At 26.4% G+C, this 922,746-nt stretch carries 962 protein-coding genes, 21 tRNA genes, 3 other RNA genes, 67 pseudogenes, 5 riboswitches and 1 other annotated feature (1 of these 1059 only partly in view); of the genes and pseudogenes, 670 read left to right on the top strand and 383 right to left on the bottom strand.

The genetic code is table 4. From position 1 onward, the window contains the following. The 41 genes from rpoC to AACK91_RS05090 form a co-directional block, all read right to left on the bottom strand. Positions 1–3,137, bottom strand: the 5' portion of a protein-coding gene (rpoC, locus tag AACK91_RS05290) for a DNA-directed RNA polymerase subunit beta' (RefSeq protein ID WP_338964843.1). It extends 616 nt beyond the left edge of the window; only the first 3,137 of its 3,753 coding nucleotides appear in the window; the start codon lies at positions 3,135–3,137; the stop codon falls past the left edge of the window. Positions 3,138–3,151: 14 nt separating this feature from the next. Further along, positions 3,152–7,066 carry a DNA-directed RNA polymerase subunit beta gene (locus AACK91_RS05285; RefSeq protein ID WP_338964841.1) on the bottom strand — a complete coding sequence of 1,305 codons (3,915 nt, stop codon included), beginning with the start codon at positions 7,064–7,066 and terminating at the stop codon, positions 3,152–3,154. A 130-nt stretch (positions 7,067–7,196) separates the two neighbouring features. Then, the gene (locus tag AACK91_RS05280) at positions 7,197–7,352 is read right to left on the bottom strand and encodes a hypothetical protein (protein WP_338964838.1); all 156 of its coding nucleotides are present in this window, start codon (positions 7,350–7,352) and stop codon (positions 7,197–7,199) included. A gap of 63 nt (positions 7,353–7,415) precedes the next feature. Then, positions 7,416–9,068 carry a hypothetical protein gene (locus AACK91_RS05275; protein ID WP_338964835.1) on the bottom strand — a complete coding sequence of 551 codons (1,653 nt, stop codon included), beginning with the start codon at positions 9,066–9,068 and terminating at the stop codon, positions 7,416–7,418. A gap of 101 nt (positions 9,069–9,169) precedes the next feature. Further along, positions 9,170–10,084: an ABC transporter permease gene (locus tag AACK91_RS05270; protein WP_338964832.1), complete on the bottom strand. Its 915-nt coding sequence runs from the start codon at positions 10,082–10,084 to the stop codon at positions 9,170–9,172. Beyond that, entirely contained in the window at positions 10,084–12,249 is a 2,166-nt protein-coding gene (locus AACK91_RS05265) for an ABC transporter permease (RefSeq protein ID WP_338966578.1), read from the bottom strand. Before AACK91_RS05265 ends, AACK91_RS05270 begins: the two co-directional genes overlap by 1 nt. Next, complete coding sequence (locus tag AACK91_RS05260; RefSeq protein ID WP_338964829.1) at positions 12,233–13,798, bottom strand: ABC transporter ATP-binding protein; 1,566 nt, start codon at positions 13,796–13,798, stop codon at positions 12,233–12,235. Before AACK91_RS05260 ends, AACK91_RS05265 begins: the two co-directional genes overlap by 17 nt. A 14-nt stretch (positions 13,799–13,812) precedes the next feature. Further along, entirely contained in the window at positions 13,813–15,213 is a 1,401-nt protein-coding gene (locus tag AACK91_RS05255) for a BMP family ABC transporter substrate-binding protein (protein ID WP_338964826.1), read from the bottom strand. Positions 15,214–15,507: 294 nt separating this feature from the next. Beyond that, on the bottom strand, positions 15,508–15,774 hold the full coding sequence (locus AACK91_RS05250; RefSeq protein ID WP_338964823.1) for a hypothetical protein: 267 nt from the start codon (positions 15,772–15,774) through the stop codon (positions 15,508–15,510). Beyond that, positions 15,740–16,657, bottom strand: coding sequence for a hypothetical protein (locus AACK91_RS05245; protein WP_338964820.1), 918 nt, complete (start codon positions 16,655–16,657; stop codon positions 15,740–15,742). Before AACK91_RS05245 ends, AACK91_RS05250 begins: the two co-directional genes overlap by 35 nt. Before the next feature lie 564 nt (positions 16,658–17,221). Then, positions 17,222–20,089 (bottom strand): hypothetical protein, encoded by a 2,868-nt coding sequence (locus AACK91_RS05240; protein ID WP_338964817.1) that lies wholly within the window; start codon positions 20,087–20,089, stop codon positions 17,222–17,224. 21 nt (positions 20,090–20,110) lie between these two features. Beyond that, positions 20,111–21,124, bottom strand: a complete 1,014-nt coding sequence (locus AACK91_RS05235) for a hypothetical protein (protein ID WP_338964815.1) — start codon at positions 21,122–21,124, stop codon at positions 20,111–20,113. Positions 21,125–21,296: 172 nt separating this feature from the next. After that, entirely contained in the window at positions 21,297–22,259 is a 963-nt protein-coding gene (locus AACK91_RS05230) for an IS1/IS1595 family N-terminal zinc-binding domain-containing protein (RefSeq protein ID WP_338963247.1), read from the bottom strand. Positions 22,260–22,391: 132 nt separating this feature from the next. Next, on the bottom strand, positions 22,392–22,733 hold the full coding sequence (locus tag AACK91_RS05225) for a hypothetical protein (protein WP_338964812.1): 342 nt from the start codon (positions 22,731–22,733) through the stop codon (positions 22,392–22,394). Positions 22,734–22,743: 10 nt separating this feature from the next. Then, complete coding sequence (locus AACK91_RS05220) at positions 22,744–23,283, bottom strand: L-threonylcarbamoyladenylate synthase (RefSeq protein WP_338964809.1); 540 nt, start codon at positions 23,281–23,283, stop codon at positions 22,744–22,746. A 22-nt stretch (positions 23,284–23,305) separates the two neighbouring features. Beyond that, the gene (locus tag AACK91_RS05215) at positions 23,306–24,730 is read right to left on the bottom strand and encodes a polypeptide chain release factor methylase (protein ID WP_338964807.1); all 1,425 of its coding nucleotides are present in this window, start codon (positions 24,728–24,730) and stop codon (positions 23,306–23,308) included. Between the two features lie 34 nt (positions 24,731–24,764). After that, positions 24,765–25,622 (bottom strand): peptide chain release factor N(5)-glutamine methyltransferase, encoded by an 858-nt coding sequence (gene prmC, locus AACK91_RS05210; RefSeq protein WP_338964804.1) that lies wholly within the window; start codon positions 25,620–25,622, stop codon positions 24,765–24,767. After that, positions 25,622–26,698, bottom strand: a complete 1,077-nt coding sequence (prfA, locus tag AACK91_RS05205) for a peptide chain release factor 1 (RefSeq protein ID WP_338964802.1) — start codon at positions 26,696–26,698, stop codon at positions 25,622–25,624. The genes prmC and prfA overlap by 1 nt, the downstream gene beginning before the upstream one ends. A gap of 113 nt (positions 26,699–26,811) precedes the next feature. After that, positions 26,812–27,120: a hypothetical protein gene (locus tag AACK91_RS05200; protein WP_338964799.1), complete on the bottom strand. Its 309-nt coding sequence runs from the start codon at positions 27,118–27,120 to the stop codon at positions 26,812–26,814. 16 nt (positions 27,121–27,136) lie between these two features. Next, complete coding sequence (locus AACK91_RS05195; protein WP_338964796.1) at positions 27,137–27,721, bottom strand: thymidine kinase; 585 nt, start codon at positions 27,719–27,721, stop codon at positions 27,137–27,139. Beyond that, complete coding sequence (locus AACK91_RS05190) at positions 27,721–28,686, bottom strand: bifunctional oligoribonuclease/PAP phosphatase NrnA (protein WP_338964794.1); 966 nt, start codon at positions 28,684–28,686, stop codon at positions 27,721–27,723. The genes AACK91_RS05195 and AACK91_RS05190 overlap by 1 nt, the downstream gene beginning before the upstream one ends. Before the next feature lie 16 nt (positions 28,687–28,702). Continuing rightward, the gene (locus AACK91_RS05185; protein WP_338964791.1) at positions 28,703–30,628 is read right to left on the bottom strand and encodes a hypothetical protein; all 1,926 of its coding nucleotides are present in this window, start codon (positions 30,626–30,628) and stop codon (positions 28,703–28,705) included. Between the two features lie 107 nt (positions 30,629–30,735). Continuing rightward, positions 30,736–31,620 carry a hypothetical protein gene (locus AACK91_RS05180; RefSeq protein WP_338964789.1) on the bottom strand — a complete coding sequence of 295 codons (885 nt, stop codon included), beginning with the start codon at positions 31,618–31,620 and terminating at the stop codon, positions 30,736–30,738. A gap of 52 nt (positions 31,621–31,672) precedes the next feature. Then, positions 31,673–32,125 (bottom strand): hypothetical protein, encoded by a 453-nt coding sequence (locus AACK91_RS05175; RefSeq protein WP_338964788.1) that lies wholly within the window; start codon positions 32,123–32,125, stop codon positions 31,673–31,675. 95 nt (positions 32,126–32,220) lie between these two features. Next, a riboswitch (cobalamin riboswitch) is annotated at positions 32,221–32,411 on the bottom strand. An 81-nt stretch (positions 32,412–32,492) separates the two neighbouring features. Continuing rightward, complete coding sequence (rpmE, locus tag AACK91_RS05170) at positions 32,493–32,786, bottom strand: 50S ribosomal protein L31 (RefSeq protein ID WP_419334645.1); 294 nt, start codon at positions 32,784–32,786, stop codon at positions 32,493–32,495. Positions 32,787–32,870: 84 nt separating this feature from the next. Next, complete coding sequence (locus AACK91_RS05165; protein ID WP_338964786.1) at positions 32,871–33,002, bottom strand: hypothetical protein; 132 nt, start codon at positions 33,000–33,002, stop codon at positions 32,871–32,873. Continuing rightward, the gene (locus tag AACK91_RS05160; RefSeq protein ID WP_338966576.1) at positions 32,966–33,427 is read right to left on the bottom strand and encodes a hypothetical protein; all 462 of its coding nucleotides are present in this window, start codon (positions 33,425–33,427) and stop codon (positions 32,966–32,968) included. Before AACK91_RS05160 ends, AACK91_RS05165 begins: the two co-directional genes overlap by 37 nt. A gap of 111 nt (positions 33,428–33,538) precedes the next feature. Continuing rightward, positions 33,539–34,882, bottom strand: a complete 1,344-nt coding sequence (locus tag AACK91_RS05155) for an FAD-dependent oxidoreductase (protein WP_338964784.1) — start codon at positions 34,880–34,882, stop codon at positions 33,539–33,541. 74 nt (positions 34,883–34,956) lie between these two features. Continuing rightward, on the bottom strand, positions 34,957–36,498 hold the full coding sequence (locus AACK91_RS05150; RefSeq protein ID WP_338964781.1) for a dicarboxylate/amino acid:cation symporter: 1,542 nt from the start codon (positions 36,496–36,498) through the stop codon (positions 34,957–34,959). 107 nt (positions 36,499–36,605) lie between these two features. Continuing rightward, complete coding sequence (locus AACK91_RS05145; RefSeq protein ID WP_338964779.1) at positions 36,606–37,541, bottom strand: hypothetical protein; 936 nt, start codon at positions 37,539–37,541, stop codon at positions 36,606–36,608. Positions 37,542–37,613: 72 nt separating this feature from the next. Then, positions 37,614–38,450, bottom strand: coding sequence for a hypothetical protein (locus AACK91_RS05140; protein ID WP_338964777.1), 837 nt, complete (start codon positions 38,448–38,450; stop codon positions 37,614–37,616). A gap of 85 nt (positions 38,451–38,535) precedes the next feature. After that, positions 38,536–38,763, bottom strand: coding sequence for a 30S ribosomal protein S18 (gene rpsR, locus AACK91_RS05135; protein ID WP_370281048.1), 228 nt, complete (start codon positions 38,761–38,763; stop codon positions 38,536–38,538). A 15-nt stretch (positions 38,764–38,778) separates the two neighbouring features. Continuing rightward, complete coding sequence (locus AACK91_RS05130; protein WP_040092439.1) at positions 38,779–39,222, bottom strand: single-stranded DNA-binding protein; 444 nt, start codon at positions 39,220–39,222, stop codon at positions 38,779–38,781. Between the two features lie 81 nt (positions 39,223–39,303). Further along, positions 39,304–39,693 carry a 30S ribosomal protein S6 gene (gene rpsF, locus AACK91_RS05125; RefSeq protein ID WP_338964765.1) on the bottom strand — a complete coding sequence of 130 codons (390 nt, stop codon included), beginning with the start codon at positions 39,691–39,693 and terminating at the stop codon, positions 39,304–39,306. A 113-nt stretch (positions 39,694–39,806) separates the two neighbouring features. Then, on the bottom strand, positions 39,807–40,493 hold the full coding sequence (locus AACK91_RS05120) for an IspD/TarI family cytidylyltransferase (RefSeq protein WP_338964762.1): 687 nt from the start codon (positions 40,491–40,493) through the stop codon (positions 39,807–39,809). Further along, on the bottom strand, positions 40,494–41,498 hold the full coding sequence (locus AACK91_RS05115; protein WP_338964760.1) for an asparagine synthetase AsnA: 1,005 nt from the start codon (positions 41,496–41,498) through the stop codon (positions 40,494–40,496). An 8-nt stretch (positions 41,499–41,506) separates the two neighbouring features. Next, on the bottom strand, positions 41,507–43,009 hold the full coding sequence (gene lysS, locus AACK91_RS05110; protein WP_338964759.1) for a lysine--tRNA ligase: 1,503 nt from the start codon (positions 43,007–43,009) through the stop codon (positions 41,507–41,509). A gap of 16 nt (positions 43,010–43,025) precedes the next feature. Next, positions 43,026–44,021, bottom strand: a complete 996-nt coding sequence (gene dusB, locus AACK91_RS05105) for a tRNA dihydrouridine synthase DusB (RefSeq protein WP_338964757.1) — start codon at positions 44,019–44,021, stop codon at positions 43,026–43,028. A gap of 173 nt (positions 44,022–44,194) precedes the next feature. Further along, the gene (locus AACK91_RS05100) at positions 44,195–44,923 is read right to left on the bottom strand and encodes an FtsX-like permease family protein (protein WP_338964754.1); all 729 of its coding nucleotides are present in this window, start codon (positions 44,921–44,923) and stop codon (positions 44,195–44,197) included. A gap of 93 nt (positions 44,924–45,016) precedes the next feature. Next, positions 45,017–46,420 carry an ABC transporter permease gene (locus tag AACK91_RS05095; RefSeq protein ID WP_338964752.1) on the bottom strand — a complete coding sequence of 468 codons (1,404 nt, stop codon included), beginning with the start codon at positions 46,418–46,420 and terminating at the stop codon, positions 45,017–45,019. 127 nt (positions 46,421–46,547) lie between these two features. Beyond that, on the bottom strand, positions 46,548–47,510 hold the full coding sequence (locus AACK91_RS05090; RefSeq protein ID WP_338963247.1) for an IS1/IS1595 family N-terminal zinc-binding domain-containing protein: 963 nt from the start codon (positions 47,508–47,510) through the stop codon (positions 46,548–46,550). 302 nt (positions 47,511–47,812) lie between these two features. Between AACK91_RS05090 and AACK91_RS05085 the strand changes: the two are divergent. The 6 genes and pseudogenes from AACK91_RS05085 to AACK91_RS05060 all read left to right on the top strand — a co-directional run bounded on the left by AACK91_RS05085 (position 47,813) and on the right by AACK91_RS05060 (position 52,375). Further along, positions 47,813–48,247 (top strand): annotated as a pseudogene (locus AACK91_RS05085) (DUF3627 domain-containing protein). A gap of 151 nt (positions 48,248–48,398) precedes the next feature. After that, positions 48,399–48,602 (top strand): DUF2649 family protein, encoded by a 204-nt coding sequence (locus AACK91_RS05080; RefSeq protein ID WP_338964616.1) that lies wholly within the window; start codon positions 48,399–48,401, stop codon positions 48,600–48,602. Further along, positions 48,602–49,614: pseudogene (locus AACK91_RS05075) on the top strand (hypothetical protein). The gene AACK91_RS05080 and the pseudogene AACK91_RS05075 overlap by 1 nt, the downstream one beginning before the upstream one ends. Then, positions 49,607–49,867, top strand: a pseudogene (locus AACK91_RS05070) (hypothetical protein); the annotation flags it as partial. The pseudogenes AACK91_RS05075 and AACK91_RS05070, both read left to right, overlap by 8 nt. A gap of 50 nt (positions 49,868–49,917) precedes the next feature. Continuing rightward, a complete protein-coding gene (locus AACK91_RS05065; RefSeq protein ID WP_338964619.1) occupies positions 49,918–50,256 on the top strand; it encodes a hypothetical protein in 339 nt (112 codons plus the stop codon). Positions 50,257–50,296: 40 nt separating this feature from the next. Next, a complete protein-coding gene (locus tag AACK91_RS05060) occupies positions 50,297–52,375 on the top strand; it encodes a spiroplasma phage ORF1-like family protein (RefSeq protein WP_422397287.1) in 2,079 nt (692 codons plus the stop codon). Between the two features lie 20 nt (positions 52,376–52,395). On the opposite strand, the gene AACK91_RS05055 is transcribed toward AACK91_RS05060, so the two are convergent. The 3 genes from AACK91_RS05055 to AACK91_RS05045 all read right to left on the bottom strand — a co-directional run bounded on the left by AACK91_RS05055 (position 52,396) and on the right by AACK91_RS05045 (position 53,978). Further along, positions 52,396–52,656, bottom strand: a complete 261-nt coding sequence (locus tag AACK91_RS05055; protein ID WP_338964749.1) for a hypothetical protein — start codon at positions 52,654–52,656, stop codon at positions 52,396–52,398. Between the two features lie 46 nt (positions 52,657–52,702). Then, positions 52,703–53,665: an IS1/IS1595 family N-terminal zinc-binding domain-containing protein gene (locus AACK91_RS05050; protein WP_338963247.1), complete on the bottom strand. Its 963-nt coding sequence runs from the start codon at positions 53,663–53,665 to the stop codon at positions 52,703–52,705. Between the two features lie 190 nt (positions 53,666–53,855). After that, positions 53,856–53,978 (bottom strand): lipoprotein, encoded by a 123-nt coding sequence (locus AACK91_RS05045; RefSeq protein ID WP_338964746.1) that lies wholly within the window; start codon positions 53,976–53,978, stop codon positions 53,856–53,858. Positions 53,979–54,097: 119 nt separating this feature from the next. Between AACK91_RS05045 and AACK91_RS05040 the strand changes: the two genes are divergently transcribed. Beyond that, on the top strand, positions 54,098–55,069 hold the full coding sequence (locus tag AACK91_RS05040) for an IS30 family transposase (protein WP_338964743.1): 972 nt from the start codon (positions 54,098–54,100) through the stop codon (positions 55,067–55,069). Positions 55,070–55,453: 384 nt separating this feature from the next. Here the strand turns inward: AACK91_RS05040 and AACK91_RS05035 are convergent, their stop codons facing one another. Genes AACK91_RS05035 through AACK91_RS05015 form a run of 5 tightly spaced genes read right to left on the bottom strand, consistent with a single transcriptional unit; the run spans position 55,454 to position 60,137 of the window. Further along, complete coding sequence (locus AACK91_RS05035) at positions 55,454–56,143, bottom strand: hypothetical protein (RefSeq protein ID WP_338964740.1); 690 nt, start codon at positions 56,141–56,143, stop codon at positions 55,454–55,456. A gap of 2 nt (positions 56,144–56,145) precedes the next feature. Further along, complete coding sequence (locus AACK91_RS05030) at positions 56,146–57,357, bottom strand: hypothetical protein (protein WP_338964737.1); 1,212 nt, start codon at positions 57,355–57,357, stop codon at positions 56,146–56,148. Further along, a complete protein-coding gene (locus tag AACK91_RS05025) occupies positions 57,347–58,285 on the bottom strand; it encodes a hypothetical protein (protein ID WP_338964734.1) in 939 nt (312 codons plus the stop codon). The genes AACK91_RS05030 and AACK91_RS05025 overlap by 11 nt, the downstream gene beginning before the upstream one ends. Positions 58,286–58,291: 6 nt before the next feature. Continuing rightward, complete coding sequence (locus tag AACK91_RS05020; RefSeq protein WP_338964732.1) at positions 58,292–59,656, bottom strand: hypothetical protein; 1,365 nt, start codon at positions 59,654–59,656, stop codon at positions 58,292–58,294. A 52-nt stretch (positions 59,657–59,708) separates the two neighbouring features. Then, complete coding sequence (locus AACK91_RS05015) at positions 59,709–60,137, bottom strand: hypothetical protein (RefSeq protein WP_338964731.1); 429 nt, start codon at positions 60,135–60,137, stop codon at positions 59,709–59,711. Between the two features lie 441 nt (positions 60,138–60,578). Between AACK91_RS05015 and AACK91_RS05010 the strand changes: the two genes are divergently transcribed. Beyond that, positions 60,579–61,082: a lipoprotein gene (locus AACK91_RS05010; RefSeq protein WP_338964728.1), complete on the top strand. Its 504-nt coding sequence runs from the start codon at positions 60,579–60,581 to the stop codon at positions 61,080–61,082. Positions 61,083–61,769: 687 nt separating this feature from the next. Here AACK91_RS05010 and AACK91_RS05005 read toward each other — a convergent pair. The 3 genes from AACK91_RS05005 to AACK91_RS04995 form a co-directional block, all read right to left on the bottom strand. Next, positions 61,770–63,440 carry a hypothetical protein gene (locus tag AACK91_RS05005; RefSeq protein ID WP_338964725.1) on the bottom strand — a complete coding sequence of 557 codons (1,671 nt, stop codon included), beginning with the start codon at positions 63,438–63,440 and terminating at the stop codon, positions 61,770–61,772. 131 nt (positions 63,441–63,571) lie between these two features. Next, on the bottom strand, positions 63,572–64,429 hold the full coding sequence (locus tag AACK91_RS05000) for a phage terminase large subunit (RefSeq protein ID WP_338964722.1): 858 nt from the start codon (positions 64,427–64,429) through the stop codon (positions 63,572–63,574). Then, entirely contained in the window at positions 64,422–64,820 is a 399-nt protein-coding gene (locus AACK91_RS04995) for a hypothetical protein (RefSeq protein WP_338964719.1), read from the bottom strand. Before AACK91_RS04995 ends, AACK91_RS05000 begins: the two co-directional genes overlap by 8 nt. A 244-nt stretch (positions 64,821–65,064) precedes the next feature. Between AACK91_RS04995 and AACK91_RS04990 the strand changes: the two genes are divergently transcribed. The 4 genes from AACK91_RS04990 (at position 65,065) to AACK91_RS04975 (ending at position 67,455) form a co-directional block, all read left to right on the top strand. Then, a complete protein-coding gene (locus AACK91_RS04990) occupies positions 65,065–65,358 on the top strand; it encodes a hypothetical protein (RefSeq protein WP_338964717.1) in 294 nt (97 codons plus the stop codon). Positions 65,359–65,445: 87 nt separating this feature from the next. Then, positions 65,446–65,760 (top strand): hypothetical protein, encoded by a 315-nt coding sequence (locus AACK91_RS04985; protein WP_338964716.1) that lies wholly within the window; start codon positions 65,446–65,448, stop codon positions 65,758–65,760. Between the two features lie 78 nt (positions 65,761–65,838). Further along, on the top strand, positions 65,839–66,405 hold the full coding sequence (locus AACK91_RS04980; protein ID WP_338964714.1) for a hypothetical protein: 567 nt from the start codon (positions 65,839–65,841) through the stop codon (positions 66,403–66,405). 87 nt (positions 66,406–66,492) lie between these two features. Next, positions 66,493–67,455: an IS1/IS1595 family N-terminal zinc-binding domain-containing protein gene (locus AACK91_RS04975; RefSeq protein WP_338963247.1), complete on the top strand. Its 963-nt coding sequence runs from the start codon at positions 66,493–66,495 to the stop codon at positions 67,453–67,455. Positions 67,456–67,695: 240 nt separating this feature from the next. On the opposite strand, the gene AACK91_RS04970 is transcribed toward AACK91_RS04975, so the two are convergent. The 16 genes from AACK91_RS04970 to dnaA form a co-directional block, all read right to left on the bottom strand. Then, positions 67,696–68,631, bottom strand: a complete 936-nt coding sequence (locus tag AACK91_RS04970) for an ABC transporter ATP-binding protein (RefSeq protein WP_338964711.1) — start codon at positions 68,629–68,631, stop codon at positions 67,696–67,698. 114 nt (positions 68,632–68,745) lie between these two features. Then, positions 68,746–69,615: an Hsp33 family molecular chaperone HslO gene (locus AACK91_RS04965; protein WP_338964709.1), complete on the bottom strand. Its 870-nt coding sequence runs from the start codon at positions 69,613–69,615 to the stop codon at positions 68,746–68,748. An 89-nt stretch (positions 69,616–69,704) separates the two neighbouring features. Continuing rightward, positions 69,705–71,726: an ATP-dependent zinc metalloprotease FtsH gene (gene ftsH / locus AACK91_RS04960; RefSeq protein ID WP_338964706.1), complete on the bottom strand. Its 2,022-nt coding sequence runs from the start codon at positions 71,724–71,726 to the stop codon at positions 69,705–69,707. A gap of 73 nt (positions 71,727–71,799) precedes the next feature. Then, on the bottom strand, positions 71,800–73,107 hold the full coding sequence (gene tilS, locus AACK91_RS04955; protein ID WP_338964704.1) for a tRNA lysidine(34) synthetase TilS: 1,308 nt from the start codon (positions 73,105–73,107) through the stop codon (positions 71,800–71,802). A gap of 9 nt (positions 73,108–73,116) precedes the next feature. Further along, positions 73,117–73,839: a tRNA1(Val) (adenine(37)-N6)-methyltransferase gene (locus AACK91_RS04950; RefSeq protein ID WP_338964701.1), complete on the bottom strand. Its 723-nt coding sequence runs from the start codon at positions 73,837–73,839 to the stop codon at positions 73,117–73,119. 1 nt (position 73,840) lies between these two features. Beyond that, positions 73,841–74,677, bottom strand: coding sequence for a DNA polymerase III subunit delta' (locus tag AACK91_RS04945; RefSeq protein WP_338964698.1), 837 nt, complete (start codon positions 74,675–74,677; stop codon positions 73,841–73,843). Then, complete coding sequence (gene tmk / locus AACK91_RS04940; RefSeq protein ID WP_338964696.1) at positions 74,670–75,314, bottom strand: dTMP kinase; 645 nt, start codon at positions 75,312–75,314, stop codon at positions 74,670–74,672. Before tmk ends, AACK91_RS04945 begins: the two co-directional genes overlap by 8 nt. A gap of 21 nt (positions 75,315–75,335) precedes the next feature. Beyond that, positions 75,336–75,743: a toprim domain-containing protein gene (locus tag AACK91_RS04935; RefSeq protein WP_338964694.1), complete on the bottom strand. Its 408-nt coding sequence runs from the start codon at positions 75,741–75,743 to the stop codon at positions 75,336–75,338. Between the two features lie 179 nt (positions 75,744–75,922). After that, positions 75,923–77,998 carry a DNA polymerase III subunit gamma/tau gene (gene dnaX / locus AACK91_RS04930; RefSeq protein WP_338964691.1) on the bottom strand — a complete coding sequence of 692 codons (2,076 nt, stop codon included), beginning with the start codon at positions 77,996–77,998 and terminating at the stop codon, positions 75,923–75,925. A 60-nt stretch (positions 77,999–78,058) separates the two neighbouring features. Continuing rightward, positions 78,059–78,502: a deaminase gene (locus AACK91_RS04925; protein ID WP_338964689.1), complete on the bottom strand. Its 444-nt coding sequence runs from the start codon at positions 78,500–78,502 to the stop codon at positions 78,059–78,061. Between the two features lie 16 nt (positions 78,503–78,518). Further along, positions 78,519–78,609: signal recognition particle sRNA small type (ffs, locus tag AACK91_RS04920), an RNA gene on the bottom strand. 70 nt (positions 78,610–78,679) lie between these two features. Then, a complete protein-coding gene (serS, locus tag AACK91_RS04915) occupies positions 78,680–79,909 on the bottom strand; it encodes a serine--tRNA ligase (RefSeq protein ID WP_422397322.1) in 1,230 nt (409 codons plus the stop codon). Between the two features lie 54 nt (positions 79,910–79,963). Continuing rightward, complete coding sequence (gene gyrA / locus AACK91_RS04910) at positions 79,964–82,417, bottom strand: DNA gyrase subunit A (protein ID WP_422397285.1); 2,454 nt, start codon at positions 82,415–82,417, stop codon at positions 79,964–79,966. 15 nt (positions 82,418–82,432) lie between these two features. Beyond that, positions 82,433–84,355 (bottom strand): DNA topoisomerase (ATP-hydrolyzing) subunit B, encoded by a 1,923-nt coding sequence (gyrB, locus tag AACK91_RS04905; protein ID WP_338964684.1) that lies wholly within the window; start codon positions 84,353–84,355, stop codon positions 82,433–82,435. A gap of 240 nt (positions 84,356–84,595) precedes the next feature. Next, entirely contained in the window at positions 84,596–85,717 is a 1,122-nt protein-coding gene (gene dnaN / locus AACK91_RS04900) for a DNA polymerase III subunit beta (RefSeq protein WP_338964682.1), read from the bottom strand. Positions 85,718–85,879: 162 nt separating this feature from the next. Beyond that, a complete protein-coding gene (dnaA, locus tag AACK91_RS04895; RefSeq protein WP_338964680.1) occupies positions 85,880–87,232 on the bottom strand; it encodes a chromosomal replication initiator protein DnaA in 1,353 nt (450 codons plus the stop codon). Between the two features lie 260 nt (positions 87,233–87,492). Further along, positions 87,493–87,591, top strand: a riboswitch (purine riboswitch). Positions 87,592–87,652: 61 nt separating this feature from the next. Between dnaA and guaB the strand changes: the two genes are divergently transcribed. From guaB to AACK91_RS04865, 6 genes are all read left to right on the top strand, one after another. After that, complete coding sequence (gene guaB, locus AACK91_RS04890) at positions 87,653–89,098, top strand: IMP dehydrogenase (RefSeq protein ID WP_338964677.1); 1,446 nt, start codon at positions 87,653–87,655, stop codon at positions 89,096–89,098. A gap of 148 nt (positions 89,099–89,246) precedes the next feature. Beyond that, positions 89,247–89,381, top strand: a complete 135-nt coding sequence (rpmH, locus tag AACK91_RS04885; RefSeq protein ID WP_338964675.1) for a 50S ribosomal protein L34 — start codon at positions 89,247–89,249, stop codon at positions 89,379–89,381. Positions 89,382–89,423: 42 nt separating this feature from the next. After that, positions 89,424–89,741 carry a ribonuclease P protein component gene (rnpA, locus tag AACK91_RS04880; protein ID WP_338964673.1) on the top strand — a complete coding sequence of 106 codons (318 nt, stop codon included), beginning with the start codon at positions 89,424–89,426 and terminating at the stop codon, positions 89,739–89,741. 15 nt (positions 89,742–89,756) lie between these two features. Further along, the gene (gene yidC / locus AACK91_RS04875) at positions 89,757–91,034 is read left to right on the top strand and encodes a membrane protein insertase YidC (protein ID WP_338964670.1); all 1,278 of its coding nucleotides are present in this window, start codon (positions 89,757–89,759) and stop codon (positions 91,032–91,034) included. Positions 91,035–91,506: 472 nt separating this feature from the next. Beyond that, on the top strand, positions 91,507–92,850 hold the full coding sequence (gene mnmE, locus AACK91_RS04870; RefSeq protein ID WP_338964667.1) for a tRNA uridine-5-carboxymethylaminomethyl(34) synthesis GTPase MnmE: 1,344 nt from the start codon (positions 91,507–91,509) through the stop codon (positions 92,848–92,850). A 9-nt stretch (positions 92,851–92,859) separates the two neighbouring features. Further along, entirely contained in the window at positions 92,860–93,630 is a 771-nt protein-coding gene (locus AACK91_RS04865; protein WP_338964665.1) for a TatD family hydrolase, read from the top strand. A 65-nt stretch (positions 93,631–93,695) separates the two neighbouring features. On the opposite strand, the gene AACK91_RS04860 is transcribed toward AACK91_RS04865, so the two are convergent. Both AACK91_RS04860 and AACK91_RS04855 read right to left on the bottom strand, forming a co-directional pair. Beyond that, complete coding sequence (locus AACK91_RS04860) at positions 93,696–94,754, bottom strand: rod shape-determining protein (protein ID WP_338964663.1); 1,059 nt, start codon at positions 94,752–94,754, stop codon at positions 93,696–93,698. Positions 94,755–94,824: 70 nt separating this feature from the next. Beyond that, entirely contained in the window at positions 94,825–95,871 is a 1,047-nt protein-coding gene (locus tag AACK91_RS04855; RefSeq protein ID WP_338964661.1) for a rod shape-determining protein, read from the bottom strand. 238 nt (positions 95,872–96,109) lie between these two features. Between AACK91_RS04855 and AACK91_RS04850 the strand changes: the two genes are divergently transcribed. Then, positions 96,110–97,072, top strand: a complete 963-nt coding sequence (locus AACK91_RS04850) for an IS1/IS1595 family N-terminal zinc-binding domain-containing protein (RefSeq protein WP_338963247.1) — start codon at positions 96,110–96,112, stop codon at positions 97,070–97,072. Between the two features lie 122 nt (positions 97,073–97,194). On the opposite strand, the gene AACK91_RS04845 is transcribed toward AACK91_RS04850, so the two are convergent. Together AACK91_RS04845 and AACK91_RS04840 are read right to left on the bottom strand one after the other, a co-directional pair. Next, a complete protein-coding gene (locus AACK91_RS04845; RefSeq protein WP_338964659.1) occupies positions 97,195–98,253 on the bottom strand; it encodes a rod shape-determining protein in 1,059 nt (352 codons plus the stop codon). Positions 98,254–98,504: 251 nt separating this feature from the next. Next, on the bottom strand, positions 98,505–99,554 hold the full coding sequence (locus tag AACK91_RS04840) for a rod shape-determining protein (RefSeq protein ID WP_338964657.1): 1,050 nt from the start codon (positions 99,552–99,554) through the stop codon (positions 98,505–98,507). A 109-nt stretch (positions 99,555–99,663) separates the two neighbouring features. On the opposite strand from AACK91_RS04840, the gene rnmV reads away from it, so the two are divergent. The 5 genes from rnmV to AACK91_RS04815 all read left to right on the top strand — a co-directional run bounded on the left by rnmV (position 99,664) and on the right by AACK91_RS04815 (position 105,561). Beyond that, entirely contained in the window at positions 99,664–100,200 is a 537-nt protein-coding gene (gene rnmV, locus AACK91_RS04835; protein ID WP_338964655.1) for a ribonuclease M5, read from the top strand. A gap of 4 nt (positions 100,201–100,204) precedes the next feature. Continuing rightward, complete coding sequence (rsmA, locus tag AACK91_RS04830; RefSeq protein ID WP_338964653.1) at positions 100,205–101,056, top strand: 16S rRNA (adenine(1518)-N(6)/adenine(1519)-N(6))-dimethyltransferase RsmA; 852 nt, start codon at positions 100,205–100,207, stop codon at positions 101,054–101,056. Continuing rightward, entirely contained in the window at positions 101,056–101,799 is a 744-nt protein-coding gene (locus AACK91_RS04825) for a 4-diphosphocytidyl-2C-methyl-D-erythritol kinase (RefSeq protein ID WP_338964650.1), read from the top strand. The genes rsmA and AACK91_RS04825 overlap by 1 nt, the downstream gene beginning before the upstream one ends. Before the next feature lie 67 nt (positions 101,800–101,866). Next, positions 101,867–104,473, top strand: coding sequence for a DNA polymerase I (polA, locus tag AACK91_RS04820; RefSeq protein ID WP_338964647.1), 2,607 nt, complete (start codon positions 101,867–101,869; stop codon positions 104,471–104,473). Between the two features lie 125 nt (positions 104,474–104,598). Further along, the gene (locus AACK91_RS04815) at positions 104,599–105,561 is read left to right on the top strand and encodes an IS1/IS1595 family N-terminal zinc-binding domain-containing protein (protein ID WP_338963247.1); all 963 of its coding nucleotides are present in this window, start codon (positions 104,599–104,601) and stop codon (positions 105,559–105,561) included. A gap of 5 nt (positions 105,562–105,566) precedes the next feature. Here the strand turns inward: AACK91_RS04815 and AACK91_RS04810 are convergent, their stop codons facing one another. From AACK91_RS04810 to AACK91_RS04800, 3 genes are all read right to left on the bottom strand, one after another. Then, on the bottom strand, positions 105,567–106,181 hold the full coding sequence (locus tag AACK91_RS04810; RefSeq protein ID WP_338964645.1) for a GNAT family N-acetyltransferase: 615 nt from the start codon (positions 106,179–106,181) through the stop codon (positions 105,567–105,569). A gap of 76 nt (positions 106,182–106,257) precedes the next feature. Beyond that, positions 106,258–107,142, bottom strand: coding sequence for a hypothetical protein (locus tag AACK91_RS04805; protein WP_338964643.1), 885 nt, complete (start codon positions 107,140–107,142; stop codon positions 106,258–106,260). Positions 107,143–107,291: 149 nt separating this feature from the next. Continuing rightward, a complete protein-coding gene (locus AACK91_RS04800) occupies positions 107,292–107,936 on the bottom strand; it encodes a DUF2278 family protein (RefSeq protein ID WP_338964641.1) in 645 nt (214 codons plus the stop codon). 217 nt (positions 107,937–108,153) lie between these two features. Here AACK91_RS04800 and mutM point away from each other — a divergent pair, with 217 nt between their 5' ends. The 3 genes and pseudogenes from mutM to AACK91_RS04785 form a co-directional block, all read left to right on the top strand. Then, positions 108,154–108,987 carry a DNA-formamidopyrimidine glycosylase gene (gene mutM / locus AACK91_RS04795; RefSeq protein WP_338964639.1) on the top strand — a complete coding sequence of 278 codons (834 nt, stop codon included), beginning with the start codon at positions 108,154–108,156 and terminating at the stop codon, positions 108,985–108,987. 332 nt (positions 108,988–109,319) lie between these two features. Then, positions 109,320–110,210: a class II fructose-1,6-bisphosphate aldolase gene (gene fba, locus AACK91_RS04790; RefSeq protein WP_338964636.1), complete on the top strand. Its 891-nt coding sequence runs from the start codon at positions 109,320–109,322 to the stop codon at positions 110,208–110,210. 91 nt (positions 110,211–110,301) lie between these two features. Then, positions 110,302–110,809: pseudogene (locus AACK91_RS04785) on the top strand (thiamine pyrophosphate-binding protein); the annotation flags it as partial. Positions 110,810–111,061: 252 nt separating this feature from the next. On the opposite strand, the gene AACK91_RS04775 reads toward AACK91_RS04785, so the two are convergent. Together AACK91_RS04775 and AACK91_RS04770 are read right to left on the bottom strand one after the other, a co-directional pair. Beyond that, positions 111,062–112,279, bottom strand: coding sequence for an Mbov_0401 family ICE element transposase-like protein (locus AACK91_RS04775; RefSeq protein ID WP_422397320.1), 1,218 nt, complete (start codon positions 112,277–112,279; stop codon positions 111,062–111,064). Positions 112,280–112,700: 421 nt separating this feature from the next. After that, positions 112,701–113,671 (bottom strand): annotated as a pseudogene (locus tag AACK91_RS04770) (IS30 family transposase). Between the two features lie 119 nt (positions 113,672–113,790). On the opposite strand from AACK91_RS04770, the gene AACK91_RS04765 reads away from it, so the two are divergent. Next, positions 113,791–113,988 carry a lipoprotein gene (locus AACK91_RS04765; RefSeq protein ID WP_338964626.1) on the top strand — a complete coding sequence of 66 codons (198 nt, stop codon included), beginning with the start codon at positions 113,791–113,793 and terminating at the stop codon, positions 113,986–113,988. 256 nt (positions 113,989–114,244) lie between these two features. Here AACK91_RS04765 and AACK91_RS04760 read toward each other — a convergent pair. The 12 genes and pseudogenes from AACK91_RS04760 to AACK91_RS04705 form a co-directional block, all read right to left on the bottom strand. Beyond that, positions 114,245–115,441: pseudogene (locus tag AACK91_RS04760) on the bottom strand (spiroplasma phage ORF1-like family protein); the annotation flags it as partial. Positions 115,442–115,539: 98 nt separating this feature from the next. After that, positions 115,540–116,502, bottom strand: coding sequence for an IS1/IS1595 family N-terminal zinc-binding domain-containing protein (locus AACK91_RS04755; RefSeq protein WP_338964624.1), 963 nt, complete (start codon positions 116,500–116,502; stop codon positions 115,540–115,542). Positions 116,503–116,576: 74 nt separating this feature from the next. Further along, positions 116,577–117,600: pseudogene (locus AACK91_RS04750) on the bottom strand (spiroplasma phage ORF1-like family protein); the annotation flags it as partial. Beyond that, positions 117,515–117,853: a hypothetical protein gene (locus AACK91_RS04745; RefSeq protein WP_338964619.1), complete on the bottom strand. Its 339-nt coding sequence runs from the start codon at positions 117,851–117,853 to the stop codon at positions 117,515–117,517. The pseudogene AACK91_RS04750 and the gene AACK91_RS04745, both read right to left, overlap by 86 nt. Before the next feature lie 50 nt (positions 117,854–117,903). Beyond that, a pseudogene (locus AACK91_RS04740) lies at positions 117,904–118,164 on the bottom strand (hypothetical protein); the annotation flags it as partial. Continuing rightward, a pseudogene (locus AACK91_RS04735) lies at positions 118,157–119,169 on the bottom strand (hypothetical protein). The pseudogenes AACK91_RS04740 and AACK91_RS04735, both read right to left, overlap by 8 nt. Further along, a complete protein-coding gene (locus AACK91_RS04730; protein WP_338964616.1) occupies positions 119,169–119,372 on the bottom strand; it encodes a DUF2649 family protein in 204 nt (67 codons plus the stop codon). Before AACK91_RS04730 ends, AACK91_RS04735 begins: the two are co-directional and overlap by 1 nt. A gap of 151 nt (positions 119,373–119,523) precedes the next feature. Next, positions 119,524–119,958: pseudogene (locus AACK91_RS04725) on the bottom strand (DUF3627 domain-containing protein). 322 nt (positions 119,959–120,280) lie between these two features. Beyond that, positions 120,281–121,243: an IS1/IS1595 family N-terminal zinc-binding domain-containing protein gene (locus AACK91_RS04720; protein ID WP_338963247.1), complete on the bottom strand. Its 963-nt coding sequence runs from the start codon at positions 121,241–121,243 to the stop codon at positions 120,281–120,283. A gap of 410 nt (positions 121,244–121,653) precedes the next feature. Then, positions 121,654–121,905 (bottom strand): hypothetical protein, encoded by a 252-nt coding sequence (locus AACK91_RS04715; RefSeq protein WP_338963620.1) that lies wholly within the window; start codon positions 121,903–121,905, stop codon positions 121,654–121,656. Further along, complete coding sequence (locus AACK91_RS04710) at positions 121,905–122,054, bottom strand: hypothetical protein (RefSeq protein ID WP_338964613.1); 150 nt, start codon at positions 122,052–122,054, stop codon at positions 121,905–121,907. The genes AACK91_RS04715 and AACK91_RS04710 overlap by 1 nt, the downstream gene beginning before the upstream one ends. A 107-nt stretch (positions 122,055–122,161) precedes the next feature. Next, on the bottom strand, positions 122,162–122,317 hold the full coding sequence (locus AACK91_RS04705) for a hypothetical protein (protein ID WP_338966611.1): 156 nt from the start codon (positions 122,315–122,317) through the stop codon (positions 122,162–122,164). Between the two features lie 450 nt (positions 122,318–122,767). Here AACK91_RS04705 and AACK91_RS04700 point away from each other — a divergent pair, with 450 nt between their 5' ends. Continuing rightward, positions 122,768–126,256, top strand: a complete 3,489-nt coding sequence (locus AACK91_RS04700) for an ABC transporter permease (RefSeq protein ID WP_338964611.1) — start codon at positions 122,768–122,770, stop codon at positions 126,254–126,256. A gap of 429 nt (positions 126,257–126,685) precedes the next feature. Here AACK91_RS04700 and AACK91_RS04695 read toward each other — a convergent pair. Continuing rightward, positions 126,686–127,657 (bottom strand): annotated as a pseudogene (locus AACK91_RS04695) (IS30 family transposase). A 119-nt stretch (positions 127,658–127,776) separates the two neighbouring features. On the opposite strand from AACK91_RS04695, the gene AACK91_RS04690 reads away from it, so the two are divergent. Both AACK91_RS04690 and AACK91_RS04685 read left to right on the top strand, forming a co-directional pair. Then, entirely contained in the window at positions 127,777–127,974 is a 198-nt protein-coding gene (locus tag AACK91_RS04690; protein WP_338964609.1) for a lipoprotein, read from the top strand. Between the two features lie 50 nt (positions 127,975–128,024). After that, entirely contained in the window at positions 128,025–128,210 is a 186-nt protein-coding gene (locus tag AACK91_RS04685) for a hypothetical protein (protein ID WP_338964607.1), read from the top strand. 20 nt (positions 128,211–128,230) lie between these two features. On the opposite strand, the pseudogene AACK91_RS04680 reads toward AACK91_RS04685, so the two are convergent. The 4 genes and pseudogenes from AACK91_RS04680 to AACK91_RS04665 all read right to left on the bottom strand — a co-directional run. After that, positions 128,231–129,427: pseudogene (locus tag AACK91_RS04680) on the bottom strand (spiroplasma phage ORF1-like family protein); the annotation flags it as partial. 98 nt (positions 129,428–129,525) lie between these two features. Next, complete coding sequence (locus tag AACK91_RS04675) at positions 129,526–130,488, bottom strand: IS1/IS1595 family N-terminal zinc-binding domain-containing protein (protein ID WP_338963247.1); 963 nt, start codon at positions 130,486–130,488, stop codon at positions 129,526–129,528. Continuing rightward, a complete protein-coding gene (locus tag AACK91_RS04670; RefSeq protein WP_338964606.1) occupies positions 130,489–130,962 on the bottom strand; it encodes a spiroplasma phage ORF1-like family protein in 474 nt (157 codons plus the stop codon). 50 nt (positions 130,963–131,012) lie between these two features. Further along, positions 131,013–131,207, bottom strand: coding sequence for a lipoprotein (locus AACK91_RS04665; protein ID WP_338964604.1), 195 nt, complete (start codon positions 131,205–131,207; stop codon positions 131,013–131,015). 119 nt (positions 131,208–131,326) lie between these two features. Between AACK91_RS04665 and AACK91_RS04660 the strand changes: the two are divergent. From AACK91_RS04660 to AACK91_RS04610, 11 genes and pseudogenes are all read left to right on the top strand, one after another. Next, positions 131,327–132,298 (top strand): annotated as a pseudogene (locus tag AACK91_RS04660) (IS30 family transposase). 481 nt (positions 132,299–132,779) lie between these two features. After that, positions 132,780–132,968 carry a hypothetical protein gene (locus AACK91_RS04655; protein WP_338964602.1) on the top strand — a complete coding sequence of 63 codons (189 nt, stop codon included), beginning with the start codon at positions 132,780–132,782 and terminating at the stop codon, positions 132,966–132,968. 35 nt (positions 132,969–133,003) lie between these two features. Continuing rightward, the gene (locus tag AACK91_RS04650) at positions 133,004–133,459 is read left to right on the top strand and encodes a hypothetical protein (protein ID WP_338964600.1); all 456 of its coding nucleotides are present in this window, start codon (positions 133,004–133,006) and stop codon (positions 133,457–133,459) included. 184 nt (positions 133,460–133,643) lie between these two features. After that, a complete protein-coding gene (locus tag AACK91_RS04645; RefSeq protein WP_338964598.1) occupies positions 133,644–133,829 on the top strand; it encodes a hypothetical protein in 186 nt (61 codons plus the stop codon). A gap of 23 nt (positions 133,830–133,852) precedes the next feature. After that, a complete protein-coding gene (locus AACK91_RS04640) occupies positions 133,853–134,110 on the top strand; it encodes a hypothetical protein (protein ID WP_338964596.1) in 258 nt (85 codons plus the stop codon). A gap of 278 nt (positions 134,111–134,388) precedes the next feature. Further along, positions 134,389–134,547 (top strand) — a sequence feature (ribosomal protein L10 leader region). 20 nt (positions 134,548–134,567) lie between these two features. After that, positions 134,568–135,059: a 50S ribosomal protein L10 gene (rplJ, locus tag AACK91_RS04635; protein ID WP_338964594.1), complete on the top strand. Its 492-nt coding sequence runs from the start codon at positions 134,568–134,570 to the stop codon at positions 135,057–135,059. 54 nt (positions 135,060–135,113) lie between these two features. Then, positions 135,114–135,479 carry a 50S ribosomal protein L7/L12 gene (rplL, locus tag AACK91_RS04630; protein ID WP_338964591.1) on the top strand — a complete coding sequence of 122 codons (366 nt, stop codon included), beginning with the start codon at positions 135,114–135,116 and terminating at the stop codon, positions 135,477–135,479. A 91-nt stretch (positions 135,480–135,570) separates the two neighbouring features. Further along, the gene (locus AACK91_RS04625) at positions 135,571–136,431 is read left to right on the top strand and encodes a hypothetical protein (protein WP_338964590.1); all 861 of its coding nucleotides are present in this window, start codon (positions 135,571–135,573) and stop codon (positions 136,429–136,431) included. A 72-nt stretch (positions 136,432–136,503) separates the two neighbouring features. Beyond that, positions 136,504–138,837 (top strand): lipoprotein, encoded by a 2,334-nt coding sequence (locus tag AACK91_RS04620; protein WP_338964587.1) that lies wholly within the window; start codon positions 136,504–136,506, stop codon positions 138,835–138,837. A 111-nt stretch (positions 138,838–138,948) separates the two neighbouring features. Continuing rightward, positions 138,949–143,109 (top strand): ABC transporter permease, encoded by a 4,161-nt coding sequence (locus AACK91_RS04615; protein WP_338964585.1) that lies wholly within the window; start codon positions 138,949–138,951, stop codon positions 143,107–143,109. A gap of 156 nt (positions 143,110–143,265) precedes the next feature. Continuing rightward, positions 143,266–143,649, top strand: a complete 384-nt coding sequence (locus tag AACK91_RS04610) for a hypothetical protein (protein WP_338964582.1) — start codon at positions 143,266–143,268, stop codon at positions 143,647–143,649. A 675-nt stretch (positions 143,650–144,324) separates the two neighbouring features. Here the strand turns inward: AACK91_RS04610 and AACK91_RS04605 are convergent. Continuing rightward, on the bottom strand, positions 144,325–145,296 hold the full coding sequence (locus AACK91_RS04605) for an IS30 family transposase (protein ID WP_338964580.1): 972 nt from the start codon (positions 145,294–145,296) through the stop codon (positions 144,325–144,327). Between the two features lie 119 nt (positions 145,297–145,415). Here AACK91_RS04605 and AACK91_RS04600 point away from each other — a divergent pair, with 119 nt between their 5' ends. Together AACK91_RS04600 and AACK91_RS04595 are read left to right on the top strand one after the other, a co-directional pair. Then, complete coding sequence (locus tag AACK91_RS04600) at positions 145,416–145,508, top strand: lipoprotein (RefSeq protein ID WP_338964578.1); 93 nt, start codon at positions 145,416–145,418, stop codon at positions 145,506–145,508. Next, a complete protein-coding gene (locus AACK91_RS04595) occupies positions 145,486–145,611 on the top strand; it encodes a hypothetical protein (RefSeq protein ID WP_338964576.1) in 126 nt (41 codons plus the stop codon). The genes AACK91_RS04600 and AACK91_RS04595 overlap by 23 nt, the downstream gene beginning before the upstream one ends. Before the next feature lie 256 nt (positions 145,612–145,867). On the opposite strand, the gene AACK91_RS04590 is transcribed toward AACK91_RS04595, so the two are convergent. The 4 genes from AACK91_RS04590 to AACK91_RS04575 form a co-directional block, all read right to left on the bottom strand. Further along, positions 145,868–147,946: a spiroplasma phage ORF1-like family protein gene (locus tag AACK91_RS04590; protein WP_422397284.1), complete on the bottom strand. Its 2,079-nt coding sequence runs from the start codon at positions 147,944–147,946 to the stop codon at positions 145,868–145,870. 284 nt (positions 147,947–148,230) lie between these two features. After that, entirely contained in the window at positions 148,231–149,193 is a 963-nt protein-coding gene (locus tag AACK91_RS04585; protein ID WP_338963247.1) for an IS1/IS1595 family N-terminal zinc-binding domain-containing protein, read from the bottom strand. Between the two features lie 410 nt (positions 149,194–149,603). Beyond that, complete coding sequence (locus AACK91_RS04580; RefSeq protein WP_040092696.1) at positions 149,604–149,855, bottom strand: hypothetical protein; 252 nt, start codon at positions 149,853–149,855, stop codon at positions 149,604–149,606. Further along, positions 149,855–150,004 (bottom strand): hypothetical protein, encoded by a 150-nt coding sequence (locus AACK91_RS04575; protein ID WP_004027793.1) that lies wholly within the window; start codon positions 150,002–150,004, stop codon positions 149,855–149,857. The genes AACK91_RS04580 and AACK91_RS04575 overlap by 1 nt, the downstream gene beginning before the upstream one ends. A 344-nt stretch (positions 150,005–150,348) precedes the next feature. Between AACK91_RS04575 and AACK91_RS04570 the strand changes: the two genes are divergently transcribed. The 11 genes from AACK91_RS04570 to trmB all read left to right on the top strand — a co-directional run bounded on the left by AACK91_RS04570 (position 150,349) and on the right by trmB (position 161,339). Next, the gene (locus tag AACK91_RS04570; protein WP_338964574.1) at positions 150,349–151,197 is read left to right on the top strand and encodes a lipoprotein; all 849 of its coding nucleotides are present in this window, start codon (positions 150,349–150,351) and stop codon (positions 151,195–151,197) included. A 276-nt stretch (positions 151,198–151,473) separates the two neighbouring features. After that, on the top strand, positions 151,474–151,986 hold the full coding sequence (locus tag AACK91_RS04565) for a hypothetical protein (RefSeq protein WP_338964572.1): 513 nt from the start codon (positions 151,474–151,476) through the stop codon (positions 151,984–151,986). A 349-nt stretch (positions 151,987–152,335) separates the two neighbouring features. Further along, positions 152,336–153,361 carry a hypothetical protein gene (locus AACK91_RS04560; protein ID WP_338964570.1) on the top strand — a complete coding sequence of 342 codons (1,026 nt, stop codon included), beginning with the start codon at positions 152,336–152,338 and terminating at the stop codon, positions 153,359–153,361. A 10-nt stretch (positions 153,362–153,371) separates the two neighbouring features. After that, the gene (locus AACK91_RS04555; RefSeq protein ID WP_338964568.1) at positions 153,372–153,680 is read left to right on the top strand and encodes a hypothetical protein; all 309 of its coding nucleotides are present in this window, start codon (positions 153,372–153,374) and stop codon (positions 153,678–153,680) included. A gap of 20 nt (positions 153,681–153,700) precedes the next feature. Further along, a complete protein-coding gene (locus AACK91_RS04550) occupies positions 153,701–154,837 on the top strand; it encodes a hypothetical protein (protein WP_338964566.1) in 1,137 nt (378 codons plus the stop codon). Beyond that, complete coding sequence (locus AACK91_RS04545) at positions 154,809–155,582, top strand: DUF4091 domain-containing protein (RefSeq protein WP_338964564.1); 774 nt, start codon at positions 154,809–154,811, stop codon at positions 155,580–155,582. Before AACK91_RS04550 ends, AACK91_RS04545 begins: the two co-directional genes overlap by 29 nt. Positions 155,583–155,594: 12 nt before the next feature. Beyond that, positions 155,595–156,779: a hypothetical protein gene (locus tag AACK91_RS04540; protein WP_338964562.1), complete on the top strand. Its 1,185-nt coding sequence runs from the start codon at positions 155,595–155,597 to the stop codon at positions 156,777–156,779. An 18-nt stretch (positions 156,780–156,797) separates the two neighbouring features. Next, positions 156,798–158,069, top strand: coding sequence for a hypothetical protein (locus tag AACK91_RS04535; RefSeq protein ID WP_338964560.1), 1,272 nt, complete (start codon positions 156,798–156,800; stop codon positions 158,067–158,069). A gap of 48 nt (positions 158,070–158,117) precedes the next feature. Beyond that, positions 158,118–158,549, top strand: a transfer-messenger RNA (tmRNA) gene (gene ssrA, locus AACK91_RS04530). Between the two features lie 224 nt (positions 158,550–158,773). Further along, on the top strand, positions 158,774–160,705 hold the full coding sequence (locus tag AACK91_RS04525) for an EAL domain-containing protein (RefSeq protein ID WP_338964557.1): 1,932 nt from the start codon (positions 158,774–158,776) through the stop codon (positions 160,703–160,705). Beyond that, positions 160,689–161,339, top strand: coding sequence for a tRNA (guanosine(46)-N7)-methyltransferase TrmB (gene trmB, locus AACK91_RS04520; RefSeq protein ID WP_338964554.1), 651 nt, complete (start codon positions 160,689–160,691; stop codon positions 161,337–161,339). Before AACK91_RS04525 ends, trmB begins: the two co-directional genes overlap by 17 nt. Here the strand turns inward: trmB and AACK91_RS04515 are convergent. Continuing rightward, positions 161,305–161,907 (bottom strand): YigZ family protein, encoded by a 603-nt coding sequence (locus AACK91_RS04515; RefSeq protein ID WP_338964551.1) that lies wholly within the window; start codon positions 161,905–161,907, stop codon positions 161,305–161,307. The genes trmB and AACK91_RS04515 overlap by 35 nt on opposite strands. A gap of 288 nt (positions 161,908–162,195) precedes the next feature. On the opposite strand from AACK91_RS04515, the gene AACK91_RS04510 reads away from it, so the two are divergent. The 11 genes from AACK91_RS04510 to AACK91_RS04460 all read left to right on the top strand — a co-directional run bounded on the left by AACK91_RS04510 (position 162,196) and on the right by AACK91_RS04460 (position 175,495). Next, positions 162,196–162,384: a lipoprotein gene (locus tag AACK91_RS04510; protein WP_338964549.1), complete on the top strand. Its 189-nt coding sequence runs from the start codon at positions 162,196–162,198 to the stop codon at positions 162,382–162,384. A 51-nt stretch (positions 162,385–162,435) separates the two neighbouring features. Next, on the top strand, positions 162,436–162,660 hold the full coding sequence (locus AACK91_RS04505) for a hypothetical protein (RefSeq protein ID WP_338964546.1): 225 nt from the start codon (positions 162,436–162,438) through the stop codon (positions 162,658–162,660). Between the two features lie 74 nt (positions 162,661–162,734). Further along, positions 162,735–163,697, top strand: coding sequence for an IS1/IS1595 family N-terminal zinc-binding domain-containing protein (locus AACK91_RS04500; RefSeq protein WP_338964514.1), 963 nt, complete (start codon positions 162,735–162,737; stop codon positions 163,695–163,697). A gap of 325 nt (positions 163,698–164,022) precedes the next feature. After that, positions 164,023–164,685: a uracil-DNA glycosylase gene (locus tag AACK91_RS04495; RefSeq protein ID WP_338964543.1), complete on the top strand. Its 663-nt coding sequence runs from the start codon at positions 164,023–164,025 to the stop codon at positions 164,683–164,685. A gap of 74 nt (positions 164,686–164,759) precedes the next feature. Next, positions 164,760–165,716, top strand: coding sequence for a hypothetical protein (locus AACK91_RS04490; RefSeq protein WP_338964541.1), 957 nt, complete (start codon positions 164,760–164,762; stop codon positions 165,714–165,716). Between the two features lie 89 nt (positions 165,717–165,805). Further along, on the top strand, positions 165,806–167,047 hold the full coding sequence (glyA, locus tag AACK91_RS04485; protein ID WP_338964539.1) for a serine hydroxymethyltransferase: 1,242 nt from the start codon (positions 165,806–165,808) through the stop codon (positions 167,045–167,047). Between the two features lie 110 nt (positions 167,048–167,157). Beyond that, positions 167,158–167,598 (top strand): 50S ribosomal protein L13, encoded by a 441-nt coding sequence (rplM, locus tag AACK91_RS04480; RefSeq protein WP_338964536.1) that lies wholly within the window; start codon positions 167,158–167,160, stop codon positions 167,596–167,598. Between the two features lie 11 nt (positions 167,599–167,609). Next, complete coding sequence (gene rpsI, locus AACK91_RS04475; protein ID WP_338964533.1) at positions 167,610–168,011, top strand: 30S ribosomal protein S9; 402 nt, start codon at positions 167,610–167,612, stop codon at positions 168,009–168,011. Between the two features lie 122 nt (positions 168,012–168,133). Continuing rightward, entirely contained in the window at positions 168,134–172,006 is a 3,873-nt protein-coding gene (locus AACK91_RS04470) for an AAA domain-containing protein (protein ID WP_338964531.1), read from the top strand. Between the two features lie 16 nt (positions 172,007–172,022). Further along, positions 172,023–174,398 (top strand): hypothetical protein, encoded by a 2,376-nt coding sequence (locus AACK91_RS04465; RefSeq protein WP_338964529.1) that lies wholly within the window; start codon positions 172,023–172,025, stop codon positions 174,396–174,398. Then, entirely contained in the window at positions 174,398–175,495 is a 1,098-nt protein-coding gene (locus AACK91_RS04460) for a hypothetical protein (protein WP_338964527.1), read from the top strand. The genes AACK91_RS04465 and AACK91_RS04460 overlap by 1 nt, the downstream gene beginning before the upstream one ends. 123 nt (positions 175,496–175,618) lie before the next feature. Here the strand turns inward: AACK91_RS04460 and AACK91_RS04455 are convergent, their stop codons facing one another. The 3 genes and pseudogenes from AACK91_RS04455 to AACK91_RS11600 form a co-directional block, all read right to left on the bottom strand. Further along, positions 175,619–176,206 (bottom strand): hypothetical protein, encoded by a 588-nt coding sequence (locus AACK91_RS04455; protein ID WP_338964525.1) that lies wholly within the window; start codon positions 176,204–176,206, stop codon positions 175,619–175,621. Between the two features lie 17 nt (positions 176,207–176,223). Continuing rightward, complete coding sequence (locus tag AACK91_RS04450; RefSeq protein ID WP_338964522.1) at positions 176,224–176,646, bottom strand: hypothetical protein; 423 nt, start codon at positions 176,644–176,646, stop codon at positions 176,224–176,226. A 433-nt stretch (positions 176,647–177,079) separates the two neighbouring features. Continuing rightward, positions 177,080–177,754: pseudogene (locus tag AACK91_RS11600) on the bottom strand (ATP-binding cassette domain-containing protein). 524 nt (positions 177,755–178,278) lie between these two features. Here AACK91_RS11600 and AACK91_RS04435 point away from each other — a divergent pair. The 4 genes from AACK91_RS04435 to tpx all read left to right on the top strand — a co-directional run bounded on the left by AACK91_RS04435 (position 178,279) and on the right by tpx (position 182,402). Further along, on the top strand, positions 178,279–179,241 hold the full coding sequence (locus AACK91_RS04435; RefSeq protein ID WP_338964514.1) for an IS1/IS1595 family N-terminal zinc-binding domain-containing protein: 963 nt from the start codon (positions 178,279–178,281) through the stop codon (positions 179,239–179,241). Positions 179,242–179,467: 226 nt separating this feature from the next. Further along, positions 179,468–181,288, top strand: a complete 1,821-nt coding sequence (locus AACK91_RS04430) for an AAA family ATPase (protein WP_338964512.1) — start codon at positions 179,468–179,470, stop codon at positions 181,286–181,288. Between the two features lie 3 nt (positions 181,289–181,291). Next, complete coding sequence (locus tag AACK91_RS04425) at positions 181,292–181,915, top strand: 4Fe-4S single cluster domain-containing protein (protein WP_338964509.1); 624 nt, start codon at positions 181,292–181,294, stop codon at positions 181,913–181,915. Then, positions 181,902–182,402 carry a thiol peroxidase gene (gene tpx / locus AACK91_RS04420; protein WP_338964505.1) on the top strand — a complete coding sequence of 167 codons (501 nt, stop codon included), beginning with the start codon at positions 181,902–181,904 and terminating at the stop codon, positions 182,400–182,402. Before AACK91_RS04425 ends, tpx begins: the two co-directional genes overlap by 14 nt. 25 nt (positions 182,403–182,427) lie before the next feature. Here tpx and AACK91_RS04415 read toward each other — a convergent pair whose 3' ends face one another. Beyond that, positions 182,428–182,844 carry an HIT family protein gene (locus AACK91_RS04415; protein WP_338964502.1) on the bottom strand — a complete coding sequence of 139 codons (417 nt, stop codon included), beginning with the start codon at positions 182,842–182,844 and terminating at the stop codon, positions 182,428–182,430. A gap of 199 nt (positions 182,845–183,043) precedes the next feature. Next, on the bottom strand, positions 183,044–184,006 hold the full coding sequence (locus AACK91_RS04410; RefSeq protein WP_338964499.1) for an IS1/IS1595 family N-terminal zinc-binding domain-containing protein: 963 nt from the start codon (positions 184,004–184,006) through the stop codon (positions 183,044–183,046). A 212-nt stretch (positions 184,007–184,218) separates the two neighbouring features. Between AACK91_RS04410 and AACK91_RS04405 the strand changes: the two genes are divergently transcribed. Further along, the gene (locus AACK91_RS04405; RefSeq protein WP_338964497.1) at positions 184,219–184,368 is read left to right on the top strand and encodes a hypothetical protein; all 150 of its coding nucleotides are present in this window, start codon (positions 184,219–184,221) and stop codon (positions 184,366–184,368) included. Between the two features lie 131 nt (positions 184,369–184,499). On the opposite strand, the gene AACK91_RS04400 is transcribed toward AACK91_RS04405, so the two are convergent. Beyond that, the gene (locus AACK91_RS04400; protein ID WP_338964495.1) at positions 184,500–186,200 is read right to left on the bottom strand and encodes a lipoprotein; all 1,701 of its coding nucleotides are present in this window, start codon (positions 186,198–186,200) and stop codon (positions 184,500–184,502) included. Further along, complete coding sequence (locus AACK91_RS04395; RefSeq protein WP_338964493.1) at positions 186,200–188,482, bottom strand: lipoprotein; 2,283 nt, start codon at positions 188,480–188,482, stop codon at positions 186,200–186,202. Before AACK91_RS04395 ends, AACK91_RS04400 begins: the two co-directional genes overlap by 1 nt. A 189-nt stretch (positions 188,483–188,671) precedes the next feature. Between AACK91_RS04395 and sufC the strand changes: the two genes are divergently transcribed. From sufC to AACK91_RS04360, 7 genes are read left to right on the top strand one after another with little or no spacing between them, the layout of a single operon-like run. Next, entirely contained in the window at positions 188,672–189,487 is an 816-nt protein-coding gene (gene sufC, locus AACK91_RS04390; RefSeq protein WP_338964491.1) for a Fe-S cluster assembly ATPase SufC, read from the top strand. Between the two features lie 2 nt (positions 189,488–189,489). Beyond that, a complete protein-coding gene (locus AACK91_RS04385; RefSeq protein WP_338964488.1) occupies positions 189,490–190,323 on the top strand; it encodes a SufD family Fe-S cluster assembly protein in 834 nt (277 codons plus the stop codon). A gap of 2 nt (positions 190,324–190,325) precedes the next feature. After that, a complete protein-coding gene (locus tag AACK91_RS04380; RefSeq protein ID WP_338964485.1) occupies positions 190,326–191,555 on the top strand; it encodes an aminotransferase class V-fold PLP-dependent enzyme in 1,230 nt (409 codons plus the stop codon). After that, a complete protein-coding gene (gene sufU / locus AACK91_RS04375) occupies positions 191,556–192,011 on the top strand; it encodes a Fe-S cluster assembly sulfur transfer protein SufU (RefSeq protein ID WP_338964483.1) in 456 nt (151 codons plus the stop codon). 14 nt (positions 192,012–192,025) lie between these two features. Continuing rightward, complete coding sequence (gene sufB, locus AACK91_RS04370) at positions 192,026–193,438, top strand: Fe-S cluster assembly protein SufB (RefSeq protein ID WP_338964480.1); 1,413 nt, start codon at positions 192,026–192,028, stop codon at positions 193,436–193,438. Then, on the top strand, positions 193,438–193,989 hold the full coding sequence (locus AACK91_RS04365; protein WP_338964477.1) for a 5-formyltetrahydrofolate cyclo-ligase: 552 nt from the start codon (positions 193,438–193,440) through the stop codon (positions 193,987–193,989). Before sufB ends, AACK91_RS04365 begins: the two co-directional genes overlap by 1 nt. A 17-nt stretch (positions 193,990–194,006) precedes the next feature. After that, complete coding sequence (locus tag AACK91_RS04360; protein WP_338964475.1) at positions 194,007–194,621, top strand: hypothetical protein; 615 nt, start codon at positions 194,007–194,009, stop codon at positions 194,619–194,621. A gap of 267 nt (positions 194,622–194,888) precedes the next feature. Here the strand turns inward: AACK91_RS04360 and AACK91_RS04355 are convergent, their stop codons facing one another. Continuing rightward, entirely contained in the window at positions 194,889–195,851 is a 963-nt protein-coding gene (locus AACK91_RS04355; RefSeq protein ID WP_338963247.1) for an IS1/IS1595 family N-terminal zinc-binding domain-containing protein, read from the bottom strand. 102 nt (positions 195,852–195,953) lie between these two features. Beyond that, a riboswitch (cobalamin riboswitch) is annotated at positions 195,954–196,139 on the top strand. Between the two features lie 277 nt (positions 196,140–196,416). Between AACK91_RS04355 and AACK91_RS04350 the strand changes: the two genes are divergently transcribed. From AACK91_RS04350 to rplA, 7 genes are all read left to right on the top strand, one after another. Beyond that, positions 196,417–197,340 (top strand): hypothetical protein, encoded by a 924-nt coding sequence (locus AACK91_RS04350; protein ID WP_338964453.1) that lies wholly within the window; start codon positions 196,417–196,419, stop codon positions 197,338–197,340. Continuing rightward, positions 197,341–198,303, top strand: a complete 963-nt coding sequence (locus tag AACK91_RS04345) for an IS1/IS1595 family N-terminal zinc-binding domain-containing protein (RefSeq protein ID WP_338963247.1) — start codon at positions 197,341–197,343, stop codon at positions 198,301–198,303. It begins immediately after the preceding gene. Between the two features lie 166 nt (positions 198,304–198,469). Continuing rightward, positions 198,470–198,820, top strand: coding sequence for a hypothetical protein (locus AACK91_RS04340; protein WP_338964473.1), 351 nt, complete (start codon positions 198,470–198,472; stop codon positions 198,818–198,820). 185 nt (positions 198,821–199,005) lie between these two features. Continuing rightward, positions 199,006–200,124, top strand: a complete 1,119-nt coding sequence (locus AACK91_RS04335; protein WP_338964471.1) for a hypothetical protein — start codon at positions 199,006–199,008, stop codon at positions 200,122–200,124. Then, entirely contained in the window at positions 200,124–200,594 is a 471-nt protein-coding gene (locus tag AACK91_RS04330) for a hypothetical protein (RefSeq protein WP_338964468.1), read from the top strand. Before AACK91_RS04335 ends, AACK91_RS04330 begins: the two co-directional genes overlap by 1 nt. 233 nt (positions 200,595–200,827) lie before the next feature. Further along, positions 200,828–201,262 (top strand): 50S ribosomal protein L11, encoded by a 435-nt coding sequence (gene rplK / locus AACK91_RS04325; protein ID WP_338964466.1) that lies wholly within the window; start codon positions 200,828–200,830, stop codon positions 201,260–201,262. Positions 201,263–201,264: 2 nt separating this feature from the next. Continuing rightward, positions 201,265–201,945 (top strand): 50S ribosomal protein L1, encoded by a 681-nt coding sequence (rplA, locus tag AACK91_RS04320; RefSeq protein ID WP_338964464.1) that lies wholly within the window; start codon positions 201,265–201,267, stop codon positions 201,943–201,945. Between the two features lie 154 nt (positions 201,946–202,099). Here the strand turns inward: rplA and AACK91_RS04315 are convergent, their stop codons facing one another. Continuing rightward, a complete protein-coding gene (locus tag AACK91_RS04315) occupies positions 202,100–203,062 on the bottom strand; it encodes an IS1/IS1595 family N-terminal zinc-binding domain-containing protein (RefSeq protein ID WP_338963247.1) in 963 nt (320 codons plus the stop codon). A gap of 156 nt (positions 203,063–203,218) precedes the next feature. Here AACK91_RS04315 and AACK91_RS04310 point away from each other — a divergent pair, with 156 nt between their 5' ends. From AACK91_RS04310 to AACK91_RS04300, 3 genes are all read left to right on the top strand, one after another. After that, positions 203,219–204,433, top strand: a complete 1,215-nt coding sequence (locus tag AACK91_RS04310) for an AEC family transporter (RefSeq protein WP_338964462.1) — start codon at positions 203,219–203,221, stop codon at positions 204,431–204,433. Between the two features lie 38 nt (positions 204,434–204,471). After that, a complete protein-coding gene (locus AACK91_RS04305; protein ID WP_338964459.1) occupies positions 204,472–205,476 on the top strand; it encodes an NAD(P)-dependent oxidoreductase in 1,005 nt (334 codons plus the stop codon). Between the two features lie 234 nt (positions 205,477–205,710). Then, positions 205,711–206,673 (top strand): IS1/IS1595 family N-terminal zinc-binding domain-containing protein, encoded by a 963-nt coding sequence (locus AACK91_RS04300; RefSeq protein ID WP_338964451.1) that lies wholly within the window; start codon positions 205,711–205,713, stop codon positions 206,671–206,673. 743 nt (positions 206,674–207,416) lie between these two features. On the opposite strand, the gene AACK91_RS04295 is transcribed toward AACK91_RS04300, so the two are convergent. Continuing rightward, positions 207,417–207,995, bottom strand: a complete 579-nt coding sequence (locus tag AACK91_RS04295; protein ID WP_338966574.1) for a nitroreductase family protein — start codon at positions 207,993–207,995, stop codon at positions 207,417–207,419. A gap of 673 nt (positions 207,996–208,668) precedes the next feature. Between AACK91_RS04295 and ptsP (AACK91_RS04290) the strand changes: the two genes are divergently transcribed. The 3 genes from ptsP (AACK91_RS04290) (at position 208,669) to AACK91_RS04280 (ending at position 211,896) form a co-directional block, all read left to right on the top strand. Continuing rightward, on the top strand, positions 208,669–210,420 hold the full coding sequence (gene ptsP / locus AACK91_RS04290) for a phosphoenolpyruvate--protein phosphotransferase (protein WP_338964446.1): 1,752 nt from the start codon (positions 208,669–208,671) through the stop codon (positions 210,418–210,420). A gap of 46 nt (positions 210,421–210,466) precedes the next feature. Further along, positions 210,467–211,429, top strand: coding sequence for an IS1/IS1595 family N-terminal zinc-binding domain-containing protein (locus tag AACK91_RS04285; RefSeq protein ID WP_338963247.1), 963 nt, complete (start codon positions 210,467–210,469; stop codon positions 211,427–211,429). Positions 211,430–211,608: 179 nt separating this feature from the next. Beyond that, entirely contained in the window at positions 211,609–211,896 is a 288-nt protein-coding gene (locus AACK91_RS04280; protein ID WP_338964456.1) for a hypothetical protein, read from the top strand. Between the two features lie 106 nt (positions 211,897–212,002). Here the strand turns inward: AACK91_RS04280 and AACK91_RS04275 are convergent, their stop codons facing one another. Together AACK91_RS04275 and AACK91_RS04270 are read right to left on the bottom strand one after the other, a co-directional pair. After that, entirely contained in the window at positions 212,003–212,965 is a 963-nt protein-coding gene (locus tag AACK91_RS04275; RefSeq protein WP_338963247.1) for an IS1/IS1595 family N-terminal zinc-binding domain-containing protein, read from the bottom strand. Then, positions 212,966–213,889 (bottom strand): hypothetical protein, encoded by a 924-nt coding sequence (locus AACK91_RS04270; RefSeq protein WP_338964453.1) that lies wholly within the window; start codon positions 213,887–213,889, stop codon positions 212,966–212,968. A gap of 277 nt (positions 213,890–214,166) precedes the next feature. Continuing rightward, a riboswitch (cobalamin riboswitch) is annotated at positions 214,167–214,352 on the bottom strand. 102 nt (positions 214,353–214,454) lie between these two features. Between AACK91_RS04270 and AACK91_RS04265 the strand changes: the two genes are divergently transcribed. Further along, complete coding sequence (locus AACK91_RS04265) at positions 214,455–215,417, top strand: IS1/IS1595 family N-terminal zinc-binding domain-containing protein (protein ID WP_338964451.1); 963 nt, start codon at positions 214,455–214,457, stop codon at positions 215,415–215,417. A 240-nt stretch (positions 215,418–215,657) separates the two neighbouring features. Next, entirely contained in the window at positions 215,658–215,846 is a 189-nt protein-coding gene (locus AACK91_RS04260; protein WP_338964448.1) for a hypothetical protein, read from the top strand. A 393-nt stretch (positions 215,847–216,239) separates the two neighbouring features. Here the strand turns inward: AACK91_RS04260 and AACK91_RS04255 are convergent, their stop codons facing one another. Then, complete coding sequence (locus tag AACK91_RS04255) at positions 216,240–216,818, bottom strand: nitroreductase family protein (protein ID WP_338966574.1); 579 nt, start codon at positions 216,816–216,818, stop codon at positions 216,240–216,242. Between the two features lie 673 nt (positions 216,819–217,491). Here AACK91_RS04255 and ptsP (AACK91_RS04250) point away from each other — a divergent pair. From ptsP (AACK91_RS04250) to AACK91_RS04240, 3 genes are all read left to right on the top strand, one after another. Next, positions 217,492–219,243 carry a phosphoenolpyruvate--protein phosphotransferase gene (ptsP, locus tag AACK91_RS04250; protein ID WP_338964446.1) on the top strand — a complete coding sequence of 584 codons (1,752 nt, stop codon included), beginning with the start codon at positions 217,492–217,494 and terminating at the stop codon, positions 219,241–219,243. A gap of 46 nt (positions 219,244–219,289) precedes the next feature. Then, positions 219,290–220,252 carry an IS1/IS1595 family N-terminal zinc-binding domain-containing protein gene (locus AACK91_RS04245; RefSeq protein ID WP_338963247.1) on the top strand — a complete coding sequence of 321 codons (963 nt, stop codon included), beginning with the start codon at positions 219,290–219,292 and terminating at the stop codon, positions 220,250–220,252. A 179-nt stretch (positions 220,253–220,431) separates the two neighbouring features. Next, entirely contained in the window at positions 220,432–220,719 is a 288-nt protein-coding gene (locus AACK91_RS04240) for a hypothetical protein (RefSeq protein ID WP_338964444.1), read from the top strand. A 106-nt stretch (positions 220,720–220,825) separates the two neighbouring features. Here the strand turns inward: AACK91_RS04240 and AACK91_RS04235 are convergent, their stop codons facing one another. Further along, positions 220,826–221,788: an IS1/IS1595 family N-terminal zinc-binding domain-containing protein gene (locus tag AACK91_RS04235; RefSeq protein ID WP_338963247.1), complete on the bottom strand. Its 963-nt coding sequence runs from the start codon at positions 221,786–221,788 to the stop codon at positions 220,826–220,828. A 167-nt stretch (positions 221,789–221,955) separates the two neighbouring features. On the opposite strand from AACK91_RS04235, the gene AACK91_RS04230 reads away from it, so the two are divergent. The 6 genes from AACK91_RS04230 to gatB all read left to right on the top strand — a co-directional run bounded on the left by AACK91_RS04230 (position 221,956) and on the right by gatB (position 229,392). Beyond that, positions 221,956–222,438, top strand: coding sequence for a PTS glucose transporter subunit IIA (locus tag AACK91_RS04230; RefSeq protein ID WP_338964441.1), 483 nt, complete (start codon positions 221,956–221,958; stop codon positions 222,436–222,438). 113 nt (positions 222,439–222,551) lie between these two features. After that, positions 222,552–224,174 carry a hypothetical protein gene (locus tag AACK91_RS04225; protein WP_338964439.1) on the top strand — a complete coding sequence of 541 codons (1,623 nt, stop codon included), beginning with the start codon at positions 222,552–222,554 and terminating at the stop codon, positions 224,172–224,174. Positions 224,175–224,184: 10 nt separating this feature from the next. Then, the gene (ligA, locus tag AACK91_RS04220) at positions 224,185–226,188 is read left to right on the top strand and encodes an NAD-dependent DNA ligase LigA (RefSeq protein WP_338964436.1); all 2,004 of its coding nucleotides are present in this window, start codon (positions 224,185–224,187) and stop codon (positions 226,186–226,188) included. A 1-nt stretch (position 226,189) separates the two neighbouring features. After that, complete coding sequence (gene gatC / locus AACK91_RS04215; RefSeq protein ID WP_338964433.1) at positions 226,190–226,483, top strand: Asp-tRNA(Asn)/Glu-tRNA(Gln) amidotransferase subunit GatC; 294 nt, start codon at positions 226,190–226,192, stop codon at positions 226,481–226,483. Between the two features lies 1 nt (position 226,484). Then, positions 226,485–227,957, top strand: coding sequence for an amidase family protein (locus tag AACK91_RS04210; protein ID WP_338964430.1), 1,473 nt, complete (start codon positions 226,485–226,487; stop codon positions 227,955–227,957). After that, positions 227,950–229,392 carry an Asp-tRNA(Asn)/Glu-tRNA(Gln) amidotransferase subunit GatB gene (gene gatB, locus AACK91_RS04205; RefSeq protein ID WP_338964427.1) on the top strand — a complete coding sequence of 481 codons (1,443 nt, stop codon included), beginning with the start codon at positions 227,950–227,952 and terminating at the stop codon, positions 229,390–229,392. Before AACK91_RS04210 ends, gatB begins: the two co-directional genes overlap by 8 nt. A 10-nt stretch (positions 229,393–229,402) precedes the next feature. Here the strand turns inward: gatB and AACK91_RS04200 are convergent, their stop codons facing one another. After that, positions 229,403–230,104 carry a TrkA family potassium uptake protein gene (locus AACK91_RS04200; protein WP_338964424.1) on the bottom strand — a complete coding sequence of 234 codons (702 nt, stop codon included), beginning with the start codon at positions 230,102–230,104 and terminating at the stop codon, positions 229,403–229,405. 140 nt (positions 230,105–230,244) lie between these two features. Between AACK91_RS04200 and AACK91_RS04195 the strand changes: the two genes are divergently transcribed. The 22 genes and pseudogenes from AACK91_RS04195 to AACK91_RS04090 all read left to right on the top strand — a co-directional run bounded on the left by AACK91_RS04195 (position 230,245) and on the right by AACK91_RS04090 (position 248,857). Next, on the top strand, positions 230,245–231,207 hold the full coding sequence (locus AACK91_RS04195; RefSeq protein WP_338963247.1) for an IS1/IS1595 family N-terminal zinc-binding domain-containing protein: 963 nt from the start codon (positions 230,245–230,247) through the stop codon (positions 231,205–231,207). Positions 231,208–231,359: 152 nt separating this feature from the next. Further along, on the top strand, positions 231,360–232,934 hold the full coding sequence (locus AACK91_RS04190; protein WP_338964421.1) for a TrkH family potassium uptake protein: 1,575 nt from the start codon (positions 231,360–231,362) through the stop codon (positions 232,932–232,934). A gap of 70 nt (positions 232,935–233,004) precedes the next feature. Then, positions 233,005–233,095 (top strand) — tRNA-Ser (locus AACK91_RS04185). A gap of 114 nt (positions 233,096–233,209) precedes the next feature. Beyond that, a complete protein-coding gene (cls, locus tag AACK91_RS04180) occupies positions 233,210–234,748 on the top strand; it encodes a cardiolipin synthase (protein WP_338964418.1) in 1,539 nt (512 codons plus the stop codon). 58 nt (positions 234,749–234,806) lie between these two features. After that, a complete protein-coding gene (locus AACK91_RS04175) occupies positions 234,807–235,496 on the top strand; it encodes an acetyltransferase (protein ID WP_338964415.1) in 690 nt (229 codons plus the stop codon). A 3-nt stretch (positions 235,497–235,499) separates the two neighbouring features. After that, on the top strand, positions 235,500–236,921 hold the full coding sequence (gene proS, locus AACK91_RS04170) for a proline--tRNA ligase (protein WP_338964412.1): 1,422 nt from the start codon (positions 235,500–235,502) through the stop codon (positions 236,919–236,921). Positions 236,922–236,975: 54 nt separating this feature from the next. Further along, entirely contained in the window at positions 236,976–237,599 is a 624-nt protein-coding gene (locus AACK91_RS04165; protein ID WP_338964409.1) for a hypothetical protein, read from the top strand. Positions 237,600–237,803: 204 nt separating this feature from the next. Continuing rightward, positions 237,804–238,289: a hypothetical protein gene (locus AACK91_RS04160; RefSeq protein ID WP_338964406.1), complete on the top strand. Its 486-nt coding sequence runs from the start codon at positions 237,804–237,806 to the stop codon at positions 238,287–238,289. After that, complete coding sequence (locus AACK91_RS04155) at positions 238,270–238,701, top strand: hypothetical protein (protein WP_338964403.1); 432 nt, start codon at positions 238,270–238,272, stop codon at positions 238,699–238,701. The genes AACK91_RS04160 and AACK91_RS04155 overlap by 20 nt, the downstream gene beginning before the upstream one ends. 82 nt (positions 238,702–238,783) lie before the next feature. Then, positions 238,784–239,008: an acyl carrier protein gene (locus AACK91_RS04150; RefSeq protein WP_338964400.1), complete on the top strand. Its 225-nt coding sequence runs from the start codon at positions 238,784–238,786 to the stop codon at positions 239,006–239,008. Between the two features lie 14 nt (positions 239,009–239,022). After that, positions 239,023–239,508 carry a Fur family transcriptional regulator gene (locus tag AACK91_RS04145; protein ID WP_338964398.1) on the top strand — a complete coding sequence of 162 codons (486 nt, stop codon included), beginning with the start codon at positions 239,023–239,025 and terminating at the stop codon, positions 239,506–239,508. A gap of 504 nt (positions 239,509–240,012) precedes the next feature. Next, the gene (locus AACK91_RS04140) at positions 240,013–240,144 is read left to right on the top strand and encodes a hypothetical protein (protein WP_338964395.1); all 132 of its coding nucleotides are present in this window, start codon (positions 240,013–240,015) and stop codon (positions 240,142–240,144) included. Next, positions 240,145–241,584, top strand: coding sequence for a M60 family metallopeptidase (locus AACK91_RS04135; RefSeq protein ID WP_338964392.1), 1,440 nt, complete (start codon positions 240,145–240,147; stop codon positions 241,582–241,584). A 429-nt stretch (positions 241,585–242,013) separates the two neighbouring features. After that, positions 242,014–242,169, top strand: a complete 156-nt coding sequence (locus tag AACK91_RS04130) for a hypothetical protein (RefSeq protein ID WP_338964390.1) — start codon at positions 242,014–242,016, stop codon at positions 242,167–242,169. Next, positions 242,163–242,414, top strand: a complete 252-nt coding sequence (locus AACK91_RS04125; protein WP_338964387.1) for a hypothetical protein — start codon at positions 242,163–242,165, stop codon at positions 242,412–242,414. The genes AACK91_RS04130 and AACK91_RS04125 overlap by 7 nt, the downstream gene beginning before the upstream one ends. A gap of 604 nt (positions 242,415–243,018) precedes the next feature. Next, positions 243,019–243,456, top strand: coding sequence for a DUF3627 domain-containing protein (locus tag AACK91_RS04120; RefSeq protein WP_338964384.1), 438 nt, complete (start codon positions 243,019–243,021; stop codon positions 243,454–243,456). A 153-nt stretch (positions 243,457–243,609) separates the two neighbouring features. After that, on the top strand, positions 243,610–243,813 hold the full coding sequence (locus tag AACK91_RS04115; protein WP_338964381.1) for a DUF2649 family protein: 204 nt from the start codon (positions 243,610–243,612) through the stop codon (positions 243,811–243,813). Further along, positions 243,813–244,826: pseudogene (locus AACK91_RS04110) on the top strand (hypothetical protein). The gene AACK91_RS04115 and the pseudogene AACK91_RS04110 overlap by 1 nt, the downstream one beginning before the upstream one ends. Next, positions 244,819–245,130 carry a hypothetical protein gene (locus tag AACK91_RS04105; RefSeq protein WP_419334477.1) on the top strand — a complete coding sequence of 104 codons (312 nt, stop codon included), beginning with the start codon at positions 244,819–244,821 and terminating at the stop codon, positions 245,128–245,130. The pseudogene AACK91_RS04110 and the gene AACK91_RS04105 overlap by 8 nt, the downstream one beginning before the upstream one ends. Then, complete coding sequence (locus AACK91_RS04100; protein WP_338963583.1) at positions 245,130–245,366, top strand: hypothetical protein; 237 nt, start codon at positions 245,130–245,132, stop codon at positions 245,364–245,366. Before AACK91_RS04105 ends, AACK91_RS04100 begins: the two co-directional genes overlap by 1 nt. Before the next feature lie 16 nt (positions 245,367–245,382). After that, a pseudogene (locus tag AACK91_RS04095) lies at positions 245,383–247,587 on the top strand (spiroplasma phage ORF1-like family protein). Between the two features lie 307 nt (positions 247,588–247,894). Then, positions 247,895–248,857, top strand: coding sequence for an IS1/IS1595 family N-terminal zinc-binding domain-containing protein (locus AACK91_RS04090; RefSeq protein WP_338963247.1), 963 nt, complete (start codon positions 247,895–247,897; stop codon positions 248,855–248,857). A 226-nt stretch (positions 248,858–249,083) separates the two neighbouring features. On the opposite strand, the gene AACK91_RS04085 is transcribed toward AACK91_RS04090, so the two are convergent. Then, positions 249,084–249,188: a lipoprotein gene (locus AACK91_RS04085; RefSeq protein WP_338964379.1), complete on the bottom strand. Its 105-nt coding sequence runs from the start codon at positions 249,186–249,188 to the stop codon at positions 249,084–249,086. A gap of 119 nt (positions 249,189–249,307) precedes the next feature. On the opposite strand from AACK91_RS04085, the gene AACK91_RS04080 reads away from it, so the two are divergent. After that, positions 249,308–250,279, top strand: a complete 972-nt coding sequence (locus AACK91_RS04080; protein WP_338964377.1) for an IS30 family transposase — start codon at positions 249,308–249,310, stop codon at positions 250,277–250,279. Positions 250,280–250,449: 170 nt separating this feature from the next. Continuing rightward, positions 250,450–250,566: pseudogene (locus AACK91_RS11595) on the top strand (spiroplasma phage ORF1-like family protein); the annotation flags it as partial. 20 nt (positions 250,567–250,586) lie between these two features. Here the strand turns inward: AACK91_RS11595 and AACK91_RS04075 are convergent. Both AACK91_RS04075 and AACK91_RS04070 read right to left on the bottom strand, forming a co-directional pair. Next, positions 250,587–250,919 carry a hypothetical protein gene (locus AACK91_RS04075; protein WP_338964375.1) on the bottom strand — a complete coding sequence of 111 codons (333 nt, stop codon included), beginning with the start codon at positions 250,917–250,919 and terminating at the stop codon, positions 250,587–250,589. Continuing rightward, positions 250,903–251,007 carry a lipoprotein gene (locus AACK91_RS04070; RefSeq protein ID WP_338964373.1) on the bottom strand — a complete coding sequence of 35 codons (105 nt, stop codon included), beginning with the start codon at positions 251,005–251,007 and terminating at the stop codon, positions 250,903–250,905. The genes AACK91_RS04075 and AACK91_RS04070 overlap by 17 nt, the downstream gene beginning before the upstream one ends. A gap of 126 nt (positions 251,008–251,133) precedes the next feature. Here AACK91_RS04070 and AACK91_RS04065 point away from each other — a divergent pair, with 126 nt between their 5' ends. The 8 genes from AACK91_RS04065 to AACK91_RS04030 all read left to right on the top strand — a co-directional run bounded on the left by AACK91_RS04065 (position 251,134) and on the right by AACK91_RS04030 (position 254,817). After that, entirely contained in the window at positions 251,134–251,802 is a 669-nt protein-coding gene (locus tag AACK91_RS04065) for a UPF0236 family transposase-like protein (protein WP_338964370.1), read from the top strand. Next, positions 251,700–252,221 (top strand): UPF0236 family transposase-like protein, encoded by a 522-nt coding sequence (locus AACK91_RS04060; RefSeq protein ID WP_338966614.1) that lies wholly within the window; start codon positions 251,700–251,702, stop codon positions 252,219–252,221. The genes AACK91_RS04065 and AACK91_RS04060 overlap by 103 nt, the downstream gene beginning before the upstream one ends. 441 nt (positions 252,222–252,662) lie before the next feature. Further along, positions 252,663–253,145 carry a lipoprotein gene (locus tag AACK91_RS04055; protein ID WP_338964367.1) on the top strand — a complete coding sequence of 161 codons (483 nt, stop codon included), beginning with the start codon at positions 252,663–252,665 and terminating at the stop codon, positions 253,143–253,145. Between the two features lie 57 nt (positions 253,146–253,202). Then, entirely contained in the window at positions 253,203–253,436 is a 234-nt protein-coding gene (locus AACK91_RS04050; protein WP_338964364.1) for a hypothetical protein, read from the top strand. A gap of 78 nt (positions 253,437–253,514) precedes the next feature. Then, positions 253,515–254,135 (top strand): hypothetical protein, encoded by a 621-nt coding sequence (locus AACK91_RS04045; RefSeq protein WP_338964362.1) that lies wholly within the window; start codon positions 253,515–253,517, stop codon positions 254,133–254,135. A 331-nt stretch (positions 254,136–254,466) separates the two neighbouring features. Next, positions 254,467–254,542 (top strand) — tRNA-Trp (locus tag AACK91_RS04040). 94 nt (positions 254,543–254,636) lie between these two features. Beyond that, positions 254,637–254,711, top strand: a tRNA-Trp gene (locus AACK91_RS04035). Positions 254,712–254,724: 13 nt separating this feature from the next. Beyond that, a tRNA-Ser gene (locus AACK91_RS04030) sits at positions 254,725–254,817 on the top strand. Positions 254,818–254,866: 49 nt separating this feature from the next. On the opposite strand, the gene AACK91_RS04025 is transcribed toward AACK91_RS04030, so the two are convergent. Together AACK91_RS04025 and AACK91_RS04020 are read right to left on the bottom strand one after the other, a co-directional pair. Continuing rightward, positions 254,867–255,724 (bottom strand): DegV family protein, encoded by an 858-nt coding sequence (locus tag AACK91_RS04025; RefSeq protein WP_338964360.1) that lies wholly within the window; start codon positions 255,722–255,724, stop codon positions 254,867–254,869. A 15-nt stretch (positions 255,725–255,739) separates the two neighbouring features. Beyond that, positions 255,740–256,582, bottom strand: a complete 843-nt coding sequence (locus tag AACK91_RS04020) for a DegV family protein (protein WP_338964358.1) — start codon at positions 256,580–256,582, stop codon at positions 255,740–255,742. A 128-nt stretch (positions 256,583–256,710) separates the two neighbouring features. Here AACK91_RS04020 and AACK91_RS04015 point away from each other — a divergent pair, with 128 nt between their 5' ends. The 7 genes from AACK91_RS04015 to tyrS all read left to right on the top strand — a co-directional run bounded on the left by AACK91_RS04015 (position 256,711) and on the right by tyrS (position 262,796). Beyond that, positions 256,711–257,802, top strand: a complete 1,092-nt coding sequence (locus tag AACK91_RS04015; protein WP_338964356.1) for a M42 family metallopeptidase — start codon at positions 256,711–256,713, stop codon at positions 257,800–257,802. Positions 257,803–257,804: 2 nt separating this feature from the next. Next, positions 257,805–258,434, top strand: a complete 630-nt coding sequence (gene ytpR / locus AACK91_RS04010; RefSeq protein WP_338964354.1) for a YtpR family tRNA-binding protein — start codon at positions 257,805–257,807, stop codon at positions 258,432–258,434. Beyond that, positions 258,421–259,443: a nicotinate phosphoribosyltransferase gene (locus AACK91_RS04005; RefSeq protein ID WP_338964351.1), complete on the top strand. Its 1,023-nt coding sequence runs from the start codon at positions 258,421–258,423 to the stop codon at positions 259,441–259,443. Before ytpR ends, AACK91_RS04005 begins: the two co-directional genes overlap by 14 nt. A gap of 41 nt (positions 259,444–259,484) precedes the next feature. Continuing rightward, complete coding sequence (locus tag AACK91_RS04000; RefSeq protein WP_338964348.1) at positions 259,485–260,558, top strand: hypothetical protein; 1,074 nt, start codon at positions 259,485–259,487, stop codon at positions 260,556–260,558. 81 nt (positions 260,559–260,639) lie between these two features. After that, entirely contained in the window at positions 260,640–260,906 is a 267-nt protein-coding gene (locus tag AACK91_RS03995) for a hypothetical protein (protein WP_338964345.1), read from the top strand. 89 nt (positions 260,907–260,995) lie between these two features. Beyond that, on the top strand, positions 260,996–261,502 hold the full coding sequence (locus AACK91_RS03990) for a hypothetical protein (protein ID WP_338964342.1): 507 nt from the start codon (positions 260,996–260,998) through the stop codon (positions 261,500–261,502). A 43-nt stretch (positions 261,503–261,545) separates the two neighbouring features. Next, on the top strand, positions 261,546–262,796 hold the full coding sequence (tyrS, locus tag AACK91_RS03985) for a tyrosine--tRNA ligase (RefSeq protein WP_338964340.1): 1,251 nt from the start codon (positions 261,546–261,548) through the stop codon (positions 262,794–262,796). A 59-nt stretch (positions 262,797–262,855) separates the two neighbouring features. Here tyrS and AACK91_RS03980 read toward each other — a convergent pair whose 3' ends face one another. The 3 genes from AACK91_RS03980 to AACK91_RS03970 form a co-directional block, all read right to left on the bottom strand. Continuing rightward, positions 262,856–263,101, bottom strand: coding sequence for a hypothetical protein (locus tag AACK91_RS03980; RefSeq protein ID WP_040092631.1), 246 nt, complete (start codon positions 263,099–263,101; stop codon positions 262,856–262,858). A gap of 281 nt (positions 263,102–263,382) precedes the next feature. After that, entirely contained in the window at positions 263,383–264,345 is a 963-nt protein-coding gene (locus tag AACK91_RS03975) for an IS1/IS1595 family N-terminal zinc-binding domain-containing protein (RefSeq protein ID WP_338963247.1), read from the bottom strand. A gap of 205 nt (positions 264,346–264,550) precedes the next feature. After that, entirely contained in the window at positions 264,551–264,892 is a 342-nt protein-coding gene (locus AACK91_RS03970) for a hypothetical protein (RefSeq protein WP_338964337.1), read from the bottom strand. A 177-nt stretch (positions 264,893–265,069) separates the two neighbouring features. Here AACK91_RS03970 and AACK91_RS03965 point away from each other — a divergent pair, with 177 nt between their 5' ends. Both AACK91_RS03965 and AACK91_RS03960 read left to right on the top strand, forming a co-directional pair. Next, positions 265,070–266,032, top strand: coding sequence for an IS1/IS1595 family N-terminal zinc-binding domain-containing protein (locus tag AACK91_RS03965; protein ID WP_338963247.1), 963 nt, complete (start codon positions 265,070–265,072; stop codon positions 266,030–266,032). Between the two features lie 98 nt (positions 266,033–266,130). Further along, positions 266,131–267,327 (top strand): annotated as a pseudogene (locus tag AACK91_RS03960) (spiroplasma phage ORF1-like family protein); the annotation flags it as partial. A 256-nt stretch (positions 267,328–267,583) separates the two neighbouring features. Here AACK91_RS03960 and AACK91_RS03955 read toward each other — a convergent pair. Then, positions 267,584–267,778 (bottom strand): lipoprotein, encoded by a 195-nt coding sequence (locus AACK91_RS03955; protein ID WP_338964334.1) that lies wholly within the window; start codon positions 267,776–267,778, stop codon positions 267,584–267,586. A 119-nt stretch (positions 267,779–267,897) separates the two neighbouring features. Between AACK91_RS03955 and AACK91_RS03950 the strand changes: the two are divergent. The 11 genes and pseudogenes from AACK91_RS03950 to mgtA (AACK91_RS03895) all read left to right on the top strand — a co-directional run bounded on the left by AACK91_RS03950 (position 267,898) and on the right by mgtA (AACK91_RS03895) (position 284,405). After that, a pseudogene (locus AACK91_RS03950) lies at positions 267,898–268,869 on the top strand (IS30 family transposase). A gap of 256 nt (positions 268,870–269,125) precedes the next feature. Beyond that, positions 269,126–269,788 carry a hypothetical protein gene (locus AACK91_RS03945; RefSeq protein ID WP_338964331.1) on the top strand — a complete coding sequence of 221 codons (663 nt, stop codon included), beginning with the start codon at positions 269,126–269,128 and terminating at the stop codon, positions 269,786–269,788. A gap of 74 nt (positions 269,789–269,862) precedes the next feature. After that, entirely contained in the window at positions 269,863–271,491 is a 1,629-nt protein-coding gene (locus AACK91_RS03940; RefSeq protein ID WP_338964328.1) for a lipoprotein, read from the top strand. Positions 271,492–271,661: 170 nt separating this feature from the next. Further along, the gene (locus AACK91_RS03935) at positions 271,662–271,955 is read left to right on the top strand and encodes a pts system IIb component protein (RefSeq protein ID WP_338964325.1); all 294 of its coding nucleotides are present in this window, start codon (positions 271,662–271,664) and stop codon (positions 271,953–271,955) included. A gap of 201 nt (positions 271,956–272,156) precedes the next feature. Then, positions 272,157–273,119, top strand: coding sequence for an IS1/IS1595 family N-terminal zinc-binding domain-containing protein (locus AACK91_RS03930; RefSeq protein ID WP_338963247.1), 963 nt, complete (start codon positions 272,157–272,159; stop codon positions 273,117–273,119). Positions 273,120–273,296: 177 nt separating this feature from the next. Beyond that, the gene (locus AACK91_RS03925; protein WP_338964322.1) at positions 273,297–273,428 is read left to right on the top strand and encodes a hypothetical protein; all 132 of its coding nucleotides are present in this window, start codon (positions 273,297–273,299) and stop codon (positions 273,426–273,428) included. A 78-nt stretch (positions 273,429–273,506) separates the two neighbouring features. Continuing rightward, positions 273,507–276,221: pseudogene (gene mgtA, locus AACK91_RS11590) on the top strand (magnesium-translocating P-type ATPase). 139 nt (positions 276,222–276,360) lie between these two features. Continuing rightward, positions 276,361–277,323: an IS1/IS1595 family N-terminal zinc-binding domain-containing protein gene (locus AACK91_RS03910; protein WP_338963247.1), complete on the top strand. Its 963-nt coding sequence runs from the start codon at positions 276,361–276,363 to the stop codon at positions 277,321–277,323. 292 nt (positions 277,324–277,615) lie between these two features. Continuing rightward, complete coding sequence (locus AACK91_RS03905) at positions 277,616–279,151, top strand: APC family permease (protein ID WP_338964317.1); 1,536 nt, start codon at positions 277,616–277,618, stop codon at positions 279,149–279,151. Positions 279,152–279,364: 213 nt separating this feature from the next. Continuing rightward, a complete protein-coding gene (locus AACK91_RS03900) occupies positions 279,365–280,813 on the top strand; it encodes a lipoprotein (RefSeq protein WP_338964315.1) in 1,449 nt (482 codons plus the stop codon). Between the two features lie 859 nt (positions 280,814–281,672). Then, positions 281,673–284,405: a magnesium-translocating P-type ATPase gene (gene mgtA, locus AACK91_RS03895; RefSeq protein ID WP_338964313.1), complete on the top strand. Its 2,733-nt coding sequence runs from the start codon at positions 281,673–281,675 to the stop codon at positions 284,403–284,405. A 66-nt stretch (positions 284,406–284,471) separates the two neighbouring features. On the opposite strand, the gene AACK91_RS03890 is transcribed toward mgtA (AACK91_RS03895), so the two are convergent. After that, a complete protein-coding gene (locus AACK91_RS03890) occupies positions 284,472–285,824 on the bottom strand; it encodes a M17 family metallopeptidase (RefSeq protein WP_338964311.1) in 1,353 nt (450 codons plus the stop codon). 132 nt (positions 285,825–285,956) lie between these two features. On the opposite strand from AACK91_RS03890, the gene pepF reads away from it, so the two are divergent. Then, complete coding sequence (gene pepF, locus AACK91_RS03885; RefSeq protein WP_338964309.1) at positions 285,957–287,762, top strand: oligoendopeptidase F; 1,806 nt, start codon at positions 285,957–285,959, stop codon at positions 287,760–287,762. A gap of 95 nt (positions 287,763–287,857) precedes the next feature. Here pepF and AACK91_RS03880 read toward each other — a convergent pair whose 3' ends face one another. Beyond that, positions 287,858–288,397 (bottom strand): cob(I)yrinic acid a,c-diamide adenosyltransferase, encoded by a 540-nt coding sequence (locus AACK91_RS03880; protein ID WP_338964307.1) that lies wholly within the window; start codon positions 288,395–288,397, stop codon positions 287,858–287,860. Between the two features lie 605 nt (positions 288,398–289,002). On the opposite strand from AACK91_RS03880, the gene AACK91_RS03875 reads away from it, so the two are divergent. Beyond that, entirely contained in the window at positions 289,003–289,929 is a 927-nt protein-coding gene (locus AACK91_RS03875; protein ID WP_338964306.1) for a hypothetical protein, read from the top strand. 26 nt (positions 289,930–289,955) lie between these two features. Next, on the top strand, positions 289,956–290,708 hold the full coding sequence (locus AACK91_RS03870; RefSeq protein ID WP_338964305.1) for an ABC transporter ATP-binding protein: 753 nt from the start codon (positions 289,956–289,958) through the stop codon (positions 290,706–290,708). A gap of 412 nt (positions 290,709–291,120) precedes the next feature. Here the strand turns inward: AACK91_RS03870 and AACK91_RS03865 are convergent, their stop codons facing one another. After that, positions 291,121–292,083: an IS1/IS1595 family N-terminal zinc-binding domain-containing protein gene (locus AACK91_RS03865; RefSeq protein WP_338963247.1), complete on the bottom strand. Its 963-nt coding sequence runs from the start codon at positions 292,081–292,083 to the stop codon at positions 291,121–291,123. A gap of 413 nt (positions 292,084–292,496) precedes the next feature. On the opposite strand from AACK91_RS03865, the gene AACK91_RS03860 reads away from it, so the two are divergent. Continuing rightward, positions 292,497–293,480 (top strand): hypothetical protein, encoded by a 984-nt coding sequence (locus tag AACK91_RS03860; protein ID WP_338964302.1) that lies wholly within the window; start codon positions 292,497–292,499, stop codon positions 293,478–293,480. A 70-nt stretch (positions 293,481–293,550) separates the two neighbouring features. Here AACK91_RS03860 and AACK91_RS03855 read toward each other — a convergent pair whose 3' ends face one another. Both AACK91_RS03855 and AACK91_RS03850 read right to left on the bottom strand, forming a co-directional pair. Next, complete coding sequence (locus tag AACK91_RS03855) at positions 293,551–294,936, bottom strand: YitT family protein (protein WP_338964300.1); 1,386 nt, start codon at positions 294,934–294,936, stop codon at positions 293,551–293,553. A 308-nt stretch (positions 294,937–295,244) separates the two neighbouring features. Continuing rightward, positions 295,245–296,207 (bottom strand): IS1/IS1595 family N-terminal zinc-binding domain-containing protein, encoded by a 963-nt coding sequence (locus AACK91_RS03850; protein ID WP_338963247.1) that lies wholly within the window; start codon positions 296,205–296,207, stop codon positions 295,245–295,247. Positions 296,208–296,316: 109 nt separating this feature from the next. Between AACK91_RS03850 and AACK91_RS03845 the strand changes: the two genes are divergently transcribed. The 6 genes and pseudogenes from AACK91_RS03845 to AACK91_RS03820 all read left to right on the top strand — a co-directional run bounded on the left by AACK91_RS03845 (position 296,317) and on the right by AACK91_RS03820 (position 301,172). Further along, positions 296,317–297,456 carry a hypothetical protein gene (locus AACK91_RS03845; protein ID WP_338964298.1) on the top strand — a complete coding sequence of 380 codons (1,140 nt, stop codon included), beginning with the start codon at positions 296,317–296,319 and terminating at the stop codon, positions 297,454–297,456. 80 nt (positions 297,457–297,536) lie between these two features. Beyond that, positions 297,537–298,523, top strand: a pseudogene (locus tag AACK91_RS03840) (fructose-bisphosphatase class II). A gap of 19 nt (positions 298,524–298,542) precedes the next feature. Beyond that, positions 298,543–299,334 carry an aldo/keto reductase gene (locus tag AACK91_RS03835; RefSeq protein ID WP_338964296.1) on the top strand — a complete coding sequence of 264 codons (792 nt, stop codon included), beginning with the start codon at positions 298,543–298,545 and terminating at the stop codon, positions 299,332–299,334. A gap of 141 nt (positions 299,335–299,475) precedes the next feature. Continuing rightward, positions 299,476–299,754 carry a hypothetical protein gene (locus AACK91_RS03830; RefSeq protein ID WP_338964293.1) on the top strand — a complete coding sequence of 93 codons (279 nt, stop codon included), beginning with the start codon at positions 299,476–299,478 and terminating at the stop codon, positions 299,752–299,754. 285 nt (positions 299,755–300,039) lie between these two features. Next, positions 300,040–300,162 (top strand): hypothetical protein, encoded by a 123-nt coding sequence (locus tag AACK91_RS03825; protein WP_338964290.1) that lies wholly within the window; start codon positions 300,040–300,042, stop codon positions 300,160–300,162. Between the two features lie 170 nt (positions 300,163–300,332). Further along, complete coding sequence (locus tag AACK91_RS03820) at positions 300,333–301,172, top strand: hypothetical protein (protein ID WP_338964287.1); 840 nt, start codon at positions 300,333–300,335, stop codon at positions 301,170–301,172. A 20-nt stretch (positions 301,173–301,192) separates the two neighbouring features. Here the strand turns inward: AACK91_RS03820 and AACK91_RS03815 are convergent, their stop codons facing one another. Next, positions 301,193–302,056 carry a Cof-type HAD-IIB family hydrolase gene (locus AACK91_RS03815; protein WP_338964285.1) on the bottom strand — a complete coding sequence of 288 codons (864 nt, stop codon included), beginning with the start codon at positions 302,054–302,056 and terminating at the stop codon, positions 301,193–301,195. Positions 302,057–302,243: 187 nt separating this feature from the next. On the opposite strand from AACK91_RS03815, the gene AACK91_RS03810 reads away from it, so the two are divergent. The 5 genes from AACK91_RS03810 (at position 302,244) to dnaJ (ending at position 309,162) form a co-directional block, all read left to right on the top strand. Beyond that, entirely contained in the window at positions 302,244–304,385 is a 2,142-nt protein-coding gene (locus AACK91_RS03810) for an ATP-dependent Clp protease ATP-binding subunit (RefSeq protein WP_338964283.1), read from the top strand. Positions 304,386–304,482: 97 nt separating this feature from the next. Continuing rightward, complete coding sequence (gene hrcA / locus AACK91_RS03805) at positions 304,483–305,532, top strand: heat-inducible transcriptional repressor HrcA (RefSeq protein ID WP_338964281.1); 1,050 nt, start codon at positions 304,483–304,485, stop codon at positions 305,530–305,532. Next, entirely contained in the window at positions 305,525–306,145 is a 621-nt protein-coding gene (locus tag AACK91_RS03800) for a nucleotide exchange factor GrpE (RefSeq protein ID WP_338964279.1), read from the top strand. Before hrcA ends, AACK91_RS03800 begins: the two co-directional genes overlap by 8 nt. Before the next feature lie 29 nt (positions 306,146–306,174). Continuing rightward, positions 306,175–307,956, top strand: coding sequence for a molecular chaperone DnaK (gene dnaK, locus AACK91_RS03795; RefSeq protein WP_338964276.1), 1,782 nt, complete (start codon positions 306,175–306,177; stop codon positions 307,954–307,956). Between the two features lie 66 nt (positions 307,957–308,022). Beyond that, complete coding sequence (dnaJ, locus tag AACK91_RS03790) at positions 308,023–309,162, top strand: molecular chaperone DnaJ (protein ID WP_338964274.1); 1,140 nt, start codon at positions 308,023–308,025, stop codon at positions 309,160–309,162. A 37-nt stretch (positions 309,163–309,199) separates the two neighbouring features. On the opposite strand, the gene AACK91_RS03785 is transcribed toward dnaJ, so the two are convergent. Continuing rightward, the gene (locus AACK91_RS03785; RefSeq protein WP_338964272.1) at positions 309,200–309,526 is read right to left on the bottom strand and encodes a rhodanese-like domain-containing protein; all 327 of its coding nucleotides are present in this window, start codon (positions 309,524–309,526) and stop codon (positions 309,200–309,202) included. 109 nt (positions 309,527–309,635) lie between these two features. Between AACK91_RS03785 and AACK91_RS03780 the strand changes: the two genes are divergently transcribed. Next, on the top strand, positions 309,636–311,744 hold the full coding sequence (locus tag AACK91_RS03780; protein WP_338964269.1) for a polyribonucleotide nucleotidyltransferase: 2,109 nt from the start codon (positions 309,636–309,638) through the stop codon (positions 311,742–311,744). Positions 311,745–312,046: 302 nt separating this feature from the next. On the opposite strand, the gene AACK91_RS03775 is transcribed toward AACK91_RS03780, so the two are convergent. Continuing rightward, positions 312,047–312,832, bottom strand: coding sequence for an IS1/IS1595 family N-terminal zinc-binding domain-containing protein (locus AACK91_RS03775; RefSeq protein WP_338964267.1), 786 nt, complete (start codon positions 312,830–312,832; stop codon positions 312,047–312,049). A gap of 144 nt (positions 312,833–312,976) precedes the next feature. Between AACK91_RS03775 and plsX the strand changes: the two genes are divergently transcribed. The 6 genes from plsX to AACK91_RS03740 all read left to right on the top strand — a co-directional run bounded on the left by plsX (position 312,977) and on the right by AACK91_RS03740 (position 320,882). After that, a complete protein-coding gene (gene plsX, locus AACK91_RS03770; protein ID WP_338964265.1) occupies positions 312,977–313,981 on the top strand; it encodes a phosphate acyltransferase PlsX in 1,005 nt (334 codons plus the stop codon). A 7-nt stretch (positions 313,982–313,988) separates the two neighbouring features. Further along, complete coding sequence (gene rnc / locus AACK91_RS03765) at positions 313,989–314,735, top strand: ribonuclease III (protein ID WP_338964263.1); 747 nt, start codon at positions 313,989–313,991, stop codon at positions 314,733–314,735. A gap of 161 nt (positions 314,736–314,896) precedes the next feature. Further along, positions 314,897–315,436, top strand: coding sequence for a hypothetical protein (locus tag AACK91_RS03760; protein ID WP_338964260.1), 540 nt, complete (start codon positions 314,897–314,899; stop codon positions 315,434–315,436). 57 nt (positions 315,437–315,493) lie between these two features. After that, positions 315,494–318,136, top strand: coding sequence for an ABC transporter permease (locus AACK91_RS03755; RefSeq protein ID WP_338964258.1), 2,643 nt, complete (start codon positions 315,494–315,496; stop codon positions 318,134–318,136). 23 nt (positions 318,137–318,159) lie between these two features. Beyond that, a complete protein-coding gene (locus AACK91_RS03745; RefSeq protein WP_422397276.1) occupies positions 318,160–320,370 on the top strand; it encodes a fructose-specific PTS transporter subunit EIIC in 2,211 nt (736 codons plus the stop codon). An 11-nt stretch (positions 320,371–320,381) separates the two neighbouring features. After that, positions 320,382–320,882, top strand: a complete 501-nt coding sequence (locus AACK91_RS03740; RefSeq protein ID WP_338964256.1) for a hypothetical protein — start codon at positions 320,382–320,384, stop codon at positions 320,880–320,882. Positions 320,883–320,976: 94 nt separating this feature from the next. On the opposite strand, the gene AACK91_RS03735 is transcribed toward AACK91_RS03740, so the two are convergent. After that, positions 320,977–321,939, bottom strand: coding sequence for an IS1/IS1595 family N-terminal zinc-binding domain-containing protein (locus tag AACK91_RS03735; RefSeq protein ID WP_338963247.1), 963 nt, complete (start codon positions 321,937–321,939; stop codon positions 320,977–320,979). A gap of 52 nt (positions 321,940–321,991) precedes the next feature. Between AACK91_RS03735 and AACK91_RS03730 the strand changes: the two genes are divergently transcribed. The 8 genes and pseudogenes from AACK91_RS03730 to AACK91_RS03695 all read left to right on the top strand — a co-directional run bounded on the left by AACK91_RS03730 (position 321,992) and on the right by AACK91_RS03695 (position 326,798). Then, complete coding sequence (locus AACK91_RS03730) at positions 321,992–322,714, top strand: aminotransferase class I/II-fold pyridoxal phosphate-dependent enzyme (RefSeq protein ID WP_338966569.1); 723 nt, start codon at positions 321,992–321,994, stop codon at positions 322,712–322,714. Positions 322,715–322,730: 16 nt separating this feature from the next. Then, entirely contained in the window at positions 322,731–323,117 is a 387-nt protein-coding gene (locus tag AACK91_RS03725) for a RidA family protein (protein ID WP_338964254.1), read from the top strand. 161 nt (positions 323,118–323,278) lie between these two features. After that, positions 323,279–323,461 carry a hypothetical protein gene (locus tag AACK91_RS03720; protein ID WP_040092722.1) on the top strand — a complete coding sequence of 61 codons (183 nt, stop codon included), beginning with the start codon at positions 323,279–323,281 and terminating at the stop codon, positions 323,459–323,461. A 35-nt stretch (positions 323,462–323,496) separates the two neighbouring features. Continuing rightward, complete coding sequence (locus AACK91_RS03715) at positions 323,497–323,874, top strand: hypothetical protein (RefSeq protein WP_338964252.1); 378 nt, start codon at positions 323,497–323,499, stop codon at positions 323,872–323,874. A 6-nt stretch (positions 323,875–323,880) separates the two neighbouring features. Continuing rightward, the gene (locus tag AACK91_RS03710) at positions 323,881–324,048 is read left to right on the top strand and encodes a hypothetical protein (RefSeq protein ID WP_338964250.1); all 168 of its coding nucleotides are present in this window, start codon (positions 323,881–323,883) and stop codon (positions 324,046–324,048) included. A gap of 172 nt (positions 324,049–324,220) precedes the next feature. Continuing rightward, positions 324,221–324,321: riboswitch (purine riboswitch) on the top strand. Positions 324,322–324,396: 75 nt separating this feature from the next. Continuing rightward, positions 324,397–325,827, top strand: a pseudogene (locus tag AACK91_RS03705) (NCS2 family permease). A gap of 131 nt (positions 325,828–325,958) precedes the next feature. After that, on the top strand, positions 325,959–326,255 hold the full coding sequence (locus tag AACK91_RS03700) for a hypothetical protein (protein WP_338964248.1): 297 nt from the start codon (positions 325,959–325,961) through the stop codon (positions 326,253–326,255). Continuing rightward, the gene (locus tag AACK91_RS03695) at positions 326,256–326,798 is read left to right on the top strand and encodes a hypothetical protein (RefSeq protein ID WP_338966568.1); all 543 of its coding nucleotides are present in this window, start codon (positions 326,256–326,258) and stop codon (positions 326,796–326,798) included. It begins immediately after the preceding gene. A 14-nt stretch (positions 326,799–326,812) separates the two neighbouring features. Here AACK91_RS03695 and pnuC read toward each other — a convergent pair whose 3' ends face one another. After that, positions 326,813–327,727 (bottom strand): nicotinamide riboside transporter PnuC, encoded by a 915-nt coding sequence (pnuC, locus tag AACK91_RS03690; RefSeq protein ID WP_338964246.1) that lies wholly within the window; start codon positions 327,725–327,727, stop codon positions 326,813–326,815. Positions 327,728–329,021: 1,294 nt separating this feature from the next. Here pnuC and AACK91_RS03685 point away from each other — a divergent pair. The 8 genes from AACK91_RS03685 (at position 329,022) to trxA (ending at position 330,902) form a co-directional block, all read left to right on the top strand. Then, positions 329,022–329,097: transfer RNA gene (locus AACK91_RS03685), tRNA-Asn, on the top strand. A gap of 34 nt (positions 329,098–329,131) precedes the next feature. Beyond that, positions 329,132–329,207: transfer RNA gene (locus AACK91_RS03680), tRNA-Glu, on the top strand. A gap of 4 nt (positions 329,208–329,211) precedes the next feature. Then, positions 329,212–329,287 (top strand) — tRNA-Val (locus tag AACK91_RS03675). A gap of 15 nt (positions 329,288–329,302) precedes the next feature. Further along, positions 329,303–329,378: transfer RNA gene (locus tag AACK91_RS03670), tRNA-Thr, on the top strand. Between the two features lie 8 nt (positions 329,379–329,386). Then, positions 329,387–329,462, top strand: a tRNA-Lys gene (locus AACK91_RS03665). An 18-nt stretch (positions 329,463–329,480) separates the two neighbouring features. Next, positions 329,481–329,565: transfer RNA gene (locus AACK91_RS03660), tRNA-Leu, on the top strand. A gap of 160 nt (positions 329,566–329,725) precedes the next feature. Beyond that, complete coding sequence (locus tag AACK91_RS03655) at positions 329,726–330,535, top strand: Cof-type HAD-IIB family hydrolase (protein WP_338964244.1); 810 nt, start codon at positions 329,726–329,728, stop codon at positions 330,533–330,535. A 55-nt stretch (positions 330,536–330,590) separates the two neighbouring features. Further along, the gene (trxA, locus tag AACK91_RS03650) at positions 330,591–330,902 is read left to right on the top strand and encodes a thioredoxin (protein WP_040092726.1); all 312 of its coding nucleotides are present in this window, start codon (positions 330,591–330,593) and stop codon (positions 330,900–330,902) included. A gap of 213 nt (positions 330,903–331,115) precedes the next feature. Here the strand turns inward: trxA and AACK91_RS03645 are convergent, their stop codons facing one another. Further along, complete coding sequence (locus AACK91_RS03645; RefSeq protein WP_338964239.1) at positions 331,116–331,532, bottom strand: hypothetical protein; 417 nt, start codon at positions 331,530–331,532, stop codon at positions 331,116–331,118. A 46-nt stretch (positions 331,533–331,578) separates the two neighbouring features. Next, the gene (locus tag AACK91_RS03640; RefSeq protein ID WP_338964237.1) at positions 331,579–332,217 is read right to left on the bottom strand and encodes a nitroreductase family protein; all 639 of its coding nucleotides are present in this window, start codon (positions 332,215–332,217) and stop codon (positions 331,579–331,581) included. 140 nt (positions 332,218–332,357) lie between these two features. On the opposite strand from AACK91_RS03640, the gene leuS reads away from it, so the two are divergent. The 8 genes from leuS to AACK91_RS03600 all read left to right on the top strand — a co-directional run bounded on the left by leuS (position 332,358) and on the right by AACK91_RS03600 (position 341,141). Next, positions 332,358–334,775 carry a leucine--tRNA ligase gene (gene leuS / locus AACK91_RS03635; protein WP_338964235.1) on the top strand — a complete coding sequence of 806 codons (2,418 nt, stop codon included), beginning with the start codon at positions 332,358–332,360 and terminating at the stop codon, positions 334,773–334,775. 54 nt (positions 334,776–334,829) lie between these two features. After that, positions 334,830–335,897, top strand: a complete 1,068-nt coding sequence (locus AACK91_RS03630) for a hypothetical protein (protein ID WP_338964232.1) — start codon at positions 334,830–334,832, stop codon at positions 335,895–335,897. Between the two features lie 99 nt (positions 335,898–335,996). Beyond that, entirely contained in the window at positions 335,997–336,803 is an 807-nt protein-coding gene (locus AACK91_RS03625; RefSeq protein ID WP_127093379.1) for an NAD(+)/NADH kinase, read from the top strand. Positions 336,804–336,962: 159 nt separating this feature from the next. Continuing rightward, positions 336,963–337,925, top strand: coding sequence for an IS1/IS1595 family N-terminal zinc-binding domain-containing protein (locus AACK91_RS03620; RefSeq protein ID WP_338963247.1), 963 nt, complete (start codon positions 336,963–336,965; stop codon positions 337,923–337,925). 46 nt (positions 337,926–337,971) lie between these two features. Next, a complete protein-coding gene (locus tag AACK91_RS03615; protein ID WP_338964227.1) occupies positions 337,972–338,328 on the top strand; it encodes a PTS transporter subunit EIIB in 357 nt (118 codons plus the stop codon). 61 nt (positions 338,329–338,389) lie between these two features. Continuing rightward, a complete protein-coding gene (locus AACK91_RS03610; RefSeq protein WP_338964225.1) occupies positions 338,390–339,340 on the top strand; it encodes a J domain-containing protein in 951 nt (316 codons plus the stop codon). A 116-nt stretch (positions 339,341–339,456) separates the two neighbouring features. Beyond that, a complete protein-coding gene (locus tag AACK91_RS03605) occupies positions 339,457–339,978 on the top strand; it encodes a methylated-DNA--[protein]-cysteine S-methyltransferase (RefSeq protein WP_338964223.1) in 522 nt (173 codons plus the stop codon). 239 nt (positions 339,979–340,217) lie between these two features. Further along, a complete protein-coding gene (locus AACK91_RS03600) occupies positions 340,218–341,141 on the top strand; it encodes a hypothetical protein (protein WP_338964221.1) in 924 nt (307 codons plus the stop codon). Positions 341,142–341,146: 5 nt separating this feature from the next. On the opposite strand, the gene AACK91_RS03595 is transcribed toward AACK91_RS03600, so the two are convergent. Continuing rightward, entirely contained in the window at positions 341,147–342,109 is a 963-nt protein-coding gene (locus tag AACK91_RS03595; protein ID WP_338963247.1) for an IS1/IS1595 family N-terminal zinc-binding domain-containing protein, read from the bottom strand. Between the two features lie 138 nt (positions 342,110–342,247). Here AACK91_RS03595 and AACK91_RS03590 point away from each other — a divergent pair, with 138 nt between their 5' ends. From AACK91_RS03590 to AACK91_RS03535, 12 genes are all read left to right on the top strand, one after another. After that, complete coding sequence (locus AACK91_RS03590) at positions 342,248–342,475, top strand: hypothetical protein (RefSeq protein WP_338964218.1); 228 nt, start codon at positions 342,248–342,250, stop codon at positions 342,473–342,475. 24 nt (positions 342,476–342,499) lie between these two features. After that, positions 342,500–343,525, top strand: coding sequence for a hypothetical protein (locus tag AACK91_RS03585; protein WP_338964216.1), 1,026 nt, complete (start codon positions 342,500–342,502; stop codon positions 343,523–343,525). 120 nt (positions 343,526–343,645) lie between these two features. After that, positions 343,646–345,259, top strand: coding sequence for a hypothetical protein (locus AACK91_RS03580; protein WP_338964214.1), 1,614 nt, complete (start codon positions 343,646–343,648; stop codon positions 345,257–345,259). Between the two features lie 2 nt (positions 345,260–345,261). Then, positions 345,262–345,870, top strand: a complete 609-nt coding sequence (locus AACK91_RS03575) for a hypothetical protein (RefSeq protein WP_338964213.1) — start codon at positions 345,262–345,264, stop codon at positions 345,868–345,870. Continuing rightward, on the top strand, positions 345,870–346,265 hold the full coding sequence (locus AACK91_RS03570; protein WP_338964210.1) for a hypothetical protein: 396 nt from the start codon (positions 345,870–345,872) through the stop codon (positions 346,263–346,265). Before AACK91_RS03575 ends, AACK91_RS03570 begins: the two co-directional genes overlap by 1 nt. Before the next feature lie 49 nt (positions 346,266–346,314). Beyond that, positions 346,315–346,596, top strand: coding sequence for a hypothetical protein (locus AACK91_RS03565; RefSeq protein WP_338964208.1), 282 nt, complete (start codon positions 346,315–346,317; stop codon positions 346,594–346,596). 294 nt (positions 346,597–346,890) lie between these two features. Beyond that, positions 346,891–347,433, top strand: coding sequence for a hypothetical protein (locus AACK91_RS03560; RefSeq protein WP_338964205.1), 543 nt, complete (start codon positions 346,891–346,893; stop codon positions 347,431–347,433). Between the two features lie 251 nt (positions 347,434–347,684). Then, a complete protein-coding gene (locus AACK91_RS03555) occupies positions 347,685–349,370 on the top strand; it encodes a hypothetical protein (RefSeq protein ID WP_338964203.1) in 1,686 nt (561 codons plus the stop codon). 48 nt (positions 349,371–349,418) lie between these two features. Beyond that, entirely contained in the window at positions 349,419–349,877 is a 459-nt protein-coding gene (locus AACK91_RS03550) for a hypothetical protein (protein WP_338964201.1), read from the top strand. Beyond that, positions 349,862–350,284, top strand: coding sequence for a hypothetical protein (locus AACK91_RS03545; protein WP_338964199.1), 423 nt, complete (start codon positions 349,862–349,864; stop codon positions 350,282–350,284). The genes AACK91_RS03550 and AACK91_RS03545 overlap by 16 nt, the downstream gene beginning before the upstream one ends. 60 nt (positions 350,285–350,344) lie before the next feature. Beyond that, on the top strand, positions 350,345–350,965 hold the full coding sequence (locus tag AACK91_RS03540; RefSeq protein WP_338964197.1) for a hypothetical protein: 621 nt from the start codon (positions 350,345–350,347) through the stop codon (positions 350,963–350,965). Beyond that, a complete protein-coding gene (locus tag AACK91_RS03535) occupies positions 350,959–351,117 on the top strand; it encodes a hypothetical protein (RefSeq protein ID WP_338964195.1) in 159 nt (52 codons plus the stop codon). Before AACK91_RS03540 ends, AACK91_RS03535 begins: the two co-directional genes overlap by 7 nt. Before the next feature lie 130 nt (positions 351,118–351,247). Here AACK91_RS03535 and AACK91_RS03530 read toward each other — a convergent pair whose 3' ends face one another. Then, positions 351,248–351,649, bottom strand: a complete 402-nt coding sequence (locus AACK91_RS03530) for a PTS sugar transporter subunit IIA (RefSeq protein ID WP_338966566.1) — start codon at positions 351,647–351,649, stop codon at positions 351,248–351,250. A 197-nt stretch (positions 351,650–351,846) separates the two neighbouring features. Between AACK91_RS03530 and AACK91_RS03525 the strand changes: the two genes are divergently transcribed. Beyond that, positions 351,847–352,014, top strand: coding sequence for a hypothetical protein (locus AACK91_RS03525; RefSeq protein WP_338964193.1), 168 nt, complete (start codon positions 351,847–351,849; stop codon positions 352,012–352,014). Between the two features lie 239 nt (positions 352,015–352,253). Further along, complete coding sequence (locus AACK91_RS03520; RefSeq protein ID WP_338964191.1) at positions 352,254–352,508, top strand: hypothetical protein; 255 nt, start codon at positions 352,254–352,256, stop codon at positions 352,506–352,508. Here AACK91_RS03520 and AACK91_RS03515 read toward each other — a convergent pair. Next, a pseudogene (locus AACK91_RS03515) lies at positions 352,440–352,826 on the bottom strand (IS30 family transposase); the annotation flags it as partial. The gene AACK91_RS03520 and the pseudogene AACK91_RS03515 sit on opposite strands and share 69 nt — an antisense overlap. Before the next feature lie 119 nt (positions 352,827–352,945). Here AACK91_RS03515 and AACK91_RS03510 point away from each other — a divergent pair. Together AACK91_RS03510 and AACK91_RS03505 are read left to right on the top strand one after the other, a co-directional pair. Further along, positions 352,946–353,056: a lipoprotein gene (locus AACK91_RS03510; protein WP_338964107.1), complete on the top strand. Its 111-nt coding sequence runs from the start codon at positions 352,946–352,948 to the stop codon at positions 353,054–353,056. Beyond that, positions 353,034–354,776: a spiroplasma phage ORF1-like family protein gene (locus AACK91_RS03505; protein ID WP_338964189.1), complete on the top strand. Its 1,743-nt coding sequence runs from the start codon at positions 353,034–353,036 to the stop codon at positions 354,774–354,776. The genes AACK91_RS03510 and AACK91_RS03505 overlap by 23 nt, the downstream gene beginning before the upstream one ends. Before the next feature lie 257 nt (positions 354,777–355,033). Here the strand turns inward: AACK91_RS03505 and AACK91_RS03500 are convergent, their stop codons facing one another. Next, positions 355,034–355,234 (bottom strand): lipoprotein, encoded by a 201-nt coding sequence (locus AACK91_RS03500; protein ID WP_338964187.1) that lies wholly within the window; start codon positions 355,232–355,234, stop codon positions 355,034–355,036. A 119-nt stretch (positions 355,235–355,353) separates the two neighbouring features. Between AACK91_RS03500 and AACK91_RS03495 the strand changes: the two genes are divergently transcribed. Then, a complete protein-coding gene (locus tag AACK91_RS03495; protein WP_338964184.1) occupies positions 355,354–356,322 on the top strand; it encodes an IS30 family transposase in 969 nt (322 codons plus the stop codon). Positions 356,323–356,585: 263 nt separating this feature from the next. Here AACK91_RS03495 and AACK91_RS03490 read toward each other — a convergent pair whose 3' ends face one another. Beyond that, the gene (locus AACK91_RS03490; protein WP_338964182.1) at positions 356,586–356,729 is read right to left on the bottom strand and encodes a hypothetical protein; all 144 of its coding nucleotides are present in this window, start codon (positions 356,727–356,729) and stop codon (positions 356,586–356,588) included. A gap of 321 nt (positions 356,730–357,050) precedes the next feature. On the opposite strand from AACK91_RS03490, the gene AACK91_RS03485 reads away from it, so the two are divergent. From AACK91_RS03485 to infB, 5 genes are read left to right on the top strand one after another with little or no spacing between them, the layout of a single operon-like run. After that, positions 357,051–357,533 carry a ribosome maturation factor RimP gene (locus AACK91_RS03485; RefSeq protein WP_338964180.1) on the top strand — a complete coding sequence of 161 codons (483 nt, stop codon included), beginning with the start codon at positions 357,051–357,053 and terminating at the stop codon, positions 357,531–357,533. Between the two features lie 18 nt (positions 357,534–357,551). Next, positions 357,552–358,970, top strand: coding sequence for a transcription termination factor NusA (gene nusA, locus AACK91_RS03480; protein ID WP_338964177.1), 1,419 nt, complete (start codon positions 357,552–357,554; stop codon positions 358,968–358,970). Between the two features lie 19 nt (positions 358,971–358,989). After that, a complete protein-coding gene (gene rnpM, locus AACK91_RS03475; RefSeq protein ID WP_338964175.1) occupies positions 358,990–359,265 on the top strand; it encodes an RNase P modulator RnpM in 276 nt (91 codons plus the stop codon). Between the two features lie 2 nt (positions 359,266–359,267). Next, positions 359,268–359,576, top strand: a complete 309-nt coding sequence (locus AACK91_RS03470; protein ID WP_338964173.1) for a 50S ribosomal protein L7ae-like protein — start codon at positions 359,268–359,270, stop codon at positions 359,574–359,576. Between the two features lie 20 nt (positions 359,577–359,596). Continuing rightward, positions 359,597–361,453, top strand: coding sequence for a translation initiation factor IF-2 (gene infB, locus AACK91_RS03465; RefSeq protein ID WP_338964171.1), 1,857 nt, complete (start codon positions 359,597–359,599; stop codon positions 361,451–361,453). A 140-nt stretch (positions 361,454–361,593) separates the two neighbouring features. On the opposite strand, the gene AACK91_RS03460 is transcribed toward infB, so the two are convergent. After that, positions 361,594–362,556, bottom strand: a complete 963-nt coding sequence (locus AACK91_RS03460) for an IS1/IS1595 family N-terminal zinc-binding domain-containing protein (protein ID WP_338963247.1) — start codon at positions 362,554–362,556, stop codon at positions 361,594–361,596. A gap of 140 nt (positions 362,557–362,696) precedes the next feature. On the opposite strand from AACK91_RS03460, the gene pfkB reads away from it, so the two are divergent. The 8 genes from pfkB to AACK91_RS03420 all read left to right on the top strand — a co-directional run bounded on the left by pfkB (position 362,697) and on the right by AACK91_RS03420 (position 367,482). After that, positions 362,697–363,629 carry a 1-phosphofructokinase gene (pfkB, locus tag AACK91_RS03455; protein ID WP_338964169.1) on the top strand — a complete coding sequence of 311 codons (933 nt, stop codon included), beginning with the start codon at positions 362,697–362,699 and terminating at the stop codon, positions 363,627–363,629. Positions 363,630–364,680: 1,051 nt separating this feature from the next. Beyond that, positions 364,681–364,902, top strand: a complete 222-nt coding sequence (locus tag AACK91_RS03450) for a hypothetical protein (RefSeq protein ID WP_338963241.1) — start codon at positions 364,681–364,683, stop codon at positions 364,900–364,902. A gap of 1 nt (position 364,903) precedes the next feature. Further along, complete coding sequence (locus AACK91_RS03445) at positions 364,904–365,041, top strand: hypothetical protein (RefSeq protein WP_338963239.1); 138 nt, start codon at positions 364,904–364,906, stop codon at positions 365,039–365,041. Between the two features lie 2 nt (positions 365,042–365,043). Further along, positions 365,044–365,745: a hypothetical protein gene (locus tag AACK91_RS03440; protein ID WP_338963237.1), complete on the top strand. Its 702-nt coding sequence runs from the start codon at positions 365,044–365,046 to the stop codon at positions 365,743–365,745. Position 365,746: 1 nt separating this feature from the next. Beyond that, a complete protein-coding gene (locus AACK91_RS03435) occupies positions 365,747–366,556 on the top strand; it encodes a recombinase RecT (RefSeq protein WP_338964166.1) in 810 nt (269 codons plus the stop codon). A gap of 66 nt (positions 366,557–366,622) precedes the next feature. After that, entirely contained in the window at positions 366,623–367,087 is a 465-nt protein-coding gene (locus AACK91_RS03430; protein WP_338963404.1) for a hypothetical protein, read from the top strand. A gap of 4 nt (positions 367,088–367,091) precedes the next feature. Then, positions 367,092–367,280 carry a hypothetical protein gene (locus AACK91_RS03425; RefSeq protein ID WP_338963402.1) on the top strand — a complete coding sequence of 63 codons (189 nt, stop codon included), beginning with the start codon at positions 367,092–367,094 and terminating at the stop codon, positions 367,278–367,280. Beyond that, complete coding sequence (locus tag AACK91_RS03420; protein WP_338963231.1) at positions 367,273–367,482, top strand: hypothetical protein; 210 nt, start codon at positions 367,273–367,275, stop codon at positions 367,480–367,482. The genes AACK91_RS03425 and AACK91_RS03420 overlap by 8 nt, the downstream gene beginning before the upstream one ends. A 19-nt stretch (positions 367,483–367,501) precedes the next feature. Here AACK91_RS03420 and AACK91_RS03415 read toward each other — a convergent pair whose 3' ends face one another. The 8 genes from AACK91_RS03415 to AACK91_RS03380 form a co-directional block, all read right to left on the bottom strand. Further along, positions 367,502–367,840, bottom strand: a complete 339-nt coding sequence (locus AACK91_RS03415; protein WP_338963556.1) for a hypothetical protein — start codon at positions 367,838–367,840, stop codon at positions 367,502–367,504. A gap of 73 nt (positions 367,841–367,913) precedes the next feature. After that, complete coding sequence (locus AACK91_RS03410) at positions 367,914–368,540, bottom strand: hypothetical protein (protein WP_338964164.1); 627 nt, start codon at positions 368,538–368,540, stop codon at positions 367,914–367,916. 2 nt (positions 368,541–368,542) lie between these two features. After that, entirely contained in the window at positions 368,543–368,728 is a 186-nt protein-coding gene (locus AACK91_RS03405) for a hypothetical protein (RefSeq protein WP_338963554.1), read from the bottom strand. Between the two features lie 57 nt (positions 368,729–368,785). After that, positions 368,786–369,748: an IS1/IS1595 family N-terminal zinc-binding domain-containing protein gene (locus tag AACK91_RS03400; RefSeq protein WP_338963247.1), complete on the bottom strand. Its 963-nt coding sequence runs from the start codon at positions 369,746–369,748 to the stop codon at positions 368,786–368,788. 266 nt (positions 369,749–370,014) lie between these two features. After that, a complete protein-coding gene (locus tag AACK91_RS03395; RefSeq protein WP_338964162.1) occupies positions 370,015–370,869 on the bottom strand; it encodes a hypothetical protein in 855 nt (284 codons plus the stop codon). Further along, complete coding sequence (locus AACK91_RS03390) at positions 370,859–371,797, bottom strand: hypothetical protein (protein ID WP_338964160.1); 939 nt, start codon at positions 371,795–371,797, stop codon at positions 370,859–370,861. Before AACK91_RS03390 ends, AACK91_RS03395 begins: the two co-directional genes overlap by 11 nt. A gap of 6 nt (positions 371,798–371,803) precedes the next feature. Next, positions 371,804–373,168 carry a hypothetical protein gene (locus tag AACK91_RS03385; RefSeq protein ID WP_338964157.1) on the bottom strand — a complete coding sequence of 455 codons (1,365 nt, stop codon included), beginning with the start codon at positions 373,166–373,168 and terminating at the stop codon, positions 371,804–371,806. A 15-nt stretch (positions 373,169–373,183) separates the two neighbouring features. Then, the gene (locus tag AACK91_RS03380) at positions 373,184–373,645 is read right to left on the bottom strand and encodes a hypothetical protein (protein WP_338963219.1); all 462 of its coding nucleotides are present in this window, start codon (positions 373,643–373,645) and stop codon (positions 373,184–373,186) included. A 323-nt stretch (positions 373,646–373,968) separates the two neighbouring features. Here AACK91_RS03380 and AACK91_RS03375 point away from each other — a divergent pair, with 323 nt between their 5' ends. Together AACK91_RS03375 and AACK91_RS03370 are read left to right on the top strand one after the other, a co-directional pair. Next, positions 373,969–374,403, top strand: coding sequence for a hypothetical protein (locus tag AACK91_RS03375; RefSeq protein ID WP_338964154.1), 435 nt, complete (start codon positions 373,969–373,971; stop codon positions 374,401–374,403). A gap of 579 nt (positions 374,404–374,982) precedes the next feature. Continuing rightward, complete coding sequence (locus AACK91_RS03370) at positions 374,983–375,318, top strand: hypothetical protein (RefSeq protein WP_338964152.1); 336 nt, start codon at positions 374,983–374,985, stop codon at positions 375,316–375,318. Positions 375,319–375,358: 40 nt separating this feature from the next. Here AACK91_RS03370 and AACK91_RS03365 read toward each other — a convergent pair whose 3' ends face one another. Continuing rightward, positions 375,359–376,633 (bottom strand): hypothetical protein, encoded by a 1,275-nt coding sequence (locus AACK91_RS03365; RefSeq protein WP_338964149.1) that lies wholly within the window; start codon positions 376,631–376,633, stop codon positions 375,359–375,361. Between the two features lie 271 nt (positions 376,634–376,904). On the opposite strand from AACK91_RS03365, the gene AACK91_RS03360 reads away from it, so the two are divergent. The 12 genes and pseudogenes from AACK91_RS03360 to AACK91_RS03310 form a co-directional block, all read left to right on the top strand. After that, the gene (locus tag AACK91_RS03360) at positions 376,905–377,054 is read left to right on the top strand and encodes a hypothetical protein (RefSeq protein ID WP_004027793.1); all 150 of its coding nucleotides are present in this window, start codon (positions 376,905–376,907) and stop codon (positions 377,052–377,054) included. Continuing rightward, positions 377,054–377,305 carry a hypothetical protein gene (locus AACK91_RS03355; protein ID WP_040092696.1) on the top strand — a complete coding sequence of 84 codons (252 nt, stop codon included), beginning with the start codon at positions 377,054–377,056 and terminating at the stop codon, positions 377,303–377,305. Before AACK91_RS03360 ends, AACK91_RS03355 begins: the two co-directional genes overlap by 1 nt. A gap of 410 nt (positions 377,306–377,715) precedes the next feature. Beyond that, a complete protein-coding gene (locus AACK91_RS03350; protein ID WP_338963247.1) occupies positions 377,716–378,678 on the top strand; it encodes an IS1/IS1595 family N-terminal zinc-binding domain-containing protein in 963 nt (320 codons plus the stop codon). 322 nt (positions 378,679–379,000) lie between these two features. Beyond that, positions 379,001–379,435 (top strand): annotated as a pseudogene (locus AACK91_RS03345) (DUF3627 domain-containing protein). 151 nt (positions 379,436–379,586) lie between these two features. Further along, the gene (locus tag AACK91_RS03340) at positions 379,587–379,790 is read left to right on the top strand and encodes a DUF2649 family protein (protein WP_338964147.1); all 204 of its coding nucleotides are present in this window, start codon (positions 379,587–379,589) and stop codon (positions 379,788–379,790) included. Continuing rightward, the gene (locus AACK91_RS03335) at positions 379,790–380,803 is read left to right on the top strand and encodes a hypothetical protein (protein ID WP_338964145.1); all 1,014 of its coding nucleotides are present in this window, start codon (positions 379,790–379,792) and stop codon (positions 380,801–380,803) included. The genes AACK91_RS03340 and AACK91_RS03335 overlap by 1 nt, the downstream gene beginning before the upstream one ends. After that, positions 380,796–381,056: pseudogene (locus AACK91_RS03330) on the top strand (hypothetical protein); the annotation flags it as partial. The gene AACK91_RS03335 and the pseudogene AACK91_RS03330, both read left to right, overlap by 8 nt. A 50-nt stretch (positions 381,057–381,106) precedes the next feature. Next, entirely contained in the window at positions 381,107–381,343 is a 237-nt protein-coding gene (locus tag AACK91_RS03325; RefSeq protein ID WP_338963583.1) for a hypothetical protein, read from the top strand. 16 nt (positions 381,344–381,359) lie between these two features. After that, positions 381,360–381,870, top strand: a pseudogene (locus AACK91_RS03320) (spiroplasma phage ORF1-like family protein); the annotation flags it as partial. A gap of 113 nt (positions 381,871–381,983) precedes the next feature. Continuing rightward, positions 381,984–382,163, top strand: a complete 180-nt coding sequence (locus AACK91_RS11585) for a hypothetical protein (RefSeq protein ID WP_422397274.1) — start codon at positions 381,984–381,986, stop codon at positions 382,161–382,163. 46 nt (positions 382,164–382,209) lie between these two features. Then, the gene (locus tag AACK91_RS03315) at positions 382,210–383,172 is read left to right on the top strand and encodes an IS1/IS1595 family N-terminal zinc-binding domain-containing protein (protein ID WP_338963247.1); all 963 of its coding nucleotides are present in this window, start codon (positions 382,210–382,212) and stop codon (positions 383,170–383,172) included. 130 nt (positions 383,173–383,302) lie between these two features. Beyond that, a pseudogene (locus AACK91_RS03310) lies at positions 383,303–384,715 on the top strand (spiroplasma phage ORF1-like family protein); the annotation flags it as partial. Between the two features lie 298 nt (positions 384,716–385,013). Here the strand turns inward: AACK91_RS03310 and AACK91_RS03305 are convergent. Next, on the bottom strand, positions 385,014–385,166 hold the full coding sequence (locus AACK91_RS03305) for a lipoprotein (protein ID WP_338964142.1): 153 nt from the start codon (positions 385,164–385,166) through the stop codon (positions 385,014–385,016). 119 nt (positions 385,167–385,285) lie between these two features. On the opposite strand from AACK91_RS03305, the pseudogene AACK91_RS03300 reads away from it, so the two are divergent. Beyond that, positions 385,286–386,257, top strand: a pseudogene (locus AACK91_RS03300) (IS30 family transposase). 581 nt (positions 386,258–386,838) lie between these two features. Beyond that, positions 386,839–388,915: pseudogene (locus AACK91_RS11580) on the top strand (PTS transporter subunit EIIC). Positions 388,916–389,057: 142 nt separating this feature from the next. On the opposite strand, the gene AACK91_RS03280 reads toward AACK91_RS11580, so the two are convergent. Continuing rightward, entirely contained in the window at positions 389,058–390,020 is a 963-nt protein-coding gene (locus AACK91_RS03280) for an IS1/IS1595 family N-terminal zinc-binding domain-containing protein (RefSeq protein ID WP_338963247.1), read from the bottom strand. Between the two features lie 148 nt (positions 390,021–390,168). Here AACK91_RS03280 and rlmN point away from each other — a divergent pair. From rlmN to AACK91_RS03245, 6 genes and pseudogenes are all read left to right on the top strand, one after another. Next, positions 390,169–391,203 (top strand): annotated as a pseudogene (rlmN, locus tag AACK91_RS11575) (23S rRNA (adenine(2503)-C(2))-methyltransferase RlmN). Positions 391,204–391,205: 2 nt separating this feature from the next. After that, the gene (locus AACK91_RS03265) at positions 391,206–391,967 is read left to right on the top strand and encodes a PP2C family protein-serine/threonine phosphatase (RefSeq protein ID WP_338964129.1); all 762 of its coding nucleotides are present in this window, start codon (positions 391,206–391,208) and stop codon (positions 391,965–391,967) included. 81 nt (positions 391,968–392,048) lie between these two features. After that, positions 392,049–393,062 carry a serine/threonine protein kinase gene (locus AACK91_RS03260; protein WP_338964127.1) on the top strand — a complete coding sequence of 338 codons (1,014 nt, stop codon included), beginning with the start codon at positions 392,049–392,051 and terminating at the stop codon, positions 393,060–393,062. A 6-nt stretch (positions 393,063–393,068) separates the two neighbouring features. Continuing rightward, positions 393,069–393,938: a ribosome small subunit-dependent GTPase A gene (gene rsgA, locus AACK91_RS03255; RefSeq protein ID WP_338964124.1), complete on the top strand. Its 870-nt coding sequence runs from the start codon at positions 393,069–393,071 to the stop codon at positions 393,936–393,938. 12 nt (positions 393,939–393,950) lie between these two features. After that, positions 393,951–394,631 (top strand): ribulose-phosphate 3-epimerase, encoded by a 681-nt coding sequence (gene rpe, locus AACK91_RS03250; RefSeq protein WP_338964121.1) that lies wholly within the window; start codon positions 393,951–393,953, stop codon positions 394,629–394,631. Further along, positions 394,618–395,226 carry a thiamine diphosphokinase gene (locus AACK91_RS03245; RefSeq protein ID WP_338964118.1) on the top strand — a complete coding sequence of 203 codons (609 nt, stop codon included), beginning with the start codon at positions 394,618–394,620 and terminating at the stop codon, positions 395,224–395,226. Before rpe ends, AACK91_RS03245 begins: the two co-directional genes overlap by 14 nt. Positions 395,227–395,267: 41 nt before the next feature. Here AACK91_RS03245 and AACK91_RS03240 read toward each other — a convergent pair. Next, positions 395,268–395,352: transfer RNA gene (locus AACK91_RS03240), tRNA-Leu, on the bottom strand. Positions 395,353–395,487: 135 nt separating this feature from the next. Between AACK91_RS03240 and AACK91_RS03235 the strand changes: the two genes are divergently transcribed. After that, positions 395,488–396,450 (top strand): IS1/IS1595 family N-terminal zinc-binding domain-containing protein, encoded by a 963-nt coding sequence (locus tag AACK91_RS03235; protein ID WP_338963247.1) that lies wholly within the window; start codon positions 395,488–395,490, stop codon positions 396,448–396,450. A gap of 161 nt (positions 396,451–396,611) precedes the next feature. Here AACK91_RS03235 and rpmB read toward each other — a convergent pair whose 3' ends face one another. Then, positions 396,612–396,809: a 50S ribosomal protein L28 gene (gene rpmB / locus AACK91_RS03230; protein WP_338964115.1), complete on the bottom strand. Its 198-nt coding sequence runs from the start codon at positions 396,807–396,809 to the stop codon at positions 396,612–396,614. A 226-nt stretch (positions 396,810–397,035) separates the two neighbouring features. Between rpmB and AACK91_RS03225 the strand changes: the two genes are divergently transcribed. Beyond that, complete coding sequence (locus AACK91_RS03225) at positions 397,036–397,245, top strand: hypothetical protein (protein WP_338964112.1); 210 nt, start codon at positions 397,036–397,038, stop codon at positions 397,243–397,245. Between the two features lie 167 nt (positions 397,246–397,412). Here AACK91_RS03225 and AACK91_RS03220 read toward each other — a convergent pair whose 3' ends face one another. Further along, positions 397,413–398,387, bottom strand: a complete 975-nt coding sequence (locus AACK91_RS03220; protein ID WP_338964109.1) for an IS30 family transposase — start codon at positions 398,385–398,387, stop codon at positions 397,413–397,415. 119 nt (positions 398,388–398,506) lie between these two features. Between AACK91_RS03220 and AACK91_RS03215 the strand changes: the two genes are divergently transcribed. Further along, on the top strand, positions 398,507–398,617 hold the full coding sequence (locus AACK91_RS03215) for a lipoprotein (protein WP_338964107.1): 111 nt from the start codon (positions 398,507–398,509) through the stop codon (positions 398,615–398,617). Next, positions 398,595–398,942 (top strand): hypothetical protein, encoded by a 348-nt coding sequence (locus AACK91_RS03210; RefSeq protein WP_338964103.1) that lies wholly within the window; start codon positions 398,595–398,597, stop codon positions 398,940–398,942. The genes AACK91_RS03215 and AACK91_RS03210 overlap by 23 nt, the downstream gene beginning before the upstream one ends. Before the next feature lie 20 nt (positions 398,943–398,962). Here AACK91_RS03210 and AACK91_RS03205 read toward each other — a convergent pair. From AACK91_RS03205 to AACK91_RS03170, 8 genes and pseudogenes are all read right to left on the bottom strand, one after another. Beyond that, positions 398,963–401,166: pseudogene (locus tag AACK91_RS03205) on the bottom strand (spiroplasma phage ORF1-like family protein). 16 nt (positions 401,167–401,182) lie between these two features. Beyond that, a complete protein-coding gene (locus AACK91_RS03200) occupies positions 401,183–401,419 on the bottom strand; it encodes a hypothetical protein (RefSeq protein WP_338963583.1) in 237 nt (78 codons plus the stop codon). Positions 401,420–401,469: 50 nt separating this feature from the next. After that, a pseudogene (locus AACK91_RS03195) lies at positions 401,470–401,730 on the bottom strand (hypothetical protein); the annotation flags it as partial. Beyond that, positions 401,723–402,736 (bottom strand): hypothetical protein, encoded by a 1,014-nt coding sequence (locus AACK91_RS03190; RefSeq protein WP_338964101.1) that lies wholly within the window; start codon positions 402,734–402,736, stop codon positions 401,723–401,725. The pseudogene AACK91_RS03195 and the gene AACK91_RS03190, both read right to left, overlap by 8 nt. Beyond that, the gene (locus AACK91_RS03185) at positions 402,736–402,939 is read right to left on the bottom strand and encodes a DUF2649 family protein (protein ID WP_338963585.1); all 204 of its coding nucleotides are present in this window, start codon (positions 402,937–402,939) and stop codon (positions 402,736–402,738) included. Before AACK91_RS03185 ends, AACK91_RS03190 begins: the two co-directional genes overlap by 1 nt. A 151-nt stretch (positions 402,940–403,090) precedes the next feature. Further along, a pseudogene (locus AACK91_RS03180) lies at positions 403,091–403,525 on the bottom strand (DUF3627 domain-containing protein). A 544-nt stretch (positions 403,526–404,069) separates the two neighbouring features. Beyond that, positions 404,070–404,321: a hypothetical protein gene (locus tag AACK91_RS03175; protein ID WP_338964098.1), complete on the bottom strand. Its 252-nt coding sequence runs from the start codon at positions 404,319–404,321 to the stop codon at positions 404,070–404,072. Continuing rightward, positions 404,321–404,470, bottom strand: coding sequence for a hypothetical protein (locus tag AACK91_RS03170; protein ID WP_004027793.1), 150 nt, complete (start codon positions 404,468–404,470; stop codon positions 404,321–404,323). The genes AACK91_RS03175 and AACK91_RS03170 overlap by 1 nt, the downstream gene beginning before the upstream one ends. A gap of 433 nt (positions 404,471–404,903) precedes the next feature. On the opposite strand from AACK91_RS03170, the gene AACK91_RS03165 reads away from it, so the two are divergent. The 4 genes from AACK91_RS03165 to AACK91_RS03150 all read left to right on the top strand — a co-directional run bounded on the left by AACK91_RS03165 (position 404,904) and on the right by AACK91_RS03150 (position 407,977). After that, complete coding sequence (locus AACK91_RS03165) at positions 404,904–405,248, top strand: hypothetical protein (RefSeq protein ID WP_338964096.1); 345 nt, start codon at positions 404,904–404,906, stop codon at positions 405,246–405,248. Between the two features lie 198 nt (positions 405,249–405,446). Beyond that, complete coding sequence (locus AACK91_RS03160) at positions 405,447–405,587, top strand: hypothetical protein (RefSeq protein ID WP_338964093.1); 141 nt, start codon at positions 405,447–405,449, stop codon at positions 405,585–405,587. A gap of 321 nt (positions 405,588–405,908) precedes the next feature. Next, the gene (locus tag AACK91_RS03155) at positions 405,909–406,247 is read left to right on the top strand and encodes an Asp23/Gls24 family envelope stress response protein (RefSeq protein ID WP_338964092.1); all 339 of its coding nucleotides are present in this window, start codon (positions 405,909–405,911) and stop codon (positions 406,245–406,247) included. Between the two features lie 110 nt (positions 406,248–406,357). Further along, positions 406,358–407,977: a DAK2 domain-containing protein gene (locus tag AACK91_RS03150; protein ID WP_419334341.1), complete on the top strand. Its 1,620-nt coding sequence runs from the start codon at positions 406,358–406,360 to the stop codon at positions 407,975–407,977. Between the two features lie 147 nt (positions 407,978–408,124). Here the strand turns inward: AACK91_RS03150 and AACK91_RS03145 are convergent, their stop codons facing one another. Beyond that, entirely contained in the window at positions 408,125–409,087 is a 963-nt protein-coding gene (locus AACK91_RS03145; protein ID WP_338963247.1) for an IS1/IS1595 family N-terminal zinc-binding domain-containing protein, read from the bottom strand. 135 nt (positions 409,088–409,222) lie between these two features. Between AACK91_RS03145 and AACK91_RS03140 the strand changes: the two genes are divergently transcribed. The 15 genes and pseudogenes from AACK91_RS03140 (at position 409,223) to AACK91_RS03065 (ending at position 414,810) form a co-directional block, all read left to right on the top strand. Further along, positions 409,223–409,298: transfer RNA gene (locus tag AACK91_RS03140), tRNA-Cys, on the top strand. Positions 409,299–409,336: 38 nt separating this feature from the next. After that, positions 409,337–409,413: transfer RNA gene (locus tag AACK91_RS03135), tRNA-Arg, on the top strand. A 23-nt stretch (positions 409,414–409,436) separates the two neighbouring features. Beyond that, positions 409,437–409,513 (top strand) — tRNA-Pro (locus AACK91_RS03130). A 15-nt stretch (positions 409,514–409,528) separates the two neighbouring features. After that, positions 409,529–409,604 (top strand) — tRNA-Ala (locus tag AACK91_RS03125). A 34-nt stretch (positions 409,605–409,638) separates the two neighbouring features. After that, positions 409,639–409,715: transfer RNA gene (locus tag AACK91_RS03120), tRNA-Met, on the top strand. A gap of 1 nt (position 409,716) precedes the next feature. Next, positions 409,717–409,793 (top strand) — tRNA-Ile (locus AACK91_RS03115). A gap of 31 nt (positions 409,794–409,824) precedes the next feature. Further along, positions 409,825–409,917: transfer RNA gene (locus AACK91_RS03110), tRNA-Ser, on the top strand. A 56-nt stretch (positions 409,918–409,973) separates the two neighbouring features. Continuing rightward, positions 409,974–410,049, top strand: a tRNA-Met gene (locus AACK91_RS03105). Positions 410,050–410,051: 2 nt separating this feature from the next. Then, positions 410,052–410,127: transfer RNA gene (locus AACK91_RS03100), tRNA-Asp, on the top strand. 5 nt (positions 410,128–410,132) lie between these two features. After that, positions 410,133–410,208, top strand: a tRNA-Phe gene (locus AACK91_RS03095). Between the two features lie 222 nt (positions 410,209–410,430). Next, entirely contained in the window at positions 410,431–410,997 is a 567-nt protein-coding gene (locus tag AACK91_RS03090; RefSeq protein ID WP_338964087.1) for a hypothetical protein, read from the top strand. A gap of 25 nt (positions 410,998–411,022) precedes the next feature. Next, positions 411,023–412,183, top strand: coding sequence for an N-acetylglucosamine-6-phosphate deacetylase (gene nagA, locus AACK91_RS03085; protein ID WP_338964085.1), 1,161 nt, complete (start codon positions 411,023–411,025; stop codon positions 412,181–412,183). A gap of 58 nt (positions 412,184–412,241) precedes the next feature. Beyond that, positions 412,242–412,988, top strand: a pseudogene (gene nagB, locus AACK91_RS03075) (glucosamine-6-phosphate deaminase). Between the two features lie 176 nt (positions 412,989–413,164). Further along, entirely contained in the window at positions 413,165–413,539 is a 375-nt protein-coding gene (locus tag AACK91_RS03070; RefSeq protein ID WP_338964079.1) for a lipoprotein, read from the top strand. A 77-nt stretch (positions 413,540–413,616) separates the two neighbouring features. Continuing rightward, positions 413,617–414,810 carry a hypothetical protein gene (locus AACK91_RS03065; RefSeq protein WP_338964076.1) on the top strand — a complete coding sequence of 398 codons (1,194 nt, stop codon included), beginning with the start codon at positions 413,617–413,619 and terminating at the stop codon, positions 414,808–414,810. A 44-nt stretch (positions 414,811–414,854) separates the two neighbouring features. On the opposite strand, the gene rpsD is transcribed toward AACK91_RS03065, so the two are convergent. Beyond that, positions 414,855–415,469 (bottom strand): 30S ribosomal protein S4, encoded by a 615-nt coding sequence (gene rpsD, locus AACK91_RS03060; protein ID WP_338964073.1) that lies wholly within the window; start codon positions 415,467–415,469, stop codon positions 414,855–414,857. Between the two features lie 290 nt (positions 415,470–415,759). On the opposite strand from rpsD, the gene AACK91_RS03055 reads away from it, so the two are divergent. The 7 genes and pseudogenes from AACK91_RS03055 to AACK91_RS03025 all read left to right on the top strand — a co-directional run bounded on the left by AACK91_RS03055 (position 415,760) and on the right by AACK91_RS03025 (position 425,119). Further along, positions 415,760–417,490, top strand: coding sequence for a septation ring formation regulator EzrA (locus AACK91_RS03055; protein WP_338964064.1), 1,731 nt, complete (start codon positions 415,760–415,762; stop codon positions 417,488–417,490). Positions 417,491–417,505: 15 nt separating this feature from the next. Beyond that, entirely contained in the window at positions 417,506–418,702 is a 1,197-nt protein-coding gene (gene thiI, locus AACK91_RS03050) for a tRNA uracil 4-sulfurtransferase ThiI (RefSeq protein WP_338964061.1), read from the top strand. Then, the gene (locus tag AACK91_RS03045; RefSeq protein WP_338964059.1) at positions 418,689–419,033 is read left to right on the top strand and encodes a hypothetical protein; all 345 of its coding nucleotides are present in this window, start codon (positions 418,689–418,691) and stop codon (positions 419,031–419,033) included. Before thiI ends, AACK91_RS03045 begins: the two co-directional genes overlap by 14 nt. A gap of 67 nt (positions 419,034–419,100) precedes the next feature. Beyond that, positions 419,101–422,145 carry a DNA polymerase III subunit alpha gene (locus AACK91_RS03040; RefSeq protein ID WP_338964056.1) on the top strand — a complete coding sequence of 1,015 codons (3,045 nt, stop codon included), beginning with the start codon at positions 419,101–419,103 and terminating at the stop codon, positions 422,143–422,145. Then, positions 422,146–422,799, top strand: a pseudogene (locus AACK91_RS03035) (copper homeostasis protein CutC). Positions 422,800–422,928: 129 nt separating this feature from the next. Next, positions 422,929–423,897 carry a phosphate acetyltransferase gene (pta, locus tag AACK91_RS03030; protein WP_338964054.1) on the top strand — a complete coding sequence of 323 codons (969 nt, stop codon included), beginning with the start codon at positions 422,929–422,931 and terminating at the stop codon, positions 423,895–423,897. A gap of 31 nt (positions 423,898–423,928) precedes the next feature. Continuing rightward, a complete protein-coding gene (locus AACK91_RS03025) occupies positions 423,929–425,119 on the top strand; it encodes an acetate kinase (protein WP_338964052.1) in 1,191 nt (396 codons plus the stop codon). 53 nt (positions 425,120–425,172) lie between these two features. Here AACK91_RS03025 and AACK91_RS03020 read toward each other — a convergent pair whose 3' ends face one another. Together AACK91_RS03020 and AACK91_RS03015 are read right to left on the bottom strand one after the other, a co-directional pair. Continuing rightward, positions 425,173–426,306, bottom strand: a complete 1,134-nt coding sequence (locus tag AACK91_RS03020; protein WP_338964050.1) for a phosphatase PAP2 family protein — start codon at positions 426,304–426,306, stop codon at positions 425,173–425,175. A gap of 184 nt (positions 426,307–426,490) precedes the next feature. Then, entirely contained in the window at positions 426,491–427,453 is a 963-nt protein-coding gene (locus AACK91_RS03015) for an IS1/IS1595 family N-terminal zinc-binding domain-containing protein (RefSeq protein ID WP_338963247.1), read from the bottom strand. Positions 427,454–427,717: 264 nt separating this feature from the next. Here AACK91_RS03015 and AACK91_RS03010 point away from each other — a divergent pair, with 264 nt between their 5' ends. The 10 genes from AACK91_RS03010 to AACK91_RS02965 all read left to right on the top strand — a co-directional run bounded on the left by AACK91_RS03010 (position 427,718) and on the right by AACK91_RS02965 (position 437,388). Next, positions 427,718–428,437 carry a hypothetical protein gene (locus tag AACK91_RS03010; RefSeq protein WP_338964048.1) on the top strand — a complete coding sequence of 240 codons (720 nt, stop codon included), beginning with the start codon at positions 427,718–427,720 and terminating at the stop codon, positions 428,435–428,437. Between the two features lie 94 nt (positions 428,438–428,531). Beyond that, positions 428,532–429,677 (top strand): hypothetical protein, encoded by a 1,146-nt coding sequence (locus AACK91_RS03005; protein WP_338964045.1) that lies wholly within the window; start codon positions 428,532–428,534, stop codon positions 429,675–429,677. A 104-nt stretch (positions 429,678–429,781) separates the two neighbouring features. Next, on the top strand, positions 429,782–430,951 hold the full coding sequence (gene rmuC, locus AACK91_RS03000) for a DNA recombination protein RmuC (protein ID WP_338964042.1): 1,170 nt from the start codon (positions 429,782–429,784) through the stop codon (positions 430,949–430,951). 23 nt (positions 430,952–430,974) lie between these two features. Further along, positions 430,975–431,523 (top strand): alanine racemase, encoded by a 549-nt coding sequence (locus AACK91_RS02995; protein WP_338964039.1) that lies wholly within the window; start codon positions 430,975–430,977, stop codon positions 431,521–431,523. Between the two features lie 268 nt (positions 431,524–431,791). Continuing rightward, complete coding sequence (locus tag AACK91_RS02990) at positions 431,792–432,025, top strand: hypothetical protein (protein ID WP_338964036.1); 234 nt, start codon at positions 431,792–431,794, stop codon at positions 432,023–432,025. Positions 432,026–432,347: 322 nt separating this feature from the next. Further along, positions 432,348–433,310, top strand: coding sequence for an IS1/IS1595 family N-terminal zinc-binding domain-containing protein (locus AACK91_RS02985; protein ID WP_338964034.1), 963 nt, complete (start codon positions 432,348–432,350; stop codon positions 433,308–433,310). A gap of 119 nt (positions 433,311–433,429) precedes the next feature. Continuing rightward, the gene (locus tag AACK91_RS02980; RefSeq protein ID WP_338964032.1) at positions 433,430–433,693 is read left to right on the top strand and encodes a hypothetical protein; all 264 of its coding nucleotides are present in this window, start codon (positions 433,430–433,432) and stop codon (positions 433,691–433,693) included. A gap of 164 nt (positions 433,694–433,857) precedes the next feature. After that, positions 433,858–435,417, top strand: a complete 1,560-nt coding sequence (locus AACK91_RS02975; RefSeq protein ID WP_338964030.1) for a hypothetical protein — start codon at positions 433,858–433,860, stop codon at positions 435,415–435,417. Between the two features lie 202 nt (positions 435,418–435,619). After that, positions 435,620–436,441: an aldo/keto reductase gene (locus AACK91_RS02970; RefSeq protein ID WP_338964028.1), complete on the top strand. Its 822-nt coding sequence runs from the start codon at positions 435,620–435,622 to the stop codon at positions 436,439–436,441. 71 nt (positions 436,442–436,512) lie between these two features. Beyond that, the gene (locus tag AACK91_RS02965; RefSeq protein WP_338964026.1) at positions 436,513–437,388 is read left to right on the top strand and encodes a lipoprotein; all 876 of its coding nucleotides are present in this window, start codon (positions 436,513–436,515) and stop codon (positions 437,386–437,388) included. 16 nt (positions 437,389–437,404) lie between these two features. Here the strand turns inward: AACK91_RS02965 and trpS are convergent, their stop codons facing one another. Beyond that, positions 437,405–438,427: a tryptophan--tRNA ligase gene (gene trpS / locus AACK91_RS02960; RefSeq protein ID WP_338964025.1), complete on the bottom strand. Its 1,023-nt coding sequence runs from the start codon at positions 438,425–438,427 to the stop codon at positions 437,405–437,407. 183 nt (positions 438,428–438,610) lie between these two features. On the opposite strand from trpS, the gene eno reads away from it, so the two are divergent. The 3 genes from eno to AACK91_RS02945 all read left to right on the top strand — a co-directional run bounded on the left by eno (position 438,611) and on the right by AACK91_RS02945 (position 441,310). Beyond that, positions 438,611–439,987, top strand: coding sequence for a phosphopyruvate hydratase (gene eno / locus AACK91_RS02955; protein WP_338964022.1), 1,377 nt, complete (start codon positions 438,611–438,613; stop codon positions 439,985–439,987). Positions 439,988–440,081: 94 nt separating this feature from the next. Continuing rightward, positions 440,082–440,291 carry a hypothetical protein gene (locus AACK91_RS02950; RefSeq protein ID WP_338964020.1) on the top strand — a complete coding sequence of 70 codons (210 nt, stop codon included), beginning with the start codon at positions 440,082–440,084 and terminating at the stop codon, positions 440,289–440,291. A gap of 140 nt (positions 440,292–440,431) precedes the next feature. Then, a complete protein-coding gene (locus AACK91_RS02945) occupies positions 440,432–441,310 on the top strand; it encodes a protein NO VEIN domain-containing protein (RefSeq protein ID WP_338964017.1) in 879 nt (292 codons plus the stop codon). Between the two features lie 42 nt (positions 441,311–441,352). Here the strand turns inward: AACK91_RS02945 and glpK are convergent, their stop codons facing one another. The 4 genes from glpK to AACK91_RS02925 all read right to left on the bottom strand — a co-directional run bounded on the left by glpK (position 441,353) and on the right by AACK91_RS02925 (position 445,283). Then, positions 441,353–442,864 carry a glycerol kinase GlpK gene (gene glpK / locus AACK91_RS02940; protein ID WP_338964015.1) on the bottom strand — a complete coding sequence of 504 codons (1,512 nt, stop codon included), beginning with the start codon at positions 442,862–442,864 and terminating at the stop codon, positions 441,353–441,355. An 18-nt stretch (positions 442,865–442,882) separates the two neighbouring features. Beyond that, the gene (glpO, locus tag AACK91_RS02935; protein WP_338964013.1) at positions 442,883–444,061 is read right to left on the bottom strand and encodes a type 2 glycerol-3-phosphate oxidase; all 1,179 of its coding nucleotides are present in this window, start codon (positions 444,059–444,061) and stop codon (positions 442,883–442,885) included. Positions 444,062–444,092: 31 nt separating this feature from the next. After that, positions 444,093–444,842: an MIP/aquaporin family protein gene (locus AACK91_RS02930; protein WP_338964011.1), complete on the bottom strand. Its 750-nt coding sequence runs from the start codon at positions 444,840–444,842 to the stop codon at positions 444,093–444,095. A 138-nt stretch (positions 444,843–444,980) separates the two neighbouring features. Beyond that, positions 444,981–445,283: a hypothetical protein gene (locus AACK91_RS02925; RefSeq protein WP_338964010.1), complete on the bottom strand. Its 303-nt coding sequence runs from the start codon at positions 445,281–445,283 to the stop codon at positions 444,981–444,983. Between the two features lie 181 nt (positions 445,284–445,464). On the opposite strand from AACK91_RS02925, the gene hpt reads away from it, so the two are divergent. Beyond that, positions 445,465–446,055 (top strand): hypoxanthine phosphoribosyltransferase, encoded by a 591-nt coding sequence (gene hpt, locus AACK91_RS02920; RefSeq protein WP_338964008.1) that lies wholly within the window; start codon positions 445,465–445,467, stop codon positions 446,053–446,055. 43 nt (positions 446,056–446,098) lie between these two features. Further along, on the top strand, positions 446,099–446,749 hold the full coding sequence (locus AACK91_RS02915; protein WP_338964006.1) for an ECF transporter S component: 651 nt from the start codon (positions 446,099–446,101) through the stop codon (positions 446,747–446,749). 32 nt (positions 446,750–446,781) lie between these two features. On the opposite strand, the gene AACK91_RS02910 is transcribed toward AACK91_RS02915, so the two are convergent. Together AACK91_RS02910 and AACK91_RS02905 are read right to left on the bottom strand one after the other, a co-directional pair. Next, on the bottom strand, positions 446,782–447,828 hold the full coding sequence (locus tag AACK91_RS02910; protein WP_338964004.1) for a TSUP family transporter: 1,047 nt from the start codon (positions 447,826–447,828) through the stop codon (positions 446,782–446,784). 382 nt (positions 447,829–448,210) lie between these two features. After that, positions 448,211–449,173 (bottom strand): IS1/IS1595 family N-terminal zinc-binding domain-containing protein, encoded by a 963-nt coding sequence (locus tag AACK91_RS02905; protein WP_338963247.1) that lies wholly within the window; start codon positions 449,171–449,173, stop codon positions 448,211–448,213. A 100-nt stretch (positions 449,174–449,273) separates the two neighbouring features. On the opposite strand from AACK91_RS02905, the gene AACK91_RS02900 reads away from it, so the two are divergent. From AACK91_RS02900 to AACK91_RS02855, 10 genes are all read left to right on the top strand, one after another. Continuing rightward, the gene (locus AACK91_RS02900; RefSeq protein WP_338964002.1) at positions 449,274–449,450 is read left to right on the top strand and encodes a hypothetical protein; all 177 of its coding nucleotides are present in this window, start codon (positions 449,274–449,276) and stop codon (positions 449,448–449,450) included. Between the two features lie 49 nt (positions 449,451–449,499). Beyond that, positions 449,500–450,186, top strand: a complete 687-nt coding sequence (locus tag AACK91_RS02895; RefSeq protein WP_338964000.1) for an SGNH/GDSL hydrolase family protein — start codon at positions 449,500–449,502, stop codon at positions 450,184–450,186. A gap of 37 nt (positions 450,187–450,223) precedes the next feature. Next, positions 450,224–450,799, top strand: coding sequence for a dephospho-CoA kinase (coaE, locus tag AACK91_RS02890; RefSeq protein ID WP_338963998.1), 576 nt, complete (start codon positions 450,224–450,226; stop codon positions 450,797–450,799). Beyond that, positions 450,799–451,518 (top strand): RsmE family RNA methyltransferase, encoded by a 720-nt coding sequence (locus AACK91_RS02885; protein WP_338963997.1) that lies wholly within the window; start codon positions 450,799–450,801, stop codon positions 451,516–451,518. Before coaE ends, AACK91_RS02885 begins: the two co-directional genes overlap by 1 nt. Before the next feature lie 12 nt (positions 451,519–451,530). Continuing rightward, entirely contained in the window at positions 451,531–452,106 is a 576-nt protein-coding gene (locus tag AACK91_RS02880; RefSeq protein ID WP_338963995.1) for a hypothetical protein, read from the top strand. Positions 452,107–452,150: 44 nt separating this feature from the next. Then, the gene (locus AACK91_RS02875) at positions 452,151–452,810 is read left to right on the top strand and encodes a hypothetical protein (RefSeq protein WP_338963993.1); all 660 of its coding nucleotides are present in this window, start codon (positions 452,151–452,153) and stop codon (positions 452,808–452,810) included. A gap of 53 nt (positions 452,811–452,863) precedes the next feature. After that, a complete protein-coding gene (locus AACK91_RS02870) occupies positions 452,864–453,859 on the top strand; it encodes a Gfo/Idh/MocA family oxidoreductase (RefSeq protein ID WP_338963990.1) in 996 nt (331 codons plus the stop codon). Next, complete coding sequence (gene deoC / locus AACK91_RS02865; protein WP_338963988.1) at positions 453,846–454,508, top strand: deoxyribose-phosphate aldolase; 663 nt, start codon at positions 453,846–453,848, stop codon at positions 454,506–454,508. Before AACK91_RS02870 ends, deoC begins: the two co-directional genes overlap by 14 nt. A 29-nt stretch (positions 454,509–454,537) precedes the next feature. Continuing rightward, on the top strand, positions 454,538–454,660 hold the full coding sequence (locus AACK91_RS02860) for a hypothetical protein (protein ID WP_338963986.1): 123 nt from the start codon (positions 454,538–454,540) through the stop codon (positions 454,658–454,660). Positions 454,661–454,732: 72 nt separating this feature from the next. Further along, positions 454,733–455,377 (top strand): aldose epimerase, encoded by a 645-nt coding sequence (locus AACK91_RS02855; RefSeq protein WP_338963984.1) that lies wholly within the window; start codon positions 454,733–454,735, stop codon positions 455,375–455,377. 513 nt (positions 455,378–455,890) lie between these two features. On the opposite strand, the gene AACK91_RS02850 is transcribed toward AACK91_RS02855, so the two are convergent. Further along, a complete protein-coding gene (locus AACK91_RS02850) occupies positions 455,891–456,694 on the bottom strand; it encodes a Pr6Pr family membrane protein (RefSeq protein ID WP_338963982.1) in 804 nt (267 codons plus the stop codon). 229 nt (positions 456,695–456,923) lie between these two features. Here AACK91_RS02850 and AACK91_RS02845 point away from each other — a divergent pair, with 229 nt between their 5' ends. Together AACK91_RS02845 and AACK91_RS02840 are read left to right on the top strand one after the other, a co-directional pair. Next, on the top strand, positions 456,924–457,196 hold the full coding sequence (locus AACK91_RS02845; protein WP_338963980.1) for an HU family DNA-binding protein: 273 nt from the start codon (positions 456,924–456,926) through the stop codon (positions 457,194–457,196). A 27-nt stretch (positions 457,197–457,223) separates the two neighbouring features. Next, entirely contained in the window at positions 457,224–457,784 is a 561-nt protein-coding gene (locus AACK91_RS02840; protein ID WP_338963978.1) for a DnaD family protein, read from the top strand. On the opposite strand, the gene AACK91_RS02835 is transcribed toward AACK91_RS02840, so the two are convergent. Further along, positions 457,759–458,268, bottom strand: a complete 510-nt coding sequence (locus AACK91_RS02835; protein WP_338963976.1) for a Holliday junction resolvase RecU — start codon at positions 458,266–458,268, stop codon at positions 457,759–457,761. The two genes, AACK91_RS02840 and AACK91_RS02835, sit on opposite strands and share 26 nt — an antisense overlap. 69 nt (positions 458,269–458,337) lie before the next feature. On the opposite strand from AACK91_RS02835, the gene AACK91_RS02830 reads away from it, so the two are divergent. From AACK91_RS02830 to AACK91_RS02665, 34 genes are all read left to right on the top strand, one after another. Further along, on the top strand, positions 458,338–458,664 hold the full coding sequence (locus AACK91_RS02830; RefSeq protein WP_040093836.1) for a DivIVA domain-containing protein: 327 nt from the start codon (positions 458,338–458,340) through the stop codon (positions 458,662–458,664). A 68-nt stretch (positions 458,665–458,732) separates the two neighbouring features. After that, positions 458,733–459,102: RNase P RNA component class B (rnpB, locus tag AACK91_RS02825), an RNA gene on the top strand. Between the two features lie 149 nt (positions 459,103–459,251). After that, positions 459,252–460,178 (top strand): hypothetical protein, encoded by a 927-nt coding sequence (locus AACK91_RS02820; RefSeq protein ID WP_338963972.1) that lies wholly within the window; start codon positions 459,252–459,254, stop codon positions 460,176–460,178. Positions 460,179–460,276: 98 nt separating this feature from the next. Beyond that, positions 460,277–462,184 carry an ABC transporter ATP-binding protein gene (locus AACK91_RS02815; RefSeq protein ID WP_338963969.1) on the top strand — a complete coding sequence of 636 codons (1,908 nt, stop codon included), beginning with the start codon at positions 460,277–460,279 and terminating at the stop codon, positions 462,182–462,184. Between the two features lie 122 nt (positions 462,185–462,306). After that, positions 462,307–463,254 carry an alpha/beta fold hydrolase gene (locus AACK91_RS02810; RefSeq protein WP_338963967.1) on the top strand — a complete coding sequence of 316 codons (948 nt, stop codon included), beginning with the start codon at positions 462,307–462,309 and terminating at the stop codon, positions 463,252–463,254. A gap of 842 nt (positions 463,255–464,096) precedes the next feature. Continuing rightward, entirely contained in the window at positions 464,097–464,270 is a 174-nt protein-coding gene (locus tag AACK91_RS02805) for a hypothetical protein (protein WP_338963966.1), read from the top strand. A 92-nt stretch (positions 464,271–464,362) separates the two neighbouring features. Continuing rightward, a complete protein-coding gene (locus AACK91_RS02800) occupies positions 464,363–464,896 on the top strand; it encodes a lipoprotein (protein WP_338963965.1) in 534 nt (177 codons plus the stop codon). Between the two features lie 78 nt (positions 464,897–464,974). Next, complete coding sequence (locus AACK91_RS02795; RefSeq protein ID WP_338963961.1) at positions 464,975–466,564, top strand: hypothetical protein; 1,590 nt, start codon at positions 464,975–464,977, stop codon at positions 466,562–466,564. A 21-nt stretch (positions 466,565–466,585) separates the two neighbouring features. Next, complete coding sequence (locus AACK91_RS02790; protein WP_338963958.1) at positions 466,586–466,927, top strand: hypothetical protein; 342 nt, start codon at positions 466,586–466,588, stop codon at positions 466,925–466,927. A 129-nt stretch (positions 466,928–467,056) separates the two neighbouring features. Beyond that, complete coding sequence (locus tag AACK91_RS02785) at positions 467,057–470,953, top strand: ABC transporter permease (protein WP_338963956.1); 3,897 nt, start codon at positions 467,057–467,059, stop codon at positions 470,951–470,953. Positions 470,954–471,113: 160 nt separating this feature from the next. Continuing rightward, positions 471,114–471,317 (top strand): hypothetical protein, encoded by a 204-nt coding sequence (locus tag AACK91_RS02780; RefSeq protein WP_040093823.1) that lies wholly within the window; start codon positions 471,114–471,116, stop codon positions 471,315–471,317. A gap of 14 nt (positions 471,318–471,331) precedes the next feature. After that, complete coding sequence (locus tag AACK91_RS02775; protein ID WP_338963947.1) at positions 471,332–471,514, top strand: hypothetical protein; 183 nt, start codon at positions 471,332–471,334, stop codon at positions 471,512–471,514. A gap of 664 nt (positions 471,515–472,178) precedes the next feature. Then, a complete protein-coding gene (locus AACK91_RS02770) occupies positions 472,179–472,331 on the top strand; it encodes a hypothetical protein (protein ID WP_338963945.1) in 153 nt (50 codons plus the stop codon). 271 nt (positions 472,332–472,602) lie between these two features. Then, entirely contained in the window at positions 472,603–472,941 is a 339-nt protein-coding gene (locus AACK91_RS02765) for a hypothetical protein (RefSeq protein WP_338963942.1), read from the top strand. 256 nt (positions 472,942–473,197) lie between these two features. Further along, on the top strand, positions 473,198–473,665 hold the full coding sequence (locus tag AACK91_RS02760; RefSeq protein WP_338963940.1) for a hypothetical protein: 468 nt from the start codon (positions 473,198–473,200) through the stop codon (positions 473,663–473,665). Further along, the gene (locus AACK91_RS02755) at positions 473,649–474,182 is read left to right on the top strand and encodes a hypothetical protein (protein ID WP_338963938.1); all 534 of its coding nucleotides are present in this window, start codon (positions 473,649–473,651) and stop codon (positions 474,180–474,182) included. The genes AACK91_RS02760 and AACK91_RS02755 overlap by 17 nt, the downstream gene beginning before the upstream one ends. Positions 474,183–474,689: 507 nt before the next feature. Next, positions 474,690–476,000: a DNA (cytosine-5-)-methyltransferase gene (locus AACK91_RS02750; RefSeq protein WP_338963936.1), complete on the top strand. Its 1,311-nt coding sequence runs from the start codon at positions 474,690–474,692 to the stop codon at positions 475,998–476,000. A 272-nt stretch (positions 476,001–476,272) separates the two neighbouring features. Then, positions 476,273–476,563: an Mbov_0395 family pilin-like conjugal transfer protein gene (locus tag AACK91_RS02745; RefSeq protein ID WP_338963935.1), complete on the top strand. Its 291-nt coding sequence runs from the start codon at positions 476,273–476,275 to the stop codon at positions 476,561–476,563. A 30-nt stretch (positions 476,564–476,593) separates the two neighbouring features. Further along, positions 476,594–477,700 carry an Mbov_0396 family ICE element transmembrane protein gene (locus AACK91_RS02740; RefSeq protein WP_338963934.1) on the top strand — a complete coding sequence of 369 codons (1,107 nt, stop codon included), beginning with the start codon at positions 476,594–476,596 and terminating at the stop codon, positions 477,698–477,700. Next, entirely contained in the window at positions 477,669–478,256 is a 588-nt protein-coding gene (locus tag AACK91_RS02735; RefSeq protein ID WP_338963933.1) for a hypothetical protein, read from the top strand. The genes AACK91_RS02740 and AACK91_RS02735 overlap by 32 nt, the downstream gene beginning before the upstream one ends. 63 nt (positions 478,257–478,319) lie before the next feature. Beyond that, the gene (locus AACK91_RS02730; RefSeq protein WP_338963931.1) at positions 478,320–478,451 is read left to right on the top strand and encodes a hypothetical protein; all 132 of its coding nucleotides are present in this window, start codon (positions 478,320–478,322) and stop codon (positions 478,449–478,451) included. 38 nt (positions 478,452–478,489) lie between these two features. Continuing rightward, on the top strand, positions 478,490–478,978 hold the full coding sequence (locus tag AACK91_RS02725) for a hypothetical protein (protein ID WP_338963928.1): 489 nt from the start codon (positions 478,490–478,492) through the stop codon (positions 478,976–478,978). A 58-nt stretch (positions 478,979–479,036) separates the two neighbouring features. After that, on the top strand, positions 479,037–479,270 hold the full coding sequence (locus AACK91_RS02720) for a S1 RNA-binding domain-containing protein (RefSeq protein WP_338963926.1): 234 nt from the start codon (positions 479,037–479,039) through the stop codon (positions 479,268–479,270). Positions 479,271–481,273: 2,003 nt separating this feature from the next. Continuing rightward, the gene (locus AACK91_RS02715) at positions 481,274–481,558 is read left to right on the top strand and encodes a hypothetical protein (protein WP_338963923.1); all 285 of its coding nucleotides are present in this window, start codon (positions 481,274–481,276) and stop codon (positions 481,556–481,558) included. Beyond that, on the top strand, positions 481,513–482,004 hold the full coding sequence (locus tag AACK91_RS02710) for a hypothetical protein (protein WP_338963920.1): 492 nt from the start codon (positions 481,513–481,515) through the stop codon (positions 482,002–482,004). Before AACK91_RS02715 ends, AACK91_RS02710 begins: the two co-directional genes overlap by 46 nt. Next, a complete protein-coding gene (locus AACK91_RS02705; protein WP_338963918.1) occupies positions 481,985–482,383 on the top strand; it encodes a hypothetical protein in 399 nt (132 codons plus the stop codon). Before AACK91_RS02710 ends, AACK91_RS02705 begins: the two co-directional genes overlap by 20 nt. A gap of 12 nt (positions 482,384–482,395) precedes the next feature. After that, a complete protein-coding gene (locus tag AACK91_RS02700) occupies positions 482,396–482,854 on the top strand; it encodes a hypothetical protein (protein ID WP_338963916.1) in 459 nt (152 codons plus the stop codon). 17 nt (positions 482,855–482,871) lie between these two features. Next, positions 482,872–484,098, top strand: coding sequence for a hypothetical protein (locus tag AACK91_RS02695; RefSeq protein WP_338963914.1), 1,227 nt, complete (start codon positions 482,872–482,874; stop codon positions 484,096–484,098). A gap of 36 nt (positions 484,099–484,134) precedes the next feature. Then, positions 484,135–485,730 carry a hypothetical protein gene (locus AACK91_RS02690; protein WP_338963912.1) on the top strand — a complete coding sequence of 532 codons (1,596 nt, stop codon included), beginning with the start codon at positions 484,135–484,137 and terminating at the stop codon, positions 485,728–485,730. Between the two features lie 12 nt (positions 485,731–485,742). Beyond that, complete coding sequence (locus tag AACK91_RS02685; protein ID WP_338963910.1) at positions 485,743–486,888, top strand: hypothetical protein; 1,146 nt, start codon at positions 485,743–485,745, stop codon at positions 486,886–486,888. An 86-nt stretch (positions 486,889–486,974) separates the two neighbouring features. Next, positions 486,975–487,184: a hypothetical protein gene (locus AACK91_RS02680; protein ID WP_338963907.1), complete on the top strand. Its 210-nt coding sequence runs from the start codon at positions 486,975–486,977 to the stop codon at positions 487,182–487,184. A 13-nt stretch (positions 487,185–487,197) separates the two neighbouring features. Then, entirely contained in the window at positions 487,198–488,454 is a 1,257-nt protein-coding gene (locus AACK91_RS02675; RefSeq protein WP_338963905.1) for a hypothetical protein, read from the top strand. Then, positions 488,454–490,100, top strand: coding sequence for a hypothetical protein (locus AACK91_RS02670; protein WP_338963903.1), 1,647 nt, complete (start codon positions 488,454–488,456; stop codon positions 490,098–490,100). Before AACK91_RS02675 ends, AACK91_RS02670 begins: the two co-directional genes overlap by 1 nt. 330 nt (positions 490,101–490,430) lie before the next feature. Further along, positions 490,431–490,637 carry a hypothetical protein gene (locus AACK91_RS02665; protein ID WP_338963900.1) on the top strand — a complete coding sequence of 69 codons (207 nt, stop codon included), beginning with the start codon at positions 490,431–490,433 and terminating at the stop codon, positions 490,635–490,637. 44 nt (positions 490,638–490,681) lie between these two features. Here AACK91_RS02665 and AACK91_RS02660 read toward each other — a convergent pair whose 3' ends face one another. The 4 genes from AACK91_RS02660 to AACK91_RS02645 all read right to left on the bottom strand — a co-directional run bounded on the left by AACK91_RS02660 (position 490,682) and on the right by AACK91_RS02645 (position 493,777). Further along, positions 490,682–491,020, bottom strand: coding sequence for a hypothetical protein (locus AACK91_RS02660; RefSeq protein WP_338963898.1), 339 nt, complete (start codon positions 491,018–491,020; stop codon positions 490,682–490,684). Between the two features lie 3 nt (positions 491,021–491,023). Continuing rightward, on the bottom strand, positions 491,024–491,194 hold the full coding sequence (locus tag AACK91_RS02655) for a lipoprotein (protein WP_338963896.1): 171 nt from the start codon (positions 491,192–491,194) through the stop codon (positions 491,024–491,026). Positions 491,195–491,204: 10 nt separating this feature from the next. Continuing rightward, entirely contained in the window at positions 491,205–492,593 is a 1,389-nt protein-coding gene (locus AACK91_RS02650) for a C39 family peptidase (protein WP_338963893.1), read from the bottom strand. A gap of 221 nt (positions 492,594–492,814) precedes the next feature. Continuing rightward, entirely contained in the window at positions 492,815–493,777 is a 963-nt protein-coding gene (locus tag AACK91_RS02645) for an IS1/IS1595 family N-terminal zinc-binding domain-containing protein (RefSeq protein ID WP_338963247.1), read from the bottom strand. 263 nt (positions 493,778–494,040) lie between these two features. On the opposite strand from AACK91_RS02645, the gene AACK91_RS02640 reads away from it, so the two are divergent. From AACK91_RS02640 to AACK91_RS02525, 24 genes and pseudogenes are all read left to right on the top strand, one after another. Further along, positions 494,041–494,955, top strand: coding sequence for a hypothetical protein (locus AACK91_RS02640; protein ID WP_338963891.1), 915 nt, complete (start codon positions 494,041–494,043; stop codon positions 494,953–494,955). A 210-nt stretch (positions 494,956–495,165) separates the two neighbouring features. Next, positions 495,166–495,876: a hypothetical protein gene (locus tag AACK91_RS02635; RefSeq protein ID WP_338963889.1), complete on the top strand. Its 711-nt coding sequence runs from the start codon at positions 495,166–495,168 to the stop codon at positions 495,874–495,876. Between the two features lie 8 nt (positions 495,877–495,884). Further along, positions 495,885–496,283: a hypothetical protein gene (locus AACK91_RS02630; protein WP_338963887.1), complete on the top strand. Its 399-nt coding sequence runs from the start codon at positions 495,885–495,887 to the stop codon at positions 496,281–496,283. A 535-nt stretch (positions 496,284–496,818) separates the two neighbouring features. Then, positions 496,819–497,661 (top strand): Cof-type HAD-IIB family hydrolase, encoded by an 843-nt coding sequence (locus tag AACK91_RS02625; protein ID WP_338963885.1) that lies wholly within the window; start codon positions 496,819–496,821, stop codon positions 497,659–497,661. A 127-nt stretch (positions 497,662–497,788) separates the two neighbouring features. Beyond that, complete coding sequence (locus AACK91_RS02620; protein ID WP_338963883.1) at positions 497,789–498,850, top strand: alpha/beta hydrolase; 1,062 nt, start codon at positions 497,789–497,791, stop codon at positions 498,848–498,850. Between the two features lie 2 nt (positions 498,851–498,852). Beyond that, positions 498,853–500,298, top strand: a complete 1,446-nt coding sequence (locus tag AACK91_RS02615) for an amino acid permease (protein WP_338963881.1) — start codon at positions 498,853–498,855, stop codon at positions 500,296–500,298. A 133-nt stretch (positions 500,299–500,431) separates the two neighbouring features. Then, positions 500,432–500,755, top strand: coding sequence for an OB-fold nucleic acid binding domain-containing protein (locus AACK91_RS02610; protein ID WP_338963879.1), 324 nt, complete (start codon positions 500,432–500,434; stop codon positions 500,753–500,755). A gap of 156 nt (positions 500,756–500,911) precedes the next feature. Next, on the top strand, positions 500,912–501,583 hold the full coding sequence (locus AACK91_RS02605) for a hypothetical protein (RefSeq protein WP_338963877.1): 672 nt from the start codon (positions 500,912–500,914) through the stop codon (positions 501,581–501,583). A 19-nt stretch (positions 501,584–501,602) separates the two neighbouring features. Then, positions 501,603–502,259 (top strand): MBL fold metallo-hydrolase, encoded by a 657-nt coding sequence (locus AACK91_RS02600; RefSeq protein WP_338963874.1) that lies wholly within the window; start codon positions 501,603–501,605, stop codon positions 502,257–502,259. Positions 502,260–502,569: 310 nt separating this feature from the next. Then, positions 502,570–503,328: a hypothetical protein gene (locus AACK91_RS02595; RefSeq protein WP_338963872.1), complete on the top strand. Its 759-nt coding sequence runs from the start codon at positions 502,570–502,572 to the stop codon at positions 503,326–503,328. An 85-nt stretch (positions 503,329–503,413) separates the two neighbouring features. Beyond that, positions 503,414–504,037 (top strand): ABC transporter ATP-binding protein, encoded by a 624-nt coding sequence (locus AACK91_RS02590; protein WP_338966563.1) that lies wholly within the window; start codon positions 503,414–503,416, stop codon positions 504,035–504,037. Further along, on the top strand, positions 504,027–504,548 hold the full coding sequence (locus AACK91_RS02585; protein WP_338963870.1) for a hypothetical protein: 522 nt from the start codon (positions 504,027–504,029) through the stop codon (positions 504,546–504,548). The genes AACK91_RS02590 and AACK91_RS02585 overlap by 11 nt, the downstream gene beginning before the upstream one ends. Before the next feature lie 8 nt (positions 504,549–504,556). Beyond that, positions 504,557–504,901 carry a hypothetical protein gene (locus AACK91_RS02580; RefSeq protein WP_338963868.1) on the top strand — a complete coding sequence of 115 codons (345 nt, stop codon included), beginning with the start codon at positions 504,557–504,559 and terminating at the stop codon, positions 504,899–504,901. A 1-nt stretch (position 504,902) separates the two neighbouring features. Continuing rightward, positions 504,903–507,590 (top strand): endo-beta-N-acetylglucosaminidase, encoded by a 2,688-nt coding sequence (locus AACK91_RS02575; protein WP_338963867.1) that lies wholly within the window; start codon positions 504,903–504,905, stop codon positions 507,588–507,590. A gap of 7 nt (positions 507,591–507,597) precedes the next feature. Then, positions 507,598–507,954, top strand: coding sequence for a hypothetical protein (locus AACK91_RS02570; protein WP_338963865.1), 357 nt, complete (start codon positions 507,598–507,600; stop codon positions 507,952–507,954). A 432-nt stretch (positions 507,955–508,386) separates the two neighbouring features. Continuing rightward, the gene (locus AACK91_RS02565; protein ID WP_004027793.1) at positions 508,387–508,536 is read left to right on the top strand and encodes a hypothetical protein; all 150 of its coding nucleotides are present in this window, start codon (positions 508,387–508,389) and stop codon (positions 508,534–508,536) included. After that, entirely contained in the window at positions 508,536–508,787 is a 252-nt protein-coding gene (locus AACK91_RS02560; protein WP_338963863.1) for a hypothetical protein, read from the top strand. The genes AACK91_RS02565 and AACK91_RS02560 overlap by 1 nt, the downstream gene beginning before the upstream one ends. Before the next feature lie 309 nt (positions 508,788–509,096). Next, complete coding sequence (locus AACK91_RS02555; RefSeq protein ID WP_338963860.1) at positions 509,097–509,546, top strand: DUF3627 domain-containing protein; 450 nt, start codon at positions 509,097–509,099, stop codon at positions 509,544–509,546. A gap of 138 nt (positions 509,547–509,684) precedes the next feature. After that, positions 509,685–509,888: a DUF2649 family protein gene (locus AACK91_RS02550; protein ID WP_338963845.1), complete on the top strand. Its 204-nt coding sequence runs from the start codon at positions 509,685–509,687 to the stop codon at positions 509,886–509,888. Positions 509,889–509,937: 49 nt separating this feature from the next. Continuing rightward, entirely contained in the window at positions 509,938–510,900 is a 963-nt protein-coding gene (locus tag AACK91_RS02545; protein ID WP_338963848.1) for a hypothetical protein, read from the top strand. Beyond that, the gene (locus AACK91_RS02540) at positions 510,893–511,213 is read left to right on the top strand and encodes a hypothetical protein (RefSeq protein WP_422397271.1); all 321 of its coding nucleotides are present in this window, start codon (positions 510,893–510,895) and stop codon (positions 511,211–511,213) included. The genes AACK91_RS02545 and AACK91_RS02540 overlap by 8 nt, the downstream gene beginning before the upstream one ends. Then, positions 511,213–511,449: a hypothetical protein gene (locus tag AACK91_RS02535; protein ID WP_338963850.1), complete on the top strand. Its 237-nt coding sequence runs from the start codon at positions 511,213–511,215 to the stop codon at positions 511,447–511,449. The genes AACK91_RS02540 and AACK91_RS02535 overlap by 1 nt, the downstream gene beginning before the upstream one ends. Before the next feature lie 11 nt (positions 511,450–511,460). Continuing rightward, positions 511,461–511,769 (top strand): hypothetical protein, encoded by a 309-nt coding sequence (locus tag AACK91_RS02530; protein WP_338963858.1) that lies wholly within the window; start codon positions 511,461–511,463, stop codon positions 511,767–511,769. Continuing rightward, a pseudogene (locus tag AACK91_RS02525) lies at positions 511,762–514,020 on the top strand (spiroplasma phage ORF1-like family protein). The gene AACK91_RS02530 and the pseudogene AACK91_RS02525 overlap by 8 nt, the downstream one beginning before the upstream one ends. Here AACK91_RS02525 and AACK91_RS02520 read toward each other — a convergent pair. The 10 genes from AACK91_RS02520 to AACK91_RS02475 form a co-directional block, all read right to left on the bottom strand. Beyond that, positions 514,012–514,803: a spiroplasma phage ORF1-like family protein gene (locus tag AACK91_RS02520; RefSeq protein WP_338963855.1), complete on the bottom strand. Its 792-nt coding sequence runs from the start codon at positions 514,801–514,803 to the stop codon at positions 514,012–514,014. The pseudogene AACK91_RS02525 and the gene AACK91_RS02520 sit on opposite strands and share 9 nt — an antisense overlap. Before the next feature lie 272 nt (positions 514,804–515,075). Then, positions 515,076–516,038 (bottom strand): IS1/IS1595 family N-terminal zinc-binding domain-containing protein, encoded by a 963-nt coding sequence (locus AACK91_RS02515; RefSeq protein ID WP_338963247.1) that lies wholly within the window; start codon positions 516,036–516,038, stop codon positions 515,076–515,078. Between the two features lie 46 nt (positions 516,039–516,084). Further along, positions 516,085–516,255, bottom strand: coding sequence for a hypothetical protein (locus tag AACK91_RS02510; RefSeq protein ID WP_338963852.1), 171 nt, complete (start codon positions 516,253–516,255; stop codon positions 516,085–516,087). A gap of 11 nt (positions 516,256–516,266) precedes the next feature. Next, positions 516,267–516,503, bottom strand: a complete 237-nt coding sequence (locus AACK91_RS02505; RefSeq protein ID WP_338963850.1) for a hypothetical protein — start codon at positions 516,501–516,503, stop codon at positions 516,267–516,269. Continuing rightward, positions 516,503–516,823, bottom strand: a complete 321-nt coding sequence (locus AACK91_RS02500; RefSeq protein WP_422397271.1) for a hypothetical protein — start codon at positions 516,821–516,823, stop codon at positions 516,503–516,505. Before AACK91_RS02500 ends, AACK91_RS02505 begins: the two co-directional genes overlap by 1 nt. Then, on the bottom strand, positions 516,816–517,778 hold the full coding sequence (locus AACK91_RS02495) for a hypothetical protein (protein WP_338963848.1): 963 nt from the start codon (positions 517,776–517,778) through the stop codon (positions 516,816–516,818). The genes AACK91_RS02500 and AACK91_RS02495 overlap by 8 nt, the downstream gene beginning before the upstream one ends. A 49-nt stretch (positions 517,779–517,827) precedes the next feature. After that, complete coding sequence (locus AACK91_RS02490; protein ID WP_338963845.1) at positions 517,828–518,031, bottom strand: DUF2649 family protein; 204 nt, start codon at positions 518,029–518,031, stop codon at positions 517,828–517,830. Positions 518,032–518,169: 138 nt separating this feature from the next. Next, positions 518,170–518,619: a DUF3627 domain-containing protein gene (locus tag AACK91_RS02485; RefSeq protein ID WP_338963843.1), complete on the bottom strand. Its 450-nt coding sequence runs from the start codon at positions 518,617–518,619 to the stop codon at positions 518,170–518,172. Between the two features lie 571 nt (positions 518,620–519,190). Continuing rightward, positions 519,191–519,418, bottom strand: a complete 228-nt coding sequence (locus AACK91_RS02480; protein WP_004028563.1) for a hypothetical protein — start codon at positions 519,416–519,418, stop codon at positions 519,191–519,193. Then, positions 519,418–519,567 carry a hypothetical protein gene (locus AACK91_RS02475; RefSeq protein WP_004028165.1) on the bottom strand — a complete coding sequence of 50 codons (150 nt, stop codon included), beginning with the start codon at positions 519,565–519,567 and terminating at the stop codon, positions 519,418–519,420. Before AACK91_RS02475 ends, AACK91_RS02480 begins: the two co-directional genes overlap by 1 nt. 503 nt (positions 519,568–520,070) lie before the next feature. Here AACK91_RS02475 and AACK91_RS02470 point away from each other — a divergent pair. Continuing rightward, entirely contained in the window at positions 520,071–521,156 is a 1,086-nt protein-coding gene (locus AACK91_RS02470) for a DDE-type integrase/transposase/recombinase (RefSeq protein ID WP_338963828.1), read from the top strand. Between the two features lie 183 nt (positions 521,157–521,339). Here AACK91_RS02470 and AACK91_RS02465 read toward each other — a convergent pair whose 3' ends face one another. Continuing rightward, positions 521,340–522,302: an IS1/IS1595 family N-terminal zinc-binding domain-containing protein gene (locus tag AACK91_RS02465; RefSeq protein WP_338963247.1), complete on the bottom strand. Its 963-nt coding sequence runs from the start codon at positions 522,300–522,302 to the stop codon at positions 521,340–521,342. Positions 522,303–522,543: 241 nt separating this feature from the next. On the opposite strand from AACK91_RS02465, the gene AACK91_RS02460 reads away from it, so the two are divergent. Continuing rightward, positions 522,544–522,897, top strand: coding sequence for a hypothetical protein (locus AACK91_RS02460; RefSeq protein ID WP_338963826.1), 354 nt, complete (start codon positions 522,544–522,546; stop codon positions 522,895–522,897). Positions 522,898–523,074: 177 nt separating this feature from the next. Here the strand turns inward: AACK91_RS02460 and AACK91_RS02455 are convergent, their stop codons facing one another. Further along, the gene (locus AACK91_RS02455) at positions 523,075–523,908 is read right to left on the bottom strand and encodes a hypothetical protein (protein ID WP_338963824.1); all 834 of its coding nucleotides are present in this window, start codon (positions 523,906–523,908) and stop codon (positions 523,075–523,077) included. Positions 523,909–524,054: 146 nt separating this feature from the next. Between AACK91_RS02455 and AACK91_RS02450 the strand changes: the two genes are divergently transcribed. The 5 genes from AACK91_RS02450 (at position 524,055) to AACK91_RS02430 (ending at position 528,319) form a co-directional block, all read left to right on the top strand. Continuing rightward, positions 524,055–525,017, top strand: coding sequence for an IS1/IS1595 family N-terminal zinc-binding domain-containing protein (locus AACK91_RS02450; protein ID WP_338963247.1), 963 nt, complete (start codon positions 524,055–524,057; stop codon positions 525,015–525,017). Positions 525,018–525,238: 221 nt separating this feature from the next. Then, positions 525,239–526,426 (top strand): hypothetical protein, encoded by a 1,188-nt coding sequence (locus AACK91_RS02445; protein ID WP_338963822.1) that lies wholly within the window; start codon positions 525,239–525,241, stop codon positions 526,424–526,426. Between the two features lie 151 nt (positions 526,427–526,577). Then, the gene (locus AACK91_RS02440) at positions 526,578–527,075 is read left to right on the top strand and encodes a hypothetical protein (protein WP_338963820.1); all 498 of its coding nucleotides are present in this window, start codon (positions 526,578–526,580) and stop codon (positions 527,073–527,075) included. A 2-nt stretch (positions 527,076–527,077) separates the two neighbouring features. Next, complete coding sequence (locus AACK91_RS02435; protein ID WP_338963818.1) at positions 527,078–527,905, top strand: amino acid permease; 828 nt, start codon at positions 527,078–527,080, stop codon at positions 527,903–527,905. Between the two features lie 51 nt (positions 527,906–527,956). Continuing rightward, the gene (locus AACK91_RS02430; RefSeq protein ID WP_338963816.1) at positions 527,957–528,319 is read left to right on the top strand and encodes a hypothetical protein; all 363 of its coding nucleotides are present in this window, start codon (positions 527,957–527,959) and stop codon (positions 528,317–528,319) included. A 52-nt stretch (positions 528,320–528,371) separates the two neighbouring features. Here the strand turns inward: AACK91_RS02430 and AACK91_RS02425 are convergent, their stop codons facing one another. From AACK91_RS02425 to AACK91_RS02415, 3 genes are read right to left on the bottom strand one after another with little or no spacing between them, the layout of a single operon-like run. Continuing rightward, positions 528,372–529,610: an MFS transporter gene (locus AACK91_RS02425; RefSeq protein WP_338963814.1), complete on the bottom strand. Its 1,239-nt coding sequence runs from the start codon at positions 529,608–529,610 to the stop codon at positions 528,372–528,374. A 6-nt stretch (positions 529,611–529,616) separates the two neighbouring features. Further along, positions 529,617–529,751, bottom strand: a complete 135-nt coding sequence (locus tag AACK91_RS02420; RefSeq protein ID WP_338963811.1) for a hypothetical protein — start codon at positions 529,749–529,751, stop codon at positions 529,617–529,619. A 25-nt stretch (positions 529,752–529,776) separates the two neighbouring features. Further along, entirely contained in the window at positions 529,777–530,487 is a 711-nt protein-coding gene (locus AACK91_RS02415) for a glycerophosphodiester phosphodiesterase family protein (RefSeq protein WP_338963808.1), read from the bottom strand. A 340-nt stretch (positions 530,488–530,827) separates the two neighbouring features. Between AACK91_RS02415 and AACK91_RS02410 the strand changes: the two genes are divergently transcribed. From AACK91_RS02410 to AACK91_RS02345, 14 genes are all read left to right on the top strand, one after another. After that, positions 530,828–531,541 (top strand): hypothetical protein, encoded by a 714-nt coding sequence (locus AACK91_RS02410; protein WP_338963806.1) that lies wholly within the window; start codon positions 530,828–530,830, stop codon positions 531,539–531,541. After that, the gene (locus tag AACK91_RS02405; protein ID WP_338963247.1) at positions 531,542–532,504 is read left to right on the top strand and encodes an IS1/IS1595 family N-terminal zinc-binding domain-containing protein; all 963 of its coding nucleotides are present in this window, start codon (positions 531,542–531,544) and stop codon (positions 532,502–532,504) included. Positions 532,505–533,046: 542 nt separating this feature from the next. Continuing rightward, positions 533,047–533,493: a hypothetical protein gene (locus tag AACK91_RS02400; RefSeq protein WP_338963804.1), complete on the top strand. Its 447-nt coding sequence runs from the start codon at positions 533,047–533,049 to the stop codon at positions 533,491–533,493. Between the two features lie 192 nt (positions 533,494–533,685). After that, on the top strand, positions 533,686–533,952 hold the full coding sequence (locus AACK91_RS02395) for a prolyl oligopeptidase family serine peptidase (RefSeq protein WP_338963802.1): 267 nt from the start codon (positions 533,686–533,688) through the stop codon (positions 533,950–533,952). Positions 533,953–534,070: 118 nt separating this feature from the next. After that, positions 534,071–534,733, top strand: coding sequence for a hypothetical protein (locus tag AACK91_RS02390; RefSeq protein WP_338963800.1), 663 nt, complete (start codon positions 534,071–534,073; stop codon positions 534,731–534,733). Between the two features lie 309 nt (positions 534,734–535,042). Continuing rightward, positions 535,043–535,480 (top strand): hypothetical protein, encoded by a 438-nt coding sequence (locus AACK91_RS02385; protein WP_338963798.1) that lies wholly within the window; start codon positions 535,043–535,045, stop codon positions 535,478–535,480. Between the two features lie 162 nt (positions 535,481–535,642). Beyond that, complete coding sequence (locus AACK91_RS02380) at positions 535,643–539,305, top strand: AAA domain-containing protein (RefSeq protein ID WP_338963796.1); 3,663 nt, start codon at positions 535,643–535,645, stop codon at positions 539,303–539,305. Positions 539,306–539,313: 8 nt separating this feature from the next. Then, positions 539,314–540,801 (top strand): hypothetical protein, encoded by a 1,488-nt coding sequence (locus AACK91_RS02375; protein WP_338963795.1) that lies wholly within the window; start codon positions 539,314–539,316, stop codon positions 540,799–540,801. A gap of 141 nt (positions 540,802–540,942) precedes the next feature. After that, positions 540,943–541,281, top strand: coding sequence for a hypothetical protein (locus AACK91_RS02370; RefSeq protein ID WP_338963794.1), 339 nt, complete (start codon positions 540,943–540,945; stop codon positions 541,279–541,281). A gap of 21 nt (positions 541,282–541,302) precedes the next feature. Further along, positions 541,303–541,794 carry an SPE_1075/MLC_0560 family membrane protein gene (locus AACK91_RS02365; protein ID WP_338963791.1) on the top strand — a complete coding sequence of 164 codons (492 nt, stop codon included), beginning with the start codon at positions 541,303–541,305 and terminating at the stop codon, positions 541,792–541,794. 872 nt (positions 541,795–542,666) lie between these two features. Continuing rightward, positions 542,667–542,927: a hypothetical protein gene (locus AACK91_RS02360; protein WP_338963789.1), complete on the top strand. Its 261-nt coding sequence runs from the start codon at positions 542,667–542,669 to the stop codon at positions 542,925–542,927. A gap of 27 nt (positions 542,928–542,954) precedes the next feature. Next, positions 542,955–543,737 carry a restriction endonuclease PLD domain-containing protein gene (locus AACK91_RS02355; protein ID WP_338963787.1) on the top strand — a complete coding sequence of 261 codons (783 nt, stop codon included), beginning with the start codon at positions 542,955–542,957 and terminating at the stop codon, positions 543,735–543,737. Positions 543,738–543,972: 235 nt separating this feature from the next. Beyond that, entirely contained in the window at positions 543,973–544,311 is a 339-nt protein-coding gene (locus tag AACK91_RS02350) for a hypothetical protein (protein WP_338963784.1), read from the top strand. A gap of 3 nt (positions 544,312–544,314) precedes the next feature. Beyond that, a complete protein-coding gene (locus AACK91_RS02345; RefSeq protein ID WP_338963781.1) occupies positions 544,315–545,493 on the top strand; it encodes an amino acid permease in 1,179 nt (392 codons plus the stop codon). Between the two features lie 157 nt (positions 545,494–545,650). Here AACK91_RS02345 and AACK91_RS02340 read toward each other — a convergent pair whose 3' ends face one another. Continuing rightward, positions 545,651–546,550 carry an IS1/IS1595 family N-terminal zinc-binding domain-containing protein gene (locus AACK91_RS02340; RefSeq protein WP_338963778.1) on the bottom strand — a complete coding sequence of 300 codons (900 nt, stop codon included), beginning with the start codon at positions 546,548–546,550 and terminating at the stop codon, positions 545,651–545,653. 109 nt (positions 546,551–546,659) lie between these two features. Between AACK91_RS02340 and AACK91_RS02335 the strand changes: the two genes are divergently transcribed. The 22 genes and pseudogenes from AACK91_RS02335 (at position 546,660) to AACK91_RS02230 (ending at position 559,835) form a co-directional block, all read left to right on the top strand. Then, complete coding sequence (locus tag AACK91_RS02335) at positions 546,660–546,893, top strand: hypothetical protein (protein WP_338963776.1); 234 nt, start codon at positions 546,660–546,662, stop codon at positions 546,891–546,893. Positions 546,894–546,979: 86 nt separating this feature from the next. Next, positions 546,980–547,519, top strand: coding sequence for a ferritin-like domain-containing protein (locus tag AACK91_RS02330; RefSeq protein ID WP_338963774.1), 540 nt, complete (start codon positions 546,980–546,982; stop codon positions 547,517–547,519). A 160-nt stretch (positions 547,520–547,679) separates the two neighbouring features. Further along, on the top strand, positions 547,680–548,405 hold the full coding sequence (locus tag AACK91_RS02325) for an MATE family efflux transporter (RefSeq protein ID WP_338963772.1): 726 nt from the start codon (positions 547,680–547,682) through the stop codon (positions 548,403–548,405). 104 nt (positions 548,406–548,509) lie between these two features. Then, a complete protein-coding gene (locus AACK91_RS02320; protein WP_338963769.1) occupies positions 548,510–549,238 on the top strand; it encodes an MATE family efflux transporter in 729 nt (242 codons plus the stop codon). 173 nt (positions 549,239–549,411) lie between these two features. Continuing rightward, on the top strand, positions 549,412–549,885 hold the full coding sequence (locus AACK91_RS02315; RefSeq protein ID WP_338963767.1) for a hypothetical protein: 474 nt from the start codon (positions 549,412–549,414) through the stop codon (positions 549,883–549,885). Between the two features lie 279 nt (positions 549,886–550,164). Beyond that, complete coding sequence (locus tag AACK91_RS02310) at positions 550,165–550,716, top strand: hypothetical protein (protein ID WP_338963766.1); 552 nt, start codon at positions 550,165–550,167, stop codon at positions 550,714–550,716. 28 nt (positions 550,717–550,744) lie between these two features. Beyond that, on the top strand, positions 550,745–552,313 hold the full coding sequence (locus tag AACK91_RS02305) for a PTS transporter subunit EIIC (RefSeq protein WP_338963764.1): 1,569 nt from the start codon (positions 550,745–550,747) through the stop codon (positions 552,311–552,313). 49 nt (positions 552,314–552,362) lie between these two features. Next, a complete protein-coding gene (locus AACK91_RS02300) occupies positions 552,363–552,749 on the top strand; it encodes a hypothetical protein (protein ID WP_338963762.1) in 387 nt (128 codons plus the stop codon). A gap of 329 nt (positions 552,750–553,078) precedes the next feature. Continuing rightward, positions 553,079–553,234 carry a hypothetical protein gene (locus tag AACK91_RS02295; protein WP_338966611.1) on the top strand — a complete coding sequence of 52 codons (156 nt, stop codon included), beginning with the start codon at positions 553,079–553,081 and terminating at the stop codon, positions 553,232–553,234. A 107-nt stretch (positions 553,235–553,341) separates the two neighbouring features. Next, a pseudogene (locus AACK91_RS11570) lies at positions 553,342–553,461 on the top strand (hypothetical protein); the annotation flags it as partial. Between the two features lie 94 nt (positions 553,462–553,555). After that, a complete protein-coding gene (locus tag AACK91_RS02285) occupies positions 553,556–553,960 on the top strand; it encodes a hypothetical protein (RefSeq protein ID WP_338963760.1) in 405 nt (134 codons plus the stop codon). Between the two features lie 821 nt (positions 553,961–554,781). Further along, on the top strand, positions 554,782–554,958 hold the full coding sequence (locus AACK91_RS02280; RefSeq protein ID WP_338963759.1) for a hypothetical protein: 177 nt from the start codon (positions 554,782–554,784) through the stop codon (positions 554,956–554,958). A 74-nt stretch (positions 554,959–555,032) separates the two neighbouring features. Continuing rightward, the gene (locus tag AACK91_RS02275; protein ID WP_338963247.1) at positions 555,033–555,995 is read left to right on the top strand and encodes an IS1/IS1595 family N-terminal zinc-binding domain-containing protein; all 963 of its coding nucleotides are present in this window, start codon (positions 555,033–555,035) and stop codon (positions 555,993–555,995) included. 54 nt (positions 555,996–556,049) lie between these two features. After that, a complete protein-coding gene (locus AACK91_RS02270; protein ID WP_338963757.1) occupies positions 556,050–556,217 on the top strand; it encodes a hypothetical protein in 168 nt (55 codons plus the stop codon). A 9-nt stretch (positions 556,218–556,226) separates the two neighbouring features. Then, a complete protein-coding gene (locus AACK91_RS02265; protein WP_338963755.1) occupies positions 556,227–556,385 on the top strand; it encodes a hypothetical protein in 159 nt (52 codons plus the stop codon). 12 nt (positions 556,386–556,397) lie between these two features. Further along, entirely contained in the window at positions 556,398–556,688 is a 291-nt protein-coding gene (locus tag AACK91_RS02260) for a hypothetical protein (RefSeq protein WP_338963753.1), read from the top strand. Continuing rightward, positions 556,681–556,851 carry a hypothetical protein gene (locus tag AACK91_RS02255; RefSeq protein WP_338963751.1) on the top strand — a complete coding sequence of 57 codons (171 nt, stop codon included), beginning with the start codon at positions 556,681–556,683 and terminating at the stop codon, positions 556,849–556,851. The genes AACK91_RS02260 and AACK91_RS02255 overlap by 8 nt, the downstream gene beginning before the upstream one ends. Before the next feature lies 1 nt (position 556,852). Then, entirely contained in the window at positions 556,853–556,990 is a 138-nt protein-coding gene (locus tag AACK91_RS02250) for a hypothetical protein (protein ID WP_338963749.1), read from the top strand. Positions 556,991–556,992: 2 nt separating this feature from the next. Further along, positions 556,993–557,694 (top strand): hypothetical protein, encoded by a 702-nt coding sequence (locus AACK91_RS02245; protein WP_338963747.1) that lies wholly within the window; start codon positions 556,993–556,995, stop codon positions 557,692–557,694. Between the two features lies 1 nt (position 557,695). Beyond that, on the top strand, positions 557,696–558,613 hold the full coding sequence (locus AACK91_RS02240) for a recombinase RecT (RefSeq protein WP_338963745.1): 918 nt from the start codon (positions 557,696–557,698) through the stop codon (positions 558,611–558,613). Beyond that, entirely contained in the window at positions 558,598–559,062 is a 465-nt protein-coding gene (locus tag AACK91_RS02235; protein ID WP_338963743.1) for a hypothetical protein, read from the top strand. The genes AACK91_RS02240 and AACK91_RS02235 overlap by 16 nt, the downstream gene beginning before the upstream one ends. Next, entirely contained in the window at positions 559,062–559,835 is a 774-nt protein-coding gene (locus tag AACK91_RS02230; RefSeq protein WP_338963741.1) for a DNA-methyltransferase, read from the top strand. Before AACK91_RS02235 ends, AACK91_RS02230 begins: the two co-directional genes overlap by 1 nt. Positions 559,836–560,024: 189 nt before the next feature. On the opposite strand, the gene AACK91_RS02225 is transcribed toward AACK91_RS02230, so the two are convergent. From AACK91_RS02225 to AACK91_RS02210, 4 genes are all read right to left on the bottom strand, one after another. After that, on the bottom strand, positions 560,025–560,351 hold the full coding sequence (locus AACK91_RS02225; RefSeq protein ID WP_338963739.1) for a S1 RNA-binding domain-containing protein: 327 nt from the start codon (positions 560,349–560,351) through the stop codon (positions 560,025–560,027). A gap of 154 nt (positions 560,352–560,505) precedes the next feature. Then, positions 560,506–561,468, bottom strand: a complete 963-nt coding sequence (locus AACK91_RS02220; protein ID WP_338963247.1) for an IS1/IS1595 family N-terminal zinc-binding domain-containing protein — start codon at positions 561,466–561,468, stop codon at positions 560,506–560,508. A gap of 127 nt (positions 561,469–561,595) precedes the next feature. Further along, entirely contained in the window at positions 561,596–562,774 is a 1,179-nt protein-coding gene (locus AACK91_RS02215) for a hypothetical protein (RefSeq protein WP_338963737.1), read from the bottom strand. Positions 562,775–562,818: 44 nt separating this feature from the next. Continuing rightward, entirely contained in the window at positions 562,819–563,157 is a 339-nt protein-coding gene (locus AACK91_RS02210) for a hypothetical protein (RefSeq protein WP_338963735.1), read from the bottom strand. 360 nt (positions 563,158–563,517) lie between these two features. Between AACK91_RS02210 and AACK91_RS02205 the strand changes: the two genes are divergently transcribed. Further along, the gene (locus AACK91_RS02205) at positions 563,518–563,994 is read left to right on the top strand and encodes a lipoprotein (protein WP_338963733.1); all 477 of its coding nucleotides are present in this window, start codon (positions 563,518–563,520) and stop codon (positions 563,992–563,994) included. 60 nt (positions 563,995–564,054) lie between these two features. Here AACK91_RS02205 and AACK91_RS02200 read toward each other — a convergent pair whose 3' ends face one another. From AACK91_RS02200 to AACK91_RS02180, 5 genes are all read right to left on the bottom strand, one after another. Beyond that, on the bottom strand, positions 564,055–564,306 hold the full coding sequence (locus tag AACK91_RS02200; protein WP_338963731.1) for a hypothetical protein: 252 nt from the start codon (positions 564,304–564,306) through the stop codon (positions 564,055–564,057). Between the two features lie 21 nt (positions 564,307–564,327). Next, entirely contained in the window at positions 564,328–566,913 is a 2,586-nt protein-coding gene (locus tag AACK91_RS02195; RefSeq protein WP_338963729.1) for a hypothetical protein, read from the bottom strand. Beyond that, the gene (locus AACK91_RS02190) at positions 566,913–568,037 is read right to left on the bottom strand and encodes a hypothetical protein (RefSeq protein WP_338963727.1); all 1,125 of its coding nucleotides are present in this window, start codon (positions 568,035–568,037) and stop codon (positions 566,913–566,915) included. Before AACK91_RS02190 ends, AACK91_RS02195 begins: the two co-directional genes overlap by 1 nt. 137 nt (positions 568,038–568,174) lie before the next feature. Continuing rightward, a complete protein-coding gene (locus AACK91_RS02185; RefSeq protein ID WP_338963247.1) occupies positions 568,175–569,137 on the bottom strand; it encodes an IS1/IS1595 family N-terminal zinc-binding domain-containing protein in 963 nt (320 codons plus the stop codon). Beyond that, the gene (locus tag AACK91_RS02180) at positions 569,138–569,479 is read right to left on the bottom strand and encodes a hypothetical protein (protein WP_338963725.1); all 342 of its coding nucleotides are present in this window, start codon (positions 569,477–569,479) and stop codon (positions 569,138–569,140) included. Between the two features lie 59 nt (positions 569,480–569,538). Between AACK91_RS02180 and AACK91_RS02175 the strand changes: the two genes are divergently transcribed. Then, positions 569,539–570,450 (top strand): hypothetical protein, encoded by a 912-nt coding sequence (locus AACK91_RS02175; RefSeq protein WP_338963723.1) that lies wholly within the window; start codon positions 569,539–569,541, stop codon positions 570,448–570,450. A gap of 17 nt (positions 570,451–570,467) precedes the next feature. Here the strand turns inward: AACK91_RS02175 and AACK91_RS02170 are convergent, their stop codons facing one another. The 6 genes from AACK91_RS02170 to AACK91_RS02145 form a co-directional block, all read right to left on the bottom strand. Continuing rightward, positions 570,468–572,336 (bottom strand): hypothetical protein, encoded by a 1,869-nt coding sequence (locus tag AACK91_RS02170; protein WP_338963721.1) that lies wholly within the window; start codon positions 572,334–572,336, stop codon positions 570,468–570,470. Between the two features lie 3 nt (positions 572,337–572,339). Continuing rightward, positions 572,340–572,558 carry a hypothetical protein gene (locus AACK91_RS02165; RefSeq protein WP_338963719.1) on the bottom strand — a complete coding sequence of 73 codons (219 nt, stop codon included), beginning with the start codon at positions 572,556–572,558 and terminating at the stop codon, positions 572,340–572,342. Positions 572,559–572,878: 320 nt separating this feature from the next. Continuing rightward, complete coding sequence (locus AACK91_RS02160) at positions 572,879–573,178, bottom strand: hypothetical protein (protein ID WP_338963717.1); 300 nt, start codon at positions 573,176–573,178, stop codon at positions 572,879–572,881. A gap of 2 nt (positions 573,179–573,180) precedes the next feature. Next, positions 573,181–573,750 (bottom strand): hypothetical protein, encoded by a 570-nt coding sequence (locus AACK91_RS02155; protein WP_338963715.1) that lies wholly within the window; start codon positions 573,748–573,750, stop codon positions 573,181–573,183. 4 nt (positions 573,751–573,754) lie between these two features. Continuing rightward, the gene (locus AACK91_RS02150) at positions 573,755–575,257 is read right to left on the bottom strand and encodes a hypothetical protein (protein ID WP_338963714.1); all 1,503 of its coding nucleotides are present in this window, start codon (positions 575,255–575,257) and stop codon (positions 573,755–573,757) included. Then, positions 575,257–575,616 carry a hypothetical protein gene (locus AACK91_RS02145; protein ID WP_338963713.1) on the bottom strand — a complete coding sequence of 120 codons (360 nt, stop codon included), beginning with the start codon at positions 575,614–575,616 and terminating at the stop codon, positions 575,257–575,259. Before AACK91_RS02145 ends, AACK91_RS02150 begins: the two co-directional genes overlap by 1 nt. Positions 575,617–575,853: 237 nt before the next feature. Between AACK91_RS02145 and AACK91_RS11565 the strand changes: the two are divergent. From AACK91_RS11565 to AACK91_RS02110, 6 genes and pseudogenes are all read left to right on the top strand, one after another. Then, positions 575,854–576,849, top strand: a pseudogene (locus AACK91_RS11565) (IS30 family transposase). 265 nt (positions 576,850–577,114) lie between these two features. Further along, positions 577,115–577,297, top strand: coding sequence for a hypothetical protein (locus tag AACK91_RS02130; protein ID WP_338963709.1), 183 nt, complete (start codon positions 577,115–577,117; stop codon positions 577,295–577,297). A 344-nt stretch (positions 577,298–577,641) separates the two neighbouring features. Beyond that, entirely contained in the window at positions 577,642–577,830 is a 189-nt protein-coding gene (locus AACK91_RS02125; RefSeq protein WP_338963707.1) for a GIY-YIG nuclease family protein, read from the top strand. 143 nt (positions 577,831–577,973) lie between these two features. Continuing rightward, positions 577,974–579,182, top strand: a complete 1,209-nt coding sequence (locus tag AACK91_RS02120) for a hypothetical protein (protein WP_338963705.1) — start codon at positions 577,974–577,976, stop codon at positions 579,180–579,182. A gap of 79 nt (positions 579,183–579,261) precedes the next feature. Further along, a complete protein-coding gene (locus AACK91_RS02115) occupies positions 579,262–580,200 on the top strand; it encodes an RluA family pseudouridine synthase (protein WP_338963703.1) in 939 nt (312 codons plus the stop codon). Between the two features lie 33 nt (positions 580,201–580,233). Next, positions 580,234–582,102, top strand: a complete 1,869-nt coding sequence (locus tag AACK91_RS02110; protein ID WP_338963701.1) for a transporter — start codon at positions 580,234–580,236, stop codon at positions 582,100–582,102. A 60-nt stretch (positions 582,103–582,162) separates the two neighbouring features. Here the strand turns inward: AACK91_RS02110 and AACK91_RS02105 are convergent, their stop codons facing one another. Beyond that, positions 582,163–583,149, bottom strand: a complete 987-nt coding sequence (locus AACK91_RS02105) for an NAD(P)/FAD-dependent oxidoreductase (RefSeq protein WP_338963699.1) — start codon at positions 583,147–583,149, stop codon at positions 582,163–582,165. Between the two features lie 112 nt (positions 583,150–583,261). Here AACK91_RS02105 and tsaE point away from each other — a divergent pair, with 112 nt between their 5' ends. The 8 genes from tsaE to AACK91_RS02065 all read left to right on the top strand — a co-directional run bounded on the left by tsaE (position 583,262) and on the right by AACK91_RS02065 (position 589,749). Beyond that, positions 583,262–583,723: a tRNA (adenosine(37)-N6)-threonylcarbamoyltransferase complex ATPase subunit type 1 TsaE gene (gene tsaE, locus AACK91_RS02100; protein WP_338963698.1), complete on the top strand. Its 462-nt coding sequence runs from the start codon at positions 583,262–583,264 to the stop codon at positions 583,721–583,723. A gap of 1 nt (position 583,724) precedes the next feature. After that, positions 583,725–584,297, top strand: coding sequence for a tRNA (adenosine(37)-N6)-threonylcarbamoyltransferase complex dimerization subunit type 1 TsaB (tsaB, locus tag AACK91_RS02095; protein WP_338963697.1), 573 nt, complete (start codon positions 583,725–583,727; stop codon positions 584,295–584,297). Next, a complete protein-coding gene (locus AACK91_RS02090; RefSeq protein ID WP_338963696.1) occupies positions 584,297–584,749 on the top strand; it encodes an N-acetyltransferase in 453 nt (150 codons plus the stop codon). Before tsaB ends, AACK91_RS02090 begins: the two co-directional genes overlap by 1 nt. Positions 584,750–584,843: 94 nt before the next feature. Then, positions 584,844–585,806 (top strand): IS1/IS1595 family N-terminal zinc-binding domain-containing protein, encoded by a 963-nt coding sequence (locus AACK91_RS02085; RefSeq protein ID WP_338963247.1) that lies wholly within the window; start codon positions 584,844–584,846, stop codon positions 585,804–585,806. 185 nt (positions 585,807–585,991) lie between these two features. Beyond that, the gene (locus AACK91_RS02080; RefSeq protein WP_338963695.1) at positions 585,992–586,867 is read left to right on the top strand and encodes a DUF262 domain-containing protein; all 876 of its coding nucleotides are present in this window, start codon (positions 585,992–585,994) and stop codon (positions 586,865–586,867) included. A 339-nt stretch (positions 586,868–587,206) separates the two neighbouring features. Beyond that, positions 587,207–587,392 (top strand): hypothetical protein, encoded by a 186-nt coding sequence (locus AACK91_RS02075; RefSeq protein WP_146182483.1) that lies wholly within the window; start codon positions 587,207–587,209, stop codon positions 587,390–587,392. Between the two features lie 589 nt (positions 587,393–587,981). Continuing rightward, entirely contained in the window at positions 587,982–588,998 is a 1,017-nt protein-coding gene (locus AACK91_RS02070; RefSeq protein ID WP_338963694.1) for a DNA cytosine methyltransferase, read from the top strand. A gap of 70 nt (positions 588,999–589,068) precedes the next feature. Further along, positions 589,069–589,749, top strand: coding sequence for a hypothetical protein (locus AACK91_RS02065; protein ID WP_338963693.1), 681 nt, complete (start codon positions 589,069–589,071; stop codon positions 589,747–589,749). A gap of 24 nt (positions 589,750–589,773) precedes the next feature. Here AACK91_RS02065 and AACK91_RS02060 read toward each other — a convergent pair whose 3' ends face one another. Next, positions 589,774–590,736 (bottom strand): IS1/IS1595 family N-terminal zinc-binding domain-containing protein, encoded by a 963-nt coding sequence (locus AACK91_RS02060; RefSeq protein WP_338963247.1) that lies wholly within the window; start codon positions 590,734–590,736, stop codon positions 589,774–589,776. Positions 590,737–591,620: 884 nt separating this feature from the next. Here AACK91_RS02060 and AACK91_RS02055 point away from each other — a divergent pair. The 4 genes from AACK91_RS02055 to AACK91_RS02040 all read left to right on the top strand — a co-directional run bounded on the left by AACK91_RS02055 (position 591,621) and on the right by AACK91_RS02040 (position 595,827). Continuing rightward, complete coding sequence (locus AACK91_RS02055) at positions 591,621–592,235, top strand: hypothetical protein (protein WP_338963692.1); 615 nt, start codon at positions 591,621–591,623, stop codon at positions 592,233–592,235. A 64-nt stretch (positions 592,236–592,299) separates the two neighbouring features. Continuing rightward, complete coding sequence (locus AACK91_RS02050; RefSeq protein WP_338963691.1) at positions 592,300–594,339, top strand: DUF2779 domain-containing protein; 2,040 nt, start codon at positions 592,300–592,302, stop codon at positions 594,337–594,339. Continuing rightward, positions 594,326–595,285 (top strand): methionyl-tRNA formyltransferase, encoded by a 960-nt coding sequence (fmt, locus tag AACK91_RS02045; protein WP_338963690.1) that lies wholly within the window; start codon positions 594,326–594,328, stop codon positions 595,283–595,285. Before AACK91_RS02050 ends, fmt begins: the two co-directional genes overlap by 14 nt. 2 nt (positions 595,286–595,287) lie before the next feature. After that, entirely contained in the window at positions 595,288–595,827 is a 540-nt protein-coding gene (locus tag AACK91_RS02040) for a hypothetical protein (RefSeq protein ID WP_338963689.1), read from the top strand. Between the two features lie 18 nt (positions 595,828–595,845). Here the strand turns inward: AACK91_RS02040 and AACK91_RS02035 are convergent, their stop codons facing one another. Further along, positions 595,846–596,307, bottom strand: coding sequence for a hypothetical protein (locus tag AACK91_RS02035; RefSeq protein ID WP_338963688.1), 462 nt, complete (start codon positions 596,305–596,307; stop codon positions 595,846–595,848). Positions 596,308–596,557: 250 nt separating this feature from the next. Between AACK91_RS02035 and lepA the strand changes: the two genes are divergently transcribed. Beyond that, entirely contained in the window at positions 596,558–598,360 is a 1,803-nt protein-coding gene (gene lepA / locus AACK91_RS02030) for a translation elongation factor 4 (RefSeq protein WP_338963687.1), read from the top strand. A 230-nt stretch (positions 598,361–598,590) separates the two neighbouring features. Then, on the top strand, positions 598,591–598,764 hold the full coding sequence (locus AACK91_RS02025; RefSeq protein WP_338963686.1) for a hypothetical protein: 174 nt from the start codon (positions 598,591–598,593) through the stop codon (positions 598,762–598,764). 280 nt (positions 598,765–599,044) lie between these two features. Here AACK91_RS02025 and AACK91_RS02020 read toward each other — a convergent pair. After that, positions 599,045–600,028 (bottom strand): annotated as a pseudogene (locus AACK91_RS02020) (IS30 family transposase). A 149-nt stretch (positions 600,029–600,177) separates the two neighbouring features. Here AACK91_RS02020 and AACK91_RS02015 point away from each other — a divergent pair. The 8 genes from AACK91_RS02015 to AACK91_RS01980 all read left to right on the top strand — a co-directional run bounded on the left by AACK91_RS02015 (position 600,178) and on the right by AACK91_RS01980 (position 608,235). Next, the gene (locus AACK91_RS02015) at positions 600,178–601,140 is read left to right on the top strand and encodes an IS1/IS1595 family N-terminal zinc-binding domain-containing protein (protein WP_338963247.1); all 963 of its coding nucleotides are present in this window, start codon (positions 600,178–600,180) and stop codon (positions 601,138–601,140) included. Positions 601,141–601,499: 359 nt separating this feature from the next. After that, positions 601,500–601,898, top strand: coding sequence for a hypothetical protein (locus tag AACK91_RS02010; protein ID WP_338963685.1), 399 nt, complete (start codon positions 601,500–601,502; stop codon positions 601,896–601,898). Continuing rightward, positions 601,891–602,508, top strand: coding sequence for a phage terminase large subunit (locus AACK91_RS02005; RefSeq protein WP_338963684.1), 618 nt, complete (start codon positions 601,891–601,893; stop codon positions 602,506–602,508). Before AACK91_RS02010 ends, AACK91_RS02005 begins: the two co-directional genes overlap by 8 nt. 27 nt (positions 602,509–602,535) lie before the next feature. After that, entirely contained in the window at positions 602,536–603,021 is a 486-nt protein-coding gene (locus AACK91_RS02000; protein WP_338963683.1) for a hypothetical protein, read from the top strand. Between the two features lie 27 nt (positions 603,022–603,048). Further along, the gene (locus AACK91_RS01995) at positions 603,049–603,351 is read left to right on the top strand and encodes a hypothetical protein (protein WP_338963682.1); all 303 of its coding nucleotides are present in this window, start codon (positions 603,049–603,051) and stop codon (positions 603,349–603,351) included. Continuing rightward, positions 603,351–603,629 carry a hypothetical protein gene (locus AACK91_RS01990; RefSeq protein ID WP_338963607.1) on the top strand — a complete coding sequence of 93 codons (279 nt, stop codon included), beginning with the start codon at positions 603,351–603,353 and terminating at the stop codon, positions 603,627–603,629. Before AACK91_RS01995 ends, AACK91_RS01990 begins: the two co-directional genes overlap by 1 nt. Then, a complete protein-coding gene (locus AACK91_RS01985) occupies positions 603,622–605,013 on the top strand; it encodes a hypothetical protein (protein ID WP_338963681.1) in 1,392 nt (463 codons plus the stop codon). Before AACK91_RS01990 ends, AACK91_RS01985 begins: the two co-directional genes overlap by 8 nt. A gap of 3 nt (positions 605,014–605,016) precedes the next feature. After that, positions 605,017–608,235 (top strand): hypothetical protein, encoded by a 3,219-nt coding sequence (locus AACK91_RS01980; protein WP_338963680.1) that lies wholly within the window; start codon positions 605,017–605,019, stop codon positions 608,233–608,235. A gap of 28 nt (positions 608,236–608,263) precedes the next feature. Here AACK91_RS01980 and AACK91_RS01975 read toward each other — a convergent pair whose 3' ends face one another. From AACK91_RS01975 to AACK91_RS01960, 4 genes are all read right to left on the bottom strand, one after another. Then, the gene (locus AACK91_RS01975; RefSeq protein WP_338963679.1) at positions 608,264–608,794 is read right to left on the bottom strand and encodes a lipoprotein; all 531 of its coding nucleotides are present in this window, start codon (positions 608,792–608,794) and stop codon (positions 608,264–608,266) included. Between the two features lie 19 nt (positions 608,795–608,813). Continuing rightward, complete coding sequence (locus AACK91_RS01970; protein WP_338963678.1) at positions 608,814–609,818, bottom strand: hypothetical protein; 1,005 nt, start codon at positions 609,816–609,818, stop codon at positions 608,814–608,816. 313 nt (positions 609,819–610,131) lie between these two features. Then, the gene (locus AACK91_RS01965) at positions 610,132–611,094 is read right to left on the bottom strand and encodes an IS1/IS1595 family N-terminal zinc-binding domain-containing protein (protein WP_338963247.1); all 963 of its coding nucleotides are present in this window, start codon (positions 611,092–611,094) and stop codon (positions 610,132–610,134) included. A gap of 188 nt (positions 611,095–611,282) precedes the next feature. After that, entirely contained in the window at positions 611,283–612,245 is a 963-nt protein-coding gene (locus AACK91_RS01960) for an IS1/IS1595 family N-terminal zinc-binding domain-containing protein (protein ID WP_338963247.1), read from the bottom strand. A gap of 87 nt (positions 612,246–612,332) precedes the next feature. Here AACK91_RS01960 and AACK91_RS11560 point away from each other — a divergent pair, with 87 nt between their 5' ends. The 4 genes from AACK91_RS11560 to AACK91_RS01945 all read left to right on the top strand — a co-directional run bounded on the left by AACK91_RS11560 (position 612,333) and on the right by AACK91_RS01945 (position 614,762). Continuing rightward, a complete protein-coding gene (locus AACK91_RS11560; protein ID WP_422397319.1) occupies positions 612,333–612,464 on the top strand; it encodes a hypothetical protein in 132 nt (43 codons plus the stop codon). A 597-nt stretch (positions 612,465–613,061) separates the two neighbouring features. Continuing rightward, positions 613,062–613,217, top strand: coding sequence for a hypothetical protein (locus tag AACK91_RS01955; protein WP_157944224.1), 156 nt, complete (start codon positions 613,062–613,064; stop codon positions 613,215–613,217). A gap of 72 nt (positions 613,218–613,289) precedes the next feature. Then, positions 613,290–613,466, top strand: coding sequence for a hypothetical protein (locus AACK91_RS01950; protein WP_198049638.1), 177 nt, complete (start codon positions 613,290–613,292; stop codon positions 613,464–613,466). A gap of 213 nt (positions 613,467–613,679) precedes the next feature. Further along, positions 613,680–614,762, top strand: coding sequence for a hypothetical protein (locus AACK91_RS01945; RefSeq protein WP_338963677.1), 1,083 nt, complete (start codon positions 613,680–613,682; stop codon positions 614,760–614,762). 67 nt (positions 614,763–614,829) lie between these two features. Here AACK91_RS01945 and AACK91_RS01940 read toward each other — a convergent pair whose 3' ends face one another. Continuing rightward, complete coding sequence (locus AACK91_RS01940; protein WP_338963676.1) at positions 614,830–615,186, bottom strand: hypothetical protein; 357 nt, start codon at positions 615,184–615,186, stop codon at positions 614,830–614,832. 228 nt (positions 615,187–615,414) lie between these two features. Here AACK91_RS01940 and AACK91_RS01935 point away from each other — a divergent pair, with 228 nt between their 5' ends. After that, positions 615,415–616,005 (top strand): hypothetical protein, encoded by a 591-nt coding sequence (locus AACK91_RS01935; protein WP_338963675.1) that lies wholly within the window; start codon positions 615,415–615,417, stop codon positions 616,003–616,005. A gap of 5 nt (positions 616,006–616,010) precedes the next feature. Here the strand turns inward: AACK91_RS01935 and AACK91_RS01930 are convergent, their stop codons facing one another. Next, a complete protein-coding gene (locus AACK91_RS01930) occupies positions 616,011–616,973 on the bottom strand; it encodes an IS1/IS1595 family N-terminal zinc-binding domain-containing protein (RefSeq protein WP_338963247.1) in 963 nt (320 codons plus the stop codon). 105 nt (positions 616,974–617,078) lie between these two features. On the opposite strand from AACK91_RS01930, the gene AACK91_RS01925 reads away from it, so the two are divergent. The 10 genes from AACK91_RS01925 (at position 617,079) to pheT (ending at position 631,005) form a co-directional block, all read left to right on the top strand. Further along, positions 617,079–617,666: a hypothetical protein gene (locus AACK91_RS01925; RefSeq protein WP_338963674.1), complete on the top strand. Its 588-nt coding sequence runs from the start codon at positions 617,079–617,081 to the stop codon at positions 617,664–617,666. Positions 617,667–617,752: 86 nt separating this feature from the next. Next, positions 617,753–617,926, top strand: coding sequence for a hypothetical protein (locus AACK91_RS01920; RefSeq protein WP_338963673.1), 174 nt, complete (start codon positions 617,753–617,755; stop codon positions 617,924–617,926). A 224-nt stretch (positions 617,927–618,150) separates the two neighbouring features. Beyond that, a complete protein-coding gene (locus tag AACK91_RS01915) occupies positions 618,151–619,113 on the top strand; it encodes an IS1/IS1595 family N-terminal zinc-binding domain-containing protein (protein ID WP_338963247.1) in 963 nt (320 codons plus the stop codon). Positions 619,114–619,333: 220 nt separating this feature from the next. After that, complete coding sequence (locus tag AACK91_RS01910) at positions 619,334–619,987, top strand: NYN domain-containing protein (protein ID WP_338966559.1); 654 nt, start codon at positions 619,334–619,336, stop codon at positions 619,985–619,987. A gap of 273 nt (positions 619,988–620,260) precedes the next feature. Further along, a complete protein-coding gene (locus AACK91_RS01905; protein WP_338963672.1) occupies positions 620,261–621,628 on the top strand; it encodes an MFS transporter in 1,368 nt (455 codons plus the stop codon). Positions 621,629–621,659: 31 nt separating this feature from the next. Continuing rightward, positions 621,660–622,349: a SprT family zinc-dependent metalloprotease gene (locus tag AACK91_RS01900; RefSeq protein ID WP_338963671.1), complete on the top strand. Its 690-nt coding sequence runs from the start codon at positions 621,660–621,662 to the stop codon at positions 622,347–622,349. 52 nt (positions 622,350–622,401) lie between these two features. Then, on the top strand, positions 622,402–623,937 hold the full coding sequence (locus tag AACK91_RS01895; RefSeq protein ID WP_338963670.1) for an NAD(P)H-hydrate dehydratase: 1,536 nt from the start codon (positions 622,402–622,404) through the stop codon (positions 623,935–623,937). A 100-nt stretch (positions 623,938–624,037) separates the two neighbouring features. Next, positions 624,038–627,256: an ABC transporter permease gene (locus tag AACK91_RS01890; RefSeq protein ID WP_338963669.1), complete on the top strand. Its 3,219-nt coding sequence runs from the start codon at positions 624,038–624,040 to the stop codon at positions 627,254–627,256. A gap of 304 nt (positions 627,257–627,560) precedes the next feature. Then, positions 627,561–628,598 (top strand): phenylalanine--tRNA ligase subunit alpha, encoded by a 1,038-nt coding sequence (gene pheS / locus AACK91_RS01885; RefSeq protein ID WP_338963668.1) that lies wholly within the window; start codon positions 627,561–627,563, stop codon positions 628,596–628,598. A gap of 7 nt (positions 628,599–628,605) precedes the next feature. Then, the gene (pheT, locus tag AACK91_RS01880) at positions 628,606–631,005 is read left to right on the top strand and encodes a phenylalanine--tRNA ligase subunit beta (protein ID WP_338963667.1); all 2,400 of its coding nucleotides are present in this window, start codon (positions 628,606–628,608) and stop codon (positions 631,003–631,005) included. A gap of 19 nt (positions 631,006–631,024) precedes the next feature. On the opposite strand, the gene AACK91_RS01875 is transcribed toward pheT, so the two are convergent. After that, positions 631,025–631,867 carry a MurR/RpiR family transcriptional regulator gene (locus AACK91_RS01875; RefSeq protein ID WP_338963666.1) on the bottom strand — a complete coding sequence of 281 codons (843 nt, stop codon included), beginning with the start codon at positions 631,865–631,867 and terminating at the stop codon, positions 631,025–631,027. Between the two features lie 292 nt (positions 631,868–632,159). Here AACK91_RS01875 and AACK91_RS01870 point away from each other — a divergent pair, with 292 nt between their 5' ends. From AACK91_RS01870 to AACK91_RS01720, 31 genes are all read left to right on the top strand, one after another. Next, positions 632,160–632,402, top strand: coding sequence for a hypothetical protein (locus tag AACK91_RS01870; RefSeq protein WP_338963665.1), 243 nt, complete (start codon positions 632,160–632,162; stop codon positions 632,400–632,402). A 46-nt stretch (positions 632,403–632,448) separates the two neighbouring features. Further along, entirely contained in the window at positions 632,449–633,411 is a 963-nt protein-coding gene (locus AACK91_RS01865) for an IS1/IS1595 family N-terminal zinc-binding domain-containing protein (RefSeq protein WP_338963247.1), read from the top strand. Between the two features lie 188 nt (positions 633,412–633,599). Further along, positions 633,600–634,562: an IS1/IS1595 family N-terminal zinc-binding domain-containing protein gene (locus AACK91_RS01860; RefSeq protein ID WP_338963247.1), complete on the top strand. Its 963-nt coding sequence runs from the start codon at positions 633,600–633,602 to the stop codon at positions 634,560–634,562. Positions 634,563–634,750: 188 nt separating this feature from the next. Then, positions 634,751–635,713 carry an IS1/IS1595 family N-terminal zinc-binding domain-containing protein gene (locus AACK91_RS01855; protein WP_338963247.1) on the top strand — a complete coding sequence of 321 codons (963 nt, stop codon included), beginning with the start codon at positions 634,751–634,753 and terminating at the stop codon, positions 635,711–635,713. A gap of 267 nt (positions 635,714–635,980) precedes the next feature. After that, entirely contained in the window at positions 635,981–636,157 is a 177-nt protein-coding gene (rpmF, locus tag AACK91_RS01850) for a 50S ribosomal protein L32 (RefSeq protein ID WP_338963664.1), read from the top strand. Between the two features lie 217 nt (positions 636,158–636,374). Then, positions 636,375–636,806, top strand: a complete 432-nt coding sequence (gene mraZ / locus AACK91_RS01845; RefSeq protein WP_338963663.1) for a division/cell wall cluster transcriptional repressor MraZ — start codon at positions 636,375–636,377, stop codon at positions 636,804–636,806. 3 nt (positions 636,807–636,809) lie between these two features. After that, positions 636,810–637,751: a 16S rRNA (cytosine(1402)-N(4))-methyltransferase RsmH gene (gene rsmH, locus AACK91_RS01840; RefSeq protein ID WP_338963662.1), complete on the top strand. Its 942-nt coding sequence runs from the start codon at positions 636,810–636,812 to the stop codon at positions 637,749–637,751. A 37-nt stretch (positions 637,752–637,788) separates the two neighbouring features. Continuing rightward, positions 637,789–639,132, top strand: a complete 1,344-nt coding sequence (locus tag AACK91_RS01835) for a cell division protein FtsA (protein WP_338963661.1) — start codon at positions 637,789–637,791, stop codon at positions 639,130–639,132. A gap of 39 nt (positions 639,133–639,171) precedes the next feature. Further along, complete coding sequence (gene ftsZ, locus AACK91_RS01830; protein WP_338963660.1) at positions 639,172–640,410, top strand: cell division protein FtsZ; 1,239 nt, start codon at positions 639,172–639,174, stop codon at positions 640,408–640,410. A gap of 2 nt (positions 640,411–640,412) precedes the next feature. Further along, a complete protein-coding gene (locus tag AACK91_RS01825) occupies positions 640,413–640,841 on the top strand; it encodes a cell division protein SepF (RefSeq protein ID WP_338963659.1) in 429 nt (142 codons plus the stop codon). Beyond that, entirely contained in the window at positions 640,834–641,292 is a 459-nt protein-coding gene (locus tag AACK91_RS01820; RefSeq protein WP_338963658.1) for a hypothetical protein, read from the top strand. The genes AACK91_RS01825 and AACK91_RS01820 overlap by 8 nt, the downstream gene beginning before the upstream one ends. Positions 641,293–641,388: 96 nt before the next feature. Next, on the top strand, positions 641,389–641,583 hold the full coding sequence (locus AACK91_RS01815) for a hypothetical protein (protein WP_338963657.1): 195 nt from the start codon (positions 641,389–641,391) through the stop codon (positions 641,581–641,583). 15 nt (positions 641,584–641,598) lie between these two features. Next, on the top strand, positions 641,599–642,003 hold the full coding sequence (locus tag AACK91_RS01810; protein WP_338963656.1) for a hypothetical protein: 405 nt from the start codon (positions 641,599–641,601) through the stop codon (positions 642,001–642,003). 239 nt (positions 642,004–642,242) lie between these two features. Continuing rightward, positions 642,243–644,972 carry an isoleucine--tRNA ligase gene (ileS, locus tag AACK91_RS01805; RefSeq protein WP_338966557.1) on the top strand — a complete coding sequence of 910 codons (2,730 nt, stop codon included), beginning with the start codon at positions 642,243–642,245 and terminating at the stop codon, positions 644,970–644,972. Between the two features lie 32 nt (positions 644,973–645,004). Next, entirely contained in the window at positions 645,005–645,592 is a 588-nt protein-coding gene (gene lspA, locus AACK91_RS01800) for a signal peptidase II (RefSeq protein ID WP_338963655.1), read from the top strand. Beyond that, entirely contained in the window at positions 645,585–646,508 is a 924-nt protein-coding gene (locus AACK91_RS01795) for an RluA family pseudouridine synthase (RefSeq protein WP_338963654.1), read from the top strand. The genes lspA and AACK91_RS01795 overlap by 8 nt, the downstream gene beginning before the upstream one ends. Positions 646,509–646,514: 6 nt before the next feature. Then, positions 646,515–647,888, top strand: coding sequence for a rhomboid family intramembrane serine protease (locus AACK91_RS01790; RefSeq protein ID WP_338963653.1), 1,374 nt, complete (start codon positions 646,515–646,517; stop codon positions 647,886–647,888). Further along, complete coding sequence (locus tag AACK91_RS01785) at positions 647,876–648,373, top strand: dCMP deaminase family protein (RefSeq protein WP_338963652.1); 498 nt, start codon at positions 647,876–647,878, stop codon at positions 648,371–648,373. Before AACK91_RS01790 ends, AACK91_RS01785 begins: the two co-directional genes overlap by 13 nt. Positions 648,374–648,655: 282 nt before the next feature. Beyond that, positions 648,656–648,811 (top strand): hypothetical protein, encoded by a 156-nt coding sequence (locus tag AACK91_RS01780; RefSeq protein WP_338963651.1) that lies wholly within the window; start codon positions 648,656–648,658, stop codon positions 648,809–648,811. A 69-nt stretch (positions 648,812–648,880) separates the two neighbouring features. Continuing rightward, complete coding sequence (locus tag AACK91_RS01775) at positions 648,881–649,171, top strand: hypothetical protein (RefSeq protein WP_198049139.1); 291 nt, start codon at positions 648,881–648,883, stop codon at positions 649,169–649,171. Beyond that, a complete protein-coding gene (locus AACK91_RS01770) occupies positions 649,171–649,413 on the top strand; it encodes a hypothetical protein (protein WP_127092443.1) in 243 nt (80 codons plus the stop codon). Before AACK91_RS01775 ends, AACK91_RS01770 begins: the two co-directional genes overlap by 1 nt. Before the next feature lie 194 nt (positions 649,414–649,607). Beyond that, complete coding sequence (locus AACK91_RS01765) at positions 649,608–650,195, top strand: hypothetical protein (RefSeq protein WP_338963650.1); 588 nt, start codon at positions 649,608–649,610, stop codon at positions 650,193–650,195. 270 nt (positions 650,196–650,465) lie between these two features. After that, positions 650,466–650,972: a hypothetical protein gene (locus AACK91_RS01760; RefSeq protein ID WP_338963649.1), complete on the top strand. Its 507-nt coding sequence runs from the start codon at positions 650,466–650,468 to the stop codon at positions 650,970–650,972. After that, positions 650,950–651,288: a hypothetical protein gene (locus AACK91_RS01755; RefSeq protein ID WP_338963648.1), complete on the top strand. Its 339-nt coding sequence runs from the start codon at positions 650,950–650,952 to the stop codon at positions 651,286–651,288. The genes AACK91_RS01760 and AACK91_RS01755 overlap by 23 nt, the downstream gene beginning before the upstream one ends. 159 nt (positions 651,289–651,447) lie before the next feature. Continuing rightward, positions 651,448–651,756, top strand: coding sequence for a hypothetical protein (locus AACK91_RS01750; RefSeq protein ID WP_338963647.1), 309 nt, complete (start codon positions 651,448–651,450; stop codon positions 651,754–651,756). Next, positions 651,756–652,802 carry a hypothetical protein gene (locus tag AACK91_RS01745; protein WP_338963646.1) on the top strand — a complete coding sequence of 349 codons (1,047 nt, stop codon included), beginning with the start codon at positions 651,756–651,758 and terminating at the stop codon, positions 652,800–652,802. The genes AACK91_RS01750 and AACK91_RS01745 overlap by 1 nt, the downstream gene beginning before the upstream one ends. Next, on the top strand, positions 652,792–654,414 hold the full coding sequence (locus tag AACK91_RS01740) for a hypothetical protein (protein WP_338963645.1): 1,623 nt from the start codon (positions 652,792–652,794) through the stop codon (positions 654,412–654,414). Before AACK91_RS01745 ends, AACK91_RS01740 begins: the two co-directional genes overlap by 11 nt. Positions 654,415–654,416: 2 nt before the next feature. Further along, complete coding sequence (locus AACK91_RS01735) at positions 654,417–656,144, top strand: hypothetical protein (protein WP_338963644.1); 1,728 nt, start codon at positions 654,417–654,419, stop codon at positions 656,142–656,144. A gap of 52 nt (positions 656,145–656,196) precedes the next feature. Continuing rightward, a complete protein-coding gene (locus tag AACK91_RS01730) occupies positions 656,197–656,754 on the top strand; it encodes a hypothetical protein (protein WP_338963643.1) in 558 nt (185 codons plus the stop codon). 30 nt (positions 656,755–656,784) lie between these two features. Then, a complete protein-coding gene (locus tag AACK91_RS01725; protein WP_338963642.1) occupies positions 656,785–657,195 on the top strand; it encodes a hypothetical protein in 411 nt (136 codons plus the stop codon). A gap of 53 nt (positions 657,196–657,248) precedes the next feature. After that, positions 657,249–657,626, top strand: coding sequence for a lipoprotein (locus AACK91_RS01720; RefSeq protein WP_338963641.1), 378 nt, complete (start codon positions 657,249–657,251; stop codon positions 657,624–657,626). A 14-nt stretch (positions 657,627–657,640) separates the two neighbouring features. Here AACK91_RS01720 and AACK91_RS11555 read toward each other — a convergent pair. Then, positions 657,641–657,730 (bottom strand): annotated as a pseudogene (locus tag AACK91_RS11555) (hypothetical protein); the annotation flags it as partial. A gap of 44 nt (positions 657,731–657,774) precedes the next feature. Next, positions 657,775–658,374 (bottom strand): DDE-type integrase/transposase/recombinase, encoded by a 600-nt coding sequence (locus AACK91_RS01715; protein WP_338963640.1) that lies wholly within the window; start codon positions 658,372–658,374, stop codon positions 657,775–657,777. A 359-nt stretch (positions 658,375–658,733) separates the two neighbouring features. Between AACK91_RS01715 and AACK91_RS01710 the strand changes: the two genes are divergently transcribed. The 10 genes from AACK91_RS01710 to AACK91_RS01665 all read left to right on the top strand — a co-directional run bounded on the left by AACK91_RS01710 (position 658,734) and on the right by AACK91_RS01665 (position 666,975). Then, the gene (locus AACK91_RS01710; RefSeq protein ID WP_338963639.1) at positions 658,734–659,360 is read left to right on the top strand and encodes a hypothetical protein; all 627 of its coding nucleotides are present in this window, start codon (positions 658,734–658,736) and stop codon (positions 659,358–659,360) included. Positions 659,361–659,390: 30 nt separating this feature from the next. After that, a complete protein-coding gene (locus AACK91_RS01705; RefSeq protein WP_338963638.1) occupies positions 659,391–660,059 on the top strand; it encodes a hypothetical protein in 669 nt (222 codons plus the stop codon). Next, the gene (locus tag AACK91_RS01700; protein ID WP_338963637.1) at positions 660,049–661,635 is read left to right on the top strand and encodes a hypothetical protein; all 1,587 of its coding nucleotides are present in this window, start codon (positions 660,049–660,051) and stop codon (positions 661,633–661,635) included. Before AACK91_RS01705 ends, AACK91_RS01700 begins: the two co-directional genes overlap by 11 nt. Beyond that, positions 661,583–662,131: a hypothetical protein gene (locus AACK91_RS01695; RefSeq protein WP_338963636.1), complete on the top strand. Its 549-nt coding sequence runs from the start codon at positions 661,583–661,585 to the stop codon at positions 662,129–662,131. Before AACK91_RS01700 ends, AACK91_RS01695 begins: the two co-directional genes overlap by 53 nt. Positions 662,132–662,212: 81 nt before the next feature. Continuing rightward, entirely contained in the window at positions 662,213–663,880 is a 1,668-nt protein-coding gene (locus AACK91_RS01690; RefSeq protein ID WP_338963635.1) for a hypothetical protein, read from the top strand. A gap of 74 nt (positions 663,881–663,954) precedes the next feature. Beyond that, positions 663,955–664,917, top strand: coding sequence for an IS1/IS1595 family N-terminal zinc-binding domain-containing protein (locus AACK91_RS01685; protein WP_338963247.1), 963 nt, complete (start codon positions 663,955–663,957; stop codon positions 664,915–664,917). A gap of 165 nt (positions 664,918–665,082) precedes the next feature. Next, a complete protein-coding gene (locus tag AACK91_RS01680) occupies positions 665,083–665,355 on the top strand; it encodes a hypothetical protein (RefSeq protein ID WP_338963634.1) in 273 nt (90 codons plus the stop codon). A gap of 181 nt (positions 665,356–665,536) precedes the next feature. Continuing rightward, positions 665,537–665,800 (top strand): hypothetical protein, encoded by a 264-nt coding sequence (locus tag AACK91_RS01675; protein ID WP_338963633.1) that lies wholly within the window; start codon positions 665,537–665,539, stop codon positions 665,798–665,800. Positions 665,801–665,889: 89 nt separating this feature from the next. Continuing rightward, a complete protein-coding gene (locus AACK91_RS01670; protein ID WP_338963632.1) occupies positions 665,890–666,267 on the top strand; it encodes a hypothetical protein in 378 nt (125 codons plus the stop codon). Between the two features lie 120 nt (positions 666,268–666,387). Beyond that, the gene (locus AACK91_RS01665) at positions 666,388–666,975 is read left to right on the top strand and encodes a hypothetical protein (protein WP_338963631.1); all 588 of its coding nucleotides are present in this window, start codon (positions 666,388–666,390) and stop codon (positions 666,973–666,975) included. A gap of 13 nt (positions 666,976–666,988) precedes the next feature. Here AACK91_RS01665 and rnhC read toward each other — a convergent pair whose 3' ends face one another. Then, entirely contained in the window at positions 666,989–667,876 is an 888-nt protein-coding gene (rnhC, locus tag AACK91_RS01660; RefSeq protein ID WP_338963630.1) for a ribonuclease HIII, read from the bottom strand. A 98-nt stretch (positions 667,877–667,974) separates the two neighbouring features. Here rnhC and AACK91_RS01655 point away from each other — a divergent pair, with 98 nt between their 5' ends. The 5 genes from AACK91_RS01655 to rpsB all read left to right on the top strand — a co-directional run bounded on the left by AACK91_RS01655 (position 667,975) and on the right by rpsB (position 672,899). Further along, on the top strand, positions 667,975–668,316 hold the full coding sequence (locus AACK91_RS01655) for a 4'-phosphopantetheinyl transferase superfamily protein (RefSeq protein ID WP_338963629.1): 342 nt from the start codon (positions 667,975–667,977) through the stop codon (positions 668,314–668,316). Positions 668,317–668,427: 111 nt separating this feature from the next. Further along, positions 668,428–669,390: an IS1/IS1595 family N-terminal zinc-binding domain-containing protein gene (locus AACK91_RS01650; protein ID WP_338963247.1), complete on the top strand. Its 963-nt coding sequence runs from the start codon at positions 668,428–668,430 to the stop codon at positions 669,388–669,390. A gap of 170 nt (positions 669,391–669,560) precedes the next feature. Further along, the gene (locus AACK91_RS01645) at positions 669,561–670,487 is read left to right on the top strand and encodes a hypothetical protein (RefSeq protein WP_338963628.1); all 927 of its coding nucleotides are present in this window, start codon (positions 669,561–669,563) and stop codon (positions 670,485–670,487) included. A gap of 243 nt (positions 670,488–670,730) precedes the next feature. Continuing rightward, a complete protein-coding gene (locus AACK91_RS01640; RefSeq protein WP_338963627.1) occupies positions 670,731–671,693 on the top strand; it encodes an IS1/IS1595 family N-terminal zinc-binding domain-containing protein in 963 nt (320 codons plus the stop codon). 282 nt (positions 671,694–671,975) lie between these two features. After that, entirely contained in the window at positions 671,976–672,899 is a 924-nt protein-coding gene (rpsB, locus tag AACK91_RS01635; RefSeq protein WP_338963626.1) for a 30S ribosomal protein S2, read from the top strand. On the opposite strand, the gene AACK91_RS01630 is transcribed toward rpsB, so the two are convergent. After that, positions 672,896–673,312, bottom strand: coding sequence for a hypothetical protein (locus tag AACK91_RS01630; RefSeq protein WP_338963625.1), 417 nt, complete (start codon positions 673,310–673,312; stop codon positions 672,896–672,898). The genes rpsB and AACK91_RS01630 overlap by 4 nt on opposite strands. Here AACK91_RS01630 and tsf point away from each other — a divergent pair. The 17 genes and pseudogenes from tsf (at position 673,295) to AACK91_RS01545 (ending at position 683,569) form a co-directional block, all read left to right on the top strand. Next, positions 673,295–674,185 (top strand): translation elongation factor Ts, encoded by an 891-nt coding sequence (gene tsf, locus AACK91_RS01625; protein WP_338963624.1) that lies wholly within the window; start codon positions 673,295–673,297, stop codon positions 674,183–674,185. The genes AACK91_RS01630 and tsf overlap by 18 nt on opposite strands. A gap of 29 nt (positions 674,186–674,214) precedes the next feature. Next, the gene (locus AACK91_RS01620; RefSeq protein WP_338963623.1) at positions 674,215–674,829 is read left to right on the top strand and encodes a hypothetical protein; all 615 of its coding nucleotides are present in this window, start codon (positions 674,215–674,217) and stop codon (positions 674,827–674,829) included. A gap of 252 nt (positions 674,830–675,081) precedes the next feature. Continuing rightward, positions 675,082–675,552, top strand: a complete 471-nt coding sequence (locus AACK91_RS01615; RefSeq protein ID WP_338963622.1) for a spiralin lipoprotein — start codon at positions 675,082–675,084, stop codon at positions 675,550–675,552. Between the two features lie 321 nt (positions 675,553–675,873). Beyond that, positions 675,874–676,029 (top strand): hypothetical protein, encoded by a 156-nt coding sequence (locus tag AACK91_RS01610; RefSeq protein ID WP_338966611.1) that lies wholly within the window; start codon positions 675,874–675,876, stop codon positions 676,027–676,029. A gap of 107 nt (positions 676,030–676,136) precedes the next feature. Then, positions 676,137–676,286: a hypothetical protein gene (locus AACK91_RS01605; protein ID WP_338963621.1), complete on the top strand. Its 150-nt coding sequence runs from the start codon at positions 676,137–676,139 to the stop codon at positions 676,284–676,286. Further along, positions 676,286–676,537: a hypothetical protein gene (locus AACK91_RS01600; protein WP_338963620.1), complete on the top strand. Its 252-nt coding sequence runs from the start codon at positions 676,286–676,288 to the stop codon at positions 676,535–676,537. Before AACK91_RS01605 ends, AACK91_RS01600 begins: the two co-directional genes overlap by 1 nt. 410 nt (positions 676,538–676,947) lie before the next feature. Continuing rightward, positions 676,948–677,910, top strand: a complete 963-nt coding sequence (locus tag AACK91_RS01595; protein WP_338963247.1) for an IS1/IS1595 family N-terminal zinc-binding domain-containing protein — start codon at positions 676,948–676,950, stop codon at positions 677,908–677,910. 216 nt (positions 677,911–678,126) lie between these two features. Beyond that, positions 678,127–678,561, top strand: a pseudogene (locus tag AACK91_RS01590) (DUF3627 domain-containing protein). A gap of 151 nt (positions 678,562–678,712) precedes the next feature. After that, positions 678,713–678,916 carry a DUF2649 family protein gene (locus AACK91_RS01585; RefSeq protein WP_338963585.1) on the top strand — a complete coding sequence of 68 codons (204 nt, stop codon included), beginning with the start codon at positions 678,713–678,715 and terminating at the stop codon, positions 678,914–678,916. Further along, a pseudogene (locus tag AACK91_RS01580) lies at positions 678,916–679,901 on the top strand (hypothetical protein). Before AACK91_RS01585 ends, AACK91_RS01580 begins: the two are co-directional and overlap by 1 nt. 78 nt (positions 679,902–679,979) lie before the next feature. Further along, positions 679,980–680,216, top strand: coding sequence for a hypothetical protein (locus tag AACK91_RS01575; RefSeq protein WP_338963243.1), 237 nt, complete (start codon positions 679,980–679,982; stop codon positions 680,214–680,216). Positions 680,217–680,723: 507 nt separating this feature from the next. Next, positions 680,724–680,945 (top strand): hypothetical protein, encoded by a 222-nt coding sequence (locus AACK91_RS01570; RefSeq protein WP_338963241.1) that lies wholly within the window; start codon positions 680,724–680,726, stop codon positions 680,943–680,945. Between the two features lies 1 nt (position 680,946). Beyond that, complete coding sequence (locus AACK91_RS01565) at positions 680,947–681,084, top strand: hypothetical protein (RefSeq protein ID WP_338963239.1); 138 nt, start codon at positions 680,947–680,949, stop codon at positions 681,082–681,084. A gap of 2 nt (positions 681,085–681,086) precedes the next feature. Beyond that, positions 681,087–681,788, top strand: a complete 702-nt coding sequence (locus tag AACK91_RS01560) for a hypothetical protein (protein WP_338963619.1) — start codon at positions 681,087–681,089, stop codon at positions 681,786–681,788. Between the two features lies 1 nt (position 681,789). Then, positions 681,790–682,680, top strand: coding sequence for a recombinase RecT (locus AACK91_RS01555; RefSeq protein ID WP_338963618.1), 891 nt, complete (start codon positions 681,790–681,792; stop codon positions 682,678–682,680). Continuing rightward, positions 682,665–683,174 (top strand): hypothetical protein, encoded by a 510-nt coding sequence (locus tag AACK91_RS01550; RefSeq protein WP_338963617.1) that lies wholly within the window; start codon positions 682,665–682,667, stop codon positions 683,172–683,174. Before AACK91_RS01555 ends, AACK91_RS01550 begins: the two co-directional genes overlap by 16 nt. Positions 683,175–683,359: 185 nt before the next feature. Continuing rightward, a complete protein-coding gene (locus AACK91_RS01545) occupies positions 683,360–683,569 on the top strand; it encodes a hypothetical protein (protein WP_338963231.1) in 210 nt (69 codons plus the stop codon). A 19-nt stretch (positions 683,570–683,588) separates the two neighbouring features. Here the strand turns inward: AACK91_RS01545 and AACK91_RS01540 are convergent, their stop codons facing one another. From AACK91_RS01540 to AACK91_RS01500, 9 genes are all read right to left on the bottom strand, one after another. Beyond that, on the bottom strand, positions 683,589–683,927 hold the full coding sequence (locus AACK91_RS01540; RefSeq protein WP_338963556.1) for a hypothetical protein: 339 nt from the start codon (positions 683,925–683,927) through the stop codon (positions 683,589–683,591). A 73-nt stretch (positions 683,928–684,000) separates the two neighbouring features. Then, complete coding sequence (locus AACK91_RS01535) at positions 684,001–684,627, bottom strand: hypothetical protein (protein WP_338963398.1); 627 nt, start codon at positions 684,625–684,627, stop codon at positions 684,001–684,003. Positions 684,628–684,643: 16 nt separating this feature from the next. Further along, positions 684,644–684,829 carry a hypothetical protein gene (locus tag AACK91_RS01530; protein WP_338963616.1) on the bottom strand — a complete coding sequence of 62 codons (186 nt, stop codon included), beginning with the start codon at positions 684,827–684,829 and terminating at the stop codon, positions 684,644–684,646. 46 nt (positions 684,830–684,875) lie between these two features. Then, positions 684,876–685,838, bottom strand: coding sequence for an IS1/IS1595 family N-terminal zinc-binding domain-containing protein (locus AACK91_RS01525; protein WP_338963247.1), 963 nt, complete (start codon positions 685,836–685,838; stop codon positions 684,876–684,878). A gap of 188 nt (positions 685,839–686,026) precedes the next feature. Further along, positions 686,027–686,989, bottom strand: coding sequence for an IS1/IS1595 family N-terminal zinc-binding domain-containing protein (locus AACK91_RS01520; RefSeq protein WP_338963247.1), 963 nt, complete (start codon positions 686,987–686,989; stop codon positions 686,027–686,029). Positions 686,990–687,035: 46 nt separating this feature from the next. Further along, entirely contained in the window at positions 687,036–688,127 is a 1,092-nt protein-coding gene (locus tag AACK91_RS01515; RefSeq protein WP_338963615.1) for a hypothetical protein, read from the bottom strand. Beyond that, on the bottom strand, positions 688,117–689,055 hold the full coding sequence (locus tag AACK91_RS01510) for a hypothetical protein (RefSeq protein ID WP_338963614.1): 939 nt from the start codon (positions 689,053–689,055) through the stop codon (positions 688,117–688,119). The genes AACK91_RS01515 and AACK91_RS01510 overlap by 11 nt, the downstream gene beginning before the upstream one ends. Positions 689,056–689,061: 6 nt before the next feature. Beyond that, positions 689,062–690,426: a hypothetical protein gene (locus tag AACK91_RS01505; RefSeq protein ID WP_338963613.1), complete on the bottom strand. Its 1,365-nt coding sequence runs from the start codon at positions 690,424–690,426 to the stop codon at positions 689,062–689,064. Positions 690,427–690,441: 15 nt separating this feature from the next. Next, on the bottom strand, positions 690,442–690,903 hold the full coding sequence (locus AACK91_RS01500) for a hypothetical protein (protein WP_338963612.1): 462 nt from the start codon (positions 690,901–690,903) through the stop codon (positions 690,442–690,444). Between the two features lie 310 nt (positions 690,904–691,213). Between AACK91_RS01500 and AACK91_RS01495 the strand changes: the two genes are divergently transcribed. Both AACK91_RS01495 and AACK91_RS01490 read left to right on the top strand, forming a co-directional pair. Then, positions 691,214–692,128, top strand: a complete 915-nt coding sequence (locus AACK91_RS01495; protein ID WP_338963611.1) for a hypothetical protein — start codon at positions 691,214–691,216, stop codon at positions 692,126–692,128. A gap of 16 nt (positions 692,129–692,144) precedes the next feature. Then, positions 692,145–692,696 (top strand): lipoprotein, encoded by a 552-nt coding sequence (locus AACK91_RS01490; RefSeq protein WP_338963610.1) that lies wholly within the window; start codon positions 692,145–692,147, stop codon positions 692,694–692,696. Between the two features lie 32 nt (positions 692,697–692,728). Here AACK91_RS01490 and AACK91_RS01485 read toward each other — a convergent pair whose 3' ends face one another. From AACK91_RS01485 to AACK91_RS01460, 6 genes are all read right to left on the bottom strand, one after another. Continuing rightward, positions 692,729–695,980: a hypothetical protein gene (locus tag AACK91_RS01485; protein ID WP_338963609.1), complete on the bottom strand. Its 3,252-nt coding sequence runs from the start codon at positions 695,978–695,980 to the stop codon at positions 692,729–692,731. Positions 695,981–695,983: 3 nt separating this feature from the next. Continuing rightward, positions 695,984–697,375: a hypothetical protein gene (locus AACK91_RS01480; protein ID WP_338963608.1), complete on the bottom strand. Its 1,392-nt coding sequence runs from the start codon at positions 697,373–697,375 to the stop codon at positions 695,984–695,986. Next, complete coding sequence (locus AACK91_RS01475) at positions 697,368–697,646, bottom strand: hypothetical protein (protein ID WP_338963607.1); 279 nt, start codon at positions 697,644–697,646, stop codon at positions 697,368–697,370. Before AACK91_RS01475 ends, AACK91_RS01480 begins: the two co-directional genes overlap by 8 nt. Further along, the gene (locus AACK91_RS01470) at positions 697,646–699,106 is read right to left on the bottom strand and encodes a PBSX family phage terminase large subunit (protein WP_338963606.1); all 1,461 of its coding nucleotides are present in this window, start codon (positions 699,104–699,106) and stop codon (positions 697,646–697,648) included. Before AACK91_RS01470 ends, AACK91_RS01475 begins: the two co-directional genes overlap by 1 nt. Next, a complete protein-coding gene (locus tag AACK91_RS01465) occupies positions 699,099–699,497 on the bottom strand; it encodes a hypothetical protein (protein WP_338963605.1) in 399 nt (132 codons plus the stop codon). Before AACK91_RS01465 ends, AACK91_RS01470 begins: the two co-directional genes overlap by 8 nt. A 361-nt stretch (positions 699,498–699,858) precedes the next feature. After that, on the bottom strand, positions 699,859–700,821 hold the full coding sequence (locus tag AACK91_RS01460; RefSeq protein ID WP_338963247.1) for an IS1/IS1595 family N-terminal zinc-binding domain-containing protein: 963 nt from the start codon (positions 700,819–700,821) through the stop codon (positions 699,859–699,861). A 174-nt stretch (positions 700,822–700,995) separates the two neighbouring features. Between AACK91_RS01460 and AACK91_RS01455 the strand changes: the two are divergent. From AACK91_RS01455 to AACK91_RS01410, 10 genes and pseudogenes are all read left to right on the top strand, one after another. Further along, a pseudogene (locus AACK91_RS01455) lies at positions 700,996–701,979 on the top strand (IS30 family transposase). A 199-nt stretch (positions 701,980–702,178) separates the two neighbouring features. Beyond that, positions 702,179–703,162, top strand: a complete 984-nt coding sequence (pfkA, locus tag AACK91_RS01450; protein ID WP_338963604.1) for a 6-phosphofructokinase — start codon at positions 702,179–702,181, stop codon at positions 703,160–703,162. A 54-nt stretch (positions 703,163–703,216) separates the two neighbouring features. Further along, complete coding sequence (gene pyk, locus AACK91_RS01445; RefSeq protein ID WP_338963603.1) at positions 703,217–704,653, top strand: pyruvate kinase; 1,437 nt, start codon at positions 703,217–703,219, stop codon at positions 704,651–704,653. Positions 704,654–704,906: 253 nt separating this feature from the next. Beyond that, entirely contained in the window at positions 704,907–706,826 is a 1,920-nt protein-coding gene (gene thrS / locus AACK91_RS01440) for a threonine--tRNA ligase (RefSeq protein ID WP_338963602.1), read from the top strand. Positions 706,827–706,980: 154 nt separating this feature from the next. After that, positions 706,981–707,205: a hypothetical protein gene (locus AACK91_RS01435; protein WP_338963601.1), complete on the top strand. Its 225-nt coding sequence runs from the start codon at positions 706,981–706,983 to the stop codon at positions 707,203–707,205. A 114-nt stretch (positions 707,206–707,319) separates the two neighbouring features. After that, a complete protein-coding gene (locus AACK91_RS01430) occupies positions 707,320–708,120 on the top strand; it encodes a PTS transporter subunit EIIC (RefSeq protein ID WP_338963600.1) in 801 nt (266 codons plus the stop codon). Between the two features lie 74 nt (positions 708,121–708,194). Beyond that, positions 708,195–709,157, top strand: a complete 963-nt coding sequence (locus tag AACK91_RS01425; RefSeq protein WP_338963599.1) for an IS1/IS1595 family N-terminal zinc-binding domain-containing protein — start codon at positions 708,195–708,197, stop codon at positions 709,155–709,157. A 15-nt stretch (positions 709,158–709,172) separates the two neighbouring features. Then, positions 709,173–710,186, top strand: a complete 1,014-nt coding sequence (locus AACK91_RS01420) for a PTS transporter subunit EIIC (protein ID WP_338966555.1) — start codon at positions 709,173–709,175, stop codon at positions 710,184–710,186. A gap of 20 nt (positions 710,187–710,206) precedes the next feature. Next, the gene (locus AACK91_RS01415) at positions 710,207–710,446 is read left to right on the top strand and encodes a hypothetical protein (protein WP_338963598.1); all 240 of its coding nucleotides are present in this window, start codon (positions 710,207–710,209) and stop codon (positions 710,444–710,446) included. Between the two features lie 322 nt (positions 710,447–710,768). Further along, positions 710,769–711,140, top strand: coding sequence for a hypothetical protein (locus AACK91_RS01410; RefSeq protein WP_338963597.1), 372 nt, complete (start codon positions 710,769–710,771; stop codon positions 711,138–711,140). A gap of 157 nt (positions 711,141–711,297) precedes the next feature. On the opposite strand, the gene AACK91_RS01405 is transcribed toward AACK91_RS01410, so the two are convergent. Further along, positions 711,298–712,269 (bottom strand): IS30 family transposase, encoded by a 972-nt coding sequence (locus AACK91_RS01405; protein WP_338963596.1) that lies wholly within the window; start codon positions 712,267–712,269, stop codon positions 711,298–711,300. A gap of 119 nt (positions 712,270–712,388) precedes the next feature. Here AACK91_RS01405 and AACK91_RS01400 point away from each other — a divergent pair, with 119 nt between their 5' ends. Together AACK91_RS01400 and AACK91_RS01395 are read left to right on the top strand one after the other, a co-directional pair. Continuing rightward, positions 712,389–712,496 carry a lipoprotein gene (locus tag AACK91_RS01400; protein ID WP_338963595.1) on the top strand — a complete coding sequence of 36 codons (108 nt, stop codon included), beginning with the start codon at positions 712,389–712,391 and terminating at the stop codon, positions 712,494–712,496. Next, positions 712,477–712,821: a hypothetical protein gene (locus AACK91_RS01395; protein WP_338963594.1), complete on the top strand. Its 345-nt coding sequence runs from the start codon at positions 712,477–712,479 to the stop codon at positions 712,819–712,821. The genes AACK91_RS01400 and AACK91_RS01395 overlap by 20 nt, the downstream gene beginning before the upstream one ends. A 20-nt stretch (positions 712,822–712,841) precedes the next feature. On the opposite strand, the pseudogene AACK91_RS01390 reads toward AACK91_RS01395, so the two are convergent. The 6 genes and pseudogenes from AACK91_RS01390 to AACK91_RS01365 all read right to left on the bottom strand — a co-directional run bounded on the left by AACK91_RS01390 (position 712,842) and on the right by AACK91_RS01365 (position 717,405). Continuing rightward, positions 712,842–715,046: pseudogene (locus AACK91_RS01390) on the bottom strand (spiroplasma phage ORF1-like family protein). A 16-nt stretch (positions 715,047–715,062) separates the two neighbouring features. Beyond that, positions 715,063–715,299, bottom strand: coding sequence for a hypothetical protein (locus tag AACK91_RS01385; RefSeq protein WP_338963583.1), 237 nt, complete (start codon positions 715,297–715,299; stop codon positions 715,063–715,065). Positions 715,300–715,349: 50 nt separating this feature from the next. Further along, positions 715,350–715,610, bottom strand: a pseudogene (locus AACK91_RS01380) (hypothetical protein); the annotation flags it as partial. Then, positions 715,603–716,616: a hypothetical protein gene (locus tag AACK91_RS01375; RefSeq protein WP_338963593.1), complete on the bottom strand. Its 1,014-nt coding sequence runs from the start codon at positions 716,614–716,616 to the stop codon at positions 715,603–715,605. The pseudogene AACK91_RS01380 and the gene AACK91_RS01375, both read right to left, overlap by 8 nt. Next, positions 716,616–716,819, bottom strand: a complete 204-nt coding sequence (locus AACK91_RS01370) for a DUF2649 family protein (protein WP_338963585.1) — start codon at positions 716,817–716,819, stop codon at positions 716,616–716,618. Before AACK91_RS01370 ends, AACK91_RS01375 begins: the two co-directional genes overlap by 1 nt. 151 nt (positions 716,820–716,970) lie before the next feature. Continuing rightward, positions 716,971–717,405: pseudogene (locus AACK91_RS01365) on the bottom strand (DUF3627 domain-containing protein). Between the two features lie 196 nt (positions 717,406–717,601). Between AACK91_RS01365 and AACK91_RS01360 the strand changes: the two are divergent. Continuing rightward, positions 717,602–718,564, top strand: coding sequence for an IS1/IS1595 family N-terminal zinc-binding domain-containing protein (locus AACK91_RS01360; RefSeq protein WP_338963247.1), 963 nt, complete (start codon positions 717,602–717,604; stop codon positions 718,562–718,564). A 431-nt stretch (positions 718,565–718,995) separates the two neighbouring features. Here the strand turns inward: AACK91_RS01360 and AACK91_RS01355 are convergent, their stop codons facing one another. Then, the gene (locus AACK91_RS01355) at positions 718,996–719,247 is read right to left on the bottom strand and encodes a hypothetical protein (RefSeq protein ID WP_040092696.1); all 252 of its coding nucleotides are present in this window, start codon (positions 719,245–719,247) and stop codon (positions 718,996–718,998) included. 100 nt (positions 719,248–719,347) lie between these two features. On the opposite strand from AACK91_RS01355, the gene AACK91_RS01350 reads away from it, so the two are divergent. After that, positions 719,348–720,310, top strand: coding sequence for an IS1/IS1595 family N-terminal zinc-binding domain-containing protein (locus AACK91_RS01350; RefSeq protein ID WP_338963592.1), 963 nt, complete (start codon positions 719,348–719,350; stop codon positions 720,308–720,310). 24 nt (positions 720,311–720,334) lie between these two features. On the opposite strand, the gene AACK91_RS01345 is transcribed toward AACK91_RS01350, so the two are convergent. From AACK91_RS01345 to AACK91_RS01335, 3 genes are all read right to left on the bottom strand, one after another. Then, a complete protein-coding gene (locus AACK91_RS01345) occupies positions 720,335–720,547 on the bottom strand; it encodes a hypothetical protein (protein ID WP_338963591.1) in 213 nt (70 codons plus the stop codon). 443 nt (positions 720,548–720,990) lie between these two features. Beyond that, positions 720,991–722,604: a chaperonin GroEL gene (gene groL, locus AACK91_RS01340; protein ID WP_338963590.1), complete on the bottom strand. Its 1,614-nt coding sequence runs from the start codon at positions 722,602–722,604 to the stop codon at positions 720,991–720,993. A gap of 25 nt (positions 722,605–722,629) precedes the next feature. Next, positions 722,630–722,902, bottom strand: a complete 273-nt coding sequence (locus AACK91_RS01335) for a hypothetical protein (protein ID WP_338963589.1) — start codon at positions 722,900–722,902, stop codon at positions 722,630–722,632. A gap of 411 nt (positions 722,903–723,313) precedes the next feature. On the opposite strand from AACK91_RS01335, the gene AACK91_RS01330 reads away from it, so the two are divergent. From AACK91_RS01330 to AACK91_RS01280, 11 genes and pseudogenes are all read left to right on the top strand, one after another. Further along, positions 723,314–723,637, top strand: coding sequence for a hypothetical protein (locus AACK91_RS01330; protein WP_338963588.1), 324 nt, complete (start codon positions 723,314–723,316; stop codon positions 723,635–723,637). 78 nt (positions 723,638–723,715) lie between these two features. Next, entirely contained in the window at positions 723,716–723,871 is a 156-nt protein-coding gene (locus AACK91_RS01325; protein ID WP_338966611.1) for a hypothetical protein, read from the top strand. Between the two features lie 107 nt (positions 723,872–723,978). Next, positions 723,979–724,128 carry a hypothetical protein gene (locus tag AACK91_RS01320; RefSeq protein WP_338963587.1) on the top strand — a complete coding sequence of 50 codons (150 nt, stop codon included), beginning with the start codon at positions 723,979–723,981 and terminating at the stop codon, positions 724,126–724,128. Then, positions 724,128–724,379 (top strand): hypothetical protein, encoded by a 252-nt coding sequence (locus AACK91_RS01315; protein WP_338963586.1) that lies wholly within the window; start codon positions 724,128–724,130, stop codon positions 724,377–724,379. Before AACK91_RS01320 ends, AACK91_RS01315 begins: the two co-directional genes overlap by 1 nt. 410 nt (positions 724,380–724,789) lie before the next feature. After that, positions 724,790–725,752, top strand: coding sequence for an IS1/IS1595 family N-terminal zinc-binding domain-containing protein (locus AACK91_RS01310; protein WP_338963247.1), 963 nt, complete (start codon positions 724,790–724,792; stop codon positions 725,750–725,752). Between the two features lie 322 nt (positions 725,753–726,074). Next, positions 726,075–726,509: pseudogene (locus AACK91_RS01305) on the top strand (DUF3627 domain-containing protein). 151 nt (positions 726,510–726,660) lie between these two features. Beyond that, positions 726,661–726,864 carry a DUF2649 family protein gene (locus AACK91_RS01300; protein WP_338963585.1) on the top strand — a complete coding sequence of 68 codons (204 nt, stop codon included), beginning with the start codon at positions 726,661–726,663 and terminating at the stop codon, positions 726,862–726,864. Beyond that, a complete protein-coding gene (locus tag AACK91_RS01295) occupies positions 726,864–727,877 on the top strand; it encodes a hypothetical protein (RefSeq protein ID WP_338963584.1) in 1,014 nt (337 codons plus the stop codon). Before AACK91_RS01300 ends, AACK91_RS01295 begins: the two co-directional genes overlap by 1 nt. Next, positions 727,870–728,130: pseudogene (locus AACK91_RS01290) on the top strand (hypothetical protein); the annotation flags it as partial. The gene AACK91_RS01295 and the pseudogene AACK91_RS01290, both read left to right, overlap by 8 nt. A gap of 50 nt (positions 728,131–728,180) precedes the next feature. Then, the gene (locus AACK91_RS01285) at positions 728,181–728,417 is read left to right on the top strand and encodes a hypothetical protein (RefSeq protein ID WP_338963583.1); all 237 of its coding nucleotides are present in this window, start codon (positions 728,181–728,183) and stop codon (positions 728,415–728,417) included. Between the two features lie 16 nt (positions 728,418–728,433). Then, positions 728,434–729,495, top strand: a pseudogene (locus tag AACK91_RS01280) (spiroplasma phage ORF1-like family protein); the annotation flags it as partial. A 56-nt stretch (positions 729,496–729,551) separates the two neighbouring features. Here the strand turns inward: AACK91_RS01280 and AACK91_RS01275 are convergent. Next, complete coding sequence (locus AACK91_RS01275) at positions 729,552–730,514, bottom strand: IS1/IS1595 family N-terminal zinc-binding domain-containing protein (protein ID WP_338963247.1); 963 nt, start codon at positions 730,512–730,514, stop codon at positions 729,552–729,554. Positions 730,515–730,592: 78 nt separating this feature from the next. On the opposite strand from AACK91_RS01275, the pseudogene AACK91_RS01270 reads away from it, so the two are divergent. Next, positions 730,593–731,789, top strand: a pseudogene (locus tag AACK91_RS01270) (spiroplasma phage ORF1-like family protein); the annotation flags it as partial. 20 nt (positions 731,790–731,809) lie between these two features. Here AACK91_RS01270 and AACK91_RS01265 read toward each other — a convergent pair. After that, positions 731,810–732,241, bottom strand: coding sequence for a lipoprotein (locus AACK91_RS01265; protein WP_338963581.1), 432 nt, complete (start codon positions 732,239–732,241; stop codon positions 731,810–731,812). A gap of 119 nt (positions 732,242–732,360) precedes the next feature. Between AACK91_RS01265 and AACK91_RS01260 the strand changes: the two are divergent. The 3 genes and pseudogenes from AACK91_RS01260 (at position 732,361) to AACK91_RS01250 (ending at position 735,491) form a co-directional block, all read left to right on the top strand. Further along, a pseudogene (locus tag AACK91_RS01260) lies at positions 732,361–733,332 on the top strand (IS30 family transposase). Between the two features lie 190 nt (positions 733,333–733,522). Next, positions 733,523–734,485 (top strand): IS1/IS1595 family N-terminal zinc-binding domain-containing protein, encoded by a 963-nt coding sequence (locus tag AACK91_RS01255; RefSeq protein WP_338963247.1) that lies wholly within the window; start codon positions 733,523–733,525, stop codon positions 734,483–734,485. Positions 734,486–734,888: 403 nt separating this feature from the next. Beyond that, on the top strand, positions 734,889–735,491 hold the full coding sequence (locus AACK91_RS01250) for an FMN-dependent NADH-azoreductase (RefSeq protein ID WP_338963580.1): 603 nt from the start codon (positions 734,889–734,891) through the stop codon (positions 735,489–735,491). Positions 735,492–735,581: 90 nt separating this feature from the next. On the opposite strand, the gene AACK91_RS01245 is transcribed toward AACK91_RS01250, so the two are convergent. Together AACK91_RS01245 and AACK91_RS01240 are read right to left on the bottom strand one after the other, a co-directional pair. Then, complete coding sequence (locus AACK91_RS01245; RefSeq protein WP_338963579.1) at positions 735,582–735,719, bottom strand: hypothetical protein; 138 nt, start codon at positions 735,717–735,719, stop codon at positions 735,582–735,584. A gap of 453 nt (positions 735,720–736,172) precedes the next feature. After that, a complete protein-coding gene (locus tag AACK91_RS01240; protein ID WP_338963578.1) occupies positions 736,173–737,135 on the bottom strand; it encodes an IS1/IS1595 family N-terminal zinc-binding domain-containing protein in 963 nt (320 codons plus the stop codon). A 292-nt stretch (positions 737,136–737,427) separates the two neighbouring features. On the opposite strand from AACK91_RS01240, the gene AACK91_RS01235 reads away from it, so the two are divergent. Further along, on the top strand, positions 737,428–737,940 hold the full coding sequence (locus AACK91_RS01235) for a hypothetical protein (protein ID WP_338963577.1): 513 nt from the start codon (positions 737,428–737,430) through the stop codon (positions 737,938–737,940). Between the two features lie 6 nt (positions 737,941–737,946). Then, positions 737,947–738,840: a TlyA family RNA methyltransferase gene (locus tag AACK91_RS01230; protein ID WP_338963576.1), complete on the top strand. Its 894-nt coding sequence runs from the start codon at positions 737,947–737,949 to the stop codon at positions 738,838–738,840. A 5-nt stretch (positions 738,841–738,845) separates the two neighbouring features. On the opposite strand, the gene AACK91_RS01225 is transcribed toward AACK91_RS01230, so the two are convergent. Next, a complete protein-coding gene (locus AACK91_RS01225; RefSeq protein ID WP_338963247.1) occupies positions 738,846–739,808 on the bottom strand; it encodes an IS1/IS1595 family N-terminal zinc-binding domain-containing protein in 963 nt (320 codons plus the stop codon). Between the two features lie 150 nt (positions 739,809–739,958). Between AACK91_RS01225 and AACK91_RS01220 the strand changes: the two genes are divergently transcribed. Beyond that, entirely contained in the window at positions 739,959–740,465 is a 507-nt protein-coding gene (locus tag AACK91_RS01220; protein ID WP_338963569.1) for a redoxin family protein, read from the top strand. Between the two features lie 258 nt (positions 740,466–740,723). After that, positions 740,724–741,029 carry a hypothetical protein gene (locus AACK91_RS01215; protein ID WP_338963570.1) on the top strand — a complete coding sequence of 102 codons (306 nt, stop codon included), beginning with the start codon at positions 740,724–740,726 and terminating at the stop codon, positions 741,027–741,029. A 547-nt stretch (positions 741,030–741,576) separates the two neighbouring features. Here the strand turns inward: AACK91_RS01215 and AACK91_RS01210 are convergent. Beyond that, positions 741,577–741,864 carry a hypothetical protein gene (locus AACK91_RS01210; RefSeq protein WP_338963571.1) on the bottom strand — a complete coding sequence of 96 codons (288 nt, stop codon included), beginning with the start codon at positions 741,862–741,864 and terminating at the stop codon, positions 741,577–741,579. A gap of 26 nt (positions 741,865–741,890) precedes the next feature. On the opposite strand from AACK91_RS01210, the gene AACK91_RS01205 reads away from it, so the two are divergent. From AACK91_RS01205 to AACK91_RS01160, 10 genes and pseudogenes are all read left to right on the top strand, one after another. Further along, on the top strand, positions 741,891–742,259 hold the full coding sequence (locus tag AACK91_RS01205; protein ID WP_338963572.1) for a PTS transporter subunit EIIC: 369 nt from the start codon (positions 741,891–741,893) through the stop codon (positions 742,257–742,259). After that, the gene (locus AACK91_RS01200; RefSeq protein WP_338963573.1) at positions 742,238–743,539 is read left to right on the top strand and encodes a PTS transporter subunit EIIC; all 1,302 of its coding nucleotides are present in this window, start codon (positions 742,238–742,240) and stop codon (positions 743,537–743,539) included. Before AACK91_RS01205 ends, AACK91_RS01200 begins: the two co-directional genes overlap by 22 nt. A 432-nt stretch (positions 743,540–743,971) precedes the next feature. Then, complete coding sequence (locus AACK91_RS01195) at positions 743,972–744,121, top strand: hypothetical protein (RefSeq protein ID WP_004027793.1); 150 nt, start codon at positions 743,972–743,974, stop codon at positions 744,119–744,121. Further along, a complete protein-coding gene (locus AACK91_RS01190) occupies positions 744,121–744,372 on the top strand; it encodes a hypothetical protein (protein ID WP_126821078.1) in 252 nt (83 codons plus the stop codon). Before AACK91_RS01195 ends, AACK91_RS01190 begins: the two co-directional genes overlap by 1 nt. A 209-nt stretch (positions 744,373–744,581) precedes the next feature. Further along, positions 744,582–745,022, top strand: coding sequence for a DUF3627 domain-containing protein (locus tag AACK91_RS01185; RefSeq protein WP_338963574.1), 441 nt, complete (start codon positions 744,582–744,584; stop codon positions 745,020–745,022). Between the two features lie 152 nt (positions 745,023–745,174). Next, positions 745,175–745,378 carry a DUF2649 family protein gene (locus tag AACK91_RS01180; RefSeq protein ID WP_126821076.1) on the top strand — a complete coding sequence of 68 codons (204 nt, stop codon included), beginning with the start codon at positions 745,175–745,177 and terminating at the stop codon, positions 745,376–745,378. Continuing rightward, a complete protein-coding gene (locus AACK91_RS01175; protein ID WP_338963280.1) occupies positions 745,378–746,391 on the top strand; it encodes a hypothetical protein in 1,014 nt (337 codons plus the stop codon). Before AACK91_RS01180 ends, AACK91_RS01175 begins: the two co-directional genes overlap by 1 nt. Beyond that, on the top strand, positions 746,384–746,782 hold the full coding sequence (locus tag AACK91_RS01170) for a hypothetical protein (protein WP_338963575.1): 399 nt from the start codon (positions 746,384–746,386) through the stop codon (positions 746,780–746,782). Before AACK91_RS01175 ends, AACK91_RS01170 begins: the two co-directional genes overlap by 8 nt. Beyond that, positions 746,782–747,018, top strand: a complete 237-nt coding sequence (locus AACK91_RS01165) for a hypothetical protein (protein ID WP_004027616.1) — start codon at positions 746,782–746,784, stop codon at positions 747,016–747,018. Before AACK91_RS01170 ends, AACK91_RS01165 begins: the two co-directional genes overlap by 1 nt. A gap of 9 nt (positions 747,019–747,027) precedes the next feature. Next, a pseudogene (locus AACK91_RS01160) lies at positions 747,028–749,208 on the top strand (spiroplasma phage ORF1-like family protein). 196 nt (positions 749,209–749,404) lie between these two features. Here AACK91_RS01160 and AACK91_RS01155 read toward each other — a convergent pair. The 10 genes and pseudogenes from AACK91_RS01155 to AACK91_RS01110 form a co-directional block, all read right to left on the bottom strand. Next, positions 749,405–750,002 (bottom strand): annotated as a pseudogene (locus tag AACK91_RS01155) (spiroplasma phage ORF1-like family protein); the annotation flags it as partial. A 9-nt stretch (positions 750,003–750,011) separates the two neighbouring features. Further along, on the bottom strand, positions 750,012–750,248 hold the full coding sequence (locus tag AACK91_RS01150; protein WP_004027616.1) for a hypothetical protein: 237 nt from the start codon (positions 750,246–750,248) through the stop codon (positions 750,012–750,014). Then, positions 750,248–750,646 (bottom strand): hypothetical protein, encoded by a 399-nt coding sequence (locus AACK91_RS01145; RefSeq protein ID WP_338963575.1) that lies wholly within the window; start codon positions 750,644–750,646, stop codon positions 750,248–750,250. Before AACK91_RS01145 ends, AACK91_RS01150 begins: the two co-directional genes overlap by 1 nt. Next, positions 750,639–751,652 carry a hypothetical protein gene (locus AACK91_RS01140; RefSeq protein ID WP_338963280.1) on the bottom strand — a complete coding sequence of 338 codons (1,014 nt, stop codon included), beginning with the start codon at positions 751,650–751,652 and terminating at the stop codon, positions 750,639–750,641. The genes AACK91_RS01145 and AACK91_RS01140 overlap by 8 nt, the downstream gene beginning before the upstream one ends. After that, positions 751,652–751,855 carry a DUF2649 family protein gene (locus AACK91_RS01135; RefSeq protein WP_126821076.1) on the bottom strand — a complete coding sequence of 68 codons (204 nt, stop codon included), beginning with the start codon at positions 751,853–751,855 and terminating at the stop codon, positions 751,652–751,654. The genes AACK91_RS01140 and AACK91_RS01135 overlap by 1 nt, the downstream gene beginning before the upstream one ends. A 152-nt stretch (positions 751,856–752,007) precedes the next feature. Continuing rightward, positions 752,008–752,448, bottom strand: coding sequence for a DUF3627 domain-containing protein (locus tag AACK91_RS01130; RefSeq protein WP_338963574.1), 441 nt, complete (start codon positions 752,446–752,448; stop codon positions 752,008–752,010). Between the two features lie 209 nt (positions 752,449–752,657). Then, positions 752,658–752,909, bottom strand: coding sequence for a hypothetical protein (locus AACK91_RS01125; RefSeq protein WP_126821078.1), 252 nt, complete (start codon positions 752,907–752,909; stop codon positions 752,658–752,660). Then, complete coding sequence (locus AACK91_RS01120; RefSeq protein ID WP_004027793.1) at positions 752,909–753,058, bottom strand: hypothetical protein; 150 nt, start codon at positions 753,056–753,058, stop codon at positions 752,909–752,911. Before AACK91_RS01120 ends, AACK91_RS01125 begins: the two co-directional genes overlap by 1 nt. Before the next feature lie 432 nt (positions 753,059–753,490). After that, positions 753,491–754,792, bottom strand: a complete 1,302-nt coding sequence (locus AACK91_RS01115) for a PTS transporter subunit EIIC (RefSeq protein ID WP_338963573.1) — start codon at positions 754,790–754,792, stop codon at positions 753,491–753,493. Next, positions 754,771–755,139 carry a PTS transporter subunit EIIC gene (locus tag AACK91_RS01110; RefSeq protein ID WP_338963572.1) on the bottom strand — a complete coding sequence of 123 codons (369 nt, stop codon included), beginning with the start codon at positions 755,137–755,139 and terminating at the stop codon, positions 754,771–754,773. Before AACK91_RS01110 ends, AACK91_RS01115 begins: the two co-directional genes overlap by 22 nt. A gap of 26 nt (positions 755,140–755,165) precedes the next feature. Between AACK91_RS01110 and AACK91_RS01105 the strand changes: the two genes are divergently transcribed. Then, positions 755,166–755,453: a hypothetical protein gene (locus AACK91_RS01105; RefSeq protein WP_338963571.1), complete on the top strand. Its 288-nt coding sequence runs from the start codon at positions 755,166–755,168 to the stop codon at positions 755,451–755,453. Between the two features lie 547 nt (positions 755,454–756,000). On the opposite strand, the gene AACK91_RS01100 is transcribed toward AACK91_RS01105, so the two are convergent. After that, entirely contained in the window at positions 756,001–756,306 is a 306-nt protein-coding gene (locus AACK91_RS01100) for a hypothetical protein (protein ID WP_338963570.1), read from the bottom strand. A gap of 258 nt (positions 756,307–756,564) precedes the next feature. After that, complete coding sequence (locus tag AACK91_RS01095; RefSeq protein ID WP_338963569.1) at positions 756,565–757,071, bottom strand: redoxin family protein; 507 nt, start codon at positions 757,069–757,071, stop codon at positions 756,565–756,567. Between the two features lie 150 nt (positions 757,072–757,221). Here AACK91_RS01095 and AACK91_RS01090 point away from each other — a divergent pair, with 150 nt between their 5' ends. After that, positions 757,222–758,184, top strand: a complete 963-nt coding sequence (locus AACK91_RS01090; protein WP_338963247.1) for an IS1/IS1595 family N-terminal zinc-binding domain-containing protein — start codon at positions 757,222–757,224, stop codon at positions 758,182–758,184. A 99-nt stretch (positions 758,185–758,283) separates the two neighbouring features. On the opposite strand, the pseudogene AACK91_RS11550 reads toward AACK91_RS01090, so the two are convergent. Further along, positions 758,284–758,445 (bottom strand): annotated as a pseudogene (locus tag AACK91_RS11550) (IS30 family transposase); the annotation flags it as partial. Between the two features lie 73 nt (positions 758,446–758,518). On the opposite strand from AACK91_RS11550, the gene AACK91_RS01080 reads away from it, so the two are divergent. Continuing rightward, entirely contained in the window at positions 758,519–759,481 is a 963-nt protein-coding gene (locus tag AACK91_RS01080; protein WP_338963247.1) for an IS1/IS1595 family N-terminal zinc-binding domain-containing protein, read from the top strand. 100 nt (positions 759,482–759,581) lie between these two features. Here the strand turns inward: AACK91_RS01080 and AACK91_RS01075 are convergent. Continuing rightward, positions 759,582–759,881, bottom strand: a pseudogene (locus AACK91_RS01075) (IS30 family transposase); the annotation flags it as partial. A gap of 265 nt (positions 759,882–760,146) precedes the next feature. Here AACK91_RS01075 and AACK91_RS01070 point away from each other — a divergent pair. From AACK91_RS01070 to AACK91_RS01050, 5 genes are all read left to right on the top strand, one after another. Then, entirely contained in the window at positions 760,147–760,947 is an 801-nt protein-coding gene (locus AACK91_RS01070) for an IS1/IS1595 family N-terminal zinc-binding domain-containing protein (RefSeq protein ID WP_338963565.1), read from the top strand. A 324-nt stretch (positions 760,948–761,271) separates the two neighbouring features. Continuing rightward, positions 761,272–761,424, top strand: coding sequence for a hypothetical protein (locus tag AACK91_RS01065; protein ID WP_338963564.1), 153 nt, complete (start codon positions 761,272–761,274; stop codon positions 761,422–761,424). Positions 761,425–761,472: 48 nt separating this feature from the next. Continuing rightward, the gene (locus AACK91_RS01060; RefSeq protein ID WP_338963563.1) at positions 761,473–761,631 is read left to right on the top strand and encodes a hypothetical protein; all 159 of its coding nucleotides are present in this window, start codon (positions 761,473–761,475) and stop codon (positions 761,629–761,631) included. Beyond that, the gene (locus AACK91_RS01055; RefSeq protein ID WP_338963562.1) at positions 761,631–762,434 is read left to right on the top strand and encodes a phage terminase large subunit; all 804 of its coding nucleotides are present in this window, start codon (positions 761,631–761,633) and stop codon (positions 762,432–762,434) included. The genes AACK91_RS01060 and AACK91_RS01055 overlap by 1 nt, the downstream gene beginning before the upstream one ends. A gap of 15 nt (positions 762,435–762,449) precedes the next feature. Further along, positions 762,450–763,073 carry a hypothetical protein gene (locus AACK91_RS01050; RefSeq protein ID WP_338963561.1) on the top strand — a complete coding sequence of 208 codons (624 nt, stop codon included), beginning with the start codon at positions 762,450–762,452 and terminating at the stop codon, positions 763,071–763,073. A gap of 2 nt (positions 763,074–763,075) precedes the next feature. Here AACK91_RS01050 and AACK91_RS01045 read toward each other — a convergent pair whose 3' ends face one another. Then, positions 763,076–763,372, bottom strand: coding sequence for a recombinase RecT (locus AACK91_RS01045; RefSeq protein WP_338963560.1), 297 nt, complete (start codon positions 763,370–763,372; stop codon positions 763,076–763,078). 53 nt (positions 763,373–763,425) lie between these two features. Between AACK91_RS01045 and AACK91_RS01040 the strand changes: the two genes are divergently transcribed. From AACK91_RS01040 to AACK91_RS01010, 7 genes are all read left to right on the top strand, one after another. Beyond that, positions 763,426–763,662, top strand: coding sequence for a hypothetical protein (locus AACK91_RS01040; protein ID WP_338963559.1), 237 nt, complete (start codon positions 763,426–763,428; stop codon positions 763,660–763,662). A 507-nt stretch (positions 763,663–764,169) separates the two neighbouring features. Beyond that, a complete protein-coding gene (locus tag AACK91_RS01035) occupies positions 764,170–764,391 on the top strand; it encodes a hypothetical protein (RefSeq protein WP_338963241.1) in 222 nt (73 codons plus the stop codon). A gap of 1 nt (position 764,392) precedes the next feature. Continuing rightward, positions 764,393–764,530: a hypothetical protein gene (locus AACK91_RS01030; protein ID WP_338963239.1), complete on the top strand. Its 138-nt coding sequence runs from the start codon at positions 764,393–764,395 to the stop codon at positions 764,528–764,530. 2 nt (positions 764,531–764,532) lie between these two features. Next, positions 764,533–765,234, top strand: a complete 702-nt coding sequence (locus AACK91_RS01025; protein WP_338963237.1) for a hypothetical protein — start codon at positions 764,533–764,535, stop codon at positions 765,232–765,234. Between the two features lies 1 nt (position 765,235). Then, positions 765,236–766,126 carry a recombinase RecT gene (locus AACK91_RS01020; RefSeq protein ID WP_338963558.1) on the top strand — a complete coding sequence of 297 codons (891 nt, stop codon included), beginning with the start codon at positions 765,236–765,238 and terminating at the stop codon, positions 766,124–766,126. Beyond that, positions 766,111–766,575: a hypothetical protein gene (locus tag AACK91_RS01015; RefSeq protein WP_338963557.1), complete on the top strand. Its 465-nt coding sequence runs from the start codon at positions 766,111–766,113 to the stop codon at positions 766,573–766,575. The genes AACK91_RS01020 and AACK91_RS01015 overlap by 16 nt, the downstream gene beginning before the upstream one ends. 185 nt (positions 766,576–766,760) lie before the next feature. Further along, positions 766,761–766,970 (top strand): hypothetical protein, encoded by a 210-nt coding sequence (locus AACK91_RS01010; RefSeq protein WP_338963231.1) that lies wholly within the window; start codon positions 766,761–766,763, stop codon positions 766,968–766,970. 19 nt (positions 766,971–766,989) lie between these two features. Here the strand turns inward: AACK91_RS01010 and AACK91_RS01005 are convergent, their stop codons facing one another. From AACK91_RS01005 to AACK91_RS11545, 5 genes and pseudogenes are all read right to left on the bottom strand, one after another. Continuing rightward, positions 766,990–767,328 carry a hypothetical protein gene (locus tag AACK91_RS01005; protein WP_338963556.1) on the bottom strand — a complete coding sequence of 113 codons (339 nt, stop codon included), beginning with the start codon at positions 767,326–767,328 and terminating at the stop codon, positions 766,990–766,992. Positions 767,329–767,403: 75 nt separating this feature from the next. Then, the gene (locus tag AACK91_RS01000) at positions 767,404–768,030 is read right to left on the bottom strand and encodes a hypothetical protein (RefSeq protein ID WP_338963555.1); all 627 of its coding nucleotides are present in this window, start codon (positions 768,028–768,030) and stop codon (positions 767,404–767,406) included. A gap of 2 nt (positions 768,031–768,032) precedes the next feature. Next, entirely contained in the window at positions 768,033–768,218 is a 186-nt protein-coding gene (locus tag AACK91_RS00995; protein WP_338963554.1) for a hypothetical protein, read from the bottom strand. A gap of 57 nt (positions 768,219–768,275) precedes the next feature. Beyond that, complete coding sequence (locus AACK91_RS00990) at positions 768,276–768,917, bottom strand: transposase (RefSeq protein WP_338963553.1); 642 nt, start codon at positions 768,915–768,917, stop codon at positions 768,276–768,278. Between the two features lie 87 nt (positions 768,918–769,004). Further along, positions 769,005–769,088: pseudogene (locus AACK91_RS11545) on the bottom strand (transposase-like zinc-binding domain-containing protein); the annotation flags it as partial. A gap of 223 nt (positions 769,089–769,311) precedes the next feature. Between AACK91_RS11545 and AACK91_RS11540 the strand changes: the two are divergent. After that, positions 769,312–769,473 (top strand): annotated as a pseudogene (locus AACK91_RS11540) (IS30 family transposase); the annotation flags it as partial. Between the two features lie 99 nt (positions 769,474–769,572). Here AACK91_RS11540 and AACK91_RS00980 read toward each other — a convergent pair. From AACK91_RS00980 to AACK91_RS00960, 5 genes are all read right to left on the bottom strand, one after another. Beyond that, positions 769,573–770,535 carry an IS1/IS1595 family N-terminal zinc-binding domain-containing protein gene (locus AACK91_RS00980; RefSeq protein WP_338963247.1) on the bottom strand — a complete coding sequence of 321 codons (963 nt, stop codon included), beginning with the start codon at positions 770,533–770,535 and terminating at the stop codon, positions 769,573–769,575. A gap of 602 nt (positions 770,536–771,137) precedes the next feature. Further along, positions 771,138–771,656 (bottom strand): hypothetical protein, encoded by a 519-nt coding sequence (locus tag AACK91_RS00975; RefSeq protein WP_338963551.1) that lies wholly within the window; start codon positions 771,654–771,656, stop codon positions 771,138–771,140. Then, on the bottom strand, positions 771,646–772,584 hold the full coding sequence (locus tag AACK91_RS00970) for a hypothetical protein (protein ID WP_338963550.1): 939 nt from the start codon (positions 772,582–772,584) through the stop codon (positions 771,646–771,648). The genes AACK91_RS00975 and AACK91_RS00970 overlap by 11 nt, the downstream gene beginning before the upstream one ends. Before the next feature lie 6 nt (positions 772,585–772,590). Beyond that, positions 772,591–773,829 (bottom strand): hypothetical protein, encoded by a 1,239-nt coding sequence (locus AACK91_RS00965; protein WP_338963549.1) that lies wholly within the window; start codon positions 773,827–773,829, stop codon positions 772,591–772,593. A gap of 141 nt (positions 773,830–773,970) precedes the next feature. Further along, positions 773,971–774,432 (bottom strand): hypothetical protein, encoded by a 462-nt coding sequence (locus AACK91_RS00960; protein ID WP_338963548.1) that lies wholly within the window; start codon positions 774,430–774,432, stop codon positions 773,971–773,973. A 349-nt stretch (positions 774,433–774,781) separates the two neighbouring features. On the opposite strand from AACK91_RS00960, the gene AACK91_RS00955 reads away from it, so the two are divergent. Together AACK91_RS00955 and AACK91_RS00950 are read left to right on the top strand one after the other, a co-directional pair. Next, positions 774,782–775,267: a hypothetical protein gene (locus AACK91_RS00955; RefSeq protein ID WP_338963546.1), complete on the top strand. Its 486-nt coding sequence runs from the start codon at positions 774,782–774,784 to the stop codon at positions 775,265–775,267. A 358-nt stretch (positions 775,268–775,625) separates the two neighbouring features. Then, complete coding sequence (locus AACK91_RS00950) at positions 775,626–776,033, top strand: lipoprotein (RefSeq protein WP_338963545.1); 408 nt, start codon at positions 775,626–775,628, stop codon at positions 776,031–776,033. Between the two features lie 25 nt (positions 776,034–776,058). On the opposite strand, the gene AACK91_RS00945 is transcribed toward AACK91_RS00950, so the two are convergent. The 6 genes from AACK91_RS00945 to AACK91_RS00920 form a co-directional block, all read right to left on the bottom strand. Beyond that, positions 776,059–777,717 carry a hypothetical protein gene (locus AACK91_RS00945; protein ID WP_338963544.1) on the bottom strand — a complete coding sequence of 553 codons (1,659 nt, stop codon included), beginning with the start codon at positions 777,715–777,717 and terminating at the stop codon, positions 776,059–776,061. A 9-nt stretch (positions 777,718–777,726) separates the two neighbouring features. Beyond that, positions 777,727–779,250, bottom strand: coding sequence for a hypothetical protein (locus AACK91_RS00940; RefSeq protein WP_338963543.1), 1,524 nt, complete (start codon positions 779,248–779,250; stop codon positions 777,727–777,729). 3 nt (positions 779,251–779,253) lie between these two features. Beyond that, positions 779,254–780,645, bottom strand: coding sequence for a hypothetical protein (locus AACK91_RS00935; protein WP_338963541.1), 1,392 nt, complete (start codon positions 780,643–780,645; stop codon positions 779,254–779,256). Positions 780,646–780,817: 172 nt separating this feature from the next. Beyond that, positions 780,818–780,943, bottom strand: a complete 126-nt coding sequence (locus AACK91_RS00930) for a hypothetical protein (RefSeq protein WP_338963540.1) — start codon at positions 780,941–780,943, stop codon at positions 780,818–780,820. Beyond that, positions 780,916–782,376: a PBSX family phage terminase large subunit gene (locus AACK91_RS00925; protein ID WP_338963539.1), complete on the bottom strand. Its 1,461-nt coding sequence runs from the start codon at positions 782,374–782,376 to the stop codon at positions 780,916–780,918. The genes AACK91_RS00930 and AACK91_RS00925 overlap by 28 nt, the downstream gene beginning before the upstream one ends. Beyond that, positions 782,369–782,767, bottom strand: a complete 399-nt coding sequence (locus AACK91_RS00920; protein WP_338963537.1) for a hypothetical protein — start codon at positions 782,765–782,767, stop codon at positions 782,369–782,371. Before AACK91_RS00920 ends, AACK91_RS00925 begins: the two co-directional genes overlap by 8 nt. Positions 782,768–783,087: 320 nt before the next feature. Between AACK91_RS00920 and AACK91_RS00915 the strand changes: the two genes are divergently transcribed. Continuing rightward, positions 783,088–784,071 carry an IS30 family transposase gene (locus tag AACK91_RS00915; protein WP_338963535.1) on the top strand — a complete coding sequence of 328 codons (984 nt, stop codon included), beginning with the start codon at positions 783,088–783,090 and terminating at the stop codon, positions 784,069–784,071. A gap of 124 nt (positions 784,072–784,195) precedes the next feature. Here the strand turns inward: AACK91_RS00915 and AACK91_RS00910 are convergent, their stop codons facing one another. The 11 genes from AACK91_RS00910 to AACK91_RS00860 form a co-directional block, all read right to left on the bottom strand. After that, on the bottom strand, positions 784,196–784,477 hold the full coding sequence (locus AACK91_RS00910; RefSeq protein WP_338963533.1) for a recombinase RecT: 282 nt from the start codon (positions 784,475–784,477) through the stop codon (positions 784,196–784,198). A gap of 1 nt (position 784,478) precedes the next feature. Next, a complete protein-coding gene (locus AACK91_RS00905) occupies positions 784,479–784,814 on the bottom strand; it encodes a hypothetical protein (RefSeq protein WP_338963531.1) in 336 nt (111 codons plus the stop codon). A 66-nt stretch (positions 784,815–784,880) separates the two neighbouring features. Further along, a complete protein-coding gene (locus tag AACK91_RS00900; RefSeq protein WP_338963529.1) occupies positions 784,881–785,264 on the bottom strand; it encodes a hypothetical protein in 384 nt (127 codons plus the stop codon). Next, positions 785,264–785,641 carry a hypothetical protein gene (locus tag AACK91_RS00895; RefSeq protein ID WP_338963527.1) on the bottom strand — a complete coding sequence of 126 codons (378 nt, stop codon included), beginning with the start codon at positions 785,639–785,641 and terminating at the stop codon, positions 785,264–785,266. Before AACK91_RS00895 ends, AACK91_RS00900 begins: the two co-directional genes overlap by 1 nt. Positions 785,642–785,653: 12 nt before the next feature. Beyond that, entirely contained in the window at positions 785,654–785,788 is a 135-nt protein-coding gene (locus AACK91_RS00890; RefSeq protein ID WP_338963525.1) for a hypothetical protein, read from the bottom strand. Positions 785,789–785,790: 2 nt separating this feature from the next. Then, complete coding sequence (locus AACK91_RS00885; protein WP_338963523.1) at positions 785,791–786,117, bottom strand: hypothetical protein; 327 nt, start codon at positions 786,115–786,117, stop codon at positions 785,791–785,793. Beyond that, positions 786,104–786,382: a hypothetical protein gene (locus AACK91_RS00880; protein WP_338963521.1), complete on the bottom strand. Its 279-nt coding sequence runs from the start codon at positions 786,380–786,382 to the stop codon at positions 786,104–786,106. The genes AACK91_RS00885 and AACK91_RS00880 overlap by 14 nt, the downstream gene beginning before the upstream one ends. Continuing rightward, on the bottom strand, positions 786,366–787,316 hold the full coding sequence (dcm, locus tag AACK91_RS00875; protein ID WP_338963519.1) for a DNA (cytosine-5-)-methyltransferase: 951 nt from the start codon (positions 787,314–787,316) through the stop codon (positions 786,366–786,368). Before dcm ends, AACK91_RS00880 begins: the two co-directional genes overlap by 17 nt. A 3-nt stretch (positions 787,317–787,319) precedes the next feature. Beyond that, entirely contained in the window at positions 787,320–787,538 is a 219-nt protein-coding gene (locus AACK91_RS00870; RefSeq protein WP_338963518.1) for a hypothetical protein, read from the bottom strand. Between the two features lie 2 nt (positions 787,539–787,540). Further along, positions 787,541–787,705 carry a hypothetical protein gene (locus AACK91_RS00865; protein ID WP_338963515.1) on the bottom strand — a complete coding sequence of 55 codons (165 nt, stop codon included), beginning with the start codon at positions 787,703–787,705 and terminating at the stop codon, positions 787,541–787,543. 22 nt (positions 787,706–787,727) lie between these two features. Further along, a complete protein-coding gene (locus AACK91_RS00860; protein ID WP_338963513.1) occupies positions 787,728–787,985 on the bottom strand; it encodes a hypothetical protein in 258 nt (85 codons plus the stop codon). A gap of 685 nt (positions 787,986–788,670) precedes the next feature. Between AACK91_RS00860 and AACK91_RS00855 the strand changes: the two genes are divergently transcribed. Together AACK91_RS00855 and AACK91_RS00850 are read left to right on the top strand one after the other, a co-directional pair. Then, positions 788,671–788,931 carry a hypothetical protein gene (locus AACK91_RS00855; protein WP_338963511.1) on the top strand — a complete coding sequence of 87 codons (261 nt, stop codon included), beginning with the start codon at positions 788,671–788,673 and terminating at the stop codon, positions 788,929–788,931. A gap of 96 nt (positions 788,932–789,027) precedes the next feature. Next, positions 789,028–789,159 carry a hypothetical protein gene (locus tag AACK91_RS00850; RefSeq protein ID WP_338963509.1) on the top strand — a complete coding sequence of 44 codons (132 nt, stop codon included), beginning with the start codon at positions 789,028–789,030 and terminating at the stop codon, positions 789,157–789,159. A 30-nt stretch (positions 789,160–789,189) separates the two neighbouring features. Here AACK91_RS00850 and AACK91_RS00845 read toward each other — a convergent pair whose 3' ends face one another. Together AACK91_RS00845 and pgsA are read right to left on the bottom strand one after the other, a co-directional pair. Next, on the bottom strand, positions 789,190–789,993 hold the full coding sequence (locus AACK91_RS00845) for an SDR family NAD(P)-dependent oxidoreductase (protein ID WP_338963507.1): 804 nt from the start codon (positions 789,991–789,993) through the stop codon (positions 789,190–789,192). Further along, positions 789,986–790,687, bottom strand: a complete 702-nt coding sequence (gene pgsA, locus AACK91_RS00840) for a CDP-diacylglycerol--glycerol-3-phosphate 3-phosphatidyltransferase (protein ID WP_338963504.1) — start codon at positions 790,685–790,687, stop codon at positions 789,986–789,988. The genes AACK91_RS00845 and pgsA overlap by 8 nt, the downstream gene beginning before the upstream one ends. 105 nt (positions 790,688–790,792) lie before the next feature. On the opposite strand from pgsA, the gene AACK91_RS00835 reads away from it, so the two are divergent. Further along, positions 790,793–791,266 carry a nicotinamide-nucleotide amidohydrolase family protein gene (locus AACK91_RS00835; protein ID WP_338963502.1) on the top strand — a complete coding sequence of 158 codons (474 nt, stop codon included), beginning with the start codon at positions 790,793–790,795 and terminating at the stop codon, positions 791,264–791,266. Positions 791,267–791,319: 53 nt separating this feature from the next. Further along, positions 791,320–792,356, top strand: a pseudogene (gene recA / locus AACK91_RS00825) (recombinase RecA). A 139-nt stretch (positions 792,357–792,495) separates the two neighbouring features. On the opposite strand, the gene AACK91_RS00820 reads toward recA, so the two are convergent. Continuing rightward, positions 792,496–793,458 (bottom strand): IS1/IS1595 family N-terminal zinc-binding domain-containing protein, encoded by a 963-nt coding sequence (locus AACK91_RS00820; protein ID WP_338963247.1) that lies wholly within the window; start codon positions 793,456–793,458, stop codon positions 792,496–792,498. A 143-nt stretch (positions 793,459–793,601) separates the two neighbouring features. On the opposite strand from AACK91_RS00820, the gene AACK91_RS00815 reads away from it, so the two are divergent. Together AACK91_RS00815 and AACK91_RS00810 are read left to right on the top strand one after the other, a co-directional pair. Continuing rightward, positions 793,602–793,727: a hypothetical protein gene (locus tag AACK91_RS00815; RefSeq protein WP_338963497.1), complete on the top strand. Its 126-nt coding sequence runs from the start codon at positions 793,602–793,604 to the stop codon at positions 793,725–793,727. Between the two features lie 18 nt (positions 793,728–793,745). Beyond that, positions 793,746–794,549: a hypothetical protein gene (locus AACK91_RS00810; RefSeq protein ID WP_338963495.1), complete on the top strand. Its 804-nt coding sequence runs from the start codon at positions 793,746–793,748 to the stop codon at positions 794,547–794,549. Positions 794,550–794,698: 149 nt separating this feature from the next. Here the strand turns inward: AACK91_RS00810 and AACK91_RS00805 are convergent, their stop codons facing one another. From AACK91_RS00805 to AACK91_RS00795, 3 genes are all read right to left on the bottom strand, one after another. Continuing rightward, positions 794,699–794,878 (bottom strand): hypothetical protein, encoded by a 180-nt coding sequence (locus AACK91_RS00805; RefSeq protein WP_338963492.1) that lies wholly within the window; start codon positions 794,876–794,878, stop codon positions 794,699–794,701. Positions 794,879–794,896: 18 nt separating this feature from the next. Continuing rightward, entirely contained in the window at positions 794,897–795,301 is a 405-nt protein-coding gene (locus tag AACK91_RS00800; protein WP_338963490.1) for a hypothetical protein, read from the bottom strand. 194 nt (positions 795,302–795,495) lie between these two features. Continuing rightward, positions 795,496–796,458, bottom strand: a complete 963-nt coding sequence (locus AACK91_RS00795; protein ID WP_338963247.1) for an IS1/IS1595 family N-terminal zinc-binding domain-containing protein — start codon at positions 796,456–796,458, stop codon at positions 795,496–795,498. 533 nt (positions 796,459–796,991) lie between these two features. On the opposite strand from AACK91_RS00795, the gene AACK91_RS00790 reads away from it, so the two are divergent. From AACK91_RS00790 to AACK91_RS00775, 4 genes are all read left to right on the top strand, one after another. Next, positions 796,992–798,239 (top strand): hypothetical protein, encoded by a 1,248-nt coding sequence (locus AACK91_RS00790; RefSeq protein ID WP_338963488.1) that lies wholly within the window; start codon positions 796,992–796,994, stop codon positions 798,237–798,239. A gap of 13 nt (positions 798,240–798,252) precedes the next feature. Then, positions 798,253–798,855: a hypothetical protein gene (locus tag AACK91_RS00785; RefSeq protein ID WP_338963485.1), complete on the top strand. Its 603-nt coding sequence runs from the start codon at positions 798,253–798,255 to the stop codon at positions 798,853–798,855. Further along, the gene (locus AACK91_RS00780; protein WP_338963483.1) at positions 798,848–799,453 is read left to right on the top strand and encodes a hypothetical protein; all 606 of its coding nucleotides are present in this window, start codon (positions 798,848–798,850) and stop codon (positions 799,451–799,453) included. The genes AACK91_RS00785 and AACK91_RS00780 overlap by 8 nt, the downstream gene beginning before the upstream one ends. A gap of 139 nt (positions 799,454–799,592) precedes the next feature. Continuing rightward, the gene (locus AACK91_RS00775; protein ID WP_338963481.1) at positions 799,593–799,979 is read left to right on the top strand and encodes a hypothetical protein; all 387 of its coding nucleotides are present in this window, start codon (positions 799,593–799,595) and stop codon (positions 799,977–799,979) included. Between the two features lie 376 nt (positions 799,980–800,355). Here the strand turns inward: AACK91_RS00775 and AACK91_RS00770 are convergent, their stop codons facing one another. The 3 genes from AACK91_RS00770 to AACK91_RS00760 all read right to left on the bottom strand — a co-directional run bounded on the left by AACK91_RS00770 (position 800,356) and on the right by AACK91_RS00760 (position 802,629). Continuing rightward, entirely contained in the window at positions 800,356–800,868 is a 513-nt protein-coding gene (locus tag AACK91_RS00770; RefSeq protein ID WP_338963479.1) for a hypothetical protein, read from the bottom strand. 6 nt (positions 800,869–800,874) lie between these two features. Beyond that, a complete protein-coding gene (locus AACK91_RS00765) occupies positions 800,875–802,023 on the bottom strand; it encodes a hypothetical protein (protein WP_338963476.1) in 1,149 nt (382 codons plus the stop codon). Positions 802,024–802,278: 255 nt separating this feature from the next. After that, complete coding sequence (locus tag AACK91_RS00760) at positions 802,279–802,629, bottom strand: methionyl-tRNA formyltransferase (RefSeq protein WP_338963474.1); 351 nt, start codon at positions 802,627–802,629, stop codon at positions 802,279–802,281. A gap of 131 nt (positions 802,630–802,760) precedes the next feature. Between AACK91_RS00760 and AACK91_RS00755 the strand changes: the two genes are divergently transcribed. After that, the gene (locus AACK91_RS00755) at positions 802,761–803,453 is read left to right on the top strand and encodes a hypothetical protein (RefSeq protein WP_338963472.1); all 693 of its coding nucleotides are present in this window, start codon (positions 802,761–802,763) and stop codon (positions 803,451–803,453) included. Positions 803,454–803,505: 52 nt separating this feature from the next. On the opposite strand, the pseudogene AACK91_RS00750 reads toward AACK91_RS00755, so the two are convergent. The 6 genes and pseudogenes from AACK91_RS00750 to AACK91_RS00725 form a co-directional block, all read right to left on the bottom strand. Next, positions 803,506–803,712: pseudogene (locus AACK91_RS00750) on the bottom strand (antibiotic acetyltransferase); the annotation flags it as partial. Next, the gene (locus AACK91_RS00745; protein WP_338963469.1) at positions 803,708–803,881 is read right to left on the bottom strand and encodes a hypothetical protein; all 174 of its coding nucleotides are present in this window, start codon (positions 803,879–803,881) and stop codon (positions 803,708–803,710) included. The pseudogene AACK91_RS00750 and the gene AACK91_RS00745, both read right to left, overlap by 5 nt. 170 nt (positions 803,882–804,051) lie before the next feature. Next, positions 804,052–804,600 carry a hypothetical protein gene (locus AACK91_RS00740; protein WP_338963467.1) on the bottom strand — a complete coding sequence of 183 codons (549 nt, stop codon included), beginning with the start codon at positions 804,598–804,600 and terminating at the stop codon, positions 804,052–804,054. A gap of 46 nt (positions 804,601–804,646) precedes the next feature. Next, positions 804,647–805,609 carry an IS1/IS1595 family N-terminal zinc-binding domain-containing protein gene (locus AACK91_RS00735; protein ID WP_338963247.1) on the bottom strand — a complete coding sequence of 321 codons (963 nt, stop codon included), beginning with the start codon at positions 805,607–805,609 and terminating at the stop codon, positions 804,647–804,649. 534 nt (positions 805,610–806,143) lie between these two features. Further along, positions 806,144–807,106 carry an IS1/IS1595 family N-terminal zinc-binding domain-containing protein gene (locus tag AACK91_RS00730; RefSeq protein ID WP_338963247.1) on the bottom strand — a complete coding sequence of 321 codons (963 nt, stop codon included), beginning with the start codon at positions 807,104–807,106 and terminating at the stop codon, positions 806,144–806,146. 188 nt (positions 807,107–807,294) lie between these two features. After that, positions 807,295–808,257, bottom strand: coding sequence for an IS1/IS1595 family N-terminal zinc-binding domain-containing protein (locus tag AACK91_RS00725; RefSeq protein ID WP_338963247.1), 963 nt, complete (start codon positions 808,255–808,257; stop codon positions 807,295–807,297). Between the two features lie 159 nt (positions 808,258–808,416). On the opposite strand from AACK91_RS00725, the gene AACK91_RS00720 reads away from it, so the two are divergent. The 9 genes from AACK91_RS00720 (at position 808,417) to AACK91_RS00680 (ending at position 816,390) form a co-directional block, all read left to right on the top strand. Then, the gene (locus AACK91_RS00720) at positions 808,417–808,914 is read left to right on the top strand and encodes a hypothetical protein (protein ID WP_338963464.1); all 498 of its coding nucleotides are present in this window, start codon (positions 808,417–808,419) and stop codon (positions 808,912–808,914) included. A 170-nt stretch (positions 808,915–809,084) separates the two neighbouring features. Beyond that, a complete protein-coding gene (locus AACK91_RS00715) occupies positions 809,085–809,402 on the top strand; it encodes a hypothetical protein (protein ID WP_338963462.1) in 318 nt (105 codons plus the stop codon). Between the two features lie 114 nt (positions 809,403–809,516). Beyond that, entirely contained in the window at positions 809,517–809,870 is a 354-nt protein-coding gene (locus AACK91_RS00710; RefSeq protein WP_338963460.1) for a S1 RNA-binding domain-containing protein, read from the top strand. 329 nt (positions 809,871–810,199) lie between these two features. Further along, positions 810,200–810,349: a hypothetical protein gene (locus AACK91_RS00705; RefSeq protein WP_004027793.1), complete on the top strand. Its 150-nt coding sequence runs from the start codon at positions 810,200–810,202 to the stop codon at positions 810,347–810,349. Next, a complete protein-coding gene (locus AACK91_RS00700) occupies positions 810,349–810,600 on the top strand; it encodes a hypothetical protein (RefSeq protein ID WP_040092696.1) in 252 nt (83 codons plus the stop codon). The genes AACK91_RS00705 and AACK91_RS00700 overlap by 1 nt, the downstream gene beginning before the upstream one ends. Before the next feature lie 410 nt (positions 810,601–811,010). Continuing rightward, positions 811,011–811,973, top strand: coding sequence for an IS1/IS1595 family N-terminal zinc-binding domain-containing protein (locus AACK91_RS00695; protein WP_338963247.1), 963 nt, complete (start codon positions 811,011–811,013; stop codon positions 811,971–811,973). Between the two features lie 448 nt (positions 811,974–812,421). Then, positions 812,422–813,678, top strand: coding sequence for a histidine--tRNA ligase (hisS, locus tag AACK91_RS00690; RefSeq protein WP_338963429.1), 1,257 nt, complete (start codon positions 812,422–812,424; stop codon positions 813,676–813,678). Then, entirely contained in the window at positions 813,678–815,411 is a 1,734-nt protein-coding gene (gene aspS / locus AACK91_RS00685) for an aspartate--tRNA ligase (protein WP_338963427.1), read from the top strand. Before hisS ends, aspS begins: the two co-directional genes overlap by 1 nt. A gap of 28 nt (positions 815,412–815,439) precedes the next feature. After that, the gene (locus AACK91_RS00680; protein WP_338963425.1) at positions 815,440–816,390 is read left to right on the top strand and encodes a hypothetical protein; all 951 of its coding nucleotides are present in this window, start codon (positions 815,440–815,442) and stop codon (positions 816,388–816,390) included. A 143-nt stretch (positions 816,391–816,533) separates the two neighbouring features. On the opposite strand, the gene AACK91_RS00675 is transcribed toward AACK91_RS00680, so the two are convergent. Further along, complete coding sequence (locus AACK91_RS00675) at positions 816,534–817,496, bottom strand: IS1/IS1595 family N-terminal zinc-binding domain-containing protein (RefSeq protein ID WP_338963247.1); 963 nt, start codon at positions 817,494–817,496, stop codon at positions 816,534–816,536. A gap of 168 nt (positions 817,497–817,664) precedes the next feature. Between AACK91_RS00675 and AACK91_RS00670 the strand changes: the two genes are divergently transcribed. The 10 genes from AACK91_RS00670 to AACK91_RS00625 all read left to right on the top strand — a co-directional run bounded on the left by AACK91_RS00670 (position 817,665) and on the right by AACK91_RS00625 (position 822,639). Further along, complete coding sequence (locus AACK91_RS00670; RefSeq protein WP_004028146.1) at positions 817,665–817,880, top strand: YneF family protein; 216 nt, start codon at positions 817,665–817,667, stop codon at positions 817,878–817,880. 218 nt (positions 817,881–818,098) lie between these two features. Continuing rightward, positions 818,099–818,224: a hypothetical protein gene (locus AACK91_RS00665; RefSeq protein WP_338963412.1), complete on the top strand. Its 126-nt coding sequence runs from the start codon at positions 818,099–818,101 to the stop codon at positions 818,222–818,224. An 870-nt stretch (positions 818,225–819,094) separates the two neighbouring features. Continuing rightward, on the top strand, positions 819,095–819,331 hold the full coding sequence (locus AACK91_RS00660; protein ID WP_338963409.1) for a hypothetical protein: 237 nt from the start codon (positions 819,095–819,097) through the stop codon (positions 819,329–819,331). Between the two features lie 507 nt (positions 819,332–819,838). After that, positions 819,839–820,060 (top strand): hypothetical protein, encoded by a 222-nt coding sequence (locus AACK91_RS00655; protein WP_338963241.1) that lies wholly within the window; start codon positions 819,839–819,841, stop codon positions 820,058–820,060. Between the two features lies 1 nt (position 820,061). Beyond that, positions 820,062–820,199: a hypothetical protein gene (locus tag AACK91_RS00650; protein WP_338963239.1), complete on the top strand. Its 138-nt coding sequence runs from the start codon at positions 820,062–820,064 to the stop codon at positions 820,197–820,199. A 2-nt stretch (positions 820,200–820,201) separates the two neighbouring features. Further along, positions 820,202–820,903 carry a hypothetical protein gene (locus AACK91_RS00645; protein ID WP_338963237.1) on the top strand — a complete coding sequence of 234 codons (702 nt, stop codon included), beginning with the start codon at positions 820,202–820,204 and terminating at the stop codon, positions 820,901–820,903. Position 820,904: 1 nt separating this feature from the next. Beyond that, positions 820,905–821,795 (top strand): recombinase RecT, encoded by an 891-nt coding sequence (locus AACK91_RS00640; RefSeq protein ID WP_338963407.1) that lies wholly within the window; start codon positions 820,905–820,907, stop codon positions 821,793–821,795. Then, positions 821,780–822,244 (top strand): hypothetical protein, encoded by a 465-nt coding sequence (locus AACK91_RS00635; RefSeq protein WP_338963404.1) that lies wholly within the window; start codon positions 821,780–821,782, stop codon positions 822,242–822,244. The genes AACK91_RS00640 and AACK91_RS00635 overlap by 16 nt, the downstream gene beginning before the upstream one ends. 4 nt (positions 822,245–822,248) lie before the next feature. Then, positions 822,249–822,437, top strand: coding sequence for a hypothetical protein (locus AACK91_RS00630; RefSeq protein ID WP_338963402.1), 189 nt, complete (start codon positions 822,249–822,251; stop codon positions 822,435–822,437). Then, positions 822,430–822,639 carry a hypothetical protein gene (locus AACK91_RS00625; RefSeq protein WP_338963231.1) on the top strand — a complete coding sequence of 70 codons (210 nt, stop codon included), beginning with the start codon at positions 822,430–822,432 and terminating at the stop codon, positions 822,637–822,639. The genes AACK91_RS00630 and AACK91_RS00625 overlap by 8 nt, the downstream gene beginning before the upstream one ends. A gap of 19 nt (positions 822,640–822,658) precedes the next feature. Here the strand turns inward: AACK91_RS00625 and AACK91_RS00620 are convergent, their stop codons facing one another. The 6 genes from AACK91_RS00620 to AACK91_RS00595 all read right to left on the bottom strand — a co-directional run bounded on the left by AACK91_RS00620 (position 822,659) and on the right by AACK91_RS00595 (position 827,410). Next, on the bottom strand, positions 822,659–822,997 hold the full coding sequence (locus AACK91_RS00620) for a hypothetical protein (RefSeq protein ID WP_338963400.1): 339 nt from the start codon (positions 822,995–822,997) through the stop codon (positions 822,659–822,661). 73 nt (positions 822,998–823,070) lie between these two features. Continuing rightward, complete coding sequence (locus AACK91_RS00615; RefSeq protein WP_338963398.1) at positions 823,071–823,697, bottom strand: hypothetical protein; 627 nt, start codon at positions 823,695–823,697, stop codon at positions 823,071–823,073. A gap of 16 nt (positions 823,698–823,713) precedes the next feature. Continuing rightward, positions 823,714–824,895: a hypothetical protein gene (locus tag AACK91_RS00610; protein ID WP_338963396.1), complete on the bottom strand. Its 1,182-nt coding sequence runs from the start codon at positions 824,893–824,895 to the stop codon at positions 823,714–823,716. Beyond that, positions 824,885–825,823, bottom strand: a complete 939-nt coding sequence (locus AACK91_RS00605) for a hypothetical protein (protein WP_338963223.1) — start codon at positions 825,821–825,823, stop codon at positions 824,885–824,887. The genes AACK91_RS00610 and AACK91_RS00605 overlap by 11 nt, the downstream gene beginning before the upstream one ends. 6 nt (positions 825,824–825,829) lie before the next feature. Continuing rightward, positions 825,830–827,194, bottom strand: a complete 1,365-nt coding sequence (locus tag AACK91_RS00600; RefSeq protein ID WP_338963393.1) for a hypothetical protein — start codon at positions 827,192–827,194, stop codon at positions 825,830–825,832. Between the two features lie 15 nt (positions 827,195–827,209). Next, positions 827,210–827,410 carry a hypothetical protein gene (locus AACK91_RS00595; RefSeq protein ID WP_338963390.1) on the bottom strand — a complete coding sequence of 67 codons (201 nt, stop codon included), beginning with the start codon at positions 827,408–827,410 and terminating at the stop codon, positions 827,210–827,212. Between the two features lie 124 nt (positions 827,411–827,534). Between AACK91_RS00595 and AACK91_RS00590 the strand changes: the two genes are divergently transcribed. Next, the gene (locus AACK91_RS00590; RefSeq protein ID WP_338963388.1) at positions 827,535–828,497 is read left to right on the top strand and encodes an IS1/IS1595 family N-terminal zinc-binding domain-containing protein; all 963 of its coding nucleotides are present in this window, start codon (positions 827,535–827,537) and stop codon (positions 828,495–828,497) included. Positions 828,498–828,591: 94 nt separating this feature from the next. Here AACK91_RS00590 and AACK91_RS00585 read toward each other — a convergent pair whose 3' ends face one another. Continuing rightward, positions 828,592–828,822 carry a hypothetical protein gene (locus AACK91_RS00585; RefSeq protein ID WP_338963386.1) on the bottom strand — a complete coding sequence of 77 codons (231 nt, stop codon included), beginning with the start codon at positions 828,820–828,822 and terminating at the stop codon, positions 828,592–828,594. Between the two features lie 323 nt (positions 828,823–829,145). Here AACK91_RS00585 and AACK91_RS00580 point away from each other — a divergent pair, with 323 nt between their 5' ends. Beyond that, the gene (locus AACK91_RS00580) at positions 829,146–829,967 is read left to right on the top strand and encodes a hypothetical protein (RefSeq protein ID WP_338963384.1); all 822 of its coding nucleotides are present in this window, start codon (positions 829,146–829,148) and stop codon (positions 829,965–829,967) included. 88 nt (positions 829,968–830,055) lie between these two features. Next, positions 830,056–830,535, top strand: coding sequence for a lipoprotein (locus AACK91_RS00575; protein ID WP_338963381.1), 480 nt, complete (start codon positions 830,056–830,058; stop codon positions 830,533–830,535). A 27-nt stretch (positions 830,536–830,562) separates the two neighbouring features. Here AACK91_RS00575 and AACK91_RS00570 read toward each other — a convergent pair whose 3' ends face one another. From AACK91_RS00570 to AACK91_RS00550, 5 genes are read right to left on the bottom strand one after another with little or no spacing between them, the layout of a single operon-like run. Then, positions 830,563–833,820, bottom strand: a complete 3,258-nt coding sequence (locus AACK91_RS00570) for a hypothetical protein (protein WP_338963379.1) — start codon at positions 833,818–833,820, stop codon at positions 830,563–830,565. Positions 833,821–833,823: 3 nt separating this feature from the next. Then, complete coding sequence (locus tag AACK91_RS00565) at positions 833,824–835,215, bottom strand: hypothetical protein (RefSeq protein ID WP_338963376.1); 1,392 nt, start codon at positions 835,213–835,215, stop codon at positions 833,824–833,826. Beyond that, complete coding sequence (locus AACK91_RS00560; RefSeq protein WP_338963373.1) at positions 835,208–835,486, bottom strand: hypothetical protein; 279 nt, start codon at positions 835,484–835,486, stop codon at positions 835,208–835,210. The genes AACK91_RS00565 and AACK91_RS00560 overlap by 8 nt, the downstream gene beginning before the upstream one ends. Beyond that, the gene (locus AACK91_RS00555) at positions 835,486–836,946 is read right to left on the bottom strand and encodes a PBSX family phage terminase large subunit (protein ID WP_338963370.1); all 1,461 of its coding nucleotides are present in this window, start codon (positions 836,944–836,946) and stop codon (positions 835,486–835,488) included. Before AACK91_RS00555 ends, AACK91_RS00560 begins: the two co-directional genes overlap by 1 nt. Then, complete coding sequence (locus AACK91_RS00550) at positions 836,939–837,307, bottom strand: hypothetical protein (RefSeq protein ID WP_338963368.1); 369 nt, start codon at positions 837,305–837,307, stop codon at positions 836,939–836,941. Before AACK91_RS00550 ends, AACK91_RS00555 begins: the two co-directional genes overlap by 8 nt. Positions 837,308–837,404: 97 nt before the next feature. On the opposite strand from AACK91_RS00550, the gene AACK91_RS00545 reads away from it, so the two are divergent. The 9 genes from AACK91_RS00545 to AACK91_RS00505 all read left to right on the top strand — a co-directional run bounded on the left by AACK91_RS00545 (position 837,405) and on the right by AACK91_RS00505 (position 844,644). Next, the gene (locus AACK91_RS00545; protein WP_338963247.1) at positions 837,405–838,367 is read left to right on the top strand and encodes an IS1/IS1595 family N-terminal zinc-binding domain-containing protein; all 963 of its coding nucleotides are present in this window, start codon (positions 837,405–837,407) and stop codon (positions 838,365–838,367) included. Between the two features lie 441 nt (positions 838,368–838,808). Next, positions 838,809–839,792, top strand: a complete 984-nt coding sequence (locus AACK91_RS00540; protein WP_338963366.1) for an IS30 family transposase — start codon at positions 838,809–838,811, stop codon at positions 839,790–839,792. Between the two features lie 558 nt (positions 839,793–840,350). Beyond that, positions 840,351–841,424: a hypothetical protein gene (locus AACK91_RS00535; RefSeq protein ID WP_338963363.1), complete on the top strand. Its 1,074-nt coding sequence runs from the start codon at positions 840,351–840,353 to the stop codon at positions 841,422–841,424. A gap of 148 nt (positions 841,425–841,572) precedes the next feature. Beyond that, positions 841,573–842,355 (top strand): hypothetical protein, encoded by a 783-nt coding sequence (locus tag AACK91_RS00530; RefSeq protein ID WP_338963361.1) that lies wholly within the window; start codon positions 841,573–841,575, stop codon positions 842,353–842,355. A 42-nt stretch (positions 842,356–842,397) separates the two neighbouring features. Beyond that, the gene (locus tag AACK91_RS00525) at positions 842,398–842,958 is read left to right on the top strand and encodes a hypothetical protein (RefSeq protein WP_338963359.1); all 561 of its coding nucleotides are present in this window, start codon (positions 842,398–842,400) and stop codon (positions 842,956–842,958) included. Between the two features lie 14 nt (positions 842,959–842,972). Next, positions 842,973–843,251 (top strand): hypothetical protein, encoded by a 279-nt coding sequence (locus AACK91_RS00520; RefSeq protein ID WP_338963356.1) that lies wholly within the window; start codon positions 842,973–842,975, stop codon positions 843,249–843,251. Positions 843,252–843,341: 90 nt separating this feature from the next. Next, positions 843,342–843,623, top strand: a complete 282-nt coding sequence (locus tag AACK91_RS00515; protein ID WP_338963353.1) for a hypothetical protein — start codon at positions 843,342–843,344, stop codon at positions 843,621–843,623. Between the two features lie 27 nt (positions 843,624–843,650). Next, positions 843,651–844,109, top strand: a complete 459-nt coding sequence (locus AACK91_RS00510; RefSeq protein ID WP_338963351.1) for a hypothetical protein — start codon at positions 843,651–843,653, stop codon at positions 844,107–844,109. A 208-nt stretch (positions 844,110–844,317) separates the two neighbouring features. After that, positions 844,318–844,644, top strand: coding sequence for a S1 RNA-binding domain-containing protein (locus tag AACK91_RS00505; RefSeq protein ID WP_338963349.1), 327 nt, complete (start codon positions 844,318–844,320; stop codon positions 844,642–844,644). 27 nt (positions 844,645–844,671) lie between these two features. Here the strand turns inward: AACK91_RS00505 and AACK91_RS00500 are convergent, their stop codons facing one another. The 5 genes from AACK91_RS00500 to AACK91_RS00480 form a co-directional block, all read right to left on the bottom strand. Beyond that, a complete protein-coding gene (locus tag AACK91_RS00500; RefSeq protein ID WP_338963347.1) occupies positions 844,672–845,304 on the bottom strand; it encodes a hypothetical protein in 633 nt (210 codons plus the stop codon). A gap of 141 nt (positions 845,305–845,445) precedes the next feature. Beyond that, the gene (locus tag AACK91_RS00495; protein WP_338963345.1) at positions 845,446–845,616 is read right to left on the bottom strand and encodes a lipoprotein; all 171 of its coding nucleotides are present in this window, start codon (positions 845,614–845,616) and stop codon (positions 845,446–845,448) included. Between the two features lie 400 nt (positions 845,617–846,016). Further along, on the bottom strand, positions 846,017–846,760 hold the full coding sequence (locus AACK91_RS00490; protein ID WP_338963343.1) for a hypothetical protein: 744 nt from the start codon (positions 846,758–846,760) through the stop codon (positions 846,017–846,019). 277 nt (positions 846,761–847,037) lie between these two features. After that, on the bottom strand, positions 847,038–848,552 hold the full coding sequence (locus tag AACK91_RS00485; protein ID WP_338963342.1) for an Mbov_0401 family ICE element transposase-like protein: 1,515 nt from the start codon (positions 848,550–848,552) through the stop codon (positions 847,038–847,040). A 103-nt stretch (positions 848,553–848,655) separates the two neighbouring features. Beyond that, entirely contained in the window at positions 848,656–848,916 is a 261-nt protein-coding gene (locus AACK91_RS00480; RefSeq protein ID WP_338963340.1) for a hypothetical protein, read from the bottom strand. 354 nt (positions 848,917–849,270) lie between these two features. On the opposite strand from AACK91_RS00480, the pseudogene AACK91_RS00470 reads away from it, so the two are divergent. After that, positions 849,271–850,722 (top strand): annotated as a pseudogene (locus tag AACK91_RS00470) (spiroplasma phage ORF1-like family protein); the annotation flags it as partial. Positions 850,723–850,914: 192 nt separating this feature from the next. On the opposite strand, the pseudogene AACK91_RS00465 reads toward AACK91_RS00470, so the two are convergent. The 6 genes and pseudogenes from AACK91_RS00465 to AACK91_RS00440 all read right to left on the bottom strand — a co-directional run. Then, positions 850,915–851,500, bottom strand: a pseudogene (locus tag AACK91_RS00465) (spiroplasma phage ORF1-like family protein); the annotation flags it as partial. Between the two features lie 16 nt (positions 851,501–851,516). Beyond that, a complete protein-coding gene (locus tag AACK91_RS00460) occupies positions 851,517–851,753 on the bottom strand; it encodes a hypothetical protein (RefSeq protein WP_004027876.1) in 237 nt (78 codons plus the stop codon). After that, a complete protein-coding gene (locus AACK91_RS00455; RefSeq protein WP_338963334.1) occupies positions 851,753–852,154 on the bottom strand; it encodes a hypothetical protein in 402 nt (133 codons plus the stop codon). The genes AACK91_RS00460 and AACK91_RS00455 overlap by 1 nt, the downstream gene beginning before the upstream one ends. Next, positions 852,147–853,159, bottom strand: a pseudogene (locus tag AACK91_RS00450) (hypothetical protein). The gene AACK91_RS00455 and the pseudogene AACK91_RS00450 overlap by 8 nt, the downstream one beginning before the upstream one ends. Further along, positions 853,095–853,298 carry a DUF2649 family protein gene (locus AACK91_RS00445; protein WP_338963332.1) on the bottom strand — a complete coding sequence of 68 codons (204 nt, stop codon included), beginning with the start codon at positions 853,296–853,298 and terminating at the stop codon, positions 853,095–853,097. Before AACK91_RS00445 ends, AACK91_RS00450 begins: the two are co-directional and overlap by 65 nt. Positions 853,299–853,436: 138 nt before the next feature. Beyond that, on the bottom strand, positions 853,437–853,883 hold the full coding sequence (locus AACK91_RS00440; protein WP_338963330.1) for a DUF3627 domain-containing protein: 447 nt from the start codon (positions 853,881–853,883) through the stop codon (positions 853,437–853,439). Between the two features lie 501 nt (positions 853,884–854,384). On the opposite strand from AACK91_RS00440, the gene AACK91_RS00435 reads away from it, so the two are divergent. The 7 genes and pseudogenes from AACK91_RS00435 (at position 854,385) to AACK91_RS00405 (ending at position 860,797) form a co-directional block, all read left to right on the top strand. Then, the gene (locus tag AACK91_RS00435; protein ID WP_338963328.1) at positions 854,385–855,614 is read left to right on the top strand and encodes a hypothetical protein; all 1,230 of its coding nucleotides are present in this window, start codon (positions 854,385–854,387) and stop codon (positions 855,612–855,614) included. A 245-nt stretch (positions 855,615–855,859) separates the two neighbouring features. Continuing rightward, complete coding sequence (gene infC / locus AACK91_RS00430; protein WP_338963326.1) at positions 855,860–856,390, top strand: translation initiation factor IF-3; 531 nt, start codon at positions 855,860–855,862, stop codon at positions 856,388–856,390. A 30-nt stretch (positions 856,391–856,420) separates the two neighbouring features. Further along, entirely contained in the window at positions 856,421–856,615 is a 195-nt protein-coding gene (gene rpmI, locus AACK91_RS00425) for a 50S ribosomal protein L35 (protein WP_040093314.1), read from the top strand. Positions 856,616–856,641: 26 nt separating this feature from the next. Next, a complete protein-coding gene (gene rplT, locus AACK91_RS00420; RefSeq protein ID WP_040093315.1) occupies positions 856,642–857,001 on the top strand; it encodes a 50S ribosomal protein L20 in 360 nt (119 codons plus the stop codon). A gap of 106 nt (positions 857,002–857,107) precedes the next feature. After that, positions 857,108–858,889 carry an excinuclease ABC subunit UvrC gene (uvrC, locus tag AACK91_RS00415; RefSeq protein ID WP_338963314.1) on the top strand — a complete coding sequence of 594 codons (1,782 nt, stop codon included), beginning with the start codon at positions 857,108–857,110 and terminating at the stop codon, positions 858,887–858,889. A 62-nt stretch (positions 858,890–858,951) separates the two neighbouring features. After that, positions 858,952–859,704, top strand: a pseudogene (locus tag AACK91_RS00410) (DeoR/GlpR family DNA-binding transcription regulator). Positions 859,705–860,011: 307 nt separating this feature from the next. Beyond that, positions 860,012–860,797: a MurR/RpiR family transcriptional regulator gene (locus AACK91_RS00405; protein ID WP_338963311.1), complete on the top strand. Its 786-nt coding sequence runs from the start codon at positions 860,012–860,014 to the stop codon at positions 860,795–860,797. 31 nt (positions 860,798–860,828) lie between these two features. On the opposite strand, the gene AACK91_RS00400 is transcribed toward AACK91_RS00405, so the two are convergent. Then, entirely contained in the window at positions 860,829–861,476 is a 648-nt protein-coding gene (locus AACK91_RS00400) for a hypothetical protein (protein ID WP_338963309.1), read from the bottom strand. Positions 861,477–861,773: 297 nt separating this feature from the next. Between AACK91_RS00400 and AACK91_RS00395 the strand changes: the two genes are divergently transcribed. Next, complete coding sequence (locus AACK91_RS00395; protein ID WP_338963307.1) at positions 861,774–862,724, top strand: hemolysin family protein; 951 nt, start codon at positions 861,774–861,776, stop codon at positions 862,722–862,724. 132 nt (positions 862,725–862,856) lie between these two features. Here the strand turns inward: AACK91_RS00395 and AACK91_RS00390 are convergent, their stop codons facing one another. After that, on the bottom strand, positions 862,857–863,828 hold the full coding sequence (locus AACK91_RS00390) for an IS30 family transposase (RefSeq protein WP_338963305.1): 972 nt from the start codon (positions 863,826–863,828) through the stop codon (positions 862,857–862,859). Positions 863,829–863,947: 119 nt separating this feature from the next. Here AACK91_RS00390 and AACK91_RS00385 point away from each other — a divergent pair, with 119 nt between their 5' ends. Both AACK91_RS00385 and AACK91_RS00380 read left to right on the top strand, forming a co-directional pair. Beyond that, entirely contained in the window at positions 863,948–864,055 is a 108-nt protein-coding gene (locus AACK91_RS00385; protein WP_338963303.1) for a lipoprotein, read from the top strand. Beyond that, positions 864,036–864,380 carry a hypothetical protein gene (locus AACK91_RS00380; protein ID WP_338963301.1) on the top strand — a complete coding sequence of 115 codons (345 nt, stop codon included), beginning with the start codon at positions 864,036–864,038 and terminating at the stop codon, positions 864,378–864,380. The genes AACK91_RS00385 and AACK91_RS00380 overlap by 20 nt, the downstream gene beginning before the upstream one ends. A gap of 20 nt (positions 864,381–864,400) precedes the next feature. On the opposite strand, the pseudogene AACK91_RS00375 reads toward AACK91_RS00380, so the two are convergent. From AACK91_RS00375 to AACK91_RS00340, 9 genes and pseudogenes are all read right to left on the bottom strand, one after another. Further along, positions 864,401–865,228 (bottom strand): annotated as a pseudogene (locus AACK91_RS00375) (spiroplasma phage ORF1-like family protein); the annotation flags it as partial. Positions 865,229–865,328: 100 nt separating this feature from the next. After that, positions 865,329–866,291, bottom strand: a complete 963-nt coding sequence (locus AACK91_RS00370; RefSeq protein ID WP_338963247.1) for an IS1/IS1595 family N-terminal zinc-binding domain-containing protein — start codon at positions 866,289–866,291, stop codon at positions 865,329–865,331. 80 nt (positions 866,292–866,371) lie between these two features. Next, positions 866,372–867,031 (bottom strand): annotated as a pseudogene (locus tag AACK91_RS11535) (spiroplasma phage ORF1-like family protein); the annotation flags it as partial. A 215-nt stretch (positions 867,032–867,246) separates the two neighbouring features. Next, positions 867,247–867,756: pseudogene (locus AACK91_RS11530) on the bottom strand (spiroplasma phage ORF1-like family protein); the annotation flags it as partial. A 16-nt stretch (positions 867,757–867,772) separates the two neighbouring features. Beyond that, entirely contained in the window at positions 867,773–868,009 is a 237-nt protein-coding gene (locus tag AACK91_RS00360) for a hypothetical protein (RefSeq protein ID WP_004027616.1), read from the bottom strand. After that, positions 868,009–868,407, bottom strand: a complete 399-nt coding sequence (locus AACK91_RS00355; RefSeq protein WP_338963282.1) for a hypothetical protein — start codon at positions 868,405–868,407, stop codon at positions 868,009–868,011. The genes AACK91_RS00360 and AACK91_RS00355 overlap by 1 nt, the downstream gene beginning before the upstream one ends. Next, positions 868,400–869,413 (bottom strand): hypothetical protein, encoded by a 1,014-nt coding sequence (locus AACK91_RS00350; RefSeq protein WP_338963280.1) that lies wholly within the window; start codon positions 869,411–869,413, stop codon positions 868,400–868,402. Before AACK91_RS00350 ends, AACK91_RS00355 begins: the two co-directional genes overlap by 8 nt. Then, positions 869,413–869,616, bottom strand: coding sequence for a DUF2649 family protein (locus AACK91_RS00345; RefSeq protein WP_126821076.1), 204 nt, complete (start codon positions 869,614–869,616; stop codon positions 869,413–869,415). The genes AACK91_RS00350 and AACK91_RS00345 overlap by 1 nt, the downstream gene beginning before the upstream one ends. A 152-nt stretch (positions 869,617–869,768) precedes the next feature. Next, positions 869,769–870,209 carry a DUF3627 domain-containing protein gene (locus AACK91_RS00340; protein ID WP_338963272.1) on the bottom strand — a complete coding sequence of 147 codons (441 nt, stop codon included), beginning with the start codon at positions 870,207–870,209 and terminating at the stop codon, positions 869,769–869,771. An 83-nt stretch (positions 870,210–870,292) separates the two neighbouring features. Between AACK91_RS00340 and AACK91_RS00335 the strand changes: the two genes are divergently transcribed. Further along, a complete protein-coding gene (locus AACK91_RS00335; RefSeq protein WP_338963247.1) occupies positions 870,293–871,255 on the top strand; it encodes an IS1/IS1595 family N-terminal zinc-binding domain-containing protein in 963 nt (320 codons plus the stop codon). A 430-nt stretch (positions 871,256–871,685) separates the two neighbouring features. Here AACK91_RS00335 and AACK91_RS00330 read toward each other — a convergent pair whose 3' ends face one another. The 3 genes from AACK91_RS00330 to AACK91_RS00320 form a co-directional block, all read right to left on the bottom strand. Beyond that, entirely contained in the window at positions 871,686–871,937 is a 252-nt protein-coding gene (locus AACK91_RS00330) for a hypothetical protein (protein WP_338963270.1), read from the bottom strand. Beyond that, a complete protein-coding gene (locus AACK91_RS00325) occupies positions 871,937–872,086 on the bottom strand; it encodes a hypothetical protein (protein WP_338963269.1) in 150 nt (49 codons plus the stop codon). The genes AACK91_RS00330 and AACK91_RS00325 overlap by 1 nt, the downstream gene beginning before the upstream one ends. 107 nt (positions 872,087–872,193) lie before the next feature. Continuing rightward, positions 872,194–872,349 carry a hypothetical protein gene (locus AACK91_RS00320; RefSeq protein WP_338966609.1) on the bottom strand — a complete coding sequence of 52 codons (156 nt, stop codon included), beginning with the start codon at positions 872,347–872,349 and terminating at the stop codon, positions 872,194–872,196. Positions 872,350–872,356: 7 nt separating this feature from the next. On the opposite strand from AACK91_RS00320, the gene AACK91_RS00315 reads away from it, so the two are divergent. From AACK91_RS00315 to AACK91_RS00305, 3 genes and pseudogenes are all read left to right on the top strand, one after another. Continuing rightward, positions 872,357–873,967: an HAD-IC family P-type ATPase gene (locus AACK91_RS00315; RefSeq protein WP_338963267.1), complete on the top strand. Its 1,611-nt coding sequence runs from the start codon at positions 872,357–872,359 to the stop codon at positions 873,965–873,967. Further along, complete coding sequence (locus AACK91_RS00310; RefSeq protein ID WP_338963265.1) at positions 873,936–874,196, top strand: hypothetical protein; 261 nt, start codon at positions 873,936–873,938, stop codon at positions 874,194–874,196. Before AACK91_RS00315 ends, AACK91_RS00310 begins: the two co-directional genes overlap by 32 nt. 60 nt (positions 874,197–874,256) lie before the next feature. Further along, positions 874,257–875,103 (top strand): annotated as a pseudogene (locus AACK91_RS00305) (cysteine peptidase family C39 domain-containing protein); the annotation flags it as partial. Positions 875,104–875,203: 100 nt separating this feature from the next. Here AACK91_RS00305 and AACK91_RS00300 read toward each other — a convergent pair. Further along, the gene (locus AACK91_RS00300; protein ID WP_338963247.1) at positions 875,204–876,166 is read right to left on the bottom strand and encodes an IS1/IS1595 family N-terminal zinc-binding domain-containing protein; all 963 of its coding nucleotides are present in this window, start codon (positions 876,164–876,166) and stop codon (positions 875,204–875,206) included. 213 nt (positions 876,167–876,379) lie between these two features. Here AACK91_RS00300 and AACK91_RS00295 point away from each other — a divergent pair, with 213 nt between their 5' ends. From AACK91_RS00295 to AACK91_RS00265, 7 genes are read left to right on the top strand one after another with little or no spacing between them, the layout of a single operon-like run. Further along, entirely contained in the window at positions 876,380–876,841 is a 462-nt protein-coding gene (locus tag AACK91_RS00295; protein WP_338963262.1) for a hypothetical protein, read from the top strand. 60 nt (positions 876,842–876,901) lie between these two features. Beyond that, positions 876,902–877,258, top strand: coding sequence for a hypothetical protein (locus AACK91_RS00290; RefSeq protein ID WP_338963260.1), 357 nt, complete (start codon positions 876,902–876,904; stop codon positions 877,256–877,258). A gap of 40 nt (positions 877,259–877,298) precedes the next feature. After that, entirely contained in the window at positions 877,299–877,628 is a 330-nt protein-coding gene (locus AACK91_RS00285) for a hypothetical protein (RefSeq protein WP_232332382.1), read from the top strand. Between the two features lie 45 nt (positions 877,629–877,673). Beyond that, on the top strand, positions 877,674–878,150 hold the full coding sequence (ybeY, locus tag AACK91_RS00280; RefSeq protein WP_040093790.1) for an rRNA maturation RNase YbeY: 477 nt from the start codon (positions 877,674–877,676) through the stop codon (positions 878,148–878,150). A gap of 27 nt (positions 878,151–878,177) precedes the next feature. After that, positions 878,178–878,606, top strand: a complete 429-nt coding sequence (locus tag AACK91_RS00275; RefSeq protein WP_338963256.1) for a diacylglycerol kinase family protein — start codon at positions 878,178–878,180, stop codon at positions 878,604–878,606. 14 nt (positions 878,607–878,620) lie between these two features. After that, on the top strand, positions 878,621–879,016 hold the full coding sequence (gene cdd / locus AACK91_RS00270; RefSeq protein ID WP_338963254.1) for a cytidine deaminase: 396 nt from the start codon (positions 878,621–878,623) through the stop codon (positions 879,014–879,016). Positions 879,017–879,020: 4 nt separating this feature from the next. After that, a complete protein-coding gene (locus AACK91_RS00265; protein WP_338963253.1) occupies positions 879,021–880,103 on the top strand; it encodes an alpha/beta hydrolase in 1,083 nt (360 codons plus the stop codon). An 18-nt stretch (positions 880,104–880,121) separates the two neighbouring features. On the opposite strand, the gene AACK91_RS00260 is transcribed toward AACK91_RS00265, so the two are convergent. Continuing rightward, positions 880,122–880,982 (bottom strand): hypothetical protein, encoded by an 861-nt coding sequence (locus AACK91_RS00260; protein WP_338963251.1) that lies wholly within the window; start codon positions 880,980–880,982, stop codon positions 880,122–880,124. A gap of 196 nt (positions 880,983–881,178) precedes the next feature. Here AACK91_RS00260 and AACK91_RS00255 point away from each other — a divergent pair, with 196 nt between their 5' ends. The 10 genes from AACK91_RS00255 (at position 881,179) to AACK91_RS00210 (ending at position 888,568) form a co-directional block, all read left to right on the top strand. After that, positions 881,179–882,141, top strand: coding sequence for an IS1/IS1595 family N-terminal zinc-binding domain-containing protein (locus AACK91_RS00255; RefSeq protein WP_338963247.1), 963 nt, complete (start codon positions 881,179–881,181; stop codon positions 882,139–882,141). Between the two features lie 188 nt (positions 882,142–882,329). Next, positions 882,330–883,292: an IS1/IS1595 family N-terminal zinc-binding domain-containing protein gene (locus AACK91_RS00250; protein ID WP_338963247.1), complete on the top strand. Its 963-nt coding sequence runs from the start codon at positions 882,330–882,332 to the stop codon at positions 883,290–883,292. 340 nt (positions 883,293–883,632) lie between these two features. After that, positions 883,633–884,595: an IS1/IS1595 family N-terminal zinc-binding domain-containing protein gene (locus AACK91_RS00245; protein ID WP_338963247.1), complete on the top strand. Its 963-nt coding sequence runs from the start codon at positions 883,633–883,635 to the stop codon at positions 884,593–884,595. A gap of 353 nt (positions 884,596–884,948) precedes the next feature. Beyond that, a complete protein-coding gene (locus AACK91_RS00240; protein ID WP_338963243.1) occupies positions 884,949–885,185 on the top strand; it encodes a hypothetical protein in 237 nt (78 codons plus the stop codon). A gap of 507 nt (positions 885,186–885,692) precedes the next feature. Beyond that, on the top strand, positions 885,693–885,914 hold the full coding sequence (locus AACK91_RS00235) for a hypothetical protein (RefSeq protein WP_338963241.1): 222 nt from the start codon (positions 885,693–885,695) through the stop codon (positions 885,912–885,914). Position 885,915: 1 nt separating this feature from the next. Next, positions 885,916–886,053 (top strand): hypothetical protein, encoded by a 138-nt coding sequence (locus AACK91_RS00230; protein ID WP_338963239.1) that lies wholly within the window; start codon positions 885,916–885,918, stop codon positions 886,051–886,053. 2 nt (positions 886,054–886,055) lie between these two features. Next, on the top strand, positions 886,056–886,757 hold the full coding sequence (locus tag AACK91_RS00225; protein WP_338963237.1) for a hypothetical protein: 702 nt from the start codon (positions 886,056–886,058) through the stop codon (positions 886,755–886,757). Between the two features lies 1 nt (position 886,758). Beyond that, on the top strand, positions 886,759–887,682 hold the full coding sequence (locus AACK91_RS00220) for a recombinase RecT (protein WP_338963235.1): 924 nt from the start codon (positions 886,759–886,761) through the stop codon (positions 887,680–887,682). Next, a complete protein-coding gene (locus tag AACK91_RS00215; RefSeq protein ID WP_338963233.1) occupies positions 887,667–888,173 on the top strand; it encodes a hypothetical protein in 507 nt (168 codons plus the stop codon). The genes AACK91_RS00220 and AACK91_RS00215 overlap by 16 nt, the downstream gene beginning before the upstream one ends. Positions 888,174–888,358: 185 nt before the next feature. Continuing rightward, positions 888,359–888,568, top strand: coding sequence for a hypothetical protein (locus AACK91_RS00210; protein WP_338963231.1), 210 nt, complete (start codon positions 888,359–888,361; stop codon positions 888,566–888,568). 18 nt (positions 888,569–888,586) lie between these two features. Here AACK91_RS00210 and AACK91_RS00205 read toward each other — a convergent pair whose 3' ends face one another. The 6 genes from AACK91_RS00205 to AACK91_RS00180 all read right to left on the bottom strand — a co-directional run bounded on the left by AACK91_RS00205 (position 888,587) and on the right by AACK91_RS00180 (position 893,599). Continuing rightward, positions 888,587–888,925 (bottom strand): hypothetical protein, encoded by a 339-nt coding sequence (locus AACK91_RS00205; RefSeq protein WP_338963229.1) that lies wholly within the window; start codon positions 888,923–888,925, stop codon positions 888,587–888,589. Positions 888,926–888,998: 73 nt separating this feature from the next. After that, a complete protein-coding gene (locus AACK91_RS00200) occupies positions 888,999–889,625 on the bottom strand; it encodes a hypothetical protein (RefSeq protein ID WP_338963227.1) in 627 nt (208 codons plus the stop codon). Between the two features lie 16 nt (positions 889,626–889,641). Next, complete coding sequence (locus AACK91_RS00195) at positions 889,642–890,823, bottom strand: hypothetical protein (RefSeq protein WP_338963225.1); 1,182 nt, start codon at positions 890,821–890,823, stop codon at positions 889,642–889,644. Continuing rightward, entirely contained in the window at positions 890,813–891,751 is a 939-nt protein-coding gene (locus AACK91_RS00190; protein WP_338963223.1) for a hypothetical protein, read from the bottom strand. The genes AACK91_RS00195 and AACK91_RS00190 overlap by 11 nt, the downstream gene beginning before the upstream one ends. A 6-nt stretch (positions 891,752–891,757) precedes the next feature. Beyond that, positions 891,758–893,122: a hypothetical protein gene (locus tag AACK91_RS00185; RefSeq protein ID WP_338963221.1), complete on the bottom strand. Its 1,365-nt coding sequence runs from the start codon at positions 893,120–893,122 to the stop codon at positions 891,758–891,760. Positions 893,123–893,137: 15 nt separating this feature from the next. Beyond that, the gene (locus AACK91_RS00180; RefSeq protein ID WP_338963219.1) at positions 893,138–893,599 is read right to left on the bottom strand and encodes a hypothetical protein; all 462 of its coding nucleotides are present in this window, start codon (positions 893,597–893,599) and stop codon (positions 893,138–893,140) included. A 312-nt stretch (positions 893,600–893,911) separates the two neighbouring features. On the opposite strand from AACK91_RS00180, the gene AACK91_RS00175 reads away from it, so the two are divergent. The 3 genes from AACK91_RS00175 to AACK91_RS00165 all read left to right on the top strand — a co-directional run bounded on the left by AACK91_RS00175 (position 893,912) and on the right by AACK91_RS00165 (position 895,770). Then, a complete protein-coding gene (locus AACK91_RS00175; protein ID WP_338963217.1) occupies positions 893,912–894,367 on the top strand; it encodes a hypothetical protein in 456 nt (151 codons plus the stop codon). A gap of 18 nt (positions 894,368–894,385) precedes the next feature. Next, the gene (locus AACK91_RS00170) at positions 894,386–895,150 is read left to right on the top strand and encodes a lipoprotein (protein ID WP_338963215.1); all 765 of its coding nucleotides are present in this window, start codon (positions 894,386–894,388) and stop codon (positions 895,148–895,150) included. Positions 895,151–895,248: 98 nt separating this feature from the next. Further along, complete coding sequence (locus AACK91_RS00165) at positions 895,249–895,770, top strand: lipoprotein (RefSeq protein WP_338963213.1); 522 nt, start codon at positions 895,249–895,251, stop codon at positions 895,768–895,770. Positions 895,771–895,806: 36 nt separating this feature from the next. On the opposite strand, the gene AACK91_RS00160 is transcribed toward AACK91_RS00165, so the two are convergent. From AACK91_RS00160 to AACK91_RS00125, 8 genes are all read right to left on the bottom strand, one after another. Then, a complete protein-coding gene (locus AACK91_RS00160) occupies positions 895,807–897,141 on the bottom strand; it encodes a hypothetical protein (protein WP_338963211.1) in 1,335 nt (444 codons plus the stop codon). Further along, positions 897,120–897,509 (bottom strand): hypothetical protein, encoded by a 390-nt coding sequence (locus AACK91_RS00155; protein WP_338963209.1) that lies wholly within the window; start codon positions 897,507–897,509, stop codon positions 897,120–897,122. Before AACK91_RS00155 ends, AACK91_RS00160 begins: the two co-directional genes overlap by 22 nt. 9 nt (positions 897,510–897,518) lie before the next feature. After that, positions 897,519–899,042, bottom strand: coding sequence for a hypothetical protein (locus tag AACK91_RS00150; protein ID WP_338963207.1), 1,524 nt, complete (start codon positions 899,040–899,042; stop codon positions 897,519–897,521). Between the two features lie 3 nt (positions 899,043–899,045). Next, a complete protein-coding gene (locus AACK91_RS00145; RefSeq protein ID WP_338963205.1) occupies positions 899,046–900,437 on the bottom strand; it encodes a hypothetical protein in 1,392 nt (463 codons plus the stop codon). Next, entirely contained in the window at positions 900,430–900,708 is a 279-nt protein-coding gene (locus tag AACK91_RS00140) for a hypothetical protein (RefSeq protein WP_338963203.1), read from the bottom strand. The genes AACK91_RS00145 and AACK91_RS00140 overlap by 8 nt, the downstream gene beginning before the upstream one ends. Further along, positions 900,708–902,168, bottom strand: a complete 1,461-nt coding sequence (locus AACK91_RS00135) for a PBSX family phage terminase large subunit (RefSeq protein ID WP_338963201.1) — start codon at positions 902,166–902,168, stop codon at positions 900,708–900,710. Before AACK91_RS00135 ends, AACK91_RS00140 begins: the two co-directional genes overlap by 1 nt. After that, positions 902,161–902,559, bottom strand: coding sequence for a hypothetical protein (locus tag AACK91_RS00130; RefSeq protein ID WP_338963249.1), 399 nt, complete (start codon positions 902,557–902,559; stop codon positions 902,161–902,163). Before AACK91_RS00130 ends, AACK91_RS00135 begins: the two co-directional genes overlap by 8 nt. Positions 902,560–902,802: 243 nt before the next feature. Then, positions 902,803–903,765, bottom strand: coding sequence for an IS1/IS1595 family N-terminal zinc-binding domain-containing protein (locus AACK91_RS00125; protein WP_338963247.1), 963 nt, complete (start codon positions 903,763–903,765; stop codon positions 902,803–902,805). Positions 903,766–904,030: 265 nt separating this feature from the next. Between AACK91_RS00125 and AACK91_RS00120 the strand changes: the two genes are divergently transcribed. From AACK91_RS00120 to AACK91_RS00085, 8 genes are all read left to right on the top strand, one after another. Next, complete coding sequence (locus tag AACK91_RS00120; RefSeq protein WP_338963245.1) at positions 904,031–905,014, top strand: IS30 family transposase; 984 nt, start codon at positions 904,031–904,033, stop codon at positions 905,012–905,014. A gap of 257 nt (positions 905,015–905,271) precedes the next feature. After that, positions 905,272–905,508, top strand: coding sequence for a hypothetical protein (locus AACK91_RS00115; RefSeq protein ID WP_338963243.1), 237 nt, complete (start codon positions 905,272–905,274; stop codon positions 905,506–905,508). A gap of 507 nt (positions 905,509–906,015) precedes the next feature. Then, positions 906,016–906,237 (top strand): hypothetical protein, encoded by a 222-nt coding sequence (locus AACK91_RS00110; protein ID WP_338963241.1) that lies wholly within the window; start codon positions 906,016–906,018, stop codon positions 906,235–906,237. A 1-nt stretch (position 906,238) separates the two neighbouring features. Then, entirely contained in the window at positions 906,239–906,376 is a 138-nt protein-coding gene (locus AACK91_RS00105; RefSeq protein ID WP_338963239.1) for a hypothetical protein, read from the top strand. 2 nt (positions 906,377–906,378) lie between these two features. Further along, positions 906,379–907,080 (top strand): hypothetical protein, encoded by a 702-nt coding sequence (locus tag AACK91_RS00100; protein WP_338963237.1) that lies wholly within the window; start codon positions 906,379–906,381, stop codon positions 907,078–907,080. 1 nt (position 907,081) lies between these two features. Further along, positions 907,082–908,005 (top strand): recombinase RecT, encoded by a 924-nt coding sequence (locus AACK91_RS00095; protein WP_338963235.1) that lies wholly within the window; start codon positions 907,082–907,084, stop codon positions 908,003–908,005. Beyond that, positions 907,990–908,496, top strand: a complete 507-nt coding sequence (locus AACK91_RS00090) for a hypothetical protein (protein WP_338963233.1) — start codon at positions 907,990–907,992, stop codon at positions 908,494–908,496. The genes AACK91_RS00095 and AACK91_RS00090 overlap by 16 nt, the downstream gene beginning before the upstream one ends. 185 nt (positions 908,497–908,681) lie before the next feature. Then, positions 908,682–908,891, top strand: a complete 210-nt coding sequence (locus AACK91_RS00085) for a hypothetical protein (protein ID WP_338963231.1) — start codon at positions 908,682–908,684, stop codon at positions 908,889–908,891. Positions 908,892–908,909: 18 nt separating this feature from the next. On the opposite strand, the gene AACK91_RS00080 is transcribed toward AACK91_RS00085, so the two are convergent. The 6 genes from AACK91_RS00080 to AACK91_RS00055 form a co-directional block, all read right to left on the bottom strand. Then, entirely contained in the window at positions 908,910–909,248 is a 339-nt protein-coding gene (locus AACK91_RS00080) for a hypothetical protein (protein ID WP_338963229.1), read from the bottom strand. Positions 909,249–909,321: 73 nt separating this feature from the next. Beyond that, positions 909,322–909,948: a hypothetical protein gene (locus tag AACK91_RS00075; protein ID WP_338963227.1), complete on the bottom strand. Its 627-nt coding sequence runs from the start codon at positions 909,946–909,948 to the stop codon at positions 909,322–909,324. Positions 909,949–909,964: 16 nt separating this feature from the next. Then, on the bottom strand, positions 909,965–911,146 hold the full coding sequence (locus tag AACK91_RS00070; protein ID WP_338963225.1) for a hypothetical protein: 1,182 nt from the start codon (positions 911,144–911,146) through the stop codon (positions 909,965–909,967). Beyond that, the gene (locus AACK91_RS00065) at positions 911,136–912,074 is read right to left on the bottom strand and encodes a hypothetical protein (RefSeq protein ID WP_338963223.1); all 939 of its coding nucleotides are present in this window, start codon (positions 912,072–912,074) and stop codon (positions 911,136–911,138) included. Before AACK91_RS00065 ends, AACK91_RS00070 begins: the two co-directional genes overlap by 11 nt. Positions 912,075–912,080: 6 nt before the next feature. Then, positions 912,081–913,445 carry a hypothetical protein gene (locus tag AACK91_RS00060; RefSeq protein ID WP_338963221.1) on the bottom strand — a complete coding sequence of 455 codons (1,365 nt, stop codon included), beginning with the start codon at positions 913,443–913,445 and terminating at the stop codon, positions 912,081–912,083. A gap of 15 nt (positions 913,446–913,460) precedes the next feature. Then, complete coding sequence (locus AACK91_RS00055) at positions 913,461–913,922, bottom strand: hypothetical protein (protein WP_338963219.1); 462 nt, start codon at positions 913,920–913,922, stop codon at positions 913,461–913,463. 312 nt (positions 913,923–914,234) lie between these two features. Here AACK91_RS00055 and AACK91_RS00050 point away from each other — a divergent pair, with 312 nt between their 5' ends. The 3 genes from AACK91_RS00050 (at position 914,235) to AACK91_RS00040 (ending at position 916,093) form a co-directional block, all read left to right on the top strand. After that, a complete protein-coding gene (locus tag AACK91_RS00050; protein WP_338963217.1) occupies positions 914,235–914,690 on the top strand; it encodes a hypothetical protein in 456 nt (151 codons plus the stop codon). A gap of 18 nt (positions 914,691–914,708) precedes the next feature. Next, on the top strand, positions 914,709–915,473 hold the full coding sequence (locus AACK91_RS00045) for a lipoprotein (protein WP_338963215.1): 765 nt from the start codon (positions 914,709–914,711) through the stop codon (positions 915,471–915,473). Between the two features lie 98 nt (positions 915,474–915,571). Then, on the top strand, positions 915,572–916,093 hold the full coding sequence (locus AACK91_RS00040; protein ID WP_338963213.1) for a lipoprotein: 522 nt from the start codon (positions 915,572–915,574) through the stop codon (positions 916,091–916,093). A 36-nt stretch (positions 916,094–916,129) separates the two neighbouring features. On the opposite strand, the gene AACK91_RS00035 is transcribed toward AACK91_RS00040, so the two are convergent. The 7 genes from AACK91_RS00035 to AACK91_RS00005 all read right to left on the bottom strand — a co-directional run. Next, positions 916,130–917,464, bottom strand: a complete 1,335-nt coding sequence (locus AACK91_RS00035; RefSeq protein WP_338963211.1) for a hypothetical protein — start codon at positions 917,462–917,464, stop codon at positions 916,130–916,132. Then, positions 917,443–917,832, bottom strand: coding sequence for a hypothetical protein (locus tag AACK91_RS00030; protein WP_338963209.1), 390 nt, complete (start codon positions 917,830–917,832; stop codon positions 917,443–917,445). The genes AACK91_RS00035 and AACK91_RS00030 overlap by 22 nt, the downstream gene beginning before the upstream one ends. 9 nt (positions 917,833–917,841) lie before the next feature. After that, entirely contained in the window at positions 917,842–919,365 is a 1,524-nt protein-coding gene (locus AACK91_RS00025) for a hypothetical protein (RefSeq protein WP_338963207.1), read from the bottom strand. 3 nt (positions 919,366–919,368) lie between these two features. Then, positions 919,369–920,760 carry a hypothetical protein gene (locus AACK91_RS00020; protein WP_338963205.1) on the bottom strand — a complete coding sequence of 464 codons (1,392 nt, stop codon included), beginning with the start codon at positions 920,758–920,760 and terminating at the stop codon, positions 919,369–919,371. Next, positions 920,753–921,031, bottom strand: coding sequence for a hypothetical protein (locus AACK91_RS00015; RefSeq protein WP_338963203.1), 279 nt, complete (start codon positions 921,029–921,031; stop codon positions 920,753–920,755). Before AACK91_RS00015 ends, AACK91_RS00020 begins: the two co-directional genes overlap by 8 nt. Then, the gene (locus tag AACK91_RS00010) at positions 921,031–922,491 is read right to left on the bottom strand and encodes a PBSX family phage terminase large subunit (RefSeq protein WP_338963201.1); all 1,461 of its coding nucleotides are present in this window, start codon (positions 922,489–922,491) and stop codon (positions 921,031–921,033) included. Before AACK91_RS00010 ends, AACK91_RS00015 begins: the two co-directional genes overlap by 1 nt. Next, positions 922,484–922,746 (bottom strand): hypothetical protein (locus AACK91_RS00005; protein ID WP_338963198.1); only part of this gene is annotated, 263 nt, incomplete at its 5' end. The genes AACK91_RS00005 and AACK91_RS00010, both read right to left, overlap by 8 nt.

The following is a 922,746-nucleotide window of genomic DNA, read 5'->3' as shown; positions in this document are numbered from 1 at the left end:
ATGGTATGAATTCCACTTTCATCACGAATGTCACTAATAACTCCATCAATTTCTGAAATAACAGCAATTGATCCTTTTGGTGTTGTAACATCTAATAATTCTTTAATCCGTGGTAACCCTTGGGTAATATCAGCTCCACCAGCAACACCTCCAGTATGGAAAGTACGCATTGTTAACTGTGTCCCTGGTTCTCCAATTGATTGGGCCGCAATTGTCCCAACTGCTTCACCAATTTCAACTTCCATTCCTGTCGCAAGGTTTTTTCCATAACAACGTTGACAAATTCCTTTTTCAGCTTCACAAGTTAAAACTGAACGAATTATCACTTCTTTAATCCCACTAGCAACAATCGCTGCACTATCTTCTTCTGATAACAATGTATTCGCTGTGATTACTTTACCATTTTTTAATTTAATATCTTTTAAATTATAACGCCCAACTAAACGGTCAAATAATGGCACAATAATATTTGAGTGTTTTTGTTCAATAATATCAGAAACAACAAAACCACGACGAGCATTACAGTCTTTTATTGTAATAATAATTTCTTGTGAAACGTCAACTAAACGTCTTGTTAAATAACCTGAATCCGCAGTTTTTAACGCCACATCAGCCATCCCTTTTCGTGCCCCGTGGGTTGAAATAAAGAACTCGGATACGGTTAATCCTTCTCGGAACGAAGATTTAATTGGTAATTCAATAATATCTCCTTTCGGGTTGTTCATTAATCCCCGCATCCCAACTAACTGCGTAAAGTTTGAAACATTCCCCCGTGCTCCTGAATCAGCCATCATAAAGATTGGGTTTTTAGGATCTTCTCGTAAAACATGTTCTAATTCTGTTTGAATGTTATCTTTTACTTTTGATCATACGTTAATAATTCGATGTTGTTTTTCACGACCTGTTAACATTCCCATTTTAAAGTATTCATTAATTTCTTTAACCTTATTATCTGCTTCTTTAAACTCTTCTTGTTTTTTATCATAAACCTTAACATCGCCCGCTGAAACAGTTACCCCTGATTTACCTGAGTATTTAAACCCTGAGTTTTTCATGTTATCTAACATTTCAGCGGTTTTATTTGCTCCATAAAGTTTAAAGTAACGATCAATAATGTTTGATAAGTCTTTTTTCTTAAATGGTGGATTGACCTCCCATTTTTCTAAATACTCAACTAAATTAACATTATCCTTAATTAATGAACGAGCTGGTAATGCTGTCAAGTTTTGAACATTTGGTTCATTTAAATATGGAAACTCTTCTTTAAAAATTTGGTTAAAAATAATTTTTCCTGGTGTTGTAATAATATAATCATCCATTTGTTCAGGTTTGAATTTTTTATTAGCAAAACCACTGGCAGGAATTGCAACTAAGGCATGTAAGGCTACGGCCCCAGTTTCATAAGCAATAACTGCTTCGTTTAAATCTTTAAAAATTGTTCCTTCACCCAATTGTCCTTTTTCTTCATATGTTAAGTAATAATTTCCTAACACCATATCTTGGGTTGGCGTTACAATTGGTTTTCCATCTTTTGGTCCTAAAATATTACGACTTCCTAGCATTAAACTACGTGCTTCAGCAACAGCTTCATCGGTAATCGGAACATGAACCGCCATTTGATCACCATCAAAGTCGGCATTAAACGCTGTTGTCACTAAGGGGTGCAAACGAATTGCTTTTCCTTTAACTAATTTTGGTTCAAAAGCCTGAATTCCTAAACGGTGCAATGTTGGCGCACGGTTTAATAACACTGGTCGTGATTTAATGACTTCTTCTAAAACTTCTCACACTTTGTCATCTTGATTTAAAATTAATTTTTCAGCAACTTTAATATTTGCTGCTAAACCATCCTTCACTAATTTACTAATAATAAATGGTTTAAACAATGTAATTGCCATATCACGAGGTAATCCACATTGATACATTTTTAAATCTGGCCCAATTGCAATAACTGAACGTCCTGAATAATCAACTCTTTTTCCTAATAAGTTTTGACGGAAACGACCTTGTTTTCCTTTTAAAATACTTGTTAATGATTTTAATGGTCGTTTATCTTTTCCAGTTACTGGCCGTGCTTTTCGTTCATTATCTAATAATGCATCCACAGCCTCTTGTAACATCCTTTTTTCATTATTAACAATAACACTTGGTGCTCCCATTGCTTTAACTTTTTTTAATCGTTCGTTTCGAATAATAATTCGACGGTATAAATCGTTAATTTCTGAAGTAGTGAAACGACCACCATCTAATTGAATAATTGGTCGAATATCTGGCGGAATAACTGGAACTGCACGCAGAATCATTCATTCTGGACGTGAACCTGATTTTTTTAATGAGTCTAATACTTCTAAACGTTTCATTAATTTATTTTGATCTAATTGTGTTTTTTTATCTTTTAAATCTTGTTTAATCTTTTCAATTTCATCATCAATATTTAGATTTTTTAATAATGTTTCAACTGCTTCAGCTCCAATTCCAAAACGAGCATTAGTATGGCGATTAATAAACTGTGCACATTCATCCATTGAAAAAGGTAATGAAGTATTTTTTAAATCCTCAATCATTGTTTCGCCAGCCTCATAAGCAACAGTCCCTTGTTCTAACGTATCTAAAATTTCTCGTAATGTTTTTGTTAAACGTTGACGAGTTGCTGCTGAAGTTTTGGCATTTCCTAAATCTAAAACCATTTTTTGTTTTAATGATTTAGCATCACCAGCATCCAAGACAATATACGACACGAAATAAACAACTTCTTCTAATTCTTTTGTTTTCATATCTAAAATTAATGCAATTCGACTTGGCGCTGCTTTTAACATTCAAATATGACTAACTGGTTCTTCTAATTCGATGTGACCCATACGTTCACGACGAACAATTGCTTCTGTAATTTCAACACCACAACGTTCACAAATTTTTCCTTTATTTTTTGATTTTTTATACTTCCCACAAGCACATTCAAAGTTTTTAGTTGGCCCAAAAATCTTTTCATCAAATAAACCATCACGTTCTGGTTTTAAAGTTTTATAATTAATTGTTTCTGGTTTTTTTACTTCACCATATGATCAACCACGAATGTCTTCAGGGTTCGCTAAACCGATTTTAATCATACAATTATTTTTTTCATTATTTTCAACCATTTTCTCTGCCCCCCTTAATTTAATTCTTCTTGATCATCAACATAATCAATTTTGCTTTCAATATCACCATTGCCATAAGAGTCTTCTTCTAAATTATTTTGCAAATCAAATTCATCATCAATTTTAGCAAAACCATCTAAAATGTCATCTTGTTGTGGTTCCCGATTTGTATTTAAAATAAAATTATCAATATCAAATTCATCTTCAAATTCATCATTATCGGTCAACAAATCTTCATCAACATAATCTGATTCATCATAGCTTTTAATGTTTTTAATGTTTCCTTCTTCATCAATCATATGAATATTAAATCCTAATCCTTGAATTTCACGAGTTAAAACATTAAATGATTCTGGAATCCCTGGTTCAGGAATCTTTTTGTCTTTTACAATCGATTCATAAGCACGAGTTCTTCCTTTAATATCATCTGATTTAATTGTTAAAATTTCTCGTAGGGTATGTGCTGCACCATAAGCTTCTAACGCCCATACTTCCATTTCTCCAAAACGTTGTCCCCCATTTTGAGCTTTTCCTCCTAATGGTTGCTGTGTAATTAACGAGTATGGTCCAACATTTCGGGCATGTAATTTATCATCAACCATGTGTGATAATTTCAACATATACATTACTCCCACCGAAACTGGATTATCAAATTTTTCACCCGTACGACCATCAATTAAAACTTCTTTCCCGAAGTTTTTCATGTTAGCTTTTTCCATAATTTCAATTAATTCTTCATTTGTCATTCCATCAAAAACTGGCGTCGAAACTTTTTGTCCTAATTTTTTAGCCGCCATTCCCAAGTGAATTTCTAGCACCTGACCAATATTCATCCGCGATGGTACTCCTAATGGATTTAACATAATATCAATTGGGGTTCCATCTTCCATATGGGGCATATCTTCTAATGGTAAAATTTTTGAAATAACCCCTTTGTTTCCATGGCGTCCAGCCATTTTATCTCCCTCTTGAATTTTTCGTTTTTGAACAATATAAATTTTAATTACTTCTAAAACATCAGCAAATAATTCATATTTTTCACGAGGAAAACGTTTAATTGCTTGAATAATTCCTTCACCACCATTTGGTACACGTAATGAATTATCTTTAACATTTTTTGATTTTTCACCAAAAATTGCTTGTAACAATTTATCTTCTGGTGATAATTGGGTTTGACCTTTTGGTGTTACTTTTCCAACTAAAATGTCACCTGGTTTAACTTCTGTTCCAATAATGACCAATCCATCATCATCTAAGAATTTACGAGCATTCTCCGAAATATTTGTAATTTCACGAGTAATCTCTTCTGCTCCTTGTTTTGTTTGACGGCGTTCAATTGTATACTCTTCAATATGAATCGATGTAAAAACATCCTCTGAAACTAAGCGTTCAGAAACAATAATAGCATCTTCATAGTTATAACCATTTCAAGTTGTAAAGGCAACAACAACATTTTGCCCCAATGCCAACTCTCCTTTATCAATTGATGGTCCATCCGCTAAAACTTGTCCTTTTTCAACTTTTTGACCCTGTTTTACTAATGGAACATGTGTCAATGAAGTTCCTTGATTACTACGTACAAAAGTATCTAAATTATAATTCTTTAGCCCTTCTTTTGTTTTTAAAACAATTCTTGTTGCATCAACATAATCAACACTACCATCATATTGTGACACAATCGCTAATCCTGAATCACGTGCTGCCGCATATTCAACTCCTGTCCCAACATATGGTGAATTTGGTGAAATTAGTGGAATTGCTTGACGTTGCATATTAGCTCCCATTAAAGCACGGTTAGCATCATCATTTTCTAAAAAAGGAATACAACTTGTCGCAATTGAAACAATTTGTTTTGGTGAAACATCGACATAGTCAACATCATTACGCGTTGCAATAATATTTTCACCTTGGAATCGTGCAACTACTTGTTCATCTAAGATTTCACCTTTATCACTTAAACGAATATTTGCTTGTGCAACAACATAATTTTTTTCTTGATCTGCTGTTAAATAATCATTTTCAGCAGTAACTTTGCAGTCAATCACACGACGATATGGTGTTTCAATAAACCCAAAGGCATTAATTTTAGCATATGTTGCTAAATTATTAATTAATCCAATATTGGGTCCTTCTGGTGTTTCAATCGGGCAAATTCGTCCATAATGTGAGTAATGGACATCCCGCACTTCTAATCCAGCACGTTCTCTTGATAACCCTCCTGGCCCCAGCGCTGTTAACCGACGCTTATTTGTTAACTCTGCTAATGGATTTGTTTGATCCATAAATTGTGATAACTGTGATAAATTGAAAAATTCTCCAATAATAGCAGACAATGGTTTATTATTAATAATATTTGATGGTTTCATTTTGAATAAGTTTGATGTTGACATTTTTTCTTTAACATTTTTTTCAATTCTTAATAAACCAATACGAAATTGATTTTGTAATAATTCTCCAATTGTACGAACACGACGGTTTCCTAAATGATCAATATCGTCAACTTCACCAATTCCATCCGTTAAATTTAATAAATATGAAAATGTTGCCAAAATATCTGGTACAGTAACATATTCATCAGTTGCATTTGGATCAATTCCAATAATGTTTGCTAAACGCGTGCGAACTTCATTATCAACATAAACTTTAATTTTTTGAATTTTTTTTGAACAAGTAACTTTATCACTAAATTTAACTTCTTCTAAACAAGCTCCCGCTTTTAAAACTCCTTTTAGTTTATTAATGGCTTCTTTATCCATTAAAGTTCCTTCTTTAAAAACAACTTTACCATTAACATCTTTAATATCCTCGGCTAAAACTTTGTTATAAATTCGGTTTTCAACAGATAATTTTTGAACTAATTTAAAACGTCCCGCTTTTGTTAAATCATATTTACGTTTATCAAATAATAATCCGTATAAATATTTTGTTGCACCATCAGGTGTTGCGGTTTCTCCTGAACGAATTTTTTTATAAATTTCTTGAACCGCAATACTTTGATCATAAGCAATGTCACCAGTATATGGATCTAATTCATAAGTGCTTTTTACTAATTTATTGTCACCAAAAATATCTAGTGCATCCTCTTTAACAATTCCTAATGCCGTTAAGAAATTAGCAACTGATACTTTTCGAGATTTATCAATCTTTATATAAAAAACATTTTCAAAGCGTTCTTCTTTTCCCACTTTAATTTTTTTATGATCTGATTCAAATTCTAACCATGTTCCTCGTGATGGAATTAAATCAACATAATAAACATTTTCCCCATTTTTACGGTTTAAATCAATTTTATAATATGCTCCTGGTGAACGAATCAATTGTGAAACAACAACCTTTTCTGAACCATTAACAATAAAAGTTCCTTTTCCAGTCATTAATGGAAAATCACCAAAAAAGACCTCTCCTTCTTTTTCAATTGTAATATCCACTAATAACCTATCTTCTAGTCTTTCCGTAATTGTTACCGTACATGTTGCTGTTTCATCGCCAGAGTGAATATCATAATAAATAACATCTGGTGATTTTTTTAAAATTGTGATCATGTGTCCAACACGTTCTTCAATTCATGATTTAATTAATTCTGGTTCCCCTTTAACAATTAATTTTTCTACTTCTAAATCTTTTGAATTAATTGTTAATTTTAAATTGGAATAAATTGGTGCTTCAAAAATTTTTGACTCATCTTTTGCTTGAGAAATAGTTCGCCGCGGCTCTCTAAATTCTCAATTTAACATCTCTAAAACAATATTTCCCTCATGTCCTACAATTGGAAATACCTCACTGAACACTTCGCTAATACCGATTTTCTTAAATCAATCATATGTTTCAGTTTGAATTTCAATTAAGTTTGGTAAATCTAAATTCCCACTTACTTTTGTATAATCGATTCTTTTAGCATAGTGCCCAAATTCTTTTTCTTTTAATGCCATTAATTATTAACCTCACTTTTCACAATATACGCTTATAAATTTTATATTGGTTTAGAAGAAAAGTCAATCATTTTGACCATTTCCTTATCTTTTTTAAAATCTTTTTGTTCACTATTTATCACAAGCCTTACTACTCATGACGGTCACAGACAAAAATTTCATCATCAGTTGCGCCAACCATTGCTTGTTTCATCTTTCCGAATAAAACTCCCGCAGCGCCACCAGCAACTCCTTGTTTTTCTTGTTCTGCAACACATTTAAAACATTTTGGATTAAAATCTGCCATCTGTTTTACCTCCTTTAAGGTCTTCTTAATTTTACTAAAAAATAATTAAGTTTTGCAACTTAATTATTTATCAATTAAAATTCATGCTCATCATCCATGCTGAACATTAATATCTCCGGCATTTGAACCATATGCTGTATAAAAAATTGAATTCATACGATCTTGGCCAAAAGTAAATGCTAAGCAAAATGATCCGTTTTTATAATTAAAAACAATTTTGTCACGGGTTGGTTCATAATCATTTGGTCCCCCAATTCATAATGACTTGTCCTTAACTAGATTATGCAAATTGAATAATTCAAGATCAGGTAAATTTTTTGCTATCTTACTACGTTTAAAATTAGTTAAGAGTTTTTTAAATATTGTATTTGCACTACTAATATCATTTTTAAATTCTGCAAAAAGACTATCCCCAACATGAAAAACACTAGTGTTTTTAAAATTATTAGCATCACTACTTCCAAGAACTCGTTTTTTTAATTCAACATTATAGTATTTATGAAATGCTACAATAATTTTCCCAAAATTAATTAATTTGCTATCTAATCCTTGGCGACTAATTAAAATATTACTTTCAAAAGTTTGATTATTAATTTTTAAAGTTCCTGCCAATGGTAAACCATATAATGAAATATAATTTAAATTAACATTTAATTTTGCTAACATCATATTGTTATGATCAACATTAAAAATTGGTAAACTTTTCTTATATGCTGTCACAAAATTTTCTGGTGTTAAACCAATTGGGTTAAGACCTTCACCAGCTCAAAGCGCGGGTTGATAGTTTCCAATATCAGCTTTTTCTGGAATTTGACCGGAATTTTCTGCGGTTATTGTTCCAGAAATTAAACGCATTAATTTTTTATTTCCACCATTGTCAAATACAATTGCATCACGAACTGCTTGGTCAATTTCAGAATCTTCTCTAATCATGTTCTTTAAATTAATAACAAAAATGTCATCCAACGGTTTAACATCCATATTATAATTAATTTGAAAATTAGTATAAATTGAACGAAACTTGTCATTGCTATCAATAACTACTTTTTGATAATTATTAAAGAATCTAATTAAAATTTTAGTAATTGTTTGAATTGAATTTTGTAAAAGTTTTTGAATTTTTTCTGGTTCATTTGTAATAATATAAGTAATCGTAAACGGCATTAATTGATTTAAATTTTTAAAACTTAAATTTAACACAAACTTATATTGTAATTGCACCGCTTTAACGCCCGCCACTGGGGTATTGGTTAATTTACCAATTTTATCTAAATCAATATAATTTAACGTAAATTTACTTTGTTCTTTATCAAATGTTAATGGCACCGTATCCAAATAATAATTTGAATATTCTCGAATAATTTCAAAATTTAAATTATCAAAAACAGAGCGAAAACCATTCTCAACGTTTTCTAATCCCAAACTAATCTTTGGGTCTGTTTTATCAAGTTCGATACTTTGCTGATCTTTATTAACTAAATCATAAAAAGGGGTCAATTCTGAAAAGGCATTTGAATCCTTCAAATTACCATTATTATCACAATCAGTAATAACAGAACTAACTTTACTAGAAATTTTAGTTAAATTTATCATATCATTTTGTAAATTTGAGTTGTCATAATCATTAACAATATTTTTCTTATAACAACCCGCCAGATTAATTGGGACCCCTGTTATTATAGCCGAAATGGCAAAAATAGTTAATAGTTTTTTCATTTTTTTTCCTCCGAAAAACAATACCTTTTGTTTCCTATTATTATTATAAAAAAGCAAGTATTTAACTAAACATAATAAAAAAACAACCAATGGTTGTTTTTTTACCGCAGGGACTTATCAAAGGGAATTCCTGACGCTTTTGGAATTTTGGAATATTTGGAAAATGCGACCATTGTCACTAACGCTAAAACAAATGGTAATATTTTTAGCAATTGGTTTGATGGATCAGCAATATTTCAACCAGTAAATCGTCATAATGTTCCTGCTAACGCAATTAAGAAACTAAATAAAACAGCTCCTAAGGTAATATATTGAATTCTTCATTGTCCAAAAATCATAATTGCTAAGGCAATATAACCTTGGCCTTGTACATCACCACGAAATTGACCTGAAACATAATGGGTAAACATTGCACCAGCTAAACCAGCTAAACATCCTGAAATAATAACCGCTTTATACCTTGTTTTAATTACATTAATTCCAGCAGCATCAATTGCATTTGGATTTTCGCCACATCCAGCGTAGCGAATTCCTGTTTTAGTAAATCTAAAGAAAACAAAGGTAAAAATCGCTAGAACAATTGCAATAATTAAAAAAATATTAATAATTTGTGCTCGATCGATTCCAATTGTGCTAAAACCAGTTTGAATCATATTTCCGGCAGCTAAAGCTGGAATACTAACAAAGAATAATCCTAATCCTGTTGCTAATAAGTTTAAAGCTGTCCCCGAAATTACTTGTTGTGCTTTTAAAGTGATTGAAGCAAAACCATGCAATAAGGCAAATGCTCCCCCAACAATTGTGGCAATTAATAAAGCAATGATTTGCATGCCATTTCCATATTGTGAAAGAACTTTTCCTAACAATGCATAGACTAAAGCCCCAATAATCATCATTCCATCAATCGCAATATTAATAACACCAACTCGTTCTGAATATAACCCCGCCATTGCAGCAATTAATAATACAGAAAAAAGGACCGAACCATTGGCAAATAATTGTGAAACTGCTTCCATTAGTTTTTTCCTCCTTCTTGTGCTGACTTATGATATGCTGATTTCTGACGAAGATACTCTGTTTTTAAAATTTTATTATCTTCACCAACAGCCTTAATAATTGTATTTAACTTCTGATTTAATTCATTTCTTCACTGCGGTAAATTTGTCCGATGTTTTTCTTTAACAACTTTATTTTCAACATCAAATTGTTGTTTCATCGTTGCTAATTGTATTGTTAAATCTTTTTTTAACATCACTACTTCTTTTTTAATCCCAGGATCATTTTTTAATTTAACATCAATTGCTTTTAATTCATATTTAATTTCTTTTCGTGTCTGGTAATTTGTTATTTTAAACTGACACATTTCTTTCCACTGTTGATGTTTTAGTTTTTTAATTTCTTGATTTAATTGTTTAGTAACAACCTTTTCTTTACTTTGCAATGTTTTAAAATCAGTTAAATATTTTTGTTGAATTTCATCAAAAACAGGATAATAACTCTCACGCACCTTTTTAATGGCATCCTCTTGTTTTAAGATTAAATCACCATATTGTGTTTGTAATTGTGCTAATCTAGCATATAAATCTTTTTTCGGTAGACCATAAAGTTGAGAAAGTTTTTGTTTTGTTTGTCCTTTACATTTTTTAACTGTTTGAACATAATTTCGTTTTAAAAAACTAGCTTGTTGTTTTTTTGCTAAATATTCATTTTTTACTTGTACAAAATGATCCATCGCTGAACCAAGAGCAATAAAAACGGCTAAATCATATTTTGTTTTAATTCCTCGTTGCCCAATTTTTGCTGCTTCTTTGTATTTTGAATTTGTAAAGAAACGCATTTCTGTTTTTAAAGTTGTAATCTTTCCAGCATATAATGTTAATTCATCATTAATTTCTTCACGATAAGCTTTAATTAATTCCTTATCTCCTTGCTGTTTTAATTCATGGATTTTAACTCGATACCTTTTATTGATTGTTTTGATTTGTCTCTGATATGTTTTAATTTGTTGCTTATATTCATTATATTCTTGTTTTCAATCAACATAATGGCGAATATTTCACCAACGACGAATTCAAAAAATTGGTTTGAAGTAAATAAATAGGGCCGGAATCGCGGTCATATAAATAATAATCCCAAAAATTAATTGTCCCATTTGTTTTGACATTTGAAAATCTGGTAATTGCGTTGCTTGTAACGCTGCGGTTTTAATGATTCCTCATAATAAAGCAATTGGTAAAATTGCAACACCATTAGTAAAAGCAACTAATGCAACAGCAATCGCATCAAATCCAACCACCGGCAAAGCATCCGTTGTAAACCGCAAGACCGTTGATTGAGTCATATAATATAGCATTCCTAAAACACCAGCTAGTCCACCCGATAAGGCCATTGACACAATCATATAGGCACGAACGTTTGTTCCAGCATATAGTGAAGCATTTCTTGATTTTCCAACCGCTTTAATCCGAAATCCTAATACTGTATAATTCATAATGAAGATAACTGTTAGTAATAATAACATTGCAATAATAAATGGAATAATTCATGTTTGACCATTTAATGTTAAATTAAAATTAGGAGCAGCTGTAACAATATCAATTGTTGAATTATGATTTGAATTTCACATCCCATGCGCGGGATTCATAAACATTCATTTCATCACATATCAAACAATTCAATTTAACATAATTGTTGAAACAACTTCATGAATATTAAAATACGCTTTTAGTGCACCAGCGATTGCTGCTAAAGCTGCTCCAACTAAAATTGAAATAAGCAACGCTCCAACAACACCAGCTCCTTGACTAATAGCTGGATTTTTTAATCCTAAAACAATTGTCATACTACCAGCAAGGAGCATTTGTCCGGGAACTCCAATATTAAATAGTCCCGCTTTAAACCCAACCGCAACAGCTAACCCCGCAACAATATAGATTGCTCAATATGTTAATGTTTGGTCTTTTAATAAAGGGTGGAAAGCTAAACGAAAAACATAACTAAAGAATAACAATGGATTTGAAGCATTTGCACCAATAATAATAAAACTAAGAATAGCTCCCGCAATAATGGCACAAACAGATGCTTTAAAATAATTCATTTTTGTTTTGAATTCATTTGAACGAAAGAAAATTTTGGTTTTTTGTCTTAACAATCAGCCATAACTTTTAATTTGCTTTTGCATCAATTTGAGTTCCTTTCTGCTGATATGTCCCAGCCATCATTAAGCCAATTTCTTCTCGTTTAACCTTGTTTCCAAAAACTTCACCCGTCACCCTACCATTATGTAAAACAACAATGCGGTCAGCTAAACTAATAATTTCTTCTAATTCATAAGAAACAAGGAGCACTGCGTTACCTTGTGCCTTTTCTTCTAAAATTTTATTATGAATGTATTCAATCGCACCAACATCTAATCCCCGGGTTGGTTGAACAACAACTAAAATATTATGCTGACGTGATAATTCACGACCAATAATTAGTTTTTGTTGATTACCACCAGATAGTTCTCTTGTCATCGCAAAACCGGAGTTAGCACCACGAACATCATATTTTGTAACAATTTGTTGGGCATATAACTGAATTGCAGCTTTATCTAATAAACCATAATTTGAAAATGGTTCTTGATTAATATTTTGTAACACAACATTATCAATTGCATTAAAATCTAAAATCAAACCATACTTATGACGATCTTCGGGAATATGTGACATTCCATTTTGATAACGTTCATAAATGCTTTTCTTCGTAACATTAATATCATTAAAAATTATTTTTCCTGATGTTACTTTTTCTAATCCTGCTAGAGCATTAACTAACTCAGTTTGCCCATTTCCTTCCACTCCGGCAATCGCAACAATTTCACCGGCCTGAACCGTTAAATTAAAATAATCTAAAGCCATTAAACGCGTTAATCCTTTTTTCTTTACTGATAAATTTTCAATTTTTAATAAGGCTTCCTTTTGTAGGGCTTTTCCATCATTTTTAATAGCAACCAAATTCCGCCCAACCATTGCTTCAGCAATTTCTTTTTCGTTTTTATCTTTAACCTCAAATGTTTCAATAACTTTTCCACGACGAATAACCGTCGCACGATCAGCAATTTTTTTAACTTCATCTAGTTTATGTGAAATAAAAATAATTGTTTTTCCATCTTTTTTTAGATCTAACATAATTTTTAATAACCTCTCAATTTCTTGTGGTGTTAATACTGCCGTTGGTTCATCAAAAACTAAAATGTCAGCACCACGGTATAAAATTTTTAAAATTTCTACCCGCTGCTGCATCCCAACTGAAATGTTGGCAATCTTTGAACGAAAATCAACTTGTAAATTATATTTAATCGCAATTTGGGCAATATCTCGTGTTTCTTTTTGTCGATCAAGAAATACTTTACCAATTACTTTTTCATATCCTAATGTAATATTGTCTAAAACAGTAAAAATATCAATTAATTTAAAATGTTGGTGAACCATCCCAATTCCTAATTTATTTGCTTTAATTGGGTTGCTAATGTATTCTGGTTTTCCATTAACAAGAATTTCACCTTTTGTTGGTTCATATAACCCAAATAAAATACTCATTAAGGTTGATTTTCCAGCCCCATTTTCACCAATCAAAGCATGAATTTCACCTTTTTTAACTTTTAGGGTAATATCATCATTTGCAATTAAATCACCAAAAACTTTTGTAATTGACTTCATTTCAATTGCATATTCATTATTATTTGCCATTACTGTGTCCTTTCTTATAAAGCTGCTTCAATTGCATTTAGAATATAATCTTTTAATTTATCACTACTTTGATAAGTATTTGCTAATGTTTTTGAAAATACTTGTACAGCAACCGGTGGTTGTCCTTCAATCCCACGTGAATACACATCTTGTAATACTTCAACAATTTTATCAAAAACAGTATCTTTTGCATGTTCATCTGTCTCGTTATGAATGAATGCAACAGTATCATCATTAATTGCCTTTGTTTTTTCAATTCCAGTTCAAGTCGGATGTTGAATTGATGATTGATCAGTATTAATTCAACAGTCAGGAGTTGCTTTACTATTATCTCATGTTTTATTATCTTCTTGATAACCACACGTTGATGAATAAATATTTTTTAATGCTTCTGAAGTTGAAGTTGCAATTTCTTTTAAAGCACTTGTCACAACAATTTCTTCGCCATAAATTTTTGATTGCTCCGTATCAACCCCAATAACTTTTGCCATTGATTTATTATATCTAATTCGATCAATTGTATCTTGTGTTTGCGGTCCAGCAACTGGAAAAATAATACTTGCTTTACGAGAAATCAATTCATCAGAAATATCTTTGCCTTGCCCAACCTCAAATGATTGTGAAAATCATGATTCATTACTTTTAACAACATTTTGAACTTTTCCAATTGGTTGTAATGATGTAACCCTTGGATTCATTTTTTGTACTTGTTTTAAAATATCATTTTTAATTTGATATAGTTTTGGGAAACTACTATCATTAATAATTGTATTGAAGGTATCAGCTGCAACAATAAAACCTCACATATAGTTTGAAACAGCACCAGGGTTATCCATTCCACCATAGGTCGCAATTTTTAAACCATCAGGATATCTCTCTTGATTAGCATTCAATCATAAAGCTGCTGCAATGCCAGCAAAGAAACCAGAAGATTCAGCTTCATAAGTTATTCCAATAATATTTTTTGCTAATGGTCTTGTTGTATCCATTCCCAAGTGAATATTTTGGCTACTTCCATCAATATAAATAATATTTTGTGCCACTTCTGCTGCTCAGCCAATTGTATTACCGTGAGCAAACCCTGGTAAAATGATCGTTTTAGCTCCAGCAATATTTGCCGTTACATAAGCTGTTTTAAAATCAGAAGGGGTTTGACTTGCTGGTTCAAAATAACTAGCTCGTCAATTACTTTTTTTCCACTCTGCAGTGGTAATTTTTGGATCTTTTTGCGAAACAACGTATTTACTTGCTCCATCTCATGCTGATTCATTAAATGATGCATCAGTAATTGTTCCAGCATCAGTAATAACCCAAATATCACTATCAAAAGTGTATTTTTTTGCACAAGCGACAAGAGAAGTACCTGAAGTTGTTATTAACGTTGATACTGTTAGAAAACTGAGCAATTTTCTCATCGTGTGTTTCCTCCTATTATATTTTTAATTTCTATTTGGCAATTGAATATTCCCTTTTATATTATATTTATGATTTTTAAGACGCCAGCAATGTAATATATCATTGCTAATTTATTTTTAACATATTTTTAAGAGAAAAGAAAGGAGGTAGTTTTACTTTCCAAATAAAAAAATAAATTCATATTAACTGAATTTAACTTTTTTATAAATTTATTGTAATTAAATAAAAATAATATCTTTGAAAGATTCTTTCCTCTTTAAAGATATTATTTTAAACTAAAACTTTATTCTTATTTATTTTAAAGTTAAAATATAGTTTTTACTAGTACGCTCATCAATTAAAAAAGCCGAAGTTGGTGTAAAACAATCCATTGCTAACGCTTTTAGCGGAACTGGTGTTATTAAATAACCACGGGCATTAAGAATATAACTTATATCCATTGATTGTGCACCAATAATGATAATGTTATCGTTAACCATAGCATAGTTATTTGTTAACATATTAGGAATTATTCTAATAGTACCGTTATCTGCTAAAAATCAGCAAGTATCTCCTGACATTCCAAAAGCTACATTTCCATTCCAACATCTTTCTTCACCAGTACCTGCTGCTGCTGTCGCTGTCAAGTTTCCATCTTCATCAATAAAACTTCCTTTCATTGATTGCAATGTTTCCTTTTGAATCATTGAATTTATCATAAGTTGAAGGTTTAAAGATACTGATTTTTTTAAAATTATCATGAGAAATTCCTCAATTATCATTAATCATTACTAAGTTATCTGCCATTCCATTAAAACTAGTAACTTTCCCTGCTTCTTTATCAACAAAATAAGTTTTGTATGTTTTTCCATCTGAGAAAATTGCTGAATATATATAGCTATTATTTGTAACTTTTGAAAAAGTTACTACATTAGAGCCAATAAATTTATAGTTACCTTGTGCGTCAATTTCGTACATATTACCAGAACTAAATCCAATATTAGTAATTTCTACATATAACATTAAATTTGAATTAATTGCCATAAAATCTCAAACACCAGAAAACGGCACATTAAGGGTTTTAACCACACCTGATGTATTAACCAAAACGAAACTTGATCCCAAATTAATGATGCAATTAGTTTGGTCAAAGGAAAATACTAATTGTTGTTTAACCACCACCCCTGGTGTCACTTTGACGTTTAAAGCAACAAAATTATCATTCCCTTTAACTAGAAATACTTCATTTGTTTCTCTTTCAACTCCAATTCCAATTGAATCAGTTCACTTAGATAATATTCTAAAATTCGTAGTCATTTCTTCTAATGAATAATATTCTGTAATTTTATCAATTTTATTATTAATACTTTTTGCATGATTGATATGATTAATACTACTTGCTCCCGTACTTATAGAAGCCCCTGTTAAAATAGCAGGAATAATAAATGTTAACATTTTTTTCATTTTTATGTTGCCTCATTTCTTAATCATAAATTATGCATCATATAATTATGATGTACCTATATAATACCATAAGTTAATATTTGCTTTTAAAAACAAGACATTTATTTAAATAATTAAAAAGCAAAAAATGCTACTTTTTATTTAAAAAATAGCATAATTTACCGTTTTTACATATTTATAAGAAAAAAGCAAAAAATATTGCATTATTCTTAGAATTTATATATAATTAATCTGTGATTAAAAAAAATGACTTTACCAGTCAAATAAACTACTCTTCTCAGTCAGGTTTCCAAAGCGACTGAGTTTTTTATTAGGTTAATTTAGTTAATATTCATATTAATACAAACATTAAAAACATGATTTTGTAATTCAACTGGTAAAGTCACTAATGAAGGGAAGGTCATACATAGCACCTCCATTAATGTAGATATCCTGATCATCTACTACAGTAAGTATAACAGAAAAAAATAAAATTGTCAAATTTTCTATTTTTTATGGTATAATACTTTTTCAAAAAATTATAATGGCTTGAATTACTTTAATAAAAAAATACCTTGGATTTACCTAAGGTATTTTTTTATTTACTATTTTTTTACAGAATGGACAATTACTTTCATAAGGAATGTCTTGCTTTGTATATTTTGAAATATTATGTAAATTAAGATGGTTATAATCAACCTGCGGATTATTGTTTATCATCATTTCGTCTTGTCCTGAAGAAGGATTTTTTGCCCGATAATAACTTCCCGAACAATATGGAACATCACTAGCACTAGTTGCACCATATGTATTTGAATATCCTTTTTTATTGTATAAATTATAACGTGTTGAAGCTAAGTTAAGATCATCAATTTGTGGATAAAACTGATCAATCGGTACTACCCCATGATAATTAACATATTTTTTTGTTTCAACATCTGCAATTTTTTTTGCAAAATCAGTTGATTTTGTTTCTAATGTTTCTACTTTTAAAGTTAAACTAGTTAAATGTTCTTGTACTTCACCCAATGTTTTTGTATGAGCTGATTGCAAATCAATTGAATTTTTAATTAGATCTTCTAACTTTTCAAATCGGCAATCAAAATTGTTATCACATTCTGGTTGAAGTGCAATTGACCCCTGCTCTGGTTCTAATTTTTGTTTCACTGGGGTAGTTTCTACCACTGGTGGATCTTTTTGTTCAATTTCATATTCAATTACTTCGTCATCAAGATTTGAAAAATCCCCATTCATAATTTTATTATCTAGTTCATCCAAACTATATGATATTTCATCATCTAAAGCTAGTTTAATTTCTGATTGTGTTGATTTAATTTCCGATAGTACTGATTTAATTGGTTCACTTACAATAACATCGTCTAATAGTTCCCCATCATTATTATCATGATCATCAACTAATTCATCGTTAATATTTTCTAAGTTATTTACTAACTGTCTTTCTGATGGTGAAGCTGTCATTTTGTTTTCTTCAACTGGCGCATTAAAACTTGCTATTTTTTCAGCAGTTGCTAAAACAGATTCTGAAGGTTCATCTAAAATTGAATTATTATCAATTGCTGCTAATTCTTCCGGCATTGTTTCAACATGCTCATTATTTTCAAATGTTATTATTTCAGCATCAGGGCCTTTATATTCAATTCCGGTTGGAGATCCTTCACTATGAAGATCATCCAATCCTTCTAATTCTGCAAATGTATATCCGTGACTGTCATCAATATAATTAATAGTTTCTTGGGTCTGACTATCTGATGATTGAATTTCGGATAATAATTCACCATCTAATTTATCAATATTATAATTTTTTGGAGTAAAAGTAAGATCTTCTTGCGGACTATCTTGCACAATTTCTGTTGCAACAGTTGTCCCAAAAATAACCGTACCATCATCAGTACCAATATTCAAATCATTGGTAATTAAATCATCTGTTTTTGTCAAACTATCAAGAATATCATTATCTTCTTTACTACTACTTGTTTCATTTGAAATGTTGTCTAAAATATCATTATTTGAAACAATAGCATTTTCATTCAGAAAATCACTTGTTGCTTGTGAATTATCTCCAAAAATTTCAGCAATATGCATCATTTTCAAATGCTGATCAGAACCTAATTTTAATTTTGTTACTAGACCGTTTGCTTCTTTAGCAATTAAATTATAAATCTTAGCTTTCTTTTTAATTGATTTAGTTGGTGCATTAGTATTTTGAATTTGAACTTCCTCTTCAATCAAGTTTTTGATATTAAGAGCTTGCTGATACATCTCATTTCATTTATTGTAAAGTTTCTTTTCTTTTTTTGTTAATACTCTTGCATCAGAAGATGAAGAATTTAATATCCCATCATTTAAAAAATCAAAATCAATTTCTTTATCTCTTGTTGGTTCTTCTTGTTCTTCATCATTTAAATTATCATTTTCTTCTAAAACTGCTGTTTTATCAACAAAAAGTTCAACATCAGCATTAACTGTATGATCAGAATTAAGATTAGTTTCTGTAATAGGAACATTAACAATTTTACCTTCTAATGCACTTGTTTCGGGCTCAACATTTACTGTTGTTGCAACTAATGGTTCTTCCACCTTTACTGGTTCTACTGGTATATCTTTAATAAGCTCTGTTGGCAATGGTGGTTTTGTTAAATCATTCAGCTTACTTACTTCTGAATTAGAAGGATTTGACACTACATGTGTCATATCACTAATTAAATTTGCTAATTCATTTTCATCAACATCACTCTTACCAGAATTAAATAAATTATTTAATTCATTTGATGTAAACATTGCATTTGATTTTTGGGCCGATGATTTTTTATTATCATCCGCGCTTACGTAATCATTGTCTCTGAAATTTTTTCCGGTATCTTCGATCCCTGCGGTAGTAACGCCAACTCCCATAGTTGCGCTTCCATGATACTTTACCTCTTTATTTACCTCTCTTTCAAGTTTTTTATCTTGATGGTAAATAACAATCATATTTCGTTCTTCAACAAAATTTTGTAAAGCTTCTACATCAAATAATGACGATTCAATAAATAATAAAGCAACAAAGATGAATGCAGCAAAGATTAAAACAGCTACTTTTCCATATACTAATGAAGCAATAATTAATGTGACAAAAATCATTTTGATATATGATCTTGCAATTCGTTGTCCTTTCTTAACACGGTTAATTTGAAATGATACTAACGTAATTGCTGCTAAAGCAACAAAGATTGATAATGCGTTAATGGTATATGCCCATGCATCACCAGTTAAACCATTTAAAATTTCTTCTTGTTTAAAAATTGATGTTTGAAAAATATCATTTATTGAATTAAAAATTGTTGGAAGCGCAACTTGTTGAATCACCAAGATATTTAATATTGCCGCAAAAATTTGAACTATTGCACCAATTATGATTAGGACTCATCCTAAGGTTACTAAAAATGTAAACATATCAACTTATCCTCCTCTAATTTACTTTCCGCCACGCATAGCTCAATAATCAAACCCAATTGTTTCATCATCTTCTTCCTCTTCAACTGGGACAAAATTTTGCATTGGTTGGGGTGCTTCTTCTTCTACTTTTGGTGCTGCTTGTTCAACAGAATTATCGTCTTGGTCATCTCTAATAATGTAGCATTTATCAAAAACACTAATTTCATGTTTTATTAATTGGTCTGTTAAATTATTACCATAAACTTGGGTAACATAAGTCTCAATTAAAACCGGATTTAATGCAACAATAAATTTAAATTGAATAATTCCTTTAAAAATTGCATATACTAAACTAAAAACTGTTTTAAACTTTGCATATCCAACTAAATCAATGTTGTTGAAAATTATTACAATATTATCTTTAATCTCATATGCCCGTAAAATGTCTTCGAATTCTTTCTTAATATATTCTAGCGGATCATCAAATTCTAATTCATTAATAATTACCACTGAATTTGAATCGTTAGTTTGTTCTGATAATTCATTGTTTCGTAACGTTCTTGCAAACAATTTAACACGATCTCATAAAACTTTTTTATCTTCTAAACTAACTTTTGGTAACCATTTAATAATTCTCTTAAGTAGGAATAAGAACGGTGAAGCATATAACTCAATACGTAACAGATCAATATTAACAAGTGGCATTAAAAAAAATGAACTAACAATTTCCGACATTGAATCCTGGTGTTGATTATCAACGATTGTTAAGAAATACTGCATCTCATTATTTTTTTCTTTAAATGTTTTTATTAAATCACGAACAATTTCATAATTTGATAATACCATGCCATCAATCTTACCTAATTCTTCTTTGTTTATATTTTTTTTAATTTCATGCCCACTATTTTTAAATAAACCTACTGCCATCCCTGCATCCTCATTAACAACTTGTGTTGAATTCATTTTTTGTTCATTGCTCTTTGAATTATTTGGCTTTGTCTCTTCTGTATTTAATTTTAAATTTTTCATTCGTTCGAATGGATTGATGTACACGTTTAGCCCTCCTGCATCATTTCTCCATATTTAAATTATATCATATTTACTAAAAAAATTGTAAAAAAATTGCTTTAATTTTGTCGAAAACTCTTGATGAAATAAAAAAAATCATCAATATGACAATTTGAAAACTAATTTTGTGTAAGATTATGATTTTGCTTTAAATTTTTTAAACGTTAAAATATAATACCGTTGATTGTTGGTTTGGTGTTAAACCTTTGTGTTGGTATTTTCATTTTCAGAGCTTTAAATAATTTTGAATATTAGTGAAACCCAAACCATGATAATGAATTAAGGCTTCTTTAAGACTGGATTGTAATTTACTAATCTTATTTAACTTTTGATAACTAGTATCAGGGTTTGTACTAGTTTTGGTGGAATATAGAGTAGAATTTGTTTGTTTTGCTACTAATAAATATAGTGGTTGCATATCAGAAATAATTATTGATTTTTCTTTAATTAGTTGCTTATTCATATTTTCAATAATCCATTGTTTTTGTAATCTTTTGGTATTGGTGGATTGAACAAAAATATTATTATTGCTATCAACCGCCATTTGAATACAGCATTTGGTATCAGTTGAAAATGGATCGAGATGAGTTTTTCGTTTATCAAATTTATCTTTAAAATTGCCTTTATGAATTTCTTTAATAAATGTTTCATCCATTTGGATTTGACCATTTAATTTTTTAAATTTTAACTGTGTATTTTCTAATTGTTTTGATTGCATTAATTTTTGTCGATTATATCAAGCGGTTTTTGGGGTTGTTTTAATAAAACGAGAAATTATTTTACTAGATTGTCCTAACAATGAAATTTGAATTAATAAATTTCACTGTTCATAATTTAAATGACTTCAATAAGTAAAATGATGACGAAATGCATCAAAACTAGCACGACATTTTTTACATAAATATTTTTGTTTTCCTTCGGAATTATGACCATTTTTAACACAATGAAAAGATTTGCAATTAGGACATATAATGCCTTTATCTCTAAATTTTTGATCAATTTCATTTAAACGTTTTTGTTTTTTAATTAAGTCTGCTTGTTGTTTTATTTTTTCATAAAATTCTAAAAATTGATCATCTGTTAAGCTATTTATTAATTCTGTAATTATTTTTTTCATCATTTATTTACCTCTATATATTAAAAATATACCTAATTTTAGGTATATTTTATAAATATCAAGAGTTTTCGACAAAATTAAAGAAAAATTGTAATTTAAAGTGCAATTTGGTATGATATTATTCTTTTTATAAAATTAATCTTCTTCCTCTTCTTTTAAATCCGCCAGTTCTTTTTCTAAACGTTTAATTTTCTCTGCTTTCGATTCTTTATTTTTATTCTTATCCTTTTTGCGATAATCATCAAATAATTTTCTTGTCCCATCTTTAATGTTTTCTCGATTCATAAATAAAAAATGGCCCATGAAATAACCAGTTACTCAAATTCCTAACAATAAAACACTCATTAAAAAGGCAACGGTATATGCTTTTTGATCAATAACAAACATCGCTGTAAAAGCAATCGTTAAAATAATTAAAATAACAAGATTAACAATTTTATATCATGATCATTTTTTGGTTTTATTTTTTTCTACCATTGTTTACCTCTTATCTAATAAATTCTTTTGTTAAAGAATTATAAATTTTTGAAGGACGATTATCTAAATACCCATCATTAACAATAATATCAACATCAAATTTTTTTAGCTCATTAAATTCTTTTGCATAATTTTGGCCGCTAATATTAACGCTTGTCCCATAAATTGGTCCCACTTTTTTAATAATTTTTTGCAATCATTTTGACTTCGTAATTCGAAGCCCAATTGTATTATCACTAGTGATATTATACTGACTATTAATATCACTTTTTATGTTACCTATTATAGTAATAGTTTCATTTTTTTTAAAAAGTTTTAAATCTTCATATGTTAAATCAATAAATTTTTTTGCCATTTGAATCGAACTAACAATTACTGATAAATACATTCTTTCTGAACGGCCTTTAACTTTAAAAATTCTTGCTTTTGCTGTTTGTGAACTAATAATACATGTCATGCCATAAATTGTGTCGGTCGGAATAATAATAACATTCTCCGCCAAATAACCCGCAATAATTTCTTTGCGTTCTTTTACTGTATATACTTTCATTTTTTACCTAACCCCCCTTATCTTATAAATTTTTAGAATTTACTCTTACTTGTTCTTCATAATTATTATTACTTTTAATTTTTGAAATATGAGAAATGGCAATGATTGATAACACACCAATAAAAGAAGATAATAAAATTCCACTTGCAATAAGTTCGCTTCCTTGTAATCAAAAATAATTTAGTTTTGTTGTTCCAAAAAGTGGTTTCATAACTGTTTCTTTAAAATGATCATTTTGGCTATTTCAATAGTTAACCGCTTGTGTCATTTGATACTGTGAAATTAAAAACATTACTAGCGATGTTCCCGTTACAATTAAAAAACTAAAATAAAAACTAATAAATCCTTTTTTGGTTAAATTTGGTTTTTTAATCATTACGAAACTAAATGCAAATAGCATTGAAATAATTAAAGAGGAAAAAATAATTGGTGCAATACTAATAAAGAACGGTGATCCTGGCATTTTACTTGTCATATTGAAATAATCAAGATTTGGTTGATCTAAAATACTACTTGTTCCAGGAATAATAACATTAATTGTTAACTCTGAATATAAATAAGAATACAAAATAAATCGATTTGCATCGGTAAAACTACTTCCTATAGTAATTGTATAAATTAGTTGCGGAATAAAAGCAATACTTGAAAAGAAAATGACTCATAATGAAATGTTAAATTCATTTGGAATTAAAAATAAACTAATAATTTTCTTAGCAACACTCTGATTAAAAGTGTCTTTTAAAACAACTAATTCCTCCTTTTTATTTAAGTTGACATTAGTATTTAATAACCATTCTAATTTAAAACCAACTTTTAGCATAATAAAAATAATAAAAATCATCTGTAAACCTGTAATTCATCAAATCACATTAATTCCAATTCATGCCAACGGATAAGGATTTTGAGTTCCTGATCCTGTTGCTAAATTAATTAATATTTCAATAATTGCATCACGATTAGGAGTTCCTGGTTTAATCATATTATTAATATTTTCAATATAGTCAGGACCAGTATACCCTCCTTTTAAAGATCGACATCATTCGGTAAATAAATCATAATAATACTCTGCAAATGAAAATAGTAAACACGTAATAAAAATAAAAGAAGTAATAGTAATTGTTCCAATTAACAACATACGATTATTAAAATTAATTGTTCGTTTTTGATAGTAAATATAAAAAACAGTACTAATAATTGCACCAGCTAACGTTCCTAAAGCAATATATGGCAAACCAAAAATTAAAAAGCGGTTTGGCAAATTAGAAGTTGTAAAAGTTTCTAACACTTCTTTCGGTGTTGTTTCCGTAAATGCAAAGAAATTCTTTAAAATATCATCATTGTGCGAAACAACAATAAAAACAAAATATGGCATCATAATAAATAAAACTACTAAAAATGCAATACTAATAATGCAAATTCTTTTGATTTTTTTAATCTTATCATCCATACTTTCACCTCACACCTGAGCTCTTATTATTTTACTACAAAATATTAACAAATAACATTCGTCATTTTTTATTTATATCTTTTCTAAAATAATATTTTTGGTTTGGGAAATATTCTTTAACTAATTTTTCTAATGCTTTTTTTTGATCATAGCTATGTTCAAAACATAAAAAACCATTTTTATTAACAATTTTTTGTCAATTCTTAAAAATCTGACGATAAAAAAATAATCCATCATTATCACCAAATAGAGCGACATGCGGTTCATAATCTTTAACACGATGACTAATCTGTTGGTTGCTTGGAATATAGGGCGGGTTACATACTAAAATATCGGCTTTAATCTTATTTTTAATAAACGGTTCTAACATATCACCCTTTAATAATTGAACATTTTGACAATTTAATTGTTTAATATTTCTTTTTGCAACATTCAAGGCTAATGGTGAAATATCACTAGCATAAATTGTTAAATTTGGATTTTCTAACCCCAAGCTAATTGCAATTGCTCCACTACCGGTTCCGACATCAATTAACGTTAATGGTTTTTTACCTTCAACAAAATTATCATCAATTAAAACATTAATATTATCCACCAACTCTTCTGTTTCATAACGTGGAATAAGAACGTTGTCATCAACATAAAAATCATAACCATAAAAACTCTGTAAATTAGTAATCTGTTGAATTGGTTTTCCATTTTGATATTCAACTAACTTTTGCCAATAATCATCAACCTTAAAATTAATTTTTTCATTTTGAACGGCATATAATTTAGCTAATGATATTTTCATAAAAAATGCTATCAAAGTTTTAACATCAGCAAGATAATTATCAATTTTAGACGCTTTAAGATACTCTTCTGACTTTTCAATTAATTCGTTAACTGTCATTAGTTTCCTTCCATTTTCAATCTTTGTTCTTCATTAATTAAAGCTGTAATAATTTCATCAAGATTACCTTCCATAATTTGATCTAACTTTTGTAAAGTTAAATTAATACGATGATCAGTAACTCGATTTTGTGGATAATTATATGTTCGAATCTTCTCACTACGATCACCAGTTCCGACTGCATCTTTTCGCAACGTTCCTCGTTCTTCATTAATTTTACGTTGTTGTTCTTCATACAATTTACTACGTAAATGTTGCATTGCTAATGCTTTATTATCATGTTGACTACGACCATCTTGTGATGTAACTACAACACCAGTTGGTAAATGGGTAATTCGTACCGCTGAATCGGTGGTATTAACATGCTGTCCTCCAGCCCCCGAAGCACGATATGTATCAATTTTTAAATCAACTGTTTTAATTTCAAAATCAACCTCTTCAATTTCTGGTAAAACGGCAACTGTCGCAGTTGAAGTATGAACTCGTCCTTTGCTCTCTGTCTTTGGAATTCGTTGTACCCGATGTGCACCTGATTCAAACTTCATTTTTGAATAAACACGATCACCTTTCACCATAAATGAAATTGTGGAAAACCCACCTGCTTCTGATTCATTTTCTTCAATCACTTCAATTTTTCACTTTTGTTGCTCAGCATATCTTAAATACATTCGATATAAATCACCAGCAAAAATATTTCCCTCATCACCACCAGCAGCACCGCGGATTTCAAAAATAACATTTTTTTCATCATTAGAGTCTTTTGGTAATAACATCACTTTTAACTCCGCTGTAATTTGTTCTTTTCGAATTTCTGAAGTCTTAATTTCTTCTTTAGCTAACTCAATTAATTCTTCATCTTTTTCATTTTCTAAAATTGCTTTTGCCTCATTAATATTATTTAAAACATTTTTATAAGTTAAATATAATGCAACAGTATCTTCTAATTGTGCTTGTTCTTTTGCCAAACTAGTTAATTTTTTTACATCATTAACTATTTCTGGTTTTGTTAGTTCTTCATTAATTAAATTTGACCGCTTCAACATTGCTTCTAATCGTTCAACTGTTTTTTGATTCATTTTATCCACCTCTATTTATTCAGATACCTAGCAATTATTATAATATATTTTAAATTATAATGCCTAATTTAATATATTATAATAAAAATAAATCATAATAATTAATGATTTATTTACTGATTGGCAATAATTTCTTGAAATTTTGGTAATTTTCTTAATTGATCAAGGAGGGTTAAACGATACTCACAACTCTCAAAGGTTTTTTTAACGGGATGTTTAGTAATAATCTTTTGACTAATTTTAAAAACATTGCCATTAACAACAACATTATCATTTTCCTTCGCCATTAAATTTTCCATAATTGTAATTTTAGAATTAATTGGTAAATTTTCAACAAAGTGTGCTTTAAGTTTGATAACTGTTCTTGGTTTACTATTTATAATAAAATATGCTTCTGCATTTAATCCTGCTTTTGTTAACATTTTTTTCCTTTCCAACTTAATATGTTACTTCATGGCAATGTCGACAACGAGCTTCATATTTATCCTTTTCGCCAATTAAAACAATGGGATCATAATAATTAGCTGGCTTACCATTAATCAACCGTTGCGTACGATTTGCTAAATTTCCACATTTAACACAAATTGCATGCAATTTTTTAACTTCTTCTGCGCGAGTCATTAATTGCTCAACATTAAGAAATGATTCGCCACGAAAATCTTTATCTAAACCATTTACAATAACAATGATTCCTTTATCTGCTAACGAATCAGCAGCTTTAACAATATTGTTATCAAAAAACTGAACTTCATCAATTCCAACCACATTTGTTGTTGGCTCAATTCGACTTAATAATTCTGCTGAATCTTTTACTGGCATTGCTTCAACTGAATTTTGACTATGACTAACAACTTTATTCTCACTATATCGGTTGTCAATTTCTGGCTTAAAAACTTGAATTTTAAATTTAGCATAACTTAACCGTACTAAACGACGAATAAACTCTTCTGTTTTTCCAGCAAACATACAACCCGTGATTACCTCAATTCATCCCATTTGTGCTTTACTATTTAAAAAATACATTATTCACCTTCCACATATTTAACATTATTTTTAATTAAAATACTTAAATCGGCTAAAATTTTCTCAGTATCTTCTCACTGATAAATTCTAGCACCGCTAGCTAATTCGTGGCCTCCACCATTATATTTTTGAGCAACACCATTAATAATATAAGTATTACTACGAATACTTATATTAATATAACCTTCTGCTTTGTTTTCAATTAATAACATTCAAATTTTAAATTCTTTAATATTGCTCATAATATTAACTCATGGTTTAACAGTTTCATAATCCATTTGATGTTCTTTTAACATTTTGTCTGTTATTTTAACATAACTAATTTGATCATCATAAACCATTACTTGTGATAACAAATAATTTTTAAAACACGCATTTGTTCATGATTCTTCATATAAATTGTGATAAATGTTTTGCAAATCAAAACCTTTTGCAAGTAATTGCCCTGCTAACGTCAAAGTCTCAAGAGAAGTTTTGTTATACATAAAACGATTAGAATCAGTGATAATCCCCGTAAAGATTAATCTTGCCGCTGCTGCTGAAACTTTTAATTTTGATGTTAAAACTAAATCAGCAATCATTTCACTAGCTGCAATTTTATTTGCATCAACTCATTGTAAATCTCCATATGGTGTTACATTGGGGTGATGGTCAATTTTAATAATTTCTTTTGCTTCTTGTCAATATTTACTATCAATTCGTTCAACATTACCTGTATCTGTCACAATTACTAAAGCTCCACGATAATCTTCTTGTTTAACAAGATCAGGTGTTGCTAAAAAAGCCAAATACTTACTTGGTTCACCATCAACCAAAACTTTTTTAATAGGAAAATTATCCTTAATAAATTGTGCTAGTCCAAACGCTGAACCATAAGCATCACCATCTGGTGAAATATGACGCAAACAAATAATAGTATTATAATCTTTAATTTTTTGTAAAATTGTTTTTTTTAAATTTTTCATTTTAAAATTCCTCACTTTAAATGTCAATAACTAAGTTATTACTACTTTTATTATAAATTAATAACGCATGTTTATCAAAATATATTGTAGTCATTCTCTTTAAATTTAATTCTTTTTCAGGAACTAAGACTTTTAAAATCATTTTATTATCAGTTTCAAAAAAACAAACAATTGATTTCCCAATTTTTTTAATTGTTTTAACTTGGCCTTTACACATTAAATGTAAATCCTTATTAAAAAATTTTGTTTTTTCAAAGGAAATTAAATTTGGGTTAATCGCTAATCAACATTCTTTTTGGTCAACTAACTTAATTTCTTTTGGTAGCTTAATTTTAACTTTTTCATTCATGAGGATATGATCTTTTTCAAAATACTGCATTGAAAAAATATTTTCAGAACTATTGTACATTGTTTGATATAAATGCATTGTTTCGGGGAAAAACTCAGCCTGTTCTTTTGTCATTAATTTATAATTATTATTTTCATCAAAGAACAATAACTTAGTAACATAGTTTTTAATATTTTCAATGTTTCTTGTCAAAACTAAAAACGTCATTTGCGGATTATAGTTTTTTAACGTTAATAAAATATCATTTAATTCAATTGCTTCATTATGTGTTAAATTATCAAAAGTATTATGCAAAATAATCAATTCTTTATTTGTTAAAATCGCATTAATTAATCTAATCTTTGTATGATCAAAACTACTTAGATTTTTGGTAATTTTAAATCAGTTCATTTTAATATTTAAATTACTCATTAGTTCTTTTACTTGTTCAAATGCTTGATTATAAACTGTAACAATTTTTTCATTTGCCGCAGCAATCACAAGGGAATTATCTTCTTCACGTTGGATTAATTTATCATTTAATAACGCTAAATGGTACTTATGAAAATATTCAAGAACTTTTCCTTTAACAATTGTTGCTTCATCTGGCAACAAATTTGAAATTAGTTGTTCTTGTTTTTGATTATAATTAAACCATTGATCTTCTGCTAGTTTCAATCAAGTAACAACATTAATTGAATTACTTTTATGTAAAATCCCTTTAATAATATTTTTTCGTTCACTATCACGCATAACAGTATTAAGAACGTTCAGACGATATTTTTTTAAAGCTTTTCTTGCTTTAATTAGCTTATATCGTTCATAAAGAATTTTAGTTTGTAAAGTTTTTAAATACTTTTCACAAACAAGTTTATCCCCAATAAATCCAAATTTTTTATTTTTAATCTTTCTTTTTTTGGCAATTTCATAACAATCACATAAATAATCCAATTCAGAAATATAATAAATCTTATCTCATAAGGCTTGTAAAAACGCAAGAAAAACTTCGTAAACACGAATCTCTTCTTTTTTATAAGTGTAGGTATGTAAACTTTGAATTAGAATTGAATCCTTATCATCTTCTAAAATTTTGGCAATTTCCTTTTTATGAAATTCACTAATTTGTGTTAAATATGTTTCAATTCATTCTTCCTTAATCCTAATTGAATTATGAAAATATTCATTAATGATTTTATCTGTTTTCAATATTAAATCTTTTTTATTTAAGTCATTACCTATAAAAACTAAATTTTTATAACGATATTTATTTTTAATGTATTTTAAAGAACTATCATGCAAAAATTTTGGTATTTTTAGAATATGATAAGCTAATCGTAATTTCGTTGGCAAAAAACCTAACCGTAATGTCCCCGGTGAAACATAACCAATTTTTCGTTCCTTTGGCAGTAAAGCAGTAATGTTTTGATTATTTAAATAAATTTTTCCACTATGTGGTTTTTTCTTTCCTAATAGAAGTTTTAAAAAATATAACTGTGAAAATTTATTTTCAAAATAAGTTCCTAGAACTTCTTGACTGTTGACATCAAAGTTTAAATCAGTAAAAATATTTTTTTTATAGCGTTTATATTTTAAATTACTAATTTTTAGTCCCATTCAAACACCACTCTTCTAATCATTTTTATTATACCCAAATAAAAATAATAAAAAACACTTATTCTTAAGTTAATAATTTTATTAACCCCCATAGTGTTTTATATAAATTACATAATTTTATATCTAATTGGCATCCCCAAATTTAATCGTGGATGATAATCTAACCCCTCAATATTTAACGTAAAATTAAATGTTGTACTAATTTTTACTAAACTATTTGCAGGTTCATCTAAACTCTTAATTTGATTACCCTTTGGTGGAATAATTTTTTTAAGATTAAGTTTTTTGTTAAGACCCGGATTTTCACTAATAAAACTAGCAATAAAAGTAGCTGCTTTTTCTTGTAAATAATTTATATTTGCGACATTATTTACATCATTAAAATCTAACTTACTATTATTAATTTCAATATCATTTTGCGCAATATATGCATTATATTTTTTTAAAACAAATCGATTTAATTCATCAGTTTCATTTGGAATAATTGGAATTTTAAAAATTATTTTTTGTTCAACATTCATATCAGTAAAACGCATTTTTCAAGCACCACTCTCTAACCATTTTTCCGCTACTTTTAAGCATTTCACAGCCAAGGTAACATTAACCATTTGATTTTCGTCAAGTGTCAATTCTTGACCACTAAGAATTGTAAAAGTTGCCGCAAATGGATATGCTAAATAAAATCAAAAATCAGGAATATTTGATACATCCTTTGCAAACCCTAATGGAGCAATTTTGCGTTGTGGCAAATTTAAAAAAAGTGTACTCAATTGATCACTTGTGGGTTTAAACAAGTATTTTTGGTTTCCCTCTTGTTTGCTAATACCAAAGGATGGATAAATATCACCTTGCATAATTGTAAAATTATTTGGTAAGGTTGGCAAATCTTCTTCGCTCTTATTATTTTGACTTAAATTTTGACAACTAATTAAACTTGTTGTTGATGTTACGGTCAACAATAAAACTAGCAAATTAGCTAATATTTTTTTCATAATTATAGAAACTCCTTTCTCAAAAAAAGGATAAATAGGATTATTACTTAACTTAAATCTTAGTTAAGACAAAATCAAATAATTGGTCTTGTTCTCAAACGTCACGAAAAACTAAACCATCAATTCCAACTGAACAATAATTTGCTGGACTAGTACTAAACTTGCAGAATGGATGTGTGCTTGAAAAAACTGCTCAATAATTTTTATTAAAATCTGTTATTATATCATCAACTCTGATCAATAAACGGCCAAATGATGTTTCGTTAAGCCCAAAAGAATCGGAATCCGATGCTAACATATCACCTAAACTTACTAATGAATTATAAAACGTAATTGTATTGATAACTCTTCCACTTTCATTTTTTACTGTGATTTTAACACTATTAACATGATATCCATCAATACTATTTTGTGATACTTTTTCGCTGTTTGATGAAGTTAATTGTTGCAATGCAACATTTGCAATAGTTGTTGTACCAACTGTTAAACTTGTTACTAACGTCAAGATATTTTTAACCATTTTTTCTTCTCCTTTTGTTTTTTATATTTATATTTTTATCTTATTTACAAAATAAATTAATCCTATTTACCTAGTAGGACTCTTATTAAATTTATCAGGCCGGTCTACTGGCTTAACTTAATCCTACTAGTTAATCCTTCCCAAATATGTTATTCAGTGGTACTCATTAACATTCGTCAGTTTTACAGTTGCTAGGACAGCTTAAGACTTGCACTTAATTCCCTTTTATCCTTTATAAACTTTTAAAGTAGTCTATTTTCATTATAACGAAAAAAACAAAATGACCTAGAATTATTATTAAAAAAAACTTTTATCTTAATAAGATAAAAGTTCTCTACCATTATTCTGCTTTTTAATTATCAGATTTTGGTTTTGCTGTTTTTTTATTAAGTTCTTTTTGTACTTTTGATGCTTCTTCTGTTTGTTTTACTAATTCTTCTTTTTTATTAAATTTAGATTTAAAGCGTTCAACACGTCCTGCTGCATTAGCAAATTGCTGATTACCTGTATAGAAGGGATGGCATGAAGAACAAGTATCAACTTTTAATTCTTTCCCCTTAGTAGAACCAGTTATGCGCTCTGTTCCACAAGTTGTGCACATGATTTTAGTATCAAAATATTTTGGATGGATTCCTTCTCTTGCCATATAATTCACCTCTCTTTTAATAATATGGATGCATATTATTTGCACGTAAATAATGATAACACATATTATCAATAAAAACAAAAATTATTTAATAATCTTTGCAAATTCATTAAAATCAATGCGTACCCGTGGTAAACTTGTTTTTTCATCTGTTTCATCATAATATCCTAAAGCTAAGACTAATACCGAATATAATTTATCTTGGTTAAAAAACAATGTTCTGATAATAAATCATTACATTTTTTAACATCAAAACCCCCTATAATTGTTAACCCAATTTTTAAATCAGCAGCTTGCAGGGTAATAAAACTAGTTACAATATGTGCTTGTTCAGACACAAAGGTAAATAAATCTTTTTTTTGCGTTAAAAAAGTTTGATATTTATCAATTGTCTTTTTTAACACATCAGGTTGTGCAATATTTCGTTCTAACCGTGTTGTCAAAAATTCCGTTGAGACTAAATATTCTGGATTAATCCCAGCGATAATCATAATACAATTTGCATTCTGAACTTTTTCCTGATTCGAACCACTCATTACCTCTTCTGCAAATTTAGTTTTTAATTCTTTATTAGTAATAGTCAAAACATTAGTAACTTCTAGCCCTAATGAGCATGGTGCTAAACGCCCCGCTTCAATAATTGTTAATAAATCATTATCGTTAATAGTTTTGCTACTATCATATTTTTTAATTGTTTTTCGTCAATTAATAGCATTTTTTACTGTAATTTAATAATTTTTTCTCCTTTATTTTTAGTCTTCATTAATCTTCGTTAAAACAACATTTAATACATCAACACTTTTTGCAAATGGTGGTGAATATGGTAAATCCAAATATTCAATCTCATTAATTTTAGTTTTTGTCCAAATTAATGGGATTAAAGCATTGATTCTTAAACTAGCTTTATTATAACCAAAGATTTGTGCCCCTACAATAACTTTTGTGTTTTGATCATAAATAACCTTAACGGTAACTGGTTTAGCATCGGCTACATAATGAGTATGATCAGTTCCCGTAATAACCACTTCTTTAGTATTAAAACCATTTGCAATTGCTTGCTCTTTCGTATACCCTGTTCGAGCAATTTCACTATCAAAAACTTGGATAATAGCGGTTCCAATCGCCCCTGGAAAATGATCTTTTTTCCCTGCTAAAATATTACCTAAAACCTTTCCGTTTTTTGCCGCAACAGTTGCTAATGAAATATATTGTAACCTATTATCAATCATATTTTTTGTCGTAACACAATCACCAACAGCATAAACATTTTTAATATTAGTTTCAAACTGATCATTAACTAAAATCGCCCCAAATTCATTCATTTTTAGCTCTGTTTCTTTTAAAAAATCAGTGCTTGGGATAACTCCAATTCCCACTAAAACTAAATCTGTTGGAATCTCTTCTTCTGATGATAATCTAATTTTTGTTACTTTATTGTTTTTAACAATAAACTCTGCTACTTTCTCATTTGTCTTAATTTTAATTCCTTTATGTTCTAAATCTGCCACTAATAATTGGGCAATATCTTCATCAATTAATTTTCGTGAAACCCATTTGTCGGCTTCAATTAATGTAATATTTTTTCCTGCTAAACCAAAACTTTCACAAAATTCTAAACCAATGAAACCGCCACCAATAATGGCAACATTTTTAATTGTTGCTAAACTATCGCGAAGAACTACTGCCGATTCTAAAGTTGTTCCTGTAAAAACATTTGATGCTTCTTCTCCCGCCAAATTTAATTTGCGTGGTGTTGCTCCAACACTAATAATCAACTTATCATAAGTATCATTAAATTTTTCGTTTGTTGCAAGATTAATTCCATAAACTGTTTTTGCCTTAAAATCAACTTTTGTTACTTCACACGAAGTTTTTACAATAATTCCATTATCTTTAAATTGTTCAACAGTTCGTGCAATCATACTTTCTGGTTTATCAAAATGTTTTCCAACATAATAAGGAATTCCACAACTACCTAACGATGGATATTTTAATTTTTGATAAGCAACTATTTCAACATCATCTTTTAAAATACGTTTTAACTTACTAGCTGCTGTCATTCCAGCAGTTGACCCACCAATTACAATTACCTTCATCTTTTCCCCTTCTTTCTGTCTTCTTAGTAATATTATAACCTTTCAAATTTAAAATAAAAATAAAGGTGTTACCTTTATTCTTGTTTTGACGCTTTTTCTCTCTTTCGTTTTCGCCGTAGGCGTGATCATTTGAAAAGCATGAGATCTTCGTTTTCTAAACAATTTGTTAACCGGGCAGCAATTGTTGTTGCTTGTAATCCTCCTGCAACATTTACTGCTGTTCGACCCATATCAAATAAGCCATCTAACGCTCCAATAATTGCATAAACAGGAACATATAAAGTCCCTAAACCAAGCCCCCCCAGCACCCCGGCTGTGACAACACTAGCTGTTCCTGGAACACCAGCAATTCCTAATGACGCAACAACAACAACTATTAAAGCAATAAAGAAATTAGCGGCTGTCAAATCAAATAATCCTGCTGTTACAATAAATGAAACAATAATTCCCGCTTGTACCCCAGCACAAGCAGTTAATCCCATTGTTGTTGTTAATGGTACTGAAATACTAACTAAATTTTCTTTTACTTTTATATCATCTTTCAAGACTTCCATTGTTAAAGGTAAGGTTGCATTTGAAGATTGGGTTGTAAATCCTTGAATTACTGGCTTAATAGCAAATTTTCATCATTTAAATGGATTAATTCCTGATAATGTTAATAATAACGAATGTCAAATCAAGGCAATTACTAGACATAAGTAACCAACCCCAATTACAATTCCAATTTGTGCTAAATATCCAATTGGACGCGAAACAATGGCATAAGTAATCATTGACATTACGGCATAAGGCATTAACTTAATAATAAACATTAAACATGACATAATAACTGTCCATCAACGATCAAATCCAGCACGGATTTTTTGCATATCTTCGGGATGTCTTTTTGATGATTTTTTAACCGCAAGGCCAATTAATCCTGCAATAACCATCACTGGAATAATTGCTCCCAAAAAGAATGGAGCAACAAAATTTGAAGGAACATAATCTCAAATAATTTGTGGTAATGGTTTCGATGCTGCTTTATCATAACTACCACTTCCCGAAATTGTAAAACCATTGCCAATATTAAAAGCAATACCAATAAATAAGGTAATAATAAACATCACTGCAACATTTAACAATAAAATGGCAATTGTAATAATTGTTCCTTTTTTTGATGCTGCATCTTTTCCTGGTTTTGATACGGCTCGTGCAATTGCTAAGAAAACAACAGGAACAGTCATTAATAAAATCGCATTTAAAAAGACCGTTCTAAAGAAGTTAACTCAAATTGAAAAATCATGAACTCACAAGACATAAATATCATTTGGAATGTTCTTATTGGGGTCATTTGGATCTTGAATTATTGGATTAATCATTGAACCTGACGGATCAGCTGTGTTATATGGGAAATTATTAATTGCTTGAACAACAATTCCAATAACTAAACCAAAAGCTAGTCCTAATAAAACACGAAAAATAAAACGCATCTTTGTTTTTTTAATTCAAAATCATAATAAAAGCATAATTCCAAAGAAAATAAAAATACTAACAAATGATTGCCAAGTTGAAATTGACAAGAAGTCATGTAAAGGATTACTATTATCTGTACTATTTAATAAGTTTAAATACATTTGTCCTCCTCGCTTTCATAGAATAAATTATTATTTAAATAATACCATAAAATAGATGATAATTCATTTTAAAAAGAAGGCAAAAAATATTACTATTATATCTATGATTATTTAGGCTGCTTTTTTAGTTTCTTTTTTGTCTGTTTTGCTAATAATTGCCCTGATACTTCTGCTTTTATTAACGCTTGTTCTTCTACTGTTAAATAATTCAATGCACTAATACTTTTTTCATGTGTTTTAATATTTTCAATGTTATTCATTGCTTGATAAATTAATTTTATTCTAATTGTTCCATATTTCATTTTTAAGAAACGATAGTAGGTTCCTGCTAGTCCAATCATAACAAAAACAATAACCCAAATAAATAAAATCCCCATATTTTTGACAATCTCAGTTTGATATTCACCAATACCGATACTTGTTGGTGAAGATAAACCATATATTATTGTCCCAATATTATGTAAGCCATAACGGAATGGTGAGATATATGATAAAACATCAAAAAATTTATTTTGCATAAATGATGGGAATGTTCCTCATCCAGCTGATAAATTAATAATCAGATAAATAACAGCAATAAAACGCCCCAGCATTTCATCGGGAATCGCTAACCAAAGAGAACAAATAATAATATTGAAAACTGATCCTAAAAAGAGCATTCATAACCATAGCAAAGCATACGATGGACCAATTTGCCCAAAACCTAAAATTAATAGTGAAAACATCATTACTGTGACCTGAATTCAGGATGTACACAACATTAATAGTAACTTACTAAAATAATGTTGATAAGATAATGTGTTTTTGGTTCTACCTTTACGATCATAAACAAATGTTTGTGTTAAAGCCCCAACTCAAACACCAATTAACATAAATAATTCTCCCAATCCAATACCATATTTATTGTATTGATAACCTTGCACGTTATATGGAATATCAATAATGCTGCCAACATCTTTTAAATGTTTACCCAATTCATTACTATTAGTAAAATATTGATCTTTGCTAACAACATTTTCTGATCCAAAAATAAATTGTACCAAGGGTCCTTTTACTAAGCAAAATACCTTTAGTAACGAAGTAATAATCTTTCCTTGTACTGAAGTTAATTTACCTTAACTAACTAAATTATTTGTTTCATTAATTAAATTGCTTGTATTAATACTTTTAACATAGTCATCATAAGTAGTACGATTTACGGTCCCATCAGGATTAGACAGAATGGTATAAAGCATTGGTAAAATTAATTGCGGTACTGCTTCACGAACAAAACTTTTTCGTAAATTAGTGAAAGTTGTTGCAAAATAACCAATTAAAAAATTTTGTTTATACGTTGCTCACAAGTTAACCGGATTATTGCTCATTCAAGTAACATCCGTTAAAAACTGATCATGGTCAAATGACGAATTTGCAATGTTTTTTAAAATGTTAATTAAATGAACAGAATAATTTTCAGGAATTCGTAGTTGAACTCAATATTTATCATTTGGTTCAAAATTAGTATCTTTATTTTTTAGATAATTTAATTTCAAGGTAATGGTACTAACATCGATTTTAACATTATTATGTTCTTTATCATAATAATTTGGTCCAGTAACAATATTATCACTAACACTTGTAAAACGTGCAATTTCATTTGGTTTAACTGCTGCATTACAACTTGTTGCATCGTTTGCATTAACATAATGAATATCAGTCCCATTTGCAATTGATTTGTCAGTATCACTTTTAGGTTTATAAATCACACATAAATTTGCATCATGATTAACAATCGCCATTGGAATCTGGTCTGTTTTAAGGAATGGATTTCAAAAAGCTCAAACACAAAAGAAACCATACAAAAATGGCACAAAACAAATTAAGATGTACTTAATTATTTGCAACCGATTCTTCCCTATTTTTTCTTTTGCTTCTGTTTTAAAAACATCACTAAATTTTGGATTCTCTATCATAATGTCATCCCTTAACTTTTTATTATGCCTTACATCATATTAATTCTACACTAAAAAAGAAAAAATACTTATTTTTATAAGTATTTTAATCAATGACAAATGGTAATAATGCCATTTGACGTGCTCTTTTAATTGCTATTGCTAACATCCTTTGATTTTTAGCTGTTGTTCCAGTAACTCTCTTCGGCAAGATTTGCCCATTACCAGAAATAAATTTTTTTAATAATTCAATATCTTTGTAATCAATATATGTTATTTTATTTTTTGTAAAATAACATTGCTTTTTAAAACGTTTAAATTTTGGATTCATTATTTGGTTCCTTTCTTTTTAATCTCATAAAATTGCATCATCACCATCAAAACTAATACTATCATTATTATCTTGTGATTCTGTTTGATTGAAAGAAGTCATATTATTAAGATCATTAGAATTTGGTGTTGGGGTTCCCATATTAGCCGTAGTCCCTGTCCCTCTTGAATCTAAAAACGAAACAGTTTCTGCAATTACTTGCATAATTGTTGTCATTTGTCCATTAACATTATCTGTTCTTGTTTGTAAACGACCATCTAAAGCAATTAATGAACCTTTTTTTAAATAACGGGCCATATTTTCTGCTGTTTTATTTCAAGCAAAACATGAAATAAATGATGCTTGATCATTAAAATTATTATTTACTGCTAAGGTAAAAGCCACAAATGGTTTATTATTAACAGAATTTTTTAATTCTAAATCACGTGTTATTCTTCCTACTAATGAAACTCGATTTAACATACCTCTTTCACCCTCCTAAATTATTCTTTTGCTTCAACTGGTTTTGTTGTTCTAAGTTCTTCACCTTCAACGCGTTGTTCATTACGTTCTATAATAATCTGGTCTTTTATTTCCCGGTTTACGTTCACGGTCTGGCTTATCATTCTTAACTTCTGTTTTTGCATAAACAGTTGATTGAATATATCCTTTTTCTTTTTCAGTATTAATTACTAAAATTCGTAATACATCTTGCTCAATGTGACTGATACGAACAAACTCATCAATATTTTCTGAGGTTGTATTAAAAATTAATACACCATAGTATCCTTTTGTTTTCTTTTTAATTGGATATTCTAAAGTTCTAATCCCTCATTTACCGTGTTCTTCAATTTTTCCACCATTAGCTTCTAAAATTTTATGTAGACGACCTTCTAATTCGTCTAAATTCGCTGCTTCTGGATTTAAGATATACATAACTTCGTACTTACGCACTTTATTTTCCTCCTCTTGGTCTAGGTCCTATTCGGACAAGGAGCTAATAATCATCATCAAAGCATTATTAACTCGTTGTCAATTATACCTTATATTAGTTATAATTGTAAGGTTTATTTACCTAAATTTAATAATTTTAAATCATCAAAATAAGTTATTTTAATATTTTGCTTTTCCCCCAGTATTGTATGAATCTTTGTATTTTTGGCAAATAATTCAACTAAATAACTGTCATCATAAATTATTTTTTTATTTTTCGTACGAAAGTATTCATCATAAACATTATATAATAACGCTGTTTTAAAAACTTGTGGCGTTTGAATCGTAAAATACTCATCACGGTTAATTGTTTTTTCAACAAAACAATGATTAACTTTTTTAAGTGTTTCTGTTATTGGTAACATTGGAATTAAAACTTCATAATTTTCTTTGTAAAAAGTTTGATTTAATTTATTAATAAAATCTAAACTAACAAAACAACGAACACCATCATGAATCATTACCATTTCATTTTTAATTTTATGATTAGTTAAACAATGATGAATTGTATCAACTCGTTCTAATCCGCCCAGGACAAACTGAAGCCTTTGATCTTGATAATTTTTCTTTAATAAAAAGTTTAGTATTTCATCATTAACACCAACAATAATTTCCGTACAAAAAGGATCACCTAAGAACAGGGCTAAGGTTTCTTCAATAACGGTATTACTATCATTAATTTGATATAATAATTTATTATTTTTTTGTTTAAAGCGTGATGAATTCCCTGCTGCAACAATAATTACCGTATAATTTTTCATTTATAAAATATCAATTCCATTTTTTTCAGCATATTCTAAAAAATCATCACTCCAAACGGAAGCAATTACTTCACCAATATGTTGTTTTTCTAATAAAAATAAATCTAACTGTGATTTATAAAGACCAAATGATAATGTTACTGGCAATTCATCTTTTGCTACTTTCGCATCATATTCTGTTTTTAATTTAATTGTTTCTTTTGATACAGCTAATTGTTCTTTTAAAACATCACGATTAACACTAGCGGCACAATAACCAATACAAATTGCTTTTTCTAAAACAAAATAATAAACAAAAATTTTTGCATATAATTCTCAATTAAAAACATCTTGTGATTCACTAATTTCAATTGTGTTGTTAGTAATAACTTTTTTTAAACCATATAAAATTGTCGCCCCATGTTCTCTTGTATAACGGTTTAAGCGTTCATGGTGGCTTAATAATCGCATCGCCTTTTGCAATTCAGTATTACTTGTTCAATTTAATTTCTTTCCAAATTTTTTATTTAATTGTGGAAATTTTAATAATAAAATATCTTCAACTTCACTAATAATATTAATCGCTTTATCAATTGTTTCTTGAATTTTTAATAGTGTAATTTTTTCCTCATCCAATAATAAATCAAATCCAATTTCGCTAAAAGTTACGGCCTGGCTATTTGATTGTTTAATATCACGACGAAGCACCATTGCTGTTGTTAGAATTCCTTCATTTTCATTTAATTCATAACGAACAATTGCACTTATTCGTCATTTATTGTGTGATTGCAAAATTTCACCAACTAAATTACTTGGTGAAATGTCAAAATCAATTGGGCGCTCTGTCATTTGAAAATCATCATTTAAACCTTTTTCTTCGCTACTAATTAAAGGCGCATCAACTTTTAAAAGATTAAATTGAATAATAAAACGACAAACCAATTCAAGCTTAACTAAACTAATTGCCCCTACTGTTTCTCGTAATGTTAAAATTGAACTATATCCAATTTGGATATCGTATGCCATATAATCACCTATTTTCCTCTTGGCCGCATATGAGGGAATAATATGACATCTTTAATTGAGTCTTGTCCTGTTAATAACATAACTAAACGATCAATCCCAATTCCTAAACCACCCGTTGGTGGCATTCCATATTCCAATGCTTCAACAAAATCAATATCCAACTCTTGTGCTTCATCATTACCGTTATCACGTTCTGCTAACTGACTAACAAAACGATCATATTGTTCAACGGGATTATTTAATTCTGAATAAGCATTAGCATATTCACGACCTTTAATAAACAATTCAAAACGGTCAGTAAAACGTGGATCTTGGGCATTTGCTTTTGCTAATGGTGAAACTTCAACAGGATGACCATAAATAAATGTTGGTTGGATTAATTTATCTTCAACAAATTCTTCAAAAAATAAATTAATAATATGTCCAACTGAATTATGAAATTTTTCAATAACAACATTTTTCTCTTTCGCAATTTTTTTTGCTTCTTCAAAAGTCATTGGTTTTCAAAAATCAACACCAATAATCTCTTTAATTGCATCAATCATATGTCAGCGCTTTCATGGCTGTTTAAATGAAATTGTCACCCCATCATATTCTGTTTCATCTTTATTTAAAATGTTTTTTGCAATATAACAAATTGTATCTTCTGTTAATTGCATTAAAAAACTCATATCTTGATATGCAATATAAATTTCAACGGTTGTAAATTCTGGATTGTGACGAGTATCCATCCCCTCGTTTCTAAATAAACGACCAATTTCATAAACCCCCTCAAAACCACCAACAATTAATCGTTTTAATGGTAGTTCAGTTGCTACACGTAAATAGAAATTCATATCTAAGGCATTATGATGTGTTGTGAATGGTTTTGCTGCAGCTCCACCATGAATTGGTTGTAAAACTGGGGTTTCAACTTCTAAATATCCTTTGTTATTAAAAAAGTCACGCATTAAAGCAATTATTTTACTTCGTTTAATAAAAATATCTTTTGCTTCAGCTGACATAATTAAATCAACATAACGACGACGATATTTTTCCTCAATATCAGTCATTCCATAATACTTATCTGGTAATGGACGTAAAGCTTTTGATAATAAAACAAATTCTTTTACACGAACTGTTAACTCACCAGTATTCGTTTTCATCATTACTCCGCTAACACCAATAATATCACCTAAATCAAAGTCAACAAATTCATGGTATTTTGCATCGCCAACTTCATCATTACGAACATAAATTTGAAAAATCCCATTTTGATCTTGTAAGGTTGCAAAAGTAGCTTTCCCTGCTTCACGAAATGTTTTGATTCGTCCAGCAATTTTTACTATTGCTTTATTATCAATTGCATTTAATTCTTCTTTTGATAAACTATTAAATTGTTCATTAACCTCTTTACTAGTATGTGTCCGTTCAAACTTTGCAATTATAAAAGGATTATGGCCATCTTTAATTAACTTTTCTAATTTATCACGTCTAATTTGTTCTTGTTCTGTAAAACTGCGTTTTTCCATTTTAACTCTCCTTTTATTATTTAACAAAATTACTATTATTATTATAATAATAGTCAATATATTCATTAACAAGCGTTTTTAACTCAAATATTGTATTTATTTGTGTAGCTCGTGTTTTATAACTTGTTGCCTCTGGTTTTCCTTTAAAATAAAATGCTAAATTATTTCTCATTTCACTAGCAGCAACACGTTCTACTTTTAAATTTAATAATAATTCCGCATAACGGAAAATGATGCTTTGTCATTCATCTAACGATGGTTGTTCAATTTTTTCACCGGTATCAAGAAAATGTTGAATTTGTTTAAATATCCAAGGATTCCCCTGTGCACCACGAGCAAGCATAACGGCATCACAACCCGTTTCATCTAACATTCGTTTAGCATCTTCACAACTAAAAACATCACCATTTACAATCACTGGAATACTAACATTCTCTTTTACTTTTTTAATTCAACTTCAATCAGCTTTTCCTGAATAAAACTGATTACGTGTTCGAGCATGGACTGCAATTGCTTTTGCTCCCGCTTGTTCACAATATTTTGCAATTTCCACACAATTGATATTTTCTTCATCTCAACCAATACGAATTTTAACAGTTACTGGTTTCCTAACATTTTCAACAACTGCTTTAACAACTTCATAAACACGCTGTGGATGTTTTAATAAAAATGAACCCGCTTGTGATTTAATTGCAATTTTGGGTGCTGGGCAACCCATATTAATATCAATAATATCACAATCACTGTTTTGATCAACATATTTAGCTGCTTCAACAAATGTTTCAACATCAGTCCCAAAAATTTGCATTGAGATTGGGTGTTCTAATTTATTTACCTTAATCATTTGCAAAGTTCGTTCATTTCGTTGCAAAATTGCTTTATCACTAACCATCTCAGCATAAACTAATCCCGCTCCTAACTCATGACAAATAATCCGAAATGCCTCATTGGTAATTCCTGCCATTGGTGCTAAGAAAACTTGCCCTTTAATATCAATATTCCCTATTTTCATCTTTTTAGTTCCTTCTTTAATTAATAGTCATTAAGTAAATATTAATAAAAAATGATTATAAATTCAATAAATTACCTTTATTTTTAATATTAATTTAAACAGCATTAAAAATAACTTTAATAATACTATTATTAAAGTTATTTTGATTGTTTTTTAATTATGACAAAGTAATTTTAATTAGTAATTTCTGTTACACGGCGTTTTTTAATTGAGTTCATTGCAGTAAATCATAAAGTCAATAAAATGATAGTAATAATAGCTAAAGCGATTAATGGTCCTTTAATATCAATTGGAATATTTAAAACAATTTTAAAGAGATTGTAGATTAAAATCCCAAGGCCTTGCCAAATTAAGATTGAAACAACTCAAGCAACAATAAAGGTAATAATAACCCCGATCACATAACTACCCATAACAACAAAGTTAATTTTGCCATTATTATATCCAATTGCTTTCATTGTTAAAATAATTGGAATTAATTCATCAATAATAACCATCACAACAACTACTAACAAGATTAAAATAATTAACGCAACTAATGGTTCAAACATTAACATTGAACTGTTCATTTTTGTTAACATATCATCAACTGAAGTTCGAAGAATGTTTAACGGTAACATTCCAAAATCTTTTCCTGTTGATCCTGTTCCTGCCATTCCACTAATTAGAGTTGCGGTTACTGTTTTTGTATCAATATTAAGTAAGGCATCTCAAATTGATTGATTATGACTAGCAGAAATTACTAAATTATTCCCAATGAATTTTAAATTTTTAATTGATTCTGCCATGTTTTTTAAATCAATTTTACCCTCATACATTTTTTGTTGTGAATACAAGCCATTGTAAATATTTGCTTCTGGTTGTTTTGGATCAATTGTATTTGCAACAAACAAATTATGCATAACATTATCATAACTAGTATAAATGTCATCAGTAACCGTATTATTTTTAATAATCCCAATAATCTCAACTTCAACACTAGTTTTATTTGGTGTCTATGTTTTTACTTTGAAAGTATCACCAATTTTATAATTAGCATTCCGTGCTAATTTATAAGAAATTAATCCTTTAATTTTATTTGGTGTATTTGTTGGATTAAAAATTTCATCGATTTGTTGTTGCGAAATTCCTTCTCAATTCAATGCATTATTATAGTATCCTCCAATATTACCATTGTTATTGATTCCTTTAATTGTCATTCCCGGTTCATCAAGATTACTATCTAAAATAACTGGAAGCGAATAGAAAGTTGTTTCTTGATTGGGGTTATATAAGAAGTCATTAAAAGTTACAACTGAATTAGCATTATCATCCATCATAATTGCATTTAACATTAAGCTCATTAAATTTGGATAAATACTTGGATCAAATTTATTTTGATAAAAAGTATTATTCGTACTCATTAGAATGAAAATTGTTTTTAAATCTTTTAGATACAAATATTGATTATCCCCGCTTTGATCTTGAACTTTATATTTTTGTAGTAAAGCAATATATTGTTGTCCTGCCGTTGGTGAAGTTGGATCAATTTTATTAAAGGCGTTATGAAAGGTTGTGGCAGTCTGATTAGTTTTTGTAATATCACTAAGATTATGATAAGACTTAAACTTAAAATCATATTGTTGATAATCTTGATCGCTAATAGTCAATTGTCCGTTTGCTTGTCCATTCCCGTTAATTCGGGGAAAATTATTAAATGTTAAAGTATGATCTAATTTACTATTTAACATATTAAACATCCCACTGGTAATTGATTTGGCAATATTTGTTGTTCCTAACATTAAGATTAACAATAATGATGAAAAGAAAAATAAAATAATTGTTAAAGTAAATTTACCTTTATTTCGAGAAGTAAAAGCAAGTTGTAAACGCCAAGTAAATGCTTTGCCATGTTTTGATAATGACCGTGATATTAAACCAGCACGAACAGCCTTATTACTTTTTGCAACATTATTTACTAATGATAGAATTGGTTCTTTAATATATAAAAATGTTGTAATATATGAAGCAATCGTAAAGAAAACAGGAACAACTATAAAAATTATTGTCATAAATCCTCATCCTGCATAAACCTTATCATAACTAATCGTTACCATTGTTTCAAATTGTCCATACATGTAAATTTGCAATGGAATTGAAAGTAAATATCCAAAAATTAAACCACCCATAATTGTTATTAATGTTTTAACAGTGAAAATTCACACCAACTCACTAGTACGATATCCTAGTGCTTTAAAAATCCCTAATTGTTTTCTTGTTTTGTTCATTTCTTTTTTCATAACAAAACTAATAAAAATAAATGCTAAAACAATCATTCCAATTCCTAATAAGGTATAAATTGTTGTTGTTACTTTCATTGAACTGATCTTTGAAATTGGTCCTAATGAATTATATGCCATTAGAACACCACTACTTGCTAAATAAACCTTTAATTTTGTCGAAAACTCTTGATGAAATAAAAAAAATCATCAATATGACAATTTGAAAACTAATTTTGTGTAAGATTATGATTTTGCTTTAAATTTTTTAAACGTTAAAATATAATACCGTTGATTGTTGGTTTGGTGTTAAACCTTTGTGTTGGTATTTTCATTTTCAGAGCTTTAAATAATTTTGAATATTAGTGAAACCCAAACCATGATAATGAATTAAGGCTTCTTTAAGACTGGATTGTAATTTACTAATCTTATTTAACTTTTGATAACTAGTATCAGGGTTTGTACTAGTTTTGGTGGAATATAGAGTAGAATTTGTTTGTTTTGCTACTAATAAATATAGTGGTTGCATATCAGAAATAATTATTGATTTTTCTTTAATTAGTTGCTTATTCATATTTTCAATAATCCATTGTTTTTGTAATCTTTTGGTATTGGTGGATTGAACAAAAATATTATTATTGCTATCAACTGCCATTTGAATACAGCATTTGGTATCAGTTGAAAATGGATCGAGATGAGTTTTTCGTTTATCAAATTTATCTTTAAAATTGCCTTTATGAATTTCTTTAATAAATGTTTCATCCATTTGGATTTGACCATTTAATTTTTTAAATTTTAACTGTGTATTTTCTAATTGTTTTGATTGCATTAATTTTTGTCGATTATATCAAGCGGTTTTTGGGGTTGTTTTAATAAAACGAGAAATTATTTTACTAGATTGTCCTAACAATGAAATTTGAATTAATAAATTTCACTGTTCATAATTTAAATGACTTCAATAAGTAAAATGATGACGAAATGCATCAAAACTAGCACGACATTTTTTACATAAATATTTTTGTTTTCCTTCGGAATTATGACCATTTTTAACACAATGAAAAGATTTGCAATTAGGACATATAATGCCTTTATCTCTAAATTTTTGATCAATTTCATTTAAACGTTTTTGTTTTTTAATTAAGTCTGCTTGTTGTTTTATTTTTTCATAAAATTCTAAAAATTGATCATCTGTTAAGCTATTTATTAATTCTGTAATTATTTTTTTCATCATTTATTTACCTCTATATATTAAAAATATACCTAATTTTAGGTATATTTTATAAATATCAAGAGTTTTCGACAAAATTAAAGACTATTATTAAAAATTAAATAGTATTTTTCAGTGTGTCAATTTTTATTATTTTATATATTTAACATTGTTAATAACATTGTTTATTAAACATTAAATAAACAATATATAGCATTATGTATAACATTGTTAATAATCAGTGTTTTTATCAATAAGTAAACAATATATAAACATTAAATATAACATTGTTTATTAAATAAATATTTAGTTAGGAGTTGATAAAATTGAGTAATTTTGTTAAGAAAAATCAAAATATAGAAAATTATTTTATTCGTAAAGAGTTGATAGTTTTTGAAACAGAAAAAGCAATTTTTATAAATTTACCTAATCATAATCGTCATATTGGTTTTTGGTTGAGTAATAAATTTATTTATCTGAGTGAAAAACACTCAGAACAAGTAGCAATCGGTTTGATTTATGATAATTCTTATCCTATTGTAAAATATGATGAAAATTTAAAACGTCATGTGTGAAAATATTTAACTGGAGCAGAACTAATCAATTTGTATAATCAATACAAATAAAATTATTTTACACAAATGAAAAAAGCAATATTTCCTGGTGAACCTCAAAAAGTAAAAACAACTAACAATAATTTAACAAATTGAAGTGATGAAAAAGTAGATAAATTAATTAATGACTTGAAGGACTTAAATTAATGGGTTTATATGATTATTGAGTTCAATTTGTTAGTTATATTATTGGTTCAAATGCTCATGAATTTTTATATGTCATATCATTTGTATTATTTATCGTTTTATTTTTGGGGATGTTTTTTAAACTTATTCAGAAAATGTGGAGTTTTTAAATATGCAAAATGATTGAGAAAAATTAAAAGAGTTTTTTATTTATGTATTTTTGTTTATAGATAAAACTAATGTTGAAATTATTACAACTTGAAATTTAAATCAAAATGAATATTTAACTCTTATGATTGGTATTTGAATTGTGATTTTATTTTTAACGTGGTTTTTATTGTGAATGGTTTTTAAAATAGTTGGGTATTTTAAGTAATGAAAAAATTTATATTTTTCTTAAAAAATTATTGTTATATTGGTGGTTCAATGATTTTGTTTAGTTTAATTGATTTATTACTTTGAATAATTTCATTAAATTATACCGGTTTAGTATTTTGATTATTGTTTGCTTTGCAATGTGTTTATTTTGTCTGATGAGTTTGAAAAAACATATTTTATCAGTTGAGTGCTTTTCGTTTAGTTAATTTTGTTTGAGATAATCCGTTATCAGTAATTATTGGTAAGTTAGGGACGGGAAAAACTTTACTTTTAAATTATTTATCACAAACTATGAAACTATTAACAGATAAGATTTATAGTAATTATCCGTTAGAAGATGATAAAGTTAAAGTTTTAACATTTAAAAATTTAGATTTTACAGATAGAACAAAACCAGTTCCCCCAGATGATAGTGTTATTTTATTTGATGAAAGTTATTTATATATTGATGGAACTAGTCCCCACGATGAGAAAAAAGTTCGTAGTGGTAAAATTCCGTGAATTGTATTAGCAAGACATTTTGGTAATCGTGCTTTATTTACTGCTCAGCGTGAGGGTATGATTTGAAATAATATTCGACAATTAGCAAGTGGTATTATTATTCCAATTTCATTGAAAAAACCTATTGCTAAAAAGGATTTAATTTTTTTAATCGTTTCTTTATTATGCGAATTGGTATTTTTCAAGATATTACAGATTATGAAATTTGAAAAACAAAATCAGTAGAACGAACAGCCGAAGGTAAACGAGCAAAACATAAGTCGGATGTTGGGTTAGGAATTCGGTTTTTTAAAATAATTATTCCATTAGAATTTGCACAGAAATATGATAGTAAATGATTAAAGTTTGTTCGTGATTTAAAAAATGATGAAATAGTTAATTATAAAGAATATTATTGGTCAGAAATTACTAAATTAAGTGTTAAAGAGCGTTTAGCATTGTTTGATATTGATATTTTGAAAAAAAATTTAAAACCTAAAAAAGAAAAAGGAAGTGATAAAGATGATTAATTTATTATCAGAAAGTAATAATTGAGATAAGATTTTTAGTTTGATTTTTGATGTATTTTTGTTTATTTTTGATGTAATTTGAAATACTAAATTACCAATGACAAATACAACTATTGCTTATTTTATTATCTTTTTTATGGTTGTTAAGTTATCAATTTATGCTATCCACGGAACAAGAACACAATATAATGAATTAGGTTCAACTGTTAAAAACAATACATCAAAATTGTATGCTTCAACAGTACGTGGTGTTAAAAAAGCACATAAGGCTAATAAAAATGGTCGGTGAAAGGAAACAGATTAATGATTAGATTAGTTTTATTAGTTGCTGCAATTGCTATTTTTGGTACTAGTTTTATTACGGTGATTATAAATCAATTAACATCAGCAAAAAATATCATTATGGATTTATATAACTCAGATACTTTTTTACTTTCTTTGTTTGGTAAAATGGCAATTTTGTTTAGTCATCCATTAATGTTAACAATATCAAGTTTATATATTGTTGGGTTTATTGTTTCAAAAACATTGTATAGTTGGGGGTTGAATTATAAATATGAAAAAATCATTATCTTTATTTGCCATATCTATTTTAGGTATTTTAGGTTTAATTATTCCATTTATTACTTTAACAGCATTTAAACCCTTAAATCAGCAGAATTATACTGTTAATTAACAAACAATGGGAATGAATGAAACTGATTTTATTAATACAATGTTTTTACGCAGTAGTTTTTTTGAAAACTGGTCTGAAACAAATTACTTTATTAATCCAACTCTAAAAACATCACAAACATTAACTTATAATGATAAATGATATTTAGACTTTTTAAAGGATAGTTATTCAACGGGAATTTCATTTGATAAGCCTAGTGATGAGTTTATGGATTTATATAAAAATTGAGATACTTATGCTAAACAATATAATATTGATAAATTCTATGATGTTGATAAAAAACAATTTTTAAAAGAATTAACTAATTTTTCTTATTCTTTTGCTAAGTATTTTAATACTGTGGAAGTTATTAATAAATTAGAAAGAGGTATTGATAATTTACAATTAGTTAAAATGATTAATGAGTTTTGAATACAAATTCCTAGAACACAGGCACCTAATAAAGAATTTTTAACTGCTACTAATAAATGATATTTTTATGGAGAAAAAAGAAATGGTCAATATTTGCTTACAAAATTTTATTTTGATAATAATTTTATTAAAAATCAAAACACTTGATGACAACACTTAAAAAATGATTCAGATTTTATTTGAAACTATAATTTAGTATATCGTTGAGATGGAAACGGTGAACCAGAATTACCAGTTGTTGATAATGATGGCAAATTAAAATTATATACTGAATATTATCAAAATGTTCGTTCTTTTTTGCTTAAATATATTGATGTTATTGTACAAGAAAATATCCGAATTCAGCAAGGTGGTAATCCAAACTATGATGACCCAAATTTGGGTAGTGAAAGAATAATTTTTGATTTTGAAATTATTAATAATATGGAAAAATTAGATTGAAAACCTGATGTTATTTTAACTAGAAAATCAATTTATCGGATGATTTTAACAATTGATGAAAATAAAAATATTATTGCTGGTAGTTTAGAATTAACACATTTTAAACAATATTGGGATGGTAATAATGCAAATAGTTATTGGTATACTGATGATTTAGGTTTTTTATTTTCTTTAATAAAAGAAAAAGAAGATACTTTTAATTTTAGTGCTGAAACTTATAATTATTATCAAGGTAATTCTCCTAATATTGGTAAAATGGTTTTTGAACAGATGAAAGGTCAAATTGATATTAATAAATTTTTAAAAGCCTTTTTTACCCATGCTTTGGTACCTGTATTTCAAAATCGCAGTAATTTTATTGAAAGTGGTTATATTGATAATTTACAGTATGATACTGTTTTAATTAATTTTTTTGGTTTAAAATTGATTAATTTTAGAGATGTTTTAATTGATGAAACTAATACTAATAAAAATCAATTTGAAAAACTATTAAATAGTATGTTTACGGTTTCCCAAAATTTTTATAAAGATTATTTACGTACCATTTTTGATTTAGAAAATGATACTTATGTACAAGGATATAATAAAAAATATGGTTTATTAGCAAATAATGGTTTTAAAATTTATCCTCGTTATTTTTATTTTTCTGATAAATACAATCAATTAGACATTAAATTGTATTCAGCATTTAAAAATCGTTTTTATAATACTAATTATGGTAATGTATTTAATTATGATTTTTCAGTTGCAAATAATTATAATATTAATCAAAATGAAGGTTATATTTTTGAAGGTGCTTTAAAAGATAAATACGGTTTAAAATACAAAAAAATTGAAGAACAAAAAATCGGTTATAATGTTTTTGAATTACAAGCCCAAAAAGAAAATGATATGTACCGTTATTATGATTTTAATTTTGGAATTTATAACTGACAAGAAATAAATAATGGCGGGTTGTTTCCTGATGGACAATGATGACAAGCCCAATATGAAAGTTGTAGTTGATATAATTTAGCGTGTCATATAAAAAATGCTGCAATTTGAATTGTAAATAATATTCCCGGTGTTAAACAAGTAAACGAATTAGCAAGCGGTGTTGGTAAAATATTTCAAACAATATATAGTTTTTTTAGTCAAACATTTGAGGTATGAAAATTTAGTCCAGCATTATATAATACAATAACAAATATATTCCTATTAATTATCTTTATGAAGTTTGTTCGATTAATTTAAAAAAGGACTTGTTAGTCCTTTTATTCTTTTCAATCAATTATTAGTCCTGTGTCTTTATTAATTTCTGGTATTTGTGGTTCATTGTTTTTATTTCAACGATATACTAAATTATAGTTTCAAATAAAATCTGAATCATTTTTTAAGTGTTGTCATCAAGTGTTTTGATTATTAATAAAATTATTATCAAAATAAAATTTTGTCGTTATATAATTATTTTCATATTTATTCTTTAATTTTGTCGAAAACTCTTGATGAAATAAAAAAAATCATCAATATGACAATTTGAAAACTAATTTTGTGTAAGATTATGATTTTGCTTTAAATTTTTTAAACGTTAAAATATAATACCGTTGATTGTTGGTTTGGTGTTAAACCTTTGTGTTGGTATTTTCATTTTCAGAGCTTTAAATAATTTTGAATATTAGTGAAACCCAAACCATGATAATGAATTAAGGCTTCTTTAAGACTGGATTGTAATTTACTAATCTTATTTAACTTTTGATAACTAGTATCAGGGTTTGTACTAGTTTTGGTGGAATATAGAGTAGAATTTGTTTGTTTTGCTACTAATAAATATAGTGGTTGCATATCAGAAATAATTATTGATTTTTCTTTAATTAGTTGCTTATTCATATTTTCAATAATCCATTGTTTTTGTAATCTTTTGGTATTGGTGGATTGAACAAAAATATTATTATTGCTATCAACTGCCATTTGAATACAGCATTTGGTATCAGTTGAAAATGGATCGAGATGAGTTTTTCGTTTATCAAATTTATCTTTAAAATTGCCTTTATGAATTTCTTTAATAAATGTTTCATCCATTTGGATTTGACCATTTAATTTTTTAAATTTTAACTGTGTATTTTCTAATTGTTTTGATTGCATTAATTTTTGTCGATTATATCAAGCGGTTTTTGGGGTTGTTTTAATAAAACGAGAAATTATTTTACTAGATTGTCCTAACAATGAAATTTGAATTAATAAATTTCACTGTTCATAATTTAAATGACTTCAATAAGTAAAATGATGACGAAATGCATCAAAACTAGCACGACATTTTTTACATAAATATTTTTGTTTTCCTTCGGAATTATGACCATTTTTAACACAATGAAAAGATTTGCAATTAGGACATATAATGCCTTTATCTCTAAATTTTTGATCAATTTCATTTAAACGTTTTTGTTTTTTAATTAAGTCTGCTTGTTGTTTTATTTTTTCATAAAATTCTAAAAATTGATCATCTGTTAAGCTATTTATTAATTCTGTAATTATTTTTTTCATCATTTATTTACCTCTATATATTAAAAATATACCTAATTTTAGGTATATTTTATAAATATCAAGAGTTTTCGACAAAATTAAAGTATTTATTTATATAAAAATATCATTTATTAGTAGCAGTTAAAAATTCTTTATTAGGCGCCTGTGTTCTAGGAATATTAGTTCATTTGCTATTTTCTGGTAGTTGTTGTGGTTATGGTGTAGGTTTATTACCCCCCCCGTTTTCATTATTATTTGGTTTTTCACAACTAATTAATGTTGTTGTACTTGTTGCTGTTAATCCGATTACTCCTAAAATACTTAGTAACTTTTTCATATTTTACTTCTCCTTTATTAAAATTACTTGAATGCTATAATTGATTTTATCATATATCAATAATGTATTAAATAATTTTAATATTAAATTTATAAATTAATGAAAGGTATATAAATGTTATGTATAGTCATTTAAGTTTTATCGATAAGGTTAAATTGGAAAAATTATTATTATCAAAATTATTTTTAAAAAAGAATGGTGAAATAAATATTTCACAAATTGCTAAATGTTTGAACAGAAATCGTAGTACTATTTTGCGAGAAATTAAGCGTTTTAAAACTATTGATGAATATAGTGCTTATAAGTCAGATAAAATGTATTATGAGAAAAGAAAAAAGAATAATAAAAGATATAAGTTTACAGAAGAACAATTAAATTTTATTAATATAAGATTTAATGTTTATCGTGATTCTCCATCACAACTTATTCATCGTTATTTTCTAAAGTTTGGTATTAAATTTCCTGTTTGTGTTAAAACATTGTATAAATGAATTCGTTTGGGTTTTTATGTTTTTTTAAAACAGAATTTACGTCATCGTGGTAAAAAATATAAAACAAAAGGAAAATTTGATAATCGTGGTAAATTAATTAATTTTAAATCAATATGAGATATTGAGAATAAAGAGACTGATGTTGGTTGATTTGAAATGGATACCATAGTTGGAAAAGAGCATCAATCTAGTAATTTGGTTTTAGTTGAACAAAATAGTAAAAGTTATTTTGTTATGAAATTAAAAAATCATACTGCTAATGAAGTTGTGGAAAAGTTTAAAGATATTGTTATAAGTAATAATTTATTTGGGAAAATTAAAGGAATAATAACTGATAGAGGAAAAGAATTTAGTAAATGAAGAGAATTAGAAATATTTGCTGAAACACAAGTTTATTTTTGTGACCCTGGTAAACCACAACAAAAACCATTAATTGAATATATGAATTCTGAACTTAGACAATGATTTCCTAAGGGAACTGATTTTAATAATGTTAGTCAACAAAAAATAAATTGAGTAGTTAATGTTATAAATGATAAATTAAGGCCTGTTCTTAATTGAAAAACAGCAAAAGAGGTATTTTCAGATAATTTTAAATAGGTTTATTTGAAGTAATTTAATAAATTATTTTTTAGTGTGCTTAATTTTCCTTAAAATAAAATAAAAACTATAAATATTTTGATTTTTAAAAATTTATAATTGATTTTTTATGATTTTTATTGTATTATTTGACTAATAAGATTTGTTGCACTTCATTTTACATAATTCCTTTTTTTTAGCAGATAATCCAAGAATACCAAGACTACCAATTCCACCAGCACCAGCTAATACAAGTAAAGCAATCATTAATGTTTCATTCATTTTATTTAATTCCTTTCTTATCCTTACTCAAACAGTGGCCATCCATTTTTTCAGAACAAAATAATTTATAAATTAAACTATATAACCACCCAAAAATATCAACCACCCCTAATATAGTCTATTTTATTCCTTACTATTTAATATTTCTTTTGCTGTTTCTATTACTGTTTTTTGTTCTTTTTCTTCTGATTTATTTTGCTTATTTTTTAACTCTTCTTGTTGTTTTTTAATAAATTCACTTTGCATATTTTTAAATATTTCTTCTGTTATACCATCTAAATTATTTCATTGTTTTGCTATTCGTGGTTGAATAACACTAGAATTAATCCGACAATCTAAACAATGTCTTAAATGGTCTTTTTTTCATTTTGATTTATCAATTCAAATAATAATTAAAGAAATTATTAAAGTAATTAAAGGTAAAATTGTAAATACTAATCCCAGTTTAGAAACTTTTAATCGTGGAATATCAATTTTCATATCTACTTTTGGTTTACTACTAGCAACAAATATACCTTGAATTCCATGTGTAAATAAGGGTGTTAATAATATTGAAATTCCATTACCTCAATATTGACCATAATTATATCAATTAATATTATCTTTTATTGCATTAATCATACCATATTCTAATCAACAATTTAATGCTAAAAATATCAATGTATAAAAACTAACTACTCAACTACGAATTTTATATTTTCTTTCTCATTCTCTAATATCTTTATGAGTTCAATTATAAGTTGGAATAGGATCTTTTTTAAATCAATTTCAAGGTAAAGCACCCTTTAATAAAGTTGTTTTATCTTGTCTCATAATTAATTCACCAATTTTCTTTCAATATATATACTATTTAATTCAACTGCTCCTGCATTATTTGCTAATTGAACTTTTCCACTTAAATCAATCACTGCAGTTATTCCTTGGTCTATAATGAAATATCCCGCAGCACAATTAACAGTATAATTAATATTTGTTTTTATATAACAAGATGGATATAAATTGGGTGCTACTCATAATTGATATATATATTTTGATTTATCAAAATTTTTAATTTGATATTCAGTTGCTGGTTTAAAATCACTAGTATCAACAAATTCTCAATCATTACCAACACTAATAGAAATATCACCATTACCTAATAATGAATTACCATTAATAGTTTTAATATTTTCACCACTTATTAATTTATCTTGTTTAAGAATAATATCTTGTGATGTTTTTACAATATACTGACCATTTTCTTTAACAATATAATTTTTATTTAAATCACTATCTTTAATAACATCAGATGGAACATCACCACCTTGTTTTGCTTTTCAAACATTATTTTCATAATAAATTGTATCATTGTCAAATGGAACTATTAATTTAATATAATCGTTATAATCAATTTTAGAAAAGTCATTAATAATTGGATAAGTAATATTTATTGAATTATCAGTTTGTAATCGTTCTTTTAATCAAAATAATAATGTTGGATAAAAAGTTTTTTTACTAATATGTTTATATTCTTCTTCTCATGGATGAGCATAATTATCTAAACTATAATTATAAGGTCTAGGTACTGTTTTACTAGATATAATATCAATTATTTCACCTGCTAATTTTAAAGCATTTTTAACATCACGAGTAATATTTTCATTTGCTTCTGGGTCATTAGTTTGTGAATATGCTACACCACCTTGTGAAAATGAAGCACTACCAGTTAAATCATTAACTCCTTTTGGTAAATATCAATTTATAACTGCTAATAAACAAGCAGATTGAATATAACTTAATCATTTATCATATTCAATTAAACCAGTATTATCTTTTTTTACTCAGGGAAATAAATCTTTTTTATTTATTTTATCGGAAATTGTTCCACCTGATAATCTATCCATTCATAAACTAGTTTTTAAAATAGCATTATAAATTAAATTATCATTATAAGCAGATTGTTTTCTATCATTAATAGGTTGTCAAAGTTTACTTGCTTTAACATCTTCAACTGTTATAAATAACAAATTACTTAAATTATTTTCCATATAAAACACCCCTTAATTGATTACGATATTTATTTTTTAAATTATTTGGTTTATAACTATTAACCTTTCTTTTGGTTTTATTAATTGCTTTAATAGATTTATTAACCTGATAAAATTTATTTTTAACTGGTGTTTTATATAAATTCTTAATATTTTTAACATCAGCAATTCGCTCTTTATATCATTTTTTATTATTAATTTCACCAGCAAAATTAAAATTAAAATGTCCAATCTTTAAATTATTAATAAACTTTTTAATTTGTTGTAATTTTTGAACTGTTGGTAATGTTAATTTAGTAGTTCCTTTGGGATATTTTTCTTTTAATGTTTGTGGTAATCGTTTTTTAATATAATTTCTTAAATGACTAGGTAATCATTTTCTTAATCAATAACGCCAAAATAAAGTCCCAGCATTAGATACAGCATTACTTAATAATTTTCAAATTTCAACTGGAACACCAGGATAAACATATGGACCATAAAATTTTGGATGTTTTGCTGTTTTTGTATATATTAAAATAGTTAAATTACCTGTTAAAGTTAACTTATTTGTAATATTAAACATACCACTATCAAGTCAACTACTATTTAAAGGCTTTCAATTAGTATTTAGATAATTTTCATTTTTAAATTGTTCTCTATTTTGAATATTATTATCTTTTTCTAATTGACTTAATATTTGTTGTATTTCTTTTTTATGACCTTTTTTAATTAAATCTAAATAAGTAAAGGGATTTAATCATTGATAAATATCTTCAACTTTACTTGTAATTTTATTATATTTATCAGTAATATAATTAATTGGTTTTAATATTTTATTTTGAACTTGATTAACTCTATTAATTAAATTTACAAATTTACTTATTAAAGGTTTATTTTCTAAATTAGATACTAATAAAGTTAAAACGCGTAATATTAGTAAATTCATTGTTTATTAAGAATTTTTAATTACAACATCAATGGGGTTTGTTTGACCAGTAGCATTGTTTTTACCTTCAATTTGAACTTCAACAGTTTTGTCATTTGTAATATTAATTGGTCAGTCTTCACCTTTACTTTCAATAAAGTAATCATAATCATTTTCTGTTAAAAAATTATTTACCGCTTTTACTGATTTTAAAACAACATCTTTAAATTGTGGTTTTAATTGTTCTGCTGTTGTTTGTGTTGGGTCTGTAACGTGAATAGTTGGTTTATTTAATTTATTAATTCCACTAATATCAATTTTATTTGATGATGGAATTACATAATCAACAGGAACTCTAAATGTTTTATTAAGATTACTTTTAGCAGTATTAATTTCATCTTGGGTTGGCGCTTTTTCTAAAATAATTTTACATGTTTTTGGATATAAAATTGTTGGTGTTGCATATTGTACTTTACCAATTCATTTAGGGTTAGCCGTATCATTATCTAAAACTTGTTGAATAGTATCCATATTAATTGGATAAGCTCATACTTGTTTATTAATAATTAAACCATTTACATTAGTAAAATTATAACCTTTATCACGGTCAACTTGTCCTTTTGTATATGTTTTTTCTAAATGAAAACTTTTAGATACAGGAATACCCATTGCTGTATTTTCATATAATTCACCATTAACCATTGCTTTTAATTGGGCTTGTGAACCAATTACTTTTAAATACGCAGGTGTTAATCCTAAATAGGCTCTACGACCTAAAACCATAAACATTTTATCAGTTGGCAATCCAAAATATAAATTACTAATTTGATTTGTTAATTCAATCAAAGTTTCATTTAATGTAAAGAATGCCTTATTTGCATCATCAGCATTTTCTGCTGTATAACTACGAAATGGAATTACTTCATATTGACCATCTGCTAAACAATAATCATAAATAGCCTGAATTAATTCACATTCTAAATTAACAAATTTATTCTGTACAACACTAGAAATAGCATCAGCAATAACACCATTTTTAATATTTTGTTCTATTAATGCCAAGTCAAAAGCCTCATTCATTAATTTTAAATTAAATCTCTTATCAATCGGAACTGGAATTCTTGTTAATCCCATTGTTTGAGTTGCTCCACCATTTGGTAATGAATAATCATTTTGTCATACCACACGATGAGTTAAATTATATAATGCTTGTCCCGCATTAGATAATCAAGCAACTTGTTCAGCAGTTGCTGTTGCATATTGCATAATACTTGCATATTCATTATATAAATGTCCACGCAATAAAGCATTAACCATATCAACATACGCTTTTTGGTCTGTTGTATTACCTTCCAATGTAAAAGGTACTTGTGGCAAATTAATTGTTGCCATAATTTCACCCCCTTATTATTTAAGGTTTTTAAGTGTATAATCAGTTAATTTTTTAATTTCCTCAGGAGTATGTATATGCTCCTTTTTCTTTAATAGTTTCAATTTCATCATTTTTATTTTCAACCGAATTTTCAATCATATCTTTAATAAAATTAGTTGGTGAAATTGATTGTTGTTCTTCAACAAACAAATCAGGTTTTAATTCTTTTAAAGTTTGCATTCTTTCACTTAAAGAATTACCACTAACTTTATCTAAATTAGTTTTAATATCTTCAATTTTAGTTGATGGAATATCTTTAAATGCTTTTAATTCATCTAATTCATTAGATAATTTAATAAAGTCTTCTTTTGATATAACATCTTCGCGTTTTTGCACACTTTCTCTAATTTGCTTTGCTTCATTATTAAACTGATTTAAGATATTTTCAGCAATCTCTTCACTTAAACCTTGTTCTATTAATTGTTCTTTTGTAAGTGCCATTTTTATAAACCTCTTTTTTTTATTCTTGTCCGATTAACAAGTCAGCATAAACTCTTTTTTATGGAAAAAGATTAAACCTATAACTTGATTATAGACTATTATTTTGACAATACAATACTTTTTTATACAAAAATAATATTAATATAATTTATTACTAATTTATGCCTTAAAACGCGTAATAAAGGTATTTACAAACAATTATATTTATATATAATTAAATTATAAAAATAAGTTATGTTTCTAGTTGTAAGACAAGACTATACGGTGTTCTATTGCTTTTAATCGTAAACCAAAAGGGATTTTACTTATTTAAACCTTTAAATTAACTATTGAATGAAAACTAGATATAATAGTTATTAAGCAATATAAAAAAGAGATTTAATAATCTCTTTTTTATTTTTTATTATATAATTTAATTAATAAAAAGAGGAAGATATACATATGAAAAGATTATTAAGTATTATTGGTGCAATTACATTAGTAGGAACAAGTACAACAAGTTTAGTTGCTTGTAATACACCACATGAATATACACCTGAAGAATTAGCAAAACTAAAAGAAGAAAACAAAATAAATACAACTGATGAAACTATTAGAGATAACTTAGAATGAATAGCACCCCAAGAAAAACCTTTTGATGATAAAAACAATAAGTGATATTATATCGTATGAAAAAAACAAAATTGAGTAATAACTAAAACTTTTAAAGATTATTCAATAGAAGCAGGAAAAGAATATAATATTTATAAAGATGATAATTACGAATTAAAGTTTTTTAAATATCCAGAAAATAATGCTTCATTATATTATTACAACAATGATGTTTTTAGAGAATGGGGACAAAATGATTATAAAAATTATATTAAATCAGTTTATCGTTGAAATTTAAACACAACCGAGCCAAATTTAATAGTTGATGATAAAGGTAATATCAAACAAAGTTAATGGAGAATAAAAAAATAATGTCTAATTTTTAAACATTATTTTTTTAACTTTTATATTAAATTCTTTTTTAATAAGTTTTTTTGCTGAACCATTAAAAGAAATTCTTTTTTTATTATTGTCTCATCAATATCCTGTCATTTGTGCTTTATTAATATGATTAATTTGGTCTCAACATATATAACATTTTTCACAATTTAATGTAATTTCTGTCCTATTTTTTGCAACTACTGTTGATTTAGGAGGCGTTGAGGTTGTCGGAACTATAAAATATGAATATAACGTACTACTTAAAATAATTGCTGGTCTAGTTTTAATAAATTTATTATTAAATGTTCTTTTTTTATATCAATTCCATTTTTTAAAAATAAACTTTTATTTTTTCTTACAAAAAAATGATTATGAAAAGCATTATAATGTATTTTATGATATTTTATAACACTAAATAAACTAATTGAATTTATCATCATTAACATTAATCTTCCTATTTTATTTATAAAATTTTAATATATAAAAAACAAGCCCTCTCAAAGGAGGGTATGGCCGAAAGATAAATCAGTGGCCTGAAAATAGGGAGTAAATATTTCCTCATTAATATTTTACAAAAATTAAATTATTTATCAAGGGTTATAATATTGAATTTATTTAATATTATAATAAATTTTTTTTATTTTGTAAATAGGTAAATTTTTATCTTGGTTTAATTGTGATTTTAATAGGGTTATCACTTTTATTTATCATATTCAATACGCCCAAAGCATTTAAATCTATTGTTATATTTTTATCATTACCAAAATAATTAAAACCAGTTCCCAATAATAATTGAGCAAATAATGTTTTTGTAAATCTAATTTTTAATTTTAAATCATTTGTATAATATGCTTGTAAATATGTTTCTGTAATTTTTCCATTATCATTATTAGATAATTTTGTTATTTGAAGCAAAAAATTAATATTTCAATGATTTTGTTCAGATAAATATTTATTTGTATAATCCCCACTAGGTAAACCATTAGTAGAAGCAGTAGCAAATGTCTGAACATCATTTACTTTTATATTATCTGTATATAAATTTATTGTATTTTCAAAATTAACATTATCTTTTTGTTCTAAACCTGATTTTTGTAAAGTTATATTAGATAATAAACCACCACTAAAATTGCAACTATTAGCCCCACCTAAAAGATTAATATTTCTATCATAAATAAATCGCTCTATATCAGGTCTAAAACATCTAACTTGTAAATTATTAAGATTACTTATTTCTATTGTTTTATAAGAATTAATAAATTTATCTATACTTTGAATTGTTGGGTCAATTTGTCTTAAATCAATTTCAGTTTCACAATAACCTTCATTAAATTCATCAGAAAATAAATTAGCATAACTTTGAGAATTTATTGTTTTCTTACATTGTGCTGGTGCTGTAATTTTAGTTTTTAATGCTTGTCCTGTTTTAGCATCTCAAATATCTTTGGTATAAGGTTCATAGTTATATGGTACTGGTGGTAATACATATTGTGGGTAATTAAATGTTGGTATTTCATAGTCATGTGGTAATAAGAAACTATTTTTATAATTAGTTGTCATATCTCGTAAATAATTATTTAGTGTACTTTTTGTTTTACCTCTGAAACTTCATACTGATAATCTTAAATAATCTTCTTCATTATTTGTATATGGGTTATCTGCATAAAAGATAATTTCAAAATTACCTTTATATAATGCTTGAATTGAAAACATATCAATAATATAACTACAATTTGTTCCATCTGGTGTTTGTAAGAATTCTAAATCATTATCTTTTTCACTATCACTAACTGGTGTTTGAGCATCTATTGCTTTGGTTTTTTCATTAATTAAATAAACTCGATTAGTTTTAGGATTTAATTGTTTTAAATTATAAGTTGAATAAACTAATTCTTCGGTTGGTTTACCATCATTAGTTAAAACAGTCCCTTTAAATTTATCAGTTAATAAAGTAGTAAAACCTAAACTAGTAGCATTTGCACCAAATATAGCACTAACTTTGTCGTTTCCTTGTTCTCTAAATATTTCAAATGGTAAATAACCTTTTCCTTTTGATTTTTCAGACCAAAAAGCATCATTATAAAAACTATAAACATTAGAACTCATAAAACCATTAAGAAATTGAAAATTAGGTCAAGTTTTTTTATCTTGATTAATAACTCATCCTCATGGAATACCAAATGAAATAAAATTTGAGAATTTACCAACTCCGCATGAGATAGTAAAAAGATTAAATACTAACTTTTGCGTATAGTTTAAAGGTAATACGGTAATTTGGCGATTAATAAAATTATTCATATTTAAAATATCTCAAACATTATATGAACTCATTTTATTATATTCAAATTGAACTTGACCAACTGTATTACCAAATTCATCTTTTCTTCTAAAATAAGATGAAGCTTGTGTACTAATAATATTATCAACATTACCACTATTTACTTTTACTTTATTTGGTGGTGTTATTTTTCAACTTTTAGATCAATAAAATTCAGAATTATTATCTTATCAATATATCTTGCAAAGATTGACCCACTAGTATTGCCTGGTAAACCTCAACTCCACACTCTTGCTCTTTCAATATCTAATTGCTCTAATCTTAATTGTTCATTAACTTTATCTTGTGGTAATTCATAATTAAGTCTTCAACTAGAATAATGAATAATAATCTTCATATTTCATTTTTCGATATAATTAATTTTTTCATATTTACTACGCATTATTTCTTCATTAAAAGGTAATAATTCATTACAATAACCAACAATATATCTTTTTAAACTTTCAGGATTACATGTATTAATTGTTATTTTATTTTGATAACCACGAATAGCAAATTCTAAATCACTTAAATCTTTTTGTTGAAATTGATCACATTCTTCTCTTCAATCAATAACTAATTTATATTTATTTAAATCAGCAAAAGCTTTTAATTTTTCTTTTCGACTTGGTGAATGTAAACCTTTACAATATATTTTGCTACCATTTGATAAAGTAAAAGTAAAATTAGATAAATTAATAGTATAAGAAATATTATTTTCATCTAACATATTTCAGATATTTTGAAATACACTATCTTTTAAATCTTTACTTCAATACATACTAGCAATAATACAAATTGGTTCTTTAATTAATAAACTAATTTTTAATAATTCACCAAACATTTTAATATTTGAAATAGTTTTACCACTATATCGTGTTCCAATTTGATTAATTTCATTAACTAATTCATATTTTTTAGCAAAGGGATATTTATTACCAATACTACTATTTTGTAATAATCAATAAGGGGTTTCTAACAAATAAGTAAAATGATTAAGCATTATTATCACTTTCTTTTTTAATATCTCTAATATCAGTTTGTAAATTAAAAATTATTGGTTGTTGATTATTTAAGTTTAATTCTTTTTCAAGTTCTTTTTCTTGTAGTGAATATTTATAATTAAAGGCTCGTTGTCAATATAATTTAGCACCATCAGGTGTTTTCATCATAAAATTAATTATTTCACTTTCAATTCTATCAACTTGTTTTTCAAGCAAAGGAACTATCTTTTCGCTCCGATAAATTTCTTGTCTTCAATGACGAGAAAGGTTGAATTCATTGGTTAAATCATTCAAAGTATATGGTTTATTAGGTGATTTATTTTCTCAAAATTGCTCTATTTTACGATAAAAAGTCGCCAAACTTGCTGTTTTTGGATTAAATTCTTTCATTTTTACTCCTTTTATATGGTTAAATATAAGTAGAGAAAAACATGTACAGAAGAACTTGACACGGTTCTTTTTTTTATTATCTATATTTTACATCAAAATAAAAAAAAGTAAATTACTTTACTTTCAGTTAATTAATTTATTAAATACATTCAAATTGTAACATACTAAATAAAAATTACTATCCTTTTTTTGCATTTTTATTATTTTTGTGATAAAGTCGTAAACTAAGAAAGATGGTAAGAAAATGATAAATGTTGATAATAATTTTTTTAAGAATTTTATTAATTTATTATATATACAGAGTATTGAAATTATTCAACAAAGTTTAGAAGATTATGATAAATGAATTTTTAAAAATTATAAAATTGATGAAACTTTAAAAGAATTTAAAAATTATAAAGTAAAAGATAAAATTGAAAGAACATTAGTAATTTTAAATGGAAAAATAACTTTTAAGAGAAGAAGATATTATAAAATTAATTCAGAAACAGGTAAAGAAGAATATATTTTTCCTTTGGATAAAATTTTAGGAATTTAAAAATGACAAAGAATAGATAATTCTGTTAAAGAAAAAATATTATTATTTATTACTGAGAACAAAAGATATAAAGATATTTTAGATACTATGGAACATGTAAAAATTAGTTTAATGACAGTATCTAATATTATGAAAAATGCAAAAACTGACGAAGAATATTACTTTAATAAAAGTAATAAAAAAATAGATATTCCACACACTTTATATATTCAAATGGATGGTACTTATTTGAAAATGTTAGATTCAACAAAGCAAGGAAGAAAAAAGATAAAAAAACATACGATAGCATGTACTGTACATACTGGGTATGATGAAGAAAAATATACTGTAAAAAGACCTGTAATCGCAAATAAATTAGGTGTTTTTGAAATGGATAATATTCCAGATTATCTTAAAAAATAAGCAAATTTAAAACCAGTTCTTATAAAATTATTTTCTTTAATTGAAACTCATTTAAATATGATACCTAATATTGAAATTATGATTTTAGGTGATGGTGCTCCTTTAATTAAAAATACTAAAATTTTTATGCATCAATATTTTCCTAAAAATAAAATTCACTATACAATAGATAAATTTCATCTTACAAGTAGATTTAAAAAATTATATCCATATCAAAATAAAAATAAGGAAAATAGAGAAACATATCATAAAGCAGTGGATTATTTTTTTAATGCTAAATATGAAGAATTATTACAGTGTTTAGAAGATAGTAAATCTTTTATAAGCGATGCTAAATTAGATTTTTTAAATAAAACTATTAGATTAATTAAAAATAATAAAGAAGGCATTAGAAATCAAACATTATGAAATAATGTTGGTTGTCATATGGAAGGTGACATTTCTCATTATTGAAAAGGTACTATGATTAAAAAAGCCATTTATAGTGAAAAAATTATTAGAAATAGATTAAATGCTAGTATGATGGGGTTAAAAAATAAAATTAATTTATTTAATAGTAATAAATCATTAGAAGAAAATAAATTTAATTATTCAGTTAATAATTTTGTAAATTATTATTTACAAAAAAATTTATATTTTTATTAGTTTTATCCTTTAATTTTGTCGAAAACTCTTGATATTTATAAAATATACTTAAAATTAGGTATATTTTTAATATATAGAGGTAAATAAATGATGAAAAAAATAATTACAGAATTAATAAATAGCTTAACAGATGATCAATTTTTAGAATTTTATGAAAAAATAAAACAACAAGCAGACTTAATTAAAAAACAAAAACGTTTAAATGAAATTGATCAAAAATTTAGAGATAAAGGCATTATATGTCCTAATTGCAAATCTTTTCATTGTGTTAAAAATGGTCATAATTCCGAAGGAAAACAAAAATATTTATGTAAAAAATGTCGTGCTAGTTTTGATGCATTTCGTCATCATTTTACTTATTGAAGTCATTTAAATTATGAACAGTGAAATTTATTAATTCAAATTTCATTGTTAGGACAATCTAGTAAAATAATTTCTCGTTTTATTAAAACAACCCCAAAAACCGCTTGATATAATCGACAAAAATTAATGCAATCAAAACAATTAGAAAATACACAGTTAAAATTTAAAAAATTAAATGGTCAAATCCAAATGGATGAAACATTTATTAAAGAAATTCATAAAGGCAATTTTAAAGATAAATTTGATAAACGAAAAACTCATCTCGATCCATTTTCAACTGATACCAAATGCTGTATTCAAATGGCAGTTGATAGCAATAATAATATTTTTGTTCAATCCACCAATACCAAAAGATTACAAAAACAATGGATTATTGAAAATATGAATAAGCAACTAATTAAAGAAAAATCAATAATTATTTCTGATATGCAACCACTATATTTATTAGTAGCAAAACAAACAAATTCTACTCTATATTCCACCAAAACTAGTACAAACCCTGATACTAGTTATCAAAAGTTAAATAAGATTAGTAAATTACAATCCAGTCTTAAAGAAGCCTTAATTCATTATCATGGTTTGGGTTTCACTAATATTCAAAATTATTTAAAGCTCTGAAAATGAAAATACCAACACAAAGGTTTAACACCAAACCAACAATCAACGGTATTATATTTTAACGTTTAAAAAATTTAAAGCAAAATCATAATCTTACACAAAATTAGTTTTCAAATTGTCATATTGATGATTTTTTTTATTTCATCAAGAGTTTTCGACAAAATTAAAGAAAAAAATTAAAAAAATACAAAAATGTATTGACAATAAAATTTAAAATAATATACTTTAATTAAGTAAGTGGTATTTTTATTCCACAGTTTCTGAGATATATAAAAACCCTAAAATAATTTATACAACCCGTTTCATAGATTAAGACCAATCAATTTCACTTGGTTTTTTTGGATGGGTATTTTTCTTAATTTGATCAATTAATCCATTACGAACATGAATAACTGTATTTGCAATATCAGCAATATTGGGGTTATGGGTAACAATAATGACTGTTGTTCTATATTTTTTATTAACATCGACTAAAATTTCAAGTACTTTTCGACCCATTTCTTCATCTAAAGCTCCCGTTGGTTCATCACCAAATAGAATGTCAGGATTTTTGGCTAATGCTCTAGCAATTGAAACCCGTTGTTGTTGACCACCTGACATTTGATGAGGATATTTGTTCATTTGTTCTTCCATTCCAATTGTCTCAAAAATATCTTTAATTGTCATATCTTTGTTTTTATTTTTACTTAGGTTTTCACCAACTTCAGCGTTTTCTTTTGCAGTTAAATTAGTTAATAAGTTATATTGTTGAAAAATAAATCCAACATTATCTCTTCTAAATTTGGTTAAATCAACATCTTTTAATAAAGACAAATTATAACCAATAACAAAAACATCACCACTTGAAACTTTATCTAATCCTGAAATAATATTTAGCAAGGTTGTTTTCCCTGATCCAGAAGGACCTAAGATAACAATAAAGTCTCCTTTTTCTAATTTTAAATCAATTCCTTTTAAAACTGGTGTTTCAACTTCTCCTGTAATATATGATTTCTTAACACCTACTAATTCAATAACATATTTACTTGTATCTGGTTTTGTTTTGGTTGTTGAAATTACTTCCCCTTTTAAAATTCGTTTTGAATATAATTTAGTTTGTTTCTTTTGTTCTTTTAGTTTTTGTTTAAATTCTTTAACTGCAGTATAATCGATTTTTTCTTTCTTTTCCTTTGGTTCTTTTACTTTAGACTGCTTTGCTTTAGCTTTTGTTTCTTCTGTACTAGGTGTTTTTCCCATTTCAGCCATTTTGTTTTTTCCTCCCCTGGTAAATATCACATTACATTTTGCAATTAATTTTTATCATAATAATATAATAACAAAATTATTTTAATTTTATCAACTTATTTATATTTATTAAAGTTATTCTTTTAACAATCCTTTTAAGTCAGCGGCTTTAATTGTATATTTTTTACGACAAAAATCACATACAATTTCAACTTCGCTATTTTTTTCTAAAATTTCATTCAATTGTTCATCACCTAATAATTTAGCTGATGCCAAGGCTTTTTCATATGAACAACTACATTCAAATGCCACAGAATCAGTTTCTAATACTTTTGCATTTTCATCAATTAATTTAAAAACATTCGTTAGATCACTTTCAGCAATTAACTTATGACTAATACTTTCTAAATTACCAACTTTTTCTTCTAAATAATCAATATCTTCATCCTTATGTTCTGGTAATAATTGTGCATAAAAACCAATTGCTTTAGCAATTGTATTGTCATCATTCATTTTAATTGAACAAGCAATTACCGATTTAATTTGTTCGCTTTGTGCTAAATAATAAGTAAAATCCAAATTAATTTCACCAGAAATCAATTCAATTTGACCAGAAAAACTATCTTTCATTCCCAAGTCTTTCATTACTCGCAAATAACCATCAGTTCCTACTACCTGTGAAATTACGTTTTTACTACGATCAATTTGTTCAACTTCAAATTGTGGGTTCCCACAAAAAGCACGAACTTTATGGCCAGTATATTCAGCCATCATTGTTCCAATTGGACCATTTCCATTAATAATAGCTGTCATTTTATCAGTTGCATTTTTCATATCGCTACCAATTAAAATTGTTGCCAAAACAACTCTTGACAATGCAATTGTTGCTAATGGATTGGTTTCATGTAATTTGATAATGTTATTTAGCGATTCAGTTGCATCCACAACCGTCATTTTTACATTGTGAGAATTGCTAATCGCCTTAATTACTCTATCTTTATTCATTTTATCAAACTCCTTCATAATTATGTTCACTCTGCAATTATAGTACAACTATTTTTAAAAGTAAAATAAAGAGTAGGGTTTGATTATTCCTACTCTTTATCATCTGAATCCTTATTATTTTCTTCTTCAGGATGGTCTTTTTTACGTTCTTTTGGTTTAACTTCTAAAATTTCACCTTTTGCTTCTTTTTCTTTATGTCTAGCTGCTCGTTCTTTTTCACGAACTACTTCATCTGGTACTTTATTGTATTTATTAATATATTCAATTTGCTCAGCAGTAATTGTCTCTAATATTTTTAAACTTTCAGCAATTAAATCTAATAACTCACGATTTTCTGAAATTATCGCTTTGGCTGTAACATAACAGTCATCTAAAATTTTACGAACTTCCGTATCAATTTTAGCAGCAACATCTTCTGAATAACGTTTTGTTGCCCCAGTATATTCGTCTTTTGGTGATTCAAATTGTACTAATCCTAACGAACTCATTCCATATTCAGTAACCATATGACGTGCAATGTTTGTTGCTTTTTCTAAGTCATCATGCGCACCAGTTGTTATTTTAGTTTTTCCAAAAATAATTTCTTCTGACGCACGTCCACCTAAATAACCAGTAATTGTTGCATATAAATTTTCTTTACTATGGAACATTGTTTCTTCTTTTGGTGTCATAATTGTATATCCACCAGCTTGACCACGTGGAATAATTGTTACTTTTTGAACTTTGCTAGCTGCTTCTAATCTTAATCCTATTAAAGCATGTCCAGCTTCATGATATGAAACAATGTCCTTGTCCATAACTGAATATTTACGTGATTCTTTTGCTGGTCCCCCAACAACACGATCAATCGCTTCATCGATAATATTAATTGTAATAATTTTTAAATTCTTACGAACACATAAAATTGCTGCTTCGTTTAACACATTTTCTAATTGTGCCCCTGAGAAACCGGGTGTTCTTTCAGCGATTCGTCTAAAATCAACTTCAGTTGAAACCGCTTTATTACGGGCATGTAATTTTAAGATTGCTTCACGTTCATTAATATCTGGCAATGAGATTTGAATTTGACGGTCAAAACGACCAGGTCTTAATAATGCTGAATCCAAAACATCAACACGGTTAGTTGCTGCCATCACAATAACTCCGGTATTAGTTCCAAATCCATCCATTTCAACTAATAATTGGTTTAATGTTTGTTCATTAGCCCCACTCCCAATTGAAACGGTTCTTTTTCGTCCAACAGCATCAATTTCATCAATAAAGATAATACATGGTGCTGCTTTTTTTGCTGCAATAAACATCTCACGAATTCTTGAAGCACCAATCCCAACAAACATTTCTTCAAATTCAGACCCTGAGATTGAAAAAAATGGTACGCCTGCTTCACCAGCAACAGCTTTTGCTAACAAGGTTTTCCCTGTCCCTGGTGGCCCTTCCATTAATACTCCTTTGGGAGCACGAGCACCCATACTTGAATATTTTTGTGGATTTTTTAAGTAATCAACTAATTCAACTAATTCTGTTTTTTCTTCGTTAATTCCAGCAACATCTGAAAATTTAACTGTTGATTGAATTTGACGAGCTTTATTTTTCCCCATTGAAAATGGATTTGCGCCGCCCATTCCGCCACCCATTTTTGACAACCGCATAATCATAAAGACAGCAACTCCTATTAACAATACCCATAGAATTAACTGAATTAACACCGTTTGTCATACTGGTACAAATTCACGGTCAATTGAAACAAGACCACCTTTTAATTTAGGACCAAAGTTTTGATCTCAAGTGTTTTGATCTTGACCCACTTTATAAGTATAATTGTTAAATCCTTCGCGACTTCATTCTGAACTATAACGAACAGTTTTTGAAACACCATTTTCAACATACTTAATAACCCCAGACATTACAACACTATTACGACCAACTTCCGCCTTAATGGTAATTTCATCAATGTCTTTATCGTTATACCGTTTCGAATTACCAATAGTAGTCATATTACCTTCACTAATTTTTGTTTCATCTGATCCTTTTCATAACAGAATTGTTAAGACAATCAAACCAATAAAAATAAATGCACTTATGATCGAAAATCACATTCTTTTTTTATTCATAATCATTTCCTCTCTATATAAGACTTTGAAACTAATCTTTTTAAGTCATTTAAAATAACGACCCAATTCTAAACTATTTTATCATAAAAAAAAATAAATCGTGTTTTTCCGGTCAAGTATTATTAATAAATTTATTAATCTTTAAATCAACCAAATTGTTAACAAAAACAAGTTGATTTTGAGCATCTAAAATAAAATAACTTTTCCGAGCTATAATTGGAATTTTATTTTTAATAAACCATCGGTTCAAAGATGTTTTTGTAACAATTACTTTTTGTAAAAAAAGAACATCATTTGTAATTGTTAATGGAAATTGGTTTGCCGCTATTTTAAAATTATAACTATTTTTTGTTCCTTGCAAAATTATTTTTTCTTTTCATTTAATTGGAAGATTTGTTATTGCTGTAACTTTAACAGTTGTTGGCTGCAAAACATTATTATTAATAATTTCAACATCATCATATAATTTAACTAAAGAATAATCATTATTAACTTTAATAATAATATTGGGTTTTGTACTTTTTAGTTCTTTAATTATTTCATCTAAAAATTTTCTTTTTTTATTACTAATTAACTGAACAAACTTATTTATTTTAAAATAATTAAAAATAATAATTTTTTGTAACTGTACATTATTGATAGCATTAAAACTAATAACATTAATTTGTCCAAAATTATCAATTAAATAATCTTTTGCTAATAGTTTTAATTCTTTATTCTCATTATTTTTTTGGTTAATTTCTAATAACATATCTTGTAAATTAATTTGTTGAATTTCATTTCGAATAATATTACGGTTATAAATTCCTAAAATATTGGTTGAATCAATTGCATAGTTAATTTGGTTATGAAAAAGATATTCAATAATCTCTTCTCTAGTTATCTTTAACATCATTCGGATTATTTTAAGTTCAGATCCCAATAAGTGCGAATGATAATAACTAATTTGGTTTAAACCATAATATTCAACAATTCCGTTCCGTTGTTTTTGTAAAATGTATGTTTCAATATGATCAGTTAAATTATGCGCAATTAAAACACCATGACAGTGATATTTTTTACTAATCTGTAAAAAGAAATCATAACGAATATCACGCGCAACATTTTGAAAATTATGAGAAATTGTTTGATACTTGTCATAATCTGCTGATGTTACTTTTTTGACATAAATTTTAATATTTTGTTTTTTGCAATATTCAAGAACAATTTGTTCATCATGATCACTATCCGCTCGTTTTTGATAGTTGACTAAACAAACAATAAAATTATTAATATCTAATTCAGGATTATGATAAATGTTATCAAGTAAAAACATACTATCCGGACCACCCGAGACCCCAATAATATATTTTTCATTACGATTTAAAAGTTTGTCATCCATTTTAATCACCTATTTTCGAAATAATTTTAAAACTGTATCACTATATTGATAATCATTATTATGAACCACAATTGGTTTTTCAATAATAAGACCCTCACCGCCTTGAAAACGGGATTCAATTAAAACATTGTTGGCTTCGCTTTCTTGAAAGGGATGAATAAATTGCAACCGTTTAATATTAAAACCATATTTAATTAATAATGCAGTAATTTCAAATAATCTTGTCGTACGATGAATTATTGCAAAATAACCACGATTAGCAATTAATTTTTTTGCTACAAAAATAATATCTTCTAATGTCAAAGTTGTTTCATGGCGAGCAGGAACTAACAATTTGCTTTTTTCGTTTAATTTTGATTCACCAATTTTAAAAAATGGTGGGTTACATAAAATCAAATCATATTTAAAATTAGTATCTGTCTTAACATACTCGTTAATATCATCATGAACAATTTTAATTTGTGCGGTTTTTTGATTTAATAGCACATTTTCTTCTGCTAACTGCACCGCTTCTTGTTGTAACTCAATCCCAATAATCGCTGCGGAAGTTAATGTTGATAAAATTAATGGAATCGCAGCATTATTGGTTCCAATATCAAGAATGTTTTTTGTTTTAGCATTCAAGGTTGCAAATCGTGCCAACAAAACAGTATCTAAGGAAAAATTAAACATATCTGTTCGTTGATTAATTTTAATTCCCTCATAATCTAATAAATCATTTAAAACCTTCACTTTACACCTCGTTATATAAATCAATCATTCCTTTTTCTAAAACTAATTCCTTATTTAAATTCTCTAATAATAAATTAGCAATTGTATAAGAAATTTCAATTAGTTTGGTATTTTTATCATTTAGTTTTTTAATCAAAGTCTGATCTGTAATTTCATATTTACTTCATTCTTTTCGTTTCAAAACATTAGCAATTTCTAAGAAAAGTTGATGAGACTCTAAATGATCATAACCATTTAATTTTCGAATATGAATAAAATTATTTTCTGGTGTACTTGCAAAATTTCTAAAAAAAGTTTGAATAAACTTTGTTTTAAATTCATCAATATTTAATTCATTAGTTGTATTTTCTAAAATAACATTTAAACAACGTGACTTGATTGTATCAATGACTTTTGTTTTATTTCTTGTTAATAAAAAAGCATATGTATTTTTACTAGGTTCTTCTAAAAACTTCAATAAATAATTAGCGGCTTCTAATGTTAATAAATCTGCTCCATTAATAACATATACTTTAATTCCCGTTTGTTCTAATGCTGAATAACTAAAAGTTTGAATAATTTCTTGAATTGTTTCTTTTTTAATTGTTGTTTCAAAATCTCCCCCAATTTTTAAATCATAATAAGTTTTATTATTAATGCGTTGACAAGTTTCACATTGACAATCAGAATCTTTTTTTTCTTGACATAGTAAAAACTTAATAATTTCAGTTGCAAAAGTTTCTAACTTGATTTTATTATTGCAAGAAATTAAAAGTTGATTTGATAAATTATTTTTTAAAATTAAATTTTTAAACAATGCAATTTTTTCTACATCATTTTGTGAAAATAAATTATTCATTTTCCTTATCCTTTATTTTTTGAATTATTTCATCAACATAATAATAAACTTGTTCTAAAACATCATTAACTGACTTGCGAGCATCAACTACTTTAATTCGTTCAGAATGTTCACTAATTAATACCTGATACCCTTCATATACTTTTTCATGAAATGATTCTTGCTCCAAGTCTAAACGATTCATTTCATTTTCATTTCTAATTTTCATTCTTTCATTTGCCATTGCTGGTTCAATATCAAAAAATAAAGTTAAGTCTGGTTTTGTTGTTCCTAAGACAATTGATTGAACTTCATCTAATGTCCGAATTCCTAAACCACGAGCATAACCCTGATAAGCTGACGTTGAATCCATAAAACGATCACAAATAACAATCGCCCCTTCTTTTAACGCTGGTAAAATATCTTCCATAACGTGTTGTTTTCGTGCAGCAATATACAATAAAGCTTCCGTTCACGGATCCATTCCTAAATTATGCTTACTTAATATAACATCTCTAATTTGTTCAGCAATTTCATTGCCCCCTGGTTCTCTTGTTAAAACAACTTGGTACCCCTTTGAACGTAGTATTTCTTTTAGTAATTTTGAAATTGTTGTCTTTCCAGAACCATCAATTCCTTCTAATGTTATAAATAGCATTATTACCCACTCTCTCCGTTCTTAAATATCTTTTCTACCTTCTAACGCTTGTTTTAAAGTTACTTCATCAACATAATCTAATGATCCGCCAATTGGAATTCCTCGTGCTAAACGTGATATTTTCACATTAAAAGGTTGTAAGACTGTTTTTAAGTATTGTGCTGTTACTTCACCTTCAAAAGTAGCACCAACAGCAATAATAACCTCTTTTATAATTTTATCATTCATTCGAGATTCTAAGACGGGAAAAGTTAATTTATCCGGTGTAATACCATTTTTAACATTAATTTCGCCATTCAAAACATGATAAACACCATTAAAAAATTTTTTTGCTTCAATTTTTATTACATCAAAAAAATTGCTAACCACGCAAAGTTTTGTTTGATCCCGTAAATCATTTTGGCAAAATAAACAAACATTATTTTGCATTAATGTTGAGCATATTGGGCATTGATGAAAATTATCTTTTATTTACTTAAAAACATTCTCTAATGAGTCAAATAATTCCACTTATTAAAAATTCTTTCTGCCACTTTTTTGCCAACACCTAAAGTAGTCTTTAATTCCATAACCAATTCTTCATAAGTCATGATTAAGTCTCCTATAAATTAATCAATTATCTTAATATTATCAAAAATTTGTTTTCCCGTCTCAAGAAGTTCTTTATGATCATCATAATTATCAATTTTTTTAACTAATAAATTTTGATAAAATTCTTCCACATCCGTTAACATTACTTCTGGTAACTTATTTGCTTGTCGAATTTTGGCATAATCATCACGAACATTATTTCATTCACTTTCGCTTAAAGCAATGATAATAAAATCAAAATCAAATGCATGGAAAATTTTATTGCGAAATTCTCAATCGCACATTTCAAAACTAATTCAATTTGCTTCTGGTTTAGTATTTGTTACAATAATTAAACCTTGTTCTGATGCGGCAGCATATTTAACATCATAAAAACTAATTAGCTTATCTAATTGAACAACTTTTCCTTTTTCGTTAATTAATTCCATAAACTTACTCTCAAACTTTTCGCGGTCTTCTTTATTAGCCTTAATTAAAATATTAAAAATTTGATTAATTGAATAATTAATATTACTAGGTTCATAAATATTAATTTTATTCTTCATATCATCACGATACTTTTGCAGATCAGTTATACCTTCTAACTCTTTCCCGTGTGGAGTTTGTTCTAATTCTGTCGGAAAACTGCTCTCCTGCTGAGAACCTTTACTAACATCAAATTCGGGCACAACGTCATCAGTTACTTTTTCTGATGTTGTTGTCAATGGTTGTGACAAAGAAACATTGTTTGATTCTTCATCATCAAATAATGAAAAATTACGGAATAATGGTTGTGAATTTGGTATTTTTTTTTCAGTACCCGGTTCAAGATGTTCAGCATTTTTTTCTTCAACTTGTTGCAAATTTGAAACTGCTTCAATATTTTCTTCATTATCAACAGAATTATTTTCCATTATTTCTATATTTTTGGTAATTATATCCGAATTATCTACTTTGTTATCTTTGTTTTTTTCTGTTTTAGTAACAATCGTAAGATCACTTAATTCCAGGTCATCTAAACTTTTAACATTTCTTTCAAACATTGATAACGCTTTTAATAAGATTAATTCAAAATACATTTCTTGTGTTCTACTACTACGCATCTTTGTCGACGCTTCAGTAAATAAATCAAGTAATGTTAATAATTCTTCTACAGTTAATTTTGCTGCAAATATTTTTGCTTGGTTTTCAGATAATAAATTTAAAAAAACAAGATTCCCAGTTTGTTTATATTCAAACACTTCTTTTAAAATGTCTAATAAATTTAATGTTAAAATTTCAAAATCAGAACCAGCCTCATAAATTTTTTTACTAGTTAGTAAGACCGCTTCTGTTTTGAATTCTAAAATATCTTTTAATAATTTTAATTTAATATTTTTTGAAACTGTTGCAAAAATAATATTAACATTCTCTAACGTAATATTACGATCAGAAAACATAATTACTTGTTCTAAAATACTTAACGAATCACGAGCACTTCCATCCGCTAAAATTGCAATTTCTTTAATTGCAACTAAATCATATTTAATTTCTTCTTTTTGTAAAATTTCAATTATATTATTTTCTAATTCAACTTTAGGTATTTTTCGAAAATTATATTGTTGACAACGTGAAATAATTGTTGCTGGAATTTTGTGACTCTCTGTTGTTGCCAAAATAAAGACAATATGTTGAGGCGGTTCTTCTAATGTTTTTAATAACGCATTAAAAGCTGAATTAGTTAACATATGAATTTCATCAATAATGTAAACCTTATATTTTGCCATTGTTGGTAACAACTGAACATTATTTCTGATTTCTCTGATTTCATCAACACCATTATTTGAAGCAGCATCAATTTCAAAAACATCGACTGCTCCACCACGATTAATTTCATTACAACTTGGACAAGTATTACAAGGATTACCATCATTTAAATTAGTACAATTAATTGCTTTTGCAAATATTTTTGCAATTGAAGTTTTTCCTGTACCACGTGGACCAGAAAATAAATATGCATGTGAAAAAGTATTATTATTAATTGCATTTTTCAAAGCTTTTCTAATTTCAACTTGACCAACAATTTTGTCAAAAGTATTTGGTCGATATTTACGATATAATGAAATATAATCCATTTTTTTACCCCCATAACTTATAATTTATAATTTTATTTTACTCCTTTAATTTGAAATATTCTATCTTAATTGTTCAAAGAATTTTTTCATTAAATCTTTAAACACTATATTTTCTGCATTTTTTCGAACATGGTGAACTTTCATTTTTGATAAATCAAAAGTATGATTTGATTTTACAAAACCAAATTTTTTATTTGATAAATAGTAATTAATAACTTTAATTCCTGAATTAATTGTTGCTCCTAAACACATCATACATGGTTCAACAGTAACTCAAATTGAACAATCACTAATTTTATTTGTTCTTTTTTTGCGACATGCATTATTTAAAGCATAAATCTCAGCATGTGTTGTAACTGAGTTTTTTGTTGTTTTGTTATAACCAATCGCAATGATTTTACCTTTTTGATCAACAACTACTGCAGAAATTGGAACATGTTTTTTCTTATATGCTCGTTGTGATAATTTATATAATTTATTAAAAATTAGTTCGCTTTCTTTCATAAACTCACCCTTATCATAAAAAATGTCATTACACATAGTCCTTAGTCTTATGGCTGCTACCTTCCGGTCCTGACCAGTTTCAAATGTAACTATTGTAATGACATAAGTAATTATAACATATAATTTTTGTTTGACTATGCTTTTATTAAAATAGTCAAATGTTTCACGTGAAACATTTTAAGCGATAACTGTTTGTCCTTGCAAATAACTTTGTATTCTTTTAGGAATACTAATAGTTCCATCTTCATTTTGATAATTTTCTAAAATTGCAGCAATTAAACGATCAACCGCTAATCCCGAGCCATTTAGCGTATGAACAAAGTTTGTTTCATTATTATCGTCACGATAACGCATTTTCATTCTTCGTGATTGAAAGTCAAGACAATTTGAACATGATGAAATTTCACGATATTTATTTTGTCCTGGCATTCATACCTCAATATCATATGTTTTTGCCGAAGAAAACCCCATATCACCTGAACATAATAAGATTACTCGATATGGAATTTCTAATAATTGTAAAATGTTTTCAGCATCTAAGACCATTTTTTCTAATTCATCAAACGAATTTTCTGCTTTAGTAAATTTAACCATCTCAACTTTTCGGAATTGATGTAAACGAATAATTCCTTTTGTATCACGTCCTGCTGAGCCTGCTTCTTGGCGAAAGCATGGAGTGTAAGCAGTATGATAAATTGGCAAATCTTTTCCAGCTAAAATTTCTTCCCGATACAAATTAGTTAACGGTACCTCCGCCGTTGGAATTAAATACAAATTATCTTTTTCAATGTAATATGTATCTTCTCTAAATTTTGGTAAATTTCCTGTTCCATACATAATTTGTGGTTGTACTAAAATTGGTGGTTCAATTTCAATATACCCTCGCTTTGCGTGCTCATCTAACATAAAATTCATTAAAGCTCGCTCTAATTTAGCCCCCATACCTTTGTAAACAACAAAGCGTGACCCTGATAATTTTGTCCCTCTTTCAAAATCAATAATATCTAGTTTTGAAGCTACTTCTCAATGTTCTTTTATCTTTGGGTTTGGTGTAACTTTTCCTCATTTTCGAACTTCAAGATTATCGTTCTCATCTTGCCCAGTTGGAACTGAATCATCTGGGATGTTTGGTGTAACTTCTAAGATTGCTCTAATTTTTTCTTCAACCTGATTCAATTGATTATCAATTATATCCATTTCCTTTTTCATTGTGACAATTATTTCTTTAATTTTTGCTGCTTCATAGTCTTTTTTTTCAGCAACTAATGTGCCAACTTTTTTTGACTCAAGATTTCGTTGTTCTTTTAATTTCTCTGATTTAACAATAAGTTCACGGCGTTGCTCTGATAATTTTTTAACATCTTGTAGATACGAAAAATCATCTTGGCGACGACTTAATTTTTTGATTACTTCGTCAAGATTTTCAACAACTTTTTTTGATCTAACATTTTTGTATTCTCCTTACTCACTATTGTCTTTCTTTTTTAAAATTTCAATAACTTCTAATTTATCATCTTGATCTAATCGGATAATTTTAACACCCGACGTTGTTCGGCCAAACAATGGAACCTGTTCTAATGAAACGCGAATAACATTTCCATTCTTTGTTCCTACTAAAAGATCTTCATCTCCAACAATTGTTTGGGCAAATTTTAAGTATCCTGTTTTTTCTGTTAAGTTCATAGACTTAACACCCTTTGTATTTCTCCCCGTTAACCGGTAGTCTTCAATTGGTGTTTTTTTTGCATAACCATTCTCTGTCACAGATAACACATATTTTGCGGATCGTCCAGAACTTACCCCAATTGTGACTCCTGTTTCATCGTTAGAAATCCCCTTAACACCGACAGATTGCCGACTCATTGCTCTGATTTCTTTTTCATTAAAACGAATGACCTTTCCGATGTTGTTTCCAATAATAACATCATCAGTTCCCTTTGTAATAATAACACTTACTAATTCATCTTTTTCCTTTAATTCAATTGCAACTTTCCCTGTTTGACGAATTTGATTAAATTCACTTAACTTTGTTTTTTTAATTAATCCTTTTTTTGTCACAAAAAATAAATTATCTTGCTCTATAATTGTTTCATCTAAGGCTAGAATTGTTTGAATATTCTCCGTTTTATCAATTGCAATTAAATTAATAATTGGTAATCCTCGTGCATGTCGCGAGTAGGTTTCAATTTGATAAGCACGTAGTTTATAAACTTTTCCAAAATTTGAAAAAATCAATAAAGAATCAATACTATTGGCACCAACAATTTTTTTCAAACTATCTTCTATGTTTGCTAAACTAGTAATTCCTTTTCCACCACGATTTTGTAATTTAAAAGTATCATCAGCAACACGTTTAACATAGCCATCCTGGGTTAACATAATTAAAATATCTTCACAACGAATTAATTCTTCCGGATCAATTTCAGTTAATTCTTCTTTAATAATTTGGCTACGACGTTCATCCCCATATTTTTTCTTAATTTCAACTAACTCATTAATCATAATTTCAATTTGCTTTTCACTATTATTAATAATTTCTTCTAACGCTATAATTGCTAGTTTAATTTCACTAATTTCGTTATTAATTTTTTCAATTTCCAAACCGGTTAAACGTTGTAAACGCATTTCTAAAATTGCTCGTGCTTGTTCATTAACTAATTTAAATTTATCAATTAAAGCTTCTAAAGCAATCTGTGTTGTTTGTGATTTTTTAATGATGGTAATCACTTCGTCAATGTGATCAAGCGCAATTTTTAATCCTTCTAAAATTATTAATCGATTCTGATTTTTATGTAATTCAAACTGACTTCGTTTAACAATAATGTCAATTTGGTGTTCAACAAAATATTTTAAAATTTGTTTTAACCCCATTACTTTTGGTTGGTTTTTATATAAAGCCAAAATATTTAACGAAAAATTAGTTTGTAATGGTGTTAATTTATATAATTTATTTAAAATAACATTTTCTTGAGCATCCCGTTTTAACTCTAAAACAACACGAACCCCTTCCATATTTGATTCATCACGAAGATTAGAAATTCCATTAATAATTTTGTCACGGACTAATTCAGCAATTCGTTCTAACAATTTTGCTTTATTAACCTGATATGGAATTTCAGAAACAATAATACGACGTTTATTGTTATTTTCTTCAATATCAATTTTTGAACGAATTGTAATTGTCCCATTCCCTGTTTCATAAGCTTTAATTAAACTATTTCCAGCAGTAATTAAGGCTCCTGTTGGAAAATCTGGTCCTTTAATAATTTTCATTAATTCAACAGTTGTAATATCGCCATTTTTTGTCAATGCAATAACACCGTCAATTACTTCATTTAAATTATGGGGAGGAATATTAGTTGCCATTCCAACAGCAATTCCACTTGCCCCATTAACTAGTAAATTTGGAAAGTAACCTGGTAAAAAAGTTGGTTCTTGTTCACTACCATCATAATTATCAATAAAAATGGTTGTTTCTTTTTCAATATCTTTAATTAGTTCACCAGCAATTTTACTCATTCTTGTTTCAGTATACCGCATTGCCGCTGGTGCATCACCATCCATTGATCCAAAATTACCATGACCATCAATTAAAGGATAACGATAAGAAAAATCTTGTGCCATTCGCACCATTGCTTCATATACAGCAGTATCACCATGAGGATGATATTTCCCAATTACTTCCCCAACAATTCGTGCTGATTTTTTATGTTGTTTATCATACGTCATATTTAAATCTCACATGGCATAGATAATTCGCCGATGAACTGGTTTTAGACCATCACGAACATCAGGAATTGCACGTGAAACAATAACTGACATTGCATAATCTAAAAAACCATTTTTCATTTCATCAGCAATATCAATATCACGAATTTTACCATCATAATCATATGTATCATTATCTAAATTCAATTTGTTCACCTCCTCTTAGACATCTAAATTCTTAACATATTTTGCATTCTCACGAATAAATTTTTTACGTGGTTCAACATTTTCTCCCATTAATTCATTACAAATTAAGTTTGCTTCAAATGCATTATTAACAGACACTTTTAATAATAATCGTCGTTCTGGATCCATTGTTGTTTCTCATAATTGTTCGGGATTCATTTCCCCTAATCCTTTGTAACGTTGAATCGTATAATTTTTAATATTTTTTGCTAATAATTCTTCTTTATAAGTTTCTAATTCATTATCACTATAAGCATAACGAATATTATTCCCATTTTGAATTTTATATAATGGTGGTTGTGCAATATAAATATTCCCATTTTCAATTAAATCTTTCATATAGCGATAAAAGAATGTTAATAATAAAATTCGAATATGAGCGCCATCAACATCAGCATCAGTCATAATAATTACTTTTTGATAACGTAGTTTTTTTTCATTAAAATTATCTTTAATACCAGCCCCTAATGCTGTAATAATAGAATTAATTTCATTATTTTCAAAAACTTTTATTTGCTTTGCTTTTTCAACATTTAATATTTTTCCTCTTAATGGTAGAATTGCTTGAAATCTTCGATTTCGGCCAGACTTTGCACTTCCTCCCGCTGAATCTCCTTCAACAATATAAAGTTCAGCAATATTAGAATCTTTTGTTTCACAATCAGCTAATTTTCCTGGTAAAGAAAAACTATCCATTACTGTTTTTCGACGAGTTGTTTCTTTTGCTCGTTGTGCCGCAATTCTTGCTTTTAAAGATAAATTTATCTTTTCAATAATATTTTTAGCATCTTCGGGATTTTCCAATAAATAACTATTTAACCCTTTCCCAACAATATTTGACACAATCTTTTTAACTTCACTATTTCCTAATTTTGTTTTTGTTTGACCTTCATATTGTGGATCAGGATGACGAATTGAAATAATTGTTGTCATTCCTTCTTTTACATCATCTCAAGTAAATTTATCTTCAATTCCCTTATTATTTTTATTAATATTTTTAAAATAATGATTTAATTCTCGCACAATTGCTAATTTAATTCCCTCTTCGTGCGTTCCTCCACCGTGAGTATTAATGTTATTACAAAAAGAAAAAATATTTTCATAATAATTATCATTATATTGTAAACCAAATTCAACAATAATATTATCTTCAATTCCTTCCACATAAAAAACATCATTTAATGGTGTTCCGATTGTTTTATTTAATTCTAAAACATAATCTTTAATTCCATTATTAAATTGATAAACAACTGATTTTTCTTCATCTTCTTCTCGTAAATCAACTAATGATATCTCTAACCCTTTATTTAAGAAAGCTAATTGTTTAATTCGATTTTGAATTGTTGAAAAACTAAAAATTGTTGTTTCTTTAAAAATCTTTTCATCTGGTAAAAAAGTAACTATGGTTCCAGTTTCATTAGTTGGACCAACTTCTTTAATTGGTGTTAAAATTTGACCACCATTATGAAACTCCATTAAATATTGTTTATTATTTTTTTTAATCTCAATTTTTAAATATTTACTTAAAGCATTAACAACACTAGCTCCTACTCCATGTAAACCCCCAGAAATTTTATAAGTGTTTGAATCAAATTTTCCTCCAGCATGTAACACAGTAAAAACAGTTTCTACCGTTGAAACTTTTGTTTTGGGGTGAATTTCAATTGGAATTCCTCGTCCATTATCCGTAATTGTAATTGATTCATCTTTATTGATTGTAATTGTAATTTTATTAGCAAAGTTGGCTAATACTTCATCAATAGAATTATCAATAATTTCTCAAACTAAATGATGTAAACCTCTTACATTAGTGGCCCCAATATACATTCCCGGACGTTTACGAACTGCCTCTAAACCTTCTAAAACTTGAATCGAACCTGAATTATAATTATCACTCATATAATTTTCCTCATTTCTGTTCAATTTTATTTTACCATTATTACCTAATTTTAGGGTTAAATTATCAAATATATTTTAAAATATATTTTTTTAAAAAAATATTTTTTTATTTTTAGTGTCTAATTTTACCCTGTATAAACTTATAAAATAAAAAAATAAAAGGTTAAGTTTTTATTTTTAATATAACTTAACCTTTTATTAATCTTATTTCCTATCATTTAAATTGCTTTTTTCTAATTTTTAATATGATCGAATTGGTAAAACTAATTGTTGTAATGAATCATCTTCATTTGCTGTAATAATTAATGGTTTTGTTTCATCAATCATTTTAATAGTAATTTCTTTTGTTCTAAATGCTTTTAAAGCATCTAAAATATATTTTGAATTAAAAGCAATTGTTTGATCTGAACCTTCAACTTTAAATTCTTTAATTTCCTCTTCGGTATTTCCAATTTCTTGAGTAAATGAAGTGACTAAAACTTTTTGTTCTTTAATTTTTAATGTTACAATTGTTGTCATTGCTTCATTTGATAAAACACTAGCTCGTTCAATAATTTTGATTAATTCACGATTATTAATTGTTAATGAAATATTAAAATCTTCTGGAATAACTTTACTTGTGTCAGGATATTTTCCTTCAATAATTTTTGTTTGGACAACTGTATTATTAATAATAATACTAACTGATTTATCTGTAATTTTCATTCTAATTTCTTGGTCATTTTCTGAAATTAATCGTCCAATTTCATTAATAAACTTTCCTGGAATAATAACATCAAAATCATAACTATTACTATAACTAATTTTTTTACATGACAATCGGAATGAATCAGTTGCTGTAATCACTAATTGCTTATTATTTTGATCAGTTTTAATATTTAAACCATTAAAAACAATTCTTTTTTCTTTTTCTCCAATTGCAAAACTTGTTTGTGAAATAATTTCTTTTAATAACGCACTAGTAAAAATTACCTCTTTTCCTTCCGTCTCAAATGATAAATGTGGATAATCAATTGCATTTAAAGTATTTAAAATTGAATCAAAGTTATTTGCTTTAATTTTAATTAAACTACCTTCTACTGCTTCTAAGGTAATAAATTCGTCTTCAATTTTACGAATAACTTCAATAATAAATTTATTTTTTATTAAAACATTTCCAATTGATTTAATAACTAAATCATTTCCTACCAATATTTCTGATTTTATTGATGTATCACCATCAGAAGTCGTAAAAGTTATTTTATCTTTTTTAACTTCAATTAAAATTCCTAATAATGATGGAATTAATGTTTTTTGAGAAATTATTCGGCTTACTTTTAATAATTCATCTAATATTTTATCTCTTTTAATGCTTACAATCATTTTGTTACTCCTTACTAAACATCTAACATATATAAATTATATACTATTGTTAAAATTGTTTTTTATTTATTATTATTATTATAATGTAGAAAATGTGGAAAACTTTATGAAATTTTGAATAATATATATTTTTATTAGAAAAAAACTGTGGAAAACATTGTGTTATTTTCCTTCAATTTTCTTACGAATTGTATTTACTAAATGTTTAAATTCTTTGTTTGTTGCAATTTGTGATTCAACTTTTTTAACACTATTCATTACTGTCGTATGGTCTTTTCCACCAAACTCAGTTCCGATTCTTGTAAAAGGATCATCTAATAATGTTCGACAAAAATACATTGCTAATTGGCGAGCTTGCATTACATTACTAACTCGTGATTTACTCACCATTGCTTTAACAGTAATATTATAATTATCAGCAACAATTTGTTTAATTTTTTTAGGGGTAATTTTCTCATTATTTTGTAAAGGAGCATTTTTAAAGGCTTTTTCAACGTCAACTAATGTAATAATTTCATCTGGTTTTTTATTCATAACTGCTAAAAATAATAAACGCTTAACTGCCCCTTCTAACTTTCGAATATCACTATTAAAATTTAAGGCAATAAATTCTAATGATTCTTCAGAAAATAATGCTAAGTTATTTTGGTATTTTAATTTTTGTTCTAATATTTTAAGAGCAGTTTCAAAATCAGGTGAATCTAAACCAATACTTAAACCATATGAAAAACGTGAAATAATTCTAGCTTCAAATCCACCAAGATCATCAGGATATTTATCGGAAGTAATAACAATTTGTTTGTTTTTTTCAATATATGAATTAAAAATATGAAAAAATAATTCATTTGTTTTATTTCGTTTCGCTAATAATTGAATGTCATCAATTAGTAAACAATCATAAATATCATATGATGTTTTAAAAGCTTCAATGATTTCATGACCCTGATTTAAGATATCCATTGCAATTTTTCCAAACTCATCAGCTTTTAAATATTTAACACGGGTATTTGTTTTATAAATTTCATTTACTTTATTTTCAATGGCATGTAGTAAATGGGTTTTTCCTAATCCAGAATCACCATAAATAAACAGTGGATTTCATTTTTTTCCCAAATCTAAAGCAACAGCCAATGCTGCTTGCATTGCTTCACGATTAGAATCACCACGAACAAAGTTTTCAAAAGTATAATTTTCATAATAGTTACTATTATTGTTTTCTTTTAAAGTATCAATATTGTTAATGACAGATGCTTGTTTATTAATATTTTTTTCTAATTCAAAAGAAATGTTATATTCGATCCCCGTTAGTTTTTTTAAAATATTTTTAATTTTATCATTTAAGCCTGCTTCAAAAACCCCAATTGCAATTTCTGATTTTGTTGTAATTAAGCAATTATTGTCAGATACAGTATATAAATTAGTATCACTAATGTAATAATTGTAAATTTCAGGTGAAACTGATTCATCACGGGATAGGATGTCTTTAACCTCACTTCATAATTCTTTTGTGTTCATTACTTCATCTCCATTAGTTTTTATCTTATTAATTATAAATAAAAGATGTGGAAAAGTCGCAAAAAATAATTCAATTTAAGAAATATTAAGGGTTTTCCACATATAATATTTTTTTATAAAACGCTTATTTTTATTGAATAATTATATCTTTTTCCACATTATTAACAATTTTTGTGATTTAAAATTTTTCTTTGTGGAAAACAATTTAAATGTAGATTTTGTTGGTTCCCTTCTAATTTTTTGTTATAATCAATATAATTTAATACTATAATATATTTTCCTATATATACTAGAAATATGGTCTGGTGTCTCTACAGTCAACCCTAAATTAATTAACTATAGTTCTTAATTTATTTTTAATTTGTTAAGACTATGTTTCTTTTATTCAATTTTGTATTAAATCTTTTGGAGGAGAAAAACATGCAAATTAAAAAATCTTATACTTTTGATGATTTATTATTAGTTCCACAAAAATCAGATATTTTACCTTATCAAATTGATTTAAGAACTAAAATAACAAAAAATATTGAATTAAATATTCCCTTTTTATCTTCAGCAATGGATACGGTTACTGAATCAAAATTGGCAATTGCAATTGCTCGTGAAGGTGGAATTGGAATTATTCATAAAAATTTATCAATTGATGAACAAGCAGCAGAAGTTGAAAAAGTAAAACGAAATGAATCAGGTTTTATTATTAATCCAATTACTTTAAAACCAACAATGACTGTTCAAGATGCTGAAAATATTATGGCACAATATCGCATTTCAGGATTGCCAATTGTTGATGAAGAAAATAAATTATTAGGGATTATTACAAATCGTGATATTCGAGCTTGCCATGATTTATCAGCACCAGTTGCTGATTTTATGACAGTAAAAAATTTAATTACAACTCATGAAAAAATTAATTTAGAGCAAGCAAAAGAAATCTTATTAAATAATCGAATCGAAAAATTACCGATTGTTAATGCTAAAAATATTTTAAAAGGATTAATCACAATTAAAGATATTAATAATCGTGATGAGTATCCTAATGCTTGTAAAGATGATCAAGGACGGTTACGAGTGGGCGCTGCTGTTGGAATTGATGAAAACACTTTGTTACGAGTTGAAAAACTTGTTGCTGCTTGTGTTGATGTGATTGTTGTTGATTCTGCTCATGGGCATAGTCAAGGAATTATTACGATGGTTAGCAAAATCAAAAAGGCTTTTCCAACCCCGGAACTTATTGCTGGAAATGTTGTGACAGGAGCGGGAGCACTAGATTTAATAGCTGCTGGTGCTGATGCAATTAAAGTAGGAGTAGGGCCAGGAAGCATTTGTACAACTAGAATTGTTGCTGGCGTTGGAGTTCCCCAAATTACAGCTATTAATGATGTTTATGAAGTTTGTGCACCAAAAGGGGTTCCCATTATTGCTGATGGCGGTATTAAATACTCTGGTGATGTTGTTAAAGCTTTAGCAGCTGGCGGTGCTGCGGTTATGATGGGGTCAGTTTTTGCGGCAACTCTGGAGGCACCTGGTGAAGAAATGATTGTTGAAGGTAAAAAATATAAAACATATATGGGAATGGGTTCTTTAGCAGCAATGAAAAAGGGTAGTGCTGATCGTTATTTTCAAGATAAGAACCGTAAATTAGTGCCCGAAGGGGTTGAAGGTCGTGTTTTATTAAAAGGAAAATTAAGTGATATTCTTTTCCAATTTATTGGTGGGTTACGAAGTGGGTTTGGTTACTGTGGTGCCAAAAATATTGCAACATTACAAAAAACAGCACAATTTGTTGAAATCTCAAATAATGGTTTAAAAGAGTCACATCCCCATGACATTGCAATTACAAAAGAACCACCAAATTACACAAAATAAGATTAATTTTTAAAACCTGATTTTTTTAAATCAGGTTTTAAAATATCTAATATTTTTAAAAAAATATTATTTTAATTGATATTTCTTTTTAATTCATATATTATTTATGTGATATCTTAATAATTTGTATTATAAGGAGGTGCTAGCAATGAAAAGAACATGACAACCAAGCAAAATTAAACATAAGCGGACACATGGCTTTCGAGCAAGAATGCAATCAGCTTCAGGCCCTAAAGTTTTAAGTAGAAGAAGAGCGAAAGGAAGAAAAGTATTATCAGCTTAATTTAGTTGGTAATATACTTTATTTTTCTATTTGTGTAAAAATGTGAAAAAAAAATTTATTGTTAAAAAGAATTATGAATTTCAAAAAATAATAAATAATCGTTCTTTTATTAAAACTAACACTTATTTTATTTATTTTAAAAAAAATGATCTTAATTATCATCGTTTTGGAATATCCGTTGGTAAAAAATTAGGAAATGCTGTTGTTAGAAATAAAGCAAAAAGACAAATTAGAACTATGCTATCATTTGATTTTTCAACTACAGAAGGTTATGATCAAATTATTATTGTTAGAAAACCATATTTTAGTAGTAGTTACTTAGTTAATAAAAAAGTTTTATTAAACCAAATCAAGATGTAAAAAGGAGGCGTAATAGTGAACTATCGTGATTATATTTTCTCAGATGGGAAAAGAACACGAAAACCTTGATATTCAATTGCCTGAAAATGAACAAAATTAATTTTGTATCTTTTTTTAATTATATCAATGTTATGAGGCTGTGGACAAATGATGGTTCCTAAGTTTGGAACAGCCCAAATTTTAGATGTTTCTGGCCAAAGAGTATATAAACCAGGAGTTTTCTTTGAAATTATTTTAGGAAAAACTAATGTCGGAAAAGAACACTTTTTTCATTTTGAAAATGGACAATTATTTGAATATCCTTATTTAGCTATTAGAACATGGGGTGATGCTTTTGTAAAAACAACGTCACCGTTTTATGGTTGTTTTGTTTTTCCAGTTGCCTGAATTTTAGTTAATTTAATTTATGGATTTGGTGGTTTAGATAATGGAGCTGGAATCATTGGAGCACTTTTCTTAACTTCGTTAATTGTTCGGTTAATTACTTTAATGTTTAGTTGAAAAGCCCAGCGTAATCAAGATAAAATGCAGTTAATGCAAATTAAACAAGCAGAAATCCAAGCAAAATATAAAGGTTCAAAGGATCCTGCTGCTAAACAAAAACAACAAATGGAAATGATGCAATTATATCGGAAGGAAGGATTTTCCCCCTTATCGACAATTGGTTCGTCATTCTTATCGATTCCATTTTTAATTGCGATGTATACCGTTGTGCGAGCAACTCGCGAGTTAAAAATGGCAACAATTGGGCAAATTTCTTTAATTGAAAAGCCCTGAGATATGATTACGAGTGGAAATTATGTATATTTAGCGTTATTATTTGTTTATTTACCAATTCAAGTTCTGTCAATGATCTTACCAACGATTTTAAACCTTCGTAAAACAAAAGTTATTACAAAAGAACAGAAAAAGGCCCGTAAGCGTCAGTTTATCATGCAAGGGGTAATGATTATTGTTTTCTTTGTAGTTACAATTTCGATTGCGTCAGGGGTTGCTATTTATTGGATTTTCTCTGCGGTAATTCAAATTTTACAGACTTTAGGGTTTCATTTCTTACGAATTAAAAAACGTGGCAAAAAAAATAAAAATAGTGAATCATTATGACAAAAAATTAAGAATTTATTTATTCGTAAACCAAAATTAACAACAATTGGTAATGCAGAAGTTGTTGAAGTAACAAAAACAAAACCAATAAAAACAAGTGAAGCTAATAAAGTTTCTTATAACCCAATAAAAACAAAACCAAAAAAATCAAAATTCTCTTTACATAGTAAGAAGAAAAATAAAGAATAATGCTTTTTGTTAAAGAATTTAAATCACAAAAAAAATTCAAAAAATTTTTAAATAGTTCATCGAAAACATATTTTTATAAAACGGAATTATTTACAAAAAACATTTTTTTTGAACGATTACATGTAAAACTCTTTTTGAGATTGATGATATTATTACTTTTTGTGAAGAGCGTTTAAAAATTATCATTGAAGATATCTTATTATCAAAAGATTATGAGATGTCTTTTTCATATCATAATAAACAAATTCTAATTATGTTAGATGTCAAAGATTTAACCCCTAATATTAATGTCTTTGAGTTTATTTTTATCTTAGAAAATCTATTACATACATATATTAGTCGAAAATTTCAAAATCAATTGGGCCAGAAAATGCCCGTCAAATTGTTATTAAATATAGCAATAAGAAATAATGGTTAGGTTCTGTTTTAAAGTTTGATATAATTTAGCACAGCAAAGAGGAGTTTCAAAAAAATGTTTGAAGATACAATAGTTGCCCCAGCAACGGCGATGGTAAAACAAGCAATTTCAATTATTCGTATGTCAGGGCCTGATAGTTATAAAATTATTAATAAAATCTTTTCAAAAGCAGTAGTTCCTAGTGGAAACCAGGTTTGCTATGGTTACTTAATCAATGGTAAAGAAACAATTGATCAAGTTATTTTAGTTTGTTTTGAAAAGCCAAATTCATTTACTGGTGAAGATATTATTGAAATTAATTGTCATGGGGGTGTTTTGGTTACTAATAAAATTATTAAGTTATTGTTAAAGAATGGGGCATGATTAGCTAACCGCGGGGAGTTTTCCCAACGAGCTTTTTTAAATGGGAAGCTTAATTTAGTCCAAACCGATGCAATTAACGATTTGGTTAACGCGACAAATGATACGAGTGCTAAAATAGCTTTAAATAATTTACAGAATAAAAATACACACTTAATTAGTGCTTATCGTGATGAATTATTAGATATTATTGCCAACATTGAAGTAAATATTGATTATCCAGAGTATGATGGAGTTGGTGACTTAACAACACAAGAATTAAATCAACGGTTATTTGTTTTAGAACAAAAAATCAATGATTTAGTTAAAATTAGTAAAGTTGGGAAAATTATTAATGAGGGAATTAATGTGTTAATTCTTGGAAAACCAAATGTGGGAAAATCCTCATTACTAAATGCTTTAATGAATGAAGATAAAGCGATTGTTTCGGAGATACCAGGAACAACAAGAGATATTGTAGAAGGAAAAATTAACTTAGGACCGCTAACATTAAACATTATTGATACTGCTGGATTACGTGAAACAGTTGATAAAATTGAACAAATTGGAATTGAAAAAGCACGACAACAAGTTGAAAATGCTGATTTAGTCTTAGTTGTTGCCGATAATGTTTTGGATTTAGTTGAATTAGATGCTGACGTCAAAGCATTAATTAAAAACAAAGAGTATTTATTAGTTTTAAATAAAATTGATTTACCTAATGTTAATAAACCCAACGTAGATAAGCGTTTAGTTGGTATTTCTGCTTTAAACCGGGATATTAAAGCATTAATTGATAAGATTTTAATATTATATAACACTGAACATCTTATTAAGGATGATCAGTTAGTTTTGTCAAATATAAAACAAATTTCTTTGTTAGAGAAGGTAGCAAATTCAATAAAAAATGCATATAATAATACTACGAGTGGATTTCCGGTTGACATTATTAATGTTGACTTACATGAGGCTTGGGAAATATTGGGTGAGATTCTAGGCGAAAATTATGAAGATGATTTATTGACAACAATTTTTAGTAGATATTGCCTAGGAAAATAGGAGGAAAATATGCAAGGAATCTTTGATACACATTGTCATTTAATGTCACATGAATATGAAAACGAAGAGACTTCAGCAATTATTGCTGATGCCAAAATCAGTGGTGTTTACCGGCTTAATAATGTTGGATATGATTTAAAAACGAGTAAAGCAGCAGTTCGCCATGCAATGCAATATGATAATGTTTTTGCAACAATTGGAATTCATCCAACAGGTGTTGCTGAATATGGTGCGACAGATTTAACAAAATTAGATCAGTTATTAAATAGCGATAAAGTAATTGCTGTTGGTGAAATTGGATTGGACTATTACCATAAGAATGTTTCACCAGACTTGCAAAAACATTGATTTATCAAACAACTTGAATTAGCAAAGGAGCACAACCTTCCTGTAGCAATTCACTGTCGTGATGCTTATGAAGATTGTTATGAAATATTAAAAACACAAAAAATTAAAAATGGTTTGATGCATTGTTATAATGGAACAATTGAAATGGCAGAAAAATTTTTAGATTTAGGATTTTATCTTTCATTTGCAGGAAATATTACTTTTAAAAATGTCGACCGGTTACGTGAAGTTGCTAAAATGGTACCATTAAATAAAATTTTGGTTGAAACAGATGCGCCATATTTAACTCCTGATCCATACCGTGGGCAAAAAAATTATCCTAAATTCATTATGTATACAGTTAAAAAACTAGCAGAATTAAAAAGTATGCCAGTTGAAGAAATGATTCGTATTACGAATAAGAATGCCCGTAAATTATTTAATATTGAATAATTTTTAAATAACAAAATTGAAACAAAAAAAATATTAGATTGCTCTAATATTTTTTTTGTTTCAATTTATTTTCTTTTTTTACCTAATGATGATAATAATCCTTTTTCTTGGAAATTATACAAACCATTTTCGATATTTTTCTTAATTGTTTTTTCGAAGATTTTTGTTCCTTCAATAACACAATTTAATGGATCTGAAGCAGTTTTTGTTGGTAATTGGAAGATATCAAAGAAGTATTTATCAATATTTCTAATTAAAGCTCCTCCGCCACAAACTGTAATTCCGTTTCTCATAATGTCTCCTGCTAATTCAGGTGGTGTATTTTCTAATAGTTCAATTACTAAGTCTGTAATTTTAGAAAATGCATTTAATAAGACATTTCTGATTTCTTCTGAACTAATTTTTGCTTCTTTTGGTAATCCTGAAACAATATCACGTCCATAGATTTGCATTGATCTTTCGTTATGGTATTTAACTAATGAACCAATGAATTTTTTAACATCTTCAGCTGTTTTTTGCCCAATAGCAATGTTGTATTCTGAACGAATGTATTTACGAATATCATCGTCAAAGTGGTTTCCAGCAACTTTAATTGATCTTGAAACTACGATATCACCTGCTGAAATAATTGCTATATCAGTTGTTCCCCCACCAATATCAATGATTAAGTGTCCTTGAGGTAATTCAATATTAATTCCTGCTCCTAAAGCGGCCATTTTAGCTTCCTCTTCGATAATAACTAATTCAGCACCCATTTCTTTAGCAACATTTTTTAAAGCGTCTCTTTCAAGTTCTGTAACTCCACTTGGACATGCTAATAATACAATAGCATTTTTTCAAATGTTCATCATTTTCATTCTTGAAAAGATGTGTTTTAATAAATCTTGTGCAGCTTCCATATCTGCGATAACTCCATCTACTAATGGTGTTACCATTCTAATATCCCCGTGTGTTTTTCCAACCATATCATAGGCAGCTTTTCCTAAGGCAATTAAACTATTAGTTTTATTGTTATAAGCCATTAATGATGGTTCATTGTAGACTATACCTTGTCCTGAAACATACGCTAAAACATTAGCAGTTCCTAAGTCAAGAGAAATAAATGGTCTAGTTTCTGGTCTCACGTTTTTGTCCTCCTTAACAATTTAATAACTATTCATAGTTATATTAATAATAACTTATTAATAGCCTATTTTAGTAATTTAATTCTTTTACATGCATTGATTCTAATCTTAAGATATCAAAGATGTCTGATTCGAATTTTTTAGTTCCATTAATAACGGCTAATAATGGTTGTTCACCGATTTTTGATGGTAATTGTAATGTATCTGTAAAGTAACGGTCAATTCCTTTAATTAAGGCTCCACCCCCACAGATTGTAATTCCATTACGGAAAATGTCTCCTGCTAATTCAGGTGGTGTTTCTTCTAACACTTGTACTGTTAGGTCAATAATTCTTGACACAGGTACTTTTAATACTTCTCGGATTTCTTCTGGTGTTACTTCGATTTCTCTTGGTAATCCTGAAACTACATCACGTCCGTAAACTTTCATTCTTCTTTCATCAAGATATTTCGATAATGATCCGATTTCAATTTTAATTTGTTCAGCTGTTTTTGATCCAATTTCTAGACCATATTGTGAACGGATGAATTTTTGTACTTCATCGTTTAAATAGTTTCCAGCAACTTTAACTGATTTAGATAATACGATGTCTCCTGAGGCCATAACAGCAATATCTGTTGTTCCTCCACCCATGTCAACAACTAAGTTTCCAGCAGGTTTGTAAATATCAACACCCCCACCTAAAGCAGCCATTTTAACTTCTTCTTCAACGAAAACTTTAGATGCTCCTAAGTTCATTGCAATTTTTTTCAAGGCAGCTTTTTCTAATTCAGTAATAACTGCTGGACAAGCCAATAACATAATTGAATGTTTTAATTGTTTTGTAATACGTAGTTTTGTGAAAATATATCTTAATTGTGCTTCTGTTGCACGAATATCGGTAATAACTCCATCAACCATTGGTCTAACAATACGAATTGACTTGTTTCCTTTTCCAATCATTTTGTAAGCTTCTGCACCTACAGCAATAATTCTGTTTTCTTTAATTCTGTAAACAACAATTGAAGGCTCGTTATAAACGATTCCTGAACCCGAAACATACACTAATGTATTAGCAGTTCCTAAGTCCATAGAAACGAAAGCTGGTTTCTTTGTGCTATTATTAAATAAAGCCATGTAATTTTGTCCTCCTGTTTCTTCTTAATTTATTTTGTTAGATTAATATATTTGATTAATCAGTAAAAATGAATTGCAATTCTGTATTTGATTGTAAATAAAGAATACAATACAAAATAATTATAACATATTTTTAAACTTTTCTTTCAAAAATATTGCTTTAATTTTGTCGAAAACTCTTGATATTTATAAAATATACCTAAAATTAGGTATATTTTTAATATATAGAGGTAAATAAATGATGAAAAAAATAATTACAGAATTAATAAATAGCTTAACAGATGATCAATTTTTAGAATTTTATGAAAAAATAAAACAACAAGCAGACTTAATTAAAAAACAAAAACGTTTAAATGAAATTGATCAAAAATTTAGAGATAAAGGCATTATATGTCCTAATTGCAAATCTTTTCATTGTGTTAAAAATGGTCATAATTCCGAAGGAAAACAAAAATATTTATGTAAAAAATGTCGTGCTAGTTTTGATGCATTTCGTCATCATTTTACTTATTGAAGTCATTTAAATTATGAACAGTGAAATTTATTAATTCAAATTTCATTGTTAGGACAATCTAGTAAAATAATTTCTCGTTTTATTAAAACAACCCCAAAAACCGCTTGATATAATCGACAAAAATTAATGCAATCAAAACAATTAGAAAATACACAGTTAAAATTTAAAAAATTAAATGGTCAAATCCAAATGGATGAAACATTTATTAAAGAAATTCATAAAGGCAATTTTAAAGATAAATTTGATAAACGAAAAACTCATCTCGATCCATTTTCAACTGATACCAAATGCTGTATTCAAATGGCAGTTGATAGCAATAATAATATTTTTGTTCAATCCACCAATACCAAAAGATTACAAAAACAATGGATTATTGAAAATATGAATAAGCAACTAATTAAAGAAAAATCAATAATTATTTCTGATATGCAACCACTATATTTATTAGTAGCAAAACAAACAAATTCTACTCTATATTCCACCAAAACTAGTACAAACCCTGATACTAGTTATCAAAAGTTAAATAAGATTAGTAAATTACAATCCAGTCTTAAAGAAGCCTTAATTCATTATCATGGTTTGGGTTTCACTAATATTCAAAATTATTTAAAGCTCTGAAAATGAAAATACCAACACAAAGGTTTAACACCAAACCAACAATCAACGGTATTATATTTTAACGTTTAAAAAATTTAAAGCAAAATCATAATCTTACACAAAATTAGTTTTCAAATTGTCATATTGATGATTTTTTTTATTTCATCAAGAGTTTTCGACAAAATTAAAGTAAAAAAAAGATAAACATTTGTTTATCTATTTTTTTTGTTTTCTTCAATTAATCCATCTCTAATTTTTTTCTCATATGCAATGCAACCATCAATAACAGATGTTTCGGCATTTTTAGCAATACGAACTGGAATTTGGAAATAATCTGATAAAAATTCTTTAATTCCTGCGATTTGTCCACATCCACCAGTAACTAAAATACCGTTAGCTACAGCATCACCAGCTAATTCAGCGGGTGTTTGTTCTAACACTTCAGTTATTAATTGTGTAATTGATGAAAAAACACTTATTAATAACTTTCTAATTTCTGAATCTAAAATTTCCGCTTCTTTTGGCATTCCTGTTACAACGTCTCTTCCAAAAATAATCATTTTTTTGTTTTCTTTTGTTTTATATAATGATCCAATTTGTTTTTTGATTTGTTCTGCTGTCACAACTCCAATTGAAATTGTATGTTTAGCGCGGATGTATTTTAAAATTTCTTCATCAATATAATTTCCGGCTGTTTTAATTGATTTGCTTTCAACAATTCCACCAGCTGAAATAATAGCGCAACTTGTTTTTCCACCACCAATGTCTAAAACAAAAGTTCCTTTTGGTGCAAAAATGTTTTCTCCGGCTCCTAGAGCAGCCATTAATGAATCTTCTTCAATTTTAACAAAATCTGCACCAATATTTTTACACATTTGGATTATTGCTCGTTTTTCTAAGTCTGTAACATTTTTTGGACATGCAATTAAAACAATAGCATTCTTTCATAAGTCAGTCACCCTTGCCTTTTTTCCTATTTGCTGAATAAATTCTTCAGCAATAGCTAAGTCTGTAACTGCTCCATTACGTAATGGTGTATAAATTTCAATTTTATTATGAGTTTTCCCAATCAACTTTTTAGCACCATCTCCTAATGCAATTAGTTTATTAGTTCCAATTTCATATGCCATTACTGATGCTTCGTTGAAAATAATACCTCTCCCTGCAACATAAGCGATCGAATTAGTTGTCCCCAAATCTATAGCGATAAATTTACGAGGTGGCTTTGGTGAGATGTTGAATGTATTTTTCAATACGTCTGATATTGCCATCTTTAAAATGTCTCCTTCCGTTTATTGCTTATTTAAAAACATAGCAATAATAAATAACATAATAATTTTCTTAAATATTAAACCCCCTAATAGTAATAAAAAATTCAATATCAAGTAATTTTATTATATATAAAATTAAGAGCAATTTGCAATTAAAAACAACAATTTAATTTTTTTTTTTTTTTTGGTGTTTTGTTTTATTTTATGCTCTTGTTAGAAAAAAAAGTATAATCTTAATATAATTTTAATTTTTATGCAATTTTGTATTCATTTGCTTCTAACAATTGGATTCTTTCAATTACAGCACCTAAGTTTTTTTCATATGTTTTAGCGCCATCAATTACACACATTAACGGATCATTTGCAGCTTTTACTTTTAATTGGAAAATTGATTCAAAATATTTAACAATTCCACGAATTAAAGCTCCGCCTCCACAAATTGTAATTCCATTTCTAATAACATCTCCTGCTAATTCAGGTGGTGTTTGTTCTAATACTTCAACTAATAAGTCTGTAATTCTTGAAAATGTTGCTAATAAAACGTTTTTAATTTCTTCAGGTTTAATCATTACTTCACGTGGTAATCCAGTGATAATATCACGCCCAAAGGCACGAACTGGTTTTTCATTAATTATTTTAACTAATGCTCCAATTTCTTTTTTAATTTGTTCGGCAGTTCTAATTCCAATTAAAACATTATACTCGGCACGAATGTATTTCTGAATTTCTTGATCTAAGTGTTTTCCAGCAACTTTAACTGATTTTGAAATTACAATATCACCTGCTGAAATAATTGCTATATCAGTTGTTCCTCCACCAATATCGATTACCAAGTTTCCTTGTGCTAATCCGATGTTTAAACCAGCCCCTAATGCTGCTAGTTTAACTTCTTCTTCAACTAAAACGTAACTTGCTCCCATATCTTTTGCGATTGCTTTTAAAGCACCACGTTCTAATTCTGTAACTCCACTTGGGTATGCTAATATTACTAGTGAATTTTTTCAAATTCCTGATAATTTTAATCTACTAAAAATGTGTTTTAATAAATCTTGGGCAGCATCCATATCTGAAATAACGCCATCAACTAAAGGTGTTACCATTCTAATATGTTCATGTGTTTTTCCAACCATTTTGTATGCTTCGTTCCCTAAGGCAATTAATGAGTTACTTAAGGTGTCATATGCCATTATTGAAGGTTCGTTATAAACAATCCCTTGTCCCGAAACATATGCTACTGTATTAGCTGTACCTAGGTCTAGAGCTAAAAATGAGTAATCTTTTCCAAATTTATAATTAGCCATATTTCTTTTTGCCTCCTACTCCTATATTTAAAATTTATCATTATTTTAATATAACAGTCTAGTATAATTATACTATAAAATTATGATAAATTAAACCAAAAAGATTTTTATGGGGGAAAAGGCGACAGTGGGAACATTCATTATTGTAGAAGGCAAAACAGATGCGGCAAAATTGGAAAGCATTTTTCCTGATCTTGAAATAATTGAAACTGGGGGGAGTGGAATTACAACAGAAAAGTTAGCATTAATTAAAAAAATTAGTTTACATAATAAAATAATAATTTTTACCGACCCTGATCATCCTGGTCAAAAATTGCGACAAATCATTAGTGATTATTTAGACAATAATTGTATTCATGCTTTTATTGATAAAGTTGATGCAATTAGAGGAAAAAAGGTGGGGGTTGCAGAAGCTTCTATCTCCGCAATTAAAAATAGTATTATCAATCTTATTACCTTTAGTAACAAGACTGGTGATAGTTTATTATGAAGTGATTATATTAATCTTGTTGATTCAAAATTAAAACGTCAAAAAATTATTAATTATTATAATTTAGCTCTCACAAATAATAAAACAACATTTAAATATTTAAACTATATGAATATAACAAAAGATGATTTAATTAAAACTTTAGAGGAGAAATAATAATATGAAAAAACAAAATCAGGAAATGTGGGCAGAAGGAATTATTGCCAAAAAAAGTAAAGGCCAAAATTTTTTAACAAATTCTTATTTTATCAATAAAATTGTTAATAGTGCATTTGAATTTCCAAAAACCAATATTTTAGAAATTGGTCCGGGGATGGGAGCTTTAACCAATGAAATTTTATTAAAAGCAAATAAATTTGTTTGTGTTGAAATTGATCCTGATTTAGTAAAATATTTAACAGTAAAATTTCAAAATCAAAATTTTAAAATTATTGAAGCAGATATTTTAACACTTGATTTAGAAACATTGTTTGCAACTGAATTTCCAGATAATAATCCAATTAATATTATTTCAAATATTCCTTATTATATTACTTCTCCAATTATTTTTAAATTATTAAAAATAAAGAATCCAAAAGTAAAAGAAGTTGTTTTAATGATGCAAAAAGAAGTTGGTGATCGAATTATGGCTCAACCAAATTCAAAGGCGTATAATAATCTTTCGATTGTTTGTCAACTTTATAGTGATATTGAAAAAGTTTGTTTAGTTGGACGCAATAATTTTGTTCCTGTTCCTAAAGTCGATAGTGTTGTTCTAAAATTTAAACTAAATCGAAAATATCCTGATTTAAAAAATGAAGAAGATTTTATTGTATTTATTCGAGCAATGTTTGCGACAAAGCGAAAAACAATCTTAAATAATCTAGCAACTATTTTATATGATAAAACATTGGCACAAAATATTTTATTAAAATTAAATTATTCTTTAACTTTACGATCAGAAAGATTAACCGTAAATGATTTTTATTTATTATATAATGAAGTTAAACAAAATGAGAAAGAAGGTCAATAATGCAAATTAAATCATATGGTAAATTTAATTTAACATTAAAAGTTTTTCGTAGAAATCGATGAAAAAAAATGCATCGAATTCAAAGTATTATTTTTCCTTATAAATTAGAATATGATATGGTTGAGGTTTTGCCTTATCAAGGCGTACAAACAATTTTTACTTGTAATAAAAAAGAACTTGATTGAAATAATAATACTGTTTTAGATGCTTATCATAAGTTCTTGATAGTATTTCCTAAATTTAAAACAATTCCGTTACATATTAATTTAATTAAAAACACAACAATTGGTTCTGGTTTAGGTTATTCGGCTAGTAATGCTGTTGCTGTTATTAAACTAATTTGTAATTTTTTTAAGATTAATTATTATTCAAAAAAAGTTAAAAAGTTAATTAAAAGTCTTAGTTCAGATGCTTTATTTTTTTACTTAGAAAAACCAGCAATTATTTCTGGCTGTGGTAATAAAATTACATATTTAACATCTAAACAAATTAAAAAATATGAAATTCCTAATCTTAAAGTTATTGATTCAAAAATTTCATTAATTACAAAAGATGTTTATCAAGAGTTTGATTATAATTATAACTATTATAAAACAAAGAAAAATACTAATACCTACTATAATATTCTGCAACAACCTGCTTTTAAAATTAATTCAAAGTTAAAAAAATTTTATATGACTTTAAAAAAAGAACACCAAAATGTTATGCTATCAGGTAGTGGGGGTGCTTTTTTAGTATGATAAATTAATTTTAAAGTATATTTTAAAATTAATTTAGGCTATAATTTAACATAAATGAGGAGATTATAAAATGAATAAAGTATTGTTAATTGACGGGAATGCGTTACTTTTTAGAGCATTTTATGCTACAGCTTATAATGTTAAAATGTTAAAAAGTTTAGATGGAACTCCAACTAATGCTGTTTATGCTTTTGCTAATACGTTAAATAAAATTTTAAAATCAAATAATTATTATAGCGTTGTTGTTGCTTTTGATAAAGGAAAAAAGAATTTTCGTCATGATTTGTTAACTGATTATAAGGATGGACGCAGTAAGACACCAGAAGAACTAATCGTACAATTTCCAATTGTAAAAGAATTTTTAGATAGTTATCAAATCCCATATTTAGAACAAGAGGGGTATGAGGCGGATGATCTATTAGGATGTTTGGCGCAACAAGCAGAAAAAGAGAACTTTTATGTTGATATTTTTTCAAGTGATAAAGATTTGTATCAATTAATAAGTGATAAAACAAATATTTTGGTCCCGCGTCAAGGTGATACAGCCTATGTTATTGATAAGACGGCTTTAGCAGAAAAATGAGGGGTTGAACCAGTACAAGTTCCTGATTTAAAAGGATTAATGGGCGATCCTTCTGATAACTTGAAAGGAGTTACTGGTGTTGGTGAAAAAACAGCAATAAAATTGATTCAAGAATATCATTCAATTGAAAACTTATATGATAATCTTGATCAAATCAAAGGGGCATTACAGCAAAAATTATTAAATAGTAAAGGGGATGCATTATTGTGTAAAAAAGTTGCCACAATTTTTTGTGATATTAATTTAAAGCAATTTGCGTTTACGCCATTTCAACCGAACTATGATGTTTTAATGCAATTTTATTTAAAATATAATATGAATTCTTTTATTACAAAATTATTTAATAACAAAGATGATTTACAAAATTCAGAGTTAAAAGTTGAAATTATTGAGGAATGAAAAGAAGAATATAATGAAGACAACACTACTGTTTATTTAGAACTATTTGATGAAAATTATCACATTTCAGAAATTATTGGTTTTGGGATCGTTAATTCCAAAGGAATTTTTTATTTTGATTATATTCATGCTAAATATGATAAATTATGACATCAGTTTTTATACAACCAAAATTATCAAAAGATAACTTATCATGCCAAAAGTTTAATTTTAGCTTTAGCGCGTGATAATATTACTGTGCAAAATATTAGTTATGATATGATGTTGGCGGGATATGTTTATAATTCTAACGCAAAAAATACCCTTGATACGTATATTAATTTATTTGAAAAAAAACAAATTTTAACCGATGATTTATTTTATGGGAAAGGGGTTAAAAAACAAATTCCAATTGATATTGTTAAATTAAGTCAGTTTATTGGACAAAAAGCATTTTATATTAATAAGTTGCAGCCAAAGATTATTGAATTATTAAAGGCTAATCAACAATATGATTTATATTACAATATTGAGCTACCAACGGCTTTTGCACTAGCACGAATGGAAATTAATGGTGTAAAGGTTGACCAACATGAGTTAACAACTCAAACATTACGAATTGAAAAAATTGTGCAAGAATTAAATAATGAAATTAATGCCATTGCTCAAAAAGAGATTAATCCCAATTCACCAAAACAAGTATCAGAATTATTATATTGTGATTTTTCTTTACCTGATCGAAAAAAAGGTTCAACAGCCCAAGAAGTTTTAGAGGAAATAAAGGATACTCATCAAATTATTCCTAAGATTTTAGATTATCGTAAGTATCAAAAATTATATTCAACGTATCTAAAGGGAATGGAAAAGTATATTTTTAATGATGGCAAAGTCCATACTATTTATAAACAAACGTTAACAAATACCGGACGGCTTTCATCGGTTGAACCAAATATGCAAAATATTAGTATTCGTGATGAAGTTCAAAAAGAAGTTCGAAAAATTTTTGTTGTTTCAACAACAGATAATATTTTATTATCATGTGACTATTCACAAATTGAATTAAGAATTCTAGCTCATATGTCAAAAGATTCCGATTTAATTAGGGCATTTAATAATAATGAAGATATTCATACTAATACGGCAATGAAAATTTTTAATTTATCAAAAGTAGAAATCACGCCTAATATTCGCCGCAGCGCTAAAGCTGTTAACTTTGGAATTATTTATGGAATTAGTGATTTTGGATTGGCAACTGATTTAAATATTCCTGTTTATAAAGCAAAAGAAATTATTAATAATTATTATCAGCAATTTCCCACAATTAAAGCTTTTATTGATAGTCAAGTTGAATTTTGCAAACAAAATGGTTATGTTATAACTATTTTTAATCGAAAACGATATGTTCCTGAAATCAATGATCTTAACTATATTCAGCGAGAATTTGGGAAACGAATTGCTATGAATATGCCAATTCAAGGTAGTGCGGCCGATATCATTAAAATTGCTTTAAAAAATATTGATCAAGAATTTCTAAAATTAAATTTAAAAGCAAAAATAATTGCTCAAATTCATGATGAACTAATTTTTGAAATTCCACAAAATGAATTAGCGCAAGTTAAATCAATTGTTAAAACTTTAATGGAAGATTCAACAGCGTTAGATGTTAAACTATTAGTTGATATGAAAGCAGGTTTAAGTTGATATAATTTAAAATAAAATTAAATTATATCAGCATTTTTTATGCCGTAATTTTTATGATTTCTTTAATTTTGTCGAAAACTCTTGATATTTATAAAATATACCTAAAATTAGGTATATTTTTAATATATGGAGGTAAATAAATGATGAAAAAAATAATTACAGAATTAATAAATAGCTTAACAGATGATCAATTTTTAGAATTTTATGAAAAAATAAAACAACAAGCAGACTTAATTAAAAAACAAAAACGTTTAAATGAAATTGATCAAAAATTTAGAGATAAAGGCATTATATGTCCTAATTGCAAATCTTTTCATTGTGTTAAAAATGGTCATAATTCCGAAGGAAAACAAAAATATTTATGTAAAAAATGTCGTGCTAGTTTTGATGCATTTCGTCATCATTTTACTTATTGAAGTCATTTAAATTATGAACAGTGAAATTTATTAATTCAAATTTCATTGTTAGGACAATCTAGTAAAATAATTTCTCGTTTTATTAAAACAACCCCAAAAACCGCTTGATATAATCGACAAAAATTAATGCAATCAAAACAATTAGAAAATACACAGTTAAAATTTAAAAAATTAAATGGTCAAATCCAAATGGATGAAACATTTATTAAAGAAATTCATAAAGGCAATTTTAAAGATAAATTTGATAAACGAAAAACTCATCTCGATCCATTTTCAACTGATACCAAATGCTGTATTCAAATGGCAGTTGATAGCAATAATAATATTTTTGTTCAATCCACCAATACCAAAAGATTACAAAAACAATGGATTATTGAAAATATGAATAAGCAACTAATTAAAGAAAAATCAATAATTATTTCTGATATGCAACCACTATATTTATTAGTAGCAAAACAAACAAATTCTACTCTATATTCCACCAAAACTAGTACAAACCCTGATACTAGTTATCAAAAGTTAAATAAGATTAGTAAATTACAATCCAGTCTTAAAGAAGCCTTAATTCATTATCATGGTTTGGGTTTCACTAATATTCAAAATTATTTAAAGCTCTGAAAATGAAAATACCAACACAAAGGTTTAACACCAAACCAACAATCAACGGTATTATATTTTAACGTTTAAAAAATTTAAAGCAAAATCATAATCTTACACAAAATTAGTTTTCAAATTGTCATATTGATGATTTTTTTTATTTCATCAAGAGTTTTCGACAAAATTAAAGTATGATTTTTATTTTGACCATAATTTGTTGTAATTTGACACGGTAAGATTCCTAAGTATTCCATTCCCATTTTAATCATTGCTTGTTCTGAATTGGTGTTTTCAATATCACATTCAGCAAAAATTCATTTTAACTTCATTTTTTCAAAAGCTAGGGTAATAACTGCTTTCCCTGCTTCAAAAATATAATTGTTTCCTCAATATTTTTTATTAACAATATAGCCCATTTTTGCATTTGGCATCATTGAATCTAACCGTAAATCAATAATTCCAATCATTTGGTGGGTGTCTTTTAACTCTAAAGCCCATTTTCCTAGTGGTTGGCTCAAAAAGAGTTGTGCAATTATTTTTCTTGTTTCCATAATATTCTGGTGGGGAGCTCATTCTAGAAACTTTATGTTCTCAATATTTTTGCTATATTCAAAGATGCTACTGGCATCTGCGGGGGTAATTGGACGCAGAATTAAACGTTCAGTTTCAATGATTTTGTTTTGTTCTAAAATTAAATAATATTGTTGCATAATAAGCGACTCCTTTTTGAATATTGTATTTAAAAAATGGTTTTAAGATATTGTTTTTGCATAAAAATTAAAAATACTAATTAATAATTAGTATTTTTATTGTACTTTTTATTTTGCCAAGCATTTTTTCAATTTTATTAATATTAAAATTTTGATTATATATTTTTTCAAGATTAACTCTAAATTTTTGAGCAACAGCTAATAAATCTGCTTTTGCTTGTTCATTATCAATGCCATTATCAATTTTTTCAAACTTTGTAATCATTTCGTTTGCTAAACTAACAAATTTCTTTTTTAAACTATTAAAAATTATTGTTTGATATTTTGTTGAAATAATTGTTTCAATTTCATCAGTATATTTTGTAGCATCGGTAGTTTTAATTAATTCAAGAATATTTTGATAAACAAGCGGCAAATAAGTATTACAAATAAAATTAATTGTTTGTTGGCGGTAATCTAAAATTCATTGGGCATAATATTCATCCGAAACATCATTTATAATTTCTCATTGTTCATTTAAAGCTTCCAAATTAGGAATAATAAAGTGATTAGCAACTTCTGAAAAAATATTTGTTATTAACAAGTTTAAGTCATTATCAATTAAATAACTAATTAGTGGTTGATATTTCTTATCACTTGCTTTAACTAACATTTCAATAATGTTTGCATAATCGCTTTCAAAAAGATCTAAATTAAAAACAATCTTTGTTTTTAATGGTTTAACTTCGTATTCGTTTATTAAATTAGTAAAATATTTATTGTAAAAAGGACGATTAAGTGATTTTTCTAATAGTAAGTGGCGATGGTTATCGTTAAGCTTATCAACAGTTATTCGACGATCAAATGTTCGTTCTTTTTTAAATTTTGCACTTCTAATTCGATACATAATTGGAACATAAATAGCAATTGCAAAGATGATAATAACACTAATAACTAAGACAATGATTCCTCATTCTGGCACAACTATCCCTCCTAATTCTTAATTTTATTATATCTTAATGTTCTTAAATTAATGTATAGTATAATATAGATTTTAAATAAATTAGTTTTTGTTTTTTTTTTGATATATTTATAGTTAAAAAACATTGGATTATTTTATAATGTCTTTTATTAATTATTTAAACAATTTCCAGCATCATCTGTTGTTGTACATTGTGATTGGAACATAATAAAGATAATATTTTCAACAGTTTCTGTTTCAGTATTGTATATGGCAAATGCTCCGTCTTGTCATGTTCCATTTTCTTTTGCAAATTTGTGTTCATTTCCTTGATTCATATGAACATCGTGAACACCATCAATTGGGTCACCATAACTCATTCCTCAAATCCCAATTCTATATTTTGAATTATTTAAAGTTGGTGAGATCATCTGACTAAATAACGTTTCTAATGCACTTGTCTCTTTTTCTCCAACGTATGGTAAGACAGTAACAAAATTATGGTCAAATAACTTACCTTTTAAATAATCTAAGCAGTATCCATCGTCTCCTGTTGTTAAATTGGAATGAACGGTATCATCTAAACTAAAACAGCGATCAACAATATAATTTTGATAATTTTGTTTAATAAAATATAAAACATCATGTGGTTTAATTCGTGAACGAACATTAATGTTTACAGTATATGTTCAGTTATTTTTATCAGTAATTTCTAAATCAAAATGGGGGTTACCTTGTACTGTGGGATGACAGTTAGTTAGGATTCCTTTTAAAAAAAATAATCATTTTTTTTCATATTTATAATTCCCCCCCATCATTCTTAATATTTTAAATGTTTTCTGTGGACCATATATTTATATTATGCGAAAAACATTTAAAATACCATTAGCAACCATTTGTATCAAATTATTTGCATATTAATTTAAAGACTTGTAAATTATTTGCAGGTTTCAAAATGTTCTTAAACTAATATCTTGATTTTTATAGTATATAAAAATAAAATTAAATTATTAATAAGAAAGAAGGAAGAATATGCCAGAATTACCAGAAGTAGAAACGGTCCGTCGAATTTTAACAAAATATGTCGTAGGAAAAACAATTACTGATTGTCAAATTTTCTGAAATAAAATAATAAAAGCTACAACTGATTCAAAAATTTTTATTAAAGAAGTTGTTGGCCAAAAGATTAATCAAATTGATCGAATGGGAAAACATTTACTTTTTATTTTAGATGATTATGTTTTAATTAGTCACTTACGAATGGAAGGAAAATATTTTTTTACAAAAAAAGATGAACCGGGAGAATGACAACATATTATGGTTTTATTTGAACTTGATCATCAATTTCAATTGCGTTACCACGATACCAGAAAATTTGGGACAATGCATCTATATGATAAAAGAACTTATTTAGAACAAGCCCCATTAAATAAATTGGGATATGAACCATTTGATGAAAGAATTACTGTTTCATATTTAAAAAATGCTTGGCAAAATAAATCACAACCAATTAAGACAACATTATTAGAACAAAATGTCATTGTTGGAATTGGAAATATTTATGCAAACGAAGTTTTATTTGCATCCAAAATTCATCCTGGTGAAAAGACAAAAAACTTAACTGATCAAGATTATCAAAATATTATTGATAATACAAAAGTTGTTCTTCAACAAGCAATTAATGAAGGTGGAACAACAATTGCAACTTATCATCCTGAACCAGGAATGGATGGAAAATTTGTTCAGCAGTTAAAAGTTCATGGGCGAAATAAAATGAAATGTGTTAATTGTCAAAACGAAGTTGATAAAATTTTTGTTAATGGACGCGGAACCTACTATTGCAATTATTGTCAAAAATTAAAATAAAAAAAGGGTACTCCTTTGATAAGGAGTACCCTTTATAAAAAAACTATTTACTAACGGATACCTATCTTTGGGTATTACCTTTTAGGAGGCCCATCCATCAGGTAATGATAAGTTCTGTTTGTTTACTATATGTTGCCATATAGTAATTTCATAATAACATAGGATTTTGCAAAGTGAGTAAAATTTTTAAAAATCATTACTTTTTTCTACTTTTTTTGGTAAGTTTTGGTAAATTGGATAAAATTAAGAAAATGCTTTGTTTTGTACGATTTTTTATAATAAAAAGTTTATAATAATAACGTGAGATTTTATATTTAGAAGGGAAAAAAATTATGGAACAAAAATATCATAAAAAACTAGTTAATGCTAGTGAAATGATTAAAAAAGCACACCAGAATAAATATGCGGTTGGTCATTTTAACATTAATAATCTAGAATGAACCAAAGCATTATTAGAAGTGGCACAAGCAACAAATACACCAATTATTTTAGGTGCTTCAGAAGGAGCAATTAAATATATGGGAGGTTATAACTTAGTTGTTGCAATGGTTAATGCGTTATTAGATTCATTGGAAATTACGGTTCCAATAGCATTACATTTAGATCATGGTCAATCAGTAGAAAGTTGTAAAAAGGCAATTTATGCTGGATTTTCTTCAGTAATGTATGATGGTAGTCATCATCCGTTTGCTGAAAATGTGATAAATACAAAAGAAGTGGTAGCTTATGCCAAACCAAATGCCGTTTCAGTTGAAGCTGAAATTGGAACAATTGGTGGTGAAGAAGACGGTGTTGTTGGTGCTGGTGAAATCGGTGATCCAAAAGAAGCGTCTGAAATGGTTGCAACAGGGATTGATTTATTAGCAGCAGGAATTGGAAATATTCATGGACCATATCCAACAGGATGGCCAGGATTAAATTTTCAAGCATTAGAAGATATTCAAGCCGCTGCTAAAATTGGAATGGTTTTACATGGTGGAAGTGGTATTCCGCAAGAACAAGTTAAAAAAGCGATTTCATTAGGAATTAGCAAGATTAATGTTAATACTGAATTACAAATTGCCTTTGCTGCGGCAACAAGACAATATATTGAAGCGGGGAAAGATAAACCAGAAAATGGGAAAGGGTTTGATCCACGTAAATTATTGAAGCCAGGTTATGAAGCAATCAAAACAACATTTGATGAATTAACAGCATGATTTGGTTGCAAAGGTAAAGCTTAAAGAACATTTCAAATCTGAAATGTTTTTTCTGAGGTTTCATTGTTAAATGATACTGGTGTTATATTTACTATAGAACTCAGGAGGGATAGAAATGAGTAAAAATAAAAAAACAGGTGCTGATATTGTGGTTGATACTTTAATCAACCAAAATTTCAAATATATTTTTGGGATTCCAGGAGCTAAAATTGATAAGGTTTTTGATGTTTTAGTTGATCATGGTCCGGAATTAATTTTAACAAGGCATGAACAAAATGTTGTTTTTATAGCGGCAGCAGTTGGAAGAATTACTGGTGAGCCAGGAGTTGCTTTAGTTACAAGTGGGCCGGGGGCTTCAAATCTTGCAACAGGTTTGGTGACAGCTAACTCTGAAGGTGATCCCGTTGTTGCGATTGCCGGGAATGTTGGTCGCGAAGATAGTCTAAAAAGAATACACCAGGCAATGGACAATGCTGCTTTGTTTCAACCAATTACAAAGTATAGTAAAGAAGTAGTTCATCCAAATAATATTTCATAAGCATTGGCGAATGCTTTTCGAGAAGCAACAACAGGACGAAAAGGGGCTGCTTTTGTCTCGTTACCCCAAGATATTGTCAATGCCGAAGATATTCAGCATGAGGCGTTAGTTCTTTCATCAAATTATGATTTAGGTTCAGCATATGATGAGAAAATTAGGTCGAATAAATTATTTTGGGGTCTTAAATTAATTTCTTAGAAATTGTGGAATAATATACCACTTACTTAGTTAAATTGTATTACTTTTAATTTTATTGTCAACACTTTTTTCTAATTTTTTAAATTTTTCCAGACTAAAAATACATGTTTATTAAAGTTATTTAATTTATTAGATAAAATTAATAAAAATATAAATTTCTTTGTAAATTATTATTTACAAAATTATTAACTAAATAATTAATTCTATTTTCTTCTAGCGGTTGTTCATTATTATTAAATAAATTAATTCTATTTTTTAATCCCATCATACTAGCATTTAATTTATTTTTAATAGTTTTTTCACTATAAATTGCTTTTTTAATCATAGTTCCTTTTCAATAATGAGAAATGTCACCTTCCATATGACAACCAACATTATTTCATAATGTTTGATTTCTAATGCCTTCTTTATTATTTTTAATTAATCTAATAGCTTTATTCAAAAAATCTAATTTAAAATCGCTTATAAAAAATTTACTATCTTCTAAACACTGTAATAATTCTTCATATTTACCATTAAAAAAATAATCAACAGCTTTATGATATGCTTCTCTATTTTCCTTATTTTTATTTTGAAAGGGATATATTTTTTTAAATATACTTGTAAGATGAAATTTATCTAAGCTATATGATACCTTGTTATTTTTATATTTTGCTTTTACTGCTCTATAAATTTTTTTAATTTGTTTTTCACCATCACTTAATATTAATATTTTAGTATCTTCATTAATATCATAAGTATCCATTAATTTAAAAATTTTATCAATAAAATTATCAATATTAGATTTATTATTTTTATTATTATGATTTTTATTCATCATTTGGAAAACGCCTTTTTTCTTTTTCATTTTTATTTTGGTTTTTGTTGACTTTTCTTTATCAACACCAACATGCATAGTAGCAAGAAATATTTTATTTTCAACTCTTTTTTTATTTTCTCGCATTGGTTCAAAAGCTCCGTCAATTTGAATATATAAAACATTATTTGGAATTTTAATTTTATTGTTATTTTTGTTGCTTATATAGTCAACTTTTTCTAAATCGGCATTTTTAAAAATATTAGATATTGTTCTTTCGCTAATATTTGCATTCTCTGTTGTATGCAAAATATCTTTATATCTTTTTCCATCGACCATAAAAGACATATATTTATCTTTTAAATTTATTTCGATTCTTTCATATTTTTTTAAGCCTAATTCTTCATCTAAAGGATAACGATTTATATTTTCTTTTTTTTCTTCATCATATTTAACATATAATCTTCTTTTAATAGGAAAATCTCCATATTCTGTTTTAATTGTTTTTGGCAATTTTGACATCACCTTATATCCTTGTAATATTTGTCCTTGTTGATATAATTTAAATATCTCATTATCTCTATTAATAAATAAATTTTTAACTTCATTGTTTGTTTCTATTCTTTTATTTTATTTATAATTTCCTAATAAATTTTGTTTTAATTCCATTTTATAATTTCCTTTCGTAATTAAACAATTTTTTTAAATTACAATATTTAATACTTCAAATAATTTTATCAAAAAAAGGAGGTTAATTAAAAATGCAAGATTTTACAAAAATTAATAACAAAAAACGAATTATTAGTTATGAACGGAATTATGTAAAATGAAGTGCAACAAATCTTATTAGTCAAATAATACAATAAAAATCATAAAAAATCAATTATAAATTTTTAAAAATCAAAATATTTATAGTTTTTATTTTATTTTAAGGAAAATTAAGCACACTAAAAAATAATTTATTAAATTACTTCAAATAAACCTATTTAAAATTATCTGAAAATACCTCTTTTGCTGTTTTTCAATTAAGAACAGGCCTTAATTTATCATTTATAACATTAACTACTCAATTTATTTTTTGTTGACTAACATTATTAAAATCAGTTCCCTTAGGAAATCATTGTCTAAGTTCAGAATTCATATATTCAATTAATGGTTTTTTTGTGGTTTACCAGGGTCACAAAAATAAACTTGTGTTTCAGCAAATATTTCTAATTATCTTCATTTACTAAATTCTTTTCCTCTATCAGTTATTATTCCTTTAATTTTCCCAAATAAATTATTACTTATAACAATATCTTTAAACTTTTCCACAACTTCATTAGCAGTATGATTTTTTAATTTCATAACAAAATAACTTTTACTATTTTGTTCAACTAAAACCAAATTACTAGATTGATGCTCTTTTCCAACTATGGTATCCATTTCAAATCAACCAACATCAGTCTCTTTATTCTCAATATCTCATATTGATTTAAAATTAATTAATTTACCACGATTATCAAATTTTCCTTTTGTTTTATATTTTTTACCACAATGACGTAAATTATGTTTTAAAAAACCATAAAAACCCAAACGAATTCATTTATACAATGTTTTAACACAAACAGGAAATTTAATACCAAACTTTAGAAAATAACGATGAATAGGTTGTGATGGAGAATCACGATAAACATTAAATCTTATATTAATAAAATTTAATTGTTCTTCTGTAAACTTATATCTTTTATTATTCTTTTTTCTTTTCTCATAATACATTTTATCTGACTTATAAGCACTATATTCATCAATAGTTTTAAAACGCTTAATTTCTCGCAAAATAGTACTACGATTTCTGTTCAAACATTTAGCAATTTGTGAAATATTTATTTCACCATTCTTTTTTAAAAATAATTTTGATAATAATAATTTTTCCAATTTAACCTTATCAATAAAACTTAAATGACTATACATAACATTTATATACCTTTCATTAATTTATAAATTTAATATTAAAATTATTTAATACATTATTGATATATGATAAAATCAATTATAGCATTCAAGTAATTTTAATAAAGGAGAAGTAAAATATGAAAAAGTTACTAAGTATTTTAGGAGTAATCGGATTAACAGCAACAAGTACAACAACATTAATTAGTTGTGAAAAACCAAATAATAATGAAAACGGGGGGGGGGTAATAAACCTACACCATAACCACAACAACTACCAGAAAATAGCAAATGAACTAATATTCCTAGAACACAGGCGCCTAATAAAGAATTTTTAACTGCTACTAATAAATGATATTTTTATATAAATAAATATGAAAATAATTATATAACGACAAAATTTTATTTTGATAATAATTTTATTAATAATCAAAACACTTGATGACAACACTTAAAAAATGATTCAGATTTTATTTGAAACTATAATTTAGTATATCGTTGAAATAAAAACAATGAACCACAAATACCAGAAATTAATAAAGACACAGGACTAATAATTGATTGAAAAGAATAAAAGGACTAACAAGTCCTTTTTTAAATTAATCGAACAAACTTCATAAAGATAATTAATAGGAATATATTTGTTATTGTATTATATAATGCTGGACTAAATTTTCATACCTCAAATGTTTGACTAAAAAAACTATATATTGTTTGAAATATTTTACCAACACCGCTTGCTAATTCGTTTACTTGTTTAACACCGGGAATATTATTTACAATTCAAATTGCAGCATTTTTTATATGACACGCTAAATTATATCAACTACAACTTTCATATTGGGCTTGTCATCATTGTCCATCAGGAAACAACCCGCCATTATTTATTTCTTGTCAGTTATAAATTCCAAAATTAAAATCATAATAACGGTACATATCATTTTCTTTTTGGGCTTGTAATTCAAAAACATTATAACCGATTTTTTGTTCTTCAATTTTTTTGTATTTTAAACCGTATTTATCTTTTAAAGCACCTTCAAAAATATAACCTTCATTTTGATTAATATTATAATTATTTGCAACTGAAAAATCATAATTAAATACATTACCATAATTAGTATTATAAAAACGATTTTTAAATGCTGAATACAATTTAATGTCTAATTGATTTTATTTATCAGAAAAATAAAAATAACGAGGATAAATTTTAAAACCATTATTTGCTAATAAACCATATTTTTTATTATATCCTTGTACATAAGTATCATTTTCTAAATCAAAAATGGTACGTAAATAATCTTTATAAAAATTTTGGGAAACCGTAAACATACTATTTAATAGTTTTTCAAATTGATTTTTATTAGTATTAGTTTCATCAATTAAAACATCTCTAAAATTAATCAATTTTAAACCAAAAAAATTAATTAAAACAGTATCATACTGTAAATTATCAATATAACCACTTTCAATAAAATTACTGCGATTTTGAAATACAGGTACCAAAGCATGGGTAAAAAAGGCTTTTAAAAATTTATTAATATCAATTTGACCTTTCATCTGTTCAAAAACCATTTTACCAATATTAGGAGAATTACCTTGATAATAATTATAAGTTTCAGCACTAAAATTAAAAGTATCTTCTTTTTCTTTTATGAAAGAAAATAAAAAACCTAAATCATCAGTATACCAATAACTATTTGCATTATTACCATCCCAATATTGTTTAAAATGTGTTAATTCTAAACTACCAGCAATAATATTTTTATTTTCATCAATTGTTAAAATCATCCTTTAATTTTGTCGAAAACTCTTGATGAAATAAAAAAAATCATCAATATGACAATTTGAAAACTAATTTTGTGTAAGATTATGATTTTGCTTTAAATTTTTTAAACGTTAAAATATAATACCGTTGATTGTTGGTTTGGTGTTAAACCTTTGTGTTGGTATTTTCATTTTCAGAGCTTTAAATAATTTTGAATATTAGTGAAACCCAAACCATGATAATGAATTAAGGCTTCTTTAAGACTGGATTGTAATTTACTAATCTTATTTAACTTTTGATAACTAGTATCAGGGTTTGTACTAGTTTTGGTGGAATATAGAGTAGAATTTGTTTGTTTTGCTACTAATAAATATAGTGGTTGCATATCAGAAATAATTATTGATTTTTCTTTAATTAGTTGCTTATTCATATTTTCAATAATCCATTGTTTTTGTAATCTTTTGGTATTGGTGGATTGAACAAAAATATTATTATTGCTATCAACCGCCATTTGAATACAGCATTTGGTATCAGTTGAAAATGGATCGAGATGAGTTTTTCGTTTATCAAATTTATCTTTAAAATTGCCTTTATGAATTTCTTTAATAAATGTTTCATCCATTTGGATTTTACCATTTAATTTTTTAAATTTTAACTGTGTATTTTCTAATTGTTTTGATTGCATTAATTTTTGTCGATTATATCAAGCGGTTTTTGGGGTTGTTTTAATAAAACGAGAAATTATTTTACTAGATTGTCCTAACAATGAAATTTGAATTAATAAATTTCACTGTTCATAATTTAAATGACTTCAATAAGTAAAATGATGACGAAATGCATCAAAACTAGCACGACATTTTTTACATAAATATTTTTGTTTTCCTTCGGAATTATGACCATTTTTAACACAATGAAAAGATTTGCAATTAGGACATATAATGCCTTTATCTCTAAATTTTTGATCAATTTCATTTAAACGTTTTTGTTTTTTAATTAAGTCTGCTTGTTGTTTTATTTTTTCATAAAATTCTAAAAATTGATCATCTGTTAAGCTATTTATTAATTCTGTAATTATTTTTTTCATCATTTATTTACCTCTATATATTAAAAATATACCTAATTTTAGGTATATTTTATAAATATCAAGAGTTTTCGACAAAATTAAAGAAATCATCCGATAAATTGATTTTCTAGTTAAAATAACATCAGGTTTTCAATCTAATTTTTCCATATTATTAATAATTTCAAAATCAAAAATTATTCTTTCACTACCCAAATTTGGGTCATCATAGTTTGGATTACCACCTTGCTGAATTCGGATATTTTCTTGTACAATAACATCAATATATTTAAGCAAAAAAGAACGAACATTTTGATAATATTCAGTATATAATTTTAATTTGCCATCATTATCAACAACTGGTAATTCTGGTTCACCGTTTCCATCTCAACGATATACTAAATTATAGTTTCAAATAAAATCTGAATCATTTTTTAAGTGTTGTCATCAAGTGTTTTGATTTTTAATAAAATTATTATCAAAATAAAATTTTGTAAGCAAATATTGACCATTTCTTTTTTCTCCATAAAAATATCATTTATTAGTAGCAGTTAAAAATTCTTTATTAGGTGCCTGTGTTCTAGGAATTTGTATTCAAAACTCATTAATCATTTTAACTAATTGTAAATTATCAATACCTCTTTCTAATTTATTAATAACTTCCACAGTATTAAAATACTTAGCAAAAGAATAAGAAAAATTAGTTAATTCTTTTAAAAATTGTTTTTTATCAACATCATAGAATTTATCAATATTATATTGTTTAGCATAAGTATCTCAATTTTTATATAAATCCATAAACTCATCACTAGGCTTATCAAATGAAATTCCCGTTGAATAACTATCCTTTAAAAAGTCTAAATATCATTTATCATTATAAGTTAATGTTTGTGATGTTTTTAGAGTTGGATTAATAAAGTAATTTGTTTCAGACCAGTTTTCAAAAAAACTACTGCGTAAAAACATTGTATTAATAAAATCAGTTTCATTCATTCCCATTGTTTGTTAATTAACAGTATAATTCTGCTGATTTAAGGGTTTAAATGCTGTTAAAGTAATAAATGGAATAATTAAACCTAAAATACCTAAAATAGATATGGCAAATAAAGATAATGATTTTTTCATATTTATAATTCAACCCCCAACTATACAATGTTTTTGAAACAATAAACCCAACAATATATAAACTTGATATTGTTAACATTAATGGATGACTAAACAAAATTGCCATTTTACCAAACAAAGAAAGTAAAAAAGTATCTGAGTTATATAAATCCATAATGATATTTTTTGCTGATGTTAATTGATTTATAATCACCGTAATAAAACTAGTACCAAAAATAGCAATTGCAGCAACTAATAAAACTAATCTAATCATTAATCTGTTTCCTTTCACCGACCATTTTTATTAGCCTTATGTGCTTTTTTAACACCACGTACTGTTGAAGCATACAATTTTGATGTATTGTTTTTAACAGTTGAACCTAATTCATTATATTGTGTTCTTGTTCCGTGGATAGCATAAATTGATAACTTAACAACCATAAAAAAGATAATAAAATAAGCAATAGTTGTATTTGTCATTGGTAATTTAGTATTTCAAATTACATCAAAAATAAACAAAAATACATCAAAAATCAAACTAAAAATCTTATCTCAATTATTACTTTCTGATAATAAATTAATCATCTTTATCACTTCCTTTTTCTTTTTTAGGTTTTAAATTTTTTTTCAAAATATCAATATCAAACAATGCTAAACGCTCTTTAACACTTAATTTAGTAATTTCTGACCAATAATATTCTTTATAATTAACTATTTCATCATTTTTTAAATCACGAACAAACTTTAATCATTTACTATCATATTTCTGTGCAAATTCTAATGGAATAATTATTTTAAAAAACCGAATTCCTAACCCAACATCCGACTTGTGTTTTGCTCGTTTACCTTCGGCTGTTCGTTCTACTGATTTTGTTTTTCAAATTTCATAATCTGTAATATCTTGAAAAATACCAATTCGCATAATAAAGAAACGATTAAAAAAATTAAATCCTTTTTAGCAATAGGTTTTTTCAATGAAATTGGAATAATAATACCACTTGCTAATTGTCGAATATTATTTCAAATCATACCCTCACGCTGAGCAGTAAATAAAGCACGATTACCAAAATGTCTTGCTAATACAATTCACGGAATTTTACCACTACGAACTTTTTTCTCATCGTGGGGACTAGTTCCATCAATATATAAATAACTTTCATCAAATAAAATAACACTATCATCTGGGGGAACTGGTTTTGTTCTATCTGTAAAATCTAAATTTTTAAATGTTAAAACTTTAACTTTATCATCTTCTAACGGATAATTACTATAAATCTTATCTGTTAATAGTTTCATAGTTTGTGATAAATAATTTAAAAGTAAAGTTTTTCCCGTCCCTAACTTACCAATAATTACTGATAACGGATTATCTCAAACAAAATTAACTAAACGAAAAGCACTCAACTGATAAAATATGTTTTTTCAAACTCATCAGACAAAATAAACACATTGCAAAGCAAACAATAATCAAAATACTAAACCGGTATAATTTAATGAAATTATTCAAAGTAATAAATCAATTAAACTAAACAAAATCATTGAACCACCAATATAACAATAATTTTTTAAGAAAAATATAAATTTTTTCATTACTTAAAATACCCAACTATTTTAAAAACCATTCACAATAAAAACCACGTTAAAAATAAAATCACAATTCAAATACCAATCATAAGAGTTAAATATTCATTTTGATTTAAATTTCAAGTTGTAATAATTTCAACATTAGTTTTATCTATAAACAAAAATACATAAATAAAAAACTCTTTTAATTTTTCTCAATCATTTTGCATATTTAAAAACTCCACATTTTCTGAATAAGTTTAAAAAACATCCCCAAAAATAAAACGATAAATAATACAAATGATATGACATATAAAAATTCATGAGCATTTGAACCAATAATATAACTAACAAATTGAACTCAATAATCATATAAACCCATTAATTTAAGTCCTTCAAGTCATTAATTAATTTATCTACTTTTTCATCACTTCAATTTGTTAAATTATTGTTAGTTGTTTTTACTTTTTGAGGTTCACCAGGAAATATTGCTTTTTTCATTTGTGTAAAATAATTTTATTTGTATTGATTATACAAATTGATTAGTTCTGCTCCAGTTAAATATTTTCACACATGACGTTTTAAATTTTCATCATATTTTACAATAGGATAAGAATTATCATAAATCAAACCGATTGCTACTTGTTCTGAGTGTTTTTCACTCAGATAAATAAATTTATTACTCAACCAAAAACCAATATGACGATTATGATTAGGTAAATTTATAAAAATTGCTTTTTCTGTTTCAAAAACTATCAACTCTTTACGAATAAAATAATTTTCTATATTTTGATTTTTCTTAACAAAATTACTCAATTTTATCAACTCCTAACTAAATATTTATTTAATAAACAATGTTATATTTAATGTTTATATATTGTTTACTTATTGATAAAAACACTGATTATTAACAATGTTATACATAATGCTATATATTGTTTATTTAATGTTTAATAAACAATGTTATTAACAATGTTAAATATATAAAATAATAAAAATTGACACACTGAAAAATACTATTTAATTTTTAATAATAGTCTTTAATTTTGTCGAAAACTCTTGATGAAATAAAAAAAATCATCAATATGACAATTTGAAAACTAATTTTGTGTAAGATTATGATTTTGCTTTAAATTTTTTAAACGTTAAAATATAATACCGTTGATTGTTGGTTTGGTGTTAAACCTTTGTGTTGGTATTTTCATTTTCAGAGCTTTAAATAATTTTGAATATTAGTGAAACCCAAACCATGATAATGAATTAAGGCTTCTTTAAGACTGGATTGTAATTTACTAATCTTATTTAACTTTTGATAACTAGTATCAGGGTTTGTACTAGTTTTGGTGGAATATAGAGTAGAATTTGTTTGTTTTGCTACTAATAAATATAGTGGTTGCATATCAGAAATAATTATTGATTTTTCTTTAATTAGTTGCTTATTCATATTTTCAATAATCCATTGTTTTTGTAATCTTTTGGTATTGGTGGATTGAACAAAAATATTATTATTGCTATCAACTGCCATTTGAATACAGCATTTGGTATCAGTTGAAAATGGATCGAGATGAGTTTTTCGTTTATCAAATTTATCTTTAAAATTGCCTTTATGAATTTCTTTAATAAATGTTTCATCCATTTGGATTTGACCATTTAATTTTTTAAATTTTAACTGTGTATTTTCTAATTGTTTTGATTGCATTAATTTTTGTCGATTATATCAAGCGGTTTTTGGGGTTGTTTTAATAAAACGAGAAATTATTTTACTAGATTGTCCTAACAATGAAATTTGAATTAATAAATTTCACTGTTCATAATTTAAATGACTTCAATAAGTAAAATGATGACGAAATGCATCAAAACTAGCACGACATTTTTTACATAAATATTTTTGTTTTCCTTCGGAATTATGACCATTTTTAACACAATGAAAAGATTTGCAATTAGGACATATAATGCCTTTATCTCTAAATTTTTGATCAATTTCATTTAAACGTTTTTGTTTTTTAATTAAGTCTGCTTGTTGTTTTATTTTTTCATAAAATTCTAAAAATTGATCATCTGTTAAGCTATTTATTAATTCTGTAATTATTTTTTTCATCATTTATTTACCTCTATATATTAAAAATATACCTAATTTTAGGTATATTTTATAAATATCAAGAGTTTTCGACAAAATTAAAGATAATAGTTATTAAAATATAAAATTAATCATTTATAATTAAATTGATATTTTTGCACTACACACTGCCTACAAATTTTAAAAAGAAAGTAGATATATTTATAAAGAATATTATAAAAATTTATATTCCAAAACTACTATTAATATGACCCTTAATAAAAATATTCTTATTTTTATTAAATCCTACTTTAAAACAATTATTTCATTACTAATAATTTCAATAATAACTTATAGACAGTGTGTAATACAAAAATAAACAACAAAATTATTTAATCAACTCACATAAAAGCTAGTGTGCCATAGCTAAGATATATGATCAGTAATAATAAATATTAAAATACTTTAACCATAACACGGAAAAAGTTTAAAATCTTAATGATAACAAAAATACCAAATGGAATTAAAATAATTCACGCATCACCTAAAAAGGTCATTAATTGTGGTAATACAGCATAAATTGCTTCTTTAACTTTCATCATTGCTTGCCCTAAACCACTTCAAATAGAACCCATTCCATCTGAAATAGTAGGTTTATCACCAACTGCTAAAAAATTAATTGCTGTTGTTAAATACATACCTAACATTATTTTTTATCCCCCCTATTTTCAATTTCTTTTTTATCTTTTTTCTTTCCTCGAATTTGGCGAATTTTTTGATAAATTGATAAACCAATTCACGCAAAAATACCTAGTATAATAACAACACTAAAAATTGTCGTTAATCAAACTGGCATAACTTATTCCTCCTAAAAATCTAATTTTCGCGGCACGCTTCGCGTGTTCGCTACGCTCAAAATAAACTATATTGAATAAATTACCGCTAATAAATTACGCGGATAATTTATTCATCTTCTTTTTCATTATTAATTACAATATTATTTACCGTATTAATAACATTATCTTTTCCATACTTAGTTACTAAGGACCGTAAAATAAAATAATGTTTTCTTTCCATTAAAAAATCAACTCCTTTCTGAGTTGATTTGTTGCACTTCACTTACACGATGCCATGATGAAATTTGCTGTGGAAATGACTGTCGTTGTGAGAGTAGCTGTTGTGATCACAATGTGGCAACGATTAAAAGTTTTGTTAAAATTATTTCACAAAAATGGTCTTTAAAAATAATTAATGTTTTCAATGAACAAGAATGTGGTTTTAATGAATTACATCACCATTTAAAAGAATGCACTAGAAAAGTGTTAACATAAACCCTTAATAATTTAATTAAAAGAAATATTTTTGAGAAAAAGGTCTATCTTAAAAATAATGTGACATATTCTTCATATCGGTTAACAGATATTGGTTTTGAATTAGTACGAATGATTTACCAAATTAAACGATTTAGTTGTGCTTATTTAGTTGATTAAAGATTTGGAATATTTTTTTAAAAATATTTTATTTTTCTTATATAATAAATTTAATATATATTTGAAATGGGTGGAACATATGTTAAATCTTGCAAAAGAGGCTACGCGGGGATTTACAAAAAAAATAACGCAATTTATTGGGTTGATTTTGTTTATCATTGGAGCAGTATTAACCTTTACAGCACTTTTTTCGACTGTTTTTCAAGTTAAAAATGGATTAAATGATGTTAAAAGAAATAGTATCCCGTATCATTATGAAATTGGGGTGGATAGTTTGAATATTGATAATAATGTTTATAAGAGAAATCCGGATTGAAAAATTAATGGAAATAATCGTGCTTTTTTAGCACAATTTTATGATGACACTAAAATTGATACCAATCGGTTAACTTTTAATAATATTAAGGCAGATGTTTTAGGTTTAAATTGTGATTTAACAAATAATCAAATTTGTACATGATCAAAAGAACCATCATATTTAAATAAACAAACAGGGACAGCATCTTTTGCTGCGTTAGTTAAGAATTTTAATGGTAATCTTCCTTTGGCATTTTTAAGTTATATTATTCATCATCCCGATAAAAGCCAGTTAAAAGCTTTAATTGATAATGATAATGTTACTTTAGATCTTAGTTACGATGTTAGTTATCAGTTTGTTGCTAATAATTTAGCTAAAGACACCCAATATTTTAATGCTGTTGCTGTTAATAAAGATAAAAATTTATTATTTAATGGTGATGGGTGACGAGGAAATGATATTTTTTATACTCCATTTAATCGTGTTTATGATGTAACAATTGGTGGGGCCGTTACTGAGATAGCAAAAAACAATATTATTTTAAGTAAGCAATATGCAGACTATAATTCGTTAAATGTTGGTGGAAATTTTAATTTAGGAAATAATTCAAATTTACAATTTAAGATTGCAGGTTATGGTGCTAAGTATAGTAATATTTATCCTAGTTTAGCAAGCTTATCAACAGTTGCTAGTGGTAGTAAAATAATTGATTTAAGGAATGGTTCATTATTATTTATGAATGACATAAATTATAATATGATTAAACAAAACTTTTCTAATGGTGAAGAAAAGTTTACTGGCTTTATTAATGTTAATGGCGACTTAACTGATCCTCAAAAAGTTGCATTGTTGCGCAAGGTTTTAGGTAATTATTTTGTTGCTCCAGATAATGCGATTGTTGCTTTTGAATCATCATTACCAGGCCAAGTGGTAATGTTAACAAATACTGGTTTTATTATTAATACCTCAATTGCGGTTGCCTGTTCAATTATTATTTTAATTATTATTGCCTTTTTTATTAAAAAGGATATTACTCATCAAAAACGCCAAATTGGGGTTTTAAAGTCCTTAGGATATAGACGTTGGGAATTATCTTTTGTTTTTACTTTTAATATTGTCTTTACAACGCTAATTGGTTGTTTATTGGGGTGGGTTATGAGTTTACCATTACAAATGTATTTTACTTCTTCAAACTTATATTCAGTTGGTCTACCATTAGCACTCTTTTATTTTAATCCAGTTATTTTTATTACCGCAACAATTATTATTCCCCTTATCTTTGTTGCGGTGGCGTTTTTAATTTCATTTGTTCTTTTAAGCAGAACAGCTTTAGATTTAATTTATGATTTAAAAGGGTCAAATTTAAATTTCCGTGCTAAAAGAGTAAGAAAAGTAAGAAAATATGCCCACTTTGGATTATCCTTTAATATTCATTTATCATTTACCTTTGCTTTAAAATCATTCGGAAAATGAGTAATGGTGTTAGTTGTTTTAGCTTTTTCATCCTTCTTATTAATTTTCCAATTAGATGCCGGTGTTATGGCCCAAGGCATTGTTGATGATTCTTTCCGATATTTTAAAGATGATATAAAATCGTATTTAATTGCATCTTCTGATCAACAAGATATTGCCCAAGAAGCAAACAATAGTAAACCTTATAATTGAATTACAACCAATGAACGTGATCAATATTATTATCGAGCACAAGTCTTAGAGGATGATAAAACTTTTAATTTTCCAGATCCATTAATGTGTTTCTTAAAATTATCAAGTCATAATTCCGCTGGGGCACAACAAAGTTGTGGTGATTTACTAAATATTATTGGTGATCCAAGTGGGCCAAATCTTGTTGAAAGTAAGATTAAATATGATGCTAAGACTAACAAATACCCTTATTTAAATTCTGAAACAGTTAAGGCAATTGTTAACTATAAAGTTAAAGATAATAAAACTGGGGAATGAATTAATGGATGAGATTGGTTAATTGAAATAATAAATATTATAAAACCAAGTTTAATTAGTAAAGGTCTATCCGAAGCAGATATTCAAACTATTATTACTGGAATTAATATGATTAATAGTTTGGGTTCATCAACTAATGGTCAGTACTCTGATATTTACTTAGGACCATATATGGTGTATGATCCAGCTTATGATTTCCCGTATGTCTTTCTAACGGCCGGTTGAAGTCCAGATGATGTAAAAAATGCTAAAAATCCTGTTTCACAATTAAATGTTGTTGGTTTATCAAGTGATGAAACACAACGAAATCAATTGTTGAACTATCGCTCTCAAAATACGCCAGTTGATGTTGCCCAAAAAGAAGTTTTTGGTTATAAAATTAGTGACAACCCAGTAAATCATGATTTAAATATGCCAATTAATGAACCAATCCCAGTTATTTTAGCAAAACGAGTTTATCAATCAATGGATATTAATCCGGGAGATATTTTTAAATTAAATGTCCGAATCACAAATGCGATTGGCTATGTTCCGGTTGCTTTTAAAGTGGTTGGTTCAGATGATGCCGATATTAGTTCGGGGAATATTTATATGAATCAAGATTCGTTAGTTACTGTTATGAACCAATGAGTTAATGTGACAAGGAAGGGAATCGTGTTCCGACTTGGTTCATATTATAATGTTGTTGCTTCTCGTGCCGGTCCGAGCGGAATGGCTTTACAACCTTATCGTATTATGTCCTCGTTTTCATTAACAGATAATTATGATTTTACAATGTTTGATAATAATAAAAAGATTGATTTTACTAATGCACTGGATTTAAGAACAAATTTAAAATTATTAAATGGGTTGCATAAGATTTGACCGTTTGATACATTACGAGAAAATTATTCGCAAGGAATGCGAACCGTCCGCGATGTTCTTAATGTATTAGAGGGACTAACGATTGTTATTGTTGCTTTAATTCTAGCTGTTTTAATTTCAATGGTGCTTGATGAAAACCGACGAACAATATTGACCTTAAAAGTGCTTGGATATCCAACATGAAAAATTATTTCAATTGTGCTAGGATTTTATTTATTAGCTATCATTATTGGTTATATCTTAAGTTACGTGATTGCACAGTTATTATGGAGTTTAATTGCTAATGTTGTCTTTAAAAGCACCGGAATGTTGTTAATACCTTCCTTTTCTACTTATGTTGTTTCAATTGCAACAGCAGCAATTGGAATAATTCTATTATTAGTTATTACGGTTGGAATTTGAAAAATTAAGAAAAATAAACCAACAAATATTACATCAGAGTAAAACTAAATGTTATCCAATTTAAAAAATGGATAACATTTTTTATTAAAAAGTTATTAAATTTTAGATTATGTCTTATTTTTTGCTAAACTAATTATATAGTTATTGTTATAAAGTAGTTTCTGATTAAAATGTTATTAAAAAAGTGTGCAGGGGTAAAATGATAAAAATAGTTGTATGGATAGTAGTTATAAATTCTGTTTTTTTTCATAATTTTATACGCTCAAATAATATTCTTCAAAATGTTCCATTTTCTTTTAATAAGGCATCGTGTAAGTGAAGTGCAACAAATCTTATTAGTCAAATAATATAATAAAAATCATAAAAAATCAATTATAAATTTTTAAAAATCAAAATATTTATAGTTTTTATTTTATTTTAAGGAAAATTAAGAACACTAAAAAATAATTTATTAAATTACTTCAAATAAACCTATTTAAAATTATCTGAAAATACCTCTTTTGCTGTTTTTCAATTAAGAACAGGCCTTAATTTATCATTTATAACATTAACTACTCAATTTATTTTTTGTTGACTAACATTATTAAAATCAGTTCCCTTAGGAAATCATTGTCTAAGTTCAGAATTCATATATTCAATTAATGGTTTTTGTTGTGGTTTACCGGGGTCACAAAAATAAACTTGTGTTTCAGCAAATATTTCTAATTATCTTCATTTACTAAATTCTTTTCCTCTATCAGTTATTATTCCTTTAATTTTCCCAAATAAATTATTACTTATAACAATATCTTTAAACTTTTCCACAACTTCATTAGCAGTATGATTTTTTAATTTCATAACAAAATAACTTTTACTATTTTGTTCAACTAAAACCAAATTACTAGATTGATGCTCTTTTCCAACTATGGTATCCATTTCAAATCAACCAACATCAGTCTCTTTATTCTCAATATCTCATATTGATTTAAAATTAATTAATTTACCACGATTATCAAATTTTCCTTTTGTTTTATATTTTTTACCACAATGACATAAATTATGTTTTAAAAAACCATAAAAACCCAAACGAATTCATTTATACAATGTTTTAACACAAACAGGAAATTTAATACCAAACTTTAGAAAATAACGATGAATAGGTTGTGATGGAGAATCACGATAAACATTAAATCTTATATTAATAAAATTTAATTGTTCTTCTGTAAACTTATATCTTTTATTATTCTTTTTTCTTTTCTCATAATACATTTTATCTGACTTATAAGCACTATATTCATCAATAGTTTTAAAACGCTTAATTTCTCGCAAAATAGTACTACGATTTCTGTTCAAACATTTAGCAATTTGTGAAATATTTATTTCACCATTCTTTTTTAAAAATAATTTTGATAATAATAATTTTTCCAATTTAACCTTATCAATAAAACTTAAATGACTATACATAACATTTATATACCTTTCATTAATTTATAAATTTAATATTAAAATTATTTAATACATTATTGATATATGATAAAATCAATTATAGCATTCAAGTAATTTTAATAAAGGAGAAGTAAAATATGAAAAAGTTACTAAGTATTTTAGGAGTAATCGGATTAACAGCAACAAGTACAACAACATTAATTAGTTGTGAAAAACCAAATAATAATGAAAACGGGGGGGGGGTAATAAACCTACACCAGAACCACAACAACTACCAGAAAATAGCAAATGAACTAATATTCCTAGAACACAGGCGCCTAATAAAGAATTTTTAACTGCTACTAATAAATGATATTTTTATGGAGAAAAAAGAAATGGTCAATATTTGCTTACAAAATTTTATTTTGATAATAATTTTATTAAAAATCAAAACACTTGATGACAACACTTAAAAAATGATTCAGATTTTATTTGAAACTATAATTTAGTATATCGTTGAAATAAAAACAATGAACCACAAATACCAGAAATTAATAAAGACACAGGACTAATAATTGATTGAAAAGAATAAAAGGACTAACAAGTCCTTTTTTAAATTAATCGAACAAACTTCATAAAGATAATTAATAGGAATATATTTGTTATTGTATTATATAATGCTGGACTAAATTTTCATACCTCAAATGTTTGACTAAAAAAACTATATATTGTTTGAAATATTTTACCAACACCGCTTGCTAATTCTTTTACTTGTTTAACACCGGGAATATTATTTACAATTAAAATTGCAGCATTTTTTATATGACACGCTAAATTATATCAACTACAACTTTCATATTGGGCTTGTCATCATTGTCCATCAGGAAACAATCCGCCATTATTTATTTCTTGTCAGTTATAAATTCCAAAATTAAAATCATAATAACGGTACATATCATTTTCTTTTTGGGCTTGTAATTCAAAAACATTATAACCGATTTTTTGTTCTTCAATTTTTTTGTATTTTAAACCGTATTTATCTTTTAAAGCACCTTCAAAAATATAACCTTCATTTTGATTAATATTATAATTATTTGCAACTGAAAAATCATAATTAAATACATTACCATAATTAGTATTATAAAAACGATTTTTAAATGCTGAATACAATTTAATGTCTAATTGATTGTATTTATCAGAAAAATAAAAATAACGAGGATAAATTTTAAAACCATTATTTGCTAATAAACCATATTTTTTATTATATCCTTGTACATAAGTATCATTTTCTAAATCAAAAATTGTTCGTAAATAATCTTTATAAAAATTTTGGGAAACCGTAAACATACTATTTAATAGTTTTTCAAATTGATTTTTATTAGTATTAGTTTCATCAATTAAAACATCTCTAAAATTAATCAATTTTAAACCAAAAAAATTAATTAAAACAGTATCATACTGTAAATTATCAATATAACCACTTTCAATAAAATTACTGCGATTTTGAAATACAGGTACCAAAGCATAGGTAAAAAAGGCTTTTAAAAATTTATTAATATCAATTTGACCTTTCATCTGTTCAAAAACCATTTTACCAATATTAGGAGAATTACCTTGATAATAATTATAAGTTTCAGCACTAAAATTAAAAGTATCTTCTTTTTCTTTTATGAAAGAAAATAAAAAACCTAAATCATCAGTATACCAATAACTATTTGCATTATTACCATCCCAATATTGTTTAAAATGTGTTAATTCTAAACTACCAGCAATAATATTTTTATTTTCATCAATTGTTAAAATCATCCTTTAATTTTGTCGAAAACTCTTGATGAAATAAAAAAAATCATCAATATGACAATTTGAAAACTAATTTTGTGTAAGATTATGATTTTGCTTTAAATTTTTTAAACGTTAAAATATAATACCGTTGATTGTTGGTTTGGTGTTAAACCTTTGTGTTGGTATTTTCATTTTCAGAGCTTTAAATAATTTTGAATATTAGTGAAACCCAAACCATGATAATGAATTAAGGCTTCTTTAAGACTGGATTGTAATTTACTAATCTTATTTAACTTTTGATAACTAGTATCAGGGTTTGTACTAGTTTTGGTGGAATATAGAGTAGAATTTGTTTGTTTTGCTACTAATAAATATAGTGGTTGCATATCAGAAATAATTATTGATTTTTCTTTAATTAGTTGCTTATTCATATTTTCAATAATCCATTGTTTTTGTAATCTTTTGGTATTGGTGGATTGAACAAAAATATTATTATTGCTATCAACCGCCATTTGAATACAGCATTTGGTATCAGTTGAAAATGGATCGAGATGAGTTTTTCGTTTATCAAATTTATCTTTAAAATTGCCTTTATGAATTTCTTTAATAAATGTTTCATCCATTTGGATTTGACCATTTAATTTTTTAAATTTTAACTGTGTATTTTCTAATTGTTTTGATTGCATTAATTTTTGTCGATTATATCAAGCGGTTTTTGGGGTTGTTTTAATAAAACGAGAAATTATTTTACTAGATTGTCCTAACAATGAAATTTGAATTAATAAATTTCACTGTTCATAATTTAAATGACTTCAATAAGTAAAATGATGACGAAATGCATCAAAACTAGCACGACATTTTTTACATAAATATTTTTGTTTTCCTTCGGAATTATGACCATTTTTAACACAATGAAAAGATTTGCAATTAGGACATATAATGCCTTTATCTCTAAATTTTTGATCAATTTCATTTAAACGTTTTTGTTTTTTAATTAAGTCTGCTTGTTGTTTTATTTTTTCATAAAATTCTAAAAATTGATCATCTGTTAAGCTATTTATTAATTCTGTAATTATTTTTTTCATCATTTATTTACCTCCATATATTAAAAATATACCTAATTTTAGGTATATTTTATAAATATCAAGAGTTTTCGACAAAATTAAAGAAATCATCCGATAAATTGATTTTCTAGTTAAAATAACATCAGGTTTTCAATCTAATTTTTCCATATTATTAATAATTTCAAAATCAAAAATTATTCTTTCACTACCCAAATTTGGGTCATCATAGTTTGGATTACCACCTTGCTGAATTCGGATATTTTCTTGTACAATAACATCAATATATTTAAGCAAAAAAGAACGAACATTTTGATAATATTCAGTATATCATTTTAATTTGCCATCATTATCAACAACGGGTAATTCTGGTTCACCATTTCCATCTCAACGATATACTAAATTATAGTTTCAAATAAAATCTGAATCATTTTTTAAGTGTTGTCATCAAGTGTTTTGATTTTTAATAAAATTATTATCAAAATAAAATTTTGTAAGCAAATATTGACCATTTCTTTTTTCTCCATAAAAATATCATTTATTAGTAGCAGTTAAAAATTCTTTATTAGGCGCCTGTGTTCTAGGAATATTAGTTCATTTGCTATTTTCTGGTAGTTGTTGTGGTTCTGGTGTAGGTTTATTACCCCCCCGTTTTCATTATTATTTGGTTTTTCACAACTAATTAATGTTGTTGTACTTGTTGCTGTTAATCCGATTACTCCTAAAATACTTAGTAACTTTTTCATATTTTACTTCTCCTTTATTAAAATTACTTGAATGCTATAATTGATTTTATCATATATCAATAATGTATTAAATAATTTTAATATTAAATTTATAAATTAATGAAAGGTATATAAATGTTATGTATAGTCATTTAAGTTTTATTGATAAGGTTAAATTGGAAAAATTATTATTATCAAAATTATTTTTAAAAAAGAATGGTGAAATAAATATTTCACAAATTGCTAAATGTTTGAACAGAAATCGTAGTACTATTTTGCGAGAAATTAAGCGTTTTAAAACTATTGATGAATATAGTGCTTATAAGTCAGATAAAATGTATTATGAGAAAAGAAAAAAGAATAATAAAAGATATAAGTTTACAGAAGAACAATTAAATTTTATTAATATAAGATTTAATGTTTATCGTGATTCTCCATCACAACCTATTCATCGTTATTTTCTAAAGTTTGGTATTAAATTTCCTGTTTGTGTTAAAACATTGTATAAATGAATTCGTTTGGGTTTTTATGGTTTTTTAAAACATAATTTACGTCATTGTGGTAAAAAATATAAAACAAAAGGAAAATTTGATAATCGTGGTAAATTAATTAATTTTAAATCAATATGAGATATTGAGAATAAAGAGACTGATGTTGGTTGATTTGAAATGGATACCATAGTTGGAAAAGAGCATCAATCTAGTAATTTGGTTTTAGTTGAACAAAATAGTAAAAGTTATTTTGTTATGAAATTAAAAAATCATACTGCTAATGAAGTTGTGGAAAAGTTTAAAGATATTGTTATAAGTAATAATTTATTTGGGAAAATTAAAGGAATAATAACTGATAGAGGAAAAGAATTTAGTAAATGAAGATAATTAGAAATATTTGCTGAAACACAAGTTTATTTTTGTGACCCCGGTAAACCACAAAAAAAACCATTAATTGAATATATGAATTCTGAACTTAGACAATGATTTCCTAAGGGAACTGATTTTAATAATGTTAGTCAACAAAAAATAAATTGAGTAGTTAATGTTATAAATGATAAATTAAGGCCTGTTCTTAATTGAAAAACAGCAAAAGAGGTATTTTCAGATAATTTTAAATAGGTTTATTTGAAGTAATTTAATAAATTATTTTTTAGTGTGCTTAATTTTCCTTAAAATAAAATAAAAACTATAAATATTTTGATTTTTAAAAATTTATAATTGATTTTTTATGATTTTTATTGTATTATTTGACTAATAAGATTTGTTGCACTTCATTTTACATAATTCCTAATAAACAGTATGTTCAAACGAGAATTGAAGGGCTTGATAATATTTTTCGAAATGCAATTACCTTTGGGAAGGAAAAAACTTATTTTGGTTCTTCACGCGGGGTCTTTATGCTTTAACGACCGATGATATTAAGGCAACTAAAATTAAAGGTATTGATGATAAAGTCCTTTTTTTAACAATTGATCAAGATAATAACATTTATTTTGCAACAGAAGATAATGATATTTTTATTTATAAGAATGATACTTCAATTGTTAAAATTGAAGGGGTTGAGGCTGATGCTGATGTCACTGCGCTTGCTTTAGATAGTATGAATAACTTATATTTGGGAACGCTTGCTGGAATTTATTATTTACCAGCAGGGGAAACTGTTGTTGAAAAAGTTAGTTGAGGAGATTATGTTATTTTTGCATTAATAATTGATGATCAAGATGATGTTTATTTTACAACTAATAAACGAGATTTTTTTCTTACCAACGAAATAAAGAAGACACACTAGTGTTGATTCAAAATTTAAATGAATTAATTTATACAATGGCAATTGACCAAACCAATAATATTTATTTAGGGAATTACATTTATCAAACCAAAACAAATGAGTTAAATCAAATTAATTTACGGGATCGAAGTATATATTCAATTGCTGTTGATACCAATGATAATATTTATTATTGCAGTTTTTTAGATGGTGTTTATTTTTTAAAAAAGGGAGCAGACCAAGTTATTAAAACCAATTTATTTGGTCGAGAAGTTCAAACCATTGCTGTTGATGCTAATGCCAATATTTTTGTTAATAACAATGAGGGTTCTTTTATCTTTCAAATTTATAATCCACCAATTATCCCTGACCCAGTTGTTAAGCCAAAAGACATAGTTGTTGCAAAAGTTTTGGGTTATGTGTTTTTAGGTACTTCTGGTGCTGTTGGGATATCTTGTTTAGGGACTTATTTATGAAATAAATATCGTTATAAAAATAATCGCCGAAGATAAAAAATTATTTAATAAGTATTAATTTTGAAATAATTTTTATTTATAGTATAATAATAATATAAGCGTAAATGCCTATATCTTGAGGAAACTATTGAAAAACATAATATAAATTTATCAATTATAACTTACTAATATTATTTTAAATATTATATTTTTTTAATGTTAATTAAGGAGGTACTTTAAAATGAAGACGTTATTGAGTATTTTAGGTACTATGGGTTTAACCGCTTCTGGAGTTATCACGATTGTCACAAAAATTCAACAAAATTCACAAAATGAAGTAATTGAAAATGAACACAAATGAGTTAATGTAAACGCATTTATGATTAAAAAAATTATGGATAATACCAAATTAGCATGCAATTATTAAATGAATGTTTTGTGGTTCGTAATGTGGCTAAACCAGATGTTGGTTCATTAGGGGAATCAGTTTCTTTCCAAATTTCAAAAATAGCACATATTTATTTATATGTATCTATTAGGTCTGGACCCGATGGATCACCAGTACATAAATGAGGACGCGCTTTGATAACTTATGTTGTAAACAAATACGAGAGAAGATCTGTTATTACTGGTGGATGAGTTGTGCAAGATGTTTTTTATAAAACAACAGAAATAAGTGGAAAAAATTCAAAGATTGAGAGTTATTAGTTACTCCAGATATTTTTAACTTTTTATCAAAATTTAGTTAAAATTTAATTTATAATCTTGCTAGTGTAAAAACTTATAAAGAAAATTAATAATCATATAAAAAATATTTTCAAGTTTTACATTGTGATATTGTAAGGCTGATAATAAGACCTTTTTCTGTTTAAAATAAATACTTACTTGTTTATGAAGAAAGTACAATATATGGAAAAAGGTTTTTATTATGATAATAATTATTTGACTTTTAAGAAAAATTATAATATGATAATTCTTGGTATTATACCTTAGTCATCAAAATACCAGAGACAGCAACGGATTTTTATTAAATCTTAATTATGTTGCCGAGGCATTATTGAGATATTGAACAGTTACATGTTTTTATATTATTATAATGTTTCAGGCAATTAATCTATTTGGTTAATTGCCTTTGTTTTATTGAATTATTATGGGGAGGCAAAGAATGAAGCCAGCAATGAAAATTAAAACAGCAGTTGTTAGTGAAATTGTTAATAACTTCAAAACTGCTAACTCAGCAGTTGTTGTTGAATATCAAAAATTAACAGTTGCTGAATTTACAGAACTAAGAAGAATGCTTACAAAACAGGATGTAACCATTAAAATATATAAAAATAACTTAGTGAGCTTGGCTGCTAAAGAAGCGGGATTTGCAGAATTAGATCATTATTTAACAGGTCCTAATGCTTTTGCGTTTGGTGTAGGAGAACAGATGGCTGCCGCAAAAACTTTGGCAAAATTTGCAAAAACGCATCCAGCTTTAAAATTAAAAGCCGGAATTTATGAAGGTAAAGTCTTGGATACAAAAGCAATTATTGAAATTGCTTTATTGCCAACAAAAGACGAATTACTTGCAATGTTTGCATCAAGCTTATTATACCCATTACTTATGTTAGCGATATCGGTTAAAGAAATTGCTAAAGCGAAAAGTGAGTAATTAATTTATTCAATATTTTATAAAAATGTAATTCTTAATGAGGAGGAAAATATTATGGCATTATCAAAAGATGATATTATTAAAGCATTAGAAGAAATGAAATTATCAGAATTAAATGAATTAGTTAAAGCAATTGAAGATCATTTTGGCGTTGTTGCTGCAGCAGCAGTTGCCGCAGCACCAGCAGAAGGTGGAGCAGCAGCGTGACCTTCAGAAGTTGATATTGTTTTAACAGATCCAGGAGCATCTAAAGTTGCAATTATTAAATTAGTAAGAGAAATTACTGGAAAAGAATTAATGGAAGCGAAAGCAATTGTTGATAAATTACCAGCAGTAATTAAATCAAAAGTAAAATCTGAAGAAGCTGAAGAAATTAAAGGTCAATTAGTGGCGGCGGGTGCTTCAGTTGAACTTAAATAGTTTAATTTTATTAAAATAAAGCAGGGTTATCCCTTTGCTTTTTTTTTTTTTTTTTGTAAAATTATATTATGTAAAAATGGGAGCGATAAAAATGTTAACAGATTTTTTATTTGATATTAAGTTTTATAAATTTATTACTCTAATGAATAATATTTTTTCATCAATAACATTTTGAATTTTTATTTGTTTTAGTATTAGCATTTTTATCCGTATTACTTTTTTAAAAGCAAAATCTCTTAAAACTATTAATAATAGTTTTAATAAAATTGAAATTGTTGCTTTTATTTCTACTTTTATTAGTAATATTTTAATATTAAGTGCTCTTAATATTATTGCGCAGCTTTATTTAGTTTGGGTTGCAGGATCAACGATTGTTTTACTAAATATTATTTTTTCTATTTTGGTAATATTCTTTATTATTACAAAAACAAAATATTTTGATATTATTGTGATTTTTAATAAAATTATTGCTGCTTTCTTCTTGGTTGCTTTTGCCCCAATTATTTTTACCTTGATTTTTGAAACAATAATCAAAACAGAAAATAATTTATTTTATTTAATATTATGAGCGTTTTCTTATGCGACTTTAATTGGGACTATTATTGTTAATAACAATACAACAGAGTTAAAACAAATTTTCCGTCGTTTGTTTTTTGGTTTTATTTTAATCGTATTAATTTTAATTTTAAATTTACAATTTATTGAGAATACAAAAGATATTAAATTATCAACAATTTTTAGTAATATTTTTATGCTTATTTTACTTTGAATTTGAGGTTGAAATGTTGTGTTAATGAAAAATAACGATTCAGAGGTTCAAAATGAAAACAAAAATGAAGGGGATTTAAAGTTTTTTGTATTAGCAATTAAAAACGATTCTTTAATAATGAATAAAACAATTAAATATACAACAATTATTCTTAATGGTTATAAGCAGGTTCTAATAATTTAGCCTTTTAACTTAATTTTAATAAATTATTATTTATAATAATCATAACAATTAAATAAAAAGGAGTGAATAAAAATGAAAAAATTACTTTCTATTTTAGGAGTGACAACATTAACAACAACAAGTGTTTTTAGTGTGGACGCTTGTGCAAAAGGAAAAACAGGAACAAATGATGATTATTTTGATAGCGAAATTAATAAAATTGATCCAACAATTAGGAACCAAGTTAAATATACTAGTACAATTGCAAAAATTTTAATTGCATCACGTCATGAGAATATGAATACATATGCTTTTCCAACTTTACAATATTTTTTAAATAATGTTGGAAAAAATTTAAAAGTTACTTTTAAGACAAAAAGTGGAAAAGAAGTTCCAATTAAGGATTATGTTGAAGAATATAAGAAAATAAATAGTATTACTTATAATCCTTGAAAAGCAAGAAATACAAATTATCAACCAGAGCGTAATAATTATAATTTAATGTCTTCTCTTGTTGCAATGTCAAATTTTTCAAAATGAAACACGGAAGAAAACCAAGGACATCCTAATAAGGATAAAGATCCAACGACTAATCGTTATCCTGAATTTGAAGTAAATCAAAATTTAGGATGAGCTCAATATGATACTGGAGCGTTAGCAAACACCTTATCACAAAAATCAGATTCAGTTAAAGCTTATATTAAAAGAACAAAAGGATGAAGTGAATATTATGATTCATCATCAGGGCCATATGTTTCGAATATTTTATACCACAATTCTTTAAGCAATCCACCAACGACGTCAGAGCTTTCGTATAAAGATGGTGGATCTGAAACTAAATTTGGAAAAATGATTGCAAATCAGTCAAGTTCATTATATGACTTATTTGGTTTAAAATATTTTGATGAAGCAATTACAATGTTAGGGCAATTTGGGCCGGGAGTTGAGTTACCAGTTTCATATTCTCTAGCACAGTTATTGCCAATTGTTCAAAATAATCGTTATGGTGAAAAAACAGCAGGAATTTTCTTAGCTGCACCTTTTGTTATTTTAAGTACTATTAAAAGTAAATTATTTGATTCTAGTATTGGAAAAGTTAAAGATGATAGTCCATTGTTAGAAGTTTTTGATCGTGATACGATTGATAATACGATACTAAAAGTCGAAGACCAAAGCGATGGAGAGGTTGCAAATCCTACGAAAAAAATTGAAAATATGAATTTATATGGTATTTTATCAAGTCCTGTAATGGCAAAAGCAATGAGTGTCATTACACAACAACAACCACAATATTTGGATTTAACAAGTAGTAACAAAGACCACAAAAATGCCTTTTTAAAATGATATTCAGTATTAGGTAATTGATTTACAGCAGCTTTGGCAAAAGAAGGTTTAAAATTTGATAAAGAGAAATTTAACAAGGTAATGTCAGAAACAATCTATGAAGGTGTTTCAAAATTACAAACACTAATAGGAATGTTCGCCGAAGATACTGTTGTTGCTTTAATGCGAACACTATTACAGATGTTAAACTCAGGTGGTTTTGATATGTTTAGTTTATTAAAAGGAGTTGCTGGATTTGCAAACTGATTCTATATTAGCGATGGTGAAGGGCATTATAATTTAAATGTCAAAAATGTTCAAAAAATTGATGATGTTTATAATAAAGGTCCTGAGAAAGCTGGCTATAGTGATGACTTAATGGCTGTTGATCCAAAAAGTGAGTATGCTAAATTTATTTTAGATAATTATGGTTTTAATGAACAAAAAAATCAATATGAATCGGGGTCATTATTTGACATAATTAATATTTGAACACATGGGGGAAATAACACTTATCCTGATTATGAAGCAATGCATGACTTTATAACTCAGATTCTGGATTCACAAAATGGTTATATTGGAATATTAACAAATAAAATTAATCAAGTTATGGCAAATGATTGGTTTGATAATATATTCTTAGATCGAAAATGATACATCACAGCATCTGGCAAAGGTGTTGATGGTAAAGCGCTGGGGGCAGTAGTCACTAATGGTCGTGTAACGGGAGTTAGATATCAATTAGACTATTATGGTCCAAAAGACGCTTCAACAAAATTAGCACGTCATACAAAACCGTTAGGATATACTGATCCAGCATCGGGAAATTCACCAGAATATGTGGTTGAACAGCAAAGCGATCCAACAAAACGTCATAATATCGCGCCAGAGGGACAAACATGAACTGACCAGGACTGGCTTGATTATGACGGACTAGGGGATAATTATTTAGAAAATAGTGAAAAGATTAAATATAGTTATGTTGTTGAATTTGATAATCAGGCCCGCTTTTTATACAATCCAGGAATTAAAGATGATTTAACAAAAAATTCATATTTATTAAGTGATTTTGCCTGATATTATAACAACACACGTTATTATTAATAGTTAAATGAAAGAAGGAGAGGTTAAAAAATGCTGCTATTTTGGCAAACATTAAAAAGTATGTTTAAGCAAAAAGCACAGCTAACTATTTTTATAGTATTGGCTGCTCTTTTGACATTGTTAGCCACTTCATCATGAATTGTTAACACACGGTTAACAGATGCATATTCATTTATGGGACAAGGAACTTTTAACTATGATTATTTATTAAAGTTTAATGGTAAAAAGAAAACAGGGTCTAATGTTGAAACAATTACACCCTGATTTGCTTTTAGTAATGATTATCATTTGATTACTGATGTTAATGATGAAAAAACAACACTGCCTTATGCGCATCTTGGTTTAAATGGTGCTTTAAAAGCATTAGATGATAAGAATGTTGAAATTACATTCAATTATGCATCAACAAATAAAGTTAACGGTATTGAATTTAAAAACCTCGATTCTAAAGCACCTGTTTTTTGAAATAATGGATTATATCGTTTTAATTATCAAAGCGAAGCTTTTCAAAAATCTTTAATTGGACAATTATATGATCAAAATGGTAACCTTTTTGATTATAATAATTTAGGTTTAATTGAATCATTTATGAATAATTTTACGCATAGCGATATTTCACAAAATACAGTAAATCTAATTATCGCTTATTTAAATAAAAAATTTGTTGATCCTAAAAGTGAGGGTGCAAAAAAATTAAAAGAGGAAGTTCGTAAGTTTGTAAGTGAGGGAAATAAAAAATGAGATAAAGATGTTGATTTACAACAGGGTGATCCGTCTAATATTCCAACAAGAGAAAACATTGAGCAAGAATTGTTTGACAATGGTTTAAATGGTGATTTAAGTTTTTTAACAAAGGATATATCACAACCTTTAGTTAAGATTAATCTTTATTATTCACCAACTACTAATAACAATGTTGATGTTGTGTATAATAATAATATTGAAAACGCCGTTTTTAGTGTTAATGATTTTTATAATCAAAATAATAATACTGTTTTTAAGAATCAACCATATGGACCATATGGCTTTACAAAATCTTATTATGCTTTAGTTGCAAAAGTTTCTAACTTTTCATACCAAATGCGTGAACAATATGCATATTGAGATTTAATTTCTAACCTTAAGTATAAAATAATTAATTGACAACCATTAATTGACAATAATCAATTAAAAATTATTGAAAAATATTCATCATTTGATCCAACCAACCCAACTAATGATGTTTATGTTGTTATAACGCCACAATTTGCCCGTAGTCAAAAGTTAAAAGTTGGGGATTCAATTAAAATTGGGGAAAATTCTAATTTCTTTGTTGGTGCAATTGGTGGTGATCCAGCGAATATCTATCCAACAATTTATGATACTGATATTTTTCCTGATCCAAAAACAGATGGAATTATTTATGTTTCTGAAAGTGTTTATCGGGGAGAAAGTATTATTGCGAATGCCGAAATCGATGAGAGTTCAACGCTGTATATTGCACATACAGGAAAAGATGAAACAGCAGATGTTGAAACTTTTAAAAAATATTTAGCAACTGATTTTCGAAGTTTAGATGAACCGAGTGATAAAAATTCCGGTTTACAAAGTCGCGATTCAACAAGATTAGTTTATCTTCGTTATAGTTTGTTAGGAAGAACAATTGATGTTTATCGAACAATTACCATTGTTTTATCAATAGTTTTCTTGATTATTTTAATTTTTACCTTAGTAATTTTAATTAAAAAAATTATTAATCAACAAAAAATTGAAAATGGAATTTTAAAAGCAAATGGTTATAGTGGTTTAACAATTGCTAGTTCCTATTTGGCCCACGCCATTGTTGTTACGGGAATTGGGGTTCCCCTTGGGTGAATTATTGGTGTTGTTTTGCAATTTCCGATTATGAGTGTTTTTAATAACTATTTTGTTATTCCAATAAATTATTCATTTTCATTAATTCCATTTGCAATTTGTTTTGGAATTATTGGTTTAGTTAGTAGTTTATCAATTCTAACAACAGCAATTCGTCAGTTAATCATTAGTCCATTAGATTTATTAAATCCAAATAAGAATGTTAAAACTTCAAAATTAGTAAATTCAATTAGTAATAGTTTTTCATTTAAAAAATTTACAACTAAATTTCGATTTGTTATGATGGCAGTATCGACGAAAAAGATTGGGTGGTTTTTCTTAACGTTTTTTATTGCTAGTCTTTCGTTAACATTTGCAACTTTAATTCCAACAGCAATCAATAAGTTTAGTAAAGATTATTATACTAATTTAAATTATAACAACGAATACGAATATACAAATGTTGTTGGGAACATCCCGTTTAGCCGGTATGAAATGTATGATTGAAATGGACCAGGATATTCAAATAGTTCAGTATATCCACTGGCAAAAAATTCTCTCGTTAGTGATTATTTGTATGATAGTGGGAAATGACTCTCAACAACAAATGATATTAATGCTAATAATGCCAACTTATATGCCCAAAAATTAAATAATATGATTATTTTTAATTTTATGGTTGGGAAGGGATCTAGTTTGTCAATTGGAACCTTTTATGATATGTACAATCGTTATGGTCAAAATGTTGATATTCGAAATCAAATTGATACATTATTATGTTCAACAATGCCACGGGCTTTTGGAAAACAACCCGTTCATCCAACAGACCCCAATATTGTTGATCGTTGAACTTATTGTGCACAATATGCGACAAGTGATATTATGCCCGGTAAAATTAGGGCAATGCGATTAAAAAATGAATTAGCAAAAGAACAATTTAATTTTACTTTTGGAACTTCAACTTATAATTCTAAAAATGAAGATGTTTATACAGGATATATGGCAAAAATACTGGATTCAAGTTTTAGTCTTTCAACATATGGAATTAATGAAAATAATAAAACAATTGTTTTTCCTAATCAAAAATTAAAAAAAGCATTGGATGATAGTAAAAACTTAAATATTAAATCAGATCCAATTCCTATGGTTGTTAATAAATCTGCCCAGAGTAAATATAATTTACAAGTAAATAACATAGTTAATACGACAACTAATGTTAAACAATTACAGTATTGTGAAGATGCAAATGAATGTGCTGTTCCGACCGCTAATTGAGGATATGAGCTTCCAAATGGTTTTGTTGACGATAACATTGATCCGTTTACCCTTGATTTAACAAAATTGACAATTGGGCAACAAAACCGGTTTGGTTTTGTGGGTAAAAATGGCACAGTGCAAGACTATTATAATTTTAAAAACTTTGTGTTAAAGTTACCAGTAAATGCTTTTAAACCCGGTGAATTCATGAACACCACAACTTCAGCGACAACAGGACGAACTCTACCAGGATTATTGGATCCTAATCCGGTTCAAAAAGACCAACAGGTAGTGAAACAAGTTGGGGATTATTATGTTATTCATCCATTTGACAATAAATTTGATAAAGAGATTAATGGGATTGGTGATTTAACTAGTGGATTTCCAACTAATTGATATCGTGAAGCACTTCGTCAGGGCTTGTTAAAAATTGGTACCACAACCAAAAATGTTAAGTATCAAATCATTGGAATTCAAAATTCTTATGATGTACCACGAGCATATGTTAATCAAATTTTAGCTAACAAAATTCTTGGTTTCGGTACAAACCATAGCAAAATGTATGATAAAGCAGATGATAACCCATTATTATGGTTTAATGGTAAATTTAGTAAGTATCAAGATCAAGTTGACCAAACAACACGCTTTAATCTTTCTTCATCAGATGGTTCTTATTCAATGATTGACTTTATGAATGGCCAGTTAAGCGGTGGGGTTGGTGATACTGATTATTTAATTATTAAAGCCGAAGTTATTCAAAAACTTGCTTGAATTTCAATTATTTTATCGGTCATCTTTGTCGTAATTACAATTATTACTGCGGTTATTATTGTTTATATTATGACAGAATCTTTTGTTAATACCTTCTTAAAATTTATTGCGGTAATGAAAGCGTTAGGTTATTCAAACTGTGAAATTAATAGTTTAACATTAGGAATTTTCACTCCTTTTGCCTTCTTAGCATGAATCTTAGGAGTTGCTATTATGTGATTAATATTGTGGTCGGGTGTTTATGGCTTTACTTCAATTGCCAAAATAATTATTCCGTTTGGTTTCCCATGAATCGCATTACCAATTACCTTTATTTTAATGGGAGGAATCTATTTAGTTACATATTGGATTTCAACTTATAAAATTAATCATATGAGTATTCAAGAACAAGTTAATGCTAATGAAATATAAATCTAAGATTTTCTTAGATTTTTTTTTATTTTTTTATTTTTCTAAACCTATTTTTATGAGATTACGTCACTTATTACAGAAAAAGACCTTTATACTTGTTTTTTTAAAAATAGTTGTTATAAATATAATAAGTAGTAAAAAGGGAAGAAAAAACTAATGAAAAATAAATTGTTTAAAGGATATTTAATTTTATATTTTATTTTGGTTGTTATTTATGTTATTTATAATTCAACTATTTTTGATGATGATTTAGCAATTGATAACAATTTTTACTATTCATCAGTTGTTGTTTTTCTTTTTATTTGTTGTATCAAATCTAAAATTGAACTTTTGACATATCTTAAAAAAAGTGCAGAACAATTTCAAGTTTTTTTCTACCAATGTTGAGTACTTAAAAGTCAATTAACATTAGCCATTATTTTAAATATTTTTTTATCAAGGATTTTAAAATTCCGTGAAGGTATCTTATTTACTAATTTTCGTAATTCTAAATCTATTATTCAATTTAAAAAAGGACATACGCCACCAAGAGTGAAATAATAAAAATTTAAAATTTAAAGACAATAATTGAGATTGTATCACCAATCATTTTTTGAATTAGAAAAAACTATTTCAAATAAATATTTGGGGGCAATAACATTACTTGGGACTGTAACTAAAAGCAATTTCTAATAACACAACTACTTTTTTATTAAAAAATATTAAAGAGTATTTTGCAAACTTAGAAACTGTTGATTTTAGTGAAAATGAAGTTTTTAAATCACTGTACGATAAAGGAATATGAGATTTTTCACAGAGGATTAATAAATTAGATGAAACTTTAAAATGTTTATTTAAAGAATATTTTACCTGTGAGATAGTCTAGAAAAAAGTACGTGATTCGTTTGTTATTCATATTTGGTGAATAACTTAATACAGACTTATATTATTCAATTGCATCAACAGATGGGATTGTTTTTGGTGTTGAATCAAAATCAAATAAATATGGATATCTTAGGATAAAAAACTATTGAATGTAATGTTGTTATTACAATAATTTTAAACAAGGAATTATGTAAAATGAAGTTCAACAAATCTTATCAGTCAAATAATACAATAAAAATCATAAAAAATCAATTATAAATTTTTAAAAATCAAAATATTTATAGTTTTTATTTTATTTTAAGGAAAATTAAGCACACTAAAAAATAATTTATTAAATTACTTCAAATAAACCTATTTAAAATTATCTGAAAATACCTCTTTTGCTGTTTTTCAATTAAGAACAGGCCTTAATTTATCATTTATAACATTAACTACTCAATTTATTTTTTGTTGACTAACATTATTAAAATCAGTTCCCTTAGGAAATCATTGTCTAAGTTCAGAATTCATATATTCAATTAATGGTTTTTGTTGTGGTTTACCAGGGTCACAAAAATAAATTTGTGTTTCAGCAAATATTTCTAATTCTCTTCATTTACTAAATTCTTTTCCTCTATCAGTTATTATTCCTTTAATTTTCCCAAATAAATTATTACTTATAACAATATCTTTAAACTTTTCCACAACTTCATTAGCAGTATGGTTTTTTAATTTCATAACAAAATAACTTTTACTATTTTGTTCAACTAAAACCAAATTACTAGATTGATGCTCTTTTCCAACTATGGTATCCATTTCAAATCAACCAACATCAGTCTCTTTATTCTCAATATCTCATATTGATTTAAAATTAATTAATTTACCACGATTATCAAATTTTCCTTTTGTTTTATATTTTTTACCACGATGACGTAAATTATGTTTTAAAAAACCATAAAAACCCAAACGAATTCATTTATACAATGTTTTAACACAAACAGGAAATTTAATACCAAACTTTAGAAAATAACGATGAATAGGTTGTGATGGAGAATCACGATAAACATTAAATCTTATATTAATAAAATTTAATTGTTCTTCTGTAAACTTATATCTTTTATTATTCTTTTTTCTTTTCTCATAATACATTTTATCTGACTTATAAGCACTATATTCATCAATAGTTTTAAAACGCTTAATTTCTCGCAAAATAGTACTACGATTTCTGTTCAAACATTTAGCAATTTGTGAAATATTTATTTCACCATTCTTTTTTAAAAATAATTTTGATAATAATAATTTTTCCAATTTAACCTTATCAATAAAACTTAAATGACTATACATAACATTTATATACCTTTCATTAATTTATAAATTTAATATTAAAATTATTTAATACATTATTGATATATGATAAAATCAATTATAGCATTCAAGTAATTTTAATAAAGGAGAAGTAAAATATGAAAAAGTTACTAAGTATTTTAGGAGTAATCGGATTAACAGCAACAAGTACAACAACATTAATTAGTTGTGAAAAACCAAATAATAATTAAAACGGGGGGGGTAATAAACCTACACCAGAACCACAACAACTACCAGAAAATAGCAAATGAACTAATATTCCTAGAACACAGGCGCCTAATAAAGAATTTTTAACTGCTACTAATAAATGATATTTTTATATAAATAAATATGAAAATAATTATATAACGACAAAATTTTATTTTGATAATAATTTTATTAATAATCAAAACACTTGATGACAACACTTAAAAAATGATTCAGATTTTATTTGAAACTATAATTTAGTATATCGTTGAAATAAAAACAATGAACCACAAATACCAGAAATTAATAAAGACACAGGACTAATAATTGATTGAAAAGAATAAAAGGACTAACAAGTCCTTTTTTAAATTAATCGAACAAACTTCATAAAGATAATTAATAGGAATATATTTGTTATTGTATTATATAATGCTGGACTAAATTTTCATACCTCAAATGTTTGACTAAAAAAACTATATATTGTTTGAAATATTTTACCAACACCGCTTGCTAATTCTTTTACTTGTTTAACACCGGGAATATTATTTACAATTAAAATTGCAGCATTTTTTATATGACACGCTAAATTATATCAACTACAACTTTCATATTGGGCTTGTCATCATTGTCCATCAGGAAACAACCCGCCATTATTTATTTCTTGTCAGTTATAAATTCCAAAATTAAAATCATAATAACGGTACATATCATTTTCTTTTTGGGCTTGTAATTCAAAAACATTATAACCGATTTTTTGTTCTTCAATTTTTTTGTATTTTAAACCGTATTTATCTTTTAAAGCACCTTCAAAAATATAACCTTCATTTTGATTAATATTATAATTATTTGCAACTGAAAAATCATAATTAAATACATTACCATAATTAGTATTATAAAAACGATTTTTAAATGCTGAATACAATTTAATGTCTAATTGATTGTATTTATCAGAAAAATAAAAATAACGAGGATAAATTTTAAAACCATTATTTGATAATAAACCATATTTTTTATTATATCCTTGTACATAAGTATCATTTTCTAAATCAAAAATTGTTCGTAAATAATCTTTATAAAAATTTTGGGAAACCGTAAACATACTATTTAATAGTTTTTCAAATTGATTTTTATTAGTATTAGTTTCATCAATTAAAACATCTCTAAAATTAATCAATTTTAAACCAAAAAAATTAATTAAAACAGTATCATACTGTAAATTATCAATATAACCACTTTCAATAAAATTACTGCGATTTTGAAATACAGGTACCAAAGCATAGGTAAAAAAGGCTTTTAAAAATTTATTAATATCAATTTGACCTTTCATCTGTTCAAAAACCATTTTACCAATATTAGGAGAATTACCTTGATAATAATTATAAGTTTCAGCACTAAAATTAAAAGTATCTTCTTTTTCTTTTATGAAAGAAAATAAAAAACCTAAATCATCAGTATACCAATAACTATTTGCATTATTACCATCCCAATATTGTTTAAAATGTGTTAATTCTAAACTACCAGCAATAATATTTTTATTTTCATCAATTGTTAAAATCATCCGATAAATTGATTTTCTAGTTAAAATAACATCAGGTTTTCAATCTAATTTTTCCATATTATTAATAATTTCAAAATCAAAAATTATTCTTTCACTACCCAAATTTGGGTCATCATAGTTTGGATTACCACCTTGCTGAATTCGGATATTTTCTTGTACAATAACATCAATATATTTAAGCAAAAAAGAACGAACATTTTGATAATATTCAGTATATCATTTTAATTTGCCATCATTATCAACAACGGGTAATTCTGGTTCACCGTTTCCATCTCAACGATATACTAAATTATAGTTTCAAATAAAATCTGAATCATTTTTTAAGTGTTGTCATCAAGTGTTTTGATTTTTAATAAAATTATTATCAAAATAAAATTTTGTAAGCAAATATTGACCATTTCTTTTTTCTCCATAAAAATATCATTTATTAGTAGCAGTTAAAAATTCTTTATTAGGTGCCTGTGTTCCAGGAATTTGTATTCAAAACTCATTAATCATTTTAACTAATTGTAAATTATCAATACCTCTTTCTAATTTATTAATAACTTCCACAGTATTAAAATACTTAGCAAAAGAATAAGAAAAATTAGTTAATTCTTTTAAAAATTGTTTTTTATCAACATCATAGAATTTATCAATATTATATTGTTTAGCATAAGTATCTCAATTTTTATATAAATCCATAAACTCATCACTAGGCTTATCAAATGAAATTCCCGTTGAATAACTATCCTTTAAAAAGTCTAAATATCATTTATCATTATAAGTTAATGTTTGTGATGTTTTTAGAGTTGGATTAATAAAGTAATTTGTTTCAGACCAGTTTTCAAAAAAACTACTTCGTAAAAACATTGTATTAATAAAATCAGTTTCATTCATTCCCATTGTTTGTTAATTAACAGTATAATTCTGCTGATTTAAGGGTTTAAATGCTGTTAAAGTAATAAATGGAATAATTAAACCTAAAATACCTAAAATAGATATGGCAAATAAAGATAATGATTTTTTCATATTTATAATTCAACCCCTAACTATACAATGTTTTTGAAACAATAAACCCAACAATATACTTTAATTTTGTCGAAAACTCTTGATGAAATAAAAAAAATCATCAATATGACAATTTGAAAACTAATTTTGTGTAAGATTATGATTTTGCTTTAAATTTTTTAAACGTTAAAATATAATACCGTTGATTGTTGGTTTGGTGTTAAACCTTTGTGTTGGTATTTTCATTTTCAGAGCTTTAAATAATTTTGAATATTAGTGAAACCCAAACCATGATAATGAATTAAGGCTTCTTTAAGACTGGATTGTAATTTACTAATCTTATTTAACTTTTGATAACTAGTATCAGGGTTTGTACTAGTTTTGGTGGAATATAGAGTAGAATTTGTTTGTTTTGCTACTAATAAATATAGTGGTTGCATATCAGAAATAATTATTGATTTTTCTTTAATTAGTTGCTTATTCATATTTTCAATAATCCATTGTTTTTGTAATCTTTTGGTATTGGTGGATTGAACAAAAATATTATTATTGCTATCAACCGCCATTTGAATACAGCATTTGGTATCAGTTGAAAATGGATCGAGATGAGTTTTTCGTTTATCAAATTTATCTTTAAAATTGCCTTTATGAATTTCTTTAATAAATGTTTCATCCATTTGGATTTGACCATTTAATTTTTTAAATTTTAACTGTGTATTTTCTAATTGTTTTGATTGCATTAATTTTTGTCGATTATATCAAGCGGTTTTTGGGGTTGTTTTAATAAAACGAGAAATTATTTTACTAGATTGTCCTAACAATGAAATTTGAATTAATAAATTTCACTGTTCATAATTTAAATGACTTCAATAAGTAAAATGATGACGAAATGCATCAAAACTAGCACGACATTTTTTACATAAATATTTTTGTTTTCCTTCGGAATTATGACCATTTTTAACACAATGAAAAGATTTGCAATTAGGACATATAATGCCTTTATCTCTAAATTTTTGATCAATTTCATTTAAACGTTTTTGTTTTTTAATTAAGTCTGCTTGTTGTTTTATTTTTTCATAAAATTCTAAAAATTGATCATCTGTTAAGCTATTTATTAATTCTGTAATTATTTTTTTCATCATTTATTTACCTCTATATATTAAAAATATACCTAATTTTAGGTATATTTTATAAATATCAAGAGTTTTCGACAAAATTAAAGATAATAGTTATTAAAATATAAAATTAATCATTTATAATTAAATTGATATTTTTGCACTACATACTGCCTACAAATTTTAAAAAGAAAGTAGATATATTTATAAAGAATATTATAAAAATTTATATTCCAAAACTACTATTAATATGACCCCTAATAAAAATATTCTTATTTTTATTAAATCCTACTTTAAAACAATTATTTCATTACTAATAATTTCAATAATAACTTATAGACAGTGTGTAATACAAAAATAAACAACAAAATTATTTAATCAACTCACATAAAAGCTAGTGTGCCATAGCTAAGATATATGATCAGTAATAATAAATATTAAAATCCTTTAACCATAACACGGAAAAAGTTTAAAATCTTAATGATAACAAAAATACCAAATGGAATTAAAATAATTCACGCATCACCCAAAAAGGTCATTAATTGTGGTAATACAGCATAAATTGCTTCTTTAACTTTCATCATTGCTTGCCCTAAACCACTTCAAATAGAACCCATTCCATCTGAAATAGTAGGTTTATCACCAACTGCTAAAAAATTAATTGCTGTTGTTAAATACATACCTAACATTATTTCTTATCCTCCTTATTTTCAATTTCTTTTTTATCTTTTTTCTTTCCTCGAATTTGGCGAATTTTTTGATAAATTGATAAACCAATTCAAGCAAAAATACCTAATATAATAACAACACTAAAAATTGTCGTTAATCAAACTGGCATAACTTATTCCCCCCAAAAATCTAATTTTCGCGGCACGCTTCGCGTGTTCGCTACGCTCAAAATAAACTATATTGAATAAATTACCGCTAATAAATTACGCGGATAATTTATTCATCTTCTTTTTCATTATTAATTAAAATATTATTTACCGTATTAATAACATTATCTTTTCCATACTTAGTTACTAAGGACCGTAAAATAAAATAATGTTTTCTTTCCATTAAAAAATCAACTCCTTTCTGAGTTGATTTGTTGCACTTCACTTACACGATGCATTATTAATAAAATTTTTGTAACCTCTAATTTTTCAAATTAAAGGTTACAATTTTGAAAGGAGAAACAAAATGAAAAAACTATTAAGTATTTTGGGGGCAGTAACATTAGTTGGAACTGTAACACCAAATGTTATTTCATATCATAACAAAAAAAGTATCGATAAAAATGAAATTAGTTCAAAAGACCTTACGGTTTTTAATGAAATTCAAACTAAAGCTACTGAAAAAATTAATCAAAAAATTAAAAATAATGCTTATGTTGATAGTTCAAAAAATAACCTATCAAAAATCTATTCTAAAGTAAACAAAGGAGATATAGAACCTTATCAATTAAAACTAAGTAATTCTGAAGACAATAAATTAGCTACTTATTTTATTAGTGATTTTACAAAAATCTTTGATAGTGTTAATCGTGATTTACAAAATGAATATTCAAATTACTTTGTTAATGAATTACCATTAAAATTAGATGATGAAAGAAATGTTGTAAAAGTAACTTATATTGATGTTGAAAATTTACGTAATAAATTTCCAGCTGATGTTAAGCCAGAATTATTTTCGGCAGTTCGTATTGATTATACGGCAACAATTCAGTTAAAATTTAAACAAATGTATGCTAATTTTCAAATATCAAGTATTTATAATGTTGCAGAAAATGTTTCTGCATTGCAAGTCTTTTCCGATAAAGCAGTTACCTTTTTAATTCAAAATATTAGAGAATATTTTAATAAATTAGAGACTGTTAATTTTAGTGAAAATGAAATTTTTAAACCACTATATGATCAAATGATTTGAGACTTTTCTAAAAATAATGTGGCATTGAATGATACATTAAAAAATGCTGTTAAAACTTATATTGCAAGCAAAAAAGAATTCAAAGATATTACAATGAGTTACAATGCCGTTGACTTGCTTTAACAAGAACAAAAAGGTGGGTTAAACAATGAAAATAAAGGATATGGTGGTTTATCAAAATTTCAAGATCCAAAAGATTTAACATTATCAAATTGAATTAAAGATCAAGCGACTGGTTGAACCGATATTAATGGTGTAACAGGTAGTGATTTTGCTAATTTTTATAAAACTAAAGTTGCTTCAGTTTTTAATGTTGATGATAATGTTTACTTAGCTTTAGGAACATTTCAAATTAAACTAAATTATTTTAACATTTATGGATTAGGTTTAACTGGAACAATGAAAAATAAAGATGATGAAGATGCAACGATTACCTTAAACTTATCACGGGCAGGAATTGATAAAAAATTAGCAAATTGAGGGAAAATTATTATTGCCTTTTTAAATTATGTAAATGGTAATGTAATTAATAAAAATGAAGTTAATTTTGGGATACCAAAAGAACTATATAGCAAAATAGTAATTAAAAACCAAAAAAATGGGTTAAAAGATGTTTCAAAATTGTTAGTCACAGATTTTAAAGAATCTGATGGGGCAAAGGATTTAGAGGATATTGACCTATTCAATTTAATATCACATCCATTATCGCCAAATGTTAAGGGTGGATCGCGTTATGTTGATCCTAGTGCCTTATTTTGAGATGATCAAACTGAAGAACGTTGAGCAATTCTATTTACTTTTGGTGAAGATACAGACACTGGATTGTTTTACTCTTTTGCTTCTGGACAGCAAAGTAATGAAACTCAAGAAAAAATTGAGGGTGTTAATTTGGGAATGTATAAAAAAGCTTAATTTTAAAATTAAGCTTTTTTTTGTATGTTTTTGAAATTTTTACCCTTGTTTTGTTCTTATATACAGTTTCTAAAATAATTTTTACCTTTATTTTAGGCCCCATTTTAAAGACACATATTGGGTTAATGTTATTTATTGAGAATTGGGGATAGTTGCTTTTTTTACTATAATTTATTTTAGACTTAGAAATATCAACACAAAAGGAAAAACGGAGATAGCGAATTTGAAGAGAGTATTTTGCTTATTAGCAGTTATTTTTCCTATAGTTACGGGTTTTAGTTTGGTTTCTGCTAATTTATGGTGACAAGAAACAAAAAATTTAGGACTATTGTTAAAACCAGATTCGATTATGACAAAGAACAAATGAGGGTTAAATAGTTTACGTGGATATGATGATGGTTTAATGCCATCAATTCGTAGTAATGTTATGATGGGATTGCAAAATAACTTAGGAATAGAAGTTGTTAAAAATTTAAATGTTGAAATTTATTATGGTCATGTTACTGATAATAATTTTTATAATGCAAAAGTAATTGATTTTAATGATTTCACTAATACTAATTATATTTTTTGATTTACTGTTGGAATTTTTGCAACAGAAAAAAGTCCTTTTACAGGTCATAAATTTTTAGAATTTGATTATCGTCCAAGTTGAGAATCTGTTGATAATAAATTTGTTAAATTTGATAATTCAAATGGGCCAATTGATAGTGTTCCTAAACTTGTTAATAGTTGGAATAAATTATTAAATAATAAAATAATTCTTGATAATTTTAACGCCCAATTTCAACGGATGAATTTAGATATTACTGCAGGGATGGAATTACAACCAGGACAGTTGACAATTAATCAGGATATTAGTTCTTTTATGAATTTAAGTGAAGCCTTTGTGCCTGAACAAAATGATTTTTTAACAATAAATCCTGATTTATTTAAGTATGTTCCTGAACGTTTACAAACATCATTATTTAAAATTTCAAACCAGCCTTTTACATTGCAAACAGCACCAGTTATTAAAATCCAAAGTAAAGATTTTAAAGACCATAATTTTGATTATGCGATTCTAAATCAGGATGTTACTTTAGAAACTAAACTAAATGGCATATATCTTGAGATGAAACAATTTATTGTTAATGCTGTGCAAGATATTTATAATTCTGATTTATCAATTGATGCTTTTGAATTACAATTCCGTAAAAATGGTTATTCTGGTCCTAATTTATTGGATAATGAAACAATCTTAAGCGATTTATATACTTTTACTACACCAAGTGGAGAAAAAAGACATTGAGTTTGATTAGAATTAATTAATGCTAAAGATACTTCACTTGATTTAAGTACTTTGCCGGGGGTTCATTTAGGATTTAAGGTATAAAAGGGGTGATATGATGCGACAACAGTTATCATTTAAAAAAAGTATTCAAATTTTATTAGTTCTGGTTTTAATTCCGCCATTTGTAATGATGGTTGTTAGTTGTAGCCGATTAGGAAAAAACGGTTCTGGTGGCGGTAGTCATGGTCAATACGATAACCAGTATAATTTTCAATATGGTTGTGGTAACAATCAAAATCCACTTCCAGATGATAATTATTATTTTCATACCTTTTTGGTGATTCAAAATTTACATATAGTGCTTATAATGAAGATAAAAATGGAGACCAGGTTTTTTATGGAAATCGCTCAGATGTTTTAAAATGTAGTAATGATAACCCAATGTTAACATCATGAAAAAATCAACATCTTAATACACAGTTAATTTTATTAAATAAAGAAGACCTTGATAAATATCAGGATTTAGAAGTATCTATTATTAATGATAATAACGATCCAAATATTATTAGTGATGTTGTTTTTCTGACTTATATTAAAGCTTTTCCAAATGCAGCAAGTTCTAATCGTTATATTTATCCTGGGGTGCAGTATATGCCAGATGCATTAGGTGAAAGAACTCTCGCAACAATGCAATATGATGTTCAACCAATTTGAATTAGTATTTTTGTTGGGGCCAAAGCTAAAACGGGAATTCAAAATTTTACCGTAAAATTAAACTTTACGTTCAATCAACAAGTTAAAAAAGAAATTGTGCGTAAGTTTAGTGTTGATATTAAAAATTATCTTTTAACAACAGGTGATTCTAATAAACCATTAAGTGAACGATTTGGTTTTAGTGCTACTTCGTTTCCTTCAAATGGAATGAAATATATTGATACCGGGAATGACTCAATGCAAAATAAATTAAATTATGAAGGAAGGTCAACAGCAGAAAAGGAAGGACCCTTTGATAATAATTTACCATGATATTTTTCTCCAACAATGCGACCATATTTACTAGCTAATTTAAAAGCTTTAAAAGAATCAAATACGTTTTATTTATATGGTCCTGGTTGAAATTATCAATTAATTCAATGAGTAGGGAAATTAAATAAGCTAGGTTGAACCGACCAACAATATGAAGACTATATTAAAAGCAGTGATTTAAATGCCGTCTTTAATGATCATGCTTGAGAGTGAGAATTTGATTTTAATGCTTTTGATGAATATTTAAAGGTTGCTGCGCAGTTGGGATATACTGAATTTATGTTTTCAGCAATGGAACCAGGTACTTTTAGTTTCTTTTACCTTAAAAATGGTGCGCAAAAAGGACCACAACGAGAATTTAAGGCGGAGTTAGTAAATTCAAGTAACGGAATGCCAGGGAAAAATTTTGAAGCATATTTAAATACAATTCATAGTAAATTTATTAAGGCATTATCAAGTCATTGAAATGCCATTCGGAATAAACCAGAGTATCTAACGCCAAATAAACAACGAATTACTTTGTATGAATCATTTGACGAATTTAGCTGATAAGACAAATGAGTTAACAATGAAAAATGTTGCTCAAAATGACCCGTATGGTGTTATTAAATCTAGTGTTTTTGCTGGTTGACGGTTTCGTTATAACCCTTTTGATGAAGATGATATTCAAAATATTTTCTTAAATAAATATGATCAAATGATTTTACAATATCGTGAAATTGTTGAAAAGTTTAATAATATAAATATTTATAAACTACGAAGTAATATTATTCGTCGAAAATCTTTTGGCAATTCAACCATGATTTATACGTCATGAAATAATTTTCCTGCTGCTTATATTCAATCTGATAATAGTGAACAAGTTTGAGGACCATTAATGGCCTATAAATTAGGGGCAAATGGTTATGTTCGGTGGTCATTTGACTTATATCGTGATGATTACTATGCAAAAAAAGAAATGAATGGGCAATTTGAATCAGGAGATGATAACCTAGTTTATGTTGGAAATATTAATGGACCACGCTATAGTGTTCTTTATAAAAATTATATTGATGGTATGGAAATGGTTCATAAAATGATGAAGTTAATGGAGTTATATCCAGATAAAAAACATTATTTAAATCGGGCATTAAATGCAATTGGATTCCCAGCATCAACAACAAGAGATAATCATTATAAGTGGTATCCACAGCAGTTTACGTTAGATGATGTTGTGTTTGAACAACCAGGGTTAATTTATCATAAAACAATTGGAGAACAAGTATATGAATTATTTATGTATGTTAATTCATTATAAGAAGGGAGTTATATGAAAAAGTTATTAATGGCACTATTAGCAGGAAATCTTTTATTGACAAGTGTTGGCACAATCGTAAGTTGTCAGAGTCAACATACAGAACAACTTGATTTTGATTTGGCCAATATTGATGAAACAGTATTTCAAAATTATGATTGAACAGTTGATCAAATGCTAGGTAGTGAACTTGGTGGTTTTCAAACATTACGAAGTACTGTTCTTGAAATTTTGCAAAATAATGTTCAAACTTTAAACATTTTAAAAGTTAATGTTGATATTTATTATGGTGCTCAAACTACGCCTAATAAAGATTACTTAATTGATTTTAGTGCTGTTTGGAACTTATTGCCAATTACTTATTTTTCAATTCATATTACACCAAACAATTATGGTAATTATCTTAATGAAAAATGGATTATTATAAATACTAATGTTGATTTAAGCCAATTAAATGTTTTTAAAAATGAAACATTGTTTTATTCAAATAATCCAGTTCCAAGGGATAATGCTAAGTTAATGACTGGTTTTATTCAAAGTACTAATCGAATATTACAAACTGATCAAGGATATGAAGAAATTGTAGCATATTATAAAAGTAAAAAGATGTGAAATGATAATAAACCACCCCCAAAAGGTTTCTTTAATTTAGAAATTAATACGAAACGAGATGAAACTACCTATCTAAAATTTGATGCTGCAACTGCCACATTGGTCTTTGATCCAACGGTTACAAATAGTAATTATAAAACAATGCTTGATGGAAAAGGATTTGCTTTTGCCCAAAAAACAGCATTTTTATCAGTTTGAAATGTCACAATTGAAAGTAACGATTTTAATGCTAATGATTGACGGAACATTGATTGAAAACCTGTTCCAAATAAAACATATGATGGGACAACTACTGTGCAAGAAGTTGTGGCCGATGTTACCAAATATTTAGTTGATTGATCAACTCACGTCCATAATTTGCATTTTATGCGTGCGGCAGATGTTGAGGTTATTTTAAAAAAAGGAGCCCAAGCAAATGCTAACGATCCTTGACTACCAACAACACAGTTAAAAGACTTATGAAAAGCTAGCGAACATGGGAATTTGCCATATGTCTTTGCGTGGTTTAAAAATAGTAATAAAAGTTATATTAAAATCAATAATACAACGGGTAGTGTGGGGACGCATGTATCGTTTAAACTTAAATAGAAGGGGAAAAATAATTTTATGACAGATTTAATTTCTTTAAAATATTTTATTGTATTAAATGTTTTATTTTTCCTTTTTGCTAGTAGCTGAGAAGGAATTTATTTAGGTAAACATTTTAAAAACAAAAAAGCTAGCGATAAGTATATTGTTGGTAAATTGTTTTATCTTTTCTTAATTATGATCAATCTTGGTTTACTTTGTAATGTTATTCAATTATTTTGTTTATTTTTGACATCAAATTTTACTTTTACCACTAATTATTTTCCAAAATGAAGTTTATTTTCACGACAAATTTTTTATGCAATTACAACGGCACTTAGTATTTTTACTTTTGTTTTTTTCTTTGCAATGACATATTTTTATCAATGAAAAACTGTTATTTATTTCAATAAACAAGAAATTAAAAGTCTTTTTAATGAATATGATTTAGCAGGTGGTGTCGTTCGAGTTGTTAATTTTAATCAAGTGAGTTTATTACACTTTGCGGAAAAATATTTTATTTATAAAACGAATGGGATATTTTATCAGCAAATTACATCTTTTTTTAAATGTGATTTTAAGGAAAATAATAATAAGTTTCAAATATCGGCAGTAAAAATCTTACGCTTAAAACATTATTCAGCAGGAAAAATTGACTTTCTTTTAACAAAAAACTCTATTTTTCAACAAATTTGAGGATGGTTATATTTTGAAAGAGTTATTAATTTTGTGTTTATTATTTTAAAAGTAACAAGAATTCTTTTAATTTGTTATATTTTTTTGTTGGGTGTTTTACAATGAGATGCTAGGGCGTGATTATTTTATCACTATGATGGAACACAATATCTTTTAAACAAAGGTAATATCATTTATGTTTTAAGTATTATTGTAATTCTTCTTCTTCTTGTTGAATTATTATTCCGAAGTTTGTTATGTATAATAAATTTAATTAGTAAAAATTACTATGAAATTACGATAAATTTATTTAAATTTGTTATTTTAATTGTTACACTTGTGTTGTTTAGTTACTTTTTTAGTAGTTTAAATGCCTATGTTCAATACTTGAATTTAAAAAATGATAATCCAACAGTTAAACCTAGTTTAAGTGTTGAACGATTATTATTTTGATTACAAAAAGATTATTTACGAGGAATGGGCCTTTTCCTATTATTTCCTTTGGTTTTTAGTGGTTTTGATTTTATTCTTGATTGTTATGCCCTAACTCGTAATAGTTTCGCTCTTAAAACTGGGAAAGGAATTAAACGAGAGTATCATTTTAAACAGTTATGTCAGATCAAATCCGATGCATAAAAAGATTTTTATTTACTGTTGGGTAATTTGATAGTATAATTAAAGTATGGGGGTGTTCTGGTTTCGACAGGAATGATCTACTAGTATCGGCAGTAGTTTGGCAGACTATAATGCTTCTAGGTTTGAAGAAACGCAAACAAAAAACAAAACGAAGACAAAGTTGAAATTCCAGCATTCATGATGAACAATCAATTTGCTGGTCAATTTCAAGCGTTAGCAGTTTAATTTCTCGTTGTTAGAGAATAGCTAGCCGTAATAATAGTTAATTGTAGGTTATTAACCATTATCGTATCTAAATACTTAATCTAATAGAAATTCTAATTGATAATGTTAGGGTTTTGAAAACAACTTATTATCTAGTTATTTAATTAGTTGTCTAGTCCCACTATTAAATAATGAAAGAAAGATGATTAGACTAAACTGTAGAAGATATTAGAAAGTTGTTTGTGGACGCGGGTTCAATTCCCGCCATCTCCACCATTTTTTATTTTAAGTCCTTTTTAAAACTTATTTTTAAGGGTGTAAATTTTAAAAAGTATTTAAAAGGAATGATATAATAAAAACAATGCATATATTTTTAAATGAGGTGAAAATAAGTGGGTAATATTTTAAGTATTATTTTTGTATATTTATTCTTTATACTTATTTTTACTCTTATTTATGTTTTTACCTGAGGTTTAGTTCGAAATTATTTTACTCGGTTTATGATTTATTACCAAGCAGTTATTGGTGGTGTTTTTGCCATTTTAGTTATTATTGCGCAAGGTTTGATTCTAGTTTTTGTCCCACCAAAAACAGGGGAAGCAAATACGATGATTGTTATTAATATCTTTTTGCCAATAATAGTTTGCTGAATGATTGGGGTTTTTATTTCTTATTTATCAACAATTTTATATACGATTATTATGTTTACTTTCTTATTTGGGGTGTTACCACATCTAACTAATAACTATTTTTTATCTTTAACGGGAACATCTAATATTGTTATGGTTACAGTCCTTTATGGACTAAGTTTAATTATTATTTTTATTAGTTGATACTTTAAATGAACAAAATGAACAAGTTGGTCATTATTAGCATTAGCGTCGTTTATTACAACATCAATTATTATTTTAGTTCAATCTAGAATTATGGCTGTTTCAGCAAACTTAGTAAATGAATTATATGTTTTAGTGTGGATTACAATGAGTTATTTTGCTTATAGTATTTGTGCAATTATTGAATTAATTTATATTCATGCTTTAAAATTACAAAATATTATTGAATATGATCGAAACAGTTATGTTCGTGAAGCATTAGCACACGATGCTATTTATAATGTCATTCATAAAAATAAAATTCGACATGGAATTTATTTTACTTTTATGATTAATAATGTTGAAAAACTAGATCGTTTTTTAAGCAGCAATATTAAAAATAAAATTATTGACTTAATTTCAAACCAAGTTTTTACCTTATGAAAAGACCAAAATGTTTTATTTTTTAAGGCAAGCTTAAATCACTTTGGAATTTTTGTGCCCCTTAGTCAGGATGAAAAAATTAATATTGGTAATATTTTGCTACATAACAAAAGCAAATTACGACCAGAAACTGATTTATTAAAAGAATTTGAAATTTTATTAGGACAAGTTAATACTAGTTTTATTTTTAAAAAATACAAAATAATTGTTAAATTACAAGGTTATGCTTCATTATATGGTTTGCAATCGAATGATTTAAATAAGTTAAAAGAATATAATATTGCTACTGCTGATAATCGTTTAAACATTGAATATTTAAATCAAATTATTTTTGTTGATCCGGGACATATTAAGGAGTTATCAAATCAAAAACGCAGTATTTTAGCTTTAAATGAACATACGCAATTAGAAAAGATTGTTAGTTTATATTCGCCAATTGTTAATGTCACTGATGATTTTAAATTAGTATACCATTATAGTAATAACTTGGTTGATGGTGTTGATAGCGATCTAATGTTTACCAAGAATATTAGTAATTTTGGAGGACTTGTTCATGAAACAATGTTAGTACGTTTTAATACTGCTTTAAACATTAAAAATTTTCAAAAGTTAGATAATTATTTAGAACAAAAATTATTTATTACTTATCCAGCTAGTTTTATTGCTGGTGAACAGTTTAACTTAAAAAAATTTGCAACAAAATTAATTGAATTAAAAATTAAACCTTCGAATTTAATTTTAACGTTTGATTTAATGGAAACTGGTTTTGACCCAGAACAATTTAAACAAAATTTAACGGCAATTAAAAACATTGGAATTGAGGTGGCAGTTAAAAACTTTGGTGGAATTGATACTGAATTAAATAGTTTGTATTATTATGAGCCTAATTATGCTATTTTTGCCCCAACCATTATTCGAGAAATGTTTATTCATTTACATTATCAAAACTTAATTAAGGAATATATTATTTTAGCAAAAAAAATTGATGTTATTTTAATTGCGCCACAAGTTAATAGTTACTTAGGATATAGTAAATTAAAAGAACTAAAAATTGATTATATGTTTGGTTCATTGTTTGGTACTTATGATGAACCACAATTGGAAGTTAGTCGTGAGATAAAATTAGCATTATTAAAAAATAAAATGAAAGGGTCACAAGATGAGACTAAGATATAAGCCTTGAGCAGAAGAATATATTGAAAGCAATCCAACGGTTGCCTTACAGAATCCAGAAAATTATCAAGGACAATGAGCAAAAACTGTTTTCAAAAATAACCATCCCTTAAACATTGAAATTGGAACAGGAAAGGGTGAATTTATTGTTACTTTAGCAAAAAAATATCCAGAACAAAATTTTTTAGCAATTGAACGGTATCCTTCAGTTATGGTTTTAGCGTTAAAGAAAATTGTTGCTGAAAATTTACCAAATTTAAAAATTATTGCTTTTGATGCGACTATGTTATTAGACATTTTTGCGCCCCAGGAAGTTAATAGAATTTATTTAAATTTTTCTGACCCATGACCAAAAGTACGCCACGAAAAGCGGCGTTTAACTAACATAAAATTTTTAGAATTCTACCAATTAATTTTACAAACAAATGGTGAAATTCATTTTAAAACAGATAACGATCAGTTATTTGCTTATTCGTTAGAATCCTTTCAAACAAATAACTGAAAAGTTATTGATTACACGACTGATTTATATGATAGTGAGTATCTTGAAAATAATATTCCAACCGAATATGAACGTCGTTTTGTACAACTTGGAAAAAATATTAACTATCTTTATGTTCAGAAAGAATTAGATTAATCGCATTATTGTTTGTTCATAAAGTTAAACGAGGGATTTCTGTGGTTGCAAGACTAAATGTATAACTAATTGATTCGTTAAAAGTTTTTTTAATTTTAATGTTTGAATAATGATAAGTTAAATACTCATCAACAAGTTTAATTTTACTAATAGGAAATTGAATAATAATTTCTTTTGTTTCTAAAAAAGGGATTAATTCACTATTTTTTAAATTCATTTTAACACTATTTGCATAAGCACAAATTAACCCGCCGGCCCCTAATTTAATACCTCCAAAATAGCGAATAACTAAACAGACAACATTGGTAAGATGATGATGTAATAAAATATCTAAAATTGGTTTGCCATCAGTATTGCTTGGTTCGCCATCATCGTATTTTCGCATAATATTTTGATTTTTTCCGATAATATATGCATAACAATTATGATTTGCATTTAATTGCTGGTTTGTTTTAATAAAAGCAAGGGCTGCTTGTTCAGAAGTAACTTTTTGTATCAAACAAATAAAACGTGACTTTTTAATGGTCATTTCTCCAATAATTATTTTGTTTTCTTTTAGTTCTTGCATTTCTTCACCACTTTATTTTGCTTTCTTAATTTTTGATAAAGATTTTCATATTTTTTATAAAATTATTTTATAATAATTTAAAATAAATGTTAGCATTCTTTGTTGTTTTTCTTACTATTTATTTGATAGATAACCTTAATGTTTTTTTTCATTTTAGGCAAAGTTTCTTTTAACCATAATTTATTTGATAACTTGGTTATACGCTATTGGAAATAAAAAATTTGACAACAAAAGAAAAACAAATATAATAAAAATATTAAATAAACAGTGGGAGGAAAAATAAAAAATATGAAGAAAATATTAAGTATATTAGGTACAATATCTTTAACTGGACTTGGAACAGCAAATAGTGTTGCTTGTAAAAATCAATTTTCAGAAAGCGATCAAGCCTATATTAATTCATTTTTTATGAGCAGTTTATTTTTTAACGTAGATTCTACTAAAATGGCAAAATGTAGCGGGGCGGAGATTAGCTAATATAGTGTAGATTTAAAACCTAGTATAGGAGTTAAAATTAATAAAGATAATATGAAAAATATAATAAAAACCGATGATGTCTCAAACAAAGATGGTGTAATTAGTTATTTAATTCAAGAATATGAAAAAATATCAAATGGTTTAAATATTAAATTAGAAAATAACATTTGAAATTTTACCAATGTACAGATAATTGATAATAAAGAGAATGGAAAAAGTAAATTCGTGCTTTATTGTAAAACCCAAAAATTTAATCTTGACGTAGATTTACTTTAATTTTGTCGAAAACTCTTGATATTTATAAAATATACCTAAAATTAGGTATATTTTTAATATATGGAGGTAAATAAATGATGAAAAAAATAATTACAGAATTAATAAATAGCTTAACAGATGATCAATTTTTAAAATTTTATGAAAAAATAAAACAACAAGCAGACTTAATTAAAAAACAAAAACGTTTAAATGAAATTGATCAAAAATTTAGAGATAAAGGCATTATATGTCCTAATTGCAAATCTTTTCATTGTGTTAAAAATGGTCATAATTCCGAAGGAAAACAAAAATATTTATGTAAAAAATGTCGTGCTAGTTTTGATGCATTTCGTCATCATTTTACTTATTGAAGTCATTTAAATTATGAACAGTGAAATTTATTAATTCAAATTTCATTGTTAGGACAATCTAGTAAAATAATTTCTCGTTTTATTAAAACAACCCCAAAAACCGCTTGATATAATCGACAAAAATTAATGCAATCAAAACAATTAGAAAATACACAGTTAAAATTTAAAAAATTAAATGGTCAAATCCAAATGGATGAAACATTTATTAAAGAAATTCATAAAGGCAATTTTAAAGATAAATTTGATAAACGAAAAACTCATCTCGATCCATTTTCAACTGATACCAAATGCTGTATTCAAATGGCAGTTGATAGCAATAATAATATTTTTGTTCAATCCACCAATACCAAAAGATTACAAAAACAATGGATTATTGAAAATATGAATAAGCAACTAATTAAAGAAAAATCAATAATTATTTCTGATATGCAACCACTATATTTATTAGTAGCAAAACAAACAAATTCTACTCTATATTCCACCAAAACTAGTACAAACCCTGATACTAGTTATCAAAAGTTAAATAAGATTAGTAAATTACAATCCAGTCTTAAAGAAGCCTTAATTCATTATCATGGTTTGGGTTTCACTAATATTCAAAATTATTTAAAGCTCTGAAAATGAAAATACCAACACAAAGGTTTAACACCAAACCAACAATCAACGGTATTATATTTTAACGTTTAAAAAATTTAAAGCAAAATCATAATCTTACACAAAATTAGTTTTCAAATTGTCATATTGATGATTTTTTTTATTTCATCAAGAGTTTTCGACAAAATTAAAGTAGATTTATTATTAAAATATAATTCAAAAAATTATAATTATAAGTTAGTTTTTAAATCCAATAGCATTTAAAGAATTAATAATATTAAAATATTTAATGTTTTTAAAACATCAAAGGTTTTAGTTCAAGAATCATTGGATTTAAAAAAGTTTTTGATATAATTAATTTGCAAAAAATAAATACTAATAATTACAATATTTCAGACAAGTAATAGGAGATAAAATAATGTGAATAAAGTATGCAGTTGGTTGGAGAGAGTTTTTTGATAATGAAATTAAAAAACCATATTTTCAACAATTGTTAAAAAATATTGATAATGAATATGAAAAAAATATTTGTTATCCCCAAAAAACCGATATTTTTCGATTATTTACTTTAATTGAACCAAAAGATATTAAAGTTGTAATTATTGGTCAAGACCCATACCATGGCCCTGGCCAAGCTAATGGATTAGCTTTCAGTGTTAGTAGTGGTATTAAAAACCCACCAAGTTTAGTTAATATTTTTCATGAATTAAAAAAGGATTTAGGGGTTGACCATCATGCTAGTGGTAATTTAGAACATTGAGTTAAAGAAGGTGTTTTTTTATATAATACAATTGGTAGTGTTGTTACCAAAACGCCACTGAGTCATAAAGATATTGGTTGAACAACTTTTAGCCAAAATTTAATTATTTATTTAAATCAAATTCACGATGCCATTATTTATGTTTTATGGGGCAATTATGCAAAACAATATAGTGAGTATATTACTAACAAAAGTAATATTATTAAGGGATCACATCCGTCACCTTTTAGCTATAACTTGTTTAAAGATCAACAATTTTTTATAAAAATTAATAATTTACTTTTAAAAAATAAAAAAAACATAATTGAATGAAAAATGTAATGTATAATTGTATTATGTAAAATATTGACTCCACAAAAGCTTTATTTTATCAACATGTAGATTGCGGGGATATTATGAGTTTATTAACAACATTTAGCGATATATCGAAAATCTTGTATAGTAATAAAATGGCATATATTGCTAGTGGGGTAATAGGCGCACTTTTTGTCATATATTGTGTTTATAATGGTTTGTATTATTTAATCAATCCTAAACGTTATCACGGGATTCGTTTTACAACAAAAAATATCGCATATATTACAATGTTAGCTGCAGTATCAGCAACGGCTACAATTATTATTTCCGTAACAGTCCCAATTACTGTTTTTCCACCCGTTCGGATTGCTTTTGAAGGATTAATGGTAAAAATTAGTGGTTTTATCTTTGGCCCAATTGTCGGTTTATTGTCGGGGGTAATAACAGATTTAATTGTTATGTTATTTGTTCCTTCCTATGTCCATGTTGCTTACATTATTGTTATTGCTTCATATGGGTTTTTGTCGGGATGTGCATCATCAATTAATCGCGCTGTTGGAAAACATAAATGAGTTCTATTTATGTTAACAAATATTTTTATTATAATTTTTGGAACTTTTGCTGGGGTAATGACTTGATATTCACCAGTAGAAACAATTACTTTATTTGCTGGTTTAGAGGTTAGTAAGGTTGTCTTAATTTATATTATTGGGTTTGGAACAGGAGGAACAATTGTTATTATTTGAATAATAATGTTTGTTTATCGCTACTTTGATAAAACCAAAAAACGCTACTGAGATTTAGTGGCCATTATTATGCTGGCTGTTATTAATGAATATTGAGTCACCACGCTAATATCCGCCTGGGGGGATATTGCGTTCTTAACAGTTTCACAAAATAAAAAAAGTGGAACGGATGGTTATGGAGTGACAATGATTTCGCGATTGGCAATGGCCCCATTAAAAGTTTTATTTAATTCAGCAATTATTTATATTACTTATCGGGCTGTTTCACCATTGATTCATAAAGATACCAATGCCAGTTTACAATATTAAAAGATGATGAAAAAATAACTTTATTTAAGTTATTTTTTTATTTATAACTATATAATGATAATAGAAAAAATAGAATGGAGATGAAAATAATGAAAGTAAATCCGCAAATTAAAGAATTAATTAACTTAGAATTAAAGCGGCAACAAGACCATATTGAATTAATTGCTTCAGAAAATTATGTTAGTGAAGCAGTTTTAGCTGTTACAGGTTCAATTTTAACAAACAAGTATGCTGAAGGATATCCGTTTCATCGTTATTATGGAGGGTGTGAATATATTGACCAAATTGAGCAATTAGCAATTGATAAAGTAAAAGAACTATTTCAAGCAGAACACGCTAATGTTCAAGCCCATTCTGGTAGTCAAGCAAATGCATCAGCCTATTATGCATTATTACAACCACACGATACGATTTTAGCAATGGATTTAGCTGCTGGAGGACATTTAACGCATGGACATAAAGTTAATTTTTCTGGTCGCTTATATAATTTTTGCAGTTATGGTGTTGATCCAAAAACAGAAATGTTAGATTATGATGCAATTGAAAAAATTGCGGTGGAAGTTAAACCAAAGTTAATTGTTGCTGGAGCAAGTGCTTATTCGCGTGAAATTGATTTTAAAAAGTTTCGCGTTATTGCTGATAAAGTTGGTGCTTTATTAATGGTTGATATGGCTCATATTGCTGGTTTAGTTGCTGCTGGATTACACCAGTCACCAATCCCATATGCTGATGTTATTACTTCAACAACACATAAAACATTACGTGGCCCACGTGGTGGTTTAATTTTATCAAAACAAAAATGAGCAAAGAAAATTGATGGTGCTGTTTTTCCTGGTAATCAAGGAGGACCGTTAGAACATGTAATTGCGGCAAAAGCGCAATGTTTTTTAGAAGCATTAGAGCCCCCATTTAATCAATATCAAGCTGAAATTGTAAATAATGCAAAGGTTTTAGCAACAACTTTAAAAGGAAAAAATCTTCGTTTAGTTGCTGATGGGACAGATAATCATTTATTAATGGTTGATGTAAAAAGCAGTTTGGGAATATCAGGACAACAAGCAGAAGAGATTTTACAAAAAATTGGTATTATCTGTAATAAAAATATGATTCCTTTTGACCAAGAATCACCTGTTGTTACAAGCGGGATTCGTTTAGGAACAGCAGCAATGACAACACGTGGTTTTGGGAGCAAAGAATTCCAACAAATTGGGGAAATAATTTATTATGTGTTGAAAGAACCCACTGATGAAAATATTGCAAAATATCAAAACGAAGTTAAAAAACTTTTGCATAATTTTCCAATTTATTCAAATTGACATTTAACAACATAATTAATTTGGAAATATCAGTTTAAATTGTTGCTTATCCTTGCTTTTTTAGTTATAATATTACTGCTTTATACATTGGACCCTGGTACGGAATAATGTTAGGAGGCATTGGCATGAGACAAACTACTATCTTGAATTCAGCAAAAGTTGAAAAGAAATGATATGTTATTGATGCTAAAGGTCTAGTTTTAGGACGTTTAGTAAGCAAAGTCGCAATGATCTTAAAAGGAAAAAATAAACCAGCGTATACGCCGCACGTTGATTGTGGTGATAATGTTATTATTTATAATGCTGATAAAGTTAATTTTTCAGGAAATAAATTAAAGGGTAAAATTTATTATCATCATTCACAACACCCAGGTGGGTTAAAACGAACAACAGCAAAAGATATGCTAGTTAAAAAACCAATTTATCCAGTTGAACACGCAATTAAAGGAATGTTACCAAAAAATAAATTAGGAAGTAAATTATTTCGTAATTTATTGGTTTATGCTGGTAACGAACATCCCCATGAAGCACAACAACCAATTAAGTTAGAATTAACTGATAAATAAAAGGAGCGGGTATGGCAAAAAAACAAGAAGTTATTTATCGTGGGACAGGAAGAAGAAAATCTTCTATTGCCCAAGTTGTATTGACTCCTGGTAAAGGAAATGTGGTTGTAAATGGGAAACTAGCGTTAGAATTTTTCCCATATGCAACATTAGTGCAGGATTTTGAACAACCTTTAGAAATTACTGGTGTAAAATCAGAATTTGATATTCGTGTTAAAGTATCTGGTGGTGGTTTTACCGGACAAGCGGGAGCAACAAGACTAGGAATCGCAAGAGCACTAGTTGAAGCTTCACAAGATTATAAAACCTTATTAAGACATACAGGAATGCTAACTCGTGATGCCCGTATTAAAGAACGTAAAAAATACGGGTTACACGGAGCGAGAAGAGCACCACAATACTCAAAAAGATAGGTATTTTTATCAAGAGAATATTTCAAAAATATTCTCTTTTTTATTTTCACTGTTTTTAATCGCTTTGATTGTTATCTAATATAAGTTTAGTATAATTATATATGGATAAGAGTGGTGGACTAATGGCATTAACAGAATTTACAATTCAAGGGGATAAATTTAATGGTAAGAATTTATTATTAAATTTATACTTTTTAACAAATGCGAAGAGTAAATTTACTGATGATGATGTTAAGAACCTCCGTTTAAAAAATATTACAACAGTGAATGGATTAGATCTTTTTTTAAAAAAGGAGATCTATATCGCTGATTTTTTTGTTAGTTTAATTAATGATCAAGCAAAGATTAAAAAAGATAAAAAAGGCGAAACAAAAGAACTGTATGATATTTTAATTCGCTTTAAATCAATTTCGGGCTTTGATGATATTTTAGATCCAAACTTATCGTTAACAATTTTTGGTGATATTGACCCACAAATTGGAATTGTTAATGTTAAAAACATCTTTTTAACAGCAATGGAAAAAGAGAAACAAGAATTTGAGACAACGGCAACGACTGTTGTCTTAGAAATAGCGGATAATTTTTGAATTGATGAAGCAAGATTACGAACTATTTTTGATTCAAATGTTTTTGCTAATATGAAGTTCTTAATTTCATCTTTTTCTGAAGAAAAAGAACGCTGATTACAATATCTTCAATTTCAAAGCCAGAATTTAGAATATAAGCGTAATAATTCATGCTTATATTTAACACGGAAATTAACAGAATATGTGAAAATCCCAAAAACAGTTGCAGCAGTGGAAACTTTTCATGATGCTCGTTTTTTAACACCTAATTTTTGGTATGTTAATAAAAAGCATTTTATTAATAAAAGTATCAAGATTAATCCTTCTTATGAAGAAGTAAATGTTATTGATTTAGAATTAATTTTAGATGATTTTAATAAGTATCGTGTTTTAGAAGGATTAAATAATTTAAGTATGACGGGATTGCAAATTAATCGAACATATCAAAAAGAAAACCCCTTAACATTGTTTATTTTTAATTTTAGTGATAGTTATGCGCAAGATGGCACCGATATTTATGATTTAGGTTTTAATATTGCAACAACAAAAGAACAACAAAAACCGGATCTTAATGTAATTAAGGAAATAATGAAACTTTATATGATTGAAAATAATATTACAAAAGAGAAAGAGATTGATCCAGCAACAATTAAATTAGTTGCTGAGCATTTAAGTAAATATCAAATTATTAATTGCTTTTATGAAATAAAAAATGATGATGATATTTCAACAAAAGAATTAACAAACATTATTCCTCAGTATGGTTATTTAACTTATATTGGAAAAGGAGATTCAACTTTAATTCGCCGTAGTAATATCATTTTAGATAAAATTAGTAAAAATGATGTTGCCAACCCTTATTTAATTAATTATATTTTTAATATTGAAGATGTTAAATTAAAATCACAGCATCATTTAATTGCGTTAGAACAATTGCATTTTGCTTCGACTAATTTGAATTTAAATCAAAAAAAAGCATTAGTAAAAGCACTTAATTCTCAAGACATTTTCTTATTGCAAGGACCTCCGGGAACAGGGAAAACTGAGTTTATTGCTGAATTAGTTTATCAGTATGCTAAACTTGGGAAAAGGGTTTTAATATCTTCTCAAAATCATACTGCAATTGATAATGTTTTAGCAAGATTATATAAAACACCAATGTTAGTGCCATTACGTTTAACCGGAGAAGAAGTTCGTAAAAAAAATCGTTTTAATGATTTTAATCCGGATAAATTAATTTTTAATAATTATCGTTTTATTTATTCGCATTTAATGCGCCAATATTTAACAAAATGAAATGCGATTGATTATGATTATGAAAATCAGAAGAAGGAATTACAAAGTCTTAAAGCTCGGGCAAAGATGCTTGAAAAAGAAATTAAAGATTATAATACTTGAACACAAAAGGTAAATGAATTAGTTGCTGAACAAGAAAGATTAGGCAATCAAAAATTAGAATATCAAACTAATAATCGAAAATTAAAAGTTGAAATTAATAATATTGATAATATGATAGAGTTTTTAGGCAACTTAAGTTGAGAAGGAATTATTACCGCAACGGCGGACTTAGTTGAATTATTTAATAAATATTTTGGAACTTTAATTCAAGAAAAGTTAGGTTTTAAATTTGACGAATCATATTCATTAACAAGTACTTATCAACAATTATTAACAAAATCAGGAACTGTTGATCCATTATTGGTAAAAAAAGAACAAGAATTAACAGAATTAAAGAACGTTAGGCAAGAATTCCGCGATGATGCATGAATTGAGAAACTTCAAGCGGCGCAAAATGAAATTACGGAGTTAAAACAACAACTTTCGTTAAAACAAGATAATGTTATTTATCAAAACTTACAACAAAAATTTAAAAACGATCTGTTAAAATTAAAAACACATTATGAAGAACAAATTAATAATAATGAAAAATTAATGAATCAAATTGATGTTAGTAAAAATGCTCAAGAAATATCATATTTAGAAGTAGACATTGCAGCATTACGTAATCGCATTGATGCTTTGAAAATCGAAATTGAAAATATTGTTAATAGTATTAATCATATTTTTAATTTAAATTTAGTTGTAAAAGATATTACTGCGACAATTAATGAAATTGATAAGGTCATTAATGGCATTGATCATGATATGAATACCATTATTAATGAAAAAGCAACAAAAGGTAATTTTGTTAATAATATGATTACTTTCTTAGATAGAAATTATAATATTGCCGCTTTTTTAAACCAAGAAGGAATTCAAAATGATCGTTTTACTCCAGCAATGGAACGCGACACTGTTAACTATGCTAATCAGTTTTTGCAAGACAGTGTTAATGTTGTTGCAATGACCGCAACTTCAAATCAATCATATGCCCAAAGTAAAAATAAGGTTTTACAAGATTATAATATTGCTGATATTGATATTAAAAAATTTGGGTTCGATGTTGTTGTCATTGATGAAGTAAGTAAATTAACACCAATGGAAATTTTTATGCCGCTAGTATATGGTAAAGCGGTGGTTCTAGTTGGTGATTATCGTCAGTTACCACCAATTATGCCATATCGTGAAGAAGATGTTGCTTTGATTAATGATAATTATAATGAAAATTATAGTTATCATGATTTCTTAGAGTTAGTAACTAATTCAATGTTTAAAAAGATTATTTCAAAATGTGACGATTCTGTTAAAGAAATTTTAGTTAATCAGTATCGTAGTCATGAAGATATTATGCGAATTGTTAATGTGTTTTATGAAAACCAATTACAATTAGGAGATCAAGAAAATCAAAATAACGAAAAACAACATTATGTTACCGTTGAAAATGAGAAGGGTTTAAAAATTTTTGATAGTAAAAAAGCAATTTATTGAATTGATTCAACAAAAGATGAAAACCAAAACTTTGTTTATGAACAAGGTGAAAGTGGTAGTACCAGTCTTTTTAATTGATTAGAAATTAATTTAACGATTAAAACTCTTATGTTAATTGATACAGGATATAATGATTTAACTGCGAAGTTAAAAAAACAACCAAAAGTAGCGGTGATTAGTTTTTATGGATTGCATGTAAAAAAATTACGGAAAACTATTAGTAATTTAAAGTTTAAAAATATTAAAGTTGAAGTCTCAACTGTTGATGATTATCAAGGACGAGAAACAGAAATAGTTATTGTTAATACTGTTCGTCATCCACAACGGCAACTTAATGCTAATAAAGAATTTGTTAAAAAGTATGAACGGTTAAATGTTGCCTTTTCTAGGGCAAAAAATATGTTAATTATTATTGGAGCAATTAATTTCTTTGCTAATATTGATGTTGAGATTCCAACGATTATTAATCCAAATGTAACAACCACAATTAAAGCATATTATGAAATTTTACGAATTATTGATAATTATGGTCTTATTTGACATGCAAAAGATTTATTATAGAAGTTAGAGGTAGAAAATGAAATTAGGAGTAGTTAAAGTCTATAAAAACTGAAAAAAATTAACAACAATTGTTAGTTATCAAACACCAAAAAGACCATCCTTTTTTCAGTATGTCATTTTAAATGCTATTGCTAATTATCCAGATAAAGAAAAGTCGTTAGCTAATATTTTACGAGATGAATTACAAATTTTTAATCATAAAATTTACGCTGAATGTTTAAAGGATTTAATTGAAAAAGAAAACACAATTGAAATTAATTCACAAGGGTCATTAAATTATTTGGCTAATAGTTATGCTGAACAAGAATGAATTGATCATGCAATTGGAATTTTTTATATTTCAAAAGAAGCACTACAAGCCTTAGAAAAAGGTTATTTGTTAAGTAAAAACAATAACCGTGAAGCAACAATTGATTTTATTTTTGATATTTTTACAAATGAACGATATATTAATAATGAACATTTACTCTTAATAGAAAAAATTAATAATAATGCTTTAACAATTTTTCCAGAATATGAAGTAACAATTACGGGTGATGATTTATTTAAATTCTTAGAAAAATATAAAACTAGTCCTAATAAATATAATATGTTTAATAATGATACAACATTTACTTCAATTCGAAAGCAACAACAAACAATTAAACATGATAATAAAGAAGTTAATAAATTATTATCTGATGTTTATGAAACAAAGGAAGTTGTGCTAACTTTAACAACTTTTAAAGATATTAAAATGCAAGTTATGAATGATAAAAATTTGCAAGAAATTATTGATAATAATATTAATTTACGAACAAAAATTTTAGATTATTTTTTAACAATAATGACAGAAGATTTAACAACTGATTTTAATTTAAATATTCAAAAGATTGCAGCAAATACGCTAGAAAGTGATTATCAACAAGACCCTCGTCATATTATTTCAACATTGATAAATCCTCGAATTTTGATTATTAATGCAGCAAATGTTAATCCAAAAGCAGTTTTAAATCATAAATATTATTTTGATAATGATATTCGTTGTGTTATTTTTGTTAATGTTGATCATAGTACTAAGATAAGTGATTTAACCGCTTCAATTACAATTTTTTATTTAGATAAAACCATTTTACCAATACATGATCATTTTTTGACATTATTTATTAATGATAAAAACGAGACAGAATGTTATGCCTTACAACCAACAGAGTTAATGATGTTAAATCGTAAAATTATCACTGCCCAAAAATTTTTATCAAATTATAGCAACCTCTTATTTAAAAAAATTTTACAAAATTTACAAACTGTGTTGAAAAATGAACAAGGAAATATTTATGAAACAATTCACGGCAATAAAGTTAATGACCTCTTTATTTATTGTTATTTAATTGATCTATTAAATCAAAATGACAATGCTTTTGATGATATTTTAAAAAATATTAGTACAAATGATTTTCAAAATAAGATTTTAATTTTATCCAAATGTGAGCAAATTTTAACTAATTTTACTTTAAGACCAAATTATTTTACAAAAATGCACACCCTTTTAATTACGGCGATAAAACAAGAAGCCAAAGACCAGCAAAATATTGTTAAAGCGTATAAAGTTTTAACAAATAATGATTTGTTAGCAAGTAAAGAAGCTTTAAATATGCTACAAGAACTTTACCATCAAGATAATGTTACTTTAAAACAACTATTAGAACTAACTAATGTTGCAAGTTCAACAACTATTGAAAAAATTTGAAATCAAAATTTATTTGCTATTTTAACTAAATTCCTTTTTGCGCTTAATAATGATAATTTGCACCGTGAGTTATTTGAAGAAATTAGTACAACAAATTTAAGTAAAAATATTACTTTATTAGTTAATTTGTATGGTTATGCGGAAGAATATCTAAAATATTTTACTGAAATGAAAAAACGAGAGACAAGTAATCTACAGCGTCATTGAGAGGAAATTTGAACTAAGGTTGCAACCATTAGCGAACGCTTTAAAAATATTAATCATTGTGATGATTTAACAATTGAATTACTAGGATCATTATCACAATTAGAAACGAGATACAAAACTATTAAGTTTAAAGATATGTTTAATTCTGAATCAAAATTTCAAGAATACCTTGATTTTTGCTACTTTGATAAAGCAGCATTATATTTAATAAATATCTTAGAAGAAAAAATTACTGCTATGCTAAAGGCAAAAGACCACCGTTTAAAAGCAATTAATGAAAAATTATTTGTTTGCAAGGATCTTTTGGATAAAAGTAAACAAAAACAAATTATGACAATATATTATGAATTACGATTGTACTTATATTGTGAAAAAGCGCGCGATGAGCGAAATGATAATAAAAACCGCGATGCATTAAAAAAACTACAAAAAGAAATAGAAGAGGTGTTAAATTAATGAGTATGAGTGTTGAACAGGTAATGTATAATTACCAAAAAAAAATCGAAAGATTAAGTTTAAATATTAATTTTGTTAAAGAAAACTTACAATTATTATTACAACAATTAAAAAATATTGATGCTAGTGGATTAAACTGCCAAGCAATTGAACAGTATTTACAAGAGCTAAATCAAATTTTAGTTGATTTAGAAACTAATCCATTGGTTAATGAATTTCAAAAGGTTAAACATGTTGATTTAGAATTAGCAAAACGAGTTAACTTTTTCTTAGAACAAAAAACATTAAGTTTAGCAGAAATTCAACAAAAAATTGAAGTGCTAAAAGTAAAAGTTGTTGAAGACGAAACAAAACAACGCTTAGTGAATTTAAAAAATCGTGTTAATTTAAATTATCAAACATTAGAGCAAGAACTACTAGGAATGTTTGATGATAATGCTTCAAAAGCTTTTATTATGAATTTTTTTAAATCAAATAAAAATCAGCTTGTTAATCTAGATCCAAATACAATTTCAGAGCTTGTTCAAGATGAGATTAATAACTATCGTGCTTCAATAGACTTTATGAAAAATCAATATCTTAATAGTTTTAAAGCCCAAATTGGCGATGATAAATTTATTAATGCTGAATTAGGACCGGTGTTAGAGGAATTCAGTCAAACTAGTGTTAATGATACTAATGCTTTAAATCAAAAAGCATTGGATTTACAAAATAAAATTATTAGCCAACAATTAGATGAATCAGCACGAAAACATACAATTGCTGCAATCTTGCAAGCAATTCAAAAACGTGGTTTTATTGTTGATAATAATGATATTCGAATTACAAAGGAAAATGACGATAGTCTTGTTATTGTCTATGCTAAAAAAGTGACAGGAGAAGAAGCAATATTTAAAGTATATCTTGATGGTCGTTTTACTTACAAATTTGAAGGTTATGAAGGTCACGCCCATGATGTTGATGAACAACCATTTGTTAATGATTTATCAATGTATGATGTATCATTATCAAAAGAAATGAAAAAGACATATTTAAATCCAGATAAGATTATGAACCAAGCTAAAATACAAATCGATAGTAAAACAAAAAAGAAATAAGATAATAATTATGACATTTATTCAAGTATTAGTAGGCAAAGTAAAAATGTATTAAAAGGACCAATTTATATTACTCCTTTTAATACATTTTTCAATTATTTTTTATTTAGATAAGTACCATCTTTATTTATATTTAAAGTGTTTTAAAAAATAATATAACCCAATTGTTGGTAAGATAAATATAATTGTCATTGGAAAAACTAATGGCCAAGTTGGACGGGTATATATGATATTATCTCAGTCAAAATTATATATAATTCCGTTTAGTTTATGCCAATTAAATTCATTATTAAAAAAATTAGAATAACCTCAACTATGATAGAAATTATCGTCGTTAATTAATTTAGCAGCAGTTAAAGTATATCGACTAAATAAGTTAAGGGCAAGAATTCCTGTTTTATATTCATTACTTTCAGCAACTTTTTTATAGTCCTCAATATATTTTGAAAAATTAATGAATAGTGTGTGCCCAGGCACATTTTGAGGTTGTTGTAAAATACTAGTTATTATTGTTTGAGTATTGAGAGCATATTTTTTTTCAATTTCCATAAACATATTTTTTTGAAATTGCCAGCTATAGCGATACCCTCATAGAATCGGATTTGTCGTAATATTGGGGTTTATTCCAAATGTATTTTGTTGGTAAAACATTTGATAAATCTCAATTTTTGTAGAAAATTCTCTTGAAAGAATAATTTGAGGATTTTCCAAATTACTTTGCGGGTGAATTATTTTAACATCTTGATTAACATCAAAAAGTAGTTCCCTTTTAAATCATTAAAGTGGACTTCCTCTGAAAGAAAACCACCTTGTAATATTTTTTGATAATTATTTTTTTCTAAATAATTATTTATAATTTGATGAAATTGATTGCCATCATTTTTATTAATGGCATCGTAAATTTTATTATATATATCATTAGATTTAAAAAGATTAATTTCTGTGTGCTTGTTTGCCTTAATTATGTTGGTAACATTATAGTCTGCTGCTGAAAAATAATGCTTGATATTTTTTGCCGTCATAAGTCAAGGTGTTATTAAAACAATGATTGTTAAAAATAATGTTATTAAAGTTATAACACTTTCTTTTAAAAAATGACTAGCAATGATGATAATAAATCAAAATAATGGTAATGAGATAAAAGAAATCAAGATTCCAACACCATAGAGTTTTAAAAAAATTAAAGTATGTGGTCATGATGTTATTAACAATTAAAATACTGTTGTAATACTAAAAATAATAACATAATAGAAAACCACAGTAATTAAATTAATTAATAGTTTTTGAAAAAAATACTAGTACGACTAAAAGGTTTTGTTGTTATTAAGAGGAATGATGATTCTAAAATGGGACGATTAAAAATGATAATATTAAGATTTCCTAGAAATAAAAATGGAAAGACAAAAAAATTGACTGCAAAGAATAAATAGGAAATAAAAAATAAATCAATATATTTGTTATCTTTGTTAAAAGAAATTGCCCCAACTAGAAAGACATTTATTGATAAAATCATTAGGATTATTAATGTTACTCAAAAACTAATTGCTCTTTTAAGCAGAAAGAAGTCCATTTTTAAGATTTGCATTATTCTTCACTCATTTCCTTTATTTTTTGATACATATTTGATTTATCAAAGGCATAGTATTTTTCATATTCTGCTTGAATATCTCAGACTATTTCATTATTTTTTTCTTTTTCTACAACAATTTGACCATGATCCAAAATAATAAAGTGATCAATATAATCAGCAAATTCATTAAGAATGTGGATAACAATAATAATTGTTTTACCATTTTTATGTAAACTAACTAATAAATCAATTACAATCTTTCGGGTCATAGCATCTAAACCGGTGGTTGGTTCATCTAAAATATAAATGTCATGTTTTAATAAAAAACATTGTGCTAAAAGAACCTTCTTGGCCATTCCTGTTGATAAAATATTTAAGGATTGGAATGCTTATAACTTAAAAAAATCAATAATATCTTTAATTTTTTCTTTTTTAATTTTTTCTTGCTCTAATATACATCACATTTGCAGATAATCAAATATATAAATTTTAGATAGGAAAACAGCTTTTTCTGGGATATAACCAATTTTTTGCTTTGATAAAGGGTTGGTGTTGTTTAATCTGTTGATATAAATGTTTCCTTTTTGATGGGGAAATGCCCCAAGAATTGTCTTAATTAATGTTGTTTTTCCAGCCCCATTATGTCCTAAGATTCCAAAAAAACTTCCTTTGGGAATAGTAAGATTCATGTTAGTAAAAATTGTTTTTTTTTAAAAATGATTGAGATAAATTTGTGATATTAACTGCTGGTTCTGTAAAAGTTATTGTTTTTTCCATAAAAACATCTTTTCTATTAATCATCAATTGTTTCAAATCAATCACCTGTTACTGTTTTATAAATTGTGCATGGTGGTGTTTTTGGATAACAATCCATTCCTATCTTACGTTCAGCAACAATTCGATAATTTCAACGATCTGCCTCTAACTCTGTTTCATAGACATACTTTAACTTCCTTTCAGAAACATATTATTGAATTATTGGAATTTTTATTTTAAAGTAATTAGCATTTCAAGTTTTTAAATAGACAACATAGCTTTTATACTTAAATTATATCAATAAAGTTTTATTTTTAAGATTGTAATACTTTACAAAAGCATAAATAATTTTTGAATGAGAATTATAGGGACATTTTCTTTAATTTTGTCGAAAACTCTTGATATTTATAAAATATACCTAAAATTAGGTATATTTTTAATATATGGAGGTAAATAAATGATGAAAAAAATAATTACAGAATTAATAAATAGCTTAACAGATGATCAATTTTTAAAATTTTATGAAAAAATAAAACAACAAGCAGACTTAATTAAAAAACAAAAACGTTTAAATGAAATTGATCAAAAATTTAGAGATAAAGGCATTATATGTCCTAATTGCAAATCTTTTCATTGTGTTAAAAATGGTCATAATTCCGAAGGAAAACAAAAATATTTATGTAAAAAATGTCGTGCTAGTTTTGATGCATTTCGTCATCATTTTACTTATTGAAGTCATTTAAATTATGAACAGTGAAATTTATTAATTCAAATTTCATTGTTAGGACAATCTAGTAAAATAATTTCTCGTTTTATTAAAACAACCCCAAAAACCGCTTGATATAATCGACAAAAATTAATGCAATCAAAACAATTAGAAAATACACAGTTAAAATTTAAAAAATTAAATGGTCAAATCCAAATGGATGAAACATTTATTAAAGAAATTCATAAAGGCAATTTTAAAGATAAATTTGATAAACGAAAAACTCATCTCGATCCATTTTCAACTGATACCAAATGCTGTATTCAAATGGCAGTTGATAGCAATAATAATATTTTTGTTCAATCCACCAATACCAAAAGATTACAAAAACAATGGATTATTGAAAATATGAATAAGCAACTAATTAAAGAAAAATCAATAATTATTTCTGATATGCAACCACTATATTTATTAGTAGCAAAACAAACAAATTCTACTCTATATTCCACCAAAACTAGTACAAACCCTGATACTAGTTATCAAAAGTTAAATAAGATTAGTAAATTACAATCCAGTCTTAAAGAAGCCTTAATTCATTATCATGGTTTGGGTTTCACTAATATTCAAAATTATTTAAAGCTCTGAAAATGAAAATACCAACACAAAGGTTTAACACCAAACCAACAATCAACGGTATTATATTTTAACGTTTAAAAAATTTAAAGCAAAATCATAATCTTACACAAAATTAGTTTTCAAATTGTCATATTGATGATTTTTTTTATTTCATCAAGAGTTTTCGACAAAATTAAAGGACATTTTTAAATAATTTATTATAAAAATAGTATAATATTTATATTGCCAGTAATCATTTTTAGGTTTTAAAAAGATTTCTAATTTTATTTTTTGTAAAAATCAACCAATTAGAGGGAGTAAATAAATGAGTGTTAAAAGTAATTTAGACAAATTAAAGAACCAAATTGGGATTAAACGTTGTGTTATTCTTGAAGGAAATGTTAATGATATTTATCAAATAAATAACGGTTATGTTGGTTTAAAAGATAAGTTACGTGGTTTACTAAAAGAAAAGGTTTTTAATGACATTTTTACTTGAGATCGGATTGATGGTTTAACTGGTGGAAATATTAATAACTTAACTTTAACAGCTGAACCACAACAAAAAAGTAAAGAAGGTGAAGCTTATGATTTTGGTCAAGAAGTGATTAATAATGCTAATAACCAAGATAATGGTCCAACTGGACAGTTTCCAACTTTAGCAGAGTTTTTTGCTATTGTTCGTCGTAATATGCTAACACCAAGTCCCAAAAAAGTTGCTTTTGTTGCTGATTTTTCAGATTATTTATTTTCAAATGAGCAATCATTAAGCGAAGAAGAACGTGTTAATTTAATTTCCTTAAGTAAGGCTTTTCGTGATAAAAAATTTGACCAATCAGAAATAGTTGATTTTGATACTTCGATTATCTTTATTACCAATAGTGTTGGAAAGTTACCAACGTCATTTTATTTAAATAATCCGGATGTTACAACAATTACTTTAACGAAACCAAATCGGGAAGAACGTGAAAAATTTATTTTAACTAACAAGAGTTTTTTTAAGATTACTGAAGATTTAAGTACTGATGTTTTAAAATTACAAGATATTTATGATACGATGGAGGGATGAACTTTGAAAGAAGTTTATCAATTAATTAAATTCTCAAACAATATTGCTGAACGATTACCGTTTGAAAAGTTATTAAATTCTTATCAATATGGTGACAAAGTTTCACCTTGAGAAGAAATGAATTATGATAAATTAGCAACAATCGAAACAGAGTTAAAAAAACGAGTTATTGGGCAAGACCATGCGATTGTTAAAGTAAAAAATGTTGTTTATAAAGCCTTTACGGGGTTGTCTGGCGTGCAATATTCTTCAAAACGAACAAAACCCAAGGGAACGTTATTTTTTGTTGGTCCAACGGGGGTTGGAAAAACTGAATTAGCAAAAGCTTTAGCAAAGTTTTTATTTGGGGATGAAAAAAACTGTATTCGTTTTGATATGTCAGAATATAACCAGGAAGCTAGTGATCAAAAATTAATCGGAGCACCGCCAGGTTATGTTGGTTATGAAGAAGGCGGTCAATTAACTAATGCAATTAAAGAAAAACCTTTTAGTGTTTTATTATTTGATGAGATTGAAAAAGCACACCCACGAATTTTAGATAAGTTTTTACAAATTTTAGAAGATGGGCGTTTAACAGATAATAAGGGACAAACTGTTAGTTTTTCTGATTCCTTCATTATTTTTACTTCAAATATTGGTGCTGCTGAAGTTGATGATAGTTTACCATTCTTAGAAATTGAAAAACAATTTATTCAAAAAGTTTCTGATCATTTTCGCACCGAATTAAGACGTCCAGAATTATTGGGGCGAATTGGAAATAATATTATTCCGTTTAACTTTATTAAGGATATTAGTTTTAAGGCAAAATTAATTACTCAAAAATTACGTCCAATTCAAGTAGCAGTATGAGAAAAATATAAGGTAAAATTAGAATTTATTCAGTTAGAACAAATTTTGCCAATCATTATTCAAGATGCCGATGATAAAAAGGGGGGGCGTGATTTGTTAAATAGTATTGAAAAACATGTCGTTGATGGGTTAAGCTCCTTTATTTTTGCCAATCAAACTAGTTTTAAAGCGGGTCAAACAATCTTGGCACAAGCTAATGGTCAACAAATTGAATATAATTTAAAATAAACTATGAGTAATTTAATTAATTTTAATCGGTTTGTTTCTTTTACAACAATTGAAGGTCCGGGAAACCGGTTTACCTTATGAATGCAAGGATGCATTATTAATTGCAAAGGATGTAGTAACCAAGAGATGATTCCTTTAATTAATCGGAATGTAATGGAAGTTAGTGAACTTTTCAAAGCAATTAAAGATGCGCAAGAGCGCTTTCAAATTGAAGGAATTACAATTTTGGGGGGCGAACCGTTTATTCAACCACGGGCATTATTGGAATTAGTGACGTTGTGTCAAGCAAACAATTTAACAGTAATTGTTTTTTCCGGTTTTTTATACGAACTATTGCAAGAAAAACACCCGGAAATTTTAACTAAAATCGATATTCTAATTGATGGGCCATTTATTATTGAAAAACTAGACAAAAAACGGCGTTTAATTGGTTCAACCAATCAACGGGTAATTAAACTAAGTGATACTTATCAAAATAATGATTATTTTGAACAAAATATTATTGAAGCTGAATTTACTGTTACTAAAAATAATAGTATGATTATTAATGGCGATGGTGCACACCTCGTCAACAATGAGAAAACAATTTTAACAAAAGAGGAGGACAAAGAAGATGGGAGCATTTAAACTAGATGGTGATGTGTTTTTACATATTAAACAAGATATTATTAAAGTTGGGGATAAATTAGAATTTAAAGCAATAAATGGTGATATGAGTGATTTTCATATCGATGATGTTAGAGCAAAATATAAAGTTATTTCGTCAATTCCAAGCATTGATACTAGCGTTTGTTATACTCAAACAGTTAAGTTTAATGAAAGTATGAAAGATTATAATAATGCTCGTTTAATTACGATTTCAAGAGATTTACCATTTGCGCAAGAAAGATGTTGTGAATCATTTAAAGATGAAGCACACTTCTTAATTTCAGATTATAATTATCGAGACTTTGGGGCAAAATCAGGATTAGTTTTCACTGATTCACAAATTTTACCACGAGCTGTAATAATTTTAAACGAAGACAATATTGTTGAATATCTTGAGGTTGTGAATCCGGTTGGTAATGAACCAAATTACCAAGCAGTATATGACTTTTTAAGTAGTAAAAAATAAAAAAAGTATTGATAAAATACTTTTTTTATTTTAAAGTTAAAAGTTCTTTGATCTCATCAAGGTCCCGTAGCTTTTCTTTATCAACGTTTAGTTTAAAACCATAGCCTTCTTCTTTTTTATATTTTGGAATAACATTAAGATGATAGTGAAAGACTTGTTGAAAAGCTTCACTTTTTTCATTACTAACGTAGTTAATTCCAACAGGTTTTAAAACTTGATACATTTTTTGGGCAACTTTTTTTCCAACTTTTGCAACAGCAGCTAAATGTTCATCATCTGTTTCACTATAATAATCAAAGTGTTTTTTTGGAATTATTAAGGTGTGACCATCACTATTTGGAAATAAATCTAAAAAAGCGTAAACAAGATCGTTTTCATAGATTTTTTTACTCGGAATTTCTTGGGCAATAATTTTACAAAAGATGCAATCACTTTTGTTCATTTTTACATCAGCTCCTTATGAAATAATTATAGCAAACTTATAAGGCGAGTTATAGCATCTTTGCTTTTGGGAAAGGAAAAATAAATAGTTAAAAATTTCCTTTAATTTTGTCGAAAACTCTTGATGAAATAAAAAAAATCATCAATATGACAATTTGAAAACTAATTTTGTGTAAGATTATGATTTTGCTTTAAATTTTTTAAACGTTAAAATATAATACCGTTGATTGTTGGTTTGGTGTTAAACCTTTGTGTTGGTATTTTCATTTTCAGAGCTTTAAATAATTTTGAATATTAGTGAAACCCAAACCATGATAATGAATTAAGGCTTCTTTAAGACTGGATTGTAATTTACTAATCTTATTTAACTTTTGATAACTAGTATCGGGGTTTGTACTAGTTTTGGTGGAATATAGAGTAGAATTTGTTTGTTTTGCTACTAATAAATATAGTGGTTGCATATCAGAAATAATTATTGATTTTTCTTTAATTAGTTGCTTATTCATATTTTCAATAATCCATTGTTTTTGTAATCTTTTGGTATTGGTGGATTGAACAAAAATATTATTATTGCTATCAACTGCCATTTGAATACAGCATTTGGTATTAGTTGAAAATGGATCGAGATGAGTTTTTCGTTTATCAAATTTATCTTTAAAATTGCCTTTATGAATTTCTTTAATAAATGTTTCATCCATTTGGATTTGACCATTTAATTTTTTAAATTTTAACTGTGTATTTTCTAATTGTTTTGATTGCATTAATTTTTGTCGATTATATCAAGCGGTTTTTGGGGTTGTTTTAATAAAACGAGAAATTATTTTACTAGATTGTCCTAACAATGAAATTTGAATTAATAAATTTCACTGTTCATAATTTAAATGACTTCAATAAGTAAAATGATGACGAAATGCATCAAAACTAGCACGACATTTTTTACATAAATATTTTTGTTTTCCTTCGGAATTATGACCATTTTTAACACAATGAAAAGATTTGCAATTAGGACATATAATGCCTTTATCTCTAAATTTTTGATCAATTTCATTTAAACGTTTTTGTTTTTTAATTAAGTCTGCTTGTTGTTTTATTTTTTCATAAAATTCTAAAAATTGATCATCTGTTAAGCTATTTATTAATTCTGTAATTATTTTTTTCATCATTTATTTACCTCTATATATTAAAAATATACCTAATTTTAGGTATATTTTATAAATATCAAGAGTTTTCGACAAAATTAAAGAAAATTTCTAACTTTTTTAAAAAATTTATTATTTTTCTGTTATAATTAATTGCTATAAATCATCTAATAATTCCTTAAATTTTGTGATATAATATATGTATGTAGCAAACAGAATGAGAGGAGATGATTATAATGGAAGATAATAGTACAAAAACAGCTCATGATGAAGCTAAAGAAATTGTTGGGTGATACAGTATGTTAGGGGAAGATATTTATGAATATCTTGAAGTATTAAAACATCAAATTAGCCAACGAAAAAAAGTATTGAACCTAATGATTTAAAACAAGCAGCCTACTTTGAAGATTTACTATTATCTGTCAAAAAAATCTGAAATGAAAAATACCAGGACTAAGTAAAGCTCTTATTTTATGAAAGCAAAGCAGTTTGCTTTTTTAATAAAAAAAGAAGATTTTTAATCTTCTTTAACAATAAATGATCCAATTGCATCAAATACAGTTTGCGAGTAAACATTTTCTGGATTATAACCAAAGGCTAATGAATATAGTCTTGTTTTTGCTGCGGTTTGCAAATCACTAAACTGAGCAAAAGTATATTCAATTCACTTTAAGATTTGTCCTTTAACATTTGGCACGTTTGTTGGAATTCCGTCTTTATCATAAAGGGCATTTCCATTTTCATCATATGTTCCTAAATAACCTGTTTGATTATATAATCATGATAATGAACGTTTAGCGCCTCCTTGTTGTGATACTCACGCTTGGTCTAGGTTGGTTGGTGTTCCTCCTGACCCATATCAAGTTAATGATAATGGTTTGTTATTTGTCTTAGTATTTTGATAATTAATGTTCATATTTTTCATTAAGTCAATTGTATAAATTGGTAAGACTAGAACAACTGATCCATATCTTCGGTTAGCATCTAAAAACTGATAACTTGAAGGACTTATTCCTTCCCCTGATTTAATAATCCCTGGTGTTGCGGTTTCAATAATTTTTTGTTTATATGCATCAGCATTATTTAGGGTTGTAAAGATTTCATTTTTACTTTTATTGATTCCAACAAAACCCTTAAAGCCACTAAGGCCAAAGATTGGGTCAATTCCTTCGTTAATCATATTTTTAAATTCATCACCATTTTTGGCATTAAACATATTTTTTAAGTTAGTTGTTAGAATATCTTCTTTGTTTGTTAAATCAGTATTTAAAGTTGCAACATTTTCTAATGCTCCACCAGTCTCGAATAGTTTATCTAAACTAGCTTTATCTAATTTTAATTCTCAAACCATCTTAACATATGAATTTCAACGAGCACCACTAATTGTGTCTCATAATTGAATGGCATTAAATAAGGCACTGTTACGATTTAAATAAATTTCTGTATTATCACCACCACCATAACGTTTAATTTCGTTTTGGTGTAAATAGGTTGCAGTAATAATTTTATCAATTACAGTTGGGACTTCAATATGTTTATAATAATCATTAAAACGAATTTTTAAAGCAATTTTCTTTTCATCTTCTGTCATTTTATTGAAGTCAGTATAGTCATTTCCCGCAGGTTTAATTTTAATCTCAAAGTTATTTTCCCCTTGATCTTTTCGTGATTTCGTATAATCAGGTGATGTTGTGGTTGATTTTCAGAAATATGATTGGACTCCTCCAACAAATCATTTTTCTGATTGGTAATCAGGTGCATATCCTTGGCCAGCAATTATTAATTCTAATGGTGTATAATTTGATATTCCAGTTAAATATTTCGTGTACAAATTATCAAGAGCAACTTGTTCCACAAAACTAACAATTTGTTTTGCTAATTCATTTTCTGGCTTACTAACATCAATTGTTACTCCAGTATAACGAGCTCTTGTTGCTTCTTCTGAGGCATAGAAGAATTTCGAAATATTAGTATCTAATAATCGGACAGCCATTGTTTTTAGGTCCGCTTTTGTAAAAATATCATTAAATGAATATTTTACGTTTACGTAACTTGATTGATTTTCTGAATCAATTTGGGAAATAATTCAACGTTTAACTTCATCAGCAATTGCTGGGTCAGTAAAACGCTCAAAGTTCTTTTTCCCACAAGCAACAACAGTGGTGCTGGCAGAAGTAACAATTGTTATTGCACCTAAGATGCTTAATAATTTTTTCATTATCTTCTACCTCCTATTGTGCTAAAGTCATCACGATATCAATTTTGATCACCATTATTATAATATTTTGTTTTATCTTTTTCTCAAGTTTTAAATTGATGTAATCAAAAGGCAGTTTGAGTAGGGCTAGTATGAAGTCCTGAATAATTTGTTTTAATTTGTTCATCTCAATATTTTGATTGAGCAATTTTATCGACAATAGCTTTTGTTTTAATTTCTGCGGCGGGTCCACCAGTTTTATAGCCTTGAATCGTTTTGTTTTCTGCTTCAAAACTACTATATAAACGTTGAACTGCTCCTCCTGATAAGTTTGTTGTCAGTGCGCTAATAATTAACGTAAATCAATCAGCATTATCGTGTCCTTCACCATCTTTAAAAGTAATAAAGTTTTTTAATCATTGGTCAGGACCTGCTCCATTTTGTAAAATTTTATTATTAAAATTATTGAAAAAGTCATAAGTTCAGAATCATCATGTTTTATCATCAGCTGAACCAGAAGATGAAGACAATGTCGCGTATTTCTTAACCCCGTCTAAAACTTTAAATTTAAGTTTGCTAGTACTATCGTTATTAACTAAACTACGGTTTGTTAAATACCATAAATATTGGGCATTAGCAAATTGTGTATTCATTTTTTGTTGTGCTTTATCTGTTGTCATAATTTGTGATTTATCAGACATTTCTTTATATGAAATGTTTGAATAATTTAAACTTTTAAATTGTCAATCACTATTATAAGGACTATATGATGTTGCGGTTGCGTCAGCTAAATATTCACGACCATCAAGATGAACTAAATTTAGTCCATTTGTGTCAAAGAAGGCAACTACCATATCTTTAGTTTTACCGACTGTTCAGTTTCCACTAATTTCATCGGCAGTAGCTTTTCTCCCAATAGCAGTTACTGCTGCATCTAAATCAGCAACTGGTGCTGTTGATGTAGCGCCAATACTATCATAAACACTTGCTTTTAAAATATTCGATTTAACAGCATCCGCTTGTGTACTTAATGTTAATAAGTCTGTTGATGGTGTTGCAGTTCCTTTACTATTGTTAATAAAATCATCTCAACTTGGTGCGGTTTTTAAAGCAGTTAAATCAGTATTAATTTGATTTTGGGTGTTTTCATCAAAACTATCTTTTGTAAAACCAGTATCAGTTGGTGTTACTCCCGATTTAAAGGCATAAGTTATTTTTGAAATAGCTAGCGGTTTTTCGTTTTGGAATCAGTTTTCAATAAGATATTTTTGAAATAATGAATATTGTCCAGAATCATATGATTGTGATAAAAATGGTTTTCCAATTGATGTTTTACTTGCATCAGCAAAAACAGGTGTTGCTACTGGTGGGAATTTAACCATATATTTAGTAACATCATAACCTTCTGTTTTTAAATTTCCGGCAATTGTGTCTAAACGAGTATTAATTGCATCAATTGTTAATTGACTTAAATCTGCACCAAAACTTCCACTTGTATTATCTCAACTAAAAGCTAAAGCTACTTGTGTTCGTGAGTTTTGATCACTAGTATTTCAATCTTTTGCTTGTCCTCCGCCTTTAAGAAAATCAGCGAAAGAACTTAATTTAGTTACTGATGTATCAGTTGTATTAGTTTGATATGTTCGCATATTATTATTTAATAGAATGTTAGTTAACATTTGTGTTCCACTAATTCCTCCATCAGCACCGGTTGTCATAATAGTGGCTTTATAATTCTGCTCTTCAATCCCATATTTTTTATTTCCACTAGCACCAGTAATATCTTTATAATTTGAATCTAAAAAATCATAATATTTTTTTTCTCAATTTTTTTGGTCGCTATCTTTAAAACTTTGTTTCTTTTTCTCAACAATATTGTTTGTGTTTTGAACTAATAAATTTCATTGGTCTTTTAAAATGTCTTTTAAATCTTTATAGTCTGCAATATCACCAACTGTTGTTTGAGCAGTTGGAAAAAATTTATCTGGATTAGCTAAAGCTGCCACATTTAAAATTTGCGTTAATTGCACTGACATTTTAGTTCTTGTTGGTCCATCTCATTGTGATGGATCATTTGTTCATGTTCCATTCCCCGCATCAACAAAGGGATTTGCTAAAACACTTCAAATATCAGGGGAAGTAATTTGTTTTCCACCATAAATTCCTGGGAGTCAAGCTCAAATACTATCACCATTCCCATTTTTATGTTGATTGTTATTTTCTTTATTACTACATGCCACTACCCCAGAAGCTGTTGCCCCGACTATTACCACACTGCTAAGTACTGATAAAAGTTTCTTCATTTTGGTTCATCCTTCCTTTTGACTTATTATTTTTTGTACTTTTTGATAAAAAAATACTAAGTACATTCTATTAAAAAATTATAATAAAGTCTACTTTTATTGTACAATAAAAGTAGACTTTATTTTTAAAAAAATAAAGATATTTCACTTGAAAATAACGCAAGAAGCTCTTATAAAGGAGGAGTAAAAATGCAAAATATTGAGATAAAAGATTTATTTGTTTCTGCTGATAATGAGATGATTTTAAATGGTTTAAATTTGACTGTTAATATTAATGAAATTCACGCTTTAATGGGGCCAAATGGAAATGGAAAATCAACTTTGTTATCAACAATTATGGGACACCCTAGTTACACGGTGGAAAGTGGGGATATTTTAATTGATTGTGAAAGTATTTTAAATAAAACAGTTGATGAACGCAGCAAAATGGGTGTCTTTTTTGCAATTCAGTCACCAGTTGAAATTTCTGGAGTTTTAAATTTAGACTTTTTAAAAGCAATTATTAATGCTCATCGCGATGCTCCAATTAAGTTACCACAATTATATAATGACATTAATCATAATATTAAAAATTTAAAAATTGATGATAGTATGATTCGCCGTTATTTAAATACTGGTTTTTCTGGTGGAGAAAAGAAAAAAAATGAAATTTTACAATTAAACTTATTAAAACCAACATTGGCTTTAATCGATGAAATTGATTCGGGGTTAGATGTTGATGCTTTGAATGTTGTTAGTGCTGAATTAAATAAAATGCGGCAAGAAAATTTTTCAGCAATTATTGTTTCACATTATGATCGTTTTTTTAATTTGGTCCAGCCAACCCATGCCCATGTCATTGTTAAAGGGAAAATTGTTAAAAGTGGTGATTATAGTTTAGTTAAAAAGATTAATGAAGAGGGTTATGAATGATTATTGCAGGAATTAAACTTAACATTTGATAATAAAAAAGCAGAAGCAAAACCTTTGACGGGGATTGGCTGTGCTGCGCAAAAAGGAAAATAACAATGCGAGTTTTACTGAATCAGCAAGAAGAAATTATTAGTGATAATCTTTTGATTAATGATACAACACAAAACTTAACGATTAAAAATACTAATCCTGGGCAAGTTATTAATCTTAATTTTTCAACCAATCTTTCTAATAAAACTTTTTTAATTTTTTTAAATTTAACTGCCGAAGCAACCATTAACTATAATATTCCTGCTCAAGATCAAATTAACATTATTAATATTTATAAAAATCGTGAATGTGAGCAAGTTGCTAATCTTTTTTATAATGTGCTAGAAAAAACCCATGTTAATGTTTATCATTTAAACATTGTTAATAGTAATATTACCGAAAATGTTACTTTTAATTTACAAGGCAAGCGTAGTACACTTAAATATTATCTCGCAAGTTTGGCAACGCATAATTATCAAAAAAATGCAATTATTTATGCGCACCATTTAGCGCCCGCAACTGAAAGTGATATTAAAACATATTCAATCGCAAAGGATAATTCATTACAAACCGTTAAATGTACTAGTCACATTGAGAAAACAATGAGTAAATCAGAGGCTCATCAAGAGTTACGATTATTAGTTTTTGATAAGACTTCAAAGGCAATTTCTGATCCAATTTTATTGATTGATGAAAACGACATTAAGGCAAGCCATGCCAATGCTGTGGGAATGTTAGACCCTGACCAAATCTTTTATTTACAAACAAGAGGTTTAACAGTTAATCAGGCACGAAAATTAATTTGCATGGGTTATTTTAAAAATGTGATTGATGCAATTGAGGATGAAACATTACAAAAAAATATTATTGATGAAATTGATAAAGAAATTGGAGAATAAATATGATTGATTATAAAAAAATTAGAGCAGAATTTCCTTTTTTTAAAAATAATGCTGATCAAATTTATCTTGATAGTTCAGCGACTAGTTTAAAACCACAAGTTGTGATTGATGCGATTAATAATTATTATACTCACTATGGAACTAATCCTCATAATACTGATAGTGATTTAGGGTATGAAACAAATGTGCAATATGAAACAATTCGTGGTAAGATTAAGCATTTTATTAATGCTAAAAAAGATCAAGAAATTATTTTTACGCCGGGAACAACATATAGTTTAAACCAAATAGCTTATGGGTTAAGCGACCTTATTCATGCCGGAGATGAAATTTTAATTACAAAACAAGAACATGGGGCAAATATTTTACCATGGTATCGTTTAGCATCAGAGAAAAAGGGTTATGTTAAATTTTTACCAGAAAAAAATTTTAGCATCGATTTAGAACAATTATCAAAAGTGATTACTGCTAAGACAAAAATAGTTTCTTTTGCTAATGTTCCCAATATTTTAGGTTATGAAAATAATCCGATGGTAATTATTGCAATGATTAAAAAAATTAATCCTGAAATAATTGTTGTGGTTGATTGTGCGCAAGGAATTATTCATATGCCAACTGATGTTCAAAAATGAAATGCTGATTTTATTACTTTTTCTGCTCATAAAATTTTTGGGCCAACTGGAATTGGAATTTTATGAGGAAAAGAAGAATTATTATTGAAACTAAAACCATTAATTGTTGGTGGCGGGATGAATGCTCAGATTGAAGGCAACGGGTCAGATTATCTTTTAAAGGGATTACCAGACCGATTAGAAGCGGGATCACCTAATATTGCTGATATTTTTGGTTTTGGAGCAGCGATTGATTTTGTCAATCGACTTACATTAAAAGAAATTATTAGTTACACTCATCAGTTAAAACAATATGCGCTTGAGCAATTTAATCAAAAATTAAAAGATAAGGTTATTATTTATAATGCTGATGCTAAAGCGGGAACATTGGTGTTTAATGTAAAAGATGTTTTTTGTCAAGATGTTGCGACGCATATCGGTAGTCGTAACAAAATTACAGTTCGAAGCGGTGATCATTGTGCTCGGTTAATTGGAGAAATTATTCCGGATAAAAATACAATTCGTGTTAGTTTTTCAATTTACAACAGTTATGAAGATATTGATTTATTAGTAACAGCCCTTGCTAATGAAACCGCTTTTTTGGGAAGGTTGGTTTAAATGGAATTTGATAAAAATGATCCAATGTTTTTACGGCAAATTATTATGGAACATTATTCAGAACCACAATATAAGGGGTTAACGAAAGAAGCCAGCGCACACTCAATTCATCAAGCTTCAGAATCATGTATTGATGATATTCATTTAGAATTAATAGTGGCCGACCAAAAAATTATGATGGCACGATTTGATGGTGTTGGTTGTGCAATTTCAACTGCATCAACAGATATTATGGCGCAGGAATTAGAAGGAAAAACCATTCGTGATGGTTTAGCGATTATTGATAATTATCTTGCAATGGTTTTTGATAAACCATATGATGAGACAAAGTTAAACGAACTAGTTGCATTTATTAATATTGCAAAACAACCTAACCGAATTAAATGTGCTACAACTGGTGTCACTGGTTTTCAAACTTTATTATTAAATTTATTAGATCCAAGTAACAAAAAATAAAGGAGGTGTTATTAATGCCAAAGTTAAAACAAGAAAAACAAATTAAAGAAATTTCTAGTTATAAATATGGTTTTAATGACGGAGATATTTCTTACTATAACACGGGGAAAGGTCTTAATGAAGATATTATTAATGAAATTTCAGATCATAAAAATGAACCAGCGTGAATGCGCGAATATCGCTTACAATCATATCGTAATTTCTTAAAAATTAATAACCCAAGTTGGGGACCAAATTTAGAATTTATGAATTTTGATGATTATGTTTACTATATTAAACCAACCGATCACACTGCTACAAAATGAGAAGAAGTACCAGAAAAAATTAAAAATACTTTTGATCGGTTGGGATTACCAGCAGCGGAACGAGATTATTTAGCAGGGATAAAAGCTCAATATGATAGTGAGCCGGTTTATGGTAGTATGTTAAAAGAAGTTGAAGAAAAAGGGGTCATCTTTTTAGATTGTGATACGGCGTTGCGTGAACATCCTGAGTTATTTAAGAAATACTTTGGGACATTAGTTCCAAATACAGATAATAAATATGCCGCTTTAAATAGTGCCGTGTGGTCAGGAGGTTCATTTATTTATGTTCCGAAAGGAGTTAAATTGGAAAAACCATTACAAGCTTATTTCCGAATTAATTACGAGAACAGTGGACAGTTCGAACGAACATTAATTATTGTTGAAGATGATGCTGAATTAAATTATATCGAAGGGTGTACTGCGCCAATTTATTCTCGTGATTCTTTGCATGCCGCAATTGTTGAAATTTTTGTTGGGAAAAATGCTAAAATGCGTTATACAACAGTTCAAAATTGAAGTGACAATGTTTTAAACTTAGTAACAAAACGAAGCATTGTTGAAGAAAATGGCCAAATGGAATGAATCGACGGTAATATTGGGTCAAAAATTAATATGAAATATCCAAGTGTTATTTTGAAAGGAAACAATAGTAAAGGACAATGTATTTCGATTGCTGTTGCAAAAGAAAATGTCATTCAAGATGCCGGTTCAAAAATGATTCATTTGGGGAAAAATACTTCTTCAAAAATTATTTCAAAATCAATGACCTTTAATGGTGGAACAGCAAATTATCGTGGTTTAGTTCACATTGGACCAAAAGCTCAATATTCAAAAGCACGGGTTGAATGTGACACCTTAATTTTAGATGGGAAATCACATTCAGATACAATTCCACAAAATAAAGTTTATAATAATGAATCACAAATTGAACATGAAGCTACTGTTAGTAAAGTTTCTGAAGAACAATTATTTTATTTACAAAGTCGCGGGTTATCGGAACAAGAAGCTTTAGAAATGATTATAATGGGGTTTTTAGAACCTTTTACAAGAGAATTACCAATGGAATATGCTGTTGAATTGAATCAATTAATTAAGATGGATATGGAAGGCAGTGTTGGTTAATGGCCGTTGTTGATAAACAACAGATTCGACAAGAAAAGCTGCTGGCTCGGCAAAACATTGCTTTATCATTACGTCATCAAAAAGAGCAACAAATTTTTGATTGTTTTTTTAATAATAATATGATCCAAAATAGTAAAAATATTGCCCTTTATTATTCTATTAAGGGGGAAGTTGATACGATTTTAATTATACAAAAATTATTAGCAGCAAACATTAATGTTTTTTTGCCCCGAATGGCAGGAACTGATTTACAATTTTATCAAATTACTAATTTATCAACTGATTTAGAATTTGATCAGCGTTTTGGTCTTTATGAACCACAAACAACATTACCGCTAATTGAAAAAAGTGAAATTGATGTTATTGTTGTTCCAATTGTTGCTTTTGACCAAAATAATTTTCGTTTAGGCTATGGGAAAGGTTATTATGATCGCTTTTTAAAAAATTATCAAAAGACGGTAATTGGATTAGCTTTTAGCGAACAATTAGTGACAAAACCATTACCAATTGAAAAACATAATATTAGAATTAAAACAATTATTAGTGCTTAATTAGACAAGGAGTAAATATGAATTTACCATTATTACGTGTTATTAGTAAATATTGATTCGCATCGTTACACACTTATTTAATAACGTTGGTTTTACCAGTGTTATTATATTTTATTAGTATCCGTGTTACTAATATGTTTAATAGCAATGCTAGTTATTTAGCATTACCGGGATCAATTTTATTGGTGGGTGTATTAAATGGAATTCTTGATTTATCAATTGCTTTTTATGAATTTCGAAAAACAAGTTTTGCACGACAACTGCATTTATTAAAAGCATCAATTTATCAGTTAATTTTTGTTTTAGTTTTGATTAATTTAATGACCACGTTAGTGGGATCATTACGGTTATTTTTAATTGCCTTTCTAAGTTATGGGGAAGCAATTCATATTGAATGAATTAATTGGTTTAGTTTTTTTTGAGCAATCATTTTATGTTCTTTTCTTTCTTCATTAATTGGAATTTTAATTGCGCTTTGTTCGAAGGATTTAAAAGTTATTTTAGTAACCTCAATTTCTGTTTTTTTAATTTTTGCTTTTTTAGCAGGCTTATTTTTCCCAATTGGGGTTATTCGTAGTGATAAAATCTTAAATATTATTGGTTATTTGTTAGCACCAAGTTATTCGTCATAAATTATGGGTAGTGCTTTTTTTGATCAGTTCCAGAATGAATTTTAGATTCTAATTTATATCCAAATTTAACATATTTTTCAGAGTTACATAATATTTGATTGCCAAGTTTAATTAGTTTTGGGTGAAGTTTTGCTTTTTTTAGTTTAATTTTTGTTATTAATTATTATCTTTAATTTTGTCGAAAACTCTTGATGAAATAAAAAAAATCATCAATATGACAATTTGAAAACTAATTTTGTGTAAGATTATGATTTTGCTTTAAATTTTTTAAACGTTAAAATATAATACCGTTGATTGTTGGTTTGGTGTTAAACCTTTGTGTTGGTATTTTCATTTTCAGAGCTTTAAATAATTTTGAATATTAGTGAAACCCAAACCATGATAATGAATTAAGGCTTCTTTAAGACTGGATTGTAATTTACTAATCTTATTTAACTTTTGATAACTAGTATCAGGGTTTGTACTAGTTTTGGTGGAATATAGAGTAGAATTTGTTTGTTTTGCTACTAATAAATATAGTGGTTGCATATCAGAAATAATTATTGATTTTTCTTTAATTAGTTGCTTATTCATATTTTCAATAATCCATTGTTTTTGTAATCTTTTGGTATTGGTGGATTGAACAAAAATATTATTATTGCTATCAACTGCCATTTGAATACAGCATTTGGTATCAGTTGAAAATGGATCGAGATGAGTTTTTCGTTTATCAAATTTATCTTTAAAATTGCCTTTATGAATTTCTTTAATAAATGTTTCATCCATTTGGATTTGACCATTTAATTTTTTAAATTTTAACTGTGTATTTTCTAATTGTTTTGATTGCATTAATTTTTGTCGATTATATCAAGCGGTTTTTGGGGTTGTTTTAATAAAACGAGAAATTATTTTACTAGATTGTCCTAACAATGAAATTTGAATTAATAAATTTCACTGTTCATAATTTAAATGACTTCAATAAGTAAAATGATGACGAAATGCATCAAAACTAGCACGACATTTTTTACATAAATATTTTTGTTTTCCTTCGGAATTATGACCATTTTTAACACAATGAAAAGATTTGCAATTAGGACATATAATGCCTTTATCTCTAAATTTTTGATCAATTTCATTTAAACGTTTTTGTTTTTTAATTAAGTCTGCTTGTTGTTTTATTTTTTCATAAAATTCTAAAAATTGATCATCTGTTAAGCTATTTATTAATTCTGTAATTATTTTTTTCATCATTTATTTACCTCTATATATTAAAAATATACCTAATTTTAGGTATATTTTATAAATATCAAGAGTTTTCGACAAAATTAAAGATTATTATCAAGATAAATAAAATATGATATGATATTTTTAGACAATTTAATATATAGTTATTTAGAGTTAGGGAATTAAGTGTAAATCTTGAGCTGTCCCAGCAACTGTGATATGGACGAACACCACAAGCCACTGAAAATATTTTTTGGGAAGGCGGTTAGTAGGATGAAGTTAAGCCAGTAGACCTTTCTAAATTTAATTAGTCTTATTATATAACTCCTGGGTGTGAGTCATGTAATTATTTTGCAAACAAATAATTTAATGATTGTTATATAAAAAGCATTTTGGGAATGCTTTTTTGTTTATTGTAACTAGAATTAAATTGTCCATTGTTAATTTGCTAGAAAGAATAAAAAAGAAGATGGAAAAATTATTAATAGTGATATTAAGTAGTTCATTTATTTTGTCACCAACAGCGACAATTATTGCTTGTAAAAATACTGATGAGTTTATTTCATATAAGTATCCAGATTGGATTTAGCATATGAAAACAGAGGAATCAAAAGAGTTTACCGTTGGTTATGATAATTATTATTTATCATCGGCAAGAAGTAGTTTCGAACAAAACAATTGGTTAGACCTTAACCAAGAAAGCCATGTTTATGTTCATTTTAAGAATATTACTAATATTGATGAAATTATGAAAAAGTTATCATTTGCTGATACTGCTAATATGCAACTCGTAACTCAGATTTATGAGCCAATAACATTTAGAAAAGCCGACAACGGTATGTATATTTCTAATCCCTTTTTAACGCAAAATACAGCTGTTGGTGGATATACTATGATGGCAAAAGATAAATGACAAGACATTAAAAATAGTAAAAATATGAAACAACTAAATGATCGCTTTCAAAAAGAGTTTGATGAACGCGGAACAATTGCTGATTCGCATCCAGTTCAAGAAGTAAATGGAACAAAATTTGTATGATGAGATTCTAATAGTTGAGGAAACTTATTGCAAACAGATATTCAGAAGGAAATTTATGGTGTTTGAAGTAACACTGAAAATAAAATTCAAGTGGGAATGAACATTCCATTGAGCCTTACAAGTGAGGGTTCAATTAAAGTGTCAAAAACAGGTGCCCACAATGTATTTCGAATTGATTTAAATTATCAAGAAGATTGAATAAATAATAGTTTTAACAAAGTAAAATATCTTCTACCCCACTGAGGTTTTTACTTTACAATTAAAGGTGATAATAATGCCCAATATATTTCACCACAACTAATTCCTGCAATTAATAATAACTTTCGTGCTTCCGATGTTTTGATATTCTTAAAATCAAAAAATTTTAATTATTTTAATACTGAAGGTTATAAAAATGCTTTAATTTTGTCGAAAACTCTTGATATTTATAAAATATACCTAAAATTAGGTATATTTTTAATATATAGAGGTAAATAAATGATGAAAAAAATAATTACAGAATTAATAAATAGCTTAACAGATGATCAATTTTTAGAATTTTATGAAAAAATAAAACAACAAGCAGACTTAATTAAAAAACAAAAACGTTTAAATGAAATTGATCAAAAATTTAGAGATAAAGGCATTATATGTCCTAATTGCAAATCTTTTCATTGTGTTAAAAATGGTCATAATTCCGAAGGAAAACAAAAATATTTATGTAAAAAATGTCGTGCTAGTTTTGATGCATTTCGTCATCATTTTACTTATTGAAGTCATTTAAATTATGAACAGTGAAATTTATTAATTCAAATTTCATTGTTAGGACAATCTAGTAAAATAATTTCTCGTTTTATTAAAACAACCCCAAAAACCGCTTGATATAATCGACAAAAATTAATGCAATCAAAACAATTAGAAAATACACAGTTAAAATTTAAAAAATTAAATGGTCAAATCCAAATGGATGAAACATTTATTAAAGAAATTCATAAAGGCAATTTTAAAGATAAATTTGATAAACGAAAAACTCATCTCGATCCATTTTCAACTGATACCAAATGCTGTATTCAAATGGCAGTTGATAGCAATAATAATATTTTTGTTCAATCCACCAATACCAAAAGATTACAAAAACAATGGATTATTGAAAATATGAATAAGCAACTAATTAAAGAAAAATCAATAATTATTTCTGATATGCAACCACTATATTTATTAGTAGCAAAACAAACAAATTCTACTCTATATTCCACCAAAACTAGTACAAACCCTGATACTAGTTATCAAAAGTTAAATAAGATTAGTAAATTACAATCCAGTCTTAAAGAAGCCTTAATTCATTATCATGGTTTGGGTTTCACTAATATTCAAAATTATTTAAAGCTCTGAAAATGAAAATACCAACACAAAGGTTTAACACCAAACCAACAATCAACGGTATTATATTTTAACGTTTAAAAAATTTAAAGCAAAATCATAATCTTACACAAAATTAGTTTTCAAATTGTCATATTGATGATTTTTTTTATTTCATCAAGAGTTTTCGACAAAATTAAAGTAAAAATGCCAAAATAATTTCATAATTTTCCGGTATAATTACTATAATTATCGAAAGGAGAAAAATATGAAAAATTTGACATGATCAAAAATTTTAATGTTTATTGGCGCTGCTTGAATTATTATAATTGGAATTTTGTTTGCGGCAGGTGTTCCAGCAAAAACTTCAATTTATGGCTGAGATACAAGTTGACCAGTCTTACTGATTTTAGGGGTTTTATATATTTTAATTCCCTTATCAGTTAAGCCGGGATTCTGATCATTATTATGAGCTTTAGCGATCACTGGTTTAGCAGTCATTTTCTTAATTGGATTCTTTGTTAACGCAGATTACCAATCACCCTGAACTTATTTAGGGGCCATTCCTAATCTTTTCATTGGGGTTGGAGCATTAGGATGGATTTTTGTCTATGAGTAAAAAATTAAATATTTATGAAAAATGACATCAACTATCAATAATGTCATTTTTTTTATTTAAGATGGTTATCAAGGTTCTAATTATATTAATGGTTGATAATAACTTGATTTGAATAATTATACTCCTTGTCTTTTTTTTGTATGATCACTTCATATCCGATGAAAAAACTCATGGGAGGAAAAAAAATGAAAAAAATATTAGTAATGCTAGGGGTTTTTAATTTTAGTGTTGTTAGTCCGGGTTTGATTATTAGTTGTGTTGCAAAACCAAATACTGATCAAGAAGAAAATAATGGTATTGATTATCAAGGTGATTTAAAAATTTTAAATGAAATTACCAAAAAAGTTAGTGCTGCGTTTCAAAAATATGCGATGGAAAAAGCATTAGTTGATATTAACGATTATCCAACTAATGGTCTTGAAAAATTATTTACAATGGTCAGTAAGAAACAATCACAGCGACAATTGAATTTAAATGATGAAAATGTTGGTTCAGGGTTAAACGCATTAATAAATGGTTTTCTGACTATTTTTGATAATGTTAATCGTGAAATTGCTGACCAATATTCAAATTATTATATTAATACATTACTGTTAAGTGCTGATGTAAAAGGTTATCAGTTTATGTTAAACCACATTGACACTGAACAGTTAAGATCATTAGCAAATGTTGATGTTAACAATTTGCAAGGAGTTCGGTTGGATTTTAAATTAGAAGTTAAAATCCAATTTAAAACATTAGAAACACGTGTTCCATTTTTAGTACAATATACAGTTACAAATGATAAAGTAAAAATGGAAGAAATTTTGACGGCTGTGACAGGAACCCTTTCAAAAGCAATTGTAAAATTTTTTAATTCAATGGCAGAAAATATTATTGTGGATGAAAATCCAGCTTTTCGGAGTATTTATGAAAATTTTGATTTAAATTATGCGTTTGATCATAGTATGTTAGATGGAATTGTTCAAAAGGAATTAAATACAGCCTTACAGGCTGATGATGAACTTGGTGAAATTTGAAATAGTATTACTTATGCTAAAGATGAACAAATTTTAGTTTTATTAAATTCAATTATTAATACAGATACAAATGGTGTTACCCCTGTTATTCCTAATGGTGAAAAATATACGTGGGTTAATACTGGTTATGCTCCCGATAAATTAACACCAGAAAACTTTTTAGAATATTATGGAGAAAAATTAAATATTCTAACAAGCACGTCAGGTCCAAAATTACAATTAGGGCAGTTTAAAATTAACTTAGCAAAAATTTTGGTAGCGGGAGAGTACCATTATCTGGTGTAGTGTTAAATGATGGTAAACCATTTTATTTAAGTGTTGGGATTACGCGTGATGGAATGATTGAAAAAATTAAAAATTTTGGTCGAATTATTAGTGCCTTTTATAAATATTATAAAATTACTTGAGATATTAAGGTTTGAAAAGAAGGTGCTTTGTTTTTAGATGTTGGTTATTGAAATGGTCTAGAAAAACAAGTTAAAACTGATGGTTTGTCACACCGTAAAATTTGAAAAATGCTGTTAAATAAATTTAAAACTGATCCACAAAATCAAATTTTACCAGATATTGATAAATTTTGAGTAACAACAGAAGTTGTTGATTTGGTACCTGTAATCGGAAGCGATCGGTCATTAAGTATTTATGCAAATAGAAATTATAGTTTGCGTTTTAATTTTGGAGTTAATGCAACAACTAATAATATTTATTATACGCCATGACCTGTAAATATCTACGGAATTGCTTTTAAACCATAAGATTATGTTTATCCAAAAACAAGATAAAATGATATTAAAATGAAAGAACTTTATTGGTTCTTTCATTTTTTAATTAATGGTTAAAAAGTAAATTAAAATAAAGTTGCTTTTTCTTAACTTATTGTTATAATTAACTAGGCATTTATTCTACTTAGTAGAATATGCTTAAATGTGGTAGTAATGTTAACATTACGTTTGGACCACAGCGAGAATTCAAAAGGAGGAAATTGCTCGTGGCAAGGATTACTAGAATTGCAAAATTAGAATTTCAGGCTGGGCAAGCAAAACCGGGGCCAGAGTTAGCTTCATTAGGAATTAACATGCCGCAGTTTTGTACTCAGTTCAACGATGCAACAAAAGACCGTATGGGTGATGTTGTACCAGTCGTGATTACAGCATTTGATGATAAATCATTTAAATTTGAATTAAAAACTACTCCGGCAGCGATCTTATTAAAGAAAGCTGCTAAAATCCAAAAAGGATCGGCAAAAGCAAAGGATGAAAAAGTTGCAACTATTTCAGCAGACGAAGTTCGTAAAATCGCTGAATATAAGTTGGTTGACTTAAATGCAAACGATGTTGAAGCAGCAATGCATATTATTGAAGGAACTGCTCGTAATATGGGAATTGTTGTTGACGGTATGCCAAGTAAGAAGGAGAAAAACTAACAATGGCAAAATTTGGAAAAAAATATAATCAAGCTGTTGAATTAGTAGAAAAAAACAAAGTTTATCCAATTACTGAAGCAATTGAATTGGCAAAGAAAACAGCAACAACAAAATTTGATTCAACAGTTGAAGTTGCTTTTAATTTAAATGTTGATCCTCGTCATGCTGACCAACAAATTAGGGGAGCAGTTGTTTTACCAAAAGGAACTGGAAAAACACAACGAATTTTAGTCTTAACAAATAGTAAGGAAGCTGATTCAAAAGCAGCTGGGGCAAATTTTGTTGGGGGAAAAGATTTAATTGAAAAAATTCAAAAAGAAAATTGATTTGATTATGATGTAATTATTGCGACACCAGATATTATGGCTGAATTAGGGAAAATTGGGAAATTATTAGGACCAAAAGGTCTAATGCCAAACCCTAAAACAGGAACTGTTACACCAGATGTTACAAAAGCGATTGATGATGTTAAAAAAGGAAAAGTTGAATATCGTGTTGATAAAAATGGAAACATTCATTCAATTATTGGAAAAGCATCATTCAAAGCAGAAGATTTAAAAGCTAATTATGATGTAATTTATGAGGCAATTCGGAAAGCAAAACCAGCTGCTGTTAAAGGAGCATATATTAAGAATATTGCTGTTACAACAACAATGGGGCCAGGAATTAAAGTCTTAATTTAATTATAAGATTTAAGAAACTAACGAGAGTTAGTTTTTTAATTTGTCAAAATTTACCTTTAATTTTGTCGAAAACTCTTGATGAAATAAAAAAAATCATCAATATGACAATTTGAAAACTAATTTTGTGTAAGATTATGATTTTGCTTTAAATTTTTTAAACGTTAAAATATAATACCGTTGATTGTTGGTTTGGTGTTAAACCTTTGTGTTGGTATTTTCATTTTCAGAGCTTTAAATAATTTTGAATATTAGTGAAACCCAAACCATGATAATGAATTAAGGCTTCTTTAAGACTGGATTGTAATTTACTAATCTTATTTAACTTTTGATAACTAGTATCAGGGTTTGTACTAGTTTTGGTGGAATATAGAGTAGAATTTGTTTGTTTTGCTACTAATAAATATAGTGGTTGCATATCAGAAATAATTATTGATTTTTCTTTAATTAGTTGCTTATTCATATTTTCAATAATCCATTGTTTTTGTAATCTTTTGGTATTGGTGGATTGAACAAAAATATTATTATTGCTATCAACTGCCATTTGAATACAGCATTTGGTATCAGTTGAAAATGGATCGAGATGAGTTTTTCGTTTATCAAATTTATCTTTAAAATTGCCTTTATGAATTTCTTTAATAAATGTTTCATCCATTTGGATTTGACCATTTAATTTTTTAAATTTTAACTGTGTATTTTCTAATTGTTTTGATTGCATTAATTTTTGTCGATTATATCAAGCGGTTTTTGGGGTTGTTTTAATAAAACGAGAAATTATTTTACTAGATTGTCCTAACAATGAAATTTGAATTAATAAATTTCACTGTTCATAATTTAAATGACTTCAATAAGTAAAATGATGACGAAATGCATCAAAACTAGCACGACATTTTTTACATAAATATTTTTGTTTTCCTTCGGAATTATGACCATTTTTAACACAATGAAAAGATTTGCAATTAGGACATATAATGCCTTTATCTCTAAATTTTTGATCAATTTCATTTAAACGTTTTTGTTTTTTAATTAAGTCTGCTTGTTGTTTTATTTTTTCATAAAATTCTAAAAATTGATCATCTGTTAAGCTATTTATTAATTCTGTAATTATTTTTTTCATCATTTATTTACCTCTATATATTAAAAATATACCTAATTTTAGGTATATTTTATAAATATCAAGAGTTTTCGACAAAATTAAAGAAATTTACCACTATTATTGTATAATATTAGTAGTACAAAAGTACATTATTAGAAAAATGAGAGGAGACGCAAGTTAATGCATTTATATTTACAAGCGGATGTTGGGCAAGCGGTTGTTGATACTTTAAAAGCATGGGGCTTTTGAAGTGCAATTATTGCGACGATGTTTGTGATTTTTTTGGGTTGATTTTTAACAAAACGGGGAACCTTTAAAAAAGACTGAGAAGCAGTTTTAATTAAAATTGTAATGGTAGTTGGTTTACCATGTTTAGCATTTGATGGGTTTATGGCTGATACAACTGTTGAACAAGTTAAAACACAAGCAGCCATTTTATTAGTGGGATTTTTATTTTATATTATTTTAGGAATTGTTGCAAAATATTTTTACATTAAATATGATCAAGATGTTCGAGATACTTTAGCAATGTGTACTGTTTTTGCCTCAACTACTTTCTTCGGAATTCCAGTTGTGACTGCTTTATTCGGAGCGGGGAAAGCAGCTTTACCAGCTAATATCTTTAATATTCCTTATCGAGTATTCTTATATTCATTAGGGTTTATTGTAATGAGTAAACCAGTGGCAGGTCAGTTAGCACCAGTTGGGCAAACAACAGTTGAAACAGTTGTTGATGTCAAAATGGATCCAGCTGGTTATGCCCAAGTAAAAGCTGAAATGCGAGTTAAAAAAATGGCAACGGTTAAAGCAAACTTAAAACAAATTTTTGTTAATCCAATTTTAATTGCAACAATTATTGGATTTATCTTTTGAGTAACACAGTTAATTCCAGGAATTGCAGTTGTTCCTGATCAAAATGCGATTGGTAGTGGTAAATTATTTTCACCATTACGATTAGATAATTCTTTCCCACCATTATTTAAAATAACAAAAACATTAGAAGGAGTCTGTACACCATTAGCTTGATTAGCAATTGGGATGACATTGGCGAAAGGAAAAATTCGCGAAGCAATGCAAGATAAAAAAGTATGGTATGGAATGATGATGAAAGTTATTTTAGCACCAGTGGTTGGGTTAGTGTTGGCAGTTATTTTTGCCGTAATTGGAAAACAAATTGGCGCATGAAAATTAGATTCAATCGGATTAGCGGTAATTGTTATTATGTTAGCAGCACCACCAGCTTCGGTAATTGTTGCATATTCAATTGGCTATAATAAACAACAAATGTTAACAAGTAACTTAACATTAGTTTCAACGTTATTTTCAATTATTTCGTTACCATTCTGAGTAATTATTACAACAGCAATTGGAGCAACTTCATTATTTACATATTAGGAAAAATAACAATTAATACAAATTAGGAGAAAATATTAATGAGTACAAAAATTAAAATGGTTTGTTATGGGGTTCGTAAAACTGAACGTCCATTTTTTGAACAGTTAAATGAAAAATATGGTTATGAGTTAACTTTAATCGAAGAATATTTAACAAAAGATAATATTGCAACAGCGAAAGGCCATAATGCTGTCATGGTGCGAGCTAATTGTGATTGTTATGAGGAAAACTTATTAAAGATGAAAGAATATGGTGTTAAATATTTATTGACAAGAACAGTTGGGTATAATCACATTGATTTAGCAAAAGCGTATGAATTAGGATTTAAGATGGCTTATGTTCCAGGTTACTCACCAAATGCTGTGAGTGAACTAGCGGTTGCAATGGGAAATGCTTTGTTACGAAATTTATTTTATATGGCGAATAATGAAAAAAATACTAATTTTAAGGTTGATGATTTTATGTTTGCAAAAGAAATTCGTAATTCAACAATTGGAATTATTGGAACAGGACGCATTGGATTTGAGACAGCAAAAGCATGACATGGGATGGGAGCAAAAGTTCTAGGACAAGATATCTATGAAAGTGATGCAGCAAAAGAAATTTTAACTTATACTGATTTAGACACATTAATTAAAGAATCAGATTTAATTTCATTGCATTGTCCATATATTAAAGAGGAAAATCATCATTTAGTTAATAAAGAATTTTTAGCAAAAATGAAACCAGGGTCCGTTTTAATTAATGCCGCACGAGGACAATTAATGGATAGTGAAGCTGTTTATGAAGCAGTAAAGTCAAACCATTTAAAAGGGGTTGGCTTAGATGTTTTAGAAAATGAAGGTGATGTTTTCTTTAAAGATTTTAAGGGTGAAAAAATGCCAGATGACATTACTAATAAACTATTAACATTATATCCACGGGTAATTATTACTCCACACGTCGGTTCATATACCGATGAAGCGGTTAAAAATATGGTTGAAACAACATATGAAAATTTAAAAGAAATTTTAACAACTGGTGAAACAAAAAATAAAATCTAATTTAAGATAAATTTACAAACAGTAGGAAAACAAAATATTGATTCAAATAATTTGCTTAATCTCAGCAAATTATTTGTTTGTTTTACAAGAGTTAACTACAAATTATTTGATAAAAGACATTAGTGTCTTTTTTTAATATAATAATAAATATATTCTTTAATTTTGTCGAAAACTCTTGATATTTATAAAATATACCTAAAATTAGGTATATTTTTAATATATAGAGGTAAATAAATGATGAAAAAAATAATTACAGAATTAATAAATAGCTTAACAGATGATCAATTTTTAGAATTTTATGAAAAAATAAAACAACAAGCAGACTTAATTAAAAAACAAAAACGTTTAAATGAAATTGATCAAAAATTTAGAGATAAAGGCATTATATGTCCTAATTGCAAATCTTTTCATTGTGTTAAAAATGGTCATAATTCCGAAGGAAAACAAAAATATTTATGTAAAAAATGTCGTGCTAGTTTTGATGCATTTCGTCATCATTTTACTTATTGAAGTCATTTAAATTATGAACAGTGAAATTTATTAATTCAAATTTCATTGTTAGGACAATCTAGTAAAATAATTTCTCGTTTTATTAAAACAACCCCAAAAACCGCTTGATATAATCGACAAAAATTAATGCAATCAAAACAATTAGAAAATACACAGTTAAAATTTAAAAAATTAAATGGTCAAATCCAAATGGATGAAACATTTATTAAAGAAATTCATAAAGGCAATTTTAAAGATAAATTTGATAAACGAAAAACTCATCTCGATCCATTTTCAACTGATACCAAATGCTGTATTCAAATGGCAGTTGATAGCAATAATAATATTTTTGTTCAATCCACCAATACCAAAAGATTACAAAAACAACGGATTATTGAAAATATGAATAAGCAACTAATTAAAGAAAAATCAATAATTATTTCTGATATGCAACCACTATATTTATTAGTAGCAAAACAAACAAATTCTACTCTATATTCCACCAAAACTAGTACAAACCCTGATACTAGTTATCAAAAGTTAAATAAGATTAGTAAATTACAATCCAGTCTTAAAGAAGCCTTAATTCATTATCATGGTTTGGGTTTCACTAATATTCAAAATTATTTAAAGCTCTGAAAATGAAAATACCAACACAAAGGTTTAACACCAAACCAACAATCAACGGTATTATATTTTAACGTTTAAAAAATTTAAAGCAAAATCATAATCTTACACAAAATTAGTTTTCAAATTGTCATATTGATGATTTTTTTTATTTCATCAAGAGTTTTCGACAAAATTAAAGAATTTTTTTATTTAAACTAACGCTATTACTTAATTTAAAAGAAAGAGGGGAACATTTTTTAAATGCGTGCTGATGTTTTACATCCAATTTGTGATGATTGTTGTTCTAATTTTAAATCATTTCATAAAAGATGAAAATTAAACAATCAAAATAATAAATTATTTATTTTTTTGTACAAAGAAAATTGAGAACTTCAGGAGGAACACTTGATTTAACCGAGTTAATTCCAGATTATGCTTTTTTTGTGTAATGAAAGATGGTTTGTTATTTATAGCGCCAGAAAACTTCGTCAAATGTCAGAAAAGACTTACCAAAATTTTAATTTTAATAATCATACGTTATTTATTGGCAGTTATTGATACCGAATCTTTACCAACGGAATTATTAAGAGTCGTTGATATAATCTTCCGCGCTATCTTTAAAATGAAAAGGCATTTTTTATTTTGTTAAATAAATGATAAGAGCAAATATGCTAAAACTATTATTTTAGTTACTTGTTAATAAAACCGATCTAATCATTATTTATTCTATGTATTGCAGAAGCAGTTGATTTAACCACAATATTGTAGACAATTATATTGATTTTGTTTAGAATAAACTAAATAAAAAAATACCCTTAATATTTTCAATTAAGGGTATTTTTTTAGTCGATTAATGTGTATAATTCTTCTGATGATAATTGAACTTGTGGATAAATTTTATTTTTCAGTTCTTTATTAGATAAACCAATTGCCATTGATAAATGGACAGATTCTTTTTCTTTATTTATATATCCTTTTTTATTTAAACAATCATTTAACTTAGTTAAATTAAAACCTTGCATGATTGTTGAATAAACTTCTATTGATGCAGCTTGTAAGCTCATATATGCTGCAGATATAAATGCTTTGTTGATTGAATAACTATCACAATCAAATTGTTTTAGATATTCTAAATAAGAATCAACGCGGTCTTCTAATTGGTCTTCTGGCAAACCCCATCTATCTAATCTATTTTTAATAAATGTTTTACTGTTTAAAATATCTCCTTTTACTGATACAAAAAGAATTAAAACATCTGTTGTTTTCACCTTTTTTCAGTTTGGTTCATCATAAGAAATTTCAGCTAGTTTTTCTTTAACATGATTATTTCTTATTGCTAAAATTCTTGTTGGTTCTGATCCAAGTGCACTTGGAGCTAACCGACCAGCATTTAAAATTAAGTTCAAATCTTCTTTTTTTATTTGTATTAAAACCAGACATTGAACGGCGAAATTTAATTGCTTGTTCTACTGTTTTCATATTGCTTTGTTCTCCCTGTTGATAATTAATATTTGTTGATTATTTTAAATGACCATAATCAAAGTCATGTACCGCATTTATCATTATCAAACGAAGAATTGAACTATAAATGTATAATATTGATAAAATATTTTGTTTTAATGATTTTGATACTTGATGATATTATAAATGTTTTACTATTTTTTAATTTTAATTAATGTTTTTTATTAGTAAATAAATTTGCTTTATTTTATAATCAAATAATTAATAACATAACTAAAATTAAAATTTTTTATTATTTAATAATAATTTAATTTAAAAATGTACTTTGATTAATACAAAAATAAAAAAACTATATTAAATAATCCATATCATTATAACTCTTGCTGAATATATTTACAAGAGAATAGAAAACAGGAAATGTGGGAGTGCCACACATCTAATAATTTAGTTTATAAGATTCGTGAGTTGGGTGGGGTATCATTTTAATTTTTAAATAATTTTTGATGAACTTTGTAAATTGTAATAAAAATAATAATTTGAGGATGAAAACTATGCTTAAATTACAGTAATTTTCCAATTTTCAGTATATAATAAAAATAGTTTTAGTAGAAAGAGAAGTGAGGAATTTTTATTATGTCAAAAAAACTGCACGGAATAGGTGCGAGTAATGGAATTGCAATTGCAAAAGTTTTTAAATTAGAAGAACCAAAATATGAGATTTCAAATAATACGGTTTCTGATTCAGCTAGTGAAATTAAGAGTTTAGAAACAGCAATGAAGAAGGCAAATGCTGATATTGAAAAATTACAAGAAACTGCCTTAGAAAAATTGGGAGCTGAGAAAGCGGCGATCTTCGAAGCCCATAGTCAGATTTTACAGGATCCGGCGATGATTGATGAAGCAAAAAAAATGATTAATAATGATAAAAACAATGCGGCTTATGCAATTCATACTGTTGCACAGAAATTTATTACAATATTTGCTGGAATGGAGGATCCATACTTTAAGGAAAGAGCAGCGGATATCAAAGATGTAACTGATCGGTTAATTAAATATATTTTAAATGTGCCGGTGTTAGATTTAGCAACAATTAATGAAGAAGTTATTATTGTCGCAGAAGATTTAACACCATCACAAACAGCGCAATTGGCCCCTAAATTTGCAAAAGGATTTAGTTGTGATATGGGGGGAAGAACTAGCCATGCTGCTATTATGGCTCGTAGTTTAGAAATTCCGGCAGTGTTAGGCCTAAAAGATGTTACAAAACATGCAAAACATAATGAAGCGATGATGATTAATGGAACAACTGGGGAGGTTATTTTAGCCCCATCAGCTGACGAGATTAAAACTTGAACCGCAGAACGAACAAAGTTTTTCCAATTGCAACAAGAATTATTAGCATTTAAAGATAAAACCACCGTATCAAAAGATGGATACCAAAAATTTGTTTTAGAAGGTAACATTTGGGCCCCAAAAGATGTTCAAGGGGTGTTAGATAATGGTGGCCAAGGAATTGGACTCTTTAGAAGTGAGTTCTTATATATGGATAATGATCATTTTCCAACGGAAGATGAACAATATAAAGCATATAAAGGCGTGTTAGAAGGAATGCAAAACCGACCAGTAATTATTCGTACGTTGGATATTGGGGGAGATAAAAAACTATCATATTTTAAATTCCCAGAAGAAATGAATCCATTTTTAGGTTATCGTGCGATTCGATTATGTTTAGATAAAACGGATGTGTTTCGAACACAATTACGAGCTTTATTACGCGCGAGTGTCCACGGGAAACTTGGTATTATGTTCCCAATGATTGCTACAATTGATGAATTTAAAGCAGCAAAAGAAATTACATTAGAAGAAAAAGCAAATCTAATTAAAGCCGGACATCAAGTTGCGGATAATATTGAAATTGGAATGATGATGGAAATTCCATCAGCAGCTGTGTTGGCGGACCAGTTTGCAAAACATGCTGATTTCTTTTCAATCGGAACAAACGATTTAATTCAATACACAATGGCAGCTGATCGGATGAGTCAATTTGTTGCTTATTTATATCAACCATATAATCCATCAATTTTACGTTTAATCAAAACAATTATTGATGGAGCTCATAAAGAAGGCAAATGAGTTGGAATGTGTGGTGAGATGGCGGGAGAAGAACAAGCAATTCCCCTTTTAATGGGAATGAAGTTAGATTACTTTTCAATGTCAGCAACAAGTATTTTAAATGCCCGTCGAGTTATTAGTAAATTAGAAGTTCCAGCGATGGAACAATTAGTGGCAAAAGCTCTAACTTGTCAAACCGCTGAAGAAGTATTAGCTTTAGTACAAAAAACAACAAAAAGCTTTAATTTTGTCGAAAACTCTTGATATTTATAAAATATACCTAAAATTAGGTATATTTTTAATATATGGAGGTAAATAAATGATGAAAAAAATAATTACAGAATTAATAAATAGCTTAACAGATGATCAATTTTTAGAATTTTATGAAAAAATAAAACAACAAGCAGACTTAATTAAAAAACAAAAACGTTTAAATGAAATTGATCAAAAATTTAGAGATAAAGGCATTATATGTCCTAATTGCAAATCTTTTCATTGTGTTAAAAATGGTCATAATTCCGAAGGAAAACAAAAATATTTATGTAAAAAATGTCGTGCTAGTTTTGATGCATTTCGTCATCATTTTACTTATTGAAGTCATTTAAATTATGAACAGTGAAATTTATTAATTCAAATTTCATTGTTAGGACAATCTAGTAAAATAATTTCTCGTTTTATTAAAACAACCCCAAAAACCGCTTGATATAATCGACAAAAATTAATGCAATCAAAACAATTAGAAAATACACAGTTAAAATTTAAAAAATTAAATGGTCAAATCCAAATGGATGAAACATTTATTAAAGAAATTCATAAAGGCAATTTTAAAGATAAATTTGATAAACGAAAAACTCATCTCGATCCATTTTCAACTGATACCAAATGCTGTATTCAAATGGCAGTTGATAGCAATAATAATATTTTTGTTCAATCCACCAATACCAAAAGATTACAAAAACAATGGATTATTGAAAATATGAATAAGCAACTAATTAAAGAAAAATCAATAATTATTTCTGATATGCAACCACTATATTTATTAGTAGCAAAACAAACAAATTCTACTCTATATTCCACCAAAACTAGTACAAACCCTGATACTAGTTATCAAAAGTTAAATAAGATTAGTAAATTACAATCCAGTCTTAAAGAAGCCTTAATTCATTATCATGGTTTGGGTTTCACTAATATTCAAAATTATTTAAAGCTCTGAAAATGAAAATACCAACACAAAGGTTTAACACCAAACCAACAATCAACGGTATTATATTTTAACGTTTAAAAAATTTAAAGCAAAATCATAATCTTACACAAAATTAGTTTTCAAATTGTCATATTGATGATTTTTTTTATTTCATCAAGAGTTTTCGACAAAATTAAAGACAAAAAGTGCTTTAAATGTTTAAATTTTTGATAAAATAACACTATTAGTGTTATTTTTTTATTAAATAGGTGATTTTAATGTTTTATTTAAATGCGCAAGCAAGTAATATTCCAGTATCAGTCTTAATTGTTTTGGTTGTATTGTTTACATTGTTATCAATTGCAAGTGGTGGTTGATGGTGATGACAGTCACGGAAAGCTCGTCAAAATTCACATAATGATGACTTTACAACCAAACAAAAATTAACAATTCGGGCTGCTTTTCGAAAAAATAAATATTTAATTCTTTTTTTATGTTGTGTTTTTTGTTTAATTGGTTTAATCTTAGTTTTAGTTAATAAACTAGCTGATTTTCCCTTGTTTTAAAAATAGCTTTAATTTTGTCGAAAACTCTTGATGAAATAAAAAAAATCATCAATATGACAATTTGAAAACTAATTTTGTGTAAGATTATGATTTTGCTTTAAATTTTTTAAACGTTAAAATATAATACCGTTGATTGTTGGTTTGGTGTTAAACCTTTGTGTTGGTATTTTCATTTTCAGAGCTTTAAATAATTTTGAATATTAGTGAAACCCAAACCATGATAATGAATTAAGGCTTCTTTAAGACTGGATTGTAATTTACTAATCTTATTTAACTTTTGATAACTAGTATCAGGGTTTGTACTAGTTTTGGTGGAATATAGAGTAGAATTTGTTTGTTTTGCTACTAATAAATATAGTGGTTGCATATCAGAAATAATTATTGATTTTTCTTTAATTAGTTGCTTATTCATATTTTCAATAATCCATTGTTTTTGTAATCTTTTGGTATTGGTGGATTGAACAAAAATATTATTATTGCTATCAACTGCCATTTGAATACAGCATTTGGTATCAGTTGAAAATGGATCGAGATGAGTTTTTCGTTTATCAAATTTATCTTTAAAATTGCCTTTATGAATTTCTTTAATAAATGTTTCATCCATTTGGATTTGACCATTTAATTTTTTAAATTTTAACTGTGTATTTTCTAATTGTTTTGATTGCATTAATTTTTGTCGATTATATCAAGCGGTTTTTGGGGTTGTTTTAATAAAACGAGAAATTATTTTACTAGATTGTCCTAACAATGAAATTTGAATTAATAAATTTCACTGTTCATAATTTAAATGACTTCAATAAGTAAAATGATGACGAAATGCATCAAAACTAGCACGACATTTTTTACATAAATATTTTTGTTTTCCTTCGGAATTATGACCATTTTTAACACAATGAAAAGATTTGCAATTAGGACATATAATGCCTTTATCTCTAAATTTTTGATCAATTTCATTTAAACGTTTTTGTTTTTTAATTAAGTCTGCTTGTTGTTTTATTTTTTCATAAAATTCTAAAAATTGATCATCTGTTAAGCTATTTATTAATTCTGTAATTATTTTTTTCATCATTTATTTACCTCTATATATTAAAAATATACCTAATTTTAGGTATATTTTATAAATATCAAGAGTTTTCGACAAAATTAAAGCATTTTTATAACCTTCAGTATTAAAATAATTAAAATTTTTTGATTTTAAGAATATCAAAACATCGGAAGCACGAAAGTTATTATTAATTGCAGGAATTAGTTGTGGTGAAATATATTGGGCATTATTATCACCTTTAATTGTAAAGTAAAAACCTCAGTGGGGTAGAAGATATTTTACTTTGTTAAAACTATTATTTATTCAATCTTCTTGATAATTTAAATCAATTCGAAATACATTGTGGGCACCTGTTTTTGACACTTTAATTGAACCCTCACTTGTAAGGCTCAATGGAATGTTCATTCCCACTTGAATTTTATTTTCAGTGTTACTTCAAACACCATAAATTTCCTTCTGAATATCTGTTTGCAATAAGTTTCCTCAACTATTAGAATCTCATCATACAAATTTTGTTCCATTTACTTCTTGAACTGGATGCGAATCAGCAATTGTTCCGCGTTCATCAAACTCTTTTTGAAAGCGATCATTTAGTTGTTTCATATTTTTACTATTTTTAATGTCTTGTCATTTATCTTTTGCCATCATAGTATATCCACCAACAGCTGTATTTTGCGTTAAAAAGGGATTAGAAATATACATACCGTTGTCGGCTTTTCTAAATGTTATTGGCTCATAAATCTGAGTTACGAGTTGCATATTAGCAGTATCAGCAAATGATAACTTTTTCATAATTTCATCAATATTAGTAATATTCTTAAAATGAACATAAACATGGCTTTCTTGGTTAAGGTCTAACCAATTGTTTTGTTCGAAACTACTTCTTGCCGATGATAAATAATAATTATCATAACCAACGGTAAACTCTTTTGATTCCTCTGTTTTCATATGCTAAATCCAATCTGGATACTTATATGAAATAAACTCATCAGTATTTTTACAAGCAATAATTGTCGCTGTTGGTGACAAAATAAATGAACTACTTAATATCACTATTAATAATTTTTCCATCTTCTTTTTTATTCTTTCTAGCAAATTAACAATGGACAATTTAATTCTAGTTACAATAAACAAAAAAGCATTCCCAAAATGCTTTTTATATAACAATCATTAAATTATTTGTTTGCAAAATAATTACATGACTCACACCCAGGAGTTATATAATAAGACTAATTAAATTTAGAAAGGTCTACTGGCTTAACTTCATCCTACTAACCGCCTTCCCAAAAAATATTTTCAGTGGCTTGTGGTGTTCGTCCATATCACAGTTGCTGGGACAGCTCAAGATTTACACTTAATTCCCTAACTCTAAATAACTATATATTAAATTGTCTAAAAATATCATATCATATTTTATTTATCTTGATAATAATCTTTAATTTTGTCGAAAACTCTTGATATTTATAAAATATACCTAAAATTAGGTATATTTTTAATATATAGAGGTAAATAAATGATGAAAAAAATAATTACAGAATTAATAAATAGCTTAACAGATGATCAATTTTTAGAATTTTATGAAAAAATAAAACAACAAGCAGACTTAATTAAAAAACAAAAACGTTTAAATGAAATTGATCAAAAATTTAGAGATAAAGGCATTATATGTCCTAATTGCAAATCTTTTCATTGTGTTAAAAATGGTCATAATTCCGAAGGAAAACAAAAATATTTATGTAAAAAATGTCGTGCTAGTTTTGATGCATTTCGTCATCATTTTACTTATTGAAGTCATTTAAATTATGAACAGTGAAATTTATTAATTCAAATTTCATTGTTAGGACAATCTAGTAAAATAATTTCTCGTTTTATTAAAACAACCCCAAAAACCGCTTGATATAATCGACAAAAATTAATGCAATCAAAACAATTAGAAAATACACAGTTAAAATTTAAAAAATTAAATGGTCAAATCCAAATGGATGAAACATTTATTAAAGAAATTCATAAAGGCAATTTTAAAGATAAATTTGATAAACGAAAAACTCATCTCGATCCATTTTCAACTGATACCAAATGCTGTATTCAAATGGCAGTTGATAGCAATAATAATATTTTTGTTCAATCCACCAATACCAAAAGATTACAAAAACAACGGATTATTGAAAATATGAATAAGCAACTAATTAAAGAAAAATCAATAATTATTTCTGATATGCAACCACTATATTTATTAGTAGCAAAACAAACAAATTCTACTCTATATTCCACCAAAACTAGTACAAACCCTGATACTAGTTATCAAAAGTTAAATAAGATTAGTAAATTACAATCCAGTCTTAAAGAAGCCTTAATTCATTATCATGGTTTGGGTTTCACTAATATTCAAAATTATTTAAAGCTCTGAAAATGAAAATACCAACACAAAGGTTTAACACCAAACCAACAATCAACGGTATTATATTTTAACGTTTAAAAAATTTAAAGCAAAATCATAATCTTACACAAAATTAGTTTTCAAATTGTCATATTGATGATTTTTTTTATTTCATCAAGAGTTTTCGACAAAATTAAAGAATATATTTAAAAATATAAAAAATCCATTATAATTTAATTAGCAAAAAACTATAAACTCTATTTATATTTTATTTACAAATTTTTTTATTTAAACTAACGCTATTACTTAATTTAAAAGAAAGAGGGGAACATTTTTTAAATGCGTGCTGATGTTTTACATCCAATTTGTGATGATTGTTGTTCTAATTTTAAATCATTTCATAAAAGATGAAAATTAAACAATCAAAATAATAAATTATTTATTTTTTTTGTACAAAGAAAATTGAGAACTTCAGGAGGAACACTTGATTTAACCGAGTTAATTCCAGATTATGCTTTTTTTGTGTAATGAAAGATGGTTTGTTATTTATAGCGCCAGAAAACTTCGTCAAATGTCAGAAAAGACTTACCAAAATTTTAATTTTAATAATCATACGTTATTTATTGGCAGTTATTGATACCGAATCTTTACCAACGGAATTATTAAGAGTCGTTGATATAATCTTCCGCGCTATCTTTAAAATGAAAAGGCATTTTTTATTTTGTTAAATAAATGATAAGAGCAAATATGCTAAAACTATTATTTTAGTTACTTGTTAATAAAACCGATCTAATCATTATTTATTCTATGTATTGCAGAAGCAGTTGATTTAACCACAATATTGTAGACAATTATATTGATTTTGTTTAGAATAAACTAAATAAAAAAATACCCTTAATATTTTCAATTAAGGGTATTTTTTTAGTCGATTAATGTGTATAATTCTTCTGATGATAATTGAACTTGTGGATAAATTTTATTTTTCAGTTCTTTATTAGATAAACCAATTGCCATTGATAAATGGACAGATTCTTTTTCTTTATTTATATATCCTTTTTTATTTAAACAATCATTTAACTTAGTTAAATTAAAACCTTGCATGATTGTTGAATAAACTTCTATTGATGCAGCTTGTAAGCTCATATATGCTGCAGATATAAATGCTTTGTTGATTGAATAACTATCACAATCAAATTGTTTTAGATATTCTAAATAAGAATCAACGCGGTCTTCTAATTGGTCTTCTGGCAAACCCCATCTATCTAATCTATTTTTAATAAATGTTTTACTGTTTAAAATATCTCCTTTTACTGATACAAAAAGAATTAAAACATCTGTTGTTTTCACCTTTTTTCAGTTTGGTTCATCATAAGAAATTTCAGCTAGTTTTTCTTTAACATGATTATTTCTTATTGCTAAAATTCTTGTTGGTTCTGATCCAAGTGCACTTGGAGCTAACCGACCAGCATTTAAAATTAAGTTCAAATCTTCTTTTTTTATTTGTATTAAAACCAGACATTGAACGGCGAAATTTAATTGCTTGTTCTACTGTTTTCATATTGCTTTGTTCTCCCTGTTGATAATTAATATTTGTTGATTATTTTAAATGACCATAATCAAAGTCATGTACCGCATTTATCATTATCAAACGAAGAATTGAACTATAAATGTATAATATTGATAAAATATTTTGTTTTAATGATTTTGATACTTGATGATATTATAAATGTTTTACTATTTTTTAATTTTAATTAATGTTTTTTATTAGTAAATAAATTTGCTTTATTTTATAATCAAATAATTAATAACATAACTAAAATTAAAATTTTTTATTATTTAATAATAATTTAATTTAAAAATGTACTTTGATTAATACAAAAATAAAAAAACTATATTAAATAATCCATATCATTATAACTCTTGCTGAATATATTTACAAGAGAATAGAAAACAGGAAATGTGGGAGTGCCACACATCTAATAATTTAGTTTATAAGATTCGTGAGTTGGGTGGGGTATCATTTTAATTTTTAAATAATTTTTGATGAACTTTGTAAATTGTAATAAAAATAATAATTTGAGGATGAAAACTATGCTTAAATTACAGTAATTTTCCAATTTTCAGTATATAATAAAAATAGTTTTAGTAGAAAGAGAAGTGGGGAATTTTTATTATGTCAAAAAAACTGCACGGAATAGGTGCGAGTAATGGAATTGCAATTGCAAAAGTTTTTAAATTAGAAGAACCAAAATATGAGATTTCAAATAATACGGTTTCTGATTCAGCTAGTGAAATTAAGAGTTTAGAAACAGCAATGAAGAAGGCAAATGCTGATATTGAAAAATTACAAGAAACTGCCTTAGAAAAATTGGGAGCTGAGAAAGCGGCGATCTTCGAAGCCCATAGTCAGATTTTACAGGATCCGGCGATGATTGATGAAGCAAAAAAAATGATTAATAATGATAAAAACAATGCGGCTTATGCAATTCATACTGTTGCACAGAAATTTATTACAATATTTGCTGGAATGGAGGATCCATACTTTAAGGAAAGAGCAGCGGATATCAAAGATGTAACTGATCGGTTAATTAAATATATTTTAAATGTGCCGGTGTTAGATTTAGCAACAATTAATGAAGAAGTTATTATTGTCGCAGAAGATTTAACACCATCACAAACAGCGCAATTGGCCCCTAAATTTGCAAAAGGATTTAGTTGTGATATGGGGGGAAGAACTAGCCATGCTGCTATTATGGCTCGTAGTTTAGAAATTCCGGCAGTGTTAGGCCTAAAAGATGTTACAAAACATGCAAAACATAATGAAGCGATGATGATTAATGGAACAACTGGGGAGGTTATTTTAGCCCCATCAGCTGACGAGATTAAAACTTGAACCGCAGAACGAACAAAGTTTTTCCAATTGCAACAAGAATTATTAGCATTTAAAGATAAAACCACCGTATCAAAAGATGGATACCAAAAATTTGTTTTAGAAGGTAACATTTGGGCCCCAAAAGATGTTCAAGGGGTGTTAGATAATGGTGGCCAAGGAATTGGACTCTTTAGAAGTGAGTTCTTATATATGGATAATGATCATTTTCCAACGGAAGATGAACAATATAAAGCATATAAAGGCGTGTTAGAAGGAATGCAAAACCGACCAGTAATTATTCGTACGTTGGATATTGGGGGAGATAAAAAACTATCATATTTTAAATTCCCAGAAGAAATGAATCCATTTTTAGGTTATCGTGCGATTCGATTATGTTTAGATAAAACGGATGTGTTTCGAACACAATTACGAGCTTTATTACGCGCGAGTGTCCACGGGAAACTTGGTATTATGTTCCCAATGATTGCTACAATTGATGAATTTAAAGCAGCAAAAGAAATTACATTAGAAGAAAAAGCAAATCTAATTAAAGCCGGACATCAAGTTGCGGATAATATTGAAATTGGAATGATGATGGAAATTCCATCAGCAGCTGTGTTGGCGGACCAGTTTGCAAAACATGCTGATTTCTTTTCAATCGGAACAAACGATTTAATTCAATACACAATGGCAGCTGATCGGATGAGTCAATTTGTTGCTTATTTATATCAACCATATAATCCATCAATTTTACGTTTAATCAAAACAATTATTGATGGAGCTCATAAAGAAGGCAAATGAGTTGGAATGTGTGGTGAGATGGCGGGAGAAGAACAAGCAATTCCCCTTTTAATGGGAATGAAGTTAGATTACTTTTCAATGTCAGCAACAAGTATTTTAAATGCCCGTCGAGTTATTAGTAAATTAGAAGTTCCAGCGATGGAACAATTAGTGGCAAAAGCTCTAACTTGTCAAACCGCTGAAGAAGTATTAGCTTTAGTACAAAAAACAACAAAAAGCTTTAATTTTGTCGAAAACTCTTGATATTTATAAAATATACCTAAAATTAGGTATATTTTTAATATATAGAGGTAAATAAATGATGAAAAAAATAATTACAGAATTAATAAATAGCTTAACAGATGATCAATTTTTAGAATTTTATGAAAAAATAAAACAACAAGCAGACTTAATTAAAAAACAAAAACGTTTAAATGAAATTGATCAAAAATTTAGAGATAAAGGCATTATATGTCCTAATTGCAAATCTTTTCATTGTGTTAAAAATGGTCATAATTCCGAAGGAAAACAAAAATATTTATGTAAAAAATGTCGTGCTAGTTTTGATGCATTTCGTCATCATTTTACTTATTGAAGTCATTTAAATTATGAACAGTGAAATTTATTAATTCAAATTTCATTGTTAGGACAATCTAGTAAAATAATTTCTCGTTTTATTAAAACAACCCCAAAAACCGCTTGATATAATCGACAAAAATTAATGCAATCAAAACAATTAGAAAATACACAGTTAAAATTTAAAAAATTAAATGGTCAAATCCAAATGGATGAAACATTTATTAAAGAAATTCATAAAGGCAATTTTAAAGATAAATTTGATAAACGAAAAACTCATCTCGATCCATTTTCAACTGATACCAAATGCTGTATTCAAATGGCGGTTGATAGCAATAATAATATTTTTGTTCAATCCACCAATACCAAAAGATTACAAAAACAATGGATTATTGAAAATATGAATAAGCAACTAATTAAAGAAAAATCAATAATTATTTCTGATATGCAACCACTATATTTATTAGTAGCAAAACAAACAAATTCTACTCTATATTCCACCAAAACTAGTACAAACCCTGATACTAGTTATCAAAAGTTAAATAAGATTAGTAAATTACAATCCAGTCTTAAAGAAGCCTTAATTCATTATCATGGTTTGGGTTTCACTAATATTCAAAATTATTTAAAGCTCTGAAAATGAAAATACCAACACAAAGGTTTAACACCAAACCAACAATCAACGGTATTATATTTTAACGTTTAAAAAATTTAAAGCAAAATCATAATCTTACACAAAATTAGTTTTCAAATTGTCATATTGATGATTTTTTTTATTTCATCAAGAGTTTTCGACAAAATTAAAGACAAAAAGTGCTTTAAATGTTTAAATTTTTGATAAAATAACACTATTAGTGTTATTTTTTTATTAAATAGGTGATTTTAATGTTTTATTTAAATGCGCAAGCAAGTAATATTCCAGTATCAGTCTTAATTGTTTTGGTTGTATTGTTTACATTGTTATCAATTGCAAGTGGTGGTTGATGGTGATGACAGTCACGGAAAGCTCGTCAAAATTCACATAATGATGACTTTACAACCAAACAAAAATTAACAATTCGGGCTGCTTTTCGAAAAAATAAATATTTAATTCTTTTTTTATGTTGTGTTTTTTGTTTAATTGGTTTAATCTTAGTTTTAGTTAATCAACTAGCTGATTTTCCCTTGTTTTAAAAATAGCTTTAATTTTGTCGAAAACTCTTGATGAAATAAAAAAAATCATCAATATGACAATTTGAAAACTAATTTTGTGTAAGATTATGATTTTGCTTTAAATTTTTTAAACGTTAAAATATAATACCGTTGATTGTTGGTTTGGTGTTAAACCTTTGTGTTGGTATTTTCATTTTCAGAGCTTTAAATAATTTTGAATATTAGTGAAACCCAAACCATGATAATGAATTAAGGCTTCTTTAAGACTGGATTGTAATTTACTAATCTTATTTAACTTTTGATAACTAGTATCAGGGTTTGTACTAGTTTTGGTGGAATATAGAGTAGAATTTGTTTGTTTTGCTACTAATAAATATAGTGGTTGCATATCAGAAATAATTATTGATTTTTCTTTAATTAGTTGCTTATTCATATTTTCAATAATCCATTGTTTTTGTAATCTTTTGGTATTGGTGGATTGAACAAAAATATTATTATTGCTATCAACCGCCATTTGAATACAGCATTTGGTATCAGTTGAAAATGGATCGAGATGAGTTTTTCGTTTATCAAATTTATCTTTAAAATTGCCTTTATGAATTTCTTTAATAAATGTTTCATCCATTTGGATTTGACCATTTAATTTTTTAAATTTTAACTGTGTATTTTCTAATTGTTTTGATTGCATTAATTTTTGTCGATTATATCAAGCGGTTTTTGGGGTTGTTTTAATAAAACGAGAAATTATTTTACTAGATTGTCCTAACAATGAAATTTGAATTAATAAATTTCACTGTTCATAATTTAAATGACTTCAATAAGTAAAATGATGACGAAATGCATCAAAACTAGCACGACATTTTTTACATAAATATTTTTGTTTTCCTTCGGAATTATGACCATTTTTAACACAATGAAAAGATTTGCAATTAGGACATATAATGCCTTTATCTCTAAATTTTTGATCAATTTCATTTAAACGTTTTTGTTTTTTAATTAAGTCTGCTTGTTGTTTTATTTTTTCATAAAATTCTAAAAATTGATCATCTGTTAAGCTATTTATTAATTCTGTAATTATTTTTTTCATCATTTATTTACCTCTATATATTAAAAATATACCTAATTTTAGGTATATTTTATAAATATCAAGAGTTTTCGACAAAATTAAAGAAAAATAGCAAGTAAATTTAATTAATTTATAGTATACTAATTATATATAACAGCAGTGTCTGATTAAAAGAATAAGGAGAAGAAATGATGGGATTGTTTAGTAAAAAATTAAAAGAACTTGAAATTATTGCCCCAGTGGATGGTGAGATTATTGCCTTAGATAAAGTTGAGGATGAAGTATTTTCACAAAAAATGTTAGGTGATGGTTTAGCAATTAAACCAAGTGCAGGAAACTTTGTTGCCCCAGTGGCTGGAAAATTAATTACTGTTTTTCCAACAGGGCATGCTTATGGAATTAAAAGTAATATTGGTGTTGAAATGTTATTACACATCGGAATGGATACTGTTTCATTAGATGGTAAAGGATTTGATATTAAAGTGAAACAAGATGATAATGTAAAACAAGGCGACTTGTTATGTGAAGTTGATTTAGCTGTTTTAAAAGCAGAGAAAGTACCAAGTTTAGATACACCAATTGTGTTTACACCAGAAACAATGAGTGGTAGAACAATTACCGTTGTTAAAGAAGGAAAAGTAAAACAAGGGGAAGTTATTGCTATTATCAAATAGGAAATAAGCTAAATAATAAGTGATTTTATAATTAAAAATCACTTTTATTTTTGGAAGATCCCTAATATTTTGCCGCGTTTTTGCTATAATTGTTAAGAAGAGGAGAAGATGAAATGACAAAAATAGTTTTAATTGCGATTGCCTTTTTTCTATATTATTATTGAGTTTTTTCTTCCACAGGAGCAATTTTAGCAGAAGTTTTAAAGATTCGAACTAAGAACATTTATTTTGGGATGATTATGGGTTTTTTCTTTTATTTTGCTGTAATTTCTTTTTTATTGATTCCGTTAGAATTAATTACTGATTTACGCTATATCATTTTAGTTTATTCGTTATTATCCATTAATATTTTATATTCATTATTTTTATTATTATTTATTCGTTATTGGTTTAACATTAATTTATGAGATTGAAACCATGCCATTTTCTTTGTGGCATTTGGAGTCTTTATGGTTTTATATTATTTAAAAAATTATTTTATTTCACCGTCGGGATTAAACATTACTAATACGTATATTTTAAGTTTTTATCGGTATGATTCTGTTGATAATAATATTATTTTTAAATTAAATCCGGATGTTATTGTTGGAAATGTTCGTGCTTTAGCTTCACTTTCGTGATTTACTAATGTTTCAGTGTGATTTGTAATGACAGGAATTGATCCAAGTGAAATTATTTGAAATTTATTAAATATTTTAGATGCAATGTTATTTGCTTCGATTTTTGTAACATTATTAAGTAACTTTGCTAATAAAAAAAGTAATCGTTTCTTAATTGGGTTATTATCTTTGCTAGTTTTATCAGCATCAAAATTATTAATTTATTATTTTGGTTATGATTCATGATATCCGCAAAATATGTTAACAAGTCTGTTCTTTGTAACATTTATCTTAATGACAATTTATACTAATGAAGAATATCGTAGTCGTAATATGCCATGAATTATTGGAATTATTTTTTCAAGTTATATTACTTTTGAATGAGATGCGTCCTATATTATGTTACTTATTATTTATGTTTCAACATTGATTACGATGCTAAAATATCAAACTAATTTCTTAAAAGATATGGTTAAGTTCACTTTATTTCCAACGTTATGTTTTATTTTTTATAATGCTCAAATCAAAAACTTCTTATTAATTTTTATTTTCTTAGGGTTATTTTTATTAATGTTAATTTTATCAATCTTATTATATCGAAATTATTCTCGTGTCCATGATATTGAGTTGATAATGTATGTTGGTCGCAATAAATTATTGTTTGTGGTGCCGTTTATTTTCACTTTAATTTCAGTTGTTGTTTTAGCAACGGGGGAAAATAATTTGAACTTTTGAACGTTAGAAAATATTGCTTCGGCATTATATGTTCAGTTAGAATTTATGCGCTTTCAACTATGAACGAATATTGTTTTCTTAATCATTTCCTTTATTTTCTTGGGGTTAGCGCTAATTTGATTATTGTTTTTTGAACAAATCCCAAATTTTTTGGCAAAAACACCAATTAATATGTTATCTCTTTTAACAGTAACGTTTTTCAATCCATTAGTGGGACGTTTTCTAATTTTAATTTTTAATGAACAAGCGTTATTAAACAATGCTACGGTCTTCATTGTTGCATTATTAGTTGCCTTAAATATTAGTGTTTATGCCCTACGTATTAAGCCCTTTAAAAAGTGACATTTCAAAAAGCCAACTATGCCACCCCACAATAAGCAGAAATTAAGAGCAATGAAATAAGGAGGAAATTATGAATTTTGAAGCAGCAAAAAAACGAAGTTTAGTGCTAAGAGAACAGTTGGATAAATGAAATTATGAGTACTATGTTAATGATGCCCCGAGTGTTAGTGACCAAGAATATGATCGGGCAATGCAAGAATTAATCGCAATTGAACAACAATATAGTGAATTGATTACAATTGATTCACCAACCCAACGGGTTTCGGGTCAAATTAGTGAAAAATTTAATAAATATGTCCATAATACACCAATGTTAAGTTTGGCAAATGCTTTTAATTATGATGATTTAATTCATTTTGATGAACAAATTAAAGAGTTGACGGGGTTATCAGAAGTTGAATATACGTGTGAGTTAAAAATTGATGGATTATCAATTTCACTGGTTTATGAAAATCATTTATTAATAATGGGCGCTACACGAGGTGATGGTGTGATTGGTGAAGATGTTACTGTTAATATTAAAAAAATAAAATCAGTACCACTACGAATTGATCACCCAAATTTAACTGTTCGGGGGGAAGTTTATTTGTCATTGGAAGAATTTAACAAAATTAACGATGAACGAATTAAACTTGGTGAACCAGAATTTGCTAATCCTCGTAATGCTGCTGCTGGAACATTACGTCAATTGGATTCAACAATTGTGGCAAAACGAAATTTAAATGCTTTTTTATATTATTATGTTAATGCCCTAGGCGATGAAATTCAAACTCAATATGATTCATTGCAAAGTTTAGAACAATTAAAATTTAAAACAAATCCAGAATATCGTTATTGTTCAAATATTGCTGCTGTTTGAGCATATATCCAAGAATATGAACCAAAACGTCATCAGTTAGGATATGAAATTGATGGAATTGTCATTAAAGTAAATAATTTAAGTCTATATAATCGAATTGGTTATACTGCAAAAAACCCAAAATGAGCGATTGCTTATAAATTTCCAGCAGAAGTAGTGGTTACAAAATTACTTAATATTTTTCCATCTGTTGGGCGAACAGGGCGGATTACTTATAATGCTGTGTTAGAACCAGTTCGTATTGCGGGGACAATTGTTCGTGCAGCAACCTTACATAATGCTGATTTTATTACTGAACGTGATATTCGAATTGGCGATGATGTTCAAGTTAAAAAAGCGGGTGATATAATTCCCGAGGTTATTAATTATGTTGTTGAGCGTCGTCAGCAAAAAGCGAAAAAATGACAAGAAGCAACGCACTGCCCCGAGTGTCAGTCTTTATTAGAACGAGTAACGGGGGAAGTCGATCAATATTGTATTAACTCAGTTTGCCCAAAGAAAATCACGCGGGGATTAGAACATTATTGTTCTCGTAACGCAATGAATATTGAGGGGGTTAGTGAAAAAAATATTGAACGATTATATAAAATAGGATATTTAAAGAGTTTTAGTGATTTATATCAATTATCACAATATCGTGCGGAAATTATTCAATTAGAAAACTTTGGGGAAAAATCTTTTGAAAATATGATTACTTCAATTAATAATTCAAAACAAAATTCATTAGAACGATTATTATTTGGATTAGGAATTCGTCATGTTGGCCAAAAAACAGCAAAATTATTAGCGCGACAATTTAAAACAATAGCAGAATTAGCTGCAATGAATATTGAACAATTATCAGTTATTAATGATGTTGGCCCAATTGTTGCAGCTAGTGTTGTTGATTATTTTGCTATTGTAGCAAATCAACAAGAAATTGCTTTGTTACAGCAACAAGGGATTAATATGACATATCTTGTTACTAATCAAACATTGTCACAAAAATTTGAAAATTATCGTTTTGTTATTACTGGTGTTTTATCAAAACCACGAGAATATTTTAAAGAGTTAATTGAAAGTTATGGTGGTCAAACTTCAGATAGTGTTAGTGCTAAAACAACTTATTTGTTAGCTGGTAGTGATGCAGGTAGTAAATTAGTAAAAGCACAAAAATTAAATGTTAAAATTATTAATGAGGAAGAATTTAATAATTTATTAATAAAGGAGGAATAATATGGCAAGAATTACAAAAGAGGACTTACATTTATTAGCAAATAATATCATGTTGGATTTAAAAGATGAAGAGTTAACAAATTTGAGTAAAGAGTTTGATGTTATTTTACAACAAATGGATTTAGTGCAAAAAATTGATACAACGAATGTTCATTCAATGCATTTTCCGTTTGAATTAACGGTTGATTATTTACGTGAAGACGATGCAGCCGTTGTTTCTTCTCAGGCAGAAATTTTAGCAGCAGCTCCAAAAACAATGGATGATTATATCGTAATTAATAAGGTGGTTAAATAGTATGACATATTATTCAATTAAAGAATTACATCAACTTTTGATAACTAAAAAAATTACGCCATCACAAATTGTTAAGGAAGCTTTTGCTAATTTAGCAAAGCATCAAGTTTTAAATGCAACCGTAACTGAATTAACAACAGCAGCAACAGCTTTAGCGTTAGAACTAGATCAAGTCCCCGTATCAACAAATAATTATTTATTTGCTTTACCATATTTTGCAAAAGATAATTTTGCAACAAAAGGGGTTAAAACAACAGCAAGTTCAAAAATTTTAGAAAATTTTGTACCCACTTATGAATCAACAGTAACTAATATTTTAAAACAAAATAATAGTATTTTGTTAGGGAAAAGTGCTTTAGATGAACTTGGAATGGGGGGGCATGGATTATATGCTTTAACTGGTGATGTTTTAAATCCATGAGATTTAACCCGCATTACAGGGGGGTCATCATCAGGTTCAGCAGCATTAGTTGCTGCTGGCGTGGTACCTTTTGCTTTAGGAACAGATACTGGTGATTCGGTTCGTAAACCAGCAGGTTACTGTGGAATTATTGGTTTTAAACCAACTTATGGTTTAATTTCGCGTTATGGTGTTTTTCCTTATGCGCCATCGTTAGATACCGTGGGTTATTTTACTCGTACGGTGGAAGATAGTGCCATTGTTTTTGATTATTTAGCACAAGAAGATCACCAAGATGCTACTTCATTAAAAAGTAAGGAACAAAATTATTTTAAAAATTTATCATCAGTAGTTAAAAACCAAAAATTTGCTTATTTAAAAAATGCTCATTCGGCTTTACCTGCTGAAATCAAAACACATTTTGATAGTTTATATACGCAATTAACAGCGCAAGGAATTAAGGTTACTGCAATTGATTTTCCCGAAGACTTGCTAAAGGCATTGTTACCGGTTTATATGGTAATTTCTTTTGCTGAAGCAGTAAGCAGTCATTCCATGTTGGATGGAATCAACTTTGGAACACGAGTTGATGGAGATAGTTACGAAGCAGTAATGATGAATTCACGAACAGCAGGATTTGGTCATGTTGTGAAGCGTCGTTATGTCATTGGTTCGTATGCTTTATCAAAAGAAAACCAAACGCTGTTATTCTTAAAAGCAAAACGAGTTCGCCGGTTAATTGTTGATGCTTTAACGACGGTTTTTAAGGACTATGATATTTTATTATTACCAACAGCATCAACTGTTGCTCCAAAAATTAGTGATATTAAAGATCAAATTTTAACCGAAGCAGAATTAGAAAATTATGTTGATGATTTATTGGTTTTAGGTAATTTGATGGGAAATCCTTCTTTAACATTACCGCTTGCTTTTGTTGATAATATGCCAATTGGAATTAATGTTAATGCAGCTCCTTTTGCAGACCAAAAGGTCTTTAATGCCAGTTTACTAATTGAAGAAATAATTGGCATTAAGAATAGAGTTGCTCCAGAGGGAGGAAAAAACAATGGTTAATTTTGAAGTAATAATTGGAATTGAAAATCATGTGGAATTAAAAACAAAAACAAAAATGTTTTCACCAGGACTTGTTACTTATGGTGCTAAACCCAATAGTATGGTTAACGTAATGGATGTTGGTTATCCTGGGGTAATGCCAGTGGTTAATAAAAAAGGAGTTGAATTAGCATTGCTTGCTTGTCAAGCACTTAATCTAACGATTGATCCAATTATTCAATTTGATCGAAAAAACTATTATTATCCTGATTTAGCAAAAGGATTTCAAATTACTCAACAATATTATCCAATTGGGCGCAATGGGCATTTAACAATTATTGATGAAAATGGTAAACCATTGGAAATTGCGATTGAACGTTTACACATTGAAGAAGATACGGCAAAGCAATTACATGAGGATTTTGGGACCTTATTAGACTATAATCGTGCTGGAATTGGTTTAATTGAGATTGTTACCCACCCAATGTTACGATCAGCATTTCAAGTTCGAAAGTATTTAGAAGCGCTACGAGAAATTTTAGTTTATACCCAAGTTAGTGATGCCAAAATGAACGAAGGTTCGCTTCGTTGTGATGTTAATATTTCATTACGCCCGGTTGGTATTTCAACCTTTGGAAATAAAGTGGAGTTAAAAAATTTAAATTCAATTTCTAATGTTGAAAAAGCAATTGAATATGAAATTAAACGACAAACTGAAATTTTATTAATGGGTCAAACAGTTGAACAAGAAACCCGCCGTTTTGATGAAAAAACTAAAACAACTGTTTTAATGCGGAAAAAAACAGACGCGACTGATTATAAGTATTTTTCAGAGCCAAATATTTTTCCAATTCAATTATCACCAACTTGAATTAAAACGGTCTTAGATAAGATGCCAGAACTACCAGCAGCAATTCGTCAGCGTTATTTAACGAAATTAAATTTAAAAGCGGTTGATGTTGATATTATCTTACAAGATTATGATTTAATGACTTTTTTTGAAGCAGCAATTAAGTTATCATCACAATATGAAACAATTGTTCATTATTTGATTGGTGATGTTACCGCTTATTTAAATCAAAAAAATGTAACATTAGGTGAAACAGCATTAACACCGCAAAATTTAGTAGCAATGATTGAATTAATTACTAAGAACGTAATTTCTAATAAACAAGCAAAAATAGTTTTACAACGAATTTTAACAGAGGATTATCCCCCAGCAAAAATTGTTGTTGATTTAGGGTTAAAACAAGTTAGTGATCCAGCTGAAATCAAAGCAATTATTGAACCAGTTTTTGACAGTAATTTAGCCATGTTAGAACAGTATGACCAACGGCCAGAACGTGTTGTTAAGTTCTTTATGGGAGAATTAATGAAGTTAACAAAAGGGCAAGTTGCCCCAGAAATTGGGCAACAAGTAGTTCTCGCCCTAATTACAGCAAAACAAACAAAATAAAAAAAGATGGTTATTTACCATCTTTTTCATATTCATGATCAATTTTTTGCAGTTTAACGGTTAAATCATTAATTGCACTAATTTTAGCAATAAATAATAATTCATCGTCTAACTTGATTGAATCAACATCCCCTGGTAAAATAACTCGTCCTTTGCGTTTAACATAAACAATATTGTAATCTTTATTATTAATAAAACGTAAGTCAGATAGTGATTGCCCTTCAATACTTGGGTCAGTTACTTGGATTGTTAATGATGCATAGTTTTCATCAACTGTTTGGATCTCAATTTCAATATCAAACATTGCTTTAGTTGCAGTAATGCTTCCAGCCATGGTATCAGGTTGGACAATATTAGTAATTCCTAGTGCTTTTAAAATTCGTGTATGACGAATATCTTTTGATTTTGAAATGATATTTGTAATACCAATATCTTGTAAACCAATGATTGTTAAAACACTAGCTTCAATATTACTTGCCATCGTAACGATTATTGTATCGTATTGGTCTAATCCTTGCTCAATTAAATTTGCTTTAACCGTTGAATCTAATGCAACACCATCAACTTGGTCATAACTAGCAATCATATTATTAACTTTGGCTTGATCAACATCAAAAACCATAATATGTTGTTTTCTTACAATTAATGTTTCAATAATTGAACGACCAAAGTTATTTAGTCCAATAATTGCAAAACTTTTTCTTCGTGACATTGAATTCTTCCCCCTTATTGCAATTTTAATTATACTATTTTTTTTATTATTAGCAATAATCTTTAATTTTGTCGAAAACTCTTGATATTTATAAAATATACCTAAAATTAGGTATATTTTTAATATATGGAGGTAAATAAATGATGAAAAAAATAATTACAGAATTAATAAATAGCTTAACAGATGATCAATTTTTAGAATTTTATGAAAAAATAAAACAACAAGCAGACTTAATTAAAAAACAAAAACGTTTAAATGAAATTGATCAAAAATTTAGAGATAAAGGCATTATATGTCCTAATTGCAAATCTTTTCATTGTGTTAAAAATGGTCATAATTCCGAAGGAAAACAAAAATATTTATGTAAAAAATGTCGTGCTAGTTTTGATGCATTTCGTCATCATTTTACTTATTGAAGTCATTTAAATTATGAACAGTGAAATTTATTAATTCAAATTTCATTGTTAGGACAATCTAGTAAAATAATTTCTCGTTTTATTAAAACAACCCCAAAAACCGCTTGATATAATCGACAAAAATTAATGCAATCAAAACAATTAGAAAATACACAGTTAAAATTTAAAAAATTAAATGGTCAAATCCAAATGGATGAAACATTTATTAAAGAAATTCATAAAGGCAATTTTAAAGATAAATTTGATAAACGAAAAACTCATCTCGATCCATTTTCAACTGATACCAAATGCTGTATTCAAATGGCAGTTGATAGCAATAATAATATTTTTGTTCAATCCACCAATACCAAAAGATTACAAAAACAATGGATTATTGAAAATATGAATAAGCAACTAATTAAAGAAAAATCAATAATTATTTCTGATATGCAACCACTATATTTATTAGTAGCAAAACAAACAAATTCTACTCTATATTCCACCAAAACTAGTACAAACCCTGATACTAGTTATCAAAAGTTAAATAAGATTAGTAAATTACAATCCAGTCTTAAAGAAGCCTTAATTCATTATCATGGTTTGGGTTTCACTAATATTCAAAATTATTTAAAGCTCTGAAAATGAAAATACCAACACAAAGGTTTAACACCAAACCAACAATCAACGGTATTATATTTTAACGTTTAAAAAATTTAAAGCAAAATCATAATCTTACACAAAATTAGTTTTCAAATTGTCATATTGATGATTTTTTTTATTTCATCAAGAGTTTTCGACAAAATTAAAGGCAATAATTAGTACTTGTAGTATATAATATTAATGAAAGAGGGGCGTAAAGGGTGTTTTCTCAGTTATATTTTAAAAGAAAAAACGATAGTAAGCGGCAACGTAATAATGACCCAGGAGCATCATTAGCACGTCGCCGCCATTGGTTACCTTTCTCAAAGATAGCGGGAAAATTATTTTTAGTTTATATTTTAATTGTTTTTTTAGGGGGATTGTTGTTATCAATTCCAGGTTTTGTTAATAATGTTAATCGGGTGGTTAGTGATGGATATGGAAAAGTTTTAGGAACCTATAATTTTTCATGAAATTATTTAGTAGGATTATTTACTGCTTCAAGTGCTTTTTCTGATACCGGAATTACGATTAGTAATCCGGCGGCTGATTATAGTTTTTGGGGGCAGTTAATAATTTTAATCCTAATCCAAACTGGTGGTTTTGGGATTGCAACTTTTAAAATTATGATTTTTGTGTGATTAGGACGCCGCATTTCAATTAAAGACAAAATGTTGGTGCAAGGAGAACGTGGAAGTAGTAATTTTGGTCACACTGTTGATTTAATTAAAAATAGTTTTATTTTTTTAATTATTTTAGAATGCTTTGGAGCCATTTTATTATTTTGTAACTTTTATTTTTCATCAGCATCAATTGAAGGAAAACATATGATTGATAATGTAACCCACCACAATTTTTTACGAAGTTTATGAAGTGGGATTTTTCACTCAATATCTTCTATTAATAATGCGGGATTTGATATTATTGGAAATTCATCATTAATGCCTTACAATAGCAATTATTTTATGCAATTTGTCTTTATGTTTCAGTTTGTTATTGGGGGCTTAGGTTTTCCAACTTTTTATGATTTAAAACGTAAGTTTGTAGCTTGGCGACGCAAAGAACATGCTAAATTTACTTTATTTACAAAAATTAATTTAATTACTTATGTTGGATTATCAATTGCGGGCGTTTTTAGTGTTTGATTAATTGAATTTACTAATCTTAATGCAATAGCGAGTCCAAACGGACCGTATATTGAAAGCATTTTACGAAATTCAACGTCCAATTGAAATGGGTTTATGAACATTTTCTTTAATACAATGTCAACTAGAAATGCTGGTTATTCAACAGTTGATATGAGTAAATTCCTGCCAGGGTCACGAATTGTGATGTCAGTTATGATGTTTATTGGGTCAGCGCCATCATCAACGGCGGGAGGAATTCGAACAACAACTTTGGCCATTATTATTATTACAATTTGATCTATTGTTCGAAATAATAATAGTGTCAATGTTTTTAAACGGAAAATTCCAAATGAAACCGTCAAACGAGCATTAGTTGTAACAACAATTTCCGGAGCGCTAATTATGGGAGCTATTATTTGTATTAGTGCTGAAAATCCTAATATTGATGTTTTAAATGCCTTTTTTACAATTTGTAGTGCGTTTGGGACAACGGGATTAAGTATCTTAAGTTTTCTGGAGTTATATAATTTAGGGGTTTTAAGTACGTTAGTTTTAATTTTATTAATGTTTATTGGAAAATTGGGAGTTTCATCAACATTATTAGTTTCAATTCGTGGAACTGGCGAAAAAGAGTATAGTTATGTTGAAGAAAATATTTTAATTGGTTAGTTTTTTAAAAAATAACTATTTTCACTTGTTTAAAATGATATCTTTTGTATAATATATAAGATATCGATTTGGAACAGTACTCAAGTTGGTGAAGAGGGCACCCTGCTAAGGTGTTAGGTCGGGTAACTGGCGCGAGAGTTCGAGTCTCTCCTGTTCCGCCATTAATTATTGATTTTAAACTAAAAAGAAACAAAAAAGAGTTATTATATCTATAACTCTTTTTAAATTATTGGTATAATATGCGTATTAAGATTGTGCAATAAAGGGGAAACATAATGAAAAATTGATTAAAAATTATTTTATCAATGATTTTTTTATTTGGAATGGCAATTATGGGTTTAATTGTGGTAGTTGTTATTTTTAATTTCAAGTTTTTATATATTTTTTTAGCAATTGTTATTATTGATTTAATTTTTTCATTCTTTTTCTTCTTTTCAAAGCGACGTTATGAAGTTAAATTTTCTTGAATTATTTTTATTAATTTTGTTCCCTTTATTGGCTTGTGTTCTTATGTTTTTTTTGGTCGAAAATATCACTATTCAAATAAAAAATCATTATTATATAATCATTTAAATAAATTAGAATATGATACTTATATTAAAAAAAATAAAAAGTGTTTAACTGAATATACTAGTCCGAACCAAAAATTTGGTAATGTTGTTGAATTATTAATGCATAATGCTAATAAACCAATATATCAAAATAATAAAATTGAAATTTTAACAAATGGAACCCGCGTTTTCAAATCGTTGCTAACGGATTTGCAACAAGCTCAAGAATATATTTTGTTAACTTATTTTATTGTTGCTGATGGTGAACTATTTGAATCATTTTTAGCGGTTTTAAAAGAACGCATTACGGCGGGAGTCCGTGTTTATATGATTTATGATTATGTTGGTAGTTATTTTAAAATTAGTAAAAAAAGCATTAAAAAATTAATGAAAGCAGGGGTTCGAATTCATAAGTATTTACCAATTATTACACCCTTTATTAGTGGGAATGCAAATTATCGTAATCATCGAAAAGATGTTATTATTGATGGTTTAATTGGCTATACAGGAGGAATTAATTTAGCTGATTTATATGCTGATCAATTATGAAAATTTGGAATCTTTCATGACACACAAGTCCGCATTGAAGGCGAAGCTGTTCGTGGTTTAGAAGTTATTTTTGCAGATGATTGGTATTTTGCCACAAAACGCCATGAAAAAATTACTGAATTAGAACCAAGTGTTTTGGCGATGAAAAAATATAATATTAGTGGAAAATCACATTTACAAATTGTTAATCATAGTCCTAGTGTTGATCATTCAATTACCGAAGATTTATATATTGAGTTAATTAATAAAGCACGGAAAAGAATTTGATTATCAACACCGTATTTTATTCCCCCGAATGAAGTTATTCAAGCTTTAATTTTAGCAGCTCGTGCCGGAGTAGATGTTCGTTTAACAATTCCTGGTTTAACAGATAAAATCTTTGTGTTAGACTTAACCAAAAGTTATTGTAAAGATTTAATTGCAAGTGGTGTTAAAATTTATGAAATGAATAATATGTTTAATCATAATAAAATTGCCATTTTTGATGATGAAGTTGCTGTGATTGGAACATGTAATTTAGATTATCGTAGTTTCTTTTCTGATCACCAAACAACAGCGGTTATTTATGACCCAGCAGTTGTAACAAGTTTTATTCCACGCTGAGAATGAGATTATAAGCATGCTATTTTATGACATGAATGACCAATTAAATATAAGCCATTAAGTTATCGGTTATTACTAACATGTTTAAAATTAGTTGCACCAATCTTATAAGTTGTGAAAAAATCAAGTATAATTTTTTTGTATAATTATTATTTGAGGAGGATTAACGATGTTATTTAATAAGTTAAAAAAGAAAGACGAGCAAGATACCGAACCAGAAGATAAAAAATTAAAAAAACGAAATTTATTACAAGAAGAATTATCAGAACCGGATAATTTAGAAACCAGTCTATTTGAAGATGATGAGAACGAAGGTAAGATTAAAACTGGTTTTAGTTTTAAACGACGTAAAACACATAAAATCATTAAAGAACTAAATCGACAACGCATTAAATCGTTATTATTTTATACTGATACTAGTAATGTTTTGCGGCAATTAGAATTTGGTTTACAACCAGTTCAAAATATTCATTTAGCAAAAGAAAGTGAGTACATTGTTTGGACTTATTTAGAAAAACCTGATCATCTAGAATTTGAATTAGATAACTCTACACGTCATTATTTTTGAAGTTGAGTGGCAGAACAAAAAGTTGATCCATCTCAAATTGCTGTTATTGCAATTGACATTAAAAAACTCTTTGCTTTAACAAAGAAAGATTGGGAATATGATGATGTTACTCGGCGAATAAGAATTTTTGAAGATGTTAACCCGGAAGCTATTCGTTGAATTTTAATGAAAAATAATCAGTATTTAAATCGAATTCAAACTTATGTTGAAAGCAATTGTTTAAACCTTAAAATTTTCCAAGGTGAAAAAGGGAATATTTCTGATCTTTTAACAGAAAATAGAAAGAAGTAAATCATGAAGAAAAAGTTAGAGAAAATTACACCACGAGAAGTTGATTTTGCCCAGTGATATACCGATATTGTTTTAAATGCTGATTTAATTAGTTATGGGACTGTTAAAGGAACAATGATTTTTAAACCGTATGGTTATGCCATTTGAGAAAATATCCAAAAATTTTTAGATGTAGAATTTAAGCGAGTTGGTGTCAAAAACGTTTATTTTCCGTTGTTAATTCCGAAAACTCTTTTTAATAAAGAAAAAGACCACATCGAAGGTTTTTCACCTGAAATTGCAACTGTTACAAAGGTTGGTGATAAAGTTTTAGATGAAGAACTTTATATTCGACCAACATCAGAAGTTTTATTTGGAACTTTCTTTAGTAAAGAAATTCAGGGTTATCGTGATTTGCCTTTGTTATATAACCAATGAGTAAATGTTCTACGGTGAGAAAAAACAACCCGCCCTTTTTTACGAACTAGTGAATTTTTATGACAAGAAGGACATACAATTCATGCAACAAGCCAAGAAGCACGGGATTTTACTTTAAAAATTTTAGATATTTATGCTGAATTTGCACAGAAAAAATTATTATTACCAGTTATTAAAGGACAAAAAACAGCGCGTGAAAAATTTGCTGGGGCAGAAGAGACATATACAATTGAATCATTAATGTATGATGGCCAAGCCCTACAATGTGGAACTAGTCATTATTTTGGTCAAAATTTTTCAAAAGCTTTTGATATTAAATTTGCAAATCAACAAAATGAATTAGAAAATGTTTATTCAACATCATGGGGGGTTTCGACCCGTTTAATAGGGGGAATCATTATGACACATAGTGATGATAATGGTCTTGTTTTGCCACCAGCCATTGCCCCAACACAAATTATGATTTTGCCAATTAGCAATGAACAGCAACAATTACAAGCTGTTCAAAAGTTACAAGTTGAATTACAAGAATATCGTTGTGAAATTGACGAATCAGATAAAAGTTTTGGTTTTCGTGTTGCAAATGCTGAAATTAAAGGGATTCCATTGCGAATTGAGGTAGGACCTCGTGATTTAGAACAAAACCAAGTTATGATTGCTCGTCGTGATACTTTTGAAAAAATTTCAGTGCCATTAATGGCGGTAAAAGAAACTGTTGCAAAGTTATTATCTGAGATTGCAGCAAACTTATATCAAAGAGCATTAGATAATCGCCAACAACGGACACAAAAAATTACAACTTATAATGATTATTTAAAAGCATTAGCAAAGGGAAACGATTTATTTTTAGTACATTTCTGTGGACGCATTGAATGTGAAGATGTTATTAAAGCGGAAACACAAACAACATCACGTTGTATTCCTTTTGATGTAAAACCACAAAAAACAGTTTGCTTTCACTGTGGTCAAACAGCAACTAATTTAGTTTATTTTGCGCGTGCTTATTAATTTCAAGTAAACCTCTTTAATTTTTGGTAAATGCTAATTAAGGAGGTTTTTAATTTGTTTGGTGAAAATTTTCTTAATCAACCATTGGCAGTCTTTAATTCATTTCAATTTGCTCCTAACAATAAAATTAGTTTAGCATTAGATTTAACTATTCCTTTATTTAGTTTTGATAACGTTGATAATAATCAAGCCTATGCTTTTTATATTCGTCCAAATATTGCTAATATTAAACCTTGGTTTACTGAGAATGGTCGAACAACAATAGCTTATCAAGTTGATCGTAAGCAACCAAGTAATATTGCTAATATTCTTCAAAAGCATTTTTTTCAATTCAATTATAGTTTTTCAATGTTAGAAATATATTGAAATTTTAATAATAAAAAAAATTGTAAAATAACGACCCAATTACAAGCGGGGTATAGTAAAGCAGTCTTGCAAATTTCTGGAACTAAAGTTGAATATTCAAATTGAGGAAAAGTTATTGTGCCAGGACAATGTCTTGATGAAGATAAAATTAATAAAGTTAGTCTTGTTATTAGTGTTCCCAATCTAAAAAGTGATGTTTTAATAACAAAAAATTCTTATCAGGAACTTTATTTAAATTTTAACAATAAAAAATTAACTTATAACCAGACAGCCAAAACAATAGGAGTTATTCAGTATAAAAATTATGATTAAAAAAAGAAACAGTTTCAAACTTTACAAAATGTTTTTGAGCATTACTTTGAATTTATTACAACTTTACCTCGTGATGAACAAATAAGCTCGTTATTTTCTTTACGTAGTTTTAGTTCTTTTTATTCTAATTATGTATTAAATTTTCCAATTGATTTTTATAAAAAAATAACAAAGTTATGAACATTCTTTAATAATCGTTATTTGTTGATTCCAACAGTAACAACAATAATTAGTAAAGAAACAAAATATAATTTTAAATCATTAAATGGTTATTTAAAATATAATTCAGATCAAAAATTATATGAACATTTTTTTGGTGATAATACAATTTATAATCAAACTAAAAATCAAATTGAAATTGCAGTAAATGATAATTTTTCTGCTAAAAAATTTTTGGTCCATCCGTTTTTGCAACAAACAAAAGTAACTTTCATTACGCAATTAAAAGGATTTAATATTAATTTTACCCAACAGCTTATTTTCAAACCAATTATTACTAGTCCAAATGTTAACACTAATTTTATTCCAGCAGTTAATTGATTTGATAATTTAGCAATAACATATTATATTTGTACCCAGAAATTAGCAAACTATTATAATAAAGAATTTAACCAAGAATTATTTGCTCAATTTGAACTTGATTTTTTATTGATTGAAAAGATCGTTAACAATGAAAAAATTTTTTACTAGGAGAGCTATTATTATTCTTGATTTTTTATTACCAATTGTTATTTTTTTAAGTGTTATTTTTGTTTTTATTTATAAAAATGTTTTAATTAGTAATAATAAACCTAATCCTAAATTACAAGTTTTTAATAAAGAGGGTGAAGCAATATTAGAACCAAGTTTTAATAAGATATTAGATTCTAAACGCTTACGATTAAAAATTAATTATGTCTATGGTGAATATTATTTCAATAATGAACAATTTCATCATTATTTTTTAAAACGGTGAATTTCCCAAATGGTTTTATTTCAACCACCCACCAGTTATCTTAGTTTTTATTATAGTAATGAACAACTTGCTTATTCGAAATTAATTTTAATTTACCATTATTATAATGAGCAACAATTATATCAAGTTTGAAAAATAACTCTTTAGAAGGGGTTAACAGAGAGTCTATTATTTTATTGTTAAACTTGATATAATAATACAGACAAAAAGAGAAGGTGAGGGATTTTAAATGGACGTGTTAAATGAAGTTAAAAAAGTTTTAAAAGAACATGGCGTTTCAAAACAAGTTGATTTAAACACAGAATTTAAATCAATAGGGTTAGATTCATTAGATTTGATAGATTTAGTAATTAAAGCTGAAAAAAAAATTGGAATACAAATACCAGATGATAAATTAATGGATATTAAAACAGTAGCAGATTTAGTTAAAATTATTGAAGAAATTAAAAAATAAAGGAGCCGGCAAAGATGGCATTATCATATGAAAACATTGTGCAGTTATTAAAAAACAAAAATTATCGAAGTACCGAAATTAGATTGGCAGTTATTAAAATTTTAACAGAAAAACAACACTTAACTTTATCAGAAATTGTTGAGTTGTTAGAACAAGAATTTAAAAATGTTAATCTAATGTCAGTTTACAACACAATCGACCTCTTAATTAGTGAGCATGTTGTTTTTACCAATTCGTTTGATGGTAAGCAAATTTGATATGATTTAGCTGAAAATCCATCACTCCATATGGTTTGTGATATCTGTAAAAATGTTGTTCATATTAAGGATTCAAAAATTTTACAAGAAATTAAGTTAGATAACTTAAAAGAAGTGATGCAAAATACTAATTGAGAGCCAGTTCACTTTAAAATTGAAGGACATGGAATTTGTGATCAATGCCGTAACAAAAAAAATGAACATCTTAATTTTGACGAAAATTTTAATGATGACAACGAATAAAATAAAAATTACCATAAACTTTTTTTAAAGCAAGATAATTTTTTTATTTTGAAATATTAAATAATTTAGTAATGTTAAAGGAAAGCATTTATATTTTTTGTTTTGTAGTTCTTATGGTTTTTTGTGAAATTAATTACTAAAAATAAGGTCAATAATTTAATATAATAATTAAATGTTATGATCTTTTTATTACTACATAAAAATAGATAGAATGGGGATGAAAATTTATGTTGATTGTTTATAATATCAGATTTTATTGTAAAATTATTCTTTTAATTAATTTTTTACATACTAAATATCTTTTTTTCTTTAATAAAACTCGTCCACAAGCAGCGATATAATTTTTCAAAAAAAAATTAAAGCATAAGGAGGAATAGAATCTGATGAAAAAGATATTTTTTGTGATTTGAAATTTTTTCATTTTTTTGCTTTGACTTTTTTAGTATTATTTTTTATAATTTATGTTTACAACAATAATGAACGGGTTAAAGAACTATTTGAACATTGAACAGATGAAAAAAAGGTACAAAAGGTGAAAAAGGTGATAAGGGTGACAAAGGTGATGATGGTAAAAGTGGTGGTAAAGGTGATGATGACGACAAAGACAATCATGGACCTTTAATAACTAGTGAATAAATGCGAAAACGGGAAAATCATTGATTTATACACCCTGGATTTAAACCAACTGGTTATTTTTTAAAAGAGGGTATAGCCTATGAAATTACTTTAAATCGTAAAGTGACAGCGGATGAAGCTGACATCGTCAAATTGACAGTTGGTCAATGAGGCCAATATAAAAACCCAATGATTAATCAAACAGAAGATAATTTCTCAAATTATGAAATATCAAAAGACAGTAAAAAAGTTTCTTTAACAGCTGAAAATCCCGGTGTTCTTTATGTTAATGATAGTAATCAAACTAATTTAAGAGTAACAAATATAACAACACAAAACCAAAATGATATTATCAAAATTCCAACTTTTAAATTAAATAAATCTAATCAAAATAATTTTATTAATGATGTTTTAAAGACGAATTCACCTCTTGTTGAATTTGTATCTGATCATTTTATTGCAACGATGCAAACAGAAATGATACAAAATAAAGTTATTCCATTATACAAAAGAGATCGAGAAAGAATGTTTAATGAAGTTTTACAAAACTGAGACAAAGGATGGCATTTAACAAATAAAATTTGAGGTTTAGATGAAAATGATACTGGTATTAATCATAAATACCCCCAATATATTCACATTGCTAATGAAGACAAATCCGGGGGTTATGCCAATACAACTGATGGGCGATTAATGTTCCATAATGCGTCAGCCGCTGGAGAAGAATTATTTATATGAGAAGAAAGTAATTATTTAAACCCTCTATGGCATGAACTTGCTCATACATATCAAACACCAGGATATAGATTTTCAAATGTAGGAGAAACCACTAACGAAATTATTACTGTATATGTTAAACAAACTTTATGAAATGTTAAACCGAAAGTATTTAGTTTCCGAGATACTGTAAAAGAATATTTAAATAAGTCTGATGAAAAAAGAGATTTTCTTAGTTTAAAAGAAGATCATTCTTATAATACATGAACGAAGATTTCAATGTTTTGACAATTACATATGGCTTTTGGTGATAACTTTTATCCGTTATTAAACCAAAAATATCGTAAAATTAGTTGAGATTTAAATTGAAATGATGGTCTTAACTCTGATGAAGTAAAAGTTCAAGAATTCATTAAAATAACTTCACAACTAACAGGCTATAATTTAGCACAATTTTTTGTTAAGTGAGGATTACCACCAAATCAAGCAACGATTGATGAGGTTAGACAATATAAAGATTTAACACGTCCTATTTGAGATAATGTTGTTGATCCAAAAACCGAAAATAGCCCAATTGTTCAAAAAAAATTAATATATAAGGAACAAAGCAACTATAAAAAAGAAAATGAGCGATATTTAAATTTAGAGAAGAATACAGTGTTACTTAATAACAAAGGAAATATTGTTTATATTTTTTTAAATGTAAATATACTTCCTAAAAAATATTATTTTTTAACAAGTTAAATTCAACTTATTTGCAAAGTATTTATCATCTTTTTAAAACCTGTAAATCATTATTGATAATTAAAGGGACCGTTGCAAAGATACGGGTTTTAGTTAAAAACAAGATATAATCTTGTTTTTTCTTTTATATATAGAAATTATTAATATTAAAGTTATTATTTTTTAAAAATTTTAAGGAGTTGGAATTATGCAAACAAAGCAATATTTTATTTTGCGGTCGTTAGTGAAAAAATATGGTAAAGATAATGTTATTAATACTGTCAATAAGATTGCAAATGATATTGAAATTAAAAAGTAAAAGAATAAATTATTCCGCGTAATTTATTAGCGGATAATTTATTCAATAATGTTTTTTAATGGAGCAAAGCGACAATGAGCGGAGCGAGTTTGCAAATTTCAATTTTTTAATTTATTGAAAGGAGATATATTATGCCAGGTTGATTAACGACAATATTTAGTGTTGTTATTATATTAGGTATTTTTGCGTGAATTGGTTTATCAATTTATCAAAAAATTCGCCAAATTCGAGGAAAGAAAAAATATAAAAAAGAAATTGAAAATAAGGAGGATAATAAACAATGTTAGGTATGTATTTAACAACAGCAATTAATTTTTTAGCAGTTGGTGATAAACCTACTATTTCAGATGGAATGGGTTCTATTTGAAGTGGTTTAGGGCAAGCAATGATGAAAGTTAAAGAAGCAATTTATGCTGTATTACCACAATTAATGACCTTTTTAGGTGATGCGTGAATTATTTTAATTCCATTTGGTATTTTTGTAATTATTAAGATTTTAAACTTTTTACGTGTTATGGTTAAAGGATTTTAAGAGTATATTACTCTATAAATTCAAAGTATTTTAACAAAAACTAAGGCACACTATTAGTTATATTTTTAGTAATTAAATTTAAAATATTATTATGGTTTTCTCTCTGTATAAAAATATTTATAAATTTGTTAATTTATTAAAAATTCAAATAATAAATTTAAATGTTATTATTGAAATTATTAGTAATGAAATAATTGTTTTAAAGTAGGATTTAATAAAAATAAGAATATTTTTATTAAGGGTCATATTAATAGTAGTTTTGGAATATAAATTTTTATAATATTCTTTATAAATATATCTACTTTCTTTTTAAAATTTGTAGGCAGTATGTAGTGCAAAAATATCAATTTAATTATAAATTATTAATTTTATATTTTAATAACTATTGTTAAAAATTAAATAGTATTTTTCAGTGTGCCAATTTTTATTATTTTTATATTTAACAATGTTTATTAACAATGTTTATTAAACATTAAATAAACAATATATTAGCATTATGTATAACATTGTTAATAATCAATGTTTTTATTAATAAATAAACAATATATAAACATTAAATATAACATTGTTTATTAAATAAATATTTAGTTAGGAGTTGATAAAATTGAGTAATTTTGTTAAGAAAAATCAAAATGTAGAAAATTATTTTATTCGTAAAGAGTTGATAGTTTTTGAAACAGAAAAAGCAAGTTTTATAAATTTACCTAATCATAATCGTCATATTGGTTTTTGATTGAGTAATAAATTTATTTATCCTAGTGAAAAACATTCAGAACAAGTAGCAATTGGTTTGATTTATGATAATTCTTATCCTATTGTAAAATATGATGAAAATTTAAAACGACATATTTGAAAGTATTTAACTGGAACAGAATTAATTAATTTATACAATCAATATAAACAAAATTATTTTACACAAATGAAAAAGGCTTTATTTCAAGATGAACCTAAAAAAGTAAAAACAAATAACAATAATAATTTAACAAATTGAAGTGATGAAAAAGTGCAACAATTAATCAATGATTTAGAAAGTTTAAATTAAATGAGTTTATATGATTATTGAGTTCAATTTGTTAGTTATATTATTGGTTCAAATGCTCCTGAATTTTTATATGTTATATCGTTTGTGTTATTTATCGTTTTATTTTTGGGGATGTTTTTTAAACTTATTCAAAAAAATGTGGAGTTTTTAAAAATGCAAAATGATTGAGAAAAATTAAAAGAGTTTTTTATTCATATCTTTTTGTTTATAGATAAAACAAATGTTGAAACTATTACAACTTGAAATTTAACTCAAAATGAATATTTAATTCTGATGATTGGTGTTTGAATTGTGATTTTATTTTTAACGTGGTTTTTATTGTGAATGGTTTTTAAAATAGTTGGGTATTTTAAGTAATGAAAAAGTTTATATTTTTCGTAAAAAATTATTGTTATATTAGTGGTTCAATGATTTTGTTTAGTTTAATTGATTTATTACTTTGAATAATTTCATTAAATTATACCGGTTTAGTATTTTGATTATTGTTTGCTTTGCAATGTGTTTATTTTGTCTGATGAGTTTGAAAAAACATATTTTATCAGTTAAATGCTTTTCGGTTAGTAAATTTTGTTTGAGATAATCCGTTATCAGTAATTATTGGTAAGTTAGTAACGGGAAAAACATTACTTTTAACTTATTTATCACAAACTATGAAATTATTAACAGATAAGATTTATAGTAATTATCCGTTAGAAGATGATAAAGTTAAGGTTTTAACATTTAAAAATTTAGATTTTACAGATAGAACAAAACCGGTTCCCCCTGATGATAGTGTTATTTTATTTGATGAAAGTTATTTATATATTGATGGAACTAGTCCCCACGATGAGAAAAAAGTTCATAGTGGTAAAATTCCGTGAATTGTATTAGCAAGACATTTTGGTAATCGTGCTTTATTTACTGCTCAGCGTGAGGGTATGATTTGAAATAATATTCGACAATTAGCAAGTGGTATTATTATTCCAATTTCATTGAAAAAACCTATTGCTAAAAAAGGATTAAATTTTTTTAATCGTTTCTTTATTATGAGAATTGGTATTTTTCAAGATATTACTGATTATAAAATTTGAAAGATAAAATCAGTAGAACGAACAGCAGAAGGAAAACGAGCAAAACATAAATCTGATGTTGGGTTAGGAATTCGGTTTTTTAAAATAATTATTCCGTTAGAATTTGCACAGAAATATGATAGTAAATGATTAAAGTTTGTTCGTGATTTAAAAAATGATGAAATAGTTAATAAAAAAGAATATTATTGGTCATAAATTACTAAATTAAGTGTTAAAGAGCGTTTAGAATTGTTTGATATTGATATTTTGAAAAAAAATTTAAAACCTAAAAAAGAAAAAGGAAGTGATAAAGATGATTAATTTATTATCAGAAAGTAATAATTGAGATAATATTTTTAGTTTTATTTTTGATGTATTTTTGTTTATTTTTGATGTAATTTGAAATACTAAATTACCAATGACAAATACAACTATTGCTTATTTTATTATCTTTTTTATGGTTGTTAAGTTATCAATTTATGCTATCCACGGAACAAGAACACAATATAATGAATTAGGTTCAACTGTTAAAAACAATACATCAAAATTGTATGCTTCAACAGCACGTGGTGTTAAAAAAGCATATAAGACTAATAAAAAGGGTCAGTGAAAGGAAACAGATTAATGATTAGATTAGTTTTATTAGTTGCTGCAATTGCTATTTTTGGTACTAGTTTTATTACGGTGATTATAAATCAATTAACATCAGCAAAAAATATCATTATGGATTTATATAACTCAGATACTTTTTTACTTTCTTTGTTTGGTAAAATGGCAATTTTGTTTAGTCATCCATTAATGTTAACAATATCAAGTTTATATATTGTTGGGTTTATTGTTTCAAAAACATTGTATAGTTAGGGGTTGAATTATAAATATGAAAAAATCATTATCTTTATTTGCCATATCTATTTTAGGTATTTTAGGTTTAATTATTCCATTTATTACTTTAACAGCATTTAAACCCTTAAATCAGCAGAATTATACTGTTAATCAACAAACAACGGGAATGAATGAAACTGATTTTATTAATACAATGTTTTTACGCAGTAGTTTTTTTGAAAACTGGTCTGAAACAAATTACTTTATTAATCCAACTCTAAAAACATCACAATCATTAACTTATAATGATAAGTGATATTTAGATTTTCTAAAAGATAGTTATTCAACGGGAATTTCATTTGATAAGCTTAGTGATAAGTTTATGGATTTATATAAAAATTGAGATACTTATTCTAAACAATATAATATTGATAAATTTTATGATGTGGATAAGAAACAATTTTTAAAAGAATTAACTAATTTTTCTTATTCTTTTGCTAAGTATTTTAATACTGTGGAAGTTATTAATAAATTAGAAAGAGGTATTGATAATTTACAATTAGTTAAAATGATTAATGAGTTTTGAATACAAATTCCTAGAACACAGGCACCTAATAAATAATTTTTAACTGCTACTAATAAATGATATTTTTATATAAATAAATATGAAAATAATTATATAACGACAAAATTTTATTTTGATAATAATTTTATTAATAATCAAAACACTTGATGACAACACTTAAAAAATGATTCAGATTTTATTTGAAACTATAATTTAGTATATCGTTGAGATGGAAACGGTGAACCAGAATTACCCGTTGTTGATAATGGTGGCAAATTAAAATGATATACTGAATATTATCAAAATGTTCGTTCTTTTTTGCTTAAATATATTGATGTTATTGTACAAGAAAATATCCGAATTCAGCAAGGTGGTAATCCAAACTATGATGACCCAAATTTGGGTAGTGAAAGAATAATTTTTGATTTTGAAATTATTAATAATATGGAAAAATTAGATTGAAAACCTGATGTTATTTTAACTAGAAAATCAATTTATCGGATGATTTTAACAATTGATGAAAATAAAAATATTATTGCTGGTAGTTTAGAATTAACACATCTTAAACAATATTGAAATGGTAGTGATTATAATAATTATCGATATACTGATGATTTAGGATTTTTATTTTCTTTCATAAAAGAAAAAGAAGATACTTTTAATTTTAGTGCTGAAACTTATAATTATTATCAAGGTAATACTCCCAATACTGGTAAAATGGTTTTTGAACAGATGAAAGGTCAAATTGATATTAATAAATTTTTAAAAGCCTTTTTTACCCATGCTTTGGTACCTGTTTTTCAAAATCGTAGTAATTTTATTGAAAGTGGTTATATTGATAATTTACAGTATGATACTGTTTTAATTAATTTTTTTGGTTTAAAATTGATTAATTTTAGAGATGTTTTAATTGATGAAACTAATACTAATAAAAATCAATTTGAAAAACTATTAAATAGTATGTTTACGGTTTCCCAAAATTTTTATAAAGATTATTTACGTACCATTTTTGATTTAGAAAATGATACTTATGTACAAGGATATAATAAAAAATATGGTTTATTAGCAAATAATGGTTTTAAAATTTATCCTCGTTATTTTTATTTTTCTGATAAATACAATCAATTAGACATTAAATTGTATTCAGCATTTAAAAATCGTTTTTATAATACTAATTATGGTAATGTATTTAATTATGATTTTTCAGTTGCAAATAATTATAATATTAATCAAAATGAAGGTTATATTTTTGAAGGTGCTTTAAAAGATAAATACGGTTTAAAATACAAAAAAATTGAAGAACAAAAAATCGGTTATAATGTTTTTGAATTACAAGCCCAAAAAGAAAATGATATGTACCGTTATTATGATTTTAATTTTGGAATTTATAACTGACAAGAAATAAATAATGGCGGGTTGTTTCCTGATTGACAATGATGACAAGCCCAATATGAAAGTTGTAGTTGATATAATTTAGCGTGTCATATAAAAAATGCTGCAATTTGAATTGTAAATAATATTCCCGGTGTTAAACAAGTAAACGAATTAGCAAGCGGTGTTGGTAAAATATTTCAAACAATATATAGTTTTTTTAGTCAAACATTTGAGGTATGAAAATTTAGTCCAGCATTATATAATACAATAACAAATATATTCCTATTAATTATCTTTATGAAGTTTGTTCGATTAATTTAAAAAAGGACTTTTTAGTCCTTTTATTCTTTTCAATCAATTATTAGTCCTGTGTCTTTATTAATTTCTGGTATTTGTGGTTCATTGTTTTTATTTCAACGATATACTAAATTATAGTTTCAAATAAAATCTGAATCATTTTTTAAGTGTTGTCATCAAGTGTTTTGATTATTAATAAAATTATTATCAAAATAAAATTTTGTCGTTATATAATTATTTTCATATTTATTCTTTAATTTTGTCGAAAACTCTTGATATTTATAAAATATACCTAAAATTAGGTATATTTTTAATATATAGAGGTAAATAAATGATGAAAAAAATAATTACAGAATTAATAAATAGCTTAACAGATGATCAATTTTTAGAATTTTATGAAAAAATAAAACAACAAGCAGACTTAATTAAAAAACAAAAACGTTTAAATGAAATTGATCAAAAATTTAGAGATAAAGGCATTATATGTCCTAATTGCAAATCTTTTCATTGTGTTAAAAATGGTCATAATTCCGAAGGAAAACAAAAATATTTATGTAAAAAATGTCGTGCTAGTTTTGATGCATTTCGTCATCATTTTACTTATTGAAGTCATTTAAATTATGAACAGTGAAATTTATTAATTCAAATTTCATTGTTAGGACAATCTAGTAAAATAATTTCTCGTTTTATTAAAACAACCCCAAAAACCGCTTGATATAATCGACAAAAATTAATGCAATCAAAACAATTAGAAAATACACAGTTAAAATTTAAAAAATTAAATGGTCAAATCCAAATGGATGAAACATTTATTAAAGAAATTCATAAAGGCAATTTTAAAGATAAATTTGATAAACGAAAAACTCATCTCGATCCATTTTCAACTGATACCAAATGCTGTATTCAAATGGCAGTTGATAGCAATAATAATATTTTTGTTCAATCCACCAATACCAAAAGATTACAAAAACAATGGATTATTGAAAATATGAATAAGCAACTAATTAAAGAAAAATCAATAATTATTTCTGATATGCAACCACTATATTTATTAGTAGCAAAACAAACAAATTCTACTCTATATTCCACCAAAACTAGTACAAACCCTGATACTAGTTATCAAAAGTTAAATAAGATTAGTAAATTACAATCCAGTCTTAAAGAAGCCTTAATTCATTATCATGGTTTGGGTTTCACTAATATTCAAAATTATTTAAAGCTCTGAAAATGAAAATACCAACACAAAGGTTTAACACCAAACCAACAATCAACGGTATTATATTTTAACGTTTAAAAAATTTAAAGCAAAATCATAATCTTACACAAAATTAGTTTTCAAATTGTCATATTGATGATTTTTTTTATTTCATCAAGAGTTTTCGACAAAATTAAAGTATTTATTTATATAAAAATATCATTTATTAGTAGCAGTTAAAAATTCTTTATTAGGCGCCTGTGTTCTATGAATATTAGTTCATTTGCTATTTTCTGGTAGTTGTTGTGGTTATGGTGTAGGTTTATTACCCCCCGTTTTCATTATTATTTGGTTTTTCACAACTAATTAATGTTGTTGTACTTGTTGCTGTTAATCCGATTACTCCTAAAATACTTAGTAACTTTTTCATATTTTACTTCTCCTTTATTAAAATTACTTGAATGCTATAATTGATTTTATCATATATCAATAATGTATTAAATAATTTTAATATTAAATTTATAAATTAATGAAAGGTATATAAATGTTATGTATAGTCATTTAATTTTTATTGATAAGGTTAAATTGGAAAAATTATTATTATCAAAATTATTTTTAAAAAAGAATGGTGAAATAAATATTTCACAAATTGCTAAATGTTTGAACAGAAATCGTAGTACTATTTTGCGAGAAATTAAGCGTTTTAAAACTATTGATGAATATAGTGCTTATAAGTTAGATAAAATGTATTATGAGAAAAGAAAAAAGAATAATAAAAGATATAAGTTTACAGAAGAACAATTAAATTTTATTAATATAAGATTTAATGTTTATCGTGATTCTCCATCACAACTTATTCATCGTTATTTTCTAAAGTTTGGTATTAAATTTCCTGTTTGTGTTAAAACATTGTATAAATGAATTCGTTTGGGTTTTTATGGTTTTTTAAAACAGAATTTACGTCATCGTGGTAAAAAATATAAAACAAAAGGAAAATTTGATAATCGTGGTAAATTAATTAATTTTAAATCAATATGAGATATTGAGAATAAAGAGACTGATGTTGGTTGATTTGAAATGGATACCATAGTTGGAAAAGAGCATCAATCTAGTAATTTGGTTTTAGTTGAACAAAATAGTAAAAGTTATTTTGTTATGAAATTAAAAAATCATACTGCTAATGAAGTTGTGGAAAAGTTTAAAGATATTGTTATAAGTAATAATTTATTTGGGAAAATTAAAGGAATAATAACTGATAGAGGAAAAGAATTTAGTAAATGAAGAGAATTAGAAATATTTGCTGAAACACAAGTTTATTTTTGTGACCCTGGTAAACCACAACAAAAACCATTAATTGAATATATGAATTCTGAACTTAGACAATGATTTCCTAAGGGAACTGATTTTAATAATGTTAGTCAACAAAAAATAAATTGAGTAGTTAATGTTATAAATGATAAATTAAGGCCTGTTCTTAATTGAAAAACAGCAAAAGAGGTATTTTCAGATAATTTTAAATAGGTTTATTTGAAGTAATTTAATAAATTATTTTTTAGTGTGCTTAATTTTCCTTAAAATAAAATAAAAACTATAAATATTTTGATTTTTAAAAATTTATAATTGATTTTTTATGATTTTTATTGTATTATTTGACTAATAAGATTTGTTGCACTTCATTTTACATAATTCCAATATATAGTTTTTTTAGTCAAACATTTGAGGTATGAAAATTTAGTCCAGCATTATATAATACAATAACAAATATATTCCTATTAATTATCTTTATGAAGTTTGTTCGATTAATTTAAAAAAGGACTTGTTAGTCCTTTTATTCTTTTCAATCTGTAATTTTACCGGTATTTGTATCAATTTCAGGTGTTTGAGGTTCATTTAAACCATCTCAACAATAATATGATTTAAAAAGATATCATACACCATTAATAATATGATAAGGTACCCCACTATTATCTCAAATTGATTTATTTGAAAAATTAAATTTTATAATAGAAAAATTATCATTTTGTTTCTTTTTTACAATTCCAATATATCATTTATTATCTGGATTCCTATTTAATTTATCTAATGGTATTAACTTTCAACTACTATTTTCTGGCGGTTGTTGTGGATTTCAAGGTTCTGGTTTATTACCCCCCGTTTTCATTGTTATTTGGTTTTTCACAACTAATTAATGTTGTTGTACTTGTTACAGTTAATCCGATTGTTCCCAAAATACTTAGTCATTTTTTCATATTTTTATCCCTTTCTGTGAAATGTTATAATTTTCTTAATTATACTATACATTTTTTAAAGTAGGTGTAAATTTATGAAATATATTAACTAATAATTTTAATTTAACAACGAAAGTAAATAATAAAATGTTTAATTTTAATAAATTTAGCGTAAATATTTATGAAAATGCTTTAAATCAGTTAAAAGAAAAAATAGAAAGAATTGATAATATAATTTTTAAAAAACGAGATAAAACAAAATATTTTGTAAAAGAAATAAAAACTAGAAAAATTAAAACAGAATTTGGAATATTGATTTATAAGCGAAGAATTTACAAATATTTTTATAAGGGTAAGTGAAAACATGTTCCTATTGTTGACAAACAATTTGGAGTTGGAAAATGACAAAGAATAATTAATGATTTAAAATTAAAAATAATTGCTGAAATAGCAAAAAATAAAAGATATAGCGATATATTAGATATGTTTAATTGTAAATTGCATTTTTCATCTGTTTCGCGTATTTTACGAAAAGCATTAATAAAAAGAAAAGATAAAAGAATAGATTTAAAAAATTTTGAAAATTTATATATTAATTTAGATGATGCACATATAACTTTAAAAAATAAAAATAATAAATCTTATTTGCAAACTGTTAGAATAATTTCATTTAATACTGGAAAAGAAAATAATAAATCTTTAAATAAAAAATATTGTTTTTTTTTCTTAATAAGAAAACTCGAGGAGCAGAATTTAATTACTTTATTAAAAAACAAATTCAAAAATTTTTTAAAAATTATGAAAATATTAAATTAATTATTGGTGGGGATAGTGCTAAATGAATTAAAAAAACTGCTAAAATTTTAGATGGTATGTTTATATTTGATAGGTTTCATACAATAAGAGAATTAAAGAATAATATATATTGTGGTAATCGTAGTAAAGAATCATTTAAAAATTATTTACACGCAAAGGAATTATTTTTACAAGGAAAATACGATGAATTTATAACTTTTTTAAAATCATTACAGAATGAAAGAATTAAATTAAGGTATTTTATTAATTTAAAAAATGTTATTTTAAATCAAAATAAAGAGTGAAATATTGGCGTATCTGCTGAAAGTGATGTTTTAAGAGTTGTAAAATCTTGTTTAGGATATGGGAATAAAACATTTTCATTTTCAATATTTAAAAATATTTTGGATTTAAAAATTATGAGATTTAATTTTAGTTAATTTAAAATAATTTAGTTTTAGTTTTTAAACTATTTTTTAGTATTTTAAAATATGAAATTATTTTTTGTATTTTTATTTTTTTGTGTTATTATGTTTTTATAAAAGAAAAAAAGTTTCTTGTTTTTAATTAAATTAAATAATACCCGTTTATTTGCAACACCCCCTAATTAAATACTATGATTAATTGTTAAAAACAAGCCAAGTAATTTGATATAATAATTACGTATTTTTTCCTTTTATTAACTATGAAAAAATAAAAAGAATAGAGATGAAAAAATTATGTTAAGTATTTGTAAAATTAGGTGTTATTGTAAAATTATTCTTCTAATTATTTTTTTGCATACAAAATGTTTATGTTTATTTCGTAAGACACATATCCCGCCTAAATTTTAGTTTTTAAATTTTAAATAAATATAACTAAAAGCAAAGAGGGAAAAAACAATGAAAAAACTATTAAGTATTTTAGGGACAATAACATTAGTTGGAACTGTTGCGCCAAATGTTGTTGCCTGTCATAACAAAAAAAATCTTAGCAACGAAAGTATTACAGCAGAAGACATTAAAGTCTTTAATGAAATTCAAGTAAAAGCATCTGAAAAAATTAATCAAAAAATTAAAGATACGCCATATGTCGATAGCACAAAAAATGACTTATCAAAAATCTATTCTAAAGTAAATAAGGGTGATACTGAACCTTATCAATTAAAATTAAGCAATTCAGAAGATAATAAATTAGCGACTTATTTTATTAACAATTTTACAAAAATTTTTGATAATGTTAATCATGAATTACAAAACGAATATTCAAATTATTTTTCTAATACAGTGCCATTAACGTTAGATGATGAAAGAAATGTTGTAAAAGTAAGTTATATTGATGTTGAAAATTTACGTAGTAAGTTTCCAACAGATATTAATCCCTAACCATTTTCAGCTGTTCGAGTTGATTATACAGCGACAATTCAGTTACAATTTAAAAAAATGTATGCTAGTTTCCAACTATCAAGTATTTATAATGTTAGTGAAAACGTTGCTGCTTTACGGACTTTTTCTGATAAGGCAGTAGGATTTTTAATTGAAAATATTAAAGACTATTTTATAAAATTAGAAACTGTTGATTTTTCAGAAAATGAAATTTTAAAACCATTATATAATCAAATGATTTGAGATTTTTCAAAAGATACAACTGAGTTAAATAGTACTTTAAAAAATTAATTTAAAGAATATATTGCTAGTAAAAAAGAATTTAAAAACCTTAGTATAACTTATAATGATACTGATTTAATTAAAAAAGTGGAAGATGGTCAATTAACTGCTGAAAATAAAGGCTTTATGGGAATATCTAAAACCAAAAAAGCAACTGAGTTATCATTAGCAAATTGAGTTGATCCTAATGCTGGTAAAAATAATCCATGAAAACATTTATCTAATGCAACTGCTGAAAATTTTGTTGATTTTTATAAAACAAAAGTTGGTTCTGTCTTTAATGTTGATAAAAATGATTCTTTAAATTTAGGTACTTTTGAAATTAGCTTAAATTATTTAAATATTTTTGGTCTTGGTTTATCTGGCAATGTGAAAGATAAAAATAATGAGGATTTATCAATTGCATTAAATTTATCTGGAGATGGAATTGATAAAAAATTAACTAATTGAGGAAAAATAATTGTTCAATTTTTAAAATATTCAGGTTCTGGTATTATTACAGCGGATGATAGTATTGGTTTAGAAGCCCCTATCCAAGATTTTAAAAAAATAACAATGAAAAATCAAAAGGATGGTTTAAAAGGGGCTATTAAAATTATGTTCGATAGTTTTAAGGATTCAGATGAGGCAAAAAGTTTAGAAGATATTGATTTATTTAGTTTAATGACAAATTCTTTATTAACAAGTCAAAAGGACATGGACTACTAAATGAATCAACTCATTTGGAATGAGACCGACAAATAGAAGACAAATGGGCAGTTATGTTTACATTTGGTAACAGTTTGGATACTGGTTTATATTATTCTTTTGCATCAAATCCAACCTCTAATAGTGAGGAGAATGTTGATTTTGAAATAATAAGTGCGGCGGATTAAAAAACTATCTGTTTTATTCATTTAATTTTAAATTAATAAAATAAAATTAGAATTAAATATTATGTAACAAATTGTAATTTTAGAAAACAAATATAATTATTTGCTATTTTAAATTATTTTGTTAAAATAATTAAGTGTCAATTTTGATACTTAATTTTTATTTTAGGGGTATAGTTCAAGTGGTAGAACATCGGACTTCAAATCCGAGTGTTGTGGGTTCAAGTCCTGCTACCCCTGCCATTATGTTTTATAAGATGAAAGTATGTAGATACTTTTTTTATTTTAAAACCAGAGGATTCTTTTGTAATATTTATGTTATGATTTAAAAGAATTTAGGGGTGTAGTTTAATGGTAGAACAGCGGTCTCCAAAACCGTACGTTGTGGGTTCAAGTCCTATCACCCCTGCCAGGATAATAAAGATGGAAGTATACCCAAGTCTGGTTGAAGGGGGCGGTCTCGAAAACCGTTAGATGGAGTGATCCATGCAAGAGTTCGAATCTCTTTACTTCCGCCATTAGAAGAAAACAAAAAAACCATTTCTAATTTAGAAATGGTTTTTCCTTTTATTTATTTTCTGGAATTGCAACAAAAGCAATTGTATCTAAGCCAGCATGAGCAACAAAAATATTAGCTAATTGTTCAGTATGATAATCGACTTTTAATTCATTTAATTTTTGTGTAACATTATCTCAAACTTTGTCAGCGCATTGATCTGTTTTTAAAACAAATAACTGAAATTTTTCTTTAACTGTTTTTTTAAATTTATCTCATGTTTCAACTAATGATTCAATTAAATTATTTAATGTTCGTGATGAAGCAATTTTTTTAGGATATTCTTCTCATTGGATTAAGATTTTAATTTTAAATAAGTTAATTAATGATAGCAGCACTTTTCCAACACGCCCACCTTTTGATAAACGTTCTAGGCTACCAGGGATCATTGCCATATATGTTTTTTGTTCTAAGGCATTTGTTTTTGCAATGATTTCTTTAACAGTAAAATTTTGTTTTGTTAATTCATTGGCATAAATAATTAATGTTTTTAAAGCAAAAGCGGCAGTATGATTACGAACAACATGAACTTTTCCAAGATATTGTTTATCTTGGCTTAAAGTATAAGCTGTTGCATATTGGCTTGATAGTTTTTCGGCAATAGGGTAGTGAATGATTTCATCATATGTTTCTAGAATTTCATCTCATTTTGCCATTAATTCTCCTGTTGAAGCTTGGCTTGTTTTAGTAGTTCCTGTTTTAACAATATTATAAAAGTGATACTTTTTAATTTCTTCTTTGGTATCTAAAATATCTATTTCGTTATTTAAAATAATGTGCAATGGAATAACGTGGATTCCTAATTCTTTAATTTCTGCTGTTGTAAAACCAGCTGATGAGTCAGTTAGGATTGCAATTTTTTTATTCATAAAGTTAATTCTCCTTTATTTATCTCAACATACCAAGACCACGGTATTAGGGCCAGTGTGAGCAGCGATGACGTTTGCTAAAATGTATGTTGAAGTAATTATAGCACCCACATCTGTAATTATTTGATAAACTTTATCTAAAGTTTCTTTATCTGTTTTGGAATGTAGTAGAATAATATTTTTTCAATTTTGACGTTCTTTTTTAATTTGATGAAAAGCTGTTGAAACAGCTTTTTTGAATGTCCTTGTTTTGTCAAACTTATCAATTCGACCAGCATATCTTAAAATTGGTGTTATCTTTAACAATGATGCTAATGCTGCTGCGGCAGCAGTAATTCGCCCGCCACGTTTTAAAGTTTCTAAACTTTTTGGGATAATAAATGCACTAAATTTTGTTTTAATTACATCAATTCTTGTCTGAAATTCTGTTAATTCTACGCCTTCTTTAATTCAACTGTAAATTAGATCAATCATATAAACTAATAATTCACTAACACCATCAGTATCAATAATAAAGACCTTTTCTTTATATTCTTCACCTTGGGCTAACATTGAAATATTTTCGTGTTGCCCTGATAAACCTTTCGATAGTCCTACAAAAACAATATTATCGTATTTTTTTAATAGTTCATTTCAAGTATTTAACATTTTTCCCATTGGGATTTGGCTTGTTTTAATTACTTGATGTTCTAAGATATCATAAAATTCATTAAATGAAATAATATCTTCATCATCTTCAACCTCACTCCCATCTGGGAAATTTAATAATAACGGTAATAAATAGGTGTCTTCATATTTTTTTAATTCGTCCTTATTAATTCCTGACGATGAGTCTATTATTAATGCAACTTTACGCATAATTGCCCTCCATTATTTTCTATAAATTTAGCTATCATTGAATTTTAGTTATTATATTGTTAAACTCTTAACAATATAATAATTATAAACTTTGATATAATAATTTCAAGAACGAAAGGGAGATAAAAATGAAAATTACTAATGAAAAGAAAATAATGTATGAAAACATTTTGCAAGCATTTGGTCCATCGGGATGCGAAGAACAAGTTGTGATATTAATGAAGCAATATTATCAAAAGTATACATCAGAAATAATTCAAGATAATTTAGGAAGTTGTTTTGCAGTTATTCGTAATCAAACAGGAATTAAAAATGCTAAAAAGGTAATGTTAATGGCCCATGGTGATGAAATTGGTTTTATGGTTAGCCAAATTAATGAAAAAGGGTTAATTAGAATTAACCCATTAGGAGGAATTTGAGAACAAACATTATTAGCAAAACGGTTAAGATTATTAAAAGATGATGGAACTTTTATAATAGGCGCTATTTCAGCAATTGCTCCGCATTTGTTATCACCAGAAGCACGTTCAAAACCAACACCAATTGCTAATATGCTAGTTGATTTTGGGTTTACTTCAAAAGCAGAAGCATATGCGGCTGGCGTTCGGGAAGGTAATTTTGTTATTTGTGAAGGACCAACTGCTTTTTTAAATGACAAACGGTTATTATCGAAAGCAATTGATAACCGAATGGGTCTTATTTTGGGGTTAGAAGTATTAGAACAAATTAAAGATAAAGCATTAGACTTTGATTTATATGTTGGTTTTAGTGCCCAAGAAGAAGTTGGAACTCGTGGGGCAGCAACTGCAACATCTTTAATTAAACCTGATTTTGCAATTGTGACAGATGTTTCGCCAGGGCAAGACTATGAATCAACAAGTACCTTTGGGCAATTAGGACAAGGTGTAATGTTACGAGGAATGGACAATGGTTATGTTACTCGCTATGATTTGATTAAATATCAACTTGATCTAATGCAACAGCATCAAATAAAATACCAATTTTATATTTCACCAGGTGGTACTGACGCTGGACGTGTTCATTTAGCAGATTATGGAATTCCAACAATTCAGGCTTGTCTAATTGCTCGTAATTTACATACAATTAGTGGTATTATTGATTTAGATGATTTTAATGAAACAATTAAGTTGGTCACAACTATTATTGAGGATTTAGATGAAATAAAGATTAAAAATTTTAATTGAAGTGAGAAGAGGTAAAAATGAAAACAAAATCAATTGGTTTATTTTATCATCCAGTCTTTGATGTTTTAGTTGGATATGAACCAACTGTTACGCAAGGAGAACATATAATTAAGAAAGAATGGGTTTTCTTTCATGATGAAAGCAAACAATGTTATGGTTTTAATTTATTAAATGCTAGTCAACATTTAACAACAAAATTAAAACCAGGTATTAATAGTGATAATAAATTATTATTAACAGAGTTAGCAACAAACTTTAAAAAACAAGGGGGTCTATTTCATAATATTAATAATAGACCACAATTTATTGTTGGTCAGATTTTGGAACGTAAGCAACACCCTAATTCTGATAAACTAAATATTTGTCAAGTTACGATTGGTTCGGAAGTCCTTCAAATTATTTGCGGCGCAGATAATTGTGATGTTGGTCAATTAGTTGTTTTCGCTCGCGTTGGAGCAATTATGCCATCAACATTACAAATTATTCCTAGTGAATTACGTGGTATTATGTCAAACGGAATGTTATGTTCGGAACAAGAATTAGGATTACCAGTTTCTAGTGTTGGGAAAAAAATTGTGTTATTATCACCAAAACAATATCATCTTGGAAGTAGTTTTTGAAAGGAATATTATAATGAGCAAAATTAAAGCAGGATATTATAGTGCCGTTTATTTTTTAAAAACAGCTAATATTTTAAAAAATGAGAAACCAAGTGATATCGTAAAAATGCAATTTTTTCAGCGTGAAGAAAATGTTATTTTAGCAGGGGTTAATGAATGTATCGAATTATTAAAAACAGAAGCTTTTAATCCAGAAACACTTGAAATTACTGCTTTGACTGATGGTGACGTAATTCAACCAAATGAACCTGTGTTAAAAGTTGTTGGACATTATTATCAATTTGGTCATTTAGAAGGAATTATTGATGGTATTTTAGCGCGACAAACTAGTATTGCCACTAATTGCCATCGAATTTTACAAGTAGTAAATAACAAGCCAATTATCTATATGAATGATCGTAGTGATTATTATTATAACCAAGAAAATGATGGTTATGCTGCTAAGGTTGGGGGCATTACCAATTTTGTAACAACAGCTCAAGTAGCAAAACTAGCTGGTAATTATGAACCAATGGGAACGGTGCCGCATGCTTTAATTCAAGCATTTAATGGTGACTTAATTGCTGCATTACATGCTTACCAACGTTTTTATCCAACCGATAAATTAGTAGCCTTAGTTGATTATAATAATGATGTTATTACCGATACTTTAAAAGTTGCTAGTGAATTTCCAAATTTATATGCGGTTCGTGTTGATACATCGCAAGCTTTGGTTGATAAATATTTTCTTGGAAAAGAAAAACAATACTCCGTTGATGAAATTAGGGGGGTCAATAAACATTTAGTTTGGGCCCTGCGACAAGCGTTAAATCAGCAAGGTTATGATTATGTTAAAATTATTGTTTCTTCAGGATTTAATGTTCAAAAAATTATTGAATTTGAGACGGAAGGGGTGCCAGTAGATATCTATGGGGTTGGTCAATCTTTAGCAAAAATTAATATTGGTTTTACTGGTGATGCTGTACAATTAAATGGTATTGATCAAGCCAAAGTTGGTCGTCATAACATTATTTCAAATCGACTAGTTAAAAAGTAAGAAATGTTTTATAATATAGTTAAATAAAGGGGGTTTTCATGATGAGTGAAAATAAAAACCAAAAAATCGAATCCTATTATAATCATGATGATGCTTATCCTCATCTAAAACGTGAACAAAAAGCACAGCAACAACAAGAAGAAATACCAGAAACAACTAGTGTTGAGCATCGGGTTGAGAAAAAGCCTCCTTTAAATCCATTAGGAGAAGTTATTTCACCGTTGTATGGGAAAAAACTTGATGGAGCTAATGAATTTAAACACACAATAAGTAGTTATGAAGATAATTTACATGATGAACTCGAAAATGCTGCTTCAAATTCAATTAATGAAATTATTGAACAAAAAATTGTTGAGAAAAAAGCTGAATTAGCAAAAATTCATGTTGTGGAAGAAAAAATTTCAGATGCTGAAAAGGCTAATGTTGAACAATATTTTAAAAAATATGATCCATTGACAGATAGCAACAAAATTAAATCAACTTTAAAAAATCGCAATAAATTATCAGAACAAGCAGCTCAAACAGTGTCATTTTTATTTAAACCACGTAAAAATGGGGAAAATATTTTTGGGGAGCGAACAAATGAATTAACGTTAGAATTAGAACAAATTAAAGAGAAAATTAGTAACCCAAAACCACGCCATCAAGTTGATGAATATGAACAAACAGCATTGTTTGAAGGAATAGAAGAACAAAAACTAATTAATGAACAAATTCGCCAAGCGATTGCAAAAGCCAATCAAATTGATGATAATTTTTCCGAGGATATGCCATTAGATCAACGCCGTCGTTTGATTCAACAGAACTCAACTAAAGCGGGAGCAGTTAGATTTAAAACATTACTTAATTTACAAGAAAGTAATGTAAACAATCAATTTTTGCTTCGTTCAAAACCAATTGCACAGTATCATAAAAACTTGTATGATTTGCGAAAAGAAGATTCCGATTCAGAAACAAAACATGTTAATGACTATTATACTAAACGCAATCCATATTTATCACGGATGTTAGAAATGGAAGAACGAACTGCGCGAGAAGCTGAGGAAAAACGCAAAGAACGAATTAAAACCCAAATTAATGAAAGTAAAAATTTTGATAAAGATGAGAATAAATAAGGATTTTTATTTTGATATTAAATAAAATAAGTTATAATGTAAAAGTAATATTTAATTTGATTAGAAAAAAGGGTGGAAAAAATGATATATATCTTAGCAACTAGTGACGAATTATTAATTTCACAAACAATTTTAATTATTGTTTTATTATGTTTAGCAATTGTATTTTGTTGTTATGGAATTATTGCTGCACGGAAAGTTGCAATTGCTGCTAAGAAATTTGATTATTTTGTTGAAGACTTAACTTATAAATCAGAAATGTTAAACTCGACTGTTGATACAGTTGTTAAAGTTTCAAATTATATTGATGTTTTTGAAGCTTTTGCGAAACGGAATGTTAAAGCATAAGTAAAAGTTATTGCCCGTAATAAAGATATTGCTTATCGAATTGTTGATAAATTAAAAGATTTTGCTAATTCTGATGAGAAGGAATAATTATGGCTTTTAAATTTGTTAAAACATTAGCAATTATGGTAGAGGGGATGCTTATTGCCCCTAAAAAAGGATCAGAATTACGCCAAGATTTTATTAATTTAGTTAAAAAATATAATCCACAATTGAAAAAAATGGTTAATAAAATTGAAATTGTGTGAGAAAAATCACAAGGAATTGAATCAGACGAAGTAGCAGCTGATATTGAATTACGAATCAAAGATGTTAAGGGTGCGGTAGAAATTTTAGATTCTGCTTCAACAAAAGAAGTGGCTTATAAAGCATTAAAGAAAATTGATGTTGGGACAGTAAAATTAATTAAAGCTGCCGCAAAATCACCAAATGTTCGTGCTGTTGCGAAAGACTTAGCTAAAATAACAGTTTCTGCTATTGATGCGGGAATTAAAGTAACAGAAGATCTGAAAAAAACATCAGCGTCAATTTCAGAAAAAATTATTGAAGAGGAAAAACCTAATCAACTTAAAAAAATCGCAAAAGTCGATAAAGAATAACTCTAACAATTTAGAGTTTTTTAAATAGTAGAGGAAATAAAAGATGGTAAAAGATATTATAGAAGAATTAAAATGACGAGGTCTATTAAAACAAGTAACTAATGAGACAAAATTATTAAAAGCTCAAACTTTAAAAAAAGGGGTTTATTGTGGTTTTGATCCGACAGGTGATTCATTACATGTTGGGCATTTAATTCAAATCATGTTATTAAAACGGTTTGAAATGTTTGGTTTTCAACCAATTGCAATTATTGGTGGCGGAACTGGAATGATTGGTGACCCAAGTGGTAAGAAAGCAGAACGTGTATTATTAAATGATGAGACAATTATGTACAATGTACAAGCAATAAGTAAACAAATGCAACAATTAATTGGAAAAAATGTCCGAATGGTTAATAATGCTGATTGATTACAAAAAATGACTTTAATTGATTTTTTACGAACTGTTGGAAAAGATTTTAATATTAGTTATTTGTTGGCAAAAGAAAATATCGCTACAAGAATTGAAGTTGGTTTATCGTATACTGAGTTTGCTTATACTTTATTACAAGCATATGATTTTTATCAATTATATGTTAATTATGATTGTGCTGTTCAAACCGGAGGAAGTGACCAATGAGGAAATATTACTTCAGGGACATACTATATTCATAAACAAATTGGCGAAGATAATTTAGCTTGTGGTTTAACAATGAACTTATTAACAAAAGCTGATGGGACAAAATTTGGAAAAACAGAATCAGGAGCCGTTTGGTTAGATCCAAAAAAAACATCACCATATGAATTTTACCAATTTTTCTTTAATCAAGATGATCAAGAAACCGGGAAATTATTACGTTATTTGACAATGTTAACAGAAGCAGAAATTATTGCAATTGAAAAAGAACACCAAAAAGAACCAGCAAAGCGAATTGCACAAAAAAAATTAGCTGAAGCAGTAACATTATTTGTGCATCAAGCAGACGGTTTGAAAACAGCACAAATTGTGAGTGAAGCATTATTTAATGGTAATTTGCACCAGTTATCAGAACAACAGTTGGATCAGTTACAAACTAGCTTACCGTTTTTTTCATTATCAACTTTTGATTTATCAATTCTTGATTTATTAGTTCAAGCAGAAATCGTTTCATCAAAACGAGAAGGGCGGGAGTTTTTAACACAAGGAGCAATCACCGTAAATGGCATTGTTATTAATGAAGAAACACGGACTGTTACAAAAGATAAATTTTTATTTAATAAATATTTAATTGTTCGTCGTGGAAAACGAAAATATCATTTAATTTCTTGTGAATAGTTGAGTATTTAAAATTAAAAAAACACACTTATAAAAGTGTGTTTTTTTATGGTGCAAAATTATTTTAATTCAACGGTTTTACTTTTGATAGATTTCTTTTTATTTTTAACATAAAGACGAGTATAATAAACAACTTGGATTAACAATACAACAAAGATATTAATAAATGCAAATAAACGACAATGTCAAGGTGTTTGTGGTAATGCTAAAACAGCAATTAACATTGCTAAAGCATAAGCATTTAATATTCCTCAGATTGTAATTTTATGTCATAACTTTAATTTTCTTTTCTCAGTTTTTTTCATGTTTAGAACCTTTCTGGTATGTTTGACCATTTATATCTGTGTAAAATACACTTAGTATTATTTTAACTTAAAAATCTAAAATTATGTCTTTTATTCTTTAATTTTTAAATTATTTTTCTTAATTTAATTAAATTTAGTTTTTATTTGCTTAAAATAAAAACTAAATAATTGTGCATTATAACTTTAATTTTGTCGAAAACTCTTGATGAAATAAAAAAAATCATCAATATGACAATTTGAAAACTAATTTTGTGTAAGATTATGATTTTGCTTTAAATTTTTTAAACGTTAAAATATAATACCGTTGATTGTTGGTTTGGTGTTAAACCTTTGTGTTGGTATTTTCATTTTCAGAGCTTTAAATAATTTTGAATATTAGTGAAACCCAAACCATGATAATGAATTAAGGCTTCTTTAAGACTGGATTGTAATTTACTAATCTTATTTAACTTTTGATAACTAGTATCAGGGTTTGTACTAGTTTTGGTGGAATATAGAGTAGAATTTGTTTGTTTTGCTACTAATAAATATAGTGGTTGCATATCAGAAATAATTATTGATTTTTCTTTAATTAGTTGCTTATTCATATTTTCAATAATCCATTGTTTTTGTAATCTTTTGGTATTGGTGGATTGAACAAAAATATTATTATTGCTATCAACCGCCATTTGAATACAGCATTTGGTATCAGTTGAAAATGGATCGAGATGAGTTTTTCGTTTATCAAATTTATCTTTAAAATTGCCTTTATGAATTTCTTTAATAAATGTTTCATCCATTTGGATTTGACCATTTAATTTTTTAAATTTTAACTGTGTATTTTCTAATTGTTTTGATTGCATTAATTTTTGTCGATTATATCAAGCGGTTTTTGGGGTTGTTTTAATAAAACGAGAAATTATTTTACTAGATTGTCCTAACAATGAAATTTGAATTAATAAATTTCACTGTTCATAATTTAAATGACTTCAATAAGTAAAATGATGACGAAATGCATCAAAACTAGCACGACATTTTTTACATAAATATTTTTGTTTTCCTTCGGAATTATGACCATTTTTAACACAATGAAAAGATTTGCAATTAGGACATATAATGCCTTTATCTCTAAATTTTTGATCAATTTCATTTAAACGTTTTTGTTTTTTAATTAAGTCTGCTTGTTGTTTTATTTTTTCATAAAATTCTAAAAATTGATCATCTGTTAAGCTATTTATTAATTCTGTAATTATTTTTTTCATCATTTATTTACCTCTATATATTAAAAATATACCTAATTTTAGGTATATTTTATAAATATCAAGAGTTTTCGACAAAATTAAAGCATTATAATGAGATTTTTTCTCATTTTTAATTATACAATTTAGTTATTTGGAAGAAAATTTAAAAGCAATCGGTTGTAATTATCTTAAATTAATAAATAAAAAATAATACATTTAGTATTATTTATTAATTAGAATTCCCTTTTTTACTCAATTCTAATTCATTTTTAGCTTTTTCATATATTTCGACAATTGCTTTATGGCGTAAATATTCTTCTTCTGAAATATTTTGGATGACACGTTCCTTAATTTCATCTTCAATAAATAAAGATATATATTTATTTAATGTGTTAATTGCTTTTTCAATTTCTTCGTTTGTTGCAACATAATCAGAAATTAATTCAAATTTTTCTTCTCAGTTTAAATTATTAACAAACTCTAAAATAAACCGTGGATTTTCTTTAATATATTCTGATAAAGGTTTATCAATATGTTCGTCAATAAAAATATCAATTTTTTCTGGTAACATTTATTTTTTATACCTCCTGAATCCTTTTAATGTTAATAATTTTTTAAATTATCAACCGCATTTTAATTATAACATTTATTTTTTTAAAAAAAATTTTCTTTAATTTTGTCGAAAACTCTTGATATTTATAAAATATACCTAAAATTAGGTATATTTTTAATATATAGAGGTAAATAAATGATGAAAAAAATAATTACAGAATTAATAAATAGCTTAACAGATGATCAATTTTTAGAATTTTATGAAAAAATAAAACAACAAGCAGACTTAATTAAAAAACAAAAACGTTTAAATGAAATTGATCAAAAATTTAGAGATAAAGGCATTATATGTCCTAATTGCAAATCTTTTCATTGTGTTAAAAATGGTCATAATTCCGAAGGAAAACAAAAATATTTATGTAAAAAATGTCGTGCTAGTTTTGATGCATTTCGTCATCATTTTACTTATTGAAGTCATTTAAATTATGAACAGTGAAATTTATTAATTCAAATTTCATTGTTAGGACAATCTAGTAAAATAATTTCTCGTTTTATTAAAACAACCCCAAAAACCGCTTGATATAATCGACAAAAATTAATGCAATCAAAACAATTAGAAAATACACAGTTAAAATTTAAAAAATTAAATGGTCAAATCCAAATGGATGAAACATTTATTAAAGAAATTCATAAAGGCAATTTTAAAGATAAATTTGATAAACGAAAAACTCATCTCGATCCATTTTCAACTGATACCAAATGCTGTATTCAAATGGCAGTTGATAGCAATAATAATATTTTTGTTCAATCCACCAATACCAAAAGATTACAAAAACAATGGATTATTGAAAATATGAATAAGCAACTAATTAAAGAAAAATCAATAATTATTTCTGATATGCAACCACTATATTTATTAGTAGCAAAACAAACAAATTCTACTCTATATTCCACCAAAACTAGTACAAACCCTGATACTAGTTATCAAAAGTTAAATAAGATTAGTAAATTACAATCCAGTCTTAAAGAAGCCTTAATTCATTATCATGGTTTGGGTTTCACTAATATTCAAAATTATTTAAAGCTCTGAAAATGAAAATACCAACACAAAGGTTTAACACCAAACCAACAATCAACGGTATTATATTTTAACGTTTAAAAAATTTAAAGCAAAATCATAATCTTACACAAAATTAGTTTTCAAATTGTCATATTGATGATTTTTTTTATTTCATCAAGAGTTTTCGACAAAATTAAAGGATGATTTTAACAATTGATGAAAATAAAAATATTATTGCTGGTAGTTTAGAATTAACACATTTTAAACAATATTGGGATGGTAATAATGCAAATAGTTATTGGTATACTGATGATTTAGGTTTTTTATTTTCTTTCATAAAAGAAAAAGAAGATACTTTTAATTTTAGTGCTGAAACTTATAATTATTATCAAGGTAATTCTCCTAATATTGGTAAAATGGTTTTTGAACAGATGAAAGGTCAAATTGATATTAATAAATTTTTAAAAGCCTTTTTTACCCATGCTTTGGTACCTGTATTTCAAAATCGCAGTAATTTTATTGAAAGTGGTTATATTGATAATTTACAGTATGATACTGTTTTAATTAATTTTTTTGGTTTAAAATTGATTAATTTTAGAGATGTTTTAATTGATGAAACTAATACTAATAAAAATCAATTTGAAAAACTATTAAATAGTATGTTTACGGTTTCCCAAAATTTTTATAAAGATTATTTACGTACCATTTTTGATTTAGAAAATGATACTTATGTACAAGGATATAATAAAAAATATGGTTTATTAGCAAATAATGGTTTTAAAATTTATCCTCGTTATTTTTATTTTTCTGATAAATAAAATCAATTAGACATTAAATTGTATTCAGCATTTAAAAATCGTTTTTATAATACTAATTATGGTAATGTATTTAATTATGATTTTTCAGTTGCAAATAATTATAATATTAATCAAAATGAAGGTTATATTTTTGAAGGTGCTTTAAAAGATAAATACGGTTTAAAATACAAAAAAATTGAAGAACAAAAAATCGGTTATAATGTTTTTGAATTACAAGCCCAAAAAGAAAATGATATGTACCGTTATTATGATTTTAATTTTGGAATTTATAACTGACAAGAAATAAATAATGGCGGGTTGTTTCCTGATGGACAATGATGACAAGCCCAATATGAAAGTTGTAGTTGATATAATTTAGCGTGTCATATAAAAAATGCTGCAATTTGAATTGTAAATAATATTCCCGGTGTTAAACAAGTAAAAGAATTAGCAAGCGGTGTTGGTAAAATATTTCAAACAATATATAGTTTTTTTAGTCAAACATTTGAGGTATGAAAATTTAGTCCAGCATTATATAATACAATAACAAATATATTCCTATTAATTATCTTTATGAAGTTTGTTCGATTAATTTAAAAAAGGACTTGTTAGTCCTTTTATTCTTTTCAATCAATTATTAGTCCTGTGTCTTTATTAATTTCTGGTATTTGTGGTTCATTGTTTTTATTTCAACGATATACTAAATTATAGTTTCAAATAAAATCTGAATCATTTTTTAAGTGTTGTCATCAAGTGTTTTGATTATTAATAAAATTATTATCAAAATAAAATTTTGTCGTTATATAATTATTTTCATATTTATTTATATAAAAATATCATTTATTAGTAGCAGTTAAAAATTCTTTATTAGGCGCCTGTGTTCTAGGAATATTAGTTCATTTGCTATTTTCTGGTAGTTGTTGTGGTTATGGTGTAGGTTTATTACCCCCCCGTTTTCATTATTATTTGGTTTTTCACAACTAATTAATGTTGTTGTACTTGTTGCTGTTAATCCGATTACTCCTAAAATACTTAGTAACTTTTTCATATTTTACTTCTCCTTTATTAAAATTACTTGAATGCTATAATTGATTTTATCATATATCAATAATGTATTAAATAATTTTAATATTAAATTTATAAATTAATGAAAGGTATATAAATGTTATGTATAGTCATTTAAGTTTTATTGATAAGGTTAAATTGGAAAAATTATTATTATCAAAATTATTTTTAAAAAAGAATGGTGAAATAAATATTTCACAAATTGCTAAATGTTTGAACAGAAATCGTAGTACTATTTTGCGAGAAATTAAGCGTTTTAAAACTATTGATGAATATAGTGCTTATAAGTCAGATAAAATGTATTATGAGAAAAGAAAAAAGAATAATAAAAGATATAAGTTTACAGAAGAACAATTAAATTTTATTAATATAAGATTTAATGTTTATCGTGATTCTCCATCACAACCTATTCATCGTTATTTTCTAAAGTTTGGTATTAAATTTCCTGTTTGTGTTAAAACATTGTATAAATGAATTCGTTTGGGTTTTTATGGTTTTTTAAAACATAATTTACGTCATTGTGGTAAAAAATATAAAACAAAAGGAAAATTTGATAATCGTGGTAAATTAATTAATTTTAAATCAATATGAGATATTGAGAATAAAGAGACTGATGTTGGTTGATTTGAAATGGATACCATAGTTGGAAAAGAGCATCAATCTAGTAATTTGGTTTTAGTTGAACAAAATAGTAAAAGTTATTTTGTTATGAAATTAAAAAATCATACTGCTAATGAAGTTGTGGAAAAGTTTAAAGATATTGTTATAAGTAATAATTTATTTGGGAAAATTAAAGGAATAATAACTGATAGAGGAAAAGAATTTAGTAAATGAAGATAATTAGAAATATTTGCTGAAACACAAGTTTATTTTTGTGACCCTGGTAAACCACAAAAAAAACCATTAATTGAATATATGAATTCTGAACTTAGACAATGATTTCCTAAGGGAACTGATTTTAATAATGTTAGTCAACAAAAAATAAATTGAGTAGTTAATGTTATAAATGATAAATTAAGGCCTGTTCTTAATTGAAAAACAGCAAAAGAGGTATTTTCAGATAATTTTAAATAGGTTTATTTGAAGTAATTTAATAAATTATTTTTTAGTGTGCTTAATTTTCCTTAAAATAAAATAAAAACTATAAATATTTTGATTTTTAAAAATTTATAATTGATTTTTTATGATTTTTATTGTATTATTTGACTAATAAGATTTGTTGCACTTCATTTTACATAATTCCTGCTAAAATCTTAGTTTTTTTGCGGTTCTTTATCTTGCTTCATATATTACTAATCTTTCTGTTTTAAAAATAAAAGTGAAAAAAACCTTGGCAATTGTTTTTTTAGTTGTAATTCAAATTAGTTTTTATTTTTTATTAAATATGTCGCGATTACTAATTATTCATAATTTACTACACTTAATGGCTTTCCTTATTAGCTGATGAGTTTTAATCGGTAAGCACCATTTCCCAAACTATTATACTGATTCAATAATATGTGCTATTTCGATTGTGTTTGAACTCATCTTAATTGTAGTGTATGCCGTTGATAAGGTCAAAGTTAAAACACCAGATAGTGCTGTTATTTTTGGCTTTTTAGGAATTGTTTCAGTTATTGTAACATTATATTTTTTTAGACAACTGTGAACAAAATATTTAAAAATGATTTTAATTAATAAGATTTTAACTTACATTAATGCAATGAAAGCAAATCATAGTGTTTTATTTGAAAATAATTTATCTGTTGTGTTATTTTCACAAAGTGTTTTTGTTCTATTTTTAATTGCTTTTTCAGTTGATAGTTCAATTATGATTCGTAAGATTTTATTAATTTTTAAAAAACATAATATTAAACAAAACCTTAATTTTGTTTTGTTAATTGACTTAGATAATATTATTAAATGATTACAAATGCATATGTTAGTTAATAAACGTAGTGATAAGGAGTTAAAAATTGTTGTTAATGGTTATCAACGGGAGTTATTAAATTAGAATGCTCCCTTAGGTAGTTATTTTTGATTAAATAAAAGTTTTTATTAATGTAGAGAGTGTAAAGGAGATAAAAAATGAAAAAACTTTTAACTATTTTAGGTACGCTTGTTTTAACTAGTTCATCAGCTTTTAGTGTTACAGCCTGTCAAAACCAACCTTCTACGGTAAAGCCACCAGATGATCCAGATGAGCATGGGCAAGATGTTCCAACGCCAGCGACAGATCCTATTCAAGCGGCAAAAAATAAAATTATTAATAAATTAAATCGTTTTTTTGAATTAACACCAATGATTGTTGATAGTAATGATTTTCAGACCGTTAATGCGGATAATGCTTTTGATGTTTTAAAAAATAATTTTACTGAGTTTGGTGATGATTTAACATTATCACAAACTAGTTTTAGTAAAATTGAGATTGTTGATAAATCAGTAATGCATTGTGGGCAATTAGAAGTAAATGCTAGTTTTAAAGGAGAAGAATTAGTTAATCCAAAAACAAAAGATAATAATTTTGCTGTTGCGGTTACTACTAATGATTTAAAATTAACAAATGAAACAATTCAAAAATTAAATCAAAGTTTAACAATTATTTTTTCAAAAATGAATTTGCCAATTGCAGGAAGTAATTTGCCAATTGAAAATATTTTAGATATAGTTGCGCAGGTTGGGTTATTTAATAATTTACCAACCGTTATTCCAACAAAATTTGATGATAGTGATTCAAATTGAAAAAAATGACAAAATTTTATTAATTCATTAACTAATTTACCATTTGTTGGTGATTTTCTTAAAGATGGGGCAATTGATAAAACAATTAACCAGGATGTTATTATTGGAACGACAGCAACAATCACAATTAAAGCAAAATATCTTGATATTTTAAATAGTTTGGCACCAGATATTATTCATTTTCGTAATTTTATAATTGAACAACGCCAACAACAAAAATCACAAAACTTATTATTACTATTAATTCAGTATTTATTTGATGCACCACGAAATATTAACGATGATGGTTTTTTAGATGTTAATAAAGATATTAATAGTAATAAGGGTGGCAAAATTAAATTTAATACTAATTTAGAGCATATTTTACATAATTTATTTGATGGTTGAAAAAACAAAAGTAATGAATGATCAGCGGTTAGAACCCCAATTTCAATTGTGGTTGCTGTTAAAGTACTTTTTGTTACAACAACTATTAATATTAAATATGAACAAGTTCCACCACGTTGATACCAAGTAACATCAGGAACAGAAGGGATTATTGATATTCTTCCAGTTCAACAATTTAAATCTTTTGTTAATCAATTATTTGATTATGATTTAAATTCTGATTTAAAATTAACAGCGCATATTGTTAAGTGAGATTTTGATTTTCCAATTTCACTTAACACACAAATTCAACAATTGATTCCAACAATGTTGAAAATCAATGGTCATAGTGATGCAGCAATTGCTGATAGTGAAGTTAAATTAACTAGTGGTAAATTGCAGATTGAATATCAAGATGAACCAAATGGGGAATGAAAATTAGCGAAGGGTGTTGATGATCTAGTATCAGCGCTTGATATGTGAATTAATATTGGAGGGATTGCTTTTACGGTAAAAGCAATTAATGATAAAACAATTTTATTTGAAACAACTAATGAAGATTTACATATGATTTTTATTCCAGATATTAACTGAAACATTTTAGGTTAATAATTTTTTCCAAAGTTTCTATAGATTTCTTTTAAGTGAAACAAGGGATAAACAATAAATATCAATGACTTTAGTAATAATACTAAAGTCATTTTTTGAATTATTGCATTTTTAATTTATAACCAGTATAATTTAATATAATTATAAATAATAAAAAATGGAGGCTTTATATGAAAAAGATTAGTTTAATTTGTTCAGCGGGGATTAGTACTAATCGAATTTTAGATAAGATTAATGATGTTATTGCAAAAAATAACTATGATATGCAATTTTTTGCAATAACACCAGAAGAATTAGAATATGATGATTATGATATTATTTTATTAGCCCCGCAAGTTGAATATTTAACAACAAAAATAACAGCTATGCTAAAAAATAGTAAAGTTGTTGTTTTACCATCTGAATTATATATTAACAATGATTCAGAAGGAATCATTAATTTTGTTAATACACTATCTGATTAGATTAAGTAACATAATGTAAAAGACTACTTTTGCATTATTTTTTATTTTTAGACAGTATTTTTTATCAAACTTTTTATTTATTTTTCTTACAAAATAAAAATATTTTTTATATAAAAAGTATCTTTAATTTTGTCGAAAACTCTTGATATTTATAAAATATACCTAAAATTAGGTATATTTTTAATATATAGAGGTAAATAAATGATGAAAAAAATAATTACAGAATTAATAAATAGCTTAACAGATGATCAATTTTTAGAATTTTATGAAAAAATAAAACAACAAGCAGACTTAATTAAAAAACAAAAACGTTTAAATGAAATTGATCAAAAATTTAGAGATAAAGGCATTATATGTCCTAATTGCAAATCTTTTCATTGTGTTAAAAATGGTCATAATTCCGAAGGAAAACAAAAATATTTATGTAAAAAATGTCGTGCTAGTTTTGATGCATTTCGTCATCATTTTACTTATTGAAGTCATTTAAATTATGAACAGTGAAATTTATTAATTCAAATTTCATTGTTAGGACAATCTAGTAAAATAATTTCTCGTTTTATTAAAACAACCCCAAAAACCGCTTGATATAATCGACAAAAATTAATGCAATCAAAACAATTAGAAAATACACAGTTAAAATTTAAAAAATTAAATGGTCAAATCCAAATGGATGAAACATTTATTAAAGAAATTCATAAAGGCAATTTTAAAGATAAATTTGATAAACGAAAAACTCATCTCGATCCATTTTCAACTGATACCAAATGCTGTATTCAAATGGCAGTTGATAGCAATAATAATATTTTTGTTCAATCCACCAATACCAAAAGATTACAAAAACAATGGATTATTGAAAATATGAATAAGCAACTAATTAAAGAAAAATCAATAATTATTTCTGATATGCAACCACTATATTTATTAGTAGCAAAACAAACAAATTCTACTCTATATTCCACCAAAACTAGTACAAACCCTGATACTAGTTATCAAAAGTTAAATAAGATTAGTAAATTACAATCCAGTCTTAAAGAAGCCTTAATTCATTATCATGGTTTGGGTTTCACTAATATTCAAAATTATTTAAAGCTCTGAAAATGAAAATACCAACACAAAGGTTTAACACCAAACCAACAATCAACGGTATTATATTTTAACGTTTAAAAAATTTAAAGCAAAATCATAATCTTACACAAAATTAGTTTTCAAATTGTCATATTGATGATTTTTTTTATTTCATCAAGAGTTTTCGACAAAATTAAAGAAAAGTATATAATTTATTTTTTTATGTTAGAATATATGTGTATTATTTTTAACGAAAGAAAGAGTGGTGATATTTCTATGCTTGGACAACAGGAACAGTCCGGAACCAGTAGGGACCAGTTAACAAAGGGTATTAATTTTAATAAGAGTAATACATTATTTAATATTGTTTCTGACCATCAAAGAGATAATCACCGTAATTATGCATAATTATTAATATTTTTGCTTGCGCTAATTTATCTTATTATTTTGTTGTGTCAAGAAACAAAGTAGGAAAGGAAGCAGAATATGTTTGGGAGAGATAAAACAAAAGAAGCTTTATTAAAAAAGCTAAATTTTAATGATAAAAAATTAAAATCATGTTCAAAACTTAACCAAACTGAATTATTAACTGAATTTAAAGATAATCAGTTTGGTGTAAAAACTACTGATGTAGAAAATTTACAAAAAGAATATGGATATAATAAAGTAGATGCTACAAAATTTAATTGAGTTTTAAATTTCTTTAAATCATTTTTTGGACCATTTAACTTAGTTTTAATGGTAATTAGTGTTTGAAACTTTTGTGAATTTTTCTCTACTCCTGTTGCAGAACGGGGAATTACGGATGTTTTACCAGCAATTATTGTTGCAATAATGATTTTTGCAAGTGGGACTGTTGTTTATATTCAAACAATTAAAGCCCACTTTGTCACAAAAAAATTAATTAGTATTGTTAGTAATAAGGCAATGGTAATTCGTGATATTGAAGGATATGGCAACATTAATCATAATAATATGTTTGAATTAATTAAAAAAGGAGAAGATATTGATGTTCGTGATCTAGTGCCTGGTGATTTGGTTTACTTATCAAGCGGGGATATGGTTCCTGCCGATGTTCGAATTTTAGTTAGTCGTGATTTATTTATTAACCATGCTTCATTTACAGGAGAATCAATGCCAATTGAAAAGCATGCAATAACAGATAATACTAATTTATTAGAATTAGAAAATATTTGTTTAATGGGGACAAGTGTTGTTTCAGGAAGTGCAATTGCAATGGTTGTTCAAACTGGAGCCAAAACATACTTTTCATCAATTTCAAGTGCATTACAAGAAAAACGTCCATTAACAAATTTTCAAACAGGAGTACAACGTGTAACATTTTTGTTAATTATGTTTGTGCTAATTATGGCACCAATTATTTACCTAATTTATTCAGGAACTAAAAATGATTGACTAGGAGGACTTACATGAACAGCAGCGGCAGCAGTTGGGATTGTTCCAGAAATGTTGCCAATGATTGTAACAAGTAATTTAGCACGTGGGGCTCGTAAAATGAGCCGCAGCAAACTTGTTTTTAAAAATTTAGGGGCAATTCAAAATTTAGGAGCAATTGATGTTTTGTGTACTGATAAAACAGGAACGTTAACAAATGATAAAATTGAGTTAATTAATTATGCAAGTTTAGATAATAAAAAAGAAACAGATTTATTGAAACTTTTATACTTAAATAGCTATTTTCAAACGGGAATTAAAAATCCACTAGATACTGCAATTATAGATCATGTTAAAGATAGTTTACATCATTTTACTCCTGATAAATATCAAAAAATTGATGAAATTCCTTTTGATTTTGAACGTCGTCGTTTAACAATAATTGTTAAAAACGAAGAAGAAACAAAATTAATTTCAAAAGGTGCAATTGAAGAAATCATTAATGTATAAAATAAAATTTATTATCAAAATAAAATTGTTGATTTAGATGATGAAATGAAAAAACAAATTACTAGTACTGTAACACGTTTAAATAATCAAGGATATCGTGTTTTAGGAATTGGTTATAAAGTTGTCAGCGATAATAAAAAAGCATATAGTGTTAGTGATGAAGAAGATTTAATTTTTTATGGATATGTAACATTTTTAGATGTTCCAAAACCATCAGCAGCAAAAATGGTAAAAGTATTAGCAGCTCGTGGAGTTGATTTAAAAATTTTAACAGGGGATAATGCTGCTGTAACTCGTTCAATTTGTGAACGTGTTGGGATGCAAATTAAAGGGATTATTTCTGGTGAAGAGTTAGACAAATTAACTGATTATGAATTAAAACGTGCCGTTGAAATTAATAATGTATTTGTTAAACTAAATCCAATTGAAAAATCAAGAATTATTGCTTTATTAAAAGCAAATAATCATATTGTTGGTTTTATGGGTGACGGAATTAATGATGTTCCTGTTTTACGACAAAGTGATATTGCAATTTCAGTTAACAATGCAACTGATGTTGCTAAAGAAGCATCAGATATTATTTTATTAGAAAAATCATTAGATGTAATTGAACATGGAATTGAACAAGGGCGTTTAACATTTGGAAATATTTTAAAATATATTAAAATAACAATGGCGTCACAATTTGGAAATGTTTTTACATTAATTGTTGTGGCCTGGTGAATACCATTCACGCCAATGCTGCCAGTACAAATGTTATTCCAAAATTTAATTTATGATTTTTCACAATTCGCAATTGTGTTTGATCGTGTTGATGAAGATTTCTTACTACAGCCACAACGTTGACGAACAAAGGGAATGTTATCGTTTACCTTTGTTAATGGTCCGATTAGTAGTGTCTTTGACATAATTACCTTTGTTATTTTAGGATATGGCTTTGGTGTCTTTAATGCATATGCTGCTGATCCAAATTCAGCTAATGCTGCTTACCATATTGCTATTTTCCAATCGGGGTGATTTATTGAAGGATTAATTACACAATCAGTAGTAATGTTAATGTTTAGAACAAAACAAATTCCATTTATTCAATCAAGACCAACTTGACCAGTTAATGTATCAACAACACTTGTTGTGGTGTTAGGATTCTTAATTCCATATGTCTTTAACAATGTCTTTCCAATGACCGCGCCACCATTGGTATATATTCCAATTGTGTTGGGTGTCATTGCGGCATATTGTATTACCGCACAATTATCAAAAGTTGGTTATATTAAAGTGGTTAAAAATTGATTATAAAACAAAATAATGAAATATTTTAAAGGAATGACCAATAAAAAGGGTTATTCTTTTTATTTCTTTAATTTTGTCGAAAACTCTTGATATTTATAAAATATACCTAAAATTAGGTATATTTTTAATATATAGAGGTAAATAAATGATGAAAAAAATAATTACAGAATTAATAAATAGCTTAACAGATGATCAATTTTTAGAATTTTATGAAAAAATAAAACAACAAGCAGACTTAATTAAAAAACAAAAACGTTTAAATGAAATTGATCAAAAATTTAGAGATAAAGGCATTATATGTCCTAATTGCAAATCTTTTCATTGTGTTAAAAATGGTCATAATTCCGAAGGAAAACAAAAATATTTATGTAAAAAATGTCGTGCTAGTTTTGATGCATTTCGTCATCATTTTACTTATTGAAGTCATTTAAATTATGAACAGTGAAATTTATTAATTCAAATTTCATTGTTAGGACAATCTAGTAAAATAATTTCTCGTTTTATTAAAACAACCCCAAAAACCGCTTGATATAATCGACAAAAATTAATGCAATCAAAACAATTAGAAAATACACAGTTAAAATTTAAAAAATTAAATGGTCAAATCCAAATGGATGAAACATTTATTAAAGAAATTCATAAAGGCAATTTTAAAGATAAATTTGATAAACGAAAAACTCATCTCGATCCATTTTCAACTGATACCAAATGCTGTATTCAAATGGCAGTTGATAGCAATAATAATATTTTTGTTCAATCCACCAATACCAAAAGATTACAAAAACAATGGATTATTGAAAATATGAATAAGCAACTAATTAAAGAAAAATCAATAATTATTTCTGATATGCAACCACTATATTTATTAGTAGCAAAACAAACAAATTCTACTCTATATTCCACCAAAACTAGTACAAACCCTGATACTAGTTATCAAAAGTTAAATAAGATTAGTAAATTACAATCCAGTCTTAAAGAAGCCTTAATTCATTATCATGGTTTGGGTTTCACTAATATTCAAAATTATTTAAAGCTCTGAAAATGAAAATACCAACACAAAGGTTTAACACCAAACCAACAATCAACGGTATTATATTTTAACGTTTAAAAAATTTAAAGCAAAATCATAATCTTACACAAAATTAGTTTTCAAATTGTCATATTGATGATTTTTTTTATTTCATCAAGAGTTTTCGACAAAATTAAAGTTTTATTTTTTAATGGAATTACTATTTTAATGTTAAAATTTTAAATATACTTGTGTTAAAATTTTGACATTAAATAATATAGGAAGATTATTATTTAGCGTTTTATAATTTTGAGAACTGAAAAAAATAAATTAATGGAAAGGGTGATGTTAAATTATGCAGAAAAAGGCTGCTCAAAAATATGGATTTTTTATGTGCTTTTGTATGGTTGTTGGAACAGTTGTTGGAACAGGGATCTTCTTTAAAAACGAGGGGGTTTATGGTCTAACGAATGGTAATGGAATTTTAGGGTTAATTGCTTGAATTATAGGAGGTGTTATGGCACTTTCATTTGGATTATCGTTTATGGAAATTTCGTCGGCAAAACAAGATTCTAATTCAGGAATTGCTTTATATGCAAAATTATTTGGTGGTCAACGTTTTGGCCGTGTTGTCCGAAATGCAATGAATCATATTTACATTCCGTTAACTACTTTTACGGTGGCTTATTATACAACAAAAGCATCAATTTGAGCTTTTGGTGGTGGCTTAGCGGCCGAAGTTGCGTTTAGTGAAAGGGTTGGTGGTTATGGAAATTATCAGTTAATATTAACCTTTTTTGTGGTTTTTTATACTATTTTATTAATGTATATTTGTACTTATTTAGAAAAAACTGGGAAGTATATTCAAATGACAACCGTTGTTTTAAAGTTAATTCCGTTAGTTTTAGTTGGTTTAATTGGAGTGTTCTTTTTTAAAAATGATCCAAATGCTTTTAGTGAATCTGGTTTAGGAGATCCTGATAAATATAAATTGGTATCAAACAAAAGCGGATTTGAAATGATTTTAATGGCTTTGCCGGGAATTTTATTTTCATTTGATGGGTTTTTATCAACAACATATATTCAAAAAGATGTTAAAAAACCAGAACGTAATATTCCATTAGCATTAGTATTAGGATTAACATCAGTTACTATTCTTTATCTAATTGTTTCAATTGGAACTTTAAATTTAGATGCTAGTGGAAGCGTTGCTGCTGCCGCGGGAAAGATTTTTAATAATCCTGTTGCAAATAAAGTTTTTGAACGAGTTATTTTCTTCTTTATTTTAATTAGTGCTTTTGGAACTTTAAATGGTTATAGTTTCTCAATGGTAAAATTAACTCGTTCATCAATTGAAGATAATTTTATTATTGGGACAAAATTGTGTAATAAAATTGTTGCGAAGCGTAGTCTTAATTTAGCAAACTTTGTTGCAGCAGTAATCATAACATTATTATGAGGGTTAATTATGGGAATTCCAACCATTTTTGCAAAAGAAACGTATAATTTTTATGATTTTATTAGTAATGCTGGTGTTGTTGTGGCTTTTCTAATGTATGGCGCAATTATTGGGTTAGGAATTTGAAATCGTTATCACCAACGGATTAAAACAGCTAAAAATTGATATTTTATTCCAGCTGCTGTGATTAGTGTGCTTTGTATTGTAACAGTTATTAGTTATAATGTTTATTCATATTTCTTAAATGCAATTGTAATGTTAGAAAAAACAGGACCAATTTTAGCAATTGTTTGATTACTTTTAATTTTAGTTTTACCATGACTTGGTTTATGAATGAGAGATAATGAAACAAAAGTGAAAAATATTACTTTTAAGAACGACATAAATGTTCAAAACAATAGTGCTAATGGAAAGATTAGTGCTAACAGAACAGATAATATTGAAGAAAGTAAAGATAATGAAACGTAGTTAACAAAAAAATTAAACATATCTAAAAGATATGTTTTTTTATTGTTAATAAATCCCCCTTTTTCGGTAGGGGAATAAATCTGTTGAATGGGGGAGTTTTTCTTAGTTTACCCCCTAAAATAGGTAAAAGTTTATTTTTTATGTAAAATCCACTTGCTTTTTTTTGCAATAATCAAGAATTATATAGAAAAATACAAAGGAGAATATTTTATTATGAAAAAACTATTAAGCATTTTGGGGACTATAACATTAATAAGTACAGGGACAACTTTCCTTATTAGTTGTAGTAATAAGATGACTGATGATAATGAGCCAACTGATGAACCAGCTGCTGCGAAGGATGCAAAAATTTTAAATGAAATTTCAAAGCGAGCTTCAAATAGCTTGCAAAAATATGCTTCAAAAAAATCAATGATTGATGAAACAAACTATGATATTAGTTTTGAAAAATTATATAAAATGGTAACATTAACTAATCCATCAGTTGTGCTTGCTATTGATAATCCTGATGTAGCAAAAATTTTACAATTAATTAGAACAGGTTTTAATGCTGAATTTGAAAATATTAATCGTGAAATTATTAACGATTATCCAAATTATTATCCAACAGCTGAACAATTAGCGGTTGTGGAGAATTCAATTAATTATCAATTAAATTATATTGACTTAACACAATTAGCAAAAATAACAGGAGTTGATGTTACAAATGTCAATGCTGTTCGATTGGATTTTAGGTTTAATTTTGTTGTTCGCTTTAAAAGTTTGGAAACAACAGTGCCAGTTACAATTTCATATGTTTTAACTGGAAATGCTAAAATTGTTAATGATTTATTATCAGGGGTTGTAGCAAAAGTTGCAAAACCAATTGTTAATTATTTTAACCAAATTAAAAGTATTAAAATTGATAGTAATCAAGATTTTGAAAAATTATATGATAATTTTGATATTATTTATACTAATAACTATGAAGAATTAGATACAATTGTAATGCATAAACTTAATGAACCTATTAAAATCGATGATGATTTAGCACCATTTAAAGATAAAATTACTTTTGTTGATTCAGAAAGAATGTTAAATTTAGTATCAGCGCCAATTACGGAAGCGGCGGCCGGTAATGTGGCCGGTTCTAATGCTGTTTTTGACCTGGTTGCAAATCGAACAACAGCAAAATGAAGTGGTGAAGGATTTAATCCTGATCAATTAACGGGACAAAACTTTTTAAATTTTTATCGGTCAGTTATGCCAATTTTTCAAACAAGTAAAGGAATTCTACAGTTAGGGTCATTTAATGTTAAATTATTAAAAGTTCAAGTTGCTGGGTTTCCATTATCAGGAGTTGTTGCAGATAATAACAATCAAAACTTAAATGTTAGTGTTGAAGTGTCTGATCAAGGATTAAATAAAAAGTTAACAAATTTTGGTAATATTATTGCGGCATTTAATGAGTCATATAAAGCTTTAACAACTAATGCAATGTTATATTATATTGATGGAAATGATAATATGCTTTATCCAAATGCTTCATATAAACCTGGTGTGACATCGGGCGGAAATGTTTATTGAACATTTGATTATCGTTTTGGTGTTGACAAAGATAGTTCCTTTATCTATTCGGTTTATAGTGGATATCGAACAAGTTTTGGAATTATAAGAGAGTAACAATAATAAGTGATACTAATGTCAAAATTAAGGTTACTTTCCTTTTTTTAATGATATAATAAAAATATAAATTTTATTAAAGTAAAAAAATATTAAATAATGAAAGTATAATCCTTATCGTGATTATACAAAAACAACTATGCTTTCACAATAATTAACCTGTTTTATTGGTAATTTATGAGAGTTTTAGTTTTTTAGAACTCTTTTTTTATCACTGGTACCAAAATAGCAACATTAAAGGTGTGTGGTTACTAATGATTATTATTCACAATGCTATGTCTTTTTGTCCAATTTTATTTTGAAGTATCTTTTTGAATACAAAGTATATTTTGTTGTTTAGAAAGAAATATGTTCCCCCAGCAGAGGCCATTTTATACAAGATATCAAAACAAAATAATATGCTGCTATAATATTTAAGAAAAAGGATAATGCCTAGTTACTAAACGATTATTAGGAATCAGTAAAGCTAAAGCATAATTGCTGAATATATGTTAGTTTTTTAGTGAATGCCAAACTAGGCCATTATTTATTAATCTGTTATGATACAAAATAATATATAATCTAATAAAATTTTCCAAAAACAAATAAAAATGATATTAATTTTATAATTAATATCATTTTTTTATTTTTTGTTAATTAATATTCTGGACTTTTTTGCATTATTTTCGTTATAATTAATATATAAGTAATAACAAAGAAAGGCTGTGGTATGAACTATTCAGATGTATAAAAATTATGAAAAGAAAGTTATTATGGATTTAGGAATTTTATTACTTTGCAGATTTAATTTAAATTGTGTTAAAAGTCCTAAATTTATAATGGTTTGAATGTAATTTTTATCGGAGAAAGGAGTTTTGTAATGGCGAAAATAATAACTAAATTTAAAGGTGATAATAAAGACTTTAAAGGACGAAAAAAGGAAATTGGGTTTTTAAAAACAGATGAAATTAAACAAATTTCACAATTTTCGCAAACGGAAATTTTAGAGCATTTTGATCTTAAAAATTTTGGGTTAGATTATGATGAAGCAAAAGAAATGGGAAAAAAATATGGTGATAATTCTCAACAAAAAACAAAGTTTCATTGGTTTAAACATTTTTTAAAAGTATTATTAAACCCCTTTAATATTGTTTTAGCAGTAATTGCAACTTATAATTTGGTAAGTTATTTTACTTTGGGTGGCGATAGCTTTGAAATAATTGGTGTTATTATTATTGCTATTATGATTATTATTAGTACCACAATTGCCTACATTCAAGATATTCGTAGTTTTTTAGTTACAAAAAAATTAACTGATTTAGTTAGTAACACCATTACGGTGATTAGATTAGAACATAATGAAAAGGTTGCTGAGGTTTCCGTTAATAATAATACTAGTTTAATTCGTGAGGCAAAGGAATTAGAAATTCATGAATTAGTACAAGGAGATTTAATTTATTTATCAAGTGGGGATATGGTTCCTGCTGATGTTCGAATATTATGAAGTAATGAGCTTTTTATTAACCAGTCAAGTTTAACGGGTGAATCACTGCCAGTTGAAAAGCATGCTAGTTATAACTCACATAAACCAAGTTTATTAGAATTAGAAAATATCTGTTATACAGGAACTGGTGTTGTTTCGGGAAGTGCAATTGCAATTGTTGTTGGGGTTGGTCAAGATACATACTGTGCGACAATTTCAAAAACATTACAAGTTAAACCACCAGAAAATAGTTTTAATCGTGGAATTAAAAGAACAACATGATTATTGTTATCTTTTATGTTTGTGATGGTGCCAATTGTGTTTGTTATTAATGGGGTGACAAAAAATGATTGATTAACCGCATTGTTATTTGCAATTTCAGTTGCCGTTGGTTTAACCCCAGAAATGTTACCAATGATTGTGACTTCTAATTTGGCACGTGGAGCAAGCCGGATTAGTAAAGCGAAAGTTGTTGTTAAAAAACTAGAGGCCATTCAGAATTTAGGGGCAATTGATGTTTTATGTACTGATAAGACAGGAACTTTAACAAATGATAAAATTGAGTTAGTTGATTATCAATTATTAGATAAAAAGAAAGATGATCGGTTATTAACATATTTATATTTAAACAGTTATTTTCAAACGGGATTAAAAAACCCCTTAGATAAAGCAATTATCCATTATATTGATGATAATCATTTATCAAATTTTAAAAATGATTATCAAAAAATTGATGAAATTCCGTTTGATTTTAATCGTCGTAAGCTGACAGTAGTTGTTCGTGGTAAAGATGAGCATCATACGTTAATTTGCAAAGGTGCAATTGAAGAAATTGTTAAAAATTGCACCAAAATTGAATATAATGGGCAAGTTGAAGATTTAACTGCAGAGCATTTACGAATGATTAATGCAACAACTGAACAAATGAATACTCAAGGGTTGCGGGTTGTTGGTTTGGCATATAGTCATGGTCATGACACTGATACGTATTATTCACCAGCTGATGAAAAGGATTTAATTTTCTATGGTTTTGCTTCGTTTTTAAATAAACCAAAGCCATCAGCAGCAAAGATGATCCAATTGTTACGCAAAAATGGTGTACAGTTAAAAATTCTAACTGGTGATAATGAACAAGTAACACGAGCAATCTGTGATCGTGTTCACTTAAAAATTAAAGGGGTTGTCACGGGTGATTATATTGAAAAGCTAAGTGAATTTGAACTTCGTGATGTTGTTGAACAAAATAATGTTTTTGTAAAATTAAATCCATTGCAAAAAGCTAAAATTATTACTGCTTTAAAACAAAATAAGCATATTGTTGGTTTTATGGGTGATGGCATTAATGACGCGCCGGTATTACGCCAAAGTGATGTAGCTATTTCGGTTGATAATGCAACCGATATTGCGAAAGAAGCATCAGATATTATTTTATTGGAAAAATCACTATTAGTATTAGAAAAAGGAATTGTCCAAGGACGACAAATTTTTGGAAACATTTTGAAATATATTAAAATTACAATTGCTTCCAACTTTGGGAATGTGCTAAGTATTTTAGTAGCATCAGCATGATTGCCATTTCAGCCAATGATGCCAATTCAAATTTTATTTCAAAATTTATTGTATGATATGTCACAATTGGCAGTTGCCTTTGATAAGGTTGATGCTGATTTCTTATCAAAACCACAAACATGGACAACAAAAGATATTTTACCGTTTGTCTTTATTAACGGGCCAGTCTCCTCAATTTTTGATATTTTAACTTTCGTTGTGATGGGTTACTACTTTGGAGTGTTAAGCAATCCACAACATATTACTGCCGAACAAGTGACTTTATTCCAAACAGGATGATTTGTTGAAGGATTAGTAACACAAACTTTAATTGTTCAACTATATCGAACAAGAAAAATTCCATTATTTCAATCAATGTCATCATGACAATTATTGGTGGCGGGGGCTGCCGTGATTGCAGTGGGAATTGCATTACCATACACATCAGTTGGACCACAATTAAGTTTAGCGCCATTACCAGCAATATACTTTGCTTGACTCGCCTTATTAGTGGGTGGTTACTGTTTTATGAGTCAAGGCGTCAAAGTATTTTATATTAAAATGTTTAAACGATGATTATAGATTTACGATTAGTAAATCTATTTTTTATAAAATAAAAAACATCTTGCAGTTGCAAGATGTTAGGTGTTAACCTTTAAACATTTCAAATAAAGTTTTAATCATAACACCAGTTCCGCGACCATCAGTAGTGTCAGCTGTTCCAGCAATGTCTAAATGGATATATGGTTTTTCTTCAACAAATTCACATAAAAAAGCAGCAGCAGTGGAACTTATTGCAAAGCGTGAACTCTCAGCATTAGTTAAATCAGCAATTGGAGTTTTTCGCATTACAGCAGTATGTTCTTCTAAGATTGGCATTCTTCAGATTCCTTCATGTGCATTTGCTGCAGCATTAGCGAACTGATCATATCAACCATCATTATTAGCAAAGACCCCAGTTAACCATTTTCCTAAGGCAACTAGAATTGCTCCAGTCAAAGTTGACGCTTCAATTAGTTTATCAACATTTAATTTACGAATTGCATAAGTAATTCCATCAGCTAATACTAATCTTCCCTCCGCATCAGTATTGTCAATTTGAACGGTTTTCCCGTTCATTGACGTGATAACTGATTCAGTTAGGGTTGCTTTTCCCCCAATACGGTTTTCAGTTAAACAAGCAACCGCAGCAATATTTGTTTTAACTTGTGCTTTTGCTAAAGTTAAAACTGTTGAACAAACAATTGCTGCTCCGGACATATCAAATTTCATTCCGGCCATAGCAGTTGACGGTTTTAGATTATACCCACCACTATCAAAAGTAATTCCTTTTCCGACTAAACCAACTTTTTCTTTACTACTACTATTACCAGTATATTCTAAGACAACAACTCGTGGTTCTAGGAAACTACCAGCATTGACAGACAATAGGAGACCCATTTTTTCTTTTTCAATTTCTTTTTTATCTAAAATAGTAACTTTTAAATTAGCAATCCCCTTAGCAGCATTTGCAATTTTTTCGGCAAAAATTTCTGGATACATTAAGTTTGGTGGTGTATCTTGTAACATACGGGCAAAATTAACAAATTCCATTTTAATTTTAATTTCTTCAAAAACAGTTGCTGCTTTATCACAATTGTGAATTAAGTTAATTGTATAAGTTTTTTGTGCTTTTTTGGTTGTTTTTAAAGTATAACTATCATTTAAAGCATATAATGTTCCTTCTGCTAATGCTTTGAAAATATGACTATTTGGTTCAGCGCCTTTTTTAAAAGTATCAACCTCAATATTTAAATTATATTTTATTGTGCTCATAAATTTTTTAATAAAATCTTCTGCGGTTTTAAAAGTTAATGCTTTTTCAAAATAAACATAAAGGATTTTTTGATCTGAAATTAATGTTGTAACACCATTTTCTTGAATAACTAATGGATTAATGTCAGCCCCTTTAAAAACTGCTTTTAATGTTAAATCTTGTTTTTTGTCGTTTAATAATACCATTGTAAATTTCCCTCTTTCTATTTAGATTATTATATAAGTAATATTATAACATTAACTAGGATAATGACAAAAATATTTTGTTTTTCCGTTATAATTATGAGGTATAGTTTTGATAGAGAGAAGGAAAAAATAATGAAGCGAAAAGATGCACCAACACAATATAAATGAGATTTTAGCCATTTATATCAAGATAATAAAGCGTGAAAAGCTGATTTAGCTAAAATTGTAAAAAAATTAGAAGAAATTATTACTTTTAAAGGAAAGTTAAATGATCCAGTTATTTTTAAAAAATATGTCTTATTGGACGAAGAAATTGATTTAATTGCTAGTAAAATGGGACAATACTTGCATATGGGGGATATTGATACAACTGATTTATCATATCAAGAATTAGCCGGAATTTATTCAAATACTTTAAATCAAATTTCAAGTCAATTAGCTTTTATTGCCCCGGAGTTAAAAGCAATTGGTGAGGAAACCATTATGATGTGAATTAAGAATGATTCAACCCTTAGGGTAAATGAATATAGTTATCGTAAGTTTTTTAAAAATGCTAAATACATTTTAGGAGAACGTGATGAAGAAGTATTAGCATTGGTTACTCGTTCTCGTGGTGTCGCTTATGATTTATATGATTTATTAGCATATGCTGATAAAAAACCAGTGTTTATTGATTATCATGGTAAAAATACGGAATTAACAAGTGCTGTTTATAGCGAAATTATGGAAAAAACTGATCCGTTAACTGAACAAGAGTTTCGGATTAAAGCAGCACAATTATTTACCGAGCATTTAACTGATAAGAAACACGCTTTTGCTCGTGTTTATGAGGGAATTATTCAACATAGTGTTGAAGCAGTTCGTTTACGTGGTTATCAAAATACTTTACAAGCAGCATTAAGCAGTGATGATGTTTCAGAAGAAATTTATGCAAGTTTAATTAAATATGGTCGCGAAAATAGTCGCTTATTTGTTCGTTATAATGAATTGTTAAAAAAACATTTTAAGTTTAAAAAATTTTATGCGACAGATCGTAGTTTAAAATTAGTGACTAATGTTGCTTCATTGGACAAAAAATATACTGTTGAAAAAGCAAAAACAATGATTCGTGAATCATTACAACCGTTAGGATCAGAGTATTTGACTCAATTAGAAGTAGCATGAAGTGATCACCGAATTGATTATTTTGAAGATACTAATAAACGAAGCGGTGCTTACTCATCGGGTGGTTCGGGAGTTGACCCAATTATTTTAATGAATTGAGATGATACAATTGGGTCAGTTAATACACTAGCCCACGAAGCAGGACATTCGGTTCATACTTTATTAGCAGATCTAAATAACAAATATCCGTTAAATAATTATCCAATTATTTTAGCAGAAGTTGCGTCAACGGTTAATGAACATTTATTATTTGATTACTTATACAAGCATACAACAAGTAAAGAAGAAAAAATTTATTTATTACAAAATCGTATTGATGAAATTATGGCTACTTTTTTCCGTCAAATTCATTTTGCTGATTTTGAATGAACAGCACACAAGATGGTTGAAAATAATGAGCCATTAGATGCTGATAAATTAGCTGTTCTTTTTGAACAAAAAGCAAATGAGTTTGGTTATACTGTTTTTGACAAGCGTGATCCAACAAAAAAAACATATGGGTGACTACGAATTTTACATTTCTTTAATTCACCATATTATGTTTATAAATATGCGACATGTATTGTTGCTTCCTTTAAACTTTATAATGATGTTATCAACGGTGAACCAGAACAATTATTAAAATTCTTAAAACAAGGTGGCCAAAAAGAACCATTATTAATTCTAAAAGATATTGGGATTGATTATACTGACTCAAATGTTTATCGTGCTTTAATCACAAAGTTAACAGCAATGATTGATGATTTAGAACAACTACTATTTGCTAAAGTATAAGACTTTTTGATAAAATAAAACAATTCGTTTTTAACGAATTGTTTTATTTTATAACATTATTAATTATAAAAACATTAGTTTAATAAGTATTTAAATTAAAATTCAATGCCTTTTCGTGCCGGAACTTTTTGATAAAAATAGTGCTTTGTTGCTTGAACATGACTTACTAAATCAACAGCATTAATTAAATTATCGGTAATATGATGGCCGGAAAAAGCGATTTCAATACTAGGGTTTTTATTTTTAATAACTTCAATTAATTCTGCTTCGGTAATTAATTCGTTATAAATACAGCCAAGAAGTTCATCAACGATAATTAAATCAACTGTTCCATCTTGACTTAGTTTCTTAAGTTCTTCAAAACCAACACGCATTTCTTTACGAAGAACTTCTTTTTCTTGATCATCCATTTCTCAAAAAAACTTTGTGTTTGATGAATAGTAATTAATTACCTCGAAATTAGGGTCATTTAATTTTTGAAAAAATAACATTTCTCCAGAAATACGATTTTTTAAGAATCGCAAATATTTAACTTTTCATTGATATCCTAAAGCACGAATTGTCATTCCATTTAAAATCGATGTTTTTCCTTTTCCATCACCATAATAAATATGACAGTAACCCTTTTTTTGCATAATTACCTCCTTATGTATAAACATTGTACTAAAAAGTTCCTAGTTTTAACTTTTAAATATAAATAAATAAGCAAAAATATACTGGCAAGTTTTATTTCTAATTTTAAATAGAACAGTACTAATATTAATTTTGTGATAAGATTAAATTACCATTTAAAGAATTTAAATGTAGCTTAGAATTAACAATAAAAAAATAATTTTACAATAATATTAACTTTAAAAAAATTACTATGAAGATATATTCGATATTAACAAGTAAATGAAAGGATAAATATTATGAAAAAGATGTTGTTAACAGCCATTATTATGGTGACATCAATGAATGTAGTTCCTTTGAACTATCAATCTCAACAAAATAATGATTTAAATAATATAATTACCGCTAAGGAGCAGATAACATTAACAAATGATGATTTAGGTTTTTTCAAACATATATTAATACATTTATGAAATTACAAAATCATAATATTAATACTACGTCTATTAAAACAGAATTAATTAGTAAGATTGATGAAGTGTTAACAGAAGGTGATTATAAGAATATTGGATTAATCACACGCTTATATGAATTAAAAAGTTAGTTAATAGGAACTGATGATAAAGCAATGATGATTGATTCATTATACAAGTATAGTAGTGATATTCGTGATAAAGTTAAAAATAATTTGCAAAATATGATTTTGATATTAGAAAAAATGCGAAAAAGAGACCCAGCAGAAATATCACATTTAATTTCTCGTTGTCATACGTTAATTAACCGCATGAGTAGTTTTAGTCTTGATAACAAGGAAAGTATTATTAGTTTTCTATTTGAAGTAATTCAATTTAAGGATGCAGTTATTATTCAATTAACTAATATGATAAATAATTTAATTAATATTGCTAGTGATGAAAAATATAATATTATTAAAATTAAATTGGAACAAATTAAAATTTTACAAAATAAAGTTAAAGATTTAAAAGCCGAAATTGCTATTGCGCAAATTGGAGTATCAGAACCAGGGTCCTATTATTGAGATGATTTTTATGCAAAGAGAAAAACTAATTTTAATTGATTACGATACTATCAACCAAAACTGCAAAAATTATTTTTTTATTATAATGTTTATCATGGTCAAAATGGCTGAGCCTGATGAGTAGAAATAATGATGAATAATTCTCATGCAATATCTTATTGACATTTACCAAGTTTTTATAATGATCTTAGTGATGATTTTACTAATAGTTCAATTTGAATTAATTTAGGTGAAACAGAGAAAAATTCTCGTGGTTGATGAGTATATAAAGATGCCGGTATTAAATTTAAAAATAACAATGGTTTAATAGAGGAAATTAAAGGATTTACTATTGAAAATGTAAATGATATTGGTATTTGAGGAAATCAATATTTGGAAATTAAAAATTTTAAAACATGATTTTATTTAAATAAAAAATATACTGAACAAACATTAGCAAATTTAAAAGAGCAATTAAGAAAAGTATTTGATGGTATTAACAAATTAGAAAATGAAATAAAACTATTAGAAAATTAAAATTTAGAAGAAAGGAATTTTAAAAAATGACTAAAGTTAGATGCCAAGCATTATCTTTTGGATATAAACATAAAGAAATTCTTAGTGGTATTAATTTAAATATTAATGATGGGCAAATTATTGGGTTGGTTGGCCCTAATGGAGCAGGAAAAACAACCTTAATTAAAATTATTTTAGGACTGATTAAAAAAGATCAGTCCTTAAAATATGATGATTTTTTTATTGATGCAAAAAAAACTGGTTTTGCCCCTGCCAATAGTTCTTTTGATCGTAATACAAGCGTAAAAGATATTTTATTTTATCAAGCTTTTATTACAAAAATTAATTATCAAAAAGCAAAAGAACTAATTCCAAAAGTACTAGAATATTTTCATTTGACTGAACATGCACACAAAAGTTTTGTTAAGTTTTCAAGTGGAATGAAAAAGAAGTTTTTATTAGCTTTAAGTTTAATTAATGACCCGGATTTATTAATTTTAGATGAACCAACCGCTAATTTAGATCCTGATACTAGAAAACAAGTTTATGAGTTAATTTTTAAATTGCATCAAAGAAATCCTAAAATAACAATTATTATTGCTTCCCATATTTTGTCAGAATTAGAATCTTTAATTAATTATGTTGTTATTCTTAATAAGGGCAAAGTTTTATATAATAAAAATTTTGATTATAAACAAGAAAATCTTGAACAATTATATTATAGTCAAGTTGAAGAAGTTAAAAAAGAAGATGAGAAAAAGGAGTTGTTTTTTAATGAGATTATGATTATTTTTATTTAAAAAAAATTTTAAATCAAAAATAATATGATTATGATTACTTTTTGGTTTTGTTATCACTATGACTTTTTTACTTTTTTCTTTTTAAATTATCAAGAGGTCATCAAAAGTGGGGCAGCAACTCTCATTATGGTCTTTTTTCGAATAATATATTTGATTTTTATTCCAATTTTTGTTACGTACTTAATTATTGTTAATTTTAAAGAAGAACAAAATAATGGAATTATTTATTCTTATGTGCTTAATTTTAAATATCGAAGTAATTTAATATTTTTTAAACTAACCTTTTTTTTATTGTTTTAGTGCTTTATTTTTCTTTAATTTTGTCGAAAACTCTTGATGAAATAAAAAAAATCATCAATATGACAATTTGAAAACTAATTTTGTGTAAGATTATGATTTTGCTTTAAATTTTTTAAACGTTAAAATATAATACCGTTGATTGTTGGTTTGGTGTTAAACCTTTGTGTTGGTATTTTCATTTTCAGAGCTTTAAATAATTTTGAATATTAGTGAAACCCAAACCATGATAATGAATTAAGGCTTCTTTAAGACTGGATTGTAATTTACTAATCTTATTTAACTTTTGATAACTAGTATCAGGGTTTGTACTAGTTTTGGTGGAATATAGAGTAGAATTTGTTTGTTTTGCTACTAATAAATATAGTGGTTGCATATCAGAAATAATTATTGATTTTTCTTTAATTAGTTGCTTATTCATATTTTCAATAATCCATTGTTTTTGTAATCTTTTGGTATTGGTGGATTGAACAAAAATATTATTATTGCTATCAACTGCCATTTGAATACAGCATTTGGTATCAGTTGAAAATGGATCGAGATGAGTTTTTCGTTTATCAAATTTATCTTTAAAATTGCCTTTATGAATTTCTTTAATAAATGTTTCATCCATTTGGATTTGACCATTTAATTTTTTAAATTTTAACTGTGTATTTTCTAATTGTTTTGATTGCATTAATTTTTGTCGATTATATCAAGCGGTTTTTGGGGTTGTTTTAATAAAACGAGAAATTATTTTACTAGATTGTCCTAACAATGAAATTTGAATTAATAAATTTCACTGTTCATAATTTAAATGACTTCAATAAGTAAAATGATGACGAAATGCATCAAAACTAGCACGACATTTTTTACATAAATATTTTTGTTTTCCTTCGGAATTATGACCATTTTTAACACAATGAAAAGATTTGCAATTAGGACATATAATGCCTTTATCTCTAAATTTTTGATCAATTTCATTTAAACGTTTTTGTTTTTTAATTAAGTCTGCTTGTTGTTTTATTTTTTCATAAAATTCTAAAAATTGATCATCTGTTAAGCTATTTATTAATTCTGTAATTATTTTTTTCATCATTTATTTACCTCTATATATTAAAAATATACCTAATTTTAGGTATATTTTATAAATATCAAGAGTTTTCGACAAAATTAAAGTTATTTTTTACAATTCTAATGTTATTTCCGAGTACTGTTTTAACCTTATTTTTGCAGACTACTGGTGCTTATGATTATTTTGTTTATTTAAAATTTTATTTTGTAATTTTATTATATTTAATATTGCTAGTTCCATTAATTTTTATCTTTTGTTTTATTACATCAAAACTTTTTGCTTTAACTTTTATTACTTTTCTTAGTTTACTTTGTACTGCTTTATAATGAATTTTACCTTTAATACCATATGTTACTAATAGTAATTTAATTTTCTTAAAACAGTATCGACCATATACAGAACGTTATCGTGGGACTGAACAGATAGAATTCCAAACTTTGGATTTAAGTTATATTAATATTAATTATTTGTTAGTTTCAGAAAATAAATATTATTTGGATTTATTAGATAGTTTAGAACAAAATAATTTAGATAAAAATATTAAAGCATTTTATCAAATGAGTAGTTATATTATTAATTCACCGTTAATTAATAATGAAAATATTATTAATACATTTGTTCAAAATGTTAAAAATAATTTAGAATATAGTGATGAAAACAAAATTTATAATTTTGTTTTCATTAAAGGTAGATGGTTAAAAGCATTTGATTTTGGGATAAAACTAAATATTAATCCCTGAAATAATCAATTATCAATTCCATTATATCGAAATGGTTACATTAATAATGATTTAGTTTTAAATCAAAGCACTTATGTCAACACTATAAAAGAACAATTATTAAAGATCTTTGAAAAAGAAAATGAATTTAACCAGTTAAATAATTTTTTTAAAAAAGGGGAACAATTAAAATTAAAATTTTCAGAAATTAATAATTTAATTATTGAAAACAATTCTTCATTTTTTGAACAGTATTTCTCCTATTTAATTATTAATCATTCAGCTTTTTTAAGAAATATTTTTAATACTATAAATGAAGCGTTTGCTAAACAACCGGAATTACAAGAAAAAAACTTACAAGAACATGTTTATATTAGTTCTAGCGCCCGAAATGCATGAGGAGGGTATATTAGCAAAATTGTTAGAAATGTTTATTTTGTTGATCACTTTGAAATTACATTGAAACAACTAATTGATCCTTATACATTGTGGACATTTGCGCAGGGTTCTTTTCCAACTCAAGTTTTATATGATGTGCATAAAGTAAACAATAATTATTATGAATATGATTTTAAAACAATGGCTCCCAATAATAAAAGAAGTTTAATTGGAACATTAACAACATTGTTTGTTGTAAATGCTTTTGCAACGGGATTATTGTGTTATTTATTTAACCGTTATAAATTTATGGATCATAGTTAAAATATTATTGTAATTTTTAAAGTAAATAAAATATCACCCGTCTGGGTGATATTTTATTTTAAGAAATAATTTAATTATCATTATGCGGCATGTGTTTAATTTTATAAGTTGTTTGGGCACGAATAATGGCATCATTATCAGCTAATAAAATCGTTTCTGCAATCCGTTTAAACATTGTCAAAGGGATGGTAATCATTACCATATAAGCATTGTCTTTGTATTTATCATTATAATTTGTAGTAACTTTTCATAATGCATTATGAGCAAATCCATTTTCTTTCAAACGAGTAATAATGACTTCTGGTTTGTCACTAATAATTAATAATGATGTGTTTTTGTAACGAGGGAAAACTTTATTTGAAACAATACCACAAATAATAATTACCATAAAGGCCGCAAAGAATGGTGCTGAGAAGTAGTAGGTTGCAAAAGAAGGATTTGGTGTTGGTGTTTTTACTGCATAGCTCATTGCTCAAGTAATAAGCATTAAAATTGTATTAACAATAATTGAAATATTACCAACTGGTTTTTTCTTTTTGCGTGAAATATAGTTATTAACAAAATCGGTTCCACCAGGACAAGCATCAGCAGTATATAGAAATCCAAAGGCAATTCCATTTAAAATTGCGGCAATTAATCCAAAGAAGAAAATCCATAAATCATGAACTGTTGTATCGGTAATTTTATTTAAGTCTTGTAAGAAATGAAAATCATTGGCATTAATATAAGGAATGCCATGATAAGATCCAACCCCATTTAAAATAATATGAAACACTGTTTGAGCAATCATAAAAATAATAGTATTAATGGTAAAACGATGACTGACAAAAAATCAGCTAAAAATAATTAAAGGAATGTTATTAACAATGTAAAAAACATAATACATTAAGTTTGCATTATTAATATTATCGCTATTTAATGGTTGAAAAATATATTGCGCAAAAATTCTTCCTAATGCTCCAATTCCGGGTGGCAAAACTTTTGATGGTGATAAGAAATAATCAAAAGCAATTGTACAAATGAATCCAGCTAAAATAAGATAAATGTAACCTTTAACTTGTGTTTTTTTCAAATAATTTCTAAGCTCTAAAGAAGTTTCCTGTTTAATTATTTCTTTTTTATTAATGTTACGAATTTTTGTAATTCGAACATCATCATCAAGACCTAGTTTGTCTTCAATATTGATTAATTGTTCTTCATATCCAACAATTTTATTAACAAAACGATGTACCATTGTTATTTCCTTTGAATTTAATTGTTCTAATTGTAACTTTAACTTAAATTCTTTGGTTTGATCAGGGTGTTTTTTTAATCATTCTAATTTTGCTAATAATTGTTGTCGTGATTCGTGTGTTTGTTGTGTATAATGTTTTAATAATTTTTCTGCATGTTTGATATTTTTTTTAATTATTTCATATTCTTCATAGTTACTAATTTTATGTCTTTTATTTTTCATTATTTATGAATCTCCCATATCATATATATTTTCATTATTATTATATTCCTACTTTAAAAAAAATAAAAAAAAGTTGAAAAAATTTAACATTTAGCGCTATTGGGTGTAAGATATAACTAATAATTTTAAAGGAAATTATAAATTATGTGATAATATGTAGTAAAAAAGATGGGATCAGGTAGTTATAAAAATGATGAATGCAAAAGAGCTTTAATTTTGTCGAAAACTCTTGATGAAATAAAAAAAATCATCAATATGACAATTTGAAAACTAATTTTGTGTAAGATTATGATTTTGCTTTAAATTTTTTAAACGTTAAAATATAATACCGTTGATTGTTGGTTTGGTGTTAAACCTTTGTGTTGGTATTTTCATTTTCAGAGCTTTAAATAATTTTGAATATTAGTGAAACCCAAACCATGATAATGAATTAAGGCTTCTTTAAGACTGGATTGTAATTTACTAATCTTATTTAACTTTTGATAACTAGTATCAGGGTTTGTACTAGTTTTGGTGGAATATAGAGTAGAATTTGTTTGTTTTGCTACTAATAAATATAGTGGTTGCATATCAGAAATAATTATTGATTTTTCTTTAATTAGTTGCTTATTCATATTTTCAATAATCCATTGTTTTTGTAATCTTTTGGTATTGGTGGATTGAACAAAAATATTATTATTGCTATCAACTGCCATTTGAATACAGCATTTGGTATCAGTTGAAAATGGATCGAGATGAGTTTTTCGTTTATCAAATTTATCTTTAAAATTGCCTTTATGAATTTCTTTAATAAATGTTTCATCCATTTGGATTTGACCATTTAATTTTTTAAATTTTAACTGTGTATTTTCTAATTGTTTTGATTGCATTAATTTTTGTCGATTATATCAAGCGGTTTTTGGGGTTGTTTTAATAAAACGAGAAATTATTTTACTAGATTGTCCTAACAATGAAATTTGAATTAATAAATTTCACTGTTCATAATTTAAATGACTTCAATAAGTAAAATGATGACGAAATGCATCAAAACTAGCACGACATTTTTTACATAAATATTTTTGTTTTCCTTCGGAATTATGACCATTTTTAACACAATGAAAAGATTTGCAATTAGGACATATAATGCCTTTATCTCTAAATTTTTGATCAATTTCATTTAAACGTTTTTGTTTTTTAATTAAGTCTGCTTGTTGTTTTATTTTTTCATAAAATTCTAAAAATTGATCATCTGTTAAGCTATTTATTAATTCTGTAATTATTTTTTTCATCATTTATTTACCTCTATATATTAAAAATATACCTAATTTTAGGTATATTTTATAAATATCAAGAGTTTTCGACAAAATTAAAGCAAAAGAGAGCAATAATGCAGAAGAACATTTGTTAAAATTAGAGAAAACAAAAAATGATTTAGATTTAATTCGGATAAAACGCCGAATTATTTTAGGGATTGTATATGGATTAATTTCAGCGGTTGGATATTCATTTGTACCGCTAATGTTATATATGATTCCTGAACAAGGACCTTATGGAAACTTAGCATCACCAATTAATACAACATTTTATGTTACAATCCAAGAAATAATGGCGACGTTTGTAATGTTTATTTTTTATAAAACAAAAAATTTTATTAATTTTTTTAAGATGTTGCATCATAAAGAAACATGACTAGTTGTTTTATATGGATTTTTGGGTGGACCAGTTGCGATGGTATTTTTCCAGTTATCAGTGTTATTAACAATTAATCATCTTGGGCAAACTGATGGAACAGTGCCTGGATTGTTATTAAACTTAAATGTTATTTTAGCTGGGGTTGGAAGTGCAATTTTCTTCCGTGCTCGTCAAAGTAAATACACTTGAACAGCATTAGCAATTTCAACATTTTTGATTTTGGGAATGTCAATTCATTTTGCAATTGATGAAGGTTTAACGTGATCATCAATTGGGGGAATGTGTTTAGCCTTAATAACAGCTGCTTTCTATGCAATGGAAGCGTTGGGAATGTCACATTTAATGAGTTATTCCAAAATTAATTTTACTAATTATGAAACAGTTTCAATTAAAACAGGGTCTTCAGCATTATTAATGTTATTATTAGGAACACCAATTGCGGCTGTTGCTTCGCATCAAAATTTTTTTGAAGGTTATAAAATATTTACTAACTTTCAATATTATGATTATGCTTTAATTTTTATTTTTGGTGGAATTATTATGGGTAGTTCACGTATGTTATATTATGCTTGTTTAGCAATGTCAGGGCCAACCTATACAACATCAACCCAATTATTAATGTTATTTTGAACACCAATTTGACAGTACATTTTTATTGCTGCTAGTGTTCCAAACCAGATTTTACAACCAACTTTATACTATTGAGTATGTATTGTTCCAATTGTTTTTTGTACCTTTGTTATTTCCAGCAATGAGTTTTTGATGTATGCCGGCAAGGTTGGCTGGAAGCGAGCCTTTCACGAATTGTTTGGAAAACTTCCAAAAGAATCAAATGAAAAACATTCATAAAAATAAAAATGTAAGTTACTTTACATTTTTATTTTTGCAATTATGTGATTAAATATTAATAGCAAGCAAAGGAATGAACAATGGAAACAAATAGTCTTTTATTTTTACGCGCAGTCCAGTTAGCTGTGATTGCTGCATATGAATTAGTTGGCAAGAATGATAAAAATATGTTAGATCAAAAAGCGGTTGATATCATTAATAAGTTATTAACAAATAATGATGTTAAAGCAAAAATTGCAATTGGCAAAGGTGAACTTGATGCAGCACCAATGTTGTATCAAGGATAAACTTTTTCCCATCAACAAGCAATTACAATTGATATTGCTGTTGACCCAATTGAAGGAACAGCTCCGGCCAGTAAAAATGAACCGGGTTCAATCCCGTGTATTGCTATTGCTAAAATTGATACAATGTTACAAATTCCAGAAATGTATATGGAAAAATTATTTTTATCAGAAGACTTAGGAGCAACAATTGATTTTTCTCAACCGATTGAGAAAATATTATTAACTTTATTAAGTATCAAACAAAATTTATTATGTATTATTTTAAATAAACCTCGTCATCAAGCAATTATTAAGACAATGAAAAAACTAGGAATTTATGTCGAATTAATTAATGAGGGAGATGTTTTGGGGGCGATTGATGTTGTTTTAAAAAAAGCTGATTTTTTATATGGCATTGGTGGTGCACCAGAAGGTGTTCTAATGGGCGCGTTAGCAATTGCAACTAATTATAAAATGTTTGCGCGTTTAACAGCATATGAACAAGTTTGGCCAAACGAAAGTGAAACTCAAGACCGAATGAAGATTGAACAACAAGCTTTGGCGCACAAAAAAATTAGTTATGATACAATTTTTTCTGAACGAGACCTAGTTGCTGATGAAGAAGCAATGTTTTTTGCAGCTATTTTAACGGGAGGAACTGTTTTAAAACCATTACAAATTATTGATCATAAATATGTTGTCCATTCTTTTGTTGGGTACAATAATATTTATCATCAAATTATTTCAAAATATCCCGTAACAAGTAATGTTCAGGATTTATTAAATAAATATAGTAAATAATCTAAAGGGGGTTAGGAAGATGCCATTTCGTTTAGAAAAGATTGCATTTGGGACTTTATTTTTGAAAAAAGAAGAGGCAATTATTAATGCCTTGCAAAATGGTTATAAAATTATTGATACTGCTAAAGTTTATCAGAATGAAGAAATGGTTGGGCAAGCAATTAAAAAATATTTAATTACTAATAATGCAAAACGAGAAGATGTTATTATTGAAACAAAAATTTGATGCGATGACATTGAAGCAGGGAAGACAACAACGGCAGTATTGGGAGCGTTAAAACGCCTAGATGTGAATTATTTGGATATTGTTTTAATTCATCGCCCAAATATGAATTTTCATAAAACAATTAAAGCTTATGTTGAATTATTACAATGTAAAGCACAAGGTTTAATTCATATTGTTGGTGTTAGCAATTTTGATAAAGATATGATTGAAGTCTTATTTGAAAAAACAGGGATTTATCCCAACATTAATCAAATTGAGTTTAATCCCTTTAATCAACGGTGAGACCGGGTACAATATTGTCAAGATAAAAATATTTTAGTTCAAGCATATTCACCAATCACAAAAGTTTTAGAAAACCAAATTCTAATTACGGAAGCAAAAAAATATAATTGTACTGTTTCCCAATTAGTCTTGGCATGAATCAAATATTTTAGTATTCAACCAATTGTGAAAGCAGAGACATTACAACATATTAAAGAGAATAATGGTTTTGAAAAACTTAAGTTAACAAAAAAGACAATTCAACTGTTACAAAGCTTAAATATGTATGAAAATGTTTATGCTGAAACATTTGATGGAATTTAAATTAACAGTAATATTAAATTTATTAGTTGATAGACTGAGAAGGGAAAAGTAATAAAGTTATTTTTCTTTTTTTAATAATTATGTCGTTATCCTAGATAATGTTATAATATTACTATAATGGTTTCATAATGGAGGGATATAATGGCAAAAAAAACAATGGCTGAAATTTTAGCAGCAGCTAAAAAAGCAAAAGCAGAAATTGATGGTGATCAATATGCGACTGAAGGTGAATATTTTAATCCTAGTAATTTAACATTAGAACAAAAGTTGAAATTACGAAAAGCAGCAAATAATCCAAACGATCCAAATTATCATATTTGATTGCAAATGAATCAAGAAAAGCAAACTTCTGGTTGAGTTAAAATTGATAAAAAGAAAATAAAAGATTTATCAGAAGATGATGACGATAATAATAATTAGTATTTTTCTTTACTAGAAAATAGTTTTTTGTATTCAAATGCTAGAATCAAAATGGTTATTAGAGAACTCTAATAGCCACTATCATCTTGTTTATATTAATGTTTTAACATCCGTTTTGTTTCGGGTGTTTTTTATATTAAACTTTTTTAAGAACCCTATGGTAGTATCCATATGGCGTAAACCTTTTAATTTAAGGCGTTTTTTGGTATAATTATAAAAAGTGGGACGTAATATTTTATCAATTTTTAATTATAACAAAAATAATCTTGTTAAAGGGGAATGGTTATGAAGAAAACAAAAAATATTACAATGATTACAATTTTAATTGTGAGTTTAGGGCTAGCGGTGTTGTTTGCCTGATTGTTTTGAAGTGTTTTAAAAGGCGATAATGAAATTAATTATGCTTAATATAGTAAATGTTTATTATATGCTGAACATAGTAACCAAAAAATAGATTTAACCCGCAAAATAATAACCAATTAGTAAGTGCCACCTTTAAAAACTTTGCGCATGCAAATGGTAAAATAAGACAACTTAGTACCAATGACTTAGCTTTTATTAAACGTTGTGAAAATAATATGCTTTATCAAGCAAACCCTAAAGTTGTAGCAGCATTTAATCAAAAAAAAGCATTGTCGCATTTTAAAACAATTACTGATGTTGTTAATGGTTTAACAAATAATAAGATTTATCCATACCAATTAGAAAAAATGGTATTAACGTTAGATTATAAAGAACAAGCACCGTTCCGTAATAATTTAATTGACTTTGCCAATTTGTTTGTTAGTATTTTTGGCGCAGCCGTTTTTAAAAAATTAATCTATAATTTAGAAATTAATAATAGTATTGGTCAATATGGTACAGTAAGTAATAACCAAGTTTTAGCTTTTACAAAACTAAAAGGAAATGGAAATGATTTAGCACAATGTTTAGTGTTTACGGAACATTCACTGCAAGCGCGAATGAGTAAAATTCAATATCAAATTGGATTTCATTCAACCGCAACTAATATTTCAACTATTGTTTATGAAATAGGACATGCGATTTCAAATTATGCTTGAGTTTGACCAAATAATCGTCTTCGTTTTAATCATAATATTACACCAGCAACTGGGCGTTGTACACCAACTAAAGATAAGTCATTAATTAATATTCGTGGGTTTATGTATAGTCCAAATGATTCATTAGTTCGTTATTTAGGAAAACAAGTTGGCATTAGTAATAATGCACCGTTTCAACAACAATTAGAGGCTTGGGCATTTATTCAATCTGGTTATGGTCGGACAGGTGGTAACGCAGAATTATTCGCCGAAGGTTTTGCCCAATGGTTATTAACGCCAGATGATCAAAAGGGTTTAAATTGACAAATTCTTAATGATTTTTATGGGACATATTTTAAAAACTATTATTTAATTTAAAAAAGGGCATTAGCCCTTTTTTATACGTTTTCACCGTTTAGTAATTTTTCTAAATAATCACCAACGCCACCTTCATCATTAGTTAAGTGGGTAATTCCACGCGCATTAGTTTTTAAATTATCATTACCATTTTTCATTGCAACGCCATAACCAACATTTTGCAATAATTCTAAATCATTCATTTCATCACCAAAGGCGATAACATCACGAATATCAACATTATAGTATTGGGCTAAAATATCAGCTGCAAATCCTTTTGAAACAAGTTTATTCGTAATATTAATCATTGTTTGACTTTGTTTGCTGCTATAGTGGCCAATATTAATTCGAACAGAGTTCTTAAAGTTTTCAAACATTCTTAATACTTCATCTGTTTTATTAGTTCCGTTTAAATATAACGCCATATTACTAGCGGGACCTTTTCAAGAATTGTAAGGGTCGGCAATAAAATATTCATCATCAGCCACATCATCAAGATGGAAGTAGTTTTCAATTGCCTCATCTTTTTTTCAACAAATTGCTTTATCATAATGTTCAATTAAAACATTTTCAACATTGCCTCTAACATCGGGATGATTAATAATACTTATAATTACATCATATGCAATTGAGAAAACTAATCGTTTAAATTCACGTTTTAAGGGGTCATGAATATGACCACCATCAAAATTTGTTAATAATGTATCTAATCCTAATTCACGATAAAAGCGAATACTTGCCCGGTGGGGGCGCCCAGTAATAATACATACTTTATGGCCAACATTAACAGCTTTTTTAATTACTTCTTGTGTTTTTGGATGGATTGTTTTACCATCATTCATTAATGTTGTCCCATCTAAATCAATTAAGATTAAACGTTTTTTATCTAGGTGTTGTAATTTCATTGGTACTCCTTTCTAAAAATATGCTTTTTTTCTTCTCCCCTTACTTCTTATTATATCTAATATTTTTGTAATTAAATTATTTTTAAAATTTTAGCACTATTTAGTTGACTTTGCTAACAACTATGATAAGATATAAATATCAAATTAGCAAACAGAGAGTGAGAGTGCTAAAAAAGGAGGGTACTTTATGGAATTTGCACAGCAATATGAACTAGGAAAAGATCCAAAGGTTCTTGAAAAATTTACTAAAAACCTTAATAAAGAAGCAATTGCTGGAAAATTAGATCCAATTATTGGACGTGAAGATGAAATTAACCGGGTAATCCGAATTTTATCTCGTAAAACAAAAAACAATCCCGTTTTAATTGGAGAACCAGGGGTTGGGAAAACGGCAATTGTCGAAGGATTAGCTCAACGAATTGTTAAAGGTGATATTCCTAGTAATTTACAAAATAAAACAATTTATGAATTAGATATGGGAGCCTTAATTGCAGGAGCTAAATTTCAAGGAGAATTTGAAGAACGTTTAAAAGCAGTGATGAATAAAGTAAAAGAATCTAATGGTGATTTTATTTTATTTATTGATGAATTACATTTAATTATTGGGGCTGGTAAAACCCAAGGAAGTATGGATGCTAGTAATTTACTAAAACCAATGTTGGCTCGTGGTGACTTACACTGTATTGGTGCGACAACATTAGATGAACATCGTTTATATATTGAAAAAGATGCTGCTTTAGAACGTCGTTTTCAAAAAGTAATGGTTGTTGAATCAACAATTGATGAAAGTATTTCAATCTTACGTGGATTGAAAGAACGCTTTGAAACTTTCCATGGGGTTAAAATCCATGACAATGCTTTAGTTGCTGCTGTTAACTTGTCATCACGTTATATTACTGATCGTTTTTTACCAGATAAAGCAATTGACTTAATTGATGAAGCTTCTGCAACAATTAAAACGGAAATTGCATCGGTGCCAACCGAGTTAGATAACTTAAATCGTCGTGTTGTTCAATTAGAAATTGAAAAAGTTGCGTTACAAAAAGAAACGGATAAAGCTTCTAATGAACGGTTAGTTGATATTGCAAATGAATTAAAACCATTAAAAACAAAACAAGAAAAATTAGAAATTCAGTGAAATTCCGAAAAAGAAAGTATTACTAAATTAAAGAACTTAAAATCAGAAGTTGAACAATTAAAAAAAGAATTAGAACAAACACAATTACGCGGTGATTTTAATCGTGCGGGGGAAATTCAATACGCCTTATTACCAAAATTAGAACAACAATTACATGAGCAAGAAAAAAGTGCTTCTGAATCACACTTGTTAAAAGAAGATGTAACTGAGCGCAAGATTGCGGCAATTGTTGGAAAATGAACAGGAATTCCTGTTGACCGGTTAGTTGAAACCGAAAAAGCAAAATTACTGAATTTAAATAATATTTTGTGTAGTCGTGTTCGCGGTCAAAATGAGGCAATTCAAGCGGTTTCAGATGCGATTATTCGTAGTCGTAGTGGAATTAAAGATCCCAATAAACCAATTGGTAGTTTCTTATTTTTAGGACCAACCGGAGTTGGAAAAACTGAAGTTGCTCGTAGTTTAGCGTATGTTTTATTTAACTCAGAAAAACAGATGGTCCGATTAGATATGTCAGAATATATGGAGAAACATTCTGTTAGCAAGTTAATTGGTGCGCCACCAGGTTATGTTGGTTATGAACAGGGGGGGCAATTAACAGAAGCTGTTCGTCGTAGTCCATACTCAATTGTTTTATTTGATGAAATTGAAAAGGCCCATCCAGATATCCTGAATATTCTTTTACAAATTTTAGAAGATGGGCGTTTAACTGATTCATTAGGAAAAACGGTTGATTTTAAAAATACAATTATTATTATGACTTCAAACATTGGATCAGAATATCTATTGAATGAAAACAACGAAGGAGTTGGGCTGTTAATTCAAAAAGAATTGGCCAAAAAATTTAAGCCAGAATTTTTAAATCGAATTGATAATGTTGTAACCTTTAATGCTTTATCGAAAGAAGTGATTAAAGAGATTATTGAAAAAGAATTATCGGAACTAACTCAGCGCATTGAAAATAGTAAAAAAATTCGGATTACTTATTCAGAAGCAGTTTTAGAAAAAATTTTAAACGAAGGATATGATCGTGAATTTGGAGCTCGTCCAATTAAGCGTTACATTCAACGAAACCTTGAATCATTAATTGCACATGCTATTATTTCCGAAGAAGTTCAAGAGGGAAAATCATATACGATTGATGTTGCTAATAATGAAATGGTCATTAAAAACAGTACAAAATTAAATTAGCACTTGCATTCTTAGAATGATAATTTATAATATTATTGTTATCACTATTTAGTGTTAATTGCCAAATTTAGATCAGAATTGAAACTAGGAGGTGTTAATGATGTTAACTCAACGCCAAGAAAACATCTTAAAAGTAATTGTGGAAGAATACACGAAGACAGCGCAACCTGTTGGAAGTAAAACTATTATGGCTTCTTCGTTAATATATTCTTCTTCTGCAACAATTCGGAATGAATCTGCAATTTTAGAAAAAGAAGGTTTTTTAGAAAAAGAACATGCTTCATCGGGGCGCATTCCATCAACAAAAGGGTATCGTTATTATGTTGATAATTTAATGGATGAGAAAAATATTGATGATATTAAAAACCGAATTGAAGCATTATTTGTTGATCGTAATATGTCAATTAATGATATTCTTGATCAAACAGGGCAAATCTTAAGTGAAATGACAAATTTAACAACGGTTGTTGTTGGGCCAAATTTTAAAGAAGAAATGTTAAAGAAAATTGAGTTATTACCAATTTCTGCAACGCAAGCGGTTGTTGTCTTTGTTTTAAAAAACGGCCACGTTGAAAACAAATTGTTTAATACTGATGAAAATAGTTCAATTAATGATTTACAAATTTCAGTCGAACTATTTAATAGCCGGTTAGAAAACACTAAAATAACGGATATTACTGCTAAATTTGATGTTATTCGACCAGTTTTAGAACAACAAGTTAAACATTATGAATATATTTTAAAACAATTTGCGAATGCTTTAACAAGCATTGTTAAACCAAGTTATTCAACACATGGTTTACAATATATGTTACAAAATCCGGAATATAATAATCCGGAACGAATTAAACAAATTATTCGCCTTATTGAAACAATTTCCCCATTTGATTATTTTAAAAAACAACAAGATAACCCAAATGAAGACTTGGTTTCAATCCAAATTGGAAGTGAAACAGGATTTAATAATGACGATATGGCATTATTAACAACAACATATAAAGTTGATGATATGCAAGAAGTGGGCATTGCTTTGGTGGGACCAAAGCGCTTGGAATATGATAAGCTCTATGAAGTGTTAGAGTGATTAGCAAACCGTATTAGAGAAGCATATCAAAAAGAAGATAGAAAGGTTGAGATTAATGAATAATGAACAAAATGGCAAATCTTCACCAAACCAATTAAAAGAAAAAATTGAAAAACTACGGAAAGAATTGGCTAATACGCAAGCAACACCTTCGGAAACAGCATCATCAGAAGCTGGAACACCGACAGCTGAAACAAATAACTTGGCTATTATTGAAGATTTAGAACAAGAAATTGATTTATTATTAAAAGATAATATGCGATTACGAGAAGAAAAGTTATTAGCATTAGCAGATGGGGAAAACTTAAAAAAAAGAATTCACACTGAAGTAGATGATATTAAACGTTATCGTGCCGCCGGAATGGCAGAAAAATTACTGCCGACCCTAGATAACTTTGAGCGGGCATTACAAGTTACAAATGTAACTCCAGAGGTTAAAAACTTTTTAACTGGATTTGAAATTATTCACCATATATTTAAAACGGTTTTCGAAGAAGAAGGAATTACTGCAATGGATACAAAAGTTGGTGAACATTTTAATTCTAATCTTCATGCGGCAATTGAGATTGTTGAATCAACTGATGTTGATTCAGGATGCATTGTTCAAATTATGCAAAAAGGATATATGATTCATGATCGTGTTTTAAGACATGCATCAGTGCAGGTAGCAAAATAACAATATTGGAGAGAGGAAGGAAAGATATTATGTCAAAAATTATTGGAATTGATTTAGGAACAACGAATTCATGTGTTGCTGTTATGGAAGGAAACGAATTTAAAGTTTTAGAAAACCCAGAAGGACAACGTACAACACCATCGGTTGTTTCATTTAAAAATGAGGAAATTATTGTTGGAGATGCTGCAAAACGTCAAGCAGTAACTAATCCAAATACAATTAGTTCAATTAAAAGAAAGATGGGAACATCTGATAAAGTGCATGTTAATAGCAAAGATTATAGTCCTGAACAAATTTCAGCCGAAATTTTACGTTATTTAAAAAGTTATGCTGAAAAAAAATTAGGACAAAAAGTATCAAAAGCAGTTATTACTGTTCCAGCATACTTTAATGATGCCCAACGTCAAGCAACAAAAGATGCCGGAAAAATTGCCGGATTAGATGTTGAACGAATTATTAATGAACCAACCGCAGCGGCATTAGCTTATGGAATTGATAAAGTTGACAAAGAACAAAAAGTTTTAGTTTATGATTTAGGAGGAGGAACATTTGATGTTTCAATCTTAGATTTAGCTGATGGAACTTTTGAAGTATTATCAACTGCGGGGGATAACCATTTAGGAGGAGATGACTTTGATGATGTTATCATTAAATGAATGGTTGAAGAATTTAAAAAAGAAAATGGAATTGATTTAAAAACAGATAAAATGGCAATGCAACGTTTAAAAGAAGAAACGGAAAAAGCAAAGAAAAATCTGTCTTCACAATTACAAACAGAAATTGCGGCACCGTTTATTACTGCTCGTGATGGTAATCCATTACACTTAAATTTAACTTTAACAAGAGCAAAATTTGATGAAATGACAAAAAGTCTTGTTGATCGTACCGTTGAACCTGTTCGTAAAGCATTGGCGGATGCTAAATTAAAAGCTAGTGAATTAGACCAAGTGTTATTAGTTGGTGGAAGTACTAGAATTCCAGCTGTTCAAGAAGTGATTAAACGTGAATTAGGAAAAGAGCCAAACCGAACAATTAATCCTGATGAAGTTGTGGCAATTGGAGCCGCAATTCAAGGGGGAGTTTTAGCTGGTGATGTAAAAGATGTTTTATTATTAGATGTAACACCATTATCATTAGGAATTGAGACATTGGGAGGGGTATCAACTGTTTTAATCCCTCGAAATACAACAATTCCAACTTCAAAAGCACAAGTGTTTTCAACTGCTGCTGATAACCAACCAGCGGTTGACATTCATGTCTTACAAGGAGAACGGAAAATGGCTGGTGATAACAAAACATTGGGGCGTTTTCAATTATCAGGAATTGACCCTGCGCCAAAAGGAATGCCACAAATTGAAGTTAAGTTCTCAATTGACGCCAACGGAATTGTTTCAGTTGCAGCAAAAGATTTAAAAACAAACAAAGAACAATCTGTTACAATCACTAATGGTGGCGGATTAACCGATGAAGAAATTCAACGTATGGTTTATGAAGCTGAAAAAAATAAAGATAAAGATGAACAAAAATTAAAAAACATCGAATTACGTAATAAGGCTGAATCATATGTTGCAGTAATTAGTCAAGCATTAGAAACGAACAAAGATAAAATGGATGCTGAACAATTAAAAACATCAGAAGAAATGGTTAAAGAAATTAAAGAATTATTAGATAAAGAAGATTATGCCGGATTAGAAGCAAAAATGGCCGGGCTTGAACAAGCAATGGCCGAAGCTTCAAAACATATGAATGATCACCAAGGTGAACAATCTGAACCAGAAATTACTGAAGATGATGAAAAGAAAGATAAATAACAATAATGATGACTAAAATTATTTTAGTTATCTTTTCTTTAAGAAGGAAAGTAGGAAGATGGTAAAATGGGGAAACGAGACTATTATGATGTATTGGGTGTTGAACGAAATGCAACAGATGAAGAAATTAAACGAGCATTTCGCCAACTAGCCAAAAAATATCACCCGGATGTTTCAAAAGAAAAGGATGCAGAAGCAAAATTTAAAGAAGTTAACGAAGCTTATGAAGTATTATCTGATCCAAATAAACGCCGGAACTATGATCAATTTGGCTATGCCGGAAATGATCCAAATGCTTTTGGCGGTTTTGGTGGCTTTAGCCAAGGCTTTAGTGGCGGTGGTGATTTTGAAGATATTTTTTCTGGTGGTTTTGGTGATATTTTTGAAAACTTTTTTGGTGGGGGCGCTAAAAAACGTCGTGGTTTTAGTAACCAACCAATTAAAGGAGAAAATGTTGCAGCACGAGTAACAGTTACTTTAAAAGAACAAATGTTTGGAAAAAAAGTTAAACTTGATTTAAATGTTGATAAGACTTGTGAAGCGTGTGATGGAACGGGTGCCAAAGATCCGAAAAAAGATATTCATACTTGTACAACTTGTGATGGGTATGGATATGTTAATATTGAACAACGTAGTTTATTTGGCGTAATTCAATCGCAACAACCTTGTCCTGATTGTAAGGGTCGTGGAAAAGTTGTTACAAGTAAATGTCCAAAATGTAAAGGTCAAGGTCATTATCGTGGGAAAGAAGTTGTTGAAATTGAACTACCAAAATCAATTTATGAAAACCAACAATTACGAATTCGTGAAAAAGGAAATTATGGTTTAAATAATGGTCCGCGTGGTGATATTTATTTAGAAATTACTGTTAAATCAAATAAATATTTTAAACGGATTAATGATAATTTGCACTTAGATTTACCAGTTTCTTATTTAGACGCCTTATTAGGTGCTGAAATTAAAGTGCCAACTTTTGATGGTGATGTTCATTTAAAACTGCCAGCAAACACAAAAACAAATAGTGTTTTTAGTATTCCAAACCATGGGTTTTTTAAAGGCCCAGCATCTACTAAACGTGGTGATCTAATTGTTAATGTTCTTGTTGCAATTCCGACTAAATTATCTGTTGAGGAAAAAACAAAGTTACAAGAATTAAAAGATATTAGTTCATTTCATATTATCGATAATTTCTATGAAGATTTATAATAAATAAAAAGGATTTAAAATTAATTTTAAATCCTTTTTATTTATTATTTTTTTTGTTTTTTCAGCGATAATAACCATAAATGCCAGTTGTTAAAACATAAACATTAAAGTAGCCAAGTTGGCGTAATTCTAATGCGGCTTCACCACTGCGGTTACCACCGTTACACAGGGTAATAATTAGTTGTTCTTTATCTGGCAAATAATGATTTGGGTTTTGCAACAAGTCAAAGATATAAACATTTGTTGAATTTGGCATTTGAGATAACGTTTTAAATTCAACATTAGTTCGAACATCCAACAAGTAGGCGTTATCTTTTATTGTTTCAAAGGTTTGATTATCAATATAAACTGATTGCTGTTTCATATTAGGTTCCTCAACTTTTTTGCTATATTTATATCATATCTTAAATATCAAAATAATGTGTGATAAAATTAAAAAGGTTTAAAATAACAGAGAGGAATTAAGGGTTTTGATGGCAAAACAAGTATTTAAAAAGATAATTAATAATCGACAATTGATCGTTGAACATGGACAATTAGCAAAACAGGCCAGTGGGGCTGTTTTAATCCGTTATGGTGAAACAGTGGTCTTAGTAACAGCAACAGTTAGTAATAAGGTTAGTGAAACTGATTTTTTTCCATTAACAGTTATTTTTCAAGAAAAGTTATATTCGGTTGGAAAAATTCCGGGTGGTTTTTTAAAACGGGAAGGAAAACCATCAGAATATGGAACCTTATCAGCACGGGTGATTGATCGTGCGTTACGACCATTATTTTCAGAAAATTTTCGTAATGAAGTTCAAATTATCATTAATGTTTTAGCTGTTGATAATGATAGTGATGTTCGGATTGCTAGTTTATTTGGCGCATCATTAGCCCTTGGTATTTCAAAAATCCCGTTTGCTGGTCCTGTGGCGGGAGCATTATTAACCGTTGATCAAAAACAAAACATTATTGTTAATCCAACTTTAGAGCAGTTAAATACGGGTCAAATGGAATTAATTGTGACCGGAACAACTGATGCAATTAATATGGTTGAAGCTGGTGCGAAAGAAGTTTCGGAAGCAACAATGTTAGAAGCAATTTTAAGGGGTCATAAAGTAATTGTCGAATTGGTTGCTTTTCAAAATGAAATTATTGCTAAAGTTGGTCAACCAAAAATGGATGTTACATTATTTACTGTTCGTTCCGAAATTATTGCGTATGTTAATGAACATTATGCGACAAAGTTAATTGCGGCAGCACAAATTAAAGAAAAGGTTTTACGTTATGAAGCAATTCAAGGTTTAACTGAACAAGCGTTAGAACATTATCCGATTGCAAACGATATAACTGAAAAAGACCGTCAACGAATTATTTTGGAACTAAAAACAGCATTATATGATGTTGTTCGGCAAGAAGTTCGTCGTCAAATTTTAATTGATAAAACACGATTAGATAATCGTCGCCTTGATGAAATTCGTCCTTTAACTAGTGAAATTGATATTTTACCAGTTGTTCACGGGAGTGCTTTGTTCACACGAGGTGAAACACAAGTCTTGTCTGTTGTGACATTAGGAGCTTTAGGGGAAAATCAAATTATTGATGGTATTACTGATGAAGATGGGAAACGCTTTATGCACCATTATAATTTTCCGCCTTTTTCTGTTGGTGAAACAGGACGGATGGGACCACCATCCCGTCGTGAAATTGGCCACGGGGCTTTAGGGGAAAAAGCATTGTTACAGATTATTCCGAGTGAAAAGGTGTTTCCATATACAATTCGCATTGTTTCAGAAGTATTAGAATCAAATGGTAGTACCTCACAAGCTTCAATTTGTGCTGCAACTTTAGCTTTAATGGCCGCTGGTGTTCCAATTACAGCACCCGTGGTCGGAATTGCAATGGGATTAGTAAAAGAAGATGATAACTATACCATTTTAACTGATATTCAAGGAATGGAAGACCATCTTGGCGATATGGATTTTAAAGTGGCAGGGACAGCACAAGGGATTTGTGCGTTGCAAATGGACATTAAAATTGCTGGTATTAATGAAACAATTTTACAAGAAGCATTGTTAGCGGCTAAAAAAGCTCGTTTGCAAATTCTTGATAATGTTTTAGCAACGATTGCAGCACCACGAACACAATTAGCGCCAACAGCGCCGAAAATGAAAACATTTATGATTCCAGTTGATAAAATTCGCGAAGTGATTGGTCCTGGTGGTAAGATGATTACAGCCATTATTGAGAAAGCTGATGATGTTAAAATTGATATTGAAGATGATGGTCAAGTAACAATTTATCATAAGGATTATCCGGCAATTGAAAAAGCTTATGAATTAATTAAAGCAATTGCAATGTCCGTTGAAATTGGTGCTGAAATGACAGGACCAATTGTTAAAATTGAAAAGTTTGGGGCTTTTGTTAATTTAAAAGAAAATGTTGATGGTTTAATTCATATTTCAAAATTAGCGGAAAAACGAGTTGAAAAAACCGAAGATATTGTGCAATTAAATGATCTTGTTAAAGTTAAGGTCTTAGAAGTTGATGGTAAAGGAAGGATTAAGTTACAGTTACTTGAAGTTTTACCAAAAAAATAATTATTAATTTCCATAATCTTTTCGCTTTAATTTTGTCGAAAACTCTTGATGAAATAAAAAAAATCATCAATATGACAATTTGAAAACTAATTTTGTGTAAGATTATGATTTTGCTTTAAATTTTTTAAACGTTAAAATATAATACCGTTGATTGTTGGTTTGGTGTTAAACCTTTGTGTTGGTATTTTCATTTTCAGAGCTTTAAATAATTTTGAATATTAGTGAAACCCAAACCATGATAATGAATTAAGGCTTCTTTAAGACTGGATTGTAATTTACTAATCTTATTTAACTTTTGATAACTAGGTATCAGGGTTTGTACTAGTTTTGGTGGAATATAGAGTAGAATTTGTTTGTTTTGCTACTAATAAATATAGTGGTTGCATATCAGAAATAATTATTGATTTTTCTTTAATTAGTTGCTTATTCATATTTTCAATAATCCATTGTTTTTGTAATCTTTTGGTATTGGTGGATTGAACAAAAATATTATTATTGCTATCAACTGCCATTTGAATACAGCATTTGGTATCAGTTGAAAATGGATCGAGATGAGTTTTTCGTTTATCAAATTTATCTTTAAAATTGCCTTTATGAATTTCTTTAATAAATGTTTCATCCATTTGGATTTGACCATTTAATTTTTTAAATTTTAACTGTGTATTTTCTAATTGTTTTGATTGCATTAATTTTTGTCGATTATATCAAGCGGTTTTTGGGGTTGTTTTAATAAAACGAGAAATTATTTTACTAGATTGTCCTAACAATGAAATTTGAATTAATAAATTTCACTGTTCATAATTTAAATGACTTCAATAAGTAAAATGATGACGAAATGCATCAAAACTAGCACGACATTTTTTACATAAATATTTTTGTTTTCCTTCGGAATTATGACCATTTTTAACACAATGAAAAGATTTGCAATTAGGACATATAATGCCTTTATCTCTAAATTTTTGATCAATTTCATTTAAACGTTTTTGTTTTTTAATTAAGTCTGCTTGTTGTTTTATTTTTTCATAAAATTCTAAAAATTGATCATCTGTTAAGCTATTTATTAATTCTGTAATTATTTTTTTCATCATTTATTTACCTCTATATATTAAAAATATACCTAATTTTAGGTATATTTTATAAATATCAAGAGTTTTCGACAAAATTAAAGTCTTTTCGTGAAAAAAACTAGTTAATTATTTGTTATAATTAAAAATAAGTTAGGAGATTTAATTATGAGTAAAATTGCGATTGACATGATGGGAACCAATTTAGGAATTAATCCAATTATTGGGGCTTTGAAAGTTTTTATGAAAAAATATCAAGATGTTACGTTTATTTTAGTCGGTAATGAAAGCGAAATTAAAACCGCGGTAACTAAAGTAAAATTAGATGCAACAAGGTATGAAATTTTTGCAACAACAGAAGTTATTTTAATGACAGAAGGCTTAATGGAAGTTCGTCGTAAACCAAATAGTTCAATGGTTCGTGCTGCTGAATTATTACATGACCAAAAAGCTGATGCCTTTCTTTCGGGTGGCTCAACGGCAGCTTTTTTAGCAGCATGTCATTTTATTGTTGGTGAAATTCCTGGAATTTCTCGCCCAGCTTTTATGCCTTTTATTCCAACGATTAAAAAAGGAAAATCAGTTTTAATGTTAGATGTTGGGGCTAACTTAGAAAATGAGCCCCAAGATCTTGTTAATTTTGCAATTATGGCTAGTGTTTATGCACAAGCAATTATGCATAATACAACTCCAACAGTTGCTATTTTGAATATTGGTGAAGAAGCATCAAAAGGAAAAGACTATCATAAGGAAGCTTATAAATTGTTGGCTGCCAATAATAAAGTTAATTTTAAAGGAAACATTGAACCACGGGATATTACAAGTAATCTTGTTGATATAATCGTAACAGATGGTTTTACCGGGAATATTGCTTTAAAAACGTTAGAGGGAATGGCAAAAAACTTAATGGCAGTTATTAAATATGAATTAACTAAAAATCTTTATCGTAAATTAAAAGCATTATCCCTTCGCAAAGCGTTCCGGGGTGTTCGTGAAACATTTGATTATCGGAATAATGCTTCAGCTTTAGTACTAGGGTTAAAGGCAATTGCTATTAAAACGCATGGTAGCAGTGATGAGAAATCATGGATTAGTACATTAGAAATGGCTCGCACTGCAATTGTTAATGATTTTGTTCAAAAAATAACGACAAAATTATTAAAGGAGGATTAATTTTACGATGAAGTTTATAAATAAACAACCCGACCAATTATTTGCAGAATTAAAAGGGTTCTTTAGACAATATAATATTCTGATTAAAACAAAAAAATATTATTTAGAGGCTTTAACCCATAATTCTTATGCTAATGAAAATAATTTGAATTATACTTATCAACGAATGGAATTCTTAGGTGATGCTATTTTAGCAAAAGAAATTTCATTATATTTATTTTTAACTTTTCCTGACAAAAATGAGGGAGAAATTACTAATTTACGAAGTAAAGTAGTTCGTGAAGGGACATTGGCAGAATTAGTTCGGCAAATGAATTGAGCTCCCTTTTTGTTGTTAGGAAAAGGTGAAATTAAAACAAAAGGGTATGAAAAAAATCGCATTTTAGCGGATATTTATGAATCAATGTTAGCAGCATTATATCTTGATTTAGGAGAAGAAACAGTTCGTACTTTTATTGATCAAACTTTAATTAAAATGGTTTCAAGTCCGGGTTTTTTTGACCAAATCCGTGATTATAAAACCGAATTACAAGAATTTTTACAGGCTGGTGATGTGCGAACGCTGGAATATAAGTTAGTAAAAGAATCACCACCATTAGAAGGCAACCGCGTCTTATATACTGTGATGGCAGAAATTGATGGCATTCGTTATGGTGAGGGTTATGGTTATACTCATAAAGAAGCAGAACAATTAGCGGCACGAGACGCTTTACAAAAATTAGCAAAAAATCCAAAATATAATTTTGAAAAATAACCAATAATGTATTATGATTAAATTAAATTATACGGAGATGAAAACTAATGATAAGACATTTATTCAAAAATTTTTGATTAAATTTTACCAAGAATAGTTTTCAGGTTTTGGGATTGTTTTTAATGTTGGGTGTCGTCATTACTCTTTTTGGAGGAATGATTATGTCAAATGATTTAAGTACTAGTCAATTAGCTGTGATTGGAAAAAACTTATATAATACCAATATTTCTTTTCGCTTTAGTGAGCAATTAAAAATTGCTTCAAATAATAAAAATTTATCATATGGATTAAATAACATTAACTATATTAATTCTAACCAAACAATTGATGCTACAAAAGTAGAAAGTTCTTATTTTTTATTGCGAAAGGGAACGAATGATAGTTATCAAATTTTTTTAGATTCAACAAAGGATCCAACATATAACGGAAAATGACTTGATTTAAATAGTTCAAATCCTTATTTTGTTGAGCAACTAAAAGCAACGGGGAATGTTGTTTTAAATTTTACAAGCAATATTTTACCTAGTAGTGATTATTTTTTAAGTCAAGCAGATTATGTTGAACTACTGGGATATTTAAAAAACCCTAATGGTTTGATTCCGTTTGTTAGTTCACCAGATAATCCGCGTTTAGCAACTGATACGAATGTTTTTACTGATGCTTATCAAAGTTTTGTTCAAAACCAACCACGCATTTATTAGTTAGAATTACGTTTATTAAATTCTGTCATTATTGGTTCGGTTGCTGATCGAGCAATTATGAATGAAACAATGCAGGTTTATGACATTTTTAAAGCTGAAAATTTTTACATACAAAGTGATCGCCCGTATTATTGAACAACACCAATTATGGTTAAGGGGGATTATCAAACTTTTTTAGATTATAATGCAACAAGTGATTATCCACCAATTATTATTAATAATTCTTATGCTTCGCATAATAAAATTAAAATTGGTGATTCTTTTACCATTTATGGATTTAAATATCGTGTTGTTGGATTCGGAACTAATGCTTATGTTAATAGTGCTTCGAATGAATCATCATTTATTTATAATCCGTATTTATGAATTAGTGGTGATGAATATGATCGTTTGCAGCAAAATATGGCAGCAGCAGCCCGAATTATGAGTAATGGGGTAACAATTAATGCGGCATTGGCGAAGGACCAATGAAACAATGATTTTTTAGCAGAAAAAAATAGTTGAAGTGATATGGCAAATGTTTATGATAATGCTAATTTTTCATATTCAAACGGGGCGTATAGCCCGTTAAATCATATGAAAGAATTGATTTCAAATAAAGAAGAAATTATTTGGTCAATTTTAGTGGCGATTTCATTACTATTAGTAATTTCATCATTTATTATGATCAGTATGATTGTCAATAAATTGTTATTTGTTAACCGTGGTATTATTGGAAATTTAAAAGCCCAGGGTTATGGCACAGGAACAATTGCTTTTTTACTATTATCTTGTTTTCTACTATTAATTTTTGTAATTGCTTCGTTATCACTAATAACGAGTTGAATCTTTGCGTTTATCCTAAATATTACACATCAAGGATTTTTAGAATTTACAACTTATATTTCAATTCCACCGTGATGATTAATTATTGGAACGTATTTATTGCCAAGTTTAGTTGTTTGTGCCTATGCGTTCTTATTTATCATTATTGAAGTGTCACGACCAACCTTAGTTTTGTTAAAACCAAAAGTGGTAAAAACGCACATTCCAAAAATTGGTTTTTTACATTTAAATTTTAAATATAAGATTAGTCTTAAGTTTGCCTTAGATGCAAAATGGAAATTATTATTAACAATTGTTGTAACAACTTTAACGGGAGCAATGTTGTTTACTGGTTTAACAACCATTATTAATTTTAGTCAGATCAATCTTAATTTAAAAGAAAATACAAATTGGAAATATTTTTACCGTTATTATACAAACTATAATGATCCCACTGGTCAAACCCCACCATATGATTACTTGGTATATGAAAGTCCAGATGCAGTTAAAGATCCTAATGTTTCGGGGTATCTTTTATTAAATCCCCAACAAAGAATTTTTACGGAAGAAATGGTTTTGAAAAAATATACTAGTGTTGGAACAGCACCACCAGTTTGTGTACCATTTGTTGGTGATAGTACTGTTATTCCTTCGTTAAAACATTTATGGTTTAAAGCTAATTCTTATGAATGATACTTACAAAATTGTAAAGATACCAAATATTATGATCAAATTACAAAGTTTATCCAAGGGTCTGTTTACGAGTATTTTATTAATGAATTAAGTCATGAAGATGGAATTATTACAATAGGGTATCAACCAATTATTTATGGACCATATCAATCAGAAATTTTTGCTGATACACAAAGTCTTTATGCGCAAGAAGCAATTAATTATAATAATTTAGAACATTTTTTAACAAGTTATCAAACGGCAAATGATGAGTCAACAATTAATTTATCAATCCCAACTTTTTATCGTAATTTTATTAGTAGTAAAAAGTTAAAATCTTTAACAGGAAATGCAATTGAGTTTTATGATTATAAAAATAATACTAATTTATTTTATCCGAACGTTGAAGAAAAAACAGATATTAGTTGATTCTTTAATAAAATAAAAAGTTTTGACCAAAGTGGTGATGCAGATAGTTTATTACGTGCAGCACAAGCAGATCGCTTTAGTTCAAAAGTTAATTATGCTATTTTGCAAGTTAATGAAATGAAAAAGTTAATTCAAAGTAAAAACTGGTTTTATAGTAAGGATCCAAAGTGAGATCCAACCAATTATCGTGTTCAATTATATCCAATTATTATTAACAAAGCGTATCGGTTTTTACAAGGTGTTAATATTGGTGATATTTTAGTAAGCAATTTTAATGATAAAAATGTTACTTTTTATGTTGTTGCTGATCAGTTTGATAATGGAATGAAAAATATGTTTTTAATTAATCGTTATAATAATCAACGTTTAACACCAAAACGATTAGCAACATTATATTCATCTTTACTTCAAAATGAAACATATCATTATATTGGGGTTTATGAAAAAAATAACAACTATAATGTTTTACCCAATCCTTCTCAATATCAACCTTCGCCAATATATAATCGAACGCAAAACTTAAAAATATTGTTACAGCAAACGATTAATTTACAAATTATTTTATTCTTAATTTATTTATTAATACTTGTTGCATCTAATTTTACTTTAGTTACCGCGGTTTGAATTTCGCTTTCATTACCGACTAAAATAAACGTAACATCTTGATATTTTTTCATAAAAACTTTCAAAGCCCCAATAATTGGATTAATTCCTAAATTGGTTCCCATTATGTCAATCGCAATTTTACTCATAATTAAATCTCCTAACTTATTTTTAATTATAACAAATAATTAACTAGTTTTTTTCACGAAAAGATTATGGAAATTAATAATTATTTTTTTGGTAAAACTTCAAGTAACTGTAACTTAATCCTTCCTTTACCATCAACTTCTAAGACCTTAACTTTAACAAGATCATTTAATTGCACAATATCTTCGGTTTTTTCAACTCGTTTTTCCGCTAATTTTGAAATATGAATTAAACCATCAACATTTTCTTTTAAATTAACAAAAGCGCTATGAGCCCGGGAACATGAAACATCAACGGGGTTAGAAGATGGTTTTGCAATTCCCCATGCACGAATTAAATATATTAAAAAACCAGCGGTTATTTTTGTCCGTTATCAAACTGGATTATCATGACCAACATTTGATAATAGTGCTGTTCAAGTGGCAATTGCTTTAATTATTCCAACGAATAAAAAAAATGATATTCATTTAGAAGTCTTAAGTAATGTTGCTAAAAAATTATTAAATCCTGATCTGCGGCAAACCTTAAAAACAGAAAACGATAAAACAAAAATTTTGGCATTATTACAAGCAGAAGATGAACCAACAACTGTAACAAAAGAAAATTATAAGGGCTATGTTTTAGTAATTACTGCTTGTCCAGCTGGGGTAGCACATACTTATATGGCGGCGAAAAAAATTGAAGATGAAGCAAAGCGTTTGGGTTATGCAGTTAAAGTTGAAAAACAAGGAGCAAATGGTTTTGAAGATAAATTAACACCAAAAGATATTCAAAACGCCAATGTACTAATTATTGCGGCTGATATTGCTATTGGTGAACAAGAACGGTTTGTTGATATTCCAATTTTAAAAGTAGCGGTTAGTGAACCATTGCATGATGTTGATGGTGTTTTTAAAAAAGCATTTCAAATTATGCGTCAACTTCCAAATCAACAGATTCCAACAACAAAACAAATTAAAACTAAAAAGGAGAAAGGTTGATTTAAATTACATTTTAAAGCGGGAGCTGTTAGTTTAAAAAATGCTGTTTTAACGGGAATTTCTTATGCAGTACCAGTTATTGTGGCTGGAACAGCAATTCAAGCTTTAATTACAATTATTATTCAAATTGCTTGAGCGGATTATATTGTGCAACATGCTAATTGATTAAATACTTTAAGTAATGTTGCTGGAAAAAGTTTAAGTATTTTATTAGCACCAGTACTAGCAGCTTATATTGCTTATGCCACGGCTGATAAACCAGGGTTAACACCAGGGTTTCTTGGTGGTTTAGCATGTGTATATGTTACAAAAACCGCTGCTGATGGCACAGTAATTGTTGATGGCCTTGGGTTTCTTGGTGGTTTAATTACTGGGATGCTAGTTGGATATATGATGAAATTATTTAAAAAATATTTAGTTAGTCAAAAAATGCAAGGAGTTTTAACTTGTTTTGTATATCCTGTGTTAGGGTCATTAATTAGTATGTGTGTAATTTTATTTGTTATTGGGCAACCAATTGCTTTATTAATTAATGTTATTTTTAGTGGGTTAACAACTTTACAAACATCAAATTTAGCAGCCTTGCTAGGAATTATTATTGGAATGATGTGTGTCTTTGATTTGGGCGGGCCATTTAATAAAGTAGCATGAGCTTTCTCATTTGCATCATTTTCACAAGCCTTTACTGGGGGACAATTAACTAACCCAACATTATTGGTACCATATGCTTGTTTTTGAGCAGCAGGAATTGGAACTGGTTGAACTACAGCATTAGTAACATTTATTGGTCGTCGTTTTTCCAATCAATATGAAAAAGAAGCTGGTAAAATGGCATGAATTCTATCATCGTTAGGAATTACTGAAGGTGCAATTCCGTTTGCTTTATCTGACCCATTTCGTGTGATTCCTTCGTTTATGCTAGGTGGTGCTGTTTCGGGGGGGTTATGTGCAGCCTTTAATTTAGGTTCAACAATTACTGGTGGTGGTTTTATTACAATGGCGGGGATCCAATCAACAACGGGTACCGTCTCAATTGGGGTAGCAATCTTATTATGATTAATCTTTGCCATTATTGGTTGCGCAATATCAACAAGTTTATTATTAGGGTTAAAATATATTAAGACAAAACCAATTATTGAGAAAAAAGTTCAAACTTGAACAGTTAATATTTTATCATTAGGAATTGTTCCAGTTGTTAAAAAACAGCATTTAAAAAAATTTAAACAATTATCATCAAGGGAACAAGAACAATATTTAAATCATAAACAGAGAAAAAATAATTCTAAGATCGAAAGGTAAAACTGACCATAATGAAATATAACTTTGATATTATCATTGACCGTAGTCAAAATTTAGAACGAAAATGAGATCACACTTACATTGCAAAAAATTATCATCTAACTGGTGATAATATCATTAATTCATCAATTGCCGATTTAGATTTTACGACACCACTACCAATTATAAATGCTATTTTGGAACGCGCAAAAAAAGGAGTTTATAGTTATAGTTATGTTAGTGATGATCTTTATCAAGCAATTAGTAATTGATATTATCATCAACATCAAGTTAACGTTCCGGTTGATAAAATTAAGTTGGTTCATGGAACTGTTAATGCGTTGCATCAATTAATTCAATTTTTCACAGATGTTAATGATTATGTCTTAGTTCAAACCCCAGTTTATGGGCCATTTGGGCAAGCAATTATTAATAATAAACGGCGCCTGCTTGCAAATCAATTACAATGAGTCGATGATAATTATCAAATTGATTTTGCAATGTTTGAAACAACAATTAAAAAATATCTTTAATTTTGTCGAAAACTCTTGATGAAATAAAAAAAATCATCAATATGACAATTTGAAAACTAATTTTGTGTAAGATTATGATTTTGCTTTAAATTTTTTAAACGTTAAAATATAATACCGTTGATTGTTGGTTTGGTGTTAAACCTTTGTGTTGGTATTTTCATTTTCAGAGCTTTAAATAATTTTGAATATTAGTGAAACCCAAACCATGATAATGAATTAAGGCTTCTTTAAGACTGGATTGTAATTTACTAATCTTATTTAACTTTTGATAACTAGTATCAGGGTTTGTACTAGTTTTGGTGGAATATAGAGTAGAATTTGTTTGTTTTGCCACTAATAAATATAGTGGTTGCATATCAGAAATAATTATTGATTTTTCTTTAATTAGTTGCTTATTCATATTTTCAATAATCCATTGTTTTTGTAATCTTTTGGTATTGGTGGATTGAACAAAAATATTATTATTGCTATCAACCGCCATTTGAATACAGCATTTGGTATCAGTTGAAAATGGATCGAGATGAGTTTTTCGTTTATCAAATTTATCTTTAAAATTGCCTTTATGAATTTCTTTAATAAATGTTTCATCCATTTGGATTTGACCATTTAATTTTTTAAATTTTAACTGTGTATTTTCTAATTGTTTTGATTGCATTAATTTTTGTCGATTATATCAAGCGGTTTTTGGGGTTGTTTTAATAAAACGAGAAATTATTTTACTAGATTGTCCTAACAATGAAATTTGAATTAATAAATTTCACTGTTCATAATTTAAATGACTTCAATAAGTAAAATGATGACGAAATGCATCAAAACTAGCACGACATTTTTTACATAAATATTTTTGTTTTCCTTCGGAATTATGACCATTTTTAACACAATGAAAAGATTTGCAATTAGGACATATAATGCCTTTATCTCTAAATTTTTGATCAATTTCATTTAAACGTTTTTGTTTTTTAATTAAGTCTGCTTGTTGTTTTATTTTTTCATAAAATTCTAAAAATTGATCATCTGTTAAGCTATTTATTAATTCTGTAATTATTTTTTTCATCATTTATTTACCTCTATATATTAAAAATATACCTAATTTTAGGTATATTTTATAAATATCAAGAGTTTTCGACAAAATTAAAGAAAAATATCAACCAAAATTATTTATTTTGTGTAATCCTCATAATCCTGGGGGGCGTGTTTGAACAAGGAACGAATTACAAAAAATAATTGCAATTTGTCAGCAATATCATGTTTTAATAATATCAGATGAAATACACGGTGATTTAGCATTACCAAACGTTAAATTTAATTCGTTACTATCATTTACAATTTTAGATAATTATCTAATTGTTTGTAATTCCCCAAATAAAGCTTTTAATCTTGGCGGTTTAAAATCATCGTACTTAATTACACATAACGAGATGTTAAGAGCCAAAATTGATGAACAATATCAACGTGCTTCAATCACGTCACCCAATGTGTTTACAATTCCAGCTTATCTTGCTGCTTATAATAATTCGGAAGTAATTATGTGAAAGACAGCAATGTTAACCTATGTTGTAAAAAATTATCAGTATGTTAAAGAAAAACTAACCGTAATTCCAGGTTTAAAAATTATGAAATTAGAAGCGTCATATTTGGTTTGAATTAATTATGCAGAAACTAACCTAACTTCACAAGAAGTTAATGAACTACTATGAAAACATAAATTAATTGTTAGTAAAGATAATGATTTTGTTGAAACGCCACCATCATGTTTTAGAATTAATATTGGAACATCGTTTGCGATGGTCGGCAAAATAGTCAACATTTTAATAACAATTTTTACTAAATAAGAAAGGAAAATTTAAGATGAGTAAAAGAATTATCGCAACTACCTTAGCTCCGCAGGCAATTGGTCCGTATTCACAAGCAATTAAAGCTGGTAACTTTCTATATGTTTCAGGACAATTACCATTAGATCCATCAACAATGACTTTTGGTGGAACAACAATTACTGATCAAACAAAATGAGCATTAGAAAATTTAAAAGCAGTTATTCAGTCAGCTGGTTATAGCTTAGCAAATGTTGTAAAAGTTAATATTTTCTTAAAAGATATTAATGACTTTTCGGCAATGAATGAAGTTTATCAAACATATTTTATCGAAGACTTTCCCGCTCGTTCAGCAGTGGCTGTTACAGGTTTACCAAAAGATGCTTTAGTTGAAATTAAAGCAATTGCTTATTTAGATAATTAATTAAGCTTTATCTTAAAAAAAAGAAGAAAATTTCTTTGTTTTTTATTATCTATTTTTATCGAAAAAATAGTATTAAAAATTTAAGATAATTAAATTAAAGTTACTCTCTGATTGCTTATAGAATAAAGTGTTATAATTATTGGCAGTGAGGAATTAAAATTATGAAAAAAGATCAAAGAGATAATCAATTAACAGAAGCAGAAATTCAACAGAAATTACAAGAAATTGAAAATAATTTTAAATGTGTCCCTGAAGTTTTCGATGGTGTTGGATTTTGTGCGAAGTCATTTGATGAAAATGGCAAACTAATTACCCAAGAACCAGACGAAAAATCTAAAAAATAAGGTAAGATTTATATGTAAGGAGAATGTGATTAAAAATGTTTGGATTAGCACAAATAACAGGATTAGTTTATTTTGTCTTCATTGTAATTACAGGTTTGTTTATTTTAGGATGATTAACTTTTGGTTTTGTTCTACTTGGATATAAAAGACGTAAAACAGCTTTAGAACCACGAAAATTATTACGAAAAATGTTAGATGATAATGATTTTCAAGATGTTAATATCGGGGAACGAAAACGTATTATTAAAGCGCGTAATTTTTCTAAAATAAGTAATGCCGTAGTTATTCGACAAAATGATTATAAAGACAAAAGTATTGCTAAAATTTATGATATTATTTTTCATTTTTATTATGTTTATAATAAAAAAACAAAAGAGTCAAAATCTTTTTTTTGATTAAAATTTTTATCATAATTTTTAGTGTTTGATTTATTTTTATTTATTGGAACAACAATTTTAGTTATTTTAACACAATTCTTAAAAGACAGTGATGTTATTAATGGGATGGGAATTGCAATTCAGGTTTTATCAATTATGGGGATTATTTTTTTAATTCTTGGTTGGTTTTGTTGAACAAATTTAGTATAACATTATCGCCAAGATCTAATAACATTAGCAACAGAATATTTATCAGATAAAGATTTAAAAACTTTTAAAATTTATACTAGTTTTAAAGCTTTTTTCCCGTTTTCTGAAAATGTCATTTGTTTATGTTAAAGGGATTGAATTTTAAAATTTAATTTGGTATATTTAAAGAATAAATATATTAAACAACACCACCTGTATATGCTAGTAATATGGTCTAGCGTTTCTACGTTTTGCCAATGTAACAAAGACTCTATAGGTTAATGCTCTTTCTTTTTGCGTTAACTTATGTTTATCAACAAGGTTAATGTTTTTTATTTTTACATAGATTTGAATAGAGAGTTAGATTAAATGTTTAAAAAAAAGATTGAAACTTTTTTTCGTTTTGGTGATTTAAAAACTACTTTTAAAAAAGAAATTATTGGTGGTTTAACAACTTTTTTAGCAATGTTATATATTTTGTCCGTCCAACCGAATATGTTATCTATTGCACCAGATATTAATCATCCGACCTATCCAAGTCAGAATATGGCTTTTGGCGGAATTTTCATTGCTACAGCACCGGCATCTTTCATTGCTACATTAATTATGGGGTTATCAGCAAATATGCCAGTTGGTTTGGCACCAGGAATGGGACTGAATGCTGTTTTTACTTTTAATGTTGCTAATAATGGTTTGGGTTACCAAGGGGCTTTAATTTCTGTCATGTTGTCAGCGGTTATTTTTTGTCTTATTTAAGTAACAAAATTACGAACAATTGTTATTAATGCAATTCCAAATTCATTAAAACTGGCAATTGGGGCTGGAATCGGCTTTTTTATTGCTTATATTGGTTTACATAATATTGGTTTTGTTGGTGATAATGCTGTTACGCCAGGAGGAATTGTTGTTAATGGTGGAATTCCAGTTGCAACATTAGGAAATTTAAAAACTAATTGGCCAATGATTTTAATGGGTTTTGGGGTATTAATTCTAATTTTTGTTTTACACTTTAATAAAGTGCCTGGAGCAATTGCAATTGCAATTTTGGGAGGGCTGGGTGTTTCTTTGATTATTGGGAATGTTATTGACAGTGATTTTATCCGATCAAATTTTGCACATTGAAAGGGTTGAAGTTATAGTGATTTTAATGGCTTTGGTACTAATTTAAAATCAACTTTCACAGCATTTACGAATCCAAAAATTTGAACATCACCAATTATGTATATTTCAATTTTTGTTTTTCTCTTTTTTGATTTTTTTGATACAACAGGAACGTTATATTCTGTTTCAACACAAATTTCAACCGCAACAGGAGAACAATATGATTTAAAACCACGCGCTCTAATTGCTGACTCTGTTGGAACCTTAGTTGGTGGAACATTAGGATGTTCACCGGTGACAAGCTTTGTTGAATCAACAACTGGCGTTTCACAAGGAGCACGAACTGGATTTTCTGCCATTATTACAGGAACAATGTTTTTAGTTGCAATTCCGTTATTTCCAATTTTTAAATTAATTACGCCAGCGATTTCTGGGGCGGCGGTTATCTTTGTTGGAACATTAATGGTTAGTCAAATTAAAGATATTGAATGAGCAAAACCAGAATTCGGAATTGCTGCTTTCTTTACGATTATTACAATGATTGTTACCTTTTCAATTACAAATGGTTTAGCGCTTGGGTTTATTGCACATGCCTTAATTTGTTTAATTACAAAAAAAGCCAAAACTGTGGCAATTACAATTTATATTTTAGACCTCTGTTTTATTGGATATTTTATTGCTTTTGCCTTTGTCCAGTAACGTTGAAAAGATAAATATGCAAGGAAACTCTTTTTGAAAGAGTTTTTTTGTTAAAAATAATGTAAAAGAATAATTGTATTAATAATAAGTTTATTTTAAAATATAAAGAAGAAGGTAAGGAGGCTAGTAATATGCGGTTAGATAATAAAATTTATGATGAAAATTTAACAACAGCCGTTAATTTTTTGAAACAAAAAGTAGTTGATTGAAAAGACTATCAATTTTTAATGGTCCTTGGTTCAGGTTATAATGATCTTGCTGCTTCATTTAAAATTAATCATAGTATTAAATATGTTGATATTCCGTTTTGACCAGGTTGTACAGCACCACATCATTTTGGAAATTTAGTTTTTGCTGAACATAATGGTAAAAAAGTGGTGTTTATGCAAGGGCGACACCATTATTGCGAGGGATATAGCATGAGTTAAATTGCTTTTCCAATTTATACTTTAGCACTGTTAAATGTTAAAACAATGATAGCATCTAATGCGGCTGCTAGTCTAAATGCACAAGCAATTAAAATTGGCGAAATTTGTGCAATAACAGATCATATTAATGCTTTTGGTGACAATCCAATTATTGGATTAAATAATCCACGATTAGGAATTCGCTGACCAATTCCGCAGAATTTATATGATAATAAATTACGACAGTTACTATTAACAGTTGCAGAAAAAAACAATATTAAATTAAAAACAGGAGTATATGTTGGATATCCAGGCGGAATATTTGAAACAGCTAGTGAAGCAAGGATGTATAAACCATATGCGCAAATGATTGGAATGAGTATTGTTCCAGAAGCAATTTCCGCCTTTCATAGTGGGATGAAAGTGGCTGGGTTAGCAACAGCAACAGTTTGTTCAATTGGTGATAATCCTGATTTTGTGGATGATGATTATATTATGAAACAAACCAAAAAAATGGCGGGTGATTTAAAAATTTTATTAATGGAATTATTAGAAATAATTTAAAAAAAGCAGAATTATTATTCTGCTTTTTCTTTGTTTAAATAACCACTTCAAATTAAAAAACCAATAATTGTATTAACAATAAAGAAACTCATTTGAATTAGCATATTAATATTAATTGATATAGGATGATTACCACCAACACTATTTACTTCAGCAAACATTGAAAATTGCAAAATATTAGAAATTAATCATAAAATTCATTGTTCTTTTAATCGTAAAAACATTAGAATTGAAGCAATAATTGCAATACCATTAGTAATACTATCGAAAAGATGCGGAACTGGTTGGTATAAATAAGCATAATCTTGTTTGACAACAGCATAATGAAAGGCGGGAATTTCATAATATCAAGCAATTGTTAAAATAGCACAAGCGCTTAGGGCAATTGGGGTTATAATTCATCATTTTGATGTTCTAATGTTTAAAGAGGGGTTTTGTTCAAAGACCAATGTTTTTTGTCAAATGTATCAACCAATAAACTGAAAGGGTAGATAAAAGAATAAATTTAATTGTGCATCACCGGTATAACCAAAATCAAAAGCAAATAATCCAAAAGTTGTAACATTAATTAAACCTCAAAAAAAGTTACTCATTTTTCCAAAACTAATTAAAAAAACATTTAAAATTCCAGTAAAACTAACTAATCCACTTAAGGAATATAATGTTGCATCAATTCATTTTTGCATATTGCCCAAATAAGGTTTGGGAGTATTTAGGACATTTACAATACTAAAGAAAGAAGGATTATTATAAGGATCAATAAAATGATTAAAATCAAAAAAAGATAATAAGGTAACAATAATGCCAAGACAAATTAAAAGAATCTTAAAACTCTTGGGTATTTCTTTAATATCTTTTCAGATTGTTTTTACACCAAGAAAATTAATTGGTCGGGTAATTATAAATCATTTTTGCTGTTTATTTTTCATTTTAGATAACTATCTTAAACTTTCTTTTTGTTTATCTTCTTAAAGTTATAAATATATCTTAACAAAAAATATTGTTTTTTTGTTATATTTTGATTGGATTTGCTATAATCAAACTAAGAAAAAGTCATGATAAATATTTACTAACACGATAATTTTTAAAAATAATATTAAGTTTGAATTAAAAGGAAGATTAATAATGAAAAAGTTATTAAATATGTTTTAAAAAATGATTATTAGTCAAAATAAGTTTAAAAATAGTTTATGGTCACGTTGTATTACAACAGTATTAATAATTCTGTTTTTTTACTTTGTATTTATTATACTTGAGATATTAATTGACACTGACTTCCCATTAATTTTTCTATATTAACAGGTGTAAGTATTGTCATTAATATTATTGATTGATATTTTCAATTGTATATAATTAAACATCATGAGCAAAAATTCTTATTTAAAATAATGAAAAATCGGAGTTATCCTCAAAATTTTAACGCAAAAAAAAACAAGTAAATATTATAGTTAACCTAAAAAAAGAGCGAATATTTTATTGTACTGTTTTAAATGTTTTTATTATTATTTTTATGCCTTTATTTTTGATGTTATTAAATGATTTATTTTTAATTGGTAAATTATTGTTACTTATGCTTATCTTTGGTTATTTTTTATTATTAAGTTTATATGAAATATATTACAATAATCAACACGTTATTTTAAAAGATAATGATGAGTATCAGATTGAAAATGCAAAAAACGAAATTCTTACAGAATTCAAAAGAAAAAAGAGCATAAAATATTTTATTAAAAAAATTATAGATTTTATTCCGGTTTATTTAGGTTTTTTTGGATTAATTGCCAATATTGTTATATCGTATATAACTTTAAGCTATTTATATGCCCAACCCTTTAGTAAGATAATTATTGCAACAAATAGAAATGGAATCTGAATTTTCTTTACATCATATAATTATATTCATGTTATTTTGCATAATTTCTTTATGCTTCTTTTCTTAATGTGACTTATGTAATTAATGTTATTTTATTTATTAGATTTTAGTACTCTTAATAAAAATAAGAAAAGACTATTAATTCAAATTTTTTGTTTTTTAAATATTTTGGCTATTTTAAGCTTAATTATAAAATTATCTTTAAAAGTATAAATAAATTAAATTGATGCAACAGTTATTGCACAAATTTAATTTTTAAAGAGTTTTATAAAAATTAAAAAAACGGCTAAAAATAGTTGCTTGTTTTTCAATATTTAGTATATAATGAATAAGGCTAAAAAATATGCTATGCCTAGTTAGCTCAGTCGGTAGAGCACTCGGCTGTTAACCGATCGGTCGCAGGTTCGAGTCCTGCACTAGGCGCCATTATTTTTTTTGACAATTTTTACGAATATTTATTGGCCTGTTGGTGAAGCGGTTAACACACATGCCTTTCACGCATGCATTCACGGGTTCAAACCCCGTACAGGTCACCATTTTCCGGTGTTAGCTCAGTTGGGAGAGCGCCTGCCTTACAAGCAGGTGGTCAGCGGTTCAAGTCCGTTACACCGGACCATTTTTTTAATTATAGGCTGGCTTAGCTCAACTGGTAGAGCAACTGACTTGTAATCAGTAGGTTGGGAGTTCAATTCTTCTAGCCAGCACCATTGACTTTCTCCTGTTAGCTCAGTAGGTAGAGCATCTGGCTTTTAACCAGTGGGTCAAAGGTTCAAGTCCTTTACAGGAGACCATTTTTAAAAACCAAATACCCGGGTGTGGCGGAACTGGCAGACGCACCAGACTTAGGATCTGGCGGGGTAACTCGTGGGGGTTCAAGTCCCTTCACCCGGACCATAAAAAGAAACAAATGACACTTTATAAGTGTTTTTTAATTTTGTAAAATTTTTTTTAATTTTGTTATTTTTCTACTATAATTAATAAAACTATAAAATAGTGTCTGATACATACCTTAAATAATTGATCATACAACTTTTGGTTAGAAAGAAGGATACAGATGAAAAAAGCCGTTTTTTCAGATCTAGATGGAACTTTATTAAAGGATAATCATCGTTTTAGTAAATTGACGAAGAAAACCATTAATTCAGTGCAAAAAAAAGGAATTCCGTTTGTGGTAACAACGGGGCGATTAGCAAATGATGCAATTCGTCAAGCCCGTAAACTAAAAGTTCATAAATATCATGGTTATGTTTTGGCCAACAATGGGGCAAGTGCATATTCATTTAAAACAAATAGTTTTTTATGAATGATGATTTTTACAACAGCTGAAATTAATACTCTTTTTAAATTTACTTATCAAAAGTATAAAGTTCATTTTTTTAGTAATAATAGTACTTATGTTTATGAGTATGGTGAAAATTCTTATTATTGATCAAAAATAATGCGAACTAAATATCAGGTTATTACTAAACCAGAAGAGATTATTGAAGACATTACGCATGCCAATGTTATTACACATGAATCATTGAATGATAATGATGCGGCAGGATTAATACAAGAATTACGGAAACTATTACCACAATTAGATATTACACAGTATAATAATCGTGTTTTTGAAATTGCTTGTAAAGGTATTTCAAAAGGGAGTGCATTACAGTTTTTATCACATCATATTGGGATTGATATTAGTCAAACTTATTCGTTTGGTGATTCTTATAATGATCTTGAATTGATTCGTCAAGCTGGAGTTGGAATTGCTGTTGGTAATGCAATTGATGAATTAAAAGCAATGGCCAATGAGGTGACGTTATCAAATCGGGAAGATGGACCAGCAAAATATTTGCAACAGTTTTTATTAAAAAAATAAAACTTTTGTGATATGATAAAAAAAGCAAGAAAGTTCAGTAAAGGAGAGAGTAAAAATGGCTGTAAATGAAATAAAAACTATTGATGACTTTAAAAAAGCAATTGCCGAAAACAAATTAACATTAGTTGATTTTTATGCTGATTGATGTGGACCATGTAAAATGATTGCGCCGGTAATTAGTGAATTGGCAAAAGACCGTGGTGATGTTAATTTTGTTAAAATTAATGTTGACGAATTACAAGATCTTGCTCAAGATTATGGAATTTTATCAATTCCAACATTAATTACATTTCAAAATGGAAGTGAATTAAAACGAAAAACTGGATTTGTAACTCGTAATGAAATTGAACAAGAATTGTTAAGTTAAAATTAGTTGTTAAAAAAATTTAATAACAATCAAAAGAAGAAGGTGAATAGGAAATGGCAATGGCAATGAAAAAACGCCGTCGTTTAATTGCGGAGAAAAAAGCAGCGAAAGCCTTAGCACGAAAAGAAGCTGCAAAAAAACAAAAGAAAAAGATAACTTAGAAGCGAAAGCTTCAAAATAAAAAAAGAAAATAATATTATTTTCTTTTTTTATTTATCTTAAGATAGAAAAAATAACAGCTGTAATTAAAGCATAGCTAAAGTTAATGCCAAGGGTTGTTACAAGGATAAAACCTTTTTTCTTTAAATATCAAAGATAACCATCATATTCTGTTTGTAAATGTGAATATTTGGTTATAATATTAAATCCTAAATCTGCTTGTCACGGAGTTAATTCTTTAGTTTTGCTTAGTTTTCGTAAGGGATTTCGAACGATAATTCAATTACCAATAAACATTGTTAGAATAATAATAATTAAAATTCCAAAGAAAATTTGTGATAAATCACCATTACTTAAGTGTAAGGTATTTTTATATAATACTAACGGAATCGTTGTTGCAATTTGTGCTAATAGAAAAATAACATTACAGCTTAAACTAATAATTAAAAATGTTTTAAGTGATGTTTTCATGGTTATATTATTGCTTTCTGATTAATTGTTATCTGTGTATTAACTTTTAAAAGATAGTAACAAATTCATCTTCTGGAATTCGTAAGCGGGGAAAACTTGTTCCTGCTGTGTTGTCATCATAATATCCAAAAAGCATTCCTAAAGCTAAATGTCATTTTGTTGTGTCAACAATATTGTGTTCTTTAAAAAAGGGAATAGCTTGGGTTGGTGTGACCCCGCCCATAATACTTGACCCAATTTTTAAATCAGCTGCTTGTAATGCCAAAAAACTAGCAACTATATGTGTTTGTTCATCAGAAAACATATCTGGACTTAGGCAAGTTTTTAAATAATTACTCATTCCTTTTACATTATTTGTTAATGCTTCGCCTTCAAAAATTCGTCCCAAACGTTTTGTTAGAAATTCTTCTGAAGTTAAATAATCTCCGTTTGCTCCTAATAATAATGCCAAAACTGGAGCGTCTTTTACTTTTTGTTGGTTTCCTGCCATAAAACAATTTAATGCTGCTTGTTCTTTTAATTTTTGATCTTTAATAATAATAACTTTCACTGGTTCTAATCCATTTGAACTAGGTGCTAAAGTACCGGTGGTTAAGATTGTTTTTAAATCAGCATCGCTAATTGTTTTTGTTTTATCGTAAATTTTGATGGCTTTACGAAATTGTGCTGCTTGTTGTACACTCATTGTTTTTCCTCTACTTTCTTGGTTTCTTAATAGTTCTTATTATACGCGAATAAAATTAAATTAATAGTGCTTAAACCGCTAACAAACTTTACGAACAATGCTATAATAAGAAAAGATAAAATTAAGAAAGGATAATAAAAATGGAATTTTCGCATAAGGCAATTGAGCAAAAATGACAACAATATTGAGAAAAACACCAAACTTTTAAAACAACAAATAATTCTGATAAAAAGGCTTATATTTTAGATATGTTTCCGTATCCTTCGGGGGCAGGTTTACATGTTGGACATCCAAAAGGATACGTTGCAACTGATGTTGTTAGCCGTATGCGAAAATTACAAGGGTATGATGTTTTACATCCAATTGGGTGAGATGCTTTTGGATTACCAGCTGAACAATATGCTTTACAAACAGGAAATGATCCTGCTGAATTTACATTACAAAACATTGCTAATTTTCGGAATCAATTAAAAGCCCTTGGATTTAGTTATGATTATAATAAAGAGGTTAATACTTCTTCACCAGGGTTTTTTAAAACAACACAATTGATTTTTGAATTATTATATCAAAATGGTTTAGCTGAGATGCGTGATGTTGATGTTAATTGGTGTCCTGAACTAGGAACTGTTTTAGCAAATGAAGAAGTTTTAAATATCAATGGCAAAATGGTATCAGAACGAGGACATTATCCAGTTTATAAAAAACCAATGCGGCAATGAGTTTTAAAGATTACGGCTTGTGCTGAAAAATTATTAGAAGGTTTAGATGAAGTTGATTGGCCAGAATCAGTCAAGGATTTACAACGTAATTGAATTGGTAAATCAGTTGGTGCTGAAATTAATTTTGCAGTTCAAGATAGTTCAGAAATTATTGAAGTTTTTACAACTCGAGCAGATACTATTTTTGGTGTTGAATACATAGTTTTAGCACCAGAGCACCCATTAGTCACAAAATTAACAACATCAGAATACAAAACAAAAGTAACAGAATTTTTAGCAACCACAAAAGCAAAAAGTGATTTAGATCGTCAAGACAATAGTAAAGAAAAAACGGGAATGTTTATTGGAAGTTATGCAATTAATCCAGTTAACAAAAAAGTTTTACCAATTTGGATTGCTGATTATGTGTTACCATTTTATGCAACCGGAGCTGTAATGGCTGTTCCTGGTCATGATGAGCGTGATTATTTGTTTGCTTTAAAATATCAATTACCAATTAGTTATGTTATTGAAGGTGAACACCATGGAAAATTACACAATAAGGATGGAAAACACATTAATTCGGAGTTTTTAAATGGTTTAACAACTAACGAGGCAGTCACAAAAGCAATTACTGTTTTATCAGCGGCAGGACATTCCACTGCAAAGGTAACTTATAAACTTCGTGATTGATTATTTTCTCGTCAACGTTATTGAGGAGAACCATTCCCGGTTATTCATTGAGAAGATGGTTCAATTAGTTTAGTTGATGAAAAAGAATTACCATTAGAATTACCAAAAATGACAAACATTAAACCTTCGCAAACTGGAGAATCACCATTAGCTAATGCAAAAGATTGGTTAACAGTTGTTGATAGCACTGGTAAAAAGGGGCGACGAGAAACTAATACAATGCCGCAATGAGCTGGTAGTTGTTGATATTACTTGGGCTATATTTTAATGGAAAACAATGAAATGTTAGATTTACGAAGTTCAGCAGCACAAAAATTATTAAAAAAATGATTACCAGTTGATTTATATGTTGGTGGCCAAGAACATGCTGTCTTGCATTTATTATATTCACGGTTTTGACATAAATTTTTATATGATCAAAAGTTAGTCCCAACTTCAGAACCATTTTATAAGTTAGTGAACCAGGGGATGATTTTAGGTGCTGATGGGACAAAAATGAGTAAATCAAAAGGTAATGTAATTAATCCTGATGATATTATTAAATCGCATGGAGCTGATACTTTACGGTTATATGAAATGTTTATGGGTCCAATTGAAGCATCGTTACTATGAAATCCAAGCGGTTTAGACTCAGCCCGAAAATGATTAGATCGGGTTTATCGTCTTGTTAAAAATAATAACTTTACGCAAGTTAATAATCACCAATTAGATTTTGTTTATCATAATATGGTTAAAAAAGGGACAGAAATGATTGAAAAACTAAGTTTTAATACTGCTGTTTCGCAATTAATGGTTTTTATTAATGCTTGTTATAAAGATGAGACCCCCATTTATCAACCATATTTTGAAGGGTTTACGAAAATGTTAAGTCTTTTTGCACCACATTTAGCAGAAGAAATTTGAGTTAATTTACAACAAACATCAGCAATTGCATTATCAACTTGACCAACTTATGATGAAAAATATTTACAAAAAAATGAAGTTATAATTGCAGTCCAAGTTAATGGTAAATTACGTGCTAAATTAGAAGTTGTGATTGATACTTCCGATGAGGATTTATTAGCTTTAGCAAAAGCAAATCCTAATGTTCAAACTTTTTTAGTTAATCATCACATCGTGAAAGAAATTGTTATTAAAAATAAAATTATTAATTTTGTTGTAAAATAATGTTGAAAAATTATTTAATAATTTATAATTTTAAGCAAAGGAGAAAATAGAAAGATGAAATTTGTTCGTTCTAGTGATGGACCTTGAGGATTCTTTGATCCAGCAGGTTCATATGTACCAGGAGCAGATTGAACGAGCCAATGATTTTCTAAAGGACATAGTTATATTTTTCAATTAGTTGGAATTGCTATTTTTGTCTTAATTATTGGATCATTATTTTTTGCAAAAAAATATTATGCTAAAACTGTTAATTGAAAATGAATTCGAATTTCAATTGGAAGTTATCAAATTGCAACTTATTTTTTAACTTATGCGATTTGAGTATCATATTTAGCACTTGTTTTAAAAACAGAATGAATTTGAGGACCAGTTGGTCCGTCCCAAGTTCGTGGTTTAAGTGAATTAATGCCCTTACATTTATGTAGTCTGCACCAGTTATTATCAGGATTTATTTTAATTTTTCCTAGTCGAAAATTTTTTGAAGTTGTAGCACCATCAGCAATTATTTTACCAATCTTAGCAATTATTACACCAGTTAATGGGTATTGAAGCTTAGATAATTTCTTTTATTATAATTACTTTATTCTACATACTTTAATTATTTTTGCTTATTTATATGTTTATAAATATGGTTTAGTTGGGCACCCTTATAGTGGTTTATTATTTAAATGACAATTATTATGATTAACATTATTTTCAATTATCGCAGTAGTTTGAGATTGGATTTTTAAAACTAATCAGTTATTTGTTGGTCCAAGTAGTGGAGAAACATGAAATAATGGTGGTTTTAATGTCGGAGGATGAAATACAAACTTTATCGGGCTTAAGTACATGTGACCATTTGCCTGATTACCAATGTTTATTTTAGGAATTGTAATGGTTTCTATCACCCATGTCGTCTTATTTTATATTCCACAAAGTTTTTTATATGATGCAAAAACAAAAGAACTAATATCAGTTCCGCGTGGATCATGTAATAAGTTTCGAACAAAACAAGGGTTAACTTATGTTGGATTTACTTTTACTTATATTTTTTGACCAGATAATAAAATTCACCATCATTTAAGTCAAACTAATTTATTACAGTTTACTGATGTTGAATTACTAACCCTATCTCGCTAAAATAGGCAGAAATACTGCCTATTTTTTAATTAATCCGACTTACAATTTAAAATAAAGGTATAATATAACTAAAATGTTAAGAAAAGGTGGATGATAACAATGTTTAAATATGCAATTATTGCAAATGACTATCAAGAATCAGCCAAGTTGGTTAGTAAAATTGCCAAAACATTACAAAATTATGGTTTAGCAGAAGATATTGTTAATCCAGAATATGTTTTTGTTATTGGTGGGGATGGTACCTTATTACGCGCTGTTAATGAGTTCCAAGATATTATTGATGAAGTTTATTTTATTGTTATCAAGTCTGGATCATTGGGGTTTTATGCTAATTATGATGAGAAAACATATTCTCGAGCAATTGATGCAATTATTAATGATACAGCGCGGATTCGGCAAATGCCCTTATTAGAAATTAAATATAACAATAATATTATTCGCTATGCTTTAAACGAAGCAAAAGTTGTTGACCATGTTAAAACAATTCGGACTGACATTTATGTCAATAATGATTTGTTAGAACATTTTCGTGGGAGTGGTTTAGTATTTGCAACAAAAACAGGGTCAACAGGGTATATGCGAGCAATTAATGGCTCAATTATTGCGGCGAATATGACAACATTATGACAATTAAAAGAAATTGCCCCCGTTGCTAATTCAACATTTTCAACGATTAATGCTTCTATTATTTTGGACCAAGCACAGGTTGTTCGCTTAACAGGAGAATTAGCAGGGAAAAGTTTAGTTATTGATACTTATGAATCAGAAATTTTGAGTTCGCAAATTGAATTAAAAATTAGTCAAAAAACATTAAATTTATTTTATGATGAAGAAAATAATTTAAGTATGATTGCTAAAATGAAAATTTTATTTGCACATTGTAATAACAACAGAAGGGATGAGTAGCAATGCGAGCAGAATATATCATCATTATTGTAGTGGCCATGATTTTAATGCTATTATTTATTTTAATGATGGTTTTTCGCTTTAATTTTGTCGAAAACTCTTGATATTTATAAAATATACCTAAAATTAGGTATATTTTTAATATATAGAGGTAAATAAATGATGAAAAAAATAATTACAGAATTAATAAATAGCTTAACAGATGATCAATTTTTAGAATTTTATGAAAAAATAAAACAACAAGCAGACTTAATTAAAAAACAAAAACGTTTAAATGAAATTGATCAAAAATTTAGAGATAAAGGCATTATATGTCCTAATTGCAAATCTTTTCATTGTGTTAAAAATGGTCATAATTCCGAAGGAAAACAAAAATATTTATGTAAAAAATGTCGTGCTAGTTTTGATGCATTTCGTCATCATTTTACTTATTGAAGTCATTTAAATTATGAACAGTGAAATTTATTAATTCAAATTTCATTGTTAGGACAATCTAGTAAAATAATTTCTCGTTTTATTAAAACAACCCCAAAAACCGCTTGATATAATCGACAAAAATTAATGCAATCAAAACAATTAGAAAATACACAGTTAAAATTTAAAAAATTAAATGGTCAAATCCAAATGGATGAAACATTTATTAAAGAAATTCATAAAGGCAATTTTAAAGATAAATTTGATAAACGAAAAACTCATCTCGATCCATTTTCAACTGATACCAAATGCTGTATTCAAATGGCAGTTGATAGCAATAATAATATTTTTGTTCAATCCACCAATACCAAAAGATTACAAAAACAATGGATTATTGAAAATATGAATAAGCAACTAATTAAAGAAAAATCAATAATTATTTCTGATATGCAACCACTATATTTATTAGTAGCAAAACAAACAAATTCTACTCTATATTCCACCAAAACTAGTACAAACCCTGATACTAGTTATCAAAAGTTAAATAAGATTAGTAAATTACAATCCAGTCTTAAAGAAGCCTTAATTCATTATCATGGTTTGGGTTTCACTAATATTCAAAATTATTTAAAGCTCTGAAAATGAAAATACCAACACAAAGGTTTAACACCAAACCAACAATCAACGGTATTATATTTTAACGTTTAAAAAATTTAAAGCAAAATCATAATCTTACACAAAATTAGTTTTCAAATTGTCATATTGATGATTTTTTTTATTTCATCAAGAGTTTTCGACAAAATTAAAGGTTTTTCGTAAAAAGATTTTTAATTTTCAAAAATTCTTAATTCCAAAGCAAAAAATCTCTTTTTCTGTTAATGACCTAATCACGATTTTAGGGACAAGTGATAACATTGTTATGGTTAAAGCAACTTTGACCCGTTTACGAGTAACAGTAAAAGATTTGGATGAAGTTGATTTTGAATTATTAAAAACAAAGTTTAAACTAAAACACATTGATACTGTTTTACAAACAGTAATTATGCCATTTGGTAATATTAGTGTGGCTGTTAAGAGTGAAATTGATGCCGTAATGCAAAAAGAACAATAGATAATATTTGATTAATAAATTGACGATAGTAAAATTGTTATAAAAAGGAGTATATATCACAATGAATTGAGTAATTATAGTTTTGGTCATTGTTGCTTTTTCTTTAGTGGGAGCTTTGTTTAGTTTTTGGTTTCGAAAGGCAAAATATCATTTTAAAAATGAAGAACATACCATTAATGGCAAAGACCAAGCTGATAAAAGTTATGAGCTTATGATGACAATTATTGCTGAAGATGAATCAATTGCAAAATATTTGTTACCATTACCACGATATGTTGATACTTCAATCCCAGATTATCAAATTGATTTTAACTTAGGATTATTTATGTCTGATTATTGAGAATTAATTCATTATTTGAATAAAACAACAGACCCAATTGCAAACGATATTTTTATTGAATATTTTACAACAATTAATGAAGAATTAAATAATTTATTAACAGAAGTTATTAGTAACAACATTGAACCGTTAGCAACAGTCTTTGTAGCATTATATTATCAAGAAACATGAGATAAAACTTTTGTTGAATGTTTTTTAAAACCATGTGTCTTATTAACTAGAAAGATGTTAGCAACGCATTTAGTTCTTGGTAGTTTTACAATTTTGAAACAAATTAAATTTTATTTACGATGAAAAGATCGCCAAATTTTTGCTGAATTAGAAGCAGTTTTTTCTACCGCTTTAAATGAACATCTTACTTTGGTAAATAAAATTTATCAAGAATTTATTCAGAAATTAGAAACTGATTTTAACACTTTTTTTGATTCACAAACATGAGAAAACTTTCAACAACCTGCATCAACTACTGCTGAATTAGAAGAATTATATCAATTGTTTGGGTTAAATTCATCAGCTTCAATTAATGATATTAAACGAGCATATCGTCAGTTAGCAAAAAAATATCATCCTGATTTAAATAAAAGTTTTGATAGTGAAGAACTAATGCGAAAAATTAATGATGGTTATGAAAAGTTATTAGCTAATCATCAACAAGAAGAAACGGAAGTTTAAATATTTGTTAGTTACCAATTATTTTTATTAAAATTAATAGTATAATTTTATTAACTTAATGGATAAAAGAATTTATTTTAGTATGCAAAAGTTATGACAAGAGAGGAAAAATAAATATGGCTGTGCAAAAAGTAATAAAATGATACTATACTAATTTAAAATTTAATAATTGAGATTTATATGTTGCTGTTTCTGACCAAGGAGTTACTTTTATTGGTTCTAACCATAAAGGTTTTAGTGAGTTAGAATATTGACAACAGAAAAAAGGTACAAATATTCTGTTAGTTGCTGATCAAGGGGGAAAGACCGATAAGGTAATTACCCAATTAACAGAATATTTAGCAGGGAAACGAACAACTTTTACCTTACCGTTTGATTTTATTGGAACATTGTTTCAACAAAAAGTTTGACGAGAAGTTGCAAAAATACCATATGGGACAACAACTTGTTACTCAGATATTGCCCAAAAAATTGGCCATCCCCGCGCCGTTCGTGCTGTTGGAACTGCCATTGGAAATAATTCAATGACAATTATTGTGCCATGTCACCGTGTTCTTGGCAAGAATAATGCTTTACGTGGTTATCGTGGTGGATTGGAAATGAAAGCATCATTATTACAATTAGAAAACATTTGATAATTTACAATATTTTATTATTTAAAAATAAAATATTTTTTAATTTGTAATTTTTAAAATTATGTTATGATTATTGTGGCCCTTTTGATAACGTTTAAGATGTAATCTTTAGGAAAAAAGAAAAAATAAAGATTAATTTAAATAATATATCAAAAAATCAATCAGTATGTATAAAAAATATTTTTATGTATAAGATAAACGTATTAAAATGTAAAGTTAAATAATATCAATTAAATTATTATATGAAAGGATATATTAATCAATGAAGAGGACTCTTAGTTATTTTAGGAATGACATTGTTAACAACAACAAGTGTTATGCCAGTTATAAGCTGTGCACAGTCAGAACAAAAGGAATTAACAATTTATGATCAAATTAAAAAATCATTGCAAAATACAATTACTTTTGATGATGATTGAATTACTGATTATTCGCAACCAGAAGATAAGATTGAAAAGTGAAGTAAACGTTTAATAAATACTGGTTGGACACTTTTTAATAAATTAATTAGTGATTTAATAACACAACAGTTATTCAAGGATGTTCCTGATTTGTTGGAACGATATCCTGATTTTTCGTTATCAGCAATTGTTTCAATGAATGAATTTTCTAAAGTAAGCACAGATATTAAAAAAAATGAACAAATATTATTTAATTATGATGTAAGTTATAATTTGCAACAATTACAAAATATTCCATTTCAAGATTTATTAGATAGTAATAATTTACTTCCTAATGACAAAGTCGCTATGATTAGGTTTTGTGTAGGATCAATATCAGTATTTGGTCAATATAAAATTGAAGGAACAGGTAATCAAAATCAAGTTTTATTTAATCAAAAGAATTTTATTGGCAATGATAAAAAAAGACTAAATTATTTGTCAAAAATGTTGAATGATACTACTGCAATTAAGGCTTTTGACGGGAGTTATCGTAAGTTTTTAATGATGAGCCGTTCTATACATGGTGTTAGATTTGACAAATCGGATTTTCTTACTGAAAATTTAGTAAAAGAAATTTATGATGATAGTAATGTTTTTATTAAAAATAAAGTAAACATATTGAAAAATTCTTTAATTTTGTCGAAAACTCTTGATGAAATAAAAAAAATCATCAATATGACAATTTGAAAACTAATTTTGTGTAAGATTATGATTTTGCTTTAAATTTTTTAAACGTTAAAATATAATACCGTTGATTGTTGGTTTGGTGTTAAACCTTTGTGTTGGTATTTTCATTTTCAGAGCTTTAAATAATTTTGAATATTAGTGAAACCCAAACCATGATAATGAATTAAGGCTTCTTTAAGACTGGATTGTAATTTACTAATCTTATTTAACTTTTGATAACTAGTATCAGGGTTTGTACTAGTTTTGGTGGAATATAGAGTAGAATTTGTTTGTTTTGCTACTAATAAATATAGTGGTTGCATATCAGAAATAATTATTGATTTTTCTTTAATTAGTTGCTTATTCATATTTTCAATAATCCATTGTTTTTGTAATCTTTTGGTATTGGTGGATTGAACAAAAATATTATTATTGCTATCAACTGCCATTTGAATACAGCATTTGGTATCAGTTGAAAATGGATCGAGATGAGTTTTTCGTTTATCAAATTTATCTTTAAAATTGCCTTTATGAATTTCTTTAATAAATGTTTCATCCATTTGGATTTGACCATTTAATTTTTTAAATTTTAACTGTGTATTTTCTAATTGTTTTGATTGCATTAATTTTTGTCGATTATATCAAGCGGTTTTTGGGGTTGTTTTAATAAAACGAGAAATTATTTTACTAGATTGTCCTAACAATGAAATTTGAATTAATAAATTTCACTGTTCATAATTTAAATGACTTCAATAAGTAAAATGATGACGAAATGCATCAAAACTAGCACGACATTTTTTACATAAATATTTTTGTTTTCCTTCGGAATTATGACCATTTTTAACACAATGAAAAGATTTGCAATTAGGACATATAATGCCTTTATCTCTAAATTTTTGATCAATTTCATTTAAACGTTTTTGTTTTTTAATTAAGTCTGCTTGTTGTTTTATTTTTTCATAAAATTCTAAAAATTGATCATCTGTTAAGCTATTTATTAATTCTGTAATTATTTTTTTCATCATTTATTTACCTCTATATATTAAAAATATACCTAATTTTAGGTATATTTTATAAATATCAAGAGTTTTCGACAAAATTAAAGGAAAAATTTGAAAAAAAATTTTATAGAAGATTATAAAATTGAAAGTATATTTGATTCTATGCCAACAGTTTTTGATGATTTTTATATTGATGTATCATTAGTAAAAGCAGTTTTAACTTCGGAGATTAAATCAGATCCAGCAATGAATTATGTTTATGGGTCAGATTCACGAACATATTATAAAAACATGTTGATTGTTAATGTTAAAACAACATTAAAAATGGGTAATATAACTTCAGATATTACAATTGATGAAGAGTTAGCTTTACATATTTTATACGTTTAGTAAGAAAAGGAAAAGTATATATTTATGGCAAAAAAGAAATTATCTGCGCGAGAAATCGTTGATAAAATTTTTGGTGTGAAGCAAAAGTCACTTTGAAAATCAAAACGTTTTATTATTTTAATTTCTAGCGTTACATTTTTAGGTGCAACTGGAATCGCAACGGGATGCATTTTAACAACCCAAAGTAACAATGTACAAACTTATTATCAGTTTAATAATAAATATTTTAATACCAAGGCAGCAGCTGTTATGTATGCAATGAATAGTGCCCAAAAAGGCAGTTTTGGTTATAATACTAATAATTATCTTTTTGAAGGACAAGTTTTTAGTACGCAATCAAAATTAAAGGATTATATTCAAAATCGTTTTCCAATTAGTACTGTTCAAACAAATCGTAATCCAGGAGAATATACGATTAATAGTAGTGGTGAGTTATCACGTGATGTTTTAAGTGCATCATATGAAAAACCAACTATGGTATATCGTGGAAATGATAGTAGTGCTTATTTAACAAAAACCGAGGCATTGGAAACCTTTTATAATTATCAAAAAGTTTATAACATTGAAGGCCAAATTCGTTATAATGAATATGAAGCCAGAGAATTGTATGAAAATTTGATTAAGAAAAAATTAGAAGGTTCTTTAACAAGTAAAACAACTTGTTATTTACAAGGAGCAATTTGTCAAACGGAACAAGAAATTAAGAATTGATTACGTAATGGTATTAAAAACGGATTTGAATATCGTGGACAATATTTTTCTAATTATAATTTTTCAGAATTTTTAACTGTGATGAATAATATTGATGAATATACTGTTAATAAATATGTCAAAGAAGTTGTCAATCCAGATAAGAATTTTTATTGAATCTCACAAGATAGAGGCAATGATCTTCTAAATAGTTATTTTATTGGTCCAAAATATGTTGAAACAACAGAAAAATTACCAGGAAGTTTAAATTTTAAAGAAGTTAGTTCTTTTACTCCCTCAATTTTCTTTGCACCATTAGCATTTAGAACAATTGACAGTATTAATACTATTCTTTTTTAAAACAAGGTTAAAAAATACCGTTGGGATAATCTTAATATCATAGAATATATAGACTTTTTAGTTAAAGATGAAGTTATTTTACAAAGTAAATTTAATAATTTAAAAACAATAATTAAAACTTTGAATATTCCTACTAATATTATTGAAGATTCATCAATTAATTTAGAAGATATTAATGACCCTAGTTTTACTGATTTTCATAAATTATTAGTAGCAATGAAACGAATGTTAACTTATACTAAGGTATATTCTTCATCAACTGATTATGCCGCTACAAAATTAGGAACTGCTTTTAAGAAAATTATTGTTGATATTTTAAATAATAATAAAGAAACGACGGGTGTCTTAATGAATTCTGATAAGGGTGCAGATGAGCTTCTTGATTATGGTGTTTCTTTTAATGATATTTATAATATGTTTTTAAACCAGGGTGCTTTATTTGAAGATGGTGGTAATAATCGTAAAATGTGAAATATTGCACAAAAGATTCAATCTTCAATTGATAATGTAATGAGCGTTGTTGAAGGGGTAAACAAGATTGCTGATGGTTATCAAAGTCTCTATAAAAATAATAATACTAGTGATAAACAAATTCAAACTGGGCGAAATAATTTAAGTCGGAACTTAAAGAGCGCAATTGGTAGTTCAGCTGGTAAAATTTTAAGTAAGTTAAAACTTGTTGGTAAAGTTCTCCCAATTGCTAATATTTTTAGTGGAATATGAGAGTTAAGCAAAACTTTTAGTTTTATTTATTTAAAGACAATGGAATATAAAATTGATCATAATAATTCAATATATTATGTGACACCAACATTTAAATTACCAATTTTTGATATTGAATTAACATCTTCTCAGCCCAAAACAAGGGTAACACCATTAGCAACTTCAGCATTAAATTATATGTTACCAGATGGCAAAGATGCTAAAGGCCAAAAGTTATATGAATTTAATGATCAATATTATTTATCAAAAGATGCTGTAAAAGCAGATTTAATTCGACAAATTTATTTACATCCAGAGCGTTATGTTCCAAATAGAAAATTAATGATTAGTATTATGGCAAAAGATGTACCATACTGATTACCCGAAACAATTAGTAATGCAAATATTTGTGGGACAACAGCTGATGATACCAATTGTATTAATCAGGTTGATTATGATTCAACCTTAAGCGAGGAAAAAGATCAGTTTATTAATCAAATTTTTACAACTTATTTTAAACCAAGACAACAAAGTTTTTATTTAGATGGTTTTGGAAACTATTTTTCAAATAAGGATGAAGCATTAGCTAGTTTAGCTGAGAATGTTGCGTTAGCTAACTTTGATGTTTTATATCGTTATCAAACAAGAACGGGAAAAGAGTTTTTTGCTAATAGTAAAACTGAAATTATTAATTTTATTAATAACAATGAAATTATTGATAATAAACAAGTTATTAATAGTGATTTAATTACAACATCACATTATGATGCATTATCAGATTATTTATGAATTAAGTTTGAACTTTATACCTTAGAATATTATGGTGATCACAAATACTTTATGTCGCACCAACAAACGTGAAATTATCTATGAAATCATATTAATTATCAAATCTTAAACTTTGATGCAACAATAAATAGTTTTCAGTTTGGTGAACATGCCTTTTTTAATGAAAATGATTTTATTGCTTGAATTAATGTCAATATTATTCGAGTGCAAGGGGAAAAAGATGATAGAAAGGTTGTGAATTAAAAATGTTAAAGTTATTAGTGCTAGTAACATCAATTTTTACTATTACTCCAACAGTAACTTCTAGTATTTATTATACGGCAGTTGCACCAACAAATGATTATGCGATTAGTCGCGAAGTTCTTCGAGAAAATATTTTAGCTAATCGTGTTTATGGTGGTCAAGTTAATTATAGTGAATATGATGGTCAAACCTTTCATTCTGATGAAGCATTAAATGAATATTTATTAAAAAATAATAAGGTAACTACCATGTTAACTGCTTCTAATCCAAATAAAATTATTAAAAATTATGAACATATGACATTAGATGATAAGAAAATTTATGATGCTGATTTAAATAATTTTCAACAATTGTATCGTGATGCTTTTGGGAATGTGGCATATAGTCGACAAGATGCGTTAAATATTTATACAAACGAAGGGTTAGTAAAACCACAATACAGTTATGATGGTTTTTATTGGTTTGATACACCAGAAGAAGCAAAGATTAATGAAAAATATAAAATGAAAATTAATAAATCATTATATTATATTTATCATTATATTATATTTATAATAATCAATATTATAATGCTTTTAATAATCAAGATATTAATGCCTTGGTTTCCTTAATGGAAGAGGGTTATTATGCTAATATTAACCAATCATTGCCAGGAAAACCATTAGTAAAACCAATTGTTGAACAAGGAAATAGTAAATTAATTTATGATTTATTAAAAAAAGATCTACGCAAATATTTTAATGGTGATTATTATAATGATGTTGCTAAAACCGAAACGAGATATCGGTTAGCAATTGCTGCAACAGGCACTAATCGAATAACAGTACAATATTCTGATTTAAATGGTAGATATTTAACAGGAGAAGATTATTGCGCTGGAACTAGTCAAACTTTGGAATTCACAGATGTTGGCGTGAAAAAAAGTGGTCAAGATCTTATTAATTGATTTAAGAATACAGGATATTGAGTACCAAGAAAACAAGGAAGGTGTTGGCTTAGGACATAAATATTGAACCCGTCAGTTTACTGGAATTTATAAAAATCAACGTGTTAAGATGCAAATTAATTTAGTTCCAAAATGAAGTTATGGTTTTGGAAAGACAAAAGCACCTGATATTAATAGTTATAGTGTCGTTGACCAATCGGTGGGGAAAATTAAGTTATATGCTAATCCGAAGCAGAATGATGATCAGTTTTTAGATGTTACCGCAGAGAAAAAAGGAGTTTTTTCGAATGGGAATATTACGACTGAAGAAAAAACCCGCTTTTATGATACTTGATATGACCTTTATTTTAATAGTGTTTTAACTAATTTTGGTTTAAATAATAACCGTTAAGTAACATATCAAGATATTAAAAAAGGTAATTATCTTACAAATCCTACTTTTGAGAGTACTAATGGGAAAGGATTTATTTATAAGGATAAAGCTTATGATGTTAATTATAACAAAGGATATAGCCAATCCTTAATTCAAAGTTATTTAAATTGAATTCCTGTTAAAGAAAAGTTATTAGCAAAGCCGGTTGTTCATGATGGTCAGTATTATTATCAATTACGACCAGATTTTTTAGCAACAGCAGAACAATTAGATAAATTCTTATATTTAGAAGGAAGCTTTCAGACAAAGTTAATGTATTCGTATTCTCCTGATCCTGATGTTTCTGATCGTGATGGGCGAATGTTAGCAGCAACATTACAAGAAGCAAAGGAAAAAGAATTAATTAATAAGGACCGAACATTACGGAAACAATATTTAGCGTATGATGTTTTTGGCAATAAAGAAGTAACAACAAGTAGTGCCAGGGAGGCAATCCAACAGTTAACTAATAAAATTCAGTTAACATCAAAGTTTGTTCATAAAAATGAAATTAAAACATGAAACTTAAAAATGAAAAGATCATGAGATTTAATAATTTCTGATGGACGTTATGTTGTATATCGAATTACTGATCCAAATCAAGCGGGGAAATTTATTTATTTTTCTTCACAAGATGTCGCATTAGCAGCCATTAAAACGGCGGCAAAACTTAGTTCAGCGGTTAATAAACTTGAAAAATCAGTTTATTTATATAGTTATATAACTCAATCAAAATCAGTTGTTCCTTTTGTCTTTTATGATAATGATGTTGATAGTGTTATTACCAAGATTTATGAATATGAACAATGAAATTAAGTTTTTAAGTGATTTTTGTTGTTTTAATAAATTAAAATAAAGACTAACTATGTGAAATATATTAATTGGTATTCCAAAGGGTTAGTCTTTTCTTCATTAATTATAAAATGTTTAATAATTTGTTTGAGGGATGATATTTTTTATTTTATTGAAAATTAGTTATTTTTTATTTTTTTTGATAAAATAAACAAGTATCTTATTTAAACTGACATAACATTTGAGGCCAATTAATATCAAAAGGAGAAAAAATTATGCGAAAATTTCAGACAATACTAAGTAGTTTATTAGTGTTTAGTTCTGCTACAACAACATTAATTCCCGCCACTAATTTTATTATTCAACCAGTACCCTATAAGGGATCATCATCAGTATCTAGTTCAAACAATATTTATGATTTTGTTTATTCTGGTTATTTATTAAGTTATTTTATTTCTAAATCTTCAAATATTAGTACTAATAGAACTGTTAAAAAATTAGAACAAAATATTGTTAACAATAAAGACATAATTTATTCAACAGCCGGAAGTACAAGTAATGTTACAATGCAAAATGCGAATGTGTTTGAAACAGCATTAATGGCATCAATTGTTAATATTAGCATTTATGGAATGGATAGTTGAAAAGAATTTTTTGCGGAAGCTTATTCAAAATGGATTACAACTCCTGATGAAATGAAAAATAAAAGCTGGGAAATTTTAAATAATTTTTTCATAGATATTTATCCATACTTACAAAGTAATAATTTTGGAGCAAGACCTGATACGTTACAAAATAGTTTACAGTACATTGATAACTATTTTTTTAATTCAACCGCTTCAATTACAGTAACAAAACCAGCAGTTTATGACACAACGTTAACAATGAAACCAAGTGATGTAGTTGATTTACAATATCAATCACTTTTTGGGACAAGATTTGGTTTACAACAAAAAATTCCAAATAATTTTAATCTTTGAAATAATAGTTATACTTATAATGCTCTTAAAACAAGCTTAATAATGTGACAAACAAATGCTAAGAAAGATGTCACTAATGATGTTGTGATATTTAATGGTGATGTCTTACAAGATAATATCATTAATTTTAATGGTAATAATTTATCTGCTGGCTTAGCAAATATGATGAATGATTCATATACGAAAGCTTCTGCAGTATCATTAAAGAAATATCAAGATTTTGTTCAGCAAGCCACGCAGAGTCACTATTCATCATTTGATAAATTAGATAGTGATTTAAAAAAATTGACAAAATATGAAACCATTAATTATCAAACCGGTAGTACAATTTTCTTAAAAGATAGTGTTGATGCAATGCGAAATTATTATGGTTGAGAAGATAGTACTGTTAATAGTTTTGAGAAACAAATTTTAAATTTATTTAATATTACTTATACTATGACTGGTGATAATTTTAAATATTTCTTAGCTTGTTTTTTATTTTCACCAGATACCCCATTAGTTAACCAAGCAAGTCAAACCGAGGCTTTTACAAGATATGTTTTTTATAGAACTACAGGTACGGATCAAATTTGATTAAGTTATACTGCTTTTATTGTTTTTTCGGCAAAAGGGTTTAACAATTATTTAAAAAGTGGTATTAGTCAAGAATACCAAACGGGGTGATGAAGTTCACCAAACATCTTTACTGCATTAGACCATGAAATGGGGCATGCGGTTGATTTTTATTATGGAATGATAACTTCGGATCGAACAAATGCCGCAAAGAAATTTAGTAATATTTTAAATGAATTAGGAATTAAAGGGGTATATAGTGGCAATGTTTTTGGTTATGATAATATTATTAATTATAATACAAAAGCTAGTGCTATGAAAATTGCTTTGATTGTTATCTTTGGGGTCTTTTGTGTCAGCATTATTATTTCTATTATTTGAAGTACTGCTCGAAGAAAAGCAACTCGTAAAAAAACAGATGAATAAAAAATGCAATGATTGCATTTTTTAATTTAAAGAAGAAGGGAGATTAAAATGAGTAATAAGAAACAGATGACAAAATTTGGGTTTATTGTTTCATCGTTAGGTGCAGCAATTGGTTTAGGGGCAATTTGAGGGTTACCGGGATATATTAATAAAAATGGAGGATTTTATTTTTTCTTAATTTATATTTTTGCAATGTTAATTGTCGGAGTCCCATTATTAATTTTTGAATTTAATTTAGGGAATCTTCGTCGTAAAAGTGTTATTAATATTTTTGAAAAAGAAAGTGTTTGCTTTAGTAAATTTGTTGGTTGATTTCAAGCAACTTTAATGATCATTATTCCAATTTATTATGCTGTATTAGTTGGTTACACCGTTATTTCCATTGGGATTGAATTTAGTCCTGCGTTAATTAGTAATGTTAATGGTAATATTTTTAATATTCAGATTTTACAACATAGTGGCTTTGGGGTCACTAATAACGGTGGTTTTCAGTGGATTGTTTTTTAGCGTTTCTTTTTGTTGTGTTATTAGTTGGCTTAGTACTATTATTTGGTATTAAAGGAATTGAAAAACTTAATAAGTTTTTTATACCCTTATTATTTTTAATTATTTTAATTTTAGCAATCTATATTTTAACGGTGCCTGGTAGTAGTCAAGGGTTAGCGACATTGTTTTTAGTTGAAAACCTAGAGAAATTAAAGCAAAGCCAAACTTGAAGTAGTGTTTTCTCGTTAGCATTTTTTACAACATCATTAGGAATGGGAATGATGATGCGGTTTGCTGGGGTTGGTCCACAAAACCAAGATAATACTTCAAAAGCTTATTTATTAGTAATTAGAATTTTATTTTTATCAATTACTAACTCAATCTTTATTTTTGGTGCTTCTGGTGCAATCGTTAATAATTTAGTTTAAGATAAAAATAATATTTTATTATTTCAAGAACAAATTACAAATAAATTTGGAAATGATTCAATGGTCTTTGTCTTTAATGTCTTACCAGAAACCTTTCATATTATTAATCAAAATACCATTGTTGGTGTTGTGAATTTTTTAGGAATTTTATTCTTTTTAGCATTATTTATTGCCGGGTTAAGTACTACGGTCGGAAATGTTGAAGTTATTGTTGATACAATTGAAACTCAATATGATATTAGTAATCAAAAAGTAATTTGCGGAATCTGTACAACAATTATTATTGTTGGATTTTCGTTAGTCTTTGAAAATACTTATCAGTTAATTAACTCATTTCAATTATTAGCAGCAGGGTTAGATCTAATTTTAGTATCCCCAAGTCAAATTATCTTTTTTGTTTGATATGCCAAAAAACTATCTGTTATAGTTAATTATAATAACCAAGTATCATTAATTAAGTTAGGAAAACTATATCGATTTATGATGTATTATTTAATTCCGTTAATTTTAGTAATTATTGTTGGATTTTCTGTCTATGATTTTATTATAAGTTGTACTGTTAATGCTTGATATATTTCAACTTTAGCCTTTGTATTAGGAATTTTAGTGCCAATTTTAGTAGCGTGATTTAATAGTTATTATGGTAAGAAAAAAATAAAGGAGGAAATTAAATCATGTTAGTTATTGTTGCCGTTGTTGTTTTATTAGTATTAGCAGTTTTATTAGCTATTGCGTTTGGTTTTTTTATTTATAAGGATTGGCAACGAAGTCATCATATATCAGATGTTGATCAAAAGTTAATAAAAGAAGAACAAGTAGAAGAAGATTTATAAGAAAGTTTAAATTATAAAGGTAACAGAAGGTAATTACTTTAATATTATTTACATTCTTTATTGATTTTATTGTAGTTTTGTTTTAAATTTATTTGTAAAATAATATTGAGAAAATAAACATTTGTTTATCTTAATTGTCATACTTTAATACAATTTTAATTAATTCAATTGTTGAAGAACATTTTTTAATGTCAGTTAAAAACTCTTTTTTTGAAAATAATTTTGCAATTTGTTGTAGTAATTCAATGTGTGAAAAATTATCTTCTGCAGAAAGAGTTAAACAGTAATTAATATGATATTTTTGTTCTTCTTGAAAAGCAACTGGAATTTTAAAATATGTAAAACTTATTCCATTTTTTAAAATCGTTGAATCGGGCATAATATGTAATAATGCTAGTTTTGGTGCTAAAATGTAATATGGTCCTAAATCATTTGTAATTTCAATAATTTTAGTCGGGAAATCATTCTGAACATAATTATTTTCAATTAGAAGGTTACAAGCTATTTTAACTGCTTCTTCTCATTTCTTAATTGGTTTATCAACATATTGTAATAATTTTTCATTAAAAATTTTTATTTTTATACACCTTTCTATTTTTTTTAATTATTTATATTTTAAAAATAAATTTATAAATTACAATAAAATTAATATTTTTTGCATTTTTTTATTAAAATGCAAATTTTTTGGAAATTTAATATATTATAAATTTTAATAAAAGGAGGGATTAAATGATTCCAATAATTATTGTGGATTTATACAATTTTACATCTTTAGAAAAACAGATAGTGACTGAAATTAATAACCGCCCAGAATATTTTTTAAATAATTCTATAAAAATAATTAGTAAAAACTTTGGAATAGCGGCATCTACTATATCTAGATTATCAAAAAAATAGGGTATAAAAATTTTAAAGAACTTAAAATATTTATTTGTGAAAAGATTAATCAGGTTAAAACTAGTTTTAATTTTTCATATAATGATAAATTATTTAGTACAATTCAAAAAAATAAAAATATTAATTTATATTCTATTTTTGAAACAATTAATAGTTTAAATTTATTAGAAATAAACGATATTATTAATTGTATTTTTATTTCTAAGCGTATTTTTATTTTTGAAATTGGATTATCTACCATGATTTGTTCTGAATTAAATAATAGTTTAATTAAATTGGGATTTAATTCTTTTACATCACAAAATTTTTATGAACAATTACTATTTTTAAATTCATTTAAAGATAGGAGTTTGATGATTTTATTTTCAAAATCCGAATATACTAGTGAAATTTGTGAATTAGTTAAATTATCAAAAAAAAATAACATAAAAACCCAAACGAATTCATTTATACAATGTTTTAACACAAACAGGAAATTTAATACCAAACTTTAAAAAATAACGATGAATAAGTTGTGATGGAGAATCACGATAAACATTAAATCTTATATTAATAAAATTTAATTGTTCTTCTGTAAACTTATATCTTTTATTATTCTTTTTTCTTTTCTCATAATACATTTTATCTGACTTATAAGCACTATATTCATCAATAGTTTTAAAACGCTTAATTTCTCGCAAAATAGTACTACGATTTCTGTTCAAACATTTAGCAATTTGTGAAATATTTATTTCACCATTCTTTTTTAAAAATAATTTTAATAATAATTTTTCCAATTTAACCTTATCAATAAAACTTAAATGACTATACATAACATTTATATACCTTTCATTAATTTATAAATTTAATATTAAAATTATTTAATACATTATTGATATATGATAAAATCAATTATAGCATTCAAGTAATTTTAATAAAGGAGAAGTAAAATATGAAAAAGTTACTAAGTATTTTAGGAGTAATCGGATTAACAGCAACAAGTACAACAACATTAATTAGTTGTGAAAAACCAAATAATAATGAAAACGCGGGGGGGGGGTAATAAACCTACACCAGAACCACAACAACTACCAGAAAATAGCAAATTAACTAATATTCCTAGAACACAGGCGCCTAATAAAGAATTTTTAACTGCTACTAATAAATGATATTTTTATATAAATAAATATGAAAATAATTATATAACGACAAAATTTTATTTTGATAATAATTTTATTAATAATCAAAACACTTGATGACAACACTTAAAAAATGATTCAGATTTTATTTGAAACTATAATTTAGTATATCGTTGAGATGGAAACGGTGAACCAGAATTACCCGTTGTTGATAATGATGGCAAATTAAAATGATATACTGAATATTATCAAAATGTTCGTTCTTTTTTGCTTAAATATATTGATGTTATTGTACAAGAAAATATCCGAATTCAGCAAGGTGGTAATCCAAACTATAATGACCCAAATTTGGGTAGTGAAAGAATAATTTTTGATTTTGAAATTATTAATAATATGGAAAAATTAGATTGAAAACCTGATGTTATTTTAACTAAAAAATTAATTTATCGAATGATTTTAACAATTGATGAAAAGAAAAATATTGTTGCAGGTAGTTTAGAATTAACACATTTTAAACAATATTGAAATGGTAATAATGCAAATAGTTATCGGTATACTGATGATTTAGGTTTTTTATTTTCTTTCATAAAAGAAAAAGAAGATACTTTTAATTTTAGTGCTGAAACTTATAATTATTATCAAGGTAATTCTCCTAATATTGGTAAAATGGTTTTTGAACAGATGAAAGGTCAAATTGATATTAATAAATTTTTAAAAGCATTTTTTACCCATGCTTTGGTGCCTGTATTTCAAAATCGCAGTAATTTTATTGAAAGTGGTTATATTGATAATTTACAGTATGATACTGTTTTAATTAACTTTTTTGGTTTAAAATTAGTTAATTTTAGAGATGTTTTAATTAATGAAAATAATATGATTAAAAGTCAATTTGAAAAACTATTAAATAGCATGTTCACGGTTTCTCAAAATTTTTATAAAGATTATTTACGTACCATTTTTGATTTAGAAAATAATACTTATGTGCAAGGATATAATAAAAAATATGGTTTATTAGCTAACAATGGTTTTAAAATTTATCCTCGTTATTTTTATTTTTCTGATAAATACAATCAATTAGACATTAAATTGTATTCAGCATTTAAAAATCGTTTTTATAATACTAATTATGGTAATGTGTTTAATTATGATTTTTCAGTTGCAAATAATTATAATATTAATCAAAATGAAGGTTATATTTTTGAAGGTGCTTTAAAAGATAAATACGGTTTAAAATACAAAAAAATTGAAGAACAAAAAATCGGTTATAATGTTTTTGAATTACAAGCTCAAAAAGAAAATGATATGTATCGTTATTATGATTTTAATTTTGGAATTTATAACTGACAAGAAATAAATAATGGCGGGTTGTTTCCTGATGGACAATGATGACAAGCTCAATATGAAAGTTGTAGTTGATATAATTTAGCGTGTCATATAAAAAATGCCGCAATTTGAGTTGTTAATAATATTCCTGGTGTTAAACAAGTAAACGAATTAGCAAGCGGTGTTGGTAAAATATTTCAAACAATATATAGTTTTTTTAGTCAAACATTTGAGGTATGAAAATTTAGTCCAGCATTATATAACACAATAACAAATATATTCCTATTAATTATCTTTATGAAGTTTGTTCGATTAATTTAATAAAAGGACTTGTTAGTCCTTTTATTCTTTTCAATCAATTATTAGTCCTGTGTCTTTATTAATTTATGGTATTTGTGGTTCATTGTTTTTATTTCAACGATATACTAAATTATAGTTTCAAATAAAATCTGAATCATTTTTTAAGTGTTGTCATCAAGTGTTTTGATTATTAATAAAATTATTATCAAAATAAAATTTTGTCGTTATATAATTATTTTCATATTTATTTATATAAAAATATCATTTATTAGTAGCAGTTAAAAATTCTTTATTAGGCGCCTGTGTTCTAGGAATATTAGTTCATTTGCTATTTTCTGGTAGTTGTTGTGGTTCTGGTGTAGGTTTATTACCCCCCCCCCCGCGTTTTCATTATTATTTGGTTTTTCACAACTAATTAATGTTGTTGTACTTGTTGCTGTTAATCCGATTACTCCTAAAATACTTAGTAACTTTTTCATATTTTACTTCTCCTTTATTAAAATTACTTGAATGCTATAATTGATTTTATCATATATCAATAATGTATTAAATAATTTTAATATTAAATTTATAAATTAATGAAAGGTATATAAATGTTATGTATAGTCATTTAAGTTTTATTGATAAGGTTAAATTGGAAAAATTATTATTAAAATTATTTTTAAAAAAGAATGGTGAAATAAATATTTCACAAATTGCTAAATGTTTGAACAGAAATCGTAGTACTATTTTGCGAGAAATTAAGCGTTTTAAAACTATTGATGAATATAGTGCTTATAAGTCAGATAAAATGTATTATGAGAAAAGAAAAAAGAATAATAAAAGATATAAGTTTACAGAAGAACAATTAAATTTTATTAATATAAGATTTAATGTTTATCGTGATTCTCCATCACAACTTATTCATCGTTATTTTTTAAAGTTTGGTATTAAATTTCCTGTTTGTGTTAAAACATTGTATAAATGAATTCGTTTGGGTTTTTATGGTTTTTTAAAACAGAATTTACGTCATCGTGGTAAAAAATATAAAACAAAAGGAAAATTTGATAATCGTGGTAAATTAATTAATTTTAAATCAATATGAGATATTGAGAAAAAAGAGACTGATGTTGGTTGATTTGAAATGGATACCGTAGTTGGAAAAGAGCATCAATCTAGTAATTTGGTTTTAGTTGAACAAAATAGTAAAAGTTATTTTGTTATGAAATTAAAAAATCATACTGCTAATGAAGTTGTGGAAAAGTTTAAAGATATTGTTATAAGTAATAATTTATTTGGGAAAATTAAAGGAATAATAACTGATAGAGGAAAAGAATTTAGTAAATGAAGAGAATTAGAAATATTTGCTGAAACACAAGTTTATTTTTGTGACCCCGGTAAACCACAACAAAAACCATTAATTGAATATATGAATTCTGAACTTAGACAATGATTTCCTAAGGGAACTGATTTTAATAATGTTAGTCAACAAAAAATAAATTGAGTAGTTAATGTTATAAATGATAAATTAAGGCCTGTTCTTAATTGAAAAACAGCAAAAGAGGTATTTTCAGATAATTTTAAATAGGTTTATTTGAAGTAATTTAATAAATTATTTTTTAGTGTGCTTAATTTTCCTTAAAATAAAATAAAAACTATAAATATTTTGATTTTTAAAAATTTATAATTGATTTTTTATGATTTTTATTGTATTATTTGACTAATAAGATTTGTTGCACTTCATTTTACATAATTACTATGTAAAATATTTTTATTGGTTGATATATATCATTAATTATTTATATAGGCATTATAACTTATATATCATTTTTTAATAATTTGTTGTTGTAATTATGATTTTCTTTTATTCTTATCAGTAGGTTTACATGTTGGGCAATTAACACTTTTTGTTAATTCATGTTGTGTACCACTACCACTATCTTCACAATTACACTTATAAGCAGTACATTGGAAATTACAATTAGGATTTCCCATTTTTGGTTCTCCTTTCTAGAAAATAAATATTTTCTATGTGTTGTAAAATTATTATATTAAGTAAATATTTTAGCAAATTAAATACTGAGATTTAAAATTCTTATTCATATTCTTCTATTTTTATTACAATTATTAAATTTAATGTTTTTTTGCATTTAATTAAATATTTTATTCTATCTTTTTCTTATAAATATTTGCATTTTTATTAATAAAGTATTACAATGATTGTGTAATTAAAAAAGGGGAAGAAAGAGCACAATTGTGCTCTTTCTTTAATGCCAACAATTTTAATTATGATAGTTTAAGAAAGGATGGTGTTGCATGGCAGAATTTACTAAACAGCAAGCACAGTTAAAAACAGCTTTGGAAAATTATTTATTAAAACAAAATTTAACATTATTTGCAATTAATTACTTACAAGATTTTGGAACTAATTTTGTGCAAATATTAATTGAAGATCAAACAACAGTGCTTGATTTAGATCGGTTAACAATTATTAGTGAAGAAATTAATCATTTAGTTGATGAACTTGATTTGTTTGTAGAAGAATACTTGTTAGAAGTCTCAACACCAGGTGCTGAGCGACCATTACGAAATTGGGGTGAAGTGCAACAACAAGTTAAGCGTTATGTTTATTTTGAATTTATTGAGAAAGTTAATAATTTAACAGCGGTTAGTGGTGAATTAACAGCAGTTGATGAAAAAAAAACAATAACGGTTACTTATTTTGTAAAAGGGGCTCGCAAAACCTTACAAACAACTTATCAAAACATTAAATTGGCGCGTTGTTCAGTTAAATTTTAAGAAAGGATATATTATAGCATGATTGATGGTGCAAAACTATTAGTAACAATTGATGAAATTGTTAATGAAAAACAAATTAGTCGCAATTTAATTTTGGAATCAATTAAAGAAGGAATTAAAAAGGCTTATGAAAAACATTTTGATCCAGAAGCAACAATTATTGTTGATATTGATCAAAAGACAGGTCAAATCAAAGTTGAAAAAGAATTAACAGTTGTTAAAAAAGTTGAAGATGATTTGTTAGAAATTGGTTTAAAGGAAGCAAAAACAAAATATGGTGAGCAAATTACCGTTGATGATAAAGTTTATGAACCAGTTAATTCAGAAGAATTCTCACGGTTAGCAATTTTTCAAGTTGGTCAAATTATTAAACAACAAATTAAAGAAGCCGAAAAAGATTCAATTTTTGATGAATATATTGCGCAAAAAGGACATTTGATGACAGGAATTGTTATTGCGGCAGAAGAAAAATATTTATTAGTTGAAGTTGAACGAACATTTGCCTACATTCCTCGTCGCAATTTAATTTTTTCTGACAATTATGAAGTTGGACAACAAATTACTTTTTTAGCGGAAGATATTGTTAAATCAAAAAATGCCGGGCAAATTACTGGTTTACGAACAAGTAATGATTTCTTATATCGTTTACTAGAACGTGAAATTCCTGAAATTTTTGAACAGGTAATTGAAGTCAAAGCAATTGCTCGTGACCCGGGTCGCCGTAGTAAAATTGCTGTTTATAGTACGAATGAAAACATTGATCCCATTGGCGCTTGTGTCGGAAGTAGGGGTAGTCGAATTAATAAAGTCACTGCTGAATTACAAGATGAAAAAATTGATATTTGTATTTATGATGACAATAGTCAACAATTTATCATTAATTCCTTATCACCAGTTAAAGTAATTTCAATTACAACTAATGATGAGGGCAAAGAAGCTGATGTTGTCGTTCCCGATGAACAATTGTCATTAGCAATTGGAAAAGGTGGGAGTGCGGCTAAATTAGTAGCGAAGTTAACAAAATGAAAACTAAACATTATGAGTTATAGCGAAGCGTTAACAAACCAAATTGAAATTTTATGAAATGGAAATTTAACAAGTGAAGAATTGACTGCTTTACAAGTTAAGTTAAAAGATAAAATTAAAGGAAAAGACTTAACAAACACCCCAGTCCCAGCGGTTGAAGTGACAGTAGATTTACCAGTTGAAGAATTTGAAATTATTGAAGAACAAATGGCCGAAGAAACAATGATTCTTAATGAAGAAGAATATCAAGTTGATGATTTATCGGAAGCTGCGCCAGAAGTGTTAGCCGAAGAAATTCAAGAAATTGAAAAAAACATTTCTTATTTTGAAAATGAACAATTAGAAAGTCAAGATGAGGATGAAGAAATTAATTATGATGATTACGATGATTATTATAATCAAGATAAATAATTAATTAGGAGGGATACAAATGGTAAACCAGAAACAAACGCCATTGCGAAAATGTGTTGTTTCACAACAAATGTTACCAAAAAAAGAATTGGTACGGATTGTGAAAACGCCAACCGGGGAAATCATCATTGATCCAACGGGAAAAGCAAATGGACGGGGGGCCTATTTGCGACCAACGTTAGAGATTTATGAAAAAGCAAAAAAAAATCACGCATTAGAGCGTGATTTAAAAGTAAAGTTAACTGACGAGTTTTATGATATGTTATATCATGAAATTAACGAAGGGTGAGATTAAAAATGTTACAGCAGAAAGGTTATAGTTATCTAGGTTTAGCAAAAAAGGCCGGAAAACTAGTAACAGGAGCACTTTTATTAACAGCAATTAAACAACAAAAAATTTTTTTGGTGTTAAATAGTATTGAAGGGGGAGCAACCCAAGCAAAAAAATATGAACAAAAATGTTTTTATTATCATATCCCTTATTTTAAATGTCTTGAACCAACATTAACTCAGCAAGCATTAGGAACCGAGAATGTTAAAACCCTGGGTATTAGTGATCGTCATCTTGCACAAAGTTTACTTACTTTATTAACAAATCAGGAATAATAAAAAAGGAGGAGGGACATATGAGTAATCAAAAAAATAACAAGTCAAATAAAAAATCATTAGCAAAAAATCAGCGTCATCGAATTCAATCACAATTAAAAACAGTTGAAGCGCATATTAATGAGGGGGTTTTTGTTTATGCCGAAGCATTAACAATTGCTGAATTTGCGGAAAAAATTAGTAAACCCGTTAGTGAAATTATTAAGTACTTTTTTGCAAAAGGGATTATGTTAAATCAAAATACTTATTTAAATGAAGACCAATTAGGGGAATTATGTTTAGAGTTTGGGTTAGATTTTAAACGTGAAAAATCAGTAACACACGAAAACTTAATTGAGAGTTTTGAAGTTAATGATGATGATACATCATTAGAAAAACGACCCCCAATTGTAACAATTATGGGGCATGTTGATCATGGGAAAACAACGTTATTAGATACAATTCGTAATACGAACGTTGTTAGTACTGAACATGGGGGAATCACCCAACACATTGGCGCTTATCAAATTAAGACTAAAAATAATGAAAAAATTACTTTTGTTGATACCCCGGGCCATAAAGCTTTTACCCAAATGCGAGCTCGTGGAAGTGCGGTAACAGATATTGTTGTTTTAGTTGTTGCTGCTGATGATGGTGTAATGTTACAAACGAAAGAAGCCATTGATCATGCCAAAGCGGCGGGAGTGCCGATTATTGTTTTTATTAATAAAATTGACAAAGTTGGAGCAAACTTAGATAATGTTATGATGCAATTATCACAAGAAGATTTAACTCCTGAAGAATGGGGGGGAACAGTTTCTTACGTTAAAGGAAGTGCAAAACAAAACCAAGGGATTGATGAGTTATTAGATACAATTTTACTAATGGCTGATTTAATGGAATTAAAAGCTAATCCAAATCGTTTTGCCTTAGGAACTGTTATTGAATCGCATTTAGATCGTGGGTTAGGACCAGTTGCAACTTTATTAGTCCAATCAGGAACCTTAAATATTAAAGATGCTTTAGTAGCGGGATGTGCTTTTGGGTATGTTCGTGATTTATCTGATGAAAGTGGCAAAAAAATTAAGACAGTGGGACCTTCAACACCCGTTATTATTCATGGCTTAAATGAGGTTCCCAATGCGGGAGATCGTTTTATGGTCTTTCGTGATGAAAAATTAGCCCGTGAAATTGCCTTAAAACGAAAAGCAACGGATACTATTAATAAGCGTTATAAAAATCAAGTTTTTTCGTTGGAAAGTTTATCTGAACAAATTAAAGATGGACAATTAAAACAAATTAATATTATTTTAAAAGCAGACACCCAAGGAACAGTTGAAGCAGTTAAATCAAGTTTACAAAAAATTAATATTGTGGGAGTTAAAATTAATGTTTTACGAGCAACTGTTGGTGCGATTTCCGAAAGTGATGTTACTTTAGGATTAGCAAGTCAAGCCTTTATTGTTGGTTTTAATGTTCGTCCAACTGCACATGTGCGGAAAAAAGCCGAAGATGAAGGAGTGGAAATTCGTTTGCACACCATCATTTATAAGTTAACCGAAGAAATTATTGCCGCAGCTGAAGGAATGTTAGATCCTGAAATGGTTGAAGAAGTCTTAGGGCAAGCAGAAGTTCGTCAAATCTTCCATCATTCTGATATTGGGACAATTGCTGGTTGTCATGTCACAGATGGAGTAATTCCGCGTAAATCACGAGTACGTATTTTACGTGATGTGGTTATTGTTTATGATGGTGAATTATCCTCATTAAAACATGTTAAAGATGATATTAAAGAAGCAAAAGTTGGTGCTGAATGTGGGTTAACAATTAAGAATTATAATGATTTAAAAGAACAAGATGTGATTGAAGCATATATTGAGAAAGCTGTTACTAAGTAGCAGTTTTTTTGGGTTGTTTTATGTTTTTTTGGGTTGTTTTCTTTAATTTTGTCGAAAACTCTTGATGAAATAAAAAAAATCATCAATATGACAATTTGAAAACTAATTTTGTGTAAGATTATGATTTTGCTTTAAATTTTTTAAACGTTAAAATATAATACCGTTGATTGTTGGTTTGGTGTTAAACCTTTGTGTTGGTATTTTCATTTTCAGAGCTTTAAATAATTTTGAATATTAGTGAAACCCAAACCATGATAATGAATTAAGGCTTCTTTAAGACTGGATTGTAATTTACTAATCTTATTTAACTTTTGATAACTAGTATCAGGGTTTGTACTAGTTTTGGTGGAATATAGAGTAGAATTTGTTTGTTTTGCTACTAATAAATATAGTGGTTGCATATCAGAAATAATTATTGATTTTTCTTTAATTAGTTGCTTATTCATATTTTCAATAATCCATTGTTTTTGTAATCTTTTGGTATTGGTGGATTGAACAAAAATATTATTATTGCTATCAACCGCCATTTGAATACAGCATTTGGTATCAGTTGAAAATGGATCGAGATGAGTTTTTCGTTTATCAAATTTATCTTTAAAATTGCCTTTATGAATTTCTTTAATAAATGTTTCATCCATTTGGATTTGACCATTTAATTTTTTAAATTTTAACTGTGTATTTTCTAATTGTTTTGATTGCATTAATTTTTGTCGATTATATCAAGCGGTTTTTGGGGTTGTTTTAATAAAACGAGAAATTATTTTACTAGATTGTCCTAACAATGAAATTTGAATTAATAAATTTCACTGTTCATAATTTAAATGACTTCAATAAGTAAAATGATGACGAAATGCATCAAAACTAGCACGACATTTTTTACATAAATATTTTTGTTTTCCTTCGGAATTATGACCATTTTTAACACAATGAAAAGATTTGCAATTAGGACATATAATGCCTTTATCTCTAAATTTTTGATCAATTTCATTTAAACGTTTTTGTTTTTTAATTAAGTCTGCTTGTTGTTTTATTTTTTCATAAAATTCTAAAAATTGATCATCTGTTAAGCTATTTATTAATTCTGTAATTATTTTTTTCATCATTTATTTACCTCTATATATTAAAAATATACCTAATTTTAGGTATATTTTATAAATATCAAGAGTTTTCGACAAAATTAAAGGTAGAAACCCAATAATTTGGGTTTTTATAATGTTAAAATAAGAAATAAAGGAGTAAGAAGATGATTTATACATTAACGTTAAACCCAGCAATTGATCAAATTATTGAAGTTCCTAATTTTCAGTTAGGCGAAACAAATAAAGCGGTTGGGGAATATGATGTCATTGGTGGTAAAGGAATTAATGTTGCTGTTATGTTACAACACTTAGGTTATCCAACAACGGCGTTAGGATTTTTGGGTCGTGATAACAAGGAAATGTTTGAACATTATTTAACAGAGCAACAAGTGCCGGCTTATTTTCATGAAGTTAGTGGTAAAACCCGTACGAATATGAAAATTAAAAGTTTAGAAACTAAGCAAGAAACAGAATTAAATGGGGTTGCTTTTGCAATAACAGATGCCGATGTTACCACAATTTTAACCTTAATTAAAGCAAAAGTAACAAAAAATGATTGTTTAATTATTTCTGGTTCATTACCACAGCATTGTGATCATAATATTTATCAAATCATTAGTACTTATTGTTATGACCATCAAATCTCATTTGTTGTTGATGCAACAAAAGATGCATTATTATCAACTTTAGCAACAAAACCATTTTTAATTAAACCAAATTTAGCGGAATTAAATGAATTGTTTGGAACAAATTACGACTTTAAGCAAGTAACAGTAATTGTTGCACTAGGCCAAAAGCTTCGTGCGCAAGGTGCGCAAAATGTTTTAATTAGTAGTGGCAAAGATGGGAGTATTTTAATAACAAAACACGATGTTTACTTAGCAAATACAGCAACAGGACAGTTAGTTAATTCAGTTGGAGCTGGTGATTCAATGGTTGCTGGTTTTGTTGGTACTTATTTAGCAACAAAGGATTATCAAGCGGCATTGTTAATGGGAATTTGTGCGGGTTCAGCAACTGCTTTTAGTCCGAGGATTGCTTCTCGTGAATTGGTTGAAAGTTTAAAACCACAAATTACAATTACAATTTTTAAATAAAAAAAATGATATTTTTTAAAATATCATTTTTTTATTTTATGTATATATCGCTATGACTATGTTACTTTACTTATTGTACTTACAATTCTATCAATCAGTGTACCAAAAAATTGGCAGACAGTTTGGGAAAAACTATTTTTCCCATCTTAATTATATTGTCTTTTTTTTGTGATAGGCAATTATTTAATTATTTTTTTATAAAAGTGGTAAAGTTTGGTAAATTGCTATTTTTTTGGTCGTATAAAAAATATTGGGGTTTTGGAAAAAAACTCGGAAATTGAATAAGAATAATAAATTAAACCATTTACTAAAATGGTTTTTTTATTTGTAAAACCAAAATTATTAATTGATTCAGAGAAAGGACAGCATCTTAAATTATTAAAATAGAAACTTTTTACACAACTTTCTGATACCCTCTTTAAGTTGTTTACACATTTATAAATATCTTAGAAATCTTTACAAAGTGTATCTGTTTTTCTCCTAATTTAAGGTGTTGTCCTTTCTCTGTTTCAGTTAATTAATTTATTAAAATTACAACTTAATGCAGTGTGGGACGGTTATTTTAAATAACTAAGTGTTTTTATTCCACATGAGGCGGTCTAGCCCAGCGGTAATCAGTCCGTAAATAATAGACGCTTTAACAAGCGATAGTCGTGATAAGTGCGAGGTCAACATCAAACGACAATAAATATTGAGATGGCCACTTTATAAATAAATTTGCGATAGATATTATCCCATTAGAGGATGACAGAGGTTTTAAAAACCACAAAGCCAGCATTAGGCTCTTCAAGGTGCAAGTGAATTTATTTTAAAAACTGAACGCTTTGACCTGAAATGGTGCGGATGAAGAGAGAGAATTCTCTGGAATTATCTTATAAAAACAACTGTCGATTATTAAACATTAAACAATAAAACATACCGCCACCGCTCACCCGCAGTGAAGCGGATGGCGTAGTAAATAAATAGATAAATACTTAATTATATAACTAACTCTTGCTTTGGCACTTTCACTTGGGAGTGAGTGCCAGCGAGTTAAAAATAGGAGGTAAATATGACAATCAAAAATCTAATATCAATATATATGTACAATGATTTTTGTATTAATATATTTGATAATAAAACAGGGCAAAAAGAAAATATTAATGATGATATTAATTTAATTAAAAATGAAGAAGCACATTTATTAAATCAAGAAATAACTTATTTTGATATTAAAGAACAAAAAGGAAGAAAATTAATAGAAATATTAATAGCAAAGAACGAGGTAAATTAGTATGTGAAAAGATGAAAATGGTTATGTTTATACTGAAGAAGATTTATTTAATATGGCATTAGAAGAATGTCATTCAGAAGAAAGTGCTTATGAATATATTGATAATTTAATTAATGAAATGGAATTAGAGGAAATTTAATTATGGCAGATTTAAAATTAAATAATGAAGTTAAAAATATTACGTATCCATTTTATTTAAAAGGAAATAATTTTAAAGAATTAAGTTTAAAAGCATTAACAATTAAAAAATGAATTGATGAAAATGGACAAGAATTAGCAGAATTTATATATCGACAACAAGCTTGATTAATAAATGGAGAATATAAATCACAATCACTAAAAGATTTAAAATTAGTAGTTTCAAAAATTGATTATATTTTTAGAGAACCATTAGAATTAATAAAATCTTTTAAAGATGAATTAAATTTTATTAGAAAAGATATTTTGAATTTAGAAAATAATATTAAGAATAATCATGATTCTTTAAAAAATAATGTTATTAATATTCAATTTCAAAAACAAAATGAAATTATTGAAACTCATAAAAAAGAACAATTTTTAGAAATTAAAAGTGTAGCAAAACAAGAGCAAGAATTAAAAATTATTACTAGTAATTTTCGGAAAGAAAAATTATTAATTAAAGATATTGAGGTTATTGGTATTAATGATGATTTTTTACAAAATGCTGATAAATTAGAACTTATTAATCTTATTAAAAATTATTTAGTTGTTGATGAACAAATTGTTAAAAATGAAATTAAAGATCAGTGAGATAGTAATAAAGATATTAATTTAATTGGGGTTAAAGGTATTAATTTTAAAATAAATAAAGGAGAAAAATAATATGGCAAATATTGTTGAATTTTTAAGAACAGATAAAGCAACAGAATGAATAAAAAGTAAATTTTCTAATGAAAATGAAATTGCAAGATTTAAAAGTAATATAGTTGCAATATCAAATAGTAATGAATTATTACAAAAAGCAGATCCAAAAACAATTATGACTGCTTGTTATCAAGGAGTTTTATTAAATTTACCAATGGAAAAACAATTTGGTTATGCTTATGTAGTTCCATATAATACTAAAATAACAAGAATTATTAACGGTCGCGAAATCCAAGAATGAATTAATCAAGCTCAATTTCAAATAGGTTATAAAGGTTATATTCAATTAGCACAAAGAAGTGGTCAATATTTAGATATGTCAGTATCAGATGTTAGAGAAAATGAATTAGTAAATTATGATCGTTTAAAAGGAACTAGTTTTAATTGAATTCAAAATGAAGATGAAAGAGAAAAATTACCAATTATTGGTTATGTAGCATACTTTAAAATGGTTAATGGTTTTGGAAAAACTTTATATATGACCAAAGAACAAATGGAAAATCATTTTATGAAATATTCTAAAACTTATGCTAAAAATAAATCATTTTATATTGCTACTTTTGATGAAATGGCATTAAAAACAGTATTAACATCTTTATTAAGAAAATGAGGTATTATGTCTGTTGAATTACAACAAGCTTATAAATCAGATCAGGCAGTTATTACAACTAATGATGAAAAGATTTATATTGATAATGATAGCAATATAAGCATAAATAAGGGTCAAATTAGTAATGAAAATATATCAAGTGAAGAAGTTGACAGATAATAATTTAGTTAAAGAAGAAGATATATCAAATGTAGTGCCAACAATTAATAATAACAACGATGAGGAATGAGCCACTTGATAAAAATAGGTATTGACCCATCAGGAACAGGTACTACTGCTATTGTTATTTATGAAGATAATAAATTAATTGAAAAATTAGAATTTACAAATAAAAATTGAAAAGAACAATATGAATTTATTAATGATAAATTGTTTGATTATGAAGAAAAAATTAATATTGAAGATTGTTTATATACATCTGCTAATGCAAGTAAAGATAGAGATGATTTATTAAGATTATTAGGAGCATTATCTGTTTATAAATATTTTATTAATTGAGTATCACCAAAAAATACTAAATCAGTTGTTAAAAATATGGAAAATTTAAGTAAATATAATGATAGTTGTATATGAAAATTTGATAAAGATACTAATTTAACTTATCAATATGGTAAAGGTTGATTTTATAATAATGAAAAAATAAGTAATCATTTACGAGATGCAATTATTATTGCTAATTATGAAAGTTAATATTATGAAACATTCATATAATCAAAAAACAGGAAAGTATTATTCTTGTCAAATTCGTAATGTTAATATTTACTTAAATAAAAATGAAGAAAAAGTTTGAAATGAATTTAATAACTTTACTTATTCGCAACGAATTGAATATCTTATTAACTTTTATATAACACATTATAAAGGAAATAAAGAATATGAATAATTATATTTTATGTTATCGATCTGAACAAGGTAATCGCCCTTGTAAAAACCCTCGTGGTGAATATATAATTGGGATTGATAAACAAGATGTAGATATTAATTCAACTGAATACTGAGAATATTATAAAAATAATTATGGAAAAAATAATTTAGTTATTTGTAAAGTTAAAAATTTAGACTTAATATTAGAAAATAAAAAATAACCAATTAAGGTTATTTTTTTTAAATACTATTTGTTAGTTTTTTAATAGCATCTTTTTGTGCTTGTTTTTTGTCATTTACTTTAACTTGTTTTTTAACATTTTTAATTTGACCTGTTTTTAATGCTAATTCTGTTGCATAATCAGGTCCTCGTAAATGTTTTTCGTGAGCAATAACAGCAGTTCTTAATTCTCTAATTTCTGCTTTATATTTTTTAATTTTTTTAGCAGATAATCCAAGAATACCAAGACTACCCATTCCACCAGCACCCGCTAACACAAGTAAAGCAATTACTATTTCATTACTAATTTCCATTTCTTTATTTCCTTTCTTATCCTTACTCAAACAGTGGCCATCCATTCTTTCAGAACAAAATAATTTATAAATTAAACTATATAACCACCCAAAAATATCAACCGCCCCTATATATAGTTTATTTTAAATTTAATTCTTTGTTATTTTCTTCTTGTTTTTTAGTATATTCATCTTGCATATTTTTAAATATTTCTTCTGTTATACCATCCAAATTATTTCATTGTTTTGCTATTCTTGGTTGAATAACACGAGAATTAATTCGACAATCTAAGCAATGTCTTAAATGGTCTTTTTTTCATTTTGATTTATCAATTCAAATAATAATTAAAGAAATTATTAAAGTAATTAAAGGTAAAATTGTAAATACTAATCCCATTTTAGATATTTTTAATCGTGGAATATCAATTTTCATATCTACTTTGGGTTTACTACTAGCAACAAATATACCCTGAATTCCGTGTGTAAATAAAGGTGTTAATAAAATAGCAATTCCATTACCTCAATATTGACCATAATTATATCAATTAATATTATCTTTTATTGCATTGATCATGCCATATTCTAATCAACAATTTAATGCTAAAAATATCAATGTATAAAAACTAACTACTCAACTACGAATTTTATATTTTCTTTCTCATTCTCTAATATCTTTATGAGTTCAATTATAAGTCGGAATAGGGTCTTTTTTAAATCAATTTCAAGGTAAGGCACCTTTTAATCAAGTTGTTTTATCTTGTTTCATTATTAACTCACCAATTTTCTTTTAATTTTTAAATTACCTATTTTTATATTTTCAAAAGAACTAATAAGACCATTTGTGTCAATATACCAACCTGAAACACCTTTACTAGATGATACAACAATTCCACAACCAATATCAAAATCTTCTTTAATTTTGTCGAAAACTCTTGATGAAATAAAAAAAATCATCAATATGACAATTTGAAAACTAATTTTGTGTAAGATTATGATTTTGCTTTAAATTTTTTAAACGTTAAAATATAATACCGTTGATTGTTGGTTTGGTGTTAAACCTTTGTGTTGGTATTTTCATTTTCAGAGCTTTAAATAATTTTGAATATTAGTGAAACCCAAACCATGATAATGAATTAAGGCTTCTTTAAGACTGGATTGTAATTTACTAATCTTATTTAACTTTTGATAACTAGTATCAGGGTTTGTACTAGTTTTGGTGGAATATAGAGTAGAATTTGTTTGTTTTGCTACTAATAAATATAGTGGTTGCATATCAGAAATAATTATTGATTTTTCTTTAATTAGTTGCTTATTCATATTTTCAATAATCCATTGTTTTTGTAATCTTTTGGTATTGGTGGATTGAACAAAAATATTATTATTGCTATCAACTGCCATTTGAATACAGCATTTGGTATCAGTTGAAAATGGATCGAGATGAGTTTTTCGTTTATCAAATTTATCTTTAAAATTGCCTTTATGAATTTCTTTAATAAATGTTTCATCCATTTGGATTTGACCATTTAATTTTTTAAATTTTAACTGTGTATTTTCTAATTGTTTTGATTGCATTAATTTTTGTCGATTATATCAAGCGGTTTTTGGGGTTGTTTTAATAAAACGAGAAATTATTTTACTAGATTGTCCTAACAATGAAATTTGAATTAATAAATTTCACTGTTCATAATTTAAATGACTTCAATAAGTAAAATGATGACGAAATGCATCAAAACTAGCACGACATTTTTTACATAAATATTTTTGTTTTCCTTCGGAATTATGACCATTTTTAACACAATGAAAAGATTTGCAATTAGGACATATAATGCCTTTATCTCTAAATTTTTGATCAATTTCATTTAAACGTTTTTGTTTTTTAATTAAGTCTGCTTGTTGTTTTATTTTTTCATAAAATTCTAAAAATTGATCATCTGTTAAGCTATTTATTAATTCTGTAATTATTTTTTTCATCATTTATTTACCTCTATATATTAAAAATATACCTAATTTTAGGTATATTTTATAAATATCAAGAGTTTTCGACAAAATTAAAGAAAATCTTTAAAAGTTTCTAAAAACATATATGGTAAAATTGAAAATTGACATCATATTTTATATTCAAATTTAGAACTATCAAAATTTTTAATTTGATATGTTAGACTACTATTTGGATTAAAATCACTAGTATCTACAAATTCTCAATTACTACTACTAATAAGTATATCACCATTACCTAATAATTAATTACCATTAATAGTTTTAATATTTTCACCCGATATTAATTGATCTTGTTTTAAATCAGAAACAGTAATCTCATTTTTATCATTTTTAATAATATATTTATTATCAATTTTAATATCACTACCGCCACTTTGTTTTGCTTTTCATACATTATTTTCATAATAAATCGTGTCATTATCAAACGGAACAATAAGTTTAATATATTCGTTATAATCAATTTTAGAAAAGTCATTAATAGTAGAATAAATAATATTTATTGAATTATCAGTTTGTAATCGTTCTTTTAATCAAAATAATAATGTTGGATAAAAAGTTTTTTTACTAATATGCTTATATTCTTCTTCTCATGGATGAGCATAATTATCTAAACTATAATTATAAGGTCTAGATACTGTTTTACTAGATATAATATCAATAATTTCACCTGCTAATTTTAAAGCATTTTTAACATCACGAGTAATATTTTCATTTGCTTCTGGGTCATTAGTTTGTGAATATGCTACACCACCTTGTGAAAATGAAGCACTACCAGTTAAATCATTAACTCCTTTTGGTAAATATCAATTTATAACTGCTAATAAACAAGCAGATTTAATATAACTTAATCATTTATCATATTCAATTAAACCAGTATTATCTTTTTTTACTCAAGGAAACAAATCTTTTTTATTAATTTTATCTGAAATTGTTCCACCTGATAATCTATCCATTCATAAACTAGTTTTTAAAATAGCATTATAAATTAAATTATCATTATAAGCAGATTGTTTACGATCATTAATAGGTTGTCAAAGTTTACTTTCTTTAACATCTTCAACTGTTATAAATAACAAATTACTTAAATTATTTTCCATATAAAACACCCCTTAATTGATTACGATATTTATTTTTTAAATTATTTGGTTTATAACTATTAACCTTTCTTTTGGTTTTATTAATTGCTTTAATAGATTTATTAACCTGATAAAATTTATTTTTAACTGGTGTTTTATATAAATTCTTAATATTTTTAACATCACTTTTTCGTTCTCGATATCATTTTTTATTATTAATTTCACCAGCAAAATTAAAATTAAAATGTCCAATCTTTAAATTATTAATAAACTTTTTAATTTGTTGTAATTTTTGAACTGTTGGTAATGTTAATTTAGTAGTTCCTTTGGGATATTTTTCTTTTAATGCTTGTGGTAATCGTTTTTTAATATAATTTCTTAAATGACTAGGTAACCATTTTCTTAATCAATAACGCCAAAATAAAGTTCCAGCATTAGAAACAGCATTACTTAATAATTTTCATATTTCAACTGGAACACTAGGATAAACATAAGGTCCATAAAACTTAGGATGTTTTGCTGTTTTTGTATATATTAAAATAGTTAAATTACCTGTTAAAGTTAACTTATTTGTAATATTAAACATACCACTATCAAGTCAACTACTATTTAAAGGTTGTCAATTAGTATTTAGATAATTTTCATTTTTAAATTGTTCTCTATTTTTAATATTATTATCTTTTTCTAATTGACTTAATATTTGTTGTATTTCTTTTTTATGACCTTTTTTAATTAAATCTAAATAAGTAAATGGATTTAATCACTGATAAATATCTTCAACTTTACTTGTAATTTTATTATATTTATCAGTAATATAATTAATTGGTTTTAATACTTTATTTTGAACTTGATTAACTCTATTAATTAAATTTACAAATTTACTTATTAAAGGTTTATTTTCTAAATTAGATACTAATAAAGTTAAAACGCGTAATATTAGTAAATTCATTGTTTATTAAGAATTTTTAATTACTACATCAATTGGATTTGTTTGACCAGTAGCATTGTTTTTACCCTCAATTTGAACTTCAACAGTTTTATCATTTGTAATATTAATTGGTCAATCTTCACCCCCAGCTTCAATAAAGTAATCATAATCATTCTCAGTTAAAGAACTATCTATGGCTTTAACTGCTTTTAAAACGACAGCTTTAAATTGTGGTTTTAATTGTTCTGGTGTTGCTTGTGTTGGATCTGTAACATGAATAGTTGGTTTATCTAATTTATTAATCCCACTAATATCAATTTTATTTGATGATGGAATTACATAATCAACGGGCACTCTAAAAGTTTTATTTAGATTACTTTTAGCAGTATTAATTTCATCTTCTGTTGGTTGTTTTTCTAAAATAATTTTACATGTTTTTGGATATAAAATTGTTGGTGTTGCATATTGTACTTTACCAATTCATTTAGGGTTAGCAGTATCATTATCTAAAACTTGTTGAATAGTATCCATATTAATTGGATAAGCTCATACTTGTTTATTAATAATTAAACCATTTACATTAGTAAAATTATAACCTTTATCACGGTTAACTTGTCCTTTTGTATATGTTTTTTCTAAATGAAAACTTTTAGATACAGGAATACCCATTGCAGTATTTTCATATAATTCACCATTAACCATTGCTTTTAATTGGGCTTGTGAACCAATTACTTTTAAATACGCAGGTGTTAATCCTAAATAGGCACGTCGTCCTAAAACCATAAACATTTTATCTGTTGGTAATCCAAAATATAAATTACTAATTTGATTAGTTAATTCAATCAAAGTTTCATTTAATGTAAAAAATGCCTTATTTGCATCATCAGCATTTTCAGCTGTATAACTACGAAATGGAATTACTTCATATTGACCATCTGCTAAACAATAATCATAAATAGCCTGAATTAATTCACATTCTAAATTAACAAATTTATTCTGTACAACACTAGAAATAGCGTCGGCAATAACACTATTTTTAATATTTTGTTCTATTAATGCCAAGTCAAAAGCCTCATTCATTAATTTTAAATTAAATCTTTTATCAATAGGAACTGGAATTCTTGTTAATCCCATTGTTTGCGTTGTCCCACCATTTGGTAATGAATAATCATCTTGTCATACTACACGATGAGTTAAATTATATAGTGCTTGTCCTGCATTAGGTAATCAAGCAACTTGTTCTGCGGTTGCAGTAGCATACTGCATAATACTTGCATATTCATTATATAAAGGTCCACGCAATAAAGCATTAACCATATCAACATAGGATTTTTGACCTGTTGTGTTACCTTGTAATGTAAAAGGTACTTGTGGCAAATTAATTGTTGCCATAATTTCACTCCCTTATTATCTAAGGTTTTTAAGTGTATAATCAGTTAATTTTTTAATTTCTTCTGGAGTATATGCTCCTTTTTCTTTAATAGTTTCAATTTCATCATTTTTATTTTCAACCGATTTTTCAATCATATCTTTAATAAAATTAGTTGGTGAAACTGATGGTTGTTCTTCAACAAACAAATCAGGTTTTAATTCTTTTAAAGTTTGCATTTTTTCAGATAAAGAACTACCACTAACTTTTTCTAAATTAATTTTAATATCTTCAATTTTAGTAGATGGAACATCTTTAAATGCTTTTAATTCATCTAATTCATTAGATAATTTAATAAAGTCTTCTTTTGATATAACATCTTCGCGTTTTTGCACACTTTCTCTAATTTGTTTTGCTTCATTATTAAACTGATTTAAGATATTTTCAGCAATCTCTTCACTTAAACCTTGTTCTATTAATTGTTCTTTTGTAAGTGCCATTTTATAAACTCCTCTTTTTTTATTCTTGTTCGATTAACAAGTCAGCATAAACTCTTTTTTGATACAAAAAGATTAAAACTTATATTAATTATATACTTATAGTTTATAAATACAATACTTTTTATAAACAAATACTAAACATAATTTATTATGTTGTTAATTTAACCCTTAAAACAATTAATAATAACTATTTTTCAAGATAAAATTTTAAAATAATTTCTAATTTTGCTTGCATATATATATATATATATATATACTGAAGGTAAATCTTGATAAAGAATTTCAATAAATAGTTTCAAGATAAGAAAAGGAGAAATACAGTAATGAAAAAATTACTTAGTTTATTAAGTGTATTAACTATTAGCGGAACTGCTGTCCCAACAACAATTGCTGCTAGTCCTTATCAAAAAGAAGAATCACAAAAAGATAATTTAAAAACCTTAAAAAGAGTTAAAAGAGATTTATGAACCACTAACATTTGAGATCCATTTAAAAATAAAGTTGTTGATCCAGTAAACAAAGTTTGAACTGATAATGTATTTGATCCAGCAAAAAATATTACACAAAATTGTTTAAATAATATGGGTAATATGCTTAAAGAAGGCGGAATTAGAGCGGGAGTTGGTGCTGCTGGTGGAGCAGTTACAGGTGCTGCTGGTGGTGGTCTTGTCGGTTCTGCTATTGGAGCAGGAGTTGGTGCTGCTGGTGGATTTGTTAGTGGTGCTGCTGAGAAATGTATACGTGCAAATGTTAATTAAATCAATTATAAAAAAATTTATGGAAATAAATTTTTATTTCCATTTTTTATTAAATTATCAAAAAATAGAAAGGAATTGAAAATATAAAAAAAATATTAAGTCTTTTAGGAATAATCACTTTAATCGGGACAAGCACAACAAGTTTAATTGCTTGTAATACACCAGAAAAAAAATATACACCTGATGAATTAACAAAATTAAAAGAACAAAACAATATAAAAACAAAAGATGGTATTTTAGAATGAATAGCACCACAAGAATCTCCATTTAACGCAGATAAATATTATTATGTAGTATGACGCGGTGATAAAAATAATAATTGAAGAATTGTTAAATTTAAACACTCTAATGGTCAAAAAGTTAATGATAAGTATGACAAGTATAAACTTATATCTTCAAATGATGAAAAAAATTTATTTAATTTATTTATTTTAAAAGGGTCTGTAAGTTATTTTTGATTAAAAAAAGATGATGGAACTCACTTTAAATCAGTATATCGTTGAAATTTAGATACTAATGAACCTGATTTAGTTATTGATAATGATGGTAATATAAAAGTTAAAGGAGAATAATAAAGTTATGGATATTCCTTGAATTATAATTATACCAATTATTATTTTTTCAACAATTGTCATAACCATTATTATTCTTATTTATAAAACACAAAATAAAAAAATTTATGAAATTATTGACCAAGAAATTAAAACTAATTTAGAAAAATTAAGTTATACTAATTATGTTTGAAAAAATAATGATAATTATTATAATTTAAAAAGTAGTTTACGCGGTTGTATTATGGATAATAGAAAAACTTTTCCTAGTATTTCAAAAGCATATCAAAATAATTCGCCAACTAAAAAGAAGGAAATTTATAATATTGTAAAAGAATATTTAGAATTAGATAATAAATATTAAACATAATAAAAAAACAAAGTGCATTGAGCACTTTTTATTTTTATCTTGGTTTAAATGTAATTTTAACTGGGCTATCATTATTATTTACCATATTTAAAACACCCAAAGCATTAAGGTCTATTGTTATATCTTTATCATTACCAAAATGATGAAAAGAAGAATTATTAATACCTAAAAATAATTGAGGTAATAATACTTTTGAAAATCTAATTTTTAATTTCATATCATTTGTATAATATGCTTGTAAATATGTTTCTTTAATTTTATCATTAACATTATCGGATAATTTTGTTATTTGAAGTAAAAATTTAATATTACCATGACCTTTTTGTGTTATGTATTTATTTGGATAATCCTCACTAGGTAAACCACTAGTAGAAGCAGTAGCGAATGTTTGAATATCATTTACTCGTATATTATTTGTATATAAAGTTATGGTATTATCAAAATTAACTTTATCAGTTTGTTTTAAACCTGTTTTCTGTAAAGTAATATTAGATAATGAACCAAAGTCATAATCACAAGTAGACCCACCACTATTTAAACCAATATTTCTATCTTTAATATAACTTTCAATTCTATTTGTTTCTGTGTTAACTTGTAAATTATCCAGATTGCTTATTTCAATTGTTTTATAAGAACTAATAAATTTATCTATACTTTGAATTGTTGGGTCAATTTGTCTTAAATTAATTTCAGTTTCATAATAACCATTATATTCAGTACCATCATCAAATAAATTAACATAACTTTGAGAATTTATTGCTTTTTTACATTGTGCTAGGGCTGTAATTTTAGTTATTAATGCTTGTCCTGTTTTACCATCTCAGATATCTTTGGTATATTCTGGGTAATTATATGGTACTGGTGGTAATACATATTGTGGATAATTAAAGGTTGGTATTTCATAATCATGTGGTAATAAGAAACTAGTTTTATAATTAGTTGTCATATAGCGTAAATAATTATTTAATGTACTTTTTGTTTTACCTCTAAAACTTCATACTGATAAGCGTAAATAATATTCTTCATTATTTGTATATGGGTTGTCAGCATAAAAGATAATTTCAAAATTACCTTTATATAATGCTTGAATTGAAAACATATCAATAATATAACTACAATTTGTTCCATCGGGTGTTTGTAAGAATTCGCAATTATTATCTTTTTCACTATCACTAACTGGTGTTTGAGCATCAATTGCTTTGGTTTGTTCATTAATTAAATAAACTCTATTTGTTTTTTCATTTAATTGTTTTAAATTATATGTTGAATAAACTAATTCTTCTGTTGGTTTACCATCCTTATTAGGCATCGTGTAAGTGAAGTGCAACAAATCAACTTTGAAAGGAGTTGATTTTTTTAATGGAAAGAAAACATTATTTTATTTTACGGTCCTTAGTAACTAAGTATGGAAAAGATAATGTTATTAATACGGTAAATAATATTGTAATTAATAATGAAAAAGAAGATGAATAAATTATCCGCGTAATTTATTAGCGGTAATTTATTCAATATAGTTTATTTTGAGCGTAGCGAACACGCGAAGCGTGCCGCGAAAATTAGATTTTTAGGAGGAATAAGTTATGCCAGTTTGATTAACGACAATTTTTAGTGTTGTTATTATATTAGGTATTTTTGCGTGAATTGGTTTATCAATTTATCAAAAAATTCGCCAAATTCGAGGAAAGAAAAAAGATAAAAAAGAAATTGAAAATAAGGAGGATAAAAAATAATGTTAGGTATGTATTTAACAACAGCAATTAATTTTTTAGCAGTTGGTGATAAACCTACTATTTCAGATGGAATGGGTTCTATTTGAAGTGGTTTAGGGCAAGCAATGATGAAAGTTAAAGAAGCAATTTATGCTGTATTACCACAATTAATGACCTTTTTAGGTGATGCGTGAATTATTTTAATTCCATTTGGTATTTTTGTTATCATTAAGATTTTAAACTTTTTCCGTGTTATGGTTAAAGGATTTTAATATTTATTATTACTGATCATATATCTTAGCTATGGCACACTAGCTTTTATGTGAGTTGATTAAATAATTTTGTTGTTTATTTTTGTATTACACACTGTCTATAAGTTATTATTGAAATTATTAGTAATGAAATAATTGTTTTAAAGTAGGATTTAATAAAAATAAGAATATTTTTATTAAGGGTCATATTAATAGTAGTTTTGGAATATAAATTTTTATAATATTCTTTATAAATATATCTACTTTCTTTTTAAAATTTGTAGGCAGTGTGTAGTGCAAAAATATCAATTTAATTATAAATGATTAATTTTATATTTTAATAACTATTATCTTTAATTTTGTCGAAAACTCTTGATATTTATAAAATATACCTAAAATTAGGTATATTTTTAATATATGGAGGTAAATAAATGATGAAAAAAATAATTACAGAATTAATAAATAGCTTAACAGATGATCAATTTTTAGAATTTTATGAAAAAATAAAACAACAAGCAGACTTAATTAAAAAACAAAAACGTTTAAATGAAATTGATCAAAAATTTAGAGATAAAGGCATTATATGTCCTAATTGCAAATCTTTTCATTGTGTTAAAAATGGTCATAATTCCGAAGGAAAACAAAAATATTTATGTAAAAAATGTCGTGCTAGTTTTGATGCATTTCGTCATCATTTTACTTATTGAAGTCATTTAAATTATGAACAGTGAAATTTATTAATTCAAATTTCATTGTTAGGACAATCTAGTAAAATAATTTCTCGTTTTATTAAAACAACCCCAAAAACCGCTTGATATAATCGACAAAAATTAATGCAATCAAAACAATTAGAAAATACACAGTTAAAATTTAAAAAATTAAATGGTCAAATCCAAATGGATGAAACATTTATTAAAGAAATTCATAAAGGCAATTTTAAAGATAAATTTGATAAACGAAAAACTCATCTCGATCCATTTTCAACTGATACCAAATGCTGTATTCAAATGGCAGTTGATAGCAATAATAATATTTTTGTTCAATCCACCAATACCAAAAGATTACAAAAACAATGGATTATTGAAAATATGAATAAGCAACTAATTAAAGAAAAATCAATAATTATTTCTGATATGCAACCACTATATTTATTAGTAGCAAAACAAACAAATTCTACTCTATATTCCACCAAAACTAGTACAAACCCTGATACTAGTTATCAAAAGTTAAATAAGATTAGTAAATTACAATCCAGTCTTAAAGAAGCCTTAATTCATTATCATGGTTTGGGTTTCACTAATATTCAAAATTATTTAAAGCTCTGAAAATGAAAATACCAACACAAAGGTTTAACACCAAACCAACAATCAACGGTATTATATTTTAACGTTTAAAAAATTTAAAGCAAAATCATAATCTTACACAAAATTAGTTTTCAAATTGTCATATTGATGATTTTTTTTATTTCATCAAGAGTTTTCGACAAAATTAAAGACTATTATTAAAAATTAAATAGTATTTTTCAGTGTGTCAATTTTTATTATTTTATATATTTAACATTGTTAATAACATTGTTTATTAAACATTAAATAAACAATATATAGCATTATGTATAACATTGTTAATAATCAGTGTTTTTATCAATAAGTAAACAATATATAAACATTAAATATAACATTGTTTATTAAATAAATATTTAGTTAGGAGTTGATAAAATTGAGTAATTTTGTTAAGAAAAATCAAAATATAGAAAATTATTTTATTCGTAAAGAGTTGATAGTTTTTGAAACAGAAAAAGCAATTTTTATAAATTTACCTAATCATAATCGTCATATTGGTTTTTGGTTGAGTAATAAATTTATTTATCCGAGTGAAAAACACTCAGAACAAGTAGCAATCGGTTTGATTTATGATAATTCTTATCCTATTGTAAAATATGATGAAAATTTAAAACGTCATGTGTGAAAATATTTAACTGGAGCAGAACTAATCAATTTGTATAATCAATAAAAATAAAATTATTTTACACAAATGAAAAAAGCAATATTTCCTGGTGAACCTCAAAAAGTAAAAACAACTAACAATAATTTAACAAATTGAAGTGATGAAAAAGTAGATAAATTAATTAATGACTTGAAGGACTTAAATTAATGGGTTTATATGATTATTGAGTTCAATTTGTTAGTTATATTATTGGTTCAAATGCTCCTGAATTTTTATATGTCATATCATTTGTATTATTTATCGTTTTATTTTTGGGGATGTTTTTTAAACTTATTCAGAAAATGTGGAGTTTTTAAATATGCAAAATGATTGAGAAAAATTAAAAGAGTTTTTTATTTATGTATTTTTGTTTATAAATAAAACGAATGTTGAAATTATTACAACTTGAAATTTAACTCAAAATGAATATTTAACTCTTATGATTGGTATTTGAATTGTGATTTTATTTTTAACGTGGTTTTTATTGTGAATGGTTTTTAAAATAGTTGGGTATTTTAAGTAATGAAAAAATTTATATTTTTCTTAAAAAATTATTGTTATATTGGTGGTTCAATGATTTTGTTTAGTTTAATTGATTTATTACTTTGAATAATTTCATTAAATTATACCGGTTTAGTATTTTGATTATTGTTTGCTTTGCAATGTGTTTATTTTGTCTGATGAGTTTGAAAAAACATATTTTATCAGTTGAGTGCTTTTCGTTTAGTTAATTTTGTTTGAGATAATCCGTTATCAGTAATTATTGGTAAGTTAGGGACGGGAAAAACTTTACTTTTAACTTATTTATCACAAACTATGAAACTATTAACAGATAAGATTTATAGTAATTATCCGTTAGAAGATGATAAAGTTAAAGTTTTAACATTTAAAAATTTAGATTTTACAGATAGAACAAAACCAGTTCCCCCAGATGATAGTGTTATTTTATTTGATGAAAGTTATTTATATATTGATGGAACTAGTCCCCACGATGAGAAAAAAGTTCATAGTGGTAAAATTCCGTGAATTGTATTAGCAAGACATTTTGGTAATCGTGCTTTATTTACAGCTCAGCGTGAGGGTATGATTTGAAATAATATTCGACAATTAGCAAGTGGTATTATTATTCCAATTTCATTGAAAAAACCTATTGCTAAAAAAGGATTTAATTTTTTTAATCGTTTCTTTATTATGCGAATTGGTATTTTTCAAGATATTACAGATTATGAAATTTGAAAAACAAAATCAGTAGAACGAACAGCCGAAGGTAAACGAGCAAAACATAAGTCGGATGTTGGGTTAGGAATTCGGTTTTTTAAAATAATTATTCCATTAGAATTTGCACAGAAATATGATAGTAAATGATGAAAGTTTGTTCGTGATTTAAAAAATGATGAAATAGTTAATTATAAAGAATATTATTGGTCAGAAATTACTAAATTAAGTGTTAAAGAGCGTTTAGTATTGTTTGATATTGATATTTTGAAAAAAAATTTAAAACCTAAAAAAGAAAAAGGAAGTGATAAAGATGATTAATTTATTATCAGAAAGTAATAATTGAGATAAGATTTTTAGTTTTATTTTTGATGTATTTTTGTTTATTTTTGATGTAATTTGAAATACTAAATTACCAATGACAAATACAACTATTGCTTATTTTATTATCTTTTTTATGGTTGTTAAGTTATCAATTTATGCTATCCACGGAACAAGAACACAATATAATGAATTAGGTTCAACTGTTAAAAACAATACATCAAAATTGTATGCTTCAACAGTACGTGGTGTTAAAAAAGCACATAAGGCTAATAAAAATGGTCGGTGAAAGGAAACAGATTAATGATTAGATTAGTTTTATTAGTTGCTGCAATTGCTATTTTTGGTACTAGTTTTATTACGGTGATTATAAATCAATTAACATCAGCAAAAAATATCATTATGGATTTATATAACTCAGATACTTTTTTACTTTCTTTGTTTGGTAAAATGGCAATTTTGTTTAGTCATCCATTAATGTTAACAATATCAAGTTTATATATTGTTGGGTTTATTGTTTCAAAAACATTGTATAGTTAGGGGTTGAATTATAAATATGAAAAAATCATTATCTTTATTTGCCATATCTATTTTAGGTATTTTAGGTTTAATTATTCCATTTATTACTTTAACAGCATTTAAACCCTTAAATCAGCAGAATTATACTGTTAATTAACAAACAATGGGAATGAATGAAACTGATTTTATTAATACAATGTTTTTACGCAGTAGTTTTTTTGAAAACTGGTCTGAAACAAATTACTTTATTAATCCAACTCTAAAAACATCACAAACATTAACTTATAATGATCAGTGATATTTAGACTTTTTAAAGGATAGTTATTCAACGGGAATTTCATTTGATAAGCCTAGTGATGAGTTTATGGATTTATATAAAAATTGAGATACTTATGCTAAACAATATAATATTGATAAATTCTATGATGTTGATAAAAAACAATTTTTAAAAGAATTAACTAATTTTTCTTATTCTTTTGCTAAGTATTTTAATACTGTGGAAGTTATTAATAAATTAGAAAGAGGTATTGATAATTTACAATTAGTTAAAATGATTAATGAGTTTTGAATACAAATTCCTAGAACACAGGCACCTAATAAATAATTTTTAACTGCTACTAATAAATGATATTTTTATGGAGAAAAAAGAAATGGTCAATATTTGCTTACAAAATTTTATTTTGATAATAATTTTATTAAAAATCAAAACACTTGATGACAACACTTAAAAAATGATTCAGATTTTATTTGAAACTATAATTTAGTATATCGTTGAGATGGAAACGGTGAACCAGAATCACCCGTTGTCTTTAATTTTGTCGAAAACTCTTGATATTTATAAAATATACCTAAAATTAGGTATATTTTTAATATATAGAGGTAAATAAATGATGAAAAAAATAATTACAGAATTAATAAATAGCTTAACAGATGATCAATTTTTAGAATTTTATGAAAAAATAAAACAACAAGCAGACTTAATTAAAAAACAAAAACGTTTAAATGAAATTGATCAAAAATTTAGAGATAAAGGCATTATATGTCCTAATTGCAAATCTTTTCATTGTGTTAAAAATGGTCATAATTCCGAAGGAAAACAAAAATATTTATGTAAAAAATGTCGTGCTAGTTTTGATGCATTTCGTCATCATTTTACTTATTGAAGTCATTTAAATTATGAACAGTGAAATTTATTAATTCAAATTTCATTGTTAGGACAATCTAGTAAAATAATTTCTCGTTTTATTAAAACAACCCCAAAAACCGCTTGATATAATCGACAAAAATTAATGCAATCAAAACAATTAGAAAATACACAGTTAAAATTTAAAAAATTAAATGGTCAAATCCAAATGGATGAAACATTTATTAAAGAAATTCATAAAGGCAATTTTAAAGATAAATTTGATAAACGAAAAACTCATCTCGATCCATTTTCAACTGATACCAAATGCTGTATTCAAATGGCAGTTGATAGCAATAATAATATTTTTGTTCAATCCACCAATACCAAAAGATTACAAAAACAATGGATTATTGAAAATATGAATAAGCAACTAATTAAAGAAAAATCAATAATTATTTCTGATATGCAACCACTATATTTATTAGTAGCAAAACAAACAAATTCTACTCTATATTCCACCAAAACTAGTACAAACCCTGATACTAGTTATCAAAAGTTAAATAAGATTAGTAAATTACAATCCAGTCTTAAAGAAGCCTTAATTCATTATCATGGTTTGGGTTTCACTAATATTCAAAATTATTTAAAGCTCTGAAAATGAAAATACCAACACAAAGGTTTAACACCAAACCAACAATCAACGGTATTATATTTTAACGTTTAAAAAATTTAAAGCAAAATCATAATCTTACACAAAATTAGTTTTCAAATTGTCATATTGATGATTTTTTTTATTTCATCAAGAGTTTTCGACAAAATTAAAGCCCGTTGTTGATAATGATGGCAAATTAAAATGATATACTGAATATTATCAAAATGTTCGTTCTTTTTTGCTTAAATATATTGATGTTATTGTACAAGAAAATATCCGAATTCAGCAAGGTGGTAATCCAAACTATGATGACCCAAATTTGGGTAGTGAAAGAATAATTTTTGATTTTGAAATTATTAATAATATGGAAAAATTAGATTGAAAACCTGATGTTATTTTAACTAGAAAATCAATTTATCGGATGATTTTAACAATTGATGAAAATAAAAATATTATTGCTGGTAGTTTAGAATTAACACATTTTAAACAATATTGGGATGGTAATAATGCAAATAGTTATTGGTATACTGATGATTTAGGTTTTTTATTTTCTTTCATAAAAGAAAAAGAAGATACTTTTAATTTTAGTGCTGAAACTTATAATTATTATCAAGGTAATTCTCCTAATATTGGTAAAATGGTTTTTGAACAGATGAAAGGTCAAATTGATATTAATAAATTTTTAAAAGCCTTTTTTACCCATGCTTTGGTACCCGTATTTCAAAATCGCAGTAATTTTATTGAAAGTGGTTATATTGATAATTTACAGTATGATACTGTTTTAATTAATTTTTTTGGTTTAAAATTGATTAATTTTAGAGATGTTTTAATTGATGAAACTAATACTAATAAAAATCAATTTGAAAAACTATTAAATAGTATGTTCACGGTTTCTCAAAATTTTTATAAAGATTATTTACGTACCATTTTTGATTTAGAAAATGATACTTATGTACAAGGATATAATAAAAAATATGGTTTATTAGCAAATAATGGTTTTAAAATTTATCCTCGTTATTTTTATTTTTCTGATAAATACAATCAATTAGACATTAAATTGTATTAAGCATTTAAAAATCGTTTTTATAATACTAATTATGGTAATGTATTTAATTATGATTTTTCAGTTGCAAATAATTATAATATTAATCAAAATGAAGGTTATATTTTTGAAGGTGCTTTAAAAGATAAATACGGTTTAAAATACAAAAAAATTGAAGAACAAAAAATCGGTTATAATGTTTTTGAATTACAAGCCCAAAAAGAAAATGATATGTACCGTTATTATGATTTTAATTTTGGAATTTATAACTGACAAGAAATAAATAATGGCGGGTTGTTTCCTGATGGACAATGATGACAAGCCCAATATGAAAGTTGTAGTTGATATAATTTAGCGTGTCATATAAAAAATGCTGCAATTTGAATTGTAAATAATATTCCCGGTGTTAAACAAGTAAACGAATTAGCAAGCGGTGTTGGTAAAATATTTCAAACAATATATAGTTTTTTTAGTCAAACATTTGAGGTATGAAAATTTAGTCCAGCATTATATAATACAATAACAAATATATTTCTATTAATTATCTTTATGAAGTTTGTTCGATTAATTTAAAAAAGGACTTGTTATTCCTTTTATTCTTTTCAATCAATTATTAGTCCCGTGTCTTTATTAATTTCTGGTATTTGTGGTTCATTGTTTTTATTTCAACGATATACTAAATTATAGTTTCAAATAAAATCTGAATCATTTTTTAAGTGTTGTCATCAAGTGTTTTGATTATTAATAAAATTATTATCAAAATAAAATTTTGTCGTTATATAATTATTTTCATATTTATTTATATAAAAATATCATTTATTAGTAGCAGTTAAAAATTCTTTATTAGGCGCCTGTGTTCTAGGAATATTAGTTAATTTGCTATTTTCTGGTAGTTGTTGTGGTTATGGTGTAGGTTTATTACCCCCCCGTTTTCATTATTATTTGGTTTTTCACAACTAATTAATGTTGTTGTACTTGTTGCTGTTAATCCGATTACTCCTAAAATACTTAGTAACTTTTTCATATTTTACTTCTCCTTTATTAAAATTACTTGAATGCTATAATTGATTTTATCATATATCAATAATGTATTAAATAATTTTAATATTAAATTTATAAATTAATGAAAGGTATATAAATGTTATGTATAGTCATTTAAGTTTTATTGATAAGGTTAAATTGGAAAAATTATTATTATCAAAATTATTTTTAAAAAAGAATGGTGAAATAAATATTTCACAAATTGCTAAATGTTTGAACAGAAATCGTAGTACTATTTTGCGAGAAATTAAGCGTTTTAAAACTATTGATTAATATAGTGCTTATAAGTCAGATAAAATGTATTATGAGAAAAGAAAAAAGAATAATAAAAGATATAAGTTTACAGAAGAACAATTAAATTTTATTAATATAAGATTTAATGTTTATCGTGATTCTCCATCACAACTTATTCATCGTTATTTTCTAAAGTTTGGTATTAAATTTCCTGTTTGTGTTAAAACATTGTATAAATGAATTCGTTTGGGTTTTTATGGTTTTTTAAAACAGAATTTACGTCATCGTGGTAAAAAATATAAAACAAAAGGAAAATTTGATAATCGTGGTAAATTAATTAATTTTAAATCAATATGAGATATTGAGAATAAAGAGACTGATGTTGGTTGATTTGAAATGGATACCATAGTTGGAAAAGAGCATCAACCTAGTAATTTGGTTTTAGTTGAACAAAATAGTAAAAGTTATTTTGTTATGAAATTAAAAAATCATACTGCTAATGAAGTTGTGGAAAAGTTTAAAGATATTGTTATAAGTAATAATTTATTTGGGAAAATTAAAGGAATAATAACTGATAGAGGAAAATAATTTAGTAAATGAAGAGAATTAGAAATATTTGCTGAAACACAAGTTTATTTTTGTGACCCCGGTAAACCACAACAAAAACCATTAATTGAATATATGAATTCTGAACTTAGAGAATGATATCCTAAGGGAACTGATTTTAATAATGTTAGTCAACAAAAAATAAATTGAGTAGTTAATGTTATAAATGATAAATTAAGGCCTGTTCTTAATTGAAAAACAGCAAAAGATGTATTTTCAGATAATTTTAAATAGGTTTATTTGAAGTAATTTAATAAATTATTTTTTAGTGTGCTTAATTTTCCTTAAAATAAAATAAAAACTATAAATATTTTGATTTTTAAAAATTTATAATTGATTTTTTATGATTTTTATTGTATTATTTGACTAATAAGATTTGTTGCACTTCATTTTACATAATTCCAAATTATAAATTTTTAAAGAAAAATGTTCTATAATAAAAATATAAAATAATAAAAATTCTATGGACAAGTCTGGTTATAATAAAATTATTTTAGTAGAAAAGAGTAACATATCCAAAATGATTTTAAGTTTATCACCACAGAATATTACATATTTAGCAATTGTACTTTTTGGTATGATTATTGGAACAATATTATTAATTGTTTGAATTATCCAAAAAAGGCGATTAGCAAATAGTGGCGATTATTATGCTAAAAATAATACAAAATTAGATTTGTGGACTTATATTAAGCGGAATATTGCTTTATACGGAGCATTTTTTTGCTATGTTATTGGAATATCGGGCTTTTTCTTATTAGTTTTATAGAAAGTAATATTATTTTAGAAATTATTTTAAAAGGAGAAAGTTAAAAATGAGTGAAAAAGCAAAACTTAAGCCATTTGTCTCAAGAGCATGATGAAAACGGTCAAATCAGAGGACAATGGCAACGTTGAGCAAATTAAGTAAAGCGTTCTTGTTACCGATTGCCGGAATTTTCTTAGGAGTTGGAGCAACAATTTCATCAAAAGTTGACCCCGCTTCAGCAGCATAATATTTTGGTAATTTTTTAAATAAAATGGGGAATATTGCTTTTGGTAATTTACCAGTTTTATTCTGTATTTCAGTGGCAATGGCTTATACAGAAGATGCCGGGGTTGCAGCTTTAACATCGGTTGTTGGGTTTTTAGTTTTTAATGCCATTCAGTTGTCATTATTAAACGAAGCATTTGCCCACATTCAATATGTTGTTGATATTGAGGGGGTTGCTAATCCAATTAAAGGATTAACGGTTGATGGTTTAAAATCAGCCAGTCCAACCTTATTGACGGCTGATGAGTTATTAAATTATATGCGTAATAGTGAGATTTATCAACGATTAGTTGATAATCCAAATGCAAAAATTGTGATTGTTAGCTCAGCACGAGTAAGTGATCAGTTTAATTTGTTATTTTATACTGGTCAAACTTGAGCGGTACAAAGTAAATTATTAACTGCTAATTTAGGGGTTAATTCATTAAACACCGGTGTTTTTGGTGGGGTTTTTGTGGGGGCGATTGCAGCATTTGCCTTTAATCGTTTTCATAAAACACAATTACCCTTCAGCACTTAGTTTTTTTAGTGGAACTAAATTAGTGCCAATTATTATGTTTTTAGCGGTAATTCCGTTAGCATTTATTTTTATGATTATTTGACCTTTAATTGGAACAGGGTTAGCTTGATTTGGAAATAACTCCGGAAAATTACCTGTTGGGTTAGATTCGTTAATTTTTGAAATTTTTGAACGTTCATTAGTACCATTTGGTCTACACCACGTTTTTTATTCACCATTATGGTGAACACAAGCGGGGGGGAGTATGGCTGATTTAATTGCTAATGTTTTGAAAGACCCGTTAAGTTATATGGCTTTCTTAAAAGATCTACAAGCTGCTGGTTATATTGATGCTAGTGTTGATGTGGCAAAAATTAGTGCTGCTGATGCAATCGTTGCTGTTAACAGTTGAGTATCATCATTAAATGCTTCAACAATTTCAGCAGTTGGAGATCAAACGATTATGTATAAAATTATTGCTGATCCAAAGATTACCTTTACAATGGTAGAACATATGGGCTTAAATCTTGGCAGATTCCAATCTGGAAAATTCCCATTTATGATGTTTGGATTACCAGCTGCCGCGGCGGCAATGTGGTTTAGTGTTCCAAAACAAAATCGTAAACAAGTGATGGGGATTTACTTTTCAGCAGCCCTTACTTGTTTCTTAACAGGAATTACAGAACCAATTGAATTTACCTTCTTATTTGTTGCACCGTGATTATTCTATGGGGTTCATATGCCATTATGTGCAATTTCATTTATGTTAATGTGATTATTACATGTTCATACTTCGATGATGGTGTCAGGAGGATTTATTGACTTTATTGTCTTTGGAATCATTCCATTTGTTGGTGGTAAAGGAACAAACTTCTACTGAATTTTAGTTGTTGGAATCCCATATATTGCAATTTACTTTGCGGCCTTTTACTTCTGTATTAAATACGGAAAAGTTGGCATTCCTGGTCGTGATGGTAGTGCAAAACTATACACAAAAGCTGATTTTAAGGCAAAACAAGGTGGCAGTGAAGCTAGTGCTGTGCCAGCGAAAGGCGATGCGGCCAAACGTGAAAAAGCCCGCAAAATTATTGAATTTTTAGGTGGACCAAATAATATTACTGCTGTTGATTCATATGCGTCACGCTTACGAGTGACAGTTGTTGATAGTAGCGTTGTTGATCAGAACGTGATTAAATCCTTAGGGGGAAGTACCGGGATGATTGTTCGTGGTAAGTCAGTGCAAATTGTCTATGGTGGTGAACAAGAAGTTATTAAACCATATATGCGCGAATTATTAGCGGCAATGCGAAAGGAACAAGCAGCAGCAATTCCAAATGGACAAAGTCCAAAAACTAAATAAATTTTAAAAAACATTAATAATTTTAATTAATGTTTTTTTGTCCTTTAATTTTGTCGAAAACTCTTGATGAAATAAAAAAAATCATCAATATGACAATTTGAAAACTAATTTTGTGTAAGATTATGATTTTGCTTTAAATTTTTTAAACGTTAAAATATAATACCGTTGATTGTTGGTTTGGTGTTAAACCTTTGTGTTGGTATTTTCATTTTCAGAGCTTTAAATAATTTTGAATATTAGTGAAACCCAAACCATGATAATGAATTAAGGCTTCTTTAAGACTGGATTGTAATTTACTAATCTTATTTAACTTTTGATAACTAGTATCAGGGTTTGTACTAGTTTTGGTGGAATATAGAGTAGAATTTGTTTGTTTTGCTACTAATAAATATAGTGGTTGCATATCAGAAATAATTATTGATTTTTCTTTAATTAGTTGCTTATTCATATTTTCAATAATCCATTGTTTTTGTAATCTTTTGGTATTGGTGGATTGAACAAAAATATTATTATTGCTATCAACTGCCATTTGAATACAGCATTTGGTATCAGTTGAAAATGGATCGAGATGAGTTTTTCGTTTATCAAATTTATCTTTAAAATTGCCTTTATGAATTTCTTTAATAAATGTTTCATCCATTTGGATTTGACCATTTAATTTTTTAAATTTTAACTGTGTATTTTCTAATTGTTTTGATTGCATTAATTTTTGTCGATTATATCAAGCGGTTTTTGGGGTTGTTTTAATAAAACGAGAAATTATTTTACTAGATTGTCCTAACAATGAAATTTGAATTAATAAATTTCACTGTTCATAATTTAAATGACTTCAATAAGTAAAATGATGACGAAATGCATCAAAACTAGCACGACATTTTTTACATAAATATTTTTGTTTTCCTTCGGAATTATGACCATTTTTAACACAATGAAAAGATTTGCAATTAGGACATATAATGCCTTTATCTCTAAATTTTTGATCAATTTCATTTAAACGTTTTTGTTTTTTAATTAAGTCTGCTTGTTGTTTTATTTTTTCATAAAATTCTAAAAATTGATCATCTGTTAAGCTATTTATTAATTCTGTAATTATTTTTTTCATCATTTATTTACCTCCATATATTAAAAATATACCTAATTTTAGGTATATTTTATAAATATCAAGAGTTTTCGACAAAATTAAAGTTTTTGTCTATCTCATCAAATCCAATTTTATGATAAAATTATATTGTATAAAAGTGGAGTGGAACATAATGACATCAATTTTTGAATATCCAAAACAGGAACTACAATCAGATTTAGTGGCTTATGGTTTTAAAAAATATTTAGCGGAGCAAATCTTTGATTGAATATATGTTAAAAACATATATTCTTTTGATGAAATGACAAATATTTCAAAGCCAGATCGCATCAAATTACAAGAACATTATACAATTGAACCGTTAAAAATTGCGGTGCAGCAGCAATCAAAAGATGGCACCGTTAAATTTTTATTTGAATTAGCGGATGGTTATAAAATTGAAACGGTATTAATGCCACAAAGTTATGGTAATTCGGTTTGTGTTACCACCCAAGTTGGCTGTAATATGGCCTGTACCTTTTGTGCTTCAGGCTTATTAAAAAAACCCGAAATTTATCAACAGCGGAAATTGTTCAACAAGTAATGATGGTTAATCGTTATTTAGCAGCAACAGGAGAACGTGTTAGTCACATTGTTGTAATGGGGATTTGAGCCATTAGATAACTTTGAAAATGTTATTAATTTCGTTAACATTATTAATGATTCAAAAGGTTATCAAATTAGGGCGCGTCATATTACAATTTCAAATTGTGGTTTAATTCCGAAAATTAGACAATTTGCTGATTTAAAAACACAAGTAAACTTAGCAATTTCATTACATGCGCCAAATAATACAATTCGAAATCAATTGATGCCAATTAATAAAGCATATCCGGTTGAAAAATTAATGGATGTTGTTCGATACTATATTGAACAAACTAATCGTCGGGTTACATTTGAATATATTTTAATTGAAGATGTTAATGATAGTCGTGAAACAGCCTTAGAATTAGCAAAATTAATTCGGGGAATGAATGCTTATGTTAATTTAATCCCCTACAATACTGTTGCTGAAAATGGTTATCAACGGAGTACTAAAATTAACCAGTTTTTTGAAACATTACAACAGCAAAAAATTAATTGTATTGTTCGTCGTGAATTTGGGCACGATATTGATGCTGCTTGTGGGCAGTTACGTGCCAAAAATGAAGGGATTATTAGAAAATAATTATGCAAATACGCTTTGGATACAAGACAGATATTGGGGCTTACCGGAGTAGTAATCAAGACTACTTTGATTTTGCAAACAACAGCTTTAATAATTATATTGCGATTGTTTGCGATGGAATGGGAGGTCATCAACACGGAGAAGTGGCTAGTAAAATGGCTGTTGATAGTTTAGTTGCTCATTTTAAACGAACAAATTTTAATAATTTAACAGATGAAGAAATTAATAAATGATTTCGCCAAACAATCTTATCAATTCAAGAAGAAATGGTTACTTATGCTCAAATTTATCCTGATACAAGTGATATGGGGACAACTGTTGTAGCAGCTCTTATTGCAAATGAAAAAGTATATGTTATTAACATTGGTGATTCCCGGTTGTATAAATTACATTATGATAAAATTTATCAAATTACAACAGATCAAAATATGGAAAATTCAACGGAATATCGTGAAAAGCAAGAACTAGAGTTTCAAGGACAATATAAAAAACAGTATAACATGCATACTTTTTGAAAAGTTTTAACAAGTGCTTTAGGACCAACAAAAACCTTAAAGATTGATACATATGTTATTGAATATATTAAAGGACAGTATTTATTAACAACAGATGGGATTCATGATTATGTTGATGAAAGTGATATTATTGATAGTTTAAAATCAGCAAATAAATTAAATGATAAAGTTAAAATTTTAATTGACCGCGCCTTAGAAAATTTATCAACGGATAATTTAACTGGGATTATTTTTGAAATAACAGATTAAACTCTGTTATTTTTTTCTTCTGTTCGTTTTTATGTTATTATGTTTACAAGTTGAAGATAATTCAAAATAAGGGTGCGGAAGATGGAACAAATTACAGTTGGAACTATGTTATATAATCGTTATCAGATTTTAGCTAAAATTGCCGACGGGGGAATGGCTGAAGTTTTTGAAGGATATGATACGTTATTAAAACGATATGTTGCAATTAAAATTATGGCTTTATCGTTATCAAAAAATAAGGAAGCTGTTGATCGTTTTAATAAGGAATATAATTCTATTGCTCAATTTTCACATAAAAATGTTGTTAAGGTTTATGGGTCTTTTGAAGCTTATGATCGTCATTGTTTAGTGTTAGAACTAGTAAAAGGTTATACTTTAAAAGATCGGTTGTTAACGCTAGGACCTTGTACTGTGAAAGAACTGTTATATTTTTTTGATGAAATTAATTTAGCAATTACTGAAGCGCACCAAAATGATATTATTCACCGTGATATTAAACCAGAAAACATCTTAATTTCATATGATGGCAAAATTAAAGTTGCTGATTTTGGGGTGGCAATTTTAGAAAACAGTGAAGATTTAGAATCAGGTAAAATTATTGGAACATCAAAATATATGGCTCCCGAAATTGTCCAGTCTAGACCAGCGAGCCGGCGAAGCGATATTTATGCGTTAGGAATTATGTTGTATGAATTAGCAGTTGGAATGGCCCCCTTTGTTGGTAAAAACCCAACTTTTGTGGCAGTTAAACATGTCAAAGAATTACCATTACGTCCTCGTTTGATTAATCCCGCGTTACCACAAAGTTTAGAAAATGTAATTTTAAAGGCAATTGCTAAAGACCCGACCGAACGGTTTCAAACGGTTGCTGAATTTAACGCCAGTTTGCAAGCTGTTGAAAATTCTGAGCATCAATATGATAAACCATTAAAATTACGTAATTACCTTGAAGTTAAAGGTAAACGTGGGAAAGTTCATGATCGTTATTATTCTTATCCGCGGTTTTTACAAATTAAAGTTGTTTTTTGATTAATTTTTCTAATTGTTGCTTTTTTAACAGCAATGATATGCCTTTGCTTGTTATTACCGAGGTAAAATTATATGCATCAAACAGGAATGATTGTTCAAATTATTAGTGAGTTCTGTTATGTTAAAAATAATAAGGATAACCAAATTTATGTTTGTAAAGCAAAAGGAATTTTTCGGCACCAAGAAATTAAACCGGTTGTTGGTGACTATGTTCAGTTTGAAAAACAAGATGACAAGCAAGGAATTATTTATCAAATTGCGCCGCGTAAAAATGAGTTATACCGCCCACGAATTGCCAATGTTGATCAAGTTATTATTATTACAGCAATGGCTGAACCAACCTTTAATTCATATTTATTAAATAAATATTTAGCGTTTATTGAATATAAAGAGATAAAACCAGTGATTGTTTTTACAAAAAAAGACTTAATAACAACTGATGAGCTTTATCAAAAATATTTTAATTGGTATCCCCAGTTAGGCTATGAAGTTTATTTTATTAGTAATAAAATTGATGATAAAGCAACTTGACAACAATTTGAACAAATTTTTCAAAATAAAATTTCGGTTTTTACTGGTCAAACAGGGAGTGGTAAATCATCAACATTAAATACATTATTACAAGATGAGGTTATTAAAACCCAAGAAATTTCAAAAGCATTAGGGCGAGGAAAACATACAACAACAACGAGTGCTTTATATGAATTGTTAGATGGAATGATTGCTGATACGCCTGGTTTTTCAACTTTTGATTTAAGAGATTATCAAAAAGCATCATTAGCAAGAGCATATCATCTTTTTGCCCAGTATGCCAATGAATGCAAGTTTCGAACTTGTTTGCACTTACATGAACCACATTGTAAAATAAAAGCATTAGTCCAAGATAAAGTAATTCCACTCTTTTTTTACAATGATTATGTGCGAATTATGCAAGAACAATAGAAAGAGGTTATAATGAAAAAATATTTTGTTGCTCCGAGTGTTTTAAGTGCTAATTATTTAGCTTTAAAAGATGATTTAACAGCCATTACAAGAGCGGGAGCGGAATGAATTCATTTTGATGTAATGGATGGGGATTTTGTTCCAAACATAACGTTTGGACCAAAAATTTTAGCAGATATTAGAAGTGAAAGTAATTTACATCTTGACTGTCATTTAATGGTTAAGATTAAAAATAGGAGTGTTGAAAGTTATTTAGCTCCCTTTGTTAAAGCTGGGGCTTCATCAATCACCTTACATTATGAAGCTTTGACCCCAGAACAACTAACAGAATTTTTAGCATTACGAATAAAATTGAAAATAAAAATAGGATTAGCGCTTAAGCCAGCAACACCATTAATAGTAGTTTTACCATATCTTGCGCAATTAGATTTAGTATTAATTATGACTGTTGAACCTGGTTTTGGGGGGCAAAAGTTTCTTCCTGCGGCAGCAAAGAAAATTAAAGAGTTACGAGGATATCTTGATCAGCATCAGTATCCAACTTTAATTGAAGTTGATGGGGGGATTAATGAACAAACAGGATTAATTTGTAAGAACTATGGGGTTGATGTCTTAGTAGCGGGAAGTTATTTATTTGGCCACCCTGATTTAGCGGAACGTTTACAAGGATTATTAGCTAATGAAACCAACTAAAGTGTTAATTGTTTGTTCAGAAACGAACTTAGATTTAAACCAATACCACGATTATTACAAAATTGGCGTTGAACGGGGATGCTTAGATTTAATTAGAACTTTTAATCAGATTGATTTAGTGTGTTGTGATCAAGACAGTTTACAAAATGATGAATTAGCACTTATTACTAGCAAGGCCAAAGTAGTGTTAGAAATTTCGCAAGTTAAAGATTATATTGATGGTGAAATTGCGATTCAAGAAGCATTAAAGCTCCAACCAATTGAAATTATTTTAATTGCCCAAGGTCATCGTTTTGATATGCAATTAAGTTGTCTTAACTTTATTTATCGTTATAATGTTATTTTTATTAATGATCATACTTATGCTTATTTATTGCAACCGGGAATGAATGAGGTTATTAGAAAACCAGAATATCGTTATTTTTCATTATTTGCGTTACAAACAGCGGCGGTAACAATTACTAATTTAAAATATAATGTTGAGGATTTACCATTAGTTGGCTTATCTGCTAATGCAATTAGCAATGAATTTGTTAGTGCCACTGGTAATGTTAATGTTTTATACGGACAAGTTGTTGCAATTTATAGTAAATAAAAAATCGGTAAATATTACCGATTATTTTTTTGTTTTAAAATTGGTACCCATGATCGGGCTCGAACCGATACGAATTTCTTCGGTAGATTTTGAGTCTACTGCGTCTGCCAATTCCGCCACATGGGCATTTAGATACCAGTTTAATTTTATCGTATTTTATAAAAAAAGTAAGGATAAATTTCTTTAATTTTGTCGAAAACTCTTGATATTTATAAAATATACCTAAAATTAGGTATATTTTTAATATATGGAGGTAAATAAATGATGAAAAAAATAATTACAGAATTAATAAATAGCTTAACAGATGATCAATTTTTAGAATTTTATGAAAAAATAAAACAACAAGCAGACTTAATTAAAAAACAAAAACGTTTAAATGAAATTGATCAAAAATTTAGAGATAAAGGCATTATATGTCCTAATTGCAAATCTTTTCATTGTGTTAAAAATGGTCATAATTCCGAAGGAAAACAAAAATATTTATGTAAAAAATGTCGTGCTAGTTTTGATGCATTTCGTCATCATTTTACTTATTGAAGTCATTTAAATTATGAACAGTGAAATTTATTAATTCAAATTTCATTGTTAGGACAATCTAGTAAAATAATTTCTCGTTTTATTAAAACAACCCCAAAAACCGCTTGATATAATCGACAAAAATTAATGCAATCAAAACAATTAGAAAATACACAGTTAAAATTTAAAAAATTAAATGGTCAAATCCAAATGGATGAAACATTTATTAAAGAAATTCATAAAGGCAATTTTAAAGATAAATTTGATAAACGAAAAACTCATCTCGATCCATTTTCAACTGATACCAAATGCTGTATTCAAATGGCAGTTGATAGCAATAATAATATTTTTGTTCAATCCACCAATACCAAAAGATTACAAAAACAATGGATTATTGAAAATATGAATAAGCAACTAATTAAAGAAAAATCAATAATTATTTCTGATATGCAACCACTATATTTATTAGTAGCAAAACAAACAAATTCTACTCTATATTCCACCAAAACTAGTACAAACCCTGATACTAGTTATCAAAAGTTAAATAAGATTAGTAAATTACAATCCAGTCTTAAAGAAGCCTTAATTCATTATCATGGTTTGGGTTTCACTAATATTCAAAATTATTTAAAGCTCTGAAAATGAAAATACCAACACAAAGGTTTAACACCAAACCAACAATCAACGGTATTATATTTTAACGTTTAAAAAATTTAAAGCAAAATCATAATCTTACACAAAATTAGTTTTCAAATTGTCATATTGATGATTTTTTTTATTTCATCAAGAGTTTTCGACAAAATTAAAGATAAATTTTAAAATTTATCCTTACTTTTTTTCATTATTTTTCAAATATTTCCTGGTTTTTGTTATTGTGCAATTTGCCCTTTGCGTTTTAATGTTTTTAAAGTTCTTGTTGCTACTCGTAATGTTTTAACTTCACCATCAACAACAATGCGAACTTTTTGTAAATTAACATTTCATTTACGACGGGTTGCATTTAACGCATGCGAACGCTTATTACCTGATAAAGCACCTTTGCCAGTAATTTCACATTTTCTTGCCATGATTTCACTCCTTTATATCTACATACTATAAAATAATAGCGAATTTTAACTTTAAAAGCAAGAAAAAAATGATTTTTTATTAATTTTTTATATTTTAGATTTTTTAAATTAAACCCAAAAATATTTGGTATTTTTCTTGTTATAATACTAGTAGATATCAAACGTAACTATGAATTGAAACTATAATAACAAATCAAAATCAAAATTAAAATCTGAGGTGATATAGATGAAAAAAACTAGTGTTTTTTTAGCACTGGGTAGTATCTTATTAATTATTATTGAGATTAGTATGTTTGTTAAAGAAGAAGGATTGTTTGCAACATCAGTCTTTTTTCTCCTTGGTGGTGTTGCTGGTATTGTTGTTTTTTGGTTTATCTTTTATTTTGGTTGAAGTGAACCTAAAAATAATAGTTCGCGTGATTCAAAGCAAATCTAGGAATTATGTAAAATGAAGTGCAACAAATCTTATTAGTCAAATAATACAATAAAAATCATAAAAAATCAATTATAAATTTTTAAAAATCAAAATATTTATAGTTTTTATTTTATTTTAAGGAAAATTAAACACACTGAAAAATAATTTATTAAATTTTTCAAATAAACTTATTTAAAATTCTCTGAAAATACTTCTTTGGAAGTTTTTCAATTTAGAACAGGCCTTAATTTTTCATTTATAACATCATTGACTACTCAATCTATTTCTTGTTGAGCGACATTATTAAAATCAGTTCCCTTAGGATATCATTCTCTAAGTTCAGAATTCATATATTCAATTAATGGTTTTTGTTGTGGTTTACCAGGGTCACAAAAATAAACTTGTGTTTCAGCAAATATTTCTAATTCTCTTCATTTACTAAATTCTTTTCCTCTATCAGTTATTATTCCTTTAATTTTCCCAAATAAATTATTACTTATAACAATATCTTTAAACTTTTCCACAACTTCATTAGCAGTATGATTTTTTAATTTCATAACAAAATAACTTTTACTATTTTGTTCAACTAAAACCAAATTACTAGATTGATGCTCTTTTAAAACTACGGTATCCATTTCAAATCAACCAACATCAGTCTCTTTTTTCTCAATATCTCATATTGATTTAAAATTAATTAATTTACCACGATTATCAAATTTTCCTTTTGTTTTATATTTTTTACCACGATGACGTAAATTCTGTTTTAAAAAACCATAAAAACCCAAACGAATTCATTTATACAATGTTTTAACACAAACAGGAAATTTAATACCAAACTTTAAAAAATAACGATGAATAAGTTGTGATGGAGAATCACGATAAACATTAAATCTTATATTAATAAAATTTAATTGTTCTTCTGTAAACTTATATCTTTTATTATTCTTTTTTCTTTTCTCATAATACATTTTATCTGACTTATAAGCACTATATTCATCAATAGTTTTAAAACGCTTAATTTCTCGCAAAATAGTACTACGATTTCTGTTCAAACATTTAGCAATTTGTGAAATATTTATTTCACCATTCTTTTTTAAAAATAATTTTGATAATAATAATTTTTCCAATTTAACCTTATCAATAAAACTTAAATGACTATACATAACATTTATATACCTTTCATTAATTTATAAATTTAATATTAAAATTATTTAATACATTATTGATATATGATAAAATCAATTATAGCATTCAAGTAATTTTAATAAAGGAGAAGTAAAATATGAAAAAGTTACTAAGTATTTTAGGAGTAATCGGATTAACAGCAACAAGTACAACAACATTAATTAGTTGTGAAAAACCAAATAATAATGAAAACGCGGGGGGGGGGTAATAAACCTACACCAGAACCACAACAACTACCAGAAAATAGCAAATGAACTAATATTCCTAGAACACAGGCGCCTAATAAAGAATTTTTAACTGCTACTAATAAATGATATTTTTATATAAATAAATATGAAAATAATTATATAACGACAAAATTTTATTTTGATAATAATTTTATTAATAATCAAAACACTTGATGACAACACTTAAAAAATGATTCAGATTTTATTTGAAACTATAATTTAGTATATCTTTGAAATAAAAACAATGAACCACAAATACCAGAAATTAATAAAGACACAGGACTAATAATTGATTGAAAAGAATAAAAGGACTAACAAGTCCTTTTTTAAATTAATCGAACAAACTTCATAAAGATAATTAATAGGAATATATTTGTTATTGTATTATATAATGCTGGACTAAATTTTCATACCTCAAATGTTTGACTAAAAAAACTATATATTGTTTGAAATATTTTACCAACACCGCTTGCTAATTCGTTTACTTGTTTAACACCGGGAATATTATTTACAATTCAAATTGCGGCATTTTTTATATGACACGCTAAATTATATCAACTACAACTTTCATATTGAGCTTGTCATCATTGTCCATCAGGAAACAATCCGCCATTATTTATTTCTTGTCAGTTATAAATTCCAAAATTAAAATCATAATAACGATACATATCATTTTCTTTTTGAGCTTGTAATTCAAAAACATTATAACCGATTTTTTGTTCTTCAATTTTTTTGTATTTTAAACCGTATTTATCTTTTAAAGCACCTTCAAAAATATAACCTTCATTTTGATTAATATTATAATTATTTGCAACTGAAAAATCATAATTAAACACATTACCATAATTAGTATTATAAAAACGATTTTTAAATGCTGAGTATAACTTAATATCTAACTGATTATATTTATCAGAAAAATAAAAATAACGAGGATAAATTTTAAAACCATTGTTAGCTAATAAACCATATTTTTTATTATATCCTTGCACATAAGTATTATTTTCTAAATCAAAAATGGTACGTAAATAATCTTTATAAAAATTTTGAGAAACCGTGAACATGCTATTTAATAATTTTTCAAATTGACTTTTAATCATATTATTTTCATTAATTAAAACATCTCTAAAATTAACTAATTTTAAACCAAAAAAGTTAATTAAAACAGTATCATACTGTAAATTATCAATATAACCACTTTCAATAAAATTACTGCGATTTTAAAACACCGGGACTAAAGCATACGCAAAAAAGCTTTTAAAAATTTATTAATATCAATTTGACCTTTCATCTGTTCAAAAACCATTTTACCAATATTAGGAGAATTACCTTGATAATAATTATAAGTTTCAGCACTAAAATTAAAAGTATCTTCTTTTTCTTTTATGAAAGAAAATAAAAAACCTAAATCATCAGTATACCAATAACTATTTGCATTATTACCATCCCAATATTGTTTAAAATGTGTTAATTCTAAACTACCAGCAATAATATTTTTATTTTCATCAATTGTTAAAATCATCCGATAAATTGATTTTCTAGTTAAAATAACATCAGGTTTTCAATCTAATTTTTCCATATTATTAATAATTTCAAAATCAAAAATTATTCTTTCACTACCCAAATTTGGGTCATCATAGTTTGGATTACCACCTTGCTGAATTCGGATATTTTCTTGTACAATAACATCAATATATTTAAGCAAAAAAGAACGAACATTTTGATAATATTCAGTATATCATTTTAATTTGCCATCATTATCAACAACGGGTGATTCTGGTTCACCGTTTCCATCTCAACGATATACTAAATTATAGTTTCAAATAAAATCTGAATCATTTTTTAAGTGTTGTCATCAAGTGTTTTGATTTTTAATAAAATTATTATCAAAATAAAATTTTGTAAGCAAATATTGACCATTTCTTTTTTCTCCATAAAAATATCATTTATTAGTAGCAGTTAAAAATTATTTATTAGGTGCCTGTGTTCTAGGAATTTGTATTCAAAACTCATTAATCATTTTAACTAATTGTAAATTATCAATACCTCTTTCTAATTTATTAATAACTTCCACAGTATTAAAATACTTAGCAAAAGAATAAGAAAAATTAGTTAATTCTTTTAAAAATTGTTTTTTATCAACATCATAGAATTTATCAATATTATATTGTTTAGCATAAGTATCTCAATTTTTATATAAATCCATAAACTCATCACTAGGCTTATCAAATGAAATTCCCGTTGAATAACTATCCTTTAAAAAGTCTAAATATCACTGATCATTATAAGTTAATGTTTGTGATGTTTTTAGAGTTGGATTAATAAAGTAATTTGTTTCAGACCAGTTTTCAAAAAAACTACTGCGTAAAAACATTGTATTAATAAAATCAGTTTCATTCATTCCCATTGTTTGTTAATTAACAGTATAATTCTGCTGATTTAAGGGTTTAAATGCTGTTAAAGTAATAAATGGAATAATTAAACCTAAAATACCTAAAATAGATATGGCAAATAAAGATAATGATTTTTTCATATTTATAATTCAACCCCTAACTATACAATGTTTTTGAAACAATAAACCCAACAATATATAAACTTGATATTGTTAACATTAATGGATGACTAAACAAAATTGCCATTTTACCAAACAAAGAAAGTAAAAAAGTATCTGAGTTATATAAATCCATAATGATATTTTTTGCTGATGTTAATTGATTTATAATCACCGTAATAAAACTAGTACCAAAAATAGCAATTGCAGCAACTAATAAAACTAATCTAATCATTAATCTGTTTCCTTTCACCGACCATTTTTATTAGCCTTATGTGCTTTTTTAACACCACGTACTGTTGAAGCATACAATTTTGATGTATTGTTTTTAACAGTTGAACCTAATTCATTATATTGTGTTCTTGTTCCGTGGATAGCATAAATTGATAACTTAACAACCATAAAAAAGATAATAAAATAAGCAATAGTTGTATTTGTCATTGGTAATTTAGTATTTCAAATTACATCAAAAATAAACAAAAATACATCAAAAATAAAACTAAAAATCTTATCTCAATTATTACTTTCTGATAATAAATTAATCATCTTTATCACTTCCTTTTTCTTTTTTAGGTTTTAAATTTTTTTTCAAAATATCAATATCAAACAATGCTAAACGCTCTTTAACACTTAATTTAGTAATTTCTGACCAATAATATTCTTTATAATTAACTATTTCATCATTTTTTAAATCACGAACAAACTTTAATCATTTACTATCATATTTCTGTGCAAATTCTAATGGAATAATTATTTTAAAAAACCGAATTCCTAACCCAACATCCGACTTATGTTTTGCTCGTTTACCTTCGGCTGTTCGTTCTACTGATTTTGTTTTTCAAATTTCATAATCTGTAATATCTTGAAAAATACCAATTCGCATAATAAAGAAACGATTAAAAAAATTAAATCCTTTTTTAGCAATAGGTTTTTTCAATGAAATTGGAATAATAATACCACTTGCTAATTGTCGGATATTATTTCAAATCATACCCTCACGCTGAGCTGTAAATAAAGCACGATTACCAAAATGTCTTGCTAATACAATTCACGGAATTTTACCACTATGAACTTTTTTCTCATCGTGGGGACTAGTTCCATCAATATATAAATAACTTTCATCAAATAAAATAACACTATCATCTGGGGGAACTGGTTTTGTTCTATCTGTAAAATCTAAATTTTTAAATGTTAAAACTTTAACTTTATCATCTTCTAACGGATAATTACTATAAATCTTATCTGTTAATAGTTTCATAGTTTGTGATAAATAAGTTAAAAGTAAAGTTTTTCCCGTCCCCAACTTACCAATAATTACTGATAACGGATTATCTCAAACAAAATTAACTAAACGAAAAGCACTCAACTGATAAAATATGTTTTTTCAAACTCATCAGACAAAATAAACACATTGCAAAGCAAACAATAATCAAAATACTAAACCAGTATAATTTAATGAAATTATTCAAAGTAATAAATCAATTAAACTAAACAAAATCATTGAACCACTAATATAACAATAATTTTTTAAGAAAAATATAAATTTTTTCATTACTTAAAATACCCAACTATTTTAAAAACCATTCACAATAAAAACCACGTTAAAAATAAAATCACAATTCAAATACCAATCATAAGAGTTAAATATTCATTTTGAGTTAAATTTCAAGTTGTAATAATTTCAACATTCGTTTTATCTATAAACAAAAATACATAAATAAAAAACTCTTTTAATTTTTCTCAATCATTTTGCATATTTAAAAACTCCACATTTTCTGAATAAGTTTAAAAAACATCCCCAAAAATAAAACGATAAATAATACAAATGATATGACATATAAAAATTCAGGAGCATTTGAACCAATAATATAACTAACAAATTGAACTCAATAATCATATAAACCCATTAATTTAAGTCCTTCAAGTCATTAATTAATTTATCTACTTTTTCATCACTTCAATTTGTTAAATTATTGTTAGTTGTTTTTACTTTTTGAGGTTCACCAGGAAATATTGCTTTTTTCATTTGTGTAAAATAATTTTATTTGTATTGATTATACAAATTGATTAGTTCTGCCCCAGTTAAATATTTTCACACATGACGTTTTAAATTTTCATCATATTTTACAATAGGATAAGAATTATCATAAATCAAACCGATTGCTACTTGTTCTGAGTGTTTTTCACTCGGATAAATAAATTTATTACTCAACCAAAAACCAATATGACGATTATGATTAGGTAAATTTATAAAAATTGCTTTTTCTGTTTCAAAAACTATCAACTCTTTACGAATAAAATAATTTTCTATATTTTGATTTTTCTTAACAAAATTACTCAATTTTATCAACTCCTAACTAAATATTTATTTAATAAACAATGTTATATTTAATGTTTATATATTGTTTACTTATTGATAAAAACACTGATTATTAACAATGTTATACATAATGCTATATATTGTTTATTTAATGTTTAATAAACAATGTTATTAACAATGTTAAATATATAAAATAATAAAAATTGACACACTGAAAAATACTATTTAATTTTTAATAATAGTTATTAAAATATAAAATTAATCATTTATAATTAAATTGATATTTTTGCACTACACACTGCCTACAAATTTTAAAAAGAAAGTAGATATATTTATAAAGAATATTATAAAAATTTATATTCCAAAACTACTATTAATATGACCCTTAATAAAAATATTCTTATTTTTATTAAATCCTACTTTAAAACAATTATTTCATTACTAATAATTTCAATAATAACTTATAGACAGTGTGTAATACAAAAATAAACAACAAAATTATTTAATCAACTCACATAAAAGCTAGTGTGCCATAGCTAAGATATATGATCAGTAATAATAAATATTAAAATACTTTAACCATAACACGGAAAAAGTTTAAAATCTTAATGATAACAAAAATACCAAATGGAATTAAAATAATTCACGCATCACTTAAAAAGGTCATTAATTGTGGTAATACAGCATAAATTGCTTCTTTAACTTTCATCATTGCTTGCCCTAAACCACTTCAAATAGAACCCATTCCATCTGAAATAGTAGGTTTATCACCAACCGCTAAAAAATTAATTGCTGTTGTTAAATACATACCTAACATTATTTCTTATCCTCCTTATTTTCAATTTCTTTTTTATCTTTTTTCTTTCCTCGAATTTGGCGAATTTTTTGATAAATTGATAAACCAATTCAAGCAAAAATACCTAATATAATAACAACACTAAAAATTGTCGTTAATCAAACTGGCATAACTTATTCCCCCTAAAAATTTAATTTTCGCGGCACGCTTCGCGTGTTCGCTACGCTCAAAATAAACTATATTGAATAAATTAGGCGGATAGTTTATTCATCTTCTTTTTCATTATTAATTACAATATTATTTACCGTATTAATAACATTATCTTTTCCATACTTAGTTACTAAGGACCGTAAAATAAAATAGTGTTTTCTTTCCATTAAAAAATCAACTCCTTTCTGAGTTGATTTTTTGCACTTCACTTACACGATGCCTATTTTAATAAATATAGTGCGCTTGAATTAGTAACAATCTCGCATGTTGAAGGTCCGTGAAAAGAAACTAATTATGGTGAAGAAATTAGTGATGATGCAATATTAAGTTATTTTCACGAAAAACTAAAACAAATTGAACAGTTAATTTAATAAATAACGAAGCCAGGATGTTATGGTCAATAAAATAGATGAATTAGATAAAAAGGTTTTTTTCAATTTTGCATATATTAATAAATCAAAAAAAGTAAATGATGATTTTCTAAATGAAATTAAAAAAATTTGTAATTATTCTATACGAAGTTTAAAACAAGGTTCAAGACAAACTTGTTATTATTCAACTATTCAAACTAATAATTGTCGGTTGACGAAAACCCTACCATTGGAATTAATAGAGTATGTTAAAATTCATTTTAATAAAACAATTTCACAAAATATTAAAAAATATGATTATTTTAGGGTGGGGGGAAAACAACGAATATATGGTATCTTAGTTAAAAATGTTTTTTTTTTGCTATAATTTTTGATTTTAATAAGATTTATCAGAAGTAAAAGAAGTAGTTAAATTTGTTATTTTACGACAATTATCTCTTTTTAAGATGATTTTTAGTCTAAATATCATCGATTTATGAATCTTTTATTTTTGGATTATTGTGGCTGATAAGGTGGTAATTAGCCCTATTTTGTAGTAAAATTATATTATGTGGGAGGAAATCTTATGATTGAGATGACAGTAAAAAAATCAAGTGACCAAGGTAGCAATCATTATTCGTTTACACAAACTTTATCATTTGAAAATACAATTGGTGGCAAACGCGATCAAAAAGCGTTAAACCATATAGTATTGCTCATTCAATAGCTTCTTTAAGAGTACAAAATGGTTTTTCTTGAGAGGATGTTAATGAATGTATCAAAATTAAATATCTTTCAGCAAAACAAAACATTGATACAAAAGACTTTGTGTTAAAAAACAAAGAATTAATATTAGCAGAGGAAAAAACATTAGACGGCCTTGTTAGTGCTAGTCATATGTTGACTAATTTAGATGATTTTTTTAAATAATAGTAGAGAAAGAAAACGAAAATTAATAATTTTAATTAAGAAAATATAATAAATTTATTGCTTTATTGTATTTTCTCGCTATAATTATTAATGTTAATTTAGTTTAGTGGTGATTTTTATGATTGAAAAAGTTAATGTAACTGAAATAGCGGCTTTAGTTTATGCCGCAGTGACGACCGTTCCTGGTGTTGCTGGTTTTGCTAAGGCTGATGAAGCAGAAAATAGCGAAGAAAATGTTACAATGCTACTTAAAGATTACTCACAATCAATTAAATTGAGACAAGATGGTCGTAATTTTTATATTGATATTTTTCTAATCTTACTTGAAGGAGTAAATATTAAAGATATTGCTCGAGAAATACAAATTAGAATTAAGTATGAATTAGAAAGATTGGATGTTTACTCAAAAGATATTCTGATTTACGTTAATGTAAATATTCAAGATTTATTAATTTAACAAATTTATTAACAACGAGATATTAGCACAATGCAAGATTTACAATTATATCACTTAAGAGAATTAAAAAAGGAAAAAGTAATTAAATGAAAAATGTAAAGGTGATAGAAATGGAATTTAATGCAAAATCTTTTAAAGATTCACTAATCAGCGGGTATAACAATTTATATAACTTTTATCCAGAAATTGATAAATTAAATGTTTTTCCAGTTCCCGATGGTGATACAGGAACAAATATGAATTTAACAATGACAAATGCCGTTAAGGAGATTAATGACCTTGATTCAGAGTCAATTAGTAAAATTGCTGATGTTTTTGCCCGAGGATTAATTATGGGAGCACGGGGGAATTCTGGTGTTATTTTGTCACAGATTTTCCGTGGTTTTGCTAACGGTCTAAAAGAGTTTGATGAATTAAATTTTGTTTCAGTTAAAGCAGGAATCTCAGAAGCAAAAGAAGTAGCTTATAAAGCTGTGATGAAACCTGTTGAAGGGACAATTTTAACTGTTATTCGTGAAACAGCTGAACATGTTTTAACATTGGATCAAGAAATTCCGCTTCCTGATTTATTTCAGAAAATTGTTGATTTTTCAACAGAATCTCTAAATAATACCCCAGAGTTATTACCAGTTTTAAAAGAAGTTGGTGTTGTTGATTCGGGTGGTTTTGGCTTAGTAAAAATTTTTGAAGGAATTACAATATATTGAAAAACTGGGAAAATTGTGCCACAAAGGAAAAAACAAATTGAAAATACTGGTGATAATGTTGTAATGGATTTACAAAACGAAGAATTTGGTTATTGTACTGAAGCAATTGTTATCTTAGATAGCAAACATATTAATAAAATTAATGTTACCCAAGTTCGCCAAACCTTAGAAGATCAAGGTGGCCGTTCAATTGTGGCTGTTGTTGATAATGACATTTTAAAAGTGCATGTTCATACCTTGATGCCTGGAAATACTTTAATATTTTTACAACAACATGGTGAATTTAAAAATATTAAAATTGAAAATATGAATTTACAAGCAGCAAAACATGTTAAAACAATTAGGGTTGAACGGGAATTAAAAAATCCAGCGGCAATTATTGCAGTAACACCAGCAAATGGTATTGCTCAATTTTTTAAAAGTGATTTAAATATTCAATATACTGTTAATGGTGGTTCTTCAATGAATCCTTCAACAGATGATTATTTAAGTGCTATTGAAGCGGTTGATGCAGTTGATGTTTTTATTTTACCTAACAACAGTAATGCAATTTTAGCAGCACAACAAGCAGCAAAAGTTGAACGAAAATCAAATGTTTATGTTGTACCGACAACTTCGATTCAAGAAGGAATGGTTGCCGCATTATCATTTGAACCAGGTGAAATTGCGAAAAAGAATTTTTCAACTTTAAAATCAAGTTTAAAAACCGTAACAAGTTTAGGAATTACTGCTTCGGCAAAGACAACATCAATTGATGGGGTTAAAATTAATAAAGGGGAATATATGGGTATTATGAATAAAAAAATTATTTGTTCATATCCAACCTTATCAAAAACAATGAAATATTTATTTGACCGCGCGATTAGTAAATCAACAGAAATTGTTACAATTTTCACGGGTGAAGATGCTGAAAGGCGAGATATTAATGCCATCCGGAAATATCTTGACGAAAGTTTTGATGTTGAATATGAATTTATTGATGGTGATCAACTATTATATTCATTTTTAATTGCTGTTGAATAAAAAATTTTTATTAAGAAAATGATTTTAAGTTTTTTGTCTATTTTAGTCTTTAATTTTGTCGAAAACTCTTGATGAAATAAAAAAAATCATCAATATGACAATTTGAAAACTAATTTTGTGTAAGATTATGATTTTGCTTTAAATTTTTTAAACGTTAAAATATAATACCGTTGATTGTTGGTTTGGTGTTAAACCTTTGTGTTGGTATTTTCATTTTCAGAGCTTTAAATAATTTTGAATATTAGTGAAACCCAAACCATGATAATGAATTAAGGCTTCTTTAAGACTGGATTGTAATTTACTAATCTTATTTAACTTTTGATAACTAGTATCAGGGTTTGTACTAGTTTTGGTGGAATATAGAGTAGAATTTGTTTGTTTTGCTACTAATAAATATAGTGGTTGCATATCAGAAATAATTATTGATTTTTCTTTAATTAGTTGCTTATTCATATTTTCAATAATCCATTGTTTTTGTAATCTTTTGGTATTGGTGGATTGAACAAAAATATTATTATTGCTATCAACTGCCATTTGAATACAGCATTTGGTATCAGTTGAAAATGGATCGAGATGAGTTTTTCGTTTATCAAATTTATCTTTAAAATTGCCTTTATGAATTTCTTTAATAAATGTTTCATCCATTTGGATTTGACCATTTAATTTTTTAAATTTTAACTGTGTATTTTCTAATTGTTTTGATTGCATTAATTTTTGTCGATTATATCAAGCGGTTTTTGGGGTTGTTTTAATAAAACGAGAAATTATTTTACTAGATTGTCCTAACAATGAAATTTGAATTAATAAATTTCACTGTTCATAATTTAAATGACTTCAATAAGTAAAATGATGACGAAATGCATCAAAACTAGCACGACATTTTTTACATAAATATTTTTGTTTTCCTTCGGAATTATGACCATTTTTAACACAATGAAAAGATTTGCAATTAGGACATATAATGCCTTTATCTCTAAATTTTTGATCAATTTCATTTAAACGTTTTTGTTTTTTAATTAAGTCTGCTTGTTGTTTTATTTTTTCATAAAATTCTAAAAATTGATCATCTGTTAAGCTATTTATTAATTCTGTAATTATTTTTTTCATCATTTATTTACCTCCATATATTAAAAATATACCTAATTTTAGGTATATTTTATAAATATCAAGAGTTTTCGACAAAATTAAAGATTTTAGTTGAAATGCATTGTGAATATGATAATATAGTAGGGGTTTAGATTTTATGGCACTATAGCCAAGGTGGCTAAGGCATGGGACTGCAACTCCCCGATCGTCGGTTCGAGTCCGACTAGTGCCTCCATTTAAATCGGATTAACATTTAAATACTTTTACTTCTATGCGCCCATAGATCAATTGGATAGATCGTTTGACTACGGATCAAAAGGTTGAGGGTTCGAATCCTTCTGGGCGCGCCATCTATTTAAATGTTATTTTTTTTCGGAAAGTAGCTTAGCTTGGTAGAGCACTCGGTTTGGGACCGAGGGGTCGCAGGTTCAAATCCTGTCTTTCCGACCATTTTTTTATTTAATTGGGCCCGTAGCTCAGCTGGGAGAGCACCTGCCTTGCACGCAGGGGGTCGACGGTTCGATCCCGTTCGGGTCCACCATTAATTTACCAAAAAGCAATTAAAATTTTTATATGGCGGGATAGCTCAGCTGGTTAGAGCGCTCGGCTCATACCCGGGAGGTCAAGAGTTCAAGTCTCTTTCTCGCTACCATGGACCCTTAGCTCAGTTGGTTAGAGCATCCGGCTCATAACCGGATGGTCACTGGTTCAAGTCCAGTAGGGTCCACCATTGTTATATTTAATTGCTTTTAGAGCATCGTGGAAGATTACCCAAGCCTGGTTGAAGGGATCGGTCTTGAAAACCGACAGGCGGTGAAAGCCGCGCGGGGGTTCGAATCCCCCATCTTCCGCCATTTTTTTTGCAAGAAAAAAATTGCAATTAAAACTTAAAATATGATAGTATTAAAATTGTGGGGTGGAGCAGTGGTTAGCTTGTTGGGCTCATAACCCAAAGGTCGCGGGTTCAAGTCCCGCCCCCGCAACCAATGGTCTTGTAGTGAAGTGGTTATCATGCCTCTCTGTCACAGAGGAGATCGCGGGTTCAAATCCCGTCAAGACCGCCAATCGTGGTTCAGTAGCTCAGTCGGTAGAGCATTTGATTGAAGCTCAAAGTGTCGGCGGTTCAATTCCGTCCTGAACCACCATTGAATTTAGTTAAAAATAACCCTAGACTCTAAATTAATAATTGATTAGTTTAGAGTTTTTTTATTTTGTTATATAATTAACAAAGGTGATGGAAATGTTTTCAAGAATGACAAAAGATGTAACTTTTTATTTAAAACGTGAAGAATGAAAATTTGCTTTAAATGAAGATAATTTTAAGTATAAACCACGGTTTGTGTTAGACCGTTATCAGAAAAAAATGGGTGAGCAAAACTTCCGCAGTTTTAAGTATTGGATTTTTAAACGCTGGGATTTTAAAAAACTTTGCTTATACGCAAGATTTTATTCATCGTTTTTATAAGTATCAGCGGAAATTAGATTTAGTTTTAAATGGTCGTGAACAAGAATTTATTTATAATGTTGAAGAGTTTAATTTTACCTTGTGACGACCGTTAAAAGTCTTGCCAGTGGCGTTTGATTTAGAACCAAAGGAAAAATGTCATTTTAAAAACAATGCCGTTAATATTAATTTTTTTACTGCTCAAAATGAGATTGATTTTTTTTGCAAAGGAGTATTGTTAATTACGAACAAGCGATTCATTATTGATGGTTTTGATAAAGATAATAATGAAAGGGTTGTGCAGTTTAATTTAAACAATATTAATAATGTTGAATATATTGATATTGGTGTTAAAATTACTGTTGGTAAACAAACTTATTTACTGCGAGAAAATAATCATATGTTAATTTTAGCGCTCTTGTATCGGTGCTTAGGACGAAAAAAAGTAACATTTGATTTGAAAAAATTACCATTAAATTTTACTTTTTAAAGAATAGAAAGATGAGACAAAGAAGATGATTTTAAAAAATGCAAAAATAGTTTGTGAAGACCAAGTAATTACAAATGGTTGATTAGAAATTAAAGATAATAAGATTATTATTGTTAATGCTGGGCAGACGACTGAACCAGGTTATGATTTACAACAAGCAATTATTATTCCAGGATTTATTGATGGTTATGTTCATGGCGGTTATGGGGAAGATACCGAAAAAGGAACAATTGGTAGTTTTCAAAAATTTGCCCAAGAAGTAGCCCAAGAAGGAATCACAAAGTATTGTCAAACAATTATTACTGGTAGTGATGAAACAATAACATCAATTTTAACTGTTTATCAAGATTATATGGCAAATTATAATAAAGGTCCACAAGCTCGCCAGATTGGTGCTCATTTAGAAGGACCATTTATTTCAAAAACTTTTAAAGGAGCCCATGATGAAACGCTTTTACAAGCACCAAACATTGAACTTTTAAAAAAATGAATTGCAGTTTCAAATGATAATATTCGGATTGTAACATATGCACCCGAAGAAGAAGATGGTAGTTTCACCAAGTTTTTATTAGAACATAATATTTTACCATCAATTGGTCATTCAAATGCGACGTTTGATTTAGTGGCGGAGCGGGTAAAAATGGGGGTTAAACATGTTACACATTTATATAATGCAATGAGTAAGTATGATCATCGCCAACCAGGAGTTGTTCCAGCGGTTTTAAATTTCAATGAAGTTGTTGGAGAGTTAATTAGTTATGGAATTCATGTTAATGAAAATATTATTAATTTAAATTACAAGATTAAAGGAGCAACGGGCATTGCGTTAGTGACTGATGCGATGCTTGCGAAAGGGCTTCCTGATGGGGAATATCAATTTGTACCTTTGCCAGTTGTTAAAACGGGGCAAAAAGTTGTTATTAAAGGAACGGAGACAATTGCTGGGTCAGTGGCAACATATGATTATTGTGTTCGTAATTTTCATCATTTTACTAATTGCTCATTACAAGAATTAGCATTGGTTGCTAGTACTAATATTGCCAAGCAATTAGGAATTTTTGAAAAGACCGGTTCAATTGCTGTTGGCAAATTAGCGGATTTAGTGGTGTTGGATTCAGAATTAAAGGTTTTAATGACATTATGTGAAGGTGAAGTTGCTTATTCACAATTGAAATTCAAGCAATAAAAGAAGTTTTTAGGTTATAGGATATAATAAGACAATAGTAAGAAATGAGGTTAAAAAAATGAAATTAATTGTTGTTGAAGATAAAAATGCAATTGGAAAGGTTGTTGGGCAAATTTTTGTCAATACAGTGCAACAAAATCCAAAGATTGTCTTTGGATTAGCAACTGGTTCTTCACCAGAACCAATTTACCAGTATCTTATTGAAGATTATCAAAAAAATAAGACAGATTGAAGTAAAGTGACAACTTTTAACTTAGATGAATATGTTGGTTTATAACCAACTCATCTGCAAAGTTATCGTTATTTTATGAATGAAAAGTTATTTGATCATCTTAATATTGATAAAAACCATACGTATGTTCCATTGGGAACAGGTGATTATGTTTCTGGGGCAAAGGAATATGATGCTTTAATTGCTAAAGCGGGGGGAATTGATTTACAACTATTAGGGGTTGGAACAAATGGTCATGTTGGATTTAATGAGCCACCAGCTGATTTTAATTCCTTAACAGGTGTTGTTGATTTGGTAGAAACAACAATTCAAGCAAATGCCCGTTTTTTCGTTTCAGCAAATGAAGTACCAAAACAAGCAGTATCAATGGGAATTAAATCAATTTTAAATGCTAAAAAAATTATTTTAATTGCCAATGGTTCAAACAAAGCGCAAGCAATTAAACAATTAGTTGAAGGAGAAATCAATAATTTATGACCATGCACCGCTTTACAAATGCATCAGGATGTTACTGTTGTCGTTGATAAAACGGCGGCTGGTTTATTACAATCTCACGGAATTAACATTAATTAATGGATTAGAAAAAAGTTTTCACGACTATTGAAATTAAAGTTGTTAAAACTTTTTTTGTGATATAATAATTTTGCTATTTACTAACAAAAAAAGTAATAATAATTTATTAATTTAATAATAATATTAAAATTTTCAATAAAAATTGTATTTTTTGCTTAAAAGAAGGGAGTGGAAAGATGAAAAAGCTTTTAACGCTTTTAAGTGGTTTAACATTTATTAGTACAACGAGTCTAGGGGCGATTGCTTGTAAACAAAATAAAATTACATCAATAAATCCAACAATAGAAGTTGACAATGAAAAAGAAAAGAAAGAACTTGAAAAGCAAGAAAATAATTTTAATGAAAAAATTAATTCTTATTCTGAGACAAATCCAATGATTTTAGATAATGAAAATTATAATGATATTAAGGCAGATGATGTAATTAAAAAATTATACGATGATCACTTTGCAGATATTAAAGATGAATTAGCAATAACGTCCGCGCTAACTTTAAAGAAATTACGGCTGATGAAGCGGGGCGATGAAAAGCATATGGTCATTTACAATTAACCGCAAAATTTAAAGGGCATAATTTAAAAAACAATAAAATAGTTGAACAAAAAAATACAATTTTTTCAGTTTACTTTATGACTAATGTTTTAAATCTTAAAGAAGTTGAAACAATAAAGAAAAATATAACTAATTTAGATGGTGATAATGAAAGGTTAAATGTTTCATTACTTGTAGAAGCATCTGTTTTTAGTAACATATTAAAACTATTAACATCAGTTAATAGTTTAGGCCCTTTGCCAACAGTAATTCCGACCAGTTTTAATGAGAGTGACCCTCATTGAAAACAATGAAATGAATTTGTTAATAGTTTACAATTAAGTTCTGAATTTAGTAAATTATTAAGAGAAAACTATAAAGAAAGTACTTTTTCGGGTGAAACAAAAATAATAACGGGTCTGACAATAACATATCAAGGTAAATATCTTGATATTTTAAATGCGTTATTACCAAATGTTATTAACTTTAATAATTTTCTGCAGCAAGAAAAAGATATTAATAATTCGGATAATAAATTACTTTTATTAGGGAAATATTTATTTGCTAAACCAAAAAATATTAATAATGATGGTTTTTTAAGCGTTAATAGTAAAATCAAAAATAAAGCAATTAAAAAAGATGACGAATTTTTAAAGTTTAATACTAATCTTGAATCACTTTTTCATAATATTTTAGAAGGTTGACAAAATAAGAATGGTGAATGGTCATCTGCTGATGAACCATTATTATTAGAAACCTTAGGTTCATCAAAAGATGTTGCTGGTGGTAAAGTTAAATATAATAAACCATGAGAACAAAGTGAGAATGAATCTAAAATTAGTTATGCAATGACAGAATTACTTGAAATTAAAAGAGTTAAAGATTCGTTTAGTAATTTATTTACAAAGAGTTTAAATGAAAACTGGGGCATAACTATCACAATTCCGAAGGCAATTCTTGGTAACGAGGATTATCATTATAATTTTATAATATTATCTAGTGATACAATTAAGAATTTGTTAACTGAGGCTGTTTTTAAAAAACTTGATTTAATCACTAATGAAAGTATTTCAATCACAGCAACCTTTACTGAAAAAATGATATTTGAATATTTGGATAAAACAACTAAACAATGAAAAAAAATTAATAATTTTAATGATTTGGAACAAGCAATAAATATACGTTGTAAAGTAACAGATATAGAATTTGAAATAAAATCAAAATTTAACCCAGCGATTGTTGATACAATTAAGAAACAGGAAGCATTAATATTTAATATCGATATTGCTTAATTTAATTATTTAACAATAAAAAAACATCTCTTCTGAGATGTTTTTTATACTAAACGGTTGTACCACTCAACGATTAAAGCATCATTAATATTACTATTTAGTTCTTCACGAACAGGGAAACGAACATATGTTCCAGTCATCTTAGCTTTATCAAATTTTACAAATTCTAACGTGCTAACTTGACTTTGTAAACTTTCTAAGATTTTAACATTTTTTTGTGAACTTTCTTTAACGCTAATAACATCACCCGGTTTACAACTATATGATGGAATATCAACTTTTTTTCCATTTACTAAAATATGTGTATGGTTTACTAATTGACGAGCTCCAGATCTTGTTTGTGCTAATCCCATCCGGTGAACAATGTTATCTAAACGTGATTCTAACATAATTAAGAAGTTAGTTCCGGTAATTCCTTTCATTTTTTTTGATTTACTGTAAGTATTACGGAATTGACGTTCTGTTAAACCATACATGTAACGAACTTTTTGTTTTTCATGTAATTGTAATCCGTAGTTTGACAATTTTGTTCGGCGTTGCCCATGTTGACCTGGGGCTGTTGTTCTTTTTTTCCCTTTTGAAAATTCTTTGTCATTTTCTAAGATACTAAATCCGTATCGTCTTGCTTTTTTAAATGTACTTCCACGATAACGTGCCATTAAAAAAACCTCCTATATATCATTGTGACATACAAAAAGATTCATTGAATTACTCTAATAATGGAAGTTTTTTGCTTCGCCCTAACAGCTAGGGTTACTTTTAATGGTTAAATCATAAGTGTTTAAAAACTAAGAACATTACTATGCAATTCTGCTGCTTCTCTGTGTTGTCTAGGAGTTATTGTATAATAAAATACAGGATAATTCAATATTTTTTTAATTTTTAATGTAATATTTTTGGCAAGTGCTATAATTCAATTGATATGTAGTTTGATGGGGGGCAAGATAAAATGGGTAATGTTATTAATAATATTATTAGTAATCCACTTAAATTAACATTATTTATTTTATTTTTTGTTTGCTTGTTATTATTAAGTATTACACTTTTATTTTGGGGCAGAAAACGGCATTTAAAAACAGTTGAAATTAAAATTTTACAAAAGTTTGATATTTTAAAACGATTACCATTAAAACATAAAGTTTTTCGAATTTCAGAAATTGCTCGTCATAATAATCGTTATGTTAAAGATCTCGTGGTTTGACGAACAAAATATGAAATTATTTATGAAAAAAAGTTAATAAGTTGTTTAGAAGTATTTCGCAAACTATATCAAATTAATAAGACAACGCCAAAAAAGATGCCCAAGTTATCTGCTCAAAAAATTATTCCATTATTAAAAGAATTAACATTACTGGAAGAAGAAGCTCGTCGTTTATTAGATGAAATTAATAGTCAATTACAGATTGAATTATTACAACGCGATTATATTTTAGCGCATAAAAAAATGTTTAATTCATTATTAGAAGATGCCGTTAAACTGCAAATGAATGTTTCGTTAGATACGAAAAAAATTAATGATTTTGAACGAAATATTGAAGGAATGTTTGATGAGTTTGAAGATTATTTAACAGCTGGTAATTTTGCAAAGACAGAACAAATTTTATCAAACATTACTACTTCATTAACAATTTTTGTTGAAATTTTAGATAATATTCCACAAATTAAAACATTATTAACAAAAGTAGTTCCAAACAAATTATCTTTGTTAAAAGATAAATATGTTTTATTTAATAAGGATGAAAATAGTCGTGATGTCTTAAAATATAGTTTTGATGAATTAACAAAAAGTATTGATGAAACAAAAATTTTAATTTCAAAGTATATGGATAATTTACAATATAAAAAAGCAACGAAAAAAACAATTGAAATTATTAATCATATTAGTGATTTTGATCAAACAATTGAGCATCAAAAAGCAATCATTGCATGTTTTAAAAAATATTATAAAGTTGTGATGGAATATATTAATAAAATTGAACGTAGTTTTAATGTCATTTCACGGCAAATTGAAGCCTTACGTAGTTCATCAACCTTAACCGAATATGAAGAAGGTGTTTATCGTGAAGCAATGGGTAAAACAAAAGAATTAACGCATGATACAAATCGTTTAGTATTAGAAATAAATCGTAATGGCCGTGATTATATTGTTTTTAATAAAGAACTAGTTCGTTTATTAGAAAATGCGGTTGTTACTCAAGAAGCCTTAGAAAATGTTGTGAAGATTATTGAAAAGCGTAATTTTGCGGAAACTGAAATTCGAAAAACAATTCATTTATTGGAAGTTGTTTTATTACAAGCTGAAGTCCGATTAAATCAATTACAATATCGAAAATTATTAACAAAATATGAAAAATCAATTAATGATTATCGAACAGCCCTTGAAAAGGTTAAACAACTCTCGTTTGATGTTAATAATCGTTATGAAGTTGATGAGGTAACAGGAAAACTAAATCGCCTAAAAATAGAAGTGTTAAAATTATTTGAAAAAATTAAAAATAATATTTTATTAGATTTATTAGCGCAAGAAACATTAGTTTATGCCCAAAAATATATTTTAACAAATGATGATGTTGATGATCAGTTGCGAAATGCCCAAATTGCATATTGTGATGGGGATTATGATGGATCATTGTTTTTAACATTAAAAATTATTAATGAAGAACGAGGAAAAAAGAAATAAGAAATGGAGTATAAAATGAATTTTGATGTAATATTAGTTCGTTATGGAGAGTTGACAACAAAAGGGAAAAATTGGAATGATTTTACTAGGGTGTTAGTCAATAATATTAAAAATAAGTTACAAGGATATGAAAAACAATATCGCTTAAAGAAAGAATTTGATCGGTTATTTATTGAATTATTAGATCCAACTGTTAGTGAAGCAGTTATTAATATTGTTAAAAATGTTTTTGGTTCATCATCACTTTCATTGACAAAACGTGTTGATCGGGATTTAACAACAATTGCTAATTGTGCAATTACATTAGTTCAATATTATCAACCAGATACTTTTAAGTTAGAAGTTCGTCGGAGCGATAAAACATTTCCATTAACTTCAACGGAAATTAAGCAACAATTAGCACAAAAAATTTTGCAACAAACAGATGTTAAAGTTGATGTTCATCATCCAACTTTGCAAATTGATGTTGAAATTCGTCGTGAATTTACCTATGTTTTCATTAACAAAATAAAAACCATTGGTGGTTTACCAGTTGGAATCTCTGGGCGAGGATTAGTAATGTTATCGGGGGGAATTGATTCCCCGGTTGCTGCTTTTTTAACAATGAAACGGGGAATGAATGTTGAATATTTACATTTTGCAACACCACCCCACACAAGTGAAGAAGCCTTAGAAAAAGTTAAAACTTTAGTGCAAAAATTACATTATTATACTGGTCAAAATCAACAAAAATTGCATGTTGTTAATTTTTCAATGTTGCAACATGAACTAATGCATATCCCTGATGCAAGTTATTGAATTACGATTATGCGCCGGATGTTTTATCGAATTGCAAACATTTTAGCTACAAAATGAAATTGTCAGGCAATTATTACTGGTGAATCATTGGGGCAAGTTGCATCACAAACAATTGAAAGTATCAATGTTATTAATAACGTTTCAACATTACCAGTGTTACGTCCAGTATTATGTTTTGATAAAAATGAAATCATTGCAATTGCAAAAGAAATTGATACTTATCAAACATCAATTTTACCGTTTGAAGATTGTTGCAGTCTTTTTGTTCCAAAAAATCCAGTGACAAAACCACGCATAAAACAAACGGAATTCCAAGAACAAAATTTAATGTGACAAGAAATAATTGATGTTATAATTAATAAGAATATAAAGACATATGTAATTGACAGGGATGAGATCTATGAAGAAAGCTAATCTTTTTCAAAAAAAGAAAGAAACATCAAAAACACTAGTTAATGAACGAGCACTACGATCAACAGAACGTTCACGAACTAATTTGTTAGAAGAAACAATTTTAATTTATGAAGAATTTTCAATCATTCGTGATTTTAAAGATGATGATATTAAAGTTGTAAATATGAACAAAGAGAAAAATAATTTTTATAATGAAAATGCTATTGATTTAGAAAAAGTATTATTACAAGAAATGACACCAAAGAAAAAACCCCGTTTATGGCGTTTTTTAGTTTTTGGAATTTTAGCAATTTTAATTGTTGTAATGATTATTATTGTCATTAAACTATAAAATTAGGCCACAATTGTGGTTTTTATTTTCTTTTTCTTTAAAATGAAAGTAGAAAGAGGTAACAAGTATGATGATTCCCCACTTAAATGTTCGAACAAGTTACAGTTTATTATCATCTTTAATTACATTTGATAAATATTTTAATTATGCAACAATGAATGGATTTTCAACTTTAGCAATTTGTGATAGTAATATGTTTGGTGTTTATGAGTTTCATCGGCTTGCTAAAAAAAACAATATTAAACCAATTATTGGGTTAAATGTTACGATGTTGTTTGATGATGAATCATATAATATAAATTTATTTGCCCGTAACCAAAAAGGATATTTTAATTTAGTTGAAATTTCATCATTAATAATGATTAATGCTGAACATAAAACAACATTAACTTTTGACGACCTTAGTAAGTTTTTAACAACTGATTTAAAAATTATTATTAATTATACTGTTGATAATTATCAACCAAAAGTATTTCAAACGTTAAAAAATAATTTAGTTAAGATAAATGATTTATTTTTAGGCGTGAATAATGGGAATGCTGTGCTATTAGATCGCTTTCTTAGTTTAGGAGCAGCAAAACAGATTATTTGGAATAACAAAGTGCAATATTTTACCAGTGATGATTTTACCGCTTATAAAGTTGTTGATACGATTAAAACACAAACTTTATTTAAGGAAAGTAAATTAAATGATTTATATGGTTGAGTTGCACCACCGAGTCGTTATGAAGAATACTTTGAAAACATTAAGCAGTTTATTACTGATATTGAAATTTTTCCATTAAACAAAGGGACTATTTTTGATAATTTGTTACAATATCCACTTCCAAATGGTGAAACAGCGCAACAATTTTTAGCAGAAATTTGTCAAACAACGTTAAAAGCAAAAAAGTTAAATGGTTTTCATGGCAAATATGAAGCACGGTTAAGTTATGAATTAGATGTTATTGATAAAATGGGTTTTAATGATTATTTTTTAATTGTTTGAGATTATGTTCGTTATGCTAAACAACAAAATGTTTTTGTTGGTCCGGGGCGTGGAAGTGCTGCTGGAAGTTTAGTCAGTTATTTGTTAGACATTACAACAATTGATCCGATTGCTTATAATCTTCTTTTTGAACGTTTTTTAAATCCGGAACGAAAAAGTTTGCCTGATATTGATATTGACTTTCAAGATGATAAACGGGAAATGATTGTTGAATATTTGTTTGAAAAGTATGGGAGAGATCATGTCGCACATATTGTTACTTTTCAAACGATTGGGATGAAAATAGCAATTCGTGATATTTGTCGAATTTTTGACATTGCAATTGAAGAGGCTGATAAAATGAGTAGGGCAGTTCCCTTGGAATATAATTATCATTATGAGCAAGCAATTGGTTCTAATCCTGTTTTTGAAATTTATCAAAAAAAATATCCCCGAGTATTTTTACATTTACAAAAAATTATTGGTTTGCCACGTCAAACAGGAACCCACGCCGCGGGAGTTGTGTTAACACAACAACGGTTACAAGAAATTATTCCAGTTAAAGAAGGTTATAATGGCATTTATCAAACGCAATATTCAATGAATTATTTAGAAGAACTTGGAATTTTGAAAATGGATTTATTAGGATTACGAAATTTAACAATTTTACATAATGTTGTTGATAATATTTATCAAGAAGCAAAAGTAAAATTAGATGTTAATAAATTGCCATTAAATGATCAAAAAACTTATCATTTGTTAGCTCAAGGTGATACAAAAGGGATTTTTCAGTTAGAATCACCTGGAATGACGAAAGTGTTAGTTGATATGGTTCCTGATCAGTTAGAAGACATTGTAGCAACTTCGTCATTATATCGACCAGGACCACAAGATAATATTCCATTGTTTATTCAACGAAAAAAAAATTTAACAAAAGTTACCTATATTGATGATCGCTTAACTGAAATTTTAGCACCAACATATGGTATTATTGTTTATCAAGAACAAGTTATGTTAATTGCCCAAAAAGTTGCTAATTTCTCATTAGCCAAAGCTGATGTTTTGCGCCGGGCAATGGGGAAAAAGGATGCTAGTATTATGGCCCAAATGAAAACTGAATTTATTAAAGAAGCAATTAAAAATCATTATGTTGAAAAAACTGCTCAAGAAATTTGAGAATTAATTTATAAATTTGCCGCCTATGGTTTTAACCGGAGCCATGCTGTTGCTTATTCGCTATTAGGTTATCAAATGGCATATTTAAAAGCAAATTACCCTTCACAGTTTTTAGCTAGTTTATTAACGAATGTGATTGGTGATGAACATAAAACAAATGATTATATTTCCTTAGCAAAAAAGAATCATTTAACAATTGTTCCACCCAATATTAATGCTCCGTATCGCCAATATCATACGGTTGATAATCAAATTTGTGTTCCTTTATTAATCATTAAACAAATTGGTTTTGCTTTCTTTAAAAAAATTGCTAGTGAATATCAAAGTAATGGTCCTTTTGGTGATTTATATGACTTATTTATTCGTTTATATAAAAAAGGGCTAAATCGAAAAACTTATGAAGCATTATGTTTTTCAGGAGCATTAGATTTATTTAAAATGAATCGTGTTACTTTATTTAATAATTATCAACGAATTATTACCTATATTGAATTAATTAAAACCCAAGAAGAAAATGAAAACTTAGTTGTTGATTTTTCTCTAGCTGAAAAACCAGAGTTAGTAATGGAACCAGATGATGAGGTTATTTGTTTGGAAAAAGAATATGAGTTTTTAGGGTTTTACTTATCAAACCATCCGCTAAAGTATATTCGTGAAAAAGAAGGTTATCAAGCTAAAACAACCCTAATTAGTAATTTACGATTAAGTTTGGGGTCAACAAATGTTTTAGTATTAGTAAAACGAAGTAAAGTAATTACTGATAAAAATAATAATAAGATGGCTTTTTTAGATTGCTACGATGAAAGTGGAGAAATTAGTATTACTACTTTTGCTGGGATTTATAAATATTATGCTAATTTGTTAAAGGTAAATAATGTTTTGTTATTAAATATTAAATTAGGAACATATAATAATAAGATTAATGGAATTATTAATCGCATTAAATTTATTAGTGGGGAGAAAGAATAAATGTTTATTGAAATTATTGCAACAAATTATCATGATTGTCAAATTATTGCGCAAGCAGGAAATATTAGCCGGATTGAATTGTGTGCTGATTTAAACCGTGGTGGTTTAACCCCACCATATGATGTTATTAAAGAAAGCGCTGCCGGAATTAAAATACCAATTCGTGTTATTGTCCGTCATCGTGATACAGATTTTTATTGTCCTGATGATGAATATTAACAAATTAAAAAGCATATTGCCTATATTAAGACAACTAAAGCGGAAGGGATTGTTGTTGGTATTTTAACACCCGATTATCAAATTGATCTTGTTCGAATGCAAGAATTAGTTACCTTAGCATATCCATTAGCAGTTACTTTTCATCGCGCATTTGATTTAATTCCTGATAAAATAGCAGCAGTTCAACAACTAGCACAGTTAGGGGTTAAGACAATTTTAACTCAAGGAGGAACGGCACCAATTATGGAAAATTTGGCAATGTTACAAGCATTACGTAATTATGGTGTGCAAATTCAAGGTGGCAGTGGGATTAATTTAACTAATTATGAAACAATTAGTCAATATTGTGATGCTGTTCATTTGGGCAGTGCGGTGCACGAAGATTGAATATGGGAAACAAAGATTAGTTTATCAAAATTACAACAATTACAATAAGGGTTAAAAATTTAATTAAAGTACCAAAAATTATTTTATAATTACCAATTAATCGCACACTTTTTCTAAAATTATTAAAAAAAGTAATATAATTATTTGGTAAAGATTTAATGAGAAAGAGGGTTAAAGATGAATGTATTAGAAAATACACTTAAAAAAATTAATGAATTTTCAAAGAAAATTAAAATTATTTTTCCGGAAGGAAATTCAGAACGAATTCAAGAAGTTGCAAAACGATTAATTGGAACAAATATTACTCCAGTTCTTGTTTTTAAAACTCATGCTGAAGTTCCAACGACAATTGCTGATTGTCAAGCAGAAGTTTTAATTGCTGAAGAACAAAATATGGCAGAATTAGCTGAATATTTAGTGTACCTACGAAAAGGAAAAGTTTCAATTGCAGAAGCAACACGATTAGTTGGTGAATGTAATTATTTGGCTGTCTTATGAGTTAAAAAAGGTTTAGCTGATGGAATGGCTGGGGGAATTACTTATGATACAAAAGATATTATTGGTCCAGCGTTACGAATTATTAAAGCTAAACCAGGGGTTAAATTAGTTTCATCATTCTTTTTAATGGTTCGTAATGATGAACGTTATATTTTTACTGACTGTGCATTAAACATTGACCCAACAGCGGAAGAACTAGCGGATATTGCTTATTTAGGATATGAAGCAAGTCAAGTCTTTGAATTTAAAAAACCACAAATGGCCTTATTATCATTTTCAACAAAAGGATCAGGACAAGGAACTTCTGTTGATAAAGTTCGTGAAGCATATGAAATTTTAAAAGCAAAAGAATTGAAAGATTGTCGAATTGATGGGGAATTTCAATTTGATGCGGCATGAGATGATACAATTCGGAACAAAAAAGCACCAACATCATCTTTAACAGCCCCAGCCGATATTTTTGTTTTTCCAAATTTAGATGCTGGAAATATTGGATATAAAATTGCTCAACGTTTAGGGGGATTTGAAGCGGTTGGTCCAATTGTAATTGGCTTAGATCGTCCTGTTAATGACTTATCGCGGGGAGCAACAATTAATGATATTTATAACACCGTTCTTGTTACGGCATACTTATGTGTCTATAAATAATAAAAAATAATTAAGTGAAGGAGAAAATAATATGATTTTAGTAATAAATGCGGGAAGTAGTTCAATGAAATTTCAACTGTATAAAGTAACTAATAATAATTACGAAGTGATTTGTAAAGGTTTAGCGGAGCGAATCAATATTGATGGAATTTTTACCATTAAATTTAATGGGCAAGAGTTTCAAACAAATGAAGATTTATCAGACCACAGTGCAACAGCAAAGGTTTTAATTGCTAAGTTAAAAGAGCACAAGATTATTCAAGATTTTTCTGATATTCAAGGAATTGGGCACCGTATTGTTCATGGTGGTGAAAAGTTTACGCAATCAACGGTTATTACCGATGAAGTTTTTGCCGAAATTAAACGAATGGTAACATTAGCACCATTACATAATCCACCTGCAATTGCGGCAATTGAAGCGTTCCGTAGGATTGTTTCAGTTCCAAATATAGCTGTTTTTGATACATCATTTCATACCACAATTCCAGAAGAAAATTATTTATATTCAGTACCATACGAATGATATACTGAGCATCAAGTTCGTCGGTATGGTTTTCATGGCATTTCATACCGTTACATTACAAAACGCTTAGGAGAAGTTTTACAAAAACCTGCGGCAAATCTTAATGCCATTATTTGTCATTTAGGAAATGGGGCGTCTGTTTGTGCGGTTAAAAATGGAAAAAGTTTTAACACGTCAATGGGGTTAACTCCCTTAGAAGGATTAATTATGGGGACTCGTAGTGGTGATATTGACCCTTCAATTCATCAGTTTATTGCTAGCCAAACTGGTGCATCATTAGATGATATTACTAATACATTAAATAAAAAATCTGGTTTATTAGGAATTTCGGGGGTATCTTCAGATTTACGTGATGTATTTAAAAGCAGTAAAGATAATAGCCGTAGTCAACTATCTTTAACAATGAGTGCAAAACGAATCGCAAAGTATATTGTTGCTTATGCCAATGATTTAGGAACTAAACTTGATGCTGTTGTTTTTACGGCTGGAATTGGTGAAAACTCAAGTGAAATGCGTCAATTAGTAATTAATGAAGTTAAACTTTTGAACTTAGAATTATCAACGCAAGCAAATCAAAGTTCATATGAAAATGAAATTTTAATTTCAACTCCACACGCAAGTTGTTACCCAGTGTATGCAATGCGCACAAATGAAGAAGCAATGATTTGTGAAGACACGTATCATTTAATTAATAAATAAAAAATTAAATTAAAATGGTTTAAAATTCTATTCAGAATTTTAAACCCTTTTTATTATAAAGCAAGATGTTTAGCAAAGATTTTATTAACACTAAAATGAATAATGATAATCATTAATGTTGAAAAAATAAAAGTGAAAGCAGTATCTGAAATTCAATGAAATCTTTCAACAATAAGGGCAAAATTCATCGATAATATATGACATAATCATAATATGAAGCATAGTTTTATTTTTCAATTAATTTTATTATTGTTTTTATTTTTTAAAAATAAAAGAATTAATGCACCACTACAAAATGTTGCGTTAATATGACCACTAGGAAAAGCATATTCTCATGGTGTTTTAAATGTTGGCATATTGGGATTGTTAAATAAGGCAAATGCTGGTTTTCATAATGGGTATTTTCATTCTGTGGGAATATTATTAACATAGCCATTCCCAATATTATAACCGTAACGAAAAGATGATTGTAAATAGTGATCTAAAAAGGTGGTATGTTCTTGTATTAAATCATCCAAAATAGCATTATAATAGTAAATTCGATGAGTTGCTCCTTTCATAATAACAATAATAAAATAAGACACAATTAAAAAACTTGCGGTTTTTACGGCTTTTAATCAATGTTGTTCTGTTAATAGGCGTTGTTTTTTAACTAAACAATAACTAATATAGTATAAACCAAGACTCAAGAGAATTGTTTGATAAAAGAAAACTAAAATTGCACTTGTTAATTTATAATGGTAATCATCAAATAAAATAAAGTCAATTCCAGGTCCAAATCCGTCATCTTTCCTAGGAATTAATGCTAAATTAACGGTATTTCCAATTACTCAGGCACTTAAACCTAAAAAATAATAAGCAGCTGTAATTCAATAGTATTTTTTAAATTTTTTGTTTTTTTGATTAATTTTTATTAAAAACCATTTTTCAATTAAAATTGCAAGATAAATTATTACAACTACAATTAATTCTGTATTTCCTAATTGATCATAAAAATGAACTCAGTATTTTACAAATTCATTTGTTAAGCCTTTTGCAAATTCGACAGCAATTTGATAATCAATTGGATACCATCCTGTTGCAATTAAAAGACAAATACTAACAATAACAATAATTAATAATGGAATGGCAAAAAATCAAAAAACACCGCTTTTCTTCATAAAAAAATTTATTTGTTTTTGGTGCATATCTTGGCTCCATTCTTTCATAATTATAAAAGGATTAATAAAAAATGATAATTGTTATCTTTTCCATTATATGTTAAAAAACCACTTTAATTTTGTCGAAAACTCTTGATGAAATAAAAAAAATCATCAATATGACAATTTGAAAACTAATTTTGTGTAAGATTATGATTTTGCTTTAAATTTTTTAAACGTTAAAATATAATACCGTTGATTGTTGGTTTGGTGTTAAACCTTTGTGTTGGTATTTTCATTTTCAGAGCTTTAAATAATTTTGAATATTAGTGAAACCCAAACCATGATAATGAATTAAGGCTTCTTTAAGACTGGATTGTAATTTACTAATCTTATTTAACTTTTGATAACTAGTATCAGGGTTTGTACTAGTTTTGGTGGAATATAGAGTAGAATTTGTTTGTTTTGCTACTAATAAATATAGTGGTTGCATATCAGAAATAATTATTGATTTTTCTTTAATTAGTTGCTTATTCATATTTTCAATAATCCATTGTTTTTGTAATCTTTTGGTATTGGTGGATTGAACAAAAATATTATTATTGCTATCAACTGCCATTTGAATACAGCATTTGGTATCAGTTGAAAATGGATCGAGATGAGTTTTTCGTTTATCAAATTTATCTTTAAAATTGCCTTTATGAATTTCTTTAATAAATGTTTCATCCATTTGGATTTGACCATTTAATTTTTTAAATTTTAACTGTGTATTTTCTAATTGTTTTGATTGCATTAATTTTTGTCGATTATATCAAGCGGTTTTTGGGGTTGTTTTAATAAAACGAGAAATTATTTTACTAGATTGTCCTAACAATGAAATTTGAATTAATAAATTTCACTGTTCATAATTTAAATGACTTCAATAAGTAAAATGATGACGAAATGCATCAAAACTAGCACGACATTTTTTACATAAATATTTTTGTTTTCCTTCGGAATTATGACCATTTTTAACACAATGAAAAGATTTGCAATTAGGACATATAATGCCTTTATCTCTAAATTTTTGATCAATTTCATTTAAACGTTTTTGTTTTTTAATTAAGTCTGCTTGTTGTTTTATTTTTTCATAAAATTCTAAAAATTGATCATCTGTTAAGCTATTTATTAATTCTGTAATTATTTTTTTCATCATTTATTTACCTCTATATATTAAAAATATACCTAATTTTAGGTATATTTTATAAATATCAAGAGTTTTCGACAAAATTAAAGAAAAACCATCATAAAAAATATTTTTTTCTTTTATTTTAAAATTTTTCACGGTATAATTACTCTGAACATTATTAATAGATAAAATAATTGTTAATTGGTTTTAACTGTTAGTTCACAAAGGGTTTTTAATTGAATTTAAAGTTAGATATAATATTAAGTGGGCAATGTCATATAGGTGATTAAAATGAAGACAAATTTCAAAAAGTATTTTCAAACATTTTTTAATATATATTCCATATTATTTATTCTATATTTTGGAATTTCATTTTTTTTAACGCGTTTTATTCGCCATTATACTAATTGAGCTTTTATTACTGTGACTTTAAATTTAATCTATATTATTTTAATAACGGGTTCTTTTTTATTTTTCTTAGCAATTTTAATTCAAGTTTTACAAAATTTTAAGCATTATAAACGGATTATTTTGCAATGAGATAACATTTTAAAAATCAATATTATTGTAATATTATTGTGAATAGCTAATATTTTATTATTATCATATAAGGTTTATGTTAATACTTCTGCCACAGTTTTGGTTAATCGGTTTACGCAATTTTACTATCAGTTTTACCAATCAATTTTAATTTCATTTTATTTCTTTTATGCTTTATTTGTTATTACTTTTTTTGTTACTTTAATTACCTTTCAAATTTACTTAATTTATTGATATAAGATTAATGATTTAATTTATTTTAATCCATTGATTAATTTAACATTATTCTTTATTATTTTAAGATCATATACTTTTGTTAAGTATCGAATTAATGATTTAATTATTTTTTTATTAAAAAAATTAATTTTAATATCTTTTCTAATTGCAAATATAATTAAAAGTTATCGTTTACTGCTTTTTAAAAAGGAAACAACCCCACCACAAATGTTAGATTTTAAAATGATTTTATAAAGGAAATATTTTTATTAAAATTTGATTTATTATTTAATAATACTTAAGAGATATAATTAAATTTACTAAAATTAAAACAAAGGAGAAAGAAAAAATGAAAAAAATGATGATGATTTTAACTTCATTAGCATTAACAACACCAATTGCAGGGGCTGTAATTGCTTGTAAAGATGTTAACAAAGGGGGCCAAACTGAAGATGGGTTTCTAACAGTTACTAATATTAAAAGACAATTAAAAAAAGAAGGGTACAATATTGATAATTTAGATGTTGATTTGGCATCAGGAATGAAATCAGCAATAATCCGTTTTATGCCAGATGCACCAAACCGACCATTTTTAACAAAAGAAATGGCTTTAATATGACCAACAACTGACATTAATAAAATTATTACCGTTACATCAATGCCATATGATAAAGGAATGGGGAGCCCCTTAGCAGCACAAACTGTATTAGATGCTGTTAATGGTTTAAATGGGACGAAATTTACTCTTGCTGATGTTGACGTTGATGTTGATCAAACAACTCATAATTCAACAATTACTCCAACAAAAGCGGGGGGAAATTTTACTGGGGCACCAATCACAATTGTTAATGAACCAATCACCTTTACTGAAGCCTTTCCGCTAACAAATATTGGTGATATCTATATTGATGAAACATTATGAAATAATTATAAAGATAAGCAGGAGAATAACAAAACAGCGTTAACGGCTGCTATTATGGAGTTTGTTGGCGATCGCAATCGTTTTGCAGCTTTATATAAAAAGACAATGTTGGAGGTAATGATGAATGCCATGATGAACGATGGTGTTACCTTAACAATTGATACAAATACTGGTGTGGGAAATCTAAAGATTGAAGCAAGTGCGGTTTGAGTTATTAATAAATCAGTTTTAACAGCTAACTTTACCATTCATTCAACGCCACGAAAATTTTTAAATGATAAGAATGCAAAGCCAACATCGGGTAGCACAATTAATGTATCATTAGATAAAACTTATACTGAAGCAACAGTTGATATGTTACGTTATGATCTTGTGACAAAGTTATTAGGACAAGAATTTGCTGATCAATATAAAGATATTTGGTATGATGAAATTTGAGTAGTCTTTAAAGCAGACAATTCAGGAGCAACGGTTAATGCTAAACCCGGGTCAAAAATTTTGGCAGCATCTGATGCTTTAGCATCATTAATGACAAATATTCCATCGTATACTTTAAATGTAACTTTTGCTTAAAAGAAAAAAGAAACTCATTAACTTATGAGTTTCTTTTTTTGTTATGACAGTTTATAATTAAAAAGACATATTAATGATCGTTTATAAAATTAAGGGGGAGCAGTATGACAACAATTTCATATGTTTTATTAGGTATTATTTTAGGTATTTTAGTTATTTTTTTAGGAATTTATTTATTTAAATCAAGTAAAAAAACAATGGCCAATAATGATTCAGCATTATTACAAAAAGATATTCAAGCATCAAAAGAAATTTTAGAAAAACAAGTAACAATGTTACAAGGGCAACTTACAGAACAAAAACAAGAATTATTAAAATTAATTAGTGAGTTTCAGCGTTCTTCGATAACTAATGATAATGAGTTTAATCGAAATCTTACAAGCTTATATGAGGGTTTAAATAGTTTTAAAAACAATTTATCAAAGCAAGACAGCGATTTAAAAAATAACTTAAATCAACAGGGGCAGTCTATTTCAAAATCATTTAGTGATGTTTTATCAAATTTAAATGTTTTAAAAGAATCATCAGTAACTTTAAAAGAAGTCGAAGAAAAAGTTAAAGCATTAAATGATATTTTTTTAAATAATAAAAAACGAGGTAATTTAGGAGAATATTTGTTAGAAAAAGTATTGAGTGATATGTATGGGGAAGGACATCAAGGATGAGAACGCCAGTATCGCTTACCAACCGGAACCCTAGTTGATGCGTTAGTTAAAACTGGCGGAGCGAAGGAAAACATTGCGATTGATGCTAAGTTTCCGTTAACAAATTATAATAAATATTTAGAAACTAGTGAAAAAGCAATTAAAGATAAATTTTTAAACTTATTTAAACAAGATTTAAAAGATCGCATCAATGAAGTTGCAAAATATATTAACTTAGAAAATGAAATTTCAAGTGCAATTATGTTTGTTCCCTCAGAAGATTTATTTGCTTTTATTTATGGTCAATTCCCTGAGGATGTTATTACTTTTGCTTTTCGAAAGAAAGTGTGAGTTACTTCACCAACAACTTTGTCTGCCATTTTATTTGTGTTAGAAAAACATATGCGTGAAGTTGCTTTTAATAAAAACTTAGAAGTTATTAAAAATAATTTATTGCGAATAAAAAGTGAATTCGACCGTTGAGTTGAACGATGAGAAGAATTTACGAAAAACTTTACAAAATTAAATGGCAATATTGACCAATTAAATACCACACACCATAAAATTCATAGTCAATATAATAAAATTTTAAATGATCAACAATTAGAACAACCTCTTGATGAAGTCTAAAACAAAGAGGAAAAGGAAAAACCATGTATCCAAAACTAATATGAAATTTACCCCGTATTAAAACAAATTGCCAAATAATGGTGCAAGAATGTACAACTAGAAACTTAGACCTTGTCGGGGTTGTTAAATTGGGGGTCGGCCAAGAAAAAATTGTCTCAACATTAATAGAAAGCGGAATTAAAACAATTGCTGATTCTCGCATTTTAAACTTGCAACAATTTGCCCATTTTCCAGTTAGAAAAATGTTATTACGATTACCAATGTTAAGTGAAGTTACAATGGTTGTTAATAATGCTGATTGTGTTTTGGTATCTGAACTTGCAACAATTAAGGCTTTAAATCAAGCGGCACAAATTATTAATAAAAAATTTGAAATAATTTTAATGATTGAAACTGGTGATATTCGCGAGGGACTATGAGATGAGGCATTAATTTTTCAAACAGTTAAAGCGGTATTATCGCTATCGCATATTAAGTTAACTGGTTTAGGAACTAATTTTGCTTGTTTTGGTGCAACAGTTCCCACTGTTAAAAAATTAAATCAATTAGCAAACTTAAAACAACAATTATAACAACATTTTAGTATTATGTTGCCAATTATTAGTTGTGGTAATTCAAGTCATATTACAATTTGAGATAACCCACAATTAGACCGAGCAATTAATCAAATTCGGAGTGGGACAGCTTTATTAATGTGTTTAGGTTTAAATGATGAACCAATTCCTTTTTTACAACAAGATAATTTATGATTAGAAGCTGAGATTATTGAATTGCAAACAAAGCCAAGTGCATCAATTGGAGCACGAGGATTAGATGCTTTTGGCCGGGTAAAAGAATTTGATGATGTTTGGCAATCGGGTAAAAGCAATAATTGCCTTAGGACGACAATATTGTCCTTTCGAGGAATTAACACCTTTTGAAAAAGGAATTACTATTTTAGGACAATCAAGTGACCATACAATCTTAGATGTTGCTGATTATCAGGAACAATTAGCAGTTGGTAGCATTATTAAATTTAAAACAACATATTTAGCAAAATTAATGTTAGGAACTAGTTGTTATGTTCAAAAATAATTTTTAGAATAACAATAGTTTGGTTAACTACCCTTACTTGGCCACGGTAAAATAATATTACTAAATCAAAAAAGGTTTAGGTTATTTTTATGGTATAAATAAATTTTTAAAAAATATTAATTATATTAAATATCAATAACCTGTATCAACAAATATTTATAAAAATAGATTTTATATTTTTATATTTTTTATTTGTAAAAATATAATATTTTTGTAATTTAATAAAAAATATCAGAAAGGGACTTTAATTTTGTCGAAAACTCTTGATATTTATAAAATATACCTAAAATTAGGTATATTTTTAATATATAGAGGTAAATAAATGATGAAAAAAATAATTACAGAATTAATAAATAGCTTAACAGATGATCAATTTTTAGAATTTTATGAAAAAATAAAACAACAAGCAGACTTAATTAAAAAACAAAAACGTTTAAATGAAATTGATCAAAAATTTAGAGATAAAGGCATTATATGTCCTAATTGCAAATCTTTTCATTGTGTTAAAAATGGTCATAATTCCGAAGGAAAACAAAAATATTTATGTAAAAAATGTCGTGCTAGTTTTGATGCATTTCGTCATCATTTTACTTATTGAAGTCATTTAAATTATGAACAGTGAAATTTATTAATTCAAATTTCATTGTTAGGACAATCTAGTAAAATAATTTCTCGTTTTATTAAAACAACCCCAAAAACCGCTTGATATAATCGACAAAAATTAATGCAATCAAAACAATTAGAAAATACACAGTTAAAATTTAAAAAATTAAATGGTCAAATCCAAATGAATGAAACATTTATTAAAGAAATTCATAAAGGCAATTTTAAAGATAAATTTGATAAACGAAAAACTCATCTCGATCCATTTTCAACTGATACCAAATGCTGTATTCAAATGGCAGTTGATAGCAATAATAATATTTTTGTTCAATCCACCAATACCAAAAGATTACAAAAACAATGGATTATTGAAAATATGAATAAGCAACTAATTAAAGAAAAATCAATAATTATTTCTGATATGCAACCACTATATTTATTAGTAGCAAAACAAACAAATTCTACTCTATATTCCACCAAAACTAGTACAAACCCTGATACTAGTTATCAAAAGTTAAATAAGATTAGTAAATTACAATCCAGTCTTAAAGAAGCCTTAATTCATTATCATGGTTTGGGTTTCACTAATATTCAAAATTATTTAAAGCTCTGAAAATGAAAATACCAACACAAAGGTTTAACACCAAACCAACAATCAACGGTATTATATTTTAACGTTTAAAAAATTTAAAGCAAAATCATAATCTTACACAAAATTAGTTTTCAAATTGTCATATTGATGATTTTTTTTATTTCATCAAGAGTTTTCGACAAAATTAAAGGAAAGGGACAACAAATAAAATGAAAAAACTTTTACAATTATTATTAATTACCACAATTGCAAGTAGCGTTTTACCAATAACAATTGCTGCTAGTTTATGAAAAAAAGAAACCAAAATAGAAAACAAACCAAATTATTTTTTAAAAGCAAATAGTTTTAAAACAAGTCATAAAACAAAAAGAGAGAATCATCCGATATTTTTACCAAAATTAATAAAAAATACCAATTTAGGGAAAATTCCTACAAACAGCGAAGAAGACATTTACAGCAAATTATTGCCTTAAATAGAAATGTTAGGAGGAATGAAATTGCTGTTGCAAGATTATTAGATAATCAAGCACAAATCGTGTTGCGAGAAAACTTGGAGAACAATACTTTTTATCAAAATAATTTTATCTGAGTAACTTTTGAGACTCAAGGTGATATTGAAATTAGAGTCGGTAATTCAGTGTTTTATTGCAGTTATGATCAAGTTCATTTAAGACGAAACAATAACAATTCATCACTTTTTAATAATTTTTCAAATCCAACTTCGTCTTTATTTAACGATCATACAAGTATTAATTTAGGAATAATTCCTAACAATCAATTAGATACGATTATCAATGGTATTAATAATTATTTATTAAATCATAATGGTGCTAATTTTTTGGATAATTATTATCTAGTACATTATAGTCATTCTGATGCTATTATTGCACCAAAATTTTCACAATATGAAGGTGAAATTGTAGTAACTTTTACTCTAAACACAATTGGCTTAAATTCAATAATTACTAACACTGATTTAGGAACAATTAGTCTGCAAGAGTTTCTTCCAAGAATATATCAGTTAAATCCTTTATTAAATAATTTACCACTTTCTTTTGCTTTTATTTCATATAATGAGGCAATTGTTTGAACAAATGATAATGGATTATACTTTGGTTCAGTAAACGTTACATATAATCTTGATGTTGTAACTAACAATATTCCAGACCAATCACAAAATAAAAAATTTGATTCGCCAAATAATTCGGGAGAACAACAAAATTTTAATAATACACCACAACCAGCACCAACCGCGTTGCAACAAATTCCAGCTTCAGCAGCAAGCTCATCGTACAACAATGATAATTTTAATGGCGGTAAAAAAGCTAAGAATGTTGTTATTGTGTTAGATAAAAACACGCAAGGTTGACTCTTACATACTGGTGATAGTTATATTGGAACAAATAATGGTGTTATTTTAAACTATGCTCAAAAAGGGGAAAAAAGTCATAACTTTACAAATTTAAATTTTCCAATCGTTAATCTTACAGCAGACGGTAAAGGTGGAGTTTTTGCTCTTAATAATATTGGTGAGATTTATCATTTAGATTCACAAAAATTAAGTTCAACTTTAATGCCAAATCTAAAAAGTAGCAATTTAAAAAAAGAACTATTGCTTTATTTCAATAATAGAAAAGAAAATGTTACAATATCTTTTACGGCTAGTAACAATATTAATTCATTTGATATCTTTACCTTTAACCTTGGGAAAATAAACCCATTAAATTATAAATATATTGAATTTAATGATGTTGATTCCCAGGCAGGAACATATTGAGGAAAAACAAAGTATGGTTATCCTTATGAAAACGAAGATAAAGTAAGATATAAATATACCATTCCAAAAATAAATTATACTTTTAATAGTTTACTAAAGACAAAAGATAATTTATTAGAAAATATTATTACAAACAATAGTAATATTAGTGGTGGAACGCCAATTCAAGAAATTGATAAAACAACGTCTAATACAATTCAAGAAATTGATAAAACAACGTCTAATACAATTCAAGAAATTGATACCCACTACTATTCTGCCTGAATGGGGTCAAAACAAAAATTTGGAATAAACTTTTATTGATATAAGGGTAATTATTACTTTCAATTAATTTTATTTCATTTGTTAGATTGAAGAGCTTCTTATGCTAGTTTAGAAAGCAAAATACAACTTGGGAATAATATTAGACTATATAATTAAATTTCAAAAACAGAATTATTTTATTAGTAATCCTGTTTTTTTGTTTAAATTTTTAATGTAGTGTTTAAAATCATAATTTATATTTTAATAATTATTGTGATGTTTAATAGTCTTCTTGAAATGTTTGAATAATTTAGATTGTTATTTTTTTAAATAACATTTACAATATAACTAAAGGTCTAGGAAAAGAGGAAAAATAAAAATGAAATTAATTGAGACAAAATTAAAACTTTTAAATGGAGTTGAAATCCCATTAATTGGCCTAGGAACTTATAAATTAACTGATGAAACCGAAACTTATCAAACTGTTTTAACAGCATTGCAAAATGGTTATCGTCATATTGATACAGCACAATATTATGGGAATGAAACAATTATTGGAAAAGCAATAAAAGATAGTGGGGTTCCCCGTAATGAAATTTTTATTACAAGTAAAATTTGAAATGCTAATCATAAATATGATGCTGCTTTACAAGAAGTTGATAATATTTTGCAAAGATTGGATATTGATTATTTAGATTTGTGTTTAATCCATTGACCAACTGTTGATCGGAATGAATGTTTTCGAGCATTAGAAACTGCTTATAAAGCAAAAAAAATTCGAGCAATTGGCGTTAGCAATTTTGAAGTTAGTCATTTACAAGAATTGATGACAATTAGTGAAGTTAAACCAATGGTTAACCAAATTGAATTACATCCTGGCTTAAATAACACTGCTGTTGTTGAATTTTGCCAACAAAATGGCATTATTGTTGAATCATGAGCAACACTAATGCAAGGAAAATGTGTAACAAATCCAACCATTTTAAAAATTGCGGAAAAACATCAAAAAAGTCCAGCTCAAGTTTGCTTAAAATGAGCAGTACAACAAAACATTGTTGTTATTCCAAAATCAACGCATAAAGAACGTTTGATTGCTAACACTCAATTAGATGATTTTATGTTAGATGAAGCAGATATGGCAACATTGTTTGCATTACCACAAGAAAGATTAGGACCAGATCCAAATCATGTTGATTTTTAAAATTATTAGTTAATAATTTTAAAAATCTTTTTTTGTTATAATTTACAATATAGCTTAACAAAAGGAATGATATGATGAAAAAAATAATAGGTATCCTAGGAACAATAACAATGATTGTAACACCTGTCACAACAGTAATTAGTTGTAATCAACAAGAAAGACATTATGTTCCAACGCGAAATACTGATATGGAAGCTGATATTAGTCAGTTTTTGTCGCAGTTTACTTTGCAAGCATTTAACGATGAAGGTGATTACTGAGTAAAACATGATAATGATGATTTAATTTTTACAACCTTTAATAAGGAAAAAGAAGCCCACACTTTGGCACCAATCATTAATTATGATTTTAATAATTCAGAAGCAGTTTCAGCTTTTGAATTACCAAAACAAAACATTTTATTTAAAACATATCTTGTTGCAATGCCATCAAAGTTACCACCACCAGAACAATTGTATCGTGATTTTCAATTATTTTCCTTGATTAGAAATACTACTGCATATAGTTATACAAAGGGTGAAACAACAATGCAAGAAATTACGATTGATGGCGAACATTTAACAACAAAAATTTATTATTTAACAATTAATTTAAATAGTAATGTTTTTTGAAATTATGAAATTAATAAAGATTTATTAAGTTATTTAATTAATTATATCCAAACGAATCCAAGTTTTATTTTTTCACAAAATATGACTGACGAAGCAATTATTACAAGATGGTTAACAGCTGTTTACAATGACTCTAATAATTTCAAAATTAGTAATATTAAAACAATTAAAAATATTTCTGCTTTAACTGCTTATTTAACCGATAAACTTAATTTTCAGTTTAATAATTTAGATACTAAGCAAATTGGTAAGCAAGGTGAATTTAACTTTAATGTTAGTGATCAAAAAAACAATTATCGTTGACAATTGAACCAGTTAAAATATGAAATTCGTTAAGAATAATTGTTATGTGTTATTTTCTTTTATAATTTAAACCAACGGTATTTTTAATTTTTGTTAATTTTTTATTGGCAAGATAGCGAGCTTTTTCTGCGCCAGCATCAATTAATTGGTCAATGGTATCATCTTTAATTAGTTGATGATATTTTATTTGAATTGGTTTTAAGGTTGCAATAATTGTTGATGCTACTTCTTCTTTTAACTGACCATAATCATAATTATTTAATGTTTTAACAGCAGTTTCAATTGTGATGTTTTTTAAAACAGTATAAATTGTTAAAAGATTACTTACCCCTGGTTTTTGTTCAGGATTATAATCAATTTTCCCGTCAGAATCAGTTATTGCGGAACGAATTTTTTTACGAATAATGTCCGGGGCATCTAATAATTCAATAAAAGATTTTGGATCATTTGAGGATTTACTCATTTTTTTAGTTGGATTTTGTAAATCCATAATTTTACCACCAACAGGGGGAATAAAATCATTAGGAAGTTTAAAAAGTTCTTGTTGGTAACGATTATTCATTCGTTCTGCAATGTTTCGTGTTAATTCAATATGTTGTTTTTGATCTTTCCCAACTGGAACTAGGTCAGCATCATATAATAAAATATCAGCAGCCATTAAGGTTGGATAAGTTAATAGTCCGGTTGGAATAAATTCAGTTCCATTTTCCGCTTTCATTTTAATTGATTTATCTTTAAATTGTGTCATTCGTGATAATTCTCCAACAGTGGTGTTACATAATAAAATATGGCTTAATTGGGTTAATTCTAAGACATCTGATTGAACATAAATAATTGCTTTGTTAGGATCTAAACCACAAGCATAATATAACGCAATCATATTTTTAATATTGCTTCGTAATTCTTCTTTTCCAATGGGAATTGTAATTGCATGTAAATTTGCAACAAAAATAATTAAATTATTATCTTTTTGTAATTCAATAAAATTTTTAATTGCGCCAATATAATTTCCTAATGTTAATTGTCCAGTGGCAGTAATTCCTGAGACAATTGTTGGTGTTTTTCCTTCCATCTTTTTTCCGTCCTGTTCCAAAATTAATGATATATTAGTATTATCATAGCAAATAATTTTATCTTTGCAATCAAAAAACAAGGAAAAATGATGTTTTTTCTTGAATTTTCATTGTAATTTATTTACTATTGCTAGAACAAATAATATAATAATCTCATAGACTTAGAAGGAGAGTACAAAATTATGTCAAAAATTGAGAAAATTTATGCTCGTGAAGTAATTGATTCACGAGGTAATCCAACGGTTCAAGTTGAAGTTTGAACAGAATTTGGTGGATATGGTTCAGCGATGGTGCCATCAGGAGCTTCAACGGGAAGCCGTGAAGCACTAGAATTAAGAGATGGTGATAAAGGACGTTACCAGGGGAAAGGTGTCTTAAAAGCTGTTAATAATGTGAATACAAAAATTGCTGAAGAACTTGTTGGTATGGAAGCAACTGATCAAGTTGCAATTGATAAAGCCATGATTGCTTTAGATGGAACAGATTTTAAAAAGAATTTAGGGGCTAACGCTATGTTAGGAGTTTCAATGGCGGTTGCTAAAGCAGCTGCTTGTGAATTAGAAATACCATTATATAAATATCTAGGTGGAGTTAATGCTAAAAAACTACCAGTACCAATGTTAAACATTATTAATGGTGGAGAACATGCTGATAGTGCAATTGATTTCCAAGAATTTATGATTATGCCTGTTGGAGCACCAAGTTTTAAAGAAGCGCTACGATGATCATCAGAAATTTTCCATACGTTAAAAAAAATCTTACATGATAAAGGAGATATTACTGCGGTTGGCGATGAAGGGGGCTTTGCACCACACTTTAATTGAGCTTATAAAGATCAATCATTAGCATCATTCCAAGCAAGAACACCAGCTGAAGTTGCCTTAGACTTAATTGTTGATGCAATTAAAGCAGCCGGATATAAACCAGGCGAAGATGGAGTTATGATTGCAATGGATTGTGCTTCATCAGAATTGTATTTTGAAGATAAAAAATACCACTTTAAGAAAATTGAAAAAGTAACTGGTAAAGAATATGCAATGACAACAGAAGAATTAATTAAATATATTGATAAATTAGTTGACACATATCCAATTATTTCCGTTGAAGATGGTTTAGCAGAAGCGGACTGAGCTGGATTTGAATTACAAGTTAAAACAATGGGACACAAAATCCAAATTGTAGGAGATGATTTATTTGTTACAAATCCAAAAATTACAGCGGAAGGAATTGCTAATGAAGCTGCTAACTCAGTTTTAATTAAATTAAACCAAATTGGAACAGTTACTGAAACAATTGATACAATTCAATTGGCCCAAAAAGCTGGATGAACAGCAGTTGTTTCACACCGTTCGGGAGAAACAGAAGATTCAACAATTGCTGATTTAGCAGTAGCTTTAAATGCTGGACAAATTAAAACGGGAAGTATGTCACGAAGTGACCGTATTGCAAAATATAATCGTTTATTAGCAATTGAAGATGAATTAGGACCTGTTGCTGAATATGATGGAATTAAAACATTCTATAATTTAAAAAAACATGTTTTACATTTAAAAAAATAGTTATTTTAATTAGCAAATTAAATTGTATAAGGCACCATTATGTGCCTTTTTGTTTGAAAATGTTAATATATTTACAAGTAAAGGAGTATACACTGTGGATAAATTTATTGAAATAGGTGGTTTACTTAAAACTACATGAGGGGTAGAGTATTATACGAAAATAGAAGATTATTCATCAGATAATCAAAAAAAATTGAAGAAAGCTTTTTCATTAATGAAAGAAATAAAGTATAATATTTTAATTGATTTTGATCTAGATTTAAGTGAATATAGGCTAAGTATTCTCAAGAAAGTGGTCGTTTAGCTAAAACTCCTTGAATAGGCATTAAAAAAGATAAAGCTTCAGCAAAATGATTTTCAGATTCTAATTGTTTTGCAACTGCATTAATTTTTACTCCAGAACTTAATGGTATTTTTATTTGTATTTGTTGTAGTGCCGCAAATATGATTAATAGTAAAAAAATAGTGAAGAAAAAAAGTATTATTTTTAAAACATTAATTGAATATAATCAAAAATTCAAAGAAAAGTTAGAAAAAGAATTTAATTTTAAATATAATAATGTGTTACCCCCAAATCCAGAAAAATTATTAATTCCTTCAAATCCAAATAAATCTTCTAGGGGTAATTTATATTTATATTCTTCATTTGTATATAAATGACTGTCATTTGATGAAATAAATGAAGATATACTTTTTAACGAGCTAAATTTATTATTTGAAATTTACGATAAAATTACTGAAAACATTAATATGTCCTCTTATTATAATATGTTAGAAAAAATTGATTTAATAGATAATATTTCTGATAACTTATTAGATGGAATCATTAAAAAAGTTGATAAGGTTAAGAGTTATAATTTTAATGAAAGAAAATTAATTCCAATTAAAGGGAAAACAGAAAAAAATAATAAAAAAAACATAATTTCTAGAGTTCAAATGCAAGAAGCATTAACTAAAAAAACAAAAATAGGAAACAAAGCAGAGGAAGTTGTTAGAGATTATGAAAAACATTATTTAATAGAAAATAATAAAAATAATTTAGCTGCAAAAGTAAAAATTTTAGATATTGATGATGCTGGATATGATGTTGATAGTTTTTATTTAAATGGAGATTCAAAGAAAATTGAAGTTAAAGGAACTTCTGGAACACAAAACAAAATTTATATATCTAGTAATGAGTTAAATGCTGTTATTAATGATGATGTTTTATTATACTTTGTTAAAAAAGTTAACACTGAGGAGCCAGAAATATTTCATGTTGAATTAAACACAGATACTGAATACAATCCAATTGCTTATGAAATAAGATTGGAATATAAATAAAAAAATGCTATAAATAGCATTTTTTTATTTGACAACACTTTTTTATTCAATATCTTTTAGTCAATTTAATGTTCGATTGACAGCAACCTTTCAACCTTTTAACAGTTTTTGGACAATTGCTTGATCTAATTTAGCATAATATGTTTTATCAACATTTAAAATTTGTTTAATTTCATCACGGGATGTTCAGAAATCAACAGCTAAACCAGCTAAAAAGGCTGCTCCCATTGCCGTTGTTTCAATACTTTTTGGGCGAATTACTTCCACTTGGGTAATATCCGCTTGGAATTGCATTAAATATTCATTACGGCTAGCACCACCGTCAACTTTAATTCTTTTAATTGGTTTTTTTAAGTCCTCAGCCATTGCCATAATAACATCATAAGACTGATAAGCTAATGATTCTAAGGTTGCTTTTACTAAGTTTTCACGTTTTGTTCTGCGTTCTAATCCAAAGATTGCTCCGCGTGAATAAGAATCCCAGTATGGTGACCCTAACCCTGTAAAGGAAGGAACAACATACACTCGTTGGTCATCTTTAACAAGATTTGTGTATCAATCCGTTTCACTAGCATGATAAATGATCTTAATTTGATCGCGCAATCATTGGACAGCTGCTCCCGCCACAAAAACCGAACCTTCTAAGGCATAAGTTATTGTTCCTTTATAATCAAGAGCAATTGTTGTTAATAAACCATTATTTGATTTAATTGGAGTTTGACCGGTGTTCATTAAAATAAAACATCCAGTTCCATAAGTATTTTTAACTTCACCCGGTTCTAAACAAAGCTGTCCAAACAAGGCTGCTTGTTGATCACCAATGGCACTAGCAATTGGAATTTGAACGTCGGTTTCTTTGCTTAATAATCCCGGAAAAGTATGACCATAAACTTCTGAAGAGGATTTTACTGTTGGTAAAATGCTCTTTGGAATATCCATTAAGGTCAATAATTCATCATCTCACTCTTTCGTATGAATATTAAATAACATTGTTCGACTGGCATTAGTTGAATCAGTAATGTGTGTTTTACCATCCGTTAAACGATAAATTAATCAAGTATCAATTGTTCCAAAAAGTAAGTTATTATCCTTTGCTAATTGGCGGGCTCCTTCAACATTATCTAAAATCCATTTTATTTTTGTCGCAGAAAAATAAGGGTTAATAATTAAACCAGTTTTTGTTTGGACTAATTCACTTTTTCCTTGGGCAATTAATTCATCACAATATTTGGTAGTACGACGGTCTTGTCAGACAATAGCATTATAAATCGGTAAACCAGAGCGTTTATTTCACATTACTACTGTTTCACGTTGGTTAGTAATTCCGATTCCGACAATATCTTCTGGTTTAATTTTTGCTTTATTAACTGATTGCACTAATGTTGTTCGTTGTGAGTTTCAAATCTCAACTGCGTCATGTTCAACTCAACCAGCTTTTGGGAAAATCTGACTAAATTCTAGCGCATCACTTGCGACAATTTCACCTTTGTGATTAATTACAAGAGTGCGACAACTTGTTGTTCCTTCATCTAAACTTATAATATATTTTGGCATTATAAACGTTTCCTTTCGTTAAATTGTTGGAATAATTTCAGTTTGGATAGGATCAAAATGCGGGTTTGTGATTAATTCACAGCCAGCGGCCGTTAGTAAATGGCAAATATATTTGGTAATTGCAGGGGCACTACTTAACCCGGGAGATTTTGTTCCAGCAACATTGATAAATCTTGGATTATCATGGGCTGGTTTTAAATAAAAATCTTTGGAAAGGGGTTCAATTGGGCGTGATCCCGCAAAAGTTTGACATGTTTTTTCCATTTTAAGGTTTGGAATAATTTTAGTTCCAATTTGACCAATTTTTTCATACATTGCTGGTGTAACAAGACGGGTTTCTGCTTTTGGAATATTGTCTTCCGCGGTTGGGCCAACTAAGAGATGACCATCTAACGTTGGCGCAACAATAACACCTTTACCATGAATTGTTGGCACCATAAAAATAATATTTTTTACTAAATTACCCTCACTTTTTTCTAAAACACGATATTCACCACGTTTTGTAACTAATTCGTAATCGGGATAACCAGCTTTTGCGGCAAGGATATCACAATAGTGGCCAGCAGCATTAATTAAGTATTTTGCAAAATAAGTAACTTTTTGTTCTTGATGTAAGGTTGTAATTTCAAAGTGGTTCTGATCAGCATGATACTTAATATTTGTTACCATGTGATCTAACTTTAAATGTTGCTTATTTTTAATACTATTTGAAAAAAGACTTTGGGTTAAGACCACGGGGTCAACAACATACGAAGAAGTACATAACAATGCTCCTTGAACATCAGGACTTAGGTTTGGTTCTAAAGCATGGACTTCTGCTTGGTTAATAAGACGTAAATGTTTTGGATCAACATTGTTTGTAATTCCCCGTTCATATAGCATTTCTAAGTGTTTTTGTTCTCCATCATTAAAAGCAATCACAAGTGAATTAACTTGTTGATAGGGAATTGTTAGTTCTTTAAAAATCGTTTGATAAAGGTGATGTCCCTCTATATTTAATTTTGCGGTTAATTTTCCTGGTGTTGGGTCAAAACCACCATGAATAACACCAGAATTTCCAGCGGAAGTTTCCATTGCTACTTTTTTATTTTTTTCAATTGTAATGGTTGTTAATTGATAGCGGCTTAATTCACGGCTAATTGCCGCACCAATAACGCCACCACCAATAATACAAACATCATAAGTGGATTTTTTCATGATATTTATAATATCCTTTCTATTAAATTGCTTAAAATAGTAAGAAGATTCCGCCAGTAGCAAGACCAGCACATGTTGGTGCTACAACTGGAATTCAACTATAACTTCAATCTGAGTTGCCTTTATTTTTTAATGGTAAAACAAAATGAACAATTCTTGGAATTAAGTCTCGAACAGGGTTAATGGCATAACCAGTTGTTCCTCCTAATGAGATTCCAATTCCAAAAACTGTTAAACCAACAAATAGTGGCCCCAATGTCCCTAAACTAAATGTTTCATATTTACCAATTGTTAAAATTGCGGCAACTAATACAAATGTTCCAATAAATTCAGCAAAAAAGTTAAAGAAGGCAGGACGATAAGTTGGTCCTGTTGCATGCATCGCAAGAATAAAATCGGGATTATCACTAACAGTATCTTTAATATGTTTTCAATAAAAGATATCTACAATAATTTGGCCAATTAAAGCCCCAGCAACTTGCCCTAATAATAAGGCTGGTAGTAAGAATCACCCGTTATTAATAAATCAAGTTTGTTGAACAACCATTGCAAATGTTACTGCTGGATTTAAATGAGCAACTCCCTTTAGAGCGCTACTAGCCATTGCTCCAACTAGCACCGCAAAACCTCAGCCGGCAGTAATTGCAAAAAAACCTTGTCCATTTCCTTTTGTATTTTTTAATAAAATGTTAGCAACGACACCATTTCCTAAAATAATTAAAAGCATTGTGCCGAACATTTCTAAACCAAAATGTTGAAAAAATAATTGGGTATTTGCCATGTTTATTTTCCTTTCTTATTTGTAAAGTATGATGTTTCATTCAGATTTTATTATGTTTTAAGCTAATAATAAATTCCCCCTTTCTAGAATAATTTAAATAAAATAATTATGAATAAAGTGCTAATAATTTTTAGCAAATTACTGAAAAGTAATTAATTTTTGGTAATATTTGGTAAAACACGATTCAATTTCGGTAACGATTAAAGAAGCTTTTTTCTTTCATAAATCATAATTTTCTAAGTTATATAAGATTGTTGTTAAAATATGGATTAAATCAATTTTAACATAAGTTTTATTTTTGTTAGTATCTTTTGCAATAGCAAGGCGATATCCTTCCCGTGTAAAGGAAAAATATGCGGCAAATTTTAATTGGCTTAATCTTAAATGCATACGAATGTTTTCTAAGCAATTAATAATCCTGTGATAAATTTCAATTTTCATTTTAGAATTCTCCTGTTAAGTTTGCTACTACCTTTATTTTAACCAAGTTTTTTTATAAAACTTTTTAAAAACAAAAAAAAATCACTTGTATTATAAATAATGATTTTTTAAAACTAAGAACCTTTTAATTGGGGCTTGATTATAATATAATTAACTTATTAATATTAAGTGAGGCAAAAAAATGAAATTACATCCACTCGTCAAAGAAGTTTTAATTACCGCAGAAGAAATTGAACAAAAATGCTTAGAATTAGGGCAAGAAATTAGTAGTTATTATCTTAATGAATATCCGGTTCAAGATAATACCATTTTGTGTTTGGGATTACTAAAAGGTTGTATTCCTTTTATGGCAAAATTTATTCCCCATTTAGTTGGGGTCGAATGTGAGACGGAATATACGGTTGTTTCATCATATTTTGGTGGGGTAAAAAGTAATGGTGTTCCACAAATTTTATTAGATTTACCAATTCCGGTCACAAATCGTGATGTTTTATTAGTCGAAGATATTATAGATAGTGGTAAAACAGTTAAAATGATTAAAGAATATTTATATTTAAAAGGTGCTCGTAGCGTTAAAGTTGTTACTTTATTGGATAAAAAAGCGGGACGCGAAGTAGATTTAGTTGCTGATTGATATGGTTTTGACGTTCCGGACGCTTTCTTAATTGTTTTTGGGTTAGACTATGAAGAACGTTTACGAAACTTACCATATATTATTGCGATTGCTGATACAGCAAAGTTAAAAACATGACAATGAGGAACAAAAAAATAATGAAACAATAATAGTAAGTGTGAAATTATTATTGGAGGCACAAATGAAAAAAATTACAACAAGAATGATTACAATTAATAGTATTATTATTGCTATTTTTTTACTGTTTGCATTAGTTCCTTCATTAGGATATATTGCGGTTGGTCCAGTTAATCTAACTTTAATGCATATTTTATTTTTAATTGGAATGTATGCGTTATATGTCACAATGAATCTAAATTTAATTTGAGCAGGTTTAATTTATGGTCTTGTTTTTGGCCTGTCTTCGTTAGTTCAAACACTTATTTCCCCAGGGATTACAAGTTTTATTTTTATTAACCCCTTATTTTCCGTTGTTCCCCGTGTTTTAATGGGACTTTGTGTCGGGGTTTTGGCTTATTTTTTAACAAAGATTTCTGATAACATTGAAACAAAAATTTATGCAAATCAAATTACTGAATTAACATGATATCAACGACATTATTTAAAAATTTATAATGTTATTATTGCCTTTACAACAGCAACTTTAAATACTATTTTTGTTTTAGTTTTTATGTATTTTATTGGACCATTAATTTATACTAATCCTGATCAACAAGCTATTTTTCGAACTTTTACTTGACTTATTTTAGCAACAAATTACTTACCTGAGATGGCTTTAGCAGTTGCGATTTTCCCACCTGTTGCTTATGCTTTACGAAAACTTTATTTATAATTTGAATTTGTATAAAAGAACATTTATCTTATTTATGGTTTAGCTAAAACTTTTCGATGTTGTTGATAATAATTATAAAACATCATTGCTGCTGTATATCAAATTACTACAATAATAATTCAGTTTAACACATTAATAAAATTAGTTTTATCTAGTCCTAATCCATTTTGAATTCCGATAAAGACAATTAAATAAGAGGCAATAACCACAAAACTACCACCTAAGATAAAACTAGTGGCAATCTTAATATCGTAATTTTGATATTTAATAAAACGAAAGGCCCCGATGGGCATTAAAAAGGCTGCTGATCCCATCATAATTGGGAAGGCACATAATAAACTTAAGCCCATTAAATATGTTACCGCCATTGCTGGCGCATAAATTCCGACCCCCAATGATTGTAGAATTCCTAATATAAAAAAGATCATAGATCCTAAGAGATATTTTCACCACACTTCTAACGAATCACTTGTTCTAGCGGATGGCATAACATGAACTTCTTTTTGACCTAATAAAATAATGATTGAAATAATAATTAGAGCAACTCCTAGTAAAATTTGAGTTCATCCTAATTTAATCTTATTAGCTAAAAAAGCGCCAATATAAGCACCAATAGCAGCTGATGGAATTAATAATACTAGTGTTATTCATTCGACTTTTACTAAAGAAATAAAAATAATTGCTTGTAAACAAGTAGGAATAGCATGACCAACATTTAATGTTCCTAGTAATTGTTTATCGTTTTTAACTTGCTTTGTTAATTTTAATAAAACAATGCTAATGGCAAAAGAACCAATCCCAATTGTGTCACAAAAATCTGCAATAAAACCAATTAATCCTAATTTTCAAAATTTTTGTTTAGTATTATACTGAAATTCACCGGTATCATCTTTTGCAAAGTTCCGATAACTATTTTGTAAATAAACCACGGCAAAAATTCCAACAATAATTAATAAAATATTATTAATAACAATTGCAATGACTGTTGGCTTTCAAATATTTGTAAAATATAACGATAATAACAGAATTACCATTACAATTGGAATACTAATAAAACTTCAAAAAAAGATTTTTTTCACAACCCAATAAATGCTCCTTTACTAAAATTGCAAATTCTAACTTAAAAAAACAATTTGTATTGTATTCTTGTTTAGAACATTATAAAATTAATAATAGTAAGAAAGAAGCGAGAAATAGTGAAACAACCGGCAGGACTTATTTTTATAAAGGTAATTTTATTTCTTTTGTTGTCACCACTGTTATATTTTTGATATCTTTTATTATGACCATTGGGTTATTTTTTAGCTCGGTTCCACACCACAGACGAATTTTCTGAACAACTAGAAAAGAATACTACTGAGCTTTAATTTTGTCGAAAACTCTTGATGAAATAAAAAAAATCATCAATATGACAATTTGAAAACTAATTTTGTGTAAGATTATGATTTTGCTTTAAATTTTTTAAACGTTAAAATATAATACCGTTGATTGTTGGTTTGGTGTTAAACCTTTGTGTTGGTATTTTCATTTTCAGAGCTTTAAATAATTTTGAATATTAGTGAAACCCAAACCATGATAATGAATTAAGGCTTCTTTAAGACTGGATTGTAATTTACTAATCTTATTTAACTTTTGATAACTAGTATCAGGGTTTGTACTAGTTTTGGTGGAATATAGAGTAGAATTTGTTTGTTTTGCTACTAATAAATATAGTGGTTGCATATCAGAAATAATTATTGATTTTTCTTTAATTAGTTGCTTATTCATATTTTCAATAATCCATTGTTTTTGTAATCTTTTGGTATTGGTGGATTGAACAAAAATATTATTATTGCTATCAACCGCCATTTGAATACAGCATTTGGTATCAGTTGAAAATGGATCGAGATGAGTTTTTCGTTTATCAAATTTATCTTTAAAATTGCCTTTATGAATTTCTTTAATAAATGTTTCATCCATTTGGATTTGACCATTTAATTTTTTAAATTTTAACTGTGTATTTTCTAATTGTTTTGATTGCATTAATTTTTGTCGATTATATCAAGCGGTTTTTGGGGTTGTTTTAATAAAACGAGAAATTATTTTACTAGATTGTCCTAACAATGAAATTTGAATTAATAAATTTCACTGTTCATAATTTAAATGACTTCAATAAGTAAAATGATGACGAAATGCATCAAAACTAGCACGACATTTTTTACATAAATATTTTTGTTTTCCTTCGGAATTATGACCATTTTTAACACAATGAAAAGATTTGCAATTAGGACATATAATGCCTTTATCTCTAAATTTTTGATCAATTTCATTTAAACGTTTTTGTTTTTTAATTAAGTCTGCTTGTTGTTTTATTTTTTCATAAAATTCTAAAAATTGATCATCTGTTAAGCTATTTATTAATTCTGTAATTATTTTTTTCATCATTTATTTACCTCTATATATTAAAAATATACCTAATTTTAGGTATATTTTATAAATATCAAGAGTTTTCGACAAAATTAAAGCTACTGAGTGAGTAAATATTATGGTTGTAATGTTATTATGAATTTTTTGTTCTATTATTATTGCATTGTTATTTTTAATTTATACATTAGTACAATATTTGCGAGTTTATCAAGATTTAAATAATGCTTTACGTAGTTTATTTGGTTTAGTATGAATTATTTCCTTTTTTCAAAAAGTTTTAAAAATTAAAGCATAATTAGTTATAAGTAAGATAAAATAATCGTATAGAGGAGAGAGTGGTTTCAATGAAGAAAAAAATTGCAATTTTAGGAGATTCATTAACATTTGGTTATTTACCAATGGGAATTGGTAAGATGCCAGAAGCGGATAATTGACCGGCAAAATTAGCAAATTTATTAACTCAACATTATCAAACAACAGAAATTGAAATTCAAACTAATGCACAACCAGGACGAACAATTATTAAACCATTAATTGATTTTGGGTTTCCACAAGATAATGGGATGTATAGTTTATTAGCATTGTACCAAAAAGCGAGTCCGTTTGATTTGTTTATCGTTTTTTTAGGAACAAACGATTATTTTGGTTATGATGCGTATGCAAAGTTAAAAGAAATCGCAGACTATCCAATTGAAGAAAAAATCGTTACTTCATTAGGACAATTAATTAATCAAATGAAAAATTTTCATCGTGATAATCATGAAGAAATTAATTATAAAATATTAGTTGTTTGTCCACCAAAAGCATTAACAATGCATAATGGTGAATTATTAACTTCATTACCAAGTGCTTATCAAAAATATTTTGCTAATTTAACAATTCTTGTTGTTAATTTACAACTAACTGCTAATCCACATATAGAAGATCAAACAACATATGATGGAATTCACTATACGCCATCTGAAACTTCAGCGGTAGCACAAGCCATTTTTGATGTTATTATTAATGACAATTTATTAGCAGTAAATTAATGTATTTTGTAAAACATTGTGAAAGGAATAAATAAGAATGATTCTTGGTGTTTATGGTTATATTGGTACGGGTAAAACTAGTGCTTGTGAATATCTGCAAAATAAATATCATTTAACTTATTTAAAAGCTGATCAAATTGCCAAAGAAATTATGCAGGAAAAAACTACTTTAATATTTTTAAACAAAACTTTTCCCGGGGTTGTTAAATATAGCTTTTTAGATCGCCCTTCTTTACGAACAATTATTTTTACTAATCAAACAGCTAATACAAAGTTAAATAGTTATTTGTGACCAAAAGTAAGAGACAAGATATTAACAATAATTAATAATAATCCGGCGCAAGATTTTTTAATTGAAGCGGTGGGACTTAATATCTTACCTTTAACTTTTAGAGCTAAGATTTTGATTACAGCTAGGGAAAAAACAGTTTTAGCACGAATTGCCGCTCGTGATCAACAATCAGCACCGCAAACAAAACAATTATTAAAAATTCAGAAGGCTTTATTTAAAGATATTAAACCAGACTATCAAGTTAAAACCACTGCATCATTACAATTTTTATATAATCAATTAGATGAAATAATGAGAGAAATATTAGGAGATAAACAGTAATGCATCGTTTTTTTGCAATAACATTAGAACATGATTATTTTGTTTTAACAGCTGATGATGTTAAACAAATTAAACAAGTTTTACGCTTAAAAGATAATGAACAAATCATTTGTATTTATAATGCTGAACATTATTTAACAACAATTGAAGTTGTTCCACCACAAAATTATTTATTTAACTTAACAAAAAAATTAAAACAAAATCACGAAAGTCCAATTAAGATTCGTTTAATTGCTGGTTTAATTCGCAATACAAAATGAGATTATTTATTGCAAAAAGCTACTGAATTAGGAGTTAATGAAATCATTCCCTTTCAGTTTAAACGTTGTGTGGTACAATTAAAAGGTGAAAATAACATTAAAAAAATTGAGCGTTGAACAAAAATTTGTAAAGAAGCTAGTGAACAATCATATCGAAATCAAATCCCTTTAATAAGTGATGTTGAGAGTGATTTAAAAGTTTTACAAAAATATCAGAGTGATGTGAACCTTGTTTGTTATGAAAAAGTGGGGCAAAATTCACAACTAAAGGATTTTTTACACCAAGACTTTACAACAGTTACTATTGTAATTGGACCAGAAGGTGGCTTTACGGCAGAAGAAATTACGGTTTTAACAGCGAATGGTTATAATCTAGTTTCACTAGGACAACGTATTTTGCGAGCAGAAACAGCACCGTTAGCTATTTTAGCAATGATTATGTATGAAAAAGAGTTATAGGAGAAAATAAGAATGACAAAAGTAGTATCGATTAAAGCACTAGTTAGTGTTGCAAATGTAATATTATATACTGCTTTAGTATTAATTTTTTTAATTCTAGGATTACAAAAATGAAATATTGCGGCAGTAACAGGATATAAAATTGGTTATGTCTTAATTGGCTTTGCGACTATTATTTTTATTATTTATCATTTAGTTCGAATTAATGAATTGAAAAAAACCCCATTCCAATTATTACGTAAGCATATTATTTTTATGCAAGTTTTTTATATTGGTCAATATTTAATTTTTGTTATTAGTTTATTTTTTTTAATTTTAGCTAATTCCAAAGTTTTAAATCCAACGCAAATTTGTATTTTTTGATATGTTTGGTTTCCAACTGTTTTTGTTGGAACAATTGCTTTTTCTGTTTTAGAGTCAATTGTTCGTGTTGAAGAACGAATTTTTATTGTAAAGAAAAATTGGCAGGACTCTGAGTTATGAGAAAAAGAACAACAAGAAGGTGATGATAAGCTAACATTAGAAAAAAAAGATTCCACAAAAAAAACACAAAATCCTTTTTTTGATGATGATAAAAATAGTAATTAGTTTATAATTAGTGCAAAGGATAATTAATAAAGGAGTATGAAGAAATGAAGAAATTTTTAGTTTTACTAACCAGTATTTCATTAACAACAGTCGTTAGTGCAAATGTTATTGCATGTTTACCTCAACCAAAAGATGACGGGAATAATGCTATTGGTGATAAATTAGATTTAAGTTTATTTGCTTTTGATAAAATAGGTAATAAATTTAATTTGAAAAAAGATAATGTCATCGAAAATAATCAAGTTGATTTAAAAACAGGAATAACAAAAGGAATTCAAGACCTTGCGTCAATTTATTTACCTTGAAATAAAGTTGACGTGACAGTTTCAGCTATTACACCAAAACCAACTTTTAAACAAGTATATGTTAAAATGCAAGCAAAAGATGGGGCAAAATCAATTAAAGGTTCAGTAATGTGAGGAAATGCCGAAGCAAAACCACCAACATATGTTGATCTTCGTCCTAGTTTAAAAGATTGACAACCAGAAGGACAACGAACATTAACTGTTAGCGCAGAAGGTGAATTAGAAGCAGCAGCTTTTACAGCGTTAGGGGGAGCCGCTCTATGCAAAACCACTTTAACAGAACTTGGTTTAAGAGGGAGATATGATCAAGCAAGTAATTCTTATACTGTTTCAGCTGATGGTACAACAAGTGATTTCTTTGCAACAAGTGATCTTATTTTTAATGCAGTTATTAAGTAAATAATACTACCAACCACTTAACAAAAATGAAAGGTGAATAGTGAGGTTCTTTTATGTTAAAGATTGGAACAATTGGAACTGGGAATATTGTTAGTGAATTTATTGAAGCTTGTCGGGAAGTAACGGGAGTTGAAGTTAGTTGTCTTTACTCGCGTAGTTTAGAAAAAGCGAAAATTTTTGCGTTAAAAAATAATTTATCAGTGCGAATAGTTGATAATTTTGAAGATATGCTTAATCATATTGATATTATTTATATTGCTTCCCCAAATGGGTTACATTATCAACAAGCAAAATATTTTTTACAGCAGCAAAAATATGTTTTAATTGAAAAACCAGCAACTTTTTTAGCGCAAGAGTTAATTGAATTAAGAGAGGTAGCGATTATTAATAATGTTTTTTTAATGGAAGCTTTTAAACCAATCCATTTGCCAGCATATCAGGTTTTACAAGAAAACGTTAATCGAATGCATCCTTTTTTATCAACATTTCATTGTAACCAATATTCAAGTCGGATGAAAGAAGTTTTATTAGATGATTATAATTCTGTTTTTGATGAAACCTTAGGGAAGGGTTCGTTATATGATATGTTAATTTATCCAGTTGAACTAGCGGTGGCATTGTTTGGCCCAGTGAAAGATGTTAAGGCAATGAGTCATAAGTTAAAAAACGGTGTTGATATTAACAACGTTGTTCTCTTACGTCATCATAGTAATATTTTAACAAATATTGTTTGTTCAAAAGCAGCGGTTGGGATTAGTGCTAGTGAAATTTTAAGTTATGATGCAACAATTAATTTTACTAATTTAACAAAATTAGAAACAATTAGCGTATATAACCGTTTAACAAATAAAACAACGATGTTTCCCTTACCAGCTGAACATCAGAATAAAATGTATTATGAATTACAACATTTTGTGAATATAATAAATACAGGGAACTATTCTGAAATGCAACGCTTATTAGATTATTCTATTGCTGCAATTCGCATTTTAGAGGCAGTACAAGTTAACGAAGAACAACAGGGAGAACTATTAAATGAAATTAAATAAATATATTGATCATACTTTATTAAAACCAGATGCTACAACGACGGATATTAAGCAGTTATGTCTTGAAGCAAAACAATATGATTTTGCTGCAGTTTGTATTAATCCAAGATATGTATTATTAGCTAATGAATTATTGCAAGATAGCAATGTTAATGTTTGTGTTGTTGTTGTCTTTCCATTAGGAGCAAATACCACAGCAACAAAAGTAACAGAAATTACTAATGCTTTACAAGATGGTGCCAATGAAATTGACATGGTAATGAATATTAGTCAGTTTAAATCAAATAATTATGATCTAGTAGCAGCTGATATGATGGCATGTAAAAAAGCGGCCGGAACAGCTGTTGTTAAAGTTATTTTAGAAACATGTTTATTATCAGACGCAGAAATTATTAAAGCATGTCAATTAGCTGAACAATCAGGGGTTGATTTTGTTAAAACGTCAACTGGTTTTAGTAAATCAGGAGCAACAACAGCGAATGTCAAGTTAATGAAAGAAACAGTTGGTGATCGTTTGCAATTTAAAGCAGCCGGGGGCGTTCGTAGTAAAGCTGATGTTTTAGCAATGATTGCGGCGGGAGCAACTAGAATTGGAACTAGTGGTGGTGTTGCTATTATGCAAGATAAAACACACTTAACGGGCCATTAATTAAAACAAATAGAAAAGTGGGAAGAAGAATGTACATTTTAAAAAATGAAAACTTAACAGCACAGATTAGTAAAAATCCTTTTGAATTAGTTTCATTAAAAAAAGATGGCAAAGAATATGTTTATCAACAGGATAGCACTTGAAAAAAATAATGACCAATTTGTTTTCCAATTACAGGAAAATTAATTAATGACCAATATCGCCTGGATGATAAAACATATCATATGACAGGGAATGGTTTTTTCCTTGCTATTACTGACTGAAAAGTTGTTACACAGACAACGGAGCTGTTAGTTGTTGAGTATGTTGCAGCAAAAACTTTTTATGACCAATATCCGTTTACCTTTAAACTAGAAGTAACATATCAATTAGTAGGAGCTGAGCTAATTAATAAGGTTAAAATTACTAATCTTGATTCAAAACCATTACCTTATAATTTTGGGTGGCATCCAGCGTTTATTTGTGATGATCATTTAGGAAAAATTATTTTTGATCAACCTCAAATAGTTACGCATATTCCTGGCGGTGCTTTTTTAGGAACAACAATGACAACAGAAGTTAAAAATGAAATTGGATTAGATGAGTATGATTTTGCGACAGGGCAATGTTACGCTTTATTAAATCAAACAACTGAACAAGCATTAATTGTTGATCCAATCCGAGTTATCCGCTTAACAACAAAGGGTTATCCTAATGTTTTGGATTGAAAATGTCAAAATGATGCAAAATATATTTGTGTTGAACCATGAGATGGTCATCAAGATGATGTTAATTATGCAACAACACCATTTGATCAAAAACTATGAATTAATCATCTTGCTCCACAAGCAACAAAAGAATATTTATTACAAGTTGAATTAAAAAAATAAAACCTCTTAATTTCTTAAGAGGTTTTAATCAATTAAATGAATATTATTTTAAAGGTTACAATAACCAAGCAGGGGGGCTTGCTTGATGCCTAAAGAAAATATTAGGTAGGAAAATATGATCAGTAGATTTTTTATTGTAAAAAGTTTTTTACTTTTAATACGATACTTTATAATATTCAGCAGCATAATATTTATTATAAAGTATTAACCATTTTTTCTTCATTCTTGTAGCATCGTTAGAATGAATCGGTGTCACATTATTATTTAATAAATATTTTAGGATTTAGAGTTTAATATTTTAAAGTAATAAAAGGTAACAAGAATACATTCAGTTTTGTTTTGTAAGCAGTTATTCATAATTAATTTTAAATAATAATGTTCTGATCACCACCTCTATTATCTCGCAAAAAGGTAAAAAATCATTTTCTTTTTTAGAAGGTTTCAGAATTATCAAATAATTATATTGGTTAAATTTAGAAAATTATTTTCATTTTGCAAAAAATAAGAACCATCTTATGATGGTTCTTTTGTGATACTTATTTTTTGCAAAGTTTGGTAAAATTTTGTTTTAATGATTTTATTATTACAGTAATTATATAAATACATACTACCAATTAAAATTCCTAAAATTGCGATAAAAGCAATAATAAATCACACATATCCTGGCAAACCAAAAAAGGTTCCGTGGACATTTAAAAAGAAATATGGATATCAACGATTTTCAATTACACCGGGTGTACTTCCTGGTCAAGTAAAATGATCACCAGAAAGACGACGTAATTCACCTCTAATCATTGCATAAGCACAATATCCTAGTAAAACAAGGACATATTTTCAAAAGTTTGTGCGAAAAAATTGTTTTAACTTAATTTCTTGCTTATTTTCCATAAAAAATAGAACATAAACAACAAACGCAATTGGATTGGTCATATGATCAATAACGGTTGTAATTCAGCCTAAAGCACCACCTGGTAGGGGCTGTGTTGGTAGTAGTAAACAATTATATATAATAAAAGTAATGGTAATATAACAAGCTGCAGCTAGGGCAACTGGATATGATTGAATTTTATTTTTATTTTCTTGATGATGGCGAATTCCACTAATTAAGAATCAGAATAAGATTCCTAAGTTTGATAAACAAGTAAAAGTTGTAAAAAAATCTAATGTATATACTGTGTAATCACCATGGTAACGGTTAATAATATCATTTTGATTGAGAATCCCATTGACAAATGCTCATGTTAAGATGGCAATTCCAACTATTGCAAAAAATAGTTTATAAATTTGCTTTCAAATTAATTTTATTTTTAAAGTCATTTATAACTATTTCTCCTTGATTCTTGGTTGATTTGTAGTAATTATAATAATCCTGCAATTACTACCATAATATTTTAGCATTAATTAATTTAAAAGATAGATAAACTAATAAAAATGATATGGGTCTGGCAAAAATAATGTTTTTTTTGAAAAAGGTATACATTTGAAATAAAATTGGGTAAGATAATATAAACCTAAATTATAAGGTTTAATTAGAAGAGGTGTAATGATGTCAAAAAAAGAACTAGCAGAGTTAATTGCGGGACAATTTAATTTATCAAAATCTCAAGCGGGAGAAATTGTCGACTTTGCTTTTGATAGAATTAAAGAAACTTTAGTCAAGGGAAATGAGGTTGCAATTGCCGGATTTGGGAAATTTTCTGTATCAGCAAGAGCAGCAAGAGAAGGAAGAAATCCAGCTACTGGTGAAACAATTAAAATTCCAGATTCTAAAGCAGCTAAATTCAAAGCAGCTAAACAATTAAAAGATGCATTAAACTAATCAACAGTTAGTTAAGAATTTATTGTAATGTTAAATAATTTATTTAACAAGGGCAGTATTAATAAGTGGCGATTTTTGTTGAGCCATTACAAATTAATAAATTTGTCAGAAGAACAGTTAGTGTTAATCATGTTGATTATGAACTTTTCTTCTTCTTATAAAAGGTTCATCACTCCGTTAGAAATTGCTAATCACTCCAATTTTACGGAAACAAAAGCAAAAAGCATGTTAGATCAATTAAAACAAGAAGGTTTTATTGATATTAAGATGAAAAAAGATGTTTTAGAAATGGATCTATCACCAATTTTCAACAAAATTATTATCGCAATCGAAAATTTAGAGTTAAATGTTGAAAAAAAGATTTTGTTTGACCAAGTCAATCAAATTTTACAAAACCCTTTAACTGAACACGAAAAAGCCACTTTAAATACTTACTTAGAGAATAAAATTTCTGATTTTCAATTAACCCTAATTATCACTAATCATCAAGAAACAAAAATGACGTTTAAAGAACTTATTAAGTTTATTGATAATTATCTTAAAAATAAACCAAAATCATTAACTAAGTACAATTGATTAATTGATTAAGAACTGGTTTAAAGTCAAGAAAATTAGGAAGGGTCAGAAAAAGTTCATAGCCATTTTCTTCAAAAAAAGAAACTGGGATTTGTTTTGTTGGCATTAGTTTTATTCATTCTGTTAATTTCTGATATGATAGGATAAAATAACGATCATAATGATGAAAATAAATAATAATAAAACTAATGCCATGATGTTTTTTAACTAAAGCTAATTGTTTTAACTGATGTGCTTTAATATTGTTTAAGTTGAATTTTTGCTGATTGGTTTCTTTTGCTTCAAATTCGATATAATGGCCTTGATAAAGACCATAATAATCACAACCAGTTTTTTCTTTAAAATAACCTTTTATGATTATGTGTTGATCTTTTTCCAACGGAATAATATTGACTGCTCGTTTAAAAAAGAGGCCAATATTATGGTCAAAATATTTTTGAATAGTATAATTAAGTAAAGATTCTAAAAACATTCCACGATTATTGGGTAGGTGCATACTTGTTTCCTCCTTCAATAATATAATTAACAAAAAAGGACACTTGTTCCTTGCAAAAGAGGTGTTAAAATGAAAACAATTAAATTGCGAGCAGTTGATATCATTAATAAAGAATTTCAGGTTGATTATCAAGGCTATGATCCGAATGAAGTTGATATGTTTTTGGATATGATTGCCACTGATTATCGTGTTTTTGAAGGCATTACTAATGATTTCAATAAAGAAATTAAATATTTGCGTCAGCAAATAAATGATTTGCAAGATAAGAATGATGTTTTAAGAGCCCAACTTGATGAAACAAAAGCCCAAAAAGCACGGTTAGAAGAAGAAGGTTTTTCAAAAGCTGATCTAATAAAACGAATCCATAATTTAGAAGGTAAGATAAAAAATGACTAAATTTTAACAAATGGTTATTAGTAAAATTAACACTTTATTTTTATATATAGTATAATTATTATGAGTTATAACAGAACTAGTTGCTATTAACAACAGTTAATAGAGGAAACTCCACGCTCGCACAATCTGCGATGATTGTAGTGTTTGTGCTAATTTAATTCATAAGAATTAGGCATAAGGGATCCTTATGACGGCTGAAAAAAATCCTAAGTTATTATTAATATGGAATTTTTTCTATAAAAGTGCCACAGAAACGAGTTTTTAAAGAAATTTAAAAAATGGAACGGGTAAACCCCACAAGCGAGAAACCTAAATTTTGGTAAGGGAACTTCTTTTTTTCAAAACAGAAGAAAATAAGAAGATTAATTTTAAAAAATTGATAGATAAATAACTAGTATTTTATTTTATAAAATAAAAAACAGAACGTGGGTTATGATGTTATGACTTTGCAAATAAAAATAGAGCCATCTATTTTTATTTTTTCTTTATTAAAATAAATTATAATTTATTTTGTTAAAAATTTATTGTGGACTTGACTTTTTAAAAAGATAAATTATAATTTTTATAAATAAGAAAGGAAAAAAATAATGAAAAAAAATAGTAACAATGATTTAACTGTGAAAAATGATAGGATTTGGGTTCGAATTAAATCATCATTATTTCACAAAGAATTATATAATCAAAGGTCGGTTACCTTTAAAATTACTGCTGCGGCAATCTTTTTAGCTGTCGCTGTTGGTTTAAGTTTATTAGAAATTTTTAATATTCCAACGCCATGAGGAGCAACCTTTGGTTTACGCTTTTTTGACACATTAGTGATTATTTATTCAATCTCAATTGTTGGGTTAGGGTTTGCGTTATTGGAGGGAATAGCTTTACCTTGGATTCATAATCTAATTGATGGTCACCACACTTGGATTGAAATGGCATTCTTTATGATTTCTAACATTCTAGTTGTTCTTATCACATGGTTTATCTATTATATCTTGTTTAATGCTTACTATAAAGTAGAAGTTCCAGAAGATATTGAAGATCATACAATTCATGAGTATCATCATGTTAAAAAGGCTCATGATCACCATCATAAAATTATTAGTATTGCTTGAACAAAGAAGATTTTAGCATTTGTAATTATTGTGCCATTGTGTGCTTTAGTTGAAACGTTATCATTTCTAATTGTTGCAAAAATTCTAGTAAATACTGGCCATTCTCATTTAGAAGAAGAACATGTTCATATGATTAACCACGGGATTAATATGTTATCCCCCGCAGTTAGTACACAAAACGAAATTATTAATTGACCAGATAGTGTTAGTGTTGCTCACGCTGGTCATGACCATGATCACGACAATAATGGGATGGCGTCTATTTTCGAATCATGACAACATACTTTAATCTTTATTGGAATTTTCTTTGGAATCTTTACCGCAAAGTATATTGTTAATGCTACATTGTTTTTATTATTAGAACGACGAACAAGACAGTTGGTTGATCGATATGGAATATATGTCTAAAAAACTTTTTTAAAACATTAAAAAAGTTTTATTTTTTGTTATAATATACAGATAAGAGAGTTTATTGATAAAACTTATTTGGAATAAGAGGTGAGTTTATGGGGAAAATTAAAGAGTTAATTGATATTAATAAGATTGAAAAAGACTTGGAGTATAACGAATTAAACCATAAAAATCAGACTCGTAAGCAACAAACGCCATTAGAAATGATGAAGGAAATTAAAGCACCGCGAATCGGTTTTTTTAAGTTGGTTGCAATTTATTATCGTGACTATTTATGACGATCATTTACAATTTTATTTACTTTAGTTTTAAGTTCAACGTCAATTGTAACAATTACCCTTTTAATAAATAAGTTAATGACCCAAATTTTATTTGAATTTGGAAATGATCCGGGGGCAGTATCAACTGGTTTAGACTGATGAATTTGATTAATTATCATTGGTGTTGTCTTAGTAATCGGGGTTGTCACAACAAATATTCGTGAACGTGTTGGGGGAATGTTGGGACGGAATATTGAAATTGATGTTCGAAATGCCGTTCTAAATAACTTAGTTGATTTAAACATTGGTTATTATTCTGATAAAAAAATTGGAGAAACAATGACAAAATTAATTAATGATACGCAAATTATTGGGGATGAATCACAATTAACGCCAGCTAACTTAATTAGTATTCCAATTATCTTTATTGGAAGTGCAATCGTATTGTTAAATATTGATTGAAAATTAGCGTTAATTTGTTTAGGGGCAACCGCTTTATTTATGACAGCAGTTGCTGTAACATTCCGTTCACAATCATCAGAAACAGAAAATGTTCGTGCTAAAATTACTGACGTTAATGGTGATGTGACTGATCGAATTGCTTCAATTGCTTTAATTAAAGCGACAGGAACAGAAGAATATGAACGTGTTCGTTTTGAACAAATTCATAAGGAATACTATCGTATTAATCGTCGTTTAAATCGTATTCAAGCGCGAATGACAACAATTATTATTCTTTGTGCATTAAGTTTAACTGTTATTGTTGTCTTATCAAGTATTATTTTATATGGTAATAAAGGGTCAGAAAGTACTAACCACATTATGAAAGTTTTACCAGCTTTTATTACAGGAGTTAATACATTAGCCTTCCCAATTTGAACATTAACTGGATTAGTACCAGGATTAGCGCGGGCAACAGCATCAACAAAAAGAATTATTCAATTAATTCGTGTTGATACAACAATTGAACCAAACCGTGACGCGCCAAATGTTAATGAAATCACTGGTGATATTGTTTTAAAAGATATTGTTTTTGAGTATCCAGAAAAACCGGGGGTTGTTATTTTACCAAAAACAACTTTAAAATTTGAAAAAGGAAAAAGTTATGCTTTTGTTGGCGAAACTGGAAGTGGAAAATCAACAATTTCAAAATTATTGTTACGCTTTTATGATCCAACAAGCGGAGAAGTTATTATTAATAATACTAATTTAAAAGATTTAAATTTAGCAAGTTACTTAACACATGTTGGTTATGTTGAACAAGAGCCAAAAATTTTATTTGGGGATGTTATTTATAATGTTCGTTATGGAATGTTTAATGCGACCGAAGAAGAAGTTATTGCAGCTTGTAAAAAAGCTAACTTACATGATTTAGTAATGGGCTGAAAAGATGGTTATAACACCATTTTAGGTGAACGTGGCTCTATGTTATCAGGAGGACAAAAACAACGGTTAGTTATTGCCCGAATGATTTTAAAAAATCCGCAAATCTTAATTTTAGATGAAGCAACAAGTGCGTTAGATAATATTGTTGAAAAAGAAATCCAAGCCGAATTAGAAAAAATTATGGTTGGTAAAACAACAATTTCAATTGCGCACCGATTAAGCACAATTAAAAATGTTGATGAAATTTTTGTCTTAGGAAAAGGGCAAGGAATTATTCAGAATGGAAAATATGATGAATTAGTTTCAATTGATGGTCCGTTCCGTGATCTTCATCGTGCCGGAAACCAAGGGCGGTAAAAAAGTGTTAAATGACACTTTTTCTTTTTGTTTAGTTAACAGGATTATTATTTTTAAATAAAGTGCTTTTAATAACAACTTGAAAATGGTAAAATATAGCAAATTTATTTTTAATTAGAAGGGTGATAAAGCATATTAAATTTAAAGAGTGAAAGCAACAATTACGTGATGGTTCAGAATTACAAATGTATGAATGAAAACCAGTAAACGACAAAGATATTAAAGGCGTTGTGCAATTAGTCCATAGGAGTGCGGAACATTCTTTACTTTATGAAGATTTTGCAAAATTTTTAGTTGCTAATAATTATGTTGTTGTTGCCGAAGATCATCGCGGCCATGGGAAAACAGCGACTTGTTCTGAAGATTTAGGATTTTTTGCAGAAAAAGAAGGCTGAGAAAAAATTATTGATGATTTATATGAAGTAACAACTTATATTAAACATTGTTATCCTAATACGCCAATTGTGATGTTTGGTCACTCAATGGGATCATTTATGGTTCGCCATTATGCGATTAAATATGGAACAAATATTGCTGCTTTAGTTATTTGTGGAACAGCGCATTATCCAAAACGATTATTAAAATTTTCAGTTAAAATGGCTAGAATTGGTCAAAAACTTAAGGGACCAAAGTCAAAAGATAATTTTATTTATAAATTTTCTTATGCGCCACTAAATGTTCGTTATAAAGATGAAGGGGTCTTAGGAACAGAATGATTATCAACAGATAGAACCGTGCAAGAGGCATTTGCAAATGATCCGCTAACAGGTCAAGTTTTTTCAACGAGTGCTTTTAAAGATATGTTTACGGGATTATTATTTATCACTAATAAAAAAAATATTAAGTTAACACCAAATACTTTACCGTTGTTATTTATTGCTGGACAAGATGACCCGGTTGGCAAATATGGGAAGACAGTATTAAAAACCGTTGAATTGTATAAAAAAGCCGGTAAAAAAGTTAAAGTGAAATTATATCCAAATGCTCGTCATGAAATTTTAAATGAACCAATTAAACAAGAAATTTATCAAGATATTTTAAATTTTTACAATAAGAGTCTTTCTCGATAGTTGAAAGTCTAATTTTTATAAAAAAACAAAGAGTACCCACTTGTTTTTTTTGCTTTAATATATTCAATAAGCAACAACGGACTATTTAAAATTTGTGAGGAGAAAAAAATGAATTTACAAAATGGAATTTCAAATTTTAATATCCCAAGCTCAATTCATTTTTTCTTTAATTCCTCATTGGAACGTGTTACAATATTTTTTCTGGCAAGTATTATTTTATTTTATACAATCTTAAAAGTTGTTACTTATTTTTTTAGAATTTATGCAATTAAATTAAGATTAGGAGTACAAGCAACAAAATATTTTTTTAATGTAATCTTAATTGTTACTGAATTTATTATGACAATAATTTTACAAATGGTTTTTATAAAAATTTATGCTCTCGGTAATGATATTACTACTTATGCTGTGATTGAGACAGTGTTAGTTCTTCAATTTATGATTGGAATTATTATTTTAATGAACAAACAATTTTTAAATTATATTTTTAAATTAATGATGTTAATCTTTACTTCATTGTTATTTTCATTTTTAATGGGAAAACAATTATTGCTTTGACTTGATAAAATTCATAATCATCAAATCTTAGTTCTATGGTTAACATGAAGTATTTTAACTGGTTTTATTGTTGCAATTTTTTACTTATTTGATCTAAAAACAAAATTTGTACATAAGTTTGCTTTTCATTTGCTAATCTTTTTAATTACAATTAGTAATTTTGAAAGCCGACCAAATGATTTACGAGTTTTAAGACATTCGTTACTTTTAAAAATTTTATTAAAACTAATTAAAATTCTATGCTTACTATATTTGTTTTTTTGATGAAAACAGTCAAAAAAACAATGCAAAATTTATGAGAAATTACTGATAATAATGAAATCGAATTGGTTGAACTTTCATTATTATTAAATGCCCTTCATTTTTTTAATATTAGTCAAAAAAATGGTTTAGAAAGCTTACCAAATAAATTCTTAAAAAATGAAATTAATGGCTGAATGGGGTCGTTGCAAGAATAAAATAATGCTTAGATTAACTAATTCAATGGCTTATAAAAAACAATTTATTAACAAAGACAACTTATCAATAAAAAAGAAAAGAGGGAACAAGAATGCGCAAGTTACTTAATATTTTGGCTGCTACAGTTTTAGTGACAACTCCAGCTATTACTGTTGTTAGTTGTAAAAACAAGGGAAAAGCACAAACGGGGGATAAATATAAAGATCCCGAAGTCGAAAAAATGCCAAATGGACCATTAAAATCAAAGATTTTACAAACAACATTATTTTCAAAAATGGCAATTGCTAATCGACATGAAAATTTAAATGGATATACACCATCAACTTTACAGATGTTAACACGATTGCCAGATTCATACAAAGATAAAGATGGCAATTTAGTTGATGTTGATTATTATCGTGGTCGTTATTTAAATCAAAAAGATGGAATGCCATTAAATAATATGGCATCAAATTATGATTATATGAATATCTTGAATAATGACTTATATAATACGGAAAATCAAACAAAAGCAAAGCTTCCAGGATATTCTGAAAATGATTTATTACCAGCAATGCCTAGTTTAGCAGCAAATAGTAATATGTTAAATTATTGATATGATGGGGGACCACTATCAAATTATTAAATTGCAAAAGAAATTTTAGCAACACAACAAGGAGATGCGCGGTTACATAAAACGATTAAGGATGCTTATAACAAAGCAGTGTTTGAGTTACAACGAACAACTTACTTTTATGATTTAAATATGAATTATAATCCGTTGGCAACAAAAGACATTAAATTTGATACTACAACAAATTCAAATTTTGTTATTAATGGGAAAAAATTTGCGACAGGTAAATCATTTACCACAGCACAGAAATCAGAAGAACAAGATAAATTAATGGTAATTTTACAGTTAATTTTAATGGCTGATATGTTTACGGACCGTTCACAATCAAAAACATATATTAATCAATTAAACAAATTTTTACCATTGTCAAAAGATGCGGATGGGACTTTTTTTGGAAGTATTTTAGGAGCTATTTATTTTCAAATTTTTGGTTCACCAACAATGCCAAATAATCCAAACGAAAAAAATCCAAATTATGAATTAGCAAAAAAAGGTGTTTCAGTAGCCTTAAGTAATTTAGGAGCAACAGGAAATGCAAAACAAGAAATTGAAGCAAAAATTAATAATTTCTTTGCCCAACAAGCACAAATTTTTAGTGATTTATTATTAACAAAACCAATGCAAGATGATTTAGATTTGGCAAAACCAGAGGACCAATATAAAAATCGTGATGCAATGTGGAATGGAAAAACACCAAAATTATCACTAGCTGATTTATTATTTAAAAAAGATAGTTCATCAAAATCATTAGCCGAATTATTTATTGAATTTGGAAACGAAGTTAATGGTTGATATACAAAGGCAACAATAGAACAACAAGGGGAGGCCAATAATGCTATTGGAACATTTTTAAAAGTTGCAGGACAAGTTGTTACGCCAGGATTTAAAGTAGTCTTACAATCTATGGCTAAAATGATGATGTTACCAGCAAATGGTGGTTTATGAACTTTAACAATTAATGATATGAATCAGTTTGTTATTGCCTTATCACAAGGAATTTTAGATAATGCTGATTCATTAACAAAAGTTAGTCAAATTTCATGATCTGATCCAAATAACCAGGAACAAAATCAAACAGAAATTGCAAAATTATTAACTGGTAGTGCAGATCCAACCAAACCAGCAGCCGGTTCATTTATGGACGTAGCATTTACATGGTTTAACGATGGAACCAAACCAGTTCGTGCGTTATTAAATAAATTATATTTTGATCCTAATTCAGAAACACGGAAAGATTTATTAGCAATTAATAATTCCTTATATGATTATACGAATACGTTATTATTAGGAGAAAATTGATTTATTAATAATGGAAAGTTTTTAAACGAAAATAATATGCAGTATGACCTTGAATATAAAGGAATTGGTGATGCTGATGTTGCTACTAATCTAAACTTACATGAAAAATGATATGTGGCAAAAGATGGAATTAAAACATACCAAGATTTAAATAAAGCTTATTTAGATGCGTTAGGAAACTATGATTTAGATTGATTTGAAAAGTATGATGGTTTAGGAAATAATTATCAAAAAGTTAATTACAAATATACTATTACTTGGACAAATGTCAATCCTGGTGATGATAGTCATCAATACTGAGTAATTTCTAATATTCAATGATTTGCAAAAGATAGTAGCGGACAATGAAAACGTTATTATGATGTTGTGCAAAATGATTAAGATAGTGGTGTAGGATTAAACATGAAAAAAACACTGTTGATGAAGCAAGGAATCTTAGGAATAATTAAGGCAAAAGGGCAATTTATTTCATTGCTCCTTTTAATTTTTATTTGTTCAATTATTACTTCTTGTTTATTTACGACGGTAACTAGTTTACAAGCAGCGAACCGTCAAATGGGATATGGTAGTTTTGATTATAACCATTCTTTTCACTATTCAGCAATGGAATTTGAAAATTCAAATATGCAAACAATTACACCAAGTTTTGCCTTTGATTCAGAATATGTTATTGTAGAAAACAACGATAATAAATTAACATATCCAAAAATTACAATTGGTACGGCCAATAGTGATGTTTTTTAAGCTTTAACACAGCAAGATATTACGTTTGACAAAACATCTTCTGGAGCAATAGCTGGGTTATGGTTAGCTTTAAAAATTCGCCAATCAGCACCGAGTTATCAAAATACATTAATTGCGAAATTACGGGCAATGGGGCAAAATACATTAGCTGATCAGTATTTTGCTAATTTTAAAACAACGCAAATTTATAAAAACTTTTTAGGAATTATTATTGATTATATTAATAAACATTTTCTAGTAATAAATCCCACCGCAACAGAAGTAGAAATTAAAAATGCCATTGCTATGTTTACAAATGGGCAAGCAGATCAAAATCAAAAGGCAGTTAATCGTTGAGATTGAGAATTAAAAACAACAAATAATGATTTTTCTCATTTTGAGATGCCTGATATTGACGTCACATTAGGGAAAGACAATAAAACAATTAGCACTGTTAATATAAATACTTTGTTTGATAAAGGTTTACGTGGTAGTTTTGGAGTTGCGGCGCGTTATAAAATAACAGATAGTGGTGGGAATGAAGCAGAGCGAATTCAATATTTAGCGCAATCACCTTATCAATATATTGATAAATTAAACCAAACCGGAATTAATGAAGGACGAATGGTTGTTGGTGATTTATTTAATAAGGTTACTTTTTTTGGCAATAATAGTGAACGAAGTTCGTTTATTAATTTTGTTCAAAGTTATTACAAAATGCTCGGAATTGTTAGTAATTTTGCAATTTCAATGCGTCAGGAAGTTACAACGTGAGATATTGTTAATAATTTAAAATACAAAGTAATTGGTTGACATGATTTATTAAAAGATGAGCAATTAAAAATTTTTAATAAGGTTTCTGAATGAGAAGGACCATCTCTTGTTGAATCAACCTTAAACAACTGTTATGTTGTTGTTAGTCCTAATTATTTAAAATTTCAAAATAAATCCTTACGTGATGATATTAGGATTGGCCAACAAACTTTTACGGTTGGGGCAACAGGGGGAGACAGATTAAACATTTATCCAACAATTTATGAAACTGATTTTATTCCTGATTTTAAAACAGATACTGTTGTTTATTTATCTTCATATGGCATGTGATTATTGTCAGAAGATAATAATAAAGGTTTAATTAGTTTAAAAGATAATTCACGTGTTTTTTTAAAAAGTTTAGCTGGACAACCAGCAGCTAATTTAGCACTTTTTAAAAAATATTATGCTAACAATCCTAATGAATTAGATACTTATGCACAAGCGTTACAAATAAATAATAATCAAAAAGCAACTGATCCTGCCATTGGTACTTTTGAAACTAAAAATGAAACAAGTCAATTAACATGACGTTATAGTTTATTAGATAAAACAATTAATGTTTATATTTATATTGGATTATTTTTCATTATTATTTTTGCAATAACATTATTTGTTGTTTCATATATTATCATTAAAGAAATGATTAAACGAGAATCATCACAAATTGGGATGTTAAAAGCGGGTGGATATTATCTTCGTGAAATTACTTTATCTTATTGAAGTATTTTAATGCTTAGTGTTCTCATTGCTGTCCCGACCGGTTGGTTAGTTGGGATTACCCTCCAACTCTTTGTTGTAAAATTATTTAATTTATTCTTTATTATTAATTGAACCTTTACTTGAAACTGAATGATTCTGCTCTTTTTATCAGCCTTTTTTGTTGCTTTTCTATCGTTGATTACATTTGTTACTTGTTATTTTTCAATTAGTAAAACAGAAGTATTAAGTTTAATTTATCCAACACGGGAATTAAATGTTGATAATAAATTAGCGCGTTCTGTTCGTAGTTTGGACTTCAAAACGTTTGTTGGTCGCTTCCGGATGGTGGTTTTATCAACTTCCTTAAAGCAAGCTTTTACTTATTTAGGCATCTTTGCTTTAGTAACTTTTACTTTAACAGTATCATTATTAGCCCCCGTTTATGCTAAAAACTTTAATACAAACTATTATAAAAATATTAAATATGGTAGTGAGGTTAAATATAGTAATGTTATTAGTAATAGTCCATTGTCATATTACAAAACATATCCATGAAATGGAATTAATAATGTTCCAAACACCGGGGATCCAACTGATAAATATTTATATCCAATTGGGGGAATGACACCATTAGCAAATTATTATAGTATTGATGGTGGTAAAATAATTAAGTCACTAAAAACAGTAAACCAAGAACCAACAGTGGCAGGAATTTTAAAAGATATGTTGTCATATAACTTTGTTACTTTGTCAGGAACTAATTTATCATTAGGAATTTTTAATTATCTAAATGAATTAATAAAAAATTCACCGAGTGGCGATAGTGTGCGAGCTTTAATTTCTGAAATTTTATGTACTGTCTTACCAAAAGCCCTTGGGATTGGCGCGATTCCATATCCACCGTTCCCAGACAAAGGTGATTATGTTGCTTTGTGAAATACTTGTTTTAGTAAAGCAACAAACGGTATTATTCCAGCTTCGGTAAAAGAGGATTGAAATAAGAATCCTGATCGTGCAAATCACTTTGCTTTAGGAATTGGAACAATGAGTTATAATAATGCAACTGATGATGTTTTCACTAGTTTTGATGCAGCATATAATGATAAAAACTTACCAGTTTATGGGATTAACGCTAATACAAAAATGCTACAATTATCAGCAGATGATCGTGCTGCTTTAGCAAATAATAATAATAATAATAATCAAGTTGTTAATGCAATTGCAAATGTGACATCACTTCAGCAGTTAAACTTGTGGGTTGGGAAAGAAATTACTTTGACACCACAATTATCAACCTTACAATATAATGTTGGTCCAGAGCAGTGAACAGAGTTTAGTAATAATAATACCGCATTAGTTAAACAAAACTGGAAATATAACCTTAGTGGTAGTCCAGGGCCATGAAATCCAAATAATTACCAGAGTTTATATTCGTTAGATAAAAGTTATTTTACTTATAACGCAAGTTCTAATACAAAATATTATGCTTCAGCAGATCCAAAGAGTGAATATTATAATTTAAATAATGTTGAATTATGAATTCCATCCAATTCAGCAATGGAACAAATTTGGACGAATAAAGTGATTACTTTAAATAATGGTCAACAACGGAAACTATTAGAGGTATCATCAGGATCTAATAAAATAGTACGAAAAGAAACTGTTAATAGTCAGGAATATTGAGTTATTAAACCATATGATTTTAACTTTGATGGTTCATATAGTGGCGACTTTGTTAATGGCATTCCAACAACGTGATATCAAGCAGCGATTGATAATAATTTTATCAAAGTTGTGCCATCATTGACAGTAATGCCAGTCAAAGTTAAAATTGTAAAAAGTATTGCCACTTATGATAATCCACGGTTATTTGTTAGTATGCAGAATGCAAATAAAATTAATTTCTTTCCAACAACAGAATTAAAGGACAATCTTAAGATAATGCAATGGTATAATGGTAAATATACTAAGGAATTACAACCATCTGATCAAATTAATCGATATGCTTTATCTTCAACTAATGGTGATTTATCCTTAAATAACTTTACAAATTCTTATACATCTTCTGTCTTGTCGGCAGATTATGTTGGAATTAAAGCCCAAGTGATGAATCGCGTTATTGTTATTGCGTTATCAATTGCTTTAATTTTCATTGTTATTATTGTTATAGTTTCAGTTATTACAATTTACTTTGCCATTGATTTATTTATTAAGAAATTTATTAAAATCATTGCGACGATGAAAGTTCAAGGTTATAGTAGATGAGAAATTAATAATTTAACATTAGGAATCTTTATTCCATTTGCTATTGTTGGTTGACTAATTGGTTATTTCATTACATGAGGACTAACTTGAACAATTACGCAAAAGGTTTTAATGTTCTTTAACTTCTATGTTCCAATTGGAACGGGGTTAATTACCGTACCAATTATTTTGGGAGGAATTATTATTTTATATATTTTATCATATTTTGTTTCTATGAAAAAAATCAACCAATTAAATATTCAACAAATTGTAATGATGGAAAGTTAATTCAATTAAAAAAACTATGCTACTCGCATAGTTTTTGTTTTGATTGCTATTACTTATTAAAGGATAATTCATTGCAAAAAGTAGAAAATAAGGTATAGTTAAAAAAGAAGATATTATTTTAAATAAAATAATATAAGTTATCTTTTAATGAGGGTTTTAAATGTTTAATTTTACAACAAAACAAAAATGAGTGATTAATGGTAGTCTTTTGGGGTTAACTTTAGTGGCATTAATTGGGTTATTGCTTTATCTTTTAAAATTTTTAATTCCTGCGATTGTTTTACTATCAATTGCTGGAATTGGTTTTTTTGTGTTAATGATTGTTTGATTAGTGTTTGAAAGGTATAATAAGAAGAAAGGATAAGGAGAAAAATAATAATGACTGAAAATGAAATAATCCGCAAAATTAAAGCAATTAGTATTGATAGTGATCAGCGCTTTTCTTTTCTTGCAAAATATATTTTACAAAATTTAATTATTGTTCCCGATATTACAATTAAGGAAATGGCTGAATATGCTTATACATCCGTTGCAACAATTAATCGTTTTACGACCGCGTAAAATATTCGGTTGGTATAAAATTTCCAAAAAATAAGAAAAAGATAGATATAAAATTCTATCTTTTTTAATTAGGTTAAAATTGTCGTTAACCTTGCTTAGTTTAAGAAAATAACAGCAAAACCAACCGAATAAAACTCTCCTACTTGGAATGTCGTAAAACCAAGCAAGTGAGAATAAACAATATAGGGGTGGCCGTACCGCTACGACACAATGCAGGCAATTCTTTTAGGCAATACAAAAGAGTTATTGTGGTTTGGGGATAAATCTTTAACTTGCAATAGTTAAAGAGTTAGTGTTCCACAATAAAAAAATTTAGAAATCTTACTATTTATAAGGAGGTTTTGAAAGTGTCTTTAAAAGAACTCTGTTGAAAAGAGTTAAAAATTAAATTAACAAATAAGACAGGATTAATTAATAAATGTCAGTGTTATATCAATGAGTACTTTACAAAATTAACCAAAAACAGAAAAGGTGGCTGATATTGTAAAAAGTATGCTCGGCATTGCTTAGCAAGATTAGAATTTATTAACAAACAAAAAATAAATGCTAATCTTTGGTTTTTAAATTTACAGTGCCAAAATAACCATCAAATTATTAAAAAAATAATTTTTAAGAAAAATAAATGATGAATTATTAATATTAAAAATTAGAAAGGAGAAATTATATGGTTGAAAATAATATCAAAAATACAATTAGCGATTTAATTAACGAAATTAAAACAACAACAGAAAACAATTTAAGCAATTTAGAACAAATTATGGAAGCTTTAATTGACAAAATTAATAATATTGAAAATATCTTAAATCAAATAAGATAAAAAAGAAATTAAACCAACTTATTTATTAAAATTAGTTGGTTTTTTATTTATCAGAAATAAAAAAGAAGAGGGATGAAAAATATGTCTGAAAATACTTTTATTAAATGTAAAAAATGTGGAACACCAAAGCAGTTTCACAAAGTTAATCATCGTGAAAAAACAGAATGATTTGAAGATGTTTATTACACTGAATATTAAAATTTTAGTTTTTTAAAACTTAATATTTTATAAAATAGACCGCGATTGTTATATTGGAAATGGAGGATAAAACATGTATTTAGTTATAAAAGATTCAAATAGTATAAAAGATCATTATAAAATAACGGATTTAATTTCAAAAAACACCGATCATGAAGAAAAAGAAAACTTTTGATATAAATTTGGTTTAGAACAATATTGAACAGGATATTGTTGATCAAGTGGAACAATAGATAATATAAAAGATATTGATGAATATTTAGCCAAAAAATTTAAAGAATTTCAAGAAAAATCATGAAATGAAATTATAGAAAATTATGTTGAAGATAAATTTGGTTATACAGTGGCAAATAATTTATCTAATATTAATTGAGAAAAACAGTCAGACAAAAATATAGAACCAGTTCGTTAATAATTGGTTTTTCGGTTTATTTATTTTTAACCTAATATTAAATGTTAATTTTAGGAAAAATAAAATTAAAAGCAAAAAAGCGAGGTTATTATCATAAAAAAAGATTATTCAAAACCCAAAGCAAGGTTTAATGGGAATATAATTATTGACTGTATTAGATGTGAACAAGAATTCACCATTTCAAATTTAGAATGATTAACGCTTAATAAATTTTATAAATGCCAAAAATGTAAAAAATAAAGGGAGGTAGTTAAAAGTGATAAAAAAAATTTATTTAAATCAAAATTTAATTTCACAAGAAATAAATAATAAAACTAATATTTTAATAAACAAACAAAAAGATTGCGTTGTTTGAGATAAAAATTATTTAGGTTTATCAATTTATAAAAATTATTTTAGTTTAGAAATTGATGAAAATAAAAATTATGTAGTAAATAATATCTTAAATAACAAAAGTGGCAATATTGTGGGAAAAAATTTAATTTTATCTTTTGAAAAATTAAAGCAAGAAAACAAAAAGAAGTTTAATTTGCAAAACAAAAATGATAATAATAATGATTTACTAAATAAATATAACAATAATTATTATAACAAAACAACACAACAAAAATTTTCCATAGAAGAAGAAAAACAACTACTAGAAGATTTAGAAAATATTGATAACCCCAATTATTGAGATAATGGTTTTTATTTAGGATACAACAAATATGAAAAAATTGTTTAGTTTATTATCAATATTTTCGTTATCGTGTACGAACACAGTGAGTTTAATAGGCTGTGGTAATATTACAAATAACAAACCACATTTACCACCAACAAAACCAAAAGAACCAATAATCAAAGACATTTTTTACTATGAAAAATTAAAACAAGAGATTACAGCAGAAACTAAAGAATATGATGAAGTAATTAAAGAAATTGAAAATAGTAAAAAGGATTATGAAGGTGAAGAAGATTATCAAACAGAATTAAAACAAACACAAACAGAAAAATTTATCAAAATGTCGGAACTAAATAATTGTGAATATCAAATTTTACTATGTCAAAAAGAAAATGAGTTTACAGACGAACAAAAACAACAAGCAATTAAGTTGTTAGAAAAACAAATAAAAAATTTAAATAGTGCTTTAAATTTACTAAGTGAAATTAAAAATAGTGATTTTGACCAGAAAGATTTAGAAAAAATTAAAACAAAAATTAAAAATATAAAAATTATTTTGGATGAAGTTAAAAGAAATTAAGAAGGGAAAGATTTAATGTGAAAAAATTTTTAAAAGAAATTAATTTATTAAAATTATTTATTAGTTGCTTATAAATTATAATGTGTGTTTTAATGACTACATTTTTAATTTTATGTAGAGAATGAATAAATGATAGTGGAGGTCTTTTTGTTTATGTTGTAGTTTGTATTTTTAATATTGTTATTGGTGGCGGAGTTATATTATGTATTTGTTTTGAAATTTTACAATTAATTAAAAATAAAAAACAAAACAAAAACAATATAAATAATGAAAACATATAACAGATTAAATTAAAAATAACATAAATAATTAAAATAACACAAAACAAGATAATTAATATCTTGTTTTTAGAAAGAGGTGCAGCAATGATTAATTGTCCGTTTTGTAAATATATTCATAATATTTATAATGAAAACAATATCCATATATTATTTTTTTGTTCTTATAGATATCCCAATCCATGAATCATTTTAGATAAAAGAAAAATTGGAAGAACGATGATTTATTATGCTTAAAGTAATTGAATTATTTGCTGGGATTGGAAGTCAAAGAAGAGCATTAGAAAAGATTGAAATTAACCATAAAGTAGTTGCTTTTTGTGATAATGATAAATACGCTGAAAAATCATACCGAGCAATTTTTAATGATTATGAAACCCCTAATTTAGGTGATATTACTAAACTAGAAACTTTACCGTATGCTGATTTAATAACTTGATCATTTCCATGCCAAGACATATCAAATGCCAATAATAATGGCCAAGGATTAAATGGCAAACGAAGTGGTTTAGCTTACAAAGTTGTTGATTTAATAAAAACAATGACAATAAAACCCCAATATCTTTTAATGGAAAATGTACCAAATTTATTAAGTAAAAAGTTTTTTGTTGGATTTCAAAATCTACAAAATCAACTTAATAAATTAGGATATAATAACCAATATTTTACAATGAATGCCAAAGATTATGGAATTCCCCAAAATAGAAAACGATTGTTTATGATTTCAACATTAAAACAAGATTTTAAATTTCAATATCCCCAACCCTGTAATTTGAAATTTTTAGTAAAAGATATTTTAGAAAATAATGTGAATGAAAAATATTTTATTCGGCAAGAATCAATGAAAAAAGCAATTGAAAAAAATAAACTTAAAATCATTGAAAAATGTGCTTATACAATTACAACAAAACAAATGCGATGAGGAAACGCAGGAATTATTGCAATTCCCAATTATATAAAAAAATTAAATGATGGAAAATTAATTATTAATCTGAGAAATTATAATCAAGTTAATATTTTTAATGACATAACAAAAAATAATATTATTCCAACCATTACAACAGCACACGGAAGACCACCACAAATTGCATTGCCAATTAAGGATTATGGTAATTTTATTGTTTTACCACGAGCAAAAGATGGTTTACTAGTTAACGGTTCATATAATCGGTTTTGAAAAACAGGAAATAATTATATGGGAACAATCGCAGCAAGTAATATCAATAAAATCATCGTTGATAACCATAAATTACAAGAACAAGATAGTAGTAAAATACTATCTTTTTTAATTGATGAAAAAGAATATTTTTTACGAGTATTAACTCCACGAGAATGTTGATTATTAATGGGATTTAGTAATAAAGATTTTGATAAAGCAAGCAAAGTTGTTTCAGAAACCCAACTTTATAAACAAGCCGGCAACAGTATTGTTGTTAATGTGTTAGAAAAAATATTTATATCAATGTTTCAAATAGAAAGGAAAGATAAAAGATGCAAAATAAAAGAAAAGTTTGGTGAAAATGACTTTTATATCCTTTAACAATTATTATTGGAATTTTGTTGCTAGTAATTTCCCCTATTTTATTTTTAATTACCCTTGGAATTGATTGTGATTTTATGCTCGGTGATTTATTGTTGCATTTATTTTGTCTTCCTTTTGAAAGGAAAAATAAAAATGACTAAGAAAAACAATATTAAAAATTATTTTAATAATCATCAACAACACTATCAAAAAAATAAAAATCTTTTTTATTGACAAATAAACAAATTTAACAAAAACAAATTTTTAAAATAACAAAGGAGGAGGAAAATATGAAATCAAACAACACGGCAAATTTTAGCGAAATAATTGATGTTATTACTTTATGAAGTAATATTGTATTTGGTGTTTTTTTAGTAATTGTAGTTATATTTGCGATTTGAAAACTAATTTTTATTTTAGTTTCAATTATGCGAAGTGCAGATAGTCCGGAAGAAAGAGCAAATTATTTAAGTGCTTTAAAATCCCAAATTGGAGCAATTATATCTATATTGGTACTTACTGCCATTATGAATGTTGTTTTACAAGTTATCAAAACATATAACCCTAGTATTTGAACATAGTTGATAAAAAATGAAAGGAGGTGAAAAATTATGATAGTTAATGCACTATATAAACTAATATGATCGATTTTTGTACAAGGGCCATTGCAGTTAATTGCATCATTTAACACTGTTCTAAATTATTTAACAGGTGGTGTGGTTGGTGATTTAATGTTTGGATCAAAACAAGAATTTAGTTTTCAAAATATCCCAATGGCATTTTGATATTTTGTCATAACGGCTCTTTGTTTATTTTCTTTAATATTTACAATTACCATGATTAAAATTTTGTTTCAAGATGCCAGCGAAACAAAAACAAAATTTATTGTTGCCTTACAAAATGGTAGTAAGGCATTTATTTTTATATTTTTAATTCCAATCTTTTTCTTTTTGGCAAATTTTGCAATTGCTAACATTGCCAAAATGATTACATCTGGATTTGGGGGCGAAAACGGAAATATTGCCAATTATCTATACAATATCGGAAACAAACATTGAGATGGTAGTGGTGATAATATACCAAGCAATTATTCCTATCCTGACAATATTGGTGATTTTAATATGATTGCCGAAGTTTTTGGAGTATGATTTATGCTATTTGCAATGTTTATGATTGGAATTGCTTTGGTACAAAAAATAATCGAATTGTTTTTCTTATTTATTATTTCGCCATGAGTAATGTTTATTATGACAATTGACAACCGGAAAGGAGCATTTATTTGAAAAGATATGGTAATTGCAAAATTTCTAGCATCAACCGCCACTTTAACAGGATATTTTATTTTTATGACAACAATTCAAACAATTTTAAGCACTAATTTAGCAGGATTGGGAATCGAAGGATATGGTAAATCATTGTTTGTAATTCTGATGATGTATGGTGGTGGTTTAGCGGTAATGGCATTTTCGGATGTTGTTGCCAACCTAATTGGTGAAGCAGCCGGTGTTCGTGAAGGGATGAGTTCAATGAAATCAACTGTTGCTGGTGGAATGATGGCAATGGGGGCTGGGAAAATAGCAGGAAAAGCATTCGGATTTGCTAAAAGTAAAAGAGCCAAACGAGCAGTGGCAATGGGTGGCACTAGTATGGGCGAAAAAACCATGAACGCAATGGGTTCAATGGCTGGTGGCGGGCGGTGATGGTGATTGAGGTGATAATGAAACAGCAAGCGGTCAATCTCGCCAAGAAAAACCCCTTGACTTTCGTCATTTCTGACATGCTACCGAGGGAATGAGCTCAAGAGCCGGGATTGTTGGTTTGCCAGGATTTGGATTTGGAGTCACAACCCTAGCAACAAGCAAACTAGTGGGAGCAGCTCGCGGAGGTGGAACAAAAGGATTTTTCCGCCAAATTGGAACTGGGATTGCAACACCATTCAAGGCAATTGGAAAAAGATTTAATCCACAACTAGCTAGCAAAGGAACGGAAACTAACATATCAAAAACAATAGATTTAGATAAATGAAAGAGAAAATCTTTAAACAAAAAACTAGGGAAAGTCGAAAACAAATTTACTAGCAAAAACAGTTTTTCATATCTTAAACCAACAATCAAAAAAGAAATGAAGCATAATCAAAAAGTTTCATTACAAAATTTAAATGAGAAACAAACAAAGATTAATGAAAAACTTAAAGATCATTTAACAAAATCAGACGCTAGACAGAAAAAATGAGATGAAAAAGCTGCCAAAAAAGCAGAAAAGAAAAAGCCATAATCAAAAAACACCTGACAAAAATAAGAAATGCGGTATAATGTAAATAAAAAGGAGTGATAAATCATGGGATTATGACGATTATTAGGTGGCGAATTCAACTGAGAACGCGTTTCAATAATGCAAGACCTCTGTCTTGCAACTGAAATTCACGCTGCAATTATTGATGCACTCGGGGGGGGGCGAATATTCCTTTAAGCATTGATAGATTAAATAGTGATAAACAAAATAATGTTATGTGAGTACTAGAAAAATTTGGTCATCAAGTTCCTGATTTAAATAGATATCCATTTTTATCAAAATCATATCTTGATCCTCAACAAACTTTAAAACAAAAACATAGTTTAGAAAATCAGAAAGATTGAGATCAAGCGTGAGAATGATATGATTACTATAAAAGTGGAATAATTCCATTTCTAGAATATCGCATTCAAATCAGCGAAAAAGAATTAGAAGAAATGGAAGAAGATTTAATAAAGTTCAATTCCAACCCAAAACCTACACGAGTTACTCGTAGATTAATTAAATCTTATGAAGAAAACATACCATTAAGAAAAACAGAAATTGCTAAATTAAAAAGAGAATTGGAATCTATGAAAGCAAAAGAAATGCAAAAGAAGCAAGAAATAAAACCTGAGTTAATCCTTGAAAATGAAAATTTACGCTTAAAAAAAGAAATTTTAGAAATGGAACTAAAACTAAAAGAAACAAATAGAGAAAGATAAAATGTATCAAATATTAACTTATCAAAATTTAATTTAGAAAAGGAGATATATTTTATTTATGTATGAAAAAGGAAATAAAATTAATGTTAAAATAACAAATATTACTCCGTATGGTGCTTTTTGTCGGGCAGAAAAAGCTGATGGCTTAATCCATATCAGTGAAATTTTAGATTACTTTGTTAGAGATATTAAAGATTTTTTTGATGTTGGTGATGAAATTGAAGTTGAGGTACTTGATTTTGATTCAGTTAGGAAACATCTTAAATTAAGTTATAAAAAGTGTCACCCTTAGTTATTAAAAACTTATGATAATGAAATTCAAGAAATAAAAGCAGCTTTTAAAAGTTTAAATAAAAAACAAAATAAAACAGACAATATTGAAAATATTAGTAAAACAAATGAAAACGAATAAATTAGCAAAAGTAATTAAATGTAAAGTAAAGGGAGAAAAATATGTTAGAAATTTGTTGTCCTGGTAGAATTAAACAACAAGAGAATAAGAAAAAATATAAAAAGTAAAGGAGTTAAATTAATAAATGAATTATTTTGAAAATAAAAAAAAAACAATTCCTAGATTTATTAAAAATAAAATTACTTTTATTAAAGTAATTTCGTTTTTTCAAATATTATTTTCTTTATTTTTATTCTTGTTTTTATCTTTCATATTATTTTTATATTATAACATTGATTATAAAAACAAAATTTTTAAATTAAATACAAATATTAATTTTATTTTTAATAAGATTGTTAAATCCCTTGAAATAGAATTAATTCCCTATCCATTTTTATTAATTTTTTTATTAATAATCTTTTTTCTTGTATTTATATATGGTTGTTTTAATTTAACAATGATAAAAAAACAAGCAAAAAAATATAAATTATGATTAAAAAATGATGAAAATACTATTCCAGAATTTATATATAGTGTATATAAAAAAAGTATTGTATATAAAATTATTGCTAATTGATTTTGCAGTTTTTCTTATATAGTTGGTGTAATTACATTGTCTATATTGATATGATTACAATATCAGTATATTAATAATGAAAATATTTTTTATTTAGGTTTTTGAAAAATAGGAACAATAAAAAATTTACAAACAGAAATAATAATAACTAGTTCATTAATATTATTATTTTTTATTTTGCATTGTTTTTGTTTTATTCATTTTAAAAAAACTAAAACACAAATAATAAGTTATTGAGGAACAGATATCTTATCATTAGAAGAAAAAAAATATTTAAAAAGAAAAACAAATTGAATTTGTTTTATTATAATTGCTATATTATTAACAATTACATTATTTTCTATTTATATTATTATTAAAAAATTAAAAATAAAAAATAATAAAAAAATATTATCTTAGTGAAAATTAAATATATCTTAAAAATAAACAGCAATTTTAATTTAATTGCTGTTTTTTAGGTAGTCGGAAAAAAGCTTAGGTTTTATAAAAAATATAAATAAAGTAATTAAATACAAATTAAATTAATCGCTTATTAGAGCGATTTTTTTATTTGCATTATTCATCAGATAGTATCTTTAAAATTAAAAATTAACCTATTTTGCCCTACAAACTAGTTAATTTTTATAATTTCCTTTCTGTGATTTATTATATTTTTTCGGTTTAACAACTAATAATATCATTTTTAATAAAGGTACTATCTGATGAATAATGCAATCTAAAACTTAATATTTTGATGCTTAAAGATGGATAACTCATCTATGGCACGAAGCCTTAAAGAAAGTGTGAAATCGATTGGATTTACTCTCCTATTTATTTCTTTAATTCTCGGCAAGATTAATCACTTGCGAAATGTCAGAGCACGTGTTTTTTGGCTTGTTTTCATAAAAAGAGTGTTGTTAAACCGAAAAAAACAATATCGGACACTAAAAAAACAAGAGGGTTGGAACTCCAAAAGGTTATTTTCTTTATATAAAGTTGTCTAGGGATGGATGAAGCGTAATTAATAACTGGGTAAACTGTTTTTTGTTTATTTCCGTATGGGGGTAAACTCTATCAAAATATCCTATCCGCCCCCGCTCACCTTCAAAGTGAAGCGGGCGGCGAAGTAATTAAATACTAAAATAAATTATTTACTAAATATCAAAATATTAACCAATAAAGGAATATTATGTTTTTTTACAGAAAGGAAAATATTTTATGAAAAAATGAAATAAAAAAATTAAAAATAAATTACAAGAATTAATGATACGAGCTTATCCAGTAACGGTAAATGATATTAATGATGAAATTTGAGCAACAAATAAAAAGAATTAAGGAGTATAGATAAATGACAGAATATAAAAGTTTGTATATTAATAAAACTTGAAATGAAATAACAACATCTTTTGAATGAGCTAATTGTCAGCCTGTTAATTGTCGTATTTCACATCATAAAAATCATTATGATTTGCAATGTTTAGAATGAGCCAAAATGTACTTAAATTTATTTAAAGACAAGTGAGATGTTATTGCTTCTTATATTCAATATTATAAAATTAACGATATTTTAGATTTAGCATCAGATGGATGAAAAATATTACAAATTGACAAAAAAATAAAACAAATAAATTAAAATATATTATTGTAATTGACCCTGCTGGAATTGGACAAACTGGTATTATTATTTATAATGTTTTGCAAAAGAAAATAATTAATAATATTACTTTTAATTCCAAAAATGAAGAAGAAGCAATAAGTAATATATATTTAATATTAAATGAATTTAAAAATAAAATTTGTTCTTATTTAAATAAAGTTATTGTAATAATTGAAGATTATCAACTTCATAAAGGTTTAAAAATAAAAAACCCATTACCTACTCCTAAATTTATTGGTGGTTTAAAAGTTTTATGCAAATATCTATTTAATTTAAAATATATTTTACAATCACCAGTCATTAAGAAAAATTATATTTATAAAGGAAATATTAAAATGTCAGAGCACGAACACGATGCTTGAAAACACCTACAATATTTTTTAGCAAAAGGAGTTGATAAAAATGGAACAATCAAAAAGTAATTTACCTAAAAAATCAGTAACTAATAAACCTAAAATAAAAAATAAAAAAATTAATAAGTTAGAATTAACTGTTAGATTACATGAAAATCCGATTAAAACTAAAATTAAGGCACTGGTTGCTGGGGGTGTTGAAGTTGATGCTTGTTCGGCTAAATGTCAATGAGACGGATTAAATTATTCAACATTATCAATATATAACCCATCTATTTTAACTGAGTTTTTAAAATTAAAAAAAGATGATGAGATAAAAATTAAAGGCTCAGTATTTAATCAGTTAAATATAAAAACTAAACGCTATTTTTTATCTTTTAGAGTAGATAGTTTTGAAATTATACAAAAAGCGATTAGAAAAAGAACAAATACAAATATTAAAAAATAGGAGGAAAAATCAATGGCATTAAAAAATGTAAAATATGTTCTTATTGATGAAAATAATGAACCTATTAAAAGCGAAGATGGTAGTTTAGATATTAAAACTGCTGAAATTATTTTAGAAAATACTGCTGAAGTTGAAGAATTTAATGCAAGTAATTTAGAAAATAATAATCAGCAAATCAACGAACTACAAACAAAAAATACTGAATTAACTTCACAAATTGAACAACAAACAATTCAATTAAAACAAATTGAAGTAACTGACTTTATTAATTCTTTAACTGATAATGAAGAATTTAAAAATGTTTTATTAAAGTCTTATGATATTACTGATGATATTGAAATCATTAAAACACAATTGCAGAGTGTTTATGATGAATTAATTAAGGTACAAACAGTTAATACTGGTGGCGTACCAAAAGTAGAAAACAAAGAAAACAATATTTTAGATACAGACAATGTATTTAATAAATAGAAAGAAGGAAGTAAATTATGGTACAAAACCCACAAATAATTTTCGGAGATATTGCTAATCAAGCAACAAAACGAGACCGAGAAACATTTGAACAATGATATTTACAAACTTATCAACAAAAATTTAGTTGAGAAGCTTTATTTGCATGAAAAGAAGTAAATAAGTTTGGTTTAACATATAAAAGAAAGAAAAATATTAAATACAATGAAGGTCTAGGAAACGAAGGACAAGTATTTAATACTGATGATAACCTACTAAAATATTCAACAGTGGAATTTGAAGATGGAACTGTTGAATTAGATACAATTTTAACTTTTGCTCGTAAATTAGACCCCGTAGAAAGTGATTTTAATCCTAATCTTTGGGCTGCTGATATTGAGCAAGCAATGGATACTGAGGTTGCTTATAAACGCAATAAAATTTTAGAAATTATTAATAAAGGAACAGTTACAACTATTCAAGGACAAAAAGCAGATGATACAAATGCTTTACAAATCCACGATGAAATTATGGATAAAATATATGAAAACGGCTTTACCCCATCAGAAACAGTTGTATTAGGTTCGGCTGATTTTATTCGTGGAATTCGTAATAAATTACAGTTACAACTTGGAGCAAACGACCAAATAAATAGCGTAATTGAAACGAGTGGAGCAATGAAAACTGTTGAAGGAACAACATACTATATGGTTCCTAAAAAATTACCAATTATTAATAAAGATGGTTCTGAAGGAACAATTACTCTATTACCAGATGGTGTTAATGCAATTGCTTTTAAATTTAGCAAAAAATATGACCCGCTTATTTTACGCAAAAAAGATCATACTCCGTTAAGAGTTGGTGCTGCTGCGTTAGGTACTGGAATGGGTAATACTTTGATTATGGAAAGAGTTTTATATTTAGGTGGAGCAGTAGTTGAACCCAAAGGAATTATTAAACATATTGTTACAAAAATTGATATTAGTAAAATTAATAAATTAGATAAACCAACTATTCATGTTACAGATCCAACACAAGCAACACCAGAACAGTTAAAACCACAATTTAAAGCTGTTGTTTTAAAAGCAGTTAAAGCCATAGATAGTTCTTTAACTGAGAATGATTTTGATTACTTTATTGAAAGTAAAGGTGAAGATTGACCAATTAATATTACAAATGAAAAAACTGTTGAAGTTCAAATTGAAGGTAAAAACAACGCTACTGGTCAAACAAATCCGATTGATGTTAAAATTAAAAATTCTTAATAGTACTAAAAAATAGTACTTTTTCGTTTGATAGATATGCCAATTGGAACATCTAAAACAGCCCTTATTTATGCTGTTAAAAAAAATCCAACTAGATTGTCAATCCAACAACAAGAAAAAAGTTTTGGTTTACAGTTATTAGAATTTTTAGGAATTCAAGTTTTAGCCCTTGGTTTATCAGTTTTAACTGGTGGTGTAGCATCTACTGTTGGTCTTGGTGCGGGATTATCTAATTTTGCCGCAGCATTTATCTCGTTTGGAGTAGAAACAGCAACCGATTTTGCCGTAAATCAAATATACGATAAATTAACATCAGAAGTGACAGTAAAAAGTACTGCCTTAAATTTATTACCAGCAATTGGTGGAATTGGTAAATTAACGCGTGCTGCTCGCACAACTAGAATTTTAAAATTAGCAAAAGAAACTAAACTACTTGAAAAATTAGGTGTAATAACTGTTAATAATTTAGAAGATGTTGTAAAACAAGTTACGGGTAAAAAGGTTTTATCTGATAAATTAATATTTGATTTTACAAAGCAGGCTAATAATGAAACTTTATTATATACAATTGGAAAATTAGCCCGAAATGATTTTTATAAAGGTTTTAAAGTTTCTAATTTAGAAACAATTAATAATTTATTAAAAATTGAAAAAAATATTCAAAAAATAAGCCCCACATTAATTCAAAAAATACCACGCTTAAATGAAAAAAATGCTAATAAATGATTGTCTGAATATGGATTAAATATTGATAAAATAAGCAAAATTAATACTAATGAGTGATATAACATTATGACCAATCTTCATAAAAAAGGTGTTGGTAAAAATCTACTATTAAATGCTAATTTAATGCGGGGCAGTAAAATATATAATAATAAATTATTAAATATTTTGCATCAAACACCAATTAAATTAAATAAAATTTTAAATCATTTAAACCCAAATTTTTATATTCAAAAAGTAGCTAAAAAATTATTAGCCCCAATTGAAAAACAAATAATTGCTATTAAACAAAAAGTAATTAATAAAATTATTGATAAAACTAAAAAAATATTATCTAAATTTGAAACTAAGGCTATTAAAAAAGGCCAATTATTACCTTTTGCCTATGGTTCTGATGTTTTTTTAGCAGTAAAAATTGTTCCATTATCAGTTGCGGGCGAAGTTGCTTTAACAATATATTATAAAAATCCGCAATATGCCCCTATTGTCGTTATGACAACTTTAATCAAAGCAGAAAAGTTTGTTTTGGCTCCTGAACCGTTTAAATTCTATATGAACAGTGAGTGGTTTATTGGTTGGGGATTTAAAAAAACAAGTTTGTTTAATTTAGTTTCTTTTGCTCCACTTGCTTATCAGCAAGTAGTAAAAGATAGTTTTAAAATATATCGGACAATTGCTAAGATATTAAAAATGCAAGAACAATTTAAAAATAACTTTAATAAAGATAAATTGTTAAATACGCTAGAAGATATTGCGGTTACTAGTTTATTGGGTAATAGATTAGTATTTCAAACATATAAACAACTCAGAACAAAACAAGATTTAAACAAAACAATTAAAACAAAAACATTATTAAATAGTAAAAAATTTATATTAAAGAAAATATATTCTAAAAAAAGTAAATGATAAGGAGATGATTAAATGTTAAATGAATTATGACAAAATGTTACTTTGGAAAATTATAATAATTTTAATCCAATGACAGGTAAAATTACACAAGTTCCAGTTCGTTATAATAAGTTTTTTAAAGGTGATGTAGAATTATGATTTAAAACATTTGCTTTAAGAGCCCAAAATATGATTAATTCCTATTTGAATTATCCATTTTCAAAATTAAAGTTTGAAACATTTAAAGACCCATTATTAAAGAAAATTTGTATTAATATGGTGTTTATTACGATTGAACATTGAACATTTAACCGTATTCCAATTGAGTTTTTTACTTCGGCAAATATGAGTGTTGGTGATATTAATTATTCTTCACAAAATGACCCTATGGCAACATGACAAGGTCTATTGCCTACCTATGCAAAATCATTGGCTAATTTAACAACTTTAAAGAAAATGTTTCGTACTTTTCAAGAAGAAGGTATTGATTTAACAATGATTGATTTAGAAGCATATTATACCCAATTAGAAGTTGATGCTTTATTAGAAAAAGAAAAAAACGAAAGAATAGAAACTGATAACAAATTAGATAAAAAAATTGATAATTTATCAAGTGAAACAAAAGAAAATTTAGATAAAAAACAAGATAAATTAACAAAAAATTCTAATCTAGAAATTGATTATATATCTTGTCAAAGATATGTTAGTTCTAAAGATATATACATATATGGTGATTTAAGTTTTCATAATGACCCAAAACCAGAAGATATACCAAGATTTACAAAAATAGTCAGAGAAGTACAAAATAATATTCAAGTACCAATTACAAAAAATATTAATGATAAGTCAACAGATGAAGAAGTACCAACTGCAAAAGCAGTATACAATTCTTGTATATGACAAGTTGTTGATACTAGTGATTTTGTATCAAATAGTCAAGATTATCAAATTAAAGATTTTAATAAAATAAATTATATTTACAAAATTTCTGCGTCCCCCTTTAAGTGACCTTATTCTGGAGTAATCGAAACATTTGATTATTTTAATAACAATATTAGTGCATCATTTGTTGGTGGTTATAGTTTAGAGATTACTGTTGCTGGAATTGTTAATGTTAAAGATAAAAATGATAAAAATTCACCAATGGGAACATTGTTTATTTGAAGAAAAAAATATTAATTAATAAATTAGAAAGGAGATGTTTTATGCCAAAAGTAGAAGTTAAAGATATAATTATGTTTTTGAAAATCTTTGGAGTTTAATCATTGTTTTTTATTGCAGGAATTATTATTTGTTTTATAGGACCTACTAAATTAGGAATTGGTTGACCTGCATATGTAATTATTGGTGCAATGCTTAATGGTTTTGGAGTTATTGTTTTAATTATTGAAACAATTAGATTTATCAAAACACATAAAAAAGAACAAAATAAAGATGGCATTGAAGATGTTATTAAAAAAGAAAAAACAAAATAAAGAGTTGTTATAAATGGGATTGCTGCCAGCAAAAAAGAAATTAAAAAAAGAATATGATATTGATAGTTATTATCTTAATTTAGCATCAACGATTACTAATCGTAAAAATGTTACTGTTCAAAAACATAATGAGATTTTAGAAAAAAGAATTTGTGAAGATAATGCTAATTTTTTAAATCCACGAGATTTAGAAATTAGCATTTATAATCCACTTACTAATAAACAAATAAACTCTCAATTAATTAATAACTTTTTAAAAATGCAAGACTTTACTAATAAGAATTGATATAACGAATATAAAATTAATAAGAATGGTAAAGGTGCATACTTTATTTTTGCTAATAATTCAAAACTTAATTTTATTACTATTGATTTTTACAATGACCAGTATGATGAATTGGGTAATTTAGTATCTTGCACTTTTGATTATGATCCTTATATTAAAAATGACCAGAGTATTTTTATTACTGAAAAATTAGAAATTGATTATGTAACTAAACAAGTAAAAGTTATTAGAAAGTTAAAAACTCGATTATACAGTACTATTACGGACTTATATATTGATGATGCTAAATGAAATAACTATACAACATTACAAAGAGAAGAAATATTACCACTTAATTTTATCCCAATTGAAATTATTCCTAATAACCCTAATTTTGAACCTTCTGCTCGTTATGGCAAACAATTTGCTAGTATTTTAGATATTATTGCTGAAAAGATAATGTTAGACCCGTTATTAAATAGTGGTAAATTTACCATTAATACTAATGGTGTGACTGGTGTAGTTGACCAAGAAATTAGTAAAATGTTGGCTTCATTTATTGAAAATGACTTGTTATTAGTTGAAGGAGACCCTGATAGTAATTTTCAACCAGTAGACTATATTGCTGGTAATTTTAAAGGTGAACAATTAACCAAAATATATGATTGATTATTAACTAATTATTATAAAATAAATCGCCATCATGTTCCCGCAATAGCTAAGGGAGCACAACAAACACAAGCGGAAGTTGCTGGTGTAAATATTCAAACAAACGCATCATACGAACAAATGATATATATTAGAGAAATTAAATTAACGGAATTTATTATTAAGTTAATTAAATATGATAATGCTATTTTAAACAGTAGAACATTCAATATTAAAAATATTGATGAGTTAATTGTTGATGTTAAATTACCCGTAAATGCTACTTTAAATAGACAATTAAAAAATGATGAAATAATTATAAATGATCGTAATGAAGAGCAAGGAGGACAAGAATAATGCTAAAACCATCAGAAAAGATGTTATCACAATTAAGCGATGAACCAATTGATTATTCAATTGATAATATCCCCTTAGATTTTGCCAGTCAATCACAATATAGTGACCCCGATTTAGAACAGTTATTTAGTGAAGACCGTGCTAGAACCTTATATATTTATAAAATTAATAATCTTGTTAAGACAAAACAAAAACCAACCTTAAACTACTCTCAAAATAGTGTTAAAATAGGTTTTATTGATAAAGATGAATATATTAAAATAACGGGTTATGAAATTAGTGACTTTAATTTTAAATTACAAATTCAACAAAATACTACAATTCAAGATAATAGCACAAGTTATATAATGATTGATGAAAAAGATATTTTAATCAATGATATTTCAAAACAAGACAAAGCATTTTTAGAAACATTAGATTTAAAAATAGTATCTATTAATGAACCAATTAGTGAATACAATAAAAATGAATGCTATATCATCGAAGAATACAAACGTCCTTATTCACCCGATGGAATTAACGTTATTAAATCTACTCATTTAGTTAAAATAACTGACTTTAAATGAAAAAATCAAAATAGTATTCATTTAGTATTACAAAAATCACTGCCCAAAGATACAATATTTACTGGAATTGAAATTAAATATCCTAAATCTATGCTATTTGGAAACATTAAGTGTTGAGGCAATGTGAATGGTGTTTATTCTTATCCATCATCAAATATTGAAAATGCTAGTTTAGTACCATTGTTATCAATGCCAATTGAAACAAACCCTAATTTAAGAGTATTTCAATATTGATTTACCGAAAGTTTTTTACCATGAAGTATTGCAAAAAAATATATTCAACCAGATAATATTTTAAGTTTAATAAAAAATAACGGTTTAGAAAAAGTATTATTAAATTTTTTAACATATCGTTATAATTATGATAGAAAATTTCAAGGGGCAAAATACGATGAAAAAGGAAATCCTACCAATAAAGCAGCTGAACTACGCCAAAAATTTGAAGGTCAAAAACCAGAAGATGTTATTGATGGATTATTTGAAAACTGAAAATTAGATAATCCAAGTGAATTACATAAAACATATGTAAAAAGAATTAAACAAGTTATCTATATGTTATCAAATTATACATATAGTAAATATGCAATTAATAAAGGTTATAATGATGATATTAAATTGTTCTCTCCTTATTATTTTGAATTAGTTTCTAATCCAAGAGAATTAGAAACTGGTTATTGAGAATTTGAAGACTGTAAAGTTAAATTAAATTCATCATATTTTAATTTTACTGGTGACCCTATTCCACCAATACCAATAAATTATTGAAAAGAAATTTATGAAAAAAACAAACCATTAAAAGAAATTGATAATAAATATTATTTTGTAGTTTGGCGTAGTGATACAAGTAATAATTGAAGGATTATTAAATTTTTGAATGATACAAATAGTAAAAAAGAATTAGATAGTTATGGTAGATATAAACTTATTTTTAAAGAATATAGTCCTTTTTATGATTTCACATTATTAATTAGGGGTGAGCGAGGTGATGCAGATCATACTTGAAAAGATGATAATGGTACATATTTTAAGTTTCTTTATCGTTGATATGGAACAAATGAACCAAACACACCTTTTATATAACCAAAAACAGGACAAATTACAGATTGAAATTTAAAACAACAAAATAATATCATTAGTAATGATGAAATTAAAGTAACTGTTAAAAACAAAGATATTTCAGAAAACCATATTTATCAATTAGAAGCCAATTATTTTAATTGATTATCAATAACAAATGAATTAGAAACAAATAATATACCATCCCTTATTCCTTAAGAAATTAAGTTATCAGATGGTGAATACGGCAAATATTTAACAAATTTAATTATTTCTAATGACAAAATAGAAGACTATTTAAACTATTTTTCTCAATGATATAGATTACTTTATTCTAAAGCAGTTTGAATAAGTATGACTAAAAATTTAGTTGGAGATAGCATTAAAATAACTTATGATGTTAAACTATTTGCTTTAAATGAAATTAAAATATCTGGAATATGGGGTTATGGGAATTATGATATTACAATTTTTACAGAAAAAGAACAAATTATTATTAATAAATTACAATTATTTAATAGAAAAAATGAAAAATTATCATTAATTACATTAGAAATATAAAAAGTCATTTTAAATATGACTTTTTTAATTTATATATTTTCTTATTATTTAACATTTATATTATTGTTATGATCAAGATATAAATCGGGTGCTGGTTTATCTACTAAATTTCAACGATAAAGAAACTTAAAATATGTACCATTATCATCTTTTCAAGTATGATCTGCATCACCTCGCTCACCCCTAATTAATAATGTGAAATCATAAAAAGGACTATATTCTTTAAAAATAAGTTTATATCTACCATAACTATCTAATTCTTTTTTACTATTTGTATCATTCAAAAATTTAATAATCCTTCAATTATTACTTGTATCACTACGCCAAACTACAAAATAATATTTATTATCCACCGTATTAAATGGTTTTTCTTGTGGTTCCATTCATTATAAAATACCATTTTTACCGTCGTTTGTTTTTACTTTTATATTTTTTTCTTCTTTTAGTTCTTTTAGTTGTTCTTCGGTGTATTGTGGTTTTATATTACAGGCAGCTAAACTTGTTGTACTTGTTCCTATTAAAGCAATTGTTCCTAAAATGCTTAATATATTTTTCATATTTTATTTACTAATAATTATTACCCTTGCTATTTTTACTAATATAAAAGGCGCTATTTTGATATTCTTCACTTAAATTTGCTCAATTATATGTTCTTCATGTTCTAACAAAAATTGAATTATTTTTTTTCTTTCTATTTTCTGCATCAATTAATTCTAAAAGTTTATCATGAAATTTTAAATATCCGTCATAAATAAAATTTTTCATAAGTTCTATATCTGTATCTAAAATTCAACCACCAGATCAAGTATCATTTTTTTGTTCAACATGTTTTATTAAATTTTCTAAATAATTTTTAATTTCTAAACTTTGATTTTGCTGAAAAAAATTTTCAAAAGCAAGAGCAGTTTTTAATGAAATTTTTAGTTCAATGCCATCATGTCCAGATTTACCTCATACTCTAAAATAATCATTTTTTTCGTTATTATTTCCATAATATTCATAATAAGGGTTTGCGGCACTTGGACACGATAAATTATTATTTAAATAATCTCTTTTACTTCTTGTTCCAAGAATACAATGAAGATTATTTTCAATAATAGCTTGTCTAATAACGCCACCACAATTTCCTATTTCCATTGGTTCTGTTTGATTTGAATTTGGTATTTGATTTTCAGATTGGGAATTTGGATCATGATAAATTAAATAACTTTGCAAATGATTACCGCTACTATCATCACGAGAAACTAAAAGTCAAAATGAATTAATATCAAAAGTTCCAAATTGTCCTGTTCAAGGATCCATATAATTAATTGTTTGATTATTATAACTAATACCATTAATTAAAATAAAATGATTACTTGTATTATTACTGTGTAAACTAAAACTACCAGGCAAAACACCTCTATAAGCAAGCGCTACTGGCATATTATTTTGTAAACTATTTCGGATTGTATTTGTAATATGTGTGTTGCCACAATACCTATCAATATTTTGTATTGAATATTGTCTCCCTTGATTTAAATTATTAGTTGTTATTATTTGATTAATAGTATATTGTCAACTTTCCACTGATGTTCCCAATGGGATACCTACCAAAGTTCCACTTCCAATATTTGTTTGCGGGTTTGTTCTCATGCTATATGCTAAAGTACTTTGAAAATTTCTGCTTCCTCTTCCTGTGTTTGAATTATTAGCATTATAATTAAAATATCTTAGAAGTGACTCTCCAATTGCTGGACCACATCAATCTGGATCAGCTTGAACTATATTAGGAACATTTAAATTAATATTATTTTCTCTTTTATTTCTATTTAAAGTCTCTAAATTATTTGTTTGTAAATAATTAATATCACTATTTATATTTTTTTCTTTTTCATAAGGACTAACGGCAATTGTTGTTGGTACAGCAGTTCCACTAATAGTTAATACACTTAATAAACTTAAAAGTTTTTTCATTTTGTATAATTTCCTTTCTTTAATCTTGAAACTTTTTATCAAGACCTATTGACATTATATATATATATATATATATATATATATATATATATATATATATATATAAGCAAGCAAAATATTACTTTAATTTTGTCGAAAACTCTTGATGAAATAAAAAAAATCATCAATATGACAATTTGAAAACTAATTTTGTGTAAGATTATGATTTTGCTTTAAATTTTTTAAACGTTAAAATATAATACCGTTGATTGTTGGTTTGGTGTTAAACCTTTGTGTTGGTATTTTCATTTTCAGAGCTTTAAATAATTTTGAATATTAGTGAAACCCAAACCATGATAATGAATTAAGGCTTCTTTAAGACTGGATTGTAATTTACTAATCTTATTTAACTTTTGATAACTAGTATCAGGGTTTGTACTAGTTTTGGTGGAATATAGAGTAGAATTTGTTTGTTTTGCTACTAATAAATATAGTGGTTGCATATCAGAAATAATTATTGATTTTTCTTTAATTAGTTGCTTATTCATATTTTCAATAATCCATTGTTTTTGTAATCTTTTGGTATTGGTGGATTGAACAAAAATATTATTATTGCTATCAACTGCCATTTGAATACAGCATTTGGTATCAGTTGAAAATGGATCGAGATGAGTTTTTCGTTTATCAAATTTATCTTTAAAATTGCCTTTATGAATTTCTTTAATAAATGTTTCATCCATTTGGATTTGACCATTTAATTTTTTAAATTTTAACTGTGTATTTTCTAATTGTTTTGATTGCATTAATTTTTGTCGATTATATCAAGCGGTTTTTGGGGTTGTTTTAATAAAACGAGAAATTATTTTACTAGATTGTCCTAACAATGAAATTTGAATTAATAAATTTCACTGTTCATAATTTAAATGACTTCAATAAGTAAAATGATGACGAAATGCATCAAAACTAGCACGACATTTTTTACATAAATATTTTTGTTTTCCTTCGGAATTATGACCATTTTTAACACAATGAAAAGATTTGCAATTAGGACATATAATGCCTTTATCTCTAAATTTTTGATCAATTTCATTTAAACGTTTTTGTTTTTTAATTAAGTCTGCTTGTTGTTTTATTTTTTCATAAAATTCTAAAAATTGATCATCTGTTAAGCTATTTATTAATTCTGTAATTATTTTTTTCATCATTTATTTACCTCTATATATTAAAAATATACCTAATTTTAGGTATATTTTATAAATATCAAGAGTTTTCGACAAAATTAAAGAAATATTATGAATTATTTTAAAAATTTATCTTGAAAAATAGCTCTTATGACGCGTTTTAAGGGATAAATTAGCAATGAAAGTCATTTTATTATTAATATATTTTATATTTTATTAATTAAAAATAGTTTTTAAAACGGCATTTAAAATGCCGTTTTAATATGTAAAAGAAAGAGGTGTAAAATATGAGAAGTGTAATACCAAAAAAATTAAAAGACGCCAAATATCGATTTTGACGCAATATAACAATAACAGATGTTTTAATAATTGCTGTTTGAGTTGGATTAACAATTATGTTTATCTTTGGTTTTCAATGAAAACTATGAATAAAATTATTATTATCATCAATTATGATTTTAATTAGCTTACCGCTAATTATTACAAATAAAAAAACTAATTTAAAATGATGACAATATTTATATTATAAAATTAATTACTTATTTAGTTGTAAGAAATACAGTAAAAATAAAACAACTTTACTAGTGCCATATAATAAAGTTATTAATGATAATTATATTGCAACACACGGAATTTTAAAGGGTACTTTAAAAAATACTTTAATTGGAGCAATTAAAATAAAGGGATTCGATATCACTTTATTAAGTAGCGAAGAGCAAATATTAAGATTACGAGATTTGCAAGATGTTTTTAAATTTGCTAATTTTCCAATAACTTTTTTAAAGTTAGAATTACCATTAAATTTTGATGATAACATTAAATATTTACAAAAACAAATTAATAAAACGCTAATTCGTTATAAAAACAAAGAAATTAGTTTTAATCAATTTGTAAAAATTACAAAACAAATTAAAAATAATATTGTTTTTTTAAAAAAAGAATTAATTAAAATAAATGATGAAATTAAAACAGAAAAATGTTTTTTTCTTTTTGTATATGGAAATAGTGAAAAAGATTTAAATGAAAAAATATTATTTTTAGAAGACAAATTATATAAAGGAAAAATTAATTGTAATATTTTATCTAATTACGAAATAACAAAAATCTTAAAATTGATGTGAAATCCGTATGAAAAACCATTAAATAAAACAGATTTTAATAAAAATAAAGATAATTTAGCAAAATTATTGCAATTTAAATAACCAAATATTAAAAAAAATTATTTTATAGCAAATGATTTATATTATTCAATTAATACTATTCAGGATTACCCTTTATTTATTAATGATTTATTAGGAGCATGTTTATTTTCGAATGAGCAAACTATTATTTGAAATATAAATCCTTTAAATTATGATGAAACAAAAAAAGCAATCAACAGTGCCATTCAAACAACCCAAACAAGACAAGTAATGACAAAATCATATGTTAATACAAATGAAAATAACTATGAATTAGAAACATACTACCATTTAATTGATGAGGTTAATGGTGGTGGTGAATTATTAAAAAATGTTAATATTTTATTTTTAAATTATGGAACAAATAAAAAAACATTACTACAAGCACAAACACAATTAACAAAAGCATTAAAAGAAATGGATATTAAACTTAATCCATTGTGATATAAACAATTTAATGGTTTAAAAGGTTTTATACCCTATAACAATAAGGTCATAATAAAAAAATATGGTCGAGAAATGCCAACAAGTACATTAGCAGCATCACTTCCATTTATTGATAGTGGATTATATGATAAACAAGGAATGTACTTGGGAACAAATAATATGGGAAATGTTGTATTGTTAGATCAATTTAAAATTACAAGTAAAAGAACAAACCATAATATGTTTATTCTTGGTTCATCAGGAATGGGAAAAACATATTTGTTAAAAAAAATAATAAATTATCATATTATTTCAGACTTTAATAATCCTACTGTAAAATATTTAAATGATATCGCTACGCCAATTAAAACAATGAATTTAGTAGCTAAAAATAAGTTATTTTATACACAATGAAATGAAATCAGCCAAAATTGAGAAAGTGTAACTTGAACAATCACTGGTAATAACACATCAACATGAGTTGAGTTAAGACTAAAATTTCTGATTTTGTCATAGAGCAATATTTGAACCTTAAGGATAATGTTGGAATTTTAAAAATTCAAGGTGATGTTAGTACTTATTATGCCACATTAACTAATGGAAAATGAAATTTAACAAAGATTAATGGGGCTGATAATATGTCATTTTACTATGCATTTCCGTTGGAAAACAGAACAGTAACTGGATTATATCCAGCAAGTTATGTAATTTTAAATAATAAGTTAATTTTTACTAATTATTCAGATACTCAAAATCTGCCAATAGTTGAATTTGATTTTAGCAATGCCGCAAATATTAAAGTAAATCACTTAAATATTAATACTACCCAAAAATTTTTAAATATTAATATTATGCAAAAAAAAGATAATAATAGTTTTTACTATGTAGATAAAGATTTATCTTTGATGCTTTATGGTTTTTAATTAATAAATACTACAATTTTCTCATTTAATGGTGAAAAAGAAAAAGGAGTTGTTTATTAAACAACTCCTTTTTAAATGTGATCGTAAGTTATAAATTACTAAAACATTATTTTGCAAAATAATATTTCATTTTGCTGAAAAAAGGAGTATAATTTATATAGTAATTATAAATTTATTTTAAAGAAGGATAAACTGCATATTTATTAACTAACATAACTCAACATCAAAAAAACCCAATAAACATAAGGAGTTAAAAAATTAGATCCTTATAAAATAAGGGTTTTAGAGCAGTGTTTTCAGACATTTTAAATTTAAAAAAAAATTGTAAAATTATAAAAGATATATTATAATTAAAATAACTTTCAGATATAAACACTAAATTACATTTAAAAATTCCGCTCAAGGAAACTATAAATAGTTTGAAACTTTCAATATAATTAAGTGTTTATATCTGAAAGTTATTTTAATTTTAACAATATCTTTTACAAGTACTAGAAAATAGATTAAAATTATTTTATATAGGAGAATAATGATAATGACAGAAATTAAGTTAATTGCTGTTGATTTAGATGGAACAGCTTTAAATTCAACTGGCGAAATGTCCCCGCATACATTAGAAGTTTTAAAAGGACTGGCAACAAAAGATATTAAGTTAGTAATTGCGACCGGACGACCATTATATCAAACAAAACATATTGTAACAAATTTAGGATTAACGGATATTAATGATTTTACTGTTAGTTTAAATGGTTCAGTTGTTGCAAATAATGCCACTGAAGAAATTTTATTTTGTGATTATTTTGATCAACAATTACTACGAGAACTTTATGTTGATGTCTTGGCATTTGATTTAGACACATTAATTATGTTTGATGCTGATCATTCTTCGTTTAATAAAATGTTATTACATTGCAAAGGATTTGAAGATAAAATGACAAAACATTATTTATCATCTTTTAGCGAAGAACAAGATGAAGTAACAGCATGTTTATATACAAATAATTTCAATGTTAATGTTAATAAAATTTATATTAGTAGTTATATTTCCGATATTAATCGGTTGGTTGCAAAATGAAAGGATAAAATTGAAATTTCACAAGAAATTCGTGGTGATCGCTCAGCGTTAGAAATTACTAGTTGTAATATTAATAAAGCGACTGGTATTGCTCAAATTTGTCAAAAATATCACTTAACAGCAAAGAATGTGATGGCTTTCGGGAATGAACATAATGATGTTGCGATGTTACAGTGAGCTGGAATTGGCGTGGCAATGGGGAATGCGCCCGATGATGTAAAAGCAATCGCTGATTTAGTGGCTGATGATAATGACTATGATGGGATTGCAAAAGTTATTGAAACCGTAGTTTTTGGACAATAATAGTTAAAAGTTATTAAAGTTAGCAATAAATTTCATTTTGCTAACTTTTTTAGCAAAAAATAACATTTTAAATTGTTTTTTAGTAAAAATTTTGTTAGAGTAAGAATATTAAAAAGGGAAAGAAAAAATGAAAGTAATTGAAAAAACACCTAGTAAGCAAACATTAAATGATGGTTATCATAAATTTTGTTTTAATTGATTACGCATTTTATGTGTGATAGTATTATTTCCGTTAGTTTATTTTCGATCAAAAAAATATGTTAAAGATTTTTTTACATTTACCCAAACTTATCAACGAAAAGGGTTAATGACAATTGAAACAACAACTTTTGATTTTAATAGTTTTGAAGTATATCACCAAGATGTTATTGCAAAAAAATTAGATCAATTTAATTTTGTTTTTAGTAAAAAAGAAGAAACAGCAATGCAAATGGTGACGATTTTAAATCGCCATCAAGCACCAATTAGTGCGCTTTATTTACAACATTCTAATTCAAAGAAATGAGTAATTGGTTTGCATGGTTGAACGGAAAATAAATATTTAGGGTTACGACAAGTATTTTACTTTTATCAACAAGGCTACAATGTATTAACTTTTGATAGTGTTGCACATGGTTTAAGTGTGGGGGACTATACCGCTATTGGTTATTTGAATGCCCAAAATTTAAGTGATGTTATTAAATGACTTCAAGATAGTTATTCTGTTGAAGAAATTGGATTAATTGGGAATAGTATGGGAGCTGCTTGTTTAACAAAATATTTAATTGATGAAGGTTATCAAAATCAATTAGTTCATTGAGCAATTAGTGATTGTGGGTTTAGTAGTTTATTAGTTCAATTTCGTTATGTGATGCAATATCGTTATCAGCATCCCTGGTGGTTAATTAGCTTTGGTTTAACAAAGAAATTTAACAAAGAAATTGGTTTTAATTTACGAAAATATAATTTATTAAAAAATACCAAGCGGTTAAAAGATTTTCCAATGTTAATTATTCATGGTAATTACGATGATTTTGTTCCTTACTTTATGAGTAAAGAATTTTTTACTCAAAAAGCAAAGTTTGAACCAACCGGTCAAAGTGAATTAGTATCCTTATTAAACATTAACCATGTTGAAGCGATTTCAAAAGGGCATCAAGTTTATCTTGCGGCTATTAAAACATTTTTAGCACAACAAGAAAGGAAATAAGGATGAAATTACAAAGAAAATATGGGTTTTGACAGATTTTAGCATTAGCAATTTCAGCAACATTAGGTTCTTCGATTTTAGTTTCGTTTGGCCAAGTTGCTTTTCAAGCACAGTTTAATCCCATTTTAATTATTATTGCTTGAATTTTAGGAGGTTTATTAGTTTTACCAGAAATGTTATTATTATCCGAAGGAGCTACTTCGTATCCTGAAAATGGGACAAGTTATTACTGAATTAAACGTGCAAAATGAAATGCTTGTTCATTTTGGTTTGGTTGAATTATGGTATTATTTGTTAGTGCAACAGCTATTGCAACTGCTTGTTTAGCACTAGGCAATATTTTAATTACCTTATTAAAGTTAGATAACCAATGATATGGTAAATTATTTGGGATTATAATTTTATTAGTGTTAGTTATTATGCAAATTTTTATTAAAAAAAGTAGTGGTTATTCCCAAATTGTTTTTGCTTTACTAAAAGGATTTCCAATTGTTTTGCTTTTAGTTATTGCAATGGTTTATGGTAACACTGCTAGTTTTACTGATGATACAATTAATAAAAATTTAAGTCAAATTTATCTTTCATCATTTTTATTATTACCAGCAACAGCAATGACAATGTTTGCTTATTCGGGGATGGAAGCAATTACGTATGTTAGTGGGGAAATTATTAATCCTCGTAAAAACATTCCGCGGGCAATGATTACCGCGACAATTGCAATTGTTTTATTATATATTATTTTAGCAATTGGATTATTAACAATTAATAAACCACAGAATTGATTAGGACCAACGGGTTTTAACAATGTATGATATTATGCGATTAGTAATAATCCTGCGATTCCATCATTTTTAAACTATTTATTTTCAATTTTAGCAATTTTTATTTTTGTGGGATCATTAAATTCATTTTTAGTGTATCATTCACGGTTAATTTTTAAAATGAGTGAAGAAAACGATTTTTTTGCCTTTTTTCAAAAGACAACGAAACGAACTAATATGCCATATTTAGCAATCCTCTTTTTAGTCGTGTTAGCAATTATTTACATTTTATGAACATCGTTGTTTAATGTCACAAATTATTTTATTATTGCTGTTAGTGTTTTAAAATTCATTACAATGATTACCTTAATATATTTACGCCAAAAGGATGTTAATTATCAACCCCTTTATCGAAAACCAGTATTTATTATTTTAGTTATTTTAGCATTAAGTTTATGTACAATTACTTTTATTGGTTCAATTTTAGCAATGTATTATTATGCAACTGTAACGGCGAATATGTGAGAATTATGGAATTGTTTTATTGTGTTGGGAATAATGTTAGGTGGTTATCCACTTTATTATTTAAAAAAATGATTAGGAACAAAGTGTAACGCTAGAAAACAACGTTCACAGCAATTATTAAATGATGATTTTGTAGAAAAAGATGAACCTTTTTCAAAATAATTTTTTTAAAGTTATTTTAATGATATAATGGTTTTGTTCATATGACAATATAATAAATCTTTCTTTTTTTCAATTAAAATATAAGGTATGATTTTAAGTATTCATTTGAATAAGAGAAAGGAGGACCGTAAAAGTGTATAATAATAGACCGAATCAAAAGTTTACCAAAAGAACTGATGATATTATTAACGACGAAAAGTTTTTATTAGCAGATAAACAACCTACTTTAAAAACAGTAACTAGTAAAGACGGCCAAACAAGAGATTTATGTGAATTTTGAGTTTTAGATAATGGTGAAGAAATGCAATGTGTAGTATGAAACGATTTAGCAGAAAGATTTAATGCTGAATTTAATCTAGATGATTTTAAATCAGTTATCATTTCTTACCGTAAAAATCTTAATAGTTTTACTGGAAAAATGCGTTATAGTGTACGTCAATTTTCATTTACTAACTAATGCTTTGTTTTTTAAAATAAAGCAAAAAACCCGCTATAGCGGGTTTTTATTTTGTTTTGAAACAGGACTTTTTCTTGAAAAAATGGTATAACAACAAAATATAGAAATTAATAGGATAAGGGAAGTTTTATGGAGAAAACATACGTAATAAAAGTATTGGCGAAAAAAGACGCAAAATTAAATTATAAACAGGCGATGACACTAACACAAGAAGCTTTAGCAAAGGAAACAGGGGCTGTTGATCCAAAAATTTTTTTACGTTTTAAATGATATCGCCCAACACAAGAAGTTTTTGAAAGCATTTATTCTGCTGCTGTATGAGCAACAAAAATTGGATTTGAACGTTATCATGATATGATTCCGAATAATAATGAATTAAAAGATGTTATTTCTTTTAAAGCATTATATAAGGGTGTTATGAATGTTTTTGTTAAAATTGATGATGAAGTTCAAACTTATGGTGAAAACATTATTGCGATTACTGATTATGCGAATTTATTGTTGACAATTATTTCTGAAATAATTAAAACTAATTATATCCGTACTACTTTTTACGATAAACATATTGACAATCCTAATGTTAAATCTTTTTTAAGCCATTTATTAGGTGGTGCTGCCTTAGGAATTGCCCGTTGATTTGGATATCGTCTTGAAAATCAAGATGATGGGCATAAATTATTACAAAAGTTATATGTTATGAATATTAGTAAAATCAAAGGTTTAGATTACGATAACATTAATGACGTTTTATTTTTAATTGAAGATTTGTTGAATTACATTGAATCAAACTCTTACTTTATTGAAGAGTTTAAAGAAACCGAAGAGTAAGACAGAAGGAGAACTACTAATGGCAAAGATAAAAAATTTTGTAGATGCAACTTATGATAATCAAAATGTTTATTTAATCATTAATGATCAAAATGAAGCAATTATGATTGATGCCTCAAATGCGGCAAAAGATGCAATCGAATATATTAAACAAAAAAATCTGACCTTAAAAGCCTTGTTTATTACCCATGGTAATATTGACCACTATGATGGGATTGATGATGTATTACAGCAATGTCCAGATTTAAAAATTTATATTCAAAAAATTGATTTACGATTATTATCACAACATAAGGTTGATGATACAACTGGAGAAATTCTAGGACCAGGCATTGTTTATCCATTAACAAATCTTGTTCCGTTAACTGGTGATACTGTTGTCGAAGAAATTGGTTATCAAATTGAAGTCTTTCATATTCCCGGTCATACCGCCGGAACACAAATGTTACGAATTAAAGCCTTAAACTTAGTAACAACAGGGGCAAGTTTAATGCCTGCTGATAAAGCAAGCCCAGGGTATACGGGAGCAATGTGTAATGATAATTACTTTGTAACAGAGTTACGTCGTATTACAAACTTGGAACCAATATGACAGGTTTTACCTGGTCATAATAAACCATTTTTAATGCGTGATGCCCTTGACCAAAACCTAATTCCAACAGAAGATCATTTTTAAAATAAAAGTAGTCTCATATTGATGAGACTACTTTTATTTTTTATAATTAAATTATTACTAATAGGTATTAATGTAAGGATTCCTATTATCTTCAATTTTCTCTTAATATTGATGTCTTCTGTAAAAAATATTTTTAAAATTAACATATTTAATTATTTATATTGTGATATGAAAATTTAGGTTAAAATGTAAGTGAGCAAAATTGAGAGCGGTAATAATCATATGCTTGCTTTTTTTGTCATAATTAAAAATGGTTCAATATGAACAGTTTATGAATTATTGAAGCACTTTATACAAAAGGAGAAAAAATATGAAAAAATATTTATGAGCTATTTTAATAAGTTCATTTTTAGTTATTCCACTTGCTAGTATTATTAATTTTTTTACAAATAATAGTTTTAAAACATCAGATAATTTAAAACAAATTGTAGAACCAAGTCGCGGTTGACCAGCAAAAGATATGAGTCAATTCAAGATTTGACAATTTTTATATAATGACACTCAACAAAAAATTGTTGCAACAAATGAGAAAATGATGGAAGGTTTTTATAGTTTTTATCGTAATGAATATGATAAATATCGTGATACAGCTGAAGGAAATATCGGTAAACCGGGTTATGATGAAATTGGTCTTCCCCTTGCTGAAATTAATGATTATATTGAGCAAAAGATTGTTTTTTCTTATGATATGCAAAAATTTATGGCCTTAAGTTTACGCTCGTATTTTATTGAAATATCAATCAATCAAATTATTGATCCAGCTGATAATAATATTAATCCAAACGAGCATTTAAACTTATGAGTTATGAAGTATTTTCAGGCAGGATTTTATTTTCAATGAGCAAAAATTTGAATTCAAGATTTAGGCCGAACAATTGAAAAATCAATTGATGTTGATTTTTATGTATTTGGGTCATTAGTCCCTCGTGATAAGGATAATAACCCGTTGTGATCACAAGGTCCTGATCCAGTTGCCGCTGCAAAAGTAAAACCACGGTTAAAACTTGATGATGTAATGACAAATATGATCAATAAAGTTTATAACATTGTATTTGGGAGGGAAAAGTAAAAATGATTATTTTAGAAAATATTAGCAAACATTATGGTAAAAATTATGTTTTAAAAGATATTAATTTAGAGATTAAAGAAAGTGAATCAGTTGCTTTTTAGGAGCAAATGGGAGTGGAAAAACAACTTTAGTTGAAATTATTTCTGGTGTTTTAAAACCTTCAACTGGTAAGGTAATGTTTTTTAATGACAAATATGAAAAGATTAAAAAAACAATTGGAGTACAATTTCAAGATGGCTATTGACCATCAGGAACAACCCCAATTGATTTAATTAAATTTTATAAAGGACGTGGTTATTTAACAACTTTAGAGGGACAAACGTTAATTGATGCTTTTGAGTTGAAGAATTTGTTGAAGAAAGAAATTTCATCTTTGTCTGGTGGGCAACGTCAACGTTTTAATTGTTTTTTATCAATTATAAATGATCCAGAAATTCTTGTTTTAGATGAATTAGTTACAGGGTTGGATTTAAAAATGCAAATTAAACTTGTTAATTTCTTAAAAAGGTGAAAAGACGAAAAAAAAATTAATTTATTAATTGTTTCACATACACCAGAAGAAGTTGAATTACTTTGTGATCGTGTTTTACTTTTAAAAGATGGTGAAATTTATAGTGACCAGCCAATTACAGAAATTATTAAAAATAATGGTAGTTTACGGAAAGTGTTAGTTAATTATTTTGAAGATGTTGTTGGATATGAATCATAAAATCCAGTTTAATCTTAAACCATTATTTTCAAAATTAAATAAAACTAATAATTTATTGTTTAAAACTATTTTTACAAATCCTCACACATATATGTTTGTTTTTCTTTTTTCCGTTATTTTGTCCGCCATTTGTTCATGGTTTTGAAATACTTATAGTTATTATGCTGTTTTACCACCAGTTTTAATTAGTTTTTTGTCCGTTTCGGTTTTTACTAGTAGTTTTTATTTAGGAATTTATTTATTAGAATGACGAAAAAAGAACTTTTTAAAACGAATTAAACTAATTAATTTAACAGAATATAATGTTATTTTTGTTATTTTTTTATTAAATTTAACATTATCAATAATGTCAATCTTATTAAATATTGCGTTATATAATTTGTATGCTTTAATTCCAATTTTTGGATTTAGAATGGCGTTATTGTCAAATATTAAGCCATTCATTTGAGTTTTATATTTTTTTGGAATTATTTTGTTTACTTTTTTTCTAACTGTTTTGTATGTTTTTTAGCAACCGCATTGTCAAGTCGTAATTTGTCATTTGCAATCTTAGCCATTGTTACCTTATTTTTTATTATTTTTTCAGATGTAATAATTCAGCCGACAATTACTAATCATCATTGATTTTTTATTATCATTGGCTACTTGTGCCCAGCCAAATACTTTATTTGATTTAATATGCTAATTACATCTTATCATTTTATGGATCCGTTAGGAATTAGTCAAATTATCCAGGACTATAATACGGTTTCTTTTATTACATTTACTAATCTTTGACAACCATTACTGGGGATGATTGTTTTTACTGGTTTATTTGGATACTTGGCAAAACATTGTTTTAACTGGGGAATGAAAGGAAAATAGGATGAAAAAAATATTTACTTATTTGGGGTTATTTACATTAATAACAACCCCCGTTACTTTAACTGTTGCTTGTACGATTGGAAATCTTGATGGCAGTAGTTATTTAAAAAGTTTACCTAATTTTAATTGAGAGAGTTCAGAATATGGTGATGGTCTTTTATTTAATAATCAAAATTCACAAAATATTTTAAATCATAAAAGTGATCAAGTTGATTTAGGAACCGTTAATCCTCAATATTTAAATTCGTATTTAGATTATTCAAAATTTAGTACCGGATTTCAATGGGATCAAAATATTCGGAAACAAGCGGTAACTGGTGTACCATTAAACAAAGGTTTTATGCCAAATGGTAATTATGTAGCTGATTTTGGAATTACTTCAGCTGCCCAAAAGTACTTACGCCTTAATTCAATTTTAAATTGAGATCCAGCAACAGATTATGATGCAAAATATAATCAAGGGCAAATCCCATTACAACAGCGAACTTTTGTTGCAACGTCTAATTCAAAACAACAAAATCAGAATGTTAATTATAATCAGTTAGGATTTTCGTCACGAAAACACCGAACTTTTGATAATACAATTGTTGGTACAAAAAATCCTTTTGAAAATACTAACTTAAACTGACAATATGTAAATGAATTTATTAATTGATCAGGTTCATGATTTGAAGGACCAATCATCCCACCGCCTGCTGATGTCATTGATGCAGTTCATATTAATGGAACCCCAATTTATGGTAATGTTTTTTTAGATGATTATCATGGGTTAACTCGAGAAATGTTAAAAGATTTTTTAGCGCGTAATGCTGATGGAACATATAAAATTGTTGATATCTTAATTAAAATTGCAAAATATAATGGTTTTGATGGATGGTTTATTAATAATGAAGCAAATGGGAGTTTTCCAAATGGAACCATTTTAGATTATAATGAAATGTATCAAATTTTAAAAGAATTTAATTATAAGGTTGGGATCGCCACTGACCCAGATGTTAAAAAATTACAAATAATATATTATCGAAATGATGCAACTGTTTCAAAAAGTGCAACTGGTTATGATGATGTAGAAACGGTTAAAATGACAACAACTGGTTATCCACGAAATGGGGTTATTACCCCAACACAAGTACAATTAAATTTTGGAGAAACACCAGATAAAACGAGAGCATTTTTAAAAGAAAATCCAAATTACCATCCATCGGATTTGTATACAATGATTGATGAATGATCAAATGCAAAATATTGTGGGACATATGATTTTCGCCAGTTAGCTTATGCTTTATCAGCTACGAGTGGCCGACCAACATTTGATCCAAATGTTTATACAAGTTTTTCATCATATATGGATAGTGGGACTTCTATTTTTTGAAACTATGCTTATAATTGAATTAAAAAACAAGCCTTTTATGATGAAGCAAGAGCCTTTCTATTTGCAACACAGGTTTTAAATTTATTTAATATGATTCATTACTCAGGAACAAATATGTTTATTAGTGATAAAGATAAGGGTTTACAAGCAAATAGGTTATGCAATGATTATACTAAGTTAGATCCCAAGTTTGATTTCATCGCATCAGCATTTGCAGCTGATCCACGCATTAAAGTAAACAATAAGGGACCAATTAATGATTTTCTTAAACAAAATATTTATGATTACGAATCAAATAATGGTTATAATTCAACTAGTTTTGGGGTTGGTAGTTTAGTACAAGAAAGAACAACATTATTTGATGAAAATCAAATTTTAAATAAATCAACTAATTTTTCAATGGGGAGTGGAATTAAGTTTGTTGATCGTGATGAACAAGGAAATGCTGTTGTAGCAAATGATTATCCTTGAACAAACCGCCGATTAACAGATGTTCTTCCAACTTATCAATGGAAAATTTATGATGAAACAAAAAAGGAACAGCCTCTAAATATTAATGATATTACTGGGATGTATGATTACGATAATGTTTATAAAAAAGGAAATTCAATTGCGATTGGTAGTGGTTTTGATGGTTTAGGAAAAGTTTTACCAGCGAAATGAGATCAAACCAAAGTTTATGACTGAGATATTATGGTAACTAATTTAAGTAGTAATCAACATCAAGTTAGTTTTATTTATTATGATGGTTCAAATAATAACAGTAATGCTGAAGTTAACTTTTGAATTACAACAACTAATCAAACAACAGGAGCATCATCGGGGCAAACTTTTAGCCCAACCAAAACGGAAAAATTAAAAGATGGGTGAGTAAAAATTTCATTTGATTTAAACCACATTGGAAATGTTACGAAAACAAATCGGATTTCAAAAATTGGTTTACAAATTCGACCACAAACCAAGAATTTTAAATTTAATGTTGGTGAATTTAACATTGCAACTGCGACAAATCAGCAAACCAATAGTGTTGATATTACTAATCCAGGAGTTGAATATGCCATTAAACGACATAATTTAACTAATGAATGATTTAACCTTCGTTTTAGTTGAAAAAGTCAAAATGTAAATAATCTTAATTATTATGCAATATATTATTTTGCAGATAATAAATGATATAGAGTTGGTGAAACAACACAAAATTATTATTTTTTAAAAGATTTAACAATTACTCAGCAAATAATTCAGTTGATGATTAAACCCGTTTATAATGATAACATTGCTACGACAGGTTTTGTCTTTAATGTTCGGGTATCATAAGGAGGCATTGATGAAAATTAGTCAAAATTATAAGATGTTTAATCGTTGTATTAGTTATATGTTTAAAACGATTTTAAAAACATCACGAACGTATATTTATATGGTTGTTGCCCCAATTATTTTAATTACTTTTGTTTATTTCTTTTGATATCAACAAATGTTAAAAACAAGTCGTTATATTATGATTTCATCATTTACTCTAATTCCTGCTTTGTTTTTGTTATTTCTAGGTTCATTTATCATTTGTGAATGACGAGATTCGGTTTTTTTAAAATATTTAAAAAATTTTGGTTTAAATAAACTTCAGTTTATGGCAGCTTTATTAATTGTTTTATTTACGATTACTTTTGTTTTATTTGGTTAATAGTGGGTTATTTATTCTTAATTGACTTAACCCATCAAGAGCATATTGTTCAAAATTGATTTAATTTTATTACATTATTTTCACAATGATTTGGTTGACTTTTTGGCATTATTTTAAATATTTTGTAGAAACCACACACATTTTGTACTTTTGTGGTATTTACATTTTTAGAAACAAATTTTATTAATATTTTAAATAAGGAGTTGAAATTATGCAAACAAAGCAATATTTTATTTTACGGTCCTTAGTAACTAAGTATGGAAAAGATAATGTTATTAATACGGTAAATAATATTGTAATTAATAATGAAAAAGAAGATGAATAAATTATCCGCGTAATTTATTAGCGGTAATTTATTCAATATAGTTTATTTTGAGCGTAGCTAACACGCGAAGCGTGCCGCGAAAATTAGATTTTTAGGAGGAATAAGTTATGCCAGTTTGATTAACGACAATTTTTAGTGTTGTTATTATATTAGGTATTTTTGCGTGAATTGGTTTATCAATTTATCAAAAAATTCGCCAAATTCGAGGAAAGAAAAAAGATAAAAAAGAAATTGAAAATAAGGAGGATAAAAAATAATGTTAGGTATGTATTTAACAACAGCAATTAATTTTTTAGCAGTTGGTGATAAACCTACTATTTCAGATGGAATGGGTTCTATTTGAAGTGGTTTAGGGCAAGCAATGATGAAAGTTAAAGAAGCAATTTATGCTGTATTACCACAATTAATGACCTTTTTAGGTGATGCGTGAATTATTTTAATTCCATTTGGATTATTTATTATTATTAAGATATTAAACTTTTTCCGTCATATGGTTAAAGGATTTTAAAAGTATATTACTCTATATTCAAAGTATTTTAACAAAAACTAAGGCACACTAGTTTATTTATTTATTTTTTATTAATTTATTTTATATAACTATTACTTTAAAACTTAATAGTATTTTTCAGTGTGCCAATTTTTATTATTTTATATATTTAACATTGTTAATAACATTGTTTATTAAACATTAAATAAGCAATATATAAACATTATGTATAACATTGTTTGTTTTTATCAGTAAATAAGCAGTATATAAACATTAAATATAACATTGTTTAATTAAACAAATATTTATATTAGTTAGGAGTTGATAAAATTGAGTAATTTTGTTAAGAAAAATCAAAATATAGCAAATTATTTTATTTCTAAGGAACTTATCCCTTTTGAAACAGATAAAGCAAGTTTTATAAATTTACCTAATCACAATCGTAATATTGGTTTTTGGTTGAGTAATAAGTTTATTTATCCGAGTGAAAAACACTCAGAACAAGTAGCAATCGGTTTGATTTATGATAATTCTTATCGTATTGTAAAATATGATGAAAATTTAAAACAACATGATTGAAAATTTTTAACTGGAACAGAAATAATTGATTTGTATAATCAATATAAACAAAACTATTTTACGCGTATGCATAAAACATTATTTCAAAATGAACCTAAAAAAGTAAAAACAAATAACAATAATAATTTAATAAATTGAAGTGATGAAAAAGTAGAACAATTAATTCGCGATTTAGAAGAATTAGATAATGAGTTTATATAATTATTTAGTTCAATTTGTTAGTTATATTATTGGCTCAAATGCACCTGAATTTTTATATGTTATATCGTTTGTGTTATTTATCATTTTATTTTTTGGAATGTTTTTTAAACTTATTCAGAAAATGTGGAGTTTTTAAATATGCAAAATGATTGAGAAAAATTAAAAGAGTTTTTTATTAATGTCTTTTTGTTTATAGATAAAACGAATGTTGAAACTATTACAACTTGAAATTTAACTCAAAATGAATATTTAACTCTTATGATTGGCATTTGAATTGTAATTTTGTTTTTAACTTGGTTCTTATTGTGAATGATTTTTAAAATAATTGGGTATTTTAAGTAATGAAAAAGTTTGCATTTTTTTAATAAACTTTTGTTATATTAGTGGTTCAATGGTTTTGTTTAGTCTAATTGATTTGTTATTTTGAATAATTTCATTAAATTATACTGGTTTAGTATTTTGATTATTATTTGCTTTGCAATGTGTTTATTTTGTATGATGAGTTTGAAAAAATATATTTTATCAGTTAAATGTTTTTCGTTTAGTTTACTTTATTTGAGATAATCCGTTATCATTAATTATTGGTAAATTAGGAACTGGTAAAACATTACTTTTAACTTTTTTATCACAAGTTATGAAACTTTTAACGAAGAAAATTTATAGTAATTTTCCAATTGAAGATGATGCAATAAAACTTTTAACTTTTAATAATTTAGATTTTACTGATAGAACCAAATTAGTACCACCAGATGATAGTTTAATTTTATTTGATGAGAGTTTTTTATATATTGATGTAACTAGTCCCCACGAAGTTAAAAAAGTTCATAGTGGTAAAAGTGTGTGGATTGTTTTAGCAAGACATTTTAAAAATAGAGCAATTTTTACCGTACAGCGTGAAGGTATGATGTGAAATAATATTCGTCATTTAGCGAGTGGTATTATTATTCCGATTTCATTGAAAAAACCCGTTAAGTCAAAATTAGGTAATATTTTTAATCGTAGTTTTGTTATGCGAATTGGTATTTTCCAAGATATTACAGATTATGAAATTTGAAAAACAAAATCAGTAGAACGAACAGCCGAATGTAAACGAGCAAAACATAAGTCGGATGTTGGATTAGGAATTCGGTTTTTTAAGATAATTATTCCGCTTGAATTTGCACAGAAATATGATAGTCATTGATTAAGTTTTGTTCGTGATTTAAAAAATGATGAAGTTATTAATAAAAAAGAATACTTTTGAAAAGATATATCAAAATTAAACAATAAACAACGCTTAGAATTGTTTGATATTGATATTTTGAAAGAAAATTTAAAAGCAAAAAAAGGGAAAGGAAAGATAAAAAATGAGTAATTTATTAAGTGAAAGCGTTAATAACGATAATTGAAATAAGATTTTTAGTTTTATTTTTGATACTTTTTTATTTGTTTTTGATGTTATTTGAAATACTAAATTACCAATGACAAATATAACGATTGCTTATTTTTTAATCTTTTTTATGGTTATTAAATTATCAATTTATGCGATTCACGGAACAAGAACGCAATATAACGAATTAGGTTCAACTGTTAAAAACAGTACATCAAAATTGTATGCTTCAACAGTACGTGGTGTTAAAAAAGCACATAAGGCTAATAAAAATGGTCAGTGAAAGGAAACAGATTAATGATTAGATTAGTTTTATTAGTTGCTGCAATTGCTATTTTTGGTACTGGTTTTATTACGGTGATTATAAATCAATTAACATCAGCAAAAAATATTATTATGGATTTATATAATTCTGATACTTGATTATTATCTATTTTTGGCAAAATGGCGATTTTATTTAGTCATCCGTTAATGTTAACAATATCAAGTTTATATATTATTGGTTTTATTATTTCAAAAACATTATATAGTTAGGAGTTAAATTTATGAAAAGTAATGTAGAAAATAAAAAAGAAAAGAAACAAAATGGTTTGTTTATTTCTTGGATTGATTTAATTTTATATTTTATTATTAGTTTTTTATTAGCGTTTGTGTGTATTTTAGATACAGTTTTAACGATTAGCGAATTAAAAGAAAAATATAGTGGTATAAATGGTTTTATATTTTATGGTTTGTGATTTATTATACTATGAGATATTTTAATAATTCATTATTTTTATGGTTATTTATTTAATAAAATTATTAAATTAATAAAAGAACATCGTAAAAATAAGTTGGTAGAGAATAATGCGTAAGTTTTTAGTATTATTTTCTTTTGTACCAATTTTATTGATTTCTTTTTTCTCGTTAGGGGCAATGACATTACAACAAAACCATAAATCACAACAAACAACAGAAAAAGTAAGAACAAAACGGAGTGCAGAAACTGGTATAAATGAAACTGATTTTATTAATACGATGTTTTTACGCAGCACTTTTTTTGAAAACTGGTCTGAAACAAATTACTTTATTAATCCAACTCTAAAAACATCACAAACATTAACTTATAATGATAAATGATACTTAGATTTTTTAAAGGATAGTTATTCAACTGGTGTTTCTTATGATAAACCAAGTGATAAATTTATGGATTTATATAAAAATTGAGATACTTATGCTAAACAGTATAACATTGATAAATTTTATGATGTTGATAAAAAACAATTTTTAAGAGAATTAACAAATTTTTCTTATTCTTTTGCTAAGTATTTTAATACAGTTGAAATTATTAATAAATTAGAAAAAAATGTTGATAATTTGCAAATTGTTAATTTGGTTCATCAAAATTGAAAATTAGTTAATGGATTTATAAATGAAAAAAATAATGATAGTAAAAAGTATATTGGAATTGTTAAAATTGAAAATGGTTGAAAAATTATAAAATGAACAGGGAAAAATATTGAATGAAAATATCAATATAAAGCAATTTATCGTTGAGATCGTTTAAATGAACCTAATTTACCAGAAATAGATAATAATACTGGTAAATTAATTTTTTGAACTGATAATCATTATCAAAATACTCGTTCTTTTTTACTTAAATATATTGATGTTATTATTCAAGAAAATATTAGAGTACAGCAAGGCGGTAATCCCGATTATGAGAGTTCCATTGTTGGAACACAACGAATAATATTTGATTTTGAAATTGTTGATGAAAGTGAAAGATATACTGCCATGTATTTTATTAAAAAATCAATTTATCGGATGATTTTAACGATTGATAAAAATAATAACATCATTGCTGGAAGTTTATAACTAACACATACTAAGATAGCGAGCAATGATACATCTCATTTTTATAAGGAAATTAAATTAGGTTTTTTGTTTACTTTTATGAAAGAAAAAGATTATATATTTAATTTTGAAGTAAATACTAATTCATATTTAGAAAACGGAGATATTAAATATTATTATGAAAAAATGAAAGGACAAATTGATATTAATAAATTTTTAAAATCTTTTTTTGCATATGCTTTGGTACATGTGTTTCAAAATCGGAGTAATTTTATTTAAAGTGGTTATATTGATGGTTTACAATATGATACTGTTTTAATTAACTTTTTTGGTTTAAAATTAGAAAATTTTAAAGATGTTATTTTAGATAAAAATGGAAAGTCAATAAAATATTTTGATGACTATAATAATTATATTTATAAATTTGAAAATAATAAAAAAGTTTTAAAAACCGAAGTAGAGAAAAAAGAATTTGAAGAACAAAAGAAAAATTTTTTAGTTTATTATGATAAATTTAAAGAATTATTAAACAGTATGTTTACGGTTTCCCAAAATTTTTATAAAGATTATTTACGAACAATTTTTGATTTAGAAAATGATACTTATGTACAAGGATATAATAAAAAATATGGTTTATTAGCAAATAATGGTTTTAAAATTTACCCACGATATTTTTATTTTTCTGATAAATATAAATTATTAGATTTTAAGATGTATTCTGCTTATAAAAATAGATTTTATAACACAAATTATGGAGATGTATTTAATTATGATTTTTCTGTATCAAATGATTATAATATTAATCAAAATGAGGGTTATGTTTTTGAAGGTTCTTTAAAAGATAAATACGGTTTAAAATACAAAAAAATTGAAGAACAAAAAATTGGTTATAATGTTTTTGAATTACAAGCACAAAAAGAAAATGATATGTATCGTTATTATGATTTTAATTTTGGGATTTATAACTGACAAGAAATTAATAATGGTGGATTATTTCCCGATAGTCAATGATGACAAGCACAATATGAAAGTTGTGGTTGATATAATTTAGCGTGTCATATCAGAAATGCCGCAATTTGAATTGTAAATAATATTCCCGGTGTTAAACAAGTAAACGAATTAGCAAGCGGTGTTGGTAAAATATTTCAAAAAATATATAGTTTTTTTAGTCAAACATTTGAAGTATGAAAATTTAGTCCAGCATTATATAGCACAATAACTAATTTATTCTTATTAATTATATTTATGAAATTTGTGCGATTAATATAAAAATAGACTAAATAAGTCTATTTTTTCATTTCATTTTAATATTTTACCTGTATTATTATCTATTTCTGGTAAATTAGGTTCATTTAAACGATCTCAACGATAAATTGCTTTATATTGATATTTTCATTCAATATTTTTCCCTGTTCATTTTATAATTTTTCAACCATTTTCAATTTTAACAATTCCAATATACTTTTTACTATCATTATTTTTTTCATTTATAAATCCATTAACTAATTTTCAATTTTGATGAACCAAATTAACAATTTGCAAATTATCAACATTTTTTTCTAATTTATTAATAATTTCAACTGTATTAAAATACTTAGCAAAAGAATAAGAAAAATTTGTTAATTCTCTTAAAAATTGTTTTTTATCAACATCATAAAATTTATCAATGTTATACTGTTTAGCATAAGTATCTCAATTTTTATATAAATCCATAAATTTATCACTTGGTTTATCATAAGAAACACCAGTTGAATAAATATCCTTTAAAAAATCTAAGTATCATTTATCATTATAAGTTAATGTTTGTGATGTTTTTAGAGTTGGATTAATAAAGTAATTTGTTTCAGACCAGTTTTCAAAAAAAGTGCTGCGTAAAAACATCGTATTAATAAAATCAGTTTCATTTATACCAGTTTCTGCACTCCGTTTTGTTCTTACTTTTTCTGTTGTTTGTTGTGATTTATGGTTTTGTTGTAATGTCATTGCCCCTAACGAGAAAAAAGAAATCAATAAAATTGGTACAAAAGAAAATAATACTAAAAACTTACGCATTATTCTCTACCAACTTATTTTTACGATGTTCTTTTATTAATTTAATAATTTTATTAAATAAATAACCATAAAAATAATGAATTATTAAAATATCTCATAGTATAATAAATCACAAACCATAAAATATAAAACCATTTATACCACTATATTTTTCTTTTAATTCGCTAATCGTCTTTAATTTTGTCGAAAACTCTTGATGAAATAAAAAAAATCATCAATATGACAATTTGAAAACTAATTTTGTGTAAGATTATGATTTTGCTTTAAATTTTTTAAACGTTAAAATATAATACCGTTGATTGTTGGTTTGGTGTTAAACCTTTGTGTTGGTATTTTCATTTTCAGAGCTTTAAATAATTTTGAATATTAGTGAAACCCAAACCATGATAATGAATTAAGGCTTCTTTAAGACTGGATTGTAATTTACTAATCTTATTTAACTTTTGATAACTAGTATCAGGGTTTGTACTAGTTTTGGTGGAATATAGAGTAGAATTTGTTTGTTTTGCTACTAATAAATATAGTGGTTGCATATCAGAAATAATTATTGATTTTTCTTTAATTAGTTGCTTATTCATATTTTCAATAATCCATTGTTTTTGTAATCTTTTGGTATTGGTGGATTGAACAAAAATATTATTATTGCTATCAACTGCCATTTGAATACAGCATTTGGTATCAGTTGAAAATGGATCGAGATGAGTTTTTCGTTTATCAAATTTATCTTTAAAATTGCCTTTATGAATTTCTTTAATAAATGTTTCATCCATTTGGATTTGACCATTTAATTTTTTAAATTTTAACTGTGTATTTTCTAATTGTTTTGATTGCATTAATTTTTGTCGATTATATCAAGCGGTTTTTGGGGTTGTTTTAATAAAACGAGAAATTATTTTACTAGATTGTCCTAACAATGAAATTTGAATTAATAAATTTCACTGTTCATAATTTAAATGACTTCAATAAGTAAAATGATGACGAAATGCATCAAAACTAGCACGACATTTTTTACATAAATATTTTTGTTTTCCTTCGGAATTATGACCATTTTTAACACAATGAAAAGATTTGCAATTAGGACATATAATGCCTTTATCTCTAAATTTTTGATCAATTTCATTTAAACGTTTTTGTTTTTTAATTAAGTCTGCTTGTTGTTTTATTTTTTCATAAAATTCTAAAAATTGATCATCTGTTAAGCTATTTATTAATTCTGTAATTATTTTTTTCATCATTTATTTACCTCCATATATTAAAAATATACCTAATTTTAGGTATATTTTATAAATATCAAGAGTTTTCGACAAAATTAAAGCTAATCGTTAAAACTGTATCTAAAATACACACAAACGCTAATAAAAAACTAATAATAAAATATAAAATTAAATCAATCCAAGAAATAAACAAACCATTTTGTTTCTTTTCTTTTTTATTTTCTACATTACTTTTCATAAATTTAACTCCTAACTATATAATGTTTTTGAAATAATAAAACCAATAATATATAAACTTGATATTGTTAACATTAACGGATGACTAAATAAAATCGCCATTTTGCCAAAAATAGATAATAATCAAGTATCAGAATTATATAAATCCATAATAATATTTTTTGCTGATGTTAATTGATTTATAATCACCGTAATAAAACCAGTACCAAAAATAGCAATTGCAGCAACTAATAAAACTAATCTAATCATTAATCTGTTTCCTTTCACTGACCATTTTTATTAGCCTTATGTGCTTTTTTAACACCACGTACTGTTGAAGCATACAATTTTGATGTACTGTTTTTAACAGTTGAACCTAATTCGTTATATTGCGTTCTTGTTCCGTGAATCGCATAAATTGATAATTTAATAACCATAAAAAAGATTAAAAAATAAGCAATCGTTATATTTGTCATTGGTAATTTAGTATTTCAAATAACATCAAAAACAAATAAAAAAGTATCAAAAATAAAACTAAAAATCTTATTTCAATTATCGTTATTAACGCTTTCACTTAATAAATTACTCATTTTTTATCTTTCCTTTCCCTTTTTTTGCTTTTAAATTTTCTTTCAAAATATCAATATCAAACAATTCTAAGCGTTGTTTATTGTTTAATTTTGATATATCTTTTCAAAAGTATTCTTTTTTATTAATAACTTCATCATTTTTTAAATCACGAACAAAACTTAATCAATGACTATCATATTTCTGTGCAAATTCAAGCGGAATAATTATCTTAAAAAACCGAATTCCTAATCCAACATCCGACTTATGTTTTGCTCGTTTACATTCGGCTGTTCGTTCTACTGATTTTGTTTTTCAAATTTCATAATCTGTAATATCTTGGAAAATACCAATTCGCATAACAAAACTACGATTAAAAATATTACCTAATTTTGACTTAACGGGTTTTTTCAATGAAATCGGAATAATAATACCACTCGCTAAATGACGAATATTATTTCACATCATACCTTCACGCTGTACGGTAAAAATTGCTCTATTTTTAAAATGTCTTGCTAAAACAATCCACACACTTTTACCACTATGAACTTTTTTAACTTCGTGGGGACTAGTTACATCAATATATAAAAAACTCTCATCAAATAAAATTAAACTATCATCTGGTGGTACTAATTTGGTTCTATCAGTAAAATCTAAATTATTAAAAGTTAAAAGTTTTATTGCATCATCTTCAATTGGAAAATTACTATAAATTTTCTTCGTTAAAAGTTTCATAACTTGTGATAAAAAAGTTAAAAGTAATGTTTTACCAGTTCCTAATTTACCAATAATTAATGATAACGGATTATCTCAAATAAAGTAAACTAAACGAAAAACATTTAACTGATAAAATATATTTTTTCAAACTCATCATACAAAATAAACACATTGCAAAGCAAATAATAATCAAAATACTAAACCAGTATAATTTAATGAAATTATTCAAAATAACAAATCAATTAGACTAAACAAAACCATTGAACCACTAATATAACAAAAGTTTATTAAAAAAATGCAAACTTTTTCATTACTTAAAATACCCAATTATTTTAAAAATCATTCACAATAAGAACCAAGTTAAAAACAAAATTACAATTCAAATGCCAATCATAAGAGTTAAATATTCATTTTGAGTTAAATTTCAAGTTGTAATAGTTTCAACATTCGTTTTATCTATAAACAAAAAGACATTAATAAAAAACTCTTTTAATTTTTCTCAATCATTTTGCATATTTAAAAACTCCACATTTTCTGAATAAGTTTAAAAAACATTCCAAAAAATAAAATGATAAATAACACAAACGATATAACATATAAAAATTCAGGTGCATTTGAGCCAATAATATAACTAACAAATTGAACTAAATAATTATATAAACTCATTATCTAATTCTTCTAAATCGCGAATTAATTGTTCTACTTTTTCATCACTTCAATTTATTAAATTATTATTGTTATTTGTTTTTACTTTTTTAGGTTCATTTTGAAATAATGTTTTATGCATACGCGTAAAATAGTTTTGTTTATATTGATTATACAAATCAATTATTTCTGTTCCAGTTAAAAATTTTCAATCATGTTGTTTTAAATTTTCATCATATTTTACAATACGATAAGAATTATCATAAATCAAACCGATTGCTACTTGTTCTGAGTGTTTTTCACTCGGATAAATAAACTTATTACTCAACCAAAAACCAATATTACGATTGTGATTAGGTAAATTTATAAATGAAGCTTTATCAGTCTGAAAAACTATGAATTCTTTACGAATAAAATAATTCTCTATATTTTGATTTTTCTTAACAAAATTACTCAATTTTATCAACTCCTCTTTTAATTAAATTTTCATTATATTTATAAAAATATGTTGCATATAAAAATTGAATATATATAATGAAAATATTTAAAGTTAATATAATTAAAATTGAAACATGAAATATTAAATCTCCTTTATCTAATGAATTGTTTAAATATCTTGTAACTAAATAATATAAAACTCAAATTACAAAAGATAAAATAATAGAAACAAACAATGAAACCAAAATAGTAAATAATAAATTAGTTTTATTAATTTTCATAAGATAATCTCCTAACTAAATATTTATTTAATAAACAATGTTATATTTAATGTTTATATATTGCTTATTTATTGATAAAAACATTGATTATTAACAATGTTATACATAATGCTAATATATTGTTTATTTAATGTTTAATAAACAATGTTATTAACAATGTTAAATATATAAAATAATAAAAATTGGCACACTGAAAAACACTATTAAATTTTAAAGTAATAGTTATTATAAAATAAATTAATAAAAAATGAATAAACTAGTGTGCCTTAGTTTTGTTTAAAATAACTTAGAATATAGTATTATATTCTATTAAAATCCTTTAACCATATGACGGAAAAAGTTTAATATCTTAATAATAATAAATAATCCAAATGGAATTAAAATAATTCACGCATCACCTAAAAAGGTCATTAATTGCGGTAAAATACCATATACGGCATCTTTTACTTTACCCATTGCATTACCTAAACCAGTTCAAATGGAATTCATTCCATCACCAAAACCGATTTTTGTAACTGTTTCAGTTAATAAATTCATTATTTTCTATCCTCCTTTTTTTCAAGTTCTTTTTTTTCTTTTTTCTTACCTTGAATTTGTCGAATTTTTTGATAAATTGATAAACCAATTCACGCAAAAATACCTAACAAAATCAAAATACTAAATATTCATGTTAATCATACTGGCACGATATAACTCCTTTCATAAATTAAAAAATTGAAATTTGCAAACTCGCTCCGCTCGTTGTCGCTTTGCTCCACTTAAAAAACATTATTGAATAAATTATCCGCTAATAAATTACGCGGAATAATTTATTCTTTTACTTTTTAATTTCAATATCTTTTACAATCTTATTGACAGTATTAATAACAATATCTTTACCATACTTTTTCACTAATGACCGCAAAATTAAATATTGCTTTGTTTGCATAATTTCAACCTCCTATAATTAACTTAAAAAAGTTAACTAAATTAATAGTTAACTTTTTATGATTTGGCATTTACAATTTACAAGTAATAAAACTACAATTTTTACATTTTTTTAAATCTTCGGCTAGGTTTATTAAGTCATGCATAATATTTTCTCTTCTTTCTTTATAAATTGTAAATAATAACTAATAAAAAGTTAATTAATTTCAAAATGTTATAATTAGCATAATTTAATATATATTTTTAAGGTGGGTGTAAATTAATGAAATATATTATTAATAACTCTAATTTAAGCGATTTACAAGCAAAATTGCAAGATTTTTTAAGTAAAAATTATAAAAATAAATATTATAAAAGAATAAAAACAAAAATATTTGCATATATTAATTTATGTAAGGAGTTTTTTCTTGAAACTAAGTTGTTATTAAAAGATTTAATTAAAAAATATTTTAAAAATAAGTTTTCAACTTTTTATTACTGAGCAAATAAAATTTTACTTGCATATGCAAATAATAATTTTGAAGATTTATTATTAAAATCAACAGTTCCTAATAATATTAATTATCAATATAGTAATGATGTTCGTGAAAATATCTGTGATTTATATTTTGAATATTCTGATAAACGTGCTGGTGGTGTTTTATCTTTGTATTATAATTTAAAAAAAGGAATTAATGGTGAAGAATTAAAAAATAAAGCACCTAAAAATTTAAAAACATTTTTTCGTTGACTTAAAAAAGATAAGCGTTGATTAAAAATAAAAAATAAAATTAAAGAAATTAAAAGACAACATCCAAGATATGAAGTTAAAGAATTAGGATTATTACAAATGGATGCTAAATATTTTATGCCAAGTAAATTTCCAGTTGAAAAAAAGTATTATGTTTATGATTTTATTGATGAAAGAATTAGAGGAGTATTCGGTTATATTTATGATAAATTATGTACTGAAAATGCTATTGATGCTGTTAAAAGAGCAATTATTGATTTTAAAAAAATATTTGGTATTAAAATAACACGGATTAGAACTGATAACGGTTCTGAATTTATTAATAGTCATCGTAATAATCAAAAAAGTAGTGTTAAAGAAACTACTTTTACTCAATTTTTAACAGATAAAGATATTTTGCATCAGACAACACCGGTTCGTTCTCCACAATCAAACGGTAAAATTGAAAGATTTCATCAAAATTATACTAAGTTATTTGTATTTGGTGAAAAAATATTGGATTCAGTTAGTTTACAAAATAAATTAAATGATTACTATTATTTTTATAATTTTGAAAGAGTGCATAAATCTTTGAATTTTCAGACACCATTTCAATTTTTAACTAATTTAACTAAATAATTTAAAATTTATAAAGTTTTATTTAAACTATTTTTTAGTGTACCAATTTTATAATTTTTATTTATATATTTATCATTTTTAATCTTTAATTTTGTCGAAAACTCTTGATGAAATAAAAAAAATCATCAATATGACAATTTGAAAACTAATTTTGTGTAAGATTATGATTTTGCTTTAAATTTTTTAAACGTTAAAATATAATACCGTTGATTGTTGGTTTGGTGTTAAACCTTTGTGTTGGTATTTTCATTTTCAGAGCTTTAAATAATTTTGAATATTAGTGAAACCCAAACCATGATAATGAATTAAGGCTTCTTTAAGACTGGATTGTAATTTACTAATCTTATTTAACTTTTGATAACTAGTATCAGGGTTTGTACTAGTTTTGGTGGAATATAGAGTAGAATTTGTTTGTTTTGCTACTAATAAATATAGTGGTTGCATATCAGAAATAATTATTGATTTTTCTTTAATTAGTTGCTTATTCATATTTTCAATAATCCATTGTTTTTGTAATCTTTTGGTATTGGTGGATTGAACAAAAATATTATTATTGCTATCAACTGCCATTTGAATACAGCATTTGGTATCAGTTGAAAATGGATCGAGATGAGTTTTTCGTTTATCAAATTTATCTTTAAAATTGCCTTTATGAATTTCTTTAATAAATGTTTCATCCATTTGGATTTGACCATTTAATTTTTTAAATTTTAACTGTGTATTTTCTAATTGTTTTGATTGCATTAATTTTTGTCGATTATATCAAGCGGTTTTTGGGGTTGTTTTAATAAAACGAGAAATTATTTTACTAGATTGTCCTAACAATGAAATTTGAATTAATAAATTTCACTGTTCATAATTTAAATGACTTCAATAAGTAAAATGATGACGAAATGCATCAAAACTAGCACGACATTTTTTACATAAATATTTTTGTTTTCCTTCGGAATTATGACCATTTTTAACACAATGAAAAGATTTGCAATTAGGACATATAATGCCTTTATCTCTAAATTTTTGATCAATTTCATTTAAACGTTTTTGTTTTTTAATTAAGTCTGCTTGTTGTTTTATTTTTTCATAAAATTCTAAAAATTGATCATCTGTTAAGCTATTTATTAATTCTGTAATTATTTTTTTCATCATTTATTTACCTCTATATATTAAAAATATACCTAATTTTAGGTATATTTTATAAATATCAAGAGTTTTCGACAAAATTAAAGTTTTTAATGATATTTTTTTATTTTAAATTATATATTTTATTATTTTTTCTTGTTTTCTTGCAATCTCCAAAATGTGTGTGGTATACCACATTATTTTAAATATTTTAATAATGTTCTTCTTAGTGTTTTTAGTTGCTGGTTCATTAAAAAATATTTACATTGTGCAAACGATTAATATATTAATTTTTATTTTTTCGTTATTGTTCGGTGATTTTTTAATTGATTTATCGTATGCAACAACAACACCAGCAATTATCATTGGTTATTTTATTCCACAAAAATATATTACTTGAATTGTTTATATATTTTACACACAAAGTAATTATAATTCGAATGGGTTTTTCTTAATTGTCCCTTCTGTTGATCGGAACTTAGCACTTACATCAATTTACCAACCAATTTTTGGAACTTTAATTTTTATTAGTACAATTAGTGTTGGTTCATACTTTGCTTTTGTCACTAGATTTAAAAGGTATGGTTTACTGGTTTTTACCAGTAAACCCTTATTTATTTAACCTTTATTACTGAAATCTTTTTTGCTTCAGAAAATTACTTTCTTTTTTAAAGAAAGGTTTTTATTATGGTAAAGTTAACAAAACAAGATCGAAAAAGGACATTAAAAAATAATTAAGATGAGTAATAAATAGATTATTCGACAGTATTAATTTTATTTATTTACATAAAAAAATGCATTATTTTGAATAATGCATAACATAAGTGTTGAAATATAAATCTTGTGGCTTAAAACCTAGTTCTTGGTATAGGGGCACTTTATCAATTGGAGCAACTATTCCTACACTTTGATATTTTGCTTTTTGGGCTTGATTTAATAAATGGTTTAACATTTTTTTCTCATCATTAGGGTGTTCGTTATCATAACTAATAATTTCACCAATCACAGCAAGTGCTGCTTCAAAATAAATAATACCAGTTACTATTGGAACATCATCTTTTTTTAATGTTGCAACATAACAAAGATTACAAGTTTGGTCCAAAGCAGCAGTACTTGTTGGTGTTGGTAAATCTTTTAACGGTAATTCATTGTCATTAACAATCTTAAGATTATTAGCACTGGTAAGTTTCGTATCATTAATTTCTTTTAAAGCTTTTAGATCTGTTGCAGTAATAAATTTTTCATTTTCTGATAATTCAACTGTTGTGGAAAAGGTTGTGAGATTTAATAACATTCCGTTCCCAGTTCGCCAATGATTTAATCCGCTTTTTTTAAAAAATGATCGTTCACCCTGAGTATTATCAATTGTAATGGTACATCAGATGAAGGGTGTTTTTTCTGAATAAAATTCATCAATAATTTCACCAGCTTTTGCGAATTGTTCTGATGTTGTTAAATGAAAACTAACAACCCCATTAGTGCTATCTTTTAGTTTGCGCGTATCAATTTGGTAAAATAAATTACTGTTATCAAACTTTGTTATTTGCAAATCATTATCATGCTTAGGGTCAATGTTGTAATTTATATAACTCACAATTAACTGGTTTAATTTTTCATTGTTAAAATTAAACATTTTAAATCCCCCTCTTTATTTGAATATAATTTTATCACTTTTTCTAAACATAGAAAGTCTTTTTATCTTTAATTTTGTCGAAAACTCTTGATATTTATAAAATATACCTAAAATTAGGTATATTTTTAATATATGGAGGTAAATAAATGATGAAAAAAATAATTACAGAATTAATAAATAGCTTAACAGATGATCAATTTTTAGAATTTTATGAAAAAATAAAACAACAAGCAGACTTAATTAAAAAACAAAAACGTTTAAATGAAATTGATCAAAAATTTAGAGATAAAGGCATTATATGTCCTAATTGCAAATCTTTTCATTGTGTTAAAAATGGTCATAATTCCGAAGGAAAACAAAAATATTTATGTAAAAAATGTCGTGCTAGTTTTGATGCATTTCGTCATCATTTTACTTATTGAAGTCATTTAAATTATGAACAGTGAAATTTATTAATTCAAATTTCATTGTTAGGACAATCTAGTAAAATAATTTCTCGTTTTATTAAAACAACACCAAAAACCGCTTGATATAATCGACAAAAATTAATGCAATCAAAACAATTAGAAAATACACAGTTAAAATTTAAAAAATTAAATGGTCAAATCCAAATGGATGAAACATTTATTAAAGAAATTCATAAAGGCAATTTTAAAGATAAATTTGATAAACGAAAAACTCATCTCGATCCATTTTCAACTGATACCAAATGCTGTATTCAAATGGCAGTTGATAGCAATAATAATATTTTTGTTCAATCCACCAATACCAAAAGATTACAAAAACAATGGATTATTGAAAATATGAATAAGCAACTAATTAAAGAAAAATCAATAATTATTTCTGATATGCAACCACTATATTTATTAGTAGCAAAACAAACAAATTCTACTCTATATTCCACCAAAACTAGTACAAACCCTGATACTAGTTATCAAAAGTTAAATAAGATTAGTAAATTACAATCCAGTCTTAAAGAAGCCTTAATTCATTATCATGGTTTGGGTTTCACTAATATTCAAAATTATTTAAAGCTCTGAAAATGAAAATACCAACACAAAGGTTTAACACCAAACCAACAATCAACGGTATTATATTTTAACGTTTAAAAAATTTAAAGCAAAATCATAATCTTACACAAAATTAGTTTTCAAATTGTCATATTGATGATTTTTTTTATTTCATCAAGAGTTTTCGACAAAATTAAAGCTTTTTATTAAGATTTAATATTATTTCCTAATCTTTTTCGTTATATTTACTTGTGATTTAGGGCAAAAAGGGCTAGAATATAAGTATTATATTGACTGTGAAGGAGTTTTGGCATATTTAAATGGAATACCCGGGTACATTTTTATTTACGTTTAGCTACGTTAATTTTACTGAGCTTATTTCTATTACTTGATTTAATAATGGCAATTTATTATCCACAACCAAAATTTGCCCATTTGGGGGTTACGGAGAACGGGTTTCAAATTATTATTCATTTTTTACAACGCAAACAAACTATATTGTCGCCTTATATTTTTTCTTATATTTATTTGAATCAAAATTTAAAAATACAAAGCCGCATTATATTATTCAATTAGCAGTTACAACATACATCACTATTACAATGTTAGTTTTTTGGATTGGAATTGTTGGTCAAAAAGATCAAGCGCATCAGTATCGTCCTTATCACTTGGTTGCAACAATTATTTTACACTTAATTATGCCAGTAACAATGATTACTAGTTATGTTTTAACATCAGGTGACCATTATTACTATTATGAAGATCATCATAAAAAATATTTATGATTAATTATGTTATATATGGTGTTGTATTTAACAATTATTCTTTTACGGGGGACTTATCGTCATTTAGATGGTAAAGATCCGAGTACATTATTTCCATACTTTTTCTTAAATTATTTCCAGCCCGGTGGGGATATTATGGTTGCCACCGCGTTGGTTGTCATTTGTGTTGTTGCCGTGTCATTACAATACTTTTATATTTTTATTAATAACTTATTGTACTTCCGTTACTATCGTAATAAGAATGTTAAAATTGTACCAATTCAATATGTGATGCACACTAATAAGGTCACAATCACTGGTTTTATTATTGGTATTATTGTGTTAACTTTTAACATTGGAATCAATATTCTTTATGTTATTTCTGCTTCGCTGCATAAAATTGTGGATGATACAAGAAGTATTGAAATTATAAATCAATATCAAATTGATGACCATGTCTTAATTGCCTTTATTTTTATTTCCTTCTTAGCTTTAATTGGATTTATTACTTGTTTTGTTTTTGCATTACGTGGTAAAATTGGTGCACGAATTGCTGGCGCATTATTAATGATTGCATTGATGTTCTTTACATGAATTTGAGTTGTTGGACCAATCTTCTGTTTAGTTACAGCGTTAATTATTTTCAATGGATATGAGAAAGTAACGGACATTACATTAGTAGAAACACATAATTTACGCCAATTGAAAAAAACAAGAAAGGCACAGAAAAAGTTAGCTAAATAACATTTATTTTGAAAATAATTTGTTAGTTACTAAGTAAACATTAAAAAGTTATTTGTTATAATTAAAAAAATTATTGACTTTATTAAAAATATTTGAAAAAACGATATGATATTTTTAGATTTAAAAAAAATTAGAAAAGAGGCCATAAAAAATGAAAGAACAAAAGAAAACAACTGCTCAGAGCAAGAAGTTTAGTTTGCCAGAATTAGTTTGATTAGGATTTAATTATACTTGTGGGATTGCTTTTACTTCAGTTTATGCAACAATGATGTTTTCAGAAGTCGATAAAACGGGGCAGTTTTTAGGGATGCATATGATTTGAATCTTCTTAGTGGAGGGGTTAGTGGCCGGAACTTGTGCGTGAGCATTTAATAAGTTATCAAAAGTACACCCCTCTGGGAATGGTGCTAGTTATATTTATGTTCGAACAAACTTTGGAAAATTTTGAGGATGATTAATTTCATTCTTACAATATATGACATTACCAATTATTGTTACATCACAAATTGTTTCAATGATTCGTTTAAATTTTGTTGGTTCAGGAACGTTTCTTGATACAAAAGATATTTTAGGCAATTGAGCAAACTTAATTTGAGATGCAATTGGAATTGCTATTTATATGTTAGTGTCATGTGTACATTATTCTTAGGAATGCGTTTATTGAAACGTTATTTAAATGCTTCTAGTTATATTAAATGAGGTTCAACAGGATTATTGATTATTGCGTTGATTACCCTATTTATTATTAATGGAACTTCTGCGTGAGATTTTAATGCTAGTCCAAAGTACACCACCTTAAATCCAACTAATTTTTCAATTGCTTTTACCTCGTGTTTCTTTTTCTTTTTAGGGTTTGAAACATATGCCACAATTGGAAAAAATGTTCGTAATCCAGAACGCAATATTGGTCGTAGTATTATTTGAACAATTGCATTAGCAATTATCTTTTATGTTGTTGTTACCATCTTAATGTTAGGAGCAGTTGCGGGCGCATTTACTAATAATCCAAATTTACAAATTTTCCGGTTATTAGGTAATCATGTTGGACAGTGAATTTATTATGCTGGTGTTATTATTATGTTAATTTGTACTATTTCGCTAAAAGCAAATGCGGGAATGCAAAATGCGTTATATTCAGGGGCGATTTTAGAACCATTTGCCGTGGAAGGGTTAATGCCAAGTAAATATAAAGAATTAAATAAAGATAGAATTCCTTTTAAAGCTTCGTTTTTAAACTTAATTATTACTTTTATCTTTGCAATGATTTGATTATTTATTCCTGATATTATTCAAGGTGCAACGGGTGGCAATGCTGTCTTCTCGTATGCTGCTATTACTGGGGAAGCATCATTAATTATGATTATTATTTATTCGTTTGTGATAATGGTTGCTTTAAAGTTAGGATTTACGAAAAAAATGCGGGTAAAGGTTTGAGAAATGATTGCTTGATCATTAGTATTAATTTTCTTAATTTGATAATTTGTGCAATTCTTTGTTGACTTAGGACGCTCATATCATACTGCAATTAATTTGTTAAATACAGGTGCTTCAAAAAGAATTGCAACGATTGTATCAAATACATTAGAAATTGCTTATATTGTCGGAATGATTAGTTTTGCTGTTATTTGGTATTACACATACTATTGAAAAAAATATCAAGCACGATTAAAAACTAATCCACAATTACAAGCGACTTTAGATGCTCTCTTTACGGTAACAGATGATTGAAATTATGTTGTGAAGGAAATTCAAACTGAATTAGATCGTTATTTAGTTCGAAATCAAAAAATTTATCAATCTAAAGATAATCCAAATTATCAGGATGCTAAACATATTCGCCAGGAAGCTTATCAGGCTGAAGGGGATTTACAAGAACCTGACAAAACAGAATAAAATTAAATGTTATTTTAAAAAAAAGAACTGTCAACGACAACAGTTCTTTTTTTTAAAATTCAAGGGTAACAAGTTGTTGTTTTTGTCGCTTCTCTTTTTTTAGAACCAATAATAATAGAACTCCTGCGAGAGAGGCAAAAAGGCCAATTCCTGTAATAATTGTTAAACTAATTTGGTTTGCTAATTTATTAGTTAGATAAACCGCTTCAGTTCCATAATGTTTTAATAAAATTGAATCAATTTGTCAAAATCAGGCATCTGGTGAAAAAGCAATAAATGAGATTAACCCAACAGAGGCAGCATATTCTTTTTGACTAATATTAATTTCATAAATTGTTGCTCAACGGTTGGTAACTAATGATCAACAAATAATTCCTAATGTTAAATATAAAATAACAATTAAAGTTTGAATAACAATTTTTCAAGTTGATGATAATGATTCAAATGACGTTTCATTATAACCAGGTAAACTAATCGCAGTAATAGTAATTAAGGATGCTAAACTTAAACCAATTACAATAAATAAAATATATTTTTGGGTACGATCAGCTAATTTACAAGCGGGGGCACTAAATAAAAACCGGAAGAAATATGTTCGTAAAATTCCTACAACAACGACAATAATTGGTAGAATTTTTAAGGCATCTTGCATAAAAGTTACAAAAATACTTAAACCAGATTGATACATATAAACTCCCATAATTAATAAAGTAACAATTCATAATTTAAAATTTTTTAATGTTTTACCCAATTCTTTAATATCAAAATTATTATTTTGATTAGAATTATGATTTATATTAGGAACAAATTTTCATAATAAAATACAATTAATAAAAATTAAACCCGGAAAAATAAAGACAAGAGTACTAAAAGCTCAGTTTCCTAATGACTCTGTTCAAACATTTTCAAAAAATCAAAAGACTAAATAAGCGATTGCAATTATAACTGTTCCAATCAACCCATTTAAACTACCATGAATTCCATTTAGTTTACCGTTTTGAGCAGGAGTTCCTTGTTCTGATAACAATTTCCATAGCGCACTTCAAAAAATAAAGCAAGTAATAAAACTTCATAAGGAAAAAATAACATAAACTTTAATAATTTTTCCACCAGTAATAAAAGGAATTAAGCCATATCAAATACTGACAATCCCAATTCCAGTTAACCCAATTAGGGTTAACTTTTTTAAATTAAAGCGATCGGCAAAATAACCGCCCAGAAAATAACTTAATAATGCTACATATCCATAAATAGCATTGGCTTGGGAAAACTGCGAGGCGCTAATTCCCAATCCTTCTTAAATTTTGACAGAAGAAATAACGTTTTTTAAGTAGAATGGGATAGCCATTACTAAGACATCGGCTAGTGCTAAAAGAGCAATAATTCATATTGTTTTGCTACTAATTTTTTTCTGTTGTTCTGATGTTTTCATTTTGTTTCCTTTCAAAATAAAAATATTATTTTAAGGTCGGATTTAAGGTTGCAATGTAACTAATATAACTATGGACAAAATCTTGGGGATATAAATTATTAATAATTTTAAGATCTTTTTCATTTTTAAAAGTTCAGATATTTAATGGTAAATTAAGATTTTTAATAATAGCAACATTCTTTTTTTGCTTGGCTGTTGCAATTGACGGATGTAAATAATCAAATTTGTTAATTAAAGTTTGATCAATATCTTTTAAACTCTCAATTAAATAACCTTTTTTAAAAGGGCTATTTAAATTACTAATAAATTTTAAAGCGTCATGGCCAAATGAAGAAACAATAATTTCAGCATTTGTTTTTGTTTGTAGTAATAACAATGCTTGTTTAATCAAAGTAAATTCTTGTTCATTATAACGATCTGGTTTGATTTCAACATTAATTACTCGGTATTGCTTAGCAATTTTGTTAGTAAAATCATCAATCAATAAGGGTGGTAAAAATTCGGGATTTTTTTTAAAAAAATCAAGCTCTTTAATTTCTTGATAAGTAAAATGGCGAACAGTTTTATTAACATTCCCAATTCTTTTAAAATTATGGTCATAAAAAATAATAATTTGATGATCTTTAGTCATTCGAATATCAAATTCAACTCCAGGACAAGTTTCTAATGCATTAATAAAATCAACCATACGATTTTCTCCGGCGGGGCTACGAAAACCTCGATGTGCAATTAACATAAATAAATTCCTTCCTTTTATAAGTATTAAATAACATATTTACAAATAATGTGTTAAAAATTATTAATAAATATTTTAATTAAAATTATTTTTTGATAATTTTTGGTAAGGTTATTTAGTTTGATTATAATGCCTTTTAAAAATAATTAGGATAAAAACATTATTTAAAAAATAAATGATAATATTAAATTAAAGACTATGGAAATTCTACATTAATTTAAGGAACATTTCTTCATATAAAGGATAAATGTCAAAAATAGATGAAGAATAAATTTATGACATATCTATGGTTATATAAAGAACCTAAAAAAAGAATAATTTTAATTTTAAGTATAAAAAAATGTTAGAAAAATTTGAGGATGTTAAATTTATTTTAACTAAAAATAATTTTATTTTTAAAAGTCAAATAGCCTTAAAGGGTTCAGTAAAAACAAAAACTGTTTATTTTGAAAGAAAATTAAAAGACAATGATTTAGATATTTCAATAAAATATTTTGAAAATGAATTAAATCTTGAAAAATTTAAAAAAATAAAAACAGATATTTTTAATTTTTTAGAAGAAAGTGTTGGAAAAGGCAAGGAAGTAAAAGATAACAATAGGTCAATACAAATTACGGGAAAAAATCAAATTAAAGTTGATATTGTTCCGATATTTTCAATTAAAGATTGTGATTATGTTTTTAAAAATTATGATAATTTAGAAGAGACATATGATGAAAAGTTATTTAATAAAATAAATAATACGTATAAGAATACAAATTTCTTTAAATTTGTATATATAATTAGGAACATTATTAATAAAGTTGCAAAGATTTTAAATATACCACTACAAGCAATCATCTTAGATATTTTAGAAGAAGAAAAAAACTTCGATGACTTATTAGAAGTATCTCAATTTCATAAAATGTTGTTTTTTATATCAAAAAAATTTTGAGATATGTATCATTTAAATACTAAAATTTATCAAAATAAAGCTTTAATTTTGTCGAAAACTCTTGATATTTATAAAATATACCTAAAATTAGGTATATTTTTAATATATGGAGGTAAATAAATGATGAAAAAAATAATTACAGAATTAATAAATAGCTTAACAGATGATCAATTTTTAGAATTTTATGAAAAAATAAAACAACAAGCAGACTTAATTAAAAAACAAAAACGTTTAAATGAAATTGATCAAAAATTTAGAGATAAAGGCATTATATGTCCTAATTGCAAATCTTTTCATTGTGTTAAAAATGGTCATAATTCCGAAGGAAAACAAAAATATTTATGTAAAAAATGTCGTGCTAGTTTTGATGCATTTCGTCATCATTTTACTTATTGAAGTCATTTAAATTATGAACAGTGAAATTTATTAATTCAAATTTCATTGTTAGGACAATCTAGTAAAATAATTTCTCGTTTTATTAAAACAACCCCAAAAACCGCTTGATATAATCGACAAAAATTAATGCAATCAAAACAATTAGAAAATACACAGTTAAAATTTAAAAAATTAAATGGTCAAATCCAAATGGATGAAACATTTATTAAAGAAATTCATAAAGGCAATTTTAAAGATAAATTTGATAAACGAAAAACTCATCTCGATCCATTTTCAACTGATACCAAATGCTGTATTCAAATGGCAGTTGATAGCAATAATAATATTTTTGTTCAATCCACCAATACCAAAAGATTACAAAAACAATGGATTATTGAAAATATGAATAAGCAACTAATTAAAGAAAAATCAATAATTATTTCTGATATGCAACCACTATATTTATTAGTAGCAAAACAAACAAATTCTACTCTATATTCCACCAAAACTAGTACAAACCCTGATACTAGTTATCAAAAGTTAAATAAGATTAGTAAATTACAATCCAGTCTTAAAGAAGCCTTAATTCATTATCATGGTTTGGGTTTCACTAATATTCAAAATTATTTAAAGCTCTGAAAATGAAAATACCAACACAAAGGTTTAACACCAAACCAACAATCAACGGTATTATATTTTAACGTTTAAAAAATTTAAAGCAAAATCATAATCTTACACAAAATTAGTTTTCAAATTGTCATATTGATGATTTTTTTTATTTCATCAAGAGTTTTCGACAAAATTAAAGAAATAAAGAAGGTTTTTCTTTTAAATTAAAAAATAAGGCAAATGATAGAAAAACGTGTAAAAACTATATTTCTTATTTGATTCATGTCGATGAATATGTACAAGAGTGATATAAACTTTATAATAAAAAGTTAGAATATAAAAAAGAACTTGATATTGAAGAGTATCTTAGAAGAAAATAATAAGAATATGTTAAATAGATTAATTAAATAATGTAAATTCATTTAATTAATCTATTTAATTTAGTTAAGATTTTCTCCCCTTTTGTTGTATAATTAACGATTATATATTAAATAACAAATTGGTGGTGAAACTATGGAGGCAAATTACAAAAAAAGTTTACGAAAACTAAGACAATATAATTACACTTTTTTAAAGTTTTATTAGTAATTATCTTATTTCCAATTGTTTTATTACTATACTTTATTTGTTCAAAAGTATTTGTGCCACATCTTTTTAAATATAAACGGAGTGGTATTGATCAAAATAATGTTGAATTAAATACCTTACAACAGTTAGAAGCTGATGTTAAAGCGAAAAAACTAAAAGATTTTATTATTAATGAAAATGATTTACAAGAATCATTTATTGAATTTAATAATAATAAAATTAGTACATTAACGTTAGAACATCCAACTTCAACGAAATGAGTTGTCGGGTTACATGGTTTTAAACGAAATAAATATATTGGGTTACGAAATATTTATCATTTTTATCAAGCGTGATATAACATCTTAACATTTGATGCTTACGCGCACGGAAATACTTATGGTAATAAATCTGATTTAGGTGTTACTAATTCAATTATTTTAAATTTTTTAATTACGTGATTAAAACAAAATAAAAATCCAAGTGTGATTGGTGTCTTTGGGATTAGTATGGGAGCATAAACAGCATTATGATTTGCCCATCAGTTTTATTATGAAAATAAAATTGATTGATTAATTGTTGATTGTCCATTTTCACAACCAGTACAACAAATTCGTGCTTTTTTACGAAAATATGTTAAGTTACCATGATGATTAATATCGTTAGGAATTAACCGTAACTTTCGTAAGCATTCAAAAACAAATTTAAAACATATGAATTTATTAAAAGAAAATCAACGCCTAAAAGATTTACCAATTTTATTTATTCATGGGACAAAAGATAGTTTTGTAAAATATCATAATTCAGTGGTGATGTATTATTTACAACAACAAGAAAGTCAGAAGAGTGAAATCTTTTTAGTTAATAAAGCAGAACATACAGGGGCTCTTGTTGTTGATCAAAATGCATATAAAGAAAAAACATTAGCGTTTGCTAAGAAATGAGATTTAAATTTTTCAGAAAAAAATTTGATAGTTTAATAAATTATAATGATTCTTATTGGTTAATTCAATAAGAATTATTTTTTATGCTACAATGAAATTAAGAAAAAATTATGATAATTGTTTATTAATTGTTCAATAGAAGGGACGTTTAATAATGAAAAAGTTATTAATGATTTTTAGTATCATTTCATTAACAACCTTAACAATTAATATAACAAATGATAGTTTATTAAAACAAAAACTAGAAACAGAACAACGGATGAGCCTACCAACAAGTAAAATAACTTCTGATCAACAGATAGGGCAGGATGATAATTTAATTAGTGTTGAACAGCACAATAATTTATTAGCTGCAATTAAAAAAATAGAAAATAAAATTAAAATTGATCGTCAACAATTAAATCAAACGTTATGAAGTCCAACGGTCTATCAGTTTTTAACAAGTGATGAGTATCTTGCTTATTTAGAACTAATGAGTCAGTTAGGTATCCTTAAGTTTAATGCTGATGAACCATCTTTTTTTAATAATATTGCATATGGTTGACACAATGGTTTTATGCAAGAAACAAAGTGATACTGGTTTGGATATTGAAAACTACACATTGCAAAATGAAGATGTGATCAAGTCTATAATTTATTAACAAATGGTGGCAATGCTAGTAGTATTTTTGCTGATGGACTGTCACAAACACTATATGGTACAATTATCGCGATTGCTAGTGGAATATTAAGTTTAATTGGAAATGATTGAAATACTGATGATGGGATGATATTTCATTTTTATTTAGTGACTCCAGTTTGGTTTTCGCATTGTTAATTGCAAAGCAATGTCATAATGAAAAATTATAAATTATTTTTATGAGGCATGTGAATAATAGGACTTTATCAGCTTAGTATTTTAACAATTTTTCCATTCTTTTTATTTTATCAAGTCGTAGCAGTAAATGGTGGTGAAATAACAAGTTATTATTTTAATTATTCATTAGTGTGAGCATATTGCATAATTTTGGTTAGTTTTACTTTTTTTGGTTTTATTTGTAACATTGTTATTTTTTGTATTAAAACTAAAAAAGCAAAATTTATTCGACCAATCTTGATTTTGATTAGTGTGCTTCCTTCGATTATAATGTTTTTTTCCAGTTTGTTATTATATTTTGATCCTAGTTGTCAAGAAAGTCATACTTTTGATTTACAAAATTATAATGATAAATATAATAAAGTTGGAAAACAAGGTATTTGAATTTTTAATTTAGTAATGGTAGTTTGACTACTTTATGTTATTTTATTACCGCAGGGACTTAATTTCTTTATAACAAGAAAAGCAGAGTTAACAGTGCTAAAAATGTCATTTGAAACATTTTTAACAATTGTAATCCTTTTTATTTCAAGTTTAATTTCCTTTTGATTAGGATTAATTTCTATTAATTCAAAAAATAAAAAAGCACAATTATATGTAAGTATTATTTCTTATTTCTTAGCTCTTTCATTTCTTTATGGTGTTATTTTTCCAGTATTATTATTAACTTCACTACGCGGTGAAGTGCACATATTATTTAACCGTTAACTTCATAACAATATCATTTTTATAATAACTTATACCTCGATAACTTTTTAATTTAGAAAAAAGTAGTATTTTTAAAATCAAAAATACTACTTTTATTTTTAATATTTTACAACCCTTAGCAAATGTGCTAGTATAATTAAGATTAATAGGAAGAGAAAAACTATGAAAAAAAATATTTTAACAATTTTAAGTGAGTATAAAAAACGACTATTAAATGACAAGTCGGTAGGAGACATCTTTTTAACAAAAATTAATACAAAAAGTAAAAATATTATTAATTTGTTAGATTTGTTATTTTTGTCAAATCAAAATCCGGAAAAAGTGTGAAAAAATATTAGCAAAAAAGAAAATCTAATTATTACAAAATTATCAACAGAAACAATTAAAGAAATTTGTGGCTATGTTGGTGGAATTATTAATAAAAGCAGGAACGATGAAGAATTTGCTTTGCATTTAAAACAACATGGTTTTACTAAGTATCCAATTTTGCATTATTCAAAAATTCTTGAATTTATTTTTACGTTGTTTGTAAAAAAAGAGGGGAAAAAGATTACTGAAGAAAGTTTATTAAAATTAGAGAAAGTTATTACCGAAGAAACAACGAAAATTTTTAATAAATTTGCCCGAATTTTACAAGATGCTAAACTATATTTATTTGAAAAAAATATTAATCCTTTATATATTGGGTGACCATACATTGAAGGATTAACACAATCACAAAAAGTTTTTCGTGCCCCATTATTATTATGACCAATTACTGAAATTAGTCGAAATAAAACTAAAATTGTTCTTGCAACAAAACATGATGAAATCTTATTAAACTCAGCGATTCGTTTGAGTCAAATCAAAGATAGTAATTATAATGTTGCGGAATTTAGTTTTGATTCATTAACCTTAACAGATGATATTTTTATGAAGGCAATTACTGATTTAAAAACATTGGGTTTTAAAGTTAAAAACGAAGACAGCATTAATCATTTACATAATTTAAATTATTATAAACAACAAGAACAATTGTTTCTCAAACATGATGAGAATTTAGAAAGTTATTTAAATAATAATTATCAGATTAATAATTTAGGATTAGTCCTTGATGGTTATTTTGGGATGTATAATATTTCCTCAACCACATTATATCGTGATTATTGTGATCTAGAAAAAGTTACTGATGATTCGGTTAATAAAATTTTTGAAAATGAATATAATGTCGAAGAAGATTGAAAAGAAAATCAGTTGCGATATCAAGAAGAGTTAACAGAAAGTGCTGTTATGGCTATTAATAATTATGATATTTCTCAAAAAGTAGCAATTAAAAAAGCTTTAGAAAAAAATACAATTATTCAAGGTCCACCGGGAACCGGAAAATCACAAACAATTAGTAATTTAATTGTTAATAATTTATGTCGTGGTGAACGAGTTCTTTTTTGTGCGGAAAAACAAGATGCAATTAAGGTAGTTTATAATAATATGAAAAAAATTCAAAATTATGCTTTAATGATTACGAATTTAGAAGAAAAGGAAAGTTTTTATCAAAAAATTTTAGATAGTATAAATAATATTAACCAGTTGTATCCACCAGTAGAAAGTGCAACATTCTTAAGCAAAATGGATACGATGTTTAATGATATTAAAAGATACAAAGCTTTTGTGCGTCAAAATGAGTATCAGTACTACCTCCAATTTTTAGATAATGTTAAAGCCCATCCAATGACATTAGATTTTGAATTATTAAGTCAGTTTTATTTCTTTGAATTAGAATATAATGATTATTTGCATCATTGTCATCGTATGTATCAGAATACAATCGTTGTTCAGAAATTTTTAGCGTTATTTAATGATTTTCCAAATTTTGCGGCACTTTATCATCGTTTTAGTACGAAAGAATTTAAAAAAATGTTAAAAAAAGCGACAGGATTAAAACCACAAAAATTTTTAGCGTTAATTTTTAATTTATTAAATAATAATCTGGTTAGTTACACAATTAATGGTGTTGATGAAAATAAATTTAACTTATTTAAAGTTGAAAAAGAAGAATTAATTGCGGCTTTGACAACAGAATTTAAAAATATTGATTATTTTGTTAATCGCTTGGAATTAATTGATCAAAATGATCGCTTACAACGTGAAGATAAAAACTATGAATTATATGCTTACTTAGGACCAATTATTGCGGATGAAGAAGACATCCCGTTGCTTTATCAACATTATTTTGTCCATCAATTTAAACTTAAACATGGAGCATTATTAAAGGTTGGTACATTGAATTGACGTCAGGAACTAACTAATTTAAGTAATAAATCAATGCTTAATACCACAGAATATTTAACTTATTTATATCATCAACAAATTCGTGATTCTATTAAAGAAAACTTCATTGAAACATTACCAAAAATTATTGAAGAATCTAAAAAGAAAACAAAAAGATCAATTACTTATTTTTTTAAAAATAATTATGAATTAATTAAAACGTTATTTCCAATGATTATGGTAACGCCAGATATTGCTTCGCAATTATTACCATTAAATCATCAGGAGTTTGACCAATTGATTTTTGATGAAGCGTCACAAATTTTTGTTGAACGAGCAATTCCAATTATTTACCGCTCTAATCGGATTTTAGTAGCGGGAGATAAAAAACAATTAGGACCAACAAACTTTTTTTCATCGCGTTTTGATTATGAAGGGTTGGAAAATAGTGCCGAATTATTAGAAATTGAAACAAATTTAACAGATAAAAGTTTACTTGACTTTGCTAGTAAACAATATAATTCTAGTATGTTGCGTTTTCACTACCGTTCAAAATATAGTGAATTAATTAATTTTTCTAATGCGGCTTTTTATGATAACAATTTAATTATGATTTCAAATAATACAAAAAAAGATTTTCCCTTAAAACTAATTGAAGTTCCGGATGGAACTTGAAAAAACCGTGGTAATATTCCTGAAGCAAAACGGGTTGTTGCTTTAATAAAAGAAATCATTGTAACGCGCAAACAACAAGAAACAATTGGGGTTGTTACTTTTAACGAAGTTCAAAAAAACTTAATTTGACAATATTTGACAGAAGAATTTGAAAAAACACCAGAACTAGAACAAGAGTTGCACCGTGTTTATGATGGTCGGAATGAGGGATTATTTGTTAAAAATATTGAAAATATTCAAGGTGATGAACGTGATATTATTATTTTTTCAATTGGTTTTGCCCGCGATGAAAATAATAAATTTGCACAATTCTTTGGGCCGTTATCCCAAGCTGGGGGTGAAAACCGTTTGAATGTTGCTGTTACCCGGGCAAAAGAAAAAATTTATATTGTTAAATCATTTCCGTCATCATTAATTTCTGAAGATTCAAAACATCCCGGTCCGCGCTATTTTAAATATTATTTAGAATATGTTGAACAATTAAATCGTGGTAAAGATCAAGAACATAAAGTATTAGAAAAATTAGCAACAGCTAAAAGTTATCATCAAGAGCAACAAGGTTATAAAGTTAACCGTCAATTTACATCCGAAGTTGCTGCTGCTTTAACAACCGCATTAAGCAAATATGATCGTTATCAAATTGCCACACACACTGTTCAAGGAACTTATCAAATTGATGTTACTGTTTATGATCAAAAAAATGATCATTATGTTTTAGGGATTATTTGTGATGATTTAATATATCCAATCGGAGTTGAACAAAAAGAATATGATTTTTATTGGCAAAAGTATTTAGTTGATCGTGGTTGAAAAATTGAATCAATTTTATATAGTAATTGAATGGTAAAGAATCAGCAAGCAGATCTTATTAACGACATTGTTCAAAAGATTATTGGTAAATAGGAGGCCTTATGAAATTTGATTTAGCTAAAATTAAAAAAATGAAAAATCTAACGGATTTAGAAATATATTTATTTAAAACATATTTACCAAAAAATGGTAATCGAATTATTAAAGCTGAGTTATTAAATTTGATTCATACATATTTTCCAAGAGTAACATCAGATCAAGCAAATCAATTTATTACCTTGTTAAAAAATAACCGTGTTGTTTTTCTTCGTGGCTATGGTTATGTTGGTAATGAAACATTAGAATCATTTAACCGTCGCCAACAAGATGATGAAGAGGACGAACAAGAAAAGGTTCTGCGACCAACAGTGGTAACTAAAAAATTAGCACCAGTTGTTAAACAAAAAGAAAAACCAAAAGTTGTTGCAAAACCAAAAACAACATCAGTACGAAAAATGATTGATTTTAGTAGTTTATCTTTTTCGGACCGCTATCAAAATTTTATGCAATTATTATATCCAATTAAAAATGAAAAAGAAAAACCTAAAATTGCTTTAGTTGATATTCCTGATTTAACTTCTAATAATTTTGATGATAGCAGAAAAAATACAATGATGAAGGATGATGAAGATTATATTGACCCATATAAACGAAATATTATTTTAAAAGATGAACCTGTTGCAGATATTGTAGAACAAACCGATAAATGAAACGAACCATCTAAAGCTGAAAAACTAGCTTTTGATTTTTCAAATCCGACTAGTTCGGAAACAATTTGACGAAAAATTAGTATTAGTCAATATCGAAAGTATTTTTTATCGTATCATCAAATTACCCAATTTCAATACCAAGGTTTAAATAAGTTTTTTATTGATTATTTATTAGCTTTACCAATTAATGATAGATTAATTATTAATTATTATGAAACAGCAATTACTAATAAGAAAGTTTATGAAGCTTTTTATGATAATTATTTACGGAATCGGATCAGATATGCTTTTTTAATTGATTATAATTTATTTTATGATGTTCCGTTAATTCAAAAGAATCTTAATAAATACCATAAAGATATTAAAAAAGCAGCGGAAAATATTATTGTTAATTTATTTATGCAATTTTTAACGTTGACTTTTAATGTCAATGAAAAAAAATTAGAGATTATTCCCGATGTGATCGAACAAATTAAAACTTTTTATTGAACATTTAATCAAAAAATGCATTTATTTGAATTTAAAGATTACATTTTTTCAACCAACCCAAAATGAAAAGAAGAATATGCGATGAACTTTATTAATTTTTTTGAAGGATATAAATTTACTTCAAATCAACAAGCAATCAATTTAATTATTGATCATCTTGAAAGTGATAAACTATTAGAATTATTAAAAGAGAATATTAACAAAATTAACTTTCGAAAAACTACCATCAATGATCATGTCTTATGATATGATGTCAAAACAAGTTGTCATTTATTAGATAATGAATTAACTTATATTAAAGGAAACTTATTAAATAATATTCAAACTATTTTTGAAGAGACAATTGGTTAAGGTTTCTGTTGATACTGACCCATTTATTATTTAAAAAAATAAGGGAATATCATTTTTTAAATTTTTATTTTAAATAACCTTGCATTTCTTTATCCGCTTAGTAAAATTAAAGTACAAAAAAAGAAAGCTATTGAGGATACTATGAAAAAATGATTTAGTAAAATTAAATGACAGTGACAACAATTATGACATATTTTCTTGTTACAAGGTTTTTTGTTTTTTGTTGGCATTTATTTGACATCATTAGGGATTGCGATTTATGCGCCAACTAGTACTGGTGCTAGTCAAATTGATTTTACTATTTTTGCTTTGTTAGCCTTAATGTATGGTAATTATGCGTCGGGTCACTTAAATGATACGGTTCTAACTGCTCATTATGCCTTAGTGTTATCAATGTATTATTTAGTTTTAATTTTATTTACAATTATTTTTATGTTAATTGTAAATGTAAAAGCATATCGGAAAACAAAAGATCGTTAAATTTGAGTTAAATTTGCAATTATGATTCTTGGCGATTTAATTTTAGCACGGTTATTACCAATGTTAATTCACTTTAATTGACAATATATTATTTCAGCGGATGGGATTCAACAATGAGCAGAGAGTTCTGGTGGTATTGCGGCGTGATTATTTTTAGGTGGTTTTTCATTATATTGTGTTGGGTTAGCAATTTGAATTTATAGTAAAACTTGATATGGTCCTTATAACCATGTTTGTGAAGCATTTATTAAACTAACAAAATTAAAATATCCTGTTGCTCGGATTTTATTAGATGTGATGATGGTTATTCCCGGGTTTATTTTCTGAGTCTTTTTACCATTAAATGATGATAAGTGAAGTTTTTTATTTACTAACTTTAGTTTTGGGACAATGGCCTTTATATTTATTTCGGGACCATATGTTAATGTTGTTAAAAAAGTTTTAGCAAAATTTTTAAAAATTAATTTGTGGAAAGCAAATATTCTGGCACGAAATAATATTGTTAGTACTTAATTATGAAACAGATTCTTTAAAATTAAAATAAAAGCACCTTCATGAATTAGATGAAGATGCTTTCATTACTCAAAATCTTTGCCAAGGAATAATCTTTGTTAAGAAAAAATTACATTGTATTAAGAATAGTTGTTACGGTCCTATTTGTAATTTTTATTGTTAAGCCTTGACTGATTTATCAATAAGTTGTATCAGTTGCCTTTGATAACTTATTTTCAAAAGTTTTTTGTGTAGAGTGTGTAAATTTTTACACATATATTATTATAACCTATAAAATTAGGGGCTAAGAAAAGTATCAAATTATTTGCAAAATATAATTTATTTTGGAATTAATTTTAAAAGATATTTTATAAGAAAAGAAAATGTATTTTTTATTTAATGAAAAATATTTTTTCGTTATAATAAAAATATAAGTGGTAAATTGTTATACACACTTTAAAAACATGATTAACATAATGCCCGTTTTAGTCCGCTGTTTTAATTTGTTATATAAAATTTTTGTTTTAGATTACTATTTTTTTTCCAGTATGAATAGTTAGGCATCGTGTAAGTGAAGTGCAACAAATCAACCCCTTTCTGATTTGATTTGTTGCACTTCATTTTACATAATTCCTTATAAAAAAATATATTAACAAGATATAATTTAAATAGATTAAACTGTAGGCAAACATTCTTAATAGTTAAAGTAAAGGTTAAAAGAGAAAGTAGTATAACAATATGCAAAAAAATATAAAGAAAAATGGCAAAATGATTGGATCGATTAGTGGTGGTTTATTAGAAGTATTGGGATTAAGTTTAGGACTATTTTTTGGGTTAAAAACTAGCAACATTGGTAATGATCATTTTGCAACAAAAAAACAAAATTATGAGAGATGATCACAGCAACTCCGCCCGATACAGCGCATGCTGTTTTTATTAATGGTTTTGTTGGAACTTCAATTGTGGAAAAATATTTAATGGAAAATGTTAAAGGAAAGTTTTCGGTTGATATTATTCGTAGTTATAAAAGTAGTGGTCGTTCTCCTGATGAAAATGAAAAAATTGCAAAATATAATCAGCAATTTCTAAAAAATGATGTTGCAAAATATGCAAATGTTATTGATAATCCGACAGAATTGTCACATATGAAATAATATTTTTGATTTAATGATAAAAATGAAATGATTCGTGCTTTAACGGGAAGTGGTAATTTTTCTAATAGTGCATTATTAGAGGCACCTTCTTATAAGGAAGTTTTATATGATGTTACTAATTATAAAGGGGTTGGTCGTGATATTTTTTGTGGTGGGATTAACGCAACACAACAAGTAAATACAACAAGAATTAGTCAAATCTATCAAGCAAATTGTGCTGGTTTTGATATTAATAAGAAAGAAACTTATCAATCTGGGCCAAATGTTATTAAAGAAAAATCACAATTTAATGATATTGTTAATATTCAAAAACAAAATCCAAAGTTAAAAGTAGCGAAGGGATTATTAATTTTGTCTGGCGATGGGGGAACTGAAGTTATTAAAGACTACTTAGATCAAACAGCAGACGATAATATTAATTTAGATGTTTTTGTTGGGAATAGTGCGGCTGGTTTTGATCCAGTTTTGGAAAAGCAAGTGATTACTGATCAAAAGTATAGTAATCGTTTAAACATTATTCGTGAACATCCGCGGGGAAGTATTAAAGACGATGAGGGCCTTATTAAAAGTACGACAGCAAAAACACATACTAAATTGTACGCTTGATATAATGCCAAAAATGAACTGTTAGCATTTTGATCGGGTAGTGCTAATTTTACAAAAAATGGTGTTAAAAACACGCAATCATTTCGAGAAATTTTGTTGGAAATGCCATTAGAACTTGAAAATTGAAAAGAGAACTTAATTTGTAAAGTTGTTGGAGCTTTTAAAACAGAACCAAGTCGACGAATTCAAGATTTTTGTCGATAATGAGAATTAAGAAGCATTTTGGTTATTTTTTATAAATATTTGCAAAAAGTATATTGCAAATTTTGATCTGAACGAATCCTAATTTCTTCAGATTATTTTTAATTAAGATGTTAAATTTAATTTAAAAATTAATAAGAGTTAATTATACAAAATTTTATTGCAACTATTTGTTTAAGATAGTTACTTTTTATTATTAACTATTTATAATATTTATAAATAATAAAGGAGGTGGAGAATGCTTCAGAAAAATTATAGTCACAATAAATTTTGTTTATCATATTTTATTTGACTTGGTTGTAACTATGTAGTTAGCATTACCTTTGTTGGAACTTTTGCGACATTATCAAATTTAGATGCTCCCAATGCAATTGTAATTTATGTTTTATGAATCATTGTTTTAGAAGGACTTATTGTTGGCGTGTGTGCCCATATTTGTGCGCGGTTTGCATGAATTCACCATAGTTATAATAATGGTGGTATTTATATTTTTGTTCGAACTAGTTTTGGCCGGTTTTGAGGAATTTTTGTTGCTTTTATGCAATATATAACATTGCCATTTTTAATTACATTTTAAATTATGATGTTATTACGGGGAACATTTAGTGCGCCATGGGTAGCTAGTTATGATCAACAAAACCATGTTGTTATTCCGTGGTATGCTTTTAATTTTGGTGCTTTTGGTGATTTATGAATGGATCTGATTGGAATTGTTATTTACTTATTTTTTTCCTTTGTTATTTTTGGCGGAATGAAATTATATAAACGTTTGAACGATTTAACGGCTAGTTTAAAATTAATTGCAGCGAGTGTCTTAATTTTAGCAGGCCTTTATTTAGCTTTTCGCAATGGTCATGATAATTTTAAATATTGAAGTACTAATAGTCATTTAAATTTAGATGGTTTTGTTAAGGCCTTTAATTCTTGTTTTTATTTTTTTATTGGGTTTGAAGTTTTTACAACTGCTGGTCGTAATATTGCTTCAGCACGGAAGAATATTGGGTTAGGGGTTATTATCGTTTTAATTATTAATGTTTTATCCCATTTAATTATTGCCATAATTTTCTTTGCTGCTTTTAATCACTTTGTACAAAATATGAATATGGGAACTTGAAATAGTTTTCATAATAAATTTGTTGTTTATGGGGGCACGATTATGATGATTATGTTTGTAATTACGTTAAAAATTAACCTAATTATGCAAGATAGTTTATATGGCGGAACATCGTTACAGCCATTAGCGCACGAAGGATTTCTTCCTAATCGGTTTCAAAAATTAAGTCGTGATAATATTTCAACAAAAGCATCATTCTTACATATGAGTTTAACAATTCTTAGTTTATTTATTTGGTTAATTATTCCAGATTTAATCAAAGGAATTACCTTAACAAAAGAATATGGTTTTATGTGTACGATTGAACAATCATTAACTTATCAGGAACCTTTTACTGGATCTTCGTTAACAGCAGCTTCTTCGGCAATTACAATTTTTATTTATGCGATGATGTTTGCGGTTGCTATTAAATTATGAATAACAAAACAAATGAAGTTAAAAATATGAGAATGAGTTGTCGTACCAATTACAATGTTAATTTTAATTTTTGTTTTAATTTGACATTATTATACTTTAATTAATAATATCGTAACTGCATCAGCAGAAAATTTCCAAAGTGCTTTGATTTCAGGGCTTATTGAGTTTATCTTTATTGGAACAGCAGTTAGTTTTGTTACTATTTGGTATTTTACTTATTATCTTTAATTTTGTCGAAAACTCTTGATGAAATAAAAAAAATCATCAATATGACAATTTGAAAACTAATTTTGTGTAAGATTATGATTTTGCTTTAAATTTTTTAAACGTTAAAATATAATACCGTTGATTGTTGGTTTGGTGTTAAACCTTTGTGTTGGTATTTTTATTTTCAGAGCTTTAAATAATTTTGAATATTAGTGAAACCCAAACCATGATAATGAATTAAGGCTTCTTTAAGACTGGATTGTAATTTACTAATCTTATTTAACTTTTGATAACTAGTATCAGGGTTTGTACTAGTTTTGGTGGAATATAGAGTAGAATTTGTTTGTTTTGCTACTAATAAATATAGTGGTTGCATATCAGAAATAATTATTGATTTTTCTTTAATTAGTTGCTTATTCATATTTTCAATAATCCATTGTTTTTGTAATCTTTTGGTATTGGTGGATTGAACAAAAATATTATTATTGCTATCAACTGCCATTTGAATACAGCATTTGGTATCAGTTGAAAATGGATCGAGATGAGTTTTTCGTTTATCAAATTTATCTTTAAAATTGCCTTTATGAATTTCTTTAATAAATGTTTCATCCATTTGGATTTGACCATTTAATTTTTTAAATTTTAACTGTGTATTTTCTAATTGTTTTGATTGCATTAATTTTTGTCGATTATATCAAGCGGTTTTTGGGGTTGTTTTAATAAAACGAGAAATTATTTTACTAGATTGTCCTAACAATGAAATTTGAATTAATAAATTTCACTGTTCATAATTTAAATGACTTCAATAAGTAAAATGATGACGAAATGCATCAAAACTAGCACGACATTTTTTACATAAATATTTTTGTTTTCCTTCGGAATTATGACCATTTTTAACACAATGAAAAGATTTGCAATTAGGACATATAATGCCTTTATCTCTAAATTTTTGATCAATTTCATTTAAACGTTTTTGTTTTTTAATTAAGTCTGCTTGTTGTTTTATTTTTTCATAAAATTCTAAAAATTGATCATCTGTTAAGCTATTTATTAATTCTGTAATTATTTTTTTCATCATTTATTTACCTCCATATATTAAAAATATACCTAATTTTAGGTATATTTTATAAATATCAAGAGTTTTCGACAAAATTAAAGCTTATTATCGAATTAAATATTGTAAACGAGTGTTATGATTTCCAGAACAACAAGCTAAAATTGAACAAAATTTTCAAGTAATTAGTCAATCAAAACTTGTTTATGAACATATTTATCAAATTTTATTGCGTTATTTAAAATATTATAATCATAGTAATAAGGCAGAAGATTATCAAACGGTGTTACAAATTTTAACACAGTTAGAGGATGATTTTTTACCAGGCGATGAACAAGAACTAGATGACCAGAAGCGGCAGTGTTAAAATAATTATTTATAATTAGTATAAATAATATTGATTTTTAATTTAGATTTAATTATAATATTTATAAATAAAAAAGAGGTGAAAAAATGGCCCAATTATTAAACCAAAATAGTAATAATGTTTTACAAGAATACTTAACTGAACATATTACGATGCAATTACAATGTTTTAATTTAAGTGCCGAAGCTAATCGTTTGGGATATCCTGGTTTTGCGCACTATTTTAAAGTTCAAGCACAAGATGAGATTTTACATCAACGTCGAATTATTAATTTTATTGCTGATTGTGATTGTACTTATTGCGTTGATAATATTAAAGTGAATAATGACAATAAAAAATGTAATTCATTATTAATGTTAATGGAGCATTATCAAAAACATCGTCAACATTTTAGTAATTTAACTACTAAATTAGCAAATAATGCTAAAGCACAAAATGATTTAGTAACTTATAAATTTTATGATTGATTTATAATTGATTTTTATGAAGAATTAGCAGAAATAAAAGATATTATTGATTGAATTAAAATAGCAAATCATAATTATTATGATTTGGATTCTAAATTAGGAACGCGTGAAGAACCAGATACCTTATTGGTAATTGACCCTTTTAGTTATCATAGTTAAAATTTTCTAACAACTAAAATATTTATAATCTTAATCCAAAAACCTATTTCAAATTTAAATCTTAAATAAAAGATAATAATAAAGTTTTATTGTTTTTATTATTATTTTTTATTTTAAATTAAAAGTTATTAAATAAGTTAGAAAGAAAGGAGGAAGAAAAATGCAGACAGTAAATTTAACAATTCGTGAACAAAAATTACGTTATGCTAAGCCATGGTTAGCAATTGCTTATTTTTCAATTCCAACGGTTTTAATTATGCTTATTCAAGGTCTTTATAATATTATTGATAAAGAATTGGCGCTTCAATTTGCGGCGATTGATTTACGAAAAGATCCTTGGTATATTCACCAATATAATTTAATTACAAAGCAAAACGTTACCAACATTCCCTTAAAAGATATGCAAGCTTTTATTAATGTTGCAACACAATATACAACCCAAATTTATAGTTTATTATGATCATTTTCGCTAATTATGGGAATGGGGTGTGCCATTAATTTTTCATTAGCTTATGGTCGTCGTGATCTTTTCCAAATGCGAGAAATTGCAGGAAATGGTTTTTCGTGTACAATTTTATTTTCACTTATTAGTTCGCTATTTATGTTTTGTTTAATTTTTCCATCGTGACATGCTGTTTTTATTACAAGTCAAATGGGCGGAATGTATAATAACATTACTAATTATTTAGCGTGAGAATACTCATATCCAATGTTATTAACAACACCATTAATGTTTTTAAGTTATTATTTTGTGTCATTACTTCGTAATGAAGGACGAACTAACTATGTGTTGTTATTAATTACAGTTTCTGTTTTTATTAATATGGGAGCCGGAATTTTCTTTATGCGTGTTTGTCATTTAAAAATGGAAGGGGCAATGTTATAAACAGTCGCTGCTTGATTGTGACAAATTATTATGGGTTTTGTCATTGTTTTTTGTTCAAAAAGTAGTTATTCCCAATTTAAAGTACAAGATGTGTTAAAATTTAAATGATACAACATTATTGCTTTTTTAAAGCAGGTTTATCGAACTTTATTTCAAATTTTGCTTTAGTTGTTAGTTCTTATTTATCAACTGTGCTTGTTGTATTATTACCAAATCAAGAGCAGTATAATGGGGTTTCTGTTTTACAAGAATTATTAAGTGCTTTAAATCCTTGAATAACATTAATTTTATCAGCAGGAATTGGTTTAACGCAAGGAGCACGAGCGGTTATTGTTTATAATTATGGAGCCCAAAAGTATCATCGTATTTGACAAGTTTTAAAAATTACTAGTTATTTGTTAATTATTTGATTTTGTTTAATGTTATTATTAGTAATAATCTTTAATCGGCAAATGCTGTTAATGTTTGCTTTTCCAAGTCAATATGTTAGCAAATATAAATGATGATTAGTTTTGTGTGTTTATTCGTATTTATTTTGTGTGACAACTTTTATTTGTTTTACCCTTTATCAAGGGATTAATAAAACAACTTTGGCAAGTATAACAACTAGTTTTTGTGCTATCTTTATTGCAATTCCAATGATATGTTTAGGATATGGGATTAGTATTTGAACTAATAATTCAATTTATTATTTTATCGCAATGGGTGGGATTGATTTTATTGCTTCATTATGTTTGATTCCTTTTCTATGTTATAGTTGAAAAAAATATCATTGGCAATTAATTGATCATCCGGATAATTTTGTTGTTAGTTCATTAAAAATTAAAGTTTAAAAAGTCAATGTGTTTTTAATAAACATCTAGTGGAACATATGAAAGTATCAAATAATTTGCACTAATTAAATCTTTATGGAAGTAAGTTGTTAAAGAGGAAGGGGTAATAATTTTGCTTTCTTTTCAAGTATAATATTAATAAGCAAGTAAACTTTGCAAAAAGGAGTAGCGCAATGGAAATCGGAGATACAATTTATACTGTCTTAACAACTATATGATTTGCATATATGGTTCTTTCGATACGAAAATCAAAAATACCAATGACTCGTTTACAACCAAGTTCTTTTAATAATCAACAAAAAATAAACATTAGTACATGAACAGAACTTGATGAAAAAATAATTTCTATTACAGCTAAAAATACAACTATTACAATTGGAGAACTTAGAGAAACAATTGATGAAGTAATTTTGAAAATGTTTCATAAAACTAATATCAATATTACAAGTAATGATTATTCTTATCAAATTTTTAAAAATAAAACAGGTGAAGCTTTTAAGAATCATAATTTAAATGTTAATAGTTTTGTTGTTTTTATTAAAATTTTTAGTAAAGAAAATAAATTAATTATTGGGATGACAGATTACATTCCGGTTAATTTGACAATTGCTAACTATTCGCATTATCTTAATCCCCCTAAAAATTAAATTTTTTACAAAAATTAGTCTTCAAAAATGATGATGAAAAGGGTTATTAACCAGATTTATGAATATAAACAGTAAGATTAGGTTTTATGAAGGGATTTTGTTGTTTAAAGAGCTAATTAAAAACTGCTTATTTAAGCAGTTTTTTCTTTTTTTCCAAAGTAAAATATGATATGATTAATTACATAGAATAGTTAGCAGCTATTTTTTGTATCAACTTATATTAAACATTTAGCAATTATCAACAATATTAATTGAATATAAAGAAGGAGTTATTTAAATATGAACAAAACATTTTTTACCATTATAACAGCTTCAACGTTAGGATCAACGTTACCACCAACGCTTAATCAAGAACAAGCCACAACGAAATATTTAAATTGAGATATTAGTGTGATGTCTGGAAATGCATCATTTCCAGTTGCAAAACGTGGGATGAAATTTGTCACTAATAGTGACAAACCATTGGTTTTTAACTACTTAAATTATGCTACGACATGAGAATTATTTATTCAACAATATCCTTATTTTAAAATTATTGACTCAAGCATTACAACAGGGTTAAAAGGGGATAATAAACAAAACAACTTTGATAGTATGGTTTATCGTACGAGTGATTTTAATACTGGTTCATCAGGGGCAATGTTCACAATGGGTAAAGTTAAGTCACAATTCATTGGTGATTATGTTGTTTTATCGGTTGTTGGAATGTTATTAAACAATACGATCCAGTTCGGTGTGATGTATACTCTAAATATCACGCAGCAATATGCTGACCCGTATCCATTTTATGACGCAGTAACTGGTCGAATCCAGTTTATGAGTCAGAAGTAGACTTTGAATTAAAGGGCATTAATTAGAAATGTCAAGGATTGATAAGTTATATCAAATCAAAAAAAATGGGAAGGGCTATAGTAATAATAAAATTAAAATTAGAGATATATACGAACGATTTATTAAAATTATTACTTTAATAATTATCCCATTGTTGTTGATTGTTTTGATCTATGGGATTGGTGCCACTTTAAATGAACACAGTAAAAATCAAGTCTTAATTACAATAGGGGACGTCTTCATTAAAATTGGAAGAGCTGTTTTTAATAATTTATCAATTATTTTTTGTCTTGTTACTGTTATTAGTATTACTAATAATCTTAAAGCCGTAGCAATTGGTGTTACTGGCTTTTTAGTCTTTTCGGTAACCCAATTTGCTTTAATTCAATATCAGGTTACACCAGATGGAATCTTGTATGTTGATAGCATTTTATTTTTCTATAAGGGGGATAATTTATCTTTATTTTTAGGCTCAACATTAGGAATTGTTACCTTAAATACGTCAATTTTTGGTGGGGTTGTTGTTGGTCTTGTGTCATCATACATTTATTATAAGTGTATTGAATTAAGAATGCCTAAATCATTAGGATTACTGAATGGCTTTCCTTTGGTCAGCATCATTGTTGTTTTTGTTAGTATGCTGTTAGCTGTTATCTTCTTATTATTATGGATTGGGATGGCAATGTTTTTAAATAAACTTTATTTCTGAATGTGAAGTCAAAGTGCGCGTAATTTTTTAGGGGCTGCTTTTGTTTATGAATTTTTAAATATCTTATTAGTTCCATTTGGATTTAAAGATATTTCAGCAAACTTATTTGTGCAAAGTAATTCACAATTATTAACTCAACAAGAATTTCTAGAGTTATTTTTTCAGATCTCATATAGTTATGGTTGACAATATAATATTTTCACGCAAAGTTGAAATAATGAAAGCATTCAAGCGGTATGAACATATTTACAACAACCACAATTACTTAATAGTAAATTATCTTTAATTGACTGAATGTCAATCTTACCATTTAACCGTTTACCACAAATTAATGGAATTGAAACGTGGTTATATAATTGATTCTTATATAGTCAAAACATTGGTGATCTATTTCAATTAAAATTACCACCAAATTATGCGATTGTATTTGGTGCTTCATTAGGGGTTGGTGTTGCTATTGTTTTAACTAGTGAGAAAGAAAACCGCGTTCCAACCGCGTTATTAATGTCAATTATCGTATTAGTAACAATCTTAACAGGAAATAATATTATCATTAACTTATTTATTTTCTTAGCATCACCATTACTATATGTGTTTGTGTATGCGCCAATTGCTGGGTTAAATGGCTTATTTATGTCGATGTTAGGTGTTCACATTTGAGTATCCTTTACTGATGGTTTAATTGATTTTATTTACAAGGGGATTTTACCAGCGGCAAAAGGAACACAGTTCTTCTGAATTCCAATCTTTAGTGTTATCTGGTTTGTAATCATTACACCGATTTTTGCCAAAGCAATTATTCATTTTGATTATCCTTTTATTGGGCGCCGAGAAACGATTCTACCACGAATTACGCACAAAAAGTATCATGAGATTTGGAATCATTAAAAATAACAGGCTTTAATGTTTAATTTAAAAATGTGAAGGAATTTTTAGGGTGTCACAAAATTTAACAAATTTTTCGAAAAGTTTTAAATATAATGGGTTATCTAACCAAATAATTATTATTAATCATAATACAGTTTTTAAATTTGTTAAATTAAGTCCGAAAAGAAAAAACATTATTAATTGATTATTAGCAAATAATAGTTATTATTTACCTAATATAAATATTTTTCAAAATTATATTTCATATGATTTAATTTCCGGTTATACTTTTAAACAAATTGGTTTTACAGGGATTTTAGAATTAAAAAATATTTTGTTAGTAATTCAAACTTTTCAGAAATTAAAATATAAGAGAAAATATGTTGTTCACGGGGATTTAAGCCCAGTTAATATTATTTTTACCCAAAATTTAGAAGTTAAGAAAATAATTGATTAAGACAATGTTAAACTTGGTTCAAAATATCAAGATCCAGCATATATTTTTTGATTATAAATAAATTTTGGGGCAAATAATAAAAATTTTAGTCAACTTAAAAGGGAGGCCAATGTTTTTAAGAATACTTTGCAGTATAATCAAAACGATCTTAAAAAACTTCAATGATGAATTTATAAAGTTATAAAAAAATATCAAATTATTAATAATAAGTTAATAGAAGTTAATTAAAGTATTGTTATTTTTTTCTTAAAAGAAATTGAATTTTTTAAATAAAAAAGTAAATTTATTGTTAAATCTCTTGCTTTTTTTTATAATATGTAAATTGTAATATGAAGTGCAACAAATCAACTCAGAAAGGAGTTGATTTTTTAATGGAAAGAAAACATTATTTTATTTTACGGTCCTTAGTAACTAAGTATGGAAAAGATAATGTTATTAATACGGTAAATAATATTGTAATTAATAATGAAAAAGAAGATGAATAAATTATCCGCGTAATTTATTAGCGGTAATTTATTCAATATAGTTTATTTTGAGCGTAGCGAACACGCGAAGCGTGCCGCGAAAATTAGATTTTTAGGAGGAATAAGTTATGCCAGTTTGATTAACGACAATTTTTAGTGTTGTTATTATATTAGGTATTTTTGCTTGAATTGGTTTATCAATTTATCAAAAAATTCGCCAAATTCGAGGAAAGAAAAAAGATAAAAAAACATACGATAGCATGTACTGTACATACTGGGTATGATGAAGAAAAATATACTGTAAAAAGACCTGTAATCGCAAATAAATTAGGTGTTTTTGAAATGGATAATATTCCAGATTATCTTAAAAAAGAAGCAGATTTAAAACCAGTTCTTATAAAATTATTTTCTTTAATTGAAACTCATTTAAATATGATACCTAATATTGAAATTATGATTTTAGGTGATGGTGCTCCTTTAATTAAAAATACTAAAATTTTTATGCATCAATATTTTCCTAAAAATAAAATTCACTATACAATAGATAAATTTCATCTTACAAGTAGATTTAAAAAATTATATCCATATCAAAATAAAAATAAGGAAAATAGAGAAACATATCATAAAGCAGTGGATTATTTTTTTAATGCTAAATATGAAGAATTATTACAGTGTTTAGAAGATAGTAAATCTTTTATAAGCGATGCTAAATTAGATTTTTTAAATAAAACTATTAGATTAATGTAGAATAAAGGATGAAATAGGACAAAAAAATCGACCCTTATTGGGTTGATTTTTTTATTTAAAAATTAACTTTAAAAATTAATTTGAAAGTGAGGTAATTATAATTCAACAACAAAAAATATGTGATATTAATGATTGCTATAAAGCAATATCATTCATTACCGAAGAATTTTTATCAAATAAAGTTTTATGAACTTGTGAAAAACACAAAGATTTATTAAATCAAGTTAAAAATTTAAAACAAAAGCAGTTTTATCAAAAACTAGAAAATTCAAAAATTATTTTTGATTTAGAAACTGGTTTTTTAAAACTTAAATTTTATAAAACAACTTAATGCAGTGTGGGACGGTTATTTTAAATAACTAAGTGTTTTTATTCCACAGCCGGCCGAGGCAAGTACTGAAATAGTGTATGAGGAAAAATGTAAATCGGCGCTGGTTTTTATAACTAAGCGATAGTCGTGATAAGTGCAAGGTCAACATCGAACGACAATAAACAAAGAGATGATCACTTTATAAATAAATTTGCGATTAGCATTAGGCTCTTCAAGGTGCGAGTGAATTTATTTTAAAAACTGAACGCTTTGACCTGAAATGGTGCGGATGAAGAGGTATATATACACGGCGTAACAAATTTACAAACAACTACAAAATGTAGAACATTGTAGTACTTTGTAGTTAATTGTAAATTCTAATCGCCACCGCTCACCTCCAGTGAAGCGGATGGCGTAGTAAATAAATAGATAAATACTTATATAACTAATTCTCGCTTGGCACTTTCACTTGGAAGTGAGTGCCAGCGAATTAAAAATAGGAGGAATTATAATGACAAAATATAAAAGTTTGTATATTAATAAAACTTGAAATGAAATAACAACATCTTTTGATTGAGTTAATTGTCAACCTATTAATTGTCTTATTTCACATCATAAAAATCATTATGATTTGCAATGTTTAGAATGAGCAAAAATGTACTTAAATTTATTTAAAGATAGACTTTAATTTTGTCGAAAACTCTTGATATTTATAAAATATACCTAAAATTAGGTATATTTTTAATATATAGAGGTAAATAAATGATGAAAAAAATAATTACAGAATTAATAAATAGCTTAACAGATGATCAATTTTTAGAATTTTATGAAAAAATAAAACAACAAGCAGACTTAATTAAAAAACAAAAACGTTTAAATGAAATTGATCAAAAATTTAGAGATAAAGGCATTATATGTCCTAATTGCAAATCTTTTCATTGTGTTAAAAATGGTCATAATTCCGAAGGAAAACAAAAATATTTATGTAAAAAATGTCGTGCTAGTTTTGATGCATTTCGTCATCATTTTACTTATTGAAGTCATTTAAATTATGAACAGTGAAATTTATTAATTCAAATTTCATTGTTAGGACAATCTAGTAAAATAATTTCTCGTTTTATTAAAACAACCCCAAAAACCGCTTGATATAATCGACAAAAATTAATGCAATCAAAACAATTAGAAAATACACAGTTAAAATTTAAAAAATTAAATGGTCAAATCCAAATGGATGAAACATTTATTAAAGAAATTCATAAAGGCAATTTTAAAGATAAATTTGATAAACGAAAAACTCATCTCGATCCATTTTCAACTGATACCAAATGCTGTATTCAAATGGCAGTTGATAGCAATAATAATATTTTTGTTCAATCCACCAATACCAAAAGATTACAAAAACAATGGATTATTGAAAATATGAATAAGCAACTAATTAAAGAAAAATCAATAATTATTTCTGATATGCAACCACTATATTTATTAGTAGCAAAACAAACAAATTCTACTCTATATTCCACCAAAACTAGTACAAACCCTGATACTAGTTATCAAAAGTTAAATAAGATTAGTAAATTACAATCCAGTCTTAAAGAAGCCTTAATTCATTATCATGGTTTGGGTTTCACTAATATTCAAAATTATTTAAAGCTCTGAAAATGAAAATACCAACACAAAGGTTTAACACCAAACCAACAATCAACGGTATTATATTTTAACGTTTAAAAAATTTAAAGCAAAATCATAATCTTACACAAAATTAGTTTTCAAATTGTCATATTGATGATTTTTTTTATTTCATCAAGAGTTTTCGACAAAATTAAAGAAGATAGATGAGATGTTATTGTTTCATATATGCAACATTATAAAATTAACGATATTTTAGATTTAGCTTCCGATGGTTGAAAAATATTACAAATTGACCAAAAAATCAAAGGAATAGTTTAGGGGATTTATATGAAAAAGTTAAATAAAATTTGTCTTAAACAAAAATATTGAGGTTATTGCTCAAAATGCAATCAAGAAAATAAATTACAAGAATTAATGCTTAAAAGTTATCCAGTTTTATTTGAAGATATGACTGATGAACATTGAGCATTAGGTAAAAAGAATTAGGAGGAATAAAAAATGTCATATTGTATTAGTGATTATTTAAATGAAAAATGAATTAATAATAAAGCATTAAAAATTAGTAATAAAGATATTATTTATGCACAAATTGATAGTGATTATGATATGAATTGAGAATTAAATTTATATCTTAAATTTGATAATGAAGAGCGATATGTTGGAAATATTTCATTGCCAATAGATTTTGACTTGAATTTGAAATGATATGAAATTGATGAAGTTAAAGGTTTAATAAATGACTATTTAGAAGATGAAGAAGCAGATTATGAGGTGATAAATTATGAATAAAAAAAATTATAGATACTTATTATTATCAAAAAATAGTGGATTTGATACTCAATTCTTTTATACATTAGAAGAAGCAAAAATTGCTGCTAAAAATATATTTTATAGCGAAACAACCATTATTGATTTAGAAAATGAAAATATTAAATGACAAGGATGTGAATAATATGTGAAAAGATGAAGATGGCAAAATTTATACCGACGAAGATTTATTTAATGAAGCACTTGAAGAATGTCATTCAGAAGATAGTGCTTATGAATATATTGATACTTTAATTGCAGAAAAGAATTTGGAGGAAATTTAATTATGTCAGATTTAAAGTTAAATAATGAAGTTAAAAATATTACTTATCCGTTTTATTTAAAAGGAAATGATTTTAAAGAATTAAGTTTAAAAGCATTAACAATTAAAAAATGAATTGATGAAAATGGACAAGAATTAGCAGAATTTATATATCGACAACAAGCTTGATTAATAAATGGAGAATATAAATCACAATCACTAAAAGATTTAAAATTAGTAGTTTCAAAAATTGATTATGTTTTTAGAGAACCATTAGAATTAATAAAAATTTTTAAAGATGAATTAAATTTTATTAGAAAAGATATTTTAAATTTAGAAAATAATATTAAGAATAATCATGATTCTTTAAAAAATAGTGTCATTAATATTCAATTTCAAAAACAAAATGAAATTGTTGAAACTCATAAAAAAGAACAATTTTTAGAAATTAAAAGTGTAGCAAAACAAGAGCAAGAATTAAAAATTATTACTAGTAATTTTCGTAAAGATAAATTATTAATTAAAGATATTGAAATATTAGGTATTAATGATAATTTTTTACAAAAAGCCGATAAATTAGAACTTATTAATCTTATTAAAAATTATTTAACTATTGATGAACAAATTGTTAAAAATGAAATTAAATATCAGTGAGATAGTAATAAAGATATTAATTTAATTGGGGTTAAAGGTATTAATTTTAAAATAAATAAAGGAGAAAAATAATATGGCAAATATTGTTGAATTTTTAAGAACAGATAGAACAACAGAATGAATAAAAAGTAAATTTTCTAATGAAAATGAAATTGCAAGATTTAAAAGTAATATAATTGCAATATCAAATAGTAATGAATTATTACAAAAAGCAGATCCAAAAACAATTATGACTGCTTGTTATCAAGGGTCATTATTAAATTTACCAATGGAAAAACAATTTGGTTATGCTTATGTTGTTCCTTATAATACTAAAATAACAAGAATTATTAATGGTCGTGAAATACAAGAATGAGTTAATCAAGCCCAATTTCAAATGGGTTATAAAGGTTATATTCAATTAGCCCAAAGAAGTGGTCAATATTTAGATATGTCAGTATCAGATGTAAAAGAAAATGAATTAGTAAATTATGATCGTTTAAAAGGAACTAGTTTTAATTGAATTCAAAATGAAGATGAAAGAGAAAAATTACCAATTATTGGTTATGTAGCATACTTTAAAATGGTTAATGGTTTTGAAAAAACTTTATATATGACCAAAGAACAAATGGAAAATCATTTTATGAAATATTCTAAAACTTATGCTAAAAATAAATCATTTTATATTGCTAGTTTTGATGAAATGGCACTTAAAACGGTATTAACTAGTTTATTACGAAAATGAGGTATTATGTCGGTTGAATTACAACAAGCATATAAATCAGACCAAGCAGTTATTACAACTAATGATGAAAAGATTTATATTGATAATGATAGTAGTGTCGCCAAAAATAAGGGGCAGATGAGCGATGAACCATTATCAAATAATATAAATTTTACCCCATCTTATACAGAAATAGCGGGCACAAACGATGTAGTTAAAGAAGAAGATATCTCAAATGTAGTACCAGCAATTAATAATAACAACGATGAGGAATGATCCACTTGATAAAAATAGGTATTGACCCATCAGGAACAGGTACTACTGCTATTGTTGTTTATAAAAATAATAAATTAATAGATAAAAAAGAATTTATAAATAAAAATTTAAAAGAACAATATGAATTTATTAATGATAAATTGTTTGATTATGAAGAAAAAATTAATATTGAAGATTGTTTATATACATCTGCTAATGCAAGTAAAGATAGAGATGATTTATTAAGATTATTAGGAGCATTATCTGTTTACAAATATTTTATTAATTGAGTATCACCAAAAAACACTAAATCAGTTGTTAAAAATATGGAAAATTTAAGTAAATATCTTAAAATAACAGCAATTTATGGTGAAGATAATTTATTAACTTATGAATATGGTAAAGGTTGATTCTATAATAATGAGAAAATAAGTAATCATTTACGAGACGCAATTATTATTGCTAATTATGAAGGTAAATAATGAAAACTAATTTAGGTGAATTATATTTATGTGATAGTTTAGAAATATTAAAAACAATACCTGATAAAAGTATTGATTTAATATTAACTGACCCACCATACCTTTATCCTGATATTGCTAAAAAATTAGAAAATAAGGAAAAACATATTGAATATAATTTAAAAAAATTAAATGATCCTAATACATCTAATATTCAATATCAAATTCGGAAAAGAGAACTTGAATTTTTACAAGGTGAATTTATTAATAGTTTTGATATACCATCATATTTTAAAGAATGAATGCGAATTATTAAAAAACCCAATTTTATAATTTATTTATCTTGGCAACAAACAAAAGATTATTTAATAGAAATTGATAAATATAATTTAAAATCTATTCTAATAAATATTGAAAAAACAAATGATGCACCCACTAATAATGCATATCGTAAAGATAAAGAATTATGTTTATATATTTATGATAAACCAATTTCTTATAGTAATGTTTGAAATCAAGATATGAAAACTATTTATAGAATTAGTAATAGTAATAATCAATTTATAGGAACTATTAAACATCCTACTGTTAAAGATATTAATTTAATTAAATTACAAATTAATAAACATAGTAAAGTTGGCGATACTGTATTAGATTGTTTTTTAGGGAGTGGAACAACTGCTATTGCTTGTGAACAATTAAATCGGCGTTGAATTGGTATAGAAATTAATGAAAAATATTATAAATTAGCAAAACAAAGATTAAGTAATATTCAAACTACATTATTTATTTAAAGGAATGATATTTATGAAAAGAAAATTAATTCGTAATATAAATGTTTACTTAAATGAAAAACAAGAAAAAGTTTGAAATGAATTACCTGAATTATATACCAACTCACAACGAATAGAACATCTTATCAATTTTTATATAGTACACAACAAAGAAAATAAATAAAATGAAAAAAAATAGTCATATAAAGACTATTTTTCTTTTTCTAAAAAATAATTTGTATTTAATAACTTTTCTAAATTAGGTGAAGTTTCTTTGATTTTATCATTATCATTTCTCAATAATTCAGGGTGACAATTTTTATAACTTAATTTAAGATGTTTTCTAACTGAATCAAAATCAATAATTTCAACTTCAATTTCATCATCAATATCAAAAAAGTCTCTTATATCTCTTACATAATAATCTGAAATTTCACTAATATGAATTAAACCATCAGCTCTTTCTGACCTACAAAAAGCACCATAGGGAGTAATATTTGTTATTTTTACAATAATTTTGCTATTTTTGTCATACATAATATATTTTTCTCCTTTATAGAGTTAATTATATTATTAAAATGCTGAAAATAACTTTAATTTTGTCGAAAACTCTTGATGAAATAAAAAAAATCATCAATATGACAATTTGAAAACTAATTTTGTGTAAGATTATGATTTTGCTTTAAATTTTTTAAACGTTAAAATATAATACCGTTGATTGTTGGTTTGGTGTTAAACCTTTGTGTTGGTATTTTCATTTTCAGAGCTTTAAATAATTTTGAATATTAGTGAAACCCAAACCATGATAATGAATTAAGGCTTCTTTAAGACTGGATTGTAATTTACTAATCTTATTTAACTTTTGATAACTAGTATCAGGGTTTGTACTAGTTTTGGTGGAATATAGAGTAGAATTTGTTTGTTTTGCTACTAATAAATATAGTGGTTGCATATCAGAAATAATTATTGATTTTTCTTTAATTAGTTGCTTATTCATATTTTCAATAATCCATTGTTTTTGTAATCTTTTGGTATTGGTGGATTGAACAAAAATATTATTATTGCTATCAACTGCCATTTGAATACAGCATTTGGTATCAGTTGAAAATGGATCGAGATGAGTTTTTCGTTTATCAAATTTATCTTTAAAATTGCCTTTATGAATTTCTTTAATAAATGTTTCATCCATTTGGATTTGACCATTTAATTTTTTAAATTTTAACTGTGTATTTTCTAATTGTTTTGATTGCATTAATTTTTGTCGATTATATCAAGCGGTTTTTGGGGTTGTTTTAATAAAACGAGAAATTATTTTACTAGATTGTCCTAACAATGAAATTTGAATTAATAAATTTCACTGTTCATAATTTAAATGACTTCAATAAGTAAAATGATGACGAAATGCATCAAAACTAGCACGACATTTTTTACATAAATATTTTTGTTTTCCTTCGGAATTATGACCATTTTTAACACAATGAAAAGATTTGCAATTAGGACATATAATGCCTTTATCTCTAAATTTTTGATCAATTTCATTTAAACGTTTTTGTTTTTTAATTAAGTCTGCTTGTTGTTTTATTTTTTCATAAAATTCTAAAAATTGATCATCTGTTAAGCTATTTATTAATTCTGTAATTATTTTTTTCATCATTTATTTACCTCCATATATTAAAAATATACCTAATTTTAGGTATATTTTATAAATATCAAGAGTTTTCGACAAAATTAAAGGAAAATAATTGATTAAATACAAAAAATAACCTTAATTAGTTATTTTTTTAAATTAATTTTCTTTTAATTGTTAAATCTTTAATAGAAATATTATTTGTATCATTTGAAATTGAGCCATCTTGCTTAATTGTTATTCTTTTATAAGAATTATCTGCTAAAAATGTAAATCTTGATTTTTGTGATATTGTTTCAAAATAATATGTTACAAAATTATTAGCAGATGCATAATCTGTTATTGAAATTGATATTTTATAGTAATATTTTGTTAAATCATAATCTGGAATTTTAAATGTTAATTTTTCGTTTGCTTCTGGATAATTAATTAATTCTCAATCATTGCCACCACTAATTGAAATATCACCACTCCCTAATAATGAATTACCATTAATAGTTTTAATAGTTGTTCCACTTATTAATTTATCTTGTTTTAAATCAGAAACTGCAATCTCATTATTATCACTTTTAATAATAGTCTTATTATCAAAAGGAACTGATAACTCATTATTAGAATTATATACCACTGATTTATTATCAACTTTAATTGAAACATTCTTTATATAATTATCAATATATTTTGCTAATAATTCTTGTGATATTTCAATTTGTCATATGCCACTTTTTTCAGTATCAGATCACGGAATAATTGATAAAGTATTAGATCTAAAAATACTATTTTTTCATACATACTTAGCATCTGCTTCACTTAACATAATTGGTCGATCTTTATGATTAATATCAGGGCGACCAAATCAAGTATGATATTCATTTTTAAAACCATAATTATCAGGATTTATTTTAGTTATAGTTTGTGATTTATAAAACTTTGCTTTTTCTAATAAACTAATAACATCTGGTGAAAATTCTATCTTCATATTACTAAGATATGTATAACTTGCGACACCATCACTACTATTTTCACCACCACTAGAATATTCAATCCCAGTTCTTATTAAATATTGAGTTTGTAAACAACAAGCAATTTTAACATAATTAATGCGTTTTTTATCAATCTCACTATTTGGATCAAGTAATGGAAACTCCGTTTCTAAACGATAACCACAAATACTATCTAATTGTAAACTTGCTCTTGTAATACCCTCAATTAAATAATTTGAAATATTATCATCATAAAGTTTTTTACCATATTGTGCTACTAATTTATCAAAACCCTCTCAATTTTTAAATTCTTCTAATGTTATTAATTTAAAACTTTCTAATTTATTCATAATTTCACTTCTTCGCATCACCATTATAAACAAAAAAAGTCTTTTTAGACTTTAATTGTTTTATTAGATAACTTAATATCTTTTTTAGAAATTGGTGTTTTTGCTCTTTGTAGTTTAACAATATGATTAAATTCATCTTCACTAATAGGTTTATTTGTTTCTAATACTTGTGCTCATTCAGTATTACCAAGACCCAAAGTATTAGCAGTTTGAATTAAACCTAAATGAATAGCTTCTAATGTTTCTTGTCCTACTACTTTATTTGTAGACTCTTTAAGTTTATTTTTAGATACTTTTTTAATTAAAAGTTCCAATCCTTTATAACCTAAAATACCTACAAAACAAGCACCAACGCCAATACCAACTAAGATTTCATAATTCATATTTTATCTTCCTTTCTTATTTTTTACGACAACATCTTAACATCACCATAAAAATAATCAACAATATAATTAAAAATGGTTGAAATAATATTGTTTATTGATTTTATATAAAAAAATAATATAATTCATCTAAGTAATTTATTTAATTTAATAAATTACTTATCCTTCTTTAAAATATTTGTAGTAATCTTCTCTATGAATAATTATTTATCAAAATATCAACAAAAGTGCTTATTTATAGCACTTTTTTATTTTTTATTATCTAATTTATCCTTGCATATATATATATATATATATATATATATATATATATATAATGTGACCAGTTAATAAAATATAAGAAAAAGAGGGTTGGTATAAATGAAAAAATTATTAAGTATTTTAGGTAGTTTGGTTATTGTAGGTACAAGTACTGTGGGGGTAATAAGTTGCAAAGTTGATAATGTAAGTGAGTGCGAACGAAATGATATTGGCAATTGAAAACAAATGTGTCCAAAAGACCAACCATTTAAAAAAGTTGATAATAAATATTATGTTACAATTTGAAGAACAACAAAAGAAGATAAATGAAAAATTAGTTTATTTAATTTTATAAATAGTTTAGTTACAAATATTCAAAAAGATGGTAAATATATTCTTCAATATAGTATTAAACAAGGATATAATTCAGGATTAATGTTAGTTGAAGAAAGAGATCAATGAAGAACTGTATTAATTAAAAGATGAGAAGATGATTCAAAACAACAAGAATTATTTAAATCTTTATATAAATGAGATGATGATACACCTACTCCAACTTTACCTAAAATAGATGAAAATGGTAATATAATTGTTTAAATTAAAAATAGGGATAAAACCCTATTTTTGTTTTAAATTAAAATATGCCATTGGATTTGTTTAAATATTAAACTTTCCTCTTTCTCAATATCCTCCAATTTGATAATTACCACCTTTAACATACAATTCATAATTAACTTTCATTTTTAATTTAACACCTTCATTATAAAAAATAATTTGTGTTCTAAAATAATAACCCGCTTGTTTTTGAAAAGGGTAATTTAATTCTTCTAAATTATTAAAAACAGAGTATCCACTTTCATTAATATCTTTTGCTTTAACAACATATCTATTACCTAATTCTTTATCCAAATGATTTGTAGGAGTTCCTTGTTAATCTGATCATACACGGATATGGCCAGTATTAAAAAATGTAAAACTATCATAATTATCTTGTACTTGTTTTCATTCAGTTGCTCCAAATGTTCCAAAATCAAATAATAAAATATCTTGTGGATAATTTTTATAATCAGGTGTACTTGCTGGATTTCCATTCCAAGCACTATTAGCTTCTAATTTACTATCTGCTTTATTTAAAATAATTTGTACTGGATAGAAATTAATACTTGGTGGTGGGTCTGGTAATTTAACAGGTCAATCGTGTACGATATCATCATCTATGTATTGATCTAAATAACTAAGTGAATAAAGAGTTAATCAATCTCGTACTGAATTATTATATAAACTTGTTGTTTGTAAACTAACAAAATAACTCATAATTGAATATGGATCATATAAATCAATATCATCGGAAAACATATAAATACTACATGCTGTTTTTCCTAAATTATAAAAACCAACTGCATCAATTATATAACGACCACTACCTGTAATATCAGTTAATAAATTTTTCCCTGTTTCCATAGTTGGTAATGATACAGTTTCTTCATTAATTAAATAAATACTATCTTCATCATTAAATGATTGAGGTATCATAACACCACTAATTCTATAATTTTTCCCATATTCTTTTTTTGTTTTTTTAGATCATATTGATACTGTTATTTTATCAGTTAAAGTAAATGCTCAACTTGTATTACTTGCACTAGCACCGATTATATCATTTACCTCATCTTGCGTATTATATCTAAAAGCATCTAATGGAATATTACCTTGATTTTTTGCTTGTGGACGAGTACTATCTTCAACAATAGGCCAATAACTTTCATCATAAAATGTATAATTTGATTTACCAATAAATAAAGGAATACCAGTTTTAATATTTGGATATAAGTTATTAGTATTTTTATCTATTGTTTTTCAATAAATTGGAATTCCTAAACTTATTGCATTTAAAAATTTACCAACAATAGGAATATCACGCTGAGTTCATGCAATACTTTCTGTTATATCTATTGGTAAACTAATAATATGATTAACCATAACACTAAATAAATTTAACATATCTTTTAATTGACCACGATTTTTACTTGGGTTAATTGTGTTATATCCTATATCAACATTATATTTAAAATAACCATTTGCTCGTACATCAAAATCTTTAATAACCTTATTACCTTTATAATTTAAAGCAACATCTTTAACTGTTAAATTATTTGGATTAGTTGCTTGTGTTAATTTTCTATCTGTATTTAAATAACCCTCATAATTTTTTTTAATTTCTTGATTAGATTGACCTTGTTTTCTTTTTAATCAATTATCATATTGACCATTAATAGCAGGAATTCCATTTGTTAGTAAATAAGTAGTTAATGGTTTAGATGATTTTGTTAAACTATCTGCTACTGGCATTTTTAAATCATCAATAAATAATCTTCTTTGTGGGTATACTTTTTCATTTCATTTCCCTAAATTTTCAATAGGTCGACCAAATATAACTGGTGCTGAAAAAGCGTTATTACCTAATAAAGTTAATTGAATACTTTTAATACCATTATCACCAGTAAATTTTTCATTAATTTCATAATCTTTGGGAATACCTAAATCATCTCATATTATTTTAGGTATTACATATCCTTCACCTGGTGCTGAAAATTGTACGAATTGTTGAATAGTTTGTCCCGTAGTATTAATATAATCTTTAACATAACTAAAAGTAATATTTCAATATACTAATTCATTTAAATCATTATATTTAGGTTGAGCATTTGATATAAACATTAATAAATTATCATCAACATCTTCTTTATCAGATTGTAAAGGTACTAAATAAAATCTTAAAAAATCTTCTCTTTGAAAATTATAAGTAGTTTCAATGGTAATTGTACGATCAAGATATCAAGCATTATATTCACCAAAATATTCTTCACCACCTAATTTAGAAAATTCAACAGTATCATTAATATTAACAATATGACATTTATAAGCATCACCTTTAAATTTTCTTTTAATAGCAAAATTATCTAATGCTTTATTAATTTTTTGTAAATTCATAACATAAACATTAAAACCATTTTCATTATTAATTTTTTCTCAAATATCATTAATTGGATAATTATTCTCAGGTTCTTCTGAATTAATAAAAACTTGTTTTGTTGCATTTCATAAATAAGTTTTTTCAGTACTAGTAATATATAAATAACTAATTTTATCTGTTAAACTTTTTTTAAAATCATCAAAAGAATAAGTAAATCAATCTTTTTCTTTTTGAAAAAAATCATAATTTCAAATATCAGGGATATGTCTAGATCTAATTTTAATTGCATTTTTTCATTGTGCTATAATTCCCTCTTTACCAGTAAATATTTGTGACATTTGAGTAAAGTTTTGTGGTACTCCATTATTAGGTTGAAAACCTTTATCAGTAATATTTACTAATCCAGTTTTAATAATAAATGGAAAAAAGTAATAATTACTTTTAATATCAATATCTAATTTAGTTAAATCAGATCGAACACTATTATCCATTATTCTTTCATTTAAGTTTTTAAAAATACTATTAATATTTGGTACTTGCATTATTGTATATCTCCTTTAATATCTTCTTCTCTTGTTTGTTTATCATCATCAAAATAACTCATTTCTAATTTATCCAGTTCTTTTCTTTCTTTTAATCTTTCTTCATACATTATTCTTGCTTTTTTATTTGTAATTTTATGTTGATCTTTAATTGCTTTAATATTTGTTGTACTATTATTATTTAATTGGCGATCAATTACCTCTGATTGTGTAATTTCATTAACCATTGATATATCAATAAATTCTAATGTATAAGGTCTAATATTATCATTATTTGTATTATTATCATTTAAGTTATCTCATTTACCATAATGTCTAAATATATAATCAAATAAACGATATAATTTTGGCAATCTTAAAGACCTTTTTTGTAAAGTAGTATAAATATCTAATTTATTATTCATTAATGACTCTGTTTTATTTGTATAACTATTTCCTGAAAAATTATCATATTCATAACCAGCACCATTAAATATCATTTTCATAGAATAATCACTATCAATAGTTATTTCAGTATAATTTTGTTGAGCATGAATTAAACCCATTCAACTATTACCAGTTAAATTAGCATAACCTTGTACTGTACTAGTAATAATAGCATCAGCACTTACTAATTCTTCTGAACCTTTACCATTATCAACAAGTGAATGAGTAGTATCTTTTTGTCCTATAAAATGAGTACGATTAATAATTCTTTCAATTCTTTTATAGTAAATATTGTCTTGTACATCTTTAATTAAATTAAAGACAGGTAAACAATCAGGGATAGCATCTATTGTTGTTTTTGTACCATGCACTAATTTAGGTAAATTAATAAATTCAACAATAGGTAATATATCAATTCCAGTATCATATTCCATTGTTGAAACTGGTTTTAGTTTACTTTCTAATTCTCCATAAGTTTGTCAAATTCCAATTTTTAAATCTTTTGCTGTATAGTAAGTTATTTTTGCTTTTCTAGGATAGAATTGCACTCTTTGATATCACATATAATCAGATTGAGCAGGTAATATTCACATTTCAGCATATTGTTCTATTTCTGAATATTTAGCAATACGAACATTTGAACCAATTGGAGCAACATCAATAGTTAAATCGTCAGTCTCTGTTTTTAATAAATACATTACACTACGACCATATAAACTATTTGATAATTCATTTCTTTAATTTTGTCGAAAACTCTTGATGAAATAAAAAAAATCATCAATATGACAATTTGAAAACTAATTTTGTGTAAGATTATGATTTTGCTTTAAATTTTTTAAACGTTAAAATATAATACCGTTGATTGTTGGTTTGGTGTTAAACCTTTGTGTTGGTATTTTCATTTTCAGAGCTTTAAATAATTTTGAATATTAGTGAAACCCAAACCATGATAATGAATTAAGGCTTCTTTAAGACTGGATTGTAATTTACTAATCTTATTTAACTTTTGATAACTAGTATCAGGGTTTGTACTAGTTTTGGTGGAATATAGAGTAGAATTTGTTTGTTTTGCTACTAATAAATATAGTGGTTGCATATCAGAAATAATTATTGATTTTTCTTTAATTAGTTGCTTATTCATATTTTCAATAATCCATTGTTTTTGTAATCTTTTGGTATTGGTGGATTGAACAAAAATATTATTATTGCTATCAACTGCCATTTGAATACAGCATTTGGTATCAGTTGAAAATGGATCGAGATGAGTTTTTCGTTTATCAAATTTATCTTTAAAATTGCCTTTATGAATTTCTTTAATAAATGTTTCATCCATTTGGATTTGACCATTTAATTTTTTAAATTTTAACTGTGTATTTTCTAATTGTTTTGATTGCATTAATTTTTGTCGATTATATCAAGCGGTTTTTGGGGTTGTTTTAATAAAACGAGAAATTATTTTACTAGATTGTCCTAACAATGAAATTTGAATTAATAAATTTCACTGTTCATAATTTAAATGACTTCAATAAGTAAAATGATGACGAAATGCATCAAAACTAGCACGACATTTTTTACATAAATATTTTTGTTTTCCTTCGGAATTATGACCATTTTTAACACAATGAAAAGATTTGCAATTAGGACATATAATGCCTTTATCTCTAAATTTTTGATCAATTTCATTTAAACGTTTTTGTTTTTTAATTAAGTCTGCTTGTTGTTTTATTTTTTCATAAAATTCTAAAAATTGATCATCTGTTAAGCTATTTATTAATTCTGTAATTATTTTTTTCATCATTTATTTACCTCCATATATTAAAAATATACCTAATTTTAGGTATATTTTATAAATATCAAGAGTTTTCGACAAAATTAAAGATTCATTTTGATATAACTTAGAATAAACATAGTTTTTTTCGTATCATTCTTCTATTCAATCTTGCGTATCATCATTATCACAATTAAACATTAAACCTTGTCCAATAGTTAACGGAGCGGCTTTTCTATTAGCAATAATTCAAGGAATATCAATATAATATTTTTGTTCTTGCAATATTTTATATTTTCCTTTTTCTAAATAACTTAAATATTCAGGCTTATTAATTAATTCATTAAAATTTATTTCTTGTTTATTATCCATTTTTACACCTCTTTTTGTCATCACCCATTATATAATCACCATAAGGAGAGTGTCAAAAAATGTGAAAGTTATTAACATTAATTACTAGTATTTTAGAAAATCCAAAAATAGCATTAAGAATTATAAAATTATTAGAAAAATATGGGAATTCTAAAATAAAAGCAATTTTGCAAAGTATTAAAGATATTGAACATCAATTAGCACAAATTCAATATTATTTAAACCCTAATATATTAAGTGATTTATTAGCAAAATTACCTAAAAGTTTAGAAATACAATTATTTAAAGATATTAGTTTTTTAGATAAAAATAAATATAAAGAAATTGTAAAATCATTAACACCAACAGAAAGTAATTGAACTATATTATCTAGTAGTTGATGTAAAAAAGGATTTTTTCAAATAACTAATAAACAAAAATTAATAGGTAATTTAACTATTTTAATTCAATCAGATAATGATAAACAAAAAAGATGATATGGACCTTATACTTATCCAAAAGTACATATTCAAGTATGACAAGCAATGAAATCAGCAACTGGTAAAAATGGAACTGGGGCAGGGTCAGTATTTTGAAATATGTGATTACATGTATGATTACGCAGTGAATTAAGAGAATATGTTAATTGACAAATATATACACAACAAAATAAAGGTGGTGGAGATGTTAAATTAAGAGCAAGTCGTATTAATAAAAATTTATTACAATTAAATAAAGAAATTAATAAATATAGTACTAATTTTTATAATTTAAAATATAGTAAATTAAATAAAAATAAACAGTTTATAGATAATAAAAATTGATTAAATCAACAGCGAGAATATGCAACTAATTTAAAAACTGGTTATCAAAAATTACATACTAAAATAATATCAAAACCAAAAACAATAAATATTTATAAAGAACTTAAAAAAGGTATTAATGTAATTAAACATCCAATAAATACTATAAAAAATAAAAAAATAGGTTAATTCCTATTTTTTATATACTATGAATTTTTAATTACTACATCAATAGGGTTTGTTTGACCAGTAGCGTTATTTTTACCTTGAATTTGAACTTCAACAGTTTTATCATTTGTAATATTAATTGGTCAATCTTCACCCTTACTTTCAATAAAGTAATCAAAATTAAATTGTGGTTTTAACTGTTCTGTTGTTGCTTTTGTTGGGTCTGTAACGTGAATAGCTGGTTTATCTAATTTATTAATTTTACTAATATCAATTTTAGAGTTACCTTTAATTAATATTTTTTTATCATTAATATTTTGATTATCAATAATACCTGCATTAATATGTAAATAAATATTATCACTTACAATTTCATTAACTGGTAAATAAATACCTGCTGAATTTGTTTGAATTGGATAATCATTTTTACCATCATTTAATATCATAATAGAACGCATAAGTGCTAAAATTCTTTGTTTCTGTGGTGTAGTTAAATTTTTATCTAATACTTTATCAAATAATTTTTTAATCTCTGCTTTGTCAAGAGTAGATGGGGTAATTCCAAATAATTCGTAATATTTTTTCTTTACATCCATATTTAATGCTGTTTGGTCTTCTGTTAAATTATTAATGTTGTTAATAGTATTTTTCATTGCAGTTTTAAATGTAGGATTATAAAAATCTTTATAATTTGGATCATAATCTAATAATTGATAAGTTAATTCATTTTCTCATTCACCAGTAAATTCATTATATTTTTGTCATGAATCACCAGTTGGATTTGTATTATCTCATAAGCGAGCAATAGCATCATTTTGTTCTTGTTCTGTAAACATTTCTTTAACAATTAAGAAACCTAATTCTGGTCTTGTTAAAGCATGTAATGAAAATAATACACGACTAGTAAATGCTGGTTCTTGTGTATCATTATCTACATAACTAATATTTTCAGTAAAAATAGTAATCATTGCTGCATTATCTCTATGAATAACTAATGCTTCTATTTTATTATTAATAGATAAATCAAAACCACGAGTTCTATTCATTCCTTGTAAATTAACCTCTAATTGTCCATCTGATGTTTTACCATGCAAAGGTTTAATATTTTGACCAAGTCATAATGATTTAGAAACCATATAACCTAAAACTTTATCTTGGAATAAAGTACCTGTTACCATTGTATTTGCTGAAATATTTTCACCAATTAATTGAGTATATGCTCGTGTTAAATCTAAATATGAATGTGGTTCTCAAATCATTTCTCAATCACTAGTATTTGTACCAATTTGAGATGCATTAATTTTTCGTGTTTCATCAGTCATACGATGTCCTAATTTATACATTAAATCTAATGCATCTTGTTGAGTTTTAATTTTACTTGTATCATAAACAAAAGCACAATCTTTATTAAATTTAGATCTAGCAATATAATTATCAACTACACCTTTTAAAAAGTATAATTCTAAATTAAACATCATATTTTCTGTAATTGAACCAGTTCATTTTGCTACTAATTCACCGCGTAATGATGGATCATAATCTTTTAAACGAGATAAATCAAATCTTCTTCATTGTGTTTTTAAACCAATAGTATGATCAATTACTAAACGACCACGCTTAGCATTTTGATTTTGTTTTGGGTTTCCTTTTTCATGGTTTCATTCTGAATCACCATAAAATAATCGTTCAGGTATTGTATAAATTGCAACTGCATAATCTGCACTTTCCATATTAGGACTTGATTGTGCTGTTGCTGTTAAACGATGAAATGTATAATAATCAGGATTTGATAAAATATCTTTAACTCGCATTTCTTGTGCTGATAATAATAAATGTCCTTCTTTTGTTAAATTTGCTACACCATTACCAATAACAAATCCCTCATGTAATCCTATAATTGATGCCATATTTTATTTTCCTTTCTGATATTCTTTTTGAACTAAGTTTTTAATTCTTTCATTAATAGGAATATTATGATTATCTTGTAAATTTTCTTTTATTTTTTGTGATAATTCTTCAATAAACATATTTTCATCTTTAATTTGAATTCCACCATTCATTAGGTTTTTCATATCTAATGTTGGTTTTTTCTCAACTAAATCTTTAAAATTAGTTTTAATATATTCCATATCTTTACCACTATTTAATAGTTCTTCTACTAATTTACGATTTTCTTGTGGTACTTGTGATAACTCATATTCTTTTATTTTTGACTGATAATTATTAATTTGTTCTAAATATTCTTTTTCAGTTTCTGATTTTATACGAGTTTATGCACTTGGTAAGACACTAGATAGTACTTGTTTTTCTTTTTGTTCCAATAAAGCATTAATTTCATCTTGTGTCATATTTTCTTTATATTCATATTTAAAGTTTGACATAACTTTAATCCCTCCATTATTTTTTTATAGAAAATTTCAAAAACTATCGTCACCATCTTACCATCATTTTAATTTTTGTAAACTTGTGGATATTTTTTCTTAATTTCAGTTCTAGTTTCTTCAATACCTTTTTTAAAACCTTTTTCATATTGATCTAAATATTTTTTTTGATTATTAACACCATAATCATAAGTTTCTTTCATTAACTCTTGAAATATTTTAGTATGTTCTTCACACGCAGGAACACCAATACCATTTCAATTTTTACTTACTTTTTTAAAACACTCTTTACCATCAATTATCATTCAACAAATATTTTTATCCATTCGCATTTTTTCAATATTTCTTTTAATTTGTTTTTTTGCCATAATTAATCTTTTCCTTTCAATATTTTCTCTGCAAATTGTGAAACAGTTTCTATTGCTGTATCTTTATCTACTTTTTTAATTTCTAAATCTTTAATAAATTTATTTTCAATTCTTTCATAACTACCATTTGCTTTTAAATATGCTTTGCACATAAACATAATAATTAATCTACCAATAGATCAAATAATTAAAGGCATTAAACCTAAAATAATAAATACAATACCTAATTTTCTTTTTCTAATTAAATGATTACCTTGTGATTTAATATTTTTATCTATTTTAGGTTTACGACCAATTCACATTAAAATACCTTGAATACCTAATAAAGTAATATGGCCAAATCCTAAACCAATAATATTACTTGATGACATAATACTATCTCAACTAAAACCATCAAATTGACCACTTTTAACTGCTCATGTTCAACCTAATGCAAAAAATGTATTATAAAGTAATGCCCATCATAAATGAGTAAATCCACTCATAAATCTATCTCACTTAAATAATATATATTCTTTATAATTCTTTTTATCTAAATCAATTACATAGTTATTTTTATTTCAAAATGCCATAATTTTAACCTCGCTTTCCGAATTGTTTACTTATTAAAAATGGATTATCTAATGTTTTTATAAAATATTCCATTATATCCATAACAGCATAAGTCATAGCATCAAAACCATCATCAAATAATTTATAAGTAGATTTATTTGCAGGTGGTTTTCTTCATTCCATTTTTAACATATCCTTAAATAACTCTGGTGTTAATCGTTGACTAATTTGTAAATAATTCTTATTTAGCAGGATGATTATAGCATCAATTCTATCAGTTCTATATCAAACATCTTTTACTACTGGTTTAAATCTTAATCAATTAGCCTCAGGGAAATATTGTCGCCGAATATTGTTTAATGTATCAATAGAAACTAAACCACCATTTCCATAGTCAACATTTACATCTAAACCATCTTGTAAATAATCTCATTTTATAGAAGCAGTTATAAAAAAGTGTACTATTTCAAATAAAATATTAGTTGTATCTTTATGTATCATTTCAGCATTGCTATGTTTATATTCCATTAATGGTGTCATTTTTTTATATTCTCTATCTAATCCCATTAAAATCGCATGTGTTGCATGTCCAAGAGGTGAATCAGCATAACCTAAATCTAAACCCGCTTTAAAATTAACTGGTTCAAAATCGTATAATTTACTAAATAAATAATTAGCAAAAATAGATCCATCTAATGCTCCAGGCATTCCAATTCCTCAGACCTCATATTTTTTAGGTCATTCTGCTTTTAATTCATATAATTTCATTAATTCATCATAATTTAAATTATCTTTATTAATTAAATAATTAGTATAATGATTAATTACTTTTTTATCATATGCTTTTTGACCTGTTTTAGGATCTAATACTGGAACTACTAATTTAGATATTTGTTCACCTTTACTTTCTAATTCTTTACGATTAAAAGGTAATAATTTGTTTAAATAATCTATATGATCTTGATAAATACTATCGGGGTTAGTACTTGTAATTAATATTAATTTTTTATAATCACAAACTGCTTGCATAATTGCTTCTTTTTCTGATTTACTAAATTCATTTGCTTCTTCTAATCAAATAATACATAAATCAGCACTATTTGCTCTTGCTGTACCTTTACCTAATACTTGTGATGAATTACTTTTTCTTGCACCTTGTAATTTAATAAAACTACCATTAGGAAATGTTCAAGTTGGTTTATTAAAACGAGCATTATATTGATAATGACCACCTTTTCATTTTTTAGTAGGATTAAGGATTAATCCAACTTTATCTAATGCATCTTGAATATCTTGTTGCATTTCAGCAGTATCAGCACTATTTAATCTAAAACCATATATTGCTATTTTTTTATCTTTATTTGCTAATACAACACAACTTAATAATGCTATTAATTCATCAATACTATATGTTTTACCCGCTTTACGACTACCTGCTAAATTAATTTCATCTGCTATATACTCTGTATTATTTAATAAACTAACTACTATCTTATTAAGATAACTATATTCATATAAAATTGCCATTATATCTTTCTCCCATCTGTTATGTTAATTACTGGGGGATTATAATTGATTTCAGTTTCATTTTCACGGCCATAATACTGTGCATATACTGATACACCCCCCTTAGTTTCGTTTAAGAGATGTAATTTTATATTATTTTCTAGTATTCTTATTTTCATTTTAAGTTCATTAAATGCTAATAAATTAGTGTCTTTTAAGGCATTATATTCATCTTCTTCTAAATTACAAAAGATTAATAAGGTTTCTTTAGTGGCAAGTTTTATCTTATTTTCTTTACAATATTCATCAAATTTTGTTAATTTTTGCTTTATTTTTGTTAAATTTGCCATTATTCATCACTTTTTATCTACTTTTGCCATCTTTTTTACCTCTTTTTGTCATCACCATTCTACAAAAAAATATAAAAAAGTAAAATAAATTAAAAAAAAAGACTTTTTCAAGTCTCTAATTTTAGTAATTTTTAAACAAGCGATTAAGGGCTAGTAAATTCTACTTGTATTAAATTACATCACCATCCTACCATCATTTAACGGATTGTCAACAAAATATTAATTTTTATTGTATAACTATTTTAATAGAAAGGGCTAGGTTGTCTTATGAAAAAAGAAAAGAAAAAATTTAAACATTTTAAGTTACCAGAAAGACAAGATTTAAAAGAATATTTAGAATCCGAAAAATTTAAAAAGAAAGATGGTACACCCAATTATTCTAAAATAGGAAAAGTAATGAATAAAAGTCGTAATACAATTAGATTAGAGTCTAAAATACTTAAAGAAGAATACGATCCTAAAAAAGCGAATGATGATTATAAAAATAAAAGAAAAAAATCTATAAAATATACTAAAATTAGAAAAAAAGTTATAAATCACATAAGAAAAATTTTAAGTAAAAGACGATATTCACCGATGTTAATTATCTTTGAATATGAAAAAAAATATGATGAAAAGTTTCCATTTTCACATGTAACACTTTACAAATATATTTAACATGGAGTTTTTGATGAAGAAGATAATGAAATTAAGAAAAAATTACCATTTAAAGGTAAAAAATTTAAAACAAAAAAGAGAAAAGATGATCGTGGTCAATTGACTAATATTAGATTTATTGAAGAAGCAGAACATGAAAAAGGAACTTTTGGTTGATTTCAAATGGATTGTATTGTTGGAAAAGATCATCAATCTGCTTGTTTGACTTTTACAGAATAAAAAAGTTTATATACGATTTGTTTTAAATTAGACCACCATAATTCAGAAGAGGTTAATAAAGCAATTAAAAGTATTTTTAAAAATAAACTTTATAAAGAAAATATAAAAGGAATTATAACTGATAGAGGAAAAGAATTTTCAAACTGAAAAGGAATTGAAAAAATTACTGGAACTAATGTTTATTTTTGTGACCCTGGTAAACCAAAACAAAAACCTAAAATTGAAAGAATGAATAGAGATATTAGAGAATATCTTCTTAAGGGAACAGATTTCAACAATATTACTCAAAAAGAAATTAATAAAGTTATGAAAATTATTAATGAAAAACCACGACCGAGTTTAGGCTGATTATCCTCCAAAGAGGCATTTTTACAAAATATTAAGTAATTAAATTATTAATTTTAGATTTTTAGCAAAAATCATTTTTTGTGATGCTGAAATAACTACATAATTTAAAAAAATATTTTTTTTGAAAAAATAGTTGCAATTTTTAATAAAAAATATATTATTGACTTAATAAGGGCAAATTGTCCTATTTGCATCTTTACTTTACATAATTAAAAATAATAAAGAAGGAATTGAAAATCAAACATTATGAAATAATGTTGGTTGTCATATTGAAGGTGACATTTCTCATTATTGAAAAGGTACTATGATTAAAAAAGCCATTTATAGTGAAAAAACTATTAGAAATAAATTAAATGCTGGTATGATGGGGTTAAAAAATAAAATTGATTTATTTAATAGTAATAAATCATTAGAAGAAAATAAATTTAATTATTCAGTTAATAATTTTGTAAATTATTATTTACAAAAAAATTTATATTTTTATTAGTTTTATCTAAGAAATTAAATAATTTTAATAAAAATGTATTTTTGTCGTGGAAAAATTTAAAAAAATAGAAAAATGTATTGACAATAAAATTAAAAGTAATACAATGTAAATAAGTAAGTGGTATATTATTCCACAATTTCTAAGATATTAATTTAAGACCCCAAAATAATTTATACGACCTATTTTTTACTTTGCCAAAATTATTAATCTTTTTAAATAAAATTTATGAAAGGAAAAAAAGAAGATAAATTATCTAATTTATCAAACAAACAAAAATTAGACATAATTAAATACATAAAATTTAATAGAACTTGGACATTACAACAATTTGATGAATTTAAAAAATGGATGATAAGTTGTTTCAGTGTTTTGGGATTTATGCAATTTTTACTCTAAATCAATTTAGAGTTTATGTTGGCCAAACTAAAGATTCGTTTTATGATCGAATAAAAGAGCATTATAAATCATTATTAGAACTTATTCATCAATTAAATGGTAAAAAATTTAGACAACATCTTTTTACAACCTTATAAAATAAATATTTGTATTTATTTATTTTTTTGTTATAATCATTTTAGTATAAAAATTAATATTTATATATCAATATAATATCAAACACAACTTTATAGTAATTCATAGTTTTATTTTTAAAATAACAGAAAACAAGGTGATGTTAATGACAAAAAATAAAAAACCAACTGGTTTAGTTGGCGGGCAGTATTTAGTTTCAATGATTTTTTGAATTATTTTTACTGCAATTATTATTACATTTTTAGTTTTATTTATTAATGAACGTGATCGAATTAATAGTGAAAATAATGTTTCACAACTTTTAGCGCAAATTGCGGCGGGACAAAAAGACCCAGCACAAGTCCAAGACATTTATAAAAATTTAATGAATATTACATATCCATTAATTGATTTTTCATTATTATCGTTTAATTTTTTTGGGACAAATAATAGTGTAACGGATTGAAGTGTAGCTTGAAATCAACGAGCAACAAATATTAATATGGCATATTCATATTTATTTATTACAGCACTAATTGCTTTAATTGCGTTATGTTATTATATTGTTATTATTATTAAATTGGCACAACGTCGTAGTTTTGAATGACGTTATGGGTTATCAACAAATTTTCCAAATGATTATGTTATTTTTAACCCTCGTATGTATTTAAACTTTTTAACAAATTTAACAATTATTTTCAGTTTTTTTAACTTTTTAACAACTTTAATTAGTTTAGCATATGGAGTTTTATTGGTTTTAGTATCATATTTCTTCTGATATGTTTTAAATAAAAAAACCGAAGTTTTAGTTCCGCACAAATGATGAAAAGCAACGAACTTCTCATTCTTTGTAACAGTGTTATTAATTCAAAATGGTTATACTTTAATTAAAGCCATCTTTGCCACAAAATTTGGGGTTGATTTAGATATAATCTTATTAATTATTATTCCAATTGGGACGATTACTGTTATTATTGCAGTCTTTATCAAAAACATGTTATCAACAAAAGTGACTGCTGTTCGAAATGCGATTAAAACAATTGGAGCAAAAGTGAGTGCCTTTCGAATTTTTTATTATACGGAAAAAGAAAAAGCCTTGGAGGATTATGCTTTTGTAACGCAATTACCAACTTTAGTGAAAGGACCACTATCAACAAATAGTATTGATACAAAAACAGCTTATCAATTAATGACAATAATTGATGAAACAGCCGCTTTTTTTGAACAACATTTTGCAACGAAAGAAAAAGAAAAAAATTATATGTTATATCATTTGTTTAATGAAATTACTGATGTTGCTGAAATTGAAGAGATTAAAGATAATGTTTTAAAAGTTGAAGCAAAAAAACAAAAAGGTGCTAAACATTCTAAGTAAAACTTAGGATGTTTTTTTCTTGTCATATCATTGAACTTTCATTATATAATATTGTTAGAAAACAATATTGGGTGAAAGTATGGAACAAAAAACAATTATTACATTAACAGTTAAGAATAATGATGTAAATCAAACGATTTTTAATTTTATGAAAAAAATGTTTCAAACAACATCATTATCAGTCCTTTATAAATTATTTCGGAATAAAAAGATTAAAGTAAATAATAAAGTTATGAAAGAACGAAATTATAAGTTACAATTAGGTGATCAAATTTTAATTTTTGATAAGAATTTAGTCATTACAGAACGAAAACAACAAATAGCAGAAACTGATTCTGCGTCAGAAAAGGTAGCAGTTGTTTATGAAGATCAAAGCATTTTAGTTGTTGATAAACCACATGGCGTAGAAATGCATTCAACGTTTCATAGTTCCTTAGATGGAATGGTCCAAAGTTATTTAATGCAAAAAGGAGCGTATCACCCGCAAACTGAGCAATCATTTGTTATTTCTCATGTTCATCGGCTAGATAAGTTAACACGAGGGTTAGTGCTATATGCTAAAAATAAAATTAGTTTAGATTTATTATTAAAGAAAATTAATCAAAAAGAATATATTGAAAAAAAATATCTAACACAATGTGAAGGAATCATAACAGAAGATGAATTTACTGTTACTGGTTATCTTGTCAAAGATGAATCAGAGCAGAAGATGATTTTTAGTTTAACAGAGCAACCGAATAGTAAAAAGGCAATTACCTATTTTAAAGTTCTTACAAGAACACTAAATACAACTTGATTAGAAGTAACATTAGGAACGGGACGGAAACATCAAATTCGAGCATCATTAAGTTATTTACAGCATCCAATTATAAATGATGTTAAATATGGTGCTAAAAGAATAACCAAAAAATATATGATTGGTTTATATGCAACAACTTTGGTGTTCCATCAGTTACCTGGACCTTTAGAATATTTAAATGAAAAGGTTATTAAAATTTTAGAAAATATTATAGAATAATAATATGAGTAAGAATGGAAAGAGGTGAAGTAATTGTCAACAAGAAGAGGAATCATTAGTATTTTGATTGGCGCTTTTACTTCTTTAATTGGAACTGCTTTTCAATTTACTTTAATGTACTTATTAATTCGGAGTTATGGTTCACAGTTAAATGGGTTTGTGAAGAATAGTATTGCCATTGTTTCATTCTTAGGAACCGTTGAAGGTGGGTTAGGAGCCATTACCGTTATTTTTTTAATGAAACCATTATTACAAAAAGATTGAATTAAAGCTAATGAAATGGTCAATACAGCAAAACACCAGTATAAGATTTCGGGAATTGTTGGGGTCATTTTATTAGCGGTCATTGCAATTGGGTATAGTACTTATATTTATTTATTTGAAGGTAATTTTAGCATTTTATGAAATGATCATACAATTAGTTATCCGTTATGAAAAATGATGTTAATTATTGTAATTATTGGATCAAAAAACTTAATTGCCTTATTTTGATCTGCTTGTTATGAAAATTTAATGCAAGCAGATCAAAATAATCATATGCGGCGTTTAATTTTGATGATTTGTGATTTAATTTCTTATTCAGTTATTTTTTACTTGATCTCACGAACAGTTGACCCGCTTTTTGTTTTTATAATTTTCTTAGCATATTCCATTATGAAAGGAAGTTTAATTTATATCTTTGTTAAGTTTCATTATCCTTGAATTCGAATTGTTCGCCAAAAAGATAATATGCAATTAGTAAAATCAAGTAATATTGTTGTATTAAAAAATATTGGTGAGACCTTATTAATTAATGGGGATGTTATTATTACCGCTTTACTATTAGGATTACGGGTGTCATCAACCTTATCGCTATATATGACAATTACCGTTGGGGTACGAAGTATTATGATGATTTTAATTAATTCATTTCGTGAGTTTTTTGCTGCTTGAACGGCAAAAAATGGCCGGATTGATTGAAATAGCTATCTTAAGTTTGAAACGTATGCCTTTATGATTGGCGGGTTTTTATTTGTAAACCAATTTATTTTATCACCATATTTTGTGACAACATTATATGCTCCCCAAATTATTGAACAAATTAATAATAGTGCAACAGGTGTAAATGCTTGAACCGCACAAGAAATAGCTATTTTTAAAAGTATTTTTTATCAGCCAACATTTTCATTATTAGTGGCATTAAGTTCGGTTTTTATTGTTTTAGCTGAACCAGCCAATGTTTTAGTGTACGCCAAAGCAAATTATAAACAAACGGCAATTCCAACCTTTGTGATTGGAATTATTAATATTGTGTTGTGTTTTTTTACGGCCTTAATTTTCCGTTTTTTAGTAAATGATCTTTCCGCGGCATTATATGGGATTTTAATTATTACGTGTTTTGTTAGTCTTCTTCGCTTTTTATATTTATGGTTTTATAACTGATTATTTTTAACATACAATAGTAATTTTAAAGGTGTTTTTCGTAATTGAATGATTTTATTGGTGCCAATTGTGGTTGCTATTTTAGTTAACTATTTATTCTTAACAAAAACATATAATCCAATGGAAATTTATAATGATCAGTTACAACCAATATGGGGCTGACAAAAACTATTAAATATGTTCTTTGGATTAATCTTTGCTTCCTTGTTTGTTATTATTGGGAACTCAATCTTATGAGCACCGCGCTCAGTTCGTGGAATTTTCTTACGTTTACCAATTGTGCATAAAATTTGAACAAAACGCCAAGATAAAATGCGTCAAATTCGTCAGAAAAAATATGAAGATGATTTTATTACCTTAACCGAACCAGAAATGCCATATCAAAAATTATGAGAACGTGAAGAAGCCTTACACCAAAATACAAAGAAAATGAGTGAGGATGAACCACCAAAAGAAATTTATAAATTAAAAGGAACGTAAAGAATTTAATAAAACAAAAAATGTATATAAAATATACATTTTTTAAATAAAGTATAATTATTATTTTTTAATATTACTTAAATAACCAGGATGATATTTATTACCATGAATGATTTTTGTAATGTTAAATAACGCATTAATTGCTTCGCCAAAACCAGTGACCATATTATAGTATTTTCCTTCATAATAAGCGCTATTTCCTGCGGCAAAAATATGGCTGTGACTAGTTTGCCCACTTGGTTGAATGATAATTTTCCGCATTGGGGTTGTTTCTAATGAAAACTGCTGTAACATTGTTGGTGCTACTTTGGCTCCATATTGAACAATAAAATAATCAGCTGGTACTTCTAACGTTTCTTTGTTGCTTTCATGTTCAAGGGTTAACATTGTAATCTCATTATTCTGGATTTGTGCTGCTTTAACATGATAAGGTTTGAGTTCGGTAATCTTATTTTGCTGTAATTTTTGAACATTGCTTTCTTTAGCACGATATAAGTCACGACGATGAATGATGGTAACATTGTTGGTAATCTTATCTTCAACTAAATGATTTGCTCAGTCAACAGCACTATCACCACCACCAAGGACAATAACCTTTTTATTAGTTAAAGTAGGTAGATCTTTCACAGCATATCACAAGTTGTCGTATTCTTTTGTTGCATCAAGATGTTCTAACCGAATAGGGGTAAAAACACCATTGCCACTAGTAATTAGAATTGTTTTAACATTAAGAACTTTGTTATTTGTTAAAGTAATAGTAAATCCATTATTTTCTTCAACAACCGTTAGAATGTTTGTTTTTCCAAAATATGTTATTTGTTTATTATTTTTTTCACCTTGGACAATTAGATTTTCAATAAAAGTTTTTGTTTTAATTTCCGGGAAACCAGGCATATCATATAAAAGTTTTTCAGGATATAACTCTCAGGGTTGACCCCCCGGGGTATCATTTCCTTCAATGATATAACCAGTTAATCCCAACATTACAGCACAGCTTCAAGCATATAACCCAACGGGACCAGCACCAATAATTAAAATATCTTTCATTAGTTTATAACGACCTTTCTCTTTTTCTGCACTTTAATTATTACATATTTTTTGGAAAGTATAGCACAATAATTAATTCCTAGATATAATTATTTATAGAAAGTGGGATATTATGAAAATAATGATTAGCGATGAAAATGCAACAAAACAATTAGCTACTAAAATAGCACCATTTTTACAACCCAATTGATGCTTATTATTAGAAGGACAATTAGCAGCGGGTAAAACAACTTTTACAAAGTATTTATTAGCAGCGTTAGGAGTGACAGAACCAGTTACTTCACCATCTTTTATTATTATGAATCAATATACCACCCCAGATCAAACGCTTATTAACCATATGGATTGTTATCGGTTATTAGGGTTAGATCATTCTGAAGAATGAGGAATGTATTTTGATTATTTCCCAAATAGTATTAATATTATTGAATGACCAAGTTTAATTAGTAATGATTTAACTGACCAGTATGAAATAATTAAAATTACTATTAATATTGAAAAAGACCAGGAACGAGTTTTCACCATTAAAACCAATAATGTCGCGTTACGCATTGCATTAGAAAGCGGGGGATAATATGTTAAACCTATTTATTGATACTAGTACTGATTTTTTAATTTTAATATTAGAACAAGATGAGCAAGTTCTTGGCCATGTTCATCAAAATAATGCGCGGCGTCACACTGAAGAAACGTTACCAGCGATTAATAAGTTATTAGCAACATATCACTTTCAGTTAAAAGATGTTAATCATTTTTATTTAACAACAGGACCAGGGAGTTATACTGGGCTTCGAATTCCAATGACAATTGTTAAAACCATTAAAATAATTAATCCCGATGTTAAAGTATCGGTTATTAATACTTTATTATATCAAGCAGGATTTGACAGTGTTGTTTCAATGTTAGATGCGCGCGGTGGACAACGCTACTTTGCTGTAATTAGTAATGGGCAAGAAATTATTCCTAGTCAAGTTGTTGATTATGAAACTTGTCTCGAAATTAGTAAACAATTTCCAGGTTATCAATTTCGTAGTGATTTACAAGAAATTGACCCCGTCCAAAATTATCAACTTTTAAAGAACCATTTTCACTTGGTAGATGATATTTTCGCTTTAGAACCACGTTATATTAAGAAAGCTTTCGGATAATGTTCGAAATTAAAGCAGTTAATAATACTGATGGGTTATTATTGTTTTTGTTAGAGCAAGAAAATTACCCGCAGCATTATTATAAATATCGTAATTTAATTCAAATTATTAATAATCCGAATTATCTTGTTTATAAATTGGTTATTAATAATAATTTAGTGGGCTCTTTTATTTTAATGCATAGTGGTGATGATTTAGAAATTATTAAACTTACCGTTAAAAAAACACACCACCAACAAGGATGGGGTACTAAAATGTTAACTTATATATTAGCACATTTTCCTTTTCATAGTATTTTTTTAGAAGTAAATGAACATAATTTAGCCGCCCAAAAGTTATATCTTAAGCATGGATTTGACATTGTGCGAACAATTCCCCAATATTATGGTAATGAAAATGGTTATTTAATGCATTATGACTTTAATTTTGTCGAAAACTCTTGATATTTATAAAATATACCTAAAATCTTTAATTTTGTCGAAAACTCTTGATATTTATAAAATATACCTAAAATTAGGTATATTTTTAATATATAGAGGTAAATAAATGATGAAAAAAATAATTACAGAATTAATAAATAGCTTAACAGATGATCAATTTTTAGAATTTTATGAAAAAATAAAACAACAAGCAGACTTAATTAAAAAACAAAAACGTTTAAATGAAATTGATCAAAAATTTAGAGATAAAGGCATTATATGTCCTAATTGCAAATCTTTTCATTGTGTTAAAAATGGTCATAATTCCGAAGGAAAACAAAAATATTTATGTAAAAAATGTCGTGCTAGTTTTGATGCATTTCGTCATCATTTTACTTATTGAAGTCATTTAAATTATGAACAGTGAAATTTATTAATTCAAATTTCATTGTTAGGACAATCTAGTAAAATAATTTCTCGTTTTATTAAAACAACCCCAAAAACCGCTTGATATAATCGACAAAAATTAATGCAATCAAAACAATTAGAAAATACACAGTTAAAATTTAAAAAATTAAATGGTCAAATCCAAATGGATGAAACATTTATTAAAGAAATTCATAAAGGCAATTTTAAAGATAAATTTGATAAACGAAAAACTCATCTCGATCCATTTTCAACTGATACCAAATGCTGTATTCAAATGGCAGTTGATAGCAATAATAATATTTTTGTTCAATCCACCAATACCAAAAGATTACAAAAACAATGGATTATTGAAAATATGAATAAGCAACTAATTAAAGAAAAATCAATAATTATTTCTGATATGCAACCACTATATTTATTAGTAGCAAAACAAACAAATTCTACTCTATATTCCACCAAAACTAGTACAAACCCTGATACTAGTTATCAAAAGTTAAATAAGATTAGTAAATTACAATCCAGTCTTAAAGAAGCCTTAATTCATTATCATGGTTTGGGTTTCACTAATATTCAAAATTATTTAAAGCTCTGAAAATGAAAATACCAACACAAAGGTTTAACACCAAACCAACAATCAACGGTATTATATTTTAACGTTTAAAAAATTTAAAGCAAAATCATAATCTTACACAAAATTAGTTTTCAAATTGTCATATTGATGATTTTTTTTATTTCATCAAGAGTTTTCGACAAAATTAAAGGATTTTATTTATGTTTTTTTATATATATCTAATATAATAAAATTATTAACAAAGTTGATCAAAGTATGAATGAAAGAGGTGCAAAATGCAAACTACTAGTAAACAATATAAAGTTATAGATTTTTTAAATTGATCACAAAGCAACCAATTAATTACTAATCCACATTATCAAAGAAATTTAGTATGACCTGATAAAGCAAAATCATATTTAATAGATTCTTTACTTAAAGGATACCCTATTCCACATATTTTTTTAGCTGAAGAAATAGATGCTTCTACCATAAAAACTAATAGAGAAGTATTAGATGGTCAACAACGAATATCTACAATTTTGCAGTATGTTAATAATTATTTTAAAATTTTAAAAGTTCATAATGAAGAAGTGGCTAATTTATTTTTTAAAGATTTACCAGATGAACAAAAAGAACTTATATTATCATACGAAATTCCTTGTCAGGTTTTTTCTACTAAAGATAAAAATATAATATATGATATTTTTGCTCGTTTAAATACATTTAATTATGCATTAAATAGTCAAGAGTTACGAAATGCAAATTATTTTGGTACATTTAAAACTATAGTTGAAAAAATAAGATTAGCAATTTTTGATGAAATAGAAGAACTTGGATTATATAAAGATATGGAAATAAGACGTATGAAGTTGCAAGAAGATTTAGCAAGAATTTTAATTTTTTATTTAGAAAGTTATGTTAATGATTCTGATAAGAGTATCAATAATTTTTATGAAAAATATGATAATGATGATACATTTTCAAATGCTTTAGATGCATTAAATTCTGTTATATATATTTATAGGGAAGCAATAGATATTTTTAAAAAAATAATTAACTTAAATGGTAGTTTATTAAGTTTTGATCGTAAATATTTTTTTACAATTTTTATGTTGTTAATAGAAATAAAAAAATGGATAATGAGCAAATTGCAAAACTCGCGTCACTAGATAGAAATATTTTTTTAACTAAAACTAAAAATAGACAATATTTAGAAGAAAAAAAGCACTTACTGATAATCTTAAGTTAATGTGTGAAAAATGTATTGAATTGCATACACAAGGAACAACAGATCCAAATAGAAAAAAGGAAAGAATCAAATTAATAAAAAATTTTATTAATTAAATTTAAAAATAAATAAAGAATTAATTGATTTACAAAAATGAATTATTGTTGAATTTACTGCTCTTGAAAATTGTATTTCAGATGTCCCGGATCAAAATGATATTATGCAGTTTACCTATTTTTATATAAAATTATTAAATATAATGTATGAATCATTTAGAAAAATGGCAGTTGTAATATTGTTAAATGATAAAATTATTTTACCATCAGGGATTATAGTTATAAATCCTTTTAATATTTTATTAATTGGCAAAGAAGGGGGTCTCAATATGTTACTAAAACAGTTAGAAACAGGAGGTAAAAGTGAACCATTAAGAAAAATTAAAATTTTTTTGAATCATTATATATAAATACTGAAAATAAAAATTTATTTTCAAATTATAATGATGGTGAAATAAATGAAATTCAAAATATAAGAAACATTCTTGCGCATCCATTAGTATTAAATTTTAACAATATAACATTTCCTTATAATTGACGTCCAAAAAATATGAATGATTTTATTTTATTATTAAGAAAAAATAATAATAAATATAAAATGTCATATTATAAATATCATTTAAAAGTAATTAGAATTGCAATTGATTCACTTATTAATGGCAAAATTAAATAGATTTTTAAAAAAATATGTCCACTTAACATATTTTTTAAAAAATGTATTATAATTAATTATGGTGATATTATATTAGTCAATAATTTTTAACAATTAAAGAAATAGCTGAATTAGAACAAAAGAGCTTAAAAACTATTCGTAGAGCAATCGCGAGTAATGAACTACTTGCAGAGAAAAAAGGTGGTAATTTTTATTCTGTAAATAAAGAGGAATATTATAGGTGAAAAACAGCGGACCATAAAATTAATAAAATACCAGATAGAATTAAATATTTCAATAAAAATATTGAATATCAAGACACTAAATTTATAAATATTTTACCTGAAATGAAAATAATTGATGGTTGAAATAATAAAAATAATAAAAAGGGATTAAAATTTTTAGATTTATTTTCAGGAGCTGGTGGTTTATCTTGTGGAATGGTAATGGCTGGTTTTACACCTGTTTATAGTGTAGAAATTTTGCAATGTGCTGTTAACACATATAAAAAAAACTTTATAAATTCTGGAAGATTTCCAAATGAAAATATTGAAACAAGAGATATTAAAGATGCCAAAATAAAACAAAATGTAATTAAAAAATGTAAAGAAGAGCAAGTAGATGTCATAGTTGGGGGGTTTCCATGTCAAGGTTTTAGTATGGCAGGAAATAGAGTTGTGGCTGATCCTAGAAATTCTTTATATTTAGATATGTTGGAAATAGTTAAACAAATAAATCCTAAATTTGTTGTTATGGAAAATGTAGAAGGATTACGAAGTATGCTAAATGGTAAGATTGAAAAAATGATAATTTCGGATTATCAAGATATAGGATACAATATTTCTGTTCATACGTTGAATGCAGCTGATTATGGTGTTGCTCAGCAAAGAAAAAGAGTTATTTTTATAGCAAATAATATAGGTTTAGTAAATTATCATCCAGAACCTATTTTTAATGAAAATAATTATAAAACTTTGGGTCAAGAACTAGAACGTTTTTTATATATAGACGAAAATAAAGATATTAATCATATATTTACAAATCATACAGAAGAAATGAAGAAAAGATTATCAAAAGTTCCTGAGGGTAAATCTTTATATAAGAATTATTCAGATGCATGAAAAAAGTCGCCATGAAATAAGCCTTCATGTACTATTAAAGAAAATCATGGTGGTGTAAATATACATCCAAAATTACCACGAGTTTTAACTCCAAGAGAATTAGCAGCATTACAAAGTTTCCCAGATGATTTTATTTTTGAGGGCACAAAAAAATGACAATTATTACAAATTGGAAATGCAGTTCCACCATTATTATCAAAAGCAATTGCTCTTGCAGTATATAAAACTTTAAAAAATAAATAGCATAATATTGTGCTATTTTTTATTTTTTTGTTAACATTATAGTGTATACAGATATTTGGAGTAATCAATAGTGAAAAAAGAAATTAGTATGCGTATAGAAAATAATTTAATAATTTGGTCACCATCTGAGGCATCACCGGATATTAATAGACAAGTTCCTAAAAAAGGAGTAAATTTATCAAGTTTAAAGGCAGTTACTGTTCCCACGGTTTTATATTCAGAATTTAAAATTAATCCAAATGATTTAAGTTATATTGATTTAGGAGAATTTTGAATTAATATAAATAAATTAAAAGACCATTTATTAGGGGTTAAGAGTAATATTCCATCACTTATTTTTGCTGGAAAAGTTGATAATAAAGTATATGATTCAGTATTATTTAATAAATATAAAGGCAAAGAGAAAGTATATGGTAATTTAACAATAGGACTAAGAGCAAATTATCGAACTGAACGGGTAATTAATTTTGGTAAAAAAACTGCAAAACGAAAAGAAAATGATGCTACTAAAGAAGAACTTGAATTTCAGCGTTTTGTATTTTTAGGTTTTTTTGGTGGTGGAAAATCAATTGAGAATCAAAAAATGAATAAAAATTTAAACTTTGTTGAATTAATCATTGATAAAAAATCTAAAGAAATATATCACAAAATTAATTATGAAAAATTAGAATATTTCTTTAATTTTGTCGAAAACTCTTGATGAAATAAAAAAAATCATCAATATGACAATTTGAAAACTAATTTTGTGTAAGATTATGATTTTGCTTTAAATTTTTTAAACGTTAAAATATAATACCGTTGATTGTTGGTTTGGTGTTAAACCTTTGTGTTGGTATTTTCATTTTCAGAGCTTTAAATAATTTTGAATATTAGTGAAACCCAAACCATGATAATGAATTAAGGCTTCTTTAAGACTGGATTGTAATTTACTAATCTTATTTAACTTTTGATAACTAGTATCAGGGTTTGTACTAGTTTTGGTGGAATATAGAGTAGAATTTGTTTGTTTTGCTACTAATAAATATAGTGGTTGCATATCAGAAATAATTATTGATTTTTCTTTAATTAGTTGCTTATTCATATTTTCAATAATCCATTGTTTTTGTAATCTTTTGGTATTGGTGGATTGAACAAAAATATTATTATTGCTATCAACTGCCATTTGAATACAGCATTTGGTATCAGTTGAAAATGGATCGAGATGAGTTTTTCGTTTATCAAATTTATCTTTAAAATTGCCTTTATGAATTTCTTTAATAAATGTTTCATCCATTTGGATTTGACCATTTAATTTTTTAAATTTTAACTGTGTATTTTCTAATTGTTTTGATTGCATTAATTTTTGTCGATTATATCAAGCGGTTTTTGGGGTTGTTTTAATAAAACGAGAAATTATTTTACTAGATTGTCCTAACAATGAAATTTGAATTAATAAATTTCACTGTTCATAATTTAAATGACTTCAATAAGTAAAATGATGACGAAATGCATCAAAACTAGCACGACATTTTTTACATAAATATTTTTGTTTTCCTTCGGAATTATGACCATTTTTAACACAATGAAAAGATTTGCAATTAGGACATATAATGCCTTTATCTCTAAATTTTTGATCAATTTCATTTAAACGTTTTTGTTTTTTAATTAAGTCTGCTTGTTGTTTTATTTTTTCATAAAATTCTAAAAATTGATCATCTGTTAAGCTATTTATTAATTCTGTAATTATTTTTTTCATCATTTATTTACCTCTATATATTAAAAATATACCTAATTTTAGGTATATTTTATAAATATCAAGAGTTTTCGACAAAATTAAAGGAATATTTTAAAAAAGAAATAAGTATTGGACCAACTTTAAAAATCTTTCCTAATATATTAGAAGTAAATGAAGAAGAACAAAATAAAATTTTATATGATAACTGAGATACTAATATTTTTGAACTGAACAAAAATGAAAATTTAGAGGTTATAACAATTAATAGGCAATCTTGTTTGTCTTTATAACATAATAGAATTCAAAGTATATTAGCTGCTCATTTCTTTAACCAAGATTATAAGGTTAAAATAGAAAAATTTAATTTTATTGATTTATATGTAGAAAATGAAAATGAAACTAAAATTTTTGAAATTAAAACTTCTGGAACTGAAATATATAAAGCGATTGGACAGATTTTAGTATATGAAAACTTTGTACTTTCTAATAATTTACAAAAATCTAAGTTTGAAAAAATAATTTTATTTGATAAAATTTACTCTTATGATTCAAAAATTTTATTGACACTTAAAAAATATAATATTGAACTAAAGGTAATTTCAGATTATATATAAAATTGTTTTATAATTAATTATTTTTTTAATTTTATTACTAGGTAAAATAATTAATTGTTAATTAAAACTACACAAGATAAGTGTAAAAATAGTTTTAAATTATATTTATTTAAATGAAGTTATTAGTGAATCATTGTATTTATTTTTGGATTTAACCATTTTTACAAAGAGATAGTTTAAAACTATTGTTAAACTAGTGACTAAAATAATATTAGAACTCACCTGGGAAAATATTTGTAAAATCCTTGGTAATAGTGCATAATATAAATAAAGTAAAAAGGAGTCTAGATAACAATGTCAAATTTTCTGGGTGGCAGTATGACAATGAATGTCATTTTAGTAGTAATTGTAGTTGCAGTTATTATTTTTGCAATTGTTTCTTCAATTATGGGACGAAAATCGCAGAGTCTTGAACGAGAAAAGCGTAAAAAACAAGTTAAAGATAAAATTAAACAGTATATTAAAGAAACTGACAATCGTAAAAACTTACGCTTAGAATATGAAAAAGTTATTGCTCGTAAGGGGAAAGAATTTAAATATCGTGATATCTTTGATGTTATTGTTGATATTTATGAAGCAAAAACTAATTCTTTTTTAGAACAAAAAGCTTTTGAAATTGAAGGAATTTCAAAAAAAATTAGTAAAAAACAATATGAAACAACTTGAACTGTTAATCAAGAAATTGATTTAGACGATACTAAACATCGCATTGAAATTAGTGAGAAGAAAGTTAAATTAACAAAAGAGGAAAAGAAGGCAGCTAAAATTACGGCAAAACAAGAATATGAAGCTCATCGTGCGGAAATGGTCAAAAAACGTGAAGAAGAGCGCAAATTACGAAAAGCAGGACAACTACCTGTTGAGGAACGACCAAAACCGAAACCTGAGAAATTTGTCCCAAGAAAATAAGCGTAGTCTTATTTTCTTTATCTTTTAGGGGATTGGAACAAATAACGAAAGTGAAGTGCAACAAATGGATTCATTCGTAACATTAAAAAAAGAGGATTTTAAACGCTTTAAAAAATGTTTAAAAATTGCGTGGACATTAGCATCACGGACTAACTTAAAAACAGTCCAACAGTGAGTAACAGAACAAAAAATTTCTGTCTTTTTTGATTTACAAGATAACATTAATAGTGCCAAAATTAATGATAGTGATTTTATTGGTAGTGATGATGATGAAAGCGAAGTTGGGTCAGGATTGTTTATGCCAAACTTATATGATTTAGCGTTAGAGACTTACTGACCCGCTGATAAAGATGACACGATTAGTGATGATGTCCGCTCTTTTATGGATGATGTTCAATCAACTATTACCAATCCAATTGATTTTTATCCCGGTGAAACAATTGCCGATGGGAACGAAGTTGGGCAACGAGCACGAGAATACTTTATGCGTGATCATAACTATTTTAATTTAGAACACTATAGTAAGAAAATCGCTTTTGCCAAAACAACGGAAGTATTAGCTAATCCAAACTATGATGTTTATTTTGAACCATCCTTTATTTATAACAATTGTATTACGAAGTGTGATATTTTAAAAAAACTACCCGATGGAACTTATCACTTAATTGAGGTTAAAGCTTCAACGGGACGTAAATATAACAAAGATTTACAAATGTATGTTGATAAACCAGTTAAAGATGAATATGGTTATGATGTGGCGTACCAATATTATGTTTTAACTGGCGTTGGATTAACAATTAGTCGCGTTTCTTTAATGTTATTGAATTCAGAATATCAACGTGTTGGTGATATTGATGATGATGAATTATTTATGTTTCAGGATTGATATAAATTACCAACAAAAACGTTAGCACCAGTTAGTTTATTAGAATTTTGTCAACAAATGTTAACAGGAACATTTGTGAAACGAGTTGCAAAAAATCGTTTAATTACTGATGATTTAGCATTAATTAAAAGTTATTTCGCAAAGCCAGCTGTTGAAGTTTTTCCCTTATTTACGCAAGAACAATGTTTTAATGCGAAAGGAGATCGCTATGGGTATGGGTATTGTCAACACGCAACAGATTATTTACCAGAACATCACAGTGTGTTTGAATTAACCCGTGGAATGGAAAAGAAGACCTTATTAAAGTATCAAGAACATATTGATTATTTAACAGATGTTATTTTACCATTTACTTTTCAACAATCATCGTATGAAAAAAAACCAATTTTATTTTCAGTTAAACAACAACGTCAAATTTTAGCGGTTCAAGATAATGCCCCAGTTATTGACCCAACACAAATTGAGCATATTAAAGCAGTTTTAGCGAAATATCAATATCCGTTGTATATGTATGACTTTGAAACAATGAAAGCAGCGGTGCCGCGGTTTGATTATTCTTATTCGTATCAACAAATTCCGTTTCAATACTCCGTTCATATCATTAAAGATCAGTACTTTAATTATCATGATGAAGCAACGATGGAACACTATGCTTTTTTAGCTGATGGGGATGGTGATCCACGTCTACAATTAATTGAACATTTAGTAACGGATTTGTTTCGTGCCGAGGTCGGAGTATATGTTGCTTATTATAAGAGTTTTGAATGTAAAGTATTATCCGAATTAATTAATTATTTAGCAATTTTAATTAGCAAAACTACTGAGCAAACAATAATTACAACTTATCAAACATGACAACAAAAATTAGCCATTATTCGAAATAAAACAATTGACCTAATGGATTTTTTTCAAGATTTTATGATTTATAAAAAAGAATTTTATGGTTCAGTATCAATTAAAAAAACCCAACCAGCTTTTGATAACCAGTTTACATATCAAGCGTTAAAGGTGCAAAAGGGGGATATGGCAAGTGAAATCTTTCGCCGTCGGGTAGAAAATAACATTCCAAGTACAATTTGAAAAACCTTTTTTCGAGAGGAAATGTTAAAATATTGTAATCGTGATACTTTGGCAATGGTTGTCATTTACCAACATATTATTCATTTAATGAAAAACTTATCATTAGAAAAGGGAGGCAAAGAGAATGCAAAAGTATAAAGTAATTTTTATGGGAACACCTGTTTTTGCAACAGCAGTTTTAACCGCATTAACAAAGTTAGCACCAACAATTGAATTGATTGGGATTGTAACGCAACCTGATCGCAAAATTGGTCGTAATCAAAAGATTCAGTTTTCACCAGTTAAAGAATTTGGGTTAGCACATCAAATTCAAGTTTTTCAACCAGAAAAAATTAATGATCTTTACACCGAATTAGAAGCATTACAACCCGATGTGATTGTGACATGTGCTTATGGGCAGTTTATTCCGGAACGAATTTTAAAACTAGCAAAAATTAATTGTATTAATGTTCATGCTTCATTATTGCCAAAATTACGGGGTGGCGCCCCAATTCATAAAGCAATTATGTATGGTGAACAAGAAACGGGGATTACTTTAATGAAAATGATTAAAAAAATGGATGCGGGGGAAATGTATTTCCAAGAAGCCTTAACAATTGCTGCTGATGAAACCGCTTCATCATTACATGATCGCTTAATGACATTAGCAGGAGGGATGGTTGAAAAATCCTTATTAGATATTATTACTGGTCAGCAGTTAGGAACCACGCAAGATGAGAAGCAAGTAACATTTGCTTATAACATTACTCGTGATGAAGAAAAAATTAATTGGTATTTACCAAAACAAAATATTTATGATCAAATTCGGGGATTGTATGCTTGACCAATTGCTTATACTACCGTAGATAATGTTATTTACAAAATTCATCAAGCGGTTATTGCGGAAGAACCATTAACCGAAAAAGATGTTGATTTAGTAAATGGCACCATTATTGCTGTTTTAAAAACAGGAGTTAAAGTTAAAGTTGAAGATGGATACTTATTAATTACACGGTTGCAACGCGAAGGCAAAAAAGTAACGGAAGCAAAAAATTATTATCATACTCCATCTTCAGAAATAACTTCCGGAAATATTTTTATTTAATTATGTATCGCTTAAAATCTTTAAAATATTTAGTTACAACAGCGTTAATCACGGCGTTGTTAGTAACAGTTGCCTATATTTCGCAGTTTATTCGGCTTGGGAATGGCAAAGGAATATTACAGTTAGCAGATGGGTTATTTTTATCCTTAATAACTTTGATTAAAGGACCAATGTTATTAATTAGTGGTGTGTTGTATGTTACAATTATTGATATTATTACCGATGGTTTTATTTTTATTCCAGTTTCAATTGTCATTAGAGTGTTAATGTTTCTTATTACTTATTTTTTAGCACGGGTGATAAGCCGCTATGGGGCAATCTTTTTAAGTAGTTTAATGCTATTATGATATGTTTTATATAGTTATTTATTATTTGGTTCAGCTGTTGCAATTCTTGAATTAATTAATGATGCAATTCAAGTTGCTGTTTCAACTGTTGTTGGTATTACCTTAGCTGTTGTTTTTGCTTGGGTTAACAAACATAGTACGAATAAAATTTGAGATGATGAACAATTTTGACATTATAAAAAGAGTAACCAATAGGATTACTCTTTTTGCTTGTTACAATGTTCGTGCTGATAAACTAATAATTTTTAAGGTTTCTTCAATTTTATCTTTTAGATAATTTAAATAATAATAGTTAATAACAGAGTCCCGTAACACTTGCAAGCTGTCTCCGTAGTTTGCTTCTAGTTGTTTTTTACAGTAGGCAAAGATTCGATCATTTTCTTGTCGCATATCTAGATTAACTTTAAAATGTTGACGGTATAGCTTGCGATATTCGTTTAAAGCATTACTAATGCGGTTATGGATGAATTCAGTACTTTGATCAATTACTTTCATAATTTGATAAATTAACCCTTCGTGTTGTTGTAACTTAACTTGTTTCGTATTGAATGTTTTTAAATTTTTTAGTAAGGTATAAAGCCAATCTTTTTTTGTATCAGAAATTTTCTCAATATTACTAACTAAATTTACTTCATTCATCAATTGATTGTAGTATTTTATAAAATCACTATCCATTAGTTTTCCTCTTTTCATCGTTATAAAAAATATTGATAATAATCGATTTATTTTCCCCTTAATTTCTAACTTGTATATTATATTATATAATATTTTTTCTTAAAATTCAAGCAAGCACTTTGTCCCCTAAGGGTTCGATAATTTGGATTTATGATGAGAATTAAGGTTGAAACAACTATCTTTTTTAAAATTATGTATAATAATATCAGAGAGATAACTGATCTTACTGTAGGAAGGGTTCGGGTTTAGAATGGATAAAAAATTAATTCGCAATTTTTCAATTATTGCCCACATTGATCATGGGAAATCAACCTTAGCTGATCGCATCTTAGAATTAACAGGGACTGTTGATAAACGAGAAATGCAAGAGCAACTATTAGATTCAATGGATTTAGAACGTGAACGGGGAATTACAATTAAGTTAAATTCAGTCCAGTTAAAATACCATGCGAAAGATAACCAAGAATATATTTTTCATTTAATTGATACGCCAGGACATGTTGATTTTACCTATGAAGTATCACGGAGCTTAGCTGCTTGTGAAGGCGCTATTTTGGTGGTTGATGCTGCACAAGGAATTGAAGCACAAACCTTAGCAAATGTTTATTTAGCAATTGATAATAATTTAGAAATTATTCCTGTCATTAATAAGATTGACTTACCATCAGCAGACCCAGAACGTGTTAAAGAAGAAATTGAAAAGTTAATTGGGATTCCAACGACTAATGCTCCATTAATTAGTGCAAAAACTGGCCTTAACATTGATCAAGTGCTAGAAGCAATTGTACAATATATTCCAGCGCCTTTAGATGCTGATGATAATAAACCGTTACAAGCTTTAATTTTTGATTCGCATTATGATAAATACCGTGGGGTAATGGTTTCAATTCGAATTAAACAAGGAACAGTCCATATTGGGGATAAGATTAAATTAATGAACACTAATGCGATTTATGAAGTAACAGAATTAGGGGTTAAAACCCCAAAGGAAGTTAAAAAAGATTTCTTATTTGCTGGTGAAGTTGGGTGATTAGCGGCAAGTATTAAAATGGTTCGTGATGTCCGAGTAGGAGATACGATTACAACTGTTGCTAATCCGGCCGTTGAACCATTATCAGGGTATAAAAAAATGAATCCAATGGTTTTTTGTGGATTATATCCGATTGATTCAGCAAAGTACAAAGATTTAAAAGAAGCGTTAGAAAAGATTCAATTATCTGATGCATCGTTAGTATATGAACCAGAAACTTCACAAGCATTAGGTTTTGGTTTTCGTTGTGGGTTTTTAGGGTTATTACATATGGATGTGATTCAAGAACGGTTAGAACGTGAATATAACTTAGAATTAATTGCAACAGCACCATCAGTAATTTATCATATTTATTTAACAAATAAGGAAATGATTACCATTGATAACCCAAGCGATTTACCACCCGTGCAAAAGATTGACCGGATTGAAGAACCTTTTGTTAAAGCAACAATTATGACCCCTGATCAATATATTGGCCCATTAATGGAATTATGTCAAAATAAACGGGGAACATATGTTAATTTAGAATATATTGATGATACCCACCGAATTTTAACATATGAAATGCCACTAAATGAAATTGTTTTTGATTTTTTTGACCGCTTAAAATCAATTAGTAAGGGTTATGCTTCTTTGGATTATGAATTTATTGGTTATCGTCCAAATAAACTAGTAAAAATGGACATTTTATTAAATGGCGATGTTATTGATGCGTTATCGATTATTGTTCATCGTGATTTTGCGTATGGTCGGGGAAAAGCATTATGTGCTAAGTTAAAAGAAATTATTCCCCGTCAAAACTTTGAAGTTCCAATTCAAGCTGCCATTAATCATAAAGTTATTGCTCGCGAAGATATTAAAGCAATGCGAAAAAATGTTTTAGCAAAATGTTATGGTGGTGATATTACTCGGAAAAAGAAATTACTAGAAAAACAAAAAGAAGGAAAAAAACGAATGAAGGCAATTGGGTCAGTTGAGGTCCCACAAGAAGCTTTTATGGCCGTTTTAAAATTAGATGATTAATTGCTATTCGCAGCAATTTTTACTGTAAATTATTTTTTTAAAATTTTTCTGAAATAATAAGTGATATAATAATGAGTATAAAATAGGATAGTTTAATAAAGTAGCGGGTGATGATAATGGTCAAAAAATTTAATAGTTTTTATCATAAATTTCTTAGTTCATTTTTGTTAATGTTACTTTTTTATATTTTCTTCTTCTGAGGAGTAGGGATAATTTATCAGCTTGATCATATGCTTTTTGATAATGTTATTTTTAATTTAGGATATATTGTTTTAATTTCCTTCATTTCTGCTTTTGTAGTGGGAATTTTAACTCAAATTTTAATTAATTTTCGTTATTATCAATATTCATTTGAACAGTGTAAATTATTATTAAAAACTAATTGATTAGTGTTATTAACATAGTCATTAAATTTAATTATTCTGACATTAATTTTGTATAATAATTTTCAAAAATATATTAATTTAATTAATAATCAACATTTTCAACCGTTATTATATTTAGTTTTATTAAACGTATTATGTAAATCTAAGCTCCAAATTTATCTCTTGTTATTTTAATAATAACACTTTTTAAAAGAAGTGCAACTATTTTTTTAAAAAAATAAATTATTTTTAAATTTACCCTATTTTTGGCATATTTAAACACACTGAAAAATAATTTATTAAATTACTTCAAATAAACTTATCTAAAATTCTCTAAAAATACTTCTTTTGAAGTTCTTCAATTAAGAACGGGCCTTAATTTTTCATTTATAATATCGACTACTAAATCTATTTCTTGTTGCGTAACAAGATTAAAATCTGTCCCCCTACCATATCGTTTTCTAAATTCACGGTTTAGTCTTTCAATTAATGGTTTTTGTTGTGGTTTACCAGGGTCACAAAAATAAACTTGTGTTTCAGCAAATATTTCTAATTCTCTTCATTTACTAAATTATTTTCCTCTATCAGTTATTATTCCTTTAATTTTCCCAAATAAATTATTACTTATAACAATATCTTTAAACTTTTCCACAACTTCATTAGCAGTATGATTTTTTAATTTCATAACAAAATAACTTTTACTATTTTGTTCAACTAAAACCAAATTACTATATTGATGCTCTTTTCCAACTACGGTATCCATTTCAAATCAACCAACATCAGTCTCTTTATTATCAATATCTCATATTGATTTAAATCTTTCATCTAATTTCCCACGATTATCAGGTCTTTTCTTTGTTCTATTTCTTCTACCACCATTTAATAAATTTTTCTTTAACAAACCCAAAAGACCTAAAAAAATTCATTTATAAAATGTTTTAAGACAGGCAGGAAATTTGATACCAAATTTTATTAAAAATCGCTGAATAATTTCTGCTGGTGAATCACCCAAAATATTAAATCGTAAATTTAAAAATTCTTGTTGTTCTTCTGTAAATGTAGGTATTTTTTTAATACACTTTTGTCGTTTTTTATAATAATCATCATGTGCCTCACGGGCATTATAATCTTCTATATTTGTAAATCTATTAATTTCTCTTTTAACAGTATTAATATCTCTTCCTGTTTGTCTTGATATTTCAGATAAATTAAGTGTGCCATTTTTCTTTTTGCAACTATCAGATAAAAATAAATCCTTAAAAAATCTTCGTTCATCATATTTTACATGTGTATAATCTTTCATTACTCTATATTTCCTCCAATTCTTTTATAAAAATAGTTATACATTAAATTTATAAAAAAGATAAATTTTCTTTAATTTTGTCGAAAACTCTTGATATTTATAAAATATACCTAAAATTAGGTATATTTTTAATATATAGAGGTAAATAAATGATGAAAAAAATAATTACAGAATTAATAAATAGCTTAACAGATGATCAATTTTTAGAATTTTATGAAAAAATAAAACAACAAGCAGACTTAATTAAAAAACAAAAACGTTTAAATGAAATTGATCAAAAATTTAGAGATAAAGGCATTATATGTCCTAATTGCAAATCTTTTCATTGTGTTAAAAATGGTCATAATTCCGAAGGAAAACAAAAATATTTATGTAAAAAATGTCGTGCTAGTTTTGATGCATTTCGTCATCATTTTACTTATTGAAGTCATTTAAATTATGAACAGTGAAATTTATTAATTCAAATTTCATTGTTAGGACAATCTAGTAAAATAATTTCTCGTTTTATTAAAACAACCCCAAAAACCGCTTGATATAATCGACAAAAATTAATGCAATCAAAACAATTAGAAAATACACAGTTAAAATTTAAAAAATTAAATGGTCAAATCCAAATGGATGAAACATTTATTAAAGAAATTCATAAAGGCAATTTTAAAGATAAATTTGATAAACGAAAAACTCATCTCGATCCATTTTCAACTGATACCAAATGCTGTATTCAAATGGCAGTTGATAGCAATAATAATATTTTTGTTCAATCCACCAATACCAAAAGATTACAAAAACAATGGATTATTGAAAATATGAATAAGCAACTAATTAAAGAAAAATCAATAATTATTTCTGATATGCAACCACTATATTTATTAGTAGCAAAACAAACAAATTCTACTCTATATTCCACCAAAACTAGTACAAACCCTGATACTAGTTATCAAAAGTTAAATAAGATTAGTAAATTACAATCCAGTCTTAAAGAAGCCTTAATTCATTATCATGGTTTGGGTTTCACTAATATTCAAAATTATTTAAAGCTCTGAAAATGAAAATACCAACACAAAGGTTTAACACCAAACCAACAATCAACGGTATTATATTTTAACGTTTAAAAAATTTAAAGCAAAATCATAATCTTACACAAAATTAGTTTTCAAATTGTCATATTGATGATTTTTTTTATTTCATCAAGAGTTTTCGACAAAATTAAAGTAAATTTTCACATTTTTTTAAATTAAAATTATTGACAAATATATTATTAATTATATAATTATATTGTAACAAGCTCCAATTTATCTCTATATGCTTGTATACTAAAATAAAAAGTAAAGTAATTTACTTTTTTTTATTTTGATGTAAAATATAAATAATAAAAAGAACCGCGATGGTTCTTTCATAGTTTTTATTTACTCTTTTATTTAATCATATTCATTAAATAATAGCAATTTTAATATGCAAAAAGGAGTAAAAAATGAAAGAATTTAATCCAAATAAAGCAAGTTTGGCAACTTTTTATCGTAAAATAGAGCAATTTTGAGAAAATAAATCACCCAATAAACCATATACTTTGAATGATTTAACCAATGAATTCAATCTTTCTAACAGATGAAAGCACGAAACTTACAAGAGCGAAAAGATAGTTCCTTTACTTGAAAAACAAGTTGATAGAATTGAAAGTGAAATAATTAACTTTATGATGAAATCACATGATGGTGCTAAATTATATTGACAACGAGCATTTAATTATAAATATTCACTGAAAGAAAAACAGTTAGAACAAGAATTAAACTTAAATAATCAACAACCAATAATTGTTAATTTACAAACGGATATTAGAGATATTAAAAAAGAAAGTGATAATAATGCTTAATCATTTTACTTATTTGTTAGAAACTCCTTATTGATTATTACAAAATAGTAGTATTGGTAATAAATATCCCTTTGCTAAAAAATATGAGTTAGTTAATGAAATTAATCAAATTGGAACACGATATAGTGGTAAGACTATTTCAAATATTAAAATGTTTGGTGAATTATTAAAAATTAGTTTATTAATTAAAGAACCAATTTGTATCATTGCTAGTATGTATTGAAGTAAGGATTTAAAAGATAGTGTATTTCAAAATATATGAAATATGTTAGATGAAAATCATATTCCTTATACTATTAACTTATCAAATTTTACTTTTACTTTATCAAATGGTAGCAAAATATATTGTAAAGGTTTACATTCACCAAGCCGGAAAGAAAAATTAAAAGCTTTTGCTGATTTGAATAAATATAAATTAGTAATTGATTGAAGAGAAGAATGTGACCAATTTCAACAAAAAGATTTAAGTGATTTAGAATTTGCTATTCGTGGTTATCAAAATAAAATAACAATTAATACATGTAACCTTGAAAGCTTAAAAAGATATATTGTTGATTATTGTAATGAATTAATGCCTTTTAATGAAGAAATAATGCGTAGTAAATATTAACAAATTAATTATATCGAAAAATGAAATATGAAAATTATTATTCATTATTCTAGTTGAAGACTTAATTATGAATTACCACAAAATAAAGTTAATGAACAATTAAGATTAGAACAATTAGATATTGAAAGAGCAAGAGTATGGAGTTGAGGATTGCCTGGTAATACTAGTGGTTCAATTTTTGCAAGATATATTGATATTATGCAAGCAACAGATATTATTCAACCAACTAAATTATTAGGTGGTGTTGACTTAGCAAACTCTACTAGCCCCAAAGGGCATACAACAGCAGCGAGTTTTTGAATATATAATTCATTTGATAAAAAAGCATATAAAGTAGCAGAATATGCACACTCAAATGCTACGCAACAATTTAAAGGACCATTAGAACAAGTTAAAGATATTTTAGAGTTTTACAACAATCAATTAAATCAATATTTTAATTTAATTCAGCAAGGTATATCAATTAATGTTGATGATAGTGCTTATGCAACATTAGAAAGTTTAAACCGATAGAAATATAATTATACTTTTGGTCAATACATGAATTTTAAACCAGCACAAAAGCAGAAGTTTAAAATAAAACATCGTGTAGAAGCATTTACAATGTTAATAAATACTAATCAATTAAAATGATTATGAGAAAAATGTCCTGTAAGTAAAACCCAATATGAATTAATTCAATGAGAAGATAAGCCCGATGCAAGAGAAGAACGAATGTTAGATTTATATGATGACACATTTGATAGTGATTTTTATGCTTTACACTTTGAATTAGTACCGATGGTTAAACATAATAGTTCAGAAGATTATAAATTATGACAACAAAGGGAGTGAATAACTTAATGAAAAAAGATATTTATGTAATACATGATGAACGTGTAATAAATGCAAAAAGACCATATATGTCTGTTTGTGGACAAGTTAAAAAAAGACTTTGTCAAGAATTAAATAAAGATAATATCGCAATATGTAATTTAAATTTATATAACGAATATATTAATAAATATCAAAAAGTTAAAGTATGTGTACAAGTTTTAGCAAATGAACCAAATTTATTAACAGTAAATATTATTAATTATGCACTTATTTTAAAATTAAAGGAGCAAAATAACAATGAATAATACTTTCCATAGTTTACCAAACTTAAATGATATTAATAGTGTTTTAAAATTTTATAATTATGATTGAACTATTAATTTAGCCAATATTATTGCTCGTCATCAAATGCGATTAGTAAATGGTAAAGATATTTTATTTAAGTCTCATCGTAAAGACATTTTAGAAAAATTAAATTGATGATATGAAACTTATAAAATAAAAGAAAAATTAGATAAAAATGAATTAACAGCAAGTTTAATGGGCAAAACTATTTTTGGTTTATTAGAAACTAGTGATGGAAATATTGATTTATGAATTAATCCTTTTAACTTTAAATCTCGTGTAAGTAAAATAAACGAAATTGAACAAGGTGCTGATATTTGATTAAATTATCATCAATCAGATAGTGGTTTTATTTTAAATTTAATTTGTACCAAAGATAAAATAGTTATAAAAGGTTGACCTAAAAATAATGAAGTAGTTGTTGGACAAAGTAAAACACAAATTAAAGATGATGTTAAACCTGTTTTAGTACAAGAATTTAAAAATAAATTAGGCATAGTTCCTTTTTGAGAAATGATTAATGAACCTAACCCCTTATTTTTATCTACATCAACTACATTAAACCTATGACCTACAATGGCAAATTGTTATAAATTACAATTTGATTTAGAAGATAGTTTTAATATTAAATCAAAAGAAAGATGAGCAAATCGTACTCATTGATATGGAATATTAGATGATGATTTAATGACTGCTTATAACAAAGGTAATAAAAAAGTATTACAAGATGCTTTTGATGATATTTTTATTCAATCAGGTCAATCAGCAGTAGATGGTCAATTATCCCAATCTTTACAAGTAGTACAAGGTACACCAACATTAGAAACATATACTGAAGACCAAAAAGCAATTATTGAACAAGTATACTTAGCATGTCATTTTTCTAGTCCTTTTGGTGATAAATCAGATAATGACCAAAATAAAACACAGTCATTATTAACTAAAACAAAAGACTTAGAAAAACAAGCATATTTACAAGCATATCGTAAGCAATACTATACTAAAATGTTTGATACTGTTTTAAAATATTATGGTTTATGAGATGGTGTTGGTGAACGAGAATATGGTTTTGATTTTGTTAGTGCTAGTTTAGTTGACCAAATGCGACAAAATGAACTAATTACTGCTAGATTAGATAATGGCACAATGGAACCAATAAGAGCAATTACTGAATATGATAATATTGATGAATTAGAAGCAACCAAATATTTTGAAAAAGTAGAAGCATGACAAGACAAAATGCAAGCCAAAGAAATAAAACATAATAATAAATTACTAGAATATGATGAAACTGGTAATAATCAAAATGCCTTACAAGGTAGAACAGAAATTAAGGAGAATTAAAAAATGAGTAGAATTAACCCAGCAGTTATCGAAGAATTAAGAAGACAAGCCCATGATACTTTAATAGATATCAGAGAAAACATAAAAGACAATCGTCATTGAATGGTCTTTCCTTTTAATGTTTATAGTTCATATATCCCTGATACTGAAACAGGATGAAAACCTAATAATGCCAAACCCAGTGATTATGGTAGTTATTCAAGAATATTTGATAATATGGAAAGTACTATAGCTCAATGACAAGATAGTTTAAAAATAGTCCAAAAATATAAAGGTGAAGAAATTAATATTTTAACGATTGATGATTTTAATAAACAACCAATTAACTCAACTATATGAGTAAATAATGAAACACCTTTTGCTATAAAATTAAAAGATGAAAATAATAATATTTATTGAAAATTAATTGATGGTGAAAATATTTATGATATTAATAGAATGTTAGAATACTCAAATCAATATAAATTAAGTTATTTTATTAATAATGATAATAAAGCCGATAATTTTTATACAAAAGAAGTTAAAGTTGGTAAATATTGAGATGCTTATATGATTGATGATAGAAGTTCAATTCAATTTGGTGAAGCAAAATTTGAACAAGTATTTACTCAACAATCAACTGAAAGACAATATACTTTATTAATTTTAGATGAAGATGTAAATAAATTAAATATTAATGATTATTATAATTTTTATACTGTATTTAATGATCGTGGTTTAAATATTGGTGGTGGTGATATTAATTCTGCACCACAAGATAGACAATGATTATATCCATCAAATGTTATTAATTATTATTCACCTTATGATGGTAGTTTTTTATGACAAGAAATTACCTTTTCAAGTATTAATGACAAAATTAGTAATAGTGGTTTATCAGTGCGACAATTTATTCAAACATCAGCACCCGGTGAAGGTTATTGTTTTCCTAAAATAACTTATGATGGAAAATTAAATAAAGGAATTATTGAATTAGATGATATTTTATTAAAAGACCCAGGTGTTAGAGCAACGGCAGTTAAATTTTATGGTAATCCTATCTTTTTTGATATGCCAGTTATTGGTCGGCCAATTATTAAAGGTCAATTTAATCAAAAAGTTATGAATTCCCGTGATTTATTAATGTATAACATGTATCCTGCCCCACCTGACAAAGTAAATACTTATGCTGCTCCAGAAGTAAGTTGATATAACATTCAAGGTATTCAACCAACAATGATAACGGGTTATGAAGATTGAAAAAAAGATATGGAAAGTAGATACGACTTTTGAAATCAAAAAAATAGTGAGGGTATTGTAATAACTGATAAAGCTAGTTCAACAGCAACTAATCCTACGGTTGGGACAACTATTCATAAAGAAGATAATGACTCTAAATTTTATTGGTCTAAAAATTGAATGATTACTCCACCAAACAAAATAAAAGTAAATAATGAAAATGTTAATAATATAATTAGTACCCAAGCATCATCATATTTTAGAAGAAAAGATGAATTTGGTAATACTGTCGGACAAGTTCAAATTGAATATAATAAAATGGGTAAATGTAATGTTTGAGATATTTTAAATATGAATAATTTTATTAATCGCCAAATTACAGTATTACCTTTAAACTATACGCAAAAGTTAGTTTTTAATCCTTTTACGATACCAGGTGGAGTTGGTAAGTTCTTAAACTTTATTTCATTTGGTATTCCCTGAGGATGAGTAATTAACCAAGATGAAAAAACTTGACCTAATTTTCAATGACTTAATGGCTTTATGAGTGCAAATATTTATAGTTTCTATAATGATGCTTTTTGGTCTGAAAAATCAAAAGGTAAAGGTTATTTACCATTTGAAATATTTAGAGAACAAGGAAATGATAAAGTTGGTGCTATTTTTGGAGCAAATGCTACTAGCTTAGGTTTTACAACTTTATTAACAGATAAAATACAAGGTACTATTTTAACTAAGGATGGTAAACCAACAGAAGAATTAGTTTATTCAACATATAATTTAAAACAATTAAATGAAAAAACAAATAGAGTTTATTTAATTAATGAATTAGTAAGAGCAGTAGATGCTCAAACACCAGTTAGTGATAGTGAAAAAGATAATTATTGTGAATTCTTACAAACACCAGATGGAACAAATTGTAGTTATATTATTGATATTTTTTCAATCCAAGCATTATATAAAGGTAATTTTGAAATTATCTTTTATGCTGATAACCCATATACAAATAATGAAGAAGATTATTTACGCTTATCAGTATGGAGTTTTCGTGGTAAAACAAAAAGTACATTAAATAATTATTTACGCGATATGACAACTAATTATAAAACTAGTTTCTTACTCCCACATGATTATGAAATACCAACATTTAATTACCCACAATATGTTCTTCCACCAGTACCATATAATTACCCAGAATATACAAAAGATATTATGCCCTCTATTGCAGTACAACCATTAAAAACTAAAATTACAGCACCAGCACAATGCCAACTTGCACCAGCACCATTTGGTGGTGTTAATTTATTTGATGATAAAACAAAACATAATGGTTATTATGAAATGGAAATTGATTTAAAACAAATTGACCCAACTATTCAAAGTATCAGTAAATTCCAAGATGCTTATAAAACTATCGAAATAAGTAATCTTAATAATATACAAGTAGAATGTTGACAACCAGATATAGAAAATTTTATTCCAAATAGAAATGTTAATTTATTAACCGGGTATGCAAATTGTAATAAAACAATATGTTTGTTAGAAGATTTAAATTTATTAGAAAGTGGTTATTCACAAGTTGATAAAGTTAATTTTCCAAATATTTTTACAATAAATACGAAAGAAATAACTAATGATATTAAAACGCTTGATACTTTTAAAACTAATGGATTACCAGAAAAATATTATGAAAACACTTATGAACCTAGAAATAAACCTCCTTTAGGGCTTTGAAAAATTTACTTTTTATTACAAATAACAAAACTATATAATAATGATAATGATAAAATTAAAGAAATAAAATTACAAGCATATTATACTAATGATGTAAAATTAAAAATTAGATTTTCAAAAGTATTGATTGCTAAATTAATAGGAAAACCAAATACTAAAATTAATTTCGGTAATGATAAAGATATTACAATAGATGTTTCTAACCCAAATGTTTTAGGTATTAGAAATAAAAGTGATAACCCTGTTAAAATTACATTTAAACCAAGATAAAAGAAAAAGAGATTTTACATCTCTTTTTTTATTCACCACCAACTTTTACATTACCATCATTATCAATAATTAAATCTAGTTTCTCAGTATCTAAATTTCAACGATAAACCGATTTAAAATAGGTTTTATTTTTTATATATTCTCGTCATTGGACGATAGAAACGATATTATTAATTTTACCAATTACTAAATCTACAGGAAAATATGGAGCTTTATATAAAAATAATTCATAGTTACTTTTTAAGTCTATTTCTTTTGTTTGCTTATCAGAAAAAAAAGTATCATTTTTAAACTTACTAGTTTCTCACTTATTTTTTGGGTTTGTTCTTCAAACTACATAATATCATTTATTATCAACTGTATTAAATGGTTTTTCTTGGGGTGTTATTCATTCTAAATTATTTTTAATAGTTTCATTTGTTGTATTTATTTGGTTTTCTTTTTTTAAATGTTCTAATTCTTCTTTTGTATATTCTTGTGCTTTATTACAAGCAACTAAACTTGTTGTACTTGTTCCTATTAAAGTGATTGTTCCTATAAGACTTAATATTTTTTTCATTTGATTATTTCCTCTTTTATTATCAATTAAGTGAATCTATTGAAACAGTATAGTTAACATTTACATTATTAGTATAAACATTTTTATCAGCGGAAGTGATTTTTGCACTACTGTTAGTAATATTCTCAACGTTGATTTTTCTAATATTTAAGTCGGTATACATTTCTCTTAGTTTATTTTTAATTTGTTCTTTTGTTGGATTAGATAAATTTTCAGTTTTAAATTCACCTAAATTATTATTTGTAATAATTTTATTTAAATTAATATTAGATGTAAAATTAACAACTACTTCACCACTTAAAATATCTTTTTGTTTATAACTTATTTTTGCATATGTAGGAGTTATATTTTTAACTTCAAAATCATTTATAATATCTGCTAAATTTGGATTTTTTTCTTTTAATTTATCTTTAATTTGTTGTTCTGTTGGTAAATTTAAACCATTAGTTATAATTGAACCCAATTCAATTTTTTTAATAATTGATTTTACTGGTCTACTATATTTAATATTTAATTCACCATTATAAATATTTATATCATTTGAATTAACTTTAGCATTACTTGTTGTAATACTTGTAACATTAATTTTTGTTGTGTCTAATTGTGGGTTTAATTCTAATAATCTAAACTTAATTTGTTCTTCATAACCATTACCTAATTTTGAAAAATCTATTTCTCCTAAATTAGGGTTTGCAATAACATTGTTTAAAGGTATAGATTTATCAACTATAAAAGTAAGTGTTGTTTCTCCAGAAAATCCATCTATAGTAATATTTACAGAATTACTAGTAATATTTTTGACTTTAATTTGTTCAGCCGCTATGTGTGGATATTTATTAATTAATTTATCTTTGATTTGTTGTTCTGTTGGAATGTCAGCTCCATTAGTTTTAAAAATAGGACTTTGTGTTTGTCTTTTTACTCTTATACTTTGTTTTTTTTGATAAGGGCTGGCAGCAATTGTTGTTGGTACTGCACTTCCACTAATTGCTAATACGCTTAATAAACTAAGTAATTTTTTCATTACGTGTTTTTTCTCCTTTTCTTATCTTGAAACTATTTATTGAAATTCTTTATCAAGATTTACCTTCAGTATATATATATATATATATATATGCAAGCAAAATTATGAATTATGTAATAATTTTATTCTTAAAAATAATGCTTATTACGCGTTTTAATGACTAAATTAGTAATCAAATATATTAAGTTTAGTTATAATATATAAAAAGTATTGCTTTAATTTTGTCGAAAACTCTTGATGAAATAAAAAAAATCATCAATATGACAATTTGAAAACTAATTTTGTGTAAGATTATGATTTTGCTTTAAATTTTTTAAACGTTAAAATATAATACCGTTGATTGTTGGTTTGGTGTTAAACCTTTGTGTTGGTATTTTCATTTTCAGAGCTTTAAATAATTTTGAATATTAGTGAAACCCAAACCATGATAATGAATTAAGGCTTCTTTAAGACTGGATTGTAATTTACTAATCTTATTTAACTTTTGATAACTAGTATCAGGGTTTGTACTAGTTTTGGTGGAATATAGAGTAGAATTTGTTTGTTTTGCTACTAATAAATATAGTGGTTGCATATCAGAAATAATTATTGATTTTTCTTTAATTAGTTGCTTATTCATATTTTCAATAATCCATTGTTTTTGTAATCTTTTGGTATTGGTGGATTGAACAAAAATATTATTATTGCTATCAACTGCCATTTGAATACAGCATTTGGTATCAGTTGAAAATGGATCGAGATGAGTTTTTCGTTTATCAAATTTATCTTTAAAATTGCCTTTATGAATTTCTTTAATAAATGTTTCATCCATTTGGATTTGACCATTTAATTTTTTAAATTTTAACTGTGTATTTTCTAATTGTTTTGATTGCATTAATTTTTGTCGATTATATCAAGCGGTTTTTGGGGTTGTTTTAATAAAACGAGAAATTATTTTACTAGATTGTCCTAACAATGAAATTTGAATTAATAAATTTCACTGTTCATAATTTAAATGACTTCAATAAGTAAAATGATGACGAAATGCATCAAAACTAGCACGACATTTTTTACATAAATATTTTTGTTTTCCTTCGGAATTATGACCATTTTTAACACAATGAAAAGATTTGCAATTAGGACATATAATGCCTTTATCTCTAAATTTTTGATCAATTTCATTTAAACGTTTTTGTTTTTTAATTAAGTCTGCTTGTTGTTTTATTTTTTCATAAAATTCTAAAAATTGATCATCTGTTAAGCTATTTATTAATTCTGTAATTATTTTTTTCATCATTTATTTACCTCTATATATTAAAAATATACCTAATTTTAGGTATATTTTATAAATATCAAGAGTTTTCGACAAAATTAAAGAAAATCTTCTTTAATTTTGTCGAAAACTCTTGATGAAATAAAAAAAATCATCAATATGACAATTTGAAAACTAATTTTGTGTAAGATTATGATTTTGCTTTAAATTTTTTAAACGTTAAAATATAATACCGTTGATTGTTGGTTTGGTGTTAAACCTTTGTGTTGGTATTTTCATTTTCAGAGCTTTAAATAATTTTGAATATTAGTGAAACCCAAACCATGATAATGAATTAAGGCTTCTTTAAGACTGGATTGTAATTTACTAATCTTATTTAACTTTTGATAACTAGTATCAGGGTTTGTACTAGTTTTGGTGGAATATAGAGTAGAATTTGTTTGTTTTGCTACTAATAAATATAGTGGTTGCATATCAGAAATAATTATTGATTTTTCTTTAATTAGTTGCTTATTCATATTTTCAATAATCCATTGTTTTTGTAATCTTTTGGTATTGGTGGATTGAACAAAAATATTATTATTGCTATCAACTGCCATTTGAATACAGCATTTGGTATCAGTTGAAAATGGATCGAGATGAGTTTTTCGTTTATCAAATTTATCTTTAAAATTGCCTTTATGAATTTCTTTAATAAATGTTTCATCCATTTGGATTTGACCATTTAATTTTTTAAATTTTAACTGTGTATTTTCTAATTGTTTTGATTGCATTAATTTTTGTCGATTATATCAAGCGGTTTTTGGGGTTGTTTTAATAAAACGAGAAATTATTTTACTAGATTGTCCTAACAATGAAATTTGAATTAATAAATTTCACTGTTCATAATTTAAATGACTTCAATAAGTAAAATGATGACGAAATGCATCAAAACTAGCACGACATTTTTTACATAAATATTTTTGTTTTCCTTCGGAATTATGACCATTTTTAACACAATGAAAAGATTTGCAATTAGGACATATAATGCCTTTATCTCTAAATTTTTGATCAATTTCATTTAAACGTTTTTGTTTTTTAATTAAGTCTGCTTGTTGTTTTATTTTTTCATAAAATTCTAAAAATTGATCATCTGTTAAGCTATTTATTAATTCTGTAATTATTTTTTTCATCATTTATTTACCTCTATATATTAAAAATATACCTAATTTTAGGTATATTTTATAAATATCAAGAGTTTTCGACAAAATTAAAGGAAAAAATTACTAAGCTTATTAGGTGCAGTTAGTGTAACGACAACAAGCACAATAAGTTTAATGGCTTGTGGGGGCGGAAATTCAAATAAAGTTTTAGACATTCAAGATGAGAATGAAAAATTACAGGGTGAAAACTAAAAATTACAAGGTGAGAATAAAGAATTAAAAGATGAGAACCAAAAACTAAAATGAAAAGTTGGTAAAAGTATTTTATTTATTGATTCGATTAATCCACCAAGGACAGTTAAGGCTGTTAAACCAGATATGGTAAAATAATCTGAGCTAGTTATCGCCTTAAAACCAAAAGTTTTAGAAGCAGTTAAACTAATTGATGATTCATTAACAGAAGATGATTTTATTATTGGTTTTCAAGATTATTTTAATCATAGACAACCATATTTTATTGATTTAACAACAGCTAAAAAAATTACCATAGTAGTTGGGGCACGAAATAAAACAATTAATGACAAAAAAATTGATGTTCTTTTACCAGTTGCAAGCAAGCATTAAATAACTTTTTAAAAACACTTGTTTTTAATACAATTTAGTATTAAAAACATTTTTTTATTTACTAATTCATTTATTTTTGTGATGCAAAAACTATTTTTTAAAAATAACTGGTGTCTAAAACTTTATTTTATTCATAAATTGTGCTATAAGGTACCATACACATTTAAGAATTTAGCAGAATACCGCATAAAAGCGGTTTTTTTATGTTTAAAGGAGAAATACGGTATGGAAAAAATTAATAGTATTGTTAAACAAATAGAACAAGTAAAACAAATCTGTGGTGATGATTTCAAAAAATGACCTAACAAAATGGCACATGAAACATTAAAAATGGTCTATGAAGAATTAAAAGAGATCCAAAATGAAAACAAGAAACTATAGATTACAATTAAAAAAAGAAAAAAAGAAACATACTTTAAAAACGGGTTTTAGAAAACTTAAAAGAGGTTCAAAATGGCCAAAAAAATTGAACGTGTAATTTGTGAATGTGGCAAAGAGATTCCATATACAAAAGCTTTTAGTTATACATTCATTACATTATCTAGACAAACATTAAGAGTATGATTTCATTGTAAAAGTTGTGCTAATGAATGATTTGAAAAACAATTAATATATGGGGAAGTAACATAAAAATCTTAGTTAATACAAAATAGAAAGCTAGAAAAAATATGAAAAAACTATGATAAAAAATAAAACAATTAAAAGAAATTAAAAAAATACATCGATATGCCGTCCAATGAGCATTAGATATTCCACATTTTAAATTTAAAAAAAGTAGATAGAAAAGGAAAATAAAGAAAATGAAAAAAACAGTAGAACAAATTGCAAAAGAACAACGAATAAATGTATCGATTATTCAATATGATAATTCAAATCTCACGTGGGAAAAATATTACAACTACAAGAGAAGTAGTTCCACAATTATGTTATTCAGATGATAATGTAACAATGGAATTGCGAAAAGAACAGGTTATTATTTTTGGTTTTAATAATCATAATGCTGATCATATTATTTATGGAACATTTGTTCAATCGATTTTTCCATTAACAGATGAAGTCCAAAAAGAATTAGACAACAATGATATATCATATTTTAATGATCCAACTTTTATGAACAATATTGGTTTAACAGTTATCAGAGGTACTACTAAAGTAAATAATAAAAATCTTAGTCAAAGAGTATTTGATTTAGGAAATTGATTAAATGAAAATAAACCAGAAGTATATGATTCATTATTTCGGGGAGGAGAAAGACAGTTTAATGCTGAACGATATAGTTACCGAAAAGATTTAATAACTGGTGCTAAATTTTTTAATCCAAAAGAATTCTATTGAAAAGACATGAATAAATATTGATTTACTAAAATTAAAATTGGCGCTTATTATGCTGACAGCATTAAGGGGCAAGATGATGCTACCCAAATTTTAATAGGATTTGAATTTGATAAAGAAGAATTTGTTGAAGGAATTTATATTCTTGAAGAACAATCAATATCAAGTACAGAATTTAAGGATATGACTGAAAAAGTTGATAGTATGGTTAATAAAATTAATAGTTGATCACAAATTTATCATAATTTAAAAGAAGAATTTAACTATCTGATTGGACATAATGCTCGTACAGTTGGTCATTTTGTTAGAAAAACACTACTTGAAAATAATGATTGAAAAAATATGGATTTAGATATTACAAGATTTTCTACTATTTTAGTTACTGGTGCAAAGGGATGAAGTGTACAAGACCGACACTATAAATGAAAAAGATTATTATCCGAAGGAAAAATTTATTTTAGTAATAATTTAGATGTTTATAAAACATTTAATGATAAGGAAATTTTAGTGAAAAAAATGGGTATTTATATCAAGAATTGTTTAATTGTATTAACAATGAAAAAACTAATATTCGTGATGAAAAACCTGGCATAAATAAATTGGATATGATTAATGCAGCTGAATGTTGTTTGAGTTATTTCAGATTTAAATTATTTAAATCTTAAGCATAAATTCCTATGAAAATAGCTGCGATAATTCCTAACGATGATATTAATCATGGCATTATATACTTTACCAAATAGTCTATTTTATTATTTTTTATTGTTTTATTTTTAATAAATATTTCTTTTTCTAATAATCGAATTTTTATTAGGCATATTGTAAAACGACTTATACCAACAGTTTTAATGTTTTTTTTAAGAAATTTATATAAATTTAAAGATTCTTGTGTATTAGAAGATAAAACATCACCGTTATTATAATCATTAATATTTGTAGTATATATCCAACTTTTTTCTTCATATTTCTCAAGTAAATCAATATTTTTATTATAAAAATCAGATCAATTTTTTACCATAGTTTTAGCTGTACTTTAACAACAACAGCAGTTAATACTATTATTAGCTGTACAATAAAAAGTAATCCCGAACAAGCTGATGGGGGCGGCCTTGATTATCAAGGGGATTTAAAAATTTTAAATACAATTACAAAACATATTGCTGATAGTTTTCAGCAATATGCGACTGAAAAAACACTAATCGATATTAATGATTATTCAATCCCGGAATTTGAAAACTTATTTTCAATGGTAAGTGCTGCAAAACCATCTCAAAAATCAGATCGTAATGATCAACAAGTGGAACCAGCTTTATCGGCGTTAGTGAATGGTTTTTTAGCTGTTTTTGATAATCTTAATCGTAAAATTGCTGATGACTATTCAAACTATTATCCAGATAGTGTCCCAATGGCAACTGATCAGAGCGATATGAAATTTACTTTAAACTATATTGATATTAATAAATTAGGAACATTAACAAATGTTGACACGAATGGTTTAAAAGGAGTTCGCTTGGATTTTAAATTGCAAATAAAGGTTAAATTTAAATCCTTAGAAACTGGTATGCCTTTTACCTTTCAATATGCAATTACCAATGATGGTGTGCGGATGAAAAAAATTCTAACAGCTGTAACTGGGGCAGTTTCAAAAGCAATTGTTAAATTTTTTAATACAAATGGGGGTGATATTATTGTCGATCAAAATCCAGCTTATCAAAACATTTATGATAATTTTGATTTAAATTCTTTAATTTTGTCGAAAACTCTTGATGAAATAAAAAAAATCATCAATATGACAATTTGAAAACTAATTTTGTGTAAGATTATGATTTTGCTTTAAATTTTTTAAACGTTAAAATATAATACCGTTGATTGTTGGTTTGGTGTTAAACCTTTGTGTTGGTATTTTCATTTTCAGAGCTTTAAATAATTTTGAATATTAGTGAAACCCAAACCATGATAATGAATTAAGGCTTCTTTAAGACTGGATTGTAATTTACTAATCTTATTTAACTTTTGATAACTAGTATCAGGGTTTGTACTAGTTTTGGTGGAATATAGAGTAGAATTTGTTTGTTTTGCTACTAATAAATATAGTGGTTGCATATCAGAAATAATTATTGATTTTTCTTTAATTAGTTGCTTATTCATATTTTCAATAATCCATTGTTTTTGTAATCTTTTGGTATTGGTGGATTGAACAAAAATATTATTATTGCTATCAACTGCCATTTGAATACAGCATTTGGTATCAGTTGAAAATGGATCTAGATGAGTTTTTCGTTTATCAAATTTATCTTTAAAATTGCCTTTATGAATTTCTTTAATAAATGTTTCATCCATTTGGATTTGACCATTTAATTTTTTAAATTTTAACTGTGTATTTTCTAATTGTTTTGATTGCATTAATTTTTGTCGATTATATCAAGCGGTTTTTGGGGTTGTTTTAATAAAACGAGAAATTATTTTACTAGATTGTCCTAACAATGAAATTTGAATTAATAAATTTCACTGTTCATAATTTAAATGACTTCAATAAGTAAAATGATGACGAAATGCATCAAAACTAGCACGACATTTTTTACATAAATATTTTTGTTTTCCTTCGGAATTATGACCATTTTTAACACAATGAAAAGATTTGCAATTAGGACATATAATGCCTTTATCTCTAAATTTTTGATCAATTTCATTTAAACGTTTTTGTTTTTTAATTAAGTCTGCTTGTTGTTTTATTTTTTCATAAAATTCTAAAAATTGATCATCTGTTAAGCTATTTATTAATTCTGTAATTATTTTTTTCATCATTTATTTACCTCTATATATTAAAAATATACCTAATTTTAGGTATATTTTATAAATATCAAGAGTTTTCGACAAAATTAAAGTTTAAATTATGCTTATGATCATAGTATGCTAGATACAATTGTTCAAAATGAATTAAGTACGGCGTTACAAGCAGATTCTGGACTTGGTGATATTCGAGATAGTATTACTTATGCTCCTGATGAAGAAATTTTAGCGTTATTAAATTCAATTATTAATCCTGATACAAATGGGGTGACACCATCATTACCAGAAGATGAAAAATATACTTGGGTTAATACTGGTTATGCCCCAGATAAATTAACACCAGAAAATTTTTTAACATATTATGGGGAAAAATTAAACATTTTAACAAGTACAACTGGTCCAAAATTACAGTTAGGGCAATTTAAGGTTAACTTAGCAAAAGTGTTAGTTGCTGGGATTCCTTTAGCTGGGGTTGTCTTAAATGATGGAAAACCTTTTTATATTAATATTGGAATTACTCGTGACGGAATGATTAATAAAATTAAAAACTTTGGGCGGATTATTGCGGCTTTTTACAAGTATTATCAAATTACGTGAGATATCAAGCGTTATACTGAAGGAAGAATTCAGTTAGAACCAAAGTTGCATGAAATGATGTTTGATGATCCACAAACATATACTTATAAAAAATATGAAGTGTTTTATTAAAAAAATTTAAAGAAGATCCTAAAAATCAAACATTACCAGATCTTGATAAGTTTTGAGTATCAACATTTAGTAACAAAGACATTGTAATGCGTCGTGATATACCAAATTTACCAGAACGGGGAATTTATTTATTTCATCAAGACCATTATAATTTAGGGTTCCAATTTGGGGTTAATTCAACAACCAATAACATTTATTATACCCCTTGACCAGTTGATAAGTGAAATATTGCGTTTAAACCATATGGTTCACCAATGTAAAAAAATAACCTTAAATTTAATCAACAATTGTGGCTTTAATTTAAAAATGGGTCTAATTTAGACTCATTTTTTCTTTAGGATTATTAACTTGTTTTGTTGTTATTTTTTGCAACTTTATAAATATAAATCTTTAATAAAGACAAGCTTTAATTTTGTCGAAAACTCTTGATATTTATAAAATATACCTAAAATTAGGTATATTTTTAATATATGGAGGTAAATAAATGATGAAAAAAATAATTACAGAATTAATAAATAGCTTAACAGATGATCAATTTTTAGAATTTTATGAAAAAATAAAACAACAAGCAGACTTAATTAAAAAACAAAAACGTTTAAATGAAATTGATCAAAAATTTAGAGATAAAGGCATTATATGTCCTAATTGCAAATCTTTTCATTGTGTTAAAAATGGTCATAATTCCGAAGGAAAACAAAAATATTTATGTAAAAAATGTCGTGCTAGTTTTGATGCATTTCGTCATCATTTTACTTATTGAAGTCATTTAAATTATGAACAGTGAAATTTATTAATTCAAATTTCATTGTTAGGACAATCTAGTAAAATAATTTCTCGTTTTATTAAAACAACCCCAAAAACCGCTTGATATAATCGACAAAAATTAATGCAATCAAAACAATTAGAAAATACACAGTTAAAATTTAAAAAATTAAATGGTCAAATCCAAATGGATGAAACATTTATTAAAGAAATTCATAAAGGCAATTTTAAAGATAAATTTGATAAACGAAAAACTCATCTCGATCCATTTTCAACTGATACCAAATGCTGTATTCAAATGGCAGTTGATAGCAATAATAATATTTTTGTTCAATCCACCAATACCAAAAGATTACAAAAACAATGGATTATTGAAAATATGAATAAGCAACTAATTAAAGAAAAATCAATAATTATTTCTGATATGCAACCACTATATTTATTAGTAGCAAAACAAACAAATTCTACTCTATATTCCACCAAAACTAGTACAAACCCTGATACTAGTTATCAAAAGTTAAATAAGATTAGTAAATTACAATCCAGTCTTAAAGAAGCCTTAATTCATTATCATGGTTTGGGTTTCACTAATATTCAAAATTATTTAAAGCTCTGAAAATGAAAATACCAACACAAAGGTTTAACACCAAACCAACAATCAACGGTATTATATTTTAACGTTTAAAAAATTTAAAGCAAAATCATAATCTTACACAAAATTAGTTTTCAAATTGTCATATTGATGATTTTTTTTATTTCATCAAGAGTTTTCGACAAAATTAAAGAAGACAAGTGATTTTTAAAATATTATGATACTATAAATTTGAAGGTGATAATTGATGGAAGAAGTTAAATATAAAACCGCCTTACTTATTGATTATGATAATTTTAATAATTAAGAAGATTTAAAAATTTTATTAAAAGAACTAGAAATGTTTGGAGATATAATAATGAAAAAAGTTTTTTATTCTAATTTTGAAGATAAAAAACTTTCAGAAAAACTTAAGAAGTTAGGATTAATGCCAATTATGCAATTGCCATATTCTACCGGAAAAAATGCGACCGATATTAGAATGACAATCGAGGCAATGGATTTAGTTTTTAATAAACATTATATTAATGCAATATGTTTAGCGAAAAATGATTCAGATTTTGCTCCTTTAACAATGACATTAAGAGAACAAAATATTCAAGTTATTGGAGCAGGAAATAAAGAAGATATCTCTGAAGAATTTAAAAATTTATATAATAAATTTATTAACATTGATAAAATAAAAAATAATAATAAAGAATCTAAAAAAATAGGAGGTGATATTAAAAGCCTAACTACCCTGGTAAATAACATTATTAATGAAATTTCAACTGATGATGGTTTTGCCGAATTCTCCCAAGTTATTTCATTATTAATTCGAAGAAAATCTGATTTTGATCCAAGAAATTATGGTTTTAATAACACTAAAACACTATCATTTTTTAAAGAAAAGTTAGCTGATTATTATGAGATAAAATTAGCTAGTGATAATCAAACCGCATTTATTAAAATAAATTCAAAAAACTAATTTAAAAAATGTGCTTATTTTAAGCACATTTTTAGTGTTTTTATATAGTGTAATGTTAAGTAATATTAACTATCAAATAGGATGAATTGCGTTCTAATTTAGATTTAGTTTTTATTATTTATTAGTTATTACGCAAATTTTTTTACATTTTAAAATATTAAAATATAATTAATATTACTAGTTTTAAAAGAAATAAGGTATAATTACTGTGTATATTTAGAAGATAAATAATATATGTATGGTTGTGTTAAGTTTAAAAGATAGGTGAAAAGAATGAAGAAATTACGTGGAGAGTCATTAATTTTTCTAACAATTGGAGGGCTTTTTAGCGCGCTTTTTTTTGGGTTATTAATTATTTTTAAAGCTAAAATGAGTACTAGTCATTTACTTTATGAAGCAGCACGAATGTTGCTTGAAGATATTGTGCGGTTTGTATTGCAATTTTCAGATCAAACAATGTATATCAAAGTCCTTGCTAACCCAACCTTGGTGGGTGGAATTTTAATAGGAATTTCTAGTTTTTTAGTGTTAATGTATTTAATTCCAAATTATTTAACAAAAAATGGTGGTTATAAAGGGTTTGGCGTTGTTTTTGCTTTAATTATTGGTCTTCTTACGTGTTTCTTTCTGATTCTTGCGGTAGTATTTGGTGTTCAAACACCAGATGGAAAAACAAGATTAAGTGTTTTTAAATTAGGACTAAAAATTAATCCTAGTTTTGCTTTATTGTTTATTGGGCCAGTTTTTACTCTTCTTGGTGGAATCTTAACAACAACTTATTATCGAAAAGCACGCCAAGCAAAACCATTGACAAAAGATCAACAAAATCGTTTATCAGCAATTAATTTAACAACTGGTAAAATTGGAGCAAAAGGATTAACACCACAAAAAGAAATGGTTAACCAAGCGGAACGTTCTGCTCGTGAAGATGCATCTCCTAGGGCAACGAATAAAAATCCGGCAGCAACTGATTTAAAAACAAAAATGGCGTTATTAAAAGAGAAAATGGCGCGTAATGCAATGTTAAATGAACAAGGTGAAGCGCATTTAGCTGAACCAACAGCAGAATATGATAATAGTCGTTGAAAAGATAATAGTAAAACTCCTGATGAAAAAGCACCAATTCGTGTTGGCGCTAAAGGTCAGTACTTACGCACAATTGAAGAAGGAGTTGGGGTAGTTGACGAATCACCAACTGGTTTTATGATTGAACAAGAAGGTAATTTTGTTAAAAAAGGCGATATCATTAAACACCATGATTATTCTGCTCCTGTTTTTAGTGAAACAACTTCATCAGCACCGCAACAAAAAGGAACTGGCCCAGGTTCGATTATCATTCCAAAATCCAAACAACATATGCCATTAGATACGCGAGAGTTAGAAGAACGAATTGGTTCAGTACCAATAATTAGTGGGAAACAACGGGTAAATCCGAATGCTCGTGTTGATAATTCGTATGATGGAAAAGTTTTCTTGGGTGATATTGATAAAATTTGAACCGCCGGAAAAAAATATCGCGAAGATATTACTAAACAATCAGAAAAAGCAAAACCAAAATCTTATGTTAATCCAACTGATAACTTTGATGATTATGTTAACGATAATAATGATAATACTGAAGAACATGATGATCATCATTAATCAAAAACTATTTTAGTAAGGGAGGAACATTATGGCATTTCAAAAAGTGCTACCATATCAGGGCAATTTAATTAAATATGATTTAATTATTAAAGAACAAAAAAATATTGTTTTAAATGTCAATAATGGCAAAATTAAAGTTTCAGCTCCAAGTCATGCGTATGATTGGGAAATTGAAGCTTTAATTTATAAAAATATTAAAAAAATTATTACTGTAATTGATGTTCATGATAATTACCGTAAAATTATGATTAATCCCGATGGAACTGGTTATGTCTTTGTTTTTAATGAAAAATATCCGTTACAATTAACTGCCGAAAATGTTCATACCAAAATTATTAATCGTCAATTATTTGTAATGAAAGATGCTGGTAGTTATGAGGAAAATGTTAAAAAGTTACACCAATTTTTGAAACAAAAATTTAGTTATAAATTTGAACAATTATTGGATAAATGAGCAGCAACAATGGGTTTAACTTATAAAAATTTATCGGTGAAAGCAATGACACGAAAATGAGGTGTCTGTTATCCGCAAACTGAAAAAATTGTTTTAAACACAAAACTAATTCATTTTGACCCAACGGTATTAGAATATGCTATTGTTCATGAATTATCGCATTTAGTGCATCATAATCATTCAAAATCGTTTTGATATTATGTTGAACGATATATGCCAAATTATAAGGAAAAAGTTGAAATTTTAAAAAAACCAGGAATTTAAAACTGGTTTTTCTGCTTTAATTGACTATAATTAAGTGAGGAGATGAAAAACTATGCTTTATATTACTAACCAAGCCGATAGTAAAAAAATTGATGATTTTATTTTTAACCAATTAGAAATTCCCGCCATTAAATTAATGGCCAAAGCAGCAGAGGGATTATTTAATCATGTTAATTTAACGGTTAATAATTTTTTAATTTTTAGTAATGTTGGAAATAATGGGGGCGATGGGCTTGCTTTGGCAAAATTAATTAGTGATTATGATGCCACTAAAAAAGTGCATGTTTATATTTGTACTTCTAAGGCAGACTTTGATGCGGCAAAGACACCAGAAGTGGCACATTACTATCGCCAATTAAAATCTTTAGCTAATGTAACAATTAGTTTTTTAAGTGATGATCTTGATAAACTACTTTTATGAGCTGAATTTATTGTTGATTGTATTTTTGGGATTGGATATCAAGGTAAAATGCCAGCAGCAATTGCTGAAATTATTAAGAAAATTAATCAAGTCCAAAAATATGTTTTATCGTGTGATATTCCTAGTGGAATTGATAATGATAAAGCAATAATTCCAACAATTTTAATAAAAGCTAATAAAACAGTTACTTTTTTTACTTATAAAACAGCATTTATTATTTATGATATTATTCCTTACTTATGAGAAGTTGTGTTTTGACAGTTAGGTTTTCATCCAAAGGCTGTCAATGATATTTGTTCACAATTAGTTAATAATAATCTATTTTATAATAATAGTATTAAGTTACAATCACGACCATTAATTTCACATAAGCGGGATTATGGTAATTTAATTATTTTTGCTTCAAGTTTAGAGTATGTAAATGCTGGAACATTAGTAGCTAATATGGCTTTAAATGCTGGAATTGGTTTAGTAATTTGAGCGGTTTCGCCCGAAATATTAGGAAAAACCAATCATACCACCCCAGAAGTGACCTTTTGTGATTCTTATGATCGTAATCGTATTTTAGATTTACTAACAAATAAAGTTAACATTGTTGCTTATGGAATGGGAAAAGGAAAAACAGAGCGAACATATAATACTTTAAATTATATTTTAGATAATTATAAGGGGCCAATTGTTGTTGACGCTGATGGCATTAATGTTTTAGACCCGCCATTATTGCGTAAATTACGTGGCCGTGGTGTTTTAACCCCTCATGTCTTAGAATTATCACGATTGATTGCTAAAAGTGTTGAAGAAATTTTACAAGACCGGGTAAATATTGCAAAAGAATTTGCTAATAAATACAAGATCATTGTTGTACTAAAAGGTTATCAATCAATTATTACAGATGGTAATATTGTTTATATTAACGGGACGGGGAACCCTTATATGGCAGTAGCTGGGATGGGCGATACTTTAACTGGTTTAATTGCTAGTTTAATTGGACAAGGTTATGAGTTATTTGAAGCTGCCATTATTGGAACTTATTTGCATGGTTTTGCTGGTGATGAAATTTCGCAATATAAAAAACCATTGTTACCAACCGATATTATTGAACAAATTGGTTATGTTTTAGCAGAATTAATTGATTCGAATAACGATTATCATAGATTCTCAAAATAAAAAATGGACCTATTTTTTATTGTTATATTAAAATAATTATATTATTCCTTGATATAATAAAAAAAATTAGGGCAAAAATACGATTCAACGGGGAGACATTATGCGTCAAATTTTAAAAAGTTACTTAAAATCATATTTTAAAAACTGAATTGAAGCCACAGGTTTAATTTTGTTTGTAATTATTATTATTGCGACGATTGCCGGGATTTTATCTGGGGTATTACAATATAAACTAAAATATAATGATTTAACTAGCACTTCTCAAAAATGAGATTATTTTTTTGTTGGTGCACCAGATGAATATAATGACAACTTTATTGAAAACTATTATTTACATAATGAATTTATTGATAAAAATAATCATAAAATTAAAGTAACTGGTGAAACAAACCAACCAATTTTAGATCTTAATAGTATCTGATGAAAAGCAACGGAAGCCACTTGTGCATCTGTCTCGAACCCTGCATTACAAAAGAATTGTCGTTATGGGCAAATTATAAATAAACTTGGAGAAATTGAAGCAAGTCGTGGCACAAAGACCAACATTGACGGTATTAATCCAATTGCCTGATCGTATTTTAAAAAATATGATTATAATCAAAGTAAAGAATTATTGACAAGGTTATTCACTCAAACAATGCCAGCAGCATATTCAGCTGGTGTTTTTGAAACAATATCAATTACACAACAAACTACACCAAATTATAATTTTGCAATTACTGCTGCAGTTGTTCCAAATTTAGCCAATGGTGGGGGTAATGTTAATTTTAACCAATTAAAGTTATACCAAGGGCGTTTACCAACAGCAGATAATGAAGTTGTTATTAGTAGTTTATTTGCTGAACAAAATAAGTTTAAAATTGGTGATATGATTGCTATTATTCCAACTAAACCAGAATTTAGTTTAAAAATCGTTGGAATTGGAAATAAATTAGATAATTTTATTACCGGAACAAGTGGCGGGTTACGACCAACAAATAATAATGATATTCGTCAGTATGGCGTTTTATTTACAACCCCAACTATGATTAGCACTTTAGCTGATGCTAATGCAAAAGGTGAATTAGGGATTACTAAATTTAGAGTGTCACAAAAAGCTTTAGTTAAGTTAAATGCCTCAGAAGCAATTCTAACCTTAAAAAATGATTTGCATCAAGCTTATATCAATCCAACAACAACATTAGTTGCTTATGATGATGGTTATATTGCAACGCAAACACAAAACATTAACATTCAAATTATTTTGTATAGTGCTGTTGGTAGTGTCTTATTATTTTTAGGTTTTGTTTTTATTAACTATACAATGAAAAAGGAAATTAATAAAACCAGGCGTCAAATTGGGATTTTTAAAGCATTTGGTTATCGGACAGCAGAATTATCCTGGGTTTTTTCCACAAAATTCTTTTTAACAATGTTCTTGGGGGTTGCGTTAGGTTATTGTTTTAGTATTCCAATTCAGTTGTATGTCAATACCTTGTATACCCCAGGATTATTAATTCCATTTGCTTTAATTTATGCCCCATGACAGTTTATGCTGATGTTGTTTTTGGTGATTCCAATCTTATTTACCGGGTTATCATTTTTGTTTATTTACAGTTATTTGCGCAAGCCAAGTTTAGTGTTAATTAACGGTGCTGGAAAATTACGTTTTAATTTTCTAGTAATGGGGATTAAGCATATCTTTCAAAAAACTAGTTTTTTATTTCGAATTCAGTTAGCATTTACGTTAAAAGGTTTTTTAAAGTGAACAGTTGTAATGTTTATTTTCTTTATTTCGTCATTATTATTTATTATTCAATTTAATGCTTCGGATATTTTTGGTGATATTGTGCAATCTTTTAGCAATGTTTATCAAAAAGATGTTGACCATCGGTTTCAGTTTCCTAATACATTAATGCTGGCAGCACGTTATCAGAACCCTAGTGGTGAAGAAAAGTTACAGTTAGTTAATAATAATCATTTTCAGGTCGTACCAACAGCAAATGTGGAACAAACCCAAGCTGCTTCGTTGGCTGCTTTTCATATTCTTGCAACTGATATTCATCAAAATCCGCGGAACCCTGCTACTTTAAAAAAACTGCTTGATTATCAACCAATTAACAAGTCAGTTTATTTAACTGATTTGATGTCAGTTATTAATGACTTATCAACTATGGTCGGGGTGTCACCGCCAGATTGATTAAAAAATCTCGTTAATTGAACTGGAATCATTGACCAAAGCCAAGTTAAAACGGTTCTTACTTTTAATACCTTATATTATAATCCGCAAACTGAATTACCATTAATTAATTTGCCAGTTACCCCAAGCATTAATGAAACAGCAGTTACAAATGATTTTGTTTTAAAAGGAATTGAACCCCAAATATGGGCTAAATTTTATCAAATGCAAGGAATTGATCAGCAAGTTGTTGCTGATTTATTAACAACGCCATTAAGTCGCACCACCATTCCAGCGATAATTTCAGAAAAAATGGCACGATTGAATAATTTACAAATTGGTGATGGCTATGAATTTACGGTTAAAAATACTTTAACACCATATGATATTTCAATTGTGGTCAAAGGGATTATTAAGAATGATACCACGCGTCGTAATATTTTTGTTAATGCTGATGTTATTCGTTATTTTTTCCGTGATTTTTATGGGCAACCAGTTCCTGACTTATATAATGGGGTAATTTCGCAAGAAATTATGGTGCATGATAAAATTAATCCAAAAGATTTATTAACTGGTAAACAAAATTACAAGATTACGTTACAAAACCTAACAATTAATATTTTTAACCATGATCTTACAGATAGTTTCCAAAAAATTATGCAGACCATAACTAGTGATGGAACTGATATTAGTATTTTTACGGGACTTAATAATGTTGAAATGATTGCTTTACAAAAACTATTAGCCCAAGCAGGATTAGGGGTTTTAAATGATTCCTTGTTAATTTTACAAACTTTAAATGGAATGATTATCTTTATTATTTTAGCAGTAATTACTTCATCAGTAATTGACGAAGCAAGTCAAATTATTTTAACAATGCGAGCTTTAGGATATAAACCACGGCAAGTAAACTTTATTATTATTGGTAATTATGTCTTTGGTGTTTTATTAATGTTTTTATTAGCATATGTTATTTCATTACTAGTGTGGTACTTTGCAATTGATATTATTCTCCATCAGTTTAAGTTTGTTATTAATTTACAATTAAATTGACAAACACCAGTTAAAGTTGGGGTTATTATTAGTGTAATTTTAGTCTTATCATGACTATTATCAATGTATTTGGTAAAAAAACGGAAACTAAATGAACTAACAGAATAAAATGGGTTATAATGTAATTATAAAATTTCAGATTAAATCTTTGAATTAGGAGTAGTGCTTTCTAACTTAAGGCACAGAGAAGTTATGGGTGGTGGAAATAACTGCTTAGGTGGTTAGGAATTCACCTAAGGAGAGCTGCTAATCCCAGCCGGATTATTATTTTGATAATAATTCGTTACCTGTAATTAAGGCTAATTTATTAGTAAAAAAAGGATGGTACCGTAAGTAATTATTCCTTGTTTATATTTTGATATAAGCAAGGTTTTTTATTACTTAATAATCATTCAAAAGAAAGGAAAAAACCATGGAAAAAGAATTAGAATTATTATTCACCACAGCAACTGAAAAAATTAACGCCGCAACAACGACGGCTGAATTAGCGGCGTTACAATTAGAATATCTCGGGAAAAAATCAATTTTAAATGAACTTTTAAAGAAAATGAAAGATATTAGTAATGAAGAGCGTTTAACGGTTGGCAAACGAGCAAATGTTATTAAAACAACATTAACAGAATTATGTCAAGCAAAGAAAAGCGAATTAGAAAATGTAATGGCGATGGCAATGTTTGAACAAGAAAAAATTGATTTGTCATTACCGGGATATAATTTAACATTAGCAACAAAACATCCGTTAAACCAAGTTATTGATGAAATTTCACAATTATTTCAAGAGTTAGGTTATGATATTGTTTTTGGAACCGAAGTTGAAGATGATGAATATAACTTTCAACGGTTAAATTTACCAATTGGTCATCCAGCACGTGATATGCAAGATACCTTTTATATTACGAAGAATACTTTATTACGAACACATTGTACAAATATGACAGCACGTGCAATTTCGCAAATGAAAAGAAAAGATGAAATTGTCGCAATGATTTCAACAGGGAATACTTATCGGCGTGATGATGATGATGCAACACATTCGCACCAATTTATGCAAGTGGATGGTTTTTTAATTGCTCCGCACACTAGTTTTGCTAATTTAAAATGAACAATTCAATACTTTTGTCAAAGAATGTTCGGTGAAAATACTAAGATTCGTTTACGACCAAGTTTCTTCCCTTTTACCGAACCTTCGGTTGAATTGGATGTTACTTGTGTTAATTGCCATGGTCAAGGTTGTTCAATTTGCAAACAAACAGGATGAATTGAAATTATGGGGGCTGGAATGATTAATCCTTTGGTTTATCAAGCTTGCGGTCAAGACCCAGATTTAACTGGGTTTGCCTTTGGGATTGGGATTGAACGAATTGCAATGATTAAATATGGGATTGATGATATTCGTCGGTTTTATACAAATGATGTTCGCTTTTTAGAACAGTTTAAGAAATTTGATTAGGAGGTCCATGATGATTATTACAAGAAAATGATTAAATAAATATATTGATTTTGAAGATATTACTAATGATGAAATTGCTGCGGCATTAAATAGTTTAGGGTTTGAGGTTGAACGCACTCATAATTTTGATCGTAATAGTAACGTTGTTTGTGGTCGCATCCAAGTTGTAAATGAAATTCCTGACACGCATTTAAAATTTTGCTTAGTTGATACAGCACAAGAATTAGTTGATCCAATTGTTTGTGGGGCTAAAAATCCAACTGAAAATGGTTATGCTGTTGTTGCAAAACCAGGAGCTGTTTTAGCAAATGGGATGAAAATTGAACCACGCCAAATTAAAGGATACGCTTCGGAAGGAATGTTGTGTTCGTTAAGTGAATTAGGTATTTCTGAGAAGTATTTAACAGACCAAGAAAAAGATGAAATTATTTTAAGTTTTAATGAAAAAGAAGTTTCTTATGACATGATTGGAGCTGATGATGTTTTAGTAAAAATTGGTTTAACAGATTATTTATTTGAAATTGATTTAACCTTAAATCGAAGTGATTGTTTAAGTGCTTATGAATTGGCCCGTGAATTGGCCCGTTATTTTAATAGTGAATTATATCCGTTAGAACTTGAATCAACAGAGAATTTAAAAGAATATCAAAATCCATTAAAAGTGACGTTAGATTCAACTGCTGTAGAATCAGCCATTAGTGTTAATGTCAAGTTGACAGCAGAACAAACACCATTAAAACTGGCGGAACGAGTATGATTAAAAATTAATGAATATAAATCAGATGTTACTGATCCATTGGGAGATTTAGCAATTAAAACAACGTTAGAAACAGGACAACCATTATTAATTTATGATTTTAATAAAATTAAAGGAACTTTAGAAATTACTGATAATTATGAAAATGACACTTTTGCAATTAAAAAAGGTGATTTAGTTGTTGTTGATGGTGATGAATTTGTTGAATTAATTGGGGTGCGGGTAAATCCAACGTATGCTGTTAGTGCCAAGACTGTTGAAATTACTGTTTTAGCATTACATTTAAATCATATCGTTATGCGTCAACAACAACGAAAAGTTGGGATTAGTAATATTAATTTACAACGTTATATTAAACCACTTAGTTATGCTACAGTTGGGTTAGGACTATCACGTTATTTATACTTGTTAAAAATTAATGGTTTTTTAGAAGAATTATCTGCTTTAAATTTTATTAAAGAATATAAAAAAGCAGTTGAACCAATTAGTATTAGATTAACTGAAATTAACGAGTTAATTGGCCATAATTTTCAGTTAGTAGATATTAAAACTTTATTAGAACCATTAGCGTTTCGCTTACAAGAAACAGGGGAAAAACTATTAGTAACTCCGCCCGTAACAAGAACTGATATTTTTCAAAAAGCAGATTTAATTGAAGAAATTGCGCGTTTGTTTGGTTATGATCAAATTACACCACAGCCACCAATTCTTCCTAACATAGCAAAAGCAAAACGCCCCTATGAAAAAACAATGAAGAATTTTGAAACATTTTTGTTAAATAATGGTTTTTATCAAGCAAAAACTTATGCTTTAGTTAGTACGAAGGAAATTGAAAATTTTAACTTTTTTGGTTATCAAAAACCATACCATTTATTATCACCATTATCCCAAGAACACGAAGTAATGCGTTTAAGTTTAACAAATAGTTTATTAGAAAGTATTGCTTATAACAATGCCCGCAATAATAAAAATATAAAATTATTTACGGTTGAAAAAATTTATGCCAATGATGGGGAAAATTATTATCATGGGGCATTTGTTAGTCAAACAGAAATTGTCAAAAATAAAGCAACTGGCGAGCAATTAACAAATTCATATTATTATATAAAAAGTTTACTAGAAGCTTATCTTGAAAGTGAACAAATTGATTTAAATATGTTAACTTATCAACCAGCACCAGCAAATAATGTTTATCATCCATATCAAACAAGTGAAGTTTGATTAGAGAAACAATTATTAGCGGTGGTTGGTGTGGTTCATCCCGTCTATAGTAAAGAACATGATTTAAAATCACCAGTTTATTTTGGTGAAATTAATTTTGAAGTAATTTTTAATTATTTGGCAAAAAAAAGAACTTTCTTTGCCGATCTTTATAAGTTTACCCCAAGTAGTCGTGATATTTCAATTTGAGTTCCAAACGAATTAAACTATCAAGATATTAAAGCAACAATTTTAACAGAAGTAAAAGATGTTGTTACAATGGAAGTGATTGACCAATATTTTGATGAAAAAACAATGCCAAATCATCGTGCTTTAACAATTAGTTTTACTTTTAATAATATGATAAAACAATTAACAGAAGCAGATGTTAATCAACAATTTGATAAAATTAAAGCTAATTTAGCAACGTTAAAATTACAAATTCGTTAAAAAAATGAAACAGATTGCTCTATTTCATTTTTTTAACATATTCATGTCATTCATCAATTGCCAAGTAATAATCTTGGTATTCTTCATTATGAGTTGGATGGTATTTGGCAATTAGCATCCCAAATATTATATTAATTAACATTAAACGTGAAACATAACGAGGATTATCAACATAGAAATTTAAAATTTCTGTATTTTCTAAAGTTAATTTTTGAACATTAGGGGGACCTTTATATTCTTTGTTAATTGTTAATAAAATAATTTGAACATTACGTTTTGTTGCAATTTCAATTAGAAAATGATATTCAGCATCTTGTAAACTTTTAGAAACTAAGATTAGGAGATCTCCTGAACCAAGTGTTTCAATGATTTGAATTGTTGCATAATAGTTTGATAAATAAGTTGAATTATATTTTAAAACATTTAAGTGGAGATTTAAGTTATCACAAATTAAGGAATGACGACTAATTCCTCAAATAACAATACGGTTACTATTATGAATCGTATCAATAATTTGTTCTAACTGGTTTATTTTTAAATTGCGATAAGTTTCATCCAAAGCATAGGTATGTAACTTATAAATATTATCAATAACATTATGTAAGGTTGTGTCATCTTCTTGGATATCAAATTCCTTAATATTATTATATTTTCCAGCAACTCAGACTTTGAATTTACTATAATTTTCAAAACCTAATTTTTTAATTAATCGACTTAATGTTGATGTATTAATAAAAAGACTGTCAGCTAATTCATTGATAGTTAATTCTAGAACACTCTGAATGTCATTATTTAACTTTTCAATTAATTGAATTTGTAATTCAGTTAATTGTTTTTCTTTGTCACATGTTATTATTTTCATGGCGGCTCCTCATTTTTACACATTTGCGCTTTAAACATAAATGTATAATTATATTATAACAATAATTTTCCAAAAAAATTTTATTCATCAAATTAATTGTAGGGAAAAATCTGTTAAAATTAATAGTAAATGGGGGAAAATAATGATTTATACAGAAGCAGATTTGATCAAACAACCAATAATTACCATTGAAACAGCTCTAATTATTACTGATTAATTATTAGCTTATTCACCAAATATTAAAGCGCTAAATGATGTTTTTATTACCGGGGTTCTTACTTATCATGCAAGTTTGAATGCAGTTAATGTTGTTGCAACAATTCAAGGCGAAATCGTTGTTGAAGACGCCCGAACTTTAGAACATTTTAAGGTCCCAATTAATTTAAAATGAAACGATGAATATAGTTTTAAATTTTTTAAAAAAAGTGATATTAATTATTTAAATGAACAAAACTTTGATATAATAAAATATGCGTGAGATGAAATAATTATGAATATTCCCTTTAATTTTGTCGAAAACTCTTGATATTTATAAAATATACCTAAAATTAGGTATATTTTTAATATATAGAGGTAAATAAATGATGAAAAAAATAATTACAGAATTAATAAATAGCTTAACAGATGATCAATTTTTAGAATTTTATGAAAAAATAAAACAACAAGCAGACTTAATTAAAAAACAAAAACGTTTAAATGAAATTGATCAAAAATTTAGAGATAAAGGCATTATATGTCCTAATTGCAAATCTTTTCATTGTGTTAAAAATGGTCATAATTCCGAAGGAAAACAAAAATATTTATGTAAAAAATGTCGTGCTAGTTTTGATGCATTTCGTCATCATTTTACTTATTGAAGTCATTTAAATTATGAACAGTGAAATTTATTAATTCAAATTTCATTGTTAGGACAATCTAGTAAAATAATTTCTCGTTTTATTAAAACAACCCCAAAAACCGCTTGATATAATCGACAAAAATTAATGCAATCAAAACAATTAGAAAATACACAGTTAAAATTTAAAAAATTAAATGGTCAAATCCAAATGGATGAAACATTTATTAAAGAAATTCATAAAGGCAATTTTAAAGATAAATTTGATAAACGAAAAACTCATCTCGATCCATTTTCAACTGATACCAAATGCTGTATTCAAATGGCAGTTGATAGCAATAATAATATTTTTGTTCAATCCACCAATACCAAAAGATTACAAAAACAATGGATTATTGAAAATATGAATAAGCAACTAATTAAAGAAAAATCAATAATTATTTCTGATATGCAACCACTATATTTATTAGTAGCAAAACAAACAAATTCTACTCTATATTCCACCAAAACTAGTACAAACCCTGATACTAGTTATCAAAAGTTAAATAAGATTAGTAAATTACAATCCAGTCTTAAAGAAGCCTTAATTCATTATCATGGTTTGGGTTTCACTAATATTCAAAATTATTTAAAGCTCTGAAAATGAAAATACCAACACAAAGGTTTAACACCAAACCAACAATCAACGGTATTATATTTTAACGTTTAAAAAATTTAAAGCAAAATCATAATCTTACACAAAATTAGTTTTCAAATTGTCATATTGATGATTTTTTTTATTTCATCAAGAGTTTTCGACAAAATTAAAGAATATTCCCTTTAATTTTGTCGAAAACTCTTGATATTTATAAAATATACCTAAAATTAGGTATATTTTTAATATATAGAGGTAAATAAATGATGAAAAAAATAATTACAGAATTAATAAATAGCTTAACAGATGATCAATTTTTAGAATTTTATGAAAAAATAAAACAACAAGCAGACTTAATTAAAAAACAAAAACGTTTAAATGAAATTGATCAAAAATTTAGAGATAAAGGCATTATATGTCCTAATTGCAAATCTTTTCATTGTGTTAAAAATGGTCATAATTCCGAAGGAAAACAAAAATATTTATGTAAAAAATGTCGTGCTAGTTTTGATGCATTTCGTCATCATTTTACTTATTGAAGTCATTTAAATTATGAACAGTGAAATTTATTAATTCAAATTTCATTGTTAGGACAATCTAGTAAAATAATTTCTCGTTTTATTAAAACAACCCCAAAAACCGCTTGATATAATCGACAAAAATTAATGCAATCAAAACAATTAGAAAATACACAGTTAAAATTTAAAAAATTAAATGGTCAAATCCAAATGGATGAAACATTTATTAAAGAAATTCATAAAGGCAATTTTAAAGATAAATTTGATAAACGAAAAACTCATCTCGATCCATTTTCAACTGATACCAAATGCTGTATTCAAATGGCAGTTGATAGCAATAATAATATTTTTGTTCAATCCACCAATACCAAAAGATTACAAAAACAATGGATTATTGAAAATATGAATAAGCAACTAATTAAAGAAAAATCAATAATTATTTCTGATATGCAACCACTATATTTATTAGTAGCAAAACAAACAAATTCTACTCTATATTCCACCAAAACTAGTACAAACCCTGATACTAGTTATCAAAAGTTAAATAAGATTAGTAAATTACAATCCAGTCTTAAAGAAGCCTTAATTCATTATCATGGTTTGGGTTTCACTAATATTCAAAATTATTTAAAGCTCTGAAAATGAAAATACCAACACAAAGGTTTAACACCAAACCAACAATCAACGGTATTATATTTTAACGTTTAAAAAATTTAAAGCAAAATCATAATCTTACACAAAATTAGTTTTCAAATTGTCATATTGATGATTTTTTTTATTTCATCAAGAGTTTTCGACAAAATTAAAGAATATTCCCTTTAATTTTGTCGAAAACTCTTGATATTTATAAAATATACCTAAAATTAGGTATATTTTTAATATATAGAGGTAAATAAATGATGAAAAAAATAATTACAGAATTAATAAATAGCTTAACAGATGATCAATTTTTAGAATTTTATGAAAAAATAAAACAACAAGCAGACTTAATTAAAAAACAAAAACGTTTAAATGAAATTGATCAAAAATTTAGAGATAAAGGCATTATATGTCCTAATTGCAAATCTTTTCATTGTGTTAAAAATGGTCATAATTCCGAAGGAAAACAAAAATATTTATGTAAAAAATGTCGTGCTAGTTTTGATGCATTTCGTCATCATTTTACTTATTGAAGTCATTTAAATTATGAACAGTGAAATTTATTAATTCAAATTTCATTGTTAGGACAATCTAGTAAAATAATTTCTCGTTTTATTAAAACAACCCCAAAAACCGCTTGATATAATCGACAAAAATTAATGCAATCAAAACAATTAGAAAATACACAGTTAAAATTTAAAAAATTAAATGGTCAAATCCAAATGGATGAAACATTTATTAAAGAAATTCATAAAGGCAATTTTAAAGATAAATTTGATAAACGAAAAACTCATCTCGATCCATTTTCAACTGATACCAAATGCTGTATTCAAATGGCAGTTGATAGCAATAATAATATTTTTGTTCAATCCACCAATACCAAAAGATTACAAAAACAATGGATTATTGAAAATATGAATAAGCAACTAATTAAAGAAAAATCAATAATTATTTCTGATATGCAACCACTATATTTATTAGTAGCAAAACAAACAAATTCTACTCTATATTCCACCAAAACTAGTACAAACCCTGATACTAGTTATCAAAAGTTAAATAAGATTAGTAAATTACAATCCAGTCTTAAAGAAGCCTTAATTCATTATCATGGTTTGGGTTTCACTAATATTCAAAATTATTTAAAGCTCTGAAAATGAAAATACCAACACAAAGGTTTAACACCAAACCAACAATCAACGGTATTATATTTTAACGTTTAAAAAATTTAAAGCAAAATCATAATCTTACACAAAATTAGTTTTCAAATTGTCATATTGATGATTTTTTTTATTTCATCAAGAGTTTTCGACAAAATTAAAGAATATTCCTATTAATTTATCAAAAAATAGTGATAAAATAATTAGTGGTGATTCAACTTGGTAAGTTTTTTCAGAAGATGAATTTGCAGCATATCAGGCCACTCAAGTGGATTCACGATGAGAACAATTACACGAGAAATTGGTTAAAACAACAAAGGAGGGGAAATAATGGCAGTACCATTTCGCAAAACATCCAAACAGGCAAAAAGAAAACGCCGTACCCATTTTAAATTAGTTGGGGCAACTTTAATAGTATGTAAAAATTGTGGGGCAACAATTAAGCCACACAGAGTTTGTCGTGAATGTGGATATTATAAGAATAAAGAAGTTGTTAGAGTTGATTAATCTAATATTTCATTAACCTGAGAATCTTGTTAAAGATTCTTTTTTTTGTTTTGGTTAAACCAAAGGGAAAAGTGGGAGCATCAATTAATCTTGGTTAAAAACCGGAAAGTTTTAATTGTTAAAAATTACTGTTTTTTGTAAAAAAATTACTAAAAGTGTTGCAAAGTGGGAAATATTATCATATAATATGTAGGAAAGTGGGGGAGAATGGGATAAAATGGCGTTATTAGGAACTTACAACCATACTTTAGATGATAAAGGAAGATTAACAATTCCTTCTAAAATGCGAGAGCAATTTAAAGATGAAAAAGTCTTTATATCTCTTGGTTTTGATGGTTGTATTGATGTTCGTAATGAAGCAGAATGACTGAAGTGAACGGAAAAAGTTGCTTCAACAGGTCAAGCCACACCCGAAGGGCGGGCATTAACACGGAAAATCATGTCAATGTCGGATGAAACTACTTTCGATAATGCTGGACGAATTAAAATCTTGTCCATTTTACAAAATAAAGTAAGTATTACTAAAGATGTTGTGATTATTGGAAATAACGATCACATTGAATTATGAGATCCGCAAGTTTGAGAAACTTATATTGACCAAGCACCAGGAATGGAAGAAGCGGCGAAAAACTTTGAGGAAAAAATTTAAGCGATGGAATTTAAACATCAAAGTGTTTTATTGCAAGAAGCAATGAGGGGGTTGAACATCATTCCCAATGGGATTTATGTTGATTGTACCTTAGGACGAGCTGGTCATAGTCTTGAAATTTTAAAACATTTAGCCACTGGAAAGTTATATTGTTTTGAACAAGATGAAGAAGCAATTGTTGCTTCTCAGCAGGTTTTACAACAAAGTAATTATGATAACTATGAAATTATTAAAAATAACTTTGTTAATTTAGCGGCTGAGTTACAATTACGCCAAATTAAAACGGTTAATGGCATTTTATATGACCTTGGCGTTTCATCCCCCCAATTAGATGATGACAAACGGGGCTTTAGTTATCGCTATGATAGCATGTTAGATATGCGGATGAATCAGCAACAAATATTAACAGCTAAAACAGTTATCAACACTTATTCTATTGCTGCTTTAGCAAAGGTTTTTCAAGAGTATGGGGAAGAACCATTTGCAAAAGTTATTGCCAAAAATATTGGGATTGCTCGTGCTGAACAACCAATTGCAACAACATTCGAATTAGTAACAATTATTAAAAAAAGTTTACCGCAAAAAGTTCTTAAGAAAGCAAAGCATCCCGCAAAACGCATTTTTCAAGCGCTACGGATTGAAGTAAATCAAGAATTAGCGGTTTTACAAGCATCGTTAGAACAAGCAGCAAAAATTCTAGCTGTTAAAGGACGGTTAGTTGTTATTTCGTTTCATTCGTTAGAAGATCGCATTGTTAAAAAGTATTTTCAAACGTTAACACAAGATCCAAACTATGAAATTAATCAACAATTACCAACGGCATCGCATTTTGAAAGTAATTACCGGATTATTACCAAAAAAGCAATTGTCCCAGCGGTGGATGAACAAATACTTAATCCTCGTAGTACTAGTGCAAAGTTACGAATATTAGAACGGGTGAAATAATATTCAACTTAAAAAATATTAAAGGGGGGTGAGCGAAATGGACTATAAATTAAAAGAAGTTTATGCTGTGTTAGAAATTAAAAATTATAGTTTTAGTTTTATGGTTGGTGTTTATAGTGAATCACAAATTAAAGTGCTCTATAAAAGACATCTTGAATATCGTTTTTGTGATAATGGAGTCATTATTGATGAAAAAAATGTTGCAAAAGAATTAGCGAATTTAATTAAAGATGCTAATCGCCAATTGGGACTTGAAATTGAACGGGTGGCAATTACAGTTCTGGCTAATAATATGACAATTAAAACTTCAACCAAAATGCTAAATTTAACGCATGACCGTTTGGTTACTAAGAATGATATTGATTCATTAATTACGTTAGCAAAAGAAGTACCATTATTAGATGATGAAACAGCATTCTTTATTAGACCATATCGTTACATTCTTAATGAACAAAAAGCATTATCATCGCCACCAATCGGGCAGGCGGCGCATAAAGTAAGTATTAAGGCAATTGTTTATGTAACAAAAAAACAAATTATTCAAAGTATTTTTGCTACTTTAAAATATGCCAAAATAGAAATTATGGGTATTCTTCCAGAAGGGTTTAGTCTTGCGTGAAATCTTGCATCACCAGTTGATTTGCAGAATGGGATTACAATTATTGATTGAGATCATGACAGTATTAAAGCTTACGTCTTTGTTCGTGAAACTTTATCTAACCAAATTATTATTCCGGGTGGAGTTAAAAAAATTATTAATCGGTTACGTCATATCTTAAACTGTGATAATAAGCAAGCACTAAAGTATTTATATAAAATTATTAATTTAAATAATAATAGTAAAGATAATTTAATTATTTATAGTAAATATGATCATCAACAACAAAAACAATTAAATTTGACCCATTATGATTTAAAACGAATTGTTAACCATGTTTTAAGTGAAGAAATGGAAACATTAAATGAAAAATTGGCACATAGCTTAGGGCGCTATCATTATCCAATTGTTGTTATTGGTGAAATTTTACGAATTAGTGGGTTTAAAGAAACCTTATTGGCTTTAAATAAAGACCGTAATATTTCAGTTTATACGGCGCCAACATTAGGGGCAAAAGAACCATGAACGACCGGTCTCTTAGGGAATATCTACTATCAACATTTAGCAAACAAAGTTAGCGCAACAAATGTTCAATCAGTTGATCATCGCTATATTCGTTATCTAAATAATAATCTTGATAAAAAACAGCGAATGTTACCACCGAATGAGAATGGTCAACCAGGTGGTTCTGGTGGAACACCACAAGGGGTCGTGAATCTTAATCAACAACATTTTAATAGTTCACAACAATATCATCAAAAATATTACCAAAATATCAAATAAATAGTACAATATATATATAAAAATGGAGGAGTTAAGGTTATGGACAATTTTGATAATTATGAACAAGTTGCGTCAATAAAGGTCATTGGCATTGGTGGAGCTGGTAATAATGCTGTTAATAGAATGATTGAAGCTGGTGTCCAAGGGGTTGAATTTATTGTTGCAAATACTGATGCCCAAATTATTAGTGTTTCAAAATCAAAAAATAAAATTGTATTAGGGAAAGAAACATCAAAAGGGCTTGGAGCAGGTGCTAATCCTGATGTTGGCCGTCAAGCAGCAATTGAATCAGCAGAAGAAATTAAAGAAGCGTTAAAAGGCGCTGATATGGTTTTTGTTGCTGCTGGAATGGGTGGCGGAACTGGAACTGGGGCTGCCCCAATTATTGCGAAAATTGCAAAAGAACAAGGTGCATTAACAGTTGGAATTATTACGACTCCATTTTCTTTTGAAGGACGTGCTCGGAACAGTTATGCGATTCAAGGAACCGATGAATTACGTAAATATGTTGATTCATTAATTATTATTTCAAATGACCGCTTATTAGAAGTTATTGGGGGCGTGCCATTAAAGGATTCCTTCAAAGAGGCGGATAACATTTTACGTCAGGGAGTACAAACAATTACCGACTTAATTGCGGTACCATCATTAATTAACTTAGACTTTGCTGATATTAAAACGGTAATGAAAAGTAAAGGTAATGCTTTGTTTGGAATTGGAATTGGTTCTGGAAAAGACAAAGCAATTGAAGCGGCTAATAAGGCGATTATTTCACCATTATTAGAAGCATCAATTCGTGGGGCAAAAGATGCCATTATTAATGTTACTGGTGGAAACACATTAACCTTAAATGACGCTAATGATGCTGTTGACATTGTTAAACAGGCAATTGGTGGTGAAATTAATATTATCTTTGGAACTGCTGTTAATGAACATCTAGATGATGAAATGATTGTGACAGTTATTGCCACAGGGTTTGATGAAGATGAAAATTTTTTAAACCCCGATAATAATTATTGTGCTTCAGTGGAAGAATATGAAGAACCTTCATCAAAAACAGCGCCACCTGAAAATGCTGATGAGGATCCAGAAGACCAAGATGTTGTCCGTAAGTGCCCAAGTTATTTTAATAATTTACAAGAAAATGCTGGCCGCGAAACAGCAAATGCCAGCCGTCGAATCAATGCGTGAAAAGAACATGTCAATGAGAATAATCGATCAGCTGATAATGATGATGACGATGATGATTTACCACCATTTGTTCGTCGTAGTTGATAATAATGAGCATTTTTAAGAAAAAACCTAAAAGTATTTACGATTCTCAACCACGAATTGATTTTAATGACACTGCTGCTGTTGAACCAATTGTCCAAACCGATCGCAAAGAAGATAACACCCCACAAGCACCAACCGTTCCTTTTCAAAAGGTTACTTTTGATGCGTCAGAACCAGCGCCGAACGTTGCAACTAGTGATGAAACTAGTTCAACGATAAGCACTGGTTTTGTTGCAGATAGTTATAATGATGCTCCGAAAATGGCTGATTTATTATTAAGCAAAGGACAGTTAGTTGTTCATTTGGAAAAGTTATCAAAAGAAGAGCGAATTCGGTTGTTAGATTTTATGACCGGGGTAATGTATGCGTTTGATGGGGATGTTCAAAAGTTAGAACATAAGACTTATCAATTTATGATTAGAAAAGATGCTTAATAAAACTCAATTATTACAACATTACCAGCAAGATTATGATTTAATTAATAAAATTAAGGGTTGGTGTGCCCAAGCACGCCAAGGAAAAATTGTTGCAACCGGTTTTCTTGATTTACGCCAATTAGCAATTTTAACGGCAATCCTTCGCCAAGAAAAAATCACTGATTATAGCATTCACGAATCATTTGTGAATGGCTTTCGGAAGACGGTTACTTTTAATAGTACCCAGGATAATACGATTATTCTGACAACCCCGCAACCAACTCCCACTATTTTACAACATCATCTTGTGCCGGGGTTCATTTTAAACCAGTTACAGTTAGATTTGCGTGTAATTGGTGATTTATATGTTACTGCGACTATGATATCTTTAAGTGTTTTAGCAAAAATTGGACCAGTGTTTACTAATACACCACTGGTAATTCAAAAGCATGTTCTAATATGACACTAAGTACCATCACCCGTTGTCCTTGACCACCAGTTTACGATTTTTACTAAAACAGTTAAAAGTTTACGGTTAGATGCAATTGTTAGTGCGATTTGTAATTTGTCCCGCCAAAAAGGGCAAGCTTATGTTGAAGCAGATAATGTTTATGTTAATTTTTCGGTGGTAAATAATAAGACTTTTCAAGTTGCTTGTGATATTATAATATCAATAAGGCGGTATGGTCGTTTTAAAATTAATGAAATTATTCCGAGCAAAAATCAACATTATCTAATTACAATTGCAAAATTTGCATAAAAGGTAGGGAAAGTTATGGCAGAACAAGATAGAGACTTACGAACAGTTATTCGTGAACAAAATGAAATTATTGAAAAGTTAACATATGATAATCGCCAATTAGTCCAACGGTTGCAAGAATTACAACATTTAGAGCATATTTCGCGCTATAACATTGAGAAATCGCGGGAAGCCTTTGAAGTTGCTAGTCATAACGCTGGGCGAATTATTATGAAAGCAGTTGATTTTTCATATGCGTTTAAAGATGAAATTGCCTTATTATTAGAAGCAATTGATGATCACCGCCATAATCCGCAAAATGTCTTAAAAGTAATTGATGAGTTCTTAGAACGTAATAAACGAATTTATGCTTTTTCAATTAATGATGGGGAACGGATTACGGAAATGATTAAGAAAGAAATTATTAACAAAATTAGATAAATAGTGTAAGATTTATTTATAAGAAAACAAACCACAATTATTTGGCCCTTTTATCGCAGCAAGGTTAGGAAGATGAGAGCTAATTATAAAACCCAAATAATTATCCCTTGTTTTTACAACTAAACAAACATTGTAAAAAAAGGTAAATATTGCCAAGATATTTATAAAGTAAGATGGTACCGCGTGTTATTAGCGCTCTTATAGTCTTACTTTTTTTATGACAGAAAGGAATGATTTTGATGAACTATAAAGATACCTTATTAACACCAAACACTTTATTTGAGATGAAAGCAAATTTAACTGAAAAAGAGCCAAAAATTCAACTGGAATGATTACGTAATAATGTTGTGAGGGGGCGTTATCACCATAATGCTCATCAGCCACCATTTATTCTCCATGATGGTCCGCCGTATGCTAACGGTGACTTGCATGTTGGTCATGCCTTAAATAAAATTTTAAAAGATTTTATTGTTCGGTATTATAACCAAAAGGGTTACTATAGTCCGTGAATTTGTGGGTGAGATACGCACGGTTTGCCAATTGAAACAGCCGTTGTTAAAAGTGGGGTTGATCGTAAAACAACACCGCCCGTTGCTTTTCGACAAATTTGTCGAAAATATGCTTTAGAGCAAATTGATAAACAAATTGAACAATTTAGTCGTTTGGGGTTATTTAGTGACTTCACAAACCACCGTTACGTGACCTTAGATTTAGAATATGAATTAGAACAATTACGATTATTTCAAACAATGGTTCAAAAACAATTAATTTATCGTCAGTTAAAGCCAATTTATTGATCACCATCAAGTGAATCAGCGTTAGCAGAAGCTGAAATTGAATATGAAGAATTATCAGCGCCTTCAATTTATGTTACTTTTAATGTTACAACGGGAAATAGTCTAATTAGTCCCGGAACAAAAATTGTTATTTGAACAACAACACCATGAACAATTCCAATGAACCAGTTGTTAGCTGTTGGCGCAGAAATTGTTTATGTGGAAGTATTAGTGCAGGGGGTAAAATATTTAGTTGCTAAAGCATTATTAGAAGCGATTCAAACAACGATTGGATGAGAAGAGGTTCACATTTTACAAGAAGTTAGCGGAACTGCCTTAGTTGGAATTGTGACGAAACATCCGTTATATGATCGTGATAGTATCGTTTTTCTTGGCCATCATGTGACAACTGAAGCTGGAACAGGGATTGTTCATACTGCCTCGGGATTTGGTGAAGATGATTATCACATTGCTCGTGCCAATAATATTCCAATTTTTGCCCCATTAGATGATGAGGGAAAATATACGAAAGAAGTCAATGATGAAACATTAACGGGTGTTTTTTATGAAAATGCTAATAAAATGATTGGTCAACGGTTAGAACAAGAGGGGGCTTTACTAAAATTAAAATTTATTAAGCATAAACATCCAATTGATTGACGAACAAAAAAACCAGTTATTTATCGTGCCACTGCCCAATGGTTTGTATCAATTGAAAAAATGAAACCAGCACTGTTAGCTGAAATTAAAAAGGTACAATGAAATCCGTCGTGAGCAGCAAAACGAATGGAAACAATGATTGAAAATCGCCAAGATTGATGTATTTCACGACAACGGTTATGAGGGGTGCCAATTATTGCTTTTTATGATGAAAATAATGTCCCACAATTTAATTCAGAATTGATTGACCATGTTATTAAATTATTTCAACAAGCAAAAACAACAGATATTTGGTTTGAATGAACTGCTGATCAATTGTTACCACCAGCTTATCAAAAGCGACAATGACGCAAAGAACAAGATATTATGGATGTGTGGTTTGATAGTGGAGTTAGTAATTTAGCCGTGACAAAAGCACACCAATTACCACATCCTGTCAGTGTTTATTTAGAAGGGATTGACCAATTTCGCGGATGATTTAATTCTTCTTTAATTAATTCTGTTGTTGCAACCGGACATGCGCCATATCAAATTGTTTTATCACATGGGTTTGCGAATGATGAAAAAGGTCGTAAGATGAGTAAATCATTAGGAAATGTTATTTCGCCGTTAGCAATTACTGCTCAATATGGCGCTGATATTTTACGAATGTGAGTAGCTGCAGTTGATTATCGTGATGATGTTAAAATTGGGCCAGATATTTTAAAACAAGTGGCGGAAGCATATCGAAAAATCCGTAATACGTTGCGCTTTTTATTAGCTAATTTAACTGATTTTAACCCCGCAACTGATCTTCGTGATGATTTAGCAGAAGTTGATTGATATGTTTTACACTTAGCGCGTGAATTTCAGCAAAAAGTTAATCGCAACTATGAAGAATTTAACTTTAATAATGTTTATATGTTAATCAATAACTTTGTGACAACAACATTATCGAAGTTTTATTTAGATTTTACAAAAGATATTTTATATATTGAAGCAATGACTTCATCGCGCCGAAGAGCAGTCCAAACAACGTTATATTATTTATATCGTATTTTAAGTGATGCGTTAAAACCAATTATTCCGCATACAATTGAAGAAAGTCACAAGTTCATTAAGTATCCACACCAACAAAGTTCTGTTCATTTTGAAGAAAATTTTGTTTTTAGTAAACCAATTAGTTTAGAACTAGTGGCAAAGTGAGAACAAGTGTTAAAATTACGTGATGATGTCAACAAAGAGTTAGAATATCGTCGTGAACGGAAAGAAATTAAAAAATCATTAGAATGTCAATTAACGATTGCCTTAAAACCAGCTTATGCTAAATTAGCAACAATTGCTGATTTACATCAAATCTTTATTGTTAGTGAAATTATTTTTACCCCTAAGCATAATAATTTAACTGAATATGAAACAAGTTATATTACAGCGCAAGAAAAAGATGGCTTTAAATGTCAGCGTTGTTGAATGATTTACGAACATTTAAATGCGGAAAATAATGATATTTGTGATCGTTGTTTTAATGTTTTATTAGCAAAAAATGTGCGATAATAATAGCAATGAAATAAAAGGAGTTAGAAAGAATGAGAGAACGTACAAAGCAATTTTGGCATGATGTTGGTGAATATTTTAAAAGTCGAAATTATATTTGAAAATTTAAGCTCCAAATTTGCTTACCAATTTTTATTGGTTTATTAATTTTAGATATTATTACAAAGCAATTAGCCTTTCATTTATTATCCCATGATCCTTATGCCCCAGAAGTTAAGTTTCTTGATGGTTTTATTAATTTTAAGTTTGTTATTAACAAAGGCATTGCTTTTGGAGCAAATGCTGATAATTTAGTGGCAACAATTATTGGTGCGGTGCTAATTACGATATTAGCTTTTATTGTGTTTTTATATATTAATAGTAAAACAGCAGCGATTGGTTTAATTATGATAACTTGTGGTGGGTTTGGTAACTTAATTGATCGTATGTGAAACCAAGGGGGAGTTGTTGACTTTTTAGCATGAATTCTCTTTCCACCATATAGTATTTTTAATTTATCTGATACTTGAGTAACATTTGGGGTTGTTGTTTTAGTATTAGCAATTATCATTGAAATTACGCGCTTTTATCGTGACCGTGCGCGAAGTAATCGCGAAGAAAGTATTGTGAATAATGAATAAAATTACTTTTGTTGCATCAACAAGTGGGCGCATTGATAAAGTGTTAGTCGCATATTTTGCCACAACAGCAACGATCTTTTCACGAACAAAAATTCAAGAATTAATAACCCAAAACCAAGTCCAAGTTAATGACCAATTTGTGCACCAAAATTATCTTGTCCAAGTTAACAATGATACAATTACTGTTACTTTACCATCGCCATCAACAACAAACCCAACGCCAATGGCAATGCCATTAACAGTGTTGTACGAAGATGATGTGTTATTGGTAATTGATAAACCAAATAATTTGGTTGTTCATCCTGCCCCGGGGCATTTAAATGACACCTTAGTTAATGCTTTAATTGCCCGAAGTGAAGATTGATCAACTGTTAGCGGTGAATTGCGACCAGGAATTGTCCATCGGATTGATCGGCAAACAACAGGAACATTAATTATTGCTAAAAATGATTTTATTCATCACCAATTGCAAGAACAAATTCAAACAAAGCAATTACAACGACGATATTTAGCCCTGGTGCACGGTAATATTGTTGAAACGCGAGCAAAAATTGATGCGCCAATTGGTCGCGATCCGCAAGATCGCAAGAAAATGGTTGTCACAGCCAAAAATTCTAAAAAAGCAGTGACTAATATTCTTGTAATTGAGCGCTTTAATGATTATACTTATATAGAGTGTGAGTTAGAAACTGGTCGCACGCATCAAATTCGAGCGCATTTAAAGTATATTAATCATCCGGTTGTTGGTGACCCACTATATGGGACGGTCGCTGATAAAAAGGAATCATTTGGCCAATATTTGCATGCTTATCAGTTAACTTTTATGCATCCAATTACAAATCTTCCAATTACGGTATCAGCAGCATTACCGTTGGAATTTGAAAATAAATTAGCAGCATTACGCACGAAAGGATAGGAAACAATGAGTTTTGATAAAGACAAGTTATCATTGGTTGATTATTTTCTTAAACAAGAGAAATATAATGTTTATAAAAATAAACCCCGAGGTAATAATAATGTTTATTTATATAAAGTTGATAGTAAAGAATTTCAAATAATTAAAATTATTGATGATTTTAGTGGTGAATTTAAAGAATATGTTAGTGTTGATGAAGTGGTCCAAGATTTAAAGGCTTTTTTAAATAAAAAATTTCAACGAGTAAAACTTTCTATTTTGTCAGTTGTTTTAATTGAAAATCGTTCGCAAGTTTATAAGGAAGATAATGGGGATGTTGTTTTATTTGTTGATAGACATAATCATCTTGACCGGTTAAGTCATTATTATCCAAAAATTACAATGTTAGAAGATAACAATGATGATAGTTCAATGGCGGGGATGTCACCAGAAGAAATCTTAGATGGAATTAAAGATCCAAATAGTAAATTAACAAAAAACTTAAAACAATTAAGTGATAAGTTAAGTGTTAATAATTTAGGGGTGACATGAGTTTTAATTGCGTTATTATTAATTATTCCAATTGTTGGGATCTTTTTTGGAGCGCAAATTTTTAACACGAAAGACTTAAGTACCAATGCCACGGCCCTTGTTTACGGGGGTATTACCCGTGATTTATTAATTTGAAGTAATCAATGGTGAAGATTATGAACTTATATTCTATTTTCTGGTAATCCATTTTTGGTTGTTTTCAACTTATTTATGATTTTTAGTGTCGCTCGTTATTCTGAAGCATTATTAGGACGATGATGGTTAGCAATTATTTTAATTTTTGGGGTGCCATTAGCAGGGTTATTTTTAGCCGCAGTGTTACCAAATTGAATTTTTGGTGGGTCAACAATTTTATTAGCAATCTTATGGGGTGCTTTATTTAGTTATAATTATGGGAAAGATGATTTAGGAGCGCTAATTGCAAATCAACGAACACTAGTTGTAGTGATGTGATTGTTATTAATGCCATTATTTTTAGGTTATTCATATTACTTAATTAATTTCGTTGGTTTTTTCGCGGGTAGTGCCATTGGTTATTGTTTAGAGTTTAATCGCACAAATCGCATCAATTGAACAATGTTGTATCCTGTTTTGGTTGTTGTTGTGATGATTGCTGTGATTGCTGTTACTTTATCGTGACGACGTTATGTGCCACCATATAATGGTGATGTTATTGATGCTTTAATAAGTTATTACCGCGCCGGTTTAGTCAGTCGGGGCAGCATTGAAAATATGTTGGGTAATTATTATTTCTATCCAAAAAATAATTGACCAAATTTCTTAACATCTAATCAGCAAACAACAAAGGATATTATCAATATGTTTGGAATGGTTTTATGACACCGTTAACAGCACAAAAACGGACTGATTACTTATCGTGAGATGACTTTTTCTTAAGTGTGGCGCATGTTTGTGCGATGCGTAGTAAGGACCCGCACACGCAAGTTGGTAGTTGTGTTGTTAATCAAATTGGTCAAATTATTGCCACTGGTTATAATGGCTTACCACGTGGTTTAAATGATAATGAATTTCCCTGAGCACGGGAAGGAGAATATTTAGAAACAAAATATCCTTATGTTGCGCATGCGGAATTAAATGCCATTTTAAGTGCTCATACTAACTTAGAAAATTGTCGGATTTATACAACCTTATTTCCTTGTGCTGAATGTGCTAAAATTATCATTCAAGTTGGAATTAAAGAAGTCATTTATGATGATGATAAATATGTTGGTATTGATGATAACAAAGCAGCCAAACGAATGTTTGACCAAGCCCAAGTTAGCTATCGATCGTTACCAGTTATTAGTATCACTGTAACGCGCCAACCAAAATAAATATTAAACCATTTTCTTATTAACTATTAATTAGAAAGGTTCTTTTTGATAAATGAAAAAATATTTTACCGATCGCAAGTTATTTATTTACCGAATTATTGGTATTATGCTAATTTTTATTTTTTTAGTGTGTGATTTTATTTTAGTTTTAAAAACAAAGAGTGGGATTTATGGCCAGCTATCATCATATGGGGAACGGTTGTAAGGTACCATACACATTTAAGAATTTAGCATAATACCGCGTAAAAGCGGTTTTTTACGTTTAAGAAGGAGAAATGTGGTATGGAAAAAATTAACAGTATTATTAAACAAATAGAACAAGTAAAACAAATATGTGGTGATGATTTTAAAAAATGACCTAACAAAATGGCACATGAGACATTAAAAATTGTTTATGAAGAATTAAAAGAGGCAATTGATAATGGCAAAATATTGTAAAAAATGTCAATGTCCAGTAAATACGATTGATAGCGATTTATGTTTATTTTGTAAGGGAGGATACTAATAATGGCAAAAACAGTTATACAAATAAGCCAAGAGCAACAAATATATTTACAAGAAAGTTTAAGCAATAAAACATATAAAGATGTTTGTGATGAATTTATTGAATTATGTAAAAAATTAAGTTTAGATGATTATGAAAAAGGTAAATCAATGATGGAACATTTTAATAATTTTATCAATGCACAAATAGTAGGAAAACAAGAACTTTTAACTTGTCAACATTGTATTAATGCAAAAGGTAAAATTAGTGAATTACCTTGAAATAAAGAAATTCAAAATGAGAATATAAAATAATGACAATAAAAGAATTTAATTATAAATATAAAAATGGATATATAGTTAAAAAATTACCTAACTCAGAGAAATATTTATTCCTATATGTTATAGGCAATGACGATTGAGATTGAATTGCATGAATTACTGAAGATTATTTTAATTCTACAGGACATTGAATTGAACCTGAAGTAGTTAAAGACTTTATATCAATTAAATTAAAAGGAGAAAAAAATAAATTACAAACAATTATTGAATTATAAATTTACTAAAATAAAAAAGCTAGGAAAAAATTATGAAGAAACTATGAAAAAAAATAAAACAACTAAAAGAAATTAAAAAAATACATCAATATGCTGTTAAGTGAGCAGCAGATATTCCACATATTAAATTTAAAAAAAGTGCAACATAACTGTTGAAAAATTAATTATTTTTAATTAGAAAGGGGTTAGCTACAATGGAAAACATAAAAATTTGTGAATCTGGTTGATATGATCGAAGTAGGAATTTTGCTAAAGACTTTGATTTTATAAAAGAGTTTAGCACTAATTCTGAAACTAAAGAAATTTATAAACCTTACAAGCAAAAAGATAAAAATAAAAATATATCTAATTATCGAATTCATAAAAGTTCTATGCAAAAATATAATAATTGTGGCCAAAAAATAATTAGTTACATTGTTAAAACTCCTGAGCGTTGAATTATTTTTCCTGGTTCTTTTGTTCATAAGGATAAATTTAAAGATGATTTTTTAATAGTTGGAATTGTTCCACAATTTATTTATTATACTCGAACAAATAGAGAAGCTGCACATGGAATTCCAAGTATTAAGAAAAAAGGATTTAATATTTTTGTTGATTTAATTGAATTAGAACAATATGATCATAAAACACAAATTGAGGCTAATAATCAATTAACAAAAATATGAAATAACAATCAAGAATGAATTAATAAGCGTATCGAAAATAATGAAAGAATAAAAAAACTTGCTGAAGTGCAAGAAAAAAAATTATCAAACCAACCTGTAACCTACCGTGGTGCATAATATAAAATTAATGATAACCCTGACAGTAATAATGATCCTCCAACCATTGTTTTTGATAATGACGACAATATTTTATGAGATTAATGATAGGAGAGGGAATTTAATAGAAACATACGTCTATGTGTAAATTATAACACAATAGACTATTTTTGCGTAAATTGTTATTTTTGCTTTGGCAAAATATTATGATATTCTTGTTCACATAAAATATACAAAAGAAATCACAGAAAGGTACACATAAAAGTCACGAATATTGATATGGAGGTTTTTATGAAACAACAAAGTTATTTTCCTAGTTTCTCAGTTGGGATAGATCCAGCTGGAATTGGAACTACTGGTATTTTTATTAAGACAATTGGAACACGATTTCCCCACTATAAATATGTCCAAGTAAGGTGCAGTAATCCAACGGATTCAGCAAATGAAATTTTAACTATTATCAATAATTTTAAAAATAAACATCATGATTTATCTTTAAATGTGGTAGTAGTTGAGAATTTGCACATGGGTCCTGAAAAAATGCGTGAGGTGCGTGCAACCCGTGAGTTAATTGGAATTTTAAGATATGAATTGCAAAATAAAATGCAATTACATTACCCAGCTGATAAAAACAAGGAAATTATTAAAAAAGAACTTAAAGAACGAACTACTAAAAATGAGCATTCAATTCATGCAAAAGCAATTTTAGAGGCACATTTTAGGGAAAAAGAATTTGGATATAAATGTGAAAAATACAATTGGGAGGTAATTGATTATGGCACAAAGAAAAATTGATAATAAGATGTTGCTATCAGTATTTGATGGCATTGTTGCAGTTTATAAAAAAGATTTATTAAAAGAAAAAATTAATGGTGTTGAAGTTGATGTGATGAGTATGCAAATTCGTTGAGGTTCCAGTTATGGCTGAATTAAAGAAACTATTTCAAAAAATATAACTCAGTTAAAGAAATTTGAAGTTAATGATGTAATTCACATTAAAGGCTCTTTAACTAATATTTTTAGTCGATATTATAAAAATAATTTGTTAGTTATTAATAATTTAATTGAAATTGATAAAGTAGGTAGGTTGGATCGTGCATATCATAAAAAATAAGTAAACCTTGACAAATTAAGAAAAATAGTGCATCTATATGTACCAGGAGGAATTATTATGGCCAATATAATTAAAAAATTAAAATTAGATGATAAAGGTAATCCAATTTTAAATGATAAAAAATAATTTGAAATTGAAGAAGTTGATTTAGACTCTTTAATGGCAGATGAAATAAAAAAACAAGTTAATGAACAAGGTGAAAAATTAGCAGAAGAAAAAGCTAAAGAAATACCCACTAAACAATTAGAAGATCAAACTACTAAAACGAAAACTGAAAAAGAAGATAGTCTTGCAGTTCTTGAAAAACAATTTGCAGAAATTCAACAAGGAATTAAAGGAAATCAAGGTTTAGGATTTACTCAAGAAAATAAACAGTCTGATAACTTAAATGTTAATAATAATCAAGAATCAAATTCTTCAATGGGAATTGATTTACAATCATTCAAAATAGTGGGAGGTAGTGAATAATGGCAATTACATTAAATAATATTCAAACTTATTTTAAGGATAATTTTAAATTAAGTAATTTATATGGAAGATCTAAATATTCTGTTTTATTCCCTAATGAGTTGCAACAAGATGGTGGTGGATGAAAAGCCGAAGTTTACTTACCAATTATAAATGAATCAATAACACAAAAAGATTGAGATCCTAATTTAGGTTTTACGGAAACTTATGTTACAGAAGACTTTAAAAAAGTACAATTAGATCAAAATTTTACTGTTTATAATCGAATTGCTAATCAAGATAAATTGGCATCAAATTGACCAGCTAATAAATTAACAATTACTGATTCACAAAAAGCTAAAATTTTAGATAAATATATTATTAAAGTTTTATGCACAAACGTAGCAAATAAAATTACAAGTCCAATTAAAATTACAAAAGATAATTTTGTAACTGAATTAAAACGTTTACAAGCATTTGTTTTAGAAAATGATATTCATTTAGAAGATTGTATTATTTTTATTGATCCTGAAGTCGTAAGTGCAATGATTAATGCTAAAATTCAATATTCAAAAGCAACAATTGAAGGAACTTTGGCAACAATTACTTCCGCATTAGGATTTAATTTTGTTGAGGCTCCAATTAAACAGTATGGTCATTTAATGGTACCAATTGCACCACAAGCAATGGCATGAGTTCTTGCTATTGATGTGCCACTACAAGCGGGACAGTATACTCAAGGAAGATATTTGGGTCAGTTATTTATTGCCAATAATGAATTTTATTATGGTGAAGTTGTTCAAAATAAATTTTGATTTTCATATCCAGACCCTGATTATGTGCCACCATCATCAACAAGAGTAACAAGAAGTATTGAAAATGTTGAACAATTAGAAAATGCAAAAAGATTAGCCTTATATTTAGTTCTTGAAGCTTATGATGGTGTCCCTTACACTAAAGAACGTAGTGAATATGTTAAAAAAATTAATGATGCAAATAAATTAGATGATGTATATAAAACTAAAGAAGAAGCATTTAAGTTTTTAGACACTAAAAATGCCTCGTAAGATTTTAGATCAAAACTTAATAACGTATAAAAAACGGATTGTTTATCAAACGCCTCAAAAAGCAAAATCATTTTGAGAACTATTATTAGCGATGATTGGTCTACAAGTATTAGCAACAGTTTTAGGGTTTTTAACTGCTGGAATTGGGGCAGGAATAATTGAGGGTTTAGGTGCATCTCAGTTGTTTATTACAACAGGAAAAGTTTTTATTAGTGGAGTTACGAATTTTTTAGTAATGGAAACAAATGATGTTATCAATAACAATGTGAGTTTAAAAAATACGTTATTAAATTTGGCTTTTTCATTTAATGATTTTGGTAAATTAGGACGAGGTTTAAAAGCTCAAAAAATTATTAAAATTGCTAATGAACAATGAATTTTCAAGCAATTGGGGATTAGTGCTAAAGTTAAAAACTTTATGCAAATTAGAAATAAAGTTGCTTTATCCGAAATTATTACTAAAAATAAAGTTGTAATTCGTTTTAATAAAACTGTAACAGATGAACAATTACTGCAAACAATCGCTAGCATTGCTGATGCTGAATTACGAAAACAGTTAAAAAATCTTTCTGCTGATTCAATTCGCGATTTATTGGCACTTCAAAAAACGATTTATAAATTAAATCCTAGCTTAATTCCAAAATATACTAATTTAGATCTTAAAAAATATGATAGTTATTTACAAAAGTCGGCAGGTATTTCATTAAAAGATTTTGTTAGAATGAATTATTATGATTCGATTGCAATCATTACCGACTTAGCTACTAAAACAAAAATTGGAAATACTACCTTGATGAAGATTAATCAATATCGATTAGAAAATCAATTTTGAAATCAGCTTTATAAAAGATTTATTAAAGTTAAGGGAAAAGTTAATTCATCAATTAAAAAAGCAAATCCATTTTATTGAATTGAAAAAGCTTTAAATACTGTTTTTGAACCAATTAAGAAAAAAATAACCCAATTATCTGAAAAAGTTTCACAGACCATTACAAAAATTTTTAAAGTTGATCCAAAAAAATTATTGTATCAATCATTAATTTCATATCAGCCTGATTCATTTTTATTAGGTTTTAAGTTTGAACCTTTAGGAATTAGTGGAGAAGGAATTATTGAAATTCATAAAAAAGATTATATTTCTAAAAAAACAGGCATTGTTTCAAAATATCGTCCAATTAGAGCTTACACAACTTTACTTGAAGTTGAACAATTCGCTGTTTCACAACATCAAAACACTTTTTATCGTGAAAATTGACAATTAGGATTTGGTTATTCACAAAATGAGTTTCAATTATTATCTTTTTTAAGTCCAAAAATTGCTTCAATTTTTCAACAAAATATTAATTTTTTCAATTCAATTAAATCGTTGTATCATGTTGCAAAAAATTTCAATGTTAACAACTGGGGTGAAAATCAAGTTAATAAAATGTATAAAAAAATTTTTAATACTAATTTTAATTTTTTATTAGGAGCAATCCCCAGTTTAAAATTTTTTACACCAGTAATTAAGAATTTAATTATTAATCATCAATATAAAAATGGTCAAGTTGTTAAAATCTTATCATCAAAAGTAGGTTCACATCTAAATCGACAATATATTAGGGGGATATAATTATGGAACTTAATCAATTGTTAGAAATAACTTCATATAATGATTATTTTAATAATTGGAGAAGTACGGTAGGTCAATTTTCTAAATTAACGTCATATCAAAAATCTTTAGGATATGCGACTCCAGAGGAATTTTTTAACGCGCAAATGATTACCGCACAACAAATGGCCAATGAGAAAATTGGTAATATGATTGATAATCCTAATTGATTTAATTCACGTGATTTACCAGCAATTACACAGGAACATTTAAAACGTTTTACTTACCGGGCAATGGATTATTTACCCGTTAACGATTATGTTGTTGTCGAAGATGATCGTGTTAATATATCAATTAGCAATGGTAGTCGAACTGATTCAACAGTTAAAACTCCTAAATTAACAATTGATGGTTTATTGGGTGATTTTGCATGAAGAGCTTGACGAGCAACCGGTCTAGAGCATCTATATTCAACTTATTTAGCAAAAAAGAATGAGACACCATTATTAGACCCGAAACAGTTTTATGACAAACAAGAAATTGATGCTTTCTTATTGGAAATAGATAATACAATTCAAGAAGAACATAGTTTTGCTGAAATTGAAACAACAAAAAACCGTGATTTAATTGTTAAAATAGAAACTGAATTAACATCCGAAATTAACCAAAAGCAAAATATTGCTGATCAAATTTTATATCAGCAAGCAACTGATGATGAAGGTCAACCAGTTGGACCTATTGAAAAACTAGGTCAATTTGATGAAATTTTAGAAATTAGTCGTTATCCAGCAAATGCCGTTGTCACAACTCCCGAAGGTAAAAAACGTGCAATTTTAAATCATAACATTTTGGGTGAAGTTAAAGATGCTATGGTTGTTCAGTCAACTTCTGATAGTGATTTAGTAAATGCAATTGGACGTGTTTGAGGATATGGTGTTGAAAATGATGTAATGCAAGCAAAAACTGATATCGCCAAAAATACAACTGATATTACAAATAACAAAAGTAATATTGGTGATATTACTCAATTAACGACAGATCAAAAAGATAATTTAACAAATGCTATTAATTCGACAAATGATAAATTTGATTTACTAAAGAATAATCTTTATAAAGATGTTACTGATTTTTTTAAGACAAAAGGTAGTTTATTAGATATAAATAAAAAGTATTTAATTGTTGCTTTTGGAATAATAAATAATAAAGAATTATATTTTTGAAATTTTGTTAAACCAAATTATCAAGAAGTTTCACCAGGAGTAAAAACTAGTCAAGACATTTTTTTATCGTCAGAGACTAATGTATCTTCAACTCAAGCTGGCGTTATTTCAATTAAAACATCTTGAGTTAGTATTAGTTTTCCAATTGATGGTGCAATTGCAAGAGAAGGTATCATAAGTTTAAGGGGAAATAACTGTACTTTTGATGTTACAAAAAGCCAAATGACTGATAGTAAAAATTTATCAGGTCAAATTTCAGAATTTAGTGTATATGAATATAATGGTCAAGGAATACCATTGCCAATAACATTTGATAAACCTATTTCAAATCAGAAAATTAATTTTACAATTCCCTATTGAGAAAAACAACATGAACTAGAATTAGCAGAAGAGGAAAGCAAACGATTAAAGAGAGAAAATGCTAAATTATCTGATATTAAGCCATTAGAAGACCAAATTAGCGAAATTAAACCTATTGTTGATGGATTTTTTTTATACAGCAAAAAGATGAGCATCGAATGAAAACATTAGGGTTACATCCTTACTATAAATATTACAAAAAAAATGAAGGAGATGACTCATAATGGCAGATACAAAATTTAATTTATTTGAAAGTTTAAATCCAAAACCCATTTTTGATGGCTTGAAGAAATTATTTAATGTAGGGCAGTGAAAAAATAAATATCTTGATGAAAGAGATAATCGACAAAAAGAACTAACAAATGAGTTGCAGTTATCAAAAGAAATTTGTGAGTTAAAAATTAAACGTCAAGCAATGTTTCGTTATTTTGGCCATATTCCATATTTATCAATTTTCTCAATTTTATTAGTGGCTAGCCAATACAAATGATTTGGAGAGGGTTTATCTCCAATTTATGATACTCATAATTTTATTACTTTAAAATTTGGAGAATGGGGTGGTTACCCGGTGGAATATTTAGGAATTTGAGGAATCTGTAAAGTAACTAATAATCCATTAACTAGAAAATTATATATTGGTAAAGGTTTTCAACATCTTTATCGGTTACCTGCTTATTTGATTACAATACCAATTTGAACAATGTTCAATAAGAAAATTAAACAAAAAGAAGATTTATGAAATGAAAGAAAATTAAATTCATTGACAAATCAAGAAAAATAGTGCATCTATATGTACCAGGAGGAATTTAAAATGATCAAAAATAAAAAGCGTAAAATTAGAAATTATACTATTACCGGAGTATCGGGAATAACAGGATTAGGAGTTGCTGAAGGAATTTTCTATGGAATTCCAAAACTGAGTCAAATACTACCCGGGTGGGCAATTGCTTTATTTATTTGCTTAATTATGCTCTTAGCAATGTTATTTGCATTTTTAGTTTTATCATACATTGCTAATATTCGTGATGCAGAATTGCGAAGACGATTAAAAACTGAGGAATTATTACAATATGGTGATCAAATTTCACGCGCTAATGGTTTACAAGGATTAATTCCAGATGATGATAAAACCAGTCTACTTAATAAGCAAAATGAAATTAAATCACAGTTGTATGATCGTGAACAACACGAAAAAGCAATGAAAATGAAAAAGAAATTTTAGTTGGATTATTCCAACTTTTTCTTTATAATTTAGGTAAAGGAGGAAATTGCGGTATGAAAAAAATTTTATCATTACTAGGAGCAGTAAGTTTAGCTAGTACAGTTTCTTTTTCAGTTGTGGCATGTAATAACAATGAAGACGATAAATGATTAATAATTATGCCACCAGATTGAATAAATAGTGATCCATTATATAAAGTTTTAAAGACAGATGTGAAATCATATAATTTAGTAGATCCATTGCCACCAGGGCCACGTTGTACAATTTTAATCTATTTAGTAGATTCAACAACAAAAAGATTAGATAATGTAACAGGTGGAATTTGCTCAGAATACTGAGCTCCAAATATTTTTAAACAACTAACTTGGTTACAGACCAACTGTATAGGAGTTTTTAATTTTAATGATTTATGTGGGCGAACATTGTTATAATAATTAAGAAAGGTTTCTGCAAATTTTCGTAAATCTTTAAGTCCGGAACATTTTGACTTAACTTGATAAAAAAATTTATTTCAATTCTGATGAAATCTTTCAATTTTCCCGTTTGCTTCGGGAGTTCGAATAGGGGTAGTTTGATGTACTATCCTTTTTTATTTAAAAATTCTGTAAATTCACTTATTTTTCTTGTTGGATGTTTATGTAAATTAGAAATATATTCAGTTCCGTTATCAGTACGAATTCGGGTTACTTTAATGCCTATGTCAGCAAAACGTTGAATCGCTTTTCTAGTAGCACCAATAGCATTAGTAACACCTTTTGAATCATAGATATAACCAATTGCAAAACGTGATTTTTCGTCAATAAAATCAAAAACATAATAATTACGATCTAATCCAGTTAAATCTTTGGTTAAGACTTTGATATCATGTTGGATTTTTCCTAATTTTTCAACTTCATAACGTGGATGTTTAGCTGGGTTTTTATATTTTGACGTTTTTGCATTAAAAATATTATTTCAATTCATTAATGTTTTAATATTATGTTTAACTGTTTTGTCTTGATATTTAAAATGGCCAATTTTGGTTAAATAATAAAATTCATAAATTCCAGTCCCATATTCTTTTTTATACTTATATTGAATTCTTTTTGGGCGAGTTGATTTCTTTTCAAATAAAGAAAAGTTTCAATCGTTATTAATTACTTTTTTTACTTTATCACGAATTAAATAAAATTGTTGCATACCAATATAATATTTATTAATTAAATCAGTTAATTTTATTTCATTATTGTGGTAAGAATTGCATAGTTTAATATACTTTTTAATTTGTCTATAAATATATTCTTTTTGGTTACTATTTGAAGATTGATGCCATTTTTTTAAGTTTATCTCTAATGTCAAAAGATCTTCTGGGGATAATACAGAGTTATTTCTTCTCATAATATTAATATCCTTTCTAATTATTATGATATAATAATTTTGTATTAATACACAAACATACCGCAATTATCCATAAGGATAATAATGAGCTTTGCTCATTTTTTATTTACTTTTTATGAAAAATAGTGCATCTATATGTTCAGAAGAGGGGTAGTAAGTGTATGCCAAAAGTTAATAATGTTATTACAAATCCCGGTGAAATTATGAAAAAATGAGCTGAAGATCATGTTGAAATTTATAAAAATGAACAAAAAAATGCTGAAAAAGGATTTTTATATGAAAATGGAATTTATAAATTAATTTATGGTCGAGCAAAAAGTAATAAAGAAATTAAATGAAAAATTAAAAATGGCCAAAATCAAGAGAATAAACCAGTTCGTGATTTATTTTTAAAATATTTACAAAAGGGTAAATTTGAGCTTAAATCATGAATGGCTAAATATCGCTCAGGACGATATGGAATTTATAGTTTAGTTATTAATAAAGTGCAAACTGAAAGTGTTGATAAAAATGGTATTGCTATTACTGAACCAATTATTTTACCAGCCTTTGTTAATTGTAAAAATACTCGAAATGGTGAAATATTTGAGGTTTCAGTTAATTATCAAGATAATATTATTCATAGTTTATCATTATATACTTTAACTGAAGTTTATTCAGTTAATAATAATAAAGTTAGTGTTACACGTAGTGTCTGGGACATTCAAAAGACCCGAGAAATTAAAAAACCAAAAAAAGAATTATCGCCAGCAACTTATGCAAATTATCGTTTTGATCGAATTGAATAATTATCACAAAGTTTTTTGCCCGTTGCAATAATGCCAGTTGATTTACATAAAAAACCACGTTGTCATAAAATTAAGTCAAAGTTAGAAATGATGGAAAAATACGAAGAGATTAGTGCTATTTTACCTCATTGAGAAAAGGGAGGGATTATGACTACTAGTGATCAAGTAGATAATCCTAATGAAGAAAAAAATAATAATGATTTTATTAATTATTTGTTATTAAAAGGAATGGTTCGAATGAAACCGATTGTTGGTGATGGCCAAGTTTTTTTACCTTTTAACCAATCAGTTGTTACATGGCAACCAAACTCTTTAATGCAAACAATGCGTAACACACGGAATGATATTTGAAATGAAATTAAAACAGATTTAGGAATACCAAATATTGATGAAATTAAGTCTGCGCAACAAACAACTGCTGAAATTCAAGCCAATCAATTTTTAGTATCGCCAGCTATTGAACGCGAAAAAATGTTATATGTTAATTTTTTACAAAATTTTGGAAAAAAATTTTTGATGATGCTAAAGGAATGTAATTTAAAAGAAGGGAGTTTATTACAAGGTTATGATTTTAGCGATGGAACAGTTGATTTAGACATTGATTTAACAACCCAAAAAAATATTTTACAAACAATGAATATGATCACAAATACCCCAACAATTAATAATAATCAGGAGGATACTAATAATGGAAAATAAACAATTTGATGATTTAAACGATGATTTTGTCGAAAGTATTAAAGCAAAATTAAATCGTCGTGAAAAAGCAGATAATTCGCAATTTTATACAGAAGATGAAGTCAAAGATTATTGAATTTATCCGCTTTATTCATTAACAGGTAATAATATTAAAAATGGAATTAAAGCTTCAACAAATAAAATAACCATATGTGCAACACAAATTGAACTTGGTCAAAAAATTAGTGGATATTTAACCCAAAATAATGTCTTTAGTTTAAATGAATTGGCAGATCCAACTAATCCTTCTGAGTCAATTTTAAAAAATACAGTTAGTTTAGTTTTTTCCACTCAAAATGATGAACAACAATTTGATACGGATTACTTATATTTATTGACAAAAGAAGTGATTACAACTGAAAATTTTGAAAACATTGAAAAATTTGTAAATCAAGAAATGGAAATTCCTAATATTGAAAATAATAATGATTCAACATCATTTATTTTTCGTGAAATTAAGGATTTAACGAGTTCTTATAAAATATCGCCAATTAAAATAATTTTATCAAAGCCATTTACTAATAAAATTACTGAATTAAGTTTTACGTCTCCCAATGGTTGTTATGTTGGTAATTTAAAATTAAAAAATAAACAGGGGAAAGTTCCTAATTTGATTGCAAAAGATGGAACAGTCCTTTTTCCGAAATTAGTTTTTCCATGGCAATTGGAACCAAATATTTCGATGACAGATTTTTGAAACGGTAATCAAATTATCCCTTTAAAAGATATTTTCACTTTTTTGGATTCAAAAGGTATTAAATACAATCAAGAGTTTTCATTACAAGATTTTTTACAACTTGGTGGTTCACAACCACCCTCGTCAATTCAAATTGCTAAAGCAAAAAGAATTAAATTTAATGCCGTTTATGATGGAAATGATCAAGTTCCGGCTTTTGATAGTGGAACTGGAACAGCTTATTATCAAAAAAATCCTTTTACTAGTCGAAATAAAGTTTTTGAATTAAACTTAGATCAAGTTACAATTTTTCCTAATTCAGATTTTTCAAATTCTGATAGTACTGCTAAAAGTTTATATCAATCAATTGCATCATATGGATTAGTACCATATCAAGAAACAACAAAACTGAATTCAATTATTAATCTTGAAATTATTCCCGATGGTGCAACTCCTTCTTCAGATGCTTTTGAGTTACTTAAAACAATGTTAACATACGGTTACTGAAAAGATAGAGAATTTGAACATGCAGTTAAACTTATAAAAAATGATAATCAATGAGTAGAAGTAATAGATAATGAAAAAATTTATAAAATTAGAACTTTATTTGAAGGTCAAGATAGATATGCAGTAGTAACAAATTTATGAATAGCATGAAAAAAAAGAAATCCTACAGTAGTTTTAGAAAATAAAAGTATGGTTAATCGAATTGAAAATGCATTAGCTATGTTATCAAGTAATTTAAAATCAAATTATTGTATTAATAAAGGAGATAATGACGATTACAAAATTTTATTACCATATTATTTTGAGGTTACTAATCCTAGAAAGTCCAGATGCAACTGACTATTATGAATATAAAGATATAGTTGTTAAATTAAAATCAAATTATGGTATTTTTACTGAAAATAGCTTTGAATTTAACCAAGATATAATTTCAAAAAACTATATTTATCAATTAGACTATAATAACTTTTCATTTCCGGAAATTAATAATTCGTTAGAAACTAGTTCGATTCCTTCCACAATGCCTTTAGATCAACAGTTAGCTAATGGTGGCTATTCAAAATACTTAGCTCATCGAATTACTAATTTAGATGAAGAAGTCAAACAATTATACTCTAGCTATGGTAGTGGCAAAATTGAATTTGATTCTTACAATGATAGTCTTACTAAAAAAGGCGAATTCAAGTTACAATCTCCATCTTATATCACCGAATTATTAGTTAGTTCAATCCCGGGTTATGGATTATGAGAGTTTAAATTAACTGATGAATATAATGAGACAGTTAAATTTGCAATTGGTTTATTTGATAGCACTGATCAATCTAGATCATTAATATCCCTTATATTATAAGGGTTTTTATTTGCCAAAATCCACGAGCGCTCGCGCGTAATTTTATTGACTTTTTATGAAAAATAGTGCATCTATATTGGCATGGAAACAAAAGAAATAATTAACTTAAATTGAGATGAACAAAACTGTAATTTTAACATTGACGCACTAGCTAAAATTTTTATTGCTAAATTTTGTGAGCCAATATCGAAATCAGCAATATTTAAAATTTTAACTGGGGCAAAAGGGTTTGGAAAATATTATCTTATTTGTTTATTAGCGTTATTTTATACATGCAATTTTTTAGATTGAAATTGTCTACTGGCAAGATATACTTACATATCAGCCAAAGATAACTACGATAAGAAAATGACAAGAGTTATTAATGATTTAGAAGAATATGGAGTCACAATCAAAGAAGCTATTTCAGAAAAAATAATAAAGAAAAAAGTTAGTGACACTAGATTTGAATATATTTGACCGAATGGCAGAATAATTAAAGTTGTTGGTTTTGACAACGGAAGTACTTGAGAAGGACAAGATGCATCAGTAGGGGAATATTCCTTTTTTGGTTTAGACGAGGTAATTCCGCTAGATGCAACAATTTTAGATGAAAACGAATACATGTATCGATTATTCAATATGATAATTCAAATTTCACGTGGGAAAAATATTGCAACTACAAGAGAAGTAGTTCCACAATTATGTTATTCAGATGATGATGTAACAATGGAATTACGAAAAGAACAGATTATTATTTTTGGCTTTAACAATCATAATGCTGATCATATTATTTATGAAACATTCGTCCAATCTATTTTTCCATTAACAGAGGAAGTCCAAAAAGAACTAGATGATAATGATATATCATATTTTAATGATCAAACTTTTATGAATGATATTGGTGTGACAGTTGTCAGAGGTACTACAAAAGTAAATAACAAAAATCTTAATCAAAGAGTATTTGATTTAGGAAATTGATTAAATGAAAATAAACCAGAAGTATATGATTCACTATTTCGTGGGGGAGAGCGTCAATTTAATCCTGAACGTTATAGTTACAAAAAAGACTTAATTACTGGTGCCAAATTTTTTAATCCAAAAGAATTTTATTGAAAAGATATGAACAAATATTGATTTACTAAAATTAAAATTGGTGCAGATTATGCTGATAGTATAAAAGGGCAAGATGATGCCACTCAAATTTTAATAGGATTTGAATTTGATAAGGAAGAATTTATTGAAGGAATTTATATTCTTGAAGAACAATCAATATCAAGTACAGAATTTAAGGATATGACTGAAAAAGTTGATAGTATGGTTAATAAAATTAATAGTTGATCACAAATTTATCATAATTTAAAAGAAGAATTTAACTATCGGATTGGACATGATGCTCGTACAGTTGGCCATTTTGTTAGAAAAACACTACTTGAAAATAATGATTGAAAAAATATGGATTTAGATATTACAAGATTTTCTACTATTTTAGTTACTGGAACAAAAGGATGAAGTGTACAAGACCGACATTATAAATGAAAAAGATTATTAGCCGAAGGAAAAATTTATTTTAGTGAGAATTTAGATGTTTTTAAAACATTTAATGACAAAGAAATATTAGTAAAAAAGAACGGTTATTTATATCAAGAATTATTTAACTGTATTAATAATGAGAAAACTAATATTCGCGATGAAAAACCTGGTGTAAATAAATTGGATATGATAAATGCAGCTGAATGTTGTTTTAGCTATTTTAGGTTTAAACTTTAATTTTGTCGAAAACTCTTGATATTTATAAAATATACCTAAAATTAGGTATATTTTTAATATATAGAGGTAAATAAATGATGAAAAAAATAATTACAGAATTAATAAATAGCTTAACAGATGATCAATTTTTAGAATTTTATGAAAAAATAAAACAACAAGCAGACTTAATTAAAAAACAAAAACGTTTAAATGAAATTGATCAAAAATTTAGAGATAAAGGCATTATATGTCCTAATTGCAAATCTTTTCATTGTGTTAAAAATGGTCATAATTCCGAAGGAAAACAAAAATATTTATGTAAAAAATGTCGTGCTAGTTTTGATGCATTTCGTCATCATTTTACTTATTGAAGTCATTTAAATTATGAACAGTGAAATTTATTAATTCAAATTTCATTGTTAGGACAATCTAGTAAAATAATTTCTCGTTTTATTAAAACAACCCCAAAAACCGCTTGATATAATCGACAAAAATTAATGCAATCAAAACAATTAGAAAATACACAGTTAAAATTTAAAAAATTAAATGGTCAAATCCAAATGGATGAAACATTTATTAAAGAAATTCATAAAGGCAATTTTAAAGATAAATTTGATAAACGAAAAACTCATCTCGATCCATTTTCAACTGATACCAAATGCTGTATTCAAATGGCAGTTGATAGCAATAATAATATTTTTGTTCAATCCACCAATACCAAAAGATTACAAAAACAATGGATTATTGAAAATATGAATAAGCAACTAATTAAAGAAAAATCAATAATTATTTCTGATATGCAACCACTATATTTATTAGTAGCAAAACAAACAAATTCTACTCTATATTCCACCAAAACTAGTACAAACCCTGATACTAGTTATCAAAAGTTAAATAAGATTAGTAAATTACAATCCAGTCTTAAAGAAGCCTTAATTCATTATCATGGTTTGGGTTTCACTAATATTCAAAATTATTTAAAGCTCTGAAAATGAAAATACCAACACAAAGGTTTAACACCAAACCAACAATCAACGGTATTATATTTTAACGTTTAAAAAATTTAAAGCAAAATCATAATCTTACACAAAATTAGTTTTCAAATTGTCATATTGATGATTTTTTTTATTTCATCAAGAGTTTTCGACAAAATTAAAGGGTTTAAATTATTTAAAAATTAAAAAAATAAGTTATAATTAATATGTAATAGGAGTTGATGTGAAATGAGTAAAAGTGAAAATAAGAATTATATTGACGAAAATTTTAAATGATTTAATGATAATAAAAATGAATTAATTAAAAAATATAATTTAAAAAATGAGGATATTGTTATAATTTCGGATAAAAAATTTGTAGCAAAATTTTCTAATTATGATGAAGCTAATATTTATTCATTAGAAAATTTAAGTGATAAAAAATTCATCGTTCAAAAAATTAGTGATTTAGATCCAAAAATGAATAATTTTGGATATGTGGGATTAAGTTTTTATGCCTAAAATTTGAACGTCACTTAAAAATAGAAGATTCGAAGTTGATTTAGTCGTTACTTCCATTTCCAACAAAGAAATTAATTTAAAGGATGGTTTTTTTGTAAAGCTTTAATAGATACCTGGTGCAACAAATTCTGTTATATAAACTAAAATTGTTGAAAAATTAAAACTTGAGTCAAGAGGAAAAATGAAAGTTTCTACTGGTTCTAATTCAGAAGATGAATTTTATACATATATGGTTGCTTTACATTTACCAACTGACCTTCAACAAGGAATAGTATCAACACCTGAGGGATTAAAATCTCGAGTATTCCCAAGTTCATTTGTAACTAAGATTACAATGGTTCACGGAAATGAACATATTTTCAGCCAAGGATTTGACGCAATAATTGGACTGGATGTACTTGAAAGTGGCCATTGTACTATTGCTGGCCCAAATATGGTATTATAATTCTAATTTAATTTATAACTGCCAAAAATTAATGGCAGTTTTTTATTTTAATGTTATAATTTTATTAACGGTATGAACTAAATTCTTAAATGTCTGTGGTTTTCACATCATATGGGGAACGGTTAAGCCACTATTATGCTTACTTTACAACCCAATCAAATTATCTTGTTTTTGTTTATTTTGTTTTTTATTTATTTCAAAATAAATTTAAAAACACTAAACCTGATTTTATTATTCGGTTAATGGTGACAGTTTATATTACGATGACAATGCTGGTTTTTTGGTTTGGATTATTTGCCCAAGGTGATCTTGTTAAAAATCAGAGTATTTATGAATGAATTTCAACTTTTATTTTACACACAATTATTCCAGGGGTAATGATTTTTAGTTATATTTTCACTGCTGGTGATACTTTTTATAAATTTGAAACACATCATAAAGCTAATTACTGGTTAATTTGTTTATAACCATTCTTATACTTAATTTGTATTTTAATTCGTGGTTATATTCGCCATGCTGATCACCAACCAGATAACACCCTATTTCCATATTTCTTTTTAAATTTCTATGCGACAAATGGGTTTCCAATGTTAGCGGTTGGTACGGTTCTAATTTTTACGTTATGTACCTCGTTTCAATATTTATTTATTTGGATTAATAACTTATTTTATTTCCGTAAACAAATTAAAGAGAATAATATTACTAAAGTTGATCAAATTAAAATTATGTTAAATATTAAACAATACCGTCAGTTAGATCGGAAGGGAAAAATTGCAATGATTTTAGCAATTGTCGTTGCGATATTTAACATTATTTTTTCAATTTTATATTATGTTTTACGGAATGTTTGATCAAAAATTCTTAATTATCCCTATAAGAATGAAATTGTTTTATCATTTAGTATTATTACTTTAATATTTGCGGTTTTAGGATTAGCAAACTTCTATTGAGCGCGAATTGTTGTCGGGTTTTGTTCAATCGCCTTAGTTTGTTTTAATTGAATCTGAATTGCGGGGCCAATCTTTGATGTTGTGATTGCGACATTATGTTTAAATAATCATAAGTATTCAAAAAGTGATTTAGATACTTATTTAGCAAAGCACCATAAACCATTGAAATTAAATAAAAAACCAATTACTGATGAAATGCTGCGGTTAGCTGAAGATGAAAAATAATCCTTCGAAAGGATTATTTTGCTTTTAAATTAAAATGAATTTTTAAAAAATGTTGATATTCACGAAGCGGACGTGTTGCTTTATATTTTTGTGCTAAAGCTTTAACGTTTTCATTTGCTCCTAACGGTAACTTTAGATGATATTTTGTTTCAAGGTTTTTAATCGTTGTTAAGAAGGTAGCACGGCTAAGAATGGCACTACACGCAATTGCTAAGGATTTTTCTTCGCCTTTCGTAATAAAAACCACATTATCTTTAACAACAGGAGTTATTTTTTGTAAATATTTAAAATATTTTGTTGCATTAACAAACTGGTCAATAAAAATTGTCTTATTTGTTAATTGATAAATTGATAATAATTGGACTAAGGCTTGATTATGGGCTAGCGCTTTAATAACATGGGCATTTTGATATTGGGTATATCATTGGTTATATTGATTATTATCAATCACAACGGTCACCGATTGAACAAGTTTTTGAATGATTGGTGCTAGGGTCATAATTTGTTCAGTTGTCATTTTTTTACTATCTTTAATTGGTAATGTTACTAGTTGTTGAAAACTTGTTGGCGGTAAATAAGTGGCAGTAACAACAAGGGGACCAAAAACATCACCAACCCCAACTTCGTCATTTCCAATCACATCTTTTTCAAAATAAGATGTTGTTTGACTAGCGGGAATGATGGGGGTTATTGGGATTGTAAAAAATTTTGCCGCTTCTTTATCGGCTTGATAGCCTTGGAATAAAACACTATTTGTCTTATAAATGCTAATTGTAATACCACTTTTATTAAAAACATTAACTTTATTAGGATCAGTATTATTAATTTCATACGTTTGGTAAGTGTTAATAATTTCTTGAATAACTTTCGGATCAACTTTCTTAAAACTAACATTTTTCATATGATTGTCCCCATTATTTTCTTTCTTTAAATTATTATATCGTTTTTTTAATCAATTTGTTAAAATATTACTAAGATAAAAAGAGGGGAGCATTGAGGATGATTAAAAATGTTGGAATTGATATTGTCCAAAATAAGCGAATTAAACCATCAACAGTATTAAGCCAGAAATTATTAAGTATCAGTGAACTGCAAGAATATGAAACATTAATGGATAAAGAACACCAACGCCAGTTTTTAGCTGGTCGGTGAGCGGCGAAAGAAGCATTAATTAAAGCGTTAGAAATAAAGTTAATTTTAAACGAAGTCACAATTAAGTTAAAAGATGATAATAAATTACATGTTGAAGGTGTACCGTTAGGAGAAAATGAAGTTATTCATGTTTCACTTAGTCACGAACGCGATTATAGTGTTGGTTTTGCAATTTGATCAACATATTAACAATTTTTTATAAAAAGTTGTTTTTTTTATCCTTTAATTTTGTCGAAAACTCTTGATATTTATAAAATATACCTAAAATTAGGTATATTTTTAATATATAGAGGTAAATAAATGATGAAAAAAATAATTACAGAATTAATAAATAGCTTAACAGATGATCAATTTTTAGAATTTTATGAAAAAATAAAACAACAAGCAGACTTAATTAAAAAACAAAAACGTTTAAATGAAATTGATCAAAAATTTAGAGATAAAGGCATTATATGTCCTAATTGCAAATCTTTTCATTGTGTTAAAAATGGTCATAATTCCGAAGGAAAACAAAAATATTTATGTAAAAAATGTCGTGCTAGTTTTGATGCATTTCGTCATCATTTTACTTATTGAAGTCATTTAAATTATGAACAGTGAAATTTATTAATTCAAATTTCATTGTTAGGACAATCTAGTAAAATAATTTCTCGTTTTATTAAAACAACCCCAAAAACCGCTTGATATAATCGACAAAAATTAATGCAATCAAAACAATTAGAAAATACACAGTTAAAATTTAAAAAATTAAATGGTCAAATCCAAATGGATGAAACATTTATTAAAGAAATTCATAAAGGCAATTTTAAAGATAAATTTGATAAACGAAAAACTCATCTCGATCCATTTTCAACTGATACCAAATGCTGTATTCAAATGGCAGTTGATAGCAATAATAATATTTTTGTTCAATCCACCAATACCAAAAGATTACAAAAACAATGGATTATTGAAAATATGAATAAGCAACTAATTAAAGAAAAATCAATAATTATTTCTGATATGCAACCACTATATTTATTAGTAGCAAAACAAACAAATTCTACTCTATATTCCACCAAAACTAGTACAAACCCTGATACTAGTTATCAAAAGTTAAATAAGATTAGTAAATTACAATCCAGTCTTAAAGAAGCCTTAATTCATTATCATGGTTTGGGTTTCACTAATATTCAAAATTATTTAAAGCTCTGAAAATGAAAATACCAACACAAAGGTTTAACACCAAACCAACAATCAACGGTATTATATTTTAACGTTTAAAAAATTTAAAGCAAAATCATAATCTTACACAAAATTAGTTTTCAAATTGTCATATTGATGATTTTTTTTATTTCATCAAGAGTTTTCGACAAAATTAAAGTTTTTATCTTTTTTAGAAAAGTAGAGTATAATAAAAATTGGTAAGTTTGTTTTGTAAAGGAGGGGCAAAAATGTATTATTCATTTGACGATATATTATTTAAAGATTATTTAGACAATTCATTTTTACGAGAATGAATTTTTAACAATAGATATGCTGCTGATGGTGTCTTTAAATTTTTCTTATGAATGTTTATTTTTGCTGCCTTTTTCTTGTTTACAATTCTTTCTTCATGAACTTTTTTACATTATAAAAGTAAAAAGATCAGTGCTCGCCACGGCTTATTAAATTTTATGGTAATTGTTGGTGGGATTAGTGTCTTTTTCTTTAGCAGTATTATTTGGAATTTAGTGTTAGTTCCTGATCTTTCAATTGATCCGAGTTATTATCGAACTTTGTTAACGGGATATTCATATTTGCAGTTAACAATTACCTTAGGAATGATTGTCAACAATCGTCGGTTAGTATCGATTCTATTATATGTTGTTTATGCTTCACCGTTTATTATTATTATTGGTCCAGTTATTGTTAATAATTTAAATAATATTAATCGTTATGATAAAGATTTATTTATTTTATTCACTTGTTTAGTAATCTTACTTTTTGTTGTGATTTTACAACTTTGTGGGTTTTTAACACGTCAAGATGAAAAAAGTAACATTATTCGCTTTGTAACAATTTTAGTTTTATTTAGTTTGCTTAATAGTTCAACAAAAATTTCATTACCATTTGTGCTTGATGATAATATTAAAATTCGGCAACTATTGCATCAAGCTTGATCAGTAGCAACCGTAATTGCTGATTTATTTGTTTGATTTGTTTTAATGCTTTATCTTTGCCAGCTTTTTGCCAATGAGCACAATGCCATTTATCAAGAAGATGACTTAGATTTAATTGAAGTTTTAATGTTACAAGAACTTAATCGTAATTTAACTTTAAATAACCATTCAAAAGAAGAAATTAATCCTAATAATTGGAAATTGAAAATGTTAAATTAAAAAATGATTGTTATTTTTGATTTACCTATTTACTACTGAAAAAATTATTAAATTTGAAAAACAAACAATTTTTAATTTAAATGATAATTTTTATCGAAATGAACAGCCGTATAAAAATGAACAGCTAAAAATGCTTTTTATCTTGTATAAAAAGCATTTTTTACTTTAATTTTGTCGAAAACTCTTGATATTTATAAAATATACCTAAAATTAGGTATATTTTTAATATATAGAGGTAAATAAATGATGAAAAAAATAATTACAGAATTAATAAATAGCTTAACAGATGATCAATTTTTAGAATTTTATGAAAAAATAAAACAACAAGCAGACTTAATTAAAAAACAAAAACGTTTAAATGAAATTGATCAAAAATTTAGAGATAAAGGCATTATATGTCCTAATTGCAAATCTTTTCATTGTGTTAAAAATGGTCATAATTCCGAAGGAAAACAAAAATATTTATGTAAAAAATGTCGTGCTAGTTTTGATGCATTTCGTCATCATTTTACTTATTGAAGTCATTTAAATTATGAACAGTGAAATTTATTAATTCAAATTTCATTGTTAGGACAATCTAGTAAAATAATTTCTCGTTTTATTAAAACAACCCCAAAAACCGCTTGATATAATCGACAAAAATTAATGCAATCAAAACAATTAGAAAATACACAGTTAAAATTTAAAAAATTAAATGGTCAAATCCAAATGGATGAAACATTTATTAAAGAAATTCATAAAGGCAATTTTAAAGATAAATTTGATAAACGAAAAACTCATCTCGATCCATTTTCAACTGATACCAAATGCTGTATTCAAATGGCAGTTGATAGCAATAATAATATTTTTGTTCAATCCACCAATACCAAAAGATTACAAAAACAATGGATTATTGAAAATATGAATAAGCAACTAATTAAAGAAAAATCAATAATTATTTCTGATATGCAACCACTATATTTATTAGTAGCAAAACAAACAAATTCTACTCTATATTCCACCAAAACTAGTACAAACCCTGATACTAGTTATCAAAAGTTAAATAAGATTAGTAAATTACAATCCAGTCTTAAAGAAGCCTTAATTCATTATCATGGTTTGGGTTTCACTAATATTCAAAATTATTTAAAGCTCTGAAAATTAAAATACCAACACAAAGGTTTAACACCAAACCAACAATCAACGGTATTATATTTTAACGTTTAAAAAATTTAAAGCAAAATCATAATCTTACACAAAATTAGTTTTCAAATTGTCATATTGATGATTTTTTTTATTTCATCAAGAGTTTTCGACAAAATTAAAGTTTTTTATTTGCTTGTTTAAAATAAAGTGTGTTATAATTTTAATGCTTGTATTCAATAAAAATTAATGGTATACAATACACATTTATGGATTCATTTGCCCAGTGCTATTTATTTTAATAAGATAGTGGTGAATGTTAGAAATAAATGGAAGCTTTAACGAAAAGGAGAATTTAATAGAAATATGGCAAAAGAATTAACAAGAGAAATGTTATGAGAATCTGGTGCGCAATTTGGGCACCAAACAAAAAGATGAAATTCAAAAATGAAACCATATATTTATGGTGAGAAAAATAAGATTCATATTATTGATCTGCAACAAACATTATGACGATTAGAAGATGTTAAAAAATTAATGGCATCAATTGCTGCGCGTAAAGGAAAAATTTTATTTGTTGGAACAAAAAAACAAGCAAAATGAATTGTCAAAGACGCTGCTGAGCGTTGCGAATCTTTTTATGTTAATCAACGTTGATTAGGGGGAACATTAACTAATTTAAGAACAATTCATTTACGAGTGAAGCGTTTATGAAACATTGAACGCCAAGAAAAAAATGGTGAATTAAAATTATTACCAAAAAAAGAACAAATGTTAATTAAAAAAGAAAAAGAAAAACTAGAAAAATTTTTAGGTGGAATTAAAGGAATGAAAGAATTGCCACAAGCATTGTTTGTGGTTGATCCAAAAGAAGAACATATTGCTGTGCGTGAAGCACGAAAATTACGCATTCCAGTAATTGCAATTTGTGATACTAATGTTGATCCAAACCCAATTGATTATGTTATTCCAGCTAATGATGATACTTCACGTTCAATTGCAATTATTACCCATCATATTGCTGATTTATATGGTGATGCAATGGGATTAAAAATGCCGGAACCACAATTTAAACCAAATGAATTTGTTCGTCGTGAAGGAGAGGATAATCGTGGACCACGTGGTGGTCAATACGATAATCGTCGTTCATTTAATCGTAATATGCCTAACCGTGATTATCGTTCAGAAGGACCAACAACCAGAGCATCAGTTGGTCCTAATCGAACAGGGGAGAAAGTTGCTTCAGTAGCGGCTGCACCTGAACAGTCAGTACCAAAAGCAAAAGTTTAGCAAGTTGCTACTGTAGCACCGGGTTCTGATCAACCAGCACCAAAAATAAAGACTGAGAAAGTTGCTTCAGTAGCGGTTGCCCCTGAACAACCGGCAGCAAAAGCAAAAGTTGAAAAAGGGACAGCAGATAGCTCAACTTCAAGTTTTGATTTAAATATAATCAAAGTTGTTGATAATGATTTAGAAAAAACATTAACAAAATTAAAAGTTGATGAATTAGAACCTTTAGGAAATCTATTTGGGTTACCAAAAGGAAAAAAAGCCGAAATGGTTAGTGCCTTAGGTAAACATTTAACAATTGTTGATAGTAAAGTAGTAAAAAAATAACAAAAATTGAATTGTATTAACTGATTAGTTTCAATACAAGCAGCATTAAATTTGAAAGGAGAATCAGTATGGCAGTTACTGCACAATTAGTAAAAGAATTAAGAGAAAGAACTGGGGCTGGAATGTTAGATTGTAAAAAAGCATTAGAAGCCACAGATGGAAATATTGAAAAAGCAATTACTTGATTGCGTGAAAAAGGAATTACAAAAGCCGCAAAAAAATCAGACCGTGTTGCTTCGGAAGGATTAGTTGGTTTAGTAACAAAAGGAAATAAAACAGTTGTTTTTGAAGTTAATTCAGAAACCGATTTTGTTGGAATAAGTAAACAATTTTTAGATTTAATGGCAATTGTTGGGGAAACTTTAATAAATAATGACCCAAAAACAGTGGAAGCAGCATTACAATTATCAGTTAATGGTGAATCATTAGAAACAGTTATTGTTCATGCAATTGCTACAATTGGGGAAAAAATCACCCTTCGTCGTTTTAAAACATTACATTTACAAGAAACTCAATCGTTAGGAGTTTATATTCATTCTAATCAACGGATTGTAACAGTATTAGTGTTTGATGGTAAAATTGATGAAACAATCGGAAAACAATTGGCAATGCATGTTTCAGCAATGCGTCCGCAATTTATTTCGCGAGATGATATTTCAGCTGATTTTTTAGCAAGTGAAAAAGCAATTTTAACAACTGAAGCAAAAAATGATCCTAAAAATGCGGGAAAACCAGATAATATTTTAGAAAAAATGGTTGAAGGACGTTTAAACAAACAATTAGCGGAAATTTCATTACTTGATCAAGTTTTTGTTGTTAATCCAGACCAAAAAGTTAGCGATGTTATTAAAGCAAATAATGTTAGTGTTGTTGATATGATTCGTTATGAAGTTGGGGAAGGAATCGAAAAAGAAGAAGTTGATTTTGCAACTGAAGTAATGGCACAAGTTCGTAAATAGAACTGTTTTGCCAGAAAGGAGGGCATAAAATGGATGCTCAGAAAGGAACAATAATTGCGATCGCAATGGCAGCATTTTTATTTGTTGCTGTTAGTTTGTCAATTATTGGTTGTCTAATTAGTTTTACAAAACGAGAATTTAAAGAACGTTTTGTAAACAAAAAGATTTTAATTATTTTATTTACTGTGTTAGGAATTAATTTACCAGTTGTTATTGTTGGTTTCTTATTAGAATTTGTGATTAAGCCAGCAACAAATGCACCAGTAATTGCGGTTATTGTAATTGCTTTTGTGTTGACAGTTGCTGTTGGTGTTTACATTTTCTTATTTTTACAAACAATTGCAATTGGAATTGATGAAAAAGAAATTGCTTTTTTAGGAGAACGAATTTTAATTCGTAAAATTAATCGTGTTGAACGGAACGATAAAACTAACCAGTTAATTATTCATTATACGGAAGGAAGTCGTAGTAAGAAAAAAACTCGTTTTTCATTAGCAAGCCAAGCTGGTCAATTTATGGTTAATAATGTTAGCTTATTAAACCAAGAAATTATGATGTTTGTGCCAGATAGTGAACAACCAGCAGATTCAAAACCAACGGCTGAATCAACTCCAGAAACAGTAAAAGAAACAAAAAAAGATTAATCAATTTAATTGAAAATTTTTTTTTTTTAATATTTATTGCTTTTTTAAAAGAATATGGTATTCTTATCGGTATAAGGGAAAGAAATTAAGAAAGATATAAATAAAGACAGTGGGTTAGAAAGCAGTTAAAGTATTATTAAAATATGTAATAGTAAATTAACGTTCCTTTCCTCTTATGTATTACAATTTTTTAATTGTAATAATTACTTTTGATTTCATATGTCCTACTTAAACAGAAAGGAAATAAAAAAAATGAAGAAACTTCTAGCTATTTTAGGAGCATTCGGATTAACAACAACCGGAGCAACGACAGTAGTCGTATGTAACAAAGGAGATAACAGTAAAGATACTTTAGGGGGATTAAAAGCATCAGATTTTGAAAAAGCTTTATTAGGAGTTGCAGATGACGCTGCATTAAATACTAAAGTAATTGGAATTGTTGCTGGTAAAGTAACAGATGAAGCTAAAAATAAAGAAATTACTGATAATCTTAAATTATTTGGATACACTTTTGTAGTAACAACAAAAGATGTTACTTTTTCATTAGAAAAAGATAAAAAATTTACTTTAACAATTAAAAAAGCAACTGATGATCAAATTAAAGATTTTTACAAAAAAGATACAAACAATGAGATGCAGGCTGAGGACTTGACAACAGCTAAAAAAATCCAAGGATATGTTTCAGGGACTGAATTTTCAAGTGAAATTACAGTTAAAGAATAAGGAACAGCAACAGTTGATATTTCAGGGGTAAGCTAAAGGTTCACCTGAACTTACTGTCGCAACAATTACTGATGTTAAACAATCTGAATTAGATGTTATTAATGCTGTATATTTATAGTGACTGCTGAAGGAAATAAAATTTTGGGATTATTTACTTTTAATGTTAATGTTAAAGGTAAAACAGCTTAGTTAATAAACAACTTTTAATTAAACCAAATATAAAAAAACACTAATTAATTAGTGTTTTTTTATGCTTTTGGTTAAAAAATCTTTACAATCCGAGAATATCCACTAAAATTAATATAACAAGGCATCGTGTAAGTGAAGTGCAACAAATCAACTCAGAAAGGAGTTGATTTTTTAATGGAAAGAAAACATTATTTTATTTTACGGTCCTTAGTAACTAAGTATGGAAAAGATAATGTTATTAATACGGTAAATAATATTGTAATTAATAATGAAAAAGAAGATGAATAAATTATCCGCGTAATTTATTAGCGGTAATTTATTCAATATAGTTTATTTTGAGCGTAGCGAACACGCGAAGCGTGCCGCGAAAATTAGATTTTTAGGAGGAATAAGTTATGCAAGTTTGATTAACGACAATTTTTAGTGTTGTTATTATATTAGGTATTTTTGTGTGAATTGGTTTATCAATTTATCAAAAAATTCGCCAAATTCGAGGAAAGAAAAAAGATAAAAAAGAAATTGAAAATAAGGAGGATAAAAAATAATGTTAGGTATGTATTTAACAACAGCAATTAATTTTTTAGCAGTTGGTGATAAACCTACTATTTCAGATGGAATGGGTTCTATTTGAAGTGGTTTAGGGCAAGCAATGATGAAAGTTAAAGAAGCAATTTATGCTGTATTACCACAATTAATGACCTTTTTAGGTGATGCGTGAATTATTTTAATTCCATTTGGTATTTTTGTTATCATTAAGATTTTAAACTTTTTCCGTGTTATGGTTAAAGTATTTTAATATTTATTATTACTGATCATATATCTTAGCTATGGCACACTAGCTTTTATGTGAGTTGATTAAATAATTTTGTTGTTTATTTTTGTATTACACACTGTCTATAAGTTATTATTGAAATTATTAGTAATGAAATAATTGTTTTAAAGTAGGATTTAATAAAAATAAGAATATTTTTATTAAGGGTCATATTAATAGTAGTTTTGGAATATAAATTTTTATAATATTCTTTATAAATATATCTACTTTCTTTTTAAAATTTGTAGGCAGTGTGTAGTGCAAAAATATCAATTTAATTATAAATGATTAATTTTATATTTTAATAACTATTATCTTTAATTTTGTCGAAAACTCTTGATATTTATAAAATATACCTAAAATTAGGTATATTTTTAATATATGGAGGTAAATAAATGATGAAAAAAATAATTACAGAATTAATAAATAGCTTAACAGATGATCAATTTTTAGAATTTTATGAAAAAATAAAACAACAAGCAGACTTAATTAAAAAACAAAAACGTTTAAATGAAATTGATCAAAAATTTAGAGATAAAGGCATTATATGTCCTAATTGCAAATCTTTTCATTGTGTTAAAAATGGTCATAATTCCGAAGGAAAACAAAAATATTTATGTAAAAAATGTCGTGCTAGTTTTGATGCATTTCGTCATCATTTTACTTATTGAAGTCATTTAAATTATGAACAGTGAAATTTATTAATTCAAATTTCATTGTTAGGACAATCTAGTAAAATAATTTCTCGTTTTATTAAAACAACCCCAAAAACCGCTTGATATAATCGACAAAAATTAATGCAATCAAAACAATTAGAAAATACACAGTTAAAATTTAAAAAATTAAATGGTCAAATCCAAATGGATGAAACATTTATTAAAGAAATTCATAAAGGCAATTTTAAAGATAAATTTGATAAACGAAAAACTCATCTCGATCCATTTTCAACTGATACCAAATGCTGTATTCAAATGGCAGTTGATAGCAATAATAATATTTTTGTTCAATCCACCAATACCAAAAGATTACAAAAACAATGGATTATTGAAAATATGAATAAGCAACTAATTAAAGAAAAATCAATAATTATTTCTGATATGCAACCACTATATTTATTAGTAGCAAAACAAACAAATTCTACTCTATATTCCACCAAAACTAGTACAAACCCTGATACTAGTTATCAAAAGTTAAATAAGATTAGTAAATTACAATCCAGTCTTAAAGAAGCCTTAATTCATTATCATGGTTTGGGTTTCACTAATATTCAAAATTATTTAAAGCTCTGAAAATGAAAATACCAACACAAAGGTTTAACACCAAACCAACAATCAACGGTATTATATTTTAACGTTTAAAAAATTTAAAGCAAAATCATAATCTTACACAAAATTAGTTTTCAAATTGTCATATTGATGATTTTTTTTATTTCATCAAGAGTTTTCGACAAAATTAAAGACTATTATTAAAAATTAAATAGTATTTTTCAGTGTGTCAATTTTTATTATTTTATATATTTAACATTGTTAATAACATTGTTTATTAAATAAATATTTAGTTAGGAGTTGATAAAATTGAGTAATTTTGTTAAGAAAAATCAAAATATAGAAAATTATTTTATTCGTAAAGAGTTGATAGTTTTTGAAACAGAAAAAGCAATTTTTATAAATTTACCTAATCATAATCGTCATATTGGTTTTTGGTTGAGTAATAAATTTATTTATCCGAGTGAAAAACACTCAGAACAAGTAGCAATCGGTTTGATTTATGATAATTCTTATCGTATTGTAAAATATGATGAAAATTTAAAACGTCATGTGTGAAAATATTTAACTGGAGCAGAACTAATCAATTTGTATAATCAATACAAATAAAATTATTTTACACAAATGAAAAAAGCAATATTTCCTGGTGAACCTCAAAAAGTAAAAACAACTAACAATAATTTAACAAATTGAAGTGATGAAAAAGTAGATAAATTAATTAATGATTTGAAGGACTTAAATTAATGGGTTTATATGATTATTGAGTTCAATTTGTTAGTTATATTATTGGTTCAAATGCTCCTGAATTTTTATATGTCATATCATTTGTATTATTTATCGTTTTATTTTTGGGGATGTTTTTTAAACTTATTCAGAAAATGTGGAGTTTTTAAATATGCAAAATGATTGAGAAAAATTAAAAGAGTTTTTTATTTATGTATTTTTGTTTATAGATAAAACGAATGTTGAAATTATTACAACTTGAAATTTAACTCAAAATGAATATTTAACTCTTATGATTGGTATTTGAATTGTGATTTTATTTTTAACGTGGTTTTTATTGTGAATGGTTTTTAAAATAGTTGGGTATTTTAAGTAATGAAAAAATTTATATTTTTCGTAAAAAATTATTGTTATATTAGTGGTTCAATGATTTTGTTTAGTTTAATTGATTTATTACTTTGAATAATTTCATTAAATTATACCGGTTTAGTATTTTGATTATTGTTTGCTTTGCAATGTGTTTATTTTGTCTGATGAGTTTGAAAAAACATATTTTATCAGTTGAGTGCTTTTCGGTTAGTAAATTTTGTTTGAGATAATCCGTTATCAGTAATTATTGGTAAGTTAGGGACGGGAAAAACTTTACTTTTAACTTATTTATCACAAACCATGAAACTATTAACAGATAAGATTTATAGTAATTATCCGTTAGAAGATGATAAAGTTAAAGTTTTAACATTTAAAAATTTAGATTTTACAGATAGAACAAAACCAGTTCCCCCAGATGATAGTGTTATTTTATTTGATGAAAGTTATTTATATATTGATGGAACTAGTCCCCACGATGAGAAAAAAGTTCATAGTGGTAAAATTCCGTGAATTGTATTAGCAAGACATTTTGGTAATCGTGCTTTATTTACAGCTCAGCGTGAGGGTATGATTTTAAATAATATTCGACAATTAGCAAGTGGTATTATTATTCCAATTTCATTTAAAAAACCTATTGCTAAAAAGGATTTAATTTTTTTAATCGTTTCTTTATTATGCGAATTGGTATTTTTCAAGATATTACAGATTATGAAATTTGAAAAACAAAATCAGTAGAACGAACAGCCGAAGGTAAACGAGCAAAACATAAGTCGGATGTTGGGTTAGGAATTCGGTTTTTTAAAATAATTATTCCATTAGAATTTGCACAGAAATATGATAGTAAATGATTAAAGTTTGTTCGTGATTTAAAAAATGATGAAATAGTTAATTATAAAGAATATTATTGGTCAGAAATTACTAAATTAAGTGTTAAAGAGCGTTTAGCATTGTTTGATATTGATATTTTGAAAAAAAATTTAAAACCCGTATAATGTACGATGAAGCTCCAAAAAACAACTCTTGTTAGGGTTGTTTTTTTATTTGAAATAAAAAATCCCTAAAAGGAGGTAATGATAATTAAACAACAAAAAATATGTGATGTTAATGATTGTTATAAAGCAGTATCATTCATTACCGAAGAATTTTTATCAAATAAAGTTTTATGAACTTGTGAAAAACATAAATATTTATTAAATAAAATAAAAGATAAAACACAAAAACAGTTTTATCAAAAACTAGAAAATTCAAAAATTATCTTTGATGATAAAACTGGTTCTTTTAAACTTTGATTTTATAAAACAACTTAATGCAGGGTGGAACAGTTATTTTAAATAACTAAGTGTTTTTTTCCACATAGGCGGTCTAGCCCAGCGGTAATCAGTCAGTAAATAATAGACGCTTTAACAAGCGATAGTCGTGATAAGTGCGGGGTCAACATCAAACGACAATAAATATTGAGATGGCCACTTTATAAATAAATTTGCGATAGATATTATCCCATTAGAGGATGACAGAGGTTTTAAAAACCACAAAGTCAGCATTAGGCTCTTCAATGTGCAAGTGAATTTATTTTAAAAACTGAACGCTTTGACCTGAAATGGTGCGGATGAAGAGAGAGAATTCTCTGGCATTATCTTATAAAAACAACTGTCGATTATTAAACATTAAACAATAAAACATACCGCCACCGCTCACCCGCAGTGAAGCGGATGGCGTAGTAAATAAATAGATAAATACTTAATTATATAACTAACTCTCGCTTTGGCACTTTCACTTTGGAGTGAGTGCCAGCGAGTTAAAAATAGGAGGTAAATATGACAATCAAAAATCTAATATCAATATATATGTACAATGATTTTTGTATTAATATATTTGATAATAAAACAGGGCAAAAAGAAAATATTAATGATGATATTAATTTAATTAAAAATGAAGAAGCACATTTATTAAATCAAGAAATAACTTATTTTGATATTAAAGAACAAAAAGGAAGAAAATTAATAGAAATATTAATAGCAAAGAACGAGGTAAATTAGTATGTGAAAAGATGAAAATGGTTATGTTTATACTGAAGAAGATTTATTTAATATGGCATTAGAAGAATGTCATTCAGAAGAAAGTGCTTATGAATATATTGATAATTTAATTAATGAAATGGAATTAGAGGAAATTTAATTATGGCAGATTTAAAATTAAATAATGAAGTTAAAAATATTACGTATCCATTTTATTTAAAAGGAAATAATTTTAAAGAATTAAGTTTAAAAGCATTAACAATTAAAAAATGAATTGATGAAAATGGACAAGAATTAGCAGAATTTATATATCGACAACAAGCTTGATTAATAAATGGAGAATATAAATCACAATCACTAAAAGATTTAAAATTAGTAGTTTCAAAAATTGATTATATTTTTAGAGAACCATTAGAATTAATAAAATCTTTTAAAGATGAATTAAATTTTATTAGAAAAGATATTTTGAATTTAGAAAATAATATTAAGAATAATCATGATTCTTTAAAAAATAATGTTATTAATATTCAATTTCAAAAACAAAATGAAATTATTGAAACTCATAAAAAAGAACAATTTTTAGAAATTAAAAGTGTAGCAAAAAAAGAGCAAGAATTAAAAATTATTACTAGTAATTTTCGGAAAGAAAAATTATTAATTAAAGATATTGAGGTTATTGGTATTAATGATGATTTTTTACAAAATGCTGATAAATTAGAACTTATTAATCTTATTAAAAATTATTTAGTTGTTGATGAACAAATTGTTAAAAATGAAATTAAAGATCAGTGAGATAGTAATAAAGATATTAATTTAATTGGGGTTAAAGGTATTAATTTTAAAATAAATAAAGGAGAAAAATAATATGGCAAATATTGTTGAATTTTTAAGAACAGATAAAGCAACAGAATGAATAAAAAGTAAATTTTCTAATGAAAATGAAATTGCAAGATTTAAAAGTAATATAGTTGCAATATCAAATAGTAATGAATTATTACAAAAAGCAGATCCAAAAACAATTATGACTGCTTGTTATCAAGGAGTTTTATTAAATTTACCAATGGAAAAACAATTTGGTTATGCTTATGTAGTTCCATATAATACTAAAATAACAAGAATTATTAACGGTCGCGAAATCCAAGAATGAATTAATCAAGCTCAATTTCAAATGGGTTATAAAGGTTATATTCAATTAGCACAAAGAAGTGGTCAATATTTAGATATGTCAGTATCAGATGTTAGAGAAAATGAATTAGTAAATTATGATCGTTTAAAAGGAACTAGTTTTAATTGAATTCAAAATGAAGATGAAAGAGAAAAATTACCAATTATTGGTTATGTAGCATACTTTAAAATGGTTAATGGTTTTGGAAAAACTTTATATATGACCAAAGAACAAATGGAAAATCATTTTATGAAATATTCTAAAACTTATGCTAAAAATAAATCATTTTATATTGCTAGTTTTGATGAAATGGCATTAAAAACAGTATTAACATCTTTATTAAGAAAATGAGGTATTATGTCAGTTGAATTACAACAAGCATATAAATCAGATCAGGCAGTTATTACAACTAATGATGAAAAGATTTATATTGATAATGATAGCAATATAAGCATAAATAAGGGTCAAATTAGTAATGAAAATATATCAAGTGAAGAAGTGACAGATAATAATTTAGTTAAAGAAGAAGATATATCAAATGTAGTGCCAACAATTAATAATAACAACGATGAGGAATGAGCCACTTGATAAAAATAGGTATTGACCCATCAGGAACTGGTACTACTGCTATTGTTATATATGAAAATAATAAATTAATTAAACAAAATGAATTTACTAGTAAATATTGAAAAGAACATTATAAATTTATTGATGAATTTATAGATGAATATTTATATTCAGATTATTATGTAAAAAATAAAGGTGAACTTTTTCCAAAAGGATTAAATATTGAAGATTGTTTATATACATCTGCTAATGCTAGTAAAGATAGAGATGATTTATTAAGATTACTACTGGGTGCGATTGAAAATACTTGAGTTAGTTATAATTGGGTATCACCTAAACATACTAAATCAGTTGTTAAAAATATGGAAAATTTAAGTAAATATAATGATAGTTGTATATGAAAATTTGATAAAGATACTAATTTAACTTATCAATATGGTAAAGGTTGAAAATATAATAATGATAAAATAAGTAATCATTTACGAGATGCCATTATTATTGCTAATTATGAAAGTTAATATTATGAAACATTCATATAATCAAAAAACTGGAAAATATTATTCTTGCAAAATTAGGAATGTTAATATTTACTTAAATAAAAACGAAGAAAAAGTTTGAAATGAATTAAATTTTAATACTTATTCTCAAAAAATAGAATACCTTATTAACTTTTATATAACACATTATAAAGGAAATAAAGAATATGAATAATTATATTTTATGTTATCGATCTGAACAAGGTAATCGCCCTTGTAAAAACCCTCGTGGTGAATATATAATTGGGATTGATAAACAAGATGTAGATATTAATTCAACTGAATACTGAGAATATTATAAAAATAATTATGGAAAAAATAATTTAGTTATTTGTAAAGTTAAAAATTTAGACTTAATATTAGAAAATAAAAAATAACCAATTAAGGTTATTTTTTTTAAATACTATTTGTTAGTTTTTTAATAGCATCTTTTTGTGCTTGTTTTTTGTCATTTACTTTAACTTGTTTTTTAACATTTTTAATTTGACCTGTTTTTAATGCTAATTCTGTTGCATAATCAGGTCCTCGTAAATGTTTTTCGTGAGCAATAACAGCAGTTCTTAATTCTCTAATTTCTGCTTTATATTTTTTAATTTTTTTAGCAGATAATCCAAGAATACCAAGACTACCCATTCCACCAGCACCCGCTAATACAAGTAAAGCAATTACTATTTCATTACTAATTTCCATTTCTTTATTTCCTTTCTTATCCTTACTCAAACAGTGGCCATCCATTCTTTCAGAACAAAATAATTTATAAATTAAACTATATAACCACCCAAAAATATCAACCGCCCCTATATATAGTTTATTTTAAATTTAATTCTTTGTTATTTTCTTCTTGTTTTTTAGTATATTCATCTTGCATATTTTTAAATATTTCTTCTGTTATACCATCCAAATTATTTCATTGTTTTGATATTCTTGGTTGAATAACACGCGGATTAATACGGCAGTTCAAACAATGTCTTAAATGGTCTTTTTTTCATTTTGATTTATCAATTCAAATAATAATTAAAGAAATTATTAAAGTAATTAAAGGTAAAATTGTAAATACTAATCCCATTTTAGATATTTTTAATCGTGGAATATCAATTTTCATATCTACTTTTGGTTTACTACTAGCAACAAATATACCTTGAATTCCATATGTAAATAAAGGTGTTAGTAAAATAGCAATTCCATTACCTCAATATTGTCCATAATTATATCAATTAATATTATCTTTTATTGCATTAATCATGCCATATTCTAATCAACAATTTAATGCTAAAAATATCAATGTATAAAAACTAACTACTCAACTACGAATTTTATATTTTCTTTCTCATTCTCTAATATCTTTATGATTTCAATTATAAGTTGGAATAGGGTCTTTTTTAAATCAATTTCAAGGTAAGGCACCCTTTAATCAAGTTGTTTTATTTTGTTTCATTAATTAAAAATCCTTTCTAAATTAATTTTCTTTTAATTGTTAAATCTTTAATAACAATATTATTTGTATCATTTGAAATTGAGCCATCTTGCTTAATTGTTATTCTTTTATAAGAATTATCTGCTAAAAATGAAAATATTGATTTTTGCTTTAATTTTGTCGAAAACTCTTGATGAAATAAAAAAAATCATCAATATGACAATTTGAAAACTAATTTTGTGTAAGATTATGATTTTGCTTTAAATTTTTTAAACGTTAAAATATAATACCGTTGATTGTTGGTTTGGTGTTAAACCTTTGTGTTGGTATTTTCATTTTCAGAGCTTTAAATAATTTTGAATATTAGTGAAACCCAAACCATGATAATGAATTAAGGCTTCTTTAAGACTGGATTGTAATTTACTAATCTTATTTAACTTTTGATAACTAGTATCAGGGTTTGTACTAGTTTTGGTGGAATATAGAGTAGAATTTGTTTGTTTTGCTACTAATAAATATAGTGGTTGCATATCAGAAATAATTATTGATTTTTCTTTAATTAGTTGCTTATTCATATTTTCAATAATCCATTGTTTTTGTAATCTTTTGGTATTGGTGGATTGAACAAAAATATTATTATTGCTATCAACCGCCATTTGAATACAGCATTTGGTATCAGTTGAAAATGGATCGAGATGAGTTTTTCGTTTATCAAATTTATCTTTAAAATTGCCTTTATGAATTTCTTTAATAAATGTTTCATCCATTTGGATTTGACCATTTAATTTTTTAAATTTTAACTGTGTATTTTCTAATTGTTTTGATTGCATTAATTTTTGTCGATTATATCAAGCGGTTTTTGGGGTTGTTTTAATAAAACGAGAAATTATTTTACTAGATTGTCCTAACAATGAAATTTGAATTAATAAATTTCACTGTTCATAATTTAAATGACTTCAATAAGTAAAATGATGACGAAATGCATCAAAACTAGCACGACATTTTTTACATAAATATTTTTGTTTTCCTTCGGAATTATGACCATTTTTAACACAATGAAAAGATTTGCAATTAGGACATATAATGCCTTTATCTCTAAATTTTTGATCAATTTCATTTAAACGTTTTTGTTTTTTAATTAAGTCTGCTTGTTGTTTTATTTTTTCATAAAATTCTAAAAATTGATCATCTGTTAAGCTATTTATTAATTCTGTAATTATTTTTTTCATCATTTATTTACCTCTATATATTAAAAATATACCTAATTTTAGGTATATTTTATAAATATCAAGAGTTTTCGACAAAATTAAAGGATTTTTGCTTTAATTTTGTCGAAAACTCTTGATGAAATAAAAAAAATCATCAATATGACAATTTGAAAACTAATTTTGTGTAAGATTATGATTTTGCTTTAAATTTTTTAAACGTTAAAATATAATACCGTTGATTGTTGGTTTGGTGTTAAACCTTTGTGTTGGTATTTTCATTTTCAGAGCTTTAAATAATTTTGAATATTAGTGAAACCCAAACCATGATAATGAATTAAGGCTTCTTTAAGACTGGATTGTAATTTACTAATCTTATTTAACTTTTGATAACTAGTATCAGGGTTTGTACTAGTTTTGGTGGAATATAGAGTAGAATTTGTTTGTTTTGCTACTAATAAATATAGTGGTTGCATATCAGAAATAATTATTGATTTTTCTTTAATTAGTTGCTTATTCATATTTTCAATAATCCATTGTTTTTGTAATCTTTTGGTATTGGTGGATTGAACAAAAATATTATTATTGCTATCAACCGCCATTTGAATACAGCATTTGGTATCAGTTGAAAATGGATCGAGATGAGTTTTTCGTTTATCAAATTTATCTTTAAAATTGCCTTTATGAATTTCTTTAATAAATGTTTCATCCATTTGGATTTGACCATTTAATTTTTTAAATTTTAACTGTGTATTTTCTAATTGTTTTGATTGCATTAATTTTTGTCGATTATATCAAGCGGTTTTTGGGGTTGTTTTAATAAAACGAGAAATTATTTTACTAGATTGTCCTAACAATGAAATTTGAATTAATAAATTTCACTGTTCATAATTTAAATGACTTCAATAAGTAAAATGATGACGAAATGCATCAAAACTAGCACGACATTTTTTACATAAATATTTTTGTTTTCCTTCGGAATTATGACCATTTTTAACACAATGAAAAGATTTGCAATTAGGACATATAATGCCTTTATCTCTAAATTTTTGATCAATTTCATTTAAACGTTTTTGTTTTTTAATTAAGTCTGCTTGTTGTTTTATTTTTTCATAAAATTCTAAAAATTGATCATCTGTTAAGCTATTTATTAATTCTGTAATTATTTTTTTCATCATTTATTTACCTCTATATATTAAAAATATACCTAATTTTAGGTATATTTTATAAATATCAAGAGTTTTCGACAAAATTAAAGGATTTTTGTGATATTGTTTCAAAATAATATGTTACAAATTTATTAGCAGATGCATAATCTGTTATTGAAATTGATATTTTATAGTAATATTTTATTAAATCATAATCTGGAATTTTAAATGTTAATTTTTCGTTTGCTTCTGGATAATTAATTAATTCTCAATCATTACCAGTATTAATAGATATATCACCATTCCCCAATAATGAATTACCATTAATAGTTTTAATATTTGTACCACTTATTAATTTATCTTGTTTTAAATCTGAAACTTCAATCTCATCATTATCATTTTTAATGATAGTTTTATTATCAATTTTTATATCAGTACCACTACTTTGTTTTGCTTTTCAGACATTATTTTCATAATAAATCGTATTATTATCAAAGGGAACTATTAATTTAATACACTCATTATAATCAATTTTAGAAAAATCATTAATAGTAGGATAAGTAATATTTATTGAATTATCAGTTTGTAATCGTTCTTTTAATCAAAATAATAATGTTGGATAAAAAGTTTTTTTACTAATATGCTTATATTCTTCTTCTCATGGATGAGCATAATTATCTAAACTATAATTATAAGGTCTAGATACTGTTTTACTAGATATAATATCAATAATTTCACCTGCTAATTTTAAAGCATTTTTAACATCACGAGTAATATTTTCATTTGCTTCTGGGTCATTAGTTTGTGAATAAGCAACTCCACCTTGTGAAAATGAAGCACTACCAGTTAAATCATTAACTCCTTTTGGTAAATATCAATTTATAACTGCTAATAAACAAGCAGATTGAATATAACTTAATCATTTATCATATTCAATTAAACCAGTATTATCTTTTTTTACTCAAGGAAACAAATCTTTTTTATTAATTTTATCTGAAATTGTTCCACCTGATAATCTATCCATTCATAAACTAGTTTTTAAAATAGCATTATAAATTAAATTATCATTATAAGCAGATTGTTTACGATCATTAATAGGTTGTCAAAGTTTACTTGCTTTAACATCTTCAACTGTTATAAATAACAAATTACTTAAATTATTTTCCATATAAAACACCCCTTAATTGATTACGATATTTATTTTTTAAATTATTTGGTTTATAACTATTAACCTTTCTTTTGGTTTTATTAATTGCTTTAATAGATTTATTAACCTGATAAAATTTATTTTTAACTGGTGTTTTATATAAATTCTTAATATTTTTAACATCACTTCGGCGTTCTCGATATCATTTTTTATTATTAATTTCACCAGCAAAATTAAAATTAAAATGTCCAATCTTTAAATTATTAATAAACTTTTTAATTTGTTGTAATTTTTGAACTGTTGGTAATGTTAATTTAGTAGTTCCTTTGGGATATTTTTCTTTTAATGCTTGTGGTAATCGTTTTTTAATATAATTTCTTAAATGACTAGGTAACCATTTTCTTAATCAATAACGCCAAAATAAAGTCCCTGCATTAGAAACAGCATTACTTAATAATTTTCAAACTTCAACTGAAACACTAGGATAAACATAAGGTCCATAAAACTTAGGGTGTTTTGCTATTTTTGTATATATTAAAATAGTTAAATTACCTGTTAAAGTTAACTTATTTGTAATATTAAATATACCACTATCAAGTCAACTACTATTTAAAGGTTGTCAATTAGTATTTAGATAATTTTCATTTTTAAATTGTTCTCTATTTTGAATATTATTATCTTTTTCTAATTGACTTAATATTTGTTGTATTTCTTTTTTATGACCTTTTTTAATTAAATCTACATAAGTAAATGGATTTAATCACTGATAAATATCTTCAACTTTATTTGTAATTTTATTATATTTATCAGTAATATAATTAATTGGCTTTAATACTTTATTTTGAACTTGATTAACTCTATTAATTAAATTTACAAATTTACTTATTAAAGGTTTATTTTCTAAATTAGATACTAATAAAGTTAAAACTCGTAAAATTAGTAAGTTCATTGTTTATTAAGAATTTTTAATTACTATATCAATTGGATTTGTTTGACCAGTAGCATTGTTTTTACCCTCAATTTGAACTTCAACAGTTTTATCATTTGTAATATCAATTGGTCAATCTTCACCCTTACTTTCAATAAAGTAATCAAAATCACTTTCAGTTAAAGAACTATCTACGGCTTTAACCGCTTTTAAAATAACAGATTTAAATTGAGGTTTTAACTGTTCTGGTGTTGCTTTTGTTGGGTCTGCAACATGAATGGTTGGTTTATCTAATTTATTAATTCCACTAATATCAATTTTATTTGATGATGGAATTACATAATCAACAGGAACTCTAAATGTTTTATTTAGATTACTTTTAGCAGTATTAATTTCATCTTCTGTTGGTTGTTTTTCTAAAATAATTTTACATGTTTTTGGATATAAAATTGTTGGTGTTGCATATTGTACTTTACCAATTCACTTAGGATTAGCAGTATCGTTATCTAAAACTTGTTGAATAGTATCCATATTAATTGGATATGCTCATACTTGTTTATTAATAATTAAACCATTTACATTAGTAAAATTATAACCTTTATCACGGTTAACTTGTCCTTTTGTATATGTTTTTTCTAAATGAAAACTTTTTGATACTGGAATTCCCATTGCAGTATTTTCATATAATTCACCATTCACCATTGCTTTTAATTGAGCTTGTGAACCAATTACTTTTAAATACGCTGGTGTTAATCCTAAATAGGCTCTACGACCTAAAACCATAAACATTTTATCGGTTGGCAAACCAAAATATAAATTACTAATTTGATTTGTTAATTCAATCAATGTTTCATTTAATGTAAAGAATGCTTTATTTGCATCATCAGCATTTTCAGCTGTATAACTACGAAATGGAATTACTTCATATTGACCATCTGCTAAGCAATAATCATAAATAGCCTGAATTAATTCACATTCTAAATTAACAAATTTATTCTGTACAACACTAGAAATAGCATCAGCAATAACACCATTTTTAATATTTTGTTCTATTAATGCCAAGTCAAAAGCCTCATTCATTAATTTTAAATTAAATCTCTTATCAATCGGAACTGGAATTCTTGTTAATCCCATTGTTTGCGTTGTCCCACCATTTGGTAATGAATAATCATCTTGTCATACCACACGATGTGTTAAATTATATAATGCTTGTCCTGCATTAGGTAATCAAGCAACTTGTTCTGCGGTTGTAGTAGCATACTGCATAATACTTGCATATTCATTATATAAAGGTCCACGCAATAAAGCATTAACCATATCAACATAGGCTTTTTGACCTGTTGTATTACCTTCTAATGTAAAAGGTACTTGTGGCAAATTAATTGTTGCCATAATTTCACTCCCTTATTATCTAAGGTTTTTAAGTGTATAATCAGTTAACTTTTTAATTTCATCAGGAGTATATGCTCCTTTTTCTTTAATGGTTTCAATTTCATCATTTTTATTTTCAACCGATTTTTCAATCATATCTTTAATAAAATTAGTTGGTGAAACTGATAGTTGTTCTTCAACAAACAAATCAGGTTTTAATTCTTTTAAAGTTTGCATTTTTTCGCTTAAAGAATTACCACTAACTTTATCTAAATTAGTTTTAATATCTTCAATTTTAGTAGATGGAACATCTTTAAAAGCTTTTAATTCATCTAATTCATTAGATAATTTAATAAAGTCTTCTTTTGATATAACATCTTCGCGTTTTTGCACACTTTCTCTAATTTGCTTTGCTTCATTATTAAACTGATTTAAGATATTTTCAGCAATCTCTTCACTTAAACCTTGTTCGATTAATTGTTCTTTTGTAAGTGCCATTTTATAAACCTCTCTTTTTTTATTCTTGTCCGATTAACAAGTCAGCATAAACTCTTTTTTATGGAAAAAGATTAAACCTATAATTTAATTATATACTAATATTTTACTAATACAATACTTTTTATATATTATAACTAAACTTAATATATTTGATTACTAATTTAGTCATTAAAACGCGTAATAAGCATTATTTTTAAGAATAAAATTATTACATAATTCATAATTTTGCTTGTATACATATATATATATATATATAATGCAGTTAGATCTTGATAAAAAGTTTCAAGATAAGAAAAGGAGAAATACAAGTATGAAAAAATTACTTAGTTTATTAAGTGTATTAACTATTAGCGGAACTGCTGTCCCAACAACAATTGCCGCTAGTAATTATAATCAAAGATATCAAGCAGTAATTAAAACTAATGGTGCTGATTTGCCAACAGAACAACAAATTAAAGATAAATTAAAAGAACTAAATCCTAGCATAGATATAAATAAAATTAATATTACAAATATTAAAGAGTCAAGCGCAACATTAAATTCGAGTGATAAAACTTTTAATTATGGTGAACCACTACAAGTTTTATATTCAATTGATAAATCTGTTTTATCAGATAATTTAAATTCAGAAACTGATAACGGTGTTAATGTTTTCTATTCTATAGAAAAAAATGGTAAATATAAATCAATAATTGAAAAAATATATGGAATTAAAGAAAAATATATTAGATTTTTAGGCATTGATAGTAAAGACAATAAATATTTTGTAAATAATGAAAATGTTTACTTTGTAAAAAATAATACTAATAATGCTATATTAATTAATTGACTAAATTTTAGTCAATCAGCAATTATTGAATTTAGTAGTACTGATATTTTTGTTAGGTTTGGTTGAAAAGATTTAAATAACATTATTAACGTTCATAGAATAAAAATTATAGATTTAGAAAATAACAATTTAAATAAAATAAATGAATTATCTAAAATTATTTCAAATCCTATTTTAGGAACAGTTAAAATTAATAATGAAAAAGGATTACTAACCGAACAACAAATTAAAGATTTTTTAAAAGATAAAAATCCTCAATTAGATATAACTAAGATAGGAATTAAAAATATTATTGATGATTTATACAATAATAATGAAAAAAGGATTACAGTATTTTCAAGTGACTCAACAATTTATACTGGCGAAGCAACTGTTTTTTTAGATGTTGAAAAATAGTTAAGATTTAAAATAAATGAAAAAAATATTAAGTCTTTTAGGAACAATCACTTTAATAGGAACCAGTACAACCAGTTTAGTTGCTTGTAATACACCACAACATGAATATACACCCGAAGAATTAGCACAATTAAAAAAAGAAAACAAAATTAAAACAAATAACCAAGAAATTAAAGACAATTTAGAATGAACAGCACCACAAGAAAAACCATTTAATACTGTTGATAATAAATGATATTATGTAGTATGACGTGGTAATAAAAATAATGATTGAAGAATTATTAAATTTCAAAATATTAATAATTTAGAAGAAGGAAAAAAATACAATATTGATAAATTAAATGATGATACATTAGATATGTACTACATAAAAGGTGAAACAAATCAATTATTAACTGTCTATGATAGTAAAAGAAAATTAATAATACCTTGGAATAATAAATTTGAAAATGGTGCTTTCCCGCCATTAAAAAACTGAATTAAATCAGTTTATCGTTGAAATTTAACTACACAAAAACCTGATTTAATTATTGATAATGATGGTAATGTAAAAGTTAATGGAGAATAAAAAAGAGATTAAATCTCTTTTTTTCTTTTACCTTACCTTGGTTTAATTGTAATTTGAATAGGACTAGTAGTATTATTTCTAATACCCAATACATTTTGATTATTAATATCTATTGTTATATCTTTATCATTACCCATTTTTTGAATATTTGGATAAGGCGGTTTATAACTTTCACGATTAAAAAGTAAATACGGTTTTATTACTTTTGAAAATCTAATTTTTAATTTCACATCATTAGTATAGTATGCTTGTAAATAAGTTTCTGTAAGTTTGATATTATTGTCATCACTAAATGATGATGTTTTAATAGCAAAATACATTTGTTCATCGTAATATTCGGAATTTTGACTATAATGATAAAAATTTCATATTGAAGTAATACTATCAGTTTTTTTATTGGTATATCCAATAGAAAATGTTTGAATATCATTTGGTTTGATATTATCAGTATATAAAGTTATTGTATTTTCAAAGTTAATTTTATTAGATTGTGATTGACCCTCGTTTTTAAAAACAAAATTATTTAATTGTCCTAAAACATAATCACAGCCTGTTGTTCCATTTAAAATATTTGTACTTCTATCAAAAATAAAATTTTCTATATTTGGTAGTCCACATTCAACTTGTAAATTACCTAAATTACTTATTTCAATAGTTTTATAAGCATCTTGAAATTTACTGATACTTTGAATTGTTGGGTCAATTTGTTTTAAATCAATTTCAGTTTCATAATAACCTTGATTAAATTCATCAGAAAATAAATTAAAATAATTAATTGTTCCAATTTTATACATATTGTTAGTACATTGTGCTGGTGCTGTAATTTTAGTTTTTAATGGTATCACTACATCAGAAGGCATAATATCTTTTGTATATTCTGGATAATTATATGGTATTGGTGGTAATACATATTGTGGGTAATTAAATGTTGGTATTTCATAATCATGAGGTAATAAGAAACTAGTTTTATAATTAGTTGTCATATCGCGTAAATAATTATTTAATACACTTTTTGTTTTACCACGAAAACTCCATACTGATAATCGTAAATAATCTTCTTCATTATTTGTATATGGGTTATCAGCATAAAAGATAATTTCAAAATTACCTTTATATAATGCTTGTATTGAAAACATATCAATAATATAACTACAATTTGTTCCATCAGGTGTTTGTAATAATTCGCAATCATTATCTTTTTCACTATCACTAACTGGTGTTTGTGCATCTACTGCTCTTACTAATTCATTAATTAAATATATACGATTAGTTTTGGGGTTTAATTGTTTTAAATTATAAGTTGAATAAGTTATTCGTTCAGTTGGTTTGCCATCTTTTTCTAAAACATTGCCTTGTATTTTATCAGTTAATAAAGTAGTAAAACCTAAACTAGTGGCATTTGCTCCAAAGATAGCACCAACTTTATCATTACCTTGTTCTCTAAATATTTCAAATGGTAAATAACCTTTACCTTTTGAGTTATCAGATCAAAATGCATCATTATAGAAACTATAAACACTAGAACTCATAAAGCCATTTAATCATTGGAAATTGGGTCAAGTTTTTTCATCTTGGTTAATTACTCAACCTCAGGGAATACCAAATGAAATAAAGTTTAAAAACTTACCAACTCCACCCGGGATAGTAAAAGGGTTAAAAACTAATTTTTGCGTATAGTTTAAAGGTAGTACTGTTATTTGGCGATTAATAAAATTATTCATATTTAAAATATCTCAAACATTACATTTACCCATTTTATTATATTCAATTTGAACACTTCCAACAGTATTACCAAATTCATCTTTTCTTCTAAAATATGATGATGCTTGGGTACTAATTATATTATTAACATCTTCATTATTTACTTTTATTTTATCTGGTGGAGTAATCATTCAATTTTTAGACCAATAAAATTTAGAGTTATTATCTTCTTTATGAATAGTTGTGCCAACCGTAGGATTAGTTGCTGTTGAACCTGCTTTATCAGTTATAACAATACCTTCACTATTTTTTTGTTTTCAAAAGTCGTATCTACTTTCCATATCTTTTTTTCAATCTTCATAACCAGTTATCATTGTTGGTTGAATACCTTGAATGTTATATCAACTTACTTCGGGTGATGCATAAGTATTTATTTTATCAGGTGGGGCAGGATACATGTTATACATTAATAAATCTCGTGAATTCATAACTTTTTTATTAAATTCACCTTTAATAATTGGTCGACCAATAACAGGCATATCAAAAAAGATAGGGTTACCATAAAATTTAACTGCCATTGCTCTAACCCCTGGGTCTTTTAATAAAATATCATCTAATTCAACAATACCTTTATTTAACTTTTCATCATAAGTTATTTTAGGAAAACAATAACCTTCACCTGGAGCACTAGTTTGAATAAATTGTCGCACTGATAAACCACTATTACTAATTTTGTCATTAATACTTGAAAAAGTAATTTCTTGTCATAAGAAATCGCCATCTTCTACTGAATAATAATTAATAACATTTGAGGGATATAATCATTGTCTATCTTGGGGAGCAGAATTAATATCACCACCACCAATATTTAAACCACGGTCATTGAATACAGTATAAAAATTATAATAATCATTAATATTTAATTTAGTAATATCTTCATCTAAAATTAATAAAGTATATTGTCTTTCAGTTGATTGTTGAGTAAATACTTGCTCAAATTTGGCATCACCAAATTTAATAGAACTTACATCATCAACCATATAAGCATCTCAATATTTACCAACTTTGACTTCTTTTGTATAAAAATTATCGGCTTTATTATCATTAATAAAATAACTTAATTTATATTGATTTAAATATTCTATCATTCTATTAACATCATGAATATTTTCACCATCAATTAATTTTCAATAAACATTATTATTTTCATCTTTTAATTTTATAGCGAAAGGTGTTTCATTATTTGCTCATATTGTTGAGTTAACTGGTTGATTTTTAAAGTCATCAATAGTTAAGATATTAATTTCTTCACCTTTATATTTTTGAACTATTTTTAAACTATCTTGTCATTGAGCAATCGTACTTTCCATATTATCAAATATGCGTGAATAACTCCCATAATCACTTGGTTTAGCATTATTAGGCTTTCAACCTGTTTCTGTATCAGGTATATATGAACTATAAACATTAAAAGGAAATACTATTCAATGTCTATGTTCTTTTATACTTTCTCTTATATCTATTGCAGTAGCACCGGCTCCCGTTCTTAATCATTGCATGGCTGCTGGACTAATTTTTTGCATTTGTTAATTCTCCTTAATTTCTGTTCTACCTTGTAAGGCATTTTGATTATTACCAGTTTCATCATATTCTAGTAATTTATTATTATGTTCTATTTCTTTGACTTGCATTTTATCTTGTCATGCCTCTACTTTTTCAAAATATTTAGTTGCTTCTAATTCATCAATATTATCATATTCAGTAATTGCTCTTATTGGTTCCATTGTGCCATTATCTAATCTAGCAGTAATTAATTCATTTTGGCGCATTTGGTCAACTAAACTTGCACTAATAAAATCAAAGCCATAAGGTCGTTCACCGACACCATCTCATAAACCATAATATTTTAAAACTGTATCAAATATCTTAGTATAATATTGCTTACGATATGCTTGTAAATATGCTTGTTTTTCTAAATCTTTTGTTTTAGTTAATAATGACTGTGTTTTATTTTGGTCATTATCTGATTTATCACCAAAAGGACTAGAAAAATGACAGGCTAAATATACTTGTTCAATAATTGATTTTTGGTCTTCAGTATATGTTTCTAAGGTTGGTGTACCTTGTACTACTTGTAAAGATTGTGATAATTGGCCATCTACTGCTGATTGACCTGATTGAATAAAAATATCATCAAAAGCATCTTGTAATACTTTTTTATTACCTTTGTTATAAGCAGTCATTAAATCATCATCTAATATTCCATATCAATGAGTACGATTTGCTCATCTTTCTTTTGATTTAATATTAAAACTATCTTCTAAATCAAATTGTAATTTATAACAATTTGCCATAGTAGGCCATGGGTTTAATGTAGTTGATGTAGATAAAAATAAGGGGTTAGGTTCATTAATCATTTCTCAAAAAGGAACTATGCCTAATTTATTTTTAAATTCTTGTACTAAAACAGGTTTAACATCATCTTTAATTTGTGTTTTACTTTGTCCAACAACTACTTCATTATTTTTAGGTCAACCTTTTATAACTATTTTATCTTTGGTACAAATTAAATTTAAAATAAAACCACTATCTGATTGATGATAATTTAATCAAATATCAGCACCTTGTTCAATTTCGTTTATTTTACTTACACGAGATGTAAAGTTAAAAGGATTAATTCATAAATCAATATTGCCATCTGATGTTTCTAATAAACCAAAAATAGTTTTGCCCATTAAACTTGCTGTTAATTCATTTTTATCTAATTTTTCTTTTATTTTATAAGTTTCATATCATCAATTTAATTTTTCTAAAATGTCTTTACGATGAGACTTAAATAAAATATCTTTACCATTAACTAATCGCATTTGATGACGAGCAATAATATTGGCTAAATTAATAGTTCAATCATAATTATAAAATTTTAAAACACTATTAATATCATTTAAGTTTGGTAAACTATGGAAAGTATTATTCATTGTTATTTTGCTCCTTTAATTTTAAAATAAGTGCATAATTAATAATATTTACTGTTAATAAATTTGGTTCATTTGCTAAAACTTGTACACATACTTTAACTTTTTGATATTTATTAATATATTCGTTATATAAATTTAAATTACATATTGCGATATTATCTTTATTTAATTCTTGACAAAGTCTTTTTTTAACTTGTCCACAAACAGACATATATGGTCTTTTTGCATTTATTACACGTTCATCATGTATTACATAAATATCTTTTTTCATTAAGTTATTCACTCCCTTTGTTGTCATAATTTATAATCTGCTGAACTATTATGTTTAACCATTGGTACTAATTCAAAGTGTAAAGCATAAAAATCACTATCAAATGTATCATCATATAAATCTAACATTCGTTCTTCTCTAGCATCAGGTTTATCTTCTCATTGAATTAATTCATATTGGGTTTTACTTACAGGACATTTTTCTCATAATCATTTTAATTGATTAGTATTTATTAACATAGTAAATGCTTCAATACGGTGTCGTATTTTAAATTTCTGCTTTTGTGCTGGTTTAAAATGCATGTATTGACCAAAAGTATAATTGTATTTCTCTCGGTTTAAACTTTCTAATGTTGCATAAGCACTATCATCAACATTAATTGATATACCTTGCTGAATTAAATTAAAATATTGATTTAATTGATTGTTGTAAAACTCTAAAATATCTTTAACTTGTTCTAATGGTCCTTTAAATTGCTGTATAGCATTTGAATGAGTATATTCTGCTACTTTATAGGCTTTTTTATCAAATGAATTATATATTCAAAAACTCGCTGCTGTTGTATGTCCCTTAGGACTAGTAGAGTTTGCTAAGTCAACACCACCTAATAACTTAGTTGGTTGAATAATATCTGTTGCTTGCATAATATCAAGATATCTTGCAAAGATTGAACCACTAGTATTACCTGGTAAACCTCAACTCCAAACTCTTGCTCTTTCAATATCTAACTTCTCTAATCTTAATTGTTCATTAACTTTATCTTGTGGTAATTCATAATTAAGTCTTCAACTAGAATAATGAATAATAATCTTCATATTTCATTTTTCAATATATTTTATTTGTTCATATTTACTACGCATTATTTCTTCATCAAAAGACATTAATTCATTACAATAACCAACAATATATCGTTTTAAACTCTCAGGATTACATGTATTAATTGTTATTTTATTTTGATAACCACGAATAGCAAACTCTAAATCACTTAAATCTTTTTGTTGAAATTGGTCACATTCTTCTCTTCAATCAATAACTAATTTATATTTATTCAAATCAGCAAAAGCTTTTAATTTTTCTTTACGACTTGGTGAATGTAAACCTTTACAATATATTTTGCTACCATTTGATAAAGTAAAAGTAAAATTTGATAAATTAATAGTATAAGGAATATGATTTTCATCTAACATATTTCATATATTTTGAAATACACTATCTTTTAAATCTTTACTTCAATACATACTAGCAATGATACAAATTGGTTCTTTAATTAATAAACTAATTTTTAATAATTCACCAAACATTTTAATATTTGAAATAGTCTTACCACTATATCGTGTTCCAATTTGATTAATTTCATTAACCAACTCATATTTTTTAGCAAATGGATATTTATTACCAATACTACTATTTTGCAATAACCAATAAGGAGTTTCTAACAAATAAGTAAAATGATTAAGCATTATTATCACTTTCTTTTTTAATATCTCTAATATCAGTTTGTAAATTAACAATTATTGGTTGTTGATTATTTAAGTTTAATTCTTGTTCTAACTGTTTTTCTTGCAGTGAATATTTATAATTAAATGCTCGTTGTCAATATAATTTAGCACCATCAGGTGATTTCATCATAAATTTAATTATTTCACTTTCAATTCTATCAACTTGTTTTTCAAGTAAAGGAACTATCTTTTCGCTCGCATAAGTATCATATCTTCACTTGCGAGAAAGATTGAATTCATTGGTTAAATCATTCAAAGTATATGGTTTATTAGGTGATTTATTTTCTCAAAATTGCTCTATTTTACGATAAAAAGTCGCCAAACTTGCTGTTTTTGGATTAAATTCTTTCATTTTTTACTCCTTTTTGCATATTAAAATTGCTATTATTTAATGAATATGATTAAATAAAAGAGTAATAAAACCTATAAAACTGTATCAATATATCAAAGAACTTAATATAATATTTGTTCTTTTTTTATTATTTATATTTTACATCAAAATAAAAAAAAAGTAAATTACTTTACTTTTTATTTTATTATACAAGCATATAGAGATAAATTGGAGCTTGTTACAATATAATTATATAATTAATAATATATTTGTCAATAATTTCTTTAATTTTGTCGAAAACTCTTGATGAAATAAAAAAAATCATCAATATGACAATTTGAAAACTAATTTTGTGTAAGATTATGATTTTGCTTTAAATTTTTTAAACGTTAAAATATAATACCGTTGATTGTTGGTTTGGTGTTAAACCTTTGTGTTGGTATTTTCATTTTCAGAGCTTTAAATAATTTTGAATATTAGTGAAACCCAAACCATGATAATGAATTAAGGCTTCTTTAAGACTGGATTGTAATTTACTAATCTTATTTAACTTTTGATAACTAGTATCAGGGTTTGTACTAGTTTTGGTGGAATATAGAGTAGAATTTGTTTGTTTTGCTACTAATAAATATAGTGGTTGCATATCAGAAATAATTATTGATTTTTCTTTAATTAGTTGCTTATTCATATTTTCAATAATCCATTGTTTTTGTAATCTTTTGGTATTGGTGGATTGAACAAAAATATTATTATTGCTATCAACTGCCATTTGAATACAGCATTTGGTATCAGTTGAAAATGGATCGAGATGAGTTTTTCGTTTATCAAATTTATCTTTAAAATTGCCTTTATGAATTTCTTTAATAAATGTTTCATCCATTTGGATTTGACCATTTAATTTTTTAAATTTTAACTGTGTATTTTCTAATTGTTTTGATTGCATTAATTTTTGTCGATTATATCAAGCGGTTTTTGGGGTTGTTTTAATAAAACGAGAAATTATTTTACTAGATTGTCCTAACAATGAAATTTGAATTAATAAATTTCACTGTTCATAATTTAAATGACTTCAATAAGTAAAATGATGACGAAATGCATCAAAACTAGCACGACATTTTTTACATAAATATTTTTGTTTTCCTTCGGAATTATGACCATTTTTAACACAATGAAAAGATTTGCAATTAGGACATATAATGCCTTTATCTCTAAATTTTTGATCAATTTCATTTAAACGTTTTTGTTTTTTAATTAAGTCTGCTTGTTGTTTTATTTTTTCATAAAATTCTAAAAATTGATCATCTGTTAAGCTATTTATTAATTCTGTAATTATTTTTTTCATCATTTATTTACCTCTATATATTAAAAATATACCTAATTTTAGGTATATTTTATAAATATCAAGAGTTTTCGACAAAATTAAAGAATAATTTTAATTTAAAAAAATGTGAAAATTTATCTTTTTTATAAATTTAATGTATAACTATTTTTATAAAAGAATTGGAGGAAATATAGAGTAATGAAAGATTATACACATGTAAAATATGATGAACGAAGATTTTTTAAGGATTTATTTTTATCTGATAGTTGCAAAAAGAAAAATGGCACACTTAATTTATCTGAAATATCAAGACAAACAGGAAGAGATATTAATACTGTTAAAAGAGAAATTAATAGATTTACAAATATAGAAGATTATAATGCCCGTGAGGCACATGATGATTATTATAAAAAACGACAAAAGTGTATTAAAAAAATACCTACATTTACAGAAGAACAACAATAATTTTTAAATTTACGATTTAATATTTTGGGTGATTCACCAGCAGAAATTATTCAGCGATTTTTAATAAAATTCGGTATCAAATTTCCTGCCTGTCTTAAAACATTTTATAAATGAATTTTTTTAGGTCTTTTGGGTTTGTTAAAGAAAAATTTATTAAATGGTGGTAGAATAAATAGAAAAAAGAAAAGACCTGATAATCGTGGGAAATTAGATGAAAGATTTAAATCAATATGAGATATTGAAAATAAAGAAACAGATGTTGGTTGATTTGAAATGGATACCATAGTTGGAAAAGAGCATCAATCTAGTAATTTGGTTTTAGTTGAACAAAATAGTAAAAGTTATTTTGTTATGAAATTAAAAAATCATACTGCTAATGAAGTTGTGGAAAAGTTTAAAGATATTGTTATAAGTAATAATTTATTTGGGAAAATTAAAGGAATAATAACTGATAGAGGAAAAGAATTTAGTAAATGAAGAGAATTAGAAATATTTGCTGAAACACAAGTTTATTTTTGTGACCCCGGTAAACCACAACAAAAACCATTAATTGAATATATGAATTCTGAACTTAGACAATGATTTCCTAAGGGAACTGATTTTAATAATGTTAGTCAACAAAAAATAAATTGAGTAGTTAATGTTATAAATGATAAATTAAGGCCTGTTCTTAATTGAAAAACAGCAAAAGAGGTATTTTCAGATAATTTTAAATAGGTTTATTTGAAGTAATTTAATAAATTATTTTTTAGTGTGCTTAATTTTCCTTAAAATAAAATAAAAACTATAAATATTTTGATTTTTAAAAATTTATAATTGATTTTTTATGATTTTTATTGTATTATTTGACTAATAAGATTTGTTGCACTTCATTTTACATAATTCCCAAGATGAAAAAAAGAAAAGGAGTATCAATATGTTGAAAAAAATTGGAATTCTAACATCTGGAGGCGATTCGCAAGGTATGAATGCTGCAATTGCGGGAGTAATTAAAACAGCACACGCAAAAGGCTTAGAAACTTATATTATTCGAGATGGTTATTTAGGCTTGGTCAATAATTGAATTGAACTTGTCGATAATAATTTTGCGGATAGTATTATGCGATTAGGTGGTACTGTTATTGGGAGCGCACGGTTACCAGAGTTTAAAGAACCAGCAGTACGGGAAAAAGCTGTTGCTAATTTAAAACAACAAGGAATTGAAGCATTAGTTGTTATTGGTGGGGATGGTAGTTATCAAGGTGCACAACGTTTAACAGAAATGGGTATTAATTGTGTTGCTTTACCAGGTACGATTGATAATGACATTACTTCGTCAGATTACACGATTGGGTTTGATACAGCAATTAATATTGTTGTTGAAGCAATTGATCGTTTACGTGACACAATGCAATCACATAATCGTTGTGCAATTGTTGAAGTAATGGGTCATGCTTGTGGTGATATTGCCTTATATGCTGGAATTGCTGGGGGTGCTGATTTAATCTCAATTAATGAAGCAGCTTTAACAGCTGATGAAATTGCTAATCGTGTTGCGGCACTACACAAAGCTCAAAAACGTAGTGTTGTTGTTGTTGTTAGTGAGATGATTTATCCTGACGTTCATGAATTAGCAAAATTAGTGGAACAGAAAAGTGGTTATGTAACACGTGCCACAGTCTTAGGACATACTCAACGGGGGGGAATTCCAACCGCAATGGAACGTTATCGTGCTTTTCAAATGGCTCAATTTGCTGTTGAACAAATTATTGCTGGACGTGGTGGTTTAGCAATTGGAAATCAAGGTGATCAAATTGTGGCACGACCAATTATGGAAGCATTAAGTATCCCGCGTTATTCACGCAAAAAAATCTGAGCACAATTTGATGAATTAAATCAGAATATTTATCAAAAATCATAATTTTGCGATAAAATAAGGTGGTAAGATATTTTTTAGAAGGAGATTGTCAAAAGAATGGATAACTTTAATATTAATGAGAAAATAAAACGAACAAAGATTATTACAACAATAGGACCAAGTACGCATTCAGCGGGGGCGATTGAAGAATTGTTCAAAGTGGGGATGAATACGATTCGGTTAAACTTTTCACATGGAGATCATGAAGAACAAGGGGCACGAATTGTTTGAGCAAAAGAAGTTAGTGCAAAAATTGGAAAACCAATTTCAGTTTTATTAGATACGAAAGGACCAGAAATTCGTGTTGGAATAGTGAAAGATGGAAAACAAGAAATTCTTGCTGGAGCAACTGTCACGATTTATTCATTACCAAATGAATATCAAACCCGTGAGGGAACGGGAACTGAAATGACAGTTTCTTATGATATGTCCCAAGATTTAAAAGTTGGGGATGTGGTGTTAGTTGATGATGGGAAATTACAATTAAATGTTATTGCAATTAAACTAGGCTTAATTGAAACAAAAGCATTTAATCATCACATTGTTAAAACAAATAAAAGAATTAATTTACCAGGGGTTGATTTTACCCTACCGTTTTTAGCCGAAAAAGATATTAATGATATTAAATTTGGAGTGGAACAAGGAATTGATTATATTGCTGCTTCATTTGTTAATACAGCAGCAAATATCAAAGAAATTCGAAAACTATTAAAAGAATGTAGTGTGGAGCACATTCAAATTATTGCGAAGATTGAATCACAAATTGGAATTAATAATATTGATGAAATTATTGCTGCTGCAGACGGAATTATGGTGGCACGGGGAGACTTAGGATTAGAGATTCCTTATTATGATGTTCCATATTGAGAAAAAATCATTATTCGTAAATGTCGTGAAGCAGGAAAAATTGTAATTGTAGCAACACAAATGTTAGAAACAATGACAGAAAACCCTTCGCCAACAAGAGCGGAAGTAACTGATGTTTACTTTGCAACAGAATTAGGGTCTGATGCAACGATGTTATCAGGAGAATCAGCAAATGGTGACTATCCCTTTATTACTGTTGGCACAATGGCTTTAATTAATAAACGTGCTGAACATGAGTTTTATTCAAAATTATACTATGATAAACAATTAGAAGATGCGACCCGTTCAACATCTGGACCACGAGCTGAAATTGCTAAAAAATTAGCAAATAAAGCTAAAGATGGTAAATATGAATATGCAGTGGTTGTTTCAAATACGGGCGAACTATTGAAAACAATTTCAAAATTCCGTCCCAATGTTATAATTTTAGGAGTTACTCCAATTCCAACGTTATATACCGCTTTTGGAGTATGACATTCAATTTTTATGAACAAAGTTGATAATTATGATGAGTTTAAAACTAATGATCAAGCAATTTGCGAAGTTGCAAAAAAATGAGGAGCAAAAGTTGGTTCAACAATCTTATTTGCTCGTAATGAAGAAATTAAAGAAATTACAATTAAATAAATTAAACGAGTTGACCATAGTTTAACGACACTTCTTTTCCCAGCAAGTTAAGGATGATGGAAGCTTAACAAAAGAATAGTTAAATTACTAGCAACAATAATGTTTACGTTTAAGCACTTTTCGTTATTAAGTGTGAAAGATAAATTAGGTTTAAACCTAATTTAATTAGGATGGTACCGTGAAAAACTCGCTCCTAGTGTTATTAAGGAATAATATTGGGAGCGAGTTTTTCTTTTAGAAAGGAAGATACAAAATGATTAAAATTACTTTACCTGATGGTCAGGTGCGTGAATTAGCAGAACCACAAACAATTCAAGCAATTGCAACTAGTATTGCACCAAGTTTGGGGAAAGCAGCCTTAGGAGGAGTCTTTGCTAACAAAGTTTGTCATTTAGATTATTTGATAACAACCGATGGCACATTAGAAATTATTACGGATAAATCACCGTTAGCATTATCAATGATTAATTATACCGCAGGGTTAATAACTGCAAAAGCAATTACTAATTTATATCCAACGGTTCGTATTGCACAAATTGCTTACCAAGATGATACTTTTTTCGTTGATATTGATGTTGAACCACATCTAAAAGAAACTGATATTAGTGCTATTGAAGCAGAAATAACAAAATTAATTAATAATAATATTACAATTAATTCTGTTTGTGGGTCAGGAGCAGATGCAAAAAAATGATATCAAAATAATGAATACTTCTTAGCAACAATGAGTGACCAAGCGGTTGCTGAACAATGTGCTTACTTTGTGGCTGAACAATTATATTTATCAAATAATTATCCCGTTGTTCCGCCTAAAAATATTAAAGTTTTTAAATTATGAGCCTTAGCTGGAGCATATTGAAAAGATGATGCTAAAAATAAAATGTTGCAACGAATTACTGGTGGTGCTCATTTTTCTCGTGAACTATTTGAACAATTAATGCTTACTTATCAAGAACGAAAAGAGCGTGATCATCGTAAAATTGGCAAAGACCTTGAAATTTTTACTTTTGATCAGTTAGTTGGACCAGGGTTACCAATTTGATTACCAAATGGTATGGTTTTAAAAAAAGTGTTACAAGAATATATTCGGGAAAAAGAATGAGAATATGATTTTATTGAAGTTGATACTCCTGTTATTGGGACAAGTGAAATGTATAAGATTTCTGGGCACTGAGATCATTATCAGGAAAATATGTTTGCGCCAATGTCACAAGATAATGAAATTAGTGTTTTACGACCAATGGCTTGTCCCCATCATATTGCTGTTTATAATTATAAACAACGTAGTTATCGTGATTTGCCCCTTCGAATTGCCGAACATGCCATTTTACACCGTTATGAAACATCGGGGAGTTTAACAGGACTAGAACGGGTGCGAATGATGCAATTAACTGATTCACATATTTTTCTTCGTCATGACCAGTTAAAAGAAGAATTTAAACGTTGTTTTAAGTTAATTAGTGAAGTTTTAACAACTTTAAATATTAGTGTTGATTATTATTCGTTATCATTACGAGACCCAGCTAATAAGGAAAAATATTATGATGATGATCAAATGTGAAATCATGCTGAGCAAATGTTACAAGAAGCTTTAGATGATTTAAAAACCCCATATGTTCGAATGGTTGGTGAAGCGGCTTTTTATGGTCCAAAATTAGATGTTCAAATTAAAACAGCTTTAAACCATGAAATTACTGTTTCAACATTGCAATTTGATTTTTTACTACCCCAAAAATTTAAGTTAAGTTATATTGACTCAAATGGGGAAAAAGCAATGCCAGTAATGTTACATCGTGGTTTAATTGGTACTTATGAACGTTTCATTGCAATTTTATTAGAACAATCAAAAGGGGTCTTGCCATTTTGACTAGCACCAAAACAAATTGTTTTAATGCCTGTTAATAATCAACATCATTTAGCATACGCTGAAGAACTACACCAACAATTTAAAAAACTAAAATTACGAACAAGTATTGATGATCGCGATGAACGGTTAAGTTATAAAATTCGTGAAGCACAAGTAGCAAAAATCCCATATCAAATTGTTATTGGTGATCAAGAACGTGATCAAAAATTAATTACATATCGGATTTATGGTCAAGAAGAACAAACAACTGTTAGTTTTGATAAATTTATTGTTTTGATTAATGACCAACTTATTAATAAAAAGTAAGAAAAAAATTTTTTTGGAACGGATTGAACTTTCCGTTTTTTTTTGTTATAACAAAAACTGTGATAAACTAAAAGTAGAAAAGCTTGGAATTAGCAACTATTTACTCTTTATAATCATTTAAAATAATAAAATTTAGAGAAAGGAAACCAAAATAATGGATGCAAAACCAATTATTATGTTGGCTTGTTCCGCCGGGATGAGTACATCAATTTTGGTCCAACGAATGGAAGAAGCAGCGAAAAAGCTAGATTGTGAGATAACTGTTTTAGCAATTCCAACCATTGAGGCAATTCATCGTTGGCAAGAATCTAGCATTTTATTATTAGGACCACAAGTTCGTTATGAATTAGATCGTTTTAACAAAACAATTAAATATTAAATTCCGGTTTTTGTAATTGATCAAATGGATTATGGGATGGGTGATGGTGACAAAGTCTTATCTTTTGCGTTACAAAAATTAAATTTATAATTTGAGAAAGGAGATGATTTAATTATGGGAGAATCAGTGAGGACAAAACCAAATAAATTGTATTGAAGTAAAATGCATAATGGTTTTGATGGTGATAACATTGTTTTTTTGCCTAATGCTGTGAATGCCCTTGAAGCGTTAAAATCTGTTAATGGGGTAATTTGAAATGCTTCCTTAATGGTGATGACGTTATATATTGTTTTTCTAATTGGTTATTTATTAGGAAAACGTCGTGGTCAAGACCCAGCAATTATGGATGGAATTGTTTATTTTGCCACTTTTATTGTCGCGGGAGCAGGGATTGGTGGTTGAGAATTTGCGCATAAATTTATGGGAGCAGAAGGGTTGTTTTCTGGCATTATTATTGCCTTTTTAAGTGCGGAATTATTTATTTTTCTACAACGCAATAATCGGTTAGCAATTAGGATGCCAAAAAATGTTCCCCCCGCCGTTGGTCATGTTTTTGCAAAATTATTACCAATGATTATTACAACTTTTTTATTTGGGATCGTATCACAGTTATTAATTTGAGCACCAATTGAATATACGGTGATTGATCAATTTAATGCACAATTTACTAAACAATCTGATTTTGCAGGAATTTTTCGAAATACGGAAGGGGAAATGTTTCAACTATTAAATGGAACTTTAGAACCTTTAACTGATGCTCAAATTGCATTAGTGAAAAAGATTGAATATTTAACAATGACTGCTGATTCAATGTGAGGACAATTTGGACCATTGAAGGACATTGCAACAAATTCAGAATATAGTGCTTTTAATTTAAATTTTAAAGCATTAACATTAGTTACTTTAATTCTTTAATTTTGTCGAAAACTCTTGATATTTATAAAATATACCTAAAATTAGGTATATTTTTAATATATAGAGGTAAATAAATGATGAAAAAAATAATTACAGAATTAATAAATAGCTTAACAGATGATCAATTTTTAGAATTTTATGAAAAAATAAAACAACAAGCAGACTTAATTAAAAAACAAAAACGTTTAAATGAAATTGATCAAAAATTTAGAGATAAAGGCATTATATGTCCTAATTGCAAATCTTTTCATTGTGTTAAAAATGGTCATAATTCCGAAGGAAAACAAAAATATTTATGTAAAAAATGTCGTGCTAGTTTTGATGCATTTCGTCATCATTTTACTTATTGAAGTCATTTAAATTATGAACAGTGAAATTTATTAATTCAAATTTCATTGTTAGGACAATCTGGTAAAATAATTTCTCGTTTTATTAAAACAACCCCAAAAACCGCTTGATATAATCGACAAAAATTAATGCAATCAAAACAATTAGAAAATACACAGTTAAAATTTAAAAAATTAAATGGTCAAATCCAAATGGATGAAACATTTATTAAAGAAATTCATAAAGGCAATTTTAAAGATAAATTTGATAAACGAAAAACTCATCTCGATCCATTTTCAACTGATACCAAATGCTGTATTCAAATGGCGGTTGATAGCAATAATAATATTTTTGTTCAATCCACCAATACCAAAAGATTACAAAAACAATGGATTATTGAAAATATGAATAAGCAACTAATTAAAGAAAAATCAATAATTATTTCTGATATGCAACCACTATATTTATTAGTAGCAAAACAAACAAATTCTACTCTATATTCCACCAAAACTAGTACAAACCCTGATACTAGTTATCAAAAGTTAAATAAGATTAGTAAATTACAATCCAGTCTTAAAGAAGCCTTAATTCATTATCATGGTTTGGGTTTCACTAATATTCAAAATTATTTAAAGCTCTGAAAATGAAAATACCAACACAAAGGTTTAACACCAAACCAACAATCAACGGTATTATATTTTAACGTTTAAAAAATTTAAAGCAAAATCATAATCTTACACAAAATTAGTTTTCAAATTGTCATATTGATGATTTTTTTTATTTCATCAAGAGTTTTCGACAAAATTAAAGCTTTAATTTATAAATTTTTTACATATCCTTTTATGAACGCTGCGTCTAATCCCGATGTGGGACTAGGATTTGCCTTATTATATATTTTATTTGTATCATTCTTTTGGTTCTTTGGTTTACATGGGACAAACATTATGAATGGAATTTTTGCCCCAGTTTGGTTATATGCAACAGTACAAAATTCAATTGCTTTTAAAGCTAGTCAAAGTTTACCATTTATTTTTTCACAAGGATTTTTTGATGGCTTTATCTTTTTAGGGGGATGAGGAATGTCCTTAGGGTTATTACTTATTACTCTAATTATGGGGCGTGATAAACAAGCACGAACTATCTCAAAAAGTTCAATTGCGCCAGGAATCTTTAACATTAATGAACTAGTAACCTTTGCGTATCCCTTAATCTTAAACCCAGTAATGGCTATTCCAGCAATTATTGGGCCATGTTTAATTGTGATTTGAACATGATTTTGAATTTCAACAGGGGTCGTGCCAGGCGCAGCATTATTAATTCCGTGAGTGGCGCCGGTAGGAGTTGGTGCTTTCATTACAACGGGAAGTTGGAAGGGAATTATTTTAGCCCTCTCAAATTTAATTTTAATGGCTGTCCTTTACATTCCGTTTATTTTAATTGCAAATAAAATTGCCAAAAATAATGATACTGCTGTTTCTCTTAATTATTTAGGTCGAATTCAATTCTTGTTTACGGGTCGTAATTATGCTGAACCACAAGCAAAAGCATTGCGTTTGCAACAACGTGCGGAATTAAAACAGAGTCCGAATCTCCAAGATCGTCGTGTTTTAAAAGAACGTTATCATAAGGAATGAAAAACTTTACATAATGAATTAGTAGTAAAATATCGTCAAGCACGAAAAGATAAAAAAAATGCAAAACAATTAGCAAAAAAGAATCGTAAAATAAAGAAAACATAACTGGAGGTGTCAAGTAACGGATGGGAATTTGAAAAACAGCCGCTAATACGAATAGTTTAGATCGAAAATATTATAATAATTTTGACGAAGTTCACCGTCTTTGTGAGGGACATTATACTTTTGATGTCTTTGAAGCAATTGACCCACTATTTAAAAAAATTGTTACATTATCATTATTAACGATGCGCGAAAAACTACCGTTAGATAACTTAAAGCAAGATCTTATGTTACACGATAAAAGTACTGGCCAAAGTTATTAATGTAACGAATATGTCCGTAACAAAATCTATAGTTTACAAACAAAAGTTGACCAAGATACTTATTGAACAATTTTTCGGTTTGAAAAAATCAAACCAAACCGCACGCGAGTTACATATTTACAACGAATTCAAAAAGAACAAACAATTGGTGGGGCGGTCCGATTTCTAGGAAAGCGAACTTTTTTAAAAAATATTCGGCAAAAAGGGGCTCAAATTAAACTTTATTTATCACAACAAAAATAAGGTTATTTTAAAGCAGATAATTGCATGGGCTTAATTTTTATGATAAGGTTAAAATAATATAAAAAGGAACAATGGTGAAATGATGCAAGTTAATCTTTTTGAAATTGATTATTTACAATTATGTTTTTCTGATTTAGGTTCAGAATATTGTTATGATGCTAATAACGAAGATATTATTTTATATAAAGATGAAGTTCAAGTTGATAAATTACGAATTAATTATCAGCAAGTGAAGTTAGATAAAGAATGAGAGTCTTTTAAACTAAAAATTATTGATACAGCAGCAGCTAGTAAGGTTTATCAAGCATGTCAAAATTTGAATTTTAAGATAGCAAATAAAATTAAAGTTTTTTGTAAGCTAAAACCACAAGGTAAAATGATTAGCCGTTGTGTTGCAAGTATTAGTCAAGTTTCAGCATCTGATCGAGTTTCTTTTGATGGAATTATGTAAAATGAAGTGCAACAAATCTTATTAGTCAAATAATACAATAAAAATCATAAAAAATCAATTATAAATTTTTAAAAATCAAAATATTTATAGTTTTTATTTTATTTTAAGGAAAATTAAGCACACTAAAAAATAATTTATTAAATTACTTCAAATAAACCTATTTAAAATTATCTGAAAATACCTCTTTTGCTGTTTTTCAATTAAGAACAGGCCTTAATTTATCATTTATAACATTAACTACTCAATTTATTTTTTGTTGACTAACATTATTAAAATCAGTTCCCTCAGGAAATCATTGTCTAAGTTCAGAATTCATATATTCAATTAATGGTTTTTGTTGTGGTTTACCAGGGTCACAAAAATAAACTTGTGTTTCAGCAAATATTTCTAATTCTCTTCATTTACTAAATTCTTTTCCTCTATCAGTTATTATTCCTTTAATTTTCCCAAATAAATTATTACTTATAACAATATCTTTAAACTTTTCCACAACTTCATTAGCAGTATGATTTTTTAATTTCATAACAAAATAACTTTTACTATTTTGTTCAACTAAAACCAAATTACTAGATTGATGCTCTTTTCCAACTATGGTATCCATTTCAAATCAACCAACATCAGTCTCTTTATTCTCAATATCTCATATTGATTTAAAATTAATTAATTTACCACGATTATCAAATTTTCCTTTTGTTTTATATTTTTTACCACGATGACGTAAATTCTGTTTTAAAAAACCATAAAAACCCAAACGAATTCATTTATACAATGTTTTAACACAAACAGGAAATTTAATACCAAACTTTAGAAAATAACGATGAATAAGTTGTGATGGAGAATCACGATAAACATTAAATCTTATATTAATAAAATTTAATTGTTCTTCTGTAAACTTATATCTTTTATTATTCTTTTTTCTTTTCTCATAATACATTTTATCTGACTTATAAGCACTATATTCATCAATAGTTTTAAAACGCTTAATTTCTCGCAAAATAGTACTACGATTTCTGTTCAAACATTTAGCAATTTGTGAAATATTTATTTCACCATTCTTTTTTAAAAATAATTTTGATAATAATAATTTTTCCAATTTAACCCTATCAATAAAACTTAAATGACTATACATAACATTTATATACCTTTCATTAATTTATAAATTTAATATTAAAATTATTTAATACATTATTGATATATGATAAAATCAATTATAGCATTCAAGTAATTTTAATAAAGGAGAAGTAAAATATGAAAAAGTTACTAAGTATTTTAGGAATAATCGGATTAACAGCAACAAGTACAACAACATTAATTAGTTGTGAAAAACCAAATAATAATGAAAACGGGGGGGGGTAATAAACCTACACCAGAACCACAACAACCACCAGAAAATAGCAAATGAACTAATATTCCTAGAACACAGGCACCTAATAAAGAATTTTTAACTGCTACTAATAAATGATATTTTTATATAAATAAATATGAAAATAATTATATAACGACAAAATTTTATTTTGATAATAATTTTATTAATAATCAAAACACTTGATGACAACACTTAAAAAATGATTCAGATTTTATTTGAAACTATAATTTAGTATATCGTTGAAATAAAAACAATGAACCACAAATACCAGAAATTAATAAAGACACAGGACTAATAATTGATTGAAAAGAATAAAAGGACTAACAAGTCCTTTTTTAAATTAATCGAACAAACTTCATAAAGATAATTAATAGGAATATATTTGTTATTGTATTATATAATGCTGGACTAAATTTTCATACCTCAAATGTTTGACTAAAAAAACTATATATTGTTTGAAATATTTTACCAACACCGCTTGCTAATTCGTTTACTTGTTTAACAACGGGAATATTATTTACAATTCAAATTGCAGCATTTTTTATATGACACGCTAAATTATATCAACTACAACTTTCATATTGGGCTTGTCATCATTGTCCATCAGGAAACAACCCGCCATTATTTATTTCTTGTCAGTTATAAATTCCAAAATTAAAATCATAATAACGGTACATATCATTTTCTTTTTGGGCTTGTAATTCAAAGACATTATAACCGATTTTTTGTTATTCAATTTTTTTGTATTTTAAACCGTATTTATCTTTTAAAGCACCTTCAAAAATATAACCTTCATTTTGATTAATATTATAATTATTTGCAACTGAAAAATCATAATTAAATACATTACCATAATTAGTATTATAAAAACGATTTTTAAATGCTGAATACAATTTAATGTCTAATTGATTGTATTTATCAGAAAAATAAAAATAACGAGGATAAATTTTAAAACCATTATTTACTAATAAACCATATTTTTTATTATATCCTTGTACATAAGTATCATTTTCTAAATCAAAAATTGTTCGTAAATAATCTTTATAAAAATTTTGGGAAACCGTAAACATACTATTTAATAGTTTTTCAAATTGATTTTTATTAGTATTAGTTTCATCAATTAAAACATCTCTAAAATTAATCAATTTTAAACCAAAAAAATTAATTAAAACAGTATCATACTGTAAATTATCAATATAACCACTTTCAATAAAATTACTGCGATTTTGAAATACAGGTACCAAAGCATGGGTAAAAAAGGCTTTTAAAAATTTATTAATATCAATTTGACCTTTCATCTGTTCAAAAACCATTTTACCAATATTAGGAGAATTACCTTGATTATAATTATATGTTTCAGCACTAAAATTAAAAGTATCTTCTTTTTCTTTCATAAAAGTAAACAAAAAACCTAAATCATCAGTATACCGATAACTATTTGCATTATTACCATCCCAATATTGTTTAAAATGTGTTAATTCTAAACTACCAGCAACAATATTTTTATTTTCATCAATTGTTAAAATCATCCGATAAATTGATTTTCTAGTTAAAATAACATCAGGTTTTCAATCTAATTTTTCCATATTATTAATAATTTCAAAATCAAAAATTATTCTTTCACTACCCAAATTTGGGTCATCATAGTTTGGATTACCACCTTGCTGAATTCGGATATTTTCTTGTACAATAACATCAATATATTTAAGCAAAAAAGAACGAACATTTTGATAATATTCAGTATATCATTTTAATTTGCCATCATTATCAACAACGGGTAATTCTGGTTCACCGTTTCCATCTCAACGATATACTAAATTATAGTTTCAAATAAAATCTGAATCATTTTTTAAGTGTTGTCATAACAAATTTTGATTTTTAATAAAATTATTATCAAAATAAAATTTTGTAAGCAAATATTGACCATTTCTTTTTTCTCCATAAAAATATCATTTATTAGTAGCAGTTAAAAATTCTTTATTAGGTGCCTGTGTTCTAGGAATTTGTATTCAAAACTCATTAATCATTTTAACTAATTGTAAATTATCAATACCTCTTTCTAATTTATTAATAACTTCCACAGTATTAAAATACTTAGCAAAAGAATAAGAAAAATTAGTTAATTCTTTTAAAAATTGTTTTTTATCAACATCATAGAATTTATCAATATTATATTGTTTAGCATAAGTATCTCAATTTTTATATAAATCCATAAACTCATCACTAGGCTTATCAAATGAAATTCCCGTTGAATAACTATCCTTTAAAAAGTCTAAATATCATTTATCATTATAAGTTAATGTTTGTGATGTTTTTAGAGTTGGATTAATAAAGTAATTTGTTTCAGACCAGTTTTCAAAAAAACTACTGCGTAAAAACATTGTATTAATAAAATCAGTTTCATTCATTCCCATTGTTTGTTAATTAACAGTATAATTCTGCTGATTTAAGGGTTTAAATGCTGTTAAAGTAATAAATGGAATAATTAAACCTAAAATACCTAAAATAGATATGGCAAATAAAGATAATGATTTTTTCATATTTATAATTCAACCCCTAACTATACAATGTTTTTGAAACAATAAACCCAACAATATATAAACTTGATATTGTTAACATTAATGGATGACTAAACAAAATTGCCATTTTACCAAACAAAGAAAGTAAAAAAGTATCTGAGTTATATAAATCCATAATGATATTTTTTGCTGATGTTAATTGATTTATAATCACCGTAATAAAACTAGTACCAAAAATAGCAATTGCAGCAACTAATAAAACTAATCTAATCATTAATCTGTTTCCTTTCACCGACCATTTTTATTAGCCTTATGTGCTTTTTTAACACCACGTACTGTTGAAGCATACAATTTTGATGTATTGTTTTTAACAGTTGAACCTAATTCATTATATTGTGTTCTTGTTCCGTGGATAGCATAAATTGATAACTTAACAACCATAAAAAAGATAATAAAATAAGCAATAGTTGTATTTGTCATTGGTAATTTAGTATTTCAAATTACATCAAAAATAAACAAAAATACATCAAAAATAAAACTAAAAATCTTATCTCAATTATTACTTTCTGATAATAAATTAATCATCTTTATCACTTCCTTTTTCTTTTTTAGGTTTTAAATTTTTTTTCAAAATATCAATATCAAACAATGCTAAACGCTCTTTAACACTTAATTTAGTAATTTCTGACCAATAATATTCTTTATAATTAACTATTTCATCATTTTTTAAATCACGAACAAACTTTAATCATTTACTATCATATTTCTGTGCAAATTCTAATGGAATAATTATTTTAAAAAACCGAATTCCTAACCCAACATCCGACTTATGTTTTGCTCGTTTACCTTCGGCTGTTCGTTCTACTGATTTTGTTTTTCAAATTTCATAATCTGTAATATCTTGAAAAATACCAATTCGCATAATAAAGAAACGATTAAAAAAATTAAATCCTTTTTTAGCAATAGGTTTTTTCAATGAAATTGGAATAATAATACCACTTGCTAATTGTCGAATATTATTTCAAATCATACCCTCACGCTGAGCAGTAAATAAAGCACGATTACCAAAATGTCTTGCTAATACAATTCACGGAATTTTACCACTACGAACTTTTTTCTCATCGTGGGGACTAGTTCCATCAATATATAAATAACTTTCATCAAATAAAATAACACTATCATCTGGGGGAACTGGTTTTGTTCTATCTGTAAAATCTAAATTTTTAAATGTTAAAACTTTAACTTTATCATCTTCTAACGGATAATTACTATAAATCTTATCTGTTAATAGTTTCATAGTTTGTGATAAATAAGTTAAAAGTAAAGTTTTTCCCGTCCCTAACTTACCAATAATTACTGATAACGGATTATCTCAAACAAAATTAACTAAACGAAAAGCACTCAACTGATAAAATATGTTTTTTCAAACTCATCAGACAAAATAAACACATTGCAAAGCAAACAATAATCAAAATACTAAACCGGTATAATTTAATGAAATTATTCAAAGTAATAAATCAATTAAACTAAACAAAATCATTGAACCACCAATATAACAATAATTTTTTAAGAAAAATATAAATTTTTTCATTACTTAAAATACCCAACTATTTTAAAAACCATTCACAATAAAAACCACGTTAAAAATAAAATCACAATTCAAATACCAATCATAAGAGTTAAATATTCATTTTGAGTTAAATTTCAAGTTGTAATAATTTCAACATTCGTTTTATCTATAAACAAAAATACATAAATAAAAAACTCTTTTAATTTTTCTCAATCATTTTGCATATTTAAAAACTCCACATTTTCTGAATAAGTTTAAAAAACATCCCCAAAAATAAAACGATAAATAATACAAATGATATGACATATAAAAATTCAGGAGCATTTGAACCAATAATATAACTAACAAATTGAACTCAATAATCATATAAACCCATTAATTTAAGTCCTTCAAATCATTAATTAATTTATCTACTTTTTCATCACTTCAATTTGTTAAATTATTGTTAGTTGTTTTTACTTTTTGAGGTTCACCAGGAAATATTGCTTTTTTCATTTGTGTAAAATAATTTTATTTGTATTGATTATACAAATTGATTAGTTCTGCTCCAGTTAAATATTTTCACACATGACGTTTTAAATTTTCATCATATTTTACAATAGGATAAGAATTATCATAAATCAAACCGATTGCTACTTGTTATGAGTGTTTTTCACTCGGATAAATAAATTTATTACTCAACCAAAAACCAATATGACGATTATGATTAGGTAAATTTATAAAAATTGCTTTTTCTGTTTCAAAAACTATCAACTCTTTACGAATAAAATAATTTTCTATATTTTGATTTTTCTTAACAAAATTACTCAATTTTATCAACTCCTAACTAAATATTTATTTAATAAACAATGTTATTAACAATGTTAAATATATAAAATAATAAAAATTGACACACTGAAAAATACTATTTAATTTTTAATAATAGTCTTTAATTTTGTCGAAAACTCTTGATATTTATAAAATATACCTAAAATTAGGTATATTTTTAATATATAGAGGTAAATAAATGATGAAAAAAATAATTACAGAATTAATAAATAGCTTAACAGATGATCAATTTTTAGAATTTTATGAAAAAATAAAACAACAAGCAGACTTAATTAAAAAACAAAAACGTTTAAATGAAATTGATCAAAAATTTAGAGATAAAGGCATTATATGTCCTAATTGCAAATCTTTTCATTGTGTTAAAAATGGTCATAATTCCGAAGGAAAACAAAAATATTTATGTAAAAAATGTCGTGCTAGTTTTGATGCATTTCGTCATCATTTTACTTATTGAAGTCATTTAAATTATGAACAGTGAAATTTATTAATTCAAATTTCATTGTTAGGACAATCTAGTAAAATAATTTCTCGTTTTATTAAAACAACCCCAAAAACCGCTTGATATAATCGACAAAAATTAATGCAATCAAAACAATTAGAAAATACACAGTTAAAATTTAAAAAATTAAATGGTCAAATCCAAATGGATGAAACATTTATTAAAGAAATTCATAAAGGCAATTTTAAAGATAAATTTGATAAACGAAAAACTCATCTCGATCCATTTTCAACTGATACCAAATGCTGTATTCAAATGGCGGTTGATAGCAATAATAATATTTTTGTTCAATCCACCAATACCAAAAGATTACAAAAACAATGGATTATTGAAAATATGAATAAGCAACTAATTAAAGAAAAATCAATAATTATTTCTGATATGCAACCACTATATTTATTAGTAGCAAAACAAACAAATTCTACTCTATATTCCACCAAAACTAGTACAAACCCTGATACTAGTTATCAAAAGTTAAATAAGATTAGTAAATTACAATCCAGTCTTAAAGAAGCCTTAATTCATTATCATGGTTTGGGTTTCACTAATATTCAAAATTATTTAAAGCTCTGAAAATGAAAATACCAACACAAAGGTTTAACACCAAACCAACAATCAACGGTATTATATTTTAACGTTTAAAAAATTTAAAGCAAAATCATAATCTTACACAAAATTAGTTTTCAAATTGTCATATTGATGATTTTTTTTATTTCATCAAGAGTTTTCGACAAAATTAAAGATAATAGTTATTAAAATATAAAATTAATCATTTATAATTAAATTGATATTTTTGCACTACATACTGCCTACAAATTTTAAAAAGAAAGTAGATAATATTTATAAAGAATATTATAAAAATTTATATTCCAAAACTACTATTAATATGACCCTTAATAAAAATATTCTTATTTTTATTAAATCCTACTTTAAAACAATTATTTCATTACTAATAATTTCAATAATAACTTATAGACAGTGTGTAATACAAAAATAAACAACAAAATTATTTAATCAACTCACATAAAAGCTAGTGTGCCATAGCTAAGATATATGATCAGTAATAATAAATATTAAAATCCTTTAACCATAACACGGAAAAAGTTTAAAATCTTAATGATAACAAAAATACCAAATGGAATTAAAATAATTCACGCATCACCTAAAAAGGTCATTAATTGTGGTAATACAGCATAAATTGCTTCTTTAACTTTCATCATTGCTTGCCCTAAACCACTTCAAATAGAACCCATTCCATCTGAAATAGTAGGTTTATCACCAACTGCTAAAAAATTAATTGCTGTTGTTAAATACATACCTAACATTATTTATTATCCTCCTTATCCTTTAATTTTGTCGAAAACTCTTGATATTTATAAAATATACCTAAAATTAGGTATATTTTTAATATATAGAGGTAAATAAATGATGAAAAAAATAATTACAGAATTAATAAATAGCTTAACAGATGATCAATTTTTAGAATTTTATGAAAAAATAAAACAACAAGCAGACTTAATTAAAAAACAAAAACGTTTAAATGAAATTGATCAAAAATTTAGAGATAAAGGCATTATATGTCCTAATTGCAAATCTTTTCATTGTGTTAAAAATGGTCATAATTCCGAAGGAAAACAAAAATATTTATGTAAAAAATGTCGTGCTAGTTTTGATGCATTTCGTCATCATTTTACTTATTGAAGTCATTTAAATTATGAACAGTGAAATTTATTAATTCAAATTTCATTGTTAGGACAATCTAGTAAAATAATTTCTCGTTTTATTAAAACAACCCCAAAAACCGCTTGATATAATCGACAAAAATTAATGCAATCAAAACAATTAGAAAATACACAGTTAAAATTTAAAAAATTAAATGGTCAAATCCAAATGGATGAAACATTTATTAAAGAAATTCATAGAGGCAATTTTAAAGATAAATTTGATAAACGAAAAACTCATCTCGATCCATTTTCAACTGATACCAAATGCTGTATTCAAATGGCAGTTGATAGCAATAATAATATTTTTGTTCAATCCACCAATACCAAAAGATTACAAAAACAATGGATTATTGAAAATATGAATAAGCAACTAATTAAAGAAAAATCAATAATTATTTCTGATATGCAACCACTATATTTATTAGTAGCAAAACAAACAAATTCTACTCTATATTCCACCAAAACTAGTACAAACCCTGATACTAGTTATCAAAAGTTAAATAAGATTAGTAAATTACAATCCAGTCTTAAAGAAGCCTTAATTCATTATCATGGTTTGGGTTTCACTAATATTCAAAATTATTTAAAGCTCTGAAAATGAAAATACCAACACAAAGGTTTAACACCAAACCAACAATCAACGGTATTATATTTTAACGTTTAAAAAATTTAAAGCAAAATCATAATCTTACACAAAATTAGTTTTCAAATTGTCATATTGATGATTTTTTTTATTTCATCAAGAGTTTTCGACAAAATTAAAGTCCTTATCTAATTTTTCTTGTTCTTTTTTCTTATTTGCTTTAATTTGGCGAATTTTTTGATAAATTGATAAACCAATTCATGCAAAAATACCTAATATAATAACAACACTAAAAATTGTCGTTAATCAAACTGGCATAACTTATTCCTCCTAAAAATCTAATTTTCGCGGCACGCTTCGCGTGTTCGCTACGCTCAAAATAAACTATATTGAATAAATTACCGCTAATAAATTACGCGGATAATTTATTCATCTTCTTTTTCATTATTAATTACAATATTATTTACCGTATTAATAACATTATCTTTTCCATACTTAGTTACTAAGGACCGTAAAATAAAATAATGTTTTCTTTCCATTAAAAAATCAACTCCTTTCTGAGTTGATTTGTTGCACTTCACTTACACGATGCCATAACGGCATGCTATTTCCAACTACAACAGTTGTAATGGCAAAAAAACTTAATATTTTTTTCATAAGATAAAACCTTCCCTTTGTACATTATAAAAATAAATACTTTTTTATTTTAATGAAAAAAAACAAGTAAAACTTGTCTTTTATTGAAATAAAATTCTTGTTAATTAAATTCCTAAATCGGGATAACTTGGTATTTTTGGTTGTTTTTCTTCTGGGTCATTTACCACAACTGCTTCTGTTGTTAACAATAATGCACTAACACTACCAGCGTGTTGTAAGGCATATCTTGTTACTTTAACGGGATCAACAATTCCAGCTGTAATCATGTCTTCTCAGACATTTGTTGCAGCATTATAACCAACATTATTAGGTTGGTCTTTTAATTTATTAATAATGATTGAACCATCAACCCCTGCATTATCAGCAATTTGACGAACTGGTTCTTCAATTGCTCGTAAGACAATATTTAATCCTAATTTTTCCTCTTCATTTAATTTCAAATTAGTTAATTTATGTCCAACTTGAACTAAAGCAGTTCCCCCACCAGCAACAATTCCTTCTTCAACTGCGGCTTTTGTTGAATTTAATGCATCTTCAATTCGAAGTTTTTTCTCTTTCATTTCCGTTTCGGTTGGTGCCCCAACTTTAATAATTCCAACCCCGCCTGCTAATTTTGCTAAACGTTTTTGTAACTTTTCTTGTTCAAATGATGAAGTTGCACTTTTAATTTGACCACGAATAAACTCTTTTCGTGCTTCTAAATCAGCTTTTTTGCAACCGCCTTCAATAATTGTTGTTGTATCTTTTGAAACAATTACTTTTTTTGCTGTTCCCAAATCATCTAAAGTTAATGTTTTAAAATCCATTCCCAATTCACCATTAACAAATTTTGCCTTAGTTAAAATAGCAATGTCTTCTAATAAGTTTTTACGATTATCACCAAATTCTGGTGCTTTAACAACAGCAATATTAAATGCTCCACGCATTTTATTTAGTAATAATGTTGGTAGAACATCACCATCAACATCATCGGCAATAATTAATAATGGTCGTCCTTCTTCAACAATTTTTTCTAAAATTGGTAAAATTTCTTTCATGTTACTAATTTTTTTATCAGTAATTAAAATATAAGGATTTTCAAATTCTGTTAACATTTTTTCACTATCAGTTACCATATATTGTGATAAATAACCTTTATCAAACTGTAATCCTTCGGTGATACTTAATTCAGTATCAATTGTTTTTGACTCCTCAATTGTAATAACACCATCATTACCAACTTTTTCCATAATTTCAGCAATTAAATTACCAATTTCTGGATCTTTTGAACTAACACTAGCAACTTGAGCAATTTCTGCTTTAGTCTTAATTTGTTTTGCTGATTGTTGTAATAATTCCACAATTGCTTTAACTGTTTTTTCAATTCCATTTCGAATTGCTACCGCATTAGCTCCAGCAGTAATATTTTTTAATCCTTCTTTAACAATTGCTTGTGTTAAAACAATTGCTGTTGTTGTCCCATCACCAGCTACATCATTTGTTTTATTTGCTACTTCAGCAACTAATTTTGCTCCCATATTTTCAAAATGATTACTTAATTCAATCTCTTTTGAAATAGTAACACCATCATTTGTAATTAATGGTGAACCATATTCTTTTTCTAATAAAACATATTTTCCTTTTGGTCCTAATGTTACTTTAACAGCATCAGTTAATTTATTAATTCCGTTAATTAACATCATTCTTGCATCTTCTGAAAATTTAATTGATTTTGCCATAATTTGATTCCCCCTTTAAAGTCTATTATTTAATAATAGCTAAAACATCTTCGACAGAAATTAAAACTAATTTTCTATTATCATATTCAACTTCGGTTCCAGCATATTCACGATAAAGAACTTTATTATTAATTTTTCCTTCAAATGCTTGTTCTTTTTCAACTTCGGTACTAATTGCAATTATTTTTCCGATATGACTTTTGCTTTTCTCATCTTCTTGTAAATAAATTCCATTAATAAAAGTTTCCTCTTTTTCTTCTTTTGCTAAGACAATATTTTTGCCTAATGGTTTTATCATCAAAAATCCCTCCTTATTTATAATTTTAGCAAATGGCATATGTAACTGCCAATAATATATTTAACAAATTTTATTAATAAATGCAAGTGTTTTTGTCTTAGAAACAGAAAAAAACAAACTGTAGTTTGTTTTTTTATTTTAAATAATTATTTAAATTTGTAGAATAAACGATGAAATAGGACAAAAAAATCGACCCTTATTGGGTTGATTTTTTTTATTTAAAAATTAACTCTAAAAATTAAATATATTGGTTCTACAATTATTTAATTTTACAATTACATATTTTTAGTGGAAGGTTCCCCAACTCGGCATTTTGTCAGTAAAGAAACCAATAGAACTGTTAACTTGTTTTTTTTCATTAAAATAAAAAAGTATTTATTTTTATAATGTACAAAGGGAAGGTTTTATCTTATGAAAAAAATATTAAGTTTTTTTGCCATTACAACTGTTGTAGTTGGAAATAGCATGCCGTTATTAGCTTGTCGCCATAAAAATGACAGTAATAATGACAACAATGATATTCCTGAAAAACTTCGTAGTATGATTAATACAACAGGGTTGCTAACAAAAATTTCCTTATTAGCACGTTATGAAAATTTAAATTTTAACCCAAGTGAACTTGTGCGAAGTTTATATGCTCCAGCAGCATATTGAAAATCAATTCCAAGTATTTATACTTACAATAATCAAAAAATTAATTTATCAAAATTAATTCAAGATTTTAACAACAATTAAAATAAAATGATTGCCCACACAAAAAATGCTGATCCGAAGTCAACGCGTGAACAATTATTACCACAAGGCATCGTGTAAGTGAAGTGCAACAAATCAACTCAGAAAGGAGTTGATTTTTTAATGGAAAGAAAACATTATTTTATTTTACGGTCCTTAGTAACTAAGTATGGAAAAGATAATGTTATTAATACGGTAAATAATATTGTAATTAATAATGAAAAAGAAGATGAATAAATTATCCGCGTAATTTATTAGCGGTAATTTATTCAATATAGTTTATTTTGAGCGTAGCGAACACGCGAAGCGTGCCGCGAAAATTAGATTTTTAGGAGGAATAAGTTATGCCAGTTTGATTAACGACAATTTTTAGTGTTGTTATTATATTAGGTATTTTTGCATGAATTGGTTTATCAATTTATCAAAAAATTCGCCAAATTCTAGGAAAGAAAAAAGATAAAAAAGAAATTGAAAATAAGGAGGATAAGAAATAATGTTAGGTATGTATTTAACAACAGCAATTAATTTTTTAGCAGTTGGTGATAAACCTACTATTTCAGATGGAATGGGTTCTATTTGAAGTGGTTTAGGGCAAGCAATGATGGAAGTTAAAGAAGCAATTTATGCTGTATTACCACAATTAATGACCTTTTTAGGTGATGCGTGAATTATTTTAATTCCATTTGGTATTTTTGTTATCATTAAGATTTTAAACTTTTTCCGTGTTATGGTTAAAGGATTTTAATATTTATTATTACTGATCATATATCTTAGCTATGGCACACTAGCTTTTATGTGAGTTGATTAAATAATTTTGTTGTTTATTTTTGTATTACACACTGTCTATAAGTTATTATTGAAATTATTAGTAATGAAATAATTGTTTTAAAGTAGGATTTAATAAAAATAAGAATATTTTTATTAAGGGTCATATTAATAGTAGTTTTGGAATATAAATTTTTATAATATTCTTTATAAATATATCTACTTTCTTTTTAAAATTTGTAGGCAGTGTGTAGTGCAAAAATATCAATTTAATTATAAATGATTAATTTTATATTTTAATAACTATTATCTTTAATTTTGTCGAAAACTCTTGATATTTATAAAATATACCTAAAATTAGGTATATTTTTAATATATAGAGGTAAATAAATGATGAAAAAAATAATTACAGAATTAATAAATAGCTTAACAGATGATCAATTTTTAGAATTTTATGAAAAAATAAAACAACAAGCAGACTTAATTAAAAAACAAAAACGTTTAAATGAAATTGATCAAAAATTTAGAGATAAAGGCATTATATGTCCTAATTGCAAATCTTTTCATTGTGTTAAAAATGGTCATAATTCCGAAGGAAAACAAAAATATTTATGTAAAAAATGTCGTGCTAGTTTTGATGCATTTCGTCATCATTTTACTTATTGAAGTCATTTAAATTATGAACAGTGAAATTTATTAATTCAAATTTCATTGTTAGGACAATCTAGTAAAATAATTTCTCGTTTTATTAAAACAACCCCAAAAACCGCTTGATATAATCGACAAAAATTAATGCAATCAAAACAATTAGAAAATACACAGTTAAAATTTAAAAAATTAAATGGTCAAATCCAAATGGATGAAACATTTATTAAAGAAATTCATAAAGGCAATTTTAAAGATAAATTTGATAAACGAAAAACTCATCTCGATCCATTTTCAACTGATACCAAATGCTGTATTCAAATGGCAGTTGATAGCAATAATAATATTTTTGTTCAATCCACCAATACCAAAAGATTACAAAAACAATGGATTATTGAAAATATGAATAAGCAACTAATTAAAGAAAAATCAATAATTATTTCTGATATGCAACCACTATATTTATTAGTAGCAAAACAAACAAATTCTACTCTATATTCCACCAAAACTAGTACAAACCCTGATACTAGTTATCAAAAGTTAAATAAGATTAGTAAATTACAATCCAGTCTTAAAGAAGCCTTAATTCATTATCATGGTTTGGGTTTCACTAATATTCAAAATTATTTAAAGCTCTGAAAATGAAAATACCAACACAAAGGTTTAACACCAAACCAACAATCAACGGTATTATATTTTAACGTTTAAAAAATTTAAAGCAAAATCATAATCTTACACAAAATTAGTTTTCAAATTGTCATATTGATGATTTTTTTTATTTCATCAAGAGTTTTCGACAAAATTAAAGACTATTATTAAAAATTAAATAGTATTTTTCAGTGTGTCAATTTTTATTATTTTATATATTTAACATTGTTAATAACATTGTTTATTAAACATTAAATAAACAATATATAGCATTATGTATAACATTGTTAATAATCAGTGTTTTTATCAATAAGTAAACAATATATAAACATTAAATATAACATTGTTTATTAAATAAATATTTAGTTAGGAGTTGATAAAATTGAGTAATTTTGTTAAGAAAAATCAAAATATAGAAAATTATTTTATTCGTAAAGAGTTGATAGTTTTTGAAACAGAAAAAGCAATTTTTATAAATTTACCTAATCATAATCGTCATATTGGTTTTTGGTTGAGTAATAAATTTATTTATCAGAGTGAAAAACACTCAGAACAAGTAGCAATCGGTTTGATTTATGATAATTCTTATCCTATTGTAAAATATGATGAAAATTTAAAACGTCATGTGTGAAAATATTTAACTGGAGCAGAACTAATCAATTTGTATAATCAATACAAATAAAATTATTTTACACAAATGAAAAAAGCAATATTTCCTGGTGAACCTCAAAAAGTAAAAACAACTAACAATAATTTAACAAATTGAAGTGATGAAAAAGTAGATAAATTAATTAATGATTTGAAGGACTTAAATTAATGGGTTTATATGATTATTGAGTTCAATTTGTTAGTTATATTATTGGTTCAAATGCTCCTGAATTTTTATATGTCATATCATTTGTATTATTTATCGTTTTATTTTTGGGGATGTTTTTTAAACTTATTCAGAAAATGTGGAGTTTTTAAATATGCAAAATGATTGAGAAAAATTAAAAGAGTTTTTTATTTATGTATTTTTGTTTATAGATAAAACGAATGTTGAAATTATTACAACTTGAAATTTAACTCAAAATGAATATTTAACTCTTATGATTGGTATTTGAATTGTGATTTTATTTTTAACGTGGTTTTTATTGTGAATGGTTTTTAAAATAGTTGGGTATTTTAAGTAATGAAAAAATTTATATTTTTCGTAAAAAATTATTGTTATATTAGTGGTTCAATGATTTTGTTTAGTTTAATTGATTTATTACTTTGAATAATTTCATTAAATTATACTGGTTTAGTATTCTGATTATTGTTTGCTTTGCAATGTGTTTATTTTGTCTGATGAGTTTGAAAAAATATATTTTATCAGTTGAATGCTTTTCGTTTAGTTTACTTTATTTGAGATAATCCGTTATCAGTAATTATTGGTAAGTTAGGGACGGGAAAAACTTTACTTTTAACTTATTTATCACAAACTATGAAACTATTAACAGATAAGATTTATAGTAATTATCCGTTAGAAGATGATAAAGTTAAAGTTTTAACATTTAAAAATTTAGATTTTACAGATAGAACAAAACCAGTTACCCCAGATGATAGTGTTATTTTATTTGATGAAAGTTATTTATATATTGATGGAACTAGTCCCCACGATGAGAAAAAAGTTCATAGTGGTAAAATTCCGTGAATTGTATTAGCAAGACATTTTGGTAATCGTGCTTTATTTACTGCTCAGCGTGAGGGTATGATTTTAAATAATATTCGACAATTAGCAAGTGGTATTATTATTCCAATTTCATTTAAAAAACCTATTGCTAAAAAAGGATTTAATTTTTTTAATCGTTTCTTTATTATGCGAATTGGTATTTTTCAAGATATTACAGATTATGAAATTTGAAAAACAAAATCAGTAGAACGAACAGCCGAAGGTAAACGAGCAAAACATAAGTCGGATGTTGGGTTAGGAATTCGGTTTTTTAAAATAATTATTCCATTAGAATTTGCACAGAAATATGATAGTAAATGATTAAAGTTTGTTCGTGATTTAAAAAATGATGAAATAGTTAATTATAAAGAATATTATTGGTCAGAAATTACTAAATTAAGTGTTAAAGAGCGTTTAGCATTGTTTGATATTGATATTTTGAAAAAAAATTTAAAACCTAAAAAAGAAAAAGGAAGTGATAAAGATGATTAATTTATTATCAGAAAGTAATAATTGAGATAAGATTTTTAGTTTTATTTTTGATGTATTTTTGTTTATTTTTGATGTAATTTGAAATACTAAATTACCAATGACAAATACAACTATTGCTTATTTTATTATCTTTTTTATGGTTGTTAAGTTGTCTATTTATGCAATTCACGGAACAAGAACGCAATATAACGAATTAGGTTCAACTGTTAAAAACAGTACATCAAAATTGTATGCTTCAACAGTACGTGGTGTTAAAAAAGCACATAAGGCTAATAAAAATGGTCGGTGAAAGGAAACAGATTAATGATTAGATTAGTTTTATTAGTTGCTGCAATTGCTATTTTTGGTACTAGTTTTATTACGGTGATTATAAATCAATTAACATCAGCAAAAAATATCATTATGGATTTATATAACTCAGATACTTTTTTACTTTCTTTGTTTGGTAAAATGGCAATTTTGTTTAGTCATCCATTAATGTTAACAATATCAAGTTTATATATTGTTGGGTTTATTGTTTCAAAAACATTGTATAGTTAGGGGTTGAATTATAAATATGAAAAAATCATTATCTTTATTTGCCATATCTATTTTAGGTATTTTAGGTTTAATTATTCCATTTATTACTTTAACAGCATTTAAACCCTTAAATCAGCAGAATTATACTGTTAATTAACAAACAATGGGAATGAATGAAACTGATTTTATTAATACAATGTTTTTACGCAGTAGTTTTTTTGAAAACTGGTCTGAAACAAATTACTTTATTAATCCAACTCTAAAAACATCACAAACATTAACTTATAATGATAAATGATATTTAGACTTTTTAAAGAATAGTTATTCAACGGGAATTTCATTTGATAAGCCTAGTGATGAGTTTATGGATTTATATAAAAATTGAGATACTTATGCTAAACAATATAATATTGATAAATTCTATGATGTTGATAAAAAACAATTTTTAAAAGAATTAACTAATTTTTCTTATTCTTTTGCTAAGTATTTTAATACTGTGGAAGTTATTAATAAATTAGAAAGAGGTATTGATAATTTACAATTAGTTAAAATGATTAATGAGTTTTGAATACAAATTCCTAGAACACAGGCACCTAATAAAGAATTTTTAACTGCTACTAATAAATGATATTTTTATGGAGAAAAAAGAAATGGTCAATATTTGCTTACAAAATTTTATTTTGATAATAATTTTATTAAAAATCAAAATTTGTTATGACAACACTTAAAAAATGATTCAGATTTTATTTGAAACTATAATTTAGTATATCGTTGAGATGGAAACGGTGAACCAGAATTACCCGTTGTTGATAATGATGGCAAATTAAAATGATATACTGAATATTATCAAAATGTTCGTTCTTTTTTGCTTAAATATATTGATGTTATTGTACAAGAAAATATCCGAATTCAGCAAGGTGGTAATCCTGATTATGATGATCCAAATTTGGGTAGTGAAAGAATAATTTTTGATTTTGAAATTATTAATAATATGGAAAAATTAGATTGAAAACCTGATGTTATTTTAACTAGAAAATCAATTTATCGGATGATTTCTTTAATTTTGTCGAAAACTCTTGATGAAATAAAAAAAATCATCAATATGACAATTTGAAAACTAATTTTGTGTAAGATTATGATTTTGCTTTAAATTTTTTAAACGTTAAAATATAATACCGTTGATTGTTGGTTTGGTGTTAAACCTTTGTGTTGGTATTTTCATTTTCAGAGCTTTAAATAATTTTGAATATTAGTGAAACCCAAACCATGATAATGAATTAAGGCTTCTTTAAGACTGGATTGTAATTTACTAATCTTATTTAACTTTTGATAACTAGTATCAGGGTTTGTACTAGTTTTGGTGGAATATAGAGTAGAATTTGTTTGTTTTGCTACTAATAAATATAGTGGTTGCATATCAGAAATAATTATTGATTTTTCTTTAATTAGTTGCTTATTCATATTTTCAATAATCCATTGTTTTTGTAATCTTTTGGTATTGGTGGATTGAACAAAAATATTATTATTGCTATCAACCGCCATTTGAATACAGCATTTGGTATCAGTTGAAAATGGATCGAGATGAGTTTTTCGTTTATCAAATTTATCTTTAAAATTGCCTTTATGAATTTCTTTAATAAATGTTTCATCCATTTGGATTTGACCATTTAATTTTTTAAATTTTAACTGTGTATTTTCTAATTGTTTTGATTGCATTAATTTTTGTCGATTATATCAAGCGGTTTTTGGGGTTGTTTTAATAAAACGAGAAATTATTTTACTAGATTGTCCTAACAATGAAATTTGAATTAATAAATTTCACTGTTCATAATTTAAATGACTTCAATAAGTAAAATGATGACGAAATGCATCAAAACTAGCACGACATTTTTTACATAAATATTTTTGTTTTCCTTCGGAATTATGACCATTTTTAACACAATGAAAAGATTTGCAATTAGGACATATAATGCCTTTATCTCTAAATTTTTGATCAATTTCATTTAAACGTTTTTGTTTTTTAATTAAGTCTGCTTGTTGTTTTATTTTTTCATAAAATTCTAAAAATTGATCATCTGTTAAGCTATTTATTAATTCTGTAATTATTTTTTTCATCATTTATTTACCTCTATATATTAAAAATATACCTAATTTTAGGTATATTTTATAAATATCAAGAGTTTTCGACAAAATTAAAGGATGATTTTAACAATTGATGAAAATAAAAATATTATTGCTGGTAGTTTAGAATTAACACATTTTAAACAATATTGGGATGGTAATAATGCAAATAGTTATCGGTATACTGATGATTTAGGTTTTTTGTTTACTTTTATGAAAGAAAAAGAAGATACTTTTAATTTTAGTGCTGAAACATATAATTATAATCAAGGTAATTCTCCTAATATTGGTAAAATGGTTTTTGAACAGATGAAAGGTCAAATTGATATTAATAAATTTTTAAAAGCCTTTTTTACCCATGCTTTGGTACCTGTTTTTCAAAATCGTAGTAATTTTATTGAAAGTGGTTATATTGATAATTTACAGTATGATACTGTTTTAATTAATTTTTTTGGTTTAAAATTGATTAATTTTAGAGATGTTTTAATTGATGAAACTAATACTAATAAAAATCAATTTGAAAAACTATTAAATAGTATGTTTACGGTTTCCCAAAATTTTTATAAAGATTATTTACGTACCATTTTTGATTTAGAAAATGATACTTATGTACAAGGATATAATAAAAAATATGGTTTATTAGCAAATAATGGTTTTAAAATTTATCCTCGTTATTTTTATTTTTCTGATAAATACAATCAATTAGACATTAAATTGTATTCAGCATTTAAAAATCGTTTTTATAATACTAATTATGGTAATGTATTTAATTATGATTTTTCAGTTGCAAATAATTATAATATTAATCAAAATGAAGGTTATATTTTTGAAGGTGCTTTAAAAGATAAATACGGTTTAAAATACAAAAAAATTGAAGAACAAAAAATCGGTTATAATGTTTTTGAATTACAAGCCCAAAAAGAAAATGATATGTACCGTTATTATGATTTTAATTTTGGAATTTATAACTGACAAGAAATAAATAATGGTGGATTATTTCCCGATAGTCAGTGATGACAAGCCCAATATGAAAGTTGTAGTTGATATAATTTAGCGTGTCATATAAAAAATGCTGCAATTTGAATTGTAAATAATATTCCCGGTGTTAAACAAGTAAACGAATTAGCAAGCGGTGTTGGTAAAATATTTCAAACAATATATAGTTTTTTTAGTCAAACATTTGAGGTATGAAAATTTAGTCCAGCATTATATAATACAATAACAAATATATTCCTATTAATTATCTTTATGAAGTTTGTTCTATTAATTTAAAAAAGGACTTGTTAGTCCTTTTATTCTTTTCAATCAATTATTAGTCCTGTGTCTTTATTAATTTTTGGTATTTGTGGTTCATTGTTTTTATTTCAACGATATACTAAATTATAGTTTCAAATAAAATCTGAATCATTTTTTAAGTGTTGTCATCAAGTGTTTTGATTTTTAATAAAATTATTATCAAAATAAAATTTTGTCGTTATATAATTATTTTCATATTTATTTATATAAAAATATCATTTATTAGTAGCAGTTAAAAATTCTTTATTAGGCGCCTGTGTTCTAGGAATATTAGTTCATTTGCTATTTTCTGGTAGTTGTTGTTGTTCTGGTGTAGGTTTATTACCCCCCCCGTTTTCATTATTATTTGGTTTTTCACAACTAATTAATGTTGTTGTACTTGTTGCTGTTAATCCGATTACTCCTAAAATACTTAGTAACTTTTTCATATTTTACTTCTCCTTTATTAAAATTACTTGAATGCTATAATTGATTTTATCATATATCAATAATGTATTAAATAATTTTAATATTAAATTTATAAATTAATGAAAGGTATATAAATGTTATGTATAGTCATTTAAGTTTTATTGATAGGGTTAAATTGGAAAAATTATTATTATCAAAATTATTTTTAAAAAAGAATGGTGAAATAAATATTGCACAGATTGCTAAATGTTTGAACAGAAATAGTAGTACTATTTTGCGAGAAATTAAGCGTTTTAAAACTATTGATGAATATAGTGCTTATAAGTCAGATAAAATGTATTATGAGAAAAGAAAAAAGAATAATAAAAGATATAAGTTTACAGAAGAACAATTAAATTTTATTAATATAAGATTTAATGTTTATCGTGATTCTCCATCACAACTTATTCATCGTTATTTTCTAAAGTTTGGTATCAAATTTCCTGCCTGTCTTAAAACATTTTATAAATGAATTCGTTTGGGTTTTTATGGTTTTTTAAAACAGAATTTACGTCATCGTGGTAAAAAATTTAAAACAAAAAAGAGAAAAGATGATCGTGGTAAATTAATTAATTTTAAATCAATATGAGATATTGAGAATAAAGAGACTGATGTTGGTTGATTTGAAATGGATACCGTAGTTGGAAAAGAGCATCAATCTAGTAATTTCGTTTTAGTTGAACAAAATAGTAAAAGTTATTTTGTTATGAAATTAAAAAATCATACTGCTAATGAAGTTGTGTAAAAGTTTAAAGATATTGTTATAAGTAATAATTTATTTGGGAAAATTAAAGGAATAATAACTGATGGAGGAAAAGAATTTAGTAAATGAAGAGAATTAGAAATATTTGCTGAAACACAAGTTTATTTTTGTGACCCTGGTAAACCACAACAAAAACCATTAATTGAATATATGAATTCTGAACTTAGACAATGATTTCCTAAGGGAACTGATTTTAATAATGTTAGTCAACAAAAAATAAATTGAGTAGTTAATGTTATAAATGATAAATTAAGGCCTGTTCTTAATTGAAAAACAGCAAAAGAGGTATTTTCAGATAATTTTAAATAGGTTTATTTGAAGTAATTTAATAAATTATTTTTTAGTATGCTTAATTTTCCTTAAAATAAAATAAAAACTATAAATATTTTGATTTTTAAAAATTTATAATTGATTTTTTACTTTAATTTTGTCGAAAACTCTTGATATTTATAAAATATACCTAAAATTAGGTATATTTTTAATATATAGAGGTAAATAAATGATGAAAAAAATAATTACAGAATTAATAAATAGCTTAACAGATGATCAATTTTTAGAATTTTATGAAAAAATAAAACAACAAGCAGACTTAATTAAAAAACAAAAACGTTTAAATGAAATTGATCAAAAATTTAGAGATAAAGGCATTATATGTCCTAATTGCAAATCTTTTCATTGTGTTAAAAATGGTCATAATTCCGAAGGAAAACAAAAATATTTATGTAAAAAATGTCGTGCTAGTTTTGATGCATTTCGTCATCATTTTACTTATTGAAGTCATTTAAATTATGAACAGTGAAATTTATTAATTCAAATTTCATTGTTAGGACAATCTAGTAAAATAATTTCTCGTTTTATTAAAACAACCCCAAAAACCGCTTGATATAATCGACAAAAATTAATGCAATCAAAACAATTAGAAAATACACAGTTAAAATTTAAAAAATTAAATGGTCAAATCCAAATGGATGAAACATTTATTAAAGAAATTCATAAAGGCAATTTTAAAGATAAATTTGATAAACGAAAAACTCATCTCGATCCATTTTCAACTGATACCAAATGCTGTATTCAAATGGCAGTTGATAGCAATAATAATATTTTTGTTCAATCCACCAATACCAAAAGATTACAAAAACAATGGATTATTGAAAATATGAATAAGCAACTAATTAAAGAAAAATCAATAATTATTTCTGATATGCAACCACTATATTTATTAGTAGCAAAACAAACAAATTCTACTCTATATTCCACCAAAACTAGTACAAACCCTGATACTAGTTATCAAAAGTTAAATAAGATTAGTAAATTACAATCCAGTCTTAAAGAAGCCTTAATTCATTATCATGGTTTGGGTTTCACTAATATTCAAAATTATTTAAAGCTCTGAAAATGAAAATACCAACACAAAGGTTTAACACCAAACCAACAATCAACGGTATTATATTTTAACGTTTAAAAAATTTAAAGCAAAATCATAATCTTACACAAAATTAGTTTTCAAATTGTCATATTGATGATTTTTTTTATTTCATCAAGAGTTTTCGACAAAATTAAAGATTTTTTATGATTTTTATTGTATTATTTGACTAATAAGATTTGTTGCACTTCATTTTACATAATCCCAAACCTTAAAAAACATTTATTTCCTAGGAAAAATCACCCCAAATGCAACTACCATTCAAAGTTTTAATACTATTATTAACAAATATGTTATTGGTATGACAATTATTAATCCTGGTGAAAATGATCCGTTATATCCAAATTATCAACAATTATCATCGTGGTTTATTTAAAAAGATAATCAATATCAAACCAAATCCTGAATTATGATAAAATAATACCAGAAAGGAAAGATAACGATGTCAAATAAAGTATTAGTAATTTATGGAACTGTTAGTCCTAATGATAAATCATATTCAAAAGCGTTAGCAGCTCGTTTTATTAAACATTATCAAGCATTAAATGCAAATGATGAAACTATTCATTTAGATTTAAATAATACCGCAATGGCTTTAAAAACATTAACGCGTGATAACTTTGATAGTTATTTTAATGCCGAAGATGCCGATGTTTATATTAACCAATTAAAAGAAGTACAAAAGGTTATTGTTGTTTGTCCAATGAATAACTTTAATGTTTCTGGGTTAATGAAAAATTATTTAGATCATGTCTTAGTTGCTAACAAAACATTTTCATATAAATATTCAAAAAAAGGGAATTCGATTGGATTACTACCACATTTAAAAGTTCAAATCTTAACAACCCAGGGAGCACCTTTTGGATGATATCCATGAGGAAACCATACTGAATATTTAAAAGGAACTTGAGAATTCGTGGGAGCAACAGTTAATAAACCAATTTTAGTAGCGGGAACAAAAGTACCTCCAACAAGTTCATTAGCACCAGATGAATTAATTGATCAATATGATGAAGAAATTCAAAAAGTTGTTAAAACATTTTAAATAAAATAACATAATAAAAAACTCAATTTTAAATTGAGTTTTTTATTTTATCGCAAATTAATTAAATATTTTATCTCAAAGGCTACGTTTTTAATTTTTAATTTTATCTAAATCAGCCTTCACTTTATTAAGTTCTTTTGTTTTATTTTGTAAATCATATTCCAACTTATTTTTTTCTTCAATCGTTTTATTTAATTCGTTTTGCGTTGCTTCTTTTTCTTGTGTCATCTTTGTTAACGCTGTTGTCAGCGCTGTTACTTTTTTCTCTAACTCGGCTGTCTTTTGATTTGCTTGATCTAATTTAGCTTTTAAATCATTTATTATTGTATTTAAATCATTTAATGCTTTCTCATGATTCTTTATTAACTCTTCATTTTTACCTTGTAACTGTTTTAGTTCTTCTTTGAATTTATCAACTTCCGCCGTTTTATCCGTTAGATTTTTTTCTAAATTGGTTTTTTCTTGTTCTAAATTAGATAATTGTGCTTTAACAGCTGTTAATTCTTTAAGACAATCACCACAATCTAACTAGTAGTAATGCAAATAATAAATATGGAGTTAATTGTTATTTTAATAAAAACCTTTAATTTTGTCGAAAACTCTTGATGAAATAAAAAAAATCATCAATATGACAATTTGAAAACTAATTTTGTGTAAGATTATGATTTTGCTTTAAATTTTTTAAACGTTAAAATATAATACCGTTGATTGTTGGTTTGGTGTTAAACCTTTGTGTTGGTATTTTCATTTTCAGAGCTTTAAATAATTTTGAATATTAGTGAAACCCAAACCATGATAATGAATTAAGGCTTCTTTAAGACTGGATTGTAATTTACTAATCTTATTTAACTTTTGATAACTAGTATCAGGGTTTGTACTAGTTTTGGTGGAATATAGAGTAGAATTTGTTTGTTTTGCTACTAATAAATATAGTGGTTTCATATCAGAAATAATTATTGATTTTTCTTTAATTAGTTGCTTATTCATATTTTCAATAATCCATTGTTTTTGTAATCTTTTGGTATTGGTGGATTGAACAAAAATATTATTATTGCTATCAACTGCCATTTGAATACAGCATTTGGTATCAGTTGAAAATGGATCGAGATGAGTTTTTCGTTTATCAAATTTATCTTTAAAATTGCCTTTATGAATTTCTTTAATAAATGTTTCATCCATTTGGATTTGACCATTTAATTTTTTAAATTTTAACTGTGTATTTTCTAATTGTTTTGATTGCATTAATTTTTGTCGATTATATCAAGCGGTTTTTGGGGTTGTTTTAATAAAACGAGAAATTATTTTACTAGATTGTCCTAACAATGAAATTTGAATTAATAAATTTCACTGTTCATAATTTAAATGACTTCAATAAGTAAAATGATGACGAAATGCATCAAAACTAGCACGACATTTTTTACATAAATATTTTTGTTTTCCTTCGGAATTATGACCATTTTTAACACAATGAAAAGATTTGCAATTAGGACATATAATGCCTTTATCTCTAAATTTTTGATCAATTTCATTTAAACGTTTTTGTTTTTTAATTAAGTCTGCTTGTTGTTTTATTTTTTCATAAAATTCTAAAAATTGATCATCTGTTAAGCTATTTATTAATTCTGTAATTATTTTTTTCATCATTTATTTACCTCTATATATTAAAAATATACCTAATTTTAGGTATATTTTATAAATATCAAGAGTTTTCGACAAAATTAAAGCATATTTCCACAAATATTATTTACAGTTTCATTATATTCTTTTCTATTATGGTAACAATGTCTTTAATTATAATTTTCTAAATATCAACTTTGTTTCAAACTTTTAAAAAAATAACGTAAATAATTTGCAAAAAAGAAGAGGGGTAAGAACAAAGAGTTCTTTGTTCTTACTTTGAAATTTGGTATAATTATGTTAACTAAAAGGTGATAAAATGCAAAATAACAAATTTAATTATTACAATTGAGCAAACAATAAGTGAGCAAAGAAATGACGAATGTCGAATGAGGTTAAACAACGATTATTTACCCTGAAGGGAAAAATTCATTTTGTCCCATTGTGAAAACCAGCAGAAATAACAGTTGATCTTGATAATCATCAGTTAATTGTTCCAAAAAATTTAGCATTTTTAATGCAAAAATATCAATTACCACAAACATCGTATTATCTTTTTAAATATCATAATATTAATAATCTAATGTTAGAATGTAATTATATTATTAGTAATTATTCAACTATTATTGAAGCTAAAATTGATCAAAAGGTTATTTCCTTACAATGATCATTATCATATGGTGCTTATTTCTTTAAGAAAATTACCAATTATATTTTAGATCAAGATACCATTTTAGAAACATATCGTGCAACAAAAACCCGAAAACAACGATTGCTATTTCGTCATAAAAACCAACATGCTTTTAACAAAACAAAATGAAAGGAAGAATAAACTTTAATGAAAATGCGCTTAGACCAATTATTAGTTAATCATAATTTAGCACCTTCACGTGAAAATGCAAAAGCAATGATTTTAGCTAATAATGTTTTAGTTAATAATGTTCCAGCTTTAAAAGCTGGTGAATTAGTCGATGTTGATAGTCTTATTACCTTACGAGGAGAACCATTAAAGTATGTTTCTCGTGCTGGTGAAAAATTAGCAAAGGGATTAGAAGCCTTTCAAATCAACGTTGATAATCTGATTTGTCTTGATATTGGTTCATCAACTGGTGGTTTTACTGATTGTTTATTACAAAATAATGCAAAAAAAGTTTATGCTGTTGATGTTGGTACTAATCAATTAGCATGAAAATTACGAAATAATCCCCAAGTAGTCTCGTTGGAAAAAACTAACTTTCGTTATGTTACAAAACAATTATTTGAACCCGATCAAATTGAATTTGCTTGTTGTGATGTTTCTTTTATTTCGTTAGATAAAATTATTCCACCGTTAAAAGATATTTTATTATTAGATCATTATGCCTTTTTCTTAATTAAACCCCAATTTGAAAGTACAAGAGAAACAGTTCATAAGGGAAAAATAAATAGTAAGGAAGCTCATCAAAGGGTCATTGAAAAAGTAATTAATTTAGCTCTCACAAACGGTTTTAGTATTATTAACCTAGATTATTCACCAATCTTAGGTAATAAGAAAAAAAATATTGAATTTATTTGTTTATTACAACGAACAACAACTCCGGTTAATCATTTGTCTGATTGCAAAATTATGGAAATTGTTGAAAATGCTTGAAATTCTTCTTTAATTTTGTCGAAAACTCTTGATGAAATAAAAAAAATCATCAATATGACAATTTGAAAACTAATTTTGTGTAAGATTATGATTTTGCTTTAAATTTTTTAAACGTTAAAATATAATACCGTTGATTGTTGGTTTGGTGTTAAACCTTTGTGTTGGTATTTTCATTTTCAGAGCTTTAAATAATTTTGAATATTAGTGAAACCCAAACCATGATAATGAATTAAGGCTTCTTTAAGACTGGATTGTAATTTACTAATCTTATTTAACTTTTGATAACTAGTATCAGGGTTTGTACTAGTTTTGGTGGAATATAGAGTAGAATTTGTTTGTTTTGCTACTAATAAATATAGTGGTTGCATATCAGAAATAATTATTGATTTTTCTTTAATTAGTTGCTTATTCATATTTTCAATAATCCATTGTTTTTGTAATCTTTTGGTATTGGTGGATTGAACAAAAATATTATTATTGCTATCAACTGCCATTTGAATACAGCATTTGGTATCAGTTGAAAATGGATCGAGATGAGTTTTTCGTTTATCAAATTTATCTTTAAAATTGCCTTTATGAATTTCTTTAATAAATGTTTCATCCATTTGGATTTGACCATTTAATTTTTTAAATTTTAACTGTGTATTTTCTAATTGTTTTGATTGCATTAATTTTTGTCGATTATATCAAGCGGTTTTTGGGGTTGTTTTAATAAAACGAGAAATTATTTTACTAGATTGTCCTAACAATGAAATTTGAATTAATAAATTTCACTGTTCATAATTTAAATGACTTCAATAAGTAAAATGATGACGAAATGCATCAAAACTAGCACGACATTTTTTACATAAATATTTTTGTTTTCCTTCGGAATTATGACCATTTTTAACACAATGAAAAGATTTGCAATTAGGACATATAATGCCTTTATCTCTAAATTTTTGATCAATTTCATTTAAACGTTTTTGTTTTTTAATTAAGTCTGCTTGTTGTTTTATTTTTTCATAAAATTCTAAAAATTGATCATCTGTTAAGCTATTTATTAATTCTGTAATTATTTTTTTCATCATTTATTTACCTCTATATATTAAAAATATACCTAATTTTAGGTATATTTTATAAATATCAAGAGTTTTCGACAAAATTAAAGAAATTCTTTACTATCTTAATTAACTTTTAGGATATAATATTATCGGAACAAGAATGGAGGGTCAGAATTTATGGCTAAAGGAACAATGAGTGGCGATGTCGCAACATTAATTGCATCAAATTATCTTAAAGTTGGTGATACATTAACATTCAAAGCAGACACTGTTAAATGAAAGGACTTTGAATTAACAAATCTTAAGAAAGAATATAAAGTTATTTCCTCAATTCCCAGCATTGATACTAGTGTTTGTTTATTACAAACAAAACAATTTAATGAAACAATTCTTAATAAATATCCCGCTGTCCAATTAATAACAATTTCCCGTGATTTACCATTTGCCTTACAACGGGCATGTGAATCATTTGTTAATCCCGAACATATTTTATTATCAGATACAAACTATCGTGAGTTTGGTCACAAAACAAAGTTATACTTTGAATTTAATAATTTACTAGCCCGTAGTGTGATAGTACTTGATCAAAATAACCAAGTTATTTATCTCCAAATAGTATCACCAGTTAGTTCTGAACCAAATTATCAAGACACTTATCATTTCTTAGATACTTTGGTAAAATAATAGGTACCCCTTAAAAATGGGTAACTATTATTTTAAATTAAAACTTTCCAAATTATTTCATTAAGAAAATAATTATCATTATTATTAAAAAAATAACATTGTTAATTTTTTCTAAAAAATATATACTATTTGTTGTATTAACCCTAATTATAATTTTTATCATCCATCATAATATGGCAAATTTATCCATTAACAGATATTTTTTTGATAAGAGAGGTGTTTATTACAAGTATTTTATGAAAGGAGAACACAAAAACCATGGCTTTCGAAAATAACAATACAAACGAAACTAAAAAGAGATTAGCGATGCCAGACAGTGTCTTCATTGGTTGTGAACAACATGCTAATGACTGCCCAAAATGTGCGGCAATGCAAGAATCACAAAAGTCAATTTTAACATGTCAAATGTGTGAACAACCGGTTTTTTTCTGTCGCTCAAAACCTTGTGAGTATAAATTGCATTGTACCAATCCAGAATGTATTAAATCAAAACATAACTTTGTTTTTATTGGTAAAAACAGTACTAAAACAAAAAGGTATCAAGATCAACAGTTTCAAAAATAAAGTTTTAAAAATAAATAATTAATGACTAAATAATATCAAAACCATAACCTTCTTTTTTAGTAAAGAGGGTTTTTATTATGACAAAATAGATTAATTCTAAACAAAATAATAAAAATATTGGAAAAATTTTAAAAAATAAAGAAAAAAGTCTTGCAAAAAAAAAAAAAAAATATTATTAAAACAGATAGTTAAAATAGAAAGCACAACAAGACGGATATTAAATTATTGTTATAGCATTATATTTTATTAAGTAATACTAACAACCTTGAAAAATTAGATAACCATACTAAAACCTTAATTTGAGGGGGAGTAATTGCAGTTAGTATTATTTTTATTGTTGTTTTTTTTATCAATTCATTTTTTTACTGACAAAATAAGAATAATCAACGCCACACACAACGATTAGGGGTAACGCGTGAGCGTGGTGTTTTATTTGAAATTAGACGAAATATTTTCTTAATTCTAACTTCATTATTTGCAATTTCCTTAGATGTTGGTATTTTCACTATTATTAAGATAAATGTGTAATTTTTAACTATTAACAAAACTAATAAAACACAAAATTACTTTTTAACAGAAAGAGAGGAAACGTAATGCAATATTTGCAAAAATTAGGAAAAGCGCTTCAATTTCCAATTGTTGTGTTGCCCGTTGCCGCATTGTTACTAAGGTTAGTGGGGGTAATGAACGATGTATCAATCAACCCTGACCTATCCCAAACCGGACCATTATCAGCAATTTGATACATTGGCTCGATTTTTCAGGCAGTTGGAAACGCAGCAATTAGTAACTTAGCGCCATTATTTGCAATTGGATTATGATTTGGAATGGCCAAAGACTTTCGTGGGGAAGCCTGCTTTGGTGGCATTTTTTGGATGAGCTGTAATTGAAGGATTAATGGGAATTGTTCCCCAATGATATTACAATAACGCATTATTAGGACACACCCCAATTGGTAATTTCCAAGATAATCAATTTTGAGCAATCCCACATTCACAAATTTTATATGTCTTTGATTTTAGCGTCGGAGACACAATCAAAGGTTATGGTGCCAAATATAACATTAGTATGGGGGTCTTTGGTGTAATTTTAGCAGGATGTCTTGTTGCTTTAATTTACAATAAATATTCAAATGTAAAATTACCAGCAGCATTAGGATTTTTCTCAGGACGTCGTTTTGTCCCAATGGTGACTGCTGCTTACTTCTCTTGGTTGGAACATTTGCTTTAGCAGCAATTTGACCTTGATTTCAATTAGGATTACAGTATCTAGGTTATGGTTTAGGAGCAATCCCACCATTAGGAGCATTCTTCTATGGGATTTTTAACCGGTTATTGTTACCATTTGGTTTACACCAAGTATTGAACACTTATTTATGGTTCCAACAACCAATTATTGGTCATTTAATGAACTACCAAGGAACGAACTTATGACAAGTTGTTAATGGGGTTTTACAATGAGCTGATTATTCAATTAGTAAAGATGGTGTTTTAACAATTAACGGTTGAACTTCAACTGGTGTTATTACAACAATGAACGGAGATATTACTGCCTTTTTAGGTAAATTATATGCTGATGCTAAATTTGGTTTAGCCGGGGGGAGTGGGATGTTCCAAGCAGGATTCTTCCCAATGATGATGTTTGGATTACCAGCTGCCTGTGCCGCAATGATTTTATCAATTAAAGATAAAACTCGTCGTGCTGAATATGCTGGGATTCTAGGATCAGCTGCTGGAGTATCATTCTTAACAGGAATTACAGAACCAATTGAATTCTCATTTGTTTTCTTAGCACCAATATTATTAGGATTACATGCTTTACTAACTGGGGTCTTTGCCGCATTAACAGTTGGATTTGGAATTAGGGTTGGATTTGGCTTTTCAGCTGGATTCATCGATTGAGCTGTTTCAATGAAAACATCATGAGATATGGCCGCAATTTCATCAAACTTACAATCAGGAGTTTATAAAGTATTAGGAAATCCATTAATGATTATTCCAATCGGAGTCCTTGAAGGAGCGGCATACTTCTTTAGTTTTAAATACATTATTAAAAAAATGAATTTATCTACACCTGGTCGTGAAGACGAAGCCGCTATGATTGCAAAATCATTAGGAAAAAGTGTTGAAAAACACGCGAAGAAAAAAGCATTGCAAGAACAACAAACAGCAAACGTTACAGTTGTAACAACAAGTGGCAATGTTAATGTTCTTTTGCAAACCAATGGTGCTAATAAACGAATTGACATTCAAAAAGATCCAGACGGACCATTAAAATTAGCACAAGTTATTTATGATGCAATTGGCCATGACAATTTAGTTAAAGTTGACAACTGTATGACCAGATTACGATTAACCGTTGAAGACAACACTAAAATTAATCAACAACCAATTAAAGAGGCTGGGGTCGCCGGAATGGTTTTAGTTTCAAAAACAAAAGGAATCCAAATCATTATTGGCTTAAATGTTGAAGCGGTTGCAACAAAACTATCAGAAATTTCTGGTAAATAACTTTAATTTAATATTTCTTAAGAAAAATGTTTATCTTTGATAAACATTTTTTAGTTCCAAGCAAAAAACAAAGGATTATCATCCCTTAATTTTAGTTTTTTAAGATATGTAAATTGTAAATGCCAAATCATAAAAAGTTAACTATTAATTTAGTTAACTTTTTTAAGTTAATTATAGGAGGTTGAAATTATGCAAACAAAGCAATATTTAATTTTGCGGTCATTAGTGAAAAAGTATGGTAAAGATATTGTTATTAATACTGTCAATAAGATTGTAAAAGATATTGAAATTAAAAAGTAAAAGAATAAATTATTCCGCGTAATTTATTAGCGGATAATTTATTCAATAATGTTTTTTAAGTGGAGCAAAGCGACAACGAGCGGAGCGAGTTTGCAAATTTCAATTTTTTAATTTATTGAAAGGAGATATATTATGCCAGTTTGATTAACGACAATATTTAGTGTTGTTATTATATTAGGTATTTTTGCGTGAATTGGTTTATCAATTTATCAGAAAATTCGCCAAATTCGAGGTAAGAAAAAAGATAAAAAAGAAATTGAAAACAAGGAGGATAAAAAATAATGTTAGGGATGTATTTAACAACAGCAATTAATTTTTTAGCAGCAGATACGCCACCTACTATTTCAGATGGAATGGGTTCTATTTGAAGTGGATTAGGGCAAGCGATGATGAAAGTTAAAGAAGCAATTTATGCTGTATTACCACAATTAATGACTTTTTTAGGTGATGCGTGAATTATTTTAATTCCATTTGGTATTTTTGTTATTGTTAAAATATTAAACTTTTTCCGTGTTATGGTCAAAGGATTTTAGTAATAAGAAACTAAGGCACACTAGTTTATTTATTTTTTATTAATTTATTTTGTATAACTATTATTTTAAAACTTAATAGTATTTTTCAGTGTGCCAATTTTTATTATTTTTATATTTAACAATGTTTATTAAACAATAGATAAACAATATTTTAACATTATTTATAACATTGTTAATTAAAAAAAATGTTTATTAAGGAGTTGATAAAATTGAGTAATTTTGTTAAGAAAAATCAAAATATAGAGAATTATTTTATTCGTAAAGAATTCATAGTTTTTCAGACTGATAAAGCTTCATTTATAAATTTACCTAATCATAATCGCCATATTGGTTTTTGATTAAGTAATAAATTTATTTATCCGAGTGAAAAACATTCAGAACAAGTAGCAATTGGTTTGATTTATGATAATTCTTATCCTATTGTAAAATATGATGAAAATTTAAAACGTCATATTTGAAAGTATTTAACTGGAACAGAATTAATTAATTTGTATAATCAATATAAACAAAATTATTTTAATCGTATGCACAAAGCATTATTTTCAAATGAACCTAAAAAAGTAAAAGTAAATAATAACAATAATAATTTAACAAATTGAAGTGTTGAAAAAGAGCAAGAATTAATTAATGATTTAGAAAGTTTAAATTAAATGAGTTTATATGACTATTGAGTTCAATTTGTTAGTTATATTTTTGGTTCAAATGCCCCTGAATTTTTATATGTTATATCGTTTGTATTATTTATCGTTTTATTTTTTGGGATGTTTTTTAAACTTATTCAAAAAATGTGGAGTTTTTAAAAATGCAAAATGATTGAGAAAAATTAAAAGAGTTTTTTATTCATGTCTTTTTGTTTATAAATAAAACAAATGTTGAAAGTATTACAACTTGGACTTTGACACAGAATGAATATTTAACTTTGATGGTTGGTGTTTGAATTGTTATTTTATTTTTAACTTGGTTTTTGTTATGAATGATTTTTAAAATAGTTGGGTATTTTAAATAATGAAAAAGTTTGTATTTTTCTTAAAAAATTATTGTTATATTAGTAGTTCAATGATTTTGTTTAGTTTAATTGATTTGTTATTTTGAATAATTTCATTAAATTATACTGGTTTAGTATTTTGATTATTATTTGCTTTGCAATGTGTTTATTTTGTATGATGAGTTTGAAAAAACATATTTTATCAGTTAAATGCTTTTCGGTTAGTAAGTTTTGTTTGAGATAATCCGTTATCAGTTATTATTGGTAAATTAGGAACCGGAAAAACTTTACTTTTAACTTATTTATCACAAACTATGAAATTATTAACAGATAAAATTTATAGTAATTATCCGTTAGAAGATGAGAAAGTTAAAGTTTTAACATTTAAAAATTTAGATTTTACAGATAGAACAAAACCAGTTCCCCCTGATGATAGTGTTATTTTATTTGATGAAAGTTATTTATATATTGATGGAACTAGTCCTCACGATGAGAAAAAAGTCCATAGTGGTAAAATTCCGTGAATTGTTTTAGCAAGACATTTTGGTAATCGTGCTTTGTTTACAGCACAGCGTGAGGGTATGATTTGAAATAATATCCGACAATTAGCAAGTGGTATTATTATTCCAATTTCACTTAAAAAACCGATTGCTAAAAAAGGATTTAATTTTTTTAATCGTTTCTTTATTATGCGAATTGGTATTTTTCAAGATATTACGGATTATGAAATTTGAAAAACAAAATCAGTAGAACGAACAGCAGAAGGTAAACGAGTAAAACATAAGTCAGATGTTGGTTTAGGAATTCGGTTTTTTAAAATAATTATTCCGTTAGAATTTGCACAGAAATATGATAGTCAATGATTAAAGTTTGTTCGTGATTTAAAAAATGATGAAATAATTAATAACAAAGAATACTATTGGTCAGAAATTACTAAATTGAGTGTTAAAGAGCGGTTAGAATTGTTTGATATTGATATTTTGAAAAAGAATTTAAAACCTAAAAAAGAAAAAGGAAGTGATAAAAATGATTAATTTGTTGTCAGAAAGTAGTAATTGAGATAAGATTTTTATTTTTATTTTTGATGTTTTTTTGTTTATTTTTGATGTAATTTGAAATACTAAATTACCAATGACAAATACAACAATTGCTTATTTTATTATTTTTTTTATGGTTGTTAAGTTATCAATTTATGCAATTCACGGCACAAGAACACAATATAACGAATTAGGTTCAATAGTACAAACGGGGGTATCAAATATTTATTCTGCGACTGCTCGTGGAGTTTCAGATACTAAACAAGGTATGCAAAAACATATTACAGAGCGTAAACAGTTTAAAATTAATCGTAATAAACAACAATTATCAAGTTTAGCAAAACAAGCAAAAACAAGAGAACAAGGATATCGGAGAGTGCATAAATAATGATTAGACTAGTTTTATTGGTTGCGGCAATTGCTATATTTGGTACTGGTTTTATTACAGTTATTATTAATCAATTAACATCAGCAAAAAATATTATTATGGATTTATATAACTCAGATACTTTTTTACTTTCTTTATTTGGTAAGATGGCAATTTTGTTTAGTCATCCGTTAATGTTAACAATATCAAGTTTATATATTGTTGGGTTTATTGTTTCAAAAACATTATATAGTTAGGAGTTATTTATGAAAAAATTATTTTCTTTATTTTCAATAGGACTTTTAGGGCTTTTAGGTTTAATTATTCCTTTTATTACTTTAACAGCATTTAAACCGTTAAATCAACAAAATTATACTGTTAATCAACAAACAACAGGAATGAATGAAACTGATTTTATTAATACAATGTTTTTACGCAGTAGTTTTTTTGAAAATTGGTCTGAAACCAATTATTTTATTAATCCAACTTTAAAAACATCGCAATCATTAACTTATAATGATAAATGATATTTAGATTTTTTAAAGGATAGTTATTCAACGGGGATTTCATTTGATAAACCCAGTAATGAATTTATGGATTTATACAAAAATTGAGATAGTTATGTTAAACAATATAACATTGATAAATTTTATGATGTTGATAAAAAACAATTTCTAAAAGAATTAACAAATTTTTCTTATTCTTTTGCTAAGTATTTTAATACTGTTGAAATAATTAATAAATTAGAAAAAAGTATTGACAATTTGCAACAAGTTAATTTAAAATTTCAGAATTGAAAATGATATTCAGGAGATGAATTGAACCATGGACCAACTAATAAATGATATATATTAATATCTAAATCAACTAATTCAACTGATGCAGTATATGCAATAGATTTAATTCATTTTACAACAAGTACAAGTATTAAAACAACATATCCATTTTTAAAGTCAATATACAGATGAGAAAATACAAGTATTCCAACTGATAAACAAGTTCCTGAAATAGATAATCAAGGTAATCTTCTTTTTTATACTGATAATGATTATCAAAAGGTTCGTTCTTTTTTATTAAAGTATATTGATGTAATTGTTCAAGAAAATATTAGAATACAGCAAGGTGGTAATCCTGATTATGATGATTCAAATTTAGGCAGTCAAAGAATAATCTTTGATTTTGAAATTATTAATAATATGGAAAAATTGGACTGAAAACCTAGTATTATTTTAACTAGAAAATCAATTTATCGAATGATTTTAACGATTGATGAACATAAAAATATTGTTGCTGGTAGTTTATAATTAACACATCTTAAACAATATTGGGATGGTAATAATGCAAATAGTTATCGATATACTGATGATTTAGGTTTTTTGTTTACTTTTATGAAAGAAAAAGATAGTATCTTTAATTTTAGTGTTGAAACATATAATTATAATCAAGATAATACTCCTAATACTGGTAAAGATATTTTTGAACAGATGAAAGGCCAAATTGATATTAATAAGTTTTTAAAAGCATTTTTTGCTCATGCTTTAGTTCCAGTATTCCAAAATCGTAGTAATTTTATTGAAAGTGGTTATATTGATAATTTAGAATATAATACTGTTTTAATTAATTTTTTTGGTTTGAAATTAGTTAATTTTAGAGATGTTTTAATTGATGAAAATAATACGAATAAAAATCAATTTGAAAAATTGTTAAATAGTATGTTTACAGTTTCGCAAAACTTTTATAAAGATTATTTACGAACAATTTTTGACTTAGAAAACAATACTTATGTGCAAGGTTATAATAAAAAATATGGTTTATTAGCAAATAATGGTTTTAAGATTTATCCTCGTTATTTTTATTTTTCTGATAAATATAAGCAACTAGATATTAAATTGTATTCAGCATTTAAAAAACGATTTTATAACATTAACTATGGTAATGTATTTAATTATGATTTTTCTGTTGCAAATGATTATAATATTAATCAAAATGAAGGTTATATTTTTGAAGGTGCTTTAAAAGATAAATATGGTTTAAAATATAAAAAGATTGAAGAACAAAAAATTGGTTATAATGTTTTTGAATTACAAGCACAAAAAGAAAATGATATGTATCGTTATTATGATTTTAATTTTGGTATTTATAACTGACAAGAAATAAATAATGGTGGATTATTTCCTGATGGGCAATGATGACAAGCACAATATGAAAGTTGTAGTTGATATAATTTAGCGTGTCATATTAGAAATGCGGCAATTTGAATTGTAAATAATATTCCTGGTGTTAAGCAAGTGAATGAATTAGCAAGCGGAGTTGGTAAAATATTTCAAACAATATATAGTTTTTTTAATCAAACATTCGAAGTATGAAAATTTAGTCCAGCATTATATAACACAATAACAAATATATTCCTATTAATTATTTTTATGAAATTTGTTCGATTAATATAAAAAAGGACTTATAGGTCCTTTTATTCTTTTCAATCAGTAATTTTACCTGTTTTATTATCAATTATTGGTAGAGATGGTTTATTTAGTTCTTCTCATCTGTATATTGACTTTAAAAGTGGATATGTTGTTTTAATACTTGTACTTGTTGTAAAATGAATTAAATCTATTGCATATACTGCATCAGTTGAATTAGTTGATTTAGATATTAATATATATCATTTATTAGTTGGTCCATGGTTCAATTCATCTCCTGAATATCATTTTCAATTCTGAAATTTTAAATTAACTTGTTGCAAATTGTCAATACTTTTTTCTAATTTATTAATTATTTCAACAGTATTAAAATACTTAGCAAAAGAATAAGAAAAATTTGTTAATTCTTTTAGAAATTGTTTTTTATCAACATCATAAAATTTATCAATGTTATATTGTTTAACATAACTATCTCAATTTTTGTATAAATCCATAAATTCATTACTGGGTTTATCAAATGAAATCCCCGTTGAATAACTATCCTTTAAAAAATCTAAATATCATTTATCATTATAAGTTAATGATTGCGATGTTTTTAAAGTTGGATTAATAAAATAATTGGTTTCAGACCAATTTTCAAAAAAACTACTGCGTAAAAACATTGTATTAATAAAATCAGTTTCATTCATTCCTGTTGTTTGTTGATTAACAGTATAATTTTGTTGATTTAACGGTTTAAATGCTGTTAAAGTAATAAAAGGAATAATTAAACCTAAAAGCCCTAAAAGTCCTATTGAAAATAAAGAAAATAATTTTTTCATAAATAACTCCTAACTATATAATGTTTTTGAAACAATAAACCCAACAATATATAAACTTGATATTGTTAACATTAACGGATGACTAAACAAAATTGCCATCTTACCAAATAAAGAAAGTAAAAAAGTATCTGAGTTATATAAATCCATAATAATATTTTTTGCTGATGTTAATTGATTAATAATAACTGTAATAAAACCAGTACCAAATATAGCAATTGCCGCAACCAATAAAACTAGTCTAATCATTATTTATGCACTCTCCGATATCCTTGTTCTCTTGTTTTTGCTTGTTTTGCTAAACTTGATAATTGTTGTTTATTACGATTAATTTTAAACTGTTTACGCTCTGTAATATGTTTTTGCATACCTTGTTTAGTATCTGAAACTCCACGAGCAGTCGCAGAATAAATATTTGATACCCCCGTTTGTACTATTGAACCTAATTCGTTATATTGTGTTCTTGTGCCGTGAATTGCATAAATTGATAACTTAACAACCATAAAAAAAATAATAAAATAAGCAATTGTTGTATTTGTCATTGGTAATTTAGTATTTCAAATTACATCAAAAATAAACAAAAAAACATCAAAAATAAAAATAAAAATCTTATCTCAATTACTACTTTCTGACAACAAATTAATCATTTTTATCACTTCCTTTTTCTTTTTTAGGTTTTAAATTCTTTTTCAAAATATCAATATCAAACAATTCTAACCGCTCTTTAACACTCAATTTAGTAATTTCTGACCAATAGTATTCTTTGTTATTAATTATTTCATCATTTTTTAAATCACGAACAAACTTTAATCATTGACTATCATATTTCTGTGCAAATTCTAACGGAATAATTATTTTAAAAAACCGAATTCCTAAACCAACATCTGACTTATGTTTTACTCGTTTACCTTCTGCTGTTCGTTCTACTGATTTTGTTTTTCAAATTTCATAATCCGTAATATCTTGAAAAATACCAATTCGCATAATAAAGAAACGATTAAAAAAATTAAATCCTTTTTTAGCAATCGGTTTTTTAAGTGAAATTGGAATAATAATACCACTTGCTAATTGTCGGATATTATTTCAAATCATACCCTCACGCTGTGCTGTAAACAAAGCACGATTACCAAAATGTCTTGCTAAAACAATTCACGGAATTTTACCACTATGGACTTTTTTCTCATCGTGAGGACTAGTTCCATCAATATATAAATAACTTTCATCAAATAAAATAACACTATCATCAGGGGGAACTGGTTTTGTTCTATCTGTAAAATCTAAATTTTTAAATGTTAAAACTTTAACTTTCTCATCTTCTAACGGATAATTACTATAAATTTTATCTGTTAATAATTTCATAGTTTGTGATAAATAAGTTAAAAGTAAAGTTTTTCCGGTTCCTAATTTACCAATAATAACTGATAACGGATTATCTCAAACAAAACTTACTAACCGAAAAGCATTTAACTGATAAAATATGTTTTTTCAAACTCATCATACAAAATAAACACATTGCAAAGCAAATAATAATCAAAATACTAAACCAGTATAATTTAATGAAATTATTCAAAATAACAAATCAATTAAACTAAACAAAATCATTGAACTACTAATATAACAATAATTTTTTAAGAAAAATACAAACTTTTTCATTATTTAAAATACCCAACTATTTTAAAAATCATTCATAACAAAAACCAAGTTAAAAATAAAATAACAATTCAAACACCAACCATCAAAGTTAAATATTCATTCTGTGTCAAAGTCCAAGTTGTAATACTTTCAACATTTGTTTTATTTATAAACAAAAAGACATGAATAAAAAACTCTTTTAATTTTTCTCAATCATTTTGCATTTTTAAAAACTCCACATTTTTTGAATAAGTTTAAAAAACATCCCAAAAAATAAAACGATAAATAATACAAACGATATAACATATAAAAATTCAGGGGCATTTGAACCAAAAATATAACTAACAAATTGAACTCAATAGTCATATAAACTCATTTAATTTAAACTTTCTAAATCATTAATTAATTCTTGCTCTTTTTCAACACTTCAATTTGTTAAATTATTATTGTTATTATTTACTTTTACTTTTTTAGGTTCATTTGAAAATAATGCTTTGTGCATACGATTAAAATAATTTTGTTTATATTGATTATACAAATTAATTAATTCTGTTCCAGTTAAATACTTTCAAATATGACGTTTTAAATTTTCATCATATTTTACAATAGGATAAGAATTATCATAAATCAAACCAATTGCTACTTGTTCTGAATGTTTTTCACTCGGATAAATAAATTTATTACTTAATCAAAAACCAATATGGCGATTATGATTAGGTAAATTTATAAATGAAGCTTTATCAGTCTGAAAAACTATGAATTCTTTACGAATAAAATAATTCTCTATATTTTGATTTTTCTTAACAAAATTACTCAATTTTATCAACTCCTTAATAAACATTTTTTTTAATTAACAATGTTATAAATAATGTTAAAATATTGTTTATCTATTGTTTAATAAACATTGTTAAATATAAAAATAATAAAAATTGGCACACTGAAAAATACTATTAAGTTTTAAAATAATAGTTATACAAAATAAATTAATAAAAAATAAATAAACTAGTGTGCCTTAGTTTCTTATTACTAAAATCCTTTGACCATAACACGGAAAAAGTTTAATATTTTAACAATAACAAAAATACCAAATGGAATTAAAATAATTCACGCATCACCTAAAAAAGTCATTAATTGTGGTAATACAGCATAAATTGCTTCTTTAACTTTCATCATCGCTTGCCCTAATCCACTTCAAATAGAACCCATTCCATCTGAAATAGTAGGTGGCGTATCTGCTGCTAAAAAATTAATTGCTGTTGTTAAATACATCCCTAACATTATTTTTTATCCTCCTTGTTTTCAATTTCTTTTTTATCTTTTTTCTTACCTCGAATTTGGCGAATTTTCTGATAAATTGATAAACCAATTCACGCAAAAATACCTAATATAATAACAACACTAAATATTGTCGTTAATCAAACTGGCATAATATATCTCCTTTCAATAAATTAAAAAATTGAAATTTGCAAACTCGCTCCGCTCGTTGTCGCTTTGCTCCACTTAAAAAACATTATTGAATAAATTATCCGCTAATAAATTACGCGGAATAATTTATTCTTTTACTTTTTAATTTCAATATCTTTTACAATCTTATTGACAGTATTAATAACAATATCTTTACCATACTTTTTCACTAATGACCGCAAAATTAAATATTGCTTTGTTTGCATAATTTCAACCTCCTATAATTAACTTAAAAAAGTTAACTAAATTAATAGTTAACTTTTTATGATTTGGCATTTACAATTTACATATCTTAAAAAACTAAAATTAAGGGATGATAATCCTTTGTTTTTTGCTTGGAACTAAAAAATGTTTATCAAAGATAAACATTTTTCTTAAGAAATATTAAATTAAAGTTATTTACCAGAAATTTCTGATAGTTTTGTTGCAACCGCTTCAACATTTAAGCCAATAATGATTTGGATTCCTTTTGTTTTTGAAACTAAAACCATTCCGGCGACCCCAGCCTCTTTAATTGGTTGTTGATTAATTTTAGTGTTGTCTTCAACGGTTAATCGTAATCTGGTCATACAGTTGTCAACTTTAACTAAATTGTCATGGCCAATTGCATCATAAATAACTTGTGCTAATTTTAATGGTCCGTCTGGATCTTTTTGAATGTCAATTCGTTTATTAGCACCATTGGTTTGCAAAAGAACATTAACATTGCCACTTGTTGTTACAACTGTAACGTTTGCTGTTTGTTGTTCTTGCAATGCTTTTTTCTTCGCGTGTTTTTCAACACTTTTTCCTAATGATTTTGCAATCATAGCGGCTTCGTCTTCACGACCAGGTGTAGATAAATTCATTTTTTTAATAATGTATTTAAAACTAAAGAAGTATGCCGCTCCTTCAAGGACTCCGATTGGAATAATCATTAATGGATTTCCTAATACTTTATAAACTCCTGATTGTAAGTTTGATGAAATTGCGGCCATATCTCATGATGTTTTCATTGAAACAGCTCAATCGATGAATCCAGCTGAAAAGCCAAATCCAACCCTAATTCCAAATCCAACTGTTAATGCGGCAAAGACCCCAGTTAGTAAAGCATGTAATCCTAATAATATTGGTGCTAAGAAAACAAATGAGAATTCAATTGGTTCTGTAATTCCTGTTAAGAATGATACTCCAGCAGCTGATCCTAGAATCCCAGCATATTCAGCACGACGAGTTTTATCTTTAATTGATAAAATCATTGCGGCACAGGCAGCTGGTAATCCAAACATCATCATTGGGAAGAATCCTGCTTGGAACATCCCACTCCCCCCGGCTAAACCAAATTTAGCATCAGCATATAATTTACCTAAAAAGGCAGTAATATCTCCGTTCATTGTTGTAATAACACCAGTTGAAGTTCAACCGTTAATTGTTAAAACACCATCTTTACTAATTGAATAATCAGCTCATTGTAAAACCCCATTAACAACTTGTCATAAGTTCGTTCCTTGGTAGTTCATTAAATGACCAATAATTGGTTGTTGGAACCATAAATAAGTGTTCAATACTTGGTGTAAACCAAATGGTAACAATAACCGGTTAAAAATCCCATAGAAGAATGCTCCTAATGGTGGGATTGCTCCTAAACCATAACCTAGATACTGTAATCCTAATTGAAATCAAGGTCAAATTGCTGCTAAAGCAAATGTTCCAACCAAGAGAAGTAAGCAGCAGTCACCATTGGGACAAAACGACGTCCTGAGAAAAATCCTAATGCTGCTGGTAATTTTACATTTGAATATTTATTGTAAATTAAAGCAACAAGACATCCTGCTAAAATTACACCAAAGACCCCCATACTAATGTTATATTTGGCACCATAACCTTTGATTGTGTCTCCGACGCTAAAATCAAAGACATATAAAATTTGTGAATGTGGGATTGCTCAAAATTGATTATCTTGGAAATTACCAATTGGGGTGTGTCCTAATAATGCGTTATTGTAATATCATTGGGGAACAATTCCCATTAATCCTTCAATTACAGCTCATCCAAAAAATGCCACCAAAGCAGGCTTCCCCACGAAAGTCTTTGGCCATTCCAAATCATAATCCAATTGCAAATAATGGCGCTAAGTTACTAATTGCTGCGTTTCCAACTGCCTGAAAAATCGAGCCAATGTATCAAATTGCTGATAATGGTCCGGTTTGGGATAGGTCAGGGTTGATTGATACATCGTTCATTACCCCCACTAACCTTAGTAACAATGCGGCAACGGGCAACACAACAATTGGAAATTGAAGCGCTTTTCCTAATTTTTGCAAATATTGCATTACGTTTCCTCTCTTTCTGTTAAAAAGTAATTTTGTGTTTTATTAGTTTTGTTAATAGTTAAAAATTACACATTTATCTTAATAATAGTGAAAATACCAACATCTAAGGAAATTGCAAATAATGAAGTTAGAATTAAGAAAATATTTCGTCTAATTTCAAATAAAACACCACGCTCACGCGTTACCCCTAATCGTTGTGTGTGGCGTTGATTATTCTTATTTTGTCAGTAAAAAAATGAATTGATAAAAAAAACAACAATAAAAATAATACTAACTGCAATTACTCCCCCTCAAATTAAGGTTTTAGTATGGTTATCTAATTTTTCAAGGTTGTTAGTATTACTTAATAAAATATAATGCTATAACAATAATTTAATATCCGTCTTGTTGTGCTTTCTATTTTAACTATCTGTTTTAATAATATTTTTTTTTTTTTTTTGCAAGACTTTTTTCTTTATTTTTTAAAATTTTTCCAATATTTTTATTATTTTGTTTAGAATTAATCTATTTTGTCATAATAAAAACCCTCTTTACTAAAAAAGAAGGTTATGGTTTTGATATTATTTAGTCATTAATTATTTATTTTTAAAACTTTATTTTTGAAACTGTTGATCTTGATACCTTTTTGTTTTAGTACTGTTTTTACCAATAAAAACAAAGTTATGTTTTGATTTAATACATTCTGGATTGGTACAATGCAATTTATACTCACAAGGTTTTGAGCGACAGAAAAAAACCGGTTGTTCACACATTTGACATGTTAAAATTGACTTTTGTGATTCTTGCATTGCCGCACATTTTGGGCAGTCATTAGCATGTTGTTCACAACCAATGAAGACACTGTCTGGCATCGCTAATCTCTTTTTAGTTTCGTTTGTATTGTTATTTTCGAAAGCCATGGTTTTTGTGTTCTCCTTTCATAAAATACTTGTAATAAACACCTCTCTTATCAAAAAAATATCTGTTAATGGATAAATTTGCCATATTATGATGGATGATAAAAATTATAATTAGGGTTAATACAACAAATAGTATATATTTTTTAGAAAAAATTAACAATGTTATTTTTTTAATAATAATGATAATTATTTTCTTAATGAAATAATTTGGAAAGTTTTAATTTAAAATAATAGTTACCCATTTTTAAGGGGTACCTATTATTTTACCAAAGTATCTAAGAAATGATAAGTGTCTTGATAATTTGGTTCAGAACTAACTGGTGATACTATTTGGAGATAAATAACTTGGTTATTTTGATCAAGTACTATCACACTACGGGCTAGTAAATTATTAAATTCAAAGTATAACTTTGTTTTGTGACCAAACTCACGATAGTTTGTATCTGATAATAAAATATGTTCGGGATTAACAAATGATTCACATGCCCGTTGTAAGGCAAATGGTAAATCACGGGAAATTGTTATTAATTGGACAGCGGGATATTTATTAAGAATTGTTTCATTAAATTGTTTTGTTTGTAATAAACAAACACTAGTATCAATGCTGGGAATTGAGGAAATAACTTTATATTCTTTCTTAAGATTTGTTAATTCAAAGTCCTTTCATTTAACAGTGTCTGCTTTGAATGTTAATGTATCACCAACTTTAAGATAATTTGATGCAATTAATGTTGCGACATCGCCACTCATTGTTCCTTTAGCCATAAATTCTGACCCTCCATTCTTGTTCCGATAATATTATATCCTAAAAGTTAATTAAGATAGTAAAGAATTTCTTTAATTTTGTCGAAAACTCTTGATATTTATAAAATATACCTAAAATTAGGTATATTTTTAATATATAGAGGTAAATAAATGATGAAAAAAATAATTACAGAATTAATAAATAGCTTAACAGATGATCAATTTTTAGAATTTTATGAAAAAATAAAACAACAAGCAGACTTAATTAAAAAACAAAAACGTTTAAATGAAATTGATCAAAAATTTAGAGATAAAGGCATTATATGTCCTAATTGCAAATCTTTTCATTGTGTTAAAAATGGTCATAATTCCGAAGGAAAACAAAAATATTTATGTAAAAAATGTCGTGCTAGTTTTGATGCATTTCGTCATCATTTTACTTATTGAAGTCATTTAAATTATGAACAGTGAAATTTATTAATTCAAATTTCATTGTTAGGACAATCTAGTAAAATAATTTCTCGTTTTATTAAAACAACCCCAAAAACCGCTTGATATAATCGACAAAAATTAATGCAATCAAAACAATTAGAAAATACACAGTTAAAATTTAAAAAATTAAATGGTCAAATCCAAATGGATGAAACATTTATTAAAGAAATTCATAAAGGCAATTTTAAAGATAAATTTGATAAACGAAAAACTCATCTCGATCCATTTTCAACTGATACCAAATGCTGTATTCAAATGGCAGTTGATAGCAATAATAATATTTTTGTTCAATCCACCAATACCAAAAGATTACAAAAACAATGGATTATTGAAAATATGAATAAGCAACTAATTAAAGAAAAATCAATAATTATTTCTGATATGCAACCACTATATTTATTAGTAGCAAAACAAACAAATTCTACTCTATATTCCACCAAAACTAGTACAAACCCTGATACTAGTTATCAAAAGTTAAATAAGATTAGTAAATTACAATCCAGTCTTAAAGAAGCCTTAATTCATTATCATGGTTTGGGTTTCACTAATATTCAAAATTATTTAAAGCTCTGAAAATGAAAATACCAACACAAAGGTTTAACACCAAACCAACAATCAACGGTATTATATTTTAACGTTTAAAAAATTTAAAGCAAAATCATAATCTTACACAAAATTAGTTTTCAAATTGTCATATTGATGATTTTTTTTATTTCATCAAGAGTTTTCGACAAAATTAAAGCCTTTAAATGGTAATTTTTTCTTAATTTCACTATCTTCTTCATCAAAAACTCCATGTTCAATATATTTGTAAAGTGTTACATGTGAAAATGGAAACTTTTCATCATATTTTTTTTCATATTCAAAGATAATTAACATCGGTGAATAACTTTTTTCTTTAATTTTGTCGAAAACTCTTGATATTTATAAAATATACTTAAAATTAGGTATATTTTTAATATATAGAGGTAAATAAATGATGAAAAAAATAATTACAGAATTAATAAATAGCTTAACAGATGATCAATTTTTAGAATTTTATGAAAAAATAAAACAACAAGCAGACTTAATTAAAAAACAAAAACGTTTAAATGAAATTGATCAAAAATTTAGAGATAAAGGCATTATATGTCCTAATTGCAAATCTTTTCATTGTGTTAAAAATGGTCATAATTCCGAAGGAAAACAAAAATATTTATGTAAAAAATGTCGTGCTAGTTTTGATGCATTTCGTCATCATTTTACTTATTGAAGTCATTTAAATTATGAACAGTGAAATTTATTAATTCAAATTTCATTGTTAGGACAATCTAGTAAAATAATTTCTCGTTTTATTAAAACAACCCCAAAAACCGCTTGATATAATCGACAAAAATTAATGCAATCAAAACAATTAGAAAATACACAGTTAAAATTTAAAAAATTAAATGGTCAAATCCAAATGGATGAAACATTTATTAAAGAAATTCATAAAGGCAATTTTAAAGATAAATTTGATAAACGAAAAACTCATCTCGATCCATTTTCAACTGATACCAAATGCTGTATTCAAATGGCAGTTGATAGCAATAATAATATTTTTGTTCAATCCACCAATACCAAAAGATTACAAAAACAATGGATTATTGAAAATATGAATAAGCAACTAATTAAAGAAAAATCAATAATTATTTCTGATATGCAACCACTATATTTATTAGTAGCAAAACAAACAAATTCTACTCTATATTCCACCAAAACTAGTACAAACCCTGATACTAGTTATCAAAAGTTAAATAAGATTAGTAAATTACAATCCAGTCTTAAAGAAGCCTTAATTCATTATCATGGTTTGGGTTTCACTAATATTCAAAATTATTTAAAGCTCTGAAAATGAAAATACCAACACAAAGGTTTAACACCAAACCAACAATCAACGGTATTATATTTTAACGTTTAAAAAATTTAAAGCAAAATCATAATCTTACACAAAATTAGTTTTCAAATTGTCATATTGATGATTTTTTTTATTTTATCAAGAGTTTTCGACAAAATTAAAGACTTTTTTTACTTAAAATTTTTCTTATGTGATTTATAACTTTTTTTCTAATTTTAGTATATTTTATAGATTTTTTTCTTTTATTTTTATAATCATCATTCGCTTTTTTAGGATCGTATTCTTCTTTAAGTCTTTTAGACTCTAATCTAATTGTATTACGACTTTTATTCATTACTTTTCCTATTTTAGAATAATTGGGTGTACCATCTTTCTTTTTAAATTTTTCGGATTCTAAATATTCTTTTAAATCTTGTCTTTCTGGTAACTTAAAATGTTTAAATTTTTTCTTTTCTTTTTTCATAAGACAACCTAGCCCTTTCTATTAAAATAGTTATACAATAAAAATTAATATTTTGTTGACAATCCGTTAAATGATGGTAGGATGGTGATGTAATTTAATAAAAGTAGAATTTACTAGCCCTTAATCGCTTGTTTAAAAATTACTAAAATTAGAGACTTGAAAAAGTCTTTTTTTTTAATTTATTTCTTTAATTTTGTCGAAAACTCTTGATATTTATAAAATATACCTAAAATTAGGTATATTTTTAATATATGGAGGTAAATAAATGATGAAAAAAATAATTACAGAATTAATAAATAGCTTAACAGATGATCAATTTTTAGAATTTTATGAAAAAATAAAACAACAAGCAGACTTAATTAAAAAACAAAAACGTTTAAATGAAATTGATCAAAAATTTAGAGATAAAGGCATTATATGTCCTAATTGCAAATCTTTTCATTGTGTTAAAAATGGTCATAATTCCGAAGGAAAACAAAAATATTTATGTAAAAAATGTCGTGCTAGTTTTGATGCATTTCGTCATCATTTTACTTATTGAAGTCATTTAAATTATGAACAGTGAAATTTATTAATTCAAATTTCATTGTTAGGACAATCTAGTAAAATAATTTCTCGTTTTATTAAAACAACCCCAAAAACCGCTTGATATAATCGACAAAAATTAATGCAATCAAAACAATTAGAAAATACACAGTTAAAATTTAAAAAATTAAATGGTCAAATCCAAATGGATGAAACATTTATTAAAGAAATTCATAAAGGCAATTTTAAAGATAAATTTGATAAACGAAAAACTCATCTCGATCCATTTTCAACTGATACCAAATGCTGTATTCAAATGGCAGTTGATAGCAATAATAATATTTTTGTTCAATCCACCAATACCAAAAGATTACAAAAACAATGGATTATTGAAAATATGAATAAGCAACTAATTAAAGAAAAATCAATAATTATTTCTGATATGCAACCACTATATTTATTAGTAGCAAAACAAACAAATTCTACTCTATATTCCACCAAAACTAGTACAAACCCTGATACTATAGTTATCAAAAGTTAAATAAGATTAGTAAATTACAATCCAGTCTTAAAGAAGCCTTAATTCATTATCATGGTTTGGGTTTCACTAATATTCAAAATTATTTAAAGCTCTGAAAATGAAAATACCAACACAAAGGTTTAACACCAAACCAACAATCAACGGTATTATATTTTAACGTTTAAAAAATTTAAAGCAAAATCATAATCTTACACAAAATTAGTTTTCAAATTGTCATATTGATGATTTTTTTTATTTCATCAAGAGTTTTCGACAAAATTAAAGATTTATTTTACTTTTTTATATTTTTTTGTAGAATGGTGATGACAAAAAGAGGTAAAAAAGATGGCAAAAGTAGATAAAAAGTGATGAATAATGGCAAATTTAACAAAAATAAAGCAAAAATTAACAAAATTTGATGAATATTTTAAAGAAAATAATATCAAACTTGCCACAAAAGAAACCTTATTAATCTTTTGTAATTTAGAAGAAGATTAATATAAGGCCTTAAAAGACACTAATTTATTAGCATTTAATGAACTTAAAATGAAAATAAGAATATTAGAAAATAATATAAAATTGCAACTCTTAAACAATACAGATGGGGGAATAAAAACTTATGCCCAGTATTATGGTAAAGAAAATACTACTGAAATAGAATATGCCCCTATTACAATTAATATTCCTGAAGGTCGTGATATATAATGCCAATGATTAAAGAATATAGTTATTTATATAAAATAATTACTAGCTTAATAAATAATAAAGAATATATAGCAGATGAAATAAATACAGCTGGTAGTCGTAAAGCAGCTAAAACATATAGTATTGATGAATTAATAGCATTATTAGGTTCTCCATCATTAGCTTATCCAAATAAAAAAGTAGCAATATATGGTTTTAGATTAAATAGTGCAGATACAGCTGAAATGCAACAAGATTTACAAGATGCAATAGATCGTATTGGATTAATATTAAATCCAACTAAAAAATGAAAAGGCGGACATTATCAATATAATGCTCGATTTAATAAACCAACATGAACTTTTCCAAATGGTAGTTTTATTAAATTACAAGGAGCAAGAAAAAGTAATTCATCACAAGTATTAGGAAAAGGTACAGCAAGAGCAATGGGTGCTAATTTATGTATTATTTGATTAGAAGAAGCTAATGAATTTAGCAATGCAGAAAAACAAGCAATTATTCAAGCTGTTAGGGATTATAAAAAATTAATATTAATTACTAGTACTAATCCAGATAGTATTTATCAAGATCATATCGATTATATTAATAAATTATTACCCTTTAATCGTAAAGAATTAGAAACAAAAGGTGAACAAATTAAAAAATTAATTATTCCAGTTCTTGATCCAAAAACAGGACAAAAAACATATGATAAAAAAGTTATTAATCATTATACAAATTATCAAATTAATAAAGAAAATTTAACTCATAATGAATTAATGCATTTACATCAATTAAAACAAGAAGATCCAAAAAAATATTAAGTTTTAGGAATTGGAATGCCTGGAGCATTAGATGGTAGTATTTTTGCTAATTATTTATTTAGTAAATTATACGATTTTGAACCAGTTAATTTTAAAGCAGGTTTAGATTTAGGATATGCTGATTCACCATTAGGACATACTACTCATGCTATTTTAATGGGATTAGATAGAGATTATAAAAAAATGACACCATTAATGGAATATAAGCATAGTAATGCAGAAATGATACATAAAGATAGAACTAAGATTTTATATGAAATAGTACATTTTTATATTACTGCTGATACATTAAATAATATTCGTAGACAATATTACCCTGAGGCTAATTGATTAAGATTTAAACCAGTAGTAAAAGATGTTTGATATAGAACTGATAGAATTGATGCTATAATCATCCTGCTAAATAAGAATTATTTACAAATTAGTCAACGATTAACAACAGAGTTATTTAAGGATATGTTAAAAATGGAATGAAGAAAACCACCTGCCAATAAATCTACTTATAAATTAGAAGATAATAAATTATTTGATGATGGTTTTGATGCTATGACTTATGCTGTTATGGATATTATGGAATATTTTATAAAAACATTAGATAATCCATTTTTAATAAGTAAACAATTCGGAAAGCGAGGTTAAAATTATGGCATTTTGAAATATGCAACATAACCTATAATTGATAATTTTTCTCGTTCATCTTCATCTTGTACCCAATTAAAACTAGTACCTTTTAAACGATCATAATTTACTAATTCGCCAGTTCTGACATCTGATACTGACATATCTAAATATTGACCACTTCTTTGTGCTAATTGAATATAACCTTTATATCCCATTTGAAATTGAGCTTGATTAACTCATTCTTGTATTTCACGACCATTAATAATTCTTGTTATTTTTGTATTACGTATAATGTACGATGAAGCTCCAAAAAACAACTCTTGTTAGGGTTGTTTTTTTATTTGAAATAAAAAATCCCTAAAAGGAGGTAATGATAATTAAACAACAAAAAATATGTGATGTTAATGATTTCTATAAAGCAGTATCATTCATTACCGAAGAATTTTTATCAAATAAAGTTTTATGAACTTGTGAAAAACATAAATATTTATTAAATAAAATAAAAGATAAAACACAAAAACAGTTTTATCAAAAACTAGAAAATTCAAAAATTATCTTTGATTATGAAACTGGTTCTTTTAAACTTTGATTTTATAAAACAACTTAATGCAGGGTGGAACAGTTATTTTAAATAACTAAGTGTTTTTTTCCACATAGGCGGTCTAGCCCAGCGGTAATCAGTCCGTAAATAATAGACGCTTTAACAAGCGATAGTCGTGATAAGTGCGAGGTCAACATCAAACGACAATAAATATTGAGATGGCCACTTTATAAATAAATTTGCGATAGATATTATCCCATTAGAGGATGACAGAGGTTTTAAAAACCACAAAGTCAGCATTAGGCTCTTCAAGGTGCAAGTGAATTTATTTTAAAAACTGAACGCTTTGACCTGAAATGGTGCGGATGAAGAGAGAGAATTCTCTGGCATTATCTTATAAAAACAACTGTCGATTATTAAACATTAAACAATAAAACATACCGCCACCGCTCACCCGCAGTGAAGCGGATGGCGTAGTAAATAAATAGATAAATACTTAATTATATAACTAACTCTCGCTTTGGCACTTTCACTTGGGAGTGAGTGCCAGCGAGTTAAAAATAGGAGGTAAATATGACAATCAAAAATCTAATATCAATATATATGTACAATGATTTTTGTATTAATATATTTGATAATAAAACAGGGCAAAAAGAAAATATTAATGATGATATTAATTTAATTAAAAATGAAGAAGCACATTTATTAAATCAAGAAATAACTTATTTTGATATTAAAGAACAAAAAGGAAGAAAATTAATAGAAATATTAATAGCAAAGAACGAGGTAAATTAGTATGTGAAAAGATGAAAATGGTTATGTTTATACTGAAGAAGATTTATTTAATATGGCATTAGAAGAATGTCATTCAGAAGAAAGTGCTTATGAATATATTGATAATTTAATTAATGAAATGGAATTAGAGGAAATTTAATTATGGCAGATTTAAAATTAAATAATGAAGTTAAAAATATTACGTATCCATTTTATTTAAAAGGAAATAATTTTAAAGAATTAAGTTTAAAAGCATTAACAATTAAAAAATGAATTGATGAAAATGGACAAGAATTAGCAGAATTTATATATCGACAACAAGCTTGATTAATAAATGGAGAATATAAATCACAATCACTAAAAGATTTAAAATTAGTAGTTTCAAAAATTGATTATATTTTTAGAGAACCATTAGAATTAATAAAATCTTTTAAAGATGAATTAAATTTTATTAGAAAAGATATTTTGAATTTAGAAAATAATATTAAGAATAATCATGATTCTTTAAAAAATAATGTTATTAATATTCAATTTCAAAAACAAAATGAAATTATTGAAACTCATAAAAAAGAACAATTTTTAGAAATTAAAAGTGTAGCAAAACAAGAGCAAGAATTAAAAATTATTACTAGTAATTTTCGGAAAGAAAAATTATTAATTAAAGATATTGAGGTTATTGGTATTAATGATGATTTTTTACAAAATGCTGATAAATTAGAACTTATTAATCTTATTAAAAATTATTTAGTTGTTGATGAACAAATTGTTAAAAATGAAATTAAAGATCAGTGAGATAGTAATAAAGATATTAATTTAATTGGGGTTAAAGGTATTAATTTTAAAATAAATAAAGGAGAAAAATAATATGGCAAATATTGTTGAATTTTTAAGAACAGATAAAGCAACAGAATGAATAAAAAGTAAATTTTCTAATGAAAATGAAATTGCAAGATTTAAAAGTAATATAGTTGCAATATCAAATAGTAATGAATTATTACAAAAAGCAGATCCAAAAACAATTATGACTGCTTGTTATCAAGGAGTTTTATTAAATTTACCAATGGAAAAACAATTTGGTTATGCTTATGTAGTTCCATATAATACTAAAATAACAAGAATTATTAACGGTCGCGAAATCCAAGAATGAATTAATCAAGCTCAATTTCAAATAGGTTATAAAGGTTATATTCAATTAGCACAAAGAAGTGGTCAATATTTAGATATGTCAGTATCAGATGTTAGAGAAAATGAATTAGTAAATTATGATCGTTTAAAAGGAACTAGTTTTAATTGAATTCAAAATGAAGATGAAAGAGAAAAATTACCAATTATTGGTTATGTAGCATACTTTAAAATGGTTAATGGTTTTGGAAAAACTTTATATATGAAAAAAGAACAAATGGAAAATCATTTTATGAAATATTCTAAAACTTATGCTAAAAATAAATCATTTTATATTGCTAGTTTTGATGAAATGGCATTAAAAACAGTATTAACATCTTTATTAAGAAAATGAGGTATTATGTCTGTTGAATTACAACAAGCTTATAAATCAGATCAGGCAGTTATTACAACTAATGATGAAAAGATTTATATTGATAATGATAGCAATATAAGCATAAATAAGGGTCAAATTAGTAATGAAAATATATCAAGTGAAGAAGTGACAGATAATAATTTAGTTAAAGAAGAAGATATATCAAATGTAGTGCCAACAATTAATAATAACAACGATGAGGAATGAGCCACTTGATAAAAATAGGTATTGACCCATCAGGAACAGGTACTACTGCTATTGTTATTTATGAAGATAATAAATTAATTGAAAAATTAGAATTTACAAATAAAAATTGAAAAGAACAATATGAATTTATTAATGATAAATTGTTTGATTATGAAGAAAAAATTAATATTGAAGATTGTTTATATACATCTGCTAATGCTAGTAAAGATAGAGATGATTTATTAAGATTACTGGGTGCGATTGAAAATACTTGAGTTAGTTATAATTGGGTATCACCTAAACATACTAAATCAGTTGTTAAAAATATGGAAAATTTAAGTAAATATAATGATAGTTGTATATGAAAATTTGATAAAGATACTAATTTAACTTATCAATATGGTAAAGGTTGAAAATATAATAATGATAAAATAAGTAATCATTTACGAGATGCAATTATTATTGCTAATTATGAAAGTTAATATTATGAAACATTCATATAATCAAAAAACTGGAAAATATTATTCTTGCAAAATTAGGAATGTTAATATTTACTTAAATAAAAACGAAGAAAAAGTTTGAAATGAATTAAATTTTAATACTTATTCTCAAAAAATAGAATATCTTATTAACTTTTATATAACACATTATAAAGGAAATAAAGAATATGAATAATTATATTTTATGTTATCGATCTGAACAAGGTAATCGCCCTTGTAAAAACCCTCGTGGTGAATATATAATTGGGATTGATAAACAAGATGTAGATATTAATTCAACTGAATACTGAGAATATTATAAAAATAATTATGGAAAAAATAATTTAGTTATTTGTAAAGTTAAAAATTTAGACTTAATATTAGAAAATAAAAAATAACCAATTAAGGTTATTTTTTTTAAATACTATTTGTTAGTTTTTTAATAGCATCTTTTTGTGCTTGTTTTTTGTCATTTACTTTAACTTGTTTTTTAACATTTTTAATTTGACCTGTTTTTAATGCTAATTCTGTTGCATAATCAGGTCCTCGTAAATGTTTTTCGTGAGCAATAACAGCAGTTCTTAATTCTCTAATTTCTGCTTTATATTTTTTAATTTTTTTAGCAGATAATCCAAGAATACCAAGACTACCCATTCCACCAGCACCCGCTAACACAAGTAAAGCAATTACTATTTCATTACTAATTTCCATTTCTTTATTTCCTTTCTTATCCTTACTCAAACAGTGGCCATCCATTCTTTCAGAACAAAATAATTTATAAATTAAACTATATATAACCACCCAAAAATATCAACCGCCCCTATATATAGTTTATTTTAAATTTAATTCTTTGTTATTTTCTTCTTGTTTTTTAGTATATTCATCTTGCATATTTTTAAATATTTCTTCTGTTATACCATCCAAATTATTTCATTGTTTTGCTATTCTTGGTTGAATAACACGAGAATTAATTCGACAATCTAAGCAATGTCTTAAATGGTCTTTTTTTCATTTTGATTTATCAATTCAAATAATAATTAAAGAAATTATTAAAGTAATTAAAGGTAAAATTGTAAATACTAATCCCATTTTAGATATTTTTAATCGTGGAATATCAATTTTCATATCTACTTTGGGTTTACTACTAGCAACAAATATACCCTGAATTCCGTGTGTAAATAAAGGTGTTAATAAAATAGCAATTCCATTACCTCAATATTGACCATAATTATATCAATTAATATTATCTTTTATTGCATTGATCATGCCATATTCTAATCAACAATTTAATGCTAAAAATATCAATGTATAAAAACTAACTACTCAACTACGAATTTTATATTTTCTTTCTAATTCTCTAATATCTTTATGAGTTCAATTATAAGTCGGAATAGGGTCTTTTTTAAATCAATTTCAAGGTAAGGCACCTTTTAATCAAGTTGTTTTATCTTGTTTCATTATTAACTCACCAATTTTCTTTTAATTTTTAAATTACCTATTTTTATATTTTCAAAAGAACTAATAAGACCATTTGTGTCAATATACCAACCTGAAACACCTTTACTAGATGATACAACAATTCCACAACCAATATCAAAATCTTCTTTAATTTTGTCGAAAACTCTTGATGAAATAAAAAAAATCATCAATATGACAATTTGAAAACTAATTTTGTGTAAGATTATGATTTTGCTTTAAATTTTTTAAACGTTAAAATATAATACCGTTGATTGTTGGTTTGGTGTTAAACCTTTGTGTTGGTATTTTCATTTTCAGAGCTTTAAATAATTTTGAATATTAGTGAAACCCAAACCATGATAATGAATTAAGGCTTCTTTAAGACTGGATTGTAATTTACTAATCTTATTTAACTTTTGATAACTAGTATCAGGGTTTGTACTAGTTTTGGTGGAATATAGAGTAGAATTTGTTTGTTTTGCTACTAATAAATATAGTGGTTGCATATCAGAAATAATTATTGATTTTTCTTTAATTAGTTGCTTATTCATATTTTCAATAATCCATTGTTTTTGTAATCTTTTGGTATTGGTGGATTGAACAAAAATATTATTATTGCTATCAACTGCCATTTGAATACAGCATTTGGTATCAGTTGAAAATGGATCGAGATGAGTTTTTCGTTTATCAAATTTATCTTTAAAATTGCCTTTATGAATTTCTTTAATAAATGTTTCATCCATTTGGATTTGACCATTTAATTTTTTAAATTTTAACTGTGTATTTTCTAATTGTTTTGATTGCATTAATTTTTGTCGATTATATCAAGCGGTTTTTGGGGTTGTTTTAATAAAACGAGAAATTATTTTACTAGATTGTCCTAACAATGAAATTTGAATTAATAAATTTCACTGTTCATAATTTAAATGACTTCAATAAGTAAAATGATGACGAAATGCATCAAAACTAGCACGACATTTTTTACATAAATATTTTTGTTTTCCTTCGGAATTATGACCATTTTTAACACAATGAAAAGATTTGCAATTAGGACATATAATGCCTTTATCTCTAAATTTTTGATCAATTTCATTTAAACGTTTTTGTTTTTTAATTAAGTCTGCTTGTTGTTTTATTTTTTCATAAAATTCTAAAAATTGATCATCTGTTAAGCTATTTATTAATTATGTAATTATTTTTTTCATCATTTATTTACCTCCATATATTAAAAATATACCTAATTTTAGGTATATTTTATAAATATCAAGAGTTTTCGACAAAATTAAAGAAAAAAGTTATTCACCGATGTTAATTATCTTTGAATATGAAAAAAAATATGATGAAAAGTTTCCATTTTCACATGTAACACTTTACAAATATATTGAACATGGAGTTTTTGATGAAGAAGATAGTGAAATTAAGAAAAAATTACCATTTAAAGGCTTTAATTTTGTCGAAAACTCTTGATGAAATAAAAAAAATCATCAATATGACAATTTGAAAACTAATTTTGTGTAAGATTATGATTTTGCTTTAAATTTTTTAAACGTTAAAATATAATACCGTTGATTGTTGGTTTGGTGTTAAACCTTTGTGTTGGTATTTTCATTTTCAGAGCTTTAAATAATTTTGAATATTAGTGAAACCCAAACCATGATAATGAATTAAGGCTTCTTTAAGACTGGATTGTAATTTACTAATCTTATTTAACTTTTGATAACTAGTATCAGGGTTTGTACTAGTTTTGGTGGAATATAGAGTAGAATTTGTTTGTTTTGCTACTAATAAATATAGTGGTTGCATATCAGAAATAATTATTGATTTTTCTTTAATTAGTTGCTTATTCATATTTTCAATAATCCATTGTTTTTGTAATCTTTTGGTATTGGTGGATTGAACAAAAATATTATTATTGCTATCAACTGCCATTTGAATACAGCATTTGGTATCAGTTGAAAATGGATCGAGATGAGTTTTTCGTTTATCAAATTTATCTTTAAAATTGCCTTTATGAATTTCTTTAATAAATGTTTCATCCATTTGGATTTGACCATTTAATTTTTTAAATTTTAACTGTGTATTTTCTAATTGTTTTGATTGCATTAATTTTTGTCGATTATATCAAGCGGTTTTTGGGGTTGTTTTAATAAAACGAGAAATTATTTTACTAGATTGTCCTAACAATGAAATTTGAATTAATAAATTTCACTGTTCATAATTTAAATGACTTCAATAAGTAAAATGATGACGAAATGCATCAAAACTAGCACGACATTTTTTACATAAATATTTTTGTTTTCCTTCGGAATTATGACCATTTTTAACACAATGAAAAGATTTGCAATTAGGACATATAATGCCTTTATCTCTAAATTTTTGATCAATTTCATTTAAACGTTTTTGTTTTTTAATTAAGTCTGCTTGTTGTTTTATTTTTTCATAAAATTCTAAAAATTGATCATCTGTTAAGCTATTTATTAATTCTGTAATTATTTTTTTCATCATTTATTTACCTCCATATATTAAAAATATACCTAATTTTAGGTATATTTTATAAATATCAAGAGTTTTCGACAAAATTAAAGAAAATCTTTAAAAGTTTCTAAAAACATATATGGTAAAATTGAAAATTGACATCATATTTTATATTCAAATTTAGAACTATCAAAATTTTTAATTTGATATGTTAGACTACTATTTGGATTAAAATCACTAGTATCTACAAATTCTCAATTACTACTACTAATAAGTATATCACCATTACCTAATAATGAATTACCATTAATAGTTTTAATATTTTCACCCGATATTAATTGATCTTGTTTTAAATCAGAAACAGTAATCTCATTTTTATCATTTTTAATAATATATTTATTATCAATTTTAATATCACTACCGCCACTTTGTTTTGCTTTTCAAACATTATTTTCATAATAAATCGTATTATTATCAAAGGGAACAATAAGTTTAATATATTCGTTATAATCAATTTTAGAAAAGTCATTAATAGTAGAATAAATAATATTTATTGAATTATCAGTTTGTAATCGTTCTTTTAATCAAAATAATAATGTTGGATAAAAAGTTTTTTTACTAATATGTTTATATTATTCTTCTCATGGATGAGCATAATTATCTAAACTATAATTATAAGGTCTAGATACTGTTTTACTAGATATAATATCAATTATTTCACCGGCTAATTTTAAAGCATTTTTAACATCACGAGTAATATTTTCATTTGCCTCAGGGTCATTAGTTTGTGAATAAGAAACCCCACCTTGTGAAAATGAAGCACTACCAGTTAAATCATTAACTCCTTTTGGTAAATATCAATTTATAACTGCTAATAAACAAGCAGATTGAATATAACTTAATCATTTATCATATTCAATTAAACCAGTATTATCTTTTTTTACTCAAGGAAACAAATCTTTTTTATTAATTTTATCTGAAATTGTTCCACCTGATAATCTATCCATTCATAAACTAGTTTTTAAAATAGCATTATAAATTAAATTATCATTATAAGCAGATTGTTTACGATCATTAATAGGTTGTCAAAGTTTACTTGCTTTAACATCTTCAACTGTTATAAATAACAAATTAATTAAATTATTTTCCATATAAAACACCCCTTAATTGATTACGATATTTATTTTTTAAATTACTTGGCTTATAACTATTAACTCTTGTTTTTGTTTTCTTAATTGTTTTAATAGTTTGATTAGCTTTGTAAAACATATTTTTAACTGGTGTTTTATATAAATTCTTAATATTTTTAACATCACTTCGGCGTTCACGATATCATTTTTTATTATTAATTTCACCAGCAAAATTAAAATTAAAATGTCCAATCTTTAAATTATTAATAAACTTTTTAATTTGTTGTAATTTTTGAACTGTTGGTAATGTTAATTTAGTAGTTCCTTTGGGATATTTTTCTTTTAATGCTTGTGGTAATCGTTTTTTAATATAATTTCTTAAATGACTAGGTAACCATTTTCTTAATCAATAACGCCAAAATAAAGTCCCTGCATTAGAAACAGCATTACTTAATAATTTTCATATTTCAACTGGAACACTAGGATAAACATATGGACCATAAAATTTTGGATGTTTTGCTGTTTTTGTATATATTAAAATAGTTAAATTACCTGTTAAAGTTAACTTATTTGTAATATTAAACATACCACTATCAAGTCAACTACTATTTAAAGGCTGTCAATTAGTATTTAGATAATTTTCATTTTTAAATTGTTCTCTATTTTGAATATTATTATCTTTTTCTAATTGACTTAATATTTGTTGTATTTCTTTTTTATGACCTTTTTTAATTAAATCTAAATAAGTAAAAGGATTTAATCATTGATAAATATCTTCAACTTTACTTGTAATTTTATTATATTTATCAGTAATATAATTAATTGGTTTTAATATTTTATTTTGAACTTGATTAACTCTATTAATTAAATTTACAAATTTACTTATTAAAGGTTTATTTTCTAAATTAGATACTAATAAAGTTAAAACGCGTAATATTAGTAAATTCATTGTTTATTAAGAATTTTTAATTACAACATCAATGGGGTTTGTTTGACCAGTAGCATTGTTTTTACCTTCAATTTGAACTTCAACAGTTTTGTCATTTTTAATATTAATTGGTCAATCTTCACCCTTAGCTTCAATAAAGTAATCATAATCATTTTCTGTTAAAAAATTATTTACCGCTTTTACTGATTTTAAAACAACATCTTTAAATTGTGGTTTTAATTGTTCTGCTGTTGTTTGAGTTGGATCGTCAACATGAATAGTTGGTTTATCTAATTTATTAATCCCACTAATATCAATTTTATTTGATGATGGAATTACATAATCAACAGGAACTCTAAATGTTTTATTAAGATTACTTTTAGCAGTATTAATTTCATCTTGGGTTGGCGCTTTTTCTAAAATAATTTTACATGTTTTTGGATATAAAATTGTTGGTGTTGCATATTGTACTTTACCAATTCATTTAGGGTTAGCAGTATCATTATCTAAAACTTGTTGAATAGTATCCATATTAATTGGATAAGCTCATACTTGTTTATTAATAATTAAACCATTTACATTAGTAAAATTATAACCTTTATCACGGTTAACTTGTCCTTTTGTATATGTTTTTTCTAAATGAAAACTTTTAGATACAGGAATACCCATTGCGGTATTTTCATATAATTCACCATTAACCATTGCTTTTAATTGGGCTTGTGAACCAATCACTTTTAAATACGCAGGTGTTAATCCTAAATAGGCTCTACGACCTAAAACCATAAACATTTTATCAGTTGGCAATCCAAAATATAAATTACTAATTTGATTTGTTAATTCAATCAAAGTTTCATTTAATGTAAAGAATGCCTTATTTGCATCATCAGCATTTTCTGCTGTATAACTACGAAATGGAATTACTTCATATTGACCATCTGCTAAACAATAATCATAAATAGCCTGAATTAATTCACATTCTAAATTAACAAATTTATTTTGTACAACACTAGAAATAGCATCAGCAATAACACCATTTTTAATATTTTGTTCTATTAATGCTAAGTCAAAAGCCTCATTCATTAATTTTAAATTAAATCTCTTATCAATCGGAACTGGAATTCTTGTTAATCCCATTGTTTGAGTTGCCCCACCATTTGGTAATGAATAATCATCTTGTCATACCACACGATGAGTTAAATTATATAGTGCTTGTCCTGCATTAGGTAATCAAGCAACTTGTTCTGCGGTTGCAGTAGCATACTGCATAATACTTGCATATTAATTATATAAAGGTCCACGCAATAAAGCATTAACCATATCAACATAGGCTTTTTGACCTGTTGTGTTACCTTGTAATGTAAAAGGTACTTGTGGCAAATTAATTGTTGCCATAATTTCACTCCCTTATTATCTAAGGTTTTTAAGTGTATAATCAGTTAATTTTTTAATTTCTTCAGGAGTATATGCTCCTTTTTCTTTAATAGTTTCAATTTCATCATTTTTATTTTCAACCGATTTTTCAATCATTTCTTTAATTAAATTAGTTGGTGAAACTGATGGTTGTTCTTCAACAAACAAATCAGGTTTTAATTCTTTTAAAGTTTGCATTTTTTCAATTAAAGAATTACCACTAACTTTATCTAAATTAGTTTTAATATCTTCAATTTTAGTAGGTGGAATATCTTTAAAAGCTTTTAATTCATCTAATTCATTAGCAACTTTTAAATACTCTTCTTTTGAAATAGTATCTTTTCGTTTTTGTATTCCCTCAATAATTTGTTTTGTTTCATTATGAAATTCATTTAAAATATTATCAGCTATTTCTTCACTTAAACCTTGTTCGATTAATTGTTCTTTTGTAAGTGCCATTTTATAAACTCCTCTTTTTTTATTCTTGTTCGAATAACAAGTCAGCATAAGTCTTTTTAAGGCGGAAAGCATAAACCGTAAATTACTTTTTTGTTAAAAGGATAAACCGTTATAAGTATTTTACACTATTATTTTATTAATACAATACTTTTTATAAATAAAAAAAATCACTAAACTTAACTTATTTTATTGCTAATTTATCCCTTAAAACGCGTAATAAGAGATATTTTCTAAGATAAAATTTTTAAAATAATTCCTAATTTTGCTTGCTTATATATATATATATATATATAATTCGGGTAAATCTTGATAAAAAGTTTCAAGATTAAGAAAAGGAGAAATACAAGTAATGAAAAAATTACTAAGTTTATTAAGTGTATTAACAATTAGCGGAACAGCTGTCCCAACAACAATTGCCGCTAGTCCTTATCAAGATCAAGAAAAATTATTAAAACGTAATAAAAGATGGGGCGAAGTTCAATGAATTCAAATTGCACAACAATGACGCAATGCTGAACTAGAATATCAAAGAGCTGGGGAAGAATTTCAAAGAACACAAAATCATACAGCCTTTAGTAAAGCTCAACAACATTTTTTACAAGCTCAACAATCATTTAATAATTCAAAAAATGAATGACAACAAGGATTAAAACAGTGAGCAAATGAAATTACACAAGAACGCAATCAACAATGATGAAATAATATTAAATCAGAACAAGCAACTCAATCGGAAATACAGTGAGTTACTAATAAAACGGTGGCTTTAGCATTAAAATTAGGTACAAATAATGTAAATAAAAATAAAATAGTTGAAATTTATTCGAAAAAAAAATAACTGTAATTCTGAAGTATCAAAAGCAGCTATAAATGGTGCTGTTGGTGGAGCAGTTGGAGGTGCGATTACATCATCTCCTTCAGACGTAACTGCTGAAGAAGCTTCAGCAGTTGCAAGGGCTCTTGCAGGAAGTGTTATTCCAGGTATTGGTACTATAGTTGGTGCTATATTTGGAGAGGTATAGTTGGATTTTTTGGGACTATTTTTGGTGGAGCTGCTTCTGGGGCAGCAGTAGGTGCAATTAGTGGTGCTGCCGGTGCTGCAGCAGTAGAATGTTAAAATTAAAAAGTAATTAAATGGAAATAAAACTTATTTCCATTTTTAATTAAATTACCAAAAAATAGAAAGGTACATAAAAATGAAAAAAATATTAAGTATTTTAGGAACAATAACTTTAATTGGAACAAGCACAACAAGTTTAGTTGCTTGTAATACACCACAAGAATATACAACCAAAGAATTAGCAAAATTAAAAGAAAAGAATAAAATAAATACTGCTAATCAAGAAATCAGAGACAACTTAGAATGAATAGCAAAACAGGAAAAACCATTTAGTGAGGTAGTAGATAATAAATGGTACTACATAATATATAAAGATAATTCTAATAATATAAAATTATCAAAAAGATTAAATAATAATCGATATACTAATATTGCTTTACCCTGGTCTCCATTATGAATAAAAGTTTATCGTTGAAATTTAGATACACAAGAACCTGATTTAATTATTGATGATAAAGGTAATTTAAAAGTTAAAGGTGAATAAAAAAAGAGATTTAATATCTCTTTTTTTATCTTGGTGTAATTGTAATTTTAACTGGGTTATCACTATTATTTATCATACCTAATAAACCCAAAGAATTTAAGTCTATTGTTATATTTTTGTCATTACCAAAATAAGGTCAATATCCAGCACCACCTAAAAATCTTAATTCTGGTTTTAATTTTTTTGAAAATCTAATTTTTAATTTTAAATCATTAGTATAATATCCTTGTAAATATGTTTCTTTAACTTTATCACCATCAGTGCTATATAACTTAGAAATTTGCAATAGAAATTGAAAAACCCCACTATTTTTTTCAGTCCAATAAACACTGTGATAATTATTAGTTCCTAAATCATCAGCGATACCTGTGTTAAAAATTTGAGGTTCATTAGTAATATTTTTTGTATATAAAGTTATTATATTATCAAAATTAATAATAGTATTTTGAGATAATCCCTCTTTTTTTAAAACAGCATTTGATAATAGTCCTAGACTATTATTGCAATTATTTTCACCCGCAGACAAATTAACATCTCTATCATAAATAAATCGCTTTATATCAGGTTTAAAACATCTAACTTGTAAATTATTAAGATTACTTATTTCTATTGTTTTATAAGAACTAATAAATTTATCAATACTTTGAATTGTTGGATCAATTTGTCTTAAATCAATTTCAGTTTCATAATAAGCATCATATAAATTATCTAAAAATAAATTACCACTATTAATACAATGTGGATTTACAATAATTTTTGTTTTTAATGCTTGTCCTGTTTTAGCATCTCAAATATCTTTTGTATAAGGTTGATAGTTATATGGTACTGGTGGGAGAACATATTCAGGGTAATTAAACGTTGGTATTTCATAGTTATGTGGTAATAAGAAACTAGTTTTATAATTAGTTGTCATATCGCGTAAATAATTATTTAAAGTACTTTTTGTTTTACCTCTGAAACTCCATACTGATAAGCGTAAATAATCTTCTTCATTATTAGTATATGGGTTATCAGCATAAAAGATAATTTCAAAATTACCTTTATATAATGCTTGGATTGAAAACATATCAATTATATAACTACAATTTGTTCCATCAGGTGTTTGTAAGAATTCGCAATCACTATCTTTTTCACTATCACTAACTGGTGTTTGAGCATCTACTGCTCTTACTAATTCATTAATTAAATATATGCGATTAGTTTTAGGATTTAATTGTTTTAAATTATAAGTTGAATAAGTTATTCGTTCTGTTGGTTTACCATCTTTTTTTAAAACATTACCTTGTATTTTATCAGTTAATAAAGTTGTAAACCCTAAACTAGTAGCATTTGCTCCAAAAATAGCACCGACTTTATCATTCCCTTGTTCTCTAAATATTTCAAATGGTAAATAACCTTTACCTTTTGATTTTTCAGACCAAAAGGCATCATTATAGAAACTATAAATATTAGCACTCATAAAGCCATTAAGTCATTGAAAATTAGGTCAAGTTTTTTCATCTTGGTTAATTACTCATCCTCAGGGAATACCAAATGAAATAAAATTTAAGAATTTACCAACTCCGCCTGGGATAGTAAAAGGATTAAATACTAACTTTTGTGTATAGTTTAAAGGTAATACGGTAATTTGACGATTAATAAAATTATTCATATTTAAAATATCTCAAACATTACATATACCCATTTTATTATATTAAATTTGAACTTGTCCAACTGTATTACCAAATTCATCTTTTCTTCTAAAATATGATGATGATTGGGTACTAATTATATTATTAACATCTTCATTATTTACTTTTATTTTATCTGGTGGAGTAATCATTCAATTTTTAGACCAATAAAATTTAGAGTCATTATCTTCTTTATGAATAGTTGTCCCAACCGTAGGATTAGTTGCTGTTGAACTTGCTTTATCAGTTATAACAATACCTTCACTATTTTTTTGATTTCAAAAGTCGTATCTACTTTCCATATCTTTTTTTCAATCTTCATAACCATTTATCATTGTTGGTTGAATACCTTGAATGTTATATCAACTTACTTCGGGTGATGCATAAGTATTTATTTTATCAGGTGGTGCAGGAAACATGTTATACATTAATAAATCACGGGAATTCATTACTTTTTTATTAAATTCACCTTTAATAATTGGTCGGCCAATAACAGGCATATCAAAAAAGATAGGGTTACCATAAAATTTAACTGCCATTGCTCTAACCCCCGGGTCTTTTAATAAAATCTCATCTAATTCAACAATACCTTTATTTAGTTTTTCATCATAAGTTATTTTAGGAAAACAATAACCCTCACCTGGGGCACTTGTTTGTATAAATTGTCGTACTGATAAACCACTATTACTAATTTTGTCATTAATACTTGAAAATGTAATTTCTTGTCATAAAAAACTACCATCATAAGGTGAATAATAATTAATAACATTAGATGGATATAATCATTGTCTATCTTGTGGAGAAGAATTAATATCACCACCACCAATATTTAATCCACGGTCATTAAATACAGTATAAAAATTATAATAATCATTAATATTTAAGTTTTCAGCATCTTCATCTAAAATTAATAAAGTATATTGTCTTTCTGTTGATTGTTGGGTAAATACTTGTTCAAATTTAGCTTCACCAAATTGAATAGAACTTCTATCATCAATCATATAAGCATCTCAATATTTACCAACTTTAACTTCTTTGGTATAAAAATTATCGGCTTTATTATCATTATTAATAAAATAACTTAATTTATATTGATTTGAGTATTCTAACATTCTATTAATATCATAAATATTTTCACCATCAATTAATTTTCAATAAATATTATTATTTTCATCTTTTAATTTTATCGCAAAAGGTGTTTCATTATTTACTCATATAGTTGAGTTAATTGGTTGTTTATTAAAATCATCAATCGTTAAAATATTAATTTCTTCACCTTTATATTTTTGGACTATTTTTAAACTATCTTGTCATTGAGCTATAGTACTTTCCATATTATCAAATATTCTTGAATAACTACCATAATCACTAGGTTTAGCATTATTAGGTTTTCAACCTGTTTCAGTATCAGGTATATATGAGCTATAAACATTAAAAGGAAATACCATTCAATGTCTATTATCTCGTATATTTTCTCTAATATCTATTAAAGTATCATGGGCCTGTCTTCTTAATTCTTCCATAACACCTGGGTTAATTCTACTCATTTGTTAATTCTCCTTAATTTCTGTTCTACCTTGTACTGCATTTTGATTATTACCAGTTTCATCATATTCCATTAATTTATTATTATGTTCTATTTCTTTGGCTTGAATTTTATCTTGTCATGCTTCTACTTTTTCAAAATATTTAGTTGCTTCTAATTCATCAATATTATCATATTCAGTAATTGCTCTTATTGGTTCCAATGTGCCATTATCTAATCTAGCAGTAATTAATTCATTTTGTCGCATTTGGTCAACTAAACTAGCACTAATAAAATCAAAACCATATTCTCGTTCACCAACACCATCTCATAAACCATAATATTTTAAAACAGTATCAAACATTTTAGTATAGTATTGCTTACGATATGCTTGTAAATATGCTTGTTTTTCTAAGTCTTTTGTTTTAGTTAATAATGACTGTGTTTTATTTTGGTCATTATCTGATTTATCACCAAAAGGACTAGAAAAATGACATGCTAAGTATACTTGTTCAATAATAGCTTTTTGGTCTTCGGTATATGTTTCTAAGGTTGGTGTACCTTGTACTACTTGTAAAGATTGGGATAATTGACCATCAACTGCTGATTGACCTGATTGAATAAAAATATCATCAAAAGCATCTTGTAATACTTTTTTATTACCCTTGTTATAAGCAGTCATTAAATCATCATCTAATATTCCATATCAATGCGTACGATTTGCTCATCTTTCTTTTGATTTAATATTAAAACTATCTTCTAAATCAAATTGTAATTTATAACAATTTGCCATTGTAGGTCATGGGTTTAATGTAGTTGATGTTGATAAGAATAATGGATTAGGTTCATTTATCATTTCTCAGAAAGGTACTATACCTAATTTATTTTTAAATTCTTGTACTAAAACAGGTTTAACATTATCTTTAATTTCTGTTTTACTTTGCCCAACAACTACCTCATTATTTTTGGGTCAACCTTTAATAATTATTTTATCTTTGGTACAAATTAAATTTAAAATAAAACCACTATCTGATTGATGATAATTTAATCAAATATCAGCACCTTGTTCAATTTCATTTATTTTACTTACACGAGATGTAAAGTTAAAAGGGTTAATTCATAAATCAATATTTCCATCTGATGTTTCTAATAAACCAAAAATAGTTTTGCCCATTAAACTTGCTGTTAATTCATTTTTATCTAATTTTTCTTTTATTTTATAAGTTTCATATCATCAATTTAATTTTTCTAAAATATCTTTACGATGCGACTTAAATAAAATATCTTTACCATTTATTAATCGCATTTGATGGCGAGCAATAATATTGGCTAAATTAATAGTTCAATCATAATTATAAAATTTTAAAACACTATTAATATCATTTAAGTTTGGTAAACTAGGAAAAGTATTATTCATTGTTATTTTGCTCCTTTAATTTTAAAATAAGTGCATAATTAATAATATTTACTGTTAATAAACTAGGTTCATTTGCTAAAACTTGTACACATACTTTAACTTTTTGATATTTCTTAATATATTCGTTATATAAATTTAATTTACATATTGCGATATTATCTTTTTTTAATTCTTAACAAAGTCTTTTTTTAACTTGTCCACAAACAGACATATATGGTCTTTTTGCATTAATTACACGCTCATCATGTATTACATAAATATCTTTTTTCATTAAGTTATTCACTCCCTTTGTTGTCATAATTTATAATCTGCTGAACTATTATGTTTAACCATATTAACTAATTCAAAGTGTAAAGCATAAAAATCACTATCAAATGTATCATCATATAAATCTAACATTCTCTCTTCTCTGGCATCTGGTTTATCTTCTCATTGAATTAATTCATATTGGGTTTTACTTACAGGACATTTTTCTCATAATCATTTTAATTGATTAGTATTTATTAACATTGTAAATGCTTCAATACGATGTCTTATTTTAAATTTCTGCTTTTGTGCTGGTTTAAAATTCATGTATTGACCAAAAGTATAATTATATTTCTCTCGGTTTAAACTTTCTAATGTTGCATAAGCACTATCATCAACATTAATTGATATTCCTTGTTGTATTAAATTAAAGTATTGGTTTAATTGATTGTTGTAAAACTCTAAAATATCTTTAACCTGTTCTAATGGTCCTTTAAATTGTTGCGTAGCATTTGAGTGTGCATATTCTGCTACTTTATAGGCTTTTTTATCAAATGAATTATATATTCAAAAACTCGCTGCTGTTGTATGCCCTTTGGGGCTAGTAGAGTTTGCTAAGTCAACACCACCTAATAATTTAGTTGGTTGAATAATATCTGTTGCTTGCATAATATCAATATATCTTGCAAAAATTGAACCACTAGTATTACCAGGCAATCCTCAACTCCATACTCTTGCTCTTTCAATATCTAATTGTTCTAATCTTAATTGTTCATTAACTTTATTTTGTGGTAATTCATAATTAAGTCTTCAACTAGAATAATGAATAATAATTTTCATATTTCATTTTTCGATATAATTAATTTGTTCATATTTACTACGCATTATTTCTTCATTAAAAGGCATTAATTCATTACAATAACCAACAATATATCTTTTTAAGCTTTCGGGGTTACATGTATTAATTGTTATTTTATTTTGATAACCACGAATAGCAAATTCTAAATCACTTAAATCTTTTTGTTGAAATTGATCACATTCTTCTATTCAATCAATAACTAATTTATATTTATTTAAATCAGCAAAAGCTTTTAATTTTTCTTTTCGACTTGGTGAATGTAAACCTTTACAATATATTTTGCTACCATTTGATAAAGTAAAAGTAAAATTTGATAAATTAATAGTATAAGGAATATTATTTTCATCTAACATATTTCATATATTTTGAAATACACTATCTTTTAAATCTTTACTCCAATACATACTAGCAATGATACAAATTGGTTCTTTAATCAATAAACTAATTTTTAATAATTCACCAAAAATTTTAATATTTGAAATAGTCTTACCACTATATCGTGTTCCAATTTGATTAATTTCATTAACTAACTCATATTTCTTAGCAAAGGGATATTTATTACCAATACTACTATTTTGTAATAATCAATAAGGAGTTTCTAACAAATAAGTAAAATGATTAAGCATTATTATCACTTTCTTTTTTAATATCTCTAATATCAGTTTGTAAATTAACAATTATTGGTTGCTGATTATTTAAGTTTAATTCTTTTTCAAGTTCTTTTTCTTGCAGTGAATATTTATAATTAAATGCACGCTGTCAATATAATTTATCACCATCAGGTGTTTTCATCATAAAATTAATTATTTCACTTTCAATTCTATCAACTTGTTTTTCAAGTAAAGGAACTATCTTTTCGCTCTTGTAATTTTCGTGCTTTCATCTGTTAGAAAGATTGAATTCATTGGTTAAATCATTCAAAGTATATGGTTTATTGGGTGATTTATTTTCTCAAAATTGCTCTATTTTACGATAAAAAGTTGCCAAACTTGCTTTATTTGGATTAAATTCTTTCATTTTTTACTCCTTTTTGCATACTAAAATTGCTATTATTTAATGAATATGATTAAATAAAAGAGTAAATAAAAACTATGAAAGAACCATCGCGGTTCTTTTTATTATTTATATTTTACATCAAAATAAAAAAAAGTAAATTACTTTACTTTTTATTTTAGTATACAAGCATATAGAGATAAATTGGAGCTTGTTACAATATAATTATATAATTAATAATATATTTGTCAATAATTTTAATTTAAAAAAATGTGAAAATTTATCTTTTTTATAAATTTAATGTATAACTATTTTTATAAAAGAATTGGAGGAAATATAGAGTAATGAAAGATTATACACATGTAAAATATGATGAACTAAGATTTTTTAAGGATTTATTTTTATCTGATAGTTGCAAAAAGAAAAATGGCACACTTAATTTATCTGAAATATCAAGACAAACAGGAAGAGATATTAATACTGTTAAAAGAGAAATTAATAGATTTACAAATATAGAAGATTATAATGCCCGTGAGGCACATGATTATTATTATAAAAAACGACAAAAGTGTATTAAAAAAATACCTACATTTACAGAAGAACAACAAGAATTTTTAAATTTACGATTTAATATTTTGGGTGATTCACCAGCAGAAATTATTCAGCGATTTTTAATAAAATTTGGTATCAAATTTCCTGCCTGTCTTAAAACATTTTATAAATGAATTTTTTTAGGTCTTTTGGGTTTGTTAAAGAAAAATTTATTAAATGGTGGTAGAAGAAATAGAACAAAGAAAAGACCTGATAATCGTGGGAAATTAGATGAAAGATTTAAATCAATATGAGATATTGAAAATAAAGAAACAGATGTTGGTTGATTTGAAATGGATACCGTAGTTGGAAAAGAACATCAATCTAGTTGTTTAGTTTTTACAGAGAAATCAAGTAAAAAATACTTTGCTATGAAATTAGAAGAACATACTGCTAATGAAGTTTTAGAAAAACTTAAACATATAGTTAGAATTAATGGTTTAGTTGGAAAAATTAAAGGAATAATAACCGATAGAGGAAAAGAATTTAGTAAGTTTGAAGAAATGGAAAAGATTACTGGTTCTAATGTTTATTTTTGTGACCCTGCTTCGCCTAATCAAAAACCATTAATTGAAAGACTAAACCGTGAATTTAGAAAACGATATGGTAGGGGGACAGATTTTAATCTTGTTACGCAACAAGAAATAGATTTAGTAGTCGATATTATAAATGAAAAATTAAGGCCCGTTCTTAATTGAAGAACTTCAAAAGAAGTATTTTTAGAGAATTTTAGATAAGTTTATTTGAAGTAATTTAATAAATTATTTTTCAGTGTGTTTAAATATGCCAAAAATAGGGTAAATTTAAAAATAATTTATTTTTTTAAAAAAATAGTTGCACTTCTTTTAAAAAGTGTTATTATTAAAATAACAAGAGATAAATTTGGAGCTTAGATTTACATAATACGTTATATGGAACTACATAAGCATAACCAAATTTTTTTTCCATTGGTAAACCTAATAATGTTCCTTGATAACACGCAGTCATAATTGTTTTTGGGTCTGCTTTTTGTAATAATTCATTATTATTTGATATTGCAACTATATTACTTTTAAATCTTCTAATTTCATTTTCATCTGAAAAATTACTTTTTATTCAATCAGTTGCTACATCTGTTCTTAAAAAATCAACAATATTTGCCATATTATTTTTCTCCTTTATTTATTTTAAAATTAATACCTTTAATACCAATTAATTTAGTATCTGTATTTGTATCTCATTGTGCTTTAATTGTGTTTTTAAATAACTTCTCATCAACAATTAAATATTTAATTAATTGCTTTAATTCATATTGATTAGCATTTTCTAAAAAATCATTATCAATTCCAATTACTTCAATATCTTTAACTAATAATTTTTCTTTAATTATATTAATACCAACTTTTTTTAATTGTTTTGGATCAAGTGATTTATCAATTTGTTCAATTTTTTCCATTACACGAACTTGTTCATCTTGAATTTGATCCATATCAAGACCCATATCTTCACTTAAATTATTAGCTTCTTCAATTAATGCTTGTTTTTTTAATTCTTCTTCTTTAAATAATTATTTTTGTTTTTGGATTCGTGCTTGTGTCATATTATTTTTAATTTCAATTTTATGATTTTGTAAATAATTTTCAAATGTAATAATATTAGTACGAATTCGATTTAATTCATCTTTAAAATTTTTAATTAATTGTAGTGGTTCGCGAAATAATATATCAACTTTATCCATCGCTGATGGCATATCTTTTAAATGGATATTTTCATAATTAGTAGCATTTCAAAGATTACGATGTCGCATAATAAAATCTGCAAATTCCTGCCCGTTTTCATCAATTCAATTTTTAATAGGTAACGCTAGCATTGATAAATTTTCAAAATCTGATCCCTTTATTGAAAATTGATATATTACATTTTTAACAGTATTCTTAACAGTATCACTCATTATTCTTCCGCCTCTTTACTTTCTAATTTGTCATAATCGGAATTATTTTTTAAAACATAAGTATATTCATTAATATCTATTCATTCCATACAAGATGGACAATAATTATCATCATATAAAGTTTTACACTCATCGCATTGATATCAACTATCAAAATTTTCTTTATATAATTGTTGTTGATTATATTCTCTACTTTTGCTTGAATAAGTAATTTCTCTATTTGCTGTTAATAGCAAATCAATTTTACGGTCTTTTTCAATAAGTTCACTTTCATATTTATTTATTAAATCTTCTAATGTTCTTAATGATAAAGCACTATTACATAATTTAATTTCTTGTTTTATTTTTATAATTAATTTCTTAACTGTTTCTTCCATTGTTTTTCTCCTTTAATGTTTATATTTATTAACTATATTTTGATAATGTTTTTCACAAGCATATGTTCTTAATATTCTATTATCAAAACCTTTTTTATCAATTGTATATGATACTTTTTCTTTACAATTTGAATGTGGGCATTTCATAATTATTTTTTCTCCTTACTAGTTAATTTCTCATATTTTGAATTATCTTTTAATTTAATTATTTTATCTCAACAATAATCAGCAACATTAAAATCTTCTTTAAATAATTGTTTTGTTTTTAAATTATTAATTTCTTTATCTTTTTCATCAATTTTATCTCTTAAAAAATCAGATGTCATTTGTTCATTTGTAATTGCACTACTAATTTCATTTTCATAAAATATTTTAAATTCTTCAATTAATTCTAAAATTTGATAGGGTGGAACTGGAAATGATGTTTCCGAATAATATATTGTTATTTCATCTATTAATTCTTTAAATGTTTTCATTATCTTCTTCCTTTCTTGATAATTTATCTTCAATATGTAACGCTGCTGTTTTAGCATATTGTGAAACAAAACTATATTTTTTAGTTAGTAATTCAATTTCTTTATCTTTTTCAGCAAGTTCATTTTCATATGCTTGTAAGATATCAATTGTTTCTTCCAATTCTGTATCTGTAATTTCAAAATCTAAATATGTATACTCATTTTCATTAAGAAAATTTAATTTTTCTTCAAATCATTTAATTAATTCTTTAACTGTTTTTGTCATTTTCATTCTCCTTTACTAAATTTAAAAATATATATTTTAATACACTTGGTACTATTGAATTACCTAATTGTTTTTGAATTTGACTTTTGCTATTAACACTTAACATTTTTTCTAAATCATTTAATGTATAACCCATTAATAAAGTCATTTCATCTGTTGTTAAATAACGATATTTATCATTTAATATAACTTTGGTTCTATCTGCTTTTGTAGTTAAAGTAGGATATAATTTTTCATCAGCATTTGGACAATAATCTCAACTATTACGTGTACCATTTAATCGAATAAAACCATTATGGAAAGTTGTTCCTTTTGGAATTTCTTTATTACCTGGAATAGTTCAATTTACAATATCTTTAAATTGATATTCTAATAGTTTTTGAGTTGGTCAAGGGAATTTTCATATTCAATTTTCATTTAATTTACTTATAATAAATATTCTTTTGCGTTTTTGTGGTATTCCATAATCTTTTGCATTTAATATTTTATAATCTGTTTCATATCCAAGATTATTAAGATATTCACAATATTTTTGAATATTCTTAAAGTTTTTTTCACTTAATACATTATCAACATTTTCGTTAATAATTCATTTAGGTTTATAAAATTTAATGATTTTTAATGTATCTCATAATAAACTCGACCTAGTAACACTATCTTTATCCATTCCTTTTAAAAAACCTGCTTTTGATATATCTTGACAAGGTCAACCACCAATAATAATGTCAATTTTTTCCTTTGTAAGATTTGCTACATCAATTTTAGTAATATCATTTAAGTTTGGTGTTTTGTAATCATTATAGATTGCTCGATATGATTGTTCTGCATAATTATCAATTTCACTAAATCATATAGTTTTATGTGGAATATTTGCAAGTTCTAATGCTCTACGAGGAGTGCCAATATCTGCAAATAATTCTATTATTTTAAACATAAATTACTCAATTTTATCAACTTTTTCATTATCTTCATTTCCAATATAATTATTTTTAGGTTTGTCAAAATATAAATGAGTTAAATTATCTATTTCTTCGGGTGTTAATTTTTTATTTTCAACTTCAATTTCATAACGATCCATAATTGTTAAACCATAATCTTTATAACAATCTGGGTAATTATCAAACATTTCATTTAATAAATCTTTTAAATTCATCATTATTATTCAACTCCTTGTCATTTAATATTTTCATTTTCTAAATCAATAATAGTTGTTCTAAAAGAAGAGTTTTCTTCCGCTGTAATTTTTGCTTCTTCTAATGTATAAAAAAATAAAGTATTTGTTGTATATTTAGTATTAATTACTAATAAGTATCTTTTATTCATAATTTATCACCTCGTAATCTGCTTATTCATCTTCTAAATAATCACTAATTAAACCTTTAACTTCATTAATTTGATATCATTTCAAATTCAAGTAAAAATTTGTTGGCAACAAAACATTGCCCACCCATCGCTCTTCATTACCAAATTTAAGATATAAATTTAATTCTAAATTTTCATTATCACTATCAATTTGTGCATAAATAATATCTTTATTACTAATTTTTAATGCTTTATTATTAATTCATTTTTCATTTAAGTAATCACCAATACAATATGACATTTTTAATTCCTCCTAATTCTGTTTACCTAATGCTCAATGTTCATCAGTCATATCTTCAAATGAGACTGCATAACTTTTAAGCATTAATTGATTTAATTTATTAATAGTTTTTTTATTTAACTTTTTCATATAAACCTCCTATAATTTTGGTAATTTTTGGTAAATTAACTACAATTTTCTACAATTTGTAGGTGTTTGTAGTTGTAAGTACCTCCTCATCAAGTCCCCTCTAGTAGATTAATTAAGAAATACTTGCCCAGTTCTTAAAAGTTAATCAACCCCTACGCACACGATTTTATTTTTATTCTTGTTAATTAAAAGTTATGAATACAGCATTATCTGTTTATCTTAATCAAAATCATTAATTACAAAATCGCAAAAAACAAGTTAACAGTTCTAGTGGTTTCTTTACTGACAAAATGTCATGTTGGGGAACCTTCCACTAAAAATATATAATTGTAAATTAAATAATTGTAGAACCAATATATTTAATTTTTAAAGTTAATTTTTAAATAAAAAAATCAACTCTTTAATAAGAGTTGATTTTTCCTACTTCATCCTTTATTCTAAATTTTATAAAAAATAAGAAAAAGGCAGGGAGAAAACAGAATGAAAAAATGACTATTATTTTTAACAAGCAGTTTATTAGCACCTACAACTACCAGTTGTTTTATCAAAGAAAATATTGTTACAAAAAAATAAGATTGCAATTAACATCCAACCAATTGAAAAATACAATAAAAATTTAGCAAGTGAAGGTGAGGAAATTAAATGATTAATTTCAACAAAATGAATGGATTTAACTGCCCATACTGGCATAAAATCATTAGCTGTCTTTAAATATCTTTACAAAGCTGTTGAATTACCTAATTTATCTGCCGGAATTGGAATGTTTACGCATGCAAAAGGTAAACATAGTTTACAATATATGACCAATAATTGATAAGAAAATTGATTATCAAATTATTTTAATATTATTGAAGAAAGAGAAACAATTGGTTCAGCTACATTATATGCTTGAATTGGGGGAAAAGTTGAAACAATGACAAACAAAAAATTAAAACATTTAATGATGCGAATTCATTTTTATGGTTCTGGAAATTATGCTGCCACTGGTAGTAGACCATGGGGGAGAATATTTTCTGGTGATATCTTAAACATTATATGATGATAAAAAAATAAAAGTTGAAGTTAACTTCAACTTTTATTTTCGGTTTTTTTGATAATTATAAACTGATGTTAAAACACAACTTTGTGGTGCGTATCTGGTTAATGCTTTAACCATCTTATTCACACTTCCTGTGATAATGTAATTTTTTCGTTTTGTTTTTAAACCACGCATTAAACTTTTTCGAGCATATGTTGCTGTTTTCATTACTTTTACTGTTGAATGATATTTTGCCTCTTTTTGATTACTGCTTCGATTTCAAAAATCTGTTTTCAACGGACCTGGACACAAGGTAATTACCCGAACAGGGGATTTTGTTTTCTTTAACTCAGTATTAATTGCAACCCCCAAACTTCAGACATAAGCTTTTGAAGCATAATAACTGGCAAAAACAGGAGCAGGAGTAAAGGCTGCTAAACTACCAATATTTAACACACGACCCTTATTTTGATCAATAAAACGCTGCACAAATAATTTTGTTAAAATATGTAACGCCTTGATGTTTAAATCAACCATATTCATTTCTTGTTCTAGACTTGATTCATTAAAATAACCTCATACCCCATAACCAGCATTATTAATTAACAACGTAACATTTTCTGCTTTTACATCAGCAAACAACTGATAAGGATTATCTAAATTACTTAAATCATAATTTATCATTTTGATTCCTTGGTCGGGGTACTTTTCATACAAAATAGCAAGAGATGTTGTATCACGAGCAACAGCAATAACATTATAACCAAGTTTTAATAACTCTTCACAATAACAATATCCCAAACCTTTACTAGCTCCTGTTACAACCGCTCATTCTGAATTATTTATTATTTTTTTAGCCATTTTGATTTTGGTCACTTTCTAATTTTGGTTTTTTAATCACGGTCATATCAAATAATGCTTTTCGATTTAAGTAAATGTAATTTCCAGCTGCTAATAATGATAAAACTGTTGCTAAATACATTGGAATCATAATAATTTGATTTACTCACCCAAATTCATCTCATTGTCCCGTTTTTAAACTTTGCCCACCAAACATACGAAAACCAATAAAGAATAAGATTATCATTCCAAACATTTCAACTGCTGCTCGAACACGCCCTAATTGATTAGCTGCCATTATTACTTTTTGTGACGCTAAAATTTGACGAACAACATCAATTACAAAGTCACGAGCAATTAAAACCACTGTCATTCAAACAGGAATAATATTTGCACAAGCAAAAACAATTAAAACAGTATTTGTTAATAATTTATCGGCAATTGAATCAAAAAACTTTCCAAAAGTAGTAACTTGATTATAACGACGAGCAATATAACCATCTAATAAATCAGTTAAACTAGCAACAATAAATAATATTCCAGCAATTAAATAACTAATTGGTAACGAATAGGTCACATTAGGTCCATTAATTGTTAACCATTGGTCTCAACCATGATATAGTGATGTTCCTGGAAACGGAACAATTACCATGAGCACAATAATAATTGGTATTAAAAAAATTCGAATTAATGTAATACGATTAGCTCAATTCATTTTAAGTCCTCTTTTCTAACGATATTCTTTCTCTGACAATTTAATATTACTTACATATTATATTATATAAATGTATAATATTAAAGAAAGTTTTTGAGGTAAACAATGAAAATTACACAAAAATTAATTCAATTATTACAACAAAAACAATTAACAATCGCAGCATATGAATCAATAACGGGTGGTCTTTTTAGTCATCTTTTAACAAATATTCCTAATTCTAGTCAAGTTTTCATATGAAGTATTGTTACTTATACCAATGATGTTAAAGTTAACATTGGTCATGTCTCAGCAGCGATTATCACTCAATATGGGGTTGTCTCAAAACAAACCGCAGAAGCAATGGCAATTGCTTGTCAAAACCAATTTAACAGCGATCTTGCTGTTAGTTTTACTGGTAATGCTGGTCCTGGTAAATTAGAAAAATTACCAATTGGAACCATCTTTGCCACAATTGTCTATCAAAATCAACCAACGACAGTTGAATTATCATTAAATCCAACTTGACCACGAGAAAAAATAAAACTTATTGCCGCTGAAACAATTATTAACCATCTTTTACAAATTATTTTAAAATAAAAAAGGAATCATTAATTAAAATAGATAAAACTAAGTAGGAAGGAGCGTTACAAATGGAAGAAGATAATAAAACAAATTCTGATAATGCCAAGACTATTGATCAAGATGAAATCTTACAAAATGTAATGAAAGAAATTGAAAAAGCATATGGTAAAGGTGCCATTATGAAATTGGGAGATAAAAGTAACTTAACCATTGAAGCAATTTCAACAGGTAGTTTATTACTTGATGAAGCAATTGGTGTTGGTGGATATCCAAAAGGACGAATTATTGAGATTTTTGGACCAGAATCATCTGGAAAAACAACATTATCATTACATGCCATTGCTGAAACACAAAAAAAGGGGGGAAGAGGGGCTTTTATTGATGCCGAACATGCTTTAGATCCAAATTATGCAAAAAATTAGGTGTTAACATTGATGAATTAATTATTGCCCAACCTGATTCTGGTGAACAAGCATTAGATATTCTAGAAACCCTTGTTAAATCAAATGCAATTGATTTATTTGTGATTGATTCAGTTGCAGCATTAGTTCCAAAAGTAGAATTAGATGGGGAAATGAGTGATGTTACCATTGGGGCACAAGCTCGTCTAATGAGTAAAGCGTTACGAAAATTAAATGGTGTAATTAATAAAACAAATTCCAGTGTTATTTTTATTAATCAAATTCGTGAAAAGATTGGCGTTTTCTTTGGAAGTCCCGAAACAACAGCCGGTGGTCGTGCCTTACGATTTTATGTTTCCGTTCGCTTAGATGTTCGCCGAACAGAAACGTTAACTACCGCTGGGATCGCCACTGCGAATAAAGTTAAAATTAAAGTTGTAAAAAATAAAGTTTCACAACCCTTTAAAACAGCAATCGTTGATATTAACTATAATGAAGGAATTGATAAATATTATGAATTAATTGATTTAGCAGTGAAATATGATATTTTAGAAAAAACAGGAGTATGATATGCTTATCAAAATAATAAATTAGGACAAGGCCGCGAACAAGTAAAAGAATATCTTAAAATGAATCCACCTGTTTTTGATGAAATTTATCACCAAATTATAAATAATTTTACAATTAAAACTGAACAAAATTAGATAATAACATATTTTTCAAATAAACAATTGTATTTCTAACTTTAATTTTGTCGAAAACTCTTGATGAAATAAAAAAAATCATCAATATGACAATTTGAAAACTAATTTTGTGTAAGATTATGATTTTGCTTTAAATTTTTTAAACGTTAAAATATAATACCGTTGATTGTTGGTTTGGTGTTAAACCTTTGTGTTGGTATTTTCATTTTCAGAGCTTTAAATAATTTTGAATATTAGTGAAACCCAAACCATGATAATGAATTAAGGCTTCTTTAAGACTGGATTGTAATTTACTAATCTTATTTAACTTTTGATAACTAGTATCAGGGTTTGTACTAGTTTTGGTGGAATATAGAGTAGAATTTGTTTGTTTTGCTACTAATAAATATAGTGGTTGCATATCAGAAATAATTATTGATTTTTCTTTAATTAGTTGCTTATTCATATTTTCAATAATCCATTGTTTTTGTAATCTTTTGGTATTGGTGGATTGAACAAAAATATTATTATTGCTATCAACTGCCATTTGAATACAGCATTTGGTATCAGTTGAAAATGGATCGAGATGAGTTTTTCGTTTATCAAATTTATCTTTAAAATTGCCTTTATGAATTTCTTTAATAAATGTTTCATCCATTTGGATTTGACCATTTAATTTTTTAAATTTTAACTGTGTATTTTCTAATTGTTTTGATTGCATTAATTTTTGTCGATTATATCAAGCGGTTTTTGGGGTTGTTTTAATAAAACGAGAAATTATTTTACTAGATTGTCCTAACAATGAAATTTGAATTAATAAATTTCACTGTTCATAATTTAAATGACTTCAATAAGTAAAATGATGACGAAATGCATCAAAACTAGCACGACATTTTTTACATAAATATTTTTGTTTTCCTTCGGAATTATGACCATTTTTAACACAATGAAAAGATTTGCAATTAGGACATATAATGCCTTTATCTCTAAATTTTTGATCAATTTCATTTAAACGTTTTTGTTTTTTAATTAAGTCTGCTTGTTGTTTTATTTTTTCATAAAATTCTAAAAATTGATCATCTGTTAAGCTATTTATTAATTCTGTAATTATTTTTTTCATCATTTATTTACCTCCATATATTAAAAATATACCTAATTTTAGGTATATTTTATAAATATCAAGAGTTTTCGACAAAATTAAAGATTTCTAATAAAAATATTAATAAATTAAGCAGATAAAATTCTGCTGATAGGAGGGCACAAGTAATGAAGAAATTACTAGCTATTTTAGGCCCAGCTATAATTGCTGCATCTGCTGCAAGTGTAGTTAATATTAATCCTTATCAGAACAATGAAGAACTATCTAATAAAATAATAAATGCTGAACAATAAGGAACCCAAAATTTTGCTATGGTATTTGAGACAGGAAAATATAATGATGGTACCGGAAAACCTTTAACACAAACACATGATGAAACAAAAGTTTTAACAGATTTTGTTAACGAAATGCGAAACTTTGTACATAAAAATAATGTTGTATCTTTTGATAAAGTAAATATTGAATCACAATTTTATCAAACAGGTTTTCCTGGTAAAAGAACTGGCGGTGTTGGTAGTGCCCCTTCTCTTATTAAGAAGTTGGCCTTTGCTAAAAACATTGAATTTTTAAGCCAAAAAGTCACAATTGAAAAAATTGATAATTATGGAAATTATAGTTGAGAAGTATTAGTATCAGCTGAAATTGATGGTGAAAAATATTCAAATATAGACTTTAACACATATGAAGTGAAACAATATTTTAATGCTTATCAAATTTTAGGTGGTTTTGAAAATAAAATAATAGTTGACTATAAATCTGATGCAAAAGATATTAATTATTATGATCGAGAATTTAAATCAAATATTACTTTAGAAAACCTAGGATTTTATTGATACGCACATCAAATCTTGGATTCATTCAATAAAACAAACCATAATAAACTTGTTTTAGATTACATTAATAAAGAAACTATTAGCACTATTCCACAAGTTAAAGCAATTGGAGTTCATCAAGCAGAACGTGATGGCGAAGATCATTTTTTCAAACCTGCTAGCGAAGTTAATAGCGGTCATTCTCCAAATGATAAAATATTAGACGAATATTTTTATGTTTTAATAACATCAGATTATTCTCAAGGGATTTATAAATTATTAGTTAAAAATCTGACTTTATAAAGTAATAAGTTAATTTCTACATATTATTTTTATGTGTTGTTTTTAATTTAGTTGAGTTACATAAATTTATTAAAATGATCAGTTAAATAATTTGGTCATAAATTAAAATTAAAAAAACAAACTATTTTAAATAGTTTGTTTTTTTAATTTTAATAATTTTCAACAATCGTAAAACGTTGGTGTAAATATTGTGGTTTAATAATTTCACTTGCTAATGCTTTCGCCCCACTAATATAACTTGCAAAACTATCACCACTAGCATTATATAAAGCATCATCACTAGTTTTAGTTTGATATAACCCTCGTGGTGGAATATCTTCAAAATCCAAGGCTGGTGATAAATATGACTATGTGACACTACTATTTTGCAATAATTTTAATACTTCATAATGACCATAAACAGCAGGTTTTCAAGCTGCTAATTCAGCAGGAAAATCATTCACAGGAATATCAATTAACCTTGTATGCTCATTTGTTCACAATGAACCAGCGCCACCACCACTTCAAACAATTCGTTGCTGATTTTCACTTGCAATTGTAATCATATTTTTTGCAATTAGAACTAATTCTTCAACACGATGTGCCCCAACAGTTGAAACTAAAACATCTTGGCCATGGGCTTGGGCTTTAAGATTATCAAAATCACTCGCATTTCCGGTGAATTCCGTAATGATAACGTTGTTATTATTAATAAGCTCATTAATAAGTTTTTGACCCAGTTTTCCCTGAGCACCAACTAATAAAATTTTCATAAACTCCCCCCCTAGAAGATATCTTAACATATTTTATTATTATAAAAGGACAAAAGTAACACAAGTAAAACTGGCAAATATTAGAAGCTACTTGCTTTAATTTTGTCGAAAACTCTTGATGAAATAAAAAAAATCATCAATATGACAATTTGAAAACTAATTTTGTGTAAGATTATGATTTTGCTTTAAATTTTTTAAACGTTAAAATATAATACCGTTGATTGTTGGTTTGGTGTTAAACCTTTGTGTTGGTATTTTCATTTTCAGAGCTTTAAATAATTTTGAATATTAGTGAAACCCAAACCATGATAATGAATTAAGGCTTCTTTAAGACTGGATTGTAATTTACTAATCTTATTTAACTTTTGATAACTAGTATCAGGGTTTGTACTAGTTTTGGTGGAATATAGAGTAGAATTTGTTTGTTTTGCTACTAATAAATATAGTGGTTGCATATCAGAAATAATTATTGATTTTTCTTTAATTAGTTGCTTATTCATATTTTCAATAATCCATTGTTTTTGTAATCTTTTGGTATTGGTGGATTGAACAAAAATATTATTATTGCTATCAACTGCCATTTGAATACAGCATTTGGTATCAGTTGAAAATGGATCGAGATGAGTTTTTCGTTTATCAAATTTATCTTTAAAATTGCCTTTATGAATTTCTTTAATAAATGTTTCATCCATTTGGATTTGACCATTTAATTTTTTAAATTTTAACTGTGTATTTTCTAATTGTTTTGATTGCATTAATTTTTGTCGATTATATCAAGCGGTTTTTGGGGTTGTTTTAATAAAACGAGAAATTATTTTACTAGATTGTCCTAACAATGAAATTTGAATTAATAAATTTCACTGTTCATAATTTAAATGACTTCAATAAGTAAAATGATGACGAAATGCATCAAAACTAGCACGACATTTTTTACATAAATATTTTTGTTTTCCTTCGGAATTATGACCATTTTTAACACAATGAAAAGATTTGCAATTAGGACATATAATGCCTTTATCTCTAAATTTTTGATCAATTTCATTTAAACGTTTTTGTTTTTTAATTAAGTCTGCTTGTTGTTTTATTTTTTCATAAAATTCTAAAAATTGATCATCTGTTAAGCTATTTATTAATTCTGTAATTATTTTTTTCATCATTTATTTACCTCTATATATTAAAAATATACCTAATTTTAGGTATATTTTATAAATATCAAGAGTTTTCGACAAAATTAAAGGAAAAAGTTTAATCTTTTTTATTATTTTTTACATAAAATTATTTGTTAAATTAAAAAATACTTGCAAAAATTTTGCAAATAAAATATAATATTTACGTAGTTAAACAAGTTACATAAAGACTAATTAGTTATTAATATAGTCCAATCTTAATAATTAATTATTTTTTTAATTATATGTTTCCCTTGTAAAAGACTACAAAACTATGCGGTAATTTCAATTAATACACTTTATAATTGTATAATCATTTAACGGTCCAAAATGTTGCTTTTATTCGTAAAAGTAGTTTGTTTATAAAATTATCAAAATAATAAAATATAATTGAAATTATTGCAGAAAAATCTATATGTTGCCTTTGAGCGCTTTACTTTAGTTAAAGCGCTTTTTTATAGTAAAATTAAAGAGATAAGTTTATAATTATTTTAAAGAACATTAACTAAGAAGGGGATTCATAAATGCAAGATGGATTAGAAAAACAATTAGAGCATAATTTAAAAGGGTCAGAACAAGCAATGTTTGATGCATTACTAAAAAGTTATTATTTGGATGATGATCAATTAGATTACTTGCATAAATATTACCGCCCAATTTTTACTTTTGCTAATGATGAAGATTGTATTTGTTTAAGTAAACAAAAATATGAAACTTGTTGTAAACCAAAAGTATTAAATTCACAAAAGAAATGGGAAGAATATATTTCAATTTTACAAGCAGTAGGGGACCCAACATTAAAAGAAGCGTATCTTCAACAAGAAACAACCCATTATCAACGTGTTTTGCAAGAATGTGCAAACCAAACTTGTATTTTACAAGACTGCAACAATAAAGTCGCTGAACACCACCTTTATCCACTTAATACAAGTAAAAATTGCTATTTTTTAGATCGTTATCATTCAAAACACTTTTTTAAAAACATTAAAACACCGTTTTTAGACATAACAGGCGAAGGCCAAGTGCCTTATGCATTTAATGTTTTTTGTCAAAACCATCTTAATGAATATCTAGTACAAGAAAAAGAGCTTTCACCTCAATTAGCAGCTCTCTTAATAAATATTAATGATAACTTAATTGATCACCAAGAAGTATATCAAACTTATTTAGCCTTTTATCACCATTTAAGTGTTGCGGAACAAGTTATTTTAACTCTTAAATTACGACGAATTATGAAATTACATTTAATTTATGAGTTAGAATTATATCGTTTAATTAATGATCTTGATAATAAAAATCGTAATTATGTAGTTAAAAAAATCATCTTACCAAAAGAAATTCATACTCTTACTTGAAATGATATTTTATTAGTACAACTAACCCCAATTACCTTCCAAGCGATTAACTCACCTAATAATCCATTTTTACCAAATAAAATCTTATATAGTCGGTTAGTTAACCATGACAAAAATGGCGGGGTTCATTTTATTTATCATAAAAATAATCGCATTTTTAATACTTATTTTACTGAATGAGAAGAAAAAATTAAAAATGAAAAACAATGACAAAATTTTATCTCTAGTCTTATTATTAATCAAGGAACCCATTTTTTAATTGATAAAAAATACTATGATAAATTAAACCAAAAAACAAAAGAATTAATTAATATTTATTATTATAATCGGTTTGAACAACCACGAAATTCAGCGGAAGAATTAATGTTACAAACCTTTATTAATAATTTTAATAATGGAATTAATATTTTAAAATAGAAGGTGGATGACAATGACAACATTAGGATGAATTATAATTAGTATTTTTCTTGTTTTATTAATTATTTTTATTAGTTTTTTTATATGGTTTTATCGTAAAAAACAACATTTGTTCTATGAAATTTATAAACAGTTAGAAGTAGATAATCAAGAATACATTAACAATAACCTTGCAATGTTACAATTACAAGAAATTGACGTTAAATTTAAATTACAACCTGGTGAAAAAGGATTTAGTAATACCCCAGTTACAATTTATCTTCATCGGCAATCACCAAAAGTTTCTTATCAACCACAATCAAAATATCAAATTCCTTTTGATAATGGAATCACTGTTGGTTATGGTTATGGCAAAAAAATCAAGCTAATTGAACAAGTTCCCTTTCAAACAGGTCATCTTTTCCTTACTAACCAACGAATATTAATTATTAATAATGAAATTATAACAATATGAGATTTAAACAAGATTGATAATATCGAATTAAGCATTTTTCGCATCAATAATACTTTATTACAAGGGTTTTATCTATATATCGAACAAAAACGTTTTATGATTATTGTAAAGGGTTTTGAAATCCCATATTCAATATATAAGATGTGAAAAAATAATGAATAGTTATTGAATTGGAATCATTTTATTTGGAAGTATTTTAGGATTGGCAATTATTATTGTTTTAATTCTAGCATTATTTCAACAACAAAAAATCAAACAATTTAAGCAAAAAAACCAAGTATTACAAAATGATATTGATAATAATCTTTCATTTTTAAATAATTCATTAACTGAAATTACAATTAGCTATGAATTACCTAAAAATGAAAGATGTTATTATCATGCAAAAGTTACGAGCTATGAAATTATAAAGAAAAAAGAACTTAATCAAAACGCATATTATTTAAGACCAGCAGTTGACCTGCAATATCATATTGAAAATCTTCCAGGCTATCTGAATCTTACTTCCGCCACCGGAAGTGAAACAATTAGTGGTGATATTTATATTACTAACTATCGATTAGTAATTACGGCAAAACAACAAAAGTTAATAATTTGATTAAAAGATATTAATTTTGCTTTACCTAGTGTTTTTAATCTTAATGGCTTATATCAAATTGGTTTTTTTATTAGTACAAATGAAAAAATTTATCGTTTTATTACAAATGATGTTAAAATATCAATGACAATTTTTAAAGTATGACAACAGAAGGGGATATAACAAATGACAATACATATTATTTTAATTTTTAGTTTAATTCTAATTCTTGCATTATACACCTTTCATATTTTATTTTTTTTTACATTATCAAAAACAAAAGGAAAACAACCAGTTTAACAAAGAATACCGCTGAAAACAAATGTTAATTTTTATTTTTGTGACAATTTATTTTGTTTTAACACCAATTAATGTGTTTATTATTATTAATTATATTTTGTTAATGACCTTAACAAACATTCCTAATATTTTAGTTTATTTATATGTTATTATTGCAATTTGTAATTACGTTTTAATTCTTAGCTATTTAATTATTCAAACGTTAGTTAATAATAGTTTGTGAATTAAAGTTAATGATCACACAATCTTCTTTTTAGATGAAGCAATTGCCTTAACACAAATTATTGGGATTGATATTAATGGTTTTTTTAATAAAGTGCTTTATACGCTTGATGGTGAAACGGAAAAAAAGGTAATTATTGGTAAAAAAACATTTCAATTTCTTGAACAAATTAATATTACAAATTAAAAGAGATTACCTGTCGGGAAAACAAGTAATCTCTTTTTTTCTTTTTGGAAAACAAGAATAATTATATTGGCGAAAATAAGGGTTTATATTTTAAATTATTTTATGGTAACTTATATAAAAAGAAAAGATAAGAGATAACCTAAAGGGGAGAGATGGTATTGTAATAATAAACCCTTAAAAATATAATTATTCTGTTTACTTTAGAGATTTAGGAAAAATATTTTTCCTTACTCATAGTATACTATTAATCTAAAAATAATACAATATTTTTTTATTTTTTAATAAAATAAAATATTTTTCCAAAATAAATTTTTATTATTTTTTGGTGTAAAAAGTAAATTTAAGTCAAAAGGGGGGTATTTTACCAAAATTATTTTTATTCCATTAAAAAATAACTACCATTTGTATCTGTAACAATTTTTCAACCACCAACAGAATTTACAACAAATTTATTATTTATTTCATTAAAATTATTAAATAATACTTTAATTAAAATATCAATATCATTTTCGTTAATACTTCCACCCCAACCACTATGATCTTCTCTATAAAAATCAATAATTTCTTTTTTAACCATATGTGAAAATTTTTGATAATTATTATAATATTGATAATAAATTTGACTTATTTTCTTTCATTTAGATAAATTAATTCCTATTTTTAATTGATCGTGGAAAACTTTATAATATTTCTCAATTTCATTATATTGACTATGTGGTTTATTTCTAATTAATTGTGAACTAGAATCATTTAATCATCAAATTAATGAGGTAGTACCAACAATGATTAATCCTATTAAAACTGATAATCCTAATGTTTCGGGAGCTAATGTTGCACTAACTGTTGTTTCAGCGCCAATGATTTCTTCTTCTCCAGCAGTGGTTAGCATTGCTGTTTAACCTGATGACAATAACGGTGCTAGTTCCGCTGCTTGGGCGGTTTCTGCTGTTGTTTCAAGCGGTGGCGAAACTAAATTATATCTAAAATAATTAGCAATTGTTTTTAAACCATTGATTGGTGATAACCCTGTTGTTTTGGAAACAGCAGCCAACCCAGCGGTAGAAATTAAACTTGAAGTAATAATTTCCTTTGCTCCAAGTTCATAGTTAGCATTTACAGGTGGCATTACATTAGCCGTTATTTTTGCTTTATCAGGAATGATGCCAGCCCTAATTGCTGCTGTACCAATCCGTTGTAATGTTTCTTTAAAACTTCTTTTTTCATTTTCAGATAAGGGTTCAAAATTTATTTTATTTAATTTTTTCTGTTTTTCTACATTAATATTTATTTCTGGAATTTGTATATGATTTATCATTAAGGTATGATTAATTCTAAAATAAACTTGAATCACTGATGTATAAATAGAATTTTCAGAGGGGGCAATTATTCAAATAAAAGTTCCATTATCATCAATTCTTATGAAATGAGCAACTACTTGTGTTATATCTAGGTTGGGGTTTTCTTCTGCAATTCGTTGCAAAATAGTTTCTCGTTTCTCATTCGGCAATACTCCTAAATTAGTATTTTTAATAACCGTACATAAAGGAATTAACAAAACATTAGCTAAATCTTGCTGTGATAAAAAATCACATAAATTAGATCTAATAGAAAAACGGACATTTTGTTCTCCAAAATACATTTGACTATTTTCTCTAACGCTAATTGTTCATAATTGCGTACCATCTTCATTAAATCTAGTAAAATTAATTTGAATTTGTGTTGTATCTAGGTTAGGGTTTTGTTCTGAAATTCGTTCTAAAATAGTTGCTTGATCATTATTTGATAATATTCCTAAATTAACACTAGCAATTACATTTGAAATATTAATTCGAGAAGGGCCTGGATTTGAATGTCAATATAATGGTAGTGGGGTTATTTGTCTTTTTATTCGATTTGGTTTTTCTAATTTATTTTTTTCAAAATGGATTTTACTATTTTTTAAATTTTTAACTTGTTCGTTTTTATCAGAATTTATTATAATAACGGTTGATACTGAATTTCCGATAATTATCATTGTTCCTAAAATGGTGAATATCTTTTTCATTGTTTTACCATATTTCTCCTTTACTTTTATTTAATTTTTAATAATTTCATTTTTTTATTTTTACAAAAACAAAAAATGAAAATAATATTATATTTTCATTAATACAGGTTATTAATCTTTGATATAATTAATATTTTTTAAAATTTATTAACATATCATAAAAATAACCTAAATCTAGTTTGATTTAGTTAATACATTTTACCATAAGATTGATATTTTAAAACTAATTTTTAATTTCTTATTTTATATAACATATTATTTTTTTTCAAAACTAGTGCGATCAAATCATTTTCCTAATCCTAATCCTTGGTCTGTCAAATAAAACGTACCTGCTGGTGCCATTTCTTGACCTGGTGGTTGTAAAACTAAAATTTTAATCATCCCAGTTCCCGTTTGAACATAAATGCCTTCTTCATCACTATTAATAACTTCTCCCGGAAAAAAGATTTTCATAACCATCACAAATGTTTCATCTGGAAATAGTACTCGAGCCTTGCTAATATATCACTTTTTGTCATCTAAAAGGGTATATGCTTTTGGTGTTGTGTTAATAAATGTTACGACTTCTTGATCAGGTTTAGTTCAATCGATTTTGTTATTTTTCATTTTAAAAGTTCTCCTATTTTTAAGTTATTATACACGTTTACGCAATATTAACAAAATCCTTTTTCCTATTTTAAATGGTACTGTTTTAAGTTATAATAATGATAACAATAAAGAGAGTAGGGGAGTTTACAATGGGAGTACCAACATTTTGTCCAATTCACATGAAAATTCATGAATGTCCAGAAAACAGTAATAAAGCTATTTCAAGTGCAAATGAAACAAAAATTAAAGCAAAGATGGCTCGAATGCTAAATCCAACAACTACCACTGAGTCAGAAAAAACACAACAGGCGGAAAAAGGCACAATTCAATATATTTTAGAAAATGCGAAAAAAAATAATAGTACTATTAAAAATAAATTGGGCATTGAAAGTGAAGAGGGGAGAAGTGTTGGTATTGATGAAAACGACATTAAAGCTAAAATGGCACGTTTACGTGCTTCTGTTAATGGGACACAAAGTACAACAAATTCTGAATCCACTTCCCCCACTCCCAATCAACAAGGATCTGGTTTACAAGAAATAATTGACCATGCTTATCGTGTTAATCGTGGAATTGAACGGATTAAAAGTCCAGAAGAAGAAAAATTAACAGCAGCAACAATAACCAATAATAGTAGGACAAAAACAGCTAAAAATGGTTCTAAGAAAACTATTTCTACTACCAAAAAACCGAAACCAAAAACTACTAATGCTAATTCCACCAATAAAACAAATAATAAAACTGTTGTCTTAACAACTGATGAAATTGAAGATTTAATTGAAAAAGCAGTTATTAAGGCAATGGCAAAAGAAAAAGATAATAAAAAGAAAAGGGGTTCTTAACAGATTAAATTACTGTACTCCCCTTTTCTTTTTATTATTTATTTTATAACTTTTATTTTTCTGATTTCATTATTTCTGTTAAGATTTGTTCTGTTTCTCAGTTTCATCATTTTGAAGCTAACATAGTTGTAATCTTATTAGCACTAAAGCGATATTTAATTACCTTGGCTGGATTACCACCAACAATAGCATCATAAGGGGGGATATCTTTTGTTACAACGCTACCAGCCCCAATTACAGCACCAGTGCCAATGTTAATCTCTATTTATTCGTTCTACTAATGCTTTTTGTTTTGGTTTACCAGGGTCACAAAAATAAACTCTTATTTTAAAATGTTTTTTTATTGTTTTTCATCTATAAAATTCTTTTCCTCTATCTGTCAAAATACAACTAAATTTGCTAACACCAATTTGTTTAATCATTTTCATTAAAACCATTAACACGATACTTGCTTTTTTAGTAAATAAAATATCATAAAAAACTATTTTAGATTTCCTATTTACTAAAACTAATAAATGAAAATTACCACAATCAAGGGTATCCATTTCTCAAATTCCACTAAAACTTAAATCATCTCCATAATCATTTAAAAATTCCTTTAATCTCTAATATTAAGCAATACACCACGATTATCATTTTTTTCACCATTTTTAGTTTTTCGCTTTTTATTTTTAAAATACAAATTATTTTTTGATAAATTAAAATAACCTAATCTAATATATTTATACATTGTTTTAAAACATACACCAAATTTTATATTATATTGTAATTCATACGACATAATAATATTTTGTGGTGAACGACCAAAATTATTATATTCATTAGAAAAATAACTTAATTCTTGTGAATTTAACATTGAATATTTACGACATTGTTTTTTCTTTTTATCATGTATTTTTTGTGCTTTTACAGCATTATAATCATTAATATTATCAAACATATTTAATTCTTCTCAAATAACAGAATAAGACCTATTCATTTGTTTAGCAATTTTTCGAATATTAATTGTTCCATTTTTCTTTTTAAATAATTCATTATCTTTTAATTTTTCTAAATTTACTCTTTCATTAATATCTAATCTTTCATATTTTTTCTTTAATTTTGTCGAAAACTCTTGATGAAATAAAAAAAATCATCAATATGACAATTTGAAAACTAATTTTGTGTAAGATTATGATTTTGCTTTAAATTTTTTAAACGTTAAAATATAATACCGTTGATTGTTGGTTTGGTGTTAAACCTTTGTGTTGGTATTTTCATTTTCAGAGCTTTAAATAATTTTGAATATTAGTGAAACCCAAACCATGATAATGAATTAAGGCTTCTTTAAGACTGGATTGTAATTTACTAATCTTATTTAACTTTTGATAACTAGTATCAGGGTTTGTACTAGTTTTGGTGGAATATAGAGTAGAATTTGTTTGTTTTGCTACTAATAAATATAGTGGTTGCATATCAGAAATAATTATTGATTTTTCTTTAATTAGTTGCTTATTCATATTTTCAATAATCCATTGTTTTTGTAATCTTTTGGTATTGGTGGATTGAACAAAAATATTATTATTGCTATCAACTGCCATTTGAATACAGCATTTGGTATCAGTTGAAAATGGATCGAGATGAGTTTTTCGTTTATCAAATTTATCTTTAAAATTGCCTTTATGAATTTCTTTAATAAATGTTTCATCCATTTGGATTTGACCATTTAATTTTTTAAATTTTAACTGTGTATTTTCTAATTGTTTTGATTGCATTAATTTTTGTCGATTATATCAAGCGGTTTTTGGGGTTGTTTTAATAAAACGAGAAATTATTTTACTAGATTGTCCTAACAATGAAATTTGAATTAATAAATTTCACTGTTCATAATTTAAATGACTTCAATAAGTAAAATGATGACGAAATGCATCAAAACTAGCACGACATTTTTTACATAAATATTTTTGTTTTCCTTCGGAATTATGACCATTTTTAACACAATGAAAAGATTTGCAATTAGGACATATAATGCCTTTATCTCTAAATTTTTGATCAATTTCATTTAAACGTTTTTGTTTTTTAATTAAGTCTGCTTGTTGTTTTATTTTTTCATAAAATTCTAAAAATTGATCATCTGTTAAGCTATTTATTAATTCTGTAATTATTTTTTTCATCATTTATTTACCTCTATATATTAAAAATATACCTAATTTTAGGTATATTTTATAAATATCAAGAGTTTTCGACAAAATTAAAGTATTTTTTCATATTTTACCCCCTAAAATATGTTATGATTTACATAGAGTAATTATAACATTCTAAATAAGGAGATAAGTATATGAAAAAATGACTAAGTATTTTAATAGCAATCGGATTAACTACAACAAGTACAACATCATTAATTAGTTGTGAAAAACCAAATAACAATGAAAACGGGGGGGTAATAAACCTGATAAACCTTGAATTCCACAACAACCACCAGTTGGAAGTAAATGAAAGTTTATTCCTAGCGGTACAGAAGTAGAAGAAGATAATAAAGAATATATAGTAATTTATGGAGATCAAGTACAAAAATGAAGAATTATTAAAACAAATGCAAAAGACATTAATCCTTTAATTTTGTCGAAAACTCTTGATGAAATAAAAAAAATCATCAATATGACAATTTGAAAACTAATTTTGTGTAAGATTATGATTTTGCTTTAAATTTTTTAAACGTTAAAATATAATACCGTTGATTGTTGGTTTGGTGTTAAACCTTTGTGTTGGTATTTTCATTTTCAGAGCTTTAAATAATTTTGAATATTAGTGAAACCCAAACCATGATAATGAATTAAGGCTTCTTTAAGACTGGATTGTAATTTACTAATCTTATTTAACTTTTGATAACTAGTATCAGGGTTTGTACTAGTTTTGGTGGAATATAGAGTAGAATTTGTTTGTTTTGCTACTAATAAATATAGTGGTTGCATATCAGAAATAATTATTGATTTTTCTTTAATTAGTTGCTTATTCATATTTTCAATAATCCATTGTTTTTGTAATCTTTTGGTATTGGTGGATTGAACAAAAATATTATTATTGCTATCAACTGCCATTTGAATACAGCATTTGGTATCAGTTGAAAATGGATCGAGATGAGTTTTTCGTTTATCAAATTTATCTTTAAAATTGCCTTTATGAATTTCTTTAATAAATGTTTCATCCATTTGGATTTGACCATTTAATTTTTTAAATTTTAACTGTGTATTTTCTAATTGTTTTGATTGCATTAATTTTTGTCGATTATATCAAGCGGTTTTTGGGGTTGTTTTAATAAAACGAGAAATTATTTTACTAGATTGTCCTAACAATGAAATTTGAATTAATAAATTTCACTGTTCATAATTTAAATGACTTCAATAAGTAAAATGATGACGAAATGCATCAAAACTAGCACGACATTTTTTACATAAATATTTTTGTTTTCCTTCGGAATTATGACCATTTTTAACACAATGAAAAGATTTGCAATTAGGACATATAATGCCTTTATCTCTAAATTTTTGATCAATTTCATTTAAACGTTTTTGTTTTTTAATTAAGTCTGCTTGTTGTTTTATTTTTTCATAAAATTCTAAAAATTGATCATCTGTTAAGCTATTTATTAATTCTGTAATTATTTTTTTCATCATTTATTTACCTCTATATATTAAAAATATACCTAATTTTAGGTATATTTTATAAATATCAAGAGTTTTCGACAAAATTAAAGAAAATCTTCTTTAATTTTGTCGAAAACTCTTGATGAAATAAAAAAAATCATCAATATGACAATTTGAAAACTAATTTTGTGTAAGATTATGATTTTGCTTTAAATTTTTTAAACGTTAAAATATAATACCGTTGATTGTTGGTTTGGTGTTAAACCTTTGTGTTGGTATTTTCATTTTCAGAGCTTTAAATAATTTTGAATATTAGTGAAACCCAAACCATGATAATGAATTAAGGCTTCTTTAAGACTGGATTGTAATTTACTAATCTTATTTAACTTTTGATAACTAGTATCAGGGTTTGTACTAGTTTTGGTGGAATATAGAGTAGAATTTGTTTGTTTTGCTACTAATAAATATAGTGGTTGCATATCAGAAATAATTATTGATTTTTCTTTAATTAGTTGCTTATTCATATTTTCAATAATCCATTGTTTTTGTAATCTTTTGGTATTGGTGGATTGAACAAAAATATTATTATTGCTATCAACTGCCATTTGAATACAGCATTTGGTATCAGTTGAAAATGGATCGAGATGAGTTTTTCGTTTATCAAATTTATCTTTAAAATTGCCTTTATGAATTTCTTTAATAAATGTTTCATCCATTTGGATTTGACCATTTAATTTTTTAAATTTTAACTGTGTATTTTCTAATTGTTTTGATTGCATTAATTTTTGTCGATTATATCAAGCGGTTTTTGGGGTTGTTTTAATAAAACGAGAAATTATTTTACTAGATTGTCCTAACAATGAAATTTGAATTAATAAATTTCACTGTTCATAATTTAAATGACTTCAATAAGTAAAATGATGACGAAATGCATCAAAACTAGCACGACATTTTTTACATAAATATTTTTGTTTTCCTTCGGAATTATGACCATTTTTAACACAATGAAAAGATTTGCAATTAGGACATATAATGCCTTTATCTCTAAATTTTTGATCAATTTCATTTAAACGTTTTTGTTTTTTAATTAAGTCTGCTTGTTGTTTTATTTTTTCATAAAATTCTAAAAATTGATCATCTGTTAAGCTATTTATTAATTCTGTAATTATTTTTTTCATCATTTATTTACCTCCATATATTAAAAATATACCTAATTTTAGGTATATTTTATAAATATCAAGAGTTTTCGACAAAATTAAAGTTTTTTCATATACTTATCTCCTTATTTAGAATGTTATAATTACTCTATGTAAATCATAACATATTTTAGGGGGTAAAATATGAAAAAATATGAAAGATTAGATATTAATGAAAGAGTAAATTTAGAAAAATTAAAAGATAATGAATTATTTAAAAAGAAAAATGGAACAATTAATATTCGAAAAATTGCTAAACAAATGAATAGGTCTTATTCTGTTATTTGAGAAGAATTAAATATGTTTGATAATATTAATGATTATAATGCTGTAAAAGCACAAAAAATACATGATAAAAAGAAAAAACAATGTCGTAAATATTCAATGTTAAATTCACAAGAATTAAGTTATTTTTCTAATGAATATAATAATTTTGGTCGTTCACCACAAAATATTATTATGTCGTATGAATTACAATATAATATAAAATTTGGTGTATGTTTTAAAACAATGTATAAATATATTAGATTAGGTTATTTTAATTTATCAAAAAATAATTTGTATTTTAAAAATAAAAAGCGAAAAACTAAAAATGGTGAAAAAAATGATAATCGTGGTGTATTGCTTAATATTAGAGATTAAAGGAATTTTTAAATGATTATGGAGATGATTTAAGTTTTAGTGGAATTTGAGAAATGGATACCCTTGATTGTGGTAATTTTCATTTATTAGTTTTAGTAAATAGGAAATCTAAAATAGTTTTTTATGATATTTTATTTACTAAAAAAGCAAGTATCGTGTTAATGGTTTTAATGAAAATGATTAAACAAATTGGTGTTAGCAAATTTAGTTGTATTTTGACAGATAGAGGAAAAGAATTTTATAGATGAAAAACAATAGAAAAACATTTTAAAATAAGAGTTTATTTTTGTGACCCTGGTAAACCAAAACAAAAAGCATTAGTAGAACGAATAAATAGAGATATAAGGCGATGATTTGGGCCAAATGAACCTTTGATTAATATTCGTAGTAGATTAAAAAATGTTTTATATATATTAAATACAACAATACGACCTTGTTTAGGGAATTTTACATCAAGACAACATTTTAAAAAAATATTTGTTCATTAATTAGTTAATGTATATAATAAAAATAATAAAATCTATTAATTATTTTTGTGTTTAACAAATTATTTTCAGCACTTTAATAATATAATTAGGTTTAGTAAAGGAGAAAAAAATATTATGTATGATAAAAATAACAAAATTATTGTAAAAATAACAAATATTACTCCCTATGGTGCTTTTTGTAGAGCAGGAAAGGCTAATGGTTTAATCCATATTAGTGAAGTTTCAGATTATTTTGTTAAAGATATTAAAGATTTTTTTGATATTGGTGATGAAATTGAAGTTGAGGTGCTTGATTTTAATACAGTTAGAAAACATCTTAAATTAAGTTATAAAAATTGTCACCCTGAATTATTAAAAAATGATGATAAAGAAATTCAGGAAATAAAAACAGCATTCCAAAACTTAAATAAAAAACAAGATAAAACAGACAATATTGAAAATATTAGTAAAACAAACAAAAATGAATAAATTAATAAAAATATAAAAAAGTAAAAAATAGTATAAGTATAAAACTATTTTTTAGGCATCGTGTAAGTGAAGTGCAACAAATCAACTCAGAAAGGAGTTGATTTTTTAATGGAAAGAAAACATTATTTTATTTTACGGTCCTTAGTAACTAAGTATGGAAAAGATAATGTTATTAATACGGTAAATAATATTGTAATTAATAATGAAAAATAAGATGAATAAATTATCCGCGTAATTTATTAGCGGTAATTTATTCAATATAGTTTATTTTGAGCGTAGCGAACAAGCGAAGCGTGCCGCGAAAATTAGATTTTTAGGAGGAATAAGTTATGCCAGTTTGATTAACGACAATTTTTAGTGTTGTTATTATATTAGGTATTTTTGCTTGAATTGGTTTATCAATTTATCAAAAAATTCGCCAAATTCGAGGAAAGAAAAAAGATAAAAAAGAAATTGAAAATAAGGAGGATAAAAAATAATGTTAGGTATGTATTTAACAACAGCAATTAATTTTTTAGCAGTTGGTGATAAACCTACTATTTCAGATGGAATGGGTTCTATTTGAAGTGGTTTAGGGCAAGCAATGATGAAAGTTAAAGAAGCAATTTATGCTGTATTACCACAATTAATGACCTTTTTAGGTGATGCGTGAATTATTTTAATTCCATTTGGTATTTTTGTTATCATTAAGATTTTAAACTTTTTCCGTGTTATGGTTAAAGGATTTTAATATTTATTATTACTGATCATATATCTTAGCTATGGCACACTAGCTTTTATGTGAGTTGATTAAATAATTTTGTTGTTTATTTTTGTATTACACACTGTCTATAAGTTATTATTGAAATTATTAGTAATGAAATAATTGTTTTAAAGTAGGATTTAATAAAAATAAGAATATTTTTATTAAGGGTCATATTAATAGTAGTTTTGGAATATAAATTTTTATAATATTCTTTATAAATATATCTACTTTCTTTTTAAAATTTGTAGGCAGTATGTAGTGCAAAAATATCAATTTAATTATAAATGATTAATTTTATATTTTAATAACTATTATCTTTAATTTTGTCGAAAACTCTTGATATTTATAAAATATACCTAAAATTAGGTATATTTTTAATATATGGAGGTAAATAAATGATGAAAAAAATAATTACAGAATTAATAAATAGCTTAACAGATGATCAATTTTTAGAATTTTATGAAAAAATAAAACAACAAGCAGACTTAATTAAAAAACAAAAACGTTTAAATGAAATTGATCAAAAATTTAGAGATAAAGGCATTATATGTCCTAATTGCAAATCTTTTCATTGTGTTAAAAATGGTCATAATTCCGAAGGAAAACAAAAATATTTATGTAAAAAATGTCGTGCTAGTTTTGATGCATTTCGTCATCATTTTACTTATTGAAGTCATTTAAATTATGAACAGTGAAATTTATTAATTCAAATTTCATTGTTAGGACAATCTAGTAAAATAATTTCTCGTTTTATTAAAACAACCCCAAAAACCGCTTGATATAATCGACAAAAATTAATGCAATCAAAACAATTAGAAAATACACAGTTAAAATTTAAAAAATTAAATGGTCAAATCCAAATGGATGAAACATTTATTAAAGAAATTCATAAAGGCAATTTTAAAGATAAATTTGATAAACGAAAAACTCATCTCGATCCATTTTCAACTGATACCAAATGCTGTATTCAAATGGCAGTTGATAGCAATAATAATATTTTTGTTCAATCCACCAATACCAAAAGATTACAAAAACAATGGATTATTGAAAATATGAATAAGCAACTAATTAAAGAAAAATCAATAATTATTTCTGATATGCAACCACTATATTTATTAGTAGCAAAACAAACAAATTCTACTCTATATTCCACCAAAACTAGTACAAACCCTGATACTAGTTATCAAAAGTTAAATAAGATTAGTAAATTACAATCCAGTCTTAAAGAAGCCTTAATTCATTATCATGGTTTGGGTTTCACTAATATTCAAAATTATTTAAAGCTCTGAAAATGAAAATATCAACACAAAGGTTTAACACCAAACCAACAATCAACGGTATTATATTTTAACGTTTAAAAAATTTAAAGCAAAATCATAATCTTACACAAAATTAGTTTTCAAATTGTCATATTGATGATTTTTTTTATTTCATCAAGAGTTTTCGACAAAATTAAAGATAAATATTATAACTTAAAAGTATAAGAATTATAAATTAATTCTTATACTTTTAATATTGCAAAATCTGGATTTGGAATAAGTTTATAGGTCCCCAAACTTTTATGCTAACTTTGCTTTTAATTAATTTACTTTTTTTAAAAAATAGGTATAATTTTAATTGAAAGAAATTATTGATAAAAATAATTGCTCAGAGAAATAGTGGTCGGTGGAAACTATTACCCTTAAAAATTTAATAGATTTTGACAAAATAAAGCGCATTAACTAAAAGATAATGAAATAGGATGGCACCGCGATTTTTCGTTCCTAAGAAATCTTTTAGTTTTTTATTTAGAGAGGAAAGAAAGTTATGAATATTCAAAAACCACGGGGAACCGAAGACATCTATTATAAAAAAGCTAGTGAATTAAGTGCATTAGAATTAATTTTACGAGATATTGTGATGCAGTATAATTATCATGAAATTAGAACACCAATCTTTGAAGCAAAGGATTTATTTGTTCGTGCTGTTGGCAATGAAACTGATATTGTGACTAAAGAAATGTTTGAATTATTAGATAAAAAAGAACGTGAATTTGTGTTGCGCCCAGAAGCAACCGCGCCTGTGATTCGTAGTATTTTAGAAGATAAATTATATGGGAAATATGAATTACCATTAAAATTGTTTTATCTTGGGAGTATGTTTCGTTATGAACGACCACAACATGGGCGATTACGACAATTTAATCAGTTTGGTGTTGAAGTTGTTGGGGTAAAAAATTACTTATTAGATGTTGAAGTAATCTTACTTGGTTATAATCTTTTAAAAGCGCTTGGTTTATCAAATCTTACTTTAAAATTAAATTACTTAGCAGTTGGGGCAGAACGGACAAAATACATTGCAGTTTTAAAAACGTTTTTAAAAACACAAGATTTATGTGCTGATTGTGCTATTCGGGTGGAAAAAAATCCATTGCGAGTATTAGATTGTAAAATTGATAATAAAAAATTTGATCAAGCTCCCAAAATTTATGATTATTTAACAGAAAGTGATCAAACCGAATTTAATAATTTACAAAATATTTTAACAAAATTAGCAATTCCATTTGTATTAGATCATAAATTAGTCCGAGGGTTAGATTATTATACGTCACTTGTCTTTGAAGTTGTTGTTGATAAACAAGAACGAGAATTAACGTTATTAGGCGGGGGCCGATATGACCAATTAGTAAATAGTTTTGAACCTAGTTTAGATTATCCAGCAGTTGGTTTTGCGCTAGGATTAGAACGATTATTATTAACGTTAGCAGAAAATGAAATTAAGTTAGCAGATGAACCTTATTTAGATGTTTATTTAATTTGTTTATCTGATCATACCCGTTATTTTGCATCACCATTGTTATTACTATTACGCGGAAGTGGTTTTCGTGCTGATTGTGATTATTTATCACGTAGTGTTAAAGCACAGTTTAAATCATTAGAACGGTTAAAAGCAAAGAATGCAATTATTATTGGTGATGAAGAATTGAAAAAGAATGTTGTTAAAATTAAAAACCAAACAACTGGTAAAGAGCAAGAAGTTAAGTTTGAAAAAATTATTACATTTTTAAGTAAGGAGAATAAATAATGAAGAGAACACACACCTGTGGGGAATTAACATTAAAGAATGTTAAAACAAAAGTTGTTTTAGAAGGATGAGTGGCGAAAAATCGCCGTATGGGAGGCATTATTTTTTTAGATTTACGTGATCGGGAAGGTATTACTCAAATTGTGGTTGAACCGAAACATCCTCAGTATGAGATGATAAACAGTATTCGTAATGAATTTGTTATTCGTGTTGAAGGAGTTGTTGTTGAACGAAAAAATAAGAACTCAAAGTTAAAAACAGGTGAAATTGAAATTAGTGTAACAACAGTAACAATTTTATCAAAAGCACAAACGACCCCTTTAATTATTAATGATGTTACTGATGCTTTAGAAGATGTCCGAATGAAATATCGTTACTTAGATTTACGCCGCCCAGTAATGCAACAAAAAATTATGTTACGAAATCATTTAATAAATATAATTAGCCAGTTTTTACAAGAACAAAAATTTATTGATATTGAAACACCAATTTTAAATAAATCAACCCCAGAAGGAGCGCGTGATTTTTTAGTGCCATCACGACAAAGTTTACATAATTTTTATGCCTTACCACAATCACCACAGTTATTTAAACAATTGTTAATGTTAGCTGGCTTTGATAAGTACTTTCAAATTGCAAAATGCTTTCGTGATGAAGACTTACGAAGTGATCGCCAACCAGAATTTACCCAATTAGATTTGGAAATGAGTTTTGTTGAACGAGAAGATATTTTTGTGTTGGTTGAAGCACTATTTAAAGTTGTGATGGATGAAGTAATGAACGTTAAAATTAAAACGCCATTTATGCAAATGAATTATGATGATGCAATTGAAAAATATGGAACAGATAAACCAGATATGCGTTATGATTTACAATTGTTTGATGCAACAACTATTTTTGCTCAAACAACTTTTAGTATTTTTGCTAACGCCTTACAAAATAATCTTAGTTTAAAAGGGATTTTTATTCCACATTTAGTAACAAAAAAACAAGTAGAGGAATTAACTCGCATTGTGCAACAGAATAAAGCAAAAGGATTAGCATGAGTTAAACAAGAAAATAATGTATGAGAAGGGTCAATTGCAAAATTTATTAGTGATGCTGAAAAAACAGCATTATTAAAAATTAGTAATAATCAAACGGGAACGTTCTTTTTTGTTAGTGATGAAAAAAGTGTTACTTGCCAAGCATTAGGAGCGGTTCGGGTTGAATTGGCAAAGATGTTTGCTTTAATTCCACCGAATGAATATCATTTCTTATGAATTGTTAATTGGCCATTGTATGAATGATCGGATGAAACAAATCGTTATGAAGCAGCTCATCACCCTTTTACAGCACCAACAACAGAATATTTAAATAATTTTGAACAAAATTTAGCAACTGCCCGTGCTAATGCTTATGATTTAGTCTTAAATGGTTATGAAATTGGTGGGGGAAGTATTCGAATTCATCAAAGTGAGATTCAACAAAAAATGTTTCAATCATTACAATTAAGTGCTAAAGAAATTGAAAGTAAATTTGGATGATTCTTAAATGCTTTTAATTATGGCGTACCACCACATGGGGGGATTGCCTTTGGTCTTGATCGATTAGCAATGATTTTAACAAATAGTGATTCAATTCGTGATGTAATTGCTTTTCCGAAGAATGCTTCGGGAAGTGATCCAATGACAGAAGCACCAAATTCAGTTGATTCAAAACAATTAGATGAATTAGGAATTAAGTTAAAATAGAAAGATTTAAGATAAAGAAGGAATTAAAATGTCAACGTATGAGGAAATGTTGTTAATAACAAATAACAGCATATATCAGTTTGCACCAAATGTGATAGCTAAACTTGGTAATTTAACAAAGAATAGTTATCGTAAAAAAATTAAGTTTAAAGAAGAACTTTATTTTTTTGAGTATTTTGACCAAAAGATTATTTTTTATAAAATGAATGACTTAACAATAACAAAAATTAAGCAAATTTCATTGCCACAAGCATTAATAATAAAGTGTGTTAATTTTTCACAATCAACAACAGAAGAACTTTTGGTATATTATTTGTATCAAAAAAAAGACCAAGCAGGAATTTATTTAGCTTATTATAATTTATCGACAAATCAACAAACCGTTATTTTTGATGAGAAATTACAACTTAATGAAATTTTTGCTAGTTGCTCATTATTTGAAAGTGAATATTTAGTGGTTACTTTTCCAGAAGATAATACTAAAAAATTAATTCGGTTCCATAATTACCAATGAGATATTATTGCTTCGTTTCGAGATGATGAAACTAAAAATGTGCTAATGATGGTTATTAATAACTATTTATATATTGCAATCGATTTGGTTTTATATCGGATGACAAACTCTTTAAAACCAACATTAGTTGTTGAAACGCTTTTTGAAAAGCAGAGCATTATCGGTTTAACGGCTAGTCCGACATGGGATAATAACCATTATTTTTATTTACTTTTAAATGATGGTAGTTTATATCGTAATAATATTTTAACTAATGATTTAACATTAATAACAAAGCTTACTGTTAATAATAATGTTGTTTTAACTGTTCAGTTAATTACCTTTTGGAAGAGCAATCTTCTTATTGCTGGCCAACAAACACAAGGTGATTTAAAAACTGATATTTTATTTTTTATTACACAAAATAAAAATATTACTATTCAAAAATTAGAAACCAACCTTAATATTACCGAAATATGAGGATAATGTTCTATTTTTTTGTCTTTTGAGATGAAATATGAAGATAATACTTTAATTTTGTCGAAAACTCTTGATGAAATAAAAAAAATCATCAATATGACAATTTGAAAACTAATTTTGTGTAAGATTATGATTTTGCTTTAAATTTTTTAAACGTTAAAATATAATACCGTTGATTGTTGGTTTGGTGTTAAACCTTTGTGTTGGTATTTTCATTTTCAGAGCTTTAAATAATTTTGAATATTAGTGAAACCCAAACCATGATAATGAATTAAGGCTTCTTTAAGACTGGATTGTAATTTACTAATCTTATTTAACTTTTGATAACTAGTATCAGGGTTTGTACTAGTTTTGGTGGAATATAGAGTAGAATTTGTTTGTTTTGCTACTAATAAATATAGTGGTTGCATATCAGAAATAATTATTGATTTTTCTTTAATTAGTTGCTTATTCATATTTTCAATAATCCATTGTTTTTGTAATCTTTTGGTATTGGTGGATTGAACAAAAATATTATTATTGCTATCAACTGCCATTTGAATACAGCATTTGGTATCAGTTGAAAATGGATCGAGATGAGTTTTTCGTTTATCAAATTTATCTTTAAAATTGCCTTTATGAATTTCTTTAATAAATGTTTCATCCATTTGGATTTGACCATTTAATTTTTTAAATTTTAACTGTGTATTTTCTAATTGTTTTGATTGCATTAATTTTTGTCGATTATATCAAGCGGTTTTTGGGGTTGTTTTAATAAAACGAGAAATTATTTTACTAGATTGTCCTAACAATGAAATTTGAATTAATAAATTTCACTGTTCATAATTTAAATGACTTCAATAAGTAAAATGATGACGAAATGCATCAAAACTAGCACGACATTTTTTACATAAATATTTTTGTTTTCCTTCGGAATTATGACCATTTTTAACACAATGAAAAGATTTGCAATTAGGACATATAATGCCTTTATCTCTAAATTTTTGATCAATTTCATTTAAACGTTTTTGTTTTTTAATTAAGTCTGCTTGTTGTTTTATTTTTTCATAAAATTCTAAAAATTGATCATCTGTTAAGCTATTTATTAATTCTGTAATTATTTTTTTCATCATTTATTTACCTCCATATATTAAAAATATACCTAATTTTAGGTATATTTTATAAATATCAAGAGTTTTCGACAAAATTAAAGAGATAATATTTAACTAATATCTTAAAATATGTTAAAATATTATAGGAATTATAGGGTAATTAATAGAATATAAAAGGAGGAGTTTCAAATGCCGTGATGAGCAGGACTTATTATAGGAATTGGTTGTTTAGTTATTGGTGGGGTATTAGGATTTTTAATTACAAAAAAAATTGTACAAAAACAATTACGTGATAATCCTCCAATTACTGAAAAACAAATTCGGGCAATGTATATGCAAATGGGAAGAAAACCTTCTGAAGCAGACATTAAAAAAGTAATGAATTCAATGAAACGAGCTAAATAATTTTGTTGAAGAACTTTATTAATTTTTTGCAAATGTAATCTTAAACATCAATTAATAAAACAAATCTTTGTAATAAGAGATTATAAATTTTATTAATTGATGTTTTTTAATTTTGCAAAAGTTATTGTAAAAATTATTTTCATAATAAAAGATATATAATAGTTGTAATAGTTGATGGTTAGGGATTAAACAAAACAAAAGGAGAGAAAGGAATAGTTATGAAAAAAAATTTAAGTTTAGTAGGTGTATTAATAATTAGTGGGACAAGTATGCCAACGTTTATTACCGTTAGCAAATATGAAAAACAAAATAATGGTACTAATACAAAAAATTATACTATTTAATGGTAATGATGAACGTATTAAAACTGATGAAGAGGATAATTTTAGTTATTTTGAGCTTTTGTTAAAACCAGAAACTTTTGAAAATTTAGCACGCACTTATTATTCAAATAAGAACGATAAACTGTTATTTAGTAACGCTTTTCTAGAATTTGCTAAAAAAATATAACCGGAATATACGGGAATTCGCCCGACTATGCTCTTGGGGAAGCTATATGAGATCATTGAAATGAAATTATTGAGGTATATAAGAACAGTTCTAAAGACAAAAGAATAAAAATTAATTATAGATTATATACTTCTGTGATTTCTATGAATATTGATCATTTTAATGTTTCCATTGCCCCTAATGACACAATATTATATCCAAATTCATATGTTAAAAAATTAAATGATGATTTTAAAAGTGATTTAATAAAGTGAGAAAAAGTTGATCTAGGAATCATTGGATATTGAAATTATAAAAAAAGAAGAACTTTTGAGTCTTAGTGAAGGTTTTTATTAAAATTAAAAATAAAAGATAATTCTAAAATTTATTCAATAGGAAATATAAAAAATGATTTTATTTTTAATACTAAAGTTAATTTGAAAAAAATCAATGATATTCTTGTTAATGATCCAAAAGTACAATTATGATTATATAATTTAAAAGATTGAAAAAAGAGAATAAAACGTGAAATTATAGAAGATGTTCCTAAACTTTCTGAGGCTCAAAAGAATATATGAAGAGATAACGTTGCAGAACAAATGAAAAGCTATATTAGAGATTGAGGTTATATTTTAAATCTCGTATAATGTACGATGAAGCTCCAAAAAACAACTCTTGTTAGGGTTGTTTTTTTATTTGAAATAAAAAATCCCTAAAAGGAGGTAATGATAATTAAAAAACAAAAAATATGTGATGTTAATGATTGCTATAAAGCAGTATCATTCATTACCGAAGAATTTTTATCAAATAAAGTTTTATGAACTTGTGAAAAACATAAATATTTATTAAATAAAATAAAAGATAAAACACAAAAACAGTTTTATCAAAAACTAGAAAATTCAAAAATTATCTTTGATGATAAAACTGGTTCTTTTAAACTTTGATTTTATAAAACAACTTAATGCAGGGTGGAACAGTTATTTTAAATAACTAAGTGTTTTTTTCCACATAGGCGGTCTAGCCCAGCGGTAATCAGTCCGTAAATAATAGACGCTTTAACAAGCGATAGTCGTGATAAGTGCGGGGTCAACATCAAACGACAATAAATATTGAGATGGCCACTTTATAAATAAATTTGCGATAGATATTATCCCATTAGAGGATGACAGAGGTTTTAAAAACCACAAAGTCAGCATTAGGCTCTTCAAGGTGCAAGTGAATTTATTTTAAAAACTGAACGCTTTGACCTGAAATGGTGCGGATGAAGAGAGAGAATTCTCTGGCATTATCTTATAAAAACAACTGTCGATTATTAAACATTAAACAATAAAACATACCGCCACCGCTCACCCGCAGTGAAGCGGATGGCGTAGTAAATAAATAGATAAATACTTAATTATATAACTAACTCTCGCTTTGGCACTTTCACTTGGGAGTGAGTGCCAGCGAGTTAAAAATAGGAGGTAAATATGACAATCAAAAATCTAATATCAATATATATGTACAATGATTTTTGTATTAATATATTTGATAATAAAACAGGGCAAAAAGAAAATATTAATGATGATATTAATTTAATTAAAAATGAAGAAGCACATTTATTAAATCAAGAAATAACTTATTTTGATATTAAAGAACAAAAAGGAAGAAAATTAATAGAAATATTAATAGCAAAGAACGAGGTAAATTAGTATGTGAAAAGATGAAAATGGTTATGTTTATACTGAAGAAGATTTATTTAATATGGCATTAGAAGAATGTCATTCAGAAGAAAGTGCTTATGAATATATTGATAATTTAATTAATGAAATGGAATTAGAGGAAATTTAATTATGGCAGATTTAAAATTAAATAATGAAGTTAAAAATATTACGTATCCATTTTATTTAAAAGGAAATAATTTTAAAGAATTAAGTTTAAAAGCATTAACAATTAAAAAATGAATTGATGAAAATGGACAAGAATTAGCAGAATTTATATATCGACAACAAGCTTGATTAATAAATGGAGAATATAAATCACAATCACTAAAAGATTTAAAATTAGTAGTTTCAAAAATTGATTATATTTTTAGAGAACCATTAGAATTAATAAAATCTTTTAAAGATGAATTAAATTTTATTAGAAAAGATATTTTGAATTTAGAAAATAATATTAAGAATAATCATGATTCTTTAAAAAATAATGTTATTAATATTCAATTTCAAAAACAAAATGAAATTATTGAAACTCATAAAAAAGAACAATTTTTAGAAATTAAAAGTGTAGCAAAACAAGAGCAAGAATTAAAAATTATTACTAGTAATTTTCGGAAAGAAAAATTATTAATTAAAGATATTGAGGTTATTGGTATTAATGATGATTTTTTACAAAATGCTGATAAATTAGAACTTATTAATCTTATTAAAAATTATTTAGTTGTTGATGAACAAATTGTTAAAAATGAAATTAAAGATCAGTGAGATAGTAATAAAGATATTAATTTAATTGGGGTTAAAGGTATTAATTTTAAAATAAATAAAGGAGAAAAATAATATGGCAAATATTGTTGAATTTTTAAGAACAGATAAAGCAACAGAATGAATAAAAAGTAAATTTTCTAATGAAAATGAAATTGCAAGATTTAAAAGTAATATAGTTGCAATATCAAATAGTAATGAATTATTACAAAAAGCAGATCCAAAAACAATTATGACTGCTTGTTATCAAGGAGTTTTATTAAATTTACCAATGGAAAAACAATTTGGTTATGCTTATGTAGTTCCATATAATACTAAAATAACAAGAATTATTAACGGTCGCGAAATCCAAGAATGAATTAATCAAGCTCAATTTCAAATAGGTTATAAAGGTTATATTCAATTAGCACAAAGAAGTGGTCAATATTTAGATATGTCAGTATCAGATGTTAGAGAAAATGAATTAGTAAATTATGATCGTTTAAAAGGAACTAGTTTTAATTGAATTCAAAATGAAGATGAAAGAGAAAAATTACCAATTATTGGTTATGTAGCATACTTTAAAATGGTTAATGGTTTTGGAAAAACTTTATATATGACCAAAGAACAAATGGAAAATCATTTTATGAAATATTCTAAAACTTATGCTAAAAATAAATCATTTTATATTGCTAGTTTTGATGAAATGGCATTAAAAACAGTATTAACATCTTTATTAAGAAAATGAGGTATTATGTCTGTTGAATTACAACAAGCTTATAAATCAGATCAGGCAGTTATTACAACTAATGATGAAAAGATTTATATTGATAATGATAGCAATATAAGCATAAATAAGGGTCAAATTAGTAATGAAAATATATCAAGTGAAGAAGTGACAGATAATAATTTAGTTAAAGAAGAAGATATATCAAATGTAGTGCCAACAATTAATAATAACAACGATGAGGAATGAGCCACTTGATAAAAATAGGTATTGACCCATCAGGAACAGGTACTACTGCTATTGTTATTTATGAAGATAATAAATTAATTGAAAAATTAGAATTTACAAATAAAAATTGAAAAGAACAATATGAATTTATTAATGATAAATTGTTTGATTATGAAGAAAAAATTAATATTGAAGATTGTTTATATACATCTGCTAATGCTAGTAAAGATAGAGATGATTTATTAAGATTATTAGGAGCATTATCTGTTTATAAATATTTTATTAATTGAGTATCACCAAAAAATACTAAATCAGTTGTTAAAAATATGGAAAATTTAAGTAAATATAATGATAGTTGTATATGAAAATTTGATAAAGATACTAATTTAACTTATCAATATGGTAAAGGTTGATTTTATAATAATGAAAAAATAAGTAATCATTTACGAGATGCAATTATTATTGCTAATTATGAAAGTTAATATTATGAAACATTCATATAATCAAAAAACAGGAAAGTATTATTCTTGTCAAATTCGTAATGTTAATATTTACTTAAATAAAAATGAAGAAAAAGTTTGAAATGAATTTAATAACTTTACTTATTCGCAACGAATTGAATATCTTATTAACTTTTATATAACACATTATAAAGGAAATAAAGAATATGAATAATTATATTTTATGTTATCGATCTGAACAAGGTAATCGCCCTTGTAAAAACCCTCGTGGTGAATATATAATTGGGATTGATAAACAAGATGTAGATATTAATTCAACTGAATACTGAGAATATTATAAAAATAATTATGGAAAAAATAATTTAGTTATTTGTAAAGTTAAAAATTTAGACTTAATATTAGAAAATAAAAAATAACCAATTAAGGTTATTTTTTTTAAATACTATTTGTTAGTTTTTTAATAGCATCTTTTTGTGCTTGTTTTTTGTCATTTACTTTAACTTGTTTTTTAACATTTTTAATTTGACCTGTTTTTAATGCTAATTCTGTTGCATAATCAGGTCCTCGTAAATGTTTTTCGTGAGCAATAACAGCAGTTCTTAATTCTCTAATTTCTGCTTTATATTTTTTAATTTTTTTAGCAGATAATCCAAGAATACCAAGACTACCCATTCCACCAGCACCCGCTAATACAAGTAAAGCAATTACTATTTCATTACTAATTTCCATTTCTTTATTTCCTTTCTTATCCTTACTCAAACAGTGGCCACCCATTCTTTCAGAACAAAATAATTTATAAATTAAACTATATAACCACCCAAAAATATCAACCGCCCCTATATATAGTTTATTTTAAATTTAATTCTTTGTTATTTTCTTCTTGTTTTTTAGTATATTCATCTTGCATATTTTTAAATATTTCTTCTGTTATACCATCCAAATTATTTCATTGTTTTGATATTCTTGGTTGAATAACACGCGGATTAATACGGCAGTTCAAACAATGTCTTAAATGGTCTTTTTTTCATTTTGATTTATCAATTCAAATAATAATTAAAGAAATTATTAAAGTAATTAAAGGTAAAATTGTAAATACTAATCCCATTTTAGATATTTTTAATCGTGGAATATCAATTTTCATATCTACTTTTGGTTTACTACTAGCAACAAATATACCTTGAATTCCATATGTAAATAAAGGTGTTAGTAAAATAGCAATTCCATTACCTCAATATTGTCCATAATTATATCAATTAATATTATCTTTTATTGCATTAATCATGCCATATTCTAATCAACAATTTAATGCTAAAAATATCAATGTATAAAAACTAACTACTCAACTACGAATTTTATATTTTCTTTCTCATTCTCTAATATCTTTATGATTTCAATTATAAGTTGGAATAGGGTCTTTTTTAAATCAATTTCAAGGTAAGGCACCCTTTAATCAAGTTGTTTTATTTTGTTTCATTAATTAAAAATCCTTTCTAAATTAATTTTCTTTTAATTGTTAAATCTTTAATAACAATATTATTTGTATCATTTGAAATTGAGCCATCTTGCTTAATTGTTATTCTTTTATAAGAATTATCTGCTAAAAATGAAAATATTGATTTTTGTGATATTGTTTCAAAATAATATGTTACAAATTTATTAGCAGATGCATAATCTGTTATTGAAATTGATATTTTATAGTAATATTTTATTAAATCATAATCTGGAATTTTAAATGTTAATTTTTCGTTTGCTTCTGGATAATTAATTAATTCTCAATCATTACCAGTATTAATAGATATATCACCATTCCCCAATAATGAATTACCATTAATAGTTTTAATATTTGTACCACTTATTAATTTATCTTGTTTTAAATCTGAAACTTCAATCTCATCATTATCATTTTTAATGATAGTTTTATTATCAATTTTTATATCAGTACCACTACTTTGTTTTGCTTTTCAGACATTATTTTCATAATAAATCGTATTATTATCAAAGGGAACTATTAATTTAATACACTCATTATAATCAATTTTAGAAAAATCATTAATAGTAGGATAAGTAATATTTATTGAATTATCAGTTTGTAATCGTTCTTTTAATCAAAATAATAATGTTGGATAAAAAGTTTTTTTACTAATATGCTTATATTCTTCTTCTCATGGATGAGCATAATTATCTAAACTATAATTATAAGGTCTAGATACTGTTTTACTAGATATAATATCAATAATTTCACCCGCTAATTTTAAAGCATTTTTAACATCACGAGTAATATTTTCATTTGCTTCTGGGTCATTAGTTTGTGAATAAGCAACTCCACCTTGTGAAAATGAAGCACTACCAGTTAAATCATTAACTCCTTTTGGTAAATATCAATTTATAACTGCTAATAAACAAGCAGATTGAATATAACTTAATCATTTATCATATTCAATTAAACCAGTATTATCTTTTTTTACTCAAGGAAACAAATCTTTTTTATTAATTTTATCTGAAATTGTTCCACCTGATAATCTATCCATTCATAAACTAGTTTTTAAAATAGCATTATAAATTAAATTATCATTATAAGCAGATTGTTTACGATCATTAATAGGTTGTCAAAGTTTACTTGCTTTAACATCTTCAACTGTTATAAATAACAAATTACTTAAATTATTTTCCATATAAAACACCCCTTAATTGATTACGATATTTATTTTTTAAATTATTTGGTTTATAACTATTAACCTTTCTTTTGGTTTTATTAATTGCTTTAATAGATTTATTAACCTGATAAAATTTATTTTTAACTGGTGTTTTATATAAATTCTTAATATTTTTAACATCACTTCGGCGTTCTCGATATCATTTTTTATTATTAATTTCACCAGCAAAATTAAAATTAAAATGTCCAATCTTTAAATTATTAATAAACTTTTTAATTTGTTGTAATTTTTGAACTGTTGGTAATGTTAATTTAGTAGTTCCTTTGGGATATTTTTCTTTTAATGCTTGTGGTAATCGTTTTTTAATATAATTTCTTAAATGACTAGGTAATCATTTTCTTAATCAATAACGCCAAAATAAAGTCCCTGCATTAGAAACAGCATTACTTAATAATTTTCATATTTCAACTGGAACACTAGGATAAACATATGGACCATAAAATTTTGGATGTTTTGCTGTTTTTGTATATATTAAAATAGTTAAATTACCTGTTAAAGTTAACTTATTTGTAATATTAAACATACCACTATCAAGTCAACTACTATTTAAAGGCTGTCAATTAGTATTTAGATAATTTTCATTTTTAAATTGTTCTCTATTTTGAATATTATTATCTTTTTCTAATTGACTTAATATTTGTTGTATTTCTTTTTTATGACCTTTTTTAATTAAATCTAAATAAGTAAAAGGATTTAATCATTGATAAATATCTTCAACTTTACTTGTAATTTTATTATATTTATCAGTAATATAATTAATTGGTTTTAATATTTTATTTTGAACTTGATTAACTCTATTAATTAAATTTACAAATTTACTTATTAAAGGTTTATTTTCTAAATTAGATACTAATAAAGTTAAAACGCGTAATATTAGTAAATTCATTGTTTATTAAGAATTTTTAATTACAACATCAATGGGGTTTGTTTGACCAGTAGCATTGTTTTTACCTTCAATTTGAACTTCAACAGTTTTGTCATTTTTAATATTAATTGGTCAATCTTCACCCCTAGCTTCAATAAAGTAATCATAATCATTTTCTGTTAAAAAATTATTTACCGCTTTTACTGATTTTAAAACAACATCTTTAAATTGTGGTTTTAATTGTTCTGCTGTTGTTTGAGTTGGATCGTCAACATGAATAGTTGGTTTATCTAATTTATTAATCCCACTAATATCAATTTTATTTGATGATGGAATTACATAATCAACAGGAACTCTAAATGTTTTATTAAGATTACTTTTAGCAGTATTAATTTCATCTTGGGTTGGCGCTTTTTCTAAAATAATTTTACATGTTTTTGGATATAAAATTGTTGGTGTTGCATATTGTACTTTACCAATTCATTTAGGGTTAGCAGTATCATTATCTAAAACTTGTTGAATAGTATCCATATTAATTGGATAAGCTCATACTTGTTTATTAATAATTAAACCATTTACATTAGTAAAATTATAACCTTTATCACGGTTAACTTGTCCTTTTGTATATGTTTTTTCTAAATGAAAACTTTTAGATACAGGAATACCCATTGCGGTATTTTCATATAATTCACCATTAACCATTGCTTTTAATTGGGCTTGTGAACCAATCACTTTTAAATACGCAGGTGTTAATCCTAAATAGGCTCTACGACCTAAAACCATAAACATTTTATCAGTTGGCAATCCAAAATATAAATTACTAATTTGATTTGTTAATTCAATCAAAGTTTCATTTAATGTAAAGAATGCCTTATTTGCATCATCAGCATTTTCTGCTGTATAACTACGAAATGGAATTACTTCATATTGACCATCTGCTAAACAATAATCATAAATAGCCTGAATTAATTCACATTCTAAATTAACAAATTTATTTTGTACAACACTAGAAATAGCATCAGCAATAACACCATTTTTAATATTTTGTTCTATTAATGCTAAGTCAAAAGCCTCATTCATTAATTTTAAATTAAATCTCTTATCAATCGGAACTGGAATTCTTGTTAATCCCATTGTTTGAGTTGCCCCACCATTTGGTAATGAATAATCATCTTGTCATACCACACGATGAGTTAAATTATATAGTGCTTGTCCTGCATTAGGTAATCAAGCAACTTGTTCTGCGGTTGCAGTAGCATACTGCATAATACTTGCATATTCATTATATAAAGGTCCACGCAATAAAGCATTAACCATATCAACATAGGCTTTTTGACCTGTTGTGTTACCTTGTAATGTAAAAGGTACTTGTGGCAAATTAATTGTTGCCATAATTTCACTCCCTTATTATCTAAGGTTTTTAAGTGTATAATCAGTTAATTTTTTAATTTCTTCTGGAGTATATGCTCCTTTTTCTTTAATAGTTTCAATTTCATCATTTTTATTTTCAACCGATTTTTCAATCATTTCTTTAATTAAATTAGTTGGTGAAACTGATGGTTGTTCTTCAACAAACAAATCAGGTTTTAATTCTTTTAAAGTTTGCATTTTTTCAGATAAAGAACTACCACTAACTTTTTCTAAATTAATTTCTTTAATTTTGTCGAAAACTCTTGATATTTATAAAATATACCTAAAATTAGGTATATTTTTAATATATAGAGGTAAATAAATGATGAAAAAAATAATTACAGAATTAATAAATAGCTTAACAGATGATCAATTTTTAGAATTTTATGAAAAAATAAAACAACAAGCAGACTTAATTAAAAAACAAAAACGTTTAAATGAAATTGATCAAAAATTTAGAGATAAAGGCATTATATGTCCTAATTGCAAATCTTTTCATTGTGTTAAAAATGGTCATAATTCCGAAGGAAAACAAAAATATTTATGTAAAAAATGTCGTGCTAGTTTTGATGCATTTCGTCATCATTTTACTTATTGAAGTCATTTAAATTATGAACAGTGAAATTTATTAATTCAAATTTCATTGTTAGGACAATCTAGTAAAATAATTTCTCGTTTTATTAAAACAACCCCAAAAACCGCTTGATATAATCGACAAAAATTAATGCAATCAAAACAATTAGAAAATACACAGTTAAAATTTAAAAAATTAAATGTTCAAATCCAAATGGATGAAACATTTATTAAAGAAATTCATAAAGGCAATTTTAAAGATAAATTTGATAAACGAAAAACTCATCTCGATCCATTTTCAACTGATACCAAATGCTGTATTCAAATGGCAGTTGATAGCAATAATAATATTTTTGTTCAATCCACCAATACCAAAAGATTACAAAAACAATGGATTATTGAAAATATGAATAAGCAACTAATTAAAGAAAAATCAATAATTATTTCTGATATGCAACCACTATATTTATTAGTAGCAAAACAAACAAATTCTACTCTATATTCCACCAAAACTAGTACAAACCCTGATACTAGTTATCAAAAGTTAAATAAGATTAGTAAATTACAATCCAGTCTTAAAGAAGCCTTAATTCATTATCATGGTTTGGGTTTCACTAATATTCAAAATTATTTAAAGCTCTGAAAATGAAAATACCAACACAAAGGTTTAACACCAAACCAACAATCAACGGTATTATATTTTAACGTTTAAAAAATTTAAAGCAAAATCATAATCTTACACAAAATTAGTTTTCAAATTGTCATATTGATGATTTTTTTTATTTCATCAAGAGTTTTCGACAAAATTAAAGATTAATTTTAATATCTTCAATTTTAGTAGATGGAACATCTTTAAATGCTTTTAATTCATCTAATTCATTAGATAATTTAATAAAGTCTTCTTTTGATATAACATCTTCGCGTTTTTGCACACTTTCTCTAATTTGTTTTGCTTCATTATTAAACTGATTTAAGATATTTTCAGCAATCTCTTCACTTAAACCTTGTTCTATTAATTGTTCTTTTGTAAGTGCCATTTTATAAACTCCTCTTTTTTTATTCTTGTTCGATTAACAAGTCAGCATAAACTCTTTTTTGATACAAAAAGATTAAAACTTATATTAATTATATACTTATAGTTTATAAATACAATACTTTTTATAAACAAATACTAAACATAATTTATTATGTTGTTAATTTAACCCTTAAAACAATTAATAATAACTATTTTTCAAGATAAAATTTTAAAATAATTTCTAATTTTGCTTGCATATATATATATATATATATATACTGAAGGTAAATCTTGATAAAGAATTTCAATAAATAGTTTCAAGATAAGAAAAGGAGAAATACAGTAATGAAAAAATTACTTAGTTTATTAAGTGTATTAACTATTAGTGGAACTGCTGTACCAACAACAATTGCCGCTAGTCCTTATGAAAAAGAAAAACAATTAAATAGCGATATTAATTATTCAGAAACAAATAATTTAGAAAATTTAATTAGAGTTAAAAGACAATATGATAATATACAACGTATAGAACCAAATAACGGGACCCCATTATCATCTATTCAAGGTTTGGTCCTAAATTTAGGAAGAATAAGAATATATGACAATCGCGATGCTGTAGAAGGAGACCGGGCAATTTTAAATGCTTTTATTAACATTAATAGAAATATTTTATCTAGAGAAGTAAGAGATATTAACAATCTTTATGTTAGCGGAAGATCATATGGATCATACTCAGATACTTCAAGAGATTCTTGAGCACATATCTCATTGTTTGGTCAACAAGATACTCCAGTTTTGGTAACTTTTAATTTTCCCACAATAAGACATACCGAATCTAATATACAAATAATTCCGCCAAGACGCCAACAACAACCAATTAGTGAACCTGGATACAATTGAACTAGTAGATTAAACTTATCTACAACATATGTAAATAGAAATTTAGGTAATATTATTGATACAAACGAAAGAACTATTATAGAATCTTTTTTATTTAATAATCAAAATTTTCCCACTGAATTAATAAATATTTTAAGAGTTTCAAATGTATCAAGAAGTAGTGCAACAATTTATGTTCCAGAAGGAAATTTGAGATATGAAGGAAATTTAATTGTTTTTTTTAGTACAAATCAAAATTCTTATTATGGTCATTTTGGTGACTTATAATAATTTAATAAAGTTAAATGGAAATAAATTAATGTTTTATTTCCATTTTTAATTAATTTAATAGACCTTAAAAGAAAGGAATTAAAAAATGAAAAAAATATTAAGCCTTTTAGGAACAATCACTTTAATTGCAACAAGTACAACAAGTTTAGTTTCTTGTAACACATCACAATATACTTATTCTGAAAAAGAATTAGCAGAATTAAAAGAAGAAAAAAATATAAATATAAAAACAAGTAATGGTGAAGATGGTGTTTTAGAATGAATGGCACCACAAGAAAAACCATTTAATAAGGTTGATAATAAATGATATTATGTAGTATATCGTGCCAATAAAAATATTAATTGACAAATTAAAAAAGTAAAAAATACTGAGAAAGGAAAAAATGAAATATTATTTAAAGATAAAGTAGGTATTTTATATCCTGCTAAAATTTTATCAGTTGAAAATTATGATAGTAAATATATGAAAAAATATTTTAAATCAGTATATCGTTGAAATTTAGATATTAACGAACCTGACTTAATAGTTAATAATAATGGTAATGTAAAAGTTAAAGATGAATAAAAAAGTGCATTTAGCACTTTTTTATTTTTATCTTGGTTTAATTGTAATTTTAATAGGATTATCACTGTTATTTACCATATTTAAAACACCCAAAGCGTTAAGGTCTATTTTTATATCTTTATTATTACCTCAATATTTTCAAACCCCTCAGTGTTCCATTTTATAGTTAAGTTCTTCTATTAAATATGCTGTTATTATTTTTGTAAATCTAATTTTTAATTTTACATCATTTGTATAATATGCTTGTAAATAAGTTTCAACTATTTTTTTATTATTTGGTAATGACACATCATAATCAGATAATTTTGTTGTTTGAAGCAAAAAATAAATATTTTCTTCATCTTTTGATGGACTATATTTATTAAAATAATTATTACCGGGCAAACCATTAGTATAAGCAGTAGAAAATGTTTGAATATAATTATTTATATTGTCAGTATATAAAATTATTATATTTTCAAAATTAACATTATCAGTTTGTGAAATACCCTTTTTTTGTAAAGTTATATTATTTAATGAACCTAAATCATAATTACAAGTAGTTTCACCAGCAGATAAATTAACATTTCTATCACGAATAAAATGTTCTATATCGGGTTTTAGACAGTTAACTTGTAAATTAGCCAGATTACTTATTTCTATTGTTTTATAAGAACTAATAAATTTATCTATACTTTGAATAGTTGGATCAATTTGTCTTAAATCAATTTCTAATTCATAATAACCATAGTTATAATTATCATTAAAAAGATTAGCACCATAACCAGTGCTTCCATTTTTAAAAGTTCCTTTTTTACATTGTGCTGGTGCTATAATTTTAGTTATTAATGCTTGTCCTGTTTTACCATCTCAAATATCTTGTGTATAAGGTTGATAGTTATATGGAACTGGTGGCAGAACATATTGTGGGTAATTAAATGTTGGTATTTCAAAGTCGTGTGGTAGTAAGAAACTAGTTTTATAATTAGTTGTCATATCGCGTAAATAATTATTTAAAGTACTTTTTGTTTTACCTCTAAAACTTCATACTGATAAGCGTAAATAATCTTCTTCATTATTAGTATATGGGTTATCAGCATAAAAGATAATTTCAAAATTACCTTTATATAATGCTTGGATTGAAAACATATCAATTATATAACTACAATTTGTACCATCTGGTGTTTGTAAGAATTCGCAATCATTATCTTTTTCACTATCACTAACTGGTGTTTGTGCATCAATTGCTTTGGTTTGTTCATTAATTAAATAAACTCGGTTAGTTTTAGGATTTAATTGTTTTAAATTATAAGTTGAATAAACTAATTCTTCGGTTGGTTTACCATCATTAGTTAAAACAGTCCCTTTAAATTTATCAGTTAATAAAGTAGTAAAACTAAAACTAGTAGCATTAGCACCAATCATAGCACCAATTTTATCATTTCCTTGTTCTCTAAATATTTCAAATGGTAAATAACCTTTACCAGCAGACTTATCACCTCAAAAGGCATCGTTATAAAAACTATAAACATTAGCACTCATAAAACCATTAAGTCATGGAAAATTAGGTCATTTATCATCTTGGGTAATTGTTAAATTTCCAATTCAGTCCCAAGGAATACCAAAAGAAACAAAGTTTAAAAACTTTCCAATAGCAGGTATAGTAAAAGGATTAAAGACTAATTTTTGCGTATAGTTTAAAGGTAATACGGTAATTTGGCGATTAATAAAATTATTCATATTTAAAATGTCTCAAACATTACACGAACCCATTTTATTATATTCAATTTGAACACTTCCAATAGTATTACCAAATTCATCTTTTCTTCTAAAATATGATGACGCTTGGGTACTAATAATATTATTAACAGTTCCACTATTTACTTTTACTTGATTTGGTGGAGTAATCATTCAACTTTTAGACCAATAAGGTTTAGAATTTGAATTTTCTTCCTTAATAGTTGTTCCAACAGTCGGATTGGTTGCTGTTGAACTTGCTTTATCTGTTATTACCATACCCTCATTATTTTTTTCAATTCAAAAATCAGACATTGATTGAATATGTTCTTTTCAATCTTTATATCCAGTAATAATAGTTGGTTGAATCCCTTGAATGTTATATCAACTTACTTCGGGTGATGCATAAGTATTTATTTTATCAGGTGGGGCAGGATACATGTTATACATTAATAAATCTCTTGAATTCATAACTTTTTTATTAAATTCACCTTTAATAATTGGTCGACCAATAACAGGCATATCAAAAAAGATAGGATTACCATAAAATTTAACTGCCATTGCTCTAACACCTGGGTCTTTTAATAAAACTTCATCTAATTCAACAATACCTTTATTTAGTTTTTCATCATAAGTTATTTTAGGAAAACAATAACCTTCACCTGGTGCTGATGTTTGAATAAATTGTCGTACTGCCAAACCACTATTACTAATTTTGTCATTAATACTTGAAAAGGTAATTTCTTGTCATAAAAAACTACCATCATAAGGTGAATAATAATTAATAACATTTGATGGATATAATCATTGTCTATCTTGGGGTGCAGAATTAATATCACCACCACCAATATTTAAACCACGGTCATTAAATACAGTATAAAAATTATAATAATCATTAATATTTAATTTATCTGCATCTTCATCTAAAATTAATAAAGTATATTTTCTTTCAGTTGATTGTTGTGTAAATACTTGTTCAAATTTGGCTTCACCAAATTGAATTGAACTTCTATCATCAATCATATAAGCATCTCAATATTTACCAACTTTAACTTCTTTTGTATAAAAGTTATCTGCTTTATTATCATTATTCATAAAATAACTTAATTTATATTGCTTTAAGTATTCTAGCATTCTATTAATATCATAAATGTTTTCACCATCAATTAATTTTCAATAAACATTATTATTTTCATCTTTTAATTTTATCGCAAAAGGTGTTTCATTATTTGCTCATATAGTTGAATTAATTGGTTGTTTATTAAAATCATCAATCGTTAATATATTAATTTCTTCACCTTTATATTTTTGCACTATTTTTAAACTATCTTGTCATTGTGCAATAGTACTTTCCATATTATCAAATATGCGTGAATAACTACCATAATCACTTGGTTTAGCATTATTAGGTTTTCAACCTGTTTCAGTATCAGGAATATATGAACTATAAACATTAAAAGGAAATACCATTCAATGGCGATTGTCTTTTATGTTTTCTCTAATATCTATTAAAGTATCATGGGCTTGTCTTCGTAATTCTTCGATAACCCCTGGGTTAATTCTACTCATTTTTTAATTCTCCTTAATTTCTGTTCTACCTTGTAAGGCATTTTGATTATTACCAGTTTCATCATATTCCATTAATTTATTATTATGTTCTATTTCTTTGGCTTGCATTTTATCTTGTCATGCTTCTATTTTTTCTAAATATTTTGCTGCTTCTAATTCATCAATATTTTCATATTCAGTAATTGCTCTTATTGGTTCCATTGTGCCATTATCTAATCTAGCAGTAATTAATTCATTTTGTCGCATTTGATCTACTAAACTAGCACTAACAAAATCAAAACCATAAGGTCTTTCACCAGTACCATCTCATAAACCGTAATATTTTAAAACGGTATCAAACACTTTTGTATAATATTGCTTACGATATGCTTGTAAATATGCTTGTTTTTCTAAATCTTTGGTTTTAGTTAATAAAGATTGTGTTTTATTTTGGTCATTATCTGATTTATCACCAAAAGGACTAGAAAAATGACATGCTAAATATACTTGTTCAATAATTGCTTTTTGGTCTTCCGTATATGTTTCTAAGGTTGGTGTTCCTTGTACTACTTGTAAAGATTGAGATAATTGACCATCTACGGCTGATTGACCTGATTGAATAAAAATATCATCAAAAGCATCTTGTAATACTTTTTTATTACCTTTGTTATAAGCAGTCATTAAATCATCATCTAATATTCCATATCAATGAGTACGATTTGCTCATCTTTCTTTTGATTTAATATTAAAACTATCTTCTAAATCAAATTGTAATTTATAACAATTTGCCATTGTAGGTAATGGGTTTAATGTAGTTGATGTTGATAAAAATAACGGATTAGGTTCATTAATCATTTCTCAAAAAGGAACTACGCCTAATTTATTTTTAAATTCTTGTACTAAAACAGGTTTAACATCATCTTTAATTTGTGTTTTACTTTGTCCAACAACTACTTCATTATTTTTAGGTCAACCTTTAATAACTATTTTATCTTTGGTACAAATTAAATTTAAAATAAAACCACTATCTGATTGATGATAATTTAATCAAATATCAGCACCTTGTTCAATTTCGTTTATTTTACTTACACGAGATGTAAAGTTAAAAGGATTAATTCATAAATCAATATTGCCATCTGATGTTTCTAATAAACCAAAAATAGTTTTGCCCATTAAACTTGCTGTTAATTCATTTTTATCTAATTTTTCTTTTATTTTATAAGTTTCATATCATCAATTTAATTTTTCTAAAATGTCTTTACGATGAGACTTAAATAAAATATCTTTACCATTAACTAATCGCATTTGATGACGAGCAATAATATTGGCTAAATTAATAGTTCAATCATAATTATAAAATTTTAAAACACTATTAATATCATTTAAGTTTGTTAAACTATGGAAAGTATTATTCATTGTTATTTTGCTCCTTTAATTTTAAAATAAGTGCATAATTAATAATATTTACTGTTAATAAACTAGGTTCATTTGCTAAAACTTGTACACATACTTTAACTTTTTGATATTTCTTAATATATTCGTTATATAAATTTAATTTACATATTGCGATATTATCTTTTTTTAATTCTTGACAAAGTCTTTTTTTAACTTGTCCACAAACAGACATATATGGTCTTTTTGCATTAATTACCCTTTCATCGTGTATTACATAAATATCTTTTTTCATTAAGTTATTCACTCCCTTTGTTGTCATAATTTATAATCTGCTGAACTATTATGTTTAACCATTGGTATTAATTCAAAGTGTAAAGCATAAAAATCACTATCAAATGTATCATCATATAAGTCTAACATTCGTTCTTCTCTTACATCAGGTTTATCTTCTCATTGAATTAATTCATATTGGGTTTTACTTACAGGACATTTTTCTCATAATCATTTTAATTGATTAGTATTTATTAACATGGTAAATGCTTCAATACGATGTTTTATTTTAAACTTCTGCTTTTGTGCTGGTTTAAAATGCATATATTGACCAAAAGAATAATTATATTTTTCTCTATTTAAACTTTCTAATGTTGCATAAGCACTATCATCAACATTAATTGATATACCTTGCTGGATTAAATTAAAATATTGATTTAATTGATTGTTGTAAAAATCTAATATATCTTTTACTTGTTCTAATGGTCCCTTAAATTGTTGAGTAGCATTTGAGTGTGTATATTCAGCAACTTTATAGGCTTTTTTATCAAATGAATTATATATTCAAAAACTCGCTGCTGTTGTATGTCCTTTTGGACTAGTAGAGTTTGCTAAGTCAACACCACATAATAACTTAGTTGGTTGAATAATATCTGTTGCTTGCATAATATCAAGATATCTTGCAAAGATTGACCCACTAGTATTACCAGGCAATCCTCAACTTCATACTCTTGCTCTTTCAATATCTAATTGTTCTAATCTTAATTGTTCATTAACCTTATCTTGTGGTAATTCATAATTAAGTCTTCAACTAGAATAATGAATAATAATCTTCATATTTCATTTTTCAATATAGTTAATTTGTTCATATTTACTACGCATTATTTCTTCATTAAAAGGCATTAATTCATTACAATAACCAACAATATATCTTTTTAAACTTTCAGGGTTACATGTATTAATTGTTATTTTATTTTGATACCCACGAATAGCAAATTCTAAATCACTTAAATCTTTTTGTTGAAATTGGTCACATTCTTCTCTTCAATCAATTACTAATTTATATTTATTCAAATCAGCAAAAGCTTTTAATTTTTCTTTCCGGCTTGGTGAATGTAAACCTTTACAATATATTTTGCTACCATTTGATAAAGTAAAAGTAAAATTTGATAAGTTAATAGTATAAGGAATATGATTTTCATCTAACATATTTCAGATATTTTGAAATACACTATCTTTTAAATCCTTACTTCAATACATACTAGCAATGATACAAATTGGTTCTTTAATTAATAAACTAATTTTTAATAATTCACCAAACATTTTAATATTTGAAATAGTCTTACCACTATATCGTGTTCCAATTTGATTAATTTCATTAACTAACTTATATTTTTTAGCAAAGGGATATTTATTACCAATACTACTATTTTGTAATAATCAATAAGGAGTTTCTAACAAATAAGTAAAATGATTAAGCATTATTATCACTTTCTTTTTTAATATCTCTAATATCCGTTTGTAAATTAACAATTATTGGTTGTTGATTATTTAAGTTTAATTCTTGTTCTAACTGTTTTTCTTGCAGTGAATATTTATAATTAAATGCTCGTTGTCAATATAATTTAGCACCATCAGGTGATTTCATCATAAAGTTAATTATTTCACTTTCAATTCTATCAACTTGTTTTTCAAGTAAAGGAACTATCTTTTCGCTCTTGTAAGTTTCGTGCTTTCATCTGTTAGAAAGATTGAATTCATTGGTTAAATCATTCAAAGTATATGGTTTATTGGGTGATTTATTTTCTCAAAATTGCTCTATTTTACGATAAAAAGTTGCCAAACTTGCTTTATTTGGATCTTTAATTTTGTCGAAAACTCTTGATATTTATAAAATATACCTAAAATTAGGTATATTTTTAATATATGGAGGTAAATAAATGATGAAAAAAATAATTACAGAATTAATAAATAGCTTAACAGATGATCAATTTTTAGAATTTTATGAAAAAATAAAACAACAAGCAGACTTAATTAAAAAACAAAAACGTTTAAATGAAATTGATCAAAAATTTAGAGATAAAGGCATTATATGTCCTAATTGCAAATCTTTTCATTGTGTTAAAAATGGTCATAATTCCGAAGGAAAACAAAAATATTTATGTAAAAAATGTCGTGCTAGTTTTGATGCATTTCGTCATCATTTTACTTATTGAAGTCATTTAAATTATGAACAGTGAAATTTATTAATTCAAATTTCATTGTTAGGACAATCTAGTAAAATAATTTCTCGTTTTATTAAAACAACCCCAAAAACCGCTTGATATAATCGACAAAAATTAATGCAATCAAAACAATTAGAAAATACACAGTTAAAATTTAAAAAATTAAATGGTCAAATCCAAATGGATGAAACATTTATTAAAGAAATTCATAAAGGCAATTTTAAAGATAAATTTGATAAACGAAAAACTCATCTCGATCCATTTTCAACTGATACCAAATGCTGTATTCAAATGGCAGTTGATAGCAATAATAATATTTTTGTTCAATCCACCAATACCAAAAGATTACAAAAACAATGGATTATTGAAAATATGAATAAGCAACTAATTAAAGAAAAATCAATAATTATTTCTGATATGCAACCACTATATTTATTAGTAGCAAAACAAACAAATTCTACTCTATATTCCACCAAAACTAGTACAAACCCTGATACTAGTTATCAAAAGTTAAATAAGATTAGTAAATTACAATCCAGTCTTAAAGAAGCCTTAATTCATTATCATGGTTTGGGTTTCACTAATATTCAAAATTATTTAAAGCTCTGAAAATGAAAATACCAACACAAAGGTTTAACACCAAACCAACAATCAACGGTATTATATTTTAACGTTTAAAAAATTTAAAGCAAAATCATAATCTTACACAAAATTAGTTTTCAAATTGTCATATTGATGATTTTTTTTATTTCATCAAGAGTTTTCGACAAAATTAAAGATTTGGATTAAATTCTTTCATTTTTTACTCCTTTTTGCATATTAAAATTGCTATTATTTAATGAATATGATTAAATAAAAGAGTAAATAAAAACTATGAAAGAACCATCGCGGTTCTTTTTATTATTTATATTTTACATCAAAATAAAAAAAAGTAAATTACTTTACTTTTTATTTTAGTATACAAGCATATAGAGATAAATTGGAGCTTGTTACAATATAATTATATAATTAATAATATATTTGTCAATAATTTTAATTTAAAAAAATGTGAAAATTTATCTTTTTTATAAATTTAATGTATAACTATTTTTATAAAAGAATTGGAGGAAATATAGAGTAATGAAAGATTATACACATGTAAAATATGATGAACGAAGATTTTTTAAGGATTTATTTTTATCTGATAGTTGCAAAAAGAAAAATGGCACACTTAATTTATCTGAAATATCAAGACAAACAGGAAGAGATATTAATACTGTTAAAAGAGAAATTAATAGATTTACAAATATAGAAGATTATAATGCCCGTGAGGCACATGATGATTATTATAAAAAACGACAAAAGTGTATTAAAAAAATACCTACATTTACAGAAGAACAACAAGAATTTTTAAATTTACGATTTAATATTTTGGGTGATTCACCAGCAGAAATTATTCAGCGATTTTTAATAAAATTTGGTATCAAATTTCCTGCCTGTCTTAAAACATTTTATAAATGAATTTTTTTAGGTCTTTTGGGTTTGTTAAAGAAAAATTTATTAAATGGTGGTAGAAGAAATAGAACAAAGAAAAGACCTGATAATCGTGGGAAATTAGATGAAAGATTTAAATCAATATGAGATATTGAAAATAAAGAAAAAGATGTTGGTTGATTTGAAATGGATACCGTAGTTGGAAAAGAACATCAATCTAGTTGTTTAGTTTTGACAGAGAAATCAAGTAAAAAATACTTTGCTATGAAATTAGAAGAACATACTGCTAATGAAGTTTTAGAAAAACTTAAACATATAGTTAGAATTAATGGTTTAGTTGGAAAAATTAAAGGAATAATAACCGATAGAGGAAAAGAATTTAGTAAGTTTGAAGAAATGGAAAAGATTACTGGTTCTAATGTTTATTTTTGTGACCCTGCTTCGCCTAATCAAAAACCATTAATTGAAAGACTAAACCGTGAATTTAGAAAACGATATGGTAGGGGGACAGATTTTAATCTTGTTACGCAACAAGAAATAGATTTAGTAGTCGATATTATAAATGAAAAATTAAGGCCCGTTCTTAATTGAAGAACTTCAAAAGAAGTATTTTTAGAGAATTTTAGATAAGTTTATTTGAAGTAATTTAATAAATTATTTTTCAGTGTGTTTAAATATGCCAAAAATAGGGTAAATTTAAAAATAATTTATTTTTTTAAAAAAATAGTTGCACTTCTTTTAAAAAGTGTTATTATTAAAATAACAAGAGATAAATTTGGAGCTTAGATTTACATAATACGTCTAATAGAAATTGATTTAAAAATAGAAAAATTAAATAATTCAATAAATAATTTAAAGTAGTACTACAACAAAAGTTGCTAGTCAAATAACTAAATATATTCCTCATTTTGGGGAAATTTTAAGTGAAGTATTTGGAGTAATGTCTGTTTTGTGTCAAGTTTAAAAAGATTTAGTTTACTTAGGTTTATCGTTTACAATTTGTTATACAGAGTAATAAGTATAGTTTGATATTAAATAAAATAAATGTTTAGTATAAATGCATTTTTTAAAAAGACTGATTAGAACTCAGTCTTTTTAAATGATAAAAATAGTTTTAATTACGGGGTATTTTTTTCAAGTTAAAATTGTAGTATAATATATAAGTAAAAACATATGGGGGTTTTAATAATGGGGGATATGAAAAAAGTCATTGATTATTGAGATGATTATGATCCAAATGAATTTGATCCAGCAAAACGTCTAACTTCAATTGTTAAAACAAATGCTGATGAAATTCGTTTGGAACGAAACATTGTTAACAATGTTGAGACCACGGATGACTATGAAACATTTTCATATTATAATAATAAATTTAATGTTAATCAAAACCAGGATGATGAGGTTTTTAATGAAAGTGGTAGTTATGATGAATTAGCAACCGATGAGGAACTTGAAAGTTTATCAAATCGATCAGAAAAAATAGTTGAAATTGATCAATCAGAAGAACTAAATGATTTAGATGAATTAAATTTAAATAATGAAAACCGTTTTGTCCCTCTTAACGAAAACGATACCCTTGAACCAGTTTTAAATGTTAACCAAATTTATGATCGTTGACAAAAATCAAAAACTAATTTGGTTACACGAAAATTAGATGTTCTTCGTAATCGAGTACAAAAGCCGCGTGTTGAAGGCCGTCGAAAATATAGTTTTCTTGTTCCTGAGACATTAGAAGAATTACTTAATAAACCAGCAAAAGTTGTGTTGGATGCAACACCTCGTGCTGGTGGGGATGAAATTTATTCGGAAAAAAAATACTTTAATAATGCTGATTTATTGTTAAAAGTGCAAGGAGAAGATGCTGTTAAACCAAAAGGTAATGATTTAGGAACTAATCCAAATCATGAAAATTTAACTTTTACAGAAGAAAATATCACAACTATTCTTGATGAAAATGCAATAAATCATAATCCTGCGTTGAGTGATATCTTAAAGAATGCAAAGAAAAACATTGCAATTAGTAAAGAAGAAGCAATTTTTATTGATGAAAATGATGTTTTAGACCCTGACCATTTAAGTTATGAACAACGATTACGATTATTAAAATTAGCAGCTGATCCAAATAATGATGAACGAAAAAAACGGTTACAAATGAAGCTAAACAACGGTAGTTTAAGTTCATTATCAGAAATTGTTAAAAAGCGACTACAAAGAATTAATGCAGGTGAAATTGAATTAACCGAAGAAAAAAACCAAAAGTAAAGCTGATGGGCAAAATAACCCTTGATCGCCTAGACAAATCAGTTTTTATTTTATGAAAAAAACTAATTTTTATTAATAGACTCTATTAATGTTGTTATTTTCAAGTTATAATAGGATAAATGAGTACAAGCAAAGGATGATTGAAATGATGTTAGGAAATAGTGAAATTGCCTTTATTTTAATTGGATTTTTTGTTGCAATTAATATTATTGTGATAATTTTTTTAATTGTTTCTTATCGAAATATTTTAGTACCAATTCCAAATTTAAATAATACTCCTAGTCAAACAATGACATCTTTAGAAGTAATTGATCGTTATTTAACCAAAAAGAAAATTAGTGGGTTAAAAGTAGTACGAAAACCACATCAAGTGTTAATTACTAATTCTTATAAAAAGAAAACGTTTTATATTAATGATTTACAATTATTTAATCAGTCTTATTTTTTATCAGGGATGGGGTTAGATTATGTTTTAGGACGTACTTTTTTTGCTACACAGTTACACTTAAAAAATCGTCATATACGAACAATGAATTTTTTATTATATGTGGCACCGCCATTATTATTGTTTTTATTTTTAATATTATCAATTCTTATTATTATTTTTTATGTTTTAATAAAAGTGGATCCAAGTTTACTAGATTTTAATTTTTTTTATTTCATTGAACATTATGGCATTTTAAATTCAATCTTAATTTTTATTATTGCAGTTTATTTAATTTTATTAGGTTTTAATGGCCATTTTAAACAAAACTTAGAAAATTTGTATGAAACAGAAATGCGTCCATTTGTTAAGAAAGAATTTCCCGAATTATATGATGATTGAATTATTGCTCGTAGTTATGCTCGTGGAATTCAATTTACCTATTTATTTGGTTATAATTTTATTTTTAAACGGATTTATAAATATACTGGTCCATTTGGTTTATAAGAAGAGGGTAGGGGAGTTTTGTTATGAAAGTTATTTTTCATATTGATATGAATAGTTTTTTTTGCTAGTTGTCACCAAGCATTAGATCCCCAGCGGGAATTAAAACCATTAGTGGTATCTTCACCCTCACGAAGAGCGATTGTGACAACAGCAAATTATGCGGCACGAAAATTAGGAATTAATAGTCCAATGCCCCTTTATAAGGCAAAAGAAATTTATCCTAATTTAGAAGTTGTTAATCATGATTTTGGGTTATATGTTGAATTTGCCCAAAAATTATTTGATTTTATTAGTTCGCATTATACTAATCAAATTGAAGTTGCTTCAATTGATGAATGTTATATTGATGTAACAGATATTTATTTAAAGTATGGTTCAGCAATGCAATTAGCAGTTGACATGCAACAAAATGTTTTTCAACAGTTAAGGTTATCAAATAGTATTGGTATCTCATATAATAAATCTTTAGCAAAAATTGCTAGTGATTTAAAAAAACCAATGGGAATTACGTTAATTCGTCCAGAAGATGTTCCAAATCTTGTTCATCCGTTACCGGTTAATATAAACTATTTGGAATTGGTCAACAAACAACAAAACGGTTAAATGCGCTTGGAATTATGACAATTAAAGATTTAGCAGAGTTTCCTGATTTTGCCTTATTAGAGACAATCTTGGGTAAACCGGCAAGTAGGTTTGTAGAACGAGCAAAGGGTGGGGGAAGTGATGAATTATTATTGGAGCATAATCAGTTAAAACAAATTGGCAATGAAACAACGGTAGAATATTATTTGGTTAACTTTGAAGAAATTAAAAATAAAATTTATTTATTAGCAAAGCATGTAAGTCAACGTGCACAAAAAAGAACAATGGTTGGTATGTTGTTTATGTTACTTTAAAAAATAGTAATCGAAAACGTTTTACCAAGCAGCAAAGAATCCAAAACTATACTAATCTGCTAGATGAGATTTATTCAACCGCTATTTAGATTGTTTGACCAATTTTGAACAGGTGAACCAATTCGATTAATTGGGGTTGGGTTACGAGGAATTATTAGTAAATATGATATTAAAGAGCAAATTTCTCTTGATGCATTACCTAACTTGCAAGTTGAAAGTTCAACAGTTAAGTTAATTAAAGAAATTAATAAAAAATATCGCAAAGATATTTTATTAACTGGTCAAAAATTAGAGGAATTAAAGTATGTTTTACAGGCACAAACAAAATATATTCAAGCAGATCAACGAATTTTAGATGAAACACAAAGGTAAGGAACAAGGATAATTAGTAAGAAAGCTATGATAATTCCACCAACCAGTAAGAAAAACCCTAAAATTAGTGGTTTCTATTTAATTAAAAATTATATTACTAATCCAAATATTGAAATTGGTGATTATACTTATTATCATTGTGATCAAGAACAAGAAGCAATTGAATTTCAAAATAAAAACATTTTATATCATTTTCCATATTTAAATGATCAAATTATTATTGGGAAGTTTTGTTCAATTGCTAAAAATGTTAAATTTCTAATGAATGGTGCTAATCATAATTACCAGAATTTTTTAAGTTATCCATTAGCATTTTTAACTGATGATCAAAATTTAATTACAACGCTTCGGGAAAATACCCCACAAAAAGGAAATACAGTTATTGGTTATGATGTTTGAATTGGCTATAATGCCATTATTTTACCTGGTATTAAAGGCGATAATTTGGGCCAAATGAACCTTTGATTAATATTCGTAGTAGATTAAAAAATGTTTTATATATATTAAATACAACAATACGACCTTGTTTAGGGAATTTTACATCAAGACAACATTTTAAAAAAATATTTGTTCATTAATTAGTTAATGTATATAATAAAAATAATAAAATCTATTAATTATTTTTGTGTTTAACAAATTATTTTCAGCACTTTAATAATATAATTAGAGGTTTAGTAAAGGAGAAAAAAATATTATGTATGATAAAAATAACAAAATTATTGTAAAAATAACAAATATTACTCCCTATGGTGCTTTTTGTAGAGCAGGAAAGGCTGATGGTTTAATCCATATTAGTGAAGTTTCAGATTATTTTGTTAAAGATATTAAAGATTTTTTTGATATTGGTGATGAAATTGAAGTTGAGGTGCTTGATTTTAATACAGTTAGAAAACATCTTAAATTAAGTTATAAAAATTGTCACCCTGAATTATTAAAAAATGATGATAAAGAAATTCAGGAAATAAAAACAGCATTCCAAAACTTAAATAAAAAACAAGATAAAACAGACAGTTTACAATAATATAAAAGTTAATATATGTTTCAATAACTAACTTTTTTTGTTATTAATTTCTTCTCTATTAATAATTAAATAAGAATACTTCATGTCTTTTGTGAGATAAGGTGGTTCTTCATAAAATTTCATTTCAAACTTAATTAACATTGTCCCTTCTTTTAAGGGTTCTCTTCCATTAAATTCAACAAAAAAGATTTTTCCTTCTTGTAAATCGTCTTTAGTTGCAGTAGTTACTTTATCTGCTGTTAAAATTCTGCCAATGACTAAATTAGAATCAATGGCTCATTCAGGACTAATTGAACTTTTTAAAATATTAGCAATTCATTCTTCATTATTTAAATAATAATTTCATTTTTGTTTAATTAATTTTACATCTAATTTTTGATTTATGTCCTGTTTACTATAATAATGAAAGGTCATATTAAAATTACTTGTTTGATTAAGTGCTATTTCTATTTCAGAAACATCAAGTTGAATTTTTTGCAGTTTTTCAAGTTTAAATCCAACAGGAACGGTTCCTGTTAAACGACCAATACCATTAATTTTGGCAAAAAAAGTTCCTCCTGTATGGAAATCTTCTTTAGTTGCAATAGTTACTTTATCCGCTGTTAAAATTTTACTCATTTCAAAATCAGTAACATCATATCTTATTTCTCGACCAATCACATCGCTGATTATTCGTTTATAAGCATAATAGAAATTTTCTACATTAATTTAGTTACTAATGTATTACATAGTATTTTCATAATAATAAATACTCCTATTATTAACAGCAATGTATTGTCAGAAACCTTCATCAATTTCATCTTAAGCTAAAGAAATACCATTAAAATTTTTTACTGCCTTTTCTTCCTCATTTTTATTTTCTTCGTTATTTTTATCCTTCTTATCAATAACATTATCTTTACAAGCGGTAACACCGCTTGTCCCTACACCAGTTAAAGTTACTACACTTAAAATATTTAATAGTTTTTTCATATATGTTATTTTCCTTTCTAAATAATTTATATAGTACGTGTGAAATATTTTTCAATATAATGTATTTAAAACAAAAATTATAAAAAATCAATAATTAGATTGTTCTATAATCTATGTTTTTAATTCTAACAAAAAGAAAAATATATATAAAAAGAATTCAATAAATATGTTTTATCAAATAATTTGCAAATTATTTGATAAAACATACAAAAAATTATTTTTTTTAGAACAATATTTTAATTTAACCTTGAAAAACTTAATTTAGTTTAATCATCATTTAATTGTCTCAGCATCTTTAATTCTTTTTCCCATTATATTGTATTTTATCTTGCTTGCATTTACAATCTAGAAAAACAAAAAACAGGTTTAAGTTATAATAAACTTAAACCTGTTTTAATTATTAAGCATCTTCTTTATAATATTTATTTCATGAAGCAATATCATCACTATCTTCTTTTTTAGTTCCTTCTAATGCTGCTTCACTTTCGCGATCAAGATTTTTTTCTTCAACAGTTTCTTTAGTGCGGTCAACAATGAAATCATTTTCTGGTGCAGTTCGATTTTGTAATGATGAAATCTGCATTCTCATTCGTGACATTGTTAGATTATTATATTTAAATTCAATAATTCATTGAATTGGCAATGTTAATGGATCAATTTTTTCCGAATTACGAATCAACATTAATAACATATTAATGAACTTTCCAAAACCTTCTTCACCAACTCAATGATCCATTTCTAATGGATCATGTACTAATTGGTTTTTAACTAAATTATAATTTGAAGCATGTACTTCAGTAATTCTTTCAGCTCACTCTGATTCCGAAATTAAATAAAAGTTAGTTAATAAACTACAATTAAATAAATGTTGTTGATTTTTAAATAATGAAAAATTAAATTTATCAACAATAATGGCACTAATACTAATTGTTAGACCTGACAAATCAATTACATCATTCATTCAACGAAAAATTGCTTGAACATAACGAAGAATAAATTTTAATTTTCCCGATGAATAAAGAACTGTTTTTCAACTTTCATAATCAAATTGATATTCTGCATCATGACGGACCTTGCGAATGTTTTCATCAGGTTCTAAGTCCAAGAACTCTTCAGCTGATAAAATTATCATATCTTTTTTCATATGACTACTCCCCTATAAAGATAACCCATCTATTTAATTTAACTTACTAATGAATTATACCATAAACTTAGGAATAAAACCATCTGTTAACCGATAAAGTTTTAGATGGTTGGAATAAAGTAAGTGTTTGTTCAATAGACATAAATTTAATGCTTTTATACCAAAAAGCATTAACAAGACTTTGTCTTTTTAAGTTACTCTAATTAAACTATGAATATTTATAATCTGCAACAGCAAAAATGCAAATTATCAAAATTTGCTTTAAATTATTATCTAATTAGTTTTTTGAAGTAAGGATTTTTCGTATCAATTTTGTAATTCCTCTATCTTTTGATTTTAAGATTGGAACTGAACCTTGTTTTGGTTCATAATCATAATTTTCATTTGTGGGATGCAATCACATATTTTGACGATAATATTCTGTTGCTTCTTTAACTTCATCAATATGTTCTTTAATAATGAGTTGAATTGGATCCCATTGATTAACCTTTGCCATTCGCATCGATAACATATTACGAAAGACAATCTCACTATATGCTTTTGCCCCGTAGGATTTTAATGCTTTAACATTATGGGAAATTTGTGATTCAGTTTGACACCCAATATAATACTCATTCTTATAATTTCTAATACCATTAGTATTTGTAGTCACATATTGAATTAATTTTTTAACTTTGTCTTTTTTGTCTTTTAAAAATGGATATACTTCTTGCATTTCTTTTGTTAAAAATGGTTTTAAATAATCTAAGATATAATCAATTTCTCCTTTTCGAATAAAAGCAGATAAATCTTGATAAATTGCTTTTTTCTGTTTTTCTTCTATTGTTAGCACTTTTTTTGATTCATTACTTAATCGACGAAAATTAAAGCAACGACGAACTTTAGTCATTAAATGAAACTCATCTAAGATATAGTCTGATTTAAAATATTCTGCTATTTTTTTAATCCATTCAGCGCCACCACCCATTACTATTAATTGTTTATCTGTTAGGTCATAATTATTGTTAATAAATTCCTTTAATAATTGACGATATTCTTTCATTTTAAGATTTACATTTTTTGACATCACTGTTAATAATCGCTTATTTTGTAAAAAATGTCGTTTCTTACTAGATTTTTGTCAATCAATTCCAGTATGTAAATATGCCAAACGAACCATATTCTTATCAATCTTTTTATATTTTTTAAAAATTTTAGTAAAAGTATCATCTAATCCCAAATAAATGTATTTATTGTCGGACTTTATTTTATTATGAAGGACAGTATGTTTAAAGTTTTCATTAATTTCCGCCAAATCAACGCTCCGAAAAATATTTGAAACAGTCATCGGAGTAATTTTTGAATCTTTATATTTATCAATGATGTCTTGGTAACGTTTCCCAGAATCCAATTCCTTAAGAACTTTTATATACAAGTCAAAATGAATTCGCTGATATGGTTTTCGCCCCATTTCAGCGTCTAACAAAAAAACGAATCGATTACTACCATGTTTACCATCCTCGTTCAATTTATTTGGATCATAATGTTTAAATAATGTTCGTTGATAAGTAACGTGTCCTCATTCTGTAATTGTTGTTATTTTTCTTTTGCCATAAAGTTTATACTTGTTATATCCACCCGAATATTTATCCCGCAGTTTTTGATCTCATTCTTCATAGTAACATTTTATTTCATTGCACATTCGCTTACTAAAAGCATCTTTAATTTTAGCTAGATCGTCAATTTGCTTAGTTACCATATTAAAACTGCTATTTTCTGACAGTAAAAAATCATTAAAATTAATATCACTCATTTTGTATGCCTCATTCTGATTTTGATTAGTTTTTAATAATTGATACGATTCTTTACATATATTATACCATGAGAAAAGAAAAACTGGATTTCAGGTTCCAGTTCTAATCATAGATATGTAAGACTTCACTTCTTGTCATTAATGTAAATCATTTACTAACATAAAAATCTTTTCACTTTTTAGTTAGTTTTACTTCATCTAACCGAAGTTCTTTTTCAATATTAGACTTTAATTTGCCTTCATTATTAAAATAAAATGTAACATAATGTTTATCATTATCTACTATTTTAAATTCAATACTTGTAATAATTCCATTATCTTCATAAATCGTAAACGGAATAATTGCTGCATTTAATTCAGCCAACAGTTGGCATAAGATATCTTGATCAGGTGTTAACTTAAAATCTGATAAGTAATATTCACCAGATTTGACTTCTTTATCATTCTTATAAAAATTAACTGAATCATTAAAAAATTGTTGTATTCTAATTCATTCATCATAACAGAGCCGAAGCCGGAACCAGAACTACCACCAGAAAATAGTAGTTGAAAAATAGTTAATAATAAATATATTCCGAGAGATAACGGATGATATATTGTGATTTATCAACAATTTGATATATTACGAATAGATAAAATTGATAGTACAAAACAATGGGGTACTGAGGGAGCAATGGGAAAATCATTAGATATTCTTTATCATTGAACAAAAACAAATGAACCTGAAACACCAGAAATAAATTCTAAAACAGGTAAGTTTAAATGATATGATGAATATTAAGAAAATGTTCGTACTTTTTTGCTTAAATATATTGATGTTATTGTACAAGAAAATATCCGAATTCAGCAAGGTGGAAATCCAAACTATGATGATCCGAATTTGGGCAGTGAAAGAATAATTTTTGATTTTGAAATTATCAATAATTTAGATAAGTCTGATACCGGTACAATTTTAACTAAAAAATCAATTTATCGAATGATTTTAACAATTGATGAAAAGAAAAATATTATTGCTGGTAGTTTATAATTAACACATTTTAAACAATATTGGGATGGTAATAATGCAAATAGTTATCGGTATACTGATGATTTAGGTTTTTTGTTTACTTTTATGAAAGAAAAAGAAGATACTTTTAATTTTAGTGCTGAAACATATAATTATAATCAAGGTAATACTCCCAATACTGGTAAAATTGTTTTTGAACAGATGAAAGGTCAAATTGATATTAATAAATTTTTAAAAGCTTTTTTTGCGCATGCTTTGGTACCTGTATTTTAAAATCGCAGTAATTTTATTGAAAGTGGATATATTGATAATTTACAATACAACACTGTTTTAATTAATTTTTTTGGTTTAAAATTGATTAATTTTAGAGATGTTTTAATTGATGAAACTAATACTAATAAAAATCAATTTGAAAAACTATTAAATAGTATGTTCACGGTTTCGCAAAACTTTTATAAAGATTATTTACGCACCATTTTTGATTTAGAAAATAATACTTATGTGCAAGGATATAATAAAAAATATGGTTTATTAGCAAATAATGGTTTTAAAATTTACCCACGATATTTTTATTTTTCTGATAAATACAAGCAATTAGATATTAAATTGTATTCAGCATTTAAAAATCGGTTTTATAATACAAATTATGGTAATGTATTTAATTATGATTTTTCAGTTGCAAATAATTATAATATTAATCAAAATGAAGGTTATATTTTTGAAGGTGTTTTAAAAGATAAATATGGTTTAAAATATAAAAAAATTGAAGAACAAAAAATTGGTTATAATGTTTTTGAATTACAAGCCCAAAAAGAAAATGATATGTACCGTTATTATGATTTTAATTTTGGGATTTACAACTGACAAGAAATAAACAACGGTGGATTATTCCCTGATGGGCAATGATGACAAGCCCAATATGAAAGTTGTAGTTGATATAATTTAGCGTGTCATATAAAAAATGCCGCAATTTGAGTTGTAAATAATATTCCCGGTGTTAAACAAGTAAATGAATTAGCAAGCGGTGTTGGTAAAATATTTCAAACAATATATAGTTTTTTTAATCGAACATTTGAGGTATGAAAATTTAGTCCAGCATTATATAGTACAATAACAAATATATTTTTATTAATTATCTTTATGAAATTTGTTCGATTAATATAAAAAGGACTTATTAGTCCTTTTGTTCTTTTCAATCAGTAATTTTAACTGTTTTAGAATCTATTTCTGGTGTTTCAGGTTCATTTGTTTTTGTTCAATGATAAAGAATATCTAATGATTTTCCCATTGCTCCCTCAGTACCCCATTGTTTTGTACTATCAATTTTATCTATTTGTCATATATCAAATTGTTGATAAATCACAATATATCATCCGTTATCTCTCGGAATATATTTATTATTAATTTTTTCTCAATCTTGAAACTTTAAATTAACTTGTTGCAAATTATCAACACTTTTTTCTAATTTGTTTATAATTTCAACTGTATTAAAATACTTTGCAAAAGAATAAGAAAAATTAGTTAATTCTTTTAAAAATTGTTTTTTATCAACATCATAGAACTTATAAATATTATATTGTTTAGCATAAATATCTCAATTTTTATATAAATCCATAAACTCATCACTAGGCTTATCAAATGAAATTCCGGTAGAATAACTATCTTTTAAAAAATCTAAGTATCATTTATCATTATAAGTTAATGATTGTGAAGTTTTTAAATTTGGATTAATAAAGTAATTTGTTTCTGACCAATTTTCAAAAAAACTACTACGTAAAAACATTGTATTAATAAAGTCTGTTTCATTTATTCCTGTTGCTTGCTGTTCAATGTTATAAGTTTGTTGGTTCGAAGGTTTAAATGCCGTTAAAGTAATAAATGGAATAATTAAACCTAAAATACCTAAAATAGATATGGCAAATAAAGATAATGATTTTTTCATATTTATAATTCAACCCCTAACTATACAATGTTTTTGAAACAATAAACCCAACAATATATAAACTTGAAATTGTTAACATTAATGGGTGAGAAAATAAGATTGCCATTTTTCCAAACAACGAAAGTAACCAGGTATCTGAATTATATAAGTCCATAATAATATTTTTTGCTGATGTTAATTGATTTATAATAACTGTTATAAAACCAGTACCAAAAATAGCAATTGCAGCAACTAATAAAACTAATCTAATCATTATTTATTCACTATTCTATATCCTTGTTCTCTTGATTTTGCTTGTTTTGCTAAACTTGATAATTGTTGTTTATCACGATTAATTTTAAACTGTTTACGCTCTTTAATATGTTTTTGTATACCTTGCTTAGTATCTGATACTCCACGAGCTGTTGTTGAATATATTTGTGATGTACTATTTTGAACAGTTGAACCTAACTCATTATATTGTGTAGAAGTACCATGTATTGCATAAATTGATAATTTAATAACCATAAAAAAGATTATAAAATAAGCAATCGTTGTATTTGTCATTGGTAATTTAGTATTTCAAATCACATCAAAAATAAATAAAAATATATCAAAAATAAAACTAAAAATCTTATCTCAATTACTATTATTTTCAGTTAATAAATTAATCATCTTTACCACTTCCTTTTTCTTTTTTAGGTTTTAAATTCTTTTTCAAAATATCAATATCTAATAAATCTAAACGTTCTTTTATTGTTAAATCTTTAAGTTGAGTTCAATAGTATTCTTTAGTAACTGGAACATCATCATTTTTTAAATCACGAACAAATGATAATCATTTACTTTCATACTTTTGAGCGATTTCTAATGGAATAATTATTTTAAAAAACCGAATTCCTAATCCAACATCCGACTTATGTTTTGCTCGTTTACCTTCGGCTGTTAGTTCTACTGATTTTGTTTTTCAAATTTCATAATCAGTAATATCTTGGAAAATACCAATTCGCATAATAAAGAAACGATTAAAAAAATTTAATCCTTTTTAGCAGTAGGTTTTTTCAGTGAAATTGGAATAATAATACCACTTGCTAATTTCCGAATATTGTTTCAAAGCATACCTTCGCGTTGAGCTGTAAATAAAGCACGATTACCAAAATGTCTTGCTAATACAATTCACGGAATTTTACCACTATGAACTTTTTTCTCATCGTGGGGACTAGTTCCATCAATATATAAATAACTTTCATCAAATAAAATAACACTATCATCTGGGGGAACTGGTTTTGTTATATCTGTAAAATCTAAATTTTTAAACGTTAGAACTTTAACTTTGTCATCTTCTAATGGATAGTTACTATAAATTTTATCCGTTAATAATTTCATTGTTTCTGACAAATAAGTTAAAAGTAATGTTTTACCAGTTCCTAACTTACCAATAATTACCGATAACGGATTATCTCAAACAAAATTTACTAAACGAAAAGCATTTAACTGATAAAAAATATTTTTCCATAATCATCAAACAAAATAAACACACTGCAAAGCAAATAATAATCAGAATACTAAACCAGTATAATTTAATGAAATTATTCAAAGTAATAAATCAATTAAACTAAACAAAAGCATCGAGCCACTGATATAACAATAATTTTTTAAGAAAAATATAAACTTTTTCATTATTTAAAACAACAATCATAAGAGTTAAATATTCATTTTGAGTCAAATTCCAAGTTGTAATACTTTCAACGTTAGATTTGTCAATAAACAAAAATACATGAATAAAAAACTCTTTTAATTTTTCTCAATCATTTTGCATTTTTAAAAGCTTCACATTTTTTGAATGATTTTAAAAAACATACCAAAAAATAAAATGATAAATAACACAAACGATATAACATATAAAAATTCAGGTGCATTTGAGCCAATAATATAACTAACAAATTGAACTCAATAATTATATAAACTCATTATCTAATTCTTCTAAATCGCGAATTAATTGTTCTACTTTTTCATCATTTCAATTTATTAAATTATTATTGTTATTTGTTTTTACTTTTTTAGGTTCATTTTGAAATAATGTTTTATGCATACGCGTAAAATAGTTTTGTTTATATTGATTATACAAATTGATTAGTTCTGCTCCAGTTAAAAATTTTCAATCATGTTGTTTCAAATTTTCATCATATTTCAAAATAGGATAAGAATTATCATAAATCAAACTAATAGCTACTTGATCAGAATGTTTTTCACTAAAGTAAACAAACTTATTACTTAATCAAAAACCAATATGTTTATTGTGATTAGGCAAATTTATAAATGAAGCTTTATCAGTTTGAAAAAATATAAATTCTCTTCGAATAAAATAATTTTCTAAATTAATATTCTTCTTATAAAAACTCATAAAAACACCTTACTTTCACACATATAACTCATTTTTTCTAGTATCAATACTTGCAAATCATTTACTTTCAATTATTTTGCGAAAAGATTGAAAACCATTAAAATTTATAAATCACTCAATATTGATTACTTTAATAATATTAAACAGATTTGGACTTTTATTATAATTTGGTTTCTGATACATTACTCAAATCAACTCGCTTTCTATTACACTGCTAACTTAAAATATAAACTACCAATAAATTTTCTATTCAAAATAGAATGACAAATTTGACATTTACGCTTAATAAAAAATATTCAAATTCCTAACATAATTAATCACACCACTTATCCAAATCCAATAGTGTAATATGTTTACTATTATTTGAGAGAAATTTATCAATAAATTCTAATGCTTTATTTCGTTGTTCTACAGTATCAAAAATAAAGAAATTTGCTAAACGGTTTCCAATCATAAATATAATTGCTTTATTATTGTCAAATGTAGTGTGTTGTTTTATTATTGTTTTTTGTTGGGATTGGAATTGGTGGATGACAATTATATTTATATTTGCATCAAAGAACACAACCAGTTATTTTTAATTTAAATCAAATTACAAAAATTAACAGTCCAGCAATGATTAATACAAAAAATGTTTATCAAGTTGAAGAAAGTGAAATTAAAGATAGTTTAAAATATTTAATTCTTCAAGAAGTTATTAGTTATTCACGCGGAGCAACTTTTCTTGATTATGATTATCACCTTTTTTCTGATAATAAGGATGCTGTTTTTCAACCGGTTAATTTAGCAACAATTACAGTTAAAATTTGAGTAATGATTTCAGCAACACCTAATAATAAGTTTCTAGTAAATAATACAAATTATTTGGCAGTAACATTGCCAATGTTAGGTGAAAAAAAATTAAGTATTGCTGAAATTAAAACATTAGATGGTCCAGAATTATTGGCCGTGCCAAAGCCTAGTCGTGTAGTAGAAAGTGATATTAGAAATGTTTATGATTCTGTTATTCCACAAGCGGTTAAAAGAATTAATGACAAAGTACAGTTAAATGTTGATTATAGTTATTATATTTATCGTAATGAAAATGAGGAACGATATCAACCCGTTAATTTAACTAGCAATAGGGTTGATATTTGAATTGTTATTACAGCACAATCAACAAGTAAATTAATTACGGGATATAGTAATTTAATTCAAGTTACTTTACAAAATCATAAACAATTTATTAGTTTTGATAAGGGGGTGTATGCGTTTGCTTTTGGACCGGATGGTGTTGTCTATGTTGCTAGTGGTAATACAATTTATCAGGAGGATATGAAGGGTGGCGGTCGTACTATATTTACTTATTTGTCTCCGAGTTATACAATATTGGCATTCGTTGTTGACTCTTATGCTAATGTTATTCTTGTCCCATCACCCCCCGATACTCCACAAAAGGTTTGAATTATAGGTCTAGATATGAAGAGTAAGAAGACTTTATTCTCTAGGGGTCTATCAAATATTGCACTTGATCACAAGGTGCTTGCTACTGGGTTGGATGGTGCTATCTATGTTGTTAGTGGTAATACGGTTTATAAGTGGTTTATACACGGAGGATTTGGTCACGCTATGCTTGTTAGTTTTCCTAAGAAAATATCTGCATTGGTTGTTGGACCCGATGGTTTTTTATATGCCCTTACTAATAAAACTAATATTTGAAAAATAGCAATTTACAGAGTAAATAATGGATAAATCTAATTATTTTGATAATAAAAATAATAATTATCTTGACTAAATTATATAAAAAACATATAATTATCCTTGGAAAATGTTAAAGTAGCTAATGTTCACCCGTGCCCTTTAGTGTGGTTAATAGGTTTTACAAGATTAAATTAGATTTGTAACGATTAATTATTAATCGTTTAATAAATAATTCTTGTTAATTAAAGCGCTACTTTTGAGCGTTTTTTTTTAATTAATTACAATGGAGGGATTGGATGAGTCAACCTACTAAAAACAATAAGAATATTGATCAAGTGAATTATGATATTAGAGCACGAGAAGTTTTAATTATTATGGATGATGGTAATAAAATTGGACCATTAGGACGTAATGAAGCAATTTGTTTTGCGGAAGAAAAAGGCTTTGATTTATTACTAGTATCAACAGTTTCAGATCCACCAGTAGCAAAGCTAGTTGATTATGGAAAATATAAATATGAGCAAAAAAAGAAAGAAAAAGAAAATAAGAAAAATCAACATATAACTGAAAATAAAGAGATACGATTACGTACTGGAATTGGTGATCATGATTTAGAATTTAAAACAAAAAAAGTACGTGAATTTTTAAAGGATGGTAATCGTGTTAAGATTTCATTAAAGTTTCGTGGTCGTGAAGTTGCGCGCCCCGAATTTGGAAAAAAAACATTAGATAACTTCTTTAGTCGTATTGAAGAATTTGCAAAAGTGGAAAAAGAACCCCAATTAAATGGTTTGTTTTTAGATATGTATGTTGTGCCAAAAAAATAATTAATTAAAATAAGAATAGGAGGAAAATTTATGCCAAAAATGAAAACAAAGAAATCTTTAGCAAAACGAGTAAAAGTAACTGGAACCGGAAAATGAAAGATTGCCCATGCTTATACTTCACATTTAGCTCAAAATAAATCAACAAAACAAAAACGGCACTTACGTAAAGCTGGCGTAATGGATCATACTGATCAAAGTAGATTAAAACAATTATTACAAGATTAATTTAAACAAGAAGGGAGTATTAAAAAATGGCAAGAGTTAAAGGCGGACCAACAACAAGAAAACGTCGTAAAAAAATTATTAAACAAGCAAAAGGATATTTTGGGACAAAATCAACCCATTACAAAAAAGCAAAAGAACAAGTAATGAAATCATTGGCATATGCCTTTCGTGATCGTAAACAACGTAAAAGGGATTTTCGTTCATTATGAATTCAGAGAATTAATGCCGCTGTGCGTGAACATGATATGTCATATTCACAATTTATGAATGGATTAAATAAAGCTAATGTCGAAATTAATCGTAATATGTTATCGGAATTAGCAATTCATAATCCTACTGAATTTAAAATGTTAGTGGATGAATCAAAAAAAGCGTTAAAAAATTAACAAAACTATTTTTAAAAAGTAGTTTTTTTTTGACAATTTATTCTTAGTTGCTAATTATTACAATTAAGCATAAAATATTAATATATTTAAGGGGAAAACACAAAATATGGCAACAAAGTTATCATTAAAAGAACAAGTTGAAATTTTACCATCAAAACCAGGGTGTTATTTATTTTTTAATAGTTATAATCAAGTGTTATATGTTGGAAAAGCAAAAAATTTACTTAGCCGGGTTAGTTCATACTTTAATAAGGTTTATAATTACAAAACAACACGGTTGGTGCAAGAAATCACGCGGTTAGAAACAATTATTACTAAAACAGAAAAAGAAGCGTTAATTTTAGAACATAATTTAATTAAACAATATAAACCAAAATATAATATTTTATTAAATGATGATAAACATTATCCATACATTGTAATTACTAAGGAACAAGATTCCCAATATTTATATGTTCGTAATGTTCATAAAAAATATGCTCGTTGTTATGGTCCGTTTCCAGAAGGAAGTCATGCTCGGGAGATTATTAAAGTTTTAGAACGATTATATCCGTTGCGGCGTTGTAAAGGAAACCTTGGTAAACCCTGCTTATATTATCATATTAACCAATGTTCTGGCGCTTGTTTTAAAACCGTGTCAAAAGAATATTATACAGCAATGATCAAAAAGGTTCATGCTTTTTTTAAAGGAAATTTTAACGAGACAAAAGAGTTGTTAGAAAAACGAATGTTACAAGCAGCAAATAATTTACAATTTGAAGAGGCCCAAAAGCTAAAATTATTAATTCGTAATTTAGATTGGACTTTATCATCCCAAACAGTTGAAATGTTAAATCAAAATTATGATTTAGATGTAATTAGTTTATACCAAATTGAGCATAATTTAGTATTAACAACTTTGTTTTATCGGGCTGGAAAATTAAGTTATAAAGATTATGAATATTATCAAGTCACAATTGAAGATGATTTTCAAGAACTTTATCGGTTATATTTGCAAAATATTTATCAAAAGAATATTTTACCGACTAAAATTATTGTTAATAAAGCGATTGCTTTACCAGAATTAAATTTATTATTTGATAATCGTGTTTTTCATCCCCAAACCCGAGCAGAAGAAACAATTATGAAACTAGCAACTGACAATAGTTATGAATCTTATTTACAAACGCAATCAACAGCACAGCGTCAGCTAAATAATGTTGAAGTTTTACAAGAATTACAAAATCTTTTACATTTAAATGAATTACCTTATTTAATTGAAATGATTGATATTGCAAATATTAATGATGAATTTGTTACTGGTGGGGTAATCGTTTATAAAAATGGGCGACCATCACGAAATGATTATCGTAAATATAATCTGGCAATTGCGCAACAAGATGATGCCCATCGAATTGCGGCTGTTGTTGCTCGCCGTTATCAAAAAGCGCTTGAAACTGACCAGCCATTACCAAACTTAATTATGATGGATGGGGGAATTCAACAAGTTAACGCTTGTTTAAATGAATTAAAAAAATTAAATTTAATAATCCCTGTTATTGGGTTAGTTAAAAACAATCAACATAAAACTGACCACCTTCTTAACTTAGCAAAAGAAAAGGTCTATCTTGATAAAACCAGTCGCTTATTTTTATTTTTAACAAAAATGCAAGACGATGTTCATCATTTTGCAATTAGTAGTTTTCGCCGTCGGCAAACAAAGGCGTTAACAACAAGTATTTTAGAAGTAGTTCCGGGGTTAGGGGCACAACGGATTAAGGCTTTAAATCTTCATTTTGATAGTATTGGGGCAATGCAAAAGGCAAGTGGTGAAGAATTATATCAAGTTTTACGTAATTGAAAACTTGTTGAAAATTTGCGAAAGTTTCTGGAAAATTTTAGCGGATAAAGTTTTTTTAGTTATAATTATAATGGACAAAGTTAAATATATAAAAAGGAGTAAAGAATATTATGCATAGAGTCCAAAGAAAAGACTTATTATTAGAATATCTATGCCAAAAACCTTTCCACGAAATGAATCATGTTCTTGAGTATGTTGCAAAATTCGATATTTCTGCGACAACCGCACGTCGTGATTTAAAAGAACTTGAAAATGAAAGTATTATTACAATGTCTTATGGTGGGATTAATTTTTTAGGGGTTCACAATAAGTTGTGCAGTATTGATGTTCGTGCAAGTAGCATTAACTTTGATAAAAAAATGATTATTGCGAAAAAACTTTTAAATCTTTTAGAAAAAAATGATGTTATATTTGTTGGTGCTGGGTCAACTTGTGAAGTTTTTGTAACTTTAATTGATAAACCAGTTAAAATTGTTACTAATTCATTTCGAATTTTACAATTGGCAAAAGACAATTCTAATGTTCAATATAATGTTTTAATTGGTGGTAAATTACGAGAAAAATCACAAGCGTTTTATGGCTCACTTTGTGAAGAAAGTTTATCATTAATTCAATTTTCAAAGGTTATTTTTTCGGCAAATAAAATTGATCAAACGGGCGCAGTTTATAAAAGTAACTAAGAAGAGGCTCGGGTTGAATTAGCAGCCTTAGCACTAGTACAAACAAAAATTCTATTGGCAGATAGTACTAAATTTGATAAGCTGGGGTTTTTTAAATTTTATGAAACAAAAGATGTTTCGTATTTAGTAACCGATAAACCAGAAGTTGCTAAACAATATGATTTAAATTTTAGTATTATTTAAGACTTTGTCTTAGGACAAAGTTTTTTCTTTGCAAGGAAAAAGGTTTTGTGACTGGTAATTTTGTGCTTGAAAGGAGGTTAAAATGGAATTAAATAATGTCTAGTATGTATGTAACCAAATTGAAAAGTTTGAATTTGAAGAATTATTCACCGTTCTAGCAAAAATTGAAGCAGTTGTAAAGGACCGAACAGACGGCGTCGATTAGGAAAATATTTTCAATAAACTCTCAAATTTTTTTCATTCCAAGTTTATTATAATCACAATTGAAAGTTGAGGAATTAAAACATGGAATGATTGGGTGGGGAACATGCAATTGAGAACTAATATTCTTGAGAAGTTAGAAGAAATTATTAACCGTAATGATGATACTGTTAATGGTATCATTGCACAAACTATTTTAAATTTTGCTAAAGTACCAAACGAAACTTTTATTATTAATGATGTTGCAGAAACATCACATACAAGTGTCTCATCGGTAACGAAGTTTTGTAATATGCTAGGTTTTACTGGTTGAAAAGAATTTTATATTTTCTTTCGTTATGAATTAGATAATTTGAGAAAACTTAATCAATTACACCGTATTAACCCTTTAGAAAACACAATTAAGGATTTAGTAACAAATCACACTGTTATGATGACAAAACTATTAAATGAAAATTTAGAATCAATTTTAGAATTAAAAACAATGTTAAAAACAACCAATAAAATTTATTTAATTGGTGAACACACACATTTAGATTTATTAATTAATTTTTATCATCAATTATTAGGACTTGGGTTTGACACAAGTATGACAACCCATGATTTTATTGCCAAAAAGTTTTTAGAAAAACTAACCAAAGATGATCTTGTCCTTTGAATTATTATTGATACTAACCAAACGTATTTATTTAATGTTTTAAAACATAGTGATAAGACATTACCTTGTGATAATATTAAATTTATTTTAAAAGAAAATTCACCGATTTTAGAGACAAATTTAACAACAAGAGGGCCAATCATTATTAATGATCGCCGCAAAATGTATACCCACCAAATAATTTATAATCATTTATTTATTATCTTTAATGCAATTCTGACAATGCTTAATTAAAAAATACCCAGACAATTAATCTGAGTATTTTTTATTTTTCTTTATTATGATCAGTATCTCAATCTTCTAAAACCATATGTTTAATAAAACGTTGCATTCATAGTTTAGGATTTGGCCCTGTTTCTAAATTACCAATTTCACCAGTTTCAAAACCAACATAATTACCATTTTTAACATAAATATAAGTTGGTGTTCCATTTAATCCTAATGATTCAGCGGTAATGCTTTTATCAATTTCACCGTTAATTTTATGGGCATTACGTTCTTGCGTTACAATTCAATCCGCAATGTTTTTTGCTCATTTTTGTTGTCAAACGTTATTGTAATCTTTAACATCACTTGTAACAATTAAACGGGTTTTTTTAATTTTTGCTTGTTCTTCAGCACTAATATGGTAACTATTTAAAGCATATTGTGAACCACGTTTTCCTGTTAAGTAATCATCATATTTTTGATTGCCATGCCCATTAGTATATAAATCAGCAATTGTTGTGTCGTGGGTATTTTGACAGTGAATACAATTTTGTGCTGATACCATAAAAATAAAGTTTTCCTTGTTCTTAACCCCGTCCATAAATTGGGTGTAATATACCATATTTTTATCTGAACAAGCAATTACAGTCGTTGCGATTGTTGATACAATTGTTAGGGCTGCCATTGTGCTTAGCAGTTTTCTCATTTTTATTCCTCCTAAGAATTAGTTATAATGTTGTCTATTTATAACTATACATTATTTTTTTAATTTTTGACATAAAATAGTTAAATATTTTGTTCGATTGCGGGTAGAAAATTATGGTGAAAAGGATATAATATATATAATATATAAATACCATAAAAACTTATAAAGGGGTGTAAAACTGATGATGGATACGGCTACCGCGCTTGCTGTATTGCTTCCAATAATGATTATTTTGTTAATTTTTTCAAGTTTTTTTCTGCATCAGAAACAGCAATTAAGTCAATTAATGTGATCCGTTTGAAACAAATAGCGAAAAATAATGTTAGCAAGCGTAAAAACAAGACCACAAATAAAAATATTCGAAAAGCAAAACGTGTTTATAAATTAGTAAAAGATTATGATCGAACTTTAGCAACAATTTTGATTTCTAACACGTTAATTAATACTGCTTTAGCAACGATTGGAACCTTGTTTTTTGCAACTTTAATTAGCAATGCGGAAACAGCAACTTGAATTTCAACGATTGTAATTGGTTTTACGGTGTTAATTTTTGGTGAATTAGTGTCCAAAACAATTGCTAAGAGTTTTCCCGAAAAGTTTTCAATTTTTTCAGCTTACATTTTATGAATTTGAAAAATTTTATTTTATCCATTTATATGGATGTTAATTTTACGAAAACGAAAAGATGGTGTTTCAACAACAGAAAATGAATTATTAGAATTGATTTCAACGATTGAATCAGAAGGGGTTCTAGAAAAGAACGAAAAGGAGTTAATTGAATCAGCAATTACCTTTGATGATAAAACAATTGGTTCAATTATGCGACCAAAAGAAAAAGTTAAAGCAATTTATACTAATACAACATGACGCGAACTACAACGGATTTATAAAGAAGAACGTTTTACAAGAATGCCAGTTTTAGCCCCGGACACAGAAAAAGTAATTGGAATTTTAAACATTAAAGATGTTTTTATTGCTGTTATTGATCATCAAGAAGTTGAAATTAAAAAGTTAGTTTCAGAACCAATCTTTTTTTCCCGTTATTTAAAATTAGATGATGCCTTAGAACTGTTTCAACAAGAACAGTTACATATGGCAATTGTTAGTACTAATGCGGATAGTAATGGTTTTCTTGGCGTTGTTACAATGGAAGATATTTTAGAAGAACTTGTGGGAGAAATTTATGATGAAGATGATGAAACTGGGCAAGTGGAATTATGTAAAATGAAGTGCAACAAATCTTATTAGTCAAATAATACAATAAAAATCATAAAAAATCAATTATAAATTTTTAAAAATCAAAATATTTATAGTTTTTATTTTATTTTAAGGAAAATTAAGCACACTAAAAAATAATTTATTAAATTACTTCAAATAAACCTATTTAAAATTATCTGAAAATACCTCTTTTGCTGTTTTTCAATTAAGAACAGGCCTTAATTTATCATTTATAACATTAACTACTCAATTTATTTTTTGTTGACTAACATTATTAAAATCAGTTCCCTTAGGAAATCATTGTCTAAGTTCAGAATTCATATATTCAATTAATGGTTTTTGTTGTGGTTTACCGGGGTCACAAAAATAAACTTGTGTTTCAGCAAATATTTCTAATTCTCTTCATTTACTAAATTCTTTTCCTCTATCAGTTATTATTCCTTTAATTTTCCCAAATAAATTATTACTTATAACAATATCTTTAAACTTTTCCACAACTTCATTAGCAGTATGATTTTTTAATTTCATAACAAAATAACTTTTACTATTTTGTTCAACTAAAACCAAATTACTAGATTGATGCTCTTTTCCAACTATGGTATCCATTTCAAATCAACCAACAGCAGTCTCTTTATTCTCAATATCTCATATTGATTTAAAATTAATTAATTTACCACTATTATCAAATTTTCCTTTTGTTTTATATTTTTTACCACGATGACGTAAATTCTGTTTTAAAAAACCATAAAAACCCAAACGAATTCATTTATACAATGTTTTAACACAAACAGGAAATTTAATACCAAACTTTAGAAAATAACGATGAATAAGTTGTGATGGAGAATCACGATAAACATTAAATCTTATATTAATAAAATTTAATTGTTCTTCTGTAAACTTATATCTTTTATTATTCTTTTTTCTTTTCTCATAATACATTTTATCTGACTTATAAGCACTATATTCATCAATAGTTTTAAAACGCTTAATTTCTCGCAAAATAGTACTACGATTTCTGTTCAAACATTTAGCAATCTGTGCAATATTTATTTCACCATTCTTTTTTAAAAATAATTTTGATAATAATAATTTTTCCAATTTAACCTTATCAATAAAACTTAAATGACTATACATAACATTTATATACCTTTCATTAATTTATAAATTTAATATTAAAATTATTTAATACATTATTGATATATGATAAAATCAATTATGGCATTCAAGTAATTTTAATAAAGGAGAAGTAAAATATGAAAAAGTTACTAAGTATTTTAGGAGTAATCGGATTAACAGCAACAAGTACAACAACATTAATTAGTTGTGAAAAACCAAATAATAATGAAAACGGGGGGGGGTAATAAACCTACACCAGAACCACAACAACTACCAGAAAATAGCAAATGAACTAATATTCCTAGAACACAGGCGCCTAATAAAGAATTTTTAACTGCTACTAATAAATGATATTTTTATATAAATAAATATGAAAATAATTATATAACGACAAAATTTTATTTTGATAATAATTTTATTAATAATCAAAACACTTGATGACAACACTTAAAAAATGATTCAGATTTTATTTGAAACTATAATTTAGTATATCGTTGAAATAAAAACAATGAACCACAAATACCAGAAATTAATAAAGACACAGGACTAATAATTGATTGAAAAGAATAAAAGGACTAACAAGTCCTTTTTTAAATTAATCGAACAAACTTCATAAAGATAATTAATAGGAATATATTTGTTATTGTATTATATAATGCTGGACTAAATTTTCATACCTCAAATGTTTGACTAAAAAAACTATATATTGTTTGAAATATTTTACCAACACCGCTTGCTAATTCGTTTACTTGTTTAACACCGGGAATATTATTTACAATTCAAATTGCAGCATTTTTTATATGACACGCTAAATTATATCAACTACAACTTTCATATTGGGCTTGTCATCATTGTCCATCAGGAAACAACCCGCCATTATTTATTTCTTGTCAGTTGTAAATCCCAAAATTAAAATCATAATAACGGTACATATCATTTTCTTTTTGGGCTTGTAATTCAAAAACATTATAACCGATTTTTTGTTCTTCAATTTTTTTGTATTTTAAACCGTATTTATCTTTTAAAGCACCTTCAAAAACATAACCTTCATTTTGATTAATATTATAATTATTTGCAACTGAAAAATCATAATTAAATACATTACCATAATTTGTATTATAAAACCGATTTTTAAATGCTGAATACAATTTAATGTCTAATTGATTGTATTTATCAGAAAAATAAAAATAACGAGGATAAATTTTAAAACCATTATTTGCTAATAAACCATATTTTTTATTATATTCTTGTACATAAGTATCATTTTCTAAATCAAAAATGGTACGTAAATAATCTTTATAAAAATTTTGGGAAACCGTAAACATACTATTTAATAGTTTTTCAAATTGATTTTTATTAGTATTAGTTTCATCAATTAAAACATCTCTAAAATTAATCAATTTTAAACCAAAAAAATCTTTAATTTTGTCGAAAACTCTTGATGAAATAAAAAAAAATCATCAATATGACAATTTGAAAACTAATTTTGTGTAAGATTATGATTTTGCTTTAAATTTTTTAAACGTTAAAATATAATACCGTTGATTGTTGGTTTGGTGTTAAACCTTTGTGTTGGTATTTTCATTTTCAGAGCTTTAAATAATTTTGAATATTAGTGAAACCCAAACCATGATAATGAATTAAGGCTTCTTTAAGACTGGATTGTAATTTACTAATCTTATTTAACTTTTGATAACTAGTATCAGGGTTTGTACTAGTTTTGGTGGAATATAGAGTAGAATTTGTTTGTTTTGCTACTAATAAATATAGTGGTTGCATATCAGAAATAATTATTGATTTTTCTTTAATTAGTTGCTTATTCATATTTTCAATAATCCATTGTTTTTGTAATCTTTTGGTATTGGTGGATTGAACAAAAATATTATTATTGCTATCAACTGCCATTTGAATACAGCATTTGGTATCAGTTGAAAATGGATCGAGATGAGTTTTTCGTTTATCAAATTTATCTTTAAAATTGCCTTTATGAATTTCTTTAATAAATGTTTCATCCATTTGGATTTGACCATTTAATTTTTTAAATTTTAACTGTGTATTTTCTAATTGTTTTGATTGCATTAATTTTTGTCGATTATATCAAGCGGTTTTTGGGGTTGTTTTAATAAAACGAGAAATTATTTTACTAGATTGTCCTAACAATGAAATTTGAATTAATAAATTTCACTGTTCATAATTTAAATGACTTCAATAAGTAAAATGATGACGAAATGCATCAAAACTAGCACGACATTTTTTACATAAATATTTTTGTTTTCCTTCGGAATTATGACCATTTTTAACACAATGAAAAGATTTGCAATTAGGACATATAATGCCTTTATCTCTAAATTTTTGATCAATTTCATTTAAACGTTTTTGTTTTTTAATTAAGTCTGCTTGTTGTTTTATTTTTTCATAAAATTCTAAAAATTGATCATCTGTTAAGCTATTTATTAATTCTGTAATTATTTTTTTCATCATTTATTTACCTCTATATATTAAAAATATACCTAATTTTAGGTATATTTTATAAATATCAAGAGTTTTCGACAAAATTAAAGAAAAAAATTAATTAAAACAGTATCATACTGTAAATTATCAATATAACCACTTTCAATAAAATTACTGCGATTTTGAAATACAGGTACCAAAGCATGGTTAAAAAAGGCTTTTAAAAATTTATTAATATCAATTTGACCTTTCATCTGTTCAAAAATATCTTTACCAGTATTAGGAGTATTATCTTGATTATAATTATATGTTTCAACACTAAAATTAAAGATACTATCTTTTTCTTTCATAAAAGTAAACAAAAAACCTAAATCATCAGTATACCAATAACTATTTGCATTATTACCATCCCAATATTGTTTAAAATGTGTTAATTCTAAACTACCAGCAATAATATTTTTATTTTCATCAATTGTTAAAATCATCCGATAAATTGATTTTCTAGTTAAAATAACATCAGGTTTTAAATCTAATTTTTCCATATTATTAATAATTTCAAAATCAAAAATTATTCTTTCACTACCCAAATTTGGGTCATCATAGTTTGGATTACCACCTTGCTGAATTCGGATATTTTCTTGTACAATAACATCAATATATTTAAGCAAAAAAGAACGAACATTTTGATAATATTCAGTATATCATTTTAATTTGCCATCATTATCAACAACGGGTAATTCTGGTTCACCGTTTCCATCTCAACGATATACTAAATTATAGTTTCAAATAAAATCTGAATCATTTTTTAAGTGTTGTCATCAAGTGTTTTGATTTTTAATAAAATTATTATCAAAATAAAATTTTGTAAGCAAATATTGACCATTTCTTTTTTCTCCATAAAAATATCATTTATTATTAGCAGTTAAAAATTCTTTATTAGGTGCCTGTGTTCTAGGAATTTGTATTCAAAACTCATTAATCATTTTAACTAATTGTAAATTATCAATACCTCTTTCTAATTTATTAATAACTTCCACAGTATTAAAATACTTAGCAAAAGAATAAGAAAAATTAGTTAATTCTTTTAAAAATTGTTTTTTATCAACATCATAGAATTTATCAATATTATATTGTTAGCATAAGTATCTCAATTTTTATATAAATCCATAAACCCATCACCAGGCTTATCAAATGAAATTCCCGTTGAATAACTACCCTTTAAAAAGTCTAAATATCATTTATCATTATAAGTTAATGTTTGTGATGTTTTTAGAGTTGGATTAATAAAGTAATTTGTTTCAGACCAGTTTTCAAAAAAACTACTGCGTAAAAACATTGTATTAATAAAATCAGTTTCATTCATTCCCATTGTTTGTTAATTAACAGTATAATTCTGCTGATTTAAGGGTTTAAATGCTGTTAAAGTAATAAAAGTAATCACTAAACCTAAAATACCTAAAATAGATATGGCAAATAAAGATAATGATTTTTTCATATTTATAATTCAACCCCTAACTATATAATGTTTTTGAAACAATAAACCCAACAATATATAAACTTGATATTGTTAACATTAACGGATGACTAAACAAAATTGCCATCTTACCAAATAAAGAAAGTAAAAAAGTATCTGAGTTATATAAATCCATAATAATATTTTTTGCTGATGTTAATTGATTAATAATAACTGTAATAAAACCAGTACCAAATATAGCAATTGCCGCAACCAATAAAACTAGTCTAATCATTATTTATGCACTCTCCGATATCCTTGTTCTCTTGTTTTTGCTTGTTTTGCTAAACTTGATAATTGTTGTTTATTACGATTAATTTTAAACTGTTTACGCTCTGTAATATGTTTTTGCATACCTTGTTTAGTATCTGAAACTCCACGAGCAGTCGCAGAATAAATATTTGATACCCCCGTTTGTACTATTGAACCTAATTCGTTATATTGTGTTCTTGTGCCGTGAATTGCATAAATTGATAACTTAACAACCATAAAAAAAATAATAAAATAAGCAATTGTTGTATTTGTCATTGGTAATTTAGTATTTCAAATTACATCAAAAATAAACAAAAAAACATCAAAAATAAAACTAAAAATCTTATCTCAATTACTACTTTCTGACAACAAATTAATCATTTTTATCACTTCCTTTTTCTTTTTTAGGTTTTAAATTCTTTTTCAAAATATCAATATCAAACAATTCTAACCGCTCTTTAACACTCAATTTAGTAATTTCTGACCAATAGTATTCTTTGTTATTAATTATTTCATCATTTTTTAAATCACGAACAAACTTTAATCATTGACTATCATATTTCTGTGCAAATTCTAACGGAATAATTATTTTAAAAAACCGAATTCCTAAACCAACATCTGACTTATGTTTTACTCGTTTACCTTCTGCTGTTCGTTCTACTGATTTTGTTTTTCAAATTTCATAATCCGTAATATCTTGAAAAATACCAATTCGCATAATAAAGAAACGATTAAAAAAATTAAATCCTTTTTTAGCAATCGGTTTTTTAAGTGAAATTGGAATAATAATACCACTTGCTAATTGTCGGATATTATTTCAAATCATACCCTCACGCTGTGCTGTAAACAAAGCACGATTACCAAAATGTCTTGCTAAAACAATTCACGGAATTTTACCACTATGGACTTTTTTCTCATCGTGAGGACTAGTTCCATCAATATATAAATAACTTTCATCAAATAAAATAACACTATCATCAGGGGGAACTGGTTTTGTTCTATCTGTAAAATCTAAATTTTTAAATGTTAAAACTTTAACTTTCTCATCTTCTAACGGATAATTACTATAAATTTTATCTGTTAATAATTTCATAGTTTGTGATAAATAAGTTAAAAGTAAAGTTTTTCCGGTTCCTAATTTACCAATAATAACTGATAACGGATTATCTCAAACAAAACTTACTAACCGAAAAGCATTTAACTGATAAAATATGTTTTTTCAAACTCATCATACAAAATAAACACATTGCAAAGCAAATAATAATCAAAATACTAAACCAGTATAATTTAATGAAATTATTCAAAATAACAAATCAATTAAACTAAACAAAATCATTGAACTACTAATATAACAATAATTTTTTAAGAAAAATACAAACTTTTTCATTATTTAAAATACCCAACTATTTTAAAAATCATTCATAACAAAAACCAAGTTAAAAATAAAATAACAATTCAAACACCAACCATCAAAGTTAAATATTCATTCTGTGTCAAAGTCCAAGTTGTAATACTTTCAACATTTGTTTTATTTATAAACAAAAAGACATGAATAAAAAACTCTTTTAATTTTTCTCAATCATTTTGCATTTTTAAAAACTCCACATTTTTTGAATAAGTTTAAAAAACATCCCCAAAAATAAAACGATAAATAATACAAACGATATAACATATAAAAATTCAGGGGCATTTGAACCAAAAATATAACTAACAAATTGAACTCAATAGTCATATAAACTCATTTAATTTAAACTTTCTAAATCATTAATTAATTCTTGCTCTTTTTCAACACTTCAATTTGTTAAATTATTATTGTTATTATTTACTTTTACTTTTTTAGGTTCATTTGAAAATAATGCTTTGTGCATACGATTAAAATAATTTTGTTTATATTGATTATACAAATTAATTAATTCTGTTCCAGTTAAATACTTTCAAATATGACGTTTTAAATTTTCATCATATTTTACAATAGGATAAGAATTATCATAAATCAAACCAATTGCTACTTGTTCTGAATGTTTTTCACTCGGATAAATAAATTTATTACTCAACCAAAAACCAATATGACGATTATGATTAGGTAAATTTATAAAACTTGCTTTTTCTGTTTCAAAAACTATCAACTCTTTACGAATAAAATAATTTTCTATATTTTGATTTTTCTTAACAAAATTACTCAATTTCTTTAATTTTGTCGAAAACTCTTGATATTTATAAAATATACCTAAAATTAGGTATATTTTTAATATATAGAGGTAAATAAATGATGAAAAAAATAATTACAGAATTAATAAATAGCTTAACAGATGATCAATTTTTAGAATTTTATGAAAAAATAAAACAACAAGCAGACTTAATTAAAAAACAAAAACGTTTAAATGAAATTGATCAAAAATTTAGAGATAAAGGCATTATATGTCCTAATTGCAAATCTTTTCATTGTGTTAAAAATGGTCATAATTCCGAAGGAAAACAAAAATATTTATGTAAAAAATGTCGTGCTAGTTTTGATGCATTTCGTCATCATTTTACTTATTGAAGTCATTTAAATTATGAACAGTGAAATTTATTAATTCAAATTTCATTGTTAGGACAATCTAGTAAAATAATTTCTCGTTTTATTAAAACAACCCCAAAAACCGCTTGATATAATCGACAAAAATTAATGCAATCAAAACAATTAGAAAATACACAGTTAAAATTTAAAAAATTAAATGGTCAAATCCAAATGGATGAAACATTTATTAAAGAAATTCATAAAGGCAATTTTAAAGATAAATTTGATAAACGAAAAACTCATCTCGATCCATTTTCAACTGATACCAAATGCTGTATTCAAATGGCAGTTGATAGCAATAATAATATTTTTGTTCAATCCACCAATACCAAAAGATTACAAAAACAATGGATTATTGAAAATATGAATAAGCAACTAATTAAAGAAAAATCAATAATTATTTCTGATATGCAACCACTATATTTATTAGTAGCAAAACAAACAAATTCTACTCTATATTCCACCAAAACTAGTACAAACCCTGATACTAGTTATCAAAAGTTAAATAAGATTAGTAAATTACAATCCAGTCTTAAAGAAGCCTTAATTCATTATCATGGTTTGGGTTTCACTAATATTCAAAATTATTTAAAGCTCTGAAAATGAAAATACCAACACAAAGGTTTAACACCAAACCAACAATCAACGGTATTATATTTTAACGTTTAAAAAATTTAAAGCAAAATCATAATCTTACACAAAATTAGTTTTCAAATTGTCATATTGATGATTTTTTTTATTTCATCAAGAGTTTTCGACAAAATTAAAGATAATAGTTATTAAAATATAAAATTAATCATTTATAATTAAATTGATATTTTTGCACTACATACTGCCTACAAATTTTAAAAAGAAAGTAGATATATTTATAAAGAATATTATAAAAATTTATATTCCAAAACTACTATTAATATGACCCCTAATAAAAATATTCTTATTTTTATTAAATCCTACTTTAAAACAATTATTTCATTACTAATAATTTCAATAATAACTTATAGACAGTGTGTAATACAAAAATAAACAACAAAATTATTTAATCAACTCACATAAAAGCTAGTGTGCCATAGCTAAGATATATGATCAATAATAATAAATATTAAAATCCTTTAACCATAACACGGAAAAAGTTTAAAATCTTAATGATAACAAAAATACCAAATGGAATTAAAATAATTCACGCATCACCTAAAAAGGTCATTAATTGTGGTAATACAGCATAAATTGCTTCTTTAACTTTCATCATAGCTTGTCCTAAACCACTTCAAATAGAACCCATTCCATCTGAAATAGTAGGCTTATCACCAACTGCTAAAAAATTAATTGCTGTTGTTAAATACATACATAACACTATTTATTTTCCTCCTTATTTTTAATTTCTTTTTTATCTTTTTTCTTTCCTTGAATTTGACGAATTTTTTGATAAATTGATAAACCAATTCAAGCAAAAATACCTAATATAATAACAACACTAAAAATTGTCGTTAATCAAACTGGCATAACTTATTCCTCCTAAAAATCTAATTTTCGCGGCACGCTTCGCGTGTTCGCTACGCTCAAAATAAACTATATTGAATAAATTACCGCTAATAAATTACGCGGATAATTTATTCATCTTCTTTTTCATTATTAATTACAATATTATTTACCGTATTAATAACATTATCTTTTCCATACTTAGTTACTAAGGACCGTAAAATAAAATAATGTTTTCTTTCCATTAAAAAATCAACTCATTTCTGAGTTGATTTGTTGCACTTCACTTACACGATGCCAATTTTAAATGGAATTCGAACAGGACAATGATTAGAAGCTTTAATCTTGGCTTTTTCTGTTGCAGTTGGTTTGACTCCTGAGTTATTGCCAGTAATTGTTGCGGTAAATTTAACGCGGGGAAGTAAAAACTTAGCAAAAGAAAAAGTTGTTATTAAACAACTTGATGCTGTGCAAAACTTAGGGGCAATTGATATCTTGTGTACCGATAAGACAGGAACTTTAACCGAAGATAAAATTGAATTACAAAATTATTATAATATTAATAAAATTAATGACCCAAAGGTTTTATCATATGGTTATTTGAACAGTTATTTTCAATTAGGAATGAAAAACCAAATTGATGAAGCTATTATTGGATATCAAAAAGTTAACTATACAAAGAAATTAGCATCAAATTACCAGTTATTAGATGAATTACCATTTGATTTTATGCGTCGTCGTGTTTCGGTTTTATTAACGGAAAAACCAGAAACAGAACAAATAATTATTACGAAAGGTGCTGCGGGTGCTACGGAAGAAATGCTAGATCTTTGCTATCAATATGAAGTTGATCAAAAAGTTTTCCCGCTTGATAAAACAGCAAAATTAAAAATTATTGAAAACTTGTTGTTATTAAATCAACAAGGGGTTCGTTTAATTGCCATTGCTTATAAACCAATTAACAAAAATCAAATAAGTTTAGAAGATGAAAATAACTTAATTTTTCTTGGTTTTTTATCATTTACTGATGTTATCAAAAAAGATGTCCAATGTACTTTAAAATTAATTAATAAATATGGTGTCACAATGAAAATTTTAACAGGTGATGCACCGCAAACAACATTAACTGTTTGTAATAAAATTAATTTAAAATCACGCGGTGTTTTGGTTGGTGAAGAAGTTGAAAATATGACACCTGAACAATTAGCGGTTGCTGTTGAAAACCATGATATTTTTGCAAAATTAACGCCGTTACAAAAAGCGCGGATTATTGAAGCGTTACAAAGAAATAAACATAAAGTTGGTTATATGGGTGATGGGATTAATGGTGCCTTAGCATTACGAAAAAGTGATGTTGCAATTTCTGTTAATAATGCCACTGATATTGCCAAAGAGGCATCGGATATTATTTTATTAGAAAAGTCATTATTAGTCTTAGAACAAGGAATAATTGAAGGACGGAGCATTTTTGCTAATATTATTAAATATTTAAAAGTAACAGTTGCTGCTAATTTTGGATTAATGTTAAGTTTATTAATTGCTTCAGCCTGATTATCATTTGCCCCAATGGCGCCAATTCAGATTTTATTTCAAAACTTATTATTTGATTTTTCACAAGTTGCTGTTGTGTTTGATAATGTTAATCCTGAATATATTAAAAAACCACGGAGTTGAGATACAAAAGGAATTTTATCCTTTACCTTATGAAATGTCCCATCAGTTACCTTAATGAGTATTTTAAACTTTGTTGTAATGGGAATTATGTTAACATCGTTAGCTTTAACATGAAGTGTTGATACAAGTCAAGGCAATAATGCCCAATTAATTTCGCAGTTTCAAACAACAATGTTTACGGAGGGGGCCGTTATTACATATGCTAATGATTTTCTTTATGCGTACTGATAAATTAGCATTTTGAAAAGATCGTCCACCCTTACAGTTAGTTCTACCGATTTTATTTATTTTAATGCTAGTGTTTGCCTTGCCGTATATTCCTAATGTTCATATGTGATTGCAATTATCACCGCCACCACCAATTTGATATGCTTTTTTAGGGGGTGGAGTGCTATTGTTTGCCCTTTTAAGTGTTGTTTTAAAAGCTGGCTATCGTAAAGTTTATCATTGTTGATTATAATTTCAAACAGGAAAATCCCGCTTTTTTGGTTAAAAATAACTAGAAAAAGAGGTGTTTTTTATGTGGTATCCTTTTGTAAAACAAGAACAAAGTGATGATTGTGGTTATGCTTGTTTAACAATGTTAATTGAGTATTATCATCACCAAAAATTAACAATTAATGAAATAAAACATCATTTTCAAAATTATCAAGGAGCGTTAAGTGTTTATAGTTTAAGTCAAATTGCAAATGAATATAACTTAGTTTTAACCGCTTTTGAAATTAATAAACAAGAATTATTAACCTTAAATTTTGAACAACCCTTAATTGCTTATGTTTTAAATGAAACTGGTTATTATCATTATGTTGTTATTTATCATCGTCGGGGAAACCGCTTTTTTGTTGCTGATCCTAGTGCTGAGAAAGGACGATGAGTTTTAATTAATGATTTTATGATGAAATTTCAAGCAGTAATTATTTTCACGAAGAAAAGAAAAAAGTTTACTTATAAAACAAAAACCTTTTATTTAATTTTTCTTTTTTTAAAAGAACAAACGGGATTTTTATGCTGAACTGTGTTTTTTAGTGTTGTTGTAAATTTTTTAATATTATTTGGTAAAAGTTTTATTAAAGTTTATTTTGATCGGTTAACAACAACTTTTCATCAAGAAGTAGTGATTTTCTTTGTAATTTTTTTAATTATTTATTGTTTTCGAGTTCTTTTTAGCTATTTTTTTCAAAAAATTCTTGCACAGTTTCAACAAAAAATAACAAAACGAATATATTATTATTTTAGCAACTTTTTTAGGAACAACTTTTCCACAACTGCTTTTTAGTTTTCTAATGTTAATTATTGGGGTTATTTTTTTACTTAATTTAAATGCTTTAATTTTAGCAATTGTTTTATTAGAAAATGTTATTATTTTTCTTTAATTTTGTCGAAAACTCTTGATGAAATAAAAAAAATCATCAATATGACAATTTGAAAACTAATTTTGTGTAAGATTATGATTTTGCTTTAAATTTTTTAAACGTTAAAATATAATACCGTTGATTGTTGGTTTGGTGTTAAACCTTTGTGTTGGTATTTTCATTTTCAGAGCTTTAAATAATTTTGAATATTAGTGAAACCCAAACCATGATAATGAATTAAGGCTTCTTTAAGACTGGATTGTAATTTACTAATCTTATTTAACTTTTGATAACTAGTATCAGGGTTTGTACTAGTTTTGGTGGAATATAGAGTAGAATTTGTTTGTTTTGCTACTAATAAATATAGTGGTTGCATATCAGAAATAATTATTGATTTTTCTTTAATTAGTTGCTTATTCATATTTTCAATAATCCATTGTTTTTGTAATCTTTTGGTATTGGTGGATTGAACAAAAATATTATTATTGCTATCAACTGCCATTTGAATACAGCATTTGGTATCAGTTGAAAATGGATCGAGATGAGTTTTTCGTTTATCAAATTTATCTTTAAAATTGCCTTTATGAATTTCTTTAATAAATGTTTCATCCATTTGGATTTGACCATTTAATTTTTTAAATTTTAACTGTGTATTTTCTAATTGTTTTGATTGCATTAATTTTTGTCGATTATATCAAGCGGTTTTTGGGGTTGTTTTAATAAAACGAGAAATTATTTTACTAGATTGTCCTAACAATGAAATTTGAATTAATAAATTTCACTGTTCATAATTTAAATGACTTCAATAAGTAAAATGATGACGAAATGCATCAAAACTAGCACGACATTTTTTACATAAATATTTTTGTTTTCCTTCGGAATTATGACCATTTTTAACACAATGAAAAGATTTGCAATTAGGACATATAATGCCTTTATCTCTAAATTTTTGATCAATTTCATTTAAACGTTTTTGTTTTTTAATTAAGTCTGCTTGTTGTTTTATTTTTTCATAAAATTCTAAAAATTGATCATCTGTTAAGCTATTTATTAATTCTGTAATTATTTTTTTCATCATTTATTTACCTCTATATATTAAAAATATACCTAATTTTAGGTATATTTTATAAATATCAAGAGTTTTCGACAAAATTAAAGTTATTTTTTTCTATCATTTTTATTTTTACAAATTAATAAGTTTTGATACCACCGATGGTATCAACAGGGATTAAATTTTGAAAATGTTACTTTAGAGTTATATCAAAGTTTTAAATTTCAGAAGAGTCGTCATTTGGAAGGATATTTTAATTATCAATGAACAAAAAAACTTACAACTTTTTTAATAGAAACTTATGGTCTTCAAAAAAATAATATTATTCAAAGGTTGATTTTAGCCTTTATTTCACAGCTTGCTACCTTTTTAATTTTCTATTTAGCAGTTAGTTTTATTACAAAACAAGGTTTAACAATTGGTAATTTAATGTTTTATAGTGCCTTAACTAGTTTTATTAATGATTTTACAACGCAATTGTCTGGGTTAATTGTTGAAAAAGGAAAATTAGAAAAGGCTTTTCAACAAACAGTATGTTTATTATTTCCAGAACAAAAACAAAAACAAAAGCAGTTAACTTTACCAGCAATCAAATCTTTTACCATTACAGACTTAAATTATCTTCTTAATGATACTTTTATTTTAAAAAAAATAACATTAACTTTACAAAATCATTACTTCCCCACCTGAAACTGGTCGTAATTTTGCTAAGATTTCTAACAAAGTTGTCTTCCCAGAGCCACTACGTCCTTTAATAAAAAAATGCTTAATGGTCAGTTTGATTTAACGATGCTTAGTGAAGAAGCAATCCGAACAAAAATATTATTGTTTCATCAAAATGATTTTTTATTTACTGGTAGTGTTTATGATAACATTATTAATTTTCAGCAGAATTGTAACTATCAAGTTTTAGCATTGTTACAATCGTGTGATGTTTATCTTATTGATGAAGTTTTGAGCAATGTTGATTATGAAAGTAAAATGATTTTATTAAAATTATTATTTACTTTAAAATCTGAACAAATGATTATTTACGCTGGTCATGATCATCTTGTTGAACAATTTTTTGTAAATGTGATTGATTTAACTAAACTTAATTTAATAGGGGCTGATAATTAATAAAAAAGTTATTATTTTAATGTTAACTTGTTGTTGCTTTTTGATTTCTTTTTTTGTTTTACTTGCTTATTATCCCCTTCAACTGTATTATGATGGTTATTTAACAATTTTAAAAAGCAGTACGGAAGAATTAAATTATGTTTTTGTGCCAAAAGAAATATCACGAGTTGAAAAGGCAATTAAAGAAGTTAAATTAGAATATTTTGTTCAAAATTATTGGCAAGAAATGATTGTCCAAATTAAATGAGAGAATAACTACTATTTAATTTTAGACCAAACCGATTTTAATGTTGATTTTTGATATTTACCAGCGAAAATTTATTTGGGCCAACAAACAACATTAGATTATTTACTGAAGATAATCATTTAATTTGTTATAATAAAACAAGAAAGTGTTAGGGGTCAAGATATGGTAATGAAAGATGATTTTGCAATTTATAATGAAACAAAATTTGATATTAAACCATATCAAACTGATTTTATGGCAATTTTTCAGAAAATTAAAACAATATCAAATATTACTGATCCATTGGAATTATCATTGATTATTGTTGATGCAAAAGAACAATTAGCGTTAAATCAAAAATATCGCCAAAAAGATTATGTTGCAGATGTTATTACATTTGCTTTAGAGGAAGAAAATAGTGTTGATTTGTTGCAATTAACAGGATTACGTAGTTTGGGAGATGTTTTTATTTGTTATGAAAAAGCGTTAGAACAAGCACAAACATATAATCATTCAGCGCGCCGTGAATTTGCCTTTTTATTTACTCACGGAATGCTCCATATTTTAGGCTATGATCATCAAACACCAGCTGAAGAAGAAACAATGTTTAATTTACAACGAAAAGTTCTAAATGATTTACAAATTCACCGAATTCCAATAGAATAAGAAGAGGAACAGAAAGGGATAGAAACAATGGCAAAAGGATCACCAGCAAAGAAAAAGATATTTTTTAAACTACGTAACAAGTTTTCAAATGCTTTTCGTGGAATTTATACCGCAATTAAAGAAGAGTCAAGTTTAATCATTCATATTATTGTATCATTGGTTGTGATTGGGTTAGGAATTTGATTACAAAAAATGGTTCCGCATGAGTTTAGTTATGTACAATGAGCAATCTTATTATTAACAATTGGGATTGTAATTGGGTTTGAATTAATTAATACAATGGTTGAAAACTTTGTTGATTTATTATCATTTGAATATAATATTAAAGCTAAAAAAATTAAAGATATTTGTGCAGCAGCAACCTTAATTAATTCAATTTTAGCAATTGCAATTGGACTATTAATTATGTTACCACCACTGGTTGATGTTATTAAATTATATTTAAAAATTAGTTAAAAGGAGTTAGAAAAATGGCAAATTATTTTGAAAAATTAAAATCATTAAGTACAAAAGCGTATGCTCCATATTCCAACTTTCATGTTAGTGCAATTTGTGTTTTAAAAGATGGAACAGAAGTAAATGGTGTTAATATTGAAAATGCTGCTTATTCGGTGGTACTGTGTGCAGAACGAACATGTTTAGCACAAGTTTATACTTTAGGTTATCGAAAAGCAGACATTAAGAAACTCTTTTTATATACCGATAGTAACCAAAAAGGTTCACCATGTGGAATGTGTCGACAATTTTTATGAGAATTAATTGACCATGATGTTCCGCTAGAAATTTATAATAAAAAGGGAGGATCATATGTTGTAACAATTGGTGATTTATTACCATATGGCTTTACAAAAGAGGATTTGCAATAAGATTATGGCGAAAAAATATGATGAAGAATTAGATTTATATGATTTAGCCCGTGGTCGTGAATTAATTACGGACCATAGTTATCGCATCGTTGATGATGAACATTTAAAAGATTATATGAGTAATAATGCCCTTTATATTAAATTATTTTATGCTTTTCATGATAAACGAATTTTATTAACACATCAAACTTGATGAAAGAAAACTAATGATTTAGAAGCATATTGTAAAAAATATATTACTGATTTAACAAAACGATTACGAATTGAGGAAATGGCATTAACCCCAGCTGAATTAGAACAAAAATGAGATTTACAAGAATATGACATTCATGGTTATGAAGATGTTCTTTTAAAGGCGATTAGCATTCGGTCATGAGTAAAAAATGATAATAATAAAAAATGAGTGGTGGTCGTACATGGCCTTAATTCACATAAATTTCGGGCAATCTTTTTTGGTTTAATCTATTTACGCCCAGGTTATAATATTCTTGTTTTTGATCAACGAAATCATGGTGAATCAACAACAAAAATAACAACAATGGGATATTATGAAAAACATGATTTAGCAGCCGTTGTTAATTTCTTGCAAACAACGATTGACCCAAAATTAAAAGAACTTAACTTTCATGGCTGGTCAATGGGAACTTTTGTAATTATGGAATATTTAAAATTAGCATTTGTTAAAAACAAGTTAATTAAAAGTACAATTTTAGATTCAACAATTAGTAATTTAAATGCTTTATATCGTTATTATATGTTAAAGATTAAGGTTAATTACTATGAGCATTATTATGCTATTCGGCGTTATGCGATTGATACGCGGGGTTATGATCCTGAACAAATTAATCCTGGCGAAAATTTAGAACAGTTAGCAAAATTACCAGTTTTATATCTATTAAATAAAAAAGACCACGCAACCCCCTATGTAATGGGGCGCGAAGCTTATCAAAACAAACGAAGCTATGAACGCAAAAAAATTAGTAGTCGGGTTGTTTTCAATTGTGATCATGTGCGGGGCATTTATTATAATACGCCACACTATTTAGCAACCATAACAGAATTTATTACTAATGCAAAACGAAAATAGTGATAAATAACTAAAATGTTATTTATCACTATTTTGTTTCTTGTCTATGTTTTTTATTTGGCATTTTTGTTTAATATTTTGATAAATTCTTTCATATCATAAGGTTTGGCTTTGATATTTATTAAATACGCGGTACATCCCATTGTTGAAACTTTGCAAGGCAACATGGAAAGCGGTAAAGACCACTGTGAAAAGAAAAATAATAAAAAATGTAGCTTGCACTTTGGTTAATCAAGTAATAATTGGATTATCAATATCTAAAAAAGGATAGGGATAAGCTCAAATCGTATCCCCATCACGATTTCAAGCAGCAGCACGAATTAAAACATACATTAAATAAAAAATAGGGTAACTTAAACTAATTCATCAATCTTTTGTTAAAAATTCTTTTTTTCAACTAAGACGATGATCACCAAATGATAATGGGGTATAAACAAAAAATAAAATGGGCATAATAAAATGGGTTACAACGGTACAACTAATTTGTGCCTTAGTGTAGTCAGCAATAGTTACTTCACCATTCTTATAACCAATAACAATTCCAATTCAAAAAATAAAGAACATTAATAAGTTTCAATTTAAAATGCTTAACTTAAAGTTTGTTGAAAAGAACCAACTTTTTTGTTCACGATGATGGTTAAAAATAGCTAACAATAATCAAGCAATCGTAATAATATTAACCTGGACTGAATAAAAACTTAATAATATATCATAATTTTGTAAACTAGATCGATAAGCATTTTTATTGACATATCAAAATTCTTTGAAGATATCAGCATAAAAACCATAAGCTAAAAATGCAAAAGCTAAACTGGCAATTATTACTTTATAATATCAAAGATAATCCTTATATCAAATTCGATAAGATCAACGCTTCATAATTCCTCCTTGATAATCTTTTAAATATTATCATAAGAATACTTTGTTAAAAAGATAATTTTTATAATTTTATAACTTTTGTTAGAGCAAAATAAAAAAAAATTTCCAAATTATCGCTTTAATTTTGTCGAAAACTCTTGATATTTATAAAATATACCTAAAATTAGGTATATTTTTAATATATAGAGGTAAATAAATGATGAAAAAAATAATTACAGAATTAATAAATAGCTTAACAGATGATCAATTTTTAGAATTTTATGAAAAAATAAAACAACAAGCAGACTTAATTAAAAAACAAAAACGTTTAAATGAAATTGATCAAAAATTTAGAGATAAAGGCATTATATGTCCTAATTGCAAATCTTTTCATTGTGTTAAAAATGGTCATAATTCCGAAGGAAAACAAAAATATTTATGTAAAAAATGTCGTGCTAGTTTTGATGCATTTCGTCATCATTTTACTTATTGAAGTCATTTAAATTATGAACAGTGAAATTTATTAATTCAAATTTCATTGTTAGGACAATCTAGTAAAATAATTTCTCGTTTTATTAAAACAACCCCAAAAACCGCTTGATATAATCGACAAAAATTAATGCAATCAAAACAATTAGAAAATACACAGTTAAAATTTAAAAAATTAAATGGTCAAATCCAAATGGATGAAACATTTATTAAAGAAATTCATAAAGGCAATTTTAAAGATAAATTTGATAAACGAAAAACTCATCTCGATCCATTTTCAACTGATACCAAATGCTGTATTCAAATGGCGGTTGATAGCAATAATAATATTTTTGTTCAATCCACCAATACCAAAAGATTACAAAAACAATGGATTATTGAAAATATGAATAAGCAACTAATTAAAGAAAAATCAATAATTATTTCTGATATGCAACCACTATATTTATTAGTAGCAAAACAAACAAATTCTACTCTATATTCCACCAAAACTAGTACAAACCCTGATACTAGTTATCAAAAGTTAAATAAGATTAGTAAATTACAATCCAGTCTTAAAGAAGCCTTAATTCATTATCATGGTTTGGGTTTCACTAATATTCAAAATTATTTAAAGCTCTGAAAATGAAAATACCAACACAAAGGTTTAACACCAAACCAACAATCAACGGTATTATATTTTAACGTTTAAAAAATTTAAAGCAAAATCATAATCTTACACAAAATTAGTTTTCAAATTGTCATATTGATGATTTTTTTTATTTCATCAAGAGTTTTCGACAAAATTAAAGAATTATCGCTTTAATTTTGTCGAAAACTCTTGATATTTATAAAATATACCTAAAATTAGGTATATTTTTAATATATAGAGGTAAATAAATGATGAAAAAAATAATTACAGAATTAATAAATAGCTTAACAGATGATCAATTTTTAGAATTTTATGAAAAAATAAAACAACAAGCAGACTTAATTAAAAAACAAAAACGTTTAAATGAAATTGATCAAAAATTTAGAGATAAAGGCATTATATGTCCTAATTGCAAATCTTTTCATTGTGTTAAAAATGGTCATAATTCCGAAGGAAAACAAAAATATTTATGTAAAAAATGTCGTGCTAGTTTTGATGCATTTCGTCATCATTTTACTTATTGAAGTCATTTAAATTATGAACAGTGAAATTTATTAATTCAAATTTCATTGTTAGGACAATCTAGTAAAATAATTTCTCGTTTTATTAAAACAACCCCAAAAACCGCTTGATATAATCGACAAAAATTAATGCAATCAAAACAATTAGAAAATACACAGTTAAAATTTAAAAAATTAAATGGTCAAATCCAAATGGATGAAACATTTATTAAAGAAATTCATAAAGGCAATTTTAAAGATAAATTTGATAAACGAAAAACTCATCTCGATCCATTTTCAACTGATACCAAATGCTGTATTCAAATGGCGGTTGATAGCAATAATAATATTTTTGTTCAATCCACCAATACCAAAAGATTACAAAAACAATGGATTATTGAAAATATGAATAAGCAACTAATTAAAGAAAAATCAATAATTATTTCTGATATGCAACCACTATATTTATTAGTAGCAAAACAAACAAATTCTACTCTATATTCCACCAAAACTAGTACAAACCCTGATACTAGTTATCAAAAGTTAAATAAGATTAGTAAATTACAATCCAGTCTTAAAGAAGCCTTAATTCATTATCATGGTTTGGGTTTCACTAATATTCAAAATTATTTAAAGCTCTGAAAATGAAAATACCAACACAAAGGTTTAACACCAAACCAACAATCAACGGTATTATATTTTAACGTTTAAAAAATTTAAAGCAAAATCATAATCTTACACAAAATTAGTTTTCAAATTGTCATATTGATGATTTTTTTTATTTCATCAAGAGTTTTCGACAAAATTAAAGAATTATCGTGATGTTATTTTATTTTTTTAGTGTTATAATAAAAAGTGAGTTGCAATAACTCACTAATTTAAAAATATATATGTGAGAGCATACTCAAGATCGCTAAACCACAACTATGCTATGCTCTCATAAATAATTATAGCATTTTGCTATAAATTTACTTTAATTTTGTCGAAAACTCTTGATATTTATAAAATATACCTAAAATTAGGTATATTTTTAATATATAGAGGTAAATAAATGATGAAAAAAATAATTACAGAATTAATAAATAGCTTAACAGATGATCAATTTTTAGAATTTTATGAAAAAATAAAACAACAAGCAGACTTAATTAAAAAACAAAAACGTTTAAATGAAATTGATCAAAAATTTAGAGATAAAGGCATTATATGTCCTAATTGCAAATCTTTTCATTGTGTTAAAAATGGTCATAATTCCGAAGGAAAACAAAAATATTTATGTAAAAAATGTCGTGCTAGTTTTGATGCATTTCGTCATCATTTTACTTATTGAAGTCATTTAAATTATGAACAGTGAAATTTATTAATTCAAATTTCATTGTTAGGACAATCTAGTAAAATAATTTCTCGTTTTATTAAAACAACCCCAAAAACCGCTTGATATAATCGACAAAAATTAATGCAATCAAAACAATTAGAAAATACACAGTTAAAATTTAAAAAATTAAATGGTCAAATCCAAATGGATGAAACATTTATTAAAGAAATTCATAAAGGCAATTTTAAAGATAAATTTGATAAACGAAAAACTCATCTCGATCCATTTTCAACTGATACCAAATGCTGTATTCAAATGGCGGTTGATAGCAATAATAATATTTTTGTTCAATCCACCAATACCAAAAGATTACAAAAACAATGGATTATTGAAAATATGAATAAGCAACTAATTAAAGAAAAATCAATAATTATTTCTGATATGCAACCACTATATTTATTAGTAGCAAAACAAACAAATTCTACTCTATATTCCACCAAAACTAGTACAAACCCTGATACTAGTTATCAAAAGTTAAATAAGATTAGTAAATTACAATCCAGTCTTAAAGAAGCCTTAATTCATTATCATGGTTTGGGTTTCACTAATATTCAAAATTATTTAAAGCTCTGAAAATGAAAATACCAACACAAAGGTTTAACACCAAACCAACAATCAACGGTATTATATTTTAACGTTTAAAAAATTTAAAGCAAAATCATAATCTTACACAAAATTAGTTTTCAAATTGTCATATTGATGATTTTTTTTATTTCATCAAGAGTTTTCGACAAAATTAAAGTAAATTTATGAGAGTTTTAGTTTTAAAATTCTCATTTTTTTGTAAAAATTTTAAAATTATCCCTATTTTTATTGTTTTGAACTCCCTATACCTTGAGGACGCATCGCATATATATTTTATTTATAGCTGTAAAAAATGGAAAAATAATTTTTAAAAAATGTAATTTTACGTATAATGTACGATGAAGCTCCAAAAAACAACTCTTGTTAGGGTTGTTTTTTTATTTGAAATAAAAAATCCCTAAAAGGAGGTAATGATAATTAAACAACAAAAAATATGTGATGTTAATGATTGCTATAAAGCAGTATCATTCATTACCGAAGAATTTTTATCAAATAAAGTTTTATGAACTTGTGAAAAACATAAATATTTATTAAATAAAATAAAAGATAAAACACAAAAACAGTTTTATCAAAAACTAGAAAATTCAAAAATTATCTTTGATGATAAAACTGGTTCTTTTAAACTTTGATTTTATAAAACAACTTAATGCAGGGTGGAACAGTTATTTTAAATAACTAAGTGTTTTTTTCCACATAGGCGGTCTAGCCCAGCGGTAATCAGTCCGTAAATAATAGACGCTTTAACAAGCGATAGTCGTGATAAGTGCGGGGTCAACATCAAACGACAATAAATATTGAGATGGCCACTTTATAAATAAATTTGCGATAGATATTATCCCATTAGAGGATGACAGAGGTTTTAAAAACCACAAAGTCAGCATTAGGCTCTTCAAGGTGCAAGTGAATTTATTTTAAAAACTGAACGCTTTGACCTGAAATGGTGCGGATGAAGAGAGAGAATTCTCTGGCATTATCTTATAAAAACAACTGTCGATTATTAAACATTAAACAATAAAACATACCGCCACCGCTCACCCGCAGTGAAGCGGATGGCGTAGTAAATAAATAGATAAATACTTAATTATATAACTAACTCTCGCTTTGGCACTTTCACTTGGGAGTGAGTGCCAGCGAGTTAAAAATAGGAGGTAAATATGACAATCAAAAATCTAATATCAATATATATGTACAATGATTTTTGTATTAATATATTTGATAATAAAACAGGGCAAAAAGAAAATATTAATGATGATATTAATTTAATTAAAAATGAAGAAGCACATTTATTAAATCAAGAAATAACTTATTTTGATATTAAAGAACAAAAAGGAAGAAAATTAATAGAAATATTAATAGCAAAGAACGAGGTAAATTAGTATGTGAAAAGATGAAAATGGTTATGTTTATACTGAAGAAGATTTATTTAATATGGCATTAGAAGAATGTCATTCAGAAGAAAGTGCTTATGAATATATTGATAATTTAATTAATGAAATGGAATTAGAGGAAATTTAATTATGGCAGATTTAAAATTAAATAATGAAGTTAAAAATATTACGTATCCATTTTATTTAAAAGGAAATAATTTTAAAGAATTAAGTTTAAAAGCATTAACAATTAAAAAATGAATTGATGAAAATGGACAAGAATTAGCAGAATTTATATATCGACAACAAGCTTGATTAATAAATGGAGAATATAAATCACAATCACTAAAAGATTTAAAATTAGTAGTTTCAAAAATTGATTATATTTTTAGAGAACCATTAGAATTAATAAAATCTTTTAAAGATGAATTAAATTTTATTAGAAAAGATATTTTGAATTTAGAAAATAATATTAAGAATAATCATGATTCTTTAAAAAATAATGTTATTAATATTCAATTTCAAAAACAAAATGAAATTATTGAAACTCATAAAAAAGAACAATTTTTAGAAATTAAAAGTGTAGCAAAACAAGAGCAAGAATTAAAAATTATTACTAGTAATTTTCGGAAAGAAAAATTATTAATTAAAGATATTGAGGTTATTGGTATTAATGATGATTTTTTACAAAATGCTGATAAATTAGAACTTATTAATCTTATTAAAAATTATTTAGTTGTTGATGAACAAATTGTTAAAAATGAAATTAAAGATCAGTGAGATAGTAATAAAGATATTAATTTAATTGGGGTTAAAGGTATTAATTTTAAAATAAATAAAGGAGAAAAATAATATGGCAAATATTGTTGAATTTTTAAGAACAGATAAAGCAACAGAATGAATAAAAAGTAAATTTTCTAATGAAAATGAAATTGCAAGATTTAAAAGTAATATAGTTGCAATATCAAATAGTAATGAATTATTACAAAAAGCAGATCCAAAAACAATTATGACTGCTTGTTATCAAGGAGTTTTATTAAATTTACCAATGGAAAAACAATTTGGTTATGCTTATGTAGTTCCATATAATACTAAAATAACAAGAATTATTAACGGTCGCGAAATCCAAGAATGAATTAATCAAGCTCAATTTCAAATGGGTTATAAAGGTTATATTCAATTAGCACAAAGAAGTGGTCAATATTTAGATATGTCAGTATCAGATGTTAGAGAAAATGAATTAGTAAATTATGATCGTTTAAAAGGAACTAGTTTTAATTGAATTCAAAATGAAGATGAAAGAGAAAAATTACCAATTATTGGTTATGTAGCATATTTTAAAATGGTTAATGGTTTTGAAAAAACTTTATATATGACAAAAGAACAAATGGAAAATCATTTTATGAAATATTCTAAAACTTATGCTAAAAATAAATCATTTTATATTGCTAGTTTTGATGAAATGGCCCTTAAAACCGTATTAACATCATTATTAAGAAAATGAGGTATTATGTCAGTTGAATTACAACAAGCATATAAATCAGATCAAGCAGTTATTACAACTAATGATGAAAAGATTTATATTGATAATGATGCTACTTTCACCCAAAATAAGAGGCATATTAACGATGAAACTTTATCAAATAATATAAATTATAATACCCCACCTAATGATGAAATAGTGGAAATAAACGATAATGTAGTTAAAGAAGAAGATATTTCAAATTTAGTAAAAGCAGTTAATAATAATAACGATGAGGAATGAGCCACTTGATAAAAATAGGTATTGACCCATCAGGAACTGGTACTACTGCTATTGTTATATATGAAAATAATAAATTAATTAAACAAAATGAATTTACTAGTAAATATTGAAAAGAACATTATAAATTTATTGATGAATTTATAGATGAATATTTATATTCAGATTATTATGTAAAAAATAAAGGTGAACTTTTTCCAAAAGGATTAAATATTGAAGATTGTTTATATACATCTGCTAATGCTAGTAAAGATAGAGATGATTTATTAAGATTACTGGGTGCGATTGAAAATACTTGAGTTAGTTATAATTGGGTATCACCTAAACATACTAAATCAGTTGTTAAAAATATGGAAAATTTAAGTAAATATAATGATAGTTGTATATGAAAATTTGATAAAGATACTAATTTAACTTATCAATATGGTAAAGGTTGAAAATATAATAATGAAAAAATAAGTAATCATTTACGAGATGCCATTATTATTGCTAATTATGAAAGTTAATATTATGAAACATTCATATAATCAAAAAACTGGAAAATATTATTCTTGCAAAATTAGGAATGTTAATATTTACTTAAATAAAAACGAAGAAAAAGTTTGAAATGAATTAAATTTTAGTACTTATTCTCAAAAAATAGAATATCTTATTAACTTTTATATAACAAATGATAAAGGAAATAAAGAACATGAATAATTATATTTTATGTTATCGCTCTGAACAAGGTAATCGCCCTTGTAAAAACCCTCGTGGTGAATATATAATTGGGATTGATAAACAAGATGTAGATATTAATTCAACTGAATACTGAGAATATTATAAAAATAATTATGGAAAAAATAATTTAGTTATTTGTAAAGTTAAAAATTTAGACTTAATATTAGAAAATAAAAAATAACCAATTAAGGTTATTTTTTTAAATACTATTTGTTAGTTTTTTAATAGCATCTTTTTGTGCTTGTTTTTTGTCATTTACTTTAACTTGTTTTTTAACATTTTTAATTTGACCTGTTTTTAATGCTAATTCTGTTGCATAATCAGGTCCTCGTAAATGTTTTTCGTGAGCAATAACAGCAGTTCTTAATTCTCTAATTTCTGCTTTATATTTTTTAATTTTTTTAGCAGATAACCCTAGAATACCAAGACTACCCATTCCTCCTGCGCCAGCTAACACAAGTAAAGCAATTACTATTTCATTACTAATTTCCATTTTTATATTTCCTTTCTTATTCTTACTAAAACAGTGGCCATCCATTCTTTCAGAACAAAATAATTTATAAATTAAACTATATAACCACCCAAAAATATCAACCGCCCCTATATATAGTTTATTTTAAATTTAATTCTTTGTTATTTTCTTCTTGTTTTTTAGTATATTCATCTTGCATATTTTTAAATATTTCTTCTGTTATACCATCCAAATTATTTCATTGTTTTGCTATTCTTGGTTGAATAACACGCGGATTAATACGGCAGTTCAAACAATGTCTTAAATGGTCTTTTTTTCATTTTGATTTATCAATTCAAATAATAATTAAAGAAATTATTAAAGTAATTAAAGGTAAAATTGTAAATACTAATCCCATTTTAGATATTTTTAATCGTGGAATATCAATTTTCATATCTACTTTTGGTTTACTACTAGCAACAAATATACCTTGAATTCCATATGTAAATAAAGGTGTTAGTAAAATAGCAATTCCATTACCTCAATATTGTCCATAATTATATCAATTAATATTATCTTTTATTGCATTAATCATGCCATATTCTAATCAACAATTTAATGCTAAAAATATCAATGTATAAAAACTAACTACTCAACTACGAATTTTATATTTTCTTTCTCATTCTCTAATATCTTTATGATTTCAATTATAAGTTGGAATAGGGTCTTTTTTAAATCAATTTCAAGGTAAGGCACCCTTTAATCAAGTTGTTTTATCTTGTTTCATTAATTAAAAATCCTTTCTAAATTAATTTTCTTTTAATTGTTAAATCTTTAATAACAATATTATTTGTATCATTTGAAATTGAGCCATCTTGCTTAATTGTTATTCTTTTATAAGAATTATCTGCTAAAAATGAAAATATTGATTTTTGTGATATTGTTTCAAAATAATATGTTATAAATTTATTAGCAGATGCATAATCTGTTATTGAAATTGATATTTTATAAAAATATTTTGTTAAATCATAATCTGGAATTTTAAATGTTAATTTTTCGTTTGCTTCTGGATAATTAATTAATTCTCAATCATTACCAGTATTAATAGATATATCACCATTCCCCAATAATGAATTACCATTAATAGTTTTAATATTTGTACCACTTATTAATTTATCTTGTTTTAAATCTGAAACTTCAATCTCATCATTATCATTTTTAATGATAGTTTTATTATCAATTTTTATATCAGTACCACTACTTTGTTTTGCTTTTCAGACATTATTTTCATAATAAATCGTATTATTATCAAAGGGAACTATTAATTTAATATACTCATTATAATCAATTTTAGAAAAATCATTAATAGTAGGATAAGTAATATTTATTGAATTATCAGTTTGTAATCGTTCTTTTAATCAAAATAATAATGTTGGATAAAAAGTTTTTTTACTAATATGCTTATATTCTTCTTCTCATGGATGAGCATAATTATCTAAACTATAATTATAAGGTCTAGATACTGTTTTACTAGATATAATATCAATAATTTCACCTGCTAATTTTAAAGCATTTTTAACATCACGAGTAATATTTTCATTTGCTTCTGGGTCATTAGTTTGTGAATAAGCAACTCCACCTTGTGAAAATGAAGCACTACCAGTTAAATCATTAACTCCTTTTGGTAAATATCAATTTATAACTGCTAATAAACAAGCAGATTGAATATAACTTAATCATTTATCATATTCAATTAAACCAGTATTATCTTTTTTTACTCAAGGAAACAAATCTTTTTTATTAATTTTATCTGAAATTGTTCCACCTGATAATCTATCCATTCATAAACTAGTTTTTAAAATAGCATTATAAATTAAATTATCATTATAAGCAGATTGTTTACGATCATTAATAGGTTGTCAAAGTTTACTTGCTTTAACATCTTCAACTGTTATAAATAACAAATTACTTAAATTATTTTCCATATAAAACACCCCTTAATTGATTACGATATTTATTTTTTAAATTATTTGGTTTATAACTATTAACCTTTCTTTTGGTTTTATTAATTGCTTTAATAGATTTATTAACCTGATAAAATTTATTTTTAACTGGTGTTTTATATAAATTCTTAATATTTTTAACATCACTTCGGCGTTCTCGATATCATTTTTTATTATTAATTTCACCAGCAAAATTAAAATTAAAATGTCCAATCTTTAAATTATTAATAAACTTTTTAATTTGTTGTAATTTTTGAACTGTTGGTAATGTTAATTTAGTAGTTCCTTTGGGATATTTTTCTTTTAATGCTTGTGGTAATCGTTTTTTAATATAATTTCTTAAATGACTAGGTAATCATTTTCTTAATCAATAACGCCAAAATAAAGTCCCTGCATTAGAAACAGCATTACTTAATAATTTTCATATTTCAACTGGAACACTAGGATAAACATATGGACCATAAAATTTTGGATGTTTTGCTGTTTTTGTATATATTAAAATAGTTAAATTACCTGTTAAAGTTAACTTATTTGTAATATTAAACATACCACTATCAAGTCAACTACTATTTAAAGGCTGTCAATTAGTATTTAGATAATTTTCATTTTTAAATTGTTCTCTATTTTGAATATTATTATCTTTTTCTAATTGACTTAATATTTGTTGTATTTCTTTTTTATGACCTTTTTTAATTAAATCTAAATAAGTAAAAGGATTTAATCATTGATAAATATCTTCAACTTTACTTGTAATTTTATTATATTTATCAGTAATATAATTAATTGGTTTTAATATTTTATTTTGAACTTGATTAACTCTATTAATTAAATTTACAAATTTACTTATTAAAGGTTTATTTTCTAAATTAGATACTAATAAAGTTAAAACGCGTAATATTAGTAAATTCATTGTTTATTAAGAATTTTTAATTACAACATCAATGGGGTTTGTTTGACCAGTAGCATTGTTTTTACCTTCAATTTGAACTTCAACAGTTTTGTCATTTTTAATATTAATTGGTCAATCTTCACCCTTAGCTTCAATAAAGTAATCATAATCATTTTCTGTTAAAAAATTATTTACCGCTTTTACTGATTTTAAAACAACATCTTTAAATTGTGGTTTTAATTGTTCTGCTGTTGTTTGAGTTGGATCGTCAACATGAATAGTTGGTTTATCTAATTTATTAATCCCACTAATATCAATTTTATTTGATGATGGAATTACATAATCAACAGGAACTCTAAATGTTTTATTAAGATTACTTTTAGCAGTATTAATTTCATCTTGGGTTGGCGCTTTTTCTAAAATAATTTTACATGTTTTTGGATATAAAATTGTTGGTGTTGCATATTGTACTTTACCAATTCATTTAGGGTTAGCAGTATCATTATCTAAAACTTGTTGAATAGTATCCATATTAATTGGATAAGCTCATACTTGTTTATTAATAATTAAACCATTTACATTAGTAAAATTATAACCTTTATCACGGTTAACTTGTCCTTTTGTATATGTTTTTTCTAAATGAAAACTTTTAGATACAGGAATACCCATTGCGGTATTTTCATATAATTCACCATTAACCATTGCTTTTAATTGGGCTTGTGAACCAATCACTTTTAAATACGCAGGTGTTAATCCTAAATAGGCTCTACGACCTAAAACCATAAACATTTTATCAGTTGGCAATCCAAAATATAAATTACTAATTTGATTTGTTAATTCAATCAAAGTTTCATTTAATGTAAAGAATGCCTTATTTGCATCATCAGCATTTTCTGCTGTATAACTACGAAATGGAATTACTTCATATTGACCATCTGCTAAACAATAATCATAAATAGCCTGAATTAATTCACATTCTAAATTAACAAATTTATTTTGTACAACACTAGAAATAGCATCAGCAATAACACCATTTTTAATATTTTGTTCTATTAATGCTAAGTCAAAAGCCTCATTCATTAATTTTAAATTAAATCTCTTATCAATCGGAACTGGAATTCTTGTTAATCCCATTGTTTGAGTTGCCCCACCATTTGGTAATGAATAATCATCTTGTCATACCACACGATGAGTTAAATTATATAGTGCTTGTCCTGCATTAGGTAATCAAGCAACTTGTTCTGCGGTTGCAGTAGCATACTGCATAATACTTGCATATTCATTATATAAAGGTCCACGCAATAAAGCATTAACCATATCAACATAGGCTTTTTGACCTGTTGTGTTACCTTGTAATGTAAAAGGTACTTGTGGCAAATTAATTGTTGCCATAATTTCACTCCCTTATTATCTAAGGTTTTTAAGTGTATAATCAGTTAATTTTTTAATTTCTTCTGGAGTATATGCTCCTTTTTCTTTAATAGTTTCAATTTCATCATTTTTATTTTCAACCGATTTTTCAATCATATCTTTAATAAAATTAGTTGGTGAAACTGATGGTTGTTCTTCAACAAACAAATCAGGTTTTAATTCTTTTAAAGTTTGCATTTTTTCAGATAAAGAACTACCACTAACTTTTTCTAAATTAATTTTAATATCTTCAATTTTAGTCGATGGAACATCTTTAAAAGCTTTTAATTCATCTAATTCATTAGATAATTTAATAAAGTCTTCTTTGGATATAACATCTTCGCGTTTTTGCACACTTTCTCTAATTTGCTTTGCTTCATTATTAAACTGATTTAAGATATTTTCTGCAATCTCTTCACTTAAACCTTGTTCTATTAATTGTTCTTTTGTAAGTGCCATTTTATAAACTCCTCTTTTTTTATTCTTGTTCGATTAACAAGTCAGCATAAACTCTTTTTTATGGAAAAAGATTAAAACGTAATTTAATTATATACCAATAGTTTATAAATACAATATATTTTGTATATATAAATCTAAACTTAATATCTTTGTTTGCTAATTTAGACCTTAAAACGCGTAATAAGAGGTATTTAACAAGATAAAATTTTAAATAATTAGTTAATTTTGATTGCATATATATATATATATATATATACTGAAAGTAGATCTTGATAAAAAGTTTCAAGATTAAGAAAAGGAGAAATACAAGTAATGAAAAAATTACTAAGTTTATTAAGTGTATTAACAATTAGTGGAACTGCTGTACCAACAACAATTGCCGCTAGTCCTTATCAAAATCATGAACAAAAAAGTAATGACGTATTTGAAAAATGATATAAATTTTTAGAGCATGATGAATTAAAATTAAAATTATCATCAGATACTGCTTTTAAAATTATTTATCAATTTGAACCAGATAGCAAAGCAGATTTTTTAAGTCAAACTATGGTATTAATATCTAATTTACCAAAATCAGATCATAGCGGAGCTGGCGGTTCTATAAATAAAGAAGATATAAAAATAATGGCAAATTTCATTTGAGAACATTTTTCTCAATTTCATGAAATTTGAAAAAATTTAAAACAAGAACAATCAATTATTATTAAAACAAATACTATTGTATATTGAGATAGTGAAAGTCCAAATAATAGTATTTATCTTAATTAAAGAAAGAAGGTTATAAATATGAAAAAATTAATAAGTATTTTAGGAGCAGTTACAATCACAAGTAGTGCTATACCAACTGTAATTGCTGCTGCACCATATCAATCAGAAGAAAAAGTATTAAAACGTAATAAAAGATGAGGCGAAGTTCAATGAATTCAAATTGCACAACAATGACGTAATGCTGAACTAGCATATCAAAGAGCGGGTGAAGATTTTCAAAGAAATCAAAATCATACAGCCTTTAGTCAAGCTCAACAACGTTTCTTACAAGCTCAACAATCATTTAATAATTCAAAAAATGAATGACAACAGGGTTTAACACAATGAGTAAATCAACTGGCACAAGAACGTAATCAACAATGATGAAATAATATTAAATCAGAACAAGCAACTCAATCTGAAATACAGTGAGTTACTAATAAAACAATGGCCTTAGCATTAAAATTAGGTACAAGTAATGTAAATAAAAATAAAATAGGTGAAATTATTCGAAAAAAAAATAATTGTAATTCTGAAGTATCAAAAGCAGCTATAAATGGTGCTGTTGGTGGAGCAGTTGGAGGTGCGATTACATCATCTCCTTCAGCCGTAACTGTTGGAGCTTCTTCAGCAGTTGCAGGGGCTCTTGCAGGAAGTGTTATTCCAGGTATTGGTACTATAGCTGGTGCTATTTTTGGAGGTATAGTTGGATTTTTTGGAACTATTTTTGGTGGAGCTGCTTCTGGAGCAGCAGTAGGTGCAATTAGTGGAGCTGCCGGCGCTGCAGCTGCTGAATGTTCATAAAAATAAAAAATTAGATTTATAAAAATAAATAGAAATAAATTATTTATTTCTATTTTTAATTAAATTAACAAATTTTTCAAAAAATAGGAGAAATAAATATGAAAAAAATATTAAGTATAATAGGTACAATATCATTAATTGGAACAAGTACAACAAGTTTAGTTGCTTGTAATAAACCACAAGAATATACAAAAGAGCAATTAGAACAATTAAAAAAAGAAAACCAAATAAATACAACAAATGAAACTATTAAAAACAATTTAGAATGAATAGCACCACAAGAAAAACCATTTAATGAGGTTGATAATAAATGATATTATGTCGTATGGCGTGGTGACAAAAATGATAAATGAAAAATTGTTAAATTTAAGCATTCTGATTACTTACATAATACTAAATATATTGAAAATAATATAAGTTTAAAAATAGGAAAAAGGGGGGTAAGTGAAAGTATATCAATTTTTCCATATGATTTAGTTGTTTTTAAACCAGCTTTTTATTACTATTGATTAGAAGATAATGGCACTTATTTTAAATCAGTTTATCGTTGAAGTGGTGAAGAACATAAATTACCTAATTTAAATATTGATGAAGATGGTAATGTAAAAGTTAAAGAATAATATAAAAAGAGATTTTTAAAAATCTCTTTTTTATTTTTATCTTGGTTTAAATGTAATTTTAACAGCACTATTACTATTATTTCTAATACCCAATACATTTGGATTATTAATATCTAATGTAATATCTTTATCATTACCAAAATATTTTGGTTTTCTATAAGCATCCATATAATAAAACTGTAAAAGTGGCAATATTACTTTTGTAAATCTAATTTTTAATTTCATATTATTTGTATAATACGCCTGTAAATATGTTTCCCTGATTTTATTATTAACTCCATATTTAGGTAAAAATGTTGTTTGTAATAAAAATTTTACACTATTAATAGTTGATGTTTCATATATGGTGGAATACCCTTTAAAAGGTAACCCATTAGTATAAGCAGTAGTATATATTGTTTTGGTATCATTTATTTTTATATTATCAGTATATAAACTTATTGTATTATCAAAATTAATTTTATCAGTTTGTGATAAACCAATGTTTTTTAAAGTTATATTTTTTAATGAAAATAAATTATTGCTACAATCATCAGTTCCGCCAAATATATTAATATTTCTATTAGGAATAAAATTTTCTATATTTGGTAATCCACATTCAACTTGTAAATTACTTAGATTACTTATTTCAATAGTTTTATAAGCATCTTGGAATTTACTTATACTTTGAATTGTTGGGTCAATTTGTTTTAAATCAATTTCAGTTTCATAATAACCTGTATATTCTTCTGTATCATCAAATATATTAACCATAAACATAGTTGCTATTTGAGTATCAGTTATTTTACATTGTGGTTGCGCAGTAATTTTTGTTAATAATGGTAGTACTACATCGGAAGGCATAATATCTTTTGTATAAGTTTTATAGTTGTATGGAACTGGGGGTAATACATACTCAGGATAATTAAATGTCGGTATTTCATAGTCATGTGGTAATAAGAAACTAGTTTTATAATTAGTTGTCATATCACGTAAATAATTATTTAACACACTTTTTGTTTTACCACGAAAACTTCATACTGATAAGCGTAAATAATCTTCTTCATTATTAGTATATGGGTTATCAGCATAAAAGATAATTTCAAAATTACCTTTATATAATGCTTGAATTGAAAACATATCAATTATATAACTACAATTTGTACCATCTGGTGTTTGTAAGAATTCTAAATCATTATCTAACTCACTATTACTTACTGGTGTTTGGGCATCTACTGCTTTGGTTTGTTCATTAATTAAATAAACTCGGTTAGTTTTTTCATTTAATTGTTTTAAATTATATGTTGAATAAACTAATTCACTTGTTTTTTTACCATCTTTAGTTAAAACTGTACCTTTTAATTTGTCTGTTAATAAAGTAGTAAAACCCAAACTAGTAGCATTTGCTCCAAAAATAGCACCAACTTTATCATTTCCTTGTTCTCTAAATATTTCAAATGGTAAATAACCTTTACCTTTTGATTTTTCAGACCAAAAGGCATCATTATAAAAACTATAAATATATTAGCACTCATAAAACCATTAAGTCATTGAAAATTAGGTCAAGTTTTTTCATCTTGGTTAATTACTCACCCTCATGGAATACCAAATGAAATAAAGTTTAAGAATTTACCAACTCCACCCGGTATCGTAAAAGGGTTAAAAACTAATTTTTGCGTATAGTTTAAAGGTAATACTGTAATTTGGCGATTAATAAAATTATTCATATTTAAAATATCTCAAACATTACAAGAACCCATTTTATTATATTAAATTTGAACTTGACCAACAGTATTACCAAATTCATCTTTTCTTCTAAAATATGATGAGGCTTGGGTACTAATTATATTATTAACATCTTCATTATTTACTTTTATTTTATCTGGTGGAGTAATCATTCAATTTTTAGACCAATAAAATTTAGAGTCATTATTTTCTTTATGAATAGTTGTTCCAACACTAGGATTTGTTGCAGTTGAACTTGCTTTATCAGTTATTACAATTCCTTCACTATTTTTTTGATTTCAAAAGTCATATCTACTTTCCATATCTTTTTTTCAATCTTCATAACCAGTTATCATAGTTGGTTGAATCCCTTGAATGTTATATCAACTTACTTCAGGTGATGCATAAGTATTTATTTTATCAGGTGGTGCAGGATACATGTTATACATTAATAAGTCTCTTGAATTCATTACTTTTTTATTAAATTGACCTTTAATAATTGGTCGCCCAATTACTGGCATATCAAAAAAGATAGGATTACCATAAAATTTAACTGCCATTGCTCTAACCCCTGGGTCTTTTAATAAAACTTCATCTAATTCAATAGTGTATGTATTTGTTTTTTCATTATAAGTTATTTTAGGAAAACAATAACCCTCGCCCGGGGCGCTGGTCTGAATAAATTGTCTTACTGATAAACCACTATTACTAATTTTGTCATTAATACTTGAAAAGGTAATTTCTTGTCATAAAAAACTACCATCATAAGGTGAATAATAATTAATAACATTTGATGGATATAATCATTGTCTATCTTGTGGTGCAGAATTAATATCACCACCACCAATATTTAAACCACGATCATTAAATACAGTATAAAAATTATAATAATCATTAATATTTAATTTATTTACATCTTCATCTAAAATTAATAAAGTATATTGTCTTTCAGTTGATTGTTGAGTAAATACTTGTTCAAATTTAGCCTCACCAAATTGAATTGAACTTCTATCATCAATCATATAAGCATCTCAATATTTACCAACCTTAACTTCTTTTGTATAAAAATTATCGGCTTTATTATCATTATTAATAAAATAACTTAATTTATATTGATTTAAGTATGCCAGCATTCTATTAATATCATAAATATTTTCACCATCAATTAATTTTCAATAAATATTATTATTTTCATCTTTTAATTTTATAGCAAAAGGTGTTTCATTATTTGCTCATATTGTTGAATTAACTGGTTGTTTATTAAAATCATCAACTGTTAAAATATTAATTTCTTCACCTTTATATTTTTGGACTATTTTTAAACTATCTTGTCATTGTGCAATAGTACTTTCCATATTATCAAATATGCGTGAATAACTACCATAATCACTTGGTTTAGCATTATTAGGTTTTCAACCTGTTTCAGTATCAGGAATATATGAACTATAAACATTAAAAGGAAATACCATTCAATGGCGATTGTCTTTTATGTTTTCTCTAATATCTATTAAAGTATCATGGGCTTGTCTTCGTAATTCTTCGATAACCCCTGGGTTAATTCTACTCATTTTTTAATTCTCCTTAATTTCTGTTCTACCTTGTAAGGCATTTTGATTATTACCAGTTTCATCATATTCCATTAATTTATTATTATGTTCTATTTCTTTGGCTTGCATTTTATCTTGTCATGCTTCTATTTTTTCTAAATATTTTGCTGCTTCTAATTCATCAATATTTTCATATTCAGTAATTGCTCTTATTGGTTCCATTGTGCCATTATCTAATCTAGCAGTAATTAATTCATTTTGTCGCATTTGATCTACTAAACTAGCACTAACAAAATCAAAACCATAAGGTCTTTCACCAGTACCATCTCATAAACCGTAATATTTTAAAACGGTATCAAACACTTTTGTATAATATTGCTTACGATATGCTTGTAAATATGCTTGTTTTTCTAAATCTTTGGTTTTAGTTAATAAAGATTGTGTTTTATTTTGGTCATTATCTGATTTATCACCAAAAGGACTAGAAAAATGACATGCTAAATATACTTGTTCAATAATTGCTTTTTGGTCTTCCGTATATGTTTCTAAGGTTGGTGTTCCTTGTACTACTTGTAAAGATTGAGATAATTGACCATCTACGGCTGATTGACCTGATTGAATAAAAATATCATCAAAAGCATCTTGTAATACTTTTTTATTACCTTTGTTATAAGCAGTCATTAAATCATCATCTAATATTCCATATCAATGAGTACGATTTGCTCATCTTTCTTTTGATTTAATATTAAAACTATCTTCTAAATCAAATTGTAATTTATAACAATTTGCCATTGTAGGTCATAGGTTTAATGTAGTTGATGTAGATAAAAATAAGGGGTTAGGTTCATTAATCATTTCTCAAAAAGGAACTATGCCTAATTTATTTTTAAATTCTTGTACTAAAACAGGTTTAACATCATCTTTAATTTGTGTTTTACTTTGTCCAACAACTACTTCATTATTTTTAGGTCAACCTTTTATAACTATTTTATCTTTGGTACAAATTAAATTTAAAATAAAACCACTATCTGATTGATGATAATTTAATCAAATATCAGCACCTTGTTCAATTTCGTTTATTTTACTTACACGAGATGTAAAGTTAAAAGGGTTAATTCATAAATCAATATTGCCGTCATTAGTCTCTAATAAACCAAAGATAGTTTTACCCATTAAACTTGCTGTTAATTCATTTTTATCTAATTTTTCTTTTATTTTATAAGTTTCATATCATCAATTTAATTTTTCTAAAATGTCTTTACGATGAGACTTAAATAAAATATCTTTACCATTAACTAATCGCATTTGATGGCGAGCAATAATATTGGCTAAATTAATAGTTCAATCATAATTATAAAATTTTAAAACACTATTAATATCATTTAAGTTTGGTAAACTAGGAAAAGTATTATTCATTGTTATTTTGCTCCTTTAATTTTAAAATAAGTGCATAATTAATAATATTTACTGTTAATAAACTAGGTTCATTTGCTAAAACTTGTACACATACTTTAACTTTTTGATATTTCTTAATATATTCGTTATATAAATTTAATTTACATATTGCGATATTATCTTTATTTAATTCTTGACAAAGTCTTTTTTTAACTTGTCCACAAACAGACATATATGGTCTTTTTGCATTAATTACTCTTTCATCGTGTATTACATAAATATCTTTTTTCATTAAGTTATTCACTCCCTTTGTTGTCATAATTTATAATCTGCTGAACTATTATGTTTAACCATTGGTACTAATTCAAAGTGTAAAGCATAAAAATCACTATCAAATGTGTCATCATATAAATCTAACATTCGTTCTTCTCTTGCATCGGGCTTATCTTCTCATTGAATTAATTCATATTGGGTTTTACTTACAGGACATTTTTCTCATAATCATTTTAATTGATTAGTATTTATTAACATTGTAAATGCCTCAATACGATGTTTTATTTTAAACTTCTGCTTTTGTGCTGGTTTAAAATTTATGTATTGACCAAAAGTATAATTATATTTCTCTCGGTTTAAACTTTCTAATGTTGCATAAGCACTGTCATCAACATTAATTGATATTCCTTGTTGTATTAAATTAAAGTATTGGTTTAATTGATTGTTGTAAAACTCTAAAATATCTTTAACTTGTTCTAATGGTCCTTTAAATTGTTGCGTAGCATTTGAGTGTGCATATTCTGCTACTTTATAGGCTTTTTTATCAAATGAATTATATATTCAAAAACTCGCTGCTGTTGTATGCCCTTTGGGGCTAGTAGAGTTTGCTAAGTCAACACCACCTAATAATTTAGTTGGTTGAATAATATCTGTTGCTTGCATAATATCAATATATCTTGCAAAAATTGAACCACTAGTATTACCAGGCAATCCTCAACTCCATACTCTTGCTCTTTCAATATCTAATTGTTCTAATCTTAATTGTTCATTAACTTTATTTTGTGGTAATTCATAATTAAGTCTTCAACTAGAATAATGAATAATAATTTTCATATTTCATTTTTCGATATAATTAATTTGTTCATATTTACTACGCATTATTTCTTCATTAAAAGGCATTAATTCATTACAATAACCAACAATATATCTTTTTAAACTTTCAGGGTTACATGTATTAATTGTTATTTTATTTTGATACCCACGAATAGCAAATTCTAAATCACTTAAATCTTTTTGTTGAAATTGGTCACATTCTTCTCTTCAATCAATTACTAATTTATATTTATTCAAATCAGCAAAAGCTTTTAATTTTTCTTTCCGGCTTGGTGAATGTAAACCTTTACAATATATTTTGCTACCATTTGATAAAGTAAAAGTAAAATTTGATAAGTTAATAGTATAAGGAATATGATTTTCATCTAACATATTTCAGATATTTTGAAATACACTATCTTTTAAATCCTTACTTCAATACATACTAGCAATGATACAAATTGGTTCTTTAATTAATAAACTAATTTTTAATAATTCACCAAACATTTTAATATTTGAAATAGTCTTACCACTATATCGTGTTCCAATTTGATTAATTTCATTAACTAATTCATATTTTTTAGCAAAGGGATATTTATTACCAATACTACTATTTTGTAATAATCAATAAGGAGTTTCTAACAAATAAGTAAAATGATTAAGCATTATTATCACTTTCTTTTTTAATATCTCTAATATCCGTTTGTAAATTAACAATTATTGGTTGTTGATTATTTAAGTTTAATTCTTGTTCTAACTGTTTTTCTTGCAGTGAATATTTATAATTAAATGCTCGTTGTCAATATAATTTAGCACCATCAGGTGATTTCATCATAAAGTTAATTATTTCACTTTCAATTCTATCAACTTGTTTTTCAAGTAAAGGAACTATCTTTTCGCTCTTGTAAGTTTCGTGCTTTCATCTGTTAGAAAGATTGAATTCATTGGTTAAATCATTCAAAGTATATGGTTTATTGGGTGATTTATTTTCTCAAAATTGCTCTATTTTACGATAAAAAGTTGCCAAACTTGCTTTATTTGGATTAAATTCTTTCATTTTTTACTCCTTTTTGCATATTAAAATTGCTATTATTTAATGAATATGATTAAATAAAAGAGTAAATAAAAACTATGAAAGAACCATCGCGGTTCTTTTTATTATTTATATTTTACATCAAAATAAAAAAAAGTAAATTACTTCTTTAATTTTGTCGAAAACTCTTGATGAAATAAAAAAAATCATCAATATGACAATTTGAAAACTAATTTTGTGTAAGATTATGATTTTGCTTTAAATTTTTTAAACGTTAAAATATAATACCGTTGATTGTTGGTTTGGTGTTAAACCTTTGTGTTGGTATTTTCATTTTCAGAGCTTTAAATAATTTTGAATATTAGTGAAACCCAAACCATGATAATGAATTAAGGCTTCTTTAAGACTGGATTGTAATTTACTAATCTTATTTAACTTTTGATAACTAGTATCAGGGTTTGTACTAGTTTTGGTGGAATATAGAGTAGAATTTGTTTGTTTTGCTACTAATAAATATAGTGGTTGCATATCAGAAATAATTATTGATTTTTCTTTAATTAGTTGCTTATTCATATTTTCAATAATCCATTGTTTTTGTAATCTTTTGGTATTGGTGGATTGAACAAAAATATTATTATTGCTATCAACTGCCATTTGAATACAGCATTTGGTATCAGTTGAAAATGGATCGAGATGAGTTTTTCGTTTATCAAATTTATCTTTAAAATTGCCTTTATGAATTTCTTTAATAAATGTTTCATCCATTTGGATTTGACCATTTAATTTTTTAAATTTTAACTGTGTATTTTCTAATTGTTTTGATTGCATTAATTTTTGTCGATTATATCAAGCGGTTTTTGGGGTTGTTTTAATAAAACGAGAAATTATTTTACTAGATTGTCCTAACAATGAAATTTGAATTAATAAATTTCACTGTTCATAATTTAAATGACTTCAATAAGTAAAATGATGACGAAATGCATCAAAACTAGCACGACATTTTTTACATAAATATTTTTGTTTTCCTTCGGAATTATGACCATTTTTAACACAATGAAAAGATTTGCAATTAGGACATATAATGCCTTTATCTCTAAATTTTTGATCAATTTCATTTAAACGTTTTTGTTTTTTAATTAAGTCTGCTTGTTGTTTTATTTTTTCATAAAATTCTAAAAATTGATCATCTGTTAAGCTATTTATTAATTCTGTAATTATTTTTTTCATCATTTATTTACCTCTATATATTAAAAATATACCTAATTTTAGGTATATTTTATAAATATCAAGAGTTTTCGACAAAATTAAAGAATTACTTTACTTTTTATTTTAGTATACAAGCATATAGAGATAAATTGGAGCTTGTTACAATATAATTATATAATTAATAATATATTTGTCAATAATTTTAATTTAAAAAAATGTGAAAATTTATCTTTTTTATAAATTTAATGTATAACTATTTTTATAAAAGAATTGGAGGAAATATAGAGTAATGAAAGATTATACACATGTAAAATATGATGAACGAAGATTTTTTAAGGATTTATTTTTATCTGATAGTTGCAAAAAGAAAAATGGCACACTTAATTTATCTGAAATATCAAGACAAACAGGAAGAGATATTAATACTGTTAAAAGAGAAATTAATAGATTTACAAATATAGAAGATTATAATGCCCGTGAGGCACATGATGATTATTATAAAAAACGACAAAAGTGTATTAAAAAAATACCTACATTTACAGAAGAACAACAAGAATTTTTAAATTTACGATTTAATATTTTGGGTGATTCACCAGCAGAAATTATTCAGCGATTTTTAATAAAATTTGGTATCAAATTTCCTGCCTGTCTTAAAACATTTTATAAATGAATTTTTTTAGGTCTTTTGGGTTTGTTAAAGAAAAATTTATTAAATGGTGGTAGAAGAAATAGAACAAAGAAAAGACCTGATAATCGTGGGAAATTAGATGAAAGATTTAAATCAATATGAGATATTGAAAATAAAGAAACAGATGTTGGTTGATTTGAAATGGATACCGTAGTTGGAAAAGAACATCAATCTAGTTGTTTAGTTTTGACAGAGAAATCAAGTAAAAAATACTTTGCTATGAAATTAGAAGAACATACTGCTAATGAAGTTTTAGAAAAACTTAAACATATAGTTAGAATTAATGGTTTAGTTGGAAAAATTAAAGGAATAATAACCGATAGAGGAAAAGAATTTAGTAAGTTTGAAGAAATGGAAAAGATTACTGGTTCTAATGTTTATTTTTGTGACCCTGCTTCGCCTAATCAAAAACCATTAATTGAAAGACTAAACCGTGAATTTAGAAAACGATATGGTAGGGGGACAGATTTTAATCTTGTTACGCAACAAGAAATAGATTTAGTAGTCGATATTATAAATGAAAAATTAAGGCCTGTTCTTAATTGAAGAACTTCAAAAGAAGTATTTTTAGAGAATTTTAGATAAGTTTATTTGAAAAATTTAATAAATTATTTTTCAGTGTGTTTAAATATGCCAAAAATAGGGTAAATTTAAAAATAATTTATTTTTTTAAAAAAATAGTTGCACTTCTTTTAAAAAGTGTTATTATTAAAATAACAAGAGATAAATTTGGAGCTTAGATTTACATAATACGTTACGTATAATGTACGATGAAGCTCCAAAAAACAACTCTTGTTAGGGTTGTTTTTTTATTTGAAATAAAAAATCCCTAAAAGGAGGTAATGATAATTAAACAACAAAAAATATGTGATGTTAATGATTGCTATAAAGCAGTATCATTCATTACCGAAGAATTTTTATCAAATAAAGTTTTATGAACTTGTGAAAAACATAAATATTTATTAAATAAAATAAAAGATAAAACACAAAAACAGTTTTATCAAAAACTAGAAAATTCAAAAATTATCTTTGATGATAAAACTGGTTCTTTTAAACTTTGATTTTATAAAACAACTTAATGCAGGGTGGAACAGTTATTTTAAATAACTAAGTGTTTTTTTCCACATAGGCGGTCTAGCCCAGCGGTAATCAGTCCGTAAATAATAGACGCTTTAACAAGCGATAGTCGTGATAAGTGCGGGGTCAACATCAAACGACAATAAATATTGAGATGGCCACTTTATAAATAAATTTGCGATAGATATTATCCCATTAGAGGATGACAGAGGTTTTAAAAACCACAAAGTCAGCATTAGGCTCTTCAAGGTGCAAGTGAATTTATTTTAAAAACTGAACGCTTTGACCTGAAATGGTGCGGATGAAGAGAGAGAATTCTCTGGCATTATCTTATAAAAACAACTGTCGATTATTAAACATTAAACAATAAAACATACCGCCACCGCTCACCCGCAGTGAAGCGGATGGCGTAGTAAATAAATAGATAAATACTTAATTATATAACTAACTCTCGCTTTGGCACTTTCACTTGGGAGTGAGTGCCAGCGAGTTAAAAATAGGAGGTAAATATGACAATCAAAAATCTAATATCAATATATATGTACAATGATTTTTGTATTAATATATTTGATAATAAAACAGGGCAAAAAGAAAATATTAATGATGATATTAATTTAATTAAAAATGAAGAAGCACATTTATTAAATCAAGAAATAACTTATTTTGATATTAAAGAACAAAAAGGAAGAAAATTAATAGAAATATTAATAGCAAAGAACGAGGTAAATTAGTATGTGAAAAGATGAAAATGGTTATGTTTATACTGAAGAAGATTTATTTAATATGGCATTAGAAGAATGTCATTCAGAAGAAAGTGCTTATGAATATATTGATAATTTAATTAATGAAATGGAATTAGAGGAAATTTAATTATGGCAGATTTAAAATTAAATAATGAAGTTAAAAATATTACGTATCCATTTTATTTAAAAGGAAATAATTTTAAAGAATTAAGTTTAAAAGCATTAACAATTAAAAAATGAATTGATGAAAATGGACAAGAATTAGCAGAATTTATATATCGACAACAAGCTTGATTAATAAATGGAGAATATAAATCACAATCACTAAAAGATTTAAAATTAGTAGTTTCAAAAATTGATTATATTTTTAGAGAACCATTAGAATTAATAAAATCTTTTAAAGATGAATTAAATTTTATTAGAAAAGATATTTTGAATTTAGAAAATAATATTAAGAATAATCATGATTCTTTAAAAAATAATGTTATTAATATTCAATTTCAAAAACAAAATGAAATTATTGAAACTCATAAAAAAGAACAATTTTTAGAAATTAAAAGTGTAGCAAAACAAGAGCAAGAATTAAAAATTATTACTAGTAATTTTCGGAAAGAAAAATTATTAATTAAAGATATTGAGGTTATTGGTATTAATGATGATTTTTTACAAAATGCTGATAAATTAGAACTTATTAATCTTATTAAAAATTATTTAGTTGTTGATGAACAAATTGTTAAAAATGAAATTAAAGATCAGTGAGATAGTAATAAAGATATTAATTTAATTGGGGTTAAAGGTATTAATTTTAAAATAAATAAAGGAGAAAAATAATATGGCAAATATTGTTGAATTTTTAAGAACAGATAAAGCAACAGAATGAATAAAAAGTAAATTTTCTAATGAAAATGAAATTGCAAGATTTAAAAGTAATATAGTTGCAATATCAAATAGTAATGAATTATTACAAAAAGCAGATCCAAAAACAATTATGACTGCTTGTTATCAAGGAGTTTTATTAAATTTACCAATGGAAAAACAATTTGGTTATGCTTATGTAGTTCCATATAATACTAAAATAACAAGAATTATTAACGGTCGCGAAATCCAAGAATGAATTAATCAAGCTCAATTTCAAATGGGTTATAAAGGTTATATTCAATTAGCACAAAGAAGTGGTCAATATTTAGATATGTCAGTATCAGATGTTAGAGAAAATGAATTAGTAAATTATGATCGTTTAAAAGGAACTAGTTTTAATTGAATTCAAAATGAAGATGAAAGAGAAAAATTACCAATTATTGGTTATGTAGCATATTTTAAAATGGTTAATGGTTTTGAAAAAACTTTATATATGACAAAAGAACAAATGGAAAATCATTTTATGAAATATTCTAAAACTTATGCTAAAAATAAATCATTTTATATTGCTAGTTTTGATGAAATGGCCCTTAAAACCGTATTAACATCATTATTAAGAAAATGAGGTATTATGTCAGTTGAATTACAACAAGCATATAAATCAGATCAAGCAGTTATTACAACTAATGATGAAAAGATTTATATTGATAATGATGCTACTTTCACCCAAAATAAGAGGCATATTAACGATGAAACTTTATCAAATAATATAAATTATAATACCCCACCTAATGATGAAATAGTGGAAATAAACGATAATGTAGTTAAAGAAGAAGATATTTCAAATTTAGTAAAAGCAGTTAATAATAATAACGATGAGGAATGAGCCACTTGATAAAAATAGGTATTGACCCATCAGGAACTGGTACTACTGCTATTGTTATATATGAAAATAATAAATTAATTAAACAAAATGAATTTACTAGTAAATATTGAAAAGAACATTATAAATTTATTGATGAATTTATAGATGAATATTTATATTCAGATTATTATGTAAAAAATAAAGGTGAACTTTTTCCAAAAGGATTAAATATTGAAGATTGTTTATATACATCTGCTAATGCTAGTAAAGATAGAGATGATTTATTAAGATTACTGGGTGCGATTGAAAATACTTGAGTTAGTTATAATTGGGTATCACCTAAACATACTAAATCAGTTGTTAAAAATATGGAAAATTTAAGTAAATATAATGATAGTTGTATATGAAAATTTGATAAAGATACTAATTTAACTTATCAATATGGTAAAGGTTGAAAATATAATAATGAAAAAATAAGTAATCATTTACGAGATGCCATTATTATTGCTAATTATGAAAGTTAATATTATGAAACATTCATATAATCAAAAAACTGGAAAATATTATTCTTGCAAAATTAGGAATGTTAATATTTACTTAAATAAAAACGAAGAAAAAGTTTGAAATGAATTAAATTTTAGTACTTATTCTCAAAAAATAGAATATCTTATTAACTTTTATATAACAAATGATAAAGGAAATAAAGAACATGAATAATTATATTTTATGTTATCGCTCTGAACAAGGTAATCGCCCTTGTAAAAACCCTCGTGGTGAATATATAATTGGGATTGATAAACAAGATGTAGATATTAATTCAACTGAATACTGAGAATATTATAAAAATAATTATGGAAAAAATAATTTAGTTATTTGTAAAGTTAAAAATTTAGACTTAATATTAGAAAATAAAAAATAACCAATTAAGGTTATTTTTTTAAATACTATTTGTTAGTTTTTTAATAGCATCTTTTTGTGCTTGTTTTTTGTCATTTACTTTAACTTGTTTTTTAACATTTTTAATTTGACCTGTTTTTAATGCTAATTCTGTTGCATAATCAGGTCCTCGTAAATGTTTTTCGTGAGCAATAACAGCAGTTCTTAATTCTCTAATTTCTGCTTTATATTTTTTAATTTTTTTAGCAGATAACCCTAGAATACCAAGACTACCCATTCCTCCTGCGCCAGCTAACACAAGTAAAGCAATTACTATTTCATTACTAATTTCCATTTTTATATTTCCTTTCTTATTCTTACTAAAACAGTGGCCATCCATTCTTTCAGAACAAAATAATTTATAAATTAAACTATATAACCACCCAAAAATATCAACCGCCCCTATATATAGTTTATTTTAAATTTAATTCTTTGTTATTTTCTTCTTGTTTTTTAGTATATTCATCTTGCATATTTTTAAATATTTCTTCTGTTATACCATCCAAATTATTTCATTGTTTTGCTATTCTTGGTTGAATAACACGCGGATTAATACGGCAGTTCAAACAATGTCTTAAATGGTCTTTTTTTCATTTTGATTTATCAATTCAAATAATAATTAAAGAAATTATTAAAGTAATTAAAGGTAAAATTGTAAATACTAATCCCATTTTAGATATTTTTAATCGTGGAATATCAATTTTCATATCTACTTTTGGTTTACTACTAGCAACAAATATACCTTGAATTCCATATGTAAATAAAGGTGTTAGTAAAATAGCAATTCCATTACCTCAATATTGTCCATAATTATATCAATTAATATTATCTTTTATTGCATTAATCATGCCATATTCTAATCAACAATTTAATGCTAAAAATATCAATGTATAAAAACTAACTACTCAACTACGAATTTTATATTTTCTTTCTCATTCTCTAATATCTTTATGATTTCAATTATAAGTTGGAATAGGGTCTTTTTTAAATCAATTTCAAGGTAAGGCACCCTTTAATCAAGTTGTTTTATCTTGTTTCATTAATTAAAAATCCTTTCTAAATTAATTTTCTTTTAATTGTTAAATCTTTAATAACAATATTATTTGTATCATTTGAAATTGAGCCATCTTGCTTAATTGTTATTCTTTTATAAGAATTATCTGCTAAAAATGAAAATATTGATTTTTGTGATATTGTTTCAAAATAATATGTTATAAATTTATTAGCAGATGCATAATCTGTTATTGAAATTGATATTTTATAAAAATATTTTGTTAAATCATAATCTGGAATTTTAAATGTTAATTTTTCGTTTGCTTCTGGATAATTAATTAATTCTCAATCATTACCAGTATTAATAGATATATCACCATTCCCCAATAATGAATTACCATTAATAGTTTTAATATTTGTACCACTTATTAATTTATCTTGTTTTAAATCTGAAACTTCAATCTCATCATTATCATTTTTAATGATAGTTTTATTATCAATTTTTATATCAGTACCACTACTTTGTTTTGCTTTTCAGACATTATTTTCATAATAAATCGTATTATTATCAAAGGGAACTATTAATTTAATATACTCATTATAATCAATTTTAGAAAAATCATTAATAGTAGGATAAGTAATATTTATTGAATTATCAGTTTGTAATCGTTCTTTTAATCAAAATAATAATGTTGGATAAAAAGTTTTTTTACTAATATGCTTATATTCTTCTTCTCATGGATGAGCATAATTATCTAAACTATAATTATAAGGTCTAGATACTGTTTTACTAGATATAATATCAATAATTTCACCTGCTAATTTTAAAGCATTTTTAACATCACGAGTAATATTTTCATTTGCTTCTGGGTCATTAGTTTGTGAATAAGCAACTCCACCTTGTGAAAATGAAGCACTACCAGTTAAATCATTAACTCCTTTTGGTAAATATCAATTTATAACTGCTAATAAACAAGCAGATTGAATATAACTTAATCATTTATCATATTCAATTAAACCAGTATTATCTTTTTTTACTCAAGGAAACAAATCTTTTTTATTAATTTTATCTGAAATTGTTCCACCTGATAATCTATCCATTCATAAACTAGTTTTTAAAATAGCATTATAAATTAAATTATCATTATAAGCAGATTGTTTACGATCATTAATAGGTTGTCAAAGTTTACTTGCTTTAACATCTTCAACTGTTATAAATAACAAATTACTTAAATTATTTTCCATATAAAACACCCCTTAATTGATTACGATATTTATTTTTTAAATTATTTGGTTTATAACTATTAACCTTTCTTTTGGTTTTATTAATTGCTTTAATAGATTTATTAACCTGATAAAATTTATTTTTAACTGGTGTTTTATATAAATTCTTAATATTTTTAACATCACTTCGGCGTTCTCGATATCATTTTTTATTATTAATTTCACCAGCAAAATTAAAATTAAAATGTCCAATCTTTAAATTATTAATAAACTTTTTAATTTGTTGTAATTTTTGAACTGTTGGTAATGTTAATTTAGTAGTTCCTTTGGGATATTTTTCTTTTAATGCTTGTGGTAATCGTTTTTTAATATAATTTCTTAAATGACTAGGTAATCATTTTCTTAATCAATAACGCCAAAATAAAGTCCCTGCATTAGAAACAGCATTACTTAATAATTTTCATATTTCAACTGGAACACTAGGATAAACATATGGACCATAAAATTTTGGATGTTTTGCTGTTTTTGTATATATTAAAATAGTTAAATTACCTGTTAAAGTTAACTTATTTGTAATATTAAACATACCACTATCAAGTCAACTACTATTTAAAGGCTGTCAATTAGTATTTAGATAATTTTCATTTTTAAATTGTTCTCTATTTTGAATATTATTATCTTTTTCTAATTGACTTAATATTTGTTGTATTTCTTTTTTATGACCTTTTTTAATTAAATCTAAATAAGTAAAAGGATTTAATCATTGATAAATATCTTCAACTTTACTTGTAATTTTATTATATTTATCAGTAATATAATTAATTGGTTTTAATATTTTATTTTGAACTTGATTAACTCTATTAATTAAATTTACAAATTTACTTATTAAAGGTTTATTTTCTAAATTAGATACTAATAAAGTTAAAACGCGTAATATTAGTAAATTCATTGTTTATTAAGAATTTTTAATTACAACATCAATGGGGTTTGTTTGACCAGTAGCATTGTTTTTACCTTCAATTTGAACTTCAACAGTTTTGTCATTTTTAATATTAATTGGTCAATCTTCACCCTTAGCTTCAATAAAGTAATCATAATCATTTTCTGTTAAAAAATTATTTACCGCTTTTACTGATTTTAAAACAACATCTTTAAATTGTGGTTTTAATTGTTCTGCTGTTGTTTGAGTTGGATCGTCAACATGAATAGTTGGTTTATCTAATTTATTAATCCCACTAATATCAATTTTATTTGATGATGGAATTACATAATCAACAGGAACTCTAAATGTTTTATTAAGATTACTTTTAGCAGTATTAATTTCATCTTGGGTTGGCGCTTTTTCTAAAATAATTTTACATGTTTTTGGATATAAAATTGTTGGTGTTGCATATTGTACTTTACCAATTCATTTAGGGTTAGCAGTATCATTATCTAAAACTTGTTGAATAGTATCCATATTAATTGGATAAGCTCATACTTGTTTATTAATAATTAAACCATTTACATTAGTAAAATTATAACCTTTATCACGGTTAACTTGTCCTTTTGTATATGTTTTTTCTAAATGAAAACTTTTAGATACAGGAATACCCATTGCGGTATTTTCATATAATTCACCATTAACCATTGCTTTTAATTGGGCTTGTGAACCAATCACTTTTAAATACGCAGGTGTTAATCCTAAATAGGCTCTACGACCTAAAACCATAAACATTTTATCAGTTGGCAATCCAAAATATAAATTACTAATTTGATTTGTTAATTCAATCAAAGTTTCATTTAATGTAAAGAATGCCTTATTTGCATCATCAGCATTTTCTGCTGTATAACTACGAAATGGAATTACTTCATATTGACCATCTGCTAAACAATAATCATAAATAGCCTGAATTAATTCACATTCTAAATTAACAAATTTATTTTGTACAACACTAGAAATAGCATCAGCAATAACACCATTTTTAATATTTTGTTCTATTAATGCTAAGTCAAAAGCCTCATTCATTAATTTTAAATTAAATCTCTTATCAATCGGAACTGGAATTCTTGTTAATCCCATTGTTTGAGTTGCCCCACCATTTGGTAATGAATAATCATCTTGTCATACCACACGATGAGTTAAATTATATAGTGCTTGTCCTGCATTAGGTAATCAAGCAACTTGTTCTGCGGTTGCAGTAGCATACTGCATAATACTTGCATATTCATTATATAAAGGTCCACGCAATAAAGCATTAACCATATCAACATAGGCTTTTTGACCTGTTGTGTTACCTTGTAATGTAAAAGGTACTTGTGGCAAATTAATTGTTGCCATAATTTCACTCCCTTATTATCTAAGGTTTTTAAGTGTATAATCAGTTAATTTTTTAATTTCTTCTGGAGTATATGCTCCTTTTTCTTTAATAGTTTCAATTTCATCATTTTTATTTTCAACCGATTTTTCAATCATATCTTTAATAAAATTAGTTGGTGAAACTGATGGTTGTTCTTCAACAAACAAATCAGGTTTTAATTCTTTTAAAGTTTGCATTTTTTCAGATAAAGAACTACCACTAACTTTTTCTAAATTAATTTTAATATCTTCAATTTTAGTCGATGGAACATCTTTAAAAGCTTTTAATTCATCTAATTCATTAGATAATTTAATAAAGTCTTCTTTGGATATAACATCTTCGCGTTTTTGCACACTTTCTCTAATTTGCTTTGCTTCATTATTAAACTGATTTAAGATATTTTCTGCAATCTCTTCACTTAAACCTTGTTCTATTAATTGTTCTTTTGTAAGTGCCATTTTATAAACTCCTCTTTTTTTATTCTTGTTCGATTAACAAGTCAGCATAAACTCTTTTTTATGGAAAAAGATTAAAACGTAATTTAATTATATACCAATAGTTTATAAATACAATATATTTTGTATATATAAATCTAAACTTAATATCTTTGTTTGCTAATTTAGACCTTAAAACGCGTAATAAGAGGTATTTAACAAGATAAAATTTTAAATAATTAGTTAATTTTGATTGCATATATATATATATATATATATACTGAAAGTAGATCTTGATAAAAAGTTTCAAGATTAAGAAAAGGAGAAATACAAGTAATGAAAAAATTACTAAGTTTATTAAGTGTATTAACAATTAGTGGAACTGCTGTACCAACAACAATTGCCGCTAGTCCTTATCAAAATCATGAACAAAAAAGTAATGACGTATTTGAAAAATGATATAAATTTTTAGAGCATGATGAATTAAAATTAAAATTATCATCAGATACTGCTTTTAAAATTATTTATCAATTTGAACCAGATAGCAAAGCAGATTTTTTAAGTCAAACTATGGTATTAATATCTAATTTACCAAAATCAGATCATAGCGGAGCTGGCGGTTCTATAAATAAAGAAGATATAAAAATAATGGCAAATTTCATTTGAGAACATTTTTCTCAATTTCATGAAATTTGAAAAAATTTAAAACAAGAACAATCAATTATTATTAAAACAAATACTATTGTATATTGAGATAGTGAAAGTCCAAATAATAGTATTTATCTTAATTAAAGAAAGAAGGTTATAAATATGAAAAAATTAATAAGTATTTTAGGAGCAGTTACAATCACAAGTAGTGCTATACCAACTGTAATTGCTGCTGCACCATATCAATCAGAAGAAAAAGTATTAAAACGTAATAAAAGATGAGGCGAAGTTCAATGAATTCAAATTGCACAACAATGACGTAATGCTGAACTAGCATATCAAAGAGCGGGTGAAGATTTTCAAAGAAATCAAAATCATACAGCCTTTAGTCAAGCTCAACAACGTTTCTTACAAGCTCAACAATCATTTAATAATTCAAAAAATGAATGACAACAGGGTTTAACACAATGAGTAAATCAACTGGCACAAGAACGTAATCAACAATGATGAAATAATATTAAATCAGAACAAGCAACTCAATCTGAAATACAGTGAGTTACTAATAAAACAATGGCCTTAGCATTAAAATTAGGTACAAGTAATGTAAATAAAAATAAAATAGGTGAAATTATTCGAAAAAAAAATAATTGTAATTCTGAAGTATCAAAAGCAGCTATAAATGGTGCTGTTGGTGGAGCAGTTGGAGGTGCGATTACATCATCTCCTTCAGCCGTAACTGTTGGAGCTTCTTCAGCAGTTGCAGGGGCTCTTGCAGGAAGTGTTATTCCAGGTATTGGTACTATAGCTGGTGCTATTTTTGGAGGTATAGTTGGATTTTTTGGAACTATTTTTGGTGGAGCTGCTTCTGGAGCAGCAGTAGGTGCAATTAGTGGAGCTGCCGGCGCTGCAGCTGCTGAATGTTCATAAAAATAAAAAATTAGATTTATAAAAATAAATAGAAATAAATTATTTATTTCTATTTTTAATTAAATTAACAAATTTTTCAAAAAATAGGAGAAATAAATATGAAAAAAATATTAAGTATAATAGGTACAATATCATTAATTGGAACAAGTACAACAAGTTTAGTTGCTTGTAATAAACCACAAGAATATACAAAAGAGCAATTAGAACAATTAAAAAAAGAAAACCAAATAAATACAACAAATGAAACTATTAAAAACAATTTAGAATGAATAGCACCACAAGAAAAACCATTTAATGAGGTTGATAATAAATGATATTATGTCGTATGGCGTGGTGACAAAAATGATAAATGAAAAATTGTTAAATTTAAGCATTCTGATTACTTACATAATACTAAATATATTGAAAATAATATAAGTTTAAAAATAGGAAAAAGGGGGGTAAGTGAAAGTATATCAATTTTTCCATATGATTTAGTTGTTTTTAAACCAGCTTTTTATTACTATTGATTAGAAGATAATGGCACTTATTTTAAATCAGTTTATCGTTGAAGTGGTGAAGAACATAAATTACCTAATTTAAATATTGATGAAGATGGTAATGTAAAAGTTAAAGAATAATATAAAAAGAGATTTTTAAAAATCTCTTTTTTATTTTTATCTTGGTTTAAATGTAATTTTAACAGCACTATTACTATTATTTCTAATACCCAATACATTTGGATTATTAATATCTAATGTAATATCTTTATCATTACCAAAATATTTTGGTTTTCTATAAGCATCCATATAATAAAACTGTAAAAGTGGCAATATTACTTTTGTAAATCTAATTTTTAATTTCATATTATTTGTATAATACGCCTGTAAATATGTTTCCCTGATTTTATTATTAACTCCATATTTAGGTAAAAATGTTGTTTGTAATAAAAATTTTACACTATTAATAGTTGATGTTTCATATATGGTGGAATACCCTTTAAAAGGTAACCCATTAGTATAAGCAGTAGTATATATTGTTTTGGTATCATTTATTTTTATATTATCAGTATATAAACTTATTGTATTATCAAAATTAATTTTATCAGTTTGTGATAAACCAATGTTTTTTAAAGTTATATTTTTTAATGAAAATAAATTATTGCTACAATCATCAGTTCCGCCAAATATATTAATATTTCTATTAGGAATAAAATTTTCTATATTTGGTAATCCACATTCAACTTGTAAATTACTTAGATTACTTATTTCAATAGTTTTATAAGCATCTTGGAATTTACTTATACTTTGAATTGTTGGGTCAATTTGTTTTAAATCAATTTCAGTTTCATAATAACCTGTATATTCTTCTGTATCATCAAATATATTAACCATAAACATAGTTGCTATTTGAGTATCAGTTATTTTACATTGTGGTTGCGCAGTAATTTTTGTTAATAATGGTAGTACTACATCGGAAGGCATAATATCTTTTGTATAAGTTTTATAGTTGTATGGAACTGGGGGTAATACATACTCAGGATAATTAAATGTCGGTATTTCATAGTCATGTGGTAATAAGAAACTAGTTTTATAATTAGTTGTCATATCACGTAAATAATTATTTAACACACTTTTTGTTTTACCACGAAAACTTCATACTGATAAGCGTAAATAATCTTCTTCATTATTAGTATATGGGTTATCAGCATAAAAGATAATTTCAAAATTACCTTTATATAATGCTTGAATTGAAAACATATCAATTATATAACTACAATTTGTACCATCTGGTGTTTGTAAGAATTCTAAATCATTATCTAACTCACTATTACTTACTGGTGTTTGGGCATCTACTGCTTTGGTTTGTTCATTAATTAAATAAACTCGGTTAGTTTTTTCATTTAATTGTTTTAAATTATATGTTGAATAAACTAATTCACTTGTTTTTTTACCATCTTTAGTTAAAACTGTACCTTTTAATTTGTCTGTTAATAAAGTAGTAAAACCCAAACTAGTAGCATTTGCTCCAAAAATAGCACCAACTTTATCATTTCCTTGTTCTCTAAATATTTCAAATGGTAAATAACCTTTACCTTTTGATTTTTCAGACCAAAAGGCATCATTATAAAAACTATAAATATATTAGCACTCATAAAACCATTAAGTCATTGAAAATTAGGTCAAGTTTTTTCATCTTGGTTAATTACTCACCCTCATGGAATACCAAATGAAATAAAGTTTAAGAATTTACCAACTCCACCCGGTATCGTAAAAGGGTTAAAAACTAATTTTTGCGTATAGTTTAAAGGTAATACTGTAATTTGGCGATTAATAAAATTATTCATATTTAAAATATCTCAAACATTACAAGAACCCATTTTATTATATTAAATTTGAACTTGACCAACAGTATTACCAAATTCATCTTTTCTTCTAAAATATGATGAGGCTTGGGTACTAATTATATTATTAACATCTTCATTATTTACTTTTATTTTATCTGGTGGAGTAATCATTCAATTTTTAGACCAATAAAATTTAGAGTCATTATTTTCTTTATGAATAGTTGTTCCAACACTAGGATTTGTTGCAGTTGAACTTGCTTTATCAGTTATTACAATTCCTTCACTATTTTTTTGATTTCAAAAGTCATATCTACTTTCCATATCTTTTTTTCAATCTTCATAACCAGTTATCATAGTTGGTTGAATCCCTTGAATGTTATATCAACTTACTTCAGGTGATGCATAAGTATTTATTTTATCAGGTGGTGCAGGATACATGTTATACATTAATAAGTCTCTTGAATTCATTACTTTTTTATTAAATTGACCTTTAATAATTGGTCGCCCAATTACTGGCATATCAAAAAAGATAGGATTACCATAAAATTTAACTGCCATTGCTCTAACCCCTGGGTCTTTTAATAAAACTTCATCTAATTCAATAGTGTATGTATTTGTTTTTTCATTATAAGTTATTTTAGGAAAACAATAACCCTCGCCCGGGGCGCTGGTCTGAATAAATTGTCTTACTGATAAACCACTATTACTAATTTTGTCATTAATACTTGAAAAGGTAATTTCTTGTCATAAAAAACTACCATCATAAGGTGAATAATAATTAATAACATTTGATGGATATAATCATTGTCTATCTTGTGGTGCAGAATTAATATCACCACCACCAATATTTAAACCACGATCATTAAATACAGTATAAAAATTATAATAATCATTAATATTTAATTTATTTACATCTTCATCTAAAATTAATAAAGTATATTGTCTTTCAGTTGATTGTTGAGTAAATACTTGTTCAAATTTAGCCTCACCAAATTGAATTGAACTTCTATCATCAATCATATAAGCATCTCAATATTTACCAACCTTAACTTCTTTTGTATAAAAATTATCGGCTTTATTATCATTATTAATAAAATAACTTAATTTATATTGATTTAAGTATGCCAGCATTCTATTAATATCATAAATATTTTCACCATCAATTAATTTTCAATAAATATTATTATTTTCATCTTTTAATTTTATAGCAAAAGGTGTTTCATTATTTGCTCATATTGTTGAATTAACTGGTTGTTTATTAAAATCATCAACTGTTAAAATATTAATTTCTTCACCTTTATATTTTTGGACTATTTTTAAACTATCTTGTCATTGTGCAATAGTACTTTCCATATTATCAAATATGCGTGAATAACTACCATAATCACTTGGTTTAGCATTATTAGGTTTTCAACCTGTTTCAGTATCAGGAATATATGAACTATAAACATTAAAAGGAAATACCATTCAATGGCGATTGTCTTTTATGTTTTCTCTAATATCTATTAAAGTATCATGGGCTTGTCTTCGTAATTCTTCGATAACCCCTGGGTTAATTCTACTCATTTTTTAATTCTCCTTAATTTCTGTTCTACCTTGTAAGGCATTTTGATTATTACCAGTTTCATCATATTCCATTAATTTATTATTATGTTCTATTTCTTTGGCTTGCATTTTATCTTGTCATGCTTCTATTTTTTCTAAATATTTTGCTGCTTCTAATTCATCAATATTTTCATATTCAGTAATTGCTCTTATTGGTTCCATTGTGCCATTATCTAATCTAGCAGTAATTAATTCATTTTGTCGCATTTGATCTACTAAACTAGCACTAACAAAATCAAAACCATAAGGTCTTTCACCAGTACCATCTCATAAACCGTAATATTTTAAAACGGTATCAAACACTTTTGTATAATATTGCTTACGATATGCTTGTAAATATGCTTGTTTTTCTAAATCTTTGGTTTTAGTTAATAAAGATTGTGTTTTATTTTGGTCATTATCTGATTTATCACCAAAAGGACTAGAAAAATGACATGCTAAATATACTTGTTCAATAATTGCTTTTTGGTCTTCCGTATATGTTTCTAAGGTTGGTGTTCCTTGTACTACTTGTAAAGATTGAGATAATTGACCATCTACGGCTGATTGACCTGATTGAATAAAAATATCATCAAAAGCATCTTGTAATACTTTTTTATTACCTTTGTTATAAGCAGTCATTAAATCATCATCTAATATTCCATATCAATGAGTACGATTTGCTCATCTTTCTTTTGATTTAATATTAAAACTATCTTCTAAATCAAATTGTAATTTATAACAATTTGCCATTGTAGGTCATAGGTTTAATGTAGTTGATGTAGATAAAAATAAGGGGTTAGGTTCATTAATCATTTCTCAAAAAGGAACTATGCCTAATTTATTTTTAAATTCTTGTACTAAAACAGGTTTAACATCATCTTTAATTTGTGTTTTACTTTGTCCAACAACTACTTCATTATTTTTAGGTCAACCTTTTATAACTATTTTATCTTTGGTACAAATTAAATTTAAAATAAAACCACTATCTGATTGATGATAATTTAATCAAATATCAGCACCTTGTTCAATTTCGTTTATTTTACTTACACGAGATGTAAAGTTAAAAGGGTTAATTCATAAATCAATATTGCCGTCATTAGTCTCTAATAAACCAAAGATAGTTTTACCCATTAAACTTGCTGTTAATTCATTTTTATCTAATTTTTCTTTTATTTTATAAGTTTCATATCATCAATTTAATTTTTCTAAAATGTCTTTACGATGAGACTTAAATAAAATATCTTTACCATTAACTAATCGCATTTGATGGCGAGCAATAATATTGGCTAAATTAATAGTTCAATCATAATTATAAAATTTTAAAACACTATTAATATCATTTAAGTTTGGTAAACTAGGAAAAGTATTATTCATTGTTATTTTGCTCCTTTAATTTTAAAATAAGTGCATAATTAATAATATTTACTGTTAATAAACTAGGTTCATTTGCTAAAACTTGTACACATACTTTAACTTTTTGATATTTCTTAATATATTCGTTATATAAATTTAATTTACATATTGCGATATTATCTTTATTTAATTCTTGACAAAGTCTTTTTTTAACTTGTCCACAAACAGACATATATGGTCTTTTTGCATTAATTACTCTTTCATCGTGTATTACATAAATATCTTTTTTCATTAAGTTATTCACTCCCTTTGTTGTCATAATTTATAATCTGCTGAACTATTATGTTTAACCATTGGTACTAATTCAAAGTGTAAAGCATAAAAATCACTATCAAATGTGTCATCATATAAATCTAACATTCGTTCTTCTCTTGCATCGGGCTTATCTTCTCATTGAATTAATTCATATTGGGTTTTACTTACAGGACATTTTTCTCATAATCATTTTAATTGATTAGTATTTATTAACATTGTAAATGCCTCAATACGATGTTTTATTTTAAACTTCTGCTTTTGTGCTGGTTTAAAATTTATGTATTGACCAAAAGTATAATTATATTTCTCTCGGTTTAAACTTTCTAATGTTGCATAAGCACTGTCATCAACATTAATTGATATTCCTTGTTGTATTAAATTAAAGTATTGGTTTAATTGATTGTTGTAAAACTCTAAAATATCTTTAACTTGTTCTAATGGTCCTTTAAATTGTTGCGTAGCATTTGAGTGTGCATATTCTGCTACTTTATAGGCTTTTTTATCAAATGAATTATATATTCAAAAACTCGCTGCTGTTGTATGCCCTTTGGGGCTAGTAGAGTTTGCTAAGTCAACACCACCTAATAATTTAGTTGGTTGAATAATATCTGTTGCTTGCATAATATCAATATATCTTGCAAAAATTGAACCACTAGTATTACCAGGCAATCCTCAACTCCATACTCTTGCTCTTTCAATATCTAATTGTTCTAATCTTAATTGTTCATTAACTTTATTTTGTGGTAATTCATAATTAAGTCTTCAACTAGAATAATGAATAATAATTTTCATATTTCATTTTTCGATATAATTAATTTGTTCATATTTACTACGCATTATTTCTTCATTAAAAGGCATTAATTCATTACAATAACCAACAATATATCTTTTTAAACTTTCAGGGTTACATGTATTAATTGTTATTTTATTTTGATACCCACGAATAGCAAATTCTAAATCACTTAAATCTTTTTGTTGAAATTGGTCACATTCTTCTCTTCAATCAATTACTAATTTATATTTATTCAAATCAGCAAAAGCTTTTAATTTTTCTTTCCGGCTTGGTGAATGTAAACCTTTACAATATATTTTGCTACCATTTGATAAAGTAAAAGTAAAATTTGATAAGTTAATAGTATAAGGAATATGATTTTCATCTAACATATTTCAGATATTTTGAAATACACTATCTTTTAAATCCTTACTTCAATACATACTAGCAATGATACAAATTGGTTCTTTAATTAATAAACTAATTTTTAATAATTCACCAAACATTTTAATATTTGAAATAGTCTTACCACTATATCGTGTTCCAATTTGATTAATTTCATTAACTAATTCATATTTTTTAGCAAAGGGATATTTATTACCAATACTACTATTTTGTAATAATCAATAAGGAGTTTCTAACAAATAAGTAAAATGATTAAGCATTATTATCACTTTCTTTTTTAATATCTCTAATATCCGTTTGTAAATTAACAATTATTGGTTGTTGATTATTTAAGTTTAATTCTTGTTCTAACTGTTTTTCTTGCAGTGAATATTTATAATTAAATGCTCGTTGTCAATATAATTTAGCACCATCAGGTGATTTCATCATAAAGTTAATTATTTCACTTTCAATTCTATCAACTTGTTTTTCAAGTAAAGGAACTATCTTTTCGCTCTTGTAAGTTTCGTGCTTTC

Origin of the sequence: Spiroplasma endosymbiont of Sarcophaga carnaria, assembly GCF_964019595.1 — a bacterium.
Taxonomy (GTDB): domain Bacteria; phylum Bacillota_I; class Bacilli_A; order Mycoplasmatales; family Mycoplasmataceae; genus Spiroplasma; species Spiroplasma poulsonii.
Note: the sequence above shows the minus strand (reverse complement) of the source record. Positions and strands in the feature narration are given on the sequence as shown.